The 922,746-nt window shown below is 33.7% G+C and carries 717 protein-coding genes, 20 tRNA genes, 6 rRNA genes, 1 pseudogene and 2 riboswitches (2 of these 746 cut by a window edge); of the genes and pseudogenes, 357 read left to right on the top strand and 387 right to left on the bottom strand.

Features of this window, described 5'->3' with window-relative positions; all coding sequences use genetic code 11:
* The 6 genes from asnB to FJOH_RS11700 all read right to left on the bottom strand — a co-directional run.
* Positions 1–443 carry the 5' end (the start) of an asparagine synthase B gene (gene asnB / locus FJOH_RS11725; RefSeq protein ID WP_012024318.1) on the bottom strand. Its footprint begins 1,234 nt before the window's first position, so the window shows 443 of its 1,677 coding nt (coding positions 1–443); it begins with the start codon at positions 441–443; the stop codon falls past the left edge of the window.
* Positions 444–846: 403 nt separating this feature from the next.
* Positions 847–1,296, bottom strand: coding sequence for a hypothetical protein (locus tag FJOH_RS11720; RefSeq protein ID WP_012024317.1), 450 nt, complete (start codon positions 1,294–1,296; stop codon positions 847–849).
* A 60-nt stretch (positions 1,297–1,356) separates the two neighbouring features.
* Positions 1,357–1,887, bottom strand: coding sequence for a GNAT family N-acetyltransferase (locus FJOH_RS11715; protein WP_012024316.1), 531 nt, complete (start codon positions 1,885–1,887; stop codon positions 1,357–1,359).
* 131 nt (positions 1,888–2,018) lie between these two features.
* Positions 2,019–3,776 carry a TonB-dependent receptor gene (locus tag FJOH_RS11710; RefSeq protein ID WP_012024315.1) on the bottom strand — a complete coding sequence of 586 codons (1,758 nt, stop codon included), beginning with the start codon at positions 3,774–3,776 and terminating at the stop codon, positions 2,019–2,021.
* 112 nt (positions 3,777–3,888) lie between these two features.
* On the bottom strand, positions 3,889–4,752 hold the full coding sequence (locus tag FJOH_RS11705) for a PhzF family phenazine biosynthesis protein (protein WP_012024314.1): 864 nt from the start codon (positions 4,750–4,752) through the stop codon (positions 3,889–3,891).
* Between the two features lie 84 nt (positions 4,753–4,836).
* Complete coding sequence (locus FJOH_RS11700; protein WP_012024313.1) at positions 4,837–7,851, bottom strand: tetratricopeptide repeat protein; 3,015 nt, start codon at positions 7,849–7,851, stop codon at positions 4,837–4,839.
* Positions 7,852–8,159: 308 nt separating this feature from the next.
* Between FJOH_RS11700 and FJOH_RS11695 the strand changes: the two genes are divergently transcribed.
* On the top strand, positions 8,160–8,843 hold the full coding sequence (locus FJOH_RS11695; protein ID WP_044048293.1) for a cell division ATP-binding protein FtsE: 684 nt from the start codon (positions 8,160–8,162) through the stop codon (positions 8,841–8,843).
* Positions 8,843–9,724, top strand: coding sequence for a glycosyltransferase family 2 protein (locus FJOH_RS11690; RefSeq protein ID WP_012024311.1), 882 nt, complete (start codon positions 8,843–8,845; stop codon positions 9,722–9,724). The genes FJOH_RS11695 and FJOH_RS11690 overlap by 1 nt, the downstream gene beginning before the upstream one ends.
* Here FJOH_RS11690 and FJOH_RS11685 read toward each other — a convergent pair.
* Together FJOH_RS11685 and FJOH_RS11680 are read right to left on the bottom strand one after the other, a co-directional pair.
* Positions 9,721–10,812 (bottom strand): glycosyltransferase family 4 protein, encoded by a 1,092-nt coding sequence (locus FJOH_RS11685; protein ID WP_012024310.1) that lies wholly within the window; start codon positions 10,810–10,812, stop codon positions 9,721–9,723. The genes FJOH_RS11690 and FJOH_RS11685 overlap by 4 nt on opposite strands.
* Positions 10,809–11,201 (bottom strand): sugar 3,4-ketoisomerase, encoded by a 393-nt coding sequence (locus FJOH_RS11680; protein ID WP_012024309.1) that lies wholly within the window; start codon positions 11,199–11,201, stop codon positions 10,809–10,811. Before FJOH_RS11680 ends, FJOH_RS11685 begins: the two co-directional genes overlap by 4 nt.
* A gap of 89 nt (positions 11,202–11,290) precedes the next feature.
* Here FJOH_RS11680 and FJOH_RS11675 point away from each other — a divergent pair, with 89 nt between their 5' ends.
* Positions 11,291–12,196 carry a glycosyltransferase family 2 protein gene (locus tag FJOH_RS11675; protein WP_012024308.1) on the top strand — a complete coding sequence of 302 codons (906 nt, stop codon included), beginning with the start codon at positions 11,291–11,293 and terminating at the stop codon, positions 12,194–12,196.
* On the opposite strand, the gene FJOH_RS11670 is transcribed toward FJOH_RS11675, so the two are convergent.
* From FJOH_RS11670 to FJOH_RS11635, 8 genes are all read right to left on the bottom strand, one after another.
* Positions 12,193–13,656 (bottom strand): lipopolysaccharide biosynthesis protein, encoded by a 1,464-nt coding sequence (locus tag FJOH_RS11670; RefSeq protein ID WP_012024307.1) that lies wholly within the window; start codon positions 13,654–13,656, stop codon positions 12,193–12,195. The two genes, FJOH_RS11675 and FJOH_RS11670, sit on opposite strands and share 4 nt — an antisense overlap.
* 13 nt (positions 13,657–13,669) lie before the next feature.
* Entirely contained in the window at positions 13,670–15,025 is a 1,356-nt protein-coding gene (locus FJOH_RS11665) for a bifunctional cytidylyltransferase/SDR family oxidoreductase (RefSeq protein ID WP_012024306.1), read from the bottom strand.
* A 23-nt stretch (positions 15,026–15,048) separates the two neighbouring features.
* Positions 15,049–16,365 (bottom strand): CDP-glycerol--glycerophosphate glycerophosphotransferase, encoded by a 1,317-nt coding sequence (locus FJOH_RS11660; protein ID WP_012024305.1) that lies wholly within the window; start codon positions 16,363–16,365, stop codon positions 15,049–15,051.
* A gap of 15 nt (positions 16,366–16,380) precedes the next feature.
* Complete coding sequence (locus FJOH_RS11655) at positions 16,381–17,481, bottom strand: DegT/DnrJ/EryC1/StrS family aminotransferase (protein ID WP_012024304.1); 1,101 nt, start codon at positions 17,479–17,481, stop codon at positions 16,381–16,383.
* A gap of 12 nt (positions 17,482–17,493) precedes the next feature.
* Positions 17,494–18,471, bottom strand: coding sequence for a GNAT family N-acetyltransferase (locus FJOH_RS11650; protein ID WP_012024303.1), 978 nt, complete (start codon positions 18,469–18,471; stop codon positions 17,494–17,496).
* Between the two features lie 85 nt (positions 18,472–18,556).
* Positions 18,557–19,159 (bottom strand): trimeric intracellular cation channel family protein, encoded by a 603-nt coding sequence (locus FJOH_RS11645; protein WP_012024302.1) that lies wholly within the window; start codon positions 19,157–19,159, stop codon positions 18,557–18,559.
* Between the two features lie 86 nt (positions 19,160–19,245).
* Positions 19,246–20,085: a hypothetical protein gene (locus tag FJOH_RS11640; protein WP_012024301.1), complete on the bottom strand. Its 840-nt coding sequence runs from the start codon at positions 20,083–20,085 to the stop codon at positions 19,246–19,248.
* A gap of 117 nt (positions 20,086–20,202) precedes the next feature.
* On the bottom strand, positions 20,203–20,946 hold the full coding sequence (locus FJOH_RS11635; RefSeq protein WP_012024300.1) for an RDD family protein: 744 nt from the start codon (positions 20,944–20,946) through the stop codon (positions 20,203–20,205).
* A 20-nt stretch (positions 20,947–20,966) separates the two neighbouring features.
* Here FJOH_RS11635 and FJOH_RS11630 point away from each other — a divergent pair, with 20 nt between their 5' ends.
* From FJOH_RS11630 to FJOH_RS11560, 15 genes are all read left to right on the top strand, one after another.
* Entirely contained in the window at positions 20,967–21,941 is a 975-nt protein-coding gene (locus FJOH_RS11630) for a stage II sporulation protein M (protein WP_012024299.1), read from the top strand.
* 18 nt (positions 21,942–21,959) lie between these two features.
* On the top strand, positions 21,960–22,727 hold the full coding sequence (locus FJOH_RS11625) for a hypothetical protein (protein WP_012024298.1): 768 nt from the start codon (positions 21,960–21,962) through the stop codon (positions 22,725–22,727).
* Positions 22,727–23,932, top strand: coding sequence for a DUF4350 domain-containing protein (locus FJOH_RS11620; RefSeq protein ID WP_012024297.1), 1,206 nt, complete (start codon positions 22,727–22,729; stop codon positions 23,930–23,932). The genes FJOH_RS11625 and FJOH_RS11620 overlap by 1 nt, the downstream gene beginning before the upstream one ends.
* Positions 23,933–23,967: 35 nt before the next feature.
* On the top strand, positions 23,968–24,981 hold the full coding sequence (locus tag FJOH_RS11615) for an AAA family ATPase (RefSeq protein ID WP_012024296.1): 1,014 nt from the start codon (positions 23,968–23,970) through the stop codon (positions 24,979–24,981).
* A gap of 96 nt (positions 24,982–25,077) precedes the next feature.
* Entirely contained in the window at positions 25,078–25,689 is a 612-nt protein-coding gene (locus tag FJOH_RS11610; RefSeq protein WP_012024295.1) for a DUF3828 domain-containing protein, read from the top strand.
* A 22-nt stretch (positions 25,690–25,711) separates the two neighbouring features.
* Positions 25,712–27,043 carry a DUF58 domain-containing protein gene (locus FJOH_RS11605; RefSeq protein ID WP_044047690.1) on the top strand — a complete coding sequence of 444 codons (1,332 nt, stop codon included), beginning with the start codon at positions 25,712–25,714 and terminating at the stop codon, positions 27,041–27,043.
* Positions 27,044–27,103: 60 nt separating this feature from the next.
* Positions 27,104–28,471 carry a S41 family peptidase gene (locus FJOH_RS11600; RefSeq protein ID WP_012024293.1) on the top strand — a complete coding sequence of 456 codons (1,368 nt, stop codon included), beginning with the start codon at positions 27,104–27,106 and terminating at the stop codon, positions 28,469–28,471.
* A gap of 128 nt (positions 28,472–28,599) precedes the next feature.
* A complete protein-coding gene (locus FJOH_RS11595) occupies positions 28,600–29,685 on the top strand; it encodes an alkaline phosphatase family protein (protein ID WP_012024292.1) in 1,086 nt (361 codons plus the stop codon).
* Positions 29,686–29,856: 171 nt separating this feature from the next.
* On the top strand, positions 29,857–30,645 hold the full coding sequence (locus FJOH_RS11590) for a TrmH family RNA methyltransferase (RefSeq protein ID WP_012024291.1): 789 nt from the start codon (positions 29,857–29,859) through the stop codon (positions 30,643–30,645).
* 290 nt (positions 30,646–30,935) lie between these two features.
* Positions 30,936–33,158, top strand: a complete 2,223-nt coding sequence (locus FJOH_RS11585; RefSeq protein ID WP_012024290.1) for a RelA/SpoT family protein — start codon at positions 30,936–30,938, stop codon at positions 33,156–33,158.
* Positions 33,159–33,246: 88 nt separating this feature from the next.
* Positions 33,247–33,705 carry a Fur family transcriptional regulator gene (locus FJOH_RS11580; RefSeq protein ID WP_012024289.1) on the top strand — a complete coding sequence of 153 codons (459 nt, stop codon included), beginning with the start codon at positions 33,247–33,249 and terminating at the stop codon, positions 33,703–33,705.
* 96 nt (positions 33,706–33,801) lie between these two features.
* Positions 33,802–35,073 carry an adenylosuccinate synthase gene (locus tag FJOH_RS11575; RefSeq protein ID WP_012024288.1) on the top strand — a complete coding sequence of 424 codons (1,272 nt, stop codon included), beginning with the start codon at positions 33,802–33,804 and terminating at the stop codon, positions 35,071–35,073.
* A 54-nt stretch (positions 35,074–35,127) separates the two neighbouring features.
* Positions 35,128–35,712 (top strand): NUDIX domain-containing protein, encoded by a 585-nt coding sequence (locus FJOH_RS11570; RefSeq protein ID WP_012024287.1) that lies wholly within the window; start codon positions 35,128–35,130, stop codon positions 35,710–35,712.
* 208 nt (positions 35,713–35,920) lie between these two features.
* On the top strand, positions 35,921–36,817 hold the full coding sequence (locus tag FJOH_RS11565) for a L,D-transpeptidase (RefSeq protein WP_012024286.1): 897 nt from the start codon (positions 35,921–35,923) through the stop codon (positions 36,815–36,817).
* A gap of 83 nt (positions 36,818–36,900) precedes the next feature.
* On the top strand, positions 36,901–37,404 hold the full coding sequence (locus FJOH_RS11560) for a hypothetical protein (protein ID WP_012024285.1): 504 nt from the start codon (positions 36,901–36,903) through the stop codon (positions 37,402–37,404).
* Between the two features lie 60 nt (positions 37,405–37,464).
* Here FJOH_RS11560 and guaB read toward each other — a convergent pair whose 3' ends face one another.
* The 5 genes from guaB to FJOH_RS11535 form a co-directional block, all read right to left on the bottom strand.
* Positions 37,465–38,937 carry an IMP dehydrogenase gene (guaB, locus tag FJOH_RS11555; protein ID WP_012024284.1) on the bottom strand — a complete coding sequence of 491 codons (1,473 nt, stop codon included), beginning with the start codon at positions 38,935–38,937 and terminating at the stop codon, positions 37,465–37,467.
* A 203-nt stretch (positions 38,938–39,140) separates the two neighbouring features.
* Positions 39,141–40,541 (bottom strand): DUF5723 family protein, encoded by a 1,401-nt coding sequence (locus FJOH_RS11550; protein ID WP_012024283.1) that lies wholly within the window; start codon positions 40,539–40,541, stop codon positions 39,141–39,143.
* The gene (locus FJOH_RS11545; RefSeq protein WP_044047687.1) at positions 40,538–41,083 is read right to left on the bottom strand and encodes a hypothetical protein; all 546 of its coding nucleotides are present in this window, start codon (positions 41,081–41,083) and stop codon (positions 40,538–40,540) included. Before FJOH_RS11545 ends, FJOH_RS11550 begins: the two co-directional genes overlap by 4 nt.
* Before the next feature lie 122 nt (positions 41,084–41,205).
* Positions 41,206–41,523: a hypothetical protein gene (locus tag FJOH_RS11540; protein WP_012024281.1), complete on the bottom strand. Its 318-nt coding sequence runs from the start codon at positions 41,521–41,523 to the stop codon at positions 41,206–41,208.
* 25 nt (positions 41,524–41,548) lie between these two features.
* Positions 41,549–42,415 (bottom strand): hydroxymethylglutaryl-CoA lyase, encoded by an 867-nt coding sequence (locus FJOH_RS11535; RefSeq protein WP_012024280.1) that lies wholly within the window; start codon positions 42,413–42,415, stop codon positions 41,549–41,551.
* Between the two features lie 211 nt (positions 42,416–42,626).
* On the opposite strand from FJOH_RS11535, the gene FJOH_RS11530 reads away from it, so the two are divergent.
* Both FJOH_RS11530 and FJOH_RS11525 read left to right on the top strand, forming a co-directional pair.
* Entirely contained in the window at positions 42,627–43,241 is a 615-nt protein-coding gene (locus FJOH_RS11530; RefSeq protein WP_012024279.1) for an RNA polymerase sigma factor sigma-70 region 4 domain-containing protein, read from the top strand.
* The gene (locus tag FJOH_RS11525) at positions 43,238–43,954 is read left to right on the top strand and encodes a DUF3307 domain-containing protein (protein WP_012024278.1); all 717 of its coding nucleotides are present in this window, start codon (positions 43,238–43,240) and stop codon (positions 43,952–43,954) included. The genes FJOH_RS11530 and FJOH_RS11525 overlap by 4 nt, the downstream gene beginning before the upstream one ends.
* Here FJOH_RS11525 and FJOH_RS11520 read toward each other — a convergent pair.
* Positions 43,940–44,974 (bottom strand): quinone-dependent dihydroorotate dehydrogenase, encoded by a 1,035-nt coding sequence (locus FJOH_RS11520; RefSeq protein ID WP_012024277.1) that lies wholly within the window; start codon positions 44,972–44,974, stop codon positions 43,940–43,942. The genes FJOH_RS11525 and FJOH_RS11520 overlap by 15 nt on opposite strands.
* 212 nt (positions 44,975–45,186) lie before the next feature.
* Between FJOH_RS11520 and FJOH_RS11515 the strand changes: the two genes are divergently transcribed.
* The 6 genes from FJOH_RS11515 (at position 45,187) to FJOH_RS11490 (ending at position 51,306) form a co-directional block, all read left to right on the top strand.
* Complete coding sequence (locus FJOH_RS11515) at positions 45,187–45,783, top strand: hypothetical protein (RefSeq protein ID WP_012024276.1); 597 nt, start codon at positions 45,187–45,189, stop codon at positions 45,781–45,783.
* Between the two features lie 24 nt (positions 45,784–45,807).
* Positions 45,808–47,028 (top strand): OprO/OprP family phosphate-selective porin, encoded by a 1,221-nt coding sequence (locus FJOH_RS11510; protein WP_012024275.1) that lies wholly within the window; start codon positions 45,808–45,810, stop codon positions 47,026–47,028.
* Between the two features lie 68 nt (positions 47,029–47,096).
* Positions 47,097–48,062, top strand: coding sequence for a DUF6515 family protein (locus FJOH_RS11505; protein ID WP_044047685.1), 966 nt, complete (start codon positions 47,097–47,099; stop codon positions 48,060–48,062).
* Between the two features lie 103 nt (positions 48,063–48,165).
* Positions 48,166–49,320, top strand: a complete 1,155-nt coding sequence (locus FJOH_RS11500; RefSeq protein WP_012024273.1) for a formylglycine-generating enzyme family protein — start codon at positions 48,166–48,168, stop codon at positions 49,318–49,320.
* A 119-nt stretch (positions 49,321–49,439) separates the two neighbouring features.
* Positions 49,440–50,717, top strand: coding sequence for a peptidase T (gene pepT / locus FJOH_RS11495; protein ID WP_012024272.1), 1,278 nt, complete (start codon positions 49,440–49,442; stop codon positions 50,715–50,717).
* Position 50,718: 1 nt separating this feature from the next.
* Complete coding sequence (locus tag FJOH_RS11490) at positions 50,719–51,306, top strand: YdeI/OmpD-associated family protein (protein WP_012024271.1); 588 nt, start codon at positions 50,719–50,721, stop codon at positions 51,304–51,306.
* 246 nt (positions 51,307–51,552) lie between these two features.
* Here the strand turns inward: FJOH_RS11490 and yajC are convergent, their stop codons facing one another.
* The 3 genes from yajC to FJOH_RS11475 form a co-directional block, all read right to left on the bottom strand.
* On the bottom strand, positions 51,553–51,828 hold the full coding sequence (yajC, locus tag FJOH_RS11485; RefSeq protein ID WP_012024270.1) for a preprotein translocase subunit YajC: 276 nt from the start codon (positions 51,826–51,828) through the stop codon (positions 51,553–51,555).
* Positions 51,829–51,906: 78 nt separating this feature from the next.
* Positions 51,907–52,818: a transcription antitermination factor NusB gene (gene nusB / locus FJOH_RS11480; protein WP_012024269.1), complete on the bottom strand. Its 912-nt coding sequence runs from the start codon at positions 52,816–52,818 to the stop codon at positions 51,907–51,909.
* 290 nt (positions 52,819–53,108) lie between these two features.
* Positions 53,109–54,215, bottom strand: a complete 1,107-nt coding sequence (locus FJOH_RS11475) for a Glu/Leu/Phe/Val family dehydrogenase (RefSeq protein ID WP_044047684.1) — start codon at positions 54,213–54,215, stop codon at positions 53,109–53,111.
* 205 nt (positions 54,216–54,420) lie between these two features.
* On the opposite strand from FJOH_RS11475, the gene FJOH_RS11470 reads away from it, so the two are divergent.
* The 4 genes from FJOH_RS11470 to FJOH_RS11455 all read left to right on the top strand — a co-directional run bounded on the left by FJOH_RS11470 (position 54,421) and on the right by FJOH_RS11455 (position 58,169).
* Positions 54,421–56,199, top strand: a complete 1,779-nt coding sequence (locus FJOH_RS11470; RefSeq protein ID WP_012024267.1) for an ABC transporter ATP-binding protein — start codon at positions 54,421–54,423, stop codon at positions 56,197–56,199.
* Between the two features lie 68 nt (positions 56,200–56,267).
* Positions 56,268–56,636, top strand: a complete 369-nt coding sequence (locus FJOH_RS11465; protein ID WP_044047683.1) for a PUR family DNA/RNA-binding protein — start codon at positions 56,268–56,270, stop codon at positions 56,634–56,636.
* A 137-nt stretch (positions 56,637–56,773) separates the two neighbouring features.
* A complete protein-coding gene (locus FJOH_RS11460) occupies positions 56,774–57,604 on the top strand; it encodes an alpha/beta hydrolase (protein WP_012024265.1) in 831 nt (276 codons plus the stop codon).
* 19 nt (positions 57,605–57,623) lie between these two features.
* Positions 57,624–58,169 carry an RBBP9/YdeN family alpha/beta hydrolase gene (locus FJOH_RS11455; RefSeq protein WP_012024264.1) on the top strand — a complete coding sequence of 182 codons (546 nt, stop codon included), beginning with the start codon at positions 57,624–57,626 and terminating at the stop codon, positions 58,167–58,169.
* Between the two features lie 72 nt (positions 58,170–58,241).
* Here the strand turns inward: FJOH_RS11455 and FJOH_RS11450 are convergent, their stop codons facing one another.
* Positions 58,242–58,577: a tRNA-binding protein gene (locus FJOH_RS11450; RefSeq protein ID WP_012024263.1), complete on the bottom strand. Its 336-nt coding sequence runs from the start codon at positions 58,575–58,577 to the stop codon at positions 58,242–58,244.
* A 125-nt stretch (positions 58,578–58,702) separates the two neighbouring features.
* Between FJOH_RS11450 and FJOH_RS11445 the strand changes: the two genes are divergently transcribed.
* The 3 genes from FJOH_RS11445 to FJOH_RS11435 all read left to right on the top strand — a co-directional run bounded on the left by FJOH_RS11445 (position 58,703) and on the right by FJOH_RS11435 (position 61,131).
* Positions 58,703–59,596, top strand: a complete 894-nt coding sequence (locus FJOH_RS11445) for an alpha/beta fold hydrolase (protein ID WP_012024262.1) — start codon at positions 58,703–58,705, stop codon at positions 59,594–59,596.
* A 190-nt stretch (positions 59,597–59,786) separates the two neighbouring features.
* The gene (locus FJOH_RS11440) at positions 59,787–60,341 is read left to right on the top strand and encodes a thioredoxin family protein (protein WP_012024261.1); all 555 of its coding nucleotides are present in this window, start codon (positions 59,787–59,789) and stop codon (positions 60,339–60,341) included.
* 391 nt (positions 60,342–60,732) lie between these two features.
* The gene (locus tag FJOH_RS11435) at positions 60,733–61,131 is read left to right on the top strand and encodes a GreA/GreB family elongation factor (RefSeq protein WP_012024260.1); all 399 of its coding nucleotides are present in this window, start codon (positions 60,733–60,735) and stop codon (positions 61,129–61,131) included.
* Positions 61,132–61,240: 109 nt separating this feature from the next.
* Here FJOH_RS11435 and FJOH_RS11430 read toward each other — a convergent pair whose 3' ends face one another.
* The 8 genes from FJOH_RS11430 to FJOH_RS11395 form a co-directional block, all read right to left on the bottom strand.
* Positions 61,241–61,549 (bottom strand): cytochrome c, encoded by a 309-nt coding sequence (locus FJOH_RS11430; RefSeq protein ID WP_012024259.1) that lies wholly within the window; start codon positions 61,547–61,549, stop codon positions 61,241–61,243.
* A 101-nt stretch (positions 61,550–61,650) separates the two neighbouring features.
* Entirely contained in the window at positions 61,651–62,583 is a 933-nt protein-coding gene (locus FJOH_RS11425) for a peptidylprolyl isomerase (RefSeq protein WP_012024258.1), read from the bottom strand.
* Between the two features lie 43 nt (positions 62,584–62,626).
* Entirely contained in the window at positions 62,627–63,781 is a 1,155-nt protein-coding gene (locus FJOH_RS11420; protein WP_175556830.1) for an MFS transporter, read from the bottom strand.
* A 142-nt stretch (positions 63,782–63,923) separates the two neighbouring features.
* Positions 63,924–64,274 carry a cupin domain-containing protein gene (locus FJOH_RS11415; protein WP_012024256.1) on the bottom strand — a complete coding sequence of 117 codons (351 nt, stop codon included), beginning with the start codon at positions 64,272–64,274 and terminating at the stop codon, positions 63,924–63,926.
* 50 nt (positions 64,275–64,324) lie between these two features.
* Positions 64,325–65,197 carry a sugar phosphate isomerase/epimerase family protein gene (locus FJOH_RS11410; protein ID WP_012024255.1) on the bottom strand — a complete coding sequence of 291 codons (873 nt, stop codon included), beginning with the start codon at positions 65,195–65,197 and terminating at the stop codon, positions 64,325–64,327.
* Positions 65,198–65,223: 26 nt separating this feature from the next.
* On the bottom strand, positions 65,224–65,763 hold the full coding sequence (locus FJOH_RS11405) for an NADPH-dependent FMN reductase (protein ID WP_012024254.1): 540 nt from the start codon (positions 65,761–65,763) through the stop codon (positions 65,224–65,226).
* An 8-nt stretch (positions 65,764–65,771) separates the two neighbouring features.
* The gene (tnpA, locus tag FJOH_RS11400) at positions 65,772–66,233 is read right to left on the bottom strand and encodes an IS200/IS605 family transposase (protein WP_012024253.1); all 462 of its coding nucleotides are present in this window, start codon (positions 66,231–66,233) and stop codon (positions 65,772–65,774) included.
* A gap of 279 nt (positions 66,234–66,512) precedes the next feature.
* A complete protein-coding gene (locus FJOH_RS11395; RefSeq protein ID WP_012024252.1) occupies positions 66,513–66,878 on the bottom strand; it encodes a hypothetical protein in 366 nt (121 codons plus the stop codon).
* Between the two features lie 269 nt (positions 66,879–67,147).
* On the opposite strand from FJOH_RS11395, the gene trmD reads away from it, so the two are divergent.
* On the top strand, positions 67,148–67,828 hold the full coding sequence (trmD, locus tag FJOH_RS11390; RefSeq protein WP_012024251.1) for a tRNA (guanosine(37)-N1)-methyltransferase TrmD: 681 nt from the start codon (positions 67,148–67,150) through the stop codon (positions 67,826–67,828).
* 64 nt (positions 67,829–67,892) lie between these two features.
* Here the strand turns inward: trmD and FJOH_RS11385 are convergent, their stop codons facing one another.
* Positions 67,893–68,630: a hypothetical protein gene (locus tag FJOH_RS11385; RefSeq protein ID WP_012024250.1), complete on the bottom strand. Its 738-nt coding sequence runs from the start codon at positions 68,628–68,630 to the stop codon at positions 67,893–67,895.
* 280 nt (positions 68,631–68,910) lie between these two features.
* On the opposite strand from FJOH_RS11385, the gene rplS reads away from it, so the two are divergent.
* The 18 genes from rplS to FJOH_RS11295 all read left to right on the top strand — a co-directional run bounded on the left by rplS (position 68,911) and on the right by FJOH_RS11295 (position 86,537).
* Positions 68,911–69,261: a 50S ribosomal protein L19 gene (gene rplS, locus FJOH_RS11380; protein WP_012024249.1), complete on the top strand. Its 351-nt coding sequence runs from the start codon at positions 68,911–68,913 to the stop codon at positions 69,259–69,261.
* 285 nt (positions 69,262–69,546) lie between these two features.
* The gene (locus FJOH_RS11375) at positions 69,547–71,769 is read left to right on the top strand and encodes an NADP-dependent isocitrate dehydrogenase (RefSeq protein WP_012024248.1); all 2,223 of its coding nucleotides are present in this window, start codon (positions 69,547–69,549) and stop codon (positions 71,767–71,769) included.
* 146 nt (positions 71,770–71,915) lie between these two features.
* Complete coding sequence (locus FJOH_RS11370; protein WP_012024247.1) at positions 71,916–74,297, top strand: TonB-dependent receptor; 2,382 nt, start codon at positions 71,916–71,918, stop codon at positions 74,295–74,297.
* Positions 74,298–74,330: 33 nt separating this feature from the next.
* Complete coding sequence (locus FJOH_RS11365) at positions 74,331–75,152, top strand: DUF4249 domain-containing protein (protein WP_012024246.1); 822 nt, start codon at positions 74,331–74,333, stop codon at positions 75,150–75,152.
* Between the two features lie 4 nt (positions 75,153–75,156).
* Positions 75,157–75,639 (top strand): GyrI-like domain-containing protein, encoded by a 483-nt coding sequence (locus FJOH_RS11360; RefSeq protein WP_012024245.1) that lies wholly within the window; start codon positions 75,157–75,159, stop codon positions 75,637–75,639.
* Between the two features lie 45 nt (positions 75,640–75,684).
* A complete protein-coding gene (locus tag FJOH_RS11355) occupies positions 75,685–76,128 on the top strand; it encodes a DinB family protein (RefSeq protein WP_012024244.1) in 444 nt (147 codons plus the stop codon).
* Positions 76,129–76,234: 106 nt separating this feature from the next.
* Positions 76,235–76,690, top strand: a complete 456-nt coding sequence (locus FJOH_RS11350) for a RidA family protein (RefSeq protein WP_012024243.1) — start codon at positions 76,235–76,237, stop codon at positions 76,688–76,690.
* A 66-nt stretch (positions 76,691–76,756) separates the two neighbouring features.
* Positions 76,757–77,419, top strand: coding sequence for a thiamine diphosphokinase (locus FJOH_RS11345; protein WP_012024242.1), 663 nt, complete (start codon positions 76,757–76,759; stop codon positions 77,417–77,419).
* A 198-nt stretch (positions 77,420–77,617) separates the two neighbouring features.
* Complete coding sequence (rlmF, locus tag FJOH_RS11340) at positions 77,618–78,568, top strand: 23S rRNA (adenine(1618)-N(6))-methyltransferase RlmF (protein ID WP_012024241.1); 951 nt, start codon at positions 77,618–77,620, stop codon at positions 78,566–78,568.
* 58 nt (positions 78,569–78,626) lie between these two features.
* Positions 78,627–78,860 carry a hypothetical protein gene (locus FJOH_RS11335; RefSeq protein ID WP_044047681.1) on the top strand — a complete coding sequence of 78 codons (234 nt, stop codon included), beginning with the start codon at positions 78,627–78,629 and terminating at the stop codon, positions 78,858–78,860.
* Complete coding sequence (locus FJOH_RS11330; RefSeq protein WP_012024240.1) at positions 78,845–79,147, top strand: type II toxin-antitoxin system RelE/ParE family toxin; 303 nt, start codon at positions 78,845–78,847, stop codon at positions 79,145–79,147. The genes FJOH_RS11335 and FJOH_RS11330 overlap by 16 nt, the downstream gene beginning before the upstream one ends.
* A 108-nt stretch (positions 79,148–79,255) precedes the next feature.
* Positions 79,256–79,492, top strand: coding sequence for a hypothetical protein (locus tag FJOH_RS11325; RefSeq protein ID WP_012024239.1), 237 nt, complete (start codon positions 79,256–79,258; stop codon positions 79,490–79,492).
* 86 nt (positions 79,493–79,578) lie between these two features.
* Positions 79,579–80,517 (top strand): alpha/beta fold hydrolase, encoded by a 939-nt coding sequence (locus FJOH_RS11320; RefSeq protein WP_012024238.1) that lies wholly within the window; start codon positions 79,579–79,581, stop codon positions 80,515–80,517.
* A 47-nt stretch (positions 80,518–80,564) separates the two neighbouring features.
* Entirely contained in the window at positions 80,565–82,556 is a 1,992-nt protein-coding gene (gene uvrB / locus FJOH_RS11315) for an excinuclease ABC subunit UvrB (protein WP_012024237.1), read from the top strand.
* Positions 82,557–82,658: 102 nt separating this feature from the next.
* Complete coding sequence (locus FJOH_RS11310) at positions 82,659–83,888, top strand: hypothetical protein (protein WP_012024236.1); 1,230 nt, start codon at positions 82,659–82,661, stop codon at positions 83,886–83,888.
* Positions 83,889–83,928: 40 nt separating this feature from the next.
* Complete coding sequence (locus tag FJOH_RS11305) at positions 83,929–84,939, top strand: dipeptide epimerase (protein ID WP_012024235.1); 1,011 nt, start codon at positions 83,929–83,931, stop codon at positions 84,937–84,939.
* 1 nt (position 84,940) lies between these two features.
* Complete coding sequence (locus FJOH_RS11300; RefSeq protein ID WP_012024234.1) at positions 84,941–85,975, top strand: aminotransferase class I/II-fold pyridoxal phosphate-dependent enzyme; 1,035 nt, start codon at positions 84,941–84,943, stop codon at positions 85,973–85,975.
* A gap of 97 nt (positions 85,976–86,072) precedes the next feature.
* A complete protein-coding gene (locus FJOH_RS11295) occupies positions 86,073–86,537 on the top strand; it encodes a DUF1456 family protein (protein ID WP_012024233.1) in 465 nt (154 codons plus the stop codon).
* Positions 86,538–86,683: 146 nt separating this feature from the next.
* Here the strand turns inward: FJOH_RS11295 and FJOH_RS11290 are convergent, their stop codons facing one another.
* Both FJOH_RS11290 and FJOH_RS11285 read right to left on the bottom strand, forming a co-directional pair.
* Complete coding sequence (locus FJOH_RS11290; protein ID WP_012024232.1) at positions 86,684–87,391, bottom strand: LytR/AlgR family response regulator transcription factor; 708 nt, start codon at positions 87,389–87,391, stop codon at positions 86,684–86,686.
* 3 nt (positions 87,392–87,394) lie between these two features.
* Positions 87,395–88,435 carry a sensor histidine kinase gene (locus FJOH_RS11285; RefSeq protein WP_012024231.1) on the bottom strand — a complete coding sequence of 347 codons (1,041 nt, stop codon included), beginning with the start codon at positions 88,433–88,435 and terminating at the stop codon, positions 87,395–87,397.
* Positions 88,436–88,657: 222 nt separating this feature from the next.
* On the opposite strand from FJOH_RS11285, the gene FJOH_RS11280 reads away from it, so the two are divergent.
* Complete coding sequence (locus FJOH_RS11280; protein ID WP_012024230.1) at positions 88,658–89,455, top strand: DUF5694 domain-containing protein; 798 nt, start codon at positions 88,658–88,660, stop codon at positions 89,453–89,455.
* A gap of 212 nt (positions 89,456–89,667) precedes the next feature.
* On the opposite strand, the gene sucC is transcribed toward FJOH_RS11280, so the two are convergent.
* Positions 89,668–90,861 (bottom strand): ADP-forming succinate--CoA ligase subunit beta, encoded by a 1,194-nt coding sequence (gene sucC, locus FJOH_RS11275; protein WP_012024229.1) that lies wholly within the window; start codon positions 90,859–90,861, stop codon positions 89,668–89,670.
* A 415-nt stretch (positions 90,862–91,276) separates the two neighbouring features.
* On the opposite strand from sucC, the gene gltB reads away from it, so the two are divergent.
* The 3 genes from gltB to lysA all read left to right on the top strand — a co-directional run bounded on the left by gltB (position 91,277) and on the right by lysA (position 99,242).
* A complete protein-coding gene (gene gltB / locus FJOH_RS11270) occupies positions 91,277–95,794 on the top strand; it encodes a glutamate synthase large subunit (protein ID WP_044047679.1) in 4,518 nt (1,505 codons plus the stop codon).
* A gap of 124 nt (positions 95,795–95,918) precedes the next feature.
* Entirely contained in the window at positions 95,919–97,373 is a 1,455-nt protein-coding gene (locus FJOH_RS11265) for a glutamate synthase subunit beta (RefSeq protein WP_012024227.1), read from the top strand.
* Between the two features lie 645 nt (positions 97,374–98,018).
* The gene (gene lysA, locus FJOH_RS11260; protein ID WP_012024226.1) at positions 98,019–99,242 is read left to right on the top strand and encodes a diaminopimelate decarboxylase; all 1,224 of its coding nucleotides are present in this window, start codon (positions 98,019–98,021) and stop codon (positions 99,240–99,242) included.
* 59 nt (positions 99,243–99,301) lie between these two features.
* Here lysA and FJOH_RS26965 read toward each other — a convergent pair whose 3' ends face one another.
* Both FJOH_RS26965 and FJOH_RS11255 read right to left on the bottom strand, forming a co-directional pair.
* The gene (locus FJOH_RS26965; RefSeq protein WP_159436651.1) at positions 99,302–99,454 is read right to left on the bottom strand and encodes a hypothetical protein; all 153 of its coding nucleotides are present in this window, start codon (positions 99,452–99,454) and stop codon (positions 99,302–99,304) included.
* A 1,399-nt stretch (positions 99,455–100,853) separates the two neighbouring features.
* Complete coding sequence (locus FJOH_RS11255) at positions 100,854–101,195, bottom strand: hypothetical protein (RefSeq protein ID WP_012024225.1); 342 nt, start codon at positions 101,193–101,195, stop codon at positions 100,854–100,856.
* A gap of 205 nt (positions 101,196–101,400) precedes the next feature.
* Between FJOH_RS11255 and FJOH_RS11250 the strand changes: the two genes are divergently transcribed.
* The 14 genes from FJOH_RS11250 (at position 101,401) to abc-f (ending at position 112,774) form a co-directional block, all read left to right on the top strand.
* Complete coding sequence (locus FJOH_RS11250; RefSeq protein WP_012024224.1) at positions 101,401–101,811, top strand: helix-turn-helix domain-containing protein; 411 nt, start codon at positions 101,401–101,403, stop codon at positions 101,809–101,811.
* Positions 101,812–101,905: 94 nt separating this feature from the next.
* On the top strand, positions 101,906–102,268 hold the full coding sequence (locus tag FJOH_RS11245) for a hypothetical protein (RefSeq protein WP_012024223.1): 363 nt from the start codon (positions 101,906–101,908) through the stop codon (positions 102,266–102,268).
* A 38-nt stretch (positions 102,269–102,306) separates the two neighbouring features.
* Positions 102,307–102,756 (top strand): hypothetical protein, encoded by a 450-nt coding sequence (locus FJOH_RS11240; protein WP_012024222.1) that lies wholly within the window; start codon positions 102,307–102,309, stop codon positions 102,754–102,756.
* A gap of 1,057 nt (positions 102,757–103,813) precedes the next feature.
* Positions 103,814–104,365, top strand: coding sequence for a hypothetical protein (locus tag FJOH_RS11235; protein ID WP_012024221.1), 552 nt, complete (start codon positions 103,814–103,816; stop codon positions 104,363–104,365).
* Between the two features lie 34 nt (positions 104,366–104,399).
* Positions 104,400–104,867, top strand: a complete 468-nt coding sequence (locus FJOH_RS11230; protein ID WP_012024220.1) for a DinB family protein — start codon at positions 104,400–104,402, stop codon at positions 104,865–104,867.
* A 37-nt stretch (positions 104,868–104,904) separates the two neighbouring features.
* Positions 104,905–105,618: a M949_RS01915 family surface polysaccharide biosynthesis protein gene (locus FJOH_RS11225; protein WP_012024219.1), complete on the top strand. Its 714-nt coding sequence runs from the start codon at positions 104,905–104,907 to the stop codon at positions 105,616–105,618.
* Positions 105,619–105,737: 119 nt separating this feature from the next.
* Positions 105,738–106,925, top strand: a complete 1,188-nt coding sequence (locus FJOH_RS11220) for a hypothetical protein (RefSeq protein ID WP_012024218.1) — start codon at positions 105,738–105,740, stop codon at positions 106,923–106,925.
* Between the two features lie 106 nt (positions 106,926–107,031).
* Positions 107,032–108,102 carry a T9SS type A sorting domain-containing protein gene (locus FJOH_RS11215; RefSeq protein ID WP_012024217.1) on the top strand — a complete coding sequence of 357 codons (1,071 nt, stop codon included), beginning with the start codon at positions 107,032–107,034 and terminating at the stop codon, positions 108,100–108,102.
* Positions 108,103–108,281: 179 nt separating this feature from the next.
* Positions 108,282–108,608 (top strand): ArsR/SmtB family transcription factor, encoded by a 327-nt coding sequence (locus FJOH_RS11210; RefSeq protein ID WP_012024216.1) that lies wholly within the window; start codon positions 108,282–108,284, stop codon positions 108,606–108,608.
* Positions 108,598–109,098 (top strand): SRPBCC family protein, encoded by a 501-nt coding sequence (locus FJOH_RS11205; RefSeq protein ID WP_012024215.1) that lies wholly within the window; start codon positions 108,598–108,600, stop codon positions 109,096–109,098. The genes FJOH_RS11210 and FJOH_RS11205 overlap by 11 nt, the downstream gene beginning before the upstream one ends.
* 41 nt (positions 109,099–109,139) lie before the next feature.
* Positions 109,140–109,643: an SRPBCC family protein gene (locus tag FJOH_RS11200; protein ID WP_012024214.1), complete on the top strand. Its 504-nt coding sequence runs from the start codon at positions 109,140–109,142 to the stop codon at positions 109,641–109,643.
* 89 nt (positions 109,644–109,732) lie between these two features.
* A complete protein-coding gene (locus tag FJOH_RS11195) occupies positions 109,733–110,599 on the top strand; it encodes an alpha/beta hydrolase (protein ID WP_012024213.1) in 867 nt (288 codons plus the stop codon).
* A 65-nt stretch (positions 110,600–110,664) separates the two neighbouring features.
* The gene (locus tag FJOH_RS11190) at positions 110,665–111,033 is read left to right on the top strand and encodes a nuclear transport factor 2 family protein (RefSeq protein WP_012024212.1); all 369 of its coding nucleotides are present in this window, start codon (positions 110,665–110,667) and stop codon (positions 111,031–111,033) included.
* 151 nt (positions 111,034–111,184) lie between these two features.
* Positions 111,185–112,774, top strand: a complete 1,590-nt coding sequence (abc-f, locus tag FJOH_RS11185; protein ID WP_012024211.1) for a ribosomal protection-like ABC-F family protein — start codon at positions 111,185–111,187, stop codon at positions 112,772–112,774.
* Positions 112,775–112,881: 107 nt separating this feature from the next.
* On the opposite strand, the gene FJOH_RS11180 is transcribed toward abc-f, so the two are convergent.
* Complete coding sequence (locus FJOH_RS11180) at positions 112,882–114,417, bottom strand: YifB family Mg chelatase-like AAA ATPase (RefSeq protein WP_012024210.1); 1,536 nt, start codon at positions 114,415–114,417, stop codon at positions 112,882–112,884.
* Between the two features lie 154 nt (positions 114,418–114,571).
* On the opposite strand from FJOH_RS11180, the gene FJOH_RS11175 reads away from it, so the two are divergent.
* Positions 114,572–115,273, top strand: a complete 702-nt coding sequence (locus FJOH_RS11175) for a DUF1963 domain-containing protein (protein WP_012024209.1) — start codon at positions 114,572–114,574, stop codon at positions 115,271–115,273.
* On the opposite strand, the gene FJOH_RS11170 is transcribed toward FJOH_RS11175, so the two are convergent.
* Positions 115,274–116,236, bottom strand: coding sequence for a Gfo/Idh/MocA family protein (locus FJOH_RS11170; RefSeq protein WP_012024208.1), 963 nt, complete (start codon positions 116,234–116,236; stop codon positions 115,274–115,276).
* Between the two features lie 316 nt (positions 116,237–116,552).
* On the opposite strand from FJOH_RS11170, the gene FJOH_RS11165 reads away from it, so the two are divergent.
* Entirely contained in the window at positions 116,553–117,869 is a 1,317-nt protein-coding gene (locus tag FJOH_RS11165) for an ammonium transporter (RefSeq protein ID WP_012024207.1), read from the top strand.
* A 219-nt stretch (positions 117,870–118,088) separates the two neighbouring features.
* On the opposite strand, the gene FJOH_RS11160 is transcribed toward FJOH_RS11165, so the two are convergent.
* The 3 genes from FJOH_RS11160 to FJOH_RS11150 form a co-directional block, all read right to left on the bottom strand.
* Entirely contained in the window at positions 118,089–120,176 is a 2,088-nt protein-coding gene (locus FJOH_RS11160) for a protein-disulfide reductase DsbD family protein (protein ID WP_012024206.1), read from the bottom strand.
* On the bottom strand, positions 120,176–121,486 hold the full coding sequence (gene tilS / locus FJOH_RS11155) for a tRNA lysidine(34) synthetase TilS (protein WP_012024205.1): 1,311 nt from the start codon (positions 121,484–121,486) through the stop codon (positions 120,176–120,178). Before tilS ends, FJOH_RS11160 begins: the two co-directional genes overlap by 1 nt.
* Positions 121,487–121,686: 200 nt before the next feature.
* Complete coding sequence (locus tag FJOH_RS11150) at positions 121,687–122,973, bottom strand: anthranilate synthase component I family protein (protein ID WP_012024204.1); 1,287 nt, start codon at positions 122,971–122,973, stop codon at positions 121,687–121,689.
* A 177-nt stretch (positions 122,974–123,150) separates the two neighbouring features.
* Here FJOH_RS11150 and FJOH_RS11145 point away from each other — a divergent pair, with 177 nt between their 5' ends.
* Positions 123,151–124,065: a DUF4349 domain-containing protein gene (locus tag FJOH_RS11145; RefSeq protein ID WP_044048289.1), complete on the top strand. Its 915-nt coding sequence runs from the start codon at positions 123,151–123,153 to the stop codon at positions 124,063–124,065.
* Between the two features lie 210 nt (positions 124,066–124,275).
* Positions 124,276–124,650 carry a DoxX family membrane protein gene (locus FJOH_RS11140; protein ID WP_012024202.1) on the top strand — a complete coding sequence of 125 codons (375 nt, stop codon included), beginning with the start codon at positions 124,276–124,278 and terminating at the stop codon, positions 124,648–124,650.
* A gap of 53 nt (positions 124,651–124,703) precedes the next feature.
* On the opposite strand, the gene FJOH_RS11135 is transcribed toward FJOH_RS11140, so the two are convergent.
* The 3 genes from FJOH_RS11135 to FJOH_RS11125 form a co-directional block, all read right to left on the bottom strand.
* Positions 124,704–125,246 (bottom strand): lipocalin family protein, encoded by a 543-nt coding sequence (locus FJOH_RS11135; RefSeq protein ID WP_012024201.1) that lies wholly within the window; start codon positions 125,244–125,246, stop codon positions 124,704–124,706.
* Between the two features lie 156 nt (positions 125,247–125,402).
* Positions 125,403–126,806: a dihydrolipoyl dehydrogenase gene (lpdA, locus tag FJOH_RS11130; RefSeq protein ID WP_012024200.1), complete on the bottom strand. Its 1,404-nt coding sequence runs from the start codon at positions 126,804–126,806 to the stop codon at positions 125,403–125,405.
* 341 nt (positions 126,807–127,147) lie between these two features.
* Complete coding sequence (locus FJOH_RS11125) at positions 127,148–127,606, bottom strand: Lrp/AsnC family transcriptional regulator (protein ID WP_012024199.1); 459 nt, start codon at positions 127,604–127,606, stop codon at positions 127,148–127,150.
* A 215-nt stretch (positions 127,607–127,821) separates the two neighbouring features.
* Here FJOH_RS11125 and FJOH_RS11120 point away from each other — a divergent pair, with 215 nt between their 5' ends.
* Positions 127,822–129,066: an aminotransferase class I/II-fold pyridoxal phosphate-dependent enzyme gene (locus FJOH_RS11120; RefSeq protein WP_012024198.1), complete on the top strand. Its 1,245-nt coding sequence runs from the start codon at positions 127,822–127,824 to the stop codon at positions 129,064–129,066.
* 169 nt (positions 129,067–129,235) lie between these two features.
* On the opposite strand, the gene FJOH_RS11115 is transcribed toward FJOH_RS11120, so the two are convergent.
* Positions 129,236–131,167, bottom strand: coding sequence for an amino acid permease (locus FJOH_RS11115; RefSeq protein WP_012024197.1), 1,932 nt, complete (start codon positions 131,165–131,167; stop codon positions 129,236–129,238).
* Between the two features lie 392 nt (positions 131,168–131,559).
* Positions 131,560–134,466 carry an FAD-binding and (Fe-S)-binding domain-containing protein gene (locus tag FJOH_RS11110; protein ID WP_012024196.1) on the bottom strand — a complete coding sequence of 969 codons (2,907 nt, stop codon included), beginning with the start codon at positions 134,464–134,466 and terminating at the stop codon, positions 131,560–131,562.
* Between the two features lie 397 nt (positions 134,467–134,863).
* Between FJOH_RS11110 and FJOH_RS11105 the strand changes: the two genes are divergently transcribed.
* Together FJOH_RS11105 and FJOH_RS11100 are read left to right on the top strand one after the other, a co-directional pair.
* A complete protein-coding gene (locus FJOH_RS11105) occupies positions 134,864–135,676 on the top strand; it encodes a mechanosensitive ion channel family protein (RefSeq protein WP_012024195.1) in 813 nt (270 codons plus the stop codon).
* A 655-nt stretch (positions 135,677–136,331) separates the two neighbouring features.
* Positions 136,332–136,565: a hypothetical protein gene (locus tag FJOH_RS11100; RefSeq protein WP_012024194.1), complete on the top strand. Its 234-nt coding sequence runs from the start codon at positions 136,332–136,334 to the stop codon at positions 136,563–136,565.
* Between the two features lie 102 nt (positions 136,566–136,667).
* Here FJOH_RS11100 and FJOH_RS11095 read toward each other — a convergent pair whose 3' ends face one another.
* From FJOH_RS11095 to FJOH_RS11085, 3 genes are all read right to left on the bottom strand, one after another.
* Positions 136,668–139,505, bottom strand: coding sequence for a KAP family P-loop NTPase fold protein (locus FJOH_RS11095; protein ID WP_012024193.1), 2,838 nt, complete (start codon positions 139,503–139,505; stop codon positions 136,668–136,670).
* 106 nt (positions 139,506–139,611) lie between these two features.
* Positions 139,612–140,568, bottom strand: coding sequence for a DUF3137 domain-containing protein (locus tag FJOH_RS11090; RefSeq protein ID WP_012024192.1), 957 nt, complete (start codon positions 140,566–140,568; stop codon positions 139,612–139,614).
* Positions 140,568–141,125, bottom strand: a complete 558-nt coding sequence (locus FJOH_RS11085; RefSeq protein WP_012024191.1) for a LemA family protein — start codon at positions 141,123–141,125, stop codon at positions 140,568–140,570. Before FJOH_RS11085 ends, FJOH_RS11090 begins: the two co-directional genes overlap by 1 nt.
* 348 nt (positions 141,126–141,473) lie before the next feature.
* Here FJOH_RS11085 and FJOH_RS11080 point away from each other — a divergent pair, with 348 nt between their 5' ends.
* The 18 genes from FJOH_RS11080 (at position 141,474) to FJOH_RS26535 (ending at position 157,871) form a co-directional block, all read left to right on the top strand.
* Positions 141,474–142,682, top strand: coding sequence for an anhydro-N-acetylmuramic acid kinase (locus FJOH_RS11080; protein ID WP_012024190.1), 1,209 nt, complete (start codon positions 141,474–141,476; stop codon positions 142,680–142,682).
* 194 nt (positions 142,683–142,876) lie between these two features.
* Complete coding sequence (locus tag FJOH_RS11075; RefSeq protein WP_012024189.1) at positions 142,877–144,448, top strand: glycoside hydrolase family 10 protein; 1,572 nt, start codon at positions 142,877–142,879, stop codon at positions 144,446–144,448.
* Positions 144,435–145,706 (top strand): MFS transporter, encoded by a 1,272-nt coding sequence (locus FJOH_RS11070; protein ID WP_012024188.1) that lies wholly within the window; start codon positions 144,435–144,437, stop codon positions 145,704–145,706. The genes FJOH_RS11075 and FJOH_RS11070 overlap by 14 nt, the downstream gene beginning before the upstream one ends.
* A 22-nt stretch (positions 145,707–145,728) precedes the next feature.
* Positions 145,729–146,070, top strand: a complete 342-nt coding sequence (locus FJOH_RS11065) for a tetratricopeptide repeat protein (protein ID WP_012024187.1) — start codon at positions 145,729–145,731, stop codon at positions 146,068–146,070.
* Positions 146,071–146,253: 183 nt separating this feature from the next.
* Positions 146,254–146,700 carry a GNAT family N-acetyltransferase gene (locus FJOH_RS11060; RefSeq protein ID WP_012024186.1) on the top strand — a complete coding sequence of 149 codons (447 nt, stop codon included), beginning with the start codon at positions 146,254–146,256 and terminating at the stop codon, positions 146,698–146,700.
* Between the two features lie 2 nt (positions 146,701–146,702).
* A complete protein-coding gene (locus FJOH_RS11055) occupies positions 146,703–148,316 on the top strand; it encodes a glycoside hydrolase family 3 protein (protein WP_012024185.1) in 1,614 nt (537 codons plus the stop codon).
* A 125-nt stretch (positions 148,317–148,441) separates the two neighbouring features.
* Positions 148,442–149,080 (top strand): peroxiredoxin, encoded by a 639-nt coding sequence (locus tag FJOH_RS11050; RefSeq protein ID WP_012024184.1) that lies wholly within the window; start codon positions 148,442–148,444, stop codon positions 149,078–149,080.
* A 239-nt stretch (positions 149,081–149,319) separates the two neighbouring features.
* Positions 149,320–149,628 (top strand): thioredoxin family protein, encoded by a 309-nt coding sequence (locus FJOH_RS11045; RefSeq protein ID WP_012024183.1) that lies wholly within the window; start codon positions 149,320–149,322, stop codon positions 149,626–149,628.
* A 66-nt stretch (positions 149,629–149,694) separates the two neighbouring features.
* Entirely contained in the window at positions 149,695–149,952 is a 258-nt protein-coding gene (locus tag FJOH_RS11040; RefSeq protein WP_008462029.1) for a DUF6952 family protein, read from the top strand.
* A gap of 297 nt (positions 149,953–150,249) precedes the next feature.
* The gene (gene tpx / locus FJOH_RS11035) at positions 150,250–150,747 is read left to right on the top strand and encodes a thiol peroxidase (protein ID WP_012024182.1); all 498 of its coding nucleotides are present in this window, start codon (positions 150,250–150,252) and stop codon (positions 150,745–150,747) included.
* Between the two features lie 13 nt (positions 150,748–150,760).
* Positions 150,761–151,135, top strand: coding sequence for a diacylglycerol kinase (locus tag FJOH_RS11030; protein WP_012024181.1), 375 nt, complete (start codon positions 150,761–150,763; stop codon positions 151,133–151,135).
* Between the two features lie 15 nt (positions 151,136–151,150).
* Positions 151,151–153,601, top strand: a complete 2,451-nt coding sequence (locus tag FJOH_RS11025; RefSeq protein ID WP_012024180.1) for a DNA translocase FtsK — start codon at positions 151,151–151,153, stop codon at positions 153,599–153,601.
* A gap of 7 nt (positions 153,602–153,608) precedes the next feature.
* On the top strand, positions 153,609–154,301 hold the full coding sequence (locus FJOH_RS11020; RefSeq protein ID WP_081432686.1) for a LolA family protein: 693 nt from the start codon (positions 153,609–153,611) through the stop codon (positions 154,299–154,301).
* An 8-nt stretch (positions 154,302–154,309) separates the two neighbouring features.
* Positions 154,310–155,770: an LptF/LptG family permease gene (locus FJOH_RS11015; protein WP_012024178.1), complete on the top strand. Its 1,461-nt coding sequence runs from the start codon at positions 154,310–154,312 to the stop codon at positions 155,768–155,770.
* 2 nt (positions 155,771–155,772) lie between these two features.
* Entirely contained in the window at positions 155,773–156,903 is a 1,131-nt protein-coding gene (ribB, locus tag FJOH_RS11010) for a 3,4-dihydroxy-2-butanone-4-phosphate synthase (protein WP_012024177.1), read from the top strand.
* 1 nt (position 156,904) lies between these two features.
* Positions 156,905–157,303 carry an acyl-CoA thioesterase gene (locus FJOH_RS11005; RefSeq protein WP_012024176.1) on the top strand — a complete coding sequence of 133 codons (399 nt, stop codon included), beginning with the start codon at positions 156,905–156,907 and terminating at the stop codon, positions 157,301–157,303.
* 151 nt (positions 157,304–157,454) lie between these two features.
* Positions 157,455–157,542, top strand: a tRNA-Ser gene (locus FJOH_RS11000).
* A 92-nt stretch (positions 157,543–157,634) separates the two neighbouring features.
* A complete protein-coding gene (locus FJOH_RS26535) occupies positions 157,635–157,871 on the top strand; it encodes a PDDEXK nuclease domain-containing protein (protein WP_081432668.1) in 237 nt (78 codons plus the stop codon).
* On the opposite strand, the gene FJOH_RS26960 is transcribed toward FJOH_RS26535, so the two are convergent.
* The 8 genes from FJOH_RS26960 to FJOH_RS26805 all read right to left on the bottom strand — a co-directional run bounded on the left by FJOH_RS26960 (position 157,822) and on the right by FJOH_RS26805 (position 165,512).
* The gene (locus FJOH_RS26960) at positions 157,822–158,046 is read right to left on the bottom strand and encodes a hypothetical protein (RefSeq protein WP_044047673.1); all 225 of its coding nucleotides are present in this window, start codon (positions 158,044–158,046) and stop codon (positions 157,822–157,824) included. The genes FJOH_RS26535 and FJOH_RS26960 overlap by 50 nt on opposite strands.
* 18 nt (positions 158,047–158,064) lie before the next feature.
* Positions 158,065–158,214, bottom strand: a complete 150-nt coding sequence (locus FJOH_RS26955; RefSeq protein ID WP_159436652.1) for an OmpA family protein — start codon at positions 158,212–158,214, stop codon at positions 158,065–158,067.
* 1,007 nt (positions 158,215–159,221) lie between these two features.
* Positions 159,222–159,331: ribosomal RNA gene (gene rrf, locus FJOH_RS10985) — 5S ribosomal RNA — on the bottom strand.
* Positions 159,332–159,483: 152 nt separating this feature from the next.
* Positions 159,484–162,367: ribosomal RNA gene (locus FJOH_RS10980) — 23S ribosomal RNA — on the bottom strand.
* Positions 162,368–162,554: 187 nt separating this feature from the next.
* A tRNA-Ala gene (locus FJOH_RS10975) sits at positions 162,555–162,628 on the bottom strand.
* Positions 162,629–162,768: 140 nt separating this feature from the next.
* Positions 162,769–162,842, bottom strand: a tRNA-Ile gene (locus FJOH_RS10970).
* 125 nt (positions 162,843–162,967) lie between these two features.
* Positions 162,968–164,481, bottom strand: a 16S ribosomal RNA gene (locus FJOH_RS10965).
* Together the 16S, 23S and 5S rRNA genes with 2 tRNA genes alongside form the textbook arrangement of a ribosomal RNA operon.
* 839 nt (positions 164,482–165,320) lie before the next feature.
* Positions 165,321–165,512 (bottom strand): hypothetical protein, encoded by a 192-nt coding sequence (locus tag FJOH_RS26805; RefSeq protein ID WP_143160143.1) that lies wholly within the window; start codon positions 165,510–165,512, stop codon positions 165,321–165,323.
* 239 nt (positions 165,513–165,751) lie between these two features.
* On the opposite strand from FJOH_RS26805, the gene FJOH_RS10960 reads away from it, so the two are divergent.
* Positions 165,752–165,839, top strand: a tRNA-Ser gene (locus FJOH_RS10960).
* A 510-nt stretch (positions 165,840–166,349) separates the two neighbouring features.
* A complete protein-coding gene (locus tag FJOH_RS10955) occupies positions 166,350–167,393 on the top strand; it encodes a serine hydrolase domain-containing protein (RefSeq protein ID WP_012024175.1) in 1,044 nt (347 codons plus the stop codon).
* A gap of 116 nt (positions 167,394–167,509) precedes the next feature.
* On the opposite strand, the gene FJOH_RS10950 is transcribed toward FJOH_RS10955, so the two are convergent.
* From FJOH_RS10950 to FJOH_RS10850, 21 genes are all read right to left on the bottom strand, one after another.
* Positions 167,510–168,877 (bottom strand): ATP-grasp domain-containing protein, encoded by a 1,368-nt coding sequence (locus tag FJOH_RS10950; protein WP_012024174.1) that lies wholly within the window; start codon positions 168,875–168,877, stop codon positions 167,510–167,512.
* Between the two features lie 61 nt (positions 168,878–168,938).
* Complete coding sequence (locus tag FJOH_RS10945; protein ID WP_012024173.1) at positions 168,939–170,876, bottom strand: alpha/beta fold hydrolase; 1,938 nt, start codon at positions 170,874–170,876, stop codon at positions 168,939–168,941.
* 36 nt (positions 170,877–170,912) lie between these two features.
* Positions 170,913–175,358: a non-ribosomal peptide synthetase gene (locus FJOH_RS10940; protein ID WP_012024172.1), complete on the bottom strand. Its 4,446-nt coding sequence runs from the start codon at positions 175,356–175,358 to the stop codon at positions 170,913–170,915.
* 88 nt (positions 175,359–175,446) lie between these two features.
* Positions 175,447–177,072 (bottom strand): cyclic peptide export ABC transporter, encoded by a 1,626-nt coding sequence (locus FJOH_RS10935; RefSeq protein ID WP_012024171.1) that lies wholly within the window; start codon positions 177,070–177,072, stop codon positions 175,447–175,449.
* 11 nt (positions 177,073–177,083) lie between these two features.
* A complete protein-coding gene (locus FJOH_RS10930; protein WP_012024170.1) occupies positions 177,084–177,443 on the bottom strand; it encodes a hypothetical protein in 360 nt (119 codons plus the stop codon).
* A 41-nt stretch (positions 177,444–177,484) separates the two neighbouring features.
* The gene (locus FJOH_RS10925; protein ID WP_012024169.1) at positions 177,485–178,204 is read right to left on the bottom strand and encodes a thioesterase II family protein; all 720 of its coding nucleotides are present in this window, start codon (positions 178,202–178,204) and stop codon (positions 177,485–177,487) included.
* Between the two features lie 12 nt (positions 178,205–178,216).
* A complete protein-coding gene (locus FJOH_RS10920) occupies positions 178,217–180,601 on the bottom strand; it encodes an outer membrane beta-barrel family protein (protein WP_012024168.1) in 2,385 nt (794 codons plus the stop codon).
* Positions 180,602–180,769: 168 nt separating this feature from the next.
* Positions 180,770–186,748 (bottom strand): non-ribosomal peptide synthetase, encoded by a 5,979-nt coding sequence (locus tag FJOH_RS10915; protein WP_012024167.1) that lies wholly within the window; start codon positions 186,746–186,748, stop codon positions 180,770–180,772.
* 53 nt (positions 186,749–186,801) lie between these two features.
* Positions 186,802–188,409: an MBL fold metallo-hydrolase gene (locus FJOH_RS10910; RefSeq protein WP_012024166.1), complete on the bottom strand. Its 1,608-nt coding sequence runs from the start codon at positions 188,407–188,409 to the stop codon at positions 186,802–186,804.
* 20 nt (positions 188,410–188,429) lie between these two features.
* Complete coding sequence (locus FJOH_RS10905; protein WP_012024165.1) at positions 188,430–198,617, bottom strand: non-ribosomal peptide synthetase; 10,188 nt, start codon at positions 198,615–198,617, stop codon at positions 188,430–188,432.
* Positions 198,598–199,977, bottom strand: coding sequence for an aminotransferase family protein (locus FJOH_RS10900; RefSeq protein WP_012024164.1), 1,380 nt, complete (start codon positions 199,975–199,977; stop codon positions 198,598–198,600). The genes FJOH_RS10905 and FJOH_RS10900 overlap by 20 nt, the downstream gene beginning before the upstream one ends.
* A gap of 56 nt (positions 199,978–200,033) precedes the next feature.
* A complete protein-coding gene (locus FJOH_RS10895) occupies positions 200,034–207,266 on the bottom strand; it encodes a non-ribosomal peptide synthetase (protein ID WP_012024163.1) in 7,233 nt (2,410 codons plus the stop codon).
* Between the two features lie 420 nt (positions 207,267–207,686).
* Positions 207,687–211,907: an AMP-binding protein gene (locus tag FJOH_RS10890; protein WP_012024162.1), complete on the bottom strand. Its 4,221-nt coding sequence runs from the start codon at positions 211,905–211,907 to the stop codon at positions 207,687–207,689.
* Positions 211,908–211,940: 33 nt separating this feature from the next.
* Complete coding sequence (locus FJOH_RS10885) at positions 211,941–212,717, bottom strand: SDR family oxidoreductase (RefSeq protein WP_012024161.1); 777 nt, start codon at positions 212,715–212,717, stop codon at positions 211,941–211,943.
* Positions 212,718–212,745: 28 nt separating this feature from the next.
* Positions 212,746–217,452, bottom strand: a complete 4,707-nt coding sequence (locus FJOH_RS10880) for a non-ribosomal peptide synthetase (protein WP_012024160.1) — start codon at positions 217,450–217,452, stop codon at positions 212,746–212,748.
* A gap of 6 nt (positions 217,453–217,458) precedes the next feature.
* Positions 217,459–223,875: a non-ribosomal peptide synthetase gene (locus tag FJOH_RS10875; RefSeq protein ID WP_012024159.1), complete on the bottom strand. Its 6,417-nt coding sequence runs from the start codon at positions 223,873–223,875 to the stop codon at positions 217,459–217,461.
* Positions 223,876–223,948: 73 nt separating this feature from the next.
* The gene (locus tag FJOH_RS10870; RefSeq protein ID WP_012024158.1) at positions 223,949–232,633 is read right to left on the bottom strand and encodes a non-ribosomal peptide synthetase; all 8,685 of its coding nucleotides are present in this window, start codon (positions 232,631–232,633) and stop codon (positions 223,949–223,951) included.
* A gap of 305 nt (positions 232,634–232,938) precedes the next feature.
* Complete coding sequence (locus FJOH_RS10865) at positions 232,939–233,907, bottom strand: NAD-dependent epimerase/dehydratase family protein (RefSeq protein ID WP_012024157.1); 969 nt, start codon at positions 233,905–233,907, stop codon at positions 232,939–232,941.
* A 39-nt stretch (positions 233,908–233,946) separates the two neighbouring features.
* Positions 233,947–234,579 (bottom strand): 4'-phosphopantetheinyl transferase family protein, encoded by a 633-nt coding sequence (locus FJOH_RS10860; RefSeq protein ID WP_012024156.1) that lies wholly within the window; start codon positions 234,577–234,579, stop codon positions 233,947–233,949.
* Positions 234,580–235,057: 478 nt separating this feature from the next.
* Entirely contained in the window at positions 235,058–237,043 is a 1,986-nt protein-coding gene (locus FJOH_RS10855) for a tetratricopeptide repeat-containing sensor histidine kinase (protein WP_123875692.1), read from the bottom strand.
* Positions 237,044–237,162: 119 nt separating this feature from the next.
* Positions 237,163–237,399, bottom strand: a complete 237-nt coding sequence (locus tag FJOH_RS10850; RefSeq protein WP_012024154.1) for a hypothetical protein — start codon at positions 237,397–237,399, stop codon at positions 237,163–237,165.
* Between the two features lie 125 nt (positions 237,400–237,524).
* On the opposite strand from FJOH_RS10850, the gene FJOH_RS10845 reads away from it, so the two are divergent.
* Entirely contained in the window at positions 237,525–238,193 is a 669-nt protein-coding gene (locus tag FJOH_RS10845) for a response regulator (protein ID WP_012024153.1), read from the top strand.
* Between the two features lie 256 nt (positions 238,194–238,449).
* On the opposite strand, the gene FJOH_RS10840 is transcribed toward FJOH_RS10845, so the two are convergent.
* The 8 genes from FJOH_RS10840 to FJOH_RS10805 all read right to left on the bottom strand — a co-directional run bounded on the left by FJOH_RS10840 (position 238,450) and on the right by FJOH_RS10805 (position 254,294).
* Positions 238,450–240,252, bottom strand: a complete 1,803-nt coding sequence (locus FJOH_RS10840; protein WP_012024152.1) for a glycoside hydrolase family 2 protein — start codon at positions 240,250–240,252, stop codon at positions 238,450–238,452.
* Between the two features lie 202 nt (positions 240,253–240,454).
* Positions 240,455–241,870: a hypothetical protein gene (locus FJOH_RS10835; RefSeq protein ID WP_012024151.1), complete on the bottom strand. Its 1,416-nt coding sequence runs from the start codon at positions 241,868–241,870 to the stop codon at positions 240,455–240,457.
* Positions 241,871–241,945: 75 nt separating this feature from the next.
* Positions 241,946–242,845, bottom strand: a complete 900-nt coding sequence (locus tag FJOH_RS10830) for a PKD domain-containing protein (RefSeq protein ID WP_012024150.1) — start codon at positions 242,843–242,845, stop codon at positions 241,946–241,948.
* Positions 242,846–242,956: 111 nt separating this feature from the next.
* Complete coding sequence (locus tag FJOH_RS10825) at positions 242,957–244,051, bottom strand: endo-1,4-beta-xylanase (RefSeq protein ID WP_012024149.1); 1,095 nt, start codon at positions 244,049–244,051, stop codon at positions 242,957–242,959.
* A gap of 181 nt (positions 244,052–244,232) precedes the next feature.
* Positions 244,233–245,825, bottom strand: a complete 1,593-nt coding sequence (locus FJOH_RS10820; RefSeq protein WP_012024148.1) for a RagB/SusD family nutrient uptake outer membrane protein — start codon at positions 245,823–245,825, stop codon at positions 244,233–244,235.
* Positions 245,826–245,868: 43 nt separating this feature from the next.
* Positions 245,869–248,895, bottom strand: a complete 3,027-nt coding sequence (locus FJOH_RS10815; protein WP_012024147.1) for a SusC/RagA family TonB-linked outer membrane protein — start codon at positions 248,893–248,895, stop codon at positions 245,869–245,871.
* Between the two features lie 313 nt (positions 248,896–249,208).
* Positions 249,209–253,330, bottom strand: a complete 4,122-nt coding sequence (locus FJOH_RS10810) for a hybrid sensor histidine kinase/response regulator transcription factor (RefSeq protein WP_012024146.1) — start codon at positions 253,328–253,330, stop codon at positions 249,209–249,211.
* 280 nt (positions 253,331–253,610) lie between these two features.
* The gene (locus tag FJOH_RS10805; protein WP_044047669.1) at positions 253,611–254,294 is read right to left on the bottom strand and encodes a S24 family peptidase; all 684 of its coding nucleotides are present in this window, start codon (positions 254,292–254,294) and stop codon (positions 253,611–253,613) included.
* A gap of 303 nt (positions 254,295–254,597) precedes the next feature.
* On the opposite strand from FJOH_RS10805, the gene FJOH_RS26950 reads away from it, so the two are divergent.
* The 28 genes and pseudogenes from FJOH_RS26950 (at position 254,598) to FJOH_RS10670 (ending at position 294,477) form a co-directional block, all read left to right on the top strand.
* Complete coding sequence (locus FJOH_RS26950; RefSeq protein WP_159436657.1) at positions 254,598–254,735, top strand: hypothetical protein; 138 nt, start codon at positions 254,598–254,600, stop codon at positions 254,733–254,735.
* Entirely contained in the window at positions 254,728–255,006 is a 279-nt protein-coding gene (locus FJOH_RS10800) for a hypothetical protein (RefSeq protein ID WP_012024144.1), read from the top strand. The genes FJOH_RS26950 and FJOH_RS10800 overlap by 8 nt, the downstream gene beginning before the upstream one ends.
* A gap of 28 nt (positions 255,007–255,034) precedes the next feature.
* Complete coding sequence (locus FJOH_RS10795; protein ID WP_012024143.1) at positions 255,035–255,751, top strand: DUF3164 family protein; 717 nt, start codon at positions 255,035–255,037, stop codon at positions 255,749–255,751.
* Positions 255,752–255,873: 122 nt separating this feature from the next.
* Positions 255,874–256,074: a hypothetical protein gene (locus FJOH_RS10790; protein WP_044047667.1), complete on the top strand. Its 201-nt coding sequence runs from the start codon at positions 255,874–255,876 to the stop codon at positions 256,072–256,074.
* Positions 256,075–256,502: 428 nt separating this feature from the next.
* Complete coding sequence (locus FJOH_RS10785) at positions 256,503–256,748, top strand: hypothetical protein (RefSeq protein ID WP_012024142.1); 246 nt, start codon at positions 256,503–256,505, stop codon at positions 256,746–256,748.
* Positions 256,749–257,065: 317 nt separating this feature from the next.
* Positions 257,066–257,353, top strand: a complete 288-nt coding sequence (locus FJOH_RS10780) for a methyl-accepting chemotaxis protein (protein ID WP_012024141.1) — start codon at positions 257,066–257,068, stop codon at positions 257,351–257,353.
* On the top strand, positions 257,350–257,802 hold the full coding sequence (locus FJOH_RS10775) for a CHAP domain-containing protein (protein WP_012024140.1): 453 nt from the start codon (positions 257,350–257,352) through the stop codon (positions 257,800–257,802). Before FJOH_RS10780 ends, FJOH_RS10775 begins: the two co-directional genes overlap by 4 nt.
* 28 nt (positions 257,803–257,830) lie before the next feature.
* The gene (locus FJOH_RS10770; RefSeq protein WP_012024139.1) at positions 257,831–258,328 is read left to right on the top strand and encodes a hypothetical protein; all 498 of its coding nucleotides are present in this window, start codon (positions 257,831–257,833) and stop codon (positions 258,326–258,328) included.
* 25 nt (positions 258,329–258,353) lie between these two features.
* Entirely contained in the window at positions 258,354–260,522 is a 2,169-nt protein-coding gene (locus FJOH_RS10765; protein WP_012024138.1) for a hypothetical protein, read from the top strand.
* Positions 260,523–264,023 carry a hypothetical protein gene (locus FJOH_RS10760; protein ID WP_012024137.1) on the top strand — a complete coding sequence of 1,167 codons (3,501 nt, stop codon included), beginning with the start codon at positions 260,523–260,525 and terminating at the stop codon, positions 264,021–264,023.
* Between the two features lie 10 nt (positions 264,024–264,033).
* Entirely contained in the window at positions 264,034–264,522 is a 489-nt protein-coding gene (locus FJOH_RS10755; protein WP_012024136.1) for a hypothetical protein, read from the top strand.
* Between the two features lie 322 nt (positions 264,523–264,844).
* On the top strand, positions 264,845–265,399 hold the full coding sequence (locus FJOH_RS10750) for an REP-associated tyrosine transposase (RefSeq protein ID WP_012024135.1): 555 nt from the start codon (positions 264,845–264,847) through the stop codon (positions 265,397–265,399).
* A 57-nt stretch (positions 265,400–265,456) separates the two neighbouring features.
* Positions 265,457–265,822 (top strand): hypothetical protein, encoded by a 366-nt coding sequence (locus tag FJOH_RS10745; RefSeq protein WP_012024134.1) that lies wholly within the window; start codon positions 265,457–265,459, stop codon positions 265,820–265,822.
* A gap of 11 nt (positions 265,823–265,833) precedes the next feature.
* Positions 265,834–266,262, top strand: a complete 429-nt coding sequence (locus FJOH_RS10740) for a hypothetical protein (RefSeq protein ID WP_123875694.1) — start codon at positions 265,834–265,836, stop codon at positions 266,260–266,262.
* Positions 266,263–266,418: 156 nt separating this feature from the next.
* A pseudogene (locus FJOH_RS26530) lies at positions 266,419–266,972 on the top strand (REP-associated tyrosine transposase).
* A gap of 160 nt (positions 266,973–267,132) precedes the next feature.
* Entirely contained in the window at positions 267,133–267,492 is a 360-nt protein-coding gene (locus FJOH_RS10730) for a hypothetical protein (protein WP_012024132.1), read from the top strand.
* A 527-nt stretch (positions 267,493–268,019) separates the two neighbouring features.
* Positions 268,020–269,192, top strand: coding sequence for a hypothetical protein (locus FJOH_RS10725; protein ID WP_012024131.1), 1,173 nt, complete (start codon positions 268,020–268,022; stop codon positions 269,190–269,192).
* Between the two features lie 615 nt (positions 269,193–269,807).
* Positions 269,808–277,253 carry a hypothetical protein gene (locus FJOH_RS10720; protein WP_012024130.1) on the top strand — a complete coding sequence of 2,482 codons (7,446 nt, stop codon included), beginning with the start codon at positions 269,808–269,810 and terminating at the stop codon, positions 277,251–277,253.
* A 13-nt stretch (positions 277,254–277,266) separates the two neighbouring features.
* On the top strand, positions 277,267–283,032 hold the full coding sequence (locus FJOH_RS10715; RefSeq protein WP_012024129.1) for a vWA domain-containing protein: 5,766 nt from the start codon (positions 277,267–277,269) through the stop codon (positions 283,030–283,032).
* Positions 283,033–283,121: 89 nt separating this feature from the next.
* Positions 283,122–284,267, top strand: coding sequence for a gp53-like domain-containing protein (locus tag FJOH_RS10710; protein WP_012024128.1), 1,146 nt, complete (start codon positions 283,122–283,124; stop codon positions 284,265–284,267).
* Between the two features lie 24 nt (positions 284,268–284,291).
* Positions 284,292–284,660: a tail fiber assembly protein gene (locus tag FJOH_RS10705; protein ID WP_012024127.1), complete on the top strand. Its 369-nt coding sequence runs from the start codon at positions 284,292–284,294 to the stop codon at positions 284,658–284,660.
* 76 nt (positions 284,661–284,736) lie between these two features.
* Complete coding sequence (locus FJOH_RS10700) at positions 284,737–285,597, top strand: DUF5977 domain-containing protein (RefSeq protein ID WP_012024126.1); 861 nt, start codon at positions 284,737–284,739, stop codon at positions 285,595–285,597.
* Positions 285,598–285,601: 4 nt separating this feature from the next.
* Positions 285,602–286,741, top strand: coding sequence for a DUF5977 domain-containing protein (locus FJOH_RS10695; protein ID WP_012024125.1), 1,140 nt, complete (start codon positions 285,602–285,604; stop codon positions 286,739–286,741).
* Positions 286,731–287,090, top strand: a complete 360-nt coding sequence (locus FJOH_RS10690) for an SET domain-containing protein (RefSeq protein WP_012024124.1) — start codon at positions 286,731–286,733, stop codon at positions 287,088–287,090. Before FJOH_RS10695 ends, FJOH_RS10690 begins: the two co-directional genes overlap by 11 nt.
* 7 nt (positions 287,091–287,097) lie before the next feature.
* Entirely contained in the window at positions 287,098–288,186 is a 1,089-nt protein-coding gene (locus FJOH_RS10685; RefSeq protein ID WP_012024123.1) for a hypothetical protein, read from the top strand.
* A gap of 136 nt (positions 288,187–288,322) precedes the next feature.
* Entirely contained in the window at positions 288,323–290,032 is a 1,710-nt protein-coding gene (locus FJOH_RS10680; protein WP_012024122.1) for an NHL repeat-containing protein, read from the top strand.
* Positions 290,033–290,070: 38 nt separating this feature from the next.
* Positions 290,071–291,354: a hypothetical protein gene (locus tag FJOH_RS10675; protein ID WP_012024121.1), complete on the top strand. Its 1,284-nt coding sequence runs from the start codon at positions 290,071–290,073 to the stop codon at positions 291,352–291,354.
* A 771-nt stretch (positions 291,355–292,125) separates the two neighbouring features.
* Complete coding sequence (locus FJOH_RS10670; RefSeq protein WP_012024120.1) at positions 292,126–294,477, top strand: mechanosensitive ion channel family protein; 2,352 nt, start codon at positions 292,126–292,128, stop codon at positions 294,475–294,477.
* Between the two features lie 70 nt (positions 294,478–294,547).
* On the opposite strand, the gene FJOH_RS10665 is transcribed toward FJOH_RS10670, so the two are convergent.
* The 18 genes from FJOH_RS10665 to FJOH_RS10585 all read right to left on the bottom strand — a co-directional run bounded on the left by FJOH_RS10665 (position 294,548) and on the right by FJOH_RS10585 (position 323,836).
* Positions 294,548–294,958 (bottom strand): helix-turn-helix domain-containing protein, encoded by a 411-nt coding sequence (locus FJOH_RS10665; protein WP_012024119.1) that lies wholly within the window; start codon positions 294,956–294,958, stop codon positions 294,548–294,550.
* A gap of 182 nt (positions 294,959–295,140) precedes the next feature.
* A complete protein-coding gene (locus FJOH_RS10660) occupies positions 295,141–296,112 on the bottom strand; it encodes a M20/M25/M40 family metallo-hydrolase (RefSeq protein WP_012024118.1) in 972 nt (323 codons plus the stop codon).
* A gap of 2 nt (positions 296,113–296,114) precedes the next feature.
* On the bottom strand, positions 296,115–296,258 hold the full coding sequence (locus FJOH_RS26945) for a hypothetical protein (protein WP_159436656.1): 144 nt from the start codon (positions 296,256–296,258) through the stop codon (positions 296,115–296,117).
* A gap of 6 nt (positions 296,259–296,264) precedes the next feature.
* Positions 296,265–296,597: an L-rhamnose mutarotase gene (locus FJOH_RS10655; RefSeq protein WP_012024117.1), complete on the bottom strand. Its 333-nt coding sequence runs from the start codon at positions 296,595–296,597 to the stop codon at positions 296,265–296,267.
* An 11-nt stretch (positions 296,598–296,608) separates the two neighbouring features.
* Positions 296,609–297,658 carry a sialidase family protein gene (locus tag FJOH_RS10650; RefSeq protein WP_012024116.1) on the bottom strand — a complete coding sequence of 350 codons (1,050 nt, stop codon included), beginning with the start codon at positions 297,656–297,658 and terminating at the stop codon, positions 296,609–296,611.
* Between the two features lie 91 nt (positions 297,659–297,749).
* Positions 297,750–299,348 (bottom strand): SusD/RagB family nutrient-binding outer membrane lipoprotein, encoded by a 1,599-nt coding sequence (locus FJOH_RS10645; RefSeq protein ID WP_012024115.1) that lies wholly within the window; start codon positions 299,346–299,348, stop codon positions 297,750–297,752.
* A gap of 17 nt (positions 299,349–299,365) precedes the next feature.
* Positions 299,366–302,452, bottom strand: a complete 3,087-nt coding sequence (locus FJOH_RS10640) for a SusC/RagA family TonB-linked outer membrane protein (RefSeq protein WP_012024114.1) — start codon at positions 302,450–302,452, stop codon at positions 299,366–299,368.
* 263 nt (positions 302,453–302,715) lie between these two features.
* Positions 302,716–305,376, bottom strand: coding sequence for a glycoside hydrolase family 3 protein (locus FJOH_RS10635; protein ID WP_012024113.1), 2,661 nt, complete (start codon positions 305,374–305,376; stop codon positions 302,716–302,718).
* A 12-nt stretch (positions 305,377–305,388) separates the two neighbouring features.
* The gene (locus FJOH_RS10630) at positions 305,389–307,629 is read right to left on the bottom strand and encodes a GH92 family glycosyl hydrolase (RefSeq protein WP_044048283.1); all 2,241 of its coding nucleotides are present in this window, start codon (positions 307,627–307,629) and stop codon (positions 305,389–305,391) included.
* A gap of 11 nt (positions 307,630–307,640) precedes the next feature.
* Positions 307,641–309,125 carry an alpha-L-fucosidase gene (locus FJOH_RS10625; protein ID WP_012024111.1) on the bottom strand — a complete coding sequence of 495 codons (1,485 nt, stop codon included), beginning with the start codon at positions 309,123–309,125 and terminating at the stop codon, positions 307,641–307,643.
* Between the two features lie 276 nt (positions 309,126–309,401).
* Positions 309,402–311,720: a glycoside hydrolase family 20 protein gene (locus FJOH_RS10620; RefSeq protein ID WP_012024110.1), complete on the bottom strand. Its 2,319-nt coding sequence runs from the start codon at positions 311,718–311,720 to the stop codon at positions 309,402–309,404.
* An 8-nt stretch (positions 311,721–311,728) separates the two neighbouring features.
* Positions 311,729–314,869, bottom strand: a complete 3,141-nt coding sequence (locus FJOH_RS10615; RefSeq protein WP_012024109.1) for a glycoside hydrolase family 2 TIM barrel-domain containing protein — start codon at positions 314,867–314,869, stop codon at positions 311,729–311,731.
* 153 nt (positions 314,870–315,022) lie between these two features.
* Positions 315,023–316,048: an isoaspartyl peptidase/L-asparaginase family protein gene (locus tag FJOH_RS10610; protein ID WP_012024108.1), complete on the bottom strand. Its 1,026-nt coding sequence runs from the start codon at positions 316,046–316,048 to the stop codon at positions 315,023–315,025.
* A 169-nt stretch (positions 316,049–316,217) separates the two neighbouring features.
* On the bottom strand, positions 316,218–317,300 hold the full coding sequence (locus FJOH_RS10605; protein WP_012024107.1) for a putative glycoside hydrolase: 1,083 nt from the start codon (positions 317,298–317,300) through the stop codon (positions 316,218–316,220).
* A gap of 8 nt (positions 317,301–317,308) precedes the next feature.
* Positions 317,309–318,379 (bottom strand): carbohydrate-binding family 9-like protein, encoded by a 1,071-nt coding sequence (locus tag FJOH_RS10600; protein ID WP_012024106.1) that lies wholly within the window; start codon positions 318,377–318,379, stop codon positions 317,309–317,311.
* A 7-nt stretch (positions 318,380–318,386) separates the two neighbouring features.
* Entirely contained in the window at positions 318,387–319,352 is a 966-nt protein-coding gene (locus FJOH_RS10595) for a glycoside hydrolase family 130 protein (RefSeq protein WP_012024105.1), read from the bottom strand.
* Positions 319,353–319,671: 319 nt separating this feature from the next.
* On the bottom strand, positions 319,672–321,549 hold the full coding sequence (locus tag FJOH_RS10590) for a sodium:solute symporter family protein (RefSeq protein ID WP_012024104.1): 1,878 nt from the start codon (positions 321,547–321,549) through the stop codon (positions 319,672–319,674).
* Between the two features lie 43 nt (positions 321,550–321,592).
* Positions 321,593–323,836: a GH92 family glycosyl hydrolase gene (locus tag FJOH_RS10585; RefSeq protein ID WP_012024103.1), complete on the bottom strand. Its 2,244-nt coding sequence runs from the start codon at positions 323,834–323,836 to the stop codon at positions 321,593–321,595.
* Between the two features lie 121 nt (positions 323,837–323,957).
* Between FJOH_RS10585 and FJOH_RS10580 the strand changes: the two genes are divergently transcribed.
* Together FJOH_RS10580 and FJOH_RS10575 are read left to right on the top strand one after the other, a co-directional pair.
* Positions 323,958–325,016, top strand: coding sequence for a sensor histidine kinase (locus FJOH_RS10580; protein ID WP_012024102.1), 1,059 nt, complete (start codon positions 323,958–323,960; stop codon positions 325,014–325,016).
* A 67-nt stretch (positions 325,017–325,083) separates the two neighbouring features.
* Positions 325,084–325,797 (top strand): LytR/AlgR family response regulator transcription factor, encoded by a 714-nt coding sequence (locus FJOH_RS10575; RefSeq protein WP_012024101.1) that lies wholly within the window; start codon positions 325,084–325,086, stop codon positions 325,795–325,797.
* A gap of 383 nt (positions 325,798–326,180) precedes the next feature.
* Here FJOH_RS10575 and nagB read toward each other — a convergent pair whose 3' ends face one another.
* The 10 genes from nagB to FJOH_RS10525 all read right to left on the bottom strand — a co-directional run bounded on the left by nagB (position 326,181) and on the right by FJOH_RS10525 (position 343,477).
* The gene (nagB, locus tag FJOH_RS10570; RefSeq protein WP_012024100.1) at positions 326,181–328,094 is read right to left on the bottom strand and encodes a glucosamine-6-phosphate deaminase; all 1,914 of its coding nucleotides are present in this window, start codon (positions 328,092–328,094) and stop codon (positions 326,181–326,183) included.
* A gap of 140 nt (positions 328,095–328,234) precedes the next feature.
* Positions 328,235–330,334 carry an alpha-L-fucosidase gene (locus FJOH_RS10565; protein WP_044047662.1) on the bottom strand — a complete coding sequence of 700 codons (2,100 nt, stop codon included), beginning with the start codon at positions 330,332–330,334 and terminating at the stop codon, positions 328,235–328,237.
* A 184-nt stretch (positions 330,335–330,518) separates the two neighbouring features.
* Entirely contained in the window at positions 330,519–331,496 is a 978-nt protein-coding gene (locus FJOH_RS10560) for a glycoside hydrolase family 43 protein (protein WP_012024098.1), read from the bottom strand.
* Positions 331,497–331,692: 196 nt separating this feature from the next.
* On the bottom strand, positions 331,693–332,871 hold the full coding sequence (locus FJOH_RS10555; protein WP_012024097.1) for an aldose epimerase family protein: 1,179 nt from the start codon (positions 332,869–332,871) through the stop codon (positions 331,693–331,695).
* A 24-nt stretch (positions 332,872–332,895) separates the two neighbouring features.
* Positions 332,896–333,918: a glycoside hydrolase family 43 protein gene (locus tag FJOH_RS10550; RefSeq protein WP_012024096.1), complete on the bottom strand. Its 1,023-nt coding sequence runs from the start codon at positions 333,916–333,918 to the stop codon at positions 332,896–332,898.
* 232 nt (positions 333,919–334,150) lie between these two features.
* Positions 334,151–335,962: a glycoside hydrolase family 2 protein gene (locus tag FJOH_RS10545; RefSeq protein ID WP_012024095.1), complete on the bottom strand. Its 1,812-nt coding sequence runs from the start codon at positions 335,960–335,962 to the stop codon at positions 334,151–334,153.
* Positions 335,963–336,160: 198 nt separating this feature from the next.
* Positions 336,161–337,189 carry a glycoside hydrolase family 43 protein gene (locus tag FJOH_RS10540; RefSeq protein WP_012024094.1) on the bottom strand — a complete coding sequence of 343 codons (1,029 nt, stop codon included), beginning with the start codon at positions 337,187–337,189 and terminating at the stop codon, positions 336,161–336,163.
* Positions 337,190–337,467: 278 nt separating this feature from the next.
* Positions 337,468–338,640, bottom strand: a complete 1,173-nt coding sequence (locus FJOH_RS10535) for a glycoside hydrolase 5 family protein (protein ID WP_012024093.1) — start codon at positions 338,638–338,640, stop codon at positions 337,468–337,470.
* 279 nt (positions 338,641–338,919) lie between these two features.
* Positions 338,920–340,443: a RagB/SusD family nutrient uptake outer membrane protein gene (locus FJOH_RS10530; RefSeq protein ID WP_012024092.1), complete on the bottom strand. Its 1,524-nt coding sequence runs from the start codon at positions 340,441–340,443 to the stop codon at positions 338,920–338,922.
* A 16-nt stretch (positions 340,444–340,459) separates the two neighbouring features.
* Positions 340,460–343,477: a SusC/RagA family TonB-linked outer membrane protein gene (locus FJOH_RS10525; RefSeq protein WP_012024091.1), complete on the bottom strand. Its 3,018-nt coding sequence runs from the start codon at positions 343,475–343,477 to the stop codon at positions 340,460–340,462.
* Positions 343,478–343,867: 390 nt separating this feature from the next.
* Between FJOH_RS10525 and FJOH_RS10520 the strand changes: the two genes are divergently transcribed.
* From FJOH_RS10520 to FJOH_RS10515, 3 genes are all read left to right on the top strand, one after another.
* Positions 343,868–347,818 (top strand): hybrid sensor histidine kinase/response regulator transcription factor, encoded by a 3,951-nt coding sequence (locus FJOH_RS10520; protein ID WP_012024090.1) that lies wholly within the window; start codon positions 343,868–343,870, stop codon positions 347,816–347,818.
* A 110-nt stretch (positions 347,819–347,928) separates the two neighbouring features.
* A complete protein-coding gene (locus tag FJOH_RS27210) occupies positions 347,929–348,075 on the top strand; it encodes a hypothetical protein (protein ID WP_235023093.1) in 147 nt (48 codons plus the stop codon).
* A gap of 5 nt (positions 348,076–348,080) precedes the next feature.
* Positions 348,081–348,647: a glutamine amidotransferase-related protein gene (locus tag FJOH_RS10515; RefSeq protein ID WP_235023092.1), complete on the top strand. Its 567-nt coding sequence runs from the start codon at positions 348,081–348,083 to the stop codon at positions 348,645–348,647.
* On the opposite strand, the gene FJOH_RS10510 is transcribed toward FJOH_RS10515, so the two are convergent.
* Entirely contained in the window at positions 348,648–348,932 is a 285-nt protein-coding gene (locus tag FJOH_RS10510) for a hypothetical protein (RefSeq protein WP_012024089.1), read from the bottom strand.
* A gap of 182 nt (positions 348,933–349,114) precedes the next feature.
* Between FJOH_RS10510 and FJOH_RS10505 the strand changes: the two genes are divergently transcribed.
* Entirely contained in the window at positions 349,115–350,719 is a 1,605-nt protein-coding gene (locus tag FJOH_RS10505; RefSeq protein WP_012024088.1) for a class I SAM-dependent methyltransferase, read from the top strand.
* 141 nt (positions 350,720–350,860) lie between these two features.
* Positions 350,861–351,781, top strand: a complete 921-nt coding sequence (locus tag FJOH_RS10500) for a bifunctional helix-turn-helix transcriptional regulator/GNAT family N-acetyltransferase (protein WP_012024087.1) — start codon at positions 350,861–350,863, stop codon at positions 351,779–351,781.
* 203 nt (positions 351,782–351,984) lie between these two features.
* On the opposite strand, the gene FJOH_RS10495 is transcribed toward FJOH_RS10500, so the two are convergent.
* From FJOH_RS10495 to FJOH_RS10460, 8 genes are all read right to left on the bottom strand, one after another.
* Complete coding sequence (locus tag FJOH_RS10495; RefSeq protein ID WP_012024086.1) at positions 351,985–353,493, bottom strand: aminotransferase class V-fold PLP-dependent enzyme; 1,509 nt, start codon at positions 353,491–353,493, stop codon at positions 351,985–351,987.
* 13 nt (positions 353,494–353,506) lie between these two features.
* Positions 353,507–355,507, bottom strand: coding sequence for a protein-disulfide reductase DsbD family protein (locus tag FJOH_RS10490; protein ID WP_012024085.1), 2,001 nt, complete (start codon positions 355,505–355,507; stop codon positions 353,507–353,509).
* 251 nt (positions 355,508–355,758) lie between these two features.
* Entirely contained in the window at positions 355,759–358,548 is a 2,790-nt protein-coding gene (locus FJOH_RS10485; protein ID WP_012024084.1) for a M16 family metallopeptidase, read from the bottom strand.
* Positions 358,549–358,661: 113 nt separating this feature from the next.
* On the bottom strand, positions 358,662–359,798 hold the full coding sequence (locus FJOH_RS10480; RefSeq protein WP_012024083.1) for a TlpA disulfide reductase family protein: 1,137 nt from the start codon (positions 359,796–359,798) through the stop codon (positions 358,662–358,664).
* 96 nt (positions 359,799–359,894) lie between these two features.
* Positions 359,895–361,094, bottom strand: a complete 1,200-nt coding sequence (locus FJOH_RS10475) for a TlpA disulfide reductase family protein (RefSeq protein WP_012024082.1) — start codon at positions 361,092–361,094, stop codon at positions 359,895–359,897.
* Positions 361,095–361,159: 65 nt separating this feature from the next.
* The gene (locus FJOH_RS10470) at positions 361,160–362,563 is read right to left on the bottom strand and encodes a RagB/SusD family nutrient uptake outer membrane protein (RefSeq protein ID WP_012024081.1); all 1,404 of its coding nucleotides are present in this window, start codon (positions 362,561–362,563) and stop codon (positions 361,160–361,162) included.
* A gap of 17 nt (positions 362,564–362,580) precedes the next feature.
* A complete protein-coding gene (locus FJOH_RS10465) occupies positions 362,581–366,177 on the bottom strand; it encodes a SusC/RagA family TonB-linked outer membrane protein (RefSeq protein ID WP_012024080.1) in 3,597 nt (1,198 codons plus the stop codon).
* A gap of 172 nt (positions 366,178–366,349) precedes the next feature.
* Positions 366,350–367,501, bottom strand: coding sequence for a FecR family protein (locus FJOH_RS10460; protein WP_012024079.1), 1,152 nt, complete (start codon positions 367,499–367,501; stop codon positions 366,350–366,352).
* A 280-nt stretch (positions 367,502–367,781) separates the two neighbouring features.
* Here FJOH_RS10460 and FJOH_RS10455 point away from each other — a divergent pair, with 280 nt between their 5' ends.
* Positions 367,782–368,393, top strand: a complete 612-nt coding sequence (locus FJOH_RS10455; RefSeq protein WP_012024078.1) for an RNA polymerase sigma factor — start codon at positions 367,782–367,784, stop codon at positions 368,391–368,393.
* Positions 368,394–368,402: 9 nt separating this feature from the next.
* On the opposite strand, the gene FJOH_RS10450 is transcribed toward FJOH_RS10455, so the two are convergent.
* Together FJOH_RS10450 and FJOH_RS10445 are read right to left on the bottom strand one after the other, a co-directional pair.
* Complete coding sequence (locus tag FJOH_RS10450; protein WP_012024077.1) at positions 368,403–368,753, bottom strand: gamma-glutamylcyclotransferase family protein; 351 nt, start codon at positions 368,751–368,753, stop codon at positions 368,403–368,405.
* Positions 368,754–369,503, bottom strand: coding sequence for an MBL fold metallo-hydrolase (locus tag FJOH_RS10445; RefSeq protein ID WP_012024076.1), 750 nt, complete (start codon positions 369,501–369,503; stop codon positions 368,754–368,756). It abuts the gene before it with no gap.
* A gap of 103 nt (positions 369,504–369,606) precedes the next feature.
* On the opposite strand from FJOH_RS10445, the gene FJOH_RS10440 reads away from it, so the two are divergent.
* Positions 369,607–370,482: a LysR substrate-binding domain-containing protein gene (locus FJOH_RS10440; RefSeq protein ID WP_012024075.1), complete on the top strand. Its 876-nt coding sequence runs from the start codon at positions 369,607–369,609 to the stop codon at positions 370,480–370,482.
* A gap of 91 nt (positions 370,483–370,573) precedes the next feature.
* On the opposite strand, the gene fsa is transcribed toward FJOH_RS10440, so the two are convergent.
* The 14 genes from fsa to FJOH_RS10370 all read right to left on the bottom strand — a co-directional run bounded on the left by fsa (position 370,574) and on the right by FJOH_RS10370 (position 388,183).
* Complete coding sequence (gene fsa, locus FJOH_RS10435) at positions 370,574–371,230, bottom strand: fructose-6-phosphate aldolase (RefSeq protein ID WP_012024074.1); 657 nt, start codon at positions 371,228–371,230, stop codon at positions 370,574–370,576.
* A gap of 316 nt (positions 371,231–371,546) precedes the next feature.
* Complete coding sequence (xylA, locus tag FJOH_RS10430; RefSeq protein ID WP_012024073.1) at positions 371,547–372,872, bottom strand: xylose isomerase; 1,326 nt, start codon at positions 372,870–372,872, stop codon at positions 371,547–371,549.
* A gap of 9 nt (positions 372,873–372,881) precedes the next feature.
* Complete coding sequence (locus tag FJOH_RS10425; RefSeq protein ID WP_012024072.1) at positions 372,882–374,363, bottom strand: xylulokinase; 1,482 nt, start codon at positions 374,361–374,363, stop codon at positions 372,882–372,884.
* A gap of 2 nt (positions 374,364–374,365) precedes the next feature.
* Positions 374,366–375,373, bottom strand: coding sequence for a GntR family transcriptional regulator (locus FJOH_RS10420; protein WP_012024071.1), 1,008 nt, complete (start codon positions 375,371–375,373; stop codon positions 374,366–374,368).
* Positions 375,374–375,677: 304 nt separating this feature from the next.
* Entirely contained in the window at positions 375,678–376,712 is a 1,035-nt protein-coding gene (locus FJOH_RS10415) for a glycoside hydrolase family 43 protein (RefSeq protein ID WP_012024070.1), read from the bottom strand.
* Between the two features lie 23 nt (positions 376,713–376,735).
* Positions 376,736–378,169 (bottom strand): MFS transporter, encoded by a 1,434-nt coding sequence (locus FJOH_RS10410; RefSeq protein ID WP_012024069.1) that lies wholly within the window; start codon positions 378,167–378,169, stop codon positions 376,736–376,738.
* A gap of 257 nt (positions 378,170–378,426) precedes the next feature.
* Positions 378,427–379,536 (bottom strand): endo-1,4-beta-xylanase, encoded by a 1,110-nt coding sequence (locus tag FJOH_RS10405; protein ID WP_012024068.1) that lies wholly within the window; start codon positions 379,534–379,536, stop codon positions 378,427–378,429.
* A gap of 117 nt (positions 379,537–379,653) precedes the next feature.
* Positions 379,654–380,817, bottom strand: a complete 1,164-nt coding sequence (gene uxuA / locus FJOH_RS10400) for a mannonate dehydratase (RefSeq protein ID WP_012024067.1) — start codon at positions 380,815–380,817, stop codon at positions 379,654–379,656.
* Between the two features lie 181 nt (positions 380,818–380,998).
* Positions 380,999–381,736 carry an SDR family NAD(P)-dependent oxidoreductase gene (locus FJOH_RS10395; protein ID WP_012024066.1) on the bottom strand — a complete coding sequence of 246 codons (738 nt, stop codon included), beginning with the start codon at positions 381,734–381,736 and terminating at the stop codon, positions 380,999–381,001.
* Between the two features lie 83 nt (positions 381,737–381,819).
* Positions 381,820–383,973 carry an alpha-glucuronidase family glycosyl hydrolase gene (locus FJOH_RS10390; protein ID WP_012024065.1) on the bottom strand — a complete coding sequence of 718 codons (2,154 nt, stop codon included), beginning with the start codon at positions 383,971–383,973 and terminating at the stop codon, positions 381,820–381,822.
* A 274-nt stretch (positions 383,974–384,247) separates the two neighbouring features.
* Entirely contained in the window at positions 384,248–384,790 is a 543-nt protein-coding gene (locus FJOH_RS10385; RefSeq protein ID WP_012024064.1) for a YbhB/YbcL family Raf kinase inhibitor-like protein, read from the bottom strand.
* Positions 384,791–384,857: 67 nt separating this feature from the next.
* On the bottom strand, positions 384,858–385,718 hold the full coding sequence (locus tag FJOH_RS10380; protein WP_012024063.1) for a helix-turn-helix domain-containing protein: 861 nt from the start codon (positions 385,716–385,718) through the stop codon (positions 384,858–384,860).
* 25 nt (positions 385,719–385,743) lie between these two features.
* Positions 385,744–386,775, bottom strand: a complete 1,032-nt coding sequence (locus FJOH_RS10375; protein WP_012024062.1) for a LacI family DNA-binding transcriptional regulator — start codon at positions 386,773–386,775, stop codon at positions 385,744–385,746.
* A gap of 961 nt (positions 386,776–387,736) precedes the next feature.
* The gene (locus FJOH_RS10370; protein WP_012024061.1) at positions 387,737–388,183 is read right to left on the bottom strand and encodes a PepSY-like domain-containing protein; all 447 of its coding nucleotides are present in this window, start codon (positions 388,181–388,183) and stop codon (positions 387,737–387,739) included.
* A gap of 288 nt (positions 388,184–388,471) precedes the next feature.
* On the opposite strand from FJOH_RS10370, the gene FJOH_RS10365 reads away from it, so the two are divergent.
* Positions 388,472–390,664, top strand: coding sequence for a tetratricopeptide repeat-containing sensor histidine kinase (locus FJOH_RS10365; RefSeq protein ID WP_012024060.1), 2,193 nt, complete (start codon positions 388,472–388,474; stop codon positions 390,662–390,664).
* Between the two features lie 12 nt (positions 390,665–390,676).
* The gene (locus FJOH_RS10360) at positions 390,677–391,318 is read left to right on the top strand and encodes a response regulator transcription factor (protein ID WP_012024059.1); all 642 of its coding nucleotides are present in this window, start codon (positions 390,677–390,679) and stop codon (positions 391,316–391,318) included.
* On the opposite strand, the gene FJOH_RS10355 is transcribed toward FJOH_RS10360, so the two are convergent.
* On the bottom strand, positions 391,319–392,233 hold the full coding sequence (locus tag FJOH_RS10355) for a PorP/SprF family type IX secretion system membrane protein (protein ID WP_012024058.1): 915 nt from the start codon (positions 392,231–392,233) through the stop codon (positions 391,319–391,321). It lies immediately after the preceding gene.
* A gap of 3 nt (positions 392,234–392,236) precedes the next feature.
* A complete protein-coding gene (locus FJOH_RS10350; RefSeq protein ID WP_012024057.1) occupies positions 392,237–398,431 on the bottom strand; it encodes a T9SS C-terminal target domain-containing protein in 6,195 nt (2,064 codons plus the stop codon).
* A 173-nt stretch (positions 398,432–398,604) separates the two neighbouring features.
* Between FJOH_RS10350 and FJOH_RS10345 the strand changes: the two genes are divergently transcribed.
* Positions 398,605–399,624, top strand: a complete 1,020-nt coding sequence (locus tag FJOH_RS10345) for a proline-specific peptidase family protein (protein ID WP_012024056.1) — start codon at positions 398,605–398,607, stop codon at positions 399,622–399,624.
* Between the two features lie 266 nt (positions 399,625–399,890).
* On the opposite strand, the gene rrf (FJOH_RS10340) is transcribed toward FJOH_RS10345, so the two are convergent.
* The 6 genes from rrf (FJOH_RS10340) to FJOH_RS10315 form a co-directional block, all read right to left on the bottom strand.
* Positions 399,891–400,000: ribosomal RNA gene (gene rrf, locus FJOH_RS10340) — 5S ribosomal RNA — on the bottom strand.
* 152 nt (positions 400,001–400,152) lie between these two features.
* Positions 400,153–403,036: ribosomal RNA gene (locus FJOH_RS10335) — 23S ribosomal RNA — on the bottom strand.
* A gap of 187 nt (positions 403,037–403,223) precedes the next feature.
* Positions 403,224–403,297: transfer RNA gene (locus FJOH_RS10330), tRNA-Ala, on the bottom strand.
* A 140-nt stretch (positions 403,298–403,437) separates the two neighbouring features.
* Positions 403,438–403,511, bottom strand: a tRNA-Ile gene (locus tag FJOH_RS10325).
* A gap of 125 nt (positions 403,512–403,636) precedes the next feature.
* Positions 403,637–405,150: ribosomal RNA gene (locus tag FJOH_RS10320) — 16S ribosomal RNA — on the bottom strand.
* A gap of 882 nt (positions 405,151–406,032) precedes the next feature.
* Positions 406,033–407,049, bottom strand: coding sequence for an LLM class flavin-dependent oxidoreductase (locus tag FJOH_RS10315; protein WP_012024055.1), 1,017 nt, complete (start codon positions 407,047–407,049; stop codon positions 406,033–406,035).
* A gap of 174 nt (positions 407,050–407,223) precedes the next feature.
* Between FJOH_RS10315 and FJOH_RS10310 the strand changes: the two genes are divergently transcribed.
* From FJOH_RS10310 to FJOH_RS10295, 4 genes are all read left to right on the top strand, one after another.
* Positions 407,224–407,739 carry a DUF2975 domain-containing protein gene (locus tag FJOH_RS10310; protein WP_012024054.1) on the top strand — a complete coding sequence of 172 codons (516 nt, stop codon included), beginning with the start codon at positions 407,224–407,226 and terminating at the stop codon, positions 407,737–407,739.
* Positions 407,740–407,741: 2 nt separating this feature from the next.
* A complete protein-coding gene (locus tag FJOH_RS10305) occupies positions 407,742–407,948 on the top strand; it encodes a helix-turn-helix domain-containing protein (RefSeq protein ID WP_012024053.1) in 207 nt (68 codons plus the stop codon).
* Between the two features lie 114 nt (positions 407,949–408,062).
* Entirely contained in the window at positions 408,063–408,947 is an 885-nt protein-coding gene (locus FJOH_RS10300; RefSeq protein WP_012024052.1) for an ABC transporter ATP-binding protein, read from the top strand.
* 4 nt (positions 408,948–408,951) lie between these two features.
* On the top strand, positions 408,952–412,491 hold the full coding sequence (locus FJOH_RS10295) for an ABC transporter permease/M1 family aminopeptidase (protein WP_012024051.1): 3,540 nt from the start codon (positions 408,952–408,954) through the stop codon (positions 412,489–412,491).
* Positions 412,492–412,605: 114 nt separating this feature from the next.
* Here FJOH_RS10295 and FJOH_RS10290 read toward each other — a convergent pair whose 3' ends face one another.
* Positions 412,606–413,808, bottom strand: a complete 1,203-nt coding sequence (locus FJOH_RS10290; protein WP_012024050.1) for a polysaccharide deacetylase family protein — start codon at positions 413,806–413,808, stop codon at positions 412,606–412,608.
* Between the two features lie 167 nt (positions 413,809–413,975).
* On the opposite strand from FJOH_RS10290, the gene FJOH_RS10285 reads away from it, so the two are divergent.
* The 10 genes from FJOH_RS10285 (at position 413,976) to FJOH_RS10245 (ending at position 426,500) form a co-directional block, all read left to right on the top strand.
* Positions 413,976–415,319 (top strand): sigma-54-dependent transcriptional regulator, encoded by a 1,344-nt coding sequence (locus FJOH_RS10285; RefSeq protein WP_012024049.1) that lies wholly within the window; start codon positions 413,976–413,978, stop codon positions 415,317–415,319.
* Positions 415,320–415,689: 370 nt separating this feature from the next.
* Entirely contained in the window at positions 415,690–415,971 is a 282-nt protein-coding gene (locus FJOH_RS10280; RefSeq protein WP_012024048.1) for a DUF7674 family protein, read from the top strand.
* A 147-nt stretch (positions 415,972–416,118) separates the two neighbouring features.
* Positions 416,119–416,196 carry a K(+)-transporting ATPase subunit F gene (gene kdpF, locus FJOH_RS26525; RefSeq protein ID WP_073099479.1) on the top strand — a complete coding sequence of 26 codons (78 nt, stop codon included), beginning with the start codon at positions 416,119–416,121 and terminating at the stop codon, positions 416,194–416,196.
* Positions 416,197–416,271: 75 nt separating this feature from the next.
* Positions 416,272–417,993, top strand: a complete 1,722-nt coding sequence (kdpA, locus tag FJOH_RS10275) for a potassium-transporting ATPase subunit KdpA (protein ID WP_012024047.1) — start codon at positions 416,272–416,274, stop codon at positions 417,991–417,993.
* Between the two features lie 181 nt (positions 417,994–418,174).
* The gene (kdpB, locus tag FJOH_RS10270; RefSeq protein ID WP_012024046.1) at positions 418,175–420,232 is read left to right on the top strand and encodes a potassium-transporting ATPase subunit KdpB; all 2,058 of its coding nucleotides are present in this window, start codon (positions 418,175–418,177) and stop codon (positions 420,230–420,232) included.
* A 116-nt stretch (positions 420,233–420,348) separates the two neighbouring features.
* Positions 420,349–420,900, top strand: a complete 552-nt coding sequence (locus FJOH_RS10265) for a K(+)-transporting ATPase subunit C (RefSeq protein ID WP_012024045.1) — start codon at positions 420,349–420,351, stop codon at positions 420,898–420,900.
* Between the two features lie 356 nt (positions 420,901–421,256).
* A complete protein-coding gene (locus tag FJOH_RS10260; protein WP_012024044.1) occupies positions 421,257–422,336 on the top strand; it encodes a porin in 1,080 nt (359 codons plus the stop codon).
* An 82-nt stretch (positions 422,337–422,418) separates the two neighbouring features.
* The gene (locus tag FJOH_RS10255) at positions 422,419–423,543 is read left to right on the top strand and encodes an osmosensitive K+ channel His kinase sensor (RefSeq protein ID WP_012024043.1); all 1,125 of its coding nucleotides are present in this window, start codon (positions 422,419–422,421) and stop codon (positions 423,541–423,543) included.
* A 137-nt stretch (positions 423,544–423,680) separates the two neighbouring features.
* Entirely contained in the window at positions 423,681–425,396 is a 1,716-nt protein-coding gene (locus FJOH_RS10250; protein WP_044047648.1) for an ATP-binding protein, read from the top strand.
* Between the two features lie 342 nt (positions 425,397–425,738).
* Positions 425,739–426,500 (top strand): phosphatase PAP2 family protein, encoded by a 762-nt coding sequence (locus tag FJOH_RS10245; protein ID WP_012024041.1) that lies wholly within the window; start codon positions 425,739–425,741, stop codon positions 426,498–426,500.
* Positions 426,501–426,730: 230 nt separating this feature from the next.
* On the opposite strand, the gene FJOH_RS10240 is transcribed toward FJOH_RS10245, so the two are convergent.
* Positions 426,731–427,504, bottom strand: coding sequence for an XRE family transcriptional regulator (locus tag FJOH_RS10240; RefSeq protein WP_012024040.1), 774 nt, complete (start codon positions 427,502–427,504; stop codon positions 426,731–426,733).
* Positions 427,505–427,602: 98 nt separating this feature from the next.
* Here FJOH_RS10240 and FJOH_RS10235 point away from each other — a divergent pair, with 98 nt between their 5' ends.
* The 6 genes from FJOH_RS10235 to FJOH_RS10210 all read left to right on the top strand — a co-directional run bounded on the left by FJOH_RS10235 (position 427,603) and on the right by FJOH_RS10210 (position 432,940).
* The gene (locus FJOH_RS10235; RefSeq protein ID WP_012024039.1) at positions 427,603–428,052 is read left to right on the top strand and encodes a LexA family protein; all 450 of its coding nucleotides are present in this window, start codon (positions 427,603–427,605) and stop codon (positions 428,050–428,052) included.
* Positions 428,053–428,149: 97 nt separating this feature from the next.
* Entirely contained in the window at positions 428,150–429,409 is a 1,260-nt protein-coding gene (locus FJOH_RS10230; RefSeq protein ID WP_044048277.1) for a Y-family DNA polymerase, read from the top strand.
* A 70-nt stretch (positions 429,410–429,479) separates the two neighbouring features.
* Positions 429,480–430,859 (top strand): exonuclease domain-containing protein, encoded by a 1,380-nt coding sequence (locus tag FJOH_RS10225; RefSeq protein ID WP_012024037.1) that lies wholly within the window; start codon positions 429,480–429,482, stop codon positions 430,857–430,859.
* A gap of 50 nt (positions 430,860–430,909) precedes the next feature.
* Complete coding sequence (xth, locus tag FJOH_RS10220; RefSeq protein ID WP_012024036.1) at positions 430,910–431,686, top strand: exodeoxyribonuclease III; 777 nt, start codon at positions 430,910–430,912, stop codon at positions 431,684–431,686.
* A gap of 8 nt (positions 431,687–431,694) precedes the next feature.
* Entirely contained in the window at positions 431,695–432,321 is a 627-nt protein-coding gene (locus FJOH_RS10215; protein WP_012024035.1) for an alpha-ketoglutarate-dependent dioxygenase AlkB family protein, read from the top strand.
* Between the two features lie 157 nt (positions 432,322–432,478).
* Positions 432,479–432,940, top strand: a complete 462-nt coding sequence (locus FJOH_RS10210; protein ID WP_044047646.1) for a DUF1810 domain-containing protein — start codon at positions 432,479–432,481, stop codon at positions 432,938–432,940.
* 205 nt (positions 432,941–433,145) lie between these two features.
* Here FJOH_RS10210 and FJOH_RS10205 read toward each other — a convergent pair whose 3' ends face one another.
* On the bottom strand, positions 433,146–434,555 hold the full coding sequence (locus FJOH_RS10205) for an APC family permease (protein WP_012024033.1): 1,410 nt from the start codon (positions 434,553–434,555) through the stop codon (positions 433,146–433,148).
* 287 nt (positions 434,556–434,842) lie between these two features.
* On the opposite strand from FJOH_RS10205, the gene FJOH_RS10200 reads away from it, so the two are divergent.
* The 7 genes from FJOH_RS10200 (at position 434,843) to FJOH_RS10170 (ending at position 441,515) form a co-directional block, all read left to right on the top strand.
* Complete coding sequence (locus FJOH_RS10200) at positions 434,843–435,292, top strand: hypothetical protein (RefSeq protein ID WP_012024032.1); 450 nt, start codon at positions 434,843–434,845, stop codon at positions 435,290–435,292.
* A 19-nt stretch (positions 435,293–435,311) separates the two neighbouring features.
* On the top strand, positions 435,312–437,012 hold the full coding sequence (locus FJOH_RS10195; protein WP_012024031.1) for a hypothetical protein: 1,701 nt from the start codon (positions 435,312–435,314) through the stop codon (positions 437,010–437,012).
* A gap of 16 nt (positions 437,013–437,028) precedes the next feature.
* Positions 437,029–437,220 carry a hypothetical protein gene (locus FJOH_RS10190; protein ID WP_121362071.1) on the top strand — a complete coding sequence of 64 codons (192 nt, stop codon included), beginning with the start codon at positions 437,029–437,031 and terminating at the stop codon, positions 437,218–437,220.
* Positions 437,220–437,732, top strand: coding sequence for a hypothetical protein (locus FJOH_RS10185; protein ID WP_012024030.1), 513 nt, complete (start codon positions 437,220–437,222; stop codon positions 437,730–437,732). The genes FJOH_RS10190 and FJOH_RS10185 overlap by 1 nt, the downstream gene beginning before the upstream one ends.
* Positions 437,733–439,286, top strand: a complete 1,554-nt coding sequence (locus tag FJOH_RS10180) for an ATP-binding protein (RefSeq protein ID WP_012024029.1) — start codon at positions 437,733–437,735, stop codon at positions 439,284–439,286.
* A gap of 404 nt (positions 439,287–439,690) precedes the next feature.
* On the top strand, positions 439,691–441,124 hold the full coding sequence (locus tag FJOH_RS10175; RefSeq protein ID WP_012024028.1) for a sensor histidine kinase: 1,434 nt from the start codon (positions 439,691–439,693) through the stop codon (positions 441,122–441,124).
* A complete protein-coding gene (locus FJOH_RS10170; RefSeq protein WP_012024027.1) occupies positions 441,114–441,515 on the top strand; it encodes a response regulator in 402 nt (133 codons plus the stop codon). The genes FJOH_RS10175 and FJOH_RS10170 overlap by 11 nt, the downstream gene beginning before the upstream one ends.
* Here FJOH_RS10170 and FJOH_RS10165 read toward each other — a convergent pair.
* Positions 441,507–442,661 carry a C40 family peptidase gene (locus FJOH_RS10165; protein ID WP_012024026.1) on the bottom strand — a complete coding sequence of 385 codons (1,155 nt, stop codon included), beginning with the start codon at positions 442,659–442,661 and terminating at the stop codon, positions 441,507–441,509. The genes FJOH_RS10170 and FJOH_RS10165 overlap by 9 nt on opposite strands.
* A 243-nt stretch (positions 442,662–442,904) precedes the next feature.
* Between FJOH_RS10165 and FJOH_RS10160 the strand changes: the two genes are divergently transcribed.
* The gene (locus FJOH_RS10160; RefSeq protein ID WP_012024025.1) at positions 442,905–444,287 is read left to right on the top strand and encodes a Kelch repeat-containing protein; all 1,383 of its coding nucleotides are present in this window, start codon (positions 442,905–442,907) and stop codon (positions 444,285–444,287) included.
* A gap of 54 nt (positions 444,288–444,341) precedes the next feature.
* Here FJOH_RS10160 and FJOH_RS10155 read toward each other — a convergent pair whose 3' ends face one another.
* The 4 genes from FJOH_RS10155 to FJOH_RS10140 all read right to left on the bottom strand — a co-directional run bounded on the left by FJOH_RS10155 (position 444,342) and on the right by FJOH_RS10140 (position 452,365).
* Positions 444,342–446,606, bottom strand: a complete 2,265-nt coding sequence (locus FJOH_RS10155) for an aconitate hydratase (RefSeq protein ID WP_044048275.1) — start codon at positions 446,604–446,606, stop codon at positions 444,342–444,344.
* A gap of 116 nt (positions 446,607–446,722) precedes the next feature.
* On the bottom strand, positions 446,723–449,494 hold the full coding sequence (locus tag FJOH_RS10150; protein ID WP_012024023.1) for a bifunctional aconitate hydratase 2/2-methylisocitrate dehydratase: 2,772 nt from the start codon (positions 449,492–449,494) through the stop codon (positions 446,723–446,725).
* Positions 449,495–449,905: 411 nt separating this feature from the next.
* A complete protein-coding gene (locus FJOH_RS10145; RefSeq protein WP_012024022.1) occupies positions 449,906–450,859 on the bottom strand; it encodes an AAA family ATPase in 954 nt (317 codons plus the stop codon).
* A gap of 78 nt (positions 450,860–450,937) precedes the next feature.
* Positions 450,938–452,365, bottom strand: coding sequence for a peptidylprolyl isomerase (locus FJOH_RS10140; protein ID WP_012024021.1), 1,428 nt, complete (start codon positions 452,363–452,365; stop codon positions 450,938–450,940).
* Between the two features lie 475 nt (positions 452,366–452,840).
* Here FJOH_RS10140 and FJOH_RS10135 point away from each other — a divergent pair, with 475 nt between their 5' ends.
* Both FJOH_RS10135 and FJOH_RS10130 read left to right on the top strand, forming a co-directional pair.
* Positions 452,841–454,280 (top strand): alpha-amylase, encoded by a 1,440-nt coding sequence (locus tag FJOH_RS10135; protein ID WP_012024020.1) that lies wholly within the window; start codon positions 452,841–452,843, stop codon positions 454,278–454,280.
* Between the two features lie 148 nt (positions 454,281–454,428).
* On the top strand, positions 454,429–456,021 hold the full coding sequence (locus tag FJOH_RS10130) for a peptide chain release factor 3 (protein ID WP_012024019.1): 1,593 nt from the start codon (positions 454,429–454,431) through the stop codon (positions 456,019–456,021).
* 83 nt (positions 456,022–456,104) lie between these two features.
* Here FJOH_RS10130 and FJOH_RS10125 read toward each other — a convergent pair whose 3' ends face one another.
* The 20 genes from FJOH_RS10125 to FJOH_RS10030 form a co-directional block, all read right to left on the bottom strand.
* The gene (locus FJOH_RS10125; RefSeq protein ID WP_012024018.1) at positions 456,105–456,842 is read right to left on the bottom strand and encodes a hypothetical protein; all 738 of its coding nucleotides are present in this window, start codon (positions 456,840–456,842) and stop codon (positions 456,105–456,107) included.
* Between the two features lie 353 nt (positions 456,843–457,195).
* Positions 457,196–457,507: a DUF3467 domain-containing protein gene (locus FJOH_RS10120; RefSeq protein ID WP_012024017.1), complete on the bottom strand. Its 312-nt coding sequence runs from the start codon at positions 457,505–457,507 to the stop codon at positions 457,196–457,198.
* Positions 457,508–457,518: 11 nt separating this feature from the next.
* On the bottom strand, positions 457,519–461,829 hold the full coding sequence (gene rpoC / locus FJOH_RS10115) for a DNA-directed RNA polymerase subunit beta' (RefSeq protein WP_012024016.1): 4,311 nt from the start codon (positions 461,827–461,829) through the stop codon (positions 457,519–457,521).
* A 282-nt stretch (positions 461,830–462,111) separates the two neighbouring features.
* Positions 462,112–465,924, bottom strand: coding sequence for a DNA-directed RNA polymerase subunit beta (gene rpoB, locus FJOH_RS10110; RefSeq protein ID WP_012024015.1), 3,813 nt, complete (start codon positions 465,922–465,924; stop codon positions 462,112–462,114).
* A 264-nt stretch (positions 465,925–466,188) separates the two neighbouring features.
* Positions 466,189–466,560, bottom strand: a complete 372-nt coding sequence (rplL, locus tag FJOH_RS10105) for a 50S ribosomal protein L7/L12 (protein ID WP_008466917.1) — start codon at positions 466,558–466,560, stop codon at positions 466,189–466,191.
* Positions 466,561–466,652: 92 nt separating this feature from the next.
* The gene (rplJ, locus tag FJOH_RS10100; RefSeq protein WP_012024014.1) at positions 466,653–467,156 is read right to left on the bottom strand and encodes a 50S ribosomal protein L10; all 504 of its coding nucleotides are present in this window, start codon (positions 467,154–467,156) and stop codon (positions 466,653–466,655) included.
* Between the two features lie 22 nt (positions 467,157–467,178).
* On the bottom strand, positions 467,179–467,868 hold the full coding sequence (gene rplA, locus FJOH_RS10095; protein ID WP_012024013.1) for a 50S ribosomal protein L1: 690 nt from the start codon (positions 467,866–467,868) through the stop codon (positions 467,179–467,181).
* A gap of 13 nt (positions 467,869–467,881) precedes the next feature.
* Entirely contained in the window at positions 467,882–468,319 is a 438-nt protein-coding gene (gene rplK / locus FJOH_RS10090; protein ID WP_008466923.1) for a 50S ribosomal protein L11, read from the bottom strand.
* A 67-nt stretch (positions 468,320–468,386) separates the two neighbouring features.
* The gene (gene nusG / locus FJOH_RS10085) at positions 468,387–468,938 is read right to left on the bottom strand and encodes a transcription termination/antitermination protein NusG (protein WP_012024012.1); all 552 of its coding nucleotides are present in this window, start codon (positions 468,936–468,938) and stop codon (positions 468,387–468,389) included.
* Between the two features lie 10 nt (positions 468,939–468,948).
* Positions 468,949–469,146: a preprotein translocase subunit SecE gene (secE, locus tag FJOH_RS10080; RefSeq protein WP_008466927.1), complete on the bottom strand. Its 198-nt coding sequence runs from the start codon at positions 469,144–469,146 to the stop codon at positions 468,949–468,951.
* A gap of 18 nt (positions 469,147–469,164) precedes the next feature.
* Positions 469,165–469,235, bottom strand: a tRNA-Trp gene (locus tag FJOH_RS10075).
* A 62-nt stretch (positions 469,236–469,297) separates the two neighbouring features.
* The gene (gene tuf / locus FJOH_RS10070; RefSeq protein WP_012024011.1) at positions 469,298–470,485 is read right to left on the bottom strand and encodes an elongation factor Tu; all 1,188 of its coding nucleotides are present in this window, start codon (positions 470,483–470,485) and stop codon (positions 469,298–469,300) included.
* Between the two features lie 55 nt (positions 470,486–470,540).
* Positions 470,541–470,612, bottom strand: a tRNA-Thr gene (locus tag FJOH_RS10065).
* 91 nt (positions 470,613–470,703) lie between these two features.
* Positions 470,704–470,784, bottom strand: a tRNA-Tyr gene (locus tag FJOH_RS10060).
* Between the two features lie 59 nt (positions 470,785–470,843).
* Positions 470,844–470,917 (bottom strand) — tRNA-Thr (locus FJOH_RS10055).
* Positions 470,918–471,007: 90 nt separating this feature from the next.
* Positions 471,008–471,310, bottom strand: coding sequence for a ribosome hibernation-promoting factor, HPF/YfiA family (gene hpf / locus FJOH_RS10050; protein ID WP_012024010.1), 303 nt, complete (start codon positions 471,308–471,310; stop codon positions 471,008–471,010).
* 33 nt (positions 471,311–471,343) lie between these two features.
* The gene (locus tag FJOH_RS10045; RefSeq protein ID WP_012024009.1) at positions 471,344–472,237 is read right to left on the bottom strand and encodes a tyrosine-type recombinase/integrase; all 894 of its coding nucleotides are present in this window, start codon (positions 472,235–472,237) and stop codon (positions 471,344–471,346) included.
* Between the two features lie 100 nt (positions 472,238–472,337).
* Positions 472,338–472,532: a 30S ribosomal protein S21 gene (rpsU, locus tag FJOH_RS10040; RefSeq protein WP_012024008.1), complete on the bottom strand. Its 195-nt coding sequence runs from the start codon at positions 472,530–472,532 to the stop codon at positions 472,338–472,340.
* A gap of 87 nt (positions 472,533–472,619) precedes the next feature.
* The gene (locus FJOH_RS10035) at positions 472,620–473,762 is read right to left on the bottom strand and encodes an acyl-CoA dehydrogenase family protein (protein WP_012024007.1); all 1,143 of its coding nucleotides are present in this window, start codon (positions 473,760–473,762) and stop codon (positions 472,620–472,622) included.
* 12 nt (positions 473,763–473,774) lie between these two features.
* Positions 473,775–474,662: a ComEA family DNA-binding protein gene (locus FJOH_RS10030; protein WP_012024006.1), complete on the bottom strand. Its 888-nt coding sequence runs from the start codon at positions 474,660–474,662 to the stop codon at positions 473,775–473,777.
* Positions 474,663–474,935: 273 nt separating this feature from the next.
* Between FJOH_RS10030 and FJOH_RS10025 the strand changes: the two genes are divergently transcribed.
* The gene (locus tag FJOH_RS10025; protein WP_012024005.1) at positions 474,936–476,405 is read left to right on the top strand and encodes an APC family permease; all 1,470 of its coding nucleotides are present in this window, start codon (positions 474,936–474,938) and stop codon (positions 476,403–476,405) included.
* A 64-nt stretch (positions 476,406–476,469) separates the two neighbouring features.
* Here the strand turns inward: FJOH_RS10025 and FJOH_RS10020 are convergent, their stop codons facing one another.
* The 6 genes from FJOH_RS10020 to FJOH_RS09995 all read right to left on the bottom strand — a co-directional run bounded on the left by FJOH_RS10020 (position 476,470) and on the right by FJOH_RS09995 (position 486,378).
* Complete coding sequence (locus tag FJOH_RS10020) at positions 476,470–476,697, bottom strand: PspC family transcriptional regulator (protein ID WP_008466940.1); 228 nt, start codon at positions 476,695–476,697, stop codon at positions 476,470–476,472.
* A gap of 52 nt (positions 476,698–476,749) precedes the next feature.
* Positions 476,750–478,021, bottom strand: coding sequence for a DUF2851 family protein (locus tag FJOH_RS10015; RefSeq protein ID WP_012024004.1), 1,272 nt, complete (start codon positions 478,019–478,021; stop codon positions 476,750–476,752).
* A gap of 131 nt (positions 478,022–478,152) precedes the next feature.
* A complete protein-coding gene (locus tag FJOH_RS10010; RefSeq protein WP_012024003.1) occupies positions 478,153–479,514 on the bottom strand; it encodes a pyridoxal-phosphate dependent enzyme in 1,362 nt (453 codons plus the stop codon).
* Between the two features lie 42 nt (positions 479,515–479,556).
* Complete coding sequence (locus FJOH_RS10005; RefSeq protein WP_012024002.1) at positions 479,557–481,530, bottom strand: putative porin; 1,974 nt, start codon at positions 481,528–481,530, stop codon at positions 479,557–479,559.
* Between the two features lie 185 nt (positions 481,531–481,715).
* Positions 481,716–483,263 carry a RagB/SusD family nutrient uptake outer membrane protein gene (locus FJOH_RS10000; RefSeq protein ID WP_012024001.1) on the bottom strand — a complete coding sequence of 516 codons (1,548 nt, stop codon included), beginning with the start codon at positions 483,261–483,263 and terminating at the stop codon, positions 481,716–481,718.
* Positions 483,264–483,270: 7 nt separating this feature from the next.
* Entirely contained in the window at positions 483,271–486,378 is a 3,108-nt protein-coding gene (locus FJOH_RS09995) for a SusC/RagA family TonB-linked outer membrane protein (protein ID WP_012024000.1), read from the bottom strand.
* A gap of 336 nt (positions 486,379–486,714) precedes the next feature.
* Between FJOH_RS09995 and FJOH_RS09990 the strand changes: the two genes are divergently transcribed.
* Complete coding sequence (locus FJOH_RS09990) at positions 486,715–487,380, top strand: ribonuclease HII (protein ID WP_012023999.1); 666 nt, start codon at positions 486,715–486,717, stop codon at positions 487,378–487,380.
* A gap of 35 nt (positions 487,381–487,415) precedes the next feature.
* On the opposite strand, the gene lipB is transcribed toward FJOH_RS09990, so the two are convergent.
* The 3 genes from lipB to FJOH_RS09975 form a co-directional block, all read right to left on the bottom strand.
* Positions 487,416–488,114: a lipoyl(octanoyl) transferase LipB gene (gene lipB, locus FJOH_RS09985; protein WP_012023998.1), complete on the bottom strand. Its 699-nt coding sequence runs from the start codon at positions 488,112–488,114 to the stop codon at positions 487,416–487,418.
* Between the two features lie 5 nt (positions 488,115–488,119).
* The gene (locus FJOH_RS09980) at positions 488,120–488,872 is read right to left on the bottom strand and encodes a hypothetical protein (RefSeq protein ID WP_012023997.1); all 753 of its coding nucleotides are present in this window, start codon (positions 488,870–488,872) and stop codon (positions 488,120–488,122) included.
* Between the two features lie 126 nt (positions 488,873–488,998).
* Positions 488,999–489,724 carry a hypothetical protein gene (locus FJOH_RS09975; protein ID WP_012023996.1) on the bottom strand — a complete coding sequence of 242 codons (726 nt, stop codon included), beginning with the start codon at positions 489,722–489,724 and terminating at the stop codon, positions 488,999–489,001.
* A 297-nt stretch (positions 489,725–490,021) separates the two neighbouring features.
* On the opposite strand from FJOH_RS09975, the gene lysS reads away from it, so the two are divergent.
* Entirely contained in the window at positions 490,022–491,725 is a 1,704-nt protein-coding gene (lysS, locus tag FJOH_RS09970) for a lysine--tRNA ligase (protein WP_012023995.1), read from the top strand.
* 64 nt (positions 491,726–491,789) lie between these two features.
* On the opposite strand, the gene FJOH_RS09965 is transcribed toward lysS, so the two are convergent.
* Positions 491,790–492,386, bottom strand: coding sequence for a hypothetical protein (locus FJOH_RS09965; protein ID WP_012023994.1), 597 nt, complete (start codon positions 492,384–492,386; stop codon positions 491,790–491,792).
* Between the two features lie 73 nt (positions 492,387–492,459).
* A complete protein-coding gene (locus FJOH_RS09960) occupies positions 492,460–493,461 on the bottom strand; it encodes a 2-hydroxyacid dehydrogenase (protein WP_012023993.1) in 1,002 nt (333 codons plus the stop codon).
* A 170-nt stretch (positions 493,462–493,631) separates the two neighbouring features.
* Here FJOH_RS09960 and FJOH_RS09955 point away from each other — a divergent pair, with 170 nt between their 5' ends.
* A complete protein-coding gene (locus FJOH_RS09955) occupies positions 493,632–494,072 on the top strand; it encodes a hypothetical protein (RefSeq protein WP_012023992.1) in 441 nt (146 codons plus the stop codon).
* A gap of 165 nt (positions 494,073–494,237) precedes the next feature.
* Positions 494,238–494,975: a hypothetical protein gene (locus tag FJOH_RS27205; protein ID WP_012023991.1), complete on the top strand. Its 738-nt coding sequence runs from the start codon at positions 494,238–494,240 to the stop codon at positions 494,973–494,975.
* Between the two features lie 40 nt (positions 494,976–495,015).
* Here FJOH_RS27205 and hemL read toward each other — a convergent pair whose 3' ends face one another.
* The 4 genes from hemL to FJOH_RS09925 form a co-directional block, all read right to left on the bottom strand.
* On the bottom strand, positions 495,016–496,302 hold the full coding sequence (hemL, locus tag FJOH_RS09940; RefSeq protein ID WP_012023990.1) for a glutamate-1-semialdehyde 2,1-aminomutase: 1,287 nt from the start codon (positions 496,300–496,302) through the stop codon (positions 495,016–495,018).
* Positions 496,303–496,354: 52 nt separating this feature from the next.
* Positions 496,355–497,251, bottom strand: coding sequence for a glucosaminidase domain-containing protein (locus FJOH_RS09935; protein ID WP_012023989.1), 897 nt, complete (start codon positions 497,249–497,251; stop codon positions 496,355–496,357).
* Complete coding sequence (locus FJOH_RS09930; RefSeq protein WP_012023988.1) at positions 497,244–498,152, bottom strand: 1-aminocyclopropane-1-carboxylate deaminase/D-cysteine desulfhydrase; 909 nt, start codon at positions 498,150–498,152, stop codon at positions 497,244–497,246. Before FJOH_RS09930 ends, FJOH_RS09935 begins: the two co-directional genes overlap by 8 nt.
* Positions 498,153–498,224: 72 nt before the next feature.
* Positions 498,225–498,566, bottom strand: a complete 342-nt coding sequence (locus FJOH_RS09925) for a hypothetical protein (RefSeq protein ID WP_012023987.1) — start codon at positions 498,564–498,566, stop codon at positions 498,225–498,227.
* Positions 498,567–498,681: 115 nt separating this feature from the next.
* Here FJOH_RS09925 and FJOH_RS09920 point away from each other — a divergent pair, with 115 nt between their 5' ends.
* From FJOH_RS09920 to ilvA, 5 genes are all read left to right on the top strand, one after another.
* Positions 498,682–498,864, top strand: a complete 183-nt coding sequence (locus tag FJOH_RS09920) for a DUF5522 domain-containing protein (RefSeq protein ID WP_012023986.1) — start codon at positions 498,682–498,684, stop codon at positions 498,862–498,864.
* A gap of 16 nt (positions 498,865–498,880) precedes the next feature.
* Entirely contained in the window at positions 498,881–499,858 is a 978-nt protein-coding gene (locus FJOH_RS09915; protein WP_012023985.1) for a 2-hydroxyacid dehydrogenase, read from the top strand.
* 583 nt (positions 499,859–500,441) lie between these two features.
* Positions 500,442–502,418: a urocanate hydratase gene (locus FJOH_RS09910; RefSeq protein ID WP_012023984.1), complete on the top strand. Its 1,977-nt coding sequence runs from the start codon at positions 500,442–500,444 to the stop codon at positions 502,416–502,418.
* A 30-nt stretch (positions 502,419–502,448) separates the two neighbouring features.
* A complete protein-coding gene (locus tag FJOH_RS09905; RefSeq protein WP_012023983.1) occupies positions 502,449–502,985 on the top strand; it encodes a DUF4136 domain-containing protein in 537 nt (178 codons plus the stop codon).
* Positions 502,986–503,326: 341 nt separating this feature from the next.
* Complete coding sequence (gene ilvA, locus FJOH_RS09900) at positions 503,327–504,571, top strand: threonine ammonia-lyase IlvA (protein ID WP_012023982.1); 1,245 nt, start codon at positions 503,327–503,329, stop codon at positions 504,569–504,571.
* Between the two features lie 86 nt (positions 504,572–504,657).
* On the opposite strand, the gene FJOH_RS09895 is transcribed toward ilvA, so the two are convergent.
* Positions 504,658–506,805, bottom strand: coding sequence for an RICIN domain-containing protein (locus FJOH_RS09895; protein WP_012023981.1), 2,148 nt, complete (start codon positions 506,803–506,805; stop codon positions 504,658–504,660).
* A 385-nt stretch (positions 506,806–507,190) separates the two neighbouring features.
* Here FJOH_RS09895 and FJOH_RS09890 point away from each other — a divergent pair, with 385 nt between their 5' ends.
* From FJOH_RS09890 to FJOH_RS09880, 3 genes are all read left to right on the top strand, one after another.
* Complete coding sequence (locus tag FJOH_RS09890) at positions 507,191–507,601, top strand: group III truncated hemoglobin (protein ID WP_044047635.1); 411 nt, start codon at positions 507,191–507,193, stop codon at positions 507,599–507,601.
* A 76-nt stretch (positions 507,602–507,677) separates the two neighbouring features.
* Positions 507,678–508,121: a hypothetical protein gene (locus tag FJOH_RS09885; protein ID WP_012023979.1), complete on the top strand. Its 444-nt coding sequence runs from the start codon at positions 507,678–507,680 to the stop codon at positions 508,119–508,121.
* A gap of 139 nt (positions 508,122–508,260) precedes the next feature.
* A complete protein-coding gene (locus tag FJOH_RS09880; RefSeq protein ID WP_012023978.1) occupies positions 508,261–510,018 on the top strand; it encodes an aromatic amino acid hydroxylase in 1,758 nt (585 codons plus the stop codon).
* A gap of 169 nt (positions 510,019–510,187) precedes the next feature.
* Here the strand turns inward: FJOH_RS09880 and FJOH_RS09875 are convergent, their stop codons facing one another.
* From FJOH_RS09875 to FJOH_RS09850, 6 genes are all read right to left on the bottom strand, one after another.
* Positions 510,188–510,817 (bottom strand): DUF4230 domain-containing protein, encoded by a 630-nt coding sequence (locus tag FJOH_RS09875; protein ID WP_012023977.1) that lies wholly within the window; start codon positions 510,815–510,817, stop codon positions 510,188–510,190.
* A 200-nt stretch (positions 510,818–511,017) separates the two neighbouring features.
* On the bottom strand, positions 511,018–513,336 hold the full coding sequence (gene tamL / locus FJOH_RS09870; protein WP_012023976.1) for a translocation and assembly module lipoprotein TamL: 2,319 nt from the start codon (positions 513,334–513,336) through the stop codon (positions 511,018–511,020).
* Positions 513,320–518,419, bottom strand: a complete 5,100-nt coding sequence (locus FJOH_RS09865; RefSeq protein ID WP_012023975.1) for a translocation/assembly module TamB domain-containing protein — start codon at positions 518,417–518,419, stop codon at positions 513,320–513,322. Before FJOH_RS09865 ends, tamL begins: the two co-directional genes overlap by 17 nt.
* 297 nt (positions 518,420–518,716) lie before the next feature.
* Positions 518,717–519,949, bottom strand: coding sequence for a glycosyltransferase (locus FJOH_RS26230; RefSeq protein WP_012023974.1), 1,233 nt, complete (start codon positions 519,947–519,949; stop codon positions 518,717–518,719).
* 116 nt (positions 519,950–520,065) lie between these two features.
* Complete coding sequence (locus FJOH_RS09855; RefSeq protein WP_012023973.1) at positions 520,066–521,025, bottom strand: GSCFA domain-containing protein; 960 nt, start codon at positions 521,023–521,025, stop codon at positions 520,066–520,068.
* 98 nt (positions 521,026–521,123) lie between these two features.
* Entirely contained in the window at positions 521,124–521,927 is an 804-nt protein-coding gene (locus FJOH_RS09850; protein WP_012023972.1) for a hypothetical protein, read from the bottom strand.
* Between the two features lie 277 nt (positions 521,928–522,204).
* Here FJOH_RS09850 and FJOH_RS09845 point away from each other — a divergent pair, with 277 nt between their 5' ends.
* Positions 522,205–523,950, top strand: coding sequence for an ABC transporter ATP-binding protein (locus tag FJOH_RS09845; RefSeq protein WP_012023971.1), 1,746 nt, complete (start codon positions 522,205–522,207; stop codon positions 523,948–523,950).
* Positions 523,951–524,236: 286 nt separating this feature from the next.
* Here the strand turns inward: FJOH_RS09845 and alaS are convergent, their stop codons facing one another.
* On the bottom strand, positions 524,237–526,876 hold the full coding sequence (alaS, locus tag FJOH_RS09840) for an alanine--tRNA ligase (protein WP_012023970.1): 2,640 nt from the start codon (positions 526,874–526,876) through the stop codon (positions 524,237–524,239).
* Positions 526,877–527,158: 282 nt separating this feature from the next.
* Between alaS and FJOH_RS09835 the strand changes: the two genes are divergently transcribed.
* The 14 genes from FJOH_RS09835 (at position 527,159) to FJOH_RS09770 (ending at position 540,230) form a co-directional block, all read left to right on the top strand.
* Entirely contained in the window at positions 527,159–528,136 is a 978-nt protein-coding gene (locus tag FJOH_RS09835; RefSeq protein ID WP_012023969.1) for a peptidoglycan DD-metalloendopeptidase family protein, read from the top strand.
* A gap of 46 nt (positions 528,137–528,182) precedes the next feature.
* Positions 528,183–528,515 (top strand): MerR family transcriptional regulator, encoded by a 333-nt coding sequence (locus FJOH_RS09830; RefSeq protein ID WP_012023968.1) that lies wholly within the window; start codon positions 528,183–528,185, stop codon positions 528,513–528,515.
* Between the two features lie 33 nt (positions 528,516–528,548).
* Positions 528,549–529,133 carry a LemA family protein gene (locus tag FJOH_RS09825; protein WP_012023967.1) on the top strand — a complete coding sequence of 195 codons (585 nt, stop codon included), beginning with the start codon at positions 528,549–528,551 and terminating at the stop codon, positions 529,131–529,133.
* 86 nt (positions 529,134–529,219) lie between these two features.
* Positions 529,220–529,657 (top strand): TPM domain-containing protein, encoded by a 438-nt coding sequence (locus FJOH_RS09820; protein WP_012023966.1) that lies wholly within the window; start codon positions 529,220–529,222, stop codon positions 529,655–529,657.
* Between the two features lie 3 nt (positions 529,658–529,660).
* Entirely contained in the window at positions 529,661–530,479 is an 819-nt protein-coding gene (locus FJOH_RS09815; protein ID WP_012023965.1) for a TPM domain-containing protein, read from the top strand.
* 82 nt (positions 530,480–530,561) lie between these two features.
* Positions 530,562–530,975, top strand: a complete 414-nt coding sequence (locus FJOH_RS09810; RefSeq protein ID WP_012023964.1) for an RrF2 family transcriptional regulator — start codon at positions 530,562–530,564, stop codon at positions 530,973–530,975.
* Positions 530,976–531,224: 249 nt separating this feature from the next.
* Complete coding sequence (locus FJOH_RS09805; protein ID WP_012023963.1) at positions 531,225–533,771, top strand: TonB-dependent receptor; 2,547 nt, start codon at positions 531,225–531,227, stop codon at positions 533,769–533,771.
* 313 nt (positions 533,772–534,084) lie between these two features.
* Complete coding sequence (locus tag FJOH_RS09800; RefSeq protein WP_044047632.1) at positions 534,085–534,408, top strand: zinc-ribbon domain-containing protein; 324 nt, start codon at positions 534,085–534,087, stop codon at positions 534,406–534,408.
* A 44-nt stretch (positions 534,409–534,452) separates the two neighbouring features.
* Complete coding sequence (locus FJOH_RS09795; RefSeq protein ID WP_123875664.1) at positions 534,453–535,238, top strand: hypothetical protein; 786 nt, start codon at positions 534,453–534,455, stop codon at positions 535,236–535,238.
* Positions 535,239–535,376: 138 nt separating this feature from the next.
* Entirely contained in the window at positions 535,377–536,138 is a 762-nt protein-coding gene (locus tag FJOH_RS09790; protein WP_159436629.1) for a DUF1266 domain-containing protein, read from the top strand.
* Between the two features lie 26 nt (positions 536,139–536,164).
* Positions 536,165–537,085, top strand: a complete 921-nt coding sequence (locus FJOH_RS09785) for a DUF1266 domain-containing protein (RefSeq protein WP_012023960.1) — start codon at positions 536,165–536,167, stop codon at positions 537,083–537,085.
* A gap of 123 nt (positions 537,086–537,208) precedes the next feature.
* Positions 537,209–538,780: a DUF3137 domain-containing protein gene (locus tag FJOH_RS09780; protein WP_012023959.1), complete on the top strand. Its 1,572-nt coding sequence runs from the start codon at positions 537,209–537,211 to the stop codon at positions 538,778–538,780.
* A 13-nt stretch (positions 538,781–538,793) separates the two neighbouring features.
* Positions 538,794–539,342: a LemA family protein gene (locus FJOH_RS09775; RefSeq protein ID WP_012023958.1), complete on the top strand. Its 549-nt coding sequence runs from the start codon at positions 538,794–538,796 to the stop codon at positions 539,340–539,342.
* A gap of 150 nt (positions 539,343–539,492) precedes the next feature.
* Positions 539,493–540,230, top strand: a complete 738-nt coding sequence (locus FJOH_RS09770; RefSeq protein ID WP_012023957.1) for a DUF2490 domain-containing protein — start codon at positions 539,493–539,495, stop codon at positions 540,228–540,230.
* Positions 540,231–540,376: 146 nt separating this feature from the next.
* Here the strand turns inward: FJOH_RS09770 and FJOH_RS09765 are convergent, their stop codons facing one another.
* The 3 genes from FJOH_RS09765 to era all read right to left on the bottom strand — a co-directional run bounded on the left by FJOH_RS09765 (position 540,377) and on the right by era (position 545,809).
* Positions 540,377–543,139 (bottom strand): outer membrane beta-barrel protein, encoded by a 2,763-nt coding sequence (locus tag FJOH_RS09765; RefSeq protein WP_012023956.1) that lies wholly within the window; start codon positions 543,137–543,139, stop codon positions 540,377–540,379.
* A gap of 149 nt (positions 543,140–543,288) precedes the next feature.
* The gene (der, locus tag FJOH_RS09760; protein ID WP_012023955.1) at positions 543,289–544,602 is read right to left on the bottom strand and encodes a ribosome biogenesis GTPase Der; all 1,314 of its coding nucleotides are present in this window, start codon (positions 544,600–544,602) and stop codon (positions 543,289–543,291) included.
* Positions 544,603–544,927: 325 nt separating this feature from the next.
* Positions 544,928–545,809 (bottom strand): GTPase Era, encoded by an 882-nt coding sequence (gene era / locus FJOH_RS09755; protein WP_044048269.1) that lies wholly within the window; start codon positions 545,807–545,809, stop codon positions 544,928–544,930.
* A gap of 116 nt (positions 545,810–545,925) precedes the next feature.
* Between era and FJOH_RS09750 the strand changes: the two genes are divergently transcribed.
* A tRNA-Met gene (locus FJOH_RS09750) sits at positions 545,926–545,998 on the top strand.
* Positions 545,999–546,048: 50 nt separating this feature from the next.
* On the opposite strand, the gene FJOH_RS09745 is transcribed toward FJOH_RS09750, so the two are convergent.
* Entirely contained in the window at positions 546,049–546,828 is a 780-nt protein-coding gene (locus tag FJOH_RS09745; RefSeq protein ID WP_235023012.1) for a hypothetical protein, read from the bottom strand.
* A gap of 474 nt (positions 546,829–547,302) precedes the next feature.
* Between FJOH_RS09745 and FJOH_RS09735 the strand changes: the two genes are divergently transcribed.
* From FJOH_RS09735 to FJOH_RS09685, 11 genes are all read left to right on the top strand, one after another.
* The gene (locus tag FJOH_RS09735; RefSeq protein ID WP_012023952.1) at positions 547,303–547,716 is read left to right on the top strand and encodes a helix-turn-helix domain-containing protein; all 414 of its coding nucleotides are present in this window, start codon (positions 547,303–547,305) and stop codon (positions 547,714–547,716) included.
* A gap of 280 nt (positions 547,717–547,996) precedes the next feature.
* Positions 547,997–548,068, top strand: a tRNA-Glu gene (locus FJOH_RS09730).
* 154 nt (positions 548,069–548,222) lie between these two features.
* A riboswitch (cobalamin riboswitch) is annotated at positions 548,223–548,460 on the top strand.
* A gap of 185 nt (positions 548,461–548,645) precedes the next feature.
* On the top strand, positions 548,646–550,607 hold the full coding sequence (locus tag FJOH_RS09725) for a TonB-dependent receptor (protein WP_200799095.1): 1,962 nt from the start codon (positions 548,646–548,648) through the stop codon (positions 550,605–550,607).
* Positions 550,608–550,640: 33 nt separating this feature from the next.
* Positions 550,641–551,798, top strand: a complete 1,158-nt coding sequence (locus tag FJOH_RS09720) for a DUF5074 domain-containing protein (protein ID WP_012023950.1) — start codon at positions 550,641–550,643, stop codon at positions 551,796–551,798.
* 16 nt (positions 551,799–551,814) lie between these two features.
* Positions 551,815–553,374, top strand: a complete 1,560-nt coding sequence (locus FJOH_RS26225; protein WP_012023949.1) for a PKD-like domain-containing protein — start codon at positions 551,815–551,817, stop codon at positions 553,372–553,374.
* 186 nt (positions 553,375–553,560) lie between these two features.
* Positions 553,561–554,109 (top strand): DUF4494 domain-containing protein, encoded by a 549-nt coding sequence (locus FJOH_RS09710; RefSeq protein ID WP_012023948.1) that lies wholly within the window; start codon positions 553,561–553,563, stop codon positions 554,107–554,109.
* A 140-nt stretch (positions 554,110–554,249) separates the two neighbouring features.
* On the top strand, positions 554,250–555,761 hold the full coding sequence (locus tag FJOH_RS09705) for a glycosyltransferase family 39 protein (RefSeq protein ID WP_012023947.1): 1,512 nt from the start codon (positions 554,250–554,252) through the stop codon (positions 555,759–555,761).
* A 7-nt stretch (positions 555,762–555,768) separates the two neighbouring features.
* Positions 555,769–556,062, top strand: coding sequence for a hypothetical protein (locus FJOH_RS09700; RefSeq protein ID WP_012023946.1), 294 nt, complete (start codon positions 555,769–555,771; stop codon positions 556,060–556,062).
* A 44-nt stretch (positions 556,063–556,106) separates the two neighbouring features.
* Positions 556,107–556,631, top strand: a complete 525-nt coding sequence (locus tag FJOH_RS09695; protein ID WP_012023945.1) for a DUF4269 domain-containing protein — start codon at positions 556,107–556,109, stop codon at positions 556,629–556,631.
* Between the two features lie 127 nt (positions 556,632–556,758).
* Positions 556,759–556,831 (top strand) — tRNA-Met (locus FJOH_RS09690).
* A 148-nt stretch (positions 556,832–556,979) separates the two neighbouring features.
* Entirely contained in the window at positions 556,980–558,074 is a 1,095-nt protein-coding gene (locus FJOH_RS09685; RefSeq protein WP_012023944.1) for a Ppx/GppA phosphatase family protein, read from the top strand.
* A gap of 69 nt (positions 558,075–558,143) precedes the next feature.
* Here the strand turns inward: FJOH_RS09685 and FJOH_RS09680 are convergent, their stop codons facing one another.
* From FJOH_RS09680 to FJOH_RS09670, 3 genes are all read right to left on the bottom strand, one after another.
* Positions 558,144–558,452: a hypothetical protein gene (locus tag FJOH_RS09680; protein WP_012023943.1), complete on the bottom strand. Its 309-nt coding sequence runs from the start codon at positions 558,450–558,452 to the stop codon at positions 558,144–558,146.
* A 156-nt stretch (positions 558,453–558,608) separates the two neighbouring features.
* A complete protein-coding gene (locus FJOH_RS09675) occupies positions 558,609–558,914 on the bottom strand; it encodes a hypothetical protein (protein WP_012023942.1) in 306 nt (101 codons plus the stop codon).
* A gap of 243 nt (positions 558,915–559,157) precedes the next feature.
* Positions 559,158–559,871, bottom strand: coding sequence for a leucine-rich repeat domain-containing protein (locus FJOH_RS09670; RefSeq protein WP_012023941.1), 714 nt, complete (start codon positions 559,869–559,871; stop codon positions 559,158–559,160).
* Positions 559,872–560,055: 184 nt separating this feature from the next.
* On the opposite strand from FJOH_RS09670, the gene FJOH_RS09665 reads away from it, so the two are divergent.
* Positions 560,056–560,544: a DUF1761 domain-containing protein gene (locus FJOH_RS09665; RefSeq protein ID WP_012023940.1), complete on the top strand. Its 489-nt coding sequence runs from the start codon at positions 560,056–560,058 to the stop codon at positions 560,542–560,544.
* Positions 560,545–560,662: 118 nt separating this feature from the next.
* The gene (locus FJOH_RS09660) at positions 560,663–561,808 is read left to right on the top strand and encodes a GNAT family N-acetyltransferase (RefSeq protein ID WP_012023939.1); all 1,146 of its coding nucleotides are present in this window, start codon (positions 560,663–560,665) and stop codon (positions 561,806–561,808) included.
* A gap of 15 nt (positions 561,809–561,823) precedes the next feature.
* Here FJOH_RS09660 and FJOH_RS09655 read toward each other — a convergent pair whose 3' ends face one another.
* On the bottom strand, positions 561,824–562,693 hold the full coding sequence (locus FJOH_RS09655) for a diacylglycerol/lipid kinase family protein (RefSeq protein WP_012023938.1): 870 nt from the start codon (positions 562,691–562,693) through the stop codon (positions 561,824–561,826).
* 65 nt (positions 562,694–562,758) lie between these two features.
* Between FJOH_RS09655 and FJOH_RS09650 the strand changes: the two genes are divergently transcribed.
* The gene (locus tag FJOH_RS09650; RefSeq protein WP_012023937.1) at positions 562,759–563,721 is read left to right on the top strand and encodes an App1 family protein; all 963 of its coding nucleotides are present in this window, start codon (positions 562,759–562,761) and stop codon (positions 563,719–563,721) included.
* 144 nt (positions 563,722–563,865) lie between these two features.
* Here the strand turns inward: FJOH_RS09650 and FJOH_RS09645 are convergent, their stop codons facing one another.
* Positions 563,866–565,779 (bottom strand): ABC-F family ATP-binding cassette domain-containing protein, encoded by a 1,914-nt coding sequence (locus FJOH_RS09645; protein ID WP_012023936.1) that lies wholly within the window; start codon positions 565,777–565,779, stop codon positions 563,866–563,868.
* 66 nt (positions 565,780–565,845) lie between these two features.
* Here FJOH_RS09645 and FJOH_RS09640 point away from each other — a divergent pair, with 66 nt between their 5' ends.
* Positions 565,846–566,229 (top strand): DUF983 domain-containing protein, encoded by a 384-nt coding sequence (locus FJOH_RS09640; protein ID WP_012023935.1) that lies wholly within the window; start codon positions 565,846–565,848, stop codon positions 566,227–566,229.
* Here the strand turns inward: FJOH_RS09640 and FJOH_RS09635 are convergent.
* The 8 genes from FJOH_RS09635 to topA form a co-directional block, all read right to left on the bottom strand.
* The gene (locus FJOH_RS09635; RefSeq protein ID WP_012023934.1) at positions 566,210–567,283 is read right to left on the bottom strand and encodes an NAD(P)/FAD-dependent oxidoreductase; all 1,074 of its coding nucleotides are present in this window, start codon (positions 567,281–567,283) and stop codon (positions 566,210–566,212) included. The two genes, FJOH_RS09640 and FJOH_RS09635, sit on opposite strands and share 20 nt — an antisense overlap.
* 77 nt (positions 567,284–567,360) lie before the next feature.
* Positions 567,361–568,350, bottom strand: coding sequence for a type IX secretion system ring subunit PorN/GldN (gene porN / locus FJOH_RS09630; RefSeq protein ID WP_012023933.1), 990 nt, complete (start codon positions 568,348–568,350; stop codon positions 567,361–567,363).
* Positions 568,351–568,550: 200 nt separating this feature from the next.
* Positions 568,551–569,540 carry a type IX secretion system ring subunit PorN/GldN gene (porN, locus tag FJOH_RS09625; protein WP_012023932.1) on the bottom strand — a complete coding sequence of 330 codons (990 nt, stop codon included), beginning with the start codon at positions 569,538–569,540 and terminating at the stop codon, positions 568,551–568,553.
* A 44-nt stretch (positions 569,541–569,584) separates the two neighbouring features.
* A complete protein-coding gene (porM, locus tag FJOH_RS09620) occupies positions 569,585–571,126 on the bottom strand; it encodes a type IX secretion system motor protein PorM/GldM (RefSeq protein WP_012023931.1) in 1,542 nt (513 codons plus the stop codon).
* Between the two features lie 51 nt (positions 571,127–571,177).
* On the bottom strand, positions 571,178–571,825 hold the full coding sequence (porL, locus tag FJOH_RS09615) for a type IX secretion system motor protein PorL/GldL (protein WP_012023930.1): 648 nt from the start codon (positions 571,823–571,825) through the stop codon (positions 571,178–571,180).
* An 81-nt stretch (positions 571,826–571,906) separates the two neighbouring features.
* The gene (porK, locus tag FJOH_RS09610) at positions 571,907–573,301 is read right to left on the bottom strand and encodes a T9SS ring complex lipoprotein PorK/GldK (protein ID WP_012023929.1); all 1,395 of its coding nucleotides are present in this window, start codon (positions 573,299–573,301) and stop codon (positions 571,907–571,909) included.
* 263 nt (positions 573,302–573,564) lie between these two features.
* The gene (locus tag FJOH_RS09605) at positions 573,565–574,716 is read right to left on the bottom strand and encodes a formimidoylglutamase (protein WP_012023928.1); all 1,152 of its coding nucleotides are present in this window, start codon (positions 574,714–574,716) and stop codon (positions 573,565–573,567) included.
* Between the two features lie 3 nt (positions 574,717–574,719).
* The gene (topA, locus tag FJOH_RS09600) at positions 574,720–577,239 is read right to left on the bottom strand and encodes a type I DNA topoisomerase (protein WP_012023927.1); all 2,520 of its coding nucleotides are present in this window, start codon (positions 577,237–577,239) and stop codon (positions 574,720–574,722) included.
* A 337-nt stretch (positions 577,240–577,576) separates the two neighbouring features.
* Here topA and miaB point away from each other — a divergent pair, with 337 nt between their 5' ends.
* The 10 genes from miaB to FJOH_RS09550 all read left to right on the top strand — a co-directional run bounded on the left by miaB (position 577,577) and on the right by FJOH_RS09550 (position 587,723).
* On the top strand, positions 577,577–579,022 hold the full coding sequence (miaB, locus tag FJOH_RS09595; protein ID WP_012023926.1) for a tRNA (N6-isopentenyl adenosine(37)-C2)-methylthiotransferase MiaB: 1,446 nt from the start codon (positions 577,577–577,579) through the stop codon (positions 579,020–579,022).
* A 79-nt stretch (positions 579,023–579,101) separates the two neighbouring features.
* Complete coding sequence (locus FJOH_RS09590) at positions 579,102–579,473, top strand: GxxExxY protein (RefSeq protein WP_012023925.1); 372 nt, start codon at positions 579,102–579,104, stop codon at positions 579,471–579,473.
* Positions 579,474–579,529: 56 nt separating this feature from the next.
* On the top strand, positions 579,530–580,789 hold the full coding sequence (locus FJOH_RS09585) for a sigma-54 interaction domain-containing protein (RefSeq protein ID WP_012023924.1): 1,260 nt from the start codon (positions 579,530–579,532) through the stop codon (positions 580,787–580,789).
* 97 nt (positions 580,790–580,886) lie between these two features.
* On the top strand, positions 580,887–581,405 hold the full coding sequence (locus FJOH_RS09580) for an LptE family protein (protein WP_012023923.1): 519 nt from the start codon (positions 580,887–580,889) through the stop codon (positions 581,403–581,405).
* 121 nt (positions 581,406–581,526) lie between these two features.
* Entirely contained in the window at positions 581,527–583,212 is a 1,686-nt protein-coding gene (locus tag FJOH_RS27130) for a tetratricopeptide repeat protein (RefSeq protein ID WP_012023922.1), read from the top strand.
* Between the two features lie 4 nt (positions 583,213–583,216).
* Positions 583,217–583,555 (top strand): preprotein translocase subunit SecG, encoded by a 339-nt coding sequence (secG, locus tag FJOH_RS09570; RefSeq protein WP_012023921.1) that lies wholly within the window; start codon positions 583,217–583,219, stop codon positions 583,553–583,555.
* Between the two features lie 140 nt (positions 583,556–583,695).
* Positions 583,696–583,971 carry a co-chaperone GroES gene (locus FJOH_RS09565; protein WP_012023920.1) on the top strand — a complete coding sequence of 92 codons (276 nt, stop codon included), beginning with the start codon at positions 583,696–583,698 and terminating at the stop codon, positions 583,969–583,971.
* A gap of 85 nt (positions 583,972–584,056) precedes the next feature.
* Entirely contained in the window at positions 584,057–584,407 is a 351-nt protein-coding gene (locus tag FJOH_RS09560; protein WP_012023919.1) for a four helix bundle protein, read from the top strand.
* A 90-nt stretch (positions 584,408–584,497) separates the two neighbouring features.
* Entirely contained in the window at positions 584,498–586,129 is a 1,632-nt protein-coding gene (groL, locus tag FJOH_RS09555) for a chaperonin GroEL (RefSeq protein ID WP_012023918.1), read from the top strand.
* A 391-nt stretch (positions 586,130–586,520) separates the two neighbouring features.
* Positions 586,521–587,723 carry an alkaline phosphatase family protein gene (locus tag FJOH_RS09550; protein ID WP_012023917.1) on the top strand — a complete coding sequence of 401 codons (1,203 nt, stop codon included), beginning with the start codon at positions 586,521–586,523 and terminating at the stop codon, positions 587,721–587,723.
* Positions 587,724–587,900: 177 nt separating this feature from the next.
* Here FJOH_RS09550 and FJOH_RS09545 read toward each other — a convergent pair whose 3' ends face one another.
* The 5 genes from FJOH_RS09545 to FJOH_RS09525 all read right to left on the bottom strand — a co-directional run bounded on the left by FJOH_RS09545 (position 587,901) and on the right by FJOH_RS09525 (position 592,984).
* A complete protein-coding gene (locus FJOH_RS09545) occupies positions 587,901–588,740 on the bottom strand; it encodes an oxidoreductase (protein WP_012023916.1) in 840 nt (279 codons plus the stop codon).
* Between the two features lie 91 nt (positions 588,741–588,831).
* Positions 588,832–589,740, bottom strand: a complete 909-nt coding sequence (locus tag FJOH_RS09540; protein ID WP_012023915.1) for a helix-turn-helix domain-containing protein — start codon at positions 589,738–589,740, stop codon at positions 588,832–588,834.
* Positions 589,741–589,985: 245 nt separating this feature from the next.
* Entirely contained in the window at positions 589,986–591,515 is a 1,530-nt protein-coding gene (locus FJOH_RS09535) for a SulP family inorganic anion transporter (protein ID WP_012023914.1), read from the bottom strand.
* 235 nt (positions 591,516–591,750) lie between these two features.
* Positions 591,751–591,963, bottom strand: a complete 213-nt coding sequence (locus FJOH_RS09530; RefSeq protein WP_012023913.1) for a hypothetical protein — start codon at positions 591,961–591,963, stop codon at positions 591,751–591,753.
* A gap of 31 nt (positions 591,964–591,994) precedes the next feature.
* The gene (locus FJOH_RS09525; RefSeq protein WP_012023912.1) at positions 591,995–592,984 is read right to left on the bottom strand and encodes a DUF6268 family outer membrane beta-barrel protein; all 990 of its coding nucleotides are present in this window, start codon (positions 592,982–592,984) and stop codon (positions 591,995–591,997) included.
* A 181-nt stretch (positions 592,985–593,165) separates the two neighbouring features.
* Between FJOH_RS09525 and FJOH_RS09520 the strand changes: the two genes are divergently transcribed.
* From FJOH_RS09520 to FJOH_RS09500, 5 genes are all read left to right on the top strand, one after another.
* Positions 593,166–594,164, top strand: coding sequence for a sensor histidine kinase (locus tag FJOH_RS09520; protein WP_012023911.1), 999 nt, complete (start codon positions 593,166–593,168; stop codon positions 594,162–594,164).
* Positions 594,137–594,850, top strand: coding sequence for a LytR/AlgR family response regulator transcription factor (locus FJOH_RS09515; RefSeq protein ID WP_012023910.1), 714 nt, complete (start codon positions 594,137–594,139; stop codon positions 594,848–594,850). The genes FJOH_RS09520 and FJOH_RS09515 overlap by 28 nt, the downstream gene beginning before the upstream one ends.
* 245 nt (positions 594,851–595,095) lie before the next feature.
* Entirely contained in the window at positions 595,096–595,617 is a 522-nt protein-coding gene (locus FJOH_RS09510) for a hypothetical protein (protein ID WP_012023909.1), read from the top strand.
* Positions 595,604–596,932, top strand: coding sequence for a nucleotide-binding domain-containing protein (locus tag FJOH_RS09505; protein WP_012023908.1), 1,329 nt, complete (start codon positions 595,604–595,606; stop codon positions 596,930–596,932). Before FJOH_RS09510 ends, FJOH_RS09505 begins: the two co-directional genes overlap by 14 nt.
* A gap of 118 nt (positions 596,933–597,050) precedes the next feature.
* Positions 597,051–597,437, top strand: coding sequence for a hypothetical protein (locus tag FJOH_RS09500; protein ID WP_012023907.1), 387 nt, complete (start codon positions 597,051–597,053; stop codon positions 597,435–597,437).
* Between the two features lie 152 nt (positions 597,438–597,589).
* On the opposite strand, the gene FJOH_RS09495 is transcribed toward FJOH_RS09500, so the two are convergent.
* Positions 597,590–597,871, bottom strand: a complete 282-nt coding sequence (locus FJOH_RS09495; RefSeq protein ID WP_012023906.1) for a hypothetical protein — start codon at positions 597,869–597,871, stop codon at positions 597,590–597,592.
* A 235-nt stretch (positions 597,872–598,106) separates the two neighbouring features.
* Entirely contained in the window at positions 598,107–598,523 is a 417-nt protein-coding gene (locus tag FJOH_RS09490) for a DoxX family protein (RefSeq protein ID WP_044047625.1), read from the bottom strand.
* A gap of 293 nt (positions 598,524–598,816) precedes the next feature.
* Between FJOH_RS09490 and FJOH_RS09485 the strand changes: the two genes are divergently transcribed.
* Positions 598,817–599,281 (top strand): hypothetical protein, encoded by a 465-nt coding sequence (locus FJOH_RS09485; RefSeq protein WP_012023904.1) that lies wholly within the window; start codon positions 598,817–598,819, stop codon positions 599,279–599,281.
* A gap of 231 nt (positions 599,282–599,512) precedes the next feature.
* On the opposite strand, the gene FJOH_RS09480 is transcribed toward FJOH_RS09485, so the two are convergent.
* Positions 599,513–600,205 (bottom strand): S24 family peptidase, encoded by a 693-nt coding sequence (locus tag FJOH_RS09480; RefSeq protein WP_012023903.1) that lies wholly within the window; start codon positions 600,203–600,205, stop codon positions 599,513–599,515.
* A 92-nt stretch (positions 600,206–600,297) separates the two neighbouring features.
* On the opposite strand from FJOH_RS09480, the gene FJOH_RS09475 reads away from it, so the two are divergent.
* From FJOH_RS09475 to FJOH_RS09450, 6 genes are all read left to right on the top strand, one after another.
* Complete coding sequence (locus FJOH_RS09475; RefSeq protein ID WP_012023902.1) at positions 600,298–600,525, top strand: hypothetical protein; 228 nt, start codon at positions 600,298–600,300, stop codon at positions 600,523–600,525.
* 298 nt (positions 600,526–600,823) lie between these two features.
* On the top strand, positions 600,824–602,053 hold the full coding sequence (locus tag FJOH_RS09470; RefSeq protein WP_012023901.1) for a TMEM143 family protein: 1,230 nt from the start codon (positions 600,824–600,826) through the stop codon (positions 602,051–602,053).
* 163 nt (positions 602,054–602,216) lie between these two features.
* Positions 602,217–602,918 (top strand): gasdermin, encoded by a 702-nt coding sequence (locus FJOH_RS09465; protein ID WP_012023900.1) that lies wholly within the window; start codon positions 602,217–602,219, stop codon positions 602,916–602,918.
* An 85-nt stretch (positions 602,919–603,003) separates the two neighbouring features.
* Entirely contained in the window at positions 603,004–603,552 is a 549-nt protein-coding gene (locus FJOH_RS09460; RefSeq protein WP_044047623.1) for a DUF2199 domain-containing protein, read from the top strand.
* Positions 603,553–603,600: 48 nt separating this feature from the next.
* Positions 603,601–604,065 carry an Mpo1 family 2-hydroxy fatty acid dioxygenase gene (locus tag FJOH_RS09455; RefSeq protein WP_012023898.1) on the top strand — a complete coding sequence of 155 codons (465 nt, stop codon included), beginning with the start codon at positions 603,601–603,603 and terminating at the stop codon, positions 604,063–604,065.
* On the top strand, positions 604,065–604,940 hold the full coding sequence (locus FJOH_RS09450) for a class I SAM-dependent methyltransferase (RefSeq protein WP_012023897.1): 876 nt from the start codon (positions 604,065–604,067) through the stop codon (positions 604,938–604,940). Before FJOH_RS09455 ends, FJOH_RS09450 begins: the two co-directional genes overlap by 1 nt.
* 59 nt (positions 604,941–604,999) lie before the next feature.
* On the opposite strand, the gene FJOH_RS09445 is transcribed toward FJOH_RS09450, so the two are convergent.
* Positions 605,000–605,788, bottom strand: coding sequence for a zinc-dependent peptidase (locus FJOH_RS09445; RefSeq protein ID WP_012023896.1), 789 nt, complete (start codon positions 605,786–605,788; stop codon positions 605,000–605,002).
* 62 nt (positions 605,789–605,850) lie between these two features.
* Here FJOH_RS09445 and FJOH_RS09440 point away from each other — a divergent pair, with 62 nt between their 5' ends.
* The 4 genes from FJOH_RS09440 (at position 605,851) to FJOH_RS09425 (ending at position 608,417) form a co-directional block, all read left to right on the top strand.
* Complete coding sequence (locus FJOH_RS09440) at positions 605,851–606,285, top strand: hypothetical protein (protein ID WP_052295180.1); 435 nt, start codon at positions 605,851–605,853, stop codon at positions 606,283–606,285.
* A 63-nt stretch (positions 606,286–606,348) separates the two neighbouring features.
* Positions 606,349–606,951, top strand: a complete 603-nt coding sequence (locus tag FJOH_RS09435; protein ID WP_012023894.1) for a dihydrofolate reductase family protein — start codon at positions 606,349–606,351, stop codon at positions 606,949–606,951.
* Positions 606,952–606,978: 27 nt separating this feature from the next.
* Positions 606,979–607,173, top strand: a complete 195-nt coding sequence (locus FJOH_RS09430; RefSeq protein WP_044047621.1) for a hypothetical protein — start codon at positions 606,979–606,981, stop codon at positions 607,171–607,173.
* 41 nt (positions 607,174–607,214) lie between these two features.
* Positions 607,215–608,417, top strand: coding sequence for an outer membrane protein assembly factor BamB family protein (locus FJOH_RS09425; protein ID WP_012023893.1), 1,203 nt, complete (start codon positions 607,215–607,217; stop codon positions 608,415–608,417).
* Positions 608,418–608,527: 110 nt separating this feature from the next.
* On the opposite strand, the gene FJOH_RS09420 is transcribed toward FJOH_RS09425, so the two are convergent.
* The 16 genes from FJOH_RS09420 to FJOH_RS09345 all read right to left on the bottom strand — a co-directional run bounded on the left by FJOH_RS09420 (position 608,528) and on the right by FJOH_RS09345 (position 626,256).
* Positions 608,528–609,142: a DMP19 family protein gene (locus FJOH_RS09420; RefSeq protein ID WP_012023892.1), complete on the bottom strand. Its 615-nt coding sequence runs from the start codon at positions 609,140–609,142 to the stop codon at positions 608,528–608,530.
* A 204-nt stretch (positions 609,143–609,346) separates the two neighbouring features.
* Positions 609,347–609,420: transfer RNA gene (locus FJOH_RS09415), tRNA-Arg, on the bottom strand.
* 60 nt (positions 609,421–609,480) lie between these two features.
* Positions 609,481–609,930 carry a GatB/YqeY domain-containing protein gene (locus FJOH_RS09410; RefSeq protein ID WP_012023891.1) on the bottom strand — a complete coding sequence of 150 codons (450 nt, stop codon included), beginning with the start codon at positions 609,928–609,930 and terminating at the stop codon, positions 609,481–609,483.
* Between the two features lie 290 nt (positions 609,931–610,220).
* Entirely contained in the window at positions 610,221–612,203 is a 1,983-nt protein-coding gene (ftsZ, locus tag FJOH_RS09405; RefSeq protein WP_012023890.1) for a cell division protein FtsZ, read from the bottom strand.
* Between the two features lie 79 nt (positions 612,204–612,282).
* Positions 612,283–613,695: a cell division protein FtsA gene (ftsA, locus tag FJOH_RS09400; protein ID WP_012023889.1), complete on the bottom strand. Its 1,413-nt coding sequence runs from the start codon at positions 613,693–613,695 to the stop codon at positions 612,283–612,285.
* 6 nt (positions 613,696–613,701) lie between these two features.
* Positions 613,702–614,424 carry a cell division protein FtsQ/DivIB gene (locus FJOH_RS09395; RefSeq protein ID WP_012023888.1) on the bottom strand — a complete coding sequence of 241 codons (723 nt, stop codon included), beginning with the start codon at positions 614,422–614,424 and terminating at the stop codon, positions 613,702–613,704.
* The gene (murC, locus tag FJOH_RS09390) at positions 614,411–615,760 is read right to left on the bottom strand and encodes a UDP-N-acetylmuramate--L-alanine ligase (RefSeq protein ID WP_012023887.1); all 1,350 of its coding nucleotides are present in this window, start codon (positions 615,758–615,760) and stop codon (positions 614,411–614,413) included. The genes FJOH_RS09395 and murC overlap by 14 nt, the downstream gene beginning before the upstream one ends.
* Positions 615,761–615,917: 157 nt before the next feature.
* Positions 615,918–617,003, bottom strand: a complete 1,086-nt coding sequence (gene murG, locus FJOH_RS09385) for an undecaprenyldiphospho-muramoylpentapeptide beta-N-acetylglucosaminyltransferase (RefSeq protein WP_012023886.1) — start codon at positions 617,001–617,003, stop codon at positions 615,918–615,920.
* 16 nt (positions 617,004–617,019) lie between these two features.
* Complete coding sequence (locus FJOH_RS09380; RefSeq protein WP_012023885.1) at positions 617,020–618,339, bottom strand: FtsW/RodA/SpoVE family cell cycle protein; 1,320 nt, start codon at positions 618,337–618,339, stop codon at positions 617,020–617,022.
* An 89-nt stretch (positions 618,340–618,428) separates the two neighbouring features.
* Positions 618,429–619,760: a UDP-N-acetylmuramoyl-L-alanine--D-glutamate ligase gene (murD, locus tag FJOH_RS09375; RefSeq protein ID WP_012023884.1), complete on the bottom strand. Its 1,332-nt coding sequence runs from the start codon at positions 619,758–619,760 to the stop codon at positions 618,429–618,431.
* Complete coding sequence (gene mraY, locus FJOH_RS09370) at positions 619,761–620,993, bottom strand: phospho-N-acetylmuramoyl-pentapeptide-transferase (protein WP_012023883.1); 1,233 nt, start codon at positions 620,991–620,993, stop codon at positions 619,761–619,763. It abuts the gene before it with no gap.
* A 78-nt stretch (positions 620,994–621,071) separates the two neighbouring features.
* Positions 621,072–622,535: a UDP-N-acetylmuramoyl-L-alanyl-D-glutamate--2,6-diaminopimelate ligase gene (locus tag FJOH_RS09365; protein WP_012023882.1), complete on the bottom strand. Its 1,464-nt coding sequence runs from the start codon at positions 622,533–622,535 to the stop codon at positions 621,072–621,074.
* Positions 622,532–624,541: a penicillin-binding protein gene (locus FJOH_RS09360; RefSeq protein ID WP_012023881.1), complete on the bottom strand. Its 2,010-nt coding sequence runs from the start codon at positions 624,539–624,541 to the stop codon at positions 622,532–622,534. Before FJOH_RS09360 ends, FJOH_RS09365 begins: the two co-directional genes overlap by 4 nt.
* Complete coding sequence (locus FJOH_RS09355) at positions 624,532–624,879, bottom strand: FtsL-like putative cell division protein (protein WP_012023880.1); 348 nt, start codon at positions 624,877–624,879, stop codon at positions 624,532–624,534. The genes FJOH_RS09360 and FJOH_RS09355 overlap by 10 nt, the downstream gene beginning before the upstream one ends.
* A 20-nt stretch (positions 624,880–624,899) precedes the next feature.
* A complete protein-coding gene (gene rsmH, locus FJOH_RS09350; protein WP_012023879.1) occupies positions 624,900–625,808 on the bottom strand; it encodes a 16S rRNA (cytosine(1402)-N(4))-methyltransferase RsmH in 909 nt (302 codons plus the stop codon).
* Entirely contained in the window at positions 625,783–626,256 is a 474-nt protein-coding gene (locus tag FJOH_RS09345) for a division/cell wall cluster transcriptional repressor MraZ (protein WP_044047617.1), read from the bottom strand. Before FJOH_RS09345 ends, rsmH begins: the two co-directional genes overlap by 26 nt.
* A 378-nt stretch (positions 626,257–626,634) precedes the next feature.
* On the opposite strand from FJOH_RS09345, the gene FJOH_RS09340 reads away from it, so the two are divergent.
* From FJOH_RS09340 to FJOH_RS09330, 3 genes are all read left to right on the top strand, one after another.
* Positions 626,635–627,399 carry an alpha/beta fold hydrolase gene (locus tag FJOH_RS09340; RefSeq protein ID WP_012023877.1) on the top strand — a complete coding sequence of 255 codons (765 nt, stop codon included), beginning with the start codon at positions 626,635–626,637 and terminating at the stop codon, positions 627,397–627,399.
* 42 nt (positions 627,400–627,441) lie between these two features.
* On the top strand, positions 627,442–628,074 hold the full coding sequence (yihA, locus tag FJOH_RS09335; protein WP_012023876.1) for a ribosome biogenesis GTP-binding protein YihA/YsxC: 633 nt from the start codon (positions 627,442–627,444) through the stop codon (positions 628,072–628,074).
* A 153-nt stretch (positions 628,075–628,227) separates the two neighbouring features.
* Positions 628,228–628,848 carry a hypothetical protein gene (locus FJOH_RS09330; RefSeq protein ID WP_123875665.1) on the top strand — a complete coding sequence of 207 codons (621 nt, stop codon included), beginning with the start codon at positions 628,228–628,230 and terminating at the stop codon, positions 628,846–628,848.
* A gap of 317 nt (positions 628,849–629,165) precedes the next feature.
* On the opposite strand, the gene FJOH_RS09325 is transcribed toward FJOH_RS09330, so the two are convergent.
* The 6 genes from FJOH_RS09325 to gldB all read right to left on the bottom strand — a co-directional run bounded on the left by FJOH_RS09325 (position 629,166) and on the right by gldB (position 636,011).
* Entirely contained in the window at positions 629,166–629,957 is a 792-nt protein-coding gene (locus tag FJOH_RS09325) for a hypothetical protein (protein WP_012023874.1), read from the bottom strand.
* An 835-nt stretch (positions 629,958–630,792) separates the two neighbouring features.
* Positions 630,793–632,082: a hypothetical protein gene (locus tag FJOH_RS09315; RefSeq protein ID WP_044047611.1), complete on the bottom strand. Its 1,290-nt coding sequence runs from the start codon at positions 632,080–632,082 to the stop codon at positions 630,793–630,795.
* Between the two features lie 3 nt (positions 632,083–632,085).
* Positions 632,086–633,945: a contractile injection system protein, VgrG/Pvc8 family gene (locus FJOH_RS09310; RefSeq protein WP_012023872.1), complete on the bottom strand. Its 1,860-nt coding sequence runs from the start codon at positions 633,943–633,945 to the stop codon at positions 632,086–632,088.
* A 21-nt stretch (positions 633,946–633,966) separates the two neighbouring features.
* On the bottom strand, positions 633,967–634,359 hold the full coding sequence (gene tssD, locus FJOH_RS09305) for a type VI secretion system tube protein TssD (RefSeq protein ID WP_012023871.1): 393 nt from the start codon (positions 634,357–634,359) through the stop codon (positions 633,967–633,969).
* 360 nt (positions 634,360–634,719) lie between these two features.
* A complete protein-coding gene (gene gldC, locus FJOH_RS09300; protein WP_012023870.1) occupies positions 634,720–635,055 on the bottom strand; it encodes a gliding motility protein GldC in 336 nt (111 codons plus the stop codon).
* Complete coding sequence (gene gldB / locus FJOH_RS09295; protein WP_012023869.1) at positions 635,055–636,011, bottom strand: gliding motility lipoprotein GldB; 957 nt, start codon at positions 636,009–636,011, stop codon at positions 635,055–635,057. Before gldB ends, gldC begins: the two co-directional genes overlap by 1 nt.
* Positions 636,012–636,121: 110 nt before the next feature.
* Between gldB and nadE the strand changes: the two genes are divergently transcribed.
* Together nadE and FJOH_RS09285 are read left to right on the top strand one after the other, a co-directional pair.
* Complete coding sequence (nadE, locus tag FJOH_RS09290) at positions 636,122–636,928, top strand: NAD(+) synthase (protein ID WP_012023868.1); 807 nt, start codon at positions 636,122–636,124, stop codon at positions 636,926–636,928.
* A 92-nt stretch (positions 636,929–637,020) separates the two neighbouring features.
* Complete coding sequence (locus tag FJOH_RS09285) at positions 637,021–637,650, top strand: LuxR C-terminal-related transcriptional regulator (protein ID WP_012023867.1); 630 nt, start codon at positions 637,021–637,023, stop codon at positions 637,648–637,650.
* A gap of 86 nt (positions 637,651–637,736) precedes the next feature.
* Here FJOH_RS09285 and dnaG read toward each other — a convergent pair whose 3' ends face one another.
* From dnaG to FJOH_RS09265, 4 genes are all read right to left on the bottom strand, one after another.
* On the bottom strand, positions 637,737–639,806 hold the full coding sequence (gene dnaG / locus FJOH_RS09280; protein WP_044048265.1) for a DNA primase: 2,070 nt from the start codon (positions 639,804–639,806) through the stop codon (positions 637,737–637,739).
* A 117-nt stretch (positions 639,807–639,923) separates the two neighbouring features.
* Entirely contained in the window at positions 639,924–640,952 is a 1,029-nt protein-coding gene (locus FJOH_RS09275) for a hypothetical protein (RefSeq protein WP_012023865.1), read from the bottom strand.
* Between the two features lie 72 nt (positions 640,953–641,024).
* A complete protein-coding gene (locus tag FJOH_RS09270; protein ID WP_012023864.1) occupies positions 641,025–641,756 on the bottom strand; it encodes a hypothetical protein in 732 nt (243 codons plus the stop codon).
* Positions 641,743–642,303, bottom strand: a complete 561-nt coding sequence (locus tag FJOH_RS09265; protein ID WP_012023863.1) for an RNA polymerase sigma factor — start codon at positions 642,301–642,303, stop codon at positions 641,743–641,745. Before FJOH_RS09265 ends, FJOH_RS09270 begins: the two co-directional genes overlap by 14 nt.
* Before the next feature lie 176 nt (positions 642,304–642,479).
* Between FJOH_RS09265 and FJOH_RS09260 the strand changes: the two genes are divergently transcribed.
* Entirely contained in the window at positions 642,480–643,205 is a 726-nt protein-coding gene (locus tag FJOH_RS09260) for a hypothetical protein (RefSeq protein WP_012023862.1), read from the top strand.
* 155 nt (positions 643,206–643,360) lie between these two features.
* Positions 643,361–644,050, top strand: a complete 690-nt coding sequence (locus tag FJOH_RS09255; protein ID WP_012023861.1) for a hypothetical protein — start codon at positions 643,361–643,363, stop codon at positions 644,048–644,050.
* A gap of 23 nt (positions 644,051–644,073) precedes the next feature.
* Here FJOH_RS09255 and FJOH_RS09250 read toward each other — a convergent pair whose 3' ends face one another.
* Positions 644,074–645,051 (bottom strand): polyprenyl synthetase family protein, encoded by a 978-nt coding sequence (locus FJOH_RS09250; RefSeq protein WP_012023860.1) that lies wholly within the window; start codon positions 645,049–645,051, stop codon positions 644,074–644,076.
* A gap of 161 nt (positions 645,052–645,212) precedes the next feature.
* Between FJOH_RS09250 and FJOH_RS09245 the strand changes: the two genes are divergently transcribed.
* Complete coding sequence (locus tag FJOH_RS09245; RefSeq protein WP_012023859.1) at positions 645,213–646,073, top strand: hypothetical protein; 861 nt, start codon at positions 645,213–645,215, stop codon at positions 646,071–646,073.
* Positions 646,074–646,231: 158 nt separating this feature from the next.
* On the opposite strand, the gene rlmN is transcribed toward FJOH_RS09245, so the two are convergent.
* Positions 646,232–647,281: a 23S rRNA (adenine(2503)-C(2))-methyltransferase RlmN gene (rlmN, locus tag FJOH_RS09240; protein ID WP_012023858.1), complete on the bottom strand. Its 1,050-nt coding sequence runs from the start codon at positions 647,279–647,281 to the stop codon at positions 646,232–646,234.
* Positions 647,282–647,705: 424 nt separating this feature from the next.
* On the opposite strand from rlmN, the gene FJOH_RS09235 reads away from it, so the two are divergent.
* The 6 genes from FJOH_RS09235 (at position 647,706) to FJOH_RS09210 (ending at position 652,498) form a co-directional block, all read left to right on the top strand.
* Complete coding sequence (locus FJOH_RS09235) at positions 647,706–648,269, top strand: YceI family protein (protein WP_012023857.1); 564 nt, start codon at positions 647,706–647,708, stop codon at positions 648,267–648,269.
* Between the two features lie 281 nt (positions 648,270–648,550).
* A complete protein-coding gene (locus FJOH_RS09230; RefSeq protein ID WP_235023011.1) occupies positions 648,551–649,120 on the top strand; it encodes a YceI family protein in 570 nt (189 codons plus the stop codon).
* Between the two features lie 5 nt (positions 649,121–649,125).
* Complete coding sequence (locus tag FJOH_RS09225; RefSeq protein ID WP_012023855.1) at positions 649,126–650,577, top strand: hypothetical protein; 1,452 nt, start codon at positions 649,126–649,128, stop codon at positions 650,575–650,577.
* Positions 650,578–650,588: 11 nt separating this feature from the next.
* A complete protein-coding gene (locus FJOH_RS09220; RefSeq protein ID WP_012023854.1) occupies positions 650,589–651,140 on the top strand; it encodes a YceI family protein in 552 nt (183 codons plus the stop codon).
* A gap of 203 nt (positions 651,141–651,343) precedes the next feature.
* Entirely contained in the window at positions 651,344–651,742 is a 399-nt protein-coding gene (locus FJOH_RS09215; RefSeq protein WP_012023853.1) for a hypothetical protein, read from the top strand.
* A gap of 114 nt (positions 651,743–651,856) precedes the next feature.
* Positions 651,857–652,498, top strand: coding sequence for an O-methyltransferase (locus FJOH_RS09210; protein WP_012023852.1), 642 nt, complete (start codon positions 651,857–651,859; stop codon positions 652,496–652,498).
* 202 nt (positions 652,499–652,700) lie between these two features.
* Here the strand turns inward: FJOH_RS09210 and FJOH_RS09205 are convergent, their stop codons facing one another.
* The 7 genes from FJOH_RS09205 to FJOH_RS09175 form a co-directional block, all read right to left on the bottom strand.
* Complete coding sequence (locus FJOH_RS09205; RefSeq protein ID WP_012023851.1) at positions 652,701–653,264, bottom strand: phosphatase PAP2 family protein; 564 nt, start codon at positions 653,262–653,264, stop codon at positions 652,701–652,703.
* A 1-nt stretch (position 653,265) separates the two neighbouring features.
* The gene (locus FJOH_RS09200; protein WP_012023850.1) at positions 653,266–653,613 is read right to left on the bottom strand and encodes a Sec-independent protein translocase subunit TatA/TatB; all 348 of its coding nucleotides are present in this window, start codon (positions 653,611–653,613) and stop codon (positions 653,266–653,268) included.
* A 104-nt stretch (positions 653,614–653,717) separates the two neighbouring features.
* Positions 653,718–655,955, bottom strand: coding sequence for a M1 family metallopeptidase (locus FJOH_RS09195; RefSeq protein WP_012023849.1), 2,238 nt, complete (start codon positions 655,953–655,955; stop codon positions 653,718–653,720).
* Between the two features lie 66 nt (positions 655,956–656,021).
* A complete protein-coding gene (locus FJOH_RS09190) occupies positions 656,022–656,528 on the bottom strand; it encodes a DUF6702 family protein (protein ID WP_012023848.1) in 507 nt (168 codons plus the stop codon).
* Positions 656,528–657,277 carry a hypothetical protein gene (locus tag FJOH_RS09185; RefSeq protein WP_012023847.1) on the bottom strand — a complete coding sequence of 250 codons (750 nt, stop codon included), beginning with the start codon at positions 657,275–657,277 and terminating at the stop codon, positions 656,528–656,530. Before FJOH_RS09185 ends, FJOH_RS09190 begins: the two co-directional genes overlap by 1 nt.
* Positions 657,267–657,995 (bottom strand): carboxypeptidase-like regulatory domain-containing protein, encoded by a 729-nt coding sequence (locus FJOH_RS09180; RefSeq protein ID WP_012023846.1) that lies wholly within the window; start codon positions 657,993–657,995, stop codon positions 657,267–657,269. Before FJOH_RS09180 ends, FJOH_RS09185 begins: the two co-directional genes overlap by 11 nt.
* Positions 657,982–658,749, bottom strand: coding sequence for a carboxypeptidase-like regulatory domain-containing protein (locus tag FJOH_RS09175; protein ID WP_012023845.1), 768 nt, complete (start codon positions 658,747–658,749; stop codon positions 657,982–657,984). The genes FJOH_RS09180 and FJOH_RS09175 overlap by 14 nt, the downstream gene beginning before the upstream one ends.
* A gap of 166 nt (positions 658,750–658,915) precedes the next feature.
* Here FJOH_RS09175 and pepE point away from each other — a divergent pair, with 166 nt between their 5' ends.
* Positions 658,916–659,623: a dipeptidase PepE gene (pepE, locus tag FJOH_RS09170; RefSeq protein WP_012023844.1), complete on the top strand. Its 708-nt coding sequence runs from the start codon at positions 658,916–658,918 to the stop codon at positions 659,621–659,623.
* A 112-nt stretch (positions 659,624–659,735) separates the two neighbouring features.
* On the opposite strand, the gene FJOH_RS09165 is transcribed toward pepE, so the two are convergent.
* Positions 659,736–659,808 (bottom strand) — tRNA-Gly (locus tag FJOH_RS09165).
* A 96-nt stretch (positions 659,809–659,904) separates the two neighbouring features.
* A tRNA-Gly gene (locus FJOH_RS09160) sits at positions 659,905–659,977 on the bottom strand.
* A 417-nt stretch (positions 659,978–660,394) separates the two neighbouring features.
* Here FJOH_RS09160 and FJOH_RS09155 point away from each other — a divergent pair.
* A complete protein-coding gene (locus FJOH_RS09155; protein WP_012023843.1) occupies positions 660,395–661,975 on the top strand; it encodes a L,D-transpeptidase family protein in 1,581 nt (526 codons plus the stop codon).
* Here FJOH_RS09155 and FJOH_RS09150 read toward each other — a convergent pair.
* A complete protein-coding gene (locus tag FJOH_RS09150; RefSeq protein WP_012023842.1) occupies positions 661,964–662,689 on the bottom strand; it encodes a murein L,D-transpeptidase catalytic domain family protein in 726 nt (241 codons plus the stop codon). The genes FJOH_RS09155 and FJOH_RS09150 overlap by 12 nt on opposite strands.
* Positions 662,690–662,991: 302 nt before the next feature.
* Here FJOH_RS09150 and FJOH_RS09145 point away from each other — a divergent pair, with 302 nt between their 5' ends.
* Complete coding sequence (locus FJOH_RS09145; protein ID WP_012023841.1) at positions 662,992–665,418, top strand: DUF5916 domain-containing protein; 2,427 nt, start codon at positions 662,992–662,994, stop codon at positions 665,416–665,418.
* 141 nt (positions 665,419–665,559) lie between these two features.
* Complete coding sequence (gpmI, locus tag FJOH_RS09140; protein ID WP_012023840.1) at positions 665,560–667,077, top strand: 2,3-bisphosphoglycerate-independent phosphoglycerate mutase; 1,518 nt, start codon at positions 665,560–665,562, stop codon at positions 667,075–667,077.
* Between the two features lie 164 nt (positions 667,078–667,241).
* On the opposite strand, the gene FJOH_RS09135 is transcribed toward gpmI, so the two are convergent.
* Positions 667,242–668,495 carry a DUF445 domain-containing protein gene (locus FJOH_RS09135; protein ID WP_012023839.1) on the bottom strand — a complete coding sequence of 418 codons (1,254 nt, stop codon included), beginning with the start codon at positions 668,493–668,495 and terminating at the stop codon, positions 667,242–667,244.
* A 200-nt stretch (positions 668,496–668,695) separates the two neighbouring features.
* Between FJOH_RS09135 and map the strand changes: the two genes are divergently transcribed.
* The 5 genes from map to apaG all read left to right on the top strand — a co-directional run bounded on the left by map (position 668,696) and on the right by apaG (position 675,133).
* Positions 668,696–669,514 (top strand): type I methionyl aminopeptidase, encoded by an 819-nt coding sequence (gene map / locus FJOH_RS09130; protein ID WP_012023838.1) that lies wholly within the window; start codon positions 668,696–668,698, stop codon positions 669,512–669,514.
* Between the two features lie 21 nt (positions 669,515–669,535).
* Positions 669,536–670,309: a class I SAM-dependent methyltransferase gene (locus FJOH_RS09125; protein WP_012023837.1), complete on the top strand. Its 774-nt coding sequence runs from the start codon at positions 669,536–669,538 to the stop codon at positions 670,307–670,309.
* 121 nt (positions 670,310–670,430) lie between these two features.
* Positions 670,431–673,331, top strand: a complete 2,901-nt coding sequence (locus tag FJOH_RS09120) for a DEAD/DEAH box helicase (protein ID WP_012023836.1) — start codon at positions 670,431–670,433, stop codon at positions 673,329–673,331.
* Between the two features lie 78 nt (positions 673,332–673,409).
* A complete protein-coding gene (locus FJOH_RS09115; protein ID WP_012023835.1) occupies positions 673,410–674,669 on the top strand; it encodes a type IX secretion system plug protein in 1,260 nt (419 codons plus the stop codon).
* 77 nt (positions 674,670–674,746) lie between these two features.
* On the top strand, positions 674,747–675,133 hold the full coding sequence (apaG, locus tag FJOH_RS09110) for a Co2+/Mg2+ efflux protein ApaG (protein ID WP_012023834.1): 387 nt from the start codon (positions 674,747–674,749) through the stop codon (positions 675,131–675,133).
* A gap of 1 nt (position 675,134) precedes the next feature.
* On the opposite strand, the gene pdeM is transcribed toward apaG, so the two are convergent.
* From pdeM to FJOH_RS09090, 4 genes are all read right to left on the bottom strand, one after another.
* Positions 675,135–675,767, bottom strand: coding sequence for a ligase-associated DNA damage response endonuclease PdeM (gene pdeM / locus FJOH_RS09105; RefSeq protein ID WP_012023833.1), 633 nt, complete (start codon positions 675,765–675,767; stop codon positions 675,135–675,137).
* 6 nt (positions 675,768–675,773) lie between these two features.
* Positions 675,774–678,233, bottom strand: a complete 2,460-nt coding sequence (locus tag FJOH_RS09100; RefSeq protein WP_012023832.1) for a ligase-associated DNA damage response DEXH box helicase — start codon at positions 678,231–678,233, stop codon at positions 675,774–675,776.
* A gap of 166 nt (positions 678,234–678,399) precedes the next feature.
* Positions 678,400–680,001 carry an ATP-dependent DNA ligase gene (locus FJOH_RS09095; RefSeq protein ID WP_012023831.1) on the bottom strand — a complete coding sequence of 534 codons (1,602 nt, stop codon included), beginning with the start codon at positions 679,999–680,001 and terminating at the stop codon, positions 678,400–678,402.
* Between the two features lie 182 nt (positions 680,002–680,183).
* Complete coding sequence (locus FJOH_RS09090) at positions 680,184–681,239, bottom strand: ligase-associated DNA damage response exonuclease (protein WP_012023830.1); 1,056 nt, start codon at positions 681,237–681,239, stop codon at positions 680,184–680,186.
* A gap of 191 nt (positions 681,240–681,430) precedes the next feature.
* Here FJOH_RS09090 and pruA point away from each other — a divergent pair, with 191 nt between their 5' ends.
* The 4 genes from pruA (at position 681,431) to FJOH_RS09070 (ending at position 684,862) form a co-directional block, all read left to right on the top strand.
* On the top strand, positions 681,431–683,056 hold the full coding sequence (gene pruA, locus FJOH_RS09085; protein WP_012023829.1) for an L-glutamate gamma-semialdehyde dehydrogenase: 1,626 nt from the start codon (positions 681,431–681,433) through the stop codon (positions 683,054–683,056).
* A 252-nt stretch (positions 683,057–683,308) separates the two neighbouring features.
* A complete protein-coding gene (locus tag FJOH_RS09080) occupies positions 683,309–684,040 on the top strand; it encodes a hypothetical protein (protein WP_012023828.1) in 732 nt (243 codons plus the stop codon).
* Positions 684,041–684,042: 2 nt separating this feature from the next.
* Positions 684,043–684,528, top strand: a complete 486-nt coding sequence (locus FJOH_RS09075) for a hypothetical protein (protein WP_012023827.1) — start codon at positions 684,043–684,045, stop codon at positions 684,526–684,528.
* Positions 684,529–684,565: 37 nt separating this feature from the next.
* Entirely contained in the window at positions 684,566–684,862 is a 297-nt protein-coding gene (locus FJOH_RS09070; RefSeq protein ID WP_012023826.1) for a hypothetical protein, read from the top strand.
* Positions 684,863–684,969: 107 nt separating this feature from the next.
* On the opposite strand, the gene rsmG is transcribed toward FJOH_RS09070, so the two are convergent.
* Positions 684,970–685,599: a 16S rRNA (guanine(527)-N(7))-methyltransferase RsmG gene (gene rsmG / locus FJOH_RS09065; protein ID WP_012023825.1), complete on the bottom strand. Its 630-nt coding sequence runs from the start codon at positions 685,597–685,599 to the stop codon at positions 684,970–684,972.
* A gap of 107 nt (positions 685,600–685,706) precedes the next feature.
* Here rsmG and FJOH_RS09060 point away from each other — a divergent pair, with 107 nt between their 5' ends.
* From FJOH_RS09060 to FJOH_RS09040, 5 genes are all read left to right on the top strand, one after another.
* Positions 685,707–686,804 carry a fatty acid desaturase family protein gene (locus FJOH_RS09060; protein WP_012023824.1) on the top strand — a complete coding sequence of 366 codons (1,098 nt, stop codon included), beginning with the start codon at positions 685,707–685,709 and terminating at the stop codon, positions 686,802–686,804.
* Between the two features lie 73 nt (positions 686,805–686,877).
* Positions 686,878–688,068 (top strand): pyridoxal phosphate-dependent aminotransferase, encoded by a 1,191-nt coding sequence (locus FJOH_RS09055; RefSeq protein ID WP_012023823.1) that lies wholly within the window; start codon positions 686,878–686,880, stop codon positions 688,066–688,068.
* Between the two features lie 360 nt (positions 688,069–688,428).
* Positions 688,429–688,884, top strand: a complete 456-nt coding sequence (locus tag FJOH_RS09050; RefSeq protein WP_012023822.1) for a ferritin-like domain-containing protein — start codon at positions 688,429–688,431, stop codon at positions 688,882–688,884.
* Between the two features lie 125 nt (positions 688,885–689,009).
* Entirely contained in the window at positions 689,010–689,606 is a 597-nt protein-coding gene (locus tag FJOH_RS09045) for a hypothetical protein (protein WP_012023821.1), read from the top strand.
* Positions 689,607–689,751: 145 nt separating this feature from the next.
* Positions 689,752–691,620 (top strand): peptidase U32 family protein, encoded by a 1,869-nt coding sequence (locus FJOH_RS09040; protein ID WP_012023820.1) that lies wholly within the window; start codon positions 689,752–689,754, stop codon positions 691,618–691,620.
* A gap of 40 nt (positions 691,621–691,660) precedes the next feature.
* On the opposite strand, the gene FJOH_RS26940 is transcribed toward FJOH_RS09040, so the two are convergent.
* Positions 691,661–692,446, bottom strand: coding sequence for a hypothetical protein (locus FJOH_RS26940; RefSeq protein ID WP_012023819.1), 786 nt, complete (start codon positions 692,444–692,446; stop codon positions 691,661–691,663).
* 593 nt (positions 692,447–693,039) lie between these two features.
* On the opposite strand from FJOH_RS26940, the gene purT reads away from it, so the two are divergent.
* Genes purT through FJOH_RS09020 form a run of 3 tightly spaced genes read left to right on the top strand, consistent with a single transcriptional unit; the run spans position 693,040 to position 695,099 of the window.
* The gene (purT, locus tag FJOH_RS09030) at positions 693,040–694,197 is read left to right on the top strand and encodes a formate-dependent phosphoribosylglycinamide formyltransferase (RefSeq protein ID WP_012023818.1); all 1,158 of its coding nucleotides are present in this window, start codon (positions 693,040–693,042) and stop codon (positions 694,195–694,197) included.
* A 6-nt stretch (positions 694,198–694,203) separates the two neighbouring features.
* A complete protein-coding gene (locus tag FJOH_RS09025) occupies positions 694,204–694,524 on the top strand; it encodes a DUF6370 family protein (protein WP_012023817.1) in 321 nt (106 codons plus the stop codon).
* Positions 694,524–695,099, top strand: a complete 576-nt coding sequence (locus tag FJOH_RS09020) for a Crp/Fnr family transcriptional regulator (RefSeq protein WP_012023816.1) — start codon at positions 694,524–694,526, stop codon at positions 695,097–695,099. Before FJOH_RS09025 ends, FJOH_RS09020 begins: the two co-directional genes overlap by 1 nt.
* 104 nt (positions 695,100–695,203) lie before the next feature.
* Here the strand turns inward: FJOH_RS09020 and aceA are convergent, their stop codons facing one another.
* Both aceA and aceB read right to left on the bottom strand, forming a co-directional pair.
* The gene (aceA, locus tag FJOH_RS09015; RefSeq protein ID WP_012023815.1) at positions 695,204–696,484 is read right to left on the bottom strand and encodes an isocitrate lyase; all 1,281 of its coding nucleotides are present in this window, start codon (positions 696,482–696,484) and stop codon (positions 695,204–695,206) included.
* Between the two features lie 224 nt (positions 696,485–696,708).
* Positions 696,709–698,310: a malate synthase A gene (aceB, locus tag FJOH_RS09010; protein ID WP_044048264.1), complete on the bottom strand. Its 1,602-nt coding sequence runs from the start codon at positions 698,308–698,310 to the stop codon at positions 696,709–696,711.
* 197 nt (positions 698,311–698,507) lie between these two features.
* On the opposite strand from aceB, the gene FJOH_RS09005 reads away from it, so the two are divergent.
* The 5 genes from FJOH_RS09005 to FJOH_RS08985 all read left to right on the top strand — a co-directional run bounded on the left by FJOH_RS09005 (position 698,508) and on the right by FJOH_RS08985 (position 702,796).
* Complete coding sequence (locus tag FJOH_RS09005) at positions 698,508–699,989, top strand: helix-turn-helix domain-containing protein (protein ID WP_012023813.1); 1,482 nt, start codon at positions 698,508–698,510, stop codon at positions 699,987–699,989.
* A 6-nt stretch (positions 699,990–699,995) separates the two neighbouring features.
* Positions 699,996–700,355 carry a hypothetical protein gene (locus tag FJOH_RS09000; protein WP_012023812.1) on the top strand — a complete coding sequence of 120 codons (360 nt, stop codon included), beginning with the start codon at positions 699,996–699,998 and terminating at the stop codon, positions 700,353–700,355.
* Positions 700,356–700,852: 497 nt separating this feature from the next.
* Positions 700,853–701,569 (top strand): pirin family protein, encoded by a 717-nt coding sequence (locus tag FJOH_RS08995; protein ID WP_012023811.1) that lies wholly within the window; start codon positions 700,853–700,855, stop codon positions 701,567–701,569.
* Between the two features lie 164 nt (positions 701,570–701,733).
* Positions 701,734–701,964 carry a (4Fe-4S)-binding protein gene (locus FJOH_RS08990; RefSeq protein ID WP_012023810.1) on the top strand — a complete coding sequence of 77 codons (231 nt, stop codon included), beginning with the start codon at positions 701,734–701,736 and terminating at the stop codon, positions 701,962–701,964.
* A 298-nt stretch (positions 701,965–702,262) separates the two neighbouring features.
* Positions 702,263–702,796 carry a YceI family protein gene (locus FJOH_RS08985; protein ID WP_012023809.1) on the top strand — a complete coding sequence of 178 codons (534 nt, stop codon included), beginning with the start codon at positions 702,263–702,265 and terminating at the stop codon, positions 702,794–702,796.
* 160 nt (positions 702,797–702,956) lie between these two features.
* On the opposite strand, the gene FJOH_RS08980 is transcribed toward FJOH_RS08985, so the two are convergent.
* A complete protein-coding gene (locus tag FJOH_RS08980) occupies positions 702,957–703,817 on the bottom strand; it encodes a helix-turn-helix domain-containing protein (protein ID WP_012023808.1) in 861 nt (286 codons plus the stop codon).
* Between the two features lie 96 nt (positions 703,818–703,913).
* Between FJOH_RS08980 and FJOH_RS08975 the strand changes: the two genes are divergently transcribed.
* A complete protein-coding gene (locus tag FJOH_RS08975) occupies positions 703,914–704,276 on the top strand; it encodes a DUF983 domain-containing protein (protein WP_012023807.1) in 363 nt (120 codons plus the stop codon).
* A gap of 72 nt (positions 704,277–704,348) precedes the next feature.
* A complete protein-coding gene (fabD, locus tag FJOH_RS08970) occupies positions 704,349–705,221 on the top strand; it encodes an ACP S-malonyltransferase (protein WP_012023806.1) in 873 nt (290 codons plus the stop codon).
* Between the two features lie 222 nt (positions 705,222–705,443).
* Here fabD and FJOH_RS08965 read toward each other — a convergent pair whose 3' ends face one another.
* From FJOH_RS08965 to FJOH_RS08955, 3 genes are all read right to left on the bottom strand, one after another.
* Positions 705,444–706,349 (bottom strand): DMT family transporter, encoded by a 906-nt coding sequence (locus FJOH_RS08965; protein WP_012023805.1) that lies wholly within the window; start codon positions 706,347–706,349, stop codon positions 705,444–705,446.
* 86 nt (positions 706,350–706,435) lie between these two features.
* Entirely contained in the window at positions 706,436–707,452 is a 1,017-nt protein-coding gene (gene galE, locus FJOH_RS08960; RefSeq protein ID WP_012023804.1) for a UDP-glucose 4-epimerase GalE, read from the bottom strand.
* Positions 707,453–707,486: 34 nt separating this feature from the next.
* Positions 707,487–708,620, bottom strand: coding sequence for a DegT/DnrJ/EryC1/StrS family aminotransferase (locus FJOH_RS08955; RefSeq protein ID WP_012023803.1), 1,134 nt, complete (start codon positions 708,618–708,620; stop codon positions 707,487–707,489).
* A gap of 135 nt (positions 708,621–708,755) precedes the next feature.
* Between FJOH_RS08955 and FJOH_RS08950 the strand changes: the two genes are divergently transcribed.
* Positions 708,756–709,985 carry a 3-deoxy-D-manno-octulosonic acid transferase gene (locus tag FJOH_RS08950; protein WP_012023802.1) on the top strand — a complete coding sequence of 410 codons (1,230 nt, stop codon included), beginning with the start codon at positions 708,756–708,758 and terminating at the stop codon, positions 709,983–709,985.
* A gap of 349 nt (positions 709,986–710,334) precedes the next feature.
* Positions 710,335–710,559 (top strand): PG1828 family lipoprotein, encoded by a 225-nt coding sequence (locus tag FJOH_RS08945; RefSeq protein ID WP_012023801.1) that lies wholly within the window; start codon positions 710,335–710,337, stop codon positions 710,557–710,559.
* A gap of 117 nt (positions 710,560–710,676) precedes the next feature.
* On the opposite strand, the gene FJOH_RS08940 is transcribed toward FJOH_RS08945, so the two are convergent.
* From FJOH_RS08940 to mutS, 4 genes are all read right to left on the bottom strand, one after another.
* Positions 710,677–711,057 (bottom strand): hypothetical protein, encoded by a 381-nt coding sequence (locus FJOH_RS08940; protein WP_012023800.1) that lies wholly within the window; start codon positions 711,055–711,057, stop codon positions 710,677–710,679.
* 147 nt (positions 711,058–711,204) lie between these two features.
* Positions 711,205–711,290 (bottom strand) — tRNA-Leu (locus FJOH_RS08935).
* A gap of 14 nt (positions 711,291–711,304) precedes the next feature.
* Positions 711,305–711,377: transfer RNA gene (locus tag FJOH_RS08930), tRNA-Gly, on the bottom strand.
* Positions 711,378–711,538: 161 nt separating this feature from the next.
* Positions 711,539–714,145 (bottom strand): DNA mismatch repair protein MutS, encoded by a 2,607-nt coding sequence (gene mutS, locus FJOH_RS08925; protein WP_044047604.1) that lies wholly within the window; start codon positions 714,143–714,145, stop codon positions 711,539–711,541.
* A 159-nt stretch (positions 714,146–714,304) separates the two neighbouring features.
* Between mutS and FJOH_RS08920 the strand changes: the two genes are divergently transcribed.
* The 3 genes from FJOH_RS08920 to FJOH_RS08910 all read left to right on the top strand — a co-directional run bounded on the left by FJOH_RS08920 (position 714,305) and on the right by FJOH_RS08910 (position 717,647).
* Complete coding sequence (locus FJOH_RS08920) at positions 714,305–714,742, top strand: DUF1573 domain-containing protein (protein ID WP_012023798.1); 438 nt, start codon at positions 714,305–714,307, stop codon at positions 714,740–714,742.
* 74 nt (positions 714,743–714,816) lie between these two features.
* Positions 714,817–715,353 (top strand): RNA methyltransferase, encoded by a 537-nt coding sequence (locus tag FJOH_RS08915; protein ID WP_012023797.1) that lies wholly within the window; start codon positions 714,817–714,819, stop codon positions 715,351–715,353.
* 113 nt (positions 715,354–715,466) lie between these two features.
* Positions 715,467–717,647, top strand: coding sequence for an Ig-like domain-containing protein (locus FJOH_RS08910; RefSeq protein ID WP_012023796.1), 2,181 nt, complete (start codon positions 715,467–715,469; stop codon positions 717,645–717,647).
* Positions 717,648–717,715: 68 nt separating this feature from the next.
* On the opposite strand, the gene folK is transcribed toward FJOH_RS08910, so the two are convergent.
* Positions 717,716–718,849 (bottom strand): 2-amino-4-hydroxy-6-hydroxymethyldihydropteridine diphosphokinase, encoded by a 1,134-nt coding sequence (gene folK / locus FJOH_RS08905; RefSeq protein ID WP_012023795.1) that lies wholly within the window; start codon positions 718,847–718,849, stop codon positions 717,716–717,718.
* Between the two features lie 138 nt (positions 718,850–718,987).
* Here folK and sppA point away from each other — a divergent pair, with 138 nt between their 5' ends.
* The 3 genes from sppA to FJOH_RS08890 all read left to right on the top strand — a co-directional run bounded on the left by sppA (position 718,988) and on the right by FJOH_RS08890 (position 724,474).
* Positions 718,988–720,745 carry a signal peptide peptidase SppA gene (sppA, locus tag FJOH_RS08900; protein ID WP_012023794.1) on the top strand — a complete coding sequence of 586 codons (1,758 nt, stop codon included), beginning with the start codon at positions 718,988–718,990 and terminating at the stop codon, positions 720,743–720,745.
* A gap of 11 nt (positions 720,746–720,756) precedes the next feature.
* Positions 720,757–721,704 (top strand): alpha/beta hydrolase, encoded by a 948-nt coding sequence (locus tag FJOH_RS08895; RefSeq protein WP_012023793.1) that lies wholly within the window; start codon positions 720,757–720,759, stop codon positions 721,702–721,704.
* Between the two features lie 166 nt (positions 721,705–721,870).
* Positions 721,871–724,474, top strand: a complete 2,604-nt coding sequence (locus tag FJOH_RS08890; protein WP_012023792.1) for an AsmA-like C-terminal region-containing protein — start codon at positions 721,871–721,873, stop codon at positions 724,472–724,474.
* A gap of 56 nt (positions 724,475–724,530) precedes the next feature.
* Here FJOH_RS08890 and FJOH_RS08885 read toward each other — a convergent pair whose 3' ends face one another.
* Positions 724,531–725,568: a glycosyltransferase family 9 protein gene (locus FJOH_RS08885; RefSeq protein WP_012023791.1), complete on the bottom strand. Its 1,038-nt coding sequence runs from the start codon at positions 725,566–725,568 to the stop codon at positions 724,531–724,533.
* A gap of 288 nt (positions 725,569–725,856) precedes the next feature.
* On the bottom strand, positions 725,857–726,651 hold the full coding sequence (locus FJOH_RS08880) for a DUF2797 domain-containing protein (protein WP_012023790.1): 795 nt from the start codon (positions 726,649–726,651) through the stop codon (positions 725,857–725,859).
* Positions 726,652–726,897: 246 nt separating this feature from the next.
* Here FJOH_RS08880 and FJOH_RS08875 point away from each other — a divergent pair, with 246 nt between their 5' ends.
* Positions 726,898–728,421, top strand: a complete 1,524-nt coding sequence (locus FJOH_RS08875; RefSeq protein ID WP_012023789.1) for a GH3 auxin-responsive promoter family protein — start codon at positions 726,898–726,900, stop codon at positions 728,419–728,421.
* Positions 728,422–728,606: 185 nt separating this feature from the next.
* Here FJOH_RS08875 and serB read toward each other — a convergent pair whose 3' ends face one another.
* The 7 genes from serB to FJOH_RS08840 form a co-directional block, all read right to left on the bottom strand.
* Complete coding sequence (gene serB / locus FJOH_RS08870; RefSeq protein WP_012023788.1) at positions 728,607–729,839, bottom strand: phosphoserine phosphatase SerB; 1,233 nt, start codon at positions 729,837–729,839, stop codon at positions 728,607–728,609.
* A 157-nt stretch (positions 729,840–729,996) separates the two neighbouring features.
* A complete protein-coding gene (locus FJOH_RS08865; RefSeq protein WP_012023787.1) occupies positions 729,997–730,431 on the bottom strand; it encodes a VOC family protein in 435 nt (144 codons plus the stop codon).
* 56 nt (positions 730,432–730,487) lie between these two features.
* Complete coding sequence (locus FJOH_RS08860; protein ID WP_012023786.1) at positions 730,488–730,931, bottom strand: SRPBCC family protein; 444 nt, start codon at positions 730,929–730,931, stop codon at positions 730,488–730,490.
* Between the two features lie 2 nt (positions 730,932–730,933).
* Positions 730,934–731,341 carry a VOC family protein gene (locus FJOH_RS08855; RefSeq protein ID WP_012023785.1) on the bottom strand — a complete coding sequence of 136 codons (408 nt, stop codon included), beginning with the start codon at positions 731,339–731,341 and terminating at the stop codon, positions 730,934–730,936.
* 92 nt (positions 731,342–731,433) lie between these two features.
* The gene (locus FJOH_RS08850) at positions 731,434–731,838 is read right to left on the bottom strand and encodes an SRPBCC family protein (protein ID WP_012023784.1); all 405 of its coding nucleotides are present in this window, start codon (positions 731,836–731,838) and stop codon (positions 731,434–731,436) included.
* Between the two features lie 18 nt (positions 731,839–731,856).
* Positions 731,857–732,270, bottom strand: a complete 414-nt coding sequence (locus FJOH_RS08845; protein ID WP_012023783.1) for an SRPBCC family protein — start codon at positions 732,268–732,270, stop codon at positions 731,857–731,859.
* Between the two features lie 15 nt (positions 732,271–732,285).
* Positions 732,286–732,696, bottom strand: a complete 411-nt coding sequence (locus FJOH_RS08840) for a VOC family protein (protein ID WP_012023782.1) — start codon at positions 732,694–732,696, stop codon at positions 732,286–732,288.
* Between the two features lie 143 nt (positions 732,697–732,839).
* On the opposite strand from FJOH_RS08840, the gene FJOH_RS08835 reads away from it, so the two are divergent.
* Positions 732,840–733,802 carry a GlxA family transcriptional regulator gene (locus tag FJOH_RS08835; RefSeq protein WP_012023781.1) on the top strand — a complete coding sequence of 321 codons (963 nt, stop codon included), beginning with the start codon at positions 732,840–732,842 and terminating at the stop codon, positions 733,800–733,802.
* 53 nt (positions 733,803–733,855) lie between these two features.
* Here the strand turns inward: FJOH_RS08835 and FJOH_RS08830 are convergent, their stop codons facing one another.
* The 6 genes from FJOH_RS08830 to FJOH_RS08805 all read right to left on the bottom strand — a co-directional run bounded on the left by FJOH_RS08830 (position 733,856) and on the right by FJOH_RS08805 (position 739,653).
* Positions 733,856–734,509 carry a murein L,D-transpeptidase catalytic domain-containing protein gene (locus tag FJOH_RS08830; RefSeq protein ID WP_012023780.1) on the bottom strand — a complete coding sequence of 218 codons (654 nt, stop codon included), beginning with the start codon at positions 734,507–734,509 and terminating at the stop codon, positions 733,856–733,858.
* A gap of 132 nt (positions 734,510–734,641) precedes the next feature.
* A complete protein-coding gene (gene clpX / locus FJOH_RS08825) occupies positions 734,642–735,874 on the bottom strand; it encodes an ATP-dependent Clp protease ATP-binding subunit ClpX (RefSeq protein ID WP_012023779.1) in 1,233 nt (410 codons plus the stop codon).
* Between the two features lie 183 nt (positions 735,875–736,057).
* A complete protein-coding gene (clpP, locus tag FJOH_RS08820; RefSeq protein WP_012023778.1) occupies positions 736,058–736,732 on the bottom strand; it encodes an ATP-dependent Clp endopeptidase proteolytic subunit ClpP in 675 nt (224 codons plus the stop codon).
* A gap of 281 nt (positions 736,733–737,013) precedes the next feature.
* Positions 737,014–738,336, bottom strand: a complete 1,323-nt coding sequence (locus FJOH_RS08815; RefSeq protein ID WP_012023777.1) for a trigger factor — start codon at positions 738,334–738,336, stop codon at positions 737,014–737,016.
* A gap of 115 nt (positions 738,337–738,451) precedes the next feature.
* Entirely contained in the window at positions 738,452–738,796 is a 345-nt protein-coding gene (locus FJOH_RS08810) for a phage holin family protein (RefSeq protein ID WP_012023776.1), read from the bottom strand.
* A 92-nt stretch (positions 738,797–738,888) separates the two neighbouring features.
* Entirely contained in the window at positions 738,889–739,653 is a 765-nt protein-coding gene (locus tag FJOH_RS08805; protein WP_012023775.1) for an alpha/beta fold hydrolase, read from the bottom strand.
* Positions 739,654–739,860: 207 nt separating this feature from the next.
* Between FJOH_RS08805 and FJOH_RS08800 the strand changes: the two genes are divergently transcribed.
* Positions 739,861–741,180, top strand: a complete 1,320-nt coding sequence (locus tag FJOH_RS08800; protein WP_012023774.1) for a hypothetical protein — start codon at positions 739,861–739,863, stop codon at positions 741,178–741,180.
* Between the two features lie 49 nt (positions 741,181–741,229).
* Here the strand turns inward: FJOH_RS08800 and FJOH_RS08795 are convergent, their stop codons facing one another.
* The 3 genes from FJOH_RS08795 to FJOH_RS08785 all read right to left on the bottom strand — a co-directional run bounded on the left by FJOH_RS08795 (position 741,230) and on the right by FJOH_RS08785 (position 745,150).
* The gene (locus tag FJOH_RS08795; RefSeq protein ID WP_012023773.1) at positions 741,230–742,084 is read right to left on the bottom strand and encodes a DUF4249 domain-containing protein; all 855 of its coding nucleotides are present in this window, start codon (positions 742,082–742,084) and stop codon (positions 741,230–741,232) included.
* Positions 742,085–742,087: 3 nt separating this feature from the next.
* Positions 742,088–744,358 (bottom strand): TonB-dependent receptor, encoded by a 2,271-nt coding sequence (locus FJOH_RS08790; protein WP_012023772.1) that lies wholly within the window; start codon positions 744,356–744,358, stop codon positions 742,088–742,090.
* A gap of 78 nt (positions 744,359–744,436) precedes the next feature.
* Positions 744,437–745,150 (bottom strand): pyridoxine 5'-phosphate synthase, encoded by a 714-nt coding sequence (locus FJOH_RS08785; RefSeq protein ID WP_012023771.1) that lies wholly within the window; start codon positions 745,148–745,150, stop codon positions 744,437–744,439.
* 116 nt (positions 745,151–745,266) lie between these two features.
* Here FJOH_RS08785 and FJOH_RS08780 point away from each other — a divergent pair, with 116 nt between their 5' ends.
* From FJOH_RS08780 to FJOH_RS08750, 7 genes are all read left to right on the top strand, one after another.
* Positions 745,267–745,926 carry a CBS domain-containing protein gene (locus tag FJOH_RS08780; RefSeq protein WP_012023770.1) on the top strand — a complete coding sequence of 220 codons (660 nt, stop codon included), beginning with the start codon at positions 745,267–745,269 and terminating at the stop codon, positions 745,924–745,926.
* Between the two features lie 84 nt (positions 745,927–746,010).
* Entirely contained in the window at positions 746,011–746,895 is an 885-nt protein-coding gene (locus tag FJOH_RS08775) for an NAD kinase (protein WP_012023769.1), read from the top strand.
* 172 nt (positions 746,896–747,067) lie between these two features.
* Positions 747,068–747,757: a type IX secretion system protein PorG gene (gene porG, locus FJOH_RS08770; RefSeq protein WP_012023768.1), complete on the top strand. Its 690-nt coding sequence runs from the start codon at positions 747,068–747,070 to the stop codon at positions 747,755–747,757.
* Between the two features lie 4 nt (positions 747,758–747,761).
* Positions 747,762–748,502, top strand: a complete 741-nt coding sequence (locus FJOH_RS08765; protein ID WP_012023767.1) for an isoprenyl transferase — start codon at positions 747,762–747,764, stop codon at positions 748,500–748,502.
* Positions 748,435–751,212 carry a BamA/OMP85 family outer membrane protein gene (locus FJOH_RS08760; protein WP_044047595.1) on the top strand — a complete coding sequence of 926 codons (2,778 nt, stop codon included), beginning with the start codon at positions 748,435–748,437 and terminating at the stop codon, positions 751,210–751,212. Before FJOH_RS08765 ends, FJOH_RS08760 begins: the two co-directional genes overlap by 68 nt.
* Before the next feature lie 42 nt (positions 751,213–751,254).
* On the top strand, positions 751,255–752,280 hold the full coding sequence (locus tag FJOH_RS08755) for an OmpH family outer membrane protein (RefSeq protein WP_012023765.1): 1,026 nt from the start codon (positions 751,255–751,257) through the stop codon (positions 752,278–752,280).
* A 14-nt stretch (positions 752,281–752,294) separates the two neighbouring features.
* Positions 752,295–752,798 (top strand): OmpH family outer membrane protein, encoded by a 504-nt coding sequence (locus FJOH_RS08750; protein WP_012023764.1) that lies wholly within the window; start codon positions 752,295–752,297, stop codon positions 752,796–752,798.
* A 161-nt stretch (positions 752,799–752,959) separates the two neighbouring features.
* Here FJOH_RS08750 and FJOH_RS26790 read toward each other — a convergent pair whose 3' ends face one another.
* Positions 752,960–753,136: a class IIb bacteriocin, lactobin A/cerein 7B family gene (locus FJOH_RS26790; RefSeq protein ID WP_123875754.1), complete on the bottom strand. Its 177-nt coding sequence runs from the start codon at positions 753,134–753,136 to the stop codon at positions 752,960–752,962.
* A 114-nt stretch (positions 753,137–753,250) separates the two neighbouring features.
* Between FJOH_RS26790 and murI the strand changes: the two genes are divergently transcribed.
* Positions 753,251–754,030 (top strand): glutamate racemase, encoded by a 780-nt coding sequence (murI, locus tag FJOH_RS08745; RefSeq protein ID WP_012023763.1) that lies wholly within the window; start codon positions 753,251–753,253, stop codon positions 754,028–754,030.
* A 2-nt stretch (positions 754,031–754,032) separates the two neighbouring features.
* Here the strand turns inward: murI and FJOH_RS08740 are convergent, their stop codons facing one another.
* A complete protein-coding gene (locus FJOH_RS08740) occupies positions 754,033–755,271 on the bottom strand; it encodes an OmpP1/FadL family transporter (RefSeq protein ID WP_012023762.1) in 1,239 nt (412 codons plus the stop codon).
* Positions 755,272–756,600: a DUF4270 family protein gene (locus FJOH_RS08735; RefSeq protein ID WP_012023761.1), complete on the bottom strand. Its 1,329-nt coding sequence runs from the start codon at positions 756,598–756,600 to the stop codon at positions 755,272–755,274.
* 281 nt (positions 756,601–756,881) lie between these two features.
* Here FJOH_RS08735 and FJOH_RS08730 point away from each other — a divergent pair, with 281 nt between their 5' ends.
* The 6 genes from FJOH_RS08730 to FJOH_RS08705 all read left to right on the top strand — a co-directional run bounded on the left by FJOH_RS08730 (position 756,882) and on the right by FJOH_RS08705 (position 761,661).
* Complete coding sequence (locus FJOH_RS08730) at positions 756,882–757,664, top strand: DUF6268 family outer membrane beta-barrel protein (RefSeq protein WP_235023010.1); 783 nt, start codon at positions 756,882–756,884, stop codon at positions 757,662–757,664.
* A gap of 17 nt (positions 757,665–757,681) precedes the next feature.
* On the top strand, positions 757,682–758,689 hold the full coding sequence (locus FJOH_RS08725; RefSeq protein WP_012023759.1) for a Kelch repeat-containing protein: 1,008 nt from the start codon (positions 757,682–757,684) through the stop codon (positions 758,687–758,689).
* On the top strand, positions 758,679–759,011 hold the full coding sequence (locus tag FJOH_RS08720) for a DUF4907 domain-containing protein (protein ID WP_012023758.1): 333 nt from the start codon (positions 758,679–758,681) through the stop codon (positions 759,009–759,011). Before FJOH_RS08725 ends, FJOH_RS08720 begins: the two co-directional genes overlap by 11 nt.
* The gene (locus FJOH_RS08715) at positions 759,011–760,120 is read left to right on the top strand and encodes a sensor histidine kinase (RefSeq protein ID WP_012023757.1); all 1,110 of its coding nucleotides are present in this window, start codon (positions 759,011–759,013) and stop codon (positions 760,118–760,120) included. The genes FJOH_RS08720 and FJOH_RS08715 overlap by 1 nt, the downstream gene beginning before the upstream one ends.
* Before the next feature lie 12 nt (positions 760,121–760,132).
* Positions 760,133–760,843: a dioxygenase family protein gene (locus FJOH_RS08710; RefSeq protein ID WP_012023756.1), complete on the top strand. Its 711-nt coding sequence runs from the start codon at positions 760,133–760,135 to the stop codon at positions 760,841–760,843.
* A 101-nt stretch (positions 760,844–760,944) separates the two neighbouring features.
* Positions 760,945–761,661 carry a LytR/AlgR family response regulator transcription factor gene (locus FJOH_RS08705; RefSeq protein ID WP_012023755.1) on the top strand — a complete coding sequence of 239 codons (717 nt, stop codon included), beginning with the start codon at positions 760,945–760,947 and terminating at the stop codon, positions 761,659–761,661.
* 88 nt (positions 761,662–761,749) lie between these two features.
* Here the strand turns inward: FJOH_RS08705 and FJOH_RS08700 are convergent, their stop codons facing one another.
* Together FJOH_RS08700 and FJOH_RS08695 are read right to left on the bottom strand one after the other, a co-directional pair.
* Complete coding sequence (locus tag FJOH_RS08700) at positions 761,750–762,268, bottom strand: gamma carbonic anhydrase family protein (protein ID WP_012023754.1); 519 nt, start codon at positions 762,266–762,268, stop codon at positions 761,750–761,752.
* A gap of 9 nt (positions 762,269–762,277) precedes the next feature.
* Positions 762,278–763,267, bottom strand: a complete 990-nt coding sequence (locus FJOH_RS08695) for a PorP/SprF family type IX secretion system membrane protein (protein WP_012023753.1) — start codon at positions 763,265–763,267, stop codon at positions 762,278–762,280.
* Between the two features lie 143 nt (positions 763,268–763,410).
* Between FJOH_RS08695 and FJOH_RS08690 the strand changes: the two genes are divergently transcribed.
* From FJOH_RS08690 to FJOH_RS08680, 3 genes are all read left to right on the top strand, one after another.
* A complete protein-coding gene (locus FJOH_RS08690; RefSeq protein WP_012023752.1) occupies positions 763,411–764,310 on the top strand; it encodes a NifU family protein in 900 nt (299 codons plus the stop codon).
* 380 nt (positions 764,311–764,690) lie between these two features.
* Complete coding sequence (locus FJOH_RS08685) at positions 764,691–764,966, top strand: hypothetical protein (protein ID WP_012023751.1); 276 nt, start codon at positions 764,691–764,693, stop codon at positions 764,964–764,966.
* A gap of 86 nt (positions 764,967–765,052) precedes the next feature.
* A complete protein-coding gene (locus FJOH_RS08680; RefSeq protein WP_012023750.1) occupies positions 765,053–765,865 on the top strand; it encodes a mechanosensitive ion channel family protein in 813 nt (270 codons plus the stop codon).
* 7 nt (positions 765,866–765,872) lie between these two features.
* Here the strand turns inward: FJOH_RS08680 and tsaB are convergent, their stop codons facing one another.
* From tsaB to FJOH_RS08645, 7 genes are all read right to left on the bottom strand, one after another.
* Positions 765,873–766,544: a tRNA (adenosine(37)-N6)-threonylcarbamoyltransferase complex dimerization subunit type 1 TsaB gene (gene tsaB, locus FJOH_RS08675; protein ID WP_012023749.1), complete on the bottom strand. Its 672-nt coding sequence runs from the start codon at positions 766,542–766,544 to the stop codon at positions 765,873–765,875.
* 76 nt (positions 766,545–766,620) lie between these two features.
* The gene (locus FJOH_RS08670; RefSeq protein WP_012023748.1) at positions 766,621–767,910 is read right to left on the bottom strand and encodes an efflux RND transporter periplasmic adaptor subunit; all 1,290 of its coding nucleotides are present in this window, start codon (positions 767,908–767,910) and stop codon (positions 766,621–766,623) included.
* A 6-nt stretch (positions 767,911–767,916) separates the two neighbouring features.
* The gene (locus FJOH_RS08665; RefSeq protein WP_012023747.1) at positions 767,917–769,302 is read right to left on the bottom strand and encodes a TolC family protein; all 1,386 of its coding nucleotides are present in this window, start codon (positions 769,300–769,302) and stop codon (positions 767,917–767,919) included.
* A gap of 78 nt (positions 769,303–769,380) precedes the next feature.
* Complete coding sequence (locus tag FJOH_RS08660; protein WP_012023746.1) at positions 769,381–770,496, bottom strand: efflux RND transporter periplasmic adaptor subunit; 1,116 nt, start codon at positions 770,494–770,496, stop codon at positions 769,381–769,383.
* A 40-nt stretch (positions 770,497–770,536) separates the two neighbouring features.
* The gene (locus tag FJOH_RS08655; protein ID WP_012023745.1) at positions 770,537–771,802 is read right to left on the bottom strand and encodes an ABC transporter permease; all 1,266 of its coding nucleotides are present in this window, start codon (positions 771,800–771,802) and stop codon (positions 770,537–770,539) included.
* A gap of 2 nt (positions 771,803–771,804) precedes the next feature.
* Complete coding sequence (locus FJOH_RS08650; protein ID WP_012023744.1) at positions 771,805–773,049, bottom strand: ABC transporter permease; 1,245 nt, start codon at positions 773,047–773,049, stop codon at positions 771,805–771,807.
* A complete protein-coding gene (locus FJOH_RS08645; RefSeq protein ID WP_012023743.1) occupies positions 773,042–773,743 on the bottom strand; it encodes an ABC transporter ATP-binding protein in 702 nt (233 codons plus the stop codon). The genes FJOH_RS08650 and FJOH_RS08645 overlap by 8 nt, the downstream gene beginning before the upstream one ends.
* Before the next feature lie 178 nt (positions 773,744–773,921).
* Here FJOH_RS08645 and FJOH_RS08640 point away from each other — a divergent pair, with 178 nt between their 5' ends.
* The gene (locus FJOH_RS08640) at positions 773,922–775,328 is read left to right on the top strand and encodes a DUF4403 family protein (RefSeq protein WP_012023742.1); all 1,407 of its coding nucleotides are present in this window, start codon (positions 773,922–773,924) and stop codon (positions 775,326–775,328) included.
* Positions 775,329–775,344: 16 nt separating this feature from the next.
* Here FJOH_RS08640 and FJOH_RS08635 read toward each other — a convergent pair whose 3' ends face one another.
* The 17 genes from FJOH_RS08635 to FJOH_RS08550 all read right to left on the bottom strand — a co-directional run bounded on the left by FJOH_RS08635 (position 775,345) and on the right by FJOH_RS08550 (position 796,132).
* Positions 775,345–775,569, bottom strand: coding sequence for a hypothetical protein (locus tag FJOH_RS08635; protein WP_316916859.1), 225 nt, complete (start codon positions 775,567–775,569; stop codon positions 775,345–775,347).
* A gap of 37 nt (positions 775,570–775,606) precedes the next feature.
* Complete coding sequence (locus FJOH_RS08630) at positions 775,607–776,149, bottom strand: DUF420 domain-containing protein (RefSeq protein WP_012023740.1); 543 nt, start codon at positions 776,147–776,149, stop codon at positions 775,607–775,609.
* Between the two features lie 2 nt (positions 776,150–776,151).
* Positions 776,152–776,838, bottom strand: coding sequence for an SCO family protein (locus tag FJOH_RS08625; protein WP_012023739.1), 687 nt, complete (start codon positions 776,836–776,838; stop codon positions 776,152–776,154).
* A 12-nt stretch (positions 776,839–776,850) separates the two neighbouring features.
* Positions 776,851–777,507 carry a hypothetical protein gene (locus tag FJOH_RS08620; RefSeq protein WP_012023738.1) on the bottom strand — a complete coding sequence of 219 codons (657 nt, stop codon included), beginning with the start codon at positions 777,505–777,507 and terminating at the stop codon, positions 776,851–776,853.
* Between the two features lie 78 nt (positions 777,508–777,585).
* On the bottom strand, positions 777,586–777,936 hold the full coding sequence (locus FJOH_RS08615) for a cytochrome C oxidase subunit IV family protein (protein WP_012023737.1): 351 nt from the start codon (positions 777,934–777,936) through the stop codon (positions 777,586–777,588).
* Positions 777,937–777,954: 18 nt separating this feature from the next.
* Complete coding sequence (locus FJOH_RS08610; protein WP_012023736.1) at positions 777,955–778,941, bottom strand: cytochrome c oxidase subunit 3; 987 nt, start codon at positions 778,939–778,941, stop codon at positions 777,955–777,957.
* 42 nt (positions 778,942–778,983) lie between these two features.
* The gene (locus FJOH_RS08605; RefSeq protein ID WP_012023735.1) at positions 778,984–779,571 is read right to left on the bottom strand and encodes a cytochrome c oxidase subunit 3; all 588 of its coding nucleotides are present in this window, start codon (positions 779,569–779,571) and stop codon (positions 778,984–778,986) included.
* A 2-nt stretch (positions 779,572–779,573) separates the two neighbouring features.
* Positions 779,574–780,476, bottom strand: a complete 903-nt coding sequence (cyoE, locus tag FJOH_RS08600) for a heme o synthase (RefSeq protein ID WP_044047593.1) — start codon at positions 780,474–780,476, stop codon at positions 779,574–779,576.
* Positions 780,477–780,634: 158 nt separating this feature from the next.
* A complete protein-coding gene (locus FJOH_RS08595; RefSeq protein WP_012023733.1) occupies positions 780,635–782,743 on the bottom strand; it encodes an energy transducer TonB in 2,109 nt (702 codons plus the stop codon).
* 19 nt (positions 782,744–782,762) lie between these two features.
* A complete protein-coding gene (gene deoC / locus FJOH_RS08590) occupies positions 782,763–783,506 on the bottom strand; it encodes a deoxyribose-phosphate aldolase (protein ID WP_044047592.1) in 744 nt (247 codons plus the stop codon).
* Between the two features lie 114 nt (positions 783,507–783,620).
* Positions 783,621–784,004, bottom strand: coding sequence for a VanZ family protein (locus tag FJOH_RS08585; RefSeq protein WP_044047591.1), 384 nt, complete (start codon positions 784,002–784,004; stop codon positions 783,621–783,623).
* Positions 783,997–784,377 (bottom strand): glycine cleavage system protein GcvH, encoded by a 381-nt coding sequence (gene gcvH / locus FJOH_RS08580; RefSeq protein WP_012023730.1) that lies wholly within the window; start codon positions 784,375–784,377, stop codon positions 783,997–783,999. Before gcvH ends, FJOH_RS08585 begins: the two co-directional genes overlap by 8 nt.
* Positions 784,378–784,461: 84 nt before the next feature.
* Positions 784,462–791,673 carry a T9SS outer membrane translocon Sov/SprA gene (sov, locus tag FJOH_RS08575; protein ID WP_012023729.1) on the bottom strand — a complete coding sequence of 2,404 codons (7,212 nt, stop codon included), beginning with the start codon at positions 791,671–791,673 and terminating at the stop codon, positions 784,462–784,464.
* A gap of 24 nt (positions 791,674–791,697) precedes the next feature.
* Positions 791,698–792,279: a Holliday junction branch migration protein RuvA gene (gene ruvA / locus FJOH_RS08570; RefSeq protein WP_012023728.1), complete on the bottom strand. Its 582-nt coding sequence runs from the start codon at positions 792,277–792,279 to the stop codon at positions 791,698–791,700.
* A gap of 81 nt (positions 792,280–792,360) precedes the next feature.
* Positions 792,361–794,652: an NADP-dependent malic enzyme gene (locus tag FJOH_RS08565; protein ID WP_012023727.1), complete on the bottom strand. Its 2,292-nt coding sequence runs from the start codon at positions 794,650–794,652 to the stop codon at positions 792,361–792,363.
* Between the two features lie 155 nt (positions 794,653–794,807).
* Complete coding sequence (locus FJOH_RS08560; RefSeq protein WP_012023726.1) at positions 794,808–795,233, bottom strand: CBS domain-containing protein; 426 nt, start codon at positions 795,231–795,233, stop codon at positions 794,808–794,810.
* A 656-nt stretch (positions 795,234–795,889) separates the two neighbouring features.
* On the bottom strand, positions 795,890–796,132 hold the full coding sequence (locus FJOH_RS08550) for a helix-turn-helix domain-containing protein (RefSeq protein ID WP_012023725.1): 243 nt from the start codon (positions 796,130–796,132) through the stop codon (positions 795,890–795,892).
* 86 nt (positions 796,133–796,218) lie between these two features.
* Between FJOH_RS08550 and FJOH_RS08545 the strand changes: the two genes are divergently transcribed.
* The gene (locus tag FJOH_RS08545) at positions 796,219–796,560 is read left to right on the top strand and encodes a hypothetical protein (protein WP_012023724.1); all 342 of its coding nucleotides are present in this window, start codon (positions 796,219–796,221) and stop codon (positions 796,558–796,560) included.
* 552 nt (positions 796,561–797,112) lie between these two features.
* Here the strand turns inward: FJOH_RS08545 and FJOH_RS08540 are convergent.
* The 14 genes from FJOH_RS08540 to FJOH_RS08475 all read right to left on the bottom strand — a co-directional run bounded on the left by FJOH_RS08540 (position 797,113) and on the right by FJOH_RS08475 (position 822,880).
* A complete protein-coding gene (locus FJOH_RS08540) occupies positions 797,113–799,113 on the bottom strand; it encodes an OmpA family protein (RefSeq protein ID WP_012023723.1) in 2,001 nt (666 codons plus the stop codon).
* A gap of 10 nt (positions 799,114–799,123) precedes the next feature.
* Positions 799,124–800,035, bottom strand: coding sequence for a PorP/SprF family type IX secretion system membrane protein (locus FJOH_RS08535; RefSeq protein ID WP_044047588.1), 912 nt, complete (start codon positions 800,033–800,035; stop codon positions 799,124–799,126).
* Positions 800,036–800,085: 50 nt separating this feature from the next.
* On the bottom strand, positions 800,086–807,549 hold the full coding sequence (locus FJOH_RS08530) for an HYR domain-containing protein (protein WP_012023721.1): 7,464 nt from the start codon (positions 807,547–807,549) through the stop codon (positions 800,086–800,088).
* Between the two features lie 530 nt (positions 807,550–808,079).
* Positions 808,080–809,006, bottom strand: coding sequence for a tRNA epoxyqueuosine(34) reductase QueG (gene queG, locus FJOH_RS08525; protein WP_012023720.1), 927 nt, complete (start codon positions 809,004–809,006; stop codon positions 808,080–808,082).
* Entirely contained in the window at positions 809,003–810,349 is a 1,347-nt protein-coding gene (locus FJOH_RS08520; RefSeq protein WP_012023719.1) for a cytochrome P450, read from the bottom strand. The genes queG and FJOH_RS08520 overlap by 4 nt, the downstream gene beginning before the upstream one ends.
* A gap of 6 nt (positions 810,350–810,355) precedes the next feature.
* A complete protein-coding gene (ruvB, locus tag FJOH_RS08515) occupies positions 810,356–811,378 on the bottom strand; it encodes a Holliday junction branch migration DNA helicase RuvB (RefSeq protein WP_012023718.1) in 1,023 nt (340 codons plus the stop codon).
* 104 nt (positions 811,379–811,482) lie between these two features.
* Positions 811,483–813,285 (bottom strand): cytochrome c oxidase subunit I, encoded by a 1,803-nt coding sequence (locus FJOH_RS08510; RefSeq protein WP_012023717.1) that lies wholly within the window; start codon positions 813,283–813,285, stop codon positions 811,483–811,485.
* 30 nt (positions 813,286–813,315) lie between these two features.
* Positions 813,316–814,506 (bottom strand): cytochrome c oxidase subunit II, encoded by a 1,191-nt coding sequence (locus FJOH_RS08505; RefSeq protein ID WP_012023716.1) that lies wholly within the window; start codon positions 814,504–814,506, stop codon positions 813,316–813,318.
* Between the two features lie 19 nt (positions 814,507–814,525).
* Positions 814,526–815,920, bottom strand: a complete 1,395-nt coding sequence (locus FJOH_RS08500; protein ID WP_012023715.1) for a quinol:cytochrome C oxidoreductase — start codon at positions 815,918–815,920, stop codon at positions 814,526–814,528.
* A 27-nt stretch (positions 815,921–815,947) separates the two neighbouring features.
* Positions 815,948–816,493 (bottom strand): c-type cytochrome, encoded by a 546-nt coding sequence (locus tag FJOH_RS08495; RefSeq protein ID WP_012023714.1) that lies wholly within the window; start codon positions 816,491–816,493, stop codon positions 815,948–815,950.
* 8 nt (positions 816,494–816,501) lie between these two features.
* Positions 816,502–817,026, bottom strand: a complete 525-nt coding sequence (locus tag FJOH_RS08490) for a DUF3341 domain-containing protein (RefSeq protein ID WP_012023713.1) — start codon at positions 817,024–817,026, stop codon at positions 816,502–816,504.
* Positions 817,019–818,419, bottom strand: coding sequence for an NrfD/PsrC family molybdoenzyme membrane anchor subunit (nrfD, locus tag FJOH_RS08485; RefSeq protein WP_012023712.1), 1,401 nt, complete (start codon positions 818,417–818,419; stop codon positions 817,019–817,021). The genes FJOH_RS08490 and nrfD overlap by 8 nt, the downstream gene beginning before the upstream one ends.
* A gap of 34 nt (positions 818,420–818,453) precedes the next feature.
* A complete protein-coding gene (locus tag FJOH_RS08480) occupies positions 818,454–821,513 on the bottom strand; it encodes a TAT-variant-translocated molybdopterin oxidoreductase (RefSeq protein ID WP_012023711.1) in 3,060 nt (1,019 codons plus the stop codon).
* Between the two features lie 32 nt (positions 821,514–821,545).
* Positions 821,546–822,880: a c-type cytochrome gene (locus FJOH_RS08475; protein WP_012023710.1), complete on the bottom strand. Its 1,335-nt coding sequence runs from the start codon at positions 822,878–822,880 to the stop codon at positions 821,546–821,548.
* 219 nt (positions 822,881–823,099) lie between these two features.
* Here FJOH_RS08475 and FJOH_RS08470 point away from each other — a divergent pair, with 219 nt between their 5' ends.
* Positions 823,100–823,489, top strand: coding sequence for an SPOR domain-containing protein (locus FJOH_RS08470; RefSeq protein WP_012023709.1), 390 nt, complete (start codon positions 823,100–823,102; stop codon positions 823,487–823,489).
* Positions 823,490–823,573: 84 nt separating this feature from the next.
* Here the strand turns inward: FJOH_RS08470 and FJOH_RS08465 are convergent, their stop codons facing one another.
* The 5 genes from FJOH_RS08465 to rimP all read right to left on the bottom strand — a co-directional run bounded on the left by FJOH_RS08465 (position 823,574) and on the right by rimP (position 829,793).
* Positions 823,574–824,086 carry a DUF4920 domain-containing protein gene (locus tag FJOH_RS08465; RefSeq protein ID WP_012023708.1) on the bottom strand — a complete coding sequence of 171 codons (513 nt, stop codon included), beginning with the start codon at positions 824,084–824,086 and terminating at the stop codon, positions 823,574–823,576.
* Positions 824,087–824,141: 55 nt separating this feature from the next.
* On the bottom strand, positions 824,142–824,903 hold the full coding sequence (locus FJOH_RS08460; RefSeq protein WP_012023707.1) for an acid phosphatase: 762 nt from the start codon (positions 824,901–824,903) through the stop codon (positions 824,142–824,144).
* Positions 824,904–825,132: 229 nt separating this feature from the next.
* Positions 825,133–828,003, bottom strand: coding sequence for a translation initiation factor IF-2 (gene infB, locus FJOH_RS08455; protein WP_012023706.1), 2,871 nt, complete (start codon positions 828,001–828,003; stop codon positions 825,133–825,135).
* 58 nt (positions 828,004–828,061) lie between these two features.
* Positions 828,062–829,315, bottom strand: coding sequence for a transcription termination factor NusA (nusA, locus tag FJOH_RS08450; RefSeq protein ID WP_012023705.1), 1,254 nt, complete (start codon positions 829,313–829,315; stop codon positions 828,062–828,064).
* A 13-nt stretch (positions 829,316–829,328) separates the two neighbouring features.
* The gene (rimP, locus tag FJOH_RS08445) at positions 829,329–829,793 is read right to left on the bottom strand and encodes a ribosome assembly cofactor RimP (RefSeq protein WP_044047587.1); all 465 of its coding nucleotides are present in this window, start codon (positions 829,791–829,793) and stop codon (positions 829,329–829,331) included.
* A gap of 173 nt (positions 829,794–829,966) precedes the next feature.
* Here rimP and FJOH_RS08440 point away from each other — a divergent pair, with 173 nt between their 5' ends.
* Positions 829,967–830,791 (top strand): universal stress protein, encoded by an 825-nt coding sequence (locus tag FJOH_RS08440; RefSeq protein ID WP_012023703.1) that lies wholly within the window; start codon positions 829,967–829,969, stop codon positions 830,789–830,791.
* A 97-nt stretch (positions 830,792–830,888) separates the two neighbouring features.
* Here the strand turns inward: FJOH_RS08440 and FJOH_RS08435 are convergent, their stop codons facing one another.
* The 3 genes from FJOH_RS08435 to FJOH_RS08425 form a co-directional block, all read right to left on the bottom strand.
* Positions 830,889–831,071, bottom strand: a complete 183-nt coding sequence (locus tag FJOH_RS08435) for a hypothetical protein (RefSeq protein ID WP_044047585.1) — start codon at positions 831,069–831,071, stop codon at positions 830,889–830,891.
* Positions 831,072–831,446: 375 nt separating this feature from the next.
* Positions 831,447–831,517, bottom strand: a tRNA-Gln gene (locus FJOH_RS08430).
* Positions 831,518–831,626: 109 nt separating this feature from the next.
* Positions 831,627–831,697 (bottom strand) — tRNA-Gln (locus tag FJOH_RS08425).
* Positions 831,698–831,942: 245 nt separating this feature from the next.
* Between FJOH_RS08425 and FJOH_RS08420 the strand changes: the two genes are divergently transcribed.
* Entirely contained in the window at positions 831,943–835,224 is a 3,282-nt protein-coding gene (locus tag FJOH_RS08420; protein ID WP_012023702.1) for a glycosyltransferase family 117 protein, read from the top strand.
* A gap of 91 nt (positions 835,225–835,315) precedes the next feature.
* Entirely contained in the window at positions 835,316–835,954 is a 639-nt protein-coding gene (locus tag FJOH_RS08415; RefSeq protein WP_012023701.1) for a polysaccharide deacetylase family protein, read from the top strand.
* Positions 835,955–835,976: 22 nt separating this feature from the next.
* On the opposite strand, the gene FJOH_RS08410 is transcribed toward FJOH_RS08415, so the two are convergent.
* From FJOH_RS08410 to FJOH_RS08380, 7 genes are all read right to left on the bottom strand, one after another.
* Positions 835,977–836,279 carry a thioredoxin family protein gene (locus tag FJOH_RS08410; protein WP_012023700.1) on the bottom strand — a complete coding sequence of 101 codons (303 nt, stop codon included), beginning with the start codon at positions 836,277–836,279 and terminating at the stop codon, positions 835,977–835,979.
* A gap of 71 nt (positions 836,280–836,350) precedes the next feature.
* A complete protein-coding gene (locus FJOH_RS08405; protein ID WP_012023699.1) occupies positions 836,351–837,586 on the bottom strand; it encodes a metallophosphoesterase in 1,236 nt (411 codons plus the stop codon).
* A gap of 157 nt (positions 837,587–837,743) precedes the next feature.
* Complete coding sequence (locus tag FJOH_RS08400) at positions 837,744–837,926, bottom strand: hypothetical protein (protein ID WP_012023698.1); 183 nt, start codon at positions 837,924–837,926, stop codon at positions 837,744–837,746.
* 103 nt (positions 837,927–838,029) lie between these two features.
* On the bottom strand, positions 838,030–839,367 hold the full coding sequence (locus tag FJOH_RS08395) for a sensor histidine kinase (protein WP_235023009.1): 1,338 nt from the start codon (positions 839,365–839,367) through the stop codon (positions 838,030–838,032).
* 10 nt (positions 839,368–839,377) lie between these two features.
* The gene (locus FJOH_RS08390) at positions 839,378–840,052 is read right to left on the bottom strand and encodes a response regulator transcription factor (RefSeq protein WP_044047583.1); all 675 of its coding nucleotides are present in this window, start codon (positions 840,050–840,052) and stop codon (positions 839,378–839,380) included.
* A 187-nt stretch (positions 840,053–840,239) separates the two neighbouring features.
* Positions 840,240–840,422 (bottom strand): hypothetical protein, encoded by a 183-nt coding sequence (locus FJOH_RS08385; protein WP_012023695.1) that lies wholly within the window; start codon positions 840,420–840,422, stop codon positions 840,240–840,242.
* Positions 840,423–840,474: 52 nt separating this feature from the next.
* Positions 840,475–840,672, bottom strand: a complete 198-nt coding sequence (locus tag FJOH_RS08380) for a hypothetical protein (RefSeq protein WP_012023694.1) — start codon at positions 840,670–840,672, stop codon at positions 840,475–840,477.
* A 255-nt stretch (positions 840,673–840,927) separates the two neighbouring features.
* On the opposite strand from FJOH_RS08380, the gene polA reads away from it, so the two are divergent.
* On the top strand, positions 840,928–843,777 hold the full coding sequence (gene polA / locus FJOH_RS08375; protein ID WP_012023693.1) for a DNA polymerase I: 2,850 nt from the start codon (positions 840,928–840,930) through the stop codon (positions 843,775–843,777).
* A 154-nt stretch (positions 843,778–843,931) separates the two neighbouring features.
* Positions 843,932–845,047: a hypothetical protein gene (locus FJOH_RS08370; protein ID WP_012023692.1), complete on the top strand. Its 1,116-nt coding sequence runs from the start codon at positions 843,932–843,934 to the stop codon at positions 845,045–845,047.
* A gap of 42 nt (positions 845,048–845,089) precedes the next feature.
* Here FJOH_RS08370 and FJOH_RS08365 read toward each other — a convergent pair whose 3' ends face one another.
* On the bottom strand, positions 845,090–846,115 hold the full coding sequence (locus FJOH_RS08365) for a LacI family DNA-binding transcriptional regulator (RefSeq protein ID WP_012023691.1): 1,026 nt from the start codon (positions 846,113–846,115) through the stop codon (positions 845,090–845,092).
* A 197-nt stretch (positions 846,116–846,312) separates the two neighbouring features.
* Here FJOH_RS08365 and FJOH_RS08360 point away from each other — a divergent pair, with 197 nt between their 5' ends.
* From FJOH_RS08360 to tsf, 6 genes are all read left to right on the top strand, one after another.
* Positions 846,313–847,059, top strand: coding sequence for a ferritin-like domain-containing protein (locus tag FJOH_RS08360; protein ID WP_012023690.1), 747 nt, complete (start codon positions 846,313–846,315; stop codon positions 847,057–847,059).
* 24 nt (positions 847,060–847,083) lie between these two features.
* A complete protein-coding gene (locus FJOH_RS08355; protein ID WP_012023689.1) occupies positions 847,084–847,896 on the top strand; it encodes a ferritin-like domain-containing protein in 813 nt (270 codons plus the stop codon).
* Positions 847,897–848,091: 195 nt separating this feature from the next.
* Positions 848,092–848,547 carry a 50S ribosomal protein L13 gene (gene rplM, locus FJOH_RS08350; RefSeq protein WP_012023688.1) on the top strand — a complete coding sequence of 152 codons (456 nt, stop codon included), beginning with the start codon at positions 848,092–848,094 and terminating at the stop codon, positions 848,545–848,547.
* Complete coding sequence (gene rpsI, locus FJOH_RS08345) at positions 848,547–848,933, top strand: 30S ribosomal protein S9 (RefSeq protein ID WP_012023687.1); 387 nt, start codon at positions 848,547–848,549, stop codon at positions 848,931–848,933. The genes rplM and rpsI overlap by 1 nt, the downstream gene beginning before the upstream one ends.
* A 228-nt stretch (positions 848,934–849,161) precedes the next feature.
* The gene (gene rpsB, locus FJOH_RS08340) at positions 849,162–849,926 is read left to right on the top strand and encodes a 30S ribosomal protein S2 (protein WP_012023686.1); all 765 of its coding nucleotides are present in this window, start codon (positions 849,162–849,164) and stop codon (positions 849,924–849,926) included.
* 140 nt (positions 849,927–850,066) lie between these two features.
* Positions 850,067–851,029: a translation elongation factor Ts gene (gene tsf / locus FJOH_RS08335; protein WP_012023685.1), complete on the top strand. Its 963-nt coding sequence runs from the start codon at positions 850,067–850,069 to the stop codon at positions 851,027–851,029.
* A gap of 60 nt (positions 851,030–851,089) precedes the next feature.
* Here the strand turns inward: tsf and FJOH_RS08330 are convergent, their stop codons facing one another.
* Complete coding sequence (locus FJOH_RS08330) at positions 851,090–853,153, bottom strand: M3 family metallopeptidase (protein WP_012023684.1); 2,064 nt, start codon at positions 853,151–853,153, stop codon at positions 851,090–851,092.
* A gap of 156 nt (positions 853,154–853,309) precedes the next feature.
* Between FJOH_RS08330 and FJOH_RS08325 the strand changes: the two genes are divergently transcribed.
* The 11 genes from FJOH_RS08325 to FJOH_RS08275 all read left to right on the top strand — a co-directional run bounded on the left by FJOH_RS08325 (position 853,310) and on the right by FJOH_RS08275 (position 862,459).
* Positions 853,310–853,969, top strand: a complete 660-nt coding sequence (locus FJOH_RS08325) for a queuosine precursor transporter (protein WP_012023683.1) — start codon at positions 853,310–853,312, stop codon at positions 853,967–853,969.
* Between the two features lie 187 nt (positions 853,970–854,156).
* Positions 854,157–854,588 carry a lipocalin-like domain-containing protein gene (locus FJOH_RS08320; RefSeq protein ID WP_012023682.1) on the top strand — a complete coding sequence of 144 codons (432 nt, stop codon included), beginning with the start codon at positions 854,157–854,159 and terminating at the stop codon, positions 854,586–854,588.
* Between the two features lie 76 nt (positions 854,589–854,664).
* Entirely contained in the window at positions 854,665–855,225 is a 561-nt protein-coding gene (locus FJOH_RS08315; protein ID WP_012023681.1) for a DNA-3-methyladenine glycosylase I, read from the top strand.
* Positions 855,226–855,345: 120 nt separating this feature from the next.
* Positions 855,346–855,442, top strand: a riboswitch (TPP riboswitch).
* 67 nt (positions 855,443–855,509) lie between these two features.
* Positions 855,510–855,716 carry a sulfur carrier protein ThiS gene (thiS, locus tag FJOH_RS08310; protein WP_012023680.1) on the top strand — a complete coding sequence of 69 codons (207 nt, stop codon included), beginning with the start codon at positions 855,510–855,512 and terminating at the stop codon, positions 855,714–855,716.
* Positions 855,717–855,821: 105 nt separating this feature from the next.
* On the top strand, positions 855,822–857,645 hold the full coding sequence (gene thiC, locus FJOH_RS08305) for a phosphomethylpyrimidine synthase ThiC (RefSeq protein ID WP_012023679.1): 1,824 nt from the start codon (positions 855,822–855,824) through the stop codon (positions 857,643–857,645).
* An 88-nt stretch (positions 857,646–857,733) separates the two neighbouring features.
* Positions 857,734–858,345, top strand: coding sequence for a thiamine phosphate synthase (locus FJOH_RS08300; protein WP_012023678.1), 612 nt, complete (start codon positions 857,734–857,736; stop codon positions 858,343–858,345).
* Positions 858,303–859,058 (top strand): hydroxymethylpyrimidine/phosphomethylpyrimidine kinase, encoded by a 756-nt coding sequence (locus FJOH_RS08295; RefSeq protein WP_012023677.1) that lies wholly within the window; start codon positions 858,303–858,305, stop codon positions 859,056–859,058. The genes FJOH_RS08300 and FJOH_RS08295 overlap by 43 nt, the downstream gene beginning before the upstream one ends.
* Positions 859,048–859,686 (top strand): thiamine phosphate synthase, encoded by a 639-nt coding sequence (locus FJOH_RS08290; protein WP_012023676.1) that lies wholly within the window; start codon positions 859,048–859,050, stop codon positions 859,684–859,686. Before FJOH_RS08295 ends, FJOH_RS08290 begins: the two co-directional genes overlap by 11 nt.
* Complete coding sequence (locus FJOH_RS08285; RefSeq protein ID WP_012023675.1) at positions 859,667–860,443, top strand: thiazole synthase; 777 nt, start codon at positions 859,667–859,669, stop codon at positions 860,441–860,443. Before FJOH_RS08290 ends, FJOH_RS08285 begins: the two co-directional genes overlap by 20 nt.
* Positions 860,444–860,541: 98 nt before the next feature.
* Positions 860,542–861,693 (top strand): 2-iminoacetate synthase ThiH, encoded by a 1,152-nt coding sequence (gene thiH, locus FJOH_RS08280; protein WP_012023674.1) that lies wholly within the window; start codon positions 860,542–860,544, stop codon positions 861,691–861,693.
* A gap of 55 nt (positions 861,694–861,748) precedes the next feature.
* Positions 861,749–862,459, top strand: a complete 711-nt coding sequence (locus tag FJOH_RS08275) for a HesA/MoeB/ThiF family protein (protein ID WP_012023673.1) — start codon at positions 861,749–861,751, stop codon at positions 862,457–862,459.
* On the opposite strand, the gene FJOH_RS08270 is transcribed toward FJOH_RS08275, so the two are convergent.
* The 4 genes from FJOH_RS08270 to FJOH_RS08255 all read right to left on the bottom strand — a co-directional run bounded on the left by FJOH_RS08270 (position 862,456) and on the right by FJOH_RS08255 (position 865,306).
* On the bottom strand, positions 862,456–863,250 hold the full coding sequence (locus FJOH_RS08270) for an MOSC domain-containing protein (RefSeq protein ID WP_012023672.1): 795 nt from the start codon (positions 863,248–863,250) through the stop codon (positions 862,456–862,458). The genes FJOH_RS08275 and FJOH_RS08270 overlap by 4 nt on opposite strands.
* Before the next feature lie 2 nt (positions 863,251–863,252).
* The gene (gene aat / locus FJOH_RS08265; protein WP_012023671.1) at positions 863,253–863,891 is read right to left on the bottom strand and encodes a leucyl/phenylalanyl-tRNA--protein transferase; all 639 of its coding nucleotides are present in this window, start codon (positions 863,889–863,891) and stop codon (positions 863,253–863,255) included.
* Positions 863,892–864,027: 136 nt separating this feature from the next.
* Complete coding sequence (locus tag FJOH_RS08260; RefSeq protein ID WP_012023670.1) at positions 864,028–864,399, bottom strand: DUF3127 domain-containing protein; 372 nt, start codon at positions 864,397–864,399, stop codon at positions 864,028–864,030.
* 31 nt (positions 864,400–864,430) lie between these two features.
* Positions 864,431–865,306 (bottom strand): flavin reductase family protein, encoded by an 876-nt coding sequence (locus FJOH_RS08255; protein ID WP_012023669.1) that lies wholly within the window; start codon positions 865,304–865,306, stop codon positions 864,431–864,433.
* A 159-nt stretch (positions 865,307–865,465) separates the two neighbouring features.
* On the opposite strand from FJOH_RS08255, the gene FJOH_RS08250 reads away from it, so the two are divergent.
* Entirely contained in the window at positions 865,466–866,620 is a 1,155-nt protein-coding gene (locus FJOH_RS08250; protein ID WP_012023668.1) for a sensor histidine kinase, read from the top strand.
* A gap of 64 nt (positions 866,621–866,684) precedes the next feature.
* Here FJOH_RS08250 and FJOH_RS08245 read toward each other — a convergent pair whose 3' ends face one another.
* Complete coding sequence (locus FJOH_RS08245) at positions 866,685–867,074, bottom strand: HIT family protein (protein ID WP_012023667.1); 390 nt, start codon at positions 867,072–867,074, stop codon at positions 866,685–866,687.
* Between the two features lie 59 nt (positions 867,075–867,133).
* Complete coding sequence (gene greA / locus FJOH_RS08240) at positions 867,134–867,610, bottom strand: transcription elongation factor GreA (protein WP_012023666.1); 477 nt, start codon at positions 867,608–867,610, stop codon at positions 867,134–867,136.
* A 155-nt stretch (positions 867,611–867,765) separates the two neighbouring features.
* Between greA and FJOH_RS08235 the strand changes: the two genes are divergently transcribed.
* Complete coding sequence (locus FJOH_RS08235; protein ID WP_012023665.1) at positions 867,766–868,179, top strand: Rieske (2Fe-2S) protein; 414 nt, start codon at positions 867,766–867,768, stop codon at positions 868,177–868,179.
* 43 nt (positions 868,180–868,222) lie between these two features.
* On the opposite strand, the gene FJOH_RS08230 is transcribed toward FJOH_RS08235, so the two are convergent.
* The 5 genes from FJOH_RS08230 to FJOH_RS08210 all read right to left on the bottom strand — a co-directional run bounded on the left by FJOH_RS08230 (position 868,223) and on the right by FJOH_RS08210 (position 874,497).
* On the bottom strand, positions 868,223–870,373 hold the full coding sequence (locus FJOH_RS08230) for a TonB-dependent receptor (protein WP_012023664.1): 2,151 nt from the start codon (positions 870,371–870,373) through the stop codon (positions 868,223–868,225).
* A 268-nt stretch (positions 870,374–870,641) separates the two neighbouring features.
* Positions 870,642–871,043 (bottom strand): alternative ribosome rescue aminoacyl-tRNA hydrolase ArfB, encoded by a 402-nt coding sequence (gene arfB, locus FJOH_RS08225; protein WP_012023663.1) that lies wholly within the window; start codon positions 871,041–871,043, stop codon positions 870,642–870,644.
* Positions 871,043–873,157, bottom strand: a complete 2,115-nt coding sequence (locus FJOH_RS08220) for a DUF4301 family protein (protein ID WP_012023662.1) — start codon at positions 873,155–873,157, stop codon at positions 871,043–871,045. Before FJOH_RS08220 ends, arfB begins: the two co-directional genes overlap by 1 nt.
* A complete protein-coding gene (gene pnuC / locus FJOH_RS08215) occupies positions 873,118–873,741 on the bottom strand; it encodes a nicotinamide riboside transporter PnuC (protein WP_012023661.1) in 624 nt (207 codons plus the stop codon). The genes FJOH_RS08220 and pnuC overlap by 40 nt, the downstream gene beginning before the upstream one ends.
* A 24-nt stretch (positions 873,742–873,765) precedes the next feature.
* Positions 873,766–874,497 (bottom strand): phosphoglycerol geranylgeranyltransferase, encoded by a 732-nt coding sequence (locus FJOH_RS08210; RefSeq protein WP_012023660.1) that lies wholly within the window; start codon positions 874,495–874,497, stop codon positions 873,766–873,768.
* 94 nt (positions 874,498–874,591) lie between these two features.
* On the opposite strand from FJOH_RS08210, the gene FJOH_RS08205 reads away from it, so the two are divergent.
* The 3 genes from FJOH_RS08205 to FJOH_RS08195 all read left to right on the top strand — a co-directional run bounded on the left by FJOH_RS08205 (position 874,592) and on the right by FJOH_RS08195 (position 875,952).
* Positions 874,592–875,188, top strand: a complete 597-nt coding sequence (locus FJOH_RS08205; RefSeq protein ID WP_012023659.1) for a Crp/Fnr family transcriptional regulator — start codon at positions 874,592–874,594, stop codon at positions 875,186–875,188.
* An 81-nt stretch (positions 875,189–875,269) separates the two neighbouring features.
* A complete protein-coding gene (locus FJOH_RS08200; protein ID WP_044047580.1) occupies positions 875,270–875,557 on the top strand; it encodes a hypothetical protein in 288 nt (95 codons plus the stop codon).
* A complete protein-coding gene (locus FJOH_RS08195) occupies positions 875,554–875,952 on the top strand; it encodes a group III truncated hemoglobin (protein ID WP_012023657.1) in 399 nt (132 codons plus the stop codon). The genes FJOH_RS08200 and FJOH_RS08195 overlap by 4 nt, the downstream gene beginning before the upstream one ends.
* A 22-nt stretch (positions 875,953–875,974) precedes the next feature.
* On the opposite strand, the gene FJOH_RS08190 is transcribed toward FJOH_RS08195, so the two are convergent.
* Positions 875,975–876,625: a 4'-phosphopantetheinyl transferase family protein gene (locus FJOH_RS08190; RefSeq protein WP_012023656.1), complete on the bottom strand. Its 651-nt coding sequence runs from the start codon at positions 876,623–876,625 to the stop codon at positions 875,975–875,977.
* 354 nt (positions 876,626–876,979) lie between these two features.
* On the opposite strand from FJOH_RS08190, the gene ahcY reads away from it, so the two are divergent.
* The 8 genes from ahcY to FJOH_RS08150 all read left to right on the top strand — a co-directional run bounded on the left by ahcY (position 876,980) and on the right by FJOH_RS08150 (position 882,990).
* Positions 876,980–878,296, top strand: coding sequence for an adenosylhomocysteinase (gene ahcY / locus FJOH_RS08185; protein ID WP_012023655.1), 1,317 nt, complete (start codon positions 876,980–876,982; stop codon positions 878,294–878,296).
* A gap of 190 nt (positions 878,297–878,486) precedes the next feature.
* Complete coding sequence (locus FJOH_RS08180) at positions 878,487–878,771, top strand: hypothetical protein (protein ID WP_012023654.1); 285 nt, start codon at positions 878,487–878,489, stop codon at positions 878,769–878,771.
* Positions 878,772–878,780: 9 nt separating this feature from the next.
* Positions 878,781–879,860, top strand: a complete 1,080-nt coding sequence (locus FJOH_RS08175; RefSeq protein WP_012023653.1) for a WG repeat-containing protein — start codon at positions 878,781–878,783, stop codon at positions 879,858–879,860.
* A 46-nt stretch (positions 879,861–879,906) separates the two neighbouring features.
* Entirely contained in the window at positions 879,907–880,239 is a 333-nt protein-coding gene (locus tag FJOH_RS08170) for a DMT family transporter (protein WP_012023652.1), read from the top strand.
* Between the two features lie 123 nt (positions 880,240–880,362).
* On the top strand, positions 880,363–881,211 hold the full coding sequence (locus tag FJOH_RS08165; RefSeq protein WP_012023651.1) for a bifunctional helix-turn-helix domain-containing protein/methylated-DNA--[protein]-cysteine S-methyltransferase: 849 nt from the start codon (positions 880,363–880,365) through the stop codon (positions 881,209–881,211).
* A gap of 127 nt (positions 881,212–881,338) precedes the next feature.
* A complete protein-coding gene (locus FJOH_RS08160; RefSeq protein WP_012023650.1) occupies positions 881,339–882,052 on the top strand; it encodes a 2OG-Fe(II) oxygenase in 714 nt (237 codons plus the stop codon).
* A 97-nt stretch (positions 882,053–882,149) separates the two neighbouring features.
* On the top strand, positions 882,150–882,395 hold the full coding sequence (locus tag FJOH_RS08155; RefSeq protein WP_012023649.1) for an Ada metal-binding domain-containing protein: 246 nt from the start codon (positions 882,150–882,152) through the stop codon (positions 882,393–882,395).
* Positions 882,382–882,990, top strand: a complete 609-nt coding sequence (locus FJOH_RS08150) for an alpha-ketoglutarate-dependent dioxygenase AlkB family protein (RefSeq protein ID WP_012023648.1) — start codon at positions 882,382–882,384, stop codon at positions 882,988–882,990. Before FJOH_RS08155 ends, FJOH_RS08150 begins: the two co-directional genes overlap by 14 nt.
* Before the next feature lie 5 nt (positions 882,991–882,995).
* Here FJOH_RS08150 and FJOH_RS08145 read toward each other — a convergent pair whose 3' ends face one another.
* Positions 882,996–883,316, bottom strand: coding sequence for an MmcQ/YjbR family DNA-binding protein (locus tag FJOH_RS08145; protein WP_012023647.1), 321 nt, complete (start codon positions 883,314–883,316; stop codon positions 882,996–882,998).
* Positions 883,317–883,347: 31 nt separating this feature from the next.
* Entirely contained in the window at positions 883,348–884,103 is a 756-nt protein-coding gene (locus tag FJOH_RS08140; protein ID WP_012023646.1) for an NUDIX hydrolase, read from the bottom strand.
* Positions 884,104–884,405: 302 nt separating this feature from the next.
* Here FJOH_RS08140 and FJOH_RS08135 point away from each other — a divergent pair, with 302 nt between their 5' ends.
* Complete coding sequence (locus tag FJOH_RS08135) at positions 884,406–884,660, top strand: hypothetical protein (RefSeq protein WP_012023645.1); 255 nt, start codon at positions 884,406–884,408, stop codon at positions 884,658–884,660.
* Between the two features lie 163 nt (positions 884,661–884,823).
* A complete protein-coding gene (locus FJOH_RS08130) occupies positions 884,824–886,845 on the top strand; it encodes a hypothetical protein (RefSeq protein WP_012023644.1) in 2,022 nt (673 codons plus the stop codon).
* Between the two features lie 45 nt (positions 886,846–886,890).
* Here the strand turns inward: FJOH_RS08130 and FJOH_RS08125 are convergent, their stop codons facing one another.
* From FJOH_RS08125 to FJOH_RS08090, 8 genes are all read right to left on the bottom strand, one after another.
* Entirely contained in the window at positions 886,891–889,122 is a 2,232-nt protein-coding gene (locus FJOH_RS08125; RefSeq protein WP_012023643.1) for a glycoside hydrolase family 3 N-terminal domain-containing protein, read from the bottom strand.
* A gap of 11 nt (positions 889,123–889,133) precedes the next feature.
* A complete protein-coding gene (locus FJOH_RS08120) occupies positions 889,134–890,558 on the bottom strand; it encodes a glycoside hydrolase family 30 protein (RefSeq protein WP_012023642.1) in 1,425 nt (474 codons plus the stop codon).
* A 1-nt stretch (position 890,559) separates the two neighbouring features.
* Positions 890,560–891,399 carry an endonuclease/exonuclease/phosphatase family protein gene (locus FJOH_RS08115; RefSeq protein WP_012023641.1) on the bottom strand — a complete coding sequence of 280 codons (840 nt, stop codon included), beginning with the start codon at positions 891,397–891,399 and terminating at the stop codon, positions 890,560–890,562.
* 176 nt (positions 891,400–891,575) lie between these two features.
* Complete coding sequence (locus FJOH_RS08110; protein ID WP_012023640.1) at positions 891,576–893,843, bottom strand: glycoside hydrolase family 3 N-terminal domain-containing protein; 2,268 nt, start codon at positions 893,841–893,843, stop codon at positions 891,576–891,578.
* A 33-nt stretch (positions 893,844–893,876) separates the two neighbouring features.
* On the bottom strand, positions 893,877–895,340 hold the full coding sequence (locus tag FJOH_RS08105; protein WP_012023639.1) for a glycoside hydrolase family 30 protein: 1,464 nt from the start codon (positions 895,338–895,340) through the stop codon (positions 893,877–893,879).
* A gap of 34 nt (positions 895,341–895,374) precedes the next feature.
* Positions 895,375–896,838, bottom strand: coding sequence for a glycoside hydrolase family 30 protein (locus tag FJOH_RS08100; RefSeq protein WP_012023638.1), 1,464 nt, complete (start codon positions 896,836–896,838; stop codon positions 895,375–895,377).
* A 221-nt stretch (positions 896,839–897,059) separates the two neighbouring features.
* The gene (locus FJOH_RS08095) at positions 897,060–898,595 is read right to left on the bottom strand and encodes a RagB/SusD family nutrient uptake outer membrane protein (protein ID WP_012023637.1); all 1,536 of its coding nucleotides are present in this window, start codon (positions 898,593–898,595) and stop codon (positions 897,060–897,062) included.
* Positions 898,596–898,613: 18 nt separating this feature from the next.
* Positions 898,614–901,763 carry a SusC/RagA family TonB-linked outer membrane protein gene (locus FJOH_RS08090; protein ID WP_012023636.1) on the bottom strand — a complete coding sequence of 1,050 codons (3,150 nt, stop codon included), beginning with the start codon at positions 901,761–901,763 and terminating at the stop codon, positions 898,614–898,616.
* Positions 901,764–902,107: 344 nt separating this feature from the next.
* On the opposite strand from FJOH_RS08090, the gene FJOH_RS08085 reads away from it, so the two are divergent.
* Positions 902,108–904,987, top strand: coding sequence for a triple tyrosine motif-containing protein (locus FJOH_RS08085; protein WP_012023635.1), 2,880 nt, complete (start codon positions 902,108–902,110; stop codon positions 904,985–904,987).
* Between the two features lie 34 nt (positions 904,988–905,021).
* Here FJOH_RS08085 and FJOH_RS08080 read toward each other — a convergent pair whose 3' ends face one another.
* Positions 905,022–906,308 (bottom strand): UDP-N-acetylmuramoyl-tripeptide--D-alanyl-D-alanine ligase, encoded by a 1,287-nt coding sequence (locus FJOH_RS08080; RefSeq protein ID WP_012023634.1) that lies wholly within the window; start codon positions 906,306–906,308, stop codon positions 905,022–905,024.
* 113 nt (positions 906,309–906,421) lie between these two features.
* Positions 906,422–908,107 (bottom strand): gliding motility lipoprotein GldJ, encoded by a 1,686-nt coding sequence (gene gldJ, locus FJOH_RS08075; protein WP_012023633.1) that lies wholly within the window; start codon positions 908,105–908,107, stop codon positions 906,422–906,424.
* 213 nt (positions 908,108–908,320) lie between these two features.
* On the opposite strand from gldJ, the gene porU reads away from it, so the two are divergent.
* From porU to FJOH_RS08045, 6 genes are all read left to right on the top strand, one after another.
* A complete protein-coding gene (gene porU / locus FJOH_RS08070) occupies positions 908,321–912,157 on the top strand; it encodes a type IX secretion system sortase PorU (protein ID WP_012023632.1) in 3,837 nt (1,278 codons plus the stop codon).
* A gap of 41 nt (positions 912,158–912,198) precedes the next feature.
* On the top strand, positions 912,199–913,407 hold the full coding sequence (gene porV / locus FJOH_RS08065) for a type IX secretion system outer membrane channel protein PorV (protein ID WP_012023631.1): 1,209 nt from the start codon (positions 912,199–912,201) through the stop codon (positions 913,405–913,407).
* 75 nt (positions 913,408–913,482) lie between these two features.
* Positions 913,483–913,965: a cytidine deaminase gene (cdd, locus tag FJOH_RS08060; protein WP_012023630.1), complete on the top strand. Its 483-nt coding sequence runs from the start codon at positions 913,483–913,485 to the stop codon at positions 913,963–913,965.
* 160 nt (positions 913,966–914,125) lie between these two features.
* Entirely contained in the window at positions 914,126–915,124 is a 999-nt protein-coding gene (gene pdhA, locus FJOH_RS08055) for a pyruvate dehydrogenase (acetyl-transferring) E1 component subunit alpha (RefSeq protein ID WP_012023629.1), read from the top strand.
* Between the two features lie 5 nt (positions 915,125–915,129).
* Positions 915,130–916,767, top strand: coding sequence for a pyruvate dehydrogenase complex dihydrolipoamide acetyltransferase (locus FJOH_RS08050; RefSeq protein WP_012023628.1), 1,638 nt, complete (start codon positions 915,130–915,132; stop codon positions 916,765–916,767).
* Positions 916,768–916,861: 94 nt separating this feature from the next.
* Positions 916,862–918,709 carry a hydrolase/aminopeptidase gene (locus FJOH_RS08045; RefSeq protein ID WP_012023627.1) on the top strand — a complete coding sequence of 616 codons (1,848 nt, stop codon included), beginning with the start codon at positions 916,862–916,864 and terminating at the stop codon, positions 918,707–918,709.
* 124 nt (positions 918,710–918,833) lie between these two features.
* Here FJOH_RS08045 and FJOH_RS08040 read toward each other — a convergent pair whose 3' ends face one another.
* The gene (locus FJOH_RS08040) at positions 918,834–920,078 is read right to left on the bottom strand and encodes a glycosyltransferase (RefSeq protein ID WP_012023626.1); all 1,245 of its coding nucleotides are present in this window, start codon (positions 920,076–920,078) and stop codon (positions 918,834–918,836) included.
* A 113-nt stretch (positions 920,079–920,191) separates the two neighbouring features.
* On the opposite strand from FJOH_RS08040, the gene miaE reads away from it, so the two are divergent.
* Entirely contained in the window at positions 920,192–920,773 is a 582-nt protein-coding gene (gene miaE, locus FJOH_RS08035) for a tRNA-(ms[2]io[6]A)-hydroxylase (protein ID WP_012023625.1), read from the top strand.
* A 49-nt stretch (positions 920,774–920,822) separates the two neighbouring features.
* Positions 920,823–922,746, top strand: the 5' portion of a protein-coding gene (locus tag FJOH_RS08030; protein WP_012023624.1) for an AsmA-like C-terminal region-containing protein. Its footprint extends 836 nt past the window's final position; the window shows 1,924 of its 2,760 coding nt (coding positions 1–1,924); its start codon is at positions 920,823–920,825; its stop codon lies beyond the right edge, outside the window.

Below are 922,746 nucleotides of genomic sequence, written 5' to 3'. Positions count from 1 at the left end.
ATATATAATGGAATAATTCCCATGTGGTCACGAGCTACGAAATACTCATCTTTATCTACATCATAAATTGCAAAACCAAAGATTCCGTTTAATTCATCAACAAAGTTTACTCCTTTTTCTCTGTATAATGCTAAAATAACTTCGCAGTCACTTTCAGTCTGAAAGTTATATTTTCCTTCAAATTGTTTACGCAAATCTCTGTGATTGTAAATTTCACCGTTTGCAGCCAAAACCAATTTTTTATCTTCTGTAAATAAAGGTTGTTTTCCTGAAGCTGGATCTACAATTGCCAGACGCTCGTGAGAAAGAATTGCTTTATCATTACTGTAAATTCCGCTCCAGTCTGGTCCGCGGTGACGAATGATTTTAGACATTTCTAATACTTGAGGTCTTAGACTCTCGGCTTTTTGCTTTAGATCAAAGGCACATACAATTCCACACATAATTTTATATTTTTAAAACTTTAAATTTCATTTTGATAGGGCAAAGATGCGGCATCGATTACAATTGAAAAACACAAACACCAATTTCAATTACAATTTATAACCATAAATTTATTTTTACATACAAAATGTAAAATTTAAGCATTAAAAAAAGCATCAAACTTAAAAATTTCAATTTTGAGAATAAAACTGGTTTAAAATTGAAACTTTAAGTCATTTTTTTGAATTAATTTTTGAGTTTTTCCATTACAAATAAAAGATTCGTAAAGAAGAGATAGAAAATTGTTCTGCAATTGTTGTTTACACAAACATACTGGAGTTACTTGCGAAGATTTCTCCTTTGTCGAAATGACAAACTTTGAAGTAATTAACTTTGACAAAGTTCTCTATAATCCAATTTAAATTATTCAACGCTTTGAATAATATAATGCGTTTTATTGATTTCAAACTCAAAACCAACTTTATTGCCCATTAAATGATTTCCTAAAGGTGACTGAGGAGATAGTGCGATAACATTGATACCGTCAATTGCGATTTTTGGAAGTGCCACGCTTACATACAAATAAATTCCGTTTGCTTTTACCAAACTTCCTAAAACAATATTTTCTGTTATTTTGGCTGGATCAATTTTGTCTAAAACAGCTATTTGTGCAATGGATTCTTTTAATTTATGGGTCAGTTTTTCCTGTTCGATATGCATCATCGACAAAGCTGTTTCGTGTTTGTCTCCGGCAGAACCTTTGGCGTCATTTTTAGAATCTTCTGTTAAATTAGAAATCATGTCTCTAAAAACATCAATCCTGTCCTGAACCATTTGTATGTAGTGTGAATATATTTTTTCTTTAAAAGTCATTTTTTAAGGTGCAAAGATGTAAAATACAAAGGTGCAAAGTTTTTTTGTTTGTCTAAAAATTTATTCGAAGAAAACATCAGGGTAAACAATTTTACCGTATACTTCTTTTAAACCGTCTTTTACAAGCGGTACAACCATACAATTTTCTGCAGGAACATCAAACGGCATTTTTATATTATATTTTTCACAGCGCTGGTATCCAAATCTTGGATAATAATCTTCATGCCCAAGCAAAATAACGGATTTATACCCTAATCTTTCAGCTTGTTCATGTCCGTATAAAATAAGCTTTGAACCAATTTCTTTTCCTTGAAATTCCGGTAAAACTGAAACGGGTGCCAATGTTAAAGATTCAAAAACACTGAGTTCATTTACAATCTGCAGTTTTGTAAATAAAATATGCCCCACGATTTGCCCGTCGACCTCTGCAACAATAGATAACTGCGGAATAAAAACTTCTGACTTTCTTAATCTTTCTACCAAAAACTGTTCTTTGTGATCGCTGTATTCCTGATTTTTAAAAGCTTTTTCTATTAATTCAAATACACTTTTATAATCGTTTCTATTTTCTTGTCTAATTAGAACTTTCATTATCTTAAAATTAAAATCATAAAAATAGCCACAAATTCACGAATCTACTCCAAAAATTCATGAACCCATGGCTAAAAAGACACTTCCTGTTTTAAAAACTTCGTGCCTTACTATCTATAAAGTCTTGCTGTTTAAAAATCGAATTTATAGTTTCCTCCAACTAAAACCTGTAATCCCTGAACAGGATAATTAAGCCATCTCTGATATGCCTGATTTCCAATATTGTTTAGTTTTAAGAAAAAAGTCAAACGCTCATTATATTTATATCCTAAATGAGCATTGGCATCAAAATAGCTTTTTAATGTTGTGATAACCGGATCTGTACCAAAGTCTAAATTAGTCTGCATGTCTTTACGTTCTCCAACGTAAAATACATTTAAACCAGCATACCATTGTTTGGTAATATTAACATCTAAAGTAGAGCTCAGCTTCATTGTTGGTAAGTTCCATGCCTCAACAGCATTATCTGTATTGTAGCTGTTAAAAGTTCCGTTGATTCCAAAAGTAACATTCTGAGAAAAATCAGCTTTTAATTCTCCATAAAAACGGAAGGTTCTGATATCTTCATAAACTACCCCAAACGAGTTTCCAAAAGCATAATTCTGGTTCGAAAAATCTTCTGTATAATCATTGCTTTTAAACAACGCTTTGTTTTTTTCATTTAAATACGAACCTGTTAAGTTATAGCCCACATTATTAGCCAATTTTCCTTTTAATCCGGCAAAAACATTGTATTGTGTACTGCTTGGTCTCATGTTTAATGTTGGAGACAAAAATGGATTTTCGGTTACAAAATCAGCATACGAGTTTTGATTTAAACCTCCGTTTACTCCTGTATAGAAAATCATCAAATCGCCCACCAATTTATATGACGCATTTACTTTTGGATAGATATAAAATTTGTTTCCGCTGTTTTCAGAATCTAAAGCATAGAATAATCCTGCCCCTAATTCTAATGTCCACTCATTTTCATGAACCACAAAACTTGGTTCGATACCAAAGTTTGTTAAACTATATTTTAAAGGCTCTGTATTATCCCACGCATAATTATGTTCAAAAGAACCACTTACGTGATCTACAATAATATTTGTATTAATTGCCTGATCCATAATATCAACTTTAAAAGTCGGCTTTAGGTAAAAACGGTTTTCAGAAGAAGAAAAACTATCTGAAAAATGGGTAAATCTTGTCGAAATTTTGCTAAAAATTCCTTCATTAAATTCGGCATTTCCGCCAACAGAAATGGTATTATAAGAATGATTTGGATTAATTCCTCTAATTAAATCTTCCTGTGTTCCCGGCGCTAAAGTCATTCCAAAATCGGCAGGTAAGCCGTACCAATTGTATACTTGGTTTTGATAACCCAAATCTACTCCCCAGGACATATCGCGGTTATTTTGTCCATAACCAATATTTAAACCTGTGTCGTAAAATTCATCATTTAGATTAACATCTTTAATTCCTCCCTGAGAAGAATGGTGGCGCAGCATTCCGGCTAAATAATCATTGTTTCCTAAATCCTGAGTTACGAATAATTCAGCGTTTAAAGTCCCATAATTTCCAACTCCCAGCGTTGCATAATTATTAAACAATCTTTCTTTTTTTGATTTATCTACTCCTTGCGCATTTCCTTTTGAAGGCGTAAAAGTCGAAGCTACAGGAACAGACAAAATACTGTATTTTATAGTTTCTTTCGGCTGATTTCCTGCATCGTCCAGCGATGGCGTTTCTTTTACTTTAAAAGCATCAGATATAGTTGGCGAATAAGGTTTTACTACGTTTACTGTTTCAGTTCCAATGCTTTCATTTTTCTTAACTTGCGAAAACGAAAGCTGGCAGACAAATAACACTAGTAAAACAATAATTTTATTTCGGCAGTTTAATTTCATATTTTTTCTTTTTAAGAGAAAAGAAGAAAGACTTCTCTTTTATTTCTAATTTTCTCTATATATTTTTATTCTATTTTCTAAAATCTTTACTCTTGCTTCTATTCTCTATAAATCAAGCTTCCCACTCTCCTTTGGCAACAAACTGTGCTTTTCCTCCAATATTTATATCATAATTGGTATCGGTTAATTTTCCTTTGAAATAGATTTCAGATGGACGGCCAATATAATCTCCCTGATAATTTACAATTTCAATTTCAGCCAAATGATTCTTTAGCAATGAAGCCTGTAAACAAGTACTTGCACTTCCTGTTGCTGCATCTTCCATCAACTGATTATGCTGCACATATAAAAGTCGGCTAAATACTTTTGAACCTTCTAAATAATAAAAGTATAAACCTCTGTGATCTGTTTTACAATGATTTTTCATCCATTGATCGGCTTTATCTTTATCTAAAACTAAATTTTCCAATGCTTTTTTACTGCTCAGCGGCACAAGTACAAACGCACTTCCGGTTGTAACTTCCTGAATTGGAAATTGATTTTCAAAATCACTTACCTGCAGATTACTAAAAGATGTAAAATCAACTTTTGAGAAAACATCCCAAAATTTAGGCTGTGCTGCTTTGAGCCAAATCAAATCTTCTGTTTTTTGAATGGCAATTGGCCCAATCGGAACTTCCAGTTTAATTTCTGAAGGCGAATTATCAAAAATCTTGTTCATCAAAACCCACGAAGTGCCAATTATTGGATGACCAGCAAACTGCATTTCCTGAGCTGGTGTAAATATTCTAATCTCAGCTTTATTATTTTCTCTGTCAAGTTTGGTTACAAATGTGCTTTCGGCAAAATTAATCTCACGTGCAATCTGCTGCATTTGTTCCGAACTCAAATTTTGGGCTTCTAAAAATACCGCCAGCTGATTTCCGGCATATTTTTTATCGGCAAAAACATCAACTATATAAAAAGGTAAACTCATTTTTCTTATTTTTTTCTTCTTAGAGAATCAGGAGGAAATAGACAAGACATTTATAAAATCTTGCTTCTTCTCTCTAAAATTATCTTATTTATTAATTGATGAATTTGTTTTAGACTCTTCTAATTTAATCGCACTTAACTCTTTTTTAGCTTCATCAACCACATCCGGATAATCTGTAAAGTTGTTAATCACGTTATCTAAAATATAAGTTGCCTGATAGCTGTCTTTTAAACCGTAGAAGTTTTTCGCCATTAAAACCAAACCTTTTGCTCCGTAATATTTGTAAGCAGAATAACTTTTGGCCAGTTTTTGAACCGCAGTATTTGATGCTTCAAATTTCCCTTCTTTTGTTTTAAAGTAAGCATCATAATACAATGCTTCGGCTGCTAATTCTCCTTTTGAAGTTGTAGACAATTTTGCATACGCTGCTTTAGCTTTGTCTTCTTCTCCTGTTTGAATAGCCGCACGTGCTACAATAATTTGTGCATCGGCTTTTACGTTGGCATCAGATTTAGGATTTGCTAATACTTTTTCAGCCGCAATTACTGATTTATCATAGTCTTTTTTATCATAATAACATTTCATCAGGTTAGCCTGAGCAAAGTTTTTATTTTGAGGATAATCTGCTTCACTTTCTAAACGAACTAAAACCGGAATTGCTTTATCACAATCTTTTGCTTTTAAATAAATCTGAGCCAGTCTGTTTAGCGCCTGCTCTGTAAATTCACTTCTTGGCTGTTCGATTACATATTGGTAATTAGAAACTGATTTAGTTTCAGAACCTTCTGCATAATATAATTGTGCTAAGTAAAAATTAGCTTCTAAAGCGTGTAAACCAGCAGGGAATTTGCTTATATAACCTGCAAAACCTGTAATTGCAGCTTTGCTGTTGCTTTGGCTGTATTGTTTAAACGCAGCATCGTAAGTATCATTATCGAGTTCTGCATCTGTAACCGAAACGAAATCTAAAGTTTTAACCCATGATGCATATTCATCTACTCTTCCTGAATCAACATAAATTAATCTGGCTGTAGAAACAGCTTCAAGAGCTTCCGGCGTTTTTGGGAACTCAGCCGCTACTTTTTTGAATTTTGCCAATGCCTGTTCGTCACGATCTGAATTGTAATAAATCAAACCTTGTTTTAAGATTGATTTTGAGGTAAACGAACCATTTTTGTATTCTGAAATTAACTGATCGTAAGTTTTGATCGCTAAATCATTCTTTTTATCAGCTACATACGTATTTCCTAATTCAAATAAAACATCATCGCGGTATTCTGATTTTTTATACATTTTCAGGAAATTGTTCAACTCACTGATTTTCTGATCATTTTTAGACATAAAACCGTATGAAAGTGCTTTTTGAAACTGAGCATAATCAGCATCGACACTTTTTCCGTCCATTGCTTTTCCATACGCTTCCATTGCCTGTGTGTATTTAGAATTCACAAAACGTGAATCTCCTAAACGCAGGTACGAATCATTTAAACGTACTTTATCTTCTTTATTATTGTCAATCTGTGCCTGAAATGAATTAGCAGCCTGATCGTATTCTTTCAATTTAAAATACGTGTAACCAATATTGTAATTGATGTTTTTGTATTCGTCTGTAGATTTTGCAGCCGGAAGTCCCGCAAATTGTTTGTAGGTCAGCAATGCATTCTGCATATCGTCATTAAGATATTCCGTTTCAGCTTTCCAGAATGTAGCGCGTGCAGTAAATTCAGGCGTTTTTTGTTCGCTTGCAGCACTTTTAAACATTTTTCCGGCTTCAGTATAATTCAATTCATTGTACAATTCAACTCCTCTATAAAAAAGTACTTTTTGATACGCCGCTTTATTTTCGGCAGTTCTGTTTTTTTCTAATAATGCTAAAGCTTCTTTGTAGTTTTTAGTCGAAATATAAGAGTCAACTAAAAGTTTTTCTACTTCTGCCCTGTTTGAATTGTTTGGATATTTTTTTAAGAAATCAAGTAAAATTCCCGGAACGGTTTGATATGCGTTTCCAATATCATAACTCACTTTAGCATAATTTAAAGCAGCATCTTCCTGAATTTGTGCATTAAAATCCATTTCTGATGCATTCTTAAATGCATTTAAAGCTTCTTGTTTTTTACCTGTATTTAAATAACTTAAACCTAAATGATAATAGGCATTTTGAGCTACGAAATCTTTTCCTTCAATAATTTTATTGAATTGAGAAATCGCTTTTTCGTAATTTTTCTGCTCGTAATACGCATAACCTAACTGATAGAAATCGGTATTATTCCATTTTCCCTTTTTTCCTGCGTACTGCTCTAAATACGGAATTGCTTTATCGTATTGTTTTAAATTAAAATAACTTTCACCAATAATTTTATTCAATTCTGATTTTTCCATTTCATTTGATTTCGCCATCGCTTTTTGGCCTAAATCAATTGCTTTTTGGAAATTTCCTAATTTAAAATTCATATCAGCCTGATAGTACGAAAGTTTCTCTTTGTATTTTTCTTCGCCCGAAACCTCATCAAAATACTTCGTTGCTTCTTTGTAATCGTCGCCTTCATACGCCATAAATCCTAAATAATATTTGGCCTGCGAACCGTATTCTGGAGAGTTTACGACTTTATTAAAATACGTTGTGGCTTCTTTTTTCTTTTTAGCATTAAAATAACTGTATCCTTTCTGGAAATTAAATTTATCCGATTCTTTTTTACTCATGTAGCTTTCATCTACTTTGTCAAACCACTGCAAAGCTTTTGGATAATTTCCTTGCTCAAAGAAATACTGTGCCACTTCAATGTATGCCTGATTTTGTTTGGTGCTTGTTGGGTAATCTTCTACGAATTTTTCCATCAAAGCATCGGCATTTGCCTGATTGGTTCTAATTGCACAATTTGCGATATAATAAGCACAGTCTGATTTTACTTCTTCAGTTGCTGCGTTATTTTTTACATACTCAAAAATATGTTGTGCCGAAGCGTATTGTTTGTCATTATATAAAGCCAGTGCTTTGTCAAAATCCTTTAATTCGTAAGTATAAATAGCTGATTTTTGTGCCGAAGCTATAGTCGAAGTAAGGATAATTTGGAATAAAAAGAACCAGGAAAGTCTATGCATTTTAGTTATATTTAATATTCAAATTTATCATTTTATACCGTTTATAACGAAACGTTTCTTGAATTTATTATGAACAAAAATGCAATTACAGACATTTAGGCGCATTATGAAAAATAAATCTGAGCTTTATAACCAGCATAAGTTATTATAAGCGAGGAGCTTTTAACAGATCTGTTAAAATGAATATCTATTGCCTTTATCATTTAAATTTTCATTCCTTTTTCTAGAATTTTTCTTAAGAAATGATTGAAATTTATTTTGAATCCAATCGTTATCTTATTACTTTTACCATTCAAATCAATTTTATTATGTCACAAACCGTACTATCTCTTAAAGAAGTCACTATATATCAAGAAGGAAGAAAAATTTTATCTCATATTAATTTGGATGTTCAACATGGTGAATTTATCTACATCATCGGGAAAACAGGTTCCGGAAAAAGCAGCTTCTTAAAAACTTTGTACGCTGATCTGCCTTTAACTGAAGGTGAAGCTCATATTGTTGACTTTGATTTGGCAACTTTAAAAGAAAAAGATATTCCGTACCTGAGACGTAAAATTGGTATTGTTTTCCAGGATTTCAAATTACTTCCGGACCGTTCTATTAAAGACAATATGCTTTTTGTTCTTAAAGCGACCGGATGGGTTGAAAAAGAAGCAATGGAATATAAAATTGATGAAGTTTTGGATAAAGTTGGAATGAAAGATTTCCTAAACAAAATGCCTCACCAGCTTTCTGGCGGTGAACAGCAGCGTGTTGCCATTGCAAGAGCTTTGCTTAACGATCCTGAATTTATCCTTGCCGATGAACCAACAGGAAACCTTGATCCGCAGACAAGTTCTGAGGTTTTAGAGGTTTTAAAAACGATCAATGCCAATGGTAAAACTATTATCATGGCGACTCACGATTATGCTTTGTTGATGAAATTCCCATCGAAAACATTAAAATGTGAAGATGAAAGAATTTTTGAAGTAGTGCAAAGAAGCGTGTAATGCTTTCTATTTTAATTCCGGTTTTTAATTATGAGGCATTTTCATTAGTTGAAAAACTGCATAATCAAGCCGTGGAATTAAACATAATGTTTGAAATCATTTGTCTGGATGACGCTTCGAATCTTTTTACAAATGAAAATCAACAAATTAATCAATTCCAAAACTGTTCATTTGTTATTTTAGAAAAAAACATCGGACGCAGTGCTATTCGGAATCTGCTGGCAGAAAAAGCTGTTTACGAGAATTTATTGTTTCTTGATGCTGATACATTTCCTGTAAATGAAAATTTCATTTCAAAATATATTTCTCAGATTGACGACAGCGAAAAAATAGTATACGGAGGTATTTTATACGAAAGTTCAAAACCATCCAAAAATGAACTTTTACGATGGATTTATGGCACAAAAAGGGAAGCTTTAAATGTTTTTGACCGAGAAAAAAATCCATATCTTTCTTTCTTGACTTTGAATTTTTTAATCAAAAAAAGTATTTTTTCAAAGGTCAGTTTCAATGAAAACATTCCAAATCTCAGACATGAAGATACTTTGTTTTCGTATGAATTAAAACAGAAACAAATCGAAATAGTTCATATCGAAAATCCTGTTTTTCATTTAGGAATTGAAGACAGTAAAACTTTTTTAAGAAAATCTGAAGAAGCCGTTTTAGGCTTAAAAAATCTAGTCGATTCAAATTTTATTTCTGCAGATTATGTGAAATTGTCACATTATTTTCAAATTATAAAAAAATATCATCTTACTGCTTTAACTGCTTTTGGTTTTAGAGTTTTCAAATCTTTATTTGTAAAACAGCTCTTTAGCAAAAACCCTTCTCTTTTGCTTTTTGATCTTTATCGTTTGGGGTATTATTGCAGTATAAACTAAGACTTTGTTATTGATTCAAACAAGGACTTCCATTGATGCATTATGGAATCCAAATTATATTTTTGAACACTTTGTTGTGCTTCCAAGCCCATATTAATTCTCAAATTGCGATTTTTTATTAAAAGATTTAATTTTTCAACAAAAGAATCTTTATTTCCATCTTCTATCAAAAATCCGTTTTTATTATTTTGTATAATTGTTCTTGGACCAATAGGACAATCATAAGCAACAGAAGGCAGACCACAAGCCATCCCTTCAATTAAAACCATCGGCTGCGCTTCGTTTCTGGAAGTCATAACCAATATTGATGCGGTTTTATATTTTTCGGCAATATCTTTTACCGGATCTAAAAATTTGGTATTTTTTTCAATCTTTAATTTTTTTGCCAAGTTTAAAAATTGTAAATCTTCGCTTGGTTTACCATAAATTTCCAATTGCCAGTCAGGATGTTTTTCAGAAATTAATTGCCATATTTCCAATAACCTGTCGATTCCTTTCTCATAAGAATGTCTTGCTACGGCAATAATTTTTTTTGATTCCAGATCAGAAAAAGATCTTGTTTCTATCCATAAAGGATTAGAAATTACAATTCCGTTTTTGACCGACCATTCGTTAAGGCTTTCTTGTGATAATGCAGTAAAATACAAAAATTGCGAAGCACAATAATTTCGGTATTTGTACTTAAGGTTATTAATAAAACCAAAAAAGCGAGACTCTTTATATTCATTAAATTTAGAACCATGCGCTTCAAAAATGATAGGAATTTGGGTTTTAATAAACAGAGGAATTGAAAACGATTTTAAAGCAAAATCACAAACAATAATACAATCGGGCTGTATTTTTTTGATGTGTTCCAGCAGTGCTTTTTTATAATGAAGTAAATTGAATATCTTATTACTTTTTAGTATAATATCATGAAATTCTATCTTTTCATTAAACTCAAAAAACAGATCATCATTCCCTCCATTTTGAGTAATAATACAAACCTCATAATTAAACTTTTCGATTAAATAATTGGTTTTTATTGAAAGTACTCTCTGTACTCCTCCTTCTTCATTTGCCCTTTGTGTTATGTAGAGTAATTTCATTTTTTTGATTTCAAAAAATCATTATAATCCCTTAAATAATCATCTTCATCAAAAATTTCCGAAGCTAAAACGAGACAAACTGCTCCAGATGAAAAATTTTCAAGTTCGCGCCATATATTATTTTCGATCAGCAAACCTTTATCTGGTTTATTTAAAGTAATTGTTGTTTCAGTTTTACCATCTTTTAAAACCACATCAAAACTTCCTGAAATTGCAATTAAGATTTGCTGCAGTTTTTTATGAGAGTGCCCTCCTCTTTTAGAAGAACTTGGAATATCATATAAATAATAAACTCTTTTTATTTCAAAAGGGATTGTACCATTTTCAATTACCGCAATATTACCTAGTATGTTTTCAACTTTTGGAAAATCAATCAAAATTATATTCATAAACTTATTTCAATTTTACATTTTTTGTTAGGCACTATAATTATTGATTTGTTATTTTCGTATCAAATATATAACTCTTTAAAAACAATATGCAAAATAAATTATTAGTTACAGTTATTTGCCTTTGTTATAATCATGAAAATTTTGTTCTTGAGAGTTTACATTCGGTACTCAACCAAGATTATCAGCATATTGAATTAATAGTCGTAGATGACTGCAGCACAGATAACTCTAAAAAAACTATTGAGAAATGGCTTTTAGATTACCCAAATATTCAATTTATCTTTAATAATACCAATTTAGGAAATACTAATTCCTTTAACAAAGCCCTTAAATCAGCTAAAGGGAATTATATAATAGATCTTGCTGCAGATGATGTTTTAGTTCCTGATTGTATTTCACAACAAATAAAAACTTTTAGAGAAAGCTCTTTTAAAAATCTTGGAGTTGTTTATGGAAATACAGAATTGATTAAGGAAAATGGCGAGTTTAGTTCTTATTTTTTTCCTGTAGATGATAATCTTAAAACTATCGAAAAAAGGCAGACTGGCAACATTTATTTGAGCGTCATTTCTGGTGGAAACAGTATTTGTTCAGTTTCTTCAATGGCTAAAAAATCAGTCTATGATTCGTTAAATGGCTATAACGAAATACTTGCTTATGAGGATTTGGACTTCTGGATAAGATCATCACGGTTGTATGAATTTGAGTATATCGACAAAATCTTAGTAAAAAAAAGAATCTCAAATAACTCATTGACTGATAATTTTTACAACAATAGTAAAGCACGATTTAAAAAAATCAATTTGTCTACCTATCTGATTTTAAAAAAAGCTATTAAACTAAACCAGACTAAAAAAGAAGATTTTGGTATACAAAAAAGAGTACATCACGAAATAGTTCATACTTTTAAAATAAAAGCTTATGGATTACTTTTCAAAAATATTGGTTTGCGATTTTGGTTATTCTGGAGAACAAATTTTAAAAAATACTAAATATCTTCTTTTATTGTTTTTCTTCTCAAACTCAAAAATAGTTCCCAGCCTTCTTTTAATTCTTCCAATTTTAGCAGTCTGCATATAAACAAATAACTTACAAGCCCAATTATCCCGCCAAATAACAACTGAATTACTAAATTATCTATAAAATAGGCTGTTACATATACTAAAACTGCCATTGCTATTGATGCTCCAAAAAAAGGAAGCATATCTTTTAATTGCTTCACAGCTCCATAACCATAAAATTTTCCGGGTAAATAGGCATTTATTACAAATGATAGAGCCGATGTAATTACATGCCCAATTATGATGGCTTTGACACCTAACGGAATTGTGATTATCATTGCTGCCACTGTTAGAGGTAATTTGGATAAATCGACTTTTAAGTATAAATCTGAACGGCCAACTGCATTTAATAAGTTCATATTAATTGCACTCATAGGAAAAAAAATACGGGCAAAAACCATCCATTGTAAAAGCGGAATTAAAGAAACCCATTTTTCGGTAAGCAGCAATACAACAATTGGTTTTGCCAGCAAAGCAATAAGTGTCATTAACGGAATAATCAAAAAAGCTGACATGCGAATCATTCGGCTGTAGATGGAAACTAATCTTTCTCTATCATTTTGAACTGTAGTAAGAACAGGAAATGTTGCCTGCTGAATTATGCTAACAATTGTTCCGGCTGATAAATCGGCAAAACTTTTAGCTCTTGTATAATAACCTAATGAAGCTGTTGGATAAAATTTCCCTAAACAAATATTATAAACATTATTTAATAATTGAGCATACAAACCTGCCATTAAAAGTTTTGATCCGTAGCCAAATAAAGATTTAAAAGATTTCTTTGAAAATAATACTGAAGGGTTCCAGCTGCTTAAAAACCACAAACAAACTGACGAAACAAAAGCGCCAACAAGACTTTGAATAACCAGCGACCAGACTCCGCAATTATTTATTGCTGCCACAATACCGCATAACCCGCCTGCAAATACTGATATTACATTACTTTTTGCAATGGATTTGAAATCGACAGCAATTGTCAGTTTCGTTTTTTGAACTATCGCTGCAGCATTCAAAAACAAACTTAAACCCAATACTCGTACTAGGTTTATTAATTGAGGCTGATTAAAAAAAACAGCTATTAATGGTGCAGAAAAAAACAGTAATAAATAGAAAAAACCACTTACTGCTAAATTAAAGACAAATACAGTCGAGAAATCAACATCTGTTCTGTCCTGACGCTGAATTAAACCTACTCCTAAACCGCTTTCAATAAAAGTTTGTGACAAGGCCATAAAAATAGCCAGCATTCCTATCAGACCAAAATCCTCTGGCAGTAAAATTCGCGCAAGTACAATACTAACTACAAATTGCCCAATCTGAACGGCAAATTTATCAACCGCAGACCAAAAAATGCCTTTCGCAGCTAGTGTTTTTAGAGAGGAGTTTTGCATTTATCTTTTAGCTTTAAAGTCGCACATCTACCACCTGCCCTGTATTATTTGACAAGAGAGTCTGAATACATCTTAAAGCAACTGTTTCGGGTTTTAATAATGTATCTTCAGGCTCGTTACCAAAATTTTGTATTCGCATTGGAGTCTGCGTCCGCTCCGGATTCATACAATTTACCTTAATGCCTAATGTTTCCCATTCTTGCGATACAGCCTGTACAAAATTAACTGCAGCGGCTTTACTCGAAGAATAAATACTGTAAAATGCCCTGCCTCTGGTATAAGAACTAGAAGTGAAAAATAAAATATGTCCTTTTGATGCTTTTAAATACGGAAGTGACGCAAGCGCAACATTAACCATTCCGGTATAGTTCACATTTATTGAATTTAGAATGTATTCATAATTCATGGTTTCCAAAGGTTCTTTGTGTAAAACTCCGGCCGTATTAATTACAAAATCAATTTGATGTTCGATTTCAAAAACTTTTTCTAAAGCTTTTTTGACTAATTCAATATTAGAAACATCAACATTATTTTCGCTTCGGGAAAAACTATAAACCTTAACTCCATTTTGTTCTGCCAGGTCTACAATACTTTTTCCTATTCCGTAAGAACCGCCAAAAACAACCATAACTTTATCAGACAGAATTTCCTTTGATAATTTTATATCCTGAATCTCAACCGATCGCAATTGAAATAGTTTATCTAATAAATAAGTATCTTCAGGATAAGTCAATTTCATATTAACCTCTTCTCCGTTTACTACATAAATATCTTCCTGAGGCAGATATTTTTTAACCACGCCGCAATCATCAGTCGCTTTAAAATTTTCATCTTTTAATGCGAACTCATAGGCTTTTGCGATAATTTCCTGTTTAAAACCTTGAGGAGTTTGTCCTCTTCGCATTTTTATTCGTTCAGGAATAGCTGTTATAATATCATTTTCAACTTCAATAATAGTATCTGCTGAATTTATAGCAACATCAACTGCTTTATAATGGCTCAAAGCTTTTACAACGTCATTAATAATCCGCTGGCTTATTAAAGGACGGGCCGCATCGTGAAAAATTAAATTAGCATCTTTAAATTCATCATAAGATTTTATAGCAGCAAGACTTGACTGATATCGTTCTTCGCCCCCTATTAAAACTCGTTTTACTTTTTTCCACTCATTTTTAATAATCATATCTTCTGCCATAAAAAGATAATGTTTATTAATTACAATGGCTGTCTCATCAATAAATTCATTTTTTTCAAATGCATCAACAGCATGTTCAATAATCATCTTACCGGCAACTTTAAAAAATTGCTTAGGCAGCGATTTCTCTAATCGTATTCCTATTCCTCCTGCTAATATGACAGCTATGTTCATGTATTGTGTTTGTTGATTCAAAATTACCCAAAAATCTGAGTTTCCAGATAATTCATAATGTTTTGAGATGCCGTTAAATTATTCTTTTGTATTAAATTTTGATAAACAAAGTCATTGCGTTTCTCTTTCATCCGGTCATTTCCTTTCAACACTACATTTTCGATAAAATCAATTAATTCTTCTTTTGTTCTGGATTGATAATGTGCTTCGACAGCTTTTTCTCCAAACTCACTCCACTCTTTCATAACGTCTTCAGTTCTTATCATGAAAAGAGCAGGTTTTCCGGTAATGAGATATTCTGCCATAAAAGAACCGCAGTCATGAATGAGCGCATCTGATGTTAAAAACAAATCGCCATAATCTGCATTTTCAAACTGACCATTTTCAAGGTTTGTCCATTCAGCATAATAAGCATCTGTTTTTTCTTTTCCCCAATTTGGATCATTTTCTAATTTAATTCTTAACAGCGGATGCGGTTTAAAAGCTATTTGCAATTGCTCTTTGTAAACAGCTGCTAATTCTAAAAATACATCAAAATACTCCAAAAAATTAGATACTTTATTGAGTTCGTGCATGGAATGATGCGGTGCCCAGATTATTTTCTTTAAAGCGACATTCTGATTTTTCCAAACTCCATTATTCGGTTTTTTATTTATCAAAAGCTGATCGAATCCCGGATATCCGGTTACTACATTATTAATCCCTTTATTTTTTTGTTTTTGAGATGCTATGTTTTTATGAATCGGTGTTTCCGAAAAAATCCGCCAGACAAGATTATGAAATTTTGAATTATAAAATGTTTCATAATTTGTAGTCATGATAGCATACGGCACATAACAAGTCAAAGTATTTGAAAACTCTTTGATATAATATCTATCATCGACCAAACCTTCATACGGATTGGTAAAAAAAATAATATCTGGTGAAAATGTATTTTTAATGTCTAAATATTCTCCTGTAACATCATCATAGGTTTTTATAACATCATAACCTTTCTTTTTAAATGCTTCAAAAGATTTATTCATCTCAAAAAGCATATTTTCATGACCAAAATTTACAACAGGACAAACAAATAATGCTGGTTCAAATTTGGGATGCTGTACCATTAAATCGAATAAAACATCGTATTTCCAAACCGATTCATGAATCAGGAAAAAGGCAACTTTTATTTTTTCTTTTTTTCTAACAATTTCAAGCGCTTTTTGATGTTTTTTGGGTGCTTGTTTAATTTGATACAAATTTAAAAGCGCTCTCAGCTTTGTAAAATTATAAACTCTGATAAGCGAAATCCATATTGTTTCAGGAACGTATTTTTTAAGTGTTAATTTTAATTTTTTCATTTTATCAAATTAAAATTAATACCTATTTAAAACTTCCACAATAAAATCAACTTCTTGATCTTCCAGAACCGGGCTCATAGGCAGACTTAAAATTTCGTTATGAATTTTCTCTGTTATAGGAAAAGACAAAGTATTCCATTCTGGAAAAGCATTTTGTTTGTGCGGAGGAACCGGATAATGAATAACAGTTTGAATATTATTTTGAGCTAAATAATTCTGTAAATCATCTCTGTTTTTTGTTCGAATAACAAACAAATGAAAAACATGATTATTAGAAAAATCCCAATTAGGAAGTATAATTTTTTCGTTTTTTATTTCAGCTGAATATCGTTTTGCAATGTTTCTTCTTTTCTGATTATCGGCGTCTAAATTGGGTAATTTTAGGTTTAAGAAACCCGCCTGTAATTCATCTAATCTCGAATTTACACCAACATAATCATTATAATATTTTTTTTGGGATCCATAATTGCGAAGTGAAAAAAGCATTTTTGCCAATTCAGCATCATTTGTTGTTACAGCTCCTCCATCGCCCAGACAGCCTAAATTTTTCCCCGGATAAAAACTGTATGCAGATGCTGATTTTGAATTATTAATTGTTGATTGTTGATTGTTAATTGCTCCATGAGATTGTGCACAATCTTCTACAACAACAAGATTATGTTTTTGTGCAATTTCATTTATTTTCTCCATTTCAGCTAATTGTCCGTATAAATGAACGGCTAAAATGGCTTTTGTTTTTGATGTGATTTTTTCGGGAATTAAATCCGGATTTATATTGTAGGTTTCTAATCTTGGTTCAACCAAAACAGGAATCAAATCGGCTTGCAGAATGGCCAGAATACTGGCAATATAAGTATTTGCCGGAACTATAACTTCATCACCTTTTTTGAGTATTCCGAGTTCGATATAGCCTTTAAAAATTAAAACCAAAGCATCAAAACCATTCCCTACTCCAATACAATATTCAGAGTGGCAATATTCAGCGAAAGCCTTTTCAAAATTTTCAACTTCATTTCCTAAAATATACCAGCCGTTGTCTAAAACCGTTTTCAGTTTTTCCTGAAAAGCAGTTTCGTATGGCTGATTTATTTTTTTTAGATCCAGAAATGAAATCATTGGTTTTGGTTTTTAGACAAAAATACCATTTAACTTAGTATAATTTGAAGTTTCGATTTCATAAAAATCATGAATTATCGTGCCTGCTCCAAAACTTTCTTTCCAATACGTTAATCCTTCGTTTAGATTTTTCCCTTGATTTTCATTCGAAATTCCGAAATCAAAAAACCGTTTATGTACAAATCTTTCCTGAATTAAATACTGAAAAAGGAAATCTAAACTTCCTAAATCTTCTATATTCGGATTTTTAGAAATGTACTGGCAATGTGCTGTCGTTTCGGTTTCAAAAACTGTGGTTCCGCCCACAATTTTATCTTCAAAATAAACATTAAATTGATGAATATTTTCTGGAAAAAGAGACTGAAGATGGTTCATTTCTTCTATCGAATGAACTGGTTTTGCATTGTGCTTATTATCTAAATTTGGTATTAAAACCTCATTCCAAAACAATTCAAAACCCGCTTCTTCTTTAATGATAAGTTTATTTAAAAGTGCTTTTTTTACGCCCCTTTTTCTAATTTTTGAAATTGATTTCTCCTGTGCTAAATCAATAACCGAAAGTGAATCTCTGCGAGTTAGTTTTGCATGTGCCAGAAACAAAGTATACAAAATCTCGTCAGATGGTTTAAGATGATAAATTGACGGGATAGTTTTTAAATATAATTTCTCAAAACTATTTTTATTTAAAAACGATAAAACAGTTTGAAAAATCTCGATAACAGCAGTTTGTTTTGTTTCATCTTTATAAACCAATCCGCCATACGTAAGTCCTTGATGAGAATAAACCGTGTTTCCATTTTTGTTTGCCGGCAAAATGGCTCGCAGTTTTTCTTCTTCAAAAATTAAAAGTGAAAAATCCTCAAAACGATCTTTATGATATTCCATAAAATTACGATGAAATAAAAACGTTGCATTTTTGGCCTGACTAACAAAGTCATTCCAAATTTTGTAATCGTTTTGATCGTATTTTTTTACAGTAAGGTTTTTCATTTTTCTGTCGCAGATTTTACGGTTACAATGATTTAAAAAAACTATTTAATCCGTTTAATCTGTGGCTAATATATCTAATTAAATTCTATTTATGTTCAAAAGCACGCAGATACCATTTGTATTTTACTGCCAGTAAGCGAATAGAAATTATTACAATCGAAGTTACTAAATACAATATATCGTCTTCTAAATTTAGTTTACGAAGTCCAAAAAATACAATGCCTCCAAAAATGCATATCGTAGCATAAATTTCTCTTCTAAAAACAGTTGGAATCTCATTGCACAAAATATCTCGTGTCACTCCTCCAAAACAAGCCGTCATGGTTCCTAAGGCAATACATATAACGGGATGCAGTCCTGTTAAAAGACCTCTTTCCAGACCTATCAAAGTAAAAACTCCCAACCCAATGGTGTCAAACAAAAATAATGAAGTTCTGAGTTTATCAAACTTTTTTCTAAAAATAATAGCCAGAAAAAAACCTAAAATAATCACATAAACATATTGAAGGTTCATCATCCAGCCTACCGGAGTTCTGCCAATTAAAACATCGCGGAGTGTTCCGCCTCCTACAGCCGTAACAAAAGCAATTATAAAAACCCCAAACGGATCGAGTCTTTTATGCATTGCTGTTAAAGCACCAGACATGGCAAAGGCCATTGTACCAATAATATCTAATAAATGAAACATTTTTTCTTAAGTTACAAAGATGCAAAGGTGCAGAGATTTTAGTATTTCTCCTATTTTTTTAGTGGTATTCTACTTCAAGTATTTATTTATCTTTTAACGTAAATAGGGCTTCTTTTTAATAAATAGGTAATAGAATCCATCCAGATGTCTTTTACTGCCAGAAAAGGTTTTCGGGTTTGTGAATAAATTTTTGTGGTGTTTTTATACATATCAAAATAAACAGTGTAATAATAGTAAACCTGTGTATTTGCGGTTGTAGTCGAAACATCGTTGGTTTTTACTTTCTTATTATTGTCGCTCACTTTTGCATTTCCTGAATTGTAAGTAGTCGAAGTCGTGCCAGAATTCATGGTATACGAAACTTTGGCAGCGACAATATTATCAACGCCCAGTATTTTTTCCAGATCTTCAATTGGCGTTTCATCAATATTAGTATGATCAATTCCGGCTTTATGAAGCAGACTGTTGGTTGTTCTTAAATCCTGAACTGTTAACGGTAAAATATTAGACGATTTATCTATCAGCTTATTATAAAGATCATTTTGAGCAAACTTTGCCATATCTTCTGAACTTTCCTGATTGTCTGCATTTAAATAAGGAACGGGAAGCACTGCAATTGTATTCTGCTTTATTTCTGATGCTGTAACAACAGCCGAAGAATCACTATTTCCCTGACTTACATCAAAAGTCTGCGAGCGTCCGCTGGCAAAATCAATTCTGGCTATCTGCGAAACATCAAGAGAAATTGTAAGAGTTTCTCCAGGAAGAGAATATTCTACAGTTTTATCAGATATTTTAGAAATGGTTCCTTCAATAATCTGATAATCTCTTTTTATAATTTTATCCAGCTTTTTTCCGCCTTGAGCAAAAGCAAAAACAGAAACAAATAACATCAATAATACGGCAGTCAGCTTTTTAATTATCATAGTATTTAAATTTTAGTTTCCTTATGTTGGTTTTATAAAATCAAGTTTGTTAAAATTATAAAATTTAAATGATAATCACGTTAAGAAAAACACATACAGCGTTTTAACTGCATAAAATTACATATACTGCGTATAGAAATTGTAATCTTTTAAAACTACACGAATAAAATCAGAGTTATTTCCGGATTGATTTTTAATTCCGGCAACACTTTCAATTTTAGCTACCAGTTTGTAAATGATTTCATGATCGTTTTTTGCCACGGCTCTATGAAATGTTTCTTTAATAATTCGCATATCATTATCTGATAATTTAATTACCAAAGGATAAGTCGGCACATAAGCATCGCCAATTTCTTCTAAGATAGTATGACTAATATTGATTTTGTTTTTCAGAGTAATTACTGCTGTTCCCGCCACCATATCGCCTAAACGCTGCGCTTTTTTACTTGAAATAATCGTAACTAAAGCAACAAGACCGTAAAAAGAACTAAAGTCGATTATTCTAAAAAACCATCGCATTAAATAATCGCCAAAACCTGCCTGATATCCGTCTATTTTTACGACTTTTATCTTTACAAGTTTTTTACCAAATGACTGACCTTCAAAAATGCTTTCCAGAGTTAATGAGTAAATCATCCATGGAATAAAAAGTACAATAAAAACCGCGGCTCTGGACCAGGTATCTAAACTATCCAGCGCCTGGCCAAGGTTCAGCCAGCTGAAAACAATTAATAAAACAACGATTACATAGGAAATTTTAATGCCCAAATCTATGAAATAAGCACCCATACGTTCGCCCGGCGTTGCAGCAATAAAATTTATTTTAACATTTTGTGTCGTATTAATAGATAATTCTGACATATTTCATATTTTAGCCCTCAATGAGAGAAGTTGCATTTATAAAACAAAATAAAGAAAAATGGCTGGAATTTGAGCTAGCTATTTTTGGTAAAGCTAAGAAAAATCCTGACGAATTAGCTAATTTGTACATTCAATTAATGAATGATTTGTCGTACGCACAAACCTATTATCCTAAAAGTAAGACAGTTGTCTACTTAAATCATCTTGCATCGCAGATTTACCAAAAAATTTATAAAACCAAACGCACCGAAAAAAACAGAATTGTTGAATTCTTTAAAACCGAAGTGCCTTTATTACTCTACGATTACAAAAGATATCTGCTGTATGCTTTTGTCTTGTTTTTTTTCACCGTTGCCATGGGCGTGGTTTCTGCGCGTTATGATCAAAACTTTGTTCGTTTAATATTGGGTGATGAATACGTTAATATGTCTTTGGAAAATATCAAAAAAGGAAATCCAATGGCAGTTTACGGATCAGGATCAAACTGGGGAAGTTTTATCGGCATTACCATGAATAACCTTTATGTGGGAGCAAGATGTTATTTATACGGCATTTTTGGCGGTATTGGAACGTTTTATATTTTTCTTCAAAACTCGTTAATGCTTGGGTCTTTTCAGTATTTCTTTTATGAACAAAATGTTTTCTGGCAAAGCGTCCGCGGTATTTGGATTCACGGTTCTATGGAAATTTTTGCTATTGTAATCGAATCTGCTGCCGGATTTATTTTAGGAGCTTCAATCTTGTTTCCTAAAACCTTTTCGAGAATGAATTCGTTTAAAATTGGTTTTAAAAACAGTTTTAAAATATTCTTAAGCACTTTTCCTTTTACAATCAGTGCAGGATTTCTCGAAGGTTTTATTACAAGATATTCAATCGATATGCCCAATTGGTTAAGCAGCTCCATTATATTAGTTACGCTTGGAATAATTTCATTTTATTACTTAGTTTATCCGTTTATTGTTCATAAGAAAATCCAAAAAATAACAGCCAAATAGAATTAATACAAACCAGTAATGAATAGAATTTTCTTTATTTTATATTTTCTTTTCTTTTTCGGTATTACAAACGCACAGGATTCTTTGCTGACGGAAGAACCTCCAAAAATTGATTCAGTTAAGTTTACCGAAAAAGATATTCAAATTGATTCTGAATCAGTTGAAGCAAAATATTTCCCGAAAAACTTCCAAAAAAAATACACTGATTCTGATTTTGTTTACGAACAAAAAGCACCAGAAAAAAATCTTTGGGACCGTTTTAAAGACTGGATTGCTAGTTTGTTAAGAAAACTTTTTTCTTTTAACGATCCGCAGACTTCCTTAAATGTTGCAGTAATGTTGCTTCGCATAATTGGCGTAGCGGTTATTATTGTCGTAATTTATTTAATTGTAAAAGCCATTATCAATAAAGAAGGACAATGGATTTTTGGCAAAAACGCTAATAAAAGAAACGTTTATTACTCTGATCTTGAAAAAAACATCCATCTTTTAGATTTTGAAAAATTAATCAAAGAAAGTCTTGAAGCCGGAGAAAAACGTACTGCTGTGCGATACTATTATTTATGGCTTTTAAAAACAATGGCACAGCACAATTATATTGAATGGGATATCGAAAAAACAAATTCAGATTATTTATACGAAATTCAAAATCCTAAACACAAAGAAGAGTTTACCTACCTATCTTACCTATACAATTATATCTGGTATGGCGAATTTGAAATTGATGATACTACATTCAATAAAACCGAGAATAGATTTAAGAATGCATTAAAAACCTTTAGCTGATGAGTAAAAACATTAAAATATACATAGCTGTTTTGGTTTTTATATTAATCTTAATTCTAATTGGAGATTACAACAAACAAAAAACAATCGACTGGCGTCCAACCTACTCTGTCAATGACAAAATTCCTTATGGGTTATATGTTTTTGACAAAGAAATTGGCGGTATTCTTAAAAATCAAAAAATTGAAAGAATTCCAGATATTACGCCGTATGAGTTTTTAGATTCAAAATATAATGAAGACACACTTGTTGAAACTTATACTGTAAAAGGAACTTTTATCAATATTTCGCAGCAAAATAATCTTGACGATCAGTCGGCAAAAGAAATCATGTATTTTGTGTCGCACGGAAATAATGCTTTTTTGAGCATGACAAATTTCCCTAAAACATTATTAGACAGTTTAAAATTTGAATATTCGTCTAACTTACTCCAGACCAAAGATGCTTCGGTATGGATGGCAAACAAAAAACTGAGTTCAAAAATATACAAATCGACAAGTGACATAGCCGATTATTTTTCTAAAATCGACACCTTAAACACAACCGTTTTAGGCTACGAAGGAAATCCTAAGTACAAAAAAAATATCAACTTTATAAAAGTGCCTTATAAAAACGGATATTTCTTTTTACATACAAATCCTGTTGCTTTTACAAATTATAATCTGCTCAAAAAAGACCGTTATCAATATACGGAAAAGGTATTGTCTTATATTCCTAAAGGAGATGTTTTTTGGTACACAAAATCGCCAAATGATGAAAATATATCAGCTTCGCCGCTTCGATACATTTTCAGCCAGCCGGCTTTAAAATGGGCTTGGTATTTATTCCTAATTGGAATGTTTGTTTTTATTTTGTTCAACGCCAAAAGAAAACAGCGAATTGTTCCTATTTTACAGCCATTGTCTAATTTAACAATCGATTTTACCAAAACAATTGGAAACCTGTATTATCAGGAAGGCGATCACAAAAATATAATTGATAAAAAAATCATTTATTTCTTAGAAAGAATCAGAACTGAATATTTAATCGACACCACAAAATTAGATGACGAGTTTGTAAAAAAACTGCAGCATAAAACCGGTAAAGACGAAAAAGATATTCAGGAACTTGTACTTTTAATCAACGAATATCGAAATAGTTATCATGGAAATATCGAAGCGGATCTAATCCGAATTAATAATGCCATAGAAAAGATTTTACATTAAAAAACAGAATACTCAATTAGAAAAACATACCAAACATGGACGATATCAATACATCACAAACAGAAATCACAAATGAAAATGTGAATTTTGAAACACGATTAAATTTAGCACCTCTTTTAGATCACGTTAATGCGATTAAAAAAGAAATCGAAACCGTAATTGTTGGCCAGCATAAAATGGTCGACCAGCTTTTGGTTGCTATTTTATCAAACGGACACGTTTTATTAGAAGGTGTTCCGGGAGTTGCTAAAACTATTACGGCAAAACTGCTTTCTAAAACTTTAAATATTGGCTTCAGCCGAATTCAGTTTACACCAGATTTAATGCCTTCGGATATTTTAGGAACTTCTATCTTCAACCTGAAAACTTCAGAATTTGAGTTTAAAAAAGGGCCAATCTTTTCTAATTTAATTTTAATTGATGAGATCAACCGTGCTCCGGCAAAAACTCAGGCAGCCCTTTTTGAAGTTATGGAAGAGCGCCAGATTACAATTGACGGATCTGGATATAAATTAGAAACTCCGTTTTTGGTAATTGCAACCCAAAACCCAATTGAGCAGGAAGGAACTTATCGTTTACCAGAAGCTCAATTAGACCGTTTCTTGTTTAAAATTACAATTGATTACCCAAAACTAGACGAAGAAATCCTGATTATCCAAAGAGAACATTTATTACAGGATCATGGCAAATTAGAAGCGATTAAAACTATTCTATCTGCCTCAGAAATAAATCAATACCAAACTTTAATCAAACAAATTAGAGTTGAGCAGAATTTATTAGAATATATTGCACGAATTGTAGTCAACACACGCGAAAATGCCTTTTTATATTTAGGAGCTTCACCTCGTGCTTCAATCGCAATTTTGAATGCATCAAAAGGTTTCGCAGCCATTCGCGGACGTGATTTCGTAACGCCTGAAGATATTAAAGAAGCTGCAATCCCTGTTTTGCAACACCGTGTTATCGTTACTCCAGAACGTGAAATGGAAGGGATAACAAGCTCAGAAATTATCAAACAAATTATTGAAACGGTTGAAATACCTAGATAATTATTAGTATTCAGTTTTCAGTCGCAGTTTACAGTTTAGCACTGTGACTGAAAACTGAGACCGAAAACTGAGACCGAGACTGAAAACTAAAAAATAATGAACATCAATAAACTACTTTTCCTATTCTCACTTTGGATTCTGGCGGTCAGCTTTAAGCCTGCAGACTCTGTTGATTTAAAAAATGATAAAAATTTTTATTTCAAAACTGACAAACAAGAAATTGAAAGCTTAATTAGAAAAGCTTATCAATGGATTGAAACAAAAAACAATAACACTGATTTTGATCCAGTTACAAATAAAAAAGGAGATAAATACACCGGATTAGATTTAACAGCACATAAAAAAAGAATGGAAGCGCTGAAGAAAACGAATTTCTTCTCACAGCAGTTTTTAGACAATTACAATAAAATTGCACTAAAACTTGACACCAATCTTAAAAATAAAAAAATAGAATGGCTTGTAGGCGATCTGCCTCCTTTTGGAAATGATTCAAATCCGTGGTGCAGCTGTCAGGATTACCCGGATGAATATTGGAAAACAATGGCAGTTAATAACCTGAAAGTAGATAACAATAAAGCTTCTTTTTATTGGACCTGGTCTTGGAAAGGTGATTTTAAATACAAAACCACTGTTGTAAAAGAAAACGGAGTTTGGAAAATTGCTTCTCTTGAAGGTTTTAATTTTGATGAATTCACTAAAATTTATTAGTAAAACATAAAACCAAGAAAACTTGAAATTAATAAAAAGTTTATACCTCAATAATTTCTTCTTCTATTTGCTTTTAGGCATTATAGGATTATTTATCTGTGCTTTTATATTTCCAAATCTGTACAATGCCGTTTGGTTTATTCTTTTAGTTTTATTGACATTTCTGGGACTTGATATTCTAATTTTATATTTCACAAAAACAGGAATTGAAGCAGAACGAATTACTCCCGAAAAACTTTCAAATGGAGATTTAAATCCCATAAATGTTCAAATCAAAAATCATTATACTTTTCCAATTTTGGTTAAGATAATTGATGAAATTCCGTTTCAGTTTCAGGTTCGTGATTTTAAAATTGTAAAAAAAATACAAGCCTCAGACCAAAAAGAATTTGGTTATGACCTTCGTCCTACAGAACGCGGTGAATATCATTTTGGCTATTTAAATATTTATGTTTCATCTCCGTTACGATTAATTTCGAGAAGATTTTCTTTTGCAAAAGATCAAATGGTGCCAGCATATCCATCTTATATTCAGTTAAGAAAATACGATTTACTGGCCTTTTCGAATAATTTGTTTCAATACGGAATCAAAAAAATCCGCCGAATTGGACATACAATGGAATTTGAACAGATTAAAGAATATGTTCAGGGCGACGATCTTAGAACTTTAAACTGGAAAGCCACAGCAAAGAAAAATGCTTTAATGGTCAATCAGTTTCAGGACGAAAAATCACAGTCAGTTTATATGGCAATTGATAAAGGACGCGTTATGCAAATGCCTTTTAACGGTTTAAGTTTATTAGATTATGCAATAAACTCAACTTTAGTTTTATCAAATGTAATTCTGAAAAAACAAGATAAAGCCGGACTTTTCTCTTTCTCTAAAAAAGTAGAAAACAGAGTTTTTGCCGAAAGAAGAGGTTCGCAGATGCAAAAAATTCTTGAAACTTTATACAACGTTAAAACCGACTTTTTTGAAAGTGACTACAGCCGATTGTATGTTGATATTAAGAAAAACATCAACCAAAGAAGTTTAATTATCCTGTACACCAATTTTGAAACAATGGACGGTTTAAATCGTCAATTACCTTATTTAAAAGGAATTGCTAAAAGTCATTTATTGGTTGTTGTCTTTTTCCAGAATACAGAATTAAATGCTATTATCAACAAAAAAACCGATACGATTCAGGAAGTTTATGATAAAGTAATAGCTGAAAAATTCATGTTTGAAAAACGATTAATTGCAAATGAATTAAAGAAATACGGAATCCATTCGGTTTTAACGCAGCCTGAGAATTTAACTTTAGATGCCATTAATAAATATTTGGAAATTAAATCGAGAGGAATTTTGTAAATCATTTATTTCTTCCAAAAATCATCAATCAAAAATCATCAATCAAAATCAAATATATAAATGAAACAGCTGTTTATTACTGCTTTCTTATTGTTTACAATACCTTTTTTTGGACAAATCCCAAATACCTTAACACCAAGCGATAAAGTCTATGGACTTTCAAAATTCTGGCAGGAAGTAAATTACAATTTTGTCTATCTTGATAAAGTTGACAGAACGATGTGGGACAATCGGTATAAAGAACTTATTACAATAGTTCAAAACACAAAAAACGATTACGAATATTACCGTGAACTTCAAAAATTCTGTGCTTTATTAAAAGACGGACATACAAATGTTTATTTTCCAAAAAGCATCGAACCCATGACTGTTATGTTTGGGGACTACAAACTTTTCATTAAAAATATTGAAGGCAAAGCCATAATAATCCGAACAAATTACAGCAAAAAAGATGAAATTCCGGTGGGAAGCGAAATCATTGAAGTAAATGGAAAATCAACCCAAAAATTTATTGATGAAAATACTGCTCCATACATCTCATCTTCTACCGATTATGTTTTACAAGATTTGAGTATTTCGAATCTATTAAAAGGGCTTGAAGGAGAAACTTTTATAGTTAAAATAAAAAAGCCTAATAAAAAAATTATTGAACTGGCATTAACGCATAAAAAAACAGAAGAAAAAGAAGTTTTCCCTGCCGAAACCGAAAAGAAACTTCTAGATTTTAAATGGGTAAACAAAGAGACAGCTTATATTTCGCTAAATTCATTTAGTGATGAAAAAATTGACAGCTTGTTCGTTACAAAACTTCCTGAATTATATAAAGCTAAATCATTAATCGTTGATTTACGCAGTAACGGAGGCGGCAGCACCAATGTTGGAAGTGATATATTACAATATCTGACAAACGATACTATTCTTTACGGATCGCGCCAAAAAACCAGAGATCATCTTCCGGCTTACAAAGCATGGGGAAAATACATTGATGCTAAGGATACTATAAACATTCCGTGGAAGAAAAAAGCCTATTTGTCTTATCATGATCAATTTTATTTTGATCTCGAATATAATCCAACTACAATTCAACTAAATGCTAAAAGAATTGTGGTTCCAACAGTAATTTTACTCAGCCATAATACAGCTTCGGCAGCAGAAGATTTCTTGATTTTTGCCGATAATCAAAAACATATGATTAAAATGGGCGAAAAATCATATGGAAGTACAGGACAGCCTTTTTTGTTTGATTTGCCTGGTGGCGGATATGCCAGAGTCTGTACCAAAAAAGATACTTATCCAGACGGAAGGGAATTTGTAGGCTATGGAATAAAACCTGATATAGAAATTGCACCTACTCTAAACGACTATTTAAACAATAGAGACAGCGTACTGGAAGAAGCAGTTAAATATTTAAAAAACCAGAAAAAGTAATTGTCAGCATCTTCTTTTTTTTCAATAACCGAAGAATTATAAAAAATGTTTATTTCTTAAAACTGAATAATTAAACATTCTGTTTTTTATAAATATCTTTAATCTTCTAATTTGTAAAACTACAAGGAATGAAAAAATCAATTCTAATTCTATTCATTTTAACCAGCTTTTTATCTTCTGCACAAAAAACAGAAAACATTATCATTATAACTACTGACGGATTTAGATGGCAGGAAGTTTTTAAAGGTTTAGACACAGCAATTGCCAACGATAAAAAATTCAATCAGGGAGACAGTACTTACATTTACAAAAAATATTCAGGTCAGGATTTTAAAGCATCACGCCAAAAAATTATGCCTTTTTTCTGGTCGGAAATTGCATCAAAAGGACAGATTTACGGCAATCGAGATTTAGGAAACAAAGTAGATGTTGCCAATCCGTATTGGTTCAGCTATCCCGGATACAGCGAAATCATGACCGGAAATGTTGATGTAAACGTAAATTCAAACGGTTACAAAGCCAATCCAAATGTAAATGTTTTAGAATTCTTAAATAAACAGCCAAAACTAAAAGGCAAAACTGCCGCTTTTGGCGCTTGGGATGCTTTTGACCGAATATTAAATGAGGAAAGAAGCGGGTTTCCTGTAATTTCTGCCTTTGACAATGTGGGTGGAAACAAACCAACACAAACTCAAAAACTATTAAACGAAATGCGTAATAATTCGTTTAAGCCTTTTCATGAAGATGAATGTCTGGATGTTTTTACACATTATCAGGCTATGGATGAATTGAAAACCAAGAAACCAAAAGTGTTATATATTGCTTATGGTGAAACCGACGAATGGGCACATCATGGCGATTACAGATCGTATCTGGATGCGGCGAACCAAGTCGATAAATGGATTCAGGAAATCTGGAATTTTGTGCAAAATGATCCGCAGTACAAAAACAAAACAACTTTATTTATAACCGTTGACCACGGACGAGGAGACAAAATAAAATCGCAATGGAGAGATCACGGAGCTGATATTGAAGGCGCATCACAAATTTGGTTTGCTGCAATGGGGCCGGAAATTGCCCCAAAAGGCGAAATCAAAACAGATTCTCAGCTCTATCAAAAACAATTCGCCCAAACCATTGCAAAAATCATGGGCAGTAATTTTACAACAAATCATCCTGTAGAAACTGAGGTAAAAGAAGTTTTTGAAAAATAGATTTTTTTTCACCACGAATTACACGAATCTCCACTAATTTATTTTAATTGCGTTCAATTACAATTCGTAAAAATTCGTGTAATTCGTGGCAAAAACTATAACTATTCAAAACATTGCAGGACGAAAAAAACTCTGTACCTTTGAGCCTTTGCAACTTTGAGCCTTAAAAAAATGAAACAAATCACTTCAGTTCAAAATCCGTTTATAAAATCGCTTGCTTTATTACAGGAAAAAGCAAAAGCAAGAAAACAAACCGGAACATTTTTAATTGAAGGACAACGCGAAATTTCATTAGCGATAAAAGGCGGTTATGAAATTGAAACGGTTTTGTTTTTACCCGATTTAGTTACCGAAAATCAAATCAATAAATTAGTTGGTTCGTCGGTTCAGTTAATCGAAATCAACAAAGAAGTCTATCAAAAACTGGCTTACCGCGATACGACCGAAGGTATTTTGGCTGTAGCCAAAACCAAATCATTAAAATTATCCGATTTAAAACTATCTGATAATCCATTAATTTTAGTAGCCGAATCACTCGAAAAACCAGGAAATGTGGGCGCCGTTTTACGTACTGCCGACGCTGCAAATCTTGATGCCGTTTTAATTGCAGATCCAAAAAGTGATTTATACAATCCAAATATTGTGCGTTCCAGCGTTGGCTGTTTGTTTACCAATCAAATTGCAACTGGAACAACCGAAGAAATTATTGCTTTTTTAAAAGAAAAAAACATCAGTTTTTATTCGGCAACCTTACAAAATTCAACTTCATACCATACCCAAAACTTCACTGCTCCGACTGCTTTAGTTGTGGGTACAGAAGCAACTGGTTTATCTCAGAAATGGCGTGACGAAGCAACGCAGAACATCATTATTCCAATGCAGGGAGAAATCGACAGCATGAACGTTTCTGTCGCAGCCGCTATTTTAATTTTTGAAGCTAAAAGACAAAGGGGATTTTAGATTTTAGATTTTAGATTTTAGATTTTAGATTTTAGATTTTAGATTTTAGATTTTAGATTTTAGATTTATAAAAAATCGCTCTGCTCTTTTTTATTGGAATTTTGTTCCGTCACGACGCTTTGGATCGGGATAAAAAATTGAAATTTATTTTTAATCTAAGTCGCTTTTCAGCTACAAAAATCACGAAATTACACCTTCAAAAATCTGAAATTATAAGTCCAAAATCAACACTCCATTCCCTTGTGTATGTTCTAACTAATTCTTATTTTTAGTACTTGAACTATGCCGTTATGACAGAAATTGATATAGAAAAAGAAAACAAAGCTATTGCACAGGAATACAAGGAATTACTAAGAATTAGTTACCAGACTTTAAGCACAACTGATAAAAAATTAATTCGAAAAGCTTTTGATGTTGCTGTTGATGCTCACAAAGAACAAAGACGCAAATCTGGTGAAGCGTATATCTTTCATCCTATTGCAGTTGCAAAAATTGTAGCCTCAGAAATTGGTCTGGGCGCGACTTCTATTGCCGCAGCGTTACTGCACGATGTTGTTGAAGATACTCCTATTACAGTCGAAGATATCGAGCGTATGTTTAATCCTAAAGTGGCGCAGCTGGTTGAAGGTTTAACCAAAATCTCATTAGTTCAAAAAGATTTAAATGCATCAATGCAGGCGGAAAACTTCCGTAAAATGATCCTGACACTGAATGATGACGTCCGTGTAATTTTAATAAAGCTAGCCGATCGTCTTCATAATATGCAGACAATGGATTCGATGGCAGAATACAAGCAGACAAAAATCGCATCGGAAACATTATACATTTATGCGCCCCTTGCCCACCGTCTGGGACTTTATAACATTAAAAGCAAACTTGAAGATTTAGGTTTAAAATATACAGAACCCGCTGTTTATAATGATATTGTAAGCAAAATTAGAGAAACTAAAGAGCAGCAGGATGCGTATATAAACGACATTTCTGAAGTAATCAAAAAATCTCTTGATGCAGAAAACATTGATTATATTATAAAAGGGCGTCCAAAATCAATCTACTCGATCCGTAGAAAAATGCGTGCGCAAAACGTAAGTTTTGATGAAGTTTATGACAAATTTGCCCTGAGAATTGTATACAAAGCAGATCCGCATGATGAAAAGTTCATCGCTTGGAAAATTTATTCGATAGTAACTGATCATTACAGACCAAGCCCAAGCCGTTTACGTGACTGGATTTCATCTCCAAAATCAACCGGATATGAAGCGCTTCACATTACAGTTATGGGACCAAAAGGACGCTGGGTTGAAGTTCAGGTTCGAAGCGAGCGTATGGATGAAATTGCCGAAAAAGGTTACGCAGCGCATTACAAATATAAAAATGGCGCAACCGAAGAAAGCGGTCTTGATACCTGGCTGAATTTACTTCGTGAAGCGCTGGAAAACCCTGAAACTAATGCTGTAGACTTTGTTGAAGATTTTAAAATGAATTTATATTCAAAAGAAATCTTCGTTTTTACGCCAAAAGGAGAAATCAAATCACTGCCAAAAGGCGCAACATCTCTGGATTTTGCTTTCAGCATTCACTCTGAAATTGGAATTAAAACAAGAGGAACTCGCGTAAACGGGCGTCTTGTTCCTTTAAATCATGAATTAAAAAGCGGTGATCAGGTTGAAGTAATTACTTCTCCAAATCAAAAACCAACCGTAAACTGGCTGGAATATGTAACGACTTCGAGAGCAAAAAATAAAATTAAAAACGTTCTTAACGAGAACACCAAAAAAATTGGCGAGGAAGGAAAAGAATTACTTACCAGAAAACTAAAGCATTTAAAAATTACGCTTAACGAACAAGTAACAAACGAGTTAGTTAACTTTTTTAAATTAAAAACAAGTTTAGATTTATTTTACCGAGTTGGAATTGGCGCAATCGAAAATCAGCAGTTAAAAGATTACGCAGCACAAAAAAGCAATACGTTTATCAATTTCTTCAAAAATAAAATCAAAAGAAATAAAGATACAACTGCTGCAGAGGATATTCACAAACCAGTTATCAGCAGTAATTACGACATGCTGGTTTTTGGAACAGAGCATGACAAACTCGATTATAAACTTTCGCAATGCTGTAATCCAATTCCGGGTGATGATGTGTTTGGTTTCGTAACGATCAACGAAGGAATTAAAGTACATAAAAAAGACTGTCCAAATGCTATTGGAATGCAGTCTAACTATGCTTACCGAATTATGAGTGCTAAATGGATCGATTCTTCTCAGGAAGAATTTAAAGCCATTATCAATATTACAGGAATGGATGTTTTAGGACTTACCAATCAATTAACCCGTGTAATTTCGAATAATATGAGCGTTAATATTCAGAGTATTTCTTTGAGTACTGATGCCGGAATTTTTCACGGACAGGTTGCTGTTATTGTTCAAAACAATACCATTTTGAAAAAAATGATCAATGCCATTAAGAAAATTGACGGCGTTGATAAGGTTACAAGAGAGTACAGAACCTAACTTTTTAGGGAAACTATAAGAATTTTGTAACGAAACTTTAAACCCGAAACTTTTATTCATTAAAAATAAAAAATTATCTTTGCCGGATATGACACTTATTTCAACTGACAACACTAAGAATCAAGAAATTGTAAAAAATGTTTTTACATTGTATCTTGAACAAAAAGGGCATCGCAAAACTCCTGAGCGTTATGCTATACTTCAGGAAATTTACGATAGCGAGGAGCATTTTGATATAGAAAACCTATACATCAAAATGAAAAACAAAAACTATCGTGTGAGCAGGGCTACGCTTTACAACACGATCGAGTTATTGTTAGACTGCGCTTTGGTTAGAAAACATCAATTTGGACAAAATCAGGCTTACTACGAAAAATCATATTTTGATAAACAGCACGATCACATCATTATGACTGATTCGGGTGAAGTAATTGAATTTTGCGATCCAAGAATTCAAACCATCAAAAAGACTATCGAAGAAATTTTTGATATTGAAATCACAAATCATTCGCTTTATTTCTACGGAAATAAAAAACAAAACTCATAGTCTTTAAACAAAGACTTTTTCAAAAAATTAAAAAAAGAAAATTAACTACATAATCAGTAGGACAACTTAGATTGTCCCAACGCAAATTAAAACAGAATGACCGTAGATTTATTACTAGGATTACAATGGGGAGATGAAGGTAAAGGAAAAATTGTTGACGTTCTTACCTCAAACTATGATATTATTGCACGTTTCCAAGGTGGACCAAATGCAGGACATACATTAGAATTTGACGGAATTAAGCACGTATTAAGAACTATTCCTTCTGGAATTTTTCACAAAGATTCAGTAAATATCATCGGAAATGGAGTTGTAATTGATCCAGTAGTTTTTCAAAAAGAAATCGAAGGTTTAGAGAAATTCAACCTTGACATCAAAAAGAAATTAATTATTTCAAGAAAAGCGCATTTAATTTTACCAACTCACCGTTTGCTTGATGCAGCTTCTGAAGCTTCAAAAGGAAAAGCAAAAATTGGTTCTACTCTTAAAGGAATTGGACCAACTTACATGGACAAAACAGGCAGAAACGGTTTACGTGTTGGAGATATCGAATTAGAAGATTTTAAAGAGCGTTACAGATCATTGGCTGACAAACACGAAGCTATGATTGCTTTTTATGATGTAAACATTCAATACAACTTAGCTGAACTTGAAAAAGAGTTTTTTGAAGCTATTGAAGAATTAAAAAAATTAGATTTTATTGACAGTGAAGAATACATGCACCAGGCTCAAAAAGCAGGAAAGTCTATTCTTTGCGAAGGAGCTCAGGGATCATTGTTAGATGTTGATTTTGGAACTTATCCTTTCGTAACTTCATCAAACACTACTGCTGCAGGAGCTTGTACTGGTTTAGGAATTGCTCCTAACAAAATCAAAGAAGTTTACGGAATTTTCAAAGCTTACGTTACTCGTGTAGGAAGCGGACCTTTTCCAACTGAACTTTTTGATGAAGTTGGTGCTACAATGGCAAGAGTTGGTAACGAATTTGGTTCTGTAACAGGAAGACAAAGACGCTGCGGATGGTTAGACCTTGTTGCTTTAAAATATGCAGTTCAGGTTAACGGAGTTACGCAGTTAATGATGATGAAAGGTGATGTACTTTCTGGTTTTGAAACTTTAAAAGTTTGTACAGAGTACAACTACAAAGGACAAAACATTTCTCACTTTCCATACAACATCGAACCAGAAAATGTCACTCCGGTTTACAAAGAATTTAAAGGATGGAAACAAGATTTAACAGGCTTAACAACTTACGATCAACTGCCTGTTGAGCTAAAAGAATATATTGAGTTTATTGAAAAAGAAATCGAAGTGCCAATCAAAATTGTATCGGTTGGACCAGACAGAAAACAAACAATAACAAAATAATACATTTTAAACGCTCTGAAAATCAGGGCGTTTTTTTTTGAAACAATTTTCCAAATGAGAAAAAATCCAGAAATTGAAATAACAGACACCCAATTATTATCAGACAATTGGTATGTATTAAATAAAGTTACTTTTAACTATAAAAAAGAAAATGAAAAAACAGAATCCCATATTCGCGAAGTCTATGACCGCGGAAACGGCGCTGGAATATTACTATACAATACGGCTAAAAAGACCGTTATATTAACTAGACAATTTCGACTGCCAACATATCTTAACGGAAACAAAACCGGAATGATGATTGAGGTTTGCGCAGGACTTTTAGACAAAGACAATGCTGAACAGGCTATTATTCGCGAAACCGAAGAAGAAACAGGTTATCGCTTAAAAAAAGTCCAAAAAGTTATTGAAACTTACATGTCTCCGGGATCTGTAACAGAGATTTTATATTTGTTTGTGGGAGAATATGATGAAAACATGAAAGTAAGTTCTGGAGGCGGACTTGACGCTGAACAGGAAAACATCGAAGTTCTGGAATATACTTTTGATGAAGCTTATGCCATGATCGAATCTGGCGAGATTACTGATGCTAAAACTATTTTATTATTGCAGCATGCTAAAATAAAAGGGCTTATTTAGATTTTTTAAGTATTTTTAGATTCTAAAATTGTGTAAATACCCAGAAAAGCTTTGTCAAAGTTTGAAACTTTGACAAAGCTTTTTTTATTATTCCGCATCAAATAAATGTTATAGCCGTAAAATGAAAATCCAGCAAACAATTCTAAGAATTGTGTAAGGCAAATTAACCGGTATAGTTATAATTTTATTTTCATAAAAATACGACCTTATGAAAAAGTTATATTATACAGCAAACGTACTACTTATTCTAATGTTAGGATTAATGGTTTCATGTAAAAAAAGCGACACTATAACCCTGACTGACAATACAGAAAAAGCAAAACCAAAGAAAACAATTGAACATAAGAAACCAGAATCTAGTGTTTCTTATCAATTTACAAATGCTAAAGAATGGCTGAAAACCAATGAAGCCGACAGTACAAAAATGGATATTGTTTACGCAGTAAACAGAACCGATAAAGCAAATCTTAAAAAACTGGATTCGATTGTAATTCCTTCCGATTTTAGCGGAGATCTGGTTTACTATCTTTCATTTCCATTACATGTTACTGCTTTAGAAGACGTATCTAAAATTATCATTTTCTCTTATCCTACGCAGACTTTTGCTGCTTACGAAAATGGTGAATTGGTTCGTACAGGTCCAACAAATATGGGAAGAAAAAAAGACCCAACTCCAACAGGATTATTTTTTACGAATTGGAAGGCAGAAAAAACAACAAGTACATTTAACGACGAATGGGAATTAAAATGGAATTTTAATATCGAAAATAAACTTGGTGTTGGTTTTCATCAATATGAACTGCCAGGTTATCCAGCTTCGCATTCCTGTTTAAGATTACTCGAAAAAGATGCCAAATATCTATACAAATTTGCTGATGAATGGGTTCTAAAAGATAAGGAAAATGTAAAGGTAAAAGGAACTCCGGTTGTTGTTTTTGGAAGTTATGATTTTGACGGCCCAAAACCGTGGCTGCAGCTGGCATCTGATCCAAAAGCTTTGAGTATTTCTGAAAATGAAATCGAAAATGAAGTAAAACCATTTATTCAAAAGATTTTGGAAAATCAAAAACTTAGAGAAACAGAACAACAGACCGCTGCGCTCTAAAATAAAGACATTTCTTTTGAAACAAATTTAGTTTTATTTACTATTTTAGTTTGCAAATATAAACTGTCAATCTTTAATATTAAATGTCGAAAAAAATATTCCTATTGTTTTTACTATCAGGTTATTTCGCTGCAGCGCAAACTAAAAATAATCCTAAATTAGAAACTTATACCAGCCGAAAAGAGATCTATGAAATAAAATACAATCCCCAGCATTGGACAAAAAGTCCTCAAACAGAAACCTGGGATGTTGAGTTTCGAGATAAATACAATTTAATAAGTGCTTATTTTATTGAATACGATCATTTTATACCTGATAAAAAACTAAAAAGCACCATTGAAGAGCAATACAAAGAATTTGGGGAAATCAAAAACCTAAAAATTTACAAGAAAAAAGTAAATAGTATTGAAGTAAATTACTTTGAGTGTGAGTTAGATTACAATGATTATTTATATAAATACCAAGGTTTTATCTACAGTGGAAAAGGCGGTTCTATACAATTGCAGTATGGCGCTCAAGCAGAAGCCATTGAAAGAAATCAAAAGCTTATTGATGAATTGAATAATGGAATTTCAATTATCAATTAAAACAAAAAAGGCATAAGAAACTAAATCTTATGCCTTTTTTGATATTTGAAAAACTAAAAATTATCTAGAATAATTTGGAGCTTCTTTTGTAATAGTTACGTTATGCGGGTGACTTTCAGTGATTCCGCTTGACGTGATTCTAACAAAACGTCCTGTTTCCTGTAAAGTAGGAATATCTTTTGAACCACAGTACCCCATACCTGCACGAAGACCTCCAATAAACTGAAGCATGCTTTCGTTTAATTCTCCTTTGTAAGGAACACGTCCAACGATTCCTTCCGGAACTAATTTTTTAACATCGTCTTCAACATCTTGAAAATAACGGTCTTTAGAACCTGTCTGCATTGCCTCAACAGATCCCATTCCACGGTATGATTTGAATTTTCTTCCTTCAAAAATAATAGTTTCTCCAGGAGATTCTTTTGTTCCTGCTAATAATGAACCTAACATTACACAGTCAGCACCAGCAGCAATTGCTTTAGGAATATCTCCTGTATAACGAATCCCACCATCTGCAATAACCGGAACTCCAGTTCCTTTAATTGCTGCAGCAACTTCTAAAACCGCTGAAAATTGAGGAAAACCAACACCAGCAACAATACGTGTAGTACAGATTGAACCAGGTCCAATTCCAACTTTTACACCATCAGCACCGCTTTCTACTAAATATTTAGCAGCTTCCGGAGTTGCAATGTTTCCAACAATTACATCTATTTGAGGGAATTTTGATTTTACTTCTTTTAATACATTAACTACACCTTCAGTATGTCCGTGAGCTGTATCAATAATGATAGCATCTACTCCGGCAGCAACTAAAGCTTCAGCTCTTTGAACTGCATCTCCTGTAACGCCAATAGCAGCGGCAACTCTTAAACGACCAAATGAATCTTTGTTAGCGATTGGTTTTTGAGTCAGTTTTGTAATATCTCTAAACGTAATTAAACCAACTAATTCGTTTTGAGCATTTACAACTGGTAATTTTTCGATTTTATGACCTTGTAAAACTACTTCAGCCTGTTCTAATGAAGTTCCTTCGGCAACAGTAACTAAGTTTGAGCTTGTCATTACTTCAGCGATTGGTCTTGCTCCATTTTTTTCGAAACGTAAGTCACGATTGGTAACAATTCCTTTAAGGATTTTGTTTTCGTCAACAATTGGAATACCGCCAATTCCGAATTCTTTCATAGCGTTTTTAGCATCTGCAATAGTTGAATTTGTTGGTAATGTTACCGGATCGATAATCATTCCTGCCTCAGCACGCTTCACTTTTCTAACTTTCGCAGCTTGCTGCTCGATCGTCATGTTTTTATGTAAAACTCCAATTCCGCCTTCTTGTGCCATAGCAATTGCCATTGCACTTTCGGTCACTGTATCCATAGCAGCAGATACAATTGGAACGTTTAATGTTATGTTTCTTGAGAATTTTGATTTGATACTCACTTCGCGGGGAAGCACATTCGAGTAGTTAGGTACTAATAATACATCGTCGTAAGTTAAACCTTCGCCGATAATCTTGGAGTTGTGTGCTATCATGGTGCAATTTCTAGTTGAATTGCGTGCAAATATAGTGAATAAATTGCTAACTTGAATACTAACTTATTCATAAATTTAACTTTACAGGAAAATACTTATGATTTAGATTTGAAAAACTAAATTTCAAATTCCAAAAGAAAAACGAAAAATGACGTCTTTTTTTGGAATTTGAGAACTAGGCTTCCAATGCAAAAATTGGAATTTTATTTTTTAGAATCCTGGATAATAAAGTTGAAACCAAATTGAAAGGCAATGCTATTTGCTTTTGAAACATCTGTATATTCGAAAATATTATCTGCTAAAGCATAAATATTAAATTTCCCAATAGTTCCTGAAACTCCTAAGCCAACGTTTGTTTTAGAATACGGATCGATTGTATAAGTGGCTTTTACATCTAGTTTTTCTAAAATACTTCTTTTGTAAAAAGCAGTCAAAGCCAGATAAGGATCATTTGTAGGCATTGTCATTACAAACAATTGTGCCCCCGCAGCATTTAAATACCTTCTTTGATCCGGAACTTTGCAATTACACTCGCCATCATATCTTGATTCACCAAAAGAATACTGAATAGAAGAATTAAACTTCACCGGACGCCATGTGGTGTATTTATCGTACAGTTTTTCCTCTGGTATAGCTTCTTTAAAATCGTCAAAAATATCTTTCGGTTCATTTACAGCGCTAAAAATTGGATTTACTCCATCGTACTGATACATTCCCTTGTATCGTCTGGTTTCTACATCTTTTGATTGTCTTATAAACCCAACATCTAATATACTGGCTGTAAACTGCAGATTGTCTTTAAAATAATAGGTCAGTCCGGCATCAAACCCTAAACCAAGACTTCCGTTAAAAAAAGTATTGTGTGCTATATCACTTGGAATACTTCCTTCGTATTCGTCTTTTCTAAATTTTGCAATTCCGGCCGTTTTAAGTTCTAAGTTAGAATCAATTATCTGCGTATACATGTTGGTTCCAGTACCTTCACCTGTATATATGTATCCTGAATTTTTGGTTGAAGTAGCATTGGCACCGCTTGAATAAATTTTAGCACGTCCTCCTAAAACAAGTTTCTCATTAAGTTTTTTATGAAATCCAACATGAAAAACGGAAAGCACCTCTGCACGAACATTTAAATCGCCCAAATTGAATGATTTTCCAATATAATCACGGTTTCCGTCTACTGCCAAAATAGCGAGATCTTTTGGAAAATACATTAAAAAATCAAATTCCTGATATACTCCAAATGAAATATAAGACTGACTCTCTCTTCCTCCTACTCTAAATCCGCCCGAAAAAATTTCTAACTGCTGGTTGACTTGTGTTTTATCATTTGATGCTGATTTATTGATAATGTTTCGGACTTTATCATTAAAATCTACACCATTATTGGCAAACAAATCATAAGCTGAAAAACTGCTTGAACCTGCATTTACAGAAACTCCGGACAAAAGCGGAACACCAAAATAATATTTATAAGAAACATCAGCACCCGGATTTACAAGTGACGACTGCGGAATTGACGTAAAATTGTACAGAATTTGTTTATTTTGAGCAAAACAAGAAAACTGCACTATTAGTACTAAAATTAAAAGTGCTTTTCTCATTCGATTCTCATATAAGCGGTTGCACCTGATTTTAATTTTAAATTGCCTGATATGTCACCAGTTCCGGGTTCAACTGTTATAACAAAACCTACTTTTACGGTTTGTTTCAACATCGCCAGCCTGTCGCCTTCAAAAACTTCGGTTGGATATTTTATAATATTTACAGTGCCGTTGTACTGCGGAACATTCAAGGTAATAGTTTCCTTTGGCTGATCGTTTGCATCAATAAACGTTATTTCAACCTTAAGCGCTCTGTTAAAAGTATTTTCTATTTCGAAATTGAGCTCAGCCTTGATTAGATTATCATTTAAAAACTTATTTTTAAAAACATCAAAACCTTCAACATCAGGAGGCAGGACATGCCCGGTTCCATCATCTTCAATCTGATCAGCTGCAATATTAAAATGCGCCACATTTGCTACAAATACGGGTTCTATTTTAAAATCATTTACCTGATCAAAATTTAAATCGCTGGAACAAGACAGAAAAAGAACTGCAGTACATAATATTACTGAGATTCTTTGTATGAGATTTCGTTTCATTTTAATTTTATTAGAATACATAAAAACGCATTTTATTGTCAGATATTACTTATTTTAATAAAATATTTTTAATAAAACTTTTAAGATATATTTTGAAACTTTAAAAAGTGCATTATTCTCATTTATTTTGAAATTATGCTGGAGTTTAATACCTCTTCTAAATTGCCAATTTTCAACAAATCTTTAATTGTTTTTTCAATACAATCTCTAGTTAATTCCTTTACAAATAAATCTGGCGGAATTAAATACAATCCCCTTAAATTTTCACCAGAGACGACATCATACTCAGTTGCAGTTTTAAGAAAATCATAGGTCCATATATTTATTCCATATTTTCTTCCATCATTCAATTCGACAAGTATGTTACAAAAATCATCATTTACATTCCAATTATCAGGATTAACTTCCTCAAATTCCAGCCATAATTTAAAACCTTTCATAACATTTAGTTGTCAGCATTATTTTTTAATGAAACTTTCCAAATAATTTAGATGCTTCATTATAAGCACTTTCAAAACTTAAAGAATTAAGTCCTGTTATTTTTTTATTTGCAGTAAAATAAGAAACCAATTTTTCAGTCGGCATATTTCCTGTTAGTTTGTCTGTCGCCATAGGACAGCCTCCAAACCCCTGAATTGCACCGTCAAAACGGGTACATCCGGCTTTTGATGCAGCATCGATTTTTTCAAACCAGCTGTCAGGCGTTGTATGCAGATGCGCACCAAACTCGATTTCGGGATATTTCGGAATCAAATTCGAAAATAAATACGTAATAACATCTGGAGTAGAACTTCCCACAGTATCTGAAAGCGATAAAATTTTCACGCCCATTCCTGCCAGTTTCTCAGTCCATTCTGCCACAATTTCAACATTCCACGGGTCACCATACGGATTCCCGAAACCCATTGAAAGATAGGTTACAACTTCTTTATTTTTTTTATCGGCGATTTCCAGAATTTCTTCAAGAGTAATTAAAGATTCGGCGATCGTTTTATGTGTATTACGCATCTGAAAATTTTCAGATATCGAAAAAGGAAACCCTAAATACTGAATGGCATCATATCCAGAAGCCAGAGCTGCACCTTGTGTATTGGCAATTATCGAAAGAAGCTTACTGCTTGTTTGAGATAAATCTAATTCTGCAAGAACCTCAGCCGTATCCTGCATTTGCGGAATTGCTTTTGGAGATACAAAACTCCCAAAATCGATCGTGTCAAAACCTACACGAAGCAGCGCTTGTATGTAAGTTACTTTATTTTTGGTTGGAATAAAAGTTTTGATACCCTGCATGGCATCTCTTGGACATTCTATAATCTTGATCTCTTTATTCAAAGCTTATTCTTTAGTACATGCTAAGTTAGTTCCTTTTTTAAAGATAAAAAAGATAATTTTTTCTTATCAAAGTTATTACACAATATTGTAATCTTTAATTTTATTACATAAAAAAGTAATAATTAATAATATTACCAAAAAATGTAATATTTAAAAACATTCCTTATATTTGTAATAGAAATTGTATACTATTTTACTTATATTTGAAGTTATGACTAGTGTAATTACAGGCGATATAATCGATTCGAGAAAAAACGAATCACAGCATTGGGTAGAAGATTTAAAAAAGATCTTGTCTCCAATTGGCAAAACACCAGTTCAATGGGAAGTTTACAGAGGGGACGAATTTCAAATTGAAATTGAAAATCCTGAAGATGCTTTCTTGACTGCTGTTTTAATTAAAGCACATTTGAGAGCCATAAAATCTGATGCGCGAATGAGTATTGGTTTTGGAAATAAAACGCATTGTGCTGCTAAAATTTCCGAAAGTAACGGAACCGCTTTTATCAATTCTGGAGAACTTTTTGAAACTTTAAAAAAACAAAAAGTAACTTTAGCGATGCGTACGGGTGATACTGTTTTTGATGAAAAATTGAATTTAATGATTCAGCTGGCTTTGACTTTTATGGACAGCTGGCTTGTACAATCGGCTGAGTTTGTTGCAAAAGCAATAGAAAACCCAACACTTTCGCAGGAAGAATTGGGGCAGATATTAGGCATTAATCAAGCTGCAGTAAGCAGAAGACAAAAACGAGCTCAGTTTGATTTGGTCATGAATTTAGATCGATATTTTAAAACACAAATAAAACAACTTACAGCCTCATGATTTTATTCGTAAAACTGTTTTTAGGACATTTATTAGGCGATTTTATCTGGCAGCCCAATTCCTGGGTAGCCGATAAAGAGATTAAAAAACATAAAAGTATTTACTTATATGTTCACATTTTTCTTCATGGAATCCTGGCCGCAATTTTGGCTGGAGAAATCAGTTTTATTCCTTATGCAGTTTTAATTGCTGTTACACACGGTATCATCGATTTAATCAAATTAAATTTTCAGAAAAAGAAAAATAAACGCACCTGGTTTGTTGCAGACCAAATTGCGCATATTTTAATTTTAATTGGTGTTGTGTTTTTATACGAAAACAAAACGGTTCCTAATTTCTGGACGAATAATGAATTCTGGATTTTTTTAACCGGGATTTTACTGCTTACTAAACCAGCATCCATTTTTATCAAAACGATAATTTCGATCTGGGCTCCAGAAAGTAAAATCGACAATCAGGACAATTCATTAATTGCGGCCGGAAATTATATTGGTATTCTGGAACGTTTATTTGTTTTCGGATTTATCCTAACTAATCATTTTGAAGCCATCGGATTCCTTTTAGCAGCCAAATCTATTTTTAGGTTTGGAGATTTAAAAGAAGCCAAAGACCGAAAACTAACCGAATATGTTTTAATTGGTACTTTAATCAGTTTTGGAGCCGCAATTCTCGCCGGATTAATCGTTCAGGCACTTCTTTTACAACTGCCCTAAAACTTTTTTGTTGATTGCTTTTATCAACGCTGGTCCTTCGTAAATAAATCCTGTGTACAATTGTACTAAACTTGCTCCTGCATTTAGTTTTTCAATCGCATCGTCGGCAGAATGAATTCCTCCTACCCCAATAATTGGGAATGCTTTGTTGCTTTTTTCTGAAAGAAAACGAATTACTTCTGTAGAGCGTTTTGTTAATGGTTTTCCAGATAAACCTCCCGTTTCAGATTGATTTGAAGATTGTAAACCTTCTCTCGAAATTGTAGTATTGGTTGCAATTACACCTGCAATCTGCGTTGTTTTTACAATATCAATGATATCTAACAATTGCTCATCTGTAAGGTCTGGGGCAATTTTTAGAAGAATTGGTTTTACTTTTTGAGTACTTGTTTTTTGTTTTTCAACATTTCTGTTCTGCAAAGTCTGCAATAAAGCAGTTAGAGGTTCTTTATCCTGTAATGCTCTCAAATTTGGAGTATTTGGCGAACTTACATTCACAACAAAATAATCAACATGATTGTATAAAGCGTCAAAACAAATGATGTAATCTTTAACAGCATCTTCGTTGTCGGTTACTTTGTTCTTTCCGATATTTCCTCCAATTAAAACTCCCGAATTTTTCTTCAAACGTTCTACTGCTTCGAGAACTCCGCCGTTATTAAACCCCATTCGGTTAATAATTGCCTGATCTTCTTTTAAGCGAAACAAACGTTTTTTAGGATTTCCTTCCTGACCAACCGGAGTTACGGTTCCAATTTCTATAAAACCGAAACCAAAATCTGAAAGCTCTTTATACAGTTTAGCATCTTTATCAAATCCTGCTGCAAGCCCAACCGGATTTTTAAATTTAATACCAAAAACTTCTCTTTCTAAACGGCTGTCTTTTACTTCATAAATTGATCTTATAATCGACGAAACTCCAGGGATTTTTGAAATGAATTTTACAAATGAAAAAGTAAAGTAATGCACTTCTTCAGGATCAAACCAAAAAAGTATCGGACGAATTATCAATTTATACATAAGAGTTGTGTTGTTGTTATTTTGGCTGCAAATTTAAATATTATAGTTTAAAAAGGTGCTTTTTTAGAAAAAACAAATAAATAAGAGGTTGCAAGTTATAAAATGAAACAACTTCAAGGCTTTCATTCTCCTTCTCTGGATTTTTTATTATTTAATTTTGAAGCAATTACAAAAAATATTGCTGCAATTTTTTATTTCAAAAATTAGAAATTATGCAAAATGAAAGGAAAGCAGATACCCGAATTCATCTTAAAAAAACAGCTTTTCTGGTAACAATATTTTGTTTAGCCGGTTATACCAAAATTTCAGCTCAGGAAAGTGTAGAAAAAAACTTTAGTCCGCATCATCAAATAGGCATTTCAATAAATCATGTTCATGTTTTTGAAGGCAGAGATGATGAAGGAAATCGTGAAGTATTAAGCCTGCCAGCATGGGGAATTGATTATACGTTTCAGTTTCATGAAAAATGGGCTGTTGGACTTCATACTGATTTCGTAATCGAAAAATTTAAAGTTGAGAAAGTTTATGCAAATGATGAAGATAAAGAAACTGTAGAACGCAGCTACCCTGTTGCCCCTGCTTTAATGGGAATTTATAAACCTAATGAACATTGGAGTTTTCTTTTAGGATTTGGAGGCGAATTTGCAAAAGAAGACAATTTTTTCCTGACGAGAGCGGGTATAGAATACGGTTATCAACTTCCTAAAAAATGGGAGATTTTTGGAACATTCAGCTATGATCTAAAATGGAATGCTTATGACAGCTGGGGAATTGGATTAGGAATTGCAAAAAACTTTGGAGGAAAATAAATTTTATACAACCCTATTGAACTTATGTACAACGCAGAAAAAACAAATCGTATTTCGAAAAATCTGGTTTTAGTTTTTATTTTATTAATTGGTTTTAGAGGATTGTCTCAGCAAGAAAAAGACACAACTAAACTCATGAATGTTCGATATGGCAGTAAAGGAATCGAATTGCAGACCAAAGACAATAAATTTCTTTTTCAATTGCAAAGCCGATTACAATTTCGTTTTTCTACTCCTTATGATACAGACCCTTTAACTTATGATGATTACAGTCAGGATGCCAAAACTACTTTTAAAATAAATCGAGCCAGACTAAAAGTTGGCGGTCATGCATTTGAACCCTGGCTAAAATATTATTGGGAATACGAATTAAGTCAGTCCAATTTGCTTGATTTTAGAATAATGATTGAAAAATGGGATTGGCTGAGCTTTAAAGTCGGACAATGGAAAACAGAATTTACGCGCGAACGTTTTATAAGCAGCGGCGAACAACAAATGGTAGAACGGTCTCTTATTAACCGTCCTTTTACAGTTGATAGAGAATTAGGAGTTGAAGTCTACGGTCATTTAAAAGGAACTGGTATTGCCGATTTTAATTATTGGTTTGCAGCCTTAACCGGAACTGGACGAGGCAGTACTTCTAACGACGATAATCATCTTATGTATTTTGGAAGAGCACAATGGAATTTCTTAGGTCGGTTTCTGGATTTTGAAGGCTGTGATTTAGAATTTCACGAAAAACCCACTCCTATTATTGCCTTTTCTGCCATAACTAACCGAAGTCCGTATACTCGTTTTTCGCAAGCTGGCGGTGGTTCTCTCGACGGATTTGAAAATGGTTTACCGGGTCAGTACAGAGTGAATCAATGGAATCTTGAAACCGCTTTTATGTATCGTGGTTTTTCCTGGCAGAGCGAATGGCATACCAAAGAAATTATCGATAAATACAATAATAATGATATGACTGTTATGAAAGGCTATTACGTTCAGGCAGGGTATTTTTTTCATAATGTTTTTGAATGGTGGCCCAAACATTTGGAAATGGCAGCGAGACACGCCGCATACAGACCTGATTATTCCATAAGGCAAAATAGACAAGACGAATCTACATTAGCCTTTAACTGGTTCTTTAAAGGTCACAAAAACAAACTCACCTCTGAGGTAAGTTATTTTAGTTTTCAGGACAAGACACTTCCTTTAGAACAAGGCTGGCGATTTAGAATACAATGGGATATTTCATTATAAAATTCTTACTTCTTTTTCAAATACAAATTCATTTTTTTAATAACTTTATACGACATAAAACACTGAAAATGAAAAACATAAGCAAAACAATAAAAAAAGCAGCAATTGTTTGTCTGTCCGGATCGTTTTTTTTGATTTCTATTGACAGCCTTGCACAACGTCGTGTTGGAGGCGGCGGAGGCGGTGTTCACAGACCTAGTGGCGGCGCTCACACAAGACCTGCTGCAACAAGGCCGGCCAATCAATCACGTCCGGCAACAAGACCTGCAGCGACAAGACCAGGATCTAACGGATCTGGAACAAAAGTTACAAGGCCCGCAAATGCATCAAACACAAAAATTAATAACAGAAACAATTCAGGTAACCGAAATTCTGACAACATTAGAAACTCTGGCAACCGAAATACCAACATAAGCGGCAACACAGTTAACAGAAACAGAAACAATGTAAATATTAACGTTAATAACAGTGTTCATGTTCGTAACAATCGTAACACAATTGTGAGACCAGGACCTAGACCTTATGCACGTCCGCCTTATGTATACGGAGGTTACAGATACAATTGCTATCATCCTTATTTCCCACGTCCTTATGTTCCTTTTTATTGGGGTCCCGTTTGGCATCCGTGGGGCTTCTTTGTAGCCACATTAGCAGTCACAGCAATTGTGGTTAGTGTAGAAAGCACGCAGTATCATTATGATCAGGGAGTTTGGTACACCTCGACAAACGGAGGTTATACAGCTGTTCCCGCACCTGTTGGCGGTACAGTAAATAATATTCCAAGCGGTGCTGAAACGGTCAATACAGGAACCGTTAATAACTATTACTACGGAGGAACGTATTATGAAAAAGATGGAGAAAAATATACAGTAGTAGCACCAACAGCCGGAACTATAGTTGAAAACCTGCCAGAAGGAGGTGAAGAAGTTACTATTGGTGATGCTAAATATGTAAAATTTGGAGAAACCTATTATCAACCCGTAAAAATTGACGGGAAAGATAAATATGAAGTAGTTCAAGTTGAAAAAGAGTAGATTAATTTTATTAATTCTATAAAATTACTATACTATTAAAAGTTATTTTTATAATTTTACCCATCTATTTGACAACCATACCATCAGACCAAAACTATTAACCATGAAAAATAAAACCTTTTGGATTTTCGCATTTCTGACCATCTTTATAATTTCCATTACTTATGGTGTAACTAAATTAATTTCACCTAAAGAAAAAGTAAAAGAAAAAGTAAAAGAAACAGCTTTAGAATGTCACGAAACACCAAATACTTCAGAACCATCGGCATTTAAACCTACCATCGAAAACAAAAACAAACCTTCAGGCAAAGCTCCGGAAGGCATGGTTTGGATTCCCGGAGGAGAATTCTCTATGGGAAGTAATGTTGAAGATGAAAGTTTATGCAGTATAAAAGGGGTTACAAAAGACGCTGCTCCTATTCATCGTGTTTATGTTGACGGATATTATATGGACAAAACTGAAGTTACAAACGAAGAATTTGAAAAATTTGTAAAAGCGACAGGTTATGTTACGGTAGCTGAACAGAAACCAACTAAAGAAGAGTTTCCTACAGCTAATGAAGAAGATTTAATTACAGGTTCAGTGGTTTTTACTCCCACTCCTTCAGCAGTTAATTTAAATAATTTTCTGCAGTGGTGGCGTTACGAACCGGGTGCTGACTGGAAACATCCGGAAGGTCCGCAGAGCAATATTAAAGGAAAAGAAAAATATCCTGTTGTACATGTTGTATATGAAGATGCTGCTGCTTATGCTAAATGGGCAGGAAAAAGACTTCCAACTGAAGCAGAATGGGAATTTGCTGCACGCGGCGGAAAAACAGGAAACTTATATGCATGGGGAAATGATTTAAAACCAAAGGGAAAATTTCAGGCCAATATTTATCAAGGTCATTTTCCAATAAAAGATGGTGATACCGGCGAGGATGGTTTTAAAGGAATAGCTCCAACCGCACAATTTGCACCAAATGCGTATGGTTTATACGATATGGCCGGAAATGTATGGGAATGGGTGAATGACTGGTACAGTGTAGATTATTACAAATCATTAGCAGAAAGCGGTAAAACAGTCAAAAATCCGCAGGGACCAAATGCCTACTATGATCCTAATGACCCAACTGAAATAAAACGTGTGCATCGCGGCGGTTCTTTTTTATGTACTGACCAGTACTGTACACGCTATATGGTTGGAACAAGAGGAAAAGGAGAAATCAGATCTGCTGCTAACCATGTTGGCTTTAGATGTGTAAAGAGTATTTAAACTAAAAAAAACAGTACGATAAAAGGATTCTAAACAGAATCCTTTTTCTATTTTTTGAAGGCAGACAGCAAAATATACCTCCTGAAAAAAATGTTTATATTTGCTAAAAATAAAAAGAAATGCAACATATCATAGATCGTTTTATCAGTTATGTAACAATTGATACTGAATCAGATCCGAATTCGAAAACAACACCAAGTACAGAAAAACAATGGAATCTTGCCAATAAGTTAGTTGAAGAACTAAAAGCAATTGGATTAACAGATGTTACTATAGACGACAAAGCTTACATCATGGCAACCCTGCCAAGCAATGTCGATCACGAAGTGCCTACAATTGGTTTTGTTTCTCATTTTGATACTTCACCAGATTTCAGCGGTGCCAATGTAAAGCCTCAAATAGTAGAGAATTACGACGGAAAAGATATTGTTTTAAATGCTGAAAAAAACATCATTTTATCTCCAGATTACTTTAAAGATTTATTACAATATAAAGGACAGACGATTATTACAACTGACGGAACTACCTTGTTAGGTGCCGATGATAAAGCCGGAATTACTGAAATTGTTTCGGCAATGGAATATTTAATTCAGCATCCGGAAATAAAGCATGGAAAAATCAGGATTGGTTTTACGCCAGATGAAGAAATCGGTCGCGGCGCACATCATTTTGATGTTGAAAAATTTGGTGCTCAATGGGCTTATACTATGGACGGAAGCCAGATTGGCGAATTAGAATATGAAAACTTTAATGCTGCCGGAGCGAAAATTACTTTTAAAGGAAAAAGTGTTCATCCTGGTTATGCAAAAGGTAAAATGATTAATTCTATGCTTTTGGCCAATGAGTTTATCAACGAACTTCCAAAAGGAGAAACACCTCAGGAAACTAAAGGTTACGAAGGATTTTTTCACGTTCACCATTTAACAGGAAGTATTGAAGAAACTGTTTTAGAATTGATTATTCGTGATCACAACAAAAAGAAATTCGAAAAACGTAAAGAGCTGATTGAGAAAATTGCGAAAAAATTCAATAAAAAATTCGCAAAGAAATTTGGCGAAGATATTGTTATTACCGAAATAAGAGACCAATATTACAATATGAAGGAAAAAGTTCTTCCGGTAAAACATATTGTGGATATCGCTGAAAAAGCGATGCGCGAATTAAACATCAAACCTATCATAAAACCAATTCGCGGCGGAACAGACGGTTCTCAGTTGTCTTTTATGGGGTTACCTTGTCCGAATATTTTTGCGGGCGGGCATAATTTCCACGGAAAATACGAATATGTTCCTGCAGAAAGCATTCAAAAAGCAACTGATGTAATTGTAAAAATTGCAGAATTAACAGCAGTTCCCGGAATTTTTGATACACCTGAAAAACCTAAAAGAACAAGATAAAGTGGAAACGAATTCTGATAAAAAACACGTTTGGGATAAAGTCAATCAATGGGAAGAAGAACTTCTTTTTCTAAAAGCAATCATTGACAAAACTGAACTGGTCGAAACCATAAAATGGGGAGGTCCAATTTATGTTTACAACAAAAAAAATGTTATCGGAATTGGAGGTTTTAAAAATTATTTTGCAATTTGGTTTATAAATGGTGTATTTCTGAAAGATGAAAAAAAGAGACTGATAAATGCTCAGGAAGACAAAACAAAATCGATGCGTCAATGGCGTTTTACTTCAAAAGAAGAAGTAAACGAAAAAGAAGTTCTTGAGTATATTTTAGAAGCAATTGAAAATGAAAAAGAAGGAAAAGTCATAAAACCTTCAAAAAAAGAAACCATTGTTTCAGAACTTCTTGAAAAAGAAATGCTTCAAAACCCGGCTTTAAAAGATGCTTTTGAAAAATTTACTCCTTATAAACAATACGAGTTTCTGGAATATATTGAAAGTGCAAAACAGGAAAAAACAAAACTCGCGAGAATTGAAAAAGTAATTCCGATGATTTTAGGGAATATTGGATTAAACGACAAATACAGATAGTTAAATTCCAAATTACAAGCTATACGAGACCTTTGTCAAAGTTAAAACTTTGATAAAGGTCTTTTTTTTAGCGTAAAGTAATGTCATTGCGAGGAACGAAGCAATCTCATGATACTCTATTACGCATGCTTATGTTAGTGCGATTGCTTCGTTCCTGGCAATGACATTACATACGTTCCGCTTAAACAAAAAAAATCCCAAACTCCTTTTTGGAATTTGGGATTTTTAAAATATTGTAATTTAAAATTAAGCTTTCTTATTCAAAGCTGCGCTCAATTCTAAAGAAATAGCTGAACGCTCTAATTTTAATTTTCCTGACATAGTTTCGATTACTACAGTAGTTTCTGCCAATTCAGCAATTTTACCGTGAAATCCGCTTTTTGTTACTATTTTGTCACCTACTTTCAGGCTGCTTTCAAATTCTTTTTCGTTTTTAGCTCTTTTTTGCTGTGGTCTGATCATAAAGAAATAGATTACCACAAACATTAAAAGGAACGGTGCAAATTGACTTAATTGTCCCATAATTAAATTCTGTTTTTGATTTATATTAATATTTTCTTTTTGGAATTTTCTATTCTAAAACTGGAATTTCTTCTAAAATTACATTAACCCTCTTCCCACTTTCACCATTTTTTTACTGGCTTCAAGTTCTTTTACAAGATTATCTAAAATTCCGTTGATAAAAATACTGCTTTTTGGCGTAGAATACTCTTTTGCAATTTCTAAATATTCGTTAAGAGTTACTTTTACAGGAATCGAAGGGAATTTTAAGAATTCGCAAATTGCCATTTTCAGGATAATTGTATCAATTTCAGCAATCCTTTCACTGTCCCAATTTGGGGTTTTATCGTCGTATTCTTTTGCTAAAACAGCCTCGTTTAAAACAGTTCTTCTAAATAAATCTTTTGCAAAATCTTTATCCTCAACATCCTTATACAATTTAGGAACTCTAAATTCGTCTGGATTATCAGTTTTAATTGCTTTTAACTGCTTAATAATATGCGTATTTACAACCGGAATATCATCAACCCAAGTTAATTTATCATCCTCTAAATACTCATATAATTTATCATTTGGAACAATAACTTCAGCAAATAAATCAGCAATAAACTGTTTGTCTTCTTCAAAAGTATTGACATTATTGCTCATATACTTTTTGTAAATATCACTTGCTTTAATATCATTTAAAAGCAAAATAATATAATCATCATTTAATGACCAGTTGTTGATTTTACGGTTTTCTAAAGCAATGCTAAGGGAATTACTTTCCGCAAGAAGCTGAAAGATTTTGTTTTTAACGAACTTTTCGTTCGGATTACGTTCTGCTGGAGTTGCAAGATGTTTTTTGCTTGATAGATGTAAAAAAACTGATTCTTTTTTGCATATTTCAATCAATGAAGAAAGCATTATCAGATATAAGTCCTGAATATTATCAATACTGTAGAAAAGAAATTTTTCTTCTTTTTCCATATTATCAGAACCGCTTTGATGCATTGCATAAATGGACTGCATTACTTTAATGCGTATGTGTCTTCTATTTACCACCTCGTAAGAACATTTAAAAATTAGTCTGCAAAATTAGGAATTTCAATCCTGATATTAAAATTAATTCGTAAAAAAGTCGTGCTTTTGGATTAGAGTTTGCAGTCGCAGTCACCGTTTATAGTATTATATTAGGAATCAGATAAAAAAAGTATCTGTTTACAGCAGTAAAGAATTGCATAAAAAAAGTCCCAGTCACAATTTTCAAAATCTGAAAACTCTGACTGAGACTGTAAACTAATACTAAAAAACTCTAAAAATTATTTCTTAGCGTTTTCGATTTTTCTTGCATCAATACGATTTTGAGCAATTGTAAGTGCTGCTTTATGAGTTGTGATTCCGTTTTTAGCAGCGTAATCGATAATTTCTAAAGTTGTATTATAGATATTTTCTGTTTTAGCCATGATCTCAGCTTTGCCATAATGCTCTAATTCAGCATAAACATTGATGATTCCACCAGCATTAATTAAGAAATCCGGAGCGTATAAAATTCCTCTTTCTTGTAATCTTGCACCGTGAACATTTTCATCAGCTAACTGGTTGTTTGCCGCTCCGGCAATAACTTTAGCTTTAATTTTATCTACTGTATTGTCGTTAATTGTTGCTCCCATTGCACATGGCGCATAGATATCTACATCGGCAGTATACAAATCTTCACCTGTATAAATAGTGGCATTGTATTTTGAAGCTGCCTGGTATAATTTTTCTTCGTTGATATCAGTAATTGTAACTATCGCTCCTTCTTTAGTTAAATAATCAACCAAAGTTTCACCTACATGGCCAATTCCCTGAACCAAAACTTTTTTACCTTCCAGAACATCAGAACCAAACTGACTTTTAGCAGCAGCTTTCATTCCTAAATAAACTCCGTAAGCTGTTACAGGAGAAGGATTTCCAGAACCGCCTCTTTCTTCAGAGATTCCGGTAACATAAGGCGTTACATCTCTTACAGTGTCCATGTCTTTAGTTTCCATTCCAACATCTTCAGCTGTAATATATCTTCCGCTCAAAGAGTGTACAAATTCACCAAACTTACGCATTAATTCAGGCGTTTTTTGCGTTTTTGCATCTCCAATAATAACCGCTTTTCCACCGCCAATATTCAGACCGGTAATAGCTGATTTATAAGTCATACCTCTGGAAAGACGCAAAACATCGTTTAATGCTTCCCACTCGGTATTATAATTCCACATTCTTGTGCCTCCTAAGGCTGGTCCCATAACAGAATTATGAATACCAATAATTGCTTTTAAACCTGTATCTTTGTCATTACAAAATACAATTTGTTCGTGATCATCAAAAGATAACTGACCAAAAACAGGGTCCATTTTTTGAAGTTCCTTTCCAGTTGCGAAAGCTGCATTCATAGTGTTAGTTTTAATTTGTTTAAAAATTATGAATTCGTCAAAAAGACAATCCAAACATAAACAAAAAATACACATGTGCTAATTTTTTATCCATAAAATAACAATTTTACAATATAATTGTTTTGATTAAATTGCATTTTATTATAATTTTATTTAATAATAATTCATAATTCCCAATCAATTCAATATCGAATTTCTTAAAAAAATGAAAGAATTAAGCTATTTAAACAAATATTTCATCAAATATAAATACAGTTTTTCCTTAGGTATTTTAATCACCATAATCGCACAAATATTCTTTTTATTTACCCCAAAACTGGTGAGTCAGTCTTTTGATGTAATTGAGAAGTTTCTCAAATTATCAGAAACCGATAAAAAATCTTCTATAATAACAAACTTTTACGAGCAGGAACTAATTCATAACATCCTCTTAATTGTAGGAAGTGCTATTATTGGAGGTTTCCTTACTTTTTTAATGAGACAAACCTTAATAGTAATGTCACGCCATATAGAATTTGATTTAAAAAATGAAGTTTTCAAGCAATACGAAAATCTTTCACAGAATTTCTACAAGCAAAATCGTACCGGAGATTTAATGAACCGTATAAGCGAAGACGTATCAAAAGTCCGCATGTACGTTGGTCCTGCCGTAATGTACACTATAAATACAGTTATTCGGTTTGCTATTGTTATACTATATATGTATAATGTTTCGCCGCTGCTTACCTTATATACTATTCTGCCGCTGCCAATTTTATCTTATTGTATCTTCAAACTAAGTTCAGAAATCAATAAGCGAAGCACTACATTTCAGCAATATCTTTCAAAAGTTTCAAGCTTTACTCAGGAAATATTTTCAGGAATTAGAGTAATCAAAGCGTATTCATTAGAAAATCAGCACCAAAACAATATGATTGAACTTTCAGACGAAAGCAAACGCAAAAGTTTAGATCTTGCTAAAGTGCAATCGCTGTTTGGTCCTTTAATGATTGCCCTTATTGGAATCAGTAATTTGGTGGTAATTTATTTTGGAGGTGTTATGTACATTAACGGAACTATTCCGAATATAGGTACTATTGCCGAATTTATCTTATATGTTAACATGCTGACCTGGCCCGTTGCATCGCTTGGATGGGTTTCATCTATGGTTCAGGAAGCAGAAGCTTCTCAGAAACGATTAAATGAATTTTTGAAGATTGAACCAGAAATCAAAAACAACAATCCAAATTCATCAGATATTCAGGGCGAGATTGCTTTTGAAAATATTAATTATACTTATGAAGATACTAATATTGAAGCTTTAAAAGAAGTTTCATTTACCGTAAAAAAAGGAGAAACCCTTGCCATTTTAGGAAAAACAGGTTCTGGAAAATCAACAATATTGTCTTTGATTTCCCGTTTGTATGATGTTACCAGCGGAAAAATAACAATTGACGGAAATGAGATCAGTACTTTAAACCTAAATGACTTAAGAAACAGCATAGGAATTGTGCCTCAGGATGCCTTTTTGTTTTCGGACACGATTAAAAATAACATCAAATTCGGAAATCAAAATGCGACTGATGAAGAAGTTATCGATGCTGCCAAAAATGCTGTAGTTCACGATAATATCATCGCTTTTAACAAACAATATGATACAATTTTGGGCGAAAGAGGAATAACTCTTTCCGGCGGACAAAAACAGCGTGTATCTATTGCAAGAGCAATTATAAAAAATCCTGCTATTTTACTTTTTGACGATTGTTTATCTGCGGTCGATACCGAAACGGAAGAAACGATTTTAAACAATTTATTTGAATTTTGTAAAGATAAAACTACAATAATTGTCAGTCATCGAGTTTCTTCGGCTAAAAATGCCGACAAAATTATTATTCTTGAAGATGGTAAGATTATTCAACAAGGCTCTCATAATCAATTAATAAATCAGGAAGGCTATTATGCGTCGTTATATTTAAAACAACTTTCGGAAAAAGAATTACTTTAATTGTTGCGTAATAGATAATTTTTTATGATTTTTGATTACTATTAATTCCAAAAATGATAGAACGTATTATGAGAGAAAATGACATGTTAGAAAAAGAAGAGATTTTTTCTAAAGTATTACGAGCAGGAAGAAGAACTTATTTCTTTGATGTGAGAGCTACTAAAGCTGACGATTATTATATTACCATTACCGAAAGCAAAAAGTTTACTGAAGAAGATGGTTCTTTTCATTTTAAAAAACACAAAATTTATTTATACAAAGAAGATTTTAGTGCTTTTGCTGAAATATTAGAAGAAATGACTTCATACGTTTTGAACCACAAAGGCGAAGAAGTAATTTCTGAAAGACACCAAAAAGATTTCAAAAAAGAATACAGCTCTGATAAAGCAGAAACGCACAGATCAAGCTTTACCGATATTGATTTTGACGATATTTAGTCTTAATACAACCTTAAAAAATACGAGTCCAACATGTAACACATTTTGGGCTTTTTTTATACTTTAAAATTCTATAATTTTAGTAGATAATCAAATCTCAATTTTAGACTTTAGATTTAATTTATAATAAACTTGTAATGAAAAAAGTAATATTTTTAGTAACATTCGTTTTAATTACCGTTTCGGCATTGGCACAACAAACCGATTATGAAACCAAATCAAACATTCAATATTATAACACAGCTACAAATAAATCTGACAGTTACATTAACGAAAGATGTGTTCTCGATATTTATTATCCAAAAAACACAAAAGGCTTTGCCACTATTGTCTGGTTTCATGGCGGAGGATTAACAGGAGGAAGCAAAGAAATTCCGGAAGCTTTAAAAAATAAAGGCTTTGCTATTATTGGCGTAAACTATAGATTATCTCCAAAAGCAAAAGCAGCTAAAGCAATTGAAGACGCTGCTGCTGCAGTAAGCTGGACATTTAACAATATTGCTAATTATGGAGGAGATCCTTCTTTAATTTTCGTTTCAGGACATTCGGCAGGAGGATATTTAGGAATGATGATTGGCTTAGATAAAAAATGGCTGCAAAAAGAAGGAATTGATGCCAACAGAATTGCGGGACTTATTCCGTTTAGCGGACAATGTATTACCCATTTTGAAATTAGAAGAGAAAACGGAATTCCCGAAAAACAACCAACAATTGATGCATTTGCACCTTTGTATCACGTTCGCGCTGATGCTCCGCCGCTTTTATTGATTACAGGTGATCGTGAATTGGAAATGTTAGGCCGTTATGAAGAAAACGCTTATTTGGCAAGAATGATGAAACTAGTTGGACATACACAAACAAAACTATACGAATTAGACGGTTACGGTCACGGAATGACTGAACCTGCTTTTCCTTTATTGGTAAATGAAGTCAACCGAATTTTAAAAGAAAAACAAACTAAAAAATAAACATCATAATTCCACGGCAATGGAAACACAACTATTAATTTTACCGGGATTAGGAAATTCCGGAGAAAAACACTGGCAGACCTTTTGGCACGAAAAATTTAAAAATTCAATTCGTCTGGTTCAGGACAATTGGGATGAACCTGTACGCGAAGACTGGATTTTCCGTTTAAACGAAGCGGTTTCAAAACTTGAAAATCCAACTATTTTAGTAGCACACAGTCTGGCAGTTTCATTAGTATTGCACTGGGCAGAAACACATTCAAATAAAAATATAATTGGTGCCTTGCTTGTGGCTCCAGCCGATGTTGATTCACCTGAACATACACCGGATATTATCAGAAATTTTTCGCCTATGCCGCTTTACAAACTACCTTTTCCATCAATAGTAGTAGCCAGCGAAAACGATCCTTACGCCTTATTCGAAAGAAAACAATATTTTGCAGAAAAATGGGGAAGTGATTTTGTAAACGTAGGTCAGCAAGGACACATAAATTCCGATTCTGATTTAAAATATTGGGAAGAAGGACAGGTTATTTTGCAACAGTTAATTTCTAAAATTAAATAGTTCGAAGTCTCAGTCTCAGTCTTCAGTCTCAGTTTACAGTTTTACACTGAGACTGAGACTGAAAACTGAAAACTAACCAATACGCAGTCCGTTTGGTATTTTAAAATCTGGGGCAAGTAAAATAACATCTCCCTCCTCGCCTACAGCTCCAAGAACAAGACATTCGCTCATAAATTTTCCAATTTGTTTTCTTGGAAAATTTACAACCGCCACTATCTGCCTGTTTACTAAATCTTCTTTGTTATATCGTTTTGTAATTTGTGCCGATGATTTTCGGATGCCAATTTCGGGACCAAAATCTATTGTAAGCTGAAAAGCAGGTTTTCTGGCTTCGGGAAAATCATTAACTTCAATGATTGTTCCTACGCGCATATCGGTTCTTTCAAACTCGTTCCAGGTTAAATCCATTTTTATTCTTTATTTACAAACCTATAAATTTTGTAACGAATACACCTAATTCTATAACCCATTTTTTGACTCTCGAATTAATTTTACGATACAGGTTTAGTAACTAACTAGAAAAAGATGTAACAATGGAAAATAGTATAATAAACTCAAATCCAACTCTAAGAGATTTAAATTTTGATATTCATCAATTAAATACAGATAAATATATAGAAACGGCCAAAAACGTAAAACTTTATGTAAAGGATTATGGAAAAGGAAAACCCGTTATTTTAATTCACGGATGGCCTCTTTCTAATGAAATGTGGGAATATCAAATTGATTTTTTGGTTAAAAATAATTACCGTGTAATTGCTTATGACCGTCGTGGTTTTGGTAAATCATCTCAGCCCTGGGATGGCTATGATTATGATACTCTGAGTGATGACTTAAGCGAAATTATAGAACAGTTAGAATTAGAAAATGTTACTTTAGTGGGCTTTTCGATGGGCGGCGGTGAGGTAATTCGTTATTTTAGCAGACATCAGGGAAAAGGCATTGCTAAAGTTGCTCTTATTTCGTCTATTATTCCATTTTTATTAAAAACTGAAGATAATCCAGAAGGACGTCCAAAAGAAAAAACCGAAGCAACTGCTGCCTCAATACATGAAGACAGAATAGGCTTTTTGGATAATTTTGGAAAAATATTTTTTGGCGTAAACATTATCAACAAACCTTTAAGCACGCCTTTGTTAGAATATTACAGAGATTTATGTTCTGCAGCTTCACCAAGAGCTACATTGCAATGTGCAGAATCTCTAAACACAACCGATTTTAGAGACGAACTGCATACTATTAAAGTTCCAACTTTAATTATACACGGAACCGACGATAAAAATGTTCCTATTGAAGTGAGTTCAGAAAAAACAGCAAAAGCCATAAAAGATAATACCTTTATTGTCTACGAAGGTGCACCACACGGCTTATTCTATACCGAAAAAGACAAATTAAATAAAGATTTACTTGAGTTCTTGGATTCATAAAATAAGTCAGCTGCAGATTACACAGACTAAAAGGATTTTTTGCAGATTAAATCTGTTATAAAATTTCAAAATCATTTTAATCTGTGCAATCTGTGGCAAAAAATTACTCATGGTCAGAAACAACATTTCTTCTTGTACACTTTCTTTTACAGAATTTTAAAGCTATTTTTGAGAATTAATATTCTATAAAATGGCACGAACTCCTTCAAATATGATTCCGCTTGGGACAATTGCTCCCGAATTTTATTTAAAAGATACTAATTCGAATAATGTCTATTCGTTTGAAGATTTAAAAGGATCAAAAGGAACTCTTGTTATTTTTATGTGCAATCACTGTCCGTTTGTGCTTCATGTTATCAACGAAATTGTCATGATTGCAAATGATTATCGTGTTCAGGGACTTGGAATTATTGCCATTTCAAGCAACGATATTATAAAATATCCCGAAGATTCTCCGGAATTAATGACTGATTTTGCTTTACAGCATAAAATAGATTTTCCTTATTTATTTGATGAAACTCAGGAAACTGCCAAAGCCTATGAGGCTGCCTGCACTCCTGATTTTTATTTATTTGACAATCAAAATAAGTTATTTTACAGAGGACAATTAGATGATTCAAGACCCGGAAACGGAATTCCGTTAAGCGGAACTGATTTAAGAAATGCTATTGACGCTTTGATTTATAACCGAATTTTAAACGAAATTCAAAAGCCTAGTATTGGATGTAACATCAAATGGAAATAAAGATATGTGCGCTTTAAAAAAAGTTTACTATCTTTGCTAACGAACAAACATTACTCATTGTGAGCACTATAACAATATTTACAGTTTCTGCTTTGCTGCTTTCTCTTACAAGAAGGCCGCTTTCTGCTGTATTTATTTCGCATAGTAAGGCCTTTATTAATTAGGCCTCCGTCTATTTCACTTTTCTTCTTTCAGGCGGAGGATTTACATCAGCTTAAACATTTACGTATTTGACAAAAATCAATTTTGGTCGGATATTTTTTTGTTTTTTCAAACTACATAATTTTCATTTAACGACCTATTTTTAATAGGATAAGGAAAGTTCGTTCTAAAGAATACAAAAGAAGAAAAATCATTCAAAAAAATTAATAACAATAAATTCAATATAGATATGAAACCAACACCCACTTTCTGTAAATCAGACTATCAATTTTTAAGAGAATTGATTCTAAAAAGTAAAAATTCAACTAATACTAAAGAGGCAAATCAGCTTTCGCAAGAGTTAGACCGCGCTGTAATAAGTAAAGAAAGCGAACTGGACAGTTCGGTTATCAGGATTAATTCTCTTGTAACGATTGAAGATGTAAAAGCAAATAAACAAATGAAGATTCAAATTGTTCTACCTTCATATGCAGATGTCAAGCAGAGCAAAATTTCAATTCTAGCACCTTTAAGCGTAGCTATTATTGGTTTTAAAGAAAATGACGAAGTCGATTGGGAATTACCGGCCGGCATTAAAACTTTAAAGATTGTAGCTGTAGATAACTCGGCTGTAGTACATCATTCTTAATTTTATAAAACACCTCATCATGTGAAGGTGTTTTTTTATATCTATTTGAAAAATAAAAAAAACCTGTTCAAAAAATACTGAACAGGTTTTTTATTATTTTGAATGTAAATTATAATTGCGAGTGAATATAATTTATTATTGAAGCCATTTTTACATCATCAAGTTTTGCTTTCTTCTGCATGCGAACTAAAATTGGCTGCCAGTCTTCTTTGCTAAATTTAGTTGGCTCATATAATTTATGACATCTGGCACAACTATTCTCATACAAGTTTTTTCCTTCTGCAAGTTCAGGAGTTAATTCTACTGTCGGATTTGCTGGAGCTGCCGGAGTCGCAGAAGCTACAGAAGCAGATTTTGAAGAACTACAGGCTGTTAAAAGCGCAGCTGCAAATACTGCACTTAATATTCTTAATTTCATCTTGTTTTTAAATTTAGTTTTCAAGTAAATTTAAAAAAAATCCCATTCGATAATCGAATGGGATTCTAGTTTAAAACAATTATAAATTGTCTTGTATATTCTTATTTTACGTCCATTAATTCAACGTCAAAAATCAAAGTTGCGTGCGGCGGGATAACTCCACCTGCACCAGATGGTCCGTAAGCTAAATCAGATGGAATTACAAAACGAGCTTTGTCTCCAACTTGTAATAAAGCAATACCTTCGTCCCATCCTTCAATAACCTGCCCAATTCCTAATTTAAATTCGATTGGTTTTTTACGCGGGTAAGATGAATCAAAAACTTTTCCGTTTTCTAAAGATCCTTCGTAGTGAACAGAAACTGTTTTTCCTGCTTCAGCTTTTTTACCTTCACCTTTTTGAATCATTTTGTAACGCAATCCGCTTTCAGTTTTATCAAAACCAGCTGCTAATTGTTCCATTTTTGCTTCAGATTCTGCTTTTAAAGCTGCTTCTCTTTTCATTCTGGCACCTTTTAAAGAAATAAAAGATTCAATTGCATTCCATTTTTGAGCTTCTTCACCAACTCTGATGATTTCTACAGACTCTAATGCATCACCTTGGGCAACAGCATCAACAATATCCTGTCCTTCAACTACATGTCCAAAAACAGTATGTTTTCCGTCTAACCAAGGAGTTGGTACGTGTGTAATGAAAAATTGAGAACCATTAGTTCCAGGACCTGAATTTGCCATAGATAAAACTCCTGGACGGTCATGTTTTAAACTTGGTACAAATTCGTCATCAAATTTATAACCCGGATCTCCAGTTCCAGTTCCTTTAGGACATCCACCCTGAATCATAAAATCAGCGATTACTCTGTGAAAGTTTAATCCGTCATAGAATTTTTGTCCTTGAGGTTTCACTTTATTCTCCATATTCCCTTCTGCAAGAGCAACAAAGTTTCCTACAGTTCCAGGTGTTAAATCGTGTGTAAGTTTTACTAAAATCGCACCTTTGCTAGTGTTGAATTTAGCATATATTCCGTTTTCCATTGTTGTTATTTTTTAATTGAACGCAAATTTACAAATTAATTTTTTAATCAATTTGTGCTTTCTGCTTTTTAGATTTTGATTTATAAGTCAGTCCGTAAACTGTTAATGATAATAACGATAAAACCATACAGCCAATTGTTACGGCATGCCATCCGCCCAGTTTCCACAACAACAATCCATAAGCAGATCCTGCAGCGGTTCCTAAAAAGCTAAACGACATAAATACCGTATTTAATCTGTTTCTGGCTTCCGGCAATAGAGAATAAACTCGTGTTTGGTTTGAAATGTGAACACCCTGAATTCCAATATCAATAAACACAATTCCAATGGCTACTCCAATTACGCTTTCTATAGAAAAATAGAAAATTAAAAAGCTTATTAATATTAATAAACAGCCATAACCAACTGCTATTCGCGAATTTCCTTTGTCTCCGATTTTTCCAACCAAAGGTGCAGCTAAAGCTCCGGAAGCTCCTACAATTCCAAATAATCCAATTGTAGCACTATTAAAGTGGAAAGGTTGTCCGGAAAGAAGTAAAACCATTGTGGTCCAGAAAGCACCAAACTGAGCAAAACTAAATACGTTGATTGCCGTAGCTTCACGTAAAACCGGCTGTGTTTTTATAAGAGTAAATAAAGATTGGATTAATTGCCCGTAAGTCCCTTTGAACTGAGGTTTATTTACAGGGAATTTATTTTGAATGACAAAAAAGATCAAAAGACAAATTCCGGCCGCGATATAAAACATCGATCTCCAGCCTAAAACTTCACCAATAAATCCGCTTAAAGTTCTCGAAAGCAAGATTCCGACCAATAACCCACTCATAATAGTTCCGATAACTTTTCCTCGTTGTTCCGGCGTACTTAATGAAGCAGCCAAAGGCAAGATAAGCTGTGGTACAATTGAAGTGATTCCAATTAATAAAGAAGCTATCTGCAAAATAAGAAAACTTTTTGCTGTTGCAGCAATAAGTAATGCAATTACAGAGGCAAAAGTGGTAATTAAAATCTGCTTTTTGCGTTCTAATTTATCACCAAGCGGCACCATAAAAAACAAACCAATGGCATAACCGGCCTGAGTTAAATATGTTATAGTTCCGGCGCTGGCTTCGGGAATTTTAAATTCGTTTGCAATTAAAACAATTAAAGGCTGGCAGTAATAAAGATTTGCAACTATAAGACCAGTGCAAACTGCCATAAACAGTACATTAGTTTTTGATAAATTCATTTTGCAAAAATACCGATCTAATCTTAATCAAAACTTTAAAAAAGTTATAAAATTTTTAAATTTAAGATCAGATCAAGGTTTTCAAATGATAATTCTCTTGATTTTAAAACTTTTATGATTTTAGAAAATCTTCTCTTGCTGGACCAAAAACATCAGTCAGCATACCGCTTTCTAGACATACAACTCCATGTACTGCATGCGGCGGAATGTAAAAACTGTCGCCTTCTTTTAAGGTTTCTGTTACACCATTTATGGTTACATCAAATTTTCCGCTTGCCACATACGTAACCTGAGTATGATAATGTTCGTGTAAAACACCAATTCCACCAGTTTCAAAATGTACATTTACAAGCATAACTCTGTCATCAAAAGCAAGAATTCTGCGTTTGATTCCTTCGCCAACCACTTCCCACTCTATTTCGTCTCCTTTTATAAATTCTTTACTTGTTCCGATATTCTGCATAGCTTTCAAAATTGATTTTTACAAAAATAAGACATTTTAATGATTTGGTTTTATATCAGTTTTTGTGAAATAAAACCGCAGCTTGTTTTAATGGACTGAAAAGAATTTACAGCAAAATTATTTTCTTGTTCAACAAAAAAATGAACCATTCCGGCCTGTTTTGCTGCTGCAAAAAAAGGTTTAAAATCGATTAATCCAGATCCGACTTCGGTATTCAGCGCCTGATTTTGTTTATCCATATCTTTTACATGCCACATTTTAAAACGGCCCGGATTTTCTTTAAACAATTGCAGCGGATCATTTCCTGAACGAACAACCCAGTATAGATCTAATTCAAAACAAACAAGACTTTTATCGGTTCCATTTAATAAAATCTCATACCCCGTAACACCATCATGTTTTTGAAATTCAAAATCGTGATTATGATAAGCTAATTTTAGTCCGGAATCGGCACACATTTTTGCTGCCTGATTTAATCGTGAAGCAATCTTTTTATAATCTTCAAGACTTTTCCTAAAAGATTCATCAACCCAGGGAACAGTTAGAAATTCGCTTTTAAGAGTCTTTGCTGCTTCAATTGAAGCTATAAGCTCAGCAGTATTTCCATCATATAAAAAGCTTCCTAAATTATAATGGCCGCTTACTGCTTTTAGATTATTTTCATCTAAAATCTTTTTTAATTCAACCGGAGATAATCCCCAAAATTGATCTTTAATCGAAAAGCCATACGTTTCTACATTTGTATATCCAGAAGCTGCAACTTTTTCTAAAACCGCTTTTACATTTTTTGGAAGTTCCTCCCTTAATGTGTACAACTGTAAACCAATCTCTTTTTTATACATAGAAAATGCTAATGAAGGTAAAGCCAAAACTGTCGCTGCAGTCAGACTAGTATTTATAATAAAAGTTCTTCTTGTAATCATTTTTGATCTAATTTCAGAAAGTAATTTTAATATAAAAATTGATTTTCAAAGTTATTTGTGAAGTTTTGAAGGGCTGCTTTGGTTTCTTCATTTATAATTTTTCCGTCTGCATCTACTTTACCTCGAATGCCTTGTATTAATAATTGTGTATTATTATCAAATTTAGCTTCAAGGGTTTTCATAATCAGCAGGAGTTGTTCGTGTCCCATTTCTCCAGACGCCGAAGCGGTTATTAATCCCGTCTTTTTATTTGAAAAAATAGTAGTCGAAACAAACCATTCTAAAGCATTCTTTAAACTTCCAGGTAAACTGAACACGTATTCTGGAGTGCATATTATTACTCCGTCTGCCTCTTTTATTTTATTTCTTAATGATGCAACTTCTTTCGGAGGGTTTTCGGTATCCAAATCTGGATTAAAATGAGGAATGGTATCTAAATCTTCAAATATTTCGACTTCAAAACCTGTTTTAATTTGCTCAGAAATATGTTTTAGAATTTTATAATTACTTGAGTTTTTTCTTGTACTGCCGGTTATGGCTATAATTTTTATTGTTTGTGGAGACATGTTTAAATTTAAATTAGTTCTTTAAAAATAAACTTTTCATCATAATCAACTTCAAATTTTTCAAGAAAATTGATGTATTCTTCTCTAAATGTTTTCTTTTTATGATGTTGTTCTTGCTTCTGAATATATTCTATAACGGCATTCAATTGAGATTTACTATATGAAAATGCTCCATACCCTTCCTGCCATTCAAAATGACTGTTTATAAATTTATTTTCATTTATCCATTTTGATGAATTTTGTTTCACAGTTTTCATCAATTCTGATATTGACTGTACAGGTCTAATACCGATCAAAATATGAACATGATCTGAAACACCATTTATCGCTAGAAGTTTATGATTATTATTTTTTATGATTCCCGAAATATACTTGAACAATTCATCTCTCCAGTTTTTGTGAATAATTGCTTTTCTGTATTTCACAGCAAAAACAAAATGAATATGTATTTGCGTATAGGTGTTTGCCATTTTATACAGTCCCTACGGGACATTGATTCTATATAATTATTTTTTTCTACCGATATTTTATTCCTAGCGGAATAATTTTTACATCGCAAACATAACAAAAAAAAGAAAGAATTATCTTTCTTTTTTTTTGTTATTAACTTATCATTTATCTGTTCCGTTAGGAACAAAATATTGGTAGATTTTTTTTATTAATATAATCGCAGCAAATATGTTCCGCTAGGAACAAAATATCGGCAGCCAAGAATTATCGTAACATATTTTGTCCCGTAGGGACTACATCTATTTTGCTGTCAGCAAATTCATTCCCTGTATTTTTTGAGAATCAATAGCCTGAGGAGGATAATTTTGCTTTTCTTTTCGAGTTGAAGTTACTTTTCCATCTTTGTTTACATATACATAATTGTAATCCCAATAGTTTTGTCCCGCAATTCTGGGACCATTCGAATTATCTTCATTAAGGAAAACCTGATCTGCATATACAAGAATTTCTCCGTTTTCGTTATCGGGTAAAGTTCTTACGGGAGATCCATACGTCTTAATTAATTTTGATTTGTTTTCTCCTACTGAAACATCCATCGAATTTTTAGTACTTGAGCAAGAAACGTGGAGAGCAAATATAACGGTCATTAGTAGTATCTTTTTCATAAAAGTTAGTTTTTGGATTGGTTTTTATCTATCATTCAAAGAATTAAGCATAGTAATGATACTTGAAATTAGTAAAAAATTATTTACACAATTATTTTTTAATGTTATATAATTATCATTTAACATATTAACAAACAACACATTAACCTAAAAACAATCATTTATTAAATCTTCTGGCAGCTATAAGATTTGGAATTATTTACTTTTTGTTTTTTAGAATGCCAATTATTAACTTGTATCTTTGCATCCTAGAATAATTAGAGAAGAAAATGCGAATTGACATTATAACGGTTTTGCCAGAATTATTAAGAAGTCCGTTTGAGGCTTCGATTATGAAACGTGCTATTGACAAAGGTTTGGTTGAAGTACATTTTCATAATTTGCGCGACTATACAACCAACAAACAAAAAAGCGTAGATGATTATCAGTTTGGCGGAGGCGCCGGAATGGTCATGATGATACAGCCAATTGACGATTGTATTACACATTTAAAAAGTGAGCGTGAATACGACGAAATCATTTATATGTCTCCAGACGGCGAAACTTTAAACCAAAAAATGGCCAACAAAATGTCAATGTATGAAAACATAATTATTTTATGCGGACATTATAAAGGTGTCGATCAGCGCGTAAGAGATCATTTTATTACGAAAGAAATTTCTATTGGTGATTATGTTTTATCTGGCGGAGAATTAGGCGCTTTGGTTTTATCTGATGCTTTGATTCGTTTAATTCCGGGTGTTTTAAGTGATGAAACTTCAGCCTTAACGGATAGTTTTCAGGATAATTTACTTTCTGGACCTATATATACAAGACCAGCCGATTATAAAGGATGGAAAGTTCCCGAAGTTTTAACCAGCGGGCATGCTGCTAAAATAGAAAAATGGCGTGAAGATGCCGCATACGAACATACTAAAAACAGACGACCGGATTTATTGGAAGAGCATTAAAAAGTATTCAGTCACGGTTTTCCGTTTTCAGTAATTGAGACCGAAAACCGGGACTAAATAAAATTCAGCCGTCGTAATTCATTGAAATAATTGTTCGATTTATTAGTTCTATATCTAAAATATGATCTTGCGAAAAAGTGTCTCCTGCAGAAATTAAAGTTTCAATATCTGATGAATTATTAATCGTCAATTGAATACTGTAAATATCTAAAGTATCATACCAATCATCATTTGCCTGTTCTTCTGTAAATTCATTGTTTTGATTATAAAATTCAATTAATTCATTTTTGCAATCTGCAAGCCAATTGAGTTGTTCAAAAATTATATCTGAATATTTTTCAATATCTAAATCAGGGGTATATATCGAGATTTTTCCTTTTACATTTTTATTAAATATTACAATCTCCTTTTGAGGGATTTCAAACTTGCCTTTATCTTCTTTAGAAATTTGAAAATCTGATAGAGTAAGTTTTGGCAATTCTTTCTTTTCCTTAAGTTTTCTAATGTCTTTTATGATAAAATTATTTCCATGTGATTTGGCTTTTTGTTCCATCACATATAATTTAGAAACTTCTTTATTATTACTCAAATCCACCGTTTCTTTAAAAACTTCATAAGCCGATTTATGAAAACCTAAAAGAATATATACATTTGAAAGTACTAAGTTGTCTTCTTTAGTTCTATCCACATCCTCCAATTCATAAAGCACATCATAAATATTTTCCACACTTTCTTTTGATCTGTTCGATTTTCTAAATGCATTAGAAAACTCAATATATTGTTTCAGATAATTTTTCTCCATCCTAATTTTATCTTATAATTACAATCTGTTTATTACGAATATAGAATTTCTATTTATCAAAAGTAAATGAATACTTATGTTTTACATTTTTTAAAAAGAAAAAAACTGAAAACCGAAACTAAAAACCGAGACTAACAATCATTTTATCAGATAGTTAAAATAATTTTCAATTTATAATTCATAATTTATAATTATTTTCTACATTTGCACCCGAATTAGACCAACCTCTGGCGAAATACGTGAATGTTGCTTTATATAAAACTATAATAATAAAATTATCATGGCAGATTTATTAAAATTCGTTCAAAACGAATTCGTTGCTAAAAAAGATTTCCCAGATTTCGGAGCTGGAGACACAATCACTGTTTTCTACGAAATTAAAGAGGGTGAAAAAACAAGAACTCAGTTTTTTAAAGGAGTTGTTATTCAAAGAAGAGGTTCTGGAACTACAGAAACTTTCACGATTCGTAAAATGTCTGGAGCTATTGGAGTTGAACGTATCTTCCCAGTAAACTTACCAGCTTTACAAAAAATCGAAATCAACAAAAAAGGTGCAGTTCGTAGAGCTAGAATTTTCTACTTCAGAGAACTTACTGGTAAAAAAGCTAAGATTAAAGATAAAAGAAGATAATCATTTATCTAATTGTTATAAAAAACTCGTTTCATATCATTTGAAACGAGTTTTTTTTATGTCTTTTTCTTTCCTAATATCAAAACCGTAATTTTTTAATAGCAAAATCATCGATTTGACAATTTAATGAGCACGAAATAACAATCTGATAAAACATGCTTTTCTAACTAAAACTACACCGTTTTCGGACTGTTTTTATTATATTTGCTCCGCTCGTTTTTGAGCCGACTTTTACCTTTACATCGCCATTCTTGTGACGACACGATTATAAAAAAAGAAAAAAAAATGACACAGAATTCAAAAATTTTTTACACCTTAACTGATGAGGCGCCATTATTAGCGACTTATTCTTTATTACCTATTGTCCAAGCTTTTACTTCTACAGCTGGTATTGCTATTGAAACTAGAGACATCTCTTTGGCAGGAAGAATTTTATCTAATTTCCCTGAATCTTTAACAGATGCTCAAAAAACAGGAGATGCTCTTGCAGAACTTGGCCAATTAGCAACTCAGCCAGAAGCTAACATTATTAAATTACCAAACATTTCAGCATCTGTACCGCAATTAAAAGCGGCTATTGCTGAATTACAATCACATGGTTATAATGTTCCTAATTACCCGGAAGATCCACAAAACGATTCTGAAAAGGAAATTAAAGCAAAATATGCAAAAGTATTAGGTTCTGCAGTAAACCCTGTTTTACGCGAAGGTAACTCAGATCGTAGAGCGCCAAGAGCCGTTAAAAACTTTGCAAAAGCAAATCCACACTCAATGGGTGCATGGTCTGCTGACTCAAAAACAAAGGTAGCTTCTATGTCAAACGGTGATTTCTATGGAAGCGAAAAATCACTAACTGTAAATGACGCTAATGATGTAAAAATTGAATTTGTTGCTAAAGACGGAACTACAACTGTTTTAAAAGCAAGTACTCCGCTAAAAGCAGGTGAAATTATTGACAGCTCAGTTTTAAGTGTAAATAAATTAAAAGCTTTTGCTGCAGATGTAATCGCTGAGGCTAAAGCTGCAGGAGTTTTACTTTCTGTACACTTAAAAGCTACAATGATGAAAGTTTCTGATCCAATTATCTTTGGCGCTATCGTTGAAGTATATTTTGCAGATGTTTTCAAAAAATACGCTTCTTTATTTGCTGAATTAAACGTTGATACAAGAAACGGTTTAGGCGATATCTACGCTAAAATTGCCGGAAGACCAGAGCAGGCAGAAGTTGAAGCTGCTATCGATCAGGCAATCGCTGACGGACCAGCTTTAGCAATGGTTAATTCTGATAAAGGAATTACAAACTTACACGTTCCATCTGACGTAATTGTTGATGCTTCTATGCCGGCAATGATTCGTACTTCTGGACAAATGTGGAACAAAGAAGGTAAAGCACAAGATACATTCGCTGTTATTCCAGACAGATCTTATGCTGGTGTTTATACTGCAACTATCGATTTCTGTAAAAAACACGGTGCTTTTGACCCAAAAACAATGGGAAGTGTTCCTAACGTTGGATTAATGGCTCAAAAAGCAGAAGAATACGGATCTCACGACAAAACTTTCCAAATTAAAGGAGATGGTGTTGTACGTGTGGTTGACCAAAACGGAAATGTTTTAATGGAACAAAACGTTGAAGCAAACGATATTTTCAGAATGTGTCAGGCAAAAGACGCTCCTATTCAGGACTGGGTTAAATTGGCTGTAAACAGAGCTCGTTTATCTGATACTCCTGCTGTTTTCTGGTTAGACGAAAACAGAGCACACGATAGAGAATTGATCGTAAAAGTTCAAAAATACCTTAAAGACTACGATACTACAAACTTAGATATCCGTATTTTAAACCCAATTGCTGCTACAGAATTTACTTTAGACAGAATCATCAAAGGTTTAGATACAATTTCTGTAACTGGAAACGTTTTACGTGACTATTTAACAGATTTATTCCCAATTTTAGAATTAGGAACTTCTGCAAAAATGTTATCTATCGTTCCTTTAATGAACGGTGGCGGATTGTTTGAAACTGGTGCTGGAGGATCTGCTCCAAAACACGTTGAGCAATTTACAGAAGAAGGATACTTACGTTGGGATTCTCTTGGAGAATTTTTAGCTCTTGGTGCTTCATTAGAGCATTTAGGACAAACTTTAGACAATTCTAAAGCAATTGTTTTATCTGAAACTTTAGATCAGGCAAACGATAAATTCTTAGCAAACGATAAATCTCCAGCTCGTAAAGTTGGTCAGATTGATAACCGTGGATCTCACTTTTATTTAGCATTCTACTGGGCTCAGGCTTTAGCTGCTCAGGACAAAGATGCTGAATTGAAAGCGATCTTTACTCCAATTGCTGCTGAATTTGAAGCAAACGAAGCTAAAATCGATGCTGAATTAATTGCTGCACAAGGAAAAGCTCAAAACATTGGCGGTTATTATCAGCCAACTCCTGAGTTAGTAAGCAAAGCAATGCGTCCTAGTGAAACATTCAATGCTATTATTGCTAAAATCAAATAATTTAAACGCGCTTCTGTGCGTTTTTACAAATATTGAAAAGGACAACTCATAAAGTTGTCCTTTTTTTTATTCTTAACTTATGTTTAACAAAAGTTCGTCTGTAATATTTAGTAAGAATTACTATCTATGTATATCAAACCAGCACAATGATTACAAAAAAAATCAGCCTTTTTCTAATTATTATCTTTACGACTTTTACTTCTTTTTCTCAGGATAAATTTACACTAAGCGGTACTATAAAGGATTCAAAAAACAACGAAACCTTAATTGGTGTCAATATTTATATTCCAGCTTTAAAAATAGGAACAACCACAAACGAATACGGTTTTTATTCTATAACAGTGCCGCGGGGCGAACATCAAATAGAAATCAGTTATATAGGTTATCAAACCATTCAGCAGACTATCAATTTAAATCAAAATACTAAGAATAATTTTTATATCAGCGAAAGCGGTGAAGAACTGCAAGAAGTTATTATAACCGACAATAAAGGCAAAATAAATATCAAATCGCCAGAAATGAGCGTGAATAAACTCTCTATTTCAACCATAAAAAAAATGCCGGTAGTTTTAGGAGAAGTCGATGTTTTAAAATCGATTTTATTACTTCCCGGAGTTACAAATGCCGGCGAAGGCGCATCAGGATTTAATGTTCGGGGCGGCGGTGCTGACCAGAATTTAATTTTGTTAGATGAAGCTACAATTTTTAATTCATCACACGTTTTCGGGTTCTTCTCAGTCTTTAATCCAGATGCCATTAAAGATTTAAAATTATACAAAGGAGGTATTCCGGCACGTTTTGGAGGAAGAGCTTCATCTGTTCTGGAAATTTACCAGAAAGACGGAAGCAGTAAAGATTTTCATGTAAACGGAGGAATTGGTTTAATATCCAGCCGTCTTCTTGTAGAAGGTCCAATTGTAAAAGACAAAGGTTCTTTTTTAATTGGAGGACGTGCTTCTTATGCGCATTTGTTTTTAAAGCTTTCTGAAGACAACAAAGACAACTCAGCTTATTTTTACGATTTAAATGCAAAATTCAGTTACAAATTAAACGATAATAACAGCTTATATTTATCCGGATATTTTGGACGCGATGTTTTTAGTCTGAATAAAAGTTTTACCAATATTTATGGAAATTCAACTTTAAATCTTCGCTGGAACCATTTGTACTCAAATAAATTATTTTCGAATTTATCTTTAATTTACAGTGACTATTATTATGGACTTGATCTGGATTTTGTTGGTTTCAAATGGGATTCAGGAATCAAAAACTACAATATCAAATACGATTTCAAACATTATATTTCAGATAAATTCAAATTGAATTATGGTTTAAACGGAATTTATTATGAATTTAATCCGGGAACCATTAAACCAAGCAGTACTGATTCAGGAATTAATCCGGATCAATTAGATAAAAAATATGCTTTTGAACCTTCGGTTTACTTAGATGCCGAAAATCAGCTTTCTAAAAAAATTACGGTTGCTTACGGTTTACGATACAGTTTATTTTATCGTTTGGGTTCGTCAACTGTTAATTATTATGACAATAATAGTCCTGTTGTTTTTAATTCTGATATGCAGATTTATGAAAAAGGAACTCCTGCTTCAACGAAATATTTTGGTAAGAATAAAGTAATTCAGGATTATAATAATCTAGAACCGCGACTTGCCATATCGTATCAATTAAATGAAGATCAGTCAATAAAAGCGAGTTATAATCGAATGGCGCAATATCTTCAATTAATTTCAAACACCTCATCTCCTACTCCGCTGGATGTCTGGATGCCAAGCGATAATTACATCAAACCACAGATAGCAGATCAGGTAGCTTTAGGATATTTCCGAAATATTAAAGGAGGAGATTATTCACTTGAAGTTGAAACTTTTTACAAAAAAATTCAAAACAGGCTGGATTATATAGACGGTGCCGATTTAATTGCAAATAATGCTATCGAGCAGGTAATTTTAAACGGAAGAATGCGTGCTTACGGTCTAGAAATTATGGTGAAGAAAAACACTGGAAAATTCAACGGCTGGATTTCTTATACTTTATCAAGATCTGAACAGCAGACACCGGGAAGAACTCCTGAAGAAATTGGAATTAATGATGGTCAATGGTACAGTTCTGCTTACGATAAAACGCATAATCTGGCTGTAACATCTGCTTATAATTTAAATGAAAAATGGTCATTTGGCGCTAACTTTGTTTTACAATCCGGACAGCCGGTTACGTATCCAAACGGGCAGTATGAATACTTAGGAATTACAGTTCCAAGTTACGGTTTACGAAATGAGAATCGTCTTCCTGCTTATCACCATTTAGATATTTCGGCAACTTTAACACCAAGAAAAAATAAAGACCGAAACTGGAAAGGCGAATGGGTTTTCAGTATTTATAATTTATATAACCGAAGTAACGCTGCTTCTATTAATTTCAGGCAGAATTCTGACACAGGAATAAACGAAGCTGTACGATTTTCAATATTTGGTATAGTGCCTGCAGTTAGTTACAATTTTAAATTTTAAACACAATTTTTCACAAGTGAAAATTAATACAATATGAAAAAAGTAGTTTTATTAATCGTCTTACTTTCCTCATCTTTCTTCATTAGTTGTGAAGATGTTGTCGATGTTGATCTCGACACTGCACCTCCAAAACTAGTGATCGAAGCAGCAATAAATTGGGAGAAAGGAACAACGGGAAAACAACAGGTTATAAAATTAACAACAACAACTGGTTATTTCGAAAATACAATTCCAACAGTTTCCGGAGCAGTAGTTTATATAAAAAACAGCAGCGGCAAGCAGTTTAATTTTATTGAAATTCAAAAAACCGGCCGTTATATATGCAATGATTTTATTCCAAAAATTAACGAAACATACACCTTAACTGTAACCAGCGGCGGATATACTTATACTGCAGCAGAAATATTAAAATCTGTAGCGCCAATTACCAGAATTGAACAAAATAATGAAGGAGGATTTACCGGAAAAGATATCGAAGTAAGAGCGTATTATAATGATCCGCCAGATGAAGACAATTTCTATTTGTATAAATATCTATATTCTAACAAAATAACTTCGAATTATTATGTAGATGAAGATAAGTTTTTTCAGGGAAATGAATTTTTCAGCGTTTCAGATGATGATGATCTAAAACCTGGCGATGAAATTGAAATTACTCACATTGGCATTTCAAAACAATACTACAATTACATGAGCATTTTAGTAAGTATTGCCGGCAGTAATACCGGCGGACCGTTTCAATCTCCTCCTGCAACTGTAAAAGGAAATATTATCAATACAACAGACAAAGCAAATTATCCGTTAGGGTATTTTTCATTAAGCGAAAAACAAACAAAAAAATTCACAATACAATAGAAATATGGAAGCTAGAATTGAGACTTTGAGCGAAAAAAAACTCATCGGAAAACATATTGAAATGTCTTTTATAGAAAATAAAACATTTGAATTATGGAGCAGTTTTATGCCCAGCCGTAAGAATATCAAAAATACTATTGACGATAATTTGTATTCGCTTGAGGTTTATACTTTAGATCATTTTGACAATTTTGATCCTTCTAAAACATTTCAAAAATGGGCCGCCGTTGAAGTCCAAAATTTAGATACTATTCCAGAAAACCTGGAAACTTTAATTGTTCCGGATGGCTTATATGCCGTTTTTGTTCATTACGGGCCAGCCTCAGAAGCGCACAAAACCTATCATCCTATTTTTACAGAATGGCTTCCAAATTCAAAATATACTGTTGATAACAGACCGCATTTTGCCGTAATGGATCATAAATACAAAAAAGATGATCCAGACTCTGAAGAAGAAATATGGATCCCTATAAAAAACAGAGATTGATTTTCCTGGCAGTGAATTATTCTTCTTAACTTTCATCTAAAAAACATGTTAATCGAAACACTAAAAATACTTTTTAATAGAGATTTAAATAAATTGAAATTCGAAATTGAATCGTATGAATACGAAAACCACATTTGGGACATTGAAAAAAACATTTCTAATTCTGGCGGTAATCTTTGCCTGCATTTAATTGGAAACATCAATACTTACATTGGAGCCGAAATTGGAAAAACAGGATATATTAGAAACCGTCCTTTAGAATTTTCTCTAAAAGATGTGCCGAGATCAGAATTAATCCAAAAAATTGAAGACACCATTTTAGTTGTAAACAATGCACTGGATTCTTTAACCGAAGATGATTTAACGGCAGTTTATTCGCAGATTGTTTTTGAAAAAGAAATGACAACCGGATTTTTCTTAGTTCATCTTGCTGCACATTTAGGCTATCATTTAGGGCAGATAAATTATCACAGAAGACTTCTTGATTAATCTTGTAGACAAAAAAACTGCTAAAACAGCAAAACCTCAACATATGTAAATGTTTTAAAAATTAGAATTACGAAACCTTTGTATTCTTAATTTTAATTTTTAAAACATGAAACATTTAATTTCCCTTTTATTATGCGTTTTCACATTCCAGACAAAAGCGCAAACTTTTAAAAATCCTGATTCTTTATTTAATCCCACTCCTTATGGTTTCAGTCATGCATCTTCTGTAAAAACACCTGGAGAACTGGTTTATATTTCAGGTCAGAGCGGTGGTTTAGGCAAAGAACATATTTTAAGTCCAGACTTTAGAGAGCAAGTTCAAACGGCTTTAAAAAACCTGACAACGATTTTAAACAGTTATCAGCTAAAGCCAGAAAATGTGATGAAAATTACAGTTCTAATAGTCGATCATTCCTCAGAAAAACTAAAAATTTGGGAAGAAGAAATTGGCAGAACATGGAAAACCAAACCTTTTCCTGCCAGTACCTTAATCCCAGTTCCAAGATTAGCTCTCGACAATATGCAGATAGAAGTTGATGCAGTAGCTTTTAAAGTCAATTAAGTGAACTGATACCTGTCAAAGCCCATAACTTTCGTACATTTGCAGCATATTTAAAATCAACTCTAAATGTCTTCACACCATATTGTACGCGACGATCAGGAACCTGCTTTAATAATTGCCAATGGAGCTGCCTGTAATCCCGAATTATTAGGCCAATTGCTAGAATGGTCTCCGCTTGTTATAGTGTTAGACTCTGCCATTGAAAGGGTAATTGAATTAGGAATTAAAGTCGATGTGCTTCTGGGAGATTTTGACCGCGGTTTCGATCCGGAAGTGTATAAAACTTCACAATATCCTATCGAAATTGTTCATACACCGGATCAGGACAAAACCGATTTAGAGAAAGCTTTTGATTATTTGGTTAAAAGAAAAATCCCTGCCGTAAATGTAGTCTGGGCAACAGGAAAACGTGCCGATCATACAATTACAAACCTTACGAATATTGTTCGTTACCGTGATTTAATAAAAATTGTAATTCTCGACGATCATTCTAAGATTTTCCTTCTTCCAACGAAATTTGAAAAATGGTATACAGCAAAAACACCTATTTCATTGATTCCAATTGGGGTTGTAAATGGTATTTATTCAACCAACTTAGAATATCCTCTGCAAAATGACACCTTAACCATGGGGTATAGAACCGGAAGCAGTAATTCTGTTGAAAAAGATGGTCTTGTTACTATTTCTCATTCAAATGGCGATTTACTGCTAATGGAATGTTTTGATTAAAAGCCTTAAAAAATAAAAAGTCCTAACGGGACGAAATAATATCTTGCATTAATTAAAGCCCAGCGGGGTGATACACAATATAGATGTCGCTCCGCTGGAGCTTTTATTTAACCCTAAATTAAATACCTATAAATATTACGCTCCTTCGGAGCTTTCTTGAAAAAAGGAATATCTATCTTTGCACTGAAATAAATCTAAATGAAAGCAGAAAACAATTCTCAAAAAGACAATTTACATCCTAGAAATCTTCATCGTTCCCGATATGATTTTGAACTTCTTATTTCTAATTGTCCCGAATTAAAGGCTTTTATTTCAATAAACAAACACGGAATCGAAACCGTTGATTTCAGTAATCCGCTTGCTGTAAAAACTTTAAATAAAGCTTTACTGCAAACTTATTATGATATTCAAAACTGGGATATTCCTAAAAATTACCTCTGCCCGCCCATTCCCGGACGCGCTGATTATATTCACTATCTAGCAGATTTATTAGCAGAAACAAATAATGGAAAAATTCCAGAAGGCAATTCTGTTATGGGACTTGATATAGGAACAGGTGCCAATTTAATCTATCCGATATTAGGAAATTCTATTTATAATTGGAGTTTTGTTGCAACAGACATTTACAAAACCTCGATTGAAAATGCCAGCAAAATTATCGAAGCAAACCCAAGATTAATTGATGCTGTAAGTTTACAACAGCAGACAGAACCTCGGTTTATTTTCAAAAACATTATAATTCCCGAAGATCGTTTTACATTCACTATGTGTAATCCGCCTTTTCATGCATCGGCAGAAGAAGCAAACAAAAGCACTTCCAGAAAAGTTTCGAATTTAAATCCAAAAGAAAAGAAAAACACAAATCCTGTTCTAAACTTTGGAGGTCAAAATGCAGAATTGTGGTGCAATGGAGGTGAAATTGGCTTCATTACACAAATGATTTATGAAAGTGTCAAATATGCTTCGCAAGTTTTGTGGTTTACAACATTGGTTTCTAAAAAAGAAAATCTTTCCTCTATATATAAAACCCTAAAAAAGGTAAATGCCGTTTCAGTTAAAACAATTGAAATGTCACAAGGACAGAAAAACAGCCGCATTGTGGCATGGAGCTTTTTAAACAATACGGAACAAAAGTCTTGGAAATTTTAAGAATTTCAAAACGCTTATATTAGGTTTTGTTTTGTAACTTCGATGAAATTATTCAATTATGAACACTCTTGAGCTTAAAAATATTCTAATTTCTGAAATTGAAAAGATTGATGATGATACATTTTTATCAGCATTAAAAACAATTTTGGACAGCCGTAAAACTTCTTCTCCTAAAATTTATTCAGAACAGTATAATGAAGATTTAAAAGTTGCCGAAGAAGACATTCAAAGTGGTAACTATTATTCCCATAATGAAGTTAAGAGTAAAATTGAGCAATGGAAAAAGAAATAATTTGGTCAAAAACTGCTCAAAATCAACTTGAAAAAATTTACTTCTATTTATTTAAAGAAACTAAAAGCAGAAATATTCCGAACAAAGTAATCGATACCATTTACAATTCTGTAACTATTTTAAGTACCAGCTGGGAAATTTATGAACTGGACGAAATGAAAACTTCTAATGATGGAACTTATCGTGCTTATGAAGTTTATAGTTATAGAATAACTTATAAAATTACACCTAAAGAGATTCACATATTAAGAATTCGACATACGAGTCGAAATCCTAAAAAAGTATAATTATATTTTATACACCCCCTAAACCCAAACACTTGATTTTCAATACAAAATATTGATTTTATAATTTGGTTTTGCTACATTTAGTATCAACTATTTAAAATCAAGATTATGGCAGAATATATAGGTTATCTCGCATCTGTTTTTATTGTAGGTGGTTTTATGCTGAAAAACCTCAGAACCATTCGATTCATTAATATGTTTGGCTGTATTTGTTTTGTTATCTATGGTATTTTTTTAAATGATTATAGAGATGTAAACCAATGGCTTTTACCTGTAATTATTCCAAATGCTATTTTAGCTTTGGTGCAAGTGTATTATTTGACATCAAAAAGAGAACAATCTTAAAATTATGATACTTTAAAATAAAATTCTGATACATTAATCGCTTACGATAATCGTAACTTTAAAGTTAAAATCAGAATTTTATCACCATGCTAAAACTATATTCCCGCCTATTTATTGTATTATTCTTAGTCACAAGCTGCGCTTCCAAAAAAGCAAAATTTGAAGATTATGTTTTTAAAACTAAAAGCGAAGAACAAAAATACCAAACCGCTTATAACAAGTCCTTAAAACTTTGGGAAATTCCATATACTGAAGAAGATGTCAAAACCAGTTTTGGAACAGCTCATGTAATCATTGCAGGTCCAAAAAACGGAAAAGATTTAGTATTACTACATGGAATGGATGCCAGCTCTACAATGTGGTATCCAAACATTAAGGTTTTAGCCAAAAATCATCGCATTTATGCTATCGATTTTATAATGGAACCCAATAAATCGCACTTAACGGCAAAACCACTTTCATCAGAAGATATTCTGGTTTATTACAACGAAATTTTCAGCTATTACAAACTCAAGAAATTTGACATTATAGGCGCATCAAGAGGCGGCTGGATCGCAACCTTATTAGCCACTCAAAAACCAAATTCAATTGATAAAATTGTTCTATTGAGTCCGGCGCAGACATTCAAATTTATTGATAAAGTCGGCAAAACAACTTCTGCTTTAATGCTGAAACTTTTTCCTAGTGAAAAAAAATTCGGAAAAACACTTTCTACATTTTCAACTCATCCCGAAAAAATAAGTCCAGTTTATAAAAGACAATTTTATCTGGCCAATAAATATGCAAAATCAAACTCTAGTATGCTTAAAATGCATCCTTTTTCAGATAAAGAACTTTTATTAATACAAAATCCGGTTTTGGTTATAATTGGCGATAAAGACGTTATTAATTCAGAAGAAAGTTTAGAACGTGCACAAAAATATTTAGCAAACAGCAAAACAAAAATCATAAAAGATGCAGGGCATTTTTTAACAATCGATCAGCCTAAAATTACAAATGATGCCGTTATTAATTTTTTAGAATAGCATCCAAACTTTGTATCTTTACAAAACTAATTTTTCATCAGTAACAAATGAGTTTCCAAGTAACTTCAGATTATAGTCCAAAAGGAGATCAGCCTCAAGCCATACAAAAACTGGCGCAGGGTGTAGTCGACGGAGAAAAATATCAAACTTTATTAGGAGTTACAGGATCTGGTAAAACTTTTACTGTAGCAAATGTTATTCAGGAAGTACAGCGCCCTACACTGGTTTTGGCACACAACAAAACTTTGGCGGCGCAGCTGTATTCAGAATTCAAACAGTTTTTTCCAAATAATGCCGTTGAATACTTCGTTTCTTACTACGACTATTATCAGCCAGAAGCTTTTATGCCCGTAACGGGAGTTTTTATTGAAAAAGATTTATCTATCAATGAAGAGCTCGAAAAGATGCGTTTAAGCACTACTTCTTCCCTTCTTTCAGGACGTCGTGATGTTTTGGTTGTTGCATCGGTTTCTTGTTTATACGGTATTGGAAACCCTGTCGAATTTAAAAAGAATGTAATCGAAATTACCCGAGATCAGGTTATTTCAAGAACCAAATTACTTCACAGTCTGGTGCAGAGTTTATATGCCAGAACTGAAGCTGATTTTAATCCGGGAACTTTTAGAATTAAAGGTGATACAGTTGAAATCTATCCAAGTTATGCAGATGATGCTTACAGAGTTCACTTTTTTGGTGATGAAATCGAAGAAATAGAATCTTTTGACGCCAAGACTTCGCAGGTTATTGAAAAATTTAAAAGGCTGACTATTTACCCCGCCAATATGTTTGTGACTTCTCCAGAAGTTTTACAAGGTGCAATCTGGGAAATTCAGCAGGATTTAGTAAAACAAGTAGATTATTTTAAAGAAATAGGCAAACATTTAGAAGCCAAACGTCTGGAAGAAAGAACCAATTTCGATTTAGAAATGATTCGCGAATTAGGATATTGTTCCGGAATTGAAAATTACTCACGCTATCTTGACGGAAGACAAGCCGGAACCAGACCTTTCTGTCTTCTGGATTATTTTCCAAGTGATTATTTAATGGTTGTTGATGAAAGCCACGTAACCGTTTCCCAAGTTCATGCCATGTATGGAGGCGATCGCAGCCGTAAAGAAAATCTTGTTGAATATGGTTTTAGATTACCAGCTGCAATGGACAACCGACCTTTGAAATTTGAAGAGTTTGAAGCATTGCAAAATCAGGTAATTTACGTTTCTGCAACTCCTGCCGATTATGAACTACAAAAATCGGATGGTATTTATGTCGAACAGATTATTCGACCAACTGGACTGTTAGATCCAGTTATCGAAGTTCGTCCGAGTTTAAATCAAATTGATGATTTAATTGAGGAAATTCAGGTTCGATGCGAATTAGACGAAAGAGTTTTAGTAACTACTTTAACCAAAAGAATGGCCGAAGAATTAGCTAAATATCTAACAAAAGTCAGCATTCGCTGTCGTTACATCCATTCTGAAGTAGATACTTTAGAACGTATCGAAATCATGCAGGATTTACGAAAAGGTATTTTTGATGTTTTAATTGGTGTTAACTTACTTCGTGAAGGTTTAGATTTGCCGGAGGTTTCTCTTGTTGCTATTTTAGACGCTGATAAAGAAGGTTTCTTAAGAAATCATCGTTCTTTAACCCAAACTATTGGTCGTGCTGCACGTAACTTAAATGGTAAAGCAATTATGTATGCTGATAAAATTACAGCCAGTATGCAGAGAACAATTGACGAAACCAATTATCGCAGAACAAAACAAATTAATTTTAACGTTGAAAATAATATAACGCCTCAGGCTTTAAATAAAAAAATCGACAGCGCATTTACCAAAAATCCTTTGGTAGAATACGAATTAGGTCACACACTGCCTGCTGCAGCCGAACCGGAAACAGCTTATTTATCAAAAGCTGATCTGGAAAAACTAATTCGCGAGAAACGAAAATCTATGGAAAAAGCAGCAAAAGAATTAGACTTTATGCAGGCTGCCAAGCTTCGTGACGACATTAAAAAACTACAGGAACAATTACCTTAAAAAGCTTATTTTAAAAAAGTTAAAAACATTTCATTTTTTAAAAATTAACCAATCTAATCTTTTTAAAATTTATTAGATTTATCAAAATTTTTAAAATCTGAAATGAAATATCATTTACTCTTTTTTCTCTTTTTACTTGTCAATTGTTTTTCTGCAGCACAATCAAACAAAGCTGATTTTTGGAATGAAGAATTGGAAAATTCATCTGATATCATAAAACCCAATACACTTTCAACACATCCTTTTGGAATTTACATTTCGAGATTAAATCATAATTTCAATGTTCGGAATACTGAAAAATATTCCTTTTCATTTGAAGTTTCGAGTGGAAATGTCGTATTGCCTTATGTAAAATCATACGAATTAACAGATCCTGTTGATCGGGAAAATTCCAAAAATCTTCCATGGCACGTTCGTGAATTTGCTTTTGACTTAAATAAATCTCCTTCTAAAATCAAAGAGTTTGAGGCCGATGGTGTTATTCGATCCTACCGATTCAATTTTACATTACCGCTTACCGTTAATCATGAACTCAATTTCATTCTTCGTGCCAACTCACTGGACCGAGGTAAATATCCTTTTTCGGTTTTTACTTCTGATGAATCGATCGAGTGGTTTCATCGCAATATTGCCGGCGGAAAAGACCCGTTTTCAAGATATCATTATGGTATAAACAAAGCCGGAATAGTATATAAAGATGAGAACGGAAAGGTTCTAAAAATGGACAACAATAATTTTACAATTCCGGGAGTTGATATTAATTATACTTATTATCCAAAACTGGAAATGAATGAAAAACATCATATTTATCTAAATTTTGGAGCGCAGTTAGGCATTAATACTTCGAGATACAATCCTGCTGCCGATTTTGGAATTTCATCTTCTATCATAAAAAAAATGATTATTAAAGATAAAAATATTCTAAGTTTTGGTTTAAGTGCCGGAGTTTTACGCCAGCATATTTTTGAATACGGAAATGGCGTAAATCTCAGTAATCAGGATTTTTTATGCAGTTTTGAAGGTTTGATTAATTACAAAGTAAAACTTAGGAACAGCAATCACATTTCTTATGGAATCAATTACAATTTCCAAAATTCTTATAATAAAAAAAGCGACATAGATTATATTGTTTTAACCGGAGAAAGGGTAAATACGCATTGGCAGAAAACAATTTCCCATTTATATGAAGATTTAGAAGGATGGAGCGCAATTTGTACTTATTCTACGAAGCGATTTTCTTATTTTGTGTATCTTCGGGAAGATTTAAATTTAGATAATGCACCAGATTTACAAACAGGCATTGGCGTAAAAATGTCTATAAAAAAGAGTTAGAATTCTATTTTTCAAAAAAACAAAAAACAAGCATTAAACCATGAAACTTATTTTAAGAGAATACAATCTCAAACTAAAACATACTTTTACCATTTCAAGAGAATCAATTGATTTTCAGCCTTCGCTGATTGTTGAACTTCAAAGTGAAGGATTTTCGGGTTTTGGAGAAGCTACATCAAACCCGTATTACAACATCACAGTTCCGATGATGATGCAGGATTTAGAAAAAATAAGAAGCATTATTGAAGATACAGAGAATGAAACACCCGATGTATTTTGGGCTAAAATTCATCCATATCTAAAAAATGATATGTTTGCTTTGTGCGCATTAGACCTTGCTTACAATGATTTGTATGCCCGCAAAAAAGGCAAAAAACTTTACGAATTATGGAACTATACAACCGAAAGAAATCCAATGACAGATTACACCATCGGAATTGCTTCTATCGATAAAATGGTTTCTAAAATGCAGGAGCTTCCCTGGCCGATATATAAAATCAAACTGGGAACTAAAGAAGATATAGAAATTGTAAAAGAGCTTCGAAAACACACGAATGCCGTTTTTAGAATCGATGCCAACTGCGGCTGGGGAGTTGAAGAAACCATCAATAATTCGGTTGAACTAAAAAAACTAGGTGTTGAATTTCTAGAACAGCCTATGAAAGCCGACAATTGGGAAGGTCATAAAGAAGTTTTTAAACATTCTGTTCTTCCTGTAATTGCAGACGAAAGCTGTATTATTGAAGAAGATGTAGCAAAATGTTTCAATCATTTTCATGGTGTGAATGTAAAACTCGTAAAATGCGGCGGTTTAACACCTGGAAAACGTATGATTGAAGAAGCAAAAAAACTAGGATTAAGAACAATGGTGGGCTGTATGACCGAATCTACTGTCGGAATTTCTGCCATTGCTCACTTACTGCCTCAATTGGATTATGTAGATATGGACGGCGCGTTACTTTTGGCAGAAGATATTGCAACGGGCGTAACCATAAAAGACGGTGTTGTAAGTTATTCTAATTTAAACGGAACGGGAGTTACACTGCTGTAAAATGAAAGTCGAAAAATTTCCTGATCGAGTTATTGAAATTGACCAAGAACAGTATTTGTATTTTGGCGGAACTGCCTATTTGGGACTTCCAACAAACACAGCATTTCAGGATTTGGTTATTCAGAATATCTTAAAATGGGGAACAACTTACGGAAGCTCCAGAACCGCAAATATTCAATTAACGGCTTATGATGCCGGCGAAACGTTTTTAGCTTCTCACATAGGCTCAGAAAGCACCGTTACCGTTTCTTCGGGAATGCTGGCCGGAAAATTGGTTTTAGAAAAATTAAAAAAGAAAACAGCTGTTTTTTATCATTTAAATGAAATTCATTCGGCTATTCAAATTGAAAATAGTCTGCCTGTTTTTATTAATGAAAAATTGAATGATCGTTTATTAGACTCAAAACCAGAAAAAATTACAATCTTGACAGATGGTGTTCCTTCATTTCAAACTAAAGCTGTTGATTTATCTTTCTTAAAAGAAATTTCAAATCATAAAGAAGTTACATTAGTTATTGATGAATCACATTCATTAGGAATTGTGGGCGAAAATGGTTCTGGAATTTATTCCTCAATTGATTTTCCCATTAAAAGAAAAATCTTGGTTTCGTCTCTCGGAAAAGCTTTTGGATTAACAGGCGGTGTTATTGCATCAGATTCTGAATTCATTCAACAAATAAAAGAAATTGAAACTTTTACAAGTGCTGCGGGAATGAATCCAGCTTTTGTACAAACAATTTATGATGCTTCTGAAATTTATAAAATACAGCATCAAAAACTGTTAGATAATTTAAATTATATTGATTCGATTTTAATTAAAAACAACAATATCAAATTTGATAAAAACTACCCTTTAATTTATCTTTTATCAAATGAATTGGTAGAAAAACTAAAGCAGGAAAAAATCATTATCGCCAGTTTCAGATACACCAAAGAAGCCGAACCATTAAATAGAATTGTAATTACAGCCAATCATCTTAAAGAAAATTTAGATAAATTGGTTACAACTTTAAATGATTTCAATTCTAGATTTTAATCATTTTAAAAACTACCTTTGTAAAAATAAATGAGGTGTTGTAGTTTCAGATTGGAAAACTTGAAACTTGAAACAAAAAAACCTGAAACAAAAAATTATGACAAATAACGATATACTTAAAAAACTTCGCGTGGCTTTGATGCTCCGTGATGACCAGATAGTTGAAATTTTAGAATTAGTAGATTTTAGAATTTCGAAATCAGAATTAGGTGCTTTTTTTAGAGCCGAAGATCATCCAAACTATATGGAATGCGGTGATCAGGTTTTACGTAATTTCTTAAACGGATTAGTGATTCATTTAAGAGGAACTAAAGAAAATCCTAAAAACCCTAATGATGTTTTAGCTAAACATAAATCAGAAATTCCGAAGAAAGAAACTTCTAAAGAAAGACCAGAATTTAAAGCTGCTCCAAAAGATTCAGAAAAATACAGAGGTGACCAAAGTTCATCAAAATCAGGTTCATCAGCCGGAAAACCAAAAAAGAAAGCATTCCCAAAAGGAAATGGAAAACCAGCTGTTGTAGAAAAAGTGGTTTTTAAAAACGGTAAGAATAAGAAATAATTTAACCGCAAAGGGTACTGAGTTTTTTTTATCAGCTGTACACTCAAAAACGCAAAGTTCGCAAAGCTTTATCTATCCAGCTTTGCGAACTTTGCGTTTATCATTACAAAGAAAAGTAAATATCTTAGCGTGCTTTGCGGTTAACTTTAAATCTTATTCTCCTCGATTTTATCAAAAAATGCTTCTTTATAAGCAGCTCCAATTGGAAGTTCTTTTCCGTTAATGTAAACCGAATAATTGTCTGTTGATTCTAAATGCTTTAAAGAAACAACATAGGATTTTTGTATTTGAATAAAATTGTTTTCAGGCAAAGATTCGATTACATTTTTCAATGATGAATGCGTAATAATCTGCTGTTTAGAAGTATGAATACAAACATAATTCTGAAGACTTTCTACATACAAAATATCATTTAAAAAAACCTTCTGGAATTTATTCTTTCCATCTGTTTTAATAAATAAAAAATCAGGCAGATTATTTTGATTTGAAACAACTGTTTTTGACTGAGTATTCAGCTTAGAAACAGCTTGATAAAACCGTTCAAAAGATATAGGCTTTAATAAATAATCAACAGCGTTTAATTCAAAACCTTCTAATGCAAAATCAGGATATGCAGTTGTAAAAATAACTTTTATATCTTTTGAAATAATTCTGGAAATCTGTAATCCTGTTAATTGAGGCATTTGGATATCCAGGAAAATCACATCAACAGATTGTGTATTTAAAAACTCTAACGCTTTTAATGAATCGTTAAAAACTTCGGTTTTTTCTAAAAAGCTTACTTTTCCAATATAATTTTCGAGTATCCGTGTTGCAGGCGGTTCATCATCAACAATAATACATTTAAAAGCCATAAATTATTTTTTTAGCGGTATTTTTAAGTATGTCTTAAAGGTATTATTTTCTTCGCTTTTTTCAAGTACAAATTGGTTTTTATAAGCATATTCCAACCTTTTTATTAAGTTCGTAAAACCAATTCCGGTCGAGGAATAATTTTCACCGTCGGCATTATAATTAAAAGTTGAGATTTCCAGAAACTCATCTTTTATTTTAATGGAAATAACTGCGGTTTCTTTTTCTTTATTAAATTTTCCGTGTTTAAAAACATTTTCAACAAAATGAATTAATGCCGATGACAATATTCTCTCATTAGAATAATCTCCTTCAACAGAAAAATCCAAATACAATTGATCTTCAAATCGTTTTCTCTGTAAATGAATATAGTTTTTTATAAACTGAATTTCCCTTGATAGTATTGCCTCATCTTTGTCTGTTTCTGTAATTACATACCGAAGCAGATCTGAAAGAACCAAAACATCTGAAGCCATTTTATCATCTTTTAAAATTAACTGACTATAAAATGAATTCAAAGTATTAAATAAAAAATGCGGACTCACTTGTGCTTTCAGCATTTGAAATTCGGCTTTTTTATTCTCCAGCATTAATTCCTGATTTTGTTTCTGTGTATTTTGAAATTCCCAGAATAAATAACTGAAAGCACTTAAAATTACAGCAGGAAGTCCGTATAAAAAATTGTCTTTTATGTAGAACGTTATTTCTCTGCTTTCTTCAAAATAATTATGCATTCCTGTAAAATGAAACATAATTATTTCCTGAAAAAAATACCTTATACCTGCAAAAATGACTAAAGAAACCGGAATACTTAAAAAGTAAAAAAGAATTTTCTTTTTGTTTAAAAACCAGCTGCAAAAAGTATAAAAATTGAGAAGGTAAGACGCAAAAACCGAAAGCATAAAAGTCGATGTAAGCCAGAAATAAATTTTGGTTTGCTGTACCATCTCTAGTCGGTTATTTATTCCGTAATCCCAAAGACAAAAGGTTAAAAACAACCCGGCAAAAAGAATAATATGGTAGTAAAAAGGTATTTTAAGTTTCATAGAAAGCAGTTATGAAACCAAAAATACAATTATGCACTGAAACGAAAGTGTTGTTTATACAAAACCAGTTTTTCTTAGTGACAAAAACATCAAAAATCATATACCAACTTTTTGAAAGTAAAATTTGAGCACTTGATCAAATAAAACCTGTAATTCATCAAAAAGGAAGAAAACACTTCTAACACACTTATACATTTGTTGTGAATCTAAACTAAAACAATCATGCAGAAAATCATTTTATTACTAGCACTTCTTACATTTAATCTTTCATCATCTCAAATAAAAAAGAAACAGGTTTTATTAATTGGAACTTTTCATTATGCAAATCCAGGTCTTGACGTTGCCCAACTAAATAGTTTCAGCATTATGTCTGAAAAGAGCCAAAAGGAACTCGAAATTATGAGTGACAAAATCAAAAAGTTTGGGCCTGATAAAATATTTGTAGAATGGGAATTTAGCAAACAAACCGACTTGGATAAGTTTTATAATAAAAATACTGACAGCCTTTTTAAAAACAACAAAAGTGAAATAACACAATTGGCACTTCGTACAGCTAAAAAACTGAATCATAAAAAATTATACGGAATGAATCTTTACACTCCTTTTCGATATGACAGTTTAATGATGGCAATGGAAAAAGCAAACCAAAAGGATTTAATACAAAGAAATAAAGTGGTGACAGAAAATTTCGAAAAACAGCATAACGAAAAAATTAGAAAAAGTTCTTTACAAGAAATGATGCTGTATTACAATACAAAACAATCCGAAAATGAAAATATTCAATGGTATTTGGAAGTAGCAAACAGAGGTGGAAATCCAGATGATTTTACTGGAGCATCTTTAGTTGCAAATTGGTACAAAAGAAACTTATATATGTATTCTTTAATTCAAAAATTGACTGAAAGTACAGATAATAAAATAATGATTTTAGTTGGTGCTGGTCATGCTGCATTGATTAGAGAATTTATATCTCATGATCCTACATTTGAACTTGTAGATTTGGCGACGGTATTGAAATAATAAATTTTAACCGCAAAGCACGCAAGGATTTTTATATATAAGAATCTACATAAACGCAAAGTTCGCAAAGCTTTACCCATATAGCTTTGCGAACTTTGCGTTTGTATTCATAATCCTTGACAAAAAACTTGCGCCCTTTGCGGTTAAATTAACTCTAAAAAAAATCCCTCCACAATGGAGGGATTTTCTATATAAATTGATTTCTTATTTAATTAAGAAAGAGCAGCTTTAACTTGGTCAGCAGCTTCTTGGAATTGAACTGCAGATAAGATTGGCATACCAGAGTTGTCAATTAATTCTTTTGCAATTTCAGCATTTGTTCCTTGCAAACGAACGATAATTGGCACTTTAATAGCGTCTCCCATGTTTTTGTAAGCGTCAACAACACCTTGAGCAACACGGTCACAACGAACAATACCTCCGAAGATGTTAATTAAGATAGCTTTTACGTTTGGATCTTTCAAGATAATTCTGAAAGCTGTTTCAACACGTTTTGCATCAGCAGTTCCTCCTACGTCAAGGAAGTTAGCAGGCTCAAAACCAGCATATTTAATTAAATCCATAGTTGCCATTGCAAGACCAGCTCCGTTTACCATACATCCTACAGTACCGTCAAGGTCAACATAGTTTAGACCAACTTCTTTAGCTTCAACTTCGATTGGATTCTCCTCACGGATATCTCTCATTTCAGCATATTTAGGTTGTCTGTATAAAGCGTTATCGTCGATGTTAACTTTAGCATCAACCGCTAAGATTTTGTTATCAGAAGTTTTTAAAACTGGGTTGATTTCAAACATAGAAGCATCAGAACCAATGTAAGCATTGTAAAGTGCGTCGATGAATTTAACCATTTCTTTGAAAGCATTTCCAGAAAGTCCTAAGTTAAAAGCAATTCTTCTAGCCTGGAAACCTTGTAATCCAACAGTTGGATCAATTTCTTCAGTAAAGATTAAGTGTGGAGTATGCTCAGCAACTTCTTCGATATCCATTCCACCTTCAGTAGAATACATAATCATGTTGCGTCCTGTACCTCTATTCAATAAAACAGAAACATAAAATTCAGAAGTTTCGCTTTCACCTGGATAGTAAACATCTTCTGCAACTAATACCTTATTTACTTTTTTACCTTCAGGCGGAGTCTGAGGTGTAATCAACTGCATTCCGATGATTTGTTCTGCTAACTCTTCAACTTGTTGTAAGTTTTTTGCCAGCTTAACTCCACCACCTTTTCCACGACCACCTGCGTGAATTTGTGCTTTTATTACATGCCATCCTGTACCAGTTTCGGCAGTTAATTGTTTTGCAGCAGCTACAGCTTCAACCGCATTGTTAGCCACAATTCCGCGTTGTACGCGTACTCCGTAACTCGCTAAAATTTCTTTTCCTTGATATTCGTGTATGTTCATAATATAGAATTTGTCTGGTTCTGAATTTATTTCAGAATAAAAGTGCGACAAAAGTAACAAAATACAACTTAATAGTAAAATCTTTTTCAATTAAATAATATTGTATACAGGTATAAACCGTTGAATATTTCTCAACGCAAACAAATCGTTAACGGAACAATTTGTTAATGTTAACACAAATCGCAGAAAACGTTTGATATTTAACAAAAAATTCACTGAATTTATTGGCCTTACGACGATTTTTCTTAATATATTTTATTCTCAATTATGATTTTGATAATTCGCAATGGTTTATATAATAATATTATCATTTAAGAACCCTTTTTCTAATATTACTACAAAAATGAAAGCGAATAGATAATTTCACTACATTATGTTTAACGAAATCTTTATTTTTGTAAAAAAAATATCAAGAATGAGAGTTAAAGAACAAGGGCTTTATCTGCCTGAATTTGAACACGACAATTGTGGTGCAGGATTTATTTGTAATTTGAATGGTATTAAGTCAAATGATATTATTCACAAAGCATTAGACATCTTAATTAAATTGGAACATCGTGGTGCCGTAAGTTCTGATGGAAGAACTGGTGACGGGGCCGGAATTTTATTCGACATTCCTCATGATTTTTTTAAGAAAGTATGTGACTTTGAAATCCCAGAAGCGCGTGAGTATGCAGTAGGAATGGTTTTTTTACCAAAAAGCAAAAACCAGGTTTCTTTTTGTATTAATGCATTTGAAGCTACAATCAAAGACCAAAACTTAAAAGTTTTAGGCTGGAGAGATGTACCCGTTGACGTTGAAAATCTAGGTGAAATTGCCGCAGAAAAAGAACCAACAGTTAAACAAGTTTTCGTTTCTAAAAACGGTCAGGATTTAACTGAACAAGAATTTAATGCAAAACTTTTTGCAGCTAGAAAAATTGCTGAACATGCCGTAAGAGGATCAAAAACCTCAGAAAGCCACATGTTTTATTTTACTAGTTTATCGACAACTACTATAATATATAAAGGTCTATTGATGCCGGAAGACATCAGCCGTTATTATATAGATTTGAAAGATCCAGACTTGGTGACTCGTCTTGCACTTGTACACCAGCGTTTCTCTACAAATACATTCCCATCTTGGGACTTAGCTCAGCCGTTTAGATACATGTGTCATAATGGTGAGATCAACACACTTCGTGGAAACGTAAGCCGTATGCGTGCTCGTGAAGAGCTTATGCAGAGCAAAGTTTTTGGCGATGATATCAAAAAATTATTCCCAATTATCTTAGAAGGAAAATCAGATTCTGCCTCTATGGATATGGTGGTTGAACTTTTATTAATGACTGGCCGTTCGCTTCCAGAGGCAATGATGATGGTAGTTCCTGAAGCTTGGGAAAAACACCAGACAATGTCTCCGGAAAAAAGAGCTTTCTATGAATACAACGCTTGTATCATGGAGCCTTGGGATGGTCCTGCTTCTATTCCGTTTACAGATGGAAACGTAATTGGAGCTTTACTAGACAGAAACGGATTGCGTCCTTCTCGTTATACATTAACGAAAAGCGGATTCGTAATTATGTCATCTGAAATTGGTGTATTAGACATCGATCCAGAAGATGTAATCCAACATGGTCGTTTAGAGCCAGGTAAAATGTTCTTGGTTGATATGAACGAAGGCCGTATCATCGAAGACGAAGAAGTTAAAAAAGCGATCGTTACAAAACGTCCTTACCAGCAATGGGTTGACGAAAACTTATTGCCATTAGCCAGCGTTCCTTACACAAACAACCCTACTCCTGTTGAAAAATTAGATTTCTTAACAAGACAGCGTTTGTTTGGTTATACAATTGAAGATTTAAAAACAATCATCAACCCAATGGGTAGCGACGGAGCTGAAGCAATCAGTTCTATGGGTAACGATACTCCTTTGGCAGTTCTTTCAGATCAGCCACAGTTGTTGTACAATTACTTCAAACAATTATTTGCTCAGGTTACAAACCCGCCGTTGGATGGTATTCGTGAAGAAATCATTACTGATATCAGTTTAGCAATTGGTGGAGATTTCAATATTTTCGAAATTGAATCTAAACAATGTAAAAAATTAAAAATCCAAAATCCAGTTGTTTCTAACGAGGATTTGGATAAAATTAGAAATATAGATCACCCAGATTTCAAATCGGCTACTATTTCTACTTTATATAAAATCGAAAAAGGAGTTAACGGTTTAGAAAGAGCTCTTGAAAAATGTGTTCAGGCTACTTTTAAAGCAGTTGAAGAAGGATGTAACATCATCATTTTATCTGACAGAGGTGTAAGCGAAGAATTAGCTCCAATCCCTATGTTATTGGCTTGTTCTTACATTCACCACTCTTTGAACATTTTACAGGTTCGTTCTAAATTCGGAATCATCATCGAATCTGCTGAACCAAGAGAACCTCATCATTTTGCTTTATTGTTTGGATATGGTGCAAGCGCCATCAACCCTTACATGGTAAACGAAATCATTCACGATCAGGTTGAAAAAGGTTTCATTACAAAAGTAAAAGCGGATTACGCTGTAGTTAACTACAACAAAGCGATTGCAAAAGGAATCGTGAAAATCATGAACAAAATTGGTATCTCTACTTTACATTCTTACAGAGCTGCTCAGATTTTCGAGATTTTAGGATTAAACAAAACATTTACATCTAAATACTTCCCTTACACTCCATCTAGAATTGAAGGAATTGGTTTAATGGAAGTTGAAAAAGAGGTTAAAAAACGTTTCCAAAAAGCTTTCCCAAATTCAAAAATTGCAAACTTGCTTTCTCTTGAAATTGGAGGTATTTACAGATGGAGACGTGGTGGTGAAAAACACATGTTTAACCCAACCACTATTTCTAAATTACAACAGGCAGTTCGTTTAAACAGCCCTGAAAGTTATAAAGAATACTCTAATGCCGTTAACGAGCAGAGCTCAAACTTAATGACCATTAGAGGTTTATTTGAATTCAACAATTTAGATCCAATTTCTATTGACGAAGTTGAGCCTTGGACAGAAATTGTAAAAAAATTCAAAACAGGTGCAATGTCTTACGGATCTATTTCTAGAGAAGCACACGAGAATTTAGCAATTGCAATGAACAGAATTGGCGGGAAAAGCAACTCTGGAGAAGGTGGAGAAGATCCAAAACGTTTCCAGAAAGAAATTAACGGAGATTCTAGAAACTCTGCAATTAAGCAAGTTGCGTCAGGACGTTTTGGTGTTTCGATCAACTATTTGACAAACGCTAAAGAAATCCAGATTAAAATGGCTCAGGGAGCAAAACCTGGTGAAGGTGGACAGTTACCTGGAGAAAAAGTAGTGCCTTGGATTGCTGAAACCAGAAACTCTACACCTTATGTAGGTTTGATTTCGCCTCCTCCTCACCACGATATTTACTCAATTGAGGATTTATCTCAGTTGATTTACGATTTGAAAAATGCAAACCGTGAAGCTCGTATTAACGTAAAATTAGTTTCTGAAGTTGGAGTTGGAACCATCGCTGCCGGTGTTGCCAAAGCAAAAGCCGACGTTATCTTAATTTCTGGTTATGACGGAGGAACGGGAGCTGCACCATTAACATCTTTACAGCACACAGGTATTCCGTGGGAACTTGGTTTAGCTGAAGCCCAACAGACTTTGATCTTAAACGATTTAAGAAGCCGTGTAGTACTTGAATGTGACGGACAGTTAAAAACAGGTCGTGACGTTGCTATTGCAGCTTTATTAGGAGCTGAGGAATTCGGATTTGCAACTGCACCGCTTGTAGCTTCTGGATGTATCATGATGAGAGCTTGTCACTTAAATACCTGCCCAGTTGGTATTGCAACTCAGGATCCAGAATTGAGAAAAAATTTCAAAGGAACTCCAGAGCACGTAATCAACTTCATGTATTTTATTGCTGAAGAGTTAAGAGAAATCATGGCGCAGTTAGGTTTCAGAACTTTAAAAGAAATGGTAGGTCAGTCACAAAAATTAAATGTGAACAAAGCCATCAAACATTATAAAGCAAATGGTTTAGACTTGTCATCAATTCTATACAAACCGGAAAAAGCGAAAACGCAGCCAAATCATAATACAACGACTCAAGATCACCAACTTGAAAACGTATTGGATTTTGATATCATCAAAGAAGCTATTCCGTCTATCTATAGAAAAGAGAAAACAAGAGTAACCTTTAAAATTAAAAATACAGACCGTTCTGTAGGTGCTATTTTGAGTAACGAAATCTCAAAAATCTACGGCGCACAAGGATTACCTGATGACACTATTTTAGTTGATTTTGAAGGTTCTGCTGGACAAAGTTTTGGTGCATTCGCAACAAACGGATTGTCATTTAAAATTCACGGAAACTGTAATGATTATTTAGGAAAAGGTCTTTCTGGAGGAAAATTAATTGTAAAAGTACCTCCTACTGCGACTTTCAACCCTGAAGACAATATCATTATCGGAAACGTTGCCCTTTACGGAGCTATTACCGGAGAGGCTTATATTAATGGAATGGCCGGAGAGCGTTTCTGTGTGAGAAATTCTGGAGCAACAGCAGTTGTTGAAGGAATTGGAGATCACGGATGCGAGTACATGACTGGTGGTACAGTAGTAGTTTTAGGAAAAACAGGAAGAAACTTCGCAGCTGGTATGAGCGGTGGTGTGGCTTATGTTTACGATCCAAATAAGAAATTCGATTCTACAGTTTGTAACATGGAAATGGTTGCATTCGACCCAATGGAAGAAGAAGATCTTACGAAACTAAGAAAACTGATCAAAAATCATTCGTTGTACACAAGCAGTCCATTAGCAAAAAGAATTTTAGCAGACTGGGAAAACCAACAACAGCACTTCGTAAAAGTAATGCCAACTGATTACAAAAAAGCATTACAAAGAATTGCAGAAGAGAAAAAAATAGAAGAATTAATAGCGGGATAAATGATTTTAGAATTCAGATTTTAGATTTTAGATTTATTTACGATGTCTTCCTGAGCGAAGTCGAAGGATGAAACTGGAATTTAAGAATTGGAATTTTTAAACATTTAGATTTAATTAAAATGTCATGGGTAAAATAGGCGGATTTAAAGAATATAACAGAGCCGACGAAAGTAATTTAGCAGTAGCAGAACGTGTTTCTAACTACAACGAATTTACTATTCCGGTACCAAAAGATAAATTAAAAGAACAAGGATCAAGATGTATGGACTGTGGAATTCCTTTTTGCCACAGTGGTTGTCCGTTAGGAAATTTAATTCCTGACTTCAACGACATGGTGCATCAGGAAGAATGGCAGAGTGCATTAGAGATTTTACAATCTACTAATAACTTCCCTGAATTTACAGGTCGCTTATGCCCTGCTCCATGTGAGAAATCATGTGTATTAGGAATCATCAAAGATCCGGTTTCTATCGAAAACATCGAAAAAAGCATCGTAGAAAGAGGTTTCGCCGAAGGATGGATTAAACCACAAGCGCCAAAAACAAGAACTGGTAAAACAGTTGCTGTTATTGGTTCAGGACCTGCAGGTCTAGCAGCTGCTCAGCAATTAAACAGAGCTGGTCACACGGTTACTGTTTTTGAAAGAGACAACGCAATTGGAGGTTTATTACGTTACGGAATTCCAAACTTCAAATTAGAAAAAGGAATTATCGATCGTCGTGTAGCTATTCTTGAAGCAGAAGGAATCACTTTCAAAACTAATGTAAATGTTGGTGTTAATTTCAGTGTTGAAGAATTAAACCAATTCGATTCTATCGTTTTATGCGGAGGAGCAACTGAAAGAAGAAGCTTGCCAACTAAAGGAATCGAAAGCAAAGGTGTTGTTCAGGCAATGGATTTCTTAACACAGCAAACTAAAGTTTTATACGGAGAATCAATTCCAGATCAGGTTAAAGCAACTGGAAAAGACGTAATCGTTATTGGTGGTGGAGATACAGGTTCTGACTGTATTGGAACTTCAAACAGACACGGAGCAAAATCGGTAACTAATTTTGAGATTTTACCAAAACCTCCAGTTGGAAGAAGCGAGTCAACTCCATGGCCTTTCTGGCCGTTGCAGTTAAAAACATCTTCTTCTCACGAAGAAGGATGTGACAGAAACTGGTTAATCAATACTAAAGAATTCATTTCTAACGATAAAGGTGAGTTAACTGGATTAAAAACAGTTGAAGTGCAATGGAAAATGACTCCTGGTCAGCGTCCTGAATTAATCGAAAAAGAAGGTTCTGAAAAAATCTGGCCTTGCGATTTAGCTTTATTGGCTCTTGGATTTACAGGTCCGGAGAAAACATTAAGCGAGCAATTAGGAATCGAAACTGATATGAGAAGCAACTACAAAGCGCATAACTATCAGACAAACGTACCTCACATTTTCACTGCTGGTGATATGAGAAGAGGACAATCATTAATCGTGTGGGCTATTTCAGAAGGTCGCGAAGCTGCAAGAGAAGTAGATTTATTCCTTATGGGATCTACAAACTTGCCTACTAAAGGAAAAGGAGATTTACCGAGCTTATAATTTTAAGGTTCTGAGATACTAAGATGCTAAGGTTCTAAGCTTTTTCCTTGCATTTTATTATTCTTTTCCGATAAACAACATAACTACTAACAAACCCTTGAATTTAATATTCAGGGGTTTTGTTTTTTTGTTTGCCACAGATTATCATGATTAAAAGGATTTTTTTCTTGGCCACGAATTACGCGAATTTTCACGAATTTCTATTTTCTGGCCGATTTCTATTTCAAATATAACTCGTGGTTCAATCACGGGAAATCAATATATGATTGCGTCCAATCCGTAACGTTCTCCGTAGTTGAAACCACGGGCTATATTTTGAGCATTTTTTGCGAAAAATCTAAGATTAAAAATTTGTGGAAATTCGCGTAATTCGTGGCCAAGAAAAAAATCATTTTTAATCTGTGAAATCTGTAGCTAAAAAAAATAATTTCAACAGCATTTAAGAATAAGTTAATTCATGAATTCATGGCAAAAAAACTTAGTACCTTAGCATCCTAGTACCTCAGTACCTTAAAAAAGGTTATAAAATTCCAAAACAAGCAACTTTTTGTTTAAAATAAAACAATTTGTTATAATTTGTTATTTTTCTACAAATTATTTGCTGATAGATAAAAGTGTAATAACTTTGCCCAAAATGATTTAAAAATGCAAGCAAAAGATTTACTGCAGTTAGCAGACCAATTTGGAAGTCCGTTGTATGTTTACGATGCCGAAAAAATCCAATCTCAGTACAATAGGTTAACTAAAGCTTTCTCTAAGGTAGAAAACTTAAGAGTTAATTACGCCATGAAGGCATTGTCAAATGTTGCGATTCTTCAGTTATTAAAGAACATGGGGTCTGGTTTAGATACTGTATCAATTCAGGAAGTTTTATTAGGACTTCATGCTGGCTATGAACCCGAAAGAATTTTCTTTACACCAAACGGCGTTTCTCTGGAAGAAATCGAAGAAGTAGCCGCAATGGGTGTACAAATTAATATTGACAACTTATCTATTCTGGAGCAATTCGGAACAAAACACCCGCATATTCCGGTATGTATTCGTATCAATCCACACGTAATGGCGGGCGGAAACGCTAACATTTCTGTGGGACACATCGATAGTAAATTCGGGATTTCTGTTCACCAGATTCCGCATATATTGCGAATTGTCGAAAACACAAAAATGAGCATCGTGGGAATTCACATGCACACAGGATCTGATATTTTAGATATCGAAGTATTCTTGTATGCTGCTGAAATCTTATTTGATACAGCTAAACATTTCAAAGATTTACAATTCTTAGATTTTGGAAGCGGCTTCAAAGTTCCTTACAAAAAAGACGATATCGAAACAGACATCGAAGAATTAGGTAAAAAATTATCAAAAAGATTCAACGCTTTCTGTGCTGAATATGGAAGAGATTTAACGCTGATTTTCGAACCAGGAAAATTCCTGGTAAGCGAAGCAGGTCATTTCTTAGTAAAAGTAAACGTTGTAAAACAAACAACATCAACCGTTTTTGCTGGAGTAGATAGTGGTTTCAACCACTTAATCCGTCCAATGTTATACGGATCTTCGCACCATATCGAAAACATCTCAAACCCAAAAGGAAAAGAGCGTTTTTACTCTGTTGTTGGATACATTTGTGAAACTGATACTTTTGCAAACAACCGTAGAATTCAGGAAATTACAGAAGGAGATATTTTATCTTTCAGAAATGCCGGAGCATATTGTTTCTCAATGTCTTCAAACTACAATTCAAGATACAAACCAGCCGAAGTTTTATGGATGAACGGTCAGGGAATCTTGATTCGCCAAGCTGAAACATTTGAAGATTTACTTAAAAATCAAATTCCGCTGCCACAAGAAATTGCTGCTACGGTTTAACAATAGAAAAAAAAGAGAATATCACTTTAATCCCGTTTCTTAATTGAGGCGGGATTTTTTTATTCCAGATTTTTAAGTTTAGATTTTAGATTATTTTGCAAACGTCTTGTCAGGCTGAGCGAAGTCGAAGCCCACGCAAAGTAACCACAATATTTGTCATTTCGACGTAAGGAGAAATCTTCGCAAGTAGCTCCACAAAGTATTCTTTTCATTTCAGTATAGACCACCCGAAAACTAACCACCAAATTTGTCATTTCGACGAAGGAGAAATCTCTGCAAGAAACTCCAAAAAGTTTTGGAATTTGAAGCTGCTAAAATTAGCGTTTTACAAAGTCGTTGAACGCGTCCGTTCGAATCGGTCTTTCGGCTATATTTTTTGCCCCCGTTAGAAATTAAAATTGAATCACTTAGAATTATTGGAACAATTAAGATTCGAAGGGCTGAACGGAATTGAGTGGAGCAAAGTATAATTATAAGTAAAAACAATCATAATGGTATTGCAAAATAATCAAAAACTATTTATATTTGTTTTTTCTTATCATCATACTATATAATATAAACATCAAATGTTAAAGTCTTGGGTTTGAAAAGTTAAATTATTGTTAAAGTTTAACAAGTCGAACATGATAATTATTTAAAAATCAAATATTTACAAACTTAAAACCAAATTTATTAATAATACACATGATGCTTGAACAGGACTATTAAGTATCTTTGTTAAGGTAATCCTAGAAATGGGAAAAAAGGCTAATATGCCCTGAGAAGCACTAGCCTTTGATGTTGCGTAATCGAATTTACAACGATTAGTAAATTTCGAATGTGAATGTTCTTTGACATAAGACTCTGTAAATTGATAAGTTGACGCTTATCATTCCATTGGTACTAATTTTAAATTCATTATACATGAACGAGGCACCAGCAGGATATAGATATATTTACTCTAGATATAGAACAATCAAGGGTAAAAGAATCTACAAAGCTGATGGCGGACTGTATAGATTTCTAGTAAAAATCTAAAGTCGCATCAATTAATTATGGTATACAGATCTTGTCAAAGAGAATGCTGTTGATGGACAAAAAAAGTTCTACTGAATCGGGTAGGACTTTTTATTTTTACGGAAATCCGTAATTGTCACTTTTACGTCAAGCGCACGGTCAAAAATAACGCATTTAATACTTTTGTGTGCACATTAAAATACCGAAAACATTAATTTATATTGATTCTAAATAAGCAACCAGTTGACTATTAATTAATTAACCTTTTTTAACGATTTTATTATCGCCAAAATACACGTTTTTTTATGTTTTTTATGACACCTTTTTCGCAAAAAATGAAAAAAAACACGTAAAAAACCACAAAATGAACAAGTAAAAACTTACTTTCCACACAATTAAACGTCATTTTTTAGATTTCTCGCGCAAAATTTGTGTCAATAATAAACGATTTAACATAATTGCGTTCAAGCAATGTCAAGTAATACGCAATTTACAAAGATTATGTCACTAATACAAGAACCTGCTAGCGCGAGCGTCCCGCTCGTGAACAGCTGAAGAAATCAACAACACAAAAACTTTACGTGCACGAGCGAGACGCTCGCGCCAGCAAGTATATTATTCTTTTAGATTTTGAACTTTTTCAAGAAGCATTTCATCGATTTCATCCAGAAATTCAAATGCATCCAGAGGAAAAAGCTGATGTACAACTTCTAAAATTAAAGACAAATTAATAGTTGTTTTTATATCTGTTTCTGAAATTTTATGCACATCGTTATCTACGCCTAAAACGCATAGTTTTAGCATTTCGCTAATAGCACAGCCAAGTTCATAATAACTTGAAAATTTAACTTTGGCAACATATTGCACATTTTCTTTATTCGCCGATTTTAGAGTTTTAAAATAATAACACATTAATTTTCTAAATTTCTCTTCATTTTCCATTTCATTTTTTTCCATCGGTATTTAATTTCTTGTTTGTATTTTTGGGCATTTATTTTATTTAACAATCTTTAATTTTTAAAGTAAGAAAAATTGTATTTTTACTTCTCGCAAGTAATCAATAGATTTTCGGGTAATCGACAAATGATAATTGTATCTTACAAAGTATTTTTGTTTTTTACAACGATCAAAAAATCTAAAATTTTTTAAATATCTTTGAGCTATGACTACAACAGCAAAACCAAAACATATTGGACGAAACATAAGCCGAATCAGAGAGCTTAGAGGTATGAAACAAGAAGCACTTGCTTTTGCAATTGGTGTTACACAGCAAACTGTTTCAAATATTGAAGGAAGTGAAACCATTGAAGATGATAAATTAGATGCAATTGCTGAAGTTTTAGGCGTTTCGGCAGAAGCTATAAAAAATTATAGTGACGAAGCTGTATTTAATATTATTGGAAATACAGTTAACAATCATGATAATGCAGCTCTTTTTCAATATCATCCAACATTCAATCCAATAGATAAATTGATTGAATCTTATGAAGAAAACAAAAAGCTTTACGAGCGTCTAGTTCAGGCCGAAAAAGACAAAAACGAATATTTAGAAAAATTACTAAAAGGAAAATAATTTCCTCGATAATAAAAATCCAGCAAAAGCACAAAGTTCTTATGATTTTGTGCTTTTTTTGTAAACGAAAAACAAACAAATAAAATACAACAAAATGAAACCACAAATACGAATCCTTGTTTACTCAATTCTATTCTTTTTATACCTTACTTCTACAACCTTTTTTCTTTCGGTAGGCGAAAAATTAAAAACCGATCCTTATATAACTTTAGGCTGCGGATTTGCCGTTTTCAATCTCATTTATGCCTTTTTCGGATTAAAGTGGAACATATTACTAAATATAATCTCGGCTATTGGTATTGCTGCTTTATCTCTATTCTTGGCTTTAAAATTCACCAATCTGCATTTGTTTATAGATTACGATCCGTATCAGGTTAAAACCGCCATATTTGCGAATGCTGTTTTCTCAATTATTTTTTGGGAAATTGTGTATCAGATAAAAATTAGAAAATCATAAATTAAAATCAAAACTCCCCAAATCTAAAACCAAAAACAATGAAAATTACGATTTCCCTGTCGGCATTATTCCTGTTATTTACTGCCAATGTTTTCAGCCAGACCCTAGCCGATTTAAAGTTAAAAACAAAAGAAATTCCAAAAGGTTATACAGCAAACGACGGTCAAATTTGTGTTACGCCTCAGGCCTGCAATTTTTATACTGATATCGAAACCTACAGTAATATTGTGGGAGTCGTAAAAAGCAAACAGATTCAAAGTTTTAAAAACAGAGCCGACAGCGGTTCTATTATGTATTTTGAATTTGAACACGTTTTTAAAGGCGACAGATTTCTACAGGGATTATTATGGGGAAAAGCCGGCCAGCCAACCGATGAACGTCCGGAAGAATATTTGGCAAAAGGAAAATTTCTAATTATTTGGAGTTTTCGCCCAGACAGCCCAGTTAAAGAAAAATCAGAAACAAAAATTGAGGCTATTTTGCAATAAGCAATAAATTTCTATTTACTGTGAAAGCTCCGGAGGAGTGCAATATTTATAGCACAATTTATTTCCAGAGATAAAAGCTCCAGAGGAGCGGCATATTTTTAAACAATATATATTTCGCTCCGCTGGAGCTTGAAATCTGCGTGTACATCATTGTTATAAATATTATGCTCCTCCGGAGCATTTTTTATTAGACAATTTAATTTCAACGAATAAATCATAAACAAAAATTGAGGCTATTTTGCAATAATCGATGCATTTCTATTTACTGTGAAAGCTCCGGAGGAGTGTAATATTTATAGCATAATTTATTTCCAGAGATAAAAAGCTCCAGAGGAGCGGCATATTTTTAAACAATATATATTTCGCTCCGCTGGAGCTTGAAATCTGCGTGTACATCATTTTTATAAATATTATGCTCCTCCGGAGCATTTTTTTATTGAACAATCTAATTTCAACGAATAAATCAGAAATAAAAATTGAGGCTATTTTGCAATAAGCAATACATTTCTATTTACTGTGAAAGCTCCGGAGGAGTATAATATTTATAGGATAATTTATTTCTATTGGTAAAAAGCTCCAGAGGAGCGGCATATTTTTAAACAATATATATTTCGCTCCGCTGGAGCTTTAAATCTGCATGTACATCATTGTTATAAATATTATGCTTCGGAGAAGCATACTTTAATTAAACAGTTTAATTTCAACAAATAGATCAGAGACAAAAATTGAGGCTATTTTGCAATAAACAATACATTTTCTATTTAATGCGAAAGCTCCGGAGGAGTGCAATATTTATAGCACAATTCATTTCCATACACAAAAAGCTCCAGAGGAGCGACACATTTTAAACAATATATATATCGCTCCGCTGGAGCTTGAAATCTGCGTGTACATCATTGTTATAAATATTATGCTCCTCTGGAGCATTTTTTGTTGAACAATCTAATTTCAACAAAGACACACTGTTGCTGCAAATTTTCATTTTCCTGTAACTTTCTTGTAAACCTTTTTTTATATTTTAGCGATTCCAAATACACCTAAATTGCAATTCAAAAACATGAAATTCAAAATTTTACTTTTATCCGCCTTTATTTTTATCTCTTGCAAAAAAGAATCAACAACCGACAAAACACCAGTTGCTTTAAAAGACACAGTTGTAACAATCGAAGAAAATGAAATTATAAACGACGACTTCGATACAATTGTAATTTCTGCAAAACATAAAACAAACAAAATTCTATGCGATTTAGACGGAGACGGAAAAAACGAAACTGTTGAAATTGTTCGAAGTACAAATAACGATAAAAGTGGTCTGCGAATAATTTTTGGAAACGGAAACCGCACAGATTATTTCGGAATGGGACATAATATTCTGGGACAGGGTTTTGACGAAATTGACTGGGCCGGAGTATTCGAAAAAGCTTCAAAAGGAAACATTGTATGGAACAATGTAAATGAAGACGGCGAAATTATGGGCGATGAAGAAATAAAAGAAGAAGACAAAATAAAACTGCCAAACGACGGAATCTTTATTCACGCCGATGAAAGCTGCGGAGGTGGGATTATTTACCTAAATAATGGTAAATACGATTGGGTTCAGCAGGAATAAAACCGTAAAAATAACTTCCTAAATAATTTTGAATATGAAAAGTACATTAGAAATTGCTAGTCGTTTTAAAGAAATTATCCTAAACGGAACCTGGGTTGCAAACACAAATTACAAACTCCAGCTCGAAAATCTGGATTGGAAAATCGCAGTAAAACCCATTCAAAACTTAAATACAATTGCAATTCTGGCACAGCATATTCATTATTACATTAACGGACTTAATGAGGTTTTTAAAGGCGGAACACTCGATATAAAAGACAAATTCAGTTTTGACTTTCCTCCTATTCAATCACAGGAAGAATGGAATAACTTTTTAGAAAAGTTCTGGAACGACAGTCAAAAATTTGCTTCTTTTGTTGAACAAATGCCAGATGAAAAACTCAATGAACCCTTCGTTGATGAAAAATACGGTACTTATAGAAGAAATATTGACTGCATGATCGAACACAGTTATTATCATTTAGGGCAGATTGTATTGATTAAAAAGCTACTTACTCAATAAAACCCAAATTAATTTTTTAAACGCCAAAATAAAATTTATGAAAAATATTTTCATCGTATTACTTTCTGTAATTCTCTTTTCAAGCTGTAAAGAAGATAAAAAAGAAGAAATTAAAACCACAGCAAAAACCGAATCAGAAGCAATTGAAGACAAAGACTTTGTTTTAACGGTAGAAAAAATCGATTCGACACAATTTCCAAGTTCAATAAAATACGAAGGTTTTATTAAAAATGCCGTTCGATGGAAAGATAAAGCAGGAGATAATATTGTGATTACAACCGAAACAGGTTATCATATAAACAAAAAATTTCAACATGAAACCGACGGTTCTGATGCCGAATTGTTTGCGTATCATTTTATAGTTTCGGGAAATGAAGCAAAACAAACCTGGAAAGTTTACGATTATATTTCTGATTGTCCAGTTGATATTGTGGCTTCGTTTGTAAAAAACACATTTCAGGTTACAGATTTAAACAAAAACGGAATTGCCGAAACATGGTTAATGTACAAAACTGTCTGCCACGGCGATGTGAGTCCGTGCGACATGAAGGTTATCATGTACGAAGGAAATCAAAAATATGCTATGCGAGGCGAAAGCAAAGTTGCTGTTGGACTTCTTGACAATGGCAAAGAACAATATATAGGCGGTGAATATAAACTGGATGAAAACTTCAAAAAAGGCCCGAAAGTTTTTAAAGAGTTTACTCAAAAATTATGGAGCGATAATCTAATTGAAACCTGGGAAGATTAATTTTCTTATTAATATTTCTGAGAAAAAAACGCTCTTTTCTACTCCTCAAAATATTTTAAAAAAGGCATAGTTGTTGAAAGTTAAAAAAGATATATTTACACCTTCAATTAAAGAATGCCATGCAAAAAATTACCCTTTTATTCTCTATACTATTTTTAGCTCTTTCGTCATGCGGAGTTAAAACAACACAGTCGATGCTTAGTGACGGAAATTACGATGGCGCCATCGACAGAGCGGTCGAAGCACTTCGAACTAAAAAAGATTCTAAAGGAAAACAAGATTATGTTTATCTGCTGGAAGAAGCGTTTGCAAAAGCTAAAGACCGCGATTTGCGCAATCTTGAAATGATGACAAAAGAAGCGAATCCTGCAAATACAGAACGTATTTACAATACATATTTACAACTTAATAATCGTCAGGAAAAAATTCGCCCTTTACTGCCTCTGCCTTTATTGAAACAAGGAAAAAACGCTTATTTCCCATTTGATAATTATTCAGATCAAATTGTAAGCAGTAGAAATGCACTTTCAAAATATTTATATGAAAATGCTTCGGGTCTTTTAAAATCTAACAACAAACTCGATTTTAGAAAAGCCTATGATGATTTTGCGTATTTGGAAAGCATCAACCCAAATTACAAAAACACTAAAAAACTGATGGACGACGCCCAGTTTAAAGGAACTGATTTTGTAGATGTTTACGCGAAAAATGAAACCGAAATGGTAATTCCCAAATTACTTCAGGAAGACTTACTGGATTTTAAAACTTACGGATTAAACGATAAATGGACGGTCTATCATAATGCCAGACAAAAAAATATAGTGTACGATTACAGCCTGATTATCAACTTTAGACAAATCCTAATTTCGCCGGAACAGATAAAAGAAAAGGAATTCATTAAAGAAAGACAAATAAAAGATGGTGTAAAAACACTTGTAGACAGTCGCGGAAGACCTGTAAAAGACAGTTTAGGCAAAGAAATAAAAGTTGACAATTACAGAACACTTCGTGCTAATATTTACGAATTCAGACAATTTAAATCCTGTCAGATAACAGCAAAAGTTGATTACATTGATATAAAAACAAATCAGTTAATCCAGACTTTCCCGGTAAGCAGTGAATTTGTTTTTGAAAATATTTATTCGACTTACAAAGGCGATAAAAATGCATGCGAAGACAGTTATATCTCTTATTTTAATAAACGTGCTGTTCCGTTCCCTAATAATGAACAAATGGTCTATGATACGGGAGAAGACCTGAAAGCGAGACTTAAAGATATTATTGTCAAAAATAAATTTAGACTGTAATTCAATATAAAAAACTGAGAAATTAATATCATTAAATGTATAGTTTAATTCTTGCTAATATAATTTAAAATTCTACTTTTATAGAAATTTAAACCAAAGCAGATATATGAAAAAAATTACTTTTAGTTTTTTATTGATTTTCTTTATTTTTAAAATTAATGCCCAAGTTAGTGCCTATACATTTTCTCAAAGCCCTGGAACATATAAAAAAATTACAACGGGAACAGTCTTAGGAATTATTAGAAATGAAGACCAAAGGTTTGTAAATCCCGCAAATCTCGCTGGAAATTCATTAGATGAGGGGCCCGGATTCCCAATCGGTTTTGATTTTACTTTTAATGGAATTGTTTTTGACAGAGTAGGTATTTCTACAAATGGATGGATTTCATTAGGTCAAAGTTCATTAACCCCTTCTGTTGATATGACATCATCTTTAGGTACAGGATTTGATTCAGCATTATCATCAACCTATGTTTCAACCCCACCCTATTTAAGAAACAGAATTGCTGCATTTCACCATGACTTAAGCGGGGTAGCTGATCAGTTAAATCCTGACCGCAGCTCAAATTTAAGAATTGCTACAATTGGTACTGCACCTAACAGATCTTTTGTGGTGCAATGGAGTAATTATAAATTTTATGGATATACAACTGGCTGTGATTTTTCTTTCCAAATTATATTGCACGAAACCACAAATGTTGTAGATGTAGTATATGGTTTTATGCTATTCACTTACAGCAGCTCTTCTGTTAAAGTTGGTTTAGGCGGTAATGATAGTACCGACTTTAATACCAGACGCACCTTTCTTGTGAACGATTGGAATAAAACTGTGGCTGGAAAAAGCAATAATGATACTTGCGGAACAAGTGAAAATGTTACTCCGCCAACACCGGGCACTACATTTTCTTGGACACCAAGCACTACTTTAAGCAAACCTGCTTTTAACCTAGCTGAGCTGGCTGTTTATCCAAATCCTGTAAAAAATACTTTAAATTTAAGCTATCAAGACAAAATTGATAATATAAAAATATTTAATGTTCTAGGTCAGGAAATACTCAATAAAAATATAAGTGCTAGTAATGATACCGTTGATATGTCACAAATGCTTCCGGGAACTTATATTGCAAAAATTTCTGCCAACAATATTGTACAAACATTTAAAATTGTAAAAATCTAATTTTTATAAAATTTAAAAATCATATTTACTCATCTTTAAATTCAAACTTAAAAAAAGACGCATTTTTGATGCGTCTTTTTTTGTTTAAGCTCTTTTTATAAAAAAAACATGTTTTTTAATTGTGCAACCAAAAAGTTGCTTATATTTGCAACTGATTAGTTGCGTAATTTATATTTAAAATGAAACGAGATATATTTCAGGCTATTGCCGATCCAACCCGAAGAGCGATTTTGGTTTTAATTTCTGCCAATGCATTAACTCCTAATGCCATTGCAGAACAATTTAATACTACGCGTCAGGCAGTTTCAAAACATATCAAAATTTTAAATGAATGTGAATTATTAGATGAAAAAAAAGTGGGCAGAGAAATTTATTATCAGCTCAAAATCGAAAAAATGAAAGAAGTTGACCAATGGCTCGAACAATTCAAAAAAATCTGGGAAAGCCGTTTCAGCCAGCTGGATCAAGTATTAATGAATCTAAAATCTAAAGAAAATGAAATCTAACCTGTTAATGAATTTTACTGTAGACAAAGAAAATAAGACTGTAAACATCAAACGTGAATTCGACGCATCGTTATCGAATGTTTGGTCAGCCTGGACAGAACCTGAAATTTTAGACCAATGGTGGGCGCCGGCTCCGTATAAATCTAAAACAACCAATATGGAATTTAAAGAAGGCGGAAAAAGATTGTATGCCATGGTTGGTCCTGAAGGCGAAGAACGCTGGAGTTGTTTTGAATATACTTCGATTTCTCCAAAAACAAATTTTAAACATTCTTCTACATTTTGTGATGCCGAAGGAAAACCAAATTCTGCTTTTGCAAGTTCATACTGGGATTTAACCTTTTCAGAACAAGGCGACTTGACAGTTGTTGACATTGCCATAACACGAGACAGCTTTGAAGAAATGGAAAAATTAATCGAAATGGGTTTCAAAGATGGAATCACAGCGACAATGCAAATTTTGGATAAAATCTTTGAAGCAAGAAAATAATAGTTTAATAAAGTAATAATGAATTTAAAATCGAGAGAATTATGAAATCAAATCTTTTAATGAATTTTACTGTAGATAAAGAAAATAGTACTGTAAATGTAAAACGTGAATTTGATGCTTCATTAGCAAACGTTTGGTCGGCATGGACAGAACCAGAAATTTTAGATCAATGGTGGGCACCGGCTCCGTGGAAATCCAAAACAAAAAGCATGGATTTTAAAGAAGGCGGACGCAGACTTTATGCCATGATTGGGCCAGAAGGCGAACAACACTGGGCAATTGCTGATTTTACTTCTATCAACCCAAAAACTAATTTTAAATATCTTGATGCTTTCAGCGACAGCGAAGGAAATTTAAATACCGAATTTCCGCGTTCAGACTGGAATGTAAATTTTTCTGAACAAGGCGGTTCTACCTTCGTTGATGTTGTAATAAAACACGAAAAACTATCTGATTTGGAAATGATTATTCAAATGGGCTTCAAAGAAGGTTTTACCATTGCAATGGAAGGATTAGACAAAATTTTTGCAGAAAAAGCAAAATAAATAAGTTTGAATGCTATAAAAGACGAAAGCTGCAAAAAATAAATTGTAACTTTCGTCTTTCTTTTTACAAATCATTTTTACTTCAATCAATGAACAAATTTTTAATCACACTTTTAATTTTTTCCTCTCCTTTCCTTTTCAGCCAAAACAATAAATCTAAAACTACAGAAACAACTAAACCTTTTGTATTAGGCGTTATCGACGAAATTCAGTCAAAAGAATTAGGCGAAAACAGAATCCTCAATATTTATCTTCCAGAAGGCTACAACCCAAAAGATGCAGAAAAATATCCTGTAATTTATTTATTAGACGGTTCTGCCAATGAAGATTTTATTCACATTTCAGGCTTGGTGCAGTTTAATAGTTTTGAATGGATCAATCAGGTTCCAAAATCAATTGTTGTAGGTATTGCAACGGTCGACAGAAAAAGAGATTTTACTTTTGCAACAACGCTTGAAAAAGATAAAAAACGTTATCCAACAACTGGACATTCTGATAAATTTATTGCTTTTATCGAAAAAGAATTACAGCCTTTTATTGATAAAAAATACAAGACAACTGAATCAAAAATGATTATAGGACAGTCGCTTGGCGGATTATTAAGTTCTGAAATACTGCTTAAAAAACCATCGCTTTTTAACAAATATGTTATTGTAAGCCCAAGTATATGGTGGGATAATGGTTCTATACTGAATATAGATTCACAAATTCTTCAGGAAAATTTTAAACAGCCAACAGAGATTTATATCGCAGTGGGCAAAGAAGGATTAACTCCAACCGAAATTCCAAGAGTTATGGAAGTCGATGCCAATTTATTAGCCGAGAAAATACAGGCTTCTAAAAGCAAAAACATTAAAGTCTTTTTTGATTATTTTCCTAATGAAAACCACGGAACAATCCTGCATTTGGCCGTTTTTAATTCTTTTAAATTCTTTTACCCCCAAACAAAAGAATAAAGGGGATTTTAGAGATATTCTAAAAAATTGTAATTTTATAATCTATTGATATATAATTTCTTATCATGACACCAAATAAACAAACTGTAAACGAATATATGGCTGCTTTTATGGTAAGTGATCATGCAAGAATCCTTGCTTGCCTTACTGATGATGTTGTTTGGGAAATGCCCGGAATTTATCAGCATGTGGGCAAAGAAGCTTTTGACAAAGAAATTGAAAATGACAATTTTGTTGGAAGTCCAACAATTCAGATTATTAAATTAATTGAAGAAAATAACATTGTAATTGCCGAAGGTGCAGTTCAGGGAAACATGAAAAACGGCGGCAAACTTGATGCCGTTTTTTGTGATGTTTTTGAAATGGAAAACGGAAAAATCAAAAAGCTTACCTCCTATTTAATGTCAAAAAATGCCAATTTAAAATTTGAGTAATCTGACATTTAAATCTTAAAAAATATTTTTTATATCTTTGCATCACTAAATAAACCGCACAAACTCTATGTGATAAAAATTTCTTTCGGACAATTTTAAGGTAAGCTGAAAATCGGCTTACATATTTGTTTATCTCCTAAAGAAAGAAATCATGGTTATTTTACAGAATATCTCATATCTTCATTCAAACAAAGATTTGTTGTTTGATAAAATTACTTTTACAGTTAACCATCATGAAAAAATTGCTTTAATTGGCAATAACGGCGTTGGTAAATCAACTTTATTAAAAATTATTGCAGGCGAATTACAACCTGCCGACGGAATATTAAAAACCAATTCTAAACCTTATTATCTGCCGCAGATATTCGGGCAATTTAATCATCTTACAATTGCTCAGGCTTTGCAGGTTGAAGACAAACTGAATGCTCTTCAAGAAATTCTTAACGGAAATGTTTCCGAAGAAAACCTCAACACTTTAAACGATGACTGGACAATTGAAGATCGTTGCAATGAAGCACTTCTATATTGGCAATTGCAGGATTTAAATTTAAACCAGAAATTGGAAACGCTGAGCGGCGGGCAAAAAACAAAAGTTTTTCTGGCCGGAATTTCAATTCATGAACCTGAACTTGTTTTGCTTGATGAACCGAGTAACCATTTGGATATTTCGGGCAGAGAATTATTGTACAATTTTATAAAAAGCACTTCTTCAACCTTGATTGTCGTGAGCCACGATCGAAAACTGCTTAATTTACTGAATCCGATGTGCGAATTATCGAAACACGGAATTACAGTTTATGGTGGTAATTATGATTTTTATGCCGAACAAAAACTAATCGAAAACAATGCTTTAAGTCAGGATATCCAGAGCAAAGAAAAGGCTTTGCGCAAAGCGAAAGAAAAAGAACGCGAAACTCTTGAACGTCAGAACAAACTGGATTCACGCGGTGAAAAGAAACAAAAAAAAGCCGGAGTTTCCAGAATTATGATGAATACTTTACGTAACAATGCCGAAAACAGCACGGCAAAAACGAAAGGTGTTCATGCTGAAAAAATTGGCGGAATCTCAAAAGATTTACAAGAATTGCGATCGTCTTTACCAGATATTGACCAAATGAAATTTGGTTTTGACAAAACGAATTTACACAAAGGAAAAACACTTTTTACAGCGATTGAAATTAATTACAGTTACGAAAATCAACCATTATGGAAAAAACCGCTAAGCTTTCAAATTCTGAGTGGTCAGCGTTTAGCATTAAAAGGTTTAAACGGTTCTGGAAAAACGACACTAATTAAAATTATCATGGGCGAATTGAGGCCCAAGGCAGGAACTTTTCAAAAAGCAGATTCTAAGATTATTTATATCGATCAGGATTATTCGCTTATAGAAAACGAAATTACAGTTTATGAGCAGGCTCAGAAATTTAATTCATCAGGTTTACAGGAACATGATATAAAAATGAAACTCAACAAGTTTTTGTTTTCGCAAAATGACTGGAATAAACCTTGTGCTGCTTTAAGCGGAGGAGAAAAAATGCGTTTAATGCTTTGCTGTTTAACAATTAATAATCAAGCTCCTGATATTATCATTCTAGACGAACCTACAAATAATCTTGATATTCAAAATATCGAAATCCTGACCGCTGCAATTAATGAATATACGGGAACTTTAATTGTGGTTTCGCATGATGTTCATTTTTTGGAAGAGATAAAAATTGAAGATTTTATTGAACTGAATTAAAAGTGCCGCTTGCCATTTCGAGAAGCTTTGTCAAAGTTTAGAACTTTGACAAAGTTTTTTTCTAATGCATCGAATCTAAAATCTGAATTCTAAAGTCTAAAATTAATTTACCCCAGCCATCCTTCGCGATCCAGACTTCGATATTGAATTGCTTCGGCGATATGCTGCGAAATTATGTTTTCTGAATTGTCCAGATCGGCAATTGTGCGTGCTACTTTCAGAATTCTGTCGTAAGCTCGGGCAGAAAGATTTAAACGTTCCATTGCGTTTTTCAACAATTCTTTTGACTGCTCGTCTAATGCACAAAACTCGCGGATTAGTTTACTGCTCATTTGTGCATTGTAGTGGATATTTTCTACATCGGCAAAACGTTTAGTTTGAATTTCACGCGCTGCAGTTACACGTTTACGAATTTCTGCACTGCTTTCGGCTTTTCGGTCATCTGCTAATTTATCAAACGGAACAGGCGTAACTTCAATATGAATGTCAATTCGGTCTAAAAGCGGACCGGAAATTTTACTCATATAACGCTGCATTTCGTGCGGAGAAGAAGTATTTGGCATACTTGGATCATTAAAAAATCCACTCGGACTCGGATTCATACTTGCCACCAGCATAAATGATGATGGATAAGTCACCGTAAATTTTGCTCTGGAAATAGTTACTTCACGGTCTTCTAACGGCTGGCGCATTACTTCTAAAACATCTCGTTTAAATTCCGGAAGTTCATCCAAAAACAAAACACCGTTATGTGCCATCGAAATTTCTCCTGGCTGCGGATAACTTCCTCCTCCAACCAATGCGACATTTGAAATTGTATGATGCGGACTTCTAAATGGTCTTTGATTCATCAACCCAACTTCTTTTAGTTTTCCGGCTACACTATGAATTTTAGTGGTTTCAAGCGCTTCACGTAATGTCATAGGCGGTAAAATACTCGGAACTCGTTTTGCGAGCATTGTTTTACCTGCTCCGGGCGGGCCAATTAAAATAATATTATGTCCTCCGGCCGCTGCGATTTCCATACAGCGTTTTATACTTTCTTGCCCGCGAACGTCAGAGAAATCAAATTCAGGAAAATCCAGAGTTTTGTAAAATTCAGCTCTCGTATCAATTATCGTTGGCTGGAGAGTTCCTTTTCCAGCAAAAAAATCAATTATTTCCTGTAAATTAGAAACTCCGTAAACATCTAAATCAGATACAATTGCTGCTTCTTTCACATTTTGAATCGGCAGGAAAAAACCTTTATAACCTTCCTCTTTTGCTTTTATAGCGATAGGCAATGCACCGCGAATTGGCTGTAAACTTCCGTCAAGAGAAAGTTCGCCCATAATAATATACTGTTCAATTTCGGGCGCTTTTATCTGGTCTGAACCCACTAAAATTCCCATCGCCAGCGGTAAATCATACGCAGAACCTTCTTTTCGAAGATCGGCAGGCGCCATATTTATAGTGATTTTTTTTCCCGGAAAACTTAATCCGTTATTTTTTAAAGCTGCTGCAATTCTATAACTGCTTTCTTTTATGGCATTATCGGGAAGTCCAACTAAATGATAACCAATCCCTTTATCCATGTGAACTTCAATCGTAATGGTTGTCGCCTCAACTCCAAAAACGGCACTTCCGTAAACTTTTACTAACATAAAAACTCATCTATTATTAAAAGGTAAAAGTATTACAATTAGAAACAAAATCGCTTTTATTTGTAAATATTTTATTACTTTTTATTTTTATGAAAATAGATTTTTAACTTAGATAATATATTTAAATTTACTTTTCTTTTAAAATCAACTGGCAATGGATGAAATAGAAAAAATAAAAAATGTACTGGCAAAAAATGCGACAGAATTTATAGCTGGCGGGTTCAAGCCAACTAATTCAATTACTGAAAGCTGGATTGGAAAAGTTTATTTATATAATGAAAACGAACAAATTCCATTAGATCAAAAAGGAAACTTAATGCTTCCTTTATTTCAATTATATTTCGATCAGTTTCCTTTTGTACCCAACATTTTAAAAGAAACTAAAATTATTACCGTTTTTATATCTCAGGATTTCCCAATGGATTTAACGCCTAACGGAAATAATTGGGTTTTGCGCGAATACAAAAGCACAGATAAAATTGTTATAAAGGATTTACAAAATGATGCATCTTTTATAAAAGCTTTTCCTTTATCTAATAAATTAATTGAAGAAGATTATCCGGTTTGGGAAGATGCTTCCGGAATTTCAGATGAAATCACAGACAAAATACTGGAACTGGAAGACTCTGGCGCTATTGACTCTTATTATGATTTTTTTGAAAACAGTAATGGTCATAAAATTGGAGGATATGCAAGCTATCGTCAGTCAGGAATTGATTTTGGCGAAGATTATGAATTTGTATTTCAAATTTCTTCTGATGAAAAAGCAAACTTAAATATCATTGACAGCGGTAACTTCTATTTTGCTAAAAATAGAAAAACTGGTGAATGGATGTATTATATTGATTTTTATTGATTATGATTTATTCTTAACTTCTTCCACTATCTCACTCAAATCCAAACAATTTTGATGCGACCAAAGTTTACTTTCAATTTCATTATTCAAAATACAATTTTGGCATTCGATTATTTCATGCGAATATCCTTTTCCTAAAGCAGGTAAAGTAAATGTAGCTTCTTTTTCCTCATTTATAAATAAAGAATAACCATCAGCAATAAACCACGGAGCATTTAATTCTATTCTCCCTTTTGTTCCAGAAATAACCGCTTTCATATCAGATTCTGAAACAATAGAAGCATGCAAAACCGATTGTGCCGATTCGTATTGCAGTATCATAGAAGTCTGCAGATCAATATCATTTTTATGTTTGACTGCTTTTGCTGCAATCTCTTTTGGTTTTCCTAATAGTATATAAGACAGAAATAAAGGATAAACACCAATATCAAATAATGCGCCGCCGCCTAATTGTTTGTCAAAAAGCCTTTTGTTTTCTGTTTCACTTCCATGAAAAGCAAAATCAGCTTTTATATAGTTTACGTTTCCAATAATTCCGTTATTGATTTTCTGCAAAACATCCTGAACCGATGGAATAAACCTGGTCCAAAAAGCTTCCATAAAAAACTTATTGTGTTTTCTAGAAGCTTCGATCATTCTTTGCGCGTCTTGATGAGATAACGACATTGGCTTTTCGCAAAGCACATGTTTCCCTTTTTCTAATGCTTTTATTGTCAATTCGGCGTGCGAATTATGAGGAGTTGCAATGTAAACGATTTCAATTTCTGAATCTTCAAAAAGCAAATCATACGAATTATACATTCTTGATGCATTAAACTTTTCTCCAAACTGCTCTGCTTTAGTAAGATCTCTGGAAGCAACAGCTGTCAGTTCAGCATTTTCAACCAATAACAAATCTGATGCAAACTGATGTGCAATATTTCCAAGCCCTACAATTCCCCATTTAATTTTTCTATTTTCCATCCTTAAATTATAATCATCAAAATTGTTAAAAAGATTAAAAAAACTTCTTCGTTACAAAACTTAAGATGTTTTTAAAAAACAAATATCTATTATCCTACAAAAAATAGCAATCAATTACCCCAAAAATTATCAAAAATGACAGTAAGTGAAAAAAAAATGCTGCCAAAATGTAAATTTTAAGTTTGTTTTAAGAAATTCACGCAAAATCATAGGGGTTAAATTTTAAATTTAACAAAAATTAAACAACTACCCCTATTTTTTCATGGGGTATTAAATGATTTTATACTTTTATCAAAAATTTTAAAACTAAATAACTATGCGAAAAATTATTTTAAGTGTGATTCTTATCACTATTTTGGTACTAACCTTTATATCAAATTTCATCATTGCCGATAACCCAATTCCGGCTGAAGCTGTAAAATTTGATACAGGAGATACAGCTTGGATGATCGTTGCAACTGCTTTTGTTTTGTTAATGACTCCAGGATTAGGATTTTTCTACGGAGGTATGGTAGGTAAGAAAAACGTAATTAGTACTATGCTTCAAAGTTTTATGGCAATGGTAATTGTTACTATCTTATGGACTGTTGTTGCTTTTGGACTTGCTTTTGGACCTACTATTGGAGGAATTATAGGAAATCCAACTTATAATTTATTCTTTGAAGGAGTTGGAACTAACACTGCATGGAGCCTTGCACCAACTATTCCATTTATATTATTCGCATTATTTCAGGCAAAATTCGCTATCATTACTCCTGCTTTAATTACAGGTGCTTTTGCAGAACGTGTACGTTTCTGGGCTTATTTGTTATTCATGGTTTTATTTATCTTATTCATATACACACCACTTGCTCACATGACCTGGCATCCTGATGGAATTTTCTTTAAAATGGGAGTATTAGACTTTGCCGGAGGTACAGTAGTACACATGAGTGCTGGATGGGCTGCATTGGCTGGAGCTATTTTCTTAGGAAAAAGAAAAATTCAAAAAGTTAACCCTGCAAGAATTACTTATGTATTATTAGGAACAGGTTTACTTTGGTTTGGATGGTTTGGTTTCAACGCCGGATCTGCATTAGGAGCAAATGGTCTTGCTGCTCAGGCTTTAGGAACAACTACAGTTGCTGCTGCTGCTGCTGCAATGGCTTGGGTTTTCCTTGATAAAATTTTAGGACACAAACTTTCTGCTCTTGGAGCTTGTATTGGTGCAGTTGTGGGTCTTGTTGCTATTACGCCTGCTGCTGGTTTCGTAAGCATTTCTCACGCAATCTTCATTGGTTTATTCTCTGCAATTGTGAGTAACCTTGTAGTAAGTAAATTTCCTAAAGGAAAAATCGACGATGCTCTTGATGTATTTGCTTGTCACGGTGTTGGTGGTATGGTAGGTATGTTATTAACTGGAGTTTTTGCTTCAAAAGCTATTAACCCTGCTGTTGGTGACAATCAAGGTTTAATCTTCGGAACTCCTACTTTATTCATCAACCAGTTAACTGCTTTAGTTGCTGTTTCAATCTTCGCTTTTGTTGGTTCTTATATTTTATTCTTTGTAGTAAATAAAATTACTCCTCTAAGAGTTACTGAAGAAAAAGAAGAGTTAGGATTAGATATTTCTCAACACGGAGAGTTCTTATAAGAATTAATTTCCCCCTTTTTCCCTTAAATAAAAAAGCACTCTAAGTTATAAATTTAGAGTGCTTTTTGCTTTGAATTAAATCCCTTTTATTTTTTAGATTTTTAACTATAATCTTAATTCTTAATTCTTAATTCTTAATTCTTAATTCTTAATTCTTAATTCTTAATTCTTAATTCTTAATTCTTAATTCTTAATTCTTAATTCTTAATTCTTAAATGATTATTTAAAGTTAGAAATTCCTTCTTTCAGCCAATGTAAATATTCATCTGCGCTTACATAACTTATTGTTGGCTTAGAAGCATTTAAATTGTTTCCTTCTAAATCTGTAATCACATATAAAGGCTGTGTATTTGTTTTATATTTAGAAATCATGAAATCAGTCCATTTATCTCCAACTGTAATGATTTTATCTGCGGATTTAGTAACAAATTGTTCTTCTTTTGGCAATTCACGTTTATCATCTACATAAAGCGAAATCAATACCACGTCATTTTTTAGAATTGGAAGAATTGTTGGTTCTGACCAAACATTGTTTTCCATTTTTCTACAGTTTACACAGGCATAACCTGTAAAATCGAGCATAATTGGCTTTTTGATTTCTTTTGCATAAGCTAATCCATCTTCATAATCATGAAAAACCATTATACCATGCGGACCTAATTCTGCACCTTCAGGAAGTCCTTTTATTGATTCTGAAGAAACAGCTCCGTTACCAGAACCTCCTACTCCAAAAGGACTTTCGCTATATTGCGGCGGCGGCGGAAATGCGCTGATTAATTTTAACGGTGCTCCCCAAAGTCCAGGAATTAAATACATTGTAAACACTAAAGTAAGTAATCCTAAATACAATCTTCCAACCGAAATATGGTGCGTTGGACTATCATGAGGCAAGGTAATTTTCCCGAATAAATATAAAGTCAAAGCTCCAAAAATTGCAATCCAGATTGCGATGAAAACTTCTCTTTCTAAAAAATGCAATTGAAGAACTAAATCAGCATTTGATAAAAATTTAAATGCTAAAGCTAATTCTAAAAACCCTAAAACTACCTTTACAGTATTTAACCATCCGCCAGATTTTGGCAGTGAATTTAACCAGCCCGGGAACATCGCAAATAACATAAATGGAAGCGCTAATGCCGATGAAAAACCAAGCATTCCAACTACAGGAGCAATTCCTCCGTTTGAAGCAGCTTCAACCAATAAAGTCCCAACAATTGGTCCTGTGCAAGAGAATGATACAATTGCCAAAGCCAGAGCCATGAATAATATCCCAATCAATCCTCCTTTATCTGCCTGCTGATCTGCTTTATTTGCCCATGAGTTTGGAAGCATAATTTCGAAAGCACCCAAAAATGAAGTAGCAAAAATGATTAAGATTACAAAGAAAATCAGATTAAACCAAACATCTGTAGACAAAGCATTTAAGGCATCGGCACCAAATATTTTAGTTACTATAAGTCCTAAAATCACATAAATTGCAATAATAGAAAGTCCATAAATAATAGCATTTCTAATCCCTTTTGCACGACTTTTACTTTGTTTCGTAAAGAAACTAACCGTCATAGGAATCATTGGGAAAACGCAAGGTGTTAACAATGCTGCAAATCCAGATAAAAATGCAATAAAAAAGATTGACCACAAACTTCTTGCTGGTGCAGGAGCCGGAATATCTTCTTTAGCTTCATTTTCAGCTTTTACAGTTTGATCTTCAGCTGCAGCTGTTTCTTTTTTAATAGTATCAACTGCTAAAGCAGCCGTTTTTGTTTCGTCTAATTTTGCTTCTGATACAACAGGAAGGGCTTCATCTATTTTAAAAGTTGAAGGAACAGCAATCGAGAATTTCTTGCTTGAATTGATACAAACTTCTTTACAAACCTGAAAATCAAAATCTACATCTACCGTTTTTAAATTCGGATTAATGATTTTTATTTCCTGTTCAATATGTGCTTTTCCTTCAAAAAAAGTTTCATCTACTCCAAAAACGTCATTATAAGCCGTTCTCGTTTTACCTTCTTTTGCTTTTCCAACTAATTCGTAGTTTCCTTTTTGGTTTTTAAAAGAAATTTCAAGTGCAAGAGGTCCGCCGTCTGGTGTAAACTGCGAATACATGTGCCAGTCTTTTTCGATTGTTCCATCAAAAATTAAGACGGCATTGTTTCCTTTTTTCTCAATTTTAGAAGTCCATTTTACAGGCTCTAAAATTTGAGCATTTCCTGCTAAAGTAAAAAAGAACAGCAGTAAAAAGGCGGTTATTTTATTCCAGATACTTCTTGAAAGTATCGCTCGATGATTTTGATTAAAGTTCATTATTGCAATTCTATTTTAAGTATTTTATTTGTGGTATTATTTATTTTAAAACGTTCGTCCTGTCTAATTCCAACAATCCAGACTATTTGATCATCAGAAGACAAAATCCATGTTTTTTCTTTTTCGATCAGGGACATTTTTTCGTCTTTAAAAAGTTTGCTTACTTTTTTAGACTTACCATTCATTCCAAAAGGCTGAAAAACATCGCCTTCATTCCATTTACGTAATTTCAAAGGAAACTGGATTTTTTCAGCGTCGACAAATATAGTTCTATTTGAACCGAATGTTGTGTGACCTACGTTACAAAGTGTCATTTTTAAGGGAAAATTAACTTCTGTATCGTTTTCATAAATTTCAAATTCTTCTTTTTCTGATGTTTCTGAAATTGGAGTCAAAATCAAAATTTCGCGATTTTTCAGCAGTCTGAATTCATCTGAAAAAACTTGTTTCCCGGATTGTCCTTCAACCAAATCATAAATATCTTTCCATGCCGAAAAACCAAATTCATTCAGCCATTGATACAAATACGATTTATAATTTGGAAGTTTTTTAAGCTGGTTTAAATCAAAATGAATGTCGTCTCCGGCTTCTTTGGCAACTTGCTGATAAATCACAATCGAAGCATCTTCTACCATTTCTTTTGATTCCTGCAGAAAAGATTGTGTTTTTTGAAAAGCATCCAAAAAATTAGGATTGATTTGTTTTAAAACCGGAACCAAATCATGACGAATTTTATTTCGAACATATTTAGTCGAAGCATTACTGCTGTCCTCACGCCATTCTATATTATTTTCCTGAGCGTATTTTAAAATTTCTTCTCTTGAAAATGGAAGTAATGGACGAATAATTTTATCGTTTTGTTCCGGAATTCCAGTTAAGCCGTCTAATCCGGTTCCGCGGGTTAAATTGATGATAAAAGTTTCCAGATTATCATCGGCATGATGGGCAGTTAAGAGATAATCGAAGTGTTTTTCTTCTAAAAGCTCATAAAACCAACTGTATCGAAGTTCTCTTGCCGCAACTTGTATCGAAAGCTTATAATCTTCTGCAAACGCCTGAGTATCAAATTGAGTAGTAAAAATTTTGATATTATTTTTATCACAATAATTTTGAATAAATTCCTGATCGCCAAAACTTTCCAATCCCCTAAGCTGAAAATTACAATGTAAAACAGTAATTTCATAGTTTAACTGCTTAAACAAATGCAGTAAAACCATACTGTCTAGTCCTCCGCTTACAGCCAGAAAAAGCTTTTTCTGTTTTAAGAAAGGAAATTTGGATACGATATGATTTTGAAATTTTGAAAGCATTCGATAAAAGTAAAAAATTAAATTCGATCTATTTTTAAATGAAATGTTAAGCGGATTTTTTCTGCCACGAATTTTTCCCTTTAAAATACAGGCAATAAAATTAGTCGCAGATTAAAGGATTAAAAAAATCTGTGTAAATCTTTTAATCTGTGGCAAAAAAAGTAATTCGTGCAAATTCGTGACATTAACAGCGAAAAAAATTATCGCAAAACTTCGTGCATTGCTCTGGCTTTCAGCAAACATTCTTCATATTCTTTTTCAGGGATCGACTTAGATGTTATAGCGCTTCCTACCGAAAACGAAACATATTGTTTTTCCTGATTGTATAATATGCTTCTAATTACCACATTAAAATCAAAATCCCCTTCCGGCGTAAAATATCCTACAGCACCACTGTAAAGTCCGCGTTTAGTTTCTTCCAGATTTTCGATGATTTTCATTACCGAAATTTTTGGTGCTCCAGTCATGCTTCCCATTGGAAAAGTAGATTTTAAAACATCTACAGCCGAATATTGTTTGTCTAATTTTGAAACAACGGTCGAAATCATTTGATGCACCTGCAGAAATGAATAAATACCGCAGAGTTCTTTTACCTCAACAGAACCTTTTTGAGCTGTATGTGAAAGATCATTACGTACCAAATCAGTTATCATAATATTCTCTGCACGTTCTTTTTCATCTGAAGCCAGCATGACTTTTGATTTTTCATCTTCTACAGGGTCTGCAGCTCTTTTTGAAGTTCCTTTTATGGGCTGGGAAATAATAGTTTCTCCAACTTTTTTTAAATAGCGTTCCGGCGATGCCGAAAGCAGAAAATGTTTATGATTTTTAAAGAAAACCGAAAATGGCGCCTGCGAAATTTCATTTAGTTTTCTGAATTTTTCCTGAGGATCTATAACAACATTTTCAGCATAAAATTCCATACAGAAATTGGCTTCATACATATCACCAATATGAATATGATGAAGCATTTGGTTTACTTTTTCTACGTATAAATCTTTTGAAATACGCTGTTCAATTTTTATAGACGCAGAACTTTCAGCTTTTGACTTTTGATTTTCGACTATCTCATTAAAATCATCTTCAAATTCATCATTACAAAAAAGCAGATATTGTATTTCCAGTTCATTTCCTTTAAGCAGAAATACTTTTTTGGGCTGAAAGAAAAACAAATCCGGAAATTCTAATCCGTCAAAATTGTTGGATTTTAAATCTTCAATATCATTTTTTAAGTCATACGACAAATAGCCAAACAACCAGTCCTTAGTGGTTTGCTGGTATTGTTTTAAATCTTCGAATGCATTATGAAAATCAGTTTTAATTGATGTAAAAGCATCAACAGCAAGAATACAGTCAAAACTTGAATATTGCTCAGGATAGCCATTGCCTTCCAGAAAAACAACCTCTCGAAACTGCTGTGACCAGCTTAATAGCTGTTGTTTAAAATCAAAAGGATTTGAAATATGTTTATGAATAGAAACTCTCAAAAATGATATTTTTTAAACTTCAAAATTACAACAAAAAAAATCCTTCAATAAAAAGAATATCTTAAAATTATTGGCACGCTTTTTAGTATATCGTTTTTGAATCGATTCATGAAATATTTTACACAATTAGAAACCTTTAACCAACAAACGTTCATTTTAATCAAATTTTTAACCTTTATGAAAACAATTGTAAAATTAGGATTGACCGGCTTAGCCATCATAGTGCTGCTTTTTTCCTGTAAAAAAGCCGAAAATACATCTGCTGAAAATGCTTATGCCACAGGAAAATCAACAGCTGATTATGCCTCAGCAGACAGCACAGCAGTTTCATCATCTGCAGCAGTCGAAAACAAAGACAGTAAACAAAAATTTATCAGAACTGCAGATCTTAAATTTAAAGTCAAGAATGTTGTAAAATCAACTTATGCAATCGAAAATGCAGTTCAAAAATTTGGAGGTTTTGTAACCTATACGAATCTGCAAAGTAATATTCAGGACCAAATCAGCACTAAAATCAGTCAGGACAGCACTCTGGAAACAACTAAATTTACAGTAGAAAATAATATTACAATCCGAGTTCCTAATACGCAGCTGGATACAGTAATTAAAACAATTGCAAGACAAATTGACTTTTTGGATTTTAGAGTTATTAAAGCCGATGATGTTTCTTTAAAACTTTTAAGCAATCAGCTTTCGCAAAAAAGAAACAGCGAAAGTGCCAGCCGAATAGAAAAAGTAATTGATAATAAAGGCAAAAAAGTAAATGATATTGTTGATGCCGAAAATACATTGACAAATCAAAAAGAAGCAAGCGACAATGCGTTAGTAAATAATCTTTCTTTAAAAGATCAGATTAATTTCAGTACAATTACTTTACAGCTTTATCAAAACCAAACAATAAAACAGGACGTAACGGCAAGCGAAAAAGACAGCAGCAGCTATAGACCTAATTTAGGAATTCAGATTTTAGATGCCTTAAAAAACGGCTTATATATTATTGAAGCGGTCTTTATATTTTTCCTTAATCTTTGGCCGTTTATATTGATTGGCATTGGAGGTTATTTTGTTTATAGAAAATATTTCAAAAAATAATCAAAACTGTTAAAATACAACATTTTAGTAAGAAAAAAAATCATTATATTTGATATAGCATTAAACTAATCCCAAAATAGAATATTATTGATTGTTAAATTCTCAAAAAAAAGCTGGCTTAAATAAATTTTCAGTTTAATTGATGAATATAGATTTTGCGTTTTCAACCCACTAATTATATCATTTAACCTATTTTAAATTCTAAGTATTATGAAAATTGCTACTATTATTGTCCGCGTTTTAATCGGCCTTCTTTTGCTGTTTGCTTCAATTTCGTTCTTTTTTAAACTCGCGCCGGAACCAGAAACAACAGGTAATTTTAAGGCATTTAATATGGGATTAGTTGCTTCGACTTATTTATTGCCTTTGGCAAAAACAGTTGAATTGCTTTGTGGTCTTTCATTTGTTACAGGTCGTTTTGTGACTTTGGCAAATATTCTGATTTTACCTATTACAATCAATATTTTGTTTATTAACTATTTCCTTGCGCCAGAAGGCCTGCCAATTGCTGTATTGCTTTTCCTTGGAAATTTATTTTTGATTTACAGATATTGGGATAATTATAAAACTGTATTTACTCCTTGATTCATACAGATAAAAATAAAAAACGCCGATATTTAAAATATCGGCGTTTTTATTTAATTCAACTTATCATGCTTTACCCAAACCAAATCAGTTACTTTATATCCGATTTCCTGAGCTTTGATAAGAAAATCTGCTTTTACACTTTCCGGAATTGTTTTTTCTCTGGAAAGTATCCACATATATTTTAAACTTTCTCCAGCTACAAGTGCATATTTATAATCAGGATCGATTGCTACGACATTGTAACCAGAATAAAAAGGACCAAAAAATGAGACTTTTAGCATACCAATGTTGTCTTTTTTGACAAATTTAGCTTTCCCGACACTTTGTTCCCATTTGTCTTTTTTGACATTATAGCCCTTATTATCGACTTTTATAGTTTTATCTTCGTTTAAAGAATACTCGGCTGTTACATTGTTCAAATCTCTTTCCCATTTGTAATCTAATCTGGCAATTTCATACCATTTTCCGAGATATTTTGCGCTGTCAAAATTTGTTACAGCTTTTGCTTTCTCTGGAATTCCTCCTCCGCAAGAATACAATGCGAGACCAATTCCTGCTCCAATCAAAACTGGAACTATATATTTACTTTTCATAATACTATCTTTTTAATTATCATAAAGATAGCACCTGAAATCTACATCTAATTTACAAAATTATTTTTGATTATTATATTATATAACGCTTAAAAATATTGCATAAAAAAACCGCCAGACTGCTCTGACGGTTTTAAATATGATTCGACGTAAAAATTATACGTGTAAAGCTCTATTTTCTGTAGCTGCTAATGCTGCTTCTTTTACCGCTTCCGCGAAAGTTGGGTGCGCGTGGCTCATTCTAGAAATATCTTCAGCAGAAGCTTTAAATTCCATTGCAGTAACCGCTTCAGCAATTAAATCTGCTGTACGAGCACCAATCATGTGAACTCCTAAAACCTCGTCTGTTTTTTCGTCAGCAAGGATTTTTACGAATCCGTCTAAGTCAGCACTTGCTCTTGCACGTCCTAACGCTTTGAATGGGAAACTTCCAGATTTGTATTTTACTCCTGCAGCTTTCAATTGCTCTTCAGTTTGTCCAACTGCAGCAACTTCTGGCCAAGTGTAAACTACACCAGGAATTAAGTTGTAATCGATATGTGGTTTTTGACCTGCTAAAATTTCAGCAACCATTACTCCTTCTTCTTCCGCTTTGTGCGCTAACATTGCGCCGCGAACAACGTCACCAATTGCGTAGATATTTGGAACGCTAGTTTGTAAATGATCGTTTACTTCAACTTGTCCTCTGTCTGAAATTTTTACTCCAGCTTTGTCAGCGTTTAATCCGTCTGTGTAAGGACGACGACCAACAGAAACTAATGAATAATCTCCTTCAAGAGTAATTGTTTCTCCTTTTGCATTTTCTGCCTGAACTACAACAGCATCGCCGTTTCTTTCTACTGATTTTACTTTGTGAGAAACGTAGAATTTCATTCCTTGTTTTTTCAATACTTTAGTCAATTCTTTAGATAAAGAACTATCCATTCCTGGAATGATTCTGTCCATGAATTCTACTACAGAAACCTGAGCTCCTAAACGAAGGTAAACTTGTCCAAGTTCGATTCCGATAACTCCACCACCAATAATTACTAAGTGTTTTGGAACTTCTTTTAAAGCCAAAGCTTCAGTAGAAGTAATGATTCTTTCTTTATCAATTTTGATGAATGGTAAAGAAGATGGTTTTGATCCTGTAGCAATTACAGTATATTTTGCTTCAATAGTTTCTGATGTTCCGTCAGCTTTTGCAACAGCAATGTGAGTTGCGTCTACGAATGAACCTAAACCATTGAAAACAGTAATTTTATTTTTTTCCATTAAGTAGTTAATACCACCTACGGTTTGATCTACAACAGCTTGCTTGCGTGCGATCATTTTCTCTAAATTGATTTTTACATCGCCGGAAACTTCGATTCCGTGATCTGCAAAATGAGCAATTTCAGCATAATGATGAGAAGAAGATAATAATGCTTTTGAAGGAATACAACCTACGTTAAGGCAAGTTCCGCCTAATGAATTATATTTTTCTACAATTGCAGTTTTGAAACCTAATTGTGCGCAACGAATTGCTGATACATATCCTCCAGGACCTGAACCTATAATGACTACGTCAAATGAACTCATAGTATTTTGTTTTTATTTTAGCGGTTACAAAATTAAGCAATAAAGTTCTGTTTAAAGTTTAATTTTCAATGTTTTTTGCGTGAAATTTTGGGTTTTAGTTTTACCGCAAAGGGCACTAAGAATTACGCGATCCCAATAGCTATCGGTGCGCAAAGTTTTTTTTCAGGCAAACATTGCCACTTATTATTTGTCATTTCGACGAAGGAGAAATCTCCGCGAGAAGCTCGACAAAGATTAGACTCTCTTTACGGAGTTACTTGCGAGGATTTCTCCTTCGTCGAAATGACAAAAATGAGAATAAAAAACCTCTGCCCCTTTGCCTCTCTGAACCTTTGAACCTCTCAAAAAGAAATCACCGTTGAATTCTTCACTTCGCTAATCATAAACATGCTTTGTGTACTTCCAATGTGCTGTAATGAAGTCAGTTTTGTTACTAAAAATTCCCTGTACGCTTCCATATCTTTTACTAAGACTTTTAAAATATAATCATAATCGCCGCTTACGTGATGGCATTCTAAAACTTCATTAAGTTTTATGACTTCGCTTTCAAATTTGGTTAGGAATTCTTTTGTGTGCTGAATGAGTTTTAAATGACAGAAAACGACAAATCCTTTTTCGATTTTGGATTTATCGACTAACGCGACGTAGTTTTTGATTATTCCTTCGCGTTCTAACTTTTTAATTCTTTCATATACCGCTGTAACAGAAAGATCGAGTTTTAAGGATAATTCCTTGGTTGTTTTTTTACTATCGGTTTGTAGTAAAACCAAAAGTTTTTTATCTGTGGCGTCTAAAGTCATTATAGTTGATGGTTTTTTGTTGATTGTTGATCGTTTTTCTAAATGATAGAAAATCTATTTAAATGCTTTTTATGAATCAAATTTAGATTAAAAATCATTATAATAACATTTTAATAGTTTTAAAATCTAATTATCCGTTTTACGATTGATTATTTTTCTAATTCAATCTTACTTTGAATAAAATTTCTTTTCAAACAACTTGAAACTAACTAAATATGAAAGACTTTAACCCAGCAGATAAAATTCAGGATTTACAATACTTTGGAGAATTTGGCGGTGTGAATCCGTCGATTTCTGATTCTTCGACTTATACTTTTCTTTCGGCTAAAACCATGTTCGATACTTTCGAAGGAAATATGGAAGGCTGTTATTTATATTCTCGCCATTCGTCGCCAAGTAATTTATATCTCGATCAGGCTTTGGCAGCAATGGAAGGAACTGAAACGGCAAATGTTTCTGCATCTGGAATGGGAGCCATTACGCCTACTCTATTGCAATTGTGCGGTGCTGGCGACCATATCGTTTCAAGCCGAACAATTTATGGCGGAACTTACGCTTTTCTGAAAAACTTTACACCAAGATTTGGGATCGAAACAAGCTTTGTTGACATTACAAAATTAGACATTGTAGAAGCTGCGATTACGCCAAAAACGAAAGTTTTGTACTGCGAGACTGTTAGTAATCCGTTATTAGAAGTAGCAGATATTGCTGGTTTGGCTAAAATTGCTAAAAAACACAATTTGAAATTGGTTGTCGACAATACATTTTCACCGCTTTCTGTTTCTCCTGCAAAATTGGGGGCCGATATTGTGATTCATAGTTTAACAAAATACATTAACGGAAGCAGTGATACAGTTGGCGGTGTAACTTGTGCGTCGAAAGAATTTATTAATTCACTGAAAAATGTAAATTCTGGTGCAAGTATGCTTTTAGGACCTACAATGGATAGTCTGCGTTCTGCAAGTGTAATGAAAAATCTTCGCACGCTTCATATTAGAATTAAACAGCACAGTCATAATGCACATTTTTTAGCTGATCAATTTGAAAAAGACGGTCTAAAAACGGTTTATCCGGGATTAAAAAGTCATCCAAGTCATGAACTGTACAAAACGATGATTAATCCGGAATACGGTTTTGGAGGAATGCTGACGATTGATGTTGGTACTTTGGAAAAAGCCAATGAATTAATGGAGTTGATGCAGAAACGAAATTTAGGTTATCTGGCGGTAAGTTTAGGTTTTTACAAAACGTTATTCAGCGCGCCGGGAACCTCAACTTCGAGTGAAATTCCGCTTGAAGAACAAAAAGAAATGGGATTAACAGATGGTTTAATTCGTTTTTCGATTGGTTTGGATAATGATATTGACCGTACTTACGAAATGATGAAGCAATGTATGATTGAACTTGGGATTTTGAATTCCGCAAAAAATCACAAAGAAGTTTTCACAGAGATACACTAAAATTTTTCTCGCAGATTTGGCTTGATTATATAGATTATACTAGAGATTTAATAAAAAATCTGTAAATCTGCAGAATCTGCGCGAGAAAATTTAAATGAATCTTTACATAAAAAAGCCGTTCTGATTAATTTTCAGAACGGCTTTTTCATTTATAATTTATAATTCACAATTAATAATTACCTACGTTTAGTTTACTGTTTTTTCTACTGTAAGTAAAGTAGATTAATAGTCCAATTAATAACCAGATTGTAAAATAAATCCAGTTCCAAACGCTTAATTCGGCCATCATATACAAACAGCAGATTAATCCTAATAGCGGAATTAAAGACAAGTTTCTTCTAAAAGCCCAAACAGCTAATCCAACTAAAACGAATAGGAAAATCCACATTGGTATTTTGTGTTTGAACAAACCAAAACCTGATTCATATTTTGCAGAATCTGCAATTGGCAATCCTTTTACCACTTCAGCATATTTTGCTTCGTCGTCTTGGTATTGTCCTAATAAATGCTCTAAATCTGATGTTTCAGCAGTTTTATTGTTTACTTCGATACTTTCTAAATATTTAAAAACCTGCTCTGATTCTGATTTATCTAAAGAAGTAACAATTGAAGTTGCATCGTAAATCTGCGGATCGTTATTGATAAACGCCATTGTTGCTTTATTGTTGAATGCAAAAGCATAATACAATCCCGCAATCATTAAAACTGGCAGAATAAATTTTGAATTGATATAAGGCGTTTTGAATTTTCCTCTCGGAATTTCTGGCTTGTTTTGCAACACTAAAACTCCTGCACAAACTAATACAAAGGCAAATAATGTTCCGATACTGCATAAATCAGTTACCATTGTAAGATTTAAGAATAATGCCGGAATTGCCACTACAAAACCTGTTACAATTGTAGCAAAAGATGGTGTTTTGAATTTTGGGTGAACTGTAGAAAATTTCTTTGGTAATAAACCATCACGGCTCATACTCATCCATATACGAGGCTGTCCCATTTGAAAAACCAATAAAACACTCGCCATTGCCACTACTGCACTCACAGCAATAATTCCTGACATCCATTTTAGGTCTAATTTGTCGAAAACAAATGCAAGAGGATCTCCAACATTTAATTCGTGATATTTTACCATTCCGGTTAAAACCAAAGCAATAGCAATATAAAGAATTGTACAAATAATAATAGCCCACATCATGCCGCGTGGTAAATCTCTCTGCGGATTTTTACATTCTTCTGCGGTTGTAGAAATTGCATCAAAACCAATATAGGCAAAGAAAACTGCTGAAACTCCTTTTAAAACCCCTCCAACTCCATTTGGAGCAAACGGATCCCAATTTGCTGTATCAACATAAAATACCCCAACTGCAATTACTAAAAGAACCACGCATAGTTTTACAACCACCATTAAGTTACTGGCGTTACGAGATTCTTTCATTCCTCTATACACCAATGCTGTAATCAAAATAATGATAAATAATGCCGGTAAATCAGTCACAAAATGAAAAGAACCAATTGTTGGGGCAGTTATCCAAGCCTCTCGCGCTTGTTGTAAAGCTAAACTTAAATTTTCAGGAGATTTTCCTGCACTTATTAAAGCTTCAGCATCTTTAAAACCGTTTGAAGCGGTTAAATAATCCATCTGAATCCATTGCGGGAGATGAATACCGCCACTCTGGAGCAGTCCGGTAAAATAATCACTCCACGATATGGCAACAGTAATGTTTCCAACGGCATATTCCATAATTAAAGCCCAGCCGATTATCCAGGCAATTAATTCTCCAAAAGCAACATAAGAATACGTATAAGCACTTCCTGAAACCGGAACCATCGATGCAAATTCGGCGTAAGCAAAGGCAGCAAAACTACAAGCCAAAGCAGTAAATAAGAACAAGAAAATTACAGCTGGTCCGCCGTCTGCACTGGCTTTTCCAATCGTGCTGAAAATTCCCGCTCCAACAATCGCCGCTATTCCGAAGGCTGTTAAATCCTTAGTTGTCAAATGTTTTCCTAAGGCATTATGACCGTCTGTTTCATTCTGAGCAACCTGCTTCAGAATATCCTGTACTGTTTTCTTTCGGAATAAACTTGATAATGCCATATATGTTTTACTGTTATAAATTAATTTAATTCAGTCGTTTTTGTTTTATTTTGCAAATAATGCAAAAAATATCCTTATTTCAAATATATAAAACGATTTTGTTTTACGTTAATATTTTTTGCCCGCGGATTGTACGGATTTAACTGGTTTTCTTTGATTGTTTTTTTGCCACAGATTAAAATGATTACTATAGATTTTTTTAAATATTTATTTCACGCAGATTTAAAAAGATTTAAGCTGATCTGCGCAGATTATTTTTAACAAAAATCTAATTAAATCTGCTCAATCTGCCAAATCTGCGTGAAACAAAATCATACCAATCTTAAAATAAAAAAAATCCGTTGTTATCCGCGTTTTCACGAAGTGAATCCGCGTCATCTGTGTGCCATTTCTCAACGCAGACAATTTCTCAAAATACTAACCGGATGCTGTGCTTCTCGCTTTGTTCCATCATAAATTTGATGACGGCAGCTTGTTCCTGCAGCAGCGATTTTTACATTTTCAGCTGTGTTACGCACTTTTGGAAAAAGTGTATCCTCTCCCATTTGCATACTTACCTGATAATGTTCTTTTTCGTAGCCAAACGAACCCGCCATGCCGCAGCAGCCAGAGTTGTAAATCGTAACCGTATTATTTTTAGGCAGATTCAGCATTGCGAAAGTTGCCTCGACGGAACTTAACGATTTCTGATGACAATGTCCGTGAATTTTAATTTCTTTCGTTTCATCAGAAAAAGAATCCGGCGTTATTTTTCCATCGATGATTTCTTTTTTGAAAAATTCTTCAATTGTAAAAGCATTTCGGGATAGTTTTTCTGCGGCTTCTTTATCATCGGCTAAACGAAGATATTCATCTCTAAAAGTCAAAATCGCCGAAGGTTCAATTCCAATTAAAGGTGCATTCGCCAAAATCAAATCTTTAAAAATATTTACGTTATGATTGGCTATTTTCTTGGCTTCTTCTAAAAATCCTTTTGAAAGATACGTTCTTCCGCTTTCTTCATGATCTACAACCAAAACCTGATACCCTAATTTTGTCAATAATTCAAAAGCATCGATTCCGATATTTACGTCGTAATAATTTGTGAATTCATCTATAAACAAATACAATCTCCCGTTTGGAAAATCTGATGTCGCAGGTTTATTATTTTGATACCATTTTCTAAAAGTCTTTTTTGCTAAAAGCGGTACTTGTCTTTCAGTCGCAATTCCCATTGTTTTTTTAACCAAAGACTGATTCGAAATAAAATTCGTAATCGACGGGAATTTGCTTCCCATTTTGTTCAGTTTGGCATTGTTGGCAAAAATCTTGTTTCTAGTAGAGAATCCGTTTGCTTTTTGATATTGATATAAAAACTCGGCTTTCAGAGTTGCAACATCAACATTACTCGGACATTCGCTTGCGCAGGCTTTACAGCTTACACATAACTCAAAAACTTCGTATAATTCTTTTTGGTCAAATTTGTTTTCTTTTTCAGAATACGTCAAATATTCTCTCAATGCATTCGCTCTTGCACGAGTCGTTTCTTTTTCATTTCGAGTCGCACGATAACTCGGACACATTGCACCGCCTGCCGATGGCATTTTTCGGCAATCGCCAGAACCGTTGCATTTTTCGGCTGCACGCAAAATTCCTAAACTATCTGAGAAATCCTGAAACGTTTTAATATCCGGTTCTACCCTTCCTGAAACTACACGATGATTTTCGTCCATTTTCAAGGCGTTGACAATTTTTCCGATATTTAAAACCGAATTCGGATCAAACGCTAATTTGATTCTTTTCAGCAATTCGTAATTCTTATCGCCAATCATAAACGGAATAAACTCTCCGCGCACGATTCCGTCTCCGTGTTCACCACTCAACGAACCTCTGTATTTTTTCACCAAATGCGCCACTTCTGTCGCAATGGTTCTAAATAATTTTAAATCAGATGTTTTCTTCAAATTCAAAACCGGACGCAAATGCAGTTCTCCCGCACCCGCATGCGCATAATAAATCGCTTCCTGTCCGTGACGTAACATCATCGCCGAAAACTCCGCAATATAAGCAGGTAAATCGCTTAATTCTACCGCTGTATCCTCAATCGAATCTGCAGCTTTATCGTCGCCTACAATACTTCCCAAAAGTCCAAGACCTGCTTTTCTGAGTTCGTTGGCTTTGTCAATATCATTTCCGTAGATTTTTACTCGCGCATAACCAAAATTGTTTTTCTCTAAATCAGCAATCAAAGCATCGGCTTGTTTCTCTGCATCTTCTAGAGTGTGAGAAGCCACTTCAAATAACATAATCGCTTTTGGTTCTCCAACCAAAAAGAAACGGTTTTTAATATGCTCACGATTCGTTTTTGTACAATCCAAAATCGTATCGTCGATCATTTCGCAAGTGTACAAATGATGTTTCATTGCCACGACAACCGATTCTAAAGATTCCTGAATGGTATGATAATGTCCGACAACCATAATGCTGTGAGGCGGAGGAAGATCGTCTACTTTCAACGTCACTTCGGTTGTAAAAGCCAGCGTTCCTTCGCTTCCGCAAAGTAATTTCCCAAGATTGATTGTGGGTTCAGTTCCGCCAAATAATTCTGATTTTAACAGAATATCAACGGCGTAACCTGTATTTCTTCTATGAATTTCCGGTTTTGGAAATTCTCTTATAATTTCTTCCTGATTCTCTTTTACCGAAAGTTCGTCGTAAACACTTTTGTAGATTTTATTTTCTAAAGAATCACCTTTGGTTTTCTCAATAAATTCTGCTGAAGTCAATTCGCCAAAAGCTACTTCTGTTCCGTCGCTCAAAATCGCTTTTACCTCGGCAATTTTATCACGTGTAACACCATAACGAATAGAAGTCGTTCCAGATGAATTATTTCCTACCATACCGCCAATCATGGCTCGGTTTGAGGTTGATGTAATTGGAGCGAAAAATACGCCGTGCGGTTTCAAATACAAATTCAGTTCATCGCGAATAACTCCGGGCTGAACCGTAACCGTTTTTTTTTCGGCATTATAACCTAATATTTTTGTGAAATTTTTCGAAACATCAATCACAAGTCCGTCTCCAACTGCTTGTCCTGCGAGTGAAGTTCCGGCAGTTCTTGGTGTAACTGAAATATTATGCTGCGCCGCAAAGCGAATTAACCTGCTGATATCTGCCGTAGATTTAGGCAAAGCCACCGCATTTGGCCGAATCCGATATACTGATGCGTCTGTCGAATAAAGTGTTTTATGAAGATCATCGTACAAAAGTGTGCCTTCGAGTTCGCTGGCTAATTGATCTAAATGAGATTGGGTCAACATGTTAAATGGTGCTTTTTATAAAAATATTTCCTGAAAAAACTCAGATCACAAAGATAAAAATATCGCATAGTAAAATGGGCAGTTTTGAGAATTTATCTAACAACTCCATCATATTTTATAAAATTCTGACAGAATCCTGTAAAGCTTTTGATTTACTAAAAAGGTAATTTTAAAATTCTCTCGTTTAAATAAAATGAATGGATTTTTAAACACATAGAAACATAGATTTTTCTTTAGTATAAAAAGTGATTCAAAAGAGAAATATATTTCTCGCGCATAGTTGACTATGCGAATTTAAAATTAGTGAAACGCCTTTTTAAAGTTTTCTAATCTATGTTTCTATGTGTTTAAAAATCCATTCAACGAGTTAAAATTTTACTTTTTTACGCCTTTTATTATGGAAAATTTCGTTCAGGATGTCTTTAAGCATTTAGAAAACTATTATTACAGTATTGTAGATCTTACGCCAAAATTTATTCTGGCCGTTTTAGTTGTTCTCGTTTCGTGGTTTATCGCAAGCCGAGTGGGCATTTTTGCCGGAAACCGACTCAAAGTGAAAATGCACGATCGCCTTCTGGCAGTTTTTATTGCACGTTTAATAAAATCGGTTTTAATTATTATTGGAATCTTATTTATGTTCCGAATTATTGGTCTTGAAGGCGTTGCCCAAAGCATGCTTGCCGGAGCGGGAATTTCGGCTTTTGTAATTGGTTTTGCACTTAAAGATATTGGAGAAAATTTTCTTGCCGGAATTCTTCTGGCTTTCAAACGTCCGTTTTCTATTGGCGATATTATCGAAAGCAACGGCGTAAAAGGCGAAGTCATCAACCTCAACCTGCGCGATACCGAAGTAAAAAGCGACTCGAAAATCATATATATTCCAAATGCGCTTCTTATAAAAAACACGCTCATTAACTACAACAGTGAAGGTTTTCTGCTTCAGACTTTCACAGTTGGGCTTGAATATGGTTCTGATTATACCCGCGCCATCGAACTCGTAAAAGAAGTTCTTGGAAACAGCGAAGATGTAACCAAAAAAGACCACGAAAATGCAGCCGTAATTACCGATGTTGCCGCTGCGGGTGTTATTCAGCTCAATATTCGGTATTGGGTTAAAACGGCATCAACGGCTGAAAATTCAGAATGCCGCTCTAAAATTATTGCCGCAGTTTTAAAGAAATTGAAGGAAAATGAGTTTGTGTTGAAATAGAAGGTACAAAGGCTCAAAGTTGCAAAGGGACAAAGGTTTTTTCTCTAACTCAATTGTCACCCTGAGCGAAGTCGAAGGCTTATGAAAACAATTTTTGAATGTTTTCTTTTGGAATTTGGTACTCAAAAAATTTAGAAGTTTAATAAGGAGCTATTTCCTGCTGTCCGCTATATCTTTTACGCCGAACCCCGGCGCAAAAGGATGCCGCTTCCATCAGGGCTAGGACGCTTGGTTTCATGAGAAGTAATTAGTAAACATTTTACACAACGAATACCTCAATCTTGTCATTTCGACGTAAGGAGAAATCTCCACACGCTAAAACATATTATTGCGAAGATTTCTCCTTACGTCGAAATGACAAACTGCCTGAAAATCTATCTGAGTTTATCTTTTCTCAAAATATCGCTTTATATTTACCCCGTAGAGATGATTTAGTCTATTTAGCTCATTTTTAAGCTTTAACAAAATATATTACTTTTCTTACTTTTTGTTGTTGTTTTTTGATACTTTTACAATTCTTAAACTACAACATTAAGAACGAAATAAGATTTGCCCTTGTATTATGTGTGCGGTATCGGAAACGACTGTAAGCGCTGTTGTAGGCGTTAGAAACACTACTTTGCAAGGGTTTTTTACTTCTAAAACTACAACATTTATGAGTACAAACACACTTTCTGCAGAAACCCAAATCAGGCTTTTGAATTTTTTCAACGACAGAATTGAACCTGAAGAAATGGCTAAAACACTTAGGCAAATAAATTTCACATTGGCTTTAGGCGTTATGAGTGAACACGAATCGCTTCAATACGAAATCGCCAAATTAAGAGACGGTCTTTACTGGCTCAATGAATTAGCAGAAACTTTAAATCCTTATTTGGAGGTGGAGTAAAGAGTTTAAAAACCCGATAACGTGGATTTGCAATCTGCGTTATCGGGTTTCAGGACGAGACAGGGACTATAAAATCTTTATTTAGAAGTATATCTTCAAAAATCAATTAACATTATTACGAATTCCATTTTTAAAATCACTTACTTCTTTTGTAGTTGGTTTACCTAAGTAAAAATTATCTCTAAATGTATGTAACCATACTAAAAACTCTTTATAAATTTCTATTTTTTCTGGGCTAATTAAATTCTCTATATCTTCAACATATTTAATAAAATTATTCAATCCTCCTTCTCTATAAATTATTCCATTCATTGGCTTAGATGTTCCATTAACTTTGCCGTCAACTTGCATTTTTAATACCTCTACAAATTCTTTTTTATCAATATCATTTTCAAAAAGATTGGTCAATAAAGTTGTATCCATATCTGAAATTGTTTTCTCTACATTATTAGCTAAAAAAATATTTTCAAAATTTTCAGTCATATAACCCTTTATGATTACCTTATATTCTTCATAAAAAAATCCGAATTTAAGGTCTGTAAAATATATTTCATAGAATCTATTAAAATTTGATAAAATCATTTTAGTATCCAAATTTTTAGCATTTATTTCTTTTCTGAGAATTACTAAATTTAGTTTCTTTAGAACTTCTTTATTCAAAATCTTTAAAGCATCAATTGTTTTATGATCAATGCCGTCCTCAAGTTTATATTTGTTTCTTGAAGAATCAAGAGGATATTTTCTATAATAGATACTTAAATCTAATGCAAAAGATCCGAAAGGATCTTCAAAATTTGTAAAAATAAAAGCTAACAATTTCTTGTACTCAATTCCAAAATTTTTCTCGCCTAAATGCAAAAAATTAAGAATTTTCATTTCATCAACTTTACCCAAATCACCATTTTTGATTAAATCTACGACTTGTTTGTATTCATTAATATTATCTATATTCTCAGGTTTTAGCAAAAATAATTTTATATCATTTATAATTGACCTTTCATTTTCTTTCCCATTTACAATATCTGTTAAAAGTTTTTTAACTCTATTATTTTTAATAGCATCAGTTAGCTGATAATAAGTCAGACATTCATTAAATACATTGTTACTGAAATAGATAGGAAAATATCTTTTTTGATTTATTTCTGGAGAATGATTATGCAAACCATTTTCTGGAAATAAGAGAAGTAAAACTGAAAAAATTATATAACTATCTTGATTTTCTATTTCCTTATTCAGCAATAATTTTTTTAAATTTAATTCTTTAAACCTCAAAACAGGTTCACTTCCAAGCCAAGAATTTATTCTTTTCGAAGCAAAATTTTTATGCATCCATTTATATTTGAATAATAATAGTTTCAATAATAAGTATTTCTCAAGATTAATATCCGAAATGTTGCTACCCAGAGTTTTAAAATTAATATATAATTCGTTATAAAATTTTTTAACATCCCTTCTTGATTCAAAGAAAAATGAAGGAATTAAAGGTATTTTGGCTAAAACTTCTTCATTTTTAAAACCTTCTTGATTTGTGTTATTTTCGCGTGTCATTTTAATGAGTGAACTAATATCAATACTGCTTTCTTCATCTGCATAAAATATTTTATTAACAGATTCTATTAATATATTTTTTTCATCATTATCGTAGCCAGACGAACTATTAATTAATTCACTAAAAAAAGAAACAAATCCTTTTTGATTTTGTGTAGTTAAATTAATTTCTAAATTGAAAATTTTATCGAGATAATGATTATCAATTTGCGATTGTTTGACCACATATTCTCTATCAAAACCACAGACAAAAACAACATTTTTAAAATTTGCTATATTACGTAAAATCCGTAATGTCTCTAAAATTTCAACTTTATTTAATCTATCAATATCATCAACAAATACAATTATTTTTCTATTAATTTCCTCAATGATAACATTTATTTCATCATAAGACTCTTTTATACTATCTCCATTAGAGAATATGCTATCAGTTATTGATTTAAAGAAATTTAAATATTTATTGTCGGCTAAAGCCAGCATTTCTTTTAAATAATTGTCGATTGAATTTTCAGAATCTCCTGAAAATACTGATAGTTCTTTTTTTAATTGATTGAAAAAATTATTAATTATTGATTTTTCATCCTGATGTTGCCAAGCATTAAACCAAAAAGTTATTGGCTTACTTTCATTGTGTATTTTTTGAATGGTAAGTTTATATTCTAGACGTTTCAAAAAACTTGTTTTACCAATTCCCCATATTGAGTTTATTCCTATTATAAATGAATAAGATGGTTTTAAATTTATTACAGCCTTTACAACCTCATCAATTACTTTTTCATTATCGTTAATATTTGTATTATTTAGAGGAATGTCTTCTATTAAAAAAGAGGATTTAACATGTTCGCCTTTTTTGATCAATTCATCAAACCAACTAACTATATTATCATATAAACTCCAATTTCTTAAAAATATATTTCTAAAGATTAATAAAATTGATAAAATTGCAATTAGTAATATTATATCAGAATAATATAATTCGTGTCTTCTACTTAAATATGAAAAATATAAAGAGTCATTTTCATCATTCCTAAGAAAGAAGTAAATTGAACTAAATAAAAAGATAAAATAGTTCTGTTTTTGAGAAATTCTATAGTTTTTTACTATAAACCAAAAAAAACGAATCAAGAATATCAGTACTAATGTTACAAATGCTAAATTGAAACTTTGTTTTTTAACATCAACATGTTTTATGATAGAATTTTCTGCTAAAAAAGTTGCAATTTTATTTTGAAAAATCAAAACTATTGTAACCAAAACTAACCAAGAAAAAAAAACATTAAAATTGCTTTTTAGAAAGACTAATATTTTACCAAATAGATTTATTATTGCTTCAAAAAAAAATGATAATTTACTTTTTAAGAAAATTTTTAGTTTTAATATTCTCTCCATGTGATGTTTTTAAAGTTAAGTATCCAATCATAGAACCCGATAGCGCGGATTTGAAATCCGTGCCCGCACTCATGTTTTAGCTTTGTTTTACAGATTTATTAAACATCTACTCCTTTCCCCAAATCCTAGTATTCAAATCCAGTTCATGAACAATATCGTGCATAAACTTCACGATCGAAAGATCATCAGTAAGTAAATCTGGCGCTAAAAGCGACGAATGAATAGGCGCTTCAAAATAATTTTGAGATAATGGAAAAGCGATGTACATTTTAGAATGTATAAACGAGATAGAAATCGTTTCGTCGGATTTGTTGTTTAAAGCCAGAATTCTTTCCATCATGGCGGGCGTCAAAATATATCGCGCTTCGATTTGGTTTTTAGAATAGGTTACAAACTTATTATCAAATTCGGTGTTTTCTAATTGCACAACTTCGGTGTTTCCAAAACTGAAAACATTTTTAGAAAACCACGCTCCAAGACTAGCACCAAAACTTTTTGGACGAACAACTGTCGAAACATTAAAGTTTTTATTGAAGTCGGCTGCAAAAATAATTCCCTCAAAAATAGTGTGCCATTCTGTTCGCGTTCCATTTTTGGTTTGAGTTTGGGTTTTATATTCAGCGTGTACTTCGGCAAACCAAAAAGAAGTTTTATCGGTCGTTCCGGTTATTAAATCCTGCGTTTTATAGCGATCGGGTTCGGTTGTAAAAAGCTCCGAGCTTACAAATTCATATTCAGAAAGCCCGCTTAGTGGTGCAAAAACAAAACTTTCGTTAACCGTTTTTAAAGCAGATGCTACAACATTCGTTTTATAGTCTGCTTTGTATTGTTTAACGTCATCGTCTATTTTAAAGTGCATTAAAATAGCAATCAACGCAGATACTAAAAAACCAATAAACCCTAAAGCAGGAAATCGAATTAATAACCCGATAACTAAAATTACTATTGCAAGGCCAAATAATATATAACAGGTTTTATACGTTTCGGAAATTTTTTTCCGATCAACTTCTAAGGTATTCAGTATTTCCTGCAGATTGACTTTCGAATTTAATTCTGAATCCATTAATTATTGAATAGTTCTTTTGCACTAATATTTTTACGCTCTTCTTCTGGAGTTGCTAAAACCTCAATTTTAGTGTAGCCCAGCATTCCGGCAAACATATTGCCAGGAAACATCATAATTGCGTTGTTATAATCTGTTACGGCTGAGTTGTAAGTTCTTCTCGCCGCTGCAATTTGTTCTTCACTTTCTGTCCATGTAGTCTGTAGATTTAAGAAATTAGTATTGGCTTTTAAATCTGGATAATTTTCTACAGTAACCATTAAACCTTTTACTGCTGAGCTCAATTGAGTGTCTAAACTTGCTTTTTCATCATCTGTCAAATTTCCTGAAGTCGCTTTTGCACGAAGCTCAACAATTTTAGTTAAAGTACTTTGTTCGTAATTTGTATATTGTTTTACAACTTCAACAAGATTTGGAATCAAATCAAAACGTTTTTTCAGCATAACATCAATCGCTGAAAAAGCATTGGTAACCTGATTTCTTTTTCCGATAAGTGAATTGTAGATTATAATTCCGATAATAAAAAGGAAAGCAAAAAGTCCTATAATAACAAACATGGTTTTATTTTTTTTAATTGGTTATGAGCAAATATATAAATAAGAGATATAAGTTTTTAGTTAATTTTTTAATTATAGCTCAAGCTTTAGAGAAGCGCAATATATATAGCTGTTTTGATTCGTTTTCTCAGAAGCACCAGCGGAGCGAAATCTTTTTAAACATCAATATTTCAGCACAATGAAATACTTCTTGACTGCATTAATTTGTGTATAAATATTTCATCTCGATGAGATTTTTGTTAATTCTTCCAATTCAAAACAATAAAATTTCTTTTTTCTAAATTTATATGCAAAATAATCCCATTTTAGCGTTATCAAATTAAACGCGTTTTTTAAGATTACTTGAAAATGAATAAAAATATAAAAGCTCTTTACGAAATCGCTCAAAAAGAGACCAGAAAAATACTAGGTTTAATGTCTGGAACTTCTCTCGACGGACTCGACTTGGCTCTTTGCGAAGTTTCTGGTGAAGGTGGAAACACGGTTGTCAAAATCCAGCAATTTGAAACCATTGATTACAACGACGATATTAAAACCGAAATAAGAAAGGTATTTGCACAGAAAACAATCGATTTTCAGCATTTGGTTTTGCTAAACGAATGGATTGCAAACCTTCATGCAGGAATGATTAACGATTGCCTTGCTAAATGGAATATTCCCGCAAGTGAGGTAGATTTAATCGCATCGCACGGACAAACGGTTCTGCATGCGCCAAAATTTTTACATCAGCAGGAAAAATTCCCCAATGCAACTTTGCAGATTGGCGACGGTGATCATATTGCGGTAAAAACCGGAATTATCACATTATCGGATTTCAGACAAAAACACGTTGCCGCGGGCGGTGAAGGTGCGCCCTTAGCTGTTTATGGTGATTATTTATTATTCAGCAAAAAAGGCGAAAACCGAATTATGCTGAATATGGGTGGTATTGCAAATTTCACTTATTTACCTGCCTCACAAAATGCCGAAGAGGTTTTTGTAACCGATACCGGAACAGCAAATACTTTAATTGACATTTTTACCAAACAATTTTTTCCTGAAAAAAGTTTTGATAAAGATGCCGAAATCGCTAAAAAAGGAACTGTAAATCAAGAACTTTTAAGCGAATTAAAAAGTGATCCTTTTTTCAAGCAAAGCTTTCCAAAAACAATTGGCCAGGAATTATTTAATCACGAATTTGTAAACTCAGCTTTGGTAAAATTAGGATTAGAAAACATTTCGGCACCAGATTTGCTGGCAACTTTAACACGCCTTAGTGCCGAAACAATTGCCGAAGCAGTTTTGTTTGTCGTACAAAATACTAAAACACCAATAGAAGAGTTTACGGTTTATATGTCTGGCGGAGGTGCACGAAATCCATTATTGGTGAAATGGTTACAGGAATTATTGTCTTGTAAATTTGAAAAAAGCGACGTTCTGGGAATTTCAGGCGATGCAAAAGAAGCCGTTTTATTTGCCGTTTTGGCTAATGAAACCGTTGCCGGTGGAAATTATAATTTTGGTTCACAAAAAGGAATTCCATCTGTAACAATGGGAAAAATTTCTTTTCCAGATTAAAGAATAAGTTTGCCGCAGATTAAAGGAGTAAAAGATTAATCCAAACAATTCATTTATCCCAATGGCTATCGGGTTTGGCAAAAAAAGAATTACTGCGAATTATTTTTTTATAGTTTGAGAAAATAAAATTCGTGAATTCGCGGCAGAAAAAAAATTAAACCTATTTTTGGTTCTTGTTAAAATAAACATTTGAAATGCATAAAAATCAGTACTTACTATACTCTATAATATTTTTATTTTTCTTTGGAGGGAAAGCCTTTTCACAGGAAAAAATTATATATCCTAAAAATGAATTTAGAGGAGTCTGGATTGCAACTGTAGTAAATATTGACTGGCCAAAAACGGCAATTGACAATGTCGAAAAGGAAAAGGCTGATTATCTTGAAATTTTAAACACCTATAAAAAACTAAATTACAACGCTGTTATCGTTCAGATCAGGAGTGTTGGTGATGCATTTTATCCTTCAGAATTTGCTCCGTGGTCACGATTCTTAACAGGAAAAGAAGGTACTGCGCCAAATCCGTATTACGATGCGCTGGAGTGGATGATCGAAGAAGCGCACAATAGAGGCTTTGAATTTCATGCATGGCTGAATCCGTATCGTGCTACTTTTGATTTAAATAAAAATCTTTTGAGCCCAAATCACGATATTTTTAAACATCCGGAATGGATGATAGAATATGGCGGAAAATACTATTATGACCCTGCCCTTCCTGAAGTTCAGACACATTTAACCAAAGTAGTAAAAGAAGTAGTTGATAAGTACGATATCGACGCAATTCATTTTGACGATTATTTTTATCCGTATGCTGTTCCCGGAAAAGTATTTAACGACACAGCGTCTTACAAAAAATACGGTTCTGGCTTAAGTCTTGCAGACTGGCGTCGTGCTAATGTGAGTAACTTTGTACATACCATTTCTACAACCATAAAAGCAAGTAAGCCTTGGGTTCAATTTGGAATTAGTCCGTTTGGAGTTTGGAGAAACAAATCTCAAGATCCAAAAGGTTCAGAAACACAATCGACTTCTAATTACGACGATTTGTATGCAGATCCTGTTTTATGGATGGATCAAAAATGGATTGATTACATTATGCCGCAATTATATTGGAGCATGAATAATCCTAGAGCTTCTTACTCTAAATTAGTAAAATGGTGGTCTGAAAACGCAAACAACACAGCCATTTATATTGGTCATGCATCCTATAAAATTAGAGGCGATGGTGATAAAAGCTGGTATTTTGCAACCGAAATTCCAACTCAGGTTGATTTTGCCAGAAGTTTTAAAAATGTAAACGGAAGTGCTTATTTCAGCGCTAAATGGTTTATGAGCAAAAATTTAGATGTTGTTCGTCTTTTAGGAGACAATCAATATAAATATCCTTCGATTCCTGCTGCGGTTCCAAATTTAAAACGCATAATAATTGACAATCCTGTTTTTACAGAATTTACAAAAGATAATTCAACATATACTTTCAGCATTAAGAGTCCGCTTAATACAAAGGTTCGTTACATTGTAATTTATGGAGGCGAGCATATTTCAAAAATCAATACAAACGACGCGACAAAAATAATCGACAAAGTTAGAGCTGTTGAAAAAGACGGTGTTATTTCATTTTCTATTCCTGCAGAAAAAATCAGCATGTACAAAGCTTGTGCTGTAACATTTATTGATTATTTTGCAAACGAAAGCACACCCGCTGCTGCCGACATAAAAAAGAATTTTAAAATATATTCACCTGCTCAGCCTAATGAAAACAGATAATAAACCCTGGTTTTGGATTCCGCTTCTTAACTTCGCATCCGGACTGCCTTATGCCGTTATAATTTCCGTTTCGGTAATTATGTACAAAAATCTCGGAATCTCAAATGAAGATATTGGAGTTTATACCAGTTTATTATATCTGCCGTGGGTTATCAAACCGCTTTGGAGTCCGTTTATTGAATTAACAGGAACCAAAAGAAAATGGTTTTTATCCATGCAGCTGCTTATTTCAATAGCCTTTTTATTAGTTGGTTTTACGATTCCAACAAATGGATTTTTCGTAATGACTCTGGCTATTTTCTGGGTTGCTGCTTTTGCTTCGGCTTCTAATGACATTGCCAGCGATGGATTTTATTTATTGGTTTTACCCGAAAATCAGCAGTCTTTTTTCCTCGGAATCAGAAGTACTTTTTACAGACTTTCATTATTAGCCGGAAACGGATTAATTGTACTTTTTGCAGGATATCTGGAACACAAATACGGCGATAATACTAAAGCATGGTCGTATACTATGATTGCAGTTGGTTTGTTAATGACATTTATTACGATTTACAATTTCATTTTTACTCCAAAAAATGAAATAAACGCTGTCGAAAAAAATAAAGAAACCCATCATCAAAGTTTTGGAACTATATTTATAAGCTTCTTTAAGAAAAAACAAATTGGTTTAATTCTGGCTTTTATTCTGGTTTTCAGATTAGGAGAATCACAGCTGCTTAAAATGTTAAGTCCATTTTTATTAGATCCAAAAAAATTGGGCGGAATGGCTTTAGATACCGAAGCAGTTGGAATTATTTATGGAACCTGCGGTGTTGCAGCCTTAACCATTGGCGGTATTTTAGGCGGAATTGCTATTTCCAGACATGGCCTTACGAAATGGATGTTTCCAATGTTTTTAACAATGCATTTACCTATTATTGGATTCATTTTATTAGCATTTTTTCACCCCGCATCAATTTATTACATTTATGCCGTCGTGATTTTAGAACAATTTGGTTATGGTTTTGGATTTACTGCTTTTATGATGTATTTAATTCATGTTGCCGAAGGAGAATCAAAAACAGCACATTATGCACTGGCAACCGGTTTTATGGCTTTAGGAATGATGCTTCCGGGAATGCTGAGCGGTTATATTCAAAAATATTTAGGCTATGACAACTTCTTTATCTGGGTTCTTATAGCTACAATTCCAGGTCTTATTTTATCACGTTTTTTAACTTTCCCGAAAGATTTTGGGAAAAAATCTGAAGAAGTTTAACCCCAAATCAAACTCTTACAATATGGAAATCAATGAAAATTTGCAGGCCGAACGCAACTTAAAAGGAGCTGAGTTCGAAAAATCCGGAAATCTTGAAAAAGCTATTGAATTATATGAGGAAAATGTCGCGGAAGACTTTAAAGGAAATCATCCTTACGATCGTTTGGCTACGATTTACAAAAACCAAAACGATCTGGAAAATGAAATCCGCGTTTTAGAAAAAGCCATTGTGGTTTACGAAGAAATTACAATCGAAGACCGATTGGAAGGTTTACCAAAACTTTTCCGTTTTAAAAACCGATTGGAAAAAGCAATTGAAACCAAAAAACAATTGGCTAAACAAAAGAAAGCAAAACTGAAATAAAACATTCTTTTAAACACATAGAAACATAGATTTTTTTTGTGAAAAGAATAAAAAAGAGAAACTCATTTCTCAACACATAACTATGCGTATTTAAATAAAGTGAAACGCCTTTTCCAAGAAACTAAATACTATGTTTCTATGTGTTAGAAAATTAAAATAATACGAATCTAAATATTCTAAATCATGAACATAAAGCGAACCAATTCAGATGATATTGATTTTATAAATCTGGTTGCTTTATTAGATAAAGATTTAGCCATTAGAGACGGTGACGATCATGCGTTTTACAATCAGTTTAATAAAACCGACAAAATAAAACATACTATTGTTTATTACGAAAATGATGTTCCTGTTGGATGCGGAGCTTTTAGAGAAAAAGAAAGCGACAAAACTGAAATTAAAAGAATGTATGTGCATCCTGATTATCGAAAAAAAGGAATTGCTTCTGCTATTTTAAAAGAACTCGAAATCTGGGCAAAAGAAGTCGGTTATACTTATACTATTTTGGAAACCGGAAAAAACCAGCCGGAAGCCATCAACTTATATCAAAAATTAAATTATACTATCATTCCAAATTATCCGCCTTATGAAGAAATGGATAATAGTGTCTGCATGAAAAAGACTTTATAATAATGAAAATTACAGCCGAAGCATTACGACAAAGAATAGGACAATTCTTTTTCCCTGCCGTTTTTATCAATGATACCGAAGAAAATATTCAGGAAACTGAACGCCTTATTAAAGAATACAATATTGGGGGATTGACCTTTTTTCATAGTCGTGCGAGCGCTGCAACCAATTATGAAAGCAAGAAAAAAGTAGTTTTTAATGACGACAGCTACGAGAAAATCAAAGCTTTAATTGTTCGTTATCAAAAAGCAGCTTCTACACCGCTTTTAATTAGTATTGATGCCGAATGGGGATTGGCAATGCGAATTGAAAAAACACCTCAATATCCGTACGCAATTACGCTTGGCGCTTTGCCAGAAAACAAATCTCATTTGGTTTATGAAGCTGGAAAACAAATTGGTTTAGATTTAAAAGCAGCCGGAATTCAGTATAATTTATCGCCTTTGGCAGATATCAACAACAATCCAAATAATCCCGTTATTGGCTATCGTTCTTTTGGTGAAAACAAAGAAAAAGTAGCCGATTTTTCGATTGAATATTTAAAAGGAATGTCAGAAGTTGGCGTTTTAGGCTGTCTGAAACACTTTCCCGGACACGGAAATACGAACGTTGATTCGCATTTAGGATTGCCGGTTTTAAAAGAAACTTTAGAAGAATTATTAGAAAACGAATTATATCCGTTTATAAAAGGAATTGAAAACAATGTCGATTCTATAATGATCGGGCATTTGGCTGTTCCTAGTTTAAACGACGGAAAAGATACTTCTGCAACATTATCAAAAGCTGTTATTCAAGATCTTTTGCGCGACAAATTAGGATACGACGGTTTGGTAATTTCTGATGCCTTAAATATGCACAGCGTTTCTAAATTGTATGAAACCAAAGGTCAATTAGAATGGGAAGCTTTTAATGCAGGAAATGATGTTTTATGCTTCGCTGAAAATGTGCCCGAAGGAATTGAAGCAATTTATAAAAATGCTTCTCCAGACCGTATTTTCGAAAGTTACAACCGAATTATGAAAGCCAAAGAAAAAGCCGGAATTCTTTCTGGAAAAACTGCGGCTTCGGGTGAATTAGATTTTGAAAAAACATCAAAAATAAACTTAGAAATTGCTCAAAATGCAATTACTAAAATTATAGATAATTCGAGTACTGAACTAGCTTTTGAAGCGCAGAAAAACAACAAATTAGCTAAACTGAGTTTATATAAAAATACTGAAAATACATTTTTCAAAACACTGAATACAAAACTTGATTCTCCAGAATTTGCTTTTGAAAGTCTAGACGTTTCAGATATTTCATCAATCCAAAAAGAATTAGAAAATTTCGAAACGATTTTAATTTCATTATTTGTTCCAAAAGCAAAACCGCTGAATAATTTCGAAATTGATAACGAAGTTTTGAATTTACTTTCTGAATTATTGCAAACTAAAAAATGCATCGTTTTTGTTTTTGGAAATCCATATGCATTACCTTTAATTCCAAATCTGAAAAAAGCTTCAGGGCTAATTGAGGTATATCAGGATTTCGAAGAATTTCAAAAAACAGCAGGAATTCAATTTTTAGAAAAAAATACTTTCAACGGCGTTTTACCCGTAAATATTGACATTCAATAAGTTAAAACGCAAAATAATCAAAATTTATCAACTTATAAATTTTTATAATCACATCTTATTGTAAGAACCTGTACTTATGCCCTACTTTTGCACCAGAAATAAATATTTAACGTAAAACGAAAATTATGTCTTTAGTAGGAAAAAAATTCCCAAGTATTGCAGTAGATGCTATCTCAGAAATGGGTGACAATTTAAAAATCAACATTTTTGAAGAAGCAGTAAACAACAATAAAAAAGTACTTTTATTTTGGTACCCAAAAGATTTTACTTTTGTATGTCCAACTGAATTACACGCCTTTCAAGCTGCATTACCAGAATTTGAAAAAAGAAATACTATCGTAATTGGTGCTTCTTGCGACACAAACGAGGTTCACTTTGCTTGGTTAAATACTCCAAAAAACAATGGTGGAATCGAAGGTGTTACTTACCCAATCTTAGCTGATACAAACCGTAACTTAGCTAACATTTTAGGTATTCTTGATATCGAATCTACAAGCTACAGCGAAGATACAGATTCAGTTATCATCGAAGGTTCAAACGTAACTTACAGAGCTACTTACCTAATTGACGAAACTGGAAAAATCTTCCACGAAAGCGTAAACGATATGCCACTAGGACGTAACGTAAACGAATACTTAAGAATGGTTGATGCTTACACTCACATCCAAACTAAAGGAGAAGTTTGTCCTGCAAACTGGGAAGCTGGTAAAGAAGCTATGTCTGCAGACAGAATCAGTACTGCTGAATACTTAAGCGCAAACTAATTTTTTTATAAAGGTACAAAGGTTCAGAGGTACAAAGTGGCAAAGACTTTTTTGCTGCATATAAACAAAGTCAAAGACTTTACCCCTGAACTTTTGTTACTTTAAAAATCTTTTCTAATTAAACACATACAAAGGTCAAAATGCAAAACAACCTAGTTTTGCAAAATATTTACACATAAAGTTTCCAAAAACTTTGTCCCTTTGAACCTTTGCAACTTTGAACCTTAAAAAATAAAGAAATGTTAATCGACTTAAACGAAGATACGTTAGCAGATTTAGTTGCTAAAAACGAAAAAGTAGTAGTACAATATTCAGCTTCATGGTGTGGAAATTGCCGTATTATGAAACCAAAATTCAAAAAACTAGCAACAGAAAATGAAGCTGTCACTTTTGTTTTGGTTGATGCAGAAAATTCTCCTGAATCTAGAAAATTAGCTAATGTTAGTAACCTGCCAACATTCGCAACTTTCGTAAACGGACAATTAGTTGGCGAAACGCAGACTAACAAACAAGAAGTTTTAATTGACTTAGTAAACGCTATTGTTTAATTGGTTATTTGTTTATTCGTTTAATCGATTAAACAAAAAAACGATTTAACGCTTAAACAAAAAATTATGAAATTACCAGTAATTAAGCATTTAACACAATTCATCGAAGAAAACGATCAGGATTATATCATTGAAACAATTGAAGTTCTTGAAGCGATGACTGAAATTCCTTCTCTTAAAGATGAAGAATTAGACGTAATTGGTGAATTGATTTCAAATATGTATGGTGCTCTTGAAGTACAAAAATTGGTTGCTCAGGGAACTGATAAAAAAGAAGCTTTAAATACGTTTATGAAACGTGTTTTAGGTTCAATCGATAAATAAATCGGCCTCTTTTTTCAAAGAAAAAACAAAAAAACATGACGAAGAAAGCGTTTCTATTTTAGGAGACGCTTTTTTTTATAGTATTCAGTCACAGTTTTCAGTCACAGTCTTAGTTCCCATTTTTAGGCAATCTTTCTCAGGCTGAACAAATCTAAAATCTGCCCTCTAAAATCTAAAATATTTAAATTCAAGGTCGCCAAAAAGCCAATCTTAATCTCTCCTTAAACGCATAACAAATACTTTTAGATTCAAATATTAATCCTTACTTTTGAGCCTCATTAATTTTAAACAAAAATCATGGCATCTATCACATTAGGAGGAAATCCAGTTCATACATCAGGCGAATTACCAGCAGTTGGTTCAAAATTAGCTGATTTCAAATTAGTACAAAATGATTTATCAGTTGCTTCTTTAAGTACTTTCGCTGGTAAAAAATTAGTTTTAAACATTTTCCCAAGTGTTGATACAGGAACTTGCGCAACATCAGTTAGAACTTTCAATGCAAGTGCAAGCGGATTAGAAAATACTACTGTTTTATGTATTTCAAGAGATTTACCTTTCGCTCAAAAACGTTTTTGTGGTGCAGAAGGTTTAGAAAACGTAGTTAATTTATCTGATTTTCAAACTGGTGCTTTTGGTAAAGCAAACGGATTAGAAATTGTTGACGGACCATTGGCTGGTTTACACTCAAGAGCTATTATTGTTGTTGATGCAGATGGAACAATTACACATACAGAACAAGTTGCAGAAATTGCAAACGAACCAAATTACGAAGCAGCTTTAGCAGCACTATAATATTTTCCAATAAATGGAGTTTCAAAAAGATAATACTTTTGTTACAGGTCGTTTAAAAAGCGTTACCTATGCTTTTAAAGGAGCTGTAAAATTGATTAAAACAGAACACAGCGTTATGGTGCAATTCTCATTGGGAATTATCATGACTATTGCAGGGTTCTATTTTCATATTTCTCAAACCGAATGGCTATGTCAAACCTTAGCCATTGGTTTAGTTTTAAGCGTTGAAGGATTAAATACGGCAGTTGAAAAAATCGCCGATTTTATCCATCCTGATTACAGCAGACGAATCGGATTTATTAAAGATATTGCTGCAGGAGCGGTATTTTTTGCCGCAATGACAGCAATTGCAATAGGTTTAATTATTTATATTCCAAAATTTATATAGGACAGGAACGTAAGAATGGCAAAAAGTAAAAAAGAAACTGTAGACAAAAAAACCGAATCAAAAATTGCAGGCATTAGATCCTGGAAATTAAACAAACCGCAAAAATTTGTTTTGGGATGCCTTTTGGTACTCTTTTCTATTGCATTGTTAGTAGCATTTATTTCATTTTATGTTAATGGACAATGGCAGACTGATCAAAGTGCTGTTGACAGCCTTGGAGATCGCAGCGAAGAAGTACAAAACTGGCTTGGAAAATTTGGAGCTTATCTTGCTGATTTAATTGTTTACAGAGGCTTTGGTCTGGCTTCTTTTATATTAGTTCGTTTATTTTTCTTAACCGGTTTGTTTTTAGCATTGGAACTTTCAACCAAAAAACTTAAAAACACCTGGTTCTGGGATATATTTGCCATTATTGTTGTTTCAGTTCTGTTTGGATTTTTCGCCACTTCGGCCCCAGAATTGGGAGGAACTATTGGTTATGAGCTGAATATTTTTCTTCAGGATTACATTGGAAAAACCGGAACTTTATTAACTCTGCTTTTTGGATTGATCGTTTATTTAATCTTTAAAATAAAAGTATCTCCAGAAAAAATTCAGTCCTATTTTGATTCTACTAAAAAAGAATTCAAATCAGAACTCAATTCTATTAAAAAGCCGCAACAACAAGATCTGGAGCCCGAAAGCGCTTATAACTTAGAAGAATTTGCAATTGAAGAAGATCCTGAATTGGATAACATTCATTTAAAAACTGATGATTCTAAATTCGAAATCAATAAAGAAGCTTTAAAACCAACAATCAATCATTCGTCAGAAATTGAATTAAATCCAATTTTAAAGCCAATTCAGCCAAAACAAGAACTTCCATTAGTTACTCCTGATGAAGCATTTGTAATTGAAAAAGCCGAAGAAGAAGATATTATAGAAGAAAATCTTGCTTCGCGTTTGGTTGCTGATTTTGGATTATTTGATCCAACTTTGGATTTATCCAATTATAAATTTCCAACCATCGATTTACTAAAAGAATACTCGACTGGGGGAATTACAATTAATCAGGAAGAATTAGAAGAAAACAAAAATAAAATTGTAGATACACTTCGTAACTACAAAATCGAAATTGCGCAAATCAAAGCAACCGTTGGTCCATCGGTCACTTTATATGAAATTGTACCTGAAGCCGGAATCAGAATTTCTAAAATTAAGAGTTTAGAAGATGATATTGCATTGTCATTATCAGCTTTAGGAATTCGTATTATTGCACCAATTCCAGGAAAAGGAACAATTGGTATCGAGGTTCCGAATAAGACTCCAACTATGGTTTCGATGAAAAGTGTTATTGGAGCCGCAAAGTTCCAAGAAGCCGAAATGGAACTGCCAATTGCTTTAGGAAAAACCATTTCAAACGAAACTTTTGTTGTCGATCTTGCTAAAATGCCTCACTTATTGATGGCAGGAGCAACAGGACAAGGAAAATCTGTAGGATTAAATGCTGTTTTAACTTCATTGTTATACAAAAAACATCCGGCAGAAGTAAAATTCGTTTTAGTCGATCCGAAAAAAGTAGAGCTTACACTTTTCAACAAAATTGAAAGACATTATTTAGCCAAACTTCCTGACACGGAAGATGCTATTATTACTGATAACGCAAAAGTAGTCAATACTTTGAATTCACTTTGTACCGAGATGGACAATCGTTATTCTTTATTAAAAGATGCGATGGTTCGTAATATTAAAGAGTACAACGAAAAATTCAAATCAAGAAAATTAAATCCCGAAGCCGGACACCGATTTTTACCTTACATTGTTTTGGTTGTCGATGAGTTCGCCGATTTAATTATGACTGCTGGAAAAGAAGTTGAAGTTCCAATTGCCCGTCTGGCTCAGCTGGCGCGTGCTATTGGTATCCACTTAATTATTGCAACACAAAGACCATCTGTAAACGTTATTACCGGTTTAATCAAAGCCAACTTCCCTGCCAGAATTGCCTTTAGAGTAACTTCAAAAATCGACTCAAGAACGATCTTGGATACTCAGGGCGCTGACCAGTTAATTGGACGAGGAGATTTATTATACACGAATGGAAATGATGTAATTCGTGTGCAGTGTGCCTTTATTGACACGCCTGAAGTTGAAAAAATTACAGATTTTATTGGTTCACAAAAGGCGTATGCCACAGCTTATTTACTTCCAGAGTTCGTTGGAGAAGAAACTGGCATTAATCTTGATATGGATATTTCCGAAAGAGATACCTTATTTAGAGAAGCTGCAGAGATTATTGTCAATGCACAACAGGGTTCTGCTTCATTATTGCAAAGAAAATTAAAATTAGGTTACAACAGAGCCGGTCGTTTGATCGATCAGCTGGAAGCAGCAGGAATTGTTGGACCATTTGAAGGCAGTAAAGCAAGAAGCGTGAATATTTTAGACTTAAGTGCTCTTGATCAATTTTTTAATAATGAACAAAATTAATCCAATCATGAGAACAAAAATTCAGGAAATCAACAACAATTCTATCTTTAACATGACTAAAAAGTGTTTTCAAATAGCAGTTATTTTGCTTTTGAGCTTCACTTCTATTCAGGCTCAGGATAAAAAAGCTAAAGATTTATTGAACGAAGTAACTACAAAAATAAAAAGCTACGATAACATCGTAATCGACTTTAAATATTCTTTAAATAACGCCAAAGAAAACATCAATCAGGATAGTAAAGGAAATGTTACTATGAAAGGAAATCAATATGTATTGAATTTTATGGGCGTTACTAAAATTTTCGACGGACAAAAAACCTATACAATTGTTCCTGAAGACGAAGAAGTTACTGTTTCTAAAGTAAACGAAAAAGACGATAATGCTGTTACGCCTTCAAAAATGCTTACGTTCTTTAATTCTGGTTACAAATACACTATGGATATAGTACAAAATGTGAAAGGAAGAAAAATCCAGTACATTAAATTAGTGCCGACTACAGGAAAAGACCAAAGAAAAGAAATTTTGTTAGGTATTGACGTTCAGACAAAACACATCTATAATTTGATTGAAACTGGAAAAAACGGAACAAAAACAACTTTAACCGTTAATTCTTTTAAAACCAATCAGCCATTATCAAAAAATCAATTTACATTTGTAGCGAGTAAATACCCGAAATACTACATCAATAAATTAGATTAATCAGAAGGTTGAAAATTCTAGACAAATACTTATTAAAAACATTCTTATTTACATTTACTACGGTATTTGTAATCTTATTTTTCATATTCATACTTCAAACAGTATGGCTATTTATATCAGAACTAGCAGGTAAAGATCTCGACTTATTACTGGTCGTGAAATTCCTGCTTTTTTCTATGCCTCGTATTATTCCGCTGGTTTTACCGCTTTCGGTTCTTTTGGCTTCGATTATGACTTTCGGAAATTTAGCCGAAAATTATGAATTCGCAGCCATGAAATCTTCCGGAATTTCGCTTCAAAGAGCCATGCGGGTTTTAATCATTTTTATATTTGTTTTAAGTATAGTAGCGTTTTGGTTTGCCAATAACGTTATTCCTTATGCTGAATATAAATTTGTAAACTTCCGTAAAAATATTGCTCAGGCTAAACCTGCGATGGCAATTGCCGAAGGCCAGTTTAATGATGTTGGAACTTACAACATTAAAGTCAATAAAAAATCCGGTGAAAACGGTAATATTTTAACCGGCGTTACCATTCATGAGAAAGCAAATAACATTGGTGAAAACAAAACTGTTATTAAGGCCAAAGACGGTGAATTAATCAGCAGTGAGAAATCGAGTATTTTGAAACTTGTTTTAAATAACGGTTTTTACTATCAGGATGTTACTCCAAAAAAATACGAGGACCGCGCTAAACTTCCTTTTATAAAAGCTGCTTTCAAAAAACACATCATCAACATTGATTTATCTGAATTAAATAAAGTCGATGACAGTAAAGAAAGTATTGAGGGCACAAATGCCATGCTAAACGTAAACGAATTGCGTTATACATTAGATTCATTGAACAAAAATCTTGACAATGAAATCATTTCATTCTCTGAAAATATAAACCAGCGTGTTGGAATTAGAAAATCTATTCCTCAAAGCGAGATAGAAAAAGCCAAAAAGAAAAAAAATCTCCCAAACGATCTTTTAACTTTATATACAAACAAAGAGAAATCTGATGTTTTAAAAATGGCAAGCAGTAATGTTACGAGCAACATTTACTCAATCGAAACGACACAAAAAGACTTAAAAGACAAACAACGTGAAATCAACAAGCATTTAACTGCATTGTATGAAAAGTTTGTTATTGCTTTTGCTTGTTTCTTAATGTTCTTTATTGGCGCTCCATTAGGCGCTATTATTCGAAAAGGAGGACTTGGTCTGCCAATCGTTTTTGCAGTTTTAATTTTTATTACTTTTCATTTCATCAATACTTTTGGAAAAAGATTATCACAAGAAGGCGGTATGAGTCCTTTTATGGGTTCATGGATGTCTTCATTTATTCTTTCACCATTGGCCATATTATTAACGTATCGTGCCACAAATGATAACGGATTAATTAATTTTGATGCAATAACCACTCCTATTTCACAACTGTTTCAAAAAATTTATGAGCGGTTTAAACCAGCTCAAAACAAACAATAATTATGTCAACAAAAATCCAAATGAATACCATTGAGGAAGCTATAGAAGATATTCGTCAAGGTAAAGTAATCATTGTAGTCGATGATGAGGATCGCGAAAACGAAGGTGATTTTTTGGCTGCAGCCGAAAAAGTAACTCCGGAAATGATCAATTTTATGGCTACACACGGACGCGGATTAATTTGCACACCGCTTACTGAAAGCCGCTGCAAGGAACTTGATTTACGTGCAATGGTTACCAACAATACAGATCACATGGAAACTGCTTTCACAGTTTCTGTAGATTTAAAAGGACATGGCGTTACAACTGGTATTTCTGCTGCTGACCGTTCAAAAACTGTTCAGTCATTAGTTGATCCAAATACTAAACCTCACGATTTAGCCCGTCCTGGACATATTTTCCCTTTAATTGCCAAACAAGGAGGCGTTTTAAGAAGAACAGGACATACTGAAGCTGCTATAGATTTTGCACGTCTGGCGGGATTTAAACCTGCAGGTGTTATCTGTGAAATCTTAAATGAAGATGGTACAATGTCGCGTTTACCTGAATTAATAAAAGTGGCCAAAAAATTCAATTTAAAGTTAGTTTCAATTGAAGATTTGGTTGCCTACAGAATGCAGCACGACAGTTTGATTGTCAAAAAAGAAGATTTTGATATCGAAACCCGTTTTGGGACTTTTAGACTAAGAGCATACGAGCAGACTACAAACAAACAAATTCATATCGCTTTAACAAAAGGAACCTGGAATCTTGGTGAACCAATCTTAACGAGAATTCACTCTTCACAGGTTAATAATGATTTATTGGGTACTTTAACGAATAATGCCGAACAGCAGTTAGATGACATGTTTAAAGTAATAAATGAAAATGGCAAAGGTGCTGTTATCTTTATTAATCAGGATATGACGGCCGTAAATCTGTTAAACCGAATTTCTGAACTTAAATCATTACAGGCGCAAGGAACTTTGAAAGCACCAAAAGTAATCATTGATAGTAAAGATTACGGTATTGGAGCTCAAATCCTTCATGATATTGACATTTCTAAGATTAGATTAGTTTCTAATACTGAGCAGACAAAACGCGTTGGAATGATTGGATATGGCCTTGAAATCACTGAATATGTAACTTACTAATATGGGAACTGTAGAAGAAAGAATTTTAAAATCGGAGACACGTATTTTTAAAGCGGTTTTCCCTAGCACAACAAATCATTACGATACTTTATTTGGCGGAACTGCGCTTCATTTAATGGACGAAGTAGCTTTTATTTGCGCTACTCGCTTCAGCCGTAAAAAAGTAGTTACAATTTCTACAGGTCAAATTGACTTCAAAAAAGCAATTCCAGCAGGAACCTTAATTGAATTAGTAGCAAAAGTCGACAGTGTTGGAAGAACAAGTTGTAAAATTCATGTTGATATTTTCATGGAACAAATGTATTCTGAACTTCGCGAAACGGTAGTTTCTGGAACTTTTTCGTTTGTCGCAGTTGATGAAAATAAAAAACCAACACCAATTTTAGACGATTTAGAATAATTTTTCAAAAAAGCTCATTTTCGGAAATACTGATAACTAGATACTTGAAAATTATTTAAAAAAAGTTTCAAAAAAAGTCTGAAAAAAGTTTTGAGAACCGAAAAACCGTCTTATATTTGCACCCGCAATCAGGCAATGAGAGCGACATACTGGAGAAATGGCAGAGCGGTCGAATGCGGCAGTCTTGAAAACTGTTGACTGTAACAGGTCCGGGGGTTCGAATCCCTCTTTCTCCGCCAAATGAAGTTTCAGAAGAAACTTTAAAAATTAAAAGCCTTTAAACATTAGCGTTTAAAGGCTTTTTAGTTTTTGCATACTTTTCAAAAAGCACATGCTTTATCAAAGAATGGTTACCCTATTAGTTACCCAGTTTTTTTTTGCAGGCATGGTTTTATACAATCAATTGATTCAATGCTTTGTTTTGATAGAAATTGAAACGTACAAACCTACCCGTCAGAATATTGGACAATTGCAGATGTTTGTAAATTATTATGAACGCATTAAAAAAAACGACAACGCTACCATAGAAATATTGCTGTGCGCTTATAAAAATGTTGGAGTAGTATGAACAACCAGTTTTCTTTTCTTTCTGAAAATTTCCAAACCCCTTTTTGCTTATAACCAGCTTCATAACTTCCTTCCAATTCCATTTTTCCTTTATAGAAATAATCGTTTTGTATTTCTATAAACAATAATGCTCTTTTAGTATATTTTCTATTTACTGGTTGTTTATCCTTTTTCATATATAGAAAACATTTTTATTAAAATGAAACAATTATAAATTCACTTCTTCGGTTTGCCTGATGTTCTTTTTCTGTACAATTGACATTATCTGTACAACGATTCACAGACTGGCTTTCGCCATATCCTCTGCATGAAATTCTATCACTTGCAATTCCTTTTTTTAACAAACCAGCCTGTTGTAGCTTTTGCTCTTTTATTAGACAAATCCATATTGTATTTTTTTTAGATTATCTGCTGTCGAACGAACTTCAATTTTCTTTTTTGGATATTACTGCATTACAGCTAGAACTTTTTCAAGTTCAAAAGCGGCTTTTTTTGTTATATAATTATTAGTCTAAACCAAAATATATTGTAGGCATATTTAAAGTTTTGACTAAATCTGCACCAACCTTAATTGGTTTTATTATTCTCTCTAACTTAACATCAAGTTTAGGATTCTCATCTGACGGATGAATTGGTCGGAGTTTCTGCCGTTTCATAATCTTCTTTTGAAACTCTCTTATGTAATCGATTCTGTAACATTTCAAATCAAAACTATATGAAACCATCTTCGGCTGAAATAACTTCTGCAATTGGCTGATATTTATCGTTAAGCATAATTACTTTTGCACCAGACAATACTTCATTTATCTAAGAGTCCAATACTATTCCTGTTAGTTTTTTTTTTCGCAGAACAATTTTCTTGTTTCCATGAATTTATAAAGATCATCGTTTCCAACTCTGCCTTCTTTATTTGAAAAAAAAAAAAAAAAAAAGAATAATACTATTATTGTTTTAGTTCGTTGGTATTTTAATTTTTGTTAATGATTTTCTATTGAAATACTAAAAAAGTGAATTTGGTGTACTTATACCCCCCTATTCTATCCCATAAATCAGTTTCACAATTGGCAAGCTGAGTTCCTAATACATAAGTGCTCCAAAAAAATTCCGATAACGCAGCTTGAGAATTTACTGCATTTTGACCGCGACGTAAGGAAAAATAAACTATTCCGGGGTTTCATTATAAAGACCTTTCCTGTGGTTTCAGGTGCAGGAAATCCTGCTATATATTATGATTAAATCCGGACAGTTTTTAAATTAAAGGTTTACAAAACGGCGAAGATTTGGGTTCTTCGTTCAAAACATTCATAAAAGCAAAAAATCCTCATCAAATAAATGATGAGGATTCTTAAAAGAAAGGCGACGACATACTCTCCCACAAAACTGCAGTACCATCTGCGCAGGCGGGCTTAACTTCTCTGTTCGGGATGGGAAGAGGTGAGCCCCGCCGCAATAACCACCTTAAGGTCATTCGCTGCTAGCAGCTTTTAATTATTAATTATCAATTATAAATTGTTAATTATCAATTAAACAATATTTTAACATACTGAGATAAAGAAAAGTAAGTTTTTGTTTTAGAAAGTTTCCTCCCGGGCCTTTCGGCCCGGGAAAAGGGTGTACATAAGCTTACGGATTATTAGTACTACTCGACTATGACATTACTGCCTTTACATCTATAGCCTATCAACGTGGTCATCTTCCACGATCCTTAAAAGAAATCTCATCTTGTGGTGGGTTTCGCGCTTATATGCTTTCAGCGCTTATCCCTTCCCAACGTAGCTACTCTGCGGTGCCCCTGGCGGGACAACAGATACACTAGAGGTTAGTCCAATTCGGTCCTCTCGTACTAGAATCAGATCCACTCAAATTTCTAACGCCCGCAGTAGATAGAGACCGAACTGTCTCACGACGTTCTGAACCCAGCTCGCGTGCCACTTTAATGGGCGAACAGCCCAACCCTTGGGACCTTCTCCAGCCCCAGGATGTGACGAGCCGACATCGAGGTGCCAAACCCCCCCGTCGATATGAGCTCTTGGGGGAGATCAGCCTGTTATCCCCGGCGTACCTTTTATCCTTTGAGCGATGGCCCTTCCATGCGGAACCACCGGATCACTATGCTCTACTTTCGTACCTGATCGACCTGTATGTCTCTCAGTCAAGCTCCCTTATGCCATTGCACTCTACGCACGGTTACCAAGCGTACTGAGGGAACCTTTAGAAGCCTCCGTTACTCTTTTGGAGGCGACCACCCCAGTCAAACTACCCACCAAGCACTGTCCCCCGCATAGCGGGGTTAGGCCTCAGATAAACAAAGGGTTGTATTTCAACAATGACTCCACAACGCCTGGCGACGCCGCTTCATAGTCTCCAACCTATCCTACACATCATTTATCCAAGGTCAATACTAAGCTATAGTAAAGGTGCACAGGGTCTTTTCGTCCCACTGCGGGTAAACGGCATCTTCACCGTTACTACAATTTCACCGAGCTCATGGCTGAGACAGTGTCCAGATCGTTACACCATTCGTGCAGGTCGGAACTTACCCGACAAGGAATTTCGCTACCTTAGGACCGTTATAGTTACGGCCGCCGTTTACTGGGGCTTCAATTCAATGCTTCTCCGAAGATAACATCTCCTCTTAACCTTCCAGCACCGGGCAGGTGTCAGGCCCTATACTTCATCTTACGATTTTGCAGAGCCCTGTGTTTTTGATAAACAGTCGCCTGGACCTCTTCACTGCGGCCCTGATTGCTCAGGGCGACCTTTCTCCCGAAGTTACAGGTCTATTTTGCCTAATTCCTTAGCCATGAATCTCTCGAGCACCTTAGGATTCTCTCCTCAACTACCTGTGTCGGTTTACGGTACTGGTACTAATTACCTGAAGTTTAGAGGTTTTTCTTGGAAGCCCTTAGGCGCACTATCTCTTTGTCCGAAGACTCCGAGTACTATCGTATTTCACCAGTTCCTGCGCATTTTACTACAGGACCTATAGCTAGGTACTTCAACGAACTATTCCGTCAGTTCGCGGCGCTTTCATCACTCCGTCACCCCATCACAGTAATTAGTAGTACGGGAATATTAACCCGTTAGCCATCGACTGTCCCTTTCGGGTTCGCCTTAGGACCAGACTAACCCACAGCTGATTAGCATAGCTGTGGAAACCTTAGTTTTTCGGTGTGCGGGTTTCTCGCCCGCATTATCGTTACTTATGCCTACATTTTCTTTTCTAACCAGTCCAGCCCTCCTTACGAAAAACCTTCAACCCTGTTAGAATGCTCCCCTACCACTTGCAATTACTTGCAAATCCATAGCTTCGGTAATATGCTTATGCCCGATTATTATCCATGCTCGTCCGCTCGACTAGTGAGCTGTTACGCACTCTTTAAATGAATGGCTGCTTCCAAGCCAACATCCTAGCTGTCTGGGCAGACAAACCTCGTTCTTTCAACTTAGCATATATTTGGGGACCTTAGCTGATGGTCTGGGTTCTTTCCCTCTCGGACTTGGACCTTAGCACCCAAGCCCTCACTGTTAGTGAACATTATACAGCATTCGGAGTTTGTCAGGAATTGGTAGGCGGTGAAGCCCCCGCATCCAATCAGTAGCTCTACCTCTGTATAACTTTATAACTAACGCTGCACCTAAATGCATTTCGGGGAGTACGAGCTATTTCCGAGTTTGATTGGCCTTTCACCCCTACCCACAGGTCATCCGAAGACTTTTCAACGTCAACCGGTTCGGTCCTCCACTGTGTGTTACCACAGCTTCAACCTGCCCATGGGTAGATCACACGGTTTCGCGTCTAACACTACTGACTAAAGCGCCCTATTCAGACTCGCTTTCGCTGCGGATCCATACCTGAAGTACTTATCCTTGCCAGCAGCGTTAACTCGTAGGCTCATTATGCAAAAGGCACGCCGTCACCCCACGAAAGGGCTCCGACCGCTTGTAAGCGTATGGTTTCAGGATCTATTTCACTCCGTTATTCACGGTTCTTTTCACCTTTCCCTCACGGTACTGGTTCACTATCGGTCTCTCAGGAGTATTTAGCCTTAGCGGATGGTCCCGCCGAATTCAGACAGGGTTTCACGTGCCCCGCCCTACTCAGGATACCACTATCTATTACATTTATTACCCATACGGGGCTATCACCCTCTTTGGCGTCACTTTCCAGTAACTTCCGGTTCTGCATGCATAAAATGTCGTGGTCCTACAACCCCAGCACTGCCGTAACAGCACTGGTTTGGGCTAATCCGCGTTCGCTCGCCACTACTTACGGAATCACTTTTGTTTTCTTCTCCTCCGCCTACTTAGATGTTTCAGTTCAGCGGGTTTGCCCACCTATCGGTGTGCTATATCTTCAATATAGCGGGTTGCCCCATTCGGATATCTGCGGATCAATCTGTGTGTGCCAGTCCCCGCAGCTTTTCGCAGCTTATCACGTCCTTCATCGCCTCTGAGAGCCTAGGCATTCCCCATACGCCCTTATTTTGCTTATTGTACCAATCTTGTTACTTAAAACAAGACCGTTTTTTTTGTTTTTTACAATAAAATTGTAAAAAACGCTTTCTACTTTCTTATTATTTTCTTATCTCAATATGTCAATGAACTTTATCTAGTCAAAAGTCAAAAGTCGTCAAGTGAATCACTTTGGACTTTATGACTTTAATCTTTATGACTAAAATCGTGGAGAATAACGGAGTCGAACCGTTGACCTCCTGCGTGCAAGGCAGGCGCTCTAGCCAGCTGAGCTAATCCCCCAATCTAATTATGAATTGTGAATTATGAATTAGGAATTATTTGTAATTCGTAATCTTTCAACTCTAGAATTTCCTTCTTTTTAAGCTTTTCAGTCTTTTTAATTATCAATTAACAAGTATTAATTGTCAATTCTTAAAAAGTAGTCCCGGGCAGACTCGAACTGCCGACCCCTACATTATCAGTGTAGTACTCTAACCAGCTGAGCTACGAGACTCTGTTTTACTTAATTTTTATCATTTTTTTTAAATTAACAGCAAGAGTAATACAATCTAAAATTCAAAACCTTTAAATTTCATCATTTTTCCTAAGCGTGCATTACTGCTAACACTCAGGCTCTAGAAAGGAGGTGTTCCAGCCGCACCTTCCGGTACGGCTACCTTGTTACGACTTAGCCCTAGTTACCAGTTTTACCCTAGGCAGCTCCTTGCGGTCACCGACTTCAGGCACCCCCAGCTTCCATGGCTTGACGGGCGGTGTGTACAAGGCCCGGGAACGTATTCACCGGATCATGGCTGATATCCGATTACTAGCGATTCCAGCTTCACGGAGTCGAGTTGCAGACTCCGATCCGAACTGTGACCGGCTTTATAGATTCGCTCCTGGTCACCCAGTGGCTGCTCTCTGTACCGGCCATTGTAGCACGTGTGTAGCCCAAGGCGTAAGGGCCGTGATGATTTGACGTCATCCCCACCTTCCTCACAGTTTGCACTGGCAGTCTTGTTAGAGTTCCCGACATCACTCGCTGGCAACTAACAACAGGGGTTGCGCTCGTTATAGGACTTAACCTGACACCTCACGGCACGAGCTGACGACAACCATGCAGCACCTTGTAAACTGTCTTGCGAAAGATCTGTTTCCAAATCGGTCAGTCTGCATTTAAGCCTTGGTAAGGTTCCTCGCGTATCATCGAATTAAACCACATGCTCCACCGCTTGTGCGGGCCCCCGTCAATTCCTTTGAGTTTCAAACTTGCGTTCGTACTCCCCAGGTGGGATACTTATCACTTTCGCTTAGCCACTGAACTTGCGCCCAACAGCTAGTATCCATCGTTTACGGCGTGGACTACCAGGGTATCTAATCCTGTTCGCTCCCCACGCTTTCGTCCATCAGCGTCAATAAACTGGTAGTAACCTGCCTTCGCAATTGGTATTCCATGTAATATCTAAGCATTTCACCGCTACACTACATATTCTAGTTACTTCCCAGTAATTCAAGTTCAGCAGTATCAATGGCCGTTCCACCGTTGAGCGATGGGCTTTCACCACTGACTTACTAAACCGCCTACGGACCCTTTAAACCCAATGATTCCGGATAACGCTTGGATCCTCCGTATTACCGCGGCTGCTGGCACGGAGTTAGCCGATCCTTATTCTTACGATACCGTCAAGCTCCTATACATAGGAGTGTTTCTTCTCGTACAAAAGCAGTTTACAATCCATAGGACCGTCATCCTGCACGCGGCATGGCTGGTTCAGACTTGCGTCCATTGACCAATATTCCTCACTGCTGCCTCCCGTAGGAGTCTGGTCCGTGTCTCAGTACCAGTGTGGGGGATCTCCCTCTCAGGACCCCTACCCATCGTGGCCTTGGTAAGCCGTTACCTTACCAACTAGCTAATGGGACGCATGCTCATCTTTCACCGTTGTGACTTTAATTATAAAGTGATGCCGCTCTATAATACTATGAGGTATTAATCCAAATTTCTCTGGGCTATCCCTCTGTGAAAGGCAGATTGCATACGCGTTACGCACCCGTGCGCCGGTCTCAAAGCCCGAAGACTTCTACCCCTCGACTTGCATGTGTTAAGCCTGCCGCTAGCGTTCATCCTGAGCCAGGATCAAACTCTTCATCGTATATTTTAATATTATATTGCGATGAATATCTATCGGTTCTTTTCGAATCTTTCGATTCTATTACTCTTATTTCTTTTGTTCTAACATCTCTGTTAAAACGGCTGTCAATTCAATATGTCTACGAACGTATTTTTTTGTCTTTCGCTTGTCTCTCAAAGCGGGTGCAAAAGTAGTCAGTTTATCAGCATTCACAAGGCTTTTCACGATTATTTTTTATTTTTTTTAAAACTTTTTTCTAACTTTCTGATAATCTAAAGCTTAGGACTTAAAAATTTAAATAAATATTAAATATTTTTCTTACAATATAAAATTTTAAATAAAAACACAATTAATACATATCAAGTCTTAAATAAAAAAATGTCACGAAAATGTCTTTTTTAGCCGTAAAACAAATAATCAACATAATAAAGCTTTCCTAGAAATTAACAAGAGGATTAAAAAAAAATCATTTTTAAAAGCTTTTCGCAGTTGTTTTATAAAAAATCTATTTCAGCTCCTCAAAACAACATTGAATTAAAACATTAAAAACAAATCGTTCCAACTAAAACTGTTTTTTAAAATTTTCAGATGGCAGAATCATAAAAAAAAACTCAATCAAAATTTGACTAAGAGTTTAAAAAAATTCTTTAGGCTTGTCTATTTTCGTAATTACACTTTTCTTTTTTTTTCAGGAATTTCCTTATTCATATATAAGGATAGTGACAAATATAAGCGTGCCGCTTCTAAAACGTTAGTAATAATGATGTTTTAATAGCATTATTTCCAACAGCAATACTATTGGAAATACAAGTGACGGATGCGGATTTCATCCAACATTGGCATGTGAAACTTTAGCTTTATTATGTTTTTGGATTTTCTTGATCTACAATAAGGAAAAACATTTTATAAAAAGCCCTGATTTTGATTAAAATACAGCCTATTTTGACATCACTTTTCAAAGCTGCATTAAATTTACAAATACTTAAATTTGTATCCGCAACCGCAGGCACAATTGAACCAGTCATAAAAAAGATGAATAAAAAAATAATCAAGATTGATATTTTCAGTCCATTGATTTGTCAAAAAATATAAAAGTAATCGTAAATTATGTTTTTTTTTACGAGCAAATTATCGAAGCCACAACCTTTGTTTCACAAGGAGTTAGTTTCCAAAATTAAAGTTATACACTTGGATAAAAATTATTTCCTTTATAAAACTGTCAAAAAAATTTCTGAAATCAAAAAAACATTCTATATTTGCACCCGCAATCAGGCAATGAGAGCGACATACTGGAGAAATGGCAGAGCGGTCGAATGCGGCAGTCTTGAAAACTGTTGACTGTAACAGGTCCGGGGGTTCGAATCCCTCTTTCTCCGCCAGATGAAGTTTCGAAAGAAATTTTCAAAAAACAAAAACCTTTAGATCTCAAGATTTAAAGGTTTTTCTGTTTTTACTATAAATTACCAATGAATGACATGCAAGTATCCTAAGTATTCGGCACATTTATCTTTAAACTAAGCAGTTTTAGAGAACTGGCAGCTATCAAAAAAATCTGGTATCATAATTATAATAAGATATACAAACTGCCTGTAGTTACATTATTAAATGAATTTAATCATTGGAAATTCATTTAATATTTGTGGAATGATCAATGTCAAGAAGTCTTTTTCCTGATCCAGCAGAACTTAATTCCTTTAAAGATAAAATATTTTCATTACCACGTTTGTAAAAATTAAAGTGGTATTCCTTTTCTGGTGTTATTAATAGTTGTTTTTTTCTTATTTGTAAGAAGATGTCATTATATTTGAGAAATATTCTTTTTAGAATTCAAAAAAATATCAATAAAAAACTTTTTCAAACAAAATAAGTAGAATTGTAAAATATAAAAAATGAAATTCAAATTATTAGCTTTTTTATCGCTATTATCTGGAAGCTTATTCTCTCAAGAAATGAATAAAAAAATAGATGAATATATTAATTACATAGAAACTAATAATGGCGGAATTGGCAGCTTGTCAATATATAAGAACTCACAAGAAGTTTATAACAGAAGTTTTGGACAAGATAAATTAATTGGTGTACATTATAACAAAAATACGGAATATCATATTGCTTCTGTAACGAAAATGGTTACCGCGATTTTAGTTTTCAAATTAATAGAAAATGACAAATTAAAATTAGATACTAAATTATCTGATTTTTATCCAGAGATACCTAATTCAAAAGTGATAACAATTAAAAACATGTTAGAGCATACAAGCGGATTGGGAAATTTTGCAATAAAAGATGGTGTTGTCTGGGTAACCCAAAAAGTAAGCGAACAAGAAGTTTTTGACGAAATAAAAAGACAGGGTGTAAGTTTTCAGCCAAATGAAAAGGTTGTCTATTCAAACTCTGCATACCTTCTATTGAGAATGATAATTGAAAAAATATATAATACACCTTATAATAAAATTGTTGAACAGGAAATAATAAAACCTTTAAAACTTAAAAATTTTGCGTCAGTAAAATCAAATCCAAAAAACACTTTTAATTCCTATAAATTCACAGAAAACTGGACTGAAATTAAAGATATTGAATACTCTAATGTAATAGGCGTTGGAGACATTTCAAGTACGACTAAAGACATGAACATTTTAATTAATAATTTGTTTCAGAACAAATTAGTGAAAAGGGAAACTTTAGAAATCATGAAACCCATTGGAAAAGATGAATGGGGAAGAGGTTTAGCGCTGTACCCTTTTAAGGAGAATATTTTTTATGGACATAGCGGCGATGTACTTGGTTCTCATTCAATAGCTTTATATAATGAGAAAGATAAAATATCCATATCATATTCTACAAATGGAGAAAGAATTCCCACTAATACTTTTATAGAAGTCCTGATAAATATTATTTACGACAAAGAGTTTAAGCTGCCTGAAATTAAATAGAACAAGTCAAATTATTTCTAAAATAAAAATCGAAAATGACATTGAGATCATAGTATTAACTATGTCATATTTAACTAGTCCTGAAATGGGCAAAACTTTCAGGACTAGTTAAAAAATTAAAGAATCTCAAATACAATTGCTTCTACTGCACCTGTAGCTGAATTAATAACACCAACATCTGTTTTTACTTCTGACATTCTCACCCAGACGCCTCCATAAAAATCTCCAAATCCAAATGCTCCCCAGATAAGTTTATGCGGAGTCCATTCATTGTGCCTATTGGGAGCTGCAAAGTCAACAGAATCACTAAACTCCTGAGCTATAAAAGCACCATTTTCCAAAGCTTTTTCTAACACTTCTTCCCATTCATCCGTATTGGTAAATTTGCCAATAAAAACATCTTTTCCCTGATATCCTCTTGCGGCTTTTATCACGAATCTGCTTTTATTTTTTTTGAGTAATTGTGAAAGATTATATTCTACACCTTTAAAAATAGTAGTCTTGTTTTCAACTGGCGAAGTCCAGGGAATATGGCTAAGCATTAATTCATTGTCTCTTGCTGAGAATTTTCCAGACTGAGCTAATTCTCTCAATATGGCCAAATTTCTTTTATCGCCAAGCATCCTTAAACCTACATGGTCTGGAAAATATATTTTATCCATTATGAATGCCCTGAAAATTGCAGGAGTAATTTCTACATCTAATGCTAAAATTATAACTCCATGAATAACCGTATCTTCAAAATATAAGTCCCCATCGATAAGTTCTAACGAATTTATATTAGCCGAATATGCCTGACCTTCTAATCCTTGATTCTTTAATTCCTGTCTGTAGAAATTGTCAAAAAAAGATAAGTTTTTCTCTCGGTCTACAGTTTCAATATCTCTCATATCAATAAACAAATTGAGCTTCTTTTTGTCTCTTCCTACTTGTTTTCTGATCTGTTCAATAAGATATTCCATGTAAATTTTAAGAGTATTTCTTGTCTTGTAATTGTCTGATTTATCTTCATCTGACAACTCAGGATGATTTCTTCTAATGACAGATTCCAAACTATGTATCTGCCATCCTCCTAATGAAGATCCCATGTTGGCTTCTAAAACTTTAAAGCCATCCTCTGTGTAAGTCAAATCTAATCTGCACCCAACTTCAATGTTTTTTTCATGGCACATCATTCCAAATTCGGCAAGTATTTCATTCCCATCAAAATAAAATTCAGCAATTTTTTTTATGTCATTATTAAAATATAGAGACGGAATTTTATTCAGCAGTTTTGGCAGTCTATGAGAAAGCTCATTTAGCTGTTCAGTCATTTCTTTATTAATGAGTATGGGCCATGATGTAACAGGATACTCATAATTTTTGAAAACTTCAGGAACTGATTCATCATTAGTATCAATCCTTGAAGGAAATTGATCATTGTATCTGAATTTTGAAAATTTATCCGAAAGGATCGTATATTCTTCTATTATATTTTCTAGCATAATAAGTTCTTTTATTGTTATTTTTTTATCGAATTATGTTGAAGATTCTACTGGTTGTTTTTTAGATGATTCCCCAATAAAATAAATAAGTGGCAAGCAGTATGTTTGAAAAGATTACTGAAAAGGCAATTCCTCTTTCTCTGGTTTTTTTAACCGTAAAAACAAAATATGCCAACGTTAAGATCAGACAGCCTAAAAACAAGAAAACCATTGAGAATATATAATTGAAATTTTCCGGCAGTCCAAAAGCCAAAATGAAAAAGTTTTGTTTTGATACTTCTATTATTGCCATAATCAGATTTACAAAAAGAGCTAATCCAATGATCGAAGTAGTAATTAAACATATTCTCATCACTTTATCCTGTATTGCAGGGTATCGTTTTTTGATTATTTTTATGAAATACGTTAAAATAAAAACCAGCATAATTATTAAAGCTATAATAAGTGGAAATAAGAATATTAAATTAAATTGTCCAATACTGCTTCCTGCTTTTGACACTCCTTTATTGATTATAACTCCGGTTACAAGTTTAATTTCTTTTGCTTTCTTAAAAGCATCCAAATCGGGTTTTTGCTGAGGATTATTAATAAACTTCTGTGCCACTTCACGTCCAATTGCTGTAAAGCTTGGTACATGTCCATAGGTTTTTGCATTAATATTATAAGCATTTTTAAATTTTTCGGCTGTCTTTTTTCCATTTGCCTGTGGTGTTATGGGATCAAACTCACCTGAGAAAACCAATACTGGAAATTTAGCTGCAGAAAGATTTGAGAGATCATAATGTTTTACTGCACTTTCATTTCTTTTTTTATTCCATGCTTCACATACTTTAAAATCAGATTTATAGAAAGAAATTCCCCCGCTTAAACCTCTAAATTTTGACGCTTCGCTTTTATATAAAGAAAAATCGTTGTTAGGCAGTGCTTCATTACAGCTTACACAATAGTAAACGCCATAATCCATTTCTAATAAATTTGAAAAAGCACTTACCAGATTTCCTAATGATTCTCCTTTTCTTTCATGAAACTGATAAATTAATACCGGAATAACTTCTACAAGCTGTTTATTGTACAATGCCTGCTGAATTGCTACTTTAAAATCTTCCGCATTATAAGTAAATGTGCCTGTTGACACGAGTGATTTGTCGACTTTTACTGTAAGAGGATTTTTCTCCAAATCGGCAATAACTTCGTAATATACTTTTTCTAAATTAGGATATTCTTTGTTGTAGTTTTTGTCATTTTTACAAATATCAAATACCTTTTGCAGACTTGTCATATAATTAGAGGTATTGTCTACATAATACGTTGAAATATCATTTACAGCAGAATCTAAAACCAATGATTGTATATCTTTTGGATAAGTACTGGCATAGACTTGTGCAATGTAAGTTCCATACGATACGCCATATACATTCCATTCTTTATATTTTAAGGCCGTTTTTAAGGCATGAAGATCATTGGCAATAGAAAAACTATTATACGAATCGATATTTATTCCCCTGTTCACAAGATCCTGTCGGCATAACATTGCAGCATTTGTCTTTTGTTTTTCATCATCTTCTTCACTTTGATTCCTTGCCAGAATTTCTAAAAACTTTTTACCCAGATTTTCAGATAATCTTGGTTTACAGAATCCTGTACCGCGAACATCAAACACTACAATGTCATTATTTTCCCGAAGAGGATGATTCATCCAGGTCCATACATTTGAGATACCAGATGCGCCCGGGCCTCCTTGTATAAAAACAATTGCTTTTGAAGATTTCTCGTTTGAAGTTTTCTTTAAAACAGTTACAGCAATCTTTATGGTCTTTCCATCTTCAGATCCCCAGGTTTCAGGAACATTAAGATATCCCCAGACTATTTTAGAATCAGAATCTTTAAATTGAGATAAATGAGGTGCGCTTTTTTCAAAGGTCACAGTTTGTGCTTGTAAACCGCTCAAAATATTTACCACTAAAAAAAGAATAAGGATAATTGTCGCTTTTAATTTCATAATATTTCTTTTTAATGTTGTTTTTAGAATCGTTGTTTAGAAATTTAAACCAATCTCAATTTTCCTTTCTTTTTCAAAAGATAATTCGATATCTAATGAGCTTACAGGAACGTTAGGGTTTTTAATAATTTCAGCTATTATTTTTTCGTATTTTAATGTGATTAATTCAATTGTTTCAGCGCTGTAACTTGAGGCCGAGTAACTTATATTTCCAGTCAATTTTTTGCTGTTTACAGTAAAAGTGATCAACAATGGTAATCGGCTGTAGGCTTCTTTTATTGGCGCTATCTGCAGATTAAGGTCTTTATTTATGTAAATGTTATTATAATCAAAAGATGGATTTTGGAGTACTAACAAAGTATCAAACCTTAATTTTGACTGTATAACTGCTGGTATATCCTGATGCTCATCAATCAATAATAAATTTTGATGCATTTGATTCATGATTTCGAGAACAGTTTGGTTTGAATTTATTTGTGTTCTTAATGGTAATGTTTTTACATACATTCCTAATTGATTGTGCAATTCAGAATTTGTTCTTCCGGAATTAACTGTTCCTACACAAAAATCATCTTTCTCATACATTTTGTAAATCAAGACATTAAATGCATTAACCAAAAAAGTGTGAAGTGATACATTATACTGATGAACAAAACTTTTTAATTGTGCATTTTCAACTGATTCATACCTAAAATCATGGCTGCCTTTTAAATCTTTTTCTTCGATATTTTCATAATCAAAAGGCACATTTTTATTCCATGAATATCCTTTGAGATAGTTTTTCCAGAAATCAAAGTTTTTTTCGTGATTACTTTTCAGCTCTTTTTCATGCCAAACTGCATAATCTTTAAACTGAAATTTTAATTCTGATTCTTGTTGTATAACTTGTTTTTCTCTGGCTTTGTATTTGCTGACAAAATCTTCAATTAATATCTCCAAAGACCAGCCATCCATTATAATATGATGTGTCGAAAAAACAAGGTAAGACTGCCCGTCACTTCCGTGAAAAAATGAAACTCTAAAAAGCGGTTCTTTCTCCAGGTCAAATTCTGTATTTATATACTCATTCAGCGCATCGGTTATGTGTTTTTCATCATAAAAGAATTCATTAATCAAGATATTCGCTTCTTTTTTACTTGTAATTATCTGGTGCGGAATCCCTCCTATCGCAATAAAATTTGTTCTCAATACTTCATGTTTCTTTTGGATTTCATGAAATATCTGATCGAATAGGGCTTTATTCAGTTCTCCTTGAATTTTAAATACTGCCGACATGTTGTAAGCTGTCGATTTTTCTTGTTGCTGCGATGCCAGCCAAATATTGTATTGAGAGGGAGTTATTGTATAATAGGGCTCTTCATTACTAGTCTGGATATTTACATCTTTTACAACTTCTTTATTATCAAGATATTTAGCAAGTTTTTGAACTGTAGGATAATCAAACACATCTTTTAGGGTAATTCTATAATGCAGTTGTTCATTAATTAGATTTATTAGTTTTACTGCATTTAAGGAATGTCCTCCCAGTGCAAAGAAATTATCTGTAATACTAATTTCTGCTTTTATTTCTAATACTTCTGTATAGAATTTGTAAAGGCTTTTCTCAATTGCTGTTACAGGCATTTCGTTTGAAACTTCAGATTTGGCAATTGTTATTTTGCGCAATGAAAGCTCTTTTCTGTCTATTTTTTTATTTGGAGTCAGCGGAAATTCATCTACCTGCATTATGGCATGCGGAATCATGTATTCCGGTAATTCTTCTCTTAAAATATTGACAATAAACGAAGGGTTAAATTCTTCATTTTCAAAAATTAGATAAGCAATAAGTAAAGATTCCTGTTCTTTGGATTTTTGGGCAACAACAACAGATGCTTTTACATTTTTTATCTGATTTAATCTGGCTTCAATTTCACCAAGTTCAATTCGATAACCTCTTATTTTTACCTGATTATCATTGCGCCCCATGAATTCTATTTCTCCATTTTCGTTCCATCGTCCCAGATCCCCTGTATTGTATATTTTTTGATTTTGGTCAAACGGACTTTGAACGAATTTTTCATTTGTCAATTCTTCATTTTTAAAGTATCCCTGTGCCAGACCATCTCCGCCAATATAAATAGCTCCGGCAGATCCGATAGGAAGCAGCTTCATGTATGAATCAAGAATATATAGCTGGGTATTATTGATAGGTTTACCAATATTTGAAGCTTCATTGGCCTGCATAATATTTTTACAGCTTGACCAAATTGTTGTTTCTGTAGGTCCGTACATATTCCATAATGCTCCGTTGGTCTGTCTTAATTTTTCAGACAATGTTTCGCTTAGCAAATCTCCTCCGCATAAAATTTTCAGCGATTTATTTCCTTTCCATCCGGCATTATATAACATTTGAAAGAAACTAGGTGTTGCCTGAATTATTGTTGGTTTTAAGTCTTCTAAAGCTGTTATAACTGCAAAAGGATCATCTAAAAGTTCTTCACTTGCAATATAAAGCGCAGCACCGCTGATTAATGGAGCAAAAAATTCAAGAATCGAAATATCAAAAGACTGTGTTGTTACTGAAAACAAATAATCTTGTTCTTCAATTTTTGGCTGCTGCTGTATGCTGATTAAAAAATTAAGCAGGGCTTTGTGACCAATTGCAACTCCTTTAGGATTTCCTGTTGATCCTGAAGTGTATATAATATACGCCGTATTTGCAGAAGGCACAGTTTTTAATGCATTTTGTTTTTGATCTAAAACCTCATCTGGCAATAATTCAATGTCTATAATCTGCCTGTTTAAACCTATACTTTGATTTAAAATTTCTGTAGAAATTACCTGTTCTACACCGCTGTGATCAATAATATATTCTAAACGATCTTTTGGAAATGAAGGATCTAAAGGAATATAAGCATTCCCTGATTTCAAAACACCTAGTAAAGTCGCCACGAGATCTGCAGAACGATTCATAAGAACTGCAACAGGTACCGGCTCATCTTTTTTAATCTTTTTTTGCAAAAAGAATGCAACCCTATCCGAAAACAAATCCAGCTCCTGGTATGTAAATGTTTTTTCCTGATCTGTTAATGCAATTTTATTTGGAGTTTTTGCTGCCTGCTTTTTAAAAGAATCCAGCAATGTTGTTTCTGAATCACAATTAAATTCTGTTGCATTGAATTCTTCCAGTAATTGTTTTTTCTCAATTGCCGTAATATATTCATATTCTGAAAGCGGTTTTTCTGTACTTTTTATTATTTCAGAAAGTAATGTTTCAAAATGAGATCCAACTCGGGAAATATCTTCCTGACTAAAATAATTGACATTGTAATCAAAATCTATCTTTACATCTTCTAATGCATCAAACTCGCGAATATAGATTGCCAGAGCTACTCGCTCAGAATGATGAGAAAGCGGGATTACCTTTGTAATGGTATTAACAAAGTGATCTGCATAATTTTGTTTTTCATAAGACAATGTAATGTTAAAAAGCCTTTCATTTTCCTGAAATAAACCCAGCTCTTTTACTAATCTTCCTAAAGGAAATCTTTGATGACGATAATCCTGACGAAGCTGTTGTTTGATATTTTTAATAAGTTCTTCAAAATTATCTTCCAACCCAAATTGAACTCTTAACGGGGACACTCCCATAAATAATCCAACGGTTTTTTTGAATATCGATTTTCCTCTGTTCAGGACTGGAAGCCCAATTGTAAAATCTGTATTTTGATGTTTTTTTCCAAAATAGAGGTATAAAACACCAAGAATAACATGAAAAGTTGTCGCTCCTAAGTCTTTACTTCTCTGCTCTAATTGATTATAAACGTTACGTTTTATAATAATTTCTTTTCTTTTGCTTTGATTAGGTTTACCAGTATTTTCTTTTACTTCGAGTAATTGTTCCGGAAGCTGCTTAAATCTGTTTTTCCAATAGTTTTTGTCATTTTCATAATCTTCAGATAACAAATAGGCTTCATCATCTAAAATAAAATCTTGATAAGAGTAAGGATAAACAGAGGTTACATTTCCTGAAAGTGAAATTTCATTGTAATTTTTCACTAATCTTTGAAACATTAGAGATGTTCCCCATCCATCTGTAATAATATGATGATATACAGAAAATAAATAGTGCTGCTTTTCGTTTACTTTTATCAAAATAAATTTGTGCAATAATTCTTTGGTATCTAATTTAACAGATACCTGAAATTTTTCCTGCATAAATTGGTTTGCTTCTAAATCTGGATTTTCATCACAGGAAAAATCCAGATATTCTAAAACCGAATCATGATTTTCAACAGTTTGAATTGTTACCTGGTCTCCAGATTTTTGTATAATGCTTCTGTAAGAATCATGCTGGTTAATTAGTTCGATGTATGCCTGATTTAATATTTCATAGGAAACATCTCCATCAATGGAAATCTTTGCCCCTATGTTATAAATAGGATCATCAGGATACATAAGCTGCTCAAAATAAACATCTTGTTGAGGAAGTGTAAGTTTCATTTTTATAAAAAATTAGGCTGAGAATTCCCTGCAATCTTTATAGGAATAAAGATTGTAAGAATAATTACCGGTTAAACTTTAGTTTTTATCAGGCCCAGATATTCTCGGCCAATTCTTCTTTGCTGGTAGTTTTAATTTCTTTGACAATATTGCCATAATCAAATTTTATGATTCTGTCTGCCAAATGAAAATAGGCATCATCATGTGTAACTGCAATAATCGTTTTGCCTTCTTCTTTAAATTTTGGCAAAAGAAATTCATAGAAATATTTTCTAAAATGCGGATCCTGATCTGCGGCCCATTCGTCTAAAACCATTACGGGTTTTTTCTCTAACAAATTAAAAATCAACGACATTCGTTTACTTTGACCTTTAGAGAATTTTCTTCTTATAGACGAATCTTTATCATCTGTAATGATTCTATCCATCTCCATTGTTTTTAATAATTCGACATAATCTTTATTATTCTCTAAGGTATAATCGTCGTAATTTTTAGAAAACAAATGATTATCTGTAAATACGGCTGCAATAAGGTCTTGTATATTTTCTCCCCTGTCGCTTTTGTCATCTATTATAATTTTTCCTTCTGTAGGTTTGTAAAGTCCAGTAAGCAGGTTTATAAAGGTGCTTTTTCCAGACCCATTTCCACCCACTATAAAGATGGTTTCGCCTTTTTGAATGTTTAAGCTTATTGGTCCTAACTGAAAAGATGAATCTTCATCTTTGCTTGGATAAGTAAATTCAACATCGCTAAAATTCAGGGATTGAAAATCATTCAGGGTTTCATTTTTAGGTGCCGTTTCTTCAATAACTTCAAAATCTTTTATAAAATTCGAGATTCTTGTATTGGCAACAAAAAATCGAGTATAAAGCTGCTGTAAGTTGATGATATTGTTTATAGGCCCAGAGATAAATAAAATAATTACGACATACGAAATAACATCTTCTCTTGAAAGGAGATCAAGTGCCGGCAGTACAAATAAAATTACAGATACAACAAAATACAATCCGTATTGGCTTATTAGGTTAATAGAAAGAAAAACATAATTTATACTAAAATCAAGATTCATTGCTTCATCTCTGTTTGGAATAATAAATTTGTTCAGTAAGTTATCTCTTCTTAAAAAACTAACTTTTAACTCCTTAAAACCTCGTATAACATCATCTACTGATTTGTAATATCCATCATTGTATTCTCTTAATTGATTTACTCTTTTAGACATTGCATTCATTACAATAAAATAGCAGGCTCCTACCATTACAATCAAGCTTACTACTATTAAGGCAGATACCAGCGAAAGTGTAAACATATAGATTAAACAAAGGATAAGCATTAATAGCGAATTAATTGTATGTGTAACAGTATAAGGCAGTAAAGAAAAGGTTCTTAAATCTTCGACAACCGTATAAAATCTCTGCGATCCGTATTGTTCCAGTTTTAGCAATGGAACGCTTAATATTTGTTTGAAAATTTTCTTTTCATTTTCATAAAGCATATTAAATGAAAACTTATTGAGCTTTTTTTGAAAAATAACATTTAATAAATACGTATATACAAGAATAGACACAAACACAATTCCCATATAGTCAGTAAGGAAAGCTTTGTTTCCTGCCATTACATTATTGATTATATATACAATCGAGAATGTTAATAAGGTGTTTGGCACAGCGTATAAAAGGAGATAAAAAATTTCTCGTTTTTTTATTTTTAACATGATAAGTAAGGTTACGTTAATTTCATTTTTAATTCTACCCTTTCTGCGTCGAGCTGGTAGATTATTTTTTCGATTTCTGAAGATTCAATGCTGCTTCCAAAAATTTCGATTATCCTTAGCAGTAATCTTACAATTTTGACTGCTATGTATTGTTTTTTCTCAATATTATGATTGGCCGATAATGTTTCATTAAACATAAAATTTAAGCTTCCTAATATGTATCTAAATTTCATTGAAAGGTTTTCTGAAATTAAAACATCATCAATCATAATAGGTTCCAGATCATTTTTGTTCTGAATTTTAGTTTTTATTCCCAATATATACACATATCCATCTGATATACAATAAACTTCTTTTGCTATATTATTCATCCTTTTAAAATTTAATTGTTAAACCTTATATTCTAAAATTTTTAAATTGTCAATAAATCCCTTTTTTTAGCCGAAAAAGACTTGTTTAATATCATTGCTATTTGATCTGAATGGGGATATATAAAAAAGTGGTTTCCTTTTAAAACATTGTATCTAAAATCCGAATCTGTAAATATTTTCCAATTCTCGATTTCACTGCATGTTTCTTCTTCGGTTCCCATCAGGGCATAAATTGGAGTATTAATTACTATGCCTTTTTCTAAAAAGGGATCTTTTTCCAGACATTCAAAATCAGCCCGGATTATAGGGGCAAAAAAATCGTATAATTCGTTATTTTTCAGGACTTCTTCCGGAACGCCTCCAAGTTCTCTTAATTCTTCTTTAAATTCAGAATCGCCTAATAAATACGTCATAAAGTTTTTTTTCTTTCGTACTCCCGGGCCTGCATTTCCTGAAACAACTAATTGTTCAGGAAAATGTCCCATTTTTTCTAACCTTGCCACTACGCTTAGTCCTAATGTGGCGCCCATACTATGTCCGTATATTACAAAAGGATTTCCGTTTCGTAATTTGATAATCTGACGACAGTAATCATCTATTGCTTCTTCTTTTAGTTTGATAAGTTTTTCATCCATTCTTTTACCTCTTCCCGGTAATTCGAGAGCAATAGACATAATACTATTATTAAGTTTGTTTTTAAGAAAATCAAACGAAAATGAACTGCCTCCTGCGAAATGCAAAAAAAATAACTGGTTTTTCATGATACATACTGATTAATTACTTCTTTTTCTTTCTTCTTCATTTCCAAAATTTCTTTTTTGAGATTTAATCTTATCATTTCCAAACATATAGTTTAAAGAAATTCTAAAATATCTATTGCTTGGATAGGAAATGTAATTTTGATTTATACCGTTAATCTCTGAAGACATTTTTCTAACACTGGAGTTAAAAATGTCAAACAATCCCATAGAAAGATTCAGGTTTTTTATTATAGATTTATAAGTAAATGCAAGATCCAGAGATGATGCCTGTGAATACTCGAATAAATTATCTTTATAAGGCGAATTGTACCAAAAATTAAGTTCTCCTATGATTTTTCCATCTTTATCAAACGTAAAAATGTTATTAATTGAACCATAAAATTCAAGACCATTTTTTAAAGATGCATTTACATCATTATTTGTTTTATTAGAAACAGAATAATTTAAGAACAAAGTGTTATCTGTTTTCCACCAGGAAAAAATTGGCAGCTGATAATTTTCGGTCAATGCAAAGCCATAATTTGTATAAAAATTTTCCTGAGTAACTATTTGTTCCTGAGTACTCTCATCTAATTTAAACACAACTCCAAAAGCATTTGTTTTTGACATAAAAGAAATCTTCGTGTTTAGGTTTTCTTTGTATGTATGCGAAAATTCAAAACTATCTATAAAAGCTGGCTGTAAATTTGGATTTCCCTGTGATGAAACATTGCTGTTTACAAAATAACGCAACGGATTTAGTAAAGAATAACTAGGTCTCTGGATTCTTCGTCCGTAATTAAAACTAAAAACATTGTCTTCATTTTTTTGATATGAAAAGAATACGGTTGGGAAAAGCTTAAAATAATCGTTTTTATTAATCTGATCTAATTTTTCAGATTCTCCTGTTGTTTGCGTGTATTCTCCTCTTAACCCAATTTGAAGGTCTATTTTTTGGTTAATTTTTTTGGTTCCGGTAAAATAGGCCGCCTGAATATTTTCTTTATAATTAAACTCATCTGAAAGTTCAGGATCTAAAACCGGGCTTCCTGAAATAAGATCGTAGTAAATATTATCGTTGTTTGTTTTTATAAAACTTATTTTGGCACCGTATTGAAAATTAGCAAATGCTGAAGGATGTTCTACATCTATTTTTGCATTGTAATTGTCTATGTTTTGATTAACATTTGAATTGTTTGCAAAGTCAACATTCATGAATTCATTATCTGTGTTGTATTTATTGGACAATAAATTACTATGTACATCGCGGTTGTAATTAAGGTAATCGACATTAAAAATGATTTTTTTACCTAGTGTATCCAGTTTTCTTTCATAAAATAAATTAACTGAATGGTTGTCTTTTTTTCCGTCTAAATTTCCGTTTGCTTTTAAGTAGTAATCAATTTCATTAGAGCTGTTGTAAATGTCTGTATGAATGTTGTCTTTCAGGTTCGATTTTATAAATGCTCCAGAATATTGAATTCCAACTTTATCATAACTGCTCATATTATAATCAAATAAAAGTCTTGTCGAAAAGCTGTTTTCATTTTGCTTTTGATGGGTTTTTAATTTAAGAGGTGAATCTTTAAAATAAATCTCCATACGCTGGTCTATAAAAGTATCTCCATAATCATATCCTGTAATAAAAGACAAGTTGATTTTATCTTTTCTGTAGCTGAAATTATTATTAAGCGACTGTTTACCATATTTAGCCTGAATATGTGTTGCAGAGATATTATCACTCCAAGAATCTTTTTTAGATCTTTTAAAAATGATATTCACTATTCCGCTGTTTCCTTCTACTTCATATTTTGAAGAAGGATTAGTGATTACTTCAATTTCTTTAATATCTGTTGCAGAAATAGTTTTTAAAAAGTTTTTTAATTCTTCTCCTGTCAGCTGCACCATTTTTCCTTCTATCATGATTCTAACACTGCTTTTTCCCAGCATAACAATTTCATCATTTTTAAGAATTAAACCCGGCGCTCTTTTCAAGGCATCAAACCCGTTTCCTACACTTGCTATTGGGCTGTTCTGAACAGAAAAAATAGTTTTATCCAGCTTTCTTTTTATCAGACTGCCCGAGTTTTTAATTACCACTTCTTCTAAAATATTCTCTTTTCTTTTTAAGATAATTGGTTCAAGCTGTATATCATTTTCTGCAGAAATCTCCTGAAAAAAAGATTCATAGTCCAGATAACTAATTGTTATTTTATAAATTCCTTTTGAAACATCAAATTCAAAAGAACCGTCCTGCCCTGTTACGATTTCTTTTACAGTAACATCTTTATCATCAGACAAAATAACATTTACATTAGATAACAAGCCTGTTTCATCTTTTATAGTTCCGTTTATTTTTACCTGGGAAAAAGAGAAAAAAGGTATGATGATCAGTAATATTAATATTGTGTTTTTCATTTCTTTTTTATTTAATTAAGTTTCTCTCTATTTACTTGTACAGAGAACTTTTGGCTTTGTTGTTTTGGCTCTTACATTAATATTATTACTCCATAAGCATCCTATTCATGTTGTTATTTTTGATGAAAACAACATGAATAGTAATCCTTACAATAAAAATTTATGGTACTAAAAAGTATTGATTTCGGAATTCTGGTTAATTTCAATTCCTTCGTATAAGTCCTGTAGAAAATTATCTAACGAAATTACATCCTGCTTTTCCTGATAGATATTCTGTGCAGATATTAGTTTTAGGAAAATCCCGTCTTCAAATATTTCACACTCCAGATTTACTCCATAAAAGTCCAGGAATTTTTCAGAATAAATTTTTCCGTTTTCGTTAATCTCTCTTTTAGAATTTAAACTTCCTTCTCTAACAAATAAATTTAAATATCCAATTACATTCTGGTCGATGTCATATCCTGAGATTTCCATTACATCTTGTCTTATGGTTTCGTATGGAATTCTTTGATATGTTCTGTTTTGAAGATATTTAATATACGTTTCTAAAATAAATTCCAGACTCATTGTTTGATGATCTCCATGATATGAAATTGGCAGAGCATTATCTGTAACTCCCAGTATCTGATTTAGATCCATACCTTGGATTTCCTGCTCCCTGCCATTAACTAAGAAACTGTACAATCCTTTGTTTTCGATGTTAAGAGCGTTTAAAATCATCTCATAAAACCCAATAAAAAAAGCACTTATAGGAAGATTATTCTGCTTTGCTGCTTTTTTTATGCCGTCAAATCTGTCGCTTGTAATAGTTACTTCCTGAATTATATTTACTGACTCTTTTTTATTCTTCGAATCATTAAAATGCAATGGTGCTTTTTGGAGTGTTTCTTTCCAGTATTCTCTTTCTCTTACACCTTCATCAGATGATAAAAATTCTCTCTTTTTAATTATAAAATCAAAAGGATGATTGTAATTATTCAGTCTTCCTTTTCCTTGAAAATAACTGCAAAGCTCCTGATAGATTTTATCGACAGAATATTGATCTAATAATGAATGATGTATCTTTAAAGTTATTCCGGCATCATTGGTATGTGCTTCCTGCTGTAAAACCAAACATCTTATAAGTGCTTCATTTTCGAGATCATAAGGTCTTCCTAAAAAATTATCTTCTATTTTTAAAATCTCTTCCTGCTCAGCAAAAGAAACATCTTGAATTAAGATTTCCATTTCTACATCATCCGGATGGATATATCGCTGAAAAACTTTATTGTCTATTTTTTCCAGTTTCATAGACAAGGCTGGAATGCCTAAAAGAAATTCTCTAAAATTCTTTTCAAATGAATTTCTATCAAAATCAGGCATTGTTTCTTTTATAGTTACACAGGCGTATTGAGATTTATAAAATCTAATTTGATTTGGAGACAATTCAACTAAATCACCATAAAACCATCCAGATTTTTTCTCTGTATCAGTAACAGTATGTATCTTTTCAGCTGACTTTAAAGCCAGAGTTTCGATTAAATTCTCTAATTTATTTTGATAAGAATCACTTAGTTTTTGAATGGTTTGTGCTGAGTATCTTTCGCTTGAATATCCTATTGATAAGCTTAAACCTCCTGCAACCATCATTCCTGATATGTCTAATAAAATACTGCTTTCGCTGTTTCGAATATCAATTGATGAACCAATACCTTCTGAAGAAAATTCAAACATAACTTTATTATCAGTTTTTCCCGCATTTGCGCCAAAATCTCCTAAATAATTAAACTGAATGCTTGGAATTAGTTCATTACTAAATGGTTTATCTAAATAATGTAAAATACCGTAACCTATTCCTTTATTTGGAATTTTGCGCAGAGATTCTTTTACTGCAGTAACTTGATTTGTTTTATCCTGAACATCTAAAACAAAAGGATATACACTTGTAAACCAACCAACTGTACGACCAATATCTACTCCTTCGATGATTTCCTCACGGCCGTGGCCTTCCATTTTTACAACACTTTTACTTATTCCAAAAACTTCCTGGACTGCTAATCCTAAACCAGTCAATAGAATATCGTTTATTTCTGTATTGTATACATCATGAACCTGGGTTTGTAATTTCTCTGTAATAGCATTATCTAATGCAAAGACATTTCTTTTATCAATTTTCAGGGTTTTAGCAGATGGTTCATAATCAGATGGCAATAAAGGGATTAACTCTTCGCTCATTTCTTCCCAATAGATTCTCTCTGACTGCATTTCTGTGCTTTTTGCAAAATCTTTCTGCAAGGATGCCCAACGTTGAAATGAGTCTGTTTTTGCTGGTAATTTAACTTCGTTATCTGATTGATATGAGCCATACAGACTTGATAAATCTTCCAACAGAATACGCCATGATACACCATCGACAACTAAATGATGAATTATTAAAGCCAGTCTGTCTCCGTCTGACATTCTAAAATGTCCAACATGAACCAAAACTCCTGAGCTGATATCAAATGAAGCCTGAAGTTCATTTCCTAGTTTGTTTAAAGCTGCTAATTGATCTGATTCATCTCTTAAATCATAAAAACTAATTTTATAATGAGCGTTTAAAGCATCTTCATTAGACTGTTCCCATCTCGTATTTGTTTGTTTATAAACCATTCGCAAAGCATCATGATGTTTTACTAAAGAAGCAATTGAACGCTCTAGTACAGATGGTTCCAGCTCTTCTTTACTTTTTAACAGTACGGACTGATTGTAATGATTTTTGTTTGGTATGGTTTCTGTCTCAAAAAAGTAGTACTGAATTGGTGTTAATTCTACTTCGCCTGCCACTTCTTTTTGGTCAACAGCAATAGTATTTATTTCTACCAGTTTAGCTAAATCTTCTAATACGGGTTGTCTTAATATTTGTTCTACTTTTATAACATAACCTTGTTGTTTTAAACGAGAAATCAGCATGATTGATTTTATAGAATCTCCTCCAAGATTGAAAAAACTGTCCTTTACTCCAATTTTTTCATATTTCAAAACTTCAGACCATGCGGCCGCAAGCAGTTTTTCTTCTGATGTTCTTGGTGCTATGTATTCTTCTTTTATTAAATCACTTTCAACAACGTCTGGAAGTGCTTTTCTATCGACTTTACCGCTTGTGTTCATTAGAATAGATTCTACCTGAACAAAATACCCCGGAATCATGTATTCTGGCAATATTTTACCTAACGCTGCCTGCAGCTTTCTTTTATCTAATTCAACATCAGAAACATAATAAGCGACCAGATACTTATCATCTTGATTTTCTTTAACCACAACAACGGCATGCTTAACCTCATCCTGTAAAGAAAGATGTTTTTCTATCTCTTCTAATTCAATTCGATAGCCTCTTATTTTTACTTGTTCGTCGATTCTTCCTGTATATTCTATATTTCCATCTGCCAGCCATTTTCCTAAATCACCGGTTTTGTACATAATTTCACCTTCCTTATATGGGTTAGGTATAAATTTTTCAGCGGTTAATTCGGGTCTGTTCAAATATCCTCTGGCTAATCCGGCACCTGTAATATAAATTTCTCCAATTGCTCCTTCTGGCAATAAATTAAGATATTCGTCTAAAATGTAAACTTCAGTATTAGCTATAGGTTTACCAATAGGTACAGTTTTAGATAATAATTCAGATCCTTTTTCTATTTTAGATATTGTTCCTAAAACGCATACTTCTGTAGGGCCGTATGCATTAAAGAAATTTCCGTGCTGAACAAACTCTGCTACTTTATCATAAACTGCTGATTCTCCTCCTGTTATTAAAACTTTAAATCCTTTTAAAGATTGAACATCAAGCATTTTAAAAAATGCCGGAGGCAGAATAGAAATATCTATATTATTTTCGACAACATAGCTTTCAAACAATTTTACATCTTTGCGTGTTTCTTCATTTAAAATAAACAAAGAATGTCCTCCAAGAAGTGAAATAAAAATTTCATAAATCGAAGCATCAAACGAATGTGATGAGTATTGCAGCCAATTTGAGCAGTTATAGGGTTTAAAAAGTTCTATTTGTGAAACAGCTGTATTTATTAACCCAGAATGTTTTATCATAACTCCTTTTGGATTTCCTGTTGATCCTGAAGTATAAATTACATAAGCCAAATCAGCCGGAAGCAGGTTTACATCCTGATAAATATTTTCTTCCGGATTTGTATCCAGTTCTACATCTATCGAAAAAATATCACCCTGGTAAAAATCCAGGTCAAAAATAAAAGCAGTTTCGGTAATTAATAATTTCAAATCTGCATCTTGAGCTATATAAAGCTTTCTATTGCTTGGTAATTCTGTATCAATAGGCACATAAACTCCTCCTGCTTTTAATATTCCTAAAATAGAAACAATAGATAATTCACTTTTGGTTAAGTGTACACCTATAAAATCATTTTTTTTAATATTAAACTTATTTTGTAAAGTTTGAGCCAGAGAATTAGATAATGTATCTAGTTCTTTGTAAGTTAGTTTCTTGTCAGTAAAAGTAACAGCAATATTATCTGGTGCGTTTTTAACCTGTCTGTCAAATAATTCAACTGCTGTTTTATGCATTGAATAATCGGCTTTATAAGAATTAAATTCATGCAGCAATTGTTGTTTTTCATCTTCAGATAAGAAGCTGATGTCTTTAACAGGAATCTCAGGATTATTTGAAATTTGAGATAAAATGCTGCTGTAATGAGCCATAAAGCGTTTTATCATTTCAGGTTCATAAATATCTGTATTAAAATTCATTGAAAAAGAAACGTAGTCATTTATTTCCTGAAAGTGAAATTCGATATCATGTTTACATTTTCCTGTTCCTAGAGTTTTAATTACATTATACTGCGTTTCTGCATAATTGTTTGAACTACTGTCGTGAAACGTAAATGACATATCATAAACAGGAGTTCTTCCCGGATCATGATTTAGGTTTAAATCGCTCACTAACTCATCAAACGGATAATCCTGATGTTTAAAGGCTGCTAAAGTATTTTTCTTAACTTCTTTAAAAAATTTGACAAAACTGTCTTCTGGAGAAAGATGATTTTTGAGCACCAGAGTTTTAATATAAAAACCTATTTGATTTTCAAGCTCGTAATCTTCTCTTCCGGCCATTGGGAAGCCAAGAATTATATTTTTTTCATTAGTATACTTGTATAAAAGTATTTTTAAAACTGATAATAATCCCATGAAAACACTTCCTTCTTCTTTTTGAATTATGTGTTTTAAATTTTTAATACTTTCCGGAGCTATATTAGTTTGAAAATGACAGCCGTTGTATGTTCTAAATTTTGGTCTCTTTTTATTTGAAGGCAGATTTAAAGCTGCTAAATCACCGCTTAAATTTTCTTTCCAAAATTCTTTGTGTCCTTTCATTTCGTCGCTCACTAATAGAGCATCTTCCCAAACAGAATAGTCTTTATACTGAATTTGCAATTCTGGTAAATTAACTATTGTTTCTGTAAGATAGGATTCATAGTAAGCCAGAACTTCTTTTTCTAATATGCCCAGCGACCACTCGTCGCTAATAATGTGGTGCATGTTATAGTAAAAACAGTATTCTTCTTCTGCTGTCTGCAAAAGTGATGCTCTAAGTAATGGCCCATTGATTAAATCAAAGGGCTTAAATGAATCTTCTTTTATATAATCTGCCACTGCAGACTGAATGTTGGTTTCGTTTCTAAAATCTTTATAATCAATTTTAAAATTTAAAGTATTTCGATCTAAGATGTATTGCTTTAACTCACCATTTTCATTTTCATTAAAAACTGTTCTTAGTATTTCATGTCGGTCAATAACAGAATCTATTGCTTTCAATAAATACAATTTGTTTTTTACCCCTTCTAAAATTTTAGAGGCCGGCATATTGAATGAAATAGAAGCTTCTTCGTTCTGGCAAACAATCCACAATCTTCTTTGTGCTGATGAAACAGCATAATTATCAGACTGCTGTGCTTTTTCTATTTTGGTTCGTGATTCTTTTTTTAAAGATTTTAAATAAAGAATAATCTCTTCTTTGTTCTCTTTAATTTCATTAATCATTTCTGCTGGAATCTTACCTTTATCGGCAGCAACTTCGATGTTTTCCTCATCATTAAGTTTTATGTAAATATGGTGTTCCTTTAATTTGTTAAGCAGATTATTTATATGATTTTTCATGACAAATTTTATTTTTAAGATTTATTAATTAGAAAAAGCATTCAGCATCTTTTTTATTTATACTCAATAGTTTTTTCTCCAAACAGTCTTTCTGCATCTATACCTCTTTCTATGCATTCTGCTACAAGCTGGTTAGATTCTACAATAGGACGTGACTCATCTGTATATTTAATTGAACTGATAAATTCCAGCCAAGGCTCTAATCCCATTGCATAAACAAAGACATTTCTTGGTTTAAAAATATCAACCAGTGACATTCCCTGCTTGCTGTCACAACCTGCTAATCTTCTGGATAAATCTTTTTCCCTGTCTAATTTTTCCGGCATTAATGGCCCATAAAGCCAGGAAAGAGGTGCTCCATCGCATTCCATACCTAAAAATAAAACATCTGCATCTCCAAGAACTTCATGGATTTTTTGATAAATTTTAGGTTCAATATTGCAGGAGTCTGCTGTAAATAGAATTTTTAAATCATTATGCAATGCAATATGATAGCATAATTTACTTCTAATATCGATATCCGAATGTTCTCCTAAAAATGGTAATCCGGTTATAGTACAGCCATGCATTTCAATATTTTGCATTTCGTCTAATTGGATTACATTGTTAAAACCAATGGCATTAAACATCATTTTGATACTTGGATCCTGCAGGTTTCCTTTTCCGCTGCTGGGAACAATTATATGTTTGATACGATGTCTTAACTGTAATAAAGTCTCTAACAATATATGATCCTGATGATTATGTGTTATCAATACATAATCTATTTGATCCGGTAAATCGCTGATTGTATATCTGTTAACTTCTTTTTCGTATCCGTCATAACTAATTACCGGATCAACAAGAATAGAAATCTCATTTGTTTCTACCAGAACACATGCATGTCCAAAATATCTTGTTCTAACTCCAGAACCACTATATTTTGTAAATTTTGGCGGTGCTTCTTTTGTAAAAAATTGTTTAAACAATTCTTCCTGATTATCACTTACTCCTAAAAGTTGTTTTATTTTATTGTAATCATTTGGAGTTTCTTTCATTTTAAAAAGTTCATCTATAACTTCTGATTTAAATGGTATATCTAAGTGAACTAAATTATCGTCATCTAATCTTGGCGTACTTAAAACAAAAGAACGGGAGTCATCTGCTTCTACTAATTGTAAAGAGATCGTTTGTGCTGACTCATCGTAATATTTACTTTTATACAATAAATTTTCAAAAAATCTGAAATTTGGATTATTGTTAAGGTCATAATATAACTCAACATAACCTTTTAAAATTTCAGGAACTTTGTCATATAAAAGGTTTAAAGAATATCCTTTGGCTTCTTTTCTTAATATTTCATTTAGTTCTAAAATTGCTTCTCTTAACTCTAGTAAATCAGCTCTTTTTTCTAAGGTTTCATCGTATAGAGACTTAATTTCATCTACTCTTTTTCCTTTATAATCAATAAATGGTCCGCCTAACATTTTAGGATTTTCGACAGCAGCGGCATGTACACTAGGATTCTTGATATAGGATTCCATGATTTTTAAATGTCTGTCTTTTATGTTCATTGCTGCAGTTGCAGGCGATATTAAGTATGACCAAGCATACCATTTATCTACTAACGATTCAATTGCTACGTTTAATTTTAAATAATATTGATTTGTATTTAGTTCCATTTTATTCGATTTTTTACTTATTAAATAACTACTTTGTCTGATATATTCTCTTCACTCAATTGATACTCGTACCAGGCTTTGTTTGATATTTCTAATGCCAGGGCTTTTACAGTAGGGTTTAAAAAGAATGTTTCTAAGTTTATCTTTACGCCCAGCGTTTTGTTAATTCCTCCAATAATCATCATTGCTTTAATACTGTTACCGCCCAGAGCAAAAAAGTTGTCGTTTACTCCTATTTTGTCTATATCCAGAACTCGTTTCCAGACTTCAATAAGTTTAAACTCTTCTTCGGTATCAGGAGCTATATATTCTTCTCTGATTAAATCAGTATCATCTACATCCGGGAGAGCTTTTCTGTCTACTTTATCGTTTGTTGTTAAAGGGATAACATCTAATTGTACATAGTAAGCAGGTATCATGTAATCTGGCAGCATTTTGCTTAGATTTTCGGTCAAAATCTTCTTATCAAGCTCATAATCTGACACATAATAAGCTACTAAACATTTTTCGCCTTTAATTTCTTTAACAAGAACTACAGAATGTTTAATTCCTTCCTGAGATAACAGTTGTTTTTCGATTTCTCCTAATTCTATTCTGTAGCCTCGAATTTTTACCTGACCATCTATTCTTCCCATAAATTCAATATTCCCATCTGGTAACCAGCGTGCCAAATCACCTGTTTTATAAATTTTTTGACCAGATTTAAATGGATTTTCAATGAATTTTTCGTTTGTAAGCTCTTCATTATTCAAATATCCATTAGAAAGGCTTTCTCCCGAGATACATAACTCTCCTATTACGCCAACAGGCTGCATGTTAAGTTTATCGTTTAATATATAAACCTGAACATTTGATATTGGTTTTCCAATAGGAACATTTTTATCTGTTTTAGACTGACAATCATAATAAGTAGCCACTACTGTATTTTCTGTAGGTCCGTAATTATTATAGATTTTCAGATTGCTATCTTTTGAGTAAACTAAAGCTTCCCCGCCTGTTAGTAATTTGGTCTCTAACCCTGATACATTTTCTTCTATTATATCCTGACAAATTTTTGAAGGAATGTAAGAATGGGTAATCTTATTTGTTTTTAAGAAAGAAACCAGATTTTCTATTTGAAATCTTGTCTCATCATCCTGAATAGGATACAATGAAGCTCCAGAGATTAAATAAGGGAAGATTTCCCAAACTGATGCATCAAAAGCAACTCCTGCATACAGGGTACCTCGGCTCTGAGCATTGACTTCATATGTCTTAGTATGCCAAAAACATAAATTAACCAGACTTTTGTTTGATATCATTACTCCTTTTGGTGTACCTGTAGATCCTGATGTATAAATTACATAAGCTAAATCATCACTAGATCTGTCAATATTTAATTTGACTGCCGATAAATTTTCTTTGTTTAAATTAAAATCGTTTATAATTTGTTGATCTATTAATACTTTGGCTTTTGTTTCTTCGACAATAGTATTTATTCTATTTTCAGGATAATTGACATCTAAAGGAACATAAGTCGCGCCTATTTTTAAGACTGCTAAAATTGATACAATCAGATATTCGCTTCTTTCTAGTTTAATTGCCGCAAGATCTCCTTTTTTAATATCTGAGTGAGCTGTTAAAAACCCGGCCATTTTATCTGTCAGATTATCTAATTCACGATAAGTCAGAATACAATCTTCAAAAGAGACTGCAATGTTATCAGGAGCTTTTTTAACTTGTTCCTCAAACAATTCAATTACTGTTTTATCTTTTGGAAATGCTGATTCAGTATCATTGAAATCTACTAATATCTTGTGTTTTTCATCTTCTGTTAAATAGACTACATCACCTAATTTTACATCATCCTCTTTACTGAATTGTTCTACTATATTGATAAAATGCTGCGAAATATTTTTTATCGCTTCTTTTTCAAAGGCTTCTGAATTATAGCTGAAATCTATCTTTAATTCAGAATTTGATGGATTTACAATAATCGTAAAGTCATAATTTGTTTGTTCAAAGGTTTTTACTTCTTCTACATTTATGGTTTGTTTATCGTGATATTCTTCAGAAGTATCAGCGGCAGTTTCCTGAACAAAATAGTTTTCAAAAACCATTAAATTTTTAATCAGTTCTACTCCTAAAATACTTTGAGACTGAACATCAGACAAATTCATGTAATGATGTGAGGCACTTTTTATAGCTTCTGATTGAAGTTGTTTTAACAATGATTTTGGAGTATCATTATTAGTATATTTCAATCTTACCGGTATTGTATTTATAAATAGTCCAACGATTTCTTCGACTCCGGATAATTCTCCCGGACGACCAGAAACTACAGACCCAAAAACAACATCTTGTGTATTATTATATCTTGATAATAAATAGCCCCAGACTCCTTGAACGAAAGTGTTAACTGTTATGCCAATCTCCTGACATAACTGACTGATTCTTTGATAGAGTTCTCCATTTATATCAAAATTAAAATGTTTAACTTCGAATTTTAGCGGCTGTTTTTTCTTAAACGGAATATCTATGATTGTTTCCAATCCGTCTAAATAATTTTTCCAGTAGTTTAATGATTCTTCTTTATCTACTTTTGACAGCCATTTTATGTACTCTGAATATTTTACAGGTTTAGGCTGATCTATCGACTTATTAGATGAAATGGCATCTATAATATTTCCAAAATCATTAATCAAAATACTCATACACCAGCCATCCATCAAAATATGGTGGTGACTCCAGATGAATACGAAATGATCGTCTTCGAGCTCCAAAACTTTCAATCTCATTAGTGAAGGTTCTTCAAAATTAAATCCAGATGCTCTGTCTTCTTTTTTCCTTCTTTCTATGAAATTTTCAATAGTCTCATTATCATTTTTTACAACTTTTTCGTGTGAGAAATGACCTTCTGCAGATTTATAAACAACCTGCAATGGCAATTCTGCAAGATTATTGACAAAAGCTGTTCTTAAAACTGAGTATCTTGAGATTAGTTCATTAAAAGCTTTTCTAACAGATTCAATAGATAATCCTTTTGCATTTAAGCTGTAAGACATCTGCTCAAAATACATTGGACTGGTTTTGTCTACTAACCAATGATAGTATAAACCTTGCTGCAACGGAGATAACTCGTAAACATCTTCAATGTTATTGTCTTTATTTAGCTGTACTAATTCTTCATAAGACAAATTACTATAAGTCAAATCCGAAGGTGTAAGCTGAGATTCTTTCGTTTGTGAAAGTTCTGTTATAAGTTTTACAAGTTTATTTTGATAAGCATCTGTAAGTCTGTCTATTGTTTCTTGTGAATATTTTTTTGCAGAGTACCCAATATTAATATTCAGTTCACCTGCTACCATCATTCCTGAAACATCTAATAAAATAGTACTTTGGCTATTTTTAATATCTATAGATGAACCAATGCTCTCTCCTGCAAATTCAAATATGGTTTCATTATCAGACTCTCCGGAATTTGAACCAAAATCTCCAAGGTAGTTGAATTGAACACTTGGAAGTAAAGAAGATTCAAAAGGCGCATCCAGATAATTTAAAATACCATAACCTATCCCTTTATTTGGAATTTTACGCAATGATTCTTTAACAGAAACCAATGGATTATTTCCTGACACATTTAAAACAAATGGGTAAATACTTGTAAACCAGCCAACCGTACGACCAATATCTACTCCATCAATAATTTCTTCACGGCCATGACCTTCCATTTTTACTGCAGTCTTGCTAACATCAAAAACTTCTTGTATCGCCTGACCTAGTCCCGTTAAAAGGATATCATTTATTTCTGTATTGTATACATTATGAACCTGTGTCTGCAGTTTTTCAGTTATTAATCGATCTAATACAAAACCTTTTTTTGTATCTATACTAACTGTTTCAGATTCTTGGTCATAGTCTGTAGATAGTACTGGTACTTGTTCTTTACTGATTTCTTCCCAATATTTTCTTTGTAACTGCATCTCTCTGCTCTTTGCAAAATCTTTCTGCAAGTATGCCCAGCGCTGAAATGAATCTGTTTTTGCTGGTAATTTAACTTCGCTGTCTGACTTATAAGAATCATACAGATTTGATAAATCTTCTAACAAAATACGCCATGATACGCCATCGACAACTAAATGCTGAATTATTAAAGCCAGTCTGTCTCCGTCAGACATTCTAAAATGCCCCACATGAACCAAAACTCCTGAGCTGATATCAAATGAAGACTGAAGCTCATTTCCTAGTTTGTTTAAAGCAGATAATTGATCTGATTCTTCTCTTAAATCATAAAAATTAATTTTATAATGAACATCTGAAGCATCTTCATTAAACTGTTCCCAGCTCGTATCAGTTTGTTTATAAACCATTCGCAAAGCATCATGATGTTTTACTAAAGAAGCAATTGAACGCTCTAGTACAGATGGTTCCAGCTCTTCTTTACTTTTTAACAGTACTGACTGATTGTAATGATTTTTGTTTGGTATGGTTTCGGTTTCAAAAAAGTAATGCTGAATTGGTGTTAATTCTACTTCGCCTGTTGTTTCGATTTGCTCGATATTATTTGTAATTGTTACAACAAATCGAGCCAGATCTTCTAATACTGGATTTCGTAATATATTATCAATCTTCAATACATAACCGCGTTGTTTTAATTTAGAAATAATCAGGATAGATTTAATAGAATCACCTCCCAGATTATAAAAATTGTCTTTTACTCCAATTTTTTCATACTTTAAAACTTCTGTCCAGACTTCTACTAATGCTTTTTCTTCTTCATTTCTTGGCGCTGTATATTCTGTTTTAATTAAATCACTTTCAATAACTCCAGGAAGTAATTTTCTATCAACTTTACCATTTCCGGTTAAAGGAATGGCATCCATAGCTACAAAGAAATTTGGAACCATATACTCTGGCAGCTGCTGCTGGATATAGCTGCGAAGTGATGCTTTATCTACTTCAGTATCTGAAACATAATAGGCAACTAAAATTTTATCTCCATTTAATTCGCAGGTATCTACTACAAACTGTCTGATATCGCTTGAGTATCCCAATAAAACAGCTTCTATTTCTCCCAATTCTATACGATGGCCTCTAATTTTTACCTGATTATCGATTCTGCCTATGTATTCAATATTTCCATCTGTCTGCCATCTGCCAAGATCTCCAGTTTTATAAAGTCTTTCTTCTGGGTTAAACGGATTTACTATAAATCTTTCAGCAGTAAGTTCCGGGCGATTTAGATATCCTCTTGCTAAACCTGAACCGCCAATATACATTTCGCCAATAACTCCTGCCGGAACTATATTTTTAAATTCATCCAGAATTAAACAGCTTAGTGTTGGTATTGGTTTACCAATATTTGACTGTCCTAAATCAATTTCTTTTTTTCCTATTTCTTTGTAAGTTACATGCACAGTAGTTTCTGTAATACCATACATGTTTATCAATTTAGCATCAGGATATTTATTGTGCCAGCTGGAAAGCATTGCCGGATTTAAAGCCTCACCGCCAAAAATTATATATCTAAGTTTTAAATCTCTTTTTGGGCAGACTTTTTCGCACTCTATAAAATTATAAAATGCAAGAGGTGTCTGATTTAATATAGTTACAGATTCGTTGTAGATTAATTCTACAAATCCTGGAGTATTTTGAGCTAATTCTTTAGAAACTACAACTAATTTTCCTCCATAAAGTAAGGCACCGTAAATTTCCCAAACAGAAAAATCAAAACTGTAAGAGTGAAACATAGTCCAGACATCATCTTCATTAAAATCAAATAAAGGTTTGTCTGTAAAAAATAATCGCACAACGTTTTTATGTTCTAATAATGAACCCTTCGGATTACCCGTTGTTCCAGAAGTATAAATTACATAAGCAAGATTATTAGATTTTATATACTGATCTAAATTAGCTTTTGAATATTTATTTTTTTCTGAACTAAATTTTTCTAATTCAGCTTCATCAATAATAACTTTACAATTACTATCTTTTTCGATATACTCTTTTCTGCTTTCAGGATAACTTGGATCAATAGGCACATAAGCTCCTCCTGATTTTAAAACAGCTAAAATTGAAACTATTAATTTTTCGCTTCTGTCTAATTTTATGCCTAATAAATCATCTGGCTGAATTTTGTATTTCTCTCTTAAATAATGCCCAAGCTGATTGGCTTGTTCATTAAGTTCTGAATAAGTAAGTTTTGTGTTTTCAAAAACTAATGCAGTATTATCCGGAGTTTTGGCAGCCTGTTCTTCAAATAAATCTACAATGGTTTTTTCTTTAGGATACCCTGCTTCGATATCATTAAAATCAACTAAAATCTGCTGTTTTTCTTTGTTAGATAAATAATCAGCAGCCATTATTTCATTTTCAGGCTTATCAATTAATAATAAAAGTAGTTTCTCAAAATGAATAAATAGATTTTCTATAAAAAGCTTGTCATAAATATCTGTATTGTACTCAATGCTTAATAATAAATTCTCAGTTTCCATAAAAGCAAAGATCAAATCAAACTGCGCTTTTGTATGCGTTACTTTTTGATCCTCAATTACAATTCCTAATAACTTTTCGTTGTCAAAATTGTTAAGTTTTGACTGGTTTTGCAGTACAACCACAATATCAAACAAAGCCGATCTGCTGCTGTCGCGTTTCATTTCAAGTTTATCTACAAGTTCATCAAATGCATATTTTTGATGCTCATAACCGTCTAATATCAACTGTTTTTCATGACGCAGTAAATCCAGGAAAGTAAAACCTTCGCCTATTCTTGTTCGTAAAGCCAGAGTATTTAGATAAAGTCCTATTTGATTCTCTAAATCAGAATGATCTCTTCCCGCAATTGGAGAACCAATAATAATATCATTTTGTCCTGTATATCTTTTTAACAAGGCATTGACTCCTGCCATCAATGTCATAAATAAAGTAGCATCTTGTTTTTGAGAAAAAGCATTTAATTTTTCTGTAAACTCTTTAGAAAACTGATAATTTAAATAATTCCCATTATAAGTTTTCACTACAGGTCGTTTCTTAGCACCTGGCAATTCAATTACAGGAAGCGATCCTGAAAATTGGTCCAGCCAATACGTTTCAGATTTTTTATAATGTTCTTGCTGCGATTCCTGATTTAACCAGTTTGCATAATCTTTATATTGAATTCTTAATTCTGGTAAGTTTATTTCTTTTTCTTCAACAAGAGAATTGTAAATGGTTAACATTTCTTTGAATAGTACCACAGACGACCATCCATCACTTATAATATGATGCATTGTCATAAAGAAAACATATTCTTTTTCTTCTGATTTAAGTAATGAAATGCGTACCAGCGGCGCTTTCTCTAAATCAAAAGCAACTGCATTTTCTTTAGAAAGATAAGCTTGTATTGCTGTTTCTTTTTCAGTACTAGAACTTAAATCGATATACTTAAGATTAAAATCCAATTCATCAATTGGAGTTATAAACTGGCGCAATTCTCCATTTTCATCAAATTTGAAAGACGTACGCAGCGCTTCATGTCTGTTGATCAAAAAGCGGAATGATTCTTCCAATTTTACAGCATTCAATTCTCCTTTAAATTGAAGAGGCATAGATAGATTATGCGCCAATGAAGCATCTTCGACCTGACTTAGCACCCAAAGTCTATGCTGTGATGTTGTTAATGGATAAGAACTTTGTAAGCCTGCTTTCTCGATTGGACTGTACTGCTCTTCTTTTAATTGATTAGATAAAGATTCAATTGTAGGATTTTCAAAAAATACTTTTACAGAAGTATTTAATCCTAATTCCTTTTTTATTCTATTGATTGCTCTGACAGCCAGCAAACTGTGTCCGCCTAAATCAAAAAAGTTATCTGTTATTCCAACTTTATCAATTTTTAAAACTTCCTGCCAGATAACAGCCAGTTTCTCCTGAGTTTCATTTTGAGGAGCAGCATAATCCTTTGCCGCTAAATCATCTAATGAGACAGTTGGAAGTTTAGTTTTATCAATTTTACCATTTTTAGTTAATGGAAAACTTAACATATGTATAAAAGCAGATGGAAGCATATATTTAGGAAGCTTGTTTAAAAGCTGTTCTTCCATAAAGTTTTTATCAATTTCAGAATCAGATACGTAGTACAAAACAATCATCTGTTTATTTGTATCAGCGATCGCTTTAACACTTTTAACAGCTGGAATTTCAGCCATAATATTCTCTATAGCATCTAATTCTATTCTGTGTCCTAGTATTTTAACCTGATTGTCATTTCTGCCAATGAACTCCATAGTTCCGTTAGGCATAAATCTTGCTAAGTCACCCGTTTTATATATTCTTTTTTGATTTGTGATTCCTTCTATTGGTCCATTTAAAAAAGCTTCTTTTGTGCGTTTTTCATCATTAAAGTAACCTCTTCCTACGCATGGACCTGCCAGGTAGATTTCACCTTTAACCCCAACTGGAACTCTTTCTCTATTTTCGTCAAGAATATGAACCTCAAAATTTTGTATAGGCTGTTTCATTACCGGAACAGAATAACTTTGAGGAACTTCCTGCATGAAAAAATGCGACATATCATCAGAAACTTCAGTAGCTCCGTATGTATTTACAATTGGTATCTGCGGGTAAGCATCCAGCCATCTTTTAACCATTGCTTTGGTTAAAGTTTCAGCATTTAAGATCAGTGTATCGAGGTGAAGCGTAATTTCATTATCTTCATTTTCAAGGTAATTGAGAATTTCCAATAAATAAGAAGGCACTAATTCCAGTAATGTAACCTTGTCTTTTGCTATACTGTTTACAAATTCGTTAATCTCAAGAATCGTTTCTTCATCGTATATTACACTAGTTGCTCCTGCTGCTAAAGGTGCAAAAAACTGCCAGACAGAAATATCAAAAGTATGCGGTGCATTTTGTGCTACAACACTTTCTTCATGAATGTTCATTTCTGTAACCTTAGACAGAATATGATTTAACATTCCATAATGTTCAATCATCGCTCCTTTTGGTCTTCCAGTAGAGCCGCTGGTGTAAATTACATAAGCAAGGTCTTCTGACCCGATTGTAACATTTAACGGAAGATCTGATAGGTCTTTTAAAACAGGTTCAACAGCCTTTAAATCAATAACAGGAACGTCAATAGGCAATCTTTTAAGCTGTTCCAAAACGCTGCTGTCATCTGTAATTACAGCTTTAAGATTTGAATTTTCGATAATATGCTGCAAAGCATCATCACCAAGATTTACAGCAACCGGCACGTAGGCACTTCCTGTTTTCCAAACAGAAAGAATACCGCTTACCATATTAATGGATCTTGAAAGCATTATACCAAAAAGGTCGTCTTTTCCTGCAGAAAATTCATTCTGAATATAACGTGCAAGTTTGTTCGTTTTTTGATCTAATTCTTTATACGTAATGTGTTGCTCTTTGCAGGAAATGGCAATTTTTTCAGCTTGGTTTTTGCACTGCTCCGCAAGAAGTTCGATAATGTTTTTATTTAATGAAAAATCAGTTTCCGGCAGATTTATTGTATTTAAAAGCTGCTGTTCTTTATTTCCTCTAAACTCTAATTTGTTTATTGGTTCATATAAATTTTGAAGTATTTCGCTTAATAGTTTATTAAAATTATCTGCAAAAACATACAACAGATCATTATCAATCATTTCTCCTTTACATACAATTTTTAATGAAGGCGTGTTACTTTTAAAATCAAAAACAAATAAAGTTCCGGCTATATCCAGAATATCGCTGTCAGTATCATTTACAGCTATTCCAAATGGTATTTTATTTTTGAAGTCTTGAAAGTTTAAAAAAGAATCTTTAAATATTTCCAGATCAAAACTATTCTCAATTGATTCCAAAAGAGCTATTTTACCTGTTGAAAAAAGACCTTTAAAATTTTCATTCTTATCTAATTGATGACGCAGAACAAAAAATTCATGGTCATTTTCTATATAATCCTCAAATTGAGACAAACGTGAAATAAAAATAGATGTCTCTTCATACTTTTGAAGCAGAATGCTTAAAGTACAAGAATAAAAATTATACATCAATATATCTGATCCATTACAGATTTCCTGAATTCTGGTAACATCATTTACATCCAAGTCTAATTCAATCTGAGAGTTTGTTTTACTCTCAGATTTTATATGTACTCCTTCAAAAAATGTATTCGAATCAGTGTTTTGATTTTCGTTTAAAAATCTATTTAAAAATTCTTCTGTTTTAGCTTTCTTAAGACTCAATACTTTCATAATTCAGGGTAGTTTTTTTAATTTCAGACATTACTTCTTTTAAACATTCTTTTAAAACATCTACAATTTCATCCAATTGCTCCTCGTTAATTACCAATGGCGGCGAAATTTGAATATGATCTCCCAGAACCCCGTCTACAGAACCTCTTCCTGGATACAGGACAACTCCTTTTTGAATTGCTTTTTCGCCCAGCATTTTTGAAATTCCCATAGAAACCGGAAATGGCTCTTTTGTGCTTTGGTTTTGAACAATTTCAACACCGCATAACAGCCCTTCGCCGCGAACATCACCAACGATTTCGAACTCGTATAATGCTTTTAGTTTTTCCAGAAACAAAGCTCCCATTCTCTTAGCGTTACCTATAACATCTTCTCTTTCTAAAATGTCCATTACTTTATTTCCAACAGCACAGCCAACCGGATTACAAGCAAAAGTGTAACCGCCAAGAAATGGCGTTTTTGTGTCAATAAAAGGCTGTGTAACATATGCTGAAGCAATTACGGCTGATAAAGGAAAATAACCGCCGCTCATTCCTTTTCCGGCTGCGATAATATCTGGTACAACACCATAATTATCCATACCAAAATTTTTACCTGTTCTTCCAAAACCTGTCAGGATTTCGTCTGTAATAAAAAGGATTCCGTATTTTTTACATATTCTTGAGATTCCTGCAAAATAATTTGCCGGAGGCGGTACTGCACCCATTGCTGAGGCGATTACAGGTTCTGCCACAAAAGCAGCTATTGATTCTGCACCTTCTTCAATAATTGTAGTTTCAAACTCTGCCAGTAAACTTTGAACAAACTGATCTTCATTTAATTCTTCCGGTCTTCTGTAATTGTAAGCCGGAGAAATGTGAGGAAAATTATTAAGCCACTGCTTGTAAAGTTCTCTTCTGATTTTCATTCCTCCTACATCCAGCATAAAAACTGAGTTTCCATGATAAGTATTCCATCTTGAAATTACTTTGTATCGGTTGAAATCTCCTCTTAACTGATGAAATTGTAAAGCAAGTTTAACTGCACTTTCTACCGCTTCAGTCCCGCTCATTACTGTCCACGCTTTGCTAAATCCTGCTGGCGCAAAAGAAACAAGACGATCTAAATAACTTTCGACTACATCTGAGTTAAAAGCGTGTGTTGGCAAAACAGATATTTTAGAAACCTGCTGGTGAATTACATCTGCAATTTCAGTTCTCCCGTGTCCTATATTTGAAACTGCCGAAGATCCTGACGATGCATCTAAATATTTTTTACCATTTTGGTCATATACATATACACCTTTACCGTAATCAATTTTAGGGTAAACTTTATTCATATCCGGGCATACTGCCATAGATTGTATTAAGGATTTAATCATATTGTTTTTATTTAATGGTTAATTAATATCTGTTTGTAATAGTTTAAGGACTGATTTTAGAAATTCTCTTCTAATAGCATTTTGCTTTTCCCCGCTTGTTTTTCTTTTTGATAATTAAAACTGATCTCACGAGTTGTCAGCTTGCTGAATTGTTCTTTGGTATTCGCTATCTGGTTCATTACAATTTTGAATCTTTCTATAAATAACACAACCTGATTTTTATCGTATTTATCTGCATTATAAGTTAGTACACAGGTAACACTAGATTCATTTTCATAAAAATCGAATGACATATTATGAGTAATTGCAGCTTCTTCCTTAAAAATGATACTTTTTTCAAACTCGTTTCCTTCTGTTGATTCTAACTGCACCCAATCCTGAAAATCATGATTTTTATGATAATTGTATTTGATATTGAAAACTGCAGCTTCATTTTGTTTATAAAAAGAATCAGCCGTTTTTTTTGCCAATTGAAAATCAGTAAAAAGATTTTCCTTTAACTCAGTTATTCTAAAATTCAAATCGTTGTAAACATCCAGCAGTAATTCGTCGTTACTGATATTGGTAACAAATGGTAAATCCAATTTATGCCATTCATTAGGTGCTTCTTCCGGAATTGAAATATGAAATGCAACCTCATCATTTTCAATATATTTTCGTACTGTCGTTTTTAGAGAAAACAATACTGAAGTAAAAAGATCACCACTGTTTGAATCTGATAATTTTTCTAATCCTTCTTTTAATTCTTCATTAATAGAAAACTGAAACTGAGCTCCTGACTTATCCAATTTTTCAAGAGTTTGTTTTTCAAAAGGAAATACAACATTTGAAAATTCATTTTTGAAAACCGATTTCCAGTAATCACTCATTTCGATTTCTCTTTTATCTTCTTCAGATAGAAAATCAACAAGCTCTAATTTTATTTCTGGTTTGGTTATTAATTGAAAAACCAGTGCTTCAAAATGTGTAAATACTTTTTCGATAAATGATTTTTCGTAGATATCTGTATTGTAATTTATTTCAAGATATAGTCTCTCATTGTCTGAAAATCTAAATGACAAATCAAACTGCGAAGTTTTACGTGTTGAGGCATAAGGTTTAATGTAAAGGTCTACCAGTTTTTCATCATCTTCCATATTTAATTTTGTCTGATTATGTAAAACAATCAGTATATCAAATAATAAGGCTTTGCTTCTGTCTCTTTTTAACTGCAGTTTATCAATCAATTCATCAAACGGATAAAGCTGATTTTCGTAAGCTCCCAGAATAACTTCTTTTTCATGCTGCAATAATTCTAAGAAACTGTTTTTTTGATTTATTTTGGTTCTTAGAGCCAGCGTATTTAAATAAAGTCCTATTTGATTTTCTAAATCAGGATGTTCTCTTCCTGCAACCGGAGTTCCTACAACAATATCATTTTCTCCTGTATATTTACTTAACAACGTGTTGATTCCAGCTGTTAATACCATGAACAATGATACATTCTGCTCTGTAGAGAAATCTCTTAACTGTTGCGAAAAACTGTCTGAAAACTCATAACCTAAATAGTCTCCATTATACGTTTTTACTGAAGGTCTTATTTTAGAACCAGGCAGTTCAATAGTTGGAAGATTTCCTGAAAATTGATCTAACCAATATTTCTCTGAAATTTTATATCCTTCTTTTTCAATTTCATTGTTAAGCCAGGCTGCATAATCTTTATACTGAATTCTTAATTCTGGTAAATTCACTTCTCTTTCCTGAATAAGAGCATTGTAGATAGAAACAACTTCTCCAACTAATAATTCAGATGACCAGCCGTCTCCAATAATGTGATGCATTGATATAAAGAATACGAATTTACCTTCAGCGGCTTTTATTAATGAAGCACGAACCAGAGGTGCTTTTTCTAAATCAAATCGAATCGCATTTTCTTTTTCTACATAAGCGGCTAAATTTTCTTCGGTTGTTTCATTAGAGCTGAGATCAACATAATTGATACTAAAATCCAGATCTTCAACAGGCACTATAAACTGTCTTAATTCTTCATCTTCATTAAGTTTGAAAGAAGTTCTTAAACTTTCGTGTCTTTCGATAAGATGGATAAACGATTCCTGGAATTTTGGAATAATTAAATTTCCTTCAAGTCTAAAAACAGTCAGCATATTATAAGCTAAAGAAGCATCTTCAAACTGGCTGATTAACCAAAACTTTTTTTGCGAAGCCGTTACCGGATAAGAATCAGCAGGAGCAATTTTTTCAATAAAGAAAGATTCTGTTTCTTTTCCTTTTAACTGTCCTGATAAGGCATCAATAGTAGGATTTTCAAAAAATGTTTTTACAGAAATATTTAAGCCTATTTCTTTTTTGATTAAGTTGAGAATTCTAACAACTAATAAACTGTGTCCGCCAAGATTAAAGAAATTATCAGTTACACCAATTGTTTCTACTTTTAGTATTTCCTGCCAGATTTGAACTAATTTTTCTTCTGTTTTATTTCTTGGCCCTACATATTCTTTTCGGATAATGTCTTTCTCAGAAATTTTAGGAAGTGCTTTTCTGTTGATTTTTCCATTCGATGTTAAAGGCAGACTTTCTAACTTCACATAATACGACGGCACCATATATTCTGGCAGTACTTTAGATAGACTGGACTGAATTTCTTTTTTATCTAACTGTGTTTCTGAAACGTAATAAGCAATTAAAAACTTCTCCTCGTTATTTTGGCCTACTGTTACAATAGATTGGCTTATGCCTTCGATTAATGCAAGATTTCTGCTTATTTCTCCTAATTCAATCCTGTGCCCTCTTATTTTTACCTGATCGTCAAATCGTCCTAAGTATTCGATATCACCATTTGGAAATTGTTTTACTTTATCTCCGGTTTTGTAAAGTTTCGCTTCTGTTTGAAGAAGTGTATCTTTAACAAATTGCGTTTCTGTTAATTGCAGATTATTCAAATAACCATTTGAGACACCATCTCCCCCAATAACCAATTCTCCTTCAACACCTACAGGACATAGTAAAAAGTTCTGATCTACTACAAATACATTGGTATTCGAGAACGGTCTTCCAATTGGAATACGATCGTATGAATTTTCCAGATCAACAACATGAAGTAATTTCCCAATAGTTGTTTCGGTAGGTCCGTAATGATTAACAATGGTAATAGCAGGCTTTTCGTTTTTGATTTGTTCTACAACATCAACGGTCAGCTCTTCTCCGCCAAAAATGATCATCTTGTTAGGAGACTGGCTTTTTAAGTTTAATGATTTCCAATAACTTGGCACAATTTTAATACAATCGATAGAATGATTTTCATAATATTCCTGAATATAATTTACATCTCTTAAACTGTCTTTCGAAAACAAATGCAGCGTTTTTCCAGTCAGTAAAGAACCAAAAAGAACTGTGTTTCCTAAATCTGTAGCCAATGTAGACATTAAGGCAAAAGAGTCATTCTTTTGTATTTGAATTTTAGATTTTAATCCAAAAACATAATCGTTTATATTTCTATGGCTTACCACTACTCCTTTAGGATTTCCCGTAGATCCTGAGGTATAAATCACATAAGCATTATCTGAAATGTTGATTTTTTCAAAAACAAGTTCTTTACTGTTTTCAAATTCTTTTTGTTCGTCTAATGCAATTATATCTGCATTTACATCTTTAAAAATAACAGCATCTAAACTGTTTGTAATAACGAATTTTGCTTTGGTATCCTCAACAATAAAACGGATTCTTTCTAATGGATAATCTGAATCTACAGGAACATATACCGCTCCTATTTTTAAAACAGCCAATAGTCCTGTTATTGCTTTTTCGATATGGCTGTTAAAACAAATTATAATTTTATCTCCTCTTTCAACATTTTGTTCAGAAAGCTGTGCTGCTAATGCATTTACTTCTTTAGATAAATCTGCGTAAGTAATATTTTTTTCCTCAAATGCAATTGCTGTAACATTAGGATTATTAGCAGCTTGTTCCTCAAACAAATCCACAATAGTTTTATCTTTTGGATACTCTACAATCAAATCATTGAAATCAAACAATAACTGTGTTTTTTCGTTTTCTGTCAGATAATCAACTTTATTGACAGCGACATCAGGATTAGCAGTAAACTGGTTTAAAAGAATTTCGAAATGCTGAAACATTCTTTTAATTAAAAACTGATCGTAGATATCTGTATTATAAGTAATTGAAAGGTTTAAGTTTTCTGCTTCGATGAACATAAAGTTCAGGTCAAACTTTGAAAAATTGCTTTCAAAATCAACTGGTTCTATTTTTATACCGCTTAATTCTTCGCTGATATTTAAATTAGCAACCTGGTTTTGGTTTTGTAATACTACTAAAACATCAAATAAAAATGAACGGCTGCTATCCTGAGCTAAATTTAATTTCCATACCAATTCATCAAAAGGATAATCCTGATGCTGATATGAGTTTAATAATAGCTGCTTTTCTTTTAACAATAATGAAGTAAAAGTTTCCTGCTCTTCTAGTTTTGTCCGGATAGCAACAGTATTTAAATAAGGACCAATCTGGTTTTCTAAATCCGGGTGCTCTCTTCCTGCAACCGGCGTTCCAACAATAATATCATCCTGCCCTGAATATCTTGACAAAAGTGTATTTATTCCTGCCATTAAAGTCATGAATAAAGTAACATTTTGAGTTTCTGAAAATGACTTTAATTTTTTAGTAAATTCTGCCGAATAAACGTGTTCTATCTTGTTCCCGTTATTAGTTTTTATTAAAGGGCGTTTTTTAAAACCTGGCAGTTCTAATACTGGCAATTCACCAGAAAATTGATCTAACCAATAGTTTTCAGAAATTTTGTTTTTCTCTAAATGGGTTTCATTTTGTGACCATGCTACATAGTCTTTAAACTGAATATTTAACCCTTCTAATTCAGTCTGGTTTCCATTTAATAAGCTATTATATGTGCTGATTATTTCTTTAAGCAAAATTAATGATGACCATCCGTCGCCAATAATATGGTGCATTGTAAAATAGAATACATGCTGATTTTCATTTACTTTAATTAAATAAGCTCTTAAAAGTGGTGCTTCTTCTAAATTAAATGGTTCTGCGTTTAAGCTGATTAGGTAAGGTTTAATTTCTTCTAATGAATTAAAATGCGACAGATCCTTTTCAGTAATTTCAAAAGCGGCTTCGTTTACTGGTGTAATATATTGGTGAACTTCTCCATCCTGATTTGATTTGAAAAAAGTTCGCAGGATTTCATGACGTTCAATAATATTTTTAAATGCTTCGTTGAATTTTAACTTGTCAATTTCTCCCTTTAATAAGAAAGCACTAGGCATATTATATGCAATAGAACTGCTTTCTATTTGCGAAACAACCCACATTCTGTATTGTGTTGAAGATAAATTGTAATATTCCTGAGCTTGTACTTGTGGAATAGCCTCGAAAACAGATTTCTTCGATTCTGCGATTAGTTTTGCCTGTTCTTTTAAAACCGGATTAGTAAATAAATCATAAATGCTGAGTTCTACATCAAAATTTTGCTGAATTCTAAGTCTTAATTGAATAAGTTTAATACTGTTTCCTCCTAAAAACAAATAGTTATCCTTTAGTCTGATTTTTTCAACATTTAATATTTCTTTCCAGATCTGAATTAGTTTTTGTTCTGTTTCATCAGCTTGAGTTTCATCTTCAGTTTCATTATTATCTGCAGCTAATGTATCGTCGATTATTTTTTTCAGGACAACCGGATCAATTTTACCATTAGCATTAATTGGCACTTCGTCAAGGGCAATAAAACGAGAAGGCATTTCATATTGAGATAAATACTCAAGACAGTGTTTTCTAATGTCGTTTTCATTAACAGCTGCTGATTTATAAAAACATACCAAAATTACATTTAGTAAATCTTGTTGATAGGTAAGGCATTTTACCATATCGACCTCTTTTAATTTCAGGATAGTCTGCTCGATTGTATTAATATCAATACGAACCCCATTAATTTTTACCAAACCATCTTCTCTTCCTGTAACGATAGTATTTCGCTGCGAATCATATTTTCCGTAATCGCCTGTTTTATAAATAATATCTGTTGAAGCAGTTAACGGATTTTGTATAAATTTATCAGCTGTCAGCTCCGGATTTTTGTAATATCCTTTTGTTAAAAATGGCGTTTTTATGTAAATACTTCCTACTTCGCCAATCTTGCAAAGTTTATTTTCTTTATTTAAAATTAATATGGCAGTATTTGAAATTGGCTGTCCAACACAAAACACATCAGATAATTCCCCTTGAAGTTCTTGTTCTATTCTATAAAATGTGCTAAGAATTGTAGCTTCTGTAGTTCCGTAGAAATTGATAATTTCTGTGTTGTTTCCGTGACATTCTCTCCAGTTTACAACATCTTTGTTATATAATTTTTCTCCTGCCAGCAATATGTATTTCAAATCAGGAAATGAAAGATTTTTGTCTTTACCTTCAGAATAAATACTCAAAATCCTGAATAAGGTTGGCACCATGTGAAGCACCGTAATATTATAATTTCTTATCCAGTTTTGCAGTTGAATAATATCTTCTTTCGTTTCAGAATTAATTAAACAAAGTGTGCTTCCGTTAATCAACGCCATAAAAACAGCCTGGATTGAAGCATCAAATGAAAAAGAAGGCAGTAATCCTATTTTATCTGATTCTTTTATACCCAGCTCTTTAGATTCCCAGTGTATAAAATGACTCAGACTTTTATGACAGCCCAAAACGGCTTTTGGATTGCCGGTTGAACCTGAAGTGAAATAAATATAATTAGGATCATTCTCTCCAAATTCTAAATTTGGATTTTCGTCAGATAAAGGAGTTTTGCTCGTTACATCTACGTATGTTTTATTTGAATAGGCATACAATTTATGTTTTAACGCTCCATGGCTATCAATTAATAATGTTATGATAAATGGAATAGAATAATCGAACGAGTCACTGAATTGATGTAACAGCGGAAGATCTTCTGAAGCAGTAATATATACTTTTGGAAGTATTGTGGTATATAATTCTTCCCAATGATTGCGTTTGTACTTTTTATCAATTGGCAGATAAATCGCTCCTGACTTTAAAGCACCAAGTAATGAAATAACCTGTAATCTCGGATCTGAAAAATAAACAGTTGCAATATCATTTCTAGATATGTTATTATTAAGCAAAAGATGCGCCAGCTTATTTGAATATTGATTTAGCTCCTGATATGATATATTTCCTTGATCGCCTTGCAAAGCAATATTGCTGCCTTGGCTTTGTACTACACTTTCAAATACGGTATGAATTATTTTTTTGCTCATTTGTATATATTTTATTTATTAGAAGCATTTTTTATATGTTAGAAACAATCCAAAAATTATATTTGGTTTCCAGTTTTTCCAATGCTGATTCATTTTAAAATAAGCTTCAGGAATTTTGTCTCAGTTCATGATTCAAATGCAATAAACAATTTGATTTATTCAAAAGTAGCAGTAACATAAATCTAAATATTACGGATTTTTCGTAAAATAATTACGGGCTTAAAAATTCAACAAAGAGCTAAATCCCAATAAAATAAGGTATTTACAACTTTAATCTCATTTTCTATTTAATTTTATGGACTACGGAAAAGAGATTTTTTTAAACGTGATGAATTTTAATACAAAAAAAAAGGGCTGACTTTAATTAAAAAGCCAACACCTAATTTTGTTCTTTTAGATACTTCAAAAAGTACCTGATTTCTAATATAAACTAACTTCTTTAATTGGTTCAGATTCGAGCTGATTAACAATTAGTTTTTTTAACCAGCTATTTGATAGTTTTGGAAAAACAATACCATATTTGCTAAAAATCTCATTGGAGTCATTACTTAAGTATCTTACATTTCTTTTTTGTGAAAGATATCGGTTAACCCAAATATTATAGCCATAAATACATTCGTATTCTTTTTCAGATCCTTTAAAATTAATTACTTCATTGTTAAAAACTGCATCGTCAACTATTTTACATGGATAACCAATATTGTTCATCATTGAAGCAATTTCTTTAATTGAGAAATAAGCTGTGTTTTCTAAATGTATACAATCTAAATCACACTCAATTTTTTGTAATGAAATCGATGAAACTATATTAGAAATAACATCAACATAAGAAAAAGAGATTTTTTCGTTATAAGAAGCTGGAATCTGATTTAGCGAAATGATTCCGTTTAAGACCTGAATAACCCTATTATCTGTTGCATTTTTTTGAAATTTACCTGTTACAGAATGTGCTCCAATATGTCCTACACGATAGATCTTACCTTTTAGTCCTTCACTAAAAGCTGTTCTTACAATTTTTTCGGCATGAAACTTTGACTTTTCATATCCAGACAAGAATTTTTGATTAATATCAAAATGATGTTCTGAAAAATCCTGTACAGAAGCTGTTGTATAACCGCTGACTGCCAGGGTTGAAATATAATGCAGTGTTTTTTCTCTGCCTTGTTTTGCAAAAGATATAATTTGTTCTGTGCCATACACATTTGTATCATTTAAATCATCAAATGATTTTACAAGGTTTACATTGGCACCACAATGAATTACAACATCTATATGATTTAAAAGATAATTGTAATCGTCCATTCCTAAATATCTTTTAGACAAATCTCCCAATACTATATTCGTGTTGATTTTCTCCGAAAGCATTTCTCCGGGGAAATAAAAATCTAAAGTATCTTTTAGTTTTTGTTTCGCATTATATAAATTTTCCGATTTAATGAGGCAGAATACCTCAGCATCTTCTAAAAGCAGATCCCTTAAAACACTCGATCCTAAAAAGCCGGTTGCTCCTGTTAGTAAAACCGTTTTGTTTTGTTTTTTCGCTGTTTTATTAATTGGAAAATTCAACATTGTTTTTCCAACTGTACAAACATTATTGTAATACAGCTGGGCAAAATCGCCTAACTTTTTGTTCTTTCCAAAGTCAGTATAAGCTGCCAAATATTTTAAAAAGAGATTGATCATATTGTGTATCTCCTGACTAGTGAAACAAGCGGTATTGTATTGAATATCAAAAATTAAACTACTGCCAATAAATCTTCCTGTAAAGAATAATTTATATTCATTATTATTCTTGTTTGATCTCGTAGGGCTGGTCGTATAATGCGACGGAGTCAGTTTTAAAGAAGAATTGCCATATGATTCTGGAAATTTTCCTAAATAATTAAATCGAATATCAGCCTTTAATTCTGCTTTTTTTGAAAAAATCTCCTGGCAGGAATTAATATTATTAGCATAATCTGTAATAGGATCCATGAATTCTTTCAGCAGCTGAACAGACCTATGGCTTTCGTCAAAATCTACAGGAAGCGTTGTGGACCACCATGAAACAGATCTGCTTAAATCTATTCCTTCATTTTCTTCTGGTCTTCCGTGAAACTCCATATCAACAGTACACTCCCCAGTATTGTAAAAATCAAAAAGAGAACTAATAAAACTATTCAGGAAAAAATCCTGAAGTTTTAAATGACTATCCGATTCGGTTTCTAAATACTTTAATTTTTCAGCATATTCAGCAGCAACAACAACTGAAATTACAGCGTTCGAATAATTTGTATTGCTTTTACTTATTGGAATTCTTTTTATTTTATTGCTGATGCCTAAAGGTTTTCGAAGTTTTGGCTGTGCCAATTTTTCGGTTTTATTATAAAAATGATTCTGAATCTGTTCTTTATTTACAGGTAAAACTCTTTCTATAGTTAAGGATTCATATCTCCATAAAATTTCTTCTAACAAAGTATTCCATGAAATGGCATCGGTAATGAGGTGATGACTTACAAAAAATAAATAATTCAGATTTTTAGCCGTATCTGTAATCAAAGCCGATTTAAACAAAATTCCTTTTTCTACATCAATATTATTGACCAAATCTCCAGTAATCTGCAACAGCTGATCTGTAAATAATTTATCTGAATTTAAATTATAGACAACCAAAGGCTGTGTTAGATTTATGTTATTTTCCGGCAGATAATCACCGGCAGCATTTATAAATTTCAAGCTGTAACTTTCGTGAGATTTTAAGGATTCTTCAATCGCTTTTGCTAATAACTGGGCATTAATATCTCCCTCTATATCAAACAATAAAGTCTGTGTATAAGGATTTATATCTAATGACTCATTTTTTAGAAATGATAATTGAGAACTTGTAAATTTTAAATCTGAAGATTCAAAAGTGTTATTTTCTAAAGAATTCTTCTGCGATTTTTTCAACGCAATAAAATGATCCAAATAAGGGTTATCGTATAAATCTGTAAGGTTCACATCAAATCCGTTTAATTGTAATTTGCCTACAAATTTGATTGCACTAAGAGAATCTCCGCCAGAATCTAAAAAATGTTTGTTACTGTGTCCCAGCCCAAATATCTCCTGCCAGCAATATAATACATTATCTTCCCAACTGTTTAAATCAAGATCTTTAAGTCGTTTGGCACTTTTATTAGAATGCTGTTTTCTTAAGGTTTTAAAATCAATTTTTCCGTTTCCGGTATAAACAACTTCGTTTTGAATATAAATATGTGAAGGGATTTTATAATCAGGCAATAGTTTACTTAGCCATGACAGCAATTCTTGTTTTTTTAGACTTTCTTCTTTAGCTATTTTTATAAAGCATTCTATATTAGCAGTTTCATTTTCATAAAATGTATTCAGCCTGCAATATAAAATTTTTGGATGTTTATTTAATACCGATTCGATTTCATCCAGTTCAACACGGTGTCCTCTTATTTTAATTTGATTATCATTTCGCTTTAGAAATACAACATTTCCATCGCTGTCTATACTACAGATATCTCCGGTTTTGTATCCGTAGTTTTTTGTTTTTTTATTAAAAAAGAATTTCTCTTGTGTTTCACTATCATTATTAAAATATCCTATTCCAACACCTGGCCCTTCGATGTACAATTCGCCTTTTCCATTTTTTTCGTTAACCAAATAAGCATTTCCTTTTCCAATAGGTTTTCCAATAGGAACACTATTTTCTGTTCCCAATGTTTCTGTTACAGGATATACCAGAGCCCCAACAGTGGTTTCGCTTGGTCCATAATGATTTAGTATAGATGAAAAGAATTTTAGATCTTTAATTTGTCTAACGAGTTTCCATGGAAGTTTTTCTCCTCCCAAAACTAAAAAGTCGATTTTATAATCTGCTTCAAAATTTAAAAAAGGAAGCATAACTTCTATATGAGAAGGAGTGGTTTTTATAAAATTGATTTGTTCCTTTTTTAAGACAGAATTAAAAATGGAAGGATCTCGTGATTCATTTCTGTTAAAGATATAAAGCATTCCGCCGGAAATTAAAGACAATAAAAAATTGGTATGTCCTAAATCTGTCGAAAAATTGGTAACGTGTGCTGCATTTAGCTGGTCCGGGCTTTTTAAAAGTTCATACAAATTGCTGACATAATGCATTACGTTATCATGCGAGATTTTAATTACTTTAGGCAGACCTGTTGTACCGCTTGTTGTAATCATATAGCATATTTCGCCTGTTGTATACGAGTTTAACAGTTCTTGCTCTTCCAGTTTTTCCAGCAGTTCTGATTCATGCAGAATTTGAGTTTCGGACAACATTTCTTCTTTATCATTATCCCAATCTCTCACAATAATGTAAGTTGGCTGTGAAGATTTTAATTTATTTTTAAGTACAAGGATTTCATCATCATCATCTAACAATACTGGTATTCCTCCTGCATAAGCAATTCCCCAAAACAACAATATAGTAGCTGTATCTTTTTTAGTCAAAAGACCTATTCTGTCATTTAATTTTATTCCACTGTTTTTTAATCTTGCAGCCAGTTTTAGTGCAGATTTTTGTAAATCAGAATAAGTATAATGATTACTGCTGTCCTTAATCGCAATGCGATCAGGATAATTATTTGAGATATGCTCAAATAAATCGGTTAATTTTTTTTGCTCTTGTATCATCTCAAAAAATGTCAAATGAATAATTAAATTGAATTATGGGTAGGACTGTCTTGTCGGCCTGATCGAAATATTATCTAAATGCACATTTCCGGGCATTTGAACCAAAAACTGAACAACTTTTGCTACATCATCGCCTACAAGCACCGGCCCGATTTCGTTACAGTAATTTTCGAACCAATCCATATCATAACCTGCAGATTCCTGAAAATTTGTCGAAACCAAACCTGGCTCAATCAACGTAACTCTGATTCCTTTAGGTCCTAATTCTCTTCGCAGGGCTTCTGTTAAACCATGAGTTGCAAATTTTGTAGCTCCGTAAACAGAGTTAAATGGAGAAACATTTCTTCCTATCGTTGAACCTATTACTACAATATCTGAAGGAGTTTCGGTATCTGAGCCTTTTTCTCTTTCGGCTATCATAACCTGAGAAATTGCTTTTAACTGATGCTGCAAGCCAAGAACGTTTATATGCCATAGATTTTCCCATTGCATTTCATCTGAAGTAATTAATGTTCCCGGCAGCCCTCTTCCGGCACAGGCTACAAAAAGGGTTGGACTTACATTCCAATTTTCGTAACAAGCCTTAATACATTTTTCGAGGGTTTCTTTATCTGTAACATCACCAGCAATAACAATGGCTGTTTCTGTTCCGGTTTTTGTATTTATTTCTTGTTTTAATAAATCCAATTCTTTTTCGTTTCGTCCGTTTAAAACAATTCTAAAACCATCAGAAGCGATACGTAATGCAGTATTCCTGCCTATGCCTGAACTTGCGCCGGTTATTATTCCTACTCTATTTGTGTTTTTCATTTTATTATTTTTTTCTTTAGTAAATGTTTTAAAACTCTTCGCTGATTTCAGAAATAATTGCACTGAAGAAATCTTCCTGTTCCAAAAGTTCCTCCTGGCTCATTATCAAATTCAAATAATTTATAAGCGGATACTGCTGGTCTTGAGATACTGTTTCTAGTAATTTTTCAAATTCCTGAATCAATTTTTCAATATCTTTTTTCCCAAATAAATCAGTATTGTAAGTAAAACGGCACTGCAGATTATCTTTAAATAAGTCAAATTCAAGTAAAAGATCATACTTACTGGCTGTCTCTTCTTCTGCATACTGACCTGCTTTAATAGAACTTTCGTTAATTACTTCGTACTCGTTTAGATTAAGCATGACATCAAAAAGCGGACTTCTGGACAAATCCCTGCCCTGATTTAGGTCTTCTGTTAAAATATCGAACGGATAAGACTGATTATCAAAACAACTCAGCACAGTTTCTTTAATAGTTTCTATAAAATCCTGATATGTTTTGTCTTCTTCTAAAAATATTCGCAACGGAAGTGTGTTTACATAAAATCCAACCTGATCGTCTAAATCTGGGTGAACTCTTCCTGAAACCGGGCTTCCGATTATTATTTCTTTTTGAAGAGAATTTTTGTATAAGACCATAGCTGCAATACCAAGCAGATTTAAAAAAGGTGTACTTCCGGTAGTATTGGTTAATTTTACAAAACTCTCAAAATTCTCTTCTTTAATTAAATAGGTCAGCATAGAACCATTGTAAGTTTTAAAATTAGGTCTCTTATCAGCAAAACTTAGATTTAACTGTGGTATTTCTCCCAGAAACTGATTAAGCCAAAAATTTTTCTGATTCTTGTATTCATCACCTTCTATTGTTTTTAACTGCCAAGCAGTAAAATCTTTGTACTGAATACGCAAATCCGGGAGTAATGGCTTTTCAAGGTTTTTAAAAGCGTTATAAAATACCTCTATGTCTTTTTTAAGGACTTTATAAGACCATCCATCAAAAATGATGTGATGAAAATTACTGTAAAACACAAATGTATTTTCAGCTGTTTTCAGCAAAGCAAACCTTACCAGAGGACCTCTTTTTATATCAAATGGTTCAAGCGAATCTTTAGAAACATAATCAAATACTTCTTTATAAGGATTTTGATTTTTAGTAAAATCATAAGTCTTTATTTTTAGCCCTAATTCTTCGTTAGTTTTCACAAATTGCCTGAAGTTTCCATTTGCATCTTCCTGAAATACTGTTCTTAAAATTTCATGTCTTTCTACAACAGCATGTAAAGCCTCAATAAAAAGATCAGGATCATACCCGTTTATCACCAATTTCATTGGCATATTGTAAGCAACAGAACTTTCTTTTATCTGACTTAAGGGCAGTAATCGTCTTTGTGCAAATGAAACAGGATAACTTGTTTCTTTTTTTAATAAAGGAATGGTATCGTTAAAATTCTTTTCTTGTGAAACAATTTGCTCAGCCTGAGATAATAATGTAGGATGGATAAAGATTTCACTTATCTTAAAATTTATATTGAATTCTTGTTTAATTTTCGAAATCAGTTTCATAGCCTTCATACTATGTCCTCCTAATTCAAAAAAGTTATCATGAATTCCTACTTCTTTTAAAGATAAAATCTCCTGCCAAATTTCAGCTAGTTTCTTTTCTATGTCATTTTTTGGCGCCTCATACTCTTTTCTAATAAGATCTTCTCCATTAATCCCTGGCAGAATCTCACGATCTATTTTTCCATTAGGTGTTAATGGCAGACTTTCTAACCTTACATAAAATCCCGGAACCATATATTCTGGCAGTTTATCCTTAAGAAAAGCACGAAGGGAAGATTTGTCCAGTTCTTTTGTGCTTATATAATAGGCTGCTAATATTTTTTCACCATTGACTTCTTTTACGGCTGCAACCACCTGTTTTAAATCTGTTGAATATTGAAGCAAAGCCGCTTCAATCTCTCCCAATTCTATCCTGAAACCGCGTATTTTAACCTGATGATCTTTTCTTCCTAAAAATTCTATGTTTCCGTCAGGAAGCCAATAAGCAAGATCGCCGGTATCATACATTCTTTCATTCTCAATAAAAGGATTAGTAACAAACTTTTCGGCAGTAAGCTCTGGTTTGTTTAAATAACCTCTTGTAACTCCTTCTCCGGAAAGATATAATTTACCCGATATGCCAACAGGAACAGGTAAAAGAGATTCATTTAAAATCCAGGCTTGTGTATTTGACATTGGGCGCCCGATAGAAATAGTTCTGTTTGTTTTTGAAATTACAAGATGACTTGTACTGTAAGTGGTATCTTCAGACGGGCCGTAAAGATTTCTTACTTCCATTTTTTCTATTGGCAGCTGGTCCACAATATCTGTCGGCAGAATTTCTCCTGCCATATTAATGACCTTGATATTTTCTAATGAAATCTTATCTTCTAATAATTTTCTAACTACCGAAGGAACCGTATTAAGCAGGACATTTTGATCTGTATTTATATAGTTTTCTATGTCCAGTGCATTTTTTAAAATACGTAATGTTTTTCCGATTGCCAGCGTGAAGAAAAATTCATAAACTGATAAATCGAAACAATATGACGTAACTCCATATACCATATCGAATGCGCTTTTGGCATATTCTTCTTTTGACCAGTTTACCAGTGCTATTGCATTTTTATGCTCTACCATAACTCCTTTAGGGTTTCCGGTAGTTCCAGAGGTATATATTATATAAGCTAAATCTTTTGGAGTATTCCTGTTTTCAATATTTACAACTGAATACTTATGCTGTTCCTCGTAAAATGACTGCAAAAAAGATTCATCGATAATAATCCTGCAGTTACTGTCTTTTTCTATATATTCAATTCTGGATTGAGGATAAGAGAGATCAATGGGCACATAAGCAGCTCCGGATTTTAATATACCCAGAATAGCCGTTATCATACGTTCGTTTCTTTGCAGCTTTATACCAATAAGATCATCCGGCTGAATATTGTAATGTTTTCTTAAATAACCGCCCAGCTGATTGGCCTGTTCGTTTAGAGCCTGGTAACTTACTTTTTTATCTTCAAAAATTACGGCAGTATGATCTGGTGTTTTTGCTGCCTGTTGTTCAAATAATTGTACAATAGATTTATCTTCCGTATAATAGGCAGCTGTATTATTAAAATCCGTTAAAATAAGCTGCTTTTCTTTTTTACTTAAATAATCAATATCCAGAATTTTAGTTTCCGGCTGATCGATCATTTCTGTAATCAGCTGTTCAAAATGAGAAGCAATTTTTTCAACAAAAAAAGCATCATAAATATCTGTATTGTAATTAATTTCTAACGAAAGAGAATCTGTTTTTTCAGTAAAAGAAAAAGCAAAATCAAATTTTGATGTTTTAGTATTTAGTTTATACTCTTTAAATTCTAGATTTTCTAATTTACCACTTTCAAAATTATTAAGTTTAGACTGGCTTTGCAGTATAACCATCACATCAAATAATACCGATCTGCTGTTGTCTCGTTTTAATTCGAGTTTATCAACCAATTCATCAAACGGATAATTCTGATGTTCGTAACTGCCTAGTATTACATCTTTTTCATGGCGCAATAAATCAATAAAATTAAAGCCTTTATCGATCTTCGTTCTAAATGCCAGGGTATTGAGATAAAGTCCTATTTGGTTTTCTAAATCAGGATGTTCCCTTCCGGCAATAGGAGAACCTATAATAATATCCTGCTGGCCGGTATATCTGCTCAAAAGTGCGTTGATTCCGGCCATTAAAGTCATAAACAAGGTAACGTCGTGTTTATGTGAAAAAGCCGTAAGTTTTTCTAAAAATGTAACTGTAAACTGGTGGTTAACAAAATCACCATTATAGGTCTTCATCAATGGACGTTTCTTCGAACTAGGCAATTCAACCACAGGAAGTGAGCCCGAAAATTGATTCAGCCAGTAAGTTTCTGCTTTTTTATAAAGCTGCTGCTGCGATTCTTCGTTTAACCATGATGCATAATCTTTATACTGAATTTTTAATTCTGGCAGACTTATTTCTTTTGATTCTATCAAACAGTTATAAATTGTTATAACTTCTTTCACCAAAAGCTCTGATGACCAGCCGTCTCCAATAATATGATGCATAGTCATGAAGAAAACATATTCATTTTCTGCTGATTTAATAAGCGAAACACGTACAAGAGGTGCTTTCTCTAAATTAAAAACGATTTCTTTTTGGTTTGTAATGTATTCCTCTACAGCTTTTTCTGTTTCGGCATTTAAACTTAAATCAATATAATTTAAGCTAAAATCCAAATCATGCATAGAAGTTATAAATTGACGCAGATCTCCTTCTTCATTAATTTTGAAAGAAGTGCGCAGGCTTTCATGTCTTTCTAAAAGATGAAGAAAGGATTGTTCAAATTTTACTACATCTAATTGTCCTTTTAGCTTTAAAGCAATTGGCATATTGTAAGCTAAAGAAGCGTCTTCAAACTGGCTTACAATCCAAAAGCGGTTTTGAGAAGCTGTCAAAGGATAAGAATCTGCTTTTTTGACAAGCGGAATTTCTACAATTTTGTTTTTAGATAAAATCGTCGATAAATAATCTATAATTTCCAGTTTATGCGTTTTCAACAATTGAAGGGTCTCATCTTCTATATGATTATATAGCAGCGATATTTCCAGCTGATCGTTTTTCATCTTAACTATTACGCCTTCTTCTCTTAATCTTTTAATCAATAAACGTATTTCCATATGCTTTTATATTAATATTTTTGCAGTAGAATCTTCTAAAACAGTTTCTTCTATCCATTTTGTGTTTTCTATATTTAAGGCCAGAATTTCAATTGTTGGAGACATGAAGATTTCTTTTATATTAATCGACACATCAAATTGTTTGTTTACCCGATTAATAAGCTGTCCTGCCATAAGACTGTGGCCGCCCAGCTCGAAAAAATTATCTGTAATACCAATTCTATCTACTTTTAAAACCTCCTGCCAAATCGTTACTAATGACTTTTCTATTTTGGTTTTGGGTGCCACATATTCTTTTTTGATAATATGCTTCTCTGATACTTCGGGAAGTGCCTTTCGGTCAATTTTTCCGTTTGGAGTCAATGGCATATTTTCTAATTGTATGAAATAACCAGGAACCATAAATTCTGGCAGTACACTCTGAAGATGTTTTCTTAATTCTCCTTTATTGATATTTTCTGAGGCTGTATAATAAGCTGCTAAAACCTGAGTTGATTCTATTTCTTTTGTATCAACAACAACTTGTTTTACTGTACTTGAATAATTAGAAACAGCGGTTTCAATTTCTCCTAATTCTATTCTAAAACCACGAATTTTAACCTGATGATCTTTTCTTCCTAAAAACTCTATGTTCCCATCAGGAAGCCAATAAGCCAGATCGCCTGTGTCATACATTACCCCACCTTGAACAAAAGGGTTATTAACAAACTTTTCAGCAGTAAGTTCTGGTTTGTTTAAATATCCTCTTGTAACTCCTTCTCCTGAAAGATATAATTTACCTGCTATACCAACAGGAACAGGTAAAAGAGATTCGTTCAGTATCCATGCCTGTGTATTTGATATTGGACGTCCGACAGAAATTGTTCTGTTTCCTTTTGAAGTTATTAAATAGCTCGTACTATATGTTGTATCTTCAGACGGACCGTAAAGATTTCTTACTTCCATGATCTCTAAAGGCAGCTTATCGATAATATCAGTCGGAAGGATTTCTCCTGCCATATTCAGCACGTTAATGTTTTTTAAAGAAACTTTGTCTTCTAATAATTTTCTCACTACCGAAGGAACAGTATTCAATAATACATTCTTATCATTATTGATATAGGTTTCTATATCTAATGCATTTTTTAGTACTCGCAATGTTTTTCCGGTTGTTAAAGTGAAGAAAAATTCATAAACCGATAAATCAAAACAATACGAAGTAACGGCGTAAACTATATCGAATACACTATGAGCATATTCTTCTTTTGACCAGTCAATTAAAGTTGCCGCATTTCTATTTTCTACCATTACTCCTTTAGGATTTCCGGTAGTTCCAGAAGTATAAATAACATAAGCCAAATTTGACGGAGTATTGTTTTTGACAATGTTTAATGTCGAATATTCATCTTTTTCTTTGTAAAATGCTTCAAGAACTTTTTCATCAATAATAAGTTTGCTGCTGCTGTCTTTTTCAATGTATTCAATTCTAGACTGCGGGTAAGCAAGATCTATTGGAACATAAGCACCTCCTGATTTTAAAATTCCCAGAACTGCCACCATCATACGTTCACTTCTCTCAAGCTTAATGCCGATTAGATCATCAGGCTGGATATCATAATGCTTTCTCAAATAACCGCCAAGCTGGTTAGACAGTGCATTTAAAGATTGATAACTCAGTTCTGTTTCCTCAAAAACAACAGCGGTTTGGTCCGGAGTTTTTAAAACCTGTTCTTCAAATTTATCTATGATAGTCTTATCACGAGAATATTCCGCAGCAGTAGCATTAAAAGTCTCTGTTACCTGAAGTTTCTCATCTGGAGTAATATAGGACAGTTCTTCAACTGCAAGAGAAGGATTTTCTAATGCCTGAGTCATTAAATTTTCCAGATGAGCAGATATTCTTTTGATCAAAAGTGAATCATAAAGATCTGTATTGTACTGAATTGTAAGAGACAACCCTTCTTCTCTTTCAACAAAAACAAAACTTACGTCAAATTGTGAAGTATTATTTTTAAACTCATAATTCTTAATCTGAAGACCTGTTAATGCATCTCCGCTGGAAAGATTTTGAAGCTGAGACTGATTTTGCAGCACCACCATGACATCAAATAATGCGGAACGGCTCATGTCTCTCTTTAGGTTCAGATTCCCGATAAGTTCATCAAAAGGATAATTTTGATGCTGATAAGCTTCGAGCAACGTTTCTTTTTCCTGATTTAAAATTGATGCAAAATGTGATTTTTCCTTAAGCTGTGTTCTTATGGCAAGTGTATTGAGGTAAAGTCCAGCCTGATTTTCTAAATCCGGATGTTCCCTGCCTGCAATAGGTGTCCCGATAACCAGATCGTTCTGGCCTGTATAACGATAAAGAAGTGTTTTTACTCCTGCCATTAAAGTCATAAACAAGGTGGCATCCTGAGTTTTTGAATAGGATTTTAATTTGTATAAAAAAGTCTGCGAAAATGTATGACTTACACTATCGCCTTTGTAACTCTGCGATAACGGACGTTTATTAAAACTAGGAAGATCCAATACTGGAATTTCACCTGTAAACTGATTCATCCAGAATTCTTTAGAAACAAGATGCTTTTCCTGCTCAAGCTCATTAGAAAGCCAGACTGCATAGTCTTTATATTGAATGTTCAATACCGGAAGATCTGCGTCTTTTCCTTCATTTAGAGCATTATAAATTTTAACAACCTCAGAAATAAGCAGTTCAAGCGACCAGCCGTCTCCAATGATATGGTGCATCGTTAAAAAGAAAATATGTTTCTGCTCCTCAAGCTTTACAAGTCCGGCACGAAGCAAAGGTGCTTTTTCTAAATCAAAAGCAATATGGTTTTGCTGCTGCAGATAATTAGATACAGATTTCTGCTGATTATCGATTTGAGTAAAATCTTCTTCAATCAATTTAAAATTAACTAAATCTGCTTGTAAAATATGCTGGCGGACTACTCCTGATTCGTCTGATTTGAAATAGGTTCTTAATATTTCATGACGCTCGATTACTTTTTTTAATGAGGCCTGGAAATTATCCTTATCCAAAGCTCCTGATAATTCGAAAGCAAACGGAATATTATAAGCCAGAGAACCGCCGTCAAGCTGGCTCAAAAGCCAAAGTCGGTTTTGTGAGGCTGTCAGCGGATAACTTTCCTGAATTGGCGCTGGTGTTATAGATACATAACCGGCATCGCTCAATCGTGCTGACAAGGCTTCTATAGTTGGGTTTGAGAAGAAATCTTTAAAGGAAACTTTTTTGTTTAACTGTTTTTGGATTCGGTTAATGACCTGTGCCGCAACAAGACTGTGTCCGCCGAGTTCGAAAAAATTATCTGTAATACCAACCTGATCTACGCCAAGTACTTCCTGCCAGATTTGAGCCAGATTCTGCTCTGCGGCATTTCTTGGAGCTGCATATTCTTTTCTGATAAGGTCTTCTCCGCTTATTTCAGGAAGCGCTTTTCTATCCGTTTTTCCATTTGGTGTTAACGGAAGAACGTCTAAAGCAATATAAAAACCAGGAACCATATATTCCGGCAGTTTTCCTTGAAGATAACTGCGAATCTCTGATTTGTCAATTTCCTGTGTGCTTACGTAATAAGCTGCTAGTACTTTTTCGCCGTTGATTTCTTTTACAGCAGCAACTGCCTGTCTTACATTTTGTGAATATTGAAGTAAGGCCGTTTCAATCTCTCCCAGCTCAATTCTAAATCCACGAATCTTAACCTGACTGTCGATTCTGCCTATATACTCAATATTTCCATCAGGAAGCCAGTATGCTAAATCGCCTGTACGATACATTCTCTCTCCTTTAATAAAAGGATTTTGTACAAACTTTTCAGCGGTAAGTTCGGGCTGATTTAAATAACCGGCTGATAATCCTTTTCCAGAAATACAGAGTTCTCCAATAATGCCCACTGGAGCTAATTGAGAACTTTCGGGTTCAATAATATATACTTGTCTGTTTGCAATTGGTTTTCCAATAGAAACAGCGTTTAGTTTTTCGTTTACATGATAATAAGTCGCACATACCGTACTTTCTGTTGGTCCGTAAGTGTTGTAAACTGAGATGTGATTCCATAAATTATGAATATAATCCGGCTGCAGAACATCTCCCCCGCTTATTAATATTCTGATTTGAAGATCAAATTGATCGTATGCCGCATTTAAATATTGCAATGCGTATGGATTTGTACTTAAAACTGTTACATTGTGTTTTTCACAAAGACGAAACAGAGTTTCAAAATCTCCTTTTCCATCATAAATCACCATACTTCCGCCACTGACAAGAATTGGGAAAATTTCTTCTATCGAAGTATCAAAAGAAATACTTGCCTGCTGTACTATACTATCGTGCAACGTTAATTGGAAATAGTTTTTAAAAGTCACTGCATAATCTGTCAAAGATGTGTGGGTTATCTGCACACCTTTTGGATTTCCTGTAGATCCAGAAGTATATATAATGTAGGCTAAATCACCGGGACTTACCTCAGCTTTGTATTCGCCGATAAAACGATCCGAAATGTTTTTAAATTCTTCTAATACAGCCGCTGTTATTGTAAACTTACAGCCACTGTCTTTTTCTATATAATTTCTTCTATCTTCAGGGTAATCCGGATCTATAGGCACATATACGGCACCCGTTTTTAAAACGGCCAAAATAGTTATAATGCTCCAGGAATTTCTTTGCAGTCCAATCCCAACAAAATCCCCTTTTTTTACATTGCGGTTTTGCTGTAAATAGTTCGCTAATTTACTGCTGTATATATCTAAAGTTCTATAACTTATTTCTTCTTCCTGATAAACAAGCGCTGTTTTATTTGGATTTTCAGCTGCTGCTGACTTTATTAAATCGATTACGGTCAAAGAAACTTCAGAAGAAACATTGTCCTGATTAAATTCCGTCAGGATTTTATTTTTCTCTGCTGCAGTTACAATCTCAACATCATTTATGGGTTGATTTGGATTTTGCAAACCTGATTTTACAAATTCTTCAAAATGAGATAAAAGAGCTGTAATAAAGTCTTGGTTATAAATATCTGTGTTATATTCTACACTTAAAGAAAGTCCGTGTTCTTTTTCTACAAAAACAAAACTAATGTCCAACTGGCTTACACCTCTTTCAATTTCATTATATTCAGATGCTGTAATTCCATTGATTCCTTTTTGGTCATTAATTTCTAATCCCTGATGGTTTTGCAGTAAAACCATAATATCAAACAATGCTGATCTGCTTTGATCTTTTGCCGGTTTTAAATGATTAACAAGTGCAGTAAAAGGATATTCTTTATTTTCATACGCTTTGATTAGAGTATTTTTTTGTTTTTGCATCAACTCCAAGAAACTATCCTCTTTGTGAAATTTGGTACGTATGGCTAATGCATTAGAGTACAATCCTATTTGATGTTCCAAATCTGTGTGTTCTCTTCCAGCTGCTGTTGTTCCTAATGTAATATCGGTCTGGCCTGTATATTTATAAAATAATCCGTTGAGACTTCCCATTAACAACATGAAAAGAGTCATTTGCTGCTCTTTAGCAAATGCATTTAGTTCTCCTAAAAACTGCTTAGAAAATTCGTGATTATAAATACGTCCGTTATACGTTTTTACAGTCGGACGTTTATTCATAATTAGCTCCAAAGCGGGAGATTTAGTTTTAAACTGTTCTTTCCAAAACTCAAGTTTTTGGTTGTATTCATCGCTGATAAGCTTTTTATTCAGCCATTCGCTGTAATCTTTGTATTGTATTGACAGTTCTTGCAATTGTACTTCTTCAGCACTTGCCAAGCTGTTATAGACAAGCATAATCTCACGAGTCAGCAGCTGTAATGACCATCCGTCGCCAATAATATGATGTAATACAAATACTAAAATATGTTCTTCTTCGCTGGTTTTTAACAAAGTACCGTTTAACAAAGGTCCTTTTTCCAGATCGAATGTATTTAAGTATTCTAACTTAATGCGGTTATGAAGCTGCTCTACAGAAAAATGCTGCAATGCTGCCTTTTGTAATTTAAAATGAACTTCATCTGATGATAAAATATGCTGCTGAACCTGATCATTCTCGTCTTTCTTAAAAACTGTTCTAAGCGATTCATGACGTGTTATAACCTTCTGAAATGCTTTTTCAAGAAGAAATTCGTTCAGCTTTCCTTTCAGTTTTAATGTCGATGTTATATTATATGCTCTTTTTCCGCCCAAATGTTCATGTGTAAACCACATAAAATACTGAGTTGGTGTTAAGGCGTAATTTTCTTTAATCTCAGTTTTGGGAATAGATGTATTAAAGGATATTAAACTAATTAAATAGGCCTTGTATTCTTTAATTTCTTCTAATAATTCTTTTGTCAATACTCCTTTTGGGGCATTTACTTTAAGATTACCATCAATTATTTTCAGCTGAACTCCAAGAGAAAGAAGTTTATTTAAGATGTCATTTTTCATAAAAATTGATTTAAGTCCAGCATTGCCGGGTCTTTATTTTATTTGTTAATGATTATTTTGGTCTTTAGAAACTTTACAGAATAATTTCATCTTGATCTTCTTCCTGAAGTACCATATCAAATTCGTTTTTCTGAATTAAATAGAAATTAAGCAGCACTGCTAATCCTTTTATAGTTAAGGTCTCGTATAGATTTGTGATAGAAAATACCGTGTTGTATATTTTGTTTATTTTGTTAATTAAAACCACAGCCTGCAGACTATTTCCTCCTAACTCAAAGAAATTGTCATTGGTGCCAATTACAGCAGGATCAAGCTTAAGGACTTCTGCCCAAATGTGTACTAGTCTGCTTTCAACATCGTTTGCCGGAGCTTCATAAGGAACCGTTTTTAAATCAGAAATTACGGGATCTGGCAAAGCTTTTCTTTCTATTTTTCCAGTTCGTGTCAATGGGAAATTTTCCATTGAAATGTAGATTGCCGGAATCATATATTTGGGTAATATTTTACCTAAAAGCAATTTTATTTTGGTCACATCCAGAATTTCTTCAGATCGAACATAAGCTGTTATATAACTGTTTTCTTGTAATTCTTTCAACAAAACCACTGCTTCATTTATAAACTCAATCTGCTCTAATTGATATTCTATTTCAGATAATTCAATTCGCAATCCGTTGATTTTTACCTGAGAATCTTTTCGTTGTAAGAATTCAATTTCTCCCGAAGGAAGCATCATTCCTATATCGCCGGATTTATAAACTCTGCCGTTTCCGGTTAAAGGATCTGTTGTAAAAACCTTATCTGTTAATTCCTGTCGGTTTAGATATCCTAGAGACAGATAATCGCTTTTGAAAACAATTTCCCCTGTTTGATAAATACCTTTTGGTTTATTATTTTCATCTAATAAGAAAACCTTTGTTTCTTCTACAGATTTACCTAATGGCATATTATTTCTTGTCAATTCAGATTCATGCGACAAGAATTTTTGAGCCACAATAGTAGATTCTGTTGGACCATAATCATTAACCAAAAATGCACCTTCAAGGAAATGTTCTTTAAACAATTCCAAATCTGATTTATGGCATGATTCTCCTCCTAAATCGACTAATCGTACTGTTGGCACGGCTTCATCTTTTTTCAGTCCTTTTAAAAAATTCCTGTAAATCGTTGGCACCATGTGTATAATGGTAATATTTTCTGCCAAAAGCCATTCAGAAAGTGAATCTAGTCCGTTTTCAACAATATCATAAATACTTACTTTGGCTCCGTTTAAAATCGCTCCATAAATATCTTTTACAGAAGCATCGAAAGTATAAGTCGAAAAAACGCTTAAATTATCCTGTATCGCGATATGAACATTGTTTGTATATACACGAATAAAGTGAAGAACATTTTTCTGGATCTGTAAAACTCCTTTTGGCATACCTGTTGATCCTGATGTATACAAAACATACGCTTCTGCTAAAGGGCTTGAACTCTGTTTTGGATTTAAGATTTCTGGAAGATTGTAATTTTCAGAAAGCTTTGTAATTGACAATTGCGGTAATTCTTTCTTTAACTGATTTGCTTTTTCTACAGTAACTTCATTACAAACTAATTGATCACATCCAGAATCTTCAATAATATACTGAATTCTGCTCAACGGACTATTTGCATCTATAGGAACATAAGCATAGCCTGCTTTAAGCACTCCAAGCATTCCTATTACAGAGGTTTCGTTGTGATTTAAAAGCAATGCAACTCGTTTAGTTTCTGTGCTGGCTTTTTCTATTATTTGTTGTGCTAAATGATTCGCGCAATTATTAAGTTTTTTATAGGTAAGCACGGTATTTTTTGATGCAACGGCTTCGCGGTCTGGAAACAATTCTACTTGTTTTTCAAATCGTTGTGCTATACTCTGCTGTATTTCGCTTGCTTCAAAAAATCCAAAATCATTAACCGGTTTGAGATCGTTTTCCTGATAAATAAAGTCTTCAAAAATTTTAATTTCAAACAATGCTTTTTTATCATTTTCTATAACCTGATCTATAATAGACAAATAGGCATTTATCCAATATTGAATAGTTTCTTTTTTAAACAGTTCATGATCGTACACACAGTTAATACTGTAACCATTTTCGAAACTTTTTATATAACATTCAAAATCAAATTTAGGAGCAGTATTTAGTACTTCATGAGTTGATGTGAATGCTGTAATAGTATCCAGTGATCCAGCATCAAAATCGACCATGTTTAAGAAAACGGGACTTAACGGAAAACGATTATCATCCTGAGGAATATCAATTAATTCCAAGACCTTTTCGAAAGGATAATTTTGATGTGTTAGAGCGTTAATCAAAGTTTCGTTGACTTTTGCCAGCCAGGTTTCAAAAGAAAAATTACTGTTTATTGTATCACGAAGCATAAGTGTATTGATAAAACACCCTGCCAGATTCTTTAATTGATAATGATTTCTGTTTGCTGTTGGGATTCCAAGAATGATATCTTCTTCTGAAGTTAAACGGTACAATAACACTTTTAAAACGGCAGCAAATACTGCGAATACACTGGCACCGTTTTTTCTTGATAACTCTTCTATTTTCTTCTTCTTTTCATCAGAAATAAATAGGGTGTATGAAGATGATGTTTCTGCTTTTTTCAGCTTTGAAATATAATCTGATGGTAATTGCAGATACGGCAGCGTTCCTGCAAATTGTTCTTTCCAATAATTTTCCTGGATTTTGATTTCTTGTGACTGCAATACATTATTCTGCCATTGTGCATAATCCTTGTATTGTATGGTTAGTTCCGGAAGCTGAGCTATTCTTCCTTCTAGTAAAGCGTTATATATTTCCATTAAATCTCTGGAAATAATTCCCATAGACCAGCCGTCGCCAATACTATGATGCATATTAAAATATAAACTGTAACCTGCACCTTTTTTTAAGACCGCTGCTCTAAACAATAAATCTAATTCAAGATCAAATTCGTACTCGAATACATGCAGTTTAATCTCTGTTTCTGACTCAAAAACAGGAATTCGCACCGCCAGATTTTGTATTATTTTTTGTTTTGGCATTCCGGCTTCTTCAGCAAATAAGCTTCTTAAAATTTCGTGTCGTTCTAAAAGAATATTAAATGCCTGTTCAAAAACAGCCGTATTTAGATTTTCCGGTAGATTGAACGTACTGTAGATATTAAACTCTTTTGATTTTCCGTTTATTTTATACAATAACCAATATCTAACCTGCGAAGGAGATAAATCATAAAATTCCTGATACGATAATTTTTCAATAACAGCGATTTCTTCTTTTGAATTTATCAAAAGCGCTGCATGGCTTTTAAGACTTGAATTTGTATAAAGAGTTTTTAGATTGACTGCAATTTTAAATACTCTCTGGTATTCGTTTAATAACTTAGTTAATAATAAACTGTGCCCTCCAAGTTCAAAGAAATCATCTCCAGCACCAATTTTTTGATGTCCTAAAAGTTCCTGCCAGATTACGGCAATTTTTTCTTCTGTTTGATTGGCAGGTGCTATATATTCTTTCTTAACAATATCTGATTCTGATATGGCAGGCAGTTTAGAAAGATCTACTTTTCCATTTGCATTCAGCTGCAGCGTTTCAAGTTCTACATAATAAGCAGGAATCATATAATCAGCCAGCTTATCTTTTAAATATTTTCTAAGTTCTTTTTTATCAACAGATTTTCCTGTAGTGTAATAAGCAATTATAAACGGTTCATTCTTTACTTCTTTTACCAAAACCACAGCATTGGAAATCGCTGAATCAAACTCTCTGATAACATATTCAATTTCTCCTAATTCAACTCTGTTTCCTCTAATTTTAACCTGGTTGTCTTTTCTTCCTACATATTCAAGATTTCCGTCTGGAAGCCATCTGGCTAAATCTCCTGTTTTATATAATTTTTCTTCAGGTTCAAATGGATTTTGAATGAACTTTTCTTTGGTTAATTCCGGCTGGTTCAAATATCCTTTTGAAAGTCCAATTCCAGAAATACACAATTCTCCAATTACACCAACTGGCTGTAATTTTAAATTTTCAGATAAAATATAAACCTGTGTATTGGCAACAGGTTTTCCTATAGATACCTTTTCATTCAGAGCTTTTTTACAATCATAATAAGTTGTTACAACAGTATTTTCTGTTGGTCCATAATTATTAAATACCTGTAGAGAAGTATCTACTGCATAATTTAAACGTTCACCTCCGGTAAGAATTAAAGCTGGCAGTTTCAAATTAGTTTCAGCCATTAGATCCTGACAGATTTTTGAAGGAAGGTAACTGTGCGTTATTTCGTTTTTTACCAAAAACGAAACTAATTCAGGTATTTGAAGACGTATTTCGTCTTTTTGAATTGGATATAAAACCGCACCTGATATTAGATAAGGATATATTTCCCAAACAGAAGCATCGAATGCAACTCCAGAAAATAAAGTACCTCTGCTGTTTTCATCGACATTATATGCCTTTTTATGCCAAAAACATAAGTTTACCAAACTCTGATGTGCAATCATCACTCCTTTTGGTTTTCCTGTAGATCCAGAAGTGTAAATTACATAAGCCAGGTCTGTGCCTTTTGGCAGTGTTTTAGGCTGTAAAGCAGAGCTTTCATTAGAATCAAAATCATTCCAAAATGCGTCGTCTATTATTGCTTTTGGGGAAACGTCGTCAAGAATATCTTTTATCCTGTTTTCCGGATAGTTTATGTCAACAGGAACATAAGCAGCACCAGTTTTTAAAATTCCTAATAAAGATATGATCAAATATAAACCTCTTTCCAGCTTAACTGCTGCAAAATTTCCTTTTCCAAGCTGATAATTTTCAATAAGATAATTGGCCAGTTTATTAGACATTTCATCCAATTCAGCATAGGTCAAAGTTTGATCATCAACAATAACAGCTGTTTTTTGAGGTGTTTTTCGAACTTGCTGTAAGAAATGATCAATAACAGTTTTATCTGTATCAAAAACAAAATCTGTATCGTTAAATTCATTCAGTAAGATTACTTTTTCGTCTTCAGATACTAATTCTATTTCTTCTAAAAGCACTTGAGGTTTTTTAACAACTTGCTGCAGCAGATTTTCTAAATGCGCAGATAGTCTCTCAATATATTCAGCAGTATAAATATCTGTATTATAGAGAATTTCAAGTTCCAGTGTTTCTTTTTCTGTAAAAGTAAAGACGATATCAAAAGCAGAAACTTCACTGCTAATTTCAAAATCTTCGATAGTTATCTCTGAAGATTTTTTATCTATAAAATTAGATACCTGATGCTGATTTTGCAAAACGACCATAATATCGAACAAAGGAGATCTTGAGGTATCTCTCGATAGTTTTAATTGTTCTACCAAAGCATCAAAAGGATAATTCTGATGTTCATAGGCTTCTAAAAGCTGTTTACCTTCTCTTTGAAGTAATGCAGAAAATGTTTCTTTTGGGTTCAATAAAGTTCTTACAGCAAGTGTATTGATATATAAACCTATTTGATGTTCTAAATCCGGATGCTCCCTTCCGGCTATTGGAGTTCCAATAACAATATCATTCTGGCTGGCATATCTTGATAATAAAGTTTTTACACCTGCCATTAATGCTGTAAATAAAGTTACCTGATACCCTTTAGAAAGATTTTTTAATTCAGTAAACAATTCTTTCGAAAATGTATGACGGTATTGGTTTCCTGCATAGGTTTTTACAGCAGGACGACCGTTATATCCCGGTAACTGAAGTACAGGCACAGTTTCTTCAAACTGCTTTAACCAATATTCTTGTGCCAGCTGGTAGTTTTTCTTATTTTGTTCATCCTGCGTCCAGGCAGCATAATCCTTAAACTGAATTTTATGTTCAGGAGATGGAATAACATTTCCAGATTCTAAAATGGTATAATATTCTAAAACTTGTGCAGTTAGGACTTTTAATGACCATCCATCGCTTATAAGGTGGTGAATCGACAAATAGAACACAAAATTATCAGCAGCAGTCTTTAATAAAGAGGCTTTAAATAAAGGTGCTTCTGCCAGATTATAACTTTCTTTATTTTTTTCTCCTATATAACTTTGTATCTCTTCATACGGAGATGTAGAAGTAGAAAAATCTTTATTTTCTATTGCAAAATGAAATTCATTATCAGGAATAATATATTGTTTTACAGTTCCTTCTTCATTTTTCTTAAAAATCGTTCTAAGAACTTCGTGATGCGTAATTACATGATCGAATGCATTACAAAAATTATAAGCATTTAATTGTCCTTTCAAAACTACAGCTCCGGATATTTGATAGGCTTCGTTTCCGCCTTCTAATTGGCTTAACATCCATAACCTGTTTTGGGAATGTGTTAATGGGTACGATTCAGAATAAGGTGTTAAAGGGATTGGTAAATATTCCTGATCCTTCAATGACTTTCTTAAATCTTTGATTGTAGGATTGGTATAAAAAACTTTGTATGGAACGCTTTTATTAAGGTTCTTGTAAATCGCATTTATAATCTGAGAAATCATTAAACTATGACCTCCCAATTCAAAAAAATGATCATTTACACCAATTGGAGAAATTCCGAGAGTCTGCTCCCAAATCTCAACTAATTCGTTTTCAACAGCATCCGAAGGAGCTTCATACTCGTTTTTAACAATGAAAGCATCCGTAATTTCAGAAAGGGCATCTTTGTTTATCTTGCCGTTTGGAGTTAATGGAATTTTTTCTACCGCTGTAAAATAAGATGGAATCATGTAAGCCGGAAGCTGCTTTTCTAAATAAGCTCTTAAATCTGTTTTACTTACATTTTCAATTTCTGTAAAATAGGCAGCTAAAAAATCTTCACCATTATTTTTTCTTACTGCAACAACTGCCTGTCCAATATTTTCAGAAAAGGAAGAAATTACATTTTCTATTTCTTCAAGTTCAATACGATAACCGCGAAGTTTTATCTGATGGTCTTTTCTGCCAAGAAAAGCCAGATTTCCATCAGGCATCCATTTTACTAAATCGCCTGTATCATACATTTTGTGCCCTTCAGCAAAAGGGTTTTCTATAAACTTTGCTGCAGTCAATTCTGGTTTATTGAGATAACCATTTGCAATTCCATCTCCTGAAAGGTATAATTTTCCAATTGTACCCATAGGCACTAATTGCAGTTCTTCATCTAAAATATAAGCCTGAGTATTCGAAATGGCTTTACCAATTGGTATAGTCTGATAGTTTTTTGCTGAAGATAATTTATAGCAGGTACTGTAAGTTGTATCTTCAGACGGGCCGTACAGATTTCTAATTTCGGCATTGGTCTGCAATAACTTTTTGGCTATATCAACCGGAAACGGTTCTCCGGCAAGATTAATAATGCTTACATTTTCAAGAGAAAATCCTTCAGCTAAAATATTTCGGATACTTGACGGAACTGTATTCAATAAGATGTTTTTATCTTTTGTCAATTCTGGTCCAATCTCCAGGGCGTTATTTAATATTTTGATTCTTTTTCCAACAGATAATGGGTAAAACATTTCGTATATCGAAAGATCAAAACAATGTGATGTAGCTGCGTATACAATTTCAAAATTTTCCGGATTAAATTCTTCTTGTGCCCAATGAATTAAAGCAACAGCATTTTGATGCGTTATCATTACACCTTTTGGATTTCCTGTAGTTCCTGAAGTATAAATAATATATGCCGTATCATCTGATTTTCTGTTCAATGAGATATTTTCTATATTATATTTTTCCTGGCTTTCCAGAAAATCATCGTATACAGCACCCGTAATAACCAATTTGCAATTGCTGTCAGTTTCAATGTATGCGATTCTTTCTGCAGGATAATTAACATCCAGAGGTACATAAGTCGCCCCAGCTTTTAAAACTGCTAATATAGACACAAGCAATTTTTCGCTTCTTTCCAATTTAACTCCAACAAAATCACCTTCAGATACTCCTTGTTGTATCAGATAGTTAGAAAGCTGGTTGGCAAGTTTATTTAATTCACCATAAGTAAGGGATTTCTCTTTACAGATAACTGCAATATCATTAGGTGTTTTATATACCTGATTTTCTACAATTTCTACGAGAGTTAAAGCACGATTATAATCTGTTTTTTGAGAGTTTAGATTATAAAGTAAGTTTTTTTCTTCTTCATTAGATACCAAAGAAATCTTCACGGCCGAAAGATTGATATTTGCTTCTAATTCTTCCAGCAATCTTCCAAAATTCTTTAAAAGATGCAGTGCTAGATTATTTTCGGCAAATTTTGAAGAATAATGTAAAGTGATTTTTAAATCTCTATTCTCAAGCTTTTCAATGCGACATGACAATTCACTAAACGATTCATTCAGTTTATTTTCTGTTCCGTAATTAAACTGAAAAGGAATATATTCGACATTCGCTTTTTCTTTCTCAGTTTTATAATAAGGAGCATGTTTGTACACTTCCTGAATTTCCTGCTTGGTTTCTTGTATAAATTCTTTTACCGTTTTTTTACCAATTGGCTGAAACTCATAACTCAACAATCCTATTTGAGAATCTAAAAAGGACTTCAAAAACGATACATTCCCATCGACAATATATCTTTGCAGCAGTAAATTATAAAGTGCAATTAAAACTGTAAATTCTGCATCTGTATTTTCTCCTGTTACTTTATAGAAATAAGAGAGTCTGCCGGCATCGACAATGGTAAAATCAACAGAAGTGTTTTCAGAAAAACCTTCTTTTGTATACACAATTCTATTGTTTTTTTTGTACCAGTAATCTTTTGCTATTTTGTCATTGATGTGGTTCATTTTATCTTTATTTATAAATAATAAAATTTTTTAGTTTTAAATGTATCGTAGTTTCCAGATTCTAAGGAAGGGTATCTAACTGTGTAATTTTCAATATATAAGACACGTTAGACGATATGCTAAAATAATAGGAAGATTCATTTATAAATTACGGACTTTTGATATAAAAATTACGGATTCAACTAATTTCAAAACAACCTTATACCGAATTAAACTACTGATTATCAAAGCTTAAAAAAAAGTATTTTCTGTATAGGATTTTAAGATTGTCCGTTTTTTATAAATGAATTTTTCCTGTGATTTTTTTAAAGAAGTATTTGACTTTGAATTGTTTCTTCTAATTTTTCCAGCATTATTGAAGTCATGTCCTGCAGATCAAACTTATTTTTCCAATTCCAGTCTGTTCTGGCATTATTGTCGTCAATGCTGTCCGGCCAGCTGTCAGCAATCGTTTGTCGAAAATCGTTTTCTTTATAAGTTATTTCAAACTCAGGAATGTGCTTTTTAATTTCATTGGCTATTTCGTGAGGACTGAAACTCATTGCCGACAAGTTATAAGAGGATCTAATTTTTATTAAATCACCAGGTGCATCCATAATGTCGATTGCCGCATCTATTGCATCATCAATATACATCATTGGCAGTTTGGTTTCCGGAGATAAAAAGCAATGATATTTTTGCTCTTTTATTGCCGAATGAAAAATATCGACTGCATAATCTGTTGTTCCTCCACCCGGCGGCGCAGACCAGCTGATGATTCCGGGATATCTTACACTTCGAACATCTACACCAAAAGTTTTATGATAATATTCGCACCATCTTTCTCCAGTTTGTTTACTGATTCCATACACAGTAGAAGGCTCCATAACAGTATATTGAGGTGTTTTTTCGCGTGGTGTATTATTTCCAAAAACGGCTATGCTTGAAGGCCAGAATATTTTTTTTATTTTTTTCTCTTTTGCTAAATTAAGCACATGAAAAAGCGAATTCATATTTAAATCCCATGCAAAAGCGTATGCTTTTTCTGCCGAAGCCGACAATAAAGCCGACAATAAATACACTTCATCAATACTATATTTTTCAACAAAATACTCGACTTGATCAAAATTCAAAGCGTCGATAATTTCAAAATATCCTTGATTAACAACATCATTATCAGGTTTTACAATATCAGAGGCAATAACATTTTCAACTCCGTATATTTGTCTCAATCTCAAGGTAAGTTCTGTGCCAATCTGACCGCATGCACCTATAACTAAAATTTTCTTATTCATAATTTTTTTTTAATGGTTAATACTTAAAAAACACTTATCCTATATTTTTCTGACACAGATCTGATCTATTTCTCTATCCAAAGCGATATAGCATTTATACTTTTCATCAATTTCAATTTCTTTTAAGAAAAATTTTTGGCCTTTAATAATTGCCGTCTCTTCTAAAACCTCGAATGTTTTTAATGGTATTGATAATCCCAGTCCATTTGCTTTTATAACCGCTTCTTTTTGTGTCCAGTATCCAAAAAATGCTTCTTTTATTTTATCTGATGAAGTAAGGGTCAGCCATTCATTTTCAGTCATCTGCCATTTACAGTCATCAATTAAAACATCTGTTATAAATTCTATATCAATTCCTACTTGTGATTTTTCACATAAAGCACAAACTACGATCTCTCCAGAATGAGAAATATTAAATTGAATAGAACCGTTTTTAAAGTAAGGCTTATTGTACTGCGTCTGCTCTATTTCCCTACTTTGAAATTTACCATTATAGATATGGTCAACTGCCTTAAATAAAATTATCCTGCCCAAGAGGGATAATTGGGCATCCTGCCATCTGCGATAGCTTTTTATTCTATTCTGAAAATCTGATGAAAATTTTGGCAGCTCATTTTTAATAAGGCTTTCACAATTATCCTCAGCGATATAAGAGTAATATATGTAAATCAAAACTGTATCGGTTTTAAATTAAAGGCAGGAATTAAGTTCTCGTTATTCTAATCTCTATAGTGATATCAATTAAGTTTTGTTAAAACATAATACCACATTACTAAATCATAGTGATTTAAAGCACCTTTAGTAGAGACATTACGAAAATACAAGTGATTTCAAAAAAAAAATTACGGACTTTTTGACTAAAAATTACGGTGTTCGATTATCCTGAAATAATAAATATATATCTGAATAAGCGCACTGTATCACTTTACAATATTGAGTTAAAGGGTAAAGAAATATATAAGCAAAAAACCATCTTTTAAATAAAAAGATGGTTTAAGTGTTTAACATTTTAAAAACGTAAAATGGATATAAGTAAGGAAGAATATATTAATTGATTAACAGATAATCGTAAAAAACATTGAGTATCTGTTTTTATAAAAATCTAAAGACGTCTTGAGATTTTACCTTTTTCGATTCTTAAAATTCAAAACTATTCTAAAGCTTCAATTACAATAGTGTCAAGGTTAAAGGTTATATCTATTTTGGTTCCTTTACCTGTTTTTGATTTAATTTTAAATTTACCTTTTAAGGAAATTGTTCTGTCTTTCATATTATTGATTCCAATTCCGGTTTTGGATGTTTTAATATCAAAACCTTCACCATCATCACTAATACTTAATTTTAGAGAATTGCTTTTTACTTTCTGAATTTTTATCTGACAATTTTTTGCATTTGCATACTTATTGACGTTTAGGATTGATTCCTGAACAATTCTGTATAAATTTATTTTATAAATATTCTGCACTGCAGTCCAATCAATAGAATCATCGACCACATATTTAAATTGTGTTTTTGTAATATCTACTTGATTGTGAATAAGATTCATCAACAATGTATTAAAATCATTTGCCTCAAAAAAAGGATTCTGATTTAACTCATGCGAAATCATTCTTATTTCGTTTTCAACATTTTGTAATTCTAAAATATAGCTTTTGCGTTTCTCAACTATCTCCGGATCGGTTTTAGAATTAAAAAAGCCTAAATTCATTCGAATCGAATAAATTTTATTCATTATTCCATCATGCAGTTCTCTGGCAATTCTGGTTTTTTCGTTCTCTCTCGCAATGTTTATTTTTTCATTTTGCTCGATTAGCAATCTGTAGATCTCTTCATTTGCTTTTTTTTGTTTGATTAAAAACTGTAATTCTTTATTCTTATATTTAGAATATCTGAAAATCAGAATAGTCAAAAACAAAAGTATCAGTACAAATGAGATAATTAATATGAATAGATTTTTTTTTGTCAAAACTTTATTTTCGTCTTCAATCCTTGAGGTTTCATACTCAATTCTTGCATATTTATCATGGGCTTTTCTTTGTACTCTGTTTATACTATCACTTACTTTTATATAGTAATTTGTATAATACAGCCCATTTTTTTTATCAATTTTAGAAAGCAGCTTAGACGAAGTTAAAATTTCATTACTGCTGTTTAGTTTAATTGCAAGATCATTAGCTTCTTTTATGTTACTAATTGATTTGGCAGTGTCCTTCTGAGTTAAAAAATATTCCCCGATATAGATCTTTTTGTATAATATATCAGATTCAACACCAATGCTGTCAACAATCCTTAAGGATTCTGAAAACATAGCTTCAACATTTTTATAATCTCCATTTTTCGTTTTTGAATAAGCCAGGTTGCTTAAAACATTTGCATATAATCTTGGCCATTTCTTTTTTAAATCCTTCGAAAGTAATTTTTGCAGCTGCTCAATAGATTTAGAATATTCTCCTTTTAGGTCGTATAGATTACAAATATTAATGATAGAACTAACATTATAACTATTAATTTCGTCATCAATTTTCATTTTCTTCAATTCAGCAAGCGCTAAATTATGATAACGCAATGCTTCATTATAATCTACTAATTTTTCTAAACAGTTCCCCATTAAGGTATTGCAAGAATATATTAATTCGTGATTTGAAGATTTTTTTAAATATTGCAACGCTTTAGAAACCTCTATTTCGCATTCAACATAATTACCATCATAAAATAGGACATATGCTTTGTTGAACAGCATTTTGCCCACATTATTATAATCATGGATTTTATGATAGATTTTTTCTGCTTTTAAATAAAAAAAATAAGCGCTGTCCTTTTTTGAGTTTTCGTAACAATCCCCAGCATAATAAAATGCCTTTGCCATTCTTACAGTGTCATTAACTCTTTTTGAAAGATCTAGCGCTTTTTGGCTGCTGGCTAGTGATTTTTTCAGATTATTAATAACATAATATTCCGAAGCAGCCTTTAAGTACAAATCTCTGGTAATCGAATCGTTCTTTTTATATTTTAGCAAATCTACTATAGAATCCAGATATTCCTCTTTTTGGTATTCTTCGAGACTACTAATGTGAGTTGAATCGAATAAAACAGCATCGCTTTTTTTACATGAAAAAAAAAGAATTAGTAAAGACAAAAAGAATATTTTTCTGGCAAGAATTTTCAATGTACAAATGGTTTTTAGGGATTTCAAATATATGATATTGAAATTTAAAAAACCTATTATTCAAAAAAAACATAAGATTTTTCCTTTTGTTATTTTCTAGGAGGTTTTGGATTGCTAGGTTCACCGTCAGAATCTATTTCTGCATCTGATGGCTTTACAACTGTGCTTGAATCAATAATTTTTTCATTTGATTCATTTATAAGTCCCTTATCAGAAGTTCTTACAATTTTACCACCTGAATTAGAATCTTCTAAATCATAAGTTGAACATGAAAATGCTAATAAAGAAATAAAAACTACTCCAACTAAATACAACTTTCTTTTCATAAAATTATTTTTTAAATTATTATCTATCTTGAGTAGCAAAAAAACAACTATACTTTAGCTGAATTGTACGGTAAATCCGTAATATTTCGTTAGATTTGTAGAAAATGTACCAAAACAAATAAATTATGAGTCTAAATGTTCTAGTGGTAGACGACCATCCTATGACAGTGGATAGTTATATAAACCTATTATCTGATGAAGAATTTCAAACAACAAAGCCTAATTTTATTACCAGTTACAATTGTGAAGACGCTTACAATAAAATAACGCTTATGTCAAAGCAGGACAAGAATATTGATTTTGCTTTATTAGATATTAACCTTCCGCCTTACAAAAAACTTAATATTAGTAATGGTATTGATCTTGCACTACTCGTTAGAGGGAAATTTAAAAACTGTAAGATAGTTTTACTTACAATGCATAGTGAGCCATTGACAGTCGATAAGATCATCAAAAGTGTAAGACCAGAAGGCTTTATATCTAAAAGTGATATTAATTTTGAACTATTTCCTGTTTTCTGTAAAAGAATATTAAATGGAGAAATACTGCAAAGCACAGCCATAATAGAATCACAGAGAGACTTATTCAAAAAAAATATAAATTGGGATAATCATGATAACCAAATCTTAATTTTAATTTCTCAAGGTGTAAAAACGGTAAATCTTCCAGATTATATTCCGCTTTCTATGAGTGCCATCGAAAAAAGAAAAGCCAGTATAAAAGACCAGCTTTTAAAAGAAAAAGGCAGTGATAAAGATTTAATTGAAAAAGCAAAAAAGCTGGGACTGCTTTAAAAAAATCTAATCATATTTCTTTTAAGCTTACTTCTTTTCTATTGCCATCTTTCTCTACGGCTGCACGTTTCCTATATTAGCTTATCAGTATAAGCCTGTCTTCCTGTGCCTTAATTTATTGTAAAACATAAGCGTAAAAATTCTAAGTCTACCATAATTACTTTTGGTTCAAAAACAACATTTCCAAAAACCAAAAAACCTTTAAAATCATTTCTGATTCCAAAGGTTTTCCTCTTTATCTAAAACTCTAACTCACTTATTTATATTCCTGCTCTTTCTGTGCATACCAGTCTTTCATTACATAAAAAGCTTTCTTTTTAATTCCCTGATCTGAGATTAAGCCTTTGCGGTTAAAGAAATCCTGAATGTTTGGCAATTGCCTTCTTGGTGATCTAAAATCAACTAAAATCCAGGGTGAAACTCCTGCTAAACCTTCTATACGATTAAACATCTGAGTATTTTGAATGTATAATTCTTCCTGATATTCTTCGTTCCAGCGTTCTTTTTTATCTCCGTGAAGTCCTTGTAAAGCTTCTCCTCCGAACTCGCTGATAATAACTGGTTTGTTATACGGAATCACCCATTGCATATCTTTACAAGATTCATTCGTTCCTCTGTACCAGCCCAGATATTGATTGAAACTTACAATGTCTACAAATTCATTCATGTTATCATGAAGTGTATTTACATTGTTTGGACTTTTGGTAACTTCCATCGCCATACTAATTAAACGAGTATTATCCTGCGTGCGTGCATATTTAGCCAATTTACTCAGAAAAACATCTCTTTCATCACTATGCGGTGTTTCATTGGCGATAGACCAAATCACGATTCCGCAGCGGTTTTTATCTCTGTAAATCATATCGTGTAATTGACGCTCTGCATTAGCATACGTATCAGGATTTGTCCATGAAATGGTCCAATAAACAGGAACTTCAGACCAAATCATAATTCCCATTTTCTCAGCTTGTCTTACCATATTTTCGTTGTGAGGATAATGTGCCAGACGAACATAATTACAGCCTAACTCTTTGGCCCAATTCAATAACGTTATCGCATCATCTTCAGACCAAGCTCTACCCGATCTGAAAGGTGCTTCTTCATGAATACTGATTCCTCTTAAAAAGACTTTTTTTCCGTTTAACAGAATCTCTTTTCCTTTGGTTTCAATAGTTCTAAAACCAATTTGATCTGTTATATTTTCATCGGCTTTGGAAATGGTTACATCGTATAATTTTGGTTTTTCCGGCGTCCATAAAACCGGATTGGCTTTAATTTCAAAATACGCCATTCCTTTAGCATCTGTTGTAATGCTTTTTTTGATTTTTAATTCTGGAATAGAAACTGAAATGGATTGATTTGCTGTTTCACTATTCAGTTTTATCCAGCCGGAAATCTTGCCTTTTTCTTTTTTATCCAATTGAACCAAATAATCTTCCACATACGTATTCGGAACCTGAGCCAAAGTAACATCTCTTGTAATTCCGCCGTAATTCCACCAATCCATATTTACAGTTGGAACATTATCTTTGTGACGCTTGTTATCTACTTTTACAACTACAAAATTATTCCCGTCGACTAATAGATCAGTTACATCAAAATTGAAAGGTGTATAACCTCCAACGTGTGTTCCTGCCAGTTTTCCGTTTACATAGACTTTTGCATCATAATTGACTGCTCCAAAATGAAGAATCCCTTTGGTTTTAGAATCTTTTTTATAATTAAAGTCTTTCTGAAACCAAACAGTTCCTTCATAAAAAAACAATCTTTCGTCTTTGCTGTTCCAATCTGATGGAATATCCATTGTGGCAGAAGTCGCAAAATTATATTCGGTTAAATCTGTGGTATTGAATTTTTTATTTTCGAAGAATCCATTATTTTTAAAAGGCATTAATCGGTAATCGTAATACCCGTTTTCTAGCGGATCTACGATATAACTCCATTTTCCATTTAAAGTAATATTGTTCCTTGACGAAATATTAGAAACCAACGGAATTTCCTGTGCTATTGCTTTTCCCATCAGTAGAAAAGTACAGCACAGCATTACAATTTTTTTCATAGTTTTTATTTTTAATTATCTACAATTATTTTTAAACACATAGAAACATAGCACTACTTTGAGCATAAAAGGCGTTTCACTTGCATAAATACACATAGCTGGATTTTACTAACAAAGTTTAGCTATGTGTTAGAAACTAGTTTCTTTTAGTATCCTTTTTTTAAGTCTAAAAAATCTATGTTTCTATGTGTTTAAAAGATTTTTACATTTTATCAAAATAACGTGTCAGTTCGTAGGCGCTATCATTAATAACTTTCATCTCTTTTAATAAAGGCAGATACGGTTCGAAATTGCTGTTTACGATTCCTTTGTTCGAATCTCGGTTTGAATAATCTGTGCTTAAATCCTGCGGATCATTATCCATATATTTGAACCAATGCCAGCCTACTGAGTTTTTATTTTTTAAAAGTTCTAAAGTGAAATTCTGATAAAACAGTCCTCTTTCTTTCTGAGTCCGAACCAGCCATCCTGCTCCTGTATTGTTTGGCAAACCAGAATCTTCTCCTTTAGTGTACCATTCTGTAATTAGGAACGGTTTTCCTGACCATTCGCCCCATTTATTCATTAAATCCTGATTTGGCTCCCATTTTCTGTAATGATTGATCGAAATGATATCCATATACTTTCCTGCCACTTTAAAAATCTCCGGATTAGTTAGTTCCTGATCTTTATCCTGATTGAATCGGCATCCTAAATACATATGGTTTGGATCTGCTTTTCTTAATGCCTCGGTTACCTTTTTCATGTAAGTTTCAAAGTAAAAAGCAGTAAATGCCATTCGGTCTTCCTGAGTAATATCAGAGATTGAAGCATTGAATCCTTTTCTTTTATCAAACCACTCTTTTGCAGCAATATAACCCTGTTCATCTTTGGCCAATAAAGTTAAATGTTTATCTAATGCGTCGTTATACCAAGGCAGTTCATTATCAGTAAAATAACCCATCAAATACTTATCATCTTTGTACTGAGCAATCTCTTTTACCGATTTTTCAATGTAAGAATCAAATTCTTTATCAAAAACCATTACCAAATCAAAACGGTAATTCTGCCAGCTTGCTTCTTTATATTTTCCTCCAAATTTTTTAATATGATCGGAATGATACATTCCCATTGGCGAAATGATAACCGTGTAAACCAAAGGATTTTCAGCATTTCGAACTAAATCAACATTCGACCATGCTCCTACGCCGTTAAATCCGTTATCGCGAAGTAATTTTGATTCTTGTTTTACCCAGTTTTCTTTGCTGCCGTATTTCTTATCAAATGCTTTTTGCTGATTTTCAGAACGTCCTGCATTAAATACCGCAATTCCTTTATAAATATAGGGATAACCTTCCGGGTCAATAATCCACCATCTGTTGTCTATTTTTTCGGTTCTAAAAAATCCGGTTGCTTCTTTCTGCCACATTTTAGAACTGCCGTAAACAGAGGCTGATGACTCTTTTTTAATTTTAAATCCAGGAAGTTTATCAATAGTTTTAGCATCATACGCTACCCATTTTGGATCTAAAGCATTTTGTCTGGCTTCGACTTTTTGATATGTATTTTTATGCTGCGCATGCAATGTGAGACTTAAAAAACCGAATAAGGCATAAACGGAATGTTTCTTTAAATTCATTTTAATTGTTTTTGAAGAATTATGGGACAGCAAAAAAACTGCCCCATAAAGAAATTGTGTAATAAAAAAGAAATCTTATTTCGATAAATAAATATGATCGAAATCGAAAGTGTAATTATTTAATGCTCTAACATCTTCCGGATCAACGCTTCTTAAAACCAAAATATCTTTGATTTTTGTTAAGTCTAACAGCGGATTCTGTTTTTTGTAATCGGCAATTGGAATTTTGACCATGTTCCAGCTTCCGTCTCTTTTTAGTCCGTATAAATTACTTGTGGCATCAAATTCTACATAACCAGTATTAGAGGCATCTTTCATTCTAAATCTGATTTTTCCTGTACTTGTAGTTCTCACTGCCATATTGATATAAGTATAAGATGAGATATCGGTGAAATTTACAAACTGTAAAATTGCCATTGCCCATTTTGCTTCTGCAGCCGGCGGTGTCGCAGGAAGAGAAAAATTTCTGTAAGCACCTTCGTAACCGTCTTGAGCAACTTCTTTAATTACAAACTGATTGCTTGAAACCCAGTTTAAAACCGGAGCAGTTTTTGTAAAATCCGGATTTTCAGAGTAAATTTTAAGAGCATCTGCCGGAATAACAATTGGAGGTGTCGGCGGTGCTTCAACCTCAACCGTAAAAGTTTTCTTTTGAGTTGTATTGTCTACAAAGGTGATTTCTAAAGTGGTTGTAAAAGTTCCTGCTTTGGTATATTTTACTTCAACATTAGGCTCAATTGATGCTCCCGGCGAACCGCCTGGAAAAGTCCACTTAATGGCACGCACTTTTGTTGATGCATCAGTATACGTTACTGTTTCGCCTCCTTTAATAGCTGTATTTGTTGAAGTTGCGCTTAATTCTCCTTTTTTATAAAGGTATACTTCGCGTACATCATCTTCGCAGGAAAATAAACCTGCGAAAAGAACTAAAAACAGGTATTTTAATTTAGATATATGATTTAGTTTTATGGTCATGATTTCAATGTTTTTTGGTTAATTTTTTAGAGAATAAAAGAAAGAACATAGAGAAAAGACTTTTCTTAGAATTTTTTCTTTTCTATATTCTATTCTCTTTATTCTAAAATTCTACTTCAATCCGTCTAAGAATCCCTGATAAGCTGGTTTTTTATTATAATCAGCATCTAAAAGCAATGGATATTCTTTTGAGTGCCAGAAACTTGTAAGCCATGTATATTTATCTGTTACTCCCCAGGTTGAAATGGCAAACTTTTGGGTTTGAGGCAGCTCTTCATACATAGTTGTAATGTATTTATAGGTTTCTGCCTGTTTCTGATTTTCAACATCATTAAAAACATACGAATCTGATTTTCCAGTATTGACTTTAATATCCAACTCTGAAATATGAATTAACAATCCTGTTGAAGCAAGATCTGTAAAACCGGTTTTCATCGTTTGCCTGTTGGTATCTGTGGCATAATGAAACTGATCTCCTAAACCGTCAATTGGTACTCCGTTTGCCTTGAATCTTGCTACCATTTTTTTGATTGAGGCTCTTTTTCCTGCATCCAGAACTACGCTGTAATCGTTGTAAAATAATTTAGCATCAGGATCTGCAGCTTTTGCATAGCGAAAACATCTTCCGTAAAATCCAATTGGATCTTTAAACAGTGAATTGATAACCGTTTCGTTTCTCATGGCACCGCCGTCTGCAAAAACTTCATTAACAACATCCCAGCTTTTTACTTTTCCTTTGTAGCGTCCTACGACATCAGTAATGTAGACTTTTACTTTGGCTTCAAATGCAATCGAATCGTATTGGGCTTTTTTAAACCATTCCGGAAATGAATCGTACCAAACCAAAGTATGTCCGTGAACTTCCATCTTATTATCTTGGGCAAATCCTACTAAATAATCCGCTGCAGTATAATTATATGCTGTTGAAGATGTCCAGATGCTTGCCATTTTCATTTCAAATTCGGCTGTAATCTGATTGTAATGTTTTAAAACAGCATTTTTATAATTGGCTTCGTTTTGGAGATCTTTCATTTTTACAGCAGCTCCAATTTTAAATTTTGCTTTTTCTTTTAAAGTCTGCGTAATCGGATTCGGATTGCCTGAATCGCCTTCATCTGCATATTTCAAAACTACTTTTTCATCGTTGCTGCAAGAGGCAAACAGCAAAGCGGTTAATACTCCTAAAATATATTGTTTACTTTTCATGTGTTTTCTTTTTAAATCCGGAAGTCAGATCAGGAATATTCTAACTTCCGGACGGGTTATTACTAACTTTAACCTTAACTCATTCTATATATTTTTCTAACACATAGAAACATAGAGAAAATATTTTCTCTTTTTAAACTCTTTTATTAGTTTTCAATCTATGTTTCTATGTGTTAAATCATTAATTGTATCCAACATTAAATCCTTCTGGTTTTCCCATTAAATCTATCTGGCTCTGCGGAATTGGCATGTTTACCATTGCCGGTGTCATTTTTAAAGGTACTTCTCCCGAAATAGTTCCAGACGGGCTTGAACGGAAATATAAATTTTGTCTTTCTACCAAAAGCCCTAATCTTTTTAACAAGAACCATCTGTTGTTTTCAAAAGCTAATTCTCTTGCCGATTCGTCTAAATAGTTGTTTAAAGTCCAGGCAGTCAAATCAAAAGTGGTTACGGTGCTTTCAGGATTTCCTGTATAACCTCTTCTTCTTACTTTGTTTAAATATGCTAATGCTTTTGTATCGTTGCCTAAATTATGATGTGCTTCTGATGCCAGCAGATACGTTTCTGCCAGTCTGTAATACATATAATCTTTGTAACTGTTTGAGGTCATTGGCAGTTTTTCTGTATCATGGTATTTTTTCAAACTCCAATGCCATGCTCTGTAATTTCCATTTGGTGCAGCAATAGCCGGATTGGTAATTGGCTGTCCAAATTTTGGATTTCCCGGAACATTGATTTTATAATCTTGATAATTATCTGAATAATAATAAGTTTTGAATCGAAGATCGTTTGCCTGATCGTAAAGTGATTTCAAGTAATTATTTGGATAAAACCATCCTAAAGCCTGACCTCCATAAGCCACATCCTGAATTAGTTCGTTTGCGTTTAATTCGTAAGTTCTGTGTGTAAAAACGCTGCTTAACCACGAACCGCCGCCGCCAGCTAACCCATCTTCCGGTCCTAATAAAAAGTCTTTTTGATAAGTAAAAAGAGATTCTTTATGATTGGCATTTTGTCCCCAAACATCAACAAGAGCCACTAAACCATGTGTTCCGTCGTTAATAATGGCGTCAAATTGTGCTGCAGCTTCTGTCCAGTCTTCCTGCCATAATGCGCTTTTTCCGCGAATGTGTCTCGCAACTCCCTGACCATAACGTCCCGGATCTACTTTAAAAGGAAGATTGGCAATCGCATAGTCTAAATCAGCATCGATTAATCGATATACATCAGCATCGCTGGCTACTTTATATTCTACCGGATCATTGATGTTTTGAGGAGTTGTTGGGATAGTATCAATTAAAATACCTCCATACATTTGTTTTAAATCCAGATACAATTCTCCTCTAATAACGCGTGCCTGCGCTACTAATCTTTTTTTGGCATTTTCATCCATTTTTATAGTTCTTGCCGATGTAATAATTGCCGAACATCTATCAATAATTTTATAGCCCTGAATCCATTTTGAGCCTGTATATGACTGCGGATTATGTCCTGTTCCGTAAGGTGTATTCCAGGTTCTGTGCAATCCTAAATCAGTTGCGACCATAAAGAAAACATTCGCCCACAAATCGCTGTTATCGCCAGACGGCAGATTATAAAAACGCATTTGGTTGTAAAGTGCATTTACTCCTACTTCTAATCCTGCAGGAGAATTGTAGATATAATCTACAGAAACCTGATCTTTTACGTTTTCTTCCAGAAAATCTTCGCATGAAGTAAGTCCTAAAGAAAGTCCGAATATCAAAACAAATAGAAAATTTATATTTTTCATGATCTTGTTATTTTTATTTTATTTAATGTCTTAAACTGTGTTATTAAAAACCTACTTGTAAGCCTATAACACAAGTAACAGGTTCCGGATAATCGTTTATTTCTTTCTCTGGGCTGTAAGACTGATAATCTGTAAGGGTAACCAAATTGCTTCCGGTTACATACAATCTCATATTACTTAATCCTAATGGTTTAAGGGTGCTTTCTGGAAATTTAAACCCAACAGAAACGTTTTGCAAACGAATGTAAGAGGCATCTTGTAATCCTAAAGTATTGATGTACGGCGGATCGTTTCCGTCTCTTGGTCTCGGCCAGTTTCCTCCAGGATTTTCAGGTGTCCAGTAATCTTGTTTGATACCGTTTTTTACTCCTCTCAAAGAACCTCCTTTTACATAATCGTATAAGAATAAATTATCTCTTGTAACCCCCTGAACAGTATAAATATCTGCCGAGAAATCAAATTGTTTGTATTCTAAAGCCAAGGAAAAAGTTCCAAACCAATCTGGCAGTTTTGATGTAATGACACGGTCTTCATTCGGGTTTGGATTGGCACCATTTGCTGGATTAGCATCGTATAACTTTATGTCTCCCGGATATAAAGTTGTTCCTGTAACAATGGGAATGGTTTCTCCTTCCTGATAAATTCCAACAGCTTTGTATCGGTAATACACATCAATTGGTTTTCCTATAAACCATAAGTTTCCAACATCATCATCTTCTTTTCCGTCTCCGTTGGCATCTTTTCCATAAATACTTACAATGCTGTTTTTGTTTTTAGTGAAAGTAGCGCCAACATTTAATCTGAAGTCTTTCTTTTTGATTAAATCACCATTTAAAGTAATTTCTAAACCTTTGTTGTTTACTTTACCAATATTTGAAAGTTTTTTGGTATAACCTGTATTTGCATTTAAGGTTTCATAAATCAATAAATCAGAAGTATCTGTATTGTAAACCTCAACAGTTCCTGTTAATCGGTTTTTAAATAATCCAAAATCTGCTGCAAGGTTTAGCTGCGTTGAAGTTTCCCAGCGCAAATCCGGATTAGACAATTGTGTTCCCGGAACGTATCCAGATACTTTTATTCCGTTTATGATATAATCTCTCTGATCTGCAACCGCCATACTTTGATACGGGTCTTTTGGCTGGTTTCCTACTTTACCATAACTGGCTCTTAATTTTAAATTACTGATAACCGGAACGTGTTCTTTCATGAAGTTTTCATTTGAAACATTCCATGCGGCATTTACAGCAGGAAAAAATCCCCATTTATTATTGGCTCCAAATACTGAAGATCCATCAGCTCTGCCTGAAACTGTAAAATAGTATTTGCTGTCAAAATCATATTCTAATTTTCCTGCAAATGAAATCAGAGACCTTTCGTTTCCGCCAATTTCAGGTGTATTTAAAAAAGCACTTTCTAAACCGTAAATTCCCAAAATATCACTTGGAATTCTGCTTGCCGAGTTTTTAAATTCATTGTATTCTGATGAAGTAATTTCATAAACTCCAGTAGCGTTAAAATGATTTTTTTCGGCCAGTTTAAAGTTGTAATTCAAAATATTACTTAACTGGTATTCTACATTATCTTTATAAAGTATACTGCCGCTTCCTTGTCCTGAATTGGCAATTCCGGAAAGTGATCTTGAAGTATTAAAAGCCATTGCTTTATAATTCCATGATCTTCGGCTGGCGTTTAATTTATACGTAAAACCTTTTGCTAAATTAATGTCCAAAAATATATTCATGATATCATTACGATTTAACTCATTTGTTGTCGTCTCGTAAATATCAATAAGCGGATTTGGTGTTTCCTGAATTCCTCCCGGCAGATAACGAAATGATCCATCATCATTATAAATTCTTCCTAAAGGTGATGTATTAATGGCATTATTTAAAACATTCCCTACGTTTGGTCTGTTTGTTTCTGAGAATTGAAGCGAAACATTCATTCCTATTTTCAGCCAGTCTGCCACTCTCTGATCTACATTGACTCTCATGGCCACTTTCTCGAAATCAGAATTTGGGATTACTCCTGTTGTATTAATGTAGTTGATACTTGAAAAAATACTCGTTTTATCTGTTCCTGACGAAATACTTAAACTGTGGTTATTGGTTGTACCTGTTCTCAGCGCATATTTTTCCCAATCGATATATTTTCCTGATTGAACGGATTCTAATTCAAGCGGTGAAAAAACCTGATCGTCTGGTCTGTAAACTCCGCCGTTGCTTGTTCTGTAGGCTTCTCTTTTTAGCTGGGCAAATTCTTCTCCGCTGTAAATGTCAAAATTTCTGTTGATTGTCTGAACTCCGGAGAAACCATTGTAAGCGATTTTTGCTTTTCCGGTTTTTCCTCTTTTGGTAGTAATCAAAATAACCCCGTTTGAAGCTCTTGCTCCATAAATAGATTGTGCTGCGGCATCTTTTAAAATTTCTAAAGAAGCAATATCGTTGGCATTCACATCATTGATGTTACCAATTACAACACCATCGGCAATTACGATAGGTTCGTTGCTGCCGTTAATAGATTTTTTCCCTCTAATTTGAATTGAAGAAGAACTTCCCGGACCTCCATCAGCTAACGAAACCTGAACTCCGGCAGCTTTACCTCTTAACATTTCACCAACATCAGAAGTCGCCACTTTTGTCATATCGCCTGGTTTAACCGAAGCTACAGAACTAATTACGTCACTTTTCTTTTTGGTTCCGTAACCAACCACTATAATTTCGTCTAGTGCCTGAGAACTTGGTTTAAGAACTACTTTTAGGTTTTTCTTGTTTTCTGTATCAACAGTAACTTCATCCATCCCTATAAAGGAAAAAACAAGTGTGCTTTTTGGCGCTGTGCTGATGCTGAAATTTCCGTCGAAATCGGTTTGAGTTCCTTTTGTACTTCCTTTAACATGTACATTTACTCCTGGTAATGGGAGACCTGCATTGTCAACTACTTTTCCTGAAACCGTGCTTTCCTGTGCCTTCACATTAGAAGCCAGAATGCACAGAAAAAACATTAAAATTAATTTTAGATAATTTCCACCAAGAAAAAGAATCTTTTCGGGTTTGTTGTTTTTCATTGTAATTTTTTTGGTTAGTTAATTATAAAGTCATGTGATTATGTTGCAAATGTGACTAATAATTAAGGTTACGAAGGGAGGAAGATATTCGTTTTTAGGGGTTCGAACGTCTTTATTTGAGAAATTTATACCAGATAAGCCTTTAAAAAACGGCATTCGTAATAAAAAACTTAAATAATTGCGAGGTGCTTAATTTTGTAGTTAAACGCAAAGAACGCAAAAGGGAAAAACGCAAAGTCCGCAAAGCTTTTATTAAACTTTGCGGACTTTGCGTAAACCTCAGGACTGTTAGCGATTAAACCCTTTTTTATAGTTAATTATTTGAAGCTTTATATTCAGTAGGTGATAAATTATAAAACTTTTTAAATTCTTTACTAAAATGCTTTCTGTCATTAAAACCAACCATATAAGTTACCTCAGCAACAGAATAACTGGTATTGGTTAATAAATAGGCCGCTTTTTTTAATCTCATATTTTTGATAAAACCAGCCACTGAATGATCTGTGAGAGTTTGAACTTTTTTGTAAAGCACGGTTCTGCTCATTCCTATTTCATTTACCAGATCATTTACATCAAAATCAGTATTATCCAGATTTGCTTCGATAATCTGAGTGAGTTTTTTCAAAAAGATTCCTTCCGGCGTATTTACGTTTTCTTCTTCAACAGCGGCAATAAATCCTTCTCCATATTTCTGACGAATGATTTCTTTGGCTGATAATAAATTGGCGATTGTGAGTTTTAATTCTTCAATACTAAAAGGCTTCGAAATATAAGCATCTGCTCCTGTAGAAAGTCCTTCAATTCTATTTAAAGTAGAAGATTTTGCCGTTAACAAAATAACCGGAATGTGGTTTGTATTTTGATTTGTTTTTAAAATAGTGCACAATTCAAAGCCGTCCATTTCCGGCATCATAACGTCGGTTACGATAAGATCCGGAATTTCTTTCTCCATATACTCGAGTGCATGAATTCCATCTGTAAATTTCAAAACTCTATAATCGTGATACAAAATATCGTACACAAAAGAGAGTACTTCTTCATTGTCTTCAATAACCAGAACAGTCTTTTTATTGCTGTTTTCCAGTTCTTCGTATTCTCTTTCGTAAGTTTCAATTTCTGTTTTAACATCCGAAATTGGGTTTGCATTTTCTTCAATCTTAACTGAATTGTCGACTATCTGCGATTTTTTAAAATGATCTTTCCCTTTCTTTAATTTGATTGTAAATATGGTCGTAAAGTTTGGATCTTCTTCTGTCTGAACTTTGATTTCTCCGTGATGCAGTTCTACAATACTTTTGCTTAAAGCCAAACCAATTCCGCTGCCTAAATTAGCACTGCCGCGTTCGTCTAATTGGAAAAAATTCTTAAAAATCTTCTTTTTTCTGTTTTCCGGAATACCTATTCCGTTGTCTTTTACTTTTATTTCGACATAATCTGAATCTTCTTTTTGTTCTACGCCTAAAGTAATTCGGCCGTTTTTTCCGGTAAATTTAAAGGCATTCGAAAGCAGATTGTAAATCACTTTCTCCATTTGGTTTTTATCGAAATAAAGCTGTACTGTATTTATATTTAAAACGAATTTATAATCGATTTTTTTCTCGACGGCAATTCCTCGAAACGATTCGTAAATATCAAAACAAAACGAAACAATATCCTGCTGTTCGCAATAGATTTTCATACTGCCTTTTTCGGCTTTTCTAAAATCCATTAATTCATTAACTAATTTCAATAATCTATCAGAATTGTTTTTTATGGTTTTTAGTTTCTGTTCCAGATTCGAATTTTTCTCGGCACTGCTCAAAAGTTCTTCAACTGGTCCGCTGATTAATGTCAGAGGCGTTCTGATTTCGTGCGAAACATTAGTAAAGAAATCCAGTTTCATTTTATACAATTCTTCCTGTCTCTCTTTTTCAACTTGTTCCAGATAAAAAGCTTGTTTTAACAATTCTCGGTTTCTGAAAAAGCGGAATAATAAAACTGAAGCTCCTGTTAACAAAACAATATAAAACAAATAGGCCCACCATGTTTTCCACCACGGTGGCAGAATAGTAATTTTTAAAGTCTTAATATTCGGATTCCATTCTCCGCCTCCGTTTGAAGTTTTTATTTTTAGAAGATAAGTTCCGGAATTTAAATTGGTTAAGTTGATATAATGCTGCGAACCTATAATATGCCATTCGTCTTTATTAGAGCTTTCGAGTTTATAAGCATATTCGTTTTTTTCCGGCGAAATAAAACTCATTGCACTAAATTCCAAACCAATGTATCCCTGATCGTGTTTTAAAGTAATTTCAGTAGTTTCGCTGATACGTTTTTCCAGAGCAACTTCTTTGTTTCCTGGTCTAATTTCCTCATTATTAACAATAAGCTTCGTAAAAACAATTGGCGATTTGTCTTTTGTCTTGATTAATTTTGAAGAGTTAAAAACGATTAAACCGTTTGAACATCCAAAAACGAGTTCTTTTGCATTTAGTTGTACACTGCAGTTATTTGAAAATTGCTTGACTTTTAAACCGTCATTTGAAGAATAAGACGTGATTTCAAAATCAGCAATATCAAGAACAGGCTTTATAGTTTTAGTTTTTATTTTGTACAATAAATTATTGTCGCTGATCCAGATATTTCCTTCTGAATCTTCCGAAATACTTTTGATGGTTTCATCAGTGAATCCCATAGAGCGGTTGATTTCGAAGAAACGTCCTTTCTTTTCATCAAAAATATTTACGCCGCCACTTTCTGCTCCTACCCAAAAACGATTTTTAGAATCGGTAAACATTACAGTGAGACTATTGTTTGATAATCCGCTTTTTGGCCCGGCTTTAAAAACTCTGGTAACTTGTTTTAGCTTTTTATCGAAATAATTTAAGCCGTATTGTGTAGCGATCCAAAGTCCGTCTTTTCTATTTACAATATCAGTGATAAAATTATCGCTGAGAGAATTTGAAGTTCCGTCTGCCATATAAATTTCGACCGTTCCGTCGGGCATTACTTTCTTCAGTCCGTTGCCGTTTGTTCCTACCCATAAATCTGTATTATCCATTAATAGAGAAGTAATGGGACGTTCTCTTTCTTTAGAATCTTTGCGTGAAAGCGAAATAAACTGGAATGTTTTACTGTTTTTATTGAATTTGAATAATCCATTGAAAGTTCCGCAAAACAAGTTCTGTTCGTTTTGATTTACCAAAGCCGTTATCATGTTAACGCTTTTATCAAAATCGTAACCTTCAATTTGATAAGATATATTTTTATTATTTCTAAAGTCAAGGTAATTCAAGCCTCCGCCATTTGTTCCAACCCATACTGAACCGTCATTTTCTCTCACAACTGCATTTACAAAGGCTGTATTTAATCCGAAACTAGGTTTGATGACTTCTCTTATATTGGTAAAATTGGTATTAGTTTTCTGAAAAAAATTGACTCCTCCTCCATTCGTCCCAATCCAAATATCGTTATGACGGTCTTTTAAAAAACATTTGACATCATCGTCTGAAAGACTGTAACTTTCCAGTGGATTATGTCCGTATTTGGTGAATTCATTTTTATCTTTTTTGTAAACACATAAACCGTTTTTAGTGGCAAACCAAATGGTATTATTGTCGACAGAAACAATATCATTGACCCAATTTGACGACAAACTGTTTTTGTTATTTGTATTAAGAAGGTAATTTTTTACGATATTTTTGTCTGTATCAAAATAAAAAACACCATTTGCTTCAGTCGCAAACCATAAATTACCATTTTTTTCTTTGATGATTTTCCAGATTTTTGATTTGATTAAAGCTTCGTTATCTGTCAATGTTTTTGGTAATATTTTTTTTGAGCCATTTTTAGGATCAAAACATTCTAAGCCTTTAGAAGTTCCAACCAAAACACCATAATTGCGATCATAAAACAAAGACAAAACCCTGCTTTTTCTGAATGGTGAATTGTGATCGTTTGAGATTTCTTCTAACAAATATTTCTCTCTGTTAAGACGCTTTATACCGCCAAAAGTCCCAATCCAAATTTGGTTTTGATCATCCTGAATTATGGATGAAATATAATTTCGTCCGCCTTTAATTTTCTGAACGTCAACTCTTAAAAAACTCCTTTCGTTTTTATTAAAAAGATTCAATCCATTATTGGTTCCAACCCAAAGTTCTTTTTGTCTGTCTTCCAGAATCACGTTAATATGATTGTTGCTGATGGTATTTAGAATGTCTTTGTTGTAAACATATCGCAGAAAATTATATCCGTCGTAACTGATTAATCCGTTTGCAGTTCCTATCCAGATAAATCCTTTTTTGGTTTGATGAATACTCGAAATCATACTTTGCGAAAAACTCACATCGTAATCAATATGGTCAAAATATAAATCAGATCTTTGTGCAGAAACGCCAAAAGAAATGGAAAGAAATGCAAAACAGCTTAAAATGTAAATTTTAATATTCCTCATAAACAGAATTTATAAACGCCGGATAAAATTTGTAAAACGATTTGTGTTTTCATAATCAATAAACCTATGAAAAAAATCGTTTTGAAGGCACTGCAAAATAAATCTAATGTAAAAAAAAGAGGGAGTTGTTTTTTCTTTTTAAGGGGTGGATTTGTACTTTAATTTTAGAAAACATTAGGGTTGGACATAATTTAAAAAAAGAATAGAAGCCTTTAAATGTAAAAATTAAAGGCTTCTATTTTTATTTCTAAAAAACAGAAAAATCTGATTTTCAAATAAATTACATCATGGTATTGATACGGATACTAGCTTTTATAAGTGCCAATGCCGAAATTTTTGAGATATGAATATCTTTTGGCTGATGATGTGAATTCTGGCTTACCAATTTTACAAATTCTGATCCTAGATCTGATTTTTGAACGTATTTTACAGTAATGTATTCTTCCCAGTCATTTAGTTTTACGCTTAAAAGATACATTTCACCAAAAAAGATATTTTCAAACTCAGTTTCTTTATAGAGGACGATATCTCCTGATTTTAAAAGCGGATACATACTGTCTCCAGTTACAGAAATAGCTCCATCACATTTTGGCAGATTGGGAATTTTTATTGTATCCAAAACTCTTTGTGGTTTTCCGCTGTTGAATAATTCTCGTAAACCCGCCACAGCTTCTAGATCATATAATGGTATTTCCTGGCTCACATGCAGTGTATCGATCGTTCTTCGGTCGTTATTCATAATTACAATATTGGTATTATCTTCTTTTATCATAGGTCCGTTTCCGGTTAAAAGCCACTCAGAATTAATTTCCGGATAATAGTGTAAAATTTTACACGCCTTATCTGTTCCCATATTACTGCTATTGTCTAAAAATTTATTAGAAAAACCTAAATCATTACAGAACTTATATTTAGTAATTCCTTTATAATCAAGATATTCACGCATTCTTTCAGTTGACCCCATAAAAAGACGTATTTTTTTACGTTAAAAATTTGTTTTAATGTATTATTTTACATTATATTTGCAAAGTAAAGAAAAATAATTATCAAAAACAAGACAATTACACACAAATTTATATCAATAAAAAATTGCACTCAACACAAACACAACTCACAAATAATTAACTAAAAGATAGTTACACAAATATTATCTGCAATTAAAAATAAAAAAAAGACACTACACTAAATAAGAATAAAACTACGAATAACCAGTAGTATTAACCATTAAAAATAAAAAACTCATTCATAATTACTTATAATCATATAAATGGAAACAAATCAAATCAAGGAAAAAATTCAGGAACTGGAAAATTGGCTGATTGAAAATCCAAATAGTCCTGAGAGAAACTTAATAGAATCTGACATTAAAAAATTACGAACCTTATTAGATAAAAATCATGAGTAAAAATCAAATCGAAGCAAGAATTGCACAATTGTACCTGGCACTTCAATACTGTTCTGAAAGATCTAGAACTTTTACGGCTGGGGAAAGAATCTGTATCAATCAGGAACGTTTTCAATGGATGCATATTCTGGAAGATGAAACCGCATCACCGCGTCCGGTTTCGCAAACAATTGAAAACAAATTAAAACAAGTCTGGAGACTTGCGGATCACTATAATTTTAAACCCTATTATGGCGATCCTTTTAAAGAAGAAATTGTATTACATATCTAAAATTATCCTAATCTAAAAGCCATATACTATGAATAATGCCTTAACAAACACAATCAACCCATCTATGGATTTATCTCAATTTTCTGCACAGCAATTAAAAGAAGCTTTAAACCGAATTGAAAATAAAAAAAATGAAGAAAGAGATGCTTATAAAAAACTGGTAGCCGAAACTATTCCGAAAGCGCTTTCGAGATTACATGAAACTTCTGAAATGATGAGAAATGCTAAAACAGAAACTTTTCAATTGTTTGAAACTATTCTGGATTTAAAAAATCAGGTTTATGGTTTTAAAGAAAAGCAGATGTCGCATACTTTTTCTAATGATAAGGAAGAAATCACAATTGGATATCGCATTAATGAAGGATGGGACGATACGGTGACAATTGGTATCGAAAAGGTGCAGAACTATATTTCGTCACTTTCAACGAGCAAAGAAACCGCATCGTTAGTAAAAATCGTTTTTAATTTATTAAAAAAAGATGCTAAAGGGAATTTAAAAGGCTCACGTGTTTTGGAACTTCAAAAATTAACGAAAGAATTTAATAATGAAGAATTTACCGATGGTGTCGAAATTATCGCTTCTTCTTTTAAACCTATCCGCTCAAGCTGGTTTATTGAGGCAAGCCGAATTAATGAAAATGGTGTGAGAACCAATATTCCGTTGTCTATGTCGTCTGTAGATTTTTTACAAGGATATGCTTTTAATTTCTTCAACCAGCAAAACGAACAAAATCATGCAGCCTAATAATGATATTTACGCGTCGGCTCTTTTAGCTCTTCTGCTTATCGCAACCAATTTAAAACCTATTCTTTTATTCCGTGAATGGTTTTATTTCAGAATCAAAATAATTTTTAAACAATACCTGAATGAGCGTAAAAATAAAGCCAATTACTGATCATGAAAGTTACAAAGTTAACGAACATATCATTTTTAAAGACGGACTCGGAAACTGGAACTGTAAAAATGATCTATCAAATAAAGAACGCCAGGCTTTTAACCAATATGAAAGCATCGTAATTAAAAATCCGAGATTTAAAAAGCATACAACAGCTACATACAAAGGCTGAATAACCCCTTCAATATCTGCATTGTAAAACCTTAACAAGCATAAAAAAATGGTTCCTGTTTTCACTTCTTTCTAAAGGAAATACAGGAACCGAAGATGGGCGGTTTTTACCCAAAAAAGCAGCCAAAAACCATTCTTTCTATAGAGTTCCCAGTCTTTAGAGCTGTGGAACGAGATCATGATAGGAAGTGTACTGACCTCAATTGTTAAAAAAATATTTAACAAATAGCACCTCAGAACGAGGTTCAAAAAAATGGCATTGAAGTAGAAAAACCATTACTTAAAAAAGATTAGATGGTTTGGCTGCAGTAAATCTTTATGTCATCATTTAGTATTCAAATAATTCGTAATCATGATTAAATCTTCTTTTTAATAACCTTCTTTTTTCAAAAATCTTTCTTCATTTTCTATCACTCTAAATATTATCTCATGTCTATATCCTCAAACAGAAGCCTCGGAATTCAAAAAAATAAATTATTGCGTTACAAACTCGTTAAAGAATTATATCAAAAACACAAAACAGAAGATATTCCTACTACGGTAGTATGGCGTAAATACGTGTATCCAGTTTATCCAATTTCAAGAACTACTTTGTATGAAATTCTTTGTACGCCTATTACTTCAGAATTGAAAAAAATTGAAGAACTAATGAGTAATCAGGAAAAGTCTTCTTAATCATTATAAAAAAGAAAAGCGAATCTTTAACTCATAAAAACCTTTGTTTTTATGATGCAAAGATGAGTCATTTACCTCTGTAAAAATGAGCTTTGTTCGCTTTCCGTACAACTTTGTAAAGCCCTAGAATATAAATGTTCATGCACTTTGCATTCGTTTTTTTTAGGGCTTTTTTTGCCCAATCTTTGTAATCTCAAAAGGAAGGAACCGCATCAATCTAACTGCAATTTTCAGTATTGCATTTTCTTAAGAAAACAACTTTTCCGTGTTGTTTTTCAATAAACATTTTAATCTAACATTCAACATTAATACATTCAATGGAGCAATTTCTATACCCCACTCTAACCGCATTTTTTGCTGCTTTTATTACCTGGTTTTTCTCAATGCGAAAATCACTCGCCGAAGACAGGGCCGCAGAACTGGACAACGCCGTAAGTGCCGTAAAATATTATCGTGATCTTCTGGACGATCTTACAGCCCGACTTACAGCCGCCACAGATACCATCAAAAAAATGGAAATACAGCACAAAGAACTCATGTTTATCAATCAGCAGTTGGTTGATGAATTACAAAAATTTAAACAGTTAAACGGAAAACAGTCATGACACTAGCCCAAAAAACTATCGAAATCGCCACGGCACAAATTGGTGTCGAAGAAATTCCCAGAAACAGCAACTCCGGCCCTGAAGTTGAAATTTATTTAAGAAGTGTCGGACTTTCAAAAGGATATGCCTGGTGTATGGCTTTTGTGTACTGGTGTACACAAAAGGCCTCTCTGCAGATTAATGCTAAAAATCCTTTAAAGAAAACAGCAGGTGTTCTGGATCAATACAACTCGAGACCTCTTTTGGTAAAGAAAACTCCACAGCCTGGAGATGTCTTTATTATGGATTTAAAAAATGGTTTAGGCCATACCGGATTTGTAGAAAAAGTAACCGGAACTACAATCTATACAATTGAAGGAAATACTAATGATACCGGAGGCCGTGAAGGCTACAAAGTGGCCAGAAGAAAACGTGATGTAAAAAGTATTAAAGGCTTTTTACGTCTGTAAAACTAAATCTTATAAACCAACTTTAATTATGACTAAAAAACTAAAATGTTTTGCTTTTTCACTTCTCATTATCCTAATCGTTATTTCATGTCGAAGTCCAAAACCTGTGCAAAGCGAAAATAAAGCACAAACCATCACTATTACAGAAACTTTACATGATACCGTTTTTAAAATTGCAAAAGACAGCAGTTCTTATAACGCTTTATTGGATTGTATTAACGGAAAAGCCGTTCTTAAAAATGTTATTCAGGCCGAACCAGGGCGTACATTAAAAAGCCCAAGGGTTCGTCTTGATAACAATAAACTCAGCGTAGACTGCAACTTGAAAGAGCAGGAACTCTATGCTCACTGGAAATCGAAACAGATTAAAGATGTTCAGGAAAAAACAATCACGATTACCAAGTTTACTAACTACTTAACTTTTTGGCAAAAGGTACAAATCTGGCTAGGAAGACTGCTTCTCCTTTTGCTGCTCTTTCTAATTACAAGATTTGTTTATAAAATCTATAAACCTTTTGTGGTTTAAATAATTCAACTTTTAAATAATATATATGTCTGCACAGTCTCATTTTTTTATAGAGTCAGGAGGCTTTACGCAAAGTCAGGAACAAGCCTTTGGCCCCGTTTCGACCAGCGAATTTAACCTGACCTCCAGATTTTCTTTAAATTCTCCCCAAAAAGCTTATTCCATTTGCAAAGGTGTTGTTTTAATACAGCCTCAAATCGGCAATCCAAACAAAGTAAATCTAATTCTTAGACCTTACAAACAACCTTTTCCAGGATTAAACATCAAATATTTTATCTACAGAGGATTACAAAAAAGTGATTTTTTTACTGCCGATACAGATCCTTTAATCATTAAAAATGAAGGAACGTATTCAGATTTTATCGATAAGATAAATATAGATTTTAAAGCTTTTCATGAAGGGCGTAAAGTTAAAAACGGTGAAACCGTTACTGAGATTCCTGTTCCTCCTTTTACTGCGTCACATATTGGTTATAACCCTGCAGTTCCAGACAGCACTTTACTTTCAAATTTCTTCTTTAAAGAATCTGAATTTGAAGACAAAAATGGCACTCTTGAAGAAAAAGATCCTTTTGAACTGCCTATGATTGATATGGGAAAATCATTAGGAAATTTTGCTCAAGGTGAATGCGGAATTGATGTTGTCCTCAATTATGGCGATTACAAAAACAATTTAACGAATGGTGAGTTTATTTTTGATTTAGGATATACACGTAAAGCTGCTGCCAAAATTATAGCAGATGGTTCTACTGATTATATGAAAAAACTACAACGTGAACAAAGCACTCAATTTATTGATATTGCTGCTTTTTATGGTTTGTTTGTTCCTGAACATTCTGTAGATATAGTTTCTGGCGGAACTAAAACCAGCAAAAAAGGGTATGAAATTTTCAACAGTATAATCAATAGTTTTTACACAAAAAATAATTGGTATATCTACATTCAAAGTGACCGCACGCGCAGTTATGATTTTTATGGAAACTATAAATTAGAAGAAAGCGTTGAAAATCTTAAAACTGGTTTGTTAGAAGATCCCTCAACTAAAGTTGTTCCAATGACAACTGGAACTTATGGCACTTTTGGATGGCCGATTTTAATTAACAACCAGTCGCAAGCCAATACAGTTACCCAAAACAATCTTTATCTGCAATTTACTACCGACAACAATAATAATACTGCTTTTTACGGACAAATTGCAAAAGTAGCCAATGCCCAAAAAGATAATTTCATTAATGCTGATGGCTTACGATTGCCTCCAGATGAAGCAGGAAATTATGGTAATCTAACCTCAACCATTCAGCTTACTACTCCTGCCATTCAAGGTAAAAATATTGCTTCCCTTAACATTTTGCTTTATCAGGGTAAAATAAATCAATATACAGCCGGAACAACATTAGATGAAAACGGAGATCTTATTATTCTGTACGGACAAGCCAACTTTTTTGATAATGTATTTAGCCTAATCGATGCAAAACCTTTATTAAAACTAAGTACTGATGAAAGTTACTCCAGAATGACTTCTGAGAAACTGAATCTTATTAATGAGTTTTATGATAAAAAACAACAAGGAATTTCTATTGTACAAACTTTAACCGTTAACGATATTATTGAAACCGGAATTGAAGAACCCTCAAAAGTTGCACGTGTAACCTATCTTACAGAAGCTGTAGATGTTATGAACAATGCCGTTTCTGCAACTGGAAGCACTACACCAGATACCAAAACAACAGCTTCTGCAAGCGGTGCCGTTACAAAAAGTAAAACCTACGAGTTACCAGAACCTTACTACTATAACCTTCAACTATTTACAGACAGTACTCAAACTATTACCGGACTGGAATTAAAAACATTAGATGGTTCCACTCCAACTAAAATCATTTTGGGATTAACTAAAACCGAAAATGATGCTATAAAAGCATTAATCACTGACGACACAAAAAATCCTCGCTTGTTTTTGATTGATCTTTTTGAAGATGAAAACGAATTGATTTCGCCTGAAGATATTAAATATCAAAAATACAGAGTTGGAATTGTGATTGAAGATACCGATGGCAGTAATAAGCTGAAAGAACCTAGCAATCCTGTTTTTGTTTATTCATTGGATAGGAGATATCATTTTAGCAAGGGCTATAGTGATTATATGCCTGATTTAGACATTAGCATTCCATTTTTTAATATTAATACCGTTTTATAAATGACTACTACCGCAATTCTAAAAGATGGAACTCCGGTAAGGATACATCTATTTGAAAAACCAGCTTTTGATGTCGAAGGCTTTTTAGTTGGTTTTACTTTATCCTCATTAAATTCAGAAGAATATAGATATTATCAACAATCTGAATTTAAAAGAGAAGATCGAAAAAAACCAAACTTATCGGGCTATTACGACAAAAAAATGTTTTTAAAATACATTCAAAACGTTGAACCTGTTCCCACACTAGATAATTTGGTTAAATATAATTTTAAAAAGGTTCTAGCTACTGAGGGTGAAGAGGTAACGGTTACTTCAATTGATTTTGAAGAACCTTATGATTATTTTTATAATGAAAAAAAATACACTTTTAATTTACAGAACACAATTGATAATAGAGGCGTTCGCAACTACTTAAAACCAATAGTAGAAGATTTTAGAACTGTTGACCATAAAATTAATACTGATGGAGCCAATGCTGTCATTGTTCTCAATAACCAATCAGGGGTACCCGGCGGTTATTTCTATAAAAAAAATTTAGGAGATTTTATAAATTCATGGTCAATAACTAATACCCAAAAAACTTTCATTAAGAAAGCAATGAGCTTGATTATTTTTAAAATTAGAGAAATTAATCGAGATATTATTCCCATTATTGCTTCAAATACTCACTTCTTCAAGAAAGAGCAAGATGTTGCAAATGGAATTATTGATTATAATGATTTTACAGATCTCGAAAAACTATTGTTTAATTTTAAAAGAACTTGGGGATATTATTATAACACACCTCTAGACGGGTTTCCTCGACCATACAAAGATAGTTTTGAGGCTCTATTTTCTAATTCATCTACTTTTGAAGACTATCAATCATATCTTTCAAGCCTACAAAATTTTTATCAAATATGCTATAAAACAAAGAATCTGTCATATTATCCTGCTGATGACAAAGTAGAATATTTATTAAAGATATTATCACCATCTGCTTTAAACGTAATTCCTTATGAGTTGATTATTAAATGTATTAAACAATATTTAAAATTCAATCTATCGCAAGAAGATCAAAGAGTACTTGTAAAACTTGTTATATCTATAAATCCATCACATGCAAATCACTTTTTAGATTTTTTACTAGAAAAAGAAAATGGTGCTGAGACTAATTTTCAAGTTATCTACGATACGCTAACAGATGCAAGACTAGAAAGATACCCTTTTGTGAACTGGTTTGTTGATGAACAAACTAATAGAAAATATTTCGCATTTGCTATTTACGAATTATGGAAAATTTCTAAGTATAATTTAGATTACATACGTGCAGGTACTGTTATTCCTCATCCTTGGCCATATTTTAAAGGAGTTGATCCTGATAATTATTTTAATATAAACCCTCAAGAATTTAATAAAAAGAATTTTCTAACATTTATACCTTCTTCCGATCAACAAATAGTTACATCGCAACAGCGTTTTGAATCATCAATTAATGATAAAAAAATTGATATAACAAAAATATACAAACAAGATACTTATGCAGGAGCTTTTAGTCAACATAAGATTGGTGATGAATATTTTGGGTCTTTTCATTTATATCAGCAAATTTCTTTTTGCGGATATGAATCAAATTTAGATTTAAGAATTCCGAAATCGGCTACATTGCCTGCCTTTCTGTTTCATTTTATTGAAGAATATGATCGTCTGGCTGATTTTGATGCTGGAGTTGCATTAGCTGCAAATTTAACCGTTGACGCTTTATTAATTTATTTTACTGGAGGAACAAGTATTCTTAAAGACTTACAATATTTAAAATATACTACCAAAATAGGAAGAGCATTGGCTGGTGGAATTGAATCAACTGAAGCGATTGAAATATGGCAAGGATTCAGAGGGGCTGCCGACATTTTCACACTTACAGCTGGCTCTTTAACACAAATTAACGAATATCTAATAACTACAGAAAATAATGAGGCTAAAAGAAAAATTTTAGAAGGATGTCAAAAAATATTTATATCCTTAACTTTTTTAGGAGTTGGTTTATCTTTAACGGCACAGGCCCATGCAGTAAGTGAGGCAGGAAAAGTTTTAGATTTAATTGAAGCCTTACCATCAGGTGTCGCTCATGGTCTTGCTCCAGAAATGATCAATTTATTAACAACACTAAAAGGCAATAAAAATGTAACTTTAACCTTATTTGGAAACAAATTAAACGCCTTAGATCTTGGAGATGCTACAAATTACATTGTTTTAAAATACAATTCTGTTTTTACTGATGCTCAAAGGTTAAAGTTCATGACAGATTTTCAACATATCGGTGATCTTGCATTTTGGAGATTATTGAACAATGGGAAAAATGCAAGTGGTATTCGTGATGGTAGTTATTTAGATAATTGGATTCTTTTAAGTGAAAAAGGCTTAGAAGAAGCTAAATTCACTATGTACATTTGTAATCTAACAAGAACTAATGATTTAATTCGTTATGTAGATGAACCAATTACCAAATCAATAATAAACACTCTTAGCTATGAAAGAAAATTAGTTTTTATTGATACTTTTGGAAATGATTTAGCAACATTTAAAAATAAGCCTGAGCTAATTAATCGATGGAAAAGATATTATGATGAGCTAGTTTTAAGACAGTCTTTTTTAAATCTGGAGAAAGATAAAACATTGATACTTATTGATGAATTAGGTGATTTACCAAACGAATTATTTTTAGGTTTAAAACGTAATCCTAGTAAACTTGGAGAATATGCTAATTCTGATACAATCAAAAGACAATTCTTAAGAAAAAACAGGGATTTCTGGCTAGCTAACAATTATACATATGAATATATAAGTTCTTTCAAATTAGAAATAGATAAAGTTGTAAAAACATATAAAAATCAACTTTTATCGGCAGATATAAAAACGAGGCTACAAGCTTTGGAAAAGATAAAAATTAGTGAAAAATTTACCTTAGGGGATTTTATTGAAAAACCAATGAGGGTTTATTTAAACAATATGATTTTAAATAATGAAGATCTGATGTTTAGTGTTGATATTTTATTTAAAAAAGCTGATGGGACTCCTCTAGTCGGAAAGATACATTTAGATATTGATGCCATTGTTGTAAATAAATCTATAAATAAAATTAAAATGCCATATAGTGCCAAACTTACTCCCGGAGAAACATTTGAAACAACAAAAGCAAAATATAATGATGCTCAAAAATTAGAATTTTTAAGAAATCTACCAGAAGATATTACACAAGCAAAAACATTTATAACACAGGAAGGAAAAAAAACATGGAAAGACATAACAATGCCTCAAAATTTCAATCAAATCCATTCCATAGAAGTAAAATATTTGGATAAATCTGAAAAAGCTAAAACAATGTCTTTATCAAATTTTAAACAAATGTTAAAAGCTACCCCTTATTCTTTAAGTGATTTTACAGAAATTAATCCTACAACATTTAATACAACAAAAGAAGAATTATTAAATAGTTTATATATTAGAATAATAACAGATTAAAATAAATAATATGCCATTAGATATTAGATACAAAATAGAGAATATAGATACTTATTTCAGAAAAGACGAATTAAGCACATTGCTTTTTTACATAAAGGATATTAACTACGATTTAGCTACTAAACTTTATTTTTTATTAGAAAAAGAAATAGCTTTTAGATTAGAAAACCATTTGGATATTGGAAATCTAGATGCTTTTAATGATATGTCTGCACATTTTGATTCAGGCGATATTGAAGAAAGTATTCAATCAATAGCAAATCAAGTTATTCCATCATTACAAAATGAAAGACTGAATATATGGGAAAAATATGGCGGTTTTGATAATTTAAAGAATGAAGTTAATAATGGGAATGATTGGAGTTTTAATTTAAACATAAATTATGATTATGTACCGGAATATGTTGATTATTACATTGATATGTTGATTGAAATAAAAGAACTTCTACAAAAATCTCTAGATCTCAATACTCCAATCATTGTAAGTTATGAAGATTAACCCCGATCGCGCGGATTTACCCGATCGCGCAGATTTACCTCCGTAACGATAGCGCGGATTTGCAACCCGATCGCGCAGATCTATTTCAGCAACGATAGCTCGGATTTGTAAACCGATCGCGCAGATTTAGCTCCGCAACGATAGCGCGGATTTGAAATCCGTGCCCGCAAAGTAATTCTTCAAAAACCCGATCGCGCAGATTTACCTCCGCAACGATAGCGCGGATTTGTAATCCGTGCCCGCAAAGTAATTCCTTCAAAACCCCACAAATAAAAAGTAAAACTTTCCACTATACTCTTTATTTTTGTAGGAAAAAAAGAACATGTCAACAAAATATAAAGCAACAACAACTGAGGAAGCATATTTTATAACTGTAACTGCTATAGGATGGATAGATATATTTACAAGACTAAATCAGAAAAACATCTTAATAAATGCTTTAAAGTATTGTCAGGAAAATAAAGGTTTAGAAATTTATGCTTACTGTATTATGAGCAGCCATATTCATTTGCTCTGCAAAGGAACGAATGGTTTTGTATTATCTGATATTATTAGAGATTTTAAAAAATTTACATCAAAAAAAATAATACAAACTATAATAGATGAACCTGAAAGCAGAAGAGAATGGATGTTGGAATATTTTCAAAAGTCATGTGAACATTTAAAAAAGAACCAGACTTATAAAGTATGGCAAAATGGCTATCACGCAGAACATATTTACAGCAATAAATTTATCAAGCAAAAAATTGATTACATCCATAACAATCCCGTAAAAGATAAAACTGTTAGTTCATCTGAAGATTATTATTTTAGTTCGGCAAGGAATTATTCAGGCTTAGAAAATGATTTAGATGTTGTTTTGTTAGATCTGTTTTGAAAAAAAATTATTGCATTCTAGAAAACATCAACAACAATTGATTTTTTTTGATTTGCATTGTGTCCAATCTTTGCGGGCACGGATTGCAAATCCGCGCAATCGGGTTTTGATATAAATACTTCACAACTTAAACAAAATGGATATAATGTTAAAGGACTTGGTCAAAAATGGGTAGATGATACTTTCGAAATATTTGATGATAGAATAAATTCGGTAAAAGCTGAATGGACAGAAAACATTAATTATCCAGGCGGAGAATCTCTCGGATATAAGGAATTTATCAATGTTTATGAGAATACTTATGATCAAATAGAAGCTGTAAAGGCTACTACATTTTATAAGACAATGAGTAGCCGAAAATTCATAAATATTAAAGATATTTTAATAAACCAAGGCTATATAAAAGTAATATTAACAAAATAAAAATGTTTAAAATGAAAAGTTATTTAATATTTAATCTAAATAATAAATTTATTTCATCTCGAAATACAAATCTCTTACATGATTTTTTCACTCAATTCAATATTTCTGAATCTTTAAAAAACAGTATTTTAGTAAGAGTTAATGCAGAAATGAATTTTGAACTTAGTGTTTCTGAATTACAACAATTGGAACTTGCCGCCTCAGAAAAAATAGATGAATTAGTTGCAGACGCAAAATTTGACCCTTTTAAAGAAAGATTGAGAAGATTATATCCTCTTCAATATAGTGCTGATCCATTTATTTGGAAAGGTCTAACTTATTATTTATATATTAAGACAAACCCCATTGATAGTCAAATATCGGAAATACGAAGCTTTTTAGCTCATATTAAAGAATTTACAAATCAAAATCAACCTATGAAATATACTTTTAAAAATTAAAACCAGATGGAGTTATAATTGAACCCGATCGTGCAGATCTATCTCCGCAACGATAGCGCGGATTTGAAATCCGTGCCGCAAAGTAATTCTTCAAAACCCTACAAATAAAAAGTAAAATTTTCCGCTATACTTTTTATTTTTGTAGGAAAAAAGAACGTGTCAACAAAATATAAAGCAACAACAACTGAGGAAGCATATTTTATAACTGTAACTGCTTTAGGATGGATAGATATATTTACAAGACTAAATCAGAAAAACATCTTAATAAATGCTTTTAAAGTATTGCCAGGAAAATAAAGGTTTAGAAATTTATGCCTATTGTATTATGAGCAGCCATATTCATTTGCTCTGCAAAGGAACACATGGTTTTATATTATCTGATATTATTAGAGATTTTAAAAAATTTACATCAAAAAAAAATACAAACTATAATAGATGAACCTGAAAGCAGAAGAGAATGAATGTTAGAATATTTTCAAAAGTCATGTGAACATTTAAAAAAGAACCAGACTTATAAAGTATGGCAAAATGGCTATCACGCAGAACATATTTACAGCAATAAATTTATTAAGCAAAAAATAGATTACATCTATAACAATCCTGTAAAAGATAAGATTGTCAGCTCGGCTGAAGATTATTATTTTAGTTCGGCAAGGAATTATTCAGGCTTAGAGAATGATTTAGATGTTGTTTTGTTAGATCTGTTTTGAAAAAAATCTATTGCGTTCTAGAAAACATCAACAACAATTGATTTTTTTTGATTTGCATTGTTTCCAATCTTTGCGGGCACGGATTGCAAATCCGCGCAATCGGGTTGTCTTTTTTTAAGTAGAGATATTAAAATGATTATTTCAAACTAATTAAAATATTATGCAATTAAAACAACCAAATAAAACTAGAATTAATTTTCAAGACATTCAATGGGGTGAATTGGATTATGATGGTTCTAGTAAAGTACTTTTTAACAACAAGTTATTCTCTGGATACGTTGTCTATGACAGATATGATAATAACAATATTATGAATGAGATTGAATACAAAAATGGAAGTCATCTCGGATGGGAAAATGAATACAACATTCAGGGACAACTTACTTACTCTTGTTTAACTGTTGGGGAAACACCTTTGGAAGTATATAAATATGATGATAATGGAGTCCTAACAAATCATTGGAAAACAGTAGGAGATGCTTATTATCAAGAAATGGCAAGAAAATATAACTTAGATTAAAGAACCCCGATCGCGCAGATTTATCTCAGCAACGATACCCGATCGCGCAGATCTATCTCGGCAACGATAGCACCCGATCGCGCAGATTTAGCCCCCGCTGGCGCGAGCGTCTCGCTCGTGAACGCAAAGTTGTCCTATCCTAAAATAGATTTACAAAAAATAAAAAACAGCTCAAAGACCAAAAATCTTTTGAGTTGTTTTTAAATCAAAAGAGAAAACCAAATCTCTTAAACTCCAAAAATTACATTTTAAAAACTCTGGAAACTTAAAATTATAAATTTCCCTACTCTACTATTGGCTATACCTAAAGCCAATACAAACCTTATTTCTTTGTTTTACAGCTCTGTAAAATAAAACCTTATTGTGACGCCACTAACACAATTTTTAAGCATTCAGATTACTTGCAATCATCCAAAATCAACAACTGTTTGTAAGTAGCAAATATATCTGAATGAATTACGGTAATCCCCTATAAGCCCGATTAAAAGCCTGTAAATTATTTTAAAACCCGTAATAATTAATTAAAAATGAGTACAAATCACAACAGAATTAAAGTAGCAGATTTAGAAACAAATCAGCCCAACAAAATTTTAAAAACGAATCAGAATGGTGAAATAGAATTTAGCGATGCAAACAATCTCCAAACCGAAAATTATAATGCTCTTGACTGCACAACCGAAGGTAAAACACTCGATGCAAGACAAGGAAAAATCTTAAAGGAGATGATTGACAATAAACCTAGTGGAGTATCTAGTGTTACCGGTACCGGCGTTAATAATACCGATCCAAAAAACCCTGTTATACAGGCAGCTTCTGCAACTCAGGCTGGTGTTATTAATACAACTTCTTTACAAGAACTAGGAGGTGTAGATAAATTTATAAATGGAGTTAGGATTGGAAGAGGATCTGGGAATTTCTCGAACAACACAGCTTTAGGAGGTAACAGTCTAACTAGTAATAATTTTGGCAGTTTTAATACAGCTGTCGGATATAGTACCTTATCTCTTAACACCGGAGGCAGTAAAAATACTGCTATTGGCTGTAGTTCCCTATATTTCAATACAGGGAGTAATAATACCGCAATAGGTTATAATTCTCTAATTGGTAACAAAACAGGAAGTTTTAATTTAGGGATAGGGAGCGAAACTTTATCAGTCAATTCAAGCGGTAATGATAATGTTGCATTAGGAAACTATACTTTAAATAGAAATACTGAGGGTAATCTTAATATTGCAATTGGGAAATATGCTGGCGGAAGCATTACAACTGGCAATAGTAATACCTTTATTACAAGTGGCAATTCAGCTATTAATATTACTTCTGGAAGTAATAATACAATAATTGGGAACTATACTTCTGGATTTAATTCAAACGATTCTAATTTAGTAGTTTTAGGAGATGGTACGGGTAATACAGCTATTAGAAAAGAAGCAGACAACAGGTTATTGGCTCCTACATTATCCCAATCTTTAATCTTAAATGGTGGATCTAAAAGTCTTATTAATAAAGAATTCGCAGATAACATGGGTGCTGTTGTAAACACTACGACAACTGCCTTAACAAGTGCTTATCTGTCATCAAATTACTACAATGCATTATTAGGCTTTAGAGTTCACTGTAACAACATTGCAACTGGAGGATTAATATATGAGAAAACTTCAAACGGATGGATACAATACTCAACAACTCTAGTGGCTTAGAAATTAAATTTAGGCGAATCATCAGCAAGTATAATAAAAAAATTTTCTAAACATTTATAGATTGCTTATTCCTTTTACATAGCAAGTTAGCACTCTTGAAAACCATAGTAGCAACTCAAAGTATCTTAAGTTTGAGTTGCTGCTAAACCAAACTACAAATTTTATTATCCTTTTTAGATTCTAGTTTATACAAAAACAACTGTTTAATCTTGCTCTAATCTAGATCCTATTTTTGTACATTTTTCAAAAACAAAAACATTCCAAATCTCTAAGAGATATCTTTTCTTAAAGTTCATTTAAATTCAATCTTTAAAAACTTCCCATCCACTCTCTTTACAACTCTGTAAAGTCCCAGAACATCCATGTTAAACCGCTAAGCAGCTCTTTTTTAAGCTCCATTTTTAGGCTCATCTTTACACTATCAAAAGAAGAAAAGAGAATAGAAACCTCTTAAAACAAAGTCTTTTAAAAAGTCACTAAGCAGATAAATTGCTAAAAACTGCTTAGAAAAATCTCTAAAAAACTATGCACTTACCCCTCAACTATTGGTTCGCTGTAATTACAATTTAATCATTCAGAATACGAACACAATTAAAGTCAAAAACAAATTAAAATATGCCAACTAATCCAATTCCTGCGGTACCGATTCCTACACCGAGATATTATCCTCGATTATCGGAGATAATTACTGTAGACGATCTACCAGAATTTTTATCGTTTGTTGAAAATGGTTTAAATGCCATCTTTGATAAAATTCATTATAAAAACTTACAATATTCTAAAGGATACCGTGGTGATTCGGCTTTTTACAGCCTTGATATTGTTACCAGCGAAAGACTGGCTCTTCCATTGCCATTTGGTTTAGGTCTCGTACTTAATCCAGATCCTGATGGAGATTCTACGATTTCTTCATTCCCTATTACTTTAGAATATCAATGGGAAATTTTAGCTTTCCTAAAAACTTTCAGTTCCAGTAATTTCTCCTTTTCAGTAAAAGATTTTTATTCAGTAGGCTTACAGGTTTTTCGTATCAGCGAAGAACAAGTTGTGGCACACATGCTCAACATTTTTGTTGAAGCTCAAGAAGGAAAAACAAAATATGAAACGCTTTTAGAAGATGTTAACGACCTTTTAAATTTTCCAGAAGAACAAAAATTAGAGTTTCCTGCTGGTATTGAGCAATCTATCAGCAGTATAATGGCACTTATTAAAACTAATACAGCCATTACCGAAACAATTCCGTTATTGTTATTTGCCACTTACATTTTAAATGAAGACTTAAGTACAACGAAACAAAAACTGCAGGAATTCTATAATATCATTGCACCAGATGGTATCGAAGCTCACATTAAAAGAATCATTACTCCAAAAGCTAAAGCAACTTTAGCTTTAAGTGCCGGTATTGAATTTCCGCAAAATATATTAAAACCGACTAATGAAGACGGTTCTCCTTATAAAGATCCAAGTGCTAAATCAATGTTTTTATTTGGCAAAGCACAATTATATGCCGATACCGAAGCCGGAATTGGCTATCAATTAGAATTAGGAGGAAGTTTAAGTCCTTCTACATTTGCGATGATTGGTAATACTGGATTAATTCTTCAGTTAGACACTTTAAAAGTCGATTTAAGCAAAAAGACCAATATCCCTGAAGCAGATGCTGACGGGCGTCCTAATGATTTCGTTGGTGTTTATGCCCGTGCCGTTTCGGTTACACTGCCTTCAAGATGGTTTCATGATCCCTTAAAAGGTTCTGAAAATGAAAACAAAACACTAAGAATTGGTGCTTCAGATTTATTAGTGGGTTCTGGCGGTATTTCCGGAAATATTTACCTGGAGACTGTTCGAGGTATGGGTACTACATTTAATTATTTTAACGATAAATTCAATTTCAATTATCCAATCGCCATGTTCGATAGAGGCGAAGATGGTGTTGTATATAAAGAAGAAATCGCTGATTATGAATCTTTACTTAACTTTTTACAAGAATTAAGCAGTCAGGGAAAACTGTATGCTTTTGATTATCCTTTATCGTTAACAACACTTTCTAATTTAGCTTCTACCACTATTAAGTCTTCAACTACTTATACTTTTAGTAATGCTAAAGAATATCAAAGTTTTTTATCCGAATTAAATGCAGATAATACTCTTTGGAGAACTATTGGTTCTCCGGAAAAAGGTTTTAAAATTGGTTTCAACAAATTTGATATCTCATTTAAACAAAACAAAGTAATAGGTTCTAATATTAAAGGAAAATTATTATTTGAAAAACTTAAAATAGTTCGACCAAATGAACCTGAAAGACCTTTTAGTACTATTCTTGAAGGGCATTTATACGATGACGGCGATTTTAATCTTACTGCTTCTTTTCCTAAAGAAACAGCTCCTCGTGCCAATTTATTTAAGCTTGTTGATTTTGAATTTTACAGTTTTGAACTAGGTAAAGAAAATAAAGATTACTACATTGGAACTTCATGTTATGTTTCGTTTCCTAGTGTTGTCATGCAGAGACTAATGAAGGGACAAGGAATTAACATTGAAAAACTTCGAATTTACAGTGATGGAAGCATTGAGGTTGAAGGAGGTTCTATTCCAATTCCTATCAATTTTTCATTAGAGCTTGGCCCGGTTAAAATGTCGGTTACAAACGTAAATTTTGGTTCTACCCAAATTAACGGTCGTAAATATAATTTCTTTGGTTTTGATGGTGCCATCAGTATCAATCCACTTGGAGTAGATGCTCGTGGTGAAGGGGTTAAATATTATTTCTGTACCGAAGATGGTTATGAAGATTCATTTATCAGAATTCAAACTATCGAAGTTGATTTAATCATTCCGGGAACTGCTACAGAAGCATCAGCAATGGCTATTATTAACGGTATGATTTCACTTCCTGAACCTGGAAAATCTCAAGAATTTAAAGGTCAGGTTTCTTTAAAACTGCCTAAAGCAAAAATTGCCGGTGGTGTTGCCATGCGTTTTATGCCTAAGTATCCTGCATTTTTAGTCGATGCTTATATTGAACTACCTACACCTATCCCGTTAGGATTTCTTGCTATTTCTGCCTTCAGAGGCTTGTTAGGATATAGATATGTAGCGACCAAAGAAGCCGCAGGATTAAATAAAGATAATTCTTGGTATGAGTTCTACAAACATCCAAAACCTGGAATTAACATCAATAAATTCAGCGGCCCGCCAGACTCTATGCAGTATAAATCGCCATTCTCTATTGGGGCCGGAGCTACTTTTGGAACCATTGCCGATGGCGGACATGTATTGTCTTTAAGAGCAATGCTGCTGTTGTCTCTTCCTACTCTGTTTTATATCGAAGCAGGATTAAATGTTATTGCCGGAAGATTAGGTCTTATTGAAGATGACCCAAGCAATCCTCCTTTCTTTGCTATGGTGGCATTTGGAGATGATTCGTTAGAGCTGGCTGCCGGAGCAGATTTTAGTATTCCTAAAGACGGTGGAGAAATCTTTCAGCTTCATGCTTTACTAGAAGCAGGATTCTTCTTTAAAAATCAGAAACCTTGGTATGTAAATATTGGTTCCAGAAAAGACCCAATTATGGCCAGAATCCTGACTTTATTTTCTGCAAAAGCCTTTATTATGCTTTCGGCACAGGGAATTGAGGCTGGTGCCAGATTAGATTTTAAACTCGAAAAGAGCTTTGGTCCGGCTAAAGTAAAATTATGGGCTTATTTAGAACTGGGAGGAAAAATTTCGTTCAAACGTCCACAAATGGGTGGTTACATTACTGCCGGCGGAGGTATTCAAATTAAACTTTGGATTATCAATGTTGAAATTGTTTTAGATACTATTTTCTCTATCGAATCTTTTAAACCATTCCTGATTTATGCAAAACTGGAATTAAGTGTTCGTGTAAAAATTGCTTTTGTAAGAGTTCGTAAAAACTTTGTAGTAGAGCTTCAATGGGATATTAACCGAATTGTTGATCGTACACCGTACAGTCCGCTTCCTAAAGGAACTTTTGGAGACGAACAGGACAACCGAACATTAGAAAATGTTAAAGGGGTTCATATGCTTACCAATGAGGCGTTTGCTCTGGATTATTTTAAATCGCCAGATGATAATAATTACGATCCAGCCAAATTCTACAACGGAATGCCAAAAGCAGACCTAATTACAAATGTAATTCCATTAGATACGTATATCGATATTAAAATGGCAAAAGGTTTACTGCCAGATCCATCATTATCTAAAAAAATTGGAGGTTACACCGGAGATGCTAAAAATTACACGGATATGATGCCGCCAATTGAAAAGATTGCCGGAAGACCAATTCGCCAGGTTAAACATAAATACGAGATTAAGTCAATTAATTTAAAATCATGGAATGGTTCTGAGTGGAAAAATTATCATCCGTTTGAAGCAGTTGTAGAAAATACCCCTGAAGCTCGCAGCCTGGTTACAAATTTACCATGGGCACAATGGCAGAAAGCAATTGACCAATATGACAGTATTCGCGTTCTGGCAACAAATCCTTTTTCATTTTTAAGTTCTGGAGAGCCAGGATGGCATGTACCGGAACAATTCGGAATTACCCCTTCTAAATTGTTCTGTGTCTCTGATAAAATTAAAAAAGAACATACTGATTTCCTTAATAAACAAATTGGGCAGCGCTATTATGTTCCAACCCAATATGAAGCAGATAAAATCAGCGGATTGTTTTTTAAATTAATCGGAGAAACTCCAGAAATTACAGGAAAAAATAAAGTTGAAGGTGGAGATTTTATGAGTATTACGGGAGAGAGAAATCCTCATAAATTTTTTAAATCATTAGCATTCAAGAACTATAATGAATTAGAAATCATTTTCCCTCAATCGGCAATTGAGCCAGCATTTAAGCTTACAACACAGGCAAAAGAAGTAAAAATAAAAGCTTATACATCAGTTATCAAAAATGAAGGTGACAAATTCACTACTTACGAAATTGTAAATATAAGAAAAACAAATAATGGCCCTGTTTCTACAGAATTAACATATACAAAAGCCGAATTATTAAAAGAAATAACTCTGTATAATGAAGAAATTGATCCAAGCTTAAAAACCAAAATCGACAAAATTGTTATTACACCAATTGCAGCAAATGCAGAAAGTATTAAGGCAATTAGAAATGAAATCGCAGTATTATTTAACGATACTTATACAAGTGCAAATGGAGACTTTGTAATGTCTGGTCCTAGTGATCCTGAAAAATATGATTTGTTAATTACAAAATTAAACGAATTAAAAGCTAATGCCGGAAATGATAATATTCAGGAAGAAACGCCAAATGCATTGACTTTTACTCATTTTTATGGATACAAAGGAAAAGATTTATATGCTTTTGATAAAGTGATCAAATACAACGATACTTACATTATCTCTTTCCATCCAAAGGCTGATACGACTGTACTTCTGCAAGTGAACTCAAAAGGAGATATTTTGAGAGAACGTTTATTAAACGGAATCGTCACTTCTATGCAGGTTGTAAATGATAATCTATTACTAACTCAGGCTTTAAATGCTAATCAATGTAAGGGAATAGGAAAAGCTGTTATTGATCTTGATCTAATTGTAGGCTGCGAGTCTCCAATTAATGCAATGGCTATTATTGAACTTGATGATCAATTGAATTTAAGTACTGGTGTTCAGTATCTAAATAGTTATTCTTTAGGCTTTAACAAAGTATTGTCTTTGGCTAATAATGAGTTGTTTTGGGTTAATACATTAGAAAATGAAACTCAAATTAATTGGATTAACGGAATTAATCGTGCCCTTATTCAGCGTGTAAAAGTAATTGGAACAACAATTAAAGTTCTTCAGCATAGTGATACTGAGTTTAGTTTGATTACAAAGGACAAAAAAATTATTCGTCTTACTCTTGATACACATACAAAAACAATTTCTGTAACCGATACAAAAGTACTTTCTGATACATCTGTATATGAAATTATTGATGCTGGTATTACAGTTGGAAAAACTTTGATAACTGTTCAACTTTCGGACGGAAAATTTGGTTTAGCCCAAATTAACGGAAATTCATTAGACATTGTAAAACATAATATCATTTTCGATTCGGCAATTTACTTATCTAACAAAACTTTAGCCGACAACTCGATTATTGCTTATAATAAAGATTATTTATTTGTTTTCAGTTCAACATTAGAACTCATCAGATTAATTAAAAGAGGGAATACAGTAGAAAATGCGTCTATTATTCATATTCAAAATGAACCTTCTGATAACGAAATTTTAATGCTTTCATCTAAACCAAATGAAAAGGGAGTTTATTTCTCATTGTTTAATAATCAATTTGATAATTGTTCTTTATCTGCTGCAGAAAATGTTACATTGACTTCATCTGTCTCAATATTAACAACTGAAACGACAAGTCATACATCACTTTCTTTAACTGATAAAGTGAATTATAACAGAGGAACTAAAAATTCTAAATTAATTACGGTTAATGATACAATTTGTTCAAATGGATATGCTGAAGAAGATCCGGAATTAGATTATACAACCAGTATTCAAAGTGTTGAATGGTTAAGTAAAGAAAGCTATTTCCACAATACAACAATTCCTCAAATTGAAGCTGTACAAGAAGATCGAAAAGCTATGGAAACTGCAGTGCAAAGTACTGTTCAGCCAATTTGGAGACCTAATACAACGTACTGTTTAAATTTTACTTTAACTGATACTGTAGATGACAAAAAAACAACCGATTTTAATTATTTCTATGGATTTAAAACATTAGGACCTGTAGGTCACTACCCTGTTCCAGATCCTATTTCGGAACCAGTATTGCCGGGTGAAATACCTCAAGCAAAGAATGAGCTGACAGATTTATCAAAATCACCATTGACTTCATTAAGACAATATCTAGATTACAACCGTTCTTATCCAAATGCTGATGGAAGCTTATTACAATCTAAACCTGTTTTTTATGGAAATGAACAGTGTAAAATTTCAATGTTTTTTACAAGCCCTTATGTTTATCATATGTTTAAAGGCTGGTCAAGTTATGGAACACATGATGAAATAAATGGATCATTGAATCTTATTATAAAAGATCCTCTTAACGATACATTAATTCCTTATCCTCTTCCAGAAGAAGGAACTGTAACCTATCCAAGAGCAGAAAAAAAACCAGAATGGGTAAGTGATAACGATCCAAGAGTTCCATTAGGTGTTCAATTGGTAAATAATTTCATCAATGCTCAACCTGACATGAAGTGCGGTAAATTACTGGGAGATCCTTTACAACCAAAATCTTTTGGGTACGAAGTGCAATTAACCGATTTACAACCTTCTAAATTATACACTGTTTTAGCTAATAATTATTTTGATGCTAACCAAAACAAAAAAGTAGATGAAAAAGAAAATGTATTAGTACACCAATACGGATTCCAGACTTCCCGATATAAAAGTTTTGAAGAACAAATTCAAAGTTACAATACTGATGAAGCCACAGGTCGTAAAGCATTATTTGAGATAAATGTAAATATTAATCAGGAACAAATTGATGCTTTATACCACTTGACAGCCTCAAAAACTGAAGCAAATGAATTAAGTGATTCAATAGCATTAAAATATCAGCATTCATTCGATCGTGCAATTGAGGGAGTTTTAAAACTGTCTCCTCTAGATCCTGCTCAAAATACTGAAGTAAATAAAATTATTGACAGTAATACAGGTAAAATCACAGCACTTTTAATTCGTAATCCTGAGCCATTTAATATTCCTAAAATACCATTAAAAGAAATTCAGAATACTGTTTCTGTTGTAGATATCACTCGTGATGCAGCCGAAAATAAAGTCTATACTAAAAAAGACAAGTATCAAGTACTGCATTCAAAAGATTATTCACAAGTATTGATAATGCATGATGATAAATTCATTCAGGATAGCAGTCTGAATATTTTATTTGACTACAGAATGTGGAATAATAACGAAACAGCTGTAAATGAAACAAGATTATTGACTTCATCTATTGACAAGCAAGACATACAGATACAACTATATCCAGAATCAGAAAATACAAATCTTTAAAAAACAATAAAAAATGAGTTCTATAAATCTTCAGGAAAGCCAACTCTCAGGCTGTGAAAAATATATAGCAATCGTTGTTGATGAATCGGGTTCGATAAACACCAATGAGGCACAGCAAATTAGAGATGGGCTGACTTCATTTATCAATTCTCAGGCTCAAAGCAACATTACACTTTCATTAATCGGAATGTCTGACAGCGATACAGCTGTCAGAACCGATAATGTTATTCAGAAAAAAATTGCCGGTAACAAACAAGATTTTTTAAACTGGATTAATCTATATGGCAATGGTAAAGTTACTATCCAATCTGATTATTGGGCTTCTGGATTAAATACAGCCAAGAATCTATCTGTTACACCTGATATTGTTTTTGTTGTAACGGATGGTATACAGGTAAATAATTCTCAATTTTTAAAAGATTTATTTACTGATTTAAATCTAAAATCACAGATTTTCGTTTATGGTGTTACAAGTACTGGCGAGAACATTCAGGAATTAACAATACCATTAAATACTTTCTTAGACAGAGCCCCAAAATTAAAAGAGAATAGAGTTTCTGCTTTAGATTCCGATTATCTTAGAGTTTCTGATTTCAGCACTTTAGGAAAGGAATTAAATCAGCTTATTATTGATATGTCAACTGCTCAGGTTGGCTGTATCTCAAACGTAAGTATTGTTGGAAACAAAATAGTTTATCCTGTTTTAAAGAAAGGTATAAAAATAAGCCAGCAAGCCGGTACTTTAGTACTTAGAAACAAAAGCAGGGTTTCCCTCAACTTAAGTGCAGGAACAAAAATACATCGTGCCGGAAGTTTAAATGGTTTAAGTCTTAAACTTCAAAATGATATTACAATTCCTGGTTCATCACAAATTGAAGCTGCAATTAGAATTGAAGGAAAACCATTGGCCCTTGGAAATTTTTCTACTCCTATTATTTTAAACAATGTTAAAAATCCTTTCGGATTTAGTATTTCTTTTAATGTCGGGAAAGAATCATCTTTTATTGATATTACCTCAGGAAAAACAAATCTGCAGTCTACCTATCTGCAAATTGCAGCTTCAGGTTCCAGAGGAGTTGACAGTACAAAAGGAATTCATCTTCGTTGGATGCTTGCAGGTAAATTAGGTGAAAAACATCTTCCAAAAGGAGATTTATATACTGGTGAAAAATTAAATTTTAACAAACCAGATGACTTTGTAAAAGTCTACCGAGCTCCTTATACAAAGAAAACTTATCATTTAGATTTAAACCAGCCGCCAAACGTTGTTGACAATCAAAAGGGTTTATGGATTTATAAAACAACTAATCCGCAAAGATCAATTTATGTTTCATTTGAAAACAAAACAAAATATAAAGCAATTAAAGCTGCTGTAGATCCATTAGTAAACCCAGCTGTTTTTATGCTTGGATATGGAAACAACTTAATTGAAATTGAAAATAAAACTGAATTGTTTTTTGCTGCTGAATTAAATTTTTCGTCATCAAGTGTTTCAAGTAATGTAAAGCTGGAAACTTTATCTGTTGCAGAAAATACTATTATTGCTCCTAAGAGAGTCACTAATAGAAAAACTTATTCTTCAACACAGTTAAATAACGTTCGTTTAATAGCAGAAAACGGAAGAAGCATTCGATTTAAAGCGAATAGCTGTCGTTTAAACTCTATAGATTTTGAGTTCTATTCTGATTTTATTACCCATGCAAATGTTAATGGAGATTGGGATTTAAAAGGAAAATATGGCTTAAGCAATAATGATATTAAAGTTTTTGAACAATTAGAACCAAAATTAAATGCTGTTCACGGAAAATGGTTAAAATATAATGATGGTGAATATGTAAATATTGCCAATTATAAAGAAAAATGGAACAGACCAACTGTTCCAAGTGATAAAAGTGACAAAAATATTAAGTCAATTGTCGAAAGATATATTGAGTTAAGTAAAGATCCAAATGATCCAACTGCATTAGAATCTATCAACTTTGGAGATCTGGATGCTGATATGAATCCGGAACAGGGAGAAGAACAAAACAATGCATCTCAAATATCTAATCTTGACTTATTAAATATTGCTGCAAACGATTATCATATTGCACGTATGCTTGGTTTGGGATGTATTGATATTGATGACGAAATCTTTTCCGGAGACTATATTTATTTAACTGAATATACCACTTTTGGTGATTTGGATAGTACAGGATCACGCGAAGTACAGCATCTTTCTATGAGTATTCCAACCTCTATAGTTACAGAGCGTTTTTCTCTGCCTGTTCAATTGAATAAAATCATTCCCGGTTTAAACGCAGGTTCTGATGAAAATCAAAATACTCAAATTACAGATCCAAACGGATATAGTTTTGATGGAAAGAAAAGATATGTGAGTTTATTTATGGAGGATGTAATGGATTATGATATTACATCTGGTAATGTTAATGATTTTTTTAAATCTTCATTAGAATATGATGGAAGTACATTCACATTCCCTATTTACTTAGGTGTCGATTTTAAAATTGAAGGCGAAACAAACTGGAGAAAACCAGAACTATCACATGATATTGAATATCGCAATATTAATAAAAATCTGGAAAATTCAGATTATGAACCTGTTCCAATTATTATTCCCGAATCTGGAAAGTCAATTTTAAATATCCGTCAGGAAGAAGTTGGTAAAAAAACCTATATCTATCAGGGGTATGGTATTAATATTTTCTCAAGAGCATCAGCAGGGAGACAAATAAGTATTGAATCAGATATTAAACCGGCAGATAATTTAATGCCTCCAACTGGTATTAACACATTGTTAATTACAGAAGAAAATCCATTAATGTTTACATCTCAAACGGAACAAGAACGTCTTGGAAAAATTATAAGAGAAGATAAAACATTAATTAGAATCTTGTTTGACTATTATTCGGTTCAGGAATTATCAAGCTATACCGTTCCTTCAGAAATGTCTGCTCAAGAAGCGAAAATAAATACAAACAGTATTTTTCCAGATACTGAAGAAATATTTGCAGATCATTTTAAACTGTACTATAAAGACGGGCTTCCTGAGGTCGAGTATGGTGAAATTGAAAGCATCAATAATGCTAACGAACTTACCTCTATTATTAAAATAAGAGAGTATAAAATTCTTAGCAGCGGTGAAGAAGTTAAAGTAACATTAACTGAAAACAATAAGACAAGATTTACTGGAGGGATTCTAACAGTGGGGGATCAAAATTATGTGATTCAGAATATTAATGTTTTCATAAAACCAAAACAAAACCCTCAAGATCCTGATGAATTTGATTATGCCAACATAACAGTCCTTAAAAAAGAAGTAAGTGACAGAACTCATTCTGATGGAGATGCAACAATTGATTCTGACCAAATTAAAGGCATCGAAATGCCTGAGAGTAAATTATGTACTCTGGTTCAAAACATGTTAACAGACTCTAACTGGCATAAACCGGAAATTGGTTTTAAAGTTGAATATCCGGAAAGTTTAAATACTGTTCATCGTGAGGTAATTCAGCCGGATAGCGAAAACACAAAAGATTTACAGCTGGAAAAAACCAGAGGAATATGGAAACCTGCAGTAATTGAAAGATTGCTGGAGGATGCATACAAAATGGATCAAAATGGAAAGTACGAATTAAATGAAGATGAAAAACCGGTCAAATTAGATGATAAAAAACACTTAGGTTTATATAAAATTACTTTCTCTGGTTTTAATTTACCTCAGCATCCTCAGTTTAAATCAGAAAACGAAAACTCGGTAGAATGGTCTAATGGTATTGTTCGTTTATTTACAAAAAGTTCTGTTAAACAAGGAATTTCTCTTCCTGTAAAAACCAGAAAAGAGTTCAAAGTAGTTCGAACTGAAAACATTGGCACAACAGGAGACTTAATTTTATATGTAAACGATACCGATTTCAAATTAGGAGATTATATAAATCAAGTAATGGATGAAAAACACGATGAGATCATTGTAGGAGATCAAGAAGTTAATTATTATCCTAGTTATAAAGTATATCTGTATAAAGATGTGGCTTCTGGAATTACTAAAGAAAATATTCAGCCAAGGGCAAATGAAAGTACCCGCTACTCTATTTTCGGAATTAGTTCACGCGCTGTTCGACCAAATATCAATTACAAATCAAAGATTAGTATCCCTAGTCCGATGTATGCGGTTAAAATCGAAAAAGCTGAGAAACCTGAAATTACACAAGGGTATAATCTATATGCCACAAGACCTGATTTTTACAATCGTTCGACCTTTACTTTTACAACTCAATATAAAAAAGGACGTAAACCTTATGGCGCATTACACTATAGAGCCAATGAACAAGATTTTCTAAATCTTTTGTATAAAACACCGACTATCAACACAATTCGCGAAGAACTAAATAAACTCGGAGGGAATGAAGAACCTGATTTTGACCAAAGATGGAAAAACTTTTTAAACTTTAATTACCTTGAAACTAATAGCCATTACAAAACCTTTCCTGAAAATGGATCTGGGCCAAACTATAGATTTCCATTACCAGATAATGAAGATTTTATAAAACTAATTAATGATTTTATAGAATGGCACAATCAGGCACAAACTAATGAAGAATTTAAAGAGGCTAAAATTACTTCGTTAACAGCACTTAATAAAGTAATAATCTCAAAAGGGGTTGAAAAACCTGTATTAGCTGCCTATTTCATTGAAGAAGCGATAAAATCAGCTTATGTTCCGTTAACAGAAGTGCCAGTGGTTTATGAATACATTAAAGACAAAAATTATGTTCCAACCAATAAAAAGCAGACTATTAAAGACAAAAATGGTCATGCCTTAAAGCCAACTGATCCAGATTTCGATATTGCGCCAATGATGAAGATCGTTAATGAAGAGGAAAACATAACGCAGTTTACCGATTTTAATTTGGATGGAAATTCGCAAAGTATTTATTTCTATGCGGTTCGCGAAATGGATATTAAGATGAATTTCAGTGAACTTAGTGATCCTTTAGGGCCTGTAAAACTAGTCGCTTCAAATCCACCTCAAACACCTGAAATTAAAAGAATTATGCCAATTTTTGAAAATCAGGTTTTAGGAATTAAACCTTCTATTCAGTTTGAAATAAATGCCTATCAGCCGGAATATAAAATTGGAAAAATCAATATTTATCGTGCCTCTTCAATGCTGGATGCACAATCAATACGAACAATGACACTGGCTAAAGAAATTTTAATCGATGAAGATACTTTATCGAATGAATTTGAGAATGTTTGGACAGTTTATGATGAATTTGATGATTTAGAATTTGTTCCATTTGGTGACGGTCTTTTTTACCGAATTACGACCTCACGAAAAATCGAATATGCAGACCCTGGTTCGACTAAAGAAAATCCTATTATTAATATTGATTATGCTCCTTCGAAGCCTTCAAAAATTACTGCTACTGTAATTGCTGATACTATTTCGCCGGAATCACCAGAATTAAAAGCATCTGGAAGTACAACTGGGGCTAATGGAGAAATTTTAAAACCAGTTATTTTTAATTGGAACAAAACGGTTCATAATGGTAAATATCATTTATACAAAATGACTCGTGCAGGAAATTGGGAAAAAATTCATGAAGCAGCTTCTAACCTAAATGATATTACTCTTCCTCTTGAAAGTATAGAATCTTATACAGATGAATTAATTATCAAAAACGAAGATGGTCAAAGAATTTATCATCATTTCAAAGTAATTTCTGAAAACTCTTCAGGCATGTACAGCAGTGAAGAAAAAATCTTAACTCTTTAAAACTATTAAATACCAATGATTCAAATCATTGGTATTTATCTCAGCTTTATTTAAGCAAAAACGTATAGCAAGACATAAAATTAAATAACATGGCAATAACAAGAAATGATTTTCACAACAAATTCAATAATGGTGATATTCCATCACATGCAGATTTTGTTGAAATTTTTGACAATTTCGTTAACAAAGAAGATGACAAGGCCGATTTTCAAATGGTCGAAACCGGTACTGATAATGAACATTACATTACTCCGGCACTTTTAAAAGCTATTTTTCAGAATTCTGGAATTCTTTCCGGAAACTGCTATTCTCCTTTCAAAGAATATAAAGACAGTTTTACAGGATCATCAATAGAATTAGAATATCCTCCAATTGAAAACAGCGTTAAAGTATTCAAAAATGGACAATTATTAGAGGAAGATGAAGACTATGAATTAAATTATAATACTGGAGTTATCATCTTTTCTGAAGGAATTACAAGCCGAAATATTGAAGCAAATTATTGGTTTAAGAACATTAATCCAACATCTGGAGGTTCTGACTCAATGTTCGGAAAAGCCTCTATACCATATAAAGAAAATTTTAGTGCTGATATTTTTAATAGTGACACAATTACATTAAAAAAAACACCCCTAAAATACAGTTCAAGAATATACAAGAACGGACAATTACTTAGAGAAAATAAAGACTATTCAATTGTTGATGGCAGTAAAATCATTACTTTTTCTGCACCAATAAGTAATCGCAATATTGAGGTAGATTATTGGTATGAAGGTCCTATTTCGTTAACTGATCCTGAATTAAATACAAAATATGTTGATTTAACCTCAAATCAATCTATTAAAGGAAATAAAACTTTCACAGAAATGACTGAAAGTAAAGGTTTCATTAAAACTGGCGGTACTTCTAACCAGTACTTAATGGCAGATGGTTCAGTTTCAACCTCTACTGCTTCTGATTATGATGCTGGTCATTCTCCATTTAACACTTCTCAAACCAGCGGATTTCAAAAATTCAGTAATGGTTTAATATTACAGTGGGCCTATCTTTCATCTGGATCTACTACCTACAGTTTCCCTATTGCCTGGCCGGCAAAAGCATGCAGTGTTGTACTTTCTACTTACAGGATTGACTCTGGCAACAAAGGATTTAATCATGTTTATGATCTTACTAACACAACATACAAAGCGATTATCGATGGTCCTAATGGCTACATGTTTGCAATTGGTTATTAATAATAAAATCAAGAATAAAAAATTATGTATAAAGGATCGTATAGCGAAGACGGAACATACACAGGCTTTTATGTTGAAGGAATTCATGAAAATATTCCACAGCCAAATATTGAATTAACCGAAGATGAATGGCACCAGGCCTTATCAAAAAACTACAAAGTAGTTAATGGTAAACATACTTATTCTTCTTTTATCCAAAATCAGGAAGAAATTCTTAGCAATTTAAGAATTACACGAAACTTATTATTAGCTGAAAGTGACTGGACTCAATTAGAAGACTCTCCTCTTTCTGAAGATAAAAAAGACGAATGGAAAAATTACAGGGAGGAACTTAGAGATTTAACTAATCTCGATAATCTAACAAATATAATTTGGCCTTTAAAACCATTATAACAAAAATTATTTGATGACATCTAAATGGTTCTAAACAAAAATAAAAACAACATTATTATTTATTAAAACATAATGTATGGAAGAAAACACAACATATAAACCTTTTGCATATCTCGACCAATATACTCCAATTGAAGGAACAGAGGTTTATTATAACACAGAAAAAACTTTAACTCTTAGAAAAAATGATTGTTCTAAGGGAACATCAGGAAACCCAGTTACTTTAATCGCAAATCCCAATAAATTTGTGTCAACAATAAGCATAGCCGATGCCAATGAACAAGCTCAATATTGGTTAAATGCAAATACTCAGGCTTATGCCAATAACATTGGAACTTGCAGTATTAGACCAACTGCATGGCGTGGAGCAAATCCTTCATGCGTAATAGAGTCGCCGGCGGCATTACTCCCTTTTGATTATATGGTCATTAAATACAAATGGGCTCCGGGCGCTGGTGTTGATTTAGACACTTTGACTGGTTTAATAAATACAGGTATTAACAGTTTAGACAATATATGGGTAGGATATGGACTTGTAAACGAAGTTCCTCCTAACGCAATCGCACAGGATTCTTACATTATGTGGGGTGGTGATATAACAGATTTAACTGGAACCGAAACGTGTCTGGTAAATTTCAAAAAATTAAAACAAGCTTATTCTCAGTTAAACGATATCCAAGTAAGAATGGCTGGGATTTGGTGGAAATCCAAGGCCACAGGAAATATTGATGTAGAAATTACCACCTTTCTGGGAGGTACAATGACAAAAATAGGCAAAGATATTATCAATAATGACGGTCAGCAGATCCAACAATTAAATTTCTCAAAAAACATTTCTGTTGTTGGACATAGTAAACTAATTAATGAAGTTACTAACATTGGCTATATTAACTATTCTACAAATCTCTCAACTGCAAAAGTTGCAATAACTTATTAAAAATATGGAAAATACAGGATATAAATCTTTTGCTCTCTTAGAAAAATACTATACAGACGATGGTACTTCAACTGGTGAAACAAAACCAAATGCAATATCTGATCCAGATTACATAGCTCCTTTTTTAGATACTATAAGCTGTCCTCCTGTCACAAGATATTATAATACTCAACAATCCAAAAGTGTTATAAAAAATGATTGTGCCGCTGGATATTTGGGCAGCAGTGTTACACTCATTGCTGATGCAAATCAATTTGTTTCGTACGAAAGCTTAATTGATGCCAATAATCAGGCTGCAGCCTGGCTGGATAACAATGCTCAGATTTATGCTAATAGTAAAGGAACATGTGAAATAAATTCAAATCCTCAGAATACTCCAATTATATACAGCAGTCTTTCATCTGATGGAAAATCTATAAACGTATCATGGACAGCATCGTACGATAATCCTGGAATTATTGGATACCAATTATATAGAAAAAAAAGCTCGACCGGGGAATGGCAGTTCCACAGATCTATAAACGATGGAAATTTAACCTCTTTTTATGATAATTTATTAGATTCAGAAACTACTTACTTTTACAGGATAAAAGCTCAATACACTGCAACAAGCTGGTCACCATTCAGTAACGAAACATCTCAAACTACTGCAGAAAATATACCAGTCTGTTTTGTCGAAGGAACATTAATCACAATACCAGACGGAACTCAGACACCAATTGAATCCTTAAAATTAAACCAATTATTGCTTTCTACAGAAATTGAAACTCTAAATGATACTAATGATGTTGAAAAGCTTTACAATTGGTCATGCAGCTATTTATTAGAAAAACGAATTACATCTCCAATTATCAAAATCAGATCTTTAACTGCTGATAAAACTATCGTTATTAACAATGGATTATTAGAAGCAACTCCAAGCCATTCGCAATTAATTCAAAGAGATGGAATCTGGAAATTTATTCCACTTGGTGACGTAATCGTTGGAGATAATTTATACAGCATCGATAAGGAAATTATTCCAATTACCTCTGTTTTTATAAACTCAGAGAAAAGAAAAATTTATCCTCTTACTTTGAGTCCATCTCACACTTATTTTGCTAATGGAATTTTAACCCACAATATCAAACCTATTGATAACTAACTATTCTGACAAATCTTTTATTATCAATAAAAATGATCCATACAATAACAAAATATGTTCTATCAGAAATATTGATAAAAATGAAATTATCGGACTTTGGATTGCAGATAAACCAACAAGTAAAAAATCGAGATGTCTCTTTCAACCGCATATGCTAAAAAAATGGTGGGAAACAGATGATTTGGGAAGATTTTGCAATCACTCAATAAAGCCGAATACTTCTGTTATTTATTATCCTGACAAATTAGAATTAAAAGCTATCAGGCTGATTGAAAAAGGAGAAGAAATTCTTGTAAACTACATGGAAACAATTAAATATATCAAATACATTCCAACAGTAAATTTTTAAAATAAAAATGAGCACAAACCATAACAGAATAAAAGTGGCTGATTTAGAAGTAAATCAGCCAGATAAAATCTTAACCACAAATTCTAATGGTGAGTTAGATTTTACGGATATCAAGAACATAAAAGCAGAAAGTTATAATGGATTAGATTATACTCTAGAAGGAAAAGCTTTAGATGCCAGACAAGGTAAAGCTCTAAAAGATTCTTTAGATAATTTAAACTCTAATCTTAATGAAAAAGAAAATACTTCTAATAAGGTTCAGGATATTGAAATAAATAAAAACTCTTCTACAGCATTTCCAAGTATTAAATCTATTTATGATTGGAGTAAAGGTCTTTTTAAAACATGGATACTTAGTATAGAAAATTTTTCTTCTACAGCATATACATTAAATGCTGAAAATATTAATAAACGAACTGTATTTTCATCATCAAGCCCTGTTACAATCACAATACCAAATGATTCTGTAATTTCATTACCAATAGGAACAAAAAAAGAATTTACACAGAAAGGAACTGGTTTGGTTACAATAAACGGAACAGGAATTTCTTTTATAACAAACATTCCTTTAACAATCTCAAATGGAGAGACTCGAATATTAACAAAAACTGGTGCAAATGAGTGGTTAATAGATGGCTTTTTAGTTAATACTAATAGAAGATCATTTAACATTAATTTCGCTTGGCATGGAACATATGGTCCAAGCAGCGGAGTGTACACACCTGACAGAGAAGCAGCTAATTTAAACTCTCCTGTAATGAGCGTAAATAATTCATCACAAGGTTTCGCTGTCCCTTTTAGATGCAAATTGAAAGCCGCTGTTCACGCAGGAAATGCCTTAGGTTCATCTGATTTAACTTTATATGTTTTAAAAAAATCTGTTCAATCCGGGCAGACTACTATAGCTGCTACTAAACCCATAATAGGAACTTATGCAGCTGGAAAAAGTTTTCCTTTTATTTATGATGTTGATATTGATAAATCTATTGTCTGGGAAACTGCAGATTATGTCAGTTTTGGTTTTCTAAATCCTACTACTTCTACTGGTGTTTGGCGTACACCATCTTTATCTCTTTATTTTGAAGAAGAATTTTAAGAGATTTCTCTTTGTAAAAATCTTTCGGCTGACTCAAAAAACATAATTAAAAATCAGTAATAGAGTAAGGATTAAATACTAATTCACTATAAGCGATTATTACTAAATATTTTTGAATAAATTAAATAATACAAAAATGAGCACAAACTATAACAGAATAAAAGTGGCTGATTTAGAAGTAAATCAGCCAGATAAAATCTTAACTACAAATTCTAAAGGTGAGTTAGATTTTACGGATATTAACAACATAAAAGCAGAAAGTTATAATGGATTAGATTATAATCAAGAAGGAAAAGCTTTAGATGCCAGACAAGGTAAAGTTTTAAAAGATTTGATAGATAACATTAAAACTTTTTTTGAAACATTCTTTTTAGGAATTTCAAACGACCAAAATGTATCTGGTACCAAAACATTTTTGTCTGGTAAAATAGGGTTAAGAAATGTGGCTAATACTTTCACTTCTTTTTTTACCAATTCCAATACTTCATCTAGAACTTACACGTTACCCAATAAAGATGGAGTTGTAGCATTGGTATCAGACATTACCAACATTGTAAATTATGGTAATCAAAATACTATTCCTAAATATGGATTATATGGCACCTCATTAGGTAACAGCAGAATATCTGACACAGGTTCTAATATTTTAATAGACAATTACAATACTGCTGAATTTGATTTGCAATTCAATTCAATTAAAAACTTAAATTCAATAGGCTCAGAAAGATCAAGTTCAGGTTTTAACGGAACTGATTTTTCTATACAAGCTGGTAATACAAGTAATTCTCAATCTCAACTGCTCATTAAAAGAATATATTCTAATTACGCCTCCTCTACTCGCCCATCCTGTGTATTTTCCTCTAATTATTCTGACAATGTTTATGCATGTGCAGGAACTATTATGTATAAATTTAATAAAATATCAGGTGCTTTTTCGGAGTATGCCAGTGGTCTAAGTCCTACTGTCTGGGGAGGTTGTGAATCACCTAATGGTGATGTGTACTATATTAATCAGCAAAAAAACATATATAAACAAACAAATGGAATAGGCTCTTTTGTTTTATATGCCACTTTACCAGAAGGATATTATGGTACAGGAATTACTATTACTCCTAATAATGACATTTATGCCTGTACGTTTAACGGTAAAATTTATAAACAGACAAACAGTACTGGTCCTTTTACTAATATTGGAGAGTCTGGTAAAAACTACATATCATTAACTTGTGATTTAAACAACAATATTTATGTTGCAGAAGGAGGCAATAATAGTTTGGGGGGAGGTAATGGCTATATATATAAACAGAACAATTCAACTGGGTCTTTTAATAAAATGGACTCCTCATTTTCATTTTGGGGTGGAATAGTTTGGGATCGAATAACTGGAGATTTATATTGCTCTTCACTAACTGCAATTTATAAATTTATGAATGGAGAAGGAACTCCAATAAATCTTGGAGTTTCTTTTGCAGGTTGTGCAACATTAGCAATTTGCAAAACGATTTTATTTAGTGCTTGGATAAATACCTCTCAAGGTTTACAAGATGTCTATGGAATGTATCTAAATTCTTCTGGCATACCTGATTTGAATGGCGGAACCTTAAAGCAAAAAGCTGGAGTCGGAAAAGGTACAGGACAATCTAGAATTCAATTTATAACTGGGCAAAAAACTACTTCCGGGACCGACTTACAAATTGAAGCATTACGAGGTTACATTGATGAAAATGGATATGTTGTATGGCTGAACATGCCTACTTATGCAGATAATATAGCAGCTATTGCAGCAGGACTTCCAATTGGCTGTGAATATAAAACAGCAAGTGGAGATCGTAAAATTGTTTATTAACGCTCAAATCATTTTTTAAATTTAAGAATAAAAGCAATATGGATACAAATTATAATAGAATAAAAGTCTCTGATCTTGAAACAAATAACCCGGATCAAATTTTAATTACCAATTCTAAAGGAGAATTGGAGTTTAATAACATAAACAAAATTGTTCCTCCAAATTCTAATCCTGTTTCTGCAACACAATCAGGAATTGTTGATAACACACCTTTACAAGAACTTGGAGGAAAAGATAAACTAATCAACAGAGTAAGAATTGGAATTGGTGAAGGAACTGGAACGGGAAATACCGTTTTAGGAAAACAAGCTTTACAAAATAGTACGACAGGTTCCCATAATACTGCCGTAGGTGAAGAAGCTCTGGCCATGAATACAAGTGGAAGTGAAAATACAGCTTATGGAAATTGGGCTCTTAGATCAAATACTACAGGATCTTATAATGATGCCTTTGGCGAACACGCCCTTACCAGTAATATTGATGGTATTGCAAATATAGCAGTTGGTAATGGTTCACTTAACTCAAACGAAACTTCTTCCTACAATGTAGCAATAGGCTGTTCTTCAATGGGTACATTAATAAATGGTTTAGGACAATCGGTAGCTGTAGGTTCATTTAGCATGTCTGATGCAACCGCAACTGATAAAAATGTTGCCATTGGAACTTATGCACTCCGCTATAACTCCGTTGGATATTCCAATACAGCCCTAGGACACAGCTCTTTAACAGCAAACACAACCGGCCATTCAAATAATGCATTTGGGAATTATTCCTTAATATCTCTTACTACAGGAGTAGATAACACTGCAATGGGCAAATTTGCAGGACGCTATGTAACTACTGGTAATTCTAACATATACATTGGTGCAGAAGGAACGCAGGAAGATGCAACAGTTAGTGGAATTGTAAATATTGGTAATAAAATATTAAGTAACGGCAATAATTTGGTATCTGTACCTTATCAGACAAATGCATTAATTGAAGCAGATTCTACTGGAAAAGCAGTTGCTACAAAAGAATATGTTGCATCAAAATTAAACAGTAACAATGAGCAAATAGAAGTAAGTTCTAGTCAAATTATTTCTTCTGACTGGAGTGGAAAAACTATTCTTTTTACAGCAAACTGTACAATTACAGTTCCAGCTTTACTTTCTGCTAATTTTATTTTTAATGGTATTACACTTCCAGGAGTAAATATTACATGGTCGATTACTGCACCGCATACATGGTTATTTGGCACACCATCAGTAACAGCTGAAAAACAAATTTTTACTTTTACAAAAAGGGGAAATACGAATAGTATTTTATTATTAGGTGTATAATTTTATATAGGAAGCTTATTACAGAATACAGTTTTTGCGAAAAATAAAACAAAATTATTTTTAGACGAAGTTACAGATCCATCTTTCTGTGCATTTACATTAAGAAAATTATCGAAAATGTATAAAGGAAATTGTATTAGAGTTAAGAAGAAGCTCTAATAATACTTAGATGAATATAGGATTTTTTAATAATAAAATTGATACTATCCAGCTTCTCACTTTTTTATGGTATACATGATAGATTTGTTTCTATCTGGTATGATCAAAGTGGGAATGAAAGAAATAAAATTCAAACAATTTGGGTTAATCAACCACAAATTGTTAATGCAGGTAATATTATACTAGAGAATGGATTGCCAACATTAAAATTTCACAACATCTAGCAGCATGATTCAATCAGATTCTACACCAATTTATGAACTATATGTTTTTTATGTTGCAAGTATAAAAGAAGCCAGCATAAATTATTATTGAATTGCACGACATGTTCCATCTTCCGGATATGGTTTTACAATATATTGTAGTTATGGCCTATCTTATTTTAGTTACGTTCCATATTTAAATGGCAACAATTATTCCAATGGAATTATTACAGTATTTATAATTAGTTAATATAAATTTTCTGTAAACCTAATATCTAAGATGTCTTTGAATATTTTTTCTAAATTTATATGAAAAAATATTCGAAGACATTTTATTTTTTCGCTGACAGAGATTCAAATCCTAAACAAAAACAATTAAATTTGGAGACCTTAAATCACCAAATTAATTATGAATTCAAAAAGAAATTCGTTCTATTTACCAGCCTTATTAATGATGCTGTTTTTTGCATCATTTTCTTATTCTCAGACTTCAAGTACTGCACCTAAAGCTGAAAACAAGTCCAAGTTATTTGAAGAAACCACAACCGACAGTGATTATTTGATGGCGATAGAAAAAGCCGGAGATGTTTTAGAATCGGCTGCAAATGATGCCGAGTTTGAAGGAAGTACTTTCCACTTGTTTGGAGACATTAAAAGAACCGAAAGCAAACTTGATTTAATATTAGCAAGTTTAAAAGGAGCTAATCCAAATGTGCGAAATCAGCAGATGTATCGTATTGTTCTAAAAGAAATCGAACAAGAATTAAACGATCAAAATAATGCAATAAACATTCGTAATCAAAATCTTGAAAAAATTAAAACCAGGATTATTGATCTTCGTAAAGACAAAATTTTATTTACTCTCATAAAAGATACTATTCGCAGAAAACAATTCAAAACTGAATTAGCGAACCTTAAAAAAAGGTATCTTAGAACTGACAGTCTGATGACTAAAAATCAGGAGACTTTAAACCATAAAAAAAGACTGACTGTAGAGCATAAAATTGATGTTTCTAACGCTCTTGCAACTGTAGAAACTAAACTCGAGAAATCAGGAATAAGTATTCTAAATAAAGAATATCCTTCGTTATGGAGCACTGATACCACAGCAAAAAAAGTGGTATCACATAACATTAAAGCAAAAATTATAATTGAAGAAAATGTGGCCGCTTATTATTTAAGTTATAAAGCGGGAGCATTAATTACTTTGTGTTTCTTTATGGGACTTTTGGCTTGGTATATTTCACGCAATTTGAAATATTTAAAATCAAATGGACACGACGAAAATCTTACTCTTTTTAATTTTAAATATTTAAACAGAGGCGTAATTCTGCCAATAGTTGTCATTACCCTAAACATTGCTGTAGTAACAAATTTGTATGCACCTGCCCTGTTTTTAGAATTACTTCAGCTTGGCTTATTAGGTGTTCTGACTATCTTGTTTAAAAATGACTGGTCTGGAAAATCAATGCGAAACTGGTTATTGCTTTTCGGATTATTTTTTGCACTTTGTTTTCTGGATCTTTTTATAGAAGTAGGCTTATTTCAGCGTTGTTCATTCATTATCATTAATATTTTAGGAATTCGATATGGATTGGTTCAGATTAAAAGTTTAAAAGATCAGTTATACATTAAAGGATTCTTTAAATGGGCCAGCATCATTTTTATCGGATTAAATGTTTTATCGATACTTTACAATCTTTTTGGAAGGGTTTCTCTTTCAAACATGCTGAGTTTAACTGCCTTTATTTCTCTTACTCAGATTGTTGCATTGAGTGTCCTTTTAAAAATAATTCTGGAAATAATTCTTTTACAGATTTATACAACCCGAGTAAAACGAGGTATTGAAAAGATTTTTGATTATGAGAATTTATCTGACACACTCAAAAAACCATTCATAATCGTAATCAGCTATATGTGGCTGGTCGTAATTGCTTCTAATTTAAATATTTGGGAATCGTTACGTTCTTCTCTTGGCACTTTATTGAGTCGCCCTAACACTATCGGAAGCATCACTTTTACTTTAGGAAATATTGTTTTATTCTTTATAATTGTCTGGGCCGCACATTTATTGCAAAACTATGTTGCATATTTTTTTGGAGAAATTGAAGACGAAAACGAAGAAAACATCAATAAAAGACAGCATTCTAAATTACTTATTACAAGACTTGTTGTTTTGATTGTGGGTTATCTTTTAGCTGTTGCTGCATCGGGAATGCCGTTAGATAAATTGAGTATTCTTCTGGGAGCGTTGGGTGTTGGTGTTGGACTTGGGCTTCAAAATGTCGTAAACAACTTTGTATCGGGAATTATTTTGATTTTTGATAAACCAATTCAAATTGGTGATGTTATTGATATAAGTTCTGAATCTGGAAGAGTAAAATCGATGGGATTAAGAACAACCAAAATCAATGCTCCAAATGGTGCCGAAATCATCATCCCGAATGGTAATTTATTATCTCAAAACATTACCAACTGGACGTATACAGATAATTTTAAACTGGTAGATATTTCTATTGAAATCAGCGGAGATGCAACTCCAGAAGATATAAATGCAACAATTTCAGCATCACTTGAAAGTCTTCCTTTGGTAAATAACACTAAACCATCTCAGATTTATTACAATTCAATTTCTGATGGAAAATTTAAAATACAAATCAAATTTTGGTGCAGTATCTATAGAACCGAAGAAACTATCAGTACAGCGAAACAAGTTTTATTTAGCAATTTTAAAGCGAAAGGATTAACTTTCAATACTTAATATTGTTTTGTTGAAATAAAAAAATGGTTTGAACTTAAGAAGCTCAAACCATTTTTTATTGTATAAAAAGTTATTTATCCTTCAACAATTTCTCTAAATAAGATTTTTTCTCTTTCTCAGATTCTAACAAACGCTCATAGAGTTTTTTGTTTTCCTCAAAAGCTTCTACCAATTTATCAAGTGGATTAAAAGTACAATGGTTTCCGAAATTTACTTGGCTATTCTTTGTATCAGTAAAACTATTAAAATAATTAATCGCAGCTTCGTCTGAAAAATTTTTAATTGCTTCGACAGTTACACCCAAAGCTTTTGCTACTTCAACCAACTTTTCTTCATCGATAGTTTCACTATTCTCTATAATAGAAACAGCTTGTTGATTTGTTCCGAGAGCCTGAGCCAATGCTTCCTGCTTCATATCTCTTAATTCACGAATACGGCTTATTTTTCGCCCTATGTGGTTTTGTTTTGTTAATGTGCTCATAATTCAAAGGTAATAATTAGCAATACAAAATAAAGCAATCTGTAAAAAACATCTTATCTCTTGTAAGATACAAATTAGAATAATTTAAATGCTCTATTTCATCTCAAACAAAAATACAATTTTTCGGACAAGTTACTATCAAAAGATAAAATTAAGAAATTGACAAATGAGAGCTTTTTGATTTAATCCTGCTTTATAAAAACCAATTCTTCATTATAATTCGCAATACTTACCAAAGCATTATAAATATATTTTGAAACCAAAGCGCCACCTTCAAAATTAATTAATTCAATATCATCTTCGGGTGTATGATATTGCGGATGTCCGCCTGTGTGAAATCCTATGGCAGAAATCGAAGCTTTGTAAAAAGAAACGTGATCAGAACCGCCAACATCACCTGCAAAAACAACTGGATTTAGTCCGCTGTTTTCTCCTAATTTTTTCATGAGTTCTACTCCATTTGGAAAAGTTCCTGCACCGCCCATATAGATTTGTTTCTCAGCATTTAATCTTCCTACCATATCCATATTGAGCATTACTTTTACGGCTTCTTTTTTGACAGGTAAGTGATTTACAAAATATTTTGAACCTAATAAACCTTCTTCTTCTCCGCTGAAAGAAATAAAAATAATACTCCTTTTAGGTTTAATTTTTAATTTAGAAACTTCTTCTAAAATACACAACAAAGCCGAAACTCCAGATGCATTATCATCTGCACCGTTATGAATGGCTATGGTATCTTTTTTCTTGCTTCCAGATCCTTTTCCGCCCCAGCCCCAATGATCGTAATGTGCACCTATAACAATAAATTCATTTTTGAGTTTTTCATCAGAACCTTCAATAAATCCAAAAACATTTTGTGTCGAAACGCTGTCGGATTTCATTTTATTAATTCCTTCTTTTACAAACACTTTAAAAGGCTGATCATAAGTATCATTGAACTTTTTCAAACCATATTTTTTAAAGTACTTTTTGATGTAAGCTGCTGCATCGTTATTTCCTTTCGTTCCTACGAAACGGCCTTCCAATTTATCTGAAGAAAGATATTTATCGTGTTTATAAAATGTCTGCGCCAAATTATTTTTTTGCGCATTGATAGTAAGGCCAAAAAGTAACAAACCATAAGCAAAGTTTATCTTTATAAAAAATTTCATAATTATAGTTGTCTAAAATTGGCACACGGATGAAACGGATTTGCTTCGCAAAGCACAAATGCCCGCAGATTTTTTATAAAAAATATAAATAAATCTGTATTTATCAGCTTTTTTGGCGAAGCAAATCCGTTAAATCCGTGTGCCATAAAAATTTATTTTAGTTCAAAAATCTTATCCATTAAAATCCATTTTTCTCCAGATTTGGCTTGGGGAAGTGCTTTTTGGAATTTCCACATTAAAGTTTCCCATTCCTGCACTTTTGGATTTTCTGCATCTAGTTTTGCTTTTTCTGCGAATGAGAAATTATCATCGGTTTCCATAATCATAAACAATCGATCGCCGACATTATAAATCTCCAAATTGATAATTCCAGAATCTTTAATGCTTTTCTGAATTTCAGGCCAGACATTTTTATGGTAATCGATATATTCTGCAATTAAATCTGGGTGGTTATTTAAATCTAAGGCAAGACAGTATTTTTGCATAATTTCTGTTTTTATTTTAAATCAAATGCGGTGTGTTTTATAAACTTTCGATTATAAGTGTACAATATATGAACTTTTTTATCTGAAGTCTGGATAATAGCCGGATAACTAAATTCGCCTTCTTTTTGATTTTCCAGATCAAATAATTTCTTCCAGTTTACACCATCTTTAGAATATTCTACATCCAGAACATTTCTTCCGTTAAACCAGTCTTTTCCCATTTTTAGAGGATTGTTTACTAATAAAAATGATTTATCAGATAAGGTCACAGCATCGACTCCAGAATTAGAATTTACAACATTTATGCTGTCTGTTTTCTGCCAGGTTTTTCCGTTGTCTTCAGACCAGCTCGAAATTAATTTATTATGTCGGCTTCGGGATAAAATCTGAATTTCTTTATCAGAATGAACTAAAAAAGTGGGCTGAATGATATCAAAATTTTTCTTGTCGTTGATATCCGCAATTGTCCAGCTGTCTGTTCCTTCTGTATAGGTTTCTATAAAAACTCTCCATTTATTATCGTCAACACTTTCAGTACTGCTTCCGCATAAAATAACGCCTGGAGTTGTTTCGATGGGTTTGTTTCGAATTGGCCCTAAAATACCTTTTGGAAGATATTTTGAATTACTCCACGTTTTTCCTTCATCTTTAGAAACAATCATAGCGCCAAACCATTCTCTTGGATTTTTTCCCACTTTGTAAAACAAATACAAATTCTGGCTTTTGCTTTTAAATAAAACCGGATTCCAGCAAGGCAGTGTGTCTCCGTCTTTAATTAAAGGCTTGATGAGTTCTTTAGGAACTGACCATTTTTGTTCTTTATAAGATGAAATATAAATGCCGACGTCTTTTGCTCCTTCGTATTTCCCGCCAAACCAGGCTGCCAATAGAGTATTGTTTTCTAACTCTACTAATGTTGAGGCGTGGCTGGCTGCTGTAACAGGTTTCTCTGCAATATAATTTTGAGTGATATTAATTGCTTTCGGTCCATTTTTAGTTGAGGTACAAGAAACTAAAATCGAAATCAATAAAAATGCTGAATAATATTTTTTTAAATTCATAATCTAACTTTTATATAAAACAAAAGGAGAGTTTCCTCTCCTTTTGAATTTTTAAGTAAAGAGTGTGTGTCTCATTACTCAACCAAATTAATTATTTAGTGTCCCACCAAAGTTTTGTTCCTCCGGTATCAGGGCCACCTAGTTTTGTAACACCATCCTGAACAGCTTCTTTGTTTGAAGAATATTCGTTTGTTGTATAAATAATTCTTTTCATTAAAGATTTACCAACACCAACATCTGGATTATCTGTGTTTAATACTGGATAGATAACTTTAGCATCGCTTCTTCTTAAATCTGCCCAAGCTTCCCAAGATTCAGGGAAAATAGCTAAGTATTTTTGAACTGCAATCTGTGTACGCTGATCAGCAGCAGATGCAGACCACGCTACAGGCAATTTAACAGGGATATCTTGTAAATCTAAAGTTGGATAAAGTGTTAAAATATTAGGTAATGTTGGTAATGTAGAACCATTGATGTAAGCATTAACTGCAGCTGCATCAGTAATTCCCCATTGAGCTAGAGATAATCTAATACCTGTTTCGTACAATGTTTTGGCATCACCGCCCATGTTCCATCCATTTAAAGCTCCTTCTGCTCTGGTTAAATAGTTTTCAGAAGCCATAAAGATTTCAATGTTTTTTGTTTCACTAAGGTTATTAGCTGCACCATTTCCTAAAACATCATTATTAAAGGCTGAGAATTTAGTAGTTCCAAATTGATCTTCTAAACCTCCAACCGGATTACCTCTATACACTTTAGTTGCAGCGGCAGCATCAAGCGGTGCAAACCATTTTGCTAAACGCGGATCGTTATATCCAACTAAGATACTTTCCATAGAAGCTGTCATTACATAACCCCAGCTGTTTACAATCATGTTTAAATTGTTTGGAGTAATGTTACTTGCTTTAAAGAATGCACTTTGATCATTTGTCTGCATAACTCCTGCAGCAACCGCAGCTTCTGCCTGAGTTTTAGCTTTTGCAGGCTCTTTATCAGAAATTCTCATTGCTAAACGAAGTCTCATACTGTTTCCAAAAACTCTCCATTTGTCTACATTTCCTGCATAAACTCTGTCGTTTGGAGAAAGAGATGCAACTGTAGCTGTAGAAGAAGTAGACAATACTGCGTTTGCTTCATCTAACAATTTAAAGAAATCTTCGTAAATAAACTCTACACTATCGTAAGGTACTTTTTCTTTTCCGTTACCTGCTTCAGTGTAAGGAATTGGTCCATAAGCGTCAACCATTTGGTTATACATAAAAACCTTCCAGATTTTAAGTACTGCCAATGCTTCTGCATTTCCTTCAGATGCTTTAACAGCATTTGTTAATGCCGGAACAGCAACAGTGTAAAATCTTGTCCATCCTCTGCCTTCATATCCATTAACGAAAGCATTTCTTTCAGTACCATATCCACAGTTTAAATAGTGGATAAAAGTTGAAGACAAAATACCGGTTGCAATACCCCACGTACCTTGGTCATCTACTCCTGGAGACGAATACGATCCGTTGTGAATACCTGCATACAAAGCAGAAGCAAATGCTGGTCCAGCTAATGTAGCATCAAGCTGATCTTCTGTCAACGAATTAGGATCTTTGTTTATTTCATCAAAGTCTTTTGTACAGCTTGACAAAATAGAAACTGCCATCAATGCAACTCCTAATGTTTTTATTTTAAAACTATATTTCATGTTGTCTCTTTTTTTAATTAAAATCCAAATTTCACATTAACTCCATAATCTCTCGTTGAAGGAATGTTGAAAGATTCTATACCTTGCAAGTTTCCAGTTCCTGCACCTGCTTCTGGATCAAAATATTTAGCTTTATTTACGAAGAAGAATAAGTTTCTGCCTACTAAAGAAAAATCAATACTTGAGAATCCTGAATCACCTAATAAACGTTTTGGTAATGAATAACCAAAAACAAGTTCTCTTAATCTGATGTTTGTTGCATCATAAATAAATGGCTCTGCAACAGGAGTTCTTTGTCCGATAGCTGTCCAGTATTGCTCAGCTGTAATACTTGTAGTATTTGGAGTATATGTACCGTTTCCTGCAGCAACAACACCATCAACAACAATTCCGCCTTGTCTTCCTGCAAGTGTAATATCACTTACCCCTAAACCAGCTTGTCTTGCCTGAGTATATGAAATAACTTCTCCACCAATTCTAAAATCAACAAGGAAACTTAAAGAGAAATCTTTGTATTTAAAGTTATTTTTCAAACCTCCAGTCCAGTCTGGATTAAAGTTACCAGCACGAACATCAAAACCATTTGTTGCTAATGGAATACCGGCACTGTTTACAATAATATTTCCGTTTGGATCTCTTTGGAAACCTTTAATGTATAAATCACCGTATTCACCTCCTACAACAACTTTACTTCTAACTAAACGACCTTCACCAAGTACTAACTCATCTCTTCCTTCATAAATCGATTTTACTTTTGATTTATAAGAAGCGTAGTTTGCTGTAATATCCCAAGTAAAGTTTTCTGTTTGAACCGGAGTTGCTGTAAGTGTTACCTCAATACCTTTATTTTCAATATCTCCACCATTTACGATAGCTCTAGAAAAAGAAGAAGATTCTGGAGTATTGATGTAAAAAATCTGGTTATTAGTTAATGTATTGAAATATGTAAAATCTAAACCTAAACGGTTATTGAAAAATCTAACATCTGCACCAAACTCTGTAGAAGACGAAATCTCAGGTTTTAAGTTTGGATTAGCTTGTGTGCTTTGTCCGTATAACATACCGCCATTTCCTCCAATGTATGAGAATCTTTGCTGTGTTTGATAAGGATCTGTATCGTTACCTACTTGTGCATAAGAAGCTCTAACTTTTGCAAAGCTTATTACCTCTGGTAATTTAGCCATATCTGAAATAACTGCAGACAAACCGAAAGATGGGTAGAAATAATCATTTGGTAAAGTAGAAGACCAGTCATTTCTTGCTGTTACGTCTAAGAATAAATAGTTTCTAAAACCAATCTGTCCAAATCCATAAACTGAATTGATTCTTTTTTCTGAAGCAGTTGAAGTAGATTGAATTGTTTGCACATTAGATAATGCAAAGAAGTTTCTTTTACTTAAAACACCACCAGAATTTAAAGCTGAGCTGTTTTGTTGTAATGAGTTTGCTCCAGCATTAAGCCCAATAGAAAAATCTCCAAATTTTTGATTGTAAGAAAGTAAAGCATCAACGTTTAACTCGCTAACAGTTTCGTAAGATTCGCTGTATGAACCCATGTTGCTGTTAAATGCATTTGTAGCATATCTGTTTCTTACGTTTTTGTTCGTCATTTGATCTAAACCAGCTCTACCTTGTAAACTTAAAGTTTTTGTAAACTCATATTTAAGAGACGCTAAACCAATAAATCTGTTTCTTTTGTCTGTACGAGCATCATCTCTTAAAGCAGACCAGAATGGGTTTCCGCCAGGAGCTCCCGTTTCGTCAAGGAAATAGTTTACTTGTCTTTGTCCTGCAGCATCAATATATTCGAAGTTTTTGTAATCGTTATAAGCAATACTACGAGGTAATAAATAAGCCGATGTACCAATAGATTCTTCTCCTGTTCTTAATAAATTATCAATATCCTGAACGATGTAGTTTGTTTTTACATCTAATGATAATTTATCAGATATTTTACTAGTCAATCTTAAGTTAAGATTGTGTCTGTCCATTGCATTTCCTCCCACAATACCTTCAGCACGTGTGTTAGTGTAAGAGAAATATCCTTGTGCTTTTTCGTTACCAGCTGTTACAGTTAATGTGTTAGCTAAGTTGTAACCTGTTTTGTAAAAGTCGATCACGTTGTTTGGCTGTGGAGAATAGCTTTGTGTCGCCGGCCCTGTATAGTTTGGGTTACGAACCAACTGCCATGCAGAAACCTGACGTCCGTCTAACGGTGCTCCCCAGCTTGAACTTGAGTTAGAAACATAATTTCCATTTGTTCCTTGTCCGTATTCATTTTGTAAGTTCATCAAATTATAAGCAGAAGAAGCCATAAAATTAGATGATAACGAAACTGAAGTTTTTCCTGCTTTACCAGATTTAGTTGTAATTACGATTACACCATTTGATGCTCTAGAACCGTAAAGAGCAGCTGCAGAAGGTCCTTTTAAAACTGTCATCGAAGCAATATCCTCAGGGTTAATGTTCGAAATACCATCTGGCTGTGTTGTACCTCCTGTATCAATATCAGGATTTGTTGTAGTTGTACCATTACTAATTGGCACACCATCTACTACATATAATGGCTGGTTATTACCATTAAGAGATCTGTTACCTCTTAATGTAATTCTTGAAGAAGAACCAACACCATTTGATGTTGTAGAGAAGTTAAGACCCGCAACTTTACCCGATAGTGAGTTGGCAACGTTTAATGATCTTGCTTCTGAAAGCTCTCCTACTGCAACGTTTTGAGCTGAATACGTAATTGCTTTTTTCTCTCTTTTAATACCAAGAGCCGTTACAACTACCTCTCCTAATTGTTGTGTTGCTGCTCCCAAAGCCGCATTAATTGTAGTTTGAGTTCCTACGGCTACTTCTTTTGAAGCTGAACCAACATAAGAGAAAACCAAAACTGCTGATTGATTTGGAACTGTAATCGTATACTTCCCATCAAAATCTGATGAGGTACTTGTTTTTGTTCCTTTAACAACAACATTCGCTCCAGGGATCGGAATTCCACTTTGAGCATCTGTTATCGTTCCTTTTACTGTAGTTTGTGCCTGCATACTTTGGAATCCAAATAAGCAAATCACTAACAGTAATTTTAGTACGTCCTTGATCATATTTAGTTGTTTTTTGAGTTAATAACATGTTAAACTTAAGAATACATTTTGTTAACAAAATATAATTTCGACAAATGACAAGTTTGAAAAGGTGTTCGTCATACATTTATCTTTTTAGGGTACGAAAACGTTTTAAATTGTAGTCCTAATCCTCTATATTTCCTGACCTTACATCGAATTAATCTAAGTGATTTATCGTTTTTTTAACAGCATTCTTTTTTAATTATCTTAATCGTTAAACATATTATCCTTTTTAACTCTTTTTAGTTCAAAACCGTAAATTTCGTTTTAAGCAAATCTGTCGAGTTTCCACCCACCATAACTTCAAAATCTCCAGGCTCTACAACGCGCTTCATTTCTCTGTTCCAAAGAGATAGCTCATCTGAAGTAAGTGTAAATTCAACATTTTTAATTTCTCCTTTTTTGATATTTAATCTTTTGAAACCTTTTAATGTCTTTTCGGGTGTTGTTACAGAACTATATACATCATTAATATACAATTGAACAACCTCGTCTCCGTCTCTGTCTCCAACGTTTTTAACATCTACAGAAACTTTTACTTCTCCGTTTGGTTTAATTTCAGCAGTATTTAGTTTTAAATTAGAATATTCAAACTTCGTATAACTTAATCCGTAACCGAATGAATATAAAGGATGTTCACTCTCTGCAACGTATTTATGAATAGCAGATGGTTTTTGGTTATAATATATAGGTAACTGCCCAACTGATTTTGGAACTGTAATTGGCAGTCTTCCACCCGGATTGTAATCTCCAAATAAAACATCAGCAACTGCTCTACCTCCTAATTCTCCAGGAAACCATCCTTCCAACACCGCTGGAATATTTTCAGAAATCCAGTTTGTAGAAAGCGGACGGCCATTTAATAATACACAAACTACTGGAGTTCCTGTTTTTTGAATTTCTTCAATTAATTGCTGCTGGATTCCAAATAAGTCTAAAGAAGCAACATCTCTGTTTTCTTCTACCAATTCGTTAGATTCTCCTAAAACCACAATCGCAACATCAGCTTTTTTAGCAGCTTCGATTGCCGGCTGTAAGTTTACTTTTTCTAAATTCCAGCGGAAATGCGCTCTGGCTCCCCAGCCTCCTTCCCACATTTCAATGCGGACTTTGTATTTTTTACCTTTTTCGATGTTTTTTGGAGTCGTAACCATACTTGTCGCTCCTTTTGTCCAGTTGTCAATAACCAATTGATCGTCGATATACATTCTGATTCCGTCATCAGAACTTAAACCTAACCAGCCGTCAAGAGCCTGATCTGATTTTAAGAATCCTGTCCATCTGATAGAAAAATCATCCACATTTACGCCATCTCCGGGAGCCCAAGGCCAGTCAAACTCTAACTGACTGTCGATACGAGTCAATGCGGGAGTTCCTTCAAGATTTCTGTTATTGAAATATTCTCCTTTTAATCCGTTTTGAGATTCATCTGGAGTAAATAAATATTTAGATGGAATAATCTGTCCTTTTACAATTAATGGAACTCCTTCTTCATAAACTACATTGGCAGTTTTTCCAACTAATTGCTGTAAACCTTCATAAACTGTCATACCAACACTGTTTTTAGGAGCATAACCTCCCAATCTTGAAGCATTTGCATTTGGTCCGATAACGGCAATATTTTTTAAACTTTTGCTTAAAGGCAGAATGTTGTTCTCATTTTTCAATAAAACCATTGATTTCTGCGCCGCTTCAAGAGCAACCTGCTGATTTTCCGGAGTATGAAAACGATCTTTAATCAGATTTTTTTCTGTGTATGGATTTTCAAATAATCCTAATAAGAATTTCAAACGTAAAACTCCTCCCGCAGCACGGTCGATGTTTTCCATTGTCAGTTTCTTTTCATTTACTAATTCAATGATTGTATTCTGCCAAAATTCATTACTAAAATCATAAAACTGCATATCAACACCAGCTGAAACTGCTTCTCTAATACTCTCTTTTGGAGAATCAGCAACTTTATGAGTTGTCTGAATGTATTTAATAGCACCTAAGTCTGAAACTACAAGACCTTTAAAACCCCATTCGTTTCTCAAAACATCAGTCAATAACCAATTGTTTGCTGCACAAGGAATCCCGTCTAACTCAGAATAAGCACACATTGTTCCTAACGCACCGCCTTTTCTAAATGCTTTTTCAAAAGATGGCAAATGGTCTTCTCTTGCAGAACGTTCTCCAACCAAAATTGGCGAAGAATTTCCTCCTGCCTGCGGAATACCGTGAACCGCAAAGTGTTTTGGTTCTGCAATAATCGAACGATCTGATTTTAAATCGTCTCCCTGTATTCCTTTTATAAAAGCCAAACCAATTTCGCTGTTTAAGTATGCATCTTCACCAAAAGTTTCAGCAACTCTCCCCCAACGTGGTTCGCGCCCTAAATCTAGGTTTGGTCCAAAACCAAAATGAACTCCATGCGCTCTGGCTTCCATACCAATTACTTTACCCACTTTGTCCATCACAGCAACATCCCAGGTTGCGCCAAGTCCAATATTCATTGGGAAAGCCGTACTTCCTTCATCTAGATAACCGTGAAGCATTTCACACATAATCAGTGCAGGAATTCCCCAGCGGTTTCCTTTTATTACGTTTGTTTGCAGATCATTAATCATTTTAGCCGAACGCGGATAAAGATCATGGATGGCTCCAATTCCTAATTTTCCAATTTTTTCTGCCGATTTAGATTTAGCGAAATCTTCTTTGTCTTTAAAAAAGTCTCCTCTGTACATATCCATCTGGCGTGCTTTTTCTTCAAGCGACATACGACTTAACAAGTCTTTTACCCTATCTTCTACCGGTAATTTTGGATCTTGATACGGGTATTTTTTCTGCGCATAGGTTTGGTTAAAAAAACCTACAGCCATTACAAAAATAATGGCTGTTTTTTTGATTTTTAGTTGTAACATAATTGTGTTGTTTTAATTTTGAATCACTTTAAGCTTTGTTCCATTCACAAAATCATCGTGCGAAATAAAAAAGCTGTTATGTGTTTTTCCGTTTAGTTCAATCGAATTGATTTTCCCACCATTATTTTCTTGTCTTTCAATTACGATGCTTTCTTTTTTATAATATCTTGGATCTAATTTGATCGTCACTCTATGAAACATTGGGGTTGTAATGGTATAAATTGGATCTCCCGGAGATATTGGATAAATTCCCATCATCGAATACACCAACCAGGCCGACATTGTTCCTGTATCGTCATTTCCTGGTAATCCTTTTGGTTCATTTTTGAAATATTCGCGAACCAATCTTTTTACATTTTCCTGTGCTTTGTATTCTTCTCCTTTTACATAATTGAATAAATACGGATTGGCAATGTCTGGTTCGTTTGCCATATCAAATTGTTTGGTGTCGAAAATTTTCTGCAATTGTGCCGAAAAAGCCTGATCACCTCCCATTAATTTCTTTAATCCGTTAATATCGTGAGGAACCATAAATGCATACTGCCAGGCATTTCCTTCGATAAAACCAACATTTTCTTCAAAATTGGCTCCAGATGCAGGATCAAATGGCTCGTACCATTTTCCGTCAGGAGTTCTTGGTCGAAGCAGATTTAAGTTTTTATCGAATAATTTTCTGTAGGATAATGAACGTTCTTTAAAACGTTTTACATTGTCTTTGTCACCGAATTCGTTGGCCATAAGCGAAATAGAATAATCTGAAATATTGTATTCCTGAGTAGTAGAAACCGGGCCTTTATTATCGGTTGTCAAATATCCTTTTTTGATATAATCTTTCAATCCCGGACGAAGCGGATTATTTTCAACCTGATCTGCTCCTTTCAGCATCGCGTAATACGCTTTCTGAACATCAAAATCATGAATTCCTTTTAAATACGTATCTGTAATTACAATACTTGCAGGATCTCCCACCATAGTAAAAGTTTCTGTTGAGTTCAATTCCCATTTGGGTAACCAGCCGTTTTCATCAAACATAGTCAACATACTTTTTACCATATCAGATTGCTGTTTTGGATAAACCAAAGACATCAATGGATGTACATTTCGGTACGTATCCCATAAAGAAAATACGGTATAACGGGTGTCATCGGTTTTAGCAATTCTACTTCTTTTGATTACGGGATATTGTCCGTTAATATCATTTAAAGTATTTGGGTGAATTAAAGTGTGATACAAAGCTGTGTAGAAAATTGTATTGTCATCTTTTGAACCACCTTCAACCAAAATTTTAGACAATTCTTCATTCCATTCGTTGTAGGTTTCTTTATAAATTGCATCAAAAGATCTGTTACCAACTTCTTTTGCTAAGTTTTCACGGGCATTTTCGATACTTACGTACGAAATTCCAATCTTCACTTCAACCGTTTCTTGTTTATCGAATTTATAGGTAAAATAACTTCCAATACTATCCCCCACAACGGTTTTGATTGTATTTTCCATTATTCTCGTTTTTCCGTTGTAACCCATCCACTGCGCTTCAACGCCGTTGTATTTTGCAGGTTTTTTCCAAACTCCAAATTTATCTGCAGGTTTAGAAAATTGAGCCACAAAATAAACTGGGTAAGCATCTTCTGGACTATTGTAACAAAATGAACCAACTGAACGCATTCCTTCAATTTCTGTCGAAGAAACGACTTTTACCATTGCTCCTTCTTCGTTTGTTAATCCTAAACCAAGATTTAATAAAATATTAGACTGCCCTTTCGGGAAAGTGAATCTGCTAATCCCAACTCGTTTTGAAGCTGTAAATTCACCTTTAACGTTGTATTTGTCAATGTTTACGCTGTAATACGCAGCTTTTGCAACTTCATTAGAATAAGTAGAACCGTATTTTAAATGATCGATTTCTACATTTCCAGTTGTCGGCATCAATAAAATAACACCCAAATCTGGACAGCCAACTCCGCTTAAATTCACTTGACTAAATCCTGTCAAAAAGGTATTTTCATTTACATACGGATTTGAAAGCCATTGACTATCTTTTTCCATTGGAGTATTTTTTACTCCAGCCACATTAAAAGGACTGATACTTGCCATACCGCGCGGAGCGATTGGGCCTGGAAAAGCCGCACCATAATTGGAAGTTCCAATTATTGGATTAACAAAATCGGCAGGTTGCTGCGCAAAAATCATGATGCTAAAAAACAGCATGTATAAAATACATGCTGTTTTAAATTTGTTTGTATTTAAAACCATAGGTTTCATTTTTATCTGTTGATCGCTTCTATTTTTAAAGTCCACGCTTCTTTTGCAGGAAGATTATTTCTTAAGCTTTCTGGAATAATTACTTTAAATCCGTTTCCTTCTTTTGTCCATTTTAAAGAAGTTTTAGAACCTAACATCGTAATTTTTGTTCCTTTTTTCGGGCTGATCGATTTTACAGTAACTTCTGCAGGAATTTTATTTTCTCCTTCTTTAGCTAAATAAAATGCAAATACATTTCCTGTTTTATTTTGTGTAAAGCAAATATTTTCTTCTTTATAAGGTTCGATTGGTTTTGTGTTGTAAATCGCTGTGCTGTTTACTTTCATCCAGTCACCATAAGCCTGTAATAAATCGTAAGCTCCTTTATCCCATTCTCCTTCCGGACTTGGCGCAATGTTTAATAACAAGTTTCCGCCTTTTGCTACAATATCAACCAACATGTGAATACCTTGTCTTCCTGTCATGTATTCAGCTCCTGGAGAATATGACCATCCACCGCCGGCTGGAATACAAGATTCCCAAGGATAAGGCAATGTTTTTGCAGGAACACGTCCTTCTGGAGTTAAATAGTTTTGGTTTTTACCGTGAACCGCTCTATCCACCACGATTAAACCTGGTTGTTTTTGACGCGCTTTTACAACTAATTCGTCCATTTTAGGATCCTGATCTACAACTCTGTGTTTGATGAAACCGTTTTTAGATTCGTTTTCAGTAAATTTCTCGTCGTAGTTTTCTTTGATGTTAACCTGGTCTCTTTTTCTAACCCATCCTCCATCTAACCATAAAATATCAACTTTACCGTAGTTTGTTAAGATCTCTAAGATTTGGTTGTGAGTGAAATCAACATATTTCTGCCATTTTTCTGGATATAATGACGGATCGTAGTTTACGTTTCTGTCGAAAGGAGGAAAGTATGGATCCCAGTAGTTTTCATTATGCCAGTCTGGTTTAGAGAAATAAGCTCCTGTTGAAATACCTTCTCCTCTAAACGAGTTGAAAATTTCTTTTAAAACATCTGCTTTTGGGTTGGTATGAAAAGGAACATCTTTGCTCGTGATTTTGTAATCAGAATATTTAGTATCATACATATTAAATCCGTCATGGTGTTTTGTTGTAAAAACCATGTATTTCATTCCGGCATATTTAGCTGCTTTTGCCCATTTTTCCGGATTAAATTTTACAGGATTAAATGTTTTTCTTAATCCTTCGTAATCTTTAATATAATCATTATAATTAGACGGATTGCTTCCTTTTTTACGTTCACACCATCCGTAATCTTCTGGACAGATAGACCAAGATTCTACAATTCCCCATTGGCTGTAAGTTCCCCAGTGCATTAACAGACCAAATTTTTTGCCCTGCCACTCGTCTAAGTTTTTCAACACTGCCGGATCTGTTTCCGGTACATATCGCTCATCTTCATAAATGGCCTGCGAAAACATTTGAACGGAAAATAATAATGCGATTATAAATATCCCTCTTTTCATTTTTATTCTATTTTAGGTTTTGTTTTTGTTTTTTTTAATTGTAAAATCAACATTTAACATGTTGAGACAAAGCGTCCTTGCCTTACTCAATTTTGTTAAAATTCATCTCTTAGATTTCTAAATTTTTATTTAACACATAGAGACATAGTTTTCATAGTTTTAAAAAGGCATTTCACTTGCATTAACACACATAGAAATATGTGTTAGAAACTAGTTTTTTTTTATACCTTTTTTATTCATTCAAGAAATAAATCTATGTTTCTATATGTTAGAAAATTAGTTTACTAGAATTTCATCTACGAATAACCAAGAGCTTTCTCCTTTAGGACTTTTCTTTAAGTTGCCTGCAATCACTTTAACAAAGCGTGCGTTTTGTTTCTGAAAATTGATTTTAAAATCTTTCAGTTCAGGAACAGCATTTACTGCATACGGACGTGTTATTTTTCCAACTTGCTTGTATTTAATTCCGTCATTAGAAACCAGTACTTTTACTTCGATTGGAAAATTAACTCCAGCGCCCTGACTTTCTAAAGTTCCTACGATTACCTGCTCGATACTTTCCTGTTTTTCGAAATCAATTACCAGCTCCATATCGTTTACAAGCCAAGCCTGCCATTGTCCGTCATGGAAATTTTTACTTCCTCTAATTGTATTAACCATCGTATTGGCATCTCCTTTGTAACTTTGATTAAAAGGCGTTAAGTACTTAACTTTGTGTGCAACAGCTTTATGGAAAATAATCGTGTCTGTGAATGTTTTTCCAACTGGTTTTTCATCCTGAAACAAAGAAGCTTTTAAAACAGTTGTTTCTTTAAACTCAATTGGACTTGTATATTTTACAGCGTGATGATCTATATTTTTATCTCCTAAAACATAACGGATATCCGGATTTGGAAATTCATTCTTTAATTCCACTTTCACTTGTTTGTTAGCTAAATCTGCAGTAGAAGAAGCGGTTACCAAATAAGCGCTTTTTGCATAATTTAATCCTTGATAATCATAACGCTTGAACATTGAGAATAATCTTGTTGTAAAATCATTCCAATTACGCTTTTCTTTCGGACTCCATAATGTTTCTGATAACGCGGCTAATCTTGGAAAAATCATATACTCAGAATCTTTTGGCCCAGAAATATGTTCTGCCCATAAATTTGCCTGTCCGCCTAAAACGTGTCCAGCTTCCTGAGGAGTCATAGTCGGCACTACAGGATCAAATTTGTAAACTTCATTTAACGGGTTATAAGCATCAAAAGCTAAAGGTTCTTCGTTTTGCGGACCTTGATAAAAGTTGAAATAACAAGGTGTTTCAGGAGTCATAATAACATCGTGTCCCTGATCTGCCGCTTCAATTCCGCCTTTTGTTCCTCTCCAGCTCATTACTGTTGCATCCGGAGCCAGACCTCCTTCTAAAATTTCATCCCAGCCAATTACTTTTTTGCCTTTAGAATTGATGTATTTTTCCATACGTTTTACAAAATAACTTTGTAATTCGTCTACACTTTTTAAGTGTTCATCTTTAATTCTTTTTTGGCAGTGCGGACATTTTGCCCAATTGGTTTTAGTCGCTTCATCTCCTCCAATATGAATATATTTTGAAGGGAAAATGGTAATTACTTCATCGATTACATTTTGTAAAAACTCAAACGTAGTTTCTTTTCCTGCACAATAAATATCTGTTAAAGGCCAAACTCCGCCAGAAGGAACTCCAATTTTCTGATCAAAACAAGCCAGTTCAGGATATGATGCAATGGCACTGCTTACGTGAGCAGGCATTTCGATTTCAGGAATTACTTCGATGCCTTTTGTTGCAGCATATTTTACAATTTCTCTTAATTCGTCCTGCGTAAAAAATCCCCCGTAAGTTCCTTTTTGATCTGCACTTACAGCAAGTCTGGCGTTCCAAGACAAGTTTTCCTGATCAACTCTCCAGGCTCCGACTTCTGTTAGTTTTGGATATTTTTTAATTTCGATTCTCCAGCCCTGATCGTCTACTAAATGCAAATGCAAAACATTCATTTTGTGCATTGCCAAACGATCAATTGTAGTCAGAATATAATTTTTATCGAAGAAATGACGTGATAAATCCAGCATTAAACCTCTCCATTTAAATCGAGGTTCATCATTTATCGTTAAACTTGGAATCTGCCATTTTGCAGATGTTACGGCATATTGGCTTTCGATTGCTTCAGGAAGTAATTGTCTGATGCTTTCCAGACCGTATAAAAAACCTGTATTTCCTTTAGCCGAAATAACAATACTATTTGGATTTACGTCTAAAATATAAGCTTCATTTTTTAAGTTTGGATCTGTTTTAAACTGAACAAAATTACTTGCCGGAGCTTTTGTTGTTGTTTCTGGTTTCCATCCTGCTGCAATGGCTAATTTAGAAGCCAAAGCATTCGCAGCGTCTTTTTGGAAATCATTTCCGGTAACAAACTTTGTATCTTTATTAAATTCAAAAACACCGGTTTTTATTAGAGTCTGAGTTGGTTTTGGAATGATACGAATGTCTTTCTCTGTGAAAACTTTCTGTGCATACGAAGAAGTTACAAGAGCAAGAAAACCGATTATCAAATAAGATTTTATAATTCTCATATTCTAAATTATTTTAATGATGGTGTTATTTTAAATTGATACTGATAATTTTTTCCTCTCAAAAGATATTTTTCCATTGGCCATGCCTGCCAGCTGTCTATTCCTCCTACTCCCATTTGTTTCGAATCGATTTTTAAACTTGTTAAATCTCTTTCTTTCAATTCGGCAGCGTGTCTTTGGTCTTTCTGCAGTCCGTCGTCTAAATCTTCGTTTAAGAAATGTAAAGCAGTTACGGCCAATAATTCGTCAGATGTTACGGTTAATTTTAATTTATCGCCTGATAATTCTAAGAAACGCACATCGGTTTTATTTCCGGTTTCCTGCGGACGGATGTATGGATAATACTGCTCTGAAACTGTTTGTGTATACAATCCCACTTTTGAACTGTAATTTCTGTCAATGTAATTTTCGTGAGGGCCTCTTCCGTAATAGGTCATATTGCTAAAATCTCTAGGAACAATTACTTCCATTCCAAATCTTGGCAAGATAGGCTGTTCTTTGTTTTTATCAATATTTAAAACTTCTTTTACCGCTAATTCTCCGTTTCCGTTAAATTCATAATTCAATTCTAAAGTCGAAGAAACCTGCGGTAAGCTGTAAGTTGCTTTTACTACAACTTTATTGTCTTTTGATGGCGTAAATGTCCAGTTTACCAATGTTGGATTTTCTGTTGCATCTTTCCATGCTTTTAAATTTACCTGAAAATTAGCGCCAAAATCATTATCATTTGGTGCTCTCCAGAAATTCGGGCGTAATTGGTATCCTTCTTTTATTATCGGCTGATTATTGAATGAATAACCGCTGATAAATCCGGTTTTCTTGTCGAAAGTAATTTCAGTTTTATCGCTTTTAAAAACGGTTGCATTTACTTTTTTCTCAACTGTAATTTTTCCATCTCCTTTTACACTAATATCATTTTTCCACGTTCCTTTGTAAGCCAGTTGTTCTGTTGCAATTTCGAATCCTTTTGGTAAAAATGGTTCTTCTTGTTTTAACTGATAACTAATGTTGATAAAAGCTTCCTGAAACTTTTTATCACCTAATTTAATTGGCAGTGTATAGGTTTTTGACTGCGTTGGATCAATCGCTAGATAATCGATAATTCCTGTTGCATCTTTAACTCCGTCTAAAAACAATTCCCAATGTAAAGTAACATTGCTCAAGTCTTTAAATGAAAATTCATTGTATACTTTTATAGTCGCAGTTTCCTGATTTTCCCAAGAAGTGTGAATATTTTGATGCACATTTTTTACTTCAAAAGCATGAGGATTTGGTTTTCTGTCTACTGTAAAAACTCCGTTGTTTACAAAGTTGTTATCGCTTTTTACGTCTTTAGGTCCAAAATCTCCTCCGTAAGCTAAAATTGTAGTTCCGTTATCCAGTTTTTTATAAACTGACTGATCGATCATGTCCCAAATGAAACCACCCTGAAAGTTTGGATATTTACGAATTACATCCCAGTAATCTTTAAAATTCCCCATTGAATTTCCCATTGCATGCGCATATTCGCACTGAATGTAAGGTCTTGACGGGTTTGGATTTGCCAGAATATATTCTTCCATTTTGTTTGGAGAACTGTACATTGGGTCGATAATATCAGAATCCCATTCGAATTTTAAATCTTTTCCGTCCCAAGCGCCCGCAGTTGCTCTTTCGTACTGAATTGGTCTTGATTTATCACGGTTTTTAATCCACAAATATCCTCTGTAAAAGTTGTAACCGTTTCCGGCTTCGTTACCCATACTCCAGATAATGATTGATGTGTGGTTTTTATCTCTTTCGATCATACGCTGCATACGCTCAATGTGCGCCAGTTCCCAGTCTGGTCTATTACCAAGCGTTTTGGTAATATCATAACCCATTCCGTGCGATTCTATATTGGCTTCATCAACCACATAAATTCCGTATTTATCGCATAATTCGTAGAAATATTCGTCATTTGGATAATGCGACATTCTCACGGCATTGATATTAAATTCTTTCATCAATTTAATATCCTGTTCCATTCTTTCTCTTGAAATTGTCTGTCCTGTAATTGGATCTACTTCATGACGGTTTACTCCTTTTATGTAAATCGCTTTTCCGTTTACTAAAAGCTGTCCGCCTTTAATTTCTACTTTTCTAAATCCAACGTTGTGATTGATAACTTCAATTATATTCCCTTTTTTATCTTTTAGAATAAAACGTACCTGATATAAATTCGGAATCTCTGCACTCCATTTCTTTGGATTTTCTACTTTAAAATCAAACGTTTGTTTTTCGTTTGAAGCTGTAATAACTTTTGAAGTAATAACTTTGTCTCCGTCTTTTAATTGAACGTCTAAAGTGTAACTGTCTTTTGTATTTAAATTTGAAAATTGAGTTGAGATTTTCAAACTTCCGTTTACGTAATTTTCATCTAAATCCGGAATAATTTCAAAGTCATTTAAATGCGCTTTGTTTCTGGCAACTAAATAAGAATCACGGGTAATACCGCTCATTCTCCACATGTCCTGACATTCTAAATACGAACCGTCATTCCATTTCATTACCTGAAGTGCAATTGTATTTTTTCCGGTTTTTACATATTTGTTTAATTTGAATTCAGATGGTAATTTTCCATCTTCTCCATAACCTACATAAATACCATTTACCCATACCGTTAAATTTGATTTAGCTGTACCAATATGAAGAAAAATATCTTTTCCTTCCCACGATTTGTCAATGTTGATTTCTCGTCTGTAAACTCCTGTAGGATTATATTTTGTTGGCACAAACGGCGGATTTGGCGCCATTAAATAATCAAAATCGTAAGTTGTATTTACATAAACCGGATATCCATATCCGTTTACATCCCAGCTTGCCGGAATTTTAAAATTATCCCAGCTTTTATCGTCAAAATTGGTTTTCTCAAAATCTTTTGGAAGCGCAGCCGGATTTTCAACATATTTAAATTTCCAGGCTCCGTTAATGTCTAAGTAATTTTTAGATTGTCTCCATTCGTTTTTAGCAGCTAATGTTTCATTTTCAAAAACATAATAGGCGGCGTGCATGGGCTCTCTATTATCTTCATTGATTTTCTCATTCTGCCAAAACGGAACTTTTTCCTGTGCGTTAACAGATAATGCTGTAGTAAGTAATAAGGTTAATATGGATACTGTTTTTTTCATTTTTGTTTTTGTTTTAACACATAGCCCTGTCCCGAAATTTCGGGATTGGGATAGATTGTGAGAGAAAAATCTATTTCTATGTGCTTCAAATTTTAATCGCCAATCTTTGTCGAGTTACGTGTGATTTCTCCTTCGTTGAAATGACAAAAAGGTTTATTTATCCCACGACATTTTAAATTTAGCGTCTTCCATTCTGTGTCCTTTTTCATCATCAGAAACGGCATAATTAAAACCAGATCTCAAACTGTAACCTGCATATTCGCCGTTTTTATTTAAGGCAATAAATCCAACTTGCAGATACTCCATGTCTTTGTGGTTTTTGTGTTTGTTGTAAATACGCTCTGTGATTTCTTTGCAGGCATCATAAGGCGATTTTCCCTGACGCATTAATTCTACAACCATGGCACTTCCTGCTGTTCTAATTACTGCTTCGCCTAAACCTGTAGCGGCCGCAGCACCTACTTCGTTATCCAGAAAAAGACCCGCGCCGATTATTGGGGAGTCACCGACGCGGCCGTGCATCTTCCAGGCAGCACCACTGGTGGTACACCCTCCCGAAAGATTTCCGTCTTGATCCAACATTAGCATACTTATGGTGTCGTGATTTTCTATATTAATAACTGGTTTGTATTTAGAATCTTCCAGCCATTTTTTCCAGTCTTTTTCAGATTCCGGAGTTAGTAAATTTTCTTCTTTAAAACCTTCTGATAAAGCAAACTGCAATGCGCCTTGTCCGGCAAGCATTACGTGTGGCGTATTTTGTAATACCCTTTTGGCTACAGAAATAGGATGCATAATACCTTGTAAAAAACAAACCGAACCGCAATTGCTGTTGTGGTCCATAATACAGGCATCAAGAGTTACTTTTCCTTCGCGATCCGGATATCCTCCATAACCAACACTGCGGACATTCGGATCTGCTTCAGGAATTTTCATACCGGCTTCAATCGCGTCTAAGGCAGATTTTCCGGCTTTTAATTCTTTCCAGGTCTCTTTATTCGCGGGTAAACCGTGGTTCCATGTCGAAATAACAACCGGTTTTTTTACTTTTTTTGAAGGAAATTCTAATGCGCCTTCTTTTTCATCTTCTTTCTCTTTTGCAAATCCGCTAAATCCTACTGAACTTACGGCTGCTGCGCCTAAAGCTGCTTTTTTGATAAAATCTCTTCTATTTGACATGCTGCTTACTTTTATCTTAATTCATTTAAACACATAGAAACATAGTTTTGGAAACTAAATAAAGGCGTTTCACTTGCATTAGCAAACATAGCTATGTGTTAGAAACTTGTTTCTTTTGTATTCTTTTTATACACACTTAAAAACCTATCTTACTATGTGTTTAAAAATATTATTTTAAACTCGCTTTTGTTTCTTTGATTGTCTTTAAGTTGCTTTCAGACAATGCATTTCCGTCAAAAAATGAAACTCCTACTGCTCCATTCTCTTTTGCTTCTAAAATAGCTTGTTTCAATTCTGCATCGTTTTTCAAGCCTGGAATATAAATTCCTGTATTGATTTTCGTTTTCTTATCTTCTAGATCTTCGACACCTTGTTTTGTAGCATAACCAACCCAGTCAATTTCTTCATTGTAAAAGCTGTGGTAAATCATTGGATATACTTCGTCGATATTCCATTTGTCCCAACGCTGGCGCACCATGTGATCTGCCATTTCAGGGTAAGGAAATACAGCAGCTGTTAATTGTTTATTGTGTTTGTGTGCAATTTTATAAGCATCGTCAACAACCCCTCTTATGGCATTTAAACGGAAATTTTTCCACTCCATATCGATAGAAGTGTTGTGGCTTTCTTTTGGGTTTTTATGGTGGATTTTTTCGAATGCTTTTACACATTCATCACAATAACAAAAATCAAATTGTGGTAATTCTACATCCTGAACCAAGTTGTATTTTGGCAGTAAGCTGATTGGTAAAAAGATGTCCGGGAAACGAATATAATCTAAGTGAACGCTTTCGATTCCTTCTACTTTTGCCAGTTCTTCAACTAAATGTAAAACGTGTTCTCTTGATTCTTTTCTGGTTGGGCATAACCATTGGTAGTAATCGACATAAGGACGATTGTCAAAGCATGATTTTCCTTCTTTGCTTACCTGATACCATTCCGGATGCTGTAACGCAACTGAATCTCCGGGTCTGTTCATCGCCATAATCCAGGCGTGAACTTTTAAGCCTTCTTTAGTGGCAAGAGGCACTAATCTTTTTAAAAGCTGCGGGTCTGTTGTTGTATTGATTAATACTTCGTCGATACCGCCGTCTTTGTATTTTTTGAATTCTTTGGTGTAATCTGCATCTGATTTTTTAGCATCTGCGGTTGTCCAGACTCCAAATTTAAATGCTGCAGCTGGTTCTTCTTTTTTGGCGCAGGAAAAAATGGTAATTGCCAATAAAAGAAGTAATGTTTTTGGTAGTTTCATAGTGTGGTTTATTTTGTTATTATTTTCCCGTCCTGCCTTATAATAAATGTTTCATTAGAAAATGGACTTTTTACTGAAATATTATAACCGCTGGAATGGTTTTCTAAAATAGGTTTTAAAATTTTATTTTCAATGCTTATCACTTCTTTTGTTAGATTCGCTATTGATTTTGCCCAGATTTTATTCTTTTGGAAATATTCTTTTTGGGCTCTGTATAAATTGTAAAGTTCCCATTTTACTTTTTCATCCTGCGGAATGGTAAAGGTATCTTTTCCTTCTTTGGATGAAAAATAAACATAACCCCATTTTTCGGGTTCATGCATATTGATTACGCCCATTGGCGACCAAACCCAGTTGTACTCTGGCAGAAATTTTCCGTCAGCGTCTTTTTTGCGTTCGTATTTACCGTCAATAATTGAATGCTGCCAGTTGACTCTGGAAAAATTGACTCTCCAGAATTTATCTGCAGGTACGTTTTGATCGAAATAAGAGGTTTTGTAAGCTGCCCACGGAATCGCCATTTCTAAAACCCATCCCTGATCTACATCATTGGGGTTATTAAGTGTTCCATGAATTTTTACTGCTGATTTTAAACCTGTAAGATTCCAGTCGTTTAAAACCACGAGATCATTTTCTCTGTAAGGTTTTGATAAAAATAGATCCCAAGCAGTGTTCAAGGCGTTTATTTCTAATTCGTAATAGTTAAAAGTATCGCTGTCGGGATCTATAAAAACTTCAAAGTCATTGTTGTAAAAAATAATGGTATCTCGCTGCTTTAAATTGGCCCAAACGTGCGGTTCGTCAATCTTTGCTAATATATAAAAATTGGTTTCGTCCCACAGCATTTTAACTTTTGTTGCATATTTAGGCTTAACGTCATTTTCTATATCTTCAAAAAGATCTGTCCATTCTGCTCTGCTCCATGAAGCGTCAGATTCGTCTCCGTCTATTGTTATTGGAGATGTTGTTTTTGCCGCGACGTATGTTTTAGGAATAATCGTATTTTTCTTTGACTGCGCAAAACCTGCCGCCGAAAGAGAAACTAAAACAACTGTTAACCATTGGAATTTTAAACGCATGCTTTTTCTATAAACTGTTATCTTTTGTAAACTGAATTACTTCACTTAATTTACCAAATGCAATGGCTACAGCAGTATCGGCTGCACCGTAATAAACAGCCAGTTTATCTTCCTCTGTATCGTGTAAAGCGGCACATGGAAAAACTACGTTTGGCACGTCTCCTACCATTTCATAAATTTCTGCTGGTCCTAATAAATAAGGCTGTGTTCTGTATTTTACTTTGTCTGGTGAATCAACATCCAGAAGTGCAGAACCCATTGCATAACGGAAACCGTTGCAGGTATTGATAACTCCGTGATAGATCATCAGCCAGCCTTCGTTTGTTAAAATAGGAATTGGTCCTGCTCCTACTTTTGTACACTGCCAGGCACTTTGCTCAAATGGACTTGGTTTCATTACCAAACGGTGTTCTCCCCAATATTTCATGTCCGGGCTGTAGCTAATCCAGATATCTCCAAAAGGAGTATGTCCGTTATCACTTGGACGGCTTAACATTGCGTATTTTCCGTTTATTTTTTGAGGGAATAAAACTCCGTTTCTGTTGAATGGTAAAAAGGCATTTTCGCATTGAAAAAACTCTTTAAAGTCAAAAGTATATCCAATACCAATAGTTGGTCCGTTGTAACCATTACACCATGTAATCCAGTAACGGTCTTCGATGAAAACCACACGTGGATCGTATTTGTAAGCAGATTCGATCATGTCTGTATTACCAGACTGCATTACGATTGGTTCGTGGTTAATGTTCCAATCGATTCCGTTTTTACTAAAACCGGCAAAAATATTCATTTGAACCGCTTTGTTATCACATCTGAAAACTCCCGCATAACCATCTCCAAAAGGAACTACAGCACTATTAAAAATACTGTTTGATGACGGTATTGCATATCTGTCGATAATTGGATTTTCAGAATATCTCCACATCACATCTTTACTGTTTTCGGGTCTGTCTTGCCAAGGAATACTACTCATTTTTTTTGTTTTTTTATTGTTTGTTTTATTCTCTCACTTTTGTCATTTACTAAACACATAGAAACATAGTTTTGAAAATCGCTTAAAGGCGTTTCACTTGCATTAAAAATCATAGCTATGTGTTAGAAAACTAGTTTCTTTTTGTATTCTTTTTTATACACATTTAAACCTATGTTTCTATGTGTTTAATTTTTTTCTCAATCTTGTCATTTCGAGGAACGAGAAATCGCACTAGAAATTCCGCAATCTAAATCGTCAATCTTTGTCGAGTTTCGTGTGCGATTTCTCGTTCCTCGAAATGACAAACTGTATGTCTTATCTAATCTTCAATTTTTCTAACCTTATCTAACCACGTAAACTTCAATATCGTAGTCGTTACTAAAAACACAATCAAAGCCGTAATTGCTTTTGGATAATCTCTGATGATGAAGAATATTGGAAGCAGAATCATACTTGACTGCCAGATAATTCCAATTGCGCAGTTCATCATATCTCTCCAGAAATCATTATTTTTCTCGAAAGTATAGTCTTCAACTTTTAATTGTTTATAAACCGGGGCCCAGAATCCCCAAGGTCTAACATTTGAATAGAATGATTTTAAAACTTCCATATCCGTTGGTTTACTTAAGAACGTTCCTAACAGACATCCTAAAATTGAGAAACCAAATATTAACGGAAACAAATAAATTGCCTGTACTTGTGCTAAATCATATAAGAATGAACCTTCGGTTAAACTTCCTTTGGCCTGACCCAAAGCAAATTGTAATGAAGCGACAATTAATCCGGCGAACATTCCCCAGAAATACCCCCAGCCATTAAAACGCCACCAAATCCATTTTAGGAAATTGGCTGCTACATAACCTCCGTACAAAGCACTTGTAATCCAAAGGGTTAAAGAGTTGATTGAGTCTGCAAAGAATCCCATAAAAACACCTAAACCAACTACAAGGAAAGAAGAAATCTGACTTACTTTAATATAATGTGCATTAGATGCAACTGGTTTAAAGTATTTTTTATAAATATCGTTTACGATATAAGCTGGTCCAGCATTTACGAAAGCTGAGAATCCAGACATAAAAGCGGCTAATAAACCTGCTAAAAGAATTCCTTTAATTCCAACCGGGATATATAAATTGACCACTTTTGGCATTAATAATTCCAGATCGGCTCCGGTTAAACCAGTATTTGCATTTAATTCTGGAGCTAAGTTTACCAGCGCAATTACTACGATTCCTGTAATTAATAAATATCTAGGAATGAATAAAATTAAGTTTGTGAAACCACTCATATAAGCAGCTTCTTTAACCGATTTTGTAGAAAGAACTCTTTGTAAATCATAACTTGGCGTTGGCCCGGCAACACTCGCAAAAAACCCTTTAAACAATGTCATCCCGATGAAAGCGCCAAACATTTTATAACCTTCAGAATCAATTAAATTATTGAAGGTTAGGAATTTATCACTCCATTGGGTTTCAAACTGCCAGCCAAAGAAAACATTTTTCCATTCTGGCGTAATAATCGAATTAATCTGAATATCAGTATAATTAATAAATGCATATCCGGCAATTAAAACTCCGGCTACAATCATAATTAAATATTGCACCACTTCTGTCGCTACTACCGAGAACATCCCGCCTTTTACAGTATAAATTGTAGTTAAAAAGATGATTAACAACGCATAAGAACGTTCAGAAGTCAATAAAATCATATCTCCGTAATGAAGCGTTAAATCCCACGGAAGAATAATGGTTACAAATTTTCCAATTCCTTCAAAGAAATAAGCGATAAAACCAATTGTAGAAATAATAGCAAAAATAGCCACAATAATATGCGATGCTTTTCCGGCTCTGTCACTTCCAAAACGGGTTAAAATCCACTCAGAACCTGTCATTACTTTTGATCTTCTAATCCAGACCGCAAGGAACATCATTACAAAAATCTGGTTCCAGATTGGCCACAACCACATGAACATAAAGCTTTTTACACCATACAGAAAAAGTACGCCAATCATCCAGGAAGTTCCGGAAACATCAAACATTCCAGATCCGTTACTTAGACCTAAAAAATACCATTTGATTGTTTTTCCTCCAAGAAAATAATCATCTAATCCTTGTTTTGCTTTTCTTGAAATCCAAATTCCGATACTCACCGAGAGCAGAATGTAAGCTACGATTATCGATACGTCAATAATATCCATTTAATTTTTTTTGTTAGTAGGTTAGTTTTGTTTTTTGTTTTGTTTATTTTTTTGTTCCCCAGCTTTTATTTGGCTGCGATCCCATTACAAAATGTAAAACCCCGCCTTTTAAAATCTGTTGATGTGTAATTGCTGTTTGATTGAATTCGACTCCGTTTAAAGTCGCCGACTGGATATAAAAGTTTTTGTCTGAAACATTCTCAGCTTCAATTACAAACGTTTTCCCTTTTTCAAGATTGATAGTTGCTTTTTCAAAAATCGGACTTCCAATTTCGTATTCGCCAGAAGCCGGATTCATAGGATATAATCCCATTGAACTAAAAACATACCATGCAGACATTTGTCCGCAGTCTTCATTACCGCTTAATCCGTTTGGTGTTGTATTATATTGCGTATCAAAAATATGACGAACCCAATATTGTGTTCTCCAAGGCTGGCCTGCATGATTGAACATATACGCAATATGGTGGCTTGGCTCGTTTCCGTGTGCATACTGCCCAATTAATCCTGAAATATCTGCCGAAACATTGTTTCCCGTAATTTCTGAACTCTCTGTAAATAACTGCTCTAAGCGTTTCGTAAATACTTCAGTGCTTCCGTGAAGTTTAATAAAATCTTCTACATTATGAGGTACAAACCAGCTGTGCTGCCATGCATTTCCTTCGGTATAATCTGTATGTTCTCTGTGATTCGAATGTTTTGGATCGAAAGGCTCATTCCATGATTTCCCGTCTTCAGATTTTCCTCTCATGAATCCTGTTTTCGGATCAAATAAATATTGGTATGCCTGAGAACGTTTTAAGAAAAATTCGTAATCGGCATTTTTTCCTAAAGCTTTTGCCATTTGGGCCACGCACCAATCGTCATAAGCATATTCCAGAGTAATTGTAACTGATTCGTCTAATAAATTATAAGGTATATAACCGTATTTTTTGTAGAAATTTAAACCACGTTCGTCCTGCATCATCGTAGTTTTCATAGCTTCGAAAGCTTTTTCGGCATCAAAACCTTTTATTCCTTTTAAATAGGCATCAACAATTACCGGAATGGAATGGTAACCTGTCATTGTATTCGTTTCATTGGCGTATAGTGTCCAAACCGGTAATATTTTTTTGGTATCGTAATACGCTAACATTGAGTTTACAATATCTGAAGCTTTATCTGGCGCCAGCAGAGTCAATAATGGATTTTCGGCTCTAAAAGTATCCCATAGTGATAAGGTCGAATAAGCGGTATAATCTTTTGCTGTAACAATTTGATCATCCTCTCTCCTAAATTGACCGTTTTTATCACTATAGGTTACAGGGGCAACTTGTGCGTGATACATCGCAGTATAGAAAATCGTTTTTAACGAATCTACTGGTGTTTCAACTTTAATTTTACTTAATGCTTTATTCCAAACAGAAGAAGCTTCTGATTTTGTATTGTCGAAATTGGCTTTTTCTCCGTCTAAATTTTCTTTTGCATTCGCCGTACTTACAGATGAAAGTGCCACTTTTACAAAAAGCTGATCGGAGTTTTTCGGATCAAAAAATAATTGTGCCGAAGTATTTTCTCCGTCAGCTTTTTCACCATTAACAATTTGTTTATCAGCAATTAAAACTGACTCAGAAATAGGTTTAGAAAACTTAGCCACAAAAAATACTTTCTGATTTTTTGCCCAGCCCATACTATAACGATAACCACTTATAGTATATTCGTCTTCAATTTTAATTTCTGTCTTTAAAGCTTTATCCCAATTAATAGCAAATCCTAAATCGACTACAACAGATTGTTTGTCATTTTTAGCAAATGTATATTTGTGATAAGCTGTTCTTTGTGAAGAAGTTAATTCTACATTGATCTTAGGATCCTCAAGAAAAACCTGGTAAGAACCTGGTGCTGCTTTTTCGTTAGCATGACTGTATAATGATTTATATGGTAATTGATCGCGTGATGTTGTTTTAGCTGTTAAATCGACTTTTTTGTTTGTCGGCATAAATAAAATGTCTGCCAAATCGCCAATTCCGGTTCCGCTTAAGTGCAAATGACTGAAACCAGAAACAATAGAATCTGAGTAATGATAGCCTGAACACCAATCCCAGCTTGATATTCCGTTATCAGGACTTACTTGTAACATTCCAAAAGGAACTGTCGCTCCAGGATACGTATGGCCGTGTCCACCTGTCCCAATAAAAGGATCAACATGGCTTACAAAAATATTTTCTTGATTATTATTTTTGTATGACTTTATTTTACAACTTGTAACCAGAATTACAAATAAAGCAGGCACGAAAATTTTCTTCATATAAAACAACCTTAATTTAACTTTAAATTTATATAAACTGACTTTTTATTAAAACTTATTTAGACGGACAACATATAAACTTAGATAAACATCAAAAAAAGTCACAAAACATACTCATATTATGAATTTCAATTCTAATAAATTATACCGCGTACCTTTGTATTATCATGTAGTTTTTTGGCTGACTTATTTCTTATTTAATACTTTTAGGTGGGGAAGCTATTTTAACGATTACTGGTATTCGATAAAAACCAACTTGCTTGGATTTCCTATTCACATGACACTTTGTTATTTGAATATCCTGATTTTTATGCCGTATCTGGTGTACCGAAAAAAGTATGTTTTGTATGTACTTGCGGTTTTATCTGCCATTTTTGTTATGGTATTGATAAAATTTAACCTTACTTATCTGTTAATCACACATGAAGTATGGCCCGAAGGCCCTCAAACAATCGACAAATTAACACTGAATTATACGATTGATATGATGATGGGTGAATTGTATGTAATGACTTTTGTTACGGCAATCAAAATCACTTTAGACTTCTTGAAAGAACAAAAAAGAGTAACTGATTTAGAGAAATCACAATTAGAAACTGAACTGCTTTTCCTTAAATCTCAAATTTCGCCGCACTTTTTCTTCAACACATTAAATAACATTTATTCTTTATCTGTCGAAAAATCGAATAAAACGCCCAAGATTGTTTTAAAACTTTCTGAGCTGATGCGTTACATGCTTTATGATACAAGCGGAAAAAAACAGAGTTTAGAAAACGAAATTTTGTGTATTCAAAATTACCTTGATCTGGAGCGAATTAGAAATGACGAACGTCTGGAAGTAAACATGGAAGTTTCGGGAGATATTCATGATAAAGAGATTTCTCCGGTGATTTTACTGACTTTTATTGAAAATGCTTTTAAACACGGCGTAAATAAAAACACCGGAAAAGTAAAAATCGACATTAAATTTAAGGTAAAAGATGATTTTCTGTACTTTACAATTTCAAATCCAACGCCAGAAATTACGCAGCATCATGATAATTTTAACAAGTCAAGTGGCATAGGGATTAAAAATGTTAAAAAAAGACTGGAATTAGGTTATAATAAAAGTGACTATAAGCTTTCATTTAAAAATAAAAAAGATATTTTTGTCGTAAAGCTGGTGATTAAAGTATCCTAACACCGTTTTTCCTCGTATATAAGTTTACCTGCTAAATTATTTCGCTCAAATAACTAAGATTATAGAAATGAGAATAAAATGTTTGATTATTGACGATGAGCCATTGGCAATCAATGTTATTAAAAATTACTTAGAGCCGCTTGAAAATTTTGAGGTAGTAAATACTTTTAGTAACCCGATTGAAGGCTTGAATTTTTTGAAGAATAACAAAGTTGATGTTATTTTTCTGGATATAAACATGCCGGTTCTTGACGGAATTAATTTTATAAAAAGTCTCGAAAATCCGCCTTTATTAGTAATTACAAGCGCCTATAGTCAGTTTGCAATTGAAACTTATGAATTGGACGTTTTAGATTATCTGGTAAAACCAATCGAATTTCCAAGATTAATGAAAACGCTCAATAAAATCAGCAAGAGGTTAGAAAACAAGGCTTCTTCTCCGCAGGAAAGCAATCCAGACAGCCCTTTTATTTTCGTAAAAATTGACAAAAAGAGAATGAAGAAAATTTTCTTCAACGAAATTCTGGTTATCGAAAGCCTTAAAGATTATTTAAAAATCAACACCACTACAGGTAAATATATTATTCACAGCACATTATCTGACTTTACAGATTTACTGCCAGAAAAAAACTTCCTGAGAATCCACAGATCTTACACCATTGCAATCGATAAAATCGACGCAGTTGAAGGAAACAGCATTGAAATTGAAGGACTTCGATATGTGATTGGAAGATCGTATATCGATCATGTAAAACAGAGAATTTTAAATTCTTCTATTTGATTTTGTGAAAAATTATAAATAAAAAGTTAGATGTTAGAAATCTAATTTTGTGAGGCCTTTGTCAAAGTTTGAAATTTTGACAAAGGTTTTTTATTTTAATTAAGGTTACTGCATCTCATTTCGAGAAACGAGAAATCGCACATGAAATTCAACAACGAGAATCGCCAATCTTTACGGAGTTACTTGTGAAGATTTCTCCTTCGTCGAAATGACAAAAATGGCGGATTTCTTCGTTCCTTTGCGTAAACCTTAGCGCTCTTTGCGGTTAAACCAGACTACATACAAAAACAAAAAAAATGCAGCCAACCACGGCTGCATTTCAAAACTTGGTAACTAACCAAATAAACCACATGAAAATAGTTTATTATATTTTAAAGATTTTCTTAGAAGAAATATCTCTTGAAGGCTTCAATTGCTGAATAGTCAGCTAAACCTAGAGCGTGATATTTTTCTGCAGTTAATCTGTTTCTGTCTTCTGCTCTAATCCAGAATTCTCTGCTGTCATCACCCTGAAACATTACACCGTCTTTTTGAGACTGGTGATAGAAAATCGCGTGACGTTTTTTAAGCACCTGATCCGGACTCATTGGAACCGCCATTTCAATTTGGTAGGTTTCCCATTCGTGCCAAGCACCTCTGTACAGCCAAACCCAGCAGTCATCCATAAAACTCTTGTGTTTCAATCGTTTCAAAGCTTCAAACAAACTATCCAGACACACTTTGTGCGTTCCGTGCGGGTCTGCTAAATCTCCTGCTGCGTAGATTTGATGAGGTTTTATTCTTTCGATGATATCGCACATAATTTCAATATCTGCCTCACCAAGATTATTTTTCTTTACCGTTCCTGTTTCATAAAAAGGAAGATCAAGGAAATTTACATTAGAATCCGGCAAGCCTAAATATCTTGTTGCTGCTAATGATTCACTTCTTCTAATTAAACCTTTCAGCTTTCTTACTTCTAATGAATCGATATCATTGCTTTTTTTGTTTTTCAAAAAGTCAATAATAGTCTCTGCCGTAACAGAATCAGCATTTAATGCTTTTGTAATTTCAGCAAACTTTAAAGCTTCCTGATTCGAAACCGCAATATTTCCTGAAGTCTGGTATGCAATATGAACATCATGCCCCTGCTCTACCAATCTGTCAAAAGTTCCTCCCATTGAGATAACATCATCATCTGGGTGCGGACTAAAAATGATAATTCTTTTTCTTTCCGGAGTTGCACGTTCTGGTCTGTAGGTATCATCAGCATTTGGTTTTCCTCCCGGCCATCCCGTGATAGTCTGCTGCATTTTGTTGAACATTTTAATATTCAAATTGTATGCAGTCCCTTCTTCTGTTAAAACGCTAGACATTCCGTTATCGTTATAATCTTTGTCAGTCAGTTTTAAGAAAGGTTTTTTAGTTAATTCGCTTAACCAAGCTACCGCTTTCAATTTTAATTCGTCTGTCCAGATTACAGATTTTACTAACCAAGGCGTTTTTACTCGGGTTAATTCTGATGAAGCTTCGGTATCTAAAACAAAAGTTGTGTTGTTGTGCTGTTGTAAATACGTCGCCGGAACTCGAGATGAAATTTCACCTTCGATTGTTTTCTTTATAATATCTGCTTTGCTGATTCCCCATCCAAGAAGTACAATTCTTTTGGCATTTTTTACGGTGCCAATTCCCATTGTAATTGCTTTTCTAGGCACATTATCAATTCCTAAAAATGATGATGCTGCATCAACACGTGTTAAGTGATCTAATGTAATGCTTCTGGTTCCAGAATTTACGTGAGATCCCGGTTCGTTGAATCCGATATGTCCCGTTCTTCCAATTCCAAGAAGCTGAAAATCCAATCCGCCGTAAGCTTTGATTTTCATTTCATAATCGATGCAATATTGCTGAAGGTCTTCATTGCTGATGCTTCCGTCAGGAATATTGATATTTTGAGGCGGAATATTAACATGATTAAATAGGTGCTCATGCATAAAGTACCAATAACTTTGAATGTCGTTTTTATCCATTGGATAATACTCATCTAAGTTGAAAGTTACCACATTTGCAAAGCTTAAACCTTCTTCTTTATGAAGACGAACTAATTCTTCGTATACTTTTATAGGAGAAGATCCTGTTGCCAAACCTAAAACACAAGGTTCGTTTAATTCTTCTTTTCTCTGAATTATATTGGCTATTTCCTGAGCTACTAAAATCGAAGCTTCTTTAGACGAATCAAAAATTACATTGTGTATCTTTTCAAAACGCGTTTCTTCAAACTTTCCTGCTTCTTTGAAATTTATACTTTCTTTAATCATTTGCCTGTTGTTCTAATTATTTAGTATAAAATTAAATATTACATAATGTAAATAATCAAAAATTCGACTAATAACCTGTTACCTTCGCTATAGGACAAAATTTGAAACTTTAACCAAAAAGTTTACAATTCAAAAGGCAATTATAATGTTTCGATAACATTTAATTCTGCAATAGAAACAGTCGATCCCTTTGCCACTGCTGACTTGGCAACGAAACGAATATATCTGGCTTTGGCTTTTTTGAAAGTCTTAATCTGTTCGATTGGGTTGTGTTTAATATTCGAAAATTCACCTTCAGACTGCAATGTCCAGTTTATATTATCAGTGCTTGTGTAGAATTCATAATTTGAAATTAAATTAAGATTGTTTCCTACTTGCTGCGGTATATAAGTAAATCCGTTTAAGTTTAAAAGGCTTCCCATATCTATAATTATTTCCTGTGGAAGTTTGTTTTGATCATTGCCAAAACTCCAATCTGTATCTGGATTTCCGTCGATAACACGATCAGCTGATTTTAAATCTCCGCTTGAAGCCGAAACTATTTTCCAGTTTTCTTTTGATGCGCCGTATTTTGCTGTTTTTACTGCGCTGCTAATATTTTCTACAGCATCAATTGCTACAGCTTTTATGGTAACCGCTTTCTTAACTCGAAATACTCCTTTATATAAGGTGCTTTTTTTCGTTGGATTTTTTCCGTCAAGCGAATAATAAACAGGATTTCCATCTTGAGATTTAATCGTAACATCGCCGTTTTTATCACGGCTGATTTCCGGCATACGCACAAAAGTCGGTGCATTGTAAACCTGAATATTTGAAATAACAATGTTTGCTTTTGAATCTGTGATATTGATTCTTAATGCCGATGCTTTAACCCGGTCGATTCTTAAAATTCTTTTGTAACCAATTGTAGTTTCGTTTGCAGCAGTTTTCCAGTTTCCATCAACTTTAACCTCAACATTAAAAGCTTTTACACGCTGTCCAAGTGCAATATATTCCTGAAGTAAAATTCGGTTTATATCAGTTGGTTTATCAAACTCAAAAGTTATTGAAGCCGTTTTAACATTGTCGTCTGTTGCCCAATAGGTATTTTTATTTCCATCGACAGCATTTTTTCCTGCAAATGTTTCGCTGCTGCCTCTAACATTATCAGCCGTAATTTTTGTTTTAGATAATAATTCGGTTTTAAAATCAGCTTTTACAGTCGCTACCAATTCTTTTAATCTGGCTTCGTCATTTTCGTGAACCAAACCTCTCCTGTCAACCGGAAGATTTAATAATAAAGTGGCATTTCGCCCAATTGATTCGTAATAAATATCGACCATTTCATCCAGCGGACGTACTTTATCATCTTCAACTGAATGATAAAACCATCCTGGTCTGATCGAAACATCGGCTTCGCCAGGAACCCATTTTTCTCCGTCTTCATGCCCCGACATAAATTCGGTATAATGTACTTTTCCGGCCAATTCATCTTTTTGGCGTAAAAGTGACCAGTTTGTTTTTCCGGCACGGCCTTCTTCATTTCCAATCCATCTGGCTTCAGAAGGGCCAACGCCCCAAACCAAAGTTTTTGGTGCAGTTTTGTATATTAATTTATAGGTTTCATCCCAATTGTAATATTCAAGTGTATTGATTTTTCTTGTTTCATTGGCTCCGCCGTAATAACCGTCACCGCCGTTTGCACCGTCAAACCACATTTCAAAAACATCTCCGTAATTGGTCAATAATTCTTTCAGCTGGTTTCTGAAATAGGTAATATATTCCGGCTTGCCATAATCTGCACGGTTTCTGTCCCAGGGAGAAAGATATAATCCTAATTTTAAATCGTATTCTTTACAGGCTTCTGCCAATTCTTTAACCAAATCACCTTTCCCGTTTTTCCACGGAGAATTCTTCACAGAACGTTCTGTATACGCCGACGGCCATAAACAAAATCCGTCGTGATGTTTGGCTACCAAAATAATTCCTTTCATTCCGGCCGCTTTTACAATACGCGCCCATTGGCGAACGTCTAAATTTGTCGGGTTAAAGAGAGCTGGAGATTCGTCTCCGTAACCCCATTCTTTATTGGTAAATGTATTTAATGAAAAATGTACAAAAGCATAAAATTCCATTTCCTGCCAGTCCATTTGTTTTTGTGTAGGAAGCGGACCAAAAGGTTCCGGAGCTTTTACAGTATTTTGACTGTTTGCAGAAATTGTGATACATAGAGAACACAAGAAAAGAAAAATGTTTTTCATCGTACGGTGATTCATAACGTATTAATAAAATAGGAACAACACAATATTAATGTAAATTACTATTCTAAATGTTATTATTTCGACCAACAACGATTTTGAATTGTTAAGTGTATGCTGTAAAAAAAATCAGGTTTCAAATTTCAGGTTAAAAACCCGGAACTTGAAACCTGAAATAAAAAAATACTTATTTCACATTTAAGAACTGAAAACTTGCAGGATCAGCCACAATTTTCCCGTCTTTAAATTCAATTGAAATAATTCCGGCTTTTCTTGGTGAAACACCGCTTTCGCTAAAATGTGTATGCAGTACATAATGCATTTTGTTGTTTTTATCCCAAAAAACATCACCGTGGCCAATTCCGTTTTGTTTGGTGTTTTTTCTGCTGATGATTGGACTGTCTGCTGCTTTTTCCCAAGGTCCAAGCGGACTTTTACTGGTCGCGTAACCTACAGCATAATCTATATTTCTGAAATCATTTGCCGAATAAATCATGTAATACAAACTGTTGTGTTTTAAAACTGTCGGGCCTTCTGTAACCGGCCAGCTTACATTTTGTGTGTTTTCCCAAGGCAAAATTCCCGAAATACATTCGGTTAAAGTTTCCGGTTTTATACTTTGAAAATCGTCATTGATTTCTGCAGCGAAAATTCGGTTTCCGTTGGTTAAACGCACATGATATAAATATTTTTTTCCATCTTCATCAATAAAAATGAACGGATCGATTTGGTTTCCGGTTTTAATAATCGGTTCTTTTGATTCGCTTTTAAACGGCCCAAGCGGACTGTCACTTACTGCGACTGCAATATTTTCATTTGCAGTGTAAATCATGTAAAATTTATTTTGATACGAAAGTATCTGCGGTGCCCAGAAACCTTTGTCGCCAAAAGCGTCTCCTTTTTTTAAAGCAAGACCGCTCTGAGCACCATTTGGACCTTTCCAGTCTTTTAAATCTGTTGAGGTATATACCTGAAATCCTTCACCGTTGGGAAAATCTCCTGTTGTGGTTCCGTATAAATAATAGGTTCCTTTGTTGTAAAATATAGTTGGATCGGCCAGTAAGATGGTATTCGATTTTACTTCTTTTGGTTTATCTGTGCTTTTTTCTTGTGAGCAAGCTGTAAAAACACAGAATAATGTTATTACTGATAGTATTTTTTTCATGTTTTATGTTTTAAATGCTTTTTTAACCGCAAAGAGCGCAAGGAATTACGCAAAGCACGCAAGAGTAAAAAAAAAAAATAAGGAATTACTTTGCGTTCCTTCGACTTCGCTCAGGGTGACAAAAGTGAGAAAAAAAACTTTGCGACCTTTGCGTAATTCTTAGCGCTCTTTGCGGTAAAAAAACTTTGCGGTTAAACTACTTTTTTACAGAAAACTGATAATAAGAAACTGTATGATATTTTTCTCCGGGTTTTAAAACAATCGGAGCAAATTTTGGCTGATTTGGCGCGTCTGGAAAATGCTGTGTTTCTAAAGCAAAAGCAGTTCTAAAATCGTCTTTTGCACCACTTTTAAAGGTGTTTTTTGACTGCATGAAATTCCCGCTGTAAAACTGTAATCCCGGTTCTTGTGTAAAAATATCAAGCGTGATTCCCGATTTATCACCAGAAATTGTTGCAGCATGATTTAATCCGTTTTTCTTAGTTCCGTTTAAAACGTAATTGTGGTCGTAGCCTTTTCCAAATTTCAACTGTTCATCTTTCGTTTCAATTCTTTCGCCAATGGTATGTTTTGAAGTAAAATCGAAAGGCGTATTTTTTACTGGTTTTAATTCACCGTTTGGAATCAAACCTTCGTCAACGGGAGTAAATTCGTTGGCATAGATCTGTAATTCGTGATTTAAGATTGTACCGCTTCCTTCTCCGTTTAAATTTAAAAAAGCATGATTGGTTAAATTGACAATTGTTGTTTTATCTGTAGTTGCTTCATACTCCATTTGAACCGAATTATCATCAGTAATCGTATAGGTTACTTTTACAGATAAATTTCCAGGAAAACCTTGTTCGCCGTCTGGTGAAACATAGGTAAAAACCAGAATGTTTTCGTTTGTTTTTTCGGCATTCCAAACTACATCCTGAAAACCTTTTACACCACCATGCAAGGCATTTTTCCCATTATTTAACGGAACTTGATATTGTTTTCCTTCTAATGTAAATTTCCCTTTTCCTATTCGGTTTCCAACTCTTCCAATTGTAGCTCCAAAGTAAGGTTCTGTTGAGGTTTTAAAACCTTTTGCACTGTTCATTCCCACAACAACATCGGTTGATTTTCCATTTTTATCGTTTACCCAAAGTCCGATTAGTCTTCCGCCGTAATTGGTAAAAGCGGCTTTAATACCTTTGTTTTCGATCCAGTATAAGCCAACTTTTTTTCCGTCGATTATCGTATCGAAATTTTTAGTTTGTAAAACAGTTTTTGTTGAATCTGATTGTATTGCAGCAGTTTCTTTTGAAGTGGAATTTTCTTTTTTATTGTCCTTACAATTAAACTGAAAAAGCGCCAGTAAAACGACAGCTGCTATTTGGATATTTTTCATTTTGTGAATTTTAAAATGTTTGTATTATTTTGAAGGAATTGCCAGTTTGGTTTCTTCACTTACCGGTTCTCCCAAAACTGGAAATCCGTTGGCATCCCAATCAATTTTCTGCATTCTTGGCGATCTTTTATTGCCGCATCCTTCTCCCGGATTTGAGTTGGCGTGATACAAAATCCAATCTTCTTTTCCGTCTGGAGATTTAAAAAATGAATTGTGTCCCGGTGCGTATACTTTGTTTTTATCTGATTGTTTGAAGATGGGGTCAGGAGATTTTTTCCAGGCATTGGCATCTAATAAATTATCACCTCCGTTAAATGTTAATAATCCTAAAGCGTAAAAATCTGTCCAGCATCCGCTTGCCGAAAACACGATAAAAATTTTACCGTTTCTTTCTAAAAACTGCGGGCCTTCGTTTACGTTTACCTGAGGCGGATTTACATCATCATGCAGCGCTCCGTGCGTTTCCCAGTCATTTGTTGGTGCAGAAATCATAACGCGGTCGCCTTCAATTTCAAGCGGATTTTTCATTTTAGCGATGTAAATATTCTGCTGTCCGTTTGTGTCACCTTCCCATCCGGCCCAAATCATATAGAGTTGATTTTTATGTTCGAAGACATTTCCGTCGATTGCCCATTTATCTGTTTTGGCAGCAATTTTTCCTTTAAATTCAAATTTTCCTTTAAACGGATCAGATGATTTGTTTTCTAAAACATACATACGGTGCGTATTGTTGTCACCATTATCTGCTGCAAAATAACAATACCATTTTCCGTTGATGATATGAAACTCCGGTGCCCAGATTTCAGCCGAATAATTGGTGTTTTGGGGCGGTGTCCAGATTACTTTGCTTTCTGCATTTTTAATATCAGACAAGTCTTTTGTTTTCCATAAAACCAGTTTATTCCCCAATGTATTGGTGTAATAATAATAGCCTTTGTAATAGGTGCTGTATGGGTCTGCACCCGCTGGAAGAATTGGGTTTGTAAATGTTTTTTGCTGCGCAAAACTTATAATTGTGAACAGAAAAAGTATAAGGTATTTTTTCATTTTTAGTTTTTTTATTGTTGGGCGTGATTTTAAAAACACATAGAGACATAGTTTTTCTTTGTCTGTAAAAAGGCATTTCATTTTTCTTAAACAAACATAGCTTTCCATGGTCTTGAAAAAATACTTTTTACAGTATCTCTGTACAACTATATGTAGAAACTAGTTTCTTTTACTTCCACTTTTTTAAGATAAAAATATCTATGTCTCTATGTGTTTAAAAACAAATCACTATTTAATGATTCAAAGCATTTATAACTTCAGAATTTATGTTATTTACAGCTTTGAAATCCATTTTATCTATTTTTCTGTCGTAGGTCATGAAACCGTTTACTTCTCCTTCAACATCGGTTGTCTGCGTGTAAACTGCTGCTGAAAATCCTGTTTTTACATAATTCTTTAAGATTTTAGCATACTTGATATATTCTGCCGTTACTTCAGCTTCATTTTTAAATTTAACGTAACCCCAATTGTCATTTGCTCTCCATAAATGCCCTTCCAGCGGAAGACCAATCCCGCCGTATTCTCCTAAAACAGTAACTCTTCTGGCATCATACAAATACATTTCTGGTCCGGGATAATTGTGTAAATCTAAAATGTCTCCGGTTTGAAAATGATTCCCGCCGCTTGACGAATTTGTTAATCGGCTTGGATCGTGGTTTTTAGTCCATTCTGTAATTTCTACGGTTTTGAATTGTCCCCAGGCTTCGTTAAACGGAACCCAAACAACAATACTTGGATAGGAATACAAATGATCCATAATTTCTTTCCATTCTTTTCTGTAGATTTCTTCTGATTTTGCCGAACGCTGTAATTCTGTTCCGGTAAAATATTTTGTGTTTTGCCAAATCGGCTGATCGTCTCCGCTTGGCATATCCTGCCAAACCAAAATTCCTAATTGATCGCAATGTGTGTACCAGCGTTCCGGCTCAACTTTTACGTGTTTACGAATCATATTAAAGCCTAATTCTTTGGTTTTAATAATATCGTATTTTAAAGCTTCATCAGTTGGTGCAGTGTATAATCCGTCTGGCCACCAGCCTTGGTCTAAAGGTCCGAATTGAAAATAATCTTTATTGTTTAACTGCATTCTCATGATTCCGTTTTCATCTCGTTTAGATGAAATTTTTCGCATCGCAAAATAACTTTTCACCTCATCAACCACTTTATTTTTGCTGATTAAACGAACTTTAGTCTGATATAAAAACGGACTTTCAGGCGACCATAATTTTGGGTTATTCAAAACAATATCGTTGCTTTCGCCAACAACAGCTTTTTCTTTGGCAATTTCTTTACCACCGTCAAAAACAGAAATTTCAACTAAATCTCCTTTTTCTGCTCCGTTTATATCAGCCTTAATGCTGATTGTATTTTGGTCAATATTGGGTGTTGTTTTTAGTTCTGTAATATTTTTAGCGTTTACTGGCTCAATCCAAACGGTCTGCCAGATTCCGGTAACAGGCGTATACCAAATTCCTTCTGGATTTTTAACTTGTTTTCCTCTTGGCTGAGGTCCGTCGTTTGATGGATCCCAAACTTTAACGACTAGTTTTTGATTTTTCCCTTTTTGAATAAATGGCGTTATATCAAATGAAAATGGTGTATAACCTCCAGTATGCGAACCTACTTTAATGTCGTTTATAAAAACTTCTGTTTTCCAGTCAACAGCTCCAAAATGTAAAAGGATATTTTTGCCGTTCCAGCCTGATTCAATCGAAAAATTAGTTTCGTACCAAAGTTCATTTTTTGCACCGACTTCTTTCATCACACCAGACAGACTTGATTCTGCCGCAAACGGAACCAGAATCTGTCCGTCATATTTTGAAGGCGCAGTTTTGCCAAATTCCTGAATGGCATAATTCCATAAACCATTTAGATTTTTCCATTGGCTGCGCTCCATAATCGGACGGGGATATTCTGGCAGCGGTTTCTTTGCATCAACCTGTTCTGCCCATTTTGTTTTGATTTTATCTCCCTGAGGTTTCCATTGCGCATTTACTGCAAACATGGATAACAAGGCTAAAAAAAGGATACTTTTTCTTTTCATGCTTTATATATTTTAGGCACTTTTTGATAACAAAAAATGCCGTGATTCTTCTAAATCAAAATGAATTACCAGACTTATATCCACATAAGTCTGGTAACTTCTCAAACACTTAAACTAACTTAACTAACCGTATCTTTAATTGTGAATTGTTAATGGTAAATTGTTAATGATTCACAATTGATAATTCACAATTCACCATTATTTTTTGAACCTTTTCACCAAACTGTCGTATTCTTTTTTAGAGATTGTAATCATGCAGCCGTGGCGCACTTTTTCTGGAAGACTATATTTGTCCCAATCTGAGAAAAAAGTGTAACCTGAGGCTTGGTACCAAGGTCCGTTTAGGTTATCTGCAATTGATAATCCGTAAGAAACTCCCGGATATTGCTCGTAATACATGTACCATATTTTGTCATCTGGAGAAGGAATCAGCATTGGCGCTTCTCTAAAGTTTGGACTGATAGACTGCTGGGGCAAAGAATAAGGTCCTAAAAGATTTTTTGATTTGGCAATTCGGATGGTTTTTCCGGTTGTCCAATACAAAGTTGGGTAGGTTTCGTCTTTAATTATGGCATAATAAGAATCGCCGACTTTACGAATAAAAACATCAATGGTTCCCATATCCCAGTCGAATAAACGATTTGGTGTTCCTTCAAAAGTTTTTAAATCTTTCGACAAAACATATAAAGTTCTTTGACTTGCCCAATAACGTTCTCCGTCTTCTTTTGTTCCTTCAAGATGCGGCGTATGCCACGTCATGATAAACTTTTCTGAATCTTTGTCGTAATATAATTTTGGAGCACCAATTCGCTGTAAGGCGTTAGAATAATCGGGTGTGCTTTTTAAATCCGGTGTATAATCTGAATGCTTTTTCCAGGTAATTAAATCATCTGAAACCCAGATGTTAATACTTTTTGCATCGTCGCCTGTATTTCCTGCGATGTAATATTTCCCGTCTGGTCCTTTACAGATATCGGGATGTCCTTTGTAATCTTCAAAAACGCGTTTTCCGCTGTTGAGGTTTTCCCAATGTAAACCGTCTAAACTTACAGAATAGTATAATCTGCCATAATCGTTGTGCGTCATGTGCGCAAAAAGATAGGCTTCGTTTTTTGGTTTTTCATTTCCCTTAACTTGTCCCGGCGGATCTGGCTGTTGTGCTTTCACAGAAAATCCAGCCAAAATTACCAGCAGAAAAAAGAGCTGTTTTATTGTATTTTTTTTCATGTTGCTAAAAATTAAAATGTTTTTGCCACAGATTCCACAGATTAAAATGATTTTTTAAACACATAGAGACATAGCTTTACTTTGTCTGCAAAAGGCATTTCATTTATTAAAATACACATAGCTATGTGTGAAAGCCAGCTTTTCTATACTCTCAAAAAAAAATAATAAAATCTATGTTTCTATGTGTTTAATTTTTCTGCCACAGATGTTAATCATTTTAATCTGTGAAATCTGTGGCAAAAAATCTAACTTTCTAAAAATCTAAGAAGTCTAACCATCTATTTCTTATTCGCTTCTGCTGTCATTTTTTTAATCAAATCTGTTTCAGCTTTTATGTATGGTGTTCCATCTGTGTGTAATACTTCGTGAAACCATAATTTTGGTTCTGAACTGTATTCTTTCGTCCAGCTGTCCCAGGCATATTTGGTTTGTGTTTTTCCGTCAACAAATCCCCAGTTAATCATGCCCACATTGTATTTTCTAGCTACTGGTAAAAATCCTTCGAAAGTACTTCCGTTTGGTCTAGCCATATATTCTGTACACAATAAAGGTTTTCCGTAACGCTGTAATTGTTTGATTACTTTTTCGAAATCTTGTGGTGTATTGTAGTTGTGAAAAGAAACTACATCTGATTGTTCAATCTGCATTTTGTGCATTGGTTTCATTTTCGCTTCATCGCTCCAGTCTCCAACCCAAACTCCAGAAGTTAAAGGCTGTGAAGGATTGCTTTCTCTTGCCCACACAAAAACATTTTTTAAAAGAGGCAGAACTAAATCGACTTTGTTTTTGATTTCTACTTTTTCATAAGAAGGTCCTGTCATATTATCCGGCTCGTTCCAAACGTCCCAGCCCAGAATACGTTTGTCATCTTTAAATTTGGCAACCGTTTCTTTTACATATTTCTCTAAACGAGGATATTGTGTAGAATCCTGCAGTACTTTTTGTCCCGGACTCTGCACCCAGCCTGAATTGTGTTTGAATGGTTTTGGAGCGCGCTGTTTTCCTAAAGCAGGAAACGGATCCCAGCAGGAATCAAATAAAACGAAAAGGGTTTCAATGTGATGTTTGTCTGCGATTTCAAGAAACTGATCCATACGTTTGTAAAGCCCTTCTGCATCTTGCTTGTGCAATAAATCGTGCAGGTAAACGCGCATTACATTCATGCCTAAATTTTCTGCCCAGCCCAATTCCTGATCGATTCTTTTGGGGTCAAAAGTATCTTCCTGCCACATCTCTAATTGATTTACAGCTGTGCTAGGATAATAATTTGCGCCCACTAACCAAGGCTGTTCTGCGTACCATTTATTGGCCTGGTCTTTTGTCCAGATTTCTCTTTTTTCGATTACAGCAGTTTCATTTTTTTTCTCTTCAGAATTACTTTTTTTGTTGTTGCAGCTTAGCAATACTAATCCTGCCAACATAAATGTCAGACACAATTTTACTTTTCTCATTATAAATTTTGTTATTATGAACAATCGTTCTTTATGATAAGGGAACCAGAAGTATTAATCTGATTTCCTCAAAAAATCAGTTTTAATTCATTGAGTGAGATTATTTTTAACACATAGAAACATAGATTTTATTATTCTGCTTAAGATTATAGAAAAAGCTAGCTTTCACACATAGTCCTATTGTGTATTATTCTAAGTGAAACGCCTTTAATAGATTCCTAAAAACTATGTTTCTATGTGTTAAAATTAAATTCTGTTCAATTTCACCCAATGCATATTTTAATATCCAGAGTTCTGCTCCAGATTTGGATTATTATCTACATCGCTCTGCGGGATTGGCATTCTATGATTTTTACCTACCGTGAAGTTTTTAAAATCCGGATCACGAAGCGCAATTTTATCAACTGAAGCCTGAGAATTTAAATCTCCCCAGCGTTTTAAATCTTCCCAGCGTACACTTTCGCCGCATAACTCCAGAACTCTTTCCATTTTCAAACGTTCTAAGAATTTATCGTGATCGTTTCCAATTTCAGGATGTGCAGCTGCTAATGTGTTCATGTTTGCACGAGCTCTTACCTGATCAACATATTGATAAGCATCTGAAGTATTGCCTAATTCATTTAAAACTTCGGCATAACGCAATAAAATGTCTGCATAACGAACTAATCTGTAATTTACCTGGTTGTAATAATCTTCGTTATTTCTGTAGTAGTCACGGCTTCCTTTTCTAAACCATGCTTCATCATTATTCCATTCCCAGTTTCTATCGTATGTTTTGTCTCCAAAATCAGCCAGTAATTGAGGGTAGTATAAAGTCCATCTTAAACGAGTATCCAGATTACCATCTTTATTTTTTTCCTGTTTAAAAGCATTTACTAACCAAAAACGAGCCTGACCGTCTGACCATCCAATTCCTCTTGGTGCAAAAAACTGCGAACGATTGCTCGAAACTGCTGCATTTTGTGACTCATCTGTTCCTCCTTTTCTTTGATCACCAAACTGGATTTCAAAAACAGATTCGCTGTTGTTTTCATTTACATCTGTAAAATTGTCTCTGTAGTTAGCAACTAAACTATACTTTGCTCCTGCACCGTTAATTAAATATTCTAAAGCGGCTTTGGCTTCCGGCCATTTGCGCTGCTGCATATACGTTTTGGCAAGAAAAGCTTTTGCGGCACCTTTATCTGGTCTTCCCAATTGATCTGATGACCAGTCTCTTGGCAGATCTTCGTAGGCTTCGTTTAGGTCTTTTTCAATTTGTGCCCAGATTTCGTCAACCTTTTTCTGCTGAGGTAAATCTGACGGCGTAGACGGATCTAAAACCAATGGAACATCTTCCCAGATTACTGCAGCATAATAGTAATGTAAGGCTCTGAAAAATTTAGCCTGCGCAATAATTTTCTTTTTATCATCTTCATTTTGAAAAGCAATATTTGGAACATTTGCTAAAACCTGATTACATCTAAAGATGGCTTTGTAAGTATCTCTCCATGTTACGGCATTTCCTTCCCAAAAATTATAATTGATGTAATTAAATCTTGTCCAGTCTGCTAATTCTGTCCACGGACTTACACTATAACCTTCATCAGAAGTAAGGTCTAAACGAAAATAAATCCATCTTGCCCACAATCCGTCTTTATAAAACATGGCGTAAATTGAGTTTACACCGGCTTGTGCATCACTTTCAGTTTTCCAATATTGATCTACTGTTATATCATTTGGGCTGTTCAAATCCAATTCGTTTTCACAAGCTGTAAAAACCAGACCCAGAAAAGCTGCTGTTATTATTATTATTTTTTTCATTACGCTGTTTTTTAAATTAAAAGCTAAACTCTACACCAAAAGAATATGTCTTTAGATTTGGGAAAGAACCATTATCAACACCTCTTTCAAAAATTCTGTTATCTCCCGTATTACTAAATTCAGGATCTAAGCCTTTGTATTTTGTAATCGTAAGAATGTTTTGTGCAGATAATGTTAATCTTGCTCTTGTAATTCCTGAATTTTTTAAAACACTGTCTGGCAGATTATATCCAAAACCAATGTATTTCAGCCTGATAAAATCACCGCTTTCTAAGAAACGGTCGCTGTCTCCTCTTGAGTTTAAGGTTGAACCTTTTGTAATTCTAGGAAAATCAGTATTTGGATTTTCCGGTGTCCAAGGCTGGATACCTGTTCTGTAGTTACTGTTATCGTCAAAACGATCTACAACACTTCTAAATCCGTTATAAACAGTAGCTCCGTGTGAAGCAATCCAGTTCATAGAAAAATCAAAACCTTTGTATTCAGCTCCGGCGTTTAATCCCATTTCAAATTCTGGCCATGGACTTCCTACGATAGATTTATCTTCATTTGTAATTTGCCCGTCACCGTTCACATCTTTAAAACGAATATCTCCCGGAACCGCATTTGGCATAATTACTTTTCCGTCTGCGTTTTTGTAGTTCTGAATTTCTTCCTGAGACTGGAATAAACCATCTGTCTGCAATACGTACCACATACCAACAGGTTGTCCGCTGCGTGTCATGGTGTTTCCAATAATGTTTTCATTTTGACCGTTACCCAAAGAAACCAGCTTATTGTTTATTTTTGTAAAGTTTACAGAAGCATTAAATGAAACTTCGTTGATTTTTTTGCTGTAAGCCAGTTCTAATTCAAAACCTTTATTTTCTACAGTTGCAGCATTAGAAATTGGGTTTCCGCCATCGTTACCAGTAGTCAGTAAAATTGGAAAACCAAATAATACATCTTCTGTACGGGCAATAAAATAATCGGCAGTAAGACGCAGATCATTATTTAAAACTCCTAAATCTAATCCTAAGTTGGTTTGTTTTAATTTTTCCCAGCGCAATTGTGAATTTGATAATTTTACCTGAGCTGCAGATGGATATAAGTTTTGGTCTTTACCTAATACAATTTGTCCGAAATTATTAACAAAACTTCTTGACTCGTACTCTCTGATATTTCCAGAACCCAATTCTCCATAACTTGCTCTTAATTTTAAATCTTTAATAAATTCTGATTTAAAAAATGATTCGTTGCTTATTCTCCATCCTGCAGAAAGTGACGGGAAATTACCCCATTTATTTCCATCGCTGAATTTTGATGAACCATCTCGTCTGATTACTGCATTAAATAAATAGCGATTGTCGTAATTGTATTCTAATCTTCCTAAGTAAGATGTTAAAGCGGCTTCGTTTATAAAACCTCCAACAACTGGTGAATCTCCCTGATTTAAAACTTCATAATACTGACCTGTTCCAGAATTCATTGGCAGATTTCTCTTGGTTCCATAAATCTGATTGTAAGTATCTTTTTGGAACGTCTGACCTACTAAAACTGTAATATCGTGTTTCCCAAATTCTTTTTTGAAAGTCAGTGTATTTTCAAATAACATCGTTTCTGATCTTCCTTTATTTTGATCGGTCTGAGATGGATCCTGAGGCTGGTTTAATGTCCAGCTTCCTTTTTTTCTCATGTATTTATAAGAATCAAAACTAGTTTCATATCCAAAATTAAAACGGTATTTCAACCAAGGCACAAATTTTAACTCTGACCAGATGTTTCCTCTAATTCTAAAGTTTTCGTTTGTTGTATTAGAAAAATCAGCAAGTGCCAGAGGATTTGTTCCAAAAGTATCTGCAACACCTTGTTTTCCATATCCGTATCCGCCCGGATTTGAAGCGTCGTAAAGCGGAATTGTAGGCGTCATTCTGTAAACATCAATAATTGGGTTTCCAGACATTTCATCTGTTTTGGCATTACTAATGGCTAAGTTTTCTCCAATACTAAAAATTCCTTTTGTACCGCTTGAGTTTACACGAAATGAAATTCTGTCGAAATCAGTTCCAACAACAGTTCCTTCATTTCCAAAATAATTTCCAGAAAGAAAAAATGTAGAATTCTCGTTTCCTCCGGAAAAACTTGCATTATAATCCTGAATCATTCCTGTTTGAAAAGTTGCATCCTGCCAGTCAGTATCAACAGCCATATTCAGGTTTTGTCTCGGAAGTCCGGCATTATCATAAGCCATGTTGTTGTATTTGGCAAACTCTTCGGTTCCCATCAAATCGTAACGAGGCATAACCTGAAAGCTTGTTTTTGCCGAAACTTCAACTTGCAGCGGTCCTTTTTTACCTTTTTTAGTCGTAATAATAATTACCCCATTTGCTGCTCTGGAACCATAAATAGCAGCGGCAGAAGCATCTTTTAAAACCTGAATCGATTCGATATCATTTGGGTTAAAATCACGATTTGCCGTTGTTACCAAACCATCAATTACATAAAGCGGATTGGCATTTTGAAGGTTCTTTAAACCACGAATTTCAATATTAGCTTCCTGTCCGGGACGTCCGCCGCCGCGAACTTTTACTCCCGTAACTAAACCTTGTAATCCGTCAGCAACTGTAGTTACCTGTCTTTTTTGAATTTCAGTGGCTTTTACCAGTGCTACAGCTCCTGTAAGGTCTTTTTTCTGCTGCGAGCCGTATCCTACTACTACAATTTCGTCTAGTTTTGTAGCATCTTCTGCTAAAGCAGCATTTATTGTTGTTTTGCCGTTAATCGCGATTTCGGTTGTTTTATAACCCTGAGAACTAAAAACCAGTGTCTGGTCTGAGCCTGTGGTTATTTTATACGTTCCATCGAAATCGGTTACAGCGCCGTTTTTAGTGTTTTTAATGACAACGTTAGCAAACGGAATTGGTTCTCCTGCTGCAGAAGCTACTTTTCCCGTTATGGTTATTTGCTGTTGTGCATACGATTGTTGTAATAATAAACTAAAGAAAAACAAGAGGTAATATCTCTTCTTTAAAATTTGAGTGATCTTTGTTTTCATTGATTTGTCATTTAGATAGTTTTCTTTTTTGGTTGGTTTTACGATTGTTTTTTTACTAATTCTAGTCGGCTCTTATGCGCACAAAAAAACAAATACTTTTACTAGCTGCTAATAATTCGTTCATTTTGTTTCAAAATTGTTAATGGAATATTTTTTCAAACTTTATTTTAAAGACAATGTATTTTTTAAGCCTAAAAATTGTCAATATCATTTATTTGAAAATCCAAAGTAGATGATTTTAATTCAAAATAAAATGCTTCTTTTGTGTCAATTTCTATCTCAAATGATTCAAATTGTATAAAAAAGACGAGAAAAACAGAGGCTTGCAACATTTTGTTGAAAATTGACACGATTTGAATAAGCCCTTGTTTTATCCTAAAAAACACAGCTATGCGTAAATTCTTTCTTTTTGTATTTTTTTTGATTTTTTCAATAAATTTTATTGAAGCACAAGAATATTATTTCAAACATTTTCAGGTTGAAGAAGGACTTTCTAACAACACCGTTTTGACCTCTTTGCAAGATGATGACGGCTTTATGTGGTTTGGAACAAAAGACGGTTTAAACCGATTTGACGGCTATCGTTTTAAAACTTACAGAAGCAATGCCGATCCAATTCATAGTTTAGGAAGCAATTATATTCAGTCTTTACACGAATATAAAGGTGTTATCTGGGTAGGAACAGATAAAGGTTTGTACCAATACGATAAAAAAACAGATCAGTTTACGGTTTTAAACGAAGCTATTAACGATCGTATCAACGATATTAATCACGATAAAAATGGAAATATCTGGTTTATTTCAGGAAATATTCTTTATAAATATTCGACTTCAAAAAAAGAAACCAAAACTTTTAACCCAAATAAGTATTTTATTGCCACTTCGATTTCCAGAGATGCAAACGGGCAGATCTGGGCTTCTTCCTTAAATAAAATTTACCGCTATTCCGAAGAAAATCTTTCGTTTGAAAATATTCCTGTAATGCCTCCGTCCAATTCTGCTAATTTCAGGATTACGGTTATTTATGCTTTAGACCAAAACAATATTGTTATAGGAACGCAAGACGACGGCGTTTTACTTTATAACATTCAAAACAAAACAACTTCGAGTTTAGAATTTTCGACAAAAAAACCTGTTTATGTCCGCCAGTTTAAAAAGAAAGGAAACGACGAACTCTGGATTGCAAGCGAATCTGGGGTTTATGTTTATAATCTAAAAACGAAGTTGAGCGTAAATCTCAAAAAAAATTACAATGATCCATACGCAATTTCAGATAATGCGGCGTATTCTATAACTATTGATAAAGAAAACGGAATTTGGGTTGGAACGTATTTTGGAGGCATTAATTACCATCAAAAACAATACACACAGTTCAAAAAATATTTTCCGCAGAAAGGGCAGAATTCTATCAGCGGAAGCGCCGTTAGAGAAATTCATAAAGATGATAAAGGCGATTTGTGGATTGGAACCGAAGATGCAGGCTTAAACCGATTTAATCCGAAAACTCAAATCTTTACTTCGTATTTGCCAAACGGAAGTAAAAGCAGTGTTTCGTATTATAATATTCATGCTTTAATGCCCAGAAAAGACAAAATCTGGGTGGGAACTTTTGAGCATGGTCTGGATGTTTTAGACCGAAATTCGGGCGCGGTTATCAAACATTACAGCGCCAATAATCCGGGTTCGGGATTGCGAAGTAATTTTATTTTTTCTTTTTATGTAACCAAAAAAGACGAATTAATTGTAATTACAACAATGGGGCTTTATGTGTATAATGAGCAGAAAGATACTTTTGATACTCTAAAAACATTTCCTGAAACCACACATTATACGACTTATAAAGAAGACAGCGACGGAAATCTCTGGGCTGGAAGTTACCGCGATGGTTTGTTTTATTACAATCCGAAAACCAAAAAGAAAGAGGTTTTTATTTACGATTATAAAAATCCGAACGGCATCAGCAATAATTCTATCAATTATATTTTTGAAGACAGTTCTAAAAATTTATGGTTTGCTACCGAAAACGGATTGGATTTATTTGATAAAAAAACAAGAACGTTTAAAAAATTCACCACCAAAAATGGATTCCCGAGTAATGTCGTGTATTCGATTCTAGAAGACGATTCTAAAAATTTATGGCTTACGACTTCAAAAGGTTTAGTAAAATTTGGCCCGGATCATAAAAGCATCAAAATTTATACAACCGCAAATGGTTTATTGAGCGATCAGTTTAATTATGCATCGGCTTTTGAGGATGCAAACGGCGATATGTATTTTGGAAATTTAAACGGAATGATCAGTTTCAACCCTAAGAATTTTACCAAAAACAAATACACGCCTTCGATTTTCATCACCAATCTTCAGATTAATAATAAGGATATTGATGCCAACGGAAATGATTCACCAATTAAACAATCTATTTCGCATATTGATGAACTGGAATTAGACAACAGCCAGTCGTCATTTAATCTTGAATTTGCTTCTCTAAATTACACAGCGCCGGAACTTACAGAATATTGGTATAAACTGGAAAACGTTAACAACGACTGGGTTTATCTGGAACGCAACAATAAAGTTTTCTTTACAGAATTAGCGCCTGGTGATTATGTTTTTAAAGTAAAATCGCTGAATAGTTTTGGTGTCTGGAGCAAAGAAGTAGAACTGAAAATCAGAATTCTGCCTCCGTTTTGGGCGAGTTCTTATGCTTATTTTTTCTATTTTCTGCTAATATGCGGTTCGTTTTATTACATCATTCGTTATTCGCAGAATTTAACGCAGATTAAAAACAACCGAAAAATAAAACATCTAAACGACGAAAAAGAAAAAGAAATCTATCAGGCCAAAATTGACTTTTTTACCAATGTGGCGCACGAAATCAGAACACCTTTGACGTTGATAAAAGGGCCTTTGGAAAAACTTTTGGTTATGGAACACAAATCTCCTGAAGTACCTCAGAATCTTTCTATAATGAAGAAAAACACGTCTCGTTTATTAAAACTGGTAAACGAATTACTGGATTTTAGAAAATCTGAAATTGGCGGTTTAAAACTCACTTTTGTAGAAGCCAATATTTCGTCGATGGTTCGGAATTTACATTTGAGATTCAGCCAGTTGATTGAAGAACGTGAAATTGAATTTGAACTCGAACTGGGCGAAAAAGACATTTTTGCTTTTGTAGATAAAGAAGCTTTCAAAAAAATTCTGAGTAATTTGATGAGCAATGCTATTAAATATTCTACACATAAAGCTTCGATTACGCTTTTTAGAGATGAAAAGAAACTGACTTTAATTGTAAAAAATGACGGAAATCTGATTCCTTTTCATTTAAAAGATAAAATTTTTGAACCGTTTTTCAGGGTTGATAATATGGATACGACTTCGGGAACAGGAATTGGGCTTTCACTGGCGCATTCCTTAACACAGCTGCACAACGGAAACCTACAGGTGATTCCGGACTCGAAGGTTAATATTTTTGAGCTTGTGGTGCCGCTTCGTCAGGAAGAAGAATTTATGTTTTATAATGAACCTGAAAAAGAAGAAGTCGAAACGGAATCTGAAACTGTAGAAATCGAAAACAAACACGAAAAAACACAGCTTTTAGTAGTCGAAGACAATGAAGATTTATTGAATTTTATTACGACTGAATTAGCGCCGTTTTACACCATTTTAAAAGCGGATAATGGCGAAAATGCCTTAAAAATAATTCATAACGAAAATATTCAATTGGTTATAAGCGATGTTTCGATGCCGGTTATGGACGGAATTACATTGTGTAAAGAGATTAAAACAAATCTCGAAACAAGTCATATTCCGGTGATTTTGCTTACTGCTAAAAACTCGCTGAAATCGCAAATTGACGGTCTTGAAGTGGGTGCCGATGCGTATATCGCAAAACCTTTTTCAATGGACTATTTAAAAGTTCAGGTAAATAATTTGATTGAAAACAGAAAGCAGATTATGAATTATTATGCGAGTTCTCCGCTTTCGCACATTAAAAGTATTGCACACAACAAAACGGATGAAAAATTCCTGAAAAAACTCGACGAAGAAATTCTGAAAAACATCACCGATTCTGATTTAAGTGTAGAATCTCTGGCTGAAATCATGAATATGAGCCGTTCAACTTTATACCGAAAAATTAAAGACATTTCGAATCTGAGTCCAAATGAGCTGATTAATATCGTACGTTTAAAACGTGCTGCTGAATTACTTTTAAACGAGAATTACAAAATGTATGAAATCGCCGAAATGGTGGGTTATAAATCGCAGACGAGTTTCGGACGTAATTTCCAAAAGCATTTTACGATGACGCCTTCGGAGTATATCGCGATGAATAAGTGAGTTTTTAGTCGTAGTTTTCAGTTTGGACTTCTGGACTATCTTTTATAATTAAAAGTGGACTATGGGGATTTTTTATAATGAAGGTAAATTTGCTCTAAATTTTAAATTTGATGAACATACATTTTATACAACACGAAATATTTGAAGCTCCGGGAGCGTATTTAAACTGGGCAAAAGAAAGAAATTATCAAATTTCTTTTTCTAAAGTTTATGAAAACGAACCCCTGCCCGATTCAGCAGATTTATCGATTTGCTAATTGTCATGGGCGGGCCTCAAAGTCCGAATACGACTTTGGAGGAATGTCCGCATTTTAATGCTGCTGCCGAAATAAATTTGATTCAAAAATGTATTTCTGCAGGAAAAGCTGTTGTTGGTGTATGTTTAGGATCGCAGTTAATTGGCGAAGCATTTGGAGCAAAAGTCAAGCAGAGTCCCGAAAAAGAAATTGGTGTTTTTCCTATTACGTTGACAAAACTGGGTACCGAAGATGAAAAAATAAACCATTTCGGCACACCGTTAAACGTTGGACATTGGCACAATGATATCCCAGGGCTGACACCAGAAAGTAAAGTTTTGGCTTTTAGCGAAGGCTGTCCTGTTCAGATTGTTTCCTATTCTAATCTGGTTTATGGTTTTCAATGTCATATGGAATTAACCACAGAAGTCGTATCTCTTTTAATTGAAAGTGAAGATGATTTAGTCGCTGCAAGCAAAAAACACAAATTTGTTCAAAATCCTGAAACGATTCTGGCTTATGATTACAGCGAAATGAATGCAAAACTTTTTGAGTTTTTGGATAAACTTACTGCTGCATATAAAGCTCAATAATTATTGCAATTCATTGATTCTGTCCAGTAATTCAAATTCATCTACAGGAAGTAACTGAAGCGCCATTTCGAGCATTAAGGCAATATCTGTGTCTTTATTTGCATTTTGTTCTAATGTCAAAATACATGATTTCAAAATTTGTGTAATCATACAGCTCAATTCAGTATAACTTGTCAATTCAATTTTTACTTCATACCTGTTTTTTTCTACCGAAATAGGTTTTAAAGTATTTAAATATTGAACAGCTAAGTTTTTAAATTTCTCTAATTCTTCATTCATTTCCATTTCTTTATTTTTTTACAAACATAAGAGTAAGAAAGCTAAAAAATGGGAATGTATATATCCAGTCAGATTTGACTGTTTTTGTTTAAATACAAATGAGCATTTTTATTCCAGACTAAACAAAACTGACTTGCGTTAGGTAAGAAAAAATTCACTATTTTTAAACTAACCTTCATTTTTGTACTATGGCTGATAAATCAAAATTTTTAAGTTCTATTTTTAGGCATCTTGATGGCCTTGTAACTGCTCCTGTGGCAATTGCATTTAAAAATAAATCTGTTTTAGAATTTATCTTAAATAAAGAAAAACTCACTTTATCTGAGCTTACTGCTGCTTTTAATGCCAATGAAGGATATCTGAATGTGGGTTTAAGAGTTTTGGCGTCTCAGGGTTTTCTGGATTATGAAGTTGATAATCAAACACAGGAAATTACGATTTCGGTAAACGAAAAAACCGAAATCGCTTTTTCATTGTTTCATCTTTATGAAGATGTTGTGGCTTTACTTCAGTTATCGATTCAGTTTCATCCTCGTTTGTTTGAAGATATTCCGTTTGAGAAACTCAATCTTATTTTTGAAAAATATAAAACGAGATACGGAATTGAACCGTCAGCTGATCCGTTGAAAAACAGCATTCAGGAACAGATTTTAAAACATATCGAAGGTTATTTAATTGGACCTACAATAGTTCGTCTGGCAATGAACGGCATGTTTCATAAATATTTTATGGAAACTTCTTTCAGACCTGAAGAGTTTCATAAATCGCCGGAAAACTTCAAAAAAATATTAGACTTTTTTGTTCATTTAGGCTGGTTTATCGAAAAAAACGGCAATTATCAGTTTACCGAAGCCGGTTTGTTTTTTGCCAAAAGAGCCAGCGCTTACGGCGTTACGGTTTCGTATTTACCGACATTCGCCAAAATTGAAGAATTAATTTTTGGCAATCCGGATGTGTTAAGAACCGCCGAAGGTGAAAACGAACTTCATGTAGATCGTGAAATGAATGTTTGGGGAAGCGGAGGCGCTCATGACACTTATTTTAAAGTCGTAGACGAAATTCTGATCAAGCTTTTTAATCTTCCAATTGAAGAACAGCCAAAAGGAATCCTGGATATGGGCTGCGGTAACGGCGCTTTTCTGCAGCATATTTTTGAAGTGATCGACAGACAGACCCTGCGGGGAAAATATTTAGATGAATATCCTATATTTCTTGTTGGCGCCGATTATAATCAAACCGCTTTAAAAGTTACCAGAGCCAATTTAATAAAAGCTGATATTTGGGCAAAAGTTATTTGGGGCGATATTGGACGTCCGGACATATTGGCTAATGATCTCAAAGAAAACTATAATATTGATTTGAAAGACCTCTTGAATGTAAGGACTTTTTTAGACCATAACCGAATCTGGCAGAATCCAATTCATGTTAATAAAAACAGAGTCAGTAAATCTACAGGTGCGTTTGCTTACAGAGGAAAAAGAATCAGTAATAATCTCGTTGAAGATAATCTGCTGGAACATTTACAAAAATGGTCTCCGTATGTGCATAAATTTGGATTGCTTTTAATTGAGCTTCACACCATAAATCCTAAACTTACAGCCGAGAATATAGGCGGAACTCCTGCAACGGCTTATGATGCCACTCATGGTTTTTCTGATCAGTATATTGTTGAAATTGATGTTTTTAATGCCATTGCAGCAGAAGCAGGATTATTTCCGGATAAATCTGTTTTTAAGCGATTCCCAAATGCCGATACCGCTACAGTAAGCATTAATTTGCTGAAAGGAAAATAGAGTTCAAAAACCTTTTTAAAGCATACAAATACTAAGTTTCTATGTGTTTTAAAAATTACTTTCGCAAAAACAATTTTAATATAGTTGACAAAAGCAACTAATTTTATATATTTGCATTTCTATAATGCAATATTTTAAATTATGACTACTACAACTTCAAAAATTAGAAGTTTTAACCGTTTTTATACTTCTCATTTAGATTTATTAAGCCAGCATTATCTGGAAAGTGATTACTCGATAACTGAAGTTCGAATTCTTTACGAAATCAGCGAGAACAAAACTATTACCGCTCAAAATATAACCGAAATCCTCAATCTCGACAAAGGATATGTAAGCCGAATTTTGAAACGTTTTTTAAAAGACAATCTTATCAAAAAAGCGTCTTCACCAGATGATAAGCGTGCTTTTAATATTGAACTCAGCAGTTTAGGAAAACAATTGCTAAGTTCGTTGAATGCTAAAGTAAATGAGCAGATTGAAAATAAAATTGAAAATCTGAATTTCTTCGAGAAAGAGAATCTTGTCAATTCGATGCATACTATAAAAAACCTGCTCTCTGAAAGTAAACCGCTTCGAAGTGATATTATGTATCGTCATGAAATTAAACCGGGCGATTTTGGTTATATTATTTATCTGCATGGGATTATTTACAGCAATGAATCGAATTTTTCTAATGAATTTGAAAAATATGTCGTTAAGACTTTCTATGATTTCTTAGAAAATTATTCTCCAGATTATGACCGTATCTGGATAGCAGAATATAATAACAAAATTGTGGGTTGTATTGCTATTCAGCATCAATCAAAAGACGAAGCACAGCTGCGATGGTTTCTGCTTGATCCGTCATTTAGAGGTTTGGGAATTGGTAAAAAACTATTGACTGATGCGGTAGATTTTTGCCGTGAAAAGAAGTTTAAAAATGTGTTTCTGCTTACAACAAACATGCAGGACAAAGCGCTTGAAATGTATAAAATAGCTGGTTTTAAACTCACAGAATCTACAGAAGTAAACCAATGGGGGAAAACGTTTAAAGATGAACGTTACGATCTTGATTTGGCGTGATTTTAGTTTTTTTAAAGCTTCAGAGAAGCTTAATATTTATAGCAATATTCATTTACAATATAAAGCTCCAGCGGAGTGACCTATTTTCTAATATAAGATATGGCGCTCCGCCGGGGTTTATACAGATAAAAAAATCCTCCAGCCAAAAAAATTAAAAAAGAGGCTGTTCCAAAAGCGGAACAGCCTTTCTTATACACAAAAATCTAAGCCAAAGAAAACCAACTTTTGACATCGTCTTCAATGGTTTCTTTTACCAAAAGATTATCAAATTCGTTGGTTACAGGATTATATTGATACGCTTTCTGCCAATCCTGAATATTTAAAACGATTTGTTCAACGGCTTTACAAATAAATAAAAGTTCATCATTTTTCATGGTTGGATGAAGTGAAACTCTTACCCAGCCCGGTTTTTCGGTTAAATTTTTCTGAAGGATTCCGTTTGTGATTTCGGTTGATTTTTCTTCATCAATATTCAATAAAAAATGAGCGTATGTACTGGCACAAGACCACCCGCCCCTAACCTGAATTCCAAAACGGTCATTCAATAATCGTACGATTAAATTGTAATGAATATTCTCGATCGTAAACGAAACGCAGCCAATTCTTTCTGTTTTTAAATCTCCCAGAATGGTTAAACCTTTTATTTTCTGCAATTCAAGAAAACAAAGATCAAGCAGTTCTTTTTCTCTGTTTTTCATGTTTTGAACGTTCATTTTATTTTTCAGTTCCAGACACAAAGCAGTTCGCATAACCTGCAGAAATCCCGGTGTTCCGCCATCTTCTTTTACTTCAATAGCATCGCTGTAATGGTATCCGCCCCACGGATTGGTGCATTTTACATTTCCTCCGCCCGGATTATCCGGAAAACTGGATTGGTATAATTTTTCATTGAAAATTAAAATGCCGCACGTTCCGGGGCCGCCCAGAAATTTATGGGGCGAAAAGAAAATAGCATCCAATTGTTCTTCGGGATCTTCCGGATGCATATCAATTGAAACATACGGCGCCGACGCTGCAAAATCTACAAAACAATAACCGCCGTTTTGATGCATTATTTTGGCTAATTCATGATACGGCGTAATAATTCCCGTAACGTTTGAACAAGCGGTAAATGAGCCAATTTTAAGCGTTCTGTTTTCGTATTTTTTGATTTCTTCGGCCAATATCTCCGGATCGACTAAATTGTCTTTTCCGCAGGGTAAAACCACAACATCGGCAATGGTTTCGTACCACGGAACCTGATTGGAATGATGCTCCATGTGTGTGATAAAAACTACCGGCCTTTCATTATCAAAATTGATTTTTACATTGAAAATATTGTCCTGAGAACGCAGTCCCATAATACGCTGCAATTTATTTAAAGCAGCCGTCATTCCGGTTCCTGTTGCTACAAGACAATCGGATTCATTTGCGTTTACATGCTTTTTTATCAACTCTCTTGCGTGCTGATAGGCATAAGTCGAAGCTTTTCCGGTCTGGCTGGAAAAAGAGTGCGTATTGGCGATCATTGGACCAATTTTTCGAAGCATAATATCTTCAATCGGGAAATATAATCTTCCACTGGCAATCCAGTCTGCATACAGAATATTCTGCGGGCCGTAAATCGACTCGAAACTGTGATTGACTCCAATTGTATTTTCTCTAAATTCAGAAAAATAGTTTTCGAGTTCGCTTGGTTTTGTATTCAAAATAGTATCCATTTCATTTATCATCTTAAAAGTATTTTTACTTTTTAAAGTTTTTAATACCGCTTTGAAGCCATTTGTAATATTCTTCGATATCAGGATTATACGCTGAGGTTTCTGTTAAAGAATTACTAGCGTGATCTACAATTACATAAAACGGCTGTGCATTTGCTTTATAGGTTTTAATCTGTAAATCGCTCCATTTGTTCCCGATGGTTTTGATTTTTTTTCCGGTTGTTTCAGAAACATATTGTTCACTTTCTGGCAGTTCTTTTTTATCGTCAACATAAAGCGAAATCAAAACCACATCATTATTTAAAACACCTAAAACTTTAGCGTCTGACCAGACTAATTCTTCCATTTTTCGACAGTTTACGCAGGCATATCCGGTAAAATCTAACAAAACAGGTTTTCCAGCTTTTTTGGCAAACTCCATTCCTTTGTCGTAATCATGAAAAGTGATGATATTCTGCGGACCGTATTCTGCGCCTTCCGGCAAAGCAGATTTTGTTGTTTCGGCAGTATTTTTAGCGCCTAATCCGTCTGGAGATTCGCTGTAGTACATTGGCGGAGGAAATCCGCTGATTAATTTAAGAGGTGCGCCCCAAAGTCCGGGAATCAAATAAATAGTAAACGTTAAAACGATCAATCCAAAACTTAATCTTCCTACCGAAATATGGTTTAAAGGCGAATCGTGAGGTAAAGTAATTTTTCCGAATAAATAAAAAGCCAAAGCTCCAAAAACGGCAATCCAAATGGCAAGAAAAACTTCTCTTTCTAACCAATGCAATTGCAGAACCAAATCGGCATTTGATAAAAATTTGAAGGCTAAAGCCAATTCTAAAAAGCCTAAAACTACTTTTACGGTATTGAGCCATCCTCCTGATTTTGGCAATGCGTTTAACCAGCCCGGAAATGCTGCAAATAATGAAAACGGCAGGGCAATGGCGATTGAAAATCCTAACATTCCAACAATTGGCGCAATCCCGCCTTTTGAAGCGGCTTCGACTAATAAGGTTCCTACGATTGGTCCTGTACATGAAAAGGATACAATGGCTAAAGCCAAAGCCATAAAGAAAATCCCGATTAATCCGCCTCTATCGGCTTGTGAATCGACTTTATTGGCTAATGCATTTGGCAGCATAATTTCGAAAGCGCCCAAAAAGGAACACGCAAAAACAACCAATAAAACAAAGAAAATCAGGTTGAACCAAACGTTAGTTGAAAGTGCATTCAGCGAATCGGCACCAAAAACTGCGGTTACGATTGAACCTAATAAAACGTAAATAATTACGATTGAAAACCCGTAAATCATGGCATTACGAATTCCGGCTGCTTTAGTTTTACTCTGCTTGGTAAAATAACTTACCGTCATTGGAATCATTGGGAAAACGCAAGGCGTTAAAAGCGCTGCAAATCCTGATAAAAAGGCAATAATGAAAATACTCAGCAATCCTCTGGATTCTTCTTTCTTAACGGGATTTACTGCTGTTTTTTCTGGTTTATCTACGGCTTTTACAAATGTTACATCTTCAGCAACAGCCGAATCTTTTTTTACAGCTGGAGTTTCTTCGGCGAAAGCCAATTTCTTGTCTGCCGGAATTTTAAAAGTTAATTCTTCTGTTGTGGGCGGTAAACAATTGCTGTCATCGCAAACCATAAAATCAACATCGGCTGTAATGGATGAAACGTCAGAAATGAGTTTGATTTTTTGGGTAAAAAAGGCTTTGTCTTCAAAATATTTGATTTTCATATCGAAGATTTTGTCGATCGTTTCATGACCTTTTTCTTCGGTTGTTTTTCCCACTAATTCGAATTTTTTTGGCGTATTTTTAAAGGTAAAAGCGGTTGGTGAAGGTCCTCCTTCTTCAATATATTGTCCGTACAAATGCCAGCCCGATTGTATTACGGCTTTGGCTTTTAAAATATATTCTTTATCTGAAATTTTCTCTACAGATGCTGACCACTTTACGGGATTGTACATTTGACCAAACATACTCGCCGAAAGCAGTAAAAGGAAAGTTAATATGCTATTTTTCATTGTTTTTTGGTTTGCTGTTTTACAAAAAAGAGCTGTCGGCAAAAACAGCTCTCTTAAAGGTCTCTCATAGAAAATGGCTTACTAATTCAGATTCTAAAATGAAAATAATGAAAGACGACTATTAAAATAAATTTTAGATTTAGTCTAAGTATTCAGTGTTCAATTTTTTTAGTTTTCAGTCGCAGTCACAGTTTGCAGATTACAGCGAACTGAACACTGAGACTGAACACTGGAACTGTAAACTAAAAAGACTACTTCAAAGGATTCCCGTCTTTATCCAAAGAACCTGCTTTGATGATAATCATTTTGTCTAACTGGATGTATTTCTTAACAGCATCGTTTACCTGCTGCAAAGTCACTTTTTCGATATCTTTTGGATATTGTTCTATATAGTTTGGCTCCAGACCTCTTTCTACAAAACTTAAAATAGTTCTTGCCATTCCGCTTGTGGTTGACATTCCTACTTTAAAACTTCCAATTAAATTGGTTTTCTTGTTTTCTAATTCTGTTGCGGTGATTCCGTCTTTAACCCATTTATCTACCTGAACTTTTGTAGCATCTAATCCTTTTTGAAATAATGCCGGATTGAAAGAAGCGTTTACGAACCAGTAACCACCTGTTGTAATATTTCCTCCTAAACCAGATGAAATACTATAAGTTAATCCGTCATTATCACGAACAGTCTGCATTAAACGTCCGGCAAAACCTGCTCCTAAAGTATAGTTAGCAATGTAAAACGGAATATAATCGGCATCAGTTCTTTTTAAACCTGTGTATTGCCCAATGAATAATTCGGCACTTGGTTTTTCCGGAATTGTTAATACTTCTGTTTTTGAATTGGATTTTACTGCTTCTTCAAATTTCATGTTTTCTACTACTCCGCCATTCCAGTTTTTGAATGATTTTTTTAAAGAAGCATTTAAATTAGATCCTTCTGTATCGCCTACAATAACTAAATGCATTGAAGCCGATCCGAAATATTTTTTATGAAAAGCTTTTACTTCGTCTAAAGATGCGTTTTTAATATTCGCGATGTAATCTTCAACACTTAAACTGTAATTTGGATTTGCTTTTGGATAAATAGCCTGCGATAATGCAATGCTTCCTCTTTCGCCCGGATCGTTTAAATCCTGCTGTGTATTCCCGATAAACTGCTGTTTTAAGTTTTCAAATTCTTTGGCATCAAACAAAGGATTTCTTAATTCTTCTGCCAGTAAAGTAATTACCTGATCTAAATCTTTTTTCAAGCATTTAAATCCAATATTGATTTTAAAAGTTGAGGCATTTACGCTTAAGTTTACGCCCAATTTTTGGAGTTTTTCAGAGAATTTAAACTTGTCATTTAACGTAGTTCCTTTTGATAACATTGACGCTGTTAAAGACGGAATCATATTGTTTTTTCCTTCATTTGCATAATTTCCTAACGAAATACTTGCTGCAACGGTTACGAAATCTTTAGCCGAAGTTTTTACCGAAATGACATCAATTGCTGATACTTTTTCTCTTTTGTAAGCCGAAGCTGTTTTTTCGATTATTGTATCATCATAAGCGATTTCTGTTGTATTTTTTTGTTCTGATGAAACAGCTGATTCTGATTCTTCGTGTACATGTCCATCTTCTGAATGTCTGTAATAAAACGGTCCGTTTTCAGGAATAAAGTTGTTTGCTTTTGCAGTATCCTGATTTTGGTTTCCTGATTGTTTCGGAATAAAATAACCTGTTGTGCTTTGGTCTTCAACTAAATATTTTTGTGCTACGCGAAGAACATCTGCCGGAGTTACTTTTTTCAATCTGTCAACTCCTGTTACATAATCTGTCCAGTCGCCGGCTGCAATGGCTTCGTTTAATTCTGATGCAATTACTCCAGAACCGTCTCTTGCTAAAATGGTCTGTGCACTAATTTTGGCAACTACTCTGTTTACCTCATCTTGTGTTACGCCTTCTTTTTGGATTTTTGCTACCACTTCGCTGATTTTTGCATCGATATCTTCATGTTTTGATGAGGTTGGAAAACCAACTCCAATGGTAAAAAGACCGACTTCTTTGAAATTTGTTGCACTTGCATACGTATAAATTCCTAAACGGCTGTCAACGAAAGTTTTATTTAAAATTGCAGACGGCCCGGAACCTATAATTTCTCCCAAAATATTTAAAGCAGGAAGGTCTTCGTGTAAAGCGCCCGGAATTTTATAAGCTTTGTTTATTACGCCTAATTCTCCCGGCTTTCTCACTACAATTTTTCGCGCGCCATATTGCTGCGGTTCCTGCGTATAAGGCTGCGGCATCGCGTTTGGTGCTTTTGTAATTTTACCGAAATACTTTTCGATTAAGTCAAAAACATTGTCTTTTTTAAAATCTCCAATAATGGTTAAAGTGGCATTATCCGGCCAGTAATAGGTATTATAGAAATTACGTAAAACCTCGATTGGTGCATTTTCGATATCCGATTTCCATCCAATTGTGGAGTGATGATACGGGTGTGCAATGTATGCCGAAGCCCAGATCTCTTTGTCTAATAAACTATTTGGATTGTTTTCACCGCGTTCAAATTCGTTACGTACAACAGTCATTTCGGCTTCTTTATCTTCTTTTAATAATAAAGAATTACGCATTCTGTCGGCTTCAATTTGAAGTGCCAGTTCGATTTTATCGCTTGGAAGTGTTTCGAAATAATTGGTACGATCATACCAGGTTGTAGCGTTTAACTGCGCTCCTGTATTTTGCAAAACATCTGTAATGGTGTTTCCGTTTTTTTTGTTGAAACTCGGCGTTCCTTTAAACATTAAATGTTCTAAAAGGTGTGTCGATCCTGTGTTTCCTAAAACCTCATGTTTAGAACCTACACGATATACAATCTGCACTGTTGCAACAGGTGAAGCATTGTCCTGCAAAAGCAAAACATTCATGCCGTTTGGCTGATATAAATATTCTTCTATTCCGCCTAATTCTTTTATTTTCTTGAAGTTAACTGATTTATTCTGCGCAGAAACAAGCGTGCAGAATGCTAGTGAGCAATAGCCCAGAAGGATGTGTTTTTTCATTTTTTTGAGAGATTTTTTCTTGAGTTTTCAGTCGCAGTCGCAGTTTTCAGTTATCGACTGAACAGATTAAACCAAACTGAGACTGCGACTGAAAACTGCGACTGAATACTAATTTACGATTTGCTGAAGATTTCTTTTAGTTTAGATTGTAATTCTGCTTCTCTAAGGTTTTTAGCAACGATTTTTCCGTCTGGACCAATTAAGTAATTCGTTGGCACCATTTTTACTCCGTATAAAACAGCAGCTTCGTTCTGCCATCCTTTTAAATCAGAAACATGAGTCCAGGTTAAACCGTCTTTTTCGATTGCTTTCTGCCAAAGGTTCTTTTTATCATCTAAAGAAACTCCCAAAACATCAAATCCTTTTTCGTGATAGGTTTTATAAGCTAAAACTACGTTTGGATTTTCTTTTCGGCATGGTCCGCACCAAGAAGCCCAAAAATCAACTAAAACATATTTTCCTTTGTAATCTGAAAGATTCACTACTTTTCCGTCAATATCGGTTTGAGAAAACTCTGGAGCTGTAACGCCTACTGCTGTTTTTTCGTTAAGGTCGATGGCTTCTTTTAACTGTTTTCCGTAAATTGATTTTTGTACGTCTGGAGATAAAACGGCATAATACATTTTTACCTGTTCCGGAGTTCCATACGATACAATTCGGTCATTGATTATTAAAGCAGCACCTACTTTATCTTTATTTTTTCGGATGTATTTATCGGTTAAATCATCAGCAAAAGCGGCAAGATCTTTCCATTTTTTATCCATCATGGTTTGCTGTTCAGCTGTTAATTTTACTTTTCCGTTTTGAGTTAAGGAGTCAGATAATTTATAAACAGGACCAGCGATATTCTGGATTTTTTTGAATTCGTTATCGTAGTATGATTTGTAAATATCATTTTGCCGCGCTCCACTGATTTTAGCTTTAAAAATAGAATCTTTTTTAGCTTCAATTTTAATGTCTTCGTTCTCTAAAAGAAAGAAAGCTCCATAATCTTCTCCTTTTAATTTAAGAGTATATAGTAAAGGTTCTGAAACTTTTCCTTCAAAAGTAAAAGTTCCTCCTTCTTTAATTTGTGCAGAATCTGCTATTTGTTTATTTCCTTTTTCATCTGTGTTTTCAAGATAAACCATTCCTTTATCTAATCCGGCAATAGTACCGTTGATTGTGTAACCTTCTTTTTTAGAGCAAGAAGTAGTTACAGATGCAAGTGCCAATACAATTAATGACGATTTTAAGATTGTACTTTTCATGTGAGTTATTTTTTTAGTTTTTTTGTCTCAGTTTTCAGTCCCAGTTTTCAGTTACAGTGTTGATTGAGACTGTAAACTGCGGCTATAAACTTAAAATTAAGATTTTAATAGTTCTTTTAATTTTGCTTCTAATTCTGCACCTCTTAAATTATCGCTGATAATTACACCTTTACTATCAACTAAATAGGTTGCCGGAATTGCTTTTACGTTAAATGATTTGCTTACTTTGTCATCATCTAAAAGATTATGCCATTGCATATTTTCTTGTCCTAATGCTTTCTGCCAGGCTTTTTCATCTTTGTCAATTGAAATACTTAAAATTTCAAATCCTTTTCCAGAATATTCTGAATAGGCTGTTTTTAGGTTTGGAATTTCTTTTCGGCATGGTCCGCACCAAGAAGCCCAAAAATCAACCAAAATGTATTTTTTCCCTGCTGTAATATCTTTTGCAGCATATGGTTTTCCGTCTTTGTCTTTTAAACTGAAATTAGCAATGCTGGTTCCAATTAATGATTTCGGATTTAAATCTTTATCTAAAATTTGCCCGTAGTAACTTTTCTTTGCTGTTTCAGAAAACTGATCGTACAATGGTTTTTGTTCGGGTGTAAAATAACTGTAATTTGTCATCATAAAAAACGGTCCCCACCAGGTTTCTTTATGTTTTGCAATAAGATCTAATGTTGTTTTTTCTACTTTGGTAAAAAATGCTTTTTCTTTTGCTTCAAAAACTTTCCATTGTTCAGTGCCATAAAGAGAGTCTAAAGCTTTTTTATTTCCTTCTTTTCTGGCTTTGCCTACTTTATTGCTCAATTCATCTATTCCAACATGATAAGCAGCATAATCTTTATCTAACTCTGCTTTAAAAGCCGTTTCTTTTGTGTAAAAATCATGTGATTTAGAACCTGTAACTGCTATGTCTTTAAATTTAATATACTGTCCTTCATCATTTGAAACACTGCCCGAAGCAGTAATTTTTATTTTAGAATTTTCTGCCATTACCGGAATAATTCCTTTATTTTTTCCAAACGATATATAGAAATATCTCGGTTCTTTTAATTTTCCTGTAAAGGTAAATTTACCATCTTTCAGCGTAGTTTCTGCAACCGGTAATTCTGATGAATGTGTACCACCCGGAATTAATTTTACAGTTGTTCCTTCTTCAAGACCTGTAACGTTTCCTTCAATTGTATAAGATGCCGCCACCGGAGCAGCTGTTTTTTTCTTTTGTGCCTGAGTGTTTGAAACCATAAACAAACAGATGCACAAAGCTGTTATTTTATATTTAATTGTATTCATTTTTGATCGATGTTTTATAGAAAAGCTTCCCTTTTGGAGTTCCTAATCAGGAAGCTTTTGAGTTATTATTTATCTACGTTTTGTGTTAATGTTCCGTTTCCTGGATTTTGTGTTGCTCCTTGTGGAAATGGCATTGTCCATAAATGAGAATCTGATTTTAAAGTATAGGTATTTCCGTTTGCTGTTTTGGTAAAACTAACTTTATAAACACCTTCTGCATTTAAACGTCTTGCATCTGCATAAGGAATAAGAGTCTGTACAAATTCATTATTTTTTGTTTTGTAAATAGCGTTCAAAGCAGCTGCTTTATCTGTAGTTGCAATATCCTGATAAGATGCAGGAAGAATACGTGTTTTACGAACCGCATTTAAAATAGCCAATGCTTCACTGATTTTATTATCACGTGCTAAACACTCCGCTTTTATTAAATAAACCTCAACAGTTGTAAGTCCGCCAAAATTGTACATTCCTGACAATATTGAATAGTAATACGTATCTGCTCCTACGGTTCTTAATTTCCAACGAGATTTTAAACGTGCATCCCCCGTTTCAAAACGCGCAGCTCTTTCTACTGGTATGCTTGGCTCTCTCCCTAATGAACGGCTTGAACCGTGTCTAAAAACATAGTTTTCAACATTGTTATAACCCATTGGCGAAACTGATGTTGTATAAGAATTTGGCACATCTATAATGGCTTTATTTGCTTCGTAAAAAGCTGCCCAGTCAAAGAGTTTATTATTTTCTGCTAATGCCAAATCAGCATATTTTAAAGCTTCTGTATAATTATTCATCTGCAGATAAACTCTTGAATAAAAAGCATAACCTGCCCCTAAATTTGGATGCAAAGCGGTTTGAGCAACCTTAGGCAAATATGGTAATGCTTCTTTAATGTCATTTAGAATAAAATCATACATTTCCTGAATGGTTACTTGTTTACTTGGCGCATTAATATTGGCACTTGTAATTAACGGAACTGATAATTTTGTTGACGCTGTAGAAGCTACATAAGTATCTGCATAAAAATTAGTCACATAAAAAAAGTTCATCGCACGCATTATTTTTGCCTGCGCCCAAACTATTCTCTGTTCTTGCTCAGTCGCTTTAGTAGTCGAAAGTGCATTTTCAATAATTAAATTAAAAGCCGAAATTCCGCTATAAGTTGTGTAATATGTAGATTCATCTGAGACCTTCAATGCAATACGATCTGCATTTTCGTCCCACATATAATTGGCATTATATAACCTATTACTTGTAAGTGTAGCAGCTGTTATGAATTGATCATTTAGTAAATGCGTAGCTCCTAAGATATCTAATCTTGTATTGTATTCGTCACGCAAAAAAGCTTCATAGTCTGCTAATGTTTCTGGAGATTTTGCTCCTTTTGGCACATCATTCAAGTAATCATCGCAAGATGCCAAAGTCAATCCTAAAGCCAATAAGCACGCTGCTTTTTTATATATATTTTTCATCGTCTAGTCTTTATAAATTAGAAATTAACATTTACACCCATAACAAAGCTTGGAGATATGAAACCGCCCAGCATGTATTTGGCATCTCTGCTTTTGGCAAAAGTGTATACGTTTTCTGCGTTCAAATTGAATCTTACTCCGTCTAGTTTTACTCTTTTAATAATATCTTTTGGCATTTGATACGCTAACGAAATGTTGCTTAATCTTAAATTTGACGCATCCAAAATATTAATATCTGCATACGAATAAATGGTGCGAGATTCTGAATTAAAATCTGCTTCATATTCGTAAACCGCTCTCGGAACATTGGTAAAAGCCTCATCTCCTGGCTGCATCCAACGATTTGCAATATTGTTGTTTACCACCGAAATATCGGTTACATAACCCCCAAGTGCGCCATTGTAATTGTTAGCCAACATTGGCAGGAATGTGTTTTTTACTTTATGTCCTAACTCATAAATGAAAAGAGCCGAAAGTGAGAAGTTTTTATAATTTGCTGAGGTATGGAAAGAACCGCTGTGTATAGGAACTGTTGAACCATAATCTTTGATCGCATCTAACTGACCTGGATTGTATTTCACTGCTGTACCTGAAGCATCATAAACCTGAGGCAGTCCAGTATTGCTTAAACCAGCCCATTGGTAACCATAAATGCTGTTAAAACTTGTTCCAATTCTAGGATATGCCTGTGGATAATCTAATTGTAAATAGTAAACAGGAGCTTTTACATTTACATAATCTACAGTATTTTTATTATAGGCATACAAAACGGCCGCATCCCAAGAGAAAGCAGACGTTTTTACCATTGTTCCTCTTAAGGTAACTTCGATACCTTTGTTGGTCATTTCTCCGTTATTAAGATAGTAGGTTGAATAACCAAATCCTTCTGTTGGAATTCCCTGACTACTTGCTAACAAGTCTTGTCCTTTTTTATTATATAAATCTAGAGTTCCGCTTAATCTGCTTTTAAAGAATGAGAAATCTAAACCAATATTGGTTGTTGTAGTTTTTTCCCAAGATAATTCAGGATTTGGTCGTTTACCTACACTTCCATAAGTTCCTCCAACATTGGCATTGGCATAATAAAAAGCTGTTAAATAAGGTGCAGAATCTTTGGCAATATTTCCTGCAATACCATAAGAACCACGTAGTTTAAGAGCATCAACCCAAGCAACGTTAAAAAATGATTCATTATTAATATTCCAGCCCGCACCTACAGACCAGATTGGTTTGTTTTGGTATTTACTGTCTGTTCCCCAAAGATTAGAACGATCCCAACGAATACTACCAGAAAGAGAATATTTTTTATCGTACGTATAACCTCCAGTTGAGTAAACAGAAACGTAACGGTTTTGCAATTCTTTTTCTAATGCAAAGTCGTTTTGCGACATATAACCGCCAAAAACAGATCCGTATACTTTTAATAAATCGGCTTGATTTATTGCAGTAAAAGATAAAGCTTGCGAATCGTAACCATAACGTGTGTTATCATTATATTCTTGCTTTGAATGACGGATTTCCATACCTGCAATAGCAGAAAAATCATGCTTTTCTGCAAAAGTCTGACTGAAATTTAACTGCTGACGGAAATTATAAGCATTAGAAAACTGATTCGTTTCTTTAACAATATCTCCATAAGGCAAGTTATAAACCGCTTTATTATTCACAACTGTTACCAAACTATTTACTTTATTTCGCACATAGAAAGAATCTCTGTCAAATAATTGGCTCGCACGATCTGAAGCAAATTCATATTGGAACATGGCATTGTAAGTAAATGCGTTGCTGAATTTTACATTAAACTTAGCAAATGTTCTGTTTAAGAAATTTTTGCTTTCAGTTAAGTTTCTTCCCAACTCATCCATTGGCGTAATATCCATGTTGTAAAGACCATAAGTCTGCATAGAATTAAGTGTGAAGTTATTGTAACGAGAAGCCGCAGTAGAAACAAAATTAGTTCCGTCATTATTTACTAATTGATTGTATGGCTGCCATTTATAACCCGGATTATCTGAAACAGAAGCCGAATTGATTGGCTTATAATATTGAGTATCTCCTATTCCGTAATTTAAATACGTTCCCAAATCTAAAGACAGCCAGCTGTTAATTTGTGTTGAGTTTTTCAAATTAATTCCAACCGTTTGGTTTTCAGAATACATATCCTCTAACTGATTGTCTTTATATGTTATAGAAGCATTAAAAGCATTGTTTTCGCTTGCTTTACCTAAACTAAGGTTGTGCTGCATAAAATATTGATCGCGTTTTGCATATTTTGCTACATCATCATAATATTTGTAACCTTGAGAACCCAGTTGATTCAAGCGATTATTCATATCTGTTTGAGAAATATTTCCTGCATATCCATTTAAAATAGTCTGCATTCCTAAACTTTGAAATACGGCATTATTTAATAAAGACTGTGCGTAAGTAGCTGAATTAGCGGTTTTCAAATTAGGATTTGCTGCTGCCCATCCTCTTTCTAAACCAATAATATCAGCAGAACTGGTAAGATTACCAGTATAATTTCGATAAGGCGTAACAGTTAAATTACTTGAAAACGAAATATTTGTTTTCCCTTCTTTTGCTTTTTTAGTAGTAATTACGACAACTCCATTTGCAGCGCGAGCACCATAAATAGAAGAAGCTGCAGCATCTTTTAAAACCGTTATTGTTTCAATATCTTCTAAGTTCAAATTTGGAAGATTCTCTTCGATAGTTGCATAAGGCGTTAATCTAGTATTCTCAACAGGAAAACCATCAATAACATATAAAGGTGCCATAGCATTAGTATTCATAGAAGTTGTTCCACGAATTTTTCCATCCTGATATCCAACAATACGTCCTTCTAAAATTTTATCTAAGCTGTTTAAGCGCTGTTCTTGAAAATCCTTTGCTTTTAAACTTGAGAAAGATCCTGTTGCTTTTTCTGCCGATATATCCTGATAACCAGTCTTTAAAACTAATCCTTCAAGTTCAAGAACATCTTCTTTTAAAACAACATTGATTACGCTTCTGCCTTCAACTTTAATTTCTTGTCTTACGAATCCTAAATAAGAATATGCTAAAGTCGTTTCGCTGCTTACTGCAATAATTTGATATTCTCCGTTAAAGTCTGTATTTACGCCTCTTCCCGAACCATTATCAGCAACTGCGGCACCAACTAAAGGCATTCCTTTTTCATCGGTAACACGTCCTTTTACGATAAAATCTGCCTCTTCTTTTTGTGACGTTACAGGTTTTTCTGCCGGAGCTTTTTTTGCCATTAATACAATATGGTTTCCCGAAACTTTATAATCTGTTCCGGTATTGCCAAAAATGGTATTTAAAATCGTCTCGATAGAAACATTACTTTCATTTACATAAATGGTTCTGTTTAAATCAACTGATTTTACATTATAAACAAATCTGTAATTGGTTGTGTATTCTAATTTTTCTATGGCTTTTGCAACCGTCATATTATTAGCACTGAAAGACATTTTTGCTTTTTGCGAATAGGTTACACCCGCCTGCATAACCGTGAGAGTGGTTAATAGAAATAATGTGGTCAATTTCATCTTCAAATCGAATTTCAAAAAAGGTTTGTCGAACCTAATTCTGTTCAATAGTTTTTTCATACTTTTAAAATGTTTTTTAATGTTGGTTGGTTAATTAACTGATCGCATTTATTCTACCGGGAAATGTTGGCGCATTTTCCGGTTTTTTTTATCTAATGCCGATCCTTCTTCTTTGGATTTTTGTTACATAGGCGTTTTTTTAATTGTTAATTATGAATTGTTAATTGATAATTTACTTTATTGTAATCTTGTCTCTGTCAATGATATAATCAATAGCATAACTGTCGCTGAAATATTTGAGCACCACTTCAATGGGTTCATTATCAAATCGGGCGTTAAAAATTTCTTTTCCAAGTACTTTGTTTTTATTGATGAAAGTTACATTGTAACGTCGTTCCAGTTTTTTAATAATATCATCAAACGAAGCATTTTTGAATACTAAACTTCCTTTTATCCAAGCTGTATAATATTCTGTGTTAACCTGCTCTGTTGTAATTTCTGACTGTCCTCTTTCGTTTGAGCCTTTTTCTCCAGGTTTTAAATACACTTGGTTTTCTTTGGTTTTCTGATCTTTGTATAAAGACACTTTTCCTTCAACCAAAACAACATCAGTTCTTGGATTTTCACTATACGTATCTACATTAAATTTAGTTCCCAAGACCTCAACATTTACATTCTGCGTGTTTACATCAAACGGATGTTCTTTGTCTTTTTCAACTTCAAAAAATGCTTCTCCAAGAAGATAAACTTGTCGGTTTTGATTTTTAACAAACTGAACCGGATATCGCAGCGATGTTCCTGCATTTAAATGCACAAGTGTCCCATCTGACAATTGGACTTCAAACTTTTTTCCGTACGGAATTTTGATTGTATTGTAAACTAATGCGCCTTTGGCATAAGCTTTCGTATAAACCAATCTGTCTTTTTCCTGTTTTCCAATTACATTTCCGTCTTTATCAGTTATAGTTCTGGCTTCGTTTGGATCAAGATTCTGCGATTCGTCACCCAGCTGCAGCACAATTTCATCTTCTCTCGGAATTATTACATTTTGTTTTGACTGTATTGCAGTGGTTGAATTTTTGTAAAAATAAAATCCGCCCAAAGCAACGATCAAAATCGCCGCATATTTGTAATACGATGAAAATCTTCTTTTATAAAAAACGTTATTTTCTTTTCTGATTCTTTCTGAAAGTTGTTTTCTGACTTCGGTAGAATCAAAATTGTTCAAAGCGGTATCTATTGCGTAATTGGTTTTTACAAAATCCTTAAACACAAGCTGATTTTCATCCTCTTTTAACCATTCGGTCAAGGCTTCGATTTCCTCCTGACTCGCCTGATTTGTGATAAATTTAACAATTAGTCTCTCTGACTTTTTTACTGTCATTTTAGTTATTTTTAATATTATTACGAAGCCAAAAAACAAAACCCTAACAATTTGATAAAGTTTTTTTCATTTTGATGAATTTTTTATTTTTCACAAGTTTTTTCTTTCAATAAATTCTACTAATTTGATAGAAATAAAAGAGTAAATGTTTTTATCTTTGCATTTTTTTCAGTTTTTTATTTGTAATAATTTTCAAATAGAAAATGAAAAAAACAGCTAATTTGCCTCAAATACAGCCTCTATTTAAGCCTTAAAAATTATAATTTATATATTTGTTTCTATGATAAATGCCGACTACAACAATAACGCTGTATTAATTGAGTCTCTTAAAAACGGAGATGAAATGGCATATACTTATTTAATCGATACGTATCATCATAAACTTTGCGTTTATGCTAACAGTCTGGTAAAGAATGTTTACAGTGCAGAAGATATTGTACAGAATGTTTTTATTAAGGTTTGGGAACAGCGCACGAGATTAAAACCGGAGCATTCGTTAAAAAGTTTTCTTTATAAAATGACTTATAACGAGTTTATCGATTTGTATCGAAAAAACCAGTCTTTGTTTTCATTAGAAAAATCGTATTATGACGCTTTGAACGGAATTGTTCAGGAAGAAGATTCAGAAGCTTTTCAGAGGGTTTTAAATGCGGTAAACAAAGAAATTCAGAATCTGCCTCCAAAATGCAAAGAGGTTTTTATTTTGAGTAAAAAAGAAGGTTTGACTAATATCGAAATCGCCGAGCATCTAGATGTTTCTATAAAAACCGTTGAGGCTCAAATCACTAAAGCTTTTTCTATTCTAAGAACTTCCTTAGAAGAAAAGGTAAAAAGTGTTTTGTTTCTTTTATTTTCGGCTAAAAAAAAATTCAGACTAAGTAAATTAATCTGAATTTTCCTTTTATTGTTTTAAAGCATAAATAAATCCTGTTCCCTTTTCCCCGTTTTCGAGTTCATATTCTGTTTGAATTCGCGTATAACCGTCGCCTTCAAATTCGTCGAGATAATCCCAGTTTGCTGTTAGATCATCAGAAAAAAGTACATAACAATTTATCGTTTCTGCCTGGTCTTTGGGCATCAGGATAAAACCATGATAACCTAAAGATGATCCCCAGCCTCCTTCTTCTAGTTTTCCTTTTATAATTGCTTTCTGCCATTCTCCCTTAATAGAATCCATAACCGAATGATTGGATTCACCCGGTGCCAGCGAACCATAAATAATTAAAGCCGGCATTGATTGTAAATCTTTCATTTATGATACGTATTCCATTTTTTGTTCAAAAAATTCCAAAACCGGCATTTTCATATCGTGGTAAAAAAGCACTTTCCAGTTTTCGTCTTTTGCCTGCTGTTCCCATTTTTTTCGGGATTCCATAGCGCGTTTTCCATCAAAGTCAGTTTTGTAAGCAACGTGCATTGACCAGTATATTTTTTGAGGCAAATCGTCTGCTCCGTAAAAAACAATTTCATCATCGGCTTTGATCCAGAAAACCTGATGATATTTGGTATGTCCGGCCGAAACTTCGTAGAAAATTTCATCAGTAATCTGCCCACTGTCATTATGCATTAATTCTACATTAGGCAGTTTTTTGAGCTCATTTAAAATCTCAAAAACATAAGACGGATTATTGATTTGTTCTAAAGCAAAATCTATTTCTCGTTCCTGAATGTAAATCTTAGCATTTGGAAAATTACAAACAAAGTTTCCATTCTCAAAATAACCAATTCCTTCGATATGATCTTTATGCAGATGCGAAACCAAAACTTTTGTTATTTGCTCTGGAGCAATATTATTCTTTTTCAGCATTTCATGAATAAACGGAATTCCATCATTCATAAATCCCAGACCAAAATCTAATAATATGACATCGTTATCTGTAATAACCACAAAAGGCTGAATTGCCATTTTAAGGCCTGTCTCGGTAGTTTCTTTTGTAATCAGCTTAAACTCTTTTTTAGAATCAGCTATATAATTTCCTTCTTGTAAAGCTATAATTTTCATTTTTGTTTTGCTTTAATTTTGCGACACTACAAAGTTCTTAAGATTTTCTATATTTGTAAAACCTTATTTTTCGATAAAATCAATCGATAAAACCGATTTAGAAATGGAACTTCGACAGCTTAAATATTTTCTGAAAGCAAAAGAATTACTGAATTTTACCGAAGCTGCAACTGCGCTTCATATCAGTCAAAGCACTTTATCACAACAAATTAAACAATTGGAAGATGAATTGCAGGTGCCGCTTTTTAATAGAATTGGAAAACGAATTACACTTACAGAAGCTGGAGATTTATTTTCGGTTTACGCACAGCAGTCTGTCAACAAAGCAACAGACGGTTTTGAACTTTTAAAAGATTTAAATAATCTTGAAACCGGAAAAGTAGCGATTGGTGTGACATACGCACTTCGTCATGTGGTTACAAAAGCGCTTATTTTATTTAGTTCTGAATATCCTAAAATTCAATTTGAAATCGTATTTGGAACTTCGCAGGAACTGATACAGAAACTAAATCTTTTTGAGCTTGATGTGATTCTGACTTTTGAAGAAATTGCTTCTGAGGCGCATTTTAAATACAGGGAATTATTTACGTCTCCTATGGCTTTGGTTACCTCAACCGAAACATCATTTACCAATAAAAAAAGTATTTCTTTGAGTGAAGTCAGTTCCCTGCCGCTCGCACTTCCTTCAAGTGGTTTCAGTACTACACAGTTTATAAATAAAGCTTTTAAAAAAGACAATCTCAATCCGAAAGTTACGATTGAAATTAATGATATTCCCACTTTGCTGGAATTAATCAAAACGGGAAAATGGCATACCATTTTAACTAAAACAACAATCGAAAACGAAAAAGATTTGCATGCTATTCCCATAAAGGGAGAAAATATGACCAGAACCGCGATGCTGATTTCTTTGAAAGAAGTATATGAGAAAAAAGCGGTGATTGCGTTTTTGAAAACATTGATGGAAAATTTGAAATAACTTTTTACGTCATTATTTAAATTTATCATGCTTTAATAAAAAAAGCCCTTTTCAATGCGAAAAGGGCTTAACTGCGTGTTGTATTTAGAGTTTAGAGATTCATTTTTTTAGCATCTTCAACAAATTGTTTCAAACCAATATCTGTTAACGGATGTTTTAGTAATCCTTTAATTGCCGAAAGCGGTCCGGTCATAACATCTGATCCCACTTTGGCACAATTTACAATATGCATAGTATGCCTTACCGAAGCCGAAAGTATCTGCGTTTGGTAATTGTAATTGTCATAGATTTCTCTGATTTCTTCGATAAGATGCATTCCATCTGTTGAGACATCATCTAAACGGCCTAAAAATGGAGAAACATAAGTCGCTCCGGCTTTTGCTGCCAATAATGCCTGACCAGCAGAAAATACTAGAGTTACATTGGTTTTAATTCCTTTAGAAGAAAAATATTTACAGGCTTTTACACCGTCGCCAATCATAGGCAGTTTTACCACAATCTGCGGATGTAAAGCAGCAAGCTCTTCACCTTCTCTTACCATTCCTTCAAAATCAGTTGAAATTACCTCAGCCGAAACATCGCCGTCAACGATATTACAAATATCAAGATAATGTTTTAAGATGTTTTCTTTTCCTGTAATTCCTTCTTTGGCCATTAAAGACGGATTGGTGGTTACGCCGTCTAAAACGCCTAAAGCCTGTGCTTCTTCAATATCCTGAAGATTGGCTGTATCAATAAAAAATTTCATGTTTTTTAGTTTAAGTTAAAAGTTTTTTTGCGTAAAAAAACTTTGTCAAATTTTAAACTTTGACAAAGTTCTCAGCATGCTGCAGTGAGTGAAAAATGTGCATTTCGATCGATTCTAATCTTCAAAAAACCCTTAATAAAAAAATAACTCACTTATTATTTTATTAAACTGACTTTGTTTCTTTTGTTTGATTTTCAAAATAGTAACTAAACCTTCAACCTATTTTTAAATCTCACTTTCAAAACAAATCATAATCTTAATACACATTCTCTCAATTTTATCTCACTATATTTTTGATATTAAAATCTAAAACCAATTAAATATATTGGTTGATGATGTTTTCAAACAATTCTTGCTTACCGCTTTGAAGATTTAATTCTCCGTTTTCGTGAGCGATAGTATAAAGATCTTTAAGGCTTAATTTTCCATCAGCAAAATCTTTCCCTTTTCCAGAATCGAATGAGCTGTATCTTTCTTTTCTTAATTTTTCGTAAGGAGAAGAAGTGATGATTTTGTCTGCAGTCAATAAAGCTCTTGCAAAAGTATCAGCTCCGCCAATGTGCGCTAAGAAAACATCTTCTAAATCAGTTGAATTTCTTCTGATTTTAGCATCAAAGTTAACTCCACCACCTTGCAATCCGCCGGCTTTTAAGAAAACCAACATCGCTTCAGTAGTTTCTTGGATATTATTTGGGAATTGATCTGTATCCCATCCGTTTTGGTAATCTCCTCTATTTGCATCGATGCTTCCTAACATTCCTGCTTTTGCAGCTACTTCTAATTCGTGTTGGAAAGTATGCTGTGCCAAAGTAGCGTGGTTTACTTCGATATTGATTTTGAAATCTTTGTCTAAACCATAATTTTTCAAGAATCCAATTGCTGTAGCCGAGTCAAAATCGTATTGGTGTTTTGATGGTTCCATTGGTTTTGGCTCAATAAAGAAAGTTCCTTTAAAACCTTGAGCTCTTGCGTAGTCTCTAGACATTGCTAAGAATTGTGCCATGTGGTCTAATTCTCTTCCCATATCTGTGTTTAGTAAAGACATATAACCTTCTCTACCACCCCAGAATACATAGTTTTCTCCGCCTAAAGCGATAGTTGCGTCCAAAGCTAATTTTACTTGTCCACCAGCTCTTGCTACTACATTAAAATCTGGATTTGTAGCTGCTCCGTTCATGAATCTTGGGTTTGAGAAACAGTTTGAAGTTCCCCAAAGTAATTTAATTCCAGATTCTGCTTTTTTCTGTTTTAAGTAATCTGTAATAAAAGCCAAACGTTTTTCTGATTCTGCAAAAGTTGCTCCTTCAGCGATCAAATCGTAATCGTGGAAACAGAAATAATCGAATCCCATTTTGCTGATAAATTCAAAAGCTGCATCTGCTTTATCTTTTGCAGCCTGATATGGATCTGACGAAGCATCCCAAGCAAATTGCTGTGTTCCTGGTCCAAATGGGTCGCTTCCTTGTCCGCAGAATGTATGCCAATATGCGATAGCAAATTTAAAGTGCTCACGCATTGTTTTTCCAGCTACAATTTGGTCTGGATTATAATATTTAAATGCCAGCGGATTATCAGATTCTTTTCCTTCAAATTTAATTTGGCCGATACCTTTGTAGTATTCTTTATCTCCTAAAACTATCATTTGATTTTTTTATTTATTTGTTAATATTAATTCTAATTCTTGTTTCCATTTTTTATAAGCCGTTTCGTAAGGTTCTTTGTTGTGCAGCGGTAAAAACGTCATTACATGGTCGTTGTCACTCACATTAGCACCAAACTTGCTGTAATCACCATCTTTTAAACCAACTGCTCTCGCCGCACCAACCGCTCCTGTTGTATTGTAAATTTCGATTTCGTGGCCAATTAAAGTCGCCACGGTATTCGAGAAAATCTCCGAACGGAAAAGGTTATCATTTCCTGCTCTAATCACATTAATCGTCGCATTGTCGTCTTTTAAACATTCCATTCCGTATACAAATGAAAAAGCAATTCCTTCAAGAGAAGCTCTAAACAAATGTGCGCTGTTGTGAATATTTAAGTTGAGGTTTAAGAAATGTGTTCCAATAGTTTTATTGTTGAACATACGCTCAGCGCCATTTCCAAAAGGAATCACGACAACTCCTTCTGATCCAACTTCAACATTTGAAGCTTTTTCGTTCATAACCTCATAACTTTCGTTGCCCATATTATTACGAAGCCATCTGTACTGAATTCCTGCTCCGTTAATATTTAAAAGTTTACCCACTCTTGGCGTTTCCAGTTCGTAGTTTACGTGAACGAAATTGTTTACTCTTGTGCTTTTTCCAGACGACATTTCACTTACCGCATAAAATACGCCCGAAGTTCCGCCAGTCGCAGCCACTTCTCCCGGATTTAAAACATTTAATGACAATGCATTGTTTGGCTGATCTCCCGCTCTGTACACAATCGGAATTCCAGCTGGAAGACCAGATTCTGCCGAAGCTTTTTCAGTAACAACTCCCTGATTCGTAAAATTTTCTACGATTTTTGGCGTCAATGATTTGTCGATTCCGTAGTATTCCAAAAGCCAGTCGGCTACTTTATTTTCTTTATAATCCCAAAGCATTCCTTCAGACAAACCATTTTTGGTAGTCGTTACTTCGCCCGTTAATTTCAAAGCGATGTAATCTCCCGGAAGCATATATTTAGAGATTTTATTGTAAACTTCAGGTTCGTTTTCTTTAACCCATTTCAGTTTTGAAGCTGTAAAATTCCCTGGCGAATTCAATAAATGCGACATGCATTTTTCTTCTCCAATTTCGGCGAAAGCTTTGTTTCCAATTTCCACCGCACGGCTGTCACACCAAATAATTGAATTTCGAAGTGCGTTTCCGTCTTTATCGACAATCACCAATCCGTGCATTTGGTACGAAATACCAATTCCCTGAATTTTAGAGGCATCAATATTAGCTTCTTTAATCGCTCTTTTAGTCGCTGTACAAATGTGCTGCCACCAGATTTCAGGATCCTGTTCTGCCCAATCCGGGTGAATCGAAAGGATTTCCATTTCGTTCTGTGGTTCATTCAAAACGATTATTTTTTTACCCGTTTCTGCTTCTACCAAGGCTGCCTTGACAGAAGAACTTCCAATATCATATCCGATATAATACATACTTACAATGATTCTCTTATTATTAAATTTGTCGGCACATAACACTGCGTTTCTTCGTCATGCGTAATAAATGCCGCTGCTTTGGTTCCTAATTCTTTAAAATCAGTTGAGACAACCGAAATTCCTTTGTATATAAATTTTTTCATTGGCGTTTCGTTGTACGACAAAAACCCAACGTCTTTCCCCGGCTCATAATCTTTCTCTTTGCACTGCTCTAAAAAGTGTCCCAAAATCCTGTCGCTTACGCTTATATAAGCAATTCCTTTCTCGATATTGAACTTTTTAGGATCTGTAATCACTTCATACTCAAAGCCGAAATCAGCACAGAATTTTTTGAAAAACTCAACTGTTTCTTTGGGGTGATTTGTAAAATCCGGATACACAAATTGTATCTTTTTATACTTTTTAAACAAATCAACTGCTTCTGTCAATGAATTATAAAATGCTTTCCCAAAATCCTGAAAAACATAATTATTTGCTTTATCTGCCTGAATATTCCAGTCTATCAAAAGCAGTTTATCTTTTGAAATTGCCGACAACGCAGGAGCAATTTCTTTGTGATCAAAATTCATGACCACGTATTTGTAATACTTCCCGATTCCGTTATTGATGATCGTTTTAAAAACATCAATATTATAATGATGAAACTGCACATCGGTAATCACATTATCCGGCAGATTATTCACAAACGAATGATACAAAACCTCTTTATATGCCTTAAAAGTGTCTAAAACCAAAAGCACTTTTCTTGTTTCACCCGCCACATAATATCCTTTATTGGGTACAGATTCGATCGTATTCTGTTCTTTTAAAATCGTATACGCTTTAAAAACTGTATCTCTCGATAGCTGATAGGTCTTGCAGATTACATTTACTGACGGAAGCAAATCTCCCTTTTGTAAAATGTTCTCGGCAATAGCATTTGTAATTCCATCAACCAATTGCTGGTACTTCGGAATATCACTATCGTGATTAATTATAAATTCAAATTTTTCTTCTTCTTTTAACATACCGTTCTGTTCCGTTCTGTTATGCTAAAGTAGCTAAAAAACTTTTATAAAAAATCATTTTATGCATTAATTATGTTAAGTTTTTTAAATTCTATATTTCAATAGTTTGGGCGTGTGCTTGTCCCGATAGCTATCGGGAGGCTATACATTTCATAATAATTTTGTCATTGCGACGAACAAACAGCCTCACTGCAATTTGATTCAGCAAATGTGATTGCTTCGTTCCTCACAATGACAAAAAAAAAAGCAAAATCAAACCAACACAACCGATTGTAATTTTTGCTAAATTTTTTTATACAAAAAACTAATCAATTAATCTTCTTATTCCATACGGATCAATTGTTACAATCGAACCATCTTCTAAATAATCAATTTTAGTTACTTTCATGCTTCTTAAATGTGTTACGCCTTTTGACAAACTTGAATCATGATAAAATAAATACCACTCATTTTCAACCTCACAAATAGAATGATGAGAAGTCCAGCCCACAACAGGATTCAAAATTCTTCCCTGATAGGTAAATGGCCCATACGGATTATCGCCAATAGCGTAACAAATAAAATGGGTATCTCCTGTTGAATATGAGAAATAATATTTTCCGTTGTATTTATGTACCCATGAAGCTTCAAAAAAACGACGGTTATTATCGCCGGCTAGCAGGATTTCTCCTTTTTCATCCAAAATTTTAATCTCTTTTGGTTCTTCTGCAAGTTCAAGCATATCGTCGCGAAGCAAAGCTACAATTGGTCCTAAAGCGGGTTCATTTTCAGAAGGTTCTTCGTTATTCTGGTCGTATACATTGTTTCTGTATTTCTGCAATTGTCCGCCCCAGATACCGCCAAAATAAATATAATGTTTTCCGTCTTCATCTTCAAAAACCGCAGGATCAATACTGTAACTTCCTTTTATTGCATCTGGCTGAGGTACAAAAGGCCCGGAAGGAGAATCGCTGATCGCTGCTCCAATCTGGAAAATTCCATTGGCACGTTTGGCAGGAAAATACAAATAGTACTTTCCGTTTTTATGTGCTGCATCTGGCGCCCACATTTGTTTTTCGGCCCAGGCAACATCATCTACGTGAAGCGCAACACCATTATCTACGGCTTTTGCTGTAATACTGTCCATTGAAAAAACGTGATAATCTTCCATTCCAAAATGATCTCCATTATCATTAAACGGAATTCCGGCATCTATATCATGCGATGGATAAATATAAATTTTACCATTAAACACATGCGCCGACGGATCGGCTGTGTAAATATGAGAAACTAAAGGCTTTGAAATCGCCAGTTCATTAATTTCATCGAAATTAATTTGTTCAATGCTGTCTTCAGGCATAGTGATATCTTGGTTTTAAATAATTAAGTTCTTCTTTGTTTTAAATCGGTTTCGATCTGCACTTCCATTTCTTTATTGATTTTATAGAAAAACAATAATCCGGCTCCTATTAAAAATGGAATTGCTGGAAAAATGCTGACCAATAATTTGATTCCGTTAATCGCAGTTTCTGTTTGTACAGCAGAGTTTGGCGTGTAATGAAAAAATCCTAAAAACAATGTTGTCAAGGCACCGCCAATACTTAATCCGGCTTTTAAGCCTACCATCATGGCAGAGAAAATAATTGCTGTGGCTCTGCGATTGTTAAGCCATTCCGAATAATCGGCCACATCGGCAATCATTGCCCAAAGAATTGGAATTGTAATTCCGTAGAAAAATCCGTGTAGAATTTGGGAGAAAAACATTAAGCTGACTGATGTTGACGGAAAGAAATAAAAAGCGATAATAAAAAGCGTTGAAATGAATAAGAACAATCCGAATACATTTCGCTTTCCATATTTATCTGCCAGGTTTTTAGACAACGTGATTCCTACGATCATAAAGATAATGCCGCCTGCATTGAATAATCCAAATCCAGCAGAAACGGGATCATTACCAAAATGATTTAACCCAATAGCCGATAAGGTATCTAAAATAGGCTGGATAAAAAGTGCTAACTGCTCTTTATCTACATAATTTTCAAAATAATATACATACGAACCGCCTTTCATTGCCAGTGTAATAAAAACCAAAGTTGTAAGCGAAAGCATGATTACCCACGGTCTGTTTTTTACCAAATCGCCTAAATCTTCTTTTACACTTGATTTTTGCTCGGGTTTGGGAATGATTCTTTCTTTAGTCGTTAAAAATGTGATTAAAAGCATGATGGTTCCAATGATGGCTAAAACCGTCATTACTTTTTCGATACCAATTGCTTTGTCTCCGTTTCCGGCACTTTTTATAATTCCGAGCATAAAAACCTGAACAAAAAACTGGGCAAACATAACCGCAACAAAACGGTATGATGACATACTGTTTCTTTCGGACATATCGCCTGTAATAACTCCACTTAAAGCAGAATACGGCAGATTATTTCCTGCATAAAAAAGCAGCAGTAAAGTATAAGTTACAACGGCATAAATTACTTTTCCTTTATAAGAGAAATCTGGAGTTGAAAATGCCAATAAAGCCACAACTCCAAGCGGAATTGCAGTTGCCAGAATCCACGGTCTGAATTTCCCCCATTTTGTACTTGTTCTATCTGCTAAAACACCAATAATGGGATTAAAAATAAAAGCGGCAACTAAACCAACAATCAGCATTATAATAGAAGAATCTGTTGGCGATAATCCATAAATATCAGTGTAGAAATATGCCAGATACGTCATCAAAGTCTGAAAAACCAAATTGGCTGCCAAGTCTCCTAAGCTGTATCCAATTTTTTCTTTGATGGATAATTTTTGTGAAATGTAATTCATTTTATGGTTTGTGGTTAGTTAGTTTATTGCTTTAAACTTAGTTTTTTTATCCTTTCGAGAAACGGGAAATCAGCGTTTTCAGTGCGGTTTCCCCTTCCTCAAAATGACAGGATTGTGTTGAATTAAATTTAAAACAATCGGTTGTGTAAAATTATATAAAAAAACATATTATGCAAATTCAGTCTGCTTTATTTGAATAATATCATAAAAAACAACCGTTTGTTTATAATACTCTAATTGAAAGCTGTTTAAACCCACTATTCTTCCGTTTTATTTAACTTTAAAATACTATCGTAAGCCGGTTTGTGTTTCAAATCTTTATCAAACGGAAGCGGATAATTGGTTCTTCCTTTTATAGGCCAGTCATTTAACCATGATTGTCCGTCATAAACTCCCCAAAAAGTAACTCTGCTTATTTTATCTTTATGTTTTAAGAACAATTTAAAAATCGATGCATAACGTTCTGCCAATTTAGTCTGAACAGAATCCGGCAATGTTTTAGGATACGGATTCATTTTGGCACTTCCTTCAAAATTCTGATTTACATCGGCTCCTTTTAAATCCCACGGATTTGGTAAAACGGTAATATCCAATTCTGTAAAAGCAACTTTAATTCCTAATGCCGAATATTCTAAAATACTCTTTTCAATTTCTTCTATCGATGGACTATGCAGTCTCCAATGTCCCTGAATTCCAACACCATCAATTTTTCCGCCTTCTGCTTTTATCTTTTTAATTAAAGCAATTGCTCCGGCTCTTTTTGCCGGTTCTTCAATATTATAATCGTTGTAATACAAGTCTACTTTTGGATCTGCCTTTGCTGCCAGTTTAAAAGCATCAACAAGATATTTTTCACCAAGCGTTTTCAAAAAAACAGACGGTCTTAAAGTTCCATCTTCGTTTAAAGCTTCATTTACAACATCCCACGAATTGATTCTGCCTTTGTATTTTGAAACAATTGTTGTGATATGATCTTTCATAAAGGCTTTCATTTCAGTGCTGTCTGCGATTTTTTCCATCCAGGGCGCTAACTGACTGTGCCAAATTAAAGTATGTCCATGAATGAACATTTTATTTTTCTCTCCGTAAGCTACAAATTTGTCCGATAAAGTAAAATCATATTTATCTTTTTGCGGATGCGTGTACATCGATTTCATGATGTTTTCTGCTGTAATTGCATTAAATTCTGTTCGGATTAATGAATCAACTTTTGCATCTTTTTCTTCAATTTGATCTGCGCTCAAAGCAGTTCCAATATAAAAATCGTTTTTATAAGAATCTTTTAAGGTTAACGTTTCCTTGTTAGAAGAACAATTTACAAAAAATACGGTACTGATCGCGAGCAAATAAGGGTTAATAAATTTCATATATTTTGGTTAATAGTTAATACTTACTTTTTATTCTCGAAATGATAAACAGGACTTTTTTTTCTCATCGCAGAACTATCAGGTTTTTAAAACCAGTCAGTTTAACACGAAAAAAAATTACAAATTCAGTTTATAAGCAATTCCCATTTCTAAACCTCTTAATTCAGCAAGCCCTTTTAGTCTTCCTGTCAAAGAATAACCCGGATAGGTTTCTATTGCTTCATCAACTCTGTGAAGGAAACCATGATCGGGACGCATTGGCAGGCTTATTTGGGTTTTGTTCATCAACAGCAATAATTTCTCAACGATAATTTCCATTTTAACGTCACCGTTTAAATGCTCTGATTCTCTAAAAATAGTTTCGCTTTCGCGGATGGTATTTCGAAGATGTAAAAAGTGAATTCTATCTCCAAAATCGGCTATAATTTTTTCAAGATTGTTTTTTGGGTCTGCACTTAACGAACCTGTACAATAACATAAACCATTGGCAGTTGAAGGAACGGCATTAAAAATAGCTTTTAAATCGGCTTCGGTTGAAACAATTCTCGGAAGTCCTAAAACCGAAAACGGCGGATCATCTGGATGAATCGCTAATTTTTGTTGGTTTTTCTCCGCAATCGGAGTTACTTCTGATAAAAAATAAATCAGATTTTCTCTTAGTTTTTGATTGTCGATTTCGGCATAATTTTCTAAAAGAGACAAAATCTGTTCGGCCGTAAAATTGATTTTACTTCCCGGCAGTCCTAATAAAACATTTTTAAACAAAAGTGCTTTTTCATCTTCAGACAATTGATTCCCAAACTGCAAAGCTTTTTCTTTTTCAGCATCTGAATAATCGTTTTCTGAATTTGGTCTTTTTAAAAGAAAAACATCAAAATAAGTAAATGCATCCTGATTGTAAAGCAAAGCTCTGCTTCCATCTTCATTGATAAAATTATGATTCGTTCGAACCCAATCCAAAATCGGCATAAAATTATAGGTAATGATTTTGATACCGCATTCTGCCAGATTTTGCAAACTGATTTTATAATTCTCGATGTATTGCAGATAATTTCCAGAAGCTCGTTTAATTTCTTCATGAACAGGAAGACTTTCAACCACAGTCCATTCCAAGCCGGAATTACGAATAATTTCCTGTCTTTCTTTTATTGCATCAACTGTCCAGACATCGCCAACCGGAATTTGATGCAATGCGGTTACAATTCCCGCTGCGCCAGCTTGCCGAATGTCAATTAATTTGACATTGTCGTTTGGTCCGAACCATCTCATGGTTTGCTGCATTTTTATCATACTTAACTTTTGTAAAAATTAATTAAACACATAGAAACATAGATTTATATTAACTCGAAAAAAGACTTAAAAGAAACAAGTTCCTAACACATAGCCTATGTGCATTAATGTAAGTGAAACGCCTTTTAGACAAAGAAGAACTATGTTTCTATGTGTTTAAAATATTTAAAAATTAGAACCCAATACTATTTCCGCCATCTACTGGCAAAACAGTTCCTGTTGTATATTTTGATTCACTTAAAGCGAAATAATAAACCGCATCTGCAATGTCTGATGGTTCTCCTAAATAGCCCATTGGAGTTCTTCCCAATACTTTATTTTTTCTTTCAGGATCGTTATCCAAAGCTGTTGACGACATTTTAGTTTTAATAAATCCCGGAGCAATACAATTGGCGCGGATGCCAAACTGCGCCAGCTCAACTGCCATGGCACGCGTCATAGATTCTATTGCGCCTTTGCTTGACGAATAGGCAATTACTTTTGGGATTCCGTACTGTGATGCCATCGAACTGATATTGATAATGCTTCCGCCTCCGTTTTCTTTCATGTTTTTTACCACTTCTCTGCTCACAGCAAAAACACTCAACAGATTGGTGTGAATTATGGTTAAGAAATCTTCATCGGTAACATCTGCAAACTCTTTTTTCATATTGATTCCGGCATTGTTTACCAAAATATCTATAGGACTGTTTTTGGTAATGCTTTCGATCACGGCAGGAATTCCTTTCAGATCATTTAAGTCGAAAATTACCGGAATAGCATTTTCGCCAATCTCTCTGCAGGCTTCTTCTGTTTTGTCTTTTGTTCTTCCAATAATGTAGGTTGTAATTCCGTTGTCACATAATTTCTTTGCTGTTGCAAATCCTAAACCCGAATTTCCTCCGGTTACTATTGCCGTTTTTTTGCTCATAATTTTAAAAATATATTTTTGGTATTTGGTACGCGGATGACGCAGGTTCGCTATCGTGAATCCGTGTCATCCGTGTTCTAATTTTAGCCATTTCCTGGTGCAAAAGGAAATTTTAATGATTTAAAATACTCTAAAGTTTGTGTTGGTTTTTCGACTCCAGCCGGAAGTTCTTTTCCTGAAAATTGCTGAAAATATAATAAGCAGGCATCACGCCACCATTTTGCTTCTTTATGCTGAATTTCTAATAACATTTTTACTTCGTTAAAACGTTCGCTGTCAACATACTTTTCTGTCTGATTCCAAACATTCTGCATTACTGCAACCTGATTTACACCTTCTTGGTATTTCAATGCCAAGCCGTTCCAAAGTGTTTGTCCGTTTTTCAGTTTATAATCCCATGCAACATGATGAAACCATAAAAGATCTTTTTCGGGACAATTTTCTAAATTATCAAAAAGATTTGCGGCTTCTGCTGCGTATTGTGAAACGGCATTCGTACCCGATTTTGATCGGTCGAAACCAATTCCGTTTTTGTCTGCTTTATGATAATAGGTTGGATTCCATTCTGGTCTTGACAAATTAGAAACCCAAGGCCCAGGCCCGTAATGATGTCCTGTATCCATAATATGATGTAATCCAAGCGGTGTCATGTAATTGACAACGGCTTCACGCGATTCCATCATGATATTTTTTACAGGTTTAATAAAATTTTCATCGTTAGAAAAGGTACTTCTTAACCATTCATCGGCAATGGTTTCTGAATCTAAATATGGATCCCAGGCCAGCCTGCCGAAGCCATACCAATTTGCCTGTAAAAAAGGATGTCCTGTCCAGTTTAAGTCGTTTCCTATATTGGCAACGCCTGCAATTCCGGTTAATTTGTTTTGATATAAAGTACCGTCAATAACTTTAGCAACGGTTGCCCCTTTTCCTTTTTGAAAGGTATCAGATTCTAAAACTTCCTGAAATAATTTAGGCAGAAAAACCAAATGTGTGCTAAAACCCAGATATTCCTGTGTAATTTGAAACTCCATCATTAAAGGCGTTTTCGGCATTGCTCCAAATAACGGATGAAAAGGTTCTCTAGGCTGAAAATCGATTGCTCCGTTTTTAACCTGAACAATTACATTTTCTTTGAATTTTCCATCATAAGGCTGAAATTCAGTATAAGCTTGTTTAGCACGATCATTTGCATCATGTTCTGAATATACAAAGGCTCTCCACATAATAACTCCGCCAAAAGGCGCAACGGCATCAGCCAGCATATTAGCTCCGTCAACATGATCTCTTCCGTAGTTTTGCGGGCCGGGCTGACCTTCTGAATTGGCTTTCACCAAAAACCCACCAAAATCTGGAATTCTTTTATAAATTTCAGCCGATTTATTTTTCCACCAATTAATTACTTCCGGATCTTTTGGATCGGCAGTTTTTAAGTTTCCTATTTCGATTGGTGCCGAAAATCTTGCCGTTAAATAAACTTTTATTCCGTAAGATCTGAAAACATTAGCTAAAGCTTCAACTTTTTCTAAATATTGCGGAGTCAGGATTAAAGCGTTTGCATTTACATTGGTTAAAACCGTTCCATTAATTCCAATTGAAGCATTCGCTCTGGCATAATCAATATATCTTTGATCGATAAAATCAGGTAATTTCTGCCAGTTCCATAAAGAGAAACCTGCGTAGCCGCGTTCAACAGTTCGATCGAGATTATCCCAGTGATTTAAAATTCGAAGATTTGTTTTTGGTGAATCGGCAATATTTAAATTTTTAATTGATTTATTGGTCTGCAGCAACCTTAAAAAATCAAAGACTCCGTACAAAACCGCAACATCATTTTTTCCTGAAATGATAAGCTGTTTTTTATTTTTAAAAGAGATGGATTTAATAATAAATCCTTCGTTGTTTATTTTTTCAAAATCTGTCTGCAGAGCTTTTTGCAAATCGGGATTTAAAGCTTTTTGAGAACCAATAATCAGATTGTTTTCTCCTTTAATTTCTGATTTAATTTGGGGTTTATTTCCCAGCATTCCAGCGATTCCTGTTTCTAATTCTTTTACGGAAATCTGAGAAGTTTCAGAATTTCCCAAAGAAACAATTCCCTGAATATTGTTTTTATATTCTGAAGCAATTGCCGAATTGCTGATTTTATCATACTGAAGCCAAAGTTTATAATCCTTTTGCGCTAAAGCCGAAAAGGAAATCGAAACAAACAGGAATACAAGTCTTATTGAAGCCATTTACTAATTAGTTTATTCTTAAATTTCATTTTTACTGTATCAACATTTTACATCTTAATAATACTATTTGATAAAATTTTAATTTAAAAAATACATTATGTTAAATAAAACAACAAATGCAATCGGTTGCGTAAAAATATAGGATTGTTATTTAAGAAAAAAATTTTAGCTCTGTTTTTTTCAAAAAAATAATTCTATAACAAATAAAAGCAGGATAATTATAAAAACTATCCTGCTTTAACTGGGTTGGATTTAAAGTTAAATCCTGAAATTATTATCGTTTGTAATAGGCTATGATACTGGCTTTTGCCAAAGTCTGGTTCCAAAGATTAAATCCTACTACTGCCGGATTTGTATTTTCATCTGTTCCCAATTTATCCGTTTTTAAGGCATAAACGGTAATGATGTATTGATGAAATCCATGACCAACCGGCGGACAAGGACCTCCAAATCCTTTAATTCCGAAATCAGTAACACTTTGAACAGCGCCTTTTGGAACAAGGTTTTTAGTTCCAGCACCTGTAACCAATTCGTTTACGTTTGCCGGAATATCAACTACTACCCAATGCCAGAATCCGCTTCCTGTCGGCGCATCCGGATCGTACATGGTTACAGCAAAACTTTTAGTTCCTTCTGGAGCGTTTTTCCATGATAATTGCGGTGATTGATTTTCACCTGAACATCCAAATCCGTTGAATTCCTGAACTTTTGTAGTTTCTCCTCCTAAATCTTTACTGGTTAGGGTAAATGTTTTTTGGGCAAAAATTGTTGTTGTAAAAATTAAAGACAACACCAAAATTAAATTTAGCTTTTTCATTTTACTTGGTTTTAAAATTTAAAGCAAATTTAGATTCTGCTATGCCAGCGAAACTTTAGGGAAAGGATCAAAAACTGTTGCTAAAAGTCCAGTTTTTCTGATTTTGTTTTGGCGTTACGCCGTATTTTAATTTATAAGCCTGCGTAAAACTGGACAGGTTTTCGTAACCAACTTCAAAATATATTTCTGATGGATTTTTTTGTTCTTGCTGCAATAAATAATGAGCAAACTCCAGTCTTTTGTTTTGAAACCATTTTATTGGAGATTCGGCGTAATGTTTTTCAAATTCTCTTTTGAATGTTGAAATACTCATATTACATAAAAATGCCAGTTCTTTTAAAGTGAGTTTACTTAAATGACTGTTTTCAATTACCTGAATAAACTTTTGCGTAGCATTATTACTATTTACAGTTAAGGAGTACAGAAACTTTGTTCCATACTTTTCGGTAAGATAAAGCATGATTTCTTCCAGCTTCACTTCTAATAATTTGGATTTTATTTCTCCCGAAAGTTTAGAAATATCTACTAAGCTGTGTACAAATCTTTGTATGAAATCATCATAATCAAAAGCATAAACAGACTTGGTGTCAACTGATTCAAAATCATTTATTTCCATTTTTCTAATGAAATTATGAATCATTTCGTTAGAAAAAAACAAGAGTACGCTTCTATAATTTGAGGCTTCCGAAATCCTTTTTTCTGTCATTAAACAATTTCCTGATCTCATTATTAAAAACTTAGAAGCATCTATAGACAAGGACGCATTATCGAAAACAGCTTCTTTTGTCCCTTCAATAAGAAAACTAATTATATTCTGGTTTAGAATAATCTGCTGTTTCGAAACATCTTTAGAACTTCTGTAATCCACAACATGTATTTGCTGTGTTTTTTCTAAATTCATTTCATCGGGAAGTGTAATGGTATGCATAAATGACAATTTAATTCTTTCTCATTTACTCTTTACTAGATGACTCTCTGGCAAGGACTTCTGTATTTAAAAAGGTAATTTCTTTGGCATCATCATTTTTAGATGACTTTAGATTTTTGATAATAATTTCAGCTGCTGCTTTTCCCATTTTTTCTGCAGGATGCGTAATTGTAGATAAATTAGGGTCTATAATCTGCGAAATAGGGTCGTTGTTAAAGCCAATTACTTTAAATTCTTCGGGTACTTTAGTACCTCTTTTTTTAGCAGTCTGAACGGCACTTACAGCCAGAATATCTCCAGGTGCAAACAATCCGTCCGGAATTGGTTTTAAATCGAATAAAGCATTGCTGGCTTTTACACCATCTTCGTAAGTAACTGAATTTAAATTGATAATCAATTCTTCTTCCACTTCGATATTATGATCTTTTAAGGCTTCTATATACCCTCTTTTTCTTTCGTTGTACAGATTTCCTAATTCTGATCCTGCTGTTAAATGCGCAATACGAATACAGCCCTGTTCAATAAGATGCTTTGTTGCTTTATAACCTGCTGTATAGTTATCGATAACTACTCTAAAAGTGTTGTAGTCTTTTGGCACCCTATCGACAAAAACCAGTGGAATATTATTGTTTGAAAACTGATGAAAGTGTGCCGTATCTCTGGTTTCCATTGCTAATGAGCAAATTACACCGCTTACACGATTGGAATACAAAGATTTCGCCATATTTACTTCTTCTTCATACGAGTCATGCGACTGCATAATGATTACGGTATAATCGGATTTTTGGGCCGTGATTTCAATTCCGCTGATTAAAGATGATAAAAAGGGCTGTGTAACGGTGGGAATCAAAACACCAATAGTTCTGGTTTTGTTTCCACGCAAACCTGCCGCTAAAGTATTGGGAACAAACCCCATTTCTTCGGCAGTTTTTTTCACCTTCTTAATTGTCTTGTCACTTATCGTGTGATGGTCTTTTAAAGCGCGTGAAATAGTTGATGTTGCCAAATTAAGACGTTCGGCAATATCATAAATCGTTACATGTTTATTTTCTTCCATGAAATAAAAAATAAAGATGTAAATATAAACTATTTTCGTTCAAGATGTTCTTTCGTAAAAATTGGCATTAAATAAAAGAAGTTAGAAGAAAAAGTGTTAGACAATTTGATTTGATTGTACAGCTATTGTTTCAGTAAGCCCAGCGGGGCAGAATATTTATAGAAATTCAATAATACACATACAAAAGAGCTCAAGCGGAGCGAAATATAGAAGGATTGCAAAAAAACATTTCGCTCCGCTGGAGCTTTGCTATAGATAACAAATATTTTTTCTATATATATTTCGCTTCTCCGAAGCGGATCTTCAAATTAATTAGGATATCACTACAGCTGTTGTTTTTGTAAGCCTCAGCGGGGCAGAATATTTATAGAAATTCAATAATACGCATACAAAAGAGCTCCAGCGGAGCGAAATATAACAGATTGCTAAAAAATATTTCGCTCCGTTGGAGCTTTGTCATGGATAACAAATATTTTTTCTATACATATTTCGCTTCTCCGAAGCGGATCTTCAAATTAATTAGGATATCACTACAGCTGTTGTTTTTGTAAGCCCCAGCGGGGCAGAATATTTATAGAAATTCAATAATACGGGATAAAAAGAGCTTCACAGGAGGGAATATAGCAGCCAAAAATATTTCGCTCCTCTGGAGCTTTGTCATGGATAACAAATATTATTTCTATACATATTTAGCTTCTCCGAAGCTGATCTTCAAATTAATTAGGACATCACTACAAAGTGTTGCTTCAGTAAGCCCCAGCGGGGCTGAATATTTATAGAAATTCAATAACACGGATACAAAAGAACTCCAGCGGAGCGAAATATAGCAGGATTGCTGAAAAACATTTCGCTCCGCTGGAAGCTTTGTTATAGATAACAAATATTTTTTCTATACATATTTCGCTTCTCTGAAGCTGATCTTCAAATCAAAAAAATTAGGATGCTTAATTTTTATAAATTATTAATTTTTGACATTATTCTTTTTGTCTTTTAGAATTTTACCGTCTTTGGTAAATTCCAAATCGATTTTATTGGTCAAATCGACATCGAGATCTTTGTGTCCATAGTCGATGTGCGTTATTTTTTCGTTGGGATGATTTTTGGCTACATAAGCTTTTATATTATCCGGAATAAAATCAGTAGGAATTGGTTTGTCTCCACCGTCGACTTCTCGGTATGAACCGTCTTTCCAAAACTCAACTTCAGTTCCGTCTTTAAGTTTGACTTCATACCCTTTTTCACCGTGTTCAGGATCCTTTTGAGCTTTTTCTATCAAAGTATGGCTAAAATGTTTCTTTAAGAATTCCTGCGCTGGTTTTGGCAGTTCGGTTACTTCAATTTTCTTTTGTGCGCTGGCCGAGATTGCTGCGATTAACAATGCTATGGCTAAAAATATTTTCGTTTTCATAATTCATTTCGTTTAAATGTAGTGTTACTAATTTACCACTTCAAAATATGCTTTCAAATTAATTTAAGAAATTTTTAATCTTTTTAAAATTCATAACAAATTGATTAACAAATAGTTTAAACTATAATTTCATACTAAAATTATATCACAACTTTACCTAAAAAATTTATTTTAAGAAATGGCTGTTTGATGCTTTTATAGTATTTTTACCTTTCCGGTTCGACAAAGACCGAGATCATAAACCCCAAGTTTACAATACTTTAAAAACTTACTCGAAACCAAAAACACATGACAATCTGGTCAGGAAGACTTTATTTATTGATCTTCATCTTTTTATCGTTCAGCCTGCACGCGCAGATTGAAACTAAAAAGAAGACTTTTATTTCCAGAAATCCTGTAACAATTAAAGAGGATAAAAACACACTGGCGCTTTATGATTTATACAATAAAGGAGACGAAAAAAAGGCGTATAAAAAAGCGCATTCAATTTTAAAATCTGGTACTGCCGACAACAGAGCTCTCGCCCGAACTAATCTGCTTCTGGCTTATTATTTTAATAAAAGAGCCATTATTGATTCTTCTATTTATTATACCAACCAGGCTTTAAAATTCAACACTGTTGTAAACGACTCTTTAAAAAACAGGCTTTTTTCACTTGGCTATAATCTTTTGGCCATCAATTATAAAAAAAGAGGTTTGCTGAATGAGAGTAAAAAATGGCATTTAAAAGGTATTGAAGCTTCTCAAAAATACAACGAAATAAATCTTTTTTATACGCACACGCATGGTTTAGCACAGACTTACAGCGAATTGGGCGATTACAGAAATGCACTGCAATTGTTTAAACAATGTCTTGAATATAAAGATGATAATGAAATTATTCTGGGCAGTTACATCAATATTGGCGATATTTATTCGAAACTGAAAGACTATGATAATGCCAGTATTTTTTATAAAAAAGGAAAAGCACTCTCTGAAAAAACCAATAATAACCAGGGACGTGTTATTGTTTTATTGGGACTTGGCGAAAATTATCAATTACAAAAAAAGCATCAGGAAGCTTTAAAAATGTTTCAGGAAGCGCTTGCTATTGCTGATAAAAGTGAACTGAATCAATTGTCAATTGTTTCCCGAAGCAGTATTGGCGATACTTATATTTCGTTGAAAAAATATAACGAAGCAAAATTGATATTTTCTGAGGCACTTCAGAAATCGGTCCATTTTGGTCTGCTTCAAAATCAGAGTTCTATTTATGATGAGTGGAGAAAAATAGCCATTCTTCAGGACGATTATAAAAGTGCTTATTTGTTTTTCGAAAAGTCAGCTATCATAAAAGATTCTATCAATAATCTTCAGAAAATAAAAGAGATTAACGAACTGGAAGTCAAATACAAAACGGCGCAGAAACAAAAAGAAATTGAAGCTTTGAAGTTTGAAAACGAAGCTAAAAAACTGACGCTTGCCAATCAGGAAGAAGCTATTAAAAACATGATTCTGCAGGAAGAAATTTCGAAAAAGAATAATGAAAATACGATTCTGGCGTATCAGAATTCATCAAACAAAAAACGAAATGAAATAGCGCTTTTAAAGAAAGACCAGCAATTTAAAGCCTTGGAAATCAATCAGCAGAAAAAAATAAGATGGTTTACTATTATTGCTTTTCTGATTTTAATGATTCCTATAATTGGTCTTTTGTTTCAGTATTACAAACGTTTTAAAGTACAGCATTTACTGAACATTAAACAGGCGGAAATCAGTTCTCAAAAAATAGATGGTATTTTGAAAGAACAGGAATTAGAGTTGATAAAAGCATCGATTAGCGGACAGGATAAGGAAAGACAGCGTATTGCGCAGGAACTTCATGACAGTATTGGCGGTAATTTAGCCGCTATAAAATTACAGGTCAATCATTTGAATGCTTCCGATTTTTCTAATATTCAGAAAATCAGCCTTCAATTGGATGAGACGTATCAGCAGGTTCGGAATTTATCGCATACACTTCTTCCGAAGAAATTCAGCCAGAATAAATTTTTAGAAGTTCTGGAGTCGTATTTAAAAAATATCAGCGAAGCCAGCAAAATCAAGATTTCTTATATTCCGTATCCGAAGAAAGAAATTAATGAACTTGATGAAAATATTCAGATTGAAATTTTTAAAATTATTCAGGAACTTTTAACGAATACGATTAAACATGCAAAGGCTTCGGAAGTGGAAATTCAGCTGAATTATATTGAAAATATATTGAATGTTTTGTTTGAGGATAATGGAATTGGTTTTGAAACGAAAAATCATTCGAAAGGAATTGGATTTATTAATCTGGAAAACCGAATTAAGAAATTAAATGGCTCTTTTGTAATTGATTCTAAACTAAAACGAGGCTCTATTTTTAATATCGAAATTCCAATTGCAGAGCCGAAACCTAAAGCGAAAATAAAAGGCATTGATTTGAAAAATCAGCTTGATGAATTAAAAAGCAACTAATATATTTGTTGAATGAACCAAATTAACCTACTTATTGCCGACGATCATACGATGTTTCTACAGGGGATTATTTCTCTTTTGGAGCAGGAACCCAATATTACTATTATTGACAAAGCGGTAAACGGAATTGAAGCGCTGGAAATTATTAAAAAGGGAGTTGTTGATTTTATTATTCTGGATATCAGCATGCCTGAGATGGATGGAATTGAATTGAGTAAAATTCTGAAAAAACAACATCCGAATGTCAAAATACTAATTGTAAGTACACACAGCAATGTGATGATTGTTTCCAGGCTGATTAGAATTGGCGTAAACGGTTATTTGCTGAAAAATGCTGCAAAAGAAGAACTTCTGAAAGCAATTAACACGATTGCTTCGGGAGAGAATTATTTTGCTGAAGAACTGGAAGAAAAACATCTTTCGAATAGTTCGAAAATCGAAAAGCAGGTTTCTAACTTAACTGAGCTAAGTTCCCGTGAAAAAGAGATTTTGGTTTTGATTGCCCACGAATACAATACGGCTGAAATTGCCGAAAAAACGTTCATTAGTTTAAATACCGTAAATACGCACCGCCGTAATTTATTATCTAAACTGAATGCTAAAAATACGGCAGGTCTTGTAAAATATGCAGTCGAAAATGGTTTAGTTGATTAACTAAAACCCTTTGCCCGCTCTGTAGTTTAAAACTAATCCAAAAGTGTCGGGAATTACTACATTGTCAATAGATTTATTGTAAGTACAGATAACCCTGAAATTGTCTGAAAGGTGAAATCCGGCTAGAAAATTCAGTGTTTTTGAAGTTCGGTAACCACCGCCAAATTCTACTTTATTTTTATAATTGATTAAAAGATTCAGATCGGCCTGAAACGGCGCTCCTTCTACATATTTAAATAATACGCTTGGATTGACCAGTACTTCTTCAAAACGATTGGTGAAAAATTTATAACCAAAATAACTGTAATACACGTTTTTTAAATGGGTATTATTACTTGAATTAAAAGCAGAACTTAAGAGATTTGGAGACGATAATCCGAAATAAATCTGATCTCGGTTATACAAAAACCCAACTCCAAAAGTGGGTGTAAAACTGTTGATGTTTTCCTGAAATTCAGGATCATTTTCGATTCCCAAACGAGTCAGGTTTTCGTTGTAAAGCATTGCTCCAGCTGTAACTCCAAAAGAAATTATACTGGGATCGTATGCCCACCATTTTCCATATTTATAATCTGAATCGTAATAGATTTTATAGGAGTAAGAGGTAAAAAAACTGGTTGTATTGGTTACTCCTATCTGGTCATGCGAAATTCCTGCAGCCAAACCTATTTTTTCTCCCCATGTTAATTTATTTACCGAAAGATCAAAATTCTTTGGACTTCCTTCTACTGAATTAAAATAACCATTTGTAATCATAGCAATATCAATATCATGGTAATATCCGGCATGGGCAGGATTTAGTAAAACGGCATTGTAATTATAACTTGAAAAAACAGGTGTCTGCTGTCCATAAGCTCTTTCTAAAAAAATGATGATTATGAATAAGGTTAAGATTATATTGATTTTAGTTTTCATGAATTAACGTTTTAAAACAAGGTATCCCTTGAGTTTTTTAAAATGATGGGGCTGATTAACACGGATTTCGAAGAAATAAGTTCCTTCTGGCAGTTGACTGGCTCCAAGATTTCGGCTTTTATTGGCAATTCCGCTAAAAACATTTGTGGAGTTGTCGTAGCCTTTGGTTTGGTAAACCAAATCGCCCCAACGGCTGTAAATCAGGACTTCATTCTCTGGATAATCTGTTATTTTGTCAATTTCCCAGAAATCGTTAATTCCGTCACCATTTGGTGAAAAACCATATTTTGTTTCGTCTTTTTCTAATGGAATAACGGTTATGGTTACTGAATCTTCGGCCTGACAACCTTCTTTATTGGTAAAAACTACAGTGTAAGTTGTGGTTTCCTGAGGCGTCGCAATTGGATTTCCAACTTTAGTATTGTTTAATCCTGCTGAAGGTGACCATGAAAAAGAACCATTTTCTAAAGCAACAGCCTGCAGTTTAACAAACTGACCTTCATTAATTTCAATATCTTCTCCTGCATCTACCAAAACAGGATATGCAAAGAGATGGAAAGAACATTCTGAAATATTATTGCTTTTATCTGAAACCTTGATCGTAATAGTCATTCCGTCTGAAAACTTTGTTCCAGGTAAAGGAGACTGAATAATTACAGGGTTTGGATCTGTATTATCGGTTACAAAAATCATTTTGGTATAATCCGGAACCTGACTTACACTGCAATCAAACATTTGGTCTGCGATACAGGTAAAAACTGGTGCCTGCGTATCTTTTACAAGATTAATTTTGAATGTACATGACGTATTATTACCGCTGTTATCTGAAACATTCATTGTTACGTTCATTCCGTCAGTAACATTTGCTCCCAGAGATGGGACTTGTGTTATGATTAAATTCGAATCGCAATTATCGGCTGCAGTAATCATGGTTCGATAATCTGGAAGAATATCTCCAATGTTTAAATTCTGGTCTGCAATACAATTAATCGACGGCGCTGTTACATCTGCAGATATATTAACTTTAAAACTGCAGTTTGATTGATTATCAGAGGCGTCTTTAGCCGTTATTGCAATAGTCATTCCGTTTGTTAAAACACTTCCCGCAGGCGGATTTTGAGTAATTACAGGATAAGGATCGCAATTATCATTTGCTGTAACTAAAGGCGTATAATCTGGAATTGTACTGCCGCATGATAAAGTTTGATCTCCGATATAAGTGATTACTGGCGCAGTCACATCTGCGGAAGCGTTTACTTTAAAACTACAAATTGAACTATTATTTGAAACATCTTTTGCGGTAATGATAATCGTCATTCCGTCTATAAAAGCACTTCCAGCGATTGGATTTTGTGTTAGTACAGGATTAACATCTTCTGCATCAGTAACAGTTACAAGATTTAGGTAATCTGGGATTATTTCAGTTCCGCAAGATACTGTTTGATCTGAAATACACTCAATTACTGGCGGATTTGTATCTGCTGTGGTACTAATCTCAAATTTACATTCAGAGGTATTTCCAGACGCATCAACAGCCAATAGTACAACTTCTGTATTGGTTCCATCGTAAACTGAACCTGCAACTGGTGTCTGCGTAATTTTAGGAGCTGAGTCACAGTTATCTGTAACTGTAATACTATTGACATAATCTGGCAGTAAATCTCCTGAATTTAAGACCTGATTGCTTGGACAATTTGCAATTACAGGAGCTGTAATATCTGTATATTTGCTTCCAAAAATTAAATACGAAATTCCAGGATTATGATTAGGTTCAAAAGTATATTTTGTATCGCTGCTTCCTATTAAAATATCATCTATACCATCTTTATTAGCATCATTAAAGTAGCTCACACTATATTTCGTTCTATAGGGTAATTTAATTTTTAAGGCATCAGCTGCAGTTATAGTATTTAGGTTTATAGAAGAATTCCAAGCATTCCTTCCATACACAATATAAATGTGATTTTGATACACCACGGCTATATCATCCATTCCATCTGCATTAAAATCACCATATCCACTATATTCATGTAAATACTCTAGTGTATTAATAATAATTTTAAATCCATTTGTTCCATTTAAGTCCTTCAGGTCAAAAGTAGAAGGGAATGAACTTTTTCCAAACAATACATAATTATCAATTCCTACATCATTGAAGGAATCCCCATTAACGTCTCCTAAAGCCTTAACCTGATAATATTGATTTGTGCTTAGTGTATTGGCTGAATTTTCAATTCTGAAACCATTTGTACCATTTAAACTGGAAGTATTGAGTTTAGCTGGTAAGCCCGAAGTCCCAAAAACAACATATCGATATTTTGTAAAATCTCCCGAAAAAATGAGATCAACTATGCCATCGCCATTTATATCACCCGGTGCTTCGATGGTTTGGCCTACATCTCCTTCAATTATAAATGAAGAAGAACTAGTTAGATCATCAATATTAAGTGAGGCAGGAAAATTAGTGTTGCTGCCAAAAATTATGTATGCTTTTTTAACTCCTCCAGATCCTTTATTAGCAGATAAAATAGCAATATCACTATAAGAATCATTATTAAAATCACCAATATTACTAATTGCTGTTCCTAAAAATTCATCGTAAGTATTGCCTATAATTTTAAATCCATTATTTCCATCTAAGCTGGAAAGCGGCAATTGTGCAGCAAAAGGTGTTTTTTTTCCATAAATAAGATATACTGTTCCTGCAAAATATTTCCCTAAATTTAATTTCTGACGATCACTAAGCATTAAGTCGTCAATACCGTCTCCATTAATATCGCCTCCACTGCTCACATCATAAGCTAATTCGGCAGGTACGCTCAAAACATCATCAAAAATTTTGAATCCGTTACTTCCATTGAGCTGCCCTAAATTTATATTAGGAGGAAATCCGGCATCTGTTCCAAATACGACATAACATCCGTAATTTTTTGCTCCAATAAGAAAGTCCTGTATTCCATCTCCGTTTATATCGCCGGCTCCACTTGTTGTATAACCTGCTCTTTCTCCTGCTTTTTCACCATATAAAATTAATCCGTTGCTTCCGTTTAGCATCTCTCCGTCAATACTAGATGTATTGCAGTCTAAATCAAACGTTTCTGTTTTTAATTTCACTAAAAATGTGCACGAACTCTCATTAGCTGATTTATCTTTAACTGTAATGGTTACATTCGTATCGGTCGTAAATAAAGTCCCAACAGGCGGAGTTTGAGTAAAAACTAATTCATAATTTGGAGTATTATCATCACTGATATCTTCTAAAAAATGGACATAATTAGGCAGTAAAGAATTTACATATAGTTCTTGATTTGCTGGACAAACAATCACCGGACTTGCACTGGCCATTAATGCTGCTGTAAATTTACACTCTGATGTATTACCACTCGCATCTACAGCTTTGAGTGTAATATTTACTGTAGTGCCATCAAATACAGAACCTGCTGTAGGAGTTTGTATTATTAAAGGTTTGTCATCACAATTATCCGTAACAGTAATTGATTTTGTATAATCAGGAATTAAATCTCCTATACTTAAAACTTGATTTGCAGGACAATCGGCTATGATTGGTTTTTCTGTATCGGTTATTTTTTTTCCAAAAACCACATATGCTGTACCAGGATTCCAATTTACTTTTAAATTACTTCCATACGAATCAGGACTGGTTCCAATAATCAAATCACTTATTCCGTCTTTATTGACATCACCTGCGAAATTTATTGCAGTTTTATGGCTATATATATTTGGTATGTTAAGTTTTAAAAACTCATTATTTGATATAGAATTTAAGTTTACAGTTGAGTTCCATGTATTTTTACCATATAAAATACCAGTATCAAAGAAACAATCATCGATTCCGTCTCCGTTAAAATCTCCAGCATATCCAAAATTATTACCAAAATAATTAGTCACTTTGAATCCATTGCTTCCGTTTAAATCCTCTAAATCAACAGTTTTAGGAAAAGCAGTTCTTCCAAACAATATATAGTTTGACGTTACAAAAATGTCATTAATACCATCACCATTAATATCTCCAGCCTTAGCCATTCCTGCATAAGAATATAATGGAGTTTCAGAGTTTTCAACCACAAATCCATTTGTTCCATTTATTTGCGAAATATTAAATACTGCTGGGAAATTAGCTGAACGTCCAAAAACTACAAACAGCTTACTTTGTGAAGAATCATTACAGCCTAGACCTATATCTGGAATATTATCTCCGTTAACATCTCCCAAAGCAGAAAGATTTTTACCAATTTTTCCAATTATCGCATCTCCTGTAATGATAAAGCCGTTTGTACCATCAATATCATTAACCCTAATAATTGCTGGAAAGCTTCCGTTTTTCCCATAAATAATAATACATTTTCCATTTCCTGCCCCAGATCCTCTAGTAATTACAGCTATATCCTGAAAACCATCACCGTTAACATCTCCTACGGGTGTTATTGCATTTCCTACATTACCATAATTATCATTACCTATAAGAGTAAAACCATTTGTACCGTTTAAAGTCGATAAATTGAAATCAGCAGGAAATCCACCGTTCTTTCCAAAAATGAAATACACATGTCCAACTTCAGGACCATAAGCAGATTGTCTAGTTGGATCACTAATCATAAAATCGTCTATACCATCACCATTGATATCTCCAGCACTACTTACATCATATCCTGTTTCAGGAAAATTGCTTGAAGGAATATCATTTCTAATGGAAAAACCATTTGTTCCATCCAGTAATCCTAAATCAATATTTGGCGGGAAGCCAGTAGTTTTTCCAAAAACAACAAACGCCGCGCCACGAATAATTTTGTAAATTTTATCTTTTCCATACCAAGGATTATAATTACCCGGAGCTCCAATTATAAAATCATCTATACCGTCGTTATTTATATCTCCCGTTGTATTCACACTGAAACCTGATTCTCTGACTTTTGTATCTCCAAAAACCGTAAACCCGTTGCTGCCATTTAAATTTGAAACATTAAAACTTGTCGTTTTACAATTAATTTCTTCCGTACTGGTTTTTAATTTTACCAAAAAGGTACACGAACTGCTGTTTCCTGCCTCGTCAGTTGCAGTAATTTTTACATTTGTATCAGAAGTAAATAAAGTTCCCTGACTGGGGGTTTGAGTAAAGATCAAATCAAATGGATCTGTAACATTATCTGTAATATTGGCTAAAAAGGAAACGTAATTTGGCAAAGTAGAATTCGCAAATAATTCCTGATTTACGGGACAAGAAATAACTGGAGGTTCACTATCTAAACTAGTAATTGCTTCTACTGTAAAAGCACAAATTTCACTATTTCCAGAATTATCAATTGCTGTCATTGTAACCGTCATACCTGGTATAAAAGCAGTACCTGCAACAGGACTTTGCGTAACAACTGGACTCGCATCGCAATTATCACTTACGGTAACTTCGCTAACATAATTAGGTAAAACACTGCCCAAAGCCAATTTCTTATTGCTTGGACAGCTAATTATCGGTTTTGTAACATCAGGATTAGCGGTAATTATAAAATTGCAATACGATTTATTCCCAGTCTTATCAGAATATTCAATTTCTACAGGAGTTGGAATACCATAAAAAATAGTTCCTGCTGCAGGAGTCATTTTATACTTTAAATTAATACTGCAATCATCATGAAGGTTCATCATTGGACTGATAGCATAATTAGGTATCACATCTCCACAATTCAATTTGATACTGCTGGGGCATGTAAATGTTGGAGGAGTGACATCTGGAGTAACAGCGGTAACAATAATACTGCAATGACTTATGTTTCCCGCATCATCTGCTGCAGTAAATTGAATTTCCATTCCATCATAAAAAAAAGAACCTTCTCCCGGATATTGCGTTACATCAATTTCCGTATCAATATTATCATTTACTGTCAACAAATCAAAATAACTTGGAACTGGCATTCCACAATTCAATTTTTGATCGGGTGGACAAATCAATGTAGGAGGTTCGGTATCTGCAGTAGATTTTGCAGTTTTGGTAATACTCTTTTTTGAAGTAACCTTTATAGTTTTACTAACTGAATGAAAGTCATTTTTATTAATAAGCGTAACAATATTAGAATCTGACTTATTTATATCTTTTTCCTGAGCATAAATTGATCCAAAAGAAAAAAAAGTTGTAAACAGTAAAACTAACTTTGCTTTTTTAGTTAAAATCTTAAATTTTATCATACTGAGGTATTATAATTTGCAAATACTATTTAAAGTGCAAAACTATAATCTCACTATTTCTTTCACATCACTATAAATAATGATTTTTGAACTCTGGCATAAAATAATACAATCAAAAAGTCTACTGCAAAATATAATTTGTAAATTAGTCTAAATCATTAAAAACTAAAACCATGCGCAGTATTATTGTCCTTTCCTCTCTTTTACTTTTAACATCATGTAAAAATGAAAACAATACCAATATCTTATCAGACTATTTTACATATGACAAAGAAAAAGTAGAAACTGCCGGGGTAAAAATGATTCCAATAAAAACACCCGTTGGAGAATTTAAAGTCTGGATAAAACGATTTGGTACTAATCCAAAAATCAAAGTTTTATTATTGCATGGAGGACCAGCAATGACTCACGAATACATGGAATGCTTTGAAACATTTTTCCAGCGTGAAGGATTTGAGTTTTACGAATATGATCAATTAGGATCTTACTACAGCGACCAGCCAAAAGATAGCAGCTTATGGACTATTGACCGATTTGTAGATGAAGTTGAACAAGTCCGCAAAGCAATAAATGCTGATAAAGATAATTTTTATGTTCTTGGAAATTCATGGGGAGGTATTCTTGCAATGGAATATGCATTGAAATATCAACAAAACATGAAAGGATTATTAGTTTCTAATATGATGGCAAGTGCCCCAGAATATGGAAAATACGCTGATGAAGTTCTGGCAAAACAAATGAAACCAGAAATTTTAAAGGAAATTAGAGATTTGGAAGCTAAAAAAGATTTTGAAAATCCACGTTATATGGAATTATTGCTTCCAAATTTTTATAAAGAACATTTATGCAGATTAAATGAATGGCCAGACGGATTAAATCGTGCCAGTAAACATGTAAATGGAGAAATTTATACCTTAATGCAAGGTCCTAGTGAATTTGGTATCAGCGGAAGATTAGCCAAATGGGACATTAAAAACAGACTTCATGAAATTACCATACCCACCCTCATGATTGGAGCAAAATACGACACAATGGATCCAAAAGCAATGGAAGAACAAAGTAAATTAGTCAAAAAAGGCCGTTATTTATACTGTCCAAATGGAAGTCATTTAGCAATGTGGGACGATCAAAAAGTGTTTATGAACGGCGTTATTCAGTTTATTAATGATGTAAATGATGAAAAAGTCAATTAAGCAACAAATACAAACAACTGATTTACAACATACAATATAAAATTAATTCTCTCAATATAGTTATTGGAAGCAAATCCAAAACTTTTATAAGTAATTAGAAAACCTTTCCTATGGTTTCAGGCGCAGGAAATCCTGTTATATATAATGATTAAATCCGGGGAGTATTTAAATTAAAGGCTTACAACCGGCGAAGATTTGGGTTCTTCGTTCCAAACATTCATAAAAGCAAAAAATCCTCATCAAATAAATGATGAGGATTCTTAAAAGAAAGGCGACGACATACTCTCCCACAAAACTGCAGTACCATCTGCGCAGGCGGGCTTAACTTCTCTGTTCGGGATGGGAAGAGGTGAGCCCCGCCGCAATAACCACCTTAAGGTCATTCGCTGCTAGCAGCTTTTAATTATTAATTATCAATTATAAATTGTTAATTATCAATTAAACAATATTTTAACATACTGAGATAAAGAAAAGTAAGTTTTTGTTTTAGAAAGTTTCCTCCCGGGCCTTTCGGCCCGGGAAAAGGGTGTACATAAGCTTACGGATTATTAGTACTACTCGACTATGACATTACTGCCTTTACATCTATAGCCTATCAACGTGGTCATCTTCCACGATCCTTAAAAGAAATCTCATCTTGTGGTGGGTTTCGCGCTTATATGCTTTCAGCGCTTATCCCTTCCCAACGTAGCTACTCTGCGGTGCCCCTGGCGGGACAACAGATACACTAGAGGTTAGTCCAATTCGGTCCTCTCGTACTAGAATCAGATCCACTCAAATTTCTAACGCCCGCAGTAGATAGAGACCGAACTGTCTCACGACGTTCTGAACCCAGCTCGCGTGCCACTTTAATGGGCGAACAGCCCAACCCTTGGGACCTTCTCCAGCCCCAGGATGTGACGAGCCGACATCGAGGTGCCAAACCCCCCCGTCGATATGAGCTCTTGGGGGAGATCAGCCTGTTATCCCCGGCGTACCTTTTATCCTTTGAGCGATGGCCCTTCCATGCGGAACCACCGGATCACTATGCTCTACTTTCGTACCTGATCGACCTGTATGTCTCTCAGTCAAGCTCCCTTATGCCATTGCACTCTACGCACGGTTACCAAGCGTACTGAGGGAACCTTTAGAAGCCTCCGTTACTCTTTTGGAGGCGACCACCCCAGTCAAACTACCCACCAAGCACTGTCCCCCGCATAGCGGGGTTAGGCCTCAGATAAACAAAGGGTTGTATTTCAACAATGACTCCACAACGCCTGGCGACGCCGCTTCATAGTCTCCAACCTATCCTACACATCATTTATCCAAGGTCAATACTAAGCTATAGTAAAGGTGCACAGGGTCTTTTCGTCCCACTGCGGGTAAACGGCATCTTCACCGTTACTACAATTTCACCGAGCTCATGGCTGAGACAGTGTCCAGATCGTTACACCATTCGTGCAGGTCGGAACTTACCCGACAAGGAATTTCGCTACCTTAGGACCGTTATAGTTACGGCCGCCGTTTACTGGGGCTTCAATTCAATGCTTCTCCGAAGATAACATCTCCTCTTAACCTTCCAGCACCGGGCAGGTGTCAGGCCCTATACTTCATCTTACGATTTTGCAGAGCCCTGTGTTTTTGATAAACAGTCGCCTGGACCTCTTCACTGCGGCCCTGATTGCTCAGGGCGACCTTTCTCCCGAAGTTACAGGTCTATTTTGCCTAATTCCTTAGCCATGAATCTCTCGAGCACCTTAGGATTCTCTCCTCAACTACCTGTGTCGGTTTACGGTACTGGTACTAATTACCTGAAGTTTAGAGGTTTTTCTTGGAAGCCCTTAGGCGCACTATCTCTTTGTCCGAAGACTCCGAGTACTATCGTATTTCACCAGTTCCTGCGCATTTTACTACAGGACCTATAGCTAGGTACTTCAACGAACTATTCCGTCAGTTCGCGGCGCTTTCATCACTCCGTCACCCCATCACAGTAATTAGTAGTACGGGAATATTAACCCGTTAGCCATCGACTGTCCCTTTCGGGTTCGCCTTAGGACCAGACTAACCCACAGCTGATTAGCATAGCTGTGGAAACCTTAGTTTTTCGGTGTGCGGGTTTCTCGCCCGCATTATCGTTACTTATGCCTACATTTTCTTTTCTAACCAGTCCAGCCCTCCTTACGAAAAACCTTCAACCCTGTTAGAATGCTCCCCTACCACTTGCAATTACTTGCAAATCCATAGCTTCGGTAATATGCTTATGCCCGATTATTATCCATGCTCGTCCGCTCGACTAGTGAGCTGTTACGCACTCTTTAAATGAATGGCTGCTTCCAAGCCAACATCCTAGCTGTCTGGGCAGACAAACCTCGTTCTTTCAACTTAGCATATATTTGGGGACCTTAGCTGATGGTCTGGGTTCTTTCCCTCTCGGACTTGGACCTTAGCACCCAAGCCCTCACTGTTAGTGAACATTATACAGCATTCGGAGTTTGTCAGGAATTGGTAGGCGGTGAAGCCCCCGCATCCAATCAGTAGCTCTACCTCTGTATAACTTTATAACTAACGCTGCACCTAAATGCATTTCGGGGAGTACGAGCTATTTCCGAGTTTGATTGGCCTTTCACCCCTACCCACAGGTCATCCGAAGACTTTTCAACGTCAACCGGTTCGGTCCTCCACTGTGTGTTACCACAGCTTCAACCTGCCCATGGGTAGATCACACGGTTTCGCGTCTAACACTACTGACTAAAGCGCCCTATTCAGACTCGCTTTCGCTGCGGATCCATACCTGAAGTACTTATCCTTGCCAGCAGCGTTAACTCGTAGGCTCATTATGCAAAAGGCACGCCGTCACCCCACGAAAGGGCTCCGACCGCTTGTAAGCGTATGGTTTCAGGATCTATTTCACTCCGTTATTCACGGTTCTTTTCACCTTTCCCTCACGGTACTGGTTCACTATCGGTCTCTCAGGAGTATTTAGCCTTAGCGGATGGTCCCGCCGAATTCAGACAGGGTTTCACGTGCCCCGCCCTACTCAGGATACCACTATCTATTACATTTATTACCCATACGGGGCTATCACCCTCTTTGGCGTCACTTTCCAGTAACTTCCGGTTCTGCATGCATAAAATGTCGTGGTCCTACAACCCCAGCACTGCCGTAACAGCACTGGTTTGGGCTAATCCGCGTTCGCTCGCCACTACTTACGGAATCACTTTTGTTTTCTTCTCCTCCGCCTACTTAGATGTTTCAGTTCAGCGGGTTTGCCCACCTATCGGTGTGCTATATCTTCAATATAGCGGGTTGCCCCATTCGGATATCTGCGGATCAATCTGTGTGTGCCAGTCCCCGCAGCTTTTCGCAGCTTATCACGTCCTTCATCGCCTCTGAGAGCCTAGGCATTCCCCATACGCCCTTATTTTGCTTATTGTACCAATCTTGTTACTTAAAACAAGACCGTTTTTTTTGTTTTTTACAATAAAATTGTAAAAAACGCTTTCTACTTTCTTATTATTTTCTTATCTCAATATGTCAATGAACTTTATCTAGTCAAAAGTCAAAAGTCGTCAAGTGAATCACTTTGGACTTTATGACTTTAATCTTTATGACTAAAATCGTGGAGAATAACGGAGTCGAACCGTTGACCTCCTGCGTGCAAGGCAGGCGCTCTAGCCAGCTGAGCTAATCCCCCAATCTAATTATGAATTGTGAATTATGAATTAGGAATTATTTGTAATTCGTAATCTTTCAACTCTAGAATTTCCTTCTTTTTAAGCTTTTCAGTCTTTTTAATTATCAATTAACAAGTATTAATTGTCAATTCTTAAAAAGTAGTCCCGGGCAGACTCGAACTGCCGACCCCTACATTATCAGTGTAGTACTCTAACCAGCTGAGCTACGAGACTCTGTTTTACTTAATTTTTATCATTTTTTTTAAATTAACAGCAAGAGTAATACAATCTAAAATTCAAAACCTTTAAATTTCATCATTTTTCCTAAGCGTGCATTACTGCTAACACTCAGGCTCTAGAAAGGAGGTGTTCCAGCCGCACCTTCCGGTACGGCTACCTTGTTACGACTTAGCCCTAGTTACCAGTTTTACCCTAGGCAGCTCCTTGCGGTCACCGACTTCAGGCACCCCCAGCTTCCATGGCTTGACGGGCGGTGTGTACAAGGCCCGGGAACGTATTCACCGGATCATGGCTGATATCCGATTACTAGCGATTCCAGCTTCACGGAGTCGAGTTGCAGACTCCGATCCGAACTGTGACCGGCTTTATAGATTCGCTCCTGGTCACCCAGTGGCTGCTCTCTGTACCGGCCATTGTAGCACGTGTGTAGCCCAAGGCGTAAGGGCCGTGATGATTTGACGTCATCCCCACCTTCCTCACAGTTTGCACTGGCAGTCTTGTTAGAGTTCCCGACATCACTCGCTGGCAACTAACAACAGGGGTTGCGCTCGTTATAGGACTTAACCTGACACCTCACGGCACGAGCTGACGACAACCATGCAGCACCTTGTAAACTGTCTTGCGAAAGATCTGTTTCCAAATCGGTCAGTCTGCATTTAAGCCTTGGTAAGGTTCCTCGCGTATCATCGAATTAAACCACATGCTCCACCGCTTGTGCGGGCCCCCGTCAATTCCTTTGAGTTTCAAACTTGCGTTCGTACTCCCCAGGTGGGATACTTATCACTTTCGCTTAGCCACTGAACTTGCGCCCAACAGCTAGTATCCATCGTTTACGGCGTGGACTACCAGGGTATCTAATCCTGTTCGCTCCCCACGCTTTCGTCCATCAGCGTCAATAAACTGGTAGTAACCTGCCTTCGCAATTGGTATTCCATGTAATATCTAAGCATTTCACCGCTACACTACATATTCTAGTTACTTCCCAGTAATTCAAGTTCAGCAGTATCAATGGCCGTTCCACCGTTGAGCGATGGGCTTTCACCACTGACTTACTAAACCGCCTACGGACCCTTTAAACCCAATGATTCCGGATAACGCTTGGATCCTCCGTATTACCGCGGCTGCTGGCACGGAGTTAGCCGATCCTTATTCTTACGATACCGTCAAGCTCCTATACATAGGAGTGTTTCTTCTCGTACAAAAGCAGTTTACAATCCATAGGACCGTCATCCTGCACGCGGCATGGCTGGTTCAGACTTGCGTCCATTGACCAATATTCCTCACTGCTGCCTCCCGTAGGAGTCTGGTCCGTGTCTCAGTACCAGTGTGGGGGATCTCCCTCTCAGGACCCCTACCCATCGTGGCCTTGGTAAGCCGTTACCTTACCAACTAGCTAATGGGACGCATGCTCATCTTTCACCGTTGTGACTTTAATTATAAAGTGATGCCGCTCTATAATACTATGAGGTATTAATCCAAATTTCTCTGGGCTATCCCTCTGTGAAAGGCAGATTGCATACGCGTTACGCACCCGTGCGCCGGTCTCAAAGCCCGAAGACTTCTACCCCTCGACTTGCATGTGTTAAGCCTGCCGCTAGCGTTCATCCTGAGCCAGGATCAAACTCTTCATCGTATATTTTAATATTATATTGCGATGAATATCTATCGGTTCTTTTCGAATCTTTCGATTCTATTACTCTTATTTCTTTTGTTCTAACATCTCTGTTAAAACGGCTGTCAATTCAATATGTCTACGAACGTATTTTTTTGTCTTTCGCTTGTCTCTCAAAGCGGGTGCAAAACTAAAACTTCTTTTTGTTTCTCGCAAGAAAAATTTAAAAAAATTTGAAACTTTTTTTTCGTTTCTTTTTTTCTATTTTTTCTTCCAATCTTTCAATGAACTTCCGTGTTTTGCGGGGTGCAAATGTAAAAAGCATTTTCAAATCTCACAAGCTTTTTCGAATCTTTTTTTTGAAAATTTCTTCTCTCTCAATTCTTATTCCTGTCAGTATTTCTATGAACGTTTTTCGTTGTTGCGGGTGCAAAAGTACCACCTTTATTTACATTTACAAGCCTTTTCTTTATATAATTTCAATCTTTTTTAAAACTTTTTCTTAACTCACTCATAACAGCTGATTTACAATCTCAACTTTTTTGAATAACTGTAAGTTTTTTCTTTATTCACTTGTCATTTTCATATTTTTCGCAGGTTTGGGTTTGCCGATTTTGCAGAGTTTTCAGCTTTTCCAACTCTTTTTATATGATTCTTTATCCTTTTAACGGCATCTTTCCATCTAAAAGCTTCTCCCCAGAAACAGATGCCCTAGCCCCGATAGAAGCGGAAATCCTTTTTGTGGCGGGGTTCGCCACAAAAAGATTGAAGAGGATAGCGGGATTTAGCTCCTGAAAATCATAATACCATACTTATATATGTATACACAAAAAAAACAAACCCGACAGGTTTTCAAAAACTGGCGGGTTATGAGAATGAAATCTACTCTTATATATAGTATACTTATATATGTATACTTTCGTTTAGGCTGTCGATTGCTTCTTTTGTGATCTGGATGCTTTTTAATTTTGCCTGATGATCGAAGATTGGACTTGTTACCATTAGTTCGTCTATTCTGGCGTAGTCGATGAACTTTTTCAAATCCGTTTTTAATTGTTCTTTGTTTCCTGTGAAGGTCCCCGCTGTCATCTGATTGACATGAAAACGTTCTGCTTCGTTCATGATATCGTCCAATGATGGAACCGGTGGTTGTAAACCTTTACGATCGTTTCTAATTAAGTTCAGGAACATTTGATACAAACTCGTAGACAATAGTTCTGCTTCTTCGTTTGTGTCTGCTGCAATGATATTCACGCAAGCCATTGTTTTTGGTTTATCTAAATATTCTGAAGGTTGGAAGTTTTCTCTATAAAACTCAAATGCCTGAATCATTAGTTTTGGAGCAAAGTGTCCAGCAAAAGCATAAGGCAATCCGTAAGCTGCTGCCAAAGCTGCACTATCCATGCTTGATCCTAAAATCCAAATTGGCACTTTTAAGCCTTCGGCTGGAAACGCTCGAACTTTTCCTGTTTCATTTTCACTTGAAAAATATTCTTGGAGTTTGCTTACGTTTTGAGGAAAACGCTGTGCCTGCTCGAAAAAATCTTTACGAATTGCTTCAGCAGTTGGCTGATCTGTCCCTGGCGCTCTTCCTAAACCTAAATCGATTCGGTTTGGATAAAGAGTTTCTAATGTTCCGAATTGTTCTGCCACTACTAAAGGCGAATGATTTGGAAGCATGATTCCGCCAGAACCTACACGGATCTTTTCGGTTTGACTTGCTACATAACCAATTAAAACCACGGTTGCTGTACTTGCAACATGTGCCATATTATGGTGTTCTGCTAGCCAAATCCTTTTGTATCCTAACTTATCGGCTAATTGCGCTATGTCTTTTGTTTTTTGGAATGTTTCTGTTGCGTTACTATCTTGGGTGATAATCGCAAGCTCTAATATTGAGACTGAAATTGGGTTTTTCATATAAATTAAGGGTAAAATACAAAATTAACTCATTTATGCGAATGCCTTTTGTTTTCTAATGTTAATAGAATTATAATATTACTAAGTTATTCAGTATATCTATTTTTTAATAATTAATTATTGTTTTACGATAATTAATTATACATTTGCAATATCAATCAAACTTTTCAATATATGAAGACAACTCATATTGTATCCAGAATATTATTTTATTTTACCCGTTTTTTGGCTGTGGTTTATTTCTTTTTGGCTGCATATTCTGTTTTTACACTGATAACAGGATTATTCTTGACTTTTAAGGACAACGGAAAGTATTTTCAGGTTTGTTATCCTTTTACTTCTCATCCTTTAATGCTTGGAGATTACAATTTGCCCTATATTCTTTTTGATTTTTTAGCACCGCTCAGTTTGTACGGACTTTTCTTTTTATTGAGCAGTAATGTTTTTAAAGTATTTTTTCAGCCTAAATTATTTACGCAAAACGGAATTTCTCATTTAAGACGCTTCTATTTATCCAATTTATTAATTCCGGGTATTGTGATTTTCACAGCTTTCTTTTTTGTTCCGCTGGATAATGAAGTTTCGTTATTTATTTTGTTACACGGAATGCTTGGAGTTTTTGCTTACTTTTTAGCAGCCATTTTTAAACAAGGTTTAAACCTTCAGAACGAACAAGACTTATTTATATAACTATGCCAATAATTGTAAATGTTGATGTAATGCTTGCCAAACGCAAGATGCAGAGTAAAGAGTTGGCAGAAAAACTAGATATTACGCCTGCCAATTTATCGATTCTAAAAACTGGAAAAGCAAAAGGAATTCGGTTTGATACTCTCGAAGCTATTTGTAAAATATTAGATTGCCAGCCCGGCGATATTTTAGAATACGTGGCAGAATAGCTTTTTTAAAATTTTATTTCATTCTTAATAAATCGGTTTTTGAAACCGACAGGCGTTCTATTGCCTAAATTTTTCAAATCATAGTTTAATTCAATCATCTAAATCAATCAAAAAATGAACAGTTTATCAATCAAAAATCTCAGCAAAACGTATGAGAACGGCACGCAGGCGATTGACCATTTATCGCTTGAAATTTCAAACGGTATGTTTGGTTTATTGGGTCCGAATGGCGCAGGAAAATCGACTTTAATGCGAACTATTGCTGCTTTGCAGGAACCTACTTCGGGAATTATCGAGTTTAACGGAATCAATATTCTCGAAAACCCAATGTTTATCAGGCAAAATCTGGGATATCTGCCTCAGGAATTTGGCGTTTACCCCAAGATTTCTGCGTATCGTCTATTGGATCATTTGGCAATTTTGAAAGGAATCTTCAATAAGAAGGAACGTCACGATCAAATTTTGTATTTGCTGCAGCAAACTAATTTATTACAGCATAAAGACAAAGCGGTTCATTCGTTTTCTGGCGGAATGCGTCAGCGCTTTGGAATTGCACAGGCTTTATTAGGAAATCCGAAGATCATTATTGTGGATGAACCGACTGCGGGACTTGATCCCGAGGAAAGAAACCGTTTCAATAATCTATTGAGTGAAATTGGCGAAAGCATTATTGTAATTCTATCAACGCATATTGTCGAAGATGTTCGTGATCTGTGCACCAAAATGGCAATTATTTCTAATGGAAAATTAATTTTAGAAGGAAATCCTAATGAAGCCATCGATTCTTTGAAAGAAAAAATCTGGTCGAAAGCGATTCATAAAAATGAACTGAAAGAATACCAGAAACATTTTAATATTATTTCTTCTCATTTGAATTCAGGAAAAATCAACATTCATGTTTTCTCTAATCAACAGCCTGATTCTGGTTTTGAATTGACTTCCCCAGATTTGAGCGATGTCTATTTTAATATTTTATCTCAAAATCAACTTAAAAATTAGTGTTATGCTTTCTAAATTAATTCAATTTGAATGGCATAGCAATACCAGAAGCTGGACTTTTTATGCCACATTTATCATTTATTTGGTTTTAGGATTTTTTGTGAGTGCTTTTGCGAATTTTTCTTTTTCGGGCGCTTACAAAAATAGTCCGTATGTATTGACTTATGCGATTGGTTTGATTTCGCTGATGACGATATTTTCGATTACACTTCAGGTTGCGCAGAGTTTTTTAAAGGAATATGAAACGAAATTCGATTCGATAATTTTCTCCTCACCTATTTCTAAGTTTCATTATTTAGCTCCAAAATTTATTACAGCATTTATAATCGCCGTAGTTTCTTTTGGAATGTTTATCGTTGGAATGATCGTTGGACATCAAATGTCGTGGCTTTCTAAAAGCGAAATCGGTCCTTTTGAAATTATAAATTATCTCTGGCCGTATTTTGTAATTGTGATTCCAAATATTTTCCTGTGCCTTTCGATATTGACGACTTTGGCTTGGCTTACGCGAAGTAAACTTTTTATCTATGTTGGCGGTTTATTAATTTACATCTTATATATAGCGGGTTCTATTTTTTCTAATTCGCCAATCTTTGCAAATGCTTCTCCATCTTCGGCGAAATCCATGTCTTTGGCTGCAAAAATAGATCCGTTTGGTTTGGCTGCTTTTTTAGAACAAACAAGATATTGGACTTCAATTGAAAAAAATACCGAATTGGTTTCTCTTTCGGGGAACTTTTTATTTAACCGATTGTTGTGGATTTTGGTTTCACTGTTTTTGCTTTTTATTTCCTATCGATTGTTTACCTTCCGAAAAACGAAAATCATAAAGCTAAAAACGCCTAAAGTTATTTCAAAAGAAGCAAAAATCTTTTCTTCGGAAATTCCAAAAAACATCGAGTTCAAAACTTTCAGGCATAATTTTGCTGTTTTTAAAAGCAATATCAAACTGGATATTTTTTTAGTTTTAAAAGGAATTCCGTTTTTGTTGATTGTTCTTTTATTTTCGGGATTATTGGCAATCGAAATTTCGGATGAAATTGACGGCGGAATAAGATTAGCCGAAAAAATTACAGATACGGCTTTAATGATTTCCACCATAATGGATCGTCTACCTTTTATTCTAATTTTAATTCTGCTTTTTTATAGTAGTGAATTATTAAACCGAAGCGAAAATTCGAGATTTGAAATGCTCGAAAATACCGCACCGTATTCTCAATTTGTGGTTTTATTGGCCAAACTGATGGCACTTTTTATCATTCCGTTAATCATAATCAGTATTAGTATTTTAATTGGATGCAGTTTTCAGATTGTGAATGCCAATGCTCCAATCGAAATTAGTCTTTACCTTTCTTTATTTTATTATCTCGGATTTCCGTTGCTGTTGATTTCGATTTTAGTAATTGCGATTCAGACTTTTATTAAAAATAAATATATCGGACTTTCGGTTGCTGCTTTTGTCTGCATTTTGTTTTGTACAGGAATTGGAGAACAATTGGGAATTTCACATCCTTTACTGCGATTCGGAAATGCGTTTAAAAGAGAATATTTTGATTTGAATGGTTTCGGAAAATATACTTTTCCGTTTCATATTTCGATGCTGTACAATTTCGGATTGGCTTTACTGCTTCTTACTTTGACAGGAATTTTGTGGAAAAGAAATGCTTCAATCCTAAAAACCTTTCGGAGAAATTCCTGCAATGCCTTTCAAAAAACAACTTTTGCATTGGGAATTATTCTTTTTATCGCTTTTGGAACTTATCTTTTTTATAAAACTAATATTGAATATCCGTATTTGACCAAAGATAACGTTAACAATTGGAGCGAACATTACGAAAAGCAATTCAAAAAATATGTCAATCTAGCACAACCAACAATTGTTTCTGTAAAAAGCAAAGTGGATTTATTTCCTGAGGAGAATCGTTATGAAGTAAAAGGCACTTATGAATTGATCAATAATATTGAAAAACCTATTGATAGTTTACTCCTATATATAGATCAAAATTCAAAACTGACTTCTGTTGAAATTGAGAATGCAAAAAATCTAGATGATGTTTCTAAATTTCAGCATTATTGGTATCGATTAGAAAAACCTTTAAAACCTCATCAGAAAATAAAAATGAGTTTTTCTTTTACCTCAACTTGGTCGCCATTTAAAGGTCATACTGCATTTAATTCTATCATTGAAAATGGTTCGTTTATGCGAATAAGCCGTTATTTTCCAACTTTTGGTTATCAGGAATCGAATGAAATCAGCAGTGAAAAAGAACGGGCAAAAAGGCATTTGAAACCACAGACTCCGCTTAAAAAACTTGAGGATAAATCGAAAACAACAAATGATTTTGTTGATTATGATGTTGTGGTTTCGACGTCTAAAAATCAAACGGTGATTGGTGTTGGAGATTTAGTTGGGAACTGGAAAAAAGACGACAGAAATTATTTTCATTATAAATCAAATGGAAAGATTCCTTTTCGATTTGCTTTTTCTTCTGCCGAATATGAAATTCAAAAAACAAATTATAAAGGCATTTCTATTGAAGTTTTTTATGATAAAAGACATTCGAGAAACGTTGCAAAACTGATTCAAGATGTAAAAAATACTTTAGATTATTGCCAAAACAATTTTGGAAAATATCCATACAAAACGATTCGTTATGCCGAGGTTTCTGCTTTCGCGGATGGATTTGCTGCGACTTCGTATCCGTCCACAGTTTTTATGAAAGAGAATTTTGGATTTTACAGCAACTTGAATAATCACGATAAAGAAGATATCATCAATCAGTTGACGGCACATGAATTGTCGCACGAATGGTGGGGAAATTCGCAAATTAGTCCAGAGCAAAAAGAAGGAAGCTGGATTTTGACCGAAACGCTGGCGCAATACACCGAATTGATGTTGTATGAAAAAGAACATGGTTTGGAAAAAGCCTTAGAAACTTTAAAAATTCATTTGGATTTATATTTGAGCAGTCGAAGTTATGAACCTGAAACGCCTTTGTATAAAACAAATTATGAAACTCCGCATTTACCTTATGATAAAGGAATGCTGGTGATGCATCAGCTTCGAATTTTAATCGGTGAAGAAAAAGTAAATCTGGCTTTGAAAAATTTCTTGAATCATTACAAATATTCTAATCCAATTCCAGATTCTGAAGATTTATTGAAAGAGATTTATTTAGTTGCAGATTCTAAACTCTATCCAAAACTAGATGAAATGTTTAAAAAGATTATTACTTATTCTTCTAAAATTTCTAAAGTTGAAAGCGTGAAAAAGAATGATTTTTATGAAATTTCCTTTAAAGCAGATTCTAAAAAATATATTGAAAATGCTACGGGAGTTCGAAAGCAAATTGACAATGATAAAACAATTGATATTGGAATTTATGATGAAAACGGAAAGTTATTTCGCTACACATTTCCAATCAAAAACAATTTAATTGAAGGCAAAATTAAAATCAAAAACAAACCTCAACGAATTGTTATTGATCCTCTTTTAATGAATATCGATACTTTTATAAAGGACAACGAGAAAGAGATTGAGTAGTTTTTTATTTTTTTGCCACAGATTAAAAGGATTATTTATTTTACTGGAAATTTAGCGTAAGCAAAAAAATCATTAAAATCCTTTTAATCTGTGGCAAAAAAAACTTTATTTCAATTAAATGAAAATCTGTTTGTGAGTTGTTTTTCCATCGTCTTTTATTTTCAAATCTTTATTGGATTCGATTTCAAATTTTGATGGAGTTTCTATGTTTAATGAAATATCTCGATTTCTAAAAGTTTCTGGAATTTCGGGAAGCAGAATTGTTACTATTACTTCTTTATTTTTCTGCTGGAAATCGACTTTTATTCGGTCTCTTAACCAAATGTATTCGTAAACTTCCTGCCACGGCGCCATCCAGATCGAATCATTTCCTTTTAATCCGTATTTGTTGGCAAGCGTTGTCATATAGTATTTGAAATCAGGAAAACGCATGCTTAGATTCCACAAGTTTGTATTTCCCGTTCCGTGTGTGAATTCGTTAAACCAAACTGGATCATCTTGTTTTACAATAGAATCTATCGTTTTTAAATATTTATCCATTGTTCTAAAACTTGTCGTGTCTTTTGAACTCTGGACAAAAGTTCGAGCAGAAATCATTTTATCTAAATCTACTTTTGAATCTACTTTAAAAACCGGTCCTTCACCATAATAAGAAGCAACAGAAAAATGTCCGTTATTAAGTGCTTCTTTTTCGTATTCCAAATAATATTTCTCATCACCTTCTCCGCCAGGAACTACAAAATGAGACATTGTAAAATCAAGATTTTGCTTAATCGAAGTTGTATTTTCGGTTACTTCTGTTAAATAATTCGTTCCATGTTTTGTGGCATGATGAAAACCATGATTCAAAATATCCCAACCAGCATTGTACATTTCTTTAATTTCTGACCAAGAAAGATGTCCGCGATTTTCAGGCAAATCACGAATTGAACCTCCATTGATCGCTAATGCCAATTTAAACGGAATTTTATTTCCCATTCCGTCCGAATAAAAAAGTCCTTCTGAAACTGTTCCGTCTCCACCTTGATCAATTTTCCATTCGTTAATGGATGGATTACTGATTTTTCCTCCATTTAATAATGGGAACGCAGTTAAATAAGCCGATCTGTAGCCATCGTCAAGCGTAAAACTATACGCCAAATGTTTGTTGTATTTTAAAGGAGAAACGGCAATTTTTACCTTATCAGCCGATTTCAGTTTTATTTTGAATGAAATAGTTTTCGGTTTTGAAGAATCTTTTTGAATAATTCCGTTTGAAAAGCCATTAAAGCTACCGAAGATTACGACAGCTATTATAAGTAGAATTCGTTTTGACATAAATTTTAGTGGTTATTTTGCGATCTAAAAGTACATTTCTTTTTGAAAAAATATTTTAAAACTGATTCTGTCCTTAAAAATAATTTGTTCTGAATCAAAAAAGAGAACAGATTTTAAACCTAAATTTGTACATCAAAACACCAATTCGTTTTTAGCTAATCTGCAAAATGACACACAAAATTTTAATTATAGACGACGAAGAAAAACTGAGAAGTCTGCTGGCACGTATTATAAAATCGGAAGGATTTGAAGTTTTTGAAGCCAAAGATTTAAAATCAGGTTTCAAAAAATTGGAACAAACCGAAATTGATGTCGTTTTGTGCGACGTAAAACTTCCCGACGGAAACGGCGTTGATTTTCTTCAGAATATAAAAGGAAGCTTTCCGCTTACAGAAGTTATTCTACTGACTGCTTTTGGAAATATTCCAGACGGCGTTCAGGCAATGAAAAATGGTGCTTTCGACTATATTGTAAAAGGCGATGATAATGATAAAATTATTCCGATGCTTTATAAAGCGGTCGAAAAAGTACATTTACAGAAAAAAGTTCAGCAATTAGAAAAACGAATCAATGATAAATATTCTTTCAATACCATAATTGGAAAATCAAAAGGAATCGAACAAGTTATTGATTTGGCTCAAAAAGTAGCCAAAACCGATTCGACTGTTTTACTTATGGGCGAAACGGGAACCGGAAAAGAGGTTTTTGCACAGGCAATTCACGAAAACAGCAATCGTGCAGGAAAATCTTTTGTGGCATTAAACTGCAGTACTTTCACAAAAGAAATTTTAGAAAGCGAACTTTTCGGTCATAAACAAGGAGCTTTTACCGGAGCTGTAAAAGATAAAAAAGGTTTTATCGAGGAAGCCAATGGCGGAACTTTATTTTTGGATGAAATTGGTGAAATGCCAATTGATCTTCAGTCCAAATTACTACGTGTTTTAGAAACTTCCGAATATATTCCCGTTGGTGACACGACTCCGAAAAAGTCAAATTTCAGATTAATTGCCGCTACGAACCGAGATTTAAAAACAGAAAGCGACGAACATCGTTTCCGTTCTGATTTGTATTTCCGTTTGAATATTTTCGAAATCAAATTGCCTTCTTTGCGAGAAAGAATTAAAGATATTCCGCTATTAGCCAATTATTATGTGAAGCAATTTTCAGAAAAAACGAATAAAAAAGCTTTACAGATTGCAGATGACTTTTTACAAAAACTGGAAAACTATTCTTGGCCGGGAAATATCCGCGAACTCAAAAATGTTATTGAAAGATCGGTTATTTTGAGCAATGGGGATATTTTAACTTCAGATGTTCTTCCTTATGAAATGCAACATCAAGCTGAAAATAATTCAAAATCAATGTCCGCTTTCTCGATGCAGAGTGTTGAAAAGCTGCATATTCAGAAAGTTTTGAATTATACGAAAGGAAATAAAGCTGAAACGGCTCGATTATTAGAAATTGGAATTGCGACTTTGTATCGAAAACTGGAAGAATACCAAATTCAATAACAATTACAAAATTCAATTACAATGTCAATATCAATTTTCAAAGCTTCGGAGAAGCGTAATATTTATAGATTATTTATTCCCAATAATAAAAAAAGCTCCAGCGGAGCGACATCTACGTAATCAAAAAAATATGTCGCCCTGCTGGGGCTCTGATAAATGTGGATTGATCATTTTCTATAAATATGCCTCTCCTCCGGAGCTTGACAATAACATATCAAAACGAGAAAAGCTTATCAAAATGATAGGCTTTTTTTATGTCTGATTTTTGGCACACAACTACATTCCTTTTATTCACAACACTTTACACACAACTTGACATTTTCGGAACATATTTTGGCATAAGGAGAGAGAACATTAAAATTCATTCCAAATGAAAAATCAAGTAACCTCAATCTACAAACAAGCCGAACGGTTTGCTGAAATAACCAAAAAATCTATTATTTCTGGAAATATCGTCAGAGCGAAAAAATGTTTAGCTCTTGCTGAACGTTTGTTTATAACCGGAAGCATCGAAACTAAAAATGCCATTTCTAATGTATATGTTTTCTCAGTTTCGTCTTTTATGGAAATGCGTCATTGCAATATTTCACATCTTTTTCCTCAAACCCTTAAAGCGGAATATATCAAGCAGGTTAATGCTTCAGGTGTTTAATCGGTAAACTGTTTAATCGCTTCAATACAATCTAAAATCTGAATTCTAAAATAATTTCCTATGATCACTTTTCTTTTACTCGCATTAGCCGTTGTGCTGTTTGCTATTTGTTTTCTGTCAGTTGAATTCTTTGAAAAAATCTAAATCATGACTGCACTATTTATCATTTCAATCGCCGTTTTCGTGTATTTGATTTATGTACTAATCAAACCCGAAAAATTTTAAAAAAAAGAATTTTAGAATTTCAGATTCTTTCAAAGAAATCTAAAATCTAAAATCAACAATCTAAAATTAAATAATATGAACACAGAGTTACTTGGCGTCATTGGTATTTTTATCCTAACCATTGTTTTAGCAATTCCTTTAGGAAAATATATTGCTAAAGTGTATTTAGGAGATAAAACACTTCTTGACCCGATTTTCAATCCAATTGAAAAATTTATTTTTAAAATCAGCGGCATTAATTCGGCTGAAGAAATGAACTGGAAACAACACTTAAAAGCACTTTTAAGTATCAACATAGTTTGGTTCTTTCTTTGCTTTTTCGTTTTATTATTTCAAGGATCTTTACCCCTTAATCCGGATAACAATCCTTCTATGACGGCTGATTTGGCATTTAACACCGCTATTTCATTTTTAGTCAATTGTAACTTACAGCATTATTCAGGCGAAAGCGGGGTTTCTTATCTTTCGCAAATCGTCTTGATGTTTCTTCAATTTGTTTCTGCTGGTATCGGAATGGCTGCTGCCGCTATGATTTTTACAGCAATGAAAGAAAGAACAACAGAAAAACTGGGTAATTTTTATAATTATTTCATCAAAAGCTGTACTCGTATTTTATTACCGCTTTCAGCAATTGCAGCTGTAGCACTAGTATTTAGCGGAACTCCAATGACTTTTGAAGGTAAAGATGCTATTACAACACTTCAAGGCGATCATGTAGAAGTTTCTCGCGGACCAGCTGCAGCCTTTATTGCGATTAAACATATAGGTACAAACGGTGGTGGATTTTTTGGTGCCAATTCAGCACATCCATTAGAGAATCCAACTTATTTTACGAATGGAGTTGAGCTTTGGGCGCAGATGATCATTCCATTTGCCATGATTTTTGCTCTTGGATTTTACCTCAATAAAAGAAAATTAGCGAATATTATTTTTGGTGTAATGACGGTTGGATTTTTACTCTTGGTTGTTCCAACCGTTATGAGTGAAATCAACGGAAATCCTGCTATCACAAAAATGGGTATTGCACAGACAACCGGAGCGATGGAAGGAAAAGAAGTTCGGTTTGGACCCGCAATTTCAGGTTTCTGGAGTATTGCTACAACTGTAATTTCTACAGGTTCTGTAAACAGTATGCACGATAGCTCTATGCCAGTTTCTGGCGCTATGCAATTATTATCTATGATGGTGAATGCCTTTTACGGCGGATGCGGTGTTGGTATTTTGAACTACTACATTTTCATTATTCTGGCTGTATTCATTTCCGGATTAATGGTTGGGCGAACTCCTGAATTTTTAGGTAAGAAAATAGAAGCGCGAGAAGTAAAAATTGCTGCTTTTATCGCTATTCTTCACCCATTATTAATACTAGCAGGAACTGCTTTGGCTTCATATTTTACTGCTCATGATACAGCAATGGGTTATTGGTTTAACGGAAACGCAACAGGCTGGTTAAACAATCCAGGAAATCACGGATTCTCTGAAATGTTATACGAATATACTTCAAGCGCTGCCAATAACGGTTCTGGTTTTGAAGGTTTGGGAGATAATAATCCGTTCTGGAATATCACTACAGGAATTGTGTTACTGTTAAGCCGTTTTATTCCAATTATTGGACCATTAGCAATTGCAGGTTTACTGGCAGGTAAAAAATACATTCCAGAAAGTGCCGGAACTTTAAAAACCGATACCTCAATTTTCGGAATCATGACTTTTGCCGTAATCGCAATTATCGCTGCTTTATCATTCTTTCCAGCATTGGCACTTGGACCTTTAGCAGAGTATTTTACACTAAAATAAAAATGCTGGATAATTTAAACACATAGAGACATAGTCTTTAAATCTATAAAAAAGAATAAAAAGAAAACTCGTTTTCACACATAGCTATGTGAATATATGCAAGTGAAACGCCTTTTTCGGAAAGTTAAAATCTATGTCTCTATGTGTTTAAAAAAATCAGTTAAACAAAATAATATAAAAAATGACAACTAATAAATCCACATCATTGTTTGAAAGTAAACAAGTAAAAGAAGCCTTAGTGCAGTCTTTTGTGAAGCTTAATCCAAAAATGATGATCAAAAATCCGGTAATGTTTACCGTAGAAATTGGAACAGCCATTATGTTTGCCGTTTGCGTTTCGATCTTAATGGGTGCAAATGATCAGGGAAGTTTTACTTATAACCTAATTGTATTTTTAATTTTACTGGCAACGCTTTTATTTGCCAATTTCGCCGAAGCCATTGCCGAAGCAAGAGGAAAAGCACAAGCCGACAGTTTAAGAAAAACAAGAGAAGAAACTCCTGCAAGACAGATTCTGCCAAACGGAGAAATCAGAAATATCAGTTCTTCAGCATTAAAAAAAGACGATATTTTCGTTTGCGAAACAGGTGATTTAATTGCTGCCGATGGTGAAATTATCGAAGGTCTGGCTACCATTGACGAAAGTGCCATTACTGGAGAAAGTGCTCCTGTAATTCGGGAAGCTGGCGGAGATAAATCTTCGGTTACCGGAGGAACAAAAGTATTATCTGATAAAATTAAAGTAAAAGTAACTTCTGAACCTGGCGAAAGCTTTTTAGATAAAATGATTGCTTTGGTTGAAGGTGCGAGCCGTCAGAAAACACCAAACGAAATTGCCTTAACCATTTTATTAGCCGCATTTACTTTAATTTTCGTGATTGTGTGTGTTACGCTAAAACCGTTTGCCGACTATGCCAACGCACCCATCACGACTGCGGCTTTCATTGCTTTATTTGTATGTTTAATTCCAACTACAATTGGAGGTTTACTTTCTGCGATTGGTATTGCGGGAATGGATAGAGCTTTACGAGCTAACGTTATTACAAAATCGGGTAAAGCGGTTGAAACTGCTGGAGATATTGATGTTTTACTTTTGGATAAAACCGGAACCATTACAATTGGAAACCGAAAAGCAACCAATTTTTATCCAACAAAAGCAATTTCTTTTGATGATTTCGTTAAATCGGCTGTTTTGAGTTCGCTTGCAGATGATACTCCGGAAGGAAAAAGTATTCTCGAGTTAAGTGAAATGTTAGATGTGAAAAATGAAACAAAAGCGAGCTTTTTACAAACTACTTCTGATATTTCACACACAATAAAATTTACTGCCGAAACCAGAACTTCTGGGGTAGTATTAAAAGACGGAACCAACATTAGAAAAGGAGCGCAAGATGCTGCAAAAAACATTGCGCAGCAAGCTGGAAATTCTTTTCCAGAAGATACCGCACAACAAGTAATTTCTATTTCGTCTAACGGAGGAACTCCATTAGTCGTAATCAAAAACAATGAAGTTCAAGGTGTTATCGAACTTCAGGATATTATAAAAACCGGAATGAAAGAACGTTTTGAGCGCTTGCGCAGAATGGGAATCAAAACGGTTATGGTTACGGGAGATAACCCGCTTACAGCTAAATTTATTGCCGAAGCTGCTGGTGTTGATGATTTTATTGCCGAGGCTAAGCCTGAGGATAAAATGAATTATATCAGAAAAGAACAGGCTGAAGGAAGACTGGTTGCCATGATGGGTGACGGAACAAATGATGCTCCTGCCCTTGCCCAGGCGAATGTTGGAGTTGCCATGAACAGTGGAACTCAAGCAGCAAAAGAAGCCGGAAACATGGTCGATCTTGACAATGATCCAACGAAACTAATCGAAATTGTTGAAATTGGAAAACAGCTTTTAATGACTCGAGGTACCTTAACTACTTTTTCTATTGCAAATGACGTTGCGAAATATTTTGCTATTGTTCCTGCTCTTTTTATTACTGCGATTCCTGCGCTTCAAGGTTTAAATATCATGCATTTGCATAGTCCCGAAAGTGCGATTTTATCGGCTGTAATTTTCAACGCGATTATCATTCCGATATTGATTCCGCTTGCGCTTAAAGGTGTTGATTATCGTCCGATTGGAGCTAGTGCCATTCTTAAAAGAAACCTTTTAATTTATGGTCTTGGCGGATTGATTGTTCCTTTTATCGGGATTAAGGTAATTGATTTGTTGGTCGCACTTTTTATGTAAAAATTCAAACCTGTCAGGTTTACAAAACTCAAATAAAAACATTGGTTCTAAATTACTCCTTTCTAAGAAAAAAACTTAGCATCTCAGCAACTTAGCACCTTAGAATCTCAAAAAAAATGAAAAATCTATTTTCACTATTAAAACTTACCGTATTTACTTTGATTTTGTTTGCGGTTATTTATCCTTTAGCGATTTACGGAATCGCAAAATTAGCTCCAAATCAAGGAAAAGGAGAAACGATTTCGGTTAACGGAAAAGTGGTTGGTTACCAAAAAATTGGACAAAAGTTCGATAAGTCGAATTATTTCTGGGGAAGACCTTCGGCTGTTGATTATAACGCAGCGGGAAGTGCCGGAAGCAACAAAGGTCCAAGCAACGCCGATTATCTGGCTTTGGTTCAAAAAAGAATTGATACGCTTTTATTGGTTCATCCGTACTTGAAAAAATCTGATATTCCTGTTGATATGGTTACGGCTTCTGGAAGTGGTTTAGATCCTAATATTTCTCCGCAAGGGGCGCTGATTCAAGTTAAACGAATTGCTAAAGAAAGAATGCTAGACGAAGCGAAAGTAAAATCTTTGGTGGAATCTAAAATTAATACCGCTGTTGTTGGTCCTGAAACGGTTAATGTTTTGGAATTGAATGTGGCTTTGGATCAGTTGAAGTAATACGTTTTTAAAACCTGTCGGGTTTGACAAAGCTATTCGCTCATTTTTGTCATTGCGAGGAACGAAGCAACCTCACTAACAATTATACACAAAGTTGACTGTGCAAATGTGGTTGCTTCGTTCCTCGCAATGACAAACTGTGTCGAGAATAGGAATCGAAAAACTAAACGTAAAAATTAAATACCTACAAGGTTTTAAAAACCTTGCAGGAAACAAAAACGCCTTTTTTACCCCAAATGCCCTAGCCCCGATAGTAGTGGAAATCCTTTTGTGCCGGGGTTCGGCACAAAAGATTGCAACGAATAGCGGGATTAGCTCCTAAAAAATCTACTAATAAATAATAGAATACCACAAAAATGAAAAAAATAATACTTACTGCTTTAATCGCTTTTGGTTATAGCAATTTACACGCACAAGAAGAATCTAAAAGTCCATTGACATTTTCGGGATATGTAGATGCATATTATAGTTATGATTTCGGGAAGCCTGAAAATCATACTCGGCCAAACTTTTTTTACAGTTATAATAAAAGCAACGAGGTAAACCTGAATTTGGGAATGGCAAAAGTGAATTATTCGAAAGAAAATATTCGGGGAAATTTTGCGCTGATGGCGGGAACTTATGCCGAATATAATATGTCTGCCGAGCAGGGTTTATTGAAAAATGTTTACGAAGCGAATGTTGGTGTAAAGATTTCGAAAAGCCATAATTTATGGATTGATGCGGGAATTATGCCTTCGCATATTGGTTTTGAAAGTGCAATCGGAAAAGACTGCCAGACTTTAACAAGAAGTATTATGGCTGAGAATTCTCCTTATTATGAAACGGGAGTTAAAATTGGTTATACATCTGAATCTGGAAAATGGTATTTGGCGGGTATGTACTTAAATGGCTGGCAAAGAATTGAGAAAGTAAAAGGCAATCAAACTCCGGCTTTTGGAACTCAGGTTACTTACAAACCTTCTGATCGGGTTGTTTTGAATTGGAGTACTTATGTTGGAAATGAACAGCCGGATATTGATAAAAAATGGCGTTATTTTAATAATTTCTACGGACAGTTTAAAATAACAGAAAAAACAAACGTGACGGCTGGTTTTGATATTGGATCTCAGCAATCGGCTAAAAACAGTAATAAATACGATACTTGGTTTTCGCCTGTTTTGATTCTGCAATACAAACCAGTTGACAAGATTCAGCTTGCAGTACGCGGTGAATATTATAGTGATGAAAAAGGTGTGATTATCGCAACTGAAACGCCAAATGGTTTTAAAACTTACGGATTTTCAGCTAACTTTGATTACTTAGTTACTGATAATGTTATGTTTAGAATTGAAGCGAGAAATCTTTCGAGTAAAGACGAGATCTTCACCAATAAAGATAATCTTCCAACGGATACGAATACGTTTGTAACGACTTCGCTGGCGATTTCTTTCTAGCTTTAGGCTATAGGCTTTAAGCAGTAAGCTTTTTAGAGTTATACTGCCTAAAGCCTAAAGCTTATTGCTTAAAGCAAAAATTATGGAAAACGAAAATAATAACGCACAGCACTTTCTCGATTTAATCCAGAAATCACGAAAGGGGAAGTTTAAAATCTACATTGGGATGAGCGCCGGTGTGGGCAAAACTTTTCGTATGCTTCAGGAAGCGCATTCGTTATTGAAAAACGGAATCGATGTGAAAATCGGCTACATCGAAACGCACATGCGAAAGGAGACGCACGAATTATTAGCGGGTTTGCCGATAATTCCGAGGCGTACCATTTTCTATAAAGGAAAAGAATTGGAAGAACTCGATGTTCAAGCGATTATCAACCTTAGACCAGAAGTGGTTATTGTTGACGAACTAGCACACACGAACGTTGAAGGAAGCAAAAACGAAAAACGCTGGCAGGATGTTTTAGAGATTTTGGAAGCTGGAATTAATGTGATTTCGGCGGTTAATATTCAGCATATTGAGAGTTTAAATGAAGATGTAAAACGAATTACCAATATTGATGTTCAGGAACGCATTCCCGACAATGTTTTGCGATTGGCTGATGAGGTTGTAAATATCGATTTAACATCAGAAGATCTGATTGCCCGTCTCAAAGAAGGAAAAATTTATACGGCAGATAAGATTCAGACGGCTTTAACGAACTTTTTTAAATCGGAACAAATTTTACAACTTCGGGAATTGGCTTTGAAAGAAGTAGCGAGTCAGGTTGTTCGAAAGGTAGAAAGTGAAGTTCCTAATCTGCATGCCTTACGACATGAGAAATTGTTAGCTTGCATTAGCAGTAATGAAAAAACAGCCAAAATTATAATTAGAAAAGCAGCAAGATTAGCCAGTTATTATAATGGTTCTTGGTATGTTTTGTATGTAGAAACGCCACAAGAAAGCAGTAATAGGATTGCACTTGATAAACAAAGACATTTAATTAATAACTTTAAACTCGCAGTGCAATTAGGTGCAGAGGTTATTAAATTGGAAAATTCAAATATTACAGATGCTATTTTAACAACGGTAGAAGAAAAACAAATTACAACTGTGTGCATCGGAAAACCGCATTTTAATTTGTTTAAAGTAATTTTGTCTACAACAATTTTTAGGCGTTTGCTAAACAAATTGTCTTTATCTAATGTTGATCTTGTAATACTGTCGTAATTTTTCTAACCATTAAGATATTAAGAAAATAAAGGCTATACTTAATTTTCTCTTTGTAAGTTTCATTAAGTTCAAAAGCTTAATTTCCTTAATATCTTAATGGTTCAAATAAAAAAACTTGTTTTTAAATAAACATCATGAGAATTAAAACCAAATTGAATCTGAGTGTAGGATTGTTATTTTTAATGATCATCATTCTCTCGTTAGTGAGTGCTTATTCTGTTTTTCTGATTAAGCAGGACACCGAGAATATTCTGAAATCCAATTATAATACTTTGGAATATTCCCGAAATATGATTTTTGCTTTAGACGGAATAAAGTCCGATTCAAAAGAAACGATTCAGAGTTTTGAGGAGAATCTCGAAAAGCAGACTCAAAATATTACAGAACCGGGCGAAAAACAAGCTACCGAAAAACTAAAAGCTAGTTTTGCTCTTTTGGCTAAAAACAATTCTAACGAAACTATAAAAGCTCAGATTCGTCATGATATTTTTGCGATTATGAAACTGAATCTGGACGCCATAAAACAGAAAAGCGATATCGCTAAACATTCGGCTGAAACAGCTAATTTGTCGATTGCCATTGTGGGAACTTTATGCTTTCTGATTGCTTTTAATTTATTGGTTAATCTGCCTAATAATATTGCGAATCCTATTAGAGAGTTAACTCAGAGTATTAAGGAAATTGCCAATAAAAACTATTCCGAACGTGTTCATTTTACGAGCCATAGCGAATTTGGAGATCTGGCAAAATCATTTAATACCATGGCACAAAAGCTAGAAGAATATCATGACAGCAATGTTTATAAACTTCTTTTTGAAAAGAAACGTCTAGAAACTCTGATCAATAATATGAACGATCCTATTATTGGTTTGGATAACGAAGGAATTGTTTTGTTTGTGAATGATGAAGCACTGAAAATTATTGGTCTAAAATCCGAAGATATTATTGGAAAACCTGCTTCTGAATTGGCAGTTTCTAATGATTTGATTCGTTCTTTGATTCTGAAAGAAAGTGAAACTCCAAAAAAACAGCCTCTCAAAATTTTTGCTCACGGAAAAGAGAGTTATTTCGAAAAAGAGATTCACAATATCACAATAACACCAACTGGAGAAGAAAAAGAAATTAATATTGGTGATGTAATTATTCTGCGAAATATTACGCTTTTTAAAGAACTGGATTTTGCTAAAACGAATTTTATTGCCACCGTTTCGCACGAATTAAAAACACCAATTGCTTCTATAAAATTAAGTCTTCAATTGCTTGAAAATGGGAAAACAGGCGACATGAACGACGACCAAAAACAATTGGTTGAAAGTATAAAAGATGACAGTCAGCGTTTATTAAAAATTACAGGAGAGTTATTGAATTTATCACAATTGGAAACTGGAAACATTCAGCTGAATATTGGAAAAAGTAATCCACACGAAATTGTGAAATATGCTGTAGAAGCTGTAAAAGTTCAGGCAGATCAAAAACAGATTCAATTAATTGTTGATGCCAATGAAAATCTCAAAAATGTAAAAGCCGATGCCGAGAAAACGGGCTGGGTTTTAATTAATTATTTATCGAATGCCATTAGATATTCGTCTGAAAAAAGCACGATTCTCATTAAATTAAAAGAAGAAAATGATCAGATGGTTTTTCAGGTTATTGATACTGGAAAAGGAATTGATACAAGATATAAAGACAAGGTTTTCGATAAATACTTTCAAGTTCCAGGAAGTCAAAAATCTGGAACGGGATTAGGTTTGGCGATTAGCAAAGAATTTATTGAAGCACAAAATGGAAATGTTGGCGTAGAAAGTAATTTAGGATTGGGAAGTACGTTTTGGTTTTCGCTGAAGGTTTAGAAGAATTGTGAATTGTGAATCATTAAAAGAAAAAATATTAAAAAAAGCTTCGGAGAAGCGAGATATTTACAACTAATTTGATTCACGTTGATAGTAAGCTCCAGCGGAGCGACATATTTCACCCCGGCTTAAAAAACACGCCTAATAAATTTTCTATAAATATATCGTCCCGCTGGGACTTATTTACTTAAAATCATCAATCTGAATAAACTAAAAATAAGCCAATCTTAATCCAACTACCTCATTTAAAACCAACAAATTAATATTCGCTTAAGGTTCAATTAAGCTTAAAATACCAAGGTCGAACATTCGTTACTATTGCAAAGTAAAACGACAAAAACAATGTTCCACAAAACGATTTCCCTTGTATTTTTATTCGGATTATTTTCTGCGAATGCACAGCAAAATGACTCGATTACAAAAATTGACAGTACTTCTCATAATTTAAAATTCAATTACAAACAATTAATTATTCCGAGTGTATTAATTGGTTATGGCGTAATTGGTTTAAAAAGTGATCAGCTTTTGAGTTTTAATCACCAGATTAAAGATGAAGTTGCTGAAGACATTGACGAGAAAATTACGATTGATGATTTTTCTCAATACGCTCCCGCTGCATCAGTATATGCATTGAATGCTTTTGGCGTAAAAGGTAAAAATAATATGCGTGACCGTTCTGTAATACTTGTAACCTCATATGCAATTATGGCTACAACGGTTTTAGGTTTAAAATCAATTTCGCATGTAGAAAGACCTGACGGAAGTTCGAATAACTCTTTTCCTTCCGGGCATACTGCAACTGCATTTATGGGTGCCGAATTTTTATACCAAGAATACAAAGACAAATCGATTTGGTATGGAATTGCAGGTTATGCTGTTGCAACAGGAACTGGGCTTTTCAGAATTTACAATAACCGCCATTGGCTGACAGACGTCGCTGCCGGAGCTGGAATTGGAATTTTGAGTACGAAAATTGCCTATTGGGTCAATCCATATATTACCAAGAAACTGTTCAAGTCATCAGCCGAAAATAAATCGACATCTATGATAATGCCTTTTTATAACGGGCAGCAATATGGATTGGGATTTGTGAAGGTTTTTTAGTTTTTTTTTGCCACAAAGGCGCTAAGACACAAAGTTTTTTAAGCCACAGATTAAAAAGGATTTTTTACTACTTTGTATAGTTTGTTTGCCACGAATTGCACAAATTTTTACGAATTATGTTGATTATATTTTGAATAAAAAATTTGTGAAAATTTGTGCAATTCGTGGCGAAAAAACAATCCTTTTAATCTGTGAATCCCGATAGCTATCGGGAGTGGTAAAAACTCTTTTTATGTATTCGAAGTATTATTCTTAATCTCTCGAACTTCCCTTTTCAATTCTAAAAGCAAATCTTTCATTGCTCCAGTTTCTGTTATTTCTTGTTTCTTATCAGAACGGCCGATATTACATTCGTATTCCCAAATCTCCAAAATATCAGAAGCTTTCACTTCATAATTTGGATAAAAACTATTATCCGATTCTAAAACCAAGGCATTCTTTTTGTTTTTATTGAGACGCTTATATACCATTCCTTCATTCTTAGTAATAAGAATATAGGTTTTGCCATCCATAACCTCTCCCAGTTTTTCTACATAACGGCCAATAATAATAGAACCATCTTCGTGTGGAGGCATTGAATCGCCTTCAACGGGAAATCCGCGATGTTTTCCAGGTCCTAAAAACGGAAGTGTAATCTGCTGTAAACTTTCAATATATTCTGGATCAGCATATCCGTTTAAATATCCTGCTTTTGCTTTTTGAGATACAATTTCGATATAATTTTCTCCAAAACTATCAACCTGAATAGGAAGAATAAGTCGGTTACCTTCCAGTTTTATCAAATTTTGTACATCAATTTTGCGTATATCGACAGATAATATCAAGTCAATACTCATATGAAAATATAACGCAATTTTCTTTAAAATGTCATACGGTGCTTCCGAAGTTCCATCTTCGTATTTCACGTATCTTCCTCTGGTAATACTAAGGTTTTCAGCTAATTTCTCCTGCGATATTTTATGCTTCACCCTTAATGCTCTGATGTTGTCTGAAAATAAGGACATAATTAATTTTGTTATAATTTGGAACAGCAAATATATAAAAAAATGTTACTGTCTGTACTAATTTTGTAAATGTAAAAAATTAAGTTTCTGAAGTGATTATGAATCTGAGAAATATAAATACCACAAAATCAATAGAATTTTATATACCGGATACAAGCACGGAAGTAAAAGTGCCTTTTTTTGATGTTGGTATCAGTGCGGGGTTTCCTTCGCCTGCTGATGACTTTATTGAATTATCAATTGATCTCAATAAAGAACTCATCAAACATAAATACACTACTTATTTTGCCAGGGTAAAAGGGTATTCCATGAAAAATGCCGGCATTCATGATGGTGATTTATTAATTATTGATAAAAGTCTGGAACCACAAAACAATAAAATTGCTGTTTGCCAAATTGATGGTGAATTTACGGTAAAACGCATTAAAATAGAAAAAGACATTATCTGGCTTATTGCCGAAAATGAAGATTATAAACCAATAAAAGTGACTCCGGAAAATAATTTCGTGATCTGGGGAATTGTAACTCATAGTATCAAAACTTTTTAAGTTATTGTTAGTCTGAGTGAAGTTGAAGACCTTTTATACGATAAAACCCTTCGACTTCGCTCAGGGTGACAAAACAGAAATAGAAAACAAATTAAAAATGTTTGCTTTAGTCGATTGTAATAATTTTTATGCTTCCTGCCAAAGGGTATTTGAACCGCATTTAAGAGAAAAACCTATAGTTATTCTCTCTAATAATGACGGCTGTGTTATTTCGCGGTCTGATGAAGCTAAAGCTTTGGGCATACCAATGGCTATTCCGGCTTTTAAATATGAATCTGTTTTTAAGGAAAAGAACATTTTTGTGTATTCTTCTAATTATCCTCTATATGGCGATATGAGCAATCGGGTAATGAACCTGCTTCGAACTTATACTCCTGAAATCGAAATCTACAGTATCGATGAAGCTTTCTTAAAATTTTCAGGTTACGATTTATTTGATATGAATACCTTGGGTTTAAAAATGCGTAAAGAAGTCACACAAGGAACGGGCATTCCTGTCAGCATAGGTTTTGCTTCTACTAAGGCTCTGGCTAAAATGGCAAATAAAATTGCCCGAAAATTTGCAGATCGTACACAGAATGTTCATTGTATTGATTCTGAAGAAAAAAGAGTTAAAGCCTTAAAATGGTCTAAAATTGAAGATGTCTGGGGAATTGGAAGAAAACACGCGAAACGTCTTAAAGCAAAAAAAATTAATACCGCTTATGAATTTACTCAGCTTCCAGATGCCTGGGTGAGAAAAGAAATGTCAGTAGTCGGGCTTAGGTTAAAGCATGAATTAGAAGGTAAACCAACTTTAGAATTAGAAGAAGCTGCAGATCGTAAAATGATCGCTACAACAAGGTCTTTCGAAAAAAGATATACCTCTTATGAAGAAATATCAGAGCGAATCAGCACGTTTACGGCCTCGTGTGCCGAGAAATTAAGACGACAAAATTGTCATTGTAATATGGTGACTGTTTTTATCCAAACGAGTTTTATAAAAAATGAAGAATCACACTATTCGAGAAGCATTACGATTACAACAGATTTCCCAACTAATTCGACGATAGAACTTAATGCTGCAGCTCAAAAAGGATTTAAAGCTATTTTTAAAAAGGGTTATCGCTATAAAAAAGCAGGCGTAATTGTAATGGGCTTAACGCCAAACAGCGAAACACAGCTTAATTTATTTGAAACTTCAAATCCTAAGCATCAGCCTTTAATGAGTGTTATCGACAAAATGAACCAAAATTATGGTAATAATAAAATTAAATTTGGTGTGCAGTCTCTTGGAAGACAATGGAAAATGAAACAAAACAGATTATCTCCTAAGTTTTCTACCTCACTTAAAGACGTTATTACTGTTAAAGCCTAAAAAACAAATTATTACAGATTTAAAATTTTAATAAACAACAGAAAACCAATCGATTTTACGTTATATAGAAATGAAGAATCAGGAATATGCCATAGTCGATATTGAAACCACAGGAGGAAATGCCAGTGGAAGCCGTATAACAGAAATTGCCATTATTATTCATGATGGTAAAAATGTGCTGGATCGTTATGAAACACTGGTAAATCCTGAACAGGACATACCTCCTTCAATTTTTGGATTAACAGGTATAAATAACGAAATGGTAGCTAATGCCCCAATCTTTGATGATATTTCTGAAAAAGTTCTCGAAATGCTTACAGACCGCATTTTTGTAGCTCATAATGTTAACTTCGATTATTCATTTGTTCATCATCAGCTGGAACAGGCAGGTTTCAAATGGTCGGCAAAAAAACTTTGTACAGTTCGTGCCGCCAGAAAAATCAAACCGGGTTTAGGTTCATACAGTTTAGGTAATCTTTGTAACTCTTTAAATATATCTTTAGAAAACAGACACCGTGCCGGAGGAGACGCAGATGCAACAGCCATATTATTTTCGCTTTTATTAGAATGGGATGATGCTGGAGAAATCGAAAAAATGATCAAGAAAACGGCACAAGATCAGCGCTTACCTCCTAACCTTCCACCTGATGATTTTAATAATTTACCCGAAAAACCTGGAATCTATTATTTTTATAATCAGGCAAAAAAAGTAATTTATGTTGGAAAAGCTGTTAATCTAAAAAAACGTGTTACATCGCATTTTACAGGTAATAATATCAATCCGCAAAGACAACATTTTTTAAGAGACATTTACGGGATTTCTTTTGAGATCTGCGCAACTGAATTAATGGCGCTTCTTTTAGAATGCACCGAAATCAAAAAACTCTGGCCTACTTACAACAGAGCTCTAAAACGTTTTGAGGCTAAATTTGGCATTTATCAATACGAAGCCAGAAATGGTTATAAATATCTCGCTATTGGGAAAGTGAGTAAATTTCAAATCTGCATTCATGAATTTAATACACAGTATGATGGTATCAATTTACTGCGCAGTCTGGCAGAACAGTTTGAAATTGATCATAGATTTTGTAAATATACAAGACCAGAAGAGGGAGAATTATTTCAAAATAATGATGTAAAAAGTCTGCCTGATGTTCTGCTTCATAACGAGCAAGTAGATAATGCAATTGATTATTTACTGAACAACAGACCCAGTTTTGCGATTATCGATAAAGGAAGATCTGCTGACGAACGAAGCTGTGTCTGGGTTGAAAATGGGCATTTTCACGGAATGGGCTACATACCCAGAGATATCGCCATTAACGATTATGATGAAGTAAAAAGTTATGTAACACAATATAAAAGCAATCAGTATATAGAACATTTAATTTTTGCTTATGCAGAAAAACATCCCGGCAAAGTATTCTTTAACAAACAGTTTATAAAATAAGAACATAAATAATCAGTAAATTTAATATAGATTTTAAAATTAAATGTACTATGAAAATAGCGACTTATAACGTAAACGGAATCAACGGAAGGTTAAATGTATTACTTCGATGGCTGGACGAAGCAGCTCCGGATATTGTGTGCTTACAAGAATTAAAAGCACCTCAGGATAACTTTCCTCTTAAGGCTATTAATGATGCAGGTTACAATGCCGTCTGGCACGGACAAAAACAATGGAACGGTGTTGCTATTCTTGCCCGAAATATGAAAATAGAAGAAATAACCCGCACACTTCCGGGTGATGACGAAGATGTTCAAAGCCGTTATATTGAAGCTTTAATTAACGGAATTGTAATTGCATGTCTTTATCTCCCAAACGGGAATCCAGTGCCGGGACCAAAATTTGAATATAAATTGAAATGGTTTGATCGTCTGGCTGAGCGTGCAGCAATATTATTATCCTTAAAAGTTCCTGTACTATTAATTGGTGATTATAATGTCATGCCAACAGAGCTGGATGTTTATAAACCTGAAAAATGGATAAATGATGCACTTTTCAAACCAGAAATTAGAAAAGCGTTTGCAGCTATAGTTTCACAAGGATGGACAGATGCGATTAGAACATTGTATCCTGATGAGAAAATTTACACTTTCTGGGATTATTTCAGGAATGCTTATCAGCGAAATGCAGGTCTTAGAATCGATCATTTTTTATTGAGTCCGCAAATAGCATCGGCATTGCATTCCGGCGGTGTTGATCGTCATGTGCGAGGCTGGGAAAAAACAAGCGATCATGCACCTGTATGGATTCAAATTGACAAAAAATAAATGGAATAATGACACTATTTAACGACACCGAATTATTTACCACAGGTTTGGCAGGAAAAAAAGTATTTGACATTCCTGATTCTGAATTGATTTTAATTGATAATTTCTTCACAAAAGAAGAATCTGATCGTTTTTATGAAAGACTGCTTCGCAAAACGAAATGGAGAGAATACGAAATGGAAATTTATGATAAAACCTATACTGTTCCCAGAATGATTGCCTGGTATGAAGATAAAGATAATCCGGGAGCAGATTTAAAAGGTCCTGACTGGAATTATGAATTGCTGACTATTAGAGGACGTGTAGAAAAGGAAACACAGCAGGATTTTAATACTGTACTGCTTAATTTGTACAGAGATGGAAATGATGGCGTAGGTTGGCACAGCGATAAAGAACATAATACGGGACCCAACCCAATTATTGCTTCGGTGACTTTTGGAGAAACCAGAATGTTCAGGCTGCGTCATAAATACAGTAAAGAAATTCCGCAGATCGAAATTCCGTTACATCATGGGTCTTTTTTGCTGATGGCAGGAACTACAAACAGTTTTTGGCAGCATCAAGTTCCCAAAACAGCACGAAATGTTTTACCAAGAATAAATTTAACTTTTAGACAAACACACAGAAATCTGTAATTTATTAATAACGAAAAACAACGCCGTTTTTTAACGCTGCAACGATGAGGAAAATTCTGTCGAAAAAAGTTAAAATACTGATTGTATGAACGTTTTATTAGGCAGAGCCCTTCTTTTTTACTACTTTTGCAACCCTTTTTTAAAATATAATACCGTAATGGCTTATTCAAACAATGATTTAGCGCGCTTCTTAGATGCGCAGAACAAACTTTATCTTACTGCTCTTTCTGAAATCAGCAAAGGAAAAAAAGAAACACACTGGATGTGGTTTATTTTTCCTCAAATAAAAGGTTTGGGAAAAAGCGATACTGCCAATCTATATGCCATTAATGACTTAAAAGAAGCTTCTGATTATTTAGAACATCCAATTTTAGGAAAACATTTAATTGAAATATCAGAACTTTTGCTAACCTTTAAAATGAAATCTGCTGACGGAATTTTTGGAGATTTAGATGCCCGTAAATTACGTTCGTGTATGACTTTGTTTTCTTTAACAGAAAATACAAATCCAATATTTCAGGAGGTTCTGGATGCTTTTTTCTCGGGAGAAATTGATCCGCTTACTATATCTATTATTAATTCATCTATAAAATCATCTGTTGAACCTGCTGTTGTATAACAAATTTCAATAGATTATTTAATATCAAAAGACACTGCTAAAACACAGTGTCTTTTTTTATTCTATTAAATCACAATTACTGCTTTTTAGACTACCTCGAAAAAACGCAGATTCTCGATTATAAATTTGTTTGTACTAAAAAAGCGCCTTTATATAAAGACGCTTTTTTATAATTTAACTTAAAAATTTCAGATCAAATAAAAGTTTACTCTTTTGGTTTAGTAAAATAATAAACCGGAATTCCTGTCAGCATAATTAAAACTCCCCATCCACAGGTTGAGAATTTTGTAATAAGTAACGAAACACATATTGCTGCAGCTGTAATTATATAAAGCATTGGTAAAAACGGATATCCAAAAGCTTTATAAGGTCTTTCGGTATTTGGCATTTTTCTTCTCAAAATAAAGATTCCGTATATCGTTAAAATATAGAAAATCAAGACAATGATAATTACAAAGTCTAACAAATCACCATATTTTCCTGTAAGGCACAAAGCCGAAGCCCAAAAACATTGTGCCCAAAGCGCCCATGCAGGAACACTTGATTCGTTTAAAACAGCTGCTTTTTTAAAGAATAAACCATCCTTTGCCATTGTATAATACACTCTTGCTCCAGCCATAATTAATCCGTTGTTGCAGGCAAAAGTCGAAATCATAATCATAATTGCAATAATCAGCGTTCCTATATTTCCAAAAATATATTGTGATGCCACAACGGCAACACGATCTGATTTTGCTGTTGCAATTTCTTCTAACGGAATTACGGCTAAATACATAATATTCGTTAAAACATAAATAATGGTTACAATAAAAGTTCCCAGAAACAAACTTAAACCAACATTTCGCTGCGGATTTTTAATTTCTCCAGCAATAAAAGTAACACCATTCCAGGCATCACTCGAAAATAAAGATCCAACCATTGCAGCTGAAATTCCGGTTATTAATCCAGTCCCTCCTATTGGCATCCATGAGCCGCTTTCTTTATCAAATACACGAGTATTCCATGCATCGGCCCAGTTCGCATCCCAAACCGAAGCTTTTGCTGCCAATGTTAGCCCGAAAACAATTAACCCCAGTAATGATAAAATTTTGATAATCGTAAGAACAGTTTGAAGAATTTTACCGTTTTTAACACCACGGCTATTGATATAAGTCAATAAAATAATAGTAAAAATCGATACTAACTGGGCCGCATTTAGTTTAAATGAACCTATTTCATAAAGTATATTTTCATCACTCAATGGTTCGTATAAATAAGCAGCAAATTTTGAGAAAGCTACTCCCACTGCAGCAATAGTTCCAGTTTGAATTACTGCAAAAAAGCTCCAGCCATACAAAAAAGCTATTAACTTGTTATACGCTTCTTTTAAGTAGACATATTGTCCTCCGGCTTTTGGAAACATGGCGCTCAATTCTCCATAGCTTACAGCAGCAATAATGGTAATTAATCCTGATATCAGCCAAATTAGAGTAAGCCATCCTGCAGATCCTACCTGCCTGGCAATATCGGCACTTACAATAAATATTCCAGACCCAATCATTGAACCAACCACAAGCATGGTTCCGTCTAATAATCCGAGTTCTCTTTTAAAATGTTCTTGGTTCTCTTCTTGCATTGTTTTTGGTTTTAGGTTGGTTAAAGATATACTTTTTTTAGAAAATTTAGATTTTAGATCATAGTTTTTAGATTATCGAAAAATATTCTGGGCGTATCCCTTCGGGTCGGGCTATCCACTCTATCTTTTATGGTGAACCCCAACATAAAAGGATGCCGCTTCTATCCCTTACGCAGACTTTTCCATAACCGTTTTTAGAATAAAAAACAGCATTACGGTTTTCCATAAAATATAACTTATTGTGGTAGTTACTTTTGAGAATAGAAAACATAAAAGAATCAATAAATATGGCAAGAATCATTTTACAAAACGAGAATATAAGTTTTGGCACAGATAACCCTAAACTAACTAGTGGTTTTATTAGCGACAGAGACCTCTTAAAAAAACGTTCAAAAAAATATCTTGATCTTATTAGCGGACTCGATGCGAAAACATTAACCGATACGAAAGGAATGGATGAACTTATAAAATCAATCCAAGAGGAATTCGGCACAGCTGAGCTTTCTAATTTACCATTAGGAATTCTTTCAAAATGTTTTCTAGGACATCCATACGAGGTACATACTTTAGATTTAAGCGGAAGTCAAATTATCAAACATTATAAGAATACAGAAACAATGGAAGCTGATTTTGAAAAAGCGCGATCTGCTGCCATACATAATGCATACGCTTTGGTTGAAATCTACAAAGACAAAATCATTTTAATTCGAGAAGACGGAACAGCAACAAAACTATAACATCAACAAACAAATAATTATGTCTCAACAAGTAATCTCATACGCAGACCTTTCGATCATAAATAGTGCGCTAAGGTCAATTAGTTCAGATATGAAAGGAGTTCATTCTGAATTAGGAACATTAAATTTCAAACAAGATCAATTAGAAAGTGAGCTGGTAAAACTAGCTGATTCTTTTGCTGATTTTGTAGAAGCTGATTTAAAACATAAATCGTTGCAGCTGGCAGAAACCCGTCAAGGAAATTTAAAACAAGACCTGCAAATCAAGTTTGGTTATTACGCCGAAGTTAGAAGAATGGCAACAGGTATTTTGCAAGGAGTTGATACAGGTGTAATAAGTGAAGATACTTTACGATTTACAACTGAAGAAGTAATGATAAAAGCACCAGGATATTGGCTTGCGCCAGCATTAGTTTCTTTGAGTGCCTGGATAAGAAACGACAAGGCCGCAACTGAAAAAGCTTTAAAAGAAGCTTTAAAAAGAGATGATTACAAAACAACTCTATTCTTTATGATGGTTATGCGGAGATTAACCAGAAATGATGCAAGTCTAAAATGGCTGGAGCGCTATTTTATGCATCAAAATCCGCATAATCTTGATAGGGAATTTATCATAATACTCGAAGCTGTTTCTACAGGAGTATTCCCCCCAGCTTCGAAACAATTAATGATGATAAATGTTAAAAACTGGATTGATCAACTTACACAAGGTGATAATTTTATAGATAAACAAAAATCTCAATGGATTAAGTTTTTTGAAGCATTAGGACCTTTACCAGAAGGCAAATATCCTTTATTAGAAAAGTTTTCCACTAACTGGAACTCACTGGAAAATTCTTTAAAAGAAGCCAGAACACATGATATCTTAAATACACATTTTAAAAATATAATTTCTTCTTCATCTGATTTTTCAAAAGGAATTAAAGTTCAATTAGATGAAATATTATCTCTGCTCGTTACAAATTTTGATGATGAAGAACTTCCGCTGCAAGAACAAGTCAGACTCAATCAGCTTATCATACAAATGGATGGAGACAAAGCTGCAGCTCAGGCCATAATGGATGCAGAAAAACATATTTTTGATGAAAAAGTAGACTTTTTACAACTTTTAACAAATGCATCATTTAATCCTGAATTATCTGGAGCAACTAAAGTAACTCAAGCCCTTGCAGTTTCTATAAGTCAGCCTTGGATATTAGAAGCTTATGACACTTTTACGGCACAATGCAGAAATAGAATTCCACAATATGTTGAACTTTCAATAGATGATTTTAAAACTTCTACAAAAGACGGAAGTGAAGAAAATGAACTTTTAAAAGAACAAGAAACTTACTATGATAAAGTGTTAGAAACAGAATTAAGTAAAATTTCTTTTCCTTACGCCGCAATTATTATTGGAATCCTGATCTGTTTTTTAGGTTTTTGGGCTTTCAGCGTTCATGCAATACTTGGCTTTATTGGCAGTGGAATTGGGGCAGTCGTAATTTGGAGTTCTATCTCTGGATACAAGAAATCTAAAGATAAAATTCTTGAAACTGTAGAAGAAAGAAAACGAAAAGCAAAAGAAGTACTAAGAGGATGTATTGCTGAAACAGTAGATTACAGAATAGAACACTCTACGGAAGACAATAATGCAGAAGAAGTAAGAAATCTTATTTCATCAATTACTCCAGAAGATTTTTCAAGTGTATCACATGAAACAGCCAGAAGTATTATTTAACCTAAAAAAATCAATTATGACAAAAATAATTTTAGATAATCATTCAGAAAAAACTGAAGATAACCCGCAAGAATTAAAAAAAGAAATTAGTATTAAACCAAATCTTTTTCAAGGTCGAACAGAAGCTGATTTAGAGAACGCTAAATTTCCAGAATGGGACATTGTACCTCCAAATCAATTCATTAATCCCAGAATTAAAGCACAATAATGAAAGCTCCAACAACATATTCTGAATGGATAAATTTACTTAATCAATTTGGGGATGGAAATGATTCAGTTTTAGATCAATTAAATTTAGGAAGCTTTTTAATTGATGCCGGCACTGCAAATCGTTTCTATCATAAAGTAGAAGAAGTATATAAAAAACGAAAACAAAATTGGCTGGATAAATTTCAAAAATCTTTTCAGTTACAGAGTCTTAAAACTGAAGATGATTTTGAAATTGCCTTAAGAAATGGAAAACAAAACCTTATTGTCTTGAACCATTTTATTAATGTAAAGGGATTACCAGAAGATTTAAAAAAAATGCTTCAAAAAGATCTGGAAGATTTTATTACTGAAATAAGAACATCTCTAAAAAAGAACAATTCTAAAACTTCAGGAAGTGAAAAAATACAAGTATTATTAAATTCTTTTCAACTTAATACAACTTCTACAGAAATTAAAAAAGAAAGCTTTAATGAAATAATTGCTCCAACGGGCAGAAAAATACTATTCTAAATGGCAAATAAATCAGAATTCAAAACTTCGCTTTTGCGAATGTTTAGAGCAAGAATACCTTTTATATCGATTAAAAGTATTGAGCGGGCAAGAGTACTTGAGGTTATTCAACAATTAGCTGAAGAAATCAATATTCCTATTTATTTTCATAATTTATCTCATGGAACAATTGATATAAAAACAAAGAAAAGTGTCAATGATGATCGCTCAGTTGCCGGTGGTCTGGACTATGCCGTTCAAAACATTTCTCAAAGACAAAATTTGACCTTTGTTTTTACTGAAGTAAGTGATATTGAAGATGATAATTTAGTATCCAGACATCTCTATGATTGTGTAATTCAAGCCATTGAAAGAGGCGGAAGCATTTGCTTAATTACAACTAAATCAATATGGCCCCAATTACAGCGATTAGGAATGACAATTACATTAGACGCTCCTAATGAAGATGAAATGTTAGAAGTTGTTAAAGAATGTGTTACTCCATATAAAGGTTCTATTCCGCTCGAATGGGACGAAACAGATTTTAAAATGGCAGCGACGATTTTAGCAAATATGACTAAAATCGAAGCCGAAAATGTTTTAGCAACCCAAATGGCAAAAGGTTCTTTAACTAAAGAAGACATTAGAGAATTAAGCAATGCCAAAGACAAATTGTTTAGTAATATATCTGGTTTAGAGAAAGTAAAAATTGACTCATCTACTCTCTCGGTTGCAGGTTTGACAGGTTTACAGCATTGGCTGGATAATCAAAAGCAACTTTTAACAGCAGATTTAAAAGCAAGAAAAATGCGTCCTCCAAGAGGAGTTTTACTTGTAGGGGTTCCTGGGTGCGGTAAATCTCTATCTGCTAAATTTATTGCTGCTAATTGGAATCTTCCTTTATATCGTCTTGATCTTGCTGCTATTCAAGGGCAATATCTTGGACAATCTGAAAATCGATTAAAAGAAGCATTAGCATCTGCAGATAATGCTGCTCCCTGCGTATTGTGGATTGATGAAATAGAAAAAGGCCTTTCTGGCGCAGCTGGCTCAAATGATGGGGGAACATCAACAAGAATGGTTGGACAGTTTTTGTTTTGGTTACAGGAAAGTATGGCAAAAGTTTTTGTTGTATCTACAGCAAATGACGTTAGTAAATTACCTCCAGAATTGTTACGAAGAGGGCGTTTTGATGAATTGTTTTTTGTTGATCTGCCCGGAGAAGCAGAAAGAAAAGATATTATTAATCTCTATATAAATCGCAATTTGTTACCTCAGCCTTCTCCGCCTACATTAAATCATCTTGTAGAAATTTCGGATGGATTTGCCGGATCAGATATTGAAGGTGCAGTAAGAGATGTTGCTATTCAGGCTGTAATTCATGGAGATGATCTTGTAGATGATAATCTTTTTGAAAAATGTTTTAAAAACATTGTACCATTAAGTAAAACTGCTCCAGAAAAAATCGAAGCTATTAGAGTTTGGGGACGCGAGAGAGCTGTACCTGCATCTGGAGTTTCTTGGGATACTGTATCTAATGATAATATAAAAGGAAAGCGATCAATTATAATTTAATAATAAACTGAATCTATAATTACATCAAAACTGCAAATATTTTTGCAGTTTTTTTATTGAATATAATTAAACAAAAATCCAATATTAATTTCTGTGTTTTCATTTAAAAACAGCAGAAATAAAATTACACGTTTTAATTCATACAGAAAAATATAACACTAAAACATTAAAAATCAATTAATTATATTTAAAACAAAAATAAGAAACAAAAAATAACTAGTCTTGTAAAAAGATTCGTATTTTTTACTAAATTTGATAAAAGACTTCATTAGTCTTAAAATTTAGATATTTTTATTAACAATTGTTTATTTTAATTTCTTATAAATAATCAGCCTCAAGATTATTTTAAGAATAAACTAAACAATCAAAACATAAGGCAGAACATTAATATTAAACCTACTAATATGAAAATCATGCATAAGGTTCGTTCTTTACGAAGCCTCCGTTTGCCGAATGTGTTTATTTTAATATTAATCGTATTCATTTCTTGTGCATTATTGATCTGCATTAATTTTTTCACAATTAAAATTTTATCTGCCAACAGGGCTTATGTTAATGGAGAATCACATTATTCTAAGGGGCAAAAAGATGCTTCACGTCATCTTATCACTTATCTCTACAACAAAGACCCAAATCAATGGAAACTATACAAAGAAGAATTAAAAGTTCCTCAAGGCGATGGAATTGCCCGAAAAACTCTTTTAAAGGCAGGCGATAATGAGGTAGCAAGAAAAGGTTTTTTAGCCGGCCGTAATCATAAAGATGATTTAGATGATATTGTCTGGCTGTTTGTAAACTTTAAAAAAGTTTCATTTCTGGCAAAAGCAATTCACGAATGGGAACAAGGAGATAATTTAATTGATGAACTTTTTATAATTGGAACTCAAATTAATGCAAAAATCGAACGTAATTCATTGACTGAAGCTGATCAAAAGAAATTCATTCTTAAAATCAGCCGTATCAGCGATAAGCTTACTATCAATCAGCGTAATTTCTCGAATACTCTGGGAGAAGGAACCCGAAAAATAAAAACACTTTTAACAATCACCAACATCGTTTTTATTTTAATAATCGTTTTAAGTGTTTGCTCTTATTATTCAATAATGGTAAAACGCCTGACCATTTCTAAAAAGGAAATTGAAGTTAAGAATGAGAATCTAACTTTAGTTAATCATGAATTAGACCGCTTTGTTTACAGCGCCTCTCATGACTTAAGATCTCCTATTACATCTTTAAAAGGTCTGATTGAGATTACACAATTGGAAGATGACATTGATCAAATAAAAGACTATTTAAAATTAATGCATCAAAGTTTAACGAAGCAGGATCAATTTATAAGTGATATTATTGATTATTCTAAAAACAAAAGAAAACAAATCGTTATTGAACCTGTAAGCCTTAAGGAGATTTTCAACGAAGCTATTTCTCAATTGATGCACATTGAAAATGCAAGCAAAATTACTTTTAAACAAGAATTAGAGATAGATCAAATTCAGAGCGATGGTCTGCGTTTAAAAATCATTATCAGCAACTTACTTTCTAATGCAATTAAATATGCCGACAACAGTAAACAAGAAATGTTTATTTCTATTAAGACTTATCTTTCTGACGGCTTTAACAGAATTGAGGTTTCTGACAACGGAATAGGTATTAAAGAAGATTGTAAAGATTATATTTTTGAAATGTACTTTGGAACAAACAAAAATAAAGGATCTGGATTAGGTCTTTATATTGTAAAAGAAGCTGTCGAAAATATTAAAGGAAATATTTCAGTTGTTTCTGAAAACAACATTGGAAGTAAATTTATTGTAGCTATCCCAACTTCTTATGGAATTTAACTCAACTATATTATTAATTGAAGACAACTTAATTGATCAGCTTGTTACAAAACAATTACTGAAAAAAATTCTTGATATAAACCAAGTTGCTATTGCCAATAATGGATTAGAAGGCCTGCAATGGATTATAAAGAATAAAAAGGCAAAGCAGAAATTAGTCATTTTATTAGACATACAAATGCCTATAATGAATGGTTTTGAATTTTTAGATATATTTCAAACGCTTAATATGGAAATTCAAAAGGAAACTCAGATTTATGTAGTTTCTTCAACTTTAGATTCTGATGAAATAGAACAAATTAGAAAAAACGAATATGTTTGTGATTTTTTAAACAAACCTATTCCGGTTGAAGAATTAAAAAAGCAATTTTTAAATAGTTTCTTATTCTAAAATACGGTTTACCTGAGAAAAAGTTCTTTGATAATAAGGTTCTTTTGTAGAAGAAATCATAACTCCGCCATGTGTTGATGAGTGCACAAACTTAATTTCTCCGTCAGCTGCTTCAACCACCATTCCTACATGATTAATATGACGTCTGCCGTTAGTTTTAAAGAAAATCAAATCTCCTTTTTGCGCTTCTGCAGAAGCTACTTTAGTTCCTATACGAGATTGTTCGATTGAACTTCTTGGCAGTTTTATATCAAAATTTCCAAAAGTGCAGAACATTAAACCTGAACAGTCAAAACCTGCTTTTGTAGTACCGCCTGAACGATAACGGGTTCCAATATTTTCAGTTGCACTTACAATAATCTGGTCGATTAATCCAGAATGATTTCCATTATAAACAAATGTAGAATCTTTTTTAACTGCTGTATTATTATCTGCAATTTGAGGCTCAGAACCAAAACTTTCGTCTAATAATGTCTTAGGTTCATTCAAAGCATTTACAGCATCTGCTTTCTCTTTTGTTGTTTTGATTTTCAAAACATATCCAACTGGAAGTTTAGCTTTTATAGAAGGATTTTGACGCTCCAGTTCTTTTACTGTTATTCCGTATTTTTTTGCGATTGCGTATTTTGTTTCTTTTGGCTGTACTTTAACCTCAAGGTCAACATCTGTAGAAGAAATGATTTCCGGTTTTTCTGTTTCCGGAGCTGTATTTTCAGCAATGGCTGCTGTATTTACTGGAATAACGATTTGCTGTCCAATTTTCAGTCCCTCCGTTTCCAGCGCAGGATTTGCTTTTTTCAAATCATCAACACTAACATTGTATTTTTTAGAGATTCCCCAAAGTGTTTCTTTTTGTAAAACTTCGTGCGAACCAGGAGTAGTATTTACAGAAGTATTGTTCGCTATTGATGGTGTAGAATTTTGAGCTGACTTTACATTTTTATTCGGGATCAATAAAACCGAATTTAGTTTTAAAATTTTAGGAGCATTTGGATTCGCTTCTTGAATGTCTTTTGCCTTTACTCCATATTTTTTAGCAATTACAGTAAGGTTTTCTCCTTTTGAAATTTTATGTTTGATAAATTTTTCCTGAGAAAAAACACCAACACTAAAAAAAAACAATACTATAATTAATCTAAAAACCATACTCACCTATTAAAGTTATAACTCCTTTTTTAAGTTTAGACACTATTTTGAAACTCAAAAAGCACAAATATATTGCCTAAAAGGCGAATTTAACTTTTTAAAGTAAAATTTCCACGTTTTTTAACAACTAATTTACTTCAAATTAACAACCTCGGTATAAAAATTGAGCCAACTTTTTGAAATGCAGTTTTTTACATTTAGCATTCTTTTTTTCCAAAAAATCCAAAATTTGAAACCTAAAAAATGGCGAAAAAATTACTCTTGATTTTTATTTTCATTCCTTTTTTTTCTATTTCACAAAATATAAATGGCGAAGTATTTTCTCAAAAAGAAAATCTTCCTATTGAAAACACCAATGTATTTGCCTTGTCAAGCAAAGTAGGAACTATAACTGATCTGAACGGAAAATTCTCTTTAAAGCTGCTTCCGCAATTTAAAAACGATGAAATTTTAGAATTCTCTCATATTGGTTTTACCAGCCTAAAAGTACGTCTTGAAGACTTTAAGAAAGCAAATTTCACTATCTTTCTGGCTAATGAAGTCGAGAATTTATCTGAATTGACAATTACAGCCAATCATCAGTTAAAATTAAAATCAAAGCTGAACTTTAATAAACTGGCTCCTTTAAAATTTCCTATCTTCTCTTTTGGATCGTTTTTAAACAACGATAAAATTTATGTTATAGGCGGGAATGGATCTCGTGAAGCTGATTCATGGAAGAAAGTTACCGCAGAAAAAGCCGCACCCACTTTAAAAGATCTTCAAGATGAGTTAAGCCGAAATTCAACTTTTTTGTTTTACAAAGGGGATTTCTCTACGTACAATATTAAAACTGATACTTGGGAAGATTCTCCCATAAAATTCATAAAAAGAGCATATCACAATGCACACTTATATGATAATTCAGTGTATGTTTTAGGCGGAAAAAGAATTTCTGTAAATGGAAAATTTGAATACTTGCAAGATCAGATTGAAGTTTTAAACCTTAGTGATCAAACTATAAAAGTTGACAATACAAATCCGCATCAAGCTGCAGATTTTGCTTCGTTTACTTATAAAGACAATATTATTATAATGGGTGGTTCTATAAAAATGACCGAAAGCGGTAAAAAAACTTTCACCAACAAAGTACATATGTACAACATTCCTTCTGGTTATTGGTATGAACTAGACAACATGCCAACTGCAAAAGAAACTACAGGAATCCTGCTTAATGATAAAATATATCTTATTGGAGGAAATAACAGCCAGCCTCTGCCTGAAATTGAAACTTTTGATTTGATTACACAAAAATGGCAGATTGAAGGTGAATTATTTTCAGGATTAGAAAGACCAGCAATAATTTATCATGACAATATCATTTATTTTTTTGAAGACACAATACTATACACCTATCACTTAAAAACAAAACAGCTTAAAGAATATAAAATTGATCTGGGTTTAAAATCTTGTTCTATGCATTTTTACAATGACAAACTTTATATAATTGGCGGCTATACACATAATGATTATTCTAAAACTCCTTCTTCAAACACATACAGCATCTCAATTGATGAATTTCAAACAACTAAACCAAATAGAATTAAAACATTAGAAATCAAATCAGACAAAATTAATTTCAAATAAAAAAGCGCTCTGTATATACAGAGCGCTTTTTAAGTATAATCGAATCTTAAAAAATTAAGCTTTTCCTGCTGCAATTAAATTTAATGCAGAACCTGCAACAAACCATCCAATTTGTCCAGCGTTATAAGTATGGTTTGCCAAAATGATATCTTTTGTGCCATTTGCATGCACAAACTCTAATGTTAATGGCTTACCAGGAGCAAATTCAGTTAAATCTAAGAAGTTAATTGTATCATCTTCCTGAATTTTATCGTAATCTGCTTCATTAGCAAAAGTCAATCCTAAAAGACCTTGTTTTTTAAGGTTAGTTTCATGGATACGAGCGAAAGATTTCACTAATACCGCTTTAACACCTAAGAAACGAGGCTCCATAGCCGCATGTTCACGAGAAGAACCTTCTCCGTAGTTATGATCCCCAACCACAATAGAAGGAACCCCAGCTGCTTTGTATGCACGAGCAACCGCAGGAACAGCATCGTATTGACCTGTTAATTGATTTTTAACAGAGTTTGTTTTTTGGTTATAAGCATTTACAGCTCCAATAAGCATATTATTAGAAATATTGTCTAAATGTCCTCGGAAACGTAACCATGGTCCAGCCATAGAAATATGGTCTGTAGTACATTTTCCGAATGCTTTGATTAACAATTTAGCACCAGTAATATTTTTTCCGTCCCAAGCGTCAAAAGGAGCTAGTAATTGTAATCGCTCTGATGTTGGATTTACCACAACCTGAACACCTGAACCATCCGCTGCCGGAGCCTGAAATCCTGGATCTTCAGCATAGAAACCTTTAGCAGGAAGTTCATCCCCTGTTGGAGCATCCAGCATTACTTCTTCTCCATCTTCATTAATCAGCTTATCTGTTAATGGATTAAAACCTAAATCACCCGCAATTGCCATTGCAGTTACCAATTCTGGAGAACCTACAAAAGCAAGTGTATTAGGGTTACCATCTGCACGTTTTGAGAAATTACGATTGAAAGAGTGAACAATTGTATTTCTTTCCTCTTTCTCTGCTCCATCTCTATCCCACATACCAATACATGGTCCGCAGGCGTTAGCAAAAACAGTTGCTCCAATTTTATGGAACGTATCGATAAAACCGTCTCTTTCTATTGTAGAACGAACTACTTCAGAACCCGGAGTAATGGTAAACTCAGCTTTTGTTTTTAAGTTTTTTGCTGCAACTTGTCTTGCTAAAGAAGCTGCACGAGAAATATCTTCGTAAGAAGAGTTTGTACAAGAACCAATTAATCCTACCTGAATTTGCAACGGCCAGTTATTTTTGATTGCTTCTTCTTTCATTTTAGAAATCGGAGTAGCTAAATCTGGAGTAAATGGTCCGTTTAAGTGCGGCTCTAATTGAGATAAATTAATTTCGATAACCTGATCGAAATATTCTTCTGGGTTAGCATAAACTTCAGGATCTCCTGTTAGGTATGGCGCAATTTTATCTGCAGCATCGGCAACATCGGCACGGTTTGTAGAACGAAGATAACGTCCCATTGAAGCATCATAACCAAAAGTAGAAGTTGTAGCTCCAATCTCAGCACCCATATTACAAATAGTCCCTTTACCAGTACAAGACATAGAAGTTGCTCCTTCGCCAAAATATTCAACAATAGCACCTGTTCCTCCTTTTACAGTTAAAATACCTGCTACTTTCAAAATAACATCTTTTGGAGCGGTCCAACCTGATAATTTACCAGTTAGTTTTACTCCAATAAGTTTAGGAAATTTAAGTTCCCAAGCCATACCCGACATAACATCAACGGCATCTGCTCCACCAACTCCAATTGCTACCATTCCTAAACCTCCGGCATTTACCGTGTGAGAATCGGTACCAATCATCATCCCGCCAGGGAAAGCATAGTTTTCAAGTACTACTTGGTGAATAATTCCTGCTCCTGGTTTCCAGAAACCAATTCCGTATTTATTAGAAACAGATGATAGGAAGTCAAAAACTTCATTACTCTGCGTTTTAGCTCTCGCCAAATCAGTTGCAGCATCTACTTTTGCCTGAATCAGGTGATCGCAATGCACCGTTGTTGGAACTGCTACTTTAGATTTTCCGGCATGCATAAACTGCAATAATGCCATTTGTGCTGTAGCATCCTGACACGCTACACGGTCTGGTGCAAAATCAACATAATCTACACCTCTTTTAAAAACTTGAGATGGTACTCCATCCCAAAGGTGATTATATAAAATTTTCTCTGTCAAAGTAAGTGGACGACCAACTAGCTCGCGTGCCTTATCAACACGTTCCGGCATGTTCTCATACACTTTTTTTATCATTTCAATATCAAAAGCCATAAGTTTATTGTTTTGTTTTTTTATTTTGAACATGACAAGTTACAAAAAATAGAAGAGCTATAAAAGAAAAAGCCCGAGTTTATCACTCGGGCTTTATAATATTAATAATCGTAAGATTACATTACTAACGATTTGTTTGAAGGCGCAAACTTAGTTAAGTTGATACCATCTACAGCTGCTGTATATTCTTCAATAGTAGGAGTTCTTCCTAAAATTGTAGACAATACTACAACTGGAGTAGAAGAAAGTAATGATTCTCCTTTTTTACCCTCTTTATCTTCTACAACTCTTCCTTGGAAAAGACGCGTAGAAGTTGCCATTACCGTATCTCCTTTTGCAGCTTTTTCTTGGTTACCCATACAAAGGTTACAACCTGGACGCTCTAAATACAACATGTTTTCATATTCTGTACGCGCAGCACCTTTTGGAGCATTATCATCGAATTCAAAACCAGAATATTTCTGTAATACTTCCCAGTCACCTTCAGCTTTCAATTCATCTACAATGTTATATGTTGGAGGAGCAACAACAAGAGGAGCGTTGAATTCCACTTTTCCTGTTTGTGCTTCAACATTTTTCAACATTTGAGCAAGGATTTTCATATCTCCTTTATGAACCATACAAGATCCAATAAATCCAAGATCTACTTTTTTCACTCCACCGTAGAAAGATAAAGGTCTAATAGTATCGTGCGTGTATCTTTTTGAAACATCAGCATTATTTACGTCTGGATCAGCAATCATAGGCTCTGCAATTAAATCAAGATCAACTACAACTTCAGCATAATATTTAGCATTTGCGTCTGGAGTTAAAGCTGGTTTCTCTGCCGATTTAATTTCAGCAATTCTCTTATCAGCTTTGTTGATCAATCCTTGAAGAACGTGTTTATCGTTATCCATTCCTTTGTCGATCATGATTTGGATTCTGCCTTTAGCAATTTCCAATGATTCGATCAAAGTATCATCTTCAGAAATACAAATAGAAGCTTTTGCTTTCATCTCTGCAGTCCAGTCAGTAAATGTAAAGGCTTGGTCAGCTGTTAATGTTCCAATGTGAACCTCAATAATTCTTCCTTGGAATACATTTTCTCCTCCAAATTGGTGAAGCATTTGCGCTTGAGTAGCATGAACCACATCACGGAAATCCATATACCCTTTCATATCTCCTTTAAAAGTAACTTTTACAGATTCTGGAATTGGCATTGAAGCTTCTCCAGTAGCCAATGCAAGAGCAACAGTTCCTGAGTCAGCACCAAAAGCAACACCTTTTGACATTCTTGTATGAGAGTCACCACCAATAATGATTGCCCACTCGTCGATAGTAATATCGTTAAGTACTTTATGGATTACGTCTGTCATTGAATGATAAACACCTTTTGGGTCACGAGCTGTGATCAAACCAAAATCGTTCATGAATTTCATCAATTTTGGAATGTTTGCCTGTGCTTTTTTATCCCAAACAGAAGCAGTATGACATCCTGACTGGTAAGCACCATCAACGATTGGTGAAATTACTGTAGCTGCCATAGATTCTAATTCCTGAGCAGTCATTAAACCTGTAGTATCCTGAGAACCTACAATATTAACTTCAACACGAACGTCAGAACCAGCGTGTAATACTTTACCCGGAGCGATTCCAACTGCATTTTTGTTGAAGATTTTTTCCACTGCAGTAAGGCCTTGTCCTTCATAAGAAACTTCTTTTGACGGAGCATATACAAGAGGAGCCTCAACATCTAAAACTTTTGCTGCTAATGTTTGAAGTTTTTTACCAAATACGATAGCATAAGAACCACCTGCTTTGATAAATTCCATTTTTTGAGGAGTAAATGCTTTAGAAATGTCGATCAATTCCTGATCTCCGTTATAAAGCTTTTTCTCTTTAATATTGATTGTAAGAACCGTTCCTGTAGCAACAGAATAAGTTTGCTCTAAAATTGGTTCGTCATTTTCGTTACGAATAACATTTCCGTCAGCATCAACTTTTTTAACCCAGTTTTTAAGGTCTAAACCAATACCGCCAGTAACATCTACAGTTGTTAAGAAAATTGGAGAAATTCCGTTTGTTCCTCCAACAATTGGAGCAATATTAACAAATGGAATATAAGGACTTGCTTGTTTTCCTGTCCAAAGTGCCACGTTGTTTACACCTGACATTCTAGAAGAACCAACTCCCATTGTTCCTTTTTCAGCGATTAACATTACGCTTTTATCTGGATGCTGTGCTTGTAATGCTTTAATTTCCTGCTGTGCCTGAGGCGTAATCATACATTGTCCGTGAAGCTCACGATCTGAACGAGAGTGCGCTTGGTTACCCGGAGAAAGTAAATCTGTTGAAATATCACCTTCACCAGCAATAAATGTAACTACCTTAATTTCGTCAGCTACTTCTGGAAGTTTTGTAAAGAACTCTGCTTGAGCATAACTCTCAAGGATTTCTTTAGCAATTGTATTATTATTTTTGAATGCCTCTACTAAACGATCTGTATCTGCTTCGTAAAGGAAAACTTGTGTTTTAAGAACTTTTGCTGCTTCTTTTGCTATAGCAGCATCATTACCTAAAGCTAAATCAAGTAACACTTCGATAGAAGGCCCGCCTTTCATGTGAGATAATAATTCAAAAGCAAATGCTGGTGTAATTTCTGCTACAACAGACTGACCCAGAATAATCTCTTTTAAAAACTTAGCTTTTTCACCAGCAGCACTTGTAGTTCCTGGTAAAGTATTGTAAATAAAAAACTTAAGAGAATCTTCTCTGTATTCGTTATTTGTATCTTTAATTTGTGCAATAATTTCGCTTAATAATTCAGCACTATCAATTGGTTTTGGGTGAAGTCCCTGATTTTTACGTTCTTCAATTTCTTGGATATAATCCTTATAAATGTTCATAATTAAGGCAGATTTATTTTTTTTATGCAAATTTAAGCATTAAAGCCGATAATTAAAAAAAATATAATAGAAGTCGCCTTTTCAAAAATTATTATTGTTAAAAAACGATTTTCACTGCTTGTTTTTGCTAAAATATCAATTTTGTATTAAAAAAATGAATTATTGATATTTTAAAATCTTTTCATTAACAAAGTCGAAATTTAATGTTAGGAAGCAAGTAAGATTTTACACCTATTTTGATAAAGAATCTTTCTAAATAAATAATTATAACGTTATAGTTGCAATTTTTAACGTCATTTCGACCTTCATCTATTCATGTCAAAATTGACAAATTCTTAATATTGATTTCAAATAAAAAACAAAAAAGCCCGATAAGATTATCAAGCTTTTTCCAATTTATTATATTATAATTTACATCAGCTTTTTAATAATAACTTCTTCAGTTATTCCTTCTGCATCTGCTTTGTAGTTTTTAATAATTCTGTGACGTAAAATTCCGGTTGCTACTGCTTTTACATCTTCAATATCCGGTGAAAATTTACCATTAAAAGCAGCGTGGGCTTTTGCAGCTAAAATTAAATTTTGCGAAGCTCTCGGCCCTGCTCCCCAATCCAGATAGTTTTTTACAAAATCATTTGTCAAAGCATTATCGGGACGAGTTTTACTCACTAATGTCACAGCATATTCAATAACATTATCTGCTACTGGAATTCTACGAATTAAATGCTGGAAATCAATAATTTCCTGAGCCGTAAACAATGGTCTAATTTCTACTTTATTATCTGATGTGGTTTGTTTAACCACTTTTACTTCTTCTTCAAAAGTTGGATATTCTAGTTTAATAGCAAACATAAAACGGTCTAACTGAGCTTCCGGCAAAGGATACGTTCCTTCCTGCTCAATTGGATTTTGTGTTGCCAGAACGAAATAAGGCAGATCTAATTTGTAATTTTGTCCTGCAATTGTTACTGAACGCTCCTGCATTGCTTCTAATAAAGCTGCCTGAGTTTTTGGAGGTGTTCTATTAATCTCGTCAGCTAGAATAATATTAGAAAATATTGGTCCTTTTATGAATTTAAAATGTCTGTTTTCGTCCAGAATTTCACTTCCTAAAATATCCGAAGGCATCAAGTCTGGTGTAAACTGAATTCTTTTAAAATCTAAACCTAAAGCCTGTGATAAAGTATTTATCATTAACGTTTTTGCCAACCCCGGAACACCAATTAAAAGAGCGTGTCCTCCAGAAAATATACAAAGTAAAATTTCGTCAATTACGGCATCCTGCCCTACAATTATTTTTGCTATTTCGTTTTTTAATTCGTTACGTTTCTGAACTAAATTATGAATTGCTGTTACGTCAGACATTTATGAATATATTTAAAATTAAAAAGAGTTAGTTTAATGAATTCATAAAACTAACTCTTTTTCTTTATTTAATAAAAATTATTTTTTCAACCAATTGTTAGCAAACGTACAATCTTTGTATTCTCCAATAATTTTGATATAAGTATCTTTAATCTTAGTATCAAACCATTTTGCTATCGCATTGATTTGTTTTTCTTTTAATGCTAATTCTTTAATTTTAGTATAATCTTTAGCATAATCAGCTGTATGTTCGTCGATTCTGTTTGTTACAGTTATCAACTTATACGTTTTCTTTCCTTTATCGTCTGTGTTTAAAAGCGGCTGAGAAACTTCATCATCTTTTAAATTTGAAACCTGACCGTATAAAGTTGGATCCATTTTAGTCAATTCAAAACGAGTATCCTGAGTATTAGGATTTATTAATGTTCCTCCATTTGCTCTGGTTTCTTTTTCATCAGATTCTGTTCTTGCAGCGTCTGCAAAAGTCAATTCTTTGCTTACAATTTTAGCTCTAATGTTTGCAATTCTTTCTTTTGCTTCTTTTAAAGCGCTTTCAGAAACGGTTGGAGCAATTAATATATGACGTAATTCTACTTCCTGTCCTTTTATTTTATCTACCATTATAATATGATATCCAAAAGTAGTTTCAAATGGTGCAGAAATCTCACCTTCCTGTAAACTAAATGCAACATCTTTAAACTCTTTTACAAAAGGTGTTTTACGTGTCATTTTGTAGTAACCGCCATTTGGTGCAGATCCAGGATCCTGAGAATATAAAACAGCTTTTGTTGCAAAGCTTGATCCTTCTAAAACATCTTTTCTAATAGCATTTAATCTATCTATTACCTTTTGCTTGTCTTCCTTAGAAACTTTTGGCTCTACCACAATTTGCGCTACTTCCATTTCAGCTCCAAAAGTCGGCAATTCGTCTTTAGGAATTTTTCTAAAGAAATTACGAACTTCTTCAGGAGTTATTTCTACATCTTTAACAATTTTATCTCTCATTTCAGAAGCTAACTTCTGCTCTTTTAAGATGTCAGCAAAATATGTTTTAAATTCCTCTACAGAACTTTTTTTATAGTATTCGACTACTTTATTTATGTCTCCAACTTGTTGAATCATATAGTTCAAACGTTCTTCCATCATACCTCTAACTTCGGCATCACTCACAATAATACTATCCTGAATAGCCTGATGCGCATATAATTTATCTTCAAGAAGTTTACCAAGCATCTGGCATCTTGTAATATCTTTAATATTACCTCCCTGGCTTGAAATCTCTAAATAACCTTTATCAATATCAGAATCTAAAACAATATAATCTCCAACTGTAGCGATAATACCGTCTATTTTTTGTTTACCATGCACTGGTTCTGCAGGCTTTTCAGCTACAACATCCTTAATAATTTCCTGAGCTGAAACTATTGAAGTGAAAAAAAGTAAAAAACACATTGTTAAGACTAACTTGTAATCAATTGTTTTTAGCTGTAATTTTTTTAATAACATTATTTTAAATTTAATTGGATGTTAAAGATCAGTGCTTTAAAATTTAGTAAGACCTTATTTGTTCTTTCAAAAGTTATTCTAAAAAACCAAATAGTCAATTTCTTTATCTTATATAAAACGAACAAAAATAACAATTCAATTACATAATACAACTATCAGCCATAGTATTAACAAAAAATTATGTGGATGATAATTAAATCGAATATATAAATGTTTATTCTTTTCTTCTGCAGACAAATTACTATGTACTTAATTTAAATTCAAATCTGAAATTTAAATGTTCTGAAAAAGTTTTAAACACTACAACGTTTTCGTTGTAAAACTATTTTCCTACAAAACTAAATCGAATCAAAAAACTCCTACTTTAGATGCGTAATTAACAATTTAAACGTATAAAAATTAAGAATATCTTATTTTAAAAACTAAAAATTAAACAATTACAAACTTTATTAATTTAACCTTAACCACATCTATTATGAAAAAACCTATTGCAAGATTGTGTTTTGTTATGGCACTTACAGGATTGTTGTACTCTTGTTCGCAAAACGAAACAAACGATGTTGATTCAAAAGCAGAAAGTCAGCAGTTTAAAATCATTAATGTCACGCATCACGACGGAAAGCCTTTCAGTACAGGAAAATCTTCTTCTCTAACTGGAAAATATGTTGATAACCCAGGTGGAGGTGTTATGATGCAGGCCTTTTATTGGGATGTACCCGCTGGAGGAACTTGGTGGGATACTGTAAAAGGAAAAGTAACTGCTTGGGGAAATGCCGGAATTGGTTCTATTTGGCTCCCACCTGCTTCAAAAGCTCAAAATGGAGCATTCTCTATGGGATATGATCCTACTGATTATTTTGATTTTGGAGATTATAATCAAAACGGAAGCACTGAAACACGATTTGGATCAAAAGCTGAATTAGTAAGTTTAATTACAGCTGCCCATAATGAGAATATCAAAGTTTATGCAGATATCGTAATCAATCATAACAGCGGCGGACAATCTGAAGCAAATCCATTTACAGGAACAAATACCTGGACTAATTTTACAGGAGTTGCTTCGGGTAAATTCCCTCGTAACTATAATGATTTTTATAAAAACAGTTACGGAAATAATGACGAAGGTTCTTTTGGAGGGTTTCCTGATTTATGCCACGCTGCACCTAACGTTCAGAACTGGCTGTGGCTGCGTGCTGACGGAGTTGGTAAATATTATAAAAACACAATGAAGTTTGACGGCTGGAGATTCGACTATGTAAAAGGCTTTGGTGCATGGGTTGTAAATGCATGGAATTCGAATGTTGGAGGATTTTCTGTTGGAGAATTATGGGATTCGAATGTAAATGTATTAAATGACTGGGCAAACAATGCGAATAGTTCTGTATTTGATTTTGCATGTTATTATAAAATGAACGATGCCTTTGACGGAAATAATCTGGCATTATTAAATGATGATATGATGTGGAAACGCAATCCGTACAAAGCAGTAACTTTTGTAACCAATCATGATACTGACGAAATCTGGAGCAAAATGTTAGCTTACTCCTATATATTAACTCACGAAGGTTATCCAACAATTTTTTATAGAGATTATGAAGAATGGTTAGACAAGAACAAACTTAATAATCTAATCTGGATTCACAACAATAAAGCAACTGGAACAACTTCTATTTTATATTCAGACAATGATGAATATGTTGCCAGAAGAAACGGATACAACGGAAATCCCGGATTGGTTGTTTACATAAACAATTCTGACTCGTGGCAGGAAAGATGGATTCAAACCAATTGGGCAAATACTCAAATTAAAGATTTTACAGGAAACTCATCTTGGTATCCAACTACTCAAGCTGACAAATGGGTAAAAATACAATGTCCTCCAAGAGGATATTCAATTTGGTCAATTAATCAGTAATTTTAAAAATGACTATCTAAGGCTGTTGCAAAACAGCCTTATTTTTTTTCTAAAAATCTCTCAATAGAAAAGACTTCCTAAATTTAAGAAGTGAATATTTTTATAAAGTCGTATTTAATAGTACTTTTGCAACCTATTTATACAAAATATGAGCTTTTTAAAAGAAATACAACGCAGAAGAACATTTGGAATTATCTCGCATCCTGATGCCGGTAAAACTACATTAACGGAAAAATTACTGTTATTTGGAGGTGCTATTCAGGAAGCTGGAGCGGTAAAAAATAACAAAATTAAAAAAGGAGCAACGAGTGACTTTATGGAAATCGAACGCCAAAGAGGTATCTCGGTTTCAACTTCTGTACTTGCTTTTAATTATAAAGATAAAAAAATCAATATCCTTGACACACCCGGACACAAGGATTTTGCCGAAGATACTTTTAGAACCTTAACTGCTGTTGACAGCGTAATTGTTGTAATTGACGTTGCAAAAGGGGTTGAGGAACAAACAGAAAAACTGGTTGCTGTTTGTAGAATGCGTAATATTCCTATGATTGTTTTCATCAACAAATTAGATCGTGAAGGTAAAGATGCTTTTGATCTAATGGATGAAGTAGAACAAAAATTAGGATTGAAAGTTACTCCTTTAAGTTTCCCTATTGGAATGGGTTATGATTTTCAGGGAATTTATAATCTTTGGGAAGAAAATATTAACCTTTTTAGTGGAGACAGCCGTAAAAATATTGAAGAAACTATTGCCTTTTCTGATGTACAGAACAATCCTGAATTGGATAAAATTGTGGGAGAAAAAGCGGCTAACAAACTTCGTGAAGAGTTAGAATTAATTGATGAAGTTTATCCAAAATTTGAACGTCAGGATTATCTGGATGGAAAAATCCAGCCTGTATTCTTTGGTTCAGCTTTGAACAATTTTGGAGTTCGTGAATTGTTAGATTGTTTCATTACAATCGCTCCGTCTCCAAGAGCAAAAGATTCTGAGACTCGTACAGTCGAACCTACAGAAGAAAAAATGTCTGGATTTGTTTTCAAAATCCACGCAAATATGGATCCTAAACACCGTGATCGTCTGGCATTTATCAAAATTGTTTCTGGAACTTTTGAAAGAAACAAACCTTACTATCATGTACGCCAAAAGAAGAATTTAAAATTCTCTAGTCCAAATGCATTCTTTGCTGAGAAAAAAGAAATCGTTGATATTTCTTATCCAGGTGATATTGTAGGTTTGCACGATACAGGAAACTTTAAAATTGGAGATACTTTAACTGAAGGCGAAATCATGAGTTTTAAAGGAATTCCAAGTTTCTCTCCAGAACACTTTAGATACATCAACAACGCCGATCCGATGAAAGCTAAACAATTAGAAAAAGGAGTCGACCAGTTAATGGATGAAGGTGTAGCGCAGTTGTTTACATTAGAAATGAACAATCGTAAAATTATCGGAACCGTTGGAGCACTTCAATATGAGGTAATTCAATATCGTTTAGAGCATGAATACGGCGCAAAATGTACTTATGAAAACTTCCCTGTACATAAGGCATGCTGGGTAAAACCTGACGATTCTAAAAATGAGGAATTCAAAGAATTTAAGCGTATTAAACAAAAATTCCTGGCTCATGACAAATATGGCCAATTAGTTTTCTTAGCCGATTCTGATTTTACAATACAAATGACACAAAGTAAATATCCTACTGTGAAATTATACTTTACATCTGAATTTGATTAATATCCTTTAGATAAAAAATACCAAAAGGCTGTCTATGATTTAGACAGCCTTTTTCATTTACATTCCCCAAAATGTAAATTTAATTATTGCTTTGTGTAATTAATTCCTAATCCGCCAGCAATATAGATTTTAGTAAGTTCTTCTGCTCCAATAATTATATTTTGTGTCAAAACATTATTTTTAACTGATTTTAAATCGAAATCTATTTCTTTTGACAGATAATAATCATTTCCGGTAATTGTAACCATTAGTGATTTACTGTTTTTTAAAATTTTAGTTTCTATCGAAAATTCTCCAGTTTTAGGATTAACTTTTACAGGAATTTGTGAACCGTCAACAGCAAGCATTAAATTAGGGTATGTTTCTCTATTAAAAGGCTTGATTGTATTTGCTTCCAATAATCTTCCTTTTATAATTATAGAAATTTCTTGATTTGCAGTATGGTTATAAGCCACTTTCCCTACTTTATAAGTATTAGGTTTCGGGGAGCTTATTTCTGTTTTAACAGGTTCTTTTTCTTGCGCTGAAAGATTTGAGGCCAATAAAACGGATGCTGCAACTGCTGCATATTTTAAAGTATTGATTTTAGAAATTTCATTGTATTCGAACTGTTCTTCTAACTGTGTAGTTTTTAGTCTCGCACAAATAGCTCTGTCTTTATTTTCTGCAATGAATTTAGCAACTTCAGAATTTGTTTTCTTACTTAAATCAATCACATTTTTCATGCAGGAATTACAAAATGAACCATTTGCATTAGGAATCATTTTATCAAAATTTTCAGAACAAGGATTTGCTATTTCTAAGGTGAATTTCTTTTTCATACTATACTTTATTTAAGTTAAAAAACTTCTGAATCGCTCTTACTTATATAGAGTATATTTTTTATAAAAAGGTTGGGAAGAAAATAAAATATTTTACAATAAGAAGTTAATCACTTCATTTTCAAAAACAAAAAAAAGCACTAATTAGGTTAGCGCTTTTTTAAACTTTGAATTAAATCAACCTTACTAAGTCATTATATTTCAAAAATTAATCTATCATAGGAAGAGCCAATTTAGAATAACAGGACTGCAAAAAGAAATTTTGTCGACTAAAGTAAATTAAATCAGACAAACTACATTTAATTTTCATTATAGAGCAAAAAAAAAGCCCCATTAAAATGGGGCTTTAAAATTTATGCTTGTCCTGCCGGACCAAAATTAAGCGGTATTGGTGCTTGTTCTGTCTCTTTGATTTCGCCGTGGGCTGCTTCAAATCGATGGATATTTTCACCAATTGCTCTCAATAATCTTTTAGCATGTTGTGGTGTCAAGACAATTCTTGACTTTACCTTGGCTTTAGGAATACCCGGCATAATGCTCACAAAATCTAAAACAAACTCCGATGATGAGTGATTAATAATCGCTAGATTAGAATAAATTCCTTCTGCGATAGTTTCGTCTAACTCAATGTTAATTTGCTCTTGTTGTTGTTTCGGATTACTCATAGTTTCCCTAATTAATAAATGTATTCTTCTTTATTAGCCATCATTTCGTTGTAATCGTCTTTAGAACCTACGATAGTGTTATCGTATTCTCTCATACCAGTTCCCGCAGGAATTCTGTGTCCAACAATTACATTTTCTTTTAATCCTTCTAGATCATCTACTTTACCAGCTACTGCAGCTTCGTTAAGTACTTTCGTTGTCTCCTGGAATGAAGCCGCAGAAATGAATGATTTAGTTTGTAACGAAGCTCTTGTAATACCTTGTAGAACTGGCGTTGCAGTTGCAGTAATTACGTCTCTTGCTACAACAAGATTTTTATCTGTACGTTTCAATAATGAATTTTCATCACGCAATTCACGAGGAGAAATAATTTGACCTGGTTTCAATACTGAAGAATCTCCAGCATCTTCTACCACTTTCATTCCGTACAATTTATCATTTTGAAGGATAAAGTCTTTAGTATGAATCAATTGATCTTCTAAAAATAGAGTATCTCCTGGATCTTCAACTTTTACTTTACGCATCATTTGACGAATTACAACCTCAAAGTGCTTGTCATTAATTTTTACCCCTTGTAAACGGTAAACCTCTTGAATTTCATTTACCAAGTACTGTTGAACAGCAGCTGGTCCTTGAATTCTTAAGATATCATCTGGTGTAATTGCACCATCAGACAATGGAACTCCCGCTCTTACGAAGTCATTTTCTTGTACTAAGATTTGGCTTGAAAGTTTAACTAAATACTTTTTAATCTCACCAAATTTAGATTCGATAACGATCTCACGGTTACCTCTCTTAATTTTTCCAAAAGATACAACTCCATCAATTTCAGATACAACTGCTGGATTTGATGGGTTACGAGCCTCAAGAAGCTCAGTAATTCTTGGTAAACCTCCCGTGATATCGCCTGCTTTAGAAGAACGACGAGGAATTTTTACTAATACTTTACCTGCTTTAATTTTCTCACCATTTTCAACCATTAAGTGTGCACCTACTGGTAAGTTGTAAGAACGAATCAATTCACCTTCTTTACCATAAACTAATAAAGTTGGGATTAATTTTTTGTTTCTAGCCTCAGAAATTACTTTTTCCTGGAAACCAGTCTGCTCATCGATCTCAACCATGAATGATTGTCCTTGTTCTAAATCTTCGTAAGCAATCTTACCAGTAAACTCAGAAACAATTACACCATTATAAGGGTCCCATTTACAAATTACAGTTCCTTTTCCAACAGTTTCTCCATCTTTAACAAAGATACTAGAACCGTAAGGAATATTATGTGTGTTTAAGACGATACCAGTTCCTTCATCAACTAATTTTAATTCAGTTGAACGTGATACTACGATATCAACCGCATTACCTTCACTGTCTTCACCTTTAACTGTTTTTAAATCTTCAATCTCAAGTCTACCTGCGAATCTTGTAACAATACTAGACTCTTCAGAGATACCTCCAGCAACCCCTCCAACGTGGAACGTACGAAGTGTTAACTGTGTACCTGGCTCTCCAATAGACTGAGCAGCAATAACTCCAACAGCTTCACCTCTTTGTGTCATCTTACCAGTAGCTAAGTTTCTACCATAACATTTAGCACAAATACCTTTTAAAGCCTCACAAGTTAATGGAGATCTAACTTCTACTTTTTCAATTGGAGAAGCTTCGATAGTTTTCACAATTGCCTCAGTAATTTGCTGGCCTGATTGAACCATTACTTCATTAGTAAGAGGATTGATAACGTCTTGTAATGCAACACGTCCTAAAATTCTCTCTCCTAAAGATTCAACGATTTCCTCATTTTTCTTCAATGCAGCAACTTCAACACCTCTAAGAGTTCCACAATCTTCGATGTTAACAATAACATCTTGAGAAACGTCATGAAGCCTTCTTGTCAAGTAACCAGCATCGGCCGTTTTAAGAGCCGTATCCGCAAGACCTTTACGAGCACCGTGAGTAGAAATGAAGTACTCAAGGATCGAAAGACCTTCCTTAAAGTTAGAAAGAATCGGGTTTTCAATAATCTCACCACCACCAGCAGTAGATTTTTTAGGCTTAGCCATCAAACCACGCATACCAGTTAACTGACGAATCTGCTCCTTAGAACCCCTCGCCCCAGAGTCAAGCATCATATATACAGAGTTGAAACCTTGTTGGTCTTCTCTAATATTTTTCATTGCTAATTCTGTTAACTGAGCATTTGCTGAAGTCCATACGTCAATAACTTGGTTGTAACGCTCGTTATTTGTGATAAGACCCATGTTATAGTTAGTTGAGATACCTTCAACTTGTTCTCTTGCATCTGCAATTAACTTCGTTTTTTGTTCTGGGATTCTAATATCACCTAAAGAGAATGATAAACCTCCTCTAAATGCGAATTTATAACCCATATCTTTCATATTATCCAAGAAAGCTGCCGTTGTAGGTACATCAGTCACACTTAAAATGTGTCCGATAATATCTCTAAGGTTTTTCTTAGTCAATACGTCGTTGATATATCCAGCTGCTTCAGGTACTACTTCGTTAAATAATACACGTCCTGCAGTTGTTTGAATGATTTTGTACACTAATTCTCCAGCGTCATTAAAATCTTTTGCTCTAATTTTAACACGAGCATTTAGTTCTAATCTTCCTTCGTTTAATGCAATGTTTACTTCTTCAGCAGAATAGAAAGTCAAATCTTGACCTAAAATAATGTGATCTTCTGTAGAAATACGTTCTTTGGTCATATAGTACAGACCCAAGACCATGTCCTGAGAAGGTACAGTAATTGGAGCACCATTTGCAGGGTTCAAAATATTATGAGAAGCCAACATTAATAATTGAGCCTCTAAAATAGCCTCTGGTCCTAATGGTAAGTGAACCGCCATCTGGTCACCATCGAAATCGGCGTTGAATGCCGTACATACTAATGGGTGTAACTGGATCGCTTTTCCTTCAATTAATTTTGGTTGGAAAGCCTGAATACCAAGTCTGTGCAAAGTAGGAGCACGGTTCAGTAATACTGGGTGTCCTTTAATTACGTTTTCAAGGATATCCCAAACTACAGGCTCTTTTTTGTCAATGATTTTCTTAGCAGATTTTACTGTTTTTACAATACCTCTTTCAATCAATTTACGGATAACGAAAGGTTTGTATAACTCAGAAGCCATATCTTTTGGCAATCCGCACTCATATAATTTTAACTCAGGACCAACAACAATTACCGAACGAGCAGAATAATCCACACGTTTACCAAGTAAGTTTTGACGGAAACGTCCTTGCTTACCTTTTAATGAGTCAGATAATGATTTTAATGGTCTGTTAGATTCTGTTTTAACAGCAGAAGCTTTACGTGTGTTATCAAATAATGAATCTACAGATTCTTGCAACATACGTTTTTCGTTTCTTAAGATAACTTCAGGAGCTTTAATCTCCATTAATCTTTTCAAACGGTTGTTACGGATGATTACACGACGGTATAAGTCGTTCAAATCTGAAGTTGCAAAACGACCTCCATCAAGTGGCACAAGCGGACGTAATTCTGGCGGGATAACTGGAACCACTTTCATAATCATCCATTCTGGACGGTTTTCGCGGTTTTCGTTAGACTCACGGAAAGACTCAACAACTTGTAATCTTTTTAAAGCCTCAGTTTTTCTTTGTTTAGAAGTTTCGTTGTTAGCGCTGTGTCTTAATTCATAAGATAAAGCATCTAAGTCAATACGAGCTAATAAATCCATAATACACTCTGCTCCCATTTTGGCAACAAATTTATTTGGATCTAAATCATCTAAATATTGATTTTCTTGCGGAAGAGTATCTAAAATGTTTAGGTATTCTTCTTCAGTTAAGAAATCTAATCTTTGTAAAGATTCTCCATCTGCATTTTTAGCAATACCTGCTTGGATTACTACGTATCTTTCGTAGTAGATGATCATATCTAATTTCTTAGATGGAAGACCAAGGATATAACCAATTTTGTTTGGAAGAGAACGGAAGTACCAGATGTGAGCAATTGGCACAACAAGGTTGATGTGTCCTACTCTATCACGACGTACTTTTTTCTCAGTAACTTCAACACCACAACGGTCACAGATGATACCTTTGTAACGAATTCTTTTATACTTACCACAAGCACATTCGAAATCTTTTACTGGTCCGAAGATTCTTTCGCAGAAAAGTCCGTCACGCTCTGGTTTGTGCGTTCTATAGTTAATTGTTTCTGGCTTTAAAACCTCTCCTCTTGATTCTTTCAAGATAGATTCTGGTGAAGCCAATCCAATAGAAATTTTGTTAAATCTTTTTACTGGATTCTTATCTTTATTATTGTTTCTGTTATTCATCATAGTTTTTACTATTGATTTATTTGCAATTAAAAAATTGAATTTAGATTTATAATCTACTCTTAAAAAGATAAGAGTTAATCATTCAGCTACTACCTCGGGTTACTTCTCTAAACCTCAAATTTTTATTTGAAGTGCTAGTTATAAAATGCCTCGCATTGTTATAAAAAATCGGAACGGTTTACGGGTATAAATCTTTAAAAACTTCTAACATTTAGTAAACAGCCCCAGTCCCAATGTTCAGCGCTAAACTGAATACTGAGACTGTAACTGAAAACATTTTATTTATTCTTCCAAACGAAGATCTAAACCTAGACCTTTCAATTCGTGCATTAATACATTGAATGATTCTGGTAAACCTGGTTCTGGCATAGTTTCACCCTTAACGATAGCTTCGTAAGTTTTAGCTCTACCAATAACGTCATCAGACTTAACAGTTAAGATTTCACGTAAAGTACTAGAAGCTCCATAAGCCTCAAGTGCCCAAACCTCCATCTCTCCAAAACGCTGACCTCCAAATTGAGCCTTACCTCCAAGTGGCTGTTGCGTAATCAATGAATATGGTCCGATAGAACGTGCGTGCATCTTATCATCAACCATGTGTCCTAATTTAAGCATGTAAATTACACCAACAGTTGCTTTTTGTGCAAAACGCTCTCCAGTTCCACCATCATAAAGATATGTATGCCCGAAACGTGGTACGTTAGCCTCATCAGTCAAAGCGTTGATCTCGTCAAGAGAAGCACCGTCGAAAATTGGAGTAGCAAATTTTCTACCCAAGTTCATACCAGCCCATCCAAGAACAGTCTCATAAATCTGACCAATGTTCATACGTGAAGGTACCCCAAGTGGATTCAATACAATATCTACTGGTGTTCCATCTTCTAAGAAAGGCATATCTTCGTGACGAACGATTCTAGCAACAATACCTTTGTTACCGTGACGTCCTGCCATTTTATCACCAACTTTTAACTTACGTTTTTTAGCGATATAGATTTTAGCCAACTTCAAGATTCCAGATGGTAATTCATCTCCAACCGTAATAGTGAATTTCTCTCTTCTTAAAGCTCCTTGTAAGTCGTTCAGCTTAATTTTATAGTTATGAATTAAATCATTAACCATTTTATTAGTAGCGTCATCAGCAACCCATTGACCTTTGCTTAAGTGAGCAAAATCTTCTACTGCGTAAAGCATTTTTTGAGTATATTTTTTACCTTTTGGTAAAACTTCTTCACCCAAATCATTCATTACACCTTGAGATGTTTTTCCGTTAACGATCAAGAATAATTTCTCAACTAATCTGTCTTTTAATTCAACAAATTTAGTTTCGAATTCCATTTCTAAAGCGCCTAAAGCATCTTTATCTTGAGTACGTTTACGTTTATCTTTTACGGCTCTTGCAAATAATTTTTTGTCAAGAACTACACCGTGTAAAGATGGAGAAGCTTTTAATGAAGCATCTTTTACATCACCCGCTTTATCTCCGAAGATTGCACGAAGCAATTTCTCCTCTGGAGTAGGATCTGATTCTCCTTTTGGCGTAATTTTACCAATCAAAATGTCGCCAGGTTTAACCTCTGCTCCAATTCTGATCATACCGTTTTCATCTAAATCTTTAGTAGCTTCTTCAGAAACGTTAGGAATATCGTTTGTTAACTCTTCGTTACCTAACTTAGTATCTCTAACCTCTAATGAATAATCATCAACGTGGATAGATGTAAAAATATCATCGCGAACTACTTTCTCAGAAATTACAATCGCATCCTCGAAGTTGTACCCTTTCCATGGCATGAACGCAACTTTTAAGTTTCTACCTAAAGCTAATTCTCCATTTTGAGTAGCATATCCTTCAGATAATACTTGTCCAGGAACAACTCTATCACCTCTTCTTACGATAGGCTTCAAGTTGATACTTGTACCTTGATTGGTTTTTCTAAATTTAATTAAGTTGTACGTTTTCTCATCAGCATCAAAACTAACCATTCTCTCGTCTTCTGTACGATCGTATTTAATAGTAATGATATTAGCATCTACGTATTCAACAGTACCATGCCCTTCAGCATTGATTAATACTCTTGAATCTGAAGCTACCTGACGCTCTAAACCTGTACCAACAATCGGTGCTTCAGGACGGATCAAAGGAACTGCCTGACGCATCATGTTCGATCCCATCAACGCACGGTTCGCATCATCATGCTCCAAGAAAGGAATCAAAGATGCAGAAATCGAAGCGATCTGGTTAGGAGCAACGTCTGTATAATGTACTGAACTTGGTTCAACAACTGGGAAGTCACCCTCTTCACGAGCAATAACATTACTAGCTGTAATTTTACCAGAAGCATCCATTTCAATGTTTGCCTGAGCAATCATTTTACCTTCTTCTTCTTCAGCACTTAAATAGATTGGTGCGCTTTCTAAATCAACAACACCATCTGTAACTTTACGGTATGGAGTTTCAATGAATCCCATTCCGTTTACTTTTGCGTAAACACCAAGAGATGAAATCAAACCAATGTTTGGTCCCTCAGGAGTTTCAATCGGACATAATCGACCATAGTGAGTATAGTGAACGTCACGAACCTCGAAACCAGCTCTCTCTCTCGAAAGTCCACCTGGTCCAAGTGCAGAAAGTCTTCTTTTGTGTGTAATCTCAGCTAATGGATTCGTTTGATCCATAAATTGAGATAACTGGTTAGTACCAAAGAAAGAGTTGATAACTGATGATAATGTTTTAGCATTAATCAAATCAATTGGTGTAAACACCTCGTTATCTCTAACGTTCATTCTCTCACGAATAGTTCTAGCCATACGTGCTAAACCAACACCGAATTGTTGAGACAATTGTTCACCAACTGTTCTAACACGACGGTTTGATAAGTGATCAATATCATCAATCTCTGCTTTAGAGTTGATCAACTCGATCAAATATTTAACGATTGTAATGATATCCTCTTTAGTAAGCACTTGCTTATCCATAGGGATATCTAAATCTAATTTTTTGTTCATTCTGTAACGACCAACTTCACCTAAGTTATAACGTTGATCAGAGAAGAACAATTTATCTATAATACCACGAGCAGTTTCCTCATCAGGCGGTTCAGCGTTACGCAACTGACGGTAAATGTGCTCTACAGCTTCTTTTTCAGAGTTTGTTGGATCTTTTTGTAACGTATTGTGGATAATAGCATAATCTGCTTGGTTATTATCCTCCTTGTGCAACAAAATAGATTTTACGTTAGAATCGATGATCTCTTCAACATTATCTTTGTCGATAATTGTATCACGGTCAAGGATGATTTCGTTACGCTCGATAGAAACTACCTCTCCAGTATCCTCATCTACGAAATCCTCGTGCCATGTGTTCAAAACACGCGCGGCAAGTCTTCTTCCAATATATTTCTTAATACCTGTTTTAGAAACTTTAATTTCTTCTGCTAAGTCGAAAATTTCAAGGATATCCTTATCTCTTTCGAAACCAATAGCACGGAATAAAGTTGTAACAGGTAATTTTTTCTTTCTATCGATATACGCGTACATTACGCTGTTGATATCTGTAGAAAATTCTATCCAAGATCCTTTAAAAGGAATTACTCTCGCAGAATAAAGTTTAGTTCCATTTGCGTGGAATGACTGTCCAAAGAAAACCCCTGGAGAACGGTGTAATTGAGATACTACAACACACTCGGCACCATTAATAACAAAAGTACCACTAGGAGTCATGTAAGGAATTGTTCCAAGATAAACATCTTGTACAATTGTTTCAAAATCTTCGTGTTCTGGATCTGTACAGTATAGTTTTAACCTAGCTTTTAAAGGCACACTATAAGTAAGACCTCTCTCTATACATTCTTGAATTGTATAACGTGGCGGATCAACAAAATAATCTAGGAATTCCAATACAAAGTTGTTTCTTGTATCTGTAATTGGGAAGTTTTCCATGAAGGTGTTGTATAACCCTTCGTTGCCTCTTTCGTCAGATTTCGTTTCTAATTGAAAGAAATCTTTAAAAGATTTAACCTGAACATCTAAGAAATCTGGATAGTCAGGGATATTTTTTGTAGAGGCAAAATTCAATCTTTCAGTCTGATTTGTTATCATCAATGGACAAAATTTTGATTAAAAAAAAGTAATTTTTGTTTGTGTAAAACACACTGTTTAATCTATACTTTCTTATTATAATCAATACATCTTTAAAAATAAACTATAAAAATAAGCCGATTTTCTTTCTTCGTATTGATCTAAAACTTTTTCGTATTTTAAACTATGGGATAATAAAACTTAATATATTTTATTATACGAAAAATGGTTTAGGTCTTTGAGTGTTAACTCAAGACCTAAACCTAGTTCTTAAACTGAGTTTAATTATTTAAGCTCAACAGTAGCTCCAGCCTCTTCTAAAGATTTTTTAAGACCTTCAGCCTCTTCTTTAGAAACACCTTCTTTAACGTTGCTTGGTGCACCGTCAACTACATCTTTAGCTTCTTTAAGACCTAAACCAGTTAATTCTTTAACTAATTTCACAACTGCTAATTTAGAAGCTCCTGCATCTTTTAATACAACTGTAAATTCAGTTTGTGCTTCTTCAGCAGCACCGTCTCCACCTCCAGCAGCAACTACTACAGCAGCAGCAGCAGGCTCGATTCCGTACTCATCTTTTAATATTGTTGCTAATTCGTTAACTTCTTTAACTGTTAAGTTAACTAATTGTTCTGCGAATTGTTTCAAATCTGCCATTTTTTCTATCGTTTAAAATGATTTGTGTAAAAAATATAATTTAATTATTGTGCGCTAATTAAGCAGTAAGGAAGCAAACTCCCTTACGATAATTACTCTGCTCCTTCTTCTTCGCTTCCTGCGAATTTGTTTTGTAAAGCAGAAATAATTCTTTGAGCTGGAGATTGTAATAATCCAATGATTTCTCCAATAAGCTCTTCTTTAGATTTAATTGTAGCTAACGCATCTAATTGGTTATCTCCAATATATACTTCAGAATTGATGTAAGCTCCTTTTAAAACTGGTTTATCAGATTTCTTACGGAAATCTTTAATAATTTTTCCAGGTGCATTAGCAACATCAGAAATAAATATAGCACTGTTACCTGATAAAACTGTAGGTAAATCACCATAATCATTAGAAGAAGCTTCCATTGCTTTTGCAAGCAAAGTGTTCTTTACAACCTCTAATTTGATACCTGCTTTAAAACAAGCTCTACGTAAGTTTGAAGTTGTCTCTGCGTTTAAACCAGAAATATCAGAAATGTAAATGATATTTGTACCAGCTAACTGCGCAGTTAAATTTTCAATCGCGATTGATTTTTCTTCTCTAGTCATACTAAAAATTTTTAACTACCAATTATACTGCTTTTGGGTCTAATGCAATAGCAGGACTCATTGTGCTTGTAAGGTGAATACCTTTGATGTATGTACCTTTAGCAGCAGTTGGTTTAAGTTTTATTAATGTTTGAATAATTTCGTGTGCGTTGTCAACAATCTGCTCAGCTCCAAAAGAAACTTTACCGATTCCTGCGTGTACGATACCAGTTTTATCAACTTTAAAGTCAATTTTACCAGCTTTAACTTCTTGAACAGCTTTAGCAACATCCATAGTTACTGTACCTGTTTTAGGGTTAGGCATTAAACCTCTAGGTCCTAAAATACGACCTAATGGACCTAATTTACCCATAACAGCAGGCATAGTAATGATCACATCAACATCTGTCCAACCGTCTTTGATTTTTTGTAAGTAATCATCAAGACCAACATGATCTGCTCCAGCCTCTCTTGCTTCAGCCTCTTTGTCTGGAGTAACCAATGCTAATACTTTAACATCCTTTCCTGTTCCGTGAGGTAAAGTTACCACACCTCTAACCATTTGATTCGCTTTTCTTGGATCTACACCCAAACGAACTGCGATATCAACAGACTCATCAAATTTTGCAGAAGCAACAACTTTCAATAATGCCGCAGCATCTTTTAGAGAGTATAATTTGTTCTTTTCAATTTTTGAAGCAGCCTCTTTTTGCTTTTTTGTTAATTTTGCCATGTCTTTTTCTTAATTAAAAAGGAGCATCTCCTGATACAGTTATACCCATAGATCTAGCCGTTCCAGCAACCATACTCATAGCTTTTTCAATTGTAAAAGCATTTAAGTCTGGCATTTTGTCTTCAGCAATAGTTCTAATTTGTTCCCAAGTAACGCTAGCTACTTTTTTACGATTAGGCTCACCAGAACCAGATTTTAGCTTTGCAGCTTCCATTAACTGAACTGCTGCTGGAGGAGTCTTAACAACAAAATCAAATGATTTGTCTTTGTACACAGTGATTTGCACTGGACAAATTTTGCCAGGTTTATCCTGAGTTCTAGCATTGAACTGCTTACAAAACTCCATGATATTAACCCCAGCAGCTCCTAAAGCAGGTCCAACCGGTGGCGACGGGTTCGCAGCACCTCCCTTAACTTGTAGTTTAACTACCTTACTAATTTCTTTAGCCATTTTTAAAAAATTTATCACTGTAATCAATGGAAGCGATTACAATGGTTTATTATAGTGTAACAAAAAATTATACTTTTTCTACTTGCATAAAACTTAATTCTAATGGAGTTTTTCTTCCGAAAATCTTAACCATTACTTCAAGTTTACGCTTCTCTTCATTGATTTTCTCAACCGTACCATTGAAACCATTAAAAGGACCATCGATCACTTTTACTGTTTCACCTAAGCTGAACGGAATTGATCTTGTATCTGTATTCACAGCAAGTTCATCCACTTTACCTAACATACGATTTACCTCTGAAAGTCTTAAAGGAACAGGTTCTCCGCCTTTAATTTCTCCTAAGAAACCAATCACACTAGTAATAGATTTAATAATATGAGGTATCTCACCAACTAAGTTAGCTTCAATCATAACATATCCAGGGAAATAAACTTTATCCTTAGACATTTTTTTCCCTTCTTTTACTGTAACCACTTTTTCAGTAGGTACTAAAACTTGAGAAACATAATCCTCCATCCCTAGTCTGGCAATCTCAGTTTCGATGTAAGCTTTAACCTTATTTTCTTGACCGCTTACAGCTCTAACTACATACCATTTTTTCACATTATTATCTGCCATCACAAAAAAATTATCCTTTTAACCAGTTAAAAAATCCAGCCAAAGCTTTTGCAAAAAATTCGTCTACTCCCCATGTTGCCAAAGCAAATAGAATCGAAAATACAGCCACAACAATTGTCAATTTTTGAACCTCAGCCCAAGCAGGCCAAGTAACATTTGACTTTAACTCTTCGAAAGCCTCTGATAAATAATTAGTAACTTTTGTCATTTGATATATTTTTTATTGCACGGGCGGAGGGATTCGAACCCCCATCAACGGTTTTGGAGACCGCTATTCTACCCTTGAACTACGCCCGTAATTAAAAAAGCCAGTGACTTCAGTTAAGACATCAACTGGCTTTTGTTTTTATTATTATAGATTACTCTACGATTTCAGTAACTTGTCCAGCACCAACTGTTCTACCACCTTCACGGATAGCGAAACGTAAACCTACGTTCATAGCGATTGGACTTAATAAAGCAACCTCAATAGTTAAGTTATCACCTGGCATTACCATCTCTACACCTGCTGGTAAAGAAATAACTCCTGTTACGTCAGTTGTACGTACGTAGAACTGTGGACGGTAGTTATTGTGGAATGGAGTGTGACGTCCACCTTCTTCTTTTTTCAAGATATAAACCTCAGCTTTGAATTTAGCGTGTGGTTTTACTGAACCTGGCTTAATAATAACCATACCTCTTTTGATATCAGCTTTATCAATACCTCTTAACAATAAACCTACGTTATCTCCAGCTTCACCTCTATCAAGGATTTTACGGAACATCTCAACTCCTGTAATAGTAGAAGTTAATTTTTCAGCTCCCATACCGATGATCTCAACAGGATCTCCAGTGTTAGCAACCCCAGTTTCGATACGACCTGTAGCAACAGTTCCACGACCTGTAATTGTAAATACGTCCTCAACTGGCATCAAGAATGGTTTAGCAACGTCACGTACTGGCTCTTCGATCCAGTTATCAACAGCTTCCATTAATTCGATAATTTTAGGTACCCAGTTTGGATCATTGTTTAATCCTCCTAAAGCAGAACCTTGAACTACAGGACCATTATCTCCATCATATTCGTAGAAAGATAATAAATCTCTAATTTCCATTTCAACAAGCTCTAATAACTCAGCATCATCAACCATATCCACTTTGTTCATGAAAACAACGATTCTTGGAATACCAACCTGACGTCCTAAAAGGATGTGCTCACGAGTTTGTGGCATTGGACCATCTGTAGCAGCAACTACTAAGATAGCACCGTCCATTTGAGCAGCACCAGTAACCATGTTCTTTACGTAATCCGCGTGACCTGGACAGTCAACGTGAGCGTAGTGACGGTTAGCTGTTTCGTACTCTACGTGTGATGTATTAATAGTAATACCTCTTTCTTTCTCCTCTGGAGCGTTATCGATTTGATCAAACGATTTTGCTTGACAGTAACCAGCATCTGACAATACTTTTGTAATTGCAGCAGTTAATGTAGTTTTTCCGTGATCTACGTGTCCAATTGTACCTATGTTTAAGTGCGGTTTGGAACGATTAAAATTCTCCTTTGCCATTTTACTTAATTTTTAATCTTAGTTATATATTAATTTTCAATTTCCTACTTACTTGAGCCAATGTCGGGATTTGAACCCGAGACCTCTTCCTTACCAAGGAAGCACTCTACCCCTGAGCTACACCGGCAGAGAGTTCTGATTTTAGATTTTTGAATTCTGATTTTAGACTTTTAAAAACCTAAAATCTAAAATCCGAAATCTTAAACTTCTTTTTTTTGTGGGGAGAGCAGGATTCGAACCTGCGAAGTTCACACAGCAGATTTACAGTCTGCCCTCGTTGGCCGCTTGAGTATCTCCCCTAATTTTAAAATTCCATCATTTTAAAGAACCAATTTCAAATCGCATTTGAAATATTTTGAGCCGATAGAGGGACTCGAACCCACGACCTGCTGATTACAAATCAGCTGCTCTAGCCAGCTGAGCTACATCGGCGAATACATTAAAAAAGTCCGCTATTTCTAACGGACTGCAAATGTAGCTATTTTATCTTTTAATCAAAACATTTTTTAAAAAAAATTTCAATTATATATGTGCTCTAATTTTTTCTTTCCTTTTAACCAGCAAACGTTCTAGCGATTCTGCCGAAAGTTCCACAGCTTCCTCAAAGGTTTTACACTGCTTTTTAACCAAAAACTCATCTCCCGGAACATTAATCTTAATCTCTACTGCTTTATTCTCCTTCTCACTTGTTCTTTCAACTTTTAAAAAAACATCAGCCGAAACCACTCGGTCGTAATACTTTTCAAGCTTATCCATTCTTTCTTGAATAAAATCCACCAATTTTCTGTCGACAGTAAAGTTAACTGCATGAACATCTACCTTCATAATAATAATTTTAGGGTTAAACTTTTGGAACTATTATTTATTTCTCGGATGCGCTTCTGAATATACTTTTTTTAACTCTGCTAAACTATTATGAGTATAAACCTGCGTAGACGCCAAACTCGAATGCCCTAATAATTCCTTAACTGAATTTAAATCTGCCCCATTATTCAGCAAGTGAGTCGCAAAAGTATGCCGAAGCACATGCGGACTCTTCTTTACCTTTTCAGAGACCCTACTAAAGTAACAATTTATTAATCGATACACAAAAGATTCGCTTAATTTTAACCCTTTTTTCGAAATAAAAAAATATTCAGAATCCACAATCTGATCAAGCTGCTCTCTTTCTTTTATATATAAATTAATTTGATCCGCAACTATCGGCAGAAGCGGCACAATACGCTCTTTACTCCTTTTACCCAAAACCTTCACAACACCCGAAGACAAATCAACATTTTTCAACATTAAACCTATCAATTCTGCCCGACGCATTCCTGTAGTATAAAACAAATCCACAATAAGCTTATCCCTAACCTCCTCAAAGCCAATTGGAGACTCAACTCCAAACATCAAATCACTTACTTCTTTTTCTGAAAACGGAATCTGGACAATTTTAGGAGTCTTGAGCGCCTTATGTTTAAGCATTGGACTTACCTCTATCTGCTTTATTTTTAAAAGGAATTTATAAAACGCTTTTAAAGACGCCATTTTACGATTTACAGAAACATTCGAAACTCCTTGATCTACCAAAAAAACAATCCAGCTCCTGATTTGACTATAATTTACTCTCTCAATAGAATCCTGCTCAAAACGCTCTTTATTAAACTCTTCAAAAAAACCCAAATCATTTAAATAAGCATTTACAGTATGAGGAGAATATTTTTTCTCAAACTGTAAATAATCCTGAAATGCCTGCTTATTTGATTTCATATCATCAATAAATTACAAAAGGTTTTAAAATAAAAAACCGTTAGGATCAAAATTAATACATTTTGACCACTAACGGTAATTATTTTTGAAAAGCAAAATACTAACTTTCTAAACTATCTTTCAAAGTTTGAATGTAAGCAGCTTTTTGAATTTGAGCTCTTTTTACAACAGAAGGCTTAATAAAAGCAGTACGTGCTCTTAATTGACGAACAGTTCCTGTTTTATCAAATTTTCTCTTATAGCGCTTTAATGCTCTATCGATATTTTCTCCGTCTTTAATTGGTATAATTAACATAATATAGACACCTCCTCTCGTTAAGGCTGCAAATGTAAAAATTAATTATGAATTATGAATTATAAAATGTAAATTATTTTACAAAATCTATTCTTTCAATAAGTTTCTCGAAATAACCAGTTTCTGAATTTCGGTAGTTCCTTCTCCAATAGTACACAATTTAGAGTCTCTGTAAAATTTCTCTACCGGAAAATCTTTTGTATAACCATAACCTCCATGTATCTGAACTGCTTCATTTGCGATTTTCACACAAGCTTCTGATGCGTACATTTTTGCCATAGCTCCCGAAGTTGTTACTGGTTTATGTTGCTGTTTTAAATAAGCAGCTTTATGCAGAAGCAGTTCTGAGGCTTCAATTTCTGTAGCCATATCAGCCAATTTAAAAGAAATTCCCTGAAAATTACTGATTGGCTGACCAAACTGATATCTTTCTTTTGAATATTTCAATGCTGCTTCGTAAGCTCCTTTTGAAATTCCTAATGATAAGGCTCCAATTGAAATTCGGCCTCCATCTAAAATTTTCATTGCCTGAACAAATCCCTGACCGACTTCTCCTAATCTATTTGCATCTGGCACACGACAGCCGTCAAAAACCAATTCAGCCGTTTCACTCGCGCGCATTCCCAACTTATTCTCTTTTTTACCCGAAGAAAAACCTGCCATACCTTTCTCTAATACAAAAGCTGTCATTCCTTTTGAGTCGCCTTTTTCTCCAGTTCTAACAATTACAACAGCTACATCTCCAGATATAGCGTGTGTAATAAAGTTTTTAGCTCCGTTAATAATCCAAAAATCTCCATCTTTAACAGCTGTTGTATTCATTCCTCCAGCATCAGAGCCTGTATTATGCTCTGTAAGTCCCCAAGCTCCAATAAATTCAGCCGTTGCTAGTTTTGGCAGATATTTTTTCTTTTGTTCTTCGTTCCCAAATGTTAGAATATGATTTGTACAAAGTGAATTATGCGCAGCTACAGACAATCCTATTGAAGGATCAACTTTTGAGATTTCTTCAACTACTGTAATATATTCGTGATAACCCAATCCTGAACCTCCATATTCTTCAGGTACTAAAACCCCCATAAATCCCATTTCACCTAATTTCTTAAACAAGTCGACAGGAAAAATCTGCGCCTCATCCCACTCCATTATATAAGGTTTTATATTCTTTTCAGCAAAGTCTTTTATAGATTGCGCAATCATTGACTGCGTTTCGTTATATTCAAAATTCATTTTACTAATTTTTTAGAACTCCAAATATAAACTAATTATTTTTGCTTTTTCAACAGGAAAACCTTTAATTTTTGACAAATCCTCAATATTATTAAAATTTCCGTTCATACTTCTATACGTTACAATTTGTTTGGCTAATGCATATTTAAAGTATGGAAACTGCGACAACTCTTTTAATGACGCGTCATTTATAGGAATCTTTTTAAAGTTAGAAGGTAAGACGGCTTTAAAATGATTATTTAATTCTATTATTACTTCTGGCGATAATCCCCAAACATCTGTTAGTTGTTCCATAGAAACAAAACCTCCTAATGTTTCTTTTTGTTTCAATATTCTTGTAGAAAGCGCCTCTCCTATCCCATATATCTTTATTAAATCTTCTTGAGATGCCTGATTGATATCTGTTAAAATAATTCTTTCTTTTTTTTCAAACACCTTCGGGACATATTCTTTTCTTTCTTTTTTGAATTCATTCTTATTTTGCGCCCAGTCCGGAAATTTAAAAAGCGGTGAAAGCACATTTAATAATGAATCTGAAATTTGGGTTACATTTTGAAATTCTTCTGCAGAATTGACATATTTATTTTGTTTTCTAAATGCTAACAATCTGTCGATTTCCTGAATCGACATTCCCAGCTTATACCCTTTATAGTCTGAAATATAATTTGGATTAAATTTATAAACCTTGTGATTATTCTCTAACTCATTTTTTTTCTGAGCGTCTATCTCATTTTGGATTGAAAGCCATTGCTTTTCTTCTGCAGAGATTTTTTCATATTTGCTGAAATCCGAGAAAAAATAAATAAGCTGTAAAATAATTATTATAGTAAAAAATAGAAAAATCCCTGTTTGTTGTCTATTTGTAAACTTAAAATAACGGTTAAGTACCTGAAAATTCATTATTAATAAAAAAATCAAAAATTAAAACAGCGCAAATTACGTAAGAATTTACACATTTAATAAGAAAAATAATAAAAAACACAATTCTCAAAAAGTTAAAGTTCGATCCATTACTTACCAATTAATTTAATGAATCTCAGCTATTAAAGCAAACCCAATAATTATTCATCCAAAAAATTAAATATTTTATAACTTAAAACATGATAATTGTTTTTATTTTTTACAAAAAACAATACATTTGGCACTTAATAACAAATAAACCAATAAAATAGTATGTCAATTTGGAGAGTTAAACCAATATCTGCCTTTGAGGCTGATATGAAAAAAAGTGATTTAAAAAGAGTCCTTGGAAAATGGAGCCTTACTGCCATTGGGGTTGGTGCCATTATCGGTGGTGGAATTTTTGTACTTACCGGTACTGGAGCTTATTACCATGCAGGTCCAGCTTTAGCAATTTCGTTTATTATTGCAGGTATTGCCTGTGTTTTTGCTGCTCTTTGTTATTCTGAATTTGCTTCTATCTTACCTGTTGAAGGATCTGCTTATGCATATGCTTATGGTACTATAGGAGAAATGTTTGCATGGATAATCGGCTGGGGACTTATTCTTGAATATGCAATGGGATCAATGACAGTCGCCGTTTCCTGGTCAGGATATTTCAACAAATTACTTAAATTGTTTCACATTAAACTTCCTGAATGGCTCACAACAGACCCTGCAAGTTACACTGGTGAAGGATTTTCAATGAATCTTCCTGCTTTCTTGATTGTAATTTTAGTTATTTCATTACTAATTAAAGGTACAAAAAGCGCAGCTAAAGCAAATAATGCTATTGTAATCCTTAAAGTATCTGCAGTAATCTTTGTAATTATAGCTGGTCTTTTCTTTATTAATACAGCAAACTGGAGCCCGTTTATTCCTGAAGCAACTCAGATCATAGAAAAAGAAACGACTCATAATGCTTACGGTATTGGAGGAATTGTTTCAGGAGCTGCTGCAATTTTCTTTGCTTATGTTGGTTTTGATGCTGTTTCTACACAAGCCGGAGAAGCTATTAATCCTAAAAAAGATGTTCCGTTTGCGATCATTGCTTCTTTATTAATTTGTACTACATTATATATTCTTGTTTCATTAGTATTAACAGGAATGATGAATTACCAAGATTTTAATCCACTAGGAAAATACCCTGATGCTATTAAAGCTCCAGTAGCTTATGCGTTTGATATTGCAGGGCAAGGCTGGGCTGGTTCTATTATTACTGTTGCTGCAACTATAGGTTTGATATCTGTATTAATGGTAATGATCATGGGACAATCAAGAATCTTCCTAGGTATGTCTAAAGATGGATTAATTCCTTCAGTTTTCTCTAAAGTAAATCCTATTTCCGGAACTCCAAAAACAAACTTAATGATTTTAGGAGGTATTATCGCAACTGTTGCTGCATTTACACCAATCAACAAATTAGCTGATATGACAAGTTTTGGTACTTTGTTTGCCTTTACAATGGTTTGTATCGCTGTTTGGATTTTAAGAGTTAAACAACCGGGATTAAACAGAACTTTTAAAGTTCCTGCTTTACCAGTTATTGCTGTTCTTGGAATCGCAATCAATTCTTACTTAATTTTCAATTTAAGTTTAGATGCTCAATTATTATCATTTGGATGGCTTATAATTGGTATTCTGGTTTACTTCGGATACAGTAAGAAAAGATCAAGACTTAACGATACTACAACTGAAGAATAAAATACTATTTATTTATAAAAAAAAACTCCAAATCTAAGATTTGGAGTTTTTTTTATATATAAATCTATAAATCAAATACCGAAGTTCTTTTAGAACGAATTAAATCTTTCAATCTAATCCAAAAGGCCAGAGTTAAATAAACTCCAAATCCTAACCCGGCGGTAACAAACGATATGTAGATAAAAAACAATCGAACACTTGTTACACGCATTCCCAATTTATCTGCTAATCTCGATGAAACATGGAAACCATATTTTTCGAAAAAGAATTTAAGTTTTAAAATTGCTGACATCTTTATTTTAGGCTTTAGATTTTATATTCCTGATTACAAAAGTACAAATTATCTAATTGTTTTTAAGCAATTCAATTCCAACAGCGCATTTTAAACAGGCTTTATTATTACAGTATTCATTTTTAAGTTCTAACAGAGACTGACTCTCAAATGCGTTTGCTGATTTTATGCCAAATGAATTAAACTTATCTATAACGGCATTTTTTTCTGAATCAACTTCGACCATAAAATCAATTAAATCTTCTGTTACAGACTCCCCTATCGTATTTGAGTAAGCAAACTGAATTGGTATTATAGTATTTATAATTATCAAGTCCAGAAATGATTTTGATAATGGCTTCGCTTTCTTTGAACTTTCTTTATCGAACTGATAATGATTTTTCCAATATTCGCTTGAAGAAACATTCAGCAGATTATAAACTTCTTTCGCAGATTTTAAAGCTATTATTTTAGAAAACAAATTTTGATGTTTATGATATATCTCCGCAAGCTGAGAAAGTCTTATTGTTGGAAAATTATCCGGGCGGAGCTTAAAAAACAAAACCGGATCAACATGTGTTTTTACTAGTTGGTATTTATGAAGAAGAAAAAAATATTTAAACTTCAGATCTTTAAAATAAACGTCCTCCTTTTCTCCGTCTAACAAACCTGCAGTTCCCAAAAATAAAGCTTCAAGACTGCCTGCTTCAAAACTTTCCTTTCTAATAATCGAAAAAGGTATTGATTTAGCAATCTGTAAAAATGAATTTCCGTTTGTATTTAAACCAAAGTTTTTTGCCAGCATACAAAACAAAACGGCTTCCCAATCCTGGTTTGTTTCTTCAAGCAATTCATAAACAAATGCCGACTTGCGTTCTAACCGTTCAAAAAACAATCTCTCCTGCCAGTTTTTAAATATAAATTCGTCAATCTCGTTTAATTGTCGTTCACAGGAAATCCATGTTTTTGGCGAAACAAGTGCATAATAATTTTCTATTATTTCCTGAGAAACATAATCCTTAAGAACCAAAACCGGGATTTCTGTGTTGTTTTCCCTAAAAATTGCTGTATCATTCTCCCAAACCACATGGAGAATAACATTTTCATAAGCAGGATCTTTTTCGTGATTGTGCAGATACCAATCTGAAGATTTTAAATGTATTTCTACATTTCCTGCCCACTTTTGATCTCCAATTTTTATGTGTGCGTTAAAAAAATCTGGTCCAGAAAGTTCTAAATAATCACCCGGCTTAATAATTGTGATTAATTCATTTTGTGCTGTTTTTAAATTCAGGTTATCAAACTTCCTGAATTTCCATAAATAATGAAGAAAATCTTCTTTCATTTTTTTTACTATTGTAATTACAATTTAAAAATAATAAATTTAATATTATTCTTACAAATTTATTTTAAGGAATAAAAAAATCCACAAACCCGATTCAATCTGATTTGTGGATTAAAGTTTTATTTATAAGCCTATTTTATAGAGCCAATAATATCATATTTTGTAATAATGTGATGGTTTCCGTTTCCTAAATCAACAAGAACTGCATCATTTTCTTTGGTAAATAGTTTTGATACTTCTTCGATTGGTGTTCCTAATTTTACAATTGGAAAAGGTTTTCCCATTACTTCTTTAATTGGTTTTTCGGCTACGTTTTTATCAGCAACATAACTTCTAAACAAATCTGTTTCATCTACAGAACCAACAAAACCGTTTATATCAACAACCGGAATCTGCGAAATTTTATATTTACGCATACGCTCAATGGCATGAGAAACTAATTCTTCTGTACGAACAACAATTAATTCTTTGTCGATGTGATCTTTAATAACATCTTCTGCTTTCGTGACATTTTCTTCTAAGAATCCGCGTTCACGCATCCAGTCATCATTAAACATTTTACCTACATAACGGCTTCCTGAATCATGAAATAAAACAACAACAACATCATCTGGTTTAAAGTGTTCTTTTAACTGAAGTAATCCTTTTATGCAGGCTCCTGCAGAATTACCAACAAAAATAGCTTCTTCAAGAGCAATTTTTCTTGTATAAACTGCGGCATCTTTATCGGTTACTTTTGTAAAACCATCAATTAAGGAGAAATCAACATTTTTAGGTAAAATATCTTCTCCAATTCCTTCTGTTATGTATGAGTAAATTTCGTTTTCGTCAAAAATTCCCGTTTCATGGTATTTCTTAAAAACAGAACCATAAGTATCTATTCCCCAGATTTTAATATTTGGATTTTTTTCTTTTAAGTATTTTCCAACTCCAGAAATTGTTCCTCCAGTTCCAACCCCTACAACAAAATGTGTAATTTTTCCGTCTGTCTGTTTCCAGATTTCCGGGCCGGTCTGCTCATAATGTGCCAACGAATTTGACATATTATCATACTGGTTTACATACCATGAATTTGGCGTTTCTTCGGCCAAACGTTTTGAAACTGAATAATACGAACGTGGATCTGTAGGCTCAACATCTGTAGGGCAAACTACAACTTTTGCTCCAACAGCACGAAGTATATCCATTTTTTCTTTTGACTGTTTATCTGAGATTACACAGATTAATTTGTACCCTTTTACGATTGCTACAAGTGCCAGTCCCATTCCAGTATTTCCAGAAGTACCTTCAATTATAGTTCCTCCTGGTTTAAGTCTTCCGTCAGCCTCAGCATCTTCAATCATTTTTACGGCCATTCTGTCTTTTACAGAGTTTCCCGGATTAAATGTTTCGACTTTTGCCAATACTAACGCATCAATTTCAGCAACAATTTTGTTGAGCTTTACCAATGGTGTGTTACCAATTGTTTCTAAAATATTATTTGAAAAGTCCATTTTATTTAAGTTTAATGTGGTATTTAAATAATTGTATGATTTTTATTGGAAGAAATTCCAAACTAAACCAAATCTGATAACAAAATCACGATACGGATTATCAGGCGCAGAGTAATAATTACTACTTGAGAACAAAGCATTTAAATGTTCTGCTTTTAAGTAAAAACGTGTCTGGCGAATTCGTGCATTTATGAAAACATCAAAAGTGGCATAATTACCAATTTCTTTAGTGTTCTGCACAAAAAATTCTCCAATAACAGGATTGTAGCTATTTCCATAATATTTGGTAAAATAGTTAAATACAACTCCTCCTTGTGCGTATAACGCTTTTTTGAAAAAGTAGTTTGTGTAATAGAATGTGTTTCTTGTTACAAAATCAGGCACGTTTAAAATCAACTCTGACTGATCTACTTTTTGATACAATAATGTGTTGTCTAAAGCAAATTTTCCAAATTTAAATTCTCTACTGGCTTTAATTTCTAAATAATTAATCACATTTCCGTACTGAGCCGGTTTTACAATTTGTGTTCTAAGTGCTGCTTGTGCAGGAGTTGCCATATCAACAAAATACAAGTGATCTTTTAGGACTGTATATTGAGCTTCAGCATTTACCCAAGGTGTAGAAATGCTTGCACCTAATGAATTTATTTTTTCATTTTTAAAGTTATTCGACCAATTGTATTCTACATAACTGCTTTGGTACAAGTTGTAATTATTATTAGGCAGTTTGTTGATATTTCTATATCTAAAATCAAATTGTATCTTATCATTTAAATCATAACGCAATTTAGCGTCAAGATCTGATAATGATTGGTTTGTAATCGATCTTGTATATAGAAAACGTCCATTCCATTTATTTTTTTGATATTCATATTGCCCGCCGAAATTATTAATCTGCAAAAACAAATTATCAGGAATAACATTTCCAGAAGCATCAATTAAAATTCTGTTGTACTTGTAGTTTGATCGGTAATCGTCAACAAAGAAATTGAATTTACCTAAAAGAGAATTTTCATAAGCAGCTCCAACTCTATTATACAGTCTTTCAAAATGTGTCTGATCGTTTATACCGCTTGTTACATAAGACTCTCCAAAACGTTTTACCGGCTCTGTAAATCCATCAACAGCAGAAAGAACAGTTGCCTGATTGTATTCAAAAAATTTATTTTCGTAATTAAACTGATGGTTTATGTATAAGTTGTTATTTCCATCTTTAGGATTTATTCTAAAAGCATGGTCAAAAAACAAACGTCTTCCTTTTAAAAAGGATTTCGCATCTGTTAGATAAACCTGCAGACGCTGACGGTTTTTAAAATCGGCACTACCACTTTCAAAATCTTCAGCTGTTGTAATACCACCATTCTCTTCGTTTAAATTATCCTGATACGTGTAATGTACATTCAAGGCATATCTTCGGTTTGTAGTCGCATAACTTGTCGTAAATCTAAAATTTCCTGCACTTACTAACTGATTAATGTAATCTCCTTCTGAACGCAGACCTCTATAAGCAATTGAGAAATTAAGGTTCTTAGATGTATTTAATGTAATAAACGAATCTACATTCTGACCTTTATTTATTGTGGTATTAAAAAACAACTCCGTTAAAGGTGTTGGAACAGAATAATATCTTATCTCATCAGCTTGTATATAATTGTAATGCTTGGCAGTAAAACCAATTTCCGGATATGGAGAATAACTGGTTAAACTATATTGCAGGATATTTAACGGCTGTCCTATATTTGGAAACTCTAAAAGCCCAAAAAGATCTTTTCTAAGATGGTTTTGTTTATAGGCACTTTTTATAGTCAGCGAAGTATCTGCATTAATAGTATCATGTTCCAGAGAAATAATTTGATATTGCTCTATTTTAGCAATTTTTGCCTTTTTCTTTTTAACAGTGTCTGTTATACTTGAATATTTTGTATTCATATCTAAACTACCTTTTGAAGTAGTTTTTTCTTGAGAAAACAATAATGTTGGTATAATTAATAGATATAAAAAAATGAATATTCTCATTTGATAGCGTTATATAAAATTATTTCGGCAAAATTTGTTGAGCAAAGGTAAAAGATAAAAACGTATAAACGAAAAAAAACAAATTGTTAGTATTGAGAAGTTTTTGTTTTAATTACAAAGCATAATTAATTAATAACCCCCTCAATTAAAAGATAATTGAAGGGGTTACAGTTGATTTTTGAGTTCTACCAATTTGGATTTTGAACTAATGCCGGATTAGTATTCATTTCTATTTGCGGTATAGGCCACAAAAACTTATAATCTGAGGCTGGTATAGCAGGCACTCCATAAGGACCTGTATATGGTGTACCTAATGTAAATAGTTCCGGTGCCGGTGCTGCATTAGCAAGTTTAGCAGGGATACCATCAATTGGCGCAATATCATCACCTTGTAATCTATGAATATCAGACCATCTGCGTCCTTCCATTAAAAATTCAATCCTTCTTTCTTTTAATATTGCATTCACTAAAGCTGGTGTTGAATTTAAATCTGCTGACGTATATGATTCATCTGCTGGGTTTGCCAAAGATCTATTTCTAACTTTGTTTAATAAATTTAAAGACTCTGTCAAATCTGACCCCATACGGGCATATGCTTCTGCCATGTTTAATAAAACCTCTGCATATCGAATCACAGGAGCTGCATCAGACAAGTTTGTTACATCAGTATACTTATTAGTATATTTTCTTCCAGCAACTGTTACAATCATTTTCCCTTCTTCTCTTCTCTTATCAGTAGAAAGCCAGCTTGGGTCACGCCAAATTATAGGACTAATTGTTACCAATCCCCTGTTTTTCAAAATACTTGCTAATGCTCCATTAGTTTGAGGATTAGATGTGGCAGAATGTTGAATTGAAAAAATAGATTCAGAATTCGTAAAGTTATTAGCTAAAACAAAAGGTTCTCCTGGATTAGCAGTTAAAGTATATTGACCATTTAATTTATTTCCTTCAGTAATTACGTTCTGCCAATCTCTTTTATGAAGATAAACTCTTGTTTTGAATGCAATTGCCGCATTTTTAGAAGCCTTAGCAATTGAATTAGTAGTTATTAAATTCTCAGCATCTGTTAAGTCTGCTAAGATTTTTGCATAACATTCTGCTACAGTATTTCTAGGTTTTAACGTTTCGGAATCAATTTCTCCTTGTGTATTAACACCAATTTCTCTGTAAGGTATTCCTAAATGATCTGCATTTGGCGTATAATTATAAGGTCGCGCAAAGTAAGTTAACAATTCAAAATGAGTGATTGCACGTAAAAATTTGGACTGACCTATATAATCATCTCCTACCTCTTTCGATATAATACCTTTAGCCACAGCATCTGTTGTTCCTTCAATCATTAAGTTACATCTGTTAATAAGTCTGTAACCATCAACCCAATAATAAACATTATTAGCTGTAGTTGGATCGTAAGTTGCTGTATAAGTTAATTGATAGAATGTTGCAGTGTTCACAGCATCTTCGCCTCGGCATTCTCCCTGCTCAATAAAAGCAGCTCCCCAAATATAACCTCTACCTCCATTTGGTAAAGTAGGAACAGCATTATATTGTCCAATTGCCGCTGCATTGTAAACGCCATTCATTGAAGATTCTATTAATGATGGTGTTGAAAAAGCATCTTTTTCTGAAATATTATTAATTGGACTTAAATCCAATATTTTTTCTTCTGTACAGGAATTCATTCCAAAAACTAGTGCAGAAACTATAATCGATTTTATTAAATTTTTCATAGGTCTATTATAAACTTACATTAATTCCCATTGACATCACTTTTGTTCTAGGAGTTCCATTAATATCTACTCCTGATGTTTCCATTTCTGGATTCAGTCCTTTATATTTAGTAATTAACCAGATATTCTGGGCCTGAACAAAAAATCTAAAATTATCAACCTTAATTCTATCCATTAATTCTTTAGGAAGAGTATATCCAAACGTTATATTATCAAGAGAAATAAAATTTCCGCTTTCAACAAATCGCGAACTTGCACTTCCTGAAAGATTCGTAAATGTATTAGAACTTGCATATAATCTCGGCGTCCATCCATCTCCAGGATTTTCAACGCTCTGCCATCTTCCTAAAATTTCAGTACTGTTATTATTAAAATTCTGATTCATTAGTTCTCTTCTGGTACCATTAAAAATCTTATTTCCTCCGCTAAATCTGAACATAAAACCTAAATCAAGATTTTTATATTTCATGCTAGAAGTAAATGAACCGTAATAAGTAGGCAGTGTTTTTCCTAATATAACTTTATCAGTAGCTGAATTTAAAGATGATGGAGTACTGGTATTAGTTGGATCTGCCGGATCAAAAACAGCATAAGTAGACTGTCCGATTAATCCTTGCACTAATGAACCATCTGCTTTATAATAAACCGGATTACCATTTGCCTTATTTACTCCCCAATATCTAAATCCATATAAAGAATTTAATGATTCACCTTCTCTAATAATAATATTAGGAGCAATATTTGTGTCTGTAGATGATCCTCCAATAATATCTTGACCATTGTAAACATTCGTTACAACATTTTTAGACAATGTTAAATTAGAAGATAAATCCCATGTGAATTTTTCATTTTTAAATGCCTTAAAACTAACCGCAAACTCGTAACCTTGATTATAAAGCTTTCCAATATTTTTGTTAATGGTATTGTTAGGAACTCCAAGTGAAGGTGCTGTTGGTGCTGCTAAAATTAATTTATCAATATTATTTCTATAATAATCAAAAGCAATTGTTAAACGATTATTCAGTAATCCTAAATCAACTCCAAAATCGCTTTTTGCGCTAGATTCCCATTGAAGTTTATCATTACCAAATTGGTAATAACCTAAACCATTTAACTTAGCATAAGGAGAACTGATTGTTAATCCTAAATACGGATAATTTGCTCCATTCAAAATATCAGTATTTCCAACCTTAGAATAAGACCCTCTAAGTTTCAAATCTGTAATTACACTGCTTAGAGGCTGCATAAATTCTTCTTTAGAAATTGTCCAGCCTGCAGAAACACCCGGAAAATTTGTCCATCTGGTATCAGGGTCTAATTTTGAAATACCATCTCTTCTAATAGAAGCCTGAATAAAGTATTTTTCTTTGAAGTTATATGTAAAACGTCCTAAATACGAGATAATACCATTTTCTGTAACCGATCCTCCTGAATCTTTTGTTGAATAAGAATTATCTACAAGATTTTTATTGTAGAAATCGCTCATCAGGTCTGTACCTTCTCCCCAAAAATTCTTATAAGTCTGCTTTTGATATTCAGAGACAAGCGTAACTCCAATATTATGATTCTCTGCAAATGTTTTTTTATAGTTCAAAATATTCTGCCAGTTCCATCTTAAGTACTCAGTATTATCATTATAAAGAATTCCATTACTAGTACGTCCATCTCCATGAATTGGATTCCAATACTGAAAACCATCAGTAATTGCGTTATCTGCACTTATTTGTAATCTATAAGTCAAATCAGATGTAATTTTTGCATTTGCAAAAATATTCGCCAATGTTCTATTTACTTTTGAATAATATCTATTATGATCTAAAACATAAACAATATTTGTAATATTATCTCCAACCGGATCGGTATTATCCCATTTACCAACAGTAGTATTATCTTCAGAAAGATTGTAACCTGTTGGATTGTTTGGATCATAAATAGGAACATTTGGCTGCTGTCTTATAGCATTAAAAATATTACCAGAAAGACCGCTTGCATTTGTGTTTAAACCATTATACTCTGTTCTAGTAACACTTAAATTTGTTCCAATACTCAACCATCTATTAATATCCTGATCAATATTTGCTCTAATCGAATATCTTTTCATGTTATTTCCTTTATTAATACCATCTTGGTCAGTTAACCCAAGAGATAAGTAATATTTTGTTTTGTCAGAACCTCCGCTAAAAGAAACATTATGGGTAAGTTGTGGTGCATTTCTTAAAATAGCACTTTGCCAGTCAGTATTATAGGTATCACCTATTGCCCAAGGGCTTTGACCAGCATTAGTTCTTTTCTCATTAGAAATAACTAAGAAATCAGGAGTTTGCAGCAAATCATATTTTTTTGCTGCACTGGCAATACCTAAAGTACTTGAAAAGTTAACTTTCATAGTTCCTTTTTTACCGCTTTTTGTCGTAATTAAAATCACTCCATTTGCAGCACGCGAACCATAGATTGCCGTAGAAGCTCCATCTTTTAAAACTTCATAAGATTCTATATCAGCAGGATTTATATCTGCTAAACCATTTGTATTTGCAACTCCTCCAATATCTCCAGAAACTATAGGCATACCATCTACAACAATTAAAGGTTCAGTACCTCCAGATATTGAAGCAATCCCTCGTATTCTAATTTTTGGAGCAACACCTATTATACCACTATTAGTAACGATTTGAACTCCTGTAGCTCTTCCTGCTAATGCTCCTTCAAAACTAGGTGTAACTATATTTGCAATTTCATTACCAGAAATTTTAGAAATTGAACCTGTAACTTCTTTCTTTTTTTGTACGCCATAACCCACAACAACAACTTCTTGCAGTTCTTTACCTGCTTCCTGCAGTTTAGCATTTACAACAGAACTGGTTCCTACTGTTGCTGTAAAATCCTGCATTCCCATGTAAGAGAAAATTAAAACATCTCCTGTTTTGGCTTTTACCGAATATTTTCCATCAAAATCGGTTTGTGTGCCATTTTTGGTTCCTTTTACAATCACATTGACTCCCGGAACCGCTCCACCTCCATCTGTAACAACTCCTGATATTGTTCTTTCCTGTGCAAAAGAAAACTGCGTGCAGATCAACATCAACAATGTTAAAATAAACGTAAATTTTAATCTCATTTTAAAATTATTTTAAGTTAATAACCTGACAAAAATCAATTTATTTTCTTACAAAACAAATTTTAAAATGTTAAAAATAAATACTTTTCTTACTTTAAAAATACAACAAAAACAGAAATAACTTACTTTTAAATAAAAGCATTACATAAATCATTTTTTCTAAAAACTCATTTTTTTCTAAAATCAAACATAATTCCATTAAAGTGATTGTTAAAAATTAACAAACTTGTATTTAATTTATCAAAATAAAGGACTTTACCTCCTTTATTTTGAATATTGCTTTTTAATGATTTTTAGAAAAAAAAATATAATATTTGTGGTTCAAAAAAAATAAAAATGCTGCAACTTAATTATTCAGGATTTACTTTAGAGACTGGAACTGATGAGGCTGGACGTGGATGTTTAGCGGGGCCGGTTACCGCAGCCGCGGTAATTTTACCCAGTGTTTTTGAGAATAACATATTAAACGACAGTAAGCAATTGTCTGAAAAAGCAAGAGCACTTTTAAAACCTATTATAGAAGAGCAGGCGCTTTGTTTTTCGGTTACGCATTTATTTCCTGATGAAATTGACGAAATAAACATCTTAAATGCTTCTATGAAAGGAATGCAGGAGTGTATTTTGAAATTAAAACATATACCTGAATATATTATTGTTGATGGAAATCGTTCTCTAAATGCAAAATTGGGATTGAAAAATACTTTTGGGAAGCAATTTTCTAAAGAAGAAATTGAACTCTTAAAATCAATTCCTAATCAAAGTATAATTAAAGGTGATGCTAAATTTCTAAGTATTGCCGCTGCTTCTATATTAGCAAAAACATACCGCGACGAATATATGGACCAAATTCATGAAGAATTCCCAATGTACAATTGGAAACAAAACAAAGGATATCCAACCAAAGAACATCGCGAAGCCATTAAAAAATATGGCACTACAAAATATCACCGAATGAGTTTTAGACTTCTGCCGGATCAATTAGAGCTTGATTTTTTCGAATAAAAAAAGACTTATCAAAATGATAAGTCTTTTTTATTTTAAACTATTTCAGCTTCAAACAAATGGGTTAAATGTTTTATGATTTTAGACTTTACTTCGTCTTCATCTACTTTTTCTACGCCAAGTTCAACGTTTAAAGACGTAACACCTTTTCCACGAATGCCGCACGGAATAATATTATCAAAATAACCTAAATCTACATTTACATTTAAAGCAAATCCGTGCATTGTTACCCAGCGCGAAGCACGAACGCCCATTGCGCATATTTTACGTGCAAACGGAGTTCCAACTCCCAGCCAGACTCCTGTTTCGCCCTCGCTTCTGCCAGATTCTAATCCGTATTCTGCCAGAGTCAGAATCATAGATTCTTCAAGTAAACGCAGGTATTTATGAATATCCGTAAAGAAATTTTCTAAGTCCAGAATTGGATATCCAACAATTTGTCCCGGTCCGTGATATGTGATATCACCGCCGCGATTAATTTTATAAAAAGCTGCTCCTTTTGCTTCTAGCTGTTTTTCGTTTAATAATAAGTTTTCTAAATCGCCGCTTTTACCTAAAGTATAAACATGCGGATGCTCAACAAACAATAAATAATTGGATGTTGGCAAGTCCAGTTCTTCTCTTCTGTTCTTGATTTTTAAATCGACAATATCCTGAAAAAGTTCTTCCTGATATTCCCAAGTCGATTTATAGTCTCTGTTTCCCAGATCCTGAAGTTGAATTTTTTTATTCATTTTAATTATTTTTCAAACTCAACATCAAAGTTAAGTTTGTCAGGATTCTCCATATAATCCGTGAAAGGGTATTGAATTGTAATTGATTTTCGGTCGTCGCTGAATAAAGCGTTTGGATTGGATACTTTTTTTATCTTTTTTGGGAAATTATATTTTACCACATAAGTTGAAGAAGCAAACATCATTTTAGACATATCTCCGGCAGAATCTTTCGGTTTTTGTGCCTTTTTTTGCGCATCAATAACTGCTTTTCTGGTGAATTTTTTCCCGTCGTAACTATAACTTAATTTACTGTTATTGTCTCCAAAACCACTTCCAAAAGGAGATGCCGCTGCACCGCCTTCTAGTTTTTGAAGTGTGCTGAGTGTTTGCAGAATATCCTGCATTTCGTTTACATTTTTAAAGTCAGTCGACAACGTCATTAAAAATTGCTTTTTCTCAGAACTCATTTTAGTATTAACTACAAAATTTTCGAGTTTTTTAATTTCTTTTTGAGCCTCGGGTGATAGTTTTGCAATACTGTCTTTTTTCTCGTCAAATAATTGTTTGAAAGTAAAACTAGAATCGATCTCTTTTTTTGCATCAGCTCCCATTTGATTTCCTATCTGGTCGCCTGCCATTTCCATTAAAGCCGAACCGTCCATATCTACAGAGAATTTTCCGGTTCCGTTATCGTTAATTGTAATATTTTCAGTAAAAGTGCAGCTCGTTAGAGTTGCTAATAAAAAACAAAAAGCAAATAATTTGTATAATTTCATCGTAGTACAATTTTTATCAAAGATACGAAGTCTATTTTGAATTGTTTAATTGTTGATTTGTTTAATCGTTTAGGCGAAAAAATAGCTCATGGATTTTCCAGATGTAATGATAACGTGCAGATGAATTTATTCTAAAACCACTTTTAAATTTGTCATTTCAGGATCTTGCAAACAATCTGAAAGCAGAAATTCTAAGGTTAAAGATCTTTTGTCTGCACTAATAAAAGCTTTTGAATTAGAAACTGATTTTATATTTCTGGGGAAATGATAATTTAAAACGTATGATTGTACCAGTTTTAAAGCTCCATATTTAGCGTTGAATTCCTTAGATTGTTTTTTTGCTTTTTCCAGCTCTGTTTCATTTATAATCGTAACCAAACGGCTGAACGTTTTTCCGTCAAAATTATAACCAATTCTGAAATAATGATTTTCTGCACTTAAGGCATAATTATGCTCAATATCTGATGCATAATCTTCCGTTTTATACAAATCCGGAATTTCCGAAACTGTATTGAAATGAAGGACAAACTCATTTTTATATTCTTTTTCAAAAGAACTTCTTTTGGTATGCACTTTTACATTGGCATATTTTTGAAATAACTGCTGTTCTTCCGGCAGATATTTCAAAAAGTTTTCATTGTATTTATTAATGTAATCCTTAAAAATATAAGTTGTATCCTTAAAAACATTCTCCTTAGTATATTCTTCGCCTGCAAGCCGCATATAGCTGTTTTCTTCTCGATCTTGTTTCATTTCTACAACACCGCTTCCGTCTGGATTGATTGTAATAGTTTCAGTAACTTGACAACTGATAAAAGAAACCAGTAGTAGAAAAATCGATAAATATTTCATTTATTTTTAAGTGGCTAAGGTTTTAAGAAGCTAAGATAGTAAGTTTTTCTACGTTTATTTCTTACAGAAATATTTTACCCAACAATAAAACACATCCCAAAAACAAAACATCTAGTCCAGCCCCGATAGAAGCGGTATCCTTTTTTTCCCTTCTTTAGGGAAGAAAAGATACAAGCGGATAGCGGGACTAAAGGTGGTTGAACCCCAATAAATTGATGCTGCAAAAAATCTAAAATCTGCATTCTAAATTCTGCATTCTTTTCTTTATCTTTGCACACTTAAAAAATAGAGCACAAAATGGCATTATCAGAACAAGAAATCATCAGAAGAGAAAAACTTCAAAACTTACGCAATCTGGGAATCAATCCTTATCCAGCTAATCTTTTTCCTGTAAATCATACTTCGAAGCAGATAAAGGAAACTTTTGAGGAAGGTAAGAAGGTTATCGTTGCGGGACGTTTGATGAGTGTTCGTGATCAGGGTAAAGCTTGTTTTGCTGAATTACAAGACAGCGAAGGACGTATTCAATTGTACGTAAACCGTGATGTTTTATGCGAAGGCGATGATAAAACTTTATACAACCAAGTATTCAAAAAATTAACCGATTTAGGAGATTTTATTGGTATTGAAGGTGAATTGTTTACTACACAAGTTGGAGCAAAATGTATTCGTGTAACCGGCTTTACTTTCTTAAGCAAAACATTACGTCCGTTACCTTTACCAAAAGTTGACGAAGACGGAAATGTACACGATGCTTTCAACGATGCTGAATTGCGTTATAGAATGCGTTATGTAGATTTAACTGTAAATCCGCAGGTAAAAGAAACGTTTATTAAACGTACAAAGTTATTTACTGCAATGCGTGGTTATTTTAACGATGCTGGATATCTTGAAGTTGATACTCCGGTTTTACAGTCAATTCCTGGTGGAGCTTCGGCAAGACCATTTATTACGCACCATAACTCACTTGATATTCCGCTTTACATGCGTATTGCGAATGAGTTGTATTTAAAAAGATTAATTGTTGGTGGATTCGAAGGTGTTTATGAGTTCTCTAGAAACTTCCGTAACGAAGGTATGGACAGAACGCATAATCCTGAGTTTACTGCAATGGAAATATATGTAGCTTATAAAGACTACAACTGGATGATGGAATTTGCTGAAGGTTTACTAGAGCATTGTGCAATTGCTGTTAACGGAACTAGCGAAGTTACTTTTGGCGAGCACAAAATCAACTTTAAAGCGCCTTATGCACGTGTTACAATGACAGACTCTATCAAGCATTTTACTGGTTTCGACATTTCTGGAAAAACAGAACAAGAATTGTTTGAAGCGGCTAGAGGAATGGGAATCGAGGTTGACGAAACAATGGGTAAAGGAAAATTAATTGATGAGATTTTTGGAGCTAAATGTGAAGGAAATTATATTCAGCCAACTTTCATTACAGATTATCCAAAAGAAATGTCTCCGCTTTGTAAAGAACACAGAGATAATCCAGATTTGACTGAGCGTTTTGAATTAATGGTTTGCGGTAAAGAAATTGCAAATGCATATTCTGAATTAAATGACCCAATCGATCAAAGAGAGCGTTTTGAAGACCAAATGCGTCTTTCTGAAAAAGGTGATGACGAAGCAAACGGAATTATCGACGAAGATTTCTTAAGAGCACTTGAGTACGGTATGCCTCCAACATCTGGAATGGGAATTGGAATGGATCGTTTAATTATGTATTTAACAAACAATGCTTCTATTCAGGAAGTTTTATTGTTCCCTCAAATGCGTCCTGAGAAAAAACAAGCTCAGATTGAACTTTCTGATGAAGAAAAATTTATCATTGACCTGCTTACGAAAAATGAAAATAGAATGGATTTAACGCAGCTAAAAATTACAGCTAACTTAAGCGGTAAAAAATGGGATGCGTCTATGAAAAACTTATCTAAACACGGTTTAACTAAAGTTGTTGTTGACGGAGAGTTTAAATTTGTGGAACTAGTTGGTTAAATTCCAAATTGGATCTTATAATATTCAAACCCGACAGGTTTTAAAAACCTGTCGGGTTTTCTTTTTAGAACGAATATTTTTCATACTTTTTATCATTGATATCCAAAACCTTGGTAGTTTCTTTAGGAACATCTCCTTTCCATTTTTCTTCTATAGATGGAATCGAAGGATATTTTCCGTTTTTCATTTTTATATGATGAAATAAACCGCCGCTTTTCATCAAAAGATCATAAAACTTTTCAGTAGAAGAAGTCGTAACATAAATTGGAAAATCGGTCACGGTAAAATGATTAATTACACTTCCATCGTTATTTAAAATATATCCGGAACAGCCTCCGCTTCCGCAGAAATAAGAATTAGAAAACCCAACAAAATACTCGTTTTTCTTATCGTTATTCAAATCAAATTCTTCGTAATAAAAATAACGATCTTCTTTTGTCATTGCAGGAATATCTTTTTTTAATAAAACATTCAATTGTTTTCGTATCAGCTCTACTGCTTTATCATCTCTTGGCGGAGCATCGCTTAAATTTGCTGTTCCCCCTATTGTTTTAGATAAAGTATCCTGAACAATTGTTTTGACAATATTTTTTGAATCATTTTTATTCTGACATGAATATAATGCCAGAATTGTAACTAGAATTAGGATTTTATTTCTCATAATCTGATTTTTTAAATTATAAATTCCTTCCAAACTTAGCAGTTTTTTGAAACCGAGTTTACGCCTACATAATTTAAACCAGCAGAGCTGTTTTATTTTCAATATCGTTTTTCTCCAGCAATGATTTTATATTATTAAAAGTCACCAAAGCGATCTGGGTTAAAGCTTCATTAGTAAAAAATGCCTGATGCGCCGTTACCAAAACATTTGGAAAACTCATTAAACGCTGAATTGCATCATCCTGAATAATATCTGCTGATAAATCTCTAAAGAACAGTTTTTCTTCCTGTTCGTAAACATCAATCCCTAAATAACCTATTTTACCTTCTTTTAAACCTTCAATTACACTCGAAGTTTCTATTAATCCGCCGCGGCTTGTATTGATAATCATTACATTATCTTTCATAAAAGAAATCGAAGTCTTATTAATCACATGCTTCGTCTGATCGTTTAATGGGCAGTGAAGCGAAATAATATCACTTGATTTAAAAATCTCCTCTAAACCAACAAAAGATACGCCTTCCTTTTTCATTTCTTCATTTTCAACAATATCATAAGCCAAAACTTTACAGCCAAAACCAAGAGCAATTTTAGAAAATGCTTTTCCTATATTTCCTGTTCCAATAATTCCAATTGTCTTTCCAAACAAATCAAACCCCAATAATCCGTTTAGAGAAAAATTCTGTTCGCGAACTCTGTTATAAGCTTTATGTGTTTTTCTGTTTAAAGTCAAAATCATGGCCATTGCATGTTCTGCAACGGCTTGTGGAGAATATGCAGGAACACGGCAGACTTTAAGGCAGTACTTTTTTGCAGCATCCAGATCAACATTATTAAAACCCGCACATCGCAATGCAATAATTTTTACATTTTTTTCTGCCAATTGTTTTATTACTGTTTCGTTTACAATATCATTTACGAAAACACAGACAATTTCAGCATTTTCAATTAAAATTACAGTCTGCGGATTCAATTGTGTTTCGAAAAAATCTAATTCAAAACCAAAGTCAGCATTGTATTTGTTAAAGAAAGCTTTGTCGTAAGGCTGCGTTGAGAAAAAGGCGATTTTGCTCATAATGTTTTCTGGATTTTAATTTGTTGATACCTTAAAAATAAGAAAATATTTTCAATGTTAACTTTCATAAACTACTTCTTTCAAAAGTTAAATAAACAATTTGAACAATATAAATTAAACCAATTCAGTTTATTATAGTCTAAACGCTATAACCTTAAAAAAGACAAATCATGAAAAAATTATTTATCGCAGCAATGTTATTTGTTGGAATAGCAGGCTTTGCACAAGACACAGATCAAAAACCGGAACGTGAACAGAGAGAAAGAATGACTCCGGAACAACGTAATGAAAAGCAATTACAAAAACTGACTTCTGAATTGAGTTTAGATGCTAATCAGCAGGCTCAGGTAAAACAATTATTAGCAGAAAGAAGTGCGAAAGCAGAAAAACTAAGAGCAGAAAGAAAAGATAAAAGAGACAGCGGCACCAAACCAACTGCAGCCGAAAGAGAAGCTCTTAAAAATGAACTAAAAGCAGAAAAAGATGCTAACGATGCTAAAATGAAAACAATCTTAACAGCAGATCAATACACAAAATGGCATACTTTACAAGAAAAAAATAAAGATAAAGCCAGAGAAAAAATGAGAGAATATAGAAAAGAAAACAACTAATTAGTTTTTACAAAAAGAGGCCGCAAGCCTCTTTTTTGTTTTTTTAAATGACATTATATTTTTCTTAATACTTTCTGTTAAATAAAAGATAAACCTGAAAATGCCATTAAACTTAATAAACCTGTAGAAGTCTAATTGCTATAAACCTTTAAAAAAAGACGAAAAATGAAAAAATTATTTATTGCTGCTTTATTATTCGTTGGAATAGTAAGTTTTGCACAAGACATCAATCAGAAACCGGCGAAAGATCAACGCGAAAAATTAACCCCGGAACAACGCAGTGAGAAGCATTTGCAAAAATTAACTTCTGATTTGAACTTAGATAAAAATCAACAGGAACAGGTAAAACAGCTTTTAGCTGAAAGAAGTGCAAAAGCAGAAAAGTTTAGAGAAGATAGAAAAAACAACAAAACAAAACCTACTGCTGAAGAAAAAGAAGCTTTTAAAAAACAAATGAAAGCTGATAAAGACGCTGCTGATGCTAAAATGAAAGCCATTTTAAATGCTGATCAATACACAAAATGGACGGCTTTGAAAAAAGACTATAGAGATCATAAAGGAGATCACAAAGGTCATTTTAAATCACCACAGGAACGCGATCAGGCTCATTTACAAAAACTGACAACTGATTTAAATTTAAATGCAGATCAGCAAAAACAAATCAGCGAACTTTTATCTGACAGAAGTACAAAAATGGCGATGCTTAAAAAAAGCAGAAGAGATTCTGGTATTCAGCCAACAGATGCTGACAAGAAAGCCATGAAAAAACAAATGGAAGAAGATCACAAAGCGTATGATGCTAAAATGAAATCTATTTTGAATACAGATCAATATAAAAAATGGACCACAATTCAAAAAGAGCATAAAGACAAAATGAAAGAACACAGAAAAGACAAAAAATAATCCATAAAAAAAGAGGCTTTAAAAGCCTCTTTTTTTGTTATTAAAATGTTTTCGAAACCTTGTCGATCGCATTAATTGTAAAATCTAAATCTTCATACGTTAAAGCATCTGTAATAAACCATGTTTCATATGCAGATGGCGCAATGTATACACCTTCCTGCAGCAATCCGTGGAAGAATTTCTTAAACGTTTCGTTATCTCCTTTTGCAGCAGTTTTAAAATCTGTCACCGGACCTGCATCAAAGTGAACTGAAATCATAGAACCGACTCTATTGATTGTAAACACAACATTGTTTGCTTTTAAAACTCTGTCAATTCCTGCTTCTAAATATGCTGTTTTTTCTTCTAAACGAGTAAAAATTTCTCTGTCATTATCAAGAGCTTTTAACATCGCATATCCTGCAGCCATTGCTAACGGATTTCCAGATAATGTTCCTGCCTGATAAACTGGTCCAAGAGGAGCTAAATAATTCATGATTTCTTCGCGTGCTGCAAAAGCTCCAACAGGAAGTCCGCCGCCAATAACTTTTCCGAAAGTCACAATATCAGCATCAATTCCATATAATTCCTGAACTCCGCCGCGTGCTAAACGGAAACCAGTCATTACCTCATCAAAAATCAATAAAATTCCGTTTGCTGTACATAAGTCTCTTAAACCTTGCAAGAAACCTTCTGCTGGTGGAATACAACCCATATTTCCAGCAACAGCTTCAATAATGATAGCGGCAATTTCCCCTTTGTTAGCTTCGATTAAAGTTTTTACATTCTCTAAATCATTGTATTTCGCTAATAAAGTATCTTTTGCAGTTCCTTCTGTAACCCCTGGACTATTTGGAGATCCAAAAGTTACCGCACCGCTTCCTGCCTGAATCAGGAATGAATCAGAATGTCCGTGATAGCAACCTGCAAATTTGATGATTTTATCTCTTTTTGTAAATCCGCGAGCCAGACGAATTGCGCTCATACAAGCTTCTGTACCCGAATTTACAAAACGTATTTTGTCAATATTTGGAACCATAGAAACGGCTAAAGCAGCGATTTCTGTTTCCAATTCTGTCGGCATTCCAAATGAAGTACCCAGTTTTGCTTTTTCGATTACAGCATCAACAACCGGCTGATAAGCGTGGCCTAAAACCATTGGTCCCCAAGAGTTGATGTAATCTATTAATTTGTTTCCGTCTTCATCATATAAATAAGCGCCTTTAGCACTTTTTACAAAAATCGGAGTTCCGCCAACTGCTTTAAAGGCTCTTACTGGTGAATTTACTCCTCCCGGAATTACTTTTTCTGCTTCAGCAAAAAGCTGACTACTTCTTTTATATAACATTTTTTATTTTAGATTTCTTGATAATTGTTAATTGTCAATTATCAATTGATAATTATTTCACTTTCAACCTCTGCCCAATCGAAATTGCATTATCAGTTAGATTATTCTTTTGTTTTAAATCATCAACTAATAAATTGAATTTTTTCGAAATTGAGTATAACGTATCTCCTTTTTGAACTTCGTATAAATTAGGATCGTTTGAATTCATATTGATCTTAGGGTCAGACGCGACATCATAAGATGATTTTTTTGGCGGAACCGAAGTATTAATTGGCACATAGTTTCTTCCTGTAACCTGACAATCATATTGATGCAGATTATAACGTTCAATATAACTAATCAGCTTGTCTGGATATTTCGGATCTGTTGCATAACCAGCAGCTCTCAATCCTTTTGCCCAAGATTTATAATCGTCTTTTTCGTAAGTAAATAAGGTCGCATATCGCTTTTTCCCAACCAAAAATAAGGCATGATCTCTATATGATTCTGATGCCTGCGGATATTTTCTAAAACATTCCTGAGCTGAGTCATCGTCGTGGCGAACACTTTCTCCCAGCCAATCATTATGACATTTAATTCCAAAATGATTATTAGCATCTACAGCTAAATCTCCTCTGCCCGCACCCGATTCTAAAATTCCCTGTGCTAAAATAATACTTGCCGGAATTCCGTAAGTTTTCATGTTTCCCATTGCAATGTCTTTGTATTGCAAAACATAATTATTAATTAAATCGCTGGTAACAACTGTTTTTGAAGTCGATTGAATAACCTCAGTTGTATTATTTGTAGAAGGATATTTAGCTGTAGGCTTAGCAGGAGCGGTTCTTTTTGCAGATGCGGTCCTAGTTTGAACATCTGCCGCTTTTTTAGTCGTCGCGATGGCAGGCTTACTAGAAGAGCAGCTTGCTAAAGCTAATATTACGAGAAGTAATACAATTTTTTTAATCATTGGTTTTGAGTATTGGTAATTTCTTCTGCTTCAACTTTATATTCATTCCGTCAATTCCCTGCAATCCGCCTGTGTGAATGAGTAAAATTTTTGAATGCGCAGGAAAATAATTTTTGTTTATTAAATCTATAACGCCAAAAACCATCTTTCCTGTATAAATTGGATCTAAGGGCACTTTTGTTTCTTCAAAAAAAGAATTAATAAATTCAATTAATTCTAAATTTATCTTGCCATAACCTCCACAATGATAGTCAGAAATTAAATTCCAGTTATCTTTTTTTGCAAAAATACGAATTTCATCGTTTAAAAAGTCACCTTTTAACGCTGGAAAGCCCAAAATTTTCTGATTTGGCAATGCATTATTGATTAATCCCGAAATTGTGCCGCCTGTTCCAACCGCACAGCAAACGTAATTAAAAACCGAATCTTCTTCTGTCAAAATCTCCTCGCAGCCTTTTACAGCAAGTTCATTTGTTCCTCCTTCCGGAACCAAATAAAAATCACCAAACTTCTCTTTCAGCTTTTCTATAAATGACTTTTCATTTTTTAAACGGTACTCCTCTCGCGAAACAAACTCAAACTGCATTCCGTTTTCCTGAGCAAATTTCAAGGTTGGGTTTTCCTGTATTTTATCCAAAAGTTCATCTCCTCGAATAATTCCAATCGTTTTAAACCCCTGTTCTTTTCCTGCATAAGCCACAGCCGCAATATGGTTCGAAAAAGCTCCTCCAAAAGTCAATAAAGTATCTTTGTTTTCGGCTTTTGCCTGAAGTAAATTGTATTTTAGTTTTCTGAATTTATTTCCCGAAACAAACGGATGAATTAAATCTTCACGCTTTATAGTCAGCGAAATATGATTTGGAAACTGAATATTTATATTTTGATTGAAAACTGGATTCATTTTTTTTAAGTTGGAAAGTCAAAAGTCAAAAGTTATAATTCTTGTCTTAGCATCAAGCTTATTGCTTAAAGCCTATTGCTTATAGCTCTTCATGTAATGTAAAAACTGAAAAAAAGATCGGTTTTTTAGATAATTAACGTCGGTTTCTTTTGCGTAAGCTTCTCTTTCAAAACTAATATTTCGATATGCCAAAGTCCCGTTTTTATATTGAATGAGACGAATTAGATATTCTAAAAAATACCAGATAAAAAACGGAATCACTAAAAGCTCTAATTGTTGTCTTAAATGTATTTTTTCATGATTAACAAAAACTTTATTCGTCTTGTCATAATCATATTTTGCAATTACAAACGGAAATACAGCCATTCCTCGATAACCTTTCGGAATTAAATATTTGGCAACAATCAGAAACATTGGCTGTAAAATTTATAAATTTGTAGCTATAAAATTGTTCGATTTCAATAAAATCACAATCAAATATTTATATTTTTGATTTTAGTTTATTCTAAAAAGAACACGAAGCAGATTTATGAAAGAGCAAAGTAATGAAAATAAATTAATCGAAGGCGAAGATTTTTACTATACGCCCGAAGGTTATAAATGCTTTACTGAAAAACATCATTTAAAAAGAGGCTATTGCTGCAAAAGCGGCTGTCGTCATTGTCCGTACGGATATGATAAAAAAACAGGAAGAATAAATAAACCTTCATAAAATTATATAACACAAAATGAACGTTTTTATCAATAAAAATATACCAGAAGCTGGTCTTAGATTACTTCAGGAAAAAGGCATAAATCTGACTATAAACCCAACAGAAAATGTATTATCCAGAGAAGATTTTATTAAAATCTGCCAGAAAAACGATGTTCTTTTAAATGTTGGAACCCAAAACTTTTTTGATGAAGATTTTTTTCAGCAATGTCCCAATTTAAAAGGCATTGCTTTGTTTTCTGTGGGATTTGATTCTGTCAATATTCCATCGGCAAACAGCAGAAAAATTCCTATTGGGAATACACCCGATGTTTTAAGCAGAGCGACATCTGATGTTTCCTTTTTATTGATGCAAAGCGTTGCGAGAAAATCATTTTTCAATCATAAAAGAATTTTAAACAACGATTGGGGAAGTTTTGATCCGTTAGCCAATTTAGGGCAGGAACTATATGGCAAAACATTAGGAATATTTGGATTGGGACGAATTGGTTTTAAAATGGCTCAAAAATGCAAAGCCGCATTTGGAATGAACATTATTTACCATAATCGTTCCCGTAAAGAAGATGCAGAAAAAGAATTGGATGCTAAGTATGTAGATTTTGAAACCTTACTTGCAGAAAGCGATGTTTTAAGCATTCATGCTAATTACAGTGCAGAAAACAATGAAATTTTCAATAAAAATGCTTTTGCTAAAATGAAATCGAATTCGATTTTCATCAATACCGCAAGAGGGAAATTTCATAATGAAAATGATTTGTTTGAGGCACTGACTAATAATATAATCTGGGGCGCTGGATTAGACGTTACCAATCCAGAACCAATGAAACAAGATAATCCGTTATTGTCGCTTGCAAATTGCTGCGTTTTACCGCACATTGGCTCAGCAACATACGAAGCCCGAAACGGAATGGCAGTTTGTGCAGCGCAAAATGTAATTGCGGTTATTGAAGGCAAAAAAATGCCGTTTTGTGTTAATGAGGAAGTTTATTCTTAATGAGATAATGTGGCAATTTGATAATTAAGATAATTTCCCAATCTAAAATCAACAATCTAAAATATCAGAGATGGATATTCGTTCAAGAAATTTTAGGATTACGATCCACAAATCCTATCATAGGTCGGATATCCGTTATCCCTAGTTTTTTATATTAGAAAATGTGACAATTTGCCAATGAGTCAATTTAAAAATGAGATAATTTAAATAAATTTCAGATTTTAAATTGCAATTTGGCTGGGTAATATTTCGCTCCGCTGGAGCTTTTATATTAGGGTTATTGTTTTCCTATAAATATTTCGCCTTTCCAAGGCTTCATTTTATCAGCTCCAGAGGAGCAAAATATTTGTAGAACCAATTAACAGTCCATCATTTTTGAGCAACGGGGCAGCATATTTTAAATAGATTTTTCTAAACTTAAAAGCTCCCTGAGGAGCGATATATTTATAGAAACAATAACCGTCAGTCACATTTGAGCCCCAGCGGGGCGGCATAATCAAAAAAAACAAAAAATTAATCTGCTGTTAATCTAACTGTAATACCTTAGCATCTTAGATCCTCAGCACCTTAGAATCTTAAAAAAATGACTTTCAAAGAACAAATTCAACAAGGAATACCTTCTATATTACCACCAAAGCAGGTATACGATCCAGCTATTAATCATGCTCCGAAAAGAAAAGAAATTCTTTCGGCAGAAGAAAAAAAGCTGGCGCTGAAAAATGCTTTGCGTTATTTTGATCCAAAACATCACGCCGAATTAATTCCTGAATTTTCAGAAGAATTAGAGACATACGGCCGTATTTATATGTACCGTCTTCGTCCTGATTACAGAATGTATGCAAGACCAATTGACGAATATCCAGGGAAATCATTGCAAGCAAAAGCGATTATGCACATGATTCAGAATAATCTGGATTATGCTGTGGCGCAGCACCCGCATGAATTGATTACCTATGGCGGAAATGGAGCTGTTTTCCAAAACTGGGCACAATATTTATTGACGATGCAGTATTTGTCTGAAATGACAGATGAGCAGACTTTAACCATGTATTCAGGTCACCCAATGGGATTATTTCCTTCTCATAAAGAAGCGCCAAGAGTTGTGGTAACAAACGGAATGGTAATCCCGAATTATTCTAAACCTGACGATTGGGAGAAAATGAATGCTTTAGGAGTTTCGCAATACGGGCAAATGACAGCGGGAAGTTATATGTATATTGGCCCGCAGGGAATTGTACACGGAACAACCATTACAGTTTTAAACGGTTTCAGAAAAATAAAACAGAATCCGGAAGGAAGTTTATTTGTAACTTCGGGTCTTGGCGGAATGTCAGGCGCACAGCCAAAAGCCGGAAATATTGCAGGATGTATTACGGTCTGCGCCGAAGTAAATCCGAAGATTACTAAAATCCGTCACGAACAAGGATGGATTAATGAAGTTGTAACTTCGACAGACGAATTGGTTGCCAGAGTAGCTTTGGCGAAAGCCAATAAAGAAACGGTTTCTATTGCTTATTTAGGAAATGTCGTTGACGTTTGGGAACGTTTCGATCAGGAAAACATCAAAATTGATTTAGGTTCAGATCAGACTTCACTTCATAATCCGTGGGCTGGAGGTTATTATCCGGTTGGAATTTCGTTTGAAGAAGCTAATGATTTGATGGCTAATAATCCGGAATTATTCAAAGAAAAAGTTCAGGAAACCTTACGTCGTCATGCGGATGCTATTAACAAACACACTGCAAAAGGAACTTACTTTTTTGATTACGGAAACGCCTTTTTACTAGAAGCTTCTCGCGCAGGCGCCGATGTAATGGCCGAAAATAATATCGATTTTAAATATCCTAGCTACGTTCAGGATATTATGGGACCAATGTGTTTCGATTACGGATTTGGTCCTTTCCGATGGGTTTGCACCTCAGGAAAACCAGAAGATTTGCTTAAAACAGATGCAATCGCTTGTGAAGTTTTAGAAAAAATGGCCGAAACTGCTCCCAATGAAATCCAGCAGCAAATGCAGGATAACATTAAGTGGATTAAAGGCGCGCAGGAAAATAAATTGGTTGTAGGCTCTCAAGCTCGTATTTTATATGCTGATGCTGAGGGAAGAATTAAAATCGCCGAAGCCTTTAATCAGGCAATTGCAAAAGGCGAAATTGGCGCAGTTGTTTTAGGACGCGATCACCATGACGTTTCCGGAACTGACTCACCTTACAGAGAGACTTCAAACATTTATGACGGATCTCGTTTTACTGCTGATATGGCGATTCATAACGTGATTGGCGACAGCTTTAGAGGAGCAACCTGGGTTTCTATTCACAATGGTGGCGGCGTTGGCTGGGGAGAGGTTATAAATGGCGGATTTGGTATGGTTCTTGATGGTTCTACAGAGGCTTCAAAGCGTTTAGCGTCAATGCTTTTCTGGGATGTTAACAACGGAATTTCAAGACGAAGCTGGGCAAGAAACGATGGTGCTGTTTTTGCTATAAAAAGAGCAATGGAAGTTGAGCCTTTATTAAAAGTAACTTTACCTAATCTAGTCGATGAAAGTTTGCTTTAATTAAAATTGAGAACATTAATTCTTAGAAATATGAAAACACTTAAGTTAATTCCACTTTTGTTACTGCTGATACTTAGCTCTTGCAGTACTGTGACCGTTTATTCTGATTATGACAAAACTGTCGATTTTGCGCCTTATAAAACATACGCTTACTTTAAGCCCGGAATTGACAAAGTCGAAATATCAGATTTAGATAAAAGAAGAATTCTTCGCGCAATTGATGACCAAATGGCTGCTAAAGGTTTTACAAAAAGCGACAATCCTGATTTATTGGTAAATATTTTTACAAAATCAAGAGAGCAGGTTGATGTAAACCAATTCAGTGCCGGCTGGGGTTATGGCTGGGGATGGGGATGGAATCCGTGGATGATGTACGGAAACCAAACTACCGTTTCTACTTCTACCGAAGGAACTTTGTACATTGATTTAATCGATGCTAAAAAGAAAGAAATGATCTGGCAGGGTGAAGGAATTGGTACTTTGACAAGAAACATCGATAAAAAAGATGAAAGAATTGCCGAATTTGTTGCTAAAATTTTAGCTCAATATCCGCCGGTTAAGAAATAGTTTTCAGTCGCAGCTGGTAGTTTTCAGCTTTTATAAAACTTTAAATAGTTGTGAACTTTCCAAAATAATTAATACATTTGCTGTTCAATCGGCTAAAAAAATGAAGAACTTTAACAACATTATTATCGCTATTATCAGCATTATTGCAATTCTGCAATGATGGCGAGGTGTTATATAAGTTTGTAAAATATAATTTATAGAAACCTCCCAATTGGGAGGTTTTTTATTTTAATAGAGATTTTAAATAGCCACGAATTACACAAATTAGCGCGAATTATTTTTTTTAAAGACAATAAAATTAGTGTCAATTCGTGTAATTCGTGGCAAAAACAAAAAACATCATGAGTTTATTTAACGAAGTACTTAACGCCAAAAAGCAGCTCGAAAATGTAATTTCTGCTACGCCTTTAACCCAAAATTTGAATCTTTCAGACGAATTCAAATCTACTATTTTATTAAAACGAGAAGATTTGCAAATTGTTCGTTCATACAAAATTCGGGGTGCTTACAATAAGATTTCTTCGTTAAACGAAAAAGAAAAAGCAAACGGAATTGTCTGTGCCAGTGCTGGTAATCATGCGCAGGGTGTTGCTTATTCTTGTAATCTTCTTAAAATAAACGGCAAAATCTATATGCCAAAAACCACTCCAAAACAAAAAGTAAAGCAAGTACAATTGTTTGGGAAAAAGTTTGTTGAAATTGTTTTAACCGGAGATACTTTTGATGATGCCTATGCTTCGGCAACTGCAGATGCTATCAAAAACCACAAAACTTTTATTCATCCTTTTGATGACGAAAAAGTAATTGCCGGACAGGGAACTGTTGGATTAGAAATATTGGAGACATATAAAGAACCTATCGATTATGTTTTTGTACCTATTGGTGGCGGCGGACTGGCTTCTGGATTGTCGGAAGTTTTCAGGCATTTAAGTCCGAATACTAAAATTATTGGCGTTGAGCCAAAAGGTGCTCCTTCGATGAAAACTTCCATGGAAGAAAATAAAAATACGGCACTAAAAACAATCGACAAATTTGTTGATGGTGCAGCAGTGAAACAAGTTGGTGATAAAACTTTTGAAATCTGCCGTTATAATCTAGAAGACATTATTCTCGTTCCAGAGGGAAAAGTCTGCACGACCATTTTAAGATTGTATAATGAAGAAGCGATGGTTGTAGAACCTGCAGGTGCTTTAACTATTGCTGCTTTGGATTTTTACAAGGATAAAATTAAAGGTAAAAACGTAGTCTGCGTTGTAAGCGGCAGTAACAACGATATTGAAAGAACTGCTGAAATAAAAGAACGTTCTCTGCTTTATGAAGGTTTAATGCATTATTTCATGATTCAGTTTCCACAGCGTCCGGGAGCTTTAAAAGAATTTGTAAATAATATTTTAGGTCCGGATGATGACATTACTTATTTTCAGTTTGCCAAGAAAAACAGCCGCGAAGTTGGTTCTGTTGTAGTTGGTTTAGAATTAAAAAAGAAAAAAGATATTCTGCCTATCAAAATGAAAATGACACAATACGGTTTTGAATTTCAATACTTAAACGATAATCAGGATTTGTTTACGCAATTAATTGGATAAATTGATAAAATAAAAGGCTGCCTAAAAAAATTAGACAGCCTTTTAAGCATCAATATAAAATTACTAATTGAACCCTTAATTGATAATTATTGTTTTAATACTTTTTTAGAATAAGACCCTGCTCCATCGTTTACTCTCACAATATAAACTCCTTTTGGAAGTCTCGAAACTTCAATTTCAGAAAGATTTCCTTTTACAAAATTTACATTTCGTTTCAACACGCTTTGTCCGTTGATATTGAATATTTCTACATCGGCAGTGCCTTCATGATTTGTTTCAATTTTTAAATGATCGCTTACTTCATCAATATAAACAGCCATATCAGCTGTATTTTCATTTTCTTTAGGGTTTACAGATAACGCTTTTTTTGCCGTAGACTCAACCTGAACAAACTGCCATTGCTGATTTAATCCTCCTGTATAATCCCAAACCTGAATATTAGCTCCATTTGCTGTAGATACACTTTCAACATCAAGAGACTTACCTGTATTTACATTCGTAATTTTATAATATCCTCCACCAAGACTTTCAACCGTCCATTTAAATTCATTAGAATTAGAGAAAGTTCTCTGCTGTACTTTTAGTCCATTTGCTGTTCCATTATTTTCAACTGCCAGATACATTCCGGTTGATTTTACTATAATGTAATAATTGCCGGCTCCGTCAGAAACAAATCTCCAACGCTGGTTATTTCCGCCGCCGTTAGTTATATCATATTGCTGAATTCTTCCGCCGCTCGTTGTTGAATTATCTGCTACGTCAAGTCCTTTATTACTGTTTCTTGAAATGATATTATAATATCCCGGAAAACCAGTTGGAGGCGGTGTTCCTGCTCCCCAGGTAAAAGTAACTGCTGATGAACCCGGAACTGCATAATTAAACGCTGATGAACCCGAAACCACTTTTATTGTATTTGATGATCCGGAAGTGTTATATACTACAAGAGCGATAGATCCGTCAGGATTTTTAAATCCAACTGATAAAATACTGCCGCTTGTGCTGGAAGAACCAATTCTTACTGCACCCGGTTTTACATATTTAGAAATTTGACCAATAATATAATACGCCACATTTCTGGTATAACTCGTACTGTTATTAACCGTAATAGCACCTAAACATGTGTTGCATCCGCCTGGTGTGCGTGGTCCTAAACTAGAATTATTGGCAGCATTCCATTCTAAAACTGTTTTGGACCAGTTGTTGGTGCTTCCAATAACTACATTTTGCATGTGCCAGCCAAAATCGCCGCTAAAACTCCCTCCCGAACCTGTATATTGTTCTGTAAAATAAACGTTTTTGTTTGTTTGAGTCTTTACAGTTGACATTGCAGAAATATTTCCTAAATACAAATGAAACGCAGCACCGTCAACATAACTGCTGTTGTTTAATACATCTATTGGATAAGCAGTATTGTCGCAGTTATGATCAAAAGCTATGATTTTGACATTTCCAAAACCCGCTGATGCCATTTGAGGCCCAAGCTGCTGGTTAATAAAATTCTTTTGTTCTGTAGAATTCATCAGCATACTTGGTTCGTTATGCGGATTTTCAGGTTCATTTTGAGGTGTGATTGCCCAAATTGGAATTCCCTGTGCCTGCATAGCTTGAAGATATTTTACAAAATATCTTGCATAAGCAGCATAATATTGTGTCTGCAGACTTCCTCCTATCCATGAATTGTTAGTCTTCATCCAGCGGGGCGCTGACCACGGTGTTGCCAATATTTTAATGTTTGGATTGATCTGCTGGATCTTTTTAATAATTGGAATTAAATACGTTAGATCCGGTCCGTTCAAACTAAAATTGTTCATATTGGTATCGCCGGAAGTTTCATTATAACTATAAGAAGAACTGCTTAAATCTGAAGCTGCAATACTAATACGAACTACGCTTGCATTTAATCCTGTATTTGGATTATACAAATCATTTAATAATTGATTTTGCTGTGTTGCGGCCATTCCGCTGATTACTTCGGCACTTCCTTCGGTAAGTGTGTAACCAAAACCGTCCATTGTCTGGTAAGTCGTTCCTGCGTTAACCGTAACTGTTGAGGGATTGGTCCCGGAATTGGTTCCGAAATTTACTGTACCTTGCTGCTGCAGGAGTCTTGTCTGATCGCCAGATGTTATAAAAGGTGTAACAGTCTGAGCGCTTACATTAATACATAAAAGCATGATAATGACCTGCATTATGCTTCTCACTCGATTTGTAGGTTTTTGAGTAGTTTTGTGCATTTTTTTGTGGTTTTTGAGGTTTGTAGATAGTTAAATTTTTCTCATTTTATTATGATTAATTTTATTAAAACGCATCGAAATTAATTCAATTTTCACGAAATCGATATAATTTGAACTTTACAAATACACATCATTTGTAAAAATTAACTTAACAAAAACTCATCTTCATTTTTCATAAATACCTGAAAATCAATTATTTAATATTTTAAAAATCATAAAATAACTAATCTTATTTTTTACATTGATTAGAATATTCTAAAAATCAATTCTTTAATCAATATGCAGCCTATTTTATGATGTTATAAAATTTTCACAAATGACAAATATCATAGAACAAACTTGGAGTTATGGCGTATTTTTGCATTTCAATTTTACACAGAGAATCATGTCAGAACTTAAAGATATTTCAACCTTAGAAGACATCAAACAAATGGTTGACAGCTTTTATGCCAATGTTAGAAAAGATGATCTAATAGGCCCAATTTTTAATGACAAACTACAAGACCGCTGGGAACCTCATCTGCAAAAAATGTACGGATTCTGGCAGACTATTTTATTTGATGTTCGTGCTTATTCGGGAACTCCTTTTCCGCCGCACAAACAACTGCCGGTTGATAAAACACATTTTGACCGCTGGATTGCCATTTTTAATATTACAATCGATGCTCAGTTTGCAGGCGTGATTACCGAAGAAGCAAAAATGCGTGCCACAAACATGGCATTTATGTTCAGTCATAAAATTGAATATTTCAGGAATGCTGAAAATGAATTGAGAAATGCCGCAAAAAAATCTTAGAAAATTTCTTTCAAATAACAAACAGAATTTTATATTTGGCTAAAATGAATTAAACCAAAATCTATATTTCTTAGTTATGAAAAAAGCAATCTCATTTGTTATTATCTGTTTTACATTTATAAACCAATTAACTGCACAATCACAAGCGCCCTTTTCTAATTTATATAAAGGAACGGTTGATGGAAAAACGCCAGTTACTTTTTATATTAAAGCAACAGAAAACCAATGTACGGCTGATTTAAGTTATGTAGCAATATACCGTTATAAATCAAACAAATGGCTTCATCTGGATATTACACAGAACAGAAAAGCTGAAAATGAATTTATTATGGTTGAACATGGTTTCAGCGGTGTTTTGATTTTAAAGAAAACTGGAAATACTTTCTCTGGTTTATGGATTAGTCCCGATACTAAAAAGCAGTTAAAAATAGATTTAAAAGAAGTTTCAATGACTAAAAAAGAAATCGAAAACTACGAACAAACTCTGGAAAGAGTAAGTTTCGAAAATAACGACTGCTAAAATTTCTATTTTTCTGTTAACGATCTAAAATCTACAAAAACGCAATAAAAATCAGTTTCGAATAAAAATTTTGTGATGAAATGCAAAAATTAGGAGTCTAAATTCGTAATTTTACATTCTAATCTACAACGTTTTCGAAATGAATGCATCTATAGAAACCAATCCGTTATTAGAACGATTGCCAAAACATTTAAAGCAATTTATTAAACCTCAGGATTATAGTGATTATACACCAATTAATCAGGCGGTTTGGCGATATGTTATGCGCAAAAATGTAGATTATCTCTCAAAAGTTGCACATCACTCTTATTTAGATGGTTTACGCAAAACGGGAATCGAAATTGATTCTATTCCGAGTATGTACGGAATGAATCGTATTTTAACCGAAATTGGCTGGGCTGCTGTTGCTGTTGACGGTTTTATTCCGCCAAATGCTTTTATGGAGTTTCAGGCTTATAATGTTTTGGTTATTGCATCAGACATTCGACAATTAGAACATATTGAATATACGCCTGCTCCAGACATCATTCACGAAGGTGCCGGCCACGCTCCTATTATTGCAAATCCTGAATATGCTGAATATTTAAGACGTTTTGGTGAAATTGGGTGCAAAGCAATTTCATCTCATAAAGATTATCAGATGTATGAGGCAATCCGACTGCTTTCGATTTTAAAAGAAGCTGAAGATACGCCGCAGGAAAAAATCGACGAAGCTGAAAAAGCAGTGGCTGATTTGCAAAATGATATGGGCGAATTGTCTGAAATGGCTCAAATTAGAAACCTTCACTGGTGGACGGTTGAATATGGTTTGATTGGAACGATTGAAAACCCTAAAATATACGGCGCCGGATTACTTTCTTCAATTGGCGAAAGTGCTTGGTGCATGACTGATAATGTAAAGAAAATCCCTTATGATATTTCGGCAGCAAATCAGAATTTTGATATTACGCAGTTACAGCCGCAACTTTATGTAACTCCTACTTTTTCTTATTTAAGTTTAGTATTGGAAGAGTTTGCTAATAAAATGGCACTTCGTACCGGAGGGCTTTCGGGAATAAAAAAACTCATTCAATCCAATGCTCTGGGCACAATTGAATTGAGTACAGGTTTACAAATTTCAGGAGTTTTTACAAATGTTATTGAAGAAGAAGGAAAACCGGTTTACATTCAAACAACTGGAAAAACTGCTTTGTCGTATCGAGAAAAAGAATTAGTAGGTCACGGAACTTTAACGCATCCGCACGGATTTGGAAGTCCGATTGGAAAACTGAAAGGTTTTAATCTGGCTATTGAAGATATGAGTCCAAAGGATTTACAGGCTTACAGTATTGTTGAAAACGAAACCGTAAAACTGGAGTTTGAAGGGAATATTATTGTAGAAGGTGAAATTATCACCGGATCGCGAAACTTACACGGTGAAATTATTTTAATCAGTTTTAGAAATTGTACTGTAACGCATGGCGAAACCATTTTGTTTCAGCCTGAATGGGGAAATTATGATATGGCAATTGGCAAAAAAGTGATTTCTGCTTTTTCCGGTCCTGCTGATGTAAATAGTTTTGACTTAATTAATATTGTTCCGTCTACAAAAACTATTAAAGCCAAGCATACTGAAGAACGCGACGAATTAGAGAATTTGTACGCAACAGTAAGAGATATCAGAAAGAATAAAGGTTCTAAAACGGAACTTAAATCTGTTTTTGAAAATTTAAAAAATAATCATTCTAACGATTGGCTTTTGTCTGTTGAAATTGCAGAACTTCTAAAGGATTCTGATGAAAAACAACTTTTACAGGAAGTTTTGGTTCATTTAGACCAGCTGAAAGAAAAACGTCCAGAAATTGCACATTTAATTTCTGGCGGATTGGATTTGATTTTTGATAAAGAAACTGTATAAAATATTGCACACTGATTGTACTGATTTAAACTAATAAACACAGATTTTTTTAAACCTTACAAGCTGCAAAGCATATTTTATTAAATGCCTATTAAAACTTAAACAAATCCCAGTGCAAACCCGTTTCATCGGTTAAACTCGTGGGCAAAAAACCTTAAAATATTAAAAATTACAATTTCAAATCCTGATTGAGCTCAGTTTCTGATTCAATAGTCTTTCCGTTGTATTGCAGTTTCCAGCCCATTGAATTGGTCAGGATTAAAATTTTAGACAATTCGCTTATCAATCTATTTTGGGCGTTTGTTTTTAGCGTTGACTGGTCGATTTTTTTCGCCAGATTGGCTTTTACTGATTTGTTGATTTTATTGTAGTCATCTCCTGTAAACGGATTCAGTTTGCTTTGTTCTACATCATAAAACTGAATATCAGGATTGATTGTGATTTCTTCTTTTGGAATATTTAGAATCGTGATTGTTTTGTTTTTTTCGTCGATATCGTATTTCATTTTATGCAAATCGTAGGCAACGGTTACATTGGCATTAACTACAATAAGTGCTTTTTTCTCAAAAGAAATCATGTTCATCAAATATTTCTGCTGATTTTTATAGGTAATCACTTCTGAGAAATGCCCTTCGGTAACTACCAATTTCCCAACGTTAAGAATCTGCTGCTGAATCAAATTAGTATTGTACTGAATATCAGAATCGTCTTCTTTCTTAAACTGGCAATATTTAAAAGCCAGAACAATTAATAAAACAATAACTCCAATACCTATAATTCTTTTGATCAAGTTTTGCATTCTAAAATATTTTAGACCAATTTACTTCATTTTTTCTTTTTTTCCGCCACGAATTCACGAATTTTCGCTAATCTATTCTTGATTAAATTACTATATCTCAAATATAAAAATTCGATTAATTAAAATTCAACGAACTGCAAATTGTGTGAATTCGTGAATAGCTTCACCTGTTCGCTATCGCTCGAGTCGTGGCGAAAAACTTAAAACGGATATCCAATAGCGATATTCAAAATCAGATTGTCTTTTCTCCAGGAACTGCTTCCAAAATTAATATCATCAATTACCCATCTTTGTCCGTCTGGCAAAGCAGGATTTCGAAGCGGCATGGCTAAATCAGTTCTTAATATCAGGAATGATAAATCAAAACGCAGACCTACTCCTGCTCCAACGGCAAGTTCTTTCATGAAATCTTTTGAAATTTCGGCACCGGGTTTGTCCGGATCGGCATGTAAAAGCCAAATATTACCTGCATCTAAAAATACAGCGCCTCTCACAATACTAAACAATTTTGCACGATATTCTGTATTGAATTCCAATTTTAAATCGGCTGATTGATCTGGTGTGTAATTAATATTTGTAGTCGTTTCCGGAATCACATAACTTCCCGGCCCTAAAGTTCTTGCTCTGAAAGCTCGAATACTGTTGGTTCCCCCCACCACAAATTGTTTTGAAGCAGGAAGTGTATTCGAATTTCCGGATGCAAATCCGGCTCCTACGATTAATCGGCTGGCGAGTTCACTTTCTTTTCCTAACTTTAAATAATGTCTGAAATCTGATTTGATTTTGACATACTGGCTAAACGGAACATCAAATATCGTTTTTACATTATTTGGATAATCTGCACCGGTTACTAATCCTGTTATGTTTCCTGCCAGATCTAATTCACCATTAAAATAAATGGTATTTTTTCGGCGTTTTTGCATTGTATTGGTGTACGTGTAATTGTAAGTTGGACCAAAAATCAATTGTTTTTCAATTACTTTTCCTAAAGCAGGATCTTCCTGAATATCTTCTAAATATTCTGGCGTAACATGATTTGGACTCACATAAGTTACATCTATTACATTCAATTGATGTTCTTTGCGAATGTTTTCTTTCCATAAATATCCAAATGAGGTATTAAAGGAATTTAAAGCATACAATTGTGTACGTTTTTGATATTCATAACGTAATGTTGCTTTAGTTCTTGGCACATATTCGCTGTTTCCTTCAATATTAAAAGGCGTAATAAATCTTGGCCAGGTTAAACTGGTTTCAGCTCCAAGTTTATAGATGTTTTTTCCTTTGTTTACACCGCCCAACTGAAAATCGGCACCTCCAAAAATTGAGAAAGTGAACAATTCTGCGCCGCGAAAGAAATTACGATTATTCCAGTTTACATTTACTTCTGTTCCTGTATAACTTGCTGAATTGGTTTTTCCTAAAACCTCAACCCGAATAAATTTCTTAGGAAGAAGTGTGAGGTAATAATAGGAATCCAAAGCATTTTTAATACTATCTGACGGTTTAAATTCATTTTTTACAAAACTGAAAGTTCCCAAATTTACAAATCGGTTTAAGGTTAGATTGTGATCTTTTCTATTATACAAATCCCCTTTTTTAAAATAGATTGTACGGTCATAAATTCTGGGCTTAAAAGTCTCTGCAGTATCTATAATTGTAAAATCTTTATACTGCTGAATATTTTTTTTCCTGTAAACCATGCTGTCATTGTTCAGCGAATAATTGGGATATACATAGATTTTATCAATTTTATAAGCTGTAAGTGCTTTTACAGGTGTATCGTCTTTTATTACCAGTCTAATATTGACTTCGTGATCGCCTTTACTGCTGTCTACTTTTGCCAAAATATAATCTGGGTTAAAATAGTAATAACCTTTTTCTTTTAATCTGGCGTCGATTCGTTCTCTTTCGGATTTAATTACATCCAGATCATACGGATTTCCAACTTTAAGCAGGCTTCTTCGGCTTGATCTTCCTATAATTCTGGACATTGCGAGTGAATCATCGGGAAAAATAACGCTTTTAATTTTGTATTGTTTTCTGGGCGTAACGGTATATTCGGCTGTAACTCTTTTGTTTCGAACAGTAGAATCAGCACTTACACGTGTTTTAAAAAAACCACGGTTTTCAGTAAAATTTCTTAAAACCGATGCATTATAATCTAAATCTACTTTACTAAAAAGCACGGGCTCTTCTCCAACCTTAGTGCGAAGCCAGTATCTAAATCCTTTTTGTTTTTTTGGTTCGCCTGCAATATTATAGAACCATAATTTTGGACGTAATCCTAAAAATGTTTTGTTTGGTTTTGGACGAAGAAGACCTTCCAGCTCGGTTTGCAGTGCTTTTCTATCTTTCTTTTTCATAATAGAATCTTTCACTTTTACAGAACCGCCGGTATAAAGCAAATCGCCTTCTGGAAGATATTTTGTATTGCTGCATCCAAAAACAAAAAACAGGGATAGCAGTACAAAATACTTTGCAAAATGATTATTTATATGATTATGTTTTTTGTTCATTTCCTTCAATTTGATTTTCCTGCAATTTCTCCTTCTCTTTGTCTTCCTTTTTTTTCTGTTTTTCCTTTTCTTTTCGAAGCTTTTCTTCTCGAATCAATTCTTTTTCTTTTTCACTGCGATGGAAAAGTTCTCTGAATTTATTGTAACTCATCGTGATAATAAAAGCAACACCTGTTTCTACAACCTGCCCTTCTACTGCAACCTGATATTGATTTTTTCTATAAGCACGAACCATATAACGTCCGTCTTTTGTCAATTGATAATCTAAAGCAACATCACCCGCAATATTGGTGCTTTCTTCATTGGCACGCTCTGCTCCTTCTACTCCAAAACTGCTTCCAACTGTTACTTTTAATCTATCGTCCAACAGTTTTTTAGAAACCTCCACATTCAGATCGGTTCTGTTTTGCATGGTTCCCGAAGTGTAATCTTCAGATGATTCTAAATCAAAATTGACTTCAAATCCTGTAATTAATTCTCCTGCCAGGTTATTTAATTGCTGAGAAAGTATTTTGCTTACACTTTGTCTCGCCATTGTTTCAGCACTTATGCCGCCACTTTGACTCGCGAACGGATTTTCACCAACAAAACGGTTTAATAATAAAAGTGCAAAAACTTGTTTATTTAATTCTGCAGGGTCTTGTTCCAGCTGTTTTAATTTATTCTGTGTTGTTGTAACCACATCGGTCGAAACATTATAATTCCCTTCCGGTAATACAATTCCAAATGAAATTTCAGGCTTCATCAATTCTCCATTCATTTTCAATAAAGTCTGAAACGGAAGCTTTTGTTTGTAGGTATTCTGAACTGCTTGTTCCATTCCTGCCAACTGATTTCCAAGTAAATCAATTGGAGCAGCATTTACCTTGTAAATAGCTGTAATATTTAAATTAGCCATTGTTGGTTCGCCGTTCCAGGTAATATAACTTCCTTTTTGAATATCGAATTTTCTTTTGATTCCGTTAAAATTCATTTCATAAGCACCGTCTGAAAACTCATATTTTCCGGTCAGAGTCGTTTTTCCTGATTGGTCAATTCCGCCCACCAATTCTGCTTCACCTTTTAAATTCAAATAATCACCATTTGCCTTGTCAATCAGTAAGGTCAATTCTGCTTCTTTATCAATCGAAATAGCAACATTCACGTCCATTCCTTTTAATTCAGACTGATCGAGTTTATTCTGCAAGTCGACCGTTTGTTTCAAATACATATTATCTTCATTCACAAACTCAACAATTCCTTCACGATCAGCGATTGAAGGATCTGACTGCGGCAGGACAACCGTAAATTTGGTTTCTTTATTGATTTTAAGCGTTCCGTCGACAACAGGACTGTCCAGATTTCCTTTGATATTCAGTTTTGTATCCAAAAACAAATCGCCATAAAACAAATCATTGTCTTTTGCTTTCGAATTTATGGCTCTAAAATCATCGGCTTCGACAACTAAATCGAAATTGTATTTTCTAAAATCAGGCGATTTTATATTTCCGTTTACATATAATTCATTGTCGTTTTCATCAAAAAGAGAGAATTTATCAAATGTAATTGTCTCATTACTAAAAGTGATTTTTTCGTTTTTAGTTTTAAAATACGAGTTGAGCTGTGTTACTCTAAAACCAGTATCGTTAAAATTTAATTCTCCATTAATTTTTGGCTGCGAAGTGTTTCCGGTAACTTTAAAATTTCCTGATAAATATCCCGTTCCTTCGGTAACATTGCCCATTGTAAAGCCTTGAATGCTTTTTATATTTAGTTTATTGATATCGATATCAAAATCAAAATTTCCGGCATCAAGCTTATAATCTCCTGTTAGTTTAAGATCATTTCCTTCGTCGCTTAAAGTTACATTTGCGGCAAGAGTATTAGCAGTTTTGTTGTCTACTTTAATTTCTAAATCGCCTACTTTTTCTCCTTTAAACGCAAAATCATCAATTTTTAAATCTGATGTAAAAGTCGGGTTTGTCATTACATTTTCGACCAGAGCATTTCCGTTAATTAAACCCTGCATTAAAACTTCGTCTTTTTTGACCATATTCATAATAGTCTCTATTTTGAAGTTTACAAAATCAACCTGCAAAGGCGCATTATCCTGCGTTCCCTGCGACTGGACTTTTAATTCATTTCCGTTATTGTTCAGGTTGAATTTGTTTACATACAATCTTTTTTCTCCAAATTCAATGGCGTTTTCCGGATCAAGATTCCATTTATCATAATTTAAAACAAAGTTCTCGGCATCAAGTTTTACAATGTTTTTAGAATCTTCTGTTTTAAATTCTCCTGCTATGTAATATTGCTGTTTTTGTTTGGCATCCTGAACTTCGAGAGCATAAGTCAAAGTATTATTTTGTACATCGCCTTTTAAAGTGGTAAACGGTATTTTCAATGAACCACCTTCTATTGTGGCAATAGAAACAGAATATTCTAAAGCATTTTCTTTGGCTTCTATATTTATTTTCCCATCAGAGATTGTGTTGTCTCCATAAGTAATTCTTGGTATAGTTCCTCTTACTTCTAAAGAATCTGTTGCATTATTGTACTTTCCGGTAATTTTAATTGGCTCTAAACCTGTTAGTTTCGGAATCAATTTAAAAAGAATCGGATCGTTGTCTACTGTTAATGTAAAGGCAAGTCTTTGTTTATCAGATTCTGCTTTTGCTTTTGGCGTTTTTAAATCAATATATTTCGATAGTGATTTTTTAACTGCATCGGCAAGCGTGGTTAATTTATATTTTCCGTCGACTTCGGCTTTTAAAAACTGAGACGAGATTTTAATATTATTTCGGGTATTATCTGAAAATGCAATTACACGAACAGAATCCAGAACAATTGGCTCAGCATCTTGTAAAATCTGAACATTAGACAAAAATACTTTTCCGTTTAAAAAATCGGGGTTACTGTTAGCAATGTCTGCATCTATATTTCCACGAAGTTTCATTGGTCCCGCATGCAGATTCAGCTTTTCTAAATCGGCAATATCTAAATTCAGTTTTAATTTTACAGTTGGGTACTTGTCTTTTGTATCGCCGCTGGCTGTTAAATCAAAATTGAGGTTTGGATCTTTCATTCCGGATTTTACAGCAAATGAACCGTTTGCAATGTTTCCTTTTAACGCTAAATCTCTATAGGTATAGCCGTTAAAAGCTGCTTTTTTAACCAAACCGTCTATTACAGCATTGGCAGTTTTAGGATCTAAACCATTTCCTTTGACTTTTGCTTTAAGTGTAATTTTTCCAATTGAATCATTTTTGATTAATCGTCCCAAATCAAAATCCAGCAAATATACTTCGGCATCGTATTTCTCTTTTTTCTTGATTCTCTGGTCGAATAGTGCATCGATTTTTGCGTTTCCAAAACTGCTGTTTAAAGCTAAATTGGTTTTAAAGTTTTGAACAGAACCTTTAAATTTTCCCTGTAGACTTAATTGTGAAGGCAATTGAATGTTTTTAGGAATAGTTCCAGCCGGCACAAACATATTGATATCTTTTGATGTGCTCGAAATTTTTTTGATATTCAAATCATAATACGCTTTTTCGGCATCAGGCAGTCCGGTTATTTTCCCCGAAAGGGAAACTTTTGTAGTACCAATACCGCTCATTTCGAATTTTGCAATATTCAAATCTTTAACTTTTCCGCTTACACGGCTGTCTACATATAAAACAGCATTAGGATTGCTTTTAAACGGATTTGTTTTTTGAAGATCGGGCACAAACAATAAAATGTCTCTGAAACCAATTTTAGACTGTTTCAAATTGGCGTCAATAGCAAGATTTCCTAACTCTTTTTGCAGTGATGCAAGCGATTTATATTCGGCTTTTATTTTGTCTTGTACTAATGTCTGCGGTGTTTTTAGATACAAGTTATCCAAAGACGCATTTTTAGGTCCGTAAAAGAAATCAGTTTTTAGAGCCTGAATCTGTAAACCGCGTTTTTCATTAACGGTCAGCTTTTTTATATTTCCCGAAATTGTGTCATTTCCGTAATATAATTTCTCGGCTTCAAAATTAAATTTACTCAAATCTAAATGGCTGTAATCGATTCCTTTCGTTGTGGGTTTCGACTGCATATCATCAAATTTAAAAGCTACGTTTTGTATATTAATTTTGTTAAGCCTGGCTTTCCAGCCTGCTTGTTTAATTGCAGTTGTGTCTAAGTTTGGTGCGTTGATTTGTTTGTCTTTTGCGCCTAATCGTAAGTTACCGCTAAGATTTTTTAATTCGAAAGTATCGAAATCTAAAAATTGTTTGTTTAAATCAATTTCATTAACGGATAAATTCAGGTTTCCAAGTTTTATTCCCGAATCTAATTTTGAATCTTTGTTATCGTAAAGGATATCAATTTTTGAAAGACTGATTTTTCTAAGATTTAAATTGAAATCCGGACGTTTTGAAATAGTATCAACAGTTTCAACCGAAACTTCGGCTATTTTTTCGACAACATCCTGATCTAAAACCAGTTTTAATCCATCAAGATTGATATTCGGAATATTAAATTTCATGTTATCCAAATCGAATTCCTTGAACTTAGTATCAAAATGTGTCAGGTTTACCCGAATATCATTTTTAGCATAATCGTCTTTAAAATTAAATTTAATGTCATCCAGATTTACTTTTACAACTGATATCTTGAATGGTTTTGCATTAGGATCTTCAACTTTTGGCTCTTTAGATTCAAATGCTTTTATGATGTAATCAAAATTGAAAACACCATTCTTGTTTCTGGAAATATTTGCTTTTACGTTTTTAAGTGAAACAGAATTGATTTCGAGTTCACTGCTTACAAGTTTAAAAAGGTCAACATCGACCTCTAAACGTTTACCAGCCAATAAAGTATCTTTCTTTTGGTCTTCAAAACAGAAACCTTCCAGAACTACATCTTTTGGAAATTTTATCGAAATATAGTCTAAGGAAACTTTGGTTTTTATTTTATCCTGAAGATAAGTAACCGCTTTATTTTTAACGAAATTTTGAACCGATGGAACCTGAATTAATATAATAAGAAGCAATAAAAGTGCCACTACAGAAACCACGCACCATACCAGTACACGAAGTGTTTTTTTTAAATAATGAATGGGTTTCTTATTCATAGGTCAATAAAATACAGGATTTAATTACTTCTGAAAAAAGCAGGGTTATACATCTTACAAAAATGTAAATTTTAAACCTTTAACAATTTACATAATTATTGGCAATTATTCTAAAATTTCACTGTTAAATAGTTAATTTCTCACATTTACAAATGTCCTAAATACAAATAAAAAAGAAACAGCGCTGAGAATATCAGCACTGTTCCTTTTTGTCTTATATTATAAAAAGTTAATTCTTTACATTAAAGGTCTATTAAAAGTTGAAAATCCAGACTTGTTATATCCCTAAATTCTATGTTAATCTAAAATCAGGTTTACAGCTCCTTCTTCTGCCCCAAATTTGCTTTGGGTTAATAATGGATTTGTTGGATTTTCTTCGTACGCCCAATCTTTTACGCCAAGTTCTTCAAATCGCTCTTTTATTTTTTGATTATAAAAGGCAGCAATGGTTCTAACCCTGCGTTGAATATCTCCTCTGGCTGTATCGTGAGTATTTGCAGCGTTTTCGTTAGAATAAATAAATTGCAAATAACCTATTTTAGGTATTCTTATTAATTTGGTCGCAAGAAAAGTCCGCACCATTAATTCGTAATCATCTGCAATAGATAATCTTCTTCTATGTCCTCCAATTTGATGATATACTGATTTTCTCCATACCCGAATATGATTGGGTATTCCAACTATATGACGAATTGTTTTGGGGTTGATATTCATAGAAATATAGACCTGCATCAATTTCCCCATCACAAACTGGTTTTCGTATTTCCCGTAACCAAAAGCAAACTCGTCTGGATAAGTTAAGGAATTCCAGTTCTCATCAATTTCTGCGCAGTCTGAATAAACAAACCCAGCTTCCGGATACTTTCTAAATGCTTCTACTATATTAAAAGCACAATCTGGTATAAGATAATCGTCATGATCCAGTTCTGCCAGGTAATCTCCATTACACATACACGCAGCACGATATTTAACTTCACCAATTACTCCTCCTGATTTTTCTTTAAAATCATACACTTTAACACGCAGATCTTTTGCAGCTATATCTTCAGCAATCTTTAGAGTTTTTCCGTCATCATTTGAGTCATTTACTATTACCCATTCCCAATTAATATAGGTTTGATTTTTTATTGATTCATAAGTCCTTAAAAGTTTTTCACCTGTATTATAAATCGGTGTAAAAAAAGAAATCAAATCATGAGTCTGATAGGACAGAATATAATTCATCGCACAATTGTATGCGATTTCACCAATTTCATCTTTTTTTGAATCTGGTAAATTTATCCATCTTCTTCTTATGTCTATTGGCAGGTTCATCAGATTGAGACAATGCTCAGGAGAACTAACAGTAGTTACAATACAGTCTGGATTAAATGAAATGATAGATTTATTAATATCCTTATCATCCTTTAAATACATTACCTCTAAATCATTAGACTCATAACTGGCTAATTTTACAGATTTAAGATCTGGCTCATCATTTCCTATATAAATAATACGGGGCAGTCCTCTTTTGGATTCTAATGCTTTCATTCGTCAACTTAAATTTAGAGTTAAAACAAAAATTTACTTTGATTAACAAACGCAAAGATACCAAAAAGTAAGATATTACCTATTTTTGAGATTAGAATACTATTTGATCCCCCGATTTAGAATTTAATGTGTGGTGATTTTTCTCCTAAAAGGTTTATTTTCTGCTGAAGTTTAGCTAAGAATTTTTGGTGCTGTTCAGATTCTGGATTGAAGCTTCTGTGGCGAAGGCTTTTTTGAATTTCGTCTACTTCCTGCATTATTAAAACACTTTCTTGCGAAATGTAATTTTCGCTGAACAGTTTCCAAATGTAATCAATCGCAATTTGGTTGGGGTGAAGCATATCTTCATTATAAAAACGATAATCGCGAAGTTCGTCCATCACAATTTCGTAAGAAGGGAAATAATTATGAGTTATGAATTGTGAATTGTGAATTTTTAAAACTTGGTGCAACGCTGAAAACAAATGAGATTTACTTAACTGGTTTTCTACAAATCCATCTTTTATGTGGCGCACTGGCGAAATCGTAAAAATGAAATTAATATCAGGATTTAAAACCTGAATTAAATCTATTGTTTTTTGAATGCTTCTCTGAATTACATCAACAGATAATAATTCTTTTGAGAATTGTTTTTGCGGGACTTTATGACAATTGGCGGCTATTTGCTCACTTACAAGGTTTCTGTAAACCCAGGAAGTACCAAATGTAATGATGATATCTGAAGCTTCTTTTAATTGTTTATTGGTTTCTGTAATAGCTTTGTTGAGCGTTTCCAGTAATTCCTGCCTGTCAGCATTACTTAAATCAGAATGAACCTCAAAGCTATGCCAGCGCTCGTTGTAAAAGAAAACGTCTTTTTCTGTAAACCACTGTTTGTTACAAACTCTTTCAAACAGCTTTTCAATTGAAACAGGATTAAAAATAATCCCAAACGGATTGGTTTCATTTTGAAATTTAAAATAATCAAATTTCCCAGCCATATTTTCTGCAAAACAAGAACCAACAGAAAGTATTTTCGAATTATAATCAATCGGATTATTACTTTTTGAAATTGGGATTTGGGTTCTGAACTGCATGATTTCTAAATTTAAACACGAATTTCACCAATTTTTGCCAATAAAAAAACCAAATACGAAAAGTATTTGGTTTTTATAATAAAGTGTATAGTCTTTAATTAATAAGTATACTCGTTTATTTCATTAATTGTTGTTCCATCATTTTTATAGTTGGTAATTTTTGATGGGTAATCATTTGCGTCATATACAATTTCTCTTTTGTATACATTTGCTGCGCCTCCATCTTTATAAGATGCAGTATATTTTATAACATTATTTACAGAACTAACTGATCCTTCGCCTTCACTATGACCTATTAATAAATTAAATCCTAAGATATTTTTAAATGGATTATTTTTATTGTCATATTCATATACAGCTGTAAATACACTGCCCGTTTCTGAATCTGTTTCAACACTTTTTACTAAATTTCCGTTTGCAAAAGTCAATACCTCAACAGTACTGTTTTTTGTTTCAACTCCTGTTTTAGTATTTATCCTGTAATGCTCTTTTTTTATTGTTCCATCTGCATTATGTATGTATACATATCTGCTTTGATATTCTCCATTAGGAAATTCTGCCGAAAATCCTTCTGCAAACGTAGACTCAGTTAATTTTCCGTTTGTATATTTATAACCTACAATATCGCTGATAATATCTTTACCGCTTTCAGTATCATAGTTAATCTCTTTAACAATTTGACTGCCTTCATAAGTATAATCAGTTCTTCCAGCCTCATCTTTTACACTTACAACCTTATTACCATCGTAAGTACTTACATATGAAGAGTTATCTGAAGGATATTGTATATTAGAATATTTAATCGTTCTTGGTAAAACAACATTACTATCCTGATTATCATCGCTTGAACAAGACGTTAAAACTAATGCTAAAGCACTAAAAAGGCATAAATTTTTTTTCATTTTGACTTTGTTAAATTTATTACTGCAGCAAACATAACACAACCAAAAATCAAAACCTTACGGGATTCCACATTAAGATAAACAACACTACTCTAACATTTCTTAACACACTAATACTTATCAAAATATATGCATAATTCTATTTGGTAAGAAACCAAACCTCAAAAAAGCGTTGATAACTGCATCTGTAAAAAAATTAGATTTTTAATAACAAAAATGAACTTCAGAAACTAAAACAATTGCTTACTTTTGCATCTTCCATTTTTTTAAATACTCTATGAAATTATTATATTCTTACATAATCAAACATAAACTTTTATTGTTTTTTGCTTTGATTATGGCCTCGATAAACATTTGTTTCAGTTTATCAGATTCTATTATTACTGGTAAATTAATGCAGGACTGCGGGGTTGGTCTGCATAAATACGACGGAAATGCTGCCGGCTTTATTAAATCTTTATCTTTCTGGCTTGGGCTTTCACTTGGTGCGGCCATGATTTCTAGAATTACCAAAAACTTTCAGGATTACTTTACCAATGTCGTGATTCAAAGAACCGGCGCTCAAATGTATACTGACGGAATTAAAAAATCTTTAGATCTTCCTTATGCTGAATTTGAAGATCAGCGAAGCGGTGAAACTTTGAGTAAATTAACCAAAGTACGTTCTGATTCAGAAAAACTGATTACACTTTCTATTTCGCTTATTTTTCAAACCATTATCGGATTTATATTTGTAATTCTTTATGTTGCCCGCATTGATTACAGAATCTCGATTATCTTTTTAATTACGGCACCAATTATTGCTTTGGTAAGCTCTTATCTGGGGAAAAAGATTAAAATTGTTTCGAAAAAAATCGTAAACCAAACTAATGCTTTGGCGGGTTCTACAACCGAAAGTTTACGAAACATCGAATTGGTAAAAAGTCTTGGTTTGACTTATCAGGAAGAGAAGCGTTTAAATCTAAACACTTTTAAAATCCTGCAGTTAGAATTAGAAAAAATCAGATTTATTCGAAGCTTAAGTTTTATTCAGGGAACAACAGTTCACTTTTTAAGAACTTGTGTGGTTTTTACTTTGTACTATTTCTTATTTGGAGGAAAAATTATTGTGGGTGATTTGCTTACAATGGTTTTCTTTACATTTTTCATTTTTGGTCCGCTTCAGGAACTTGGAAATTTCATTATTGCATTGAATGAAACCAAAGTATCTATGGAGAATTTCAAAACTTTATTAAGTGCTCCAAAAGAATTTCGTCCGCAGAATCCAAAACACGTTGGAGCAATTCAGTCATTGTTATTCTCAAATGTGAGTTTTCAGCATAAAACAGCCAAATTTAAAGCTGTAGAAAATATCAATTTCGAAATTAAACAAGGACAGACTGTTGCGTTTGTTGGTCCGTCTGGTTCCGGAAAAACAACTTTAGTAAAACTATTAGTTGGTTTATACACTCCAGCGGAAGGTCAGGTTCTTTACAATGATATTGATTCAACAGATATTGATTTGCTTGATCTGAGAAAACAACTTGGATTTGTAACTCAGGATGCGCAATTGTTTTCAGGAACTATTCGCGAAAACTTATTGTTTGTTAAACCAAATGCAACCGACGAGGATTTATACGACGCTTTAAAACGAGCAAGCTGCGACAAACTTTTAAGACGTGCCGAAGATGGTTTAAATACTACAATTGGTGAAGGCGGAATTAAAGTTTCGGGTGGAGAAAAACAGCGTTTATCTATCGCCAGAGCTATTCTTAGAAATCCGAATTTATTGATTTTTGATGAAGCAACTTCTGCTTTGGATTCAATTACCGAAGAAGAAATCAACGATACGATTCGAAATATCTCAGACAAAAACCGAATCACGGTTTTAATCGCTCACCGTTTATCAACCGTTATGCACGCTGACAGAATTTTTGTTCTGGAACAAGGTAAAATCATCGAGCAAGGTAAACACGAAGATTTAATTGTTGAAAAAGGATTGTATTATGCAATGTGGCGCCAGCAAATTGGGGAGCGTAAATAGATTTTCTAAAGGTTCTGAGGTGCTAAGCAGCTAAGAGACTAAGTTTTTTGAATAGCGTCCCGCTTTAGCTGGATGAATGATAAAATTAAAATTGAAAGGCTTTAGCCAAACATTATGTTTTGGCTAAAGCCTTTTTAATTATTCCCCATTTCGTCATCCAGCTAAAGCTGGACGCTATTGAATCCATATTAAATGCAAAACCCGACAGGTTTTAAAAACCTGTCGGGTTTGTTATGAATTATAAAAAACTTAGTCCCTTAGTATCTTAGAACCTTCGCCTCTTTAACTATTTAACAAAATCCACCGCTTTAGCTAAAGCTTCCCCAATTCCATCAACATTTTTACCTCCAGCTGTAGCGAAGAAAGGCTGTCCGCCGCCGCCGCCTTGGATGTATTTACCTAATTCGCGAACAACTTGTCCTGCGTTTAGATTTTTGGATGCTACAATTTCTTTAGAGATGTAACAAGTTAACATTGGTTTTCCTTCATGAGCCGTTGCGAAAACTACAAATAAGTTGTTATAAGAACCACCTAATTCGTAAGCTAAATCTTTTGCTCCTTCTGGGTTTAAATCAACTTGTTTTGCTAAAAACTGAACGCCATTGATTTCTTGTAATTCTTTAGCTAAATCAGCTTTCATATTTTTAGCTTTATCTTTTAATAAAGCTTCTAATTGTTTTTTCAACTGTGCATTTTCGTCTTGTAATGCCAAGATCGATTTTACCGGATCCTGAGCATTTTTAAGTGCTTCTTTAATTTCTGCTAAAGAAACAGCCTGAGACTCAAAATATTCTTTTGCTGCTTCACTAGTAATTGCCTCTATCCTTCTAATTCCAGCTGCAACAGCTCCTTCTGAAACAATTTTAAAATGCCAGATATCAGATGTATTGGCAACGTGAGTTCCTCCGCATAATTCGACAGAATCTCCAAATTTAATAGTACGAACTAGATCACCGTATTTCTCTCCAAACAAAGCAATTGCTCCATCTTCAAGAGCTTGTTCTTTTGGAATAGCTCTTTTTTCGATTAATGGCAAACTCTCACGAATCCTTGCATTTACAAAGTTTTCTACTTCTAACAACTCTTCATCAGTCACTTTAGAGAAGTGAGAAAAGTCAAAACGCAATGAAGCATTTCTTACCATCGATCCTTTCTGCTCAATGTGCGTTCCTAAAATCTTACGTAAACCTTGGTGCAATAAGTGTGTAGCCGAGTGATTTGACGAAGTTTTAGCTCTCTGGTTTGCATCAACAACTGCATTAAAAGTCCCAGTAATATTTTCCGGTAACGATTGTGTTAAATGTATCGTTTGGTTATTCTCTTTTTTAGTATCGATAATATAGACGATATCACCGTTTTGAGCTTCCAGATATCCTTTATCTCCTGTTTGTCCTCCGCTTTCTCCATAAAATGGCGTTGCATTGAAAACCAATTGGAAAATCTCACCATCTTTAACACTTTCAACTCTGCGGTATTTTGTGATTTTTACTTGTTGTGATAATCTGTCATATCCAACAAATTCCTGAATATCATCTTCTACAATTACATTCCAGTCTCCAGCAGTCACTTTTGATGCTGCACGAGATCTTTCTTTTTGTAATTGCAATTGTTCCTGGAATCCTTCTTCGTCCAATTTCAATCCTCTTTCAGAAAGAATCAAAGCGGTTAAATCAATCGGGAAACCGTATGTATCGTACAATTCGAAAGCTTTTTTACCATCAATTGTATCTCCTGTATTATTTAAAATTACAGCATCTAAAAGAATTAATCCCTGATCTAATGTTTTCAGGAATGAATTTTCTTCTTCACGAATTACATTCGAACAAAGTGCTTTCTGCGTTCTGATTTCCGGGAAAGAATCTCCCATCTGCTCGCTTAAAGTTTCAACCAATTTATAGATAAACGGCTCTTTTGTCCCTAAGAAAGTAAATCCGTAACGAATAGCACGACGTAAAATTCTGCGAATTACATAACCAGCTCCTGTGTTAGATGGCAACTGACCATCTGCAATAGCAAATGCTACCGCACGAACGTGATCTGCCACTACACGAATAGCAATATTCATTTTATTTTGTTCTTCACTAATGCCTGTTACATCATTAGTTGTATATTTTGCACCTGTAATCGTTTCGATTTCTCTAATTAAAGGCATGAAAACATCAGTATCATAGTTTGATGTTTTTCCTTGCAATGCCATACACAAACGCTCAAATCCCATTCCGGTATCTACGTGCTGTGCAGGAAGTTTTTCTAACGAACCATCTGCTTTACGGTTGAATTCCATGAATACGTTATTCCAGATTTCAACAACTTGCGGGTGATCATTGTTTACCAGACTTTTTCCAGAAACTAAAGCTTTTTCTTCTGCAGAACGTAAATCAACGTGAATTTCAGAACAAGGTCCGCATGGTCCTTGGTCTCCCATTTCCCAGAAATTATCTTTTTTATTTCCAAGAATAATTCTGTCCTCGTCGATTAATGTTTTCCAGATATCCCAAGCTTCCTGGTCAAACGGAACGTTATCTTCTTTACTTCCTTCAAAAACAGAAACATAAAGATTCTCTTTTGGAATTTTATATACTTCTGTCAATAGTTCCCAAGCCCAGTTAATTGCTTCTTTTTTGAAGTAATCACCAAAAGACCAGTTTCCTAACATCTCAAACATAGTGTGGTGGTACGTATCAATACCTACTTCTTCAAGATCGTTATGTTTTCCTGAAACACGAAGACATTTTTGCGTATCGGCTATTCTAGGACTTTTTGGAGTTCCGTTTCCTAAGAAAAATTCTTTAAACTGGGCCATTCCCGAGTTATTGAACATTAAGGTTGGGTCGTCTTTAAGTACAATAGGAGCTGAAGGAACAATAGTATGACCTTTACTCTCAAAAAAATCTAAAAATTGTTTACGTACGTCTTGTGATTTCATATTTAAATTAGAAAATGTGTCTGTTTAAAATGTGTTGATTTGATAATGTGACAATTAGAAATTCTATCAAATTAATAATTCGTTAATTTTAAAATCGAAAATTAAAAACTTATGTTTTACAACAATAAATTGCCTATTTTGCGCATTATATAATTTATGTAATTCCCCCCAAATTATCAAATTATTTTGTTCTTGTAAAAAAGTCCCCGAATAACTGCAGCATTTAGCCATTTTGTTCGTCTAAGTTATTTTACAAGCTGCAAAAATAGCGTATTTTAAAATATGGCGAAAGTAAAATATTATTACGACTCAGAAAATCTGGCTTATACGAAAATAAAAACCAGAAAAAGAATAAAAATTGGTTACGCATTACTGTTTTTAGTAGCTTCGGCATTGTTTGGCTTTTTAGTTTTTGTACTTTTAATTAACACACCTTACTTTGAAACTCCAAAAGATCGGCTTCAGGCACGTGAAATTGAAAATTTAAAACTTCAATATTCGATTTTGAATAAAAAACTGGACGAAATCGACGCTGCAGCAGATGCCCTGGAAGAACGAGATAATAATATTTACCGGGTTTATTTTAATAAAGCAGAAATTCCCGATTCTATTAGAAAAGCGGGTTTTAGAAATCCTGAAAAATATAAAGCATTAGAAGGTTACAACAACTCTCAGCTGGTTTTAAATACCACAAAAAGAGTAGATAAACTTTCAAAAGAATTAGCAATTCAATCTAAATCATTAGATGAAATATTGAAATTAGCCGGAGCAAAAGAAAGTTTATTATTGGCGATTCCGGCAATTCAGCCTGTTCAGAATGAAAATTTAAAACGTGTTGCTTCTGGTTTTGGATACAGAATTGATCCTTTTACAAAAGTGAGAAAAATGCACAACGGAATGGATTTTACTGCCAACACCGGAGCTCCGGTTTATGCCACTGGTGACGGCGTTGTGGCAAGAGCAGATGACACTGCTTCGGGCTTTGGAAACCATGTTGTGATCAGGCACGGTTTTGGATATGAAAGTTTGTATGCGCATTTAAGCAAATACAACTGCAGACCCGGACAAAAAGTCAAAAGAGGCGACGTTATAGGTTATGTAGGAAGTACAGGAAGATCTGAAGGGCCACATTGTCATTACGAAGTACATAAAGATGGAAAAGTCGTAAACCCGCTGAACTTCTATTACGGCAATATTTCGGCAGCAGAATACGTCGCAATTTCGCAAATGGCAAATCAGGAAAATCAGTCATTAGATTAATACTGCAAAAAGTATTATTTTTGAAATAAATTAGAAATAAAAAAACATGCATATTGAGCTTTCAAAAGATAAAAGATATTACAGCATTGGCGAAGTAGCCAAAGCCTTTAATGTCAATGCATCCTTGATACGATTTTGGGACAGCGAATTTGATATCCTGAAACCTAAAAAGAACGCCAAAGGCAACAGAATGTTTACTCCGGAAGATATAACCAATCTTCAATTGATTTATCACTTGGTAAAAGAAAGAGGTTTTACACTTGAAGGAGCCAAAACGCATTTAAAAGAAGGTCAGAAGAAAACGTTAGATAAATTCGAAATAATACGTAAATTAGAGTCGATAAAAACGCAACTGAACGACATCAAAAACGAATTGTAATTAAAAATAGAAATAAACTTAAATTAAACAAATATGAAAAAGTGGTTAATCCCTGTTGGAATTATTGTAGCATTTATCGCTATCATCGCATTTTGGTCGATTGGAATTAAAAATACTGCTTTACAACACAGTCAGGCTGTAAATAAAGAATGGGGTAACGTACAAACGGCTTACCAAAGACGTAATGACCTTATTGGAAATTTAGTAAACACAGTAAAAGGTGCTGCTGATTTTGAAAAATCAACTTTAACAGCGGTAATCGAAGCTCGTGCAAAAGCTACATCTGTAACAATTGATCCAAGCAATGTAACTCCAGAGCAATTAGCACAATTTAACCAGGCACAAAGCGGTGTAAGTTCTTCATTATCTAGATTATTAGTTTCTGTTGAGCAATACCCAACTTTAAAAGCTAATGAAAACTTCCTAAAATTACAGGATGAACTGGCAAGTACAGAAAATCAGATTTTAACAGCTAGAACTCGTTTTAACGAAGCTGTACAAGTTTACAACGGATATGTTTTAAAAATTCCTAATAACTGGTTCTTGAGCGAGTATAAAGAAAAACCATACTTCGAAGCTTCTACAGGAGCAGACAAGCCAGTTGAAGTAAAATTCTAAAGATTTAATATTTTTGATTAGCGATTTTAGATTTCAGATTTAATCTGCAATCTAAAATCTACAATCTAAACTCTAAAATAATTTCCATGTCAAAAGTAGAAGATTTTTTAACCAAAGAAGAAGAACACGAAATTGTTGAAGCTATTCGCATGGCCGAAAATAACACTTCTGGCGAAATTAGAGTACATATAGAAAAAACAACTTCTAAAGTCCATTTCGACAGAGCTTTAGAAGTTTTTCATGAATTACGAATGAATGAAACTAAATTGCAGAATGGCGTACTGCTCTATTTTGCAGTTGAAGATAAAAACTTCGTGATTTGCGGCGATAAAGGAATTAATGATCTTGTTGCTGATGACTTTTGGCATTGCACAAAAGACATTATGACAAATCATTTTAAAGCCGGCAATTTTAAACAAGGAATTGTAGACGGTATTTTGAATGCCGGTGAACAGCTTAAAAAATATTTCCCATCTCAGGAAGACGATATAAACGAATTATCTAACGAAATCTCTAAAGGATAAATAATGAAAAATTCCAAAAATACAATCTCAAATTCCAATAGAATTTTTCAGTTTAGTTTTTTGTTTATCGCGTTTTTTATCTGCAATACTATTTTTGCACAATTTGATATTCCAAAAAAACCTGATTTTCAAACTTCTGTTTACGATTATGCCAACGTTTTAAGTGCTTCTGAAAAAACACAATTAGAAGAAAAATTAATTCGTTACTCAGATTCAACCTCAACTCAAATTGTTGTTATTACCATCGAAAGCCTTAAAGGCGAAGATATTGGAATCCTGACACCAAAATGGGCGCAGGAATGGGGAATTGGACAGGCTAAAGAAGATAATGGTGTATTAATTTTATTGGCTAAAGCCGAAAGAAGAATCTGGATTTCTCCTGGTTATGGTTTAGAAGATCGTTTGACGGCAGGAATTGGCGGCGAAATTACCAGAAATATTATTATCCCTGAATTTAAAGCAGGAAGTTATTACCGCGGACTTGATAAAGGTGCGGATGCACTTTTTGATGTCTTTAAAGGAAAATATAAAGGTGAACGCAAACAGTCTAAAGGAAACGATTTCCCAATACTGCCCTTTATTGTTATTGTTGTAATTGTTTTAATTTTACTTTCAAGAGGCAAAAGAGGCGGTGGAGGAAATTCTGGCAGCAATGGCGGAGGCCCAAGCCTGATGGATGTAATTCTTTTAAGCAGTCTTGGCAGAAGCAGCGGCGGTGGATTTGGAGGTTTTGGAGGCGGATCATCTGGCGGAGGCGGAGGCTTCGGCGGTGGATTTGGCGGAGGCGGATTCTCTGGAGGAGGTTCTGGAGGAAGCTGGTAGAAAAGAAAAAAGTTTTCAGTCACAGTTTTCAGTTAACAATAATTAATAATTTCATACTTTTACAAATTACAATTCAATATAGATGTTATCACATAAAGCAAAATACGCCCTTAAGGCCTTACTTTATTTAGCAGAACAAGACGAAAATCACATTTCCAGAACTGTGGAAATTGCTGATGGCGCTAATATTCCTAAAAAGTTTTTAGAACAGATTCTATTAGATCTAAAACGAGGACGTTTTGTAAGCAGTAAGCAGGGAAAATTTGGCGGATACTATTTGATAAAATCCAAAAATGACATCACTCTGGCAGAAATTCACCGATTATTTGACGGTGCAATTGCACTTTTGCCATGTGCTTCTTTAAATTTTTACGAGCCTTGTTCTGATTGCAAAACCGAGTCTGAATGCAGTCTGCGTCACGGTTTAATGCTTATTAGAGACAAAACTTTAAAGGCAATGGAAGGCATCACAATCGCCTCATTAGTAAAAAAATAAAAAAATATTTTCTAATTCCTAGTAAATCGATAGAATTAATATTTATATTTGCATAAAATATTTAACTAACCATTTACAAAATTTTTAACATGAAAGTACATTTTAGTTCATCAGGTGTCACAAAACTTTTGCAAAATAACCAAACAAAGCTTTCTGCTTCTGTAAAAAGAAATTCATCTATGATGTGTATATGTTGATTTAAAAAAAATTTATTTTAAATTCTACTAATCACATATACTTAATATAAAAATGAAAACATCAATACAAAATATCTTTACAATATTATTCTTTTTAACCTTCTCTATCTCATTCGCTCAAAATATTGAAGGTATAGTTACAACAAGTGAAAATGTTCCTTTAGAAGCTGTAAACGTAGTAGTTAAAGGAACTACAAATAGTGCTGTTACTGATAACAGCGGTAAATTTATAATCGATTCTAAAGGAAGACTTCCATTAACTCTTTTAATTCAGTATGTAGGATATACAACTGCTGAAATCGAACTTACAGCAATTCCAGCAAATCCGCTTCAGGTTGCACTTAAAGAAGAAAACGAACTTATTGAAGTTGTCGTTTCTTCAAGAAGAAGAATCGAAAAAGTTCAGGATGTGCCAATCGCTATTTCTGTAATTACAGGAAAACAAGCAGAACAAACCGGAGCTTTTAATGTAAACCGTATTAAAGAATTAGTTCCTTCTGTACAGCTTTATTCTTCAAACCCAAGAAATACAGGTATTAATATTCGAAGCTTAGGTTCGCCTTTCGGGTTAACAAACGACGGAATCGATCCGGGTGTTGGTTTTTATGTTGATGGTGTTTACTATGCTCGTCCGGCTGCCACTACTCTAGATTTTATTGATGTAGAACAAATCGAGGTTTTACGCGGCCCTCAAGGTTCTTTATTTGGAAAAAATACAACTTCGGGAGCTTTCAATATTACTACCCGCAAACCAAGTTTTACTTCTGGTGCTGATTTTGAGGTTAGCTATGGAAATTATTCTTTCTTACAGGCTAAAGCTTCTGTTACAGGTGCTCTAGGTAAAAAAGTGGCAGGTAGATTATCGTTTTCAGGGACTTCACGTGACGGTTTAGTTGACAATATTGCAACTGGAAGATCTACAAACACCTTAAATAATCAGGGAATTAGAGGACAATTGCTTTGGACTCCAACTGTAAATACAAATGTTATTTTTGCTGCTGATATTACAACGCAGCGCCCAGACGGATATGCTCAGGTTGTAGCTGGTGTTGCTCCAACACAAAGAGCAGCTTACCGCCAGTTTGACGCCATTATTGCCGATTTAAATTATCAATTACCAAGTTTAAATGCTTTTGACCGTAAAATTGATCAGGATACACCTTGGCGTTCTAATCAGGACATGGGAGGTTTCTCTTTAAATGTTGATACAAAAATTGGAGGCGGAACTCTTACTTCTACTACAGCATGGCGTTTTTGGAACTGGGATCCGTCAAATGACCGAGATTTTACAGGATTACAAGTTTTGGCTAAATCTCAAAACCCTACAAGACAAACACAAATTACACAAGAGGTTCGTTACGCAGGACAGATTACTTCTAAAATAAGCGGTGTTGCCGGAGTATTTTTTATTGACCAGACATCACAGACTGATGGAACTGAAGAATCTGGAAATGCACAATGGAGATTTTCTCAAAGCACAACAAGTAACTTATGGAAAACACCGGGGCTTTTTGAAGGATATGGAATTAAAACTGATGCAAGAATCAGAGCATCGAGTGCTGCTGTATTTGGACAAATTGACTGGGCAATTACAGATCGTTTACACATTTTACCTGGTTTAAGATATAATTTTGATAAAAAAGATGCGCATTACGCACGTACAACATACGGAGGTTTACAAACAACAGATCCACAGTTATTGGCTTTGAAAAAACTGGTTTATTCTGATCAGGCTTTTGATTCAAGTACTGACAATACTGACTTTTCTGGAAACATTACAGTTACTTTTAAAGCTTCAGACAAAATCAATGCTTACGGAACTTTTGCAAAAAGCTACAAACCAGTTGGTGTAAATGTTGCCGGACTTCCAACTAACTCTGCTGGTCAGCCGTTACTTGATCTTGCTGTAATTAAGCCTGAGAAAGTATACCATTATGAAGTGGGAGTAAAAACTTCTCCTTTTAGAAACTCAATTTTCAATATTGCATTATTTAAAACCGATATTAAAGATTTTCAAACTAACGTTCAGGCAGCTGAATTGGGTGTAAACCGTGGTTATCTCGCCAATGCTGATAAAGTACGTGTACAAGGTGTAGAAGTAGACGGAAGTTTTGTTATAAGTCCAAACTTAACAATAAACGGTGCTGTAACTTATACTGATGGTACTTATGTGAAATTTACAAATGCACCGCTGCCATTAGAAGAAACAGGAGCTCCAGTATCTTTCAAAGATGTTTCAGGAACTAATCTTCCGGGTGCTTCAAGATGGGCAGGATCATTAGGCGGTGAGCTTTCTGATAATGCAAGATTTTTTGGAAACGCAGGAAAAGTTTTCTTAGCTGTTGATTCTTATGCACGTTCTGAATTTTCATCAAGCCCTTCGGCTTCAAAATATTTAGTCGTTCAGGGTTATGCAATTTTTAATGCCCGCTTAGGTTTCCGCGCATCACAAGGTTTGTCTGTTCACTTCTGGGGTCGTAACCTTTTAAACAAAGATTACTACGAACAATTATTGCCTGCAGGTGGTAACGCAGGACAATATGCTGGTGTATTGGGAGACCAAAGAACTTACGGAATTACATTGAAATACAGCTTATAAACATACAAAATAAAAGCTAAAAACTAAATCAACGGGATATGTGTAAAGCATATCCCGTTTTTTTTGTTCTCCAAAAACCTAAATCAAACTCTCCATTTGATTTAGGTTTTTTTATTATAAAAATCTCCCATTAAACAATACTTACACCCCTCCCAAAAAATACCCTATTTTATTATACTTTAAACTTTTAGGGGCATTTTAGGAAAATTCTACATAATAAATTTGCTCTCGTTTTACAGCATTTACACAATTCACTAAAAATCAATTATTTAAAAAGAAATAAATTCTTGATTAATAACTATAAAAAAACATCATGATTGTTTACGGAACACGAACAGTAAAAACAAAAAAAGAGCAGACAAACAATATAACCTGTACAGGATGCGGGAAAAACAATACTACTCAAATTCAGTATTATCAAAAATACTATCATATTTGGTTTATTCCTATGATACCTTTATCCCGCTCAGGTGTAACGGTATGCAACAGCTGCGGATATAGTAGTGATGATCATACTATGCCAACTTCTTACATAGAGGAATATAAGACAAAACTTCCAAGTCCTAAAATATGGTTCTTCACTGGTCTTATTATTTCTATAATAATCACAATAATAGTTTACTGGAAAAAACATTAAATCATTTCACACTTCTTGTTAAACTTCTACCACAAATAAACATCATGAAAAAGACATATAACTCTAGTTCATTAAACAGCAATTTATTAATGGCTGCTGCTATATTATGCCTGACAATTGGTGCTGGTTGTTTTTTCATTTTATTTAAGTATTCTGAACAAATGCCAGAATTAGCAAATGAGTCAAAAAAAAGCCTTTTTCTTTTCCTAATTGGCGGTATTTTCTTTTTTGTACTATCACGCAAAATACTCCCAAAAGAAAGTTTTGAACTTTCAGAAACAGATATTACAGTTATCAATCGAAAAACCAAAGAAAGAAAACAAATCCTTATTAGGGATATCAAAAACGAAGTAAGCTTTTACAGCGGCAAAATGTCTTTATTACATCTTGGCTTTCAAAAAAATGATGATGATGAGTGGCACATTATTGATCCGCAGGTGAAAAATTATATGGAATTAATACAGAATTTTAAAAATCTTTATCAAAAACAACGTACGCCAATTTTAATTCAACAGCAGGACAACGGAAACGATATTATTTTTAAAACATCATCAGACAATAATCCAACTATGAATCAAATGGTTCATGACCCACTTTCAAGATTAAGCAAATACAATAAAAATATACTCGTATCCAAGACAAAAGTAATGATCAATAATAAAGACTTTTTCTTTACTGATATGCAGACTGCTTCTATTACTCATGATGGTAATATTGTAGCATTCAACAAAAGCGGTGATGAAATGTTTGTGATTTTTTATTCGCAGATAACAAGCCCTGATGTTTTTTTAGAACTTCTAAAAAACGGTTTACAAATACCTACTGCATAATTCATTCAATAACGAAAATTTTGCAATTTCATAGACAGGCATATTTTCTTTTGAACAAATAGAATTTAAAATTGAAAAAGATAAAATACTTAAAAGATAATTTTTTAAAACCAATTATTAAACATTAAAATGAACAAAATGAACAAAGTAAAACAGTTTTTTAACCTAAGTGCAACTCTTGTATTAACAACATGCTTTTTATTAACCGGATGCAAAAAAGGAAACACTGCTGATACAGCAAGTGAAACTACACGTTTTATAAATGGTACTTATGCTATTATGACTATGCAGAATCAAGGAGACTACAATTTAGTTGGCGGTCAGGACAGCAGCATGAAAGAACCTATAAAACAAATGCTGCAGCAATACTGGTCAATATCTGATTTAAATTCAGGAATGAAACAAGTTCAGGAACTTACATCTAAAAATGGAATGCACAGCAAAGAATTTGTTGACCAAGTAAAAGAACTTGGTATTGATAAGATGAGTAAACAAGAGTTTGAAACTAAACTAGCTGCTATTACAGATCCTGAGCAAAAAATTCATTTACAATTATTATATGATGCTTATACTGATCTTGGCTATAATGCTATTTTAGGATGGGATCTTGGCAGAGCTAACTTCTTGTTAACTAGTTTTTATGTAGCTGGTTTTAATGATGAAAATACAGCTTTAGACAAAGCATTAGAAGTTTCAAAACGTATTCAAAAAACTTTTAAATCATGGGATGAATACAACAGAAGCTACATGTATGGCTATTTATACTGGAGTAACGAAGATCCTAAAGACAGCTCATCAAAATACGCTGAACGTCAAGGATTTATTTCTGAATTAAAAAAAGATACAAAAAGTCCATTTCAGGTAAAATGGGATACGAAATTAGAAAAAGACTGGAAATAATCCTTTAATATTTACACACAAATAAAATGAGCAATACAGTTCATGGCGTAAGCCTACCAGAATATGCAGCCGCAATTGGTGCTTTGACAACTCAGTCAATTGATACTGATGCTGTACTTAAAGCCCTAAATATCACTTCTGAACAGTGGACAGAAGTATGTACTAAATATCAATTTGCTGCCTTGCAGGATATGGGCACATATATGCAATATTACAGTAATCCGGCGTTATGTCCTAAATTCAATTATCTTGCTGGTAATGAACAAATAAACAGCAACGCTGAAGCTAATTCAAGCTTTACTCAGCTAATGAATAATTTTTCAGGATTATTTGGCGGTGGTGATGACGATGATGACGATGACGATTTCGAAAACATTGAACCTGTACCTGATGACAAAAAAGAACTTCTTTCTATTGGTTCTATAATATTGCACCAGCATCCTACAGCTACATTTGAAATCAACGGTTATAAAAGTGATTTAAAAGAAATGCTTGAAAATGCCTGGAATATTACAGATCATGAAGATGCAGTTGAAATATTGGAATGGCTGAAAGATGAAGGTCACAGAGGAGAAGATGCAGAAATTGACGAAGATACTGAAGATGACATCAAAGAATATGAACAGGCACTGGCTCCCGCTCTAAAATTAAACATTGATGAAGACGGAAATCCAACTGACATTGATTCATGGGATATTGAGCGTATAGGTTCTGTAGCAAGATATTGTTATGCTGCCGGATATATAGACCAGCAAACTTGTTTACAATATTTGGAAACTGCCAGAAAAATGGCAAAAGAAAGATATAATAACTGGTCTGAGTATGCTGCTTCATTTATGACTGGCCGTGCATTTATGTACGGAGGCAGCCCTATAGACTTTGCAACCGTGATATTAGAAATGCTAAGCAGTAAAAAGAGCATTTGGAATACTTATCCATTAAAGTAGTTCTTATATTTCTTTTTACATGATTATTTTTTAGAGGGGCTTATAGTCCCTCTTTTTCCAACAGCTATATACTAGATTTTTTACTGTATTAAAAGATAAATAATTGCATAATTTAAAAATACAATGAACAATAACAACATACAAGAAATCCTTTTACGAGAACATAATCGTGATAAAAAATTAACCTATTATGCTTTCGCTCTTTATGCAGTAATCGGCATTGTGGTTATAAGTGTTTTATCTAATGTTTTCCTGTCTCGCTTCAGTGGAAATGAAAGTACAACAAGTACTCCTATTTATTACAAATTGATCATACCTATCATTCTTATTGCATTTGGATTTTCAATATTTAAAAAAATAAAAACACTTAATAATCGTCATTTATTAATAGAAAAGCTTTTTAATGATTTAAACGCAGGAAAAAAAGCTGCTTCAATAACACAATTTGTTGATTACAAGATAACATTACCGTTAGGCAAAATCAGAGTCAGGCTGTATCCTATAAATTTCGTTTGTTTTTCAATACAAAATGAAGTCTACAATTTACCTGTACCTCCAGGTATAGAACCGGACTTTAAGGTTTTATTGAGCGGTGTAAATATTGATCATGTAAACAATCTAAAAGAAAATCTTAATAGTGATAAGGTTATTGAAACTATCGAATCTGTTCCCTTAAAAACAATTCCTGAATTTAAGAAGTATGCTGATGCTGAATTGGCTCCTGAACTGGAAAACCTTGAAAAAAGCCGAAAAAAAGGATTGAACCTTTATATCATTGGAATAATTTTTTGTGTTTTGGTAGTTGGCGGATTCATGTTCTTCAATTATACAAAAGCAGCCGATCTTGCCAACAATCCAGAAAATGCTTCTTCTTATACAAGTTCTATTTTTATAGTATTTGGAATACTTTGTGCCATAATTTATCTGGTATACATACCAATTATGAAGAAAAGATATAAGCAGATTGGAGATTCAGGAGAAAATTACACTTCATTTAAAGAGCAGATTTTCAAGAAAATGATTGCTTTTATCAATCCGTCTTTTCAATATGTAGAGCATGGCTATATTGGAGCAAGAGAATTACACGAACTAGATATATTTAGAGATAAAAATTATGATGTTACAGGAAATGATCAAATACTTGGCAGCTATAATGGGGTTCCATTTCAATATTGTGACTTGTATATGAGCCATACACCAACTTTTCGTTTACAAAACGAATCGCCTGAAGAAGTTTTTTCCGGACAATTTTTTATGGCCAAATTCAATAAAACATTTAGTACACAAATTGTAATTTCTCCAAAGGCCGGAATTTCAGAATTTATTATTGGTAATTCTTTTTCTTCTAATATAGTGAAGCCTTCTGCTAAGATAATGCTGGAAGATCCAGAGTTTGCAAAAATGTTTGATGTATATGCTAATGATCAGGTAGAAGCACGCTATATTTTAACACCAGCCACTATGCAGAACATTAAAGATATTGCACATAAAGCAAAAGGAAGTCTTTTCTTCTTTTTTATAAACAATAAAATAATTGCGGCAAACAATAATCGAATAAACAAATTTGAAACTGGAGTAACTACCAAATTAAATCCAGAATTACTTGTTTCCTTTTATGAAGATTTATACAAACAATTTTCAATTATTGATGATCTAAAACTGAATATCAATATTTGGAAACAACAAGCTAATTAAAAACATTTACATTATGACAGCAATAATTTTAGGCATCGTTGTAATTGCCATAATCATATTTATAATTTCTGTTTACAACTCACTAAATGTACGAAGTAATCAAATTCAAAATGCATTCTCGTCTTTAGATGCTTTATTTATAAAACGAACTGAGCTTATACCTAATCTTGTAACAATTGTAAAACAATATACAAATTACGAAAAAGACGTATTAGAAAAAATTACACAATTACGTCAATTAAAAGCGGATACAACTGAATATAAAGCAGATAGTGAAGCCAGTCAAATGATGAAACAAATCATGCTGCAAGTAGAAAATTATCCTGATTTAAGAGCAAATACTCAATTTTTGAATTTGCAATATTCATGGACTGAATCTGAAGAACAAATAGCCGCCGGCCGTCGCTATTTAAGTGCATCTATTACTGATTATAATAATAGGCTTAGTACTTTTCCGGGGAATGTAATTGGTTCAAAATTTGGATTCAAAAAGCATGAATGGCAAATGGCAGCAGAAGCGCAACGCCAAAATGTAAATGCAGAAGAATTATTTAACAAATAATACATTCGAATAAAAAGAAACAGAAAACGAGATGTAAAGTATTTACATCTCGTTTTTTTATGTCCAAAATCACAAAAAGCTTTTAAAAACAAATTTTATTCTACATTAAATTAATCCTTCTTGTATATATTCGCAGCCTCAATCGAATAGATGAAGATTTTCAAATTACTATTTATTTTAGGGCTTATAAGTCCTTTTTTATCGGCGCAGAATATAAAGAAAACAGATCAGCAGACACTGACCTGGATTCGGTATTATAATATTCTTCCTTTAAGCGAAAAATGGGCTTTGCATTCTGAATTTGATAATCGCAGTTTTGTAAATCCAGTTCATCAAAATCTATTTGTTATACGAGTACAAGGCCGATACCGAGCCACTGAAACTATCGATTTGGGCAGCGGTTTTGCATACTTTAACGTAAACACACAGGATCCAAATATTGATCCTGACTTTTCGATTCCCGAATATCGCACACAACAAGATATTACTTTTATAAACGATATTGCAAAAATTACTTTTCATAATCGATTTCAGATCGAAGAACGTTTTACACAAAAAGCAACACGAACAGAATTACTTGACGATTTCTCCTTTGCATTCCGGTTCCGTTATAGATTACAATCTACTTTTGATCTTTGGAAAAAGGAAAAACAGAGTCTAAAAGCAACAATTTCTGATGAAATTTTATTGAATTACGGAAAAGATAACAAACGAAATACATTTGATCAAAATCGTTTTTATGCTGCGCTTCGCTATCACATTAATCCTAATATTGGTTTAGAATTAGGTTATTTAAAAAGTTTTCAAAGACGCACAAGCGGTGTAGATTTTTATGACCGTGATATCATCAGGTTTACTTTTTACCATAAAATTGATCGCAGATTTTAATAAAAAATCCTAAATCAAATTTGCAATTTGATTTAGGATTTTTTTATTCTATTCCTTTGTCCCTTTGAACCTTTGTCCCTTTGTCCCTTTGAACCTTTGAACCTTTGTCCCTTTGAACCTTTGTCCCTTTGAACCTAAAAGAAAACTTAATCTCTCGGTCTTCTCTTTCCTCCTTTTTCAGACCCTGTAAAGTTTCCTATTTTATAAGCCAGAGAAAACATTACATAACGTCTTAAAACCGTATTTTCTTCATCGCGGATTGAAGTTGCCGAAATGGTTCTTGTTGCACTTAAATTTTGATTTAAAACATCATATACTTTTACTTTAGCATAAAGTGTTTTATTTAAAAATCCATACGACAAACTCGTATTCCATAAATAAAAATCTTTTTTAAAGTCGCCTGAAATATTTGAATTATAAGTATAACCAAAATCATTTCCGAAGATTAAATTTTCTGGCCAGTAAGTTGTAGTTTGTAAATTGATTCTGTGTACAACATTTGAAGTAGCATCTCTCGAATAATTCTCGTATTTCGACTGGTTGTAGGATAAATTATAAGATGGTGCAATCGTCAGAACATCTCCATAATCGTATGATAAATATACTTTTGGCGTAATAGAAGTCGATTTTGCATTATACAAAACAGCATTTGTAAAACCTTTATCAAAAGTATAACCAGCATTTAATCCTAATCCGTAACGCAGTGTATGCGCGCCAGATTTTATAGACTGGTTCCAGTTTGCTCCAATCGAAGCATTATAAACACCCGAAATATTTACATACGTTGTCGTTCTTTTTCCGCTTTCATCATAAATTGAAGTCGAAACAATATCATTATCATAATAATCTCCTTTTATGTACAAGCTATACCCAGAACGAGAACGAAAATCGTAATTTCTGTAATTAAAATTAATACTGTTTTTTTCTACAGGATGCAGATCAGGATTTCCGATAATGGTATTCAATGGATTATTAAGATTTACAACCGGCATTAATTGTGCAGCCGATGGCAGAGTATTAGAATAATCGTATTTGAATGATAGATTTTTAGAACGGTCAAATTTATATCGCAGTACCGCTGTTGCAAATGGTAAAGCATATTTTTTACTTAAATCTGTCGCATTATTCAAATACAGTGAGTGATTATCAAAATTTACAATCGATGTTCGGCTGTCAAGGTTAAGCGTAAATTTATTTTTTTGAAGCGTAACTCCAACTTTTGGCGTAACCGAGTTTTGAATTGAACTTGTATAATTACTCAATGCTAAATTAAGATCGGTATATTCTTGTGTATCTGGATCAAAATTAAAAGTTCTTTCGTCGTTTGAAGTACTTTTCCAATCAAAATTAGATCCAAATCGTACTCGAAGCGAATCTGTTATTGGCTCAGTATATTCAATATCTGCCGAATAAGAATCGCTGGTGTTTTTCTTTTTTGTAGTTTGATTTCTTTCATCATTCGGCTGATTGTCCTGATAGAAAATCGTTTCCGAAAGATTTAAACCATCTGCCGTATTGTTAGTGTTGTTATTGGTAAAAACAAAACTAAAATTTCGAGATTTCTTTTCGAAAGATTTATTAAAATTGATTGTGTTTCCAAAATTGGTATTATCACCTTCAGAATATGATTTTGAAGTACTTCTGTTCAACTCGTTTCCATCTTCATCTTCAGAAAAGCTAGACGAAGTCGAATTACTGTTGGTTCTCGATTGATTCAATTTTGGTGCTACAACCAATCGAATACTTGGACTGATTTTATACTCTAATTCAAAATTGACGTTATTTCCTGTACTTTCATTTCTTGTTTTAGCTTCGGCCTCGGTTATAATATTTCCGGTTGGTAAAAAACTAAGCTGGTTTGATTTACTGTCGTTGTTATTAATGGTATTTGAGAAATTGTAACTTCCCATAGCCAGCAGTTTTTCAGTCCAGTCATCAGAGTAATTAACTCCCACTAAATTTGACTGCGTAATTCCTTTTCCACTAGAACCAGAGCTTGTACTTCCTCCTCTTCCGCTGCTATTTCTTCCGCCTCCCATATTATCAAAAACATCGTCCATTGAAAATCCGGTCGAATTGATATTGTTTGACGAAGCCAGTAAACTTATTTTCTGCTTGTTATTAAAATAATTCAGATTCACATTGGCTTCATAACGATCATCGGTACCATAACCGCCCATTATTTTTCCAAAATATCCTTTGTTTTTCTTTTCATCAATAGTAATATTAATACTCGAAAAATCTGAAGTTGATTCTTGTTTAGAAAGCTCTTCTTTTTTGGTTTTAAAATCAGAAACCTGAATTTTTTTAATAATATCGGCCGGCAGATTTTTAATGGCAATCGCTCCGTCTTTATCAAAAAACGTTTTTCCGTTTACCAAAACCTGATTCACTTCTCGTCCGTTCACCGTAATTTTTCCGTCATTATCGACATCAAATCCCGGCAGTTGTTTTAATAAAGTTTCAACATTAGAATCCGGACGGACTTTATAAGAAGCCGCGTTAAACTCTAACGTATCTTTTTTGATAGTAATTGGCGCTGCTTCGGTTTTTATAACAACGTCATTCAGCGTATTTACATTTTCTATCATGTAAAGTTTTCCGAAATCTTTGTTTTCAGTAAGCCCCTTGTATTCTTCGTAATAGGTTTGATATCCCATATAACTCACCTTTAAAAAAACAGGCTTTTCATATTTTTTGATATCCATTCTAAAAGCACCATTTTTATCTGTAGTGGCGTATTCGATAACGGTAGAATCTTTTATAGTAGTAAAATAAACAGTTGCCATTTCCAGAGGCAATTGTGTGTTAACGTCTAAAACGGTTCCTCTAAGTGTAACGTCGTTTTGTGCATTGGCAGTCAAAACAAAAAGGAATAAAAACGATAAAAATGAATAAATCTTGGTCATAAAATTGGGTTAGTTAGATTAGTTAGACTACAGAAAAAACAAAAGGTTTAAAATTTTATTTTTTAATTGTAGTTTTTACATTTATTCAAATAACGTGCCATTAAAATTATCATATAAAAAAAGTCCCCTTTTTTGGGGACTCTTTTTTATTATTTCTCTCTGATATAAATATCGATTGGCACTCCTGCAAAATCCCAATTATCACGAATTTTATTTTCCAGATATCTCTTATATGGTTCTTTTACATATTGCGGCAGATTGGCAAAAAATACAAACTGAGGAGTCTGCGTTGGCAATTGCATGCAATATTTAATTTTTACATATTTTCCTTTCATTGCCGGCGGCGGATATGCTTCGATAACTTTCAGCATATATTCGTTGAATTTTGAAGTAGAAATTCTTTGCTTTCTGTTTTCAAAAACCTGAACCGTAGCTTCTAATGCTTTTAATAAACGTTGTTTCGTTAAAGCCGAAACGAATAAAATAGGCACATCTGTAAAAGGCATTAATTCCTTGCGGATTTTCTCTTCGTAATCACGGCTTGACATGGTGTCTTTTTCAACTAAATCCCATTTGTTTACCAAGATTACAACACCTTTACGGTTTTTCTCTGCAAGCCAGAAAATACTCTGGTCCTGACCTTCAAAACCACGTGTCGCATCGATTACTAATATACAAACATCTGCATGCTCAATTGCTCTTACAGAACGCATTACAGAATAAAACTCTAAATCTTCTTTTACTTTTGCTTTACGACGGATTCCCGCAGTATCAACCAAGTTGAATTCGAAACCAAAACGGTCAAATTTTGTATCAATCGCATCACGTGTTGTTCCGGCAATATCGGTTACTATATAACGATCCTGACCAATTAAGGCGTTGATAAAACTAGATTTTCCTGCATTTGGGCGTCCTACCACAGCAAAACGAGGTAATTCTTCTGCTGCCTCTGCTGGTTCTGGTTTTTCTGGAAATGCATCAATTAAAGCATCTAATAAATCTCCAGTTCCGCTTCCTGAGATACTGGCGAAAGTATAATAATCTCCTAAACCAAGATTATAAAATTCTATAGCATCTTTTTCGCGCATAGCGTTATCTACTTTGTTTACAGCCAATAAAACAGGTTTTGTTACTTTACGAAGTAACTTTGCAACAGTTTCATCCATTGGTGTAATACCTTCTTCAACATCAACCACAAAAATAATAACATCGGCTTCGTCGATAGCAAGTTCTACCTGTTTACGAATTTCACCTTCAAATACGTCATCAGATCCGCGAACGTATCCTCCCGTATCAATGACAGAAAACTCTTTTCCGTTCCACTCGCTTTTACCATAGTTTCTATCACGGGTAACCCCAGATACTGAATCTACAATAGCTTCTCTTCTTTGTATCAGCCTATTAAAAAGGGTCGATTTCCCTACATTAGGTCTTCCTACTATCGCAACAATGTTATTATTCATTTTTTTTGAATTTTAGACTTTAGACTTTAAATTTCAGATCTTTAGCTGCCTAAAAACCGGATCACTAAAACCCTAAATGCCTTATTTAAATTTTTTGCAAAGGTAGTTAAAAAAGTGACTAAGTCACTATCCCGATAGCTATCGGGACCAAATACCTAAGTTTTTATCTTTTTTAGGAGCTATTCCTGCTATCCGTTTCAATCTTTTGTTCCGCTAAAGCTTCACAAAAGGATTTCCACTTCTATCAGGGCTAAGGCACCTATTTTCAAAAAGAACTTTCATTTAACGATTAAACAAATTAACGATTAACCGATTAAACAAAAGCCTATTGATTATACCCAAATCGTTTCAGCATATTGGCGTTGCTTCTCCAGTTTTTGTTCACTTTTACGTAAAGTTCAATGTGAATTTGTTTTCCGAAGAATTTCTCTAAATCAACGCGGGCATCTGTTCCTACTTTTTTCAAAGCTGCGCCCTTATGCCCAATAATGATTCCTTTTTGCGTATCGCGTTCTACCATAATTACAGAACGGATTCTGATAATCGTATCGGTTTCATGAAATTCTTCTGTTACTATTTCTACTGCGTATGGAATTTCTTTAGCGTAATTCAACAAGATTTTTTCACGAATCGTTTCGTTTACAAAGAAACGCTCTGGTTTGTCTGTTAACTGATCTTTAGGGTAATATGCCGGAGATTCTGGCAGTAATTGAATAATTCTCTCAAAAACTTCCGGGACATTAAAATTTTGAAGTGCCGAAATTGGGAAAATTTCAGCATTTGGCACTTTTTCTTTCCAAAAAGCAACCTGCTCTTCTAATTGTTCCTGATTTGAGTTGTCGATTTTGTTTAATAATAGTAAAACCGGGATTTTAGCATAAAAGATTTTTTTAAAGAAATCTTCGTCTTTTAAATTCTGCTCCCCTATTTCGACCATGTAAACTAAAATATCAGCATCTTCAAAAGCCGACTTTACGAAGTTCATCATCGACTCCTGCATTTCATAAGCCGGTTTTATAATTCCGGGAGTATCTGAAAGTACTATTTGAAAATCTTCGCCATTTACGATTCCTAAGATTCTATGGCGTGTTGTTTGTGCTTTTGAAGTTATGATTGATAATCTTTCTCCAACAAAGGCGTTCATTAGTGTCGATTTTCCAACATTTGGATTTCCGATGATGTTTACAAAACCTGCTTTATGTGACATTTGCATATTATTTATTTTGCAAAGGTAGTCATATCAAGTTAATACAGAAAATAAAACATTTTTTAAAGTTTTCGTTGGATTTCACAAAAATCGGCGTATCTTTGCACCCGAAACATCGCGGGATAGAGCAGTAGGCAGCTCGTCGGGCTCATAACCCGAAGGTCACAGGTTCGAGTCCTGTTCCCGCTACTAAGAAAAAAAGCTTCAGAGAAATCTGGAGCTTTTTTTATGTGTTTGATTTATTTAAAATGAATTGTTAGTGGAACTTTACTATTTACTGTTATGCCCATACTTTTTGCAGGAATCCATTTTGTTTCTAAAATGAATTCCTTTATTTTTTTTGTGTAATAAGCTGAGTACTTATAATTTTTTTTATTTTGAAACCTTAATTCAACATCTATATCAGTCACTTTACCATTTTTATGCAATATAAAATCCGCTGAAATCCAAGAATACTTATCTTTTTCTTTTCTAAATTCAAAATCTTCGGGATATTTTGCAATTTTAAAAAAATCGTTTTTATAATTTTTAAAAAAGTCTTTATAACTCTTATCATTTGGATATCTAGATATAGTATCACATTCTTCAAAAGCATAAATTTTATTTAGATTGTTTTCTACATATTGTTTTTCAGCAATAGTACGTAAAGAATCTATGAATTTTTTTCCATATCGCTTGTCTATTTCTTGTCGCATTTTATATGCATAACAATTTTGTAATTCACCTGGAACTGTACAATAAGAAACAGCAGAGCCAACACCAATATTATAGTTCGAAAGTAATTTGTTCATTTCCTTATTACTTCGATATTGCACTACCATTCCTAGATAATGGAAATAAGTTAATTTATTTTGTTTGATATCTTTTTCGGCATTTTTAGTTTCTGTCTTGCAAATTGAATCCCAATACTTATTTATTGTGTCTTCTTTTGGAGTTTGATTTTTTTTAGCTTGATTTTGAGGAGTTGATTTTCCACAACTAATTAGAGTCAGAAATATTACAAAATATATTATTTTCATTTGTTTCATTTTTTATAAAAACATTGTCTAACTTATTTATTTGCGCTACAAAACCATCAAAATTCGGGTCGATAGGTATAAATATCAAGTATTATTTATTTTCAAATTTATAATTTTTCCATTATAAATAATCAAAAGTACTTTTAATTAGATTTATGCTTTTTGGAACTTATACTAAAAGACTATACAAACACAAAACATAGAAAAAAATTAAGATATACATGCCAAATACGGTAATAATCCAAGATAATTTGGCTAGATATTGAATATTTCCCATTACTAAAATAAAAGCTTCAGAGAAATCTGGAGCTTTTATTGTTATATCTCGTTGTCCTAATCTTTCAAATTGACATTCCATATTTAGATATAATATCTGACAAAAAGTATATTTTCGGGATATTTTTTTATCTTTGAAATTCAGGTTTTTTTAATAGAAATGGCTTTATCTTTGAGCCTAGAAATCAAGATTCATTTATGGAACAGAAAATTCATCAGGGAAGAAACGTAAAACGTTTTAGAGAAATGCTCAACATAAAACAGGAAGCTTTGGCTTATGATTTGGGCGAAGACTGGAGCCAAAAAAAGATTTCTTTGCTGGAACAGAAAGAAGTAATTGAGGATAATCTGCTTAAACAAATCTCTTCAATATTGAAAATTCCTGTTGAAGCTTTTCAAAACTTTGATGAAGAACAAGCCGTAAATATTATTTCCAATACGTTTAATATTGAAAAAGATGCTTATATCGGAAATTCTAAACCTGTATTCAATATCAATCCATTGGATGAATTAAAAAAACTGCACGAAGAAAAAATTGCTTTGTACGAACGCATGCTAAAAGAAAAAGATGAAATGATGGCAAGACTTGAAAAGCTATTAACGAATAAATGATTTTTAAAATACAGAAGAAAACATACAAGAATATTCCCTCAAAAGAATATTTTTTCACTTTTTTTTAAATTATTTTTTCTCAATAAAATTTTCTTCATTGGCTCTTCTAAAACTAAACAACAAATTATATATCAAATAAATACAAATTTATTAATCTTACTTATTAAAGAAAAACGATCATCAAAAATGATCTTTCAATAAAATTATTTTAAAAATTTTTCTCAAAATCCTTTGTACATCTCAAAAATAGTTGCACTTTTGCACCCGCAATAACAAAGCAGGTCCGTTCGTCTATCGGTTAGGACGCCAGGTTTTCATCCTGGTAAGGGGGGTTCGATTCCCCCACGGACTACAAAAAGCTTCAGAGAAATCTGGAGCTTTTTTTGTTTAAAATAATCTGCTCTAAATATCAGTTATCAAAACTGAATTTTCAATCAATAAGTCTCTGAAAAAAGCACAGAACATTTTTTTTTCAAAAACAGCACCATAACCCAGCTTAGTTTATTTACCTTTGCACCCGCATTGGTTTAGCTGCAACTTTTCGAGGGCAGCTAACGAAGAGGGAATCAGGTGCAAATCCTGAACAAGCCCGTTACTGTAAGTTCCATGCAACATTTTGACAGACAAAAAAGCTTTTTGAGGCTTTTAAAATCTAATCTTTTGCCACTGCATTTTTCATCAAATGTGGGAAGGCGGTTCAAAATGGGAATAAGTCAGGAGACCTGCCACTGCAAATAAATTCAGGCTTTCGCGGACCAAAGCTTTGAACAAGCGCAATATCAAACTAACATTTGATTTCGATTTTTTCCGTTTAAAACTATTTGTTACAAATAGACCATTTTTTTATGCACGTATGTAAACAAAGGCCGTTAAGCCTAATACATTGTGGATTTTGTTTTTTGCTTTGGATTTTGTTCTCAAATCCAATTTTGGCACAAAACCATCCCAAATCTAAAGAAGTTGATTCTTTAAAACCGCTTCCGTTAAACGAAGTTATTCTAACCGCAAGCAAACGCGAGTTCAGGATAGAGTCGCCTATGCCTGTCCAGATTTTATCTGGCAAACAGCTCGAAAACCTTAACAGTCTTTCTATTGCCGATGCGGTTCGTTATTTTTCAGGCGTACAGTTAAAAGATTACGGCGGAATTGGCGGTTTAAAAACCATTAACGTCCGCAGTTTAGGAAGCGCTCACACAGCAGTTTTTTACGATGGAATGACGGTTGGAAATGCTCAAAACGGACAGGTTGATTTAGGAAAATATTCGCTTGATAATATTGAAGCCATCGAACTTTATAATGGTCAAAAGTCTACTATTTTTCAGCCGGCACGCGGGTTTTTCTCTTCTAATACTTTATTCCTAAAATCGAAAGTTCCCGTTTTTGAATCGGGTAAAAATGCAAATGTCAGAGCTTCTTTTAAAACCGGATCTTTCGGACTGGTGAATCCTTCTGTTCTTTATCAGCAAAAAATAACTTCTAAAACAGCTCTTTCATCAAATATCGAGTGGACGAAAGCCGATGGAAAGTACAAATACAGGTATCAGAAAAAAGACGGCTATGACACAACAGCCGTTCGTCAAAATGGAGATATAACCGCTCTTCGCGCTGAATTAAACCTAAATACAAAGTTTGGAACAAACGGACAAGCCAATCTTAAAGCCTATTATTACGATTCTGAAAGAGGTCTTCCTGGCGCTATTTTAGCCAATCGGTACGAATATGTACAGCGTCAATGGGATCGGAATTTCTTTATTCATGCTTCGGTACAAAATTCTTTTTTCGAAAAACACGAAATGCTGGCAAATGTAAAATTCAGCCGTGATTACAGCCGTTACATCGACCCGGATTATAAAACTCTTGAAGGGGCATTAGACAATAAATATTACCAAAACGAATTTTACGCTTCGATTGTTAATCTCTACAACATAAAAGACTGGTGGAAAATGTCTTTCGCTGCCGATCTTTCTATAAATACACTCGATGCTAATTTATACCATTTCCCCTATCCTACCCGATATTCTTATTTAGGAGCACTTTCGAGCGAAATGCATTGGAAACGTCTGGATATTCAGGCAAATTTACTGGGCGCTTATATTGATGAACAAGTCAAATATTACCAGCAGGGAGACAGCCAGCATGTTTTTTGTCCGGTTGTATCAGCTTCTTTTCAGCCATTTGATGTAAAGAATTTTAGAATCAGAGCATTTTATAAAGAATCTTTCCGAATGCCGACTTTTAATGATTTGTATTACACTTTTATCGGAAACAGCTTTTTGCGCCCGGAATTTACAACTCAATATGATTTTGGAACCACTTATCTTATCGAACCTAAAAAGTTTTTACAATCGGCTTCATTTCAGGCAGATGTTTATTACAACCGCGTAAAAGACAAAATTGTGGCAATGCCGTCTTCTAATCTTTTTAGATGGACGATGATGAATTTGGGAGAAGTTGATATTCGCGGTTTAGAAATCAATACCAATTTGGTTTTTAAATTTCCTGAACAAATATTTTTAGACTTAGGCCTTAGTTATACCTATCAGCAGGCAATCGATATTACGCCAAAAGGCACTACTTATGGCGATCAAATTCCTTACACGCCTAGAAACAGCGGTACTTTAACTTCTTCTATTAACTGGAAAAACTGGAATTTAAACTACAGTTTTATTTATACAGGCGAAAGATACAGCCAGAAAGCCAATATTCCTGTCAATTATGTAAAACCTTGGTACACGAGCGACATGGCGCTTATCTGGAACGGAAAAATTGAAAAACTTCCTGTAAAAATAAGCGGTGAGGTCAACAATTTATTCAATCAATATTATGATGTCGTACTCAATTTCCCAATGCCGGGAAGAAATTACCGATTAAGTATGTCTATAAATCTTTAAACCAAAACAGCATCAACAATTAAAATCTCAATAATGAAAACAAATTTCAAATTTTGGCTTTTACTCGTATTCGCAGCGATTGCCTTTCAGGGATGTCAGGAAGAAGATCCCATTATTCCTGAAGAAGTGGTGGTTTTACCTCCGGAAACTGTTACAACAGTACAAGGTTTTTACCTTCTTAACGAAGGAAACATGAACATGAACAAAGCTTCGTTAGATTATTACGACTACGAAACAGGAACTTACAAACGCAACGTGTACGGACAGGCAAATCCTGATGCAACTTTGGGATTAGGAGATGTGGGGAACGACATTGGTATTTACGGTTCTAAGCTTTATACGGTAATTAACAACTCAAACAAGGTTGAAGTTATGGATGTGGTTACTGCAAAACGTCTTAAAGTAATTGATGCCAAAAACTGCCGTTACATAACTTTTGCCAACGGAAAAGCTTATTTAAGCGCTTACGACGGTGAAGTACAATTGGGTGAGAATTCCCCAAATGGTTTCGTTGCCGAAATCGACACCACTTCTCTTGCCATTACAAGAACTGTAAAAGTAGGTCGCCAGCCTGAAGAAATGGCAATTGTTGGCAATAAACTTTATGTTGCCAATTCAGGAGGATATAGTCCGCCTGATTATGAAAAAACCGTTTCTGTAATTGACCTAAGCACTTTTACCAAAATAAAAGATATTGAAGTTGCCATAAATCTTCACAGAATTGAAGCCGATGAAGACGGAGATTTGTATGTAAGCTCACGCGGTGATTATTTCAACATTCGCCCTAAATTATTTGTAATTGACACCAAAACAGACAACATCAAAAAAACCTTTGATATTGCCTGTTCAAATATCACAATTGCCGGAGAGAAGGCCTACATTATAGGCTCTGAATTCAGTTATGCAACCGGTGACTGGGCCATTAATTATTCGATGATTAATGTAAAAACCGAAACCCTTCTTTCTGAAAGTTATCTGCCAAAAGCGGTAAGCGACGAAATTGTAATGCCTTACGGAATTGCGGTAGATCCGGTTTCTTTAAACGTTTATGTAACTGATGCAGGAGATTATGTTTCGCCCGGAAAATTATACTGCATTGACAAAAACGGAAATACAAAGTTTACTGTTACCACAGGCGACATTCCGGCTCATTTTGCTTTTAAAACCAAAAAAACCATAATTAATCCATAACCTTAAATTTTTAAAAATGAAGAAAATTCTACTAGCATTGTCGGTTATCCTGCTTCTTTCAGGATGTTACAAAGACGATATTAACGATCTTAAAAACGACGTCAATGACTTAAAAAACAGAATGGCACAATATGAAAACCTGCTTGATGTTCTTAATAAAAGATTGTACGTTGTAAGTTATGAAACTAAAGACGGAAGCTATGTTATTACAATGAGTGACGGATCAAAACTAACGGTTCGCAACACTTCATCTTTCATAAAAATTGGAGAAAACGGAAACTGGTGGATCGACGGTGTTGATACCGGAACATCTGCTAAAGGACAAAACGGAGATAAAGGTGAAGCAGTAAAAATTACTATTGGATCTAACGGAAACTGGATTATCGACGGAACTGATACGGGTGTTTCGGCATCTGGGCAAAAAGGAAAAGATGCTGCTGAAATCATTTCGGTTTCATTGGCAAACGGAATCATGACTTTTACTTTTGCAGACGGACGCACCATCAGCATTAATGCAAGCGCTCCAGAAATTACTTTACCAAATCCAGCAGGAGGTTTTACTGTTGATAAAATGCAGTGGTTTAAAGTTGAAGCAAAAACAGCAAATGCTTCTGGCGCCACATACAAATGGCTTGTAAACGATCAGGAAGTAGCCTCAACTATTGATTTGTTTTATGTTTTTGCTAATGCAGGAACTTATAATGTTGAGTTTAGAGCTAAAAACGGTGTAGGCGAAAGTTCTAAAAATTTCACTTTAACTGTTGCCGAAAAAACATATTTAAACAGAATTACACGTGTTTTTGATTTCTTCCCGGCTCCAGGGCAATTTATCAATACACTGCCTGCTGCAACTGCTGCAGATACGGATGAAACAATGCGTGCAAAAGCAGAAACAGCCTTAACTACCGGAAGCATGGTAAGTTTAGGAGGATTTGGAGGCTATGTACAATTTGGTTTTGACCATACTATTATTAATAAAGACGGAGCCGATTTTGTAGTTCTTGGAAATGCTTTTACAGATTGGTCTGAGCCAGGAATTGTAATGGTGTCTTATGATGCAAACGGAAATGGAATTGCTGACGACGAGTGGTTTGAAATTGCAGGTTCTGAACACAACAAACCAACTACAATTAAAAACTACGAGATTACCTACTACAAACCAGAAACTGAACCTGCGAATGCAAACGAACCAAACTACATTCGCTGGACAGATAATCAGGGACAAACCGGATATCTTGCAAAAAATCAATTTCACAGACAGTCTTTCTATCCTTTATGGAAAGGAAATACAGTTACTTTAAAAGGAACTTTCCTAAAATCTAATATTTACGACAAATCAGGAACAGGAACAAACTGGGCAAATCCTGCTTACGAATGGGGTTATACAGACAACTGGGCTAATACAGATGCAAGAGGATATATCGATATCAGCTGGGCAGTAAATGCAAAAGGCGAATCGGTAAAACTAAAAGGAATTGACTTTATCAAAGTTTACAATTCAAATCGCGCTGAAGGCGGATGGTTAGGAGAAGTCTCAACCGAAGTTTCAGGATTTAAAGATCTAAATCTACCATAATTTAGAAATCATGTTTTTGGAAATTAAAGCCTCAGTTTTTCTGAGGCTTTTTTTTAACCATTCCCTAATCCAAAAACAGTCAGCACTTTACCAAAAACATGCACAAATTGTGAATATCTATTTGGTGATTTTCGGGATTTATTTTGCTGTAAAATCTATCTTTGGCATCCTTAAAAAATAGAAAAGATGAGCGCAATTTGGTACGAATGCAAAGTAAAATATAGAAAAACAGATGAAACTGGAGGCCAAAAAGTTTTAACAGAACCTTATTTGGTAGATGCTGTATCTTATACTGAAGCCGAAAAAAGAATTAATGAAGAAATGGCAGCTTATATTAGTGAAGAATTTAAAATCACAAATATAAAAGTGGCTAATTATGCCGAAATACATCCGTTTGAAAATGCCGATCGCTGGTTTAAATCAAAAGTTTCTTTAATTGCTTATGATGAAGAAAGCGGTAAAGAAAGAAAATCAAACATGTACATGCTGGTTCAGGCAAATGATGTTAGAGAAGCTTACGACAACACGATTCATGTAATGAAAAACACAATGGGAGAATATTCTATTCCTGCCATTTCAGAATCGCCAATTATGGACGTTTTCCCGTATTTCAGCGGTGAAGAAGAAGAAACTGAAATGCTCGAAAGATTCAATGCACTAAAAGCTTCTAAACCTGCAAAACCAGATGCAGAAATAGTAGACCACATGGAATTTGAAACCGCAGAAGAAGAATAAATTTTCTTAAAAATCCAAAAAAATAAGCTTCAGAGAAATCTGGAGCTTTTTTATTTTCTAACGATAACCCGTAAGCATTTTTCAAATTAAAATAAACCCTATATTCGTTATACAAAACCATTTACTAAACCAAAAGCTCCATGAACAAAAAAACACTAATCTTAATTGGGTTTATTATTCTAAAATTTGTCCTTCAATATGTTTTAATAAGTCCCGAATATGATTTGCAGCGTGATGAGTATTTACATCTCGATCAGGCGCATCATCTCGCTTGGGGTTATTTATCTGTTCCGCCTGTTACTTCATGGTTTTCGTATCTTATTTTACTGCTTGGAAATTCTGTTTTCTGGGTTAAGTTCTTCCCTGCCCTTTTTGGTGTTTTGACACTTATAATTATCTGGAAAACTATTGAGCTTTTAAAAGGAAATCTTTACGCTTTGGTTTTAGGTGCAATGTGCATCGTATTTTCATCACTTTTAAGAATCAACATGCTCTATCAGCCCAACTCATTTGATGTTTTGTGCTGGACGGCATTTTATTATATTTTGATACAATATATTATTTCCGAAAAACCAAAATGGCTTTATATTGGAGCCGTTGTTTTTGCTTTTGGATTTCTAAATAAATACAATATCCTTTTTCTCCTTATTGGGCTTTTACCGGCACTTATTCTTTCTAAACAAAGAAAAATACTGGCTGAAAAAAAACTATACTTCGCTTTATTTTTAGGATTGATTCTAATTTTACCCAATTTATTATGGCAGTATAACAATCAATTCCCCATCGTGCATCACATGAAAGAATTGTCTGAAACACAATTGGTAAATGTCAATCGTGCCGATTTTTTAAAAGAACAGCTTTTGTTTTTTATAGGTTCATTTTTTGTAATCCTTGCTTCATTTTATGCTTTGTTATTTTACAAACCTTTTGAAAAATTTAAGTTTCTTTTTGCTTCGATAATTTTTACAATAATTGTATTCTTATATTTTAAAGCCAAAGCCTATTATGCTATTGGTTTGTATCCTATATACATTGCTTTGGGTTCTGTTTTTCTTGCAGATATTTTAAACTCGGGATGGAAACGCTATTTAAAACCTGTTTTTATTGCACTTCCGTTATTATTTTTTGTTCCGATGTATTACTTGGCTTTCCCAAATAGAAGTCCCGAAAAATTAGTCGCCAAAAAGCAGACACATCGTTGGGAAGACGGAAAAGAACACAACTTATCTCAGGATTTTGCCGATATGCTGGGCTGGAAAGAACTGGCCCGAAAAACAGATTCGGTTTATGCTCTGTTTCCAAAATCAGAAAACACGTTGGTGCTTTGTGACAATTACGGACAAGCAGGCGCCATTAATTTTTATACCAAAAAAGGAATTAAAGCCGTTTCTTTTAATGCCGATTATGTAAACTGGTTCAATTTGAATGTGTATTACAAAAACTTAATTCGGGTTAAAACCTTTGAGGAAAATAGCAATGAATTTAAAGAAACAAGTCCGTTTTTTCAGTCGGCTTTTATAGCGGGCAAAATCACAAATAAATATGCCAGAGAATACGGAACAACCGTTTTTGTTTTTACCAATGCCAAAGTCAATATCAATAAAAGACTTCAACAGGAAATTGACGAAGAAAAAAATTACATCAAAGAATAACTAAATAATGTTAGATTTTTATCTCATAAAAGACGACCAAATTACTCCCGATTCACCAACAAAGCTTGAATTTATTGGACAACTTGGCAGTAAAACATTTAAAAATTTAAAAACTAAGGGAATTATTGAAAATCATTATGAGTATAACTCAGACTTTAGATGGAAGAGTGAACAAATAAAGCAAATTTGCCAAAATAATACAGCCCATAAACAACAAAACGATACTGATGTAAAACAATTATTTAAGATAATTGAAATCATTGACAATACCAATAGTGGGATTATTGCTTTTGGAGATTGAATATTTATTAGCTCTAAAAATATCAAATAAAATTATACCTATTAATGATTGATTTTACCAATATAGAATATTTAAAAAACGGAAATCCCAGACAAATTCAAGCGTATAAAACCCTGACAGAAAATAAGGTTTTAGAAATCCTGGCTGAATTTGATCCAATTCTGGCTGGCACAATTCCAATAAATATTGATATTGAAAACAGCGATCTTGATATTATTTGTTATTGGGAAAACAAAACTGATTTTATTACTAAAATCACTTCTGCATTTGAAAACAAAACCGATTTTAAAATTTGGGAAGCCAATATCGACGAACACGAATCTGTAATTGCAAACTTTAAAATAGAAGAGTTTGAAATCGAAATTTTTGGGCAGAACGTTCCAACTCAAAATCAAAATGGTTATAAACACATGGTTATTGAGCACAAAATCCTGCAATCGAAAGACGAAAACTTTCGATTAGAAATTATAAAACTTAAACAAAACGGTTACAAAACCGAGCCTGCTTTTGGAAAATTATTAGGTTTAAAAAACAATCCTTACAAAGAATTACTTGATTATCAAGTCTAGTTTCGTCAAGAACAAAAAGTAACCAACTACAAACCAAATCATTACAACAAAAACAAACTTAAATAAAAATATTTCACTAATTTCTTTGGATAACAGTATTTAGTGTGTATCTTTGCACCCGAAACATCGCGGGATAGAGCAGTAGGCAGCTCGTCGGGCTCATAACCCGAAGGTCACAGGTTCGAGTCCTGTTCCCGCTACTAAGACTAAGCTTCAGAGAAATCTGAAGCTTTTTTTGTATAAAACCAAAAACATCTCAAAATTGATAAATATTTGATTGGTTTTATTTGCGTTCTTAAGATAAAAAAACAATAATTTATTTAAAATTATAATATAATCGTAATAACAATGCTTAAAAGACAAAACCCCCAGATTCTATTCTTTATTCTTTTAAATTTATTTTTTTCCATTAATGTATTTTCTCAAAAAAGTATTTATGCTGGAATTGAAATTGGAAGAAGAGCTATAAAAGTTTCAGTTATTGATGTAAACAATATCAAAAAAGCTGACTATAAAATCCTTTCTTTCTGGACAGAAAGAATTCCTTTTGCTGATCATATTGCTGCATCAAACGCACTTCCTCAGGAAGATATAAACAGAGCAAGCGTTATTGTCAGCGATCAATTAAAAAAAATAAGATCTGAATATAAAATTCTTGAAGAAAACATCTTTATCGTTGCAGCTCCGGTTTTTCAATCTGCTCGTAATATTGATGTTTTAAAAAACAAAATCGCTTCTCTTACAAACAAACAACTTGAAGTTCTAGATGTTAACGAAGAAGCAAAAACACTTGTAAAAGGTGCTATTCCTCCGGTTGATTACGCTAATGCTTTCCTTCTTGATATTGGTGCTCAAACTACAAAAGGCGGTTATATCGATGAACTTAAAGACAACAAATTAGAGTTTATTCCTCTTGAACTGGATTTTGGAACAATGACACTTACAGATGCTGTACAAAAAACAGTTGTAAATCCATCTCAGGCAAACGATATGTCTGCTTATCAGGAAAAATCTTTTGACTTTAACTCTGTTCTTCGTAAAAAAGTAAAAGACTTATTTGACAAAAATCCTCTTTTATTCAAAAAAGATAAAATGTATTTGTCAGGTGGTGCTGTTTGGGCATTTTCTACTTTGTACTACAATGAAAACGTAAAAGAACATTATATTGCTTTAACTCTGCAAGACGTTATTGATTATGATGCAATTCTAAAAAATAATTTTGGTAAGTTTACTGCTCTTGCAAAAACCAATTCAGAAGCAGCAAGAGTTTTAAGCACTTACGAACAGAAATACTTAATCTCTGCAAACAATATTCTTGTTTCTTGTCTGGAAGCTATGCCAAACTTAGATACAAAGAAAATATACTTTGTAAAAGAAGGACAAGTAACATGGCTTATCTCATTTATAGCAGAACGTTCTAAAAAAGTAAACACTAATTTTTAAAACATTTCTGTTTTTACAATTTTTAAAAGGCTTCAGAAAATCTGAAGCCTTTTTTATTTTGGCTTTATATTAAACGAGTTGTTTTATTTCGCTTAGAAACTCAAATTCGTCTAAAGGAAAAAGCTGCAGCACTACTTCGAGCATTAGTGCGACATTAATAGATTGGTCTTTTCTTGTTTCCGAAATTTTATGCTCCTCATGTTCTAGTGCCAAAATACAAAGTTTCAGCATATTTGTTATAACACAGCCTAACTCATAATAATCTAATACTTTAACCTCTGCGGTATAACAATCTTTTTCATCTTTTGCTGGTTTTAAAGTATTTAGAAACTCTGTTGTGAGTTTTTTAATATCTTCTAAATTTTTAATTTCATTCATTTTTCATCAGATTAAAATTACATTTTTTATAAAAAACAAATTTGATGATATTCTAATTCAATTCGGTTATCTTATATGATAATCAAGAAAATAAAAAACACAAAAAAAACCGTCCTTAAAAAGAACGGTCTTATTAAATATTTTTAGAATTTCAGCTTACGCTCTAAACAAAGCATATTTATTGCAGTTAAACAAAACCTTATCATAAGGAACATAAAGAGAAACAATTTTCTCTGATGATTCTTCAAATTTTATTCCGTTATGTTTTCTAAATAAATAAATTTCTTTTAAACAGTTTGAAAGACTTTGGTGTATTTCACTTGTAAACGTTGGCAGTTTTTTATCTCCAACCAATAAATCAATTTGGTAATTAGAACTGCTTTTTGAAAGGTTGTTTCCAATAATTCTTAGTGTAAATGTTGTTGCCTTTCCGTATTGTTCACCCTGATATTGTAGTGTCATAATTTTAGAGTAAAAGGTTAATATTTTGTTCTCAGCTTAATTTAGAATTGAATCTAATTTTAAAGTTATAAAAAAAATTGACTGCTTTAAAACTAAAGTCAAATTTATTGATGCAAAGTTAAAATATATTTTAAAGTCCGGATAAATAAAAATAAAAAAGCCGTATTTCTACGGCTTTTTCGCAATTAACTAAATATATTTAATCAACTTGTTTCAACGAGTAAAATTCATTCATAAGCACGATTAATTTATGGTAATATTTTCATTTTTTCTTTCTTCGTTTATGTCCAGCAAAAATGGATTTCCATTCTCGTCAAACATTGTCATATTCAAAGAATCCAGCACAGTTAAACTTCTTGAGACCGAACCTTTGAATTTATTGTAAGAAAGATTCAATTCAGACAAGTTAGATAACTTTTCTAATTCTTTTGGAATCTCTCCTTCAAAATTATTGTTGAATAAACTCAGGTTTTGTAAAAAACTTAAATTCATAATATCAGAACTTAAATTACCCGAAAATTTATTACTATTTAAAAGAAGTACTTTTAAAGTCGAAATTTTATAAAGCGAATCAGGCAGTATTCCTTCGATTTCATTATCAGACAAACACAGAATTTGTAATTGATTCAACTTCCCTATTTCGGCTGATAATTCTCCTTTTAAATTGTTTTTATGCAAATCTACAGTTACTAAATTTACCAGATCAAAAAACTCTACAGGCAGTTTTCCCTGCAGATTATTATTGGATAAATTTAGAGCTGTTACTTTTCCGTTTTCAGTATGAACTCCATACCATGTTGAAACTGACAACGATAAATCCCATTTAATTTTCCACTGCAAACCATTAGTCGCATGATATAATTTTATCAGCACCTCTTTCTCTTTATCTGAAACAGTATCTGCAAAAGTATTAAGAGAAAAAACAAATGCTAAAAAAAGTGTTGCAAAGCTTTTCATAACTAGACTTGGGGACTATGTTTTTCTTGCATCAAAATTAGATAATTACAAGATATAAAGCACCGCATGTCAATAAAGTGTTGATAAATAAAAAAAGAATAGGATTTTTCCTTCTTTTAAAATATCATCTTTGTTTTTCTTTTTTGATTAATTTTGAAACAACTAATTATAAAAACCTAATATCATGGAATTTAACTTTTACGCATTACTAACCGCTGCGGTTGTAACTTTACTTGTTGGTTTTGCCTGGTATCATCCAAAAGTTTTTGGATCGATCTGGATGAGAGAAAGTAACCTTACAGAAGAAGATCTTAAAAAAGGAAGCATGCTCAAAATTTTTGGTCTTACTTACATTTTCTCACTCATGATTACAATGACTTTAATGTCACTAACCATTCATCAGTCTGGAGCAATTGGCATGGTTGGTGGTCCGCCTTTAATTGCTAATGCAAAACCTTCTTTTGCCGCTTTTATGGCCGATTACGGAACGGCTTACCGTACATTTAAACACGGTGCTTTGCATGGTTTTATGTCAGGTTTGTTTTTTGCTTTACCAATTATTGGAATCAACGGTTTGTTTGAAAGAAAATCCTGGAAATATATTTTCATTCATGCCGGATACTGGATTGTTACTCTTACTTTAATGGGCGGTATTATCTGCGGATTTGCATAATTTACAAATATATAAACCCGTTTGAAAACAAAACTCAAACGGGTTTTTCTTAATAATAACTTAAAGAAAGTCAGTTATTATAAATATTATCTAATTTTGAAAAAATTAGCACACACTTTTGAATACAACTTATTCTTTTCAAATCTACAACAGCACATCTTCACTGCCTTCAGAATGGAATTTGCTGGCCTCAGACAACATTTTTTTAACACGCGAATATCTGGAAGTACTCGAAAATTCTTGTCCGGTAAATATGATCTGCCATTTTATTGGAATTTTTGAAGAAACAAAACTCATTGGAATTGTTTTAACCCAATTTCTATTTGCCGAAAAACTAGAGTCTTTTGGAGAACGCGACCAATGTTTAAAAACTTCTGTCCGTAATTTTGCCCTTAAAAATTTTGCTTCACATGTTTTATTCATAGGAAACAATATGCTTACTGGTCAAAATGCTTTTATTTTTGATAAAAACGCAAAAGAATCAAAGGCTGTTAAAACGCTTCATAAAGCCATTAATCAACTCAAAAAAGATTTAAAAGCAAGTGGTAAAAAAGTTCACATAACCAGTATAAAAGATTTTACCGCCAAAGAAATCGAACCGCTGCAAGCTGAATTTAAAAACAATTATACGTTTTCGACACAGCCTAATATGATTTTTGAAATCAATGAAAACTGGAAATCAGAACAGGATTACATTGATGCACTTTCAAAAAAATATCGTGATCAGTATAAACGAGCCCGAAAAAAATCTGAAGCAATAGAAAAACAGCAGATGTCATTGGCCGATATTAGAAAATATGAAGATGTTATTTACGACTTGTATTTTCATGTGGCTAAAAATGCACCATTCAACACTTTTTTTCTAGCAAGAAATCATTTTAGTTTTTTTAAAGAAATCATGAAAGAAGATTTCTTATTGTATGGTTATTTTTTAGATGAAAAACTAATTGGTTTTAATACTTTGATAAAAAACGGAGAAATCATGGATACTTATTTTTTAGGTTATGACGAAAGTATCCAACGCGAAAAAATGCTGTATTTAAACATGCTGTACGACATGATTGCGTATTCTATTAAAAAAGGTTTTAAAGAAATTGTTTTTGCCAGAACAGCGCTTGAAATCAAAAGTTCTGTTGGTGCAAAACCAGTAAAAATGTACGGTTTAATAACACACAGCAATGCACTGATCAATCATAACATTGCCAGATTTTTTAATTACCTTGAACCTAAAACAGAGTGGCAGGAACGTAATCCGTTTAAATAAAAGATATTTAATTGATTAAGGAACCGCCAATTTCATCTGCTTATGCAAAATATGAATCTCTAATGATTTCTGCGCACCGCAATATTCACCGTCAATTTGAAAATGAACCGGATAATCTGTTTTTATTTCTGCCCTATCTGTAGAAATAATCACAATATCGTCTGAATCAATAGGCATATTTCCGGTTATAATTTTTCCAATTAAAAGCAAATCCAGACTTTTCAAAATTACCAATTCAAACTTTCCGTCGTTCATTGCTCCATTTGGATTAATGATTACGCCTGTTCCGTATTTTTGCGAATTGGCAATTACAATCATTCTTGCAACGTGTTCGACAGTTTTATTGTTTGCGGTAATAGAAGCCACAAACGGTTCTTCAGATTCCGTTAAGGTTGTAAAAGCCTGTAAAGCGTAACCCCAAAAACCGCGTACATCACTCTGCTCGTAGTTTTTTACCAGATTAGCATTCAATCCAAGATCGCTTAAATGGATGCTTTTTTTACCATTAATGCAAATCATATCCATCTCGATATAATGGTTTAGAAAAGCTATTTTTAGGTTCTCTTCGATCCCGGCAGGCAGATTTAGATCTACCGAAAGTCCGTTTGCCGAACCAGCCGGCAGAATCCCAATAATTACATCGTGGTCTTCCATGGCTTCGGCTGCCATTTTTATAGTTCCGTCACCGCCCGCAACAATAATTCGTTCCGGCTGATATTGCTTATAAAGGGCCTGTATTTCTCTCTGATCATTTTTGCCGGTCGTTTCATAAACTTCCAGATTAAAATGATTTGTAGCCGCAAATTCCTGAACTGCCTCAATTAAATCTGATTTATCAAGATCGCCCGAAATGGGATTTACAACAAATATGATATTCTTTTTCAACTCTTTTATTTTTAAAAACCAATTAAAATAATTAATTTACAGTATTATATAAAAGTACGTAATTAATGAAACCAATTTTACAATTATATCGAGGTTATGCCAATGAAGAAGAATTAATTGTGATGGGGCATGTTTTCAAAAGAACGTATAACTATGATTTTCAGAAGAAAAACCTAAAAAATGCACGTTCAATAATTAATCAGTTTAGGATAAAAACAATTGAAAATTTTGATGTTTATCTTAAATGCAACAATCAGGAAATCCATACTAAAACGCTGGATGACGGTTATTTTAAGTTCTGTATTCCGCTAGAAAAAGAAACTCATTTTGGATGGATGGAATATCAGGTGAGCATAAAGTACGGAGGTAAAACCATTACCTGCAATGCTAATTTTATACGCCCGCATAAAGGAAATCTTGGAATTATCTCTGATATTGATGACACTTTTTTGATTTCGCATACGCGGAATATTTTTAGGAAAATGTACATTTTACTTTTCAAAAATGTAAACGACCGAAAAGTTTTTAAAGATGTTGTACAACATTATCAAGCTTTGAGTTCGGCAGGAAGAAATAATATGGGCGAAGAAAATGCTTTTTTTTATGTTTCGAGCAGTGAGTGGAATTTGTACCGATTTATTGCAAAATTCACCAAAATACACAAACTTCCTAGAGCCGTTATTTTACTAAAAGACATTAAAAGAGGAATTACTGATTTCTTTATGAGCGGACGCGGTAATCACGATCATAAGTTTGACAAAATAAAACATGTTTTGGAATTTTATCCCAACTTAAAATATGTTTTACTTGGAGATGATTCCCAGCATGATCCTGTTTTATACGAAAGAATCTGCAAAATATTTCCAGTAACTGTGATCGCAGTTTACATAAGACAAACTGGAAAAACCCAAAAAAAAGCGGTTAAAAAAATTATGAAGAATTTAGAATCGCTGGATGTTTCTGTCTGCTATTTTAAAGAAAGCAGTGAGGCGATTGCACATTCCAGGTCTATTGGGGTCATTAAATAGCTTTGTTGAGAATACAGCATACTGATCAAACTGGTTTGAACAGATTTTTTATTTTTTTGACGTAAAAAAAACCTTTGTCAAAATTTAAAACTTTAACAAAGGTCTATATCTGTTTAATTTACTGAAAACTGTGACTGAAACTAATTAAGCATTAAAACTATCAATCTCCTCCTGAACAATTTCCCAATCTATAAGCAATTGTTCCAGGTCTTCTTTCTTTTTGTTGTAAGCCGTAAAAAACGATGCATCTTCGATATGTTTATCGCAATTCGTTTCGAGCATTTTATCGTCGTGCTGAATGTCTTTTTCTAACTGCTGAATCTGACTTTCAATTTTGCTTAATCGGTTTTGAAGTGCTTTTCCTTTTTTCTGATCTTCATAAGATGCTTTTGTGGTTTCTTTAGTTGCTGTTGTTTTTACAACATCTTTTTTCTCCACTTCGCGCATGTTTTCAAGATTACGCTGTTCTAAGAAGAAATTAATATCGCCCAGATATTCTTTGATCTTTTGATCTTTAAATTCGTAAACAATATTCGACATTCCCTGTAGAAAATCTCTATCGTGAGAAACTAATAATAATGTACCGCCAAATTTTTGAAGTGCCGCTTTTAAAACGTTTTTAGATTTAATATCTAAGTGGTTGGTAGGCTCATCCATCAACAGAACGTTAATTGGCTGCAATAACAATTTACAAAGCGCCAAACGGTTGCGTTCTCCTCCAGAAAGTACTTTTACTTTTTTCTCTACATCATCTCCACGAAACAAAAATGACCCCAGCATATCACGTACTTTCATACGATTTGTATCTGTAGCTGCATCTTCCATAGTTTGAAGCAATGTAATTTCACCATCCAAATATTCTGCTTGATTTTGAGCAAAATATCCTAATTGTACATTGTGCCCTAATTTAATAGTTCCATCATACTCAAATTCGTTAACCAACGCTTTAATGAAAGTCGATTTTCCTTGACCGTTTTGTCCAACGAATGCAATTTTACTTCCTCTTTCAACCAATAAACTGATATCTTTTAGAATCGTTTTGTCTCCGTAAGCTTTTGTAACATGTTCTGCCTCGATTACAACTTTTCCAGGTTCTTTTGAAACCGGGAAAGAAATATTCATTACAGAATTGTCATCTTCATCAACTTCTATTCTTTCTACTTTATCTAACTTTTTAATCAACGATTGCGCCATCGAAGCTTTTGAAGCTTTTGCACGGAACTTCTCGATTAATTTTTCTGTCTCTTCAATTTTTTTCTGCTGATTCTTTTGAGTCGCTAATTGCTTTTCGCGTATTTCATGACGCAATTCTAAATACTGCGAATATGGTTTATTAAAATCGTATGCTTTTCCTAAAGAAATTTCAATTGTTCTATTGGTAACATTATCCAAAAACATTTTATCGTGCGATACAATTACCACAACTCCCGGATAATTGCGAAGGAAATTCTCTAACCAAATAATACTTTCAATATCTAAGTGGTTGGTAGGCTCATCCAGAAGCAACACATCATTTGCCTGCAATAATAATTTTGCCAATTCGATACGCATTCTCCATCCTCCGGAAAATGTTTCAGTTTGGTTATTAAAGACTTCTCTTTTAAAACCTAGTCCTAAAAGAATTTTTTCTGTATCTCCAACATAATTATAACCGCCAAGAAGTTCAAAACGATGTGTATAATCAGATAAATCTTCGATAATCTGACTGTATTCTTCACTTTCATAATCAGTTCTTGTAACTAATTGATGATTGATTTGTTCCAGTTTTTTTTCTACAACCTTAATTTCTGTAAAAGCTTCATACGCTTCTTCCAATACAGTCCTTCCTTGTTCAAAATCGATATCCTGGCGTAAAAACCCCATTCTGATATCTTTCTCTTGTGAGATAACACCTGAATCTGGTGCAAAATCTCCTGCCAGCATTTTAAGCATTGTAGATTTACCAGCTCCGTTTTTACCAACAAGACCAACTCGGTCTCCGGCTCCTAAACGAAAAGTAACTTCTTCAAATAAATATGTTCCTCCAAAAGAAACGGAAAGATTGTGTATATTAAGCATAATTTATAACTATTGTTATCAGCAGTAAAGGTTGAAAAATCGTACCTTTGTTTAAATTTTTTGCAAATGTTAAAAAAAGGATCCAAACTAAATAGTATTTTAACAGGAAGTTGTCCTAAATGTCAAAAAGAGAGCATGTATTCGGACAAAAATCCGCTTCACTTGACTAATGTTCTAAAAATGAATGAGAATTGCAGTCATTGCGGTTTAAAATATCAAATTGAACCTTCGTTCTTTTATGGCGCAATGTATGTAAGTTACGGTTTAAATGTTGCCGTTGGAATTGCAGCATTTATTGTCTCATTTGTTTTCTTTGGAGCAAGTATAGAACAATCTTTTATTGCAATTGTTATTACTTTGATTCTATTATTTCCGTTTGTTTTAAGACTGTCGAGAAATTTATATATCAATATGTTTATTTCATACGATCCTAAGGCCGGTCAGGAATAAGAGATTTCAAATATCTTTTATGGAAGCGTTTTATATCTGCTTCACGGTCTATTGGAGTTCCATTTTCAATATTATCATATAACATTTTTGCCAATGCCGGTCCCAGCATTACACCGCGTGTTCCTAATCCGTTAAGAAGATGAATAGATTTGTATGCCTCATGAGTTCCTATTATAGGTCTTCTGTCGGCAACTGTTGGCCTTACTCCGGCAAAGTGTTTTATGATCTCAAAATCGCAGGTAATAATTTCTTTAATACGATCTATAAGCTCTTGTTTTCCTTCTTCGGTTGGGAGATCCGTTTTATCATGCCAATTGTAAGTTGCACCAACTTTATATAAATTACCTCCAACAGGCAGAATAAAAACACTTGTGTTAACAATAACATCTAGTTTTAAATCAGGCGCTTTTATTAAAAACAGTTCACCTTTTGTTCCATCCAAAGGCAGGTAATTAAAATAAGGGTTTTTATGCAGTCCAAAACCTTCTGCAAATATGATATGACGGGCTTTGATACTTTTGTACTGAATTCCTGAATCAAGAATTTCCAGAAAAGAGCTGTGAAAAGATTCTTCAAGAAGTAAATCATTCTTTTTTAGATACTCTCTGTAACTTTCTAATAATTGCCCGGTTTTTACATAACCAGTATGCAGAACTTCTCCATAATCATGAGGGGAGTCAATACCCTGGTATTTTTTAGTAATAAGTTTTGTAGATAAAAAGGGAGCCAGGTTAATTTTATCTGAAGCAGCGAACCAATTATTCTGCTCTTCAATTGAGAAAAACTTTCGAAGAATTGGCATTTTAAAATTGAATTTTTCCTGCAGCTTTCCTTCAACTTGTTCATAGAATTCATTCATTAAAACCAAATGCTCTTTTGCATTCCAGACTTCACTAAAACGTTTTAAGATAACCGGATTGTACAAGCCTCCTGCAATTCTCGAAGAATTTTGGGATTTGTCATCAACAACTAAAATAGATTTATTGTTTTTAAGGGCGATTTCAGCAAAGGAAATTCCGGCTAATCCAGATCCGACGATTAAATAATCAAGCATTGGTAATATAGATAAAATAAAAAAAACTCTTACTGCAAAGGTAGCAAGAGTTTTTTGTATAATTTGGATTTAAGCACTTAGTAATTCCACATATCTTCTTCGAAGTTGCGAATCTTCTCTTTTACCCTTTCAGATTCTAACAATTGACTTTGCGCATTGTCTTTAATGTAATCTTTAATTTCACGGTCTCCGTATACGTTTTCTTCTTTATAGATAACCGCATTAAAACGTCTTGAATTTAAGATTTGATCAAACGAAATAGGAAGCGCAGAGTTTTTATCATTAAAGGCTTTTGCTTCATGAAGCACTTCCCGCGCATTAGGAAAGAAAACCCAAAACAGTTCTATATAGTCTTTTTCATCGCTATTCATTGTATAAACATCTGGAGTTACTGGACAAATTCCCAGCAGACGATATTTTAATTCACTCTGACGTTTATCAAAATACCAGTACCCTTTAATTTTATATTGTGAAACATCGGCAGCAGTAAGATCTTGCTTTAAGATATATTCAGCAGGAATCGTTCTTGTAGGCCCTACTGTTTGATCAACATAGCTAACTACTTTTTTCTTACCAGTTCCTGTCACTACTTTTTTCTTAACAACCCGTGTTCTGAAATCATCTGGATATTGATTCACAAGTTCTCTACCAGCATCTGTAGTATCAACACGAGTCAAAGATCCTTCAATATCTTTTAGTGATTTTTTGGTATTAAAATAACTATCTGTATAAACTTCAGTTATTCTGCCGTTTCGAATGGCCTTGGTCAAAACATCATAAAGAGAACGCCTTTCAGGTCCAATATTCACAGTATCTACCGGAAAATATAATGGAAAATTGATTTTCTCATTTAAATCAATAATTTCCCAAGTTGTCTTTGCCATTAAAACATCCCTGTCATCTACATAACCATAAGCCAAAGGCTTGTCGTTATCAGAAATTTGCTGTGCTGCAGTTTTGTGCCCTATTTGATCAGCCGTTTTAGCATTTAATAAATTAGATTGTGCATTGCAAACAAATCCACTAATAAGGGCAAAACCAGCAATTAAAAAATTCCTTACTTTCATCATGATAAATATTATAAGAAATTAAACGTAATTTTATATTCAATATTGTTATTTTTCTTACAGAAAATCAAAATTACTAAAAAGTAATTTAAAATTGAGCAATGTTTTGTTTTTATAAAAAGATCTAAATCAGTGTTAAAAACAAAAAACTCTTACTACAAAGGTAGTAAGAGTTTTTTAAATATTTTATTTTCAGATACTTAGTAATTCCACATGTCTTGTTCGAAGTTACGAATCTTCTCTTTTACTCTTTCAGATTCTAACAATTGATTTTGTGCATTGTCTTTCATGTAATCACTAATAGCTCTATCTCCATAAAGGTTTTCCTCTTTGTAGATTACCGCATTAAAACGTCTAGAGTTTAGGATTTGATCGAAAGAAATTGGAAGTGCTGAATTGTTGTCGTTAAAAGCTTTTGCTTCATGCAGTACTTCACGTGCATTTGGGAAGAAAATCCAAAACAATTCAATATAATCTTTCTCGTCACTATTCATTGTATAAACGTCTGGAGTTACAGGACAAAGTCCAAGTAAACGATATTTCAATTCACTCTGGCGTTTGTCAAAATACCAGTACCCTTTAATTTTGTACTGTGTAACATCAGCAGAAGTAAGATCTTGTTTTAAGATATACTCAGCAGGAACCGTTCTTGTTGGACCAACTGTTTCATCTACATAAGTAACAACTTTCTTTTTACCGCTTCCAGTAACTACTTTTTTCTTCACAACACGTGATTTGTAGTCATCTGGATATTGGTTGATAAGTTCTCTACCAGCATCTGTAGTATCAATACGAGATAATGCACCCTGGATGTCTTTCATAGATTTTTTAGTATTGAAATAACTATCAGCATAAACTTCAGTTATTTTGCCTTTTGTGATGGCTTTCGTCAAAACGTCATAAAGAGAACGTCTATCAGAACCAATATTAGCTGTATCTACAGGAAAATACATTGGAAAGTTGATTTTTTCATTTAAATCAATGATTTCCCAAGTAGTTTTACCCATCAAGATATCTCTATCATCAACATAACCGTAAGCTAAAGGCTTATCATTATCTGAGATAAGCTGCGCAGGAGTTTTAAGTCCGATCTGAGCAGGAGTTTTTGCATTAAGCAAATTAGATTGCGCATTAGAAGCAAAACCTCCAGCGATAGAAACAATAGCTATTAAAAAATTTCTTACTTTCATCGTGGTATCATTATAAGATATTGAACGTAGTTTTAACTACTTTATTATTGTATTTCGTAAATTACCGGAGCAGTTCTTGGTAATAAATAACTACCAGCTCCAACAAGTTTAGTTTTAATTTCAGAAATAGTAACTTGGTCTCCTTTACCAGCTCTTGCAAGAACTGATTTACATTGTGCATTCATTTTATTACCAGTAACGACAACTGTAGGCTGTCCAGCAATTTTCATGTTGAATCCAACAACATCTAAACCAACTTCAAAATCAAAATCAAGTAATTTAGCACCAATAGTAGCAATTTCTAAGTTAGATTTAGGACCTTTAACAACTCCCATTTCACCTCTAATTGTACCTGTTGGACCAGGAATACCTTTAATTCTGAATGTTTTCTTATCTGTTACTTTATCTCCGTTTGGTAATGTACCAGTTACAGAAATTGTAGCCTCAGTACCTTGACCTGGGCTCATGTTATATTTTCCTGGTTTTCCTGCAGAAGATAATCCCGGAGCACTTGCAACAATTTTGTTAGCATCAACACCAGCGAATGATACAGAGATTGGGTTAACAACACCTCTATAAACTACATTCATTTTATCAGCAGAAATTGTAGCTGAGTTTGGTCTAGGAACTACAACATATTTTCCAGAGAATTTTAAAGGAATGTTTTTACCATCTTCTAAGAAAGTAAATTGTCCGTTAATATCTTGTTCTCCTACTCCACCGGCAGTTAAAGAGATTACTGCTTGTCCGTTAACAATTTGTCCAGGACCTTGGAAAGAAGTTGGTTTTGTATTTTCGTCATAACGCCCTAAAACTACCTTACCAGTTACTTTTTCACCTTGGAAATAAGCATTTTTGTCTAAAACAACGATTGCTTGGTAGTTGCTGTAAGAAGCAGCAGCAACTGCAGCTTTACCTAATGCACTGTTGTAAACGTCAGCTTCAGTTTTCTTAACGTCATTCTGCCAAGCTGAAAGTTTTGCAGCTGAAGCGATCGCAGGAAATCCTTTGAAGTGGTATGCTAAGTATTTTTCTTTAATACCTTCTTTGTTTTTTACGTCAGAAACATCAAATTTTTTCTCAACCTCAGAAATAATTCCAGCATATTTTTTATCTGTACCTAAAGCAGCTTTAATATCTGATTTATATTTCTCGATTTTAGCGATAATTTCATTACCTTTTTTAGTGTAACCGTCTCCTGTAAACCAGTCATCGATGTTATCACCTCTATCCATAGCTTCGTATGGCATTTTTCCAGTTTCTTTATCAACTTCAAAACCTTTTACAGCCTGAGTTTTTAAAGTACCTATGTAATCGTAGAATTCTTTTGAAGCAGCCTGAACTTTGTGAGCTGTTTCTGCAGCTTTAGCAAATTCTCCTTTTGCTTCAGCAGCTTTTTGATCTAAAGATGTCAACAAACTTTCATTTGTTGTAACTGAAGATGTATTTGCAGCTTCGAATTTTTCATTCATCAAACCAAAAGCAGAAATAACTTCTTTTGATACGTTCATTGCTAACATTGCGATGAAAACCAGATACATCAGGTTAATCATCTTCTGTCTAGGGGTTAATTTTCCTCCTGCCATTTTTGTCTAATTAGTTCTTATTAATAAATGTAATATCTAGTTAAAAACTAATTATCCTTTGTTACTCATTGCAGAAAGCATACCACCGTAAACGCTGTTTAAAGAAGCGATGTTTGCAGTCATAGAAGCCATTTGCTCTTTTAACTTAGCAGCGTTCTCAGCAATTTCGCTGTTTGCTTGTGCATTTCTTGAAGCACTTTCTAATTGAACTTTATATAAACTGTTTAATGATTCCATTTGTGCAGCTGCCATAGACATTTCTTCAGCATATTTCTTTTGACCTGCGATTGAATCTACAGTTGGAGAAATTGCTTTTGCAGCTCCTTCGAAGTTTTTGATGCTGTTACCTAAGCTTGCCATTAACTCACCGTCAACTTTAGCTTCTTTTAACATTGCATCTAATTTTTGAGACAATAAACCTTGGGCATCAGTTGCAGTTTCCGCTTTAGCTTCTTTTTTTCTAGCTTGTCCGTTAGCTAATTCTGGGTAAACTAGAGTCCAATCTAATTCATCCTCAACTGGTTCAAAAGCAGATAACGCAAAGATTAATGCCTCAGTCAAAAGACCGATAGAAAGCATCACTGTCCCTGTTAATGGCCCAATCTCAAAGTGAGTAATTTTGAATAAAGCTCCAACGATTACCACTGCCGCTCCCATACCATAAGCGAAATTCATAACTTTTTTACTTAATAATGCCATAATAATTCTTTTTTAGGTTTTAATTTTAAATAGATTCGATTTGGTTTTTGTATATTGATTTAATTATACACTAAGTTATTATTATTTTCTTCCGCCTCCTGTTACTTGAGTTCCCATGTAATCTTGTACAGTTCTGAAACCAATGTAGCTTCTTGCAGAATCAGCATATTCGTGATCACGAGTACTTACTTGCAGGAAGTAAGCAACATCTTTCCAAGATCCTCCACGAACAACTTTTCTTTGGTTGTTTCCATCAATTACGTTAGGGTTCATTGTAGAAACATACTCGTATGCATTTGGATTGTAAGCCGAATCTGTCCACTCAGAAACGTTTCCTGCCATGTTATATAGTCCATAACCGTTTTGCTCGTAAGATTTTGCTTCAACAGTATATAAAGCCTCGTCTGCAGCGTAATCTCCTCTGTTTGGTTTAAAGTTTGCCATGAAGCATCCTCTGTCACTCTTAGTGTAAGGACCTCCCCAAGGGTATGTAGCAGACTCCAGACCACCTCTTGCAGCATACTCCCATTCTGCTTCTGTTGGAAGTCTGAATGCGTTAACTAAATCACGTCCTTTTTTCTTAGATTTAATGTAGCTGTTTTTATTTAAAGTTCTCCAAGCACAGAATGCTTTAGCTTGTTTCCAAGTCACACCTACTACTGGATAATCTCCGTAAGCTTTGTGCCAGAAATAATCATTGTGCATTGGCTCATTATATGAATATGCGAAATCTTTAATCCAAACTGTTGTATCAGGGTATACATTAACTTGTTCAGTTTTAACGAAGTCTTTTCTTTTTCCAACTTTAGCTTTTGCAGCTGCCTGAATATCCATCCAAGAATAACGGAATTTCAATTTATTTACATCAATTGTTCTTAAACCATTGTATGATTCTTCAATTGGTAAATACATAGAATCCATTACTTCAGCATAATACTCATCTGGATAAGCTTTAGTATCTCTAATTAATTTTACTTTTTTGTTTAATTTTCTACCAGCATACGGATCATCTTTTGTCCCTACACTATAGTAGTTATCATACATATATTTATCATAAGCCGTCATTTTATCCGGCTCAGAATCATTAAATGCATAATCAGCAATACTACCGCCTTTTTTACCTTTGTCACCAGTACTTTTTTGACCAGTTTCATCAGCTAAAATAGCAAGACGAACTCTCATTGTAGAATCTTTTACCCACTCTACAAATTGACGGTACTCACTATTAGTGATCTCAGTTTCGTCCATATAAAACGAGCGAACAGTTACAGTTCTTGTTGGAGCATCTTCTACATTAGCTAAGTCACCATCAGATTTACCCATAATAAAAGATCCACCCGGAACCAAAGTCATTCCATACGGTTTTTCAGGATGCCATTTCCCTCCTGTAACACCAACTAATTCACCTTTGTCACCTGACTTACCACAGCCGATTACTAGTGTTAACATTGCTGCAAATGCAATAAACTTCTTCATATAAATTTGGATTATCTATTCATTACTAAAAGTCCGTAAACGTATTTATTATTTATCTAAAAAACAATACCTATTTGCGAATTTTCTTTTACCGTTCAAAAATAATGTTAAATAAAATAAAAAAAAAATATTTCCTCGATAAACTGATTAAAAAAATCGACGTAAAACGTTAAATTTTATAATAAATACACCTTTTCTTACTAATAATTTTAACTTATTTTCCTAAAAATTAAATATTTTAAGATTTCTTTCGAAATTTTCTTCTACAAAGCGTTTTTTCGCTGTGCTTTCCACCATCTTTCTGGCAATTCTTGATTGCAAGCTGACAAATATTCGTCGTAAGAACATGGTAATAACGTATTTCTTTTTAATTTATTGCTGCCGTTTGTTTCGAATGGAATTTCAATCCACCAACGCTCAGTTTTGTCACTTTTATAAAACACAAGTTCCTCTTCTTCCAGCGGAACGATGTATTTTAAATAATTTGTTCTGCTTCCAAATGGATATTCTTTTGATCTGTAATGATATCCTTCTATAAAATACCAGATTATCTGAGCCATTATAGGAGATTCCGGCAATGTACTATTATGATTAAAGATTCCAAAAGAAGAAACTTTATCACTTATTCCGGCATATCTAGCCAGAGAGCAAATCTCTTTTCCGTTGAAACCATTTGGCTCAAAAGAAACCATATTGCCTGATGCAGAAGACTTTACAGAATTCAAATCAATACTAACTAAATCTGCATCTCGAAATACAGGCTCAGCCAAAGCAATATTATTTGAAATTTCACCTAAACGGTAAGCATCAAAAAACAGCTTTTCAATTAAATCAATTTCTTCCTGAGAATTGTAATAAGTCTGATATCCTATATTACAGTAATTAAACAGGTTGTTTGGTTCATTAATAATAATCTGCGTTAGGTAAGAATTAGCCGAAACCGATTCATTTTCTTTACCAAAATCAAATTTATTATCTACAGAAACCATATTTACCATTTGCTCTAAATCGTCGTAAGCACGATACAAAGCGTAGGTTAAATCCTGAGAACCTCCCAGGACTATAGGAATCACTTTATTCTTAATTAAAGCAGCTACAACTTTTTTTACTGCAAAATAAGTATCCTCTACAGAATCACCTGCAAGAATATCTCCTAAATCTGCAATTGATGCATCCCAGTTACCAGGAAACATTCCGTAAAGCTTTTTACGAACTGCAGTAAGGTTAACTTCATTAACCATATTAATGTTGCGTCGATCTTCGAGAACACCTACGATCGCAATATTAATTTTGCTTATATCCGGAAATTGATCCTGAGTATGCAAAACAATTTTGCTCCCCAGTTCTTGTGTAGACAATGAACTAATGAATTTTAAAATTCCGTCATTTAAAGGCTCTAGAAAGTCAAATTCCATTCTTTATTTCTTTTTTGCTGGTGCTTTTTTAGCGGTTGTAGTTTTTTTAGCTGCTGTGGTTTTCTTTGCTGCTGTTTTTTTAGCCGGTGCTTTTTTCTCGATCATTTCCTGAACTTCGGCCAATGTTAATTTTGTCGCATCAACATCTTTACTTAATTCAATTTTGATTTTACCTTTTAAAATAACTGAACGTCCCCAGCGGGCTTTTTCAACTACAATTCCTTCTTCTTCCCAATTGTGAAGAACTTTATCAATATTCTTTTGTAATTTATCTTCAATTAATTCTTCAACATCTGCCTGAGATAAATTATCGAAATTGTATTTTTTGCTCACATTTACAAAAAGACCGTTCCATTTAATAAAAGGACCAAAACGTCCCACACCTTTTTGAACTGCTTCTCCTTTGTAAACAGCAATTGGCGCATCAGCAAGTGCTTTTTCGTCAATTAATTCCTTAGCTCTTTCTTTTGTAACATTCAAAGGATCTTCACCGCGAGGTAATGAAATAAACACACTTCCGTGACGAACATACGGACCGTAACGACCATTGCTCACTTCTACTTCTTCTCCTTTATATTCTCCTAAATTTTTAGGAAGCAAGAATAAATTCAAAGCTTCTTCAAGTGTGATATTTCCAATATTTTGATCTGCCATCAGGCTGGCAAACTTTTTATCTTCATCATCTGCTTCTCCAATTTGAGCCATTGGTCCAAATTTCCCTAAACGAACAGAAACTTGTCTTCCATCTGCATCTTTTCCTAAAATTCTTTCACCGCTTTCACGTTCAGCATTAGCTTCAACTTCTTTTACATTTGGGTGAAATTTATTGTAGAAATCCTGCATCATGATTGCCCAGTCGATATTTCCTTCGGCAATTTCATCAAAATCCTGCTCAACTTTTGCAGTAAAATTATAATCTAAAATATTCCCGAAATTCTTAACTAAGAAATCTGTTACGATAGTACCAATATCAGTAGGAACCAGCTTTCCTTTATCAGAACCAGTATTTTCTTTTAAAAGCTTCTCACCTACTTTACTATTTTGTAAAGTCAACTGTGTATAGTTACGTTCCTGCCCTTCAAGCGTTCCTTTTTCAACATAATTTCTATTGATAATTGTTGAAATAGTTGGTGCATAAGTAGACGGACGTCCGATACCAAGTTCCTCTAGTTTTTTAACCAAAGATGCCTCTGTATAACGTGCAGGCGGTCTTGAATATCGTTCTGTAGCTGTAATATAGTTATTAGCCAGCTTTTCGTTTACTTTTAAAGCCGGAAGCATTCCTTCTTGCTCTTCCTCATCATCATCATGACCTTCTAAATACACTTTTAAGAAACCTTCAAAAAGCAAAACTTCTCCAGAAGCTGTAAAAAGCTCATCATGATTATCAGCTTCTATTTTTACGTTTGTTCTTTCAAGCTGCGCATCGCTCATTTGAGATGCTAAAGTTCTTTTCCAGATCAAATCATACAAACGAGCCTGATCACGATCGATATTTACAGTATGGCGTGACATATCAGTCGGACGAATTGCTTCGTGCGCTTCTTGTGCTCCTTTACTTTTTGTTGCAAAAATTCTCGGTTTAGAAAATTCTTCCCCGTAAGATTTTATGATTTCTGCTTGTGCAGCATCCATTGCTTCTTTAGAAAGATTTACCGAGTCGGTTCTCATATAAGTAATAAGTCCCGCCTCATATAAACGCTGTGCTAACTGCATGGTAATTCCAACCGGCAGGTATAATTTTCTTGCTGCTTCCTGCTGCAACGTTGAAGTTGTAAAAGGTGCTGTTGGAGATTTTTTGGTAGGTTTAGTTTCTAAATCAGCTACCTTATATTTAGAACCGATGTTTTTGTTTAAAAAATCTTCGGCTTCTTTTTTTGTATTGAAGTTTTTTGGCAGTTTTGCTTTAAAAGCTTTTCCAGCTTCGTTTACAAATTCAGCAACAATTGAATAGGTTGCCACTGCATTAAAACTTTGAATTTCGCGTTCTCTTTCAACAATCAAACGTACAGAAACAGATTGTACACGACCTGCAGAAAGTCCGCCTTTAATTTTTCTCCATAAAACCGGAGATAATTCATAACCCACTAAACGATCTAATACTCTTCTCGCTTGCTGCGCATTAACTAAATTATAATCAATTTCTCTTGGATTGTCAATTGCTTTAAGAATCGCAGATTTTGTAATCTCGTGAAAAACAATTCGTTTGGTCTTTTTTGTATCCAGTTTTAATTCTTCCGCCAAGTGCCATGAAATAGCCTCTCCCTCGCGGTCCTCATCGGATGCTAACCAAACCGTTTCGGCATTTTTAGATAGCGATTTTAGTTTCGTTACCAAGGCTTTTTTATCCGGGGAAACTTCATATTTAGGTTTAAAACCATTCTCTACATCTACCCCTATTTCCTTGGATGGTAAGTCTGCTATGTGACCATAACTTGACTCCACCTGAAAATCACTCCCAAGAAATTTCTCGATCGTTTTCGCCTTTGCAGGTGACTCCACTATTACTAAATTCTTTGCCATTGCTCTTATTTTCTGCAACAAAAGTATTTATTTTTTTTAAATATTAACCTTACGAATGCATTTTTGAGGTATTTTGATATTATGAAACTTAAAATTGCAGATTTATCTGTAATATTCTGCATTATATATATAGGTATAACTTTTATCAGATTCTAACCAAGAAATTTCTTTATTTTAGAATTCCAATTTTAGATTCAAGATTATCTCATCAAAATCTTTTTCGTTCTACAATCTATAATCTACAATCTATAATCTGCAATCTAAAATCTAAAATTCTTTTCTGCCATCTTGTCATATTGACCGTATTTACGCTATCTTTGCACTTTGAATTTTTACAATGGAAAAGATTATTGAAGAAAGCAAACAAGGTGAAAGTCTTGTTTTAGAAAATAAACCTGAGAATACTAAAAAACTATTTATAGAGAGTTACGGCTGTGCGATGAATTTTTCGGACAGTGAAGTCGTAGCTTCCATTTTGTCTGACGGAGGATATAACACTACTTCTGTTTTGGAAGAAGCAGATTTGGTTTTGGTAAACACTTGCTCAATTAGAGACAAAGCTGAACAGACTATTCGTAAACGTCTTGAAAAATACAATGCTGTAAAACGCACAAATCCGAAAATGAAAGTGGGTGTTTTGGGCTGTATGGCCGAGCGTTTAAAAAGCCAGTTCTTGGAAGAAGAAAAAATAGTTGATCTTGTTGTTGGTCCTGATGCTTATAAAGATCTTCCAAATTTATTGGCCGAAGTTGAAGAAGGACGCGACGCCATCAATGTAATTTTATCAAAAGAAGAAACTTACGGAGATATTTCGCCGGTTCGTTTAATGAGTAACGGAATCACCGCTTTGGTTTCTATCACCCGTGGATGCGATAATATGTGCACGTTTTGTGTTGTACCTTTTACACGCGGACGCGAACGCAGCCGTGAGCCTCAAAGTATCATGGCTGAAATTCAGGATTTATGGAGCAAAGGTTTTAAGGAAATTACACTTCTTGGGCAAAACGTTGACAGTTACCTTTGGTACGGCGGCGGTTTGAAAAAAGATTTTGTAAATGCTTCTGAAATGCAAAAAGCAACTGCTGTCGATTTTGACCAATTATTAGAAATGGTTGCTGTTGGTTTCCCTAAAATGCGTATTCGTTTTTCGACATCAAATCCGCAGGATATGCACGAAAGTATTTTGCACGTTATGGCAAAATATCCAAATATCTGTAAACACATTCACTTGCCAGTTCAATCTGGAAGTAACAGAATTTTAAAAGAAATGAATCGTCTGCATTCTCGTGAAGAATATATGGCTTTGATTGATAAAATTAGAGCTATTGTTCCAGATGCTTCGATTTCGCAGGATATGATTGCCGGTTTCCCAACAGAAACTGAACAAGATCACCAAGATACAATGAGTTTGATGGAATATGTAAAATATAATTTCGGTTATATGTATTCGTATTCTGAACGTCCTGGAACTTTGGCAGGAAGGAAAATGAAAGATGATGTCGAGGAAGAAACTAAAGCAAGAAGATTACAAGAAATCGTCGATTTACAGCAAAAACATGCTTGGTTTAGAAGCGAAGAATTTGTTGGAAAAACAGTTGAAGTTTTAGTAGAAAAAGTTTCTAAAAAATCTAAAGATGAATTCTCCGGAAGAAATTCTCAAAGTATTACGGTAGTTTTCCCTAAAGAGAATTATAAAATTGGAGATTTCGTAAATGTAAAAATCACAAGCTGTACTTCTGGAACTTTAAAAGGTGAAGCGGTTGGGCTTAGCAGCATGAATTAAGTTTTTTTGCCGCGAATTTCACAAATTTACACGAATTTTCTTTCAAAAATTTCTATAGTTTTGTTTAAAAAAAACAAGCATGGAATTATACAGAAAAGAAGAGTACTATAAAATTGTTGGAATTTGCATGGAAGTTCATAGAATTTTAGGCGGAGGTCTTTTGGAAATTGTTTACAAAGATGCATTAGAATATGAGTTTAAAAAACATAATATTCCCTATAAACGTGAAAAAGAATACGATATTCAATACAAAGAAATTGTTTTAGCACATAAATTTTATGCCGATTTTGTAGTTTATGACGAAATCATTTTAGAAGTAAAAGCATCAAAAGAAATAGTTGATGACTATATCGCTAAAACAATAAATTATTTAAAATTAGCTGATAGTGATTTAGGAATTATCGTTAATTTTAATAAAAAGACATTACAACACAAAAGAGTTATTCATTGACCACTTTTCAAGAATTTGTGAAATTCGAGAAATTCGTGGCAAAAGATAAAATCGATATGGAAACAGTTCAAGCAATAAAACAACGATTTGAGATTATTGGTAATGACCCGAAATTAAATCGTGCCATTGAAAAAGCCATTCAGGTTGCTCCAACTGATATTTCGGTTATGGTAACTGGGGAAAGTGGTGTTGGTAAAGAAAACATTCCTAGAATTATACATTCGCTTTCGCACAGAAAGCATGGTAAATATATTGCCGTAAACTGCGGTGCAATTCCCGAGGGGACTATAGACAGTGAACTTTTTGGTCACGAAAAAGGAGCTTTTACAGGTGCGACAAGCACGCGTGAAGGTTATTTTGAAGTGGCTGATGGCGGGACAATCTTTTTGGATGAAGTTGGAGAATTACCATTGACTACACAAGTAAGATTACTTCGTGTTTTGGAAAATGGTGAATTCATAAAAGTAGGTTCTTCTCAGGTTCAAAAAACAAATGTTCGTATTGTTGCAGCAACAAACGTGAATTTATTCAACGCAATCGAAAAAGGAAAATTCCGTGAAGATTTGTACTATCGTTTAAGTACAGTCGAAATTACTTTACCTCCTTTAAGAGAAAGAAACGATGATATTCATTTATTATTTAGAAAATTTGTAGCTGATTTTGCTCATAAATACAAAATGCCTCCTTTAAAATTAGATGACGATGCCGTTCATCTTCTGCAAAAATTTAGATGGAATGGAAACATCCGCCAGCTTCGAAATGTGGCAGAGCAGATTTCGGTTTTAGAAACGAACCGCGACATTTCAGCTTCTACACTGTCTTCATATCTTCCTGCTGAAGGAAGCAATCTGCCTTCAGTTATAAGCGACAGTAAAAAGGAAAGCGATTTTAGCACTGAAAGAGATATTTTATACAAAGTACTTTTTGACATGAGAAGCGACTTGAATGATTTGAAAAAACTGACTTTAGAATTAATGAAGAATGGAGGAAGTTCTAAAATGCAGGATATTAATCCGAATTTAATTCAAAAGATATACGGTTCTCAGGAAAATGACAGTGAAATTGATTTTGAAGAAGAACCAAGAACCGCTGTTATGACGCCGGCAGTTCGTGAAGAAAGCTATCAGATTCCGGATCACAATTATTTGTTTGCTGAAACTATTGAAGAAGAAGAAGTTTTACGTTTAGAACAAAAAGAAATCGAAATGATCAAAAAATCATTAGAGAAAAACAAAGGAAAACGAAAAGCTGCAGCTGATGAACTGGGAATCTCAGAAAGGACTTTATATAGAAAAATTAAACAATTTGATTTGTAATTTCCTGTAAAGAAGTTAAAACTCAAAAATGTTTTAAACGAAATGAATATCTTTGACCCTAGCCTCAGCAAAATGGCGAAGCAATCCTTAAAACAAAATGAAACACTTAAAATATCTTTTACTATTATTAGTCGCAACCACTTTTAGCGGATGCGGCGTTTATAACTTTACAGGAGCAAGTCCAATAGATGCTAAAACATTTCAGGTTAGCTTTTTCCACAACAATGCTGATTTAGTTGAACCCGGAATTGACAGGGATTTTACATTAGCATTGCAGGATTTAATTATGAACCAGACCAATTTAAACTTGGTAAGCAATGGAGGTGAACTAGCTTATGAAGGTGAAATTGTTGATTATAGAATCACCCCAATGACAGCAACAGCTGTAACATCAACAGGTGATGTAGGTGCGGCACAAAACCGTTTAACAATTCGTATTAATGTAAGATTCACCAATAAAAAGAAAGAAACTGACGATTTTGAAAAACCTTTTGAATTTTACTATGACTTCCCTGGAGCAAGTCTGCCAACAGGATCTGTATTAAATGAAGCTATTAAAACTATTTTTGAGAGAATAACTCAGGATATTTTTAATGAGTCACTGGCAAAATGGTAATTTTTTGGTTTAACTGTTAAATTGTTTGTTCGTTAAATCGATAAATAAAAACAACCGATTAAACAGTTAAACAAATAAACAATTAAACGATTAAACAAAATAAACGATTAAACAATAAATAATGAACGTTACTGATTATACCTACTTAATGAACAAACCCGATGCTATTACAGAAAAGCAGGCAGAAGCATTAGGAAGTGTTTTGAATGAATTTCCATATTTTCAAAGTGCCAGAGCACTTCGACTAAAAGGACTTTACAATCAAAACAGTTTTAAGTATAATTATGCTTTAAAAGTAACTGCAGCTCATACAGCTGATCGTTCGGTTTTATTTGATTTTATAACATCAGAAACTTTCACTTCTATCCAAAACGATTTTTATGATCAAAAATTAAAAGACCTTTTAGAAATTAAAGTTTTTGACAGCGAAGTCGTTACATTTGAAGAAGTTAAAAAAGCTCCGGAAGTTCGTATCGATCCTATTGAACAATCAATTTTAAAATCGATAAAAGAAGCTACAACTGTAGTTTTTGAAGAACCGTCTAAAATTCAGCAAAAAACAGAAGAAACGGAATCTAATACTTTCGCAAAAACAGAAGAACCTGTTATTGAAGAACAACCTACACTGATTATTCCAAGTGAAGAAGAAATATTAAGTACTTTTAAAGAAGTAAACGAAGTTGAAGAAAACCAAGAAGAAGTACTTTCTGAACAGCCAATCGCAATTCTTAATGAAGAAGAAATATTCAACTCATTTAAAGAAGTAACTAAAGACGAAGAAGAAACAACTCAATCTGCAGACAATTCAATTGAAATTTTTGAAGAAGAAGAAACAAACACTTCTGTAGAAAATGAAGAAATAAAAGACAAACCAGTTGAAGGAGTCGTTATTGAATCTGTTATCACTCCAAGTGAAGAAGAAATACTAAATACTTTTAAAGAAGTTACAGAAACTGAAGAGCCAGCTTTTGAACCAGCTCCAGAAGAAGAAACAATTGCTGCACTAAGTGAAGAAGAAATATTAGATACATTTAAAAAAGTCGAAGAAGTTGAAGAAAAAACAGCTGATCCAATTATTCAAAAACCAGTTGTGAAAGCTACTTTCTTTGATGAATTTGTAGACGATGAAATCGCAGAAGTACAGGTTGACCCAATCGAAAACCCTGTTCTTGTTTCTATAAAAGAAGCTGCAAATGTTACTTTTGAAGAACCAGCAGTTACAGAAGAAGCAAAAACTACTGAAGAACTAGAAGCTGTTGAAGAAATTACTGAAAAAGCAGAACTTCTAGAATTTGGAACGCCTGAAATTGAAACCTCTGAAATTGAAATTCCAGAAACGGTAAAAGAAGCCCAGGAAAATCTTGAAATAGGAAAACCAATAGATTTTTCTGTCAGCGAAAAACATTCTTTCCAGGAATGGCTTCAACTGGCAAGAGCAGAACCTATTGACCGCAGCGAAAGTGAAAACGGTGAAAAAAAAACCACAGAAACAACTGAAATAGTTACTGTTGAGGAAGAAAAAAAGAAAAAAGCCGAAATTATTGACAGATTTATTGAGACAAATCCAAAAATCTCTCCAATAAAACCAACAATGGCGACTCCTCCTATTCAACTTAATAGTAATGAAGAGGACAATTCATACCTAATGACAGAGACTTTAGCCCGTGTATATTTGGAACAAAAAAAATATACAAAGGCCATACAAGCATATGAAATATTAATTTTGAAATATCCAGAAAAAATTAGTTTCTTTGCAGACCGCATTTCGGATATAAAGATTTTACAACAAAATAACAATAACAATTAATACAATGAGCACATTTTCAATTTTCTTAGTTTTAATCACAATAGTTTGCTTTCTATTGATCGTAGTAATTATGGTACAGAACCCTAAAGGAGGAGGATTATCTTCTACTATCAGTGGAACTCAAATGTTAGGCGGTGTACAAAAAACAACTGACTTTTTAGATAAAAGTACTTGGACGTTAGCTACTATTTTGATTGCTTTAATCTTGCTTTCAAGCTTAAGCTTCACTGGAGCTTTAGGAGATACGGGATCTAAAATTATTGAAAAAGGTGAAGCTCCTGCAGCAACTGCACCAGCAGCGCCAGCACAGCAAACTCCTGCTCCGGCAGCACCAGCAAAATAATATTTTTAATATATATTAAAAATGCCAGCCTGTCAAAGCTGGCATTTTTTTTAAGAAAAAATGTCAGTTTATAGAGCATGGCATAATTTCTGAAAGTTTAAAGAACATTAAAAAACGTATAACTATAATAATATAAAATCATGGCCTTAAACATTAAACCGCTTTCAGACAGAGTACTTATTGAGCCTGTTGCTGCTGAAACTAAAACTGCCTCAGGGATTTTTATTCCAGATACTGCCAAAGAAAAACCACAAAAAGGAACTGTTGTTGCAGTAGGAAACGGATCTAAAGACCACACTATGACCGTAAAAGTTGGTGATACTGTACTTTATGGTAAATACGCAGGAACAGAATTAAAACTGGAAGGAACTGATTATCTGATCATGCGTGAGGATGATATCTTAGCGATAATCTAAAATAGCTGTAAGCTTTAAGCCGTAAGCTATAGGCTCTCACAAAAGCGTAAAGCCTATTGCCTAAAGCGTAAAGCCTCAAAAAAAAATGAGAGATTTCAAAAAATATGATATTTGGCAGTTAAGGCATTCTTTTACTTTAGAAATCTATAAAATAACTTCTCTTTTTCCAAAAGAAGAACTTTATGGATTAACAAGTCAGATAAGAAGAGCTTGTTCTTCAATCCCTACTAACATTAGTGAAGGATGCGGAAGAAATAGTGACAAAGAATTCAATCAATTTCTCAACATCGCTTTAGGTTCTGCCAATGAAACAGAATATCTTTTGATTTTAGCTAAAGACCTGCAATATCTAAATAATGAAATTGCAGAAAAACAAATAGAAAAAATCAACAGTATAAAAAGCAAAATTTACAAATTAAAACAAGTATTGGTTTAGCTATAAGCTGTAAGAAAAATAAAAAAATATTAACTCAGCAGTAGAAGAGCCTAAAGCTTAAAGCCTACTGCCTAAAGCAAATAAAAAAAAATGGCAAAAGATATAAAATTTGATATTGAAGCACGTGACGGATTAAAACGTGGTGTTGATGCATTAGCAAATGCTGTAAAAGTAACTCTTGGACCAAAAGGTCGTAACGTAATCATCGGGAAATCATTTGGTGGGCCAACTGTTACTAAAGATGGTGTTTCTGTTGCAAAAGAAATCGAATTAAAAGACCCATTAGAAAATATGGGTGCACAAATGGTAAAAGAAGTTGCTTCTAAAACCAATGATTTAGCGGGTGACGGAACTACAACTGCTACAGTTTTAGCTCAGGCTATCGTAAAAGAAGGTCTTAAAAACGTTGCTGCAGGTGCAAACCCAATGGACTTAAAACGTGGTATCGACAAAGCTGTTGAAACTATCGTGGCTGACTTAGCAAAACAAGCTAAAGTTGTTGGAAGTGATTCTGATAAAATTCAGCAAATTGCTTCTATCTCTGCTAACAATGACGAAGTTATTGGTGAATTAATCGCTACAGCTTTCGCTAAAGTTGGAAAAGAAGGTGTTATCACTGTTGAAGAAGCAAAAGGAACTGATACTTTTGTTGATGTTGTTGAAGGTATGCAGTTTGACAGAGGATACCTTTCTCCTTACTTCGTTACAAACCCTGAGAAAATGGAAGTAGAATTAGACTCTCCATACATCTTATTATACGATAAAAAAGTATCTTCTTTAAAAGAATTACTTCCGGTTTTAGAGCCAGTTGCTCAATCAGGAAAACCATTATTGATTATTGCTGAAGATGTAGACGGAGAAGCGCTTTCTACATTAGTAGTAAACAAATTAAGAGGTGCTCTTAAAATTGCTGCTGTAAAAGCTCCAGGTTTTGGAGACAGAAGAAAAGCAATGTTAGAAGATATAGCAATCTTAACTGGTGGAACTGTAATTTCTGAAGAAAGAGGTTATACGCTAGAAAATACAACTATCGAAATGTTAGGAAACGCAAAAAGAGTTTCTATCGATAAAGATAATACAACTATCGTAAGCGGTGCTGGTGAAGCAGATATCATCAAAAACAGAGTAAACCAAATTAAAGGTCAGATGGAAACTACTACATCTGATTACGATAAAGAAAAATTACAAGAGCGTCTGGCTAAATTAGCCGGAGGTGTTGCAGTTCTTTATGTTGGCGCAGCTTCTGAAGTTGAAATGAAAGAGAAAAAAGACAGAGTTGACGATGCTTTACATGCAACTCGTGCTGCTGTAGAAGAAGGAATCGTTGCTGGTGGTGGTGTTGCTTTATTAAGAGCTAAACTTGCTTTAGCTGACTTAAAAGCAGATAACGCTGACGAAGCAACTGGAATCCAAATCGTTTCTCGCGCGATTGAAGCTCCATTAAGAACTATCGTTGAAAACGCTGGTCTTGAAGGATCTGTTGTTGTGGCTAAAGTTGCTGAAGGTTCTGGCGATTTTGGATATAACGCAAAAACTGACGAATATGTAGATATGCTTAAAGCTGGAATTATCGATCCTAAGAAAGTAACTCGTGTAGCTCTTGAAAACGCTGCATCTGTTTCTGGAATGATCTTAACTACAGAATGTGCATTAATCGATATTAAAGAAGAAAATGCCGGAGGTGGAATGCCAATGGGAGGCGGAATGCCAGGAATGATGTAATTCATTCCCTTCTTAAAACTTAAAAGCGTCAGATTTTTATCTGGCGCTTTTTTTTTGTTTGCCATGAATTTCCACGAATTATTTTTTTTTTCAGCCACAGATTACACAGATTAAAAGGATTTTTATTTTATGCAGATCATAGATTATAAAATTAATCTGCTTGAATCTGTAGAATCTGCGTGAAAAATTTTTAGTGTATCCAATAAAGAAATCTTTTTAATCTGTGAAATCTGTGGCAACTTTTTACAAGCAAAATCATTCGTGGAAATTAGTGCAATTACTTCGTCAGTTCGCTATCGCTCGAGTCGTGGCAAACTTTTTTTATTTAACATTCTCTTTTTATTTAAAAAATCTGTTATCTCTACCTTTGCAGGTATAATAAATTCAAAAAATGAAAAAGCATTTTACCTCGCTCCTGTCTTTAATTTTTCTTTCACTTTCATTCTTTTTACAAGCCCAAAATACCAAAGATAATTATGTTGTTTTAGTTTCTATGGATGGTTTTAGATGGGATTATGCCAAGCAGTTTAATCTTCAAAATCTGCCGCAGATTGCTAAACAAGGTGTTCATGCAAAATCGATGAAACCTTCTTATCCTACCAAAACTTTTCCAAATCATTACGCTATTGTAACAGGACTTTATCCGGATCATCACGGGATTATTAATAATGTTTTTTACGATGCTGATTTAAACGAATCTTTTTCATTGTCAAGTAAAGCAAAAAGTGATTCTCGTTTTTATGGCGGAAACCCTATTTGGAATGTCGCTGAACAGCAAGGAGTAAAAGCAGCTTCTTTCTTTTGGCCGGGATCTGATATCGACAAAAGAAATCCAAGTTATTACAAAGATTATGACAATAAAATTCCGTACGGAGCCAGAATAGACACAGTTCTAAAATGGCTGCAGCTTCCGGAAAAACAAAGACCTCATCTGGTTACTTTATATTTTGATGAACCAGATCATTCAGGACATAATTTTGGTCCGCTTTCGCCTGAAACTAAAAAAGCAGCAACAAAAATGGATTCTATTATGGGAGAATTATCCCGTAAATTAGATCAACTGCCTATTGGAAAACAAATCAATTTAATTATCGTTTCAGATCACGGAATGGCCGATATAAGCAACGATAAAAAAGTAGCGGTTCTGGATTATTTAAAACCAGAATGGCTGGGTTACAAAGATGTAATTAACCCAATAATGAGTCTGCAGGCCAAAGCCGGTTATCAGGATTCTATTGCAAATGCTTTGAAAAAAGTACCGCATATTAAATTCTGGAAATCTACCGAAGTTCCTGAAAGACTGCATTACGGAACTAATCCGCGTGTACATGACTTTGTTATTGAAGCTGAAAAAGGATGGAGTTTAGTAAGCAAAGAAAGCACTCATATAAAAGGCGGAACTCACGGTTACGACAATGAAAACAAAGATATGCACGCTGTTTTTTATGCAAAAGGACCTGCTTTTAAAGTAAACAAAGAAGTCAAAACTTTTCAAAACGTTTCTGTTTACCCTTTAATAGCACATATTTTAGGATTGCAGATTGATCAAGTTGACGGGAAATTAAGCGATGTAAAATCAATGCTGGTTAATTAGAAAATGAATTGAGTGTCATCCTGAGCGAAGTCGAAGGACGTTCCAATTGGTACGCGGGCTTCGACTTCGCTCAGCCTGACAAACTTATAAACACAACAAACCCGACAGGTTTTAAATACCTGTCGGGTTTACTATTTGGATAAATTAACACCAATCGTTATAAATATCATTATCTAATTAAAAACCAGTAGAAACAGAAACCTCTTTCCATGCTTCCAATTCGCTTTTTACACTTGCTATTTTTTGGTTTGCCATATTATAGGCATCTTCCCCTAAAAACAAATGCAGAGGCGGATTTTGATCCTCGCTTGCTTTAATCAAAGCTTCAGCTAATTTCACAGGATCTCCCGGCTGATTTTGGTTGATATCTTCCTTGTGCGCGCTTTCAGATTGTCTTACTTCTTTATAATCTGCAATTGGGTTTTGAGGCAGTAATAAAGAACTGTCTTTTAAGAAATCAGTTCTAAAATAACCCGGATACACGATTGTAGCATGAACTCCAAACGATTTTACTTCTGCTGCTAAAGATTCTGTTAAACCCGCAACTGCAAATTTTGTAGAACAGTAAATTCCCCAGCCTGGAAATTCCCCATAATAACCTCCTACAGAAGAAATATTAAAAATGTGTCCAGATTTGTTTGCACGAAGAATTGGCATTGTATTTCTAATTACATTCAATAATCCGAAAACATTTACTTCGTAGTTTTTTCTTGATTCAGCGTCTGTTAATTCTTCCAATGCTCCCAATAAACCATAACCGGCATTATTTACCAAAACATCAATTGTTTTAAAATGATTGATAGTTTTGTCGATTGCACTTTTTACACTTTTCTCGTCAACTAAATCCATTTCAAGAGGAAGAAATTTTTCAGATGAATTTCCTAATACTTTTACTAAAGCCTCTTCACTTCTTGATGTTGCAGCAACTTTAAAACCTTCTGCTAATAATTTTTTAGCTAATTCTAATCCAAGTCCTTTTGAAGCACCTGTGATAAACCAAACTTTGTTATTGTCCATGATTTTAATTTTTACGTTATTAATTACAGGACAAAGGTATTGGTGAAGTGCTTCTTAAACATTGAAACAATCAAACAAGAAGTTACAAAAATCAAACAATTTCTGCTAAACGATAGTTTTTAGGCGAAACCTGAACATTTTTCTTGAAGAAATTAATAAAATGAGACAATTCTTCGAAGCCTAAACACCACGCAATTTCATTAATATTCCAATTGGTTTGTTTTAGCAGAATCATTGCTTCCTGAATAATTCTTTCAGAAATAATCTGTGAAGTTGTTTTTCCCGTTGTTTCTTTTAATGCTTTATTCAAGTGATTGACATGCACATTTAACTGATTGGCATATTCTGAAGGCGAACGAAAATTAATTTGCTGCGTAATCGATTCTATTGGAAACTGACGTTCTAGCAGCTCCAGAAATAAAGAAGAAACTCGAATTGTAGCATTTGATTTACTGTATAATGAAGCAGTTACAGTCTGCGTTTTAAGTGCAAGGTGAATAATTTCAAAAACCAGATTTCGGAGTACATCATATTTAAAAGCATAATCAGAATTGATTTCTTCCAGCATTCTAAGATAAACTGTTTTTAAAGATTCTGCCAGTTCTTTAGAAACCGGAACAACAGGATTACCTCCGGGCTGAAACAAAGGATATTCTTTTAAATTTCCAAACTGGCTAAAGAAAGCATCTGTAAAAATGCAGAAAAATCCAGTTTGATTCTCATCAATATGTTCCCAGCTATACGGAATCTGCGGATTCGCAAAAAACAAAGCCTGATCTTCGATTGCCACAACTTTATCAGCATAATGCACTTTGTTTCTGCCCACGATCAAACTTATTTTATAAAAGTCTTTTCTAGTATAAGGCAACGGATTACAAGTGCTCCCGATATAATCATCCAATTTAAAAACATTAAAATGTCCGATCTCTTTTTTAAGATTTTCGGGCATCCCTTTTATTTTTACAGTGTAAAAATCTTCTAAAGTTTCTGTCAGTTTCATTTTGCAAAGTTACAAAAATCAATCTTTAGTTAATTAGATAATTTAATAATGAAGTGATTGTCCTCTTGAGCGAAGTCGAAGGGCACTGCAATTAGCACGTGGGCTTCGACTTCGCTCAGCCTGACAAAAAAGATACAGATAAAACAACAAACCCGACAGGTTTTAAAAACCTGCCGGGTTTATTGCAATGAATAAATTAATTCATAATTAACCATTCACAATTAACAATTAACAATTCACCATTATCAAGACACTACTTTATAGGTTGGATCTTCAATAACATTTACATTTATAACCGCATCGGCGTTTTTAAGTAACTGTCTGCAGTCTGCACTTAAATGCTGTAATTCTATTGTTTTATTTTCCTGACGGTATTTTTTAGTCAAATTGTTTAGTGCTTCAATAGCCGACATATCTGAAACACGGCTTTCTTTAAAATCAATTATAACATGTTCCGGATCGTTCTGTACATCAAATTTTTCCAGAAAAGCGGTTATCGACCCAAAAAATAGCGGACCGTAAATTTCATAATGTTTTATGCCGTTTTCATCAATAAATTGTCTCGCACGGATTCTTTTGGCACTTTCCCAGGCAAAAACCAAAGCAGAAATAATCACACCAATTAAAACCGCCAAAGCCAGATTGTGTAATACAATTGTAATTAACGCCACCAGAATTCCCACGAAAATATCGTGTTTAGGCATTTTATTGATAATTCTGAAACTAGCCCATTCAAAAGTCGTAATCGCTACCATCATCATAACGCCGACTAAAGCTGCCATTGGCAATTTTCCAATTACGGGCGCTCCAAAAAGTATAATTAATAAAATCGTCAAAGCTGCAATAATTCCCGAAAGTCTTGCTCTAGATCCTGCACCCAGATTTACCAGAGTCTGCGCAATCATTGGGCAGCCGCCCATTCCGTAGAAAAACCCGTTTAAAATATTCGAACTTCCCTGCGCAATACATTCACGATTACTGTTACCGCGGGTTCCGGTAATTTCGTCGACTAAATTCAGCGTAAGCAAACCTTCAGTCAAACCAACTGCCGCAACAATTACCGAATACGGAAATATGATTTTTAAAGTCTCAAAAGAAATGGGAATATTAGGTATATGAAATGGAGGAAAACCGCCTTGAACAGAAGCAATATCTTCGACCGTTTTAGTTTCGATATTAAAAACAATTACCAATGCAAAAACCACCATAATAGCAACCAGAGATGCCGGAACTGCTTTTGTAATTTTAGGAAAAACAAGAACAATTGCAACTGTAAGCGCAACCAGACCCAGCATAATATACAAAGGAGTTCCCTGAAGCCATGAAACCTGACCGTTTACTATGGTTTTAAACTGTTCCAGCTGCGACATAAAAATCACAACAGCCAATCCGTTTACGAAACCAAACATTACAGGCTGAGGCACTAACCGAATAAATTTTCCGAGTTTAAAAAGTCCGATACAAATTTGCACCACACCGCCAAGTGCGACAGCAGCAAAAACATATTCTATGCCATGCGATTTCATCAGAGCAATCAAAACAATTACCGTTGCTCCTGCTCCGCCCGAAATCATACCGGGTCTTCCGCCAAAAATGGCCGTAACTAATCCGGCAATAAATTCGGCGTATAAACCAACCAAAGGCGGAAATCCAGCTAAAATAGCAAATGACAACGATTCTGGAATCATTGTCATGGCAACAGTTAAACCTGCTAAAATTTCGTTTTTATAATTTACCTTTTGAGAGAAATCGAAGAGTTGGAAAGCTTTTTTCATATGGCACAAATGTAAAAAATATGCCCGAAAACAACGCAAACCTTTTCAGCATAAAAAAGCAAGAATAAGAAACAGCTGTTGTATTAACAGAATTGTTTTAGAAGTAAAATGAACAGCGAAAGAATGAAACTTGTCATTGGTGTTAGTTTTATTTTTAGATGAAATTATCGTACAAAACTATTTATAAAGCTAAATATACGGCTGCGTATTTTTACCTGTTTTGTGTAATAAAATGTTAATCTAATCGAATGCACGTATAGCCCAGACAATTTACATAATCGATAATATCATTATACTGAGGCTCAACACCTTCTACTCGTAATATTTTATCGCAGTCTTCGAGATCAAAATTAATTTTATAATCTGGAAACTGATTTTGAATAACAGCTATAACATAATTCTTTTCTGATTCTTTCTGGACATTTGTTTTAAAAACCTCAACAATCATAACTATTTATATTAATTCTTAAACTCCTGAATTATTTCTTCTGAAAAAGATTATACGACACACCAATTCTAACATATCCCTGTGCATCTTCTTTCTGATCGTACACATAGCGATTAGTGCGTTCGCCTTTTTCGGTAATACGTGCACTTACAACATTATTAACACCGCCTTTTACAAATGCTATTATTTTTGGCGTAAAGCAATATTCGTAGGTAATTCCGGATTTTAACTCGAGCTGATTGAGTTCGTAAACGCCATTTAAATTTGAGGTATTTAAATTTAAGTAAAAACTTTCAGTATTCAATTCAGTACCAAATGAAATTCTTCCGTTTTCTAATAATTCTCTTCTAAACAACAAACGCTGCGGTAAAATAAAATCCATATCCCATTTTGAATTATTAAATTTATGATTGACCGAAAAAAGCGGTGTAACCGGCACAATAGAAGACGGATCCAGCAAAGCCAAAGCTCCCAAAGTAATAGTTGTGCTTGGCGTTCGTTTCAGCACTATAACAGCCGATACAAATCCTTTTAAACGCTGAAAACCATCTTCATCTCCGTCAACTGTTGCTGTAGCATTATAAATAACCGGTTTTTTAAAAAGCGATGTCATATAAGTTGCACTCAAAGAACCTCCCCATAAATGCAGTTCCTGACGGTCCCGCGAATAAGTCTGCATACTTGTATAATTGTAAATATCGCCAAACTCATACGTTTCATATTTATATCGAAGAGAAGTTGTTAAAACAAACTGCTTTGATTTTGAAGCATAAAAAGGCAGATTAAAAGCAGCTTTAAATCGGTTATGGCTTTCAATTCGTCCTCTTTCAAAATTATTTCCAAATAAATCAGAATTGTAATTAGACGGCCCTAACTGTTCGTATTGCACATCAAAAGTTCTTGTTGTTGGAAATTTATCTACAAGGGCTTTACCAAATGTTTTAATTGCCGGTTCTTTTTCCTGAGCGATTGTGTGCAGAGATGTAAATACGATTAAAACCGAAATGATTCTTGATTTCATAAATGGATTGTATAAGTTTTGTTTGTGGATTATAATTGAAATTCGGAGTCAAAAGTAATTTAGCAGTTCCTATTATAATAGAATATTTATACCAGTGGCGTATCATTTATACGAATGGCGTTTGTATAAATTATAGCCTGCAAAGCGCTATAAACTATAATATTAAACTAATTTTGCAGTTATGACAATTTCTAAAATTTATCAAAACTTTTTTCTGCGAAATCTACTCGTAAATACTCTGGTTTACTTAGTTATTTTAGCCTGTGTATATGACGAAATAAAACTAGACGGTCACAGCTGGTCGTATATTTTAAGTAAAATTGCCCTAGGTTATTTTCCCTGCATTGTCTGGATTACCATATTTAATATCTGCATTATCAAACCAGTTTTATTTAGAAAAAAAGCTAAGCTTTTCTTTACGCTGCTTGTGGTGTATTGGACTTGTTTTTACTTTTTTATGAATTGGTTTTTCCCGCTTGTGGGTCTTGGAAATTTTAAAACACTTCAGATTTTATCGCTTATTATCAACGGAATGTTTTTCTATTTTATGCATGTTGTTATCACAAAAAAAATAATGGATGCTGATAAGGATATCATGAATTTCAAGTCAGAACTTTCGTTTTTAAAACAGCAATTGAATCCGCATTTTTTATTGAATGCCATGAATAATCTTTACGGAGAATCTCTTTCTGAACCAGACAAAGTTCCAGACCGAATCCTGAATCTTTCAGACATGCTGCGCTACCAGATTGAAGCCACAAAAAAAGATTATGTTTTAGTTGAAGAAGAAATTGCCTTCGTAAAAAAATACATTGAATATTACACCTTTAGAAACGAACGCTTAAACGTAACCCAAAATTTTGAAGGTGCTTTTGATGAAATCGAAATTCCGCCTTTATTCTTTTTACCTTTGGTAGAAAATGCGGTTAAATTTTCTGCCGAAACTGCCGAACCGTTTATTATTTTAGATTTAAAAGTAAAATGCCAGAATTTGTCTTTTACGATAAAAAACAATTATCTCGATTCGGGTTCGCGTCTTTCGAGCACCGGAATTGGAATTGAAAACCTAAAAAGACGTTTAGAAGTTTACGGCCTAAAACACAATTTGAGCTGTAAAAAAGAGAAAAATATGTTTGTTGTAAAATTAAGTATATGGCACTTACCTACCGCTGTCTTATAGTCGATGACGAATCGCCGGCGCACAAAGCGCTCATTTCGCACATCTCAAAATTTAACGAACTGGAACATTCCGGAAGCGCTTTTAGCGGTATGGAAGCTCTAAAACTGCTTAACGCCAACCAATACGACATTATTTTTCTGGACATTAATATGCCTGTAATTTCGGGTGTAGAATTAATGGAACTGCAGCCCAACCGACCGCTTACAATTGTAACCACTGCTTATTCTGATTTTGCACTTTCGGCTTACCAAAACGATGCGATCGATTATTTACTAAAACCCATTTCGCCCGAAAAATTTGCCAAAGCCATAGAAAAAGCCAAAACCTATTTCTCTGGCAACAGCTTAAAAAAAGAAAGTAATACAAACTCAAAAACTTTTTCTTACCGCTTAAACGGACAAACAATTGATATGCCTCTTTGTGATATTATTTATATCGAAAGCCTGGGCAATTACATGAAACTTTACAGCACAAAACACAATTTACCTCATATTATTTACGGTTCGCTTTCGAGCATTGCCTCAGAAATTGACAGCACAAGTTTTGTACAAGTGCATCGTTCCTATATCGTAAACGCAAACAAAATCTCGGCAGTTACTTTTAAAAATCTTACCATGTCAAATGGAGAAATTATTCCTGTGGGAAGGAAATATCAAATTTTATTGGATAATCTGACAATTAGATAATTTGTCAATTTTGATAATTAGATAATTTTTGAAAAGCTCGACTCTTTAAGTTGGGCTTTTTTTGTTTTTAATGTTTTTCTAAAATGCGTAGAAGTACTTGGTGAGGAGTTTTTATTTATTGGTATAATTGTTTGAAAATAAATTTGTTGAATTATGGATTTCCGTAAAATTGGAAATAATAAAATAATAAAATTTGTTTTTTGTTCAATCAAATAATTTATTAAATAATTCAACAATTAACACATATGGAAAAAATTACAGCGTTTTTTGATCATCCTTTTTTTATAATAGTCGGAGGAATAAGCACTTTAATTGCAATCCTCGCATTTCTATACAGTACATATATTATTTTCACAGGTATTATACCCATTTGGATTAGACTTGGCAAAGGTTTGTCAAATAAAAAAATTGCAATTTATGCTGAACAAGAATTTGACAATTTAAAAGATTTACTCTTAGATTCAGGACTCTTCAAAGAAAAAAACATTGAGCGAATATCAATTAATGCAATGAAAAAAGGAGAAAGACATACAATGATGCTTGTTAATTATATTGAGTTTTCTGATAGAATTCCTGAAATTTTAAAGTGCAAGAAAGACAGTGATTCTCTTATTATATATGCTCCGCAAAAAGATGGCCGAATAGAGCAACAAGTTATGGATGAAATAAATGAAAACAGAAATTCAATAGTAGTTAATTTTCGAGGAAGGCTGTTAAATGACATTATTACCTCAATGATAACAACAAGTAGCTATGAAAAAAGATAAAATAAGTTCCCTAATTAGAACTTACGTGAGAGAAAAACTATCTCCAACAATGAGTGATATTCAATTCGTGTCTAAAATCTATCAATCTTTCAATGATTTGTTAGGAGTAAATAATTGTATTCAAATTGGCTCATATCCAAGATACACAGCTATACGGCCACTTCACGATTTAGATATACTCTATATTCTAGGCGATTGGCAATCAAGTAATATTGAACCATTTAGCGATTTAAATAATTTAGCTGACAAATTCGAAAAAGAATACAAAAATCCCACAAAATACAACATTGAGATAACTGTACAAACTCATTCAATATCATTTAGATATTTAGATGATAAAATTGAAGTATTTGCTGTTGATTTAGTTCCTGCCTTAAAAAAAGATCAAAATGAATTTAAAAAAGACATGTTTTATGTACCAGAAATAATTAAACAGAATCGTGGACAAAAAAGACAAGAATATTACAGAACTAAACAACTAAATAATTCTAAAATTATTTGGATAAAAACTGATCCGTTAGGATACATAGAAGTTGCTACTTCATTGAATCAAATAAATGAAGATTTTAGAAAAAGTGTGAAATTTGTAAAGGGATGGAAACATAACTGTAAAGAAAAAAACGATGATTTCAAATTAAAATCTTTCCATTTAGAGCAACTAATAACTAGAGATTATTTGATTAACCCATATCAAGACATCTTTGAAAGCATTTTCACTTTTTTTACTTCTCTTAAAAAAAATATTGAGCAACCTAATATTCCAGACCGTGCTAATGCTAATAAATGTATAGATGAATATTTATCAGAGCTAAGCGAAAATCAATATAAAATAATAAATGAAGCAATAGATGCAATTCTAATTGCACTTGAAAACATCGATTTAAACCCGTGTATTAGATCTATAATTGATTCAGGCTTTTACAAAAGGAAAAGCGAAACTGAAACTTATCTCTTTGATCAAAAGATCCCAATTCTTATTGATAGTTCCTTAAAGCTGGATATAGACGGATTTGTTGAAAAATTTGATGGGTTTCGAAAATTTAAGGCCAACTTAAAACTCGCAAATGGTATTGTTGATAATAAAAATAGTATTGAATTTAAAGTAATTCAAAATACAACAAATGCAGAAATACTAAAATGGAAAGTAAAAAACGACAATAACTCTCCGGAACCTCGAGGTGAAATAACTGATCACAATACATATCAAAAAGTAGAAACTACAGCCTACCTAGGCTCTCATTATGTTGATTGTTTTGCTGTAAAAAATAATATATGTATTGCACGTGACAGAGTAAATGTAATAGTAAAAAATTAAATTACGCCTTTTAAGATAATTAATTTTTCCTCCACTAGCGCTAACGTCTTGCTCATGAACGCAAAGTATTTTTATGTGTTTAGACAAGAAACACGCTCAGATTAAAAAATAAATCAAAATGAAAACAATCTATATCCTATTTTTAATATTCCTTTTTAATTTTGCCAATGGACAAGAATTAAAATCACATTCTTTTATAAAGAAAGAATCTAATATTGTAGACAAAACGCAAGAAACGAAAATAACAATAACTGACTCCGAAATTATATTAAAAAATTACGCAAATAATAATACAAAAGATCTAATCAGAAGAATTGAAAGATCAGAAACAAAAGCATACAATGGTATAAATTCTATTTGGTACTATTGTATTGCTGTAGAAAAAGATATTTTCAGAGGTGAATATAGAAAAAGTATATTTATCTATGACAAATTAGGCAAAACTCTAATCTTTGCAGATTTTCCTTCTGAAGTAGATGTAACATGGACAAAGTTTCTACTGTAATTCTTTTAACGCTTCCTCCTAAAGCAATTAATCTCCCCGCTAGCGCGAGCGTCTCGCTCGTGAACGCCAGCAATAGAAAAAGCTAATCTTTCAAACTAAAACAAAAAAAAGCTCCGCAATAACGGAGCTTTTAATTTTTAGAATAACAAAACCTAAATTGCTTTGACCATTATTACATTATCGCAGGCTTTTTGAATTTGTTTATCTGTAAACTGAGATAAAACTTTAACCAAATCTCTGCTGGTTTTAAGACAGGTTAGCATTTTTTGCCTTAAAATGAGATCGTTCCCAAATTCGGTATTGAGCAAGACTTCGAAAACTTCTTGCAAATACATGGGGTGTTTTTGAAAATCGCCATCATAACTTAAGTTTGAGACGAAAATGGCTACTGACCGCATTACGTCGCGGTGTGTTTTTTGATTTTCTTTTGTCATGTTCTGAAAATATTAAAACGCACGAAACCCTCATCTTCGGTTGTGACAAAACATTCCTTAGGAATGAGATTAGGGCTATCACTAGCTCCAGCAACGTGAATGAGGGCTTCGATTATATAAAACTTTGAAAAGTCTCAGTATATAATCCTAAAAAATGTTTTGTCGATGACAAACGTACAAAATTAAAGCTATACAAAGAATAAAAAAATAAGATATTTTCTTACAAATTTAAGTTTCAGAATTTCCTTTTAAAATACGTAATCGCCCCAGTAGACCACAAAGTCAGAAAAATTAAAACGGGCTGAAAAAACAATCTTATTAAACGCGCCTGATCTGTATCGAGTCCAAATGCGGGCGTTTTGTTTAAATATTGAGCGATATTTCCCGGAAAAACTAAAATGTAAAACACAGCCAGCGCAATGCCCACAAACACTTTATATCGTGTTAAAAATAACATACTAAGTCCCAAAGCTATTTCTACAACTCCGGAAAGAATTACAACAAGGTCTTTATCGAGCGGCACCCAATTTGGAACCTGCGCCTGAAAATCGGCTCTTTGAAAAGTAAAATGTCCTATTGCTGCTGTAATCATAAAAAGCCCCAATAGGATTCTAAAGAAATTCTGCGTTTTGGTTGTCTGTATATTTTCCATTTTCACATAATTGGTTTACGAGTTAAAATCATAAAAATCTTCTTTCAAATTTATAACAATCAGCAGTAAAATGCTTTGCATATTCTTTACAGAATAGTTATTGAATATCCATGTTTAAATTTATTGGTTTGAAGAAATAAAAACACAGCCAAACCAGAAAAGTATATAGTTCAAGAAAGTACAGATTTTTGTTAAAAATCTTTCTTCCTAAAAAATAAGACCTATAAAATAATTTTCTTACATAAACTAAGTATCTTCGCACTCACAAACCACTAACCAAAATTTTCAGCAAAATGTTCTTTTTTAATTTATTTAAAAAATCAGATTTAGAATGCCCCAGATGCCTCGGAAAAGGTTTTGTAGACTGGGAGGATATTCGACGTTTAAATAAACAATTAAAATGGGTTCCCGCACCTTGTGCCTATTGCAATGCTTCGGGAAGAACTACTCCCGAAATACTTTCAAAAGTTCCTGTAGACACGACTTACCTCACAATAGATTTACCCGAATCTGAAATAGAAAAAATTAAAAATGCTGACCCTGAAACTCTCGAAAAAGGACGTCAAAAAGAGCTTTTTGTAGATAATCTTATATTATATGCCCTGCACCATTATCAAACCAAAAACATGGATGCAGAAAGTATTGCTGATTTGTATCTAAAAACTGAAGAAGAAACAGCTTTATTTTCATTAGAAAGAGAAAACCTCATACAATACATCGAAAGAGTAATCGAATTAAAAAAATCTGAACTTAATTAATCTTCGCGTCTTTTATACCTTAATATACAAAAAACAGGTATAAATACTCGGTGTCTAAACATTATTTAGGCGTATCATTGCATGCAATAATTTTTTTAATTTTAGAATATAGTTTTTCGCAAGAAAGCTTGTTAAATTTTGTCACTTTTTTTTTGGAACAAGAAAGTGGGATTTCAAATCGCTGGTAACGATTAGAAATCCCACTTTTCTTTTTTTGAATTCTGTCTAAATTTAAAACAGAGAATTAACCCTAACCGATGCTTTTATTAATGCAATTGCTTTTATGCTGCTAATTGGAAATTCCTGCGTTTGATAATGCGAATTATAAGCCGCAAACTGTGCATATCCTTCGCGTTCAGATTGTCTTAAATACCTAATTAAGAAAAATTCATTATTATCACTGCTTACGTATATTAAATACATTTCGCCCCAGATAATATTATTTTCCAGATTATTTATTTTTTTGTAGACCACAATGTCGCCGCTTTTTAATAACGGATACATGCTATCGTCTAATAAATACAAAGCCCCGTCATATTGAGAAATTCTGGGAACATTTAAAAAACTTATAGGTTTTTGAGAATTCGTTTCTCCAAGCAAATCAGCAATTTCTGCGGTAGTTTCTATATCATAAACCGGAATATTACGGCTTTGCGTTTTTTCTGTTTTTCTGTAAAATGCCCGCCCTTCATTTACAGTATCATACAAAAGCATATCGCCATTGCCTTTTAAAAGCCATTCTGAATTGATATCAGGATACTGGTGTAAGATATTTTCTAATTTATCTACACCAATCGTTTTGTCATTCTTTAACTGACTGGCAAATGAACCATTAGACATTCCCACCACTCTTTCAAAAGCTCTAATTCTAATACCTTTGTAATCCAAATACTGTTTAATCCTTTTAAGTGTATTTTCCGCCATAGTTTACTTTTATTTTATAAAATATCTTACAATTATTTGCGAATAAGAAATATCCTACGTATATTTGTCTTACTTTTAATACAAAAAATGCAATGGACAAAAATATAAAATCTCAGCCAAGTTACAACCAAGAAGTGTTAAAGATTATTAAAGAAAAACACGGTTATTCTTACGATTATATTCGAAAATCCATTAGAGGCGACCGTACAGGCATTATATGCGACATTATTAAGGCAGAATACAAAAGGCTTGACAATGAATATAAAATAGTACGAGAAAGTCAGGCCAAAAGATTAAGAGACGAACAAAATAAACTTTAATATACAATTTACCAGGGATCATAATAGTCCAAAAAGCTCTTTCGCCAGGAGTATTCATAAAATGTGTTTAGAAATCCGCTATCTTTCTAAATACGCTATATGAGAGGACTTAAATCTTAATTACAAAATTAGGCAGGCAGCTAATCCGGGCTTGTTTAATGTATGTCCCTAGGAAAGCAAAGCCGTAAAATCATCTTACGGCTTTTGTTTTTATACAACATTAAAAGCTTCAAAAAACTTGAAACAAAAGCATATCTTTGCGGCATCCACGCCTAAAACAAATTAATGCCACATTGATATGACACGAGAACATTATATTCCATTTAATAAGGAATTTTTACTCGAACAACAAATTGCAGCTTTCGCCGAAGACAAACAAAAGGCTGATGATTTTAAAAAATTATTCGAAATTATCGAACATTATTATCATTATGAATCTTTTAATCTAAACCGAAACTTAAAGCAGAACTATGCTTTGTATGATCCGGATTTAAGCGAAAGAGAGCGAGAAGGCTTTATTGACAAAAGCGATTTTTCTATCTTCAAGAACACACTGCTTACTGTTTTAGAACGCGGCAATTATTACCGAATCAGCGAAGAAACTTTAAAAGAAGCCTTTCAGGAATCTGATTTGATTGGTTTAAATCTCACAATTGATTTTAATGCTTTTAAAGATTACGAATTGTATGCCCGTGGTCATCATAAAGCAAAAGAAAAAATTAAGAAATATTTTTTCTGGAAAAAAGAAGTTGAAATCGAATATTACGATCGGGTTCTTATTTACCTCAATTACAGCGATGCCGATTATCTGGCAGCAAAAAAAGTTAAATTAGGCAAAATGCCAATCGATCCAGGTTCTATCGCATTAAAAATCTTTAAGCGTGTTCCTAAAAACGACCTTGAAACCATTTTTCCAAATGCAGTTCCAAAGATGTCTTTTAAAGACAAAATGCTGCTTTGGGTTCCGGGTGTTTTTGGTGGTATTTCATTATTAAGCGCCAAAGTAATTCCGGCTCTTCTAAATATGTATGAAGCTTACCAAACTGGCGAGACCATCGATTTACTAAACAGTAAAACCTCCTTAAATCAAGGATTAATTGCTTTGGGAATTCTGGCTGCGTATTGTTTCCGTCAGTACAATAATTTCATAAACAAAAAAATCAGATATTCTAAAACACTTTCAGACAGTTTGTATTTTAAGAATTTAGGAAACAACAGCGGTGCTTTTTATTCGCTTTTAAATTCATCTGAAGAAGAGGCATTAAAAGAAACCATTTTAGCCTATACCTTTTTACACGAAAGCCCGGTTTCGCTGACTGCCGAAGAACTGGATTCTCAAATTGAATCCTGGTTTGCTTTAAACCTAAAAACCGAATTGGATTTTGACGTAAACGATGCCTTAATGAAACTAAAAAGTATTGGTCTTGGAATTGAAAATGACGGAAAATGGCAGGTTGTATCGCTAAAAGAAGCATTGATTAAAATTGATGAATTATGGGATAATGTTTTTGAATACAACCAGAAATAAATCCTCTTTTATTGATTTTTAAGAACCAATAATAATACATTTTTTGGAAGGAAACTTCATAAGCAATCCGTAATTTTGTAAGAACAATTGCCGTTTTTAAATTATTTAAAACTGCAGCGGGCTTACTAATCAACGAGCCTGATAACTTTAAAGACCCCAAAAAATGAAACTTACCAATTTTTTAAGCGACCAGGGCTATGATATAATTCAGGGCCCCGTTAGAAACCACAAACCCTTACAATTATGGCTCAAAAAGCCTTTTGATGAAGCACAGCTTTATTATGCCCATATTGAACATGCTTTTAAAAGCAGTATTGTATTAAATGAAATTGAAAATCCGGCATTAAATATTAATTCCACTCACAAAGATGATTACGGATTCAATATTGGTATAACACTTCTTCAGCAGATCATGGAGACTTTGGGTCTTGGAAATTTTGAATTATCATCAAAAATTAAATCCGGAAAAAAAGTAACCATAAGTTATGACAATTCGGTTACCAGAGAATATGCAATTGGAAACCTCGAAGATTACATGTATGGAGCTGATTTTCTGCATCCAAATCCTTCTCTTCTAAAAAATGCCAATAGAAATTATATTCTCGTAATAAGCGGTATTGTTTTCGCAAAAAATGTAATTGTCGATATCGAAACTGATTTTGCTTTAGATACCAATTTAACTGCCAGCTTAAACGAAATTGCCAGCGGTAAAGCCGATTTTTCTATTAACGCGCAAAAACAGCTCAAAATGGTTTCAAATACTGATACCCTTTTTCCAATAGCGGTTAAAGCCAGCCGAATAGACTTCGATAAAAGCCGATTTAAAAAACTAAAATTAGTAACTGATACCAGCGATATATTTTAATTTTAAAAAAGCGTTTTAATTAAAAAGTACAGAAAACGAAAGCTTCTGTACTTTTTAAAATTTATAACTCACAAAAAAATATCTTTTGAAACTATCCAATTCTTCTCCAAACGAAACAAATTCAGGTTACACATGTTCTTGCTGCGGTGAAATTTTCGACGAAATGCCTTTATGTTTCGGTAATGAATATCCTGCCTATTATTATGCTGTTCCGCCCGACGAAAGAGAACAGCGAATTGAATACGGCGGCAGCTGGTGTTATGTAGATGAAGAACATTTTTTTCACCGCGGAAGATTAACCATCCCGATAATTGATTATCATGAGGATTTGGTTTTTAATGTATGGACCACAATAAGCGAAGATAACTTTTGCCTGAGAATGGATTTGTGGGAAGACCCAAACCGTATAAATCAAGAACCGTATTTTGGCTGGATGCAGACTGATGTTCCTACATACGGCAAAACTATTTCTCTTAAAACAATTGCCATAGAACAAGAACTGGGATTGATTCCTGAAATAAAAATGATTGAAGAAAACCATCCTTTAACTCTGGATCAGGAAAACGGAATTACATTTGAAAAAGCGACTGCTATTGTAAATGAAATAATGAAAATACAGCACGGTAAAAGCTAAAAGAAATTTTACTAGATTTACGGTAACTAACCTTATAAAACCAAAACAATGAGAACATTAGACCAATGGTTTGCCGAGTATGCCGTAAGTCATCAAAATCCAAAAAACAAAGCGATACATTACATTTGTGTTCCGGCAATTTACTTTTCTATAGTAGGTTTACTAATGAGTATTCCGAGTGGTATTATTGCCAATACTTTAAAACTAAATGCACCAATTATCGAAAACTGGGCTTTTATAGTTTTGCTTTTTGTGCTTATTTTCTATATCCGATTATCGATTGCAATGGCAGTAAAAATTGCTCTGTTTTCAGCAATTTGTCTTGTTGTTAATTATTATATCGGGCAGATTTTTCCTTTATGGGCATTCTCGATCGGCGTTTTTGTAATTGCCTGGATTGGGCAGTTTTACGGTCATAATATCGAAGGCAAAAAACCGTCTTTTTTAAAAGATCTTCAGTTTTTATTGATTGGTCCGGCTTGGGTTGTCGAAAATTTATTTTCTAGAAAATAATGAAAGCTCAAAAAACCAGCAGAACAGCTCAATACATGGCTTTTTTTAGAGCGTTGGAAACTAAACGCAATCAAAAGGACAGATTATTTTTAGATCCTTATGCCATACATTTTGTAGATCCTAAATTAAGGCTCGCTGTTCGTTTGTCTCAATATTCTGTTTTCTCAAAATACATCAACCATACAATTAATAAAAAAATTCCGGGTGCTTTATCTTCTGGAACTGCCAGAACAAAATATATTGACGAACTGCTTAAAACAGCAGTTTCTAACGGCGTGGAGCAAGTTATAATTTTAGGAGCCGGATTTGATACCAGAGCGGTGCGCCTTGACTTTTTAAAATCAATTCCTGTAATTGAAATTGACCACCCCAATACGTCAAATTTTAAAGCCGAAATTTATAAAAAACGCATAGGCAGGATTCCTGAAAATGTTACTTTTCTTCAAATCGATTTTAACAAGCAAAACCTAGACCAGCTGGCAGCGGAAAATAACTTAGATTTTTCTAAACCTACAGCCGTTATATGGGAAGGCGTAACCAATTATTTAACCGAAGAAGCCGTAAAAAGCACCTTTTCTTTCATTTCTAAATTTACCCAAAACAGTTATGTCATATTTACTTATGTGCATAAAGAAATACTCAAAAATCCTGAATTATTTTTAGGCGGAGAAAAACTTTTAAAAGATCTGGAAAAACTAGAAGAGCACTGGACTTTTGGTTTTATGCCAAATGAGCTGCCAGAGTATTTAAATCAGTTTAATATTCAGCTTCTGGAAGATTTAGGAGCCGATGAATACCGACAAAAATTTCTTCCTGATCGTGCTGAAAAAGGATATGAGTTTTACAGAACTGCTTTTGCAGTAAAAAAGGTTTAAGTCAATTTAGTAATAAAGCAGCGATACTTCTCTGACTTTAGACATGGTAAACTAAAAATTTAAACCTCTTCTTTAAAATTAATCATGGTTTTTACATTTTCAAACAGCTCCGGGAATTCTTTCTTAAAGATTTCCGGAGTTTCAAAAAAATGCTCCAGAATTACGGCAAGAAATTCAAACTTGTTCGTATATGCATAATCTCTAAAATATTGTTTTTCCTTAAGCCTATTTGTTAAGTCTTCCTTATCAAAATACTTTTCTATTTCGGTAAATTCATCATAGAATATTATCGCATTAGGATCTGCTCTTTTTCTGGAATGAAAATGCAGGACATGTGTAAATTCATGAAGTCCAAGATTAATATTATCTTTTGTCTGATGTCCGCTCAGGAAATCTTCCCATGAAAAAACAATGGTTTTCATTCTCGGATTATATTCTCCTTTATGATATGCATCATTAATGGTTGAGTAATATACAGAAGGATAAATGACAATATTCTCAAATAAGTGAATGAGATAGGTTCGCATTCCAAAAGTCAGCATTACATAAGTTCCGGCAATGATGAGTTTCATTTCCTGTGTAACTTCAATATCTTTTCCGTCAAAATTATAATTATCAATGAAACACTTCACCCGATGTTCAAAATAGCCTTTCTTTTTATCTGAAAGATTGAGGTAAAATGGAAATTCTCGGCGTAAAATTGTTTTATCGGCGCCATTCATTTTATTCAAAATAGGATGCCAAAATATAAACAACGGTTTATTAAAAAGCAGTAAATAAGTTGGTTCAATAATTCTAAACACGATTATTAAACCAAATAAAATTCCACCTAAAAAGAGAAAAAGCATAGTTTTAATTCAATTAAAAAAACAGAAAGCTTTATTGATCTCTGTTTTGCTAAAATATAAAATTGAAATTAAATATTTCTTTATATTCGCTTGATAATCTTAAAACCAGCTTCTTAAATCATATTTACCTTATTATGAAGAATATCAGCCAGATTGAATTACCAAAATACAATACGCCTAATTATGAATTAATCGAAAACGGAATCTATTTTGACAAACAAGATGGAGATTTATATGTTTTTGCCGTAACATATGAGTTAGAAGAAAATGAAGATTCTCAATATCCGCTAGAAGATATTCTGGACGAATTCTATCTGCATGTTTCAGATTTTGTTGACGAAGATGCTTTTAATACTTCAAGAATTGTAACACTTGAATTAGGCGGTGATTTAGAAGATGCTCAAAAAGCCGTTCAAAATCTTATTGGAAAACGCGCTTACAATGCCGAAGATATTGATGAAGACGGAAATAAATATATAAAACTGGTTATTGAATAAAATTTTATTTACCTCTCAATATATAAGTTTATTAAATTTACATAAACACAAAATCAATATATTATGAGAAAAATAATTGTTTTGTCGATGATTTCGCTGGATGGTGTAATGCAGGCTCCGGGCGGACCAAAAGAAGATAAATCAGACGGATTTAAATATGGAGGATGGACTGCGCCTTATGGAGACGAAACTTATAGCAGTGCTGTAAAAAATGAGCTAAAACCGGCAGATTATCTTTTGGGCAGAAAGACTTTCGAAATTTGGGAAGATTACTGGCCGAAAAACGCTGCATTTTGGCCTGATATTAATGAAGGCAATAAATACGTTCTTTCTAAAACCAGAAAAAAATCAGATTGGAAAAACTCTATCTTTATCAAAAATCTGGCAGAAATAAAAAAACTAAAAGAGACAGAAGGTTTAGATATTCAGGTTTGGGGAAGCAGCGAACTTATTCATTTACTGCTCAAAAATGATTTAGTAGATGAAATTAGATTAAAAATTCATCCCTTACTGCTTGGCAGAGGAAAAAAACTATTTGACGATAATGCACATCCGTCAGGATTTGAATTAATCGAAAATACTGTTACTTCGACTGGAGTAATTTTAGCCAGTTACAAACGCGCCGGAGAAGTAAAAACTGGAAATGCAGAAGAAACTATTAAATAACCAATTATAAATCAAAAACATCAAAACATGGAAAACAAAAATAATGTGCCGGTATTTACGTTTAGTATTGTAGCCATCATTGTAGGTGCAGCATTGTACAAACAAATTGACTTTGAAACTTTAAAATTTGAAAAACCAGCTCTGGCAATTGTGTATTTGATTGTTTTTGTTTTTTCGGTTTATGTTTTAATTAAAAATTTCAGAAAGAAAACACAGAAATAAAATACCTGCTTAAAAAAATCACCCAAATCAAAATTTCAAAAATGAAAAAAACACTAGTACCATTTTTATTTGCATTTATTGCTGTAAATATGTTTGGACAAGCGCCAGCCAGTAAAACTAACAATGCCAATAATAAACTTCCCGTTGCTGAAATGGTTGTAAACAAAGCCTTTAAACCGGTTAAAAAAATCCCATTAGACGGCGAATCAATGCTTATTTATGATTACGACGGCGCACTTTTTTCATTTGATTTAGAAACCGAAACAATTAACTGGACCGTAAAACCTTCAGATGCTAATACGGAAATGTGCGGCAACAAAGTTACATTGCAGGATGGTGTTGTATATGTTCCGTTTATTAATGGTGAAATTTTTGCTGTAGACAATCAATCAGGCGAGTTTTTCTGGAAATCAAGACTGGGCAATATTACTGATCAAATTATACTAAAAGATCAGGCTCCAACTATAAGCAATGGAAAACTTTTTATCATTGCTCAAAATCAAAACGGAAGCAGTAATCTTTATGCTCTTAACATAAAAGACGGAAGTCTGGCATGGAATTACAAACTAGACACTCCAAATAACGACATTCAGACATTAGTTTTTAATAACAAAATTTTTACTCAAAGCGGTTCAACTGTTTATAGTTTTGAAGCCGATACAGGAAAAGTACTAAGCCAAAAAAGCTTTGAGGAAGCCATGACTGGAAAACCTGTAACAGATGGTGAAAATGTATTTATTGCAAATGAAAAAAATGTGCTTTTTGCATTAAATCCTAATAACCTTGATATTGTATGGGAATTTAAATTAGATGAAAGTCAATACAATACAAAGGAACGTATATTGTGCCATGACAAAAAAATATATTTAGCAGCACAAGGCCCTCAGTTTTCTTCTATCTATGCTGTTGATTCAAAAACAGGAACTCAGCTTTGGAAAACCGATTTTAAGGATGATAATATCGAATACATTCTTAAAGAAAGTGAAAACATTTGGGGATACACTCGTAAAAAGAAACTTTTTGAGCTGGATTTAAATAATGGAGAAATAGCATTTGATGCAAAATTAACAACCCTGCCTGTTTCAAACATTGAATTCCCGGACAATGATGATAACTTACTTTACTATTACTGTGATGCCGGTTTAATTCAGTTTGATTTAAAAGAAAAAGACGAAAACGTATATTATATGCGAACTTCACTTAAAGACAATGTTTACACCGCTTATCTAAAAATAATTCGATAATAAAAAAAGAAGGCTTCTCTAATTGAGAAGCCTTCTTTTTAGATTTTACTTTTAAATTAACACGCAATAATATTCAAAACAGCATCTCTAGAGATTAAGCTTCAGTAAAATTAATCAACAAGTTCTTTTTTATGTTTTCTGATGTAGTCAACAAGCAGTTTTTCAAGATTTTTAGTTTTATTCAAGTCAAAAAACTCATCATCAAACTCCTCTAATGGGTCATCCACAAATTTTTCCTGATACTTTGTGACTCTTTCGTATTCTTTTTCAAAAGTGTCATTAGCGCGTTTTGTTAAGTCTGCAAATTTGTGAGCTCCAATAAGATTTAAAGCGTCTGGTAAATCTTTATAATACTGTACACCAGAATTGTTGTAAAACTGATTATAACCGCCATTATTTACTTCTCCTTTAAATAAACAAACTTTATAAACCGCTTGTTTTGATTTATTCCATGACATTACAATATCATATTCTCTTTGATTCTCAACTGAGCACTGACTATAAAGATGATCAAAAATTTCGTCTAATAAATATTTATCCGCAGTTCCGTATATAGTTTGTTTAGTCAAATGCATATTAACAAGCTTGTCTTTTGATGGTTCAAATTTTTTTTCTTCCATAACAGTGACAATCATCACATCGCTTTCTTGTTTTGTTTGTCCTGAACATCCAAAGAAACTTAAAATTGTTGTAAAAAATCCCATAATTATTAATGTATGTCTCATTGATATATTTTGTTTAATTTGATAAATTAGAACAATATTCAGCAGATGGGGTTATTATTTAGTTTAATTCCAGCTCAATTTCGGTTTTTTTATTAAGATTTCCAATAATAATACAAAGTAGTTTATTTGTTGTTTATAAGTGAATTTCAAGGCATAAAAAAAGCCTGCAAAAAAATATTTTGCAGGCTTTTTTAGTTTTAAATGTGACCCCGGAGGGGTTCGAACCCCCAACCCTCAGAGCCGAAATCTGATATTCTATCCAGTTGAACTACGAGGTCAGTTAATGTTAGATTTATGATTTTAGTCCCGAAGCTATCGGGACTAAAATCATAAATTATTTACGAAAGTAATTTTTTCACAATTGTAGAAATGGTTTTTCCTTCAGCAGTTCCGCCTAATTGAGCAGATGCTAATCCCATAACTTTACCCATTGAAGCAATTCCAGAAGCGCCTGTTTCTGCAATGATTTTTGCAATTACAGCTTCTACTTCTTCTTCGCTTAACTGAGCTGGTAAAAACTTCTCGATTACCGCTACCTGAGCCAATTCTGGTTCAGCTAAGTCAGGACGGTTTTGCTCTGTAAAGATTCTTGCGCTTTCTTTACGAGTTTTTACTAATCTTTGAAGTAATTTAATTTCTTCGTCTTCTTTTAAATCTTCTTTAGATCCTGAAGCTGTCGAAGCTAATAATAATTCAGATTTTACTGCTCTTAATGCTTCTAATGCTACTGTATCTTTTGCTTTCATGGCCGTTTTGATCTCGTCCATGATTTTTGCTTGTAAACTCATCTTTATATTTTTTTATTTGAATAAGCTGTGCTTATAAATTGATTATTAACCAGGTATTTTTTATTTTAAATAATATTCTAGTTGTCAGGCTGAGTCCATTCGGCTTCGCTCAGGATAAACGTTGACGAAGCCCTTTCCGACAAGAAGCCCTTCGACTTCGCTCAGGGTGACAATATTGTCTTTAAAATACTAATTTAAAAGTCAAATTTCTAAATTCTGTGCGAAGATAAAAAAAATAACCCGAAAATTAAATCCAATTTTCGGGCTATCCTTATATTATGATTGTAAAATTAATCTACGTTGTCGTGCAAAAATGAATTATTTGAACGCAATTGCAAATCGTTGTTACTATCTGTTCCAACCGAAATTCTAGAATTTGTATTGTTTGACTGAGAATTCGACAAATCGATTCCTAATCTTTTGTAAGCTGGTTCTTTTTCCAGCTCATCTATTCTTGAAACGTTATTGTGGAATTTATAATTAAATTCTTTTAGTTTCTTTCTTCTTTCTTCAGCTCTTAAACGAAGTGTTTCTTCAATTGTTAATTCCATTGGAGAAACTTCTGAAGTTGTTGAAAAATCTGGCTGGCTTGCAAAATCAGCTCTTGATTTCAACGTAATGTTTAATTCTTCAGGAACAACATCTTCAACCACTTTTTCAACCGGTTTAGAAGTTAGTAAATCGTTCTCAACTTCCATATATTCTTCTAACGAATATTTGATAATTCCTTTATCAGAAAGCTCCGTTACCGGTACAAATGAAACCGGATCGTTTACTTTTATGTTGCGAGTTTCGTTTGACAGTTCAAAAACAATTTTATTGTCTTGTTCTGCAATTGGTTCTCTTTTAATTTCAGGCTCTGACTTGAAAAGCGGTAAATCAAATGAAAAAGTAGTTTGTTGTTCTTCTCTTTCAAAAGTTCTTTGCTGTACAGGTTTTACTTCCTGAACCGGTTCTGCAGCAGGAGTCGAAATTTTAAAATCAATATCAGTAATTGGCGACACGATTTCAAAAGTTACATCAAGGTTTTTAATGAACTCAGACATCACTACCAATTCTTCCTGATTGATTGTAGGTGTTGTTACCGGAGCAACTGGAGTTTGTACGGGAGCAACCGTATCTTCCATTAATTCAAAAACAATCTTCTCCTCTGATTTTGCAGTAGGTGTTTCTGCATTTAAATCAAATGAAGTAAGCGGTTTGTTTGTTAAATTATGAACACTTCTCTGCTCATCTTCTAACGTATGAATGATTTTTTTAGGCTCAGTATTAACAATCTCGTTTTGTTGTTCAACGTCAAAACCAGTTGCAATAATAGTTACCGCGATAGCTTCACCAAGGCTTTCGTCTTCTCCAACCCCCATGATGATATTGGCATTGTAACCTGCTTCTGCCTGAATATGATCGTTGATTTCTCCGATTTCGTCAAGCGTTATCTCGTTAGACCCAGAAACGATAAGCAACAATACGTTTTTGGCTCCTGTAATTTTATTGTCATTTAATAATGGTGAATCTAATGCAGATACAATTGCATCTTTTGCTCTGTTTTCTCCTTCTGCCACAGCAGATCCCATAATAGCTGTTCCGCTGTTTGCCAAAACTGTTTTAGCATCGCGTAAATCGATATTTTGAGTATAGTGGTGCGTAATTACTTCAGCAATACCTCTAGAGGCTGTTGCCAAAACTTCATCTGCTTTAGAGAATCCAGCTTTGAAACCTAGATTTCCGTAAACTTCTCTTAATTTATTGTTGTTAATTACAATTAAAGAGTCAACTTGTTTACGTAGTTTTTCGATTCCTAAAAGTGCCTGCTCCTGACGTACTTTCCCTTCAAACTGAAACGGAATTGTCACGATACCCACTGTAAGGATTTCTCTTTCTTTTGCTAATTGTGCGATAACGGGAGCTGCACCAGTACCGGTTCCTCCACCCATACCAGCGGTAATAAATACCATTTTAGTGCCGCGGTCTAACATTTTCTCAATGTCGGCAATGCTTTCAATAGCAGACTGCTGTCCTACGTCAGGATTTGCTCCTGCTCCAAGACCTTCTGTTAAATTTACTCCTAACTGAATTTTGTTAGGCACTGAACTGTTCTGCAGTGCTTGTGAATCGGTATTACAAACTATAAAATCTACACCTTTAATACCTTGTTTAAACATGTGGTTGATAGCATTGCTTCCTCCTCCACCTACACCTATTACTTTGATTACATTTGATTGGTTTTTTGGTAAATCAAATGAAATACTTCCAAATTCTGAGTTGCTCATCATCTTTTTGGTTTTTTGAAATTCTTATTTAGTACATTTTTTACTTCTTGACTTGGGGCAAGAAAGTAATCCTTCTCTTTTATTATTCTGCGTTGTCTAAAAAATCTTTGATTTTGTCGACATATCTATCAAAAAATGATCTTCTGATTTTTGTTTCTGTAGATTCTGGTCCAGCCTTAGTTGTTTTAACTTCTCTTGCGTGTTCCATAGTTTCTACTTTTTCAACGTAGTTTTCTTCAACTTCGTATCGCGGCTGCTGTACAGGCGGTTCAACGGTTCTGTAAACTACTTTTGGCTGTTCATTAACAACTTCCATTCTAATAGCACTTTGTGTACTGTTTTCGATGCTGTTCATTACTAAACCAACTGCTGTTGCAAATAACGGACTGGAAATTTCTTCGCTTGAGTTTCCTGCCAAATGCTCGTTTGGATATCCAATTCTGGTATCCATACCAGTGATGTATTCTACTAATTGTTTAATGTGCTTTAATTGTGCACCACCACCAGTAAGAACAATTCCTGCAATTAACTTTTTGCGGGGATCTTCATGTCCGTAAGCTTTGATTTCTGCAAAAACCTGTTCTACGATTTCCACCACACGGGCGTGGATAATTTTTGAAAGATTTTTTAATGAAATCTCTTTTGGTTCTCTGCCTCTTAAACCAGGAATAGAAACAATTTCGTTGTCTTTATTTTCTCCCGGCCATGCTGATCCGAATTTTATTTTTAAAAGCTCTGCTTGTTTTTCGATAATCGAACAGCCTTCTTTAATATCATCTGTAATTACATTTCCTCCAAAAGGAATTACAGCTGTATGACGAATAATTCCGTCTTTAAAAATGGCTAAATCGGTTGTTCCGCCCCCGATATCGATAAGCGCAACTCCCGCTTCTTTTTCTTCCTGACTTAAAACAGCATCTGCAGAAGCTAATGGTTCTAATGTTAATCCAGACAATTCGATTCCTGAACTCTGAATACATCTTCCAACGTTTCTGATTGAAGAAGCCTGCCCTACTACAACGTGAAAACTAGATTCTAATCTTCCGCCGTACATTCCAATTGGTTCTTTGATTTCAGATTGTCCGTCGATCTTAAATTCCTGCGGCAGAACGTGAATAATTTCTTCTCCCGGTAACATAGCCAGTTTATTTACCTGATCGATTAAAAGCTGAATATCTTTTTCACCAATTACTTCTTCCGGATTATTACGGCTGATGTAATCTGTATGCTGAATACTTCTGATGTGCTGCCCGGCGATACCTACAACTACATCTTTTATTTTATAACCTGAATTGTTTTCTGCTTCAAGGATTGCCTGCTGAATAGATTGAATAGTCTGCGTAATGTTGTTTACCACACCACGTGCAACACCAAGACTTTTGGATTTTCCAATACCCAAAATTTCCAATTTACCATACTCATTTTTCTTGCCTATCATGGCAACTATCTTTGTCGTTCCAATATCTAGACCTACTGCAATGTTATCTTTTTCCATCTTCTATTATTTTGTGCAAACTACTTGTTCCGTAAACCTAAGGTCAATTTTATTGTATTTGTATAACGTACTATCTAAAACAGCCTTTTGAAAAAAGGCTTTATAGTTTCTAAATTTTCTATCAACATTCATTGTACGACCAAAATCTATGACGTAATCATAGTTTCGGTTAAACATTTTTAGGCTGCCATTAGGCATAATTTGTATTGCAATGATGTTTTTTCTCAAAAACGCATCGTCGTAAATTGTGCGAAATAAAGCAGCTAAATCTTCGTTATTTTTTTCATTTATTGCCCCAGAAACAAGAGGAACTCGCGCCGTAAAATTATCTGACAAGGGCATTTTATCACCCTCATAGTCAATATAAAAAGAGCGATCACCATTATAGATTCTTGCTATTGGTGTCTTCTGTTTTACTACCGCTTTTAGAACGCCATCGATACTTACAAAAACATCTGACTTCTCAATCATGTCTTGCGCATCAAGGGTTTTCTCTATCTTATTCAAATCTACTTCATCTTTTCTAATACTGGAAGCGTCTCTTTTATTTTCTATCAACAATTTATTAACCGTTTCCGGCTTTACAAAAAGCGTATTTTCTCCTACAAAAACAACCATAGATTTTTTCAATTTTCTATCTCCATTTCGGTGCTGCGCGAAAGAATATAGAAAAAGAACAAGCCCTAAAATGAGTACTAATCGAATATTTGTCCAATTAAATATTTTCATTCAGCATTTTTTTAATTGATGGTACCATTTCACCAATATCACCAGCCCCTATTGTTACAATTATTGGCGCATCACTGGCTTTGATTTCCGCTAATAAATCTTCTTTTGCAACAATTTTTCTGTTCGGGTTTGTCATTTTATCCAGCAGCCATTGCGATGTAATTCCTTCCATTGGTAATTCGCGTGCCGGATAAATATCCATCAAAAACACTTCATCAAACTGAGACAGGCTTTCGGCAAATCCGTCGGCAAAATCTCTAGTTCTGCTAAACAAATGCGGCTGAAAAACTGCCAGAACTTTACGTCCCGGATACAACTCTCTAACTGCCTGATGAACAGCATTTATTTCTGTTGGATGATGTGCATAATCATCTATATAAACTAACTTATCTGATTTAATTTGATAAGAAAAACGTCTTCTGATTCCATTAAATGAGGCAATAGCTTTTGCAATGGCGTCGGTCGGGGTGCCATACGTTTTCGCCATCGCAATAGCCATTAACCCATTCATTAAATTGTGTTTTCCCGGAAGTCCAAAACGAAGGTCTTTCATAATTTCTGACGGCGTCTGCACATCAAAAACATAATTTCCATCTTCAATTCGAACATTATAGGCTTTATACACTGCATCTTCATTTATAGCACATTGAACACCTTCAAGAGGTAATTCTTTGGTTATAAACAATTTGCTTTTATCTTCTACTTTCGAGGCAAATTCAATAAACGAAGCCTGAATTGCATCACTTGTTCCATAAATATCCAAATGATCTGCATCCATTGAGGTAACGCAGGCAATATCAGGATGCAAATGAAGGAATGAACGATCAAATTCATCAGCCTCTACAACGGTTACCGTTTTTCCGGTTCCAATTAAGTTTGAATTGTAATTTTCTACAATACCACCTACAAAGGCTGTAACATCTGCCCCGCTTTGGTGTAGAATATGTCCTAAAATACTAGATGTTGTGGTTTTACCGTGTGTTCCGGCAACTGCAAAACTAAAAGTATCCTTAGTGATAATTCCTAAAACCTCTGCTCGTTTTTTAATTTGGTAATTTCTTTCAATAAAATAATGCCATTCTGAATGTGAGGCTGGAACCGCAGGCGTAAAAATTACCAGCGTATTCTCTACATAATAATTAGATGGAATTAAATTGATGTTGTCTTCAAAATGAATATCAATACCGCTTTCAATCAATTCACTTGTAAGCATAGAAGGCGTTTTATCATAACCGGAAACTTTTTTTCCGATGTATTTGAAATAACGGGCCAAAGCACTCATTCCGATGCCTCCGATACCTATAAAATAAACGTTTTCTATTTGATTTAAATTCATTTTAAAATATGTTTTTTTCGACTTGACTGCCTCTTACTTTTTTGTAAGAAACTAACAATTAATCCTTTGCGTTTTATGAAGTCTTTTCAAGCCTAAATTGCCTAAAATAGCCTTCTTATTTATTTTCTGTGTTGTATAATTTTTATAAAATATTATATTATAACAACTTTTTAATTTGTTCTACAATTACTTTTGTTGCATCCGGGCGGGCCAGTTTTTTAATGTTTGCGCTCAGCTGTTTTTGTTTTCCATCGTCTTTCAGCAGCGCTTCAAAAACAATGCTAAACTCGTTGTCAAGCTCAGATTCTTTCAACAAAATCGCACCTTTTGCTTCTACAATTGCCTGAGCATTTTTAGTTTGGTGATCCTCAGCTACATTAGGAGACGGAATAAAAATTACCGGTTTACCTACAATACATAATTCTGAAACTGATGATGCTCCTGCTCGTGAAATAATGACATCTGCAGCCGCATACACAAAATCCATTCTTTCTATAAAATCAACTACTTTTACGTTTTGCTGATTGTATTTTTTGTAATCCTCAAAATATAATTTTCCGCACTGCCAGATAATCTGAACGTCCTGCGAAAGGAAATTTTGAAGTTCTTTTTCAATTAACTGATTGATTCTCCTTGCTCCTAAACTTCCTCCTAAAACCAACAGTGTTTTTTTATTTGGATCTAAGCCGTAAAAAGCAATCGCTTCGTCACGTTTCGTATCAATATCAATTAAATCCTGACGAACCGGATTCCCTGTTAAAACGATTTTTTCTTTTGGAAAAAATCTTTCTAAATTTTCATAAGCCACACAAATGGCATTTGCTTTTTTACTCAGCAATTTGTTTGTAATTCCGGGAAAAGAATTCTGCTCCTGAACTACTGTCGGGATTCCTGCAGAACCCGCCGCCTGCAATAATGGTCCGCTGGCAAAACCGCCCGTACCAATTACCACATTGGGTTTGAATTTTTTAATAATTCTTTTTGATTCCAATAAACTAGATGCCAGTTTTAAAGGAAACATCATATTTTGCAAAGTCAGTTTTCGCTGTAATCCGGCAATCCAAAGACCTTTTATTTCGTAACCTGCCTGAGGCACTTTCTGCATTTCCATTTTGTCTTTGGCACCAACAAAAAGAAATTCAGCATCCGGGAATTGCAATTTTAATTCGTTTGCAATCGCAATCGCAGGATAAATATGACCTCCTGTTCCTCCTCCGCTTAGTATGAATTTATACTTTGTCATGACTATTCTACTCCTTTTATTTATTTAAAACTGCATTCATTGGATTTCTTGAATTATCTTCGATGGAATACATCGCTTCTTCTTCGTAAATCTCTTCTTTTTCATCAACCGGCAAATCATCTTCGGCCAGTTCCTTATCTATCAATCTTTGAAGCGCTTCTTTTCTTCTTGCTTTTTCTTCTTGTTCTTCGGCAATTTCTTCTTCTTTCTTGGTTACACTAATAATAATTCCGAGAGAGAAACAGGTCATCCAGATCGAACTACCTCCGGAACTTATCAGCGGAAGCGTTTGCCCTGTTACGGGCAGTAATTCTACTGCAACGGCCATATTAATCATGGCCTGAAATATCATCGGAAATCCGAGGCCGACGACAACTAATTTTCCGAACAAGGTATTGGCTTTATGCGATGCAATCACAAATCGGAACAATAACAATAAATACAGAACTAATATTGAAACACCGCCTACTAAACCATATTCTTCTACTACAATGGCGTAAATAAAATCAGAAGAAGATTGCGGTAAAAAGTTCTTTTGAACGCTTTTTCCAGGTCCTAATCCTCCTAATTTTCCTGATGCGATTGCAATTTTTGCCTTTTCAATCTGATAATCATCTTCATCCGGTTTATCTGTCGTAAAATTCATGATACGACTTTCCCATGTTGAAACCCTGCTGAAAAATCTTGATTCAGGGAATGCTTTTGCCACCAAAAGGAAAAACGCTAACATCGCTATTCCTGACCCAATAATAAAAGCAATGTATTTTAACGGATATTTACCAATAAACGTAAGCATCATTACCATTGAAAATATCAACGCTGTGGTCGAAAAGTTGGCTGGTAATATTAATGCTAAAGTGATAAAAACCGGTATCCAAAGCTGAATAAATGAGGTTTGAAACGGCTCATTTTCTTCTTTGGTTTTTGACAAATAGCGCGCTACATAAATAAACAATACGCTTGCCGCTAATGTTGATGTCTGAAACGTAATTCCAATGAACGGCACCTGAATCCAACGGCTTGCATTTGCTCCTGCAATTACAGTTCCTTTCAACAAAGTGTACAATAACAACAGCCAGACTACCGGAAGTGCAATTTTTGAAATTGCCCTGAAATAATGGTACGGTACTTTGTGAACCCAGTAAATAATTAAAAAACCGATGCAGACGTGAGCTAAGTGTTTTACTAAATAACCCAATGTGTTTCCGGTTCCGTGACCTATATACGCCAGGTTACTGCTCGCACTAAAAACAGGCATAAACGAAAACAACGCCAATAAGGCCACGAATGACCATATTACTCTATCTCCTTTTAGTTTGTTAACCAGCTCCTTCATTTGTTGTTTTGTTTCAAGTTTTTTTGTTTCAGGCCTCACGTTTCAGGTGTCGAACTTGAAACCTGAAACGTGAAACTTTAAACTATTTTCTACAAGTTATGAACTGCTTGCTTGAATTGCTTCCCTCTGTCTTCGTAGTTTTCGAATAAATCGAAACTCGCGCAGGCTGGAGACAATAAAACAGCATCACCTTTTTCTGTTAATCTTTGAGCAGTTTTTACTGCATCATTCATGTTATTTACTTCAACCATAATATCTACTACAGCTCCAAAAGCGTCGATAATTTTACGGTTGTCGATTCCTAGGCAGATAATTGCTTTTACTTTTTCGCGAACTAATGACATTAATTCATTGTAATCGTTTCCTTTATCAACCCCTCCTACAATCCAAACCGTTGGAACATTCATACTATCTAAAGCAAAGAAAGTAGCGTTTACATTTGTTGCTTTTGAATCGTTGATATATTGTACATTCTGAATTTTTAATACTTTTTCTAAACGGTGTTCAACACCTTGAAAATTAGATAAACTTTCACGAATCGTTGCATTTCTAATTTGCATCAATTTTGCTACAGAGCTTGCTGCCATTGCGTTTTTCATATTATGTTTTCCTTCTAACGCAATGTGTTCTGTTTCCATTGTAAACTCTTCTTGGTTGATCTTTATTTCCATTTTGTTGTTATTTATAGAAGCCCCTTCATCGAATGTTTTGGTCAATGAAAAAGGAATTAATTTTGCTTTTGTTTTGTTGTTTTTTAACCATTCTGTGCTTGCCTCATCGTCTGCATCGTAAATGAGATAATCACTTTCGGTTTGGTTCATCGTTATTCGAAATTTCGAATTGATATAATTTTCATATTTATATTCGTATCGATCTAAATGATCCGGGCTGATATTGGTTATTATGGCGATATCCGGCCGGTAATCTATTATTCCGTCTAACTGAAAACTGCTTAATTCAAGAACGTATGCGTCGTATTTATTTTCGGCTACCTGCCAGGCAAAACTCTTTCCTATATTTCCTCCCAAACCTACATTGAGTCCGGCCGATTTTAGTAAATGATGCGTAAGCATTGTGGTTGTCGTTTTACCATTACTTCCGGTAATTCCTATCGTTAATGCTTCTGTAAAAGGTTTTGCAAATTCTATTTCCGAAATCACTTTTACTCCCGCCGCAACCAGTTTTTTTATTATCGGAGATTTATCCGGAATTCCGGGGCTTTTCATCACCACATCAGCATTCAAAATCAAATCTTCAGTATGCTGTTCTTCTTCCCAGTCAATCTTATTAATGATAAGAACTTCTTTATAACTCTCTTTTATCTTTCCAAAATCCGATACAAAAACGTCGTATCCCTTTTTCTTCCCGAGAATAGCGGTTCCAACCCCGCTTTCTCCTCCACCTAATACCACTAATCTCATCTATCTTAGTTTTAAAGTAACGATTGATAATATGGCTAACATTACAGCAACAATCCAGAAACGGGTTACGATTTTACTTTCGTGGTATCCTTTTTTCTGGTAATGATGATGCAGCGGTGACATCAGAAAAATTCTTCGGCCTTCGCCAAAACGCTTTTTTGTATATTTAAAATAGGTTACCTGAATAATTACTGAAGCACTTTCGGCAAGGAAAATTCCGCAGAATAAAACAATTAATATTTCTTTACGAACTGCAATAGCTAATACGGCAATGATTCCTCCAATTGTTAAACTTCCTGTATCTCCCATAAATACGGATGCGGGAAATGAATTGTACCAAAGAAATCCAATCAATGCTCCAACAAAGGCCGAGATAAAGACGGTCATTTCTCCCGAATTAGGGATGTACATAATATTCAGATAATTTGAGAAAATGATATTTCCTGAAACGAATGTAAATATCCCGAGCGCGAGGACAGAAACTGCGGAGGTTCCGGCAGCAAGACCATCGATTCCGTCCGTCAAATTAGCTCCATTGGAAACCGCTGTGATTATGAAAATCACTACCGGAATAAATACTAACCAAGCCCATTTTTCGTATCCGTCTCCCATAAAAGAAAGAACTTCTGCATAATCAAATTCGTTGTTTTTTACGAAAGGAATTGTTGTTGCTGTAGATTTTTCCTCAACCGGAGCAGGCAGTACAACTGTTGTATTTGCTGCGGTTTTAAAAACATCTGTTTTTCCTGTATCTGTTCTTACTGTAACAGCAGGATTAAAATACAAAACTGCACCAACAATAATTCCAAGACCAACCTGACCAATAACTTTAAAAATTCCTTTTAATCCTTGTTTATCTTTTTTAAATATTTTGATATAATCGTCAACAAAACCAATAGTTCCCATCCACAAAGTAGTTACAATAAGCAACACGATATAAATGTTGTGCAGTCTGGCAAATAAGAAAACCGGAACCAATGTGGCAAAAATGATAATTAATCCTCCCATTGTAGGTGTACCTGCTTTTTCGTTTTGACCCGCAAGACCCAATTCACGTACAGTTTCTCCCACTTGCTGACGACGCAAAAAGTTAATCACCCTTTTACCATAAATAGTTGACAAAAGCAATGAAAGCATGAATGCTAAAGCCGATCTAAAAGTAATGTACTGGAAAACTCCTGTTCCAGGCACATCTAGTGTTTTGTCAAAATATTCAAATAAATAGTACAGCATATTTCTCTATTTTTTAAATTCCAATTTTGAAATTCCAAATTCCAATTGTGTGGTGGTATTTGAACTTAAAATCTTTTATTATTTATTCAGTTGTTCTAAAATTTCTTTTACTGTCTCCATATCATCAAAATGATGGCGAACCCCATTTATTTCCTGATAAGTCTCGTGTCCTTTACCGGCAATTAAAATGATATCTTTTGACTGAGCTAATTGGCAAGCTGTTTTAATAGCTTGTTTTCTGTCGGTAATTCTCAGTACTTTTTTATAATTATGACCTTCAACACCTTGTTCCATTTCATCCAAAATCACTTCGGGATCTTCGTTTCTTGGGTTGTCTGATGTTAAAATTGCTTTATCACTAAGATCTGTCGCAATTTTTGCCATAATTGGTCTTTTTGTTTTATCACGATTTCCGCCGCATCCCACAACTGTAATCAATTGTTCGTTTTTAGTACGGATATCATTTATCGTCTTTAGAACATTTTCTAATGCATCCGGCGTATGTGCATAATCTACAACAGCTGTAATTCCGTTATCTGAAACGATATACTGAAAACGCCCCGAAACACTTTCTAAATCAGACAATAAACGCAACGCTTCTAAACTATCAATTCCAAGCTCTACTGCAGTACCATAAATAGCTAAAACATTGTAAGCGTTGAAAGTCCCAATTAGTTTTACCCAAACTTCATTATCATTAACTTTCAGTAATAATCCGGACAACTGGCTTTCTAAAATCTGAGCTCTGTAATCTGCATAAGATTTCAAAGCGTAAGTCAGTTTTTTAGCAGCAGTATTTTGCAGCATTACTGAACCATTTTTATCATCAATGTTTGATAATACAAAAGCAGTTTTTGGCAGAGAATCAAAAAATGATTTTTTTACGTCTCTATATTCAGCAAACGTTGGGTGATAATCTAAGTGATCATGCGAAAGATTCGTGAAAATTCCGCCCACAAAATGCAAAGCTTCAGTACGTTTTTGGTGGATTCCGTGTGAACTTACTTCCATAAAACAGTGCGTAACTCCAGCTTCAGCCATTTCATTTAAATAATGATTTATGGTTAAAGAATCTGGTGTTGTGTGTGTCGCCGGATATTCTGTTTTATCAACTACAATTTTTACTGTTGATAATAAGCCGACTTTAAAGCCTGCTTTTTCAAACAGCTGAAACAATAATGATGCAATTGTCGTTTTTCCGTTTGTACCTGTTACGCCGACTAATTTTAGTTTTGCAGATGGATCTCCAAAATAATTAGCTGCCATAAAAGCCAAAGCTGTATTGGTATCTTTGACCTGAATATAAGTAACGTCTTTCTGAATATTTTCAGGAAGTTTGTCGCAGATAATAGCTTTTGCACCTAACTGAATTGCTTTTTCAATATAATCGTGTCCATCAGAAAGTGAACCGCGAATTGCCACAAAAACATCATTTGATTCTACTTTGCGTGAATCAAATTCGATTTTCTGAATATCAATATCTGTTGAACCTGTTACAGATTCAATAGTTACTTTATATAATATGTCTTTTAATACTTTCACGATAATTCTAATACAATTGTTGTGTTTTTGCTAATACTGGTTCCAGCTTGAATCGATTGATTTTTTACTTTCCCCATTCCATTTACTTTTACTTTCAAACCTAAATTTTCCAGCAAAGCAATCGCATCCATTCCCGGCATTCCTTTTAAATCAGGAATCTGGCTTAATTTTTTATTAGCCTCCTTTTCATATTTTTCATAACTGACTTCCTGTTTTGCAATCTTAGAATCCAGTTGTTTTATTTTATTGGTTGATGGCGCATCTGTAAATATTTTTTGAGCGATTCTTTTAAAAACCGGTCCTGCAACGTCTGCTCCATAATAATTATTTCTAGCAGTATTGGGTTTGTGAACCACTACAATACAAGAATATTTTGGATGATCTGCCGGAAAATATCCAACGAAAGAAGACGCATAATACAATGCTGATTTTCCTTCTTTCCCGCCGTAATTAACCTGAGCTGTTCCTGTTTTTCCTGCCATTGAAAAATCTTTCGAATACAGTTTAGAACCCGTTCCTTTTTTAACCACATTTTGCAAAACCGCTCTTACTTTCTTCAAAGTCTCAGGCGAGCAGACTCTTGGGTTTATTACTTCGACATCAAACTTTTTAATCGTTTTATTCCATTCTTTAATTTCAGATACAAACTGCGGTTTAACCATTACACCATCATTTGCAACTGAATTGTAAAATGCCAGTGTCTGCATTGGTGTAACCGAAACATTATATCCAAAAGCCATCCACGGAAGTGTAGTTCCTGACCAATGTTTGTCTCCCGGCTGCGGAATATAAGGTCTTCCTTCTCCTTTAAAATGCAAGCCCAAAGTTTTATTTAATCCCCAGCTTTTGATATGATTTACAAACTTCGATGGATTATTTTTGTAATTTTCATAAACAGCCTGAACCATTACGGTGTTTGACGAAAGCTCAAATCCGCGGGCTAATGAAACTTTTCCATAACCGCCATGATGCGAATCGCGGACTGATTTTCCATAATATTTAACTACACCACCCTGACTATCATAAACCTTACTTGTATCTGCCACTTTATCTTCTAAAATCGCCATTAAATCAACTAGTTTAAAAGTCGATCCGGGTTCCTGAGATTCAGCAATAGCATAATTTGTTGTTTCGTAATACGATCCGTCTTCTGCTCTTCCTAAATTTGAAATTGCTTTTACATGACCTGTTTGTGTTTCCATAACCACAACACAACCGTGATCTGCTTCGTAATCTTCTAATTGTTTTAATAAAGCGTGATGTGCAATATCCTGAATAAAAACATCTATAGTCGAAATTACATCGTAGCCGTCAATTGGATCTACTTCGTTTACATCACGAATCGGTTTCCACTGTCCTTTTGCAATTTTTTGTTTTAGAATTTTTCCGTCTTTTCCGTTTAGATAGTTTTTAAAAGCCCATTCGATTCCTTTTCCAACTTCAACTCCGGTTGCCGGGTCAATTCGGTCATAACCAATTGTTCTTTCGGCAATTTTACCTATCGGATGTTTTCTAACGGTTTCCTGCTCTACGATAATTCCGCCTTTAAAAGCACCTAAATTGAATAATGGAAATCCTTTAATTTTCACATATTCGGTATAACTTAGGTTGCGGGCAATTAAATAATAACGGTTTTTATTGGCTCTCGCTTTTCTTAATTCTTTTTCGTAATAACCTGATGGTCTGTCTAAAACAGTTTCCAGAGAATCTGACAATTGTTTTACATATTTCTCAAAAGTTTCTGTTTTTGGCGCTTTTGCATCAAAACGAATTTCATAATTTGGAATTGATGTTGCCAGTAAACTTCCGTCGGCAGAATAAATATTTCCTTTATTTGCCGGAATTACAAAATTTCTTACTGTACGCTGTTTCGCCAGTTTTCTGTAATAATCTCCTTCAACCCATTGAATATTGGTTAATTTAACGACAATAGCAATTGCCATCAAAAAGATGAAAACTGCTACGAGGTAAATTCTGTAGGATATATGTTTATCGTCTACTGCCATATTCTTTTAAAGAAACTTTTTTCTTCTTCTTTTTTAACTTCTATTTTTACAGGAGGCACCGTTGATGGAAAAATCTGCTTTTCGAGCATTTTATCTGATATCGTCGACTCCATTTTCAGCTTCATTAATTCTGAACGTCGATCTACAAATTCTGATCTTAGTTCTTTTACTTCATTGTTTAGTTTTGCTATTTCAAAAACCTTTTGCTCATATCGTTGTGTATTTGCAATCATCAGAATCGCAAGCAGAATTATAAAAACAATGAAACGCCAGTTTTTTACGGCATCGTCGTTTATTAGAAATCTTGCTTTTAATATGCTGAATACTCCACTTTTCATTTTCTACCTATATATATGTATTATATCTTTTCGGCAATTCTCAATTTTGCACTTCTTGCTCTATTGTTAATTTTGATTTCCTCATCATCCGGAACAATCAGTTTTCCTATTGTTTTAAACGGCACCGAGAAGTTTCCGTAAAAATCTCTCTCTGGCTCTCCTTCAAACATTCCGTTTTTAATAAATCTTTTTACCAGTCTGTCTTCTAAAGAGTGGTATGAGATTACAGAGAATCTTCCGCCCGGTTTTAAAATTTCAAGAGACTGCTCTATAAATTCTTTTAAAACATCCATTTCCTGATTTACCTCGATTCGAATCGCCTGATAGATTTGAGCCAATATTTTATTTCGAACTTTCTCCGGTAAATATTTTTTCAAAACTTCTTTTAATTCATCGGTCGTTTTTATTGGTCTATGATGTCTGGCTTCTACAATTGTTCTTGCCAGCACTGGTGCATTTTTCAATTCCCCATAATCAAAAAAAACACGACGTAAATCCTGTTCTTCATATTCATTTACCACCCGGTAAGCATTTAAGTCATTTTTTTGACTCATCCGCATATCCAGCTCAGCATCGAATCTTGTTGAAAAACCTCTCTCCGGAACATCGAACTGATGTGATGAAACTCCTAAATCTGCCAAGATCCCATCTACTGCTTTTATTCCATGAAAACGAAGAAATCTTTTTATAAATCTAAAATTCTCATTAATTAAGGTAAACCTCTCATCAGGCAGCGCATTTGCCAGCGCATCTTCATCCTGATCAAAAGCAAACAATTTTCCGTTTGGCCCTAAACGTCTCAAAATTTCTTTTGAGTGCCCGCCGCCGCCAAACGTTACATCTACATAAATGCCGTCTGGCTTAATATCTAAACCATCAACCGTTGGATGAAGTAAAACCGGATTATGATATTCCATTGTCGTCGTCATTAATATTTCCCATTACTTCCTCGGCTAAATCGGCAAAATCCATATCTTCGCCGCTTATTGATTTTTCGTATAAATCTTTATCCCAAATTTCCACAATATTAACCGCAGATGAAAAAACCACATCTTTAGAAATACCTGAAAATGTCACCAAATCTTTTGGCACTAACAATCTTCCCAATGCATCAATTTCTACCACTTTAACACCAGCAGTAAATCTTCGAATGAAATCATTGTTCTTTTTTACAAAACGATTCAACTTGTTAATTTTCGCCATCATCAAATTCCATTCATCCATTGGATACAATTCTAAACACTGCTGAAACACCGAGCGCTTCAAGACAAAACCGTCCTGAAGTGACGAAGCCAATTGCTTTTTTAAAGGCGCAGGTATCATTAACCTCCCTTTTGCATCGACTTTACACTCATATGTCCCTACAATTGTATTCAAGAAAAACTACTTAACATGTTATACAGCAAAAATATAAAAAATTTTACCACATATTACCACTTACTACCACTTTGTTGATAAGTTTAAGCCATTTACTACCACTTTACATAAACATTGATCAATCAACACTTTAGATATTAATCAGCCTGCAGAATGATTCTTTTAACAATTAAAAAAATTAAGTAGCATTTCTCTTAAAAAATTAATTATAATGCAATGAATTTAACATTTACATAATATTCGCAAAACTGTTTTAAAAGCTGATTTTTAAACAGTTATAAGTTCTACTAAAATTATGTAGTTAAAAAATGGCAGCAAAAATCCATTTTTATTTATTTAACCCTATATTTGTCGAAATTGAAATTGGCATTAGATTAGATGGACAAACACTATAAAAAAGAAGGCAAATACAGCTATTTTGAAGCAGGAGAAGGAACCCCTATCGTTATTTTGCATGGGTTAATGGGAGGTCTAAGTAACTTTGATGGTGTAGCACAATATTTCCCAACGAAAGGATATAAAGTTGTTATTCCGGATTTGCCAATATACACACAAAGCATTTTAAAAACGAACGTAAAAAGTTTTGCTAAATACGTTAAAGATTTCATCACTTTTAAAGGTTTCGACAAAGTAATTCTTCTTGGAAATTCTCTAGGAGGGCATATTGCCTTGTATCATACAAAGCTTTATCCTGAAAAAGTTGCCGGACTTGTAATTACAGGAAGTTCAGGACTTTATGAAAGCGCAATGGGAGACAGTTACCCTAGAAGAGGCGATTATGAATACATTAAAAAGAAAGCTGAAGATGTATTTTATGATCCAAAAATTGCAACTCCGGAGCTTATTGATGAAGTATATGCGACCGCCAATGACCGCATAAAACTGATTAAAACTTTAACAATTGCCAAGAGCGCAATTCGTCATAATATGGCCAAAGATTTACCAAAAATGACAGTTGACACCTGCATCATTTGGGGTAAAAATGACTCAGTAACACCTCCAAATGTTGCTGAAGAATTTGACAAATTATTGCCTAATTCAAGTTTGTACTGGATTGACAAATGTGGACACGCTGCTATGATGGAGCATCCTCAGGAATTTAATGAAATTCTTGAGAAATGGCTTACCGAAAAGAATTTATAGCATCTAAATTTCGATTTAAAGGAGGTTTTAAAACCAAAAAACATGAAAATTAATACCGCCGAATTTATTGTCAGTAATTCTGATGCAGCAAAATGCCCGAAAGATTTTTTGCCGGAATACGCATTTATAGGCCGATCAAATGTTGGTAAATCATCGTTGATAAACATGATTACCAACCATAAAAACTTAGCAAAAACATCTGGAAAACCTGGAAAAACCCAGCTTATAAACCATTTCAAAATCAATAATAATTGGTTTTTGGTCGATTTGCCCGGTTATGGATATGCTAAAGTTTCAAAAAAAACGAAATCAATTTTCCAGCAGTTTATTACTGATTATTTTGAAAACAGAGAACAGTTAGTCTGCGCTTTTGTTTTGATTGATATTCGCCATGAAGCCCAAAAAATAGACATTGAATTTATGTCGTATATGGGTGAAAGTGAAATTCCGTTCTGCATTATTTTTACCAAAGCAGACAAAATTAGTAAAGGAAAAATCGATTCGCATATTGCGGCTTACCGCAAACAGATGTATGCCAACAACTGGGCAGAAATGCCTCAGTATTTTGTAACCTCATCAACAGAATCTATTGGAAAAGATGAACTTTTGACCTATATAGATGAAGTAAACCAAGAGGTTTTTAAAAACAACAGCGGTTTTTTAAATTCGATTTAAGAAGTTAAATTCCAATAATAAAAAAATCCCAAATTCTGATTCAAGCAATTGGAATTTGGGATTTTCATTTTTTTCAAAGAAAAATCTTAAAACTATATATTTAAAACTATATTTGAAGCAAATCAATTATGGCGTATGGATAATTTTAAATCAATGTATTTAGTATTCGGCTTTGTTTTTCTTTTTATTTTTTCATCCTGCCAATCGCCACATTATATGTTTATGATCGGGCAGAGAACCGGAGTTGATTTTACATCTGGAAAATGGCTGCTAAATGAATTAGATTGTCCCAAAAATTCCAAAGACAAGTTAACCGAAGAGTCTCTAACTTTTTTTAAAAAGAACTTAGGAGATCGTATATTTTACATTCATGACGTAAAAGGACTGCTTGTTACCCGAAAGATTAATTTAAACCCCAACAGCGTCAAAATAAAAGAACTTAAAGACGGAACAGGCTTTGATTTTTTTATTAATATTTCTACAAAAAAAAATAAAAGCGACTTATCATCTGTAGAACTTTACCCAGATGACTACAGCTCAGGAAAAAATGAAGCTTCAGTAATTCTGGAAATATACGATTTGAATTTACAGCAAATTATTTATTCGCAAAACGTTATAGGCATCACTAATAAAGCCAATACAAAATCGATGTGGGAAACAGAAAAATCAAGTAAACTTGCTGACAATGTTGTTTTTTACAAAAATTCAAATGCTTTAATGACAGGAGCTTTAAAAAAGATTTTTAAAGATTTAAAGAAAAGATCTATTAAATAAGATTATAAAAAAAAACTTTTAATCGGTTGTCTCTTCTCCACCAATAGATATAGAATAGTTTCCTTTATACACCATATATTTAACAGTAAATTCCTTGCCTTCTTTACCTTCTTTAGATAATTTATAACATAAGTTGAGTCTCCACTTGCTAAAGGTCTTTTAGGACTAGAATAAAAAACTGGTATATAAAACTCTCTTTTTTCTCTTTTTTTTTAGCAATCTCATAATCAATTATTCCTTTTAGAGAACATTTATTTTCTGCAACAAATTTTGTCATTCTTTCAAAAACGCCATATCAAATTATAAAAAGTATTATCCTATTCAACATATTTATAAGGGGAATTTTCATTATAAAAATCCCAAACAAGCATATCTTCATTTCCTTTTTTATCTTTTATATAATATGTTGTCATTTCGTTCCTATCCGATAAATAGAAGTACGACTCATAATTATTTATTATAAACCTTGATCTTAAACCAATACTGTCGTTATGATTGCGTAATTTTTCAAGAGGTATTTCTTTAATAGGAATTTTTAATTCTTTATAATATTGCTCAATATCCTTTTTTGTTTTAAACAATCCCTTTTGTTGATTGTTATTGTCAATAGGGCTAATTATACTTTTGAATTCTAAAATATCATTTTTAAAAAAATAGGTAATAATTTTTCCTTTTATTGCATTGCTATCTTTAAAAACAGGAATAGGTCGTTTATCATTATTTGTTGGGGCAATATTAGTATAAACAACCATAATGAATTTTGTAAATTTTGATGGAACTACAGGATCTCCATCTTTTAAAGTATGCTTCTCATTAACAATTCCTTCCAATCCTGTCATTGAATATTTATAGAATCCATTGTCAGCTAATTCTTTTTGAGTTACAAGTTCATTTGTATAATGGTTGATTCTATCAATTTTCTGACATGAATTAAACAGTAGTAGTGATATTAATAGTAATAATATTATTTTCATTTTGTAGTTATATCTGTAAAAACCATTATCCATCAACTCTTTTGGCGTTACGGGCTTTGGCAAATAGTGGTTTATCCTGTCTTTTTTTGCACACGACAAAAATGATAGAAGCAATAGCAGTATTATTTTTTTCATTAGAAATTTATTCGTGATCTTTTGATTGATAAAGCTTGTTAACTATAAAAAAAGTCAAAAACAATTCGAAAATAAAATAAATCAAGATAATTATAATTGATGAAATGCTAAATGATTTTGAATCATTAAATAAATTATATTCATAAAATGCATCACAACAAAAATGAAATATGCAATGTAGATATAGTATAAAGATGTATATATATTTTAGACTTGTTTCAACGATTTTTTCTATAAATACCATTATAAAAACAATTAACAAAATAATTGTGGTAACTATAAACTCTAGAGCTATTAATATAGGATTCCCAGAAGTATTCTCAAGTATGTAAGAATCTAATGAGGTAAATAATCCTCTAAATAAAAAAAAATGAATAAAGAATATTAAGAATCCAAAGATTAAAAGCTTTTTCATTAAAATTTTAATTAGATTTATTTTTTGTATATAATATTTTTGTCACATAAAAAGTAACCATTAATTCAAATAATAAATAAATAAGAATAATAACAATTGAAGATGTTACAAAACATTTGGGATTATTAAATAAATGGTATTGATAAAACGCGTTTATACAAAATACAGACAAACAATTCAAATACAATAAAAAATACATTCCCCATTTATATTTAACTCTCATTAATTTTTCTACTATAACTAAAATAACGGACAGCGCATATAGCAAAAATGTTAAATAGAACGCAATTAACGTAAATATTCCTCTATCATTACTTTCATAATGTTTTGGAATGTATGCGTTTAATCTTGTAAAAAGAACAATCAGAATAAAAAAATGTACAAAAAACATTAAAAAACTAATTAAAGCTATTTTTTTCATTAAAATTTCAGTTTATATGCGTCAGTATAGTAAAAATAATTTTCAGTTTTTATGCTGAATTTAAGATTTAATAAATTGGTTATTTCTTCTCCATCAAAAGGTATGGGATAGTTTCCTTCGTACATCATATATTTAATTGTAAATTCCTTAGCTTCTTTTGCTTTTTGTAAATAATCTGTAAAAGCAATAGAATCCCCTGACGCTGCTAATCTTGTAGGACTAGAATAAAAAACTGGTATAAAAAACTCTCTTTTTCCTCTTTTTTTAGCAATCTCATAATCAATTATTCCTTTTAAAGAACATTTATTTTCTGCAGCAAATTTTGTCATTCTTTCAAAAACGCTTATGTCAATTTTTTGTAGATCTAATTTAAATTTTAGGGCAAGCAGCCATGCTAAATTCTTCACATAGTTTAAATACCAGTCAGGTCTTATGTAAATCATATCTGGATAACCACTATCTATAGTTAAATGCTCTGTTGTAAAATATCCACCACCATACATTTTAAATTTATCTGTTGATTTAAGCAAATAGATTTCTTGAAATTCTTCGGTTAAGGTTTTTCCATTAAAAGCTTCTCTTTGATAATTTTCATTTGTTAAAAAAGAATATCCATATTTTTTGGTGAATTCGTTAATTCTAACAATCCACGGTTCTACATCTTTAGCCAATGATTTTCCTCCTTGACCTTTCCAGCTGGCAATTGCTTTCGGTAAGTTTTCATCCCCTAAATGCAAATTATAAGCAGTTAAATTACTCGGTTTGATATTATCTAATTTTGTATGCGCATAGGTATCACCAAACCTATGCAATAATTCTCCAAGTTGACGAATACAATCTTCCCGATTTTTATCATTAATTTTTAACCATAGAATTTTTACTGCCGTCATAAATTCTTCAATTCCATGAAAGCCTCCTGTTAAAGAATGCACAGAACCTTGATAATCTGGATCCGCCCAAGTGTCGTTTAATTCAAAATCTATTTCACTATGAATTGTAGTGTCTGGCGATTCAGTAGCAATTGCTAATTCTTCAGCATCTTCTTCATTCATTCCCAGCATTAAACATACTAAATATACTGTACTATAATGTCCGTCTGTTTCATAAAGTAATGCAGAATTTATTAGTTTTTTCTTTGGAGCATCTTCAGGATTTCCGTATGTAATTTGATTATCTGCAGTTTCCCTAATAAATCCACCTGCATTATTAATAATATTACCATTACTATACATCTTATAATTCCCACCGGTAGTTTTTGTGATCGTACCTTTTACAAATCTTGTCCTCATGATTTAATTATTGGTAGTGTTTTCACCACTATTGTTTTGGATATCATTTTTAGCATGTTTTTGAATGTCTTTCTCAGTATTGTTTTGAATACCCTCTAAAGCTGTTTCTTGTCTTTCTTTTTCAGTATGAGAATGAAAATCTCCGTCAATTTGTTCATGGTATCCACCAACCACATAAAGTATTTTATCTCCGTTAACCTTTGTATTCATTATTCCTCCGACCCCTAAAGTTTTATTGACCCCCGCTGTTTCAGAAATATTTTGGCCAGCATCAATTTTTATATTTTTTCCTGCTGTTATAATAACATCCTCACCAGCTTCCAGTTCAATATTTTTAGGTGCTTTTAGTTTTATATTTCCATCACCATATACTACAACAAGAGCTTGTCCTTTTTCGCTTTCAATGGTAATATCACCCGTTTCATCATTAAGAATAGCCTTATTACCGCTTCGGGTTCTAAATACCTTTAAATCATTATTTGGCGTACTGAAACCGCTTTTTTCTTTTCTGCTGGTTATGGTTCCCATTGCAATAGGCAGTTCGGCATTATTACACTGAAAATCTACAAAAACTGTATCGCCAATTTCCGGCAGCGTATGGCTTCCTCTGGCATCGCCTCCGTATTTCTGCACAAAGGGAATATAAGGAGTGGTTTCGCCTTTGGCTTCCTGCCACGGCATCTGCACCTGTATGCCGCTGAGTCCGTCCGGGTCTGCATTGCCCGTTACAATGGCGGTCTGGCTTCTGCAGAACGGCACTAAATCAGGATCGGTCTGGGGAGAGAATACAGAACCGTTAAAGTTTACGGCTGTAAAATAATTTTCATAACCGCCTCCGTCGTCGCAAATGTGGGTTATCTGTGTTACACGGTAGGAGCTTTCCAGCTGTACGTCGACACCAGCTATCCTTACTTCGTTTCCTATGGTAATTCCCGGAACTTCGCTGGAGGCTTTTACTTCTGTTAAACGGCTTAGAATAGCGCGCATTTTGTTTTTCGCATATTCTTCTGAGGAACGTCGTGCAGATCCTCCAGCAGGATTCTGGTTAAGCTGTATTATGGTTTCTTTATTAAAGAACTCATTGGATTTATTTAAAAAATTCTGCTGAAAACCGTCGGCTTCTCTTCTGTATTTTAAGGTTTCATCGGTTCTGTAACTGCCGTCGCGGTTGTCATTTTCTATTATTTTAAACATTGCCGGCATGAGTTTAATGGTGTAATCAAAATCCTGCATGTTTACCCCGTAAACTAACTGGGGCTGTCCGCCCACACCGCCTGGACTTCCAAAAACAGTGGTGCGTCCGTTATAATACAGCCAGTGCCCGTTTCTTTTTGCCAGACGGTTTAGAAAAGAGAAATTACTTTCGTTATACTGCACCGTATAAGGCAGGTTTTCTAAATAAAACGGCCTTACATCCATATCAATATCACAGCCTGATTTTACTTTGGTTACAATATCGCTCAGGGTCATATTGGTAAAAGAATTGCATTCGGGACCGTTTTCGAGTGCTATCGTGGAGCTTTTCCCTTTTATTACGATAATTTCTTCTATATCTTTTACACGGGATTTCTTCAGTTTTACTTTGGTTACCACACCATAGAACTGCATGGTATAATGTTTAAGATCTGCGCCAATCATAAGATCCTCCAGACCGTCTATAGGTTTTATTTCGATGCTGATTTTCTCGCCGTAAAGTTTCTGGGAAAAAGGCATCACACTTTTAAACTCGTCAACTAATAAATCCTGTCTTACTTCAAATGAAAAAGTATGGTGATCGTGAATGGTTTGAAAAATTTTTAATTTATTGAAATTGGTAATCCTGATTTCGCCTACTTTAATGGTGGTTATTGTCTGTAATGCCATGGTCGTTGTTAGTTAAGATGTCTATGAATTTTTCCAGTTATTTTCAAAAAGAGTATTTCCTATTTTTACTTCATTTGAAGAAATTAGAATTTCGGTAACCATTGGAACTGATCCTTCGCTTCTGAAACTTTTATGCAGCGATATGCAATAGGCTTTTTTAAAGGTTACATTTTTCATAGTACTCATAGCATCTCTGCGATAGAAAATAATTTTTCCATCTTTTACACTCGTCTGCGAAACCATCCAGTCCGAAAACAAATCGGTTTGGGTGCTTTCTATAACAAGTTTTATCTGTCCGCCTTTTGCTTTATTGGCCGGTTTTCCATTAGTATCAACATTTTGAATAAAATGAACATCAAATTCTAAGACATTAAAAATTTCGTTGTCTAATTCTAATTTTGCTAAAAAACTCATTTTTATATTATATTTATTAATTACTGGCTTTTATGTGATGATACTTATGGGGGTTAAATTTTTGAAAGGCAATATTTAATTTCAATATTCATACTATATCGATTGAATAAATGTATTGGAATTACAATTCCAAGATGTACCCCTAGACGGCATAAAACTATCAGAATAAGACATTTTTGATTGTTTACAAGAAGAATCTTCCATGCCTTTAAGTTTTGGCAGGATTAAATTAACTGCATAAAAAAAACGCTGTAAGACTTGAGTTTTACAGCGTTTTTTTTATGTAATTTATGTTCAAAAAAAATCCCAAATTCCAGTTTTGCAATTGGAATTTGGGATTTTAAAATATTGGATTTTCTATTATTTAGTCAGCTCCAGTTTTTCTGCAAAGTAATCACAGAAGTCTTTCATTGTATCTGACATTTTTTCGTCATCGGTTGCACGTTTAAAAGTATCAGCCATTGCTACTAAAGTCTGGTGAAAGAAAATTTTCATTTCGTCTACCGGCATATCTTTTGTCCATAAATCGATACGCATTGTTTCCTGTGCTTTACTGTCCCAAATTGAAAGCATAATAGCTTTTGCTTCTTCTGCAAGAACACCGCCGTCCTGAGCGCTCCAGGTTAATTTTTCGGGAACGCGGTTTTCGTCTAATTCGACGTTGAATTTAATTTCTGATTTTATTGTATTTGACATTATTTCTTAGGTTTATATTTTGACTTTTCGAAAATTTCTTTTGCATTTACTTTTAATAATTCTGACAGCAAAACGTTATTGTTTTTCATATACGAACGTACAATCTGCCATCCAATCCAGGCGCCCACTCTTCCCGGTGAATCGTTATCTATTTCCAGATAGAATTTAGAAAACGGAGCCGGCACTATAAAACGTGTTGTTAATTTAGGATCTAAACTATACAGCATTTCGTTTTCAAGAAAATAACGCCACATATAGCTTTCATTTTCTTCACACCATTTTATCTGCTCAGGTTTGTAACCTATTTTTTCGGCATCGGTATATTGAGGCAGAAGCAAATCTTTTGCATACAATTGTTTTCCTTCAAAAATCATCTGAGATATTAAATTTTTATCAGGATAAGACGGAATGTTTCGGTAAGTAAAACTCGAAACTACATCCGGCATAATTTGTCTTTCCTCAAAATTGTATTTTAAATAATTTGGAAACTCATAAAACTTATGCTCTCTTCCTAAATACAACTCTAAGGCAACAATTACAAGACTGTCTGCATAAATTGCCTTTGCATTATAATCCATTTCACCAATCACTGTAATAACTTTTGGTGTTTTTGTTTTTGGAAAATAATATTTTACGTGTTTAAAAAGTTCGTTAAACTCTTCACGAACAGGCTCAAAATTGGCGTATTTTTTTTGGACTTCATCATAAACTTCTCTCCAGATTGGTTCTTTCATTTTTTGAAGCCAGACGTTGTCATCATTTCCTTCTGGAAAAAAGAACGGATATTGTTTTTTTACTTTAGCCAGATCTTCTGGTTTGGTCTCAAAAAACACTTTATCAAAACGTTCTACTTTAATATCAACCGGAATTTCTTCAACCTCTTTTTCAACCTTTGTTTTTTGGTCACAAGACAAAAAAAACAAGCACAGAACCACTACAAAGCGATACATTTTCATTTTATTTTAATTAGATTTGTGTTGCTGGAATTAGATTACATATATATGATATCTGTAATCAAAAATAATTCTGCAAATATACATCCCTGTATCTTAAATCTTGAACTATTATGGCTAAAAAAAGCACAATTCAAACAGAAAAAGTAAATACCCATATTGTTGAATGGTTAAAAAATTATGCTGCTAACGCAAAAGTGAACGGTTTTGTGATTGGAATTTCCGGCGGAGTTGACTCTGCTGTGACTTCTACCCTATGCGCACAGACTGGTTTACAGGTTTTATGTGTAGAAATGCCTATCCATCAAGCTGAAAGTCAAGTTTCTAGAGGAAGAGAACATATTGAGCAATTAAAAAAGCGTTTTCCAAATGTTTCGAGTGTAGAAACTGACCTTACTTCAACTTTTGAAGCTTTTAAGAGCTCCGTGCCAACCTCAAAAGATTCAACAAAAGTTAATTTATCATTAGCCAATACAAGAGCACGTATAAGAATGACTTCTTTGTATTATTTAGCAGGAATAAACGGGCTATTAGTAGCAGGGACAGGCAATAAGGTCGAAGATTTTGGTGTAGGATTTTATACAAAATACGGAGACGGCGGTGTAGATTTGAGTCCGATTGCCGATTTAATGAAATCTGATGTTTATGCTTTAGGAGAGTTTTTAGAGATTCCAAAATCAATTTTAACAGCTGCTCCAACAGACGGTCTTTTTGGCGATAACAGAACAGATGAAGACCAATTAGGCGCAAGTTACGACGAATTAGAATGGGCAATGATCGCCTCAGAGTCAGGAAATACGGCGGATGACTTTAGCGGGAGAGAAAAATCTGTCTTTGAAATTTATAAAAGATTAAACACCAGTAATAAGCACAAAATGGATCCAATTCCGGTTTGTTTAATCCCAAAAACGTTAAAATAAATATTTTAACATTTGTCTGCAATATATTACAGAATTTATTTATTAATTTTACAGTTCCAAAAACATGATAACAATTCTAAAAAGGTAAAATTATGATTAAAGTATGTCTTGCAGACAATCATCCTGTGACTCACTTTGGCGTTAAGTCTTATTTTAAAGACCACGATCAAATTTCAATTGTTGCCAACGTAGGCAATTTTTCAATGGTTAGAGATATTCTTCAAACGAAGGAAATCGACATTCTAATCTTAGATTTAGATTTAGAAGGCCTTTCAAGTATCTTCGAAGTAAAATCTATTTTGAAAAATTTCCCAAAAACAAAAATTGTAATTTTCAGTGACTTGGCTGAGCAAATGTATGCTCCAAATGCTATTAAAGCTGGAGTATCCGGGTATGTACACAAAACAGAAAAACTTGAAACCTTAGGTCTTTCTATTATTAAAGTACACGAAGGAAAAATTATCATCAACGAAACAGTTCGCAAAAACATGGCCCTTATTGCTAAACAAAGCAAAAGCGAACGTTTGTACAGAAAACTTTCTAACCGTGAAATCGAGGTTTTACGTTATTTAAGTGATGGTAAGAAAAACAATGAGATTTCTAAAATCTTAAGTCTGAACGAAAAAACGATCAGTACTTACAAACTAAGATTGTTAACTAAACTAAATGTTACCAATTTAGTTGATTTAGTTAATAAAGCTAAGACTTTAGAAATTATTTAATTTCGGTGGTATCCTGATTTACTTTCGTAAATCATCAACCATAAAAAAAGCTCTATATTGTTAATCAGTATAGAGCTTTTTGATTTTTATCCGCCATGGTAAGGAACTACTACTCTTCCTAATTTTTTTGAAAAATTATTCAGCAATTTAGAATAATCGACCACCATCATCAATAATTCAGAATTATCTTCCTGCGGATCAGAAATTAATGAATGTTTCAAATCATGGATAATTTTTGAAACTAAAAACCATCGCATCGAAAATATGGTATCTGAAACATTTTGTTCAATTGTTACGTTTTTATGTTTCGGAAAAATATTCTGCCCTTCCCAATTATGAATGGTAACTTTTTCATCTTCCATTAAAATATTGGTTACTTCCTGAGCAAAATCAGGATTGAGGTGCATTAAATATTTATCCAGACTAAAGGTTTCGTTTTGATTATAATAATCAATTAATCCTGAAAAAATATTCTGAAAAAGAGCATTTGATAGTTCTACCTCGTCTTCCTGCAGACTCAGATAAATTTTTTCATAAACCTTATACCTTCGCTTTTCACTTACCTCTTTAACATTTCCTTCTTCATCAGCTTTTAAAAAAACATCTTCAAAATCTTCTTCTACGCTTCCGTACAGCAATAATATCTCTATAACTTTTCTTTCAAAGCCATACAAAATATCTACTTTTTCTGCTGTTTCCTGTGGATAACCCGGTTCTTCCGGATAATAACCATCAGGCGGTCCTGTTCTTGGATCTTCCGGATCTCCTCCTGAAAAGCCTGTATTTGGCGGCGGATTTCTAAAAACCTGAAAAGGTTTTTGTTCCTGTTTTTGCTTTTTATTTGCTTCGGCAAGATCTTTTTGAACCAGCTGTGCCAGAGTACTCACCAAAACCTGCTCAGAGATTTCCATGATTCGGGCACATTCCTGAATATAGACTTCTCGCTGAATACGATCTGGAATTTTAGAAATACTCGTGACCATATCACGAATCAAATCGGCTTTTTTTATAGGATCATTTTTAGCTTCTCCCATCAGGATTGAAGCTTTAAATTGTATAAAATCTTTACTGTTGCTTTCCAAATACGCCACCAGATCATCATGTGAATTTTTTCGGGCAAAACTATCCGGATCTTCTCCATCAGGAAAGGCGCAGACCCTTACATTCATCCCTTCTTCCAAAATCAAATCGATTCCACGAATAGAAGCTCTAAGTCCGGCCGCATCTCCGTCAAAAAGTACTGTAATATTTTTAGTTAAACGATTAACAAGTCTAATTTGATCCGGCGTCAAAGCAGTTCCGGAAGAAGCCACAACGTTCTCAATTCCAGCCTGATTAAACTGAATAACATCTGTATAACCTTCTACTAAATAACAATTATTTAGTTTGGCAATAGATTGTTTTGCCTGAAAAATTCCGTAGAGAACTTTACTTTTATGGTAAATATCACTTTCTGGCGAATTGAGGTATTTTGCTGCTTTTTTATCGTTGGTTAAAATACGTCCTCCAAAACCCAAAACGCGTCCCGACATACTGTGAATTGGGAACATTACACGACCTTTAAAACGGTCAAAAGGACGATCTTCTCTTGCAATGGTTAAACCTGTGCTTTCCAGAAATTCTAATTTATACCCTTTTCCCAGAGCCTCTTTTGTTAAAGCATCCCAGGTTTCAGGAGAATATCCTAAAGCAAATTTCTTGATGGTTTCATTAGTAAATCCTCTTTCTTTAAAGTAAGATAAACCAATTGCTTTTCCTTCTTCAGAATTAACTAAAACATCCTGAAAATACTTCGCAGCAAATTCTGAAACCAAATACATACTTTCACGAACATCGGTCATTGCTTTTTCAGCATCCGTTTGTTCGGTTTCTTCAATTTCGATATTGTATTTTTTAGCCAGATACCGAATTGCTTCAGGATAGGTGAAATGAGAGTGTTCCATCAAAAAGGCTACTGAGTTACCGCCTTTTCCGGAACTAAAATCTTTCCAGATTCCTTTTGCAGGCGAAACCATAAACGATGGTGAGCGCTCATCTGAAAACGGACTCAGACCTTTGTAGTTACTTCCTGCACGTTTTAAATTGACAAAATCGCCAATAACCTCCTCTACTCGAGCGGTTTCAAAAACAGCGTCTATTGTACTTTGTGAAATCAAAACGTAAATTATTTTTAAAAAATTAGAGCCTGTAAAAGTACGCAAATCCAACCTGAATTTACAAAAAAAGTGCCTCTTTCGAAACACTTTTTCTACTAACTAAACTCAACTTTATTTCTAATTTAAATCGAGACGTAATCCTAAAGAAATATTATTTTCTTTAACTAAATTATCCTGAAACAACGGATTTAAATCGTATTTAAAATACAAACTCACATCTCTGTAACCGATATAAGAACTTAATCCGTAGATAAAATTATTTACATTATAATCGCCTTTGATTCTTGTTTTGTATTTTAAATCGTCTTCTTCAAACTTCAAAATCTGTTTTGATTTTACATTTATACCTGCATAACCTCCCACTCCAAAACGGAAACTTTTATGAGTTTTGAAATATGTTTTTCCATTTTTTTCAATAGGTCTCGTAAAATCAAATTCTAAATGTACTGGAACAGCCAAATAGACATTTCTAAAACGGGATTCTGTTAAGTGAATCGAATTGACTTCCAGATTAGTCTGGTCTCCGTTTACCACAAAGGTCCTGTTATTTGTTGGACGGATATTGTTGTACATTAATGAAAGCCCGTATTTTGCATGAAGCAGATTATCGTTTTTCATTAATCGTGAGTTATAAGTAAAACCCCATTCGTAAAAATGCGAACCTATAAAACTATAATTTGAATCCTGCAGTTTTCCGTCAACCATAGTATTGTTTAAACCCATGGCAAATACAAACTGCGAAGTAGTTCTTTTTTCTCCGTGAATCGAATCTTTGTCTCGTTTTGGTGATTTCCATCGAATCATGTAAACCTTTGAAGAATCTTCTTTTATTTTTCCGTCTACTTTTTTCTGAACCAAGTCATTTAATTCATTTTGAGCCAGAGTTACTTTTTCTTCTATAATTACAGCTCTCGCTTCTGCCAATTCTTTTTTGCGTTTATCAGCTTGTTCCTGCGTGATTTTACCTTCAGACAACTGAACATTTATGGCTTCTATTTCTTCTTTTAGAGCTTCTTTCTCTTCTTTGGTGATTTTTTCTATTTTATTGGCAATTCTTTTCGCTTCAGACTCAAAAGTTTCCTGTCCTATCACTTTGCTTACTACTAAAAAGAAGAAAAGTATAAGATAAATGGTAAAATTTTTCATAATTGATTGTTTTAAAATGATTGATGATTTGATTGATGATGATTTTTTAATTGTTATTTTAAATATGAATTGTTATTTCTTTTCTTCCTGATTTCTGTTTGACAAAGCCACTTTAACTTCCTGAAGATTTTTGTTCACCTTTGTAATTACTTTTTCTCTAAAAGAAAGTTCTAACTCGCCGTCGACTTGATCCAGCAAATCAGCCGCATTGATTTTTACTTTGGCTTTTTTAACCTTGTTTACGTTTTCTGCCAAAACTTTATTTTCGGCAGTTTCAAGCAGTTGGTCAATATTTTCTTTCTTTTGGTTTTCGGCAATTACAGTTTGATTGTTGTTTGTTGATTGTTTTTCCTGATTGTTTTTGATGATAATTGAAGACTCCGCTATGTGATTTGATTGATTTTTAACAGCTTTATTTGATGGTTGATTGAGATTATTTTCTTTTTTATCTGATGCAGATTTTGAAGTTTCTGTTGAAGATTTTTCTGCAATTACAGTTTCAGTTTTAACAGAATCGATAGTATTTATAACTGGTTTTATAATAGAATCTTTTTCAGCATTTTCTTCAATAACTACATTTTTTGGTGCTTGAATGTCTTCCTTATGATTAAAAAAGAAAGTTCCAACTAATAAAAACCCTACAACACTTGCTGCGATGTACAACCATTTTTTGCTTTTCTTTTTAGGTTTTTCTTCGGCAACACTCAACATAGCATCTAATCGATCCCAGGCTTTTTCGCTTGGTTCAATTTTTCGCTGGTTGAGCTTTTCACGGAAATCCTTTTCAAAATTATTCGGTTCCATTATCTTGTTTTTTTAAAATAGTAATTTGTGTTTGCAGCATTTTTCTGGCGTGCGATAATTGTGATTTCGATGTTCCTTCATTAATTCCTAGCATCTTGGCAATTTCATTGTGTTTATAACCTTCTATGGCGTATAAATTGAAAACCATTTTATAACCATCTGGCAGGGCATCTATTAAATACTGAATTTGTTCTACTGTAAACTGACTGTCAATTTCATTGAAACTTTCTTCGACAAAAAATTCATCTTCGGCAAATTTTACTTTTTTCTGAACTCTTAAATACGAAATGCATTCGTTAACCATAATCCTTCGAATCCAGCCTTCAAAACTTCCTTTGTGTTCAAAGTTTTTTAGATTCGTAAATACTTTCATGAAAGCCGTAATCATTACATCTTCTGCCATATGAATGTCCTTTATATACTGCCGGCATACACTTAACATTTTTGGAGAAAACCTGCTGTAAATCTGCTGCTGTGCCTGTCGATTATTTTCGACAGCCAGCTTTATGATTTTGGTTTCTTCTTGATGTAAATGAATAATTTTCATTAATACGCTTTTCGGTTTTTAGTTTTAGAAAAGACTTCTATCAGCATAGACGATTGTCGATCTAAAATGGTTGCATGAAGGGTGGAAAAAATTTTAAACTAAAGTTAATTTTTAAAACAAGAATGATAAAAATGTAAGTTTTTATTTATAATTTTATAAAATAATTTAATTAAATTATGACTGAAAATATCCACCTTTATCCTGACATTGAGAATGTCTTCATTGACAAATCATTAGGTATTTTTTTCAAACCTATTCTAACGGCAAAAACGTTAGTTAATGGTGAAGATTATCATATTCATATAGTTTCAACAGATGGTCTTTTTTGTAAAAATGAATACAAATATTCTGAAAACAATTTTTTTGGCTTTAAATATATTAATGGCAAATATGAATTTCTGGGTGACTTGGCAGTTTTTGATGATTATGAAAAAATTTACGAATTACACAATGCTTTAGAAGAAGACTTTACTCAAAATAAAGATACTTATTTAAAAGAGAAAAGAACTGTAGATGATTATTTAGAAAACATCCTTCAACAATTAGAAAAAAATAATTTCTATAATTTTTCAAATACTGAATACTATGCAGAAGCATTTTACAGCTATAATTTCACGAAATATTTCTATGAAAAATTTGGCGTTCATAAGCATATATCAGTCATAACTGAAAATTACGGCAAAAATACCGATCCTTTTTTATTAGATAAAAAAGAGGCGCTTTCCATTCTTGAAGAGTTTATAATTAATATCGACTATAATTTAAAAAACAATTATCAAATTAATCAAAACATGCTTGTGGCCGCTACAGAAATTTCTCGATTTATGTCAATTATAAGAGATGGAATTGTACTTTCTTTATTAGATACCTCAAATAAAATTGTTTATATACTTGAATATTAAACTTAATAAATACTATTTTTTTCTTTCAATAACATAGATGCTTTGAATTCAGAATCGCAGTAAGCAGAAGAGATAACCTTTAAAAACAAATCTCGTTATTTTTACTTTATAAAACATTTTATATTTTTGTAAGATAATTTTTAAAAAAAACAACAATGAGCTTTAATGCAAGACAATTTCAATTTTATCTTATTTTCGGTAATGAAAATGAAGATAACGAACCTTGGAAAGAGGAGCACTGGAAAAATATCTACGAACCTTCATTTAGTAAAATTTTAAACTTTTCAAATTATTTTGACAAAACTGCTCTAAGAGTATTAGAATATTCAAAAAAAAATAAAGATGACCAATTTTTTTCAGTTGAAAAATTAGGAAGATTGACATGGAATGATAAATCACATCAAAAATGGGTTATTAAAACAAATGATGACAAAAAATTTAGACATTTTGCATCGTGGACACCAATATGGACTATTTGTGAAAAAATAAATAATTCGCCAGATATTTATATTTCAATTTGGAATGAAATTTCTTCATTTAATAAGTCCAGTAATCAAAATATGAGCTTTAATTTCTTAATTACAATTGGAATTGCAGTGGATTTAGAAATACAATGTACAGAAATAATTCAGAATTTATCTCAAAAAATAAATGCCAAAAGAACTGTTTTTAATACTCGTTCATGGGGGAAAGGAAAACGTGATAAAACAGAAACTTGGGAATTTATAAACTCCATTCAGGACACAATTAGTTATGGAATCTATAAAAAAGGAGAAACAGCCAATATACACAGTATTCCTTTTAATGATTTACAATTTGAGCCATATTGGGAGATAATCCATTAATCGAGATATAAATTTAAAAAAAATTATTTTTTTCTTTCAATAACATAGTTTACCATTAAGGTAAGCGCTGCTTTGAATTCAGAATCCGGGTAATTTTCTAAAAGAGAAAGTGCTTCCTGCTGGAACTGCACCATTTTTTCTTCGGCGTAAGCCAAACCATTATTGTTTTTTACAAAGGCAATTACTTCTTTTACTCGTTTTTTGTCTTTGTTATGGTTTTTAATGGAGTTTATCAACCACTTTTTTTCCTGCGGTGTGCAGGTATTTAAAACGTGAATTAAAGGCAGTGTCATTTTTTGCTCTTTAATATCGATTCCGGTTGGTTTACCAATGGCTTCTTCGCTGTAATCAAATAAGTCGTCTTTGATCTGGAACGCCATTCCTATAAGTTCACCAAACATTCGCATATTCTCAACCTGAACATCATCTTCAATTACAGCTTTTGCACCAAGTGCACAACACGCAGCAATAAGTGTTGCGGTTTTCTTTCTGATGATTTCGTAGTAAACATCTTCTGTAATGTCAAGTCTGCGTGCTTTTTCTATTTGAAGCAATTCACCTTCGCTCATTTCGCGAACGGCTACAGAAATGATTCGAAGTAAATCAAAATCGCCGTTATCAATAGAAAGCAGTAATCCTTTTGAAAGAAGATAATCTCCAACTAAAACAGCAATTTTGTTTTTCCAAAGCGCATTGATTGAGAAAAATCCGCGGCGGCGATTACTATCGTCTACAACGTCGTCGTGAACCAAAGTTGCCGTATGAATTAATTCAATAACCGATGCCCCGCGATAGGTTCTTTCGTTTACAGTACCGCCAGAAACCATTTTTGCAGTAAGAAACACAAACATCGGACGCATTTGTTTTCCTTTTCTGTTTACAATATAATAGGTAATCCTGTTGAGTAACGCAACCTTTGAGGTCATCGATTCATGGAACTTTTTTTCAAAAAGTTCCATCTCGGCAATAATGGGCTGTTTTATTTGTGAAGTAATATTCATTTCGATTCCAAATATACTATTTTAAATAAAAAAACGTTGTCTATTTTATGTTAGTATATCAACAATTTCAATACTAATTTAAAAAACAATCCAAAAACACCTCAATCTAATACTAATTTGAATTCATTAATTAAAAGTAAAACCAAAAAAAACTATTTATTATGAAAACAAAATTTTTATTAATTGGAACATGTATCGCTTTATCACTATTTACAAGCTGTAATTCTGATGAAAACACAAATGACGGAACGAGTAAAGTAATTACAAACGACGAGATTATTGCAAATGCTAAAATAGATGCCTCAATAGATGATGTTACTAATATTGCTGAAGATCAATTTAGTTCTCAGCTTAATATTAATAATAAACCTTCCGGAAACATTAAAAACTTTTTGCCCAGCTGTGCTGTTATTACAACAGTTTTAACGAATAATACTTTTACAAAAACAGTAGATTTTGGCGTTGAAGGCTGTACGCTTGACAACGGAAATACGGTGAAAGGAAAAATGGTGGTTTCATTTTCTAATGATTTTTCGGCTTCTACACAAACAATCAGTTATACTTTTGAAGGATTTTACCACAATGGTAAAAAACTGCAGGGAAGCAAAAGCATTATTCGAACTGTAAAATCAACTGATTTACTGGCAGAAGCACATCCGGTTTCAACCGCTGCAATTGATTTAACGATTACTTTTGACGATGGAAGTGTTTACAGTAGAAAAGGTTCTCTTGTAAAAGAAATGACTGCGGGTTACAACACCTGGTTTAATTGGGAAGATAATGTATTTGTAGTTACCGGAAGCGGTACTACAACTTTACCAAACGGAGATACTTATTCAGCAGAAATTACAACGCCATTAGAATTTAAAGCTTCATGCAGAAAATCGTTTGCTGTAAAAGGAATTGTTTCTGTAACTAAAAACGGGGCTTCGGCTGTTATTGATTATGGCAATGGAGATTGTGATACGCTGGCTTCTGTAACAAAAGACGGCGTAACAGAAGAAATCGATTTGAAAAAATAGTTCCCTTTTTGCCCAGAAAAAAAGCATTAAAAACAAGATTCACCCTCGTTTTTAATGCTTTTTTATTATCACTCAAATGTCTAGATGGGACATTTTTTATACTGTCATTATTTTTTTACCAACGAAATATTCCCAGCTGAATATTTATCCCGCAGGCATTATACTTCAGCCTCTTTATTTGCTAATTGTCCGCAGGCTGCATCGATATCTTTTCCTCGGCTGCGACGCACTTTTACCACAACACCAATATTTTCTAATGCTTTTATGTAAGCCAGAATAGATTCTTCTGAGGCTTGCTGGAATTCTCCGTCATCAATTGGGTTGTATTCAATTAAATTGACTTTACACGGCACATATTTACAGAATTTCACTAAAGCATCAACAGAAGCTTTATCGTCGTTAATTCCTTTCCAAACTACATATTCGTACGAAACTTTGCTTTTGGTTTTTCTGTACCAATATTCCAATGCTTCTCTTAAATCTTTTAAAGGAAAGTTTTTGCTGAAAGGCATAATCTTCGCACGGGTTTCATCAATCGCAGAATGAAGAGAAACCGCCAATCTGAATTTCACATCATCATCGGCCATTTTCTTAATCATTTTCGGAATTCCGGATGTTGAAAGCGTAATACGTTTTGGAGACATTCCTAAACCTTCTTCCGATGTAACCATATCGATTGCTTTAATGACGTTATTATAGTTCATTAAAGGCTCGCCCATTCCCATAAAAACAATATTAGAAAGGGGATGATTATGATACAAACGACTTTCTTTATCGATGGCCATAATCTGGTCGTAAATTTCTCCCGGTTCCAGATTTCGCATACGTTTTAATCTTGCAGTAGCACAGAAATTACAGTCTAAACTACAGCCAACCTGACTAGAAACACAAGCTGTTGTTCTGGTCTCAGTTGGAATTAAAACTGACTCTACTACTAACCCGTCATGCAGACGCACAGCATTTTTTACTGTTCCGTCGTTACTGCGCTGCATGGTATCTACCTTAATATGGTTGATAACGAAATTTTCTTCGAGCATAGAACGCGTTGTTTTGGCAACATTCGTCATATCCTCAAAGCTATGTGCTCCTTTGCTCCACAACCATTCATAAACCTGATTGCCTCGAAATGCTTTGTCGTTATTAGCAACAAAAAAATCTCGTAACTGATCTTTTGATAAGGCTCTTATGTCTTTTTTCTCAATTTGCATGCTGCAAAGTTAATCACTTTTGTCATTTTTTTTGATTTTTAGATGCATTCTTGGCTAAAACCAAAAAATCTGAGAGAAAATATCCTTGTTTTACCCGCAATATTCAAATTTAAACCTTGCAGTAACACATTTCTATTTCTTTAAAACAAAGAAAGAATTGAAACAATATTCTTTGCTTTTCCTTCCTCAAACAACATAATACACAAATAATCAATTATTTAGCACCTAAAACTATTTAACACCTGACTTCAATCTAAGTTTATTCTTTCTGTTTACTCTTAACTATAAGAATTTAATAAAACTTTTGCCATGATTTTTATCATTTCATATCCTTTGAGTGCGTGATAAATTTGGTCTAAGAAATAAGGTTAGTTCGCAGCCACTTTAGAACTATCCAAATTAAAATTAACCTATACATATCAAAATGAAAACAATTAAATCAATCCTAACAGCAATTATTTTCACAACCCTGACATTCCAAGTAAACGCACAAAGAACTTATACTGTAGTAGATACTAAATCAACTTTTGAGGTTGCCGGAACTTCTACCGTACACGATTGGGTAATGAGATCTACAGAAGGAACAGGTATTGCAAACCTAACCGTTAAAGATTCTAAACTTGCCGGCATAAACAGCCTGACTATTACATTATTGGCAGAAAGCTTAAAAAGCTACAAATCAAGCATGGATCAGGTTGCTTACGAAGCTTTAGATACAGAAACACATAAAAATATTCAATACGTTTTAAAATCTGCAGTAAAAGTAGACGATACAACCTGGAATCTAACAGGAGTTTACACAATTGCCGGCGTAAGTAAGGAATACCAGACTCAGGTAAAAATTACATCTATAAACGGCACTTTTATTTTACAGGGTTCTAATCAAATCACTTTTGGTGATTTTGAAATGACACCTCCTAAAGCAGCTCTTGGAGTGGTGAAAGCCGGAAAAGACCTAACAGTGATTTTCAACATCACTTTGAGCTAAACAGAAAATTATTCGGCCCAATTCAATTTGGGCCGAAAACTTCAAAAACTAACAATTTCGTAAAAATAAATGCTCTTTTTTTTCTTGTTGATCGATTTCCTTTAAAAAGAAAACGTTGTAGTTATTAAATACTTATTTAATAAAATTTTAACAATGACTTTTATCATGTATTACACTGAATTATAGGCAGATCTTTGATACAAGTTAAAACAACATCTTTAGTACTAAAAAGAAAACGGCCTACTCATTAACTTATTTTTAACAATATAAACATGACAAAAATGAAAACCAATAAACTAAAATTAATCGCAGCTGTAATTGCTTTCTTTGGAATCACTTCAATTGCTACAGCACAAAAATCATACACTTTAGACTCTAAATCTACTTTCTCTGTTGCGGGAACTTCAACACTTCATGACTGGGAAATGAAATCAGCGTCTGGAACCGGAACAGCAAACTTAACAATTGCCAATTCAAAGCTTACTGAGATCGAATCTCTATCAGTAACACTTTTAGCTGAAAGTGTAAAAAGCGAGAAAAAAAGCATGGATAAAGTAGCGTATGAGACTTTAAAAACAGATAAAAACAAAAACATTAAATACGTTTTAAAATCTGCCGAAAAAGTAAACGAAACGACTTGGGAACTAACCGGAACTTATACAATTGCCGGAGTAAGCAAAGTCTACAAAACAACAGTAAAAACAACTGTTACAAAAGATGGATTAAATCTTCAGGGAACAAATAAAATCACTTTTACTGATTTTGGAATGAAATCTCCAACTGCTATGCTTGGAACCATTAAAACCGGACAAGATTTAACTATAAAATTCAATTTAAACTTTAATTTATAACCGCCATGAAGAAGATTTATATCCTATTTATTACCCTTATCAGCACATTTGCTGTTAATGCACAAGTTAGTTTTGGAAACATGCAAAACCAAATTTCCAGAGGAAAAGACGGTATCAACGTTTTCGACGTACAAAAAGACAATAGAGAATTTAAAGGCCTAAGTATTGACCTTGGTGGTGCTTTTAATATGGATTTTCAAGCAACAAATTCATTCAACGATCAGCCCGCTGGTTCTACAACTACAACTACTACAGCTTCAGGAACTACTGTTAGAACAATTACCGGATATCGTTTAATGAATACTGAAAACAATTTTACGCTTCCTGGAGCTGATATGTATCTTGGCGCTCAATTGTTTGACGGAGTACGAGTAAATCTAGATATTTATTTAGCCTCTAGACACCACAATGATTCTTATGTAAAAGGCGGATACCTGCAAATTGACAAGTTAGACTTCATCAAAAAAGACTTCCTGGCTGATGTAATGAAATATGCTACAATTAAAATTGGGCAAATGGAGAACAATTTTGGTGATGCTCACTTTAGAGGTTCTGATAATGGTAATACAATTAGAAATGCATTTGTTGGAAACAACATCATGTATTCTTTCACTACAGAAATGGGTATGGAGGTTTACTACAACAGAAATGGATTGGTAAGTATGTTAGGTGTTACAAACGGTAATTTAAATCAAAGTAACGAAGAAGTTTTTTACACTGCCGGGCCAAACACTAATACAACGCACAGCCCTTCAATCTTAGCTAAATTGGGTTATGACAAACAGCTTAATGAAGATTTAAGAATAAGATTAACTGGTTCTTATTATCATAATGCAAATCTTGGTAACGCAAACATATATTCTGCTAATAGATCAGGATTTGGTTATTGGGGTATATTGAATAATAACGCCTATAAAAATACTATAACTAAGACCGACGCTGATGGTAATGTTATTTCTACAACTACTACCGATGTTCCTACTAGTTTCAGTAAAACATCTACTCCAGAAGCAACATTCAACCCTAATTTCAAAAATTGGGCTACCACATACATGATTAACCCTTTTGTGAAATATAAAGGACTTGAATTCTTTGGAACAATCGAATTAGCTTCAGGTGGAGACAAAGCTGGTACTGACGACAAACGTACTGCCAATCAATATGCTTCTGAGCTTATTTACAGATTTGGAAAAACAGAACAATTCTACCTTGGAGGTAAATACAATACAGTATCTGGAAAATTATCTAATGCCGATGCTAAAAAGGTTACCGTAGATAAATTTGAAGCAAGTGCCGGCTGGTTTATGACTAAAAACATTTTAGCTAAGTTAAACTACGTTAACCAAAACTATAAAGATTACTCACAATTTGTAGGAGATCCTGCTGCTGGAAATCCAAACAACTTTTATGGCGGTAAATTTAATGGTTTAGTATTCGAAGCAACAATTGCATTCTAATATAAAAAAAAATGAAATCAAGATTTCAAATATTAATTACGGGTTTAGCAGTTTTCTTTTTCTTAGGAAATGCTAAACCCACTTTTTTTCCAGAAGATACAACCGTGGTAATAAACAAAATAAAGATAGAAATTACCGGAGTATCAACTGTTGGCAAATACAACTGCTCTAATACCTTTTCTACAAAGGATACAGTTTATGTAAATTCAGTTAAAAAGAACACTTTTAATACCGAAATCAAAATGTCGAACTTTGATTGCGGCAACAAAATAATGACTAAAGATTTACAGGGAACTGTAAAAGTGAAACAATTTCCAAACAGCACGGTTTCTATTACAGATATTAAACCATGCGGAAAAAACTACAAATGCAGATTAAATTTTTATATCACAGATAAAACATTAAAATACAAAGACTTTATTTTATACAATACCGATGATAAAATTCAGGGAACACTCAGCTTAAAGTTTTCTGATATAGAACTGGAACCGCCCGTAAAAATGGCCGGTTTAATAAAAGTTAAAGATGATATCGTAATCAATTTCAGTCTGTACAAAGACTAAAAAACACAACTTCAAATACTTCTCAATTTTCAACCAAAAAAAAATACTTCAACTTTTTAAAACTAAAAAAGTTTGGCACAAGAATTGTCTTGCACTCAAAAGAAAAATAATCTTACAAAGGGTGCCGTTATTTTAAAATTTGTATTTTTATTATTCCACTTTATAACCTTTTAAATTTTATAACCTAAAAAAAGACATTCATTATGAAAAAACAAATTTTAAGTTTAGCTGTTGTTGCATTATTAGCATTTGGGGTTCAATCTTGTGAGAAAAAAGAAACTAAACCTGCCGATGAAGAATTAACTCTTGGAAACAGAGTAGACTCATTAACTACAGATATTGAAGAAGTAAAAGACAGCGCTGTAAGCAAAGCCGAAAGTGCTGCCACAAAAGCAAAAGACGCTACACAAAACGCTGCCACTGACGTGAAAGACGCTACAAAAAAAGCAGCAACAGATGTTGAAAATGCAGCAAAGAAAACCGCAGCTGATGTAAAAGACGCAACTAAAAAAGGTGCAGAAAAAGTTGAAAATGCAGCTAAAGCTGCCAAAGACGGAACTGTAAAAACAGCAAAAGATGTAAATGAAGCTTTGAAAAAATAAGCTTTCAAATTAAAACTAAAAACGAAAAGCCATTCTTAAACCGAATGGTTTTTTTATGCAAAAAAGCCAGCGGATATTTTTTGTATTTTTGCATTCAATTAGAACAACTACAAGATGCATTTTATATCACAAGAATTAGAAGATTATATTGAACAGCATTCTGAAAATGAACCAGAATTATTAGCAAAACTTAATAAAGAAACGTACCAGAAAATACTTTTGCCGCGAATGTTGAGCGGACATTTTCAGGGTCGTGTTTTAAGTATGTTATCCAAACTAATACGTCCGGTTAATATTCTTGAAATCGGGACTTATACCGGTTATGCAGCGCTTTGCCTATGCGAAGGAATGCAGGAAAACGGACAATTACACACTATTGACATTAAAGAAGAATTAGTCGATTTTCAGAGAAAATATTTTGATGCATCGCCTTGGGGAAAACAAATTTTTCAGCATTTAGGCGAAGCTGTCGATATTATCCCAACCATTGATGTAAAATTTGATTTGGTATTTATTGATGCAGATAAGGAAAATTACCTCAATTACTGGGAAATGATTGTTCCAAAGATGAATAAAGGCGGTATTATTTTATCTGATAATGTTTTGTGGAGCGGTAAAATACTTGAGCCTGTTCACCCAAATGATACGAGTACAAAAGTACTTTTAGAATACAATCAGCTTTTAAAAGATGATCCAAGAGTAGAAACGGTTTTACTGCCAATTCGTGATGGGCTGACGGTAAGCAGAGTTTTATAGACGCTGAGGTTCTAAGTTACTAAGCTGCTAAGGTACTAAGGATCTAATTTTATATATTTTTTCCAGCTAAAGCTGAAAAAAGGAGATTTAAACATAAAAAAGGTTTTAGCCAAATACTCCGTGTATTTTAGCTAAAACCTTTTTTATTTTGCTCTTTAAAAAAACTTAGAGCCTTAGTATCTTAAAAACTCAAAACCTTAAATTATCCTGGAAAATATTGCGGTTTCAATCTTCGGTATGCTAGAAAGATCAGGAACCCAAAAAGAGCTCCAAAGAAATATCCTGCCAGAATATCTCCCGGATAATGTAATCCTAAATAAATTCGGCTGTAAGCAAAAATTAAAGGCCATAAAAACAATAACCCGAAATATTTAAAATAACGTTTTAAAACCAAATATAAAAAGGTTGCAACTGCCATTGTATTTGCCGCATGTCCTGAGAAAAAGCTAAAAGATTGTCTAGTCTGAACCACTCTGATAATTGTATTGATATCAGGATTATTACAAGGGCGTAAACGTTGAAAAGTATGCTTGAACAAATTACAAGTCTGATCTGTAAAAGCTATTAAAACTGCTACAAAAAGCAGAATATAAAGCGTTTGTTTCCCTCCTATTTTTTTATAAATAAGATAAAACAGCAACAAGAAAAATGGCGTCCAATATGCTTGGTTGGTAATAAAAAGCCAAAATTTATCGTATGTTTCAGAACCTAAACCGTTCAGATATATCAATAGATTGATATCTAATTGTTCTATTTTTTCAAGCATATTATCTTTGGCGTTTTATAGGTCCGGAAAGCGAATCGATATCCTCTTTTACTTTATCAATTTCTGTTGCGGTATCACCCAGCAAATTAGTTGAATCGCCTAATAAATTAGATTTTGCGCTTTCAATTTCAGCATTGATATTACCCGTTAAATTATTCAAAGATCTTGCATCAAGGCCATTTGCCTCTGCTCCTTTTTGAATTTCACTTTTAATATCATTGGTCGCATTTTTTAACTGCGCCATAGCCTTACCCATTGTACGGGCAATTTCCGGCACTTTATCTGAACCAAAAAGCATTAGTACTATAAACAATATGAATACTAATTCTCCTCCTCCTATACCAAACATATCTTTTATTTTTGTGTGTCCACAAAGATATTAAATTTTGAAGCGCACAGTTTTAAAATTTACTTAAAAAAAAAGACTCTTTTCAGAGTCTTTTAGGTTTATTCTTAGTCAAATTTTGATTTTTGTTCAACTTTTGGCCATGAATTATTTGTTACATCAATATCAGCCGTAAGCAGTTTTGGATCTATCTGAATACTTTTTATAGCCTTTGTAGTTGCGTAAACTTTTTTAGCTGTATCATTACTTTTTCTCCAGATCTGCGCAGGATATTGGTAATTATCTTTTGTACCATCTTCATAAGTGATCTCAACCAAAATTGGCATAATCATACCGCCTGGTTTATTGAATTCAACTTCGTAGAAATATTTAGGCGATTTAATACTTGCTTTTTCTTCAGCAGTAAAAGTCTGGTCAACATAATCAGCCAGCGGCTTAAAATCTTCTACTTTTAATTCTTTTTTCTTAGAAGCATTAACTTCAGGATTATCCCCTGCAACTAAATACACGAATGGTCCTTTTTCGAATCCAAAACGTCCTTTTCTCACTTTTACATCTTTAATATCAGCAGTCGGCGTATCAGAAACATAATATTGTTTTACATCTTTAATTCCGATATCTACGAAATCAGTTGAATAGAACCATCCTCTCCAGAACCAGTCTAAATCTACTGCAGATGCATCTTCCATAGTTCTAAAGAAATCCTCCGGGGTTGGATGTTTAAATTTCCATCTGTTTGCGTAGGTTTTAAAAGCATAATCAAACAAATCTTTCCCCATAACTACTTCTCTCAAAATATTAAGACCTGTAGCTGGTTTTCCGTAAGCGTTATTTCCAAATTGGTGAATCGTTTCAGAGTTTGACATAATTGGCTCTAAAAACTTCTGATCACCGCTCATGTAAGGAACAATATTTTTTGCGGGTCCGCGTCTTGATGGAAAAGTTGGATCCCACTCCTGCTCTGCCAGATATTCTAAGAATGAATTTAAACCTTCATCCATCCAGGTCCATTGACGCTCATCAGAGTTTACAATCATTGGGAAGAAAGTATGCCCAACTTCGTGGATAATAACCCCAATCATTCCGTTTTTAACTTCTTTGCTCGTTACTCCGTTTTCATCCGGACGGCCAAAATTCCAGCAAATCATTGGATATTCCATTCCCTGATCTTCAGCAGAAACTGAAACCGCTTTTGGATAAGGATAATCGAAAGTATGAGAAGAATAACTTTTTAAAGTATGTGCTACAACCAATGTAGAAGTTTCTCCCCAAAGCGGGTTTGCTTCTTTTGGATAAACAGATTCAGCCATAACCGTTCTGTTTCCAATTTTTACAGCCATTGCATCGTAGATAAATTTTCTAGAAGAAGCAATTCCGAAATCACGAACATTTTTAGCACTGAACTTCCAGGTTTTTTTCTTTTCAGAAAAACCTTTTTCAGCCGCTTCTGCTTCTGCCTGAGTTACGATTACAACTGGCTTGTCAAATGATTTTTGAGCCTGCTCGTAACGTTTAACTTGTTCTGCAGTAAAAACTTCGCTTCTGTTTGTTAATTCTCCTGTTGCATCGATTACGTGATCTGCAGGAACTGTAATATTTACATCAAAATTTCCGAAAGGAAGAGCAAACTCTCCGCTTCCCCAGAACTGCATATTCTGCCATCCTTCAACATCATTGTAGACTGCCATTCTTGGGTAGAACTGTGCAATTACATATAATTTATTACCGTCTTTTTCAAAAAATTCATAACCAGAACGTCCGCCTTCTTTTCTGTAATTATTGATGTTATACCACCATTTTATAGAAAATGAAATTTTTTCTCCCGGTTTTAAAGGTGAAGCCAGATTGATACGCATCATAGTTTCGTTGATGGTATAAGACATTGGATTTCCTTTTGCATCTTTTACCTGCTCAATATTAAAACCGCGCTCTAAATCTTTTTTCAAATATTTTGTTGAAAAACCTTCAAGTGGTAAAACCTGATTGATTTTTTCTCCTTCAGCTAAAACAGTCTGTCCGTTTGCTCTTGCCTGATTTTGATCTAACTGAATCCATAAATACTCTAAAGTATCTGGTGAATTGTTAGAATAAGTAATGGTTTCTGCACCTGTTAATTTTGAATTTTTATCATCTAATTCAACATCAATTTTATAATCGGCCTGCTGCTGGTAATAAGCAGGTCCAGGTGCTCCAGATGCTGTACGGAACATGTTTGGTGTAGCCAGCAAATCATACATCTGGCTGAATTTGTTGGTATCGTATTTACCTTGCTGTCTAGGCGCAGTAGTTTTCTCCTGAGCGATTAACATTGCAGGAAAAAGCAATAATAATGAAATTTTTTTCATAAAATTTTGATGGTAATTTTGTCAGGCTGTGAAAATAATAATTAAAATATTAATTTGACTTATTAATTAATACTTTAACAATTCTTTCGTTGAAGATTCTGTAAAAAGAACACTTCTTTTTGTGCCAAATGCTGAAATATGTGTAATATTCTGCTGTTCGCCATTCCAGTCAACCAGGATGGTATTTGAAATTTCGATAGTTTTAAATTTATCAATATCCTTTATTCTGGAATAACAAACCAGTACATCGCCGGCTTCAACTTCTTTAGACAAAAAAGTAATAGGTTTTGTTTGTCCGTTTATTTTAATAGTAAAATTTTCTGCCAGATATTTTTTAAATAAATCAAGATCAGCCTGTGTTTCTTTTTCTGTCCCTACAAAGGTTTTCTTATGGTATTTTTTCTCCATTGCATTATTCAAATCATCAATAAAAATGCGTGATGTAATTTGAATCATCTTTTTTTCTGCAGCATATTCTACCTGAAAAACACCTACATAAAATTTATGAAATGCAAAAGCCGAAAGCGATAAGAACAATATTCCCAGTAAAGGATAAAACCATTTTTTTTTCATTATTGAGCGGCATTCACTTTTTTAAATTCGGCATTTTTGTTGATTAAAAAATCAATCAGCTCAAATTTCTGATCTTCATTAAGATGTCTTTTTGATTCTGGATCGTTTGAACAAAACATCAAAAACAAATCAACTTCATCTGGTTTTAAACCCAGTGTTTTAGTATAAAAATCGGGTTTAAAATTTGCTTTAGAATATTCAACAAAAGCAATATCTGAAATCACTTCTTCTTTTTCATTATTTTTAGAAAGAAGTTTTTTAACATCTTTAAAAATTCGGACAAAATCAGTTCCGTATTTAATCGTTTGATCAGAATACATTACTGTATTTTTTGCAGTCGATTGTCTGTCATCTTCAAACTGCATATCAACATATTTCTGAGTGTTGCTGTCAAGTGATTTTACTTTTAAATCTTTACGAACTAAAACCTCTTTTAATTCATTACTAACCAAATCTAAAGACACAGAAAAAAGAATCTGCGAGCAGTCTTTCTCTGTTAAAACAATTTTTTTAGACTGAAAGGCTATACCGGTAAAAAGCAGCGTATCTTTTGGCTGAGCCAAAATATCAAACAATCCGCCCGGACCTATAAAAGTTCTGGATTTTGCATTAATATTCATTACATAACCACTTTCTATAGCAAGTGATTTGTTCGTAACCTGACCGTGCAGCGACTTTCTTGTACCGTTTTGTCCAAGCATTATTTGACAAAATAAGCAAACAACGAATACTCCTAGTTTATTTTTCATTTTCGAGAATTATTAGATATTTTCGGGCTAAATCTGTTATCAAAAACATACTCATTGTTTTGTTCTTTGTATTCAAAGATACGGCAAAATCGGCATCATCCACACAATATAATTGAAATCCTTTAATATCATCTGCCGGAATTTTCAATCTTTCGGTATAATAATTCTCATCAAAAAGATATTCTATTTTTCTAAAAAGAGCTTCTTTTTTCTCGACATTCACCTCTTTTTTCAGCATTGCGGTACGACCGGAAATCCCATTTAAGATTTTATCTACAGATGTTGAAGTCGCTGTATAAACCTTTCGTTCTGCTGGTGTATATGTTTTTTGTCCGCGGGGCACAATTCCTAAGTTCTCTGCCGTAATTCCGTAATTATCATTAACAACTACCTCTTTTAATTCAATTTCTTTAGCCTCCATTTTAATTACAAGAAGGCTCAAATTCATGTCTTCTGCCGAAATCCTGCGTTTAAGCGGCTCTAAATTTACTGCCGAAAAAACCAAAACATCTCCTTCTTTCACAACAATAGAAAACCTGCCGTCATTATCAGAAACAGTCGAAACCTGCGTGTCATTATTAATAATATTTACACTGGTAACCGAAGTAGATTTTTCGAAAATTTGGCCTGAAATTTCTTTAGAAGAAGCTTTTTGCCCAAAACTTAACTGCGCAAAAAACAAAAATAAGGCAATATAAAAAATATTATTTCCCTTCACCTGCAATGATTTCTTTATATTTTACAGCCAATTCGCCCATTAAAAATTCAGTCGAAGTTTTATTTTTAGAATTTAAGATAGTCGTAAACTGTTTATTTTCGACAGCATAATATTCAAAGCCTTTTACATATTCTGCCGGAATTTTTAACCGCTCAACAAAATGCTCCAGACTAAACATTCTTTCTAATAATTTCATGAAAAATTCTTTCTTTTCTACTTCAACTTCTTTTTTCAGCATTGCTGTTCTGCCTGATAAAAAGTTTAATAACGGATCTGCCGAGATAGATCCGCCAGCCATCGTTCCGGCATTTGCAGTAGCATCGAGCGCTGTAGCCGTACGAAGCTTTCTTTCGGCTTCAGTATAACTTTTCTGTCCAGAAGGCACAATTCCCAAAGCCACAGCATTTATATTGTCATATCTTTTAATTACAACTTCTTGTAATTGATGCATAACCAAATTCATTCTGACTGTAAAATTTAAATCAGTAAAATTTTCACAAGTCAGCAAAACCCTGTTTTCCTTAAATTGAATAGAAGAAAAAACAAGTACATCATCTGGTTTAGCCAAAATTGAAAAAGCTCCGGAGGCATTGGTCGTTGTCATTGTTTCTGTTTGTGCATTTACAACATACACCCCTTCCAAATCATTTGTATTTGAAGTAATTTTTCCGTTAATAACAGTACGTTCCTGATTTTGCGACCAGGAATTCTGACTTATAACAGCTACCAAAAAACAAACAATACTCTTTGTCAAAATGAATAAATTAGAAAATTATTAAAAAGGTAAAAATATCCTAATGTCTTCCAAATATAGTATTAACGAGTTGGTAAAAATATGTTAATTAAACTATCATTTTAGTAATTTCAAGAGAGACACATTTTTTAATATCTTTAGCAGATAGAATTTGAGTTTTAGATTTATGAAAAGCATCATCATCGCCAGCACATCAACATTACACGGCGGCAATTATTTAGAGTATTTATTACCCACATTGCAATCTCATTTTAAGGATTGCAGCACCATTTTATTTATTCCGTACGCACGTCCAAGCGGTATTTCGCATGACGAATACACAAAAAAAGCAGCACAGGCTTTTGCTTCAATAAATATTAAAGTACAGGGAATTCATGAATTTGAAAATCCGGAAGAAGCCATACAAAATGCCGAAGGCGTATTTACAGGCGGAGGAAACACTTTTTTACTTGTAACGCAATTATACAAAAACAAAATCATGCAGCTTCTTGCTGAAAAAGTAAAAAACGGAACTCCATATTTGGGAACAAGTGCCGGAAGCAATATTTGTGGTTTATCAATGCAGACAACCAATGATATGCCTATAATTTATCCGCCAAGTTTTCAAACTCTTGGATTGATTCCATTTAACTTAAACCCGCATTATTTAGATCCAGATGCAAACTCGCAGCACATGGGAGAAACGCGCGAAACAAGAATTAAGGAATTTCATGCATTTAACGCAATTCCGGTTTTAGGCTTAAGAGAAGGAAGCTGGTTAGAAGTTAAAGGAAACAAAATAACCCTGAAAGGTGCTTTGAAAGCGAGACTTTTTAAACAAAATGAAGCGCCGCAGGAATTAGAAACTGAGAGCGATTTAAGCAGTTTAAAGTAAATTTTTATATTGCTATTAAGATATTAAGCCTATTAAGTGTTGAACTTTATTTTCTTAATATCTTAATGGTAAAAAACAAAAAAGCCTCAAACAATGTTTGAGGCTTTTGAAGAGCGAAAGACGAGGCTCGAACTCGCGACAACCAGCTTGGAAGGCTGGAGCTCTACCAACTGAGCTACTTTCGCATTAACCGGGTGCAAATTTAAAAAATTTAATCTTTAAAAAAAAATAAAAATCAAAAATTTTATTTTCACAAAACAAAACTTAAAGTTTGTTTTTAGAGCGAAAGACGAGGCTCGAACTCGCGACAACCAGCTTGGAAGGCTGGAGCTCTACCAACTGAGCTACTTTCGCATTGGTTGTGCAAATATAGAAAGAAAGTTAAGTTCAAAACAAGCTTTTTTTGAAAAAAAATTAAATAAAAACAACATTTATTTATAACACATTTAAAATTAAAAAGTTATAAAATCAATTATTTTTAAAAAATCATGAATATAATTCGGGAAATCCTATTAAATGAAACTTATCATACACACCAGCTATTGCTGAGAAAAACAAATTTATCGAATGATTAAGAATGATCTTGAGACTCCAGCTTATGCTATATTTATTCAATGATAAAAAATTAATAGGAATTATTTCGTTATTCAAACAAAGCAACCTTATATTTGCCGAAAAAAAATCAGGTTCAGATTTTAATCATGACGATTTTAGATAATCATCATAAAAGGGTTTTGAAGAAGCATTATTGAATGTTTAAAAAATTATAGAATGAGAAAACTTTATTTTCTTTTAGCAGTTTGTATTTTTATTAGTTGTAAAAAAGAAGAACCTAAAATTGTTCCTATTGTAAAAAAAGCTCCGGCAATTATACTTACTGATGAAAGAACAGTAGAAGTTGATACCGCTCTTTTAAGCACTTTTAAAAGTGAAACACTAAAACAATTTTATACTGCATCTGAAAACAAAACTGTTTGGGGAAATCTAAAAAAAAGAACTTATGTTTTGTCTCAGCTTGAAAAATCAGAGGAATTAGGTTTAGACCCGGAAGATTATAAAGCCGCACAGCTGAAGAAATTCGAAAACAGAATCGGTAAATTAAACGATTCTGAACTGGCAACTTACGATATACTTCTAACCTATAATTTCGAAAAATACCTTAATCATTTATATAAAGGAAAACTCGATCCTAAAAAATTATATACCGATTGGGATTTGGATGAAAAAACATTTGACGTAAATAATGTTCTTATCAAGGCATTCAATAAAAACAAATTAGACAGTATTGTAGATAATATTCAGCCAAAATCTGAGACTTACAAGCAATTACTGCAATCACTTCAAATTATTAATTCTTTTCCGGATGAAGATATTCAAGCCATCGAGAATGTCAAAAAAATTACTTTAAAGGATACTAATAATGCTTTAATCAACATTAAAAAGAAACTTTTATTCTGGAAAGACATGTCTGGAAAAGACAGTTTGACTGACAAATACGATGAAAAGACTTTTGAAGCAGTTAAAAAATTCCAAGCCAGACACGGCCTTGCCGATGACGGAGTTATTGGTATTGGTACTATTAGTGCTTTAAATTATTCGAAAGAAAGAAGAAAACAGCAGATTATTGCCAATTTAGAACGCTGGAGGTGGTATCCAACTGAATTAGCAGAAAATTATTTCATTATTAACATTCCAGATTACAGCCTGCACGTAGTTGAAAATCAAGACACAACATTAGTTAGAAATATTGTAGTAGGAACCAGTTCAAGAAAAACACCTATTATTACTTCTGTTTTAAAAACAGTTGTATTTAATCCAACATGGACAGTTCCTCCAACTATTTTAAAAGAAGATGTTGTACCAGCCATGAAACGAAACAGAAACTATCTGGCAAAGAAAAATATCACTATTTATGATACTTCAGGAAAAGTAGTTGAACCTTCTGCATGGAACGAAAACAAACCTAATAACTACAGATACGTTCAAAGTCCGGGTTATAACAACTCTTTAGGATTAATGAAAATCTTATTCCCAAATCATCACAGTGTTTATTTGCACGACACCAATCACAGGAATTATTTTGTACGAAACAACCGTTCTTTAAGCTCAGGCTGTGTTCGTGTAGAAAATCCGCTGGAATTAGCAGAGCATATTTTAAATGATTCAATACGATTTTCTAAAGTCAAAATCGATACTATAATCGCGTCTAAAAAAACAATGAGTTTTAAAATCACAAAAAAATACGCTTTGTATCAGTGGTATTGGACAGCTTGGAGCAAAAAAAATCAGCTCATTTTCAGAGCTGATATTTATAATTTAGATTCAGATTTGTATTCGAAATTAAGACATTAATCTTTCTTCCATTGTAAAGCTTCTTGACGGATGATAGATATACAAACATGATTTGTCTTTTATTGTTTCTATTATTTCATCTGTCAATTCAACCGGAACTGCAGGACAACCCTGGCTTCGGCCTAATCTTTTATGATCTCTGATGAAAGATTCAGAAACATAATCAGCGCCATGCATTACAACGCCTCTTTCGCGGGCATTATCGTTTACACCTCTTTCAAGACCGTCTAAACGTAATGAAGCTCCGTGTTTTCCCTGATAGATTTCACCAGTTGCATAAAAGCCTAAACTGCTTTTAAAAGAAGAATTTAAATTTGAAAATGCTGTAGCAAATTCTTCTCCGGTGTTTCTTCCGTGAGCCACTAAAGAATTAAACAAAATAGTATTAGTAGTCATATCAATTACCCAAAGTCGTTTGGTATTTGATGACAAACTAAAATCAACCAATGTTAAAATGTTTTTTTGAATAATTCCTCTTTCTTTCAAAAGATAAAATCCTTTCAATGCTTCAGAAAAAGATTTTAATTCCGGAAGCTTAAAATTGTTGGAATTTAAAGAGTAATAAATGTTTTCAATTTTCGCATCAACAGTAAGCTTTTTTTCAACTTTAGCAATACTTCTTGTCGTTGCAGTTTTTAATTCGGAGGTGTTTTTTGAATCTTTACCAAAAGACAATAACAAAAACACAAGCAGCGGATAAATTTTGTAAATCATTGAATTTCTTTAGGTTAATAATAAAAATTTGGGTAAGGCAAAATTATAAAAAAATCACCCCTTGCAAAATAGAACCCTGTAAATCAGGCACTTTTTGCTTAAATTTTAACATTATTAACATAAAAATGATGTTTCTGTAAGATTATTTCCTATGCTAAAAATCATAACATTTGGACCGATTTTCTTAAAAAAAGCAAAAGAAAATGGAAATTTTGAAACAAAATCTGTAACAAGTAAAAGAAAATGAAGTCTATTTGTTCTATATTAAAGTACTTAAAACCCAATATTTTCTCTAAAATTCAATGAAAAAGCTTGTTTTTCTTAGTTTGTTTTTATCTGTTTTTTTTGGTTACAGCCAGAAAAAAGCACTGCAGGCGAAATCTATTTCGCAAAACATTTCTATTGATGGAAAGCTGGATGAAAATGCATGGGAAAATGCTGCGATTGCTTCAGATTTTATCACACTTGAACCAGATAACGGAAAACCAGTTCCTGAAGGCAAAAAAACGGAAGTCAAAATATTATATGATAATGATGCCATATATATTGGCGCAAAAATGTTTGATGACGAACCGGATAAAATATTAAAAGAGATTTCCCAGCGAGACAATTTTGGAACAGCAGATCTTTTTGGTGTTTTTATTAATGGCTTTAACGACGGACAGCAGGATTTTATGTTTTATGTTTCGGCAGCAGATGTTCAGGGCGACTGTATCATGACAGATGCAGCCGGCGAAGATTACTCTTGGGATGCTGTCTGGATAAGCAAAGCCGTTGTTAATGAAAACGGATGGACAGTTGAAATAAAAATTCCGTATTCGGCATTACGATTTTCGCAGGAAAACAAACAAATCTGGGGAATTAATTTTTTCCGCGAAATAAAACGAACACGATACAAATACACCTGGAATTTTGTTGATAGAAAAATAGGCACTTTTACGCAGCAGGCCGGAACTCTGGAAGGAATCGAAAACATAAAACCTCCTACCCGATTGTTTCTTATGCCTTATGCTTCTTATTATTTAAATGCCGGAGAAGGTCAAAAAACGTATGGAACCGTAAAAGGCGGAATGGATATTAAATACGGAATTAACGATGCTTTTACTGTTGATGCTATTTTAATTCCTGATTTTGGGCAGACGAAATACGACGATCAGATATTGAATTTAGGTCCGTTTGAACAGCAGTTTAACGAAAACAGAGCTTTTTTTACCGAAGGAACAGATTTATTTAATAAAGGTAAAATGTTTTATTCCCGAAGAATTGGCGGAAGACCTTCTGAACCAGATCTAAATGATAATGAAAAAATTATCGAACAGGTTCAAAATGTAAATTTAATTAATGCCTTAAAACTTTCAGGAAGAACTAAAAACGGTTTAGGGATTGGAATTTTAAACGCCGTTACCGAGAAAACTTTTGCAACCATACAAGATACTATTACCGGCGATACCAGACGTGTAGTTGTAGAGCCGCTTACCAATTATAATGTTTTGGTTCTGGATCAGCGTTTTCGCAAAAACTCATCCGTTACTTTTATAAATACAAATGTTACCAGAAACGGACATTTTAGAGATGCCAATGTAACAGGTTTAGTTTGGGATTTAAATACAAAAGCCAATACCTATAATTTATCAGGAAATGTAAAATACAGCACCATAAATGCCGAAAAAGACAAAAGAGGAATGTATGCCACGCTTGGTTTTGCTGAAACGGCCGGAAAATACCGTTACAGTTTTGGATCTGATTTTGTAACCAAAGATTTTAATCCAAATGATTTGGGAATTAATTTCTATACCAATTATTATAACTTTTTCAATAACGTTAATTACAGAATCCTAAACCCAACTAAACTTTTTAACAGCTTCAGGATTAACCTTAATAACTATATTGAATTCAATAAAGATTCAGGAAAAACACAAGATGCCAGTATTAATGCCAATGTGAATTTAACAACCGTAAAAAACAATTATTACGGAATGGGAATCACGGTTTATCCTGTAGAAATATGTGATTATTATGAGCCAAGAACTGACGGACGATATGTTATTATTCCAAGAAAAATAGATGCATGGGCAAGTGTGTCTACAAATTACAATCATAAATTTGCAATAGATATAAATCCATCTATATCAGTTGTCGATGAACCCGGAAGAGCCGCATTTGGAGTTGATATTGGTCCAAGATATCGTTTTAATGATAAACTCCTGCTGACTTATACTTTTAGTTTTCTTAAAAGAAATAATAACAAAGGATATATTGACAGCTATGACGATCATGATAACGAAAACACGCCGAAAACGATTGTTTTTGCTAATCGCGATGTCATTACTTATGCCAATACTTTATCAGGAAAATATGCCATTAACAGCACGATGACACTTAATTTGGCTGTTCGTCAATATTGGTCATCAGCAGAAAACAAAAATATACTGAAACTGGATCAGGACGGGACTTTAGATCCTTATTCTCAATATACTGAAAACAAAAATTCAAATTTTTATTCCTGGAATGCAGATTTATCGTACTCATGGTGGTTTGCTCCCGGAAGCCAGCTTTCGGTTTTATATCGTAATAATGCTTCTAATTTTGAACGTGTTATTTATAAAGACTTCAAACGCAGCGTAACCAATCTGTTAAACAATGATGCTCTAAAACATGTTTTTTCAATCAGCGTAAAATATTTTATAGACTATAACGCTGTCAAAAATAAGATCAGAAAAAGAGCTTAGCGTGAATAAATTTTAAAAAATAAAGAGTTCTATAATTAAATTAGTATTTTTTGTTACACTTCATTTTATTAAACATAAATGTCATAAAGCTTTCTCTCCAAATTTTAGAAATGCCTTATCTTTGTAGAAAACAAAAATGTAATGAACAAAAAAGTTATCCTTATGATTTTAGATGGTTGGGGAAAATCTCCTGACCCTAAAGTATCTGCAATAGACAATGCAAATGTTCCATTTATAAATAGCCTTTACAAAAATTACCCAAGCGCACAGCTTCGCACCGATGGTTTAAACGTTGGTTTACCAGAAGGACAAATGGGAAACAGCGAGGTTGGACACATGAACCTTGGTGCCGGAAGAATTGTATATCAGGATTTAGCAAAAATTAATTTAGCAGTAGCCCACAAAACACTTGCTAAAGAACAAGTGTTAATCGATGCTTTTACTTATGCTAAAGAAAACAATAAAAAAGTACACTTTTTAGGATTGGTTTCTGATGGAGGTGTTCACTCTCATACTTCTCACTTACGCGGCTTAATCGACGCATCTCAAGAGTATGGTTTAGATCAGGTTTATGTTCATGCTTTTACAGACGGACGTGATGTTGACCCGAAATCAGGAGCAAAATACATTCATGACTTACAAGATTATATCAAAGATACTCCTGTAAAAATTGCTTCTATCGTGGGCCGTTACTATGCAATGGACCGTGACAAACGCTGGGAACGTGTAAAACTGGCTTATGATTTAGTAGTAAACGGAGTGGGAACTCCTTCTACAAATCCTGTGTCAAGCGTACTAGAAAGCTATGAAAAAGACGTAACCGACGAATTTATAGAACCTGTTGTTATAGTTGATGAAAATGCAAAACCTCTTGCTACAATTGTAGAAGGTGATGTTGTGATTTTCTTTAACTTTAGAACAGACAGAGGCCGTGAACTTACTGAAGCGCTTTCTCAGCATGATTTCCACGAGCAGAACATGCACAAACTAAACTTGTATTATGTAACGCTTACCAACTACGACGAAACGTACCAAAACGTAAAAGTAGTTTACAATAAAGACAACATTACTGAAACTCTTGGTGAAGTTTTAGAAAAAGCAGGTAAAAAACAAATTCGTATTGCTGAAACAGAGAAATACCCGCACGTTACTTTCTTCTTCTCTGGCGGTAGAGAAATTCCTTTTGAAGGCGAATCAAGAATCTTGAGAAACTCTCCAAAAGTAGCGACTTACGATTTACAGCCGGAAATGAGCGCTTACGAATTAGCTGATGCTCTTGTTCCTGAATTGAACAAAGGTGAAGTAGATTTCGTTTGTTTAAACTTTGCAAACGGAGACATGGTAGGTCATACCGGAATTATGGAAGCTGCAATTAAAGCTTGTGAGGCAGTCGATGCCTGCGCAAAGAAAGTAATTGATGCTGCTCTTGCAAACGACTACACAACAATCGTTATTGCTGACCACGGAAACTGCGAAACCATGATTAATCCTGACGGAAGCCCAAATACAGCACACACAACAAACCCAGTGCCGATTATTTTAGTTGACAAACAATTGAAAAATATTCAGGATGGTGTTCTTGGTGACATCGCTCCTACTATTTTAGAATTAATGGGAGTACAGCAGCCAAATGCAATGACTTGTCATTCGTTATTATAGAAAGCTGATTTTCAATATAAAAAAGGGACTAATTTTAAAATTAGTCCCTTTTTATTTTTGTGTATTTTTTTTGTCAGCCTGAGCGAAGTCGAAGGCACATAACACTTAAAGTTCAAAAAGGCTTCGACTTCGCTCAGCCTGACATTCGTGTCTATTGTTCAATATCAAACAACAAAATAATGATAAAGCTGTTCAACACCATAAATAATAAGCCCAATAACTCCACCAACCAAAGTTCCGTTTATTCTAATGTATTGAAGATCTTTTCCAATTTCCAGTTCAAGTTTCTCTGAAACCTCTTTTCCGTCCCAGCTTTTTACAGTCGAAGAAATCAGATCTCCAATTACTTTTTTATTATTTAAAAGAACCGAAAGCAGATCATCTTTGATAAAATTATTGATTTTATCAATCATAATAGAATCTTCTTTAATGCCATTCCCAAAAGTCTGAATTAAATTCGAAATACTATTTTTAATAGACGAGTCATCGCCTTTATTTAAATCATTAGTTATCGAAAGTTTTATTTCATCCCAAATTCCGTTGATGTAATCCTGAACTTCTTTTTTGCCTACGAAACCTAAAATCATATCATTAATTTTAACTCTCATTTCTTCAGAATTTCTCACTTTTTCTAAAAAATCGAAAATATACTCGTCAATTTTTAAACGAACTGCACTTTCCGGTTTTTTAGCTTCATTTAAAAAATCCTGTAAACCATTAAAAACGCCTTCTGTAATGCTTTTATCAGCAAGTCCAAAACTTAAAAGCGGGGTTGACGCTTTTACTTTTTGCCTTATCAAATCTTTATTATTAGTCAATTCACTGCTCATTACTTCCAGAAGATTTGTCAGCATTTGATTCTTTAAATCTCCCTTTTGCAAAGGCTCTAAAGCAACCGCAACCCAGTTTCCAAAATTTATTCCTTCTAATTTTTCTTTAAATTGAACCTGAATAAACCTTTTAATATCTTCATCTTTAATTGTTTTTAAAATTCCCGGAATAATATTTACTGCCACAACATTGGCAATTTTATCTGCATTTTCTTCCTGCGAAAGCCAATCTGAAGCTTTTGTGGCAAAGTTGAATTCATCCAGCTTGATTTCCAGTTTTTCACGGTTTAGAAATTCTTCCGAAACAAAATTCCCAAGATTTTCTCCAATTTCATTTTTCTTGGTTGGAATAATAGCCGTATGCCAAATCGGAATTCCAAGCGGATGGCGAAACAAAGCCACAACAGCAAACCAATCGGCAATTCCACCTACCATAGCAGCTTCGCTGAAAGCCTGCAGCATTGGAATTTTAAAATAAATAGCGATTATAAAAAGAAGCACCGCAAAACCTAGAAGTGCCAAAGCGTTTCGCTGCATTCTGCGCAGTGCTTTTACTTTTGATATATCCTGATCTATTGTAGTTTTCATGATTGTACACGTTTTTACTACTAATTTAGGGCTTTTTTCCGGGATATTAAATTAAAAAAGTCTGCCGCGAATTTCACGAATTAGCACGAATTACAATTTAATGCACTTCAATTAGTGTGAATTCGTCAAATTCGTGACAAAAAAATTACTTAAAAAATGAGATAAAAATTGTACTTTTGCCAACTGAAAATCTGAAAAATATGATCATCCAAAAAACCAGAGAAGAAATCGAATTAATGCGCGAAAGTGCTTTGATCGTATCTAAAACATTAGGAATGATTGCTTCTGAAATTAAAGAAGGAGTTACTACATTATATCTAGATAAATTAGCCGAAGAATTCATTCGTGATCACGGTGCAGTTCCTAGTTTCTTAGGATTGTATGGTTTCCCGAATTCACTTTGTATGAGCCCAAACTCTCAGGTTGTACACGGAATTCCGAATAATACACCTTTACAAAGCGGAGATGTAATTTCTGTAGACTGCGGTGCGTTCAAAAATGGATATCACGGAGATCATGCTTATAGTTTCGAAATTGGAGAAGTTGCTCCTGAAGTTAAAAAACTTTTACAGGTAACTAAAGAATCTCTATACGTTGGAATCAGAGAATTTAAAGCAGGAAACCGCGTTGAAGATGTTGGAAATGCGATTCAAAAATATACTGAAGCACACGGTTACGGAGTAGTTCGTGAATTAGTTGGTCACGGTGTTGGTCAAAAAATGCATGAAGAACCAGAAATGCCAAACTACGGAAAACGCGGACGTGGCAAACTTTTCGTTGAAGGAATGGTTGTGGCAATTGAACCAATGATTAATCTTGGAACAAGAAACATTAAACAACATAAAGACGGCTGGACGATTACAACTGCAGACGGAAAAGCAAGCGCACATTTCGAACACGATGTGGCTTTAATCGATGGTAAACCAGAGTTATTATCGACTTTCCAATACATCTACAAAGCTTTAGGAATTGAAAGCAATGAAGAAGACGAATTCAGACAAGTTCCATTAGTACTATAATACAATCCCGAATCTAAACCTGTGAAAAAACTTTTTAAATTAGTTTTAAATACTATCCCGCGTCCATTATTAATTCGTTTGAGTTATGTGGCGCGCCCAATTTTAGCTTTCTCATTAAGGGGAGATAAATTTACAGATCCTATCGATGGCAGAAGCTTTAAATCGTTTTTACCTTACGGATACGGAAAACAGCGTAATAATGTACTTTCGCCAAGTACACTTTCTTTAGAAAGACACCGTTTGCTTTGGCTGTATTTAAACGATCAGACTGATTTTTTTACAGCACCGAAAAAAGTACTTCATTTTGCACCGGAACAAGCTTTTTATAAAAGATTCCGCAAGCAGAAAAATCTTGATTACACTACAACAGATTTACTTTCGCCTTTGGCTGATGTAAAAGCTGATATCTGTAACCTGCCTTTTAAAGACAACGAATATGATGTAATTTTATGTAATCACGTTTTAGAACATATTCCTGATGATACAAAAGCAATGCAGGAATTATACCGTGTTTTAAAACCTGGCGGAATGGCTATTCTTCAAATCCCGCAGGATTTAAACCGTGAAGTTACTTTCGCAGACGATTCAATTACAGATCAAAAAGAGCGTGCTAAAATCTTCGGACAGTACGATCACGTTCGTGTTTATGGGCGCGATTATTTCGACAAATTAAGAAGTATTGGATTTATTGTAATTGAAGAAGATTACACTAACAAAATTGCACCAGAATTAGTAGAAAAGTACTGTTTAGCAAAAGGAGAAATTATTCCGCTTTGCTTTAAACAGGAAAACTAATTTTCACCATATAAGTGATATAAGTTCATTTAAAAAGAGTTTTCAAAATAGCAATAATTTGAAAACTCTTTGTTTTTTCAGCCCATTCCCTAAAACTATAAGCCAACCAAATCTTTAAACCTTGGAACCTACAAAACCATTTCAATTTTGCTTTGACATCAGTTTAGAAAAAAACCTCAATACTTATATTCCAACTGCCTACATTGTTGAGAATACAGAAGAAATCAAATATCTGGACAAAAAAGCAAGTCCCGGCGTAATGCAGAGTTTCGGGATTATTTTTGAAGATTTAGATTCAAATACAAAAAAAATACTAACGGCCTGTGATTCTTTGAAACCTGAATTTATCTTCAAAAAATTCAGTGCCAAAATCAAATCGGCTAAAACCATTGCTGATCTGCAAAAAGATTCTAAAATTGAATTTGCCATCCGCCAGCATTTAAAATTCCATTTAAGCTCATTTTACGATTTAATTGTAAAAGAGCAATTTCCTTTGTCTTTAAATCTTGGACCGGAAAAAGATTTTTATCGTTCAAAAGTAAGTATCGAACCGCTGTATTTTGAACCGCAGATTCAGTTTGACAAACATGCAGAAGGTATCACTTATACCCTTTCGCTAAAAGAAAATGAAAAAGCTTTTCTGCCAATGGACAGCAATGCAGATATTCTTTTAGACGAACCGGGCTGGTTAATTATCAATAAAAAATTAGGACAGCTTAAAGAACTGAACGCTAAAAAACTGATGCCTTTTTTAAAGAAAAAATCAATTGAAATTCCATCTAAACTAGTAGATGATTATTTCAAAAGTTTTATTCCGGAAATTGCAAAGAAAATCGATATTGACGCCAATGGTTTTGAAATCGAACTTCGCGACAAATTAGTTTCCTGCACGATTCAGCCCGTTTATGATTTCTTTAAAAACTGTTATTACCTCAACCTTTATTTTGATTATAACGGTTATTCATTTGATGCGGGCAAAACAAAAAAAACACATTCGTTTGTAGATTTCAGTGTTGCCAATGAACCTAAAATTATTCAGTTTAAACGAAATGCAGACGAAAATATATATGTCGACAAATTAACCGAAATTGGTTTAGTAAAAATCAAAAATGAATTATTTGGTCTGAATTCTGAAGCTGAAACTTCTGATCCTTATATCAATATCCAATTGATTATTGATAATAAAGAAAAGCTGGAAAGTTTAGGTTTTGATATTCAGAATTTAAAGCTGGAAAGCAAAGAAATCATTACAGAAAGCCATACTATTTCGGCTTCAAAAGACACAAATGGAGATTGGTTTGATATTAAAATAATTATTACGGTTGGATCATATAAGATCAATTTCAGCGAAATTATTCCGAATATAAAAAGCAAGGAAAGGCTTTTTCCTCTGCCAGACGGAAACTACTTTTTAATTCCGCTGGAATGGTTCAGCAAATACGGTTCGCTGGCAAAACTGGCAAAAATAGAAAGCGGTACTTTGCTTTTACGAAAAAGCAATTTTACAGCTCTGGATGCCATTCCAGAAATCAAGGACGACGTAACGTATAAGGCAGAATATATTGCTTCTGATTTATTAAAAGCTACTTTAAGACCGTATCAAATTGACGGAGTAAAATGGCTTTTAGGACATTTTAATTCCAATTTAGGTGCGTGTCTGGCTGATGATATGGGACTTGGAAAAACATTGCAGACTTTGGCTGTTTTGGTTGCCGTTCAGGAACAACTGGGATTCACGAAGAAAACAACCAATTTTGATTTGTTTGCAAACGAAACCACGATCGAAAGAGAACCGCTTAAAGCTTTGATTGTTTTGCCTTCTTCATTAGTTTTTAACTGGTTTAACGAAGCCGGGAAATTTACACCGCATTTTTCGAGAATGCAGTATGTGGGCAACGACAGAAAACAATTAGCAAGCAGATTGGCCTCTACTGATTTAATTTTTACAAGTTACAGCATTGTTCATCGTGATATTTCGGTTTTAGAGAAATACGATTTTCGTTATTTGATTCTGGATGAAAGCCAATACATCAAAAATAAAAATTCAAAGATTTTTAAAGCCATAAACAAAATAAGTACGGGGCATAAAATTGCGTTGAGCGGTACGCCAATCGAAAATTCGCTTGACGATTTATGGTCGCAGATGCAGTTTATAAATCCGGATATTCTGGGCAGTTATAATTTTTTTGTTGATAATTTTAAAAACCCAATTGAGAAAAAACAAAATGAAGATGTTTTATCTGAATTGAAAAATCTTGTTCAGCCTTATATTTTAAGACGAACCAAAGAACAGGTTTTAAAGGACTTACCAGAATTATCAGAGCAGATTTACTATTGCGACATGGATCCTGACCAGGAAAAATTATACGAACAGGAAAAATCAAAAGCTCGAAATTTCCTTTTAAAAACCGATGGTTCAGGTCCTGATAAAATCAGTATTATTAACACGCTGATGAAGTTACGACAATTGAGTAACCACCCAAAAATGGTAGATCAGGAATCTGAAATTGATTCAGGAAAATATATTGCGGTTACCAATTATCTGGAAAATTTAGTAAAAGCAAAACAAAAAGTAATTATTTTCAGTTCGTTTGTTACCAACCTGAATTTTTATACTGATTGGTGCAAGGAAAATAAAATAACGTATTGTGAAATTACAGGTGAAACTCCGGCCGCCAAAAGAGAACAGCAGGTAAAACTGTTTCAGGAAAAAGAAGAACCTTTATTGTTTTTTATTTCGCTGAAAGCGGGAGGCGTTGGTTTAAATATTACAAAAGCATCTTATGTTTTATTTTTAGATCCGTGGTGGAATCCTTTTGCTGAAAAACAAGGAGTTGGAAGGGCGCACCGAATTGGTCAGTTAAATAAAGTAAACGTTGTCCGCTTTATTTCTAAAAATACTGTAGAAGAAAAAATCATCAAACTGCAGGAAAACAAAAAGCTTTTATCTGATTCACTTTTAGAAGAAAGTTATATCAATGATGAGATCGAAGCTAATTTAGAATACATTTTGAATTCTTAATAAATTACGCAATCTAATAAATGGCATCTTAATACGTTTAATAAAATTCTTATATTTACAATCTTACAACGTAATAAGATGCCAAAATTTTTATATCAAAGCCTAATTGCGCTTTTAATTTTTACTTCGGCGAAAGCCCAGGAAATACAAACTGAAGTAGTTCCTCCATATAATATTAAAACCGTAACTTTTGTTCAGAATGGTAATAATGTCGTTCCGATATTTGAACTGAATTCTACATTTGAATTTCAGTTTGATGATTTGTTTGGAAATGAAGCCAATTATTATTTCGAAATCACACATTGCGATTACAACTGGAAACCAAGCGATATTCCAAAAACGGATTATTTAAGAGGTTTTGACGGCCAGAGAATTATGGATTATTCTAATTCTTTTAATACACTTCAGGTTTATTCACATTACCGACTTCCGTTTCCAAATCAGTTTACAACACAAATCAGATTATCCGGAAATTATATTTTGAAGATTTTAAATGAAGATAAAGAAGTGGTTTTGTCCCGAAAATTTATTGTGTATGAAGAACATTGTACAGTTGGCGCACAGGTAAAAAGAACCCGAAACCTCAGCAATATCAACTATAAGCAAAATCTTGATTTTACGATTGCCTCAAATGATATTACGTTTCAGACTCCAACTCAAAACGTAAAAGTTCTTTTGCTGCAAAACGGAAATTTTAATACCGCGATTAAAAATATTCCACCGCAATATACAATTGGAAACCAGCTGGTTTATAAATATGATGCTGAAACCCAGTTTTGGGGCGGTAATGAATTTTTATATTTTGAAAATAAAGACATTCGCGCAGCAAATAATAACGTAGGCCGAATTGGCTCTAACAATGATATTTACAATGCTTATTTATATACAAATGCTGCAAGAGGAAATCAGATTTATACCAATTATCAGGATGTAAACGGAAATTTTGTTGTAAAAAATATAAACGGGGCAGACAACAGCATCGAGGCAGATTATGCCTGGGTTTATTTTACACTTTCGGCACCTGCTTTTAGAATGAACAAAGACATTTATATTACTGGAATTTTCAATAATTACAGTCTTTCGCCAGAATACAAAATGGATTATAATACTGATAAAGCAGTGTTTGAAAAAGCAGTAATGATCAAACAGGGTTTTACTAATTATCAATATACAGTTGCTGATAAAAAAGGAAATATTGATTTGGAAAATGCCATAGACGGAAATTTTTATCAAACAGAAAATGAATACACTATTTTGGTTTATTACAAAGAAAGTATAGATCGTTATCAAAGAGTTATTGGAAAAGGCAATGCAAACTCTATAAATATCGTTAATTAAAACATTGTTAAGGTTTTAGGTTTCATAGTTTTTTTTCGTAGCTTTGTACCTATAACACACAGATTTACTAGGTTAGTATGGTTTCTCAAATTACACGAGGCATAAAAATATCGGTTTTAACTAGTTTTGAAGGAACTTACTTCAAGAACTATAAGATTCACTTTGCTTTTAGTTACGTAGTTACAATCGAAAATCACAGTAAAGATTCCGTTCAGTTAACTTCCCGCCACTGGGAAATTTTCGACTCGTTAAACGATTTAGATATTGTTGACGGCGAAGGTGTGATTGGTAAAAAACCGGTTTTAAAACCAGGTGAAAACCACACTTACAGCTCTGGTTGTTTACTATCATCTCCTTATGGTGCCATGAAAGGTCATTTTAATATGATCAATTTTACTACAACTAAAACATTCAAAGTAATTGTTCCTACTTTTAGAATGTGCGCTCCGTTTGCATTAAATTAATCTAACGTTTTATTTCCATTACTTCTTCTTTTGTAATGGCATAAACCTGATCGTTTTCTTCGGGGATTAAGTAAAAATTACCTGTAAATTCTCCAAAAGAAGGAAAAATCATTTGATGCGGTTTTCTAAAAAAGCATGACAAACTTAAAAATTGCCTGCCCAATCCCTTTAGTTTTATTCCGGGATGAATGTGTCCGCAAAAATTAAAAAAGTTTTCTCGTGTTGTAGGATGATGTGTCAGCAAGAAATCATCGATTATCAACTCTTCATAAATTTCAACGTTCAAATCGGCATAGTATTTTTTTGCAATAATATCGTGATTGCCTTCAATCAAAATAATCTGCTGCGAAACAGTTTTAGTCCAATCTGAAAAAAATTCCCATTCGTTATTGATTTTGCTGTGGAACAAATCTCCAAGAAAAATAATCGTCTCAGAATCGAATAAATCCAGCACTTCATTTAATCTTGTAAAATTTTCAAAAAGAGCTTTTTCGGGAATTGCCATTCCGTGTTTTCTAAAATGCGCAATTTTCCCCAAATGCAAATCAGAAATAAAAAGAATTTTCTTTTCTTCCCAAAAAGCAGCACCGGACTGATGCAAAACGAAATTTTGATTGTTGATATTTATTCTCATATTAATTTATTTCATGTAACTCGCGGTCATTTTCTTTATTCTTTCCTGCAGGGTCTCACTTGATATTTTTTCGCGTAAACGATCTGTAATTATTGGAAAACTAAACGGCGTTGGCTTTTTACATTGTTTCCAGACAATCGCCTGATTGTTTATTCTTTCCATTGCCTGAATCAAACGTCCTTCTTCTAACTGATGTTCAAAGGTTTCTGTATAAGCCTGCTGTAATAATAAATTATCGGGTTCATAATCTCTAAAAACCTCAAAAAGCAATTGCGAACCGCTTTGCAAATGTTTTGTTTTAACAGGTTTTCCGGGCATTCCCGTAAAAACCAAACCAGCAATTACGGCAATATCACGAAATTTTCGGCGCGCCATTTCGGTTGCGTTTAAACTTTTCTGCAAATCATGATGTACATATTCTGTCGTAAACAAATTATTATCAAAAACAGACTGCATATCTATTTCCTGATCAGAAAGCAATTCGAATCCGTAATCGTTATAGGCCAGTGAAAACGTAATTGGCGACAATAAACTGATTCGATACGAAATTAAACTTGCCATAGCTTCGTGAACATAACGTCCTTCAAATGGATAAAAAATAGCGTGATAACCTTCTCTTGTTTTAAACGTTTCGATTAAAAATTCATTGTTATTGGGTACAATACTTTCTTTTCTCTGCCTGTCAAAAATAGGTTTTAAAGCTTTTAATTCAGGAGTTAGATGATCTGTATTTGCCGCATATAATTCTTCCCGAAGCAGTTCACTCATCTGTGCTGATAACGTCATTCGGCCTCCCATCCAGCTTACCACTCTGGCTGTTTTTTTAGGATCAGCTTTTCGAACTAAAACCTGCATGTTTTTAATTTGAAACAATTCGAGGCGCCTTCCGGCAAAAGTAAAAACATCGCCTCTCTGTAATTTCGAAGCAAACCATTCTTCAATTGTACCAATAAAACCGCCGCTTAAAAATTTTACATTCAAAACCGCATCGCCCACAATTGTTCCCATTTGCATACGATGATGCATGGCAATAAAACGGCTGTTGATTTTATAACGCCCGTCAGCTTCAATTTCTACTTTTTTAAATTCGTCGTAAGCCTGCAAGCTCTGACTTCCGTTGGTAATGAAATTTAAAATCCAGTTCCAGTTTTCTTTGGTTATATTTTGATAACAGAAAGTTGTTTTAACTTCTTCATAAATTTCATCCGGAAAAAATCCGTCAGAAACTGCCAGTGTATTTAGATATTGAACCAAAACGTCCCAACTGTTTAAATACGGCATTCGATCTTCGACAACAGTTTGGGCAACCGCTTTTTTTAATGCCGAAGCTTCAATTAATTCCATTGCATGTGTGGCGAGAAAATAAATCATGCTTTCTTTCCCCGGCTGGTGCCCGCTTCTTCCTGCTCTCTGCAAAAATCTGGCAACACCTTTTGGTCCGCCAACCTGAATAATGGTTTCAACAGGCGCAAAATCGACACCAAGATCTAAACTCGAAGTGCAGACTACGACTTTTAATTCTTCGTTTCGAATGGCGTCCTCCACCCACAAACGGGTTTCTCTGCTTATGCTTCCGTGATGCATCGCCATTTCTCCTGCAAATTCCGGATATTTTTCTAAAATGGCCTGAAACCAAATTTCGCAGGCCGAACGTACATTGGTAAAAATTAAAGTCGTTTTGCTCTTTCGGATTATCTTCGCAACCTCATCAATCAAATGCAAACCCATGTGTCCGCGCCACGGATAAGTTTCCATTTTCTCAGGCAGAATTGATTCTATCTTAATCTTTTTATTGATATGTGCTTTTATCAAAACTGAATTTTTATAGGCTTCCGTATCATGCCCTAATAAAACTTCTTGTGCTAATTCGAGATTTCCAATTGTTGCCGAAATTCCCCAGATTCGCATTTTTGGTGTAATTGTTTTTAATCTCGAAAGTGCCAATTCCATTTGAACGCCTCGTTTGGTTCCCATTAATTCGTGCCATTCATCAACTATTATTGCACCGCAGTTGGCAAACGTTTTTTCATATTGTTTTGAAGCCAAAAGAAGCTGTAAACTTTCGGGCGTTGTAATTAAAAGATCGGGCATTTTGTTTTTCTGTCTGGCTCTTTCGCTTTGCGAAGTATCTCCTGAACGAATTCCTACGGTTAACGGCAGATCTAAATCGGTAATAATTCGTTCTGCTGCTTGTTTTATTTCTACAGATAGCGCCCGCAAAGGCGTAATCCAAATGGCTTTTAATCCGGCTTTGTGCTTGGTTTTATAATCGGGATTTTTTTTTATGTAATCGAGAACTACAGGAAACCACAAGGCATAGGTTTTTCCGCTTCCGGTTGGAGCGTTTAATAAACCGTTTTTTCCCTGCAGAAAAGCAGTCCAGGTTTGCGTCTGGAATGGAAAAGATTTCCAACCCTGACTTTTAAACCAGTTTTCGGCCAATACATATAATTCGTCCCTATTCATTCATGATATAATTAATTTTAACACATAGAAACATAGCTTTTAGAAACGCATAAAGGCATTTCATTTGCATTAACAAACATAGCTATGAGTAGAAACTTGTTTCTTTTAAATTCTTTTTACACACATTTTAACCTATGTTTCTATGTGTTTAAAAATTGTACCGTATTTACGAAATCATATCTTTTAGATCTTCAATAGAATTGGCTTCTTCTATTTTTTTATCCTGACGCCATCTTAGAATTCTTGGAAAACGGGTAGCTATGCCGCTTTTATGTCTTTTCGAAAGTGAAATTCCTTCAAAACCAATTTCAAAAACCAGTTTTGGTGTTACGCTTCGAACCGGACCAAATCGTTCTAAAGTATTCTTTTTTATAAAATCATCTACTTTTCTGAATTCTGCATCGGTTAAACCAGAATAGGCTTTTGCAAAAGTGACTAGTTCTTTTTCTCCATTTTCATTATTCTGCCAAAGCGCAAAAGTGTAATCAGTAAATAAATTCGAGCGTCGGCCGTGTCCGCGCATAGCGTAAGTTAAAACGGCATCAATTACCAGAGGTTCTATTTTCCATTTCCACCAATCGCCTTTTTTTCTTCCCACCTGATATGGCGACTTGTTTCGTTTTAACATCAAACCTTCGCTTTTCATTTCGCGGGCTCGTTCTCTTTCTTTCGCAACATCTTCCCATGAAGTTAAGGAAACTCTTTCTGAAAGTCGAAATGATCTTGTTAAGTCTTTAATCTCGTTGTATAAATCTTCTAATAATTTTCTTCTTTCTATATACGGTAAATTTCGAATGTCTTTTCCTTCCCATTCTAAAATATCATACGCTTTTAGAATTACGGGAACTTTTTCCAGCAGATTTGCCGATATGGTTTTACGCCCAATTCTCGCTTGTAAATCATTAAAAGTTCCGATTTCATTTCCGGGAAAAGCTAAAATCTCTGCATCGATTACGGTCCCGTTTGGAATAAGTCCTACAAAGGATTTAAACTCAGGATATTTATCGGTAACCAGCTCCTCGCCTCTTGACCAAACATAAATTTCGTCATCGCGGATAATAGTTTGCGATCGGATTCCGTCCCATTTGTGTTCAATGGACCAATCTTCTGGATTTCCTAAATCTTCGATATCGCCTTCAATTGGATACGCGAGATAAAATGGATATGGTTTTGATAAATAATCGGAACTTTTTTCATCCAAAATCAATTCCTGAAACGTAATTGTATTGGGATTCCAATTTCCCATTAATTTATAAGCCAGCGCATCTTCATCTACATTTTCTGCTTTTGATAAAGCTCGTGTCATTAATTTTTGGCTTACGCCGATTCTGAAGCTTCCAGTAATTAGTTTGGTAAAAACGAAACGTTCGTAATAATTTAAAGCCATCCAGTTTGCGTGCAGATATTCTTTTTTCTCTGGATCGGTTTTCTTTTTTAAGGCAATGATTTCCTGTAGAAATTCGGTTAAACTTTTATCGGAATGTTCTTTGGTTGTTGGAATTATCAAAGCAATAGTTTCGGCCAGATCGCCTACAATATGGTAACTTTCTTCAAAAAGCCATAACGGAATATTCGCCAGTTCATTTGCCCAAAGACGCAATAATGTTGTATTGACAGGTCTTGCCGGACGACGATGCGAAAGAATAGCAATAGTCCATACTTTATCTTCCGGCGATGCATTTTTAAAATACGTCGTCAGCGCATCGACTTTTACGTTCGTTTTATTAGAACTGTCGAGTGTTTTTATAAGTTGGGCGAAATTTTTCATTTACATTTCTTTTAAACCGCATAATTTATTTAACACATAGAAACATAGCTTCTCTTTGCTATTAAAGGCGTTTCACTTTGTTTAAATTCACATAGCTATGTGTGAAAACTGGTTTTCTTTTTTCAACCTTTTTTATCGGATTTTAAACCTATGTGTCTATGTGTTAATTTTTTTTCCAATGATTACTTTTCAGAAATAACCGAAGTTTCATTTTGATCTATTTCTGCTTCATTATCCTCTTTTTCCATCTCGGCAGTTTCGCCTTCGTATTGTGTTTTTTCAGTTCTGGCATCGTAACCTAATTCCCTTAAGTATTTGGCAAAAATATCGGTATAACCGTGCGTACAGATTACGCGTTCTGCGCCTGTTGCTTTCACACTTTCTAATAGAGAATGCCAGTCGCAGTGATCACTTAAAACGAAACCTTTGTCAATAGCACGTCGGCGTCTTGCACCGCGAAAAGCCATCCATCCGCTTGCTGAACCGGTTACAAAAGGTGTCATTTTTCTAATCCAGATGCTTCCGTGTGCGCTTGGAGGAGCGAGAACAATATTTCCTAAAAGCGCTTCTCTTTTGGTTTCTCTGGTAATTAATTCAGTTGGAGGAAAATAAACCATTGGGCGTAAAACATTTGTCATATTTTCGATGGCGCCGTGCGTGTATATTTTTCCAATATCAGTATCTAAATATTTTAAAAGTCTTTGTGCTTTTCCTAAAGAATATCCAAACAAAATTGAAGTTCTGCCTTCTGCTTTATTTTCTGCCCACCAATTATTGATTTCCGAAATAACTTCTGCCTGCGGTGTCCAGTTAAAAGCAGGTAATCCGAAAGTGCATTCGGTTATAAAAGTGTCGCATTTTACGACTTCATACGGCGTTGAAATTCCGTCGTCTTCTGTTTTATAATCTCCGGTAAAAACCCAGACTTCGCCTTTGTGTTCTACTCTAATCTGTGAACTTCCAATAATATGTCCGGCAGGATGAAGTGAAAATTTTACATTATTGATAACAAAGGTTTCTCCCCATTCTTTTCCGGTTACATTTATTTCGCCCAAACGATGGCGTATTATGGGAATGTTGGTATGATGCGTAATGTAATTTTGATGTCCCCAGCGTGCGTGATCAGAATGTCCGTGCGTAATTATGGCGTTCTTTACAGGACGCCACGGATCAAGATAAACATCAGCCTGCTGGCAGTAAATACCTTTATCATTAAAAGCTAAAAGTGGTATTTTCATATTGGTGTATTTAAAAAATTCTTTTAGAAGTACCTCAAATTTAAACCTTTATAAAAAATTATATTTTACAACTTCGTCTAATTAGTTTATTAAATTACAACTTTTTAATATTGTATTGTGATATAATCAAATTATCATTTGTACTTTTGTAAAAAATTAAACAATTCGTAAATTTTAAAATAATTTATCCCATGTTAAAAGGATTCTTTCATGTACCAAAAGCGGTAAACGAGCCTGTAAAGAGCTACGCACCGAACTCACCAGAAAAAGCAGCTGTTCAGGCAGCTTACACTACAATGTGGAACTCTCAAATTGATGTTCCGTTATATATTGGAAGTGAAGAAATCAAAACTGGAAACACAAAAAATATTACAGCTCCTCATGATCACAAACACGTAGTTGGAAAGTATCATTTAGCTGAAAAACAACATATTGAAAAAGCAATTGCCAATGCTCTTGAAGCAAGACAAAAATGGGCAAATATGGCATGGGAACAGCGTGCTGCTATTTTCTTAAAAGCTGCTGAACTTATCGCTGGTCCATACAGAGCTCGTATTAACGCTGCTACAATGATTGGACAGTCTAAAAATATTCACCAGGCAGAAATCGATTCTTCTTGCGAGTTAATCGACTTTTTGCGTTACAATGTTGAGTTTATGACTCAAATCTACAACGATCAGCCAAAATCAGATTCTACTGTTTGGAACCGTGTAGAATACAGACCGCTTGAAGGTTTTGTTTACGCTATTACTCCTTTTAACTTTACTGCTATCGCTGCTAATCTTCCTGCAAGTGCTGCTATGATGGGTAACGTTGTGGTTTGGAAACCAAGTGACAGTCAGGTATTTTCTGCAAAAATTATTATTGATGTTTTCAAAGAAGCGGGAGTTCCAGACGGAGTTATCAACGTAGTTTTTGGAGATGCTTTAATGATTACAGATACTGTATTGGCAAGCCGTGATTTTGCTGGTATTCACTTTACAGGATCTACTCACGTATTTAAAGATATCTGGTCTAAAATTGGAGCAAATATCCACAACTATAAAACATACCCAAGAATCGTTGGAGAAACTGGTGGTAAAGATTTTATCATTGCTCACCCAAGCGCAAACGTAAAACAAGTTGCTACAGGTATTACTCGCGGTGCTTTTGAATACCAAGGTCAAAAATGTTCTGCAGCTTCTAGAGCTTATATTCCTCAAAGTTTATGGCCGGCTGTAAAAGAGCAGTTAATTGCTGATGTAAAATCTATGAAAATGGGTTCTCCGGAAGATTTCGGAAACTTTATTACAGCAGTTATCCACGAAGGTTCTTTTGATAAATTAGCCAGCTATATCGATCAGGCTAAAAAAGATGCTGATGCTGAAATCATTGTTGGAGGAAACTACGATAAATCTGTTGGATACTTTATTGAGCCAACGGTTATTGTAACTACAAACCCTAAATATACTACAATGGAAACTGAGTTATTTGGACCAGTTATCACTATTTATGTTTACGAAGATGCAAAATGGGAAGAAACTTTAGAATTAGTTGATACTACTTCTGAGTACGCTTTAACAGGAGCTGTTTTCAGCCAGGATCGTTATGCTGTTGAAGTGGCTACAACAAAATTACAAAACGCTGCTGGTAACTTCTACATTAATGACAAACCAACCGGAGCAGTTGTAGGTATGCAGCCATTTGGTGGAGCAAGAGCTTCTGGAACTAATGACAAAGCAGGTTCTGCATTGAACTTATTGCGTTGGGCTTCTCCAAGAACTATTAAAGAAACTTTTGTAACTCCAGAAGATTACAGATATCCGTTTTTAGGATAATCTAATTTTAGAGTTCATTTAATATTAAAAAAGCCGGAAATTCAATTGAATTTCCGGCTTTTTTTGATTCTATAAATTAACCATTCTTTCTATTCATTAAAATTGTAATACTTTTCCTATATATTTAATTATCAGTACAATGCACTTCAAAAAAGTCTTATTTTGATACTTTTAAAACTTTTACGTCCACAATAAGAAAAAGCATGCCTCTAAATTTGCATCAAAATAAATCATAACAAAAAAATTAGAGTCATGAGAAACTTAAATAACGTTCCAAAAATAATTTCAGAATCAAAAAGCATTGGTAACGCTATTGATTTTAAATGGACAAAAAAGAAAATAAATCAGCTGCTTGATCCATTAGAAGGAAATGAAGAACTGGAAAATATTTTATTACAAATTAATCATAAAGGATCCGTTGGCTTAACTGCTGCACTTTTAGAATGGGTATACTGGCGTTTTACAGGGTATTCCCATTCAGTTAATGATACTCAAAAACGTATTGAAGCACTTTGGTGTTCTATAAATAATCGTGAGCAGACCAATCCTTTACTTTTTGACACAGATCTTAAAGTATCGGCTTCTGGTTCAGTAAATGGTGCTTTATGGATTGCATTAATGAATGTGCGTATGATTGATGTTCGATACAGAAAAGGTTCCTACTTTTTACAACATGAACTTGTTGGATTAGTATTATTAGCACGCCATATCACCCCGAAAAAGAAAAAATTTGATAATTGGTTTAATCAAGTAATAACTGAATTGGTGCATTCACATCCTTGTCCTTATAGAAATGATGAATTAGATGAAACAGACGAAGCTGTTTATGATTCTTCACATGAACCTGTGATCTGCCGAGAATTTTTCTTTGATTCTGAATTCAAATACAGTGTTGAAGCATCTGAAAATGCAATTCATAATTTTATTGACAACTTAGATATAAAAGCAAATCCTTTTTTAAATTTTTCAAGAAAGGCTTCTTAAATATGATAATAGTTAAAAACACTAAATGTCAATCCTGTCATCAAACTTTTGAGTTGTCTAACAAACAGATAAATCTGGTAACAGATTTATTAAATAGAGGTCAAAAGTTTATTATGATTGAGTGTTCTCTTTGTGGACTTGCAACTAACTATCAACAAGAAAATGATGACATCCAAAATTCAGCCATAGAAGTCGACTCATACACATATCGTTGTCCTGTTAGTCATTGTACAGGCTGGGTAGAGTTAATTGAGGACAGCACTTCTAGTTTCTTTGGGTGTGGAGAATGTGGCAGTGTTTGGTATGAAGAGCAAAACTTTCAAAAAGAAATTACGCAAATTGTCTCTTTATGCAATTATAGAGCAAAATGCTATGAAATGGCGGAAAATAAATGGATACCAGCATCACTAGAAAATGAAGACAAAAATTATAAAACTTTAGTTGAATCAGAGCCTTTTGATAAAAAGAAAAGCTTTATTAGGGACTAACTAAAAAACAATTTAATAAAAACCAAAAATAAAATTTATGCCCGCATTATCAGAATATTCAAATGTTCACAATACCGTTTTTAATATTATTACAAACAAAGGTTACAAACTTTGGTATAATAAAGAAACTGAAATGTATTGTGCTGAGAAAAATGGATGGGACTTTATGGCCGATACGCCTTGTTCATTACTAGGAATCATATTAATATATGAGTATAAAAACCCTAAGTCATATCAAGAGTATTGGTGGAAAGACGAAGGCTCACTATCTGAAAAGAATCTTAGTACACAAGCTCCAAGTTATACATCTGTAGTAGAAAAAAAGCTTTTATGACAAATGGGCTCGCAGAGATAAAATTAACAGAAACAAATAGTTTACAATAATTACAATTAATTCAAAAAAAACCGGAAAGAATTTCTTTCCGTTTTTTTTATATCAAACTAAGGTTTAAACTTTAAAGGAAGATGAACCACTTTTTTAGTTTCAAAAAATTCATCTTCAAATATCTCTGATAAATCATATAAGGTTGCAGCAGGAAAATCTTTTAGTTCTTCAGACAAATCGCCACCTTTAAGATAAAGAATCCCATTTTTTAGTTTATGCTTGTGCTGCTTTTTAATTTTATCTTTTATCCAAGAAACAAAATCAGGCATATTAGTTACGGCACGGCTCACAATAAAATCGAAATCACCTTTTACCAATTCGGCACGTTTTTGTTCTGCTTTTACATTTTTTAATTCTAATGCATCTACAACGCCCTGAACCACTTTTATTTTTTTAGCAATAACATCAATCAAATAAAAACGAGTTTCTGGAAAAAGAATCGCTAACGGAATTCCAGGAAAACCTCCTCCTGTTCCAACATCCAGAACTGTTGTTCCAGGTTCGAATTTCATAACTTTAGCAATTCCTAAAGAATGTAAAATGTGTTTTGTATATAATGAATCAATGTCTTTGCGTGAAATAACATTGATTTTTTCATTCCAATTGTGGTATAAAAAGTCTAATTTTTGAAATTGTTCGATTTGAAGATCGGTCAAATTGGGAAAATATTTCAATATCTCATCCATTGCTGTAAATTTTTAACAAAAGTACTACTTTACGATTGAAATATTTAACTCAATTTTGCAAATTGAGAATTTATAATAATTACCTTTGAAACCTATTTAAAACAATTATGAATAACACGGCTCCAACTTTTGCAAGGCAAGACAATCTGAAGTTTTTCAGAACACTTAATTCTCGGGTAAACAATTACTTCAAGGAGAATAATATTCAGAAAACCGGAAATTGGAAATTACATTTAAAAGCTGTTATTCTGTTTGCAGTTTTTCTAACTCCTTATTTCTTAATCCTTACGCTTAATATGCCTTTTTGGTTAATGTTGCTGCTTTCTATTATTATGGGAGTTGGAATGGCAGGTGTAGGAATGAATGTAATGCACGACGGAAATCACGGTTCTTACTCTAATAAAAGCTGGATCAACAAATTCATGGGCGGAACAATTTATGTTCTGGCTGGAAATGTTTACAACTGGCAGGTACAGCATAATGTGCTTCATCATACTTATACTAATATTCCTGGGCATGACGAAGATCTGGATGCCGGAAGAATTATTCGTTTTACAGAGCATGCAGAATGGCATCGTTTTCACCGTTTCCAGCATTATTATTCTGTTTTCTTATATGGGTTACTAACTTTTAATTGGGCTTTAACTACTGATTTTAAGCAAATGCGTAATTACCTTAAAAGAAAACTTTCTTATGGTGAACCAAAAAGTCCTAAAATTTTATGGACAACCCTTATTATCACTAAAATGATTTATGTGTCAATCTGGATTGTTTTACCAATTTTAATTGGAATTACCTGGTGGAAAGTTCTTCTTGGCTTTTTCCTAATGCACTATACAGCAGGTTTAATTTTAAGCATTGTGTTTCAGCTGGCGCATGTTGTAGATCATACTACAAATCCAACTCCAAATGATTTAGGCGAAATGGATAATACCTGGGCTATTCACCAATTGTATACTACAACTAATTTTGCTCCAAAAAACGCAATCGTAAATTGGTATACAGGCGGATTAAACCATCAAATCGAACATCATATTTTTCCAAATATCAGTCACATTCATTATGGCAAAATTGCAAAAATTGTAAAAGAAACCGCAAAGGAATGCAACTTACCGTATTATGAATACAAAACAATGAGAAGCGCCGTTGCTGCTCACTTCAAACATTTACGTGACTTAGGAATGAAACCTGAATTAGCAGTTTAGAAACTAAAAAAAATCTATTAATAATTAACCTTCCTTAATCACACAGCAAATTAAGGACTTCAAAATTTTTATAATGAACCATATTCTTTCGGACAGAATCAACAACCTTGCGACTTCACAAACATTGGCAATGGCCGCTTTGGCAAGAGAATTAAAAGCACAAGGAAAAGACATTATCAGTTTAAGTTTAGGTGAACCAGATTTCAATACACCAGACTTTATTAAAGAAGCTGCTAAAAAAGCAATCGACGATAATTATAGTACATATTCTCCAGTTGATGGATATCAGGATTTAAAAGAAGCTATCTGCAGAAAATTCAAAAGAGACAATGATTTAGAATACAAACCATCTCAAATTGTAGTTTCTACAGGTGCAAAACAATCTTTATACAACATTGCACAAGTAATGTTAAACGATGGTGACGAGGTAATTTTACCAGCACCTTACTGGGTTTCTTATTTCGAAATCGTAAAACTTTCTGGAGGAGTTCCGGTTGAAGTTCCAACTTCTGTAGAAACAGATTTTAAAATTACCCCAGAACAATTAGAAGCTGCAATCACACCAAAAACAAAAATGATGTGGTTCTCTTCTCCATGTAATCCTTCAGGATCTGTTTACAGCAGAGAAGAATTAACAGCATTGGCAAAAGTTTTAGAAAAACACCCAAATATTTACGTAGTTGCAGATGAAATTTATGAGCATATCAATTTCTCAGGAACTTTCTGCAGTATCGGTTCTATCCCAGGAATGTTAGAAAAAACAATCACTGTAAATGGAGTTGCAAAAGCATTTGCAATGACAGGATACAGAATTGGATATATTGGAGCTCCAGAATTTATCGCAAAAGCGTGTACAAAAATTCAAGGGCAAGTAACATCTGGTGCAAACTCTGTTGCACAACGCGCTACAATTACAGCTGTAGATGCTGATCCAAGCGTATTAAACGAAATGGTTCAGGCTTTCCACGGACGTAGAGATTTAGTAGTTGGATTATTAAAAGAAATTCCGGGAGTAAAAATCAACGTTCCAGAAGGTGCATTTTACGTATTCCCAGACGTTTCTTCTTTCTTCGGAAAAACTTTAAAAGGACACGAAATTAAAGATGCAAACGATGTTTCTATGTATCTTTTAGCTGAGGCAAACGTGGCAACAGTAACAGGAGATGCTTTTGGAAATCCAAACTGTATTCGTTTCTCTTATGCAACAAGCAACGATATTTTAAAAGAAGCTTTACGCAGAATCAAAGAAGCTTTGACTGCATAACAATATTCTAAATTTTACTAAAACGGCTTAAGGTTCAAAAGTTTCATCACTTTTATACTTTAAGCTGTTTTTTTATGCATTTAATTTGGGCGTGTCCCTTCGGGTCGGGCTTTCGGCTATATCTTTTATTCCGCTCCGCTTCATAAAAGGATACCGCCTCAATCCCTCACGCAAACCGTAAAACGAGAACATTCATTTTCAAAAGAAAAAAAATCTCCTAGATCTGCTAAATCTGCGTGAAACAAAAAAATTACAAAATTCCCATTCTACAATATTATAAAACCTTGAATATAATCTTGTAAAACATAACACTTTATAAATTGTCAACTTTGTAATGTATTAATTTAAAAACTATTAGTCATGATACATACAGATGAAACCACACAAGAAGCTGTTAAAACTTTAGAAGGATTAATCTCAATTCTCGAAGATGGAAAACTAGGATATACAAATGCTGCAGAACATGTAGAAAATCCGGCAATGAAAACCGATTTTCTGGAATATGCCAGAGAAAGAGCTTTATATATTGTAGAATTACAAGACGAAATCAACAAACTAGGGAAATCAACAGATAATTCAGGCGGAGGTCCGCTTGGAGCTTTACACCGTACATGGATTGATATTAAATCAGCTTTTACAGGCGGTGACACAGAAGCCATTATAAATGCTTGTATTACGGGTGAAGAAGCCGCAATCGAAAAATATAAAAAGGCACTTGAAGAAAACCATTTAGAACATGATCAAGTATATATCGTTTCAAAACAACTAAACGGTATCCAGAATACTTTATCACAAATTAAAATGAGAGCAAATTAATCGATTGGTTCATGCTTTTTTTTGAAAACTGCCCGGTCTTCGGATTGGGCGGTTTTTTTATTTTTTATTGTCGCTGAAAAATAAAATCTTATTTTCGTCTCAACCAATTCTAACTAGCAGACTACATGAAATTAACTTTACGCAATTTTCTCATTTACACAATCCTTACCGTTTTATTTTCCTTTATTTCAAAAGCTCAACCAAGAGTTGGCAAATCAATAAATGCTTCTATAGGTTTTGCTTCCAGCAGTTCGTATTATATTGAAGATTATGGAAGTCAGGACCAATTAGATGTTATGGGCAGCGGACTATATGTACAAGCCGAATATGCCTGGGGAATAACTTCTTGGTTTGGCATAAAACCTTATGCTGCTACAATTTCTACAAAAATTGATGGGGAACAATTTTATCTCGACCAGCCAAGATACAAAGTAACAACTCGTGCTTTGTTAGTTGGAGGAAAAGCTCGTATCTGCGCCCCAATTCCGTGGGTTGCGCCTTTTATTGAAGGCGGCATTGGCGCTTCATTTGGAAAATTTCAAACTTTTACACCAGCCGTTAATTACAATAAAAATACTGTTTTAATGCATATTCCCATCAGTTTTGGATTAGCAGTTGGCAGAAAAAACAATTTTGAACTTGCATTTTCAGGTTATTTTCATCCAGCTGCAAAACAATCAACAGGAGTATTTTCTGCAGGATATAATTTTCCAATTGATTAATTATATCAAATAATTTCATTTATCTTCATTCCATATTAAGTTAACAAACTCAAAAAAATCGCTTCATCATTAGCAAACTCAAATAATTTATAAGACCTTTGCAGACTTTTTTTCGGGAATACCACAAAAGTCTAAAGTTTTAGAAATGAAGAAGAAAATCGAAATATTAGCTCCTGCTAGAGATTTAATTGGAGGAATGGCAGCCATAAATAGTGGTGCAGATGCTGTATATATTGGTGCACCGCAATTTGGAGCACGCTCTAATGCCAACAACTCTATTGAAGATGTTGCCGAACTGGTAAAATATGCTCACTTATTTAACGCACAAGTTTTTGTGGTTATCAATACCATTTTGTATGATAACGAATTAGAAACTTGCCGCGCTATGATTTGGGAATTGTACGATATTGGTGTCGATGCATTGATCATTCAGGATATGGCGATTATGGAAATGGACCTGCCTCCTATCGTACTTCACGCCAGTACACAAGCCAATAACCGTGATGCTGATAAAATTAAATTCCTTAAAGATGCAGGAATTAAACGTGTCGTTTTAGCACGTGAATTGAACTTACATCAAATTAAAACAATATACGATCACGCTGATGTTGAACTAGAGTTTTTCGTAACTGGAGCATTATGTGTTTCTTTCAGCGGAAACTGCTATATGAGTGTGGCCAACGGAGAACGCAGTGCCAATCGTGGTTCATGCGCACAAAACTGCCGCTTACCTTATAACCTAATCGACGGAAACGGAGATACTTTAATCAGAAACAGTCACTTACTTTCGATTAAAGATTTAGATGTTTCAGATCAAATTCCGAATTTGATTGAGGCTGGAATTGTTTCTTTTAAAATCGAAGGAAGATTAAAAGACGTTGCTTACGTTAAAAATAACGTTTCTTATTTACGTCAAAAATTAGACAGCTATTTAGAAGGAAGCGATAAATATATCAAAGCCTCTTCAGGAAAATGCACGTATACTTTTGATTCTACTTTAAGCAGAACTTTCAACCGTGGTTATACGGATTATTTCGTAAACGAAAGACACAGTTCTATTGGTTCTTGGGAAAGCCCAAAATCAAAAGGACAATATATCGGTAAATTAATTAGAACTGTTGGAAACGCTTACGAAATCGAAAATGGCGAATTATTAAACAACGGTGACGGACTTTGCTTTATCAACGAAAATAATGAAGCCGACGGAATCTACGTAAACAAAGCCGAAAACGGAAAAGTATACCCAAACGTTTTAAAAGAAATCAAAGACGGAACTTTCATCTATAGAAATAACGATGCTGCTTTCATCAAAATTGTGGAGAGAGAAGACAGTGCCATCCGTAAAATCGGAACTACTTTATTGCTTACTGAAAATGAAAACGGTTTTGAATTAATCGCTACCGACGAAGACGGAAACGTAAGTACAGTAAAATTAGACCATCCGAAAGAAAAAACAAAAACTGGCGAATCGATCGAAGAAAACATTAAAGTTCAATTGGCAAAAACAGGTTTTACACCTTACAGCGCCGATGAAATCAATGTAATGTTCTCTGAAAACTGGTTCCTTCCTATTTCAAAAATCAATGAAATGAGAAGAAATGTTTTCGAACAATTATCAGAAATTCGTTTGGCAAATTATGTTCGTGAAGAACACCAATTGGTAAAAACGTCACATCCTTACCCAGAAACCAAACTGGATTTCATGTACAACGTTTCGAACAAAACCGCTCGTAAATTCTACGAACGCCACGGTGTAACCGAAATCGAAAAAGCATTCGAATTACAATGGGATCCAGGAAAATCTCGTGTAATGACAACCAAATACTGCATCAAATACGAGTTGAAAAAATGTCCGATACACCAAAAAGACATCGTAGGTGTTAAGGTAAAAGAACCATTGGTTTTAAAACAGGGAGAATTAGAATACAAACTAAAATTCAACTGCAAACCCTGCGAAATGGAAATCTGGGAAAAAGATGCCGAATTCGAAATTGAAGAAGATCATTTTCATTAATATAAAAAAAGCGATACCTAATTAAGTATCGCTTTTTTGTTTATTTCTTCTTCGTAGTTTTTGCTTTTGAATCAGGCGGTGTAATCTTTATTTTGGTTGCCTTTAATGCTGATTTTGATTCTGCTTTTTTCTCTCGTTTTACATTATATAAATCTACGACCTTTTCAATGTCATCATATTTATACTCTTTATCTTCAATTTTTTTAGCAATTTCAGGATTATCGCTAAAATAATAAACTCCATATTCCTTAAAAAAAGCATTATAACCGGCAGAAAGAGCGTTTGAACTCACAGAAACCAGCACAGGATAATCTTCATTACTTCTTTTTAAGTAATGATTTATTTCTTTAGAAACAACCTGCATTTTCTTTACTTTAATCTTTTCTTTCGTTTTTTCATCCTCAACCTTCACTTCTTTTATTCCGTATTCTTCACCACCTAAATATAAAGAAGCCTTACCTGTAATAATTTTACAAATCCAGTTTTCATCAATAACCTTAAATTCTGTTCCCTTCTTTTTATACACCTTTGTTTTTGTTCTTACAAAAGTATAAGACAATTTTTTATTGTCGTCTAAAATCTGAATAGAATCTATATCACTGCTGGCGTACTTTTCATTCTCCTCGCCAACTTTTATTTTTACTTTTTTATCGGCAAGCCCAGGAAAGTTAACTATTCCGCTGACTTTTTGTTTATCTTTTTTAAAAATTACAGCATTAGCTTTTTGTTCTCCCATTCCAAAATTAAATGTAATTCCGGCTGATTGTGAATGTACGAATGATGTAATGCATAAAGCACTCATTATTAAAATAAAATTTATTCTCATCTTATGATTATTATTTGTTTTGCGGGCAAATATAGAAATATACTAATGCCTACATCAAAATTCCTGAATTAATTTAACCTGAATTTTCTACAGATATCTGTAGGCATTATTCATAAATAAAAATATATAAATTTGGGCGTGCCCCTCCGGGTCGGGCTATCCGTTACAAGTCCTCGCACTTCCTTCGTCAGGCTGCGGGCTTTCCACTTCTATCCCTCACGCGAACGTATTCATAAGAACGTTTACATTTATAATTTCATTTCAAACTTCTCACAATCTTGTCATTTCGAGGAACGAGAAATCACACTAGAAACTCCACAATCAAAATCGCCAATCTTTGTCGAATCCCGAGTGTGATTTCTCGTTCCTCGAAATGACAAACTGTGTGGTTACTATTTCTAAAACGTAAGTTGGTTATTAAATTAAATCTGCCGAATCTCCAAAATCTGCGTGAAAAATTCTTTGCGAGCTTTTTTTATCTTAAAAACAAAAACTTAGTGTTCTTTGCGCTCCCGATAGCTATCGGGATTGCGAACTTTGCGGTTAAAACCTTTTTCCCTACTTTTACTACTCAAACATTACAACACTCCAAAATGAAAATATTACTCCTAGGTTCAGGCGAATTAGGCAAAGAATTTGTCATTGCCGCACAACGAATCGGACAAACCATAATTGCAGTTGACAGTTACGAAAACGCACCAGCCATGCAGGTTGCACACGGTTTTGAAGTCATCAATATGCTTGACGGCGAAGCACTTGACCGAATTGTAGCCAAACACCAACCAGATTTTATAGTTCCCGAAATAGAAGCCATTCGCACCGAACGTTTTTACGATTACGAAAAACAAGGAATCACCGTTGTTCCTTCAGCGAAAGCGGCAAACTTTACCATGAATCGTAAAGCTATTCGCGATTTAGCAGCAAAAGAATTGGGATTAAGAACAGCAAAATATGAATACGCAACTTCGGCAGAAGAACTTCAAAAAGCCGTTCTAGAAATTGGAATTCCTTGCGTGGTAAAACCATTAATGTCATCCTCAGGAAAAGGACAATCGACTATCAAAACAGAAAGCGATATTGAAAAAGCATGGCAATATGCCGTTGCGGGTTCGCGTGGCGATGTTATCGAAGTAATTGTTGAAGCATTTGTAGATTTCCATTCAGAAATTACGCTTTTAACAATTACTCAAAATGACAATCCAACTTTATTCTGCGCTCCAATTGGTCACAGACAAGAAAGAGGTGATTATCAGGAAAGCTGGCAGCCAGCTTTGGTTTCAGAAAAAGATTTGTACGAAGCACAGGATATGGCCGAAAAAATTACCGAAGCGCTTGGCGGAGCTGGACTTTTTGGTGTTGAATTTTTCCTTACTAAAGAAGGCGTTTATTTCTCTGAACTTTCTCCACGTCCGCATGATACTGGCATGGTAACTTTAGCCGGAACTCAGAATTTCAACGAGTTTGAATTGCATTTAAGAGCTATTTTAAGTCTTCCAATTTTCGAAATTACTTTAGAAAAAGCCGGAGCAAGTGCCGTAATTTTAGCATCAGAAGATTCGACAAATCCAACTTTCAGCGGAATCGAAAAAGTAGCCACCTTACCAAAAACTGATTTTAGAATTTTCGGCAAACCTACTTCAAGACCTTACCGCCGAATGGGAGTTGTTTTAAGCCACGATTCACTGGCAACTCCAATTAACGAAATAACAGAACGCGCCAAAGAAACGGCAAAATTAATAACTGTAAATTAATAGAAAATGAAAAAACTTATATTCATGATTTTCCTTTTTATTGGGATTTCAACTCAGGCACAAGACAAAAAGAAATTTGATAAACCAACAATTGTAGAAGCTTCTTGCGGAGAATGCCAATTTGGTATGAAAGGCAAAAGCTGTGATTTAGCAGTTCGCATCGACGGGAAAAGCTATTTTGTTGACGGAACTACGATTCACGATCATGGTGATGCACACTCAGAAAAAGGTTTCTGTAATGCAATAAGCAAAGCTTTAGTTACAGGAGAAATTAAAGGAAACAGATTCAAAGCAACTTTATTTACTTTAATCGACGATAAAAAATAATGGCATTAATTCTCGAAAACATTGCCAAACACGTTTCTCTGACATCAGAAGAACAGGCGCTTTTTTTATCTAAACTAGAAACCCACACTTACAAAGCCAAAACGCTTTTACTAAATGCTGGTGAAGTCTGCAAACATTCCTATTTCGTAAATTCAGGTATTTTAAGAAGTTTCAACATTAACGATAATATTGTCGAACATGTACTTTCTTTCGCTTGCGAAGGCTGGTGGATGAGTGATATGTACAGTTATTTTTCGCAAAAACCGGGACAGCTTTTTATTGAAGTTCTGGAAGAAGCTGAAGTGGTTTCGTTATCTAAAGAAAATCAGGAACAATTGTATCTTGAAATTCCAAAACTGGAACGCTTTTTCAGAATTTTAATTGAAAATTCATTGGTTGCGAATCAGCAGAGATTAATGGACAACTTGAGTTTGCCTGCGGAAGAACGTTTTGAAAAATTCACAAAAAAATACGGAACATTGGTACACAAAGTTCCTCAAAAACAAATCGCTTCTTTCATTGGTGTAACACCTGAATTCTTCAGCAAAATGAAAGCAAGACTTTTGAAAAAGTAAAATTAAACCATTAAGATATTAAGATTCATTAAGCTAGACTTAATCTTCCTTCTTTTTTAAGGATATAAAGCTTAACTTTCTTAATATCTTAATGGTAAAAAAAATTAAAACTGTTCAACCTCTGTTGAATGTTCCATTGCGGTTATTGCTGATTTCCCTAACATTACCGTATTTTGAACGGCATCAAAATAAGAAGTTCCCACAAAAGCCTGATGTTTTACAGCTCTGAATCCGTTTTTCTGCAAAGCAAATTCGCGTTCCTGCAATTCAGAATAGCCTGCCATTCCTCTCTCTTTGTAAGCTTTAGACAATTCAAACATACTGGTATTCAAAGCATGGAATCCTGCTAAAGTAATGAACTGAAAACTATATCCCATTGCTGCTAAATCTTCTCTAAACGTTTCCATTTCAGCAACCGTCAATTTTGCCGCCCAGTTGAAAGACGGCGAACAATTGTACGCCAGCATTTTGTCTGGAAATTCTTTTTTCATTGCTTTTGCAAACTTTCTTGCATAATCTAAATCGGGATTACTGGTTTCCATCCAGATTAAATCAGCGTATGGTGCGTAACTTAAACCTCTTGCAATTCCCTGATCAATTCCGTTTTTAACGTAGAAGAAACCTTCAGTCGTTTTTTCACCTGTTAAAAACTTTCTATCTCTTGGATCCGCATCGCTTGTTAGTAAATTAGCTGCATCGGCATCTGTTCGAGCAATTATTAAAGTTGAAACGCCCATAACATCTGATGCCAATCGTGCCGCAATTAATTTATTTATTGCTTCCTGAGTTGGAACTAAAACCTTCCCGCCCAAATGTCCGCACTTTTTAGCAGAACTCAGCTGATCTTCAAAATGAACTCCAGAAGCTCCAGCTTCAATCATCGATTTCATTAATTCGAAAGCATTTAAGTTGCCGCCAAAACCAGCTTCGGCATCAGCTACAATTGGAACTAAATAATCTTTTCTATCTTCAATATTATTTACAGTCTGAATCTGATCAGCACGCAATAAAGCGTTGTTGATCTTTTTTACCACCATCGGAACGCTGTTTACCGGGTAAAGCGATTGGTCAGGATACATTTCTCCCGCCAGATTTGCATCAGCAGCAACCTGCCATCCACTTAAGTAAATTGCTTCTAAACCCGCATCGACTTCCTGAATCGCCTGATTTCCAGTTAATGCTCCCAAACCCGCAACATAATCCTGACTTTTTAACTTTCTCCATAATTTTTCAGCACCCATTTTGGCAATAGAATGCTCAATTTTATAAGACCCCTGAAGTGTTACTACTTCGCTTGCAGTGTAAGGACGCTCAACTCCTTTCCATCTCGGGTTCGTAATCCAATCGTTAATCAATTCCTGAATTCTGTCTTCTGTTGTTTTCATAATATAGTTTAGTTAAAGTGGTTCGTTAATAAAGTTTTCAGTCTCGGTTTTCAGTTTTCAGTTTGAACCAAGATTTTTAAACACATAGAAACATAGTTATACTTTGTGGTTAAAGGCGTTTCACTTGTTTCAATTCACATAGTTATCTATGCATGAAAAACCAGTTTTTTCTTTTCTCTTTTTATAGAAAAAATAAAATCTATGTTTCTATGTGTTTAAATAAATTATAGATATTTATAACATGGAAGAGTAACGAAATCCACAAAATGCAGGTTTACAACCAGTCTTTCCAGCATTTTTTCGGCTAATGGAAATTGTTGTTTTTCATAATTTTCTTCTCCTATTTCTTCCTTGATTTTTCTGAATTCATTTAAAGCCAATTCATGATAATAAGCCAAATCTAATTTTCGTCCATTATCTAAAATCACTTTATTCTGAAGCCATTGCCACAATTGTGATCTCGAAATTTCGGCCGTTGCAGCATCTTCCATCAAATTATGTAAAGCGGCGGCGCCTTGTCCGTTTAGCCATGAAGCCAGATATAAAACTCCAACGTTGATGTTTTTGCGGACACCATTTTCAGTAATGATTCCAATTGGCGGTTCAATCAAATCGGCTTCTGTAATTTTTCGATGTTCTCTTTTTACGTGAATCTGATTTGGAGTTGGCATTCCTTTATCAAAAATTTCTTTTGCTATTGCAACTAAATCCGGATGCGCTACCCAAGTTCCGTCGTGTCCATTTTTAACTTCACGTTCCTTATCGGTTCTTACTTTTGCGAAAGCAACTGCATTAGCTTCTTCGTTATTTCGAATCGGAATCTGTGCAGCCATTCCGCCAATTGCATGAATTCCTCTTTTATGACATCTTTGAATTACCAGATTTGAATAAGCACTCATAAAAGGCGAAGTCATAGTTACCTGATCCCGATCTGGCACGATGAATTTTGGATTTTTTCTAAACTTTTTGATGTAGGAGAAAATATAATCCCAGCGTCCGCAGTTTAAGCCAACGATATGTTCTTTCAATTCGTAGATAATTTCATCCAATTGAAAACTTGCCGTTATCGTTTCAATTAAAACCGTCACTTTTATCGTTCCTCTGTTCAGTTTTAAATAATCCTCGGTAAAATCAATTACATTATTCCACCAGCGCGCTTCCAGATAATGCTCTAATTTCGGAATGTAGAAATACGGTCCAGAATTGTTTTCTAAAAGTCGTTTATGATTGTGAAAAACATACAAACCAAAATCTATCAAAGAACCCGAAACTTCATTTCCTTCAACTAAAACATGTTTTTCTGGCAAATGCAAACCTCTCGGACGTACAATTAACGTTGCGATTTTTTCATTTAAATGATACGATTTCTGTTTTACCAAATCAGTAAACGTAATGGTTTTGTTTACCGCATCAATCAAATTTACCTGTCCGTCCATCAAGTTTTGCCAGGTTGGCGAAGTGCTGTCTTCAAAATCGGCCATAAATGTTTTGGCGCCAGAATTCAAAGCATTAATAATCATTTTGCGGTCAACCGGCCCGGTAATTTCTACTCTTCGATCCAATAAATCTTTCGGAATTTCTCCAGCTTTCCAACTGCCTTCTCTCACACTTTTGGTTTCTGGAATAAAAACAGGCATAATTCCCTGATCAAAAGTGACTTGTTTCTGTTCGCGCTGTAAAAGCAATAGTTTTCGCTGTGATTCGAATTTTCTATGCAATTCAGTTATAAAAACAATGGCTTCTTCTGTCCAGATCTTTGGATAACGAAGCTTCTTTTCGGCTAAAAATTCCATTGCCGTTTCGGTAATTTCTAATTGGTTTTTCATAGCTGTGGTTTTTAATTTCATTAGCAGCAATTGAATCAATTCTATGTTTTTCAAAAACACAAATCCATAACAAACTGATAATTAATATTTTCTACACCACAATATTATAAAAAAGTTTTTTACAAAACAAGCGAACGTTCGCTAAAAATGAAAAATAATTTTTTGGCGATTATTTTTAGAATACCTATATTTGGTTCATGGATATCGAAAAAGACTATATAAAGCTGATCTTCGGACTAAAATTGAAACAAGTCAGAACGCAAAAAAATCTTTCTCTTTTTGGCTTGGCCAAATTGACCAATCTTTCAAAATCGTACTTAAACGAGATTGAAAAGGGGAAAAAATATCCAAAAACCGATAAAATTTTATTGCTCTGCGAACATTTGGACGTGACTTATGACCAAATGGTGTCTTTAAAACTCGATAACAACCTAGCTCCTATTGGCGAAATATTAAAATCAGGCATTTTAAAAGAGATTCCGCTGGAACTTTTCGGAATTCAAGAAGCTGATTTAATTGATATTATTGCCAATGCTCCGGCAAAAGTCAATGCGTTTATTAGTACGATTATCGAAATTGCACAGCATTATAATTTAAGCCGTGAAAGTTTCTTTTTAGCTGCTTTGCGTTCGTATCAGGAAGCACATAGTAATTATTTTGAAGATTTAGAAGAAAAAGTAATCGCGTTTTCGAAGTCGTTTCAAATTAATCTGGATTCTAAAATCAGCGTTGAAGAACTGGAAGCGATTTTAAAAGAAGAATACGAATACAACATCAGAGAAATAGCGTTTACAGATCAGGAAGCTTTGGGCGATTTACGTTCGATTTATGTTCCAAAAAGCAAGACTTTATTGCTTTCAACTGAACTCGATGCTCCGCAGAAAGCATTTATTTTAGCCAAAGAAATAGCTTATAATTATCTAAAAATATCCGATCGATTACTGACTTTCAGTTGGATTAAGTTTGAAAATTTCGATCAGGTTTTGCATAATTTTTACGCTTCTTATTTTGCTGGTGCTTTGTTACTTCCAAGGAAATTAGTAGTAGACAAAATCAATTCTTTTTTAGAAAATGAGAATCCGAAACCAGAAGAATTTGTTCAATTAATTGAAAGTTTTGAAGTTTCGCCTGAATCTTTTTACCAAAGATTGACCAATTTATTACCGAAAGATTTTCAACTAAAGAATTTATTCTTTTTAAGATTATCACACCGAATTGGTTCTGATGTTTACCAAATTAATAAAGAATTACACATTACACATCAGCAAGAACCGCACGCCAACGAAACCAACGAGCATTATTGCAGAAGATGGGTTTCGGTTAAAACGATTGACGAAGCCATCAAACAAAATAAATCTCATTTTTTTGATGCGCAAATTTCCAGTTATGCGAATAGCGGAAACGAATATTTAGTATTTTCATCAGCAACAAAGGATCCTTTTTTACATGATACCATTCGAAGTATTTCTGTCGGAATTTTGATTAATCCAACAATGAAAAAGAAATTCAAGGTCATTGACGGAAAACCTTTGGTGAAACGAATTGTTGGTGTAACTTGCGAAACCTGTGCTGTTCAGGATTGTCTGGAAAGAGCAGCACCGCCAGTTGTTTTAGAAAGAAAAAAACGCCATGAGAATACCGATGCTGTTGTACAGCAATTTATGAATCAATATAGTTAGAATGCCATGAAATATTTTGCCTTAATAACGACACTGCTTTTAATTAGTTTTACTCAGAAAACAGACAAACTTATTGGCCGTTACAATTACTTGATTGAAGAGGACAATACTTATATCCAAAAAGATAAAATTACTTTTAAGGACAGCATTTTTGCCTTTGATAACAAATATCTGCCAAAAGGAAAAATTTCTTATGGCAGCAAAATAGTACTGGATAATTTCATTAATACTGATTTAGTTATAAGTATTCCAAAAGATCAAATCGAAAAAGATACGATTCTATTTTATATGCATGATAAGCAAAGTTCTGCTTCGAATTATCTTGACGAAGTAGTTGGGAAAGGAAAATTGATTAAGATTAAGTAATTCAGCGCAATCTTGTCATCCTAAGGAACGAAGGATCACACTCGGAAGTCGGCAAAGATTGGTGATTATGCAGGCAGAATTTCTCGTGTGATCCTTCGTTCCTCAGGATGACAAACTGTGTGGTTAATTGAAGCTAAAAAAAACTTTATAATTTCCAATCTTTGTCGAGCTACTTGCGAAGAATGGATTAAAATCCATCCCTACAATATGTATTGTTCCTTCGGAACTTTACGCCTTTACACCTAACCAACTTCTGAAAATTAAATTTCTAGTGTAGCCCCGATAGAAGTGGAAATCCTTTTGTACCGGGGTTCGGTACAAAAGATTGAAACGGATAGCGGGACCTCAGGTCTTTTGAAAACGATTCTTCTGCTTCAAAAAAAAACTTAGAATCTTAGCCACTTAGAACCTCAGAATCTTTTCTTAATCTACATTAAGTGCTTTTCCTTTACATCGGCTGTATCTTTGTACCATCAAAATCAATAAAAGACAAAATCATGGAAAATATAGTATTGCACAAAGCAGAATCAAGAGGAAATGCAAATCACGGATGGTTAAATGCTTATCATAGTTTTAGTTTTGCGAGCTGGTACAATCCAGATAGAATTCAATTTGGAGCGCTTCGTGTTTTGAATGACGATACGATTGCTGCCGGAATGGGATTTGGAACTCACCCTCACGATAATATGGAAATTATTACGATTCCATTAGAAGGTGATTTGGCTCACAAAGACAGCATGGGAAACACTGAAGTAATCAAAAATGGTGACATTCAGGTTATGAGTGCAGGAACAGGAATTCAGCATAGTGAGTTTAACCCGAACGAAGATCAGCAGACTAAATTGCTACAAATTTGGTTGTTTCCAAACAAAAGAAACGTTACGCCACGTTATCAGCAAATTACTTTGAATGTTGCTGACAGACATAATAAATTAGCACAAGTTTTATCTCCAAATGCAGATGATGAAGGAGTTTGGATTCACCAAGATGCGTGGTTCAACATGGGAAATTTTGATGCAGGAACTGCAACTGAATATAAAATCAAAAAAGAAGGAAACGGAGTTTATGCTTTCGTTTTGAAAGGAAATGTAACCATCAACGGTCAGGAATTAAATACTCGTGATGCGGTTGGAATTTCAGGAACTGACACTTTGAATATTAAAGCAAATACAGACGCTGAATTTTTATTAATGGACATTCCAATGAATTATTAATTCAAACAAAAAAATTAACACCTATACTTTGAAACGATAATAAATCTGAAAATCAGATTATTATCGTTTCTTTTTTTATCCCATTTCAAAAAAGAAAGACTAACTTTATAAATAAGAAAATTGGTCTGACTTTAAAATTAAACTAACTCTTAAAATTTTAAACCATGAATCCAAACAACCTCACTAAAGAATATACAAACGGAGAAGTTACGATTGTATGGCAATCTGGAAAATGCATTCACTCGGCAAATTGTGTCAAAAACAATCCGGATGTTTTTCGCCCAAAAGAAAAACCGTGGATTACTCCAGAACAATCTACAACTGAGAAAATAATATCTACTGTTAACAAATGTCCGTCGGGAGCGCTGACATTTTATATGAATAACAAAAGCTAAGCTTTAAGCATTAGTTTTTTCGCCATAAATTAAAAGGATTAAATTGATTTTTTTCGCCACAAATTGCACAAATTTTCACAAATTTTGATTCAATTTATTTCGTGGAAATTCGTGTAATTCGTGGCAATATTTTTTTTAAATCATTTTAATCTGTGTAATCTGTGGCAAAAAAAAAAAAAAAAAAAAAAATACATTTTTTATTTCTTAATCTAGGTTAAGTGCTTCAGGATAACTCTCACCGTAACTTTGTCCTATCAAAATGAAATTAATTATTTAAAATATTTAAAAAAATAAAATTATGGCAACTACAAAATGGTCAATTGACCCAACTCACTCAGAAATTGGTTTTAAAGTTAAACACATGATGTTTACAAATGTTTCAGGAAAATTTGGAACTTATGAAGCTTCTGCAATCACAGAAGGAGAAAGTTTTGATAATGCAGATTTCAGTTTTTCTGCTGATATCGCTTCAGTAGACACTGCAAACGCAGATCGTGACGGACATTTAAGAAGTGGTGATTTCTTTGACGCTGAAAATCATCCAAAATTAACTTTCAAATCTTCTTCTTTCAAAAAAATCAACGATGGTGAATATGAATTAACTGGAGATTTAGACATTAAAGGTGTTTCTAAAACAGTAAAATTCCCAGTTGAATTTAGCGGAATCATGACTGATCCTTGGGGAAATACAAAAGTAGGTTTAAGCATAGAAGGAAAAATTAATCGTAAAGATTGGGGTTTAAACTGGAACTCAGCTCTTGAAACAGGTGGTGTTTTAGTAGGAGAAGAAGTTCGTTTAAACATTGAATTACAATTTGTAAAACAAGCCTAATACTTTATAATAGGTTTTAATTTGGTTGGTTAAAAAGCCTGTGCCTTCTCGGGGTACAGGCTTTTTTGCTTTTAGGAACAAGAGCTTCGACTTCGCTCAGCCTGACATATGATATATTTAAGAATACGATTGTCAGGCTGAGCGAAGTCGAAGCTCTTTTTTATTTTATATTTCTAAATTCAGTCGGCGACATTCCAGTTTGTTTTTTGAAGAAACGGGAGAAATACGAGTAATCTTCGTAACCGACTTTGAATGCGACTTCGTTTACAGCTAATTGCTTATCGATCAGCATTCTTTTTATTTCCAGAATTACACGATCTGTGATAACTTCAGTTGCTGTTTTTTGGAGAATTTCGTTGCAGATTCTGTTTAAATGTTTCAGCGTAATATTTAGTTTTTCTGCATAAAACGAAGGCAATTTCTCGGTTCTGAAATATTCTTCCAAAAGTAATTCAAACTTGTTGATTTTGATATTGTATGAATGGGTTTGATGCGAATAGGTTTCGCCATATTTTCTGGCTACTTCAATATGAATACAATCCAACAAATTCAATAATTTGTCTAATTGGTATTTATTGTCTTGGCTATTTTCCTGAATCAGTAAATCGAAATAAGGCTGGATTTTTGGGATTTCTTTTTCTTCAAAAACCATTTCTGGCCGGTTTTGAATAGAATGATAAAAATTATAATCGTTGATCTTTTTTTGCCCGAAATACAAATTGTACAATTCCTGAGAAAAGATAATTACAAAACCTTCAATGTCTTCGGATAAACTCCAATGGTGCATTTGTCCCGGCTGCAGTACAAAAAGACTTCCTCTTTTGATTTCGAACTGATCAAAATCGACTTCATGCAATCCTGAACCTTTCGTAAAAAATACCATTAAATACGAGTCATGACGATGTGGTTCTTCGACAAAACTGTGACTTTTTAAATGCTCTTTAAAAGTATTGACGTAAAAATCGCGGTGAATATCGTTACAGCTAAAATTCTGAACACTATAAATGGGATATCGTTTCATAAAAAATGTCTTTATTGTACTATAATAAGCGAAGATACTAAAAAGACTTTTACAATGCTCTGAATTACCTTTGTATAAACAAAAATCAACAATATCATGTCAAGCGCATTAACTCATATTTTAAAAAACGAATGCCCTGTTTGTCATAAAGGAAAAGTTTTTACAGACAAGAATATTTTTCTGAATTTCAGTTTTCCAAAAATGAATGAATACTGCAGTCATTGCAATTACAAATTCCAAAAAGAGCCTGGTTATTTCTTTGGTGCCATGTACGTAAACTACGGATTAACCGTGGCTCAGGGAATTGCAACATATTGTATTGCACAGTTTTTCTTTGAAACAAATTTCGATTTAAGAATCCTTCCAATTATTGCCGTAACCATTACTTTGCTTACTCCTTTTAATCTTAGATTTTCAAGATTAGCATGGATTTATATGTTTAAGGATTATTCGAGCTAAAAAAATAGTACTTTTGCCTTCCAATTGAAACTAATTTTCAATTTTAAAAAAAGTAAAAATTAAATTAGACAAATGAAAGCATACGTATTTCCGGGTCAAGGTGCACAATTCACAGGAATGGGTAAAGACCTTTATGAAAATTCGGCTTTAGCCAAAGAATTATTCGAAAAAGCAAATGAAATTCTAGGTTTTAGAATTACTGATATCATGTTTGAAGGCACTGCCGAAGAACTAAAAGAAACTAAAGTTACACAGCCTGCAGTATTTTTACATTCTGTTATTTTAGCGAAAACTTTAGAAGATTTCAAACCGGAAATGGTTGCAGGACATTCATTAGGAGAATTTTCAGCTTTGGTTGCTAACGGAACTTTATCTTTTGAAGATGGTTTAAAATTAGTTTCTCAACGTGCTCTTGCAATGCAGAAAGCCTGCGAAATCACTCCATCTACAATGGCTGCAGTTTTAGGTTTAGCCGATAATGTTGTAGAAGAAGTTTGTGCTTCTATCGACGGAGTTGTAGTTGCTGCTAACTATAACTGCCCTGGACAATTAGTAATTTCTGGTGAAACTACTGCTGTTGAAAAAGCTTGCGAAGCAATGAAAGCTGCAGGAGCAAAACGTGCTTTAATTTTACCTGTTGGAGGTGCTTTCCATTCGCCAATGATGGAGCCTGCAAGAGAAGAATTAGCTGCTGCAATTGAAGCAACTACTTTCTCTGCTCCTATTTGCCCAGTGTATCAAAACGTAACTGCAAGCGCAGTTTCTGATGCTAATGAAATTAAAAAGAACTTAATCATTCAATTAACTGCTCCTGTAAAATGGACTCAGTCAGTTCAGCAAATGATTGCTGACGGTGCTACTTTATTTACTGAAATTGGTCCTGGAAAAGTTTTAACTGGTTTGATTAATAAAATTGACAAAGAAGCTGCTGTTGCAAATGCTTAATTTTTAAGTGTTCAAAGTTTTCAGTTAAAAACTATACACATAAAAAAGCTCTGAAAAATCTATTTTTCAGAGCTTTTTGTCATTTCGACGAAGGAGAAATCTTCGCAAGAAACTCTACATAGAAAGTCCAAAAACTTTGCCGAACTACTTGCGAAGATTTCTCCTTCGTCGAAATGACATACTAAAAAGAAAAATAAAAAAGATATCCTTTTAGAATTTACATTATAAAGTTTTCTTTTCCTTCTTTTTGTAATTAATAATAAAAACTCCCAAAATGATTAGAATAGTTGCAATTATAAAATCAATTGTAATTTTTTCATCCAAAATCAGCCAGCCAAAAAATACCGCAATTATAGTATTGATATAGGCTAAAATAGAAACCTGAACCGGAGTAACGTGTTTCAGAGCATAATTATAGCTGAAAAAAGCAATTACAGATCCGAAAATTGACAAATATAATGCCGCAAAAATACTTTTAGTACTCCATAAATTCACATCAATAGTGGGCGAAAAAATAAATGCCAAAACAATCTGAATGCACGAAGCCATTGTAAACTGGTAAAATAAATTAAGAACTATATTTTTAGATTTATTCCCATGAAGTTTGGTATAAATTGTTCCGGCCGCCCAAGCAGTAATTGCAAATCCCATAAACATCATTCCAATTCTATAATCGGCATCTAAAAAAGATCCTAGTCCGTCTTTAAATATAAAAACCACTCCCGAAAATCCTATTATGACTCCAATAAATCCTCTTAAACTTGGTTTTTGTAATTTAAATAAAATACTGCCCAGAAAAATAAGTATAGGAGCCATAGCACTAATTACCGAAGCAAGTCCGCTTGGCACAGTCTGCTCAGCAACGGTTGTAAAACCATTTGCAATTACAATCATCAAAATAGAAGGAACGAGCTGGTGTTTTAAATTCTCCCACCCAATCCATTTCAATTCTTTTTTGAACAATAAAATAATCATCATGATTATTCCTGCCAATCCCTGACGAATTGAAGTTACAAACCAAGGCGGAATAGTTTCAACCGCAACTCTAATCCCCAAAAAGGTAGTTCCCCAAATAATTCCAACAGCCGCTAAGGCAAATATTAATTTATAATCTAAGCTTTGTTTCATGATAATTAATACGTTAAAAAAAAATCCCAAACTATACTGCTATAATTTGGGATCTTAAAATTTTATAATTTTAACTAATAAAGAATTTATTTATTCCTCACTTTTTGTTCCCATTTCCAGGCGCTTGCCATTGCTTCGTCTAAACTAAGTTCTGCCTTCCATCCTAAGACATTATTTGCCTTATCTGTATTTGCATAAGCTTCAGTAATATCACCTTCACGACGAGGCATCATCTTGTAAGGCAGTTTTTTACCGCTGACTTTTTCAAAGCTATGAATGACTTCTAAAACAGAACTTCCTTTTCCTGTTCCTAAATTGAAGGTTTCTACTTTTGCTGCATTCTTTTTATTAAACAAACGTTGTAAAGCAATTACGTGCGCTTTTGCTAAATCGACAACATGAATATAATCACGAACCGCAGTACCGTCCGGTGTTGGATAATCATTTCCAAAAACCGATAATTCCTGGCGCAAACCAACTCCAGTCTGCGTGATAAACGGAACTAAATTTTGAGGAACTCCCAACGGAAGCTCTCCAATTTCAGCTGTTTCATGTGCTCCAACCGGATTAAAATAACGTAATAAAATCGCGCTGATATTAGTAACCTTTGCTGTATCGGTAATAATTTCTTCTCCCATCTGTTTGGTATTTCCGTAAGGAGACATTGCAGTTTGTACCGGAGCATCTTCTGTAATTGGCATTTTTTCGGCCTGACCGTAAACTGTACAAGAAGAACTGAAAATAAAACTTGCTTCAGGTTTTTGCTGTAATTCCTGTAAAAGATAAACTAAACTGCTAATGTTGTTTTCATAATACAACAAAGGCTGTTCAACACTTTCACCAACTGCTTTTGAAGCTGCAAAATGAATCACACCAGTAACATCATTGTGTTTTTTAAAGAAATCCCGAACGGCGCTTTTTTCTCTTAAATCAATTTTTTCGAATAAAGGCGTTTTTCCTGTAATCGCGGTAATCCCTTTTAAAACATCTTCTGAAGAATTGGAAAGATTATCAATGATCACTACCTCATAGCCTTCGTTTTGCAATTCGACTACAGTGTGAGAACCGATAAATCCTAATCCTCCTGTTACTAATACTTTCATTTATTGGGTTGTTTTGTGGTTATTTTGGCTTTTATTATTTATTTAAAAATTCTAAAACAGAATCTGTAATAAATTTAATTTGTTCGTCGTCAAGCTCAGTATGCATTGGTAAAGCAATTACTTCCTGTACCAATTGATCAGTTACCGGGAACTGCTCTTCTTTATAACGAGGATCTAAGTATGCTTTTTGAGAATGCAATGGAATTGGATAGTAAATCGCACATGGAATTCCTTTGTCTAATAAATGCTGCATTAAAGCATTTCTATCAGCATCTAAAATTCTCAACACATATTGATGAAAAACGTGATCATTTTCGTTTGCATCAAAATCCGGAGTAATAATTTTTGCATTTCCGGCAAAAGCTGCATTGTATTTTGTTGCTGCTAAACGACGTGCTGCATTATATTCATCTAAAAGCGGCAATTTTGCATTTAAAACTCCAGCCTGAATACTATCTAAACGAGAATTTACACCTACAACATCGTGGTGGTAACGCTCGTACATTCCGTGATTTACAATTCCGCGGATGATGTGTGCTAATTTATCATCATTTGTAAAAATTGCTCCTCCGTCTCCATAACATCCTAAGTTTTTAGATGGAAAGAACGAAGTTGCTGCAACGTGGCCAATTGTTCCTACTTTTGATTTTGTTCCAGATTTAGAAATATAATCTGCTCCAATTGCCTGTGCATTATCTTCAATTACATATAAATTATGTTCTGCAGCAATTTCCATAATCGCGTCCATATTCGCCGCACGTCCAAATAAGTGAACTGGAACAATTGCTTTTGTTTTTGGCGTGATTGCTTTTTTCACTGCATCAATATCGATGTTCATATTATGCAGATCAACATCAACTAAAACCGGAGTCAATTGTAATAAAGCAATTACCTCAACAGTTGCTGCAAAAGTAAAATCGGCAGTAATTACTTCGTCACCTGGTTTTAAATCTAATCCCATCATTGCAATCTGCAAAGCATCTGTACCATTTGCACATGGAATCACATGTTTTGCTCCTAAATAGTCTTCAAGATTTTTTTGAAACTGATGAACTAATGGCCCGTTAATATAAGTATTTGTGTCTAAAACTTCTTGAATAGAAGCATCTACAGTAGATTTTATTTTTTCGTATTGACTCTTTAAGTCAACCATTTGTATTTTTTTCATTTTTGAATAATGTTTAAAATTAAAGACTCTATTTTAGACAGAAATCTCTAAAAGGAGGAACAAAAATAGTTATTAATAGCTTCAAACCAATGAAAATAGTCGAAAGAAATGTAATTTAGCTGCAAAAAAAATTACATGCTTTTTTTATACAATCTAACCATTTACATCGCAGGATTTTTCTTAAAAATCATAGCACTATTTAGTCCGAAAATTAAGCTTTTTGTGGAAGGCCGAAAAAATGTATTTTCTGTTTTAGAAGAAAAAATCAAAGCAAACGATAAAACTATTTGGTTTCATTCTGCCTCATTGGGCGAGTACGAACAAGGGCTTCCAGTAATTGAAAAAATCAAAGAAAAATACCCGTCGCATAAAATCATTGTAACCTTTTTTTCACCATCTGGATACGAAGTGCGTAAAAATAACACAGTTGCCGATGTGACAATTTATTTACCGCTTGACACTAAAAGCAATGCGAAGAGATTTTTAAAATTAGTTCATCCCGAATTTGCTTTTTTCATTAAATATGAGTTTTGGCTGAATTATTTAAACGAATTAGAAAAAAGCAAAACATCAACTTATTTGATTTCGGGTATTTTTAGAGACAGCCAGATGTTTTTTAAATGGTATGGCGGATTTTACAGAAAAGCGCTAAACGCTTTCACTTACTTTTTTGTTCAAAATGAAAGCTCAAAACAAAAAATTGAAGCGATTGGTTTTAAAAACGTAATTGTTTCCGGCGATACTCGTTTTGATCGGGTAAATGCCATCTTGGAGAGAGACAATATCCTGAACTATGTTGAAAATTTTAAAAACAATCAGCTGACTATTGTAATTGGAAGTTCATGGCCGAAAGACGAAGTTTTATTAATAGAATATATTAATCAGGCACCGGAAAATGTAAAATTTATCATTGCACCGCATAATATAAAGACAGAGCAGATTTCAAATCTTAAATCACAAATTACAAAGTCAACCGTTTTATTTTCTGAGAAAGAAAACAAAGATTTATCTAATTATAATGTCTTTATAATTGACACAATTGGAATTCTGACCAAAATTTACAGTTACGGAACAATCGCTTACGTAGGCGGAGGATTTGGAAATCCCGGAATCCATAATATTCTTGAACCCGCAACATTTGGAATCCCAATAGTTATTGGACCTAATTATTCAAATTTTGCAGAAGCTGTATCTTTAGTTGAACTTGGAGGCTGTATTTCCATAACAAACTTCCTGGAACTAAAAGAGATTTTAGACCGTTTAATTAACGATCCGAAATTGCTAACAGAAAAAAGTCATATTTGTAAGTCATTTATTCAGAACAACAAAGGAGCCACAAATACGATTATGAAAATAGTTTCGTAAATATTCTGTCTTTAATTTTGGAGTTTTGAAGCTGTAATTTAATTAAAGTTCATTTTAAGAACCATTTTTTCATTAAACAAGGAAACAGAATTATCCTTAAAAAGCAAAATAAAACGCAACAGAGGCAATCAAAACAGCCAAATTTCCAACAGAATATTCAACAAATAATTATTTACACAAAACATTAGATAATTTAAGATAATTTTATAAATTTGGCATATTATTTGATAAATAAGATAAACGTGAGCGGAGGAAAATATTTTAAAAAAAAAGTGAAAAAATATTTTACATATTAAAAAATTTATATCTTTGCCACGAATTAATAATTAACCTTTTATAATAAAGTAAGATGAAAAAAGTATTTTTAAGTTTAGCTGTTGTTGCTGTTTTAACTGTTGTATCTTGTAAAAAAGCTGACGCTGCAGCTACTGAAACTGTAGATTCTACTGCTGTTGCTGTTGATTCTGCTGCTACTGTAGTTGATTCTGCTGCTGCAACTGTTGATTCTGCTGCTGCTAAAGTTGATTCTGCTGCTGCAAAAGTAGAAGATGCTGCTAAAGAAGTAAAAAAATAATTAGAACCTAAGTTCTAAAAATTTTAAAACCATCGAAATCGATGGTTTTTTTTTGGCCAAATCTCAACATTGAGCCATAAAAAAGCGTTCATTTTCATGAACGCTTTTTTTTATTACCTACTCTTCCACTTCTTCCTCCTCAAAAACCTCCTCATCTTCAAAAATAGACTCACTTGAAGAAAAATCAAGAATCTCAGCTCTTGAAGCATACGTTACAATTTCCTTTATCCCTTTCTGAAGAAGCAATTCTGTAGTATATTTTCGACTTGTCGCAAAATGAACATCACCAAGCATCAATTTAAAAAAATACTTCCCCCCTGAACCTTTAAATTTCAAAAATCTGGCAAGCTCAATTGTCGATTTAAATTTCTCAATATCCTCTTCACACTCAAACCTCAACTCATAACTTAAACTCGTAAAAATAACTTTCCCTTTTCTAGATGTAAACACAAACTTATATTCATCATTAAACCGCTTGCTAATTACAAAAGCACCCATATTTTTATTTTAAATTTTAGATTGTTGATTTTAGATTTTAAGCCTCCTCAAATCCTTAGATTCTTTTAAAATTAATTCTTTACAAATTAATTTCAAACTATTGAGTTTGCACAATAAAAAAAGCCTCTTCAAAAGAAGAGGCTTTAGTACTCAGAGCGGGACTTGAACCCGCACGAACATTGCTGTTCACTGGATTTTAAGTCCAGCGTGTCTACCAATTTCACCATCCGAGCATTATATGGTCTAGAGCGAAAAACGGGGCTCGAACCCGCGACCTCGACCTTGGCAAGGTCGCGCTCTACCAACTGAGCTATTTTCGCATTTTCAAATTCTGTTTAAGAACTGCAACACTTGATTTGTTTCGTATTGCGAGTGCAAATTTAGGACATTTATTCAATTACACAAGCGTTTTTTGAAAAAAAAGTTTACTTATTTTATAACCTTCTGATAACCTAAACTTTAAAATTGAAAATTTTTAATTTTATTTTTTGACCAGCATTCGCTTGATCTCATTAAGCTTCATAAGCGCCTCAACCGGCGTAATTGCATTTATATCCAAACTTAATATTTCTTCTTTTATTTCTTCTAATAAAGGATCATCCAAATTAAAGAAACTCATCTGCATTTCATCATTTGCTGATTTAATTCCGTTGAGAGCATCACTTGAATGATTCTTTTCGAGTTTCTTTAAAAGTTTCTGCGCTTTTGAAATTACAAGCTGCGGCATTCCAGCCATTTTTGCCACATGAATACCAAAACTATGCGCACTTCCGCCTTTTACAAGCTTTCTAACAAAAAGAACCGTATCTTTTAATTCTTTTACCGCTACATTATAATTTTGAATTCTAGGAAGCGACTCCGTCATTTCATTCAACTCATGATAATGCGTCGCAAACAGAGTTTTAGCTTTTGAAGGATGTTCATGCAGAAATTCGGCAATAGCCCAGGCAATCGAAATTCCATCATACGTACTGGTCCCTCTTCCAATTTCATCCAACAGCACCAAACTGCGGTCTGAAATATTATTCAAAATCGAAGCCGTTTCATTCATTTCAACCATAAACGTAGATTCTCCCATCGAAATATTATCCGAAGCTCCTACTCTTGTAAAAATCTTATCTACAATTCCCATTCTAACACTGTCTGCCGGAACAAAACTTCCCATTTGCGCCAAAAGCACAATTAAAGCCGTTTGCCTCAAAATAGCCGACTTACCCGACATGTTAGGTCCGGTAATCATAATAATCTGCTGTTTTTCTCTGTCTAAGAAAACATCATTTGCAATATAAGGTGTTCCAACCGGTAATTGTTTCTCAATTACAGGGTGTCTTCCATTTTTAATATCCAGTTCAAAAGTATCGTCGATTTCCGGACATACATATTGGTTTTCTACAGCCATTTGTGTAAACGAACACAAACAGTCTAATTGTGCTACCAAATAAGCATTCATTTGAACCGGCTTAATATAAGTCGCAATCCAATTTACCAACTGCTCAAAAAGCTCTGATTCAATTTTATGAATTTTCTCCTCAGCACCCAGAATTTTCGTTTCGTACTCTTTTAATTCTTCAGTAATGTAGCGTTCTGCATTTACTAAAGTCTGTTTACGAATCCATTCTTCCGGAACTTTGTCTTTGTGCGTGTTTCTAACTTCAATATAATACCCAAAGACATTATTGAATGATATTTTTAAAGAAGAAATCCCTGTTCGTTCTGATTCTCTTCTTTCGATTCCTTCTAAAAATTCTTTTCCAGATGTAGAAATTGCTCTTAATTCATCTAGTTCTTCATTAACTCCTGTCGCAATTGCATTTCCTTTTGAAATTGCAACGGGCGCGTCCTGATTTAATGTTGTTTTAATTTTTTCACGCAGCAAATCACACGAGTGCAAACTATCCCCAATAACTTTTACAGCTTCCTGCGGACTTTCGAGCGCTAATGTTTTAATTGGAATAATAGCATCCAGCGATTCTTTTAAATAAACAATTTCTCGCGGAGAAACTTTTCCAGCCGCAATTTTAGAAATCAAACGTTCCAGATCTGAAATCTGTTTAATTTGATATTGAATATTATGGAGAATTTCAGGATTTGATTTCAAATACGAAACCACAGCATGACGTCCTTTAATCTTATTTGTATCTTTTAAAGGTAAAGCCAGCCAGCGTTTCAACAAACGACCTCCCATTGGTGAAAGTGTTTTGTCGATTACATCTAAAAGCGTTACTGCATTTGGATTATAACTGTGATACAATTCTAAGTTTCTAATTGTAAAACGGTCCATCCATACATACGCATCTTCTGCAATACGCTGAATAGCGGTAATATGCTGTACTCTATTATGCTGTGTTTCTGACAAATAATATAAAATTGCTCCAGCAGAAATAATTCCTTCTTTTAATTCTTCAACACCAAAACCTTTTAAAGAATTGGTTTGAAAGTGTTTTGTAAGAGTTTCTAAAGCATAATCTTCTTTATAAATCCAGTCCTCTAAATAAAAGCTGTGAAAATCTTCTCCAAAGGCATCTTTAAATTCGCTTTTGCAGTTTTTAGGGACCAAAACTTCGCTTGGATTAAAATTCTGCAGTAATTTATCGATGTATTCAGCATTTCCCTGCGCTGTTAAAAACTCCCCTGTCGAAACATCTAAAAAGGAAATTCCAATGTTTTTATTAGCAAAACAAACAGAAGCTAAAAAATTGTTTGTTTTAGATTGTAAAACTTCATCGTTTAAAGAAACCCCAGGCGTTACAAGTTCTGTAACTCCTCTTTTTACAATTGTTTTGGTCATTTTTGGATCTTCCAGCTGATCGCAGATCGCTACACGAAGTCCTGCCTTAACCAATTTTGGCAGATATGTATTAATAGAATGGTGTGGAAAACCAGCAAGAGCAGTTTCAGTATCAGACCCTGCACCTCTTTTTGTTAAGGTAATCCCCAAAATTTTAGAAGCCCTGATAGCGTCTTCTCCAAAGGTCTCATAGAAATCTCCTACTCTGAAAAGCAGACATGCATCAGGATATTTTCTCTTGATTTCGTTGTACTGTTTCATCAAAGGCGTTTCTTTCGCCACTTTCTCTTTCGCTGCCAAATTGTAATGTTTTTAAATGAAAAAATAAGACAGCGAATTTATAATATTTTGACGGCATATCGAAGGACTACAAAAATTAAAATATTTTAAGATATTTTTAGGCTCTCATTTCAGAATTTTACATAGCTTTGTTTATCATTTAAAAAAAGACCCTTAAAGATGAAAAAAATAATTTTATTCGCTATGTTAGCTGTAGCTGGTATTACAGCTTCTAATGCACAAACTACTAAAAAAGCAAGCGCTAAAGCTGCTAAAGTTGCTAAAATCGAAGGAGCAGGTATGGCTTTCGAAAGTGAAACTATCGATTACGGAACAATTGCGCACAATGCTGACGGAAAACGTGAATTTGTTTTTGTTAACAACGGAACAAAACCGTTAATCATCACAAACGCTCAAGGATCTTGCGGCTGTACAGTTCCTACATCTCCAAAAGAGCCTATTGCTCCAGGTGCTAAAGGTGTTATTGGTGTAAAATATGCTACTGACAGAGTTGGTGCTTTTACAAAAACAGTAACTATTACTTCTAACGCAGAAGGACAACCAACAAAAGTACTTACAATTAAAGGTACTGTTTTACCAGATCCAGTAAAAAGCTAATCTGAAAAACAATAAAATAATCGAAAAAGCTTCCTTATCTTTGGAAGCTTTTTTTATGACCTGAATTTACAACAATGAGAAAACTTGAGAATAGCGAATTAGAAAGAAAATCTATTGAAGATTTTAAAAAATCAGACAAAACTCCTTTAATATTAGTTTTGGATGACATTCGCAGCTTACATAATATAGGATCTGTTTTTAGAACTTCTGATGCTTTTTTGGTTGAGAAGATAATCTTATGCGGTATTACCGCAACACCGCCAAACAAAGAAATTCACAAAACTGCATTGGGCGCGACCGAAACGGTTGCCTGGGAACATCATGAAAATGTTTTGGAAGTTATTGAAAACCTAAAAAAAGAAAATGTATTAACTCTTGCTATTGAACAAGTTGAAAGCGCAGTTTTTCTTCAGGATTTTCAGGTTGAAAAAAATCAGAAATACGCTCTTGTTTTTGGAAATGAAGTTTACGGCGTATCGCAGGAAGCAGTTGCCATTTGCGACGGATGTATCGAAATTCCTCAATTAGGCACAAAACACTCTTTAAATATTGCTGTCAGTGCAGGAATTGTAGTTTGGGATTTGTTTCAGAAACTAAACTGGCCAAAATAACACTTTTAAATATTTTTAGTTAAATAATTGTGACTATTAAGCGATTTTAAAACTAAAAATGTTATAAATCCAAAAATATTTTTTTATCATAGCAAAATTGATACTTTTATAAAATGAAAAGTATCAATTTTTTATTTATAACCGTTTTTTTATTTGCATTTAACATTCAATCGTATGCAAATGAAAATTTTGTCATTTTATATAAGAGTTCAAATACTTCAAAAGACACTCTAAAATCAAACAAAAAACGAACCGCAAAATTAAGCTATGATGTTGTTCCTCCAATTATAAGAGCAACTGGAGATCAATTATACTGTCCGCAAAGTAACATAAACATCGTAACCGATATAAACATTACATACGATTTATCTGAACCTTCAACTCAGGCTGTTTACATTCAAATTTCATCTGGTTATTCAAGTGGTTTTGATAAATTAGAACTTTTAAATCCTGCTTCTCATCCTTTAATTACAACAAGCTGGGACATTACCGCAGGAAAACTAAAATTATCAAGTCCAACTGGCGTTAATGTTTTATACACTGATTTTATTGCCGCAATCAAAGATGTCGTTTTTTCTAATTCTTCAGCAGGAGCTGCAGGAACACGAACTTTTTCAATAACAATTGGTCAAGCCAATTATCTGCCTTCGACACAGCATTACTATTTATTTGTACCGAGTATAGGCATCAGCTGGACAAGCGCTAAGATCGCCGCAGAAGCAAGTACATACTATGGTCTTAAAGGATATTTAGCCACAATACTCTCTGCGGATGAAGCCAAGTTAATTGGTGAACAAGCATCTGGAACGGGATGGATTGGCGGAAGTGACGCTGAAATCGAAGGCGTATGGAAATGGGTTACAGGACCAGAAGCAGGAACTGTTTTCTGGAACGGAACCGCAAGTGGATCAACACCCAATTTTGCTTTTTGGAATTCAGGAGAACCTAATCAGCTTGGTGATGAAGACTACGCACACATCACGCAGCCGGGAGTTGGTATAAGAGGTTCCTGGAATGATTTATCAAATACTGGAGATACATCAGGAAGCTACCAGCCAAAAGGCTATGTAGTTGAATATGGCGGTATGCTGGGCGAAAGTCCATTAGAAATTGCAGCAAGTACTAAAATAACGATTCCAGCCGCCACACCTGCTCCAAATCTTGATACAGTTTGCGACTCTGGTGTTATAACTCTTAAAGCTTCATCTAATACAGGAACTGTAATTCGCTGGTTCGATGCCCTTGTTGGAGGAAATCTGCTTGCATCTGGCAATACTTATACCACACCGTTCATAAGCTCAACAACCACTTATTATATTGATGCCGGATGCGAATCTAACAGAAAACCTATTACAGCAGTTGTTAACTCTACCCCGCTGCCTCCCACTGCAGGCCAGCCGGTTTATTATAACTGCGGACCAGGTTCTGCTATTATAAAAGCAAGTTCAAATATTGGAACAATAAACTGGTTTACAACCGCTGCCGGCGGTACAAGTTTGTTTAACGGAAACAGTTTTATAACACCCGTAATTTCATCTAACACTACCTATTATGCCGAAGCCAATAATGCCGGCTGTATCAATTCTAATCGCACACCTGTTCACATTGAAGTTTATACACCGCCGGTTGTCACCAACGAAAATGTAATTTTATGCCAGTCTAAAACAGTAACATTAGATGCAGGAATCAGCGGAATGAGTTATTTGTGGTCAAACGGAGCAACAACTCAAACTACAGATATCACAAAAGCCGGAACTTATACTGTTGACGTTACAAGTCCTTCGCCCGAAAATTGCACAAGTCGAAAAACCATCATTGTTGACGAACATTACTTTCCAGAAATTAACAGAATTATTATAAATGGAACACAAGTCGAAATTCAGCTAAAAAAAGAAGAACCTTACTTTGAATATTCTGTAGACGGTATAAATTTTCAGGATTCAAATATTTTTTATGATGTTCCCGGAGGACTTCACACAGCTTATGTTAAAGAAAAAAATGGCTGCGGAGGCATCGGACTGGATTTTGTTGTACTCGTTTTTCCAGCATTTTTTACCCCTAACAACGATAGTTATAATGATTTATGGGAAGTAACAGGGATGGAAAATTATCCTCAGGCGCAGGTGACTATATTTGACCGTTACGGAAAATTAATCGCACAATTAAATGCTTCAAAAATGAGCTGGGACGGCACATTCGAAAAAACACCAATGCCGGCTTCTGACTATTGGTATGCTTTAAAAATAGATGATTCGAAGCCTATTTTGAGAGGACATTTTTCCTTAAAAAGATAAGTTTAAATGAGATAATCTGCCAATTAGAAAATTAAAATAAATATCTCATTGACGCATTTTCTAATTATCTAATTGAGCTTCTTCTGAATTTCATTTAATACAAAAAGATAATCTTCTTGTTTTTTTACAAAATCGCGATCAGAAACGTCGATAATCAGAACATTTAAATCTTTTTGAGATTTTATATATTCCAAATAACCATTGTTGATTTTATCCAGATATTGGGCTTCAATATTCTGCTCATACGTTCTGCCTCGTTTTTTAATATTTTGAAGTAATCGATCTGTATTTTGATATAAGTAAATATACAAATCAGGTTTAGGCATCTCCTTGTAAATAATATCGAATAGATTTCGGTACAAACGATATTCATCTTCCTGTAAAGTGATTTTGGCAAAAATCAGTGATTTAAAAATATGATAATCGGCTACAATGAAATCTTTAAACAAATCAAACTGAGCTAAATCATCAGATAACTGCTGATAACGATCGGCTAAAAAAGACATTTCGAGCGGAAATGCGTATCGATTCTGATCTTTGTAAAACTTGGGCAGAAACGGATTATCTGCAAAACGTTCTAAAACTGTTTTTGCATTAAAATCCTCTGCAATTTTGTGAACCAAAGTAGTTTTTCCGGCACCAATATTTCCTTCAAAAGCAATATAATTGAACTTTTGAAGCGGAATTTCATTTAAAGGACATTTCAAATCCTGAACAACAGTGCAAACACTGTCATCCGGTGAAACTGAGATTAACTCTGAAATCGTTTTTTGAAATACGGGATGTTTCCAGTCTAACTTTAAATCCTGCATTGGCAGTAAAACAAAATTTCTATTCTGCATCAAAGGGTGCGGAATGTGAAGTTTTTCGGTTTCAATAATTTCATCATCAAAAACAATTACATCAACATCAATAATTCGGGATTGATATCCTTCCTGATTCAACCTGATTCTTCCTAACTGTTTTTCGACTTTTAAAACCTGGCTTAATATTTTTTGTGCTGATGAAGTAGTATGCAAAAGCAAGGCACAATTGTAAAAAGCATCACTTTCAAAACCCCAGGCAGGCGTTTCATACAACTTCGAAACCCTGATAACAGTTCCCACTTCCTGATGTATCAAATTGATACAACTTTTGATGTTTTCTAACCTGTTTCCCTGATTGCTGCCTATGGATAAAACGACTTGATGCTGTGATTTCATAATTAATGCAAATTAACTAAAACTATTTTAGAATTAACCAATATATTTGTGAAACGGCACATAGAACCAATTTAAATTTATGTGTAAAATTTGTAACAATTAACCCTTTTATGCTACTTATTTAAAAAATATATACTTATGAAGTTTTTAGGAAATGTACTTGCCACAATTATTGGTATTTTTGTATTTATTATGATCTTCTTTTTTGGAGTAATCCTAATTGGAGCCATCTTTGGCGGAGACGATAAAGTCTCGGTTAAAAATGATTCTGTCATCGAATTAGACTTAAAACAAATTAATAATGATTATGCCGGAAAATACAAAGATCCGTGGGTAACTGTTTTTTCAGATAAAAAAGGAGTTGGCTTAACTGATGTAATTAATGCCATCGAAGCGGCAAAAACAGACAGCAACATTAAAGGAATTTCAATCTTAAACGATCAGTCTTCATTAGGACTTGCACAGTACAAAGATTTAAGAAATGCTCTTGAAAGCTTCAAAAAATCAGGAAAATTTGTCTGGGCTTACGCCAATACTTATTCACAGAAAGAATACTATCTAAACTCGGTTGCCAATACCATTTATTTGAATCCGGCGGGAGATTTAGATTTTAAAGGACTTTCGTCTGAAGTGATGTTCTTCAAAGATTTTCAGGAAAAATCAGGCATTCACATGGAAGTAATTCGTCACGGAAAGTACAAAAGTGCCGTTGAACCCTTTTTAGAAAACAAAATGAGCGATGCCAACAGAGAACAAGTTACAGCACTTTTAAACTCTATTTGGTCAACAGTTTGCAGCGACATTTCAAAAAGCAGAAATATTCCGGTTGATAAATTAAATGAAATTGCAAACGGGTTATTAGCGAGAACTCCGGAAATGGCAAAAGCACAGCATTTGGTTGACATTGTAGCTTATGAAGATGTTTATCACAACGCCATCAAAAAAGCTTTGAAAGTAAAAGGCGATGACGATTATAACAAAATCTCAATTTTAGATTATACTCAAAATAATATGAACACAGCATTAACCAATATTGCTGATGATCAAATTGCTATTATTTACGCTCAGGGCGAAATTGCCGGCGGCGAAGGTGATGTAAATGTAATTGGCGAAGGTTCAATGCGCCGTTCGCTGCAGGAAGCAAGAAAAAATGAAGATGTAAAAGCTATCGTTTTAAGAATTGACAGCCCGGGCGGAAGCGCTTTAACTTCTGATTTAATCTGGAGAGAAATTGAAATTACCAAAAAAGTAAAACCAGTTGTAGTATCAATGGGAAATTATGCAGCTTCCGGAGGTTATTATATTGCCTGCAATGCTGATAAAATTTTCGCAGAAAGCAACACTATTACAGGCTCTATCGGGGTTTTTGGCGTACTGCCAAACTTTACGCCTCTGGCAAACAAATTAGGAATTAATACAGAACAGGTAAAAACACACGAAAACTCAGCAAACTACAGTCCGTTTGTTCCTGTTGACGAAAAGTTCAAAGCTTTTACACTTGAAGGTGTTGAGCAGATCTACAAAACTTTTGTGACGCATGTTGCCGAAGGCAGAAAAATGACTTTTGCCCAAGTAGATTCTATTGCACAAGGAAGAGTTTGGTCTGGAACAGAAGCTGTAAAAATTGGATTAGTAGATAAAATAGGCGGTTTAAATGATGCTATTGCCGAGGCTGCTAAAATTGCAAAAATCAAAGATTACAGCACACAGAATTATCCTGAGTATGAAAAAAAATTCAGCGATTTAATGGCTAATCTTCCTTTTGCTCAATCTAAAGAAGCTTTTATTAAAGAAGAAATCGGCGAAGAGAATTATTTACTTATTGAACAAGTAAAAAGATTTCAAAAACAAAAAGGAGTTCAGGCAATGATGCCTTTCGGAATAAACATTAAATAATTCCAATTAAAATGAAAAAGATATTTCTGTTTACTGCTTTTCTGTTTTTGACCATTTTAAATGCTCAAAACACAAAACAAGATACTTTTAAAGAAACAAATGTTACTTTAAAAATCAACATCGATCAGCTTTATGGTACACTTACTGTTCCAGACGATGTAAAGAAATGTCCGGTTGCTTTAATAATTGCAGGTTCAGGGCCAACAGACAGAAACGGAAATAATCCGATGATGAAAAACAATTCCTTAAAAATGCTGGCCGAAGCGCTGGCTAAAAACGGAATTGCTTCTTTACGATTTGATAAAAGAGGAATCGGTGAAAGCAAAGCATCGGCGGTAACAGAATCGAGTCTGGTTTTTGAAAATTATACCGAAGATGCCAAAAGCTGGATTAATTTTTTAAAACAAGATAAACGTTTTACACAGCTAACGGTTATTGGCCACAGCGAAGGTTCTTTAATTGGAATGATTGCGGGTGCAAAAGCAAATAAATTTATTTCGATTGCCGGAGCCGGAGAATCTGCTGATAAACTTTTAAAATCACAGATTTCTTCTAAATCGAATAAACAAGTTGAAGACATGACGTTTCCTATTATTGACAGTCTGAAGGCCGGAAATAAGGTAAACAAAGTCGATCCGCTTTTAAATTCACTTTTCAGAGCCAGTATTCAGCCCTATTTGATTTCCTGGTTTAAATACGATCCGCAAATCGAAATTAAGAAACTGACTGTTCCGGTTTTAATAATTCAGGGAAATAATGATTTACAGGTTTCAGTTAAAGACGCCGAAAATCTATCTCAGGCCAATAAAAATGCTGAATTGGTTATTATTGATAAAATGAACCATGTTTTAAAAATTATTGACGGTGATAAACAGGCTAATATGGCCAGTTATAATAATGAAAACCTTCCTGTTTCTGAAACAATGGTAAACAAGATTGTTTCATTTATAAAGAAATAGTTACAACAAAAAATACTCTAAATCCGTTTGAAATATATCAAACGGATTTTTTATTTTAATTAGCATATTTTTCTTACATAATTAAGAAAAATTTATCTCTGTAGTTCAATAAAAAAACTATTTTTGCAAGAGTCAATTTTCAAAATTAAACCTCAAATCTATAAATATGTTAAAGAAAATTTTAAAAGTAACCGCCATTGTCCTTGTGGTTTTTGTGGCCGCATTATTTGCCATTCCGTTCTTGTTTAAAGATCAAATTAAGGCGAAAATTGCCGATGCTATCAACGAAAGTGTTGACGCTAAAGTCAGCTTTGCTGATGCTGATTTAAGTTTATTTAAAAACTTTCCAAATGCAGCAGTAGGAATCGAGAAATTGGTAATTATCAACAAAGCGCCTTTTGAAGGTGATACTTTGGTTTCATTAGGAGAATTGAATCTTAAAATGAGCATCAAAGAGCTTTTTAAAGGAAAAGATGAGCCTTTAAACATTCAGGGAATTACTTCTGAAAATGGTTTAATCAACATTATCTTTAATAAAGACGGTGTTGGAAATTTTGATATTGCCTTAAAAGATAAAAAAGAAGATGACAAAAAGGACGACAAAAGCAGTCCGCTTTCTTTGAAGATTCAGAATTACAAAATCGAGAACTTTACTTTTAGATATATCGATCAGGGTTCAAAAATCAAAATGGTTATTGATAGCTTAAATCACGAAGGAACTGGAGATTTTACCAATTCAAAACTGGATTTAGATACAAAAACTACAGCTAACGTATCATTAGATATGGATAAAGTTAATTATATGAAAAATATAAAATTGACTTTAGATGCGATTTTAGGAATTGATTTAGACCAAAGTAAATATACTTTTAAAGAAAATAAAGCTTTAATTAATCAATTGCCGTTAGAATTTGACGGTTTTATTCAAATGGTTAAAGAAGGCCAGATTTATGACTTGAAATTTAAAACGCCGACTTCGTCGTTTACCAATTTCTTAGGATTAATCCCTTCGGCTTATGCTTCAAGTCTTGACGGTGTTAAAACAACCGGAGAATTTACTGTTGTAGGTTTTGCAAAAGGAAAACTAACAGATACTACAGTTCCTGCATTTAACATTGCGATTGCTTCAAACAATGCTTCATTCCAATATCCGAACTTACCAAAATCAGTTCAGAATATTGTAATTGATACTAAAATTATCAACGAAACCGGAATTTTAAATGACACTTACGTAAACTTAGACAAGCTGTCTTTTAAAATCGATCAGGATGTTTTCAGTGCTAAAGCAAATGTTAGAAACATTACAGTTAACCCGCTTGTAGATGCTGCATTAAAAGGAACGATTAACTTAGCAAATCTTTCTAAAGCATATCCAATTAAAATGGATAAACCTTTAGCAGGTATTTTAAAAGCTGATGTTACAACTAATTTTGATATGGCTTCTGTTGAAAAAAGCCAGTATCAAAACATCAAAAATGCCGGAACTATGAGTTTGTCAGGATTTAAATATACTGATGAAAACAATAAATCTATGAATATCAGCACGGCTTTAGTTGAGTTTAACCCAAGTACCATTAACTTAAAACAGTTTAATGCTACAACTGGGAAAAGTGATATTGCTATAAACGGAGTTTTAGAAAATTTCTATGGTTTTATGTTTAAAAAACAAGAATTGAAAGGAAACTTCAATATGAGTTCTAATCAATTGGCTGTTGATGATTTTATGACTTCTGGAGAACCGGCAAAAGCAGAAGAAAAAACTCCTGCAAAACCAGCTGAGGCAATGAAAATTCCAGCTTTCTTAAACTGTACTTTAAATGCAAAAGCAACAACTGTTTTATATGACAACCTGAAACTTAAAGATGTTTCCGGAAAATTGATTATTAAAGATGAAAAAGCATTGCTTGAAAACTTTAAAACGTCAATCTTTGGCGGAACAATTGGTTTAACGGGAGCTGTTTCGACTAAATCAAAAGTGCCTACATTTGATATGAACTTAGGTTTCAATCAGGTTGATATTGCGCAGACATTTACGCAATTGGACATGATGAAAAAAATTGCACCAATTGCCGGAATTATCAATGGTAAATTAAATTCGACTATTAAATTAAACGGAAATTTAGATGCAAAAGAGTTAACTCCTGATTTAAAATCAATTTCTGGAGATTTATTAGGCCAATTACTTTCTACAACTGTTAATCCTAAAAATTCTACAGTATTAAATTCTTTAACTTCAAACATCAAATTCCTTGATGCAAGCAAACTGAATTTAAATGATTTAAAAATGGCTCTGACTTTTGATGACGGAAAAGTAAATGTAAAACCTTTCGACATTAAATACCAAGACATTAAAGTAACGGTTGGCGGAACTCATGGTTTTGACCAAACGATGAACTACAACTTAAAACTGGATGTTCCTGCTAAATATTTAGGAAGCGAGGCAAATGCTCTTATCGCAAAAATGTCTCCTGCAGATGCGGCAAAACTGGAAAACATTCCAATTAATGCTATTATTGGAGGAAACTTTTCAAATCCAAAGATTACGACAGATATGAAAAGTGCAGTTACAAGTTTAGCTTCGCAAGTGGCAAATCAACAAAAAGAAAAACTGACTCAAAAAGGAGCAGCAGCTTTAACTGATTTGATAAACAAAAACACAAAAGCGAAAGATACAACGCAGGCAGCAAAAACTGAAAAAGAACAAAAAGCTCAGGAAACTACTAAAAAAGCAACTGATTTAATAAACGGACTTTTCAAGAAGAAAAACTAATTATAAAAATAAAGGCCAATCGTAATGATTGGCCTCTTTTTTTATACTGCTATTTTTTATACTGCTTTAGGATATACTCTTAATTTTCCGTTTTCTAAAATTGAATTAATAATTTTGAAATATTCCGGCTGTAAGCATTCTTTTGTATCTATTCCTACACTGCCGCTGTCATAAGGTTCATATTTTTTTAATTCTGAAACAGAGAACAAACCAATCGTAGGCGTTTGAACAGAACTCGCCAGGTGCATAATACCACTGTCTGCACCAATAAACAAATCTACATTTGCCAGCACTGACCCCATTTCACGAATATCTTTACTGTAATATGTTGGAGCCTGAAATCCAATTTGAGAAACATTCTCAATTGGTAATATTTCGATGATATTATAATTTTTATATTCGGCTTTTAGTTTAGAATAAAAACTCTCCCACCATTCTTCAGAAAAACATTTTGCTCCGGTAGCATAAGTAAACAAACAAATTGTTCGTTTAGAAGGATCAATTATGTGATCTAAAATTTTCTTTCCGTTAGCAATTTCTGCAACATTAAGTTTAAGATCTAAAGATTCTATTATCTTATTTCTTTTTGGAAGTCCAAGTTTGGTTAAATAAGTACGAAAGTTATAAACTGGATATTTAGCTATATGGTCATAATCATTTTTAGGTTCTGATAATTCACCATCAAGATCTCCGTAAAATTTATATCTTGCTCTTGAGAATTTTACAGCTAATCTTCCAGAAGAAGAATTTTGGTCGACATTTATTGCCATGTCGTAAGGCTCACTTGTAATCGAAATCCAAACCTTAATATATTCGATTAAATTTTTAAAAGGTTTTTTAGGCAGATGGATTGTTTTATTAAGGACTGGATAATTTTCGAAAATAATTGGCGCTAATCCACCTTTTACAAATAAATCAATTTTACAATTTGGAAACATTTCCTCTACTTCCTGAACGAGCGGTGTAATTAATAAAAGATTACCAAGTCTTCCGTTGGGTCTGCAGATTAAAACTCGTTTTATTTCAGTTTTATCAACCAAAATAATATCTCGTTCTGTTTTGGGTTTTCCAATATTCTTAGTCAAGCCACGCATTAAGCCCCGCCTAAAATGATTTATTTTACCTGAAACACTCATCTATACAATAATTAAGGATTAAAGAATTTGGTCTTATCAAAAAAAGCCTAGATAGACAATTTCAAATCTAGGCTGTTTTAATTTTTAAAATTAATTTCTTTGAATAAGTAATTATTATATAATTGTTATCAAATCTTTCAAAATTCACACACTTATTCATAGAAATTCTAAAAATACGATGATTTCGATAAATATTAAAAACGAATATACTAATACTAATTATAGATAGACAAACGACGGATAATACTAGACGTTTATATTGACAACATAACCTTCGGAACCTCGGATATTAAAAACAGTTCCATTTTCAAAAATTAAATACTGACCTTTAATTCCAACTAATTTACCTTGAAACGAAGGAGTTTTATCTAAATTTAAACTTGCAATTTTAGCCGGGTAATTTAAAACCGGGTAATTTAATTCGTAAACATCATTTTTCTGGGCATAAAAAAACTCTTTTACTTCTGCCGGAATTAAGTTTTCTACTTTCGATTTTTCAAGGATCAAATCACATCCTTCTGTATTACACTGCAGCATTTTTCTCCAATTTGTTTTATCAGCATAATGGTCCTTCAGTGCAACCTCTGTAATTCCTGCTAAATAACGATTCGGCACCTCAACAACAGCAATAGCCTGTGTTGCTCCCTGATCAATCCATCTTGTTGGAACCTGGCTCTTACGCGTAACTCCAACTTTTACTTCGCTCGACAAAGCCAGATAAACAACATGAGGCTGTAACTGTGCTTTTTGTTCGTATTCCAGATCTCGATCTGCAATTCCTAAATGTGCTGTACTTAACTCAGGTCTCATAATCCAATCGCCTACAGCGGGACTTGAATAAAAACAATCATAACAAAAGCCTTGTCTGAATATTTTTTTCTTTTTATGACAATTTAAACATTCGAAACCAGCAAAATTAATCTCAATTTCTTTGTCTAACAATTGGTTAACATTGAGAAAACTATCCTCGAAAACTAAATAATACTGAATTGGGTTTCCGAGTTCAGTCTGCATTTTGGTAAGTACGCCTTGATATGTCATTAGGTTTAAATTGTAGATTTTAGATGTTCGATTTTAGATTTACTGCTGAAGATTTTAATTCTATTTATTTTTGATAAATCATTTTTTGGATTAAAATCTTAGTGCAATTGAAGCGGTTTTTATTACAAAAAACACTATTTTTGATACAACAGCAAAGTTAATATTTGTATTGCGATATTCAAATTTTAAGTTTCCTGATTTTGCCTGCAACGGCAAAAACTAACATCTAAAACAATACCATAGTCCATGCCTTTATCTATAATAAACTCTTTTGCTTCATGGGTCCTAAAACAAAGAATCCATCAAATTGAACTTTTTTTAAAGTATCCTAATGAAGTTCAGGAAGAACTATTGCATAATTTATTATTGGCATCTGAAAATACGGTTATTGGAAAAAAATATGACTTTGAATCGATAAATTCTTATCAAACTTTTGCAGAAAGAGTTCCAATTGCAAGTTACGAAGAATTACAGCCTTTGATCGAGCGTACGCGTCAGGGTGAACAAGGTGTTTTTTGGGAATCACCAATTAAATGGTTTGCAAAATCGAGCGGTACTACAAATGCCAAAAGTAAATTTATTCCGGTAAGCAACGAAGCGCTTGAAGATTGTCATTATAAAGGAAGCAAGGATTTACTTTGTTTGTATTTGAATAACAATGAAGATTCTGAGTTATTTCTTGGAAAGAGCTTACGCTTGGGCGGAAGTTCTCAAATTTATGAAAACAACAATACTTTCTTTGGTGATTTATCGGCTATTTTGATTGAAAACATGCCAATTTGGGCTGAATTCAGCAGTACGCCAAGCAGTAAAACTTCGTTAATGAGCGAATGGGAAACCAAAATTGCCGCAATTATTAACGAAACCAAAAATGAAAATGTAACCAGTTTTGCCGGAGTGCCTTCCTGGATGCTGGTTTTAATGAATAAGGTTCTTGAAAACACAGGAAAACAAAGTTTATTAGAACTTTGGCCGAATCTAGAAGTGTATTTTCACGGAGGTGTGAGTTTTTCTCCATACAAAGAACAATACAAGAAAATTTTACCAAGCAAAGATTTTAGATATTACGAAATTTATAATGCCTCTGAAGGCTTTTTTGCAATTCAGGATTTAAACAATTCAAGCGATTTATTATTAATGCTGGATTACGGAATTTTCTATGAATTTATTCCAATGGATACTTTTGGAACTCCAGATCAAAAAGTAATTCGTTTAGCCGATGTTGAATTGAATAAAAACTACGCCATTGTTATTACCACAAATTCTGGTTTATGGCGTTATTTAATTGGCGATACGGTTCGTTTTACGTCATTAAATCCATACAGAATTAGAGTTACCGGAAGAACCAAACATCATATAAATGTTTTTGGCGAAGAACTAATGGTCGAAAACACAGATCAGGCCATTGCCAAAGCCTGCCAGATTACCCAAACCGAAGTTATTGATTACACGGTTGCTCCAATTTTTATGCAGGACAAAGAAAAAGGTGCTCACGAATGGATGATAGAATTCAAGAAAAAACCGGCTGATGTTGGTCTTTTCCAAAAAGTTCTGGATGAAACCCTGCAAACTTTAAATTCTGATTATGAAGCAAAACGTTACAACAATATGACTTTAAATCCTTTGGTTATTAATGTAGCGCGCGAAAACTTATTCTACGATTGGCTGAAAGAAAGAGACAAACTAGGCGGACAGCATAAAATTCCGAGACTTTCTAATCAAAGGGATTATTTGGAGCAGTTGAAGGAGATGTCTGCTGTTAAAAGTTAGACAAAAATCGAATTAAGATCTTTCGATAGCCCTTGGCTTCAGCCAAGGGTTTATAATATCTGCTTAAGGCTTTAGCCGAATTTATGCGGAGTGATTTGGCTAAAGCCTTAGCCTTGCCAGCTCGTATACCTCCAGCTAAAGCAGGAGGCAATTGATTTATTAAAAATTCTATTGTAACATTTGGGTTACATCATATCGATATATCTGTCGTGATATCCTAAAAGATATAAAACACCGTCAAGTCCTAAACTAGAGATTGAAGTTGAAGCACTTTCTTTAACTTTTGGTTTAGCATGGAAAGCGATTCCTAAACCAGCTAGGTTTAGCATTGGTAAATCGTTTGCACCATCTCCAACTGCAATAGTCTGGTTGATATGGATTCCTTCTTTTTCAGCAATTGCTTTTAAAAATTCGGCTTTCTTTTGTCCGTCTACGATATCGCCCAGATACTTACCTGTTAATTTACCGTCTTTAATTTCTAATTGATTAGCGTGAACATAATCAATTCCAAGTTCTTTTTGAAGGTATTCTCCAAAATAGGTAAAACCTCCTGAAAGGATTGCAGTTTTATATCCGTAGTATTTCAAGGCTTTCATTAAACGATGTGCGCCTTGTGTTATTGGTAAATTAACGGCAACATTTTGCAGCACTTCTTCGCTTAAACCTTCTAACAAAGCCATACGTTTTTTAAAGCTTTCGTTAAAATCAATTTCACCATTCATAGCCGATTCTGTTATCGCACGAACCTGATCGCCTACTCCGTTTAGTTCTGCCAATTCGTCGATAACTTCAGTTTGGATTAAAGTTGAATCCATGTCGAAGCAGACCAAACGGCGGTTTCTTCTGTAAATATTATCTTCCTGAAAAGAAATGTCAACATTTAAAGTTCTTGAAATCTCCATAAAACTTGCCGTCATGACAATTTTATTTACAATTTCTCCTGTCACTGACAACTGAATACAAGAACGCGGATATTGTTCTTTTTCGACAATTGAAGTTCTTCCGGTTAAACGTATAATGGAGTCGATATTTAGGTTTTGATCTGACATTATTTTAGTAACAGCTGCCAATTGTGACGCTGCCAGCTTTTCACCTAAAATATTGATGATGTAGCGCTGCTTAGACTGCGATTTTACCCACTTTTCGTAATCTTCTATAGAAATTGGAATAAACTTAACTTTAATTTCCAGTTCATAGGCTTTAAATAATAAGTCTTTTAAAACCGGCGCAGACGAAGAACCTGCAGCAATTTCGAATAAGATACCTAAAGAAAGTGTGTCATGAATATCGGCTTGGCCAATATCTAAAATATTAGCATCGTAAGCTGCCAATACAGCTGTTAAACCTGCCGTAACCCCTATTTTATCGTGTCCAGAAACTTTTAATAAAATAATTTCTTTATTTTCCTCTGCTGCCATTTTATCTTATTGATTTGAAAGCGACAAAAATCGGCAATCTCTTGGTGATAAAAAAGAATAATCCTTGTTTTTTTTGCAAAGAAAAAGCGCATATTCATGCGCTTTTTTAAGTAATTTAACAATTATGCTCTTCTATTATAATAACATAACTTTTTTATTATTTGTTTGGTTGGTTCTCATCGAAGTTTACCATCCAGTTTACTCCAAATTTGTCTTTGAACATTCCAAAATAAGCACCCCAAAAAGTTTTATTCATAGGCATTTCTACTTTTCCTCCAGCAGAAAGTCCGTTGAAAATTCTGTCAGCTTCATCTGTACTTTCTGTATTAATCGAAATGGAAAAATTATCTCCAAAACCAACATCTCCATATCTTGGATGACTGTCACTTCCCATTAAAATGGTATTGCCAATTGGAAGTGAAACGTGCATAATTCGGTTTAAAGCTTCTTCTGAAAGCTTTTCTCCTTCTTCTGCCGGTGCATCTTTATATTTTCCGATATAAGGAAATTCTCCTCCAAAAACTGATTTGTAAAACAGAAATGCTTCTTCGCAGGTTCCGTTAAACATTAAATAAGGATTAATTGCTGCCATGATATTTTTTGTTAATTGTTAATTGTAAATTATAAATTGTTAATGCCTTCTCTTTTCTATTCCTTTTCTTCTGATAATTGTTTTACAACTTCCAGACCTTTAGGAAAAACATCTTTGAAATAATCAACAAATTTTTCGACAGAATCAGTGCGAGCAATCAAATCTGTATATTCGCCATCTGGAATTAATTTGTAGGTTTCCATTGCGCCGCTCCATTTTTTTGTTTCTTCATCAAGAGGCAGTTCTTTAAAATCTTTTATTTCGCCTATATGCTTAAAAGCCATATACTCGTTTGGAGTTTTTGTTTCAATTATACTATACATTCCTTCTCCATTTGGTGACATAAAATGTATTTTATCTCCTTCGTTCCAGCTGCTTATGGTATGAGATCCTTCGCAAAAAACACTTGTCCATTTTTTATATGTTTCATCATCCCATAAAACTTCCCATATTTTTTGAGCGGGAGCTTTAATTCTAATTTTAAATTCTAAAGTTTCCATAATTAAGACAGTTTAGAAAAATCCATAAATAAAACATTCCAACGATGACCATCTAAATCTGCAAAACCAAAACCGTACATCCAGCCTTGGCTTTCTGCTGGCTCAGCAAAAACATTTCCGCCGGCTTCCTGAACTTTTTTTGCCAGTTCGTCTACTTCTTCTCTGCTTTCTGCATCAATAGAAATCAATACCTCTGAACTTAATTTTGTATCCGTAACATCGTTTTGAGAAAAACCTGAAAAAAGAATTTCTTCAAAGAGCATTACTACAAAATGATTTTCGCCAACCACCATGCAGGTCGAGCTTGGTGTATCGTGTTGTTCATTAAACGAGAAACCAATTTTCCAGAAAAAATCTTTTGCTTTTGCCACATTTTTTACGGGCAGATTTAACCAAATTTGTTTTGTCATTGTTTTTTTGTTTTTTGTTAGATAATTATTATTTTTAAAGCATATAGTGAGGTAAGTTTATTAAAGTTAGGGTACTGCTTTCGTGGATTGAATTAATTATTTTCGACGTAACTTTTAAAGTTATCCAGAATTGCCTGCCAGCCTCCACGCTGCATTTCTTCGGGATTTTGAGTTTCCGGGTCGAAGCTTTCTGTAACTTCTACCCCTTCTAAAGTTTCTTTGAAATTAATTTCTACTTTTCTTCCATCAGCCATAACATATTTTATGGTTTTGTTTGGCTCAACAAAAGTATATTCGCCTTCAAAGTCAAAGCTCATACTTCCGTCTTTAGCCGCCATAGTCGATTTGAATTTTCCGCCTTGTTTTATATCATTTTCGGCATAAGGCGTATGCCAGTCTGGAGAAGCAAAACTCCATTTTGTAATATGTTCAGGTAAGGTCCAAAAATCCCAAACTTTGTTTATTGATGCATTGATTGTATTTTGTACTGTTATCATTATCTATTATTTTTAAAATTACACTTCTTTATTATTTTCAACATATTTTTTAAAGTTATCAATCACAGCCTGACACCAATTTTTCTGCATGCTTTCAGAATCATTTTTTGTCGGCTCAAACACTTCTGTAATTTTCACTTTGTCTCCGTAATTTTCAAAAAGAACACTTCCGGTTCTATCGTCCAAAAGCTTATATTCTATTAATTTAAATTTTTCAACTTTTGTATATTCACCTTCAAAATCGAAGCTTTCGCTTTTATCTTTTGCCGCCATTTTATACTTAAACCTGCCGTTTACCTGTAAATCATTTTCTGCATGAGGCGTATGCCATTCATCAAAAGGATAATTCCAGTTTTGTATATGCTCCGGAAGAATCCAGAAATTCCATACTTTATCTATAGGTGCATCAATTGTATTTTGAACTGTGATCATTTTTATTTTTTTTAATTACATCTGTTCAGGAATCTGAGTTTCATCCATATAAAAAACTTCCCAATGATGTCCGTCTAAATCCAAAAAAGTTCTTTGGTACATCCATCCATAATCTTGCTCTCTTTTATAATCAGTTCCGCCGGCTTTAACCGCTTTGTTTATCATTTCATTTACTTGTTCTCTTGAATCTAAAGAAATAGAAATAAGGGCTTCGCTGGTTGTATGAGAATCACAGATTTTCTTATTTGTAAAAGTCTGGTAAAACTCTTCTGCCAAAATCATTAGATTAATATTCTCTCCAATAATTATACAAGCTCCTTTTTTATTTGTAAATTTTGGGTTCGTAGGAAATCCTAATTCATTAAAAAATTTTATTGACTTATTTAGCTCTTTTACAGCTAGATTTAAATACATTTTCGTTTCCATAATATATAAAGTTACAATTTATTTAAAACAAATTTAGAATTTTAAAATGGCCTTTAGGATACAATAAAAGTCAACTTTAGGGGCATTTAAGACAAAATACTTACATTTGTCTACCAATTAATTTTCCTAAAAACCACAAAACCATGAGCAAGAAAGTAGGTTTAATCGTTCCTCACGATTATAAATTATTAAGTATAGCTGCCATTTTAGAAGTTTTTGAAACGGCAAACAAACTAACAAAAGAAACCGAAAAGCCTTTCGAGATTATGATTTTTCAATCGGCTGAGCAAATAAATCAGGAACGTTTATTTGGGTATGAAATCAATTCTATCGAGACATCAAAAAATTTAGATTTAATTCTGATTCCAGCTTTCACGACCGATAATATGAGTGAAATGATTGCCAAGAATAAAAAATTTATTCCTTGGCTGCAAAAACAGCATGAGTCTGGGGCCGAACTGGCAAGTTTTTGTACGGGTGCATTTTTATTTGCTGCTTCAGGATTATTAAATGAAAAACTGGCAACAACACATGTTGACGCCTGCAGTGCTTTTACAAAAGCTTTCCCGATGGTGAAACTAAAACCGGAAGAAACTTTAACAGCAGACGGAAGTCTGTATACCAGTGGCGGCTCAACCTCAACTTTCCATTTACTGATTCTTTTGGTTCAAAAATATTGCGGGAATGAAATTGCAGTACAAATTGCAAAAATTTTCTCTATTGACTTAAATCGTTACAAACAAAGTTATTTCAGCACTTTCAGACCGAATCATTTACACAATGACACCTTAGTTGCCATGTTACAGCAAAAAATTGAAAGCCAGTACCACAGTATCGAAAAACTGGAAGAAATTACGAAAGATATTCCAACCAGCGCCCGAAACATGACACGTCGTTTTAAACAAGTAACGGGAATTCCGCCAATTGAATATCTGCAGAATATAAGAGTCGAAAGCTCAAAAAAATATCTGGAACAAACACAGCTTTCGATTTCAGAAATCATTGAAAAAACCGGTTATAATGATCCTAAAGCATTTAGGAAAGTTTTTTATAAAATGGTTGGTATGAAACCTATTGAGTATAGAGAGAAATTCAGGGTTCAATAATTTTTTAAAACAGTTATTTTATTTTCATTAGAAGAAAAAGATCTTTTGAAAACTTATGATTTAATGATCCACATCAGAACATTTTTATTTGTTTTCAAAAGTTCATCAATTTCTTTCATGCTTTCGTTTGATACAGCAGGACAGCCCCAGCCTTCAGGGGTTCCGTATGGGTAAACCTCATCTTTTGGAACGGCTTCCCATGAATGCAGTACAATAGCTCGTTTTCGGGCATTAGAATTACTTTTTTCTTTTCCTTGCAAAACATAATTGACTTTTATTCCCCACTGGCTTACACCGCGATCTAAAATAACGTATTTACCCAGTGACGAACAATGCGAATCAAATTCGTTACTTATTTTCGGCTTGTCTTTAGAATACGTTCCCCCCCAGGGATTATCGCCGCATCCATGACTTACCATATAAGATTTTGAAATTGTATTCTCTTTAAAATCGTAAACAAAGAATCTTTTATAACCAGAATGCAATCCTAAATCAATGAGAATAAATTTATCTGTATTTAAATTATTTTGCAGAGCGTATCCTTTTGCTTCTGCATAATATTTACCGTAATCAATTTCAATTCTGGGTGTCTGTTCTGCAATTATTTCTGTTTTGTTTTCATTTTTAGAAACTAAAATCTCTTTATTATCTTTTTGGCAGCAAGAGAGAATCAAGGCCATACCAATTACAAAAATCATATTTTTCATGTTTACAATTTACCCAAAATCCAAAACGGAAATCTTACTTTAAAAGTATAAAAAAACCTGTTCAAAAATTGAACAGGTTTAAAAGTGAAATTTTGTCAAAGTTTAAAATTTCGACAAAGTTATTTAGAGATTTTACGAAGCAATTTCCATACGCTTCAATAAGTTTTTACTTAAAGTATGTTCTGCATAATCTTTATCGATTGATAAAATTTTATCATCAGAACTTGGTAATTCATACATCGCATCTGTTAAAATAGCTTCACAAAGCGAACGTAATCCACGGGCTCCTAATTTATATTCTAAAGCTTTATCTACAATAAAATCTAAAGCTTCATCTGTAATAGTAAATTCAACTTCATCCATTAAGAATAACTTCTGATATTGTTTTACTAATGCATTTTTCGGCTGTGTTAAAATCGCACGTAAGGTTTCCTTATCTAAAGGATCCATGTGCGTTAAAACTGGTAAACGGCCAATTATCTCGGGAATTAATCCAAAATCTTTAATGTCTTTTGGAATGATATACTGCAATAAATTGTCTTTATCGATATTGTCTGCATTTTTTGAAGTCGAATATCCAACTGCCTGACGGTTTAAACGTTTTGAAATAATACGTTCTACTCCATCAAATGCTCCTCCTGCAATAAACAGGATATTTTGAGTATTTACTTCAACAAATTTCTGGTCTGGGTGTTTACGTCCTCCTTTTGGCGGTACGTTAACAACTGTTCCTTCTAATAATTTTAACAAAGCTTGCTGAACACCTTCTCCAGAAACGTCACGTGTTATAGACGGATTGTCGCTTTTGCGGGCGATTTTATCTATTTCGTCAATAAATACGATTCCTCTTTCTGCCTTGGTTACATCATAATCTGCAGCTTGTAAAAGTCGGGTTAAAATACTTTCAACATCTTCTCCTACGTAACCTGCTTCTGTAAGTACAGTTGCATCTACAATAGCCAAAGGAACATCTAACATTTTTGCAATAGTTTTTGCAACCAATGTTTTTCCTGTTCCGGTTTGTCCTACCATAATAATGTTACTTTTTTCAATCTCTACTTCGTCGTCTAATTGCTGCTGCATTAAACGTTTGTAGTGATTGTAAACAGCTACTGACATTACTTTTTTTGTCTGATCCTGACCAATAACGTATTGGTCTAGAAAAGCTCTGATTTCTTTTGGCTTTTTTAGAATTAAATCACCTACAAGTTTTGCACTTCCGCTTGATTTTAATTCTTCTAAAACAATTCCGTGTGCCTGCTCAATACACTTATCACAAATGTGTGCATTTATACCGGCAATTAATAAATTAGTTTCTGGCTTTTTTCTTCCACAAAACGAACATTCTAATACTACTTTTGCCATTCTATATTTAGTTACTAAGCTGCAAAGATACTAAGTTTCTAAGCTTTTTGATTTTAAAACTTTAAAACTTAACACCTTTACAGCTTAATATTTATTTTTTGTTTCAATTTTCAAGTTACAGGTTACAAGCTTTTTAGACAACTTGAAACCTGTAACCTGAAAGATTTTAAACCTTAATAAAAATTATCCTCTTCTTAATACTTCGTCGATCATTCCGTATTCTTTTGCTTCATCAGCAATCATCCAGTAATCACGCTCACTATCTTTATGAACTCTTTCGAAAGACTGACCTGAATGTTGTGAAATAATGTGATATAATTCATCTTTCAATTTCAACATTTCACGTAAATTAATTTCCATATCTGTTGCTACACCTTGTGCACCTCCAGACGGCTGGTGAATCATAACTCGTGAATGTGGCAGAGCCGAACGTTTTCCTGCTGCTCCTGCACATAATAAAACTGCTCCCATAGAAGCTGCCATTCCTGTACAAATTGTTGCAACGTCTGGCTTGATGTACTGCATTGTATCATAAATCCCAAGACCTGCATAAACGCTTCCTCCTGGAGAATTTAAATAGATTTGGATATCTTTTGATGCATCGGCACTTTCTAAGAATAATAACTGCGCTTGTACAACATTTGCAATCTGGTCATCGATACCTGTTCCTAAAAAGATAATTCTATCCATCATTAATCTTGAGAAAACGTCTAGAATAGAAACATTTAATTGACGTTCTTCAATAATATTTGGAGTTAAATTCGTCGGCGTCATAGCGCTGATGATTTTGTCATAATACATGGCATTTACTCCGTGGTGCTTTGTAGCAAAATTTTTAAATTCTTTACCGTAGTTCATATTTTTAGTTTAAAGTTGAAAAGTCTAAAGTCAAAGTGACTTAAACGAATTAAACAAAGTTCATACCTTTTTATAAAGGATGCCAATTTGTCTTCTTTTTATCATAGAAGTTTCGTATTTGAAATTTAAGAAATAATAATTCAAAAACAACAAGCTTTTAAAACAAAAAAAAGAGCGTCAAAATATCTTTTGACGCTCAAATATAACCTTTTTTTATCTTTCAGTTTCTGTAATAAAATCTTAAATTTTGACTTTATAACTTTTGACTTTCAGACTTAAATTTATTCTCCGTAAGAAGCAGCAATAAATTCTTCGTAAGTAACCTCTTTAGTTGTTGGGTTAGCTTTTTCTTTGAAGATATCTAACATCTTAGCTGCTACAACCTGCTCAGAAAGTCTTTTCACTTCGTCCTGGTTAGATAAAACTCTAGCCACGATTCCCTGAACTTCTTCATCTGATGGGTTAACTTGTCCAAATTGAGCCATTTGTTGTCTAATTGCGTTTGATGTAAATTCTTTTAAATCATCAAATGTAATTTGGATATTACTTTGAGCTAATGCTTTTCCTTCGATTAATTGGAAACGCAGCCCTTTTTCAGATCTTGCGTATTCAATTTCAGCTTCTTCTGCAGAAAGTTTTTTCTCTCCAACAGTTTGTAACCATTTTTTCAAGAATTCAGCTGGTAAATCAAATTTTGTGTTTTCGATTAAGAAATCCTGAACATCTAATAATAATTTTTGGTCAGCCTGCTGAGCGAATTGTGCTTCAGCATCTTCTTTAATTTTAGCTTTTAAATCTTCTAAAGAAGCAACATTTCCTTCACCAAAAAGTTTATCAAATAATTCCTGGTTTAATTCAGCCGGCTCAGAACCGTTGATAGCTTCGATAGTAAAGTTTACTTCAACATCTAAACCGTGAACACCTTCGTGACCAACTTTTAAGTAATCCATTAATTGGTGATCGTCATCAAATAAACCTTTTGTGCTTACTGTAACAACATCTCCAACTTTTTTACCTACGAATTGTTTTTGAGCTTTTTTACTAAAAGCACCAACTGAAATTGTAGTTGTATTATTGATTCCGTTTGCTTCACTAGAGAAAGTTCCAGTTAAATCTGAATCAGCTTCAGCTTTATCTTGTGGAATTGCTTTTCCAAATTGTTTTTGGATACGCTCAACTTGTCCGTCGATTAATTTATCGTCAGCAGTAACGATATATTTTACGATATTATTTTTAGCTTCAAGATCAATTTCGAAGTTTGGCACTAAACCAATTTCGTATTCAAAAATTAATTCTTCAGCATCCCAGTTAAAGTTTTCGTTTACTTTAGCAAGAGGAGTCCCTAAAAGATTTAATCTTTCAGATTGAATATAACGCTCTAAAGCCAAATCAACTACTTTTTTGATCTCTTCCTGCTTAATAGCTTTTCCGTATTGTTTTTCAACAAGATCTTTAGGCACAGCCCCTTTTCTAAATCCTTTTACTTGCGCTAAAGGCATTTTTTCGTTAATTCTTTTTGCTACTTGACCTTTATAATCCATATGAACAACGTTCATAACAATTGTCTCGTTAACAGCGTCTATTGCTACTCTTTTAATATCCATCTTCGTTCTTTAATTTACGTAATAAAATTGGGTTGCAAAATTATAAAATTTTTGCAACCCAACCAAGTTTTTAATCTATTGTATTTGAAGCAGTTTTAATGGCTCCATTTGTTTTTTAATTATCGTCTCCCAGTATTTTATAAGTTATAGACTGCAGAACAGACAAAATAACACTGAAAATTAATGCCGTCCAAAACGAATCGACTGCAAAACCGCCCACAATATTAGTACACAACAAAATAATTACTGCATTGATAACTAATAAAAATAAGCCCAGTGTAACAAGTGTAACCGGCAGAGTTAAAAGAACTAAAATTGGTTTAATAAAAACATTCAGCAATCCTAAAACTACTGCAACAATTACAGCCGTACCAAAACTAGCAACATGAACTCCTGACAAAAGGTTAGACAATAATAAAACCAAGGCAGCAGTAACAAGGAGTCTAAGTAATAATTTCATAGTTATTCAGGTTTAAAATTTATTTAAAAATAATGATTTTATATTGTTCAATGACCGAAATCTTATTTTTTTTAGTCTCAAATTAAAAATTATTACTCTTTCAAAAATGCTGTTGTCAATTCAAAAAACATTTTTGGATTTTCGGCATGAAGCCAATGCCCTGCATTTGGAATAGTTTCTAATTTAAAATTGGGGAACTGCGTTTTAATAGCATCCAAATCTGAATCCTGAATATAGCCTGAATTTCCTCCTCTTATAAATAAGGTTGATTTATCAAATTTCAGGTTTTCTGCCAAAGGTTTTCCAATAGCATCGAGATTATTATTAAATGCTTCTAAATTGAACCTAAATGCTAATTGCCCGGGTTCTTTCCAATATAAATTTTTCAATAAAAACTGGCGCGTCCCAAAATCAGAAACGTATTGAGATACAATTTCTTCGACATCATTTCTACTAGGTTTTACCGAAAAATCGACCGCATTTAAACCTGCCAAAATATCCTGATGATGCTGTTTATAGAATCTCGGACCAATATCTGCCACGATCAATTTGTCTACAATTTCAGGATGCAGCGCTGCAAAAAGCATAGCCACTTTTCCGCCCATCGAATGTCCCAGAATATCAATTCTGGTTAATTGGTTTGCCTGACAATACTCAAAAACATCCTGAACCATGGCTTCATAACTCCATTCATCTGAATGAAAACTGCGTCCGTGGTTTCTTAAATCTAAAATATGAACCTGAAATCCGGCTTCTACATATTGTCCTGCCAAAGTTTTCCAGTTATCAGACATGCCGAGAAATCCGTGCATGATGATAAAAGGTTTTCCTTCGCCTTCTATTTTTGAGTATAACATTTATTTTGTCTTTAAAATTCTTCTACAAATGTAAAAAACTTATCTATTAAACACTTGTAGAATATATTCTCAAAATATTTTTTATGAAAAAGATTAACAGAAAAAAGTTTACTTTTTTACGTGTTTCCGTAAAGTTTAGAAGATTTTAAAAGCTATCTTGCGCCCCAAAAAACAAAGCCAATAATTTCATTTAATTAAACACAAATCATGATTAAAAAATTCCTTTTAGCATCATTAGTTTTATCGCAGCTTATGGTTTCATGTTCTAGTGACGAAACTACACCAGAAACTGAACCAGAAGTAGTTGTTCCAGAAAAACCAGAACCAGAAAAAACCTTAGAAGAGCAGATTGCTGAGCTTCTAAAAAAACCTTATTCTGAACTAACTCCTGATCAGCAAAAAACAAAATTAGAAGCAGAAGCAAATGAAATGCTTGTTCAATTAGACAAAACAAAGAAATTAAGTGCTCTTGAAACTATTGAAAATCTAACTAATCTGCTTAACGAAAGCCCTGTTGATATTTTTAATGGAAAAAGCAACAATGGTATCGAAGAAGCCTTAACGGTATCAGGTGCTTATGGTGTATACACTTGGAACAGTACTCAAAAAATCTGGGTAAAAACAGCTTCATCTACTGAATTAAAATTTGTTTTTCCTGCTAAAAAAGCACAAACTACCAACAACGCAATTTTTACTGTAAAAAGTACTTCTTCTGATATTAAGTATTTAACTATCGATACTTATGGAGAATGGGCATGGAATTCTGCTGCGGGTAACTATACACAAGTTAAACCAGATCTAAATGACTGGTTCTATTTACCAACATCTGGAGATGCAGTTTTAACTATCGATAATACACAAGCTGCTATTTTTACACTAACAGCAAAATATGCTGACGGTAAACAAGTTCCAACTGATCTTGCTTATAAAGTAACTCTAAATGATGGTTATACTTGGGAAATGAGCAGTACAAAAGCAGTACAAAACACTGCAAAATCAACTCTTACTTACAATGGTAAAAACCTAATTTCATTTACTGGCGGAAGCAGTACTGAAGTTGATAAATTAATTGGCAATGATGAACTTGGCCAGTACAGAGGTAAAGCAAATGGTTTAGTTACATTATTGGATAATTTTGTTATCATAGCTGACATGAATCTTGCACAAGATGCTGCTGACCGTATAGCATTAGAAAAAAGTCTGCCTCATCCTGCTTATAGTTCTAACACACATGTTTCTGACATGAGTACTTACAACAAAAAGTTAGCAGAAGGCAAAGTTGCTCATTTCAATAAGAATATAAAATTAATCTTAGTTTCTAAAAAAGATGGGACTAAAATCGCCGATATTGTACAGCATGCAGAAAAAGAAGATAATAGCTATTATTCTGAAATCGACTATTACAATGCTGTGAATTATTTAAGATTCAACGATAAAACTGAAGTAGAAATGGGTGTTTATTTCTCAAAAGGATTTGACACTTTCTATACTAAGTTTAATGATTTTGCTGCAAGTTTTCAAAAGTAATATATCTTTAAAATAAAAAACAAAGCCGATTTGAGTTATTCAGATCGGCTTATTTTTTAGCAGGTGTTTTTACAATTATGGTGCTTTGCCCATATCCTGCCCAAATGCCAATTCCTCCTTTTATATTCGATTTCAAACTTGTGTTTGATGGATAAATAGGATTTTTGCTGTTTACGATTTCGTTTTGCCAGCTGTTCCAGAAATCTAACGCTTCTTTTGTCTGCGTTCGTAGTTTTACATGAATAACACTTCCATCATTAAAATAAGGTTTGAGTTGTGTTTCTGGAAATAATATTACTCCCCTGTTAATTTTTAATGCAACCGAAGGACTTTCAAAATTCTTATCATCCAGATTACCATAAAATGAAGGGACAAAAATGGGCTCTTCCCCTTCAATTTTTGTTGCTATCTGATAGTAGTTTTTTTCATTAAGAGGATCATCAAATTTTACAAAAATATAACCTGTAGTATCCGCAGGTTTTTCTTTTACATATTCAGCACTAATAAGAGGCACCGATTTTGGAATTGTAGTAACTGCTTCTACTACGCGGTTCAAATATTCAATTTTAATAGAATACTCTTTTCCAGCTTCGCCTTTTAATGTATTTCCAAAATAAACAAATGGCGGAATTCTGTTTTTATCATTTTTTACTCTTAAAACTTCTGAATTCTGACCGTCAGAAATTGTGATTTTTGCAGACCTGATAACGTGCTGCAAAACATTTGTGGTATCTACAACATCTCTAACCGGAATACTGCTCGACAGTAAAACATTAGCAAAATCACCTTCTTCAATCCATCCTTCAACCACTATTTTAGATTCTTTGCTTTTTTGAACGCTTACATCATCATTAGAACAACTCAAGAGCAAAAAAGAAAAAAATAAAATGATATACTTTTTCATAATTTAAAATTTAAATCGCCAGCTTATTGAAGGCAAAATTCGATATAAAACCTTTTTATCCTGTGTAACTAATATTTCATTTTTATTATCAGTAGTTCTAACATTTAAAACCACATAAATAGGATTTGATATATTGAAAGTATTGTAAATAGAGAAATTTAATGCGCTTTCTTTTTTTGCTGTTTTTATAAAATAATAATTGGCAGAGATGTCTGTTCTAATATAATTTGGCATTTGAGCATTATTATATCCTGAATATTCTTTCACCGGATTATTGTTTATAAAATACCAGGAAGTCGGCATTGTAAATCGATTTCCGGAACCAAATATCTGGGTAACTCCAAAATTCCACTTTGCGTTTAAATCGTACATTCCCACTACAGAAAGACTATGCCTTCTGTCATACTTTGCAAAATATGTTTTTCCGTTATTTAATTCATCAAAATTTCGTTCAGACCAGCTTAAGGTATAACTAAGCCAGCCCGTAAATTTTCCGTTGCTTTTTTTGAGCATCATTTCAAATCCATACGCTTTCCCTTCGCCCACATACAAATCATTTTTTAAAGTTGTAGTTTCATTAAACTGCGTTATTCCATAAGGGTATTCGAGCAGATTTTTCATCGAACGGTAAAATCCTCCAAAAGAAGAAGAAAAATTTCTGGTAATATTTTGGTTTGATCCAATTGAAAATTCATTTGAAGACTGCGGCTTAATACCATCCGAACTTGCAATCCAAAAATCAGTCGGGATACCTACGCTTGAAGTTGTAATTAAACTCAAATATTGATACTGTCTGTTGTAAGAAGCATAAAACGAATATTTTTCATTTGCATAATAATTCAATACCGCTCTCGGCTGAAAATGCAGATACGAATTTGCTCCAGAAGTGTAATAATTAATTCGAAGACCTAAATCTGCGGTTACATTCTCAAACAATTTGGGTTTTGCGTTTGCAAAAATTGCTGCTTCATTGGCATTAATCACACTTTGTGAATTATTATCAATCGTTGTCAGGTTTTCTACATTTACTTTTTGAGGCTGTAAATTGTGATAAACATATTGCAATCCTGATTCAAATGGAATATTATGAATCGAAAATCGAACTGCATTTGCAAACCCAAAATCCTTTACATAAGAAGAAACCCCAAAATGAATCGCTGCCTGTTCCATATCTAAATCATTAGAATAATGACTAAAATAAACAGAATTAGACATGCTTACTTTAGGAGAAAATATCGTCGTTAAAGATGGCGATACTGTAAAGTTATTCCATTTTAAATTGGTTTGAAGTGCCAGATCTCCATCTTTAACTTTCAATTTATCTCCACTATAAAAGGCATCAAATGAAAATAAATTCTTTGTAGAAATTTGAGATAAAAAAGTAAAGTTTGCATCCGAAAAACCATATTTCATATCCTGAACATCGTTTTCTGAATCTGATTTTAATAACGGCCCCACAACTTCATCAATATACGTTTTTCTGCCAGAAATATAGAAACCGTTTTTATCGTTAATCGGAACTGCTAATGTTAATTGCGAAGCCAAAATTCCGGCATTTCCCTGAATTGAGAATTCAGAAGGTATTTTTTTATTGGTATTTAAAAGCGTTGTAGAACTCAAACGTCCGCCGTATTTTGCATTTGAGCTTGATTTATCAAATTCTATATCTTTAATATGATCTGTATTGTAGAAAGGAAATATTCCCAGTAAATGCGACATTCCATAAATTGGCGTTTCATTATACAAAATCGCGTTGTGTCCGGGATCGCCGCCCCTAACGTATAAATAACCATTTGCATCGCCTGAATTTTGCACTCCGGGCGTTAGCTGTAAAAGTTTTATAACATCTGTTGTTCCTAAAAGCGTTGGAACGGAGTTTAGGTCTTTTAGATTAAAAGAAAGTTTTCCGCCTGACAAGGTTTTAATTCCGTTTTTCTTATCATTTGAAATAATTACTTCTTTTAACTGAGCAATATCTTTTTCTAAAATAATAGAAAACATGGTGTCCTTTTGAACACTGCAGTAAATTGTTTTTGAAGTAAAACCTAACTGATTAATCGTTAAAGCCATATCCCCTGCAGGAATACTTTCAAAAAAGTTACCTAAAGTGTCGGTAACTGCATGTTTTTGTTTTTGATTTATTTCAAATAAAACATGGACACCTGCAAGAGTCTGGTTGTCAGAAGATTTTACATTTCCTGTGATCTTTATATTTGACTGCGCAAAAATGTTTGAAAAACAGAATAAAAAAAAGAGTATAACAGATTTTGACACGTAAATTTTAATAAGAAAAGTGCGAAAGTAAACAATTATAACCCAAATACATCAGGTTATAATTGTTTAGTTTTAATCTTATTTCAATTTCTTCAAATACATATTAACCACATTATCCAAACCTAGGTAAAGTGCCTCAGAAATCAATGCGTGTCCAATAGAAACTTCTAATAATCCCGGAATGTTCTGCTTAAAGAACTGAATATTATCTAAACTTAAATCGTGGCCGGCATTAATTCCTAAACCTAATTCGTTTGCCAATTCAGCTGCTTTTACATACGGGTCGATTCCGTTTTTATTTCCCAAATCATATTGATGTGCAAAAGCTTCGGTATACAATTCAATTCGGTCTGTACCTGTTTTTTTTGCACCTTCGATCATTTCTAAAACAGGATCAACAAAAATCGATGTTCTGATTCCGTTTCTTTGAAATTCCTGAATTACTTCTTTTAAATACTCTTGGTTTTTAATAGTATCCCAGCCGGCAGAAGATGTAATAGCACCAATTGCATCCGGAACAAGAGTAACCTGATCCGGTTTACATTCTAAAACCAAATCAATAAAATTATGCTGCGGATTTCCTTCAATATTATATTCTGTAGTAACAATTGCTTTTAAATCGCGTGCATCCTGATAACGAATATGACGCTCATCCGGACGCGGGTGAATCGTAATTCCCTGCCCTCCAAAACGCTGAATATCGGCAGCAACCTTTAATAAATCTGGAACATTTCCGCCTCGAGCATTTCTCAGCGTTGCAATTTTATTGATATTAACACTTAACTTTGTCATATAAATAGATAATTAATTCAAGTAACACTATATTTGTTACGACAAAAATACAAAGTAAAACGCAGCAGTTTTTGGTATTTTTTGATTATTTTGCATCAAATATCTTCGATTGATTTATGACAGAAATTACAAACTATATCACAAACGATTTCAGAGCGATTGATAGTCAGGAAACGATAGCCTCGGTTCAGGATTTTTTTATTGATGTAAATTTTTCTCATTTTCCGGTTTTAGAAGATGGGATTTTTATTGGAAGCATCTCTTCTGACGATGTCGAAACTTTTGACACAGATAAAAAAGCAATTGACTATAAATATACTTTAGAACGTTTTTTTGCCAGAAAATCAATGATCTGGCTTGATGTTCTGGAAGTTTTCGCTAAAAACCACACTAACATACTTCCTATTCTAGATGAAAACAATAACTATATAGGTTATTATGAGATAGAGGATATTATGAAATTTTTTCAGGAAACTCCATTTTTAAAAGAACAAGGCGGTATTATTATTGTTCAAAAGGGACTTTTAGATTACTCTATGAGTGAGGTAACGCAGATTGTAGAAAGCAATAATGGTAAAATTCTGGGCTGTTTTATTTCTGAAGCTGATGTTGAAAATGTTCAGATCACGATAAAAATAGGCTTAGGCGCTATAAATGAAATTATTCAAACTTATAGACGATATGGTTATGAAATTATTTCTGAACATCAGGAAGACAACTATATTAACAGCTTAAAAGAACGCTCTGATTATTTAGACAAGTACCTTAATATTTAAATTAGAAAATTTGTCAATGAGAAAATTATTTCACTTAATGAAATTATCAAATTGACACATGTTCTCATTATCTAATTAGAAAGAATGAAAATAGCCATTTACGGACAATATTACCAAAACAGTACAGAACCTATTATAAAAGACATTTTCGCGTTTTTCAATTCCAATAATGTGGAAATGGTGATCGAAGAAAATTTCCTTAATATGCTCTACGAAAAGCAGCTTGTAAAAAAGGATTACAAAACTTTTCCTTCGAACTCTGCTTTAGACAACAGTTTTGAAATGCTTATAAGTATTGGCGGCGACGGAACTATTTTAAGAGCCGCAGCTTTTGTTCGTAATTCAGGTGTTCCGTTGTTAGGAATAAATGCCGGCCGATTGGGTTTTCTTGCAAAGGTTCAAAAAGAAAACATTGATATTTTACTGCAGTATGTTATTAACCAAAATTATACAACTTCAGAGAGAACTTTATTGGGCTTAACATGCGAACCTTTTAATGAGGCTTTTAAAGAGCTTAATTTTGCCATGAACGAAGTTACGGTGAGCAGAAAAGACACAACCTCGATGATAACGGTAGAAACTTATTTAAACAATGAATATCTAAACTCGTATTGGGCAGATGGTTTAATTATTTCTACACCTACAGGTTCAACAGGATATTCATTAAGCTGCGGCGGACCTATCTTGACACCAGATGTAAAAAGTTTAGTAATTACGCCAATTGCACCACATAATTTAACCGCCAGACCACTTGTAATTCCAGACGATACCGAAATTACACTTCGCGTAACAGGCCGTGAAGACCAATATTTAGTTTCTCTGGATTCAAGAATTTCTTCAGTACAAAACGAATCTGTTCTTAAAATCAAAAAAACCGATTATAAAATCAAAATGGTTGAAATACCAGGCGAAACTTTCTTAAAAACATTAAGAAACAAATTGCTCTGGGGAGAAGACAAGAGAAATTAAACTCTTTTCTCGTTCCAACTATACGATATTACTATATTTTCTCGTTCTGCATGTAGAGAATCATCATTAAATGTCTCAAAATCATATCGTAAATTGAAAAAAAAACACATTTAACTAAAGGAACGTTGATTCGTATCGATAATTATTATATTTGCACGCAATTCTGAATTAAATGAAGAAAATTTTTAATTTATTGTTATGTTTTTTCCCTTTTATAACACTGCAGGCTCAAATAAACGAGCTTGGTGTTTTTATTGGCGGAAGCAACTTTGTTGGTGACGTAGGAAGTACAACTTACATTAACCCTGATAAGCCGGCTATTGGTATTTTATATAAATGGAATAGAAGCCCAAGACATTCTTATCGTTTTTCTTATACACAATCTACGATTGCAGCAAACGACTTTGACTCTGATGAAACAGGCAGAAACAAAAGAGGTTATCGTTTTAAGAACAATGTAAAAGAATTTTCAGCTGGTTTAGAATTCAATTTTTTCGATTTTAATCTGCACGATTACCATACAAAAGTTACTCCTTATATATATTCGGGTTTAAGCTTTTTTCTATATGACGGGTTGTATCGATATTCATCAAACCCTAATAACATACAAAGTGTTAACTCAAACTCATTTGCCATACCTATGATTTTGGGTATAAAATCAAATGTAACACCGCATTTTGTTATAGGAGCCGAAGTTGGGGCTAGATATACTTTTACAGATAATATCGATGGAAGTAATCCTAATACCAGCAACGCAAACATTCTAAAATTTGGAAATTTAAATAATAATGACTGGTATGTCTTTTCGGGTATTACTCTAACATATACCTTTGGACAAAAACCTTGCTACTGCGCAGAATAATAAAATGAATTTACTAGACTCAATAGATCAATCAAACTTACCAAAGCATCTGGCCATTATTATGGACGGAAACGGACGCTGGGCCAAACAACAAGGCTTTTTAAGAGCTTTTGGTCATGAAAACGGCACAAAATCTGTAAAAAAAACAATCACAACCTGCGCCAAACTTGGTATCGAGTATTTAACGCTATACGCTTTTTCTACAGAAAACTGGAATCGTCCAAAATTGGAAGTTGAAGCATTAATGAAAATATTGATTAACTCTTTAAAAAAAGAGCTTGTTACACTGCAGGAAAACAATATTAGACTTAATGCAATTGGAAATCTTGATAAATTGCCAAAAACTGCACAAAAGGAACTTTTAGATGTTATCGACAAAACGAAAAACAATACAAGACTAACCCTGACTCTTGCTTTAAGTTACGGATCCAGAGAGGAATTGGTAAACGCTGTTAGAGCAATAAGCGATAAAGTTAAAAATAATATAATTTCAATAGACACTATTGACGATTCAATTATAAATGAGCATCTTTACACGCAAAATTTACCTGACGTAGATTTATTAATACGAACAAGTGGAGAACATAGAATAAGTAATTTCCTGCTGTGGCAGATTGCCTACGCTGAATTGTATTTTACTAATGTCTTGTGGCCAGACTTTAAAGATCAAGATTTATATGAGGCTATTATTAGTTATCAAAAAAGAGAACGTAGATTTGGAAAAACCAGTGAACAAATTAAATAATTTTTTAGTGTTACAAAAAAGAATACCACAAATAATCTGTACCCTTTTATTATTGGGTAGTTTTTCACAAATAAAAGCTCAAGATAGAGTTCCTTTTGATCAAGGGAAAAAATATACTCTGGCTAAAGTATCTGTAGTTGGTAAAATAAGCTTCAATGAACAAACTGTAGTAACGTTTTCGGGACTGCAAAAAGGTCAGGAAATCACCGTGCCTGGTGAAGAAATCACAAGTGCAATTAAAAAATTAGGTAAACTTGGTCTTTTTGACGAGATTGCCTTTTACATTAATAAAGTAGAAAACGATAGTATTTATTTAGACTTAAATATTGTCGAACTTCCTAAATTAAACGAAGTTAAAATAACTGGTGTTAAGAAAAGTAAAGTCGAAGGATTAATTAAAGACAACAATTTAACCAAAAATAAAATTGTCAACGAAAACTTAATTACGACAACAAAAAACTACATCGAAAACAAGTATAAAAAAGATGGTTTTTACAACACAAAAGTTGTTATTACAACCACTCCTGACACTACCGCAGGAAATCAGGTAAACATGCTTGTAAGGGTTGATAAAGGGGATAAAGTAAAAATCAGCAGTATTGACTTTACAGGAAACAAACAGCTTTCAGACAGCAAACTTAGAGCTGCAATGAAAGATACAAAGCAAAAAAATGTACTGCGCGTTTTTAAAGCTTCAAAATTCATTCCTGAAAAATACAAAACCGATTTAGAAAAGGTTATCGCTTCTTATAAAGAAAAAGGATACCGTGATGCCCGCATTATTTATGATTCTGTTATTTACAACAAAAAGAAAAATATGCTTGCCATCAAAATTGATGTTGAAGAAGGAAACAAATACTACTTTGGTAACATTAAATTCTTAGGTAACACTGTATATTCTGACCAGCAGTTAAACCGCTATTTAGGTATCAAAAAAGGTGAAACTTACAATGGTGTTTTATTAGAAAAAAGAATTGCTGATAATACAAAACCAGATGGTGAAGACATTACAAACTTATATCAAAACAATGGTTATTTATTCTCTAAAATCAATGCTGTAGAGGTAAAAACAGTAAACGACACAATTGATTTTGAGATTAGAATTACCGAAGGTCCAATTGCATATTTCAACAAAATATATGTTACAGGAAATGATAAAACAAATGATCACGTAATTTATCGTGAGTTAAGAACTAAACCAGGAAACAAATACAGTAAAGAAGAATTAGTAAGAACAATTCGTGAAATTGGTCAGTTAGGATTCTTCGATCCTGAGTCTATTAAACCAGAATTTAGAAACGTTGACCCAGCAGCTGGAACTGTTGATATCGAATATCAATTAGTAGAAAAAGGATCAAGCCAGGTTGAGCTTCAAGGAGGTTACGGCGGTGGTGGTTTCATTGGAACCTTAGGTTTATCATTCAACAACTTCTCTGCTAGAAAATTATTTGACAAAGATGCTTACAAACCGCTTCCAATGGGAGATGGTCAAAAAGTAGCACTTCGTTTACAAGGAAGTACATATTTCCAAACTTATAGTTTATCATTCTCTGAACCTTGGTTTGGAGGTAAAAAACCAGTACAATTCAGTTCATCTATCTCTTATAGTAAACAGTTTAATTACAATTATTCATCAAGAGATGTAAACAGAAATCAAAGTTTTAATATTTTTACAGTACAAGTTGGTTTAGCGAAACGTCTTACAGTTCCTGATGATTATTTTGTACTTTCGCAGTCTGTAAGTTACCAGCATTATGATTTAAATAATTACTATACAGGATTATTTACATTTGGTAACGGAGCGTCGAGAAACTTAGCATATACTATTGGACTTTCAAGAAGTAATAAAGGGGTTAACCCAATATTCCCAACGTATGGTTCAGAATTTAGTATTTCTGCAAAAGTAACACCTCCATACTCTCTGTTTAACAATATAAACTATGGAGATTTACAAAACCAAAAAGAATATAAAACACAATATACAGGAACAACAACCACAACCGGTATTGACGGACAGGCAATAAACCCTGGTGACTATACTAAAACTGAAACAGTAAATGGCCAGTCAGGAACTGTAAGTGTTGGATCTGATTATAAAAGTGCAGATACAGATGTTGGAAAAGTCGATCAAAAGAAATACAACTGGTTAGAATATTATAAAGTTAAATTTAAAGCTGACTGGTATACGAAAATATATGGTAAGTTAGTTTTAAGAACTTTAACTGAATTTGGTTTCTTAGGAGCTTATGATCAGTCAAGAGGAGTTGTACCATTTGAGCGTTTCTATTTAGGAGGAGACGGTATGGCAAACTACTCAATGGATGGTAGAGAAACGATACAGTTAAGAGGTTATCCTAATAACTCATTAACACCAATTATTGAAGACAGAAATAGTTCTAGATACGGACAGCAGATTGGAGCAACAATTTATAACAAATTCTCTATGGAATTACGTTATCCAATTACATTAAAATCATCTGCATCTATTTATGCATTGACGTTTTTAGAGGCAGGTTCATCATATCCAACGTTCAAGGATTACAATCCGTTTGACTTGAATCGTTCTGCTGGTGCCGGTTTACGTGTATTCATGCCTGCATTTGGATTATTAGGTATTGATTTTGGTTATGGATTTGATGCTCTTCCAGGATCTACTACTAATAAAGCAAATGGCTGGGAAACACACTTTATCATAGGACAACAATTTTAGAAATTATACGTTTGGTTAAAAATCGACAAATAAAGTAATGTTATGAGAAAACAATTTTTATTTATATTTTTAGCCTTGATTGTAGCTAATACAAGTCAGGCACAAGGCAAGACAACTAGAATTGGCTACATTGATATGGAGTATATTCTGGAAAATGTTTCTGATTATAAAGAAGCAAAATCACAATTGGAGCTCAAAGCCCAAAAGTGGAAACAAGAAATAGAAGCCAAAAAATTAAATATAAATTCTCTTAAAGAAGGTCTTAAAACTGAAAAAGCTTTATTGACGAAAGAATTAATCGAAGAAAGAGAAACTGAAATTAAATTTCAGGAAAATGAAATGCTGGATTATCAGCAAAAGCAATTTGGAGCCGACGGGAATTTAATGAGACAGAAAGCCGCTTTAGCAAAGCCGATTCAGGATCAGGTTTTCACCGCTGTTCAGGATATTGCAGAGGCTAAGAATTATGATTTTATTTTTGATAAATCATCAGATTTGACAATGCTTTTCAGTAATAAAAGATTCGACATCAGCGATCAGGTGATTCGTATTTTAAATAGAACTGATAAAAGAGAGCAATTGAATAAAAAACAATTGAAAGAACAAGAAGCAAAAGAAAATCGTGAAAATGAAATTGATGAAAATCCGGCAATGGCTGATCGTCAAAAAGCATTAGATGAAAGAAGAGCCGCGAGAGAAAAGCTTATTGAAGACAGAAGATTAGAACAGGAAGCGAAGAAAAAAGAATACGACGACAGACGTAAAGCGATGCAGGCCGAAAGAGATGCGAAAAAAAATGGCACGGTTTCTGAAACTGCAAAAACAACGGAAGCGGCAAAAACAACCGAGGCTGTAAAAACAGATGCGACTGCAAAACCTGCATCGACAACTGAAACAACTACAACTCCGGCAGAAACTGCAGCAAGTAAAGCAGAAGAAAGACAAAAGCTTTATGAGCAGCGCAAAAAAGAGTTAGAAGAAAGAAGAAAAAAAATACTCGAAGAACGAGAAGCGGCTAAAAAAGCAAAAGAAGCCGAAACACAAAAAACAAATACGACCAATAATTAATTAATATTTTAAAAATGATGAAACAAATCAAAACTTTACTAATTGCTGCAATACTAGTTTTAGGAGCAAGTAACACAATGAACGCACAGGCTAAGGTTGCCCATGTTGATGTTAGCGAGATTATGTCGAAAATGCCTGCGATGCTTGATGCTCAAAATCAACTGCAAAAATTAAGTGGGACATATGATGCTGAATACAAAAAAATGGTTGACGAATACCAAACTAAAATCAAAAAGTACGAAGCAGAAGCTGCTACAGTAACTGAAGCTGTAAACGGAGATCGTTCTAAAGAAGTTCAAGATATGCAAAAAAGAATTGTTGATTACAGAGACAATGCACAAAAAGAACTACAACAAAAAGAAACTGATATCGTAAAACCATTAATGGAAAAAGTAAGAGCTTCTATCCAAAAAATTGGAAAAGCTAAAGGTTTCCAATACGTATTAGATGGTTCTACTCTTTTATTAGCTGATGGTCCAAACATCACTGCTGATGTGAAAAAAGATTTAGGATTCTAAGAAAAACGATTCTGATAAAATTAAAAACGGCTCAAACTTTTTAAGTTTGAGCCGTTTTATTTTAAGGTATTTCTCTGTAAAGTGATAAGGTATAAGGTTTATTAAATTCAAAAAAAAAGAGCCTGAAATCAGGCTCCTTTTCTTCAACACACAAACGTGTATTAATTTCTTGGCGGACATTTAGTTCCTGAAGGAAAACATTCCCAAATAGGCTTTTTGTTTTCTTCAAATCCCACGATACAAGCGATACCGTAGCACTCTGGAGCATTTCCTCCATTAATTTTTTTAAGCTCTTCTTTAGTCAGCTTTTCAGATGACAAATTTTCAATAATTTTCATAGTGTTATTGTTTTTTGGGTGAAGTATAAATATAGTATTTTATTTACAATAAAATATCTTTTTATTTAAAAAAAACCAAATTGCAGAGAAAGTAAAAAATACTAATTTTGTAATATGACAAACAATAATCCTATAGGCGTTTTTGACTCTGGAATTGGAGGAACCTCCATTTGGAGTGCTATTCACGATTTACTTCCAAACGAAAAAACAATATATTTAGCAGACAGCAAAAACGCTCCTTATGGTCAAAAAACCAAAGAAGAAATTGTTGCACTAAGCAAAAAAAATGTAGAGTTTTTATTAGAAAACAATTGCAAGCTAATTGTTGTAGCCTGTAATACCGCCACAACAAACGCCATTAGAGAACTGCGCAATGATTATGACATTCCGTTTATTGGAATTGAGCCTGCTATAAAACCCGCAGCTACTAATTCGAGAACACAGGTTATTGGAATCCTGGCCACAAAAGGAACTCTTAACAGCGAGCTTTTTAATAAAACTGCCGAAATGTTTCAGCATACCACAATTATTGAGCAGGTGGGTTATGGATTAGTCCAGTTAATTGAAGATGGGAATTTAAATTCACCAGAAATGACTCAATTACTTGAATCTTATTTACAGCCAATGATTGACGCTAATATTGACTATCTTGTTTTAGGATGCAGTCATTATCCTTATCTGATTCCGCAGATAAAAAAGATTCTTCCGGACCACATCCAGATTATAGATTCTGGAGAAGCAGTAGCAAGACAGACTCAAAATGTATTACGCGAAAAAGCTGGATTTACTGATGGTAAAAACAACAGCGATCCTGTGTTTTATGTAAATTCAAATCCAGCAGTATTAAAATCAATTTTAGAAAACAAATATCCTGTAATAGAAAAAGATTTTTAAGGTTATTCGAATTTTCGTTTTACAAACCAAATTCCGTCTAAAGACAAATTGATAGATAACTTGTGATAATTTTCTTTGATTAAATCATTCGCAATTCTTCCTTTTTGTCCGTAAGAGTACGAAATATTTAAAGCCGAAAAAGTGTTTTCAATTGGCAGTCTGACTCCAATAGAGATTGACGCATCGTTAACTCTTTTGCCATCAACTTCCAGATAACCAGTATCAAAATTAGCTCCTGCAAAATATTGCACCCTGTCCCAATATTTTCGGAAATTTCTCTTTTCATTAAAATAAGTAAGACCAAAGGCAAATCTGTCCTGATTGACAAACTCTCCGTATAAATCAGACTGTTTGGTGTCTTTCCATAAACTCTTCTGATAGTCGAATGTCGTAGTCAGGACTTTCTTAAACTTTTTACTGATCCCCACCCCTATTTCTGAAGGCAGATAATAATCATCAACATCTGATGCCACATCAGTTTCAATAGCATTGTAAACATCATCAGTAATCGTTTCAACAGTTTGTATTTTTGAACTCTTAATTTGCGCCGGCAGTTTAAAAGTTGCCCCAATAGTAAGCGTTGAATCAATTTTATACTGCATTCCTAGAGTAGCGCGAAGACCGTTATAATCTGTCTTTTTATGAACATTTGTAATTGAATTTAAAATCGAAAATGTTCGGTCATCCACAACATTCCCAAACAGCAAAGCTGCAGAAGCTCCTACCGATAGTTTTTCAGTTACACGATATCCGTATGAAAAATCAAAATTATTCAATCCGCCTGATCCTCCCGCCGTTAAATAATACGATTCATTACTATCAGCTATAGGCAGTTTCAAATTTGAAATCTTGTATGATGCGCTTGAATATGGACGCAGTGCAACGCTGAATCCTGATCTTTTAGTAATAGGAAATGCAAAAGCAAGATGCGAAAACTGAAAATTATTACGCTTCTCACTTCGGGAATTATTTTGATAAGTTGTCGCAATGGCTTTTCCACCAACATCCAGCATAAAATGATTAAGAGGCATTGATCCTAATGAAGCCGGATTCAGGTTATTAATAAAATTACTGGATGGCAGTGCAATTCCAGATGATCCAATTGAAGGAATTGAGCCAAAATCAGAATCGTATAAACTTCCCACACCATATAATGAATATGGAGAACTTGATATACTTTGTGAAAACGAAGTAAGCGACATTAAAATGAAGCAGCTAAAAAAAACTATTTTATTTTTCATTTAATATGAGATGTAATAAACCTTAATTTGAATTTTATTTTGCGAATGCTTTTGATCTCCTAAAACAAGTCTGTCAACTGATTTAGATATTCCTGGTAAGGTTAAAATTAATGCAGACCTGGAATCAGAAGCTTTCAGCATTTCTTTCTGTAGAAAATTCCCTAACGGTATTGTATATCCAATGTTTTCATTGAACTCATCGCTTTTTTTATTTAAAATTCCATAAACAGAGTTACCAGCGGCATTGAGCAAAGGACTGCTGATTCTGTTTAAATTATCTCCCACATAAACCTTTAAGGAATCAGACAGCGGATATTTATCGGAATACGAATTATTAACCGGTTTTAAGAACAGCTGTGCATCGACAATTGCTCCATTAGCAGAAATGTATTTAAGCTGTTTTATATTTGGGAAATCAATCCTGCAGGCCACTCCTGTGCCAGATTGAATAAATCCCTGCTTATTGGTCTGCGAACTCGAAAGCCTTTGGGTAGAAATGGGTAAATTTTGAATTATTGTTCCGGTTTTATCCAGCGAGACAGAATTAAACTGTTTGGAAGCATCTGCAATAGTAAAATCTAAAATAAGCGAATCATCATCATTATCGGCTTGATATTTAGAATAGTACAACCTCACTTTGCTCGTTGAAACATTAAACCCAATTGCACTTGATGAGTTAGTTCCGGATGGCACTAATACAAGTCCTTTTAGATACTCTGTAAAATTGTCAAAACCTGTAATTTCTCTTTTTTTGATTTTCTGAAAAATATCTTGTCCAAACGCGTCACTCATTCTAATATTAATCGAATCCTTCTCTGTTGGTCTGGGTTTATATGAAATTGTTCCCAGAACTTCATCACTGTAAGTCAAAGTAGAATTATTATAAAAACTTTTATCGTCTACGTTTGGTTTTACTTTTTGAGTTAAACGATGGATATCGAATTTTTGAACCTGAGTTGTATCACCATAATAATAGTTATCGTATTTTAAAATCATCGAAATCGAATCAAAAACAAAATTAACCGCTTCGGTATCTGATCCTGAATTACTCAACGAATACGAACTTCCGGAAATTTGAAAATAGCTGTTCGATTTTATTTTTCCAAAAATTGGATCATCGTAATTTCCAACTAAAATTCGGCTCTGGCTTGAAGTTACCAGCGAATCAAAATTTATTGTAGACATTTCAACCGTAACGGTATCAACCATTACAACTTTATTATTGAGAGCAAGATAATCTGATCCAACAACAAACTCGCCGGCATCAGTATCTGTACCGCATGAAAATATAGTAAACGCAAAAAACAGCATTAATAAAAACTTGCCCATAATCAATTTTTTTGGCAAATATAAAAGGCACTATTCTGCAGTTCACTATAACATATACAGGCAAGCATATTTCGACTATAAATGGCGATAAAACATCTACAGTACATTAACTGCTTTCAATATTAGATTCAGCCTTAAAAAACGGGATTTAGTCTATCAAAAAGCGTCATACATATATCTTCTTTTTTTTAAAACCTTCGTCAGCCTACTTTTGAGCCAATAAATAAGTAATGAAAATAAGGTTTATAATTTGTTCCGTTTTTTTAATGTCAATATTAAGTATGAAAGCTCAGGAAAAGTTTTCGGTTAATATCGATTTAAAAACAGAACCTACTGATAAAATTGATTTTAATAAAACTAATGCGGGAGTGTTTTTTAGCCGAACAATAAGTTCTAAAAGCAGTATAAAAAATACATTATCGTATACTAATCTGAATTTGAGTTATGATAAAGACAGCTTTAAAAGTATAGACCAGTTACGCCAGATTCAGGATAAGTTTGAATTTTCTCATGAAATACTAAATGCCGTAAAACTAATTTTTTCGCTTACGCCAACAGCAAATTTTCAGCACAATTTAGATTTTTCTGATTTGTCGCTTTTAGGAAGTTTTGAAATCAGCAGACAGCTGAATTCAAAAACGACTTTAAATATAGGAGCCTCCAGAACGGCAGTTTTTGGTAATCCGAAATTCCTGCCTGTGGCTTCATTAAATTATAAAATAAACGAAAATGCAAATTTGCTGGTTGGTTTTCCAGATTCAAAAATTTCATATTCAAATAACATCCGAAACAAGTTTAGCCTGAACAATAGTTTTAATGGAAACTTTTACAATTTAGATGTTCAGAACAATATAAATAACAATGCTGTAAAAGCAGTTCTTTCGCAAATGACGACATCATTTGAATATGAAAGAAATGTCGAAAAAAACTGGTTTTTGAATTTCAAAGCCGGATATGATTTTGACAAAAAATATAAACTTACTGACAGTAAAGACCATACCGTTCATGATTATAATATTGGCAATGGATATGTTTTAGGAATAGGGATCAAATACAAACAATAAAATAAATTTTAAACACTATGAATAATTTAAAAAAAGGAATATTATTCGCCGCCCTGTTTTCGGGCCTGTTTTTTGTAAGCTGCAGCAACGATAATGACGATGATGATTTGGTAGGAAACTGGATTAAAAAATCAGCGTTTGACGGTCCGGCAAGATCTAGTGCGACAAGTTTTGTAATTGGAGATTATGCTTATGTAGCAACAGGCTACACGGGAGATGAATATTTAAAAGACCTTTGGGTTTATGATTCAAATGGGGATTATTGGGAACAAAAAGCCAATTTTACAGGTGTTGGAAGAAGTTCTGCTTCTGCTTTTACACTAAACGGAAAAGGATATATTGGTCTTGGTTATGACGGAACTAACAGATTAAAAGACTTTTACCAATACGACCCGTCAAACAACAGCTGGACTCAAAAAGCTGATTTTGAAGGAACAGCACGTTATGGTGCAGTAGGTTTTCAGGCAGCTGGCAAAGCTTTCTTTGGAACCGGTTATGACGGAAATTATCTTAAAGATTTCTATCAGTATGATGATACAGCAAATACATGGACTCTTGTAAATGGATTTGGCGGTAATAAAAGACGTAATGCAACTGTATTTGTAATTTCAGACAAAGCTTATCTGGTTACAGGAATAAACAATGGTGTATATCAGGAAGATTTTTGGGAATTTGACCCGGCTGCTAATACCTGGACAAGAAAAAGAGATATTGATAAAGATACAGATGATGATTACTCTTGGAATGATGACTATGCAATTACAAGATCAAATGCTTCTGGTTTCTCAATGAATGGATTAGGATATGTTGTAGGTGGTGAAAACATTAAAACTGCCTGGGAATATAATCCTTCTACAGATCTTTGGACAGAGAGAACGGCTATGGAAGGCGCAACCAGAACTGATGCTGTTGGTTTTGCAATTAACAATCGCGGGTTCTATCTATTAGGAAGAGTAGGTTCATCTTACTTTGATGATGTTTGGGAATTTAAACCGCAAGACGAACAAAGTGACGATGACAATTAATACTATTACACAATTCTTCTGGCGTAAAATCCAGAAGAATTTACTGCTTTTGTTTCTTGTTTTATCAATCGTTTCCTGTACAAAAAAAGAAGTACTAAAAACCGAAACATTTAAAACTGATACCGGCTGGGGATATTCGATTTCTTATAAAGAAAAAATCATTATTAAGCAGTCGATTATTCCGGTTATAAATGAAAACAAAAGTTTTTCGACACAAGATGATGCTTTAAAAACCGCTGGTTTAGTTGTTTCAAAACTCAAACAAAACTTATCCCCATCGGTAACCAAAAATGAATTAATTTTATTAAAAATAAAATTATAATGACGATAGATACCATTAAAAATACGAATTCAAATAAAATCTTATTCCATTTTATGATTTGGCTTTTCTTTATCCTGACTTCTTTAATTCAGTTTTACGAAAGTCCATTTAGGATCAATAATGATTTTTATGCACAATGGATAAGCGGTATTTTACTGTTTTATTTGAACTATTTTTATTTGGTTCCCGCTTTGCTTTTACAAAAAAAATACTGGCAGTATTTTGTATTTGCATTGGGTATTATTGTCATTTTTATGGTCATTAGAATAAATTATTTTATTCCTGAATTTAGACATTTAAGACCAGATAATATTGCTCCGGCCAGAATGATCCCCAGAGATCCTCATTTTTTACCAGAAGGAAAACATTTTAGAGTAGAAATGAGACAGCCGTTGTTTTTTAAAATCGGTCCTTCATTTTTTTACATTTTAATCCTTACAATAAGTGCCATTATCAGAACCCTGACAGAGTTCTATAATAATCAGCAAAATAAATTAATCGCCGAAACACACAGAACGAGTACCGAATTAATATACCTGCGTAAACAAACCAATCCGCATTTTTTATTCAATTCATTAAACAGTATTTATTCTCTGGCGCACAAGAAATCTGATTTGGTCCCTGATGCCATCGTGACATTGTCTGAACTAATGCGCTATATGCTGTATGAAACAGATAATAAAACGGTGGCTTTAGAAAAAGAAATCAATTATATCCAGAATTATATTGATTTACAAAAACTGCGGCTTAATAACATCGAAGACATTTATATAAATGTACATGGCGATACTAAAAACAAATTTATCGAACCATTGCTATTGATATCTTTTGTTGAGAATGCTTTTAAGTACGGAACCGACTATAAAGGCGCCGCACATGTTAAAATCAAAATTTTTATTTCTGAAAATGATCTTGATTTCTGGATTGAAAATACGATTGAAAACTATGTAAAAGATCCTGACAATTCAGGAATTGGACTGGTAAACATTCAAAACCGACTTGATTTACTTTATCCAAACGCACACGAACTAACTATTAACCAGGATAATCAATTTTACCGAGTGCATTTAAATCTAAAATTAGATAAAATTCAAACCGCAGTAAATTAAACAAATGTGATTATGGACAGAAAAAAATTTATCCGAAATGGTCTTTTAGGCATTACTGCTTTGGCAGGTGCTTCTAAATTATTAGAATCCTGTTCTAAAAGCGACAATGATGACTCAGACACAAATTCGTCTGGAGACGGAAGCTGTGTTGTTTCTCCCGCAGAAACAAAAGGTCCATTTCCTATCAAAACACCAAGTCAGCTGGTTTTAGAAAATATAAAATCAGATCGCGTGGGAGTTGCGCTTCTTATCAATTTAAAAATTGAAAATAAAAACAATGATTGTGCACCTCTTTCTAATGTTTTAGTAGATGTATGGCATTGTGACAAAGATGGAAATTATTCTGAATACGGCGGTACACAAATGCAGCAGACTGATTATACTTCGGTTCATTTTTTAAGAGGAAGACAAACTACAAATGCAAGTGGCGAAGTTTCATTTATATCTATTTACCCAGGCTGGTATCAAGGCAGAGCTCCTCACGTGCATGTTGAAGTTTTATCAAGCAGCGGTTCGTCTTTATTAGTAACTCAGATTGCTTTTCCTGAAAACATTTCCAGCGAAGTATATTCGAGCACTAATTATGCAGCTCATGGTCAAGCTGATACTTCGAACACAAAAGATAATGTTTTCTCAGACAGTCTTTCAAGCGAATTGGCAACGCTGACTGGAAATTTAACTGACGGATATACTTTAACCAAAACCATTACGGTAAACGGTTAATTTTAGAAACAACCAGTATTTTATGATAATTTTAAAACTTAATTTACTGGTTTAAAACTACTTTTGACTGCCAAAACAATTTAAAACTTAATTTCCAACAGATGAAATGTGTAATTATAGATGATGAACCTTTAGCAGTTGAACTATTAGAAGATTTTGTCAAAAAAGTAGATTCACTCGAATTAGTCAATACTTTTAATAACGCTATTGATGCTGTTTCATTTATCAATCAGAACAATATTGATTTGATTTTTCTGGATATCCAAATGCCTCATTTTTCTGGAATTGAGTTTATAAACACTATCGAAAAAAAACCTTTAGTAATCTTTACAACTGCTTATTCTGATTATGCTGTAGAAGGCTTTAATTTGGGTGCTGTTGATTATTTAGTAAAACCAATTCCGTTTCATCGCTTTTTAAAATCGGTTGTGCGAGCGCAGCAAATTAATAATCCCGCTGCTCCTGTTCAGGCCGTTTCAGAAAATGTTCCGGCTCCAGAAGTTGAACAGGATTTTATGTTTGTTAGAGCGGAATATGAAAATGTAAAAATGAATTTTTCGGATATATTATTTATCGAAGGTTTAAAAGATTACGTAAAAATATACACTACAGACAATAAATTTACACTGACTTTAATCAGCTTAATAAAACTGGAAAATCTGCTTTCAAACAAAGGATTTTCGCGAATTCACAGGTCTTACATCATCAATATAAAACATGTAAAATCAATTCAAAAAAATAAAGTTTTAATCAGCGACAAACGAATTCCAATAAGCGAAAGCTATAAAAATGCTTTCTTCGAGAAAATCAATTTATAAGTTTATAAAAACTTCAAAATAATCCCGATAGCTATCGAGACCAAATTCCAATAAAGCATCAATACTATTGGAATTTGGAATTTGTATTTTATTCTTCGTTTTTAAACCATCCTGAATACATTACATAATTGTTCGAAATACGTTCGATTTCGCCTGCAAAATCAGATTGATCAATGTCTTTTACTTTTTTAGCTGGAACACCTGCAAAAATAGTCCCCGAAGGAACAACAGTATTTTGAGTTAAAACAGCTCCGGCTGCAATAATCGAATTACTTTCAACAACGCAGTTATCCATTACAATAGCCCCCATTCCTATTAATACATTGTCATGAATCGTGCATCCGTGAACAATCGCATTATGACCAATTGAAACATTGTTTCCTATAATAGTTGGGTGTTTTTGATAAGTGCAATGAATTACGGCTCCATCCTGAATGTTTACTTTGTTTCCTATCTTAATAAAGTGAACATCTCCGCGAACCACAGCATTAAACCACACGCTGCAAGAATCTCCAAAAGAAACATCGCCGACAATTGTTGCATTTTCAGCAACATAACAATCTTGTGGTATTGAAGGTGCTTTTCCGTTTACAGATTTTATAACCATAATATTTTTTTAATTAACTGCAGGGCAATTACAATCGTAACGCTCTTTTCTGCAAAATAAATTAATTCCTAAAGTAATCTGGTGATAACCGCCAGTATCAAATTTTACATCTCCCGTAACTTGAGAATAAGTATAGGCAAACATAAAGTTTTTAAAATTAACGCCTACTATTGGCGTAATGTATTGTAATTTTTGAGACGAAACACCGCTCCCTGAACTATACTGTGCTCCATCAAAACTTCTTCTATACGATAATGCAGCCCACAAACTTCCAAAATCCATATTCTTGTACGCTTTTAAATTCAAGTCTATAGACTTTTGTTTGGTCTGATCAAAATATTGAAATAAAATTGAAGGTTCCCAGGTAATTTTATCTCTTTTTCCAAACACATATCCGGCACTAAAAAGAAATTTTCTCAAATTGTCACTTTCATAATCTGTATACAGCTCTCTTCTTGTTTCAAGAACTCCCTGAACCGTTGCATGTGCATAAAAATCAAGAAAATTATACGATGCTCCAATATCTAAATTGAAATAAGAATCTTTTTGAATGGAACCAAAAACAATAGGATCGAAAACATTTCCGAATTTAGTTTCATCTAACTGATTCTGAATCAATCCCCCGCTGATACCAAAAGAAAGCTGATTTAAATCGAGTTCGTCTCTCGAAAACATAATATGATGAGCATACGTAAGCTTTACACCTTTTTCTGAATGGTAACCGTTTTTATCATTAAAAACAATAATTCCGGCACCTGAACGCTCTCCTACTCTTCCGTTAAAACTTAAAGTTTGAAGCGACGGCGCATCTTCCTGACCAAACCATTGTTTTCTGGCTGTTAACCTAATTTTTGCACAGTTAGCGGCACCCGCCATTGAAGGGTGAATTAAGTAATAGTTGTCCGATAAATAATCTGAATAAACAGGAATTCCTTCTTGTGAATAGGTAAAGAACGAAGTAATTAAAAAAACAAATAAAAACTTGATTTTTAATTTCATAATGGTTAGCTAGTTTATATAATTTTTGCTCTCTTATTAATTTCGTACGAATTATTTGAAAAGAGTCTTAATTATTTTATTAAAAAATCAAATATAGCCATAAGTAGAAAATAACTTTAGTAAATTTGCAAAAAATTACTGCCATGACAAAAATCACTATAAAAGAAACTCAAAATCCAACGATATTAAAGTTCGAATTTGAAGATTTTATCACTCAAAATCAAAGCTTTGAATTTAAAAACATTGACGAAGCACAAGCATCTCCTTTAGCACAGCAATTGTTCTATCTTCCGTTTGTAAAAACAGTTTATATTTCAGGAAACTTCATTGCAATCGAAAGATACAGCATTGTAGACTGGGACGATGTAAAAGATGCCGTTGCAGAACAAATTACATCATTTGTAGACAAAGGCGGCGTTATTATAAAAGTTGACGAAAATAAAGCTAAAAAACAGCCTATTACAGTTTATGGAGAAACAACTCCAAACCCTGCTGCTTTAAAATTTGTAGTAAGCAGAATGTTGACCAGAAATGCGGTTGAATACAAAAATATCGATCAGACTGCTTCTTCTCCATTGGCTCAGGAATTATTTAAATTTCCTTATGTAAAAGAAGTATTTATTGATGAAAATTATATTTCTGTAACCAAATACGAAATCAACGACTGGCAGGAAATTACCTTAGAATTAAGAACATTCATCAAACAATTTATCGAAAACGGAGGAACTGTTTTAGATGAAAGCTTAATTCAGACTGCAACTAAAAATGATGTTACAAAAGACGAAGCTTTTGACAAACTGGATGTAACTTCTCAGCAGATTATCAACATATTAGAAGAATATGTAAAACCAGCAGTTGCGGCTGATGGAGGAAATATTGCTTTTGATTCTTATAATGAAGATGACAAAACCGTAAAAGTGATTTTACAAGGAGCTTGCAGCGGTTGTCCTTCATCAACATTTACTCTAAAAAGCGGAATCGAAAATATGCTGAAAAGTATGCTGAATGATGAAGCTATTAAAGTTGAAGCTTTGAATGCATAAAACATTTAATACATTATAGAAAGCGTCTCAATCGAGGCGCTTTTTTATTTAGGAATAATTATTGAAAGGTATTAACACATAGAGACATCAAGACTATTTAGCAATAAATACTCCAGCGGAGCATAATATTTATAGCATGTACCCGTGATTTCAAGCTCCAGAGGAGCGAAACATATATTATTTAAAATATGCCGCTCCTCTGGAGCTTTTCATACATGGAAATAAATTATGCTATAAATATTATGCTCCGCTGGAGCCTTTTGTTTCTATGCGTTTAAAATTAAACCAAACTAATTCGCTATCAATTAATTATTATAAAATTTAATTGTAATTCTCGAAAAACAATTAATATTGTATTCTAAACCAACCAAATCAAAACCATGGGATTAACTTCATTTTTTACCAATTTATTTGGATCTGCAAAAGAAAAAACTACCGATTTTGCTGCACAGGCAGAAACTACTGTTGAAGAAATTAAAGACGCCGCAGAACCTATACTTGAAAATGCTGCCGATTTAATCAGCGATGTATTTGATTCTATAAAAGAAGTCCTGTCAGAAAACACCAATTCTGATTATGAACTTGTTACAGAAACTGTTGTAGACGTAAGCGAAGATGCTGTAACCGATTTTGATTCTGAAGAGTCAGAAAAATAAGCAGTTTCTGATTTAAAAGATAATTATTTTATATTTGCAGCAATCAATACACCTTCTCTATTGAGAAGGTTTTTTTAATTAAAATAATGTACATCAATCCTGAACAATTAAGCAGTTACGCGGCGAAATTTATTAATCTTTTAATTGATTATTCGCCAAAATTAATCTCAGCATTTCTAGTTTTATTTGTTGGTTTATATGCCATAAAATTCATCAACAGAATTATTAGAAAAATAATGGAAAAGAGAAATCTGGATCCAACATTGACCAAATTTCTTGCTGATATTTTACTATGGGCTTTACGAATTTTATTATTTGTAACCTTTATTTCAAACCTCGGAATCGAGACTTCTTCATTCGTAGCCATTTTAGGTGCTATGGGTCTTGCAGTTGGTTTATCACTGCAGGGATCACTTTCTAATTTTGCCGGCGGTATGTTAATTATCGTTTTTAAGCCTTTTAAAGTTGGCGATACGATCGAGGCTCAAGGTGTTATAGCAACGGTGCTGGAAATTCAAATTTTTGTTACCAAAATGCTTACCGGAAACAATCAGACCGTTTTTGTGCCAAATGGAGCTTTGTCAAACGGAACAATTATTAATTACTCTATGCAGGGAGAAAGAAGAGCTGATCTAACTTTTTCAGTTTCTTATGATTCTGATATTAAAAAAGCAAAAGATATTCTTTTGGAGGTTTTAAACAAAAATCCAAAAGTGCTTCAAAAGCCTGCTCCGGAAGTTTTTGTTAAAAATTTATCGGCAAGTTCTGTAGATTTTGCAGTACGTCCGTGGGCGAAGAATGCTAATTATGGAGCTGTTTTTTCTGAAACGCTCGAAGATTGTAAAACAGCTTTAGATCAGGCAGGAATTTCTGTTCAGCCTTTTACACTTCAAAAATAAAAATGGATTACTGCTTTTTAGGCAGTGTCATCATAAAATCTTTTAAATAATAAGGTTCAAAGTAAGCGACATCAACAGTGTCGCTTTTTTGATACTTATCGTAACTGATTTTACTCATTTCATTTGCCGAAGGATATTTGATTTCTTCTAAAAACACAAAGTTATCTTTAGTCAAAACAGGTTTGCATTTCTCCGCACAATCTCCTACGAAATAAAGTGTTTCTTTATATGCTGCAAAAGAATCTTCTGTAATAATTTCTGCCTGAATTGTTCTTTCTACTTCTAAATCTGCATTAAAAATTTCGCTGTAAACTTCCATCCTTCTGGCATCAAGCATCGGAATAATTTTTCCTTCAGAAATTTTAGCTTTAGAGGCCAGAGTCTGCAAAGTATCTACCGCAATTAAAGGGATATTTAATGCATAACACAATCCTTTTGCTGCCGAAACGCCAATTCGTAACCCGGTATAAGAACCTGGCCCCTGGCTTACTGCAACTGCATTTAAATCCTGAATTGAAACTCCAGATTCTGCAATAGCTTCTTCAATAAAAACATGAAGTTTTTCGGCGTGCGAATATCCTTCTTCTGCAATTTCTTTACAAAGAATAGTTTCTCCATTTTTTGCAATTGATACTGAACAATTTTTGGTTGCTGTTTCGATATTGAGAATAAAAGACAATGTGTATGATTTTAAAATTAATTATTTCAGGCTGAGAGAAAACTTAATTCTGCTCAGCCTGACAAATATATCTTATTTATTTTTTAGGAGCGTCAGCTTTTTTAAGTTTAACTTTATCTCCAGAATTTAGTTCTTTAGAAACGGTTGTATAAGGCCCTGTAATTACTACATCTCCAGATTTTAATCCAGACATTACTTCGATATTCGTATCATCCTGAATTCCGGTTTTAATAATTCTGATTTTAGCTTTATCACCTACTTTTACAAAAACACACTCAAATTTCTTATCGCTTTTTGGAGTTGTTTTTTTCTCGTTTGGATCGTCAACTTTAAAATCTTTAACAGCCGTTGTATCAGATTTTACAACTACAGAACTAATTGGTACTGCCAAAACATTGTTTTTAGTTGTGGTAATAATATCTACTGTTGCTGTCATTCCAGGTCTAAAAGGCGAATAAGCATCTGGTTTTCCTTCTAATAAATCCTGATATGATTCTTTTAAAATACGAACTTTAACTTTAAAGTTTGTAACCTGATCTGATGTTAATGTTGTGCTGGCAGAATTAGAAATACTGGTTACTACACCTTTAAATTTCTTTTTTAGGTAAGCATCGACTTCAACATTTGCTTCGTCTCCAATTTTAATTTTTACGATATCATTTTCATTAACATCAACTTCAACTTCCATGTTGTTAAGATTGGCAACCCTTAAAAGTTCTGTTCCGGCCATTTGCTGTGTTCCTAAAACACGCTCTCCTAATTCTACATTCAATACAGAAATAGTACCATCGGCAGGAGCATAAATTGTGGTACGTCCTAAATTATCTCTGGCTTCTGTTACAGATGCCGAAGCACTTTGAACATTATAGTACGCATTTTGTTTTGTTGCTTTGGCAACTTCGTATGTCGAAATAGCTTTATCCCAGTCTGACTTTGAAATTACTCCTTTGTCGTATAATGTTTTATTACGTTCGTAATTGGCTTTAGCTTCTTTAAAACTGGCTTCAGATTGTACTAATCCGGCTTTTGTTCCAGATAAATTTGCTACAGATCTTTCTAGTCCTGAAGTATATAAATCAGGATTTATTTTTACTAATAAATCTCCTTTTTTTACAACCTGCCCTTCTTTTACATTTAACGCAATAATTTCACCGGAAACCATTGATGAAAGTTTTACTTCTATTTCCGGCTGGATTTTTCCAGTCGCCGATACAGTTTCAACGATTGTAGAAGCTGTTACTTTTGAAGTTTCAACTTCTTTTCCTTCATCTTTATTTCCTATTACTCCTGCCTTAGAAAGACTTACTAATAATGCAATTAGAACTAATGCCCCGCCAACTGAGAAGTAAACTATTTTTTTTGACATAATAAATTATTTTGTAATAACTGGAACAATTGGAATTCCGAAATAGAATTCAAGTATTTTAATTTTAAACATGTAATCGTATTTCGTTCTAATAACGTCTGATTGTGCATTTGTAAGCAAAGTTTGTGCTTGTGTAAAATCAAATGAATTCATTAAACCAACATCGTACTTTTCTTTAGCATAATTATAGGCCTGCTGTCTTGCTTCTAAAGAAACTGTTGCAGATTCATAGGTATTTAAAGCACCTTTTGCATCTGTAAAAGCAGTATAAACGTTACGCTGCAAATCTAAGCTTTTTTGTTCCAAATCTATTTTAGATTTTTCCAAACTTACTTTGTTTCTTTCAACATTGTTTCTAACAGAGAAACCATTAAAGATTGGCACACTTAACTGAAATCCGAAATTGTGTCCTTTATTATCACTAAACTGAGTTAAAACGGGATCTGGACCAACGTAAATTGGATTTCCTGCTGCATCAGCTCCAATTAGTCGGTCACTGTAACTTGCACTTGTGCTGAAAGAATAGAATCCTCTTAAAGTTGGCTGATAAGCTCCTTTTGCAATTGAAACATTTTTCTCGGCAATTTCCAAATTAGTCTGTGCTAATTTTAATTCCGTTCTAATTTCTTTTGCTTTATTGTAGATATCAATTGGCGATTGTGCCATGATATTGTTTTCATCTTTGGCATTTGTATCATCTACTACATCAAAATCAGCAAACTCTTTTAATTGTAAAAGCTGCGCTAAACTCAATTTTGAAATCAGTAAATTGTTTTCAGAAACTGTGATATTTTGCTTATCTGTTGCAACAGTAGCTTTTAAATCAAATAAATCACCACGGGGAATTGTTCCGGCATTAACCATTTCCTCAGAACGTGCAAGACGTTTTTCGTCAATAGCTAATTGTTCTATTCTTACTTTTAAATTTTCTTTGTTAGATAAAATCTGCAGGAAAGCGTTGGCTACATTCAGAGAAATATCTTCCTGCATTTTCAACAATTGATATTTTGATGCTACAATAGCAAGTGAAGCTCTTCTATATGCATTTTGATTTTGCAGACCTTTGTAAATATCAACATTGGCATTTACTCCTAATGAAGAATACTGAGTAGTCTGCGTAGTTGCAATGTTGGTAACCGGGTTAACGTTCAAACCAATATTCCAAGAGTGTGAAGCATTTCCGTTTACTGTTGGCAGATAACTTCCCAAAGCACCTCTTTTATCAATATCTGCTGTTTTTACATCAAGTTCAGACAGCTTAATCGTGATATTGTTATCTAATGCGTATCTCACACATTCTTCTAAAGTCCATTGTTTTGTTTGTGCCTGGCCCGATAATCCAAAACCGAACAGCATGGCAAAAACAAGACTATTATATTTATTTATTTTCATATATTTTGATTGATGGCGCAGTCGATGCTGCGCAAATTTAACATTTTTTAAAACCAAAAAAACTCTTTACGATTTCAATTATTTTTTCTCTTTTTCATCGATCAAACCCTGATTCCAGATTTTAATTTTATCTGTGTTTTTGATCCCGCTTTTTACCTGAACGTAGATTCCGTCGCTTACACCTAAAACTAAATCTCTTCTTTCAAATTTCTGAGGTGTTGTTTCAACTTCTACATAGGGTTTTTGAGTTTTTTTGTCAAATTGTACTAATGATTCTTTTATAGCCATAACTTTATCGGCTTTTTCAAGAATAATAGAAGCATTTGCACTTAATCCGGCTCTAATAAATGTTTCGTCTCTATTTTCTAATCTAGCTTTTATTTCAAACTGAATTGCTCCGTTTTCTGTAACTCCTTTTGGTGCAATATCAGTAAGAACTGCTTCAAATTTTTTGTTTTCGATAGCACCTACAGTAATTTCAATTGGCATTTTTTCTTTGATTTTTCCCACTTCAGATTCGTCAATTTTTCCAATAAAAATCATTCTTCCCACATCGGCAACGCTTGCTATTGTAGTTCCTTCATTAAAGTTATTACTTTCAATAACCTGATTTCCTACTTTTACCGGAACCTGTAAAACCATTCCGTTTACTGTAGAACGAATCAAAGTATTCGCATAACTTCCTAACGACGAAGTTGTTCCTGTTTTTACAATATCTAAACTTTGTAATGCTGATGCATAGTTTTGTTTGGCTTGTTTATAAGCTAATTGAGCTGCATCAAAATCATTGGCAGAAATTACATCTTTTTCAAAAAGTGTTTTTTGTCTTTGATAAATTTTCTCCTGATTGTCTAAAGCAATTTTAGCAGTTTGTACTTGATTTTGAGTACTGCTTACATTAGATACATTGGCTACAACTCTAATTTTAGCAATCATATCTCCGGCTTTGATTTTTTCTCCGGCTTTAATGTAAACCTGCTCAATAATACCTGAAATGTTCGGTTTGATTAGTACCTCTTCATCAGGCTGAATGTTACCAGTAGCAATTGTATTTTTTACTATTGTTTTGATTTCTGCTTTCTCCGTTTTAAAAACAATTGGTGATTCCTGATTCTTCGCATACAAATAGTAAAGTGCGCCAAAAAACACTACAGCAATTAAAATTAAAATGGTTACGGTTACTCCTTTTTTCATTTTGTTTTCGGTTTAATCGATTATTTTTTTGATTGATAATTTATTCTGTTCGCAAAGCGTCTACAGGCTTCACATTAATTGCGGTCTGCGCCGGAATAAATCCTGCCAGCAAACCTGATCCTACTAATATTATTAAGGCTACAAATACAACTCCCAAATCAACACTTGGATTGGCAAACATGGTATCGTTTCCTGGCGGCATTGAGTCCAATACCATATTTAAAATCGCAATAATTCCGGTTGCTACAGCAATTCCTAACATTCCTGAAATGATTGTTAAGAAAATAGATTCTGCTAAAATCTGTCCTCTAATTGCTGCTGGTGTAGCTCCCAAAGCTCTTCTAATTCCAATTTCTTTAGTACGCTCTTTAACTACAATCAGCATAATGTTTGAAATTCCAATTACTCCAGAAATCAAAACTAATGTTCCTACGAAGTAAGCAATGATTTTTAGAATATTAAATAAACTCTGTACTTTATTGAACTGTTCGTACAAGTCGAAATTTCCAACCGCTCTGTCATCTGTAGGATTTACAGAATGCAGTGCTTTTATGATTTCTAAAATCTTCGGTTTCAATTCTGTTATCGAAGTTTCATCTCTAGCTGTAAGTGCCATCCACCCTACTTTATCACCATAATTAAATGCCTGCTGAAAAGTGGTAAACGGAATAAAAATATTTTTTTGTTCCTGTTCTGCATTTCCGCCCTGCTGTTTGGATTTGTAAACACCGACAACCATAAAATTTATACCGTTGATTTTAATATAAGTGCCGACAGATTCTTCTTCTTTTCCATACAATTCACTGATAACTCCTTTCCCAATTACGGCAACTTTTCGTTTTTCCAGAATATCCTGCTGATTTACAAAACGTCCTTTTATAATATCCATTGGCTGTTGTTTAATCAGCTCAGGATAATCTCCATAAATCGTAAAAGCCGAAGTTTTTGTGCCTCGAACTACGTTATTTGTTCCGTTAAAATCCCCCAATTGGTTTCTTGGCGAAACATATAATAAATCTGGTATTGCTGCTTTTAATGCTGTAACATCACTGTTTCTAAAATCGTAACGACGGGTTTTAGGAAGTCCTTTATAAGCTTTTGATGTTGTCTGGCTCCACATGAACATAGTGTTTGTGGCAATACCGTCAAAACCTTTTTTAATACCATTTTCCAGACCATTACCTGCTGCAAGTAATATCACCAAAATGAAAATTCCCCAAAAAACACCAAAAGCCGTCAGAATAGTTCTGAATGGGTTAGCCGTTAAGGCCTGTAAAATCTCGTCCCAATTATCTTTTTTAAACATAATTATTCGTCTCTAAGTGCTACAATAGGTTTAATTTTGGCTGCTCTGTATGCTGGGAAAAATCCCGCCAGAGCACCTGCAAACACAAGTAAAAATAGTGTTGTTAATGCCACGCTGAAATCTACTTCTGGATTTCTAAAATATTCACTCTGAACCATCGGTCCAACAAATTCTAATAACAGCAGACTTGCCAAAAGCCCGACAAATCCTGCAATAGTGGTAATAAAAATTGATTCGTGAAGTATCATGGCTATAATCGAAAACGGAGAAGCTCCTAAAGCTTTACGAATTCCAATTTCTTTTGTTCTTTCTTTTACAATAATCAGCATGATGTTACTTACACCTACAACTCCGGCAATAATGGTACAAATACCAACCCACCAGAAAAATAACCTGATGTAAAGATTTAAATCATAAAACTGCTTTGCATCTTTAACAGAATTATAAACTCCTACTCCGCCATCATCATCAGGAGCAACCATATTTTTGCTCTTTAATAAATCTTTTAAATCCTGTGTAAATTTTTCTGATTGTGCCAAAGCTTCATCATAATTGCTTGTCTTTTTTAAAGTAAAAAACAAATTGCTGATTTTATCTCCGCCTCCAAAAGTTCTCTGCACTGTTGTTAAAGGCAGGTACGCTCTGGTTTCTTCTCTTTCTCCTCCCGGATCTGTAAAAACACCGATGACTTTAAAACTGATATTGTTAATTAAGATTTCTTCGCCTATCGCATCTTTATCCTTAAGCAAATCATTCTTTAATTTCATTCCAATAACCGCAACCTTTTCGTTGTTCTGCAAATCTTTACTATTTACATAACGCCCCTGAACTATTGTTAGGTTTTCGATGCCGCCATAATCAGGATCTACACCTCTAAACTGATAACTTCCTGATTCTTTTCCATAAGAAAAAGATTGCCCCCAATAATTTTGTGTTGACGCTCTTAAATCTAATTTATCTTCAAATTTTTGAGTAGATTGATTGTAATCACTATTTCGAAACTGAACCTGTCTTCCTGGATTCAATCCTTTATATTCTTTTGTAGTTGTACCAGACCAGACTTCGATAATTCCGGCAGCATCTCTTTCAAATTGTTTTTCAATGCCATTTTGAAGCCCTTTTCCGGCTCCAAGCAAAATCACCAAAATAAAAATCCCCGATGCTACCGAAATTCCTGTTAGAAATGTTCGCAGTCGGTTTTTAGAAATGGCTTCAAATATTTCCTGCCAGCGCTCAATATTAAACATAAGATGAAGCTCTAACTTGTTCTACTAATTTATCATCGATAATTAATCCGTCTTTCAGGACCACATTTCTTTTGCACATTGCGGCAATATCTGGTTCGTGTGTAACGATTAAAATCGTTTTGCCTTCGTCATTAATTCCTTGAATTAACTCCATAACCTCATAAGAAGTTTTAGTATCTAAGGCTCCTGTAGGCTCATCGGCAAGCAAAACTTTTGGATTAGATGCCAATGCCCTTGCAATCGCCACACGTTGTTTCTGTCCTCCAGAAAGTTCGTTAGGCAAGTGATGAGAATGCGATCCTAAACCAACTTTTTCAAGATATTTCATTGCAATTTCATAACGTTCTTTTCTCTTTACACCTTGATAATACAAAGGCATCGCAACGTTGTCTAATGCAGATTTATAATTTATTAAATTGAAAGACTGAAAAACAAAACCCAGAAATTTGTTTCTGTATTTTGAAGCTAGAGTTTCGTTCAGTTTTTTAATTGGGGTTTTATCTAAAATATAACTACCAGAGTCGGCCTCGTCAAGAATTCCTAAAATGTTAAGAAGCGTAGATTTTCCAGATCCCGATGATCCCATAATGGCAACTAATTCACCTTCGGCAATATTAAAATTTATTCCTTTCAACACATGCAGCTCCGAACTTCCCATTTTATAGGATTTGTGCAAATCTTTGATTTCGATCATGATATTGTTAAATTTTTAAAACAATAATAATATTTTTTATAAGTAAATTATGATAACAAAACGTTAATAATTTTATCATAGTTTTTAAATAAGACGGTGGTTATTATCAAATGTTACACTTTATGAGAATAATTTAATTGTTTTCTTAATTTTGCTTGACTTTAAAAAAATCATAATTATGAAGTTTTTTTCAAAAATCTCAATGTTTGCGGTAGCTGCGGTGTTTTTAAGCTGTTCAACAACACAAAAACTGGAAACACTTAAGCCAGAACCAGATGATGCAAGTCCTTTAGTTTACGACGCAAGCCCGTCATTTATTAATCTGCCTATTACAGTTAAATTAAATGATATTGAAAATCAAACCAATGCAATTTTAAACGGATTGATTTATGAGGATAACGACATTGAAGATGACGATATTCAAATGAAAATCTGGAAACAGGGACCCATAAAAATCCAAAATGATCCGGCTAATCCAGATAAAAAAATCAAAACGATTCTTCCTTTAAAAGCTAATATTAAATACCGAATTGGCACGAAAAAACTTGGAGTTGAACTTTACGACACCCGCGGGTTTAACTTAAACGGAGTTATTACATTATCCAGCGATGTGGCTTTAACCAATTGGAAATTAAATACTAAAACGGAATTCAAATCTTTAGACTGGAGCGAAAGTCCAACAATGACTGTTTTTGGAAAAAACATGCCGATTACATATTTGATTAATCCCGCAATTTCAATTTTTAAATCGAAACTGGAACATAAAATTGATGAAGCAATTGAAAAATCAATGGATTTTAAACCGAATGTTTTGTCGGCTTTAGAAAAAATCTGCACACCGTTTCAAATGAGCGACACTTATGAAAGCTGGCTGAGAATTGTTCCTGTTGAAATTTATTCGACAAATGCAAAGCTCAAAAATGATTCATTCTTACTTGAAATGGGAATGAAATGCAACATGGAAACTATAGTTGGCAAACAACCGGAATCTAAATTCAATTCTAATAAAATTATTCTTAAACCTGTTACTAAAATTCCAAATCAGATTTCTGCCAATATTGCCGCCATTTCAAGTTATGTTGACGCTTCAAAAATCATGACTAAGAATTTTGCCGGACAGGAATTTGGATCAGGAAGTAAAAAAGTGACCGTAAAAAATGTTTCAATCTGGCATAAAAACGGAAAAATGATTATTGCTCTTGATGTTTTAGGATCTATAAACGGAACATTGTATTTAAACGGAATTCCGCAGTATAATGCGCAGACAAAAGAAATTTATTTTGACAAACTCGACTATGTTCTTGACACCAAAAGCAAATTAATGCGAACTGCAAACTGGCTTGCACAAGGTTATGTTTTAAGAAAAATGGAAGAAAGCTGCCGCTATTCTATCCAGCCTAATTTAGAAGAAGGCAAAAAAAGCATGGCATCTTATCTTAAAAACTATTCGCCAATGCCAGGTGTTTTTGTAAACGGAAAAATGGAAGATATTCAGTTTGACAAAATTCAGTTAACCAATCAGGCGATTATAGCTTTTATCAAAATAAACGGAACTGTAAATGTTTCTGTAAACGGATTAAAATAAAAAAAAGGCAGAATAATTATTCTGCCTTTTTCTTTTTAGATTGGTACATTCTATAAATTAGATATCCAATTATCGCTACCAGCAAATAAGGAATTATCATTAAAAAAACAATTCCATCGTTTACTGCTTCTGCTTTTTTTACGTTTGAATCTCCTGCAAGCGCGGCGCGGCACATTGCACACTGAGCGTTTGCTGAAATTCCAACTAAGAACAGACAAATTCCAAAAACCAATTTTTTCAATTTGGAATTTAGAGTTTGAAAATTTGATATTTTATTTTTAGTATACATAGTAAGGAGAAATCATTAAATAAACTACAACTCCTGTAACCGCAACATACAACCAAAGCGGAAAAGTAATTTTAGCTATTTTTTTATGTCTGTCGAATCTTTGCGCAAGTGCTCTAACATAAGTAATCAATACTAATGGGATAATTGCTATAGACAATAAAATATGAGTTAATAAAATAAAGAAATACACATAACGTATAATTCCTTCACCGCCAAATTTAGTCGAATCTGAAGTCATGTGATACGCAACGTACATTACTAAAAACGCTACAGACAATGCAATCGCAAAAGTCATTAATCGTTCGTGTAATTTAAGTTTTCCGTTTTTAACAGCAATTACAGCCCAAACTAAAACAATGGCTGTAATACCATTTGTAGTTGCATAAATTGGAGGCAGAAATGAAAGCGGTTCAACGTTAATTCCGAAATCTTTTAATTTAATTCCAAAAAGGATTGCTACAACAACCGGGATAATAATTGAAACCGCAACAATAAATTTATTGTATTTTTTTTCTAATGAATGATCTTCCATTTTTATTCTTCTAATAGTATTTTAATGTCTTGTTGAATATCTCTAACTCCTTTTTTATCTAAACCGTCGTAGTAGATATTTGGGTTTCCAAATTCATCTTTTCTACAGCGAATATTTCCGTCTTTATCAATTAAAGCAAATAATCCTGAGTGCTCAAAACCTCCGTTTACTTTTGAATTTTCGCCGGCATATAGATTAAATCCTTTATTTGACAAATCCATAATAGTTGCTTTGTCTCCTGTTAGGAAATTCCATGAAGCAGATTTTACTCCCAATAGTTTTGCATGATCTTTTAAAACCTGAGGTGTATCATGAACCGGATCAATTGTAATTGAAACAATACCAAAATTTGGATTACCAAAGAATGTTTTTTCAATTTCCAGCATACTCATATTCATCTTTGGACAGATTGATGGGCAGGTTGTAAAGAAAAATTCTAAAACATACACTTTTCCTTTATACGTTTCATTAGATATTTTAACGTTGTCCTGATTTGTTAATTCAAATTTTGGAGCCGGACCAATCGTTAATAATTTTGCATCTTTAGAACTTTTAGAACCTACATTATCTAATCGATTTCCTTTTACAACATCACCATTTTTAATTCTATCAACAATTTTTGGCACTGCATAGATTCCGAAAATCAAAATAATAAACGAAATCCCGATGTAAGATTTATTTTTGAACATTATTCGTAAGTTTTAAAGTTGTTTTGTGGCATTATGGTTCTTTTTAAGAGCAGCACGGTATTCATACAAAATGATTTTAAAGTCATCCAGCATTTCATTACTCAGCTCAGACGGATGAAAAGTATCATATCCTTCTTTATATTCGTCTTTTTTGTCTTTACTTTCTCCTTTACGTCCTCTTAAATTTCGTTCTTTATCTACAATAAAAACATTAGAAGTCCCAAGTTTATCATCTAGCTTTCCTTTTAACTGCAATTGATTGTAAAATGCTTGTATTTCTTCTGGAGAAGCAAAAACAAAATTCCATCCAGAAACATCTGTAAAAGGTTTTAATGCATCAACTAGTTTTTGAGCTTCTTTTTCTGTACCAAGCGGACAAACTACAACAAATTGAAGATCTTCGAAACCATGATAACGTTTGTAGATTTTTTCATTAAGATTAAAATAATTTCCTCTGCTGCTTAAAATATCAGAACCAGAAAAACCTAAAACCGTAATTTTTTTATCGAGAGAGACTTTCTTGCCGTCGAGAGATTTCCAGTTTCCAAAGTCGGCAATTTTTGGAGTAATTATGGGAAGTTTTGTAAAACTATTTACACCTGAAGCAAAAAACAAATAGGCTACAATTGGTAAAACAAAAAGCACAAAAAGAACTATATTTTTTTTCATTGTTTTAACGGAAGTTATTGAGGTACAAAAATAAAAAAAGCTCCGTTAAACGGAGCTTCTTTTCGAATTAATATCATGTTAAAAATTCCATTTAATAGTAGAATCTTTAAAAACCCCATAAATATAGTGTCCTTCTGTTAACAGGATGAACAATAAATATAATACTAGGAAAATAACTGGTGATACAACAGACCATCTAAGACTGCTTTTTTCACCTTCCATGTGCATAAATGCCCATACAATATAATAAGCTTTGAATACTGTAAGGATATAAAATATCCAGTTTAACAAATTCAAACCGATAAAATGTGTAAACTCTAATGATTTTGGTTTGTAGATACCCAAGATAACTTCTACTGTAGTTACTACTGAAAGTAATGCGAAAACAAACCAGATTCTTTTTGTATTTGATACGTGCTCGTGTGACATAATAATTAAATTCTAAAATTAAACTAGGTAGAAAACTGTAAATACAAATACCCAAACTAAATCTACGAAGTGCCAGTATAAACCAACTTTCTCTACCATTTCGTAGCTTCTTCTTTTCTCGTAAGTTCCTAATAATACATTAAAGAAAATAATGATATTAATGATAACTCCAGAAAATACGTGGAATCCGTGGAATCCTGTGATGAAGAAGAAGAAATCAGCAAATAATTTATTACCGTATTCGTTTCTAATTAAGTTTGCACCTTCTACAACATATTTAGCTTCTGCCAGACGAGTCTCAGACTCTTGTCTTGACAAAACTGTTTTCTTTTTATCTTTAGTAAGAGTTTCTGTTCTTACTAGTAAATCTGGATGTGCTTTAAATCCTGCTTGAATTTCTGCTACAGAATAAGTTGGCAAAGATTGAGCATCTTCCATGAACCAAGTAGTTTTGCTTCTTGTTAAAGCCTCTCTTTGTTCTGGTAATTTTACTGCGAAATCTGCAAGAGCAACTCTTGTTCCATCTGCTTTAACAAACTGCAATAAACTTCCGCCATGTGTTTCAACTGCACCATATTCTCCTTTAATGAAGTTTTTCCACTCCCAAGCTTGTGAGCCTACGAAAATTAAACCTCCAATAATAGTTAAGAACATGTAAACAGCAACTTTTGTTTTCTTTAATTGGTGACCTGCATCAACAGCTAATACCATTGTTACAGATGAGAAAATCAAGATAAAAGTCATTAAGGCTACATAATACATAGGAGCCGAAACACCATGCATAAAAGGAAAGTGAGTAAACACTTCATCAGCCAATGGCCAAGTTTCAATAAATTTAAATCTAGAAAAACCATAAGCCCCTAAGAATCCAGAAAATGTTAAGGCATCCGATACGATAAAAAACCACATCATCATTTTACCATAACTTGATCCTAACGGCTGGATTTCATGACCGCCTCCCCAAGTTTTTTCGTCGTTATTTGCAGTAGTAACTGTCGCTTCCATAAAAGATATTCGTTAAAAAGTTCCCAAATTTACGTTTTTTTCTTATTTAAAGAAATATAAAAATAAAAATAATAATACCCACAATAGGTCTAAAAAGTGCCAATACATCGCACCTAGTTCTATTCCAAGAGTTTGACTCGGATTGTATTTTTGTTTAAAATGATTATAAATTATAATTAAAAGTGAAATAAGCCCGCCTGCAAGGTGCAATAAGTGCATAAGCGCGATTACATAAAGGAAAGTTGTAGTAATCGAGCTGCCCTGACCTGTCATATAATAACCACTTTCTATAATTTGCCCAAAACCTCTAAACTGTAATACAACAAATAAAACACCCAAAACTAATGTTCCTAAAAGAAACGCTGTAGTTGAAGTTCTATTGCCATTCTGGATTGCTTTTTTCGCCAGAAAAAAGGTAATGCTGCACCCTATAATTACAGCTGTACTAAAATAAAAAGCACTTGGTATTTGAAAATTCTGCAGCCAGTCTGCTCTTGATTTACTTACTACAAATGCACTCGTAAGTCCAGCAAACATCATGGTCATACTAACCATTGCGAACAACAAAATCAGCTTTGCCGATTTTGATTTTCTTACCTGCTCATCACTTGTTGTTAATGTCATTTCCATAACTATCTTAAAAATTTATCTACTATAAACACAATCTGCAGTAATGAAATGTACGATACACTCACTAACATTAATGTTCTGGCTGCTTTTGGTGTTCGCAGCTGGTATAAACGAACTGCATAAAACAGCATCCATAAACCTAATAAAAACACTAAAACTGCCGCGACCGGCGAAATAAATAACTGCCCTGTATACCCTAAAACCGGTAACAACGAAGCTATTATTAACCAAATCGTATATAAAATAACCTGCAAAGCGGTTTTTCTGTCTTTATTTCCGGTTGGAAGCATAAAGATTCCTGCTTTTGCATAATCGTCATATAAGAACCATCCAATTGACCAAAAATGAGGAAACTGCCAGAAAAACTGAATTAAAAAAAGCGTTCCGGCTTCAATACCAAATTCTCCTGTTGCCGCAACCCATCCTAACATAAAAGGAATTGCGCCCGGGAAAGCACCAACAAAAACCGACAATGAAGTTACGGTTTTTAATGGTGTATATATACTGGTATATAAAAATATTGAAATTGCAGCAAACATTGCCGACTTAGCATTGATTGTATACAAAAGAACAATACCAATTATAGTAAGCAGACTTGCCACTATCAAGGCTGTTACTTTTGACATACGCCCAGAAGCAACAGGGCGATTTTTTGTTCGATCCATTAATGAATCGATATCTTTCTCGATTACCTGATTATAAGCATTAGATGCTCCAACCATACAATAGCCTCCAATTGCTAAAACAATTAAAACACTCCATTTAAAAGGATGTTCGTCATTAACTCCTAACAAATATCCTGCTATCGAAGAGAACAAAACACTAATAGCCAAACCAGCTTTAGTAATCTCTTTGAAATCCAGAAATATTGATTTTATTGATAATGTATTTTTAGCAGCGTTCAATACCGTAGTCTTTGTATATTTTTTTTGAGTGCTGCAAATGTACAAATTAGATTGTAGAATTGAGACCTATAAAATTAGATTTTTTTCAATAAAACCTTTACAGAATAAGAACTTGCCAATCTTTAACAGTATTATTTCGAAAAATCTTATTAAAAATCCTAGTAATCAAAATACCAATTAAAAATATCTGAACGTAATCCGATTGTAAACCAAGTTGTACTTTGTTTAAAAGTTGTTGCCGTTTCCTGAGTCGGGTCAAAGTTTCTGTAAATAAAGCTTCCAAACAATTTTAGGTTTGTTATCGGATTTATTAAATATCCTCCCTGAATATCGGCAATAAAAATGCTTGTTTTATTCCCCTGTCCTATTTTAACACCTTTATCATACGGACGATCTACATCATAACTTTTATAAATATTTCCTCCATAATTATAACCATCTTCTGCAGTATCAAAATCTAAACCTCTTGTGCCAACCGTAAATTTAGCATCAGCAAAAAGACGTCCTTTATGATAACGCCCAATTGCAACAAGTTCTTCGAAATTCCCTCCCCATTGATGCCCAATACTTTGATTGTTATGCCCATAATTGGTAATTACAGCACTGTGTGAATACACATAAGGACGAACGTGATTGTATTCTAACTGTAAAAGAAGATCTTTAACTTTAAAAGCATTGTAATATTTCGCTCCCAATTGGTAACCAAATTTATTTTTCCAGCTTTGTTCTCCCGCTCCCATATCACTTACTGAGAATTCATCAAGCAAAAACTGAGCATATAAATTTACATTGTTATTCCATTTGTATTTAGCCGTCGCACCTAAAAGCGCATTTCCACTTCTTGATGAAGATGAAAATTCAACTGAACGATAGAAAATAATTGGGTTCACGAAATTCACATCAAAACCTCTATTGTTGGTATCTGTCCAAACTACAGATTCAAAGAAACCTAAGTTCAATCTATTTGAAACGTTCCAGCTCAAATAATGATTTGCCATAAATTTAGTAGCATACGTTTTTTCTACTGTTACATCAGGACGTACATCTTTAAGCCACATATAAGTATTTGTGTACTTTATTTTCCAGAAGTTTGTATTGATTTTAAAATACGGATATGGACTTGCTCCATCACTTTCAAGTAAAGATCTATAACCGTCTCCAATAAAGTTTCTGCCATAACCTAATTGAAAATCGAATATTTTTCCTGGCGCAAAAGTAATATTAGCTTCTGCTAAAGGAAAATCGTAAGCATCAGTTTTAAATCTTTTGGCGATTCCCATTCCCGGAATAATTGCCGGATTTCCTCCAGAAGGTTTCAAAGTTTCGGCATAATCATTATAATACCCTGCAAATCGACCCTGACTTTCAAAAACTGTTGTTGTAAAGTTTATCTGTTTTCCTAAACCTCCTCTAAAGTTTAAAGCACGAGTATTTACATAAGAATAAGAAGCATCAAGATCTGAAGCTTTTCCCATCTGTAAATCTACAATCGGATTTAGGGCCAGCCAATAATCTTCTCCCTGAATCTGCACCATGTTTTCGTTCCACCATTTTCTTCCTAACCAGCTTGAAACATTCTTTTGCAACGATTGATTTACGGCTTTTAAATTATAATATTTCGTAACCTCAGCATACGTGTACGGTTTTGAAGCTGTGTGATTATTACTTCCAACCTGATTCATTGCACCATCAAACTGTGCATAGTAACTATGAGAAAATGGAATATTTAGATGACTTTCGAATTCAGGCATATTGTATTTTTTATACACAATACTATCCAATTCTGTCATGGGTTTTTCAACTGGTTTTAAAATCTGCGATGCAGCCAAAGCTTCTGCAGCAATCTGATCTGCATTTTTTAAAGGTATATCAATTGAAATGGTATATTTTGAATAAGTCGGTTTTCCATTATAAGTAGAAGGTTTGATTTTTGGAAATTTTCCAAAAACTCGTTTTGCTTCTTCTACAAGAGCATCATTTACTGCATTTACGTAAATCACTTTAAATTCTCCATTGGCATCAACCTCAAAAAGAACTTTTACTTCTCCTTTATAATTGTTTTGTTTTAAATCAGCTGGAATTTCAAAATTATTGTACACAAAATCCTGTACTTCTTTATAAAAACAATTTTCTAGTTTTTTTGCCTGAAGGTTTTCACAACCTGGAAAAATTGGAAATTGCTCTGAAGTAAAACCTTGTTTTATATTTGTTTCCTGAGAAAAAACAAATAATGGTAAAATGATAAAAGATAAAAATAACTTATTCACGTAAATTTGGGGCTTTTATTTAATATTGATTTGTGGTATTTTCTCCGTTTGCAATTGCTTTTGCTGCCGAAGTCCCAATTCGCTTAACTCCTAAACGAATCATTTCTACTGCGTCTTCATAAGAACGAACTCCGCCTGCAGCCTTAACTGGCAAAGGCGATGCATTTTCCAGCATTATAATTATAGTAGGAATTGTTGCTCCATTTGGCAGATTGTTTTCGGTTTTATAAAAACCTGTAGATGATTTTACAAATACCGAAGCATAATCTTCTTCTTTAAAGTTCGATATAACAACATTTTTTATTAAAGCGCACAGTTGTATAATTTCTTTATCTGTTAATGCTGCGACTTCAATAATCCATTTTACTGTTTTGTTGTTCGCCAGTCCTATTTGAGTTCCAATTAAGATTTCTTGTTTTATTAAATCTACATCTCCGTTTTTAAAGGCTTCGTAATTACAAACAAAATCTAAATCATCAGCTCCGTTTTCTATTGCTTCGTTTGCTTCTTTAATTTTAGTTTCTAAACTTGACTTTCCTTCCGGAAAATCTATTACTGTACCAACCAATAAAGTCGAATTTGCCTTTAAGATCATGTCTTTTGCCAGACTCACATATTCCGGCCTGATCATAATCAGCTTAAAACTTTCTGTAATCGCTTCTTCGATTGTATTTTTAACTACAACAACATTGTCCTCTTCCGAAATTCCGGCCTGAGAAGCTGTTTTTAAATAAGTTGAATCTAAGTACTGCTTAACATTCATAATATAGAAGTTAGATCGAATGGCGCAAAAGTACATTATAATTCATAAAAAATACTGTTTTATAAAGCTGATTTTCTGCCAATAAAAAACCCACCGAAGTGGGTAATTATATTCTTATATTTTATCGATTTGTTTTTTTAAAGCTATCGCTGTAAAAACTGCCACAAGGGCCCCGAGCGCATTTGCTAAAACATCTGTTACATCTGATGATCTTGTTACTGTTAAAACACCTTGCAGTATTTCGATCGTTATTCCGAAAAAAACCGAAAATATAAACGAAACAAAGTAGGCTTTATAATCATTAACATCTTTTCCTTTCAGTTCTTTTTTGAAAAACACAATCCAGGAAATGGTAAAACCAAAATGAAAGCAAAAATGCACTATTTTGTCAATGCTGGGAAAACTTACTGCAGGAAGATTACTCGAGTCTGTTAAACAAAAATAAGCAATAATTCCTGAGCATAACATTGCCCAGATTAACAATAATTGTTTAGGCACCGATTAATTGTTTATAAGCTTCGTCAGATAATAAAGAATCTATTTCTGAAGGATTAGCAATTTTAACTTTAATCATCCATCCAGCTCCATAAGGATCAGAATTTACTGTTTCTGGCGCACTTTCTAAATCTTCATTAAAAGCAATAATTTCTCCTGTTAAAGGCAAAAACAAATCTGAAACTGTTTTTACAGCTTCAACTGTTCCAAAAACCTCATCTTTATCAAGTGTCTGATCTAAAGTTTCTACTTCAACATACACGATATCCCCTAACTCTTTTTGTGCAAAATGAGTAATTCCTACAGTCGCAACATCTCCTTCGATGCTAACCCATTCGTGATCTTTTGTGTACTTTAAATTTGCTGGTATGCTCATAATAGTATGTTTGAAAATTGATATTTTAATAATTCTGCAACAAATGTAATAATCTTCTAATAATAATGGTTTAGAAACCTAAATTTAATTTCCGAAATTATATCGAAGTGTAAAGCCCGATCTTATGTTTGTTAACGGGAATGACGTCGAAATAACTGCTTTTGAAAACGAATGATCATAATAAAATATTGCAGTCAGGTTTTTACTAAACGAGTAATCTGCCGTTAATTTAAGAGACCAGATATTTTGTCCCGCTGCCAGCTGATTGTTATCGTAATCTAAGTAACGTACTAAAGTTTCATTATTTCTTAAAGAAAAATCGGCTTTTATGTTAATGTCACTTTTGATGATTCCGGTTGGATTATCTGCTAATCTTGATGAGAAAATAACATCTTTAAAGCGATATCCTAAACCAATAATATATTCCATTCCTTTTACTTCTGTCAATAAATTATTGTCGAAACTCATCGATAAAGCTCTGTCTTTTTTAATTTCAGAAAGAACTCTTAAAGAGCTTTTCAACTCAAAATCCATTCTAATTAACGGACTAAATTGTTCTACTAAATTGACATTAGACATTATAATTTCGTTGTAGAAATTAGTATTTACATCCTGTACTTTTGGCGAACTGTTGTAATCAAAATTTGATCTAAACTGGTTTATAGTATAGGATGCTCTATAATTGTGCTGTAATGAAAAACGTTTAAATTTATCTTTAAAGTACTTATAGCGCATTAACCCATTATACTTAATACTCCAGTTTGGAATTGGAAAACTTCTAAAAATATTCGTAGAAGAACTTGAAGCATCTGAACCTGTATATGCTGCTAAGAAAGCCGGCAATAAAACAGCCTGATTACTTTTTGTATATCCAATTGGGTATCCTTGATTTGCTGTATATACCGCATAATTTGGATCTGTTTCAGCCGGAATAGGATTATTTGCATCACCATATCTCGGAATTGCAACTCCAGAACCATAATGTCCTTCTGCCAGACGATTTGCAATTATTAAACGATTGCTTCTAAAATCATCAAATGCCGCTGATTGTGTTTCATCACTTGGTGAAAATGCCGTTTTAATCATTACAGTCGAGATAGAAAACATTCCATAAGTATAAGGCGATAACGGCTTATACTCATTTGTTGATGGATCTACACTATACTGTTCTGAAGTATTTTCAGAATAAGAACGGTCCATTGATAAATCAACTTTTAAATCCGGCAGTAAATCAATGTTTGCCGTAACTTTTAAAAGTTTATTTGAAACCTGTGTAAAACTCTGGTTAAAATCCTGATATGTTGTAAGCCATCCTCTTTTTGCAGCTTCATAACGCACATCATCCTGACTTCCAAATACGAATCCTAAACTTGGTTTAGAAGTTCCTAAAAACCCAACACTTGGCGTATAACCAGGTAAAACGGTTCCGCTGTTTTTGGTATAATTAATCTGAACGTTTTTAATACTTGTCAAAACCCCAATTAAACCATCATAAAACGGACTTGAACTTACTACTGGTTTTGCTGTATTAACAATTTTTTCACCTGGTTTTGGCGGTGCAGCCGTTTTAGGTTTAGCTGTTTTTTTAGCACCCGGTGTTAAACCAAGATATTTATACAGCGTATTCATATTCAAAGTTGTTGTAAGTGTATTTGAATTTGAATTCTGAATTGTATTTCCTAAATCATAAACGGTACCGTTTGGATCTTCGTATTCTGAAAATGCTGTCGAAGAACGCTGCCACATATAATCTGCCGTATATGAATAACTCGCTTTTACAAAACCAAAAATTGGAATTTTGTTAATTGGAATATCATAATTTAAAACCAACTGCTGCGCATGCTGATTTGGTGTTCCAATGTCTAAATAATCATCCCAGATATTAAAATCTTCTTTTGGAGAATTGTCATCGTTTAAGAAGTTTCGAACAATGTTATTTGATGTTGCTGAATAATTTAGCTTTAGAGATTTAGTTAAGTTAAAACCAAATCCGTATTGGTAATTAAACGCAAAATTTCTTCTGTAAAGCGGATCAAGACCAATTCCTTCAACCTCAACTTCTCTAAACTGCTGACGGTTGCTTTGTCTTAAAATATTGGTATTAAAAGATATGTTTGACGGCAGGTAATTAAAGTTGAAATCGCTCAACAATTTCCAATATTCACTTTTCTTCATGAATTTAGTACTCTTAAACGGAACAACTTCTTTTGGCTGGAACGTATAAGCATAATTTACAGCCGAATTAGACTGCTCATCTTCATAATCTGCAACTTCATAATCATGACGTTCTACCTGATTGTATGATTGCGAGAAGGTAAAATTCTCAATATCGTATACATGAGGTTTCTGCTCAGGTGCTCTGTCTTTTCTTACACCAATAAAATTGATGCTTTTTCGTTTTGTATAGTCAATAGCACGAGTCCTGATATTATCTTTTTCTGCCTGATCTGTAGTTTCTCTAATTAATTGATCTAATTTAATATCCTGATTAAACGGATCGTACTCTGGTGTAATTACTTCTTCGCCAATTGCATAATTAAACGGCAGGTTTATTCCCCATTTTTTAGGAAGCAGTTTTCCTAAATTCAGGTTCGTAACAATATTATATTGCTGTACATCTTCACGATCACGCTCATTTGCTCCTTGTTCCAGAGAACCAAACCCAATGGTGCTTTTTCTACCAGTTGCAGAAACAGTAGCAAAATCGGCCATATTGGTATCAACATTTAATATTGCTGCCATACCGCCTTTGTTTTCTAAATCGGCTAAACGAAGCTCATTAAACCAAACCTCTCCTTTTATGTCTTTATGATCGGCACGGCTTTTTACCCCAACCATTAAGTTTCGGACTAAACCAAAGTTAGGATTTCCTTTAATACCTAAAGTTAATTTACCATCGCCATCTCCTCCTTCTAAATCCGGATCATTATCTGGATAATAAATACCATTGACATCTCTTTTCGATGAGTTAATATCAATACTCATAGCTTTGATTTTCATTCTTGTCAATAAATCAAGGGCTAAATCTATACTATTATCGTCCATCCAAACCAAATCCGGGCTTATTGAACAAGACCCTCCGGTTTTGGTAACTTTTAAAGGAATCTCTACCTGATAAAAGTTTTGTGTAAAGTCATTTCCAAAACGGATAAAACCAACCATTTCATCATCTTCCAATGTTGGTTGATTTGGCAGTGATTCTGCGTGCAAAAACATTTTCAGTTTTTTGTACTGACGCATATCGACACTTACGTTTTTGAAAACTGCTCTGGAATCTTGATATTGTAAACCTGCACCGCCAATTCTAACCGCTAATGCCTGTTCATTTTGGTTAATAACAGTGTTGTTATTATACAATTGTTCTCTTTGTACGCCTGGAGGCATTACATAGTTTACAGGACATTTAGTTCCGTTTTCCTGAATATTTACTGCAGCAACATCAAATTCTACTCCATCATCATCTGGATTTTGATCGTTTGCATCTAATGTTCCTGTGTATCTTCTCCACTCTCCTCTTACTAAATCTAAAGCTCCAAAACGAACTGTCATCTGAGAATTAAATCCAGTCATAAACATACGCATGAAACGAATAGATCTAAAGTCTGTAATGTTTCCAATTGTATTTTGAGGCTGTGAAACCGGAATTTTAAACTGAATCCATCTTGCGTTTGTTGTTCCTCCGTTTGGAAGATCAACATTTGTAACTTCTCTAATATCTGTAATGTAATTTTCACCCACCTGCATTCCAGGTTTTACATCAATGCTATACTCATAGTAGGCATTAATAGTACTCATGGTGTTATCACGGTTAATATCCTCAACATCAGGAAGTGTTGTAGAACCACGATTAGGGTCATTGATGCTTACTGCTGAGTTCCCTTCTGTACCATTGTAGTTTTTATAACGCTCTAAAACGCCTCCATCAGCATTTAGATAATACGTATAGTCGTCTCCCGCAGGATCTGCTTCTCCCGCATAATTGGTATAAATTGAACCCTCTCTTGAACTTGGCAGACCATCTAAACCAACGTCTTGATTTTTTCTATTATCTGGATTAGTATCAAAAGCATAAATTAAAGATTGTGATGCCGGAACATCTCCCCAAAGCGGTTGTGGATTTACCATAACCTGATCTGGTCCTAATCCGTTTTCATATTGCTTTCTTCCGTCTTTTAAAACGTCTTCTGAGATTTCACCTAAATTGAAATATATTTTACCTGCATTTGTAGCTGGAGATTCACCATTCCCAACATATGGGTCAAGTACCCAAAATTGAATATACTCAACATTTCCCTGCTCAAAATTAGTTGAATTTAAAGCTCGCATAATCCCTCCAAAGTTCGCAGAAGGATTGCTTGCCCCAAAACTTGGATTGTTATTATATGGTCCTCTCTCTCCCGGATAGTAGGTTAAATCGAGTGTATTAACAACCTGAATCTGTCCCTGCGCAATATCTGTGTTTGGATACAACTCTCTGCTGTAAATTCTTCTGGTCGTGTTTAATGATAGATCATCGTTTGAAATACCCGATGGTTTTGAAGAATAAAATACAGGGTCAATTGTATACCACGATAATTTTGCTCTTTTAAAACCATATTCTAAAGTATTAGAATTGGCGTTAAAAGTATTGTCGTTGATAGAAGTAATAAATGGTGTTGAAGCTAAACTCCAGGCATAAGCAGAGCGCATATCTATTGTTGACTGCGAACCTTCGAAATCGTCTACATAAATAGTAGCTTCTCCTTGAAAATCACTTGCTTTTGGAGCATCTGGTCTTAAAAAGGCGACTTCTCCACGAATAGAAAGATTTGAAGGGACATCTGTATCAATGTTTGGAAGCTTGTTAGCCAAACGTGTCAAAAATGGAACTTCTGTTGAATAATTTCCATTAAATCCAAAAATTGTATTGTTTACAGATTCCTGACCATAAGTTGATTTTTGTGTAAAAGGTCTTTCGGTCATTTTTAAATAAGTACCGCCAATTACAAATTTATCTGAGATTTTATGTTCGATATTGAATCCCATAAATCTTCGTGTCTGCTGCCCAAAGATTGAGTTGTTTTCTAACGAAACTTCAATTGGCGTGTTTGAAGCCTGCAGCGAAGGATCTAGAATTTGAACTCTTCCTAATTGATAATCTACGCTGTAATCTATTCCTTCTACCAAAACACGTCCTGCGGCTGTAACTACTACAGAACCTTGCGGTACATTAAAAGCTCCAATTGGAATCCCGTTGCTTCCAGATGATTTGTATTTTCCTCTTAATAAGAATTTGTTTTTATCACTATCCTGCAAAGCACCGGCTTGTGTATTTCGATACATGTTTCTAAATACATATTTCTGCTGATTCGCGTTGTATGTTGTTGGGTCGTTATAGCTCTCTCCTGCACCGGTTTGCAGTTTATTGAATATTAACTCTCCAAAAGGCTCTTTTGTTGTAAAAATTACACGGCCGTTTTGTACATCTACCGTTACTCCCGGAATATAATCAAAGAAACCATCTCCGCCTGCCTGTGGATCGTTATTGTAATTTAAACGGTCTAAGTTGAAAACGTTTAATAAAGGCGTCTGCTCAACTTTGCTATCAGGAGCTGGATTTGGAGGGAATGATGATCCTTGAACTGGTGTAATATAGTTAATAGGAGACGGATCTGTGTAAAGGATATTTAATCTGAAATCGTCTTGTTTAATTTGATATGCCTGAGGAATTTGATAAACGTTTTTCATCATCAGGTTCCAAACCGGATTTTTAACGTTTGTTAAATTACTTTTCAGCATTTTTAAAACTAAACTCTGGGTAATAATTGCCTGATTTGAGCTGTTATTTCCTGTAACTACAGTAGCATCTACACCATCGCTTCCAAATTCCCCTACCTGATACACTTTTCCACCTACGGTATATTCAAACGCAACGGCAAGAATTTCGTCATTTGCCAAACGCTGCTGTAAAGAGATGTAACCTAATTGCGGGTTAAAAGTATATTCGTTTGTTGTTAGTTTTCTTGCATTTTCTAATACAGAATAATCTGTAGCTTCGCTCACATTTGTATTATTGAAACCGGATTTTGCCGTTACAATTTCTCTAATGTTTGAGTTTAAAAATGAACCTGCCTGACCAATTGTTGCCGGATCGTATTTGTTGTTGGTATTACTCGTAGGGCTGTCAATTGGATTGTTGAAAAATCCAGCTGTAGAACTGATAACTACAACTTCATTATCCGGAACACCGCTTACTTGCGCTTCTCCTAAATCCTGAAGCGCTATAATGTTTCTTAAGTTATTTCCGCCGCCAGTTGTTGTTACACGATTTTGTTTGTTAGTTACCCAGACTTCTAATCTTGTAATTTGTACACGGCTGTCTATAAATGGGTAATTTTTTAATGAAACGTCGTATTTGTTTCTGAAATACTGAGAAAGGAAAAAGTGACGATCATTATCATAATCAAGAGCATACAAATCAAAGTTTTGAACTGTTCCTCCGTTTTCTGCTACAACGCTTTTGGTCTGCGATTTTTGTTCAGAGAAAACACCTGTAATGGTTGTTCTCCCGAATTGTAATTGTGTTTTTACTCCAAATAAACTCTGCGCACCACGAATAAGCGTGCTGTTAAGAGGCATGCTTACGTTACCAACTTCTACTTTTTGAATAATATCATCTTCTGATGGCGTATAAGCAAGTTTGAATAAATTCTGAAAGGCAAAAGTAGACTGAGTATCATAATTGGCATTTACTTCCAGTCTGGTTCCAATTTTCCCCATCAAACTCATACTGATTCGCTGATCAAAATCGAATGTTAGACTTGATCTGTTTCGGGGTGAAAATGCTGGGTTGTCTTGTTTGGTGTATCGAACTCCTAAGTCCATTTCGACAGAACCTGTAGGTTTTACGTCGATGGTATTACTTCCAAATATGCTTTCAAAAAGACTTGAATTAATGTAATATCTTGGCAGTAAATCTTTTTTGGCTGCTTCGGCTCCGGTTTTTTTACCATCAATAGCGTCCATTTTTTTTCTGAAATAATCTCTTCTGGATTCTTTCAAAAGTAAATCTTCGTATTCTTTTGGCGTTAAAACTAAAGGATAATCAATAGAGAAACCATCAACAGATGTTGTGTAAATGTATCGGTCTGTTATGGGATCATATTTATAGGCCGAGAGTATGCTTGGAGGATTTTCTAACTCCATTTTCCCAACAGAAAATTGAGTCTTTGTTGTATCTTGAACCGCCGGTTTTACTTGTGACCGCAAAACGTTACCACAAAATAAAACCAGTAAAAAAATACAAATTTTACGCATACAATTGGTTATATAAAATTGATTTTATAAGCTTTTTAAGGCCTTTTTGATGATCGTTTCAACAGTAGCTTCCGGATCTTCTTTGACGATTTTTTCCACTACTTTTTCAGATGTTTTACGAACGAATCCTAAAACTTCCAAAGCAGATAACGCTTCATCTCGATTTGTATTGTTTTGGACAACAGAAACTTCGTCTAAATCGTACAACTTTAACACTTTTTCTTTTAAATCAAGTATTACTCGCTGTGCTGTTTTGTTTCCAATACCTTTTATAGACTGGATAACTCCAACATCTCCTGAGGCAATGGCATTAATAATTTGTCTGGGTTCTATAGACGAAAGCATTGTTCGTGCGATGCCGGCTCCAATTCCTGAAACAGATAACAGCATTCTAAATATCTCACGTTCAGACTTTTCTACAAAACCATATAAAGTATGCGCATCTTCTTTGATTTGAAGATGCGTATACAATTTTATAAAATCAGCATTTGGAATTAATGAAAAAGTATGTAACGAAATATTTACGTGGTATCCCACTCCTCCGCAATCAATTACAACTTCTGTGGGATTCTTTTCGACTAATTTTCCCTGCAAATGTGCTATCATAATATAATTTAGTAAGAATCCAAATATAGTAAAAATGCAATAAAAATAGGACAATATTATTTTGTCCTATTTTTTAGTGAATTATTTTGCTAATTTGTTCTTTTTGTTTTCTTTTTCCTGAGCGTCAATAACCGCAATTGCTGCCATATTAACCATTTCTTCAACGCTTGCCCCTAATTGGAAAATGTGAACTGGTTTATCCATTCCCATCATAATAGGCCCGATAGAAGCTGATTTATTCAGTTCTTTCATCAATTTATAAGTGATATTAGCCGACTCTAAGTTAGGGAACACAAGCGTGTTTACTTTTTTACCTGCCAGTTTAGAGAATGGGAACTTTTCCTGAAGCATTTCAGAATTTAAAGCAAAGTCTGCCTGAATCTCACCATCTACGACCATCTCAGGGTGATTTTTATGTAAATACGCCACTGCATCTCTTACTTTTGAAGCATTTTGATGCGTTGATGAACCAAAGTTTGAATAAGAAACCATTGCAATTACGGGTTCAATTCCGAACATTTTTGCTGTTTTAGCAGTCATCAATGCAATATTTACTAAATCTTCTGATGATGGATTGATATTGATTGCTGTATCTGACAAGAACATTGGTCCGCGTGATGTAAGCATCATGTTTGCTGTTGCAACAAGTGAAGCGCCGTGTGCTTTTTCAATTAATTGCAGCATTGGTTTTACAACACTTGGGTAACTTCTTGAATATCCTGTAACAAGTGCATCTGCTTCTCCTTCGTTTACCATCATGGCAGCGAAATAGTTTCTTTCGCGCATGAATTTTTGAGCATCAAGCAATGAAACTCCTCTGCGTTCTCTTGATTCCCAGTATGAATTTGCAAATTTGTTACGTCTTTCTTCTTCTTCGTTTGTTTTAGGATCGATGATTTCTAATTCGGCGTCAAAACCTAATTCCTCTTTTAATTCTAAAATAGTTTCTCTGTTTCCTAATAAAACCGGAATACCAATTCCGTCTTCGTGTACAATTTGTGCCGCTTTTAACACATTTAATTGGTCTGCCTCAGCAAAAACTACTTTTTTAGGATCTAATTTCGCTCGGTTTGTAATTAAACGCACCATTTTATTATCGTTACCCATACGCTCGCGAAGCTTATCTTCATAAGCTGCCCAGTCTGTAATAGGATTTTTTGCAACTCCAGATTCCATTGCTGCTTTTGCAACTGCTGGTGCCACAACAGTAATCAATCTAGGATCGAATGGTTTAGGAATGATATATTCTTGCCCAAAACCTAATTTCATTGCTCCGTAAGCTACGTTAACCTGTTCTGGAACTGGTTCTTTTGCTAAAATAGCCAATGCTTTTACAGCAGCCATTTTCATAGCTTCGTTAATTTTTGTAGCACGCACGTCTAAAGCTCCTCTAAAAATATAAGGGAAACCAAGAACGTTATTTACCTGATTAGGAAAATCTGAACGGCCTGTAGCCATAATCACGTCTTTACGTGTTTGTACAGCTAAATTATAATCGATTTCCGGATTTGGATTTGCCATTGCAAAAACAATCGGATTTTCTTTCATTGTTAACAGCATTTCCGGCGATAAAATATCTCCAGATGATAAGCCGATGAAAACATCTGCTCCTTTTACCGCTTCTGCTAACTCAATTTTAGGACCATTAACAGCATATTTTAATTGTAAATCTGAAAGTGCAGGATTGTCTTTTGTTAAAAGTCCTTTACTATTAAACATTAAAACATTTTCAACTTTTACTCCTAATAAAACATATAAGTCAGTACAAGCGATTGCTGCAGATCCTGCTCCAGAAACTACTACTTTTACATCTTCTGCTTTTTTTCCTGCTAATTCAAGTGCATTGATTAAAGCTGCAGAAGAAATAATTGCAGTTCCGTGCTGATCGTCGTGCATTACCGGAATGTCTAATTCTTCGATTAATCTTCTTTCGATTTCAAAAGATTCTGGTGCTTTAATATCTTCAAGATTAATACCTCCAAAAGTTGGAGCAATATTTTTTACAGTCTGAATAAATTCTTCAACATTTTTTGTATCAACTTCGATATCAAAAACATCAATATCAGAGAATATTTTAAACAATAAACCTTTACCTTCCATTACTGGTTTTCCTGCTTCCGGGCCTATATCTCCAAGTCCTAAAACAGCTGTACCGTTTGAAATTACGGCAACTAAATTTCCTTTTGCTGTATATTTATAAACATCTTCAATGTTTTCTGCAATTGCTAAACAAGGTTCAGCAACTCCCGGCGAATACGCAAGCGATAAGTCTCTCTGGGTTGCATATTTTTTTGTTGGAACTACCTGAATTTTTCCTGGAGTTGGCTCAGCGTGGTACTGTAATGCCTCTCTTTTTTTACTCTCTTTGTTCATTATTTTAGCTTTTATTCTAGCTTACAAAGATATAAGTCTTAGTTTAAAATGGGACGCTTTTACTGCTTTCTTTTGTTAAAATATCAAAATGGTAAAATCAAAAAAAATAGCCCGATTTAAACCGGACTATTTCAAAAAAGTATTTTATAGAAGTTTTACTGTGAGATGTAAGAGTTTAGATGATGAATGGTATCTTTTTGAATTTCAATAATTGCTTTTACAACATCGCTTATAGAAATTATTCCTACCACGGTTCCGTTTTCTAAAACAGGCAGATGTCGTATTCTTTTTGAACTCATAAGTTCCATACAATCGTCAATATTATTTGAAAGCTGGACTGTAAAAACATTGCTTTCCATAATTTCATGTACAAATGTTTCTTTGGAGGATTTATCTTTTAAAACAATTTTTCGAGCATAATCTCTTTCAGATAAAATTCCTTTTAAATCGGTTCCGTCTATGATTAGAATAGCGCCGATGTTTTTATCGCCCATTACTTTTAAAGCTTCATAAACAGTTGTGGTTGAACGTACCGAAAAAACATTTTTCCCTTTTGCGTTTAGTATTTGATCTACAGTCATATCTGAAAAATTTTAGTTTTCATAAAGTTATAATAAAAACAAATACAATATGCAGCGAAATCGATTTTTTAAAAACACAACTGACTCATTTTAAACAAAATACATTGTTTTTAGAATTTTCAAAATTATACTTTAAAGGAAGAAAAAAATTACAGGCGTTTTTTGTGGAAAATTAGATTTTTTAACTTTTTGATGTCAGCCTAATAAAATATAAATCTCATTATATATCCATGTTTTTATCTACGAACAAATGTCCCTATGGGACAAAATACATCGCGGATATTTTTTTTGCTACCAACCAGTTACTCCTAACGGAGTACTTTGTAGAAATTAAATACAATAGTAGAACTCTGTCAAAAATAAAATATCAGTAAAATCAAATGTTATAATTTATATGGAATACTCCATTAGGAGTAACTGGTTGGTAGTGCAAAATGAAATTATTTAATTCAATAATTTCCCGTAGGGAGATATGAAACAATATTAAATTGTATAGTCCCTACGGGACAAAATACGCATTTTTTTTGGGAGCTGCCAATGTTTAACTATTAGCGGAGTATTTCGTAGAAATTAAATAGTTGGTAGAAAAAGGAAATCCACCCATCCAAATATATTCCGTAGGGATTATATAAAGGATTATTTTAAATCTGGAAGTATTATGGATTTTCAGAAAATATTTTATGTATTAAGGTACTTGATTCTATTTTCAATGAATCAGCTAATGAAAAAAGTAAACTAATTGTAATATTCTGTTTTCCTTTTTCAATTCTTTGAATAGTTCTTACATCAACATTACATAATGTTGACAATTGTTCTTGATTAATATTTTCTTTTTCTCTGAGTTCCTTAATGAGTATACCTAACTTGATAATCTCTGACTCATATTTATTATTTTCCACAATCAAATCTATTAAACTATGGAAAAAATCAACCCGACATATATGTCGTGTTTAAAATATAGTCTTACATTTGTAAAAAAAATATTATGGAAACCAATGAAATTAAAAATTTAGAACGCCTAAAAAAATTATCCGCACTTTATTTCAGCACATTAAAGCCAACAGATGCAAAATCAGATACTAATGTTGCTCAAATTAAACTTTCAAATTATTCTGAGCTTGGCTGCGTTATTGCCGAAATCTTAAAACTATGTATTGTTGCGCTGGACTACGATGCACATAAAGCTTCGAATACTATTAAAACTTCACCAATTAATGTAGCTCTCATTTTAGAAATGGTCTTAGAAATGTTTCCAACGGATGAAATGGAAATACTAGACGAAATTTATCAAATGTTTATTGCAAACCCTGATGTCATTGGTGAATAACAAATATCTCGCCCCTAATGTTTTTTCTATAAATATATCGCTCCGCTATAAATATATCGCTCCGCTGGAGCTCTTACAAATGAGACATTATGCTCCAGAGAGCAGAATATTTATACCAAACAAAAGCCTATAAATATATCGCTCCGCTGGAGCTCTTACCAATAAGACACTATGCTCCAGAGGAACAGAATATTTATACCAAACAAAATCCTACAGATATATCGCTCCGCAGGAGCTTTATTATCTTTAATATCAATCTGTATCTATAAATATTTCACCCCGCTATAAATATATCGCTCCGCTGGAGCTCTTACAAATAAGACACTATGCTCCAGAGGAGCAGAATATTTATACCAAACAAAAGCCTATAAATATATCGCTCCGCAGGAGCTCTTGCAAATGAGACATTATGCTCCAGAGGAGCAGAATATTTATAGCAAACAAAATCCCATTTCTAAAAGCTCCAGCGGAGCGGCATATCTCTTTCAATATGCCAAATTAAAAAAGGCTTTCTGAAATAAATTCCTAGAAAGCCTTTTTCATTTAATCAAATTACAAACTTACGATTATAAACTCGCTTCGTCGGTTTTGCTGATGTTGTTGTTCTGTACATTTTACACCATCGGCACATTTATTTACTAATTGTGTTTCTCCAAATCCTTTTGCGGTTAATCGGTCTGCATTAATTCCTTTGCTTACCAGCCAGTCTTTGGTAGACTGTGCTCTTTTATCTGATAAAATCTGATTGCTTTCTGAAGATGAACGGCTGTCTGTATGCGAACGAATATCGACTTTAATTGTTGGATATTGGTTTAACATATCGACCATTTTTTGCAATTGAGGTACAGACGATTTTTTGATTGTGGCTTTTCCTAAATCAAAAAAGTTCATCGGGATTTTTAATAATTTCCCTAAATCGGTTCCAACTGCAATGGTAACTTTAACTGGTTTAATCGAATTATTGGTTTTTATTACAACCGGAATTGCTGTAATTGGCTTTGGCTTCTTTTCTAAAGCTATTGGCAGAGAAGCAGATCCTGTTGCCTTTTTCAGTGTTATCGAAACTTCTTTAAACAAATAATCTTCTTTAGCTGTTTTGATATAGTACTTTTTACCGCATTTTACATTCGAAAAAACATAATTTCCATTGGCATCTGATTTAGCTTCAACAGCAGTTTTACCTGCTTCATCAAATAAAATCAAGGCAACGTTTGAAAGTGTTTCGTTTGTTTCCTGATCAGTAATGGTTCCGGATATCTGCTGTTCGCAAATTAATCTTCTGTTTTCTGTAAATCGGTATACATCGTCAAGTCCATGGCCGTTTACTCGGTTTGAAGAGAAAAAACCATTTCTGTTTTTACTGTTAATGATAAAAGCAAAATCGTCTTGTTTACTGTTAATTGGTTCACCAACATTTTGTACTTCATCAAAAGTGCATTCTTTGGTAATTTTAGAAACAAAAATATCCAGTCCGCCTAAACCTGGTCTTCCGTCACTGGCAAAATAAAGTTCGTTTTCATCTGAAATAAAAGGAAAAGTTTCTCTTCCTTCGGTATTAATTTCTGGACCTAAATTTTCTGGTGCACCAAAACCTCCGTTAGAAAGTATGCTTACTTTATAGATATCCGAAAGTCCTAACGTTCCCGGCATATCTGATGCAAAATATAATGTTTTTTCGTCTACACTTAAAGCTGGATGCGCTACGCTGTATTCGTCACTGTTAAACGGAAGTTCTTGTACTTCTTTCCATTCGTTATTAATTAAAACGGCTTTGTATAGTTTTAAAAATGTGACCTTGTTTTCATTTTGTTTTCTTTTTCCGTCTACTGAGTTATTTCTGGTAAAATACATGGTTTTACCATCTTTTGTAAAAACGGGAGTAGACTGATTGAAGTTAACCTGCAGATTTTGTTTATGAAACAACATTGGTTTTCCAATGCTCCCGTCTGGATTTAAATCTACAGCATATAAAGTTGAAATGGCTTTATTTGTCCATTTAAAATTCTTTTTGATAATAGAACCTGTATCTCTTGCCGATGTAAAGACTAATTTATTGTCTAAAATAGTGCTTCCGTAATCTGAATCTTTTGAGTTGATTCCGGCATCTGCAATATCAAAACGTCCTGAATTTGATTTAATATCTTCTAAATAATTTCTGTTTTTTAAGAATAAAACGACTCTTTTATCTGAAGGTGCTTTTTGGGAGAATTTCTCTAAAATTTCATCGGCTTTAGTATAATTCCCTTCTGATTTTAAGCATTGAGCATATTTATACAAATAGTCTGCTTCCTGATTTTCATTAATACTGAATAATTCCTGATAGTATTTTAAGGCGTCTTTTAATTCGCCAATGAAATAATAGGAATTTCCAAGTCTTTGAAATATTCTTTCTTCTCTAACTCCTTTTTCAACTAATTTTTCATAGGCTTTTATAGCATCCGCGTAAGCGTAACTGTCGTATTTTTTATCTGCATTTTTTATACTGGCCGTTTGGGCATCTGCCATAAAAAAGCAAAGCAACAAAATGGGAAAAAGTATTTTTTTAAGCTTCATAATTTATCAATTAAAAGAATCTTGGTGAGGTAAGTTTGCTGTAATTATTAAAGAAATCAAAACGAAGGAAAATCTCATGCGATCCTGAATTGTATTTTCTTAATTGTGTGGTTTCGTGATCGTAACCATATCCTATATACATGCCTTTTGTAACCTGAAAACCTGCCATAGCACTTACCGAAGCACTCCAGCGATAAGCAAGCCCAAGAACGAACTTATCATTGAACATGAAATTACCAGAAACATCTACCTGCAAAGGTGCTCCTTCTACCATTTTTGTCAACAATGCCGGTTTGAATTTTATATACTCTAAATGATCCAGATTAAATACATAACCTGCCATGAAGTAATAGTTTATTTTTTCTTTGAAAATAGCGACATCATTATTGTCATAGCGATTGGTTTCGATAAAATTAGGAACTGATAATCCTAAATAAGCACGATCTGAATGCCAGTAAATTCCGGCTCCAATATTGGGTGTAAACTTATTTTTGATGTCCTGAAATAATTCGTCGTTTTGATCTTCATAACTCAATTTACTAGCATCAAGATTAAAAAGATTGGCTGTTGCCTTGATACCAAACGAAAGTTTAAATGATTCTGATGTTGGAATACTGTATGACAAATCAGCAGATAAAGTATTTTCGTTCGTTGGCCCGATTTTATCGTTTACCAAAGAAACTCCTAATCCTAAATTGCTGTTGGTTAAAGGTGTGTTTACAGAAAAAGTACTTGTTTCCGGCGCTCCGTCAAGACCAATCCATTGTGTACGATATAACCCAAAAACACTCAGTACGCCGCGCGAACCTGCATAAGCCGGATTTATTCCGATAGTGTTGTACATGTATTGTGTAAACTGAGCATCTTGCTGCGCTGAACACACAATGGTAAAAAACATAAAAATTAAACCTAATTTTTTCATCTTAAAGATTTTAAAAAACGGCTCAGCTTATCGTAAGCCGTTTGTATTTTTTATTTATTAATGTATAAATAACCTGATGTTTCGTGAGGATTTGAGTCGCTGTCTTTGTATTTCAGGATATAGAAATAAGTTCCTACCGGAAGTCCTTCTGACTGTTTCATTGTTGTACGTCCAAAAGAATATCCTTTAAACACTCTGTCGACATTGTTATAATGATCTACATCAAAAACCAGAACTCCCCAACGGTTGTAAATTTCTACGGTATTTTCAGGATAACATTCTAATCCCTGAATGTAGAATCGTTCATTTTTCTGGTCTCCGTTTGGAGAAAAGGCATTGAGAACTTTAATTTTACATCCGTTTAAGTCTAATACTGTAGGTTTGTCTCCGTCGATATTTTCGTAATCAGAATTGTCTTCTACAACTACTCCTCTTGCACTTTTCCCTTGTACACTTGCCTGATTGCTTACTTTTCCAGAATTAATATCTGTTTGTGTTATTTTGTACAGGGCTGAGAAATTAGTATCGTTTGACTCGCCAACATTTAAATCTAAAGCTTGTCCTGAAACTACAACTCCCGGCAGAAGATCTGTAATCGTGATTCCGCTTAACGGTACGTTTCCTGTATTGGTGACTGTAAATCTATAGCTGATGGTCTCTCCTGCATTTGCAATTGTATTGTTGTTTTCGTCATTGAATGCCGCTGTTTTAACTAATGCAATTGCCGGAACTTCTACAAATACATTTAATGTTGCTGTACTGCAATTTGTATCGTTTGCTTTTTCGCAGACCTGATATACAATTGCGTAAGTTCCTCCTGGGGTATTTGGTTTAACGTTTACTGTTCCGTCTGCATTAAATTCGAAATTTGAATTTCCTGACTGGTTTTTAATAATTACATCAACTGGATTAATTGGCTGTCCGTTTAATAAGTCATTATCTAAAACATTTACAAATTCAAGAGAACCGTTAATTCCATCAACTGCTACAAGAGCATCATCAGTTAAAACCAACTGCTGTACCGGATTAACAGGAGAAACTGAATTTAACACTACCACTTTTACAACTGCCTGACTGCAGTTATTTGAGTTTGAAGCATCGCATATTTGATACGTCAATTGGTACGTTCCTGATGGTGTTCCAGCTTTTACACTTACTGAACCATTTGCGTTTAAAGTCAAATTAGCATTTGGAACTGTTGTGCTTAAAATAACATCAGCAGGATTAACTGTTAATCCGTTTAGTTTATCATTATCAAAAATATTAGTGCCAGTATTAGTTCCTTTACTTGTATCTACCGGACCCGCTGTGTCATCATTTGCGATGATTACAAAAGTTGGTCTTGCATTACACTGCGGTGTTGCAGCAGGATAACTTACCGGAATAGCTGCTGTTGGGTTTAGAGAGAATTGCATTATAACTCCAGTTCTGGTGTTTTCGAATCCGTCAGCACCTTCTGTCCATTGCCCATTTGCTAATAACCAGCCCGGCCAGTCTACTCCATTTCCGTTTCCGTCGATAACTGCTCCCGGCCATAAAATAGTACCGCTTAATGGCTGCTCTATTTGTGTTGCTACAACATTGTTTGCGCTGTCAATCCATTTAATTGTTACTAAATTTGTTGGTGTGAAATTATCTGCCACAACTTTATACGTTACGTAAGGAACGTTGTTTGAGCAAAAACTTTCAGCCGTAACGGTTATTGTTGGCTCTTCTACTGTAACTTCTACCTTACCAGAACTGCAATTTGATTGATTTAATACTTCACAAATCTGATACGTTAATTCATAAGTTCCTCTTGGTGCATTTGCTCCCAATGTTACTGTTCCGTATGGATTTAATGTTAAGAATCCTTTTGGATCTGCAACTTCTACAGAAAGTTTTACGTCACTTGGTACAAGCGGTAATGTGTTATTGGTATCATTATCGAAAACATTCACAATTGTCTGAGGCTGATTTATTCCAACTACTGACAGAATAGTGTCTGGATTTGCTGCTAATACTCCTCCTGTAACTTCTACTGTACTTTTTGCCGTATCGCAGTTTCCTGTATTTGTTACTTCACAAATACTGTATTCGATTTCGTAAATTCCAATTGGTGTCTTGGCTGGAACTGTTACACGTCCGTCTGGTTCTAATACAAAACCTGTTGGAAGATTTACTTTAGATAAAATAACTTCTCCATGATTTGACCCAATAACAGCCTGAGATCCGTTTAATTTATCGTTTATAATTACTGAAACAGTTGTTGTACCGCCTGTGCTTCCGTTTACTGAGCCTATGTTTTCTGCAACAGCATCAATTACCGGTGCCGTAACTGTAACCTGAACTTTGTTTGTACTGCAGTTTGATGGATTAAAAAGCTCGCAGATTTCATACGTTAACTCGTAATTTCCTGCCTGAGCATTTGCTCCTAAAACTGCATTTCCATTGGCATCAATTGTTAAGAAACCTTTTGGGTCTGTTCCCGGTGTCAGTTTAACATCTGACGGGTCTAATTTTAATCCGTTTTTAGTATCGTTATCAAAAACATTGATAAGCGTTTGAGATGTATTTGATCCCGTTACTGATCCAACTGCATCTAAGTTTGCAACTAAATCTGCTGCAGTTACCACTACTGTTGATGTTGCTGTTGAGCAGTTTGTCGCTGGATTATTATTGTCGCATATTGTATATTCAATATCGTAGTTTCCTTTTTTAACTCCTGCGCTTACGGTGATTGTTCCGTCTGCATTAATCGTAAATCCTGTCGGTGCCGTTGCTGTTAAAGTAACTTGTCCCGGATTTGATCCGATAACGGCCTGAACTCCGTTTAGTTTATCCAGTCCAATAAGCGATGTTGTTGTTCCGCCGATTGTTCCGTTAATAGGACCTAAATCTTCTTTTACTGCTAAGATTACAGGCGCTGTAACCGTAACCTGAACTTTGTTTGTACTGCAGTTTGATGGATTAAAAAGCTCGCAGATTTCATACGTAATCTCATAATTTCCTGCCGGCGCATTTGCTCCTAAAACTGCATTTCCATTAGCATCAATTGTTAAGAAACCTTTCGGGTCTGTTCCCGGTGTCAGTTTAACATCTGACGGATCTAATTTTGATCCGTTTTTAGTATCGTTATCAAAAACATTGATAAGCGTTTGAGAAGTATTTCCTCCCGTTACTGATCCCATAGAATCTAGGTTGGCAACTAAATCTGCTGCAGTTACCACAACTGTTGATGTTGCTGTTGAACAGTTTGTTGCTGGATTATTATTGTCGCAGATTGTATATTCAATATCGTAGTTTCCTTTTTTAACTCCCGCGCTTACAGTGATTGTTCCGTCTGCATTAATCGTAAATCCTGTCGGAGCTGCTGCGGTTAAAGTAACTTGTCCCGGATTTGATCCGATAACTGCCTGAACTCCGTTTAGTTTATCCAGTCCAATAAGCGAGGTTGTTGTTCCGCCGATTGTTCCGTTAATAGGACCTAAATCTTCTTTTACTGCTAAGATTACCGGCGCTGTAACCGTTACCTGAACTTTGTTTGTACTGCAGTTTGATGGATTGAAAAGTTCGCAGATTTCATACGTTAACTCATAATTTCCTGCCGGAGCATTTGCTCCTAATACTGCATTTCCATTTGCATCAATTGTTAAGAAACCTTTCGGGTCTGTTCCCGGTGTCAGTTTAACATCTGACGGATCTAATTTTGATCCGTTTTTAGTATCGTTATCAAAAACATTGATAAGGGTTTGAGATGTATTTGATCCCGTTACTGATCCAACTGCATCTAAATTTGCAACTAAATCTGCTGCAGTTATCACAACTGTTGAAGTTGCTGTTGAGCAGTTTGTCGCTGGATTATTATTGTCGCAGATTGTATATTCAATATCGTAGTTTCCTTTTTTAACTCCTGCGCTTACGGTGATTGTTCCGTCTGCATTAATCGTAAATCCTGTCGGTGCCGTTGCTGTTAAAGTAACTTGTCCCGGATTTGATCCGATAACGGCCTGAACTCCGTTTAGTTTATCCAGTCCAATAAGCGATGTTGTTGTTCCGCCGATTGTTCCGTTAATAGGACCTAAATCTTCTTTTACTGCAAGGATTGCTGGTGCAGTCACTGTAATTTCTACAGTTGCTGTATTGCAATTTGAAGTATTCGCAACTTCACAGATTTTATAATCAAATGAATATTTTCCTGTTGGTGTGTTTGGTTTAACCGTAACTTCTCCACTTGTAGTATCAAAAGTTAAGACTGAAGGTAATGTAGAAGCTAAAGTTAACTCAACCTCATTTCTAACAACTGCATTACAGTTAAGCAAATCGTTTGATAAAACATTTGAAACAGCAGTTCCTCCTTCATATCCATTAATTGAAGCTGTATCTTTATTTGGTACAATTGGACCCACAACTTTTACTGTCTGAGTACAGGTTTGTGTATTTCCTGCTGCATCTGTAGCTGTCCAAGTCACAGTAGTATTTCCTAATGGGAAACTTGACGGCGCGTTATTTGTTACTGTTACTGCTCCGCTGCAATTGTCTGATGTTGTAGGTGTGCCTAAATTAACGCCTGTTGCTACACATGAATTGGCATTCGCAGAAACTATAACATTTGACGGACAGGTGATTGTTGGTTTCTGAGTATCATTTACTGTTACTGTTTGTGTGCAGGTTTGTGTATTTCCCGCTGCATCTGTTGCTGTCCAAGTCACAGTCGTATTTCCTAATGGGAAACTTGACGGTGCATTATTTGTTACTGTTACTGCTCCGCTGCAATTATCTGATGTTGTAGGTGTGCCTAAATTAACGCCAGTTGCTACACATGAATTGGCATTAGCAGAAACTACCACATTTGATGGGCAGGTAATTGTTGGCTTTTGAGTATCATTTACTGTTACAGTCTGTGTGCAGGTTTGTGTATTTCCTGCTGCATCCGTTGCTGTCCAGGTTACTGTTGTATTTCCTAATGGGAAACTTGACGGCGCGTTATTCGTTACGGTTACTGTGCCGCTGCAATTATCTGATGTTGTTGGCGTGCCTAAAGAAACTCCTGTTGCTACGCAAGAGTTTGCATTAGCAGAAACCACAACTGCTGATGGGCAGGTAATTGTTGGTTTTTGAGTGTCTTTAATAATTACTTTTTGAGTCGCAGTTTCTACGTTTCCGTTACCATCATTAAAACTCCAATTAATTGTATAAGTACCTTGAACTGAATAAGTCAAAGGATCGGTCGTTGTTCCGGTTACTGTTCCTTTACAATTATCTGTTGTTATAGGTGCGGTTGCAGTTGCTGAACATTGCCCTGTAATGTCTGCCAAAACTGGTTTTGCTGGTTTCTCTGTATCACTAACTTTTACTGTAGAAGCAGCAGAAGTTGCTTCACATCCAGTTGAAGAATTTGTAACTTTAACTTTATAATCTCCATCAGAATTTACAGCTAACGAAGATGATGTTTGACCAGAAATTACAACATTGTTTTTATACCAAACATATGTTGGTGATGCTGCATTAGTTACTGCATTTAAAGTAGTCGTTAAACATGCCGTTAGTGCTCCTGTTATCGAAGCGGTTGGTAACGGATTTGGTGTAGTTGAAACACTGGCGCTGTTATTAGCCGTGTTACTATCTACTGTTGATGCCGGCAATGCTGCTGTGTTATTATAAACACCCGAAGCATTAACTTTTGCCGTAATTTTTAATGTTTCAGTTATTCCACCATTTACATCTCCTATACTCCAAACACCAGTTGAGGCATTATAATTTCCTATTGTTTGTGTAGAGCTGACAAATGTATAACCCGTAGGAAGTAAATCGTTTATCGAAACTCCTGTTGCGTTGTTAACGCCTAAATTGCTTAATTTTACTGTAAATTCAACATTTGAACCTACGCATGGAGTTGCGTTGTCTACAGTTTTTGTAACACCTAAATCAGTACATAAAGTAACTGAAACAGGTTTTGATTGTGTCTGAGCTCCACAAGTTAAAGTTGAAGCAACTGAATAGGCTCCTGTTTTTGTTGCTGTATAAGTATCTGAATTTGCTCCTGAAATAGCAACTCCGTTTAAATACCATTGATAAGGAGCAAATCCTGTTGGTGTTTTTAATGTAGCTGTATTATTAGTACATCCTCCGCCTGATATATAAGTAAAGGTTGGATCTTCTGGCTGGACAGCAAAATTTGAGAAAAATCCCGCCATAGAGAAACCTCCATCCTGCTGTACAATTGAAACCGTTAATTTAGCATTACTTTCAATAGAAAGAAAATCTGGACTTCCAATTTGTTGACTATTGAAGTTTATTAAATACCAGCCTGTATTCCCTATCTGATAACGAGCTCCAACACCAGATATATTGGCAATATTATTTCCATTCACAGTTACAACTTCTGTCCCGCTTCTTAAAAGAATATATCCAAAATAATCTAATGTTCCTGTACCATAATTTCTAAATTTTGCGGTCTCTATGAAATTAGATCCACCGCATTCAGATACTGGCGCAATTGTGGAAATATCAACCTCGCATTTTTGTGCTGTTCCAGAATATACGGCAACTCTTTTATCTGCTTTAATATGAGAAGCTGTAAAACTAACATCTTTAACACCATTTATAAAAGTATAAAAGTATCCTGCTTTTTCTAAAGTTACAGTAACCGGTGATCCTACTAATGCTCCTGTAGTCGAATAGCTTTCTATGGTTACTTTTGTGTCGTCTTTTGTAGCCACAACAGTAGTCTGCTCTGCTGTATTATTTCCTGTTCCTCTTTCAAGAAAATATTCTGTCCCTAAAACTGCTTCAGGAGGAATTTGATTGTACGCCCCGTCTCCACATCCGCCTGGAGTATCAATTGCTGCCGAGGTATTCATAACTACAGGGTTTGAAGATTCTACGAGCGTTCCAATAGGTGCTGTAAACAAATAGCTTTGTCCGGCATTTAAAGTTGTTGTAACAACATTATTTATTTTTATTGAAGTCCCATTATTAATAGCCATAACGCTGTATATTGGGCGTTGATCACCATAATTATTAAAATTACCAAGTGATCCATCTCTATAATATCCAACTCTAAATCTAATCCCTATTCCAGCATCTCCAAAACTTGTTAATGCAGCATTTCCTTTAATATCTTTATCACTGCCATCTGCTCCTAACGCATCAGAAGCAATATTTCTTAAATTTATTGATATAGGTTTATCTCCTTTAACAATTAAACCAGCAGCATTTAAAACGGTATTCAGTGTAAATGCAGGTGCGTCTTTTGGGAGACCTGCAAATCTATAAACAGCAGGAGTACCTTTTACCGCTGTAAGATTAGTGACTAAAGTCCCATCACTTTTTGATACAGTAATTTTTACAGTAGTTGTAGAGTTCGTTGCAATAACAATTTCATTCGCTTTACTAAAATACTGCCAAGGAGCAGGTGCAATATAGTGCGTAGTATAAAACTGCGCAGAAGCACTGGTGCTGATTAAAAGAAAGAATAAAATAATACAATTTGATTTAAAAAACTTAAACCAATTAAAAGTAGAGTTACGCATAGACAGACTCGGTATTAATTTGAGTAATAGAAATTATTGTTGAAATCCCAGAATGGGCTTTCAAGTTATAAACGAGATACGAAAAAAATAAAGGGATAGATTTTAGATTATTGAAAATAAGCTTTTCAAAATCAAAAAAATAGTTATGCAGCGTTTTGACCATAATGTTCTCGGTTCAAGACACAAATGTCTCTCGGTTAAATTAGTAGTTTTGGAGCGGCGAAAATATATAAACACCTCAATACTAGCTACATTAGTCGATAAACTACTCGGAAAAACGTTGAAATACACTTTTAGTAAACTTAAATTAACTTTAACAAGTCAATAAAGATGATAATTTAACAATGAAACAACAGAAATTTCTTAATTTTTTAAAGAAAAGTCAATTTATTAAGATTTAGAGGGAGAAAAAACTAAATTATCTTACATTTTATACTCGTCAAAAAAAGAGATAAAAAAAAACCAAACAACTGAAAATCAATAATATAAAAACACAAAATTGTAAGAAACAAATTTGATTTTAATTTAGATTATTCTAAAAATTTAATGTTTCTTTTGAGCCCGTCAAATTTGGTTCTTTTGATAGGAGAATTTTTAAAAACTACCCGAAAAGTTTCCTCGGTAATTTCTGTCCAATCTTTTTTTGAGAAAGACAGCAGATCCGGATTTGGGTTAAAAAGTGGTTCTGAATGAGGTTTAGAAAATCGATTCCAAGGGCAGACATCCTGGCAAGTATCACAGCCAAACATCCACTCATCAAATTTTCCTTTCATATCATTCGGAAGATTTTCCTTAAGTTCTATTGTATAATAAGAAATACATTTACTGCCGTCTACAATATAAGGAGCAAGGATTGCTTGTGTAGGACAAGCATCAATACATGCAGTGCAGGAACCGCAATGATCTGTTACAGCATGATCATATTCTAAATCTAAATCAAGGATAAGTTCTGCTATAAAGTAAAAAGAACCTACCCTTTGGGTTATTAGGTTACTGTTTTTTCCAATCCAGCCTAAACCGCTTTTGGCAGCCCATGCTTTATCTAAAACTGGTGCAGAGTCGACAAAGGCACGACCGGATACATCACCAATATTTTCTTGTATCGAATGTAAAAATTCTTTTAATTTTTCTTTGATAACAAAATGATAATCCTGACCATAGGCATATTTCGATATTTTGAAACTTTCTTCATTTTGAGATTCAGATGGAAAATAATTCAGCAAAAGTGAAACTACACTTTTAGCATCATCTACTAATAAAGTCGGGTCTAAACGTTTATCAAAATGATTTTCCATATAAGCCATTTGACCATTATGGTTATTGTTTAACCATTTTTCAAGCCGAGGCGCTTCTTGTTCCAGAAAACCTGCTTTGGAAATTCCGCAAGAAATAAAACCCAATCTTTTGGCTTCTTCTTTTATAAATTTTGAATATGTCTCTTTTGAATTAATACTCATCTTTTAAAAAATGAAACTTCTACATTAACAGGTTTTAGAGTAATCAGCGGATTAAATTGAATTACATCATTATTAGATTTAATGATATATTTTTTTACAACTTGTGCTATAGTCAAGCACATTTCATAAATGGCAAATCCAGTGCCAATACACATTCTTGGACCAGCACCAAATGGATAAAAATATTGCATTGACTCCTTTTTTTGATCTCCAAGAAATCGTTCCGGAATAAATTCATCCGGATTCTTCCAATACTTAGGATTTCGATGCAGTTCGTAAAAAGAAACTCCTATTAAGGTGTTTTTCTTTATTTTAAAATGAGCAAGAGAATCATCTTCAAGATTTTGTCTGTCAGTAATCCATGCTGGCGGATACAAACGCATAGATTCGTTCAAAACAGCATTTGTATAGGTCATTTTTTGAAGCTGCTCAATAACATTATCCGTTTGAGATTCAATTTCGATTATTTCTTCAAAAATCTTTTGCTGAACTTCAGGATTTCTACCCAAAAGATGAAGTGTAAAAGTCAAAGCATTAGCAGTTGTTTCATGCCCTGCAATAAACAAAACTTTAATTTCGTCAATCAATTGTTCAACTGACATGCTTTCTCCAGTATCTTCATATCGGGTCTCCAAAAGCATGTTCAATAAATCATTTATTTCTTCTCCCGATGCTTTTCTTTCTTCTATGATTTCCTGAATAATATGGTTGTTTTCTTCAGCTAACTTCAAATGTTTCTTCACTTGACCACTCAATGAAAACCACCATGCTTTATGCGGAAGTCTAATTTCTTTAATTAAGAAATTTTGAACTTCTTCTATAATAAACTTAATACGTTGAAATTTATTCTCAGCAGTCGAAAGCTGAAATAAAGATTTTGCTACGACATTAAATGCCAGGTTACTCATTACGGGAAAGAGGTCTATTGGCTTTTCTTCAATTAAATTCTCTAATTCTAAAGCAATAACGGCATTCATATTATCAACCAGCTGATTCATTTTTTGTTTATGAAATGCCGGCTGAATCAAACGTCTTTGTTTTAGCCAAAAATCACCATCACTCGTTAAAAGTCCCTTACCTAAATACTTGGATAGATATACGGATTGAAATTTAGATTTATGGTAATTTTTTTGATTCTTAACTAAGATATACTGTGCAATTTCATTATCTCTCGACAAGATTATATATTTTGAAAAACCAATTCTAATAGAAAAAGAATCCCCCAATTTATCAAAATATTTTTTATGAAAAGGAATCGGATTTCTGCGAACACCTTCAGCATCTCTGAAAAATCTTAGTATAGATAATTTTTCAGGATAAGTATGTTTTTGTTTTTCAGACATAAAAATTTAAAATAAACCTCCTTGTATATTTGTGTTTATCTTTCCTAAATGTTTATATGCTTTCTCGGTAACTTCACGCCCGCGGGGTGTACGCATAATAAATCCTTCCTGAATCAAGAAAGGTTCATAAACTTCTTCAATAGTTTCACTGCTTTCAGAAACTGCTGTCGCCAAGGTAGAAAGACCAACTGGCCCGCCTTTAAACTTATTAATAATGGTCAATAATATCTTATTATCCATTTCATCAAGTCCATGAGCATCAACATTCAATGCCTTCAATGCATATTTAGAAATCTCTAGATCAATCGTACCGTTGCCTTTTATTTGAGCAAAATCTCTAACTCTTCGCAACAATGCATTTGCAATACGAGGAGTTCCTCTGCTTCGGCCAGCAATTTCAATTGCAGCTTCAAGATCAATTGGCATTTTTAATATTCCAGCACTTCTTTCTACAATTGTGGTTAAAAGTTCGGTAGAATAATATTGTAAACGTGATGAAATTCCAAAACGAGCCCGCATTGGAGCTGTTAATAATCCGGAACGAGTTGTCGCTCCTATTAATGTAAATGGATTTAAATTGATTTGAACGGTTCTGGCATTTGGACCAGATTCAATCATAATATCAATTTTAAAATCTTCCATTGCTGAGTATAAGTATTCTTCAACAATTGGACTCAAACGATGAATTTCATCTATAAATAAAACATCTCTTTCATCTAGATTGGTTAACAATCCGGCTAAATCTCCAGGTTTATCTAAAACAGGTCCAGAAGTAATTTTGATTCCAACCTCCAGCTCATTTGCCAAAATATTTGCCAAAGTCGTTTTCCCAAGTCCGGGAGGTCCATGAAACAAAGCATGATCAAGTGCCTCTCCACGTTGGTTAGCAGCGGCAACAAAGACTTTTAAATTTTCCAAAACTTGATCTTGTCCGGCAAAATCGTCAAATGACAGCGGACGTAATCTTTTTTCAAGATCTAATTCTTCTGAGTTATATCCTTTAGTTGTAGGATCTAGATTTTCATTCATCCTGCAAAGATATAGAAACTAATTAGTTTGTAAAACAGTAAGCTTAAGGTTTAAACCTTAACCAAACAAAAAAGGCTGTCATTTCTGACAGCCTTTGATATATTTTAGTGGTGTAAAACTTCTTCACCTTCTTTCATTGGTACATTTTGAGGAACAAAATCTACATCATGATTTGGGTTACTGTAGTCATACGGCCAACGATATACGTGAGGAATTTCTCCCGGCCAGTTTCCGTGGATATGTTCAACTGGAGTAGTCCACTCTAAAGTTGTAGATTTCCATGGGTTTTGAACAGCTTTTTTACCATAGAAAATACTGCTAAAGAAGTTGTATAAGAATACTAACTGGAATGCACCTCCTACAAGAGCAAATGTTGTAATTAAAACATTCACATTTTGTAAATCATCAAATAATGGGAAGTTAGTATTTGTATAGTAACGTCTTGGTAAACCAGCTAATCCGATAAAGTGCATTGGGAAGAAAACTCCATAAGCACAAACTGCTGTAATCCAGAAGTGAATATAACCTAAATTTTTGTTTAACATTCTTCCGTACATTTTAGGGAACCAGTGATAAATACCAGCAAACATTCCGTAAAGTGCAGAGATACCCATTACTAAGTGAAAGTGAGCAATTACAAAGTAAGTATCATGAACGTTAATATCTAAAGTACTATCTCCTAAAATGATTCCTGTTAAACCTCCAGTGATGAAAGTAGAAACCATTCCAATAGAGAATAACATTGCAGGATTGAATTGTAAGTTACCTTTCCATAAAGTTGTAATCCAGTTGAACGCTTTTACAGCAGATGGAATTGCAACCAATAAAGTTGTAAAAGTAAATACAGATCCTAAGAAAGGATTCATACCAGAAATAAACATGTGGTGACCCCATACAATAGTTGATAAGAATGCAATTGCAAGAACAGACATAATCATCGCTCTATATCCGAAGATTGGTTTACGAGAGTTCGTAGCCATAATTTCAGAAACAAGTCCCATTGCCGGTAAGATTACAATGTAAACCTCAGGGTGACCTAAGAACCAAAATAAGTGCTCAAACAATACTGGAGAACCTCCTTGGTAGTGTAAAACCTCTCCAGCAATATAGATATCTGATAAGAAGAATGAAGTACCAAAACTTCTGTCAAAAATCAATAATAAGGCTGCAGATAATAATACTGGGAATGAAATAACACCAATAATAGCTGTTACGAAAAATGTCCAGATTGTAAGAGGAAGTCTAGTCATAGACATTCCTTTTGTTCTTAAGTTAATAACAGTTACAATGTAGTTTAATGATCCCATTAAAGAAGATGCAATAAATATAGCCATTGAAACTAACCATAAAGTCATACCTGTTCCAGATCCAGGAATTGCTTGAGGCAATGCACTTAATGGAGGATAAATTGTCCAACCTGCAGAAGCTGGTCCAGCTTCAACAAATAAAGAACTTAACATTACTACAGCAGATAAGAAAAACAACCAGTATGAAATCATGTTCATAAATCCAGAAGCCATATCTCGCGCTCCAATTTGAAGTGGAATAAGTAAGTTACTAAAAGTTCCACTTAAACCTGCCGTAAGTACAAAGAATACCATAATGGTACCATGAATTGTAACTAAAGCAAGATAAATATCATTAGCCATTACACCATCAGGTGCAAATTTATCTCCTAATAAAACATTGAATATTTTAAAAGACTCTTCTGGCCACGCTAATTGCATTCTGAAAAGCAAGGACATTGCAATCCCAATTACTCCCATAACAATACCTGTAATTAAGTATTGTTTAGCAATCATTTTGTGATCAATACTAAAAATATATTTAGTAATGAACGTGTCTTTATGATGATGTTCGTGCTCGTGATCGTGTCCGTGATCGTGACCGTGCGCTTCTGCTGACATATATGTGTACTTTAAATTTTCTTAATAATATTATTTCATCGCAACTTTAGCTACAGCTGCTTTAACAGTATCAACTACCGCTTTTACGGTATCTTTTACTTTTGCAGTAGTATCTGTAGTTGGAGCAGCTCCTTCAGCTGGTTTTTCAGCAGCTTTTGCCGCTTTAATATCTTGAGCTAAAGTAGTTTTTTCACTTAACCATTTTTTATAATCTTCCGGAGTGTCAACCACAACTTTCATTTGCATGTTATAGTGTGAAGCTCCACATATTTTATTACATAATAATAAATAGTCAAATGTATAAGGATCTAAAGCTGTACCGCCTTTTGCAACTAACTCAGCACTTTTTTCAGCTCTAAGTTTATTAATATTCGCAACTTTCTCAACCATAAATGGAAGCTCTCTGTATTCAGCAGTAGTATAAGTTGGAACGAAAGCAAATTCTGTAACCATTCCAGGAACACAGTTCATCTGCGCTCTAAAGTGAGGCATATAAGCTGAGTGTAAAACGTCTTGAGAACGCATTTTGAAGTGTACTTTTTTACCTTTAGGAATATGCAGTTCTGAAACTACAATATCATCCTGAGAGTTAGGGTCTGACATATCAACTCCTAATGTGTTGATACCTTCAATTAAACGTACGTTAGCTTTTCCTAAAACGTTATCTTGTCCAGCATATCTAGCTGTCCATTTAAATTGCTGAGCGTATAATTCAATTTCAATTACATCTTCGTCTTTATCAACAAACATAATGTTATTCCAAGCATATAATCCGTAAAGAATTAAACAAGCTAAAACAACAGATGGAATAATACTCCAGATTGCTTCTAATTTGTTACTATCTGCAAAGAATAATGCTTTTTTATCTTTATTTCCTTTGTATTTAAAAGAAAACCAGTATAATAAACCTTGAGTAATAACTTGAACTGTAAAGATCAAAACCCAAGTAATATTCATTAAACTATCTACTAAACCACCGTGCTCTGAAGCAGGAGTATGAAGCGCCAAATTACCCCATTTTAGTAAACCATAAATAGTAAATATATAAATGAATGCCAAAAAGCCAAACAAAATATATCCCTGAATGTTATTGTCATTATCTGATGCAACTTGAGAATCGTCCGAAGAAGATCCTACTTGAGTAAGATCAAAAATCTTGGTCAATTGCCATAGTGCAACTGCTAATAAAACTAAAACTATAATTACCAACAAACTTGTCATCTGTTTACTTCTTTAAATATTAATAATGAAAATGTTTACTTTCTTCGATGAAAGGATTTCTTTTTGCAAGCAAAGGAGATTTAGTTAATGCAGTAAATACAACAAATATAAATAAACCTAAGAAGAAAAGAATAGATGCAATTTCAGGAACTCCAATAAACCATTTGTCTCCAACTGTACCAGGCATAATCATATTAAAGAAATCAACATAGTGACCTAATAAGATTACAATACCTGCCATAACTACAACCCAGTTAAGACGTTTGAAGTCTGTATTAATTAATATCAATAATGGGAAAACAAAGTTCATAACAACCGCACCAAAGAAAGGAAGGTTATATAATTGAATTCTTGTTACGAAATAAGTTACCTCTTCTGGAATATTAGCATACCAGATCAACATGAACTGAGAGAACCATAAGTAAGTCCAGAAAACACTAATACCAAACATGAATTTAGCTAAATCGTGAATATGACTAGTATTTACATATTCTAAATATCCTTTAGATTTTAAGTAAATTGTAATTAAAGCAATAGAAGTAATACCACTTACAAAGAAAGAAGCAAATACATACCATGCAAACAAAGTACTGAACCAGTGTGGATCAAATGACATAATCCAATCCCAAGCCATAATAGACTCAGATACGATAAAGAAAACTAAGAATCCAGCAGAGATTTTGAAATTCTTTTTGTAGTAAAGATCATCGTTTGCCTCATCTTGAGCTAAACAGTTTTTTCTAGAAAAATGACGGTATATATTCCATCCTAGCAAAAAGATAAAAGCTCTTACAATCCAGAAAGGGAAATTTAAATAACCTGATTTTCCAGCAATGATTGCATCATAATTTGGGCTTTTAGGATCAGTTACTCCTTCACCTAACCAAACAAATATATGATTAAAATGTAATCCGCATAAAACTAAAATTATGAAGAAAATGATAGAACCAGCAGGTAAGTAAGCTGTAATACCCTGCATAACTCTAAATAAAACTGGAGACCAACCTGCCTGAGCAACTTGTTGAATAGCATAAAATGCTAAAACCCCCATAGAAAGTAGTAAAAAGAAAATACAAGCTACATATAATGCAGACCAAGGTTTGTTTTGTAATTGGTGCAATACATGATTTAAGTGTTCAGTGTGCTCATCAGCTGCACCAACTTTTGCATGTTCTCCTCCTTTGTGTTCTTCGTGTGAAGCTTCAGCAGCCTCATGATGTCCTGCCTCTTTATGTGAAGCCTCTGCAGACTCCCCATGTGCAGTACCGTGAGCTCCGTGAGCATCTGCTGCTAGTATTTTTTCAACTTCTTGAATATCTTTAGGTGCACTTAAAAAACCATACCCAATTCCTAATAGTCCTAGAACCATTAAGATGATAGAAAAAGTTTTTAATTTACTTGAAAATGTATACATATCTATTACGATCAGTTTGTTCAACAATTATAATTGGCTTTTTAGTTTCAGAACATAGTCAGCAACTAACCAACGTTCGTGAGCACTTAATTGATTTGCATGTGAACCCATTGCATTTAAACCATAAGTCTCAACATGAAAGATACTACCTTCAGTGATTTCTCTGTCTTTATAGCTAGGTACTCCAAGAAATTTTTCTCTTTCAACCAATTTACCTTTACCGTTACCAGCAGCTCCATGGCAGCTAATACAGTAAATTTCGAAAAGTTCTTTCCCTTTTCCAGAGTTTTTCTCTTCTTCTGTCAAAGGTGATTTTAAATTAGCTTTTGCTAATTCATAACCAGCTGTAGAATTTTCATATTCATAAGGTTCAAAACCTCTATTGATAGTTCCTTCAACAGGAAGCTGTCCTTCTTTTCCTCCTTTAAATATTTTTGCTTCTGTATATGGCTCGTAAGCAACAGACTCATACATATTTGGGAAATACTGATAGTTTGGCGCCGAATTATTGTGGCAAGATGAAACTAAAATAGTTATACCAACTAAAAGTGTTATTTTATATATCCTTTTCATAGCTACAATTAATTCTTTTCAATTACTTTAACTTCAACAGCTCCAGTGCCTTCGAAAAAAGAAACAAGTTCTGCTTCGTTATCGTTTACAGCAACTTCAATTAAGAAATGGTCATCTGTTGTTCTTACATCAGGATTCTCAGCTTGTTTAAATGGCCATAATCTACTTCTCATGTAAAAAGTGATTACCATTAAGTGAGCTGCAAAGAACACCGTCATCTCAAACATAATTGGCACAAAAGAAGGCATATTTTGGATGAAACTAAAACTTGGTTTACCTCCAATATCCTGCGGCCAATCGTGAATCATGATATAACTCATCATTGTTGTTGCAACAGAAATACCAACACATCCGTATAAAAAAGCGCATATTGCTAATCTTGTTGGTGCTAGTCCCATAGCTTTATCCAATCCGTGAACTGGGAATGGAGTAAAAACCTCTTCAATATGATGATGAGCAGCTCTAGTTTTCTTTACTGCATTCATCAAAACGTCATCGTCATTATAAATGGCGTATATAACTTTATTACTCATGATGTGAATCTTTATTTGCTCTTTCTCTAATGTAATTATCTCCTGTTCCTTTCAAAATTGTTTTTACCTCTGCCTGAGCGATTACAGGGAATGTTCTAGAGTATAATAAAAACAATACAAAGAAGAAACCAATTGTTCCAATGAAAATTCCAATATCAACAAATGTTGGTGAGAACATTGTCCAAGAAGATGGAAGGTAATCTCTATGTAAAGAAGTAACAATAATTACGAATCTTTCAAACCACATACCGATGTTTACTACAATCGAGATGATGAATGAGAACATGATACTTGTTCTTAATTTTTTGAACCACATGAACTGAGGAGAGAACACGTTACATGTCATCATTGACCAATATGCCCACCAGTAAGGTCCAGTAGCTCTGTTTAAGAATGCATATTGCTCATATTCTACTCCTGAATACCAAGCTACGAATAACTCAGTGATATAAGCAACACCTACGATAGAACCAGTAATCATAATAATGATGTTCATTAACTCGATATGCTGTAATGTAATGTATGCTTCAAGGTTAGAAACTTTTCTCATAACGATCAACAATGTATTTACCATCGCAAATCCTGAGAAAACCGCTCCAGCAACGAAGTATGGAGGGAAAATTGTTGTATGCCATCCAGGAATTACAGAAGTAGCAAAGTCCATAGATACAATTGTGTGTACAGAAAGTACAAGAGGTGTAGCTAAACCAGCTAATACTAAAGATACTTCTTCAAAACGCTGCCAATCTTTAGCTCTACCGCTCCATCCAAAACTTAGGATAGAATAAACTCTTTTGTTAAATGGAGTAATAGCTCTATCACGAAGCATAGCGAAATCAGGCAATAAACCAGTCCACCAGAATACTAATGATACTGAAAGATAAGTTGAAATCGCGAATACGTCCCAAAGCAATGGTGAGTTAAAGTTTACCCATAAAGATCCAAATTGATTTGGAATAGGTAAAACCCAGTATGCTAACCATGGACGCCCCATGTGAATGATTGGAAATAAACCTGCCTGAACTACCGAGAAAATGGTCATAGCTTCCGCAGAACGGTTAATAGCCATTCTCCAACGCTGACGGAAAAGTAAAAGTACTGCAGAAATCAAAGTTCCAGCGTGACCAATACCAACCCACCAAACGAAGTTAGTAATATCCCAAGCCCAACCAACTGTTTTGTTTAATCCCCATGTTCCGATACCGGTAGATACGGTGTAAATTATACAACCTAACCCCCAAAGGAAGGCTACTAATGCGATTGTAAATACAATCCACCATTGTTTATTTGCAGGTCCTTCAACAGGCGCTGCCACATCTACAGTTACATCGTGATATGATTTATCACCTATAACTAAAGGTTTTCTAATGGGTGCTTCGTAATGAGACGACATAATCCTTTATATTGTTTCTTAATTAATAATTTTACTAAGTGTTTCTAACTTTTACGTGATAGAAAACATTTGGTTTTGTACCAACATGCTCTAATAAATGATACATTCTTTCGCTTTCTGCTAATTTAGCAACTTCGCTTTCTTTATCATTTACATCTCCGAATACCATAGCACCAGAAGAACAAGCTGCAGAACAAGCACAAGCATTGTTGAACTCATCTTTACCTACAACTCTACCTTGACGTTTAGCTTCAAGGATAACTGCTTGAGTACTTTGGATACAGAAAGAACATTTTTCCATAACTCCACGAGAACGAACGTTTACGTCTGGGTTTAACACCATACGACCTAAATCGTCATTCATATGATAATCGAATTCACTGTTTTTGTTGTACAAGAACCAGTTGAAACGACGAACTTTATAAGGACAGTTGTTCGCACAGTAACGAGTACCAACACATCTGTTATATGCCATGTGATTCTGACCTTGACGACCGTGAGAAGTTGCCGCAACTGGACAAACAGTTTCACACGGTGCGTGGTTACAGTGTTGACACATTACCGGCTGGAATGCTACTTGTGGATTATCTCCAGGTTTTTCCATTTCATTAAATGTAGATAATGAACTAGATAAACCAGCAATTCCTTCTTTTCTTTCGTTATCACCTTCAAAAGTGCTTTCAGAAGAATAGTATCTGTCGATACGTAACCAGTGCATATCACGGCTTCTTCTAACTTCTGCTTTACCTACAACTGGAACGTTGTTTTCAGCGTGACAAGCGATAACGCAGGCTCCACATCCAGTACAAGCATTTAAGTCGATTGATAAGTTAAAGTGATGTCCAGTAGTACGATCAAATGATTCCCATAAATCTACAGTAGTAGCCTCTACTTCCTGATGATCTAAAGATACCATTGGCTGTTCGTTCCAATGTTTTGCATCTTGAGTATTGAAGATCTCTAAAGTAGTTTCTTTAATAATATCTCCTCTACCCATTAAAGTTTTCTGTCCTTGAACACAAGCAAACTCATGTTCTCCATTTGCCTTAGCAAGTGTAATAGACTGAACACTATTGAAATTTTTATATAAAGCGTAAGCATTAATACCTACTTGCATTTCTTCTTTTAAAGCCGCTTTACGACCGTATCCAACAGCTAGACCAACTGTACCAACAGCTTGTCCTGGCTGAACAATAACTGGCACATTTTCTAGTTTGTTTCCATCAGCAGTTGTAATTGTAGCATAACTACCATTTAAACCTCCGTTAGCAACGATTTCATTTGATAAATTGAATTTCTTCGCATCAGCATTTGAAACTGTAACATAGTTATCCCAAGATACTCTCGTAATTGGATCTGGGAACTCTTGCAACCAAGGGTTGTTTGCATGCTGACCATCTCCCATACCAGTTTTAGTATATAATACTAATTCAAGTTCTCCAGAAGATTTTGCTTTAGAAAGTAAACTTGCAGCTCCGGCGAAATCATAAGAACCACCAGCTAAAGCAGCAGAACCAACTACAAAAATTCCATCATGTAAAACTTTATTCCAAGAAGAACCAGCAATGATTGCTCCAGAATTAGCTTTTAAATAATCATAGAAGTTTCCTGGTGTACCGTTTACTGATAGTAAAACATCTTGAAATTGTTTTGTATCAAAGATCGGACGAATAGTTGGCTGAGTTAAGCTATAAGTTCCTTTTGTAATCTCTACATCTCCCCAAGACTCTAAATAATGAGGCGCTGCAGCAGCGATTGTAGATACAGCAGCTGTTTCATCTTCTTTTAAAGAGAATGCAACAGATGTTTTAACTTTTTTCAATCCAGATACAAATGAAGCAGAATCAGCTAAAGTGTAAACAGGATTAACTCCGCTCATAATTAAAGTGTGAACACTTCCAGCATTCATATCTTTTATTAATTGAGCTACAACAGCATTAGAACCTTTTCTAATTTGTCTTGTACCAGCAGTACTAAAAGCTTCACTAGCTAATGCCTGGTTAATAGCTAAAACTAATAACTGAGCATTTTTATCTTCGATTCCAGATACTAAAATTCCTTTTGTACCCGCTGCTTTTAATTGCTGAGCCGCTTTTACAACTTCTGCTTTAAATTTCGCATCTAAAGAAACAGGAACTGAAGCACCAACAACAATATTATATATTTGAACTAAGGCTTGTTTTTGATCAGCTGTAGTCATTGGAACACGCTTATCAGCAGCTGCTCCAGATAATGTCATATTTGATTCAAACTGAAAATGACGAGACATCTTTCCGTTTTGAGGAATACGTCCTTTTGCATATCCAGCATCATATCCACCACCTTGCCAGTCTCCTAAGAAATCAGCACCAACAGATACAATTAATGACGCTTTTGAAAAATCGTAATCAACTAAAGCTCTTTCTCCGTATACAGTTTCAAATGCATCTAAAGCATCAGAAGAAGAAACCGCATCATAAACTACATGCTTAGCATTTGGATTTTTAGCGATAAATTCACCAATTAATTTTTCAGTAGTTGGGCTCGCTAATGTGTTAGTCAATAATACTACTTGACCTCCTTTAGCTTTTGCATCAGCTAAACTTGATTTAATTTTTAAATCAACTGCTGACCAACTGCTGTTTTTCCCATCCAATTTAGGTTCTTTCAAACGCATACTATCATATAAACCTAAGATAGAAGCATGAATTCTTGCATTGGCAGAAAACTTAGCACCAGCAATGGTGTTGTTTTCAATTTTAATTGGACGACCCTCACGAGTTTTTACCAAAAGATTTGCAAAATCAAAACCGTCAAAAACAGTAGTTGCATAATAATCTGCAACACCAGGAATGATTTGCTCTGGTTGTAATACATAAGGGATAGACTTGTGCACAGGACCTTCACAAGCAGCAAGTGTAACTGCCGCAGTACTAAATCCTACGTACTTTAAAAAGTCACGACGTGAAGTTCCAGATGAAGCTAAAGCATCTGCATTCCCTAGAAATTCTTCTGTAGGAATCTCTTCAACAAATTCGTTATTTCTAAGCGCCTCAACAATAGAGCTATTTTCTAGCTCTTCAACACTTTTCCAGTATTTTTTGTTTGATGACATTGTATATATATATTAAAATCTTAATAATTCGATTAATAGTGGCATTTACCGCATTCTAAACCTCCCATTTGCGCTGCAGTTAATTTCTCTACACCGTATTTTTTAGAAAGTTCAGCATGAATTTTTTCATAGTATGCGTTTCCTTCCATCTTAACATCAGTTTTTCTATGGCAATCAACACACCATCCCATTGTTAATTTAGAATATTGCTTCATGATTTCAAATTCTTGTACTGGACCGTGACAAGTTTGACATTCAACTCCTGCAACAGAAACGTGTTGTGAGTGGTTGAAATAAACGAAATCAGGAAGATTATGAATACGAACCCATTTAACTGGCTGTGTTTTTCCAGTATAAGCTTGTTTAGTCTTATCCCACCCAACAGCATCGTATAATTTTTGAATTTGAGCATCGTAAAACGCTTTGCTGTATTCAGCAGTAGCAGTAGTTTCAGCAACCTCAGAAATATTTTTATGACAGTTCATACAAACATTTAAAGAAGGAATACCAGCAGTTTTACTTACACGTGCAGCAGAGTGGCAGTATTTACAATTGATCTCATTATCTCCAGCGTGAATTTTGTGAGAATAGTGAATTGGCTGAATTGGCTCATAATTTTGATCAACACCAACCTGCATCAAATATCCATACACAAAGTAACCACTAGCTAAAAGCAGAAATATAGAAGTAACTAATACCAAAAATTGATTTTTAGCAAAAGCTTTCCAAATTGGAGTTCTGCCCTCTTTTGGAGCAACTTCAATTCCGTTATTGCTGGCAACTTTAGTCAATACTTTGTTCACCATGAACAACATAACAACTAAAATAGCCATTACAAGAGCAAGAGCTCCCAAAATAATGTTGTTAGAAATTCCTCCGCCTTCTACGTTAGTTCCAGGAGGAGTAGCAGCACCGCCTGCAGCTGCAGCCGGCTCAGCTTTTACTTCAGAAGTATAAGCGATAATATTATCAATATCACCTGTAGATAATTGAGGAAAAGAAGTCATTACTGCCTTGTTGTTTTCCTCGAAAAGTTTAACAGCAACAGGATCTCCTGATTTAATCATATCAGAACTGTTGTGTACCCATTTGTAAATCCAAGCCATATCGTGCTTAGAAGCAACGCCTCTTAAAGCCGGACCTGTTGATTTAGCATCTAATTTGTGACATGCAGCACAATTTGCATTAAAAAGTTCTTTCCCTTTTACCGGATCACCACCAGATGCAGCAGCCGGAGCAGCAGCTTCAGTCGCCGCAGGAGCTGCAGCAGGATCTTGAGCAAATGAAGTTAGGGAGAAAATCAACGTTAGCGATAAACTAAGTAATAATTTTCTTGAGATCGAATTATGGTTACCCACCTTTTTCATATAGTATAATAATTATCTACTAATTTTTGGTATGATTTTTTCTGTAATAAATCAGACTAAAATTAATACCTTCTTTTAAAACTTGCACAAAAATACGACTTATGAACTATTCTCAAAACCTTAAAATAGTCTTAAATATCAATTTATATCAATTCTAAATAATATTAAAATTTTACATACAAACTTTAAATAGTATTTTTGCATAAAAACCATCACATTATGAGAATTTTAAGCTCTTCAAAAAACGTTTTCTTAACATTAACAATGTTGACATTAGGATACAATATTCATGCTCAAAGCCAAAATTTAACACTGAATCAAGACCCTAAATTTGAACAGTTAATGAACGACAAACGTAAATTTAACACATCAATAAGTACAAACGATTCTTATAGAATTCAAATTTTCAGCGGTAAAAGCGAAGACGCTAAAAAGACATTATCTGACTTTAAAAGAGAATATTCGAACATAGACGGAACTATAATTTTTAACACTCCTAACTACAAGGTTATTGTTGGAAATTTCAAATCCAGAATAGAAGCCGAAAGAAATCTGGTTGACATTCGAAAAAAATATAAAAGTGTCTTTTTATTAAAGCCTGGAAAATAATTAAAGGACATATAGAATAAAAAAAGCGAGATAATTATCTCGCTTTTTTTATAATGTATACATTTCAAAGTAAAAACTTTCAAATCAATTTACCACTTTAATTCCATTTGCTAAAAATCGAATCTCTTCTTTTGGTGAATTAATAGCATCTATTTCCGCTTTTGATTTTTTAGCATCTTTAGCATAATGTTTTAACTCATCAACTGAAGTTACTTTTTTCTCAACACTACCTTCCAAAACCACATTTTTTCCTTTTAAGGCGGTTGGAACAAAAAACGCATAATCCTTCATCTTTACAAAGAAAGACGACCCATCTTCTGTTTTAAGAGTTATCCAACACCCTCTTTTCTCACAAACATTTGTTACCTCTCCTTTTACAGCAACTCCCTCTGCCCTTTTTGTGCTTTTCAATTCACTTTCTAACTTCTTAACAGAAATTGCTTTGTTTACAACATCACCAGAAACATCTGTTCCATAATAATCCCCAATTAAAGCATTTCCTGCTGGCGGTGCAGGCTTCTCAACATTTTCCTGCGAAAATGACAATGTAGAAAAACTTATAAAAAGCGTAAAAGCATATATTGACAATCGTTTCATATTTATATAATTTTATCAAAAATAATATTAAAATCTGAAATAAGAATACCCTTTTCTAAGCTCCTGCCATTTCTTTTTTAACCTCCTCCAAATCGGATAGAAAAGCAGAATTAACACAAAGACACTCAACAGCAGCCCGCCCCATAACTCTTCCCATTTCAACATCACTATACCAATGTGCATTACAAATAACACGGCTTTCACCAAAGTCATGTCCGCGTTTTAAAATCTCTTCCTGTTTATCCGGAAAAAGTTTAATCAAAACCAAAGACCATGCCCAGCCTACAGCCGCATGACCTGAAGGAAAAGACCCAACTTTATATAATATATTTTCCTGATCCGGAGTGCAGGTTTTTTGATTATTAACCATAAACGGCCGTTCTCGTTTATAATGATTTTTAGCCGCATAAGTAGATAATCCCGCATCGGTCATTACTCTTCGCATAAGAACATAAAACTTAGGTGTTTTTGTTTCACTAATTTCTATACCTAAAATTGGTTCAAATGATTTAACAGCAAAAGGAAAGGACAGATCTGCATCTCTTGCAGCCTGTAAAAAACGCTCTTTATCCTTAGACTCAACAGCCTTTTTTGCATGCTCTAAATCAAGATCAAAAAGGCTCGAGTTATGTTCCGGAGGCGGCGACAATAAAAGAAGACTATCAGGCATTTCTGCCTCAGACAAATATCCATCCAGCAATGCAGGCATTATCTGTCTTAACTGCTGAACGTTTGTAAAATTACCAACAGCATTATTATCTGACTTAAAACGTTTTCTTAAAATTGCATTAATAATACGAATTACCGTTATCTTCATATCCAGCACAAATAATTTTCACTCAAACTATCTATTCTATTTTTAAAGACAAAGAAACAAACAATCCTAAAATCACGCCTAGTTTAAATTATTCATTTATGTTTCATATTATAAAATGAAACACATTTTTTACAAAAAAGATCTGCCAGAATTACACTTACACACAAAACCTTTTTAAACAAAAAAAGTCCCAATTTTAATTGGGACTTTTTAATATTAATATTGAATATTATTTCAATTTCTTCTTGATAGCTACTTCATGGTAAGCTTCAATCACATCGCTAATTTCAATGTCATTAAATCCTTTAATTTGAATACCACAATCATAACCTTTTGTTACTTCTTTAACATCATCTTTGAATCGTTTTAAAGCAACTAACTCACCTGTATGAACTACAACTCCATCTCTAATAACTCTAATTTTAGAAGTTCTTAAGATTTTACCATCAGTTACCATACAACCTGCGATTGAACCTACTTTAGAGATTTTGAAAATCTCACGGATTTCAGCAGTTCCTAAAACTTCTTCTTTCATTTCAGGAGCTAACATTCCTTCCATCGCATCTTTCAAGTCGTCAATAGCTGCATAGATAATAGAGTAGTAACGGATATCGATTTCTTCCTTATCAGCAAGTTGTCTTGCATTTCCAGCCGGACGAACGTTAAATCCGATAATAATCGCATCAGATGCAGAAGCCAGGTTAACGTCGGTTTCTGTAATCGCACCAACTCCTTTGTGGATAATATTAATTTGAACTTCTTCTGTAGAAAGTTTAGAGAACGAATCTGATAACGCTTCAACAGATCCATCCACGTCTCCTTTAAGGATTACGTTTAATTCTTTAAACTGACCAAGTGCAATACGACGTCCAATTTCATCAAGCGTAATATGTCTTTGAGTACGTACAGACTGCTCACGCATTAATTGAGAACGTTTAGAGGCAATTTGTTTCGCTTCTTTTTCATCTTCAAATACGTTGAACTTATCACCTGCAGTTGCAGCACCGTCAAGACCTAAAACAGATACCGGAGTTGAAGGACCAGCAGTTAAAACTGTATGGCCTCTTTCATCATGCATAGCTTTCACTTTTCCATGATGTTTTCCTGCCAGCATATAATCTCCAATTTTTAGAGTTCCATGCTGAACTAAAATCGTAGATACATATCCTTTACCTTTATCTAAGTAAGCCTCAACAACAGTTCCCTGAGCTGCCTTATTTGGATTAGATTTTAAATCTAAAATCTCTGCTTCTAATAATACTTTTTCAAGTAATTCTTTCACACCCAATCCTGTTTTTGCAGAAATATCATGTGATTGAATTTTACCACCCCAATCTTCAACAAGTAAATTCATACCTGCTAATCTTTCTTTAATTTTATCAGGGTTAGCATTTGGCTTATCAACTTTGTTGATAGCAAATATAATTGGAACTCCAGCTGCCTGAGCATGACTGATTGCCTCTTTTGTTTGCGGCATGATATCATCATCCGCAGCGATTACGATAATAGCTATATCTGTAACCTGAGCTCCACGTGCACGCATCGCAGTAAACGCCTCGTGACCCGGAGTATCTAAAAATGCAATTTTTTGTCCATTATCAAGAGTAACTCCATATGCTCCAATGTGCTGTGTAATACCTCCAGACTCACCAGCGATAACATTTTCTTTACGAATATAATCCAGTAAAGATGTTTTACCGTGGTCAACGTGACCCATTACTGTAACAATTGGTGCTCTTGTTACTAAATCTTCTTCTCTATCTTCAACAACTTCAATTGCTTCTTCGATATCAACAGTTATAAATTCAACATCATAACCAAATTCATCAGCAACAATTGTTAATGTTTCAGCATCCAGACGCTGGTTCATGGTTACCATGATACCAAGAGACATACAAGTTCCAATTACTTTAGTAATCGGCACATCCATCATGATTGCAATCTCACCAACTGTAACGAATTCTGTAACCTTAATTGTTTTACTTCCTTCGTCAAGAGCTCTTTGTTCATCATCAGATTTCTGACGGTGTGTTTCTCTTTTATCTCTTCTATATTTAGCCGCTTTAGACTTACCTCCCTTACCTTGAAGTTTTTCAAGAGTTTCTCTAATTTGGTTTTTTACTTCTTCTTCTGTAGGCTCTACTTTTGCAACAATTGCAGGACGGTTTCCTTTTACAAAACCAGGCCTTGCATTTCTGTTAGCATTAAAACCTCCACCAGAATTTGGTGTAATTTTATTAGGATTTGGTGTTCCCGGCGCATTACCCGTTGCAGGTTTTGGCGCACCCGGCGTACCAGGCTTAGGAGCAATCCTTTTACGCTTATTTTTATTAGCGTTATTATTATTCCCAACTCCAGGAGTTCCTGGTTTATTTGGAGTAATTTTTGGATCCTCTTTCTTTTTCTTAGGCTTATTAAATTGAGATAAATCAATAGTCTGCCCAGTAAGAGTTGTTCCGGATAATTTTTGATATTGAGTAGTGATTGTTTCCTCTGCAGTTGTTGGATCCGTTGAAATAATTGGTTCCTGAGCTGTTTTAGAACTTTCAGCTTTTACTTCTTTTTTCTCAGTAATAATAGGCTTTTCTACCTTTTTCTCTTCAGAAACAACAGGAGCTACAGGCTCAGACTGTACAGTTTCTTTTTGAACAGGTTTTTCTGTTTGAGTCGGAGTAACAGTTTTAGGTTCTTCAGCTTTTACTGGCTCTTCTGGAGAAACAGCCGCAGGTTTCTTTGGATTTAAATCAATTTTACCTACCTGTACAGGTCCTGAAACAACAGCTCTGGCTTTGATTATTTCCTGCTGTTTTTGACGCTCCTCTTCTTGTCTGCGTTTGTCTTCAATTTCTTTCTCACGCTCTACACGTAATGCTTCTTTTTCTTTTCTTTTTTCTTCTCCAACCTCTTTAGAAGCTTCCTTATTCCCCTTATCGCCCGCAAATTGACTTTGAAGGATATTAAATTCACTGTCAGAAATTTTTGCATTTGGATTTGCATCAATAGCAATTCCTTTATCTTTTAGATAATCTACAGCTCTTTCTAACGAGATATTTAATTCCCTTAAAACCTTATTTATTCTTATTACTCTCTCTTCAGACATATAACCTTTTTATTATTACCTTTTTTAGTTGTGTTGTTAGAGCAGATAAAGCTATTGCTTAACTATCAAACTCTTCTTTTAGTATTTTCATAACATCTAGAATTGTTTCCTCTTCTAAGTCTGTTCTTCTTACTAAATCTTCTACGTCGTGTTTCAAGATACTTTTTGCAGTATCTAAACCTATTTTAGCAAACTCTTCAATTACCCATTCTTCGATTTCATCTGAAAACTCTGTCAATTCAACATCGTCTTCATCTGCAACTGTACCAGCAACATCTCCTTCACGAATAACATCCAGCTCATACCCTGTTAATTGACCCGCTAATTTAATATTATGTCCGCCTCTACCAATTGCTTTAGAAACTTCTTCTAATTTCAAGAAAACTTCAGCTCTTTTACTTTCTTCATCTATTTTGATTGAAGAAACTTTTGCAGGGCTTAATGCTCTTGTAATGAACAATTGAATATTGTTTGTATAATTGATTACATCAATATTTTCATTTCCTAACTCACGTACAATTCCATGAATACGAGATCCCTTCATACCTACGCAGGCTCCAACAGGATCAATTCTGTCATCATACGAATCTACAGCAACTTTTGCTTTTTCTCCCGGAATACGAACTACATTTTTAACTGTAATTAAGCCGTCGAATACTTCTGGAATTTCCTGCTCGAATAATTTTTCTAAAAACTTCTCAGAAGTTCTAGACATAATAATTTGAGGTTTGTTCCCTTTTAATTCAACGCTTTCAATAATTCCGCGTACATTATCTCCTTTACGGAAAAAGTCAGAAGGAATTTGTTTTTCTTTTGGAAGCACAATCTCATTCCCTTCATCGTCTACTAAGATAACAACTCTTGGGCGAACGTGGTGCACTTCGGCAGTATAAATATCACCAATAATATCTTTAAATTGTTTATAAAGATTTGTATTATCGTGTTCGTGAATTTTAGATATTAAGTTTTGACGCAAAGCCAAAATAGCTCTTCTTCCTAAGTCAATTAATTTAACCTCTTCAGAAACTTCCTCACCAATTTCAAAATCCGCCTCGATCATCCTTGCTTCAGTCAAAGTAATTTCTTCGTTCTCAAAGTCCAGATCTTCATCAGCAACGATAACTCTTCTTCTCCAAATCTCCATATCTCCTTTATCAGGATTTATAATGATATCGAAATTATCATCAGAACCGTATTTTTTCTTTAGTGCATTTCTAAACACGTCCTCCAAAATTGCCATAAGCGTTACACGATCAATAAGTTTATTATCTTTAAACTCTGAGAATGAATCGATTAATGCTAAATTTTCCATGCGAATTCTTTAATTAAAATGTTACTGTAACAACTGCCTCTTTTATCTCTGTATAAGGTATCTGTTGTTCTTTTTGAACTGTTTCTTTTCCTTTTCCTACTTTTTTTGGTTCTCTTGCCTTCCAAGACAAAATTATAAAAACATCGTTAGCTTCTATCAATTCTGCCTCGATTTTTTCATTATTTGTAGTAACAATCAACGTTCTACCAATATTTTTCTTGTATTGTCTTATCAATTTCAAAGGAGATCCTACCCCAACTGATGCTACTTCAAGCGAAAAATCCTGCTCTTCACGATCCAGATTATTCTCAATTGCACGACTAATATCAATACAATCCTGAAGCGCAACTCCATTATCTCCGTCTAAACCAACACTAATTTTAAAAGAATCCGAAACAGCAAGATCAATCAAAAAGATCGATGGCTTTTCCAGAAGTGCTTCTGTAATTAATTCGTTTACCTTTTCCTTAAATGTCATAATTTTATAAAAAGAGGGGACACTTAGTCCCCTCATTATTTAGATTTTAATAAATAACGGTGCAAATATAGTGATTTTTTTATAAATCAAATAAATAGATTGCTGCAAAAATAATCGTTACCTTTATAATACCAAATATTAACAAGTTTTTTAAACCCCTTAATCCTAAAATCATGAAACGAATTTTAGTACCTACTGATTTTTCAGAACATGCAGAACACGCCTTAAAAGTCGCGGCTCAAATCGCCAAAAAAAACAATTCTGAAATTACAATTTTACACATGCTGGAATTACCGCATCAAACTAACGATGCAATATTTGGAGGCGTCAGCATTCCCGAAACCATGCTTTTCATGCAAAAAGCAAACGAAACCTTAGACAAAGTTTCTAACAGTCCATTTCTTGAAGGAATCTCTATAACCGAAATGGTAAAAATGGACAAACCAATTAATGGAATAACACAAATAAGCAAAGAACAAGATATTGACCTTATTATCATGGGATCACACGGATCATCTGGAATGGAAGAACTTTTAATTGGATCAAACACTGAAAAAGTTGTTAGAAATTCTGAAGTCCCTGTTCTTGTAATCAAAAAAGACACTACAGATTTTAATGTATCAAATATTGTTTTTGCTTCTGACTTTACAGACGAAACCAAAAAACCTTTTCAAAAACTATTAGACTTCGCTAATTTTTTTGATGCAAAAATACACTTAGTTTCTATTTGCACCCCTAACAGCTTTAAACCAACTCATGTAACTGAAAAAGCTCTTCAAAGTTTTGTAAGCGAGTTTAACCTTATTAATTACTCAACTCACATCTACAATGACACAAATATCGAGAAAGGAATTATCAACTTCTCAAACAGCATAAATGCAGATATTATTGGAATGTGCACTCACGGAAGAACTGGTTTTTCTCACTTTTTTAATGGAAGTATCAGCGAAGGACTAGTAAATCATGCCGTAAGACCCGTTATTACTTTTAAAATTTAAAAACAAAAAAACTTCTTAAACATAAAAGCTTCCCAGATGAGAAGCTTTTATTTTATAAATTAGACAAAAAAAAAGTCATAACACACTTTAATTCTTATTACAACCCCAACAAGCTACGCAACTCTTCCACACTCATACCCACATACGCCGCCAAAGCCTCAACATTACCGTCTAAAGCATCCAAAAGTTGTCGTAGAGTATCAAGCCAGTTACCACCATTCACTAACTTCATTTCTGAAGGATTTAACTCTGTAAAATTCAAATTCTTTAAATTATCCATAATTGTAATTTATTAAATTATTATTCAGTTAAAAACAAAAATATCCTGCAGTATTTTTTGTTACATCAAATATATGCAAAATACTGATAAACAGATATTAACAGATAAAATAATTCTTACTTTATAAACAAACCTAACATTTTATAAAGTTAAATTTAGAGATTACAAGCTTTTTTAAACCAAATCTAAGCATTAAGAAAAGATCTTAATTTAAACACATTACTCAATTCTGTTTATCACAAACACGAATCTAAAAACACAAATGCTCTTGCTTCGTTTTTAATCTCACAGATTTTAAATCTGCTTGCATTTTAGAAATTCAAAATTTGATTTTATTGCATAAAAAAAGCCTCTCATGAATGAGAGGCTTTTCTGTTGGTCTACTAGGACTCGAACCTAGAAAGACGGCACCAAAAACCGTAGTGTTACCATTACACCATAGACCAGCAGTGCGGTTAAGCGGGTGCAAAATTAAAACTTTATTTAATTTATGCAAATTTTTAAAGCAACTTTTTTTAAATAAAAAAAGCCTCTCATTTCTGAGAGGCTTTTCTGTTGGTCTACTAGGACTCGAACCTAGAAAGACGGCACCAAAAACCGTAGTGTTACCATTACACCATAGACCAGCAGTGCGGTTAAGCGAGTGCAAATTTAAAGTTTTATTTAGTTTGCACAAACTTTTTAACCAAAAAAAATCATTTTTTTAGTTTTTTTTCACTTTAAAACCACAAGTATTCTTAAAAACATCTCATATACAACACATTACTCTTTACAGATACTTTTATAGAATTTTTTGTTAATGCTCGTTTCTTTACATAAAAAAACATTTTCTTTGTAGGATTGAAAACATACAAAATTTTAATACCTAAATATGGCACAATTCAATTTCAATAAATGGAATACAATTATTGGTTGGTTTGCATTTGCAATCGCTTTAATTACTTACACACTAACTGTTGAACCTACGATGAGCTTTTGGGATTGTGGCGAATATATTGCTACAGCGGCTAAACTTGAAGTCGGCCACCCGCCTGGAGCGCCTCTATTTCAAATGATGGGAGCTTTCTTTGCAATGTTTGCTATAGATGCGCAGCATGTAGCGGTAATGGTAAATATGATGTCTGTTTTTTCAAGTGCATTTACAATTTTATTTATGTTTTGGTCTTCGTCTATGATTTTAAAGAAAATTGTAGCACGTTTTGCCGAAATTGATCAAAACAATTCTATTGTTATTTTAGGAAGTTCTTTTGTTGGAGCTTTAGCCTATACTTTCTCTGACAGTTTTTGGTTCAATGCTGTCGAAGCCGAAGTGTATGCAATGGCATCACTATTAATCGCTTTGCTTTTTTGGCTTGGATTACGCTGGGAACAAGACATGGACAAACCAAAAGGAAACAAATGGCTATTAATTATTTCTTTAGTTGTAGGTCTTTCATTTGGGGTCCACTTTATGGCTTTATTGACAATTCCGTCAATTGGATTCTTATATTATTTTAAACACTACGAAAAAGTAACCATAAAAAACTTTCTTATCGCCAATGTTGTTGTAATTGGAATTTTATTATTCATTTTTAAATTACTTCTTCCTTTAACTATGGCTTCTTTTGGTAAAACCGAAGTTTTCATGGTAAACAATCTTGGTCTTCCTTTTAACTCAGGAACTATTTTTGTGGTTTTAGTTTTAATTGCTTTCTTCTATTTTGGATTAAAATTCACAAAACAAAAAGGACTGATTTTTTATAACACAATCATTCTTTGCATCTTATTTATTTTAATTGGTTTTTCTACCTGGATGATGCTTCCGGTACGTGCTAATGCCAACCCGGTAATTAACGAAAATAAACCATCAGATGCTGCAGAGGTTCTGGCTTATTACAATCGTGAACAATATGGAGTAAACCCTTTATTTTACGGTCCTCAATACACAGAAGTTTTTGCCGGCCTTGATGCTAAAACTCCATATTTAGACAAAAAACCAAACTACGAAAGAGATTACAAAACAGGTAAATATATCATTACCAACAATTATAAAAATGCAGAACAAAATTCTGATGACAATCAAAAAACTATTCTGCCAAGAATGTGGAGTACAGAAACAGGTCACATTCAAAATTACATCAGTTTTACAAATCCTCCTAAATTCAGAATCAACCCAAATTATGATTATGAAGAGGATTTAGCAAAATACGGTATTGACGCAAGCCAATTAACTGAAGAAGAATACAATAAAGCTACAGCACAGCTTCGCAATGAAGTTGAAAAAACAATTTCTGAATTCAGACATGCTTACGCTCAAAAACAAATTGACAATGAAGGATATGTAAAATTCCTAAAGAGTTATGGAGATTATTTAATAATCGAAAAACCAACTGCTGTTGACAATTTCAGTTTTATGTTCGAATACCAATTTGGATACATGTACTGGAGATATTTAATGTGGAACTTTGTTGGACGTCAAAGCGATGTTCAGGGAAAATATGACAACTTAGATGGAAACTGGATCAGCGGTATCAAAGCTCTTGACTCTCTTCATTTAGGTTCTCAAGACAATTTACCTTCTGACGTTTTAAACAATAAAGGAAGAAACGTATACTATTTCCTTCCTTTTATTTTAGGTCTAATTGGATTAATGTACCATGCTAATAAAGACCTAAAAAGTTTTTATGTTCTTTTAGCATTATTTTTATTTACCGGAATTGCTTTAAAAATATATTTAAATGAAAGACCTTTTGAGCCTCGTGAAAGAGATTATGCTCTTGTTGGATCTTTCTATGTATTTGCAATCTGGATTGGTTTTGGAGTTTATTCTTTATATGAAAGCTTCAAGAAATATGTCGCTCCAAAAATTGCCGGACCAGTAATTATTGCCGGAAGTTTATTAGCAGCGCCTATTTTAATGGCTTCTCAAAACTGGGACGATCATGACAGATCAAACAGATATACTGCTGTTGCAATGGCAAAAGCATATTTGAGTTCCTGCGATAAAGACGCTATTCTTTATACTATTGGAGACAATGACACCTTCCCGCTCTGGTATGCTCAGGAAATCGAACATTTTAGAACTGACGTGAAAATTGTTAACACAAGTCTTTTCATGACGGACTGGTATATCGATCAAATGAAAGCGAAATCATATGAATCAGACCCTCTGCCAATATCATTTACACATAGTCAATATGTGGGTGATAACCTGGATTATGTAGCTTATATTCAAAAAATTGATACACGCTGGAACATCAAAGACTTTATTGATTTTATTAAAAATCCAAAATCGACTGTAGGTTTACAAAACGGACAGACTATTCATTTTTATCCAACAAATAAAATCAGAATTAACGTTGATAAAAACACTATCATCAAAAACAAAGTTGTAAACCCTAAATACAATGATTCAATTGTTCCTTATATGGATATTGATATCAAAGGAAGAGCTTTATACAAAAATCGTTTGATGATGCTGGATATCCTGGCGAATAACGATTGGAAACGCCCTATTTATTTCAGCGGAGGTGCTTTTGATGATGAAGATTATTTATGGCTTAAAGATTACCTGCAATTAGACGGAATGGTTTACAAATTGGTTCCAATTAAAAATACACCTTCTAAAGACGGCGGTCCTATGGATATGGGACAAATCGACGCTGATAAAATGTACGATATTGTAATGAAATGGGACTGGGGCAACAGCGAAAGCAACAAAATCTATCATGACCCAGAAACAAGAAGAAACAGTATTACCTACCGTACAAACTTGTCTCGTTTGATGAACGAACTTATTGCTGAAGGTAAAAATGACAAGGCTAAAAACATTATCAATTTAGCCATGACAAAAATGCCTTTAGATAAATTTGGCTACTACTCATTAGTTGAACCTTTTGCGGGCGGTTATTATAAAGTTGGTGAAACGGCTAAAGCTCATGATTTATTAGACAAATTGGTTAATAAATACAGAGAAAATCTGGATTACTACAAAACTTTAAGCGGTTCAGATCAGACAGATTTAGCAATTGATATTATTACAGATATTGAGCGTTATAGAAGCTTATTACAAGTCATGAAAGACAACAATGATAAAGCTTTCTACGAAAAACACAAAACAACTTTTAATACGTATGTAAATATTTTTGAGCGTTTTGGACGCGAAAAAGAATAATATACGAAAATTATATTGATTAAAAAAATGCGGCGCTTCTTGATAAAAAGCGCCGCATTTTTTATTTTTACATGTATCTAAATCAATCCAAATGAGCTTTTATTGGGTAAAAACTAATTCATTTATAAAAAAGATATTTTCTAAATATTGCTGGGATATTCCAAACAATGAAAAGAAAATATACTTAACATTTGATGACGGCCCTACCCCGGAAATTACTGACTGGGTTTTATCTGAATTAAAAAAATTCGATGCTAAAGCTACTTTTTTCTGTATCGGAAAAAATATCAAAGCCAATTTATCTTTATTCGAAAAACTAATTAGAGACGGACATTCTATTGGAAATCACACCATGAACCACGTAAATGGATGGAAAATACACACTAATGATTATATCGAAAATGTAAAAAATTGCGCCCAGATTTTAGAAGAAGAAATAAAACCAAACAATTTGATATTTCGCCCGCCTTACGGAAAAATCAAAAAAGCGCAGTCTAAAATTTTAAGAAAACTAGGTTACAAGATCATAATGTGGGACGTTTTGAGCGCTGATTTCGATCAGTCTATTACTCCTGAAAAGTGTCTTGAAAATGTAACTAAAAATGTAAAATCCGGAAGTGTAATTGTATTTCATGACAGCATAAAAGCTTCGCCAAATTTAAAATTTGCTCTGCCAAAAACGCTTCATTTTTTAAAAGAAAATGGATATAAATTTGATATTATACACTGATAATATCTTTTAGAAAGAATTATTATACATTGAATTGCTCCTGAACAATTCCGATAAGTGTATTTGCATCAAGTTCTCCAGATTGTCTCCAGATCATTTGTCCTTCCTTGTATATCATTAAAGTCGGAAGTCCTTTAATTCTTAATGCTTCGGCTAGTTCCTGATTTTTATCAACATCAATCTTAATTACTTTTGCTTTGTCGCCTAGTGCCGCCGCAACATCCTTTATTACCGGATGCATCAATACTGATGATTCGTTCCAATCTGTGTAGAAGTCAATTAACACTGGAACCTGAGCATTTATAAGTTCTCCAAATTTTGACATAAAACCAAAAATTTAATTCTTTTAATCTATTAAAAAGAGATAATTAATACAAATGTAGCATTTTTAACGAATTAAGCCACATTCTCGCCTTTTTTTAGTTCAATCACTGTGATTTCAGGCATAATTCCAACTCGTCCTGGATAGGCATGAAAACCAAATCCCCGGTTTACATAAACGTATCTTCCGGCTTCTTCGTATAATCCGGCCCATTGTTTATAAATGTACTGCGCAAGGCTCCATTTAAAATATCCCGGAATTTCAATTCCAAACTGCATTCCGTGTGTATGCCCTGCCAGAGTTAAATGAAAGTTTTTAGGATGCTTTTTAATTTCATATTCCCAATGACTTGGATCGTGGCTCATTAAAACCTTAAAATCATCTTTATGCAGATTCTCTGATGCCTTATTCAAATCACCAGCTTTTTTAAAATTAGCTCCCCAATTTTCAACTCCAACCAAAGCTATTTTGTCTGCTCCTTTTTGAATATATTTATTTTCATTCAGCATTAAATCGAAACCAATTTTACCATAAAGGCTTTTAATTTCGGCAAAATTTTCATCCTTTTCTTTTTCAGAAGGCCAGGTTACATATTCACCATAATCATGATTTCCTAAAACAGCAAATTTTCCGTATTTATAATCTTTGATCCTGTTAAAAGTTTCCAGCCACGGATGCATTTCTTTTGCATGTGTATTTACAATATCTCCGGTAAACAGGATCATATCTGCTTCCTGCTCATTAATCAAATCAATTGCATAATTTATTTTTTCAGGATTATCAAAACTGCCGCTGTGAACATCTGAAATCTGTGTTATTTTAAAACCGTCAAATTCGTCTGGAAGATCTGGAAAATAGATAGTCTGTTTAAACACTTTAAAATTATATTTTCCTTCAAAGATTCCGTAAATTAAAGACAAGAAAGGAACCGCTGCCAAGCCTAAAGCTATTTGGCTCACAAATTTTCTTCTTTCCGGCATCATTTCTTTTCTAGGCGTATTGTAAACAAAATAATTTAGAATACTAGCTCCTACTCTAATAATATCTTCTCCAAACATTATTAATGTAAGAACAATTTTTGGCACATAAACCAACAGCATTAATCCTGTAGTAAACATAAATTGTTTGGTCTGTCCTACAGAACGATCAACCTGAGAAAATGAATAAATAATAAACAGCAGAATAAGCAGGCTTATAACCTGATAACTAACTAAAACCCATCTAAGTTTTATTAAGGTGCGAAAGGCTTGATAGGAATAGAACTCAATAAATATAAAAAGAGCACATAGAATTACAAAACGAAGGATCATTATTTACAGTTTTAAGCAAAGTAACAAAGAATGAAAATTTTATTGCTTTTTATTATCAAAAATTTAACTCAAATAATAGCAAAAGCCGATAGATCTCTCTATCAGCTTTTGCGACCAAATTATTCAAAACCTTTATTCTACAACAAGCCTTGTTGTATTATTTTTGAGCTTTTGCCGCTTCTGGCTTAGCTTCTGCTTTTTTAGCTTTTTTATCTGCTTTTTTCTCTTTCTTAGCAGCTTTTGCTTCTTTTGCCGGAGTTTCTTTTACTGGAGCTGTTTGAGCGTTTACCATTGCTGTTGTTCCTAAAACTGCTACTGCTAATAAAATTAATTTTTTCATGATTGTAGATTTATTTGATTATTATTTCATTATTTATACCTCAAAGATATAACCAGTAAATGAAGACAAAATGAAGATTGAACCAATCTGAAAAAATTAACTTTTAATTGTGTTTTGGTTCTTCCGGGAACAATAGAGTAAAAGTTGTTCCTTCGCCTAAAACAGACGAAACTTTTATTTCAATATGATGAAAAACGGCAATGCTTTTAGCAATAGCAAGTCCTAAGCCCTGTCCTTCCTGATCAGAACTTACTCTTGCAAATCGGTTAAAAATATTTTCGATTTGAGATTCATTTAAACCAATTCCAGAATCTGTTATTGAAATAAAATAGTGATGGTTCAAAAATCCGTCTGTTACAATAATGCTTCCCTTAGGTTTATTATACTTAATGGCATTTGTAACCAAATTATAAATTAGAATATGAATTAAGGTTTTATTTCCCGTAAAAGCAAAATCATGTCCTGCTTTATTAACAAACTGAATTTCTTTATCATCAATACGATCCTGAAGATCTTCCTGCAGATCATTTATTATTTCCTGAAAACTGACATGTTCGTTAGCTGCATATTGATTGTTTTCGATTCTGGAAATCAGCAATAAATTATTGATGATTTTTTTCAGCATATCTAACGTCTTCAACGAACCCGCAATTTTATCAACTGCATTGTCATCTAAAGAGTCATTTTGCAATAAATTTTCCAGCTTGTTTTTCAATAAAGCAATTGGCGTTAAAAGTTCGTGAGAAACATTCGAAATAAATTGTTTTTCTTTTTTGAAAAGCTCAGCAATACGATCCATCATTTGATTTAAAACCAAATCTAGTTCTCTAAAATCCCTCGATTTTGCATTTATGGGCGTATGGTCAAAAACTTCGGGTTCATTGACTCGCCTTATTTTGGTGTCAATGATTTTATAGAACGGTTTCAGCAAATATTCGATATAAAAAGTATCTGCCAAAAATGTCACAAAAAGAATAACAACCAAAACAACAATTATAAACAGCTTAATAATAAAAGTTAAGTCTTTTACTTCACTTAAACTACTTCCAATTTCCAGCTGATAATCTTGATTTTCGTAACTAAAATGATGCTGCAGAATTCGGTATTCATTTTCTTCGCCTTCAATAATACGGTATTCGTTGCTAAAACTTGTTCTTTTTTGATGTGGTTTAAACGGCGCTCTCGAAAGAACCAAAAACTCGTTATGAAGTGTAGAAAACTGAGAATAGGTTTCAGTTGAATCATCTTCATTTTCAATAAAATCATTAATCTCCTGCTGATTTAAATGGTCGATGAATTTCTTCTTTTTTTCAATTAACCCATTATTGATATGTCTGTAAACCACATTTTCGACCAAAATAGGAAGCATGAGCCACAAAATCAAAATCACCAGCAATCTTGTTAGTGCATTAAAAATGGCTAATTGATGTTTTATCTTCACAAAAATCTATTTATTCATTAATACGATACCCCACATTTCGAACCGTTTCAAACCAATCTATTGAAGTGTGTTTGTCTAATTTTTTTCGAAGGTTTCGAACATGCACATCTATAAAATTAGAATCTGAATTTATTTCCAGAATATCGCCCCAAATATGTTCTGTTAATTGCAGTCTTGTAATTACTCTGTTTTTATTCAAAACCAAATATTGAAAAATATCAAATTCCTTTTTTGTTAAACTCAAAGGCACCTCATTAAAACTCACTTTATAATCCTGAAGCTGCAGCAAAAAACCGTGAATACTTAAGTTATTTAAAGTAAAACCATGAATTCGTCGGATTACGGCAAACAATCTGGCAGCCAATTCTGTCAAAGCAAAAGGTTTCGTTAAATAATCATCAGCTCCCAAATGAAGTCCATTAATTCTATCATCTAGTTCACCGCGGGCAGTAAGTACAATTACTGCAATTTTTGATTTTGTTTTTCGAATGGTCTGCAAAACCTCAAAACCATCTCCGTCCGGCAAACCAAGATCAAGCAGCATAGCATCATAATCATTACTTCCAAATTCTTCGAGAGCATCGGCACAATTATTCGCAATTTTACAGATATAACCTGCTTTGCTCAAAAAGTCGTAAACTTCAACGGCAAGCTCTTTATTATCTTCTACAATTAAAACATTCATAAAACAAGGCATTTATGTGCAACTAAAATTAATCAATTATCAAAAGTCCGGCTGCACATTATTAAAAAATTAACGAATAAAAAAAGCTGACAAATTTCTTTATCAGCTTCTTCAATCGCATTCATCATAATCATTATTCCTGTTTTGCCCTCGTTACAATGTTTCGAAAACAAAACGAGAATAATTCTTATTTTTTCACAGCTGCTGTTTCTTCTTTTGGAGTTTCAGCTTTTGCTTTTTTATTTCCTTTGTGATGGTGTTTTGTAGCTTTCACTTCTTTTGCCGGTGCTGTCTGAGCTGGAGTTGTTTGAGCACTAACCATTACACTTGTTCCTAGAACTGCTGCTAATACAATAAATAAATTTTTCATGACTTTTTAATTTTTAAATTAATTACCTTTTTATTCTAAATTTTTTGTTTGTTTATTTTTTTACTTTTGCTGTTTCAGCTTTTGGAGCTTCACTTTTTTCTGATTTTACTTTTTTATCAGATTTGTTTTTTGGATGTTTTGTTGCTTTTACTTCTTTTGCAGGAACTGTTTTACCATCTTTTGCAGGAAACGCATGAACCATTGCACTTGTTCCTAAAACTGCCACTAATACCATCAATAAATTTCTCATGATTTCTAAGATTTAAATTAAATACCTTTTATTTTACAGTTCAAAATTACCTTCGCAACATGAAGAAAAAATGAAGAAATCCCTGAATAAAAAATTTTAACTTGATATTAACGCTTTGCTTGCGGTTCATCGCTGCAGGACGCACTTCTACTAAAATAAGTCTGTATAGCTTATACCGCTTAAAAAATTTATTTTCAGAAACCGAATCGTTTTTTAAACCCCAATTGTTTATTTTTACAGACTAATATTTTTAATATGTCAACTCAAAAACGCCTTTTTCTTCTAGATGCTTATGCATTAATTTTTCGCGGTTATTATGCCTTTATAAAAAACCCGAGAATCAACTCAAAAGGAATGGATACATCTGCAATTATGGGTTTTATGAACTCACTTTTAGATGTTATTAAAAGAGAAAAACCAGATCATTTAGCCGTTGCTTTTGATAAAGAAGGAAGCCGCGCTAGAACAGAAATGTTTGCCGAATATAAAGCTAACCGCGACGAAACTCCCGAAGCTATTAAAATTGCTGTTCCTTATATTCAGGAATTATTAAAAGCAATGCACATTCCTATTATTGAACTTGCAGGCTGTGAAGCTGATGATTTAATTGGTACAATTGCCAAACAAGCCGAGAAACAAAACTACAAGGTATACATGGTAACACCTGATAAGGATTTTGCGCAGTTGGTTTCTGAAAATATATTTATGTACAAACCTGCCCGAATGGGTAATGGAATCGAAATTTGGGGAGTTCCAGAGGTTTTAGCAAAGTTTGAAGTCGAGAGACCAGAACAGGTTATCGATTTTCTTGGAATGATGGGTGACGCCGTAGATAATATTCCGGGATTACCTGGAGTTGGTGAAGTAACGGCTAAAAAATTCTTGAAAGAATTTGGTTCAATGGAAAATCTTTTGGCTAATACTGATAAACTGAAAGGCAAAATGAAAGAAAACATCGAAGCCAATAAAGACAAAGGTATTTTATCTAAAAAACTGGCGGCTATTATGTGTGACTGCGATGTCGTTTTTAATGAAGATGATTACGAACTTTCTCGTCCGGATATTGAAAAAACCGATGCTATTTTTCAGGAACTGGAATTTAGAAGAATGGCAGAACAATTTGATAATTTGTTTAAAGTTGGCGCAGGAAGTGAATCAGGATCAACTCCGGCTCAGGATGCTAAATTATACAAAAAACCACAGCCAAAGAATGAAGACCAATTTGATCTTTTTGGCGGAGGCGGCACCACTCTTGATGAAAATGCCGAAGCTGCAAGAAATTCATTTTATAATACTTTAGAAAATACTGAACATTCTTATCAGACCGTTCAGGGCGATTTAGGAATTAAATTGCTTTTACAAAATTTACAAAAACAAACTTCGGTTTGTTTTGATACCGAAACCACAGGAATTGATGCTTTGCATGCAGAACTTGTAGGAATGTCTTTTTCTTACGAAAAAGGAAAAGCATTTTATGTTCCGTTTCCGGAAAGTCAGGAAGAAGCAAAAGTTTTGATTGACAAGTTTGTTCCATTTTTTGAAAATGAAAACATTGAGAAAATTGGTCAAAATTTAAAATACGATTTAAAAATCCTTTCTAATTACGGTGTTACTGTAAAAGGAAAACTTTTTGACACGATGATCGCACACTATCTAATTAATCCGGATATGCGTCATAATATGGATATTTTAGCCGAAACGTATTTGAAATATTCTCCAAAATCTATTGAAACTTTAATTGGTAAAAAAGGAAAAAATCAGCTTTCTATGCGCGATGTTCCTTTAGAAGATATTAAAGAATACGCCGCAGAAGATGCCGATGTAACTTTACAATTAAAAGAAATCTTTACAGCCGAATTAGAAAAAACCGAGACCAAAAAGCTGTTTGACGAAATTGAAATTCCATTAGTAAGCGTTTTAGCCGACATGGAAACAGAAGGAATTCGTCTGGATGTTGAGTTCTTAAAACAAATGTCTAAAGAGATGGACGTTGAAATCAAATCTTTAGAAGAACAGATATACGAAACTGCCGGCGAGAAATTCAATCTGGCTTCTCCAAAACAATTAGGAGACATTTTATTTGATAAACTTAAAATTGGCGGCGCAAAACAAAAGAAAACCAAAACAGGTCAATATGCAACCGGAGAAGAAGTTTTGACTTATTTAGCCAACGATAATCCAATCGTAAAACAAATTCTTGATTGGCGTCAAATGGTAAAACTGCAAAGCACTTATATTTTAGCTTTACCAGAACAGGTTGACAAAAAGACTTTACGTGTTCATACTGATTATATGCAGACGGTTGCCGCAACAGGACGTTTAAGTTCTAATAATCCAAACTTGCAAAACATTCCAATTCGTACCGAAAGAGGACGTCAGATTCGTAAAGCTTTTGTAGCGCGCGATGAAAATTATACTTTAATTTCTGCCGATTACTCTCAAATTGAATTGCGAATTATTGCAGCCTTAAGCGGTGAAGAAAATATGATCGCTGCTTTCCAAAATGGAGAAGATATTCACCGAGCTACTGCTGCAAAAGTTTTTGATGTAGCTTTAGAAGAAGTTTCACGCGAGCAAAGAAGTAATGCTAAAACCGTAAACTTTGGAATTATCTATGGAGTTTCTGCTTTTGGATTAAGTAATCAGACTTCACTTTCAAGAAGCGAAAGCGCTGCTTTGATCGATGCTTATTACAAAACATATCCGCGTCTTAAATCTTATATCTCAGAACAAGTTGATTTTGCTCGTGAAAAAGGCTACGTACAAACCATTTTAGGCCGCCGTCGTTACTTAAAAGATATTAATTCTGCGAATGCTGTCGTAAGAAGCGCTGCCGAAAGAAATGCTGTAAATGCTCCAATTCAGGGAAGTGCTGCTGATGTAATTAAAATTGCGATGATCAACATTCACAAAAAACTTCGCGAAGAAAATTGGAAATCTAAAATGTTGCTTCAGGTTCATGATGAGCTTGTGTTCGATGTTCACAATGATGAACTCGAAAAAATCCAGCCAATGATTAAACACGAAATGGAAAATGCATTTAAAATGTCTGTTCCTTTAGAAGTTGAACTTGGATTAGGTAAAGACTGGTTAGAAGCCCACTAAAAAAACACTCCTCATATTCTAAAAGCCATTCCTATCGAATGGCTTTTTTTAATAATAAAAAAGTCAAAACATTTTAAAGTGTAAGAATTTTTACTTTTCTTGCATCTGTTGCTTCAAACTAAAAAGCTCTAAAAAAATTAAATATTATAGTAAAATGAAAAAATGTTTTTTCTACCTATTTATACTCTATTCAACAATTGCATTTTGTCAGGATAAAATTTATTATCTGGAAGGAACTTTAGGAAAAAGTACCATCTTTATGACTATTCAGGTTTATAAATCCGACAAAGAAACGAATCTAACCGCAGTTTATTTCTACAAGAATTCACTAAAAGACATTAAACTGGAAGCAAAACTAAAAGACAATAATTATACTTTTTATTTTAAGCCCGGCGATGTTGTAACTGAAAAATTTTATCTAAAAAAATCAGGCAATAATTTCGAAGGCTTTTGGTATGATGCCAAAGAAAAACAATTAGCTGTTCACCTTGAACCTGTAAATTTTGAGAATTACACATCGAATATCAAAATTAGATTTGATGATGAACGTTTAAATCTGGTGAAATATAAATTTCTTGAATTTAAAAAGCAGAAAACCACACTTTACAACAACAAAGAAATTGTATGGTATTCTGAAAAACACTGCGATTCTGATTTCTTTAGATTAGGAGCTGATTTTTCTGAGAAAAATAAAACTGTAATTAATCCTATTTTAGAGCAGATACATATTCAAAATACATTAAACCAGCTTAACTGTTCTTCAAACTTTGAATACAGCAATGGTCAGGGAATTGAAAGCACTGCAACAATAAACTTTTTAAACACAAATTTATTAGGTTTCGAAATATTCGCATCGTATTACTGCGGAGGTGCTCATCCAGATTTTGGCGGAAGCGGTTATCTGATTGATTTAAATAATGGAAAACAATATGAAATTGATGATATTCTCGCTTTTGATAAAAGTGTAACTGGTGACAAAGAGAATAATTTTGACGCTTTTTCTAAATACAGGACTGATTATTTTGCCCCTAAGTTACTTGCTGTAATTAACTCTCAAGAGCATTTCGAAAAACCAAAAAATGTTGATGACGAACCATGTGATTATACTAATGAAGAATATTGGAATTTTCCTTCCTGGAGTTATACCGAAAAAGGAATTGAATTCACTCCTACTTTTTACAGAGCAGCGAGAGCCTGCGAAGAATCTTTCTTAGTTCCTTTTGAAAAATTAAAAAAGTATAAAAATCCTAAATTCCCTTATTCATTATAAAATAAAAAACCCACCAGTTTCTGCTGATGGGTTTTTCTTTATTTATACTTTTCTTGTAGATTCTCTTTCTTTTAGCTTCGTTTTGATAACGATCGTTTCGTAATCAGAAGTTTCGCCTTCCGGTTCTTCCAGTCTTTGGATTAGTCTTTTCGCTGCAACTTCTCCTATTTCAATTCCGTGCTGGCTTACAGTTGTTAAACTTGGCGATAAACGTCTTGAAGCCAGAATTCCATCTGCAAAACCAATTATAGAAATATCTTCCGGCACTCTATATCCTTTTTTCAAACTTACTCTTAAAGCCGCAACTGAATCATTTTCGTCCAAAGCAAAAATTCCATCGATTTTATGATCAAAAATAGAATCAATTTTAGCTTTCATATCATCTTCAGAATCAGTACGAAGAATAATTTTTTCGTTAACTGAAATATTATTGTCTTTTAAAGCTTTTAAATACCCATCGGCTCTAAGTTTTCCAACACTTAAATTATCTACAGAAGAAATTAAAGCAATGTTTTTACATCCTAAATTAATTAAATGTTGTGTTGAATTTAATGCAGAATCAAAATCATCTACTACAACTTTATCGCAGTCTACTTCATCTGCAATTCGATCAAACATTACAATTGGTGTTCCATCGTTAATTATTTCAGAGAAATGATTATAGTCTTGCAGTTTTTGAGCTTCTTCAGAAACCGAAAGAATAAATCCGTCGATAGTTCCGTTGCTCAGCATTTCAAGCGTATGAATTTCTTTTTCCAAAGATTCATTAGAAATACATGTAATTACATTATATCCTTTTTTATCGGCTACTTTTTCGATTCCGCTAAAAACTTTTGCGAAAAAAGAGTTCAATATATTAGGTATAATTACACCAATGGTTTTGGTTTTACGATTCTTTAAATTCAGACCAATAACATTCGGCTTATAATTTTTGAGTTTGGCATACTCCTTAATCTTCACCTTCGTCTGCTCACTAATTTCCGGACTGTCATTTAGTGCTTTAGACACCGTTGACACAGAAACACCTAGTTCCTTCGCAATTTGTTTTAGAGTTGCTTTAGCTTTCATCTAATAAAAGTTTATGTAATTAATACAAATATAGTAGAATTACCGAAAATAAAACAAAAAACAACTACCAGTATTTGAAATTATGCCACCTATTCGAAATAATTCTAAAAAAGAATGATTTTTCTGAAACCGTATCTCCTAAAATTTCGTTAATAACCTTAATACAATGTTATTAACCTTAATAAAAAACCTAGATTATGAAAAACGAAGTTAAAATTCAGGAGGTCAACCCTTCCCTGGATAGCAGAAGGAGCTTTCTTAAGCTCAGTGGACTAACATTAGTTACCGCAGGTTTGGTTTTAGCTGGTTGCAGCGACAATGATAATGAAGACAATATGGAGGATACTTCCTTGCCGGGAGTCAGAAATGGTGTTTTTGACTTGGGCTCAGGAGACTTTGGTGTTCTTACTTATGCTTACGCCTTAGAGCAGTTAGAAGCAGATTTTTACACTAAAGTTGTAAACGCCTCAAACTTTAATACTGTATTTAATGATACTGAACGTCAAGTTCTAACTGATTTATATCACCATGAAGTAATTCACAGAGATTTCTTTAAAGCGGCTTTAACCGGGGCACTTCCAGATCCAAGTTCTCAATTACTTCCTTCTTTAGCCTTTAGTTATGGTTCTTTAAATTTTAACAGCCGTACCGAAGTTTTAGCTACTGCAAAAGCATTAGAAGATACTGGTGTAGCGGCTTATAATGGAGCAGGCCGACTTATTAAAACCGCTGATTATTTATTATTAGCAGGAAAAATTGTTTCTGTTGAAGCCAGACATGCTGCTGCAATTCGAAGCTTAATTAATCCAAATTCAAAAGATTTTGCAGGCGATGATATTGTAAGCGCCTCTACCGGATTAGATGCTGCGAAGGATCCTTCAAAAATTCTACCAGTTGCAGCAGGATTTATTACAACAAAATTCACGGCCAAATATTTACCTTAATTAACCAGCTAAAAATTAGAAATTATGAATATTTTAAAATTTATAGAAACCTTTACTGATGACAATTTAATGAAAAGTACTGGTTCAAGAAGAGACAGTTTTACTCAGTTTGGAAATATTGGAAAAAACCTGGCCTTGGCATCCATCCCTTTTGGTTTATCAGCCTTAACCGGCAAAGCATTTGCAAAAGATATCACAGCAACACCTGCAACACCTATTGGCGCTTTGCAGTTTGCGCTGACTTTAGAATACCTTGAAAATGAATTTTATGCAATGGCATTAGATTCTGGAGTAATTCCTGCTTCTGAAAATGGCGGACGCGATTTAAAAGTTTTTCAGCAGATAGCAGCTCACGAATCAGACCACGTATCTTTTTTAATCGCAGGATTAGGCGGCTCTATGAGCGCTAACTTTGTTCCAAAACCTACTTTTGACTTTACTGTTGGCGGTGCATTTGACCCTTTTGGAGACTATCCAACCTTTTTGGCATTAGCACAAGCTTTTGAAGATACAGGTGTTAGAGCTTATAAAGGTCAGGCAGCAAATTTAATGTCTACTCCAGATTTACTGACAGCGGCATTACAAATTCATTCTGTAGAAGCACGCCACGCTTCAGAAGTGAGACGCCTGCGCGGACTGAAAGGCTGGATTTCTAATGCTGAAAGAGGTGCAGGAATGCCGGCAGCAACACAAGCAGTATACGACGGCGAAGGCGTTACGATACAGGCAGGGTTCAATACTTCGACAGCATTTGGTGCTGCCGCAGGATCAGAAGCTTATGATGAGCCGCTTACAACACAACAAGTAGTTGATATCGCTAATATATTTATAGTGTAACTAAAAAATAATTCAAAATAATAGAGCACCTTTGCAGCAAAATGCAGAGGTGCTTTTTTTATGGATTTAAATAAAAAACTGAACCCCTGATTTTCAGGATATAAAATATTCTTTTCAGGTATTTGGTTTTAAAATAATTAATTGTACTTTTGCATCCCCTTTATTGGGGATGGAATGTTTAATTAAAATAATATTATGGACGCATTAAGCTACAAGACAATTTCAGCAAGCAAAGCCACTGTAACTAAAGAGTGGATCGTTGTTGATGCTGAAGGTCATAACTTAGGACGTCTTGCTTCAAAGGTTGCAATGATCTTAAGAGGTAAGTACAAACCAAGTTACACACCGCACGTTGACTGTGGAGATAACGTAATTGTTATCAACTCAGAAAAAATTAACCTTACAGGTACAAAATTGAATGACAAAATTTACATGCGTCATACAGGTTACCCAGGAGGACAAAGAACTTTAACTGCTAAAGTATTGCAATCTAAAAACCCTGCATTATTAGTAGAAAAAGCTGTAAAAGGTATGTTACCTAAAAACAAATTAGGAGCTGAACTTTTTAGAAATCTAAATGTTGTTGTAGGATCTGAGCACACTCACGGAGCTCAAAAACCTAGAACTGTTAACCTAAATGATCTTAAGTAATGGGAGTTATTCACAAAATCGGTAGAAGAAAAACCGCTGTTGCACGTGTATACGTTTCTGAAGGAACTGGAAACATCACTGTAAACAAAAAAGAATTCGCAACTTACTTTCCAACTGCAACTTTACAGTACAAAGTTTTACAACCATTGTCTATGACAGAAAATGTAAACAACTTTGACGTAAAAGTAAACGTTTACGGAGGTGGTACAACTGGTCAGGCAGAAGCTGTAAGAATGGCATTAGCACGCGTAATGTGTGAAGTTAACGCTGAAAACAGAGGAATCCTTAAACCAGAAGGTTTATTAACAAGAGACCCTAGAATGGTTGAACGTAAGAAATTCGGTCAGAAGAAAGCTCGTAAGAGATTCCAGTTCTCTAAACGTTAATATTACCTGTCTTGTTCAAATGGGACAAGACATTATCAATTATTTATTGAAATTAAAAAACACAGTTATTGTTGCTCTCCTATCGAGGTAGGATATAGTTTAGCATCTAAATGGGTTGAGTCTTAAAGTCGAAAGTCTTAAAGTCAAATGTTTGAAGCCTAAAGCTTAAAGCTTAGTGCCTAAAGCCAAAACACATTGCTAATCAACAGAACGTAAACTAGTACAAAAATGGCAAACAAAATAGAAGTAAAAGAATTACTAGAAGCAGGTGTTCACTTCGGACACATGACTAGAAAATGGGATCCAAACATGGCTCCTTACATTTATATGGAGCGTAATGGTATTCACATTATCAATCTATATAAAACTGCAGCTAAAATTGAAGAAGCTAACGAAGCTTTGAAAAAAATCGCTGCATCAGGTAGAAAAATCTTATTCGTAGCTACCAAAAAACAAGCAAAAGACATCGTTGCTGATAAAGCAAAAGCTGCAAACATGCCTTACATCACTGAAAGATGGCCAGGCGGTATGTTGACTAACTTCGTAACTATCAGAAAGGCAGTTAAAAAAATGTCTTCTATCGATAAAATGAAGAAAGATGGTACTTTCAACACTTTATCTAAAAAAGAGCGTTTACAAGTTGATCGTCTACGTGCTAAATTAGAGAAAAACTTAGGTTCAATTGCTGATATGTCTAGACTACCTGCAGCATTGTTCGTAGTAGATATCAAAGCTGAACACATCGCAATAAAAGAAGCTCAAAAATTAAACATTCCAGTTTTCGCAATGGTTGATACGAATTCTGACCCAAGAGAGGTTGATTACGTGATTCCTGCAAATGATGACGCTTCTAAATCAATTGACAAAATTTTATCTTTAGTAACTACTGCTGTAATCGAAGGTCTTTCAGACAGAGGTGCAGAAAAAGAAGTTGAAGCTGCTGAAGAAGCTCCAGCTGCTGAAGCTGAAGCTGCTCCTGCAACTGAAGAATAAATCAAATTTTAAATTCCAAATTTTAAATTCCAAAATCCAAATACAAAATTAAAAACGTTATGTTGATAATTTATTAAAATTGGAGTTTGGGATTTAAAAGCTGGAATTTTTTACTTTTAACATTAAAAATTCAAAATATCATGTCAACAATTACTGCTGCAGACGTAAATAAATTAAGACAATCTACAGGTGCCGGAATGATGGACTGTAAAAAAGCTTTAGTTGAAGCTGAAGGAGATTTCGATAAAGCTATCCAAATCCTTAGAGAAAAAGGACAGAAAGTTGCTGCTAACCGTTCTGACCGTGAGTCTTCTGAAGGAGCTGCTGTTTCTTTTATCAATGCAGACAACACTAAAGGAGCTATCATCACTTTAAACTGTGAAACTGACTTCGTAGGTAAAAATGAAGCTTTCGTAACTTTAGCTAAAGATTTAGTTGAAAGAGCTATCAACTTCTCTAATAAAGAAGAATTCTTAGCTTCTGACTTCAACGGAATTACTGTTGCTGAAAAATTAATTGAGCAAACAGGTGTTATCGGTGAGAAAATCGAAATCGGTGGTTTCGAAATTTTAGAAGGTGCTTTCGTTGGATCTTATGTTCACGTGAACAAAATTGCTGCTTTAACAGCTATTTCTGCTCCAATTGCTAATGCTGAGACTTTAACAAAAGACGTATCTATGCAAGTTGCTTCTATGGGAGCTGACACATTATCTTACAAAGATTTTGATCCAGCTTTTGTTGAATCTGAACTTGCTGCTCGTATTGCTGTAATCGAAAAAGATAATGAAGAAGCAAAACGTTTAGGAAAAACTTTAAAAAATGTTCCTAAATACATCTCTTTCTCTCAATTAACTCCTGAAGTTATCAAACAAGCTGAAGAAGATGCTAAAGCTGAATTAAAAGCTGAAGGTAAACCAGAGCAAATCTGGGACAAAATCCTTCCAGGAAAAGTTCAACGTTTCATTTCTGACAACACTACTTTAGATCAAGAAAAAGCTTTATTAGATCAAAACTTCATCAAAGATGACAGTAAAAAAGTTGGTGATTACGTTAAAGGATTCAACGTTGAAATCACAGGTTTCAAAAGAGTTACTTTAGGTTAATATATTATTTCAATATTTAAAAAGCCCGAATATTTACTTATTCGGGCTTTTTTATATCAATTAATTTTCGACTGGAAAATTTCTTGCACGCATTAAAGCATCTGATTTTGGAGCGTGTCCCCTAAAGTTTTCATACATCGTCTCGTTATCAATTGTGTTTCCTGCCGTTAAAACAATATCATAAAGACGTTTTGCAACTTGTTTATCAAAAGGTCCGTTGCCTTCTAAAAATGCCTCATAAGCATCTGCATTTATAACATCAGCCCATAAATAACTGTAATAACCTGCAGCATATCCATCACTCGAAAAAATATGAGCAAACTGTGGAATTCTGTGTCTCATTACAATTTCTGAAGGCATATTAATTTCAGCTAAAATATCTTTTTCAAATTGATGAGGATCGACTTTTTCTGTAGTTAAATGCAGTTTCATATCCACAAAAGAACTTGAAATTGTTTCTACAGTGGCAAAACCTTCATTAAAATTAGCCGCTTTTGCAATTCTTTCTACTAAAGACTGCGACAATGGTTCATTCGTTTTATAATGAAGTGCGAACTTATTAAGGACTTCCGGAGTTGCCAGCCAATGTTCTAATAATTGAGAAGGAAATTCTACATAATCTCTTGCAACCGAAGTTCCCGAAAGACTTGGATAGGTAACATTCGAGCATAATCCGTGTAAAGCATGCCCAAATTCATGAAATAAAGTCGTCGCATCATCCCACGAAATCAAAACAGATTCATCTGCATTTCCTTTTATAAAATTGCAATTATTAGATACAATTGGAAGTACGTTTTCTTTTATTTTCTGCTGGTCTCTATGCGAGTTCATCCAAGCTCCTGAACGTTTTCCTGTACGGGCGTAAGGATCAAAATACCATAGGCCAATTACTTTTCCTGTATTCTTATTATTTACTTCCCAAACACGAACATCTTGATGATAAACAGGAACATCGAATAATTGTTTAAAACCTAAATCAAACAACTCTCCCGCTGTCCAAAACATACCCTCTCTTAAATTTTCTAATTGCAGGTACTGTTTAATTTCATTCTGATCTAAATCGTATTTTGCTTTACGCACTTTTTCTGCATAAAAACGATAATCCCAAGGTTGGATTTTAAAATCTCCTCCTTCTTCATCAACCATTTTCTGCATAGCCGAAACATCATTTTTTACTTTTTCGACAGCTGGTTTCCAGACAGAATTCATTAAATCTAAAGTTTTCTGCGGGTCTTTTGCCATTTTATTAGACAAACTCCATTCTGCAAAATTCTTAAACCCTAATATTTTAGCCTTTTCAGCTCGTAATCTTAAAATAGACACCAGCGTTTCGTTTGTATTATTTTCGTTCGGATTATCGCCTCTTTTTACAAAAATATCAAAAGCTTTTTCTCTTAAACTTCTTCGATTTGAAAAAGTCAAAAATGGCTCAATTGAAGATCTTGTGTTGCCTATACAAGCCAAAACATTCAGATTTCTTTCTTTTGCCTCTGCAATTGCAGCATTTTTAAATTCTTCTGGAAGACCTTCTAAATCACTTTCTGAATTTAATTCTAAATACTGATCATTTTCTTCTGCCAGCAATTTTTGGCTGAAAAGCGTAAAAAGTCCCGCTAATTCTTGGTTAATTTTCGCAACCTTCTCTTTGTCTTCCTTATTCAGCTCTGCTCCTTCACGAACAAAATCGGTATAATAAAGCCAAAGAAGACGCTGCTGCTCAGCAGTTAATTTTTTACTTTCTTCAGATTTGTATAACTCTTCTATTCTTAAAAATAATTTTTCATTTTGATAGAGTTTATCACTGATTTCTGCCAGTTTTGGCGACATTTCTGTATCTACCGCATTAAATTCCGGAGTACTCAAATTTGACCTGTATATTCCATAAACAGAATGAATACGATCCAGCTTTTCGCCCGAAAGTTCTAAAGCTTGAACTGTATTTTCAAAAGTTGGTTTTTCTGAATTATCTGCAATCGCATCAATTTCCTCCAACTTTTCCTGAATAGCAAATTCAATTGCCGGTTTAAAATCTGAAATTTTATATTTTGTAAAATCGGGCACTCCTCCATACGGACCTGACCATTCCTGAAGCAGCGAATTATTTAAATTGGGTTGTTTTTCCATAATTTAAGTACATAGATTAATTCCTTATTCCTTTTCAGGAATTAAAGATAGAGTCTCAAAATTAACCAATCGAAAGCAAACTTCAAACGAACTGCCTAATCCGTTTCAATGATTTAAAGAAATAACTTAAATTTGAAACATCATAACCAAAATATCATGTTTAAAACCCGAAAAGAAATTGTCTTTGTAATTCTGGCAGGAATATTTATAACAAATGCTGTTGTAGCAGAACTTATAGGAGGAAAATTAATCCAGATTGGCCCTTTTGTAATGAGTATTGGAATTCTGCCCTGGCCAATTGTATTTTTAACAACTGATTTAATTAATGAGTATTTTGGCGAAAAGGGCGTAAAAAAACTTTCTTTTATAACCGCCTGTCTTATTGCATATGCATTTTTAATTTTATTTATGGCAATTGTAATTCCGGCTGCAAAGGGAATAAGTCCAGTTAATGACCAGCAGTTTGAAGCCGTTTTTGGTCAAAGTATGTGGATTATTTTTGGAAGTATAATCGCTTTTATGGTTTCTCAGTTAATCGATGTAAGTGTTTTTTGGTTCTTTAGAAAACGAACAGGGCATAAAAAAATATGGTTAAGAACTACAGGATCAACTGTAATTTCTCAATTATTTGACTCTTTTATTGTTCTTGGAATTGCATTTTGGCTTCCGGGAAAAATAGATTTTGACACTTTTATTTCCTCAGGATTAATTGGTTACACTTTTAAGTTAGCAATCGCCATTTTACTCACACCAGCAATCTATTTAGGCCATCATTTAATTAAAAGATATTTGGACGAAGAAAAAGAAGAAAAATAATATAAATAATAGAAATTATTTAAGAAGAGGATTATCATTTGAAAAACAGGTATAAATACCTGGTATTGAAAATCAACAACTTATAATAAAATGTTAAAAACACACGAAAAAGCTTATGAAACAAAAGTTTATTTGTTAAAAAAGATTCTATTTTTGCCAAAAAATTTAACAAATAAAATCAACCAAAATGAAAAAATTAAGTATTCTTTTCGTATCAGTTTTAACTTTAGGATTAGCAGTAACATCTTGCAGCAGCGATGATGATAAAGAAGGAACACTCGAAGGAAAATGGGAACTTACTGAAGTAGGAGCTGTTCTTGCAGGACAAGAAATATTACAACCTGCTACAAATGAAGGATGTGCTAATGATGTTGTAGAATTTAAAGCAGATGGAAAATTTGTAGATTCATATTCAGAATTTACAGATGACAAATGTAAAGCATATACTCAAGAAGGAAAATGGGTAAAAGAAGGAAGCAGTTTGTCTAAAACGTACGGTACTAACAATACTGAGAAATACGAAGTTGCTGAATTAACAGGAAACAAATTAAAATTAAAAGAAACATACACTGAATCAGGAATTACAGTTTCTGCTGTTTTAGTTTTCAAAAAAATCTAATTACTAGATTATAAATTATTCAAAAACCTCAAATCTTAATTGATTTGAGGTTTTTTTATACATTTGAAATAAAAAAATGGAACTAATAAGATGCGGCTGGTGTTCAGCAAGTGATTTATATAAAAAATACCATGACGAAGAATGGGGAACTCCTGTTTATGACGATCCGACCCTTTTTGAGTTTTTAATTCTGGAAACCTTTCAGGCAGGTTTAAGCTGGATAACCATTTTAAATAAAAGAGAAAACTTTAAAACTGCTTTTGACAACTTCGATTATAAAAAAATTGCCAATTATCCTGATGATAAAATCGAAGAATTGATGCAGAATACTGGAATCATCCGCAACAAACTTAAAATTAAATCTGCCGTTACAAACGCACAGGCATTTATGAAAATCCAGGAAGAATTTGGAAGTTTCTCAAGTTACATTTGGAAATTTACTGATGGAAAACCTATCGACAACAAACCCAAAACTTTAAAAGATGTTCCGGCAACCACACCAATTTCGGATGCAATTAGTAAAGACCTAAAAAAACGCGGTTTTAAATTCGTAGGATCAACCGTTATTTACGCACATATGCAGGCCACCGGAATGGTAAATGATCATATCGAGGACTGCTTTACCAGAGTTAAATAGTTTTCAGTCACAGTCTAAGTTTTCAGTCGTTTTTTAAGTTTTAAAAAAAATCAAAACAAAAATTAAAAGTCTCAAAACTGAGACCGCGAGTGAAAACTTAAAAAAAATCATTACATTTGCTTCACACTTTAGGGGTGTCTGCATCACGCAGGCTGAGATTTTACCCTCTGAACCTGATCTAGTTCATACTAGCGTAGGGAAAAGTAAGATGACTTCTTGAACGCATTTCTGTGCGTTATTGCAGCCATTCCTATTGTGTATCTATACACTAAACTCAAAAAGGAATGGAACTAAAAATCAATCAACAAACCAAAAAATTCAATGCTGAATCGCTAAGCGTTCAATCATTGCTCGATCTCGAAATTCCGCACAAGCAAAACGGAATCGCCGTTGCTGTAAACAATACCGTTGTTCCAAAAATCAAATGGAACGAATTCCTTGTACAAGAAACCGACGAAATTTTAATTATTTCTGCTACGCAAGGAGGATAAAGACTAAAATTTCAATTTAAAAATTCTAATTACAAACTTGACGTAGACGCACTCTGGTGTGTCGCTGCAACAACTCATAATTCATAACTCATAACTTCTTTTCCTATGACTACAGAAGAACAAATATCCAGAACCCCATTTCCAAACTCTAAAAAAGTCTATATCGACGGAGAAATTCACCCAATAAAAGTAGCCATGCGCGAAATTACTTTAAATGATACCAAACTTTCAAACGGAGGAATTGAAAAAAATCCACCTGTAACCGTTTACGATACTTCCGGACCATATACTGATCCAAATGTAGAAATTGATATTAGAAAAGGATTACCACGCTTACGCGAAAAATGGATTCTTGACAGAAATGATGTTGAAATTTTAAGTGAAATCACATCAGATTACGGACAAAGCCGATTGAAAGATGAAAGTCTGAATCATCTTCGATTTGAATATTTACATCAGCCAAAACGTGCTAAAAAAGGTGCAAACGTAACACAATTGTATTACGCTAAGCAAGGTATTATTACGCCGGAAATGGAATATATCGCGATTCGTGAAAACCAGCGTATCGAACTTTTAAACGAGCAGACTAAAGCAATGCAATGCCAGCACAGCGGAGAGAGTTTTGGTGCGAATACACCAAAAAGCAAAATTACCCCAGAATTTGTCCGTTCAGAAGTTGCCTGCGGGAGAGCAATTATTCCAAATAATATCAATCATCCAGAAAGCGAACCTATGATTGTGGGGCGCAATTTCCTGGTAAAAATTAATGCCAATATCGGAAACAGTGCTGTGACTTCGAGTATTGAAGAAGAAGTTGAAAAAGCCGTTTGGGCTTGCCGCTGGGGAGCTGATACGATTATGGATTTATCTACGGGAAAAAACATTCATGAAACCAGAGAATGGATTATTAGAAATTCTCCTGTTCCAATTGGCACCGTTCCAATTTATCAGGCTTTAGAAAAAGTAAAAGGAGTTGCCGAGGATTTAACTTGGGAGATTTTCCGTGACACCTTGATTGAACAAGCAGAACAAGGCGTTTCATACTTTACAATTCACGCCGGAGTTTTACTTCGTTATATTCATTTAACTGCAAATAGAGTTACTGGAATTGTTTCTCGCGGCGGTTCAATCATGGCAAAATGGTGTTTGTTTCATCATAAAGAAAATTTCCTTTATACACATTTTGAAGAAATTTGTGAAATCATGAAACAATACGATGTCGCTTTTTCTTTGGGAGACGGTTTACGTCCGGGTTCGATTGCAGATGCGAATGATGCTGCTCAATTTGCAGAATTAGAAACTTTAGGAGAATTGACAAAAATTGCCTGGAAACATGATGTACAGGTTTTCATTGAAGGTCCGGGACACGTTCCGATGCACATGATCAAAGAAAACATGGAAAAACAATTAGAACATTGTCATGAGGCACCATTTTATACTTTAGGCCCATTAACTACAGATATTGCACCGGGTTATGATCATATTACATCTGCAATTGGCGCTGCAATGATTGGCTGGTATGGCTGTGCAATGCTGTGTTATGTAACGCCAAAAGAACATCTGGGTTTACCGAACAAAAAAGATGTAAAAGACGGCGTGATTACCTATAAAATTTCGGCACATGCCGCCGACTTGGCAAAAGGTCATCCGGGAGCGCAATATCGAGACAACGCTTTGAGTAAAGCTCGTTTTGAATTCCGCTGGGAAGACCAGTTTAATTTAGCATTAGATCCTGACACTGCAAGAGAATTTCATGATGAAACACTTCCGGCAGATGGTGCAAAAGTGGCACATTTCTGTTCGATGTGTGGACCAAAATTCTGCTCTATGAAAATTTCTCAGGAAATTAGAGATGTCGCAGCTGCAGAAAAAGGAATGCAGGAGAAATCAGAGGAATTTATTGAACAGGGAAAAGAGATTTATATTTAGTAATGTATTAAAATGACAGTATTAAGTATTAAGATTGAACATCTCCAAAGTCTTAATACTTCCATCTTAAACTTAATGCTTTTTTGAAATGATTGTAATTACAAACCCTTTTTCCATTAAAAATGAAATTGAAATTCTTCATTCTTTATTAGAAGAAGGATTGTCTTTGCTTCACATTCGCAAACCTGATTTTTCAGAAATAGAAATGGCGCATTTTATTCATCAAATCAAATTGGAATTTCGCGGTAATTTGTTTTTGCATAGTCATCACGATTTAGCAGAAGATTTTGGAATTACCAGAATTCATTTTTCTGAAAAAGAAAGAAAAGATCTAAATGATTTTCCTGCAAGGTTTTTAAAACCCTGCAGGTCTAAATCAACATCAACACATTCAATTGAAGATTTTAATTCTTTAGAAAGTGATTTTGATTATGCATTTCTAAGCCCTGTTTTTAAAAGTATTTCAAAAGAGAATTATCAGCCGGAAACAGATCTTTTTGAAGCATTAAAATCAAGAAAAAACTATAAAACAAAAGCTATTGCATTAGGAGGAATATGCTCTGATAACATTTCAAAAACGCTTATAAATGGCTTTGATGATGTGGCACTTTTAGGAACTATTTGGAACAATGAAAATCCTGTAAAACAATTTAAAATATGTCAGCAAACCGTCCTTTCGTACTTACAATCGCAGGCTTAGATCCATCTGGAGGTGCTGGGATTTTGGCTGATATCAAAACATTTGAACAGCACAAAGTAACAGGTTTTGGTATTTCAACAGCCAATACAATTCAGACAGAAAATGTATTTCATGAAATTCAATGGACTAATTCAGATTTTATTATTCGTTCGATAGAAACGCTCTTTAACAGTTATAAAATCAGCTCTGTTAAAATCGGAATTGTTTCTTCTTTAAATGACTTGAATCAAATTATTTCGACAATAAAAAATTTGTCTCCCACAACTAAAATTATCTGGGATCCGGTTTTAAAATCAACAACAAAATTTGAGTTTATGACAATTGAAGATTATTCTCATTTATATAAAATATTGTCAAAAATTGATTTGATTACTCCTAATTATCATGAAATCGAAATTTTATTTCCAGGGTTTATTTCAAAAATGCTTTGTAAAGAAATTAAGATCCCTGTCAATATTTTATTGAAAGGCGGACACAATGAAACTGAAATTGGAACTGATCGTTTGTTTCTTAAAAATGAGATTTACGATTTGTTTCCAACAGAAAAAGAATGTTCTGAAAAACATGGTTCAGGGTGTGTTCTTTCATCAGCTATTGCTTCTAATCTGGCTTATAATCAAACTATAAAAGAAGCCTGCAAAAATGCTAAAAATTATATCGAAAAATACCTGAGTTCAACATCAACATTAATTGGATATCATTATGTACAATAAACTGCAATACATTTCACAGGGAAACACAATCGAAGACCAAGTCCGCAATATTCATCAGGCTTTAGACTCAGGATGCGATTGGATACAAATGCGATTTAAAAACCAAACCGAAAAAGACTCTTTCATTTTAGCAGAAGAAATAAAGCTTTTGTGCGAAAAATATCTGGCCAGCTTTATTATAAACGATAATCTTTATCTCGCACAGCAGATTAATGCAGATGGTGTGCATCTTGGTTTATCAGACATGAAAATCGACGAAGCCCGAACCATTTTAGGAGCTGAAAAAATTATTGGAGGAACAGCAAATACTTTTGAAGACATTCAGAATCACGTAAAAAATGGATGCAATTATATCGGATTGGGTCCTTTTAGATTTACAAACACAAAAGAAAAACTAAGTCCAATTTTAGGTCTATCCGGTTATTTTGAGATTCTTCAAAAAATGAAGAAAAATAAAATTGAAGTTCCGGTTTATGCTATTGGCGGAATTACTTTAAAAGATATAAATCCTTTAATGGAAACAGGAATTCACGGAATTGCCGTTTCGGGAATTATAACAGAAAGCGACGAAAAGAAAATACTAATTCAACAATTAAACGAAAAATTATATGCAAACGTCATTGTTTAATATTGGAGACAAAAGCTTCAAGTCTCGTTTGTTTTTAGGAACAGGGAAATTTGGATCAAATCAGGAAATGGAAGAGGCTGTTTTAGCTTCAGAAAGTGAATTGGTTACGGTTGCATTAAAACGCATTGATCTGGAAACAGATACTGATGCTATTTTATCGCATTTAAAACATCCTAATATTAATTTGCTTCCTAATACATCTGGCGCAAGAAATGCAAAAGAAGCTGTTTTTGCAGCTCAATTGGCTCGTGAGGCTTTAGAAACCAATTGGGTTAAGCTGGAAATTCATCCTGATCCAAAATATTTAATGCCGGATCCAATTGAAACTTTAAAAGCCACAGAAGAACTGGCCAAACTCGGTTTTTTTGTCCTCCCTTACATTCATGCAGATCCTGTTTTATGCAAACATTTAGAAAGTGCCGGAACAACTGCTGTAATGCCTTTGGGTTCACCAATTGGAAGCAACAAGGGTTTAAAAACTATTGATTTTTTAGAAATTATAATCGAGCAGAGTAATGTCCCTGTAATAGTTGATGCCGGAATTGGAGTACCTTCTGATGCTGCGAAAGCAATGGAAATTGGTGCCGATGCCGTTTTGGTAAACACTGCAATTGCCGTTGCCGGAAATCCCAAATTAATGGCTGAAGCTTTTAAAGAGGCTGTTATTGCAGGGAGAAAGGCTTTTGAAGCCAGAGCTGCCAATCAGCAGAACTACGCTTCTGCTTCCAGCCCTTTGACTTCTTTTCTTTATGAATAAATTTAACCGCAAAGTTCGCAAAGAAAAGCGCTAAGAACGCAAAGCTTTGCGAACCTTGCGTAATTCTTAGCGTGCCTTGCGGTTAAAAAACAAAAACTATGAACACATTCAAATCTATTTTTGAGCAATACAATTGGGATGAAATCCAATCCAGAATATACCAAACCACATCAAAAGATGTCGAACGAACTTTGGCTAAAACCAAATACAATCTCGATGATTTTTTGGTTTTGATTTCGCCTATTGCCCAAAATTATCTGGAAGAGATGGCACAGAAATGCCATGAAATTACCAAGAAACGTTTTGGCAAAACGATTCAAATGTATGCGCCATTATATCTAAGTAACGAATGCCAAAACATTTGTACTTATTGTGGTTTTAGTTTAGACAATAAAATCAAAAGAAAAACCCTTTCTGATGCTGAAATAAAACTGGAAGTTGAAGCCTTAAAAAAGACTGGTTTTGATCATGTTTTATTGGTTACAGGCGAAGCAAATTATACTGTAAACATCAATTATTTCCTGAACGCAATTGCATTAATTAGAAAGGACTTTTCTATTATTTCTGTTGAAGTTCAGCCTCTTTCTCAAGAAGATTATGAGCGTTTGCATGATGCAGGAGTTTATTCGGTTTTGGTATATCAGGAAACGTATCATCAGGGAGTTTATAAAAAGTATCATACAAAAGGTAAAAAATCAAATTTTGATTATAGACTGGAAACTCCTGATAGAATTGGTTCAGCAGGAATTCATAAAATAGGTTTAGGCGTTTTATTAGGTTTAGAAGACTGGCGAACGGACAGCTTTTTTAATGCTTTGCATTTAGATTATCTTCAAAAAAAATACTGGCAGACCAAATATTCTGTTTCTTTTCCCCGCCTCCGCCCTGCCGAAGGAATTATCGAACCTAATTTTATTATGGATGATAAAGATTTGACGCAATTGATCTGTGCTTATCGTTTATGGAATGAAGATTTAGAAATTTCGATTTCAACCCGCGAAAACGAAAAATTCAGAAATAATATAATTCCAATTGGCGTTACGAGTATGAGTGCCGGCTCTAAAACAAATCCGGGTGGTTATGTTGTTGATCCGCAGTCTTTAGAACAATTCGAAATCAGCGATGAACGCTCAGCAGAAGAAATTTCAAAAATTATAAAAAATGCCGGCTACGAACCTGTCTGGAAAGATTGGGATAAATCATTTAGTCATAAAGTTGGAAAGTCGAAAGTCATAAAGTCTTTTACTTAGACAAATACTTTTTTGACTTTCGACTTTCGACTTTAAAAACTTTAAGACTTAAAAAATGAGTATTATTCAAGAATTCCTTCGTTACAACAGACAAACTATTCTTCCTGAAATTGGCGACGAAGGTCAGGAAAAACTAAAAAAAGCACGAGTTTTAGTAATTGGTGCCGGCGGTTTAGGCTGCCCAATTTTACAATACATTGCCACTGCAGGAGTAGGTTTTATTGGAATTATGGATTTTGACACTATCGAAATTCACAATCTTCATCGACAAATTTTATACACCGAAAATGAAATTGGAAAGCACAAATCAATAATTGCAAAAGATGTGGTTTCAAAACTCAATCCGTTGATTGAAGCTATTGCAATTAATGAAAAATTAACTGTTGAAAATGCTGCAAAAATCATTCAGCAATATGATATTGTTGTGGACGGTTCTGATAATTTTTCTACTCGTTATTTAGTCAATGACACTTGTGTTGAATTAAATAAACCCTTAGTTTATGGAAGTATTTTAAAGTTTGAAGGGCAAATTGCAGTTTTTAACCATAACGGAAGTAAAAACCTTAGAGATTTATTTCCTGAAATGCCAGATCCTAAAGATGTACCAAACTGCAATTTAAATGGCGTTTTAGGAACTTTACCTGGAATTATTGGGAATATGATGGCACACGAAACACTTAAATTAATTCTGGAATTACCAACCTTAAAGAACGAATTAATAATTTTTAATACATTAAACTGGAATTTTACTAAACTGAATTTTTAGAAAACAAGCGCATCGCCAACTGTAATATTACCAGAGTTTAAGCTTACAATATTAGTCCCAAATAAAACAGAATTATCAAAATTTCTATATGTGCTTAATGTTTTAAGAGGTTCTTTTTTTAAACGTCCGTTTTCAGGATCGTTATTAACCATAATGCATCTTCCGCACGGTTTTATGTTTTTAAACTGGACTTCTCCAATTGTAAAAGTCTTAAAATTGTCTTCTTCGTGAGCGTTTTCGGTACTTACTACAATATTTGGGCGAAATCTTTTTATTGTGATTTTTTCATTCAGTTTATCATTCAAAAAATCCAGACTTTTTGATCCTATTAGTAAATACGGATAACCATCAGCCAGACTCACATTGAAAGTTTCTTTTAATCTGGAGCTTTCGTGTTTACGAGCTCCGTTTTTTAATATTTTGACTAATTTACATTCAAACCCTAAGTGCTGGCTAAACCATTTTGATGTTTCATGATTTACCTCAACAACTTCGCTTTTATCATCCCAGACGTTTACTTTTATTGAGTTCTCTAAATGTTCATCAATAAAAAATTCATGTTCCTGATCCTGAAAAGTTATGCTGATTTTTCCATCTGAAATATTTGGATAAAACTGGCTCATAATACGATGTTCTCTCTGCGTCAGCATTTGATTTTCAGCATCTATTAACATCCATCTGCGATCGTTTTCGAATCCCATTTCTTCAGCTAAAGCAGATTTACAGCTTATTCCTGCCAAGCTTTTTATTGGATAAATGTAAATTTCCTTTACAATATGAACTGTACTCATTTCTATTTACTTTTTAAAATAGACATAAACTCTTCGCGATCAATTTCTCGGCACCCTAAACTCTCTAAGTGCGAGTTATAAACCTGGCAATCCAGCAGTTTATAATTTTCTTTCTTCAAATATAATGCTAAAGCAATAAAAGCTGTTTTTGAAGCATTTGAAACTTTAGAAAACATACTTTCTCCGCAAAAAACATGACCTAAATCTATTCCGTATAAACCGCCAACCAAAACTTCATCCTGCCAAACCTCAACAGATTTTGCAATTCCTTGCTTATGAAGTTCGCAATAGGCTTCGATCATTTCGTTCGAAATCCATGTTCCGTTCTGTCCTTCACGTTTTATCTGCTGGCAATTAGAAATTACTTCTTTGAAGTTTTTATTATAAGTAACCTTGAATATTTTTTTATTGAGGATTTTTCGCATGCTTTTGGATATTACCAATTCATCGAAAAACAGTACCATTCTTGGATCCGGCGCCCACCAAAGAATAGGTTCACCTTCATTAAACCAAGGAAAAATACCGCTTTTATAGGCCAGTTTTAACCGCTCTGGATCTAAATCGCCTCCAATAGCCAGAACACCTTCTTCATCAGCTTCTGAAACCGGCGGAAAAAACAAATCTTTAAATAAATAATACATTTTAAATCGTCAACTTTTAAATTCCAAATCCTAAAAAATTGTCATTTGATGAAATGAACTCAAAAATAAAATTCCAAATCCCAAATTCACGGAAATGAATTGGAATTTGGAATTTAATAAATTGAATTTTAAACTCTTAGAACGGTAAATCGTCTGGTTCGTCTTCGTTTAAATTTGTCGCTGGAGCGAAAGCTTCTGCTGCAGGAACTGAAGGAGTTTGTGCAGGTCCTTCTGGTGCCATTCTTTCGATTCTCCAACCTTGAATACTATTGAAATATCTAGTTTCTCCTTGTGGATTAACCCATTCTCTTCCTCTTAAATTGATAGAAACTTTTACTGCCTCTCCTTGTTTATAGCTGCTTAATAAATCGCATTTATCTTGTGTAAATTCGATTAAAATGTGCTGTGGATACTGCTCATCTGTAGTAACTACTAGTTCTCTTTTTTTGAATGAAGCACTAACTTGCTGCTCAGGATTAACCACTTTTACTTTTCCTATAACTTCCATCTTCGTCTATAATTAATTATTATTTCTTTTCTTATTTTTTAGCTAAAAGCACTTTCCAGGCTGACTCAACGTCATCATTATTGAGATATTTTTTGGCTTCTAAATGAACTTTTTCCTGATCATCTGAGCTTAAAACTCCTTTTACAGAAAAATTTTCTTTCACAAATATACTAACTTCTTCTTTTGTAGGCAAGGCTTCGATATTTCCAAGTTTACCGAGGTCATTCCCATCAAACACAGGACTTTCTCTAATAAAATTAGGAATTGCATCTACTCCTACACCCAAAGTTGTTAGCGGTTTTGCGACTTCAAAAAGCCCTTGATTGGATCTTGAATACCAATTTCCGCCAAGTCTTGAAACTAAATCTATTTTATGCTGGTCTATTGCTCCGTTTTTATCCAAAATTGATTCGTGAATGTGAATTTTTACTACTTCACACAAAATCAGATTTCCAGCTCCTCCTTCTGTTCCTAACGGAATAATCTGTGTAATCTTGCATTCAAACTGAACTGGAGATTCTTTTACACGATAAGGTTTTACAAAATCTGAAGGAATCTGCGTTAAACCGGCTTTTATAAATTCGTTTACCCCGTCTCCATATTCTGTACTTGCCAGCGAAGTCTGCTGTACAATATCATAATTGACAACATTTATTACGACTTCTTTTGTAGCTTCGGCATTAATCAAAGTATGCTTTACAGTATTGTCGCGAACACGTCTTGAAGGCGAAAAAACCAAAATTGGCGGATTAGCACTAAATACATTAAAGAAACTAAAGGGAGACAAATTAGGAATTCCTTTTTCGCTTATTGTACTTGCAAAAGCAATTGGCCTTGGCCCTACTGCACTTTGTAAATATCCCTGCAGCTGTGCCGTAGGTATCTCTTTTGGATTGATGCTAATCATAATTTTTCTGTTTAACCGAACCTCATTTCGGTCATACAAAAGTATTGAAATCGTTCAATTCAAAGAAATAGTTTTGAAGATTAAAACAAAAATCTTTTAAGCCCCTGCAAAATATAAAATGTGTTTATTTCGTTATATTTATACCTCAAAATTTAGTTTATGCGCTTTTCTGAAAGTAGAAATACAACTCGTTGGGTTATAATTTTCATATCCTTTTTAATCATTTCGCTGATTCTCTGGAATACTTATACATTTTTCCAAATTTTTAAGAATGAGGAACGTTTAAAAATGAAGCTTTTTGTAAATGCCCAAATTACAATTGTAAATGCTGACGAAAATACAGACATTGAACTTCCTCTTCAAATTATTAACAATAATACCTCTATTCCCGGTATAGTAATATTGTATGATAAGGTGGTAAGTGCCACAAATGTCCCAGAAGAGATCTTGACGAACAAGAAAAAAAGAGCCAATTATTTGAGAAAATTAGGTAATGAAAATGAACCTATTACTTTTGAATATGCTCCGGGAAAATATCAAACGCTTTATTATGGAAATTCAGCTTTACTTAATAAACTCAAATATTATCCTGTAGCTTTATTACTGATTATCTTTTTGTGTGCTGCTTTGATTTACAATTTTTACAAAAGCACAAAAATGGCAACGCAAAATAAACTGCTGGCGGGAATGGCAAAAGAAACAGCTCATCAAATTGGAACGCCTTTATCATCTTTAATCGGCTGGGTTGAGATTTTAAAAACCGAAGCGATTGATCAATCCATAACTATTGAAATTGAAAAAGATGTGGAACGCCTGCAGACAATAACGGATCGTTTTTCTAAAATTGGTTCTGTTCCTGTTTTAGAACCGCACGATATTGTAGCCGAAACTTTAAATACGTACGAATATTTACAATCACGTTTTTCTAAACAGGTCACTTTTTCTTATCAGGTTCCTGAAAAACCAATTTTTGCTTTAATCAATCCAACACTTCACAGCTGGACGATCGAAAACCTTGTTAAAAATGCTATTGATGCCATGAAAGGAAAAGGAACTTTAGATCTTTATATTGAAAAAGATGCTCATCATATAAAAATTAACGTGAAAGATTCTGGAAGCGGTATTGCAAAAAACCAATTCAAAACTATTTTTGAACCCGGTTTTACTACAAAAAAACGCGGCTGGGGATTAGGTCTTTCTTTAACCAAAAGAATTGTTGAGGAATATCACAATGGAAAGATTAAAGTTCTTAATTCTGAAATTGGAAAAGGAACTACGTTTCAGATTACTTATGAAACTACCAGTCCGGCTTAAAAATTAGACATAAAAAAACACCAACTCATTAACTGAATTGGTGTTTTTTATTTTGGTTTTAATCTTAAAGATTAGACTGAATATCTTTTGCTAAAGCTTCAAATTCTTCTTTTGAAAGCGAAACTTTGTCCTGAAAACGCATTTCATCCATATGATTTAATGGAATTAAATGTACGTGTGCATGAGGAACTTCTAAACCTACAACCGCAATTCCAATTCTTTTACAAGGAACTGTTTTTTCTAATGCTGCTGCAATTTTTTTAGAGAATTTCATTAATCCTAAATACAATTCTTCATCCATATCAAAAATCTTGTCGATTTCTTGTTTCGGAATACAAAGTGTATGACCTTTTGCGTTTGGATTTACATCTAAAAAAGCCAGATAGTTATCATCTTCGGCTATTTTATAGGCAGGAATTTCTCCGTTTACTATTTTAGTGAATATTGAACTCATAGTTTATTCGTTTAACTGGTTAACCGCTTAACCGATTTAACGGTTAAACTATAAAAAATTTATTCTCTTGTAATTTCAAGAATTTCGAATTTCAAAGTTCCGTTTGGTACTGTAATTTCGGCAATTTCACCAACAGATTTTCCCAACAGTCCTTTTCCAATAGGAGAAGTTACAGATATTTTTCCTGTTTTTAAATCAGCTTCACTTTCTGCAACAAGTGTATATTTCATTTCCATTCCGTTGCTTTGGTTTTTAATTTTCACATTAGAAAGAACCAAAACTTTAGAAACATCTAATTGAGATTCATCAATTAATCTTGCATTTGCATATACTTCTTCAAGTTTAGCAATTCTCATTTCTAATAAACCCTGCGCTTCTTTTGCAGCATCGTACTCGGCATTTTCAGATAAATCGCCTTTGTCTCTTGCGTCTGCTATATCTTGAGATGCTTTAGGACGCATTACACTCTTTAAATGCTCCAATTCATCTTTTAACTTTTTTAACCCATCAGCGGTATAATAAGATACTTTACTCATAACTTCATCGTTTATATAAATAGAAAAAATCCCATCGGGACGGGATTTTGTATTACAAATATACTATTATTTTTAATAGTACATAATTATATGTTAATCATATAAAATTCAAATCTAAATAAATTATTTTTGTTTCACTAATTCTTATTAAAATAATGAAAAAAATCTGGCTCTTAATTCTTTTCGTTTCTGTGCTTTTTTCGTGCAGTGACAGCGATCGCAGTAACAAAAATCCATATATACCGAGTTATTCTGTTAATTTATCTGTAGATATGAATCTGCCTTCTTATTCAAATCTCAAATATGTCAGCAATGCTGTTATAGTTCCTAATTACGGTGCAAAAGGAATTATTATTTTTAATGCCGGAAGCGGTTATAATGCTTTTGATGCTGCATGTCCTAATCAGGAGATAAATTCATGCGCTGCCATGACAATTGACGGTATTAATGCTGTTTGTTCCTGCGATAAAACTTCTTACAGTTTGTTTACAGGGCTTGGAGGAAAAGAATATCCTCTAAAACAATATAAAGTTCAGGTAACGGGAACTGTAATTCACGTTTACAATTAAAAATAAAAAAGCCTGAAAGTAAATTTCAGGCTTTTTTATTTTTTTAGAATTTCAAAGTTAATCCAGCTAAGAAATTAATTCCTGCCTGCGGATAATAGTATGGATAAATATCCCACATTGCTCCGTTTGAAACATATTTTTTATCCAGAATATTGTTTACCAACCCTGTTATTGTAATTGATTTGAAAATTGATTTTGGTTTTATTTCATAAGAAATATTCAAATCGTTCACAAAATAATCTGCCAGTTTGGCTTCTGGAAGCTCAATATTATTCATATACTGTTCTCCAACGTATTTTTGCAATAACGAAACATATAAGTTTTCAATTGGTTTGTATACGATAATATTTCCGGCTATAACTTCTGGAGAGTAAGCAATTTTAGTTGTTCCGTAGTATTGTCCTTCAACAGCTAAGTCTAGATTTTTATTACTGCTTAAAGTAAAGTTAGGTCTGATAATAAATTTTTCTGAAAGTGAAATTGTCGCATCAAACTCAAATCCTAAGCGATAGCTTTTTTCAGTATTAGCACGAATTGGCGCACCAACATCGTCTAATCTTCCAGTTAAAATCAATTGATCTTTATATCCCATATAATAGAAGTTCGAATTTAATTGGATTTTCTCTGAATTAAATCTCCATCCTAATTCAAAATCATTCAATTTCTCAGGTTTTACATTTCCACCTTCATAATCTGTTCTGTTTGGCTCACGATTCGCACGTGCATAAGAGAAATAAAGTGTATTTTTTTGATTGATTTCGTAGTTTAAACCCGCTTTTGGATTAAAGAAATTGAATGTATCATTTACTAAACCAGTTTCGACACTATTCGCTTTATAATGTACTCTACGGTATTGTAAATCTCCATATAAGCTTAATTTTTCAGTCAGCTGATAATTTGCTTTTGCAAAGACATTCCCATCTGTTTTTACTGAATAGTCGTCATAGTAATGATCTCCCAATTCTGAAGTTGAAGCATATCTTGCCCAGATTACTTTTCCAAAATGATCTCCTTCGTATTTATTCCAGCCTCCGCCAAGAATAACATCTAATTTTTCTTCTTTATATTTTACAGAAAAAGTAGTCCCGTAAAAATCATTGTCTAACCATTTCTGACGCACTAAATCGGTTGTTGTTACTGTTCCAACTGGCTGTAAACCGTAGTCGGCCATATCTGCATCTTCTTTATAATTATCATAATAACCCTGCCCTTTTGTATAATGTAAAGCGAAGTTAGTACTCCATTTATCAGAGAAAGATTCGCTCCAATGCAATTGATAATGATTTTGTTTGTAATTATCGGTTTCGTTATCGTAAAAACGAGTATTTCCAGATTCATCCGTATACATTCCGGCAGAATTGAAAGTTCGGTTTGAATTTAATGTTTCAGCATCAATTCCGTTCCATGATTGGTATGTTTTTTCAGTTCCGCCAAAAACCAAAGCCTTGATTAAAGTAGTTTTTCCAACGTAGGTTCCTTGTAAAAAATAAGATTTCAAATCAGAACTTGCACGATCTACATAACCATCAGATTTAACTGTAGACAAACGTCCGGCAAGTTCAAAATGGTCATTTAATAAACCTGTACTGAATTTTACTGTATTTTTATTTGAATTGAAACTTCCGTAAGAGCTTGAAATTTCTCCTGTTGGTTTAGATGCATAACTGTCTGTAAGCATATTTAAACTCGCTCCAAAAGCAGATGAACCATTGGTAGAAGTTCCAACTCCTCGCTGTAATTGCAGACTTTCTACAGATGAAGCAAAATCGGGCATATTAACCCAAAAAGTTCCCTGACTTTCAGCATCGTTATATGGAATTCCGTTTATGGTTACGTTTACCCTTGTAGCATCGCTTCCGCGGACTCTGATTCCGGTATAACCTATTCCTCCTCCGGCATCTGATGTTGTTACTACAGATGGCAGATAATTCATTAAAACAGGTATATCCTGACCAAGATTTCGGTATTTGATTTCTTTTTTATCCATATTACTAAACGTAACCGGCGTTTTGGTCGTAACACGAACTGCAGAAACCAAAACATTATCAAGCTGATTTACTTTGGTTGAGTCTTGTTCTTGTCCAAACGAGAATAGAGTAAAGAAAATAGAGAATAGAATAAAGAAAATAAACTTTTGGTTCAAATTAGAACCTTTGTACCTCTGTGCTTTAGCACCTGAAAAAATAGTTTTCATTCGTAAAGAATTACGAATAAAAGGGGGAATTATTCTTTTGTTAAATTAATAAATGTGTTTCACGACAAAGCATAGTGTGCACGCTGTGATTTGTCGTTTTTTCCCTTAGCAACATTACTCGCTCAGGTTCTTTGGGTATGATCTCAGCTCGTTATTTAGAGCACCCCTTTGAGACAATGCAAATATAGAAAAGTATTAAGATAAATGTATTAGGTATTACGATTTTTCACTTTTGGATTTCTTAATACTTAATTCTGTAGTCTTTATACTAAAAATCAGGTTTTCTTCGGGACTGTTTTAAATCAGAGATATTCTTTTTGTCTTTAATTCTTTTTTTGATTACAGCTTTGGGAACTTTTGTAGCTTTTCGAACTTTTGGAACATATAATCCTTTTTTAATTAATTCTAGAAATCGCTTCACAACAATTTCCTTATTCTTAAGCTGGCTTCGATCTTCGTCGCAATTTAATATTAATATATTTTCAGAAGTTAAACGAGCTGATAAATTCTCTTTTAGAAGTGTTTTTTCATCATCAGACAAGGCTTGAGAAGCTTCTAAATCAAAAGACAAAACAACTTTTGACGAAACTTTGTTTACGTTCTGCCCGCCCGCACCACTGCTTCGAACGGCTTTAAAGTTTAATTCTGATATGATTTTCTCGTTATCCATTATTGTGGCTGATGTGCCGGTTTTAATAAATCGTTTACCGTTTTTACCGGATTAAAAGTAATTAAAGGCACAGCAACAAAAACTGTCAGCCAATTTGCCATCGAACCATTCCATAATCCCGGAAGTTCATAACTTTTTACGGCTTTCCCTTCAACACTTTTTTCAACTATAAATCCCGATTTTTCGTCAACAAATTTTTTCAGGTCAAACTTTTCTCCTTTATAATTTTTGATTCCGCAAACCAAATCTACCGGGTTAAAATGCGTAGCTTCTTCTAGAACTTCAAGCTGTTTTTTATTTGCTAAATCTACCTGTGATGTTTCTACAATCTGCAAAGAGACCTCGCCTTTATCGTTCATTACCCAAAACGGTCCTCCGCCAGGTTCTCCCTCATTTCGAACCATTCCGCAAACTCGTATTGGACGATCTAACAGTTCTTTAATTTTGGTGATTTTATTCTCAAAAGTAAATTTATTGAAATCTTTAGTCATCTGAATGTTTAGTTTTTGCATTAAAACATCAACGATTTCTTTAAGATCCTCTTCTTTCACTTCATTTTTTTCAATTGCTTTTAAATATCCAAATACTTTTTGCTGTACTTCAATTAAAATTCCTCCTAAAGCCTTTTTATATAAAGCAATTTTATCAATATGATTTTGAATTACATTATCAATATTTTTAATAAAAATAATGTCTGAATCCAGATTATTCAGGTTTTCAATTAAAGCACCATGTCCGCCGGGTCTAAAAACCAGACTTCCATTTGAACTTCTCACCAGTTTATTATTTACATCTACATTAATTGAATCTGTACCTTTATTTTGATAAGAATATCTAATGTTAATTTTAACATTAGAATGTTCCTCTACTTTGTTTTTAACTGCATCGACTGTTTTTTCAAACAAATTCTGATGTATTTCTGAAACTGTAAAATGTAAATTCGAAATACGCTTTGCTGTTGCATAATGCACACATTCATTTAAATGTTCTTCTATAGGTGTTGCTATATGAGTTTTATATAAATGAAATGGTAAAACTGCTTTTGGCTTGTTTGCCGAGTTAAAATGTTCAGGAGATAATAACAGTTTTATAAAATAATAGTTTTTATAATCTCTTTCCAGGTTTTCAAAATCTGGATAAAGTTCTCTCAGTTTTTTGTCAACATCATCAAAAAAAGGAAACTTATCCATTCCAATAATAAAAATGGCTAGTTCTTTATCTTTTTTCCTATTGATATAAGCATTTATGGTTTCTTTTTCAATATCAAAATCATTTAAAAAGGCCGTTAAAAACTTATACATTCTGGTAGCAGCACCAGAAGCCGGAACAAATTTTTTAATTTTAAATTCTTCTTTATGTTTATCAAAAAAAGAAGCTTTTTCTTTAAAATCAACTTCTGATAAACTAAGAATGCCATTATTGATTGTCGCTGGACGAATCAAGCTGCTCTTTGCTATTCCGTTTTTGAATATATCCAGCTGTTTTAAAATATTTTCGAAAGGAATTCCGTGATTATAAATTTCAACAAAATCCTGAGAAGAAAATCCTTTTTCTTTTAAAGCACCTAAAGCATCTATAATCATTATAGCTTTTGCCAAACGACTTTCTTTATTACCTGATAAGGTTATAAAAGGCTTTTTATTATCAATTAAAGTTTGTTTGAATACAGAAAAAACGGTTTCTCTTCCTTCCGGAGTATCTCTAATGTCATCTTTTTCCCATGGAACATCAATATCCGTGAGGAAAAACAAATCGTAATCATGTTCTAAGGCAGCTTCATTTAAAAGTGGATCACAAAAACCGTAATACACTTCAGAGAAGACTTTAGTTACCATTAAATTAGTATCGCAAAACAAATATTTATTCGCCTCGGTAAGCTTCTCATTCTCTAATAAAACTTGCCCGTAAGCAATAGGCATCATATCATCAACAGTACATATATGCTGATTTTCTTCCCATCTTTCCTGCAGATAATCGCGTGCAAACTCTGGAACCCATTCTGTTTTGTAGTGGTCTGCGAGTTGTTTTGCTAATGTAGTTTTACCTGTACTTTCAGGGCCAAACAAAGCAATTTTTATGATATTTGTTTTTTGCTGTCTAAGATTTTTCTCCATTCTAAATAAGCTGAAATAGCTAAAATTGTAAAAATTAAATATTGAAGCGACAACATCCCCAAGCCGCGATAGGCATAAAGAGGCACTACAATAATATCGCCGATAATCCAGAGTGTCCAGTTTTCAATTTTCTTCCTTGCCATATACCACATTCCTGCGAAAAATATACCTGACGATATCATATCGACATAATTATCTTTATGTATTTCGTAATCGAAATATTTATAAATGCTGAAAACTACAAAAACCGTTACAATAAACAGTAAGATTCCGATTATTTTTTCATTAAAAGTTGTACGAGTAATTGGGAGATTATCTTCAACAGTTGTTCCCTTTGCCCACATATACCAGCCATAAATACTCATAATTGAAAAATAAGCATTAATAATCATGTCTCCAATATAACCGGCAACATATAAAAGGTAAACCGAAATTACAGTGGCAATTAATCCTGTTGGATAAACCCAGATATTTTCTTTCTTAGCAAACCATACGCTTAAGATCCCGCAAACGAATACCAAAAATTCCAGAATGATATGCCATAATGGTGCATTTTTATAACTTTCAAGAAAAAAATCAATCATTTTGTGGTATTTAAAGGCTGTTATTTATGAATCGAAAAAATGGCTGTCATTTTCAAAAGCTGTTCCTATAACTACTAAATCCGCACCGGCATTGTATGCTTTTTTAATTCCGTGCAAATCTACAATTCCTCCGCCAACAATTATAGGAATTTCTACGTTTTGAGAAATTACTGAAATCATCTCTAATGGCACTGGCTTCTTTGCTCCGCTTCCGGCTTCTAAATAAATTAATTTACTTCCCAGCATTTCGCCAGCCTGAGCTGTTGCTAAAGCTAAATCAAAATTTTCGCGATTAAGCGGTTCTGTTTTACTAACGCGGGCAACAGCAGTTTCATTGCCGCTTTCAATTAAAATATATCCTGTTGAAATTACTTCAAGATTTGTTTTTTTCAATATTGGCGCTGCCTGAACCTGATATTCGATTAAATAATCCGGATTTCGGCCAGACAATAATGATAAAAACAAAATCGCATCGGCCTTTGGTGAAATCTGAGATGGATCTCCCGGAAATATCACAACCGGCAGTCTTGTTTTTTGTTTTAACTGTGCGATAAGATCTTCGATAATTGTACTTTCGACAATGCTTCCTCCAACAAAAATATGAGTCGCCGGAGATTGATTTATTTTAAGTAATAAATGATCTAAATTTTCCCAGACAATTTTATCAGGATCCAAAAGTATGGCTAATAATTTTTGACCATTTTTCTTGGCTTCTAAAATTTGTTGATGGATTGTGGTAAGTATTTTTTGCTCCATAATGGCCGTAAAAGTAAAAAGTTTTTAACGTAGAAGAACTATTATGAATCAATTATATTTGTAAAGTCTCTGTTAACTATCAAAGAAAACAATTATGATCACGGCTGAATTGTTAGAGAAATATGGTGCAATAAAAAAGTCTTTTAACAAAAATGAAATTATTTTTGAAGAAGGAAATCTGCCTGCTCATTATTATCAGATTATTTCGGGAGAAATTAAAATGTGCAATTATAATGATGACGGCCGCGAATTTATTCAGGGAATATTCTATAAAAATCAATCTTTTGGCGAACCTCCATTATTTTTAAATCAAAAATATCCCGCCAATTCAATTGCTGTTGAGGATAGTGAAATGCTTCTTCTTCCAAAATCTAATTTTATGAAACTGCTGGAAGAAAACCCGGCGATCAGCATTAAAATAATAGAAAACCTCGCACAGCGACTGTATTATAAATCAGTTATGGCTGCCGAAATTTCGACACATGAACCGGAACATCGTGTTTTAAAATTAATGGATCATGGAATCGCTTATTTTAATTTTCAAAAAGACAAAAACGGTTATCTTATTAATTTTACCAGACAGCAGATTGGAGATTTAACCGGTTTGCGGGTAGAAACTGTTATTAGAGCCATAAAAGCATTGGAAAAGAAAGGTGAATTGAGGATTATTAATCGAAAAGTATACAGATAAAAAAGTTCTTGTTTTATGATTTTAATCATAAAATGCAGTTGTATTGCGGACGTATCTTTGTCATATAAAAATCTGAATATCATGACACTATATCAAACCACATTCGACATTTTCAATAAAAATTATATGGGTTCTGCTGCAATGGCAGTAATTGGGCAAAGCTGTCTAGGAGGCGCTGCCGCAATGTATGTTTTATCTAACGGAACTTCAATTCTTCAAATGGTTCAGCTGGCAGTTATCGTTCTAGCTTGTATCTTTGTAAACACTTCAATTTTGGCTCAAATGAAACATAAAGTGGTTTTTAACCTTTTAATTCTGAGTTCAATTTTAAGCGTATTATTTATTCTGCTAAATACTCTTGTTCTGTGAAAAAACAAATAGAAAATAGAGCTGACGTTTCTTTTCTGGTACATCAATTCTATGATAAAATAAGAGCCGATGAAGAAATCGGCTTTTATTTTAATGAAGTGATTTCTGACTGGGATGCGCATCTCGAAAAGCTGACTGATTTTTGGGAAACCAATTTATTTGGTGTCCGCAAATACAAAGGAAATCCTCATACTGTTCATAACGAGGTAGATGCTCATTTTGACGAAAAAATTACTCCAAACGAATTTGGTATCTGGCTTAATCACTGGGCTCAAACATTAGACGAGCATTTTGAAGGCGAAAATGTAGAAACTTTAAAAAGACGTGCCCGAAAAATGAGCACTTTTTTGTATATGAGTATGTTTCAACACAGACAAAAAGAAAGTGAAGTTTAATCGCCCTGTAAAGTCATTGCGATTATTTCTCAAAAGCATAAACCAAAGTAAAAGTCCCTTCAAAGTTATCAGATTTGATTTCTTTATAATGCACATCAAAATCCTTAACCAAATTATCAAAATGAAGACTTGCCTGTGTTTGGGTTTCATCTAAAGAAAAGTTGCTCACATTTATATGATCTTTAAAACTGATTCCTTTTTCATTTCTGATTTTAAAGATTGCTTCTTTGGCTCCCCAGATAACGGTAAGTTTTTTTATATATTCTTCTGTAAAAGATGAATCTAAATAACTGCATTCATAATCTGTAAATTTATCTGCGATTCTTTGGATTTTTTCTCGCTGCAATTCCATATCAATTCCAACTGTTTCGCAGCTTATAATTATCGCTGCAAAATGATAGGAATGTGTTATTGAAATATAGTTATGACAATCAAAATACGGTTTCCCAAATTCGTCATAATGCAAATCTTTATCAGTAAAACCCATTTCCTGAATCAGCATTCGAACACTTAAAAAAGCACGCTGATGCATTTGCGATTTCATCCCGTCGAGTCTCTTTTGTGTTTTTTCCTTCAACACAACTTTACTTAATAATTCTTCAAGAGATTCTGTTATTTCCCAAATTAAGATTTTAGTTGTTTCGTTAAACTGTATGGTTTGAAATAGAGGCATCTCTTTTTAATTGTAAATTATGAATGATTAATTATAAATTATTTTCCTGATTTTCAAGTCATACTTGTAATGTATGAAAAATCACTATATCCCAAAAAATGTATTAGTAAATATAAGCAATTAGCAGCAAAGGTAATAGTTTCAGAATCTTTTTTAAATGAAGTTACCTTACTTATATGGTTTAAAACGATTCATAAACTAACATTCTAAAGATTAAGAAATTAAAGATTTCACAAATCTTTATATAAATTAGTAAAAATAAAAAGCTATTCCTTAAATTTGCAAAAAATTCACACCTGAGCCTGATAGGCGGACGGACGAAGTAATTATACAAATATAATATAGATAATATAAATGAGTACTACAACTACGCCATATGTGGCTTTCAAAGTAAAAGACATTTCTCTAGCGGCTTGGGGAAGAAAAGAAATTGAACTAGCTGAAGCTGAAATGCCAGGTTTAATGGCACTTCGCGCTGAATACAAAGATGAGCAGCCATTAAAAGGAGCTCGTATTGCTGGATGTTTACACATGACGATTCAAACTGCTGTTTTAATCGAAACTTTAATTGCTCTTGGTGCAGAGGTTACTTGGTCTTCTTGTAACATTTTCTCTACTCAGGATCAGGCTGCTGCTGCTATTGCTGCTGCTGGAATTTCTGTTTATGCTTGGAAAGGTCTTGATGAAGAATCATTTGACTGGTGTATTGAGCAGACTTTATTCTTTGGTGAAGAAAGAAAACCATTGAACATGATTCTTGATGACGGTGGAGATTTAACTAACATGGTTATTGATCGTTACCCAGAATTAGTTGCTGGAATTAAAGGTCTTTCTGAAGAAACTACAACAGGTGTTCACAGACTTTACGAAAGAGTAAAAGCTGGAACTCTTCCAATGCCTGCAATCAACATTAATGACTCTGTTACTAAATCTAAATTTGACAACAAATACGGATGTAAAGAATCTGCTGTAGATGCTGTACGTCGTGCAACTGACTTAATGTTAGCAGGAAAAAGAGTTGTTGTTTGCGGATATGGTGATGTTGGAAAAGGAACTGCTGCTTCTTTCAGAGGTGCTGGTTCTATTGTAACAGTTACTGAAATCGATCCAATTTGTGCTTTACAAGCTGCAATGGACGGTTATGAAGTTAAAAAACTAAACACTGTAATTGCTAATGCTGATATCATCATTACAACTACAGGAAACAAAGATATCGTTCTTGGAGAGCACTTCGAGCAAATGAAAGACAAAACTGTTGTTTGTAACATTGGTCACTTCGATAACGAAATTGATATGGCTTGGTTAAACAAAAACCACGGTGCATCTAAAATCGAAATCAAACCTCAGGTTGACAAATACAACATCAACGGTAAAGATATCATCATCCTTGCTGAAGGTCGTTTAGTAAACCTTGGTTGTGCTACAGGTCACCCAAGTTTTGTAATGAGTAACTCATTTACAAACCAGACTTTAGCTCAAATCGAATTATGGAACAACAGTGCAGCTTACAAAAATGAAGTTTACATGTTACCAAAACATTTAGATGAAAAAGTTGCTGCTTTACACTTAGCTAAATTAGGTGTTGAACTTGAAGTTCTAAGAGAAGATCAAGCTGCTTATATTGGTGTTGAAGTTCAAGGTCCATTCAAACCAGAATACTACAGATATTAATTAATTTTAGATTGAAGATTTCTGATTTTAGATTTTCTTAAAATCATATATCAAACCCGACAGGTTTTAAAAACCTGTCGGGTTTCTTTTTTTATTTGAGTTTCTAGTTATCAAAAAGCGAATTAATTTAACAAGACATTTACAACGTTTTTACCAGATAACTTTAAATTTGGTTTTTAAAATATAAAAAATGATTGAAAATGTTCTATGTGAAGTACACGGTTCTAAAGAAATGTCTTTTACCTGCATTCACATTGCAATGGCAATAGACTCAAAAGAAAAATCAGGTTTTTTCTATTCCGAAGCCGAAGAAGATCTTCCGCAGATTGCATGGTGCAATGCATGCGAACAATGGCTTTTGGATAACGGTGAGGAATGGAATGACGCTTTTGAAACTCAGGCCGATTTTAAAATGTTATGCGCCGACTGCTTTGATGAAGCTAAAAAAATGCAATTAGAAACTGTTACAACTTAAATATTCGCCATGAAAAAGATTTTTCTTCTCTATACTTTTCTATTTCTAAATTTATCTGCCTTTGCACAAAATAATGATGCCTGGAATTCATTTCCAAACAAAGACACCACCTTAATTGGATTTAAAGACAAAAACGGAGTAATTAAAATAGAACCTAAATTTTCAGGTTTTACAATCGCACGTAAATTCGAAAACATTATAGCCGTAACTGAAGAAAAAGATCAAAAATGGAAAAGCTATTATTTAACCAAAACAGGAAAAACAGTTGGTCTAGATAGTTTATATGTTTTTGATAACGGTCCCGACTGTGAAAATGAAGGCCTTATAAGATTTACAGATCATAAGACTGATAAAATGGGAATGTTTAACAGTGAAGGAAAAATCATTATTCCTGCTGTTTACAGCAATTTAACCAAAGCTAGAAACGGAATGATCATCGTTTTAAAAGATGCCGAAAAAAAACAAGATGGAGAGCATTTTTACTGGACGGGCGGAAAAGAGTTCTTAATTGACATCAATAACAAAGTCCTGATTGAAAATTTTGCTTACAACGACGATCTTAATTTTTATTCATTAGAAAAAACAAAAGAGCCAAGTAAAGATCCAATTAGAGAAAATTTTCTTGGAATCGACGGTCAATATTATTCTTTTATAAATTTCGACAAAGAATTTAAATATTGGCTGCAAAACACAATCCTTTCCGATTTATCTAAAGCTAATCTGGAAAAACATTCTTTTGACAAAATTGTATATTGGAAAGAACCAGACGGCTGGATAAACTCCCCTAAAGCCAAATTTATCTATCAAAATTATACTTTTTTAAAATTAAAACTTCAGGAACTAAAAAATCCAAAAACGGATTATTTTGTTACTACAGACGGACTAAATCAGTTTATTTTTGAATCCAGCGAATACGAAATGTATTTCAATAATTGCAATGAATCTAAAGAATGGATTTATCCCGTAAAAAGTATCATTATCCACCCAAAAAACAAGAATGATCTTGGACAGGATCACATTCAGTTTTTACGAACAGAAAATGGATATAAATTAATAAGTGTTTCTTCTAAAAAAGATAACCTTAAATAATTCATTTCGGTTTCGTACAAAGTTTAACTTTGTAAAAAAGTAAACCATGAAGAATTTTTTATTTTTATTCATCGCTATAATCTTCGAAATCATTGCAACTTCTGCATTAAAAAAGTCCGAAGAATTTACCAAATTAATTCCAAGTATCATTACCGTAATTGGATATTGCGGTGCATTTTATTTTCTAAGTTTTGCCATTAGAACCATTCCTGTAGGGTTTGCTTACGCAATCTGGTCCGGAGTCGGGATTGTTTTAATTACTGCAATTGGCGCTATATTCTTTAAAGAAATACCAGATTTACCCGCCATAATTGGATTAAGTTTAATTATCCTTGGCGTAGTTGTAATTAATGTTTTTTCTAAAACCACAGCGCATTAGTTTTTTGTTTCAAGTTTCATGTATCACGTTCGGGCACAACTTAAAACAAAAAAAAACTCCGCAAGTTTCGGATTTTATTCCAGCAGAAACCAATCGATCTTTGTCTTATAAAATTGAATAAAGATGAACACACAGGAAACCATAAATTATAATCGCATTGCAGAAGCAATCGATTATATCAAAGCCAATTTTAAAGAGCAGCCAAATCTTGATGAAGTAGCTGAGAAAGTGCATTTGAGTCCGTTTCATTTTCAAAGACTTTTCAGCGATTGGGCAGGAACAAGTCCGAAGAAATTTTTACAATACACAAGTCTGGAACACGCTAAAAAACTACTCAAAGAAAATCAGGCAACCATTTCTGAAACCGCTTTCGAGACTGGACTTTCAGGAACAAGCCGACTTCACGATTTATTTGTAAATATCGAAGGAATGACTCCGGCGGAATATAAAAACGGCGGAAAAAATCTTGAAATAAATTACAGTTTTGCAGAAAGTCCGTTTGGAAATATTATTGTGGCTTCTACACAAAAAGGTGTTTGTTTTATGGCTTTCGCCGAAGATGAAATAACCGGATTTACTGCTTTGAAAGATAAATTTCCAAATGCTCAATTTTCAAAAAAACTAGATCTATCACAGCAAAATGCTTTATTTATTTTCCAAAATGACTGGAGCAGATTATCTGAAATAAAACTACATTTAAAAGGAACCGATTTTCAATTGAAAGTTTGGGAAACTTTATTAAAAATCCCAATGGGACAGCTTTCTACTTACGGTTCTATTGCACATCAAATTCAAAAACCAAATGCATCACGCGCCGTTGGAACTGCAATTGGCAGTAATCCTGTTGCGTTCCTAATTCCGTGTCATCGCGTAATTCAGTCTTCAGGAACATTTGGCGGTTATATGTGGGGAAATACCCGAAAAACAGCAATTATTGGCTGGGAAGGTGCGCAGGTAAATTCTCAATTATAATTTACGCCCAGTATTATTTTTGCCACGAATTACACGAATGTGTACGAATAATTTTTATCAAAAAACAGAAAAATTTGTGTAATTCGAGTAATTCGTGGCGGAAAAAAAATCTCAAACTAAAACTCTTATGCAAAATATACAATCTAAAATCGCTTCTCAAAATTGGGAAAACATAACAGAAACAATGCATGAAAATGGTTTTGCAGTTCTTTCCAACATTCTTAATAATGAAGAATGTGAAGCTTTAAAAGCTGAATATAGGAATCCTAGTTTATATCGAAAAACTGTTGTCATGGAACGTTATAGATTTGGTTTGGGCGAATACAAATATTTTAATTATCCGCTGCCGGATTTAATCCAGAATCTTCGTTCTTCAATTTATCCTAAACTAGCTCCAATTGCCAATGCGTGGATGAAAGCTTTAAATATTAATACTGTTTTTCCTCAAACTCATTCAGAATTGCTGCAGCAATGTCATGATAATAATCAGCTGAAAGCGACAGTTTTAATTTTAAAATATGGTAAAGGCGGATTCAACACGCTGCATCAGGATTTATATGGAGATGTTTATTTCCCCATTCAAATTGTGCTTTTCTTAAATGAACCTGATGAGGATTTTACAGGAGGTGAATTTGTATTGACACAGCAAACTCCAAGAGCGCAGTCTAAAGCTATTGTTTTGAAACCAAAAAAAGGTGATATTCTGGCTTTTACGACAAATTTTAGACCCGTAAAAGGCACGAAAGGCTATTATCGTGTTAATATGAAACATGGAGTAAGTGAAATTCATTCTGGTGAACGTTTTACATTGGGAATTATTTTTCATGACGCGCTTTCGTAAATATTTTTTCGCCACGAATTCACGAATTAAACTAATTCTATCCGCATAGATTTAAAAAAAATTAGTGAATTCATGGTGAAAAACAAAACACAACAATATGTTGCAACACAATAAAATTTCAGATTCAGAACTTCGAAGTAAAATTAAAAAAGGCGAAATTTGCTTTGGCGGTAACCAAAAGCTAAAAATCTACGGAACTTTAAAATGTGCTTCCGGAAAGAGAATGAAACGAGAGAATCGGGTTTTCTTTTCTTCTGAAGAAAATGCAAAACAAAATGGTTTCAGACCTTGCGGGCATTGTATGAAAATTGATTATCTAAAATGGAAAAATGGACTTATTTAATCCTCAAATAGACGAAACCACTAATCTGCTTCCAAAAGACGGAACTGTGAATTATTACGGTAAATTGTTTTCGAGAACAGAAGCAGATTTTTATCGCGATACTCTTTTAAACACTATCGAATGGAAAAATGATGAAGCCATTATTTTTGGAAAATTAATTTTAACTAAAAGAAAAGTGGCTTGGTATGGCGATAAGGAATTTGAATACACGTATTCGAATACTACTAAAAAAGCGCTTCCGTGGACTCCTGAATTACTAAAATTGAAAAGTTTTATTGAAGAAAAAACAGGAGAAACTTTTAATTCTTGTCTGCTTAATTTATATCATTCCGGCGAAGAAGGAATGGCATGGCACAGTGATGCTGAAAAAGATTTAAAGAAAAACGGTGCAATTGGATCAATAAGTTTTGGCGCCGAACGTAAATTTGCTTTCAAACATAAGGAGTCTAAAGAAACTGTTTCTATGATTCTGGAACACGGAAGTTTATTGGTCATGAAAGATGAAACGCAGACACATTGGCTGCATCGGCTTCCTCCAACAAAAAGCACTCAAAAACCCAGAGTTAATTTAACTTTTAGAACTATTGTAAGATAGAAATACTACTTCTTTTTTGTAACAACGTTTTCATACGAACGAATTAAAGCATCTTCAAACATTTCGGGTCTTACTCTCGAAAGTTCTACAATCGTCCAGCCTTGTTTTCCCCATTTATTTGGAATTTCATAGAAAATCTTTTCGCTTGACGCACAAAAAACGGACTGGTCTATTTCGTTTAATTTTAAAACAGCCTGATTATTTTTTTCATCAAAAGTGGCAAAAATCTTCTTTTTAATTCGAAAAGAGATTTTCTCAAAATGAGGTTCTTCAGTCGCATCTGGAAAAGACATTGCTAATTTTCGAAATTCTTCAATTGAAACCATACTATCATTTATAAAGATTAAAGCTTACTTTTTACCAGCCTTGATATAATCCATCTTTTAAAACCTCATCGTATTTTTCTTTATCAAAAGAATATAAGTTTGGGGCTTTGTGCGCGACATTGCTTTTCTTTTCGTCTAATTTGGTAAGAATTCCAATATTGGTGATTTTGCGTAAAAAATTTCGGCGGTCTAATTTTTTGTCTAAAATTGTTTCGTATAATTTCTGCAATTCCGGAATTGTAAATTTTTCAGGCAATAAGTTATAACCAATTGGCATTAAATTCAATTCGACTCTTAAAGTATCGAGAGCTTTATCCAAAATTTCACGATGATCTAAAATAAGTTCCGGAACTTCTTTGTGGTCAATCCATTCTACAATTTCGTTTCTGTTTATTGGATTAGGAAGAATCTTTGAAAAATCTACTAATGCATAATATCCAATTGTAACAAAACGTCTTGTCAGCCATTTTCCTAATTCAGGACTGATATCTAAATGTTTTAAGGCCTCATTATCAAAATGATTTTCATTTCGCTTAATTTTTCCAAACGTCGAAAATTGTCTCAAAAATACACCTTCTACACCGGTTCGTTCGTTTAAAACTGTTACTGCTGCAGTATCAATATCCTGATCAATTGGGATAAATCCGCCCGGAAGAGACCATCGTTCACTGTGAGGCGTATTAATAAGCAATACTTTTAACTGATTATCATGAAACCCAAAAATGACACAATCTATAGAAAGTCCCGGCTGGTAATTTTCATTATTTTCTAGTATAGATTTCAACATTTTTATTTTTAATTAACTCGTTTTAGATTTAATTAAGCATGCAATTTACTTTATTTTAAAAAAGTGTAACCTTCTTTTAGAAAATAAGTCTTATAAAAATAAACTAAGTTAACATAAATTTAAAAGTGTGCGAATCACAATTTTAGTTAAAATTACAAAACTAATCGAAAAAAGAAGTACATTGCGTCATAATAACACATTACGTGTGTAAATTGTTAAAATTCTGTTTTAAAACAAGAAAAAACTTATGAAATAGGATTTTCGTTATAAAAAGAATTTATATAGAAGTTAATTACAGAATTATGAATATCAATCCGTTAAAAAATATCAGTGAGAAAATTAGAAACAAAATCTGGTCTTCTTTTGGATTTGTTTCTAAGACTTATCTTCTTGAAGCTTCATTAAAATATAGTGAAGAACAAGAAAGAATTTTTAATCAGGTTATTGAACGAGAAGTTAAAAATAAAAAAACAAAGCGCGAAGCTCTTGATAAAGCTTTACTTGAATCTTATAAAGGAATTGGCGCTATGGATTTCATTAACACTGTCCTGAAATAATTGTATTAATTATTTTAGTTTTTATACGCTGCCTCACTTTTAGTGGGGCTTTTTTTATCTCGTTTAAGTTTTCGAAAATAACTGAACAAAATGTACTATTATTATATATTTTTGCTTTTCATAGTAAGAATATACACCGATAAAAATTGTAAAATTTATAAGCATGGAAAACACAGTAGAACAAGAAAATTATAAAATTCAAAAACCTGAAAACTGGGCTCCAAAAATTGATGACAATCAACTGATTGAATCTATAAAAGAATCTGATTTCTCAAACAAACAAGTTGAAGAAGGAAGAGATTTCTGCTACCTTTTAGATAAAGTTTATTATACAAGTGATAACGAAAATAGTGAGTATGCGTGTGTTGCTTATACTCTTAATGAACCTTCAAATCTTGAAAGTGCTTCGGTAAAAGATGTTGTAGTAGAAGAAAACGAAACGTATATTATTCATAGAATAAGCGTTTTAAGAGAAGGTGTCCTGATTGACAAAATTGCAGATACTAAAATAAAAGTTCTTGACAGCGAAAATCAAAGTGAAGGCGGTATTTTAAGCAGTAATAAAAAAGTAAATATTACGATTAAAGATTTACGTCTTTATGATGTTTTAATTACAGAAGATTCACGCGTAAAAGTTTTTACAGATCGTGATTTTATGAGAAAAGAATTTCTAAAATATGTTTACGTTACCCCAAGTACTTACTGGGCATACGGAAATTATAAATTTACTTTTATTAACGATCGTAAAGATCCTATTGCTTATAAAAAAGCATTTTTTAGAGACGATGAAGGAAATGTTTTAGAACCTGAAATTAAGCATCTGAAAAAAGGCGAAAGATTTGTAATTGAAAAACAGGACTACATCAACTTTTTTGATACTAACAGAGAAATTGCACCTTTTATCGATTTTGCAACAGACAGCAGCTGGGTTGATCTTGCTAATTACATTGCACCTCTTTACGAAGAAATCTACAGTAAAGCTTCTTTAAAAGAATTTGCTCCAAAACTTGTCGAGAAATTAGATGCTATTACAGATAAAGATGAACAATTACAGTTTGCAATAGATTACGTGCAGAATCATGTTTATTATATTTTTAATGCCGATGAAATGAACGGCCACAAGCCGCAGGAACCCTCTGTAACCTATGAAAATAAACAAGGTGACTGCAAAGCAAAGTCGGTTTTATTAAAGGTAGTTTTAGATTATATTAATGTTGATTCTTCTGTAGTATTGGTTAACTTTAATACTGATCATTACATTACACATTACCTGCCGTCGTTATTGACTTTTAATCATGTAATCTTAAAAATCAATTACAAAGGCGAAACGTATTTTATTGATGCAACATCAAGAGACGAATTTGGGTTAATTGAAAATCGCGGTTTTATTTATTTCCTGCATTATCTGGAAGTAAAACAAAATCAGGGATTACAAATTAGAGAACCTCACAAATTTTCTTATTATGGCATTAATGAAAAAGTAGATTTCAGCGCTCAAAATAGTATCGGAAAATTAAAACTGGTTACGACTTATAAAGGAAATCGTGCCAATTACATGCGCAAATATTTTAAGAATACCAATAAAAGAGAGATCGTAGACAGCTGGAATAATTTCTTGTTTTATACTTTGAATTATTCAAATGACAGAAACGGAACTGATATTAGAACTATTTTTAAAGATGCTGTTATTGAAATTGTAAGCGATGATAAAAAGCTGAACGAGTTTACTATTCAATATAATGCCGAGATCGAAAATCCATATTTTACAGATCAGCAGCAAAATCGTTTTTTAATGTATTTTGACCGAAATATGGTTAAAAACGGCGCCCGCGATTTTATGCATACCGATATTCCTTTCTGGCATAATTTTGATAACGAAAAATATGAAGTCAATTTATTGACTGATCAAAAAATAGATACTCAGGAAAAATATACTATTCAGGAAAGTACTATTAACAATCCTTATTTTGATTATACCAGCCGTAAAAAAGTAACCAAAAACGGTGCATCGATTTACATTGATTACAAACCATTGGTAAATCTTGAAATTCCGCAGAAAGATTTTGAAGAATTTAGAAATGCGCACCATACAGTTGCCGACAGTAATTTCGGGATTGGAATTGATATTATTGAACAAGGGTTATTGAATATGCTGAAATACAGCTTCAAGAAACGTTTAAAATAATAACATATAAAAAACGGGGCTTTCAAAGGCCCCGTTTTTATTTCATTACTTTTCAAGTAATTCAAAATCTGATCTTAATTTAATATCTGCAGATGAAGAACCAATCATAAGTTCAAAATCTCCAGGTTCTGTTGTCCATTCTAGTTTATCGTTATAGAATGAAAGTTTTTCTTTGTCAATTGTAAATTCAATAGTTTTAGATTCACCCGCATTTAATTTCACTTTTTCGAAATCTCTTAATTCTAAAACCGGACGCACCACTGATCCAAATTTGTCTTTTAAATACAATTGTGCTACTTCTTCTCCTGCCACTTTTCCAACATTTGAAAGTTTAAATGAAACTTTAATGGTTTCATTGCTTTTTATTTTTGTTGAAGAAAGTTTCAAATCAGAATAACTAAATTGTGTATAGCTCAAACCGTATCCGAAAGGAAATTTAGGTGAGTTTTTTAAATCGATATACGCCGAAACATAATTGGTTTCGTTTTCTGTTTTAGCTGGTCTTCCTGTACTAAAATGATTGTAGTAAATAGGAATTTGTCCTACTTCTCTAGGAAAAGTCATTGGTAATTTCCCTGACGGATTATAATCTCCAAATAAAACATTAGCAATTGCATTTCCAGCTTCGGTTCCTAACCACCAAGTGTATACCACTGCCGGAACATTATCTGCAGTCCAGTTAAAAACAAGAGGTCTTCCAGCATTAATTAAAACTACAACCGGTTTTCCTGTTGCCTGAATTGCTTTTACTAAATCTTCCTGAACGCCTGGTAAATGAATATCGCTTCGGCTTTTTGCCTCACCGCTCATGTCACGTCTTTCTCCAATACTTAAAATTACAACATCGGCTTGTTTTGCAGTTTCAACAGCTTCAGCAAAACCATCTTTATTTGTCCCTTCTATTTCACACCCTTTTGCATATAATAACTTCGTGTTTTTGCCAACTTTATTCTGTAAGCCATCCCATTGAGAAACAATCCATTTATTATAGTCAACTTCAGGAAGTTCTACAGACCAGAATCCCATGTTTTCTTTGTATTCTTTTACCATAGGTCCAATGAAAGCAATCGTTTTTACGCTTTTAGATATTGGTAAAGTCTGGTTTTCATTCTTTAATAAAACAATACTTTTTTGAGCAACATCAAGAGCAGCCTTTCTGTGTTCCGGATTGTTTAAAGCTTTTTCTGCTCTCTTCTCATCAGAATATCTGTAAGGATCATCGAATAAACCTAATTCAAATTTCTTGCGAAGAATACGTTTTACAGCATCATCAATTAAATCAACAGAAACTCTTCCTTCTTTAACTAATTGTGCCAGATTATAACGGTAAGCATTACTTTCCATATCCATATCGCTTCCGGCTGTAATAGCTGAGTATGCGGCTTCTTTTAGGTTTTTTGAATAACCGTGCGCTACCATTTCGCCAATAGAACCCCAGTCAGAAACTACAAATCCCTGAAAGTTCCATTTTCCTTTTAAAATATCACGTTGTAAATGTGCATTTCCAGTTGCAGGAATTCCGTTAATATCATTAAATGAATTCATGAATGTTGCTGCACCAGCGTCTAAAGCTGCTTTAAAAGGCGGTAAATAAGTTTCCCAAAGCATTCTTTCGCTCATATCAACAGAATTGTAATCTCTTCCGCCAACTCCAGCTCCATAAGCTGCGAAGTGTTTTACGCATGCCATTACAGAATTTAGATCTCCTAATTTATTTCCCTGAAAACCTTTTACTCTTGCATAGGCAATTTTAGAACCTAGATAAGTATCTTCTCCTGCACCTTCCATTACACGTCCCCATCTTGGATCACGGCTGATGTCGACCATTGGAGCAAATGTCCAGTGAATACCGCTTGCAGAAGCTTCTGTTGCAGCCACTCTTGCCGCTAATTCAATTGCCTGTAAATCCCAGCTGGCAGCTTCGGCTAAAGGCAGAGGAAAAGTAGTTTTGTATCCGTGAATAACATCCTGACCAAATAACAACGGAATTTTTAATCTTGACTGCATTGCCAGTTCCTGATATTGTCTGGTATATTTTGTTCCGATGATGTTCAGCATCGAACCAATTAACCCGGCTTTGATTTCAGATTGTTTGTTTGGGTTAATAGTAATTGGACCTGTCGCCTGATTGTCTCCAGTGTATTGGTTTAGCTGGCCTATTTTTTCTTCAATAGTCATTTTTTTCAACAGATCATTTACTTTTTGATCTATTGTTTGCTGCTGTGCCGACGCAAAAAGCGAAAGCATAAACAGAGTAATTGTGGTTACTTTTTTCATAGTTTAAGTTTTTACCAAACGTAGGTAGCTGCTGCACCAGCGTTTAATGTGGTTGCGATTTGTTTTTGATTGTATTTAATATTGAATGTTTCTGCTGAAGCTCCATCATTTTCTACGATCAAAACAATTTTTCCCTGTGGTGTTTTAAAAGCAACATTATAAAGGTTTCCGCTTACATTACTTCCTATTCTCACTGAACCTTCTGGAACAAATTTAGAAGCATGGCCTATAATATAATATCCTACTTCTCTTTTAATATTCTGATTTTGATCAATCATTAATGCCCCTTTACAAGTTGAGCATCCGCCCGGTGTAAAAGGTTTGTAATACTCATCGTTTGCTAATCCCCATGAAAGGGCATTTTTACTCCAATTACGCATTGAACCAATTACAACATTTTTGACGCTCCATTTCAAATCGTTTTCAAAACTGCTTTTTGATCCTGTATATTGTTCTGTAAAATATAAATCTTTATCTGGAAATTCATTATGAACGGTTGATAAAGCACTAATGTCTCCTTCATATAAATGAAAAGCTGAACCAGCCACAAAAGGATTGGCTTTGCTGTCTCTTAAAATAGTCAAAGGATATTCGGGTTTGTTACAATTATGGTCGTAAACAATAATTTTGGTTTTAATTCCTGCTGCTTTAAATGCCGGTCCTAAATGATTTCCTACAAAATCTGCCTGCTGTTCTGCCAGCATTAATAAACTTGGATTGTTTCCGGGATGTAATGGCTCATTTTGAGGTGTAATAGCATCAATAATAATTCCATGTGATTTCATCGCCTGAATATATTTTACAAAATACTGAGCATATACTTCATAGTATTTGGGCTGTAAACTTCCTGCTTTAGAACTTCCGTTGTCTTTCATCCAAACCGGAGGTGACCAAGGCGATCCCATTATTTTTATCTTAGGATTTATTTTTAAGATATCCTGTAAAACCGGAATCACATCGTTTAAATCCGGACCTAAATTGAAATGTTCTAATTTTAAATCTGTTTGTCCTTCCGGCATATCATCATATGAAAAAACTTTCTCATTCAAATCAGATGCTCCAATACTAATTCTAAGGTAACTCAAACCAATTGCATCGCCTTTTCTTGAAAATAATTCCTGAAGCAGGGCTTCTTTTTTGGTTTTATCCAATTTCATGATTGCCTGCGCGCTTCCTCCTGTTAACGAAAAACCAAAACCTTCTATGGTTTGGAATTTTTGAGAGGGATCAATCTCAATAGTCTGGTTTGAATTAATTTCTGAATTAAAAACTAAGTCTTCTTGTTTTTTCAGTTTTGAAGTTTCATCTGTTGTTGTTATCCAGGATTCTGCTTTATCAGAATTGGAAACAGCATTTTTTGAAGATCCGCACTTTATCTGCACAGCAATAAGCGGCAGTAAAAGCAGGATTTGAAGTTTTTTGTTGATGTTTATCATTTTAATCTATTTCTATAAAAACAGGCAAATGGTCCGACGGATATTTTAAATCTTTCGAATCACTCAGCACTGCATGTTTTTGAACTGTTAGTCCGCTGTTTTTTGAAATAAAAATATAATCCAGCAATAATGTAACAGGTTCATTGTGTTTAAAATCATTGAATGTTCCTGATGGTCCAAACGGTTTTTCTTTTGAAACATCTTTTGTATCATCCATTACTTTTTTAATTTCTGCAATTTGAGCTGTTTCTGGCTCTGAGTTAAAATCACCCATTAAAAAAGCCGGGTAATTTTTTGTGTTTAATTCTTTCATTTTTGAAAGAGCAAGCTGAACACCTTTTATCCTTGCCACTTCGCCCATGTGATCCAAATGCAGATTAAAAACGTAAAATGTTTTTTTTGTTTTAAGATCTTTAAAAAGTCCGTAAGTACAAACACGATTACAGGCAGCATCCCAGCCTCTTGAAACTACATTTGGTGTTTCTGACAGCCAAAATGTATTGGAATCTAAGACTTTAAAACGATCTTTTTTATAATAAATCGTACAAGCTTCTCCTAATCCTCCTTCTTCACGCCCTACTCCAAATTTGCTGTAATTTGGTAAAGCTGAAGCTATGTAATTAACCTGACCCGGTGTTGCTTCCTGAACTCCAAAAATATCCGGACTATAAAATTGTATTTGAGAAGTAAAATAATCCTTTCGTTTTGGCCATGCATTTTCTCCATCTGATGCAACATCTAAACGAATATTGTAGGTCATAATTTTTAGATTCTGACCGTAAAATGTACTGCTTACCAAAAGGAGCATTACTACAAAAACAATTGAATTTATCTTTTTCATCTTTAAAAAAATTTAATCTGTAAAGCTAATGTTTCCGAAGCCTTAAAGAAAAAAACTTATTTAAAAGTTATGTTAATTAAAGTTGTTACTATCATTAGTATCAAATATATCATAACTATAATTTTTGCTATTTTGTTTAAACCTGTAAAACCATAAGACTTTACAGGTTTAGTAATTTATTTCAACAGAAAATCTTTTTTTTGATCTCCTATCTGAACAGTAAAAGATCCTTTTTCAGAAATCCATTTTAAATCTTCGTTTACAAATTGAAGATCTTTTTGTTTTAAAGTGAATTTTACTGTTTGAGTTTCATTTGGTTTTAAACTTATCTTTTCAAATCTTTTTAAAGATTTAAATTCAGGTGTAATACTTGCAACGTTATCAGACAAATACAATAAAACGGATTCTTTTCCTGCTCTCGTTCCTGAATTTGTAACATCTACCGAAACATTTACTTCATCTGTATTATTGATTTCTGTTTTATCAATTTTTAGATTTGAATAAACAAAAGTGGTATACGATAATCCGGTTCCAAATTCAAACTGAGGAGAATAACTTTTCTCGTATTTGGCGTCATTATTCTGTTCTCCTTCAGAAATACTTTCTGTATATTTTCTATTGTATTTTTCTAAAGAGTTGGGATATCTAGGATAATTATAAGGCAGTCTTCCACTTGGATTTACGTCTCCGTATAAAATATCAACTAAGGCTCTTGCTCCTTCATTTCCCGGAAGATAACATTGAACAACAGCGCTCATTTTGTCTTCAAAATTGCTTATTAATCTTGGTCTTCCTTCATTTAAAACTAAAATAATCGGCTTATTTACTTTTGCTAAAGCTAAAGCTAGTTTTATTTGAGAAGCACTCATATAAAGATCGCTGATATCGCCCGGAGTTTCTGTATAGTTTTTTTCTCCTAAGCATAAAACGATTTTAGAAGCGTTTTTTGCCAATTCTACTGCTTTCTGAATTTCTGCATCGTCTTCTTTTTCAAGATCTGCACCAGCTGTATATAATACATTTTCTTTACCTAATTTATTTTGAAAAGCTTCTAAAATGGTGAATTTATCAGCTGCATAAGTATCTGAGTTTTCGCCCTGCCAGGTATATGACCAGCCTCCGTTAAGGTATTTCATACTATTGGCAGTTGCACCTGTAACCAAAACTTTTTCGTTTTTACTTAATGGCAGAACTGATGCGTTGTTTTTTAATAAAGTAATCGATTCTGCGGCAGTATTATAAGCTTCTTCGATATGCTCTGCTGATCCAAATTTTGGATAATCTTTTAAATCTGCTACCGTATTTTGAAACAAATTCAGTTCAAATTTCATTTTTAAGATTCTCGAAACGGCATCATCGATTCTTGATACTGGTACTTCTCCTTTTTTAACTAAATCTAATAAATCAGTATAAAAAGAAAATTCTTCAGGAACCATACTCATATCGATTCCGGCCATAACAGCAATTCGAACAGCATCACGTTTCGATTCGGCAACTTTGTGTCTTGTGTACAGATAAATGATATCTTTCCAGTCAGTAACGACAACGCCAGAGAAACCTAATTCTTTTTTAAGGATATCAGTAATTAAGTGTTTGCTTGCATGAACTGGAGTTCCGTTGATTTCTCCTGAGCTTACCATTACGCTTTTTGCACCTGCATTAATAGCTGCCTGATAAATCGTTAAGTCATATTGTCTTAAAAGTCTTTCCGGAATAATGCTTGGTGTTCTGTCTTTTCCTGTCGTAGTGCTTCCGTAGCCTATGTAATGTTTCATGCAGGAAGCTACGCTGTATTTAGAACCTACATTGTTATTTCCTTCAAATCCATCAACTAAAGCTACTGCCATTTTTGATGATAAATAGGCGTCTTCTCCAAATGATTCCCACATTCTTGACCAGGCTGGATTTCTTGGAAAATCTAAATCTGGCGAGAAAACCCACGGAATTGAAGAAGCTCTTGTTTCATAAGCTGAAATAGCTGCTCCTCGTTTTACTAAATCGGTATTAAAAGTTGCTGCCAAACCTATTTGCTGAGGAAATAATGTTGCACCAGCTGTATAACTTGCTCCGTGAATAGCATCGATACCGTATAGCACAGGAATTTTTAGCCTTGTTTTATTTGCCTCAATTGTAATGGCCTGCATAGTTTCCTGCCATCTTTTTAAAGTTGGAGCTCCCGGATTGGGTACATTTAATATAGAACCAATATGATAATCCTGAATTCCCTGCTTTAATTTTGCAGCATCAAAATATCCCGGTTTTTTAGCATCTTCAAAAATTGTTACTGTAATTTGGGTCATTTGTCCCACTTTTTCTTCAAGCGTCATTTTTGATAATAATTCAGAAACTTTAGCATCAATTTCTGCTTTATTATTTTTAACCTGCTGGCTCCAGACTGCTCCGCAAAAAAGGAACATAAGCGCACAAAAAATACTGTTTTTCATTTTATACTTTTAATATTAATATCAAATAATGTCTTAGTATACCAGTGTCTGCATTGCATGTGCCGGTATGGTAATGGTATATTTTTGAGAATTAATTGTTATGTTGTAAACCACACTTTTGTTTTCCTGATTCATGATTATTGTGGCAATCTTTCCATCAGTATTTTTAAATGAAGTACTTAGAAGTGACTTGTTACTTACCGTTTCATTTATTCTTTTTGCATCAGGACGAATGAATTTTGAAAAATGCCCTATATAATAATACATTGGTGTATAAATTAGCTGTCCTGAATTGGTATCGGCATGAATTGGAGCAAAACAAAAATTACCTACATGATTTGGCCCTCCGTTTTGATCCAAAAGAATATTCCAGTCTGTCCAGCCTACCGTTCCGTTATTGAAATCGTTAATCATATTAAGTCCATAACGTTCAGCATTGCCCCAAAACTGGTATTTTGAAGCATCAAATTTTTCAATACATCCTTCTGTAAAAAGTAAATTTTTGTTTGGAAAAGCTTCGTGAACTTTAGCTACTGATTCGAATTTTGGCGTGCCTCCATTCCATGTTTCATACCAGTGAAAACCAATTCCCCAGGCATATTTTGAAACTTCAGGATCAGAAAAAACAAGCTGTGCTCTTTTTTCTAACATGTCTCCACGGTTGTGATCCCAGATTATTATCTTTTTCGAACCAAGTCCTTCATTTTCAAGAGTCGGTCCTAAGAAATTTTTTAGAAAATCTCTTTCGGCTTCAGGAGTGTAGATACAGGATTCCCATCGCTGTTTTGCCATAGGCTCATTCTGGATGGTTAATCCCCAAATTGGAATACCTTCTTTTTCATATTCCTTTATAAATCTGGCATAATACTTTGCCCATGATTGTGCAAATTCAGGCAATAGAACGCCGCCGTGTAAAATATCATTATTGTCTTTCATGAAAGCTGGGGGACTCCAGGGACTAACAAATAAAGTTAATTTTCCGCCGGCATTTTCAATTGCTTTTTTAAGTAATGGTATTCTATATTTTCTATCGTGATCAATATTAAAAGTTTTTAAATCTTTGTCTCCTTCACTGATATAAGTATAACTTTCACTGCTAAAATCACAGCTATGAATATTTGTTCTTGCAAGCGAATATCCAATTCCTTTATTCTTATCATAATACGCCGTTAGAAACTCTTGTTGTTTATCTGCCGGTAATTTTGCGAAAACTTCGGCACTTGCATCAGTTACAGCACCTCCGATTCCTAAGAAAGTCTGAAAGGTTTTAGCCGGATCTACTTCTATCGAAACTGCTGTATTTGCTAAAGATTCCTTTGAAATAAGGTCATTTGAAAGTGACAATCTTAAACTTGAGTTCTCTGCAGTTGTATACACATCTAACTTTTTACCTGAAACAGATAAATCAATCTTAGAAGAATCAGCATGTTTTGACGGAGAACAACTCAGCTGTAAAATTAGTATCGATGTCAGTACTATACTTTTTGTTGATATCATGTTTTTATGAATAGAAAAACTGTTTTATGATAAATTAATATACTAGTGTCTGGATTGCATGAGCAGGAATTTTTACAATTGCTTTTTCCTCAGCAATAATAAAATTGTATGTAATTTCATTATCGGTATGATTCATAACAATAGTTGCCATTTTGCCATCGGTATTTAAAAATGACGTGCTCAATAAATAGCTTCTGCTTACTGAAGAACTTACACGAACTGCATTTGGGCGAATGAATTTTGAAAAATGTCCAATGTAATAATAAGATGGTGTGTAAATTAATTCTCCTGTAACAGTATCAGCATGAATTGGAGCAAAACAGAAATTACCAACGTGATTTGGCCCGCCAAATTGATCTAAAAGGATATTCCAGTCAGTCCATGCAACAGTTCCGTTATTAAAATCGTTTATCATAGAAGTTCCGTATCGTTCTGCATTTGGCCAAAATTGGTATTTTGCCGCATCAAATCTTTCGACACATCCTTCGGTAAACATTAGTTTTTTATCAGGATAAGCTTCGTGCACTCTGGCAACGTTTTCAAACATTGGCTGTGCACCTGTCCAGGTTTCATACCAATGAAAACCTAATCCCCATACATATTTTGAAGCTTCCGGATCTGAGAAAATAACATTGGCTCTCTGTACCATTAAATCTCTGTTATGATCCCATGCAATAATTTTTACATCTCCAAGTCCTTCTTTTTTAAGTGTTGGCCCTAAGTAGTTTTTTATATAATCTCTTTCTTCTTCTGCAGTATATAAACAAGATTCCCAAGTCTGTGTTGCCATTGGTTCATTTTGCACCGATGTCCCCCAGATTGGAATACCTTCTTTATTATATGCTTTTATAAATTTTGCGTAAAAATTTGCCCATGGCTGGAAATATTCCGGAAGTAATTTTCCGCCCTTAAGTACGCTTTTATTACTTTTCATGAATGCATTTGGTGACCAGGGCGTAGCGTAAGTCAGTAGCTTTCCTCCTGCAGTTTTTATAACATCTTTAATTAATGGGATTCTGTATTTTCTATCATGATCAATTGAAAACGTTTTTAAATCTTTATCTCCTTCTTCGATGTAAGAATAGCTTCCACTGCTAAAATCAGAGCTTTGAATCGTTGTTCTTAGCAATGAATACCCAATTCCTTTTTGAGCATCGTAATAAGCATTTAAAAATTCGGTTTGTTTTTCTTTTGATAATTTAGCAAAGATCTCAGCACTGGCATCTGTTACAGCACCTCCAATCCCCATAAAGGTTTGAAACTTTTTTGAAGGTTCTACAAAAACTGATATTTCGGTTTCAACAGGTTGTTTCGACGCTGTAAAACTTAAGTTGTCTGTAGCAGTTAGTTTAAGATTCGTATCTGCTGCAGTAGTATAAACAGTTATTTTTTTGTTGGCTGTTGTAAATTTCTGTACCTGCTTTTTTGGGTTTGTTTGTGAAAAAACAGATAAAGAGAAACATAAACAAGTTGTGATAATAAATTTCATTTTTTTCATTGTATATGTTTGTTAGTCTATAGGCTTTTGATTTATTTTTCTTGGAAATTAAGCACAGACTGATTTAAAAAATAGCCCATAATCAATAAAGAATATGGGCTATTCTGACAACCAAACTTAAACTTAACTTAACTCAAAATATATTAATAAATGAACTTGTTTGAAGAGTAGATTATTCCGATTAATCTATCATTCGGCTCAAACATTAACATATGTATTTTTTAATAATTTTGGTTCTGAACCATTTTAGTGTTGTTAAACTCACTATAAGGAATTGGGAATGCTTCGTTTTTGTTAGCAGTAAATCCTTTAAAAGCAAGTTTTGCTGCTGCCTGACCTGTTCTTATTAAGTCAAACCAACGGTGTCCTTCTCCTGCAAGTTCTAATCTTCTTTCTGCATAAATTGCGTTTAAAGAAACTGGTACTGATGCCAGCCCAACTCTCGCTCTTACAGCATCAAGTAATGCTTGTGCTCTTGCTCCTGTTCCTCCTAAAGCTTCAGCTTCCATTAAATATGTATCAGCTAAACGAATAACATAAGTGTTAATTCCAAAGTTTAGGAAAGGGTTTGCAGCTTTAATATCTTCATTAACTGGTGCATATTTTATAAAGTGGTACCCTGTTTCGTTATAACTGTCAGTATACTTTAAAAGTCCGTTTGGATCATCATTTCCAGTACCTCTGTAAGTTCCTGCATCAAAAATTGTAGAAGCATAACGAGGATCTCCCTGCATAGCAGTTTGTAAATCTTTTGTAACTACCATGAATCCCCATCCATTGATGTAATCTGGCAATCCGGCAGTAACACCTGCTTCTTTTCTTGAATAATCTCTAATACCCATTAACTGAGCCGCTACGTTACCTTCATCATCACCTCTTTCAAAGTTACCCCAATCAGCATTTGATTTATCAGAGTAGCTGATTTCAAGAATTGACTCACTATTAAACTCATGTAATTTATCCCATAATTGAGCAAAATTATCCATCAATTTATAACCATAGCTGCTAGTTCCTCCTGGAGTACCATTTACTAAAGCGAACTGTGCTGCTGCTTCAGGTTTTTTATTGTCATATAAATAAGCTTTTCCTAAAAGAGCTGTTGCTGCTCCTTTTGTCAAACGTCCTAATTCATTAGCTGGTAATGTTATTGGTAAGTTTGGAATTGCTTCAATTAAATCTTTTTCAATTTGAGCATAAACATCTGCTGGTGCAGCCTGCATAACCAAAGGAATTTCTTCTTTTGTTAATGGCGTCAAAATCAATGGAACATTTTTAAACATTCTTACAAGGTCTAAGTAGTAATAAGCACGTAAAGCTTTTACTTCTGCCATGAATCTTGCTTTTTTAGTTTCATCCATAGGAATACCAGGCAATTTTACCACCATGATATTACATCTTGCAACCCCTTTATAATAATCTGCCCAAATATTTGGCGGTATATTAGTTGGAGTAATAGAATAATTTGATGCTACCTGAAGTCCTGGCTGGTCACCTGCTCCTCCTCCTCCTGCATAAAAATCATCTGATGCAGAATTTAAGAATAACAAAGGTGCGTTTTCCATAGCTCCAGCATATTTACCTAATTTATCATATGCAGCTACTAAACCAGAATAAGCTTCTGTTTCATTTCTGTAAAAATCTTGTTCGAGTACAACTCCATCACCTTTTACTTCCAACTTTTCATCTGTATCGCACGATGCAAGTGCCAATAACACTCCAAAAGCGATAAATGATTGTTTAAAACTTATAAGTTTCATAATATTTTATTTTTTTAATTAAAATTGCAAATTAACTCCTAACATGTACGATTTTGCCTGAGGATAGTATCCTCTGTCAACACCTTGTACATTGTTCATTCCAGCTGTAGTAGGTCCTCCAATTTCTGGATCAAAACCAGTGTATTTTGTAATCGTAAACAAGTTTTCTCCAGTTAGGTACAGTCTTACTTTTGTTAATGAAATACTGTTTATCCATTCTTGTGGGAATGAATATCCAAACTGAATTGTTTTGAATCTGAAGAAATCACCTTTTTGTAAATTAAAATCAGATGGATTACTAAAGTTTTTGTTTGTATCGTCAACAGTAACTCTAGGATAAGAATTTGTTGATCCTGGTCCTGTCCAACGACCTAAAACTTCTGTCTGGTAGTTCGCATTTGTAATATCTAATCTTCGTAATCCTTGATAAATCATGTTTCCGCCAGCTCCCTGACCAAAAACTAATAAATCAAATCCTTTATAGTCTAAGTTTAAAGTTAAACCGTAAGTAAATTTAGGTAATGAAGTTCCTAAGAAATCTCTATCGTTACCGTCAATTTTACCATCTCCGTTTAAATCCTGCCAACGGAAATCTCCTGGTTTAGCATTTGGCTGGATTACTACACCTGCTGCATTTTTGTAATTATCGATATCTGCCTGAGTCTGGAAAATACCGTTTGTTTTAAATCCGTAAAATGAGTTATAAGCCTGACCAACCTGAGTTCTGTTGATTTCGTAAGAAGTCGATTGTACTGTTTCATCTCCTGCAATAAAATTCACTCCTTTATCAATATAAGTGATTTCATTTTTGATGTAAGAGAAGTTTCCGTTTACAGAAAGATTCAATGCACCAATTTTTTTACGATATCCTAATTCAATATCAACACCTCTATTTTCCATATCTGCTAAGTTGGCATAAGTATCACCACTTGCTCCAACATATCCAGGAATTGGCACTTTCATTAAGATACCTGATGTCTTTTTGTTAAATAAGTCAACACTTAAATTGAAGTCGTGGAAAAGTGTACTTTCAAAACCAATGTTTGCTTGTTTAGTTTCTTCCCATTTCAAATCAGGGTTTGGAATAGCGTTAGGGCTTTGTCCTGGAACTGGTGTTCCTCCAATAGTATAATTTCTTTTGTTACCAATAGTTGAAAGGTATAAGAAATCAGGAGAAGAGTCATTTCCTGTTACACCATAACCTCCTCTAATTTTTAAACTAGTTACAACATTATTTTCTTTCCAGAATCCTTCTTTAGATGGTACCCATCCAAGAGATACTGAAGGGAAAGTTCCGTATTTGTGGTTTGGTCCAAATCGTGTAGAACCATCACGACGAATAATACCTGTAAAAATATATTTTTCTTTATAATCGTAATTTAATCTTGAGAATAAAGACTCTACTCTGTGCTCAACTGCTGTTGAATTATAAGCATTAACAAATTTATCAGCCAATGGGATATCTACATTGAAAGAAGCTTCGTCATGAGTAGTTGCTGGAATTCCTTGGTAAGTAGCATCGTTACCTGATGTAATACCATCTACATAAGTACCTTTACCAATTAAGATACTGAAATTGTGATCACCAAATTTCTTAGTATAATTTAAAGTGTTTTCCCAGTTCCAGCTGAATGATTTTTTGTATGATCTGAACAATTCATTTTTATCTCTTTTTGTAGCTCCGTTTAAGTAGAAAACTGGAGTAAAATTGTCAGAACCATAATAAGCTAATTTTGCACCAGCAGAAGATTTAAATTTTAAACCTGGCAATAACTCTGCTTCAATAAAAACATTACCAACAAAATTTTCTGCAAAATCATTATTTCCTAATCTTGTCTGCGTGTATGCTAATGGGTTTGTGTTTTCCTGTGTTACAATAGTAGAAATACCATAGTAATGACCATTTGCATCTTTTAGAGTATTTGGATTAGCATAAATTGAACCTGGACCTGTTTTAGAAGGATCAGTTTCAATAACTGGAGTCAACGGATCTAAGTTGATTGCAGATGCTAACGGTCCTCCAAATTCGTCATTTGTATTACCAATTCCGATCGTTTTTTCATTAGAATATCCTAAAGTCTGACCAACTTTAATGAATTTTCCAATTTTATGATTAGAGTTTAATCGGATATTTTTTCTTGTGTAATTAGAAATATCTGTAGTAACAATACCTTCCTGATCTGTAATACCAAAAGACATATAGAATGTAGAAACATCATTACCTCCGCTGAAGCTTAATTCGTGAGAATAACGCTGTGCATGATTGTTAAAAATAGCATCCTGCCAATTTGTACCTTTTCCATAATTTATAGGCTGGCCGCTTCCATTAACAGTTGGAAACAATGGCGCTTTACCTCCATTAGTATACGCTTCGTTCATGATTGTTACATATTGAGAAGCATCTAATAAATCGATCTTCTTTGCTGCCTGAGATGTACCTGCAAATCCAGTATAGTTTACAGAAATTTTTCCTGCTTTACCTTTTTTAGTAGTAACAATGATAACCCCTGCTGCTGCACGAGAACCATAAATAGCTCCAGAAGCACCGTCTTTTAAAACCTCGATTGATTCAATATCTGATTGATTCAAATAACCAATACCACCGTTGTCTACCACAACACCATCAACAACCCATAGAGGATCATTATTGTTTAATGTAGTAAATCCACGAATTCTAATTGTAGAAGCAGAACCTGGCTGACCAGCATTTGCTGCAATAGAAACCCCAGAAACTCTACCTTGTAAAGACTGCTCAATTCTGGTAATTGGAAGATTTTCTAAATCCTTTCCTTTTACACTAGAAATTGCTCCTGTAACAACGCTTTTCTTTTGAACTCCGTATCCTACAACAACAACTTCATTTAAGTTTTGAGATTCCGGCTGAAGTTTTACACTTATTTTGTTTCTTCCATTTACTGCTTCCTGTACAGTAACGTATCCAACAAAACTAATTGTTAAAGTTCCATTAGAAGGAACATTGATCTGAAATTTTCCATCAAAGTCAGAAGCTGTAGCTTTATTTGTTCCTTTAATTAAAACTGTTGCTCCCGGGACGGGCATTCCACTTTCATCATTAATAGTTCCGGTTACCGTAACATCCTGTGCCATTGCGATAACTGAGAACAATAGAGATGAAACACAAAAGATAAGTAATTTTGTTAATTTCATTTTTCTAAAAATTTTGGTTAATTAATTAGTAATTTGATGCAATAATAAAGTTAAATTTTTACTATTGGTAATTAAATTTCATTACAAAAACACATCAAACTAAATTTTTATACATTACAAAAACACATCATTTTTTTTATAAAAAACTGATTTTTAATATTTTAAATAAAAAATATTGAATGTTATTAAAATGTTAATTACAAAAATAAACACTACATTTATTGAAAAACAATTATTTTAGCTTTTCTAGGAAAAAATCAAGAAAAAGTACTGATTAACAACACCGTTATTTAAGATTAAATCAAAAAACAAAACATTTCTTATAAAAATACTCTCATAAAATTATGAAATTCATAAAATCATTTTTTTTAACGTTTGTACTTATACATCTGTCAAATATGCTGTCTGGGCAGGTAAAAAATATTGGATTACCTCAAATAAAAAATTATAAAAGAACAGAATATAAAGGAGGAACTCAAAACTGGAATATAGATCAGGATAAAAATGGAAATATTTACTTTGCCAACAACAGCGGCTTGATTCAATTTGACGGATCAACCTGGCATAAATATTCTTTACCTAACGGAACTGCAATTAGAAGTGTTAAGATTGATTCAGACGGAAAAATTTTTGTGGGAGGAAATGATGAATTTGGATATTTTAACAGCGACCAAAAAGGTGTTTTAAGGTATCACTCTCTTTCAAAATTAATTGATAAAAGCACTAACAAGAATATCAATTTAATATGGAGAATACATATATATAAAGGAGAGGTAATTTTTCAGTCATTTACAAAAGTGTTTTTCTACAAAAACAATAAATTAAGACATATTAATGCTCCCAATAAATTTCAATTTTCATTTTTAGTAAATAATAAACTTTATTTTCAGGATAAAGTATTAGGAATTCTGGAATACAAAAACCAGAAACTAAAACCAATTGAAGGCTCAACTGTTTTTAATGATAAGGAAATATGGTCTGTATTTCCTCTTCCGAATAACAAACTATTAATGGCTACACTTGAAAAAGGACTTTTTGTTTCAGATGGGAAATCGGTTACGCCATGGAATACGGAAGCAAATGACTTCATCAAAAAAAACACATCGCTGGGCGGATGTATAATTAAAAATAAATTTATAGTTTTAAATTCAGTTCTAAATGGATTTATCGTCTGCGATTTAAACGGAAAAATAATTCAGCATCTTAATCGTCAAAAAGGCCTTCAAAATAATACCATTTTAACTTCATTTGTAGACAATAAAAACAATCTCTGGCTTGGACTTGATAATGGAATTACATTTATCAATGAAAACTCTCCTTTTACTTTTTTCGATTACAGCTATAATATAGGAACCGTCTATTCTTCGGTAATTTTTAATCAAAATTTATATGTAGCAACCAATCAGGGATTATTTTATCATCCTTGGAATAAATCATTTAAAGACGAACCTTTTAATAAAGTAGAAGGTACAATTGCTCAGGCCTGGAATGTTCAGGTAATAAACAATACTTTATTATGTGCCAGTAACAGCGGAGCCTTAGTAATAAACAACAATAAGGTGTCAAAAATTTTAGACACAAAAGGATATTTTGGTTTTAAAGCCATTCCCGGCCATGATAATTATATAATAGGTGAAAGCTATAATGGCTTTTCGATATTTAAAAATGGGCCAAACGGAATTGAATATGTTAATCAGGTAGAAGGTTTTGATGAAACGACAAACACATTTGAAATTGAATTAGATGAAAATTATCTATGGCTGAAAAAAGATCCATATTTATATCAAATGACGCTTTCCAGCGATTTAAAAAGATTTGATCATATCAAAAAACACACTCAAATTTCAGATAAATACAAAGGAATCGAAAGCTTACAGTATATAAATAGAAAAATTTACTTCCAGGCAAAAAATCATTTCTATAGATATTCTCAGGAACAAGAATCATTTTTTGAAGACAAAAAACTCAGCGCTTTATTCGAGAATATCCCAGTAATTAATACTCTGATCGAAGACTCAAATGGAAATCTTTGGTACTCATATAACGAATCGCTGGGAGTTTTATTAAAAAACAAAAATGGCAGCTTTACCCGAAACCAAGCCCCTTTTTCAAATCTTACCGGAAACCTTGTAAACAATTATATTTCAGTAAACACAATCGATCCAAGCAATATATTTATCGGATTAACAGACGGCTTAACACATTATGACTCAAAAATACCTAATTCGTTTATAACTAAACCAAAGGCTTTTATTGAAAGCTTTTCATTTCCTAAAGACACTATATTAATTGGAAACTTAAAAACTGTTTCTAAAGAATTCAGACTGCCATACAGTTCTAATCACGTTAAATTTACATTTTCGTCTCCAACTTACGAAAATCAGGAAAACCTATTGTATTCTTATAAATTAGAACCGTTTGATGAAAGCTGGAGAAATTGGTCTACCGTGGCTATAAAAGAATATACAAACTTAAGAGAAGGCAGCTATATTATGAAAATAAGAGCTAAAAACAGCTACGGAATCATTTCTGATATCAGCGAAGTAAAATTTACGATTTCACCTCCTTGGTACCGCCATTTTCTGGCGTATCTTTTATACTTCTTTTTAGTTATTGGGGCAGTTTATATTATATCTAACAGGATTCAATCTAAAATTAGAAAAAATAAATATTACGAAACTATTGAGCAAAGAAGATTATACCTCGAAAAAGAATCCAAAATCAGGTACGAACAGCACGAACTTGAAAAAGAAATTGAAAAGCTTAAAAACGACAAACTTCAAATAAAAATTCTGGCAAAGGATAAAGAATTAGTCAATAACTCATTACAGGTTGTTAAGAAAAACAAGGTACTAAATGGCATTATCCACAAATTAAAAGACATTGATACTAATATCCTAGACGATTCTACAAAATTTGAATTTAACAAATTACACAAAAGCATCGTAAAAGAAGTAAATACAGACAAAAGCTGGAAAGATCTAGAAAAACACATTAAGAATGTACATTTTGATTTCTTAAAGCGTTTAAAGGAGAAATATCCAACAATATCACCTAGAGAACTCGATTTATCGACTTATTTATTAATGAATATGTCTACAAAAGAAATTGCCGAAATTATGAACATTTCTGGCGGCGGTGTCGAACTTGCCCGTTACCGACTTAGAAAAAAGCTAGGGCTGAATAAGAAAGAAAACTTAATTGGTTTCTTGATGAGTATTTAAAAAAAAGATCCGACACTTATGTCGGATCTTTTTTTTATGAGATATAATCTAAAGTGCGTTCCAAAGCCATTCCTCTGGAGCCCTTTATCAAAATCGTATTATCTTTAAATTCAATTGTTTTTAGATAAGCTGCGAAAGCATCAAATGTTTCATAAAATTGAATATTTTCATTCGAAATCTTATTTTCATAAAATGATTTTCCAATCAAATAACATTTTGATTTATTCTGGTTAGACAGAGAATCTACAATAGCTTTATGTTCTTCATGGCTTTCATTTCCAAGTTCAAACATATCACCCAGAATCATTATTTTATTTTGATTTTCTAATTGCAGAAAATTAGTAATCGCCACAGCCATACTGCTTGGATTTGCATTATATGCATCTAAAATAATCTCATTTGAACCTTTTTTTAGCAATTGAGACCTATTATTTGCCGGAATATAATTCTCGATAGCTTCTTTTATTAAAGCATCTTCTACATTGAAATATTTCCCTATCGAAACTGCTGCATTGATGTTATTCGCATTATAAAGCCCGATTAAATGCGATTCTACTTTAAAATCTTCATATTCTATAACCACAAAAGGATTTGCCTGAATGTTTTTAATCTTTAAATCGGCAGATTCTTTGTTTACACCAAAAGTAAAGTTTTTAATTCCGGTTGATTTTTCTATCTGAATCGGATCTTCAAGATTTACAAAAACAGTTTTATTGTTTTTTAACAAATATTGATACATTTCACTTTTCCCTTCAATAACGCCCTGCACGCCGCCAAAACCTTCTAAATGGGCTTTCCCGAAATTAGTTATATAGCCATAATCCGGCTGGGCAATTTCACATAAAAATTCTATTTCTTTTTTATGATTAGCTCCCATCTCTACGATTCCAATTTCAGTTTCTTTTGTAAAAGAAAGCAGCGTTAACGGAACACCTATGTGATTATTCAGATTTCCAATAGTGGCTTTTGTTTTAAACTTCTTAGACAAAACAACATTAATAAGCTCTTTCGTTGTTGTTTTACCATTGCTTCCTGTAAGTGCAACAATTGGAAGTTTTAAATAATTACGATGAAATTTCGACAGTTCCTGCAGTGTTTCTAAGCTGTTATTAACTAAGATAGTTCTGTCGTCAATAAAATAAGATTCGTTATCTATAACAACGTATAATGCACCTAAATCCAGTGCTTCTTTAGCAAAAGTATTTGCATCAAAATTTTCACCTTTTATGGCAAAAAACATAGAACCTTTTTCAATTTTTCTTGTATCAATTGAAAGAGATTGGCATTTCAAAAACAAGTTATGAATTTCCTGAATATTCATTTAATATCTTTTTTATAGACTATAAAAGTAGAAAAAAGCAATAAAAAAATTCCAAATTCCGAACTGAAAATGCAGCTTTGGAATTTGGAATTTTTTATGAAATTTTCTTTATCTTAATTTCTTGGTGATTTTCTTCTTTCAGTTTTAGCACCTACTCTAGACATTGCACATCTGAAACCTATGTAATCAGTTGCCATATCCTGAGGGAAGTATCTTCTTTGAGCTGGATCTAACCAGTAAGCTCTGTCTCTCCAAGAACCTCCTTTGTAAACTCTTACTTTATCATCGATTAAAGTTGTACGTTTACTAGAGTTATCATATTTTCTAATCATTTTACCTAAACTATCAGTAGTGATATTGTGCTTAGGAGAGTTGTACATTGCCTGATCAGCTTTTGATCCTGACTCAGAATCTCCAAAGTCAAAATATCTTGAAGATTGTTTATCACCATCTCTGTAGTTGATATTATCACTTGTACTGAAGTTTGTTCTTAAGTAAGTTTCTTGCTCATCAACCGGAACCTGAGCAATTTCTCCAGGAAGGTTTCTTGCAACAACTTTACCATTACTTAAAGTGTCATACTTAATAGTTGCTGTAGAAACGATTTCAATTTTACCGTCTTTACCAATTTTGTTTTTAGCATATTGGTTACCTCTGTAGTAGTTGAAATCATTTGCTTCGTTATCAATAATAGGTCTGTAAACATCGGCAACCCATTCTGCAACGTTACCAGCCATGTCGTATAAACCGAAATCATTAGCTGCATAACTTTTCACAGCATTTGTGATATCAGCTCCGTCATCAGACCAACCTGCAATTCCACCGTAATCACCGTTTCCTTGTTTAAAGTTAGCCAATTGATCACCTCTGTTTTTACGTTTGTTAGAACGAGTGTAATCTCCAGACCAAGGATATTTCTTTTGTCCTTTGTAAATATTGTATTCTCTTTGTCCAACATCAGCTGCTGCTGCATATTCCCATTCTGCTTCAGTAGGAAGTCTGTATTCTGGTAAAATGATACCAGAAGAACGTTGTGCATATACGTTTTTCTCTTCAGGAACAACACCGTCTTTTCCAGCTTTTGGTCTTCTTCCGTTAGGGTTTTTCTTTAATACTAATTCTTCATTTCCACCATAAGTTGTAGATGGAGATGCAACGTAAGCTTCAGTGTTAAATAAACTTTCAGCAGTTACATCATTTGTTTTAGCACCTTTTTTAAGATAACCATTTTTCTCTAAAACAGCCTCGTTTACACGGTCTGTTCTCCATTTACTAAATTCAACAGCTTGAATCCAGTTAACACCAACTACAGGATAGTTAGCATAAGATGGGTGTCTTAAATAGTTGTTAGTCATCGTTTCGTTATAGCCTAAACGATTTCTCCATACTAAAGTATCAGGAGATGCTCCTTCGTAAATATTTTTGTAATTTTCTTCTGTTGGTGGGAAAACTTTCTTTAACCACTCTAGGTATTCCAAGTACATACCATTAGTAACTTCGGTTTCATCCATGTAGAATGATTGAACGTGTTGTTGAGTTGGTGTGTTATTCCAATCGTGCATAACATCATCCTGTACTTTACCCATAGTAAACGTACCTCCTTCAACAAAAACTAATCCAGGTCCAGCCTGTTGTTTTTTCCCAGCATTTCTAGCAGCTGTTCCATTCTGACTATCTACATCCCAGCCAGTTGCTCTTGAAGCGTGACTCGAACTCGATTTTTTGCTACAACTAGCCGTGCCCAACATCAATACCATTGACATCATTAATTGCAAGACTACAATTTTGTTTACTTTCATACTCATTCTTAGGTGATAAATTTAGGTGCTGCAATATAATAATTAACATTTAATTAGCAACATCTGTTCTAATAATTTTATTTAGCTGTTTTTTACCAGAAAATAACCTATAGTTACGAACGCAAAAATATACTTTTTATTATTTACTGTAACATGAAATACTATATTTTTACTTACTAATTTTTTTTTGATTAAATTTCGTTTTTGAAACCAATGAAACAAGCCCTGATCGCATACTTTATACTACTGCCAATACTCTCATTTTCTCAGATAAATGGGAGCTTCACGATAGATTGGCAAAATAAAAAAGAGATAAATTACGGCGAGAGTAAAATCACAATTCCATACTTTTCAGGAGATGGTTTCCGCTTCGACATTACAAAAAAAAGCATAACATTACTGCTTAATCTGAACCAATCTAACATTTCAAACGGCAGTTTAGCTACGTTGACCAGTGTAAATTATGAAGCAGTTTCAAAAGCAGAATTAGGCGATTTACTACTTGAAAACATTCCCGATAAGCTTAATGAAACGTTAAAAATTACAAATTCGAGAGATATAAAGCAGGCTTTTCTGTTTCTTTCACCTATAATTAAAGAAGGCAGCAGCTTTAAACGTGTTAAGTCATTTTCATACTCAATTCAAAATACAACAGCCAGAACCAGCAGCTCTTCTACATTTCAAAAATCGGCTGCGATTTCAAATTCTGTTTTGGCTTCCGGTGATTGGTATCGCTTTTATATTGAAAAATCAGGCGTTTACAGGATTTCCAAATCTTTTTTACAAAGTCTGGGATTTGATCCAAGCAAAACTGATCCCAAAAGAATTAAAATTTACGGAAACGGCGGACGAATGCTCCCGCTGGCAAATAATGTTTATTATCCGGAAGATTTAGAAGAAAATGCTATCCAGATCATCGGTGAAAGTGATGGCGTGTTTAACAATGAAGATTATATCTTATTTTATGGTGAAGGAGTTGAAAATTGGGACTCTGAAAACCAAACCAATCTTAATTTATATGATACTAAATCCTATTATTATATAACCTCTGGAGAAAATGAAGGCAAAAGGATTTCTAACTTAAACCAGCCTGCAGGAAACAGTACTTTAGAGCTAAACACGTTTGATGACTATCAATTTCACGAAATCGACCAGACCAATATCGCCCATCTGGGACGTCAATGGCTTGGTGAATCTTTTGACATCAACCAAGAACAGGAATTCAGCTTCAGTTTCCCTAATCTTGATACGACAGTACCTGTAAAAATCGAATTAAATGCAGCTTCAGCAGCTTTTACTACAACTTCATTTGGAGTTTCGGCAAATGGGCAAAATATAGGAACAATTAATATTGGAAGTATCACAGCCTATTCTGATATTAAATATTTAACCGAAAAGCTTCCAAACAACACAACCTTTACTGGTGCAGAAACCATAAAAATTAAACTTACCTATAATAATAATGGTGTTCCGGGTTCAAAAGGTTATCTGGATTATATTAATCTTACTGCCAAAAGAAAACTACTGGGAACAGGAAAACAATTTAAGTTTCAATACAATCTTGCAGGCTCAACTACCGGAATCGTAAATTATAGTTTTGGAAACGCTGCAGGAATTTCTCAAATTTGGGATATTACAGACCTATATAATGTATCAAAAATCGAGAATACAAATCAAGCCTCTTTTAGCTTTAAAGCTTCTTTAGGAGAAATTAGAAAATATATTGCCATTGATGCGTCTGACTACTATACTCCTTTAAAAGAAAATCAATCTAAAGTTACCAATCAAAACTTAAAAGGAACTATTTTTAGAAACAGCCAAAACAACTTTCAGGATATTGATTATGTAATTGTAACGCCAAGATCATTAAGTTCTCAAGCCGAAAGACTCGCAAATTTTCACCGCACAAATTCTAATTTAAATGTAAAAGTAATTTCGCTTGAAAACATCTATCAGGAATTTTCTTCGGGAAAACAGGATATTGCAGCTATTAGAAACTGCATTCGATACATATATAATAATGCCTCTTCTTCAGATAAAAGAGTAAAATATTTAAATCTTTTTGGAGACGCTTCATTTGATTATAAAAACCGAATTGCAAATAACAATAATATTGTACCTATATATCAAGCCTTAAGAAGCAACTCTGTTGGCGAATCTGGATTTGCCTCTGATGATTTCTTTGGTCTTATGGATTCTAACGAAGGTGTTGTAGCTTTCCCTTTTGGCGGTATTGACATTGCTGTTGGGAGAATGTTAGTTTCAGACAATACACAGGCTCAGGAAATAGTCAATAAAGTTTTAGAATATCACGACGCAAAATCATACGGGAACTGGAAAAACAATGTCGTTTTAATAAGTGATGATTCTGACAGAGCTTCAGACGCCACGTTACAAACACGTCAAAATAATTTAGCGGATAAAATCTCAGCCGAAAAACCTTTTTTTAATGTCGATAAAATTCTTTTGGATTCTTATACTCAGGAAGCTTCTGCCGGAGGCGCTCGTTATCCAAAAGCCCGAACTGATTTTTTCAACGCATTTGAAAAAGGTGCATTAATCTTTAATTATCTGGGACACGGCGGTGAAGACGGTTTGGCAAGCGAAAGAATATGGGAAAAAGCAGATGGTCAAAACTTAAACAATCAATATAAATATCCGTTATTTATAACCATTACCTGTGAATTTTCAAGATTTGACGACCCTTCAAGACCTACTGCCGGAGAATATGTATTTTGGAATCCAAAAGGAGGCGCTATTTCTATGCTGACAACGATTCGCGAAATTGGTCAGTCTAATGCAGAAAATTTTAATGACATTCTAAACAAAAACCTGCTCTCGTACGGGTCAAATCAATACAACAGCATTGCAGAATCTCTTAGAATATCTAAAAACGAAAGTCCGAGTTCGTCAAGCAATGTTGTAGTATATCTTGGAGACCCTGCTTTGATGCTGGCGATTCCAAAACCCCGAATTAATTTAACGAAAATAAACGATATTGTGATTTCGCAGCCAATTCCTGACTTTAAATCATTGGCAAAAATTAAAATTTCAGGTGAAATTACAGATGAAAACAATGTTCTTTTAAGCAATTATAACGGCGAATTGGCAACAGCAATTTTCGACAAAATGATTACTTCTTCTACCTTAAATAATGATGGATATAGCCCTGCAATGTCATTTAAAACTTTGGGAGAAACCATATTTAGAGGAAACGCAACAGTAACCAATGGTCAGTTCGAATTTAGTTTTGTAGTTCCAAGAGACATACGCATACCGGTAGACAACGGCAGAATCAGCTTTTATTCAAAGAAAAACCAGGCTTTAGAAAATCAGTCAGGTTATAATACTATTATTAAAATTGGAGGAATAAATGAAAATGCACCTCAGGACAATATAAGTCCGAAAGTTAAGTTATATATGAACGATGAAACATTTGTGTCTGGCGGCATTACAAATGCATCACCGTTTCTTCTAGCCTTTTTGGAAGACGAAAATGGTATTAATACTGCCAGCGGAATTGGTCATGATATTGTAGCTGTATTAGATGGCGATACCAGCAATCCTTATATTTTGAACGATTATTATCAAACAAAATTAGATGATTACACAAACGGAAATTTACGTTTCCCGCTGCGAAATTTATCTGCAGGACTGCACACTATAACCTTTACAGCATGGGATGTTTACAACAATCCCGTAACAAGTGAAATACAATTTGTGGTTGTAGGAGATGAAGAATTAACATTATCACACGTTCTTAATTATCCTAATCCTTTTTCAACTTACACCCAATTTTGGTTTTCACACAACAGACCGTATGAACCTTTAGATGTTCAGGTTCAGGTCATGACAATTACAGGAAAAATTGTCTGGACTAAAAATCAAATTATAACAACAGAAGGCTTTTTATCGAGAGAAATTACGTGGGACGGAAGGGATGATTTTGGCGACCGGATTGGAAAAGGAGTTTATATCTATAAACTTACTGTTAAATCTAATTTAACAAATAAAAAAGCAGAAAAATACGAAAAACTTGTCATTCTATAATATTGTATATATTTGTAACATAAATACCATTACGCCCACAAATGAAAAAAATATCGCTTCTATTAATTTGCCTATTAATTACCACATTCGCAAAAGCCCAAGATATTGAGCGCCCTATCACAACTGGAGTACCATTTTTATTAGTAGCAGCCGATGCGAGAGCAGCTGGTTTAGGAGACCAGGGTGTTGCAACTTCTTCAGATGTTTTTTCTCAACAATGGAATCCTGCCAAATATGCTTTTGCAGAAGATGCGCAGGGACTTTCTATCAGCTACACTCCTTATTTAACAGATCTTGCCAATGATATTTCTCTTGGTCAGGTTACATATTACAACAAAATTAATGACCGAAGCGCCTTTGCCGGTAGTTTCCGTTATTTTGGTTTTGGAGGAATTGAACTGAGACAAACCGGAGATCCTAACGAACCTACAAGAGAAGTAAATCCAAATGAATTTGCTCTTGACGGATCTTATTCATTAAAATTAAGCGAAACATTCTCTATGGCAGTTGCAGCAAGATATATTCGCTCTAATTTAAAAGTAGCAACCGAAGAAATTGATGCATCAGCAGCAGGTTCTTTTGCTGTAGATGTTGCCGGATTTTATCAATCAGAAGAAATCGCTTATTCTGACTTTAATGGTAGATGGAGAGCTGGTTTCAATATCCAGAATTTAGGACCAAAAATAAGCTACGACCATGACGATTTAAGCGCCAACTTTTTACCGGCTAATTTAAGAGTTGGTGGAGGTTTTGATTTTATTTTTGATGATTACAACAAACTTGGAGTAAGCCTTGAACTTACAAAACTTTTAGTACCAACTCCTCCGGGACCTGGAACACCTTACGATGCTAACGGAGACGGTGACTTTACTGATCCGGGTGATATTTCACAGAGTCAGGCTGACGAAGCAAACTATAAAAAATACAAAGATATTGGCTGGGTATCTGGAATTTTCAAATCTTTTGGAGATGCTCCGGGCGGATTCAGCGAAGAATTAAAAGAAATCACCTATAGCGCTGCTGCAGAATATATGTATCAGGATGCTTTTGCAATGCGTTTAGGATACTACCACGAAAGCCCTATGAAAGGAGCTAAACAATTCTTCTCTTTAGGAGCAGGATTTAAATACAGCATGATAAAAGTTGATGTTTCATACTTATTCTCTGCATCAAAAGTTAAAAATCCTTTAGAAAATACACTTCGTTTCTCTTTAACCTTTAACTTTGGCGACAAATACGAAACGTACTAAATAAAAAACATAAAGAAAACTAACAATCCAAATTTCTGCATTTTAGAAATTTGGATTTTTTTTCCTCAAAATAAAATGAAAGAAATAAGCATTACATCGTCATTCACTATTTACGACACCATCAATGAGCTTTCTCAGGATGTTCAGGATTTAATGAATCAAGCCATCGAAATTCGTAAAAAAGCATACGCTCCTTATTCAAAATTTAGAGTTGGAGCCGCCTTACTTCTCGATAATGGAAAAGTAATTCTAGGATCTAATCAGGAAAACGCCGCATATCCGTCAGGTTTATGCGCAGAAAGGACAGCCATTTTTTATGCCGGAAGTATTTATCCCGAAGCTAAAATTTTAAAAATGGCAATTACTGCAGCTTCAGACACAAATCAAACTCAGGCACCAATTCCGCCGTGCGGTTCTTGCCGTCAGTCGATTGCAGAATATGAAATCAAACAAGACACCCCTATCGAAATTTATTTTATGGGTGAAATAGGTGAAGTTTACAAATCAGCATCCCTAAAAAATTTACTGCCTTTTATGTTTGATAAAAAGTTCTTGTAAAAAAAAGCCAAAAAGTATCGTTTTAATTTTAGTTCTTAAATGTAATGTCTTATTTTTGCATCCCGACCTTTCGGGCGCAAATTTGTGGGAGGAAACTATTTTGCGTTACAGGCAACAATAATCGATAACACAAACAACTTTAGCAAAAGAAAGAATTCAGATGAAAGAAGTTACAAAAGAGGTATATTTAAAGTGGTATGAGGACATGCTGCTTTGGAGAAAGTTTGAAGACAAACTTGCAGCATTATACATTCAACAAAAAGTTAGAGGTTTTCTACACTTATATAATGGTCAGGAAGCTGTATTAGCGGGTGCACTGCACGCTATGGACTTGACTAAAGACAAAATGATTACTGCTTACAGAAACCACGTTCAGCCAATTGGTATGGGAGTTGATCCTAGAAACGTAATGGCTGAGCTTTTAGGAAAAGCAACTGGAACTTCTAAAGGCATGGGAGGTTCAATGCACATTTTCTCTAAAGAACATGGTTTTTACGGTGGACACGGAATCGTAGGAGCTCAAATTCCTGTAGGAGCTGGTATTGCTTTTGCAGATAAATATTTCAATACTGGCGGTGTTACCATGACTTACTTTGGTGACGGAGCTGCTAGACAAGGTTCTCTTCACGAAGCTTTCAACATGGCTATGTTATGGAAACTTCCAGTTGTATTTATCGTTGAAAACAATGGTTATGCAATGGGAACTTCTGTAGAAAGAACTGCAAACCACACTGACATCTGGAAATTAGGTTTAGGTTACGAAATGCCTTGCGGACCTGTTGACGGAATGAACCCTGTAAAAGTTGCTGAAGCAATGCACGAAGCTATCGAAAGAGCTCGCCGTGGAGACGGACCAACTTTCCTTGAAATGAAAACGTACCGTTACAGAGGACACTCTATGTCTGATGCACAATTATACCGTTCTAAAGAAGAGGTTGAAGAGTACAAAAAAATCGACCCAATTACGCAGGTTCTTGACGTAATCTTGGATCAAAAATATGCTACAGCAGAAGAAATTGAAGTAATTGACCAAAGAGTTAAAGACTTAGTTGAAGAGTGTGCGAAATTCGCTGAAGAATCTCCATACCCAGACTTACAACAATTATACGATGTAGTATACGCACAAGAAGACTATCCATTTACACCTCATAAATTATAAGAATTATGGCAATTAAAGTAACTATGCCTCGTTTGAGCGATACAATGACGGAAGGAACGGTAGCAACTTGGCTTAAAAAAGTAGGCGACAAAGTAAGCGAAGGTGATATCTTAGCTGAAATCGAAACAGACAAAGCAACAATGGAGTTCGAATCTTTTAACGAAGGAACTCTTTTACATATCGGAATTCAAGCTGGAGAAACTGCTCCGGTTGACTCATTATTAGCAATCATTGGTAAAGAAGGAGAAGATATTTCTGCCCTTTTAGCTGGTGGTGACGCTCCAGCTGCCGAAGCTCCAAAAGCGGATGCTCCTGCTGCTGAAGCAAAAACTGAAACTGCTGCTCCTGCAAAAGCAGCTGAATTACCAAAAGGAGTTGTAGTTGTAACTATGCCTCGTTTGAGTGATACAATGACTGAAGGTACTGTAGCAACTTGGTTGAAAAAAGTTGGTGATACAGTAGCTGAAGGAGATATTTTAGCAGAAATTGAAACAGACAAAGCTACTATGGAGTTTGAGTCTTTCAATGCTGGAACATTATTATACATCGGAATTCAGGAAGGAAATACTGCACCAGTTGACAGCTTATTAGCTATCATTGGACCTGCAGGAACTGACATCTCTGGAATTGCTGAAAATTATACTGCTGGAGGCGCTGCAACTGCAAGTACTCCTGCTGCAGAAGAAAAAGCTGCACCTGCTGCTGAAAAAGCACCAGAAGCTGCTGCTGAAACTTCAAACGGAGGAAGAATTTTGGCTTCACCTTTAGCTAAAAAAATCGCTTCTGACAAAGGAATCCAATTAAGCCAGGTTAAAGGATCTGGAGAAAACGGACGTATCGTAAAAAGCGATATCGAAAACTTTACTCCATCTGCTCAAGCACAAACTGCTGCTTCTGCACCTGCTGCTAAACAAGAAGCATCTGCTCCTGCTGCACCAAAAGTATTTGTTCCTGCCGGAGAAGTTTACACAGAAGAGATCAAAAACTCTCAAATGCGTAAAATCATTGCAAAACGTCTTTCAGAATCTTTATTCACTGCGCCTCACTACAACTTAGTGATCGAAGTAAGTATGGACGAAGCAATGCAGGCAAGAGCTGCTATCAACAGCGTTCCGGATACAAAAGTATCTTTCAACGATATGGTAATCAAAGCTTGTGCTTTAGCATTGAAAAAACACCCAAAAATCAACTCTACTTGGAAAGAAGATGCTATCATCATCAACCACCACGTAAACATTGGTGTTGCTGTAGCTGTTGAAGACGGATTAGTAGTTCCTGTATTGAAATTTACTGACGCTATGAGTTTATCTCAAATTGGCGGTTCAGTAAGAGATCTTGCCGGAAGAGCTAAAAACAAAAAATTGGGACCACAAGAAATGGAAGGAAGTACTTTTACAGTATCTAACCTGGGTATGTTTGGTATTACTGAATTCAATTCAATTATCAACCAGCCAAACTCTGCAATCCTTTCTGTAGGTGCAATTGTTGAGAAACCAGTAGTTAAAAACGGTCAAATCGTAGTTGGAAACACAATGATGTTATCATTAGCTTGTGACCACAGAACAATCGACGGAGCAACTGGAGCTCAGTTCTTACAAACATTAAAACAATACATCGAAAGCCCGGTTACTATGCTGGCGTAATCTTTGTTAATTTTATAATTAAATCCCGTCCCGAAGTTTTTCGGGACGGGATTTTTTATTTAATTTCCCTCTTCAAATCCAATAACTTCACAAAATGAAAAAACTAACCTTTCTAATCTTATTTCTTACAGCAATTGCCTGCCAGAAAAAGGAACAAACAGAAAAAACAACAGTTGTTACAGATGAACACAGCTACTCTAAACCAGAACTTGCAGTAGTAAAGCATCTTGATCTTGACATTAAAGTTGATTTTGATACACAGACAATTTCAGGAAAAGCTTCCTGGACTATTGACAATATCAGTAAAGGAAATGAAATTATTTTCGACGAAAACACACTAAACATTACCAAAGTAACTTTAGGCGACGACGAAAAAGAAACCAAATTCGAACTTGGAAAAGATGTTGAGTTTCACGGAAAACCACTTCATGTTACAATCGAACCAAATACAACCAAAGTAAATATCTATTACAGCACAACTAAAGATGCTGTTGCATTACAATGGTTAACACCTGCACAAACTGCCGATAAAAAGAAACCTTTTCTATTCTCACAAGGAGAAAGCGTTTGGTCAAGAACCTGGATTCCTTGTCAGGATTCACCAGGAATTCGTTTTACCTACAATGCAAAAGTTACCGTTCCCAAAGATCTGTTAGCTGTAATGAGCGCTGTAAATCCGCAGAAAAAAAACGACACAGGAGTTTATACCTTTAAACAAGACAAAGCAATTCCATCTTACTTAATGGCAATTGCAGTTGGAGATATTGAATTTCAGGCAATTGACAACAGAACCGGAGTATATGCAGAACCATCAATGCTGAAAAAGTCGGCATGGGAATTTGCTGAACTCGGGAAAATGGTGGTTGCGGCCGAAAAATTATACGGACCTTACCGTTGGGGACGTTACGATGTTTTAGTTTTACCTCCAAGTTTCCCTTACGGCGGTATGGAAAATCCAAACTTAACATTCTTAACTCCTGGAGTAATTGCAGGAGATCGATCTCTAACAAGTTTGTTAGCACACGAATTAGGCCACAGCTGGAGCGGAAACCTGGTTACAAATGCAACTTGGGATGACATTTGGTTAAACGAAGGTTTTACAACTTATGTAGAACACCGTATTGGAGAAGCTATTTTTGGCAAAAAAGAATTTGAAATGCAAAACGTTATCACACGAAAAGAACTTGTTGATAATGTAGCAGAGTATGGCGATACAAATCCAGACACCAGACTTAAAGTTTCACTGACAGGAAGAAATCCTGACGACGGAATCAGCATGATTCCTTATGTAAAAGGTTATGCGTTTTTAAGAGTTATTGAAGATGCTGTAGGCCGTGAAAAATTTGATATTTTCATTAAAAATTATTTTGATGCACACGCTTTCAAATCAATTACAACAGAAGATTTCGTAAAATACATCAACGAAAACCTTATCAAAGGCGACAAAGCACTGGCTGATAAAATAAAACTGGAAGACTGGATTTACAAACCCGGAATTCCTTCAAACATAACTCCTGTAAGTTCTGCAGATTTTGACGCTATTGACGCTATCCAAAAAAGCTGGAGAGAAACAGGTGTTGCAGGTTTAAGCAAAAAAATTACTACAACAGCCGAAAAACAACATTTTATTGATCATCTTCCTGATGATATTACGGCAAAAGAAATGGAAGCGATTGACAAAGAATTCAATTTTACAAACGGAGGTAATTTCATCATTAAACGTCAATGGTTTGTTCAGGCAATCCGTCATCAATACAAAGCTGCAAATCCAGCAATTGAACAATTTTTAATTGGAAGCAGCAGAACCGGATCTGTAATGATGCTGTATAAAGAAATGGCCAAAACTCCAGAAGGAAAAACTTGGGCAAAACAAATTTTTGACAAAGCAAAATCTGGATATCACGCTACAACAATTCAGGCTTTTGAAAGCGTTGTGAAATAGTTTCCAGTCTCAGTATTCAGTCGCAGTTCTCAGCCCTAAGACCACATCTAACTGTTCACTGTGACTGAATACTGTGACTAAAACAAAAGCTAAAAAAAACCGATTACTTTGTAATCGGTTTTTTTTAGCTTTTGTTTTTAGCTTCGATCCATTTAGACATATACATTGTACTTTTATAAGCATGATGCTGCAATAAATTGCCCATAAAATTATGAAGGCGGTGGCTTTTAGAATCTGTCAGCAGAGAATTTACTATTGCCGTTAATTTATCTGAATAACTGCTTTTTTGATAACATTCATTGATAATCACAACGCCATTTTTTTGAGATTCTTTCCATAGATTTTCATCCTGATAAAGTGCAATTGCTTTTTTTGAAAACTGCTCTGGATCATTTTCAACAATTCCATTCCAAGGCAAAACACCATGCATAGCTTCAGAACCAATTGTTGTGGTTACACTTGGAGTTCCGCACTGCATCGCTTCTAACAATTTCCCTTTTAAACCTGCCCCAAAACGAATTGGCGCCAGAACAACCCGAGCCTTTTTCACTACTTCATTTGCATCTTCTGCCCTTCCCATAATAAAAAATCCATTTTTTGGCTGATGCAATTGTAATACTTTTTGCGACGGATAAGCACCGTAAACCTCCAAAACAGCTTCCGGAAAATCTTTCTTGATTAAAGGCCAGATTGCTTCTTTTAAATACTGAACTGTATTCCAATTCGGTTCATGAAGAAAATTGCCAATGAAAACAAAATTTTTCCGATCTTCAAATGAAGGTAATTTTAAAAGATCATTATCAGACATTTTATCAACTAAAAAAGGAAGATAAAAAAGTAAATCTCTGTTTATTCTAAAAACATCTTCCAGAATATCCATTTCAAATTCAGAAATAATAAGAGATAAATCACATCTCAAAATACTCGCAATTTCTCGTTTTGCCACTTCTTCAGAAAACAAATCGTGTATTTCAAATTTTCTGTTTTCTTTAAAAGCTTTCTGCCTTGCTGTTCGCAGACAATGCAAATCTTCTGTATCTAAAATTCGGATTGCATTTGGACACTTTTCCGTTACTCTCCAGCCAAATTGTTCTTCGATCATAAAACGATCAAACAATACAACATTAGGATTTAATGCAGCTATAAAATCATCGAAACTGGCAGAATTGAGCTCAATACTTTTCTTTTCTATTCCAAATTCAGATAAATCAACCATAAAATCACTGTCTAGAGCTGCACTGGCAAACGTAATTTCAAAACCATTTTCTTTAAAAATAGAAATCAGCTGCATCATCCTTCCGCCTGCTGCAGAAGAATTTGGCTCAGGCCAGACGAATCCAATTATGAGAAGTTTTTTTATCTGATTCATTGTAATTTATTTCAACTTACAAAATAATGCTTTTTTCGGCGCAATCCCGCGGCATTTCCTGATTTTTAGTAATAAAAAACACTAATTTTGCAGGAATAAAATGTTGGGAAATTATGTTGGGATTAAAATTAGCTACAGACCCTCGCTGGGTTAATATTGTAGAGTCGAATATTGAAGAAATTTTGACAGATCATGCGTGGTGCGAACAAAAAGCGGCTTCAAACGCCATTAGCATTGTAACCTATAATTCTGAAATAGAAGAATTAGTAACCGAAATGCTTATTATCGCCAGAGAAGAACTCGAACATTTTCAAATGGTTCATAATATTATAAAAGAACGCGGTCTTACTTTAGGGCGCGAACGAAAAGACCATTATGTAAATGAGCTTTTTAAATTCATGAAGAAAGACGGAAGCCGACGTGATGCACTCAGCGACCGATTACTGTTCTCTGCCATGATCGAAGCCAGAAGCTGTGAGCGTTTTAAAGTCCTTTCAGAAAATATTAAAGACGAAAAATTAGCTAAATTTTATCGCGATTTAATGATTTCTGAGGCCGGACATTATACTACTTTTTTAGGATTTGCCAGAAAATACCAAGATAATATCGACATCGACAAACGATGGAAAGAATGGATTGAATATGAAGGTTCTATTATTACCAATTATGGTAAAAAAGAAACCGTTCACGGATAAATTACGCCCTTTTTTACTCTATTTTTTTATTTAAACACCACAAATTGCTATGCAAAAAAGTAAATCCAGGTCAATCGTATTTAAAATTGCGAAGTATTTAGGGATAACTTTCGCTGTTATTTTAGCACTATTATTTTTAACGCCAATTGTTTTTGAAGATCAAATTAAAGAACAGATCAAAAAAACAGCCAACGAAAGACTGAGCGCAGAACTTAATTATTCTGATGTTTCCGTTTCGTTTTTTCGTCATTTTCCATCACTGACTTTAACCTTAGATAATTTAAGCCTTAATGGTTCTGCGCCATACAAAAACGAAAAATTTATTACCGCAAAAGAGGTTTCTTTTGGGATAAATGTCGCGAGTTTAATTTTCAGCAAATCGGTAAAAATTGACCAGATTTATTTATCTGATTCTTTTATAAATGTAAAAGTGAATCCAAACGGACAAGCCAATTATAACATTTATAAATCACAAGCCAAAGCCGCAGAAACCAAAGACAGTACTGATACCGCATTAAAACTGGAGCGAATTGAGATTTTAAACAGTAAAATTATTTACGACGATCAGTCAACAAAGGTACATTTTGATGCGTTTGGTTTTAATTATTTAGGAAAAGGCGATTTAAACAAAGCCGTTTTCGATTTATACTCAAAAGCTAAAATTGAAAAATTAAATATTGTTTATGAAAACGAACCGTATTTAATGAATAAAAAAGTAGATGCTGACTTAATTACAAAAGTCAACATCAACTCCCTTTCTTTCTTCTTCCAGCAAAACAACTTAAAAATCAACCAGCTTTTGGTCGATTTTAAAGGAAAATTCGACATTTTGAAAGACGGGTATAATATGGATTTTGTTATAAAATCTGACAACAGCGATTTGTATGATGTATTTACAGCTTTTCCGCCAAAATACATTACATGGCTTTCTAAAACAGAATTAAAAGGAAATACAAACCTTCTTTTAACACTAAAAGGAAATTACATCACATCTCAAAATATTGCTCCGGATTTGAATCTGGATGTCAAAATTGACAATGGATTTGTAAATTATAATAAAAGCGCCTTCCCGGTTTCTAATTTAAATTTAGACATTAAAACAAAAGTTCCGTCTTTAAATCCGGATCTTTTAACGGTTGATGCTAAAAACCTGTCTTTAAATATCAATCAGGATTATTTAAAATCCAAATTCTTTGTAAAAGGTATAAACACACCTGAAATCAATGCTGATTTTAAAGCTAAAATTAATCTCGAAAAACTAACAAAAGCATTCGGTATTCCAGATATTGAATTAAAAGGATCTTTGGCCGGAGATATTCAGGCGAATGGAAAATTCGACCAAAAAAACAAACTTTTCCCGGTTACCAAAGGAGTTTTTGACTTAGAAAACGGTTATCTGAAAACAAAATATTATCCAAACCCTATTACCAATATTACTATTAAATCTAAAATCGATAACCAAAAGGGAACTTTTGAAGATTTAAAAATCAAACTAAAACCAGCTCAGTTTACTTTTGAAGGAAAACCTGTTTTTGTAGAAGCCGATTTGAGTGATTTTAATGATTTAGCATACGATATTAAGGCAAAAGGAGAATTGGACGTTAACCGAATTTATAAAGTTTTCTCTCGAAAAGGACTTGATTTAGATGGTTTCATTAAAGCCGATTTAGTTTTAAAAGGAAAACAAAGCGATGCCGAAAAAGGAAATTACAGCAAATTATACAATAAAGGAACGCTTGAGCTGCGAAATATTGGCGTAGCATCTGAATATCTTCCTAAAAAATTCATTATCAAAGAAGGTATTTTCAAAATCAATCAGGATAAAATGTCTTTTAATAATTTCCTGGCTGCATACGGACAATCTGATTTTAAAATGAATGGTTATTTACAAAATGTTTTTAACTATGCAACCACAAATACAGGTGTTTTAAAAGGCTCTTTTAAAGTTTCGGCGCGATATATCAATGTAGATG

The sequence above is a fragment of the Flavobacterium johnsoniae UW101 genome, from assembly GCF_000016645.1.
GTDB lineage: Bacteria > Bacteroidota > Bacteroidia > Flavobacteriales > Flavobacteriaceae > Flavobacterium > Flavobacterium johnsoniae.
Note: the sequence above shows the minus strand (reverse complement) of the source record. Positions and strands in the feature narration are given on the sequence as shown.

What these genes read in the sequence shown, in the direction of transcription:
- FJOH_RS11720 (WP_012024317.1), bottom strand. Translation starts at nt 1,296, where the DNA reads ATGACTTTTAAAGAAAAAATATATTCACACTACATACAAATGGTTCAG.
- FJOH_RS11715 (WP_012024316.1), bottom strand. Translation starts at nt 1,887, where the DNA reads ATGAAAGTTCTAATTAGACAAGAAAATAGAAACGATTATAAAAGTGTA.
- FJOH_RS11710 (WP_012024315.1), bottom strand. Translation starts at nt 3,776, where the DNA reads ATGAAATTAAACTGCCGAAATAAAATTATTGTTTTACTAGTGTTATTT.
- FJOH_RS11705 (WP_012024314.1), bottom strand. Translation starts at nt 4,752, where the DNA reads ATGAGTTTACCTTTTTATATAGTTGATGTTTTTGCCGATAAAAAATAT.
- FJOH_RS11700 (WP_012024313.1), bottom strand. Translation starts at nt 7,851, where the DNA reads ATGCATAGACTTTCCTGGTTCTTTTTATTCCAAATTATCCTTACTTCG.
- FJOH_RS11695 (WP_044048293.1), top strand. Translation starts at nt 8,160, where the DNA reads ATGTCACAAACCGTACTATCTCTTAAAGAAGTCACTATATATCAAGAA.
- FJOH_RS11690 (WP_012024311.1), top strand. Translation starts at nt 8,843, where the DNA reads ATGCTTTCTATTTTAATTCCGGTTTTTAATTATGAGGCATTTTCATTA.
- FJOH_RS11685 (WP_012024310.1), bottom strand. Translation starts at nt 10,812, where the DNA reads ATGAAATTACTCTACATAACACAAAGGGCAAATGAAGAAGGAGGAGTA.
- FJOH_RS11680 (WP_012024309.1), bottom strand. Translation starts at nt 11,201, where the DNA reads ATGAATATAATTTTGATTGATTTTCCAAAAGTTGAAAACATACTAGGT.
- FJOH_RS11675 (WP_012024308.1), top strand. Translation starts at nt 11,291, where the DNA reads ATGCAAAATAAATTATTAGTTACAGTTATTTGCCTTTGTTATAATCAT.
- FJOH_RS11670 (WP_012024307.1), bottom strand. Translation starts at nt 13,656, where the DNA reads ATGCAAAACTCCTCTCTAAAAACACTAGCTGCGAAAGGCATTTTTTGG.
- FJOH_RS11665 (WP_012024306.1), bottom strand. Translation starts at nt 15,025, where the DNA reads ATGAACATAGCTGTCATATTAGCAGGAGGAATAGGAATACGATTAGAG.
- FJOH_RS11660 (WP_012024305.1), bottom strand. Translation starts at nt 16,365, where the DNA reads ATGAAAAAATTAAAATTAACACTTAAAAAATACGTTCCTGAAACAATA.
- FJOH_RS11655 (WP_012024304.1), bottom strand. Translation starts at nt 17,481, where the DNA reads ATGATTTCATTTCTGGATCTAAAAAAAATAAATCAGCCATACGAAACT.
- FJOH_RS11650 (WP_012024303.1), bottom strand. Translation starts at nt 18,471, where the DNA reads ATGAAAAACCTTACTGTAAAAAAATACGATCAAAACGATTACAAAATT.
- FJOH_RS11645 (WP_012024302.1), bottom strand. Translation starts at nt 19,159, where the DNA reads ATGTTTCATTTATTAGATATTATTGGTACAATGGCCTTTGCCATGTCT.
- FJOH_RS11640 (WP_012024301.1), bottom strand. Translation starts at nt 20,085, where the DNA reads ATGATAATTAAAAAGCTGACTGCCGTATTATTGATGTTATTTGTTTCT.
- FJOH_RS11635 (WP_012024300.1), bottom strand. Translation starts at nt 20,946, where the DNA reads ATGTCAGAATTATCTATTAATACGACACAAAATGTTAAAATAAATTTT.
- FJOH_RS11630 (WP_012024299.1), top strand. Translation starts at nt 20,967, where the DNA reads ATGAGAGAAGTTGCATTTATAAAACAAAATAAAGAAAAATGGCTGGAA.
- FJOH_RS11625 (WP_012024298.1), top strand. Translation starts at nt 21,960, where the DNA reads ATGAATAGAATTTTCTTTATTTTATATTTTCTTTTCTTTTTCGGTATT.
- FJOH_RS11620 (WP_012024297.1), top strand. Translation starts at nt 22,727, where the DNA reads ATGAGTAAAAACATTAAAATATACATAGCTGTTTTGGTTTTTATATTA.
- FJOH_RS11615 (WP_012024296.1), top strand. Translation starts at nt 23,968, where the DNA reads ATGGACGATATCAATACATCACAAACAGAAATCACAAATGAAAATGTG.
- FJOH_RS11610 (WP_012024295.1), top strand. Translation starts at nt 25,078, where the DNA reads ATGAACATCAATAAACTACTTTTCCTATTCTCACTTTGGATTCTGGCG.
- FJOH_RS11600 (WP_012024293.1), top strand. Translation starts at nt 27,104, where the DNA reads ATGAAACAGCTGTTTATTACTGCTTTCTTATTGTTTACAATACCTTTT.
- FJOH_RS11595 (WP_012024292.1), top strand. Translation starts at nt 28,600, where the DNA reads ATGAAAAAATCAATTCTAATTCTATTCATTTTAACCAGCTTTTTATCT.
- FJOH_RS11590 (WP_012024291.1), top strand. Translation starts at nt 29,857, where the DNA reads ATGAAACAAATCACTTCAGTTCAAAATCCGTTTATAAAATCGCTTGCT.
- FJOH_RS11585 (WP_012024290.1), top strand. Translation starts at nt 30,936, where the DNA reads ATGACAGAAATTGATATAGAAAAAGAAAACAAAGCTATTGCACAGGAA.
- FJOH_RS11580 (WP_012024289.1), top strand. Translation starts at nt 33,247, where the DNA reads ATGACACTTATTTCAACTGACAACACTAAGAATCAAGAAATTGTAAAA.
- FJOH_RS11575 (WP_012024288.1), top strand. Translation starts at nt 33,802, where the DNA reads ATGACCGTAGATTTATTACTAGGATTACAATGGGGAGATGAAGGTAAA.
- FJOH_RS11570 (WP_012024287.1), top strand. Translation starts at nt 35,128, where the DNA reads ATGAGAAAAAATCCAGAAATTGAAATAACAGACACCCAATTATTATCA.
- FJOH_RS11565 (WP_012024286.1), top strand. Translation starts at nt 35,921, where the DNA reads ATGAAAAAGTTATATTATACAGCAAACGTACTACTTATTCTAATGTTA.
- FJOH_RS11560 (WP_012024285.1), top strand. Translation starts at nt 36,901, where the DNA reads ATGTCGAAAAAAATATTCCTATTGTTTTTACTATCAGGTTATTTCGCT.
- guaB (WP_012024284.1), bottom strand. Translation starts at nt 38,937, where the DNA reads ATGATAGCACACAACTCCAAGATTATCGGCGAAGGTTTAACTTACGAC.
- FJOH_RS11550 (WP_012024283.1), bottom strand. Translation starts at nt 40,541, where the DNA reads ATGAGAAAAGCACTTTTAATTTTAGTACTAATAGTGCAGTTTTCTTGT.
- FJOH_RS11545 (WP_044047687.1), bottom strand. Translation starts at nt 41,083, where the DNA reads ATGAAACGAAATCTCATACAAAGAATCTCAGTAATATTATGTACTGCA.
- FJOH_RS11540 (WP_012024281.1), bottom strand. Translation starts at nt 41,523, where the DNA reads ATGAAAGGTTTTAAATTATGGCTGGAATTTGAGGAAGTTAATCCTGAT.
- FJOH_RS11530 (WP_012024279.1), top strand. Translation starts at nt 42,627, where the DNA reads ATGACTAGTGTAATTACAGGCGATATAATCGATTCGAGAAAAAACGAA.
- FJOH_RS11525 (WP_012024278.1), top strand. Translation starts at nt 43,238, where the DNA reads ATGATTTTATTCGTAAAACTGTTTTTAGGACATTTATTAGGCGATTTT.
- FJOH_RS11520 (WP_012024277.1), bottom strand. Translation starts at nt 44,974, where the DNA reads ATGTATAAATTGATAATTCGTCCGATACTTTTTTGGTTTGATCCTGAA.
- FJOH_RS11515 (WP_012024276.1), top strand. Translation starts at nt 45,187, where the DNA reads ATGCAAAATGAAAGGAAAGCAGATACCCGAATTCATCTTAAAAAAACA.
- FJOH_RS11510 (WP_012024275.1), top strand. Translation starts at nt 45,808, where the DNA reads ATGTACAACGCAGAAAAAACAAATCGTATTTCGAAAAATCTGGTTTTA.
- FJOH_RS11505 (WP_044047685.1), top strand. Translation starts at nt 47,097, where the DNA reads ATGAAAAACATAAGCAAAACAATAAAAAAAGCAGCAATTGTTTGTCTG.
- FJOH_RS11500 (WP_012024273.1), top strand. Translation starts at nt 48,166, where the DNA reads ATGAAAAATAAAACCTTTTGGATTTTCGCATTTCTGACCATCTTTATA.
- pepT (WP_012024272.1), top strand. Translation starts at nt 49,440, where the DNA reads ATGCAACATATCATAGATCGTTTTATCAGTTATGTAACAATTGATACT.
- yajC (WP_012024270.1), bottom strand. Translation starts at nt 51,828, where the DNA reads ATGGGACAATTAAGTCAATTTGCACCGTTCCTTTTAATGTTTGTGGTA.
- nusB (WP_012024269.1), bottom strand. Translation starts at nt 52,818, where the DNA reads ATGCAGTCCATTTATGCAATGCATCAAAGCGGTTCTGATAATATGGAA.
- FJOH_RS11475 (WP_044047684.1), bottom strand. Translation starts at nt 54,215, where the DNA reads ATGAATGCAGCTTTCGCAACTGGAAAGGAACTTCAAAAAATGGACCCT.
- FJOH_RS11470 (WP_012024267.1), top strand. Translation starts at nt 54,421, where the DNA reads ATGAAAGAATTAAGCTATTTAAACAAATATTTCATCAAATATAAATAC.
- FJOH_RS11465 (WP_044047683.1), top strand. Translation starts at nt 56,268, where the DNA reads ATGAGAGAAAATGACATGTTAGAAAAAGAAGAGATTTTTTCTAAAGTA.
- FJOH_RS11460 (WP_012024265.1), top strand. Translation starts at nt 56,774, where the DNA reads ATGAAAAAAGTAATATTTTTAGTAACATTCGTTTTAATTACCGTTTCG.
- FJOH_RS11455 (WP_012024264.1), top strand. Translation starts at nt 57,624, where the DNA reads ATGGAAACACAACTATTAATTTTACCGGGATTAGGAAATTCCGGAGAA.
- FJOH_RS11450 (WP_012024263.1), bottom strand. Translation starts at nt 58,577, where the DNA reads ATGGATTTAACCTGGAACGAGTTTGAAAGAACCGATATGCGCGTAGGA.
- FJOH_RS11445 (WP_012024262.1), top strand. Translation starts at nt 58,703, where the DNA reads ATGGAAAATAGTATAATAAACTCAAATCCAACTCTAAGAGATTTAAAT.
- FJOH_RS11440 (WP_012024261.1), top strand. Translation starts at nt 59,787, where the DNA reads ATGGCACGAACTCCTTCAAATATGATTCCGCTTGGGACAATTGCTCCC.
- FJOH_RS11435 (WP_012024260.1), top strand. Translation starts at nt 60,733, where the DNA reads ATGAAACCAACACCCACTTTCTGTAAATCAGACTATCAATTTTTAAGA.
- FJOH_RS11430 (WP_012024259.1), bottom strand. Translation starts at nt 61,549, where the DNA reads ATGAAATTAAGAATATTAAGTGCAGTATTTGCAGCTGCGCTTTTAACA.
- FJOH_RS11425 (WP_012024258.1), bottom strand. Translation starts at nt 62,583, where the DNA reads ATGGAAAACGGAATATATGCTAAATTCAACACTAGCAAAGGTGCGATT.
- FJOH_RS11420 (WP_175556830.1), bottom strand. Translation starts at nt 63,781, where the DNA reads ATGGCAGTTTGCACTGGTCTTATAGTTGCAAATCTTTATTACTGCCAG.
- FJOH_RS11415 (WP_012024256.1), bottom strand. Translation starts at nt 64,274, where the DNA reads ATGCAGAATATCGGAACAAGTAAAGAATTTATAAAAGGAGACGAAATA.
- FJOH_RS11410 (WP_012024255.1), bottom strand. Translation starts at nt 65,197, where the DNA reads ATGATTACAAGAAGAACTTTTATTATAAATACTAGTCTGACTGCAGCG.
- FJOH_RS11405 (WP_012024254.1), bottom strand. Translation starts at nt 65,763, where the DNA reads ATGTCTCCACAAACAATAAAAATTATAGCCATAACCGGCAGTACAAGA.
- tnpA (WP_012024253.1), bottom strand. Translation starts at nt 66,233, where the DNA reads ATGGCAAACACCTATACGCAAATACATATTCATTTTGTTTTTGCTGTG.
- FJOH_RS11395 (WP_012024252.1), bottom strand. Translation starts at nt 66,878, where the DNA reads ATGAAAAAGATACTACTAATGACCGTTATATTTGCTCTCCACGTTTCT.
- trmD (WP_012024251.1), top strand. Translation starts at nt 67,148, where the DNA reads ATGCGAATTGACATTATAACGGTTTTGCCAGAATTATTAAGAAGTCCG.
- FJOH_RS11385 (WP_012024250.1), bottom strand. Translation starts at nt 68,630, where the DNA reads ATGGAGAAAAATTATCTGAAACAATATATTGAGTTTTCTAATGCATTT.
- rplS (WP_012024249.1), top strand. Translation starts at nt 68,911, where the DNA reads ATGGCAGATTTATTAAAATTCGTTCAAAACGAATTCGTTGCTAAAAAA.
- FJOH_RS11375 (WP_012024248.1), top strand. Translation starts at nt 69,547, where the DNA reads ATGACACAGAATTCAAAAATTTTTTACACCTTAACTGATGAGGCGCCA.
- FJOH_RS11370 (WP_012024247.1), top strand. Translation starts at nt 71,916, where the DNA reads ATGATTACAAAAAAAATCAGCCTTTTTCTAATTATTATCTTTACGACT.
- FJOH_RS11365 (WP_012024246.1), top strand. Translation starts at nt 74,331, where the DNA reads ATGAAAAAAGTAGTTTTATTAATCGTCTTACTTTCCTCATCTTTCTTC.
- FJOH_RS11360 (WP_012024245.1), top strand. Translation starts at nt 75,157, where the DNA reads ATGGAAGCTAGAATTGAGACTTTGAGCGAAAAAAAACTCATCGGAAAA.
- FJOH_RS11355 (WP_012024244.1), top strand. Translation starts at nt 75,685, where the DNA reads ATGTTAATCGAAACACTAAAAATACTTTTTAATAGAGATTTAAATAAA.
- FJOH_RS11350 (WP_012024243.1), top strand. Translation starts at nt 76,235, where the DNA reads ATGAAACATTTAATTTCCCTTTTATTATGCGTTTTCACATTCCAGACA.
- FJOH_RS11345 (WP_012024242.1), top strand. Translation starts at nt 76,757, where the DNA reads ATGTCTTCACACCATATTGTACGCGACGATCAGGAACCTGCTTTAATA.
- rlmF (WP_012024241.1), top strand. Translation starts at nt 77,618, where the DNA reads ATGAAAGCAGAAAACAATTCTCAAAAAGACAATTTACATCCTAGAAAT.
- FJOH_RS11335 (WP_044047681.1), top strand. Translation starts at nt 78,627, where the DNA reads ATGAACACTCTTGAGCTTAAAAATATTCTAATTTCTGAAATTGAAAAG.
- FJOH_RS11330 (WP_012024240.1), top strand. Translation starts at nt 78,845, where the DNA reads ATGGAAAAAGAAATAATTTGGTCAAAAACTGCTCAAAATCAACTTGAA.
- FJOH_RS11325 (WP_012024239.1), top strand. Translation starts at nt 79,256, where the DNA reads ATGGCAGAATATATAGGTTATCTCGCATCTGTTTTTATTGTAGGTGGT.
- FJOH_RS11320 (WP_012024238.1), top strand. Translation starts at nt 79,579, where the DNA reads ATGCTAAAACTATATTCCCGCCTATTTATTGTATTATTCTTAGTCACA.
- uvrB (WP_012024237.1), top strand. Translation starts at nt 80,565, where the DNA reads ATGAGTTTCCAAGTAACTTCAGATTATAGTCCAAAAGGAGATCAGCCT.
- FJOH_RS11310 (WP_012024236.1), top strand. Translation starts at nt 82,659, where the DNA reads ATGAAATATCATTTACTCTTTTTTCTCTTTTTACTTGTCAATTGTTTT.
- FJOH_RS11305 (WP_012024235.1), top strand. Translation starts at nt 83,929, where the DNA reads ATGAAACTTATTTTAAGAGAATACAATCTCAAACTAAAACATACTTTT.
- FJOH_RS11300 (WP_012024234.1), top strand. Translation starts at nt 84,941, where the DNA reads ATGAAAGTCGAAAAATTTCCTGATCGAGTTATTGAAATTGACCAAGAA.
- FJOH_RS11295 (WP_012024233.1), top strand. Translation starts at nt 86,073, where the DNA reads ATGACAAATAACGATATACTTAAAAAACTTCGCGTGGCTTTGATGCTC.
- FJOH_RS11290 (WP_012024232.1), bottom strand. Translation starts at nt 87,391, where the DNA reads ATGGCTTTTAAATGTATTATTGTTGATGATGAACCGCCTGCAACACGG.
- FJOH_RS11285 (WP_012024231.1), bottom strand. Translation starts at nt 88,435, where the DNA reads ATGAAACTTAAAATACCTTTTTACTACCATATTATTCTTTTTGCCGGG.
- FJOH_RS11280 (WP_012024230.1), top strand. Translation starts at nt 88,658, where the DNA reads ATGCAGAAAATCATTTTATTACTAGCACTTCTTACATTTAATCTTTCA.
- sucC (WP_012024229.1), bottom strand. Translation starts at nt 90,861, where the DNA reads ATGAACATACACGAATATCAAGGAAAAGAAATTTTAGCGAGTTACGGA.
- gltB (WP_044047679.1), top strand. Translation starts at nt 91,277, where the DNA reads ATGAGAGTTAAAGAACAAGGGCTTTATCTGCCTGAATTTGAACACGAC.
- FJOH_RS11265 (WP_012024227.1), top strand. Translation starts at nt 95,919, where the DNA reads ATGGGTAAAATAGGCGGATTTAAAGAATATAACAGAGCCGACGAAAGT.
- lysA (WP_012024226.1), top strand. Translation starts at nt 98,019, where the DNA reads ATGCAAGCAAAAGATTTACTGCAGTTAGCAGACCAATTTGGAAGTCCG.
- FJOH_RS26965 (WP_159436651.1), bottom strand. Translation starts at nt 99,454, where the DNA reads ATGAAAAGAATACTTTGTGGAGCTACTTGCGAAGATTTCTCCTTACGT.
- FJOH_RS11255 (WP_012024225.1), bottom strand. Translation starts at nt 101,195, where the DNA reads ATGGAAAAAAATGAAATGGAAAATGAAGAGAAATTTAGAAAATTAATG.
- FJOH_RS11250 (WP_012024224.1), top strand. Translation starts at nt 101,401, where the DNA reads ATGACTACAACAGCAAAACCAAAACATATTGGACGAAACATAAGCCGA.
- FJOH_RS11245 (WP_012024223.1), top strand. Translation starts at nt 101,906, where the DNA reads ATGAAACCACAAATACGAATCCTTGTTTACTCAATTCTATTCTTTTTA.
- FJOH_RS11240 (WP_012024222.1), top strand. Translation starts at nt 102,307, where the DNA reads ATGAAAATTACGATTTCCCTGTCGGCATTATTCCTGTTATTTACTGCC.
- FJOH_RS11235 (WP_012024221.1), top strand. Translation starts at nt 103,814, where the DNA reads ATGAAATTCAAAATTTTACTTTTATCCGCCTTTATTTTTATCTCTTGC.
- FJOH_RS11230 (WP_012024220.1), top strand. Translation starts at nt 104,400, where the DNA reads ATGAAAAGTACATTAGAAATTGCTAGTCGTTTTAAAGAAATTATCCTA.
- FJOH_RS11225 (WP_012024219.1), top strand. Translation starts at nt 104,905, where the DNA reads ATGAAAAATATTTTCATCGTATTACTTTCTGTAATTCTCTTTTCAAGC.
- FJOH_RS11220 (WP_012024218.1), top strand. Translation starts at nt 105,738, where the DNA reads ATGCAAAAAATTACCCTTTTATTCTCTATACTATTTTTAGCTCTTTCG.
- FJOH_RS11215 (WP_012024217.1), top strand. Translation starts at nt 107,032, where the DNA reads ATGAAAAAAATTACTTTTAGTTTTTTATTGATTTTCTTTATTTTTAAA.
- FJOH_RS11210 (WP_012024216.1), top strand. Translation starts at nt 108,282, where the DNA reads ATGAAACGAGATATATTTCAGGCTATTGCCGATCCAACCCGAAGAGCG.
- FJOH_RS11205 (WP_012024215.1), top strand. Translation starts at nt 108,598, where the DNA reads ATGAAATCTAACCTGTTAATGAATTTTACTGTAGACAAAGAAAATAAG.
- FJOH_RS11200 (WP_012024214.1), top strand. Translation starts at nt 109,140, where the DNA reads ATGAAATCAAATCTTTTAATGAATTTTACTGTAGATAAAGAAAATAGT.
- FJOH_RS11195 (WP_012024213.1), top strand. Translation starts at nt 109,733, where the DNA reads ATGAACAAATTTTTAATCACACTTTTAATTTTTTCCTCTCCTTTCCTT.
- FJOH_RS11190 (WP_012024212.1), top strand. Translation starts at nt 110,665, where the DNA reads ATGACACCAAATAAACAAACTGTAAACGAATATATGGCTGCTTTTATG.
- abc-f (WP_012024211.1), top strand. Translation starts at nt 111,185, where the DNA reads ATGGTTATTTTACAGAATATCTCATATCTTCATTCAAACAAAGATTTG.
- FJOH_RS11180 (WP_012024210.1), bottom strand. Translation starts at nt 114,417, where the DNA reads ATGTTAGTAAAAGTTTACGGAAGTGCCGTTTTTGGAGTTGAGGCGACA.
- FJOH_RS11175 (WP_012024209.1), top strand. Translation starts at nt 114,572, where the DNA reads ATGGATGAAATAGAAAAAATAAAAAATGTACTGGCAAAAAATGCGACA.
- FJOH_RS11170 (WP_012024208.1), bottom strand. Translation starts at nt 116,236, where the DNA reads ATGGAAAATAGAAAAATTAAATGGGGAATTGTAGGGCTTGGAAATATT.
- FJOH_RS11165 (WP_012024207.1), top strand. Translation starts at nt 116,553, where the DNA reads ATGCGAAAAATTATTTTAAGTGTGATTCTTATCACTATTTTGGTACTA.
- FJOH_RS11160 (WP_012024206.1), bottom strand. Translation starts at nt 120,176, where the DNA reads ATGAACTTTAATCAAAATCATCGAGCGATACTTTCAAGAAGTATCTGG.
- tilS (WP_012024205.1), bottom strand. Translation starts at nt 121,486, where the DNA reads ATGCTTTCAAAATTTCAAAATCATATCGTATCCAAATTTCCTTTCTTA.
- FJOH_RS11145 (WP_044048289.1), top strand. Translation starts at nt 123,151, where the DNA reads ATGAAAACAATTGTAAAATTAGGATTGACCGGCTTAGCCATCATAGTG.
- FJOH_RS11140 (WP_012024202.1), top strand. Translation starts at nt 124,276, where the DNA reads ATGAAAATTGCTACTATTATTGTCCGCGTTTTAATCGGCCTTCTTTTG.
- FJOH_RS11135 (WP_012024201.1), bottom strand. Translation starts at nt 125,246, where the DNA reads ATGAAAAGTAAATATATAGTTCCAGTTTTGATTGGAGCAGGAATTGGT.
- lpdA (WP_012024200.1), bottom strand. Translation starts at nt 126,806, where the DNA reads ATGAGTTCATTTGACGTAGTCATTATAGGTTCAGGTCCTGGAGGATAT.
- FJOH_RS11125 (WP_012024199.1), bottom strand. Translation starts at nt 127,606, where the DNA reads ATGACTTTAGACGCCACAGATAAAAAACTTTTGGTTTTACTACAAACC.
- FJOH_RS11120 (WP_012024198.1), top strand. Translation starts at nt 127,822, where the DNA reads ATGAAAGACTTTAACCCAGCAGATAAAATTCAGGATTTACAATACTTT.
- FJOH_RS11115 (WP_012024197.1), bottom strand. Translation starts at nt 131,167, where the DNA reads ATGGCATTATCAAGTTTATTCCGAAAGAAAACAGTACAGGATATTCTG.
- FJOH_RS11110 (WP_012024196.1), bottom strand. Translation starts at nt 134,466, where the DNA reads ATGTTGACCCAATCTCATTTAGATCAATTAGCCAGCGAACTCGAAGGC.
- FJOH_RS11105 (WP_012024195.1), top strand. Translation starts at nt 134,864, where the DNA reads ATGGAAAATTTCGTTCAGGATGTCTTTAAGCATTTAGAAAACTATTAT.
- FJOH_RS11100 (WP_012024194.1), top strand. Translation starts at nt 136,332, where the DNA reads ATGAGTACAAACACACTTTCTGCAGAAACCCAAATCAGGCTTTTGAAT.
- FJOH_RS11095 (WP_012024193.1), bottom strand. Translation starts at nt 139,505, where the DNA reads ATGGAGAGAATATTAAAACTAAAAATTTTCTTAAAAAGTAAATTATCA.
- FJOH_RS11090 (WP_012024192.1), bottom strand. Translation starts at nt 140,568, where the DNA reads ATGGATTCAGAATTAAATTCGAAAGTCAATCTGCAGGAAATACTGAAT.
- FJOH_RS11085 (WP_012024191.1), bottom strand. Translation starts at nt 141,125, where the DNA reads ATGTTTGTTATTATAGGACTTTTTGCTTTCCTTTTTATTATCGGAATT.
- FJOH_RS11080 (WP_012024190.1), top strand. Translation starts at nt 141,474, where the DNA reads ATGAATAAAAATATAAAAGCTCTTTACGAAATCGCTCAAAAAGAGACC.
- FJOH_RS11075 (WP_012024189.1), top strand. Translation starts at nt 142,877, where the DNA reads ATGCATAAAAATCAGTACTTACTATACTCTATAATATTTTTATTTTTC.
- FJOH_RS11070 (WP_012024188.1), top strand. Translation starts at nt 144,435, where the DNA reads ATGAAAACAGATAATAAACCCTGGTTTTGGATTCCGCTTCTTAACTTC.
- FJOH_RS11065 (WP_012024187.1), top strand. Translation starts at nt 145,729, where the DNA reads ATGGAAATCAATGAAAATTTGCAGGCCGAACGCAACTTAAAAGGAGCT.
- FJOH_RS11060 (WP_012024186.1), top strand. Translation starts at nt 146,254, where the DNA reads ATGAACATAAAGCGAACCAATTCAGATGATATTGATTTTATAAATCTG.
- FJOH_RS11055 (WP_012024185.1), top strand. Translation starts at nt 146,703, where the DNA reads ATGAAAATTACAGCCGAAGCATTACGACAAAGAATAGGACAATTCTTT.
- FJOH_RS11050 (WP_012024184.1), top strand. Translation starts at nt 148,442, where the DNA reads ATGTCTTTAGTAGGAAAAAAATTCCCAAGTATTGCAGTAGATGCTATC.
- FJOH_RS11045 (WP_012024183.1), top strand. Translation starts at nt 149,320, where the DNA reads ATGTTAATCGACTTAAACGAAGATACGTTAGCAGATTTAGTTGCTAAA.
- FJOH_RS11040 (WP_008462029.1), top strand. Translation starts at nt 149,695, where the DNA reads ATGAAATTACCAGTAATTAAGCATTTAACACAATTCATCGAAGAAAAC.
- tpx (WP_012024182.1), top strand. Translation starts at nt 150,250, where the DNA reads ATGGCATCTATCACATTAGGAGGAAATCCAGTTCATACATCAGGCGAA.
- FJOH_RS11030 (WP_012024181.1), top strand. Translation starts at nt 150,761, where the DNA reads ATGGAGTTTCAAAAAGATAATACTTTTGTTACAGGTCGTTTAAAAAGC.
- FJOH_RS11025 (WP_012024180.1), top strand. Translation starts at nt 151,151, where the DNA reads ATGGCAAAAAGTAAAAAAGAAACTGTAGACAAAAAAACCGAATCAAAA.
- FJOH_RS11020 (WP_081432686.1), top strand. Translation starts at nt 153,609, where the DNA reads ATGAGAACAAAAATTCAGGAAATCAACAACAATTCTATCTTTAACATG.
- ribB (WP_012024177.1), top strand. Translation starts at nt 155,773, where the DNA reads ATGTCAACAAAAATCCAAATGAATACCATTGAGGAAGCTATAGAAGAT.
- FJOH_RS11005 (WP_012024176.1), top strand. Translation starts at nt 156,905, where the DNA reads ATGGGAACTGTAGAAGAAAGAATTTTAAAATCGGAGACACGTATTTTT.
- FJOH_RS26535 (WP_081432668.1), top strand. Translation starts at nt 157,635, where the DNA reads ATGCTTTATCAAAGAATGGTTACCCTATTAGTTACCCAGTTTTTTTTT.
- FJOH_RS26960 (WP_044047673.1), bottom strand. Translation starts at nt 158,046, where the DNA reads ATGAAAAAGGATAAACAACCAGTAAATAGAAAATATACTAAAAGAGCA.
- FJOH_RS10955 (WP_012024175.1), top strand. Translation starts at nt 166,350, where the DNA reads ATGAAATTCAAATTATTAGCTTTTTTATCGCTATTATCTGGAAGCTTA.
- FJOH_RS10950 (WP_012024174.1), bottom strand. Translation starts at nt 168,877, where the DNA reads ATGCTAGAAAATATAATAGAAGAATATACGATCCTTTCGGATAAATTT.
- FJOH_RS10945 (WP_012024173.1), bottom strand. Translation starts at nt 170,876, where the DNA reads ATGAAATTAAAAGCGACAATTATCCTTATTCTTTTTTTAGTGGTAAAT.
- FJOH_RS10940 (WP_012024172.1), bottom strand. Translation starts at nt 175,358, where the DNA reads ATGAAACTTACACTTCCTCAACAAGATGTTTATTTTGAGCAGCTTATG.
- FJOH_RS10935 (WP_012024171.1), bottom strand. Translation starts at nt 177,072, where the DNA reads ATGTTAAAAATAAAAAAACGAGAAATTTTTTATCTCCTTTTATACGCT.
- FJOH_RS10930 (WP_012024170.1), bottom strand. Translation starts at nt 177,443, where the DNA reads ATGAATAATATAGCAAAAGAAGTTTATTGTATATCAGATGGATATGTG.
- FJOH_RS10925 (WP_012024169.1), bottom strand. Translation starts at nt 178,204, where the DNA reads ATGAAAAACCAGTTATTTTTTTTGCATTTCGCAGGAGGCAGTTCATTT.
- FJOH_RS10920 (WP_012024168.1), bottom strand. Translation starts at nt 180,601, where the DNA reads ATGAAAAACACAATATTAATATTACTGATCATCATACCTTTTTTCTCT.
- FJOH_RS10915 (WP_012024167.1), bottom strand. Translation starts at nt 186,748, where the DNA reads ATGAAAAATCATATAAATAATCTGCTTAACAAATTAAAGGAACACCAT.
- FJOH_RS10910 (WP_012024166.1), bottom strand. Translation starts at nt 188,409, where the DNA reads ATGGAACTAAATACAAATCAATATTATTTAAAATTAAACGTAGCAATT.
- FJOH_RS10905 (WP_012024165.1), bottom strand. Translation starts at nt 198,617, where the DNA reads ATGAAAGTATTGAGTCTTAAGAAAGCTAAAACAGAAGAATTTTTAAAT.
- FJOH_RS10900 (WP_012024164.1), bottom strand. Translation starts at nt 199,977, where the DNA reads ATGATTAAATCCTTAATACAATCTATGGCAGTATGCCCGGATATGAAT.
- FJOH_RS10895 (WP_012024163.1), bottom strand. Translation starts at nt 207,266, where the DNA reads ATGAGCAAAAAAATAATTCATACCGTATTTGAAAGTGTAGTACAAAGC.
- FJOH_RS10890 (WP_012024162.1), bottom strand. Translation starts at nt 211,907, where the DNA reads ATGATACAAGAGCAAAAAAAATTAACCGATTTATTTGAGCATATCTCA.
- FJOH_RS10885 (WP_012024161.1), bottom strand. Translation starts at nt 212,717, where the DNA reads ATGAAAAACACAAATAGAGTAGGAATAATAACCGGCGCAAGTTCAGGC.
- FJOH_RS10880 (WP_012024160.1), bottom strand. Translation starts at nt 217,452, where the DNA reads ATGGAAATACGTTTATTGATTAAAAGATTAAGAGAAGAAGGCGTAATA.
- FJOH_RS10875 (WP_012024159.1), bottom strand. Translation starts at nt 223,875, where the DNA reads ATGAAAAATGACATCTTAAATAAACTTCTTTCTCTTGGAGTTCAGCTG.
- FJOH_RS10870 (WP_012024158.1), bottom strand. Translation starts at nt 232,633, where the DNA reads ATGAACCACATCAATGACAAAATAGCAAAAGATTACTGGTACAAAAAA.
- FJOH_RS10865 (WP_012024157.1), bottom strand. Translation starts at nt 233,907, where the DNA reads ATGAATAAGAAAATTTTAGTTATAGGTGCATGCGGTCAGATTGGCACA.
- FJOH_RS10850 (WP_012024154.1), bottom strand. Translation starts at nt 237,399, where the DNA reads ATGAAAAGAAAGTTGTATTTAGTTGGAGTAGTTTTTATTTCTTTATTA.
- FJOH_RS10845 (WP_012024153.1), top strand. Translation starts at nt 237,525, where the DNA reads ATGAGTCTAAATGTTCTAGTGGTAGACGACCATCCTATGACAGTGGAT.
- FJOH_RS10840 (WP_012024152.1), bottom strand. Translation starts at nt 240,252, where the DNA reads ATGAAAAAAATTGTAATGCTGTGCTGTACTTTTCTACTGATGGGAAAA.
- FJOH_RS10835 (WP_012024151.1), bottom strand. Translation starts at nt 241,870, where the DNA reads ATGAATTTAAAGAAACATTCCGTTTATGCCTTATTCGGTTTTTTAAGT.
- FJOH_RS10830 (WP_012024150.1), bottom strand. Translation starts at nt 242,845, where the DNA reads ATGACCATAAAACTAAATCATATATCTAAATTAAAATACCTGTTTTTA.
- FJOH_RS10825 (WP_012024149.1), bottom strand. Translation starts at nt 244,051, where the DNA reads ATGAAAAGTAAACAATATATTTTAGGAGTATTAACCGCTTTGCTGTTT.
- FJOH_RS10820 (WP_012024148.1), bottom strand. Translation starts at nt 245,825, where the DNA reads ATGAAAAATATAAATTTTCTATTTGTTTTGATATTCGGACTTTCTTTA.
- FJOH_RS10815 (WP_012024147.1), bottom strand. Translation starts at nt 248,895, where the DNA reads ATGAAAAACAACAAACCCGAAAAGATTCTTTTTCTTGGTGGAAATTAT.
- FJOH_RS10810 (WP_012024146.1), bottom strand. Translation starts at nt 253,330, where the DNA reads ATGAGGAATATTAAAATTTACATTTTAAGCTGTTTTGCATTTCTTTCC.
- FJOH_RS10805 (WP_044047669.1), bottom strand. Translation starts at nt 254,294, where the DNA reads ATGGGGTCAACTGAAAGAATGCGTGAATATCTTGATTATAAAGGAATT.
- FJOH_RS26950 (WP_159436657.1), top strand. Translation starts at nt 254,598, where the DNA reads ATGGAAACAAATCAAATCAAGGAAAAAATTCAGGAACTGGAAAATTGG.
- FJOH_RS10800 (WP_012024144.1), top strand. Translation starts at nt 254,728, where the DNA reads ATGAGTAAAAATCAAATCGAAGCAAGAATTGCACAATTGTACCTGGCA.
- FJOH_RS10795 (WP_012024143.1), top strand. Translation starts at nt 255,035, where the DNA reads ATGAATAATGCCTTAACAAACACAATCAACCCATCTATGGATTTATCT.
- FJOH_RS10790 (WP_044047667.1), top strand. Translation starts at nt 255,874, where the DNA reads ATGAGCGTAAAAATAAAGCCAATTACTGATCATGAAAGTTACAAAGTT.
- FJOH_RS10785 (WP_012024142.1), top strand. Translation starts at nt 256,503, where the DNA reads ATGTCTATATCCTCAAACAGAAGCCTCGGAATTCAAAAAAATAAATTA.
- FJOH_RS10780 (WP_012024141.1), top strand. Translation starts at nt 257,066, where the DNA reads ATGGAGCAATTTCTATACCCCACTCTAACCGCATTTTTTGCTGCTTTT.
- FJOH_RS10775 (WP_012024140.1), top strand. Translation starts at nt 257,350, where the DNA reads ATGACACTAGCCCAAAAAACTATCGAAATCGCCACGGCACAAATTGGT.
- FJOH_RS10770 (WP_012024139.1), top strand. Translation starts at nt 257,831, where the DNA reads ATGACTAAAAAACTAAAATGTTTTGCTTTTTCACTTCTCATTATCCTA.
- FJOH_RS10765 (WP_012024138.1), top strand. Translation starts at nt 258,354, where the DNA reads ATGTCTGCACAGTCTCATTTTTTTATAGAGTCAGGAGGCTTTACGCAA.
- FJOH_RS10760 (WP_012024137.1), top strand. Translation starts at nt 260,523, where the DNA reads ATGACTACTACCGCAATTCTAAAAGATGGAACTCCGGTAAGGATACAT.
- FJOH_RS10755 (WP_012024136.1), top strand. Translation starts at nt 264,034, where the DNA reads ATGCCATTAGATATTAGATACAAAATAGAGAATATAGATACTTATTTC.
- FJOH_RS10750 (WP_012024135.1), top strand. Translation starts at nt 264,845, where the DNA reads ATGTCAACAAAATATAAAGCAACAACAACTGAGGAAGCATATTTTATA.
- FJOH_RS10740 (WP_123875694.1), top strand. Translation starts at nt 265,834, where the DNA reads ATGAAAAGTTATTTAATATTTAATCTAAATAATAAATTTATTTCATCT.
- FJOH_RS10730 (WP_012024132.1), top strand. Translation starts at nt 267,133, where the DNA reads ATGCAATTAAAACAACCAAATAAAACTAGAATTAATTTTCAAGACATT.
- FJOH_RS10725 (WP_012024131.1), top strand. Translation starts at nt 268,020, where the DNA reads ATGAGTACAAATCACAACAGAATTAAAGTAGCAGATTTAGAAACAAAT.
- FJOH_RS10720 (WP_012024130.1), top strand. Translation starts at nt 269,808, where the DNA reads ATGCCAACTAATCCAATTCCTGCGGTACCGATTCCTACACCGAGATAT.
- FJOH_RS10715 (WP_012024129.1), top strand. Translation starts at nt 277,267, where the DNA reads ATGAGTTCTATAAATCTTCAGGAAAGCCAACTCTCAGGCTGTGAAAAA.
- FJOH_RS10710 (WP_012024128.1), top strand. Translation starts at nt 283,122, where the DNA reads ATGGCAATAACAAGAAATGATTTTCACAACAAATTCAATAATGGTGAT.
- FJOH_RS10705 (WP_012024127.1), top strand. Translation starts at nt 284,292, where the DNA reads ATGTATAAAGGATCGTATAGCGAAGACGGAACATACACAGGCTTTTAT.
- FJOH_RS10700 (WP_012024126.1), top strand. Translation starts at nt 284,737, where the DNA reads ATGGAAGAAAACACAACATATAAACCTTTTGCATATCTCGACCAATAT.
- FJOH_RS10695 (WP_012024125.1), top strand. Translation starts at nt 285,602, where the DNA reads ATGGAAAATACAGGATATAAATCTTTTGCTCTCTTAGAAAAATACTAT.
- FJOH_RS10685 (WP_012024123.1), top strand. Translation starts at nt 287,098, where the DNA reads ATGAGCACAAACCATAACAGAATAAAAGTGGCTGATTTAGAAGTAAAT.
- FJOH_RS10680 (WP_012024122.1), top strand. Translation starts at nt 288,323, where the DNA reads ATGAGCACAAACTATAACAGAATAAAAGTGGCTGATTTAGAAGTAAAT.
- FJOH_RS10675 (WP_012024121.1), top strand. Translation starts at nt 290,071, where the DNA reads ATGGATACAAATTATAATAGAATAAAAGTCTCTGATCTTGAAACAAAT.
- FJOH_RS10670 (WP_012024120.1), top strand. Translation starts at nt 292,126, where the DNA reads ATGAATTCAAAAAGAAATTCGTTCTATTTACCAGCCTTATTAATGATG.
- FJOH_RS10665 (WP_012024119.1), bottom strand. Translation starts at nt 294,958, where the DNA reads ATGAGCACATTAACAAAACAAAACCACATAGGGCGAAAAATAAGCCGT.
- FJOH_RS10660 (WP_012024118.1), bottom strand. Translation starts at nt 296,112, where the DNA reads ATGAAATTTTTTATAAAGATAAACTTTGCTTATGGTTTGTTACTTTTT.
- FJOH_RS26945 (WP_159436656.1), bottom strand. Translation starts at nt 296,258, where the DNA reads ATGGCACACGGATTTAACGGATTTGCTTCGCCAAAAAAGCTGATAAAT.
- FJOH_RS10655 (WP_012024117.1), bottom strand. Translation starts at nt 296,597, where the DNA reads ATGCAAAAATACTGTCTTGCCTTAGATTTAAATAACCACCCAGATTTA.
- FJOH_RS10650 (WP_012024116.1), bottom strand. Translation starts at nt 297,658, where the DNA reads ATGAATTTAAAAAAATATTATTCAGCATTTTTATTGATTTCGATTTTA.
- FJOH_RS10645 (WP_012024115.1), bottom strand. Translation starts at nt 299,348, where the DNA reads ATGAAATATAGTTTTAAAATAAAAACATTAGGAGTTGCATTGATGGCA.
- FJOH_RS10640 (WP_012024114.1), bottom strand. Translation starts at nt 302,452, where the DNA reads ATGATCAAGGACGTACTAAAATTACTGTTAGTGATTTGCTTATTTGGA.
- FJOH_RS10635 (WP_012024113.1), bottom strand. Translation starts at nt 305,376, where the DNA reads ATGTTACAACTAAAAATCAAAAAAACAGCCATTATTTTTGTAATGGCT.
- FJOH_RS10630 (WP_044048283.1), bottom strand. Translation starts at nt 307,629, where the DNA reads ATGGTTTTAAATACAAACAAATTTAAAACAGCATGTATTTTATACATG.
- FJOH_RS10625 (WP_012024111.1), bottom strand. Translation starts at nt 309,125, where the DNA reads ATGAAAAGAGGGATATTTATAATCGCATTATTATTTTCCGTTCAAATG.
- FJOH_RS10620 (WP_012024110.1), bottom strand. Translation starts at nt 311,720, where the DNA reads ATGAGAATTATAAAATCTTATTTGATAATCGGTTTTCTTGCTCTTGTA.
- FJOH_RS10615 (WP_012024109.1), bottom strand. Translation starts at nt 314,869, where the DNA reads ATGAAAAAAACAGTATCCATATTAACCTTATTACTTACTACAGCATTA.
- FJOH_RS10610 (WP_012024108.1), bottom strand. Translation starts at nt 316,048, where the DNA reads ATGTCAAATAGAAGAGATTTTATCAAAAAAGCAGCTTTAGGCGCAGCA.
- FJOH_RS10605 (WP_012024107.1), bottom strand. Translation starts at nt 317,300, where the DNA reads ATGAAACTACCAAAAACATTACTTCTTTTATTGGCAATTACCATTTTT.
- FJOH_RS10600 (WP_012024106.1), bottom strand. Translation starts at nt 318,379, where the DNA reads ATGCGTTTAAAATTCCAATGGTTAACAGTTGTTTTAGTTTCTCTTTCG.
- FJOH_RS10595 (WP_012024105.1), bottom strand. Translation starts at nt 319,352, where the DNA reads ATGAGTAGTATTCCTTGGCAAGACAGACCCGAAAACAGTAAAGATGTG.
- FJOH_RS10590 (WP_012024104.1), bottom strand. Translation starts at nt 321,549, where the DNA reads ATGGATATTATTGACGTATCGATAATCGTAGCTTACATTCTGCTCTCG.
- FJOH_RS10585 (WP_012024103.1), bottom strand. Translation starts at nt 323,836, where the DNA reads ATGAAGAAAATTTTCGTGCCTGCTTTATTTGTAATTCTGGTTACAAGT.
- FJOH_RS10580 (WP_012024102.1), top strand. Translation starts at nt 323,958, where the DNA reads ATGAATTTCAATTCTAATAAATTATACCGCGTACCTTTGTATTATCAT.
- FJOH_RS10575 (WP_012024101.1), top strand. Translation starts at nt 325,084, where the DNA reads ATGAGAATAAAATGTTTGATTATTGACGATGAGCCATTGGCAATCAAT.
- nagB (WP_012024100.1), bottom strand. Translation starts at nt 328,094, where the DNA reads ATGATTAAAGAAAGTATAAATTTCAAAGAAGCAGGAAAGTTTGAAGAA.
- FJOH_RS10565 (WP_044047662.1), bottom strand. Translation starts at nt 330,334, where the DNA reads ATGAAAAACATTTTTCTTTTCTTGTGTTCTCTATGTATCACAATTTCT.
- FJOH_RS10560 (WP_012024098.1), bottom strand. Translation starts at nt 331,496, where the DNA reads ATGAAAAAAATACTATCAGTAATAACATTATTCTGTGTTTTTACAGCT.
- FJOH_RS10555 (WP_012024097.1), bottom strand. Translation starts at nt 332,871, where the DNA reads ATGAAAAATATCCAAATAGCAGCTGTCGTTTTACTGGCGCTTTTTCAG.
- FJOH_RS10550 (WP_012024096.1), bottom strand. Translation starts at nt 333,918, where the DNA reads ATGAAAAAATACCTTATACTTTTTCTGTTCACAATTATAAGTTTTGCG.
- FJOH_RS10545 (WP_012024095.1), bottom strand. Translation starts at nt 335,962, where the DNA reads ATGAAAAGAAAAAGTATCCTTTTTTTAGCCTTGTTATCCATGTTTGCA.
- FJOH_RS10540 (WP_012024094.1), bottom strand. Translation starts at nt 337,189, where the DNA reads ATGAAAAAAAATACAATAAAACAGCTCTTTTTTCTGCTGGTAATTTTG.
- FJOH_RS10535 (WP_012024093.1), bottom strand. Translation starts at nt 338,640, where the DNA reads ATGAGAAAAGTAAAATTGTGTCTGACATTTATGTTGGCAGGATTAGTA.
- FJOH_RS10530 (WP_012024092.1), bottom strand. Translation starts at nt 340,443, where the DNA reads ATGAAAAAAATAATAATAATAACAGCAGCTTTTCTGGGTCTGGTTTTT.
- FJOH_RS10525 (WP_012024091.1), bottom strand. Translation starts at nt 343,477, where the DNA reads ATGAAAACAAAGATCACTCAAATTTTAAAGAAGAGATATTACCTCTTG.
- FJOH_RS10520 (WP_012024090.1), top strand. Translation starts at nt 343,868, where the DNA reads ATGCGTAAATTCTTTCTTTTTGTATTTTTTTTGATTTTTTCAATAAAT.
- FJOH_RS27210 (WP_235023093.1), top strand. Translation starts at nt 347,929, where the DNA reads ATGAACATACATTTTATACAACACGAAATATTTGAAGCTCCGGGAGCG.
- FJOH_RS10515 (WP_235023092.1), top strand. Translation starts at nt 348,081, where the DNA reads ATGGGCGGGCCTCAAAGTCCGAATACGACTTTGGAGGAATGTCCGCAT.
- FJOH_RS10510 (WP_012024089.1), bottom strand. Translation starts at nt 348,932, where the DNA reads ATGGAAATGAATGAAGAATTAGAGAAATTTAAAAACTTAGCTGTTCAA.
- FJOH_RS10505 (WP_012024088.1), top strand. Translation starts at nt 349,115, where the DNA reads ATGGCTGATAAATCAAAATTTTTAAGTTCTATTTTTAGGCATCTTGAT.
- FJOH_RS10500 (WP_012024087.1), top strand. Translation starts at nt 350,861, where the DNA reads ATGACTACTACAACTTCAAAAATTAGAAGTTTTAACCGTTTTTATACT.
- FJOH_RS10495 (WP_012024086.1), bottom strand. Translation starts at nt 353,493, where the DNA reads ATGATAAATGAAATGGATACTATTTTGAATACAAAACCAAGCGAACTC.
- FJOH_RS10490 (WP_012024085.1), bottom strand. Translation starts at nt 355,507, where the DNA reads ATGAAAAATAGCATATTAACTTTCCTTTTACTGCTTTCGGCGAGTATG.
- FJOH_RS10485 (WP_012024084.1), bottom strand. Translation starts at nt 358,548, where the DNA reads ATGAAAAAACACATCCTTCTGGGCTATTGCTCACTAGCATTCTGCACG.
- FJOH_RS10480 (WP_012024083.1), bottom strand. Translation starts at nt 359,798, where the DNA reads ATGAAAAGTACAATCTTAAAATCGTCATTAATTGTATTGGCACTTGCA.
- FJOH_RS10475 (WP_012024082.1), bottom strand. Translation starts at nt 361,094, where the DNA reads ATGAATACAATTAAATATAAAATAACAGCTTTGTGCATCTGTTTGTTT.
- FJOH_RS10470 (WP_012024081.1), bottom strand. Translation starts at nt 362,563, where the DNA reads ATGAAAAATATATATAAAAAAGCAGCGTGCTTATTGGCTTTAGGATTG.
- FJOH_RS10465 (WP_012024080.1), bottom strand. Translation starts at nt 366,177, where the DNA reads ATGAAAAAACTATTGAACAGAATTAGGTTCGACAAACCTTTTTTGAAA.
- FJOH_RS10460 (WP_012024079.1), bottom strand. Translation starts at nt 367,501, where the DNA reads ATGACAGTAAAAAAGTCAGAGAGACTAATTGTTAAATTTATCACAAAT.
- FJOH_RS10455 (WP_012024078.1), top strand. Translation starts at nt 367,782, where the DNA reads ATGATAAATGCCGACTACAACAATAACGCTGTATTAATTGAGTCTCTT.
- FJOH_RS10450 (WP_012024077.1), bottom strand. Translation starts at nt 368,753, where the DNA reads ATGAAAGATTTACAATCAATGCCGGCTTTAATTATTTATGGTTCGCTG.
- FJOH_RS10445 (WP_012024076.1), bottom strand. Translation starts at nt 369,503, where the DNA reads ATGAAAATTATAGCTTTACAAGAAGGAAATTATATAGCTGATTCTAAA.
- FJOH_RS10440 (WP_012024075.1), top strand. Translation starts at nt 369,607, where the DNA reads ATGGAACTTCGACAGCTTAAATATTTTCTGAAAGCAAAAGAATTACTG.
- fsa (WP_012024074.1), bottom strand. Translation starts at nt 371,230, where the DNA reads ATGAAATTTTTTATTGATACAGCCAATCTTCAGGATATTGAAGAAGCA.
- xylA (WP_012024073.1), bottom strand. Translation starts at nt 372,872, where the DNA reads ATGATAGTTTTAGGAGATAAAGAATACTACAAAGGTATCGGCCAAATT.
- FJOH_RS10425 (WP_012024072.1), bottom strand. Translation starts at nt 374,363, where the DNA reads ATGTATTATATCGGATATGATATTGGAAGTTCTTCTGTCAAGGCAGCC.
- FJOH_RS10420 (WP_012024071.1), bottom strand. Translation starts at nt 375,373, where the DNA reads ATGTTAAAAGAAGAAGAAAAATTTGAATTTATAATTAATCACGATAGT.
- FJOH_RS10415 (WP_012024070.1), bottom strand. Translation starts at nt 376,712, where the DNA reads ATGCCTGAAGACAGCATTGAACAAATTAATTTCGATGAAATTAATGAA.
- FJOH_RS10410 (WP_012024069.1), bottom strand. Translation starts at nt 378,169, where the DNA reads ATGAATTACATTTCACAAAAATTATCCATCAAAGAAAAAATTGGATAC.
- FJOH_RS10405 (WP_012024068.1), bottom strand. Translation starts at nt 379,536, where the DNA reads ATGAAATTTATTAACCCTTATTTGCTCGCGATCAGTACCGTATTTTTT.
- uxuA (WP_012024067.1), bottom strand. Translation starts at nt 380,817, where the DNA reads ATGCAGCAAACCATGAGATGGTTCGGACCAAACGACAATGTCAAATTA.
- FJOH_RS10395 (WP_012024066.1), bottom strand. Translation starts at nt 381,736, where the DNA reads ATGAGCAAAAAAACGGCAATAGTAACCGGAGGAAATTCGGGTTTAGGA.
- FJOH_RS10390 (WP_012024065.1), bottom strand. Translation starts at nt 383,973, where the DNA reads ATGGCTTCAATAAGACTTGTATTCCTGTTTGTTTCGATTTCCTTTTCG.
- FJOH_RS10385 (WP_012024064.1), bottom strand. Translation starts at nt 384,790, where the DNA reads ATGAAAAAGCTAAATTTAATTTTGGTGTTGTCTTTAATTTTTACAACA.
- FJOH_RS10380 (WP_012024063.1), bottom strand. Translation starts at nt 385,718, where the DNA reads ATGCATACCATTACACTTCCCGATGAAATGAATTTAGAAAAAACACAG.
- FJOH_RS10375 (WP_012024062.1), bottom strand. Translation starts at nt 386,775, where the DNA reads ATGGAAGAAAATAAACATGTAACGATTTATGATATTGCCGAACGTCTT.
- FJOH_RS10370 (WP_012024061.1), bottom strand. Translation starts at nt 388,183, where the DNA reads ATGAAAACGAAAATATTTTTAGCCATAGCATTGTTAATCGCAGCAATC.
- FJOH_RS10365 (WP_012024060.1), top strand. Translation starts at nt 388,472, where the DNA reads ATGACAATCTGGTCAGGAAGACTTTATTTATTGATCTTCATCTTTTTA.
- FJOH_RS10360 (WP_012024059.1), top strand. Translation starts at nt 390,677, where the DNA reads ATGAACCAAATTAACCTACTTATTGCCGACGATCATACGATGTTTCTA.
- FJOH_RS10355 (WP_012024058.1), bottom strand. Translation starts at nt 392,233, where the DNA reads ATGAAAACTAAAATCAATATAATCTTAACCTTATTCATAATCATCATT.
- FJOH_RS10350 (WP_012024057.1), bottom strand. Translation starts at nt 398,431, where the DNA reads ATGATAAAATTTAAGATTTTAACTAAAAAAGCAAAGTTAGTTTTACTG.
- FJOH_RS10345 (WP_012024056.1), top strand. Translation starts at nt 398,605, where the DNA reads ATGCGCAGTATTATTGTCCTTTCCTCTCTTTTACTTTTAACATCATGT.
- FJOH_RS10315 (WP_012024055.1), bottom strand. Translation starts at nt 407,049, where the DNA reads ATGAAAAACCCAATTTCAGTCTCAATATTAGAGCTTGCGATTATCACC.
- FJOH_RS10310 (WP_012024054.1), top strand. Translation starts at nt 407,224, where the DNA reads ATGAAGACAACTCATATTGTATCCAGAATATTATTTTATTTTACCCGT.
- FJOH_RS10305 (WP_012024053.1), top strand. Translation starts at nt 407,742, where the DNA reads ATGCCAATAATTGTAAATGTTGATGTAATGCTTGCCAAACGCAAGATG.
- FJOH_RS10300 (WP_012024052.1), top strand. Translation starts at nt 408,063, where the DNA reads ATGAACAGTTTATCAATCAAAAATCTCAGCAAAACGTATGAGAACGGC.
- FJOH_RS10295 (WP_012024051.1), top strand. Translation starts at nt 408,952, where the DNA reads ATGCTTTCTAAATTAATTCAATTTGAATGGCATAGCAATACCAGAAGC.
- FJOH_RS10290 (WP_012024050.1), bottom strand. Translation starts at nt 413,808, where the DNA reads ATGTCAAAACGAATTCTACTTATAATAGCTGTCGTAATCTTCGGTAGC.
- FJOH_RS10285 (WP_012024049.1), top strand. Translation starts at nt 413,976, where the DNA reads ATGACACACAAAATTTTAATTATAGACGACGAAGAAAAACTGAGAAGT.
- FJOH_RS10280 (WP_012024048.1), top strand. Translation starts at nt 415,690, where the DNA reads ATGAAAAATCAAGTAACCTCAATCTACAAACAAGCCGAACGGTTTGCT.
- kdpF (WP_073099479.1), top strand. Translation starts at nt 416,119, where the DNA reads ATGACTGCACTATTTATCATTTCAATCGCCGTTTTCGTGTATTTGATT.
- kdpA (WP_012024047.1), top strand. Translation starts at nt 416,272, where the DNA reads ATGAACACAGAGTTACTTGGCGTCATTGGTATTTTTATCCTAACCATT.
- kdpB (WP_012024046.1), top strand. Translation starts at nt 418,175, where the DNA reads ATGACAACTAATAAATCCACATCATTGTTTGAAAGTAAACAAGTAAAA.
- FJOH_RS10265 (WP_012024045.1), top strand. Translation starts at nt 420,349, where the DNA reads ATGAAAAATCTATTTTCACTATTAAAACTTACCGTATTTACTTTGATT.
- FJOH_RS10260 (WP_012024044.1), top strand. Translation starts at nt 421,257, where the DNA reads ATGAAAAAAATAATACTTACTGCTTTAATCGCTTTTGGTTATAGCAAT.
- FJOH_RS10255 (WP_012024043.1), top strand. Translation starts at nt 422,419, where the DNA reads ATGGAAAACGAAAATAATAACGCACAGCACTTTCTCGATTTAATCCAG.
- FJOH_RS10250 (WP_044047648.1), top strand. Translation starts at nt 423,681, where the DNA reads ATGAGAATTAAAACCAAATTGAATCTGAGTGTAGGATTGTTATTTTTA.
- FJOH_RS10245 (WP_012024041.1), top strand. Translation starts at nt 425,739, where the DNA reads ATGTTCCACAAAACGATTTCCCTTGTATTTTTATTCGGATTATTTTCT.
- FJOH_RS10240 (WP_012024040.1), bottom strand. Translation starts at nt 427,504, where the DNA reads ATGTCCTTATTTTCAGACAACATCAGAGCATTAAGGGTGAAGCATAAA.
- FJOH_RS10235 (WP_012024039.1), top strand. Translation starts at nt 427,603, where the DNA reads ATGAATCTGAGAAATATAAATACCACAAAATCAATAGAATTTTATATA.
- FJOH_RS10230 (WP_044048277.1), top strand. Translation starts at nt 428,150, where the DNA reads ATGTTTGCTTTAGTCGATTGTAATAATTTTTATGCTTCCTGCCAAAGG.
- FJOH_RS10225 (WP_012024037.1), top strand. Translation starts at nt 429,480, where the DNA reads ATGAAGAATCAGGAATATGCCATAGTCGATATTGAAACCACAGGAGGA.
- xth (WP_012024036.1), top strand. Translation starts at nt 430,910, where the DNA reads ATGAAAATAGCGACTTATAACGTAAACGGAATCAACGGAAGGTTAAAT.
- FJOH_RS10215 (WP_012024035.1), top strand. Translation starts at nt 431,695, where the DNA reads ATGACACTATTTAACGACACCGAATTATTTACCACAGGTTTGGCAGGA.
- FJOH_RS10210 (WP_044047646.1), top strand. Translation starts at nt 432,479, where the DNA reads ATGGCTTATTCAAACAATGATTTAGCGCGCTTCTTAGATGCGCAGAAC.
- FJOH_RS10205 (WP_012024033.1), bottom strand. Translation starts at nt 434,555, where the DNA reads ATGCAAGAAGAGAACCAAGAACATTTTAAAAGAGAACTCGGATTATTA.
- FJOH_RS10200 (WP_012024032.1), top strand. Translation starts at nt 434,843, where the DNA reads ATGGCAAGAATCATTTTACAAAACGAGAATATAAGTTTTGGCACAGAT.
- FJOH_RS10195 (WP_012024031.1), top strand. Translation starts at nt 435,312, where the DNA reads ATGTCTCAACAAGTAATCTCATACGCAGACCTTTCGATCATAAATAGT.
- FJOH_RS10190 (WP_121362071.1), top strand. Translation starts at nt 437,029, where the DNA reads ATGACAAAAATAATTTTAGATAATCATTCAGAAAAAACTGAAGATAAC.
- FJOH_RS10185 (WP_012024030.1), top strand. Translation starts at nt 437,220, where the DNA reads ATGAAAGCTCCAACAACATATTCTGAATGGATAAATTTACTTAATCAA.
- FJOH_RS10180 (WP_012024029.1), top strand. Translation starts at nt 437,733, where the DNA reads ATGGCAAATAAATCAGAATTCAAAACTTCGCTTTTGCGAATGTTTAGA.
- FJOH_RS10175 (WP_012024028.1), top strand. Translation starts at nt 439,691, where the DNA reads ATGAAAATCATGCATAAGGTTCGTTCTTTACGAAGCCTCCGTTTGCCG.
- FJOH_RS10170 (WP_012024027.1), top strand. Translation starts at nt 441,114, where the DNA reads ATGGAATTTAACTCAACTATATTATTAATTGAAGACAACTTAATTGAT.
- FJOH_RS10165 (WP_012024026.1), bottom strand. Translation starts at nt 442,661, where the DNA reads ATGGTTTTTAGATTAATTATAGTATTGTTTTTTTTTAGTGTTGGTGTT.
- FJOH_RS10160 (WP_012024025.1), top strand. Translation starts at nt 442,905, where the DNA reads ATGGCGAAAAAATTACTCTTGATTTTTATTTTCATTCCTTTTTTTTCT.
- FJOH_RS10155 (WP_044048275.1), bottom strand. Translation starts at nt 446,606, where the DNA reads ATGGCTTTTGATATTGAAATGATAAAAAAAGTGTATGAGAACATGCCG.
- FJOH_RS10150 (WP_012024023.1), bottom strand. Translation starts at nt 449,494, where the DNA reads ATGAACATTTATAAGGATTATATCCAAGAAATTGAAGAACGTAAAAAT.
- FJOH_RS10145 (WP_012024022.1), bottom strand. Translation starts at nt 450,859, where the DNA reads ATGTCTGACGTAACAGCAATTCATAATTTAGTTCAGAAACGTAACGAA.
- FJOH_RS10140 (WP_012024021.1), bottom strand. Translation starts at nt 452,365, where the DNA reads ATGTTATTAAAAAAATTACAGCTAAAAACAATTGATTACAAGTTAGTC.
- FJOH_RS10135 (WP_012024020.1), top strand. Translation starts at nt 452,841, where the DNA reads ATGAAAAAACCTATTGCAAGATTGTGTTTTGTTATGGCACTTACAGGA.
- FJOH_RS10130 (WP_012024019.1), top strand. Translation starts at nt 454,429, where the DNA reads ATGAGCTTTTTAAAAGAAATACAACGCAGAAGAACATTTGGAATTATC.
- FJOH_RS10125 (WP_012024018.1), bottom strand. Translation starts at nt 456,842, where the DNA reads ATGAAAAAGAAATTCACCTTAGAAATAGCAAATCCTTGTTCTGAAAAT.
- FJOH_RS10120 (WP_012024017.1), bottom strand. Translation starts at nt 457,507, where the DNA reads ATGAGTAATCCGAAACAACAACAAGAGCAAATTAACATTGAGTTAGAC.
- rpoC (WP_012024016.1), bottom strand. Translation starts at nt 461,829, where the DNA reads ATGATGAATAACAGAAACAATAATAAAGATAAGAATCCAGTAAAAAGA.
- rpoB (WP_012024015.1), bottom strand. Translation starts at nt 465,924, where the DNA reads ATGATAACAAATCAGACTGAAAGATTGAATTTTGCCTCTACAAAAAAT.
- rplL (WP_008466917.1), bottom strand. Translation starts at nt 466,560, where the DNA reads ATGGCAGATTTGAAACAATTCGCAGAACAATTAGTTAACTTAACAGTT.
- rplJ (WP_012024014.1), bottom strand. Translation starts at nt 467,156, where the DNA reads ATGACTAGAGAAGAAAAATCAATCGCGATTGAAAATTTAACTGCGCAG.
- rplA (WP_012024013.1), bottom strand. Translation starts at nt 467,868, where the DNA reads ATGGCAAAATTAACAAAAAAGCAAAAAGAGGCTGCTTCAAAAATTGAA.
- rplK (WP_008466923.1), bottom strand. Translation starts at nt 468,319, where the DNA reads ATGGCTAAAGAAATTAGTAAGGTAGTTAAACTACAAGTTAAGGGAGGT.
- nusG (WP_012024012.1), bottom strand. Translation starts at nt 468,938, where the DNA reads ATGGCAGATAATAATGTGAAAAAATGGTATGTAGTTAGAGCTGTAAGC.
- secE (WP_008466927.1), bottom strand. Translation starts at nt 469,146, where the DNA reads ATGACAAAAGTTACTAATTATTTATCAGAGGCTTTCGAAGAGTTAAAG.
- tuf (WP_012024011.1), bottom strand. Translation starts at nt 470,485, where the DNA reads ATGGCAAAGGAGAATTTTAATCGTTCCAAACCGCACTTAAACATAGGT.
- hpf (WP_012024010.1), bottom strand. Translation starts at nt 471,310, where the DNA reads ATGAAGGTAGATGTTCATGCAGTTAACTTTACTGTCGACAGAAAATTG.
- FJOH_RS10045 (WP_012024009.1), bottom strand. Translation starts at nt 472,237, where the DNA reads ATGAAATCAAATAAGCAGGCATTTCAGGATTATTTACAGTTTGAGAAA.
- rpsU (WP_012024008.1), bottom strand. Translation starts at nt 472,532, where the DNA reads ATGTTAATTATACCAATTAAAGACGGAGAAAATATCGATAGAGCATTA.
- FJOH_RS10035 (WP_012024007.1), bottom strand. Translation starts at nt 473,762, where the DNA reads ATGAATTTTGAATATAACGAAACGCAGTCAATGATTGCGCAATCTATA.
- FJOH_RS10030 (WP_012024006.1), bottom strand. Translation starts at nt 474,662, where the DNA reads ATGAATTTTCAGGTACTTAACCGTTATTTTAAGTTTACAAATAGACAA.
- FJOH_RS10025 (WP_012024005.1), top strand. Translation starts at nt 474,936, where the DNA reads ATGTCAATTTGGAGAGTTAAACCAATATCTGCCTTTGAGGCTGATATG.
- FJOH_RS10020 (WP_008466940.1), bottom strand. Translation starts at nt 476,697, where the DNA reads ATGTCAGCAATTTTAAAACTTAAATTCTTTTTCGAAAAATATGGTTTC.
- FJOH_RS10015 (WP_012024004.1), bottom strand. Translation starts at nt 478,021, where the DNA reads ATGAAAGAAGATTTTCTTCATTATTTATGGAAATTCAGGAAGTTTGAT.
- FJOH_RS10010 (WP_012024003.1), bottom strand. Translation starts at nt 479,514, where the DNA reads ATGGACTTTTCAAATAATATTTTAGAAACAATTGGTAACACACCATTG.
- FJOH_RS10005 (WP_012024002.1), bottom strand. Translation starts at nt 481,530, where the DNA reads ATGAGAATATTCATTTTTTTATATCTATTAATTATACCAACATTATTG.
- FJOH_RS10000 (WP_012024001.1), bottom strand. Translation starts at nt 483,263, where the DNA reads ATGAAAAATTTAATAAAATCGATTATAGTTTCTGCACTAGTTTTTGGA.
- FJOH_RS09995 (WP_012024000.1), bottom strand. Translation starts at nt 486,378, where the DNA reads ATGAGATTAAAATTTACGTTTATTTTAACATTGTTGATGTTGATCTGC.
- FJOH_RS09990 (WP_012023999.1), top strand. Translation starts at nt 486,715, where the DNA reads ATGCTGCAACTTAATTATTCAGGATTTACTTTAGAGACTGGAACTGAT.
- lipB (WP_012023998.1), bottom strand. Translation starts at nt 488,114, where the DNA reads ATGAATAAAAAAATTCAACTTCAGGATCTGGGAAACAGAGACTATAAA.
- FJOH_RS09980 (WP_012023997.1), bottom strand. Translation starts at nt 488,872, where the DNA reads ATGAAATTATACAAATTATTTGCTTTTTGTTTTTTATTAGCAACTCTA.
- FJOH_RS09975 (WP_012023996.1), bottom strand. Translation starts at nt 489,724, where the DNA reads ATGAAATATTTATCGATTTTTCTACTACTGGTTTCTTTTATCAGTTGT.
- lysS (WP_012023995.1), top strand. Translation starts at nt 490,022, where the DNA reads ATGGCATTATCAGAACAAGAAATCATCAGAAGAGAAAAACTTCAAAAC.
- FJOH_RS09965 (WP_012023994.1), bottom strand. Translation starts at nt 492,386, where the DNA reads ATGAGAAATAAAATCCTAATTCTAGTTACAATTCTGGCATTATATTCA.
- FJOH_RS09960 (WP_012023993.1), bottom strand. Translation starts at nt 493,461, where the DNA reads ATGAGCAAAATCGCCTTTTTCTCAACGCAGCCTTACGACAAAGCTTTC.
- FJOH_RS09955 (WP_012023992.1), top strand. Translation starts at nt 493,632, where the DNA reads ATGAAAAAATTATTTATCGCAGCAATGTTATTTGTTGGAATAGCAGGC.
- FJOH_RS27205 (WP_012023991.1), top strand. Translation starts at nt 494,238, where the DNA reads ATGAAAAAATTATTTATTGCTGCTTTATTATTCGTTGGAATAGTAAGT.
- hemL (WP_012023990.1), bottom strand. Translation starts at nt 496,302, where the DNA reads ATGTTATATAAAAGAAGTAGTCAGCTTTTTGCTGAAGCAGAAAAAGTA.
- FJOH_RS09935 (WP_012023989.1), bottom strand. Translation starts at nt 497,251, where the DNA reads ATGATTAAAAAAATTGTATTACTTCTCGTAATATTAGCTTTAGCAAGC.
- FJOH_RS09930 (WP_012023988.1), bottom strand. Translation starts at nt 498,152, where the DNA reads ATGAATCCAGTTTTCAATCAAAATATAAATATTCAGTTTCCAAATCAT.
- FJOH_RS09925 (WP_012023987.1), bottom strand. Translation starts at nt 498,566, where the DNA reads ATGTTTCTGATTGTTGCCAAATATTTAATTCCGAAAGGTTATCGAGGA.
- FJOH_RS09920 (WP_012023986.1), top strand. Translation starts at nt 498,682, where the DNA reads ATGAAAGAGCAAAGTAATGAAAATAAATTAATCGAAGGCGAAGATTTT.
- FJOH_RS09915 (WP_012023985.1), top strand. Translation starts at nt 498,881, where the DNA reads ATGAACGTTTTTATCAATAAAAATATACCAGAAGCTGGTCTTAGATTA.
- FJOH_RS09910 (WP_012023984.1), top strand. Translation starts at nt 500,442, where the DNA reads ATGACTTTCAAAGAACAAATTCAACAAGGAATACCTTCTATATTACCA.
- FJOH_RS09905 (WP_012023983.1), top strand. Translation starts at nt 502,449, where the DNA reads ATGAAAACACTTAAGTTAATTCCACTTTTGTTACTGCTGATACTTAGC.
- ilvA (WP_012023982.1), top strand. Translation starts at nt 503,327, where the DNA reads ATGAGTTTATTTAACGAAGTACTTAACGCCAAAAAGCAGCTCGAAAAT.
- FJOH_RS09895 (WP_012023981.1), bottom strand. Translation starts at nt 506,805, where the DNA reads ATGCACAAAACTACTCAAAAACCTACAAATCGAGTGAGAAGCATAATG.
- FJOH_RS09890 (WP_044047635.1), top strand. Translation starts at nt 507,191, where the DNA reads ATGTCAGAACTTAAAGATATTTCAACCTTAGAAGACATCAAACAAATG.
- FJOH_RS09885 (WP_012023979.1), top strand. Translation starts at nt 507,678, where the DNA reads ATGAAAAAAGCAATCTCATTTGTTATTATCTGTTTTACATTTATAAAC.
- FJOH_RS09880 (WP_012023978.1), top strand. Translation starts at nt 508,261, where the DNA reads ATGAATGCATCTATAGAAACCAATCCGTTATTAGAACGATTGCCAAAA.
- FJOH_RS09875 (WP_012023977.1), bottom strand. Translation starts at nt 510,817, where the DNA reads ATGCAAAACTTGATCAAAAGAATTATAGGTATTGGAGTTATTGTTTTA.
- tamL (WP_012023976.1), bottom strand. Translation starts at nt 513,336, where the DNA reads ATGAACAAAAAACATAATCATATAAATAATCATTTTGCAAAGTATTTT.
- FJOH_RS09865 (WP_012023975.1), bottom strand. Translation starts at nt 518,419, where the DNA reads ATGAATAAGAAACCCATTCATTATTTAAAAAAAACACTTCGTGTACTG.
- FJOH_RS26230 (WP_012023974.1), bottom strand. Translation starts at nt 519,949, where the DNA reads ATGAAAGCATTAGAATCCAAAAGAGGACTGCCCCGTATTATTTATATA.
- FJOH_RS09855 (WP_012023973.1), bottom strand. Translation starts at nt 521,025, where the DNA reads ATGCAGTTCAGAACCCAAATCCCAATTTCAAAAAGTAATAATCCGATT.
- FJOH_RS09850 (WP_012023972.1), bottom strand. Translation starts at nt 521,927, where the DNA reads ATGAAAAAAAATTTATGCCTTTTTAGTGCTTTAGCATTAGTTTTAACG.
- FJOH_RS09845 (WP_012023971.1), top strand. Translation starts at nt 522,205, where the DNA reads ATGAAATTATTATATTCTTACATAATCAAACATAAACTTTTATTGTTT.
- alaS (WP_012023970.1), bottom strand. Translation starts at nt 526,876, where the DNA reads ATGAAATCACAAGACGTACGTAAACAATTTTTAGATTTTTTTGAGAGT.
- FJOH_RS09835 (WP_012023969.1), top strand. Translation starts at nt 527,159, where the DNA reads ATGGCGAAAGTAAAATATTATTACGACTCAGAAAATCTGGCTTATACG.
- FJOH_RS09830 (WP_012023968.1), top strand. Translation starts at nt 528,183, where the DNA reads ATGCATATTGAGCTTTCAAAAGATAAAAGATATTACAGCATTGGCGAA.
- FJOH_RS09825 (WP_012023967.1), top strand. Translation starts at nt 528,549, where the DNA reads ATGAAAAAGTGGTTAATCCCTGTTGGAATTATTGTAGCATTTATCGCT.
- FJOH_RS09820 (WP_012023966.1), top strand. Translation starts at nt 529,220, where the DNA reads ATGTCAAAAGTAGAAGATTTTTTAACCAAAGAAGAAGAACACGAAATT.
- FJOH_RS09815 (WP_012023965.1), top strand. Translation starts at nt 529,661, where the DNA reads ATGAAAAATTCCAAAAATACAATCTCAAATTCCAATAGAATTTTTCAG.
- FJOH_RS09810 (WP_012023964.1), top strand. Translation starts at nt 530,562, where the DNA reads ATGTTATCACATAAAGCAAAATACGCCCTTAAGGCCTTACTTTATTTA.
- FJOH_RS09805 (WP_012023963.1), top strand. Translation starts at nt 531,225, where the DNA reads ATGAAAACATCAATACAAAATATCTTTACAATATTATTCTTTTTAACC.
- FJOH_RS09800 (WP_044047632.1), top strand. Translation starts at nt 534,085, where the DNA reads ATGATTGTTTACGGAACACGAACAGTAAAAACAAAAAAAGAGCAGACA.
- FJOH_RS09795 (WP_123875664.1), top strand. Translation starts at nt 534,453, where the DNA reads ATGAAAAAGACATATAACTCTAGTTCATTAAACAGCAATTTATTAATG.
- FJOH_RS09790 (WP_159436629.1), top strand. Translation starts at nt 535,377, where the DNA reads ATGAACAAAGTAAAACAGTTTTTTAACCTAAGTGCAACTCTTGTATTA.
- FJOH_RS09785 (WP_012023960.1), top strand. Translation starts at nt 536,165, where the DNA reads ATGAGCAATACAGTTCATGGCGTAAGCCTACCAGAATATGCAGCCGCA.
- FJOH_RS09780 (WP_012023959.1), top strand. Translation starts at nt 537,209, where the DNA reads ATGAACAATAACAACATACAAGAAATCCTTTTACGAGAACATAATCGT.
- FJOH_RS09775 (WP_012023958.1), top strand. Translation starts at nt 538,794, where the DNA reads ATGACAGCAATAATTTTAGGCATCGTTGTAATTGCCATAATCATATTT.
- FJOH_RS09770 (WP_012023957.1), top strand. Translation starts at nt 539,493, where the DNA reads ATGAAGATTTTCAAATTACTATTTATTTTAGGGCTTATAAGTCCTTTT.
- FJOH_RS09765 (WP_012023956.1), bottom strand. Translation starts at nt 543,139, where the DNA reads ATGACCAAGATTTATTCATTTTTATCGTTTTTATTCCTTTTTGTTTTG.
- der (WP_012023955.1), bottom strand. Translation starts at nt 544,602, where the DNA reads ATGAATAATAACATTGTTGCGATAGTAGGAAGACCTAATGTAGGGAAA.
- era (WP_044048269.1), bottom strand. Translation starts at nt 545,809, where the DNA reads ATGTCACATAAAGCAGGTTTTGTAAACATCATCGGAAATCCAAATGTT.
- FJOH_RS09745 (WP_235023012.1), bottom strand. Translation starts at nt 546,828, where the DNA reads ATGAAAATAATATATTTTGTAATATTTCTGACTCTAATTAGTTGTGGA.
- FJOH_RS09735 (WP_012023952.1), top strand. Translation starts at nt 547,303, where the DNA reads ATGGAACAGAAAATTCATCAGGGAAGAAACGTAAAACGTTTTAGAGAA.
- FJOH_RS09720 (WP_012023950.1), top strand. Translation starts at nt 550,641, where the DNA reads ATGAAAACAAATTTCAAATTTTGGCTTTTACTCGTATTCGCAGCGATT.
- FJOH_RS26225 (WP_012023949.1), top strand. Translation starts at nt 551,815, where the DNA reads ATGAAGAAAATTCTACTAGCATTGTCGGTTATCCTGCTTCTTTCAGGA.
- FJOH_RS09710 (WP_012023948.1), top strand. Translation starts at nt 553,561, where the DNA reads ATGAGCGCAATTTGGTACGAATGCAAAGTAAAATATAGAAAAACAGAT.
- FJOH_RS09705 (WP_012023947.1), top strand. Translation starts at nt 554,250, where the DNA reads ATGAACAAAAAAACACTAATCTTAATTGGGTTTATTATTCTAAAATTT.
- FJOH_RS09700 (WP_012023946.1), top strand. Translation starts at nt 555,769, where the DNA reads ATGTTAGATTTTTATCTCATAAAAGACGACCAAATTACTCCCGATTCA.
- FJOH_RS09695 (WP_012023945.1), top strand. Translation starts at nt 556,107, where the DNA reads ATGATTGATTTTACCAATATAGAATATTTAAAAAACGGAAATCCCAGA.
- FJOH_RS09685 (WP_012023944.1), top strand. Translation starts at nt 556,980, where the DNA reads ATGCTTAAAAGACAAAACCCCCAGATTCTATTCTTTATTCTTTTAAAT.
- FJOH_RS09680 (WP_012023943.1), bottom strand. Translation starts at nt 558,452, where the DNA reads ATGAATGAAATTAAAAATTTAGAAGATATTAAAAAACTCACAACAGAG.
- FJOH_RS09675 (WP_012023942.1), bottom strand. Translation starts at nt 558,914, where the DNA reads ATGACACTACAATATCAGGGTGAACAATACGGAAAGGCAACAACATTT.
- FJOH_RS09670 (WP_012023941.1), bottom strand. Translation starts at nt 559,871, where the DNA reads ATGAAAAGCTTTGCAACACTTTTTTTAGCATTTGTTTTTTCTCTTAAT.
- FJOH_RS09665 (WP_012023940.1), top strand. Translation starts at nt 560,056, where the DNA reads ATGGAATTTAACTTTTACGCATTACTAACCGCTGCGGTTGTAACTTTA.
- FJOH_RS09650 (WP_012023937.1), top strand. Translation starts at nt 562,759, where the DNA reads ATGAAACCAATTTTACAATTATATCGAGGTTATGCCAATGAAGAAGAA.
- FJOH_RS09645 (WP_012023936.1), bottom strand. Translation starts at nt 565,779, where the DNA reads ATGCTTAATATACACAATCTTTCCGTTTCTTTTGGAGGAACATATTTA.
- FJOH_RS09640 (WP_012023935.1), top strand. Translation starts at nt 565,846, where the DNA reads ATGTTAAAAAAAGGATCCAAACTAAATAGTATTTTAACAGGAAGTTGT.
- FJOH_RS09635 (WP_012023934.1), bottom strand. Translation starts at nt 567,283, where the DNA reads ATGCTTGATTATTTAATCGTCGGATCTGGATTAGCCGGAATTTCCTTT.
- porN (WP_012023933.1), bottom strand. Translation starts at nt 568,350, where the DNA reads ATGAAAGTAAGGAATTTTTTAATTGCTGGTTTTGCCCTTATTAGTGGA.
- porN (WP_012023932.1), bottom strand. Translation starts at nt 569,540, where the DNA reads ATGAAAGTAAGAAATTTTTTAATAGCTATTGTTTCTATCGCTGGAGGT.
- porM (WP_012023931.1), bottom strand. Translation starts at nt 571,126, where the DNA reads ATGGCAGGAGGAAAATTAACCCCTAGACAGAAGATGATTAACCTGATG.
- porL (WP_012023930.1), bottom strand. Translation starts at nt 571,825, where the DNA reads ATGGCATTATTAAGTAAAAAAGTTATGAATTTCGCTTATGGTATGGGA.
- porK (WP_012023929.1), bottom strand. Translation starts at nt 573,301, where the DNA reads ATGAAGAAGTTTATTGCATTTGCAGCAATGTTAACACTAGTAATCGGC.
- FJOH_RS09605 (WP_012023928.1), bottom strand. Translation starts at nt 574,716, where the DNA reads ATGGAATTTGACTTTCTAGAGCCTTTAAATGACGGAATTTTAAAATTC.
- topA (WP_012023927.1), bottom strand. Translation starts at nt 577,239, where the DNA reads ATGGCAAAGAATTTAGTAATAGTGGAGTCACCTGCAAAGGCGAAAACG.
- miaB (WP_012023926.1), top strand. Translation starts at nt 577,577, where the DNA reads ATGGAAAAGATTATTGAAGAAAGCAAACAAGGTGAAAGTCTTGTTTTA.
- FJOH_RS09590 (WP_012023925.1), top strand. Translation starts at nt 579,102, where the DNA reads ATGGAATTATACAGAAAAGAAGAGTACTATAAAATTGTTGGAATTTGC.
- FJOH_RS09585 (WP_012023924.1), top strand. Translation starts at nt 579,530, where the DNA reads ATGGAAACAGTTCAAGCAATAAAACAACGATTTGAGATTATTGGTAAT.
- FJOH_RS09580 (WP_012023923.1), top strand. Translation starts at nt 580,887, where the DNA reads ATGAAACACTTAAAATATCTTTTACTATTATTAGTCGCAACCACTTTT.
- FJOH_RS27130 (WP_012023922.1), top strand. Translation starts at nt 581,527, where the DNA reads ATGAACGTTACTGATTATACCTACTTAATGAACAAACCCGATGCTATT.
- secG (WP_012023921.1), top strand. Translation starts at nt 583,217, where the DNA reads ATGAGCACATTTTCAATTTTCTTAGTTTTAATCACAATAGTTTGCTTT.
- FJOH_RS09565 (WP_012023920.1), top strand. Translation starts at nt 583,696, where the DNA reads ATGGCCTTAAACATTAAACCGCTTTCAGACAGAGTACTTATTGAGCCT.
- FJOH_RS09560 (WP_012023919.1), top strand. Translation starts at nt 584,057, where the DNA reads ATGAGAGATTTCAAAAAATATGATATTTGGCAGTTAAGGCATTCTTTT.
- groL (WP_012023918.1), top strand. Translation starts at nt 584,498, where the DNA reads ATGGCAAAAGATATAAAATTTGATATTGAAGCACGTGACGGATTAAAA.
- FJOH_RS09550 (WP_012023917.1), top strand. Translation starts at nt 586,521, where the DNA reads ATGAAAAAGCATTTTACCTCGCTCCTGTCTTTAATTTTTCTTTCACTT.
- FJOH_RS09545 (WP_012023916.1), bottom strand. Translation starts at nt 588,740, where the DNA reads ATGGACAATAACAAAGTTTGGTTTATCACAGGTGCTTCAAAAGGACTT.
- FJOH_RS09540 (WP_012023915.1), bottom strand. Translation starts at nt 589,740, where the DNA reads ATGAAACTGACAGAAACTTTAGAAGATTTTTACACTGTAAAAATAAAA.
- FJOH_RS09535 (WP_012023914.1), bottom strand. Translation starts at nt 591,515, where the DNA reads ATGAAAAAAGCTTTCCAACTCTTCGATTTCTCTCAAAAGGTAAATTAT.
- FJOH_RS09530 (WP_012023913.1), bottom strand. Translation starts at nt 591,963, where the DNA reads ATGATTGTTGAGGTTTTTAAAACAAATGTCCAGAAAGAATCAGAAAAG.
- FJOH_RS09525 (WP_012023912.1), bottom strand. Translation starts at nt 592,984, where the DNA reads ATGAAATCAAGAATCATTTCGGTTTTAATCGTATTTACATCTCTGCAC.
- FJOH_RS09520 (WP_012023911.1), top strand. Translation starts at nt 593,166, where the DNA reads ATGACAATTTCTAAAATTTATCAAAACTTTTTTCTGCGAAATCTACTC.
- FJOH_RS09515 (WP_012023910.1), top strand. Translation starts at nt 594,137, where the DNA reads ATGGCACTTACCTACCGCTGTCTTATAGTCGATGACGAATCGCCGGCG.
- FJOH_RS09510 (WP_012023909.1), top strand. Translation starts at nt 595,096, where the DNA reads ATGGAAAAAATTACAGCGTTTTTTGATCATCCTTTTTTTATAATAGTC.
- FJOH_RS09505 (WP_012023908.1), top strand. Translation starts at nt 595,604, where the DNA reads ATGAAAAAAGATAAAATAAGTTCCCTAATTAGAACTTACGTGAGAGAA.
- FJOH_RS09500 (WP_012023907.1), top strand. Translation starts at nt 597,051, where the DNA reads ATGAAAACAATCTATATCCTATTTTTAATATTCCTTTTTAATTTTGCC.
- FJOH_RS09495 (WP_012023906.1), bottom strand. Translation starts at nt 597,871, where the DNA reads ATGACAAAAGAAAATCAAAAAACACACCGCGACGTAATGCGGTCAGTA.
- FJOH_RS09490 (WP_044047625.1), bottom strand. Translation starts at nt 598,523, where the DNA reads ATGGAAAATATACAGACAACCAAAACGCAGAATTTCTTTAGAATCCTA.
- FJOH_RS09485 (WP_012023904.1), top strand. Translation starts at nt 598,817, where the DNA reads ATGTTCTTTTTTAATTTATTTAAAAAATCAGATTTAGAATGCCCCAGA.
- FJOH_RS09480 (WP_012023903.1), bottom strand. Translation starts at nt 600,205, where the DNA reads ATGGCGGAAAATACACTTAAAAGGATTAAACAGTATTTGGATTACAAA.
- FJOH_RS09475 (WP_012023902.1), top strand. Translation starts at nt 600,298, where the DNA reads ATGGACAAAAATATAAAATCTCAGCCAAGTTACAACCAAGAAGTGTTA.
- FJOH_RS09470 (WP_012023901.1), top strand. Translation starts at nt 600,824, where the DNA reads ATGACACGAGAACATTATATTCCATTTAATAAGGAATTTTTACTCGAA.
- FJOH_RS09465 (WP_012023900.1), top strand. Translation starts at nt 602,217, where the DNA reads ATGAAACTTACCAATTTTTTAAGCGACCAGGGCTATGATATAATTCAG.
- FJOH_RS09455 (WP_012023898.1), top strand. Translation starts at nt 603,601, where the DNA reads ATGAGAACATTAGACCAATGGTTTGCCGAGTATGCCGTAAGTCATCAA.
- FJOH_RS09450 (WP_012023897.1), top strand. Translation starts at nt 604,065, where the DNA reads ATGAAAGCTCAAAAAACCAGCAGAACAGCTCAATACATGGCTTTTTTT.
- FJOH_RS09445 (WP_012023896.1), bottom strand. Translation starts at nt 605,788, where the DNA reads ATGCTTTTTCTCTTTTTAGGTGGAATTTTATTTGGTTTAATAATCGTG.
- FJOH_RS09435 (WP_012023894.1), top strand. Translation starts at nt 606,349, where the DNA reads ATGAGAAAAATAATTGTTTTGTCGATGATTTCGCTGGATGGTGTAATG.
- FJOH_RS09430 (WP_044047621.1), top strand. Translation starts at nt 606,979, where the DNA reads ATGGAAAACAAAAATAATGTGCCGGTATTTACGTTTAGTATTGTAGCC.
- FJOH_RS09425 (WP_012023893.1), top strand. Translation starts at nt 607,215, where the DNA reads ATGAAAAAAACACTAGTACCATTTTTATTTGCATTTATTGCTGTAAAT.
- FJOH_RS09420 (WP_012023892.1), bottom strand. Translation starts at nt 609,142, where the DNA reads ATGAGACATACATTAATAATTATGGGATTTTTTACAACAATTTTAAGT.
- FJOH_RS09410 (WP_012023891.1), bottom strand. Translation starts at nt 609,930, where the DNA reads ATGAGTTTACAAGCAAAAATCATGGACGAGATCAAAACGGCCATGAAA.
- ftsZ (WP_012023890.1), bottom strand. Translation starts at nt 612,203, where the DNA reads ATGATGAGCAACTCAGAATTTGGAAGTATTTCATTTGATTTACCAAAA.
- ftsA (WP_012023889.1), bottom strand. Translation starts at nt 613,695, where the DNA reads ATGGAAAAAGATAACATTGCAGTAGGTCTAGATATTGGAACGACAAAG.
- FJOH_RS09395 (WP_012023888.1), bottom strand. Translation starts at nt 614,424, where the DNA reads ATGAAAATATTTAATTGGACAAATATTCGATTAGTACTCATTTTAGGG.
- murC (WP_012023887.1), bottom strand. Translation starts at nt 615,760, where the DNA reads ATGAATTTAAATCAAATAGAAAACGTTTATTTTATAGGTATCGGAGGC.
- murG (WP_012023886.1), bottom strand. Translation starts at nt 617,003, where the DNA reads ATGACAAAGTATAAATTCATACTAAGCGGAGGAGGAACAGGAGGTCAT.
- FJOH_RS09380 (WP_012023885.1), bottom strand. Translation starts at nt 618,339, where the DNA reads ATGAAGGAGCTGGTTAACAAACTAAAAGGAGATAGAGTAATATGGTCA.
- murD (WP_012023884.1), bottom strand. Translation starts at nt 619,760, where the DNA reads ATGAGATTAGTGGTATTAGGTGGAGGAGAAAGCGGGGTTGGAACCGCT.
- mraY (WP_012023883.1), bottom strand. Translation starts at nt 620,993, where the DNA reads ATGCTGTACTATTTATTTGAATATTTTGACAAAACACTAGATGTGCCT.
- FJOH_RS09360 (WP_012023881.1), bottom strand. Translation starts at nt 624,541, where the DNA reads ATGGCAGTAGACGATAAACATATATCCTACAGAATTTACCTCGTAGCA.
- FJOH_RS09355 (WP_012023880.1), bottom strand. Translation starts at nt 624,879, where the DNA reads ATGAAAAGTGGAGTATTCAGCATATTAAAAGCAAGATTTCTAATAAAC.
- rsmH (WP_012023879.1), bottom strand. Translation starts at nt 625,808, where the DNA reads ATGACGACGACAATGGAATATCATAATCCGGTTTTACTTCATCCAACG.
- FJOH_RS09340 (WP_012023877.1), top strand. Translation starts at nt 626,635, where the DNA reads ATGGACAAACACTATAAAAAAGAAGGCAAATACAGCTATTTTGAAGCA.
- yihA (WP_012023876.1), top strand. Translation starts at nt 627,442, where the DNA reads ATGAAAATTAATACCGCCGAATTTATTGTCAGTAATTCTGATGCAGCA.
- FJOH_RS09330 (WP_123875665.1), top strand. Translation starts at nt 628,228, where the DNA reads ATGTATTTAGTATTCGGCTTTGTTTTTCTTTTTATTTTTTCATCCTGC.
- FJOH_RS09325 (WP_012023874.1), bottom strand. Translation starts at nt 629,957, where the DNA reads ATGAAAAAAATAATACTGCTATTGCTTCTATCATTTTTGTCGTGTGCA.
- FJOH_RS09315 (WP_044047611.1), bottom strand. Translation starts at nt 632,082, where the DNA reads ATGAGGACAAGATTTGTAAAAGGTACGATCACAAAAACTACCGGTGGG.
- FJOH_RS09310 (WP_012023872.1), bottom strand. Translation starts at nt 633,945, where the DNA reads ATGGCATTACAGACAATAACCACCATTAAAGTAGGCGAAATCAGGATT.
- tssD (WP_012023871.1), bottom strand. Translation starts at nt 634,359, where the DNA reads ATGAGTTTTTTAGCAAAATTAGAATTAGACAACGAAATTTTTAATGTC.
- gldC (WP_012023870.1), bottom strand. Translation starts at nt 635,055, where the DNA reads ATGTCAAATACAATAAAATCAGAAATTAAATTCAACGTCGAATTAGAC.
- gldB (WP_012023869.1), bottom strand. Translation starts at nt 636,011, where the DNA reads ATGAAAATGTATCGCTTTGTAGTGGTTCTGTGCTTGTTTTTTTTGTCT.
- nadE (WP_012023868.1), top strand. Translation starts at nt 636,122, where the DNA reads ATGGCTAAAAAAAGCACAATTCAAACAGAAAAAGTAAATACCCATATT.
- FJOH_RS09285 (WP_012023867.1), top strand. Translation starts at nt 637,021, where the DNA reads ATGATTAAAGTATGTCTTGCAGACAATCATCCTGTGACTCACTTTGGC.
- FJOH_RS09275 (WP_012023865.1), bottom strand. Translation starts at nt 640,952, where the DNA reads ATGAAAAATTTTACCATTTATCTTATACTTTTCTTCTTTTTAGTAGTA.
- FJOH_RS09270 (WP_012023864.1), bottom strand. Translation starts at nt 641,756, where the DNA reads ATGGAACCGAATAATTTTGAAAAGGATTTCCGTGAAAAGCTCAACCAG.
- FJOH_RS09265 (WP_012023863.1), bottom strand. Translation starts at nt 642,303, where the DNA reads ATGAAAATTATTCATTTACATCAAGAAGAAACCAAAATCATAAAGCTG.
- FJOH_RS09260 (WP_012023862.1), top strand. Translation starts at nt 642,480, where the DNA reads ATGACTGAAAATATCCACCTTTATCCTGACATTGAGAATGTCTTCATT.
- FJOH_RS09255 (WP_012023861.1), top strand. Translation starts at nt 643,361, where the DNA reads ATGAGCTTTAATGCAAGACAATTTCAATTTTATCTTATTTTCGGTAAT.
- FJOH_RS09250 (WP_012023860.1), bottom strand. Translation starts at nt 645,051, where the DNA reads ATGAATATTACTTCACAAATAAAACAGCCCATTATTGCCGAGATGGAA.
- FJOH_RS09245 (WP_012023859.1), top strand. Translation starts at nt 645,213, where the DNA reads ATGAAAACAAAATTTTTATTAATTGGAACATGTATCGCTTTATCACTA.
- rlmN (WP_012023858.1), bottom strand. Translation starts at nt 647,281, where the DNA reads ATGCAAATTGAGAAAAAAGACATAAGAGCCTTATCAAAAGATCAGTTA.
- FJOH_RS09235 (WP_012023857.1), top strand. Translation starts at nt 647,706, where the DNA reads ATGAAAACAATTAAATCAATCCTAACAGCAATTATTTTCACAACCCTG.
- FJOH_RS09230 (WP_235023011.1), top strand. Translation starts at nt 648,551, where the DNA reads ATGAAAACCAATAAACTAAAATTAATCGCAGCTGTAATTGCTTTCTTT.
- FJOH_RS09225 (WP_012023855.1), top strand. Translation starts at nt 649,126, where the DNA reads ATGAAGAAGATTTATATCCTATTTATTACCCTTATCAGCACATTTGCT.
- FJOH_RS09220 (WP_012023854.1), top strand. Translation starts at nt 650,589, where the DNA reads ATGAAATCAAGATTTCAAATATTAATTACGGGTTTAGCAGTTTTCTTT.
- FJOH_RS09215 (WP_012023853.1), top strand. Translation starts at nt 651,344, where the DNA reads ATGAAAAAACAAATTTTAAGTTTAGCTGTTGTTGCATTATTAGCATTT.
- FJOH_RS09210 (WP_012023852.1), top strand. Translation starts at nt 651,857, where the DNA reads ATGCATTTTATATCACAAGAATTAGAAGATTATATTGAACAGCATTCT.
- FJOH_RS09205 (WP_012023851.1), bottom strand. Translation starts at nt 653,264, where the DNA reads ATGCTTGAAAAAATAGAACAATTAGATATCAATCTATTGATATATCTG.
- FJOH_RS09200 (WP_012023850.1), bottom strand. Translation starts at nt 653,613, where the DNA reads ATGTTTGGTATAGGAGGAGGAGAATTAGTATTCATATTGTTTATAGTA.
- FJOH_RS09195 (WP_012023849.1), bottom strand. Translation starts at nt 655,955, where the DNA reads ATGAAAAAAATTTCATTATTATTGCTTTTTCCTGCAATGTTAATCGCT.
- FJOH_RS09190 (WP_012023848.1), bottom strand. Translation starts at nt 656,528, where the DNA reads ATGAAAAAAAAATGGTTTTATCCTTTACTGGGAATATTGTTCTTATCG.
- FJOH_RS09185 (WP_012023847.1), bottom strand. Translation starts at nt 657,277, where the DNA reads ATGAAAAATAAACTAGGAGTATTCGTTGTTTGCTTATTTTGTCAAATA.
- pepE (WP_012023844.1), top strand. Translation starts at nt 658,916, where the DNA reads ATGAAAAGCATCATCATCGCCAGCACATCAACATTACACGGCGGCAAT.
- FJOH_RS09155 (WP_012023843.1), top strand. Translation starts at nt 660,395, where the DNA reads ATGAGAAAACTTTATTTTCTTTTAGCAGTTTGTATTTTTATTAGTTGT.
- FJOH_RS09150 (WP_012023842.1), bottom strand. Translation starts at nt 662,689, where the DNA reads ATGATTTACAAAATTTATCCGCTGCTTGTGTTTTTGTTATTGTCTTTT.
- FJOH_RS09145 (WP_012023841.1), top strand. Translation starts at nt 662,992, where the DNA reads ATGAAAAAGCTTGTTTTTCTTAGTTTGTTTTTATCTGTTTTTTTTGGT.
- gpmI (WP_012023840.1), top strand. Translation starts at nt 665,560, where the DNA reads ATGAACAAAAAAGTTATCCTTATGATTTTAGATGGTTGGGGAAAATCT.
- FJOH_RS09135 (WP_012023839.1), bottom strand. Translation starts at nt 668,495, where the DNA reads ATGAAAACTACAATAGATCAGGATATATCAAAAGTAAAAGCACTGCGC.
- map (WP_012023838.1), top strand. Translation starts at nt 668,696, where the DNA reads ATGATCATCCAAAAAACCAGAGAAGAAATCGAATTAATGCGCGAAAGT.
- FJOH_RS09115 (WP_012023835.1), top strand. Translation starts at nt 673,410, where the DNA reads ATGCCAAAATTTTTATATCAAAGCCTAATTGCGCTTTTAATTTTTACT.
- apaG (WP_012023834.1), top strand. Translation starts at nt 674,747, where the DNA reads ATGGTTTCTCAAATTACACGAGGCATAAAAATATCGGTTTTAACTAGT.
- pdeM (WP_012023833.1), bottom strand. Translation starts at nt 675,767, where the DNA reads ATGAGAATAAATATCAACAATCAAAATTTCGTTTTGCATCAGTCCGGT.
- FJOH_RS09100 (WP_012023832.1), bottom strand. Translation starts at nt 678,233, where the DNA reads ATGAATAGGGACGAATTATATGTATTGGCCGAAAACTGGTTTAAAAGT.
- FJOH_RS09095 (WP_012023831.1), bottom strand. Translation starts at nt 680,001, where the DNA reads ATGAAAAATTTCGCCCAACTTATAAAAACACTCGACAGTTCTAATAAA.
- FJOH_RS09090 (WP_012023830.1), bottom strand. Translation starts at nt 681,239, where the DNA reads ATGAAAATACCACTTTTAGCTTTTAATGATAAAGGTATTTACTGCCAG.
- pruA (WP_012023829.1), top strand. Translation starts at nt 681,431, where the DNA reads ATGTTAAAAGGATTCTTTCATGTACCAAAAGCGGTAAACGAGCCTGTA.
- FJOH_RS09080 (WP_012023828.1), top strand. Translation starts at nt 683,309, where the DNA reads ATGAGAAACTTAAATAACGTTCCAAAAATAATTTCAGAATCAAAAAGC.
- FJOH_RS09075 (WP_012023827.1), top strand. Translation starts at nt 684,043, where the DNA reads ATGATAATAGTTAAAAACACTAAATGTCAATCCTGTCATCAAACTTTT.
- FJOH_RS09070 (WP_012023826.1), top strand. Translation starts at nt 684,566, where the DNA reads ATGCCCGCATTATCAGAATATTCAAATGTTCACAATACCGTTTTTAAT.
- rsmG (WP_012023825.1), bottom strand. Translation starts at nt 685,599, where the DNA reads ATGGATGAGATATTGAAATATTTTCCCAATTTGACCGATCTTCAAATC.
- FJOH_RS09060 (WP_012023824.1), top strand. Translation starts at nt 685,707, where the DNA reads ATGAATAACACGGCTCCAACTTTTGCAAGGCAAGACAATCTGAAGTTT.
- FJOH_RS09055 (WP_012023823.1), top strand. Translation starts at nt 686,878, where the DNA reads ATGAACCATATTCTTTCGGACAGAATCAACAACCTTGCGACTTCACAA.
- FJOH_RS09050 (WP_012023822.1), top strand. Translation starts at nt 688,429, where the DNA reads ATGATACATACAGATGAAACCACACAAGAAGCTGTTAAAACTTTAGAA.
- FJOH_RS09045 (WP_012023821.1), top strand. Translation starts at nt 689,010, where the DNA reads ATGAAATTAACTTTACGCAATTTTCTCATTTACACAATCCTTACCGTT.
- FJOH_RS09040 (WP_012023820.1), top strand. Translation starts at nt 689,752, where the DNA reads ATGAAGAAGAAAATCGAAATATTAGCTCCTGCTAGAGATTTAATTGGA.
- FJOH_RS26940 (WP_012023819.1), bottom strand. Translation starts at nt 692,446, where the DNA reads ATGAGAATAAATTTTATTTTAATAATGAGTGCTTTATGCATTACATCA.
- purT (WP_012023818.1), top strand. Translation starts at nt 693,040, where the DNA reads ATGAAAATATTACTCCTAGGTTCAGGCGAATTAGGCAAAGAATTTGTC.
- FJOH_RS09025 (WP_012023817.1), top strand. Translation starts at nt 694,204, where the DNA reads ATGAAAAAACTTATATTCATGATTTTCCTTTTTATTGGGATTTCAACT.
- FJOH_RS09020 (WP_012023816.1), top strand. Translation starts at nt 694,524, where the DNA reads ATGGCATTAATTCTCGAAAACATTGCCAAACACGTTTCTCTGACATCA.
- aceA (WP_012023815.1), bottom strand. Translation starts at nt 696,484, where the DNA reads ATGAAAACAACAGAAGACAGAATTCAGGAATTGATTAACGATTGGATT.
- aceB (WP_044048264.1), bottom strand. Translation starts at nt 698,310, where the DNA reads ATGAAAAACCAATTAGAAATTACCGAAACGGCAATGGAATTTTTAGCC.
- FJOH_RS09005 (WP_012023813.1), top strand. Translation starts at nt 698,508, where the DNA reads ATGGATATCGAAAAAGACTATATAAAGCTGATCTTCGGACTAAAATTG.
- FJOH_RS09000 (WP_012023812.1), top strand. Translation starts at nt 699,996, where the DNA reads ATGAAATATTTTGCCTTAATAACGACACTGCTTTTAATTAGTTTTACT.
- FJOH_RS08995 (WP_012023811.1), top strand. Translation starts at nt 700,853, where the DNA reads ATGGAAAATATAGTATTGCACAAAGCAGAATCAAGAGGAAATGCAAAT.
- FJOH_RS08990 (WP_012023810.1), top strand. Translation starts at nt 701,734, where the DNA reads ATGAATCCAAACAACCTCACTAAAGAATATACAAACGGAGAAGTTACG.
- FJOH_RS08985 (WP_012023809.1), top strand. Translation starts at nt 702,263, where the DNA reads ATGGCAACTACAAAATGGTCAATTGACCCAACTCACTCAGAAATTGGT.
- FJOH_RS08980 (WP_012023808.1), bottom strand. Translation starts at nt 703,817, where the DNA reads ATGAAACGATATCCCATTTATAGTGTTCAGAATTTTAGCTGTAACGAT.
- FJOH_RS08975 (WP_012023807.1), top strand. Translation starts at nt 703,914, where the DNA reads ATGTCAAGCGCATTAACTCATATTTTAAAAAACGAATGCCCTGTTTGT.
- fabD (WP_012023806.1), top strand. Translation starts at nt 704,349, where the DNA reads ATGAAAGCATACGTATTTCCGGGTCAAGGTGCACAATTCACAGGAATG.
- FJOH_RS08965 (WP_012023805.1), bottom strand. Translation starts at nt 706,349, where the DNA reads ATGAAACAAAGCTTAGATTATAAATTAATATTTGCCTTAGCGGCTGTT.
- galE (WP_012023804.1), bottom strand. Translation starts at nt 707,452, where the DNA reads ATGAAAGTATTAGTAACAGGAGGATTAGGATTTATCGGTTCTCACACT.
- FJOH_RS08955 (WP_012023803.1), bottom strand. Translation starts at nt 708,620, where the DNA reads ATGAAAAAAATACAAATGGTTGACTTAAAGAGTCAATACGAAAAAATA.
- FJOH_RS08950 (WP_012023802.1), top strand. Translation starts at nt 708,756, where the DNA reads ATGCTTTTTTTATACAATCTAACCATTTACATCGCAGGATTTTTCTTA.
- FJOH_RS08945 (WP_012023801.1), top strand. Translation starts at nt 710,335, where the DNA reads ATGAAAAAAGTATTTTTAAGTTTAGCTGTTGTTGCTGTTTTAACTGTT.
- FJOH_RS08940 (WP_012023800.1), bottom strand. Translation starts at nt 711,057, where the DNA reads ATGGGTGCTTTTGTAATTAGCAAGCGGTTTAATGATGAATATAAGTTT.
- FJOH_RS08920 (WP_012023798.1), top strand. Translation starts at nt 714,305, where the DNA reads ATGAAAAAAATAATTTTATTCGCTATGTTAGCTGTAGCTGGTATTACA.
- FJOH_RS08915 (WP_012023797.1), top strand. Translation starts at nt 714,817, where the DNA reads ATGAGAAAACTTGAGAATAGCGAATTAGAAAGAAAATCTATTGAAGAT.
- FJOH_RS08910 (WP_012023796.1), top strand. Translation starts at nt 715,467, where the DNA reads ATGAAAAGTATCAATTTTTTATTTATAACCGTTTTTTTATTTGCATTT.
- folK (WP_012023795.1), bottom strand. Translation starts at nt 718,849, where the DNA reads ATGAAATCACAGCATCAAGTCGTTTTATCCATAGGCAGCAATCAGGGA.
- sppA (WP_012023794.1), top strand. Translation starts at nt 718,988, where the DNA reads ATGAAGTTTTTAGGAAATGTACTTGCCACAATTATTGGTATTTTTGTA.
- FJOH_RS08895 (WP_012023793.1), top strand. Translation starts at nt 720,757, where the DNA reads ATGAAAAAGATATTTCTGTTTACTGCTTTTCTGTTTTTGACCATTTTA.
- FJOH_RS08890 (WP_012023792.1), top strand. Translation starts at nt 721,871, where the DNA reads ATGTTAAAGAAAATTTTAAAAGTAACCGCCATTGTCCTTGTGGTTTTT.
- FJOH_RS08885 (WP_012023791.1), bottom strand. Translation starts at nt 725,568, where the DNA reads ATGCGTGGCTTGACTAAGAATATTGGAAAACCCAAAACAGAACGAGAT.
- FJOH_RS08880 (WP_012023790.1), bottom strand. Translation starts at nt 726,651, where the DNA reads ATGACATATCAAGGCGTACTTACCAAAATGCAGACTGAACTCGGAAAC.
- FJOH_RS08875 (WP_012023789.1), top strand. Translation starts at nt 726,898, where the DNA reads ATGCCTTTATCTATAATAAACTCTTTTGCTTCATGGGTCCTAAAACAA.
- serB (WP_012023788.1), bottom strand. Translation starts at nt 729,839, where the DNA reads ATGGCAGCAGAGGAAAATAAAGAAATTATTTTATTAAAAGTTTCTGGA.
- FJOH_RS08865 (WP_012023787.1), bottom strand. Translation starts at nt 730,431, where the DNA reads ATGGCAGCAATTAATCCTTATTTAATGTTTAACGGAACCTGCGAAGAA.
- FJOH_RS08860 (WP_012023786.1), bottom strand. Translation starts at nt 730,931, where the DNA reads ATGGAAACTTTAGAATTTAAAATTAGAATTAAAGCTCCCGCTCAAAAA.
- FJOH_RS08855 (WP_012023785.1), bottom strand. Translation starts at nt 731,341, where the DNA reads ATGACAAAACAAATTTGGTTAAATCTGCCCGTAAAAAATGTGGCAAAA.
- FJOH_RS08850 (WP_012023784.1), bottom strand. Translation starts at nt 731,838, where the DNA reads ATGATAACAGTACAAAATACAATCAATGCATCAATAAACAAAGTTTGG.
- FJOH_RS08845 (WP_012023783.1), bottom strand. Translation starts at nt 732,270, where the DNA reads ATGATCACAGTTCAAAATACAATTGATGCACCTATAGATAAAGTATGG.
- FJOH_RS08840 (WP_012023782.1), bottom strand. Translation starts at nt 732,696, where the DNA reads ATGGAAACGAAAATGTATTTAAATCTAGCTGTAAAAGAGCTAAATAAG.
- FJOH_RS08835 (WP_012023781.1), top strand. Translation starts at nt 732,840, where the DNA reads ATGAGCAAGAAAGTAGGTTTAATCGTTCCTCACGATTATAAATTATTA.
- FJOH_RS08830 (WP_012023780.1), bottom strand. Translation starts at nt 734,509, where the DNA reads ATGAAAAATATGATTTTTGTAATTGGTATGGCCTTGATTCTCTCTTGC.
- clpX (WP_012023779.1), bottom strand. Translation starts at nt 735,874, where the DNA reads ATGGCAAAAGTAGTATTAGAATGTTCGTTTTGTGGAAGAAAAAAGCCA.
- clpP (WP_012023778.1), bottom strand. Translation starts at nt 736,732, where the DNA reads ATGAACTACGGTAAAGAATTTAAAAATTTTGCTACAAAGCACCACGGA.
- FJOH_RS08815 (WP_012023777.1), bottom strand. Translation starts at nt 738,336, where the DNA reads ATGGATATTAAAAGAGTAGCAATAGACGCTGTTAACGAGACAATTGTT.
- FJOH_RS08810 (WP_012023776.1), bottom strand. Translation starts at nt 738,796, where the DNA reads ATGAAATTATTACTTAGACTCCTTGTTACTGCTGCCTTGGTTTTATTA.
- FJOH_RS08805 (WP_012023775.1), bottom strand. Translation starts at nt 739,653, where the DNA reads ATGTTATACTCAAAAATAGAAGGCGAAGGAAAACCTTTTATCATCATG.
- FJOH_RS08800 (WP_012023774.1), top strand. Translation starts at nt 739,861, where the DNA reads ATGATTAAAAAATTCCTTTTAGCATCATTAGTTTTATCGCAGCTTATG.
- FJOH_RS08795 (WP_012023773.1), bottom strand. Translation starts at nt 742,084, where the DNA reads ATGAAAAAGTATATCATTTTATTTTTTTCTTTTTTGCTCTTGAGTTGT.
- FJOH_RS08785 (WP_012023771.1), bottom strand. Translation starts at nt 745,150, where the DNA reads ATGACAAAGTTAAGTGTTAATATCAATAAAATTGCAACGCTGAGAAAT.
- FJOH_RS08780 (WP_012023770.1), top strand. Translation starts at nt 745,267, where the DNA reads ATGACAGAAATTACAAACTATATCACAAACGATTTCAGAGCGATTGAT.
- FJOH_RS08775 (WP_012023769.1), top strand. Translation starts at nt 746,011, where the DNA reads ATGAAAATAGCCATTTACGGACAATATTACCAAAACAGTACAGAACCT.
- porG (WP_012023768.1), top strand. Translation starts at nt 747,068, where the DNA reads ATGAAGAAAATTTTTAATTTATTGTTATGTTTTTTCCCTTTTATAACA.
- FJOH_RS08765 (WP_012023767.1), top strand. Translation starts at nt 747,762, where the DNA reads ATGAATTTACTAGACTCAATAGATCAATCAAACTTACCAAAGCATCTG.
- FJOH_RS08760 (WP_044047595.1), top strand. Translation starts at nt 748,435, where the DNA reads ATGAGGCTATTATTAGTTATCAAAAAAGAGAACGTAGATTTGGAAAAA.
- FJOH_RS08755 (WP_012023765.1), top strand. Translation starts at nt 751,255, where the DNA reads ATGAGAAAACAATTTTTATTTATATTTTTAGCCTTGATTGTAGCTAAT.
- FJOH_RS08750 (WP_012023764.1), top strand. Translation starts at nt 752,295, where the DNA reads ATGATGAAACAAATCAAAACTTTACTAATTGCTGCAATACTAGTTTTA.
- FJOH_RS26790 (WP_123875754.1), bottom strand. Translation starts at nt 753,136, where the DNA reads ATGAAAATTATTGAAAATTTGTCATCTGAAAAGCTGACTAAAGAAGAG.
- murI (WP_012023763.1), top strand. Translation starts at nt 753,251, where the DNA reads ATGACAAACAATAATCCTATAGGCGTTTTTGACTCTGGAATTGGAGGA.
- FJOH_RS08740 (WP_012023762.1), bottom strand. Translation starts at nt 755,271, where the DNA reads ATGAAAAATAAAATAGTTTTTTTTAGCTGCTTCATTTTAATGTCGCTT.
- FJOH_RS08735 (WP_012023761.1), bottom strand. Translation starts at nt 756,600, where the DNA reads ATGGGCAAGTTTTTATTAATGCTGTTTTTTGCGTTTACTATATTTTCA.
- FJOH_RS08730 (WP_235023010.1), top strand. Translation starts at nt 756,882, where the DNA reads ATGAAAGCTCAGGAAAAGTTTTCGGTTAATATCGATTTAAAAACAGAA.
- FJOH_RS08725 (WP_012023759.1), top strand. Translation starts at nt 757,682, where the DNA reads ATGAATAATTTAAAAAAAGGAATATTATTCGCCGCCCTGTTTTCGGGC.
- FJOH_RS08720 (WP_012023758.1), top strand. Translation starts at nt 758,679, where the DNA reads ATGACAATTAATACTATTACACAATTCTTCTGGCGTAAAATCCAGAAG.
- FJOH_RS08715 (WP_012023757.1), top strand. Translation starts at nt 759,011, where the DNA reads ATGACGATAGATACCATTAAAAATACGAATTCAAATAAAATCTTATTC.
- FJOH_RS08710 (WP_012023756.1), top strand. Translation starts at nt 760,133, where the DNA reads ATGGACAGAAAAAAATTTATCCGAAATGGTCTTTTAGGCATTACTGCT.
- FJOH_RS08705 (WP_012023755.1), top strand. Translation starts at nt 760,945, where the DNA reads ATGAAATGTGTAATTATAGATGATGAACCTTTAGCAGTTGAACTATTA.
- FJOH_RS08700 (WP_012023754.1), bottom strand. Translation starts at nt 762,268, where the DNA reads ATGGTTATAAAATCTGTAAACGGAAAAGCACCTTCAATACCACAAGAT.
- FJOH_RS08695 (WP_012023753.1), bottom strand. Translation starts at nt 763,267, where the DNA reads ATGAAATTAAAAATCAAGTTTTTATTTGTTTTTTTAATTACTTCGTTC.
- FJOH_RS08690 (WP_012023752.1), top strand. Translation starts at nt 763,411, where the DNA reads ATGACAAAAATCACTATAAAAGAAACTCAAAATCCAACGATATTAAAG.
- FJOH_RS08685 (WP_012023751.1), top strand. Translation starts at nt 764,691, where the DNA reads ATGGGATTAACTTCATTTTTTACCAATTTATTTGGATCTGCAAAAGAA.
- FJOH_RS08680 (WP_012023750.1), top strand. Translation starts at nt 765,053, where the DNA reads ATGTACATCAATCCTGAACAATTAAGCAGTTACGCGGCGAAATTTATT.
- FJOH_RS08670 (WP_012023748.1), bottom strand. Translation starts at nt 767,910, where the DNA reads ATGTCAAAAAAAATAGTTTACTTCTCAGTTGGCGGGGCATTAGTTCTA.
- FJOH_RS08665 (WP_012023747.1), bottom strand. Translation starts at nt 769,302, where the DNA reads ATGAAAATAAATAAATATAATAGTCTTGTTTTTGCCATGCTGTTCGGT.
- FJOH_RS08660 (WP_012023746.1), bottom strand. Translation starts at nt 770,496, where the DNA reads ATGAAAAAAGGAGTAACCGTAACCATTTTAATTTTAATTGCTGTAGTG.
- FJOH_RS08655 (WP_012023745.1), bottom strand. Translation starts at nt 771,802, where the DNA reads ATGTTTAAAAAAGATAATTGGGACGAGATTTTACAGGCCTTAACGGCT.
- FJOH_RS08650 (WP_012023744.1), bottom strand. Translation starts at nt 773,049, where the DNA reads ATGTTTAATATTGAGCGCTGGCAGGAAATATTTGAAGCCATTTCTAAA.
- FJOH_RS08645 (WP_012023743.1), bottom strand. Translation starts at nt 773,743, where the DNA reads ATGATCGAAATCAAAGATTTGCACAAATCCTATAAAATGGGAAGTTCG.
- FJOH_RS08640 (WP_012023742.1), top strand. Translation starts at nt 773,922, where the DNA reads ATGAAGTTTTTTTCAAAAATCTCAATGTTTGCGGTAGCTGCGGTGTTT.
- FJOH_RS08630 (WP_012023740.1), bottom strand. Translation starts at nt 776,149, where the DNA reads ATGGAAGATCATTCATTAGAAAAAAAATACAATAAATTTATTGTTGCG.
- FJOH_RS08625 (WP_012023739.1), bottom strand. Translation starts at nt 776,838, where the DNA reads ATGTTCAAAAATAAATCTTACATCGGGATTTCGTTTATTATTTTGATT.
- FJOH_RS08620 (WP_012023738.1), bottom strand. Translation starts at nt 777,507, where the DNA reads ATGAAAAAAAATATAGTTCTTTTTGTGCTTTTTGTTTTACCAATTGTA.
- FJOH_RS08615 (WP_012023737.1), bottom strand. Translation starts at nt 777,936, where the DNA reads ATGTCACACGAGCACGTATCAAATACAAAAAGAATCTGGTTTGTTTTC.
- FJOH_RS08610 (WP_012023736.1), bottom strand. Translation starts at nt 778,941, where the DNA reads ATGGAAGCGACAGTTACTACTGCAAATAACGACGAAAAAACTTGGGGA.
- FJOH_RS08605 (WP_012023735.1), bottom strand. Translation starts at nt 779,571, where the DNA reads ATGGAAATGACATTAACAACAAGTGATGAGCAGGTAAGAAAATCAAAA.
- deoC (WP_044047592.1), bottom strand. Translation starts at nt 783,506, where the DNA reads ATGAATGTTAAGCAGTACTTAGATTCAACTTATTTAAAAACAGCTTCT.
- gcvH (WP_012023730.1), bottom strand. Translation starts at nt 784,377, where the DNA reads ATGAGCATACCAGCAAATTTAAAGTACACAAAAGATCACGAATGGGTT.
- sov (WP_012023729.1), bottom strand. Translation starts at nt 791,673, where the DNA reads ATGCGTAAAATTTGTATTTTTTTACTGGTTTTATTTTGTGGTAACGTT.
- ruvA (WP_012023728.1), bottom strand. Translation starts at nt 792,279, where the DNA reads ATGATAGCACATTTGCAGGGAAAATTAGTCGAAAAGAATCCCACAGAA.
- FJOH_RS08565 (WP_012023727.1), bottom strand. Translation starts at nt 794,652, where the DNA reads ATGAACAAAGAGAGTAAAAAAAGAGAGGCATTACAGTACCACGCTGAG.
- FJOH_RS08560 (WP_012023726.1), bottom strand. Translation starts at nt 795,233, where the DNA reads ATGACTGTAGATCAAATACTAAACGCAAAAGGGAAAAATGTTTTTTCG.
- FJOH_RS08545 (WP_012023724.1), top strand. Translation starts at nt 796,219, where the DNA reads ATGGAAACCAATGAAATTAAAAATTTAGAACGCCTAAAAAAATTATCC.
- FJOH_RS08540 (WP_012023723.1), bottom strand. Translation starts at nt 799,113, where the DNA reads ATGAAGCTTAAAAAAATACTTTTTCCCATTTTGTTGCTTTGCTTTTTT.
- FJOH_RS08535 (WP_044047588.1), bottom strand. Translation starts at nt 800,035, where the DNA reads ATGAAAAAATTAGGTTTAATTTTTATGTTTTTTACCATTGTGTGTTCA.
- FJOH_RS08530 (WP_012023721.1), bottom strand. Translation starts at nt 807,549, where the DNA reads ATGCGTAACTCTACTTTTAATTGGTTTAAGTTTTTTAAATCAAATTGT.
- queG (WP_012023720.1), bottom strand. Translation starts at nt 809,006, where the DNA reads ATGAGTATTAATTCAAAAGAGACATATTCAAAATTTATAAAAGAAGAA.
- FJOH_RS08520 (WP_012023719.1), bottom strand. Translation starts at nt 810,349, where the DNA reads ATGTCTGAAAAACAAAAACATACTTATCCTGAAAAATTATCTATACTA.
- ruvB (WP_012023718.1), bottom strand. Translation starts at nt 811,378, where the DNA reads ATGAATGAAAATCTAGATCCTACAACTAAAGGATATAACTCAGAAGAA.
- FJOH_RS08510 (WP_012023717.1), bottom strand. Translation starts at nt 813,285, where the DNA reads ATGTCAGCAGAAGCGCACGGTCACGATCACGGACACGATCACGAGCAC.
- FJOH_RS08505 (WP_012023716.1), bottom strand. Translation starts at nt 814,506, where the DNA reads ATGACAAGTTTGTTGGTAATTATAGTTTTAGTTTTATTAGCAGTTGCA.
- FJOH_RS08500 (WP_012023715.1), bottom strand. Translation starts at nt 815,920, where the DNA reads ATGTATACATTTTCAAGTAAATTAAAAACTTTTTCTATCATCTTAATG.
- FJOH_RS08495 (WP_012023714.1), bottom strand. Translation starts at nt 816,493, where the DNA reads ATGAAAAGGATATATAAAATAACACTTTTAGTTGGTATAACTATTTTA.
- FJOH_RS08490 (WP_012023713.1), bottom strand. Translation starts at nt 817,026, where the DNA reads ATGAGTAATAAAGTTATATACGCCATTTATAATGACGATGACGTTTTG.
- nrfD (WP_012023712.1), bottom strand. Translation starts at nt 818,419, where the DNA reads ATGTCGTCTCATTACGAAGCACCCATTAGAAAACCTTTAGTTATAGGT.
- FJOH_RS08480 (WP_012023711.1), bottom strand. Translation starts at nt 821,513, where the DNA reads ATGTCATCAAACAAAAAATACTGGAAAAGTGTTGAAGAGCTAGAAAAT.
- FJOH_RS08475 (WP_012023710.1), bottom strand. Translation starts at nt 822,880, where the DNA reads ATGAAAAAGGTGGGTAACCATAATTCGATCTCAAGAAAATTATTACTT.
- FJOH_RS08470 (WP_012023709.1), top strand. Translation starts at nt 823,100, where the DNA reads ATGAGAATTTTAAGCTCTTCAAAAAACGTTTTCTTAACATTAACAATG.
- FJOH_RS08465 (WP_012023708.1), bottom strand. Translation starts at nt 824,086, where the DNA reads ATGAAACGATTGTCAATATATGCTTTTACGCTTTTTATAAGTTTTTCT.
- FJOH_RS08460 (WP_012023707.1), bottom strand. Translation starts at nt 824,903, where the DNA reads ATGAAGATAACGGTAATTCGTATTATTAATGCAATTTTAAGAAAACGT.
- infB (WP_012023706.1), bottom strand. Translation starts at nt 828,003, where the DNA reads ATGTCTGAAGAGAGAGTAATAAGAATAAATAAGGTTTTAAGGGAATTA.
- nusA (WP_012023705.1), bottom strand. Translation starts at nt 829,315, where the DNA reads ATGGAAAATTTAGCATTAATCGATTCATTCTCAGAGTTTAAAGATAAT.
- rimP (WP_044047587.1), bottom strand. Translation starts at nt 829,793, where the DNA reads ATGACATTTAAGGAAAAGGTAAACGAATTAATTACAGAAGCACTTCTG.
- FJOH_RS08440 (WP_012023703.1), top strand. Translation starts at nt 829,967, where the DNA reads ATGAAACGAATTTTAGTACCTACTGATTTTTCAGAACATGCAGAACAC.
- FJOH_RS08435 (WP_044047585.1), bottom strand. Translation starts at nt 831,071, where the DNA reads ATGGATAATTTAAAGAATTTGAATTTTACAGAGTTAAATCCTTCAGAA.
- FJOH_RS08420 (WP_012023702.1), top strand. Translation starts at nt 831,943, where the DNA reads ATGGCACAATTCAATTTCAATAAATGGAATACAATTATTGGTTGGTTT.
- FJOH_RS08415 (WP_012023701.1), top strand. Translation starts at nt 835,316, where the DNA reads ATGAGCTTTTATTGGGTAAAAACTAATTCATTTATAAAAAAGATATTT.
- FJOH_RS08410 (WP_012023700.1), bottom strand. Translation starts at nt 836,279, where the DNA reads ATGTCAAAATTTGGAGAACTTATAAATGCTCAGGTTCCAGTGTTAATT.
- FJOH_RS08405 (WP_012023699.1), bottom strand. Translation starts at nt 837,586, where the DNA reads ATGATCCTTCGTTTTGTAATTCTATGTGCTCTTTTTATATTTATTGAG.
- FJOH_RS08400 (WP_012023698.1), bottom strand. Translation starts at nt 837,926, where the DNA reads ATGAAAAAATTAATTTTATTAGCAGTAGCAGTTTTAGGAACAACAGCA.
- FJOH_RS08390 (WP_044047583.1), bottom strand. Translation starts at nt 840,052, where the DNA reads ATGAATGTTTTAATTGTAGAAGATAATAAAGAGCTTGCCGTTGAAGTT.
- FJOH_RS08385 (WP_012023695.1), bottom strand. Translation starts at nt 840,422, where the DNA reads ATGAAAAATTTATTTATTGTATTAGCAGCAGTTCTAGGAACAAGTGTA.
- FJOH_RS08380 (WP_012023694.1), bottom strand. Translation starts at nt 840,672, where the DNA reads ATGAGAAATTTATTGATGGTATTAGTGGCAGTTTTAGGAACAAGTGCA.
- polA (WP_012023693.1), top strand. Translation starts at nt 840,928, where the DNA reads ATGTCAACTCAAAAACGCCTTTTTCTTCTAGATGCTTATGCATTAATT.
- FJOH_RS08370 (WP_012023692.1), top strand. Translation starts at nt 843,932, where the DNA reads ATGAAAAAATGTTTTTTCTACCTATTTATACTCTATTCAACAATTGCA.
- FJOH_RS08365 (WP_012023691.1), bottom strand. Translation starts at nt 846,115, where the DNA reads ATGAAAGCTAAAGCAACTCTAAAACAAATTGCGAAGGAACTAGGTGTT.
- FJOH_RS08360 (WP_012023690.1), top strand. Translation starts at nt 846,313, where the DNA reads ATGAAAAACGAAGTTAAAATTCAGGAGGTCAACCCTTCCCTGGATAGC.
- FJOH_RS08355 (WP_012023689.1), top strand. Translation starts at nt 847,084, where the DNA reads ATGAATATTTTAAAATTTATAGAAACCTTTACTGATGACAATTTAATG.
- rplM (WP_012023688.1), top strand. Translation starts at nt 848,092, where the DNA reads ATGGACGCATTAAGCTACAAGACAATTTCAGCAAGCAAAGCCACTGTA.
- rpsI (WP_012023687.1), top strand. Translation starts at nt 848,547, where the DNA reads ATGGGAGTTATTCACAAAATCGGTAGAAGAAAAACCGCTGTTGCACGT.
- rpsB (WP_012023686.1), top strand. Translation starts at nt 849,162, where the DNA reads ATGGCAAACAAAATAGAAGTAAAAGAATTACTAGAAGCAGGTGTTCAC.
- tsf (WP_012023685.1), top strand. Translation starts at nt 850,067, where the DNA reads ATGTCAACAATTACTGCTGCAGACGTAAATAAATTAAGACAATCTACA.
- FJOH_RS08330 (WP_012023684.1), bottom strand. Translation starts at nt 853,153, where the DNA reads ATGGAAAAACAACCCAATTTAAATAATTCGCTGCTTCAGGAATGGTCA.
- FJOH_RS08325 (WP_012023683.1), top strand. Translation starts at nt 853,310, where the DNA reads ATGTTTAAAACCCGAAAAGAAATTGTCTTTGTAATTCTGGCAGGAATA.
- FJOH_RS08320 (WP_012023682.1), top strand. Translation starts at nt 854,157, where the DNA reads ATGAAAAAATTAAGTATTCTTTTCGTATCAGTTTTAACTTTAGGATTA.
- FJOH_RS08315 (WP_012023681.1), top strand. Translation starts at nt 854,665, where the DNA reads ATGGAACTAATAAGATGCGGCTGGTGTTCAGCAAGTGATTTATATAAA.
- thiS (WP_012023680.1), top strand. Translation starts at nt 855,510, where the DNA reads ATGGAACTAAAAATCAATCAACAAACCAAAAAATTCAATGCTGAATCG.
- thiC (WP_012023679.1), top strand. Translation starts at nt 855,822, where the DNA reads ATGACTACAGAAGAACAAATATCCAGAACCCCATTTCCAAACTCTAAA.
- FJOH_RS08300 (WP_012023678.1), top strand. Translation starts at nt 857,734, where the DNA reads ATGATTGTAATTACAAACCCTTTTTCCATTAAAAATGAAATTGAAATT.
- FJOH_RS08295 (WP_012023677.1), top strand. Translation starts at nt 858,303, where the DNA reads ATGTCAGCAAACCGTCCTTTCGTACTTACAATCGCAGGCTTAGATCCA.
- FJOH_RS08290 (WP_012023676.1), top strand. Translation starts at nt 859,048, where the DNA reads ATGTACAATAAACTGCAATACATTTCACAGGGAAACACAATCGAAGAC.
- FJOH_RS08285 (WP_012023675.1), top strand. Translation starts at nt 859,667, where the DNA reads ATGCAAACGTCATTGTTTAATATTGGAGACAAAAGCTTCAAGTCTCGT.
- thiH (WP_012023674.1), top strand. Translation starts at nt 860,542, where the DNA reads ATGAACACATTCAAATCTATTTTTGAGCAATACAATTGGGATGAAATC.
- FJOH_RS08275 (WP_012023673.1), top strand. Translation starts at nt 861,749, where the DNA reads ATGAGTATTATTCAAGAATTCCTTCGTTACAACAGACAAACTATTCTT.
- FJOH_RS08270 (WP_012023672.1), bottom strand. Translation starts at nt 863,250, where the DNA reads ATGAGTACAGTTCATATTGTAAAGGAAATTTACATTTATCCAATAAAA.
- aat (WP_012023671.1), bottom strand. Translation starts at nt 863,891, where the DNA reads ATGTATTATTTATTTAAAGATTTGTTTTTTCCGCCGGTTTCAGAAGCT.
- FJOH_RS08260 (WP_012023670.1), bottom strand. Translation starts at nt 864,399, where the DNA reads ATGGAAGTTATAGGAAAAGTAAAAGTGGTTAATCCTGAGCAGCAAGTT.
- FJOH_RS08255 (WP_012023669.1), bottom strand. Translation starts at nt 865,306, where the DNA reads ATGATTAGCATCAATCCAAAAGAGATACCTACGGCACAGCTGCAGGGA.
- FJOH_RS08250 (WP_012023668.1), top strand. Translation starts at nt 865,466, where the DNA reads ATGCGCTTTTCTGAAAGTAGAAATACAACTCGTTGGGTTATAATTTTC.
- FJOH_RS08245 (WP_012023667.1), bottom strand. Translation starts at nt 867,074, where the DNA reads ATGAGTTCAATATTCACTAAAATAGTAAACGGAGAAATTCCTGCCTAT.
- greA (WP_012023666.1), bottom strand. Translation starts at nt 867,610, where the DNA reads ATGAGTAAAGTATCTTATTATACCGCTGATGGGTTAAAAAAGTTAAAA.
- FJOH_RS08235 (WP_012023665.1), top strand. Translation starts at nt 867,766, where the DNA reads ATGAAAAAAATCTGGCTCTTAATTCTTTTCGTTTCTGTGCTTTTTTCG.
- FJOH_RS08230 (WP_012023664.1), bottom strand. Translation starts at nt 870,373, where the DNA reads ATGAAAACTATTTTTTCAGGTGCTAAAGCACAGAGGTACAAAGGTTCT.
- arfB (WP_012023663.1), bottom strand. Translation starts at nt 871,043, where the DNA reads ATGGATAACGAGAAAATCATATCAGAATTAAACTTTAAAGCCGTTCGA.
- FJOH_RS08220 (WP_012023662.1), bottom strand. Translation starts at nt 873,157, where the DNA reads ATGGAGAAAAATCTTAGACAGCAAAAAACAAATATCATAAAAATTGCT.
- pnuC (WP_012023661.1), bottom strand. Translation starts at nt 873,741, where the DNA reads ATGATTGATTTTTTTCTTGAAAGTTATAAAAATGCACCATTATGGCAT.
- FJOH_RS08210 (WP_012023660.1), bottom strand. Translation starts at nt 874,497, where the DNA reads ATGGAGCAAAAAATACTTACCACAATCCATCAACAAATTTTAGAAGCC.
- FJOH_RS08205 (WP_012023659.1), top strand. Translation starts at nt 874,592, where the DNA reads ATGATCACGGCTGAATTGTTAGAGAAATATGGTGCAATAAAAAAGTCT.
- FJOH_RS08200 (WP_044047580.1), top strand. Translation starts at nt 875,270, where the DNA reads ATGACACTATATCAAACCACATTCGACATTTTCAATAAAAATTATATG.
- FJOH_RS08190 (WP_012023656.1), bottom strand. Translation starts at nt 876,625, where the DNA reads ATGCCTCTATTTCAAACCATACAGTTTAACGAAACAACTAAAATCTTA.
- ahcY (WP_012023655.1), top strand. Translation starts at nt 876,980, where the DNA reads ATGAGTACTACAACTACGCCATATGTGGCTTTCAAAGTAAAAGACATT.
- FJOH_RS08180 (WP_012023654.1), top strand. Translation starts at nt 878,487, where the DNA reads ATGATTGAAAATGTTCTATGTGAAGTACACGGTTCTAAAGAAATGTCT.
- FJOH_RS08175 (WP_012023653.1), top strand. Translation starts at nt 878,781, where the DNA reads ATGAAAAAGATTTTTCTTCTCTATACTTTTCTATTTCTAAATTTATCT.
- FJOH_RS08170 (WP_012023652.1), top strand. Translation starts at nt 879,907, where the DNA reads ATGAAGAATTTTTTATTTTTATTCATCGCTATAATCTTCGAAATCATT.
- FJOH_RS08165 (WP_012023651.1), top strand. Translation starts at nt 880,363, where the DNA reads ATGAACACACAGGAAACCATAAATTATAATCGCATTGCAGAAGCAATC.
- FJOH_RS08160 (WP_012023650.1), top strand. Translation starts at nt 881,339, where the DNA reads ATGCAAAATATACAATCTAAAATCGCTTCTCAAAATTGGGAAAACATA.
- FJOH_RS08155 (WP_012023649.1), top strand. Translation starts at nt 882,150, where the DNA reads ATGTTGCAACACAATAAAATTTCAGATTCAGAACTTCGAAGTAAAATT.
- FJOH_RS08150 (WP_012023648.1), top strand. Translation starts at nt 882,382, where the DNA reads ATGGACTTATTTAATCCTCAAATAGACGAAACCACTAATCTGCTTCCA.
- FJOH_RS08145 (WP_012023647.1), bottom strand. Translation starts at nt 883,316, where the DNA reads ATGGTTTCAATTGAAGAATTTCGAAAATTAGCAATGTCTTTTCCAGAT.
- FJOH_RS08140 (WP_012023646.1), bottom strand. Translation starts at nt 884,103, where the DNA reads ATGTTGAAATCTATACTAGAAAATAATGAAAATTACCAGCCGGGACTT.
- FJOH_RS08135 (WP_012023645.1), top strand. Translation starts at nt 884,406, where the DNA reads ATGAATATCAATCCGTTAAAAAATATCAGTGAGAAAATTAGAAACAAA.
- FJOH_RS08130 (WP_012023644.1), top strand. Translation starts at nt 884,824, where the DNA reads ATGGAAAACACAGTAGAACAAGAAAATTATAAAATTCAAAAACCTGAA.
- FJOH_RS08125 (WP_012023643.1), bottom strand. Translation starts at nt 889,122, where the DNA reads ATGAAAAAAGTAACCACAATTACTCTGTTTATGCTTTCGCTTTTTGCG.
- FJOH_RS08120 (WP_012023642.1), bottom strand. Translation starts at nt 890,558, where the DNA reads ATGATAAACATCAACAAAAAACTTCAAATCCTGCTTTTACTGCCGCTT.
- FJOH_RS08115 (WP_012023641.1), bottom strand. Translation starts at nt 891,399, where the DNA reads ATGAAAAAGATAAATTCAATTGTTTTTGTAGTAATGCTCCTTTTGGTA.
- FJOH_RS08110 (WP_012023640.1), bottom strand. Translation starts at nt 893,843, where the DNA reads ATGAAAAACAGTATTTTTTGTGCGCTTATGTTCCTTTTTTGCGGAGCA.
- FJOH_RS08105 (WP_012023639.1), bottom strand. Translation starts at nt 895,340, where the DNA reads ATGATATCAACAAAAAGTATAGTACTGACATCGATACTAATTTTACAG.
- FJOH_RS08100 (WP_012023638.1), bottom strand. Translation starts at nt 896,838, where the DNA reads ATGAAAAAAATGAAATTTATTATCACAACTTGTTTATGTTTCTCTTTA.
- FJOH_RS08095 (WP_012023637.1), bottom strand. Translation starts at nt 898,595, where the DNA reads ATGAAACTTATAAGTTTTAAACAATCATTTATCGCTTTTGGAGTGTTA.
- FJOH_RS08090 (WP_012023636.1), bottom strand. Translation starts at nt 901,763, where the DNA reads ATGAAATTAACAAAATTACTTATCTTTTGTGTTTCATCTCTATTGTTC.
- FJOH_RS08085 (WP_012023635.1), top strand. Translation starts at nt 902,108, where the DNA reads ATGAAATTCATAAAATCATTTTTTTTAACGTTTGTACTTATACATCTG.
- FJOH_RS08080 (WP_012023634.1), bottom strand. Translation starts at nt 906,308, where the DNA reads ATGAATATTCAGGAAATTCATAACTTGTTTTTGAAATGCCAATCTCTT.
- gldJ (WP_012023633.1), bottom strand. Translation starts at nt 908,107, where the DNA reads ATGAAAGTAAACAAAATTGTAGTCTTGCAATTAATGATGTCAATGGTA.
- porU (WP_012023632.1), top strand. Translation starts at nt 908,321, where the DNA reads ATGAAACAAGCCCTGATCGCATACTTTATACTACTGCCAATACTCTCA.
- porV (WP_012023631.1), top strand. Translation starts at nt 912,199, where the DNA reads ATGAAAAAAATATCGCTTCTATTAATTTGCCTATTAATTACCACATTC.
- cdd (WP_012023630.1), top strand. Translation starts at nt 913,483, where the DNA reads ATGAAAGAAATAAGCATTACATCGTCATTCACTATTTACGACACCATC.
- pdhA (WP_012023629.1), top strand. Translation starts at nt 914,126, where the DNA reads ATGAAAGAAGTTACAAAAGAGGTATATTTAAAGTGGTATGAGGACATG.
- FJOH_RS08050 (WP_012023628.1), top strand. Translation starts at nt 915,130, where the DNA reads ATGGCAATTAAAGTAACTATGCCTCGTTTGAGCGATACAATGACGGAA.
- FJOH_RS08045 (WP_012023627.1), top strand. Translation starts at nt 916,862, where the DNA reads ATGAAAAAACTAACCTTTCTAATCTTATTTCTTACAGCAATTGCCTGC.
- FJOH_RS08040 (WP_012023626.1), bottom strand. Translation starts at nt 920,078, where the DNA reads ATGAATCAGATAAAAAAACTTCTCATAATTGGATTCGTCTGGCCTGAG.
- miaE (WP_012023625.1), top strand. Translation starts at nt 920,192, where the DNA reads ATGTTGGGATTAAAATTAGCTACAGACCCTCGCTGGGTTAATATTGTA.